This window comes from Chryseobacterium endalhagicum, assembly GCF_016745235.1.
In the GTDB taxonomy this organism is placed as follows: Bacteria; Bacteroidota; Bacteroidia; order Flavobacteriales; family Weeksellaceae; genus Chryseobacterium; species Chryseobacterium endalhagicum.
In genome coordinates, this window is record NZ_JAELVM010000001.1 from 1,109,612 (window position 1) to 2,032,357 (window position 922,746).

Here is a 922,746-nt window from a genome sequence, read left to right on the forward strand (position 1 = left end):
TTGTAAGCTCGAAATTAGAGTTATTCGCAGGGTTTGCGAAATTGAAGCTGCTTGTGAAATCACTGATAAAAGCAGTGGAAATACCACCCATGGAGGCAGTTTCAATCGTATTATCATATTTTACATCTCCAATTCCATAAGTTGCATACGGAGAGTTACTAATACTCTGTGCATTTAGGAAGTATCCAACTGATATGAATGATACCGCAAAGATTTTTTTCATTCTTTATTTTTAAAACAATGCGCAAATATCTTAAATATTAATGAATTGTAAAAATTATATGTGGTTAAAGTTTGTTAAGGGCCTTTCTTTACACGGAAAATGCAATTTTTCATAAATAAAAATATCAATTCTGCTAAATAAAAAAGACCGTTCATTGCAGTTTTTGAACAGTCTTCTTTTAAGGTCGGGAAGCTTGAAGCCCGGAGAGGGAAGTTCAAGATGTCGAAAAATAGAAATACTACTTGGTTTTAGTTATTTTTAAATTTACTGTTCAGTAACTTCCAGCCTCCCTCTTCCATTATCCATCCTTTTACTCGTAGCCTAGTTTATTTCACCTGAAGCACAGATCTGCTGTGGCTGAAATTCTCAAAACTGAATTTTCCGTGGTATTTTCCCATTCCCGAAGTGCCTACACCGCCAAACGGTAAATAATGAGAACCTACATGAATAATAGCACTGTTGATTTCCGCATCACCACTCGTTGTACGGTTCAGAACATCATCCGCGAAGGCCTGGCTCTCCGTGAAAACATATAAAGCCAGCGGTTTTGGTCTGTTGTTGATTTCTTCCAATGCTTCATCAATATCGGTGTAGGTCATAATCGGAAGAATAGGTCCGAAAATTTCCTGCTGCATCACCTGATCGTCCCAATTCACATGGTCCATAAGGGTAGCCTCAAAATGACGGGTTTCAAGATCGTAGTTTCCTCCGTAAATCACTTTTTCAGGGGCTGCTTCCAGATAACCTGCCAGATGTTTGATCTGATTGGCATTGATAATTTTTCCTATTTTGCCCAAAGATCCATCCGGATACGTAGTTTTTAAATAGGCTTTGAATTTTTCCAGAAATTGATCCTTCACAGATTCATGGATGTAGATGTAATCCGGAGCAACGCAGGTCTGGCCGCAATTGATCCATTTTCCGTAAGAGATTCTCGCAACGGCCTTATCCAGGTCAGCATCGTGATGAACAATGGTTGGAGATTTTCCTCCAAGCTCCAGGGTTAAAGGAATCAGCTGTTCCGCGGCTGCTTTCATTACTATTTTTCCAACATTCGGACTTCCGGTAAAGAAAATATAATCGAAAGGAAGACTCAGCAGTAAAGTATTCTCTTCAATAGCTCCCTGAACCACGGCTACATAAGATTCGTCAAAGGAGTCCTTCACAATATCTTCAAGAACTTTAGCCACATGAGACGTATTTTCCGAAGGTTTGATAATAGCTGTATTTCCGGCAATCAAAGCGCCGATAAGCGGACTGAAGGTCAATTGAACCGGATAGTTGAAAGGCCCGATAATATAGTTGACTCCATAAGGTTCATGGATTATTTTGCTCACAACTTCAGCTCCGGACGGATGCGGCTTAGATTCTACCGGGACTGGTTTTGCCCATTCGTCTATATTTTCCAGAAGATAATCAAGCTCACTCAGGACAATCTGAATTTCCACATATTCCGCTTCTTTTCTGCTTTTCCCCAAATCAATATCCAGAGCTTCGCAAAGTGCATCGGTATGACCGGAGAATACATCACGGAATTTTCTTAACTGTGTTTTCCTGAATTCAATGTCTTTCGTCTGATTGGTTTTGAAGAAAGCTTTCTGCTGCTGGAATATTTCTCTTATTCCCTGTTCTGTTTCTTTATTCATTATTTATTATTTATTATTTTGTGATTAAAAAGTAAGCTGAAATAGCATCAGTAATTTACTTAAAAATTCCTTCAACAAATGTATTGTTAAAAATTATATTGTGTAAAATTTAAATTGAGATTTATTCTAATTGAATGATTGACGGGACCTATTAAATGTGTCAATGGTGAATTTTGCTGTGCAAGTGAATGGTGAATTTTTAGAATCAAGAATCAAGAGCCAGGAATCAAGATTTTAAATATCAGATCTCAGACACCAGATTTCAGACGATAAGTCATTAACTTAATTACTTGCAACCTGCAACAAACCAACAAGCAACCAGCAACAAAACCAACTTCCAAACTCATTTACTCTCCAAGTCAAAAACCTCTCTAACTCTCAAACCCACAACTTAACATATTTAAGGTTCTGAATTGACATAAGATTTTTTATCTTTGGAACATGAATTGGGAGAACATCGCCGGACAGGACAATCTGAAAAAACTTCTCAGAGAAAGTATCGCCGAAAACAGGGTGAGCCATGCACAGCTTTTTTTAGGAAAAGAAGGCTATGGGACTTTTCCTATGGTACTGGCTTATGCCAAAGAAGTCTTCAGCCGGGAAAATGAGCATGCCGCTTCAAAAGTTGAGCATTTGAACCACCTGGACCTGCATTTCAGTTTTCCTGTTTTTACCGACAATAAAAATTCATTAAGCAAAAATAAATTCGAAGAGTTCCGGGAGATGGTTTTAGCTTCTCCTTATGCGAGCTATGACGACTGGACAGCGTTTCTGGAATCTGAAAATAAGCAGCTTTTTATTTCTGCGGATGAGATCGATGATCAGAACCAGAAATTTGCTTTAAAAAGTTTTGAAGGCGGAACCAAAATCCTGATTGTCTGGAGAGCAGATAAAATGAATATTGCTGCGGCCAATAAATTTTTAAAATTTTTAGAAGAACCCCCTTCAAAAACGCTTATTCTTCTCACGGCAGAAACGGCTAATGATATTCTTCCCACCATTCTTTCCAGAACACAGATTGTGGAAGTCCCAAGGATCAGCGATGAAGATCTGGAAAGCCATCTTCAGAAAAACTTTTCGGTTTCAGGGGAGAAAGTACGGGAAATTGTTCACGAAGCACAGGGAGATCTCAATAATGCACTGAAGATTTTAAACTCCGAACATAAAAGTGATGAGTTTGAAAAGCTTTTTGTACAATGGGTGAGGGATGCATTTATGGTAAAAAAGAAACCTCAGTTCCTGAAAAGCATCATCTTCTGGGCCAGGGAAATTGCCGGGTGGAACCGGGAAAAACAGAAAAACTTCCTGAATTACTGTTCCGAAATTTTCAGGCTTGCCCTGCTTCAGAACTACCAATCTGAAAATCTCGTGTATAAAAAAATCGATGCGGATGGTTTCAACTGGGCCGGATTCTCGAAATTCATCAGCGGAGCCAATATTGAAAGTATTCTGGAAGAAATCAATACGGCGGATCTTCACCTTACCAGAAACGGAAATCCTAAAATTGTATGGACGGATCTGGGCATCAAACTGTCGCGCTACATTCACAAAAATTCATAGAAAATAATACAAAATATCAAATCCGGAACTGTTCCGGATTTTTTTTGCTTTACAATTAAACACTTGATTCGGGATGGGCAATCCAGGAGTAAGCATTTTTTACACTTATCTTCATATTGTTTCATTTACTGGTGAAATGTATACACTTGCTTATTGGTTCTAGGAGCTGGCTGAAGGTCTCAGTATATTTATCAGCGGGTAAATACTGATAACCATTTTAAGAACGAAAACCATTAAACAGAATATATTATGAGACCAATCAAGACTTCTTTATGTCTGTTATTACTGTCAGCAGCAACTTTCTCAGTTTCTGCTCAGAATGTATGGACAGGAACTTCAACACCTACCACAACTACAGGAAATGTAGGAATAGGGAATGCCGCACCTGCTGCACGGCTGGATATCAATACCAGTTCCGTTTCTTCGCTGAAGATCAATCATAACCAGTTGCTGGGAGGTGGCAACCCGACGAATATCATAGAAATATACAGAAAGATAAGCGGTTTATCCGGATCTTCCACCTTAATTAACTGGTTAGGAACCAATGGGGTGTTCGGGCTTAATTCTTTATCCAATACTGTCAACGAAAACCGGATGCTGTACAGTGACAATGTGGGAAATTTAAAGTCATCGGTTATTGAACTTTATTCCAATCCATATTTTAATAATGGAACTGTAATCAATTCTATCAGGCATGTTTCAAAACTGGATTTTGTTAATGCATATACCGGTGATTCCTTTGGCGGTGTTGATTTGATGTCCAAGGGGAATAATGAACTTTGGGTAGTAGGTGGTCTGGATGTAATGTTTAATGTAAAAGCTTCATCATTTATTACGACTTCTGATAGAAGATTGAAAGACAATATTCAGCCCTTAAAAGACCGTTCTCCTGATTTGCTTAATATCAATTCCTATTCTTATACTTTCAAGAAAAAAAGTGAGGGTGACAAAAAAAATGACACCGAAAAACTGCACTTCGGTTTTATAGCCCAGGAAGTGGAAAAAGAATTCCCGAACCTGGTATCTATTGATGAAAAGGGAAACTATGCCCTTAATTATATTGAATTTATTCCATTGCTGCTGAACGAGCTTAAAGATCAGAAATCAGAAATTAAAGATCTTAAAGAAAAGATGGCCGCGTTGGAAGCCAGAATAAACGGAGCTTCGGAAACTTCAAAAGCAATACCGGAAAAAGCAATTTCGGCGTCTTCATTTTCCCTTGAACAGAATGTTCCCAATCCTTTTAACCGGGAAACGGTGATCAGGTTTAATGCCGGAGGCGACAACGTTTCCATCGGAATTTACGATCTGGCAGGAAGACAGCTTCAGGCTATTCCTGTTAAAAAAGGGGAAAAACAGATCAGTGTTTCCGCAAGTACCCTGACGCCTGGAACCTATATCTACAATCTCCAGGTTGATGGGAAATTAATTGATTCTAAAAAAATGATTGTTACCAATTAAAGCTTTTTGCTTTTATCATTTAGGGGAGATCCGGCGTCACAGCCGGATTTTTTTATGAAGTCAAGAAGTTAGATATTAGAAGTTAGAAGTTAGAAGTTAGAAAGGAAAGCTATTGAAGTCTAGGATAGAAATATAGTATGGTTTTATTAATTTTTTAACTGCTCAACAAATTTAAAGCTGATTACTTAATACCAGCGTCCAACAGAAACTTCGAATTTCCCTCTTCCAGCTTCCGGCCTTTCTAACCCAAACTCAGGCTAAAATTAATTTTCTGTCAATTATTCAATTACAAAATCTTTAATTTTCAATACGTTATGTTATGAAATATTAAAAATTGATTAAAAAATCAATCAATCGTTTGATTTGTTGAAAATCTTGTGTACATTTGCCCCCTGAAAAAATAGAAGTGATATGGTTTCAAAAGAAGAAAATATATTATTTGCTGCGGAGAAGCTTTTTGCTGAAAAAGGCTTTGAAGGAACTTCCACCAGGGAAATTTCAAAAGCAGCTAATGTGAACATCTCTATGATTTCCTACTATTTCGGGTCTAAGGAAAAACTGTACGAAAAACTAGTGGAATACAGAATGAGCGAGGGCCAGTTCTTTGCCAAAGACATTCTTGAAAGAACAGATATCAATGAATGGCAGAAGATAGAAAAGATCGTTGACCAGTTTTCCGGAAGGGTAAGGCATCACAAATGCTTTTACAGAATCATGCAGCGTGAGCAGCTTCACACGGAAAATCCTCAGATCGTGGAATTTCTCAAGCAGACCAAGATGGGCTTTATCTCTATGTATTCCCAGGTCCTTGAAAGCGGCCTTAAAAAACGAATTTTTACCAAAAACCCACCTATTTACCTGCTTCATGCTACCGTGAGCGGAACTTTATTTTATGCATCCAATGCTAAGGAAATGTACAAAGAGTTCCTTAACGATACCGAAGACGATGAAGTTTTTGACGAAAAATATTACACAGAACTTAATTTACACATAAAATACTTACTAAAAGACCTTTTAGGTTATGAAGAGAATAAATAACTCGGTAGTGGCATTATCCCTTTTCATGGGAATGGCAGCCGTAAGTGCTCAGGAAAAGAAACAGCTTACCCTCGACGAAGCCGTACAGCTGGGAATCCAGAACAGTAAAAACCTTAAGATTGATGCCGCGAAGATAGAAGAAGCCACGGCAGATCTTTTGGAAGCCAAAAACAGACAGCTTCCCGAGCTGAAAGTTTCAGGAAGCTATATGTATCTTCCTACTAAACCCACCGTTGATCTTAAGATTTCAACAGGTTCCGGTGCAGCAGGAGGTCCGGAAGTACATCAGGTAGCCTATGGATCAGTGAATCTTAGTGTTCCCATTTACAGCGGTGGAAAAATCAAGTATGGTATCCAGTCTGCAAAATATCTGGTGGAAGCCTCAAAACTGAGCACGGAAAACGACAAGATAGCGATTGCTTACAACGTGGCTCAGGCTTATAACAATTTATTTAAAGCGAACCAGTCCATCAAAGTTTTAGAAGAAAATCTTACCGCTTCTCAGAAAAGGGATGAGACTTTTCTTAAACTGGAAAACAACGGAGTAATTGCGAGAAATGACCGATTGAAAGCCAATCTTCAGACATCAAATATTGAATTGCAATTACTGGAAGCTAAAAACAATTATAATATTGCCAACATCAATATGGATCTGTTACTGGGTATTCCCGAGACTACGGAAATTGAAGTTGACCAGAATTATATAGAGGAAGGCTCTGAAGTAAAAGCAGTTGATTATTATGTAAATGAGGCTAAAGAAAACCGTAAAGACTTACAGGCTTTGGCTCAGCAAAGAAAAGCGGCAGAACTTGGAACAAAGTCGGCAAAAGCTGAAAATCTTCCTTCCATTGCCTTTACCGGAGGATATGTAGCGGCAGATATTCCAAAATTTCTTACTGTATACAATGCAGTCAATGTCGGAGTTGGAGTTTCTTATAACTTATCCAATATCTGGAAAGAAAATTCTTCACTGAGACAGTCTCAGGCAAGAGAAAAACAGCTGGCAGCCAACGACGAATTGCTGAATGACAATATTAAGCTTGACGTAAACAGAGAATATCAGAATACGGATTACTCTAAAAAGAGAATCGCAGTCTATGAAAAAGCTGCTGAACAGGCGAATGAAAACTACAGGATCACCAAAAACAAATACGACAACGGTCTGGCAACCATGACAGAACTTCTGGATGCAGATGCAGCTCAGATTTCTTCCAACGTTGGCGTGATCAATGCAAAAGCAGACGCCGCTTTAGCTTACAGAAAACTATTACAGACAACAGGTACTTTAACAATTAAATAATCAGACTCAAACCAAAATGGAAAATAATAAACCAACCGTTGAACTTGAACCTAAAAAGAAAAAAAGCTTAGTTTTTCCGATCATCTTAGCCGCTGTAGTAATCGGCGGAGGGATCTACGGATACAGAGCTTTCACTTATGGTCAGTATCATGAGGAAACGGATGATGCACAGATCACATCCAATATGGCGCCGGTAATTTCTAAAATTTCCGGATATGTAGCAGAAGTAAAAGTAAAAGATAACGAGTTCGTAAAAAAAGGCGATACTTTGGTTATTCTTGATAACAGAGACCAGAAGATGGCTCTTGAGCAGGCTCAGGCAGCATTATCTACAGCTAAAAGCAATATTTCAAATGCAGAAGCCACCACGACTGCGACTTCAAAAAATATCAGTTCTTCCCAGGCAGCGGTAACCACAGCCAATGCCCAGATAGAAGCAGCTAAAGTAAACGTCTGGAAAACATCACAGGATCTGAAAAGATATTCTGTTCTTGTGAAAGACCATTCCATTACAGAACAGCAGTACGAGCAGGCTTTGGCCGCCAAACAGTCGGCAGACAGACAGCTTCAGGTTTTGGTTGATCAGAGAAATCAGATTGCCCAGCAGACGACCATTGCATCTTCTCAAACAGCTGCAAGCTCCCAACAGATCAGTGTTGCAGGTTCAGTAGCAAAACAGAGAGAAGTAGATGTGGAAAATGCTAAATTAAATTTATCATACACCGTAATCCTTGCTCCTGAAGATGGGTATGTAGGAAAAGTTTCTACTCAGGCAGGACAGTATCTGCAGGCCGGATCACAGCTTTTTGCTTTGGTTAAAAACGACCAGAAATGGGTTGTAGCCAACTTCAAGGAAACACAGGTAGATAAAATGGTAGAAGGCCAGAAAGTGAAAATTGAGATCGATGCTTTCCCAGATAAAGAATTTGAAGGCGTGGTAAGCTCATTCTCCCCGGCTACAGGGGCTACTTTCTCAATCCTGCCTCCGGATAATGCCAGCGGTAACTTCGTAAAAGTAGTGCAGAGACTTCCTGTAAAGATCGATTTTGTAAATATTGATAAAAATATTGCAAAAAAACTGAGAACAGGGATGAACGTGAAGGCAGAGGTATCGCTTAAATAATATTTAAAATTGTGAACAGGTCAGTTAAACTTCGTTGTCAATGGTGAAATTATTTTGGCGCTGTCTAATTAATCAGGCGGTTTTAAAATTCACCATTCACCTGCGTAGCAAAATTCACCATTGACTTTTTCACAACCTAAAAAAATATGCAAGAATCATTAGTAGAATACGGAGCCCGGAGAGTGATCATCACGATCACGGCAATCCTTTGTGCTCTGCTTGAAATTGTGGACTCCACGATTGTGAATGTTGCCCTGAATGAGATGAAGGGGAATCTTGGAGCCACACTTTCTGAAGTAGGCTGGGTGATCACGGCTTATGCCATCGGTAATGTGATCGTTGTGCCAATGACGAGCTGGCTGTCTCAGCAGTTCGGACGTAGAAATTACTTTGCGGCTTCCATTATTATATTTACTGTATTTTCCTTTCTGTGCGGAAATGCCACCAATATCTGGGAACTGGTATTTTTCCGGCTGATGCAGGGGATAGGCGGGGGAGCACTTCTGGTGACCTCACAAACGATCATTACAGAATCTTACCCTATTGAGAAAAGAAGTATGGCGCAGGCTATTTATGGTCTGGGCGTAATTATCGGTCCTACTTTAGGTCCGCCGCTGGGAGGATATATTGTAGATAATTTCAGCTGGCCGTATATTTTCTACATCAATATTCCCATCGGAATTGCGGCAACATTGATGACATTACAGTTTGTAAAAAGTCCGAAATATGCTGAGAAACGAAGGGTTTCAGATGTAGACTGGATCGGGATTGCTTTACTGGCGGTAACCGTAGGATCTTTACAGTTTATTCTGGAAAGAGGACATGAGGAAGACTGGTTTGAGAGCGGAATGATAGTAACATTCACTGTATCGGCCATATTAGGATTTATCCTTTTCCTCTGGCGCGAACTTACCTTCAAATATCCCATCGTGGAACTCAGGGTACTGAAAAACGGAAACTTAAGAATCGGAACGGTGATGTCGTTTGTATTAGGATTTGGGCTGTATGGGTCTACATTCATCGTTCCGCTTTATACACAGAGTATTTTAGGGTGGACGGCCCTGCAGTCGGGAGCTTTGATGATTCCAGCCGCACTGACGACCGCCTTTATGATGCCGATTATCGGAAGACTGCTCTCAAAAGGAGCCAAACAGCAGATTCTGGTATCTTTAGGACTGTTCATCTTCTTCGTCTACAGCTTCTGGGGCTATAAAATCCTGACACCGGATACCGGTAAGGATGCCTTTTTCTGGATGCTGATTGTAAGAGGAGCTGGTTTAGGACTTCTGTTCATCCCGATCACTTCACTGTCATTAAGCACACTGAAAGGTCAGGAAATTGGCCAGGGAGCAGCCTTTACAGGAATGATGAGACAGCTTGGAGGTTCATTCGGGATTGCGGCAATTACCACATTTATTGCCAATGCAGGTCAGAAGTACAGGCTCAACCTGATCTCTCACCTCGACGAAAACAGCTTTGAGGTACAGCAGCGACTGAACGCCTTAAAAGCCAGTTTTGTCGCCAAAGGAATGACCCCGGATGCAGCAATGAATGCGGCCTATAAAATGATGGATATGTCAGTCACCAAACAGGCCACGGTACTTTCCTATATGGATGTTTTCCTCTACCTTGGAGTGATATTCCTCGTATGTATACCGTTCATTCTTTTCATAAAAGAAAGGAAAAGCAAAGAAAAAATAGATTTAAGTGGTGTACACTAAATTTTATCTGAATTAATACAAAGCCTCCGGAATTTCCGGAGGCTTTTTTATGTGATAATAATTGAATCAATATTGATCTTTCTTACTGAAGATGCTTCTACCTCATTCAGCACGACATTGTCATAACATTATGTTTTCAATTATAGAGATTAGTATTAGAAATGTCATGCTGAGCATAAATTGAAAATTTACGAATGGAGTTCACGAAGCATCTTAATACTCTTAAAAACTTCAAAATCCTTAATGGTTCAAAAAGCGCTACAGTAAAATCCGCTTAATCTGTACAATCAGCGAGAGATTATACTTTTTGAACCAAAAAAAATTAAACTTATTTTCTGTTAATTAATAGTTGCGGTCCATTCAATACCGCTGATATCAACAAGCTTTATCCCGTGAATTTTTTCTTTCTGAACTAAAATATCAGCCAGATTTAAACTAAGATCAGCCTTTGAACCCAGCGGAATAACCAGACTGTGTTTCCCCGGTTTTACTTTCGCCACATAATGATTGCTGATCTTTTCTTTCGGCAACTCTGAAAGCTCTTTATGATTAAATTCTTTCAGAATATTTCCCTCCTTATCCAGAATATGAATCCCAATCAGGAAAGAGCCGTAAACATCCGCACCCTGTGTTCTGTACACCTCAAATCTGAGATCTGAGCCGGTAAGAGAGACGTTGGAAATTTCTATTTTCGGTTTTACAGATTTATTATGGAGGGTTCCCCAAACGCCGCCATGAAAATACTGGTTGGTGTACAGTGTCAGCCCAAAAATCAATACCGAACCTGCCAGTACCAAAGTTTTCGGTTTCGATAAAGGAAGAATACCCGAACCCAGCCATAAAAACCATTTTTTGTGCGTGAAACCCTTATTTTTTTTAATGAAATAATGATCCATTGAAAAAGGACCGCTTCCGGTAAGAAACAGAACAAATCCGCCTGCAATGCCCAAAACGCCAATCTGCCATTCATCAAGGCATGTGGTCCCGATCCATCCGGAACCCAGCAGAATTCCGAGGGCAAGACCAAAGATCCCAATGCTCATTAATCGGGTAAATAATCCTAAAATAATGAAAAGTCCTACCACGGCTTCTACAATCGTAAAAACCATCATGGAGGTTTGCAGTGCATCCGGATGGGTGACCAGATATTCTATAATGGGTTTAATGCCTAAAGCGTTGGGCAGGAAATGATTGAATTTTTCTCCGATGTATCCGGCTTCATCCGGATCCAGTTTGTTTTCGAGAATGAGGCGGCGCCAGAATGCTGAAAAATAGGTCCATCCGATCACGAGACGGAGTGATAATGTGTAAAGTCCGGCCAGATCATAAGACCGGCTGTCTGAAGTATGTTTCATTGAAATGGTTTTGTATTAAAAGACTGTTGAATAAAATTTTGCTTGAAATAAAGCCTAAGCAATGTGTAATTTTAGTCTTTTAAACAGAATGTATTTCGGCGGACTGTTTCCGGAAGTCTTCCCGGAATAGGAGTTTAAAGTTGATGCTGATGTTTGGGAACTAAGCGATGTATTCCAGTTGAAATGAAAACTTTTGTTGGTAAGTTTTACATCAGATTTTGAAGTCGCTGTTCTAGAAGATGAGGTCTGATTGGAAAGCTCACACGCAGCACCCGTTGTTATTTTTACTTTATTTAAACCGCTGATGTGCTGGATATCAAAAATGCCGAGAACATCTCTTTTTACGGAACACGGGGACAGTGAAAATGCCAGTATAAGCATCAGGACGATGGCTTTATAGTTTTTCATATGGATTTTTGATGCTGGCATTATTACAAAACTACATTTTATTTTAGATTTAAACTGATGAATTTCAGAAATTCCTCCTGCTGATCCACAAATAAGTAATGGGAACAGTTATCAATCAGTTTAAAATGATTTTTTCCAACCCTATTTTTCATGTCGTTAAGCTGTTTAGCCGAAAATATACCATCATTTTTTCCGTAGACAGCAAAGATAGGGATGCCCCTTTTTTTAATTTCTTTTAAAACTGCAGTATTATCAAGATTGTTTTGAGATTCATTTTTATAGAATTTCAGGGGAGATTCCGGGTTTCTGATATTGTTAGCGTAAAAGTCACCGGATTCGTATGCCGTTCTTAATCGTTGGCTCTCATCAGTCGGGGAGGGCATGGAAAAGAATTTCATCTCACCTGCGATATTGTAACATCTTTTCCTGTAATCTGCGGAGTTTTTGCTTAAGCTTTCAATCTCTGCAATTTCCTTAAGTTTTGAAGGATCATTTTTAAATTTTTCTTTAGCCTCTTTTAAAATATGATCATAGGTTTCCTGCTGTGTGAAAAGAGCTCCGGCAAGCGTCAATGAATTGACTTTCTCAGGAAACTGACGGGTAAATAAGGTTCCAATAATTCCTCCGAAACTGTGGGCGATGATATTGGCTTTTGTAATTCCATAAGTCTTATAGATTCCGTTGAGGTCTTCAAAGCTTTCTTTAAAGGTCATGGAGGCATTTTCATCTTTCGATCTGCCTTCTCCGCGTCTGTCATAAACAATAACGTAAAAGCCTTTGTCTGCCAGTGTTTGAGCGGTCGTTCCTTCAAACAGGGTAGCATTTCCACTAGGTCCGCCATGGATGAAAATCACAGGCGTATTTTTCGGACTGCCGTAAGCTTTGGAATAGATGTTCTGGGCATTAAAGGAGATAAAAAGAAAGGCAAAAAGGAAAGACAGAAATGGTTTCATAGGCTATTTTTGAAAGGACTAATTTATCATGTTTCTGTAAATTTCCGCCGATAAATTTTTAAAATTAAAATCCTGCTGACGGACAGTTGTCACAATCCTGTCTTATCTTTAATGCCTGAAATGTTCAGAATAATCAAATATGAATTAAAAAGACAAAATAATGGATCAAAATAATTTTGACGACATCATAAAGCGTTCTCTGGCCATCAGGGAACAATATCATGAGCTGGAAAGACAGCACCACGGCACGGTATGGACACTGGAAGAGGATGCTCTGGCCTATCTTACGGATGCCGGGCTGGTGGGAAGAAATATCATGTCCCATCAGAAAAGATGGCTGAAAAAGGATTCTGCCGCAGAACTGGAGCATAAACTGGGTGAAAACATCTGGTGGCTGATTGTACTGGCAGACCGCACAGGAATTGATATTAAAGAAGCTTTGGAACAGTTTTTAACCAAAACAGAAAATCTATTCAAATGAGTTATTGTTTAGCCATAGAAGGAATGAAGCCTGAAAGCAGAAAGGAACTTCATAAAAACTACCACGATCATTATTACGGATTTCCGATTCATGATGACAATGAACTTTTCGGAAGACTGATCCTTGAAATCAACCAGGCAGGACTGAGCTGGGAAACGGTTTTAAAGAAGGAAGAGAGTTTCAGAATGGCTTACAGCAATTTTGATATCCATGCGATCGCCGCTTATACGGAAGCAGACAGGGAAAGGCTGATGAACGACCCCGGAATTATCCGGAACCGCCTGAAAATAAATGCGGCCATTGAAAATGCCAAGACCATTACAGCACTTCAGAAAGAATTTGGGTCATTTGAAAAATGGCTGGAACATCATCACCCGAAAACCCTTCAGGAATGGATGAAGCTCTTTAAGAAGACCTTTAAATTTACCGGCGGAGAAATCGTCAATGAATTTTTAATGAGCACCGGCTATCTGAAAGGTGCTCATGCAGAGAGCTGTCCGGTGTACAAAACCGTACTGGAGCAGAAGCCGCTTTGGACGGGTGAGCTTTAGGCTGTAGGAGTCTGAGAGTTTTAGGATGATTATTGTGCAACCGGGTATTTTAAACCATAAAAAAGCCCCTTTCGGGGCCCAACTAATAAAAACTGTGTATGAAAAAACTAACCACCATCACGGTTTCCAAAAACTCCACACTTTTCCGTTAAAAACGGCAAGTTGTTTCGCTGTTGTATCATAAGCCATCATACCCGGAGCAGGATTAATGATGTTTAAATGCGGACTGGACACTTTAGGCAAAATCATTGCCTTGCTGGTGTCTTCCAGTACCAGGATTCCCGGATCGGGTCCCGGAGCTCCAACGGTAACTTTTGCACCGGGCTGTTCATCGAATGGAGTCTGCATGGAAAGTCCATCTACATTCGTCAGCGGGTCTATTGTAGTTCCTGTGGTATCTACTGAAAGATCTTTCCAGCCTGAGTTATACTTTACTTTTACTTTATGGTCTGAAAGATCATAGGCGATGGTTCCGTTTACGGCTCCTGTGACGGCACCTGTGCTGGTAACCCAGGGAAGGATGATCCCTTTATTGGCATCTCCAAACTCTATTGAGACTGAAGGGCTGGTAACAGATGATTTTCCTATGGCAATCTGCCCCGAAACAGCAGAGGCGCCTAATAAAAATATGAGAATTTTAAATGTTTTCATTGTGTCTGTTATAAAGTGTTTATATGATTAAGGACAGGTTTGGGTATTGAAGCATTTCCACCCTGCTGCAGTACCATCTGTATTGATATACAAGCAGTCTGAAGTAATATTATACACCATCATTCCTTCTGCCAGATTTGCTGCAGGAATAGCATTGATCTGTTCGATGGTCAATCTGTTCGGAACAAATCCTTTAGTTTTGGCTTCAAGGGCCATCCAGCCTCCTTTCCTTATTCCCGGCCAGCTTCCGGTGTTTTCTGCTGCTCTTCCTAAAGCAGTAATACCATACAGTGTAGTTAAAGCTGTTCCCGCAGTAACTGCCGGTTGATAACAGGCATTTGAACATAAAGCAACGGCTGCGTTAAGGGCATTGGCATACGTATAGGTTCCATTATAGGTTGCTGTTAACGTATCATTATTCTCAAGCACGGTATAGAATCCATTAGTTCCGTAATCAGCCGGAGTGTTGTTCCCGGCAGTGGCCTGCGGAGAGGTTGTAGCGGTGGGATTATTCAGAGTTCCTGCACTGAAGGTTCCGCCGTTGGCCGAGATGTAAGTAATTACTCCTGCTTCAGAAGCATCTGAACATCCGTCGTTATCACTGTCGTTATCAAGACGATTAGGTATTCCGTCTATATCGGTATCTGTTTCATCATATCCAAAAGGAGAGCCCGTAGTTACTACATAGGGACCTTCATTAGGAACAATATCAGATATAAATAACATGATTGCAGCCTGATTATCATTTGATGGAACAGTAAATGATATGGAATTATAAACTCCATGAAATACAAAAGCAGCCTTGTTTTCATGAGCCGGGTAGGTTGTAATATAATCTCCTATATTTACCCCGGGAACGGTTCCTTGCAATCCAGATACATATACAGGCTGTGGAAAGATAATCTGACTGCCGTTAAATGATGAAGTGGTAAGTATCGGATTTTTAACGGGTTTGTTAAATGTAATAGTGACAGTATAATTATTAGTGAAAAGAGCAATACCTGAATTAGCCGTAACTGTATTTGTTTCCGGGCATCCAGCATAAGTACCTGCTCCAAAATTCCAATGACTGCCAGCCCCACCGTTAAAAGTTTTTGAAGTGGTAGCTTTAACTGTTACGGTATTTCCATTAACTGTAGCATTACCTGTTACTTCAGTGCTGGTATAAGAGGACCATGTTACCTTATTATTAGCATTTATAGTGTTTTCACATAATATGGCCTGTTGTTCGGTAGTATCCAAAACGCCGTCATTATCATCATCAATATCTGTAATATCGGCAATCTCATCATTGTCACTATCAGCACAAACATTCAGTACGGATGAAATGGCATATTGAAAATAACTGCTGGATGAAAAATCTGACTGACTATCTAAGTTTGTATCAACACTATCATTTAATCCATCATTATTAACGTCTGAACCTGCCGGATTTAATTGCGCTCCCGTAGGATCTGCTATTCCATAACTTGTCCCCACATTATTGATTGTATTTGGAGTAAATACATCCGTAAGAGGTGTCACGCCTGCTTCTTTAATATCCGAACAGCCATCTCCGTCGCTATCTAAATCTAAATGATTTAAAACCCCATCTCCATCTGTATCTCTGGTACAGTTTGGTTTAGGATAAGAAGACTGGATATACCCCTGGACTCTGGGGCGAATTTTTATTTCCTGAATAAGACTATTAGTAACTATTCCAGCCAGCCCTCTTAATCTGAAAATGCTGTATTTTGCATTTTGATTTTGAGTGAACGTAAATGTTTGTACGTTTCCGACAGGAGCATTGGTCCCGGTTGATGGATTAAATGCAGGTATAAGTGTAACCCATGAAGCTCCGTCCCAGCCTTCCATAATAAGAGAATTGGCAGCATTTGTAAAACTGGATTGCCCATTGGTATTCATAATAATTTGTAAAGCTTCACCAATGATAGGATGTTCCGGCGTTATTTCAAATACGGTGAGGTTTGATTTTGTGGTTCCATTTGAAAATCCAAATGTAGTAGATGTATTATTATCCTTAATATTAGCTATTGTTGATGTATTAAGGATTTCTGTACTTACATTGGCAGGAATACTGATCTCGTCTATATTGAAAAAGCAGGTAGGGCTTTCTACAGCGTCTGCAATCCCGTCATTATCATCATCCAGATCCAGATAGTCTTTAATTCCGTCTCCATCGGTATCAGGTCTGTTATCAACCGGATCGCATGAATTTCCTATGAGGTCGCCGTCATCATCATTGGATCTGATTTGAGAATTTCCTATGCCTTGTCCGCTATTGGCAGTTGTAGGAATGCCATTGGCATTTACTGTATTTCCTAAATTTTGATTAACAGGCCCTGCATAGCCGTTATAAGAAGCTCCGGTATTCCCTCCGTTAATAACTGATGCTACAAGGCTGGAGCTGGTAAATCCTCCGGCTCCTTCAGTAGCATCCGGGCATCCGTCACCATCACTGTCCAGGTCAAAGTGATCGGGTATACCGTCACCGTCTGTATCTGCAACAGGGCAGATGTTACTGAGTATGAAGTCCATAAATTCACCTCCAAGACCGGCAGTAGAGCCACCGGGAGGTACTGTAAGCCTGATTTGGCTTACAACTCCGTTAATTTGTAAAGAACCCGCCGCTGCTCTGGAATTGTTTGTTGCAGCATTTACGGCTGTTGTATTTCCATCTGAATTGGCGAGGAATCCTGCTGAAGGACAGGATGAATTATGACAGCCATTAGCATCTCTTGCAGTAGTAGATGTAGTGGAAAAATCTCCTGTTGAGCCCGTAAGCTTACTCCATGAAGCTCCGTCCTGTAAAGTAATTACTGCTGTAGTGAGATAACCTCCTGTACTATTTCCTCCCAATCTGTCAACTTGTAAGATAGGCTGATTTACATAAACAGGCTGTCCCAGTGCATTTTCAAATTTAATGAGAATCTCAGAGTTCCAGTTAAATAAAGCGGTTAAACAACGTGTACTTGCAACATTCGGGCTCCAAAAGTTATTAGCTCCGAAGGTTTCAGCAGCAGTTGACAGGTTAGCAGGATTTACCGGCTGAGAAAATTTTGCTATAACGCCATTACCAAAATTATAAGTGGCTGTGGATCCTGAAATAGTCCATATTCCGGATGTTGGGCCATTTGAGCAGGCGTTTATTTCTAGGGTATCAGGTATTCCGTCATTATCATCATCAAGATCGTTTTGATTAATGATGCCGTCACCGTCCCAATCATCGAAGGGACCGGTTTGCGCATGCAAATAGTAATTTGAAGACAATAGTAGTAACAGACACTTGATGAGTATCCATTTCAATCGATAATTTTTTTTGTTCATGAGGTTTTTTATTGAAGGATGTGTTATTTCCTTTGAATTATTAAGATAAGGTTGATATTATGTGTTTTTTATGTTGTTTTTTAAAGTCTTGTGATGATCATTTTTCGTGTTGATGATGTCATTGAAGTTGCCCCACAGCCATTACAAAATGTAGAGTTTCCTTTAATCTGATCGCCCTGCTGTAAATTAAGAACAACAGTATCATACCCGGAAGACCTTTGAGAAGCTGAAGTTGCTGAAACCACCATAGTATAAAATTGGGTAGACTGTGCCGTATTATTTTTTAAGATTCCCAGCGCATTATGAGCTGCTACATTAGCGGAGGTATGAAACCCTGTTTCCATAAATTCTATTCTGTAATTTCCTGCCTTCGGACATGTCCAGATGTCGGTGGTTAAATTAAAATCTGCTCCTCCGTTTGGACTGTAATCAATGGCGGTAAAATTGGAAGTGTACGTAACTCCCTGGTTATGGGTTTCAGCTGTTGAAGATGATACAGCGTATGCATAGCCCGATTTGGATAATGAAACCAGTTCGTAGGTAGTTCCGGCAGCCGTATTGTTATCTGTTTTTACAAGAAGTGCAGTTTCTCCCGGGCTCAGAACAATTGTTTGTGTATGATCAATAAGCTCGGTACCGTTTCCATCAATAGTAAGGGTATAGACATTGGATAGATTTTTTACATAATAAAGTCTTCCATGACGGTCCGTCCCTGTGGTAGAGTTGGGAAGCGTCAGCGTGCCTGCTGCAGTTCCCTGCCACGAAATATAAAAATCAGTTTCAGCAGCATTATAGGCTGTAGTGGTGATGGTTTCATAATTAGCAGCAAATGAACCGTCTACAGAAAGTGTGGATCCGGGAACCGGAGTGTTAATTCCTACATTACCGGTCTGAGCCTGCAGAAGAGTAATACTTCCTGTTAAGATGAGGGCAGATAAAATTGTTTTCATAATTAATGTTGTATTTATTTTTTAAATCATTTAAAGTTTTAAAAGGGTATAGGATTGATATTGTCAGAAAAATTTCTTTTTCCAGGCTGCAATCGTATTCCTGCTCATGCCGTAATGTATAGCCACCTGGGTATTGGTTAGATTGCAGGTTTTCTGATGTTTAAGGATTTTAAAAATAGCAGACTTATCATAAGACCTGTGTCTTTTGTTTAGAACAGATGCTTCGTCCGTGAGTTTTCCAAAAATGATGCTTTCCAGATTGATAATATCCAGTTCGGACAGATTCTTTTTTTCAAGAATAGGCATGCATCTAGCCTTTTTATCCGGGAATTTTATTTTGATGAGATCTTCGTAAATTTTTTTATAATCTGGTCTGGATGGTTTCATATTTTAAAATATTTATGAATATTTTTATTTTCTGGATTTTCTATTCAGATATCAATAAAATTGACTGTATTGAAATAGTGCGGGATTATAATTTATCTATGCCAACTTGTGCATTTAAATTGAATATTATTATTTTATTTTTATTCGTATTTTATATTTATTATTAATTTGATATTATATAATTTGTTTTTGAATGGATTTAATATTTTTCAATCCATTTATATAAAGTTGTTTTTGGAATTTTATATTCTTCCACAATTTCATCTTTTGTTTTCTGTCCTGTTCTGAGCATTTCAAGGATAAACCTGATCATTTCCGTGGTATAAAGGTTCTTTCTGAACCTGGGCAGAATATTCTTTTTCTTTTCTGTTTTGTAGGTAGTCACTTTTTTCTGTGGAGCGTAAAGGATAAGATGCTGGGAGTAAAGCCTGAAAAAGTCATATTCCAAAATCTTGCTCCATTTGAGGAGAAGAGCTGTGGACAGTTCAGTCTGATTGTACATTTCTTCCACTTCTTGTTCAGTACATTTTAAAAAGCCGCAGATACGCTGGATTTCAATCTCATTATGTTCTACTTCAGACTTGATTAAATACCCGATATTGATGTTTCTTAAATCTATTTTCATTAAAATTTTTCTTCCGGACAGGCCTTTTTTAAGGTTAATCTTTTATCAATGAGAACAGTCATTATCATTCTTATATGCATATACCCGGGAGCCAAAGTTATCCATCAAGAGAAGGAAAATAATAAATTGAAGTATTAATTTGTATTAATTAAATTATGGATTTTAAATAAAAAGTATTAATTTTAAAAAGATAAGTTGTTAGTTTTCAGTATTTTATTTTTTTTAATGTATTAATTCAAATGCCGGACATGATTAACCGGAATTTATAGACCATACTAAAGGAATTATTTGTAAAATTGTTAATACAACATTGTACCGGATGCAAAAAATTATACCTTATCTGTTATTTTTTATGTTTTTCATAACTTCTTGCAAGCCTGAAGAGGAAGATGATTATTTTCTTGCCATAAGTAAAGAGCTTACCATAGAGGTAAGAAATGATCCGGAAAAAATGAAGGAAATATTTACCAGAGAATTGGATAAATATCAGGAGACCGGAGACATGAAATTTCTAATTAGCAGCAAGCAGGTAGAAGTTGTTATTTACGGAAATGATAAACAAAAGCAGATTCCTCTGTGCTATGATCTTTTAAAGCTTAATAACGGCAGGTATCCGTTTATTACCATTAACTGTAACAATAATCTTTCTGCTTATTTTGAAAAGAGTTCACCCGAATGGGCGCTGAAATATGTGAATGATGCTATCCGCGTCAGTGAAAAAACCGAAAAAAAGTATTCGCTGGAACATCTTTATCATTTCAAGGGAAGAATACTGTACAACGAAGGCAAATATGAAGAAGCTATCTTATTATTTGAAAAGGCACTTGAAATCTTCAGCAGCCAGCACGAGATCATGTATATTGCTTCTATGCATAATAACTTTGGCTTGTGCTATGAAAAAATGAATCAGCCGAAGCGGGCAATAGAAGAGACGGAAAAAGCAATTAAAATCCTTTCTGGCAAACCGGATTTAAGGAATGTTGAAAAGATTTTTCTGAATTATATGAAAGGAGGTCTTGCCGATTACTACAGAAAAGCCGGAGATTACCAGAAAGCAGAAGCACTGTTACGTTCTGAGCTGGATTTTTCACTGAGGAATAAAAACTATGGAATGGCCATCAATGCATCCGGAATCTTGATGGGTATTTACGACAGTATTCTTATTAACCCGCTAGGAACCGATCATATCGTAAAATCACTGGTGAAGGTGGAGCCCGAACTGAAGGACAATGAAAATAAAATAACCCTGAATACGATTCTTCAGAATTATTATTTAAAAACAAATGATATCCAAAGTCTGATGAGTATTTCGAAAAAACTGACTCATCTCAACCGGGAGAATAACGAAAACAGCCGAAAGGAAATTGAGACGAAATTAAAATTTGCCAATCAGTATCTCATCAAATCAGCTAATCAGGAATTTGAATACGAAAAAAAGAAAAACATCTTTTTTCTGATGAGTATATTTCTTTTAATTGCTGTTTTTTTATTGATCATCTTTCTTCTGATCAGAATGAAAAAAAGAAAATTTGAAGTTCACGCCAAAGAAAAGGAGCTCTTTATTAAGGAAAATGAAATCCTGACCAAGGAAAAAATAATTTTTGAAAAACAGAGAAAAATCCTGGAGAAGGATGTGCAGATTCAGAAAGAAAAAATTAATCATCTGCATCTTAATCTCAATTTAAAAACAGAGACCGAAAGAGAATTCTTAGAGAATATCAAAAAGATTAAAAAATCCAAAAGCATTGATACCGAAGAAGTATTGAGAAACCTTCAGCTTAAAATGAATAACCTTATCCTGATCGATAAAAAAAATAATGATCTTATTGATGAAAGCTCTGAGGAAAATAAAAAGTTCATTGAAAACCTTTCCGGAAAATATCCTTCCCTTACAGAACAGGAGCTGCAGCTTTGTGTATATTTTAAGCTGGATCTTACCGCCAAAGAAGTTTCCCTTCTCGAAAAATTTACAGTGGGAAGCATCAGGGTATACAAAACAAAAATAAAAGTAAAAATGGGATTGGGGCGAGAAGACAGTTTAAGTGCAGCCTTAAGTGCGATTTGATTCTTTGCAGAATTTAAGGCTGAACTTAGAATTTATCTCAGGCTCCGTACCGAAACATCCGGCTTTTCACCCTGTGGCACAATGAATATGGCATTATCACTGATGGAATCTCCCGGATCAAAATAATAGCTTCCGGTTACAGGAATGGTACTGGTGGTAAATTTCCCTGATTTGTCATACGCAGAATATGTCACATTAATCATCTGGGCCTTCATTTTAAGCTGAATCTTTTTGGAGGTAAGCTTTGCGCCGGTGGCATTGATGCAGTCTAATTCCACAAGTCCGGTATTGCTCACAATCTGAGGAAAAGAAGACAGCCTGATGTTGTAAGCTTTATCCGAGCTGTTTTTTACGGATGCCGAAACTTTATAGCGGTCATAAGGCTTTCCCCCTGCTTCAACACTTTCTTTGTTCAAGATATTAAAAGTGATACTCATTCCATTAACATCAACAGTCTGGCCGTCGGAAATTTTCTGTCCTTTTACTGAGATTCCCAAAAGAATAACAGCTGTTAAGGTAATTAAAGAGGTTAGGTTTTTCATAGTTTAGTTTTTGTGGTTGGATATGGATTAAAGTTACATAAAAATAGGCAAAATAGGTTCCCGGCTGTTTACAGATTTCTTATAAGATGGCTCGATATGATCAATGGGCGGCTGTCTCAAAATTGAGAAGGCCATTTTATTAGTTTTCAACTCAAAATTCGATTTTGAATCTTTGCTTTCCTTTAAATTCAGCATCACCTAAATAAAAAAATTATAAAATTTAACGCAAAGTTTCATTTTCATACTGTATATCCTGAGATGGCAAAGACGGAATCAATTTACATTGATTCGATTAAGCGGGCGTATTATCCATTCGCTTCATCACGACGCAGTCGAATTCTTTGCTTTCCTTTAAATTTAACATCGTCTAAAGTAAATCTTTGCGTCTAATAAAATTACTCCTTTTGCCAGTGACCTAAAAAATAATCCCTAAAGAAAAAAGACAAAAACTATTGGCAGGTAAAAATCTAAACCGTTCTTTCCATCATTGACGGTTTGAGTCAGTCTTAAAAATAAGTCTTAAAGAATAAACAACAATAAAAGGCAAATCCAATCGGGCTTCAGCCCAAACCCGAATCAGGAATCTAAATCTTTACGGTTGAGAAACCTCTTTGGACTTCATAATCTCCTTATGTTCCTTACCCCATTTTTCAAATTCCAGGATAATGGGTTTCAGTTTATAGCCGATCTCTGTCAGTTCATATTCCACGCGGGGAGGAACTTCAGCGTATACGGTTCTGGTGATAATCCGGTCTTCCTCCAGTCTGCGGAGCTGAAGGGTCAGCATCCGTTCCGTAATGGTATTCAGCTTTTTTCTCAGCTCTCCGAATCTCAGTTTACCATTGATCAGATAGCAGCAGATGGCCAGTGCCCACTGTCCGCCAATTGTGTTGGAAGCATAGATTTCCGGACATTCATCGGAAAGGGCTTTTTTATTCGCAAAATTGGTGGATGTTTCCTTTATTTTAGTCATTACTTACATTTTTTATAGTACCATACAATTGGGTACTAAGGGTTGAAATGTAAGTTACGTATATTATTTTTGCTGAAGAAATTTAAACAAATGAAAACATTAATCATAGTTATTCACCCCGAAATAGAAAAGTCGGTGATCAATAAAAGATGGATTGAAGAATTGCAGAAATACCCTGAAAAATATACAGTCCATTCACTGTATGAAATATATCCTGACGAGAAAATTGATGTGGCAAAAGAGCAGCAACTGATAGAATCTTATGACAAAATTATCTTCCAGTTTCCGTTTTACTGGTTCAGCAATCCGCCTTTGTTGAAAAAATGGTTTGATGAGGTCCTTCTTTACGGTTGGGCATACGGAAGCAAAAGCGGTTATAGGGCAGGAGGGAAGAAGATGTCACTGGCAGTCACTGCAGGAATAGATGAAGATGGTTACAGCGCATCTGGCAAGTATAAATATACCATGAACGAGCTTTTCCGTCCTTACGAACTCACGTTTGACTATATCAAAGCAGATTACAAAGAACCTTTTGTATACTACGGAATAGAAAATGACCCTTCAGAAGAATGGATTGAAAGGAGTGTTCCGATGTATCTGGAATTTCTGGATTCCTTGTAAATCTGTTTTGATCTCAAAAATTATTTCTTGATTATTTTTGAACTGATCAGGATTTTATCTTTTGAAGAAACGGAAATCTGGTATGTTCCGGCAGCTAAAAAGTCTAAATTCAGATCAATGAGTTGTGTCTTTGAAAAATTTTTGCTGTACAATTTTCTCCCGGACAGGTCAAAAACATCCGCCGTCAGATCATCATGGATTTTTTCCAATTGAACAGAAACCGTTTTTGTGAAAGGGTTCGGATATATTTTATAAGAACCTCCGGAAACGGTTTCACTAACGGCCAGATTATTCGGGGTATTAAAAATATAGGCTGCTCCTGCCTGGGAAATATTGTTATTTCCGGCATAGTCAAGATCCTGGTGAGGAGATCCAACGGCTATTCTGCCATTATTGATGCTTACTCCGTAACCAAACCCGTCAAAAGCAGCGGGATCCGAATTATAGATTTCCTGATCCATGGCCCAGAAACTGTTTTCTTTTATTCTGTAAATCTGAACGCTTCCACTGTTCAAAGATCCGTTCATTGCACCCGGTGCAGCAATAGCCAGAATATCATTCTCCATGGAGATTGCTCTTCCGAAAAATGGAGAGTTGTAAGAAATGTTCTGTAGATGTTCATAGCTGTTTGATGTGCTGCTGTACCTGTAAATAGCGACAAATGCATCCAGATGGGCTGTTACAACCAGGTAGTCATCCTTTGCATAAACGTAAATACCAAATTGTCTTTCACCCGGAAGAGGCGAATTGATGGTCTGAATAATTTCCCAGAAACCGGTTGATGAATTCTTTTTAAAAATATTCACCTGGCCCGCATTGAAAACACCATTAATCTCCTGGTCTTTTTTGCCGACAAAAATCAGATCCCCTTTTACGAAAACTGAGGCGTTGTTAGAATTGGTATTATTGGGCAGTAGCAGAAATTGAGTAAATCCAAATTGGTGCGTATTACTGTTATATTCATAAACAGATACCTTTTCATTGGCGGATCCTACAGCCAGTATTTTTGAATCTGCAGATAAGCTGCTTCCGAAACCGCCGCCTGTAGTGTTTAACGGCATGATCTTTTGAGTCATTACCCAGCTCCCTGCCGAATTTTTATTATAAAGGTATACCGCGCCTACATTACCGTTTCCATTAAAGCTTTTATATGGAGCACTTATAAACAGATCATCTCCATCTACTGCGAATTTATCACCGAAACCATCATTAGGTGCACGGTCAGGAGGAGCAAGTTTTGCTTTCTGAGCCCAGGTATTATTTTCTTTTTCGAAGATGAAAAATGTTCCCGCCTTATTCATAATATTATCTCCGTTCGAATCAGAATTATTGCCTGCAGCAGAACTGAACAGTACATTGTCTCTTAGGTGTATATTGAACCCGAAATTATCAGCAATTTTCCTTTCAGTAGGCGTTATTTTGTGGGTTTGGGTGAATAGCTGTGCATAGGTGATCAGTGATAGGCTTACTGATAAAAGAATATAAATTTTCTTCATTGTTTCATGGTTATGGGTTGATAATGAATTGCTTATTGCGTAAAACTACAAAAAAAATCATTACCATCCAGGACCATTTTTTTCATCGCACTCCGTTACCTTTCCCCAATGTGAGTACTCCAGCGGGGGAGCTCCATCCTCAGAAAGCCGGTACATTTCATAAAACAGTTCAAAATATTCCGGGTTTAAATCAGTATAATCCGGCAGTTCCGGGTCATGCACTTTGATTCTGCCGTTTTCAATGGCCTGCCAGAACAGTTTTTGATTTTCTTCGGTAAGACTTCTGGTGTCCAGATCTCTGTTGACCCATTGACCTGTCCGTTTATTGTAAAAGCCATACCCTGATTCTGCAGTTTCACTCTCATCCTCATCTTCAAGGGGAATCTGAAGCTCCTGCCATTCTGCAAGAGGTTGACCGTTTTCAAGATCATATAATTCCATGATCGCGATGCGAAGGATACAGTCATAACCCGTCCATCTTCTGGAAAAACATCTTCCGTCTTTGAAAATAATAAAGCAGCTGGCCATTAATCAACGTTTAAAATCCGGTGAATTCCATAGTATTCACACAGACAAATTTATCTTATTTACTCCTTTTGAAGACTTTCTAAAATATTAAATAATTCTACAGGAACTAAATTAGGAAAATCTTCAATTACTAAATGAATGATTGCTTTTTTTAAATCAGGTTCTTTTTTTCTAATTTTTTTTAATTCCGGATAAGTTTCAATAATTAAATCTTCTAATTCATGTCCTTGAATTTCACAGTACCATTTAGGTATTTTTAAAGAAAACTTATTAAGTAATTGATATTCTATTAATTCGCTATTGTTGTTGTCCTTGCGGTTCTTGTCTATATCGGATACAACTTTATCAATCATTAATTGAAAATGTGATTCATCAAAAATACTGACTTCAGGATATCTTTTATCTTCATTGAATTCAAATTTCTCTGAACCTAAAATCCTTTCATGCCAAAGTAATATAGATAACAATAAAGGATCTAGTAAATAGTTCTCTATGCTATATCTTTCTTTAAACCCCAGAACTTTAACATATTCTTCTGAGGGCACTGTATCTTTTAAATCCCAATCGATGATTCCCCAAACCGATTTATTTCCATAAATTCTCAATACTTTTGTAATTTTAATTACTTGGTCACAGTTAGAAACAGGAATACCGTTTTTGTCCGTTCTGGAATCACCGGACGAAATAAAATTTAATGAAATTTCTGAATTTAGATTTGAATTATAAATATTATATAAACCTTCATAAAAATCAACATCATTTTCACTTTCTACAAAAACTTGTCTTCTATTTTCATGATTTATACTAAAAGAAGGTACTCCAACTGTTAACTCTTTTAGTGCTTTATCTTTAGAAACTTTTGAAATTTTTGGAGTAGAGTATTTATCCATCAAAAAAATACATTCATCAGGAGCAAGGGCAACTGTTGATGAGGAATGTGAAGAAATGATAATTTTAATTCCCATTTTCAGATGAAATATATTATATAATACATGTAACAGTCTTTTGCACATCAATGGATGAAGCGCAGAATCAATTTCATCTAATAAAAGAAGTCTAGTTATTGCTTTATTTTGTTGAAGCTTATATAAATAGAATGATAATGCAATTAAGGTTTTTTCACCTGACGACAGAGCTTCTAAATTTGTAACGTAATCATGTACTTTATTATATAATGTAATTGAAACATTTTGGTTTGTACTACCTTTATATATGTCTACATTGATATAACTCTTTTTAAATTCATAGCCATTGCAATCATATTCATTTAAAACTTCATTAAGTAAATCTATTGGAGACAGACCATGAAGTTTTAAGAACTCTTCTTCTGTGTAATATTGAATTGCTTCTTGTTGGGTTGAAAGAAATTGATTGTAACTATTCTGTAGTTTAGAAAGCTGATAACTTTTTTCTTCATTTGCTATTTCTTGCAAATTTAAAAAACCATGACCTACTTGAATAATCTCGAATACATTTTCCTCACCATTGATTTTTATTGCTAGATCAAGATATTCTTTTGAAACAGTTTCTTTAAAATAACTTTTTATATCCTCTGATAACTCAAGCAAATAATTCTTTAATTTTATTAATCCATATTGTTTTTCAATCTGACTTAAGAAAAAATTAGATTCGATTGCAATAACAAAATATACAAAATTCAAGCTAAATCCCATTGTGGAATAACTACCTGGTATGGTGGGTTGAAATTTGAAATTGTCCTCTTTTTGTTTTTGTAAATTATAAATATCAACTTCAGAATCATTCCAATTTAAATTTAAGAGAAATTCTGAATTAATATTTCTCATCGAAATTAAGATATGATGCTTTATTAGTGCATCTTTTAATTCCGATATCAAATTCTTGAAATTTGAATTTTTCTTTTGTAATAGATACTCACCTAAAATGTTTTTTTGTTGGTTTAAGTGCAAATGATTATTTGATTTTCCATAAGATTTTAAAGATTCAAATTCTTCATCAGTCCAATGTAAGGAATCTATATTTAATCCAATTATAAAAATATGTTCGGGAACTAATAATGAATTATTCCAAACCTTATAACTATTTAAAACATTCAGTCTCTCATCTTGTAATTTTTGGTAAAATTCGGAGCTTTTACTCATGAATTGTTCTTCTTTAGACCTTAGACCTTCATTTTCTAAGGTTCCTTCATATGCAATATTAAAATGATTATAATTATAATAAGTTATTGAAGATGGATTTATCCCCCTTACCATAATATTACCTTGGTCTATTGCATTTAATAAGTGTGTCTTTCCTGATCCATTTATCCCGGTAATTATCGAAAAATCTTTTAATATATAGTCTTCCTTTTTAATTAATGATAAATAAGGACTTTCATGAATTAATTCTATCATTTGTGTAAATTATATTTTGTTGTAATTAATGTTTAATAAATTTCCCTATCCCACCGTAGGCGTATCCTCCTCTTTAAGGATTTTTTTCTCCTTCATTGAAAGCATCATCCTTTCATACTTATATTTCTCCCAGTCAAACTGGTTGAGAAAATCCAGAGCTGCCTGGAATCCTCTGTTGAAAAGATCCTCTTTTTCCTCTTTTTTCATGAAGAAATTCAGCCAGCTGCTCGTTCCGCAGTTGACGGTCTGGATGCTGTAAAGACGGTAAAAACTGTGTTTTGTAAGGAATGATTTATCATTAAAGCCTTTTAAAGTGCTGATGATATTTCCGGCATAAGAAAAAGGCGTTTTGAGAATTTCTTCGCTGGTTTTTCCTTTCTCGGAAAGAAGATCGGAATCACTGGTAAGCTGTACCCCGAAAAGCGGCATCCTTGGATAAAAGACATCGCTGGCATGAAAAATATCGATCGGGAAATTGGAAATACTTCCGCCGTCTATGAACAGGCCGGCAGGGTAGATGTCTTCCGGTTTCGTATTCATCCAGAACTTCCAGGCATATTTCACAGAATCGTCATCTTTATTGATTCTCTTCTGAAAAGGTTCAAAAAAGAACGGTACCGACATTGAAGCTCTCACAAATTCCGCAGGGCTGATGTGCTTCAGTTCCTCTTCAGACCAATATAAATTGGCCATCGTAGGGAGTTCCACCTTTATTTTGGCATTGATATCGGTGGTAATCACAATATATTCCGAGCGGAGCTGGTAAAACGGGTTGTTTTTGTAATAATCATTATTCACAGCACTTTCGTAGAATATTCTGTATCGTGTCTGATCAATATGCTCCAGATTTTTATCCTTAATGGCTTCAATGCTTTTTAGCGCAATACTATAATATTCCTGCGAATTTCCATAACGGTAATTAAGATGAAGGCCATGCTCTTTCTGAATGAATTTTTCATTGAGATTAGCCACCGTTTTGATTCCGAAACCATCCAGAACGTCTTGCATCGTGCTTAAAAATGTATTTCCGGGATTAAATCCACTGTTCTGTTTCCTGAAGTCGTTGTAAAATTTTTTGATACAGAAAAAAGCAATAACCACAGGAATTAATGGAATCAGGAAAAGCAGCTTGGCACTCAGTGTTGTTTCAGGCTGTGCTGCAAAAGGAATAATGACCAGAATCACCATAATGACCGCCGCGATGATGGCATTGATCTTAAAAAAATCCTTATTGTTCAGGATCGCATGGATGGTTGTTTTCACATACGTTTTTCCGTCCATAAAATCTGCAAAATTCCAGCTGAAAAGAATTTCCTTGATCACTTCACTTTTAGCTTCCTCTTTCGTTTTACAGGCGGCGATAAGCATCGTGTTGATGGCTCCCGCACTGGTTCCTGCCACTTTCAGGAAACGGAGTCCAAAGATTTCCAGTCCATAAAGATAACCCACCAGCGCACTTCCCCAGACACCGCCTCCTTCCTGAACAAATTCCACATATTGGTTTCCCTGTGCATCCAGCAGATCAGAAAATTCCCTGCCTGAAATATTTTCATGCAGTGCGGAGAGCTTTTCTTTAGATTCCCGGGAAAGTACATCTTCCTCAAGAATTTTATTCAGGGTTTCAGTTTTCATGGTTGGTTTGGTGTTTGTTTTTGCCTTTGCCTTTGTTGGTTAACGCAACGGCGCAAAGTTTTTATTATATTAAACTGTTTTTAAGGCGCTAGGATTTTATCTCAGATAAAATTGTATACCGTCATTGCGAGGAGCTATGCAATGAAGCAATCTCTAAAATATTTTATTGTTTCGTAAATCTGAGATTGCTTCACCTGAAGGTTCACAATGGCGAAAGTTTTTTTCATACATATCCCATGAAAAAATTGCTGAAAATCTTTGATTTTCTTGCGCCTTAACAACATAAACATTTTTAATTTCTTGCGTCTTTGCGAAAACCAACAAAGAACCAGTTTTAAATACTCTTTAAAGTTAAAAACAAATTCTCACCCGATCTTCAGGGTTTTCCCTCTTTTCTTACCACTGTTTACGCCTTGCATAAATAAAGGTGCAGATCACCACCAATGCCATAACGCCTACGGTAATAAAATAGCCGTATTTGTGGTGCAGTTCAGGCATATTGTCGAAATTCATCCCGTAAAGGCCTGCAATAAAGGTAATTGGTAAGAAGTATACCGAATAAATAGCCAGCACTTTCATCACCTGGTTCGCCTTCTGGTCTGAAAGAGCAAGAAACATGGAAATAAGGTTGGTGATCTGGATATTTAAATGATCAAAATCCGCCACAACGTCTTTATGCTTATCTTTTAAATCCACGATCTCGGAATCCTGAAGATTCAGCAGCTTGAATTTATCAACCGCATCCGTGGAAATAACGAGTACGCGGGAATTCAGTCCCGATTTTCTTTTCAGCTTGTATAATCTTCTGATCTGATTGGTATGGTTTGTATTTTTAAGGAAAATCTCGTTTTCAATATTATCCATGGTTTCCAGAAGACTGATCGATTCATCATCAAAGCTTTTCATCACCAGCAGGGCAATCATTAAAGCAATTTTTGAAGTGGAAACTTCAGTCTGCATGGTAGAAAGCTGTTTTTTCGTTTCGGAAATACTTCTGGTTTTCATCCTGTGAATGGTGATCACCGTATTTTCAAGCAGAAAGATCCCTATTTTGGTGCTGATGTCGCTGATGGTGTTAAGGTTTTTCCTTTCCAGTTCGGTACTTTCACGGAGCAGGAAGAACTTTACATTGCCGTCTTCTTCATACTTTGGAAGGTGGTTCGGATCCATCGTATCTTCCAGAAGAAGGTTGTTGATCTCGTATCTTTCGTGAAGAAATTTCAGGTCTTCCGGAGTGGGAGACTCTACATCTACCCATTCACACTGGGAATCTCTGTATATCGTATCGATTGGCATATAATAAAAATACTAATATTTTGAAAAACTATGTGTTAAATAATTTTATCTTTGCCAAAATTAAAAAAACTATATGATTAAAAGTACAATAAAAGGGATCGGATTTTATGTTCCAGATAATGTTGTTACCAATGATGATTTAGCAAAACTGATGACTACCAATGACGAGTGGATTACGGAGAGAACGGGCATCAAAGAAAGAAGACACAGAAAAAACAGAAATGATTCTCAGGAGACCACTGCCTATTTAGGATTCAAAGCATCTGAAAAGGCTCTTGAAAAAGCAGGTTTGACAGCTAAGGATATCGATTATATTGTTTTTGCGACGCTTTCTCCGGATTATTATTTCCCGGGCTGCGGTGTTTTGCTTCAGGATATGCTGGGTTGTGATACCATCGGTGCCTTGGATGTAAGAAATCAGTGTTCAGGATTTGTGTATGCGGTAAGTGTTGCCAATGCTTTTATCAAATCCGGGACTTATAAAAATATTCTGGTAGTAGGAGCGGAGATCCATTCTTTCGGGCTGGATTTTTCCGATGAAGGAAGAGGTGTTTCTGTCATCTTCGGAGACGGGGCAGGAGCCATCGTACTTTCTGCAACAGAAGATGAAAATGCAGGAGATATTTTAGCGGTTAATATGCATTCTGAAGGAAAATATGCCGATGAACTGTGTACTCAGTTCCCAGGTTCCAAATACGGATGGAGCGACAGGATGAGAAAAGAACCGGAAAACGTAACGGACAAAGAAGTCTATCCGATCATGAACGGAAACTTTGTATTCAAGCATGCGGTAACAAGATTCCCGGAAACGATGCAGGAAGCTTTGGATAAAGCAGGAAAAACCATTGAAGACCTTGATATGTTCATTCCTCACCAGGCGAATCTTAGGATTGCTCAGTTTGTACAGCAGAAATTCGGTCTGCCGGATGAGAAGATCCACAATAATATCCAGAAATACGGAAATACTACAGCAGCCTCTATTCCTATCGCTTTAAGTGAAGCTATTGAAGAAGGAAAGATCAATAGAGGAGATCTGGTACTGCTTTCGGCATTCGGAAGCGGATTTACGTGGGGAAGTGTTCTTTTTGAATATTAATTTGAGCTAAAAGTTGAAACGGCAAAAACTGTTGTTGATCTGTTGCTTTTTTAGTTTTAAAAATGCTTCGTGAAGTACATTAGTAAATTTTTCAATGGATCGTTGATGCCATTTTACAAAAAGCATGAAGTAGTAGCAATGTCATGCTGAACGTATGTGAAGTAATTGATTTAATATATTGATTTTCAAATAGTTATTAAATTTGAAATTTCAAAAGTGCCTATATTTGTGTCAACTAGTGGCAAAACCTTAATTTTTAAAAGCTCAAAGATTTTTTCTTTCAATCCAAAAATATATTTTTAAAATAGAATTCAAAATTAAAATATTTCTGCTAAAACAAATCGTTTTCCTATTTAATCTTTTTACATGAGTTCTGATACTAAGGTTTTTCCTTTCTATTCTGTTGGTTCCATATCTTTTGGTACTATGAATCTCTTTTGAGATCAAATATTGATAATTTCTGAGCTTGTCGGGATAATTTTTTTTAGCTTTAGGAGTGATCAAAGTTTTAACAACAGAATTTAACGTTTTGCTATTTCTCCTGCCAATATAAAAACCAGCAATCTCGTGGGTACTTTTATTAATATCATATACCAGCCACATTACATTAGATTTTCCTCCGATGAAAAATCTCATTTCATCTAATTCATAGGTTTGATAATATGGAATAAGAGATTGACCGATATTATTGGCAATTGCAATAATTATTTTAAGTAAAGCAGTTGTTGAAATTTTTAATATTCTCGCAACACTTCTTATCCCCATGTCTTCTTTAGTTAGCTGAATCACCTTTGTATTGATGTCCTTTTTATAAGCTATTATAAGAATATAAAACACTTATGGCTTTGTAGAACTTGCATTGATAGAGTTGCTTTCCATAATTAGTTTTGCCATATTTTATAAAATCATCACCAACACATTTTACGCATGAGTAAACTTTTAACTGCATAAGGACTCCAATTTTCTATTAAAAAAACAAATAGAGTGACCAAATGATCACTCTATTCTATAAAATTATTATTTATTATTTCTCGTTAAGTTCGATCAATAAAGAAAACCAATATTTTTGAAATATTACCTCTATTTTTTATCTTCACCATATATTTTTTTAAGATTTTCAATTTGTTGAGCTTTTTGTAAAGAGTCTTCAAATTTTTTCTTAGCTACAACGCTTGGTGCATAAGGGCCTATTTGATCTCTTCTGGCTTTTAAATCTAAACAATAGTATGAAAAAATTGTATTGATAATTATAAGTAAAATAAAACTCCAAGCAATAATACCATATATTCTATTTTTTTTGGGGGATAGTTTATCAAAATCTACAACAATATTTTTCCATTGATTTTTGTTATGAAAAGCAAAATAATCGATTAGAGTTAACATTATTACCATCAAAAACCAAAATATATTGTTTCCCAAAATATCTAAAGATGAATTAGTAAAAACTCTATAATAAATCAATATTGATATTAGGAACCACATTTCTAATAATCCTAAAGCCATACTTGCTTTCCAATCACTTAACCATTTTGAAGGCGCGGCTTCAGACATTTTATATAATCTGTAAAAGATATAATAATAGCCTAGTTTAATACTATTCATAATTAAAATTTTTGAGAACCGTAAGGCGCTGTTATAAAACCGGGAATAATAGCTGCATTTTGAGTCTGTATGCTTTGATAGTCATTTCCGTAGCCTTCCCAACCTCCTGGATAAAAAGCATCAACACCAAAATATATAATACCAGCAGCCGGATTTACCCAGGTTGCATATGCTCCTACAGCAGTATTTAATCCTGCCTTGGCCGGGTGTACCACATTACTTGATGTTGGGTTATAATAATAATTATATGCACCTTTAGCATCCATTGCAGCGCCTGCCCAAAAGGACACTTTACCTAACACATTTCCTACTTTATTTAGCCCCACAGTTTTAACATATTGATTTTTAATGAAAACATTTCCATTGGCATTAATACGATATAATTTAATAGATTTCCCTACAGAGGTAACTCTCGTTTGTCCTGAAAGCTTTTCTAACCCTAATGCTGCAGCGCCAAATCCCCAGTTTGCACGTCCTCCAAATGCATACCATTCAGGTGTATTATCAGGTTTGTAAGGATTAAAGTTATGGTAAGATTGCCTAATCTCTGGTCCATTAGAATTAGAGAGACCTATCACATGTGCAAGCCCTAAGTCACCCTCACCATATATGTCATTACCAACCGTATAAGTTGTCTGAGTAGCAGCCCCTGTCCACCAGACAAGATCACCATTATTATTTATACTGGAAAATATAGGTTGATCTCTACCGGCCCAAGCAGCTCTAATTTCGTCGAGTAGATAGTCATTTGAGCTACCCAATGACGATAAAATAGCATAGCTGCTTCCTCCTCCAAATCCTCCTGATTCAAGCCCTCCAGCATTACCTAAACCTATCCAGTTTGGATTCACATTCCCGTAATCTACATCCGTTCTCTCAAATCCATCCCCAGCCATTTTCAGCCTATTCATCGGCTTCATCCCATCCGGATCTATAAAGCTTACAGGATTATTAAAGGCATAGTTATAAGGAGAATATCTTCTCATTGTTTCAGCCAATGGATCTATTACGCCCCATCTGCCAATATCTGCCATATACATTCTTGCTCCGTAATCACTCCAGCCGGATTCTTTCTGAAGCTCCTTGCCATTGTATCCGTAATTATAAGCTGGGTTTCCTAATAAAACATTGTAGCCTTCATGTTTTAAACCAAATGCATAGTAATTATTTTCTTCAAGAACTTCTTTGCTGCCAGCTGCGTTTTTCGAGTAGCTTAAACGTACATTTCCCAGATGGTCTGTGTAGCTGTAAATATACTTATTATTTTCAAAATTGTAATAGCCTTCAGCAGTAGGAACGAATTTCAAAACAAAAGGGCTTGTAGCTGTTTCAGATTCATATTGAAATCCATCAAGATAATCCGTAGAAATAGAAACCTCGCCAATAAACATTTCTCCGCCATATTTATACACTTTACGCAATTTTGTACCATCTGCTTTAAAAGTATAGTTTGTCGTTACATTATGATTTGTGATGCCTCCTGTTACTAAATTTCGAACACGATAAGTCTTATCAAAAGTTATTTTGTCCGGAAGATTATAAAAGTTATAATCTATTTGTAAAACACCTTTGTCCTTATGATCTTTCATATTCCCGTTATCATCATAGGAAATAGGAGTTCCTGAACTATCTGGATAACCGCTGTAATTCCCTGAGTCATCCACAACCGTATTAAGCCTGTTTCCCGTGTAGGTATAGGTAAGATTATCAATAAGCTGTGCTCCTGAATCTCCTTTCCCGTTTCTCTGGAGGGAAGTGATATTTCCGTTCAGGTCGTACGCTAAGGTTTCATTAAAGAGCCCGTTTTGCGGAACAGAAGCTCCCGGCTCAGAATAAATTCCTTTTTTAAGCCTGTTCAGGGCATCATACTGGTAATTATACTGTCTTAAAACCTCATCTGTAGCGGTTTTCCATATTACTTCCGTTACATTGCCATTGTATTTTCCTGTAGTGCCCTGCGTAGTATTCTGAGGATTAAAATACTTCATTTCATACCCGAAAAGCTTTGTTCCCAATGCAGCGGGATCATTAATTTTGATGAGTGCCCCACGAATGTCATACTGATATTCGATGCTTTCAAGCCCGCCGCCTACTTTTTTATTGGAAAGCTGGGAAAGCTCATTATAGGTATTTTCTGCCAGGAGTTCTACAGGATTGCTGTCTACCTGATGACGGTGCTTTAAAATACGGTTCTGGCTGTCAAAATCAAAACTTTGGGTAATCACCTTTTCGGTATCAGTGCTCAGCCTCTTGTGATACACCTTCGTCTGTTTTATCACTCCAGCAAAATCTATTTCTGATTCTGTTCTGGTGGTTCCTCCAAGATGATTAATGCTGTATGTTCCTATTGCCCTTCCTTTTTTATCGTAGTAGACGTAATTTTTGGTCCAGTTATCATCTTCTATATTTTTTACAAGGCTTAGCGTAGGCATTGCCTGGGTATTTACGGAAGCATTCTGGATATCGGTCAGAACAGGCTCTCCCATTATGGTGGAAGGAAAAGCAGGATTGAAACTGTAAGATGGGTACGTGTCGTAGTAATTAAGACTTAAAAGCTGTACCAGACTGGCCGGAAGAGACCTGTTGGTATAAAAGACAGGCATTCCGCTTATCGTAAAGGAGCCAACAGTCCGCATCTCGAATGTATACGTATCATTGGTAATACTGGTTTGGAGACTCTGCCTTGTAGCTGTATTATTCGTAAGAGCAGTTAAAATGATTCTTCCAAATTGGTCATATTTAGTCAGTATCCATTGATTTTTGGCTTTAAGATTAGCATCCTGGGTCATCACCAACTGGTCTGCCTTATTGTATATCATATATTCCCAGCCTTTTCCCGGAACTTTTTTCTCTACCAGTCTTCCCAGCCCGTCATAGCGGTACTGGTAACACAGCTGGTCCAGCGTCGTCTGATCCGGAGCTGAAGCCCCTACAGCCAATGGCGGAATCACATACACCAGCTGACCATATTCATTGTGCAGATAATAAGTATCTACATTCTGGGTGCCGTCATTTTTTCGTACCAGAATGGTCTGCCCTTTACCGTTTTTGAATTCCGTGGCTATATTGCCATCCGGATCGGTCACGGAAGTTTTCATCAGCTGATTGGCAGCATAAGAGCCAGAAAATGATATGGCGGAATTCGTTCTCGCTTCTATCCATGTCGTCGTGATCTCATATTTCTTTACTTCACCAGATGCGTTGGTACCGTAAGCCATATTGGAAGGTTTCTGGGACCAATCCGTTCCCACCGGAACCACCTGGTTCACCCTTGTGGTAAACAGGTCGTCAAAGCGTTTTTCGGAATAGATCTTTTCGTTTCCATACCCGGCAGATGCTGCATTCGCAAGCGGATTGGTATAGATCGCTCCGTTTGCTGTGCCCGGCTGAGGAACCGGAAGGTAGCTTTTGGCCTGTCTTCCTTTGGAATCATATTCTATAGGAACCACAACGTCTCTTCCAAGCGGAGTCGCTTTAATGGCCACTGACTGTACGGGTCTTCCCAATCCATCAAAATACTGCACAGATTCTGATTTTTTAGTACAGTCTCCATCCAGACAGTTTTTGGTATAAATGTAATTTTCTGATGTACTGAGGTTCGTTTGAGCGAAAGAAAGCCCCGCTACAAACAATATATGGAATGCTATAATTATTTTTTTCATGATTTTTAGTGTTTGTAGTTATACTGGTTCTCCTGCAATACTTTTCCATCGGTGTCTTTTACCTGGATCAATCGGCCCGCTTTATCATAAATATTGACGGTTCTGATGCCATTGGCTGATATAGACTGGGTAACGCCTATCAAAGGATCATAAGTGGTTGCCGTAACCCCGAAATTTTTCAGAGCCGGATCTTTTCTCAGGTTTTCCAGAGCCAGCAATAACGCAGGCTCATTAGCCGGATTTTCACGGTCTGCATTGGATGCATTTATAGCAGCTGTCACTGTGGCAAGGGATGATACCTGGGCATAAGATGCCCCTGAAATCACAGCAATCGGCATGGTCTTATTATATCCCCAAATAGTTGTTGTTGGTACTCCATTCTTCCCGGTTACCTGAACAAGATTTCCTTTATCGTCATAAACATCCAGTGTAGAAGCGGGAAAAGGACTTTGGGTCTGCCTGTTATAGCTGATGACAGAACTCGGATACACATTGGAGAAATTGTCGAATTTGGTTTCAGATTTCCCGATGGTTTTACCCGCTTCCTTAACTTCTGTTTCCAGCAGGACTCCTGTCATATTAGCCGCCAGAAGTTTCGTGTGGTTCTTATCCTGGGCATACCTATAGAAAGTTTCCGTCACTGTTCCGTCTACAGCAGTAGTTTTTGAAGAGGAAGGTTTGTAATTATCCGATCTTACATTATTTTCACTTGAAGTTTGCAGAAAAGAGGCTGCAGATCCGGAAGGATAAGCTGTGGAAGTACTCTTTGTCTGGCTGATAAATGCAGTTTTGGAATAAAAACCTTCATCGGTCTGATAATCCTGATTGTCTGCGATCCCAAATGTATACTGATAATCATCTTTTCCCAGAAGTTGGTTGGTTTCACTATACATTTCCTTTTTCTCCAGGATTCCTGATCTCAAAAGGTTGTAATAAGGCTGGAATTCAACCGTATTACCATTTACCGTCGTCTGATACGATGGATAATCCTTATCGAGCTTGAAATAATATTTTGCATATCCGTTTCCCGAACCGTCCGTTACTTTTACATTTTTGAACATCACTTTACTGTCACGGGAAGTATAGCCGCTTGAAGTGTTGGAAATGGCAAAATCATCATATTTGTATGAAATTTCTTTTATAGGAGTGCTGCTGTTGATACCATTAAACCTTTTAATGGAACGAATTCTGTATGATCCGTGTGAACCTGCATTCCGGTAAGGGCCGGGAACTGTTTTAAGCTCCTGCAGATCAAAGGAAACTTCTCCATGCCTTAATGGAACATTGACGGTGACGGTATACTGTCCGGGATAATTATAAAACCTTACATGCCCTCCTTTCTGATTGGTTGTAAGGACTTCACTCCCTCTTTTCAGCGTATAATTAATCCGTTTATTTTCGGGTACCGGAGGTAGGAGAACAGGTTCTCCCGTTCCCGGATCATCGGGTGTGTAAATTTCTGCGTAATTCACCCAGAAAGGGATCTTCTTTGAGGGATCACCAGGGATTGTAAAAGTATAGGTTAAGGTCTCTCTTGTTTTAAAGTCAAAAGTAAAAAATGTCTCTTTATGCTGAATACAGGAATTGATGTAGTCCATTTTTAAACCTTCAAGATAAGCCTCAGAATTCATATTGGCATAAATATCTGAGCTTTCGTAAACATACTCTGTCGTCCCTTTTGTTGGATAAATAATTTTGTTGAGGATTCCCGGAGGACTAATGATCCCGCTTCCATAGCATGGTGAACTTGCCGGAGCTTCCAAACTGAGAGGATTGTAAAGCATTGCGGTCTCTTCAATAACATTCTGCCCGTCCATTTTCTTTATTTTATCCAGCTGCCTTCTTTTATGGGTAGCATTTCCAGGATAAGGTGGAATAGGATAAGAATATTCAAAAGCATACTCTGCAGCTTTCCCATAAAAATTATTCAGCAGTACTTTTTTAATGCTGTAAGGGTCATTCATGGTTTTCTCCAGGGCCTGGTCGTAGTCATAAACGATCTCAATATTCCCGGATGCGGTATTAATTTTCTGAAGATGGCAGCTTTTATAAAGCAGCGTGGCATTATCAGTGTCGTATTTGGTGGTTTTCTGATAGGTGAAATTAGCCGCTTCTACCCCATCAGCACCCGTGATGCGGGTAAGGAAAAAAGCTGATTTGTATTCCAGTCCCCAAAGTCCTCTGCTTTCATAAGAACTATCATAGCCTACCGCTGTAGAATAGTCGTTAAAATAATAGATGCTGCCATCGTCATCGGTGATGGTAAAGGAATCAACAACCAATGTAGCGGTGTTGCTGTCTCTGGTATAAGCTATTTTCACATGGTTCAAAGGGGAAAGATCTACAATTCTGAAGGTGTTTTGTACGGTATCTCTTTCTATTTTAAACTTCCCTGAAAATCCCGGAAGATTATAATAATATTCATCATCAAAAGCATTTTTTTCATAATGAGGATTAGCCGTATTCTGAAATGCTTCATCCAATAAACCTCCGTTGATCTTTCTGGAAATCACCCCGCCTTTGAAAATAGACCATCCTGCTCCGGATTCTCCCGCAGGCTCATCCTGAGAAACGTTCAATGGATTATAGCTCAATTGCAAGCCAAAACCTGAACCTCCATATCCTGAAATGCTGAGTAATGGTATCGAAATTTCCGGGATACCCAATGCCAATGACGGCGGATTATCCGTAAAATCAGCAAGAGAAGTAAGGGAAGGAACCGGATTGGAACTATCTCCAAAATTAACTCCCTGAAACTGGTGCTGTGCCTGTAAAGTAAGATTTAAGCCTACAAGACTGATAAGGCACATGTATATTTTTTTCATCTTTGTTTTATTTCTTAATTAATTTGGCACTAGCCGTTTTGTTCGTGTCTGTTTTTATCGTCACCAGATAAGCTCCCTGAATTAAATTCTGAGTATTTATTTTCGTCACTTTATTCTTAGTTTTCAGGCTCTGAAGCTGTCTTCCGCCCATGTCATACAACAGGATGTCCGCCTCTTTGAAATCAAAGCCAATTTCTACATAAGCATAGTCTGAAACCGGATTTGGATAGATTTTAATGTCTTGTTTTTCAATCAGCTTACCTATCTGACTGTCACCCAGCTTTACAATCTTCCAGTTCTCTTTTCCTAATTCTTCTGCGCTGGTTCCGGCAAGGATAATAGATCCGTCTCTGTTCAGCTTAATATCTGATAACCGTTCCTCTTTTTTGGCAGATTCTCCTTTGACATGTTTTCTCCACTGCTCATTACCATCATGATCCAGATACAGCATCCAAAACTTTTCATCATCAGACTCAATACGTCCCTCGGCTTGGGTATATCCTCCCAGTAAAATTCCTTTTGTAAAATCTTGGTTCTTGGCTCCCCGATCCTGGCTCTGAATCACACTTGCTCCCATCAGAATATCCCTGTTCCCGAAATTGTAGGATTTCTGCCAGATCTCTTCGCCTCTTTCATTTAAAGAAATCAACCACAGATCGGTACCTTCTTTGATCTCTACCGTTTTATTGCCGGAAATTGTACTTCTGGATTCTCCACCGATTAAATAACCTGTGGATGTTAATGCAAGCGTTCTTAGATGGTCATCCGCTTTACCTCCAAAGTTTTTTTCCCATTCTACTTTATTATCTTTTGAAATCTTTACGATCCAGAAATCCCCTTCTCCGTAGTTTTCGGTTTTCTTTGAACCGCCCAGGTTACTTCTGGAATATATCCCAACCAAAACACCTCCGTCCCGTGTTGGAATCATTTTCTCCACCTCATCTAAACCTTTTCCGCCTAAAATAAGCTGGGAGACTTCTTTCACATTTTTTTCGAGTTTAATAATAAGGGCATCCTTAGAGCCATACCCTTTAGCAGCCCCTTGAATATTACCAGCTACAAAGAAACCCATATCGGTAGTTTGTACCACAGCGCGAGCCTCTTCATTAGATGAAGTTCCCAGGGTTTTCTGCCAGAGTTCATCACCAAATTCATTGATTCTAATCAACCATATATCCGAGCCTCCTTTGGAATCTTCTTTTTTATCTAAACCTTTTCCTGAATAGGAGGTTCCTGCAATGAGAAATCCTCCTTCCTGGGTAGCCACAGAAGCGGAAAGATAATCATGGTTCTGTCCTGAGAAATATTTTTCCCAAACCTCTTCGCCCTGCTGATTTAATTTTACCAGGTGAAAATCATAACCGTTGTTTTGTTTCCCAGCCCCTGAGCCCGTCGAAGGGTTGATACTGCTGCCTGTGATGAGGTATTGTCCGTCAAGGGTTGTGGTAACCTGGCTTAGAAAATCCTGAGTACTGGATTTAATATCACGTTGCCAGAGAACGTTTGTTTCCTGAGCTGACACACCCTGAAATACACACAAGACAAGTGCACTTAAGTAATTTTTTTTCATAATTGTTATTTTTTGCGCGAATTTAAAGTTTATATTCTGATTTTCAGCTAACAAAGGCGTAAATTTTAACGGTAATGTATAGAGGTTTCCTATTTACCCCGATAAACAAAGTCTTTTCATCATGTGTTGTTTTTAATTGTTAATATTCTATTTTGTCTCTAGTGCAAAGCTATTACAGAGGTGCGACAAAGCATGTCGCATTTAATCGCGAATGATCGCAGGCGCGATAAATCTCAAATATTTCTACTATAATATAAAGAAAGGCACGGAGCAAAAGTCAATCTGTATTAGAGGTACTGCGAAGAACCCAAAAGACCAGAAAGACCCCGCCCGTACCCGTATAGGAACACAGGCGCAAGTCTGTCATTTAAGGTTTGCTTGAGGAAAATTAGCGGTTTTCTCTGACCCAAATAACAGCTTACGCTTTTGTTTTCGTTGAAATTATAGCTACGAAGATAAAAATATTTTCAAGAATGTAATAATCATTATGCATACTCTTAGGAAAATAACTTCTCCAATTCTTTTAAATCTACTTCATCTCTCTGATTTAATTTTTTTCTTATCCGGGCGTATCGTTTTGTTATTTTCCCGTTATAAAACCTCTTAAAATATTTTTTGTGAAGTTCAAAATATAAATGGTCGTTAAATTCCGCTCCGAATGCCTTATTCCATACCCTCCATATTTTCGGCTCAATTTGTTTTTCATACATTAAATTAGGATTTGCTGTTCTGTGTTGAAAATAGCCATTGATCAGGTGTAATTTACGGCAATATCTCCCCGTAAAGGGACAAATGAAAAACCAAACTAGCCCTTTTCCTAAATTGGAGGTTTTAGAAATGAGTTTTATTTGATAATTTATTTTTTCATCATTGTTGAGAATATAATTCAATGTTAAAATCCCGTTATCATTATCTATACTACTATTTACAGAAATACTGTTTTTATCACCTGTTTTATTACTCCATGTTATAATTCCTGATTGTATAGAGTTAGGTGTTAAATAGTGATGTTTAGATAAAAATTTAAGATCTAAAAATCTTAAGTCTTCGATCGTTATCGGAAAAGTCGCGTATCTTCCCATATGTTAAATTTACGTCTAATTTTCGAAACCTAAATTATTAAGGAATCCCGTAAAATAGTTTCATAGTGAAAAGTTATATTTGTGCCAAATTAACGATTATGAAAAAAATGTTGTTTGCAGGTGCAATTCAACTTGCATTATTTTTAAATGCTCAAAACACAAGTAATTCTCAAAACGGTTCAATTTCCTATGGTTTGAAAGGTGGTTTAAATATTTCAAATGCAACAGACAAGTCATTTGGCTATTTGAATCAAAAATCAAGAATTGGTTTTAACGCAGGTACATTCGTTAATATTCCAATTTCAAAATCTTTCAGCATTCAACCCGAATTACTTTTTAGTCAATATGGATATAAAACAGAATATGATTTCAGTTTAATTAATACGGAAGATGGATACGATCCATTACTTATCGGAAAAAAAGCGACATACACAACGAATTTAGGATATATTGTAATTCCGATAATGGTTCAGTATAGCATAATTCCTAATTTATATGTAGAAGTTGGTCCCGAATTTGGGATTAATATAATTGCTCAAGAAAAAAGAACAATAGACATCGATAAAGAATTTTTCAAAACATTTAATTTCGGAATTAGTTTTGGTGCTGGTTATTACGTTACAGACAATATAGGAATTACCGCAAGATATGTTGCAGGTTTAACCGATATTTACAATCGTCCGTCTGGTTCTGATGCCATCAAAAATAATGTTTTTCAATTCGGTATAGTATATAGATTTAAAAAACAATAAAGAGTTAGCTAACAAACTCAGACTAAGAATAGAATAAATTAGATTCAAATGTTAACTTTTTGTTAGGTTCTAAAATTAAACTGTAACTGATTCGGGCTGTAGTTTCTTTTTTCGAAGCTCTTTTGATTGTGAACTTTGTTAGTATAAGCGTTGCGGATATTGTGCGCAATGTAGTACAGTTTTTCATCCCTTTCTAACCTTTTTCTTTTTTCTGTCAAATATTTCCTTTCCAATAATTCAAATTGATCCGGCGCATTTTCCCTGTAATATCTCAAACCCGTAAGACATAAATAAAAACTGTTTTTTCTCTGCATTGAAATATCTAAACCTGTTACCATGCAAGTGTTCAATTGTGCAGATTCCAAGTTTATCAGTGGGGACTGTGTTTTACTAAAACTATCTTTTCCTTTTTTTATCGATGTTTGCTGTGTGGAATCTGCACATTTTGAAAATGAATATAACTTATCGATAATTTGATTTTTAATGCGCTGGTGTACGTTGTTTTTCCCTTGCAATATTTTATAGTATCTTACCTTATTACAGCTAAATGTATTACGGTGTTTTTCTATGATTAAACGGCCCCAAAAATCAAATATTTCTGCATTGCGGACAAATTCCATATCAGCTGAATTTAACTTGCTAAAATCCGCTCTTTGGTTTATTAAAAGAATGTGATCCCACTCATTAATAATTTCCTGCATCAGATTTGGATAGTTTTTGGGCGTTATCAGATCATCGGCTGTTAATATTCCGTACATTTTTATTTTCTTAGCTTGTTTGGTTTTAACTTCAAATCGAAATGTATTTATATCAATTCCATACTTTGGAATTTCTACGAACTGTAAACCTTTGGCGTATGCCTTTATCTGTTTATAAGTTGTTGCATCCGTTTTTTTGAAATACTGGAAATCTCCAATTTTAAAAGGCGTTTTTTTATAAAGTAATAAGCCATCAATAAGGTTTTTAATATCAATTTCAGGAATAATATTTAACCCAAATTCAATATTGCATACTTCCAGTTCTCTATATTCTACCGCATCAATTCCTAAATAAGAAAGAATATCAATAATTGTTTTAATGCAGTTTTCAGGCGTGAAATCATTTCCATTGTGTCTGTATTGGTTGAAATGATAATGAGGGCTTGTATTGATTTCTAATTGTCTATATCCAAGAAGTACTCCTTTTTTAATAACCTTTCGAAAATCCAAACTAAGCTTTGTCCCAAAGTCCTTGTGTTTTAAAGAGTCGTAGTTGTTTGTTTTAGGTCTACATTCTATAAAATCAGGATGTTTCAGTAATCTGTTTATTAATTCCTGTTTATATATTATAAACTTAGTATTATCAACCATAAACTTATTGTGTCAAACTGGCTTCGACCAGTATGAGATTTGAACAATTGGGAGCAGTTTTTAAACTGTTCCCTTGTTCACTCATATCATTAATATAGACTGTAATAAGCATTTGCTGTTCAGCGTGGTGAACTATGCAGAACATGGGATAACAGCCGCGTGTGTATGTTGTTACTGTTTCCATATTAACTCAATTTGTTCTGGTTAATAATCTGTTCTACCTCTTCACGCTTGAAATACACACGGTTTCCAAATCCGTAACTCGGAATGAGGCTGTCCTTGCGCCATCTGTGTAATGTACTGAGGTCTATTTTAAGAAGCTTACAGACTTCGGAACGTGTTAGATATTCCGTTGGTTGCTTGGGTTGGAATTGCGCTGAAAGCTGCGCCGTCAGTTCAGGAATTAAAGAGTTTTTTAACTCTGTGATTAAATCGGTCGGGTTTGTTCCGATAAATTGTATTTGCCTCACAATTTTAATGTTTTAAATTATGAGTACAAAGAAAAAATAGGTTTGTTCGTTAGTTATTCCGTAGTTGTTCCTTTTTCATTCCAATACTACAGACAACTTTTATTTTAATGATTGACGGTAATTGATTGTTAGGTTTTTTAATAGTTTTAAATGTTTTTGTGTTCTTGCTCTAATTTCTCTTGCTTGATAATCATAGTCAAATAGTTCTTTTATCAATTCTTTATATGCTCTATGCTCTAAATTAAAGGACTCATTTTCATTGAAGTATTTATAAATATGATTGTATTTTGTTAAATCTGTACATTTGGGATTTGATGCAACAAAATTTTCGGATAAATATTCCAATAGCTTTAGTTTTTCTAACTCTCCATTAAAAAATCTATTTGCAAGTTTTTGTACTCGGCTGTTTTCATTATGAATTAAATTTTCTGGGTTACTTTCTTTCTTATTCTCTTCATTTTTTTCAGAACCATCCCATAACCTCTTCTTATGTTCATGAAATCTCTTGTAGCTATTTGGATCTTTCGCTACTTCAATAATATGTGGTAAACTGGCATCAGGATATTTTTCAGCTATCCAGTCAAAAAAATCATGCGTATCATAAGGCTTAATATATCCCTTTTTTTTAAAATAAAACTTGAATGATTTCTGAATTTTCTTATATTCCGATTCGTATTCATTTAAAACTGATTTTGCGTTATCTACAGATTTATCAATCATTTCTTGCGTTTCATTAGGAAGTTGAAAATCTTTATATTTTTTTATAAACTCATCTTTTGTCATATACACACATTTTTATTTTATGGTTTAGAATTGTCTTTTTTATGTTTTACTTTCATCGTTCTTTCTATTTAATATGCCTTATTGTATAAATATCAATTATTTAGATCAGCTATTTTCAAGTAAATTGGAAAAGAACGAATCAAGATATTTTCTGCTGGGAGATTTCCCGGAACGTTTTTGCCGTATTCATAGCATGATCAGATGAGGTTTTCCCGATATAGGATAAAAATGTGGTCTCTGTACTGTGTCCGGTAATAGCCATAATCTGGGGCGTGGTAAATCTTTTATCCCCATAAAAATTTGTTGCGAAGCTTCTGCGGCATATATGACTGCTGACAAGATTATATTTTTCAGTTTCCTTTAGCTCATTTCTTTTCAGCTCATCATTAAAAACTTTCCCTTTCATCACTGTATCAAGTCCTGAAAGCTCACATACTTTTTTAAGATACAGATTAAATGCTGCTGCATTACTGTCATGGGTTGTTCTTCTGAAAAGGGGCGGAAAACATCCGTCATATTTTTGCAGTATTTCTTCTACCTCATCGTGCAGAGGAATGGTGACATGCTTTCCCGTTTTTATCTGTGTCAATTCTATAAACCGGAAGCTTTCCCCTTCTGAATTCGTTTTAGTAAATATTTTAGTTTTATTCATGGTTAAAAGATCACTCACGCGCTGCCCGGTATAGCAGCCGATCAGAAGCCAATCTTTTGCATGGATTAAATCTTCTCCTATCATTAGAGTGTTTTTTATCTGATCAAGTTCCTGAAAATTTAAAAACACCTTTAAAGCGGGTTTATTTTCAATCACAAAGCCGTTAATCTGGTGGTGGATGCTCTTTCCGTTATCCCTGGCATCAAGAAGTACTGTTTTAAGATTTTTAAGATTTCCTCTTGCTGTGGATTCCATTAGACCGCCTTCAGTCATAAGCCAGCTGTTAAATTCCAACATTGTTTTTTTATCAATATCAGACAAAAGGTAAGTTCTTTTCTTAAACTTTTGAAAACGTGAAAACTTATCCAGTAAATTGTAATATTGGTTATCGGTCTTCTCTGTGGTTTTGGTGTCCAGCTTTCTAAGTTCCCTGTAAGTAGATAAATAATTGACCACAATATTATCATTTGTTTTCTCGTCCTGAGTTCTTTCAAAAAACAGATTGATTTTTCCTTTAAGCCAATACTTATCAAAAAGAGCCCCTCTTGAAAGGTCATTATTATACTCATTTAAAATAAAGGTCTTTAACGCGTTTAGTCTTGAAGTAAGGTTTTTTGACTGTGGGTTATTCTGTTTGGGTAGGGAGGTCTTTTCACTCCAATCCGCATAATTGATAATAAGTCCTGTAGAATTTCGCATTTTAAGCGTTTTTGAAACACTCAATTGGATTTGAATAATACTTTCCTTAGTTTTACTGCGCAGATAATATTTGACCGTTGCCATAAGCTTATTTTAAAGCAAATGTATTTAATAAAAATAAAGTGTCAAAATATGTGTCAAATTTTTTGCACATATATAGAATTTAATAAAACATATTGCAATAATGTGAGATAACAAAACAAGCTTCAAAGTATTTCAAATAAACAATTATAATGCATTTAATAGACTTTTACATAAATAGCCTAATTGCAAACTTCGAATACTGAACGAAGTCGAAGCATCTATAATTATATTAAGATTAAAAATGATAAGCATAAAAAACCCCTGCAGAGCTTTGCTCTGCAGGGGTTTTTTATTATTTTACCTTTTGGATTAAAGACTCTTCAGCAACTTCTCAGTATCTGTAGAATCCTGGCCTTCAGTTTTAGCCAGCTGAACAGACTTTTCTGCCCAGATTTTTGCATTCTTTTTATCTCCTATCTTGTTGTAAAGGTTCGCAAGCGTATCTGTATTTGCATAGCTCTCATCTTTCTTTACAGATTCCTGAGCCCAAGCTACCGCTTTTTCAAGGGAAGCTTTATTGCTTACATTTTCAAAGAAATTCCAGGCTACTGAGTTCAGTTCATCAGAATTTGCCGCAGAATAATCTTTGTAGAGTTCCAAAGTTAGTTTTTCGTACGTAGGAATGTCTTTATCTTTCAGGGCTCTGCCTGCTTTTGCTCTTTTTAAGACCTTTTCAGATTCATCTTTTGTAAGAAATTTTTGAGACTCTGTCAGAAAGTAGCTGTCGTTCCATGATTTTGTATCCGGATTATAAGACTTCTTAACAACAGTATTTACTTTTACATTTTTATCGAATTTTGCATATCTGTCTTCCGGAAAAATCTTGGTGATTTCAGCTTTCTTAGACTGGAATATTTTATACAAAGGACCTTCCGTACTCTGTGTCCCTGAAAGAAGCATCTGTACATCTTCCTGATCCATCGTAGTTTTCTGCTGGAAATAACGTTCCAGTACTTTTCCTGCAAATTCGGCATCGTTGTAAATGGTAAGTCCTGCCAGGTTTTTTAGAAACTCAGGATCTTTTTCTCCACCTTCAAATTTTTTCTTTAATGAAGTAAGCCTTTTACTTGGGTCTTCGGCATCTTTGGCAAACTGGATGAAATCTTTTTCCTCCACATAGCCTATTGTTCTGTGTACTTCCTCACCATCACCATTGATGAAAAGGTAAGTAGGGAATACTTTTACATTGTATTTCTTGGCAAGACCTACTCCTTCTCCTTTTTCCATGTCTATTTTGGCATTCACGAAATGAGAATTGTAGAAATCTCCCACAGTCTGAAGCGGGAAAATATTTTTTACCATCAGTTTACAAGGCCCGCACCATGATGCATAGGCGTCTACAAATACAAGTCTGTTCTCTTTTTTTGCTTTGGCAAGAACAGCCGTGAAATTGCTGTCTTCAAATTTAACTCCCTGCGCAAAAGCAAGGACTCCTATAAATACGGAAGAAAATATTGCTAATTTTTTCATAAAACTTTTTATTGCTTACAAATGTAATAATTATGTTAACATGTAAGTGGGGTATGCATTGAAAATATTTACCTAAATCTAATTTTTATATATAATAATTCTATTTATTGTGAAAATTCTTAAATATGTGTTATTAAAATAAATAACAATTTGTTTTTTAGTTAAAAAAATTAAATAATAGTGGAATATTTTAATAAAAAATAAAATATTAGTAGCTTTGTGAAAAACAAAAAAACAACCCATGAAAATGATAAATTATTATAAAATCCGGATAATAATTTATTGTTTTATACCCAGAGGGCTGCTGAAATTTTTGTTTTTGTTCATAACTGCGGTTCCTTTATGGGCTCAGAAAAAAAATGGCTTTGACCAGATCTGCGAAAGAACATCCATTCAGGTAGCTCAAAAAGATATTCCCAAATCCCTGAAAACAGCCGATTCTCTTTATATGGCGGCTCAGAAACCACTGGACAAAGTAAAGAGCCTTTTACTTTCTGCCGAATTATACCATGTTTCCGGCGAATTTAAAAAATCCATATGCTACGGCGAAAATGCCCATTCTCTGCTGAAACAGATTGATGATCCGGAATGGTTTTCCCGCGTGAATGAATTTCTGGCGAAGGAATACCGTCTTGTAGGTCTTCATGAAAGATCCAGAAAATATATCCTGCAGGGCATGCAGGGGGCAAAAGGAATCAGCGATGCCCAAAAGAGAGGCGAAGTAATGGGCCTTTTGAATCAGGAAATGGCTTATTACGAAATGGAGCAGGGGAATTATACTGAAGCGGTACAATATATTGAACACTCCTTGAATTCTTTTGGAAAAGATCAGATAGCAGAGAACGGAAGAGCTGTAGCAGCTTCTTACCAGATTCTGGGAGATGTGTATTTTAAACTTAAAGACTATAAGGTTTCAGAAAATTATTACCGGAAAGCAGAATCACTCGTAAAAACCAAATGCTGTGTTCTGGGGCTGGTTTATAACGGGATTGGCGGTATCCGTCTGAAACAGAAAAACTGGAAAGAAGCAGAAATATACCTCAAAAAAGCTGAAAATATAGCAGACAGCTCTAAAAGCCTCAAGCTGAAAAAAGCAGTTTATTCTAATATTAATGATTATTACGAAGGAACAGGTGATGATTATAAAGCATCTCTTTACGCGATAAAGTATGTAAGAGCCTACGACAGCCTTACCGCACGAAACCGGGAATTTACCCCTAAAAATTCTGAAAATCTTACAAAACGCAGCCCGAAAAGCAAGCAGATCAGTATCGTGAAAAATGCAGCTATTATTGTATTACTGGGCACATTGATCGGGATTGTGATTTTGTTTAAAGCCAAACAGAGGAAGCAGCGTTCAAAATTCAGAAATATTATCAGAACCCAGCTGCAGATGCTCAGTTCCAGAAGTGAGCCCGTGCCGTTAAAAAGAGAAAATTCCGATTTTGCGAATATTTCTGTGGAAGAAGTGGACGACAGGATCGGAGGCTATGACAAAAAAAGAAACGAGTCCCTGATGACGTCCGAAACAGAAGCAAAACTGCTGGAACTTCTTGAAGAATTTGAAAAAGGCGAGCTGTATAACAACAAGAATATGTCGCTATCCTTTCTGGCGGCGGAACTCAATACCAATACCAAATACCTTTCGTATGTGATCAATCAGCATAAATGTACTGATGTGAAAACATATGTCAACCGTCTGCGGATCAATTATATTGTAGATAAACTGATCAACGATGAAAAATACAGGCAGTATAAGATCAGTATTCTTGCCGATGAATGTGGTTTTTCTTCGCACAGTAAATTTGCCACAGTGTTTAAAGCAGTGACCGATTTTTCTCCTTCCGCTTACATTAAATACCTTGATTCTGAAAAGCCCGGAGGTAAAAATGTTCATTTTCGTGAAAACAATTAAGATTCAGGCTCTTTTTCCTTATTCTGTCTTTTCATTTTCACGAAAACGGATAACCTAATGTTTTACGTAAAGTATTCACATCTATATCTTTGCGCCAGCTTTATGGGAATAAGCTTACTGCATTTTGTCACTCATATTTTAATCTTTTTATTCCTGTAGAGCAGCACAGCGCTCAAATCTAATCCTAAAAATTACCAGAGCTGTAGAATATTTGTTTAATATTTTACGCTGACCATGAAAATTTTTAACTGGTATTAAACAGACGAAGACCTTTTAAAAGGCCGTTTGATATTGCTGTTTCCCGAAGCTTTTTTCTCTGTGCGGATGGAAATTTTTAAAGCATGTCAATGGCCCGATGCCGTCAAAAGACGGTTCCCAAGCTGAGGGGGTACTGCCCCCGAGGCTTTCTGAGAGCATGACTTTCAGGAATACTGATGATTCAGATCTTTTATTTCGGAGAATACCGATGGAGAAAAAGATTTTATAATACAATCGGGGTTGATTGCCCGGTTTTTTTCAGTCAAGTTTTTTTAAGTACAAATCCGCAGTTATGCTGCGGATTTGTTATTTTATTTTAACCTGAGTTCGGGATAAGAAGTTAAGATTAAAAGGCTGGAAGCTGGAAGAGAGAGGCTGGAAGTTACTATTAGACAATGATATTAAACATCTACCCTTCAATTTGTTGAACAGGATTAAAAAAATAATAAAACCGCAGGGCATTTCTACCTTCGGACTTCAATAACTTCCCTCTTCCGGCTTCAAACTTCCTGACCTTATTATACAAACAAAAATGTCTTAGCCCCGAACTCAGGTTATTTATTTGGTTTTTGTACTGTCAGTTTTTACCTTGGTGCTGTCAGGAGTAGCCGGCGCCGGTTCAGAATTGGCCACTGCAGAATCTCCCATATTATTTCTCATCGCCTCTTTATTGTGCTCGTCTTTGAATTCTTCTCTTTTTTCTTTGTTCTGGGCACAGCTTCCTAAAAACATAACTCCCAGAATAGCTCCTATCCATAATTTTTTCATAATAGTTAATTTTAATGTTTAGTATAATCAAATATAATGAAATATTGAGAGTTTTAGGGCGGTTTGTAAGATATTCTCATTGGAAATTTGTTTTTAATGTAATAAATAGACATTTTATGCTACTTATTATGAAGTTACAACTATTCTGAACATGAAGCTGGAATTATTTAAACCAAAAAATCCTGCATTGGCCGCTTATATGGAAGGATATTATTTTCTCAGCCGGAATGCGGATGAAGAGGATACGAGATACCTTACCTTTCCGAATAATTACAGCATTATTTCCGTTTGTGAAAATATAAAGATGGAATTCGGGAGCAACAGTGTGATGGTAGCGGGAAAAGCCACCGGGAATTTTGTTTCCAGCCTTATCTGCCACTATAAAAAGCCGATTAGCGTAACCATAAAAGGGAAAGTCAATGAAATTACATTCTACTTTAAACCTCTGGGCCTTAACGCATTTCTCAGCAAGCCGCTTAAGCAGTATACCGATACTTTTTTTAACAGTTTTATTCCTTTTGACGATTATCAGCAGTCCATGATAAGCATACTGCATGAACCGGATTTTGATAAAAGAATTGAAATGATTGAAGAATACTGGATATCTAAGCTGGTGGGATTCAGTCATCCTTTTTTAAACAGATTAACAAATCATATGATGGCAGATCCGGAAATATCACTGGCAGACCTGGCCGCTGAATATAAAACAAGCAGGCAAACAGTGAATAAACTTTTTGATCTGCATCTTTGCAAAAGCCCTTCGGATTTCAGGAAGATCCAGCGTTTCAGGGAGACGCTTATCAATAGCATGGACAGGAAAATCACGTTCACTGAGCTCAGTTATGATCATTTTTTCTACGATCAGTCTCATTTAATTAAAGATTTTAAAGCCTTGACAGATTTCACGCCTAAAAAGTTCTTTCAGGATACTTCGTTTTATCAGGATGAAAGTATTAACTGGTTTTTTCTCTGAGGTTTACATTTTTACAATTTTTTGATTTTTCAGCTTTCTATTTTTGGTTAAACAAAAAACATGATCAATTATGGAAAATCTGGTTAACAAAATTCTGCTCCTCCTGTTTATTCTGCTCTCAATGATTACTTTTTCACAGGAAACGTATCTCTGGAAAGTCGCTTCAAAGAATGGGAAACATATTTCTTATTTCTTCGGGACGATGCATATGGCGGGGGAATCGTTCTACAATCAATATCCGGTGATCGACAATTCTCTGAAATCCAGTGATCTGGTCATTACAGAAACGGAGATCAAAAAAAATCAGGTCATCGAGGAATTCAACAGCCGCACTGAAACCAATGACCTGGAAGAAAAACTGTCTGCTGAAGACTATGCAAGACTGAAAAATGTTTTTAAAAACAGTGGAATCGATATTAAAAAGCTGCGCCGGGATGAAATCGTAAAAATGATGCAGCTGAAAATCTGGAAATCCGGATGTGACGGAACAGACAAATATATGCTGGACGGCTATATCCAGAAAGTAGGGGAAGACAACGGCAAGAAACTGGTTTATCTGGAAACTTCGAAAATGCAGCAGGATTATCTGGACGATGCAAGAGGGCCGAAATTTAAATCCGGAACCGCTGTGATCAGAGGAACATTGAACCGATATGAAAAAGCAATGGCTTCCAATGATAAAAAATGCAAGGGAATGCAGAACGACTATCTGGAACTGAAAGACAAATATATATTCGATAAATCCTGCGAAAGTCTCAGTAAAGGCGACCAGATTATTATCACCGAAAGAAACGGGAAATGGATGGAGATTCTTCCGGAGCTTATCGAAAAAAATAATGTTTTCCTGGCAGTTGGGCTGGGTCACTTTTCCTATACCTGCGGGCTGATCGAGAAATTTAAAAGTCTTGGATATTCGGTAGAACCGGTTCCTATGAAATTATAATTAAAAGGCAGGGAGCTGGAAGAAAGAGGCTGGAAGTTACTGTCAGATCATATTAAACTGCAGTTTTTAAATTTGCTGAAGGGATTAAAAACTAATAAACCGCACTGCATTTCTGTTTTTGACTTCTATAAACTTCCATCTTCGGGCTTCAGACTTCCTGACCTTGAAGGTAATGACCTGAGAAACATTTTGTATAAAAAAATCCGCAGAGCTTTCATCTGCGGATTTTCCATTTTTAATTAAACTGTTGTTGTATTTATTTAGCCGGAACTACTGTAGCCGTAGAATCTACTTTCATCTTTGCGGTATCAGCAGGAGTTACCGTCTTTACCGTATCTGTGGCAGCAGGTGTTGCCGTTTGGGCTTTATCTACTGCTGCTGAATCAGAATTACTGGATGACATGGAAGATTCTTTGGTCCCGCAGCTCACAACTACTAATCCTAAACCGATGGCTGCTATCAAAAACTTTTTCATAATATTTTTATTTTTTAGTGTTACCTCTGAAAGTTCAATAATTATTCCTAAAGGGTAGTACGAAATATTAAAACATAGATAAAGTTTGTTAAAAGGTGTTAGGAAAAGAGGAATGTAGGGTAAGGAGGGAAGCCAGAGGATGGAAGATGGAAGTTATATTTGGCATCAGTTTTAATAGAAAACTATAAAATCTAATTAAACTGGCAGAAAACTCATAAAGTTTATGCTATAGTCATACTTTCGGGCTTAATAACCTCCATCCTCCAGCTTCCCTCTTCCCTCCTTCTTACACGATTTCCACCGCCTCATGCTCCTGACAGTTCATCCTGAGTTCCTTATAAGCCAAAGGCGTCTGCAGCAATTTACAATAATGCCCCTCATCGCTGATTCTGTAATGGGTACATGTAAAACACATTCTCTGGACCGTTATAATTCCTGCCAGGTTTAATCCGTGAATGATTTTTAAAAGACCATCCAGCATGATTTCTTTTTGTTGAAGATCAAGAGAACTGACCGGGTTTTCGACAGATCTGGTGAAATCTGATGATTTTATAGCGGTCAGTCTGCCGGAATCCGTTAAACTTACGATATAGCTTCTGGAATCTGCCGGATCACTTTTCTTATGAATCAGGCCTTTCTCTAAAAGTGATTTTATACTGTCGCTGATCGTCGGCTTGCTCATATTGAATTCTTTGGCCAGGTAGCTTACTCTGCATTTTTCAACGGGTTGAAAGAGCAGGAAGATCAGAATTTGTATCTGTATAGGACTTAGAGCGTTGAGCTTGCTTTCGTTCCAAAGCAATACCCGGAAGGCTTCGGAAAGGCGTTCCAGGGCTACAACGATTTTGCTGTCGATCTCATTGTTCTGGTGATTCAGGTCAAAGGGTGAAGTCATGTCCGTTCTGTGCGTAATGGGTTTAATTATTTAAATGTAATCATAAGTAGGATGGTCAGGAAGTTTGAGGCTGGAAGAGGGAAGTTGTTGAAGTCCAAAGATAGAAATATAGGGTTTTTCATTAATTTTTAAAAACGATTTCAATAATATTAAATGCAGTTATTTAATATTATTGACTAATAGTAACTTCCAGCCTCCTTTCTTCCAGCTTCCTGCCTTTTTAATATTTATATCTCAGGAATTATTAACAGCCTTCCATTTCAATAATGTCATACCCTTTTGATTCTATGGATTTTTTTATTTCAGGAGTCGCTTCCTCCATATGGCATAAGCTGCACTCTTTGGCTGTAAGAGCCTGCCCCTGCTGTCCCTTTTGAGCCAGATAATCCTGCCCGTGTTCAAAAATAATTTTTGTATCGCTGATATGATCCGGAACCAGAATGTCAAAATGCATTAGTGTTCCATCTTTTTTAGTAACGTAAGTATCCCAAACTGCAATTTTCATTTTAAATTTTTTTTATGATTAATAAGAAGGCAGAAACAGCACGTATGAGTTTAAAATGCAAAAGAGTTAGCTGTTCCTGCCTGTATTTATTTTACCTTATAGGGCAGGGAAAGGTTCTTTGAAAGCACGCTATATACATTATAAACGCCCAGCATTGGTTTGTCCATCGACATTCCGCCTTCCGGAGCAGATACTTCCATATAACAGGCAACAGCATCATAATTGAAGGCTACCTTATTATTGATCCGGTAGGCCGGGACGGAAACGCGGATCGCATTATTTTGGGTAACTACCGGAAATCCCGGTGAATCCATATACATAGGCATATCCGGAGCCGTCGCAGGTTTCGTTACTTTGTCTGCTTTTTTGTACTCCTTTACCGAAAGACCGCCTTTTACCCTTTTATCTTCCAACAGAACCACCCAGTGAGGATGCCATACAATCCCGTCGTTGTCAAACTTTCCGTCTGCATTTTCATCCCAGAGCGGGCTGTCATCAAAATCCGGATGTGAGGTTAATGCAAGCGCTACAATACCTTCCGTAGGATTAAAACCCACATCTTCAGGTTTAAGCGTTGTCGGGAAAAGATACCCCAGCACAGGAGCCATATCCAGTTTACCCACAGGTTTTGGAACCGTTTTACCGGCCTGACCTTCAACAGTGATTTCAAATTCAAGGGTTCCGTATTTTTTGTTGTGCGTTACCTGTGCCGATTTGATTTTGAAATCTTTTGACTCTTCATATTGCTGGCATTTGTCGCAGGCATAAGCTGCAACGAAAGAAACAATGGCCACAAGTGTTAAAAATTTTTTCTTCATTTTTCCGATGTTTAATAATGAATAGTTCGAATAGAAGCTGATGTTTCAGTCTTTTTAATTTTTAACCTCTTCAAGGGAAGCTCCGAAATTAATATGGAGCACATTACCCTGCGGAGTTATCAGTGCCGGAACGGATTTAACCCCCAGTTTTTCCGCTTTCTCAATACTTTCCGGATTGTCTCCAAGATGAATGATCTCTACATTGTCCGATCCGATAAGTTTAACGATGTCATGTTCTGCACTGATGCATACAGGACAGCCTGCGTGATAGAAAATTGATTTAGTCATAATTCAATGGTATTTTATTTAAGCATTATTGCTATGACAAATGTAGTTAGGATTACTAACTAAATAGACTGGACTATTGGGATATAAAAATACTGGAGGGGTTGGGAGAGGGCAGGTATGGAGAAAGTTATGAGTTATGAGTTATGAATTTACCACTCCAATGGTATTACTCATTACCCATTGTTTATTACCCATAAAAAAGCCCCGGAAGAAATTCCAGGGCCAATATTACTTATTGCTTATTGCCGATTACTCATCAGCAACAGCTCTTATCCCAAATACGGGTATTTGTAATCTTTAGGAGAAACAAAAGTTTCCTTGATACTTCTTACAGACGTCCATCTCAGAAGGTTCATTTTAGAACCAGCTTTGTCATTGGTTCCGGAAGCTCTACCGCCACCGAAAGGCTGCTGTCCGACAACGGCACCAGTCGGTTTGTCATTGATATAGAAGTTTCCTGAAGCGTTTTCTAAAGCTTTGAATGCCTCATTGATTGCGTAACGGTCTTGTGCAAAAACAGAACCTGTCAGTGAATACGGAGAAGTGGAATCTACCAGTTTCAGTGTTTCTTTCCAATCCTGATCTTCATATACATAAACCGATAGGATAGGGCCGAAGATCTCTTCTACCATACTTTCGTAATGAGGATTTGTAGTTTCAATTACCGTTGGGTGTACAAACCATCCTTTAGAATCGTCTGTTTTTCCACCGATTGCTATTTCAGCCTCACCGGAAGCAGTTGCTCTGTCGATAAATCCTTTACATTTTTCGAAAGAATTTTTGTCGATTACCGCGTTCACGAAGTTAGACGGATCTTCAGGAGAACCCACTTTAATGGAGTTGATCTGAGTTTCCATTACTTTCTTCACATCAGCCCAAAGAGATTTAGGTATGTATGCTCTTGAAGCTGCAGAACATTTCTGTCCCTGGTATTCGAAAGAACCTCTTACCAAAGCAGTAGCTACAGCCTCTACATTAGAAGAAGGGTGAGCGATCACGAAGTCTTTTCCTCCGGTTTCACCTACAATTCTAGGGTACGTTCTGTAGTTGTGGATATTATCACCAATCATTTTCCACATTCCCTGGAATACTTTCGTAGACCCTGTAAAGTGAAGACCGGCGAAATCACGGTGTGCCAATACTTTCTCAGCAGTTTCTTTTCCATCTGTGAAAACCATGTTGATAACCCCCGCAGGAAGACCCGCTTCGATTAATACATCCATGATTACTTTTGCAGAATATACCTGCTTATCAGAAGGCTTCCAAACCACTACGTTTCCAAGCATTGCCATACACGTAGGTAAGTTTCCTGAAATCGCTGTAAAGTTGAAAGGAGTTACTGCAAAACAGAATCCTTCCAATGGTCTGTACTCTACACGGTTCCAGATTCCGCTGTCGGAAACCGGCTGCTCAGAGTACATTTCCGTCATGAATTCTACGTTGAATCTCAAGAAATCGATAAACTCACACGCTGCATCAATTTCAGTCTGGTGTACATTTTTAGACTGCCCGATCATTGTTGCTGCATTGATCACGTCTCTGTAAGGTCCGGCCAAAAGATCAGCCGCCTTTAAGAAAATAGCTGCACGCTGTTCCCAGCCCAGTTCGTTCCATTCTTTTTTAGCTGCCAGAGCCGCGTTGATGGCGTCATCTACATGCTGCATGGTACCTTTATAGTAAAACCCGAAATCATGAGCATGATCCTGAGGAGACTGAAGCTGAACCTTCTCGTCAGTTTTCACTTCTTTTCCATTGATGACCATTGGAATTTCTGTTTTCTCTGCCCACATCTTTTTGTAGGTAGCGATAAGGCTTTTAACTTCTGGAGATCCCGGTACATAAGAATTTACCGGCTCGTTTACTGCAAATGGTACTTGCGAAATTGCTTTTGACATATTATGTTGTATTATTTTAAAATTGATAAATATGTTGGTATACAAATTTACAATAATTAACGCAAAGAAAAAAAATCACGCTTCTTTATACAATGAAATTTGTCATAGGCTTATAGTTAAAAAATATCTTTTTTAATCAACAGAAAATGATAGATCCCGGCATTTTATTAGCCTGATTTTTTAGAATTATCGTGAAGGGGTCACGGTTTAGAATACTTAAATAAATGAAATACTAACTCTTCCAGCAGTTAGATGATATCTCTGAACAGCTTGTTTCAAGATAAAGAAACAGAATAATTTATAGAAGGACTTCAATAACTTCCATCTTCGTGCTCCCATCTTCCAGCCCTCCTACATTTTCTCATTTTCCAGAATTTTCAGCACCAGTTTTTCCTCTTGGGTAAGGCTGGCTTTTCCATCATTGTCTTCAATATGTTCCAGCTCATCGAGATATTTTTTGATCGTATTGTTTTCATAAAGATTGATCACGAGGGGATGAACGTAGTATTTTCTGCAGACTGTGCTGGTATTTCCAAGATGTTCGGCAACAATATCCAGTGCTTCTTTAACCTTCTTTTTATATTGGGTATTATTTTCTGCGTAGCCAATTTCTTTAAAAGCAATCAGAGCGCTCACGGTTCCCGACCATGTTCTGAAATCTTTAGCTGTAAAATCTTCACCGCTGATTTCTTTAATATACTCATTTACCATCCCGGAATCCACAGAATGGCGGTTACCTTCATCATCAAAATACTGGAAAAGTTCTTTTCCCGGAATATCCTTGCATTTCTGGACAAGCCGCGAAAGTCTTCTGCTTTTAAGATCAATACTGTGCATAATGCCTTTCTTTCCCTTAAATGAAAAGCTGATCTTCTGGCCGTTGATTTTTACATGCTTATCTTTCAGAGTCGTTAAACCAAAGGAACCGTACAGCTTCTCATAGGCGTTATTGCCGATGCGGATATTGGTACGCTGCATCAGACTGACAATGAGGGCCAGGATTTTTCTCTTTTCAAAATTTCTTAAAGCAAGATCCTGTTCCACATGAAGCCTGATATCGGGCAGTGCATACCCGAACTGAAGCATTCTGTAAAATTTGGTGTGGTTTCTGAGTGCGCTCCATAAAGGATGGTAGCGGTACTGTTTTCTTTTTTTTACATCAAAACCTGTAGCCTGAAGGTGGCCGTTGTCCAGTGCACAGATCCATACATTTTCCCATGCAGGAGGAATCACCAGCTTGTTGATTCTTGTGATTTCCTCTTTATCTTTCAGCTTTTCACCGTCTTTATAATAAGAATACTTTTTTCCGGTTTTCTTGCGCGTAATCCCGGCCGTTTCCGCATCGGTGGTATATACAAGATGTACCGCCTTTGCGGAGGCTTCGGGATCCTTCATAATCTTCACAATTTTTGAAGGCTTAAGGTGGGAAATGATGTTCAGGTCCGTATTCTTCTCCATAGAAAATGGTTAAGAGTTTTTACCCTTCGAAAAGATCAGAAAAAGGATGACTACCACTGCAACGACTAGAATAATTCCCCACCACATTCCTGCCTTAAAAATGGTTTCTATTGCTTCACAGCTCGTAAGCGTTAACAATGTGAAGATGGTCATACTGTATAAGGTCAACTTTCTCATGATATAATATTTTGATGTGTTTCAGACTCTCTGGTGATCCGGCCGCCATTTTTTGATGGACTGCTTGATCATGTCTCCGGAGATATTTTCGTGAATTGCTTTGTGCAAAAGATCCCTGAATTCATCATCATACGCGAATCTTAATGCGGCGATCTGGTCGAATCTTAGCTTATCAGCAACTTCATCAGACCTTTGTCCAAAGATTTCAAAATATCTCTGTTTAAATTCTATCCTTACCATACGGTTTTGGAGTCCCAGCGCATAATGCTGTCTGAGCATAACAGCGAGGTAGAACAGGAGAAATATCACGATAGAAAATAAAATCCATGTCAGCTGATGTTCAGCATCATCCCAGATTTTGTAAATCCCATAAATTTCCAGTAGAATTAATAACGGAAGATATACGAAATGATGGGGCGGATAAAATTTCCTGTGATTTTTATAATTCTGCTCGTTCATACCATAGGTAGTAACAATAATCTTTCCAAATTTGTATATTTTTGATAATAATTCTGTTTTTGTGGTATCTGTTTGTGGAATAATGGTTAATATTAAGAGTTGTTTTTAATTAATCATAAAATCATTTCAAGAAATATAAATACTGTTTGTATAAGTGAACAATAAATAAGAAAATCTCAATTAGTGATCATTCGTGCTAAACATTTGTGCTATTCGTGTTTAAAAATATCTGTTGGTTTTTCGCAAAGGCGCAAGGCTCTATTTAAATTGTGTTTTTAAGGCGCAAGAAAATCGAAGATTTTCAGCCAGGAGGATGGCAATGATGATGAGATTGCTTCGTCGCTTCGCTTCTCGCAATGACGGCGGTACTCAATTTTATCGGAGATAAAATCTTTGCGCCATAAAACGTGTTTTTGTCATAAAATTTGCGTCCTTTGCGAAAACCAGCAAACAAAATTTCCAAAACAAAGGTTTAACAGTTCATAACGAAACATAATAGGCACAAACCTATCTGCTCTATCTGCAAAATCAACGAGACTTTAAAATTTAAAGCAACAACTTAAAAAAAGCTTTTCCAATACTTAAACAAAAAACATCCCTGCCTAAAGAAAAAATAACAAATCATTAACTAAAATACCCTCCGGAATTCATTTTTAAACCTCAATTTTTTTGTAACTTTCGGTGTTTAAAAATGAAAAGAATGACCTCAAAGGAAAAAGTTGCTGCACTTCGTGAAGAAATGCAGAAAAATAATGTTGATGCATTTATAGTATATTCTGCAGATCCGCATATGAGTGAGTATCTGCCGGAAGAATGGCAGGAAAGGGCATGGCTTTCCGGATTTCTGGGTTCTGCCGGTTTTGTGGTAATCACGAAAAACAAAGCAGGGCTTTGGACGGACGGAAGATACTTTACCCAGGCAGCTCTTGAACTCGAAAACTCAGGAATTGACCTTTTTAAAGATGGAATTGAAGGAACTCCCAATTATATAGACTGGATCATCTCCGAAATTCCGGCAGAAGGAAAAGTGGCCGTTAATGCAATAGCAACTTCAAATGCCAACTGGGAACTGCTTACTCAAAAATTTCAGGCTAAAAATATCGTTTTACAAGATCTTCCGTTATTAAAAGAGATCTGGAAAGACAGAGGAACCCCTTCTAAAAATCCAATTTATACCCAGCCTGTAGAAAGAGCAGGAAAATCGGTTACTGATAAGTTGGGAGCTATCCGCCAGAAAATGGAAGATCAGGAAGCTACCGTTCACGTGATCTCAAGTCTGGATGACGTAGCCTGGACATCGAACCTAAGAGGAAGCGATGTACAGAGCAACCCAGTATTCCTGGGATATATTGTGATCACTAAAAACGATGCCGTTCTTTTTACGGATCTTGAAAAGCTGGAAGTAGAGGCAAGAAAACAAATGGATGATTCCTTTGTGAAAATGATGCCTTACGAAGAATTTTATAACTACCTGAAAACATTTAAAAACGAAAAAGTACTGGTTTCTCCGAACAGCAACCAGATGATCTTTGAAACGTTAAAAGAAGACAACCAGTTTCTGAAAGCTGCAGTGCCGGGGAACCTGATGAAAGCTCAGAAAAATGAAACAGAGCTGGAAGGATTCAGAACGGTTATGGTGAGAGACGGTGTGGCTATGGTAAAATTCCTTTACTGGCTGACCCACAATGCAGGAAAAGAAGCCATGAATGAATATTCTATCGGTGAAAAGCTGAGAGGTTTCCGTGCAGAAGGAGAAAACTTCGTAGGAGAGAGTTTCGGCAGTATCGTTGGTTACAAAGATAACGGGGCCATCATGCATTATTCAGCAAAAAGCGAAGGCAGCAAAGAAGTTACCAATGATGCCAGCATTCTGGTAGATTCAGGAGGTCAGTATCTGGAAGGAACTACCGATATTACAAGAACATTTGCATTGGGAACGGTTTCTGATGAATTCAAAAGAAATTCTACCCTGGTTCTTCAGGGATTAATCCGGTTATCGAGAGTAAAATTCCCGAAAGGAACCAAAGGAGTTCACCTGGATGCTATCGCAAGACTTCCGCTTTGGATGGAAGGGAAAGATTTCAATCATGGAACCGGTCACGGCGTGGGAAGTTTCATGAATGTACATGAAGGTCCTCAAAGCATCAGAAAAGATATGAATCCTCAGGATCTTCTTCCGGGAATGGTATGTTCCAACGAACCGGGATATTATCTGGAAGGAGAATACGGAATCCGTCATGAAAACCTGATCGCTGTAAAAGAAGCGGAAAAAACAATTCACGGAACATTCTATGAATTTGAAACCTTAACATTCTGCCCGTTCTTTAAAGATACCATTGTAAAAGAAATCCTTTCACAGGAAGAAATTACATGGCTGAACGATTATCACAGAACCTGTGAGGAAAAAATAGGTCCTTACCTGGAAGGAGAGGTTAAGGAGTGGTTCCTGGAGCTGGTAAGTCCACTTTAAAGAGTTAAGAGTTAAGAGTTAAGAGTTAAAAATTAATAGTTGAGAAAACGGGTCTAAAATACGAACCCCTGAACTTTAAACTCTAAACCTTGAACTTTAAACCAAACCTTGAACATTTATAATTGTTAGATAAATTTTTGATGCCCTGCGGATTTCTCTGCGGGGCTTTTTCATTGCTGCCACCGTATTTTTACGGATATATTTTTAGGGATTCCCCTGACAGAAGAGAATGCAGACTGATCTATATTTGCATCAGTAACAAACAAGACATCATTCATAACTTCATATACACTTTAGTAAATTCAAAGCAGGTAAAACCATTTCGTTCTGAAGTGGTTTTATTTTTTATCAAAAATTTTATGAATTAATGGATGCGGCCGGATTGGCTTCAGGAATCTTAATGGATCAAAACAATATCAGGGAAACTTTAAATGTTGTATTACGCTCTGATTTGTTTAATTTCGCTAAAAACTAACCATACAGGATTTTGAATAAGCAAGAAAAAACTTTTGTGGTTACTGTTTTTTCTCCCACAGATTTTGCAGATGACACAGATTTTAAAATATTGAGATAAGTGGAAGAAGTAAGAGTAATTGAGAGAACCTAAGATTTTTCCAGCTATATTCTTTAAGCAAAGCTCAGCTTAATATTCTTAAAAACTTAAAGGATCTTAATGGTTTAATTTTTTTATTTCCTGCAGATGTGGCTGATGAAGCAGATTTTTATAATTTGAAAAGATGATACAAGACTATTTCCGAAGCTTTAATATATTCTCCGAAAATGAGATCAGCGATTTTCTACAGCTTTTTGAAGCCAGGAAAGTGTATAAAAATGATTTTTTCGTACAGGAAGGTGAAAATTGTAAAGAGATTGCCTTTATCGTTTCCGGAATTTTCCGCTCATATTATATAGCAGATGAAGGAAAAGATATCACCTACTGTTTCAGATTTCCCAATCAGCTTATGGCGGGGTATTCATCATTTATTTCAGACTGTCCGAGCAGGGAAAATATGCAGGCTATCACTGATGCAGACCTTTTGATCTTAAAAAAAGAAGCCGCAGATGAGCTGGTGAAAGATGATCTGAACTGGACCAAATTTTTAAAGAAAATTGCCGAACAGGAATATCTTGAACTTGAAAAAAGATTTTTCCAGCTTCAACGTGACAGTGCTGCCCGGCGGTATGAAATTCTGGTAGAAACCCAGCCGGATTATGTTCAAAAGATTCCCCTGCAATACCTTGCTTCTTATCTGGGCATTACACAAAGACATCTCAGCAGGATCAGGAAAGAAATTATCCTGTAAATCAGAATATATTTTAGAAGGGCATACAGAAAAAACGACGGAATCTTTTTAACCGTTTTAGACATTTGTCCTACACATGAATTGCATGGCTCTATAATTTTGTAAAAAAAATATATGGAGCATAATATTCTGGTCGTTGGTGGAAACGGTCTTGTAGGAAAAACAATTATACGGATCCTGAAATCCAGAAACCCACAGGTAAATGTTTTCATCGGCGGCAGAAAAGGAGGGGAAACGGACCATCATCTGAAAATTGACGTCACAAATCCTTCGACTTTTCAGGTAATTGATGATAAAAAAATCAGTCTGATTATCCTTTCTGTTAATGACAAATCCGATCATATTCTTCAGTTTGCAATAGAAAACGGTATTGATTATTTAGACATCACAAAACCGACTCCCGATCTTGTGCGAGCTTATGATATGGCTAAAAACACTAATGTTAAGAGTCGAATTGTATTCAGCTCAGGATGGATGGGAGGCATCGTCAATGGATTGGCAAAAACACTGGCCGCCGGAAGCTCCGACATTCAGGAAGTAAAGCTTTTTGTGTATTATTCCGTGAAAGACCTTGCAGGGGAAAGTTCAGCCCATTTTATGGCGGAGAATGTGGCAAAACCATTTATCCGCTATGAAGATGATCAGCAGGTCTCTGTGAAACATTTTTTGGATTCTGAGAAGTTTGATTTTTCTTTTGGAATTGGCAGCAGACAAGCTTATAATTTTGATGTTCCTGATTTATATATTTTAAATCAAATTGAAAAAGTACCTACTGTAAGTGTTAAGATGACTTATAACTCTAAATTCATTACATGGCTTTTAAGTGCATTTCAAAAGATCAGGCTTTTTAATATTCTGTCATTGAAAGAAAGGAGAATGATTTTCGGGTCCAGTGGAACAGGAGATCAGAGTGTATTCGAGATCATTGTAAAAACAAAGGACGGGGTTGAAAAGTTGAGTTTACAGAGTACTGAAGGACAGGCGGAATTAACAGCACTTTCTGCGGTTTTGCATACGGAAGAACTGCTGAAAAGTATACATGATAACAAAATTTATTTCAGCCATCAGCTGCATCAGCCTTTTTCATTACTGGAAAAGCTTAAAGCATACGAAACAATTCATATAAAATCATCAAGATGAAAAAAATAGCCATTATCAACGGTCATCCCAATAAAGATTCCTTCAACTTTGGAATAGCAAAAGCCTATAAAGATGGAGCCTTACAGGTGGGCAATGAAGTAAAAGAAATCACAATAGCTGACCTTAATTTTGATCCTGTCCTTCATTTTGGATATCAGAAAAGAATGGAGCTGGAACCGGATCTTTTGAAAGCATGGGAAATCATCCAATGGGCAGATCATCTGGTCTGGATTCATCCGGTGTGGTGGGGCGGAATGCCTGCGCCTATGAAAGGTTTCCTTGACCGGCTTTTTCTCCCGGGATTTGCCTATCGTTACAGAGAAAATTCAATCTGGTGGGACAAACTTCTTAAAGGTAAAACCGCACATATCATCACAACCCTGGATCAGCCTGGATGGTATTACCGGTTGTTTTACGGCAGGCCAAGCGTTAATCAACTGAGAAAATCAACGCTGGAATTCTGTGGTGTCAAGCCTGTGAAAGTAACTTATATCGGAATCATAAGAAATTCTACTGAAGCGCAGCGTGAAAAATGGCTTCAAAAGGTGAAAGAGCTTGGTAAACGGCAGAAATAACCCGTCATTACGAGGAATGAAATGGCGAAGCAATCTTATAATTGTGAGTATGATCTCGCGCAGATCTTAATGATTAGGCAGATTTTTTTTAAACGAATGACACTAATGTTTTGCACAAATGATCACTAATCCGAGATGGTTTTAATAAGGACATCGGAATTAAATTTTATCAGAGATAAAATCTTTGCGCCTTAAAAAGATTATGTGAAGTAAATAAAAATCTTGCGCCTTTGCGATATCCCAACAATAGATGAATACAAATCTAAAAAGTTCAATCACAGCAATAGACAATCTGTATAAAAACCATCCATAAAAATTAGCACGAAAAAGCGTAAATTTGCCGCATGAATAACGATACGATTTGCGCACTGGCTACAGCCAATGGAGTAGGGGCTTTAGGGATTATCAGAGTTTCCGGGAACAATGCTTTACCGGTTGTCCAGAAGAGTTTTCCGGCAAAAAATCTGGAGAAACAGAAATCCCACACCATTCATTATGGTTATTTTATGGACGGTGAAGAAGCTGTGGATGAGGTGATGCTTTCTATTTTCCTGGCTCCGAAAAGCTTTACGACAGAAAATTCTGTGGAGATCGCTTTTCATGGCTCACCGCATATCGGTAAACGTATTCTGGAAACCCTGATCAAAAATGGGGCGAGAATGGCTAAGGCCGGGGAATTTACCCTTCGTGCCTTCATTAACGGAAGAATAGATCTTTCGCAGGCAGAAGCTATTGCGGATGTGATTGCGTCAGAAAATGAAGCTTCGAGAAAAGTAGCCATCAATCAACTGAAAGGTGGAATAACCAATGAAATTTCATTATTGAGAACCGATCTTCTGAATTTTGTTTCCCTGATTGAACTTGAACTGGATTTTGCTGAGGAAGATGTGGAATTTGCTGACAGAACGGCTCTGAATGGACTTCTGGATAAAATTGAACTGAAATTAGATTCTCTTATCGACAGTTTCCAATATGGAAATGCCATTAAAAACGGAACAGCCGTTGCCATCATCGGAAAACCGAACGCGGGGAAATCCACCCTGCTAAATGCACTGCTGAAAGAAGAAAGAGCGATTGTCAGTAATATTGCGGGAACCACAAGAGATACGATTGAAGAGGTGCTGCATATCAAAGGCCACGCATTCCGTTTGATTGATACGGCGGGACTTCGTGAAACGGTTGATGAGATTGAAGCGATCGGAGTAAAAAAAGCTAAAGAAAAGGTAGAGAATGCCAATATCCTGGTATATCTTGCCGATGCAGCTACAGAAGACTATTCAGAAGATATTGAGATGATCAGATCCCTTCAGAGAGACGATCTGAAACTCATCATCTGTGCCACAAAAATAGATGAAGTACTGCCTCCGAAATATGAAGCAGTAGAAGATATTTTCAGAAAAGAAATCGATCAGGACTTCGATTTTATCAGAATTTCCGCAGTAGAACACCAAAATATTCAGGATCTTAAAAATGAACTGTCTTCTTATGTTGAGCAGTTGAAATCCCAGGAAAGCAACGTCATCATTACCAATCAAAGACACTTTGAAGCCCTTCAGAAATCTCTGGATGCTACCCATAAAGTAAAAGAAGCCATTTCCTTCCAGATCTCTACAGAACTTCTGGCTTATGAACTGAGAAACGCCCTGGAACATCTTGGTGAGATTTCCGGTGAAGTAACGAATGATGAGGTGCTGGGGAATATTTTTTCGAAGTTTTGTATCGGCAAATAACCCGTATAACTCGCTTGAAATCAATGATTTACGTTGAAATAATGAAATTCAGGAAATATCCAGTAAAGCGCTATTTTACAGCGCTTTACGTATTTTAAATAAAGAAATTAACGTTATAAATCATTTGAATTTGTCCCCAGTTTTGTCCCCAAATTCTAACCTAAAAACTTCAAGATTTTACAGGTTAATTCACTGCACTTAATAAACACTATCATATTATAAATAAGCTAATTATTATTTATTTAAATATAATTTTCCAGAATTTTTACCAGCTTTTTCAAATAATCTATTGAAGAACAATAATTAGTCTATTCTTCACTTTGAACAATTTATTTTATGCATTTAAAGGTTAATTTACTGTACTTAATGAGCCTAATTACTTTGTAAATTGATTAATAACGATCAAAACTTGATTTCTAAGATTCTCATCCATTTTTTATGATTCTCTTTGAGGGAGTTTAGTTAGCCTATTTTAGATTTTGGACAAATTATTGCATTCATATACAAACATTTACAATTATTTGTTTTCAAAATATTACAACTAATAGAGTAAAAAGCAATGAGTACAAATATTCATATATTAAAAACATGCGAATATTGTGGATCAGAATTTGAGGCCAAAACCACTGTAACAAGGTTTTGTAGCCAAAGATGTAGAACAAGAATGTATAAGAAACATAATAAATATTCATTTCCAACTATAGAAAATCAGACTTTATGTTATCCTACAATGTCAACTTACTCTCCCTTTGATTGCCTTACAGTAAAAGAAGCTTCCCATCTTATAGGCTGTGTTCCAAGTACGATTTATGATATGATAAAAAAAGGGAAGTTATCTTATATCAATTTCAATCAAAGAAAAATTAGAGTTTTTAAAAAAGAAATTGAAAAGATATTATATGGAAGCAAAACAGGGATACAACCATTTATATTTAGAGATGTAGATACAAAAGCAAAAGAATGTTGGACAATTAATGAAATAATTAATTTATATAAAATATCTGCCAGCTCCCTGTACAATAAATTGAAAATATATAATATAATTAAAGTAAAGAAGGGAAAATCTGTATATGTATCTAAAGAAATTATACGAAGGTTATTCAATACAGTTATTAAAAATAATAATTAATATAGTTAATTTCATTTTATCAAAAGGACAACAAAGGACAAATTAGGCTTTTCAAAGACATAATTTAAAACTAAACAGAGTTTATAATATTTTTGTAGATAACTCTAAAACAGAATATTATGACACTTATTAAATTACGTAAAAAGCCAGCAGCTAAAAATACTGTTAGGCTTTATTTAGATGCTTATCCTCCTATCTATGATCCAATAACGGGAAAATCACAGCGAAAGTTTTATTTAAAACTTTTTCTGTATCGCATGCCTCAATCACAACTTGAAAAAAAACATAATGACCAAACATTATTCCTGGCAGAGAATTTAAGAGTAAAAATGATGCTTGAAGTATATAATAACAGAATTAGTAAAAAATTACGAATGAGTATATTATCAGGGAATTACTAATCATCTGAGACTTTTCAAGCAATAAGTATCTATTATTATGGATACACACTACGAAATGTTATGGGTTAATCCCATACTCAATCATTTAGTTAACAACCTTTCATGTTAAAAAACATTGATATGAGTTCTAACATTGAAACCATAAGAATATGCCAATATTGTGGCAAGGAATTTATCGCAAAAACAACTGTCACAAGATACTGCAGCCATACTTGTAATAAAAAGGCATATAAAGCAGCGTTAAAAACAAAAAAGATAGAAAAAAGTAACATAGACACTCAACTTTTTAAAGAATCCTCTATAGATACTATAAATAACTCTGCTTTTCTAACCGTTAAAGAATCAGCCTGCTTATTGAAATGTAGTAAGCAAATGATATATGATCTAGTTAATTCGGGTCGTTTAAAATCAATAAAGCTATCAGTAAGAAGCACCAGAATTAGTAGAATAGAAATTGACAATCTTTTTAAGATTAATATTCGAAGAGACAAAGAGAATTAGAAGTCGAAATAAACTGTAATTGTAAAATGTCTTTTGACTGTTTAAACTATTTGTTAATGATAAAAATAAACGGCGATGACAAGGGTAACACTAAGACAAAAGCCCATAAGTAATGGACAAGAATCTCATTATTTGGAAATCTATCCTCCCATAGCACATCCAATAACAGGAGACCTTAAGAGAAAGTATTTTCTACATTTACATACCTATGTGAATCCTAAAAATAATGTAGAAAAACAACATAACATTGAAACTTTGAAATTGGTGGAATATAGAAAAGCCGAACGTTTAATAGATATTCAAAATAAAAATTATGATTTTTTAATCAAAAAAAGGATAGCCAATTTTACAGAATTCTTTCAAGCTGAAGCAAACAAACGACCAGATTCATACAATTGGCAAATGGCCGTAAAGTATTTTCAGAAATTTTGTGGAAAAAATTTACCTTTTAAAGAGCTTGACTGTTCTATATGTGAACAATTTAAAAATTTTATGCTGTCTAATCCATCAGTGGGTCAAGACAAAAGAAAAATCAGTCTTAATACTGCGTCATCATATTTTGATAAATTTAGAAATACTATTAAGAACGCTTTTATTAATAAATATATTTTCAAAGATTTCAGTAATGTAGTCAAAGGAATAAAATTGGAAGAAACTCATAGATGTTTCCTTTTTTTAAATGAGCTACAAAGTATGGCCGACGCAAAATGTGAATCACAATTAGTTAAGAAAGCTGGCTTATTTTCTGCATTAACTGGTTTTCGTTTTTCCGATATTAAAAAGCTTGTATGGGGTGAAATACAAGGCTTTAAGGGTAGTTATTATATTTTATACAAACAAAGTAAAACTGGAAACGCAGAATACTACCCCATATCAGATAAAACATTAGAAATATTGGGATCTCCGAAAGAGAATAATGAAAAAGTTTTTGAAGGAATTAAGTATGATGATGTCATTAAGTTTCTCAAACCATGGCTAAAGAATGCCGGCATCAACAAATACTTTACGTTTCATGGCTTTCGACATACATTTGCTACATTACAACTTGCATCAGGCACATCCATTTATACAATTTCTAAACTTTTGGGTCATAGAAATCTTAAGACAACAGAAATTTATGCTAAAATAATAGATTCCGTTGCCAGAGAAGCGTCATTAAAAATTAAGTTAAATTTTGATTAAAACCTGAATAATAAGATATAGTAATTTTTTCCACTTTTTTACCATAGTGGTAGATTAAAGTATTATTATCAGAAAATATATATTTCCGCACCTCTATAAAACTGCTATTTAAGTCTAATTTATATTATCTTAGGCCAAGTAATAAAAAGTCAATTGATTTTGATCTTTTGCTTAATAAGTACTTGGTTGAAGATTTTTAAGGATACTCTATGCTTAGATATTTATTATGACAATGATCTGTAACAATTTAATAATGCTGACTTCTTAGATCTGAATTAATTTTCTTAATAATAGCCCCTTATTCAAATTACGGTTTACCATAATTTGCTGATATACTGTTTTTCTTATATTTGTTTAAATAGCCATTTTTTGATTTTATAACTGATACTTGAATAAGTATTTTGTACAAAATCAATTTTATATTCTATAAGTGAGTTGAATCGTTAGGAATATAAATAACTGGCTATTAAAAATATTACTGATAACTATGATTGGCTATTATATATTTAGTATAGCTGTAAAAAACAAATAAATGAAAATAAACTGTATCCATTTACAAAACTTCAGAAAGCTACAATCTTGTAAAATAGATTTTTCTGAAAAAGAAACAATTTTTGTGGGAGCAAATAATAGTGGTAAAACAACTGCTATGGATGCGTTGATGATTTTCCTTAAAACCAAAAGTTTCAAACCCCAGGATTTTACACTCTGCCATTGGAAAAGTTTAAACGAAGTTGGAGAAAACTGGATTAAAGCAAATGAACTGAAAGAAGGAGATAAGTCTACAAAACTATTAGAACAATATCTACCAGTACTGGATTTATGGATTGAAGTTGAAAATTCGGAGCTTCATTATGTAAGTCATATAATTCCTACCTTGGATTGGAGAGGAGGTTTATTAGGCATAAGGCTACGATTTGAACCTAAAGATATGGATGAATTAATAAAAGAATTCATAACTCTTCATAATAAATCAAACAAGCTATCACAAGAAAAAGGAAAAGACTTCAAACTATGGCCAAAAACATTTTGGGATTTTTGTGAACGCAAACTTAATGCTCATTTCACAATCAAAACTTATCTGCTTGATCCTGATAAGTATGATGAAAAACAAGAATTGTTAGATAATAATATAGCATTAGATGGAGATGTTTTGAAGGGGCTAATAAAAATAGACATTATTAATGCTCAACGAGGATTCAGTGATGCAAATTCTGAAACCGTAGAGAGTAATAATAACAGGAATTTATCTTCACAATTAAGAGCTTATTATGATAAGCATCTTAATCCAACATTGGAACCAACCGAAAAAGATATAGATGCATTAGAGTCAATCAATAAAGCTCAGGATGATTTTGATAAGAATCTAAAAGAAAGCTTTAAGACATCTCTTTCGGAACTTGAAGGGTTAAATTACCCTGGCTTTGGAAATCCTCAAATTCAATTATCTACTAAAGTTTCAACTTCTAATGGTCTCCAACATGATTCAGCAGTGAAGTATTACCTCGACAAAGATTTATCATTGCCAGAAAAGTATAATGGCTTAGGATATCAAAATCTTATATCAATCATCTTTAAATTAATAAGGTTTAGAGATGAATGGATGAGGATTGGCAAAAATGCAATTACTGATGATGAAGTTATAGAACCATTACATCTAGTCTTAATTGAAGAACCAGAAGCTCACTTACATGCCCAAGTCCAACAGGTTTTCATTAAAAAAGCTTATGAAGTACTGCGAAACAATAAAAATTTAGGTGGAGAAAAAGACTTTACAACACAATTAGTTATTAGTACTCATTCCAGTTACATCGCTCACCAAAAATTTGAAAGCTTAAGATATTTTAAAAGAAATAATTCTTTAGCTCTTCCTACATCAGAAGTGATTAGTCTAAAATCAGTTTTTGGCGAAAAAGATAAAGAGACAGAAAAATTTGTGATTCGATACCTGAATACAACACATAACGATTTGTTTTTTGCCGATGCCGTTATTTTAGTAGAAGGCCCAGCCGAACGAATTCTTGTACCACACTTTATAAAGAATGAAAATTCATTATTAGACCATTGTTACGTTACAATTTTAGAAATAGGAGGAAGTCATGCGCACAGACTAAAATGTCTCATTGAAAAATTAGGTTTGATCTGTTTGGTAATTACTGATATTGATTCCATTAATCCAAATGACAATGGAAAGAAATGTCAGCCTGAATCGGGAAAGAATTATAAAACCAATAATGACACCCTCAAAACTTGGCATCCGCAAAAAGAACTGTTAGACGAATTGTTGAATTTAAGCTCAGAGGATAAAATAAAAAAAGATTTGCCAATTAGAATAGCTTATCAAAAACCGATCAAATTTGAAAATGGAGATAACAAAATCATTGTATATCCCTACACATTTGAAGATGCATTGGTCATTGAGAATAAGCATAGTTTTAAAGCTATTACTAATGCTACAGGTCTTTTGAAAAAAATGGTAGAAGCTTCTAAGAAAGAGGATTTAAAAGAGTTAGTAAAAGAAACATACACAATCATTAACGACAAACAAGCTAAAAAAGCAGAGTTTGCTTTAGACGTTTTATATTTTGAAGATCCAAAAAAAGTAAAAACTCCTTCTTATATAAAAGAAGGATTAGACTGGATTGAAGAACAATTAAAAAGTAACAAACAAGGACTAATAAACTAAACATAAATCTAATGGCTGAATATACTAATGAAATAGATACTCCAGTTGATGATGTGATTTATGAAAGTATTAAACCGTCATCACCCCAAAGCTTTTTCCTTTTTGCAGGAGCAGGTTCAGGCAAAACGAGAACACTTGTAAATGTATTGGCTCGTTTTAAAGAGGAGTTTGGACAGGAATATAAATTAAGAAATAAAAGAATTGCAATCATAACATATACTAACGCAGCTGCCAATGAAATCACTCATAGGTTGGAATATAGTTCAATATTTAATATTAGTACGATTCATAGTTTTTGTTGGGAATTAATAAAGAGTTTTACGCCTGATATCAAAACCTGGATAAAGAGCAATTTGGTTGTTGAAATAGCTGAATTGCAAGGACAACAATCCAAAAGTAGAGACACAAGTAACAAGACATCTATAGGCAGAGCTAAAAAAATAGAATCCAAAAATAGAAGGCTTGCATCATTGGAAACGATTCAAAAGTTCATTTATAATCCAAATGGGGATAATCTAACGAAAGATTCTTTAAATCATACTGAAGTAATTTCTATTACTGCTGATTTTATTAAATCAAAAGACTTGTTCAAAAAAATACTAATAAGCAGATACCCTGTTATCCTTATAGACGAAAGTCAGGATACCAAAAAGGAACTAATCGATGCATTATTTGAACTTCAAAGTCAATATGAAGAAAGACTTTCGTTGGGATTGTTTGGAGACACAATGCAAAGAATTTATGCAGACGGAAGAGAAAATTTGGGAATAGGATTACCAGAAAAATGGGTTAAGCCTGCAAAAAAAATGAATCATCGTTCGAAATCAAGAATAATTGATCTTATAAATAAAATCAGAGAAGATATAGATGGTCAGGAACAATTCCCCCGTATTGAAAATAAAGGTGGGATTGCTAGATTCTTTGCTGTTGCTCGTACAAAAGATAAGTTTGAAACAGAAGAACAGATTCGTCAGAAAATGTATGAAGCAACAAAAGATGATAAATGGAATGGGAATGATTCTGAAGTTATGACTTTAACATTAGAGCATCATATGGCTGCAAGTAGAATGGGATTCTTCAACTTTTTCGCGCCTCTTTATGGTGTTGATAAATTAAAAACAAGTTTGTTAGACGGATCTTCATCTTCGGTTAATTTATTTACGAAAATAGTTTTGCCTTTACATAAGGCTCATATTAAGAAGAATAAATTCGAGATTGCTAATATCGTAAAACAGCATTCTCATTTAATAGATAAGCATACATTACAAAATGATGATAATAAATTACAATTATTGCATATCGTAAATAATAAAGTCAACGAATTATTATCTTTCTGGAATGAAGATAATCATCCCACATTACTCGAGATACTCAAAAAAATACAAGAAACCAATTTGTTTAAAATTCCACCGGTATTAAAAGTGGTTTTGAAAAGAGTTAATGTTGATTCAGATGTTGAGATTGAAGATGATGAAACAACGGAGGAGGATGAGGTTTTGACAGCTTGGGAAGAAGCATTGAAAGCAAATTTTGCCGAGATTATAAAGTATAATGAATATATCAACGAAGAGTCGAAATTTGGAACGCATCAAGGTGTTAAAGGATTAGAGTTTGAACGCGTAATGGTTATTATCGATGATGAAGAGTCTAAAGGCTTTATGTTTAGCTATGATAAATTATTTGGTTTAAAACCACTAACTTCCACAGACAAAAAAAATATAGATGAAGGTAAAGAAACAGGAATAGAGCGAACGATGCGATTATTTTATGTAGCTTGTAGTAGAGCTAAAGAAAGCTTAGCAGTAGTTGGTTACACAGATTTACCTGAAGGATTAAAGAAAAATATCATTAGTAATGAGTGGTTTAGCGATGATGAGGTAGAAATTATTATCTAAAAGAGTCAATTTATAATATGAGCACAGAAGCATTATATGCCAAATATGATCTCCTACTTCCTTCAAAATTTAATGGAGGCTATTTGATTATTGCTCTTTATGAGAAAATTAAAAACCGCGAGATCGAAGAATACTTTACGCAAAAAGAAATCAATGAAATCCTGGCAGATATAAAAGATGAATTTAATCGGGAGCCAATCCGTCCATGGAACAACATTAAAGATAACCTGTTCCATTACTTCCTGCGAAGTCATCCAGACGAACCCTGGAAATACTACCTGACAGGGTATGCTAAAGATTTAATAGATTTAATAATAGGTAAATTAGAAAATTCATATAAGAGCCACCCACTCAAAAAAGACGTTCAAGATACTTTTACTATACATCATAATGAGATCAACACGATTGAAGAACTCACGAGAAAGTTTGGCAGATTATTTATCCAGGGCTCGAAGAAAATCATTGATGACCATTTAGAAGCTTTGGAAGATGAATTACGAGAGGCATATAAAGAGCTAAACGATATTCTTCGTAGGGAAGATGTGCAAAGTGCCACTTCTTTAGTACAAGCATTTACCATTGTCTTTAAAAAGTTCGGAGAAAGAGCTGAAGATATCACAGAAGCTATCATTTCCAAAGATAAATTCCTGGGCGATCTGCAAAATGTGGTTGATCAGTTTTATAGAAAAATGGAAGACGATGGAAAATTCAATACAGATAATGTACCAAAAAGTAAAAGTGATTGGGAAAAGGCGCGTGAGATTTATGCAGATATCCGGGACTTTTTTAATTTAGTAGATCGTAAGGTATACATTATTCGTAGGCAAATTAACCACGCCAGTGAGAAACTGACAGAACTCCAGGAGCAATTTTCTGTCAGAGCCTTTTTTCGGCTACAAATAAAAAAACTGCATAGAACAATTTTGGAAAGTTCGGAATATACAACCAATGGTATTAAGTTCAGCAACAATTTCCCCTTAAAGCAATTGGTATATGAGCCTGTTCGAATGCTTTATCCAGTATATTACGAATTTGAACCTCCTAAACCTAATATTGTTATAAACGTTGAGGTCGATGAAATATACGAACGAGATGAAAAGGAGAAGATAGCAAAGGATATTAACCGCCAGCAGGTCATCAATCAATGGGTTGATAAAGCAAAAGATATTTTGGAAAGCCAAAAATCCCTTTTAGTAAGTGAGTTGATGACCCGGATCATAGAGGAAGAAAAAGATCTCTCTATCGCTTACCAGGTCGCTTCCCGCATAACAGCTTACGCTTCGGAGAATATCCATATTTTGATCGATGTAGAACAAAAGATCATCACCTTATCACAGCAAAATCTATCCCTATGGAAAACGAGAATTATGAAATAAACGACTATTCTTTTCTGATGGAGGAAAGTGTTGAAAAGCATTTTGCCGACATCAATATTCTATTGTTGTCGGGAAAACATATCGATCACAAGTATTACGCAGAATATACTGTATTGGAAAGCTATGAATTGCAGTGGAAAAATTTTTATAACAGCCTGTACCGGATTGATCTCGTTGCCGATATTTTTGATAGAAGCCGGTATTATTATCTCGATTTCACAGAAAATGGGAAAGGAAAGCTAGGCGATGCGAGCCGGAACAAAGAGCTAACCGAGTTACAAACACTTATTGGACTTACGCTTTTGGATATGTATTACCAAAAGTATTTTGACGAAGAAAAAATCATCTATTGGAACGAGATCAAAACACAAATATTAGAAAGCGACCATCAGGATGCGTACAAACGGATATTGTTCAATGATATCAGAGAATCTTACGACGAGAAAGAATGGAATGAAGTACATACAAAGTTCAGTAAAACCATGGAAAATTTTGATAAGTTGGGTTGGGTAGAAAAACAATCGGGAAGGAATGAAGATCTGGTTTTTGAAATAAGACCCGCTATTCACCGTTTAGCCAAGCTGTATGAGAAGGAGCTTCAGGGTTTTGAATCGTTTAGCCAACAACTTAAAAATGATGAAGCATGAATTATCCAAGAATTTACTCCTTATCTACGGTAGGTATTCTTAAGCACTATATACACGATTACCTTTTTCATCCGACGAGAACTGATTTTGTGGGTTCCAATGGCGTCGGAAAATCCATTATTGCAGACTTACTACAAATGATTTTTGTGTATGACAAAGGTCTGATTGAATTTGGGACTGATGGTGTGAAAAAAGAAGAACGACAAATTAATACACTTCCCTATAAGACTAAATGTGCCTACTGCTTCCTGAATATTGAAGTTGATGACGGAAAATTTATCACTGTTGGAATACAGATAAACAGTCAGAAGGGTAAACGAATTATTCCTTTTGTTATTACGAAACAGGCTGATATAAGTCTGAAGATAAATGAATTGGCTATTGGTAAGGAAGAACTGATATTCTCCAGAGATCTAATAAAAGAAAAAGATGATGGGGAAAAAGAAATTTTAGATATACAAAATTTAGCAAAATTTATTTACGAAAAAAAGAAGTTTATGTTAAACTTCTTTAGTAACAATGAATCGGTCAATACCTATTACAAATTTCTTTATGACAAAAACATATTACCGCTCAACCTTAATCAGGATAAGAATTTAAAAGCTTTTGCAAAAGTGATACAATCTTTTTCCAAAGCCAAAACATTAAATTTAAGCGGCAATCAGGCGTCAAGAAATTTAAAAGAATTTCTTTTTGAGGAATCAGATGAAGATATTCTCTCCAACTTTCAAAAAGAGCAAGCGGAACTTGAAAAAATTTTGCGGGAGTATGAAAGCCTGAATACAGACATACAAAATTTATCCAATAAACAAAAAAGACTAATCCACTTACGAGGATTAGAGCAGTCGCATAAAGCAAAGTTTAAATTGTTTAAAGAGGCGGAATTGCAAAACGCTCATATAGGACTAACACAATTGCAGGAAGCAGAATCAAAGGGAAATAATTTGATAAAAGTTCAGCAAGACGAACTTGATGATCTTACAGAAATTATCCGGAATTTTCCAATGGAAGAAAAAACTGTAATAAACGGTTATAATGAAGCAGATGAAAATTGTAATAGGTTCAACCGCTATCAGGAATTAGCCAACAGCATAGAAAAATTGGGTAGAGACATCGATGAGCTTAAAATGTTTATACTTCCCAAGTTAGCTGATAGCTGGGGAAATGATGTGCAAAGAATTGATATTTCAAGCAGGAACAATCACGATATAAAAAATGAAATTGCATTAGCGAAACCTTATCTGGATAAGTATAAAACGCTTGAAAAAATTCTTCAAACTAGAGCAGAACAATCGGATGTTTTAGATGAATTAAGATCATCTTTAAAAAAGGAAAAAGCAACCAAAGAAAAACTATTATCGCTATTACAGAAAAATGAAGAAAATGGGCTTTTAGATTGGTATATCAAGAATTTTCCAGTATTAAATAATGAACAGTTACAAACCGTTTTACATTATGCAACCACACCTATTACGGAAATTGCTAACCCGGATGATTCTTCTCGGTATATTAATCCAGATGAATTGATTAATGATTTTAAAGCGACTTCTTCCGAGAAAGGTATTTGGCTGAAAATGGGCGCATTAAACGAGTTCATACAGTTTAATCCAGATGCATCACTAATAGGAAACAGAACAAACCTGGAAAAATCTATAGGACAATTAATTCAAAAACTCATTACAGAAATCGAAGTTATTGATAATAAGCTGAAAGCATTGGTCAACATTTCAGATGCAAAGCCTTATGATACCACCTTTTTTAATTATTCCTTTGATCTGTCTATTGTTGAAAATAGCAATATCGAAAAATTAAAAAATGCAGTAGCCTGTATTCTACAAATTCATGAAAAAACAACCCAATACCTGTCACAAAAAACAACAGAGGAACAAGAATTACAGGAAATTAAAAACCAATTCAATATAACATATAATGAACCTCAATTTGTTAGAAAAGAGTTATTGAAGCTTCGGAAAGTGTGGAGCGATAAGAAAGATAAATTTTATGAACTTAAAGGGGCTAAGCAAAATCAACAAAAGTCTCTGGAAAAAGAGCTGGAACGTAGCAAACAAGATGTGCAAATCATTATCAGTGATCTGAAAGGAGCACAAACTAAGTTTAACACGCTCAATAGCTCTTACTACAACAATTTTCAGAAAAACCTAACATTCTTTATATCTACTCTTCAGAACCTTGATGAATTGGAAGCCGATTCCAATAAATCATGGGAAGATTATAAAACAACATTTATTGGCGTTTCCAACTCATTTGAGGAAACCAGCAATGAAAAAAACCCAGCAGTACAGCTTTCGATTATAGATCGGGATTTTTCATTCAGGGCTTTGGAAGAGGCTTTATTAGGTAGTAAAATAAAATCCACCGACGACATTACCACCGCTTTATATGAAGCCAACCAGACCCGAACCATCATAGCCAACGGTATCCGGGATAATATGGTTAAAATATTCAGTAAAACAACTGAACGATATGATAAATATGAGGATCAGGTAAAAAGAATAAACGCGTTCTTTGTCGATCGAAAGATTAGTGACAAATTTTATTTTAACCTCAAATTTGATGACAACAAAGAAATAAAGATAAGCCATATTAAACAGATCGCCCATGAAGTCCGAAATACGGCTACCAAGGGAGAATTGCAATTCGGACAATCTATAGTTGATTTTATTGAAGAATTTTTCAAAAAGCTGGCAAAGATCAAAGACAAGATTCCTATTGATAAACTGCTCAATCCTAAGACATACTTCGAATTATCTGCCAAGCTTACCGATCAGTTCGGAACAGAGGTGCCAGGTAGTACAGGAGAGACCTACTCAGCCATTGCATTACTTGGTATTGCAAGACTTTCAGCGGTGCAAAAGGAAAAAAGAAACGGATTAAGATTTATTATTTTGGAAGAATTGGGAAGCCTTGACAATATTAATTTTAATACTTTTCCTGCCATTGCAGAAGAATTTAAGTACCAGATTATAACCATGGCACCCCACACCTTCAATATCGGATTGTCGGACGAATGGTATGCACATCATCTGATCAAAGGAAAAGAGGAGGATAATATCAATTCTTACCCCTCAGCCTCCTACTTCAAAACAAATGACAGTAATGAAGATTTGAACATATACCTAAACAATATTACGAAATGAACTGGATTGAGTTAAGAGCCTTAAACAGTATATACGCAAATGGTGAGGTAAAGCTGAATGATACTTTGGTAAAAAGTGGGGAAATCAATTTTCTGATCAATTCTCTTAGTGTACTTGATACCTCACACAATAAGCTCTTTTGTTTAAATGGTTTTACGGACATATACGAAAAAGATTATTTGGAACAATACAATCACTATGAAACTTTTTTATCAGATAATGAATTGTTAAAACCACAACTTCGTTTCGAAGAATCGGATATTAAAATATTGATAGGGATAAAAGAAGATATGGAAACGGGCAATTTATTGCCACTAAGAGAACAGATAATTAAAAAAGAGGCAACGGTAAGAATTGTCTCACTTATGTTTTTTAAAAATGAAAAATATCTATTAGGAAAAGAAGCTTTAATCAATGCTGTAAAGAAACTTTTGCAAATTGAAGAGTTGGCCGATGATAAAGATCTTCAATACAAATACGTGCTAGAATGTAGCGCCCCCCAATGCATAGTACTCTGTGAAAATATCGATTTTTTAAAGCGTCCTACATTGGCCAGAGCCAACCAGATAGAGCTATGGTATGCAGGAGGTAAAAATGTTACCAAGTTGGATTATGCAAATACAAGAGGACTACCCATCTATTACTCCTGTGATTGGGATTATGATGGCTTGTATGTAATTTACCCTTTAGTGAAAGAGAAAATCCCCAGCATCCAATTACTTACTCCCAATGGATCTCCGAAAGGGATTGAAGAAACAGAACATAATAGTAAATGGGAAAATATCAAAAATAAAAATATAGACACTGTGTTAACTCCTGAACAATTGAGCATTATGAATGATTTAATCCGATGCAATCAATGGATAATAGAAGAATCAAATGATTTAATAGATATGATGAGAAAATAAATAGCTTTATTTTATGTCATTCAAAATACTGTAGCTACTTATTTTTCAAGATTCAAATTTGTTCTTAAAAATCATACAGGAATAGTTAGTCCTACTATATTTTAAACCTGACTGGCTTTTCTTTGCTGACTTCTTTCTTTTATAGTATCTACAGCCAGATAAACCACAGGAATCAAATCAATGTTAGCAGCATAGAGCTGGTCAGCCCACCTATCAGTACCCAAGCTAATCCGTTTTTCCATTCTGCTCCTGCTCCAGAGGTTTACCCATTCAAGGCGCTTTTTTACCTCATTTTTCATTACTGCTGATTTATGTTAAAACTGGTAGTTCTACCATCATTTTAACATAAAATTATTGAAAGGATCTATATGAATCCCACAAATTACTCAATCATAATATATTGAAAAGACAACGCTCAAATGTTTTTATCCTTCTTCAGGTTTTCAATAAAATAGGAAGGAGTGAAACCTGTTATCTTTTTGAAATGGATTACAAAGACCTGGCTGGAAGCAAAGCCACATTCCTCTGCAAGGTAGGTAATCTTATATTCCCTGTAACGTGGGTCTTCTACGAGCTTATGAGTGATATAGCTGATCCTTAACCCATTTATGTAATCATTGAAACTTTTTTCTCTGTGGATTTTAATGATCTCTGAAAGATATGTAGTATTAGTGTTCAGTTGCCCTGCCAGATAAGGCAAGTTGATATTCTTCTTCAGAAATTTACCTGACATCTCAAACTTATCCAGCTTTTGTAGAATGGATTTTGCTGTCTCATCGGTAATGCTTACAAGTGATTTGCTTCCATTCTCGTTACTCAATTTCTGAAACTCTTTACGCTCGGCTTTCTGAGTGTTTTCTTCTCTTATTTTAGTGATCAGTTCATCATATTTTTTGTGGGAGAGTTTACTTTTTCTTCTCCAGTATGTCCAACCCGTCAAAGTGAATACAAGAAGGATCACCGCAGAAACTATAAATATACTCCTCACGGTATTCGTTTTTTCTTTTTCTTTATTCTCTATGATTATTTTTACAGGAGTATTAATCCCTCTTTTTTCAGCATTTATTATACTGTCATTGAGTTTCATGTAAAAATCGGTATATTTCTTAGCATTTTGTTTATCACCTTTTGCTTCGCTAGCTCTATATAAGATTTCAAAAAGATCTCTTCTTACTTCTGGTAAATGACCTTCTTTTTCAAGTACAATCCCTCTTTGAGCATATACCATACTGCTGTCATATTTTTTCTGACTAAGGAAAAGCTTGGCCATTGAAGTGTGCGCCATAAGTGGAACAGGATTATTAAATTTATACTTTTTACAAATCACTAAAGCTTTATAGAAATAGTTCTGTGCTTCCTCTGTTTTTTTCTGCCGGGAACTTGTAGCTCCTAAGTTTACATAAATATTAGATAACTGCGCATTTTTTCTCATCGCAATATTCTTATTTGTCTCACTTAATTGTTGGATTGCCCATAATTGCTTTAGGTAATATTTTTTTACCTTATCCAAATTGGGAGCAGATTCCCCTTTCATTGTTTCAACATATGCCAACCCGTCATATATTGCACTCAACGTGTAATATCTTTTGTCTTTATCTTCAATCTTTAGACTGTGTTTTAATGCTCTATTCAAACAATTTTCAGATTCATCGAGAAGACCTAAATATGAATACGAAGATGCTAGATTTGAATAGTTTGCAGAAATAAAAAACTCATCTTTTATATTCTTGACCAATTCCTCATTTTCTTGACCTAATAAAGTCGCCTCTTTGTATTTTCCGCTTCCGTTAAAAGCTAACATCAGAAATATATTGCAGCGGAATACACCATAATCATAGTCAATTTTTTTTGCTTTTTGCTTCGCTTTTTGCGCCTCTTTAATGAGCAATGGAGTATTTCCGGAGAACTCTAATTGGCTAAGTTCGCGGATTTCTTTTTTTCGAAAGCTATATTCCGCTTTCAATTGTTCTTTATTAATATTAGAGCAAGAAATTCCGAAAATCAGTAACAATAGAAAATAAAAGTTTTTAGACATAATTCTTAAATCTGTTTAATACAATTTAATATTTTTTTCAATTTCATCTACAAAGAGTAAATGTTCTCATAATTCTGGAAAACATTTCTTAAGCAGATCCATTTTCTTGCTGTACTGATTGCAGACTTAGGGTAAAAAGAAAAAAGACAGAGAATACATAGAAAAATAATTTCATGAAAAATAAATTAGTAAGTTGAAGTTATTTCATTTGGTAATACAAATGTATAGATTCCTTTCTCTTTAAGTCATATTTTTAATAGAATATTTTAATTATTTATTCCAATCTTTTGCAACAATAACTATCTGATTAATTACTACTTACACTATAAAAAACACTTCACATATATTTCTATCAATTTAAACCAAATTACTTGGCATAAATTAAATATTGCTTCCATAATTGTTTTGCACCAACTAGGAAACTTCAATTACATTTGCGTCATAAATCATGAGAAAGAACTTAATCTATTACCTTTAACCCTTACCCCTCATTCAGGTTTTACTACAACTTTCATAAGTGACTTTAATATTTGATTAAGCAGGGAGATCATACCTTCCCTTCTTTTAAAAAAAACAATAACACAATCAATATAGATCAACCCTTAAAACCCAAATCAAACATGAAAATTTATTTATTCTTAGGAGCTTTAAGCTTCTCAATGCCTCTCTTCTCTCAAGTAGGCATTAATACTGAAACTCCAAAAGCCACACTTGATGTAGTGGGAAAACCAACAGAACCTACTGCCCTAGATGGCATCCTCGCACCAAGGCTTACAGGTGATGAGTTGGCTACCAAAACGTATACCACAGCTCAAACAGGGGCCATTATCTATGCTACAGCATCAGCAGCTTCCCTTTCTGGACAGGTAGTAAATGTAGATGCAGCGGGCTATTACTACTTTGATGGATCAGTGTGGCGGGTATTCACTGGATCGGGGCCGTCTAGTACACCAGACATAAATATCTATAAAGACAATGGCACACTGACATCGGATCGGACTGTCACACAGGACGGAAAATTTTTGAGATTTTCAAACATACAGAATACAACTTTCAATAATGGGTCTGGTGGATTAGTTCAAAGCTCAGGAAGTGGAAGTAGGGCTTCAATAGGGTTAACAAATAATGGAGCTAGTCAATTTCAGTTGTATTCCGACACCAATAGCGCTACGCAGATGTATGCTTTGGGTGCTTCTACTGCACTTAATATAGGAACACATTTAAATTCTGGATCGGCAGCGCCGATTCGATTTATCACAAGCGCAGGAGGAGGTGCTGCGGGGAATGAAAAGATGATTATTACAGGGGGGGGGAATGTGGGTATAAGCAGTAATACCCCTACAGAAAGATTTGATGTTAGTGGCATTGCCCGGTTTAGAAGCCTTCCACTAAATGGTGCTGCAAATGCTATCTATACAACCCCTGGAGGTACAGCATCTACTACCCAAAACCAAACTTTTACTGCTGCCAGAACAGTAGTTGCAGATGCAAATGGTGTGCTTGGATATGTTGAAGGAGTGCCAACAGATGCAGGAACATCAAAAGTACTTGTACTTGCAAATGCACCAGGAACACAGAATGTGCAAGGGCAATTTATTCCTAATGCTGCCATTGGTCAGTTTACAAACGAAGGCCTCGATATTCATAATGCATGGACGAATAATGTTTTTACAGTTCCATCTGGTATGGATGGAGTCTACATAATAGTCATGCAAAATTCTAATAGACATACAAGTACGGGAACAGCAACACCTACATGGCATACAGCGGCGTATTATGAAAGAAGTACTGATGGAGGAACAAGCTGGAGTACAATGATAAAACATACATATTCTGATCTTGCTGGTACTATTGTAGACAATGGCAATACTTTATACTGGACAGGATTTTTAAATTCCGGAGACAGAGTAAGGGTTCGTTTCAGCTGTAATGCTACTACCAATAATATTGTAGACTACGGAGGTATTTCCATCACTAAACTGGCTCAGTAAGGCTAAAATAAAATTGTTAATTTACAACCTAACCATCAAAAGTAAGGAAGAAGTGATTTCATTACTTGTCTTTACTTATAGCCTCTTTGTATGGTTATTTATCAATATACTGCCCGGTAAATTAGGACTAGCCAACTTCAATGTCAGTATTTCAATGAAGGACGTCACAGAAAGTGTTCTTATCTATTTGGGTATTCCTTTTCTGACCGGCTTCCTAAGCTGATATATCTTAGTTAAATCAAAAGGTATAGAATGGTACAATAGAAAATTTGTACCCACAATAAACCGCAGTTGATATGTTGGCTCTAGATAAGGATGATGTAACGGATTGTTTGATGGGTACCGGAATTAATTACCCAAGCAAAATGCATTTCAGGAATTTCGTGAACATGACGGATTTCTTACATGTAGAAACGACGAGGGTCAAAATACGCGGATAAGTGCAGCAATGATCACCAAAATACATCCGAGTAATTGGAGGGATTCAGATTATTGGATTTTTGAAAATGAAATGGCAATACTTCCTATAAATTTAAGGAATTCATCACTAATCACCAGATTTATTCAAGATGGTATAATTTATAGAACCAGCGGGAAATCCTTTAGTGATATCATTGTTTACTGAAATGATCTTACTGACATTGAGATCGATTTGAAATGTCTTTTCAATTATTAATGAGTTATTTTTAGAATATCACTACCTTTGTAATAAATATTATTAGTTTGTGGGATTCTGTTACCCCATTGTCCCTCAGAAAGCATAAATATCTGTTTATCAGTTATTTTTACTTTTTGTATCGGCAAATAGATAGTTAGAATAGAATAAAACAAACCAAACCAAAAATATATTAAACAGCAGATTATGAGAATGTCTGTAAAAGTTGTCATGAATTTGGTTTGTTTTATTTCAATTTATTTTTCCAACCAATAATATTTTACTTTCTTCACCAGGTTTTTACTTCCAATTTTTAATTTTATCTAAAAGCTTTTCTCCAAGTTCTTTTGCACTATAGGGGTCTTGTCCTGTTATCAGTTCTCTATCGTTAATAACGTTACTCAAGCTTAACATTTTTGTGTGCACAATTCCTCCCAGTCTTTCAAGAATTTTCACGGGATAATCGGGCATATGTCCACCAATACCAAAAAAGGGAATATCCTCTGTTATATATTCTGCGGCCATACTCACACATGTCATGTTATATCCATCATAAATCCATTTGTCATTAACAAACGGAGCAGATCCTAATGCTGCGGATCCATGGCAAATAGCAGCCGTAATTTTGTTGTTATTGTGGAAATGAAATAGTAATTTTCCGGTTTCTTTATTGTAATTATTATTTACAAGCCAATCAGTGTGTAAAACATCTGTCATTGGGGCATGACCTCCAGGGATAAAAAGAACGTCATAGCTGTTTAATTTTTCTTTGTCGTTCAATAAATCCGACAATTTTTGTGGAGAGCCTATTCCTAAATCCTGTAATTTAGTATCAAAATAACGTTTTGCATGCTCCATCCTTTTTTTTGAAAGTCCCCAATTGCTGAGATTATACGATTTTTCATCTATTATACAGCCTTTGCCGTCAGGACTTACAAATTCTATTTCATGACCAGCCTCAATCAGTGGTTCAATCGGATCAACCAATTCTCCGAGGAAAATACCTACATTATGAGTTCCGCCTTCTTTAAGAGGAATTTTTGTCGCTGAAGAAGTGTAAACTAAAATTTTATTTCTTCTCATTTTTATCATTTTTTATTGTTATAAAATAAATAATTATTGCAATGGGGTGTAGAAATGACCCACTCTTACAGAGAGAACAGGGTGTATTTTTTCAACAACAATTTGTTTGTAATGTTCGTTTTGCAGATGTTGAAGAAATGCCTCTTCCGACACATATTCTTCAAATAATGTAAGTTTATATGGCTCTTCGATAGATTGAAATACCTTATAATTTACATTTCCTTTTTCCTGTAAAGTTTGCTTTTGGAGTTCGGGAATAAGTGTTAAAACATTTTCTAAATGTTCGGCCTGGACCTCCCAGCTTGCAATGACAATGGTGTTCATTTCTTTTTGTTTTTGATAAACTAAAGATATGATGTGCTACTTGATCCTGTGTTGTAAGAATTAAAGTTAAAAGTGTAAAAATCAAAGCCGCGTAGATTTCCTATACTGCAAAGGTGTAATTTTCTCCCACTTTTTAAAGAAATTAGCAAAATGAGAAGGTTCTTTAAAAGATAAGCGATATGCAATTTCCTTAATAGAATACTCAGTTTGTACCAATAAGGTTTTAGCGGCTGCTAAAAGTGCTGTATGTATATGTTCTTGAGCGGTTTTACCTGTATATTTCTTAAGTGTGGCACTCAAATGATTCGGGTGTGTAGAAAGTTTATCCGCAAAATAAGCTACAGAAAAATCCCTGCTTTCTAATGAATGAATATCTTTTTTCACTTGTGCCAGGAAATTATCTATCAGTCTATCCCTTACAGTTTCGACGGTAGATACTAACTCTTTGTCTGAAATCAATGAATTTTCATACATCTGTTTGGTATGTAACAGCAGTATTTTTATATAGGCAGCAATTAGATTAAATTGTTCAGTTGACTTGGTCTGATAAAGCTGATGGATGTTTTCAAATACATTCGTCAGCTGGGCAACGTCTGTTTCATTTACATTAAGTGGAATGGCTTTGTCGAGTTGAAAAAAAGGAAAATCAAAAATAATATTTGCAAGTTCCTGATGCCGGTTAATAAAATTTTCAGTGAATATGACGGCATATTTTTTTGTCACCTCGGGATCAAAATTCCATGAAACGATCTGATATGGAGTTTTAATGTAGATGACGTTTTTTTTCTTAGTTGATCTTAAGAAACCCGAATTAAAAACACCTTCTCCTTCCAATAGAAGTGAAATAGCATAAAACCGATGTTTAAATGGTTTTGCTGGAGCTTTATAATGATCACCCTTGCTTTCAATTTTTTGAAAATGAATATCTGTATAAGGAAAAGGCTCAATCCCTAAGTACTGGCAAAGACCACTGAAATCATAAAATTCAGGAATATCGAATGTCGGTTCTTTACTGTCCATTTATTCTTATCAGGTTTTGGTTATGGTAATCAATCCTCTTAGAAAATTTTTCTGAAAAACATTCCTGAGTCTCTCTATTTTGATTTCAATAGCTGGGAAGTCTTACATTTTATGATCTATTATAAGTCGTAATCACAAACATAATCAAAGGCTCATCTCCTGTGTTTTCAATAGAATGATAGCCTATAGAATTAATGGCTGTAATATCTCCCTTTTGTAGCATTTTTCTGCGTTCCGGTCCCTCAGCTCCTGTTCTTTCACGGTATTCGCCGGTTCCATGGACTACCACATACAGTTCCTGTTCATTTCTTTGATTGTGGGTGTGAAATCCGGATTCATCTCCTTTGTCCAGTAAAACCATATAGGCGGCCAGACGGTTATTGGCCAGGTCTTTCTGATCGAACATCTGGATCATGTAGACTGTTCCGTTTCCGCCATACATGTTTTCACGTTTATCGATGCGGGTAAGGCTTCGTTCTTCCTTTTCAAAGGCCATTACATAAAGGCGGATATATTTTGAAACTTCCTGTATAACGTGGTCAAACTCTGCTCCTTCAGATAATATAACGGTATCAGCCATGTGAGTTAAATGTTAGTTGATGATAATAGAGATCAATGTAGCGAAAATTATATAAGAATACAAGCGATATACATTAATTAAAGATTAATCTAGCAGATCAGAAGCAGCCGGTATTCCCCATCATTCTCCACAGGAGCCCGGTGAACGCATGGCAATACTTTCTGATCGGGATGATCCACTGCAATTCTCCAAAGATGACCCTGGCCTAAATTGACAGGTTCAGCATCAGGCTTGGGCTGATAATGTAAATCGAAGAAATATTCCTCCAAAAAGCTTTCAAATTCCTCTTCCGGGCCGTCGTGCAATGCTTTAAGTTTTTCGCGGATTTCAGGAATCAGGATTTTTTGTACAGCCTGATCATTGGGCAAAATATCACTCGCAGCACCATAATAAGTGCATAAAAAAGTATTGGTGCCAACAGGCGAACGGTCTACATGATAGGAATATACATCTGTTGAAATAAAATCCAGCTCATCGTCCCGCTCATAATACTTCAGCAAATTAAGAGTAGGCAATGCCCCGAAATCTGTCAGGAGCTGTAAATCATTCAAAATAATTTCCCTGGCAGTGTTCCCTTCTTCCGTTAGCTGTAAGACTAACAGATCTTCAATGGAAACTTCTGTAACGTTCTCTCTTAATTGAAGTTTCGAAACAATTTCTTTAAAATCTCCATCCAGTTTTCTGTCCCAGCAAATAGCATTCATACTACCTTCAAAAGCGGTATTGACAAGTTCAGAAAAAGTAGTCACCACACCAATTTGATGGCTGCCGAAAAATGTATTGTTCATATGTTTAAATAAAGCTGCTTAACCATTAATCTTAATACAAAAATACTGAATAGACCGGAGAATAAGCGTGAATTAAAAATAAACTGTCTTCCAAAATTAAAGGCTATATAAAATCAGATTCCTGATTAAATCTGGCTCTGTAGTCCGTAGGCGAGAGACCCGTTATTTTTTTAAATACATCTCTGAAGGCTCTCTCATCACTGTAACCTACATCGCACATGATTTCAAAGATATCTTTCCGGTCTCTTTCCAGTGAGCTTTTGGCAGCTTCGATCTTTACCCGCTGCATATATTCAACCGGTGTATTGCCGGTTGCTTTAATAAAACGGCGGTCAAAATTCCGGCGGCTTACTGCAAGTTTGGAGGCTAGATTTTCAAAAGAAATCTTTTCGCTGACATTTTGTTCGATATAGCTTTGCGCCCTGATAATTACCTCATCATCATGATTTTTTTGAGGCTGAAAAATAGCAAAGGGAGATTGGAGATTTCTTCCCATATCGATCTGAAAAACTTTTGAACAGTAAATGGCGGTCTCCCTGTCAAAATATTTTTCAACCAGCATCAGCACCAGATTTAAGAATGAGAAAGCACCACCATTGGTATACAACCCCTGTCCGGCAATAAGAAGTTTATCGGTCTGAAGCTCGATGTTGGGGAAAAGTGCCCTGAAATCGTTTTCGGCCTGCCAATGGGTCGAACAGGTTTTTCTGTCCAGTACACCTGTCGCGGCCAGCAGAAATGCTCCGGTACAGATGCTGGCTATTTCTGCACCATCTTTATATTGTGTTTTTATCCAGTCAATGAGTATTTTGTTATTGCTGATCAGCTGGGCAAAGCCTTTAGGATCAGAAATGGAAGGGATGATGACCAGATCATGTTTTCTGACCGTGCTGATATCAACCGGATTAAGCGAATAAAGGCGGCTGTTTTGTTTCAGTTCTGCCAGGACACCTGCAATACGAACCTCTATACCTGGAGTATTTCCGTTTTTTTGCCAGTACTCATTAGCTTCAGTCAGTATTTCGAATGTTCCCACTACACTGCTCAAATTCACATTTCCTGCAGGAACCAGGATTGTTACTTGTTTCATCCTTAATTTTTTACAAAGGTAATATAATATTTTGTCCAAATCAACACGTTATGTTGTCTGTTTTGCAGCATTTATGTGTTTAATATAGACAATACCTTTGTCCTGTTCATTTAATAGTAAAACCAAAAAACAGAATTATGTTATTAGAAAACAAAATTGCCATTATTTATGGAGCCGGCGGAGCAGTCGGAAGTACCGTTGCAGAAACTTTTGCCCGTGAAGGAGCGAAAGTGTTCTTAACAGGCCGCAACAAATCAAAAGTTGAAGCAGTCGCTGAAAGAATTAAAGCAGCCGGGGGCTACGCGGAAGTAGCAGAAGTTGATGCACTTAATGAGACTCAAATCACAGAACATTTAAACGATGTGGTGAGTAAATCAGGGAATATTGATATTTCATTTAATGCGGTTGGTCTTCGCAATACAAAATTACAGGGAGTGGCATTGACAGATCTTGACGTCAATGATTTTATGGCTCCTGTTTTATCTCATGTGCAGTCTAATTTTTTAACGGCCCGGGTAGCCGGAAGACACATGAGTGCCAACGGATCAGGGGTCATTATGACCGTTACTTCTAGTCCTTCCCGTGTGGCAATACCGCATATGGGCGGGGTAGCAGTGGCTATGGCAGCTGAAGAGGCACTTATCAGAGATTTTTCAGCAGAACTGGGAGCTGCAGGAGTGAGAGCGGTAGGAATTCGTCCTGAAGGTATGGCAGACAGTGATACCATGGAAGAAGTATACGGTCTTCATGCAAAAGCCAACGGACTTACCCGCGAGCAGTTTCAGGGCATTATTGAAAGGAATACGCATAGCAAACGTTTACCGTTGCTTCAGGAAATGGCTGAGGTTGCTGCATTCGTCGCATCTGACCGTGCAAGCGGAATGACCGGAACAATTGTCAACATGAGTATGGGCACCATTGCCGATTAATAACCAAACCAATCCGGGCGCTCTATAAACAAAGGCTCCCGGATTTTATCTGACATATGATTAAAGAAAAATTGAAATGAAAAAATACTTATTACTCTACAGAGCTGCGAACGATGCTATGGAGCATCCAACAGAAAAAACACCTCAGGAGCAGAAAGAGATTAATGATTCCTGGATAGCGTGGGTGAGAAAATGCGGATCTCAGCTTACAGATCCGGGTCAGATTTTTGGAAGAGCTTTTAATATTACTTTGGATGGGTTTGAACCTGTCAATTCACAGATAATAGGCTTCTCCATTCTTCAGGCCCGGGATTTGGAAGAAGCTGAAGAACTTCTCCACGGGAATCCGCATTTGGGAATCAATAAGAATCATTCTTTTATCCTCTATGAACCCAGGTCTTAACCTGAAAGAAACAAAACCAATACATCATTTTTTAAATACCATATTATGAATCAGTATCAAACATTTTATGACTTACACCATCAGGCTCAGCCATTACTGATCGCCAATGCCTGGAATGTAAAAAGCGCACAGATTATCGAGAAGGCAGGATTCAGTGCCATCGCTACTTCAAGTGGAGCCATTGCCAGCTCATTAGGCTATAATGATGGTGAGCAGATCCCTTTTGAAGAATTGCTGTATATCGTAAAACGCATCAAAGCAAACACTAATATTCCCCTTACTGTAGATTTGGAGCGTGGTTATACCAATGATCTGGAAATGCTTCATTCACATATTCAGCAGATTATAGATATAGGAGCTGCAGGAATTAATCTTGAGGATAACCAGGGAGAAGATATCTTTCTGGAAAAACTGAAATCGATCACAGGATATCTTACTCAAACCAATCAAAAACTGTTTATCAATGCGCGGACAGATGTCTTTGTGCAAAAACTGGATAATCCGGTAGAAATTGCTATCAACAGAGGAAAACTTTATAAGGATGCAGGTGCAGACGGTCTCTTTGTTATCGGTCTGAAAGATGCAGAAACGGTTAAAAAAATAGTGTCGGCTGTAGAGCTTCCTCTCAATGTGGTAGGTGTTTCCACGCTTTCATCAGTTGATGAACTTGCTGACTTCGGGGTAAAACGGATCAGTATGGCGGGGATGCTGTATGGTGCAGGATACGGGAAAATAGATGAACTTGTCAGTTCTATAAAAAAGGAAAACTCTTTATCTCAATTATACTAAGTCTTAAACTCATACTGAATCATTTTGTTCAGTAGCTCAATACTAATAAACCTATAAAAAACATATTATGATACCATCTATTATTGGACTGGCCAATATTTTAAAGCTTAATGACAGGCTTTTTATCAATGCCTTAGAAAACATTACTCATGAGCATACTCTTGACCGTTTAAGTGAGTATGATAATCCTGTCAGCTGGCTGACCAACCATATTGTATGGGGAAGATATGAGATATTGAACCTTTTGGGAAGATCAGATGAAAAAAATCCCTATACGGAATTGTTCAAAAATTTTAAACCTTATGACAGAGATTCTGTATTTAACCAGATAGAATACATTAAAGAGGAATGGAATAAGATTGCTCTTCTCACCCATGAAGCTCTTGAGCTTGTCACTGAAGAAAAGCTTGCTGAAGAGCCTAAGTCGGTAACTCCAATGGGTATTCCTACCAAATTTGGAAATTTATCATTTTTTGTATGGCATGAAGGTTATCATCTGGGGCAGCTGGCCTTTCTGAAAAAACATTATACAGAAGAAGCGATGAAGTTTTTCTGATAAAGAAGCCGCCTGATATTGAATGATTGACTTGAGCTGTATCATTCTTATTTGAAACTTCAGTTAAAAAGTCCGGTATCAGAAAGGTACCGGACTTTTTTATAAGAAGATCACCAAAACATTCTGTCAGAATTGTCATATTATCACAAATCCATTACATTTGTTTTCAGTACGTATAACCCTATCACCCATTCATGAAAAGAAGAGATTTTTTAAAGCAATGCTCAGCCGCCGCATCAGGTTTAGTGGTAATGAATGTATTACCATCTTATGTTCAGGCCATGATGAGAGAAGGAAGTTCATTGCCGCATAAATCCCTGTTTCAGGTGTTCACCAATCCGGAAAACCAAGACCGGCCTTTTGTCCGATGGTGGTGGAATGGCGATAAAATAGAAAAAGCAGAACTTGCCCGCGAACTCAGGATCTTAAAACAAGCAGGAATCGGAGGCGTAGAGATTAATCCGATATCGTTTCCCTTACGTACCGAGGATATGGGAAAACCCAGTGTAGAATGGTTAAGCGATGAATGGATCGAATTATTAAAATTTACCCTTCAGGAAGCTAAATCACTGGACATCACCTGCGATCTCCTGGTCGGAACCGGATTTCCCATGGGTGGCGATTTTCTTGACAAAGAAGAATGCTCCCAGGTTGTCGTTATAGCCGTGAAAAAACTGAAAGGGCCGTTAAAAACAGAATTTTCCCTTTTTGATCTTTACAAAGAAGCCGATCCCGCCGTTACCAATCCATATACCGGAAGAACCATGGAAATGCTGGAAGTGAAATTGGTTCCCGATCCCCTCAACCGGATGGATGAAGTGATCAACCTGTCCGATCAGATTGAAAGCGGAATGATCAAAGTTTCAATACCCAAGGGAGATTTTGCAGTGTATGGTTTGGTGAAAATAGATCGCTTTATGAACGTTATTCAGGGAGCTCCCGGCGGAATGGGACCCGTACTGAATCATTATGATACCGCTGCGGTGAAGAAATATCTCAACAGGATGAGCGATACCATTCAGCAGAAAACAGGACCGCTGGCACCCTATATCAGATCTTTTTTTATTGACAGTCTGGAAACGGAAGGCGCCAACTGGAGCCGAGATATGATGAGTGAATTCAAAAAAAGAAGAAGCTACGACCTCTATCCATACCTGCCTTTTGTTCTGTTTAAAATCGGAAGCATGGGAAATACAACAGGCATTAATATCCTGTATCCGGTAAAAATGGGAACGGAGTTTAAAAAAATGATCGACCGTATGCGGTATGATTTTGAACTCACCAAAGCTGAAATATTCGAAGAAAGATTTGTACATACTTTCGCACAATGGTGCAGAGATCATAAAATTAAATCAAGGGCTCAGGCTTACGGGCGTGGATATTTTCCGCTGGAAGGCAGTTTCAAGCTGGATATCCCCGAATGTGAGACCTGGCTTAAATACGGGATCGGGGAAGATATCACTGAAGAAAAATTCATGCAGTATCCCTGGCATTTAGGCCGCGGAAATACAATGATCAATAAAATAGTGTCTTCTGCCGCCCACTTAAAAGATAAAAAACTGATCAGTTCTGAGGAACTGACCAATACAGACATGGTTTTCAATGAAACGCTGGAAATTTTTAAAATAGCAGGTGATCAGAGTACAATTTCCGGAGTTACTCATCCTGTTTTTCATGGATTTAATTATTCACCGCCGGAAGCTCCTTTTCCCGGCTGGATCACCTATGGCGGCTACCTCAATGAAAAAAACACCATGTGGCCGTATTTTAAGCATTATACAGATTACCGGGCCAGACTGTCTGCCGTACTGCAACAGGCCACGATGTTCGCCGATATTGCTCTTTTAGCACCTTTTGCAGATCAGTGGTCAGAGTACGGAGCACAGAATGAGCCTTTCCCGACTCTGGTTTCCCCTGCCTACCAGGCTTTGATATGGGAATCCATCCACCAGAACGGAAATGCCTGCGATTATGTTTCCGAGCGTGTGATTCAGAATTCAGAAATAAAGAAAGGCTTTCTTACTTATGGAAAAAGGAAGTACCATACCTTGTTTTTAATAGCCATACATAGCATGGATACGGCTACTGCGGAGAAGCTGTACGAATTTGTAAGCGGAGGAGGAAGAATCTTTTGTATTGAATCAATCCCAGACCGTTCTACAGGCTGGAATGAGCATCAGAGAAGGGATCAGGAAATACAGAACTGGATCACAAAAATGAAGGCCTATCCTGACCGGTTTATACTCCTCAATAAGCCGGCGGCAGATTTCCTCAACTGGTACAGAACCATTCAGGAAAAATATAACATCAGGCCGTATGTGAAAATTCAGGAACCAAAAACATGGGTTACACAGGTTCGTTATCAGACAGATGACACTGAAATTTTCATATTCAATAATTCCAGCAGCAAACACAGTACGGTATTGGATATCACTTTTGATCAGAATATAATCAAACACAAACATGCATGGCTGTGGGATGCTGTAACAGGGAATCGTTTCAGGCTGGAACTGACATTGGGGAGGCTGAAGATCAATTTAGGCCCGGCAGATTCAAAGCTCATTGTTTTTGATCATCATAAAAAAGGAGTCGTCCGGAAAGAAAGTCCTTTGTCCGGAAATAATGCGAAAGAGCTTGGTGGGAAATGGAATGTTGAATTCAGGCATTATGATGGAATGGTAAAACATGAGGAACTGAGTAGATTGACTGACCTCAAAGAACTTCCGGGATACACTCATTTTGCAGGAACTGTACTCTATACGAATACATTTCAGTTAACAGGTAAGTCTATGATCAACCATTTAAATCTGGGAAATGTTTTCGGGATTTGTGAAGTCCGTATCAACGGGATTGATGCCGGAACACAATGGTTTGGCCAAAGAATTTATTCCATTGCTGATTTACTCCAGGAAGGAACGAATGAGATTGAAATTAAAGTCGTTACCGTAATGGGGAATTATATGAAAACCCTTAAAGACAATGTCGTTGCCCAATACTGGACTAATCAGAAAAGGAAAGATCAGCCTCTTCAATCTATGGGGTTGGTGGGTCCGGTGATGGTGTATTAGAGTCTGAATTTTGGATTATTAGATAATGTTCTATTTTTATAAGCTATAAAATAAATGAGTTCAATAAATTTATCTTTATGAAATATAGAATTCCGGGAGAAGAGTCTGAAATATTACCTAATAAATTGGGATTAAAAAATCCACAGGATATTGCTATTTCAGAATTTGAAGGTTTTTTAGAGGCAGAAATTATACTGACAGAAAATCTACACAGTCGAACGAAATTTAATATAAAATACATCCTGAAAATTCATAAGTTGGCATTATCCCATTTATATACTTTTGCAGGAAAATATAGGAATGTAAATATTTCAAAAGGAGGGTTTCATTTTTCTTCCGCAAAATATCTTTCGGAATCAATGAGTATGTTTGAAAATGAAATCCTTTTAAAATTACCTTCTGTTTACAACGATAGAGAAGCTCTTATCAATGATGTTGCAAAGGTGCATGGTGAGTTACTTTTTATACATCCTTTCAGGGAAGGAAATGGCAGAACTGCTCGTATACTTGCCAATCTTATGGTTCGGAAAGCCGGTTTTAATGCTTTGGAGTTTGAAAAAGTAGATGAAAAAAAATTTGAACAATATGTATTTGCTGTACAAAGCTGTGCAGCGAAAAACTATGAACCCATGATAGGTTTTATCGGGCAGATTTTGCCATCTTAGCTTCGATTTTTTTTAAGGTTTTAGCAGCTAAATCAGCTGGGATTTTAATTCCTTCTATCTTAAAAGAAGCCACAGCAGACTGCATTATCTGTTGACGTAGAGCTTGCTTTTCTTTAAGAGTTGTTTTCATTATACTTTTTGAAAGGAATTATACTAAACAAATATAAGGCTTTTTCAACTTTTTTCTTAATTAAATTCTAAAAAATAATAACCGGCTCATCTTTAAATGAGACGGTTATGTATATTATAAATGATTTTTCAATCTACCACCCCAGATAATAATCCGGGCTCAGCCAGATCGGGCGTTTCAGTCCGAAATACTCCTGTAGCATCTTTTCAGCTTCACAGAAAGCACCTTCCACCCAGCCTTGCTGATCGGAATACGCTTCACCACAGATATGGATCTGCTCATCAGCAACAGGTCTCCTCATATAAGGCATGACATTTTTAACAGAGAAGCCAGCTTTCCAGGCATGATATCCTGCTCCAAAAGGTTCATCTGTCCAGTCTTTAAAATACGTTACATAAGGATCAGGGATTGTTATGTCAGGCCCGTGCAGTTCACGAAGCTGATTCATCAGTTCGCCCACCATCAGTTGGGTAGCCTGAACATCATCCAGTTCATGAAGCTCCTGAAGCGATGCAGATTTGGCGGCTTTTACTTTAAACAGAACTTTATCATCGGAAAGTGCTTTCCAGAATGTTTCGGTTTCCATGTCGCCATAACTTCCCAGCAGCATTGAATTATCGGTGTGAGGATCTGTCCCGAAATAATAACACTGGCGCATAGGAAGGTCAGTAATGGAATGTCCGGAACTGATTCCCAATTCCTTCCACCACGGGTATTCAAATCCCATTAATATTTTAAACGCAGGTTCCATAATGACAGAACGGATGTTATCGTTCAGAACAGAATTTTCATTGATGTTAAAAAAGAAATTGTTCTGGTCCAGAAGCTCCAGCGATCTTCTCGGCATGGCGAGAACCAGTGTATTGGCGTATACTTTCCATGGTTTGTTCGTTTTCAGATTCAGAAAAGTAAGCTCATATTTGTGGGTGTTGATCAAAGAATGTTCTTTCGTGAAGGTAAGCAGTTTATTTTCAGACCAGATGCAGGCTCCGTCATGTTCCATATAAGAATTCGCTACCGCATAAGCGATGCTGTCGTAGCCTTCCTCAATCGTTTTATAAATCGTTCCCGCAGAAAAATCCCCTACCATATAAGGAAATGCTTCCGCTGAATTCCAGTTGATGGTATTGGAATAATATCCTCCGGCATTGGCCAGAAATTCATAACCTTCCTGTGAAACCTGGTCTTTCAGTAAATTCCAGAATCCCAGATCATTTACCTTACGCCCGTCATAAGGAGAATTTGGGAAATTATAAACCAGCTTTGGCTTGATGTCGTCCCAGTCTCTGCTGGTCAGTTTAAATGTATAATCATAAGGATTAGAACCCTTGATAATCCTGTCTCCATAGGTTGAAGCCACCCATGGATCTGCCATTAAAACATCGTAAATCACCTTATTGAAAAGCTGATCAGAGCTGAAACCGAAATCATCATCGTTCAGATAATACCGCGTAGGAAGCTTCTGACCGTTTTTCTGTGCTTCATCCCAGTCATCCTGTTTGAAACGTTCTTTACGGAGATACATCAATAATTTTGAAGGGTCGCCCATAGGGAAAGGAACCGGTGTCATGGTATCCTTCAGAACAGGGATACGTTTCGCCGGGTCTGTTTCCGAAAGCGGATAACCTTCAATAAGGGTGGTTACAATTTCCTGGGAAGTCAGATAGCGCATTCCGCCCAGTTCGCCCCAGAAATCCATTCCGGGCATCACGACAGATTCCAGTCTTCCGCCCAGTTTATCATTCATATCAAAAATCTGGACTTCACTGGCTTTATATTTTTTATCCGTTACAAGGCGGTATGCCGTATATAATCCGGAAGTTCCTGCGCCAATAATGGCTACTTCTGTTTTTAAATCAGGGTGCATCCCGGAATTTAATGGTGTATTTTTATTCATGGTTTTTTAGTTTTAAATTTTAGATTGCTTTAAAGTATTTGCGTCCCAGCTGGAATGGGGAAATATCAAAATCTGTATGACCGTCCAAAGCAAGATCAGACATGATTTTCCCTAAAAACGGAGTGAATTTTGCAGCCCATCCGGTAGCATAAACCACAATGTTCTTATGGTTGGGAACATAATTCGGGGCAAAATCAATCAGCAGTTCTTTGTTGGGAATTTTACTTAGGGCAATCAGGCATGTTGAGGTGTATTCAGGTTCCGTTGCCAGCCCGGTCATGTGCTGCTGCACCCATTCCGAAGTATAGCCCAGTTCCTGAGGATTCGGAATTAATGTCCTGTCACCAGGTTCTTCCAGAGGGTTGATCACAAAATCCGGAGCCACACGGATGTATTCCGGATGATCCCAGTCTACAGAAGGGAAGCCATAGAACTGATTTCCGTTTTCACCCTCAGCATTCTGAAATACAAACCAGGTAGGATATTGAATGTTGGGATCGGTCTTTTTAAAATAGGCTGAAGACATATTCCAGTACGTAGCTTCTATTTTAAAATCCAGTAAATTAATGACGCTGTTGATGTAAGGCCCCGGAATGATCGCCAGTTTTTTAGCAATATAAATTCCGTTGGGAGTGGTGATTTCAAAAAGTTCACCTTCCTGTTTGATTTCAAGGACAGGCGAATTTTCTTCCAGCTGCACCGTTTCTTCTTTCTCACAAAGTTCCAGAAGCGTTTCAATGGTTTCTTTAAAATTAATACTGGCACCATCCGCCTGGAAAAGTCCCGTATAATTTTCCGGTAAATTTTTGAAATGGTACTTTTCTTCAATTTCTTTTGCCGTTAAGGTCGTATAAGGAACATTCAGAGCTTTTAAAGCCTGTTCGGCCTGGGCAATATTTCCTTCTGTGGAATGAACCTCAGGATCTCCGAACCAGAGTGTTCCCACTTTATCAAGCAGGGATTTTCCGGTTTCTTTTTCCAGCGCATCCCAGTACGGCTGGGCGTCCAAAGCCATCTGGACCATATATTCGTCCGGATAAGGAATCCGGAACTGGCGGGAAACACCGGCAGAACTTCCCAATTGATTCACGAAAGTAAACTGCTCCAGGACCAGTGTTTTTGCCTTCCGTTTGCCGAGATGGTAAGCCGTAGCCAGTCCTATAGCGCCGCCACCAATGACAATGACATCATAGTTTTCAGTTTTCATGGGTTAAATAGTATTAGTTTATGGTTGTTATTACGTCTGATTATGCCTGTAATAGCGTATTTCAAAGTAACAAAGAAGAAGAAAACGGTTCTAGAGTATAAATGACCAATTACGGTTTTGAGTAGAAATACTTAATCCTTCTGAAGTCCTTTCAATCATGTGTTTTTGATCCGGAGATCTTTTTCTGTACATGGGATAGATAAAGATGAAATCCTGTATATTTGTCTTTCGATATTGATAATAGGTATTCGACGGCATTTCAGATGAACAAGCAAAGTCTCTTATGGTCTGCAAAAGGAATTTTCATTGCAGCTTTTCTTTCGGTAAACACAATCACTTATGCCCAGAAAGGGGCAGAAAACAAAATAATCACAGAAAAATCTCTTGAAAGTATTCTGGAAAAAAACAGAACCTACTATATAGAGGGTAAAGTAGCAGATTACATTCCTGAGCTGGGGAAAATGGACGCCAAAGCGATTGCTTTTTCGGTGGTTGCTAAAAACGGTAAAATATTTAATTCCGGCGACGTTCATAAGAAATTTACCATGCAGAGTATTTCCAAGATCATCGCATTAATGATTGCTGTGAACGAAAGGGGAGAAGCGGATGTCTTTAATAAGATGGGGTATTTCGGGACCGACAGGCCTTTTAACCACTTTTCAAATCTTGAAACAACGGGAAAACCCCTCAATCCTATGATGAATGCAGGTGCGATCCTTACCACTTCTTTAATTTTAGGAAACGGCGAAAAACCATTCCTTAAAATTTTGGATATGGTCCGTTACATTACCAAAAATCCTACATTAGATTACAGTAAATCTGTTTATGAATCTGAAAAATCCACTGGACACCGAAACCGCGGCATGTTTTATCTCATGAAAAATAACGGTCTGATTTCAGGAAATGAAGACCAGCTGGATAATTATTTCAGACAGTGTTCTATAGAGCTTACCGCTGAAGATCTGGCTAAAATAGGGTATTTCTTTGCCAATCAGTGTGTCCGTTTTGACGGCGATGCTACCTATAAAAATAAAGAGCTTGCCAGGCTGGTGCAATCCCAGATGCTTATTGCCGGAATGTATGAGTTCAGTGGAGAATATGCGAGAACAGTGGGTTTACCGAGTAAATCCGGTGTCGGAGGCGGAATTGCCGTGAGTGTTCCCGGGAAAATGGGGATCGGTGTTTTCAGCCCGGCTTTGGATCAGCATGGGAATTCTTCTGCCGGATATCACATGATTCTGGATTTTGTTAAGCAGTATGACCTGAGTTTATTCTAAATTCATCTTTCCTGGCTGCCTTTACAATAGTATAATATTCCGTTTCGTTTTGAATGAAATGTAATTGATGAATAATTCATGACATATACTTTTGTTTTCCCTTTTTAAATGAAATGCCTTTGTTTATCTTAAAAATTTCCTTATTTCAAAAGAGAACTTTGTTTAGCCTTGTGATTATTAAACACAAAGAATCCCAAAGATTTGATTTTAATTCCTTTAAATTAAGATAAACAAAGGTGTTTCACTTATTTCCGAAATACAGGATTTCAAAATGTGAAAACGGGTTGCAGGATAAAAATAATTCTAAAGATCTGTGTAATCAGTACAATCTGCGGGCTTGAAAATTTCTCCCACAGAATACACTGATTATACAGATCTCTTCTTTTTACATTAAATCATCATTAAGAATACTCATTTGTTTACATTTTTTTAACCTTCTTATTGTCATCGTGTTACTTGTGTAAATAGTCCGGTTTTAAGAAAATTATCTCAATGATTTTTTTAAAATTTTGTTTTTATTTTGAAAATTGATGACTTTGTGTATCAGATCAGTAAAGTCGTTTTTTATAGAATTCATACGCTTTTGTAGGTATGTTATAATTTTGTAATATTAAAAAAATAATTCTCTTATTTTTGATATATTATGGTTTTTATTTCTATATTTGTTTCACATTAATTAATTATAATCATTTATAATTGAATCTGATAGACTGTACCGTCTTATTTTCTCATAATGGAAATATATATTGCAATTTTTAATATTATTTAAATTCATAATAATTTATTGTTAATAATTTATTATTATATTTTATTTATGGTTAAAAATGTAATATAAATTTATTATTTTTATTCCCTCATAATTGATAAATACATATGAGGCCGAAAGGCTGGGTATTTAGTTATGAAGTTTTCCCAGTTATTATCTCAATACCATAAATGCAATGAAAAACTTAACCATTATTGGATTAACGCCTTTTGAAAAGCCGGATGTCAGCCTTATGCTTAAACTGCATCAGGCGGGTGCGTTTCCAATCTTAAGCTTAGGACATGATTCAACAGAAGCTCAGGAAGCCCTGAATCAACTGAACCAGACAGATATTCCTTCTTACGGAATTTATCTTCCCAACGACCAGTTTATATCCCTCCAGATTCCGGAAAAGGTGAAATTTGCGATCCTTCCGTCCGGAACTTCAATGGATGTCATGCCGGATCTGCCTACTGTTTATCAGGTAAGCAGTCTGGATGAGGCCAGGCTCGCCGAACAATCGGGAGCACAGGGGATCATTATAAAAGGAAACGAAGCCGGCGGACTGGTTGGCTATGAATCCACATTCGTGTTGTTTCAGCGGGTCATCAGAGAAATTAAGTCTGTGCCTGTATGGGTGCAGGGAGGCGTAGGACTTCATACCGCAGCCGCTGTAAAGGCGCTTGGTGCAGCGGGAGTTGTTCTGGACAGCCAGCTATCACTGTTTCCGGAAAGCTCCGTTCCTCAGGAGATAAAGGATCTGTGCTCAAAACTGAATGGAACCGAAACTAAAATTATAGCCAATCACAGAGTGCTGGTAAGACCCAATTCTCCTGTACTGCCGGAAAATGTAAGTAGTAAAGAGCTGCGACAGTATTTTTCCGGTTTTGACCTGAGTAAGAATTATATTCCTATGGGTCAGGATATTTCGCTGGCTGTAGATCTGTATGAAGATTTCAAAACGCTGAAGAAAATGGTTTTCGGATTCAAAGAAGCTATGTATGGACATTTGAAGCAGGCAAAAGCCCTTCAGGTGATCAGTGAAGATAATATCATGGCGAAGCAGCTTGGATTGCGTTATCCCATTGCACAGGGACCTATGACCCGTGTCAGCGATGTTCCTTTATTTGCCAATGCTGTAGCGGATGCCGGAGCTTTACCTTTCGTCGCTTTATCTCTGCTTAAAGGAAAGCAGGCGAAAGATCTGGTGATGGAGACTAAAAAGCTGGCCGGCGAAAAAACATGGGGCGTCGGTATCTTAGGCTTTGCCCCTCAGGAATTAAGAGAAGAACAGACTTCATACATACTCGAAGCCAAGCCTCCGGTAGTGCTTATTGCTGGCGGAAGACCGGCACAGGCGAAAATATTCGAAAAAGCGGGAATAACCACCTTTCTTCATGTCCCTTCTCCTGCATTACTGGATATTTTCCTGAAAGAAGGAGCAACCCATTTTATATTTGAAGGCCGTGAATGCGGCGGTCATGTAGGTCCGCTTTCAAGTATGGTTCTTTGGGAAAAGCAGATTGAACGTATTTTAAAAGAAGATCATCCCGAAAATATCAGTGTATTCTTTGCCGGAGGCATTCACAATGCTTTTTCAACGGCATTTGTTTCCATTATGGCCGCTCCACTGGCTGCCAGAGGCGTGAAAGTTGGTGTCCTGATCGGAACAGCCTATCTGTACACTGAAGAAGCAGTACGTACAGGTGCTATTCAGGAGGAATTCCAGGCACAGGCCATGCAGGCCAAAGATACCGTATTGCTGGAGACCGCACCGGGCCACGAAACCCGTTGTTTAAACACAGCATTTGCAAGGCATTTTACGACTGAAAAAAGCAAGCTTCTCGCTGCCGGAGTCGATAAAAAAGAAATCTGGGAACAATTGGAAAAATTGAATGTTGGACGCTTAAGGATTGCTGCTAAAGGAATTGACCGTCAGGGTGATAAGCTGGTGAATATTCCTAAAAACGAGCAGCTGGATCTCGGAATGTACATGATCGGGCAGGTAGCCACCATGCAGAACCGCGTGATCTCCCTTGCGGCACTTCATCAGAATGTAAGCATAGACAATTACGAATATATACAACAGGCCGCTTTACCTGAAGAACCAGTATCCGTTGAAAAACCATTGGATGTAGCTATTATCGGGATGGAATGTATCTTCCCGGGAGCAAAAAACCTGGAAGAATACTGGCGTAACATTATCTTAGGAAAAGACAATGTGACCGAAGTTCCCGATGAACGTTGGAATAAAGAACTTTATTACCATCCGGATTCAGACGGACCGGATGTTTCCCATTCCAAATGGGGCGGATTTATTCCGAAAATTGATTTTGATCCTTTAGCCTTTGGAATTCCTCCACAATCCCTTGCAGCTATTGAACCTACGCAGTTATTAACCTTATTGGTAGCCAAACGTGCAATGGAAGATGCCGGTTACGGTGAGAAAAATTTCAACAGGGAAAACGTTTCTGTAATCATCGGAGCTGAAGGCGGGAATGATCTGGCCAACAGCTATAGTTTCAGGGGTTATTACAAGCAGGTTTTCGGGGAACTTCATGAGGAGGTGAAAGAAGCATTTCCACACACCACAGAAGATTCATTCCCCGGTATTTTGGCTAATGTCATCGCAGGTAGGATTACGAACCGCCTGGATCTTGGCGGAAGAAACTATACCGTAGATGCAGCCTGTGCTTCCTCTTTGGCAGCGATTGATCTGGCTTGTCAGGAGCTTGTATTGGGGAAATCCGATATGGTTCTGGCCGGTGGAGCAGATTTACATAACGGGATCAATGATTATCTGATGTTTTCCAGTACCCATGCGCTTTCAAGAAAAGGACGCTGTGCTACATTCGATGGTGAGGCTGATGGTATTGCGCTTGGAGAAGGAGTTGCCATCCTTGTATTGAAAAGATATGAAGATGCTCTGCACGATGGTGACAGGATTTATTCGGTGATCAAAGGAGTGGGAGGTTCCAGCGACGGTAAAGCGCTAGGTCTTACAGCTCCGAGAAAAATAGGGCAGGTGCGCGCATTGGAACGTGCCTATACCCAGGCAGGAATAAGCCCTGCAGCAGTAGGATTGGTAGAAGCTCACGGCACAGGAACCGTAGTGGGCGATAAAACCGAGCTGAGTGCGCTGACCAATCTATTCAGCCGTTCAGGAGCGATACCGGCCCAGACTCACTTAGGCTCAGTAAAAACACAGATCGGACATACCAAATGTGCGGCAGGATTGGCCGGGCTTATTAAAGCATCACTGGCGGTATACCATGGCGTAAAACCTCCTACACTGCACCTAAAGCAGCCTAATACCTATTATAATACACAAACCAGTCCTTTTGCCTTTTATGCAGAAAGCGGATTGTGGAGTGAAAAGAACCGGTATGCAGGAATCAGTGCTTTCGGATTTGGAGGAACGAATTTTCATACGGTCATTGCCAATCACCCTAAGCAGGACGATTCTGCGGTATTACAATCCTGGCCTTCGGAATTATTTGTGTTCCGCGGTGATACCTATGAAGAAGCTAAAAATCAGTTGGGGCAGATTAAATCTTTATTGGAAACCAATGATGAGATTCCCCTGAAAAATATTGCGTACAGTTTGGCTGTGGGTTCGGAAAAACCGGTTCAGCTGAGCATTGTAGGAGATACAGTAGAAGATCTGATGATGAAAATAGAATTGGTTCTGTTGGGAATTGAAACCAAAGATACTTTCACCGTCAATAAAAAAGAGGGTAAAGTGGCCTTCCTGTTCCCGGGACAGGGCAGCCAGAGGATCAATATGGCCCGTGATTTATTCGTGGCTTTTCCTTCCATGCGAAACCTGATCGATTCTTATCCCGAGCTTGAAAAAGTAGTTTTCCCTTCCGCTGTTTTTAATGAAGCTGCTTTAAAACAACAGAAAGAAACCATTAAAGATACCCGCCTGGCACAACCTCTTTTGGGGATTGTAGATATGGCTTTAGCTAAATTCCTGAAATCACTGGATATTGTTCCCGATATGCTGGCAGGCCACAGTTATGGTGAATTACCGGCCTTGTGTTTTGCAGGCGTATTTGGGGAAGATCAGCTGGTTGATTTAAGTATTAAGCGGGCTCAATCCATTTTGGATTCCGTGGATGGGGGAGATCCCGGATCAATGGTTGCGGTAAGCACAACAAAAGAGCTTTTACAGCCTGTTTTAGATAAAGTAGAGGGTTGCTATCCTGTGAATTATAATGCTCCCGGGCAGTGTGTGGTGGCAGGAAGTACCAAAGCCATCAATACCTTAATGGAAGTTTTAAAACAGGAACGTATTTCTGCCAAAAAACTGGAAGTAGCCTGCGCATTCCACAGTCCGTTATTAGCCAAATCCAAAGGCTTATACGAAACCGTTCTGAAAGATATTCCATTTCAGGAAATGCAGATTCCGGTATGGTCCAATACGACGGCTGAAACGTACCCTGCAGCCCCTTCAGAAATCAAGGAAAGACTGACGGATCATCTGGTACAGCCTGTAAGATATGTAGAAGAGATCCAGGCGATGTACAACGAAGGAGCAAGAATCTTCATCGAGGTAGGTCCCGGAAAAATTTTAACAGGACTGACGAATTCATGTTTAGATAAAGATCAGCTGACTTTATATGTGGAAGACAGCAGCCGGAATAAAATGAGCCACTTTCTGTGCATGCTGGCCCAATACCTCGGAACAGGCCGGAACTTCAGTATTGAAAAACTTTTCGATGGCCGTCATGTGAAACTGATTCATATCGACCAGCCCGAACTGTATAAGAAAAACCCTGCGATCTGGCGAGTGAACGGCCAGACAGCACATCCAACTACAGGCGCGCTGCCAGCTAACGGAGCACTGCCTATATTAAATCCTATTGCCATGAACAATTTTACGAATAACCATCAAACGCCTGCCGCAGAACATCAGCCTGCTGAACGTATGCTGCAGGAATATTTAAATACGATGAAACAGCTTATCCAGGCACAGAGAGATGTGATGCTTTCCTTTTTGGGACAGAATCCGCAGATCAGCCCTGCACCTGTGTATGTTTCAGCAGTACCGGCGCCTGTAAATGAGCGTGTAGCAGCTGTTCCGGTTCAGGCTGCTGTTCAGGAAAAACCGGTTGCCATTCCGGTAAAGCAGGCTCCTGTAAAAGATATTAAAACCTTATTATTACAGGTGGTCAGCGATAAAACAGGCTATCCTCACGAAATGCTGGGCATGGAAATGGATCTGGAAGCCGACCTGAGTATTGATTCCATTAAAAGAGTGGAAATCATAGGAACACTTCGTTCCGAACTGGGAGCTTTCACTAGTGATCAGGGCAATGAAGATACCGTGATGGAACAGCTGGCAGGAATAAAAACCTTAAGCGGTTTGGTTTCATGGCTGACGGAATGCATGGGAGCAAACACGGCTTCTGAAAAAACTGAAGCAGTAGAAATCACAGCTCCAAAATCACAAAAGAAAGCAGGATTCACTCTTGAAGAACTTCAGCAGGCTATTCTGAATATCGTCAGTGAAAAAACCGGTTATCCAAAAGAAATGCTGGGACTGGATCTTGATCTGGAAGCAGATTTAAGTATTGATTCCATCAAGAGAATGGAAATTATTGCTGATCTTAAAACAAAGATCGGGTTTGGTGAAAACCTGGATCAGGCAGACGATGTGATGGAGAAAATGGCCGCCATTAAAACCCTGAACGGACTGGCGTCGTGGATCAATGAGATGAGTGGAAACACGGATACTCCCGAGCCTGTACAAAACCTGCTGTCCCGGCTTCGTTTTGACCTGACCCCGACGGATGTTTCTCCGGGACAGAATACTGAAATATTAAACGGAAAACGGTTTGCCATCACTCAGGACAACAGTAGACAAACTCTTGCAATCAAAAATGCTCTTGAAAAATTTGGCGCCGTTGCAGAGTTGGTAGATGCCGAAAAGGATCTTAAGGATTTCGACGGACTGATCATCCTTGATTTATTCTCATCTGCCGTTAAACACAGCATCATTGATCATGTGGATCTGATTAAAAAAATGGACCTTGATAAGGCAAAATGGATCTATCTGATCTCAGACATTCCTGCACACGTTCAGGAACTGAAAGACACCACGCTTTTACGCCATTATAAAGGACATCCGGGACTTTTCAAAAGCCTGGCCCGTGAGTTTGAACAGACCAGCTGCAGACTCATCAGCCTGAATACCCCTCAGGAAGTAGATCAGATTGCAGAGATTGCTTTAAAAGAAATCCTGACTACCGATAAACCGTCAGAGGTGATTTATAAAAACGACCAGCGTCACCGGGTGGATATTATCCCTTCACCATTGTCAACCAGCCTTCAGGAGGCTCATATCCAGCTGGATCAAAAGTCTGTTGTATTGGTGCTTGGCGGAGCCCAGGGAATTACTTCAGAGCTTGTGAAGCATATGTCCGGAACCTATCCTTGTACTTACATTCTGGTTGGAAGATCAGCGGATCCCAGAGATGAGGTTTCCCGTCTGAAAGAAGCAGAAGCTATGAAAACCAAGGAAGAGATCAGAAGCTATCTGATTAAATCCGGGACATTCACTTCTCCTGCCGAAATAGAAAAAGAGACGGTGCGTGTTTTCAAAAACAACCAGATCCTGCGTACCATCCGAGATATGGAGCAGCTGGGAAGCAAGGTGGTATACCAGTCACTGGACCTTTGTGACGAAGAAGGCCTGTCGGATTTAATCCAGAATATCTACGAAACCTATGGCCGTTTAGACGGAGTGATCCATGGTGCGGGACTTTTGGAAGATAAATTATTTAAACAAAAAACATCCAGCTCCTTTGAGCGCGTTTTTGATACCAAAGTAAAGCCGCTTCGTGTACTCGCAGAACAGCTCCGTGCAGACTGTCAGTTTGTGGTTCTGTTTTCAAGTATTGCTTCAGTTTACGGGAATAAAGGCCAGACCGATTATGCCGCTGCCAATTCCGTACTGGATGATTATGCGAAAGCTTTAAACAAAAAATTAAAAGGAAAAGTAATTTCCATCAACTGGGGGCCGTGGAAAGGTGCCGGAATGGTTTCATCCACACTGGAAACAGAGTATGAACGCCGCGGGATTTCCTTAATTCCATTGGATCAGGGGAAAGAAATTTTTCTTAATGAAATAAAATACGGAACTGAAAGCCAGGTGCTCATCATGTCCGGAAGCAACTGGTAATCTCTGTATACAATAACTATGAAAAAAACAGATGTTGCTGTCATTGGCTTATCCTGTGTCTTTCCCGGCGCGCAGGATGCCAGCACTTTTTGGCAGAATATTGTCAATAAGGTAGATTCTACCCAGTCCGTTCCGGCGGACCGGATTGATCCTGTGCACTTCAGTGATGCCACCAATCCCGTGGACAGATTTTACTGTAAACGCGGCGGGTTTATCTCTGATTATGAATTTGACCCTACAGCTTTTGGAATTTTACCATTAGCTGTTGAAGGAACCGAGCCGGATCATTTATTAACCCTTGATCTGGTGCAGAAAGCCCTGGAAGATGCCGGGGTATTTAAAAAGCAGGTTTCCCTTGAAAAAACCGGGATCATCATCGGGAAAGGAAATTATACAGGCCCCGGAGCTACCCGGGCTATAGAAATAGTACGTACCGGAGAGCAGATCTCTTCATTGCTTCAGGAATTGCTGCCTCAGGTATCTTCAGAAGATATCGAAAAGGTAAAGCATGCTTTTCAGGAGCGGAAAGGCCGTTTCGCAGCGGATACCGCAATGGGATTAATTCCCAATCTTGTAGCCTCTTTGGTCGCCAACAGGTTCAATCTGGGAGGTGCTGCTTTTACCGTAGATGCCGCTTGTGCCAGTGCTTTACTGGCTGTAGACCACGCTGTGCAGGAACTTAACAGAGGACGCTGTGATATGGTGATCGCGGGTGGTGTACATACCGGACAGAATGCTGCGTTCTGGAGCATTTTTGCCCAGCTGGGAGCTCTGTCGCATCAGCATCAGATCAAACCTTTCAGCAGTGATGCCGATGGGTTACTGATTGGAGAAGGCTGTGGCTTTGTGGTTTTAAAACGTCTTGAAGATGCAATTCAGGATCAGGATAAAATTTACGCCGTGATCAAAGGAGTCGGAGTGAGTAGCGACGGAAACGGAACCAGCGTGATGAGTCCTTCCGTTAAAGGTCAGCTTAAAGCTTTACAGCAGGCCTGGATCAATGCAGATCTGGATGAAAAGCAGATCGGCTATCTTGAAGCCCATGGAACAGGAACGCCGCTTGGCGACAAGACGGAACTTCAGACCTTAGCTCAGTTTTTCGGGAAAGAAGAAATGGTCCAGTCTGCAGGGATAGGCTCGGTTAAATCCAATATAGGACACGCCATGCCGGCTGCAGGAATCGCAGGTTTGATCAAGACCTGTCTGGCGCTTCATCATGATACTTTACCGCCAACATTATACTGCGAAAACCCAATTGCAGATATGCAGCAAACCCGGTTTGAGCCTGTGCAGGAAGCCAGAAACTGGTCAAAGACAGGACTGCCGAAAGTGGCGGCCGTCAATGCATTCGGATTTGGAGGAATCAACGCGCACGTCGTTCTTGAAGGTTATGATATGCCGAAAAAAGACCGCGTGTTGATTCTGGCAAGACCAACCCACGAAGAGCTGCTTTCCGCTTTACGGAATCATGAATGTGAAGTGGGAGAAGGGAATTACCGTGTCGCTTTATTTGATCCAACGCCTGAAAGAATAGAAAAAGTCATTAAAATTGTTGCGAGGGATAATCCATGGCGTAATAAACAGGATATCTGGTACACGAACACGCCTTTACTGAAAGACGGTGGCAAAGTAGCCTTTGTATTTCCCGGTCTGGATGGCCTGGCGAAAGGGGAAGTGGAAAGTGTAAGCCGCTATTTCGGATTGTCTGAACCTATCGAAACCGAAGGAGAAGGCTTGTTGACCGATGCCTTAGGAATCTTCAATAAATGCAGCATTCTTGACGGTGCCCTGAAAAAGCTGGGAATTATTCCCGATATGAACGCAGGACACAGCCTGGGAGAATGGCTGGCAGGGTATTCCTCAGAGCTGGCAGAAGTGAATTCCGTTAAAGCATTGATTGATGTGCTGAATCCGGAGACTTTTGAATTAAAAGATTCCAGGTTCGTTGCTGTAGGTGCAGGTATTGAGGCTGTCAAACCTCTTATTGACGCTATTTCAAATGTATATATTTCCAATGACAACTGTCCCAATCAGGTGATTCTTTGCGGGAGTAATGCCGCATTGGATGAATTGGTTCCGTTATTAAAATCAAAACAGATCTTTCATCAGATACTGCCGTTCCAGTCAGGTTTTCACTCACCTTTTATTGCGGATAAACTGGATGTGATTCTTGAAGGAATGGAAAAAGCACAGTTTCAGCAGACCAAAATTCCATTGTGGTCCGCCACGACTTTGGAACCTTATCCTGCCGATCAGGAAGCCATCAGAAAACTCAGTGCCGAGCATTTGGTTCAGCCGGTCAGATTCCGTGAACTGACGGACAAACTGTATGACGAAGGAGCGAAGTTTTTCATTCAGATCGGGACAGGAGGATTAATCGGGTTTATTGATGATACTTTGAAAGGGAAAGCTTTCAGCACGATAGCTTCCAGTGTTCCCACCAGGTCTGCGCTGGCTCAGCTGCAGCGTGTGGTAGCCGCTCTTTTCGTAGAAGGAAAAACGGCAGCCATAGATTTTCTGGAAATACAGAATCATTCAAAAAAATCATCAGGAAAAGGAATTAAGCTCCAATTGGGATCACCTATTGTCCGTGATTTTAAAGAAATTAAAGCTTTGGCGCAGTCTTTCGATGGGCCGAAACATCATACCATTTCCGCAACGGTTGCTAAAACCGGGCATCCGCTTGTTCAGGCATTCCAGGAAAATATCACCGATATGATCCGTATGCAGGAAGAAGTGCTGACCCTGTTTCAAAACAGGCCGGAAACTACAGCTCCAATTGTAGCAGCTCCGAAAAAGCCGGTAAGCACGCACTTCTCAAAAGATCTGCATGTAAATCTGAGCAGTCATCCTTATCTCATCGATCACAGCTTGCTGAGGCAGCCGAAAGGATGGACCACTGTTTCCGATATGGAACCTGTGATTCCGATGACCATGATTTTTGAGCAGCTGGCAGAAATTGCACAGGCAGAAATTCCGGGAACAAGGGTTCATAAAATCATGAATGTAAGCGTGTTCCAGTGGATGAATGTTGCCAAACCTTTTGAAAAAACAGTAAAAGGAGAGTGGCGCTCACCGAATCACGCCTATCTTGATATTGAGAACTTCGTAAATGCAGAAGTTTTGTTAAGCTCAACTGAGCCTTCTGCACGTACTTTCAACCTGTCAGTCGGTGATCTTTTACCGATCCAAAGAACACCTGAGGAGATCTATGACAAACATATGTTCCATGGAGAGCTCTATCAGGGAATTACAGAAGTTTCAGCAGTGGGAACCAAAGGAATTACGGGGAAAATCAAAGGCAACGGCGGAAAAGGTTCTTTGCTGGACAATGCCGGACAGCTATTCGGGCTGTGGCTGCAGCTTACCCTGACGAAAGACCGTATTGCTTTTCCCGTAAAGATCAGGGATATTGAATTTTTCGGAGATATGGAGGATCAGGACGGCCTTTTTGAATGTACCTGTATGCTCACAGAACTGAATGAAGAATTCGCGATTGCAGATATCATCCTTAAAAGAGACGGGAAAGTATGGTGCGCCATTACAGGCTGGCAAAACCGCCGTCTGGAAATAGACGAGCCTCTCTGGAACGTTTCCATGTCGCCTCTGCATAACCGTCTTTCGGAGGAAATTGCTCCTGACGTATTTTTCTTTCATCAGGCGTATACCCGAGTGGCATCATGGGATTTTATCCTGAAGCGTTATTTCAATCACACTGAAAAGCAACATCATCAGCAATTGCTGCCCAATAAACGGAAAGACTGGATGGTAAGCCGTGTAGCGGTGAAAGATGCGGTGAGAAATCTTCTCCGTGAAAAGAAAAATCACCCTTGCTTTCCTATCACTTTTGAAATCCGTTCCAATGAGGCCGGAAAGCCTTATCTGATTGGTGATGTCACGGAAGATATTCATATTTCTCTGGCCCACAAAGGAAAAGAAGCCGTAGGTATTGCCCGTCATGGCAGTCCGGTAGGTATTGATATGGAGATCATGGAAGAACGCAGCTCCGGATTTTACGATCTGGTCTTTACCGATCACGAATTAATGCTTTTAAAAGACAGAGATCAGGCGGAATGGACCACCAGATTCTGGGTAGCCAAAGAAGCTTATTCAAAGTTCCTGGGAACAGGATTAAAAGGAAATCCCAAAGCGTTTGAAGTAAAACGTATACAGGATGATCACTTATGGATCAACGAAACAGAAATAAAAACTATTAAACATAAAAATTATATCATAGGATGGACACTATAAACAACACATTAAAATTGAATCACGAGGAATTATTCACGCTTTTAAAAGGTTTTATTACAGAAGTGATAGGAGCGGAATTTGTAGAGGAAATGGACATTACGCCGGACAGTTCATTCACCAAAGATCTTGAAATGGACAGCATTGAAATTGTTTCCTTTTCAGAAAAAATCAAGGCCCATTTCGGGGATCAGATCGATTTCACGGGATGGCTATCTTCTATGGATCTGGATGAACTGATCAATCTTGACCTCCGTATGATCATCAATTATATCTACGAATGCCAATAATCCATGTAAATAACAGACAGGTTCATATTCAGGAACTCAATAAAGGTGCTGAACATACCGTTGTGCTTATCCACGGAATGTTCAGTAACCTCTCCATTTATTATTTTAATATTGCCCCGGTTCTGGCGAAACATTTTCATGTGGTGATGTATGACCTTAAAAGTCACGGCATGAGCGAGCGTTTCCCGGACGGCTATGATCTGGAAAGCATGTCAAACGATCTGCTGGCTTTGATGGATGTTTTAGACCTTGAAAAAGTACATCTTGCAGGGTATAGCTTCGGAGGGCTGATCGCGTTGAAAACCGCATTGAAAGCTCCGGACTGTGTCAACAGCCTCACGGTTATTGAAGCTCCGGATCCGCAGGACGAAAAGGCACGCAATATTATTGATGAATACAGCAAAGAGTTTCTGGAACATTATGTCGCCAATTTTACGGACACCACCAAAGTGCAGATGGGCAAAAGGCAGATGGAGAAAAACCACCGCATGTATCAGTTCCTGTTTGAAAAAACAAGTATTAAAGCAGATATGATCAGGGAAAAACATTTTCTGAGTGAAGCTGATTTACCGGAACTGGAAGTTCCCACACTATTGCTGTACGGCTCGGAATCGAACTGTAAACCGACCGGTGAATGGCTGAAAACACAGATCATTCCGTCTGAACTGGAACTCATTCCCGGAGATCATAATGTTCCCATACAGGAACCTGCACAGATTGCTGAAAGCATTGTTCATTTTTTATCTCAATCATTATCAAAATCATTAACACAAAATCATGGCTAAATTTGTATTTGTTGTTCCGCCATTGACAGGGCATGTCAATCCAACCTTAAGCATCGGCGCAGAATTATTGGAGAGAGGGCATAAAGTGGCCTGGATCAGTCTTGACGAAAACCTGAGCACGAAACTTCCTGAAGGAGGAGAGCTTCTGCTGATCCAATACGACCAGACCGACGAAGAAAAAAAAGAAAGCGAAACCTATCTCGATATTATTTCTAAAAAAGTTGTCTACGGAATCGACAGCATTAAGTTTCTTTACGATGATGTATTGATTCCTTTAAACAGACATTGCTACAACGGGATCGTTACCCTGCTGAAACAATATCAACCCGATATGGTGACTGGAGATCATCAGTTGTTTGCTGCTGCTATCGCTGCGAAAAAACTCAATCTTCCCTACAGTACATCCGTTACCGCTCCGGCCGCCGTTAAAATGATGGAGGAACTGCCTAAAGTACATGAATGGGAAGTCAACAAGATCATTGAACTGCAAAAAGAACTTGGAATAGCGGAAAACCGCTCACTGGCTTCTTCCGATCTGTTAACGCTTGTTTTAACTTCAAAAGAGTTCTTTGGTGAAATGGATCTTCCGGAAAATTATCAGTTTACAGGGCCTGTTCTTATGGAACGCCGGATCTCCTGTGATTTTGACTGGGAGAGATTGAACGCCAGCACACAGAAAAAAATCCTGGTCAGCATCGGAACCACTTTCGATCATGATCATAAAAAAGCTTTTTTCCAGAAAGTAATTGATGCCTTTAAAGACGAAGATTTAACCGTTGTACTGGTTTCAGATCCGCAGCTTTTCGACAGCTGGCCGGAAAACTTTATGGTCTATCAGCAGGTTCCTCAGCTGGATCTTTTGCCGCATCTGGACGGGGTTGTCTGCCACGGCGGACACAACACGGTATCTGAGACTTTATCAAACGGTCTTCCGCTGGTCGTGATTCCGATTGCGTACGATCAGTCTCATGTGGCAGGACGTGTAGTGCGTACAGGTGCGGGAGAGCGTCTGAATTTTAACAGATTTAAATCGCATCATTTAAAAGATGCTATACAAAATATTTTGAATAATCCGGCCTATTCAGAGGCGGCTCAACTGATGCGTCAGTCCTTTATGGATGCAGGTGGAACGCCAACGGCAGCTGATTTACTTGAGAAGGCATTAATTCCTGTTTCAGAACCTGTAAAATCAGGGTCTAAATTTTTGTTCGTTGTTCCTCCGTTCTTTGGACATATCAGCCCTACATTAAGCGTTGGAGCCAGCCTGATTGCCCGTGGCCATGAAGTAAAATGGTTTGGAATTACTCCGGTAGACAGCAAGCACATTCCGGAAGGAGGAAGCTATATTTATCCTGAGGAAGATCTTGTTCCGTATCAGGAAGAAATCCAGCGTATTTTAAAGAGACAGGACGACGGGCCGGCCTGTTCAGGACCTGAAGTGATGAAACTGGCACTGGAAGAAACCTATGTTCCGTTTGCGAAGATGATGATGCCGGGACTGGAACGCCTGATGACCAGCTGGAAACCCGATGTTCTGGTGAACGACTGTATTGCATTCGGAGGCGCACTTTTTGCCCACAAACATCATATTCCGTGTGTAACGACGACGCCTGTACCACCCGATGTAATGGGAGACAGCGAGAAAAACGCACCCAAAATATGGGAATGGCAACAAAATCTGATCAAAGACCTTCAAAAAGAAGTTGGAATTTCAGATGAGGGTATTTTTATTCATTCGCATCAGCTGAATCTGGTATTTACTTCACAAACCTTTGCCGGATTTGAAGAAGTTCCGCCTCATATGAGATTTGTAGGTCCGGTAAAAGGCCGTCCCAACAATACCCCTTTTGACTGGGAAAAACTGGAAGCCTCTACGACACCGAAAATATTTGTCTCCCTGGGTACATTGCTGGTAGATATCCGCAAGGCCTTTTTTGAAAAGGTTATTGCTGCGTTTGCCGATCAGCCTGTAACCGTCATTGCAGCCACTCCGCCGGAAATTTTTGAGGAATGGCCTTCTAATTTTATCGTAAGCGGCTTTGTTCCGCAGTCACAGCTGATGCCTCACATGGATATGGTGATCTGCCACGGAGGATTCAATACGGTGAATGACACCTTTTATAACGGGCTGCCAATGTTAATTACTCCTATTGCCTATGATCATTTTCATATTGCGAAATTAATAGAGCAGGCCGGTTGCGGGATCAGCATCCGGTATAAGAGATTAAGAGTGGAAGCTCTTCGGGAAACTGCTTTTGAACTGCTGGAAAACCCGAAATACAGAAATGCAGCGAAAGAGGTAAAATCCAATTTCATCCATGCAGGCGGTAATGAAAAAGCGGTAGAGCTGCTGGAGCATTTTGTACAGCAGGAATGTTCAACCTTAGCTTCAGTATAAGCCTATGAAAAGAAAATTGTTATTTGGTGAACGTATGCTGCTGGGCGATGGGACGGAAGCTTTTAATGCAGTGATTCCGTTCCGGCTGCGCGGTATTTTCAAAGAAGAAGACATTCAGCATGCTTTAGGTCAGATTCAGGCTAAACATCCCTGGCTGAGAGCAATCATCACTCATGACGAAAATAATATTCCCTGGTTTGAAGTACCGGGGAATCATCTGCCGATACCGATAAGAACGGTGATGAGGAAAGGAGAGAATGACTGGCAGGAAGAGTCTGCAAAAGAATGGCAGACTTTGTTTAATTATGAAGAAAAACCTCTGATCAGATTCATCTGGATCAAAGGAGAGGAGCTTTCAGATATGCTGTTTGTGTTCCATCACTGCTTATGTGATGGCGGTTCTGCGATGGCTTTCCTGTATGAATTTTTACAGATACTGGATCATCCGTCCGCAGAAATCGGGGTGGAAAGTCCTATCCTCGGCATTCAGGATGTTGTTCCGGCTGAAATTTTAAATAACCGCAGACAAAAGTTAAAGGCTAAATTTATCGGAAGGCTGGCGGCTACGGCCATTAAATGCATTCCTGTCAGTAAAAAAGCCATTGAACGGAAAAACGACTACCTGATTCATTGGAAATTCGACAAAGAGACGAGCAGTGAGTTAATTTCCTATTGCAAATCCCAGGAAGTAACAGTCAATACTTTTCTGAGCGCTGCGGTGCTTCATGCTTTTAAAAAAGTAAGGGGCAATGCGGCCTTCAATAAGGTGTCGTGTCCCGTAGATATCAGACGTTTTGCGCCACAGATCAAGGATGACCATATTTTTGCATTTGGTCTGATGATCGTGGTTTCTGCGAATTATAAAATAAATTTTGCAGAGAATTTATACGCTATGCAGGAAGCGGTGGAACGTAAAACTGCGAAACTGAATCCCTATATTACCATGATGGTGATGGAATCTGCCCACGATGCCCTGAAAAATTTCACAAAACTGCTGAAGCACGGTAAATCTTCCAATGACTGTATGTTTTCCAATCTGGGACGTATTCAGATTCCTCATCAGTATAAAGAATTTACGCTGGATACTATTTTCAGTCCCTCCGTGATCGGTCCTTTGGGCAATACCACAACGCTGGTGACTTCTACTTTCCGGGGAGAAATGGATTTTTCTTTTATGGGAAGTGAAGGCTATCTGCCGTATTCGGAGGCACTGGCTATCCGGGATGAGGTGATAGAAACTGTAAAATTACAACTGGACCCTATTGCAGTATTATGATGAGACGAAATTTAATGATGGTCGAAAGGATCATGTATGTTGATGCTCAAACTCCTGTGAACTGCGTGTTTACAGGAAGAATCAACGGAGAGATCCCTGAAGAGAATTTTAAAACGGCATTGGCAAAAATCCAGCAGAAACATCCGCTGCTGAGGGTGAGAATTGATAACAGCAGTGAGCAGTATCCGTTTTTTACAGAAGAAAAAGAAATAGAACCTATTCCGCTCCGGATTGTGGAGAGAAAAACTAATGAAGACTGGCTTCTGGAATCAGAAAGAGAATGGATGAAATTGTTTGAAAATGAAAAAGAACCATTGGCCCGGCTGGTCTGGATCAAAGGACATGATGTATCTGAAATTCTTTGGGTACTTCCGCACTGCATTTGCGACGGAACATCCATTGTGAACCTCATGAGAGAGCTTCTTTCTTTGCTGGATGATCCTTCTTTAGCATTGAATCCTTATCATTTGTTCAGCTCGGCAGATGATTTCCTGCCTTTGGACTTCAATATGAAAAAAAAGAAACGAAAAGCGAGAATGTTCCGGATCATGGCCAAATTCTTCTTCCTGATGCAGCGGAAAAGCAAGAAAAGAAACCTCGGAAAAAACTACGCAGTCCACTGGAAACTGAATCCGGAAATGACCTCAAAAATCACTGAAAAGTCCAAAGCTCATGGGACTTCTGTTCATGCGCTGCTTTGTTCTTCATTTATGCAGGCTTTCAAAGATTTACAGGGATCCGGGGCTAAAGGGAAGGTGATCAGTCCGGTGGATGTCCGTCATTTTATTCCGGAGATAGGGCAGGATCAGGTATTTGCTTTTGCACCTACTGTTGAGCTTTCCATAAAAAAAGGAAAGGAGGATATGCTGGATAACGCGAGACAGATCAAAAAGGACCTTCTGGAAAAAATAGAAAAAATGGAAGCCCGCGAACTCCTGTGGATGGGCGAACAGATGCACCCGGTGGTTGAACGGATGACCGCGATGCTGAAATCCAGTAGGGGAGGACATGATGTAACGCTTTCGAATATGGGGAAAATCAATATTCCCGGTGATTATAAACAGTTTAAACTGGAAACGGTTTTCAGTCCTACGGTTGCATTTCCGTGGCTGAATTCGAATACACTGGTGGCTACCACTTATAATCAGCAGATGGATTTTACCTTCATGTCCAATGAATATTTCCTTCCGAGAGAAGAAGCCGTTAAAATTAAAGATAAAGCCATTGAACTCCTGACCGCGTCCCATGAAATTTAAATTCAAACCACCGCCGCCTAAAAAACTCAAAAAAACTACCCTCAAACGCTTTTTAATCAGGCGGACGATTTTTTATGTCCTTCCCAATGTATTTTTCAATTTTATTATTGCTTATGCCAGCTTTCAGGAACTGGGCTACACGCATTTCTTCTCAGGCACGCAAAACCTGGCGAGACTTACCCTGCCCATGGCCATATTTCTGCCTGTAGTCCTTACGATTGACATTATCAACCGGGTAATCATCGCTGCTGAGCAGGAAGCCATTGAGTTTACAGTAGATGACCAGCTGAATAAGAAGAAACTGATGACAAAACTGAGCATTTTGCATGGCGTTGTTACCGGTTCATTGGTATTATCTGCCCTGCTTCTGGCCCAATACAACCTGTCTGAATATTACAAGCTGGATGCTACGGCAATGGCCGTGGTGGTGGGTGTACTGGCGGGAGTGTTGTCTGTGGTGTTTGTGTATTTGCCGGTGTGGAGGTTGAGGAGGTGGATGGGGAGGAGGTGCATAAAAATATCTATAGAGAACCAATAATAGTATTAATCAACTGTAAATGAATAGCTTAAACCATCAATATTATGATGGTTTTTTTGTAGCAAGTATTTTTTTTGAAAAATTCTACAAAAAAATATTTTGTTAATTAGAATATTTTTACAATCTTTGCGATATGAAATTTGAAAAACTCTACAATGTATAAAAATATAAAAATAAAACTTACCGATTTTTGCACAGTCAATTTTGGACCCTATCTGAAATCCGTTCAGGATAAGGGAGTTTTGTATTTACAAGTTAAAAATTTTTCAGATTCTGGAAACTATCTTGACAATATAGACACTTATGTTTTATCTGATGATGTAAAAACCTCTTTTCTATTACAACAAGATGACATTATATTTGTAAGCAAGGGATTAAAATTCTTTGCCTACAAATATGATCAAATTATAGGAGATGCAATAGCTTCATCTATTTTTTACATTATTAAAGTAAACCAATCCATTATTCTTCCCGATTACCTTTTGTGTATGATGAACCATCCTAAAAGTCTATCCTATTTTTATAGTGCAAGTGCAGGAAGCTCAATTCCTTCTATTAGGAAGAAAGAATTATTGGATTTTGAAATTCCTTTAATTTCTATAGGAGAACAAAAAAAAGTAATTGAATTTTTCAACTGTCACAAAGAGCAAATAAAAATAATGGAAGAATTAAAAGAAAAAAAACAACTATTATTTAATCAAACTATTAATCAACTAACCGGAATATAAACAATTATGCAAAATAAACTTACACAAACAGAAATTAACAACATTGTATGGAAAGCCTGCGACTCTCTTAGGCCAGTAATGGGAAGTGGTTCTTATAAAGACTATATCCTTACCTTGCTTTTCGTAAAATACCTTTCTGATGTTTGGAAAGAAAAGGGTAATCAATATAGATTAAAATACCCCAACGATGAAAAAATGGTAGAAAGACAGTTGAAAAGAGAACGCTTTCTACTTCCGGAGGAAAGTAGTTTTGATTATCTATACAATAACAGAAACGAAAACAATATTGGAGAATTAATTGATATTGCATTAACCAAACTGGAAGACGAAAACCGTTCTAAACTGGCAATGGTGTTCCGTAGTATATCTTTTAACTCTGAAACCGCTTTTGGGCCTACAAAACAAAGAAATCAGATCCTTAAAAACTTACTGATGGATTTATATGCATTAGATCTTCAACCTTCTCATTTATTGGATAATGATGTGATTGGGGATAGCTATGAATATCTTATTGCAAAGTTTGCTGGAGAGGCAGGAAAAAAAGCTGGAGAATTCTATACTCCATCAGAAGTAAGTACTTTATTGGCAAAACTTATGAATGCGCAGCCCGGAGACAGGATCTGTGATCCTGCCTGTGGCTCCGGTTCCTTATTAATCAAGGTAGCTAATGAAATTGACGGTAAAAACTATGCATTATATGGCCAGGAAAACAATGGAAGTACTTGGGCGTTGGCAAGAATGAATATGTTCCTCCATGAACAGGATAATGCTGTAATTGAATGGGGAGACACACTAAATCATCCACAATTAAAAGAAAAAGACTCTTTAATGAAATTTGACATTGTAGTTGCCAATCCTCCTTTTTCTCTTGACAAATGGGGTGCTGAAGTAGCTGTCGCAGATGAATTTAACCGTTTTCACAGAGGCGTTCCCCCAAAAAGTAAAGGAGATTATGCATTTATCTCTCATATGATTGAAACCACTTATGAAGACAAAGGAAAAGTAGGAGTCATTGTTCCTCATGGCGTATTGTTCCGTGGAAGCAGTGAAGGGAAAATAAGAGAACAGTTGATTAACGAGAATCTATTAGAAGCTGTTATCGGCTTACCAGCCAATTTGTTTTATGGAACAGGTATTCCTGCGGCTATTTTAATCTTTAACAAAGCCAAAGGAAAAAATAAAGATGTTCTTTTTATTGATGCCAGTAATGATTTTGATAATGGAAAGAATCAAAACAAGCTGAATGAAAAGCATATTCAAAAGATTGTAGAAGAATATAAAAAGTTTAAAGGTTTAAAACCGATTACAACAGAAGAGGGTGAAGTCTTAACTGATAAATTCTCTTATCGAGCTACTTTGAAAGATATTCAGAGTAATGAATATAATCTGAATATTCCTAGATATATTGACACTTTTGAAGAGGAAGAAGAAGTAGATATCAAAGAAGTTTATAATGAAATTGTTGCTTTGAAAAGCCAATTGGCAGAAACAGAAAAGGAAATGGAGGATTATTTGAAAGAACTAAATCTGATTTAATGATGAATGATACTAAAATGAAGTATAAAAATACCTCCATTGGAATTGTTCCAACTGACTGGGAGGTTAAAAGCCTAAATAAAGTTGGAGAAATTTATTCGGGAGGTACACCAAGAACTCATAATCCGAAATATTGGAATGGAGAAATTCATTGGTGCACTCCAACGGATATTACCAAGAATAGTAATAAATATATTTTTAAGACCGAAAAAGCGATATCACATCTGGGATTAAGTTCTTCCTCAGCAAAATTATTACCCATAAATTCCATAATTGTTTCCACAAGAGCATCAATAGGGAAGGTAGTAATAAATAAAATTGAAATGTGTACCAATCAAGGTTTTAAAAATATTGTACCATTTAAGGAAATAGATTTTGAATATCTTTATTACAATATTTTATTTTTAGAACATGTTTTTCTTAAAAAAGCCTCAGGGAGTACTTTTCAAGAATTATCTAAAAATGATTTTTCTAAAATTCAAATTCCAGTTCCAAAGCTCCCTGAACAAAAAAAAATAGCTGAAATCCTATCCATATGGGACAAAGCTATACAAGAAAACAATAATATTATTAAGGCTTTAGAAAAAAGGAATAAAGTATTAGCATTTTCATTGTTGACTGGAAAAAAGAGACTGAAAGAATTTAAAAACTTTCAGTGGACAAAAACAAAATTAGAAAACGTTATTGATGAATATAATGTAAAGCCCTTATCTGAATCCAAACTTCCAGTCTTCACATCATCCAAAAATGGATTAATGATGCAGTCTGATTATTATTCCGGAAGTAGATTAATTGATAGAGAAAATGTAGATTATAATGTTTTACCTCCCAATTATATCACTTATAGATCAAGAAGCGATGATGGATTATTTACATTCAACAAAAATAATTTTACTATCAAAGGATTGATCAGTGGTTATTACCCTGTTTTTAAAATAAAAAATGGGAATGATGATTTTTTTCTATATTACTTTAATTATTTCAAAAGAAAATTAGGAAAATATAGCATTGGCACATCTCAACTTGTATTGTCAATCAATGCTTTAAAACAAATAACTCTAAAAATTCCTGCTTCGGAAGAACAAAATGAAATTGCAAAAATCCTTAATACGGCAAACGAAGAGCTACAACAATACAAACAAAAGCTAGAAAACTTAAAACAGCAGAAAAAGGGATTGATGCAGCAGCTACTGACTGGAAAAATAAGAACTATGTAAAAGTAAAACATTACCATAATAACCAAAAAACAAAAACATTAATATGAGCAAAACTAGATCATTTTCAATTTATTTATTGAAAGAAAGTTATGACCCATCAAATTCTCTAAAAGATGATCATACATTGGAGTTAATTACGGAAGACCGAACAAATCTTCCTGAGGATTCAATTATGTATATTTCGGACAGTCCTTTAAAAGAACCCTGGTGGAAGAGATATTGGGGAATAAGCAAAACCCTTGTACAAACACAGAAAAGTGCTCTGGTTTTTCTACCCATAAATGAACGATGGATAGTTTTAACCTTTGGATCGACGTACCATCAACTAAAAGACAATTGCTATGAACACGATTTTGGGATCAGAACAACTCTTAATGCACTTAACCCTAAAGAAATTAAATCTACGGATATTCTTCAACCGGAAAATGCCAAAAGACAAAGAATACAAAGTCCTGTTGATTCCGAATTAAGTTTTTTTGATCTTAAAAGTGATGAAACCATTCTTCAAAAGATGACCGGTTCAGTAAAGGAAGAATATCAAACTTTATTTAAAAAAGTTACAGGCGGTAATAGTTTAAGAGTGTCATCAAAATTAGAAGCTCAAGAAATATCAGATCTTTGTGGAAGTCTAATTGAGATCTACGAAAAAGAAGACTATAAAACAAATTTCCCGGAATTGCAAAATATTGTTCCGGTAAGAGATCCTGTAGTTATTGGTCAATTGGAAGATAAATTAGTTCAGGCATTCAATCAAGATCCTGCCCCTGTTGAATTAGTACTAGCAATACCTGAATTATTTGATTATTCCACTGATTATAAAATTAAGTATTCCGGAGCAGGCAGATCTGGTTTAGAATTTACAGATGTATTTATTAAAGGGTATAGAGACTATCTAACAGACAGAGAAATTGATCAAATTGATGATATAAAGAAATTCTACACACATAAATTACAAATATTAGACGATAATGATAGAAACATTAAAGATTATACAATATTTAAAAGTTTTTTATTTGACTGCGAAATAGATGGTAAAACCTATCATTTATGTGAAGGAGAATGGTATTTTATTGAAACAGATTTTATTCAAAAATTATCCACTGAACTTGATCCTATTTTTGTAGATACCCATAGATATCTACATCAATGCGAGAAAAAAAGAGAAGATCATTATAATATTTCTGTTAAGGATGCTTTCACAGTAGTTAAGTGCCTAGATAAAAAAAATATATCACCAAGAGGACAATATAATGTAGAACCATGTGATTTGATATATGTAGAAAGCGAATATCTAGAATTGGCTCATATTAAAATTTCTACGAGATCCTCCAGCCTGAGCCATCTTTTTAATCAAGGAGTAAATTCAGTACAATTACTTAGAAATAATGAGGAGGCAAGACAGAAACTAAAAACATTGGTTGACAACGATGTATCAATGAATGATTACATTGACAAAGGAACGTATAGTGTAACTTATGGAATTATAACTAAAAATGATAAGGCAAAAAAATCTAAAAGCTTACCATTGTTTTCTAGGATTAGTCTATTACGAACACTTAACACATTACGAACAATGAATATTCCTATGAGAGTTCATTATATTTACGATAATGTAGATAGAAAGGAAATTGAAAATGGAAATGAAGATTAAAATATAACAAACTATGACACCATCATATTCAGAAGATCACATCAGCCAGATTCCGGCTATCCAGTTATTAATAAAAATGGGCTATACCTACTTAGCCCCGGATGAAGCTCTTTCTCTCCGTGAAGGAAGAAAATCTAATGTTATTCTTACGCCTGTTTTAAAGGAACAGTTAAAGAAAATTAATACAATAGAATACAAAGGGAATATTCATGAATTTTCAGATAGCAATATTGCATTGGCAATTAACGAACTGAAAGAGCTTCCTGTTCATTTAGGTTTTATTAATGCCAATCAACATTTTTATGATCTGATTACTTTAGGAAAAAGTTTTGAACAGGCAATTGAGGGAGATCGGAAAAGTTTCTCATTCAAATATATTGACTGGGAAACTCCTGAAAATAATGTGTTTCATATTTCTGAAGAATTCTCTGTACTAAGAACCAACAGATCTGATTCTTATAGGCTTGATATTGTATTGTTTATCAATGGTATTCCAATGGTGGTTATAGAGTGTAAATCTAATATTATTAAAACACCTATAGAAGAAGCTATATCTCAGCATTTACGAAATCAGAAAGATGATGGTATCAGAGATTTATATTTATATTCTAATCTTACATTAGCATTAGCGGTCAATGAAGCAAAATATGCCACAACTGCTACTCCAAAAGAATTCTGGAATGTATGGAAAGAAAAGTTTATAAATGGAAATGAAGAAGAACAATACAACCAGCAACTGTTTGATCTGAAGCAACAACCTCTTTCTCCTGAGCATAATGGAACTATTTTTAAGACAAGATATTATTCTACTCTTCAATATTTCAACGAACTTGGGAAAAATGAAACCATTCTTACTGAACAAGATAAATTGTTGTATAATATTTGTAAACCTGAACGTCTTTTGGAACTGATGTTTAAGTATATTTTGTTTGATGACGGAATTAAGAAGGTAGCCCGTTATCAGCAATATTTTGCGATAACCAAAACGCTTAAACGTATTGAAAATATTGGGAGTGATGGTAAACGTAAAGGAGGCGTGATATGGCATACACAAGGAAGTGGTAAGTCATTGACAATGGTAATGCTGGCGGAAATGATTGCTTTAAGTAAAAAGATCAAAAACCCAAAGATCATTCTGGTTACTGACCGTGTCGATTTAAATACGCAGATTACAGAGACCTTCCAGAAATGTAATATTGAGGTAAAAGAAGCTGCTACCGGTAAACATTTGGTTGAGCTCATAAAAAGTACTTCAGATGCTGTTATCACAACCATTATCAATAAGTTTAAAGCTGCCGTTAACCAGGAACCTGAAGGTTTTACTTCCCGTGAAATATTTGTTTTGATAGACGAAGGACATCGAAGCCAGTATGATACTTTTAATGTCAAAATGCAAAAAACCTTTCCAAATGGATGTTTTATAGCTTTTACAGGAACTCCGTTGATGAAAAATGAAAAAAATACAGCAGATAAATTCGGAGGAATTATTGATGATTATACTATTGCGGATGCAGTAGAAGATAAAGCGGTAAGACCACTAATTTATGAGGGAAGGCATAATTCAATGACGGTGAATGAAAAACCTATGGATACTTTCTTTGATAAAATAGCAGAATCATTAACAAAATTTGGAAAAGCAGAATTGAAAAGAAAGTATAGTTCTAAAAATACCATTAATAAAGCAGATCAGATTATCTATGACAGAGCGTGGGATATTTCTGAACATTTTGCAGATTTTGCCCAGGGAACAGGTTTTAAAGCACAATTAGTTGCCCCAAATAAAACAACTGCAATACAGTATAGAAAGTATCTTAATGAAATTGGTATAGTGACCTCTGATGTTGTAATCTCAGCACCAGATACCAGAGAAAACCATGATGATGCATTTGAAGAAAATGAAAACCTTGTTCAAGGGTTCTATAAATCTATGATGGATAAGTACGGAACTCATGAAAAATATGAAAAGTCTATTATTAATGCTTTCAAAAAGCAGGAATATCCCGAGGTTATTATTGTAGTAGATAAACTTTTAACTGGTTTTGATTCTCCGAATAACAGAGTTCTCTATTTAACAAGAAGCCTTAAAAACCATACTTTATTACAGGCTATTGCCCGCGTTAATCGTGTTGCAGAAGGCAAAGACTATGGATTAATCATTGATTATTATGGTAATCTTGAGAATTTAGACAAAGCCATCGAAATTTATTCTGGTTTGGATGGCATAGAAAAAGATGATGCAAAAGGTTCTGTAACGAATGTACAGGATATAATCAAAGATTTGCCACAGGCTCATTCTGAGGTTTGGGATATTTTCACAAATATTAAGAATAAATATGACACCGAAGCCTATGCTGTTGAACTAAGATTGGAAGATAAAAGACATCTTTTTTATGAAAAATTATCCCAATTCTTACGATTATTTAAACTTGCAATGTCTACTATAGAGTTCAATGATGTTAAAAATGATGCTGTCATAGAGAAATATAAAAAAGATGCTAAATTTTTCATCCAACTTCGTATTGATGTTAAAAGAAGATATTTTGATGATATTGATTATAAGGCTTATGAGCCTCAGGTACAGAAATTAATAGACAAACATCTTACTACTGATGGGGAAATGTTGAAAATTACAGAGCCTATTGACATTTTTAACAAACAGCAAAGAGATGAAGAAGTAGAAAAAATTACTGGGAAAGCTGCAAAAGCCGACCACATTGCATCAAGAACGTCCAAAGGAATCTCCATTAAAATGGATGATGATCCTGTATTTTATAAAAAACTTTCTGAATTAATCAAAGATACTATAGAACAATACAAACAAAGCCGTATTGACGAAACCGAATATCTCAATAAAATGAAAGCAATTGAGGAAAAGTTTCAAAGCGGAAAACAAGACGATATTCCTGATATTTTAACTGATAACCGATTGGGCACGGCCTATTTCAACTATATCAATGACAAACTTTTAGATTATCTTACAGAAAAAGAAAGAAATGCTGAAATTGCACTGGAAGTTCAGGAAATCATTCTAAACAAAATTCATGAAGGTGGAAAACCTATTATTGACTGGAAATCAAACAAAGATCTTGAAAAACAAATTTCTAATGATTTAGATGACTATTTCTATAGTCTTTCATTAGAAGATGATAAGAAAATCCCGTTTGAGTTAATTGATCCGTTCATAGAAGAAATTTACACCATTACCAAAAGACAGATCATTTAAATGAGCAAAATTCAGTATAAATATGGTAGTAAAACAATTGAGGCTGAAATTGTGTATTCTAACCGGAAGACCATTGATCTGAGAGTATTTCCAGAAGGCAATATTATAATCACTGCTCCTGAGAATTCTGATGTTAAAAATATTCTTGAAAAAGTAAAGCCTAAGTCAAAATGGATCTTGCAACAACAAAGAACTTTTGAATTGTATAAACCTTTTACTACCGAAAGATTATATATTGCCGGAGAGACTCACAGGTATTTAGGAAGACAATATAAATTAGTGATTAATCCAACTAAAGGAAAACCATGCGTTAAACTATCAAAAGGATTAATGATCGTGGAAACCAATGATACTGAAAACATTGAAAAATATGTTATTGGTGACTATAAAAAAAGGGCAACATTAGTATTCGATGGTATTTTAAAAGATATACTTAATGAGTTTCCACAATTCAAAAAGTATAATATTTCATTAAAGCATAAATTCATGAAAAAAAGATGGGGAAGCTGCTCAACGAATGGGAATATTTTACTAAATACAGAACTCATAAAAGCAAATAAAGCATGTATTGAATATGTAATTATTCACGAACTTTGTCATCTTCTAGTCCCCAATCATTCTAAAGATTTTTATGCACTTATTAGTAAACTTTTGCCAGAGTGGGAAAAATTAAAAAATAAACTGGAAATAAGTTTAGCATGAAATATAGAAAAATCAATATAATAAAAACTTTAAAATCATAATTCAAGAAACATGACCACCTTCGGAAAAACCATACGCCTATTCCTCTTGGATGGTACCGCCAACGGCCTTACTACAGCAGAACTCAGTAACTGGACCGGAATTGGAATCAAAGTTCCACGCATTAAAATCAGGGAATACAGTTCCAGAGCAGAGTTTAGAAAACCGGGTGTCTATATTTTGATTGGGAAAGATGAAAATAATGACTATGCGGCCTATATTGGTGAAGCAGAAGTTATTGCTGACCGTCTTGCTTATCATATTGCTAACAGGGATTTCTGGAATGAAGTTTTATTCTTTGGAAGTAAAGACCAATATCTTAATAAAGCCGGTGTTAAATATTTAGAAAACCGTTTGTATGAGCTGGCGGTCAATGCTGGACGTTATGCCATTAATCAGAATATTCCAACACGTTCTGAACTTTCGGAGGCAGAACAGGCAGAACTTGACGAATTTTTATCAAATATTAAAGTACTGACGGCATCATTAGGGCATAGAATTTTTGAATCACTGGAAGAAACAGTGGAACAAGATGAAATGAGACAGCATATTCTGTTCTGTAAAAACGGAGCCGGTGCATTCAGTAAAGGAAGTCCTTCCACTGAAGGATTTATTGTCTACAAAGATTCTCTTTTAATGATGACAGAGCAGCCCTCATTACCGGAAGGTATTGTAACGGAACGGCATAAAATGCTTTCAGAAGGGATATTACAGATGGAAAACGGTTTTTATAAACTCACCAAAGATTATATTTTTACTTCATCTTCCAGAGCAGCAGCTGCAACATTAGCCAGATCTGCGAGTGGCCCTTTAGAATGGAAAACCGAAGAAGGAGTTCAATTAAAATTCTTAGAAATTTAGTTTTCAGAACATATCTTTCAAAAATCCTATCTTCGCATCAACAAAAAAACAATATGAAAAAAACAATCCTCCTCCTCTCAGCCCTTCTAGTATTAAACTCCTGCGTGGTAAGAACCGCTGCCAAAGTGGTAACAGGTGCTGCCACCTTAGGCTATAAAGCCGTAAAAGGAACCGTAAACGGGATCAGCTGGGCTGTAAGCAAAGCAAAAGGAAAGATCGATGAGGACCGTCTGGACGGAACCTGGAAAGTGGTAGGGGTTTATAAAGGTTCTTTTGAAGATTTTTCAAAGGATCAGAATCCGGAAAGCTCTTTTGCGACGGAATGTACGGATAGTTTTGACCAGATTGTTTTCAAAGCTAAAAAATCTAAATTCAAACCGGTGCATTGCAGTTCTGCAGATGAAGACTGGGTGAAATATTCAATGGAATTCGGCAAAAATCCTTTGACGAAAGAAAAGGAAAATTATATAGAATACAACTCCAATAATTACATCTCAGTCATTGATGTCAATAACAAAACAATGGTACTGGAGGGAAATGTAATGCCTAAACTCGCTTTTTCCGGAGCGAAATTATACCTGCTGGAAAAAGTAAGATAGAAGCAATAAAAACCACTGATAAAACAGCAGGACCAGTCAGCTTAATCAAATCAATCAAGGATTGATCCTCACTTTGCAACCCTGAAATATTCAGTATTCAGCTGAAAACTTTGCGTCTGAAAAAACTTTATATGCTCCAACTTCCCCCAGATCCAAAGATGAAGGCTAAGTAAAAAATGAAGTTCATCCAAATAAAAACTCATTAACGCAAAGATTTCTATGAAAAAAACTTTTTAGTTCAAGGTGAGCAAAGAATGATGGCTGCGCCATTGATGAAGCAATCGTTATATTCAGACGCTTCATCGAATCAATCGAAGATTGATTTTTACCTTTGCATTCCTTAAAATATGCAGTTTCAAAATTTAACTTTACGTGAATAAAAATTATATGTTTTGCAACGCTGTTCCTATACATATTCCAGATTTTCCAATCCATAAAAGAATAAAATTTTTGAACTGGTAGGTTTATCATAATACTTTAACATAGAGTATGGGGTGACCTCAATAAATTTTTTGTTCTTTTGCAAAAAGTTTAATTCTAACATAATTGCATGTCGAAGTTCGATGAGATCAGGTTTTTTGATGACAGTGAAGTGAATGAAGCCTTACTTGGAATAGCCCGTGATCCGATGATGAACGCGCTGATGAGCTTTACTTTCCCCGATACGGATAAAAAAATCTGGAGGGAACAGTTTAAAAACATCCACTCTGTAAGCGATTTTCAGCACAATTTTATCGCCCACACCATCCGCCAGATCCTTGCGAAAAGCTCTGAGGGCCTTACCACTTCGGGATTTGATAAGCTGGATAAACAGACACCGTACCTTTTCGTTTCGAACCACAGGGATATTGTTTTAGATACTTCGCTGATCAATCTGGTGCTTTTAGAGAGTGGTCTTATCATGACCGCTTCAGCCATCGGGGACAATCTCGTTCATAAAACATTCTTGCACGATCTGGCTAAACTGAACCGTAACTTTTTGGTTCAGCGCGGATTATCGCTTCGTGAGCAGCTGAAGAGTTCCCAGGTTATGTCGGAATATATTGAACAGCTTCTGCATCATGAAAAACGTTCCGTCTGGATTGCCCAGCGTGAAGGACGTACCAAAGACGGAAACGATGCTACCCAGCAGGGAGTTCTGAAAATGCTTGCCATGGCAGCCGGAGACCTTTCTGTGACGGATTATTTTAAAACCTTGAAAATAGTTCCCGTATCCATCTCCTACGAATATGATCCTACAGACTCCTTAAAAATGCCGCAACTTCTGGCCAAACACAGGGATGAAGAATATATCAAAGGCGAGAACGAGGACTTTATGACCATGCTCAGTGGTGTATTAGGCCAAAAGAAACGCATTCATCTGCATGCCGGAGATGTCATTGATGCCGAACTGGATGATATTGCGGTGAAATTTGAAAATAAAAACAAGCAGTTACAGGCTGTCGCACAGCTCATTGATGAATCCATCATCCAAAACTACAAGCTGTGGCCAACCAAATACATTGCTTACGATCTGCTTCACAATACCGGCACTTATGCTGATCAGTATACCGAAAAAGAAAAGCAGCTGTTTGTGAGAAGGCTGGAGATGCGCATCGACCCATCCGATACCGTTTCCAAAGAGTATTTTCTGGCGATGTATGCCAATCCTCTGATCAATAAAATGAAATCTCAGGAAAGTCATTCAGAATAAGGCAGATTTCTATTGAACAGGCTTTTCATCCCTGATCTGAATCATCAGTACATAAAAGAAAAGAGCATAAATCATCTGGATCCCCATGGCTTCCCAGTTTTCAATCGTGCTGCTTCCGAAAAGTAAAACAACAATCAAAGCAGCTCCGGCGATAAGGGCCCATTTGGTTTTAAACCCAATAACCAGCAGTAATCCGATCAGAAACTCTGCGAACGGCAGAACGGTTCCAAAAATCATGATTAAGGGTTCCGGCAGCCAGCTTTTCTCAAAATTTTTCGCCATGCCCTCAGCAAAAGCATGGAGTTTGGGAATCCGGGCAAGTCCATGTCCAAGCATATTCACGCCCATGGAAATTCTCAGCAGGAAGTAGGCGGTATTTTGTAATTTTAAATCTTTCATAATACTGTGTATTTTAATTAAACTGACTGAATACATTTTTACTTCTGGAAATACTTTTATTGATGTACTTCTTCCGTGTTGAAAAATGCATAATCCGTGTAACCTCTTGCTCCACCGCCGCCAAATAAGGTATGAGGATCTGATATTTCGTTAAGCGGTGCGTTCTGCTGTACCCGATCAGGATAATCAGGATTCGTCAGGAATTTTCGGCCAAAGCCGATAAGGTCAACCATATTATTCTCTAATAATTCTTCACCTTCCTCCGGGGTTTTGTTTCCGGTGGCAATGATGGTATTTTTAAATTTTTTCCTCAATTCTTTTCTGAATTTCAGGGGAACTGCGGGAGCATCATCCCAGTCTGCTTCACACAGATGGATATAGGCGATATCCAGACGGTTTAAGTGTTCTGCTGCCAGCATAATGGTTTCCAGGATTTCAGGATCATCCATATCTTTAAATTTAATGAACGGCGACAGGCGGACCCCTGTTTTTTCTTTGCCGACTGCTTCAATAACCGCTTCGGTAGCTTCAATTAAAAAACGGATCCGGTTTTCTTTGCTTCCCCCGTATTCATCAGTCCGGATATTCGAATTGCTGCGGAGAAACTGATCGATCAGGTAGCCGTTCGCTCCATGAACCTCTACGCCGTCGAATCCTGCCGCAACGGCATTTTTAGCACCGTCCGCAAATTCTCTGATGGCCTGCGCAATGTCTGATTGATCCATGGCTCTGGGCGCTTCTACAGGAACAAATGTGGCATCTCCATTGGGTGCGCCGTCAAAAATATAAACACTGGTATTATCCGCGGTCAGGGCAGATGGTGCCACGGGCTGTAAACCATTTACCTGAGATGAAGAAACCCTTCCCACATGCCAGAGCTGCAGAAATATCTTTCCCTTTTTTTCATGAACGGCCTCTGTGGTCAGCTTCCAGGCCTGAATCTGTTCTTCAGAGTAGATTCCAGGGGTTTTGGCATAGCCCATACCCTGTAACGATATCTGCGTGGCTTCTGTGATAATAAGCCCTGCGGAGGCACGCTGCCCATAGTATTCCGCCATCAAAGCATTGGGAATATCGCCTGGCTGTGAAGCCCTGCTTCTGGTCATAGGAGCCATTACGAAACGGTTTTTTAAATGATTTCCGGAAAAGGTATAAGTTTCAAAAAGTTTTGTCATCGGATTAATTTTAAGGATTTATGAATGTTGTGATTATTGATTGTACTGTTCTTCACTGTTATCTAAAGGTGTTTTGGGATCGTTGATCACCATTTTGGCGATATCATCTTTCCGCATATACATTACGTTGCTTTTCTCTCTTGTGTATTTGATGAATTCTTCCATAGCGTGTACCATGGCAGGGGTTCCGCCAATACGGTCATGAAAGCTGATGCTCATCATTCTTCTTTTAGTAGCTCCTTCGGCATACAGCTGGTCGAATTCATGTTTTAACTGGGATAAAAACTGATCAGGGCTCCAGTGATTTCCGGCCACCTGTACAATATCATTATTACGGAGCGTGTAAGGCATCACCACGAATTTTTTTCCATTGACATTAGTGACGAATGGCTCATCCCGGCTCAGATCATCAATGTGATACAGGAAACCAAGCTCCTGAAGCACTTTTAAAGTATTCGGGCTGCGTCTCAGCCAGTTGCAGTTGTAGCCAACCGCTTTTTGACCTGTGATTTTTTCTACCACGTCTACACCGTCTTTTACAAAGGTTAATTCATCCGCATAGCTTTTATTCCATTGATTGTCCCACGCTATGCCGTGTGCCGCTATTTCATGTCCGCCTTTTGCAATGGCTCTGGCTACTTCCGGGTATTTCTGGGCTGCTGTTCCTACGACATGAGAGGTAACTTTGATATCGTATTTTTTCCACAGATCCAGCATCCGGTAAATACCTTCATTGGCTCCGTACCGGTACCAGCTTTCTGCAGGCAGATCGGGTTGTCCTTTGGGCAGAGGGCTTCCGCTAAACGGGCTTTCTGCTCCCTCAGGCTGGCCTCCGGTTTCAAACTGCATGGAAACGGAAATAACCAATTGGGCACCATTGGCCCACTGGCTTTTGGATGCTGTTGTATTGATGCTTTTATCTTTTTCTTTGGCGGCATCGGAATTATGGCAGGAAGTTAATACGGCTCCCAGCAAAATCACGGGTAATAAATGAAATATTTTCATGTGCTGATAATTTGTTGATGCAAAGTTTCTCAAATTCAGCGGAATAAATGATGTATGTATTTATTATATATTTGTAAAAATCATATTAAATATGAAACGTATCATCAATTTCAGGGATTTTAATGTCTTCACTGTTGAAAAAGAAGTCTGGGATGTAGAATATCACAACCACAATTTTTATGAACTGATCGCGATAGAATCGGGTAAAGGGAAGCACCGCCTGAACGACATTACTTTTTCCTACAAAAAAGGGGATGTGTTTCTGCTTCAGCCCAGTGATCAGCATGAATTTACCATCAGCAAAAAGACAAAATTCATTTATATAAAATTTACAGACCATTATATTTCAACGTATCTGCTGCCCGGAAAAAATAAAAATGTAAAGGAAACCATTCAGTTATTACTCACAGGAAGATCCGTAAAGTACGAGTCGGCAGTTTTAAACAGTGAAGACAGAAAGTATTTTATCCGGCTGGCCCACCATTTACTGTATGAGTTTTCGGCAAAGAAAAAATATCATGAAGAAGTCATTACGGAATTGTTTTCCATAATGATCACCTTATTGTGCAGAAATCTGAACAATGATCCGGAGACAACCACATGGAAGAATACGGAACTGAGTAAAATCGACAGGATTCTCACCTACATCAGCATTTACGCCCTGGATGAAACTAAAATGAAAATAGAAAATATCGCCGGGGAATTTTTACTTTCGCCCAATTATGTAAGCATTTATGTGAAAAATCAAACCGGATTTTCCATCCAGCAGCATGTAATTCAGTATAAAATGAAAACAGCGGAAAAGCTCCTTTTACATAGTGATTATACAATTAATGAGATTGCGGATAAACTCAATTTCACAGACGCCAGCCATTTTAATAAACTGTTTACGAAATATAAAAATACCTCACCTTCAAAATATAAAACAGAAGGAAAAGAATAAAGGATTGAAAATAAAAAAAGCTGTTCCAAATCATTGAAACAGCTCTTTTGAACTTTAATATTATAGGTAAGGAAGATGGGGGATGGGAGAGGGAAGTTATTGATCCCAAAGTCAGAACTTCTAGGAGAGGCTCACTGATTTTTATATCTTAATAAACTTCCGGGGAAATTCTCTTGACAATCCGATCCAGGATTTTAAAATTTACTCGGATGTCTTCCAGCCTCCATCTCCCATCTTCGAGCCAGATTCTACTGAATTACAATACTCTTTCTCTCCACCGTATGCGCTGAAAAATAGCCCAGTGCCCCGTTATTGATGTTGCTTGGAGGATTGGTCGGTGTAAGGCCTCCGCCAGGTCCGCCGTCCCCTGAGATCTGCAGCAACGCAGAGTAGTAGGTGAATATATTATTGTCGATGGACTGCATTTCCACATAAACCGTGTCTCCTGGAGCTACCTTATGGTCGGTGGGATCATCCTCGTCATCCTCATTAGGAAGAAACAGTGGTCTTTGGTTCACCAATCCGTTGTTGACGTTATCGGAAAATACCTCAAAGGTTTTTTTAGACATATTATTGATCGTAAAATTGAACAGATAACGGTTCCCCAACACTGCCGGATCGGTGAAAACAGGCAGTAAGGTATAGGTCGTTTCCCCTCCGAAAGAAAAAGAATCCTGCGTAAGACCATCAAACGGTACCGCTTCAGGCATGGTGCTTTGAGCAGTGTACTGCTGTCCTTCCGCCTGTATTTTCAGCGTGTAGGTTCTACCTGCCACTCCGGTAAAAGCAGTTGTCATGTATTTTCCGTCTCCTACGTATTGCAGGGTTTCTGTCTGGCCTGTGTTGTCGCTTACAACGACCTGGGCACCTGTAACTGCAGGATACTGATTATTTTGTGTAAATGCTACAGATTTTGTGATTCTTACAATATACGGTCCCGGCTGGTTCGTGATATTGCCTTCTATGACGATGTTTCCGCTTTTGTCATCCAGATCAAGGTCGATTTCCTTTTCGCAGGAATTGAGGAGAAACAGGGCTGATATGATAAAAATAATATTCTTCATGATCTAAAATTTGAAATTATAAGTGATGTTGGGTACCCAACGGAAAAGGGAAGTCTGCATGGCGCGGGTGGTTCCCGGATTGTTCGGGTTGTCTTCAAACGTAATGGTGTACGCATTTTCACGGCCGTAGATATTGTAAATACCAAATGACCACGAACCTTTGAAACGTTTCTTGGAATCCGGCTCATAAGTCGCACTCAGGTCCATTCTGTGGTAGGCTGGCATACGGTCTGCATTTCTGCTGCTGTACTGGAATATCGTCTGACCGTTCAGCTCATACTTGGCCGTAGGGAAGGTCACGGCATTTCCGGTACTGTAAAGGAATAATCCGGATAACGACCATTTTTTATTCAGTGCATAAGTGGCGACGATAGAAAGGTCGTGGGTTTTGTCCATTCTCGCGTTGTACCATTCATTATCATTGATTCCGTTTATTTTTCTCTCTGTTTTGGATAAAGTATAGGAGATCCATCCGGTCAGTCTTCCGCTTTTCTTTTTGGCGATCAGTTCCAGTCCGTAGGCTCTTCCTTTTCCGAACAGCAATTCACTTTCAACATCGGCTGCGGTATCAAATGTGATCTGGGCACCATTTTTAAAATCGATCTGGTTCTGCATGGATTTGTAATAGATCTCAGCATTCAATTCATAGTTATTGTTGTTGAAATTTCTGCTGTATCCTGCACTGATCTGATCTGCTATTTCCGGTTTTACGCTGTAGCTGCTTCCGATCCACTGGTCGGTAGGATTTCCGCTGCTGCTGTTGCTCAGGAGGTGTAAATTTTGAGTATTACGGGAATAACCTGCCTTGATGCTGCTCACCTCATTGATCCGGTAATTGGCGGTAATTCTCGGTTCCAGATTAAAATAAGTCTTTCCGAATTTTCCTTTTTCCAGAAATCTGCTGTCCGTCAGAATCCCGTTTTCATAAGAATTATACGTGTCGCCACCTAAAATGCTGAAAGTAGAAAGCCTTAAACCATAATTCACAGTAAGCTTTTCAGTAGCTTTGAAATCATCATTGATGTATACTGCATTCTCCCATGATTTTCTCGGATTTCTCGGAAAGCTGCTCACACTCGTACCGGAGGCACTGCTCGGAGTAATCGTGTGGTAAATAGACTGCAGTCCGAAACGTACAGAATGTTTATTTCCTGCAAACCATGTAAAATCCTGCTTTAAGTTCCAGTCTTCAATCTGGGAATCCAGACCGAATGTGTTGTCATTGCTTTCAAGCTTGATCTTGTAGTTATAATTGCTGTAAATTAATGAAGTATTGGAGAATAGTTTACTGCTGATAATGCTGTTCCATCTTAAAGTAGCCGTTGTGTTTCCCCAGTCCGTAGAGAAAGTGTCTCCCAGCCCTAAAACATCTCTTCCAAAATATCCGGAAAGGTAAAGACGGTTGCTTTCATTGATCTGGTAATTGGCCTTTAAATTCAGGTCATAAAAATACAGTTTGCTGTCCTTAAAATCGTCGCTTCCTTTAAGAAACAGATCCGCATACGTTCTTCTTCCTGAAACAATAAATGATGATTTTTCTTTCTGAATAGGGCCTTCCACGCTCAGCCTGCTGCTGATCAGTCCGATGCCTCCGTTCACATTATAATCCTTATTGTTTCCGTCCTTCATTTTCACATCCATTACGGAAGAAAGCCTTCCTCCGTATTGGGCGGGGCTGTTTCCTTTGATAATGCTGGCATCCTTCAGCGCATCACTGTTGAAGGTACTGAAGAACCCAAGAAGATGCGAAGCGTTGTAAACCGGCGCTTCGTCCAGTAAGATCAGGTTCTGATCGGTAGCACCGCCTCTCACACTGAATCCGCTGCTTCCTTCGCCATTGCTTTTGATACCCGGTAAAAGCTGAATCGTCTTCATCACATCCTTTTCCCCGAATAAAACCGGAAGCTTTTCTATGTTTTTAATGCTTAATGTTTCAGTTCCCATCTGGGCTGCGGTAAGGTTTTTATCCTTTTTGATCCCTGAAATCACTACTTCATCTATTTTTCCAACCTTTTCACCCTCTTTTTCCTCCTGATTAAGCGGAAGATCCAGCTTGGTATTCTGTTCCACCTTTACGGGCAGCTCAAAATCCTTATAGCCGGGATAGGAAACAATCAGCGTATAATTTCCTTCAGGAAGTGACAGCGAGTAGAAGCCGTATTCATTGGCTACTACGGAAATAGAAGGGTCTTCGCTTACTTTTACGGTAACCCCTATCAGCAGTTCGCCGTTTTTGTGATCCTTCACAGTACCGCTTACTGAGTATTTCTGCTGCGCCAGAGCCATAGAGCTGAAACAGAGTACAGCAGCTGTGGCGGCAGCTTTAAAAAACAATTTTTGCATTGAGTTTAAATTTTAATGGAGTAGAAATCTATCAAATAGTCTATTTAATGGGATGGATGTTACAGAAAATTAGAATAATGAAACTTTCAATATTAGGAAAATGGTTGTTAGTTTACTGTCAAACGTAAAAAATCAAACGATATTACTGTCATTGCGAAAAAAAAATGTTTTCCCCTTTTAAGAGTGAAATATTTTGCTTTTAATATTGCTGATCAAAAGGTCTTGCTGAATGTTTTGACCGTATGGGAAGGTGCTTGTAGGGTCATATGGATCGACCTTTTTAGTCTTTTTTCCGGGGTAATTAATAGTCTGCATCTCGTTTTCTGGTTCATAGTTTTGGTGTGGTTATCCCGGAGAAAGTAAAAAACTCTCTCTTCCGGGAATACAAAAATAGCAAAATACCTTTACCAGTCTGATAATTCATTGTTATCTTTTGGTAATAAACAGTATAGCTCAATTGTGCTGCAGAATTTAACTTTTCATTTTTGATATCCATAGGGTTATTGTATGGCCCAAAATTATTGTAAAATGAGCCTGCAGATGTTCGGAATTATCTATGCGAACGTATTTTTTATGAAATCGCCTAAGAATCTCCCTTGTTGTTTATTCTTTAAGACCTATTTTTAAGATGGACAAAAACCGTCAATGATGGAAAGGATGGTTTATATTTTAACTGCCAATAACGCTGGGCTTTTTTCTTTTGGGATTATTTTTTCGAGGATGACGGCAAAAGGAGTTATTTTATTAGACGCAAAGATTTTACTTTAGACGAAGTTAAATTTAAAGGAAAGCAAAGAATTCGACTGCGTCGTGATGAAGCGAATGGATAATACGCTCGCTTAATCGAATCAATGTAAATTGATTCCGTCTTTGCCCCTCAAGGTATACGGTACTAGAATGAAACTTTGCGTGGAAATCAATCAAAAAAAGACCATCTTATTTTTGAGACAGCCTCATGATCATGATCATTAGAGCTGCTCGCACCCAGATAGTTTCTCTCTTTCAATTTTACAATAATGGTTTGAAAATCATCAGATTGAATTGCTTTAACATTACAACTTATAAACCCGGACCTTTTAATATTCGAAATATAAAAAACTTCGAAATGATGTATATTTGTTTAATATTTCTTTATAACGGGTAGAATTTCCCGCTGTGTTTCATATAAATACCAATAAAAGATGATTCCACTTCACGAACTGCTGTTTTTTGTGCTGGCTGCCCTTGTTTTAGTAATAAGTCCGGGCCCGAATATGATCTATCTGATTTCAAAATCCATCACTCAGGGTAAAAAATCAGGACTTATTTCTTTGGCTGGGGTAGTATGCGGATTTATGTTTCACATTATCATGGTATCTTTTGGACTGACGGCTGTATTACTGGCAGTTCCGGTAGCGTATACCGTTCTGAAAACACTGGGAACAGTCTATCTTTTGTTTCTGGCCTACCAGGCTGTAAAACCCAGGAGTAAGAATATATTTGAAGTAGATAAAAACAGCCCGCATGACGGGACTAAAAAGCTTTTCACCGTCGGTTTTCTCACCAGTGCACTGAACCCGAAAGTAGCGGTGTTTTACCTGTCTTTTTTTCCGCAGTTCATTAAACCGGAATATGGTTCTGTTTTACTGCAGAGCTTTGAGCTGGGGATTGTCCAGGTTTTTGTAAGCTTCAGTGTGAATTTTATTATCGTGCTTACAGCGGCAAAGGTAGCTGCGTTTTTTTCAAACAATCCTTTCTGGGTGAAGATTCAGAAGTGGTTTATGGCGGGTGTGCTTACTTATTTAGCGGTAAAAATGGCTTTGTCAAAGGCGAAATAGCCTGAATTCATAATAAGTTTTCTTAACCGCAAAGTCATGCAAAGTTTTTTTGATTGACCCACTTTGGATTTTAAGATAAGCCAAGGCATAAACTTATTCTAATCACCCAATGCCCTGGTATTACTTTGATAAACGAAGTGGCTTTGTTTATCCTAAAAACATCCACAAGAAATCACCTTCGTCTATCTTTGTGATAAATTAGGCAATCAGATTAAATAAAATAAGATTTTTGATTGATTTGCTTTAGATTTAAGATAAACCAATGCGAAAACTTATTCCCGTCATGCCATTCCTTGGTATTACTTTGATAAACGAAGTGGCTTTGTTTATCCTAAAAACATCCACAAGAAATCACCTTTGTTTATCTTTGTGATAAATAAGGCATTCAGATTAAATAAAATAAGATTTTTGATTCATTGCTTTAGATTTAAGATAAACCAAGCGAAACTTATTCTCGTCATGCCCTTGGTATTACTTTGATAAACGAAGTGGCTTTGGTTATCCTAAAAACATCCACAAAGAAATCACCTTTGTTTATCTTTGTGATAAATAATGCAATCAGATTAAATAAATTAGAATAATTTCTCATCATCATCCATTTTCAATGAAACAGTCCATTCCCACCTACGATCTAAACAGCATTACCCATCACGGAATTCTGATCGAAAGAATCGAGAAACGGACCCTCAGCACAGAAGATAATCTTTTTGATAAAGGCGTTCATCGCGACAATCATTATATTTTTACCTATCTGGAAAAGGGGTATGCGAAAATGATGGTCGATTTTAAGACGATAGAAGCCCGGGATGCTGCGGTTTTCTTTCTGCTGCCGGGGCAGGTACATGAAGGAATTCTTATGGATGATGTCAGCGGATGGTTTATTGCGGTGAAAGCAGATCTGTTGCCTGATGCCCTGCGATCTGTTTTTGAGGAATCACTGATCGATATACAGCCTATAGTTGTTGATCAGATGACGGCAAAAAAGCTCAGTTCCTGTGCGGAAATGCTGCAGATGTCATGTACCGAAGAAATGCTGGCTGGTAAGGAAGGTTTTCTTGTTGTTCAGTCCCTGATGAATGCCTTTGCCGGTTTGTATGCCCTGATTTTTCTGAAGGAAAACAACCCTGAAGTTTCTACCGAAAGCCGTGCTGTCCAACTGACCCGAAAGTTCAGGATTCTTGTAAGGAAAGAATTTAAAACCCTTAAAAGTCCATCTGCCTATGCCGGACTTTTGAATATTACCCGCGGTTATCTTACCGAAGTGATCCGTGAAGTGACCGGAAAATCTGCCCAATACTGGATTCATCAGGAGATTTTGATAGAGGCCAAAAGACTTTTATCCTTTACCCAGCTTAGCGTAAAAGAAATTGCGTATGAACTGGGCTACAGCGATCATACCTACTTTTCCCGCTTATTCTCGAAAGTGGAAGGTTATCCGCCCTCTGAGTTCCGCGACAAAAACCGGAAGAGATCCTAAACCGCGAATAGTCCAATTATTCCCCTGAAATGGCTATCGGCCGGCTTCCATTTTGAAGCTTCCTTTGCATTAAAATTATTTATGCCAAGCTTACCTAAATGGATCAATGATACTTTAGAAAATGTCATGTCCTCCAAGTTTAAAGAATGCACTGTTATCCATACTGAACCCGTTTCCAATGATCTTCGCCTTGTCCGTTTTGCTTCCGATCTGGAAGATGTTCCTTTTGAACCGGCGTATGCCATAGGAATAAGAGTGAACGAAAGGGATTACCGTAATTATTCGCCATTCAATTTCAATAAACACAAAGGAACTTTCGATGTGCTGTTTCATCTTCACGATACGGATTCTGTAGGAAGCAGCTTTGCCGGCAGTCTTTCCACAGGAGAAACCACGAAAATACTGATGCCACGGGGAAAACGTTTTTTTGAACCGAATGCAGCTATTCACTTCTCCATCGGCGACGAAACTTCTCTGGGAAGCTCCCTGTCCATCAAGGAAGCAGCAGAAGATGGAGACGCCTCATTTGTATGTCTTCACGAGCTGGAAGATTCTTCCGCATTAAAAGATCTGGAATTATACGGTTATCATTCGCCCAAAAACGACATACAAAACATCATGGAAGCCATCAACGACTTTTTGAAAGAAGAGAAAGAAGCCGTTTACAACAATGAAGTGGTTTTCTACCTTACCGGAAACGGAAGTACCATGTCCGTCATCCGGAAATTCCTTAAAGCAAAGGGCGTGGATGGGAAGTGTTTGAGATCACAGGCGTATTGGATGGAGGGAAAGAGGGGGTTGTGAAAACATGTATATCAGGTTATTTGCTAAAATATTTCATTATTTAAGACAACAAAAGATTAATAACGATTTTAATTGATTGTAGATAATCTGCTTCTTTTTGTTTTATTTTGTAATAATTATGAAAGATTACATCAAGTACTTGCTTCCGTACAAGCAAAAATTTCCTATTGTTAATTTGACTAGGAGAGAATTAGTAGCTTTTGAAAATCTAGTTGTTAAATATCTTAATGTTCGAGATCTTAATGAGTTGCGAGATAAATTTGAAGGGCAAGCATTTATGGATAACTTTCTTGGCAAGTCAATTCCTATTGCAGCCTTACAGAAATATTTAAAATTTAATTTAATTGACCTTGAAAAGATCAATGTAGCTAGGTACAATTCTAAAGTTTCAATTTGTGGTAAAACGATCAATATTATTATGTTTGATTTCAATTTACCACTAATAGATATTAATAATGATAATCCTTATATTTTTATTTATTCAACAGAATACTCAATGTTACAAATCTGCGGTTTCGCAAGCGCAGAAACAGTCAGGGAGAATTTGAAAGATGTTAAGGAATATGGTTTTGGATCAAAACAAACCTTAAAAGGAAAATTTTATGGGTTTGATGGTTTAGTTCAGTTTAATAATATTATCGAACTTGAAAAATTATTGTTAAATTAACTAATACGATTAATAAAAATATAATATTCATAAGGAGATAACATTATTCTTCATCCTGTGGAATTACATCATTATTCATAAAGGCCTCAAATGCGCCAATGGGTGCAAAGTCTATGCAGATTGTAGAATAATCATCTTTTTTCCGCCATAATCTTACCGAGTCTGTTTCTTTTATTTGAAGCCACTCACGGGTTACAAGCCTTCTTTCTTTTAAACCTAAAACATCAACTAATAACCATTGGCCTAATGCTGATTGTCCATACCTTTTTCCATTTTCATCATATTCTGTATTACTGCCGGATTGTAAACTTTTCATATTATCCTGAGTAACTAACGCAGGTATACTTTTTCCATTTGGAAGCTGGAGCCGAAAACGGACTTCGGGTTTATTCTTTTTTTCACCTTCATAAGCATCTCTGTATTTTTCAAAATCAAAAATGTTTTGAGTGAAGAAATTAGGATGCTTTTTGTGAAACTCTCTTGGGATTGGAATGTAAACTTCGTTTAATGGTCTTAGTGTATCATAGTTTTTATTTTTAGGTGCTGCATTCCAAGCATTTAAGCCTGACTTTTCTTCAACTTCTTTACTGTGATAAGAATATAATGGTAAATATATTTCAACTATATCTTTTTTATCTTCTTTAGTACTTTCTGCTAGACCAAGATATGCTTGAAGTAAAAATGAAAAGGGATCTTCAATTATCTTTACATCAAATTGATTTAAAATTAAAGTATCATGTTTTGTAGAATCAAATTTCTGCCAAATTTGAGAATCGCTGAAAGTATATTTATAATCTTTGTTGCCATCTGACCAGGAAAATGCTGTTGGGGTTAAAAAGAAATCTTTTAAACTGTTAGTATCTATAAGAGGATAAGCACACTCGTTAATTAAAAATTTCCCTTCATCCCGTGTTACATAATGATAAATATTACTATTCTCTGTAAGACCAAGCCGCTCATAGTCACTTTGCATTCGTAAATTTTTTATCTCTGAAATTTTATGGGCCAGGCCTTCAGGACTATTACGAAAAAGATTAATTTCATTTTGATAACGTTTTAGCTGCATTACCTTTTGAAATGTAGGTTTAGAACCCATCCAGGTCTTTATTCCAATACCAATTCTATTTGTACCAAAAACAGATAATACATCATGTGGTGTATTACCTATATCTACATTCTGACCATTAAATATTTTAGCAAAAACAGTTTCCTGAAATTTTGAGTCAAGATAAGGTATAAAGTCTCCTTGCTTTTGGCGGAAAAGATTGGACAATGCTCCATATACCTGTAAAAATTGAATATATTCACTACGCTGTTCGGCAGAATATTGTTCCCATACGCTCATTTATAAAACCTTTATAATCTGTTTACTAATTCTTTCAACTAAACTTGTGGTTACTGAATTTCCTGCCTGCATATATAGTTTACTGTTTGCGATGTTGGGCAGTATAAAATTTTCCATTGGATAACCTTGAAAAGCAAAACATTCTTTTGGAGTCAGCTTCCTGATACCAAAGTCATCTTTTATTAATGGGACATTGTGGCCACCAGCTCCCATATTAGCTGTTAAAGTAGGACAAACATTATTTTTATTTTCCCTTACATAAACACGTCTCCATTGATAAACAGTATCCTTATTTGTCATTATCTTTTTAAGTTCCGGATAGTACTGATGTGTTTCAGGATAATAAAATTTTTCATCTTGTTTTCCTTTCTCCAAAAAATCATGAATAGTCTTAGTAAGTTTCATTTCTTTAGGAAATTCAAACTGTTCATAATTAGGAACCTGATCCGGATCCAGAGCAACTATAAAAATTCTTTCACGATTTTGTGGAACATTTCCATGTGTCATTGAATTTAATACTTTATAGAATGCTTTATATCCTAGTTTTTCTTCTAGAATTTCAATAATTACTTTGAAAGTGTTTCCCTTATCATGAGATACCAAATTTTTTACATTCTCTAAAAAGACAACTCTTGGTCTGTGTTTCTCAATAATCTGTTCAATATCAAAAAATAAAGTTCCTCTAGTGTCTGAAAAGCCTTTTTGGTAGCCTGCTATAGAAAAGGCCTGACAGGGAAATCCTGCACAGAGGACATCTATCTTTTCATTTGGAATTCTGCTTTTTACTTCATCTTTTGTTATGTCTCCAAAAGGCGTTTCTCCAAAATTCTCTCTATAAGTAATTTTTGCATCCTTATTCCATTCGCTAGTGTAAATACATTTCCCTCCAGCGTTCTGCATAGCAATTCTAAAACCGCCTATACCAGCAAATAAGTCAATGAATTTGAAAGAGTAATTTTCAGGTGTAGGAAAAGGAACATTTTCTACCTCAAATAAAAATTGCTGAATAGCTTCTTCCTCAACTATTGATATATTATTCTCCTGCTTGTATTCTACATAGTTCTTTATCACCTGCATAGCATCTTCTTTGTAGTGAGAAGATAAACCATTGTGTATATTATGAAGATAATGAGTTAATACAGCCTCCCCATCTTCAATAATCCTGGATGGTATTGTTTGATAGGTTTTAGTATTTAATTCTTCAACGCTGATATTTTGTTTTGCTAGCTTCATTTCTTTCTAAATCAAAGCGCAATTTACAAAAAAGAGTACGAAAAATCCTTAAATTTTGGTAATAAGAATTTCTGTAGGGCTTATGAAGTCAATTCTAATTTTATCACCGATTTGGGCATTAATATGTGCATACCAGCTTCCTAAAAGTTTTAAATTTCTTGAGCCGTGAAATTGCTTAGCATGTATGCTTCCTGCACGGCTGCAACCAGTGGATTTTAATTGTACATTAGTTAAAAAGCCGTCGCTTGAGCTGCATGTATAAATATTGTTGTTTTGTGAATTACTATTTGTAATATCAAAATCTCTGGCAATGAATGCAGGAATTTGTAAATATCCCTCACCATATACAATTCCTCTAGATAAAGTATGTCTATGGTTCCCCCATTCTAAGTGGGCTTGTTTTAATGTTGTTATAAAACTATCTCCTGTGCTTGGCATATATGGTTATTTTTTTGTTTTTAATTTATTAATTTCATCTTCGATATGTAAAATAGATGTATTTAAATTCTTTTCAAGCTCTTTTGACCAAAATCTTAAAATTGTCCACCCCTGTTCAGATAATTTTGAATTCACTTCATTATCTCTCTGCATATTTCTTTCAATTTTAGGAATCCAATACTCTTGATTCGTTTTAAGCTTTTTCTTTCTTATTTCCCAGTCTTTTCCATGCCAAAACTCTCCATCAACAAATATGGCTAGTTTTATTTTTTTGAAAGTTAGATCAGGCTTCCCAAAGACAGATCTATTATTTTTACGATATCTATAACCTTTTGCAAACAAAGATTTAGCTAGAATTACTTCAGCTTTAGTACCCGTAGCCTTTATGGCTTGCATATTCTTCCTTCTTTGTTCTTTAGTTAGGTTGTCCATTTGTTAAAGTTACAGATTTTACATAAAATTTAAAACTCAATTAGTAAGTATTATTAAGATTTTATTGAATTTTGTAAATTAATATTATTTTTAAAAGCAAGGAGATTTTATGCTGTTACGAAGCAGGTTTAATGAAAATATGATGGTGATAGTTGATGTAATAATTTGTACTTAATAATATGACATATATCCAATTTTTGTAATTTCTAAACCCCAAATTTTCTTTATATTTGCGCAAAGCACATACAAATCATTATGGAAAAGCTAAGAAATCTAAGAAAGCAAAGAGGCCTCACTCAGGAATACATGTCAAACATTATTGCAACAGATGTTTCCAACTATTCCCGTAAGGAAAGTGGAGGCGTAAGGATCTATGACGACGAGTGGGAAAAGCTTGCCAAAGCTTTGGATGTTCCTGTGGAGGAAATTAAAGAAGATAGAGCTTCTGATTTAGTGCAGAATAATGACAACAATGGGGCAACTTTTAATGATCATGCTGGAAATTTTCAGTCTACAAATTATACCTATTGTAATATCCCGGATTATATATTAGAAAACCAGCAGGAATACATAAAAATCCTGAAGGAGCAGATTGACGCGCTGAAACAGGAAGTGAAAAGCCTTAAATCCAAAAGATAACGGATACTCTTTTCTAAAGAGAAATCATACCTTATATCATACTGCTTCTACGGAGGCAGTATTTTTTTTGGAATGTGTAAAAGCCTTTTTCACATTTTCATGTTTAAACCATCAATTTTTTCATTAAAAAATAAGGAGACATAAACCTCATTATTTAGTTTTAAGAATCTGATGAATGCCCACCAAAAATTTGCTGATGACGCGTTTTTTCAATGCTTGTACTCACTATATTTGGAATTATTAACCTCCAAAAACACACAAAATTATGGCATTAGACAATTTAATCAGTTTAAGTTTTTCCAGTGAAGAATTAGCAGCTATTGATCAGGCTTTGCAGGCAATACAGACTGCGTTGTCAGGAAAAACCATCAACCTTACTCCGGAACAGCGGCAGCAGTACGGGAGGATTGCAGAGCAGAATAAACTTTTCGTCAACAAAGCGAAAAACTATATGGAGCAGTATGCACAGCACGTTCCGGGATTTCTCGATAAAGCAGAATTCGACAGGGATTATACAGCCAGAGAACAAATCGAACAGCGTCTCCAGCGCCTGGACTCACTCCATGAGCAGCTATCCGATACTAAAGTTTTACTTGATCACGACAATTACCATAATGCGATCAGCTTTTACAGGAATATCAGATTCCTTTCCGAAGAAAATGTACCGGGAACCAATGTGATCTATGAAGATTTGAAACAGTTCTTCGTCACATCTCCACAAACTCCTGTTACTCCGCCACCGCCTGCAAATAATACTGACAGCCAGCCAGGATAACAGGAATAGAAATAACCCCAATGAAGAGCACGTTTACAGACGTGCTTTTTTATGGATGCATAATAAAATTAGCACAAGGAAAGCAAAAAGTCACCTACACCGGTTAAGCCGAAGGATAAAACGCCTGCTTCATAGAATCAATGCAATTGATTCCCTCTTTGCCCTCTTAAAATATACAGGTTCAGAATTGAACCTTTGCGATAAAAAAACAGGCTGTTTTCTCCCTGCTTTCTCCATCAGGATGCCTTTAAAGTGGCTTCATACACTTGGATAAACCCCTGGCTCCCCTTGAATAACCGGCTAAAGCCTCTCTACAAGTCCCCGGAACCCGTTATGCAAGCCTATCTACCCCCTTACCCAAGGGGGTAGATACCCTTTATGAAGGGGCTGTCGGCCGTTCGGAAGTGCCTCTGGAGGCTTATTGAAGAGGGTAGAGCCGCTTTTTAAGGATTTGGTATTCTTGTAGCCTTTGCTGGAGTGTTTTTTTGTTGAAAAATTACGTTTTCCCGTAAGCAGGAATTAAATATTTTTGGTATACTTGCCATGCATAAAACTAATAGACCAGAATGAAATATTGGCATCTACAAATGTGTTTACCTTACGGTAGGAAAGGCGGATTTTATGATTCCCGTCCTATACTAAAACATTCATCAGCTTTAATAGCCTCGGGAGAATGGGAAAGTCATCAATGTATAAATTTTAAAAACTTCGAAGGCGATGGTCTGGATCAGGGAGATATAGTTTTAGTCAGAGAAGGTAAAAGACCACTGGCATTAGTAAGGGTTTTGGATGATATTGCCTTTTATGAAAAAGAGCTGGAACAACAATTTAGACATAATTGGTTCAGAAAAGTTAATATTCTAAAATGGTTTGAAGATGACGAAGATTTTCCTCAGCCGCAGGGTACACTTCAGATCTTAAATAGTCCATATACAGATTCGTACAAATATATTCACGATAGGCTAAAGCAAATAACCAAAGAAACAAAAATGAAAGAAATAACTGATTTATTAAAGTATAAAAATCAAATTATCCTGCAAGGGCCTCCAGGAACCGGAAAAACAAAGCTTGCAAAAGAAATCGCTGAAGCACTTATCGATAAAGATGCTGTAATTGAAAAACCTGATGTCATTAATGCTGATGATATTAAGAAACTGATAAAAATAGGACAAAGAATAAAAACTGTTGGTGGTAGAGGAGATTATGAAATTAAAGAAATTAATAATGATACGTTATTAATTTCTACTTCAGGAGAAGATAGAAAGCCAACGATAAACGGAGTAATTTCTTTCTATAAAAATCATAAAAACGGTGAAAATTGGAATACTACCGATTTAAGTAATGTTCAGTTATATGAAATGGCTATAGCAAAATATATTTCTGAATTTTATGATTCATCAGATAGACTTGCCAATGAAGATAGCCAGCCGCAGTTTAAGCTCTTGCAGTTTCATCCAAGTTATACATATGAAGATTTTGTGAGAGGTATCGTTGCAGAAAGTAAAGGTAATTTTATAGAATATAAAAATGTAAATAAAACATTGGGGTTATTTGCCAAAACGGCTTTAGATAATTATTTAAATAGTAAAAAAGACATTTCAGTATTATCCAAAGAAAAATGGGTAGATCTGCAGTTTGATAGATTTGTGGAAAAAATTGCTGAAGATCTTAATAATGAAAAATATTTTAAGCTTACTGATAGTGTCAACATTGTTGATTTGGAAGATGATGCCTTTTTATATATAGGCACTGTTTGGAAAGGATATCAGCATAGAATGCCATTCAAAGATATTAAACAAGCTTTTTTAGATGGTAATACGATTCGTATAGAGCTTTCTAAGAATGCCAATATTTCCGGTTCTGCGAGACAGCACGCAACTTACTATGTAGCAGTATTGAAAGCCTTTTTGGAATTTATAAAAGATGAAAAGTATTCTGAAGAAAAAGGAGAAGTAAAGCTTAAAAATTATGTTTTGGTCATCGATGAAATAAATCGTGCAAATTTATCCTCTGTTTTGGGAGAGTTAATTTATGCTTTAGAATATAGGGGCGAAAAGGTTGACAGTATGTATAGTGTAGAAGGGTCCAGCAAATTAGTATTACCTCCGAACTTATATATTATTGGCACTATGAATACAGCAGATAGAAGTGTGGGGCACATTGATTATGCCATTAGAAGGCGATTTGGTTTTGTTGATGTTTTACCTAAAAATCTGAGCCCTGAACTACAGGATGACTTTGATGTAGACTTGTTTGTTTCAGTTTCAGAACTATTTATCCAGAATTATAGTGTTGATCAGGACTATGAAAATATAGTGCCCTCTGAATATTTGTCCTCAGATTTTGACCCTAAGGAAGTATGGTTAGGTCATTCCTATTTTATAAAACCGAAAGAATTGGATGCTGATATGGAAATGCGTCTGGAATATGAAATAAAACCCATCCTGAGAGAGTATGTAAAAGATGGAATTTTGAAAGAATCTGCTCTTGCCATGATAGAGAATTTATCAACAGTTAAGTAATCCATATGCTTCATATTTCAGAACATTTTGAATATTACAACAGAGATCATTTAGGAGCTTTCCGGAAACTTCAAGACTGGGAGACATATTTTGATCATGATATTTTGCAGGAAATTATTTATTTTGACATTCATGAGAAAAGGCGGTGTATCGAAATATTGCTGAAGAAGGAAACTGAAGATCATCAGTATGCCTGTAGCATTTCATCTTCTTATTTTATTGGCTTGGATCGTCTTCCCGGGTTTGGATTTTCTGTTTATATAGAACCTAAACTGAATAACGCGAACCAGCAGATTAACTACATTGAAATGCTGCTTGAAGCATTAAAAGAGCCTGAAAATTTTGAACACCTCGATAACCTGGTAACAACAAAATTGAATGATGAATGGATTGAAATAGAAAACCACCTGCAGCCTGTGCTTACTCCCTTTTTAATAGCCCAGTTTCTTTCTGTGACTAAGAGTATTATGAAGAAAGGTCTTAAAAAATCTTACTATGATGTTGAAGAAAATCTCAATAATAAGATTAAAGGTAAAATCATGGTCGGTCAGCAGATAAGAGAAAATCTGTTGAAAAACAGATTAACAAAAACTGCATGTAAATTTCAGAATTTTGGATATGATATAGAGGTTAATCAGTTTTTAAAATATGTGATGAGCCGCATAAGTTCTAGTTTGGATACTTATCATTCTATTAAAGACAGTCTGTCTCCAATCATGAAATATTGTATGGGAGGATTTCAGCAGGTCAGTCATAAATCCTTCACCAGTCTTAAATATAAAGAGAAGAATCCATTTTATAAAAATTATAATCTTGCTGTTAACCTGGGTAATCAGATTCTGGCTCTTCAGGATTACAATATTTCCCGAAAATCAAATAAGGAAAAATGTACCCATCCGCCATTTTGGATAGATATGAGCAAACTGTTTGAGCTATATGTTTACAGGCAGTTGCGTGAAAAATTCCCGGGAAAAGGTGAAGTTAAATATCATAATAAATACAACAGACAGGAATTAGATTTTATAATTAACAGTCAGGATACAAAAGCAGTAGTTGACGCTAAGTACAAGCCCAGATACAGAAATGGTAATCCTTCTATGGAAGATGCAAGACAATTGGCGGGATATACCAGATTGCGTAAAGTGTATGACGAGCTTGGCATTAGTGATGACCAGTTGATCCCTGCTTATTTTATTTATCCCGAAAATCTGCCGGAGCTTACCTTACCGGAAAATACAGATCATGTCTCTGAAGATGTGTTTGATGACTGCAATACACATTTATCTTTAGTTGACAGAAAAGCAGTAAGGTCTTCCACTACCTATAAGCAGATGTATATGCAGGCAGTTGACTTACCTTTTACTAATGTGTAATATGATAGTGGTAATAATTAATATTTTACTACATATAAAAAACAGCTGAAGAATCCCTCCTTCAGCCGTTTCTTTGAAAATAGTATATCAAGAATCTAATCCTGGATAATCATTTTTCTAGACCCCGTCACTTTTCCATCTGTCGTCATTTTATAAACGTAGGTACCGGATGGCAGATCTGAAGCGGAAAGAGTAATTGTACCATTTCCTTTTTCATGAAGTGGGAGGGATCTTACCAGCTGGCCGGAGATATTATAGATCTCAATAGAAGCTGTTTTGGCATTTTTGGGAAGATAATAGCTGATATTCGTTCCGTTTTTCGTAGGATTGGGAACATTCTGAGACAGTTTTGCAATATCTGATGATGAGGTTTCCATTGATAGGCCGTTCTTATTCAACAGCAGCTGTTTCAGCTCTTCTACCGTGTTTTCAAGGTTTTTAATGCGGTCTTCCAGTTGCATTATGATTTCTTCTGAAGACGCTGTTTTATTAAGTGGTGTATTGGAAACCATTACATTTCCGCTCGGATCTACAACCAGGGCGCGGCCGCTTCCTGTAGGCAGGTTCTCATGTCTTACCGTTCCTACGGTGTGAAAATTGGCGGTAGGAGTAAGCGTCAGGATGCCGACACTTTTATCCCTGATCAGCATTGTGGAGGTAGGAGATAAACCAAACATAATAGATAAGGGAATATTATTCGTCAGTTTTGCTCCTCCAGTTCCAGATCCGATCACAAAAGAACGGTTTCCGGTAGCGGCAAGATCAATACCGAATCCGCCGGAATAGACATCTTTAAGATCAATACCTACTCCTAATGCAAATTGGTTATGGTTTCTGATAATGTTTTTCCAGCCCAGAGCTACAGATTTGCTTGAGTTATTCAGAACAGCATTGTCCTGTCCGCTCACAATATTTGCGCCTCCGCCATTACTGAGGTCATTTCCCCAGCCGCTTACAATAGAACTTCCGGCTTGTCCCCCAAGAATATTTGACGATCCGGTGACGATGCTTCCCTTGACTTTCGCAACATTGGAGTTGTTCACTGCATCTACGATAAACGAACCTGCTTCGTTAAGGATAGCCTGCCCCGGATTGGCTGATGCGCCGTTGGTTCTGAGAAAAAAAGCTCGTGGGTCAACTGTACCGGCATAATCGGCCGGAGTGATTCCCGCATTTCCGGTGATCTGCCACTGCTGGGCACTAACAATGCCTGTAAAAAGGACCATAGCAGCTGCCAGGCCACTTTTCATGGATAATAATGATGTTTTCATAAATATTGAGTTTAATGGTTTTAGTTATCACTAATGTATGAAATATTATCATTGAAAAATATATTTAATCACGTTGAAGTGATTTTAATTTGATTATTATCTGTTGAAATTCAATGATAAAAGGATTGTGTTGGATTATATTTAATTTCTATGGACTTTATTTGTAAAATCTAATAATCTGGAAATTCGTTTAAACAGGATGATTTTAAAAATAAGTTTCGAGTAAAACTTTTTATCCTTCTTTATTCTTTAAACCAGAAAATAGAGTAGAGGGTTCTGAAACCTGATACTGTGAAAAATTCGGTGTAAACCCCAGATTATAAAATTCGGAAAACAAAAGGTCTGGAAAATACATCATATGAGTGTGTTTTTTTATTCGATAAGCTATTATTAATGATAAAAATCGGGCATAATTTTACAATCGGATGATTTTATTTTATAAAAAATCATTTTTTTTCCCGACAGTTTAAGTCCCTTCTGTTGCGACCATTAAGACCGCTTAATTCAAATAATGGCGGCCTGAATTAAGACTTAAAATCAAATTTTGGTATATAAATTGTTCATTTGGAGGTAATCATGAATTTTATTTTTAACCCTCTAAATTATATGAAAAATAATAATTTATTATAAAGTCGTATGAATAATTTAAATTTTTGCGCCATTAATAAGAAATTCACATTCTTGTTAATGGCTCTTTTTTACGGTATTGCCCATGCGCAATGCACAGCGTACACAGGTCAGGCAATGCTCCCCGGAGAAACCTATTGTCTTAATGGAAATCTTACTTTGACTAATGATATTACCATTCCTCAGGATGCACTTTTAATCATTGAACCGTTGGGGTCGCTTACTGTAAAAGGGATTACAGTAACCGGAAACCTGGAAATCCGTGAAAAAGCCAGTGTGAAGTCCGAAGGAGCCATATTGATTGGTGCTTTCGGAAGCCAGAAGAGTTCAAAGGTAAAACTGGGAACCAAGGCCTATCTGTCCCTTGTAGGATCTGTTTCACAGGGAGATCCTTCATTTTTCGGAACCTATCCCGGATCGATGTCTACGATTGATATGGGAACGTACAGCGTCGTGGAAATATGTGGAACATTCAATCAGCAGTCCACCACCTATCCATTTGTAAATTATGTGGGGGCGCCTCTGGGAAAAGCCTATTGCATTGCCAAAGCACAGGTAAGCGGCGGCGGAACTTCTATCCTCAGTAATGACAGCCAGATTGTAGCGATTGCCATGAATACGGTAACGGGATTGTCTCCCGGAAATGCAAGTTTCTGCGGACCCAACGCTACCCAGGCATCGTGTCCTGCTTTATGGCCTGCCGGACTTCCGGATGATAATTCTGTCTGTGGTTTTGCAGATGAAGTGGTGCATGAATTGGACGAGTATTGTACAAAACCTCCGGTTTCAGGAACCCCTGATGGCTTTACCAGAATGGGAATTACGGTACAGAAGAAAGCGGACAGTTGGCCGGGAAATATTCCAAATGGTTTTCTTGCCCTGGAATCAAAGACCAAGGGTTTTGTGATCACCAGAGTGCAACATGTCAGCCAGACTCCTCAGCCGGGCGATGCAGTGGCAGAACCGAAAGAAGGAATGATTGTGTATGATATCCAGGATTCCTGTGTAAAGCTTTTCAACGGGACCCAATGGAAATGTATTGAAAGAAGCTGTAATGATTAATCCTAATTTGTAAAGAATATGAATTCCATAAGAAATATAAGCATAGCGGCAGCATTGATTTTTTTTAACACTTTTAGTGCTCAGGTAGCGATAGAAAAAGAAGTCATTGACGGAAGCAGTACCCTTTTAGATTTCAATAATGTACCTGCGAACACAAAAGGTTTAATTCTTCCGGCTACACAGGGACTTCCTACAGCCAGTCCGGCAAACGGAACCTTTGTTTTCGATACTTCAGATCAAAAAGTAAAGGTTTACGAAAATAATACCTGGAAAGATCTCAGCGATCCGGGAAGCTCTGCAGCAATCACCGCTAATGCTTCGGATGAAACCGGAAACGGAGTGGTGATCGGTGTTCAGCCGGGTAGTGCAGAAGGAATATTGGTTCTGGAATCCCCGGACAAAGCAATGATTCTTCCTAAAATAGATACACCGCATCTGAATGTAAAAAATCCGTATCCGGGCATGATCTGTTATGATACTGCGAGCAAAACATTCGCCGTTTTTGACGGAACTGTCTGGAATTACTGGAAATAAAAACAAAAGAAGTATTTAGCAATCCCTGCTCCAGAGTGAAGCAGGGATTTTTTTATTTTTTCCTTCCGTAAAGGAGAATTCTTTTGAAGGCATAAATGGCAGGCAGCTTTGGAAAGTCTAAGGCGATCCGCTTTTTAAATTCTGTGGTGAAGGTCTGCTGCTGTTCCTCGCTAAGCCTCTCCAGATAAGGAATCAGGGCCGATCCGGAAATAAAATTGAATAACGTTTCATGATCTTCGGCAATAATAGGATACACTTTCTGTGAAAGATTCAGATCTTCAAGCCCGTTGTCAAACAGGATCTGCGCATATTCATCAATCGTAAGCACGGCAGAAGGGCGGTTCCATTCTTTAAGCTGTGTACGGAAAGGCTCTTCATCTGCCAGTTCAAACAGGATTTTATTCAGCGTATTTCCCGGCTGGTAAGGCATCTGAACAGCCAGTTGTCCACCCATTTTCAGTTTAGAGATAAGTTTTGGAAACAGCTCCTCATGATTATCCGACCATTGTAAAGCGGCATTGCTGAAGATCAGATCCCAGTTCTCGTTGGCATCCAGTATTTCTTCTGTTGAAGCAATCCGGAAGTGAAGACGTTCATGTTCCAGAGCTTTGGATTTTTCCAGCATTTCAGGGGAAGAATCGATTCCGGTAAATTCAGCACTTTGAAATTTTTCGGCAAGAATGGCGGTCTGTTCTCCCGTTCCACAACCCAGATCTACGGCTTTCATCTCTTTTTCTTCGGTGATAAGCTCCGCAAGATCATAAAAAGGTTTAAAACGGATATTTTTAAATTGATTGTAAACTTCAGGATTCCAGGGCATAATTGATCATTTTAAATGTGACTTCAATTTACTCAATCCAGAACAGAATAAAAAAATTAAACTATTAAAAGATTCTTAAAAGAAAGGAGGATAGAAGATGGGAGCGGGAAGTTACTGGAAGGAGAAAGGGGAATCAATCCCGTTTTTATTGAATGTTTAAAGTTTCATTAAATTAATTTGAATTTGGATTAAGACACTCTTATCTTAATAATGGTTTTGAAATTGGAATCCTTGGCAAGGTTTTAAACCTTGCCAAGCATAAAAAAACAAAATTAGGGTTAAAAATAATTTACATGAAAAGACCAGTCAGCAATTCACAGACTGAAATCGACCTCCCTCTTCCAGCTCCCATCCTCCAACCTAAAAGACTCACAAAATCTGCACACTCTCCTTAATGCTGTTCATCACAAAAATACTCTTCGTCTGCCCGATGCCTTCAATTTCAGAAAGCTTATTCACGAAAAACTCATGGAATTCATCCATATTCGGAGCCAGGATTTTCAGCATAAAATCAAAATCTCCGCTGATGTTATAAAATTCCACGACCTCTTTCAGTTTTCCTACTTCTTCAATGAATTTTCCAGCTGTTTTTTTATTGTGGACATTCAGAGCGATCATACAGATCACCATCATGCCTTTATTCACCTTTTTACGGTCTACTACAGCGGTGTATTCCTTAATGATTCCAAGCTTTTCCATGCGTTTGATCCTTTCATGGGTAGGCGTCGGGCTTAAATTGATCCTGGCTGAGATATCACGGATGCTCATTTTCGCGTCTTTCTGAAGCAGACGCAGGATAGACAGGTCTTTTTCGTCGGGATTATATTGTTCTGCAGTCATTTGTTCTGTTTTTAAAGTGATTGTTAATCGTATTAGTGTATATGTTCTTTTAAATTAATTTAAATAATTAATTTGTTCCAAATTTACCACATAATTTTCAAATATGTTCTTTTAAAACTAATTTTGCAGGAAATTTGAATACATGAGTACAAGGAAAAATTTAATATTAATTTTAGCATCGGTAGGAACTTTTGTAGAGGCTTTGGATATTGCCATTATTAATTTAACCATTCCTTCTATTCAGGAACAGTTCCATATTGGAGCAGAGACCGTGCAGTGGCTTCAGACTTTATATGTACTGTTTTTCGGAGGTTTTCTGATTATCGGTGGAAAGCTTTCTGATCAGCTTGGGCGTAAGAAAATATTCCTTATCGGAGGCCTTATTTTTATGCTGACATCTTTGGGAGCAGGACTTTCGCAAAGCTTTGAGGTTTTAGCCATCTTCCGTGCCCTTCAGGGATTGGGAGCCGCATTGATCATGCCTTCCGCCTTATCCATTGTGACGAATACTTTCAGAGGTGAGCAGGAGCGTAACCGGGCGATCGGAATTTTCAGTTCGTTTGCTGCAATTGGCTCCGGAAGCGGCCTTTCAGTGGGAGGAATTATCAGTACCTATCTAAGCTGGCACTGGGTTTTCCTGATCAATGTTCCGATTCTTCTGATCACGCTCATTTTTGCTTATCAGTATCTGCCTGCGGATGAAAAAAGCGAAGCCGGACAAAAAACAGATCTCGTTTCAGGAATGCTGCTGGTTCTGGGCCTTTTAAGCCTTACCTATGGAACTCACGAATTGGTTCATATCAAAGAAAATCCAATACTGATTATCGGTTCTCTAGTGCTTTCTGTTCTGCTTTTGGTTGCTGTATTCATCAGGTTGAAGTCTGTAGCTCAGCCACTGATTGATCTGAAGATATTTAAGCACAGATCTCTAATGATTTCTAATGCCGTTTTCCTTACATTAGGAGCGTTCTTTATAGGATTTCTATTTCTTATTTCACTAATGCTTCAGAAAGATATGGGGCACAGTGCGGCTTCGGCTGGGCTGATGCTTGTTCCGTTCAGTATTATGTCAGCATTGGCAGCAAAATTTGTTCTGCCTTATATTTCCAAAAGATTGAGTTCTTCCCAAATGGGTGTATTTGGATGGAGTTTTATGCTGGCAGGTGCTTTATCTTTACTGATTGCCGTGTATACAGGACATCCACTGGCTGTTGTTTTACTGGGCGCTGCATGTATTTCAGGAATAGGAATGACATTCTGCTTTACGGCTCTTTCCGTGATGGGAATCCAGGATGTGGAACCTTCTCATTACGGTGTGGCATCCAGTTTAAGCTCTACCAGTTACTTTCTGGGAGCGGGTATCGGACTTTCATTTATGACGCTGATGAGTCAGATCTTTCCGTCAAAATATGCGGTTGGAGATTTGAGTTTAATTATCCTGGCAGGATATGCTTTGCTGGCTCTTGGAATGCTCTTGTATTTTATCTTTAAAAGTTTAAAAATCAGGCAGACGGAAATAGCGGTTTCGTAAAAAAATATGGATAAATCAATGATTTTAATGCAAAGAAATTATTATTCCTTTCTATTCAAGGAGAGCAAAGAATACGGCTCTGCCGTTGATTAAGCTTTCATGTAAATATTTGAAAATAGCTGCTTTCTTTTGTATTGTAGCCCGGTAGTGATGGCCTAGGAAGCTGTAGTGTTAAGAAAATTATAATTTGATTCGTTAAAAAATTCCCACTGTTTGAGTGCGGGTAAAATAGCGAACCGTAGCAGAAATGATAAATCCGCACGAGTTTGGGGATTTTAGAGTCAATTTATAATTTTTAACGGAAGATTCCAGCCTTGAATTTTTGGTTCATTTTGTTTCAAGATAAAAGAACATATAAATTTAAAATAGACAAACTATATGAAAAAGGATCGGCATTATGACGTCGGTTCTTTTTATTTTAGCAGAATGAAAATACAGATCATCAGCGACCTTCATCAGGAATTCGGATCGGCTGATTTATTTTTTGATCATGCAGACGTTGTCGTATTGGCCGGAGATATTAATCTCGGGACCAAAGGAGTTGAATGGATTAAATCTAAAATAAAGGACCAGCCTGTTATCTATGTTCTCGGTAATCATGAATATTATAAAGGTTCTTATCCAAAAACACTCAATAAAATCAAGGAGGCTGCGGTAGATTCAAAGGTTTTTGTCCTTGAAAATGAATCTGTAGATATTGATGGCATTCGTTTTCACGGAGCCACGCTGTGGACGGATTTTTCTATTTTCGGAGATCCTTTATACTACGGAATGATCTGCCAGCCGCTCATGAATGATTATAAAAAGATCAGACGGGATCCTTCCTATTCAAAAATAAGAACAATAGATACTTTTAAAATTCATCAGTTTTCAAAGATTTGGTTAAAAGAAAGTCTGGAAAGTTCTGCAGGCTTACAAAATATTGTCGTTACCCATCATGCACCCAGCATTCAGTCTGTTCCGGAACAGTATAAAAAAGATCCGGTGACTTCCGCTTATGCATCCGATCTGGAGGATTTCATTACAGAACATCAGCCTTTGTACTGGATTCATGGACATATTCACACACCCTGCAGATATACCATCGGTAAAACCGAAATTATCTGCAATCCGCATGGTTATATTGATGAAAAATATAATGGGTATGACAAGGAATTGATTGTTGAAGTGAATTAAAGCGATTTTGCCCGTTTCGCTTTTTCGCCAAAAAAAACTACTTTCGTACCCAAATCCATTCTTCATGCGCAAGAAATCCACCACCGCCGAACTACCGGAATTTATATCCATGTTTACCTTTGAAGAGCTGCTTCAGCAGGTGGAATTTGATCTTCGCATTAAGGAATTTGTTGTGATGGAGATAGATAAAGCTACATATGCTGTAAAGCTTAATGCACCCTACCAGTCTGATTATTTCTGTGTTTTTATGGTGCAGGAAGGTAATATCCGTTTCAGGATTGATGACACAAGCTATGAAGTGTCTAAAGGGGATATTATTTTTTGTCCGTTTGGAGAAACATTTTGGATTGAACAGGTCTCTGACGATTACAGATCCAAATATATTTTCTTTTCCCTGGAGTTTATTTCTCAGGCAGGATTCAACTACAGATCCAATAATGTCATGAAAAGTCTTTCATCAGACCCAACGGTGATTATCAGGAAGGAAGAAGATGTTTTCAGAAGAATGAATTTCCATCTTGATGAACTGAAAGCGCTGAACAACGCAGAAAAAGATAATTATTATTTTAATGAAATGATCTGGCATCACTTTTCTCTGGTGATGTATGAGATTGATAATTATTTCAAGAAAATAGAAATGCCGCATCAGGTGACCCATCGCGAAGATGAACTTACGACAAGCTTTTTTATTCTCGTCCAGGAACATTTTAAAAATGAGCATAATGTACAGTTTTATGCGGACAAGCTATGTATCAGCCGTAAATACCTGACTAAGGTGATCAATAAAACCACTTTTAAATCACCGCGGGATATCATTCATCAGGTTCTTGCGGTGGAAGCCAGACTTCTTCTCAAAAATCCCAATCTCAATGTCAATAACGTTGCCGTACAGCTGAATTTTTCTGATCAGGCGTCTTTCAGCAAATTCTTTAAAAAGCACAGCGGAAAGTCACCACTGGAATATAAGAAAGATGATTTGTATTGATAATCAATACTTTATGACTTATTGATTTTTTAAAATGATGTCTTTTTGCTAAATAATCATTGTTTTTTGATTTAAAATACTGAATTCTTTCATTTATGTATTCTATAATAGGCTTCTGATGATATTTCTCATGTTTTGAATAATCAGGAGTCTTTTTGACAAAACAAGAGGTTTTTTGAATATTTCCCTTGAATTTTTTTCGGCCGAATTTTGCCAGGTAAATTTAAAAGGAATATTGTTATGCAGAGATTTTTTATCCAAAAATCAACTATACTTTTCCTCTCGCTTATCGTTTTGGCGGGGTGCGGAAAAGGCAATCAAAATCAAGCTTATCAGCAGCAGGCACCAGAACTTCCCGTAGCTAAAGTAGAGCAGGGAGACGCCTCTGTTGCCAGAGAATACGCAGCCTCTGTGGAAGGGGTTTCCAATGTGGAAATCAGGCCTCAGGTGACCGGATATTTAAGCAAAATCTTCGTAGACGAAGGAGATTATGTGCGGGCAGGCCAGCCTCTGTTCAAAATAGAAGACCAAATCTTCCGTGAGCAGATGAAAAGTGCACAGGCAGCATTGATCACGGCACAGGCCAATCTTTCCACTTCTAAAATAGATTTAGACCGAAAAAAAGAGCTTTTAAGAAACAAAATGGTTTCCGATATCCAGGTGAAAGAAGCAGAAGCAGCGTATAATGCGGCAAGAGGTGCGGTAAGCCAGTCCGTATCTTCCATAGAATCGGCAAAAATCAACCTTAATTTTTCTACGATTAAAGCTCCGGTAAGTGGTTTTATCGGAAGATTCAATTATCGTCTGGGAAGTTTAATGACGCCCTCCAATCAGGAACCAATCACGCTTTTATCAGATATTCATGAGGTGTATACCTATTTCAGCATGAGTGAAAATGATTTTAACAGTTTCCAGAAACAAAATGCAGGAAGCAGCATCAACGAGATCATTAAAAACACTCCGGCCATTTCCCTTTTGCTTTCGGGAGGTGAAAAATATGCACAGACAGGAAAAATAGATGCGGTGGAAGGACAGTTCAACAAAACAACGGGTTCCATCACTTTAAGAGCAAAATTCCCCAACCCGGATAATCTTTTGAGAAGTGGAAATACCGGAAAAATTGTAATGGAACAGTTTCACAGCAATGTAGTTCTGCTTCCGATAGCCTCTACAAGAACAATCCAGGACAAGATCTTTGTATTCTCGATCAAAGCCGGAAAAGCCGTGATGCTTCCGGTAGAAGTGACAGGAAAAGCGGGAGACAATTTTATCATATCAAAAGGGCTTAAAGCGGGTGACGAATATATCGTAACCGGTTTCGACAGACTGCAGCCGGGAACTCCGGTAGTGGCTCAGAAGAAGAATGCTCAACAGAAAAAAGCGTAAGAAGAAATCATGTTAAAAACTATTATAAAAAGACCCGTACTCGCCACGGTAATCTCCGTGCTGCTTGTCATTCTGGGTATCGTCGGTATGGTCAGTCTGCCGATCACAAAATTTCCGGATATCGCCCCGCCTACCGTGATGGTTACGGCAGCTTATCCCGGAGCCAATGCGGAAACGATTGCAAGATCTGTAGCGCCGCCTTTGGAAAATGCCATCAACGGGGTGGAAAATATGGATTATATTACTTCCACAGCCAGTAATGACGGTACTTTAAGTATTACTGTGATTTTTAAGCTTGGAACAGATCCCGATCAAGCAGCCATCAACGTGCAGAACAGGGTGGCACAGGTGACTAACCAGCTTCCTGCTGAAGTTATTCAGGCCGGAATCACAACGGTGAAAAGACAGAACAGTATGATTGCCATGGTTTCACTGACCAGCAAGGACGGGAAAATGGATGATCTTTTCCTTGAAAATTATGCTAAAATCAATATCGTACCGGAACTGAAAAGGGTAAAAGGAGTAGGAGATGCCATGGTATACGGAAACAAGGATTACTCCATGAGGGTATGGCTGGATCCGAATAAACTGACCTCATACAACCTTACTCCGTCCGATATTTCAAGAGCGATCCAGACCCAGAACCTGGAAGCGGCACCCGGAAGGTTCGGGGAAAGAAGTAAGGAAGCCATGGAATATGTGCTTCGTTACAAAGGAAAATTTACAGAGCCTGAGCAGTATGAAAATATCACAATCAAGGCATTGAGCGATGGTTCCGTTTTAAAATTAAAAGATGTTGCTAAAGTTGAATTTGGAGCATACAGTTACAATGTTTCTTCCAATTTCAATAAGAAAAAGTCGGTAACGATGGCGATCTTTCAGATGGCCGGATCAAACGCGAACGAAGTTCAGATCGCGCTTCAGGAAAGAATGAAAGAGCTGGAGAAGTCTTTTCCGGAAGGAATGGCTTATGAAATTCCGTATGCCACAAAAGATGCACTGGACCAGTCGATCGAGCAGGTAATTCATACCCTGATAGAAGCATTTATCCTTGTATTCATTGTGGTTTACATCTTCCTGCAGGATTTCCGTTCTACACTGATTCCTGCTATTGCAGTTCCGGTGTCTATTGTGGGAACGTTCTTCTTTATGAATGTATTTGGTTTTTCTATTAATATCCTGACGTTATTTGCCCTGGTACTGGCCATTGGTATCGTGGTGGATGACGCCATTGTCGTCGTGGAAGCAGTCCATGCTAAAATGGAACATAAAAAGCTTAACCCAAGGGCTGCGACCATGTCGGCGATGAGTGAAATTACAGGAGCTATTGTTTCCATTACCCTGATCATGTCGGCGGTATTCGTTCCGGTGGCCTTTATGAGTGGTTCCACGGGATTATTTTACCAGCAGTTTGCCTTAACATTAGCGATTGCTATTGTGATCTCAGCAGTGAATGCACTGACGCTGAGCCCGGCATTGTGTGCGATATTCTTAAAACAGCACAATCCGGAAACCCATGAAAAAATGAATTTTAAGGAGCGTTTCTTTGCAGGTTTTAATGCAAGTTTTAATAAGCTTACTTTCCGCTATGGGAAATCAATTCTCTTCCTTTTAAAAAGAAAATGGGTAGCATTGATCATTATTCTTGGCTTCGGTGGATTGTTTGTATGGATGTCTATGACTACGCCAAAAGGATTTATCCCTGATGAAGACCAGAGCTTTATTATTGTAACCGCCAACCTGGCGCCGGGAGCTTCCAAAGACAGAACCACAAAAGTAGTTTCCGATACGGAAGATCTTCTGATGAAGAATCCTGCTGTGGAAAAAGTAATTTCTGTAGACGGACTGAATCTATTCAGCGGTTCCATGTCATCGTCAGCGGCTTCTATTTTCGTTAAACTGAAAAAGACCGAAGAAAGAGGAAAAGTAAGCAACATCAATGATATTATCGGACAGGTTCAGGGAACGCTTTCCCAGGATAAAAGAGCGAATTTCCTGGTGATCAATACCCCTACGGTAGACGGTTTCGGGAATACCAGCGGGATGGAGCTTGTGCTTCAGGACCGTACCAACGGAGAGCTTCAGAATTTAGGAAATATATCTTACGGAATGATGGGCGCACTGATGCAGAGACCTGAAGTGGCGGTAGCATTTACAACATTCGATGTAACGTACCCGCAGTTTGAAGTTCTTGTAGATGAGGTGAAAGCCGCACAGCTTGGGGTAAATGTTTCTGATGTACTGGGCGTGATGCAGGGATATTACGGAAGTATCCAGTCTTCGGATTTCAACAGATTCGGGAAATATTACAGGGTTTTGGTACAGTCTACACCGGAAACAAGACAGGATAAAGAATCGCTGAACGGTATTTTCGTTAAAAATAATGCGGGCGAAATGGTTCCTGTCAATACATTGGTGAGCCTGAAACAGGTAACAGGTGCAGAAGTGGTAGACCGTTTCAATCTGTTTAATTCTTCGAATTTAACCGTAATGCCGGCTCCGGGATTCAGTACAGGTCAGGCTATGGCAGCGATTGATGAAGTGAGCAAGCAGGTACTTCCTCCGGGATATACTTATGACTACAAAGGAATGAGCCGTGAAGAGGTAAGTGCAGGTTCACAGTCGGTGATGATCTTCGGATTGTGTATTGTGTTTGTATTTTTCCTTTTATCCGCGCAGTATGAAAGTTATGTACTTCCATTCGCTGTACTGATCGCGATTCCTGTAGGTTTGTCAGGCGTATTCGTGGGAATTACCATGGCGGATCTGTCCAATAATATCTATGTTCAGATTGCTCTTGTGATGTTGATTGGTCTATTAGCCAAAAACGGGATTCTTATTGTGGAATTTGCCATACAGCGCCGTAGAGCAGGGAAAAGTCTTATCGCTTCTGCGGTGGAAGGGGCAAAAGCCCGTCTGCGTCCCATTTTGATGACCTCCCTGGCATTTATTACCGGACTTCTTCCCTTATTGTTTGTGGTAGGGCCGTCAGCTTTAGGAAACCATTCCATTGGATTTGCGGCGGTTTCCGGGATGATCTTCGGAACTGTTTTGGGAATTTTTGTGGTTCCGGTACTTTTTGTGGTCTTCCAGGCTTTACATGAAAGAATGAGCGGAAAAGTAATAACGGAAGCCGACTGGGAATATTAAACCAAATGATTATTAAAATGAATTCAATTAAAAATATAGCCTATATTGCCTTGATCTCCGGTACAGCCATTTCCTGCAAAGTACAGAAATATGAGCAGCCGGAAGTGAAAATGCCTGAAGTCTTCAGAAGTGACAGCATCGCTGCCGAAACTCAGGAGAATATGGCAAAGACCAGTTATAAGGACTTTTTTAAAGATCCGGTTCTGGTAAAACTGATCGATAAAGCTGTGGCACAGAACAACGATTTTCTGGTCGCCTTAAAACAGATAGAATATGCCTCACTGGCCTATAACCAGAGCAAGTGGGGGAATGTTCCCACCATTAGTGCCACGCTGGGAAATGCCAGCATCAGCCGTCCATCTGATAACAGTATGAACGGAATGATGGCCGGGCAGTTCATGGGAAGAAAATATACGGAAGATTATACCACATCGCTAAGTTTCTCTTGGGAAGCAGATATTTGGGGGAAGATCAAAGGAAGAAAGGAGCAGGCTCTTGTAGAATATCTTAAAACCCAGGAAGCCGCCAAAGCAGTGAAAACCCAGCTGGTAGCTTCTGTAGTGCAGGGATATTACAATTTACTGATGCTGGATACCCAATTGCAGATCACAAAATCCAACCTGGAATATTCTGACAGTACCCTGAAATTCTTAACCAAACAGCAGGAACTGGGCTTAACGACAGCCCTGGCCGTACAGCAGCAGGAAATTTTAAAGGATCAGATCATAAAATCTATTCCTGCCATTGAAAGTTCCATTGCCATTCAGGAAAATGCACTGAGCCTGCTTACGGGTTCAATGCCTGATAAAATTGAAAGAAGCGGAAGCCTCAACAGTGTGCAGTCGCCGGACAGGATTTCAGCAGGAATACCCTCAGAATTATTAAGCTACAGACCGGATATTAAAAGCGCGGAACTTGAAGTAAGAAAAAGTGCCGCAGCCATCCATGTAGCCAAAGTAAGCATGTATCCTTCCCTGAACATCACAGCTCAGGGCGGTCTGAATGCTTTCCAGGCCAGCCACTGGTTCAGTGTTCCCGGATCACTTTTCGGGATGGCGGCAGGAATGATTGCCCAGCCTATTCTGAACGGGAAACAGCTGAAAACGCAGTATGAGCAGTCTAAAGTAATGGCAGATCAGGCTGAAATTAATTTTAAGCAGTCTGTCTTGAAAGCGGTAGGAGAGGTTTCTGATGCATTGGTACAGATCCAGAAGCTTGAAGAACAGCAGAAAATTGCAGAAGGATTAGCTGTAAAATCCGGTGAAGCTGTAAAGAAAGCTGATGTTTTATTTAAATACAATTCAGCGACTTATGTAGAGGTGATCATTGCCCAGAGCAATAAACTTCAGGCAGAACTGGATGTAGCTTCCCTGAAAGCACAAAGACTGAATGCCATCACTTCCCTGTACAGAGCAGTAGGAGGCGGCTGGCAGTAAAGTAAAACTGAACCTGCTTCGTCTATGATGGGGAAGCAGGTTTTTAAACTATAACATTATGAAGAATACAAATATACACGAGGGTATTATTCTTATTCCTGATTTCAGCGGGTTTACTGAATTTGTGTTCAATACAAAACTTTATACAGGAGAATATATTGTAAGACAACTACTATCTACACTGATCGATATGAACGACAGATATTTTGAAATCTCAGAAATTGAAGGCGACGCCATTTTATTTTACAGATACGATGACAAACCTTCCTATCAGAATATTTCAACGATACTCTGGAAAATGCGGGATGCTTTTAACCGGAAAATTAAGGAGCTGAACAAAGAGCTGAGCATTTCCATCGACATGTCTTTGAAATTCATTGTGCATTATGGAAAATTTTCACAGTACAGGATCGGAAGTTTTAAAAAGCTTTACGGCAAAACAGTTGTAGAAGCTCATCAGATGCTTAAAAATGATTTTGCGGAACAGCCTTCTTATGCGTTATTCAGCAATTCATTTTTAGAGAACAGCAGGAACAGGGAAGCGGACCTTACAAACCACAAATATCACCTGCCCGAGGTAGGGATGATCCATTATTTTGAGAACGTCAACTAGCATATCTATTTTTTAATCCTTGTAAATTTGCTATGCGTGGCCCGGAGAAATCCGGGCTTTTTTATTAATGATCTGATATTATTAAGAATGATTTCATATCTTTGATACTATCAAATGATACTATCAAGCTTTGAGACCGCCGTATACCATTACAGATAAAATTCTATCATTAATTGTTTCCATATCTGAAAAGATTGGGGAAATTAATGCACATCATCTTTATAAGCCTGCCACTGAACTGCGCAGGAAAAACCGTATTAAAACAATACAGTCTTCATTGGAGATTGAAGGAAATACCCTTACTGAAGAGCAGATCACGGCATTACTGGATAATAAAAGAATTATTGCGCCTTTAAAAGATATCCGGGAAGTACAGAATGCGATTGAAGTATATTCACGTCTGCACGAATTTAATCCTGCAAGTCCCAGGGATCTGGAAAAAGCACATGCTATACTGATGAAAGATCTGATTGATAAAGCCGGAAAATTAAGGACTTCGAATGTAGGAATAGTGAAAGGTTCAAAAGTGGAGCATATTGCTCCGGGCGGTATGATGGTTAAAGGTTTGATCAATGATCTGTTTAAGTACGTTAAGAATGATCCTGAACTTGTTTTGGTCAAAAGTTGTGTTTTTCATTACGAATTTGAATTTATTCATCCTTTTTTGGATGGCAACGGAAGAATGGGCAGATTATGGCAGACCCTTATTCTGATGCAGCAGTATCCTGTATTTGAGTATCTGCCTGTAGAAAGCCTTATTAAAGAGAATCAGGAGGAATATTATAATACACTTTCAGAGTCTGATAAAAAAGGAAATTCCACTCCTTTTATTGAATTTATGTTGACGCTTATATTGGAAACACTACAGCAGCTTCTCAGATCTCAAAATACCAATTTAAATACAACAGACAGACTGTTGCTTTTTCACGAAAAAGTAAAGAACAGAAGGTTTAGCAGAAAAGATTATCTGCAACATTTCAAAAATATTTCTGCCCCCACAGCAAGCAGGGATTTAAAATGGGCAGTGGATCAGAAAATGCTTGAAAAATATGGAGAACAGAGATTAACAGAATATGTGTTCATCAGTAAGAATTAGCAGAACTTCTTACACTCCTTCCACCTTCGAAGTATGATCCTGCAGGTTCAGGCTGAGCCTTACCATACTTTCCTCCTGAGCAATAAGATCATGAATTTGATGAGCTGGAAGAACGATCATCATACCTTTGTTTAATAGATAACGCTGGCCGTCGGTTCCAAAATCAATGATGCCTTCCAGCACCTGGACGATAATGGTATAAGGAGCTTTATGTTCTTTCATTTCCTGGTTTTTCCGGAACAGTATTCTTATTTCTTTGGCAAGATCTGTTTTGATCATCACCTTCACAGCAGGCTTATTTCCTTCCTCATAATGCAGGTCTTCATAAAATGATGCGGTGTGTACCATGATGCTGATATTTTAATTTCAACTTAAGTTACGACATTTTTGCAGGAAGTGATTTATTAAACTAGTTAAATGTACAGGAATTTTTATCGTCCTACATTTGTCTTATCAAAATCAAACAATAACTTACAGATATGGACAGAAAAGATTTTTTAAAGAAAGGTTTACTGGGAACAGGAATGTTTGTGGCATCTGCTTCCTTGGGAAATACCATGAAAAATGAGATTGATGAAATCGAGCCGCTGGAACCGATCGGATACAATCATTTACCCAATCCTGATTCTAAAGTTAAAGACAATTCAGTGATTCATAAGGCGGATTCAAGAGGGAGAGCTGATCATGGATGGCTGTTGAGCAATCATACCTTCAGTTTTGCCAACTATCACAATCCGGAAAGAATGCATTTCGGAGTTTTGAGGGTTCTCAATGATGATCATGTGGAAGCCGGAAGAGGGTTCGGAACCCATCCTCATGATAATATGGAAATCATCAGTATTCCGCTGGAAGGCGATCTGGAGCATAAAGACAGCATGGGAAATACCGCAGTGATCCAAAGCGGAGATATTCAGGCAATGAGTGCAGGAACAGGAATTATGCACAGTGAATTCAATAAAAATAAAGACAGTCTGGTGAAATTTCTTCAGATCTGGGTATATCCGAAAAAGAGAAATGTCACGCCACGATATGACCAGATCACGTTGGACAAAACAAAAAGCAAAAATACATTTCAGCAGATTCTTTCCCCAAATGCTGACGATGAAGGAGTATGGATTCATCAGGATGCCTGGTTTCATCTGGGCAATTTCGATAATACCATCGAGTCTCATTATCAGATTAAGAAAAAAGGAAACGGTGTGTATGCTTTTATTCTGAAAGGAAGCGCCGAAATAGAAGGTGAAAAACTGGAAGAAAGAGATGGCTTTGGAATCTGGGATATTTCAGAGCTGAATATTAAAGCTACGACGGAAGGCACAGAGATCCTGCTGATGGATGTTCCGATGACGATGTAATAAAATAGATTAATGAACCTTGTTTCATAATATTGTGAAGGGCTCTCTTTTTTAAGGGGGCTTTTTTGTCATGTTATCGCTGTTTTCCTCTGCTAGCGCGATCGTCCCGGTAAGACATAATTTCTTTTTGTTGGAAAGCGCAAAGACGCAATATTTTTAAGTAAATAGCTTTTTTAAGGCACAAGAAAATCCAAGATTTTCAGCAAGGATAATGATGAATAAACATTTTTTGTGACCCGTAATCTCAACGTTATATAATTTTATCGCAGATAAAATCCTGCTGGCACGAGCGGGACGCTCGCGCCAGCAGAGGGTTAAATTGTTTCGTCGCTGCACTTCTCGCAATGACAAGCGGTACTCAATTTTATCGCAGATAAAATCTTTGCGCCTTAAAACAATACAAAAGAAAAAAAATTGCGTCTTTGCGATCCCCAACAAACTGCATTAAATTATTTCCTCTGATTTAAAACTCTTTTCCATATAAATTCATTTTAAGCAAAACAAAACCAGCAACAACTAAATTAGCTTAATCCAAAAAAAATCCCGAATTTTGTCCCCCTTCAATAATCCCGAATATTCATGAAACTTTGTATTGCCGAAAAACCCAGTGTTGCCAGAGATATTGCCAAAGTATTGGGTGCTAATGTGCCTAAACAGGGCTATATGGAAGGAAACGGCTATTGTGTGACATGGACCTTCGGGCATCTTTGTACCTTAAAGGAACCTCACGATTACGGGCCCCAGTACAAATCCTGGAATCTTTTTCTGCTGCCGATTATTCCTCAAAGCTTTGGGATTAAATTAATTCCCAACAAAGGCGTTGAAAATCAGTTTAAAGTCATTGAAAGATTAGTAGAGGAATGTGACGAGGTGATTAATTGCGGGGATGCCGGGCAGGAGGGTGAGCTTATTCAGCGATGGGTTTTGCAGAAGGCGAAATGCAACAAACCGGTTCAGCGTCTGTGGATCTCATCCCTTACTGAAGAGGCGATTAAAGAGGGTTTTGCCCGTTTAAAGCCTGCTGAGGATTACAAAAATCTCTATCTCGCAGGCAATGCAAGAGCCATTGGAGATTGGCTGCTGGGAATCAATGCTACAAGGTTGTTCACGAAAAAATTTGGTGGAAACAAGGCGGTTCTTTCTATTGGAAGGGTGCAGACTCCTACGTTGGCGATGCTGGTTCAGCGGCAGAAAGAAATTGATGCTTTTACGACAGAAGAATATTGGGAACTCAAAACGAAATACCGTGATGTGATTTTCAATGCGGCCATTGACCGTTTAAAAACACTGGAACGTGCAGAAAAAGGGCTGGAATATCTTAAAGTCAATCCGTTTGAAATTGTTTCCTTTGAAATTAAAGAAGGAAAAGAAAAAAATCCGAGGCTTTTTGACCTGACGGGCCTTCAGGTGGAAGCCAATAAGAAGTACGGATTTTCTGCGGACAATACGCTGGGTTACATTCAAAGCCTTTATGAAAAAAAGCATGTGACTTATCCGCGTGTTGATACTACTTATCTATCCGAAAGTTTATATCCGAAAATAGAAGGGATTCTTCAGAGAATGAATTTCTATCAGGAATTGGTGGCACCTTTACTGCAGGAGCCTATTCCCAAATCCAAGGCTGTTTTTGATGATGCAAAAGTGACGGATCACCACGCGATTATTCCTACTGAAGTTCCGCCTTCACAGAATTTAAGCAGAGAAGAAAAATTAATTTACGATCTGGTTGCAAAACGTTTCATTGCTGTTTTTTATCCTGAATGTAAAATTTCCAATACTCTGGTAGAAGGAAAAGTAGGAACCATTCCTTTCAAAACGAGTGGAAGACAGGTTCTGGAACCGGGATGGAGAGCTGTATATGCAAAAGAACCGAAGGAAGAATCCGCAGATAAAGAAAAAGAGAAAGAGGAAGAACAGACCATTCCGGAATTTACCGTGGGCGAAACCGGACCTCATGATCCCATGATCCACCAGGGGAAAACTACGCCTCCAAAACCATACACGGAAGCAACCTTACTGAGAGCGATGGAAACTGCCGGAAAGCAGGTGGATGATGAAGAGCTTCGTGAAATGCTTAAAAACAACGGAATCGGAAGACCGTCTACCCGTGCCAATATCATTGAAACCCTCTTCAAAAGGAAATATATTGAGAAGAAAAGGAAGAATCTGATTGCTACCCAGACCGGGATCCAGCTCATTGATACCATTGAGGACGAATTGCTTAAAAGCCCTGAATTAACGGGAGAATGGGAACTGAAACTCCGTAAAATTGAAAGCGGTGAATACGAAGCCAATCAGTTTAAAGAAGAGTTGATCCAGATGGTAACGGAACTCACTAAAAAGGTGGTTGACGGAAAAGGAAAAGTAATCATGCTGCAGGAAGAGGAAAAAGTGGAGGAGAAGAAAAAAAGAGAACCTGCTCAGAAAAAAGAACTTCAATCCTGGGAGGAAACCAAGTGCCCGAAATGTAAAGAACATCATCTGATTAAAGGAAAAGCGGCAGTAGGCTGCTCAGATTTTAAGAATTGCGGTTTTAAAATCACTTTTGATATTTTCGGGAAGAAACTTTCGGATAAGCAGCTTTTAGATCTTGTTTTAAAAGGGAAAACTTCAAAACTGAAAGGTTTCAGCACACATCCGGAAACTTTGACAGAAGGAGTTCTGACCATTACAGAAGAATTTCAGGTACAGCTTTCCTAAGATTTAACGGAATAATTTATCATACCAGCCGCTGAGGTCTTTTTTGATTGAATCATGGTATTTGCAAAGTATTTGAGCCAGTTCAAGCTCCGATCTTTCGGAAGCAAAGGTATTCAACGTCATATAGCCGAAAAAGTTACCGTTCTCATCCAAAATTGCCGGCGGATAAGAAGCATAAGTACTCCACGGAGAATACGTGCTGTAGGAACTTCCATAGTTCCCGGAGCTGTTCCAGATCGATTTTGAACTGAGCACATTTCCATAATCTCCAAAAGAATTCCAGATTGAATTTTTATCGAACGTATCACAGTTTAAACAACCCAGATATTGATCCTTATCGGAACCGCCGTAAAGATGCAGTGCCTGCGAATAAAACACAGAACAAAGCAGGAAGCTCAGAAGCGTGAAAAGTTTTTTACAGGTCATAAAATCATCCGTTTACAGCAAAAATAATCTTTTGGGTTGAATAAAAGCTTTCCATTACCACAATCATCTGTGTAAATCTGCGTAATCCTTAGTAAAAACGCTTCGACTCCGCTCAGCGTGACAAAATACTCCGCAAAGCAATTGATAGATACATAAACTTAATGATTTAAAAAGCTTTCCTTCAACAGAATCATCTGTGTAAATCCGTGCAATCCGTGGTTAAAAAAACGCTTCTTCTCCGCTCAGCGTGACAGCAAGCACTACGAAAGGCAATTAATGGAAGCAAGGTTTTTGGTTAATAAAACTCATATAAAAACCATTAAGGTTCATTAAGCTTTTAAGAATATTAAGGTTAGTTTCACTTTAAGAAATACCGCTTAAAAAATCATTTGATTTTTCTTAATTTTCCTTATCATCTTCATTGATCTTAATGTTTTAAAAGCTTTCTATCACCACCATCATCCGTGTAAATCCGCTTAATCTGTGGTTAAAAAAAACGCTTCGACTCCGCTCAGCGTGACAAAATATTACGCAAAGCAATTGATAGACGAAACATCATATCAGGCACGAATAAAACATTTATCCTCAAAAACTCACAATAAATACCAAACTTGTTCCGTATTTTCTGGTATTTCTGAAAAACATTTGTGTACTTTGTATTTCCATTTTAATTCATTATTCATGACTCCAGAAAAAAAGAAACTCATTACCGACAGTTTCAGCCGCTCCGAAACATTGAAATTTTACAACGCTGAATTATTAGAGGTCGATACCGGTTTTGTGTCCATCAAAATTCCTAAAATGGAAATGATGACCCGTAAAGCAGGAATGTTCAATGGTGCTATGATTGCTTCACTGGTGGATGTTTCTTCGGGATATGCTTCGGTCAGTCATTACAAAGATGACTGCTATGTCGTAACCGTTGAACTGAAAGTCAATTATCTTCGTCCTGCATTTGGGGATGCCCTTATATCAAAGTCTTACGTCATAAAAGGCGGAATGCAGATCATCGTGGTAAGAACTGAGATTTACGTGATCAATGAGAGTACAGGCTCCGAAAGTCATGTAGCCACTTCACTGGTAACCATGATGAGGACAAAATAAAAAAATAGCAGACTTTAAAATATTCTGTAAACGAAGAGCCAGAAAGGGTTTTTTACTATAAATGGAACAGGTTTTGCTCCATAAACACCATTAAACATTAAAAAATAATAATATGAACTTAATTATCAGGCTGCTTGTTACAGCAATTGTTGCCTATCTTCTGACGAAGGTGCTTCCGGGCGTACATTTCGAAGGTTTTTCTTCGGCAATTATCTTCGCCATTGTACTGGGGATATTAAATATATTTGTTAAGCCTATTCTCGGACTTTTGGGACTGCCGCTTACGATTATTACGTTGGGATTATTTGCTTTGGTGATCAATGCTTTGATTATTCTGATTGCAGATTATTTTATAGACAGTATGGTGGTAGACGGCTTCTGGTGGGCACTTATCTTTAGTGTGCTGCTGTCCTTTGTCACCTCTCTGGCAAACTCCATGTTTTCGGACGGAGATTAATTGAAATAAAGAGATATTATATGGGTTCCGCCGGCTGAAAGCCGGCGGAACTTTTTATTTAAAAACTCTTCTCACTTTTATGAAGCAGAAACAAGAGGGCTGTATTTCCTGAATGATTGCCCTCCAAACAGAATTTTATTGTTAATTCTTTCGCTCATTTTTATTTTAAGTACTAACTTTGGAAATCTTTGAATTAATAAAAAGGATGTATACCACCACTATGGTTCCATACATTCAAAAAAAATGAATATCAACATATGAAACTTAAGTACAGCCTGCTGGCTCTGGCAGCTCCGCTTTTAATGAATGCACAACAACTCATGACGCCTGAAATTCTTTGGACTTTGAAAAAAGTAGGAGTACAGGCTGTTTCGCCGGATCAGGCTTCCCTGATTTATAAAATAGGACAGGTAGATCTGAAAACAGAAAAAACAAAAAGTGAGAGCTATTTTCTCAATGTTCTCAACAACCAGTCTTCCAAAATAGATTTCGGTAAAAAAGCCCTTATTCAGTGGGATAAAAACGGAATCTATGCTCAGGAAGGAGATAAAATCTATCTGTCAAAGGATACCGGAAAAACATGGTCCGAATTTTATACGATTGGCGAAGCTGATAATATCGTGATCTCTCCGGATGGTAAAAAAATCGCGTTCAGCAAACAGGTTCTGGTTGAAAAACTAATGGGGAAAGACAAATACAGCGATACCCCTAAAACTACCGCTCAGGTGTATACAGATCTGAACCACAGACACTGGGATTATTTCAATGAAGGAAAATATAACCACGTATTTGTTGTCAATACCACAGACAAAGCAGAATCGGCAAAAGACCTTTTGGAAGGTAAAACATGGGATTCTCCCCAAAGACCTTTCGGCGGAGCAGAAGACTTCATCTGGAGCCCGGATTCTACTCAGCTTTTATACGTTACAAAACCTAAAAGCGGGAAAGAATATTCTACAAGCACCAACACAGATATCTTCGCTTATGACCTTGCTTCCGGAATCACAAAGAATTTAACAGAAACCAATAAAGGATATGACGTAAATCCAAAGTTCAGTCCGGACGGAAAATCATTGATCTGGCAGAGTATGGCCAGAGACGGGTATGAAGCTGATAAAAATGATGTAAAGATCATGGACTGGAAATCAGGAAAAACAACGAATCTTACAGCAGGTTGGGATGAAAGTGTTTCCGGGGATGTATTGTGGAGCGGGGATTCGAAGAATGTCTATTTTACAGCAGCATTCAGAGGAACCAAGCAGCTTTTTTCAGTAGATACTAAATCGGCAAAAGTACAGCAGATTACAAAAGGTGATTTTGATGTTAACGAAATATTTACGGACAACAAAACTTCACTTTTAGTAGGAAGAACAGATATCAACCACGCCACCGAATTATTCTCTGTCAATCTGAAAAACGGAGAAATGAAGCAGGTGACAGAAGCCAACAAAGATACCTATGCTAAACTGGCACAAGGAAAATCTGAACTGAAGATGGTAAAAACATCAGACGGTAAAGAAATGGGCGTGTGGTTCCACTATCCGCCAAACTTTGACCCGAATAAAAAATACCCTACTTTGGTATACTGCCAGGGAGGTCCGCAATCTGCACTGACACAGTATTTCAGTACAAGATGGAACTTCTCTTTAATGGCAGCCAACGGATACATCATCGTAGCACCAAACAGAAGAGGAATGCCGGGCTGGGGAACAAAATGGAATGAAGAAATTTCCAAAGACTGGGGCGGACAGCCGATGAGAGATTATCTGGCAGCAACAGATTTCGCGAAAACATTGCCTTATGTGGATGGTGAAAGAGTAGGAGCTGTAGGAGCAAGCTACGGAGGATACAGCGTATTTATGCTGGCAGGAATCCATGAAAACAGATTCAAAACATTCATCGCACATGATGGTTTATTCGATATGAAATCTTGGTATCTTACGACGGAAGAACTTTGGTTTGCGAACTGGGATCTAGGTTCTCCATGGGAAAAACCGCTTCCAAAAGCATACACAGACTTCAATCCAAGCAATTTTGTAGAAAAATGGAACAAACCTATCATGATCGTTCAGGGCGGAATAGATTTCCGTGTACCTTACGAGCAGGGGCAGGAAGCTTTCCAGGCAGCTAAATTAAAAGGTCTGAAATCTAAGCTCGTTTATTTCCCGAACGAAAACCACTGGGTACTTCATCCGCAAAACGGATTGGTATGGCAGAGAGAATTCTTCGACTGGCTGAAGGAAACATTATAATTAGAATGTAAAATGAATAATGAAAATAATTTTTATTATTCCTTAAAATATCAATAGGAGCGGGCTTTAGCCCGCTTTTTTTATGCCAAACATTCAACGGCTTTAGCCAAAACCTACCGTGTTTTCCAACGTAATCATCTGCGAAAATCTGCGGAATCTGTGGTCAAAAATATAATGATACTATTAAAGATCTAGGTTTTATCTTTCATCTTTATTACCATTCAATGTTTTCAAGATTGAGCTTTAGCCAAAATGTATATATTTGAATATGCAAAACAGAATTTCCTCATTTCCACCCATCATCGATTCCCAATCCGAAATTTTAATTTTGGGTTCAATTCCGGGCGTGAAATCATTGGAAAAACAGCAGTATTATGCCCATCCGCAAAATAAATTCTGGACCATTATCTTTCACCTTTTCCATGAAGATTTTACGGATGATTATACCCAACGGCTTAATATCATAGAGAAACATCACATCGCAGTCTGGGACGTCATCGATTCCTGTGAAAGAAAAGGAAGCCTGGATTCGGAAATCAAAAACGAAGAAGCCAACCGGATCTCTGAACTTTTGGATGAACATCCCAATATCAGAGCCATTTTCTGCAATGGAGGAAAATCATATAAAAACCTTCAGAAACTGTTAGGAAAGAACTACAGATTGCCCATATTTCAGCTTCCTTCTACAAGCCCATTGCATACCGTTTCATTTGAGAAAAAATTAGAAGAATGGAAGAAAATTCTGGAATTCCTGACGTGAAATTTTTAACCATAAACATCTACTATGACTTTTGCTTCAAAAAAATATTGAAAAAGTCTCTCGCAGATTAAACAAATAAAGCAGAATTAATGCAAAGAATTATGACACAAATATTTTAGAATAAGTCTCCCGCAGATTTCTCAGATCACTCTGATGTTTACGTTAAAGTTTATTATATCTTTTTAAAATAATAAGCAATCATCTGTGAAAATCTGTGCAATCCGTGGTAAAAAATAAAAATCCCGGAAAAGGCAAATTCATACAAGCAGAAATCAAAGATGGGTATATATATTTTTTTGAAACATTAAGATCAATGAAGATGATAAGGATCGTCAAGAAAATCAAATGATTTTTTAAGCTCTTAAAGCGTAGCTCTCCTTAATAATCTTAAAACCTTAAACAATTCTTAATGGTTCAAAATATCAAATAAAATCTTTAGATTTTTCAAAAAACTTAAGTGCACTTCTTTCGCAGCAATCATTTAAACTTCAAATAAACTAAAGTGTTAAAAAACTTTTGCCTCTTTTGTGGTTTAAAACTTTCCCAGAGTTAAAGCAGAAAAATTATAACATAAACATTTGTGAAATCTCCGCAATCCGTGGTATAAAAAGAATAAAATCAAAGCTAATCAACCCGCAGATACCTTCTCAAACTCTTCAGCAGCTCCAGCTGGTTTCTCGTTCTGTCCAGATTATGTTCCGGATGTTTGGTAGCATAATAAGTACTCCCATTAAGATAATCAGTCAGAAAACGTACAGCCTGAATATAGATCACAGTTTGAGCCGCATAATCAAGATTTTCAAGTTCCTCAAAAGTCAGTTTTTCCTTTAAATACAGCAAAAATCCATCTTTTATAGTTCTGTAGATATGAGGATTAAAATTGTCATCAGCATAGCCGTTATCTTCATCTAGCGTATTGGTATACGATCTTGCCATATCTCCAAAATCATACAGAATGGTGGAAACTGTTACCGTATCCAGATCAATGACAGCCAGAGGTTTTGACGTGCTGTCAAAAAGGATATTCCTTACATTAGGATCTCCGTGGATGATTCTTTTCGGCAGAAGACCTTCTTTTTCCATTTCGATCCATTTCTCAGGAAGAAAAAGCAGTTCATTCGTTATTTTTATTTCCGGTCCGGCATTTTTAAGAAGAAATTCGTCTGCATTTTGTAAAGCAGTATGATAATCCTGCATTCTTTTTTCAAAATTAATAAAATCCGGAATCGGGGTCTGGATATCCGGAAGATTTTCGGGATTGACTGTATTTAGAAAACATCCGACCGCTTTTGCAGATTCATAAGCTGTTTTTATATCAGGAATCTTAAATAAAGTCTGGGCATCCTCTATAAAATGAAACATCCTCCACGATCCTCCTTCCTCATCTTTTGTCATGAAGCTCCCCGATAAATTTTCTTTCAGTTTCACCAGCTGCAGAGGGTAATCTCCTTGTTCCAGCATGCTGTTGATCAAAAGATGGTTATGCGTAATGATCTCCGGAAACGGAAAAACCTGGCCGTTAATTTTCTGAAGGATAAATTTTTCCTGCGAATCATGATCCTCCACCAGATAGGTCGTATTGATCAGTCCGTCTGTAACAGGGCTGATGCTGCAGTTTTCAGTCCCGGTAAATCCGGTAACGATTTGTTTTAATTCCATAAATCTTCGGGGTATCTGTTTCTTTCGGTTTCTGTGATCAGAAAGTCTTTAATACTGCTTTTATCATCCGCATAGGTTACTCCCATCCATTGGGAAGGAGAGGTTTTCACCAATACTTTTATCTTTTTTTCGTCAATCATTCTCTGCACTGCCGAAGGAATATAAAACTCCTCCGATGGTTGCGGGTCCGATTGTATAAATTCATTAAAATACACTTCAAGAGGCTTGAAAATTTCCGGATGAAAAATAAAAAAGTTCATAGAGACCAAAGCATTTGAACTGATCTCTACATCCTCTCCATTGTCAGTATACAGGATTGAATTTCCTTCCTTGCGTATAGAAGTCTGTTCCACAATTCTGATCAGGTAATTTTCATCATCCAGCGTACAGATTCCTCTCGCTACATTTCCGTTTCCGCTCAAAGTGGATCCCACAGGATAGCCTGCCATTCCAAACTGACTCCCTGAAATATGCAGGTCAATTTCTTCTGCAGCCAGCCGGTACACTTCTTTTCCGTAAAAATCATCGGCATTGATCATAACAAAAGGTTCCTGTATCGTATTTTTTGCACAAAGTACAGCATGCCCGGTTCCCCAGGGTTTTTGCCGTTGGGGGCCGTCATAACTTACATCCAGAAAGCTATCTTTTTCCTGATAAACCCAGTGAAGTTCGAAACCAGCTTTCATGGCTATATTATTCAATCTTTCAATATAGCTTTGAGGAATAAGTTGGTTGACAATAACAACAACCTTACTAAAACCCGCTTGCAGGGCATCATAAACCGAATATTCCAGAATAGGCGAGCCGTTATCCAGGATGCCGTCTATCTGTTTCAGTCCTTTATAACGGCTTCCCAGACCTCCTGCAAGGATAAGAAGTGTTTTTTTAGAACTCATCAGTCATTCCGAATACAGGTTTACGCGTTTTCCATTTTCCATTGGTAAAATCAGGAATATCTACGGCCTGACCGCCTTTGGCAATAGATTCTTCGCTGAGTGGCGTAATCGAATACCATAAAGCAAGATCATAGACATCCATCGGGAATTCTATATTTCGTTTGATGCATTCAATAAAAGTATTCATGACGAAGAAATCCATTCCGCCGTGTCCTGCACCTGCTGCGGTATTCTCAAATTTCTTCCACATAGGATGATCATAGTCTTTCATCCATTTTTCCGTATTCTCCCAGCGGTGGGTATGGTTCATTGTTTTTTCAAAATAAATATGTCCCTGGTTGAAATCTCCCCAGCCGAAATCCTGCCACAATCCTTCGGTACCCTGAACCCTGAATCCAAGGTCATAAGGTCTCTGCAAGCTCGTATCATGGGTTAAAAGAATAGTTTCTCCATTGGCACAAGCAATCTGTGTGGTGACAATATCTCCCTGGTTGAATTTCACTTTAGCGTTGGGATGATTTTCTCCTCCTTTTGGATGTTCCACAATGTATTTATGCAGTCCGACGGATTTTGATGAGAATGATGAAAGTCTGGTCAGGCGGTTTCCACGGTTAATATCCATCATCATGGCTACTGGTCCTAATCCGTGGGTAGGATAGAGTTCTCCGTTTCGTTTCACATAATGTTCCGTTCTCCAGTGGGCTTCACTGAAACCTTTTTCTCCAAACTCCGCCCCTGAATTGTACGGCGTGACACCGTCATTGAAAAGAACGCCTCTCAGATCGTGCTGATAGCCGCCTCTTCCGTGAACCAGCTCTCCGAACATTCCTTTGCGTACCATATTCAGAATGGCCATAATGTCTCTGCGGTAGCATACATTTTCCATCATGAAAATAGGAACTTTCGTTTCTTCATATACCTTGACAAATTCCCAGCAGTCCTGCAGTTTTATAGCTCCGGAAACTTCCATACCCACGATTTTTTTCGCTCTCATGGCTTCAGTACCCTGTGGAAGATGCCATTCCCATGGAGTAGCAATTACCACCGCGTCTATGGTTTTTAATTTCAAAAGATTTCTGTAGTCATACTCACCGTTCGAAAATTCCTGAGCGGTAGATTTATTATTGTCTTTTAAGATTTTCTGGGAAGCCGCAAGCATTCTTTTGTCCGGATCTGCAAACGCTACAATTTCCACATCATTTCGTTTGGCCAGCAGTTTTACATGTTCCTGTCCCCGGAGTCCTACGCCAATAAAGCCCACACGGACCTTTTTATCTGATTTAAAATCATTGGAATAGGCGAATAGGGAGTTGGGTAAGACCAGTGCGCCAAAGCTGGCCAGAGCAGCTGTTTTTATAAAGGTTCTGCGTGAAGAGGTGTTGTTCATGAAAATTTTTTCCTTAAATATATTAAAAAGTTGCGAGGTGTGAAGGGTTGGGGAGTTTTAGAGTAGGAGCGTTTGAGTGTTTTAGGGTTTGAGAGTTTGAGAGTTTGAGAGTAGGAGAGTAATTGTGAGTGTAAGTGTATTCACCGACAATACTGTAAGCTGGGGCACCTGCTACCCGCCACCTTTTACCTGCTACCTATTACCCTTTACCTGCCCCTAAAAAAACAGCTGCCCCAAATAGAACAGCCGTTTCACAATCATCAATTTTTAATGCATTATTTTTCTGTGTAGTATACTTCTTCGTAAGGCTGGATCAGTACCCATCCGTTTCCAGAGAATTTCATCTGGAATTCTTCACCGCTTCCTCTTCCGATAAGACTTTTTAGAGAAACATTGGTTTTCAGATCAGGGCTAAGGTTCCCGGACCAGGCTACCGTAGCATTAGGATCCGTGAATACCGGGTTTTCAGGGGTTACCATTAAAGTCAGAGGCTCGCCGTGTGTGGTGATGGCAATATGTCCGGTTCCGGTAAGTTTTACCTGGAAAAGACCGCCGGCCATCATTCCTGCCACACTTTTAAGCATGGTGATGTCGCTTTTTACACTCTGTTCGTGGGCTAGGACATCGTTTCCGTTGACACATACAGATTCATTGTTCAGATAAAGGATACGTACTTTTTTTCCGGAATCAGCCACATAAAGTTTTCCACTTCCTTCCGCTTTCATCAGCTTTGTGCCTTCACCACTGATGGCTTTCTTCAGCAGATTACCGATTCCTCCGGCCAGCATGCCCTGTCTTTCGAAGTTGATGCTTCCTACATAGCCTACCATACTTCCTCTTTTGGTCCATACCGCCTGATTGTTTAGATTAATTTCCAATAAATGCGGCGTTTCAAGTTCAAAATAATCTCTCTGCTGTGGATTTTCTTTAGTTTCGTTCACAAAAGCTTCCAATGAATATTTGCTCATAAGTGTAAAAGTTTTAAAATATTTTCAAAAATAATCTTTTTTAACGTCATAAATTACCGTAAAATCACGGTTTTAAATTTGATTTTAAATAATACTTGACAAAGGGGTCTTCAATGTCGTATATTTGCACTCCGAAAATTACATAGGTAATTTGAATAATTTTTAAACCGTAATTTAAAAAAATGAAAACATCAGATTTTAATTTTGATCTTCCTGACGAATTATTGGCAGAACATCCTTCTGAGCACAGAGATGAAGCCAGACTAATGGTTCTTAACAGAAAAACAGAAACTATTGAGCATAAGCTGTTTAAAGATGTTGTGGATTATTTCGATGAGAAAGATCTGTTCATTTTCAATAATACTAAAGTTTTCCCTGCACGTCTTTATGGAAATAAGGAAAAAACGGGCGCTAAAATTGAAGTTTTCCTTTTAAGAGAGCTTGATAAAGAAACCAGAGTATGGGACGTTCTTGTAGATCCTGCAAGAAAAATCAGAATCGGTAACAAATTATTCTTCACTGAAGATGAATCTTTGGTTGCTGAAGTTATCGACAATACCACTTCAAGAGGAAGAACATTAAGATTCCTTTTCGACGGTTCTTACGAAGAATTCAGGACAAAACTGAAGGAACTGGGTGAAACTCCGCTTCCAAAATATATCAAAAGAGCAGTAGAGCCGGAAGATGCAGAAAGATACCAGACGATCTATGCTAAAATAGAAGGAGCAGTAGCTGCCCCTACAGCAGGTCTTCACTTCTCCAAGCACCTGATGAAGAAGCTTGAAATCAAAGGAATTGATTTTGCTGAAGTAACGCTTCACGTTGGTTTGGGAACTTTCAACCCGATTGAGGTGGAAGATCTTTCCAAGCACAAAATGGAGTCTGAAGAAATCATCATCGATGAGAAAAATGCTGCGATCATCAATAACGCGGTAGAAAGCCACAGAAGAGTTTGTGCAGTAGGTACCACTACCATGAGAGCACTGGAAACTTCTGTTTCTTCCAACAAAAAGATTTCTGCATTCAATGGCTGGACAAACAAATTCATTTATCCGCCTCACGATTTCGGAGTAGCGAACTCTATGATCACGAATTTCCACACGCCGAAATCAACATTACTGATGATGATTGCTGCGTTTGCCGGAAAAGAATTTATCATGCATGCTTATGAAGAAGCCGTAAAAGAAAAGTATAAATTCTATTCTTACGGTGACGCTATGCTAATCCTTTAATAAGAAAATAGGAATTAGGATTTAGGGCTTAGTTTGTTCCCTAAATCCTAAGCCCTAATACCTATACCCTATCATGAAAGATATCCGTACATTATCATTAGACCAGCTTAAAGACTACTTCGTCACTTTAGGGGAAAAACCTTTTCGTGCGAAGCAGGTTTACGATTGGTTATGGAGTAAAAACCTCCATTCCATTGATGAAATGACGAATCTTTCGAAAACGCTCCGTGAAAGGATTTCCGAAGAGTATACCATCAATCCGGTTTCTGTAGACCAGCTTCAGAAAAGTACAGACGGAACCATTAAAAACGGGGTGAAACTTCATGACGGGCTTTTGGTGGAATCTGTTCTTATTCCTACAGAAACAAGAACTACAGCCTGCGTTTCCTCACAGGTAGGATGTTCCCTGAACTGCGAATTCTGTGCAACGGCAAGACTGAAAAGAATGAGAAACCTTGAAGTCGCCGAGATTGTAGACCAGGTCGCCCTGATCGACAGCCAAAGTAAAATGTATTTCAACAGACCGCTTTCCAATATCGTTTTTATGGGCATGGGCGAGCCGATGATGAATTACAAAAATGTGGTGGAAGCCATCAGAAAAATTACCCAGCCGGAAGGTCTGGGCATGTCACCAAGAAGAATCACGGTTTCTACATCCGGAATTCCGAAGATGATCAAAATGCTTGCAGACGATGAACTACGGGTGAAATTAGCCCTTTCCCTTCACTCTGCCATTGAGTCCAAGCGTAATGAGATCATGCCTTTCTCAGATAAATTTCCTTTGACAGATATTATGGAGTCGCTTCAGTACTGGTACGAAAAAACAGGCTCTGTTATCACTTTTGAATACTGCGTATGGAAAGGCATCAATGATGGGGATGAAGATATCAAAGCTTTAATTAAATACTGCAGACAGGTTCCTTCCAAAGTGAATCTGATCCAGTACAATCCTATCGGGGACGGAAAATATGACCAGTGCAATAAGCAGGCGGAAGAAAACTATGTACGCCAGCTGGAAAATGCCGGAATCACCGTAATGATCAGAAAAAGCCGCGGCGGAGACATCGATGCTGCATGCGGACAGCTGGCCAACAAAACAACGGATTAAAATTTCCTTAAAAAAATCCAAAACTTTTCTTAAACTTTTTCTAAACGCCTACCTTTACATAAAGAACTGGTAATTATGGACTTCTTTATGAGCGAAGACGGTCTGGAAAATGTCTATGCATGGGCCATTCCGTTTCATGCTGCTGTTATTTTGGCAGAAATGATCTACAGCCATGTTTCTGAAGCTAAGCTGTACAACGGAAAGGATGTTGCCACAAGCATTTATCTTGCCTTGATGAACTTCGGTCTGGATCTGATCATGAAGGCTTTTGCCATGGGCGTCATGTTTTTCTTTTACAACCACAGGCTTTTCAGCTGGGATTTCACGGTCTGGTATTGGCTGATCTGCTTTGTGATTACAGATTTTGCCTATTATGTGCTGCATTATGTAGATCATCATTCCAGGGCATTCTGGGCGGTTCATATTACCCACCACAATTCAGAGTATTTTAATCTTACAACCGGTTTCAGAAGTCCGGTACTGCAGCCGCTTTACAGGTATCTGTATTTTTCTCCTCTGGCGTTTTTAGGCTTTAATCCCTGGCATATCATGGTAGTTTATGCCATAGGGCAGGTGTATGGAACATGGGTGCACACCCAAACCGTGAAAACCATGGGTATCCTGGAATACATTCTGGTGACTCCTTCACATCATAGGGTACATCATGCCTGCAATATCAAATATCTGGACCGGAATATGGGAATGTGCCTCATTATCTGGGATAAAATATTCGGGACCTTTGAAAAAGAAGACCCGGATGTGCCTGTAAAATACGGAATATATCCTAAAATGCCGGACAATGAGCCGGATACCGTTCTCTTTTATGAATGGAGGAAAATCTGGAAAGACATCAGGCAGCCAGGATTGAAAATCTCAGACCGGATCAATTATATATTCAATTCTCCTGGATGGAGGCATGACGGAACCGGAAAAACAGTAAGGCAATATCAACGGGATTATCTGAAGAAGCAGACTGAAAAACAGAACAAATTATGAATCCAGTGAAAGGATATATTCTGCCGGCTTTGACTATCTAAATGATTTGCAGGTTTTATGAATCAATTTATACATCAATAGGAGCGGGCTTTAGCCCGCTTACAATATGGATTACATTTATCTGGCTTTAGCCAAATTAATTTAAACACAAATGCCACAAATTTTTTCACAAATATCACGATCATCCGTGTAATCCGGGGAGGTGAAATTTTAACCATTAAGAAGGTTTAAGGTTTTAAGATTATTAAGGATCAGCTTGGCTTTAAGAACTTAAAAAAAAAATTAGATTTTCCCTTAACTATCCTTATCATCTTCATTAATCTTAATGTTTCAAAAAAAAATCTGTCTTTTCCAATTCCTGATAAACCCTTATTTTTACTGTATGAAAAAACTTCTTCTTTTCGCAGCCGTTATTATTTTTCAGTCTTCGTTTTCCCAGCAGACCGATTTTTTGAAAATAAGAAAATTCAGGGTAGGATATCTGGATGATAAGATCCAGGAAACGTCAGGGCTTAGTATTTTGAATGGAAAACTCTATACTTTCAATGACAGCGGGAATGCACCGGAACTTTTCGAGCTGGATGAAACTTCCGGAAATATTAAAAATACGTACACCATCAATGCTAAAAATAAAGACTGGGAAGCGCTGACGAATGACGGCAAAAATTTTTACATCGGAGATTTTGGGAACAACGGCGGAACCAGAAGAGATCTTGAGATTTATAAACTGCCTTTTCATAACAATGAACCCAAGAATGATTCTATTACCAAAATTTCCTTCTATTATCCGGAGCAGACAGAATTTATCCCTAAATACACAGATAATGATTTTGATGCAGAAGCGATGATTTATCTCAACGGAAAGATCCATCTGTTTACCAAAGAATGGAAATCCAAATCAACTTCTCATTATATTATTGATCCCACTATAACCGAAAAGCAGAGAGCTGAAAAAACGGAATCCTACAAAACCAATTTCGTGGTAACGGATGCTGCTTATTTTGATAAAAAGCTTTATCTGGTAGGCTATACAAAGAAAACAGAAGTCTTTTTAAATATTTTTACAGAAACAGAACCCGGCATTTTTTTTAAAGAAAAACCCAAGCATTATTATCTCGGCAGTTCTCTTGCAGTCGGGCAAATCGAAGGGGTTACCGTAAATGAGGCCGGAATCTTTATTTCAGGAGAAAAATTCAAATCGAGGCTGGGAACTGCAAAACCATCATTGTACTTTATTTCCGGAGAAGAACTCAAAGATTAATTTTGCATTAAAATTGCCTGAAAAAAATTATCTTTGTGAGAGTTATTAATTATTTATTTTTTATTCATAGATTTTGGCAAACATCGTAGAAGAAATCAAGCGACCGATCAACGAGGAAATGAAACTTTTCGAGCAGAAGTTTTATGAATCAATGCAGAGCAAAGTGCCTTTATTGGATAAAGTAACCCGTTTTATCGTTACTACCAAAGGAAAGCAGATGCGTCCCATGTTCGTATTCCTCTGTGCAAAACTGATTGGTGACGTCAACGAAAAAACGTACCGCGGGGCTTCCATGATCGAGCTGATTCACACGGCAACGCTGGTACATGATGATGTGGTGGATGAAAGTTTCAAACGCCGTAATTTCTTTTCCATCAATGCGTTGTGGAAGAATAAGATTGCAGTACTGGTAGGAGATTACCTGCTTTCGAAATCCGTACTTCTCTCCACAGATCATAAAGATTACGATCTTCTGGGGGTAATTTCCAGAACGATCCGTGAAATGTCCGAAGGTGAACTTTTACAGCTTGAAAAGGCCAGAAAACTGGATATTACGGAAGATGTTTACTATGAAATTATCCGTCAGAAAACAGCCACTTTAATTGCTGCCTGCTGTGAAATTGGTGTTCTCTCCAATAATGCCGATGAAGTTCTTGCCAAAAAGATGATGGATTTCGGAACTTACACCGGAATGGCGTTCCAGATCAAGGACGATCTTTTTGATTATTTAAGCTCCAATGTTATCGGAAAACCTGTCGGTATCGATATTAAGGAACAGAAAATGACCCTTCCGCTGATCCATACGCTTAAAACGGCCAGTGAAAAAGACAGAAAGTATTATTTCAATACCATAAAACGTTATAATAATGATCAGAAACGGGTAAAAGAACTGATCGAATTTGTGAAAAGCTCAGGTGGTATGAACTATGCCATAAAAACAATGGAAGATTTTCAGCAGAAAGCCAAAGATATTCTGAATGAGTTTCCGGATTCTGAGCCGAAAAAATCATTACATCTGTTACTGGATTATGTCATTGAACGAAAATTTTAGAATTTGAAATCATAAATAGAGAAATCGGGATGCTTACTGCGTTCCGATTTTTTATTTAACCAAGATTGAGATAAAGTATTTTGTTTTTTAATGATGTCAGTAGTTTAGACTAGGGAGTATGAAACCTATTGGGGTGAGTCTCGACTAACCATGTCAAGGTTAAAAACCTTGACATGGTTAACAGTCAGAAATCAAAATTGCAGGCATTTTGAATAATCAATATCTTCTTTCAATGTATTTTATTGATAGATTTCTGTTTATTGATCATTATACTGAAATGGATTAAATTATTTTAACGGTAACAATTATAACAGCTAGAACTATACAAAATAAAGCAGTTAAAAATAAATAATCCGCAATAGTCTCAAACTTCGTTTCCCGCTTTTCGTGTTTTGTCCTGATGGCAAGAAATGAAAAGAAGCAGCTGCACGCAAATAACAGACACGCTAAGCCTGCAAACTCATCCAGATGTGTATTGCTGCTGATTTTAGTGATTTTAAGGGAGGTGATGATAATCAGGGAAAAACCTAAAAGATTACTCGATGCATTCAGGATATGGGGTGATTTTTTTTCCATCATTTACAATTTTTTACAAGATAAAACACTATTTTTTTATTATCAAATTTTTAAAAAAAATTATTGAAAATTAAAATTAATTTAAAAATTGTATATTAGCGCCATACTTGAAGAATAAAAACTTTTATATCTAGCTATGCAGACAACCTATATTGAAACACAGCAAATTTCTTTCCAGGATTTTAAAAATCAGATACTTGAAGACTACAGGTTAGGAAAGATATCGCGCGAGATGTCTTATCTTGGAAGGAGAGAAGTACTTACAGGAAAAGCTAAATTCGGAATTTTTGGGGATGGTAAGGAGCTTCCTCAGCTGGCCATGGCGAAAGTTTTCAGAAATGGAGACTTCCGTTCGGGATATTACAGGGATCAAACTTTTGCATTGGCAGTAGATGCGTTATCGGTTGAAAGCTTCTTTGCCCAGCTGTATGCAGATACAAGTGTGGAAAGAGAGCCTGCATCAGCGGGAAGACAGATGAACGGACACTTTGCTACAAGAAGTTTAAATGAAGACGGAAGCTGGAAAGATCTTACGGCACAGAAAAATATTTCTTCGGACATTTCTCCTACAGCAGGACAGATGCCAAGATTATTAGGACTGGCTCAGGCTTCCAAAGTGTATAAAAGTGTAAAATTCGAAGGTTCTGAAAAGTTCTCAAAAGACGGTAACGAAATTGCATTCGGAACCATTGGGGATGCGTCTACAGCGGAAGGACATTTCTGGGAAACTCTGAATGCTGCGTGTGCACTTCAGGTTCCTATGATTGTTTCTATCTGGGATGACGGTTATGGAATTTCAGTTCCTACAAAAAATCAGAGAGCCAAAGCTGACATTGCCGAAATGTTAAGCGGTTTCCAGAGAAAAGAAGGGGAGAATCAGGGTTGCGAGATTATTCAGGTAAAAGCATGGGATTATCCTTCTTTATTGGATGCTTATGCAAGAGCTGAACATTTTGCAAGAACAGAAAGTATTCCGGTGGTGGTTCACGTTATTGAAGTAACGCAGCCTCAGGGGCATTCTACATCCGGATCTCACGAGAGATATAAAAATGAAGAGCGCCTTTCATGGGAAGCAGATTTTGACGGAATGGTGAAATTCAAGGAATGGATCCTGAATTATTCCATCGAAATCGAAGGAAAAGAAGAGGTTATTGCTTCCGCTGAAGAACTGGATGCGATAGATGAAGAGGCTAAAAAGATCGTGAAAGCAGGTCAGAAAAACGCCTGGGAAAGTTACCAGAAAACCATTACGGACCTGGTTCAGTCTGTGCTTCCTTTAGTGGAAAACCTTAAAGGTCAGAATGCAGAGATTGAGACTTATATTGCTCAGTTTAACAAATTGGTTTCCAAAGCTAAAAAAGATATTTTCCACCTTACGAGAAAGGCTTTACTGGCGACAAGAGGAACAAATTCTGCGGAAAGAACCCAATTGATGCAGAAGTACAATGAAATTTTTGAAGTAGAAAAAGACAACTATTCTTCGCACTTATATTCACAGTCTCAGTGGAAAGCTGAAAATGTGAAGGAAGTTCAGCCGGTATTCTCAGACAGTTCTGAGGAAGTGGACGGAAGAGTTGTGGTAAGAAATAATTTCGACAAAATTTTTGAAAAATATCCTGAAACTTTAGTGTTTGGTGAAGATGCCGGAAATATCGGTGATGTAAACCAGGGACTGGAAGGAATGCAGGAAAAATATGGTGAAGTAAGAGTAGCAGATACCGGAATCCGTGAAGCGACTATTCTTGGTCAGGGAATCGGGATGGCGATGAGAGGTTTAAGACCTATCGCTGAAATTCAGTACCTGGATTATATTCTTTACTGTTTACAGGGAATGAGCGATGATCTTGCGACGGTTCAGTACAGAACAAAAGGAGGTCAGAAAGCTCCGGTAATCATCAGAACAAGAGGTCACAGACTGGAAGGGGTGTGGCATTCAGGTTCTCCAATGGCGGGAATTCTGAACCTTTCAAAAGGTATCCTGGTATTGGTTCCGAGAAACTTAACGAAAGCTGCAGGGTTCTATAATACGATGCTTCAGAGCGACGACCCGGCGGTGATTGTTGAATGCCTGAACGGATACAGATTAAAAGAAAAGCAGCCTGATAACTTAGGTGAATTCACAGTTCCTGTAGGTAAAATTGAAGTGACGAAAGAAGGAAAAGATGTTACCCTGGTAACTTACGGTTCCACATGGAGAATTGTAATGGATGCTGCAGAACAGCTTGAAAAACTGGGGATCTCTTCAGAAGTTATTGACGTTCAGTCTTTAATTCCTTTCGATTTGACGAGTGAAATTGCTGAAAGCGTGAAGAAAACCAACAGACTGGTTGTCATTGACGAAGATGTGGAAGGCGGAACTTCAGCGTTTATCCTTCAGCAGATCCTGGAAAAACAAAAAGCATTCAGATTCCTGGATTCAGATCCGTTAACCATTGCGGCGAATGATCACAGACCTGCTTATGCAAGTGACGGAGATTACTTCAGCAAGCCATCTTCTGATGATATGGTAGAAAGAATCTACGCCATGTTCAATGAAACAAACCCTCAGAAATATCCTGCGATATTTTAATTGGGATTTCAGATAAAATTAAGCCGCTTTCTTTTTGGAAGCGGTTTTTTTATAATCAGATGATATTATTGAATTATAATTAACTTGTATTGCTGAAATATTTATAGATTTAAAAGTCTTGTGATTTTTATTGGATGTAAATGTAAATTATTTAAAAATGAAGGTTACTGTAAAACTTGCTTTTTTATACCTGTTTTTTATCTTTGTAATAGGTTGTAAGAATGATAAAACTGAAAGAAAAACCGTTTTATTAGCCGATAGAGAGGCTCCATTAGGTTGGATTTATTTAAAAATGTATGATAATGAAACCTTTGAATTTATATCTAGGGGAGTTAGAGTAGATGAGGATATTTATTCAGGAACTTATAGCTTTAAGAATGATACTCTTTATTTTAAATATAAGAATTCAATTCCTAAAGCAGGATCTAAGGCAATCATAGAAAAAGGTTTTATTAATTATTTAGATGGAGCTTATCCGGAAAGCATTCAAATAAAATCAAATAATCTTAAATGAAGAAACAAGTTAAAAACAATTAAGCTTTAACTGCTATTTTAGTTCCTTTATCCAATACAACGCAATCCTTTTCTTTATCTAAATCTTTCACATGATATTTCGTTTCCCATTCTTCCAGAAGGTATAAAATCGGCAGCAGCGCCAGCCCTTTTTCCGTAAGCGAGTATTCCACTCTTGGTGGCAGTTCTTTAAATTCCTCACGAATAATAAGTCCGTCACTTTCCATTTCTCTTAGCTGATCGGTCAGAACCTTTCTGGAAATCACATGAATGCGTACGGCAAGCTCACCAAAGCGAAGCTTACGGTCTTTGATCACTAAAACGATAATGGGTTTCCATTTACTTCCCAAAGCAGACATCGCCTTGCCTAAAGGACAGCTGTACTGCATCATTTCATTCTTTTTCATAGACAGATTTTTTATTATTCGGGACGAAATCCTTAGCAGAACCGGGTTTACAGAAAACCCGTATTCATCATGGCTTCATCCGTTACTTTTACGTTACTAATGTAAGTTACTGCGAAGTTACCACTTTTTTCTGACAAAAGATACAAATACGAACTATTATTAGTTACTTTGTGTAACAATTATAAAATACCAATTTAAAAATGAGTACAGAATCATTATTTAAACCGTTCACTTATAAAAATCTTGAGCTTAAAAATAGAATCGTAATGGCTCCTATGACCAGAGCACAATCTGATAACGGAGTTCCTACCCAAAACATTGCAGAATATTACGCAAGAAGAGCTGCTGCAGAAGTAGGATTGATCCTTTCCGAAGGAACCGTAATCAACAGAACCTCTTCAAAAAATATGCAGAATATCCCGGATTTTTATGGCAACGAAGCATTGGCAGGATGGAAAAACGTAATCGAAGCTGTACACCAGAATGGCGGCAAAATGGGACCTCAGATCTGGCATGTAGGAGACACCAGAATGTCTGAAGATTATCCGCTGGCGCATATGGAGAAAGCTTCAACAATGACTTTGGAAGATATTCAGGATACCATTGCACAGTTCGTAGCTTCCGCAAAATCAGCAAAAGATTTAGGATTTGATGTGGTTGAAGTTCACGGAGCACACGGTTACCTTATTGACCAGTTTTTCTGGGAAGTAACCAATACCAGAACCGATGAATACGGAGGAAAAACAATCAAAGAAAGAAGCCGTTTCGCGACTGATGTTATTAAAGCCATCAGAGCGGCAGTAGGAGAGGATTTCACCATTATTCTGCGCCTTTCACAATGGAAGCAGCAGGATTACAGCAGCAGGCTGGCTTCAACCCCGGCAGAAATGGAAGAATGGTTATTGCCTTTAAAAGAAGCTGGTGTGGATATTTTCCATTGTTCACAACGTCGTTTCTGGGAGCCGGAATTTGAAGGTTCTGATCTGAATTTTGCAGGCTGGGCAAAGAAAATCACCGGACAACCAACCATCACGGTAGGTTCTGTAGGTTTGAAAGGAGATTTCATGAGTGCTTTTGCCGGACAGGGAACAGAAAAAGCGGATCTGACAGATCTGATCAGAAGGCTTGATAACGAAGAATTTGATCTTGTAGCTGTAGGACGTGCCCTTTTACAGGATCCTCAGTGGGTTAAAAAAATAAAAACCGGAAATACGGAAGAGCTTTTGGACTTTTCAGCGGAAAGTATGGCGAAACTGTATTAAAGTGAATAGATAAAAGTGAATAGTGAATAGTGAATAGTGAATTCGCTTTGCTGTCAATTTTTTGGTGGTGGAATTAATTGGATTGACGATTCACTTGCGGGGCAAAATTGACGATTGACATTTTAAAGTGAATAGTGAAAAGTGAATTCGCTTCGCTGTCAATTTTTTGGTGGTGGATTACTCGGATTGACGATTCACTTGCGGAGCAAAATTGACCATTGACATTTTAAAATCAATGGTGAAAAGTGAATTCGCTTCGCTGTCAATTTTTTGGTGGTGGAATTACTCGGATTGACGATTCACTTGCGAAGCAAAATTGACGATTGACAATTGACCATTCACCATATCCATTATATTTTTCTTTATTTTTATATATAAATTTTCACCTATTTATTTAAAGAAACCCGCTTTCAGAACTTCTGAAAGCGGGTTTTGATTTTTCTTAGTCAGGGCATTCCTCACTAACAGGAGTGCATCTCCAACGGGAAGGGAAACCGTTTTTAGGCGGGATAAAGCATGCCGTTGTTCCTTCCGGACACTCAGGAGCATTACCTCCATTGATTTTTTTTAAATCTACTTTCGTTAGCTTTTTTAGATTTTTCATACTTTTTAATTTGTTGATGATTAGGTGAATTATTTTAAAATAAAAATCTTAATTAGGACATCCTACACCAGGCTCACAAGTCCAGTGACTTGGAATACCGTTCTGCGGACGGTGATAGCATGCTGTTGTTCCTTCCGGGCATTCAGGAGCAGCTCCGCCATTAATTTTCTTTAAATCTACTTTCGCTAATTTTTTTAAATTTTTCATAGGTAATAATTTGTTGATGATTAAAAATATAATATTTTCACCAGATAGAGAAATGTTTTTAGATGAAAATCCGGTACAAATAAAATAACCGCGCCCCGGATAATCGGAGCGCGGTTTTAACAGATTTAAATATCTAAAATTACCGCGATGAACGGTAACAGTGATTGATGAATTATAAACCGATATTTTTAGTAGGCTTCAACTGCTTAAGAATGCTTTTCGGAACAGCGTTCTTGTGAACCAGGATAGCCGTTGATTTATATTCTACGTAAGGTTTCGTTACATAAAGATAACCTTCGAAATCATTGGTTACACCCCAAGAGTTTTTTACCATATAATATTCCTTACCGGTTTGGTCTTTGGCCAGTCCTACGATGTGCATCCCGTGATCATCAGTTGTAGAAAGATTGTTAAGTCCTTTCTGACGCATATCTTCAGTGATGGTCTTGTCTTTTTTAGGCTCAGTAAATAAAGTCTGCTTATTTTCGGCGGTGATCTGGTTCAGATCCATATCCGGAACATAAGCCACTCCGTTTTTGTATGAGAAATAAGGCTCGGAAACGTCCGTTGCCCATCCTATAGAATATCCTTTGTTTACGGCATTATCAATAATTGCAGTTAAATCCTTCATAGGAACATTCCAGTCAGAATCATGGCTCCAGTTATCAGGAATCGGAACTACAAACTTCTGATAGTACGGATAATCTTTATAAGAAGAAATCTCAATATAATCTTCAGGATTGATGCCTACCACTTCTTTAGCGAATGTTTTAGGCGTATAGTTTTTTCCTTCATACGTAAAATTGGAAGGAACCTTTCCAAGATATTCATCAAGAATAGCATCTACAGACTCCATCCAGTTGTCGGTAAGTTTTCCTTTTGAACCGGCTGCAACCAGGCTGTCTAAAACAGGTTTTAGTTTCCCCTGCATTTCCTTGAAATTATTAAGGGTTTGTCCATCCTTTAGCCCTGTATACACATCCTGAGGCACTGCACCGTATTTTTTGTACATATTCACCACATCATGAAGCTCACCTCCGTCTCCCCAGCTGATCGCTCCGCTGTTCAGGACATATAATTTCGCTTTATCATGGTAAGAATTTCTTGCCGTAAAAATTTCAGCAAGATCTACAGGCTTTTTGCCCATTCTCTGCATTTCAGATTCAAGGAAAGAATTCCCCGAATAGCTCCAGCACGTCCCGGATGAACCCTGGTTCTTTACCGAAGTAGCTCCCACGTCTTTTAACGTTGTGAACTGAAAATTAGCATTTTGAGATTGATTGTTTTTTAATTTGTTGATCAAGTCATCTTGGGCAAACATCATACTTCCTGCAGACAAAACAAAAAGTAATGAGGCAATTTTGGTATTTTTCATTACTATAAAAAGATTATTTATATGAATAGTCGTTCATAGTAGAGATTTGTTACAAAGGGAAAAGTTAAATTTGGAAGTGAAAAAAGGTGAAAAGGCAGAAATGCAAAATCACGATTTCGCTAAAAAAACAAAACCATTTCCAACCCCTCCCGAAGTTTATGCATCTATAAGAATATAAAGCCTGACTATGGAAAGAGAATTACTAATAGAATGCCAGCGTAGCAGCCGCAGTGCACAGCGGAAAGTCTACGAGAAAATGGCCGGCAAGCTGTACGCAGTATGCCGACGCTATCTGAAAAATGATGAAGATATTGAAGAAGTATTGGCCGATACTTTCTACAAAATATTCACGAAAATCAACCAGCTTCAAGATCTGAACACTTTTGGAGGATGGGCCAGAAAAATTGCAGTCAATGAATGCCTTCAGAAATTAAGGGCCGCCAAAGCGCAGTTTGTTTCCATGGATGACAATTTTATTGAGACATCGAAGGACCTGTCAGAAAGTATTTCATTTGAAAAAGACATCCTGAATCTGCTGAATTTCCTTCCCGAAGGCTGCAGAGCCATATTCAATCTTTTTGCGATTGAAGGCTATCCGCACAAAGAAATTGCATCCATGCTTTCCATCAGTGAAGGCACCTCAAAATCGCAGCTCAATTTTGCACGGAAAAAACTACAGGAACTTTTGGTCAATCAAAACATTTAAACTTTAGAGCAATGGAAAATAATCAAGATATAGATAAAAGATTCAATGATGCTTCTAAGCTTTCAGAAGAACCGGCTGTTTTTCCGGGTTTTGATGAAGTTTGGGCTAAGGTTGAAGAGAAATTAGATAAAAAAGAAGAGAAAAAGAAAACGGTTCCGGTTTGGTTCCCGTATGGAATTGCAGCCAGTTTAATCATTGGCCTTGGCGTATTTTATTTTCTGGATAAAAAAGATACAACAGCTCCGGTTCAACCTGTTCTTGTTGAAAAAACGAAGGATAACCTTCCGAAAGATCATATTCAAGCCATAGACAGTACTGTGAAATCTAATATTGAAAAAGAAATTGCAGTTCCGAAATCTTTGCAAAATAAGTCTGGACTAGCTTATGAAAATAACAAAACTCCGGGTGTCATTGGAAATTCTGCAGCAGATCATAAAAGTGATGAAATCTATGCATCGAGAAAAGCAGAGTATTCAACAGACGAATCTTTCATCAAAAAACAGGATCAAACTGTTGTCACGACTTCACAAAGACAGGGTGGACAGCGGAAGGATACCTTACGGGAACAGAATATTGAAGAAGTTGTTTTAACAGGACTTGCTCCTAAAAAGAAAGTGGCTTATACCAGCAGCAGTGCTGTTGTGAGTACGCAGTCCAATTATATTGCTTCAAATACCAGCCAGGCACTTCAGGGAACTGCCGCAGGAATTCAGGTGCAGGCTTACGGAATTAAAAGAAGCAGTAGAGAGGATAGTAAGAATACCTTAAATATGGTTAATAGCGGCTATCTGAACAATAGTAACAATAATAATCAGATTGTTATAAGAGGCGCAGCAAGTTTGAATGGGAATAATGAACCTCTGTATGTTGTTAATGGTATGGTAGTGGAACGTGATTATTTCAACAGCCTTAATCCCAAAAAGATTAAAAGCGTAGAAGTATTAAAAGACGCTGCTGCATCAGCATTATATGGAGGCCGTGCCATGAACGGAGTAGTTGTGGTAAATACGAATAAGCTTTCCAGAAAGGAAAAAAGAAGAATGGAGAAGATACAGAAAGCAGTCGCTCAATACAAGCAAAATCCTGTTTCTGACAATGAAGGATATGATGCATTTGTAGAAAATCCGTTTGAACTGACCAAAAATCAGCCGCTGTCCACTTTTTCTATTGATGTAGATAATGCTGCCTATTCCAATGTCAGAAGAATGATCAATAATGGCCAGACTGTTGATAAAAATGCAGTAAGGATTGAAGAAATGATCAATTACTTTAAATATAATTATCCGCAGCCTAAAAACAATGATCCGTTTTCAATCAATACAGAATACAGCGATGCACCGTGGAATCCTGATCATAAGCTTTTAAAGATTGGTCTTCAGGGGAAAAATGTTGCGATGGACAAGCTTCCGCCATCCAATCTGGTATTCCTGGTTGATGTGTCCGGATCTATGAACGAACCTAATAAACTACCTCTTCTGAAATCCTCTTTCAAAGTGCTGCTGGATCAGCTGAGACCTGAAGATAAAGTAGGTATTGTGGTTTACGCCGGAAGCGCTGGAATGGTACTTTCACCGACTTCTGCAAAGGAAAAGGAAAAAATAATCTCAGCGCTGGACAATCTTCAGGCAGGGGGAAGTACTGCGGGTGGAGCAGGAATTGAGCTTGCCTATAAACTCGCCCAGGAAAACTTTGTAAAAGATGGAAACAACCGTGTCATCATAGCTACAGACGGAGATTTTAATGTAGGAGCCTCATCCACTTCAGACATTAAAACTTTAATTGAAGAAAAAAGAAAATCGGGGGTTTTCCTTACATGTCTGGGATTCGGGATGGGAAATTATAAGGATAATACGCTTGAAACACTTGCCAATAAAGGAAATGGAAATTATGCTTACATAGACAATCTTCAGGAAGCCAATAAGTTTCTGGGAAAAGAATTTGCCGGAAGCATCTATGCCATCGCGAAAGATGTAAAGATTCAGATTGAATTTAATCCTAAATATGTAAGCTCCTACCGCCTGATCGGGTACGAAAACAGGAAGCTGAGAAATGAAGATTTCACCAATGATAAAATTGACGCCGGGGAACTGGGAAGCGGCCACACGGTAACAGCTTTGTATGAAGTGATTCCTGCCCATGTAAAATCTGAGTTTTTACCTGAAGAAAACCAGTTGAAATATAATAAAACGTCGCCTTCTGAGAACTTCAGTGATGAATTGGCAACCGTTAAATTCCGGTATAAAAAGCCTGATGCAGATACGAGCAGGGAAATCGTTCAGACTGTAAAAAATGAAAAATCAAAAGCACCGGCAAGTCCTGACTTTAAGTTTGCATCATCTGTAGCATGGTTCGGATTGGTTCTTCGCCAATCGAATCTGATCAGGAAAAAAGATCTCTCTGAAATTGAAAATCTGGCAAAACAAGGCAAAGCTAATGATGAAGAGGGGTACAGATCTGAGTTTATAAGACTGATTGAGAGTTATAAAGCAGTTTCAAAATAATCTCAATAAAAAAGAAATTTCCACGGAAATTTCTTTTTTATTTTTCGGGAAATTCTCCCGCTGATCAACCACATTATTTAGGTTTTTAGATAATTTCATATAACTCCCCAGTCACAACGTGACGATTTAATCCAGGGTAGGATAACGTCCTACCAAAAAAAGCAAAAAAATTAAAATTAATCACCACCAGATATCCACAAATATACCCAGTCACAACGTGACGATTTAATCCAGGGTAGGATAACGTCCTACCAAAAAAGGTGCAAAAAATTAAAATTAATTAACACCAGATAACCACAAATATACCCAGTCACAACGTGACGATTTAACAAAGGGTATGACACCGTCCTATCAAAAAGAAAACAAATCAAAAATTAATTTTCAAAAATTATTGAAAATTCAAAAAATATAATTACATTTGTAATAGAAATTAAAAAGACAGACAAAATGAAACTTTCAGAAGCAAAAGAAAAGTACATCCAAACATGGGGAACCTTCGCCACCAACTGGGGAATCAACCGTACGATGGCACAGGTTCATGCATTGCTTCTGGCCAATGGGAAACCGCTTTCTACGGATGAGGTGATGGAGCAGCTGGAGATTTCAAGAGGAAATGCCAATATGAATCTTCGGGCCTTGATTGACTGGGGAATTGTAAGGAAAGAATTTATCAAAGGAGACCGGAAAGAATATTTCGTAGCGGAAAAAGATGTCTGGTATCTGTTCAAGCAGATTACGAAAGAACGTAGAAAGAGAGAAATAGAGCCTGTTATTTCCTTTTTGGAAGAACTGAAAAACATTGAGGACAATGATTCACAGGAAGCAAAAGAATTTGTCAAGCTGATGGATGATTTCAGTTCTGTAACCGGGAAGATCAATAATATTATGGATCTGGCGATTAAAAGCGATGATCACTGGCTGGTAGGTAAAATTACCAATCTGCTGAAGTAGGAAAGGATTCAGATCCTTTTTTATTTGAATTTAATTTTCAAAAATTACTGAAAATATAATATTTATAAGGTGTTTAATATTGTATCATATATGATTTTCCTTGCCGTGAGCTCTTATATCACGGTGGATGTGGGGAGGAGGTGCTTTCAGGCCGGTAAATCCTATCTGGAATATCTGATTCATGATCAGGATATGTGCCTGACCATCAACAGGATACTTCTCGGTTGCTATTACCTGCTCAATCTTGGGTATATCGCTGTTAATCTTGCCTTTTGGGACCGGGTAAATTCTATAGAAGAGGTTGTGGCAGTGTCTGCAGTCCGTATCGGATATATCGCTTTGATCCTGTGTGTGCTTCACTATATGAACATTGTCACGCTTTATATGTTAAGAAATAAATTAACCCTAAAATAATACAACGATGACCGCAACAGTTCTAACCGCAACGTACAATTTCTCAGCGTACATGATCTATCTGCCAATAGTAATCGCTCTTACGGTACTGGTATCCCAGTTTCTGTTCAAAAATTCAAAGACATTTATGATTGATATTTTCCACCAGAAAAAAGATATTGCAATGGCAACCAATTCCCTGTTTAAGATCGGTTTTTATCTTCTGAACATTGGATTTGCCCTTTGTATCATTGAATTTTTTCAGATTGAAACCATTGAAAGGCTGGTTGTGGCTTTAAGCAAAAAGATCGGAGGTTTTTCCATCTACCTTGGACTGATGATGCTTCTCAATCTCCTTTTGTTCCTTAAAGGCCGTAAACATGCTATGAATAAAGAAAAACTCATCGAAAATGAAAACACTCATCTTTAAAATCTGGATGTATCTCACCTTCAGATCCACCAACAAAAGAACGAGAGGTGATTTCCTGACCTTTTAAAACCAATGACCATGAAAACTTTTGCAAAATATGACTTTTATATCCAGTTATTTTTCTTTGGTGCAGCAGTTTTAGCAGCTCTTTCGATGGGAATTCTCTATTTCTATTTTATCGCAGGAATTCCACAATTGATAAGTTTTGTAATAAGAGTATTTCAGAAAGGTAAAAAGTCGATCAGATATATCATTTACGGAATTTTTATAGTACCTGTTTGGATCTCTTTACTGATCGTTTACATTTTTAAAAACAATCATGATATTACTAATTTTTTCGGGTCTATTTTGATACTATCTCTCTTTTATAGTCCTATACTGGCTCTTTTCTATGTTTTTGATGATACAGAATATCTTAATTCAAAAAAATAACAAAAATGAAAACCTTAAAAAACCACACCCTGATCTACGACAATGAATGTCCGATGTGTGATATCTATTCCAAAGGTTTCACAAAATGCGGAATGCTGGATAATGACGGAAGGGAAGCCTTTACAGAAATCTCACCGGAAAACAGATCCATGATAGACCTGAACCGGGCAAAAAACGAGATTGCATTAATTGATCATGATAAAAATGCAGTGGTTTACGGACTGGACAGCCTTCTTCTCATCATTGGAAACTCCTTTCCGATGCTGGAAAAAATAGCCAGAACACAACCTTTGTACTGGTTTTTCAGAAAGCTCTATTCTTTTGTTTCTTACAACCGGAAACAGATCATTCCTTCCGCAAAAGATCATAAAGATACGGCCTGTATTCCTGATTTTAACCTTAAATACAGAATTGCTTACATCACCTTTGTTGTTTTCTTTTCAGCTTATATTCTCAGTCTGTTTTCAGGGAAGCTGGGATTGAATTTAAATCATAATTTCATGAGAGAATTAATGGTATGTTTTGGACAGATCCTTTGGCAGATCCTGTTTTTAAGACTGTATTTAAAAGATAAGATCTGGGATTATCTCGGAAATATGATGACCGTCTCTCTGATTGGAACTTTACTTTTAATTCCGGCTTTAATGACAGATTTTACCCCTGTTTTCAATATCATTTACTTTGGAATAGTTGTATTCATCATGTTCCTTGAACATATAAGAAGATGTAAAATCTTAAAACTGAACTACCTTCCAACCATTTCGTGGATACTTTTCAGAATCACTGCTCTGCTCATTATCATCTTATTTAGCATTTAAACATTAACCCGAATCCCGAATCCCGAAACCTCACAACCCGCAACTCGAACCCCAAAACCACAACACAATGAATTTCCTGAAAGCAGAATGGCGGAAATTAGCCATCATCAACTACGAAACAGATCCTGAAGTCCTGACAAAATATCTTCCGGAAGGCACAGAACTGGATTTTTATCAGGGAAAATGCTATGTAAGCCTTGTAGGATTTATGTTTTTAAATACTAAACTACTCGGACTTTCCATTCCTTTTTATAGAAATTTTGAAGAAGTGAACCTCAGATTTTATGTGAAAAAGAAAGAAAAAAATGTATGGAAAAGAGGAGTGGTCTTCATCAGGGAAATTGTTCCGAAATATGCCCTCAGCTTTGTTGCAAATTCATTTTATCAGGAAAACTATAAAACAATGCCCATGAATAATCATATTGAATTGAAGGGCGATGAGCTCACGGTGAAATATGCATGGAAAAACGGAAGCTGGCATTCTATGCAGATCACTGCGGACAGCCATGCTCTGCCGATGGAATCAGATACAGAATTTGAATTCATTACAGAACATTATTTTGGCTTCACCAAAAGAGAAAATAAAACCTCAGAATACGAGGTCTGCCATCCAAAATGGGAACATTATCCGGTTAAAGATTACCAGCTGGATATTGAATTTCAAGCCCTGTACGGAAAAGATTTTGAATTCCTGAACCATCAGAAACCTGTTTCTGTCATGCTCGCCGAAGGCTCTGAAATTGAAGTGAAAACAAAGAAGTATCTTTTGAAATAGCGAAGCTTCCACCAAGCCACAAAGTGGCGCTTTAACAAAAGATAGGATGCAGTCCTATCAGATTTATCATCACTCCATACTCATCATTCAACATTCATAACTTATAATTTATAACTCACAAAATCTCATGAAAATACTCATCGCCGGAGGAACCGGATTTCTCGGAGAAAGCCTTGAAAAATATTATACACAAAAAGGTGCGCAGGTTTTTATTCTCACAAGAAAGCCAAAGCGCAACAATGAAATAAAGTGGGACGCCCAAACATTGGGAGAATGGAAAAATAAAGTTGAAGGAGCTGATGTGTTGATCAATCTCACGGGAAAGTCTGTGGACTGCAGATATCATGAAAAGAATAAAAAAGAAATATATACTTCAAGAACAGACAGTACAGCCGTGCTTCAACAGGCAGTGGATCAGTGTATCATTAAACCTAAAGTATGGCTCAATGCTGCATCAGCAACCATATATGTACATTCCGAGACCCAAATGAATACAGAGGAAAACGGCGTTATCGGTGATGATTTTTCGATGAATATCTGCAAAAGCTGGGAAAAAGAGTTTTTCAAAGTACAGGATGAGAAAGTGCGAAAAGTTGCATTAAGAACTTCCATTGTTTTAGGAAACACAGGCGGAGCTTTTCCAAAACTGCGTATGATTACAAAATTGGGACTGGGCGGAAGACAGGGTAGTGGCCAGCAGAAAGTAAGCTGGATCCATATCGAAGACTTTTGCGGGGCCATTGACTGGATAATCACTCATGAAAATATAAATGGTCCCATTAACATCACAGCTCCCGGTCCTGTTTCCAATGAAACACTGATGACTGAAATGAGAAAACACCTTAAAATCCCGTTCGGATTGAATGCAGTGGTTTGGCAGCTCGAAATAGCTTCTTTATTTTTAAATACGGAAACAGAACTTTTGTTGAAAAGTAGAAATGTTTATCCCGAAAAACTGCTCAAAACCGGATTTCAGTTTTCCTATCCGGAATTGGATAAAGCTCTACATCAATTGCTGAAAAATTAAGGTTTGCTGATTAAGGGCAGGATGATTAAATTAGCAAAAACGAACCTCATATGCTCATTAAACAGAAAACAAAGACCTTTTTCCTTTCCTCTTTTCTCATTTCCTCCACGTTTTTTTCACAGGCTCATAATGTATCTGCCGGGTATCAGAAGCCGGATGATCCGCTTGTTGTTCAGAATCTGGAGCAGTGGCAGGATCTTAAATTCGGACTGTTTATGCATTGGGGAACCTACAGCCAGTGGGGCATTGTGGAAAGCTGGAGCCTCTGTCCCGAGGATGAATCCTGGACCCAGAGAAAACCAGAACACGGAAAATCCTATACGGAATACGTGAAAAATTATGAAAATCTTCAGACCACCTTTAATCCTGTTGATTTTAACCCTCAGAAATGGGCGGATGCAGCAAAGAAAGCCGGGATGAAGTATGTGGTTTTTACCACCAAGCACCACGACGGTTTCTCCATGTTTGATACCAAAGAAACCGATTATAAAGTAACTTCAGCCAAAACACCTTTCTCCAAAAATCCTAGAGCAGATGTCACCAGAGAAATCTTCAATGCTTTCAGAAAAGATGGATTCAAAATAGGAGCCTACTTTTCAAAACCGGACTGGCATTCCGAAAACTACTGGTGGCCTTATTTTCCGCCTAAAGACAGAAATGTAAACTACGATCCGAAGAAATATCCCGAAAGATGGGATTCCTTTAAAAAGTTTACCTTTAATCAGCTCAATGAAATTACTTCCAACTACGGAAAGATTGATATCCTTTGGCTGGATGGAGGCTGGGTGCGCCCTTTCAAAACCATTGATCCCTCTGTAGAATGGCAGCGAACCATTAAAGTGGAGCAGGACATCGACATGGATAAAATAGGAACCATGGCCAGAAAAAACCAGCCGGGAATCATTGTGGTAGACCGTACCGTTCCGGGAAAATGGGAAAATTATGTGACTCCTGAACAGGCTGTTCCCGAACATGCACTTTCTATCCCCTGGGAAAGCTGTATCACAATGGGAGATTCCTTCTCTTATGTTCCCAATGACAACTACAAATCCTCTCAGAAAATCATAGAAACCCTTATTAAAATTATTTCAAGAGGCGGAAATTATCTGATGAATATTGCTCCCGGACCCAATGGTGATTATGATGCCGTGGTGTATGACAGATTAAAGGAAATTTCCGGATGGATGGATAAAAACCAGTCGGCGGTATTTGCAACCAGAAGTGCAGAGCCGTACCACGACGGAAACTTTTACTACACCCAGGCGAAAGACGGGAAGACCCTCAATATTTTTCACATCGATGATAAGGCAGATTATCATGCTCCGTCCGTGCTCAGCTTTTCAATTCCGGAAAATTTTAAACCCAGATCATTAAAGGTTTTGGGAATGAATTCAAACGTACAGTGGAAGCAGTCAGGAAGCAAAATAGAAGTAAAACTGCCGGAAGAAAGGGCAAAATTAAAGTATGCAGCCGTAATTCAAATGACTCAATAATGAAGCTGAATTTTATCAAAGTTACGGTCATTACTTTCTCACTAAGTTCCGTTTTTCTGTATGCCCAGAAAGAAAAACCGCTGTACAAAGATCCAAAGCAGCCCGTTGAAATCAGAGTTCAGGATCTGTTAAAAAGAATGACTCCCGAAGAGAAATTCTGGCAGTGTTTTATGATCCCGGGAGATCTGGATCATGTCCCGAAAGATCAGTACAGACACGGAATTTTTGGACTGCAGGTAAGCGCTTCCAACCAGGGTGGCGGGGCTGCCGGACAATTGCTGAAATACAATGCGGATGAAGACGCTGAAAAGCTGGCAAAAAAGATCAATTTCATTCAGAAATATTTTATGGAGGAATCCCGGTTGGGCATCCCGATTATCCCTTTTGATGAGGCTTTACACGGTCTGGTACGTGAGGGTGCGACTGCTTTTCCACAGGCATTAGGACTTGCGGCCACTTTTAATCCCGAACTGATGAAGCAGGTTTCTTCCGCTATTGCAAAAGAATCAAAATTAAGAGGAATCCGCCAGATTCTGACGCCCGTAGTCAATCTGGCCAGCGATGTGAGATGGGGACGGACAGAGGAAACGTATGGGGAAGATCCCTTTTTAACCTCTGTGATGGGAGTCAGTTTTGTAAGCTCATTTGAAAATATGGGGATCATTACCACTCCGAAGCATTTTCTAGCTAATGTAGGGGAAGGCGGACGAGATTCTTATCCTGTTCACTGGAGCAGAAGGTATCTTGAAGAAACTCATCTTGTTCCTTTTCACAAGGCATTTACATCAGGAAAAAGCAGATCGGTGATGACTTCTTACAATCTTTTAGACGGAAGACCTTCAACGGCGAATCATTGGCTGCTCACCGGAAAACTGAAGAAAGACTGGAATTTCAAAGGCTTTGTGATCAGTGATGCAAGTGCGGTGGGAGGAGCCAATGTGCTTCATTTTACAGCAAAAGACTACGATGACGCCTCCGCTCAGGCCATGAACGCCGGGCTTGACGTTATATTTCAGACAGAATACAAACATTATCAATTGTTTATGCCTCCGTTTTTGGATGGACGGATTTCAAAGGACAGAATAGATGATGCAGTAGCAAGGGTTTTAAGGGCAAAATTTGAACTTGGTCTTTTTGAAAATCCTTATGTCTCAGATCAGGAAATCAAAGAATTAAAAAAGATCAATCATAAACCGCTGGCAGAAAAATCTGCGCTTGAATCCATCGTTTTATTACAGAACAACAATGAAACGCTTCCTGTTTCAGCCAATATCAAAAAAATAGCAGTAATAGGAACCGATGCTGTTGATGCAAGGCTTGGAGGTTATTCCGGACCGGGAAATCATAAAGTCAGTATTCTGGAAGGCATTAAAAACTTCACGAAAGATAAAAATATGGAGATCCTTTACGCCAAAGGGATTACGTGGGATCTGAAGAATTTTAAAACGGTTCCTGCGAATTTTTTGTCTTTTGAAAATAAAAAAGGATTAAAAGGAAGCTATTTTTCCAATACGGAATTAAAAGGAAATCCGGCTTTTGAAAAGCAGGATGAAGAAATCAATTTCAAATGGACTTTGTATTCGCCGGACCCTGAAAAGCTGCAGCCTGACAACTACAGCATCCGCTGGACCGGAAAACTCAAGGCTCCTGAGAGTGGAAAATACCAGCTTGGATTACGGGGAAATGATGGTTTCAGACTGTATATGAATGGAAAACTCATCATTGATCAATGGGAAAAACTAGGTTATTCCACAAAAACAGCTGCTATTGATTTTATCAGAGACCAGCCATATGATCTTGTGATAGAATTCCGTGAAAGCAGAGGAGAAGCTAATATCGGGCTGATCTGGAATTATGACATCGATAACTACCAGAAAGATTTTGAGGAAGCTTTAAAAACAGTACAAAATGCCGATCATATCATCATTACAGCAGGAATTCATGAAGGAGAATTCCAAGACCGTTCCTCACTGAGCCTGCCCGGAAATCAGGAAAAATTCATCCATGAAGTTTCAAAACTGAATAAACCGGTCACGGTAATTTTGATTGGCGGATCAGCGATAAAAACCACAGCCTGGAAAGACAAGGCCGGAGCTGTTTTAGACGTTTGGTATCCCGGAGAAGAAGGGGGAAATGCAGTGGCGAAAATTCTGTTCGGAGCGGAAAATCCTTCCGGAAAGCTGCCCATTACATTCCCGGCGGAAGAAGGTCAGCTGCCACTGACCTACAATCACCACCCGACAGGAAGGGGAAATGATTATCATGACCTGAGCGGAGAACCTCTGTATCCTTTTGGTTTTGGACTGAGCTATACCACATTTGAGATTTCAGAGCTTCATTTGAACAAAACAAAATATTCGGAAAATGATACCCTTATGGCTCATGTTACCGTTAAAAATACAGGAAAAAAAGCAGGCAGCGAGGTCGTTCAGTTATACGTGAAAGATCTGCTGGCTTCTGTTTCAAGACCCGTTATTGAGTTAAAAGGCTTCCGGAAGATCTATTTAAATCCCGGAGAATCGAAACAGATCACCATTGAAGTTCCGGTCAGAGAGCTGCAGTTTTTGGATGAGCAGATGAACTGGACCGTAGAAAAAGGAACGTACAGAATTATGGTGGGAAATTCTTCCAAAAACCTTCCTCTGAAGCAGAATATTGAGGTGGAATAGATTTTTTGTTTTGGGAACTTAAACCTTTTCACAAGGGTGTTTTGAGGGATTTGGACTGAAAACAGCAGAAACTCTGGTACGATATGTGTAATATTCAGGACAAAACCTGAATGAATTGAATTAATAATCCATTATTCTTTTCAATCATTCAAAAAAGTAAAAGTCATGAGAAAGTTTTTTATATCAACCGTATTGTTATTAGGCTTATCGATGAGTGTAAACGCACAGAAGCGTCCGCCTGCTCCTCCGCATCCTTCGAAAAGTGAGCTGATCAGCATCAAATCACGTGAGCTGGACAAAAGATACAATCAGGAAAAGAAATTGATTCTTAATCATCCGCTAGCCACAAAAAAGATGAAGCGGGATCAGATGAAGGCTTTAAATGAAAAATACCAGAGCCAGAAAAGATTACTGAAAAAAATGTAAGGTTTCAACCTTAAAAATTGATACCAAATCCGTTGAAAAACGGAAAACAGACAAAATATAAAAGCCGTTTCACACAAATGAAACGGCTTTTATATGATAATCTTAATCTAAGTCTTAACCTCAGCCTCAACCTTAGCCTCGACTTTAATATAATTTTCTCGCCAGTAACAGATTCAGAAGGAAAGTTCCCGTCCAGTTACTGTTATTGCCACTGACCGTGTTATTTCCAATAAAATCAATACGTGAAACCGAAACGGTAAGTCTTGTTTTTCCTGAAACATTGGCAAGACTCACAAATGAAGCCGTGAAAACATCCGGAAAACTGGAGTTATTCCCTGCCGTTAAGATCGGATACATATTGGTTACATTGAAAGGAGCGCCCTGATATTCATAGACCAGCATCATACGGCTGGCATTGGAATAAGCGGAAGTATGAGCATAGGTAGTTGATGCTTTACTGATCACCCACCACGCGTCCGTTCCAGTTCCCGTATCATAGCCAGTTACGGTATGGTTGGTCCAGTCTGCTACAGGGGCAGTACCGCCGGCATGAGGCGGAACAAGAAGCTGTACCCCGTAAATATCTACATTACTCGGCTTGGGAAGCACTGTAAAAGACAGATCCCAGGTTCCTCCTGTAGTATTGCTGTTATTCACCACTTCAGCATAAGCTCCCGTGGGAATCACAAAAGAGGTAACCGGAGTATTGTCAATTCTCAAAGTATTTCCACTCGAAGCCTGAAGGGTAATACCGGAAGTGGAAATATTCTTAATCTTATAAATTCTCCCGGTGTAACTCGTTGTACCTGTTCCGATTACCGGAAGCGTGAAGGTCGCATTTCCGGTTCCGTTATAGGTTAGGTAATGATCTGTTGCTGTGATAGAATAGGTGGTTGCTGAGATCTGCTTATAATCAGCTCCCAGAGATCCTGCCACCGCTAAAGTACTGTTAGGAGTATTAGTTTTAATACCAACCTGCGCGTTTAAAAAGAAACCCCACAGGACCAATACCGGAATAAAATTCTTGGTTTTCATATGATCTTATTTTATATAAATAGTGAAATTAATTATACAATATTCGTTTACAGATGGTTATTTTTTAGTTTTATTACTTAAATCACTATATTGTGATTTTGCAAAGATAAATCTTTTTAAACATATCGTACGGCAAGAAAGTTAAAAAATTGAATGCATTGTTGTGGCGTAAATGATGGGCCGGTAAAATGAAGTTAGCATTCAGTGAAATATGAAATGGCAGAACATAGAACATCCAATATTTTTCCTTAAATTCGCATAAAAATTTTTAAAATAATGAACTACGATATCATTGTCATCGGAAGCGGTCCTGGCGGTTATGTTACAGCGATCAGAGCAGCACAATTGGGTTTCAAAACTGCAATTATCGAGAAGGAGAATTTAGGAGGAATCTGCCTGAACTGGGGATGTATTCCTACTAAAGCTTTATTGAAATCTGCTCAGGTTTTTCATTATATCAACCACGCTGAAGACTATGGTCTTAATAAAGTGGAGGCAAGTTTTGAATTTCCAAACGTGATCCAGAGAAGCCGTGGGGTAGCCAGCAAAATGAGCAAAGGAATTGAATTCCTTATGAAGAAGAACAAGATAGACGTTATCCTTGGTACAGCTACCGTACAGAAAGGTAAAAAAGTGTCTGTTACAGATAAAGACGGTAAAGTAACTGAATATTCAGGAGAAAACATCATTATCGCAACAGGAGCACGTTCAAGAGAACTTCCAAACCTTCCTCAGGACGGTAAGAAAGTAATCGGATACAGACAGGCATTATCTCTTCCTGAGCAGCCGAAATCTATGATTGTTGTAGGTTCCGGAGCTATCGGGGTAGAATTTGCTGACTTCTATAACACAATGGGAACTAAGGTAACTGTTGTAGAATTTATGCCAAACATCGTTCCTGTAGAAGATGAGGAAATTTCTAAACACCTGGAAAAATCTCTTAAAAAGACAGGCATCGAAATTATGACCAATGCGTCTGTAGAAAGCGTAGATACAAGCGGAGAAGGGGTGAAAGCTACTGTGAAAACAGCGAACGGAACAATCACTCTTGAAGCTGATATTTTACTTTCTGCCGTTGGTATTGCTGCCAATATCGAAAACATCGGATTGGAAGAAGTAGGCATACAGACAGATAAAGGAAGAGTTTTGGTGAACGAATGGTACGAAACTTCAGTTCCGGGTTACTATGCAATCGGTGATATTATTCCTACTCAGGCTTTGGCACACGTTGCTTCAGCAGAAGGAATCACTTGCGTAGAAAAGATCAAAGGACTGCATGTTGAGAAAATCGACTATGGCAATATCCCTGGATGTACATACTGTCACCCTGAAGTAGCTTCTGTAGGTCTTACAGAAAAACAGGCTAAAGAAAAAGGATACGAGATCAAAGTAGGTAAATTCCCGCTTTCTGCAAGTGGTAAAGCTACTGCTAACGGAAATACAGACGGTTTCGTCAAAGTTATTTTTGATGCTAAATACGGTGAATGGTTAGGATGCCACATGATTGGAGAAGGTGTTACAGATATGGTTGCAGAAGCAGTGGTTGCCAGAAAACTGGAAACTACAGGTCATGAGATCATCAAGTCTATCCACCCGCACCCAACGGTTTCTGAAGCTATTATGGAAGCAGCAGCAGCAGCTTATGGTGAAGTGATCCACATCTAATATTCATTGAACTAATACCTGTTATTAAAGATGTTTAAAAAACTTGCCGCAGAAGCATTAGGCCTTGGAGATATCGGAAAAATTATTCCTGCTCATGATTATGATAAGGTAGATTCAGATGATTATATCCTGTCCGAAGACCGTGAGAAAATTTTCTTCCTGATCAAATCCAAAAGAGATGAATACTGCTTTACCAACAGAGCACTGATTCATATCGACGGAGCAAGCGCTCTGGATAAAAAGAGAATTTTAAGAAGATACGAATATTATCAGTTTCCGTTTTCAAATATTGCCCTGCAAACTGCCGGAACAATAGATCTTGATGTGGAAATCTCATTCCATATCGGAAATGTTCCTTTGATGATCAGTGTAAGCAAAGGCCAGATCGATCAGTTAAAGGATCTTTACAAAGCTCTTTTGGCGATCCAGCAGGAAGTACATCACAACCAGTCGCTTTTAGGATTTTCTGTAGACAGTCTTCAGAAAGCGATCAGTACCGTAGCTTCCGGAAAACAGGAAAATGTTTCAAAAAGCCAGGAACTGCAGAACGTTAATGAATATGTGTTCAACTGGTCTAAAAACAGCTACGAGAAGTACAATCAGAAAGACTTTTCAGCAATTTTTGAAAAGTATATTAATAACTAGAATATTAATATCTATATTTAAAGCTCAGATTCGTTCTGGGCTTTTTTTATTACCCTTACAATTATGAAAAAATTTAGTGTATTACTGATTTCCCTTTGTTTTAATCTTCTGTTCTCGCAGAAAGAAACGATGTTTAAAGAAACTTTCTTTCCTGCAAAATATGTCCTGAAAAATTCTAAAGACACCATAAAAACAAAAATCCTGAATATTGGGCTGTATGATAATGACGAGTTTTCTCCGGCAACCTATATCCGGCAGATCACGGTTTTGGACCCTTCAGGAAAAAAAATCAAAGTCAATGAAGATGATATTAAATATCTGGAGATGAAAGATCTTAAGAAAGTGAAAAGAAGGTTCGTTACTTCAAAATCCGTTCTTTCCAAAGACTCGGGACTGCTTCAGGTAATGTACAGCGGAAACAAGACACAATGGTACAGAAAGAGCCTGTACAAAGGTTCTATTTACACCTACGAGACCAAAAATATAGATTATCTGGTGATGCGGAAAAATAAAAGTATTAATGAAATCTATTTTAAAGCACCCGGAGTAAAAGCACAGCTGAAAGAAATATTCGGAGCCTATCCCGATCTTTCATCAATGATCGATATCATGGCTGAAGATAGTGATCTGGTAAAGATCCTTGAACGCTATGAAAAGAAATAATTAAGGTCAGGAAGATGGAAGAGGGAGGTTATTAAGCTCGCAAGTACAGTTGCAGGGCAATTTTATTAATTTTTTAATTGCTTCAACAAATTTAATAGTAACTGCTTAATATTGGCGTCCAATAGAAACTTCCAGCCTCCTATCCATAAATCTCAACTTTAACCTTAATCTCAATCCCAAAAAAATATTTCTAAAATTTAACCTTATTTTCTCGCCCTGATTCCTTACATTTATTCTATGAATTTTGAGAGAACAGGACTGGTTTTGTCGGGAGGCGGTACCAAAGGGATTGCCCATGCAGGAGTTTTAAAATTCTTGAACGAAAAAAAGATTGATGTAGACGTACTGTCCTGCTGCAGTGCCGGATCCATCGTGGGCTGCCTTTATGCCGTCGGGAAAACGCCGGATGAGATTCTGGAGTTTTTCAATTCCGTTTATTTTTTCAACTGGAAACATTTTACATTCAATCAGCCGGGATTGGTTTCTTCTGTAATCTTCAGGAATTATCTTAAACCTATTTTTCATGATATGAAACTGGGGGATCTGAAAAAGGAAGTGAAAATTGTAGCCACAGAACTCGTTTCCGGTACCCAGAAAATTTTTGAGGAAGACTTTGAGGTAGTGGATGCCATTATTGCATCATGCTCTATTCCGGGCGTTACAACACCGTATATTATTGGGGATGAAATGTACTGTGATGGAGGTGTACTAAATAATTTTCCCGCAGATATCATCAGGGAAGACTGCGATAAACTGATCGGTGTTTTCGTCTCCCCGCCGCATGATATTGACATTAAAGATTTAAAATCCATTAAAGCCATCGTTTCCCGTTCCTACGACCTTCTTTCCTACAGAGTTGAAAAAGGAAAATTCGATTACTGTGACTGGTTTATTTCTTCTCAGAAACTGTCCTCCTACGGAACTTTTGAACGCAGAAAAGACCGTCTGGAAGAAATTTTCAATATCGGCTACAAAGCAGCAGCAGAAAGCTATGAGGGAAGTGGTTTCTTCACGCAGCTGAGACAGATGGGTTCGTAGTGTAAATTACAATCAGAAAATTTGATTGAATGATATGGTAAGACATACGAATCTGCCGGGCAGGTTATTTTCCCACACGTCTTTGTTTCAATTCAGAAAAATTCTAGAAAAGAAAGTATTGAATTACTGCTTCACAACAACACCATCCTGATTGACAATTTCCTTATCATTATCATCCGTTACACTTAAAGTATAAGGTGCTTTGGAAGCCGAATCCGTAAGATAGTTTCTCCATACTTCATAGGTATAGCCATTATTCAGGAACCTGAAATAATAATTTCCTCCCGATCCATCAGGTATAAGTTCACCATCACTGATGATCATACTTGGTTTTGATGTGATTTTTGCGTTGGCAGCCCAGGATTGGTAAAGGTATTTTCCGTTCGGCTGTTTGTCAATTCTGATCTTGAACTTTTTGGTCTTGATGATCACGGTTTTAGGGATCTGCTGAAAAGGCTGTACTTCAACGGCTGTAGTGATGGTCGATGGTCTTTCACCGGCATAAGAAAAAGTAAACAGGCTGATGCAGAATGCTCCTGATAAAATCTTTTTGATCATTTTAATGTGGGTTATTGGTTGGATATAACCCCATCAAATATGAAGCCATTTGCTGCTCAGTTAAGAAACAGCCGTATAGCTTGCGAAAGCTTCTTCCAGGCTGTCAAATCGGCCTTTAAACTCATCAATAGGGCAGTCCTGGAGAATATTTCCTTTGTGGATCAGGATCACACGTGAGCACAAAGCTTCCACTTCCTGCATAATGTGCGTGGAAAGAAGAACCGTTTTCTGCTGTCCGATCTCTTTCACCACATTTCTGATCTCAATGATCTGGTTAGGATCCAGCCCGTTTGTGGGTTCGTCCAGAATTAACAGGTCTGGTTGGTGAATGATCGCCTGGGCAAGTCCCACTCTTTGCTTGTAACCTTTCGACAATTGTCCTATCTTTTTTGATTTTTCAGGCGTGATTCCTACCAGTTCGATCACTTCATCCACTCTTGCTGAAGGAATTTTATGGATATTGGCCACAAACTGAAGATATTCCTTAATGTACATTTCCATATACAGCGGATTGTTTTCAGGAAGGAAGCCTATTTTCTTCTTGCTTTCAATTTCGTTTTCAGAAATATTCATTCCATTAAAAATAATTTCGCCCTGATCAATTTTCAGTGCCCCTACAATAGACTTCATCAGGGTAGATTTCCCGGCTCCGTTGGGTCCCAGAAGACCGATGATTTCATTCTTATCGATGGAAATATTGATTTGGTTTAAGGCAGTCTGTTCACCAAATTTTTTGGTCAAATTGATTATCTGAAGCGGCATAATTCTTAATGTCTTTCTGCAAAAATAAAAATAAAAAACTCATTCGGATGAATGAGTTGTATAATATTGAAAAATAATACGATTATTTTCTTGATTTTTTGTTTTTGTTGCTGCTCCCGGAGGTTGGGGTGGCATTGGAAGCCTGCTTGGAAGCGCCCTTTGTCCCATTGATCTGATGAATGGTAGACGGCTTTTCGTACATCGCAGATTTTCCATTGATTTTTCCAAATATCTTCTCCACCTGTTTTTGATTCAAAAACTGTGACTTTCCTACATATTTACGGTTCTTATTGATGTACTGGATAAACTGCATCGTAGGCTGGCCATAATTTTTCTCATAATGAAGCTCAATGATATCGTTGGGAAGTTCCAGGATAACATTTTCATCGGGTAGCGTCACAAAACCGTCAGTGATCAGCTTATAAAGGCCGGAAACATCACCGTCAAGATTCTGGAATGAAAAAGACCGTATCGTATTCAGGTTGCTCGTATTAAGATCCTGGTAGTTGATGGTAAATTTATCTTCTTTCTTATATAAACCTACAGAGTTATCTTTACCAATTTCCACCAGGCTTTCATTTTTCAACACTTTAATCTGTGAGAAAACTGAAATACCGAACATACATGTAATGAGTAGAATTATTTTTCTCATTTGAAGGGATTTTAATGTTTTATAAAATTGGTGTACTAAAATTACTAATAAAAATGCTCGAAAACAATTTTATTATCTCAAGCAAAAGTAATACTTTTTTTTAATATCCATAATGGCTGGCCTGCTGATATTATGCATTCCGTTGCATGTGCAAATGCTTGTAAATGAATGGTTTTCTGTCTTTTTAAAAATATTGGATCTGAAATTTCATAAAAAACCGGATTGATGATATGAATTTTCCGATAAACGTAATGCTTTAATTTACAGATGATATATCTATTTTAATGTACATTTTTTAATATAAATTTAATGTTCTCTATCGCAGAATTTTCCAAGTCCGTGACTTTTCATTATCAGCCTGCCGGGAATATAAACGCCGGATCCTGTTTCATTATTGTTACTGGCGGCAATAATTTGTACATTTACTTTCTTTATCATCAATTAAATATGAATATTCTCCATCAGGACCGGGATTTTATCATCCGTCAATTTTTAGCAGCAGAACAGAATCTGTTTTGTGACCTTTTTGAAGATGCAGAGGTGACAACGTATCTTCCTTACCGCTCACCACAGCAATACGCAGAAATGTTTGACATTGCTTTGGATGATTATGCAAAAGGTCCTTTCGGCAGATTCGGGATATTCCATCCTGAAACTGATGATTTCATTGGAATGTGTCTGGCCAGAAACTTTGCTGACATTCCCAACCAGATTGAAATTGGATATACTTTGAGCAAAAAATACTGGGGCAAAGGAATTGCAACGAAAGTAAGCCGTGCCCTTGTTAATTATTGTTTTTCAAATACAGATGGGAATGAGGTAGTAGCCGTGACAGATCTCGATAATCTAGGTTCGCAGAAAGTTCTGGAAAAAGCAGGTTTTAAACGTTTGGAAAATCTGAAAAGAGCAGATGGTGAAATGGCTTATTATATCATTAAACGCACTTAAATTATAGTAGAAAGCCTGTATTTAAGGATTAACCGAACCCTTCGAAAGCCCCGCCACAAAAGCATCAAATTCAGTTTTATAACTTCTCCCCACCGGAATATGATAAGAGCCGAGTGCCACCTCATGATTATTAAAAGCGGTCACCAGATGAGTATTGATCATAAACGAACGGTGGATTCTGATAAATCCTTTTCCGGATAAAACAGCTTCCAGATCTGTTATTTTATTTTTTGAGATCAGGTTTTCCCCGCTGGTCAGAACCATCTTAATATCATTTCCCTGACTTTCAAAATAAACAATTTCCTGAATTGAAACTTTCCGGGTCATACCTTCAGTTTTGATCATGATAAATTCTTCCGTGGATTCAGTTCTCGTCCTTAAAACCCGTTCTACAGATTTAAAAAAACGTTCAAAAGTGATCGGTTTCAAAAGATAATCTACGGCTTCCAGCTCAAAACCTTCCAGGGCAAAATCCCGGTAAGCCGTTGTAAAAATCGTTGGTGGTTTCTGCGGAAGTGATCTCAGAAAATCAATTCCCGTGAGATGAGGCATCTGAATATCCAGAAACATAAGATCTACAGATCCGGATTTCAGAAGCTGATAGGCATCCAGGGCGTTTTCAGCTTTTCCGGTCAGTTTTAAATGGCTGATTCTGGAAATATGTTTTTCCAGCAGTGCGGCTGCCAGAGGCTCGTCATCTACAATGATACAATTGATCATAAGGCTGCAGGCGTTTTTATTTCAACTTTAAAATTACTGTTTTCCCTTGAAACTTTGAAGATAAAATCATTCCGGTAATGATGGCGGAGCTGGCTTTCTATATTTTTAAGCCCGATTCCTTCCGAATGATCATTTTGATGATCCTCAAACGTATTTTCAATCTGGAAAACGGAGCAGAGGCCATCTGTAGAAACATGAATGGTGATTTCCGTTTGACCTGCTGTGTTTCCTGACCCATGTTTAAAAGCATTTTCAACAAGAGTAAGATAGAGCAGCGGTGGAATAACAGCCGTAGAATCCCAATCGTTTGTTATGGAAACTTTTAGCCTTCCTTCATGGTATCTCAGGCTTTCCAGTGCGATATAATCATTAATCACAGCGAGTTCTTCAGCTATGGAAACCTTATTTTCAGGACCTTTGTATAAAATATAATCCAGAATATCAGAAAGTCTGCTGATCGATTCCGATGTTTTTTCCGAATTACTTAGTGAAAGAGAATAGATATTATTCAGCGTATTGAAGAGAAAGTGTGGCTTCAGCTGGGATTTCAGCGATTTCAGCTCCAGTTCTGCCTTTTCCTTCTGCAGTTTGGCCGTATTTTCTTTTTCATCCTTGTACCGGATGACAAACATCACAGAAATAAAAATAAAAGCACCGCTGATGATGGGAAAAGTATAATGGGTCAGCAGATAACTGATATCGGTGAAAATACTAAGGAGACTGTCCTTGGGAACATTGATGAAAAATGGTTCCGCCAGATAAACAATGAAGATCCTGTTCATCACCGAAATCATATACAGACTGAAAACCAGATACAGCGAAAACCCGGCATATTTTTTCCGGTCAAAAAAATTCCTGATCAAAAAATAATAAATGAAATTGGCCCCTGCGATCTGAAATATCCAGTGACAGAAATTATAGATAATTATTTCTGAAGAAATTCCTACTGCCGGTTCTCCGTAATTTCTTACGATTCCGAATAAAAATAAGGCGGTCCAGAAGAACAGCTGAAAAAAGATATTTTGTTTAAGATTATTTTCCGGTCCGGATTTCATAGTCCTCAAAAATAGAAAATCTTAGCCTGCAACCGATGATTTTTTGACAGAATGAAGAGAATGAGTGACAAAAAACGGAAAATACAGTTCAAAAAGCATGATGTACCGTTTACATCCGGATCTGTGTTTTCTGTCATTGAAGCTTAAAAACCTTGATGGGTTTTACAAGATTTGCAGAAAAAATAATGTCTGCAGACCCATATTCTTCTGAAAAACTTCACGGCCTGGATCATTTACGGGCTTTAGCCATTTTATTGGTTTTAATGTATCATTATCGCGCTTTTGAGCATCCCGCCTGGATTGATACCATTGGAAAATATGGCTGGACAGGAGTCGATCTGTTCTTTGTACTGAGCGGTTTTCTCATATCCGGGCAGCTGTTTAAAGAAATGGAGAAAAACGGCACTATAAATTTAAAAATCTTCTTTACAAAACGGTTTTTCAGAATTATTCCGCCCTATTTTTTCACGATTGTTGTGTATTTTTTATTTCCTCCGTTCAGGGAAAGGGAAGCTTTGCCTCCGTTATGGAAATTCATCACTTTTACCCAGAATTACGGACTGGATGTCATTAACCGCGGAACATTTTCCCATGCCTGGTCATTGTGCATTGAAGAACAGTTTTATCTGCTCCTTCCTTTGCTCCTTCTGACCGCCCAAAAAGCAAAAGTCTTAAAATATACTATGCTTTTTTCGGCTTTCCTGATCCTGTTTTCTCTCACAGCAAGATTTTTGACCTGGAAATATGCTGTCGTTCCTGTGCTGGATACACCGGATTTTTGGAAGGAATGGTATATGAAACTGTATTATCCTACCCATACCAGACTGGATGGTCTGGCTGTTGGGGTGATTATTGGATATTTAATGAACTGTTCTGTTCCGTTTCAAAAGATGGTTCATACATATGGAAACAGGATTTTTATTCCTGGAATTATTTTTCTGGGATTTTCATTATGGTTCTGTAATGACCAGGTTTCTAAAGAGGCTTCTATCTTTGGATTTACTGGTGTGGCATTAAGTTATGGTCTTATTCTGATGGCTGCAGTTTCCAGATCATCATTTCTGTTCAGGACGAAAAGTTTCATCACTGTGGAGCTGGCAGGTTTGTCTTATGCTGTTTATCTTTCTCACAAAGGAATTATTCATTGGGTGCAGGCTGCTTTTGATCAGTTGGGAATGGAAACGTCGGATAACCTCTGCCTTTTCACCTGTCTGGCAGCATGTCTTTTAGCTGGGCTTCTGTATCGTTTTGTCATTGAAAGACCTTCTGCAAGATGTAAGCGGTGGATTTTAGACAAGAAAAAAACAGGATGAATTTTTTGACCGTCACGGGATGAATCTTTTATGGAAAATTCTTCACTGGTGGTGCTCTATTTTTTAGTGAGATAATAAAGATACCCCAGAAATGAACATGCAATGATAATACCTGTAATTAATCCTGCAATAAATCCTTTTTTTAAGTGGCTTTTTTTCATCTTAAGCTTTTTTTACTTCTAATAGACCGGTAAAATAAACTGTAACTAAAATAATTCCGGCACTCAGAAGAAATCCGAGGATAAATCCTGAAAGAGAAAGAATTAAATTTTTTGTATTCATATTATATTTGTGTTTTATTGAAACGAATATAGATTTTTTTACTATTAATGCTTTTAATTTGAAAAATTTGTATTATTTGTTTAGTTTTAATAATTTATTTTAATTAATTTGATTTAATTGTAAAGGTTTTAATGGTGATGTATTTTTTGTTTTTAAACTTCATCATCAAAAAATACTCCTCTGTCTGAAAAAAACACGCTAAATTCTCTGATAGAGCCCGAAAATTAACTTATCCAGCATTTTTGCATGGTGAATAACTTTTCTTGTTTTGGCTAAGAAGAGGTTAGATTTGGATAAGTCCGGTGAGTACATTATTCAGAATTTTACATCAACAAAAAATGTAATAAAATGAATATTGTTTTAACAGGTTCCATCGGGAACATTGGAATAGTAATTTCCAGCCTCCAGTTTCATGTTTTCAGTTTTTTAATCTTAACTTCTTATCCTGAACTCAGGTTATTTAATTAGCTGATCAATAAGTGTATACTTTTTTGTATTTCGAAAATAAGTGAAACGCCTTTGTTTATCTTAAAATAAGATCATTTTAAATTCGTCTTGTCTATCCTTGCGATTAAAGAATTAACTGTAATTTCTTTAAACTAAAATTAAACAAAGAGATTTCTGTAATAAAAGGATTTATATCGTTCAATTTCAGCGCGGTTTGGCAAAAATATAGGATGGACAGTCATTTTTTTATGGGCAGAAGCTATTTTACCAGAAAAAATAATTATATTTTTGATCATGATTTTATCTGCGCAGCTGTTTGTTGAAAACAACTGATAAACAGAATCAATGGGCGGATCGGATTTCAATAGTATGATGTTATGATGAAAAAATACCTTTCTTATATTTTACTTTTTGGATTTCCATTGTTTGGATGCCAGAATAAAGTGGCCGGGCAAGCTGCTTACGAACAGAACTGGAAATTGCTGGAACAGGAAAATAGTGCACTGGCCTTTGATGCCGATATAAAATTATCTGATGCCGAAACCGCGTTGGATAAAAAACTGTTTCAGATGCGGAAGCAGTTCCTTGCCGAAACAGAAACGCAAAAACTGCCTTTATTTAGCCGTTCATTTAACGAGTTAAAGCCCCTTATAGAAACCAGTAAATTGTTTGATGTTCTTCAGATGATGCCAAAAGGAGGTCTGCTGCATACCCACAGCGGAGGGATAACCAATGTAGATTGGATAATTTCTGCAGCAAGAAAATACAAAGAATGCTACGTTTATGATCAGAAAGATAATGACCAGTTCATCTTCGGGCAGCTGGCGTTTTTTGCGAAAGAAAATGTTCCGCAGGGATTTGTAAGCCTTGATAAAAAGCTGATCTCAGATCCCGGTTTTGAAAGTAAATTAAAAGAACTTCTGATTCTGAAACGTGATAATTTATGCAGTTACACAGATTACTGGATAGAATTTGAAAAGCGTTTTAAAAGAATTAATCTGCTGTTGCCTTACCGTCCGTTTTTTAAGGAATATTATTTAAAAGGATTTCAGGATTTAGCAAAAGATCATGTACAGCATGTGGAAATCAGATTTATTTTTGATGAGCTTTACGATTTTCAGCATGGAAAATATCCTTTAAAGACTTCTATCACGGATCTGCAGGATGTGATTAAAGAAGTACATCAGTCCAATCCTCAGTTTACGCTGAAATTAATTTATTCAAGTTTTAAATTCTTAGATCCCGCAAGTATTGATAAACAGCTTGAAGTAGCTTTCGGGCTCAAAAAAGAATTTCCGGATATGATCTCAGGTTTCGACCTTGTAGCGGATGAAGCAGCCGGAAACAGCATTTATTCTTTCCAGAACAACTGGACAAAACTGAATGAGCTGTCTAAAAAGTATGAAGTAGACATGCCACTTTTCCTGCATGCCGGCGAAAGTAATTCTGTACTTAATAAAAACGTCCTTGATATTTCCATTTTGAATAACCAGCGCATCGGGCATGGCCTGAATCTGATTTATTTTCCAAAATCCATGGAGCTGATCAGAAAACAGGGCAAACTGGTTGAGGTAAGCCCGATCAGTAATCAGATCCTGGGGTATGTCAGCGATTTCCGGAATCACCCTGCGAGAGTTTTGCTGAGCAATGGCGTTCAGTGTTCCATTAACAGTGATGATCCTTCGGTTTACGGTTATGATGGTCTTAGTTACGATTTCTGGGTCGCTTTCGTGTATTGGGAACTCGATGTGAAAGCACTTAAAAAACTGGTTTTCAATTCCATTAATTATTCTTCGCTGAATAAAGATCAGAAAAAGGAAGCCATTGTGTACCTGAACAAACAGTGGAATGATTTTATCCAAAAAGCAAATCAGAAGCTCAACTAAAATCTGACCATCTATACAATTAAATAAAGGTTATTTCAAACATGAGATCGCCTTTTTTTTGTGATTAACGATCAAATACATGATTAATTTTTTTGACGCAAAGTTCGATTCTGAGACTGTATATTTTAAGGAATGCAAAGAAGAGAATCAATCTTCGATTGATTCGATTAAGCGAATGGATAATACGTCCGCTTCATCACTGACGAAGTCAGATCCTTTGCTTTCCTTGAAATTCAACACGGTCTAAAATAAAATCTTTGCGTCAAAAAAACTTCACTTGTTTTTCCACGAACACTTGAAGAAATTATCTCGAATGATCATTTTTTAGGATTTAAATTATTCTGTTCAAAATTTTTCATGATCAGTTTGCAGAACCTTTCAGATTATAAAATTCTGATATACAATAAACCCGGCTGTATCGAAGAGACAGCCGGGTTTATTGTAATCTTTTAAAAGATTTATTTTTTTGGTTTCAAAGAGAAATTGTCTACGTAAACCGCCTGATGTATGCCATTCAGTAGAACTTTCAATCCCAGATGATTGTCCTTTTTGAAAGAAATTTCATATGTTTTTTTATCTCCCGTTATTTTTGAAGGTTTGGCTATTGAAACATAAGATTTTGCATCAGATGTACTGCCTATTGAGAATAATTCCAGGGTAGTTTCTCCTCCGTTGTCCGAAACATCAAGGGTAAGTGTATAGGTTCCGGCCTTGATTTTCGGGGTCGTTAAATACATATTTTCTCCAGGGCTCGTCATCGAATAAAATATGATTCTTTTGTCACTTGCATACAGCATTGCTTTTCCCGGCTGAGCCGTCCAGCACTTATTCATATCTTTCCACGTGTCAAAATTTTCTGTGATTGTGGATACGGTCTGACACTGCGCGTTAGCTGTCAGAAATCCTCCTAAAGTCATTATTCCGGCGAGTACGATCTTTCTCATATATTATTTACATATTATCAGGTAAAAATAGTCAAAAAAGGTCACATCGGAAAGTTATTTTTAATTAATCCAGATTAAAATAAATTAAGTTCGCGATAATATCAGTGAGATGATAAAACTGAAAAAATACAAATTGGAATTACTTTTTTTCCTTGTGATCATGCTCAACATATTGATAGACTGGCAGATATTCCTAATGGTTTCGTGTGTATTCAATAGGGGCGGGCTTCAGGCTAGCGGTGGTCGGAAGAAAAATTTGCCGCTCATGACTAAACAAAAATGGAATCTTTTAAAGTTTTATATGATCAAAAACCGTAGCGATTTTTTCGATTTTTTTATCGCAAAGGAAGACAAAGATTATATTAAATACTTTTTTTTAAGAAAAACAAAGCCGCTTCGCTTATTTTAAGAAATACAACAATAGAAATTACCCTTGTCTTACATTGATAAGTCTACGCCTTTGTTTATCTTAATAATAGCATTCAAAGAAAACAAATCTTTGTCTTCCTTTGTGATAAAAAATAGTAAATAAAAAAGCTAGAGGAAAAATTCTTCTGAACATGATTAGGCTGAAGCCCGCCTACAGGATATACCTGTTGCAAAAGGCTTTAGCCAAAACTTAGGCGCCAGGATTTTCCTTAGATCTTTTTAAAAATGTTTTAATCAATTCTTTTTGCCCCAGACTCACGTGAAAATAAAAAACAGATAAGCAGTGAGGTTAGTTTCACTATGGACGTACCAATCCGTATTCCATGGCTAATTTTATGGCCGTACTTAAGTTGGTGGTTTTGAATTTAACGATCAGGTTTTTGCGGTGACTTTCTACCGTGTGCGGGCTTATAAACAGCTTATCGGCTATCTGAATGGTGGTAAGACCCAAAGACGCTTCCAGTAAGATTTCCTTTTCTCTTCGGGTTAATTTCGGTACTGCATTCAATCCGGAATTCGTTTTCATTTCTACAATTTTTTGGGTCTGATTGCAGAGGAATTTCTCACCTTTAAGGATCATCTGTATGCCCAAAATGATTTCCGTGACCAGCGCATTTTTCTGGATGTAGCCCATAGCGCCTTCTTCCAGGGTACTGTTGATGACGGCAAATTCATTATGCACACTCAGCATCATGATCTGGGTAGCCGGATATTTTTTTAATATGGGCTTAATTAAATCTATACTGTTACTATCGGAAAGGTTAATATCCAGTAATAAAACATCTATAATCTGGTTTTCCAGTCCTGTAAGAAGTTCACTTGCTGAAGAGTAGCAGCCGACGACCGTAAAGTTCTCCTGTTGAGAAAGAATATTTTTTAAGCCTTCCAGCAATAATGGGTGATCATCGGTTATAGCAATTTTAATCATGGTTTGTTTTTATTTTGGAAATTTAATCTCAATATTGGTTCCTATATGGATCTGGGATTCTATCTGCAGACTGCCTTTCAGGAACTCAACGCGTGAACGGATGTTATGAAATCCTGCGGAATGAGCGTGATTCAGGATCTTGGTGTCAAAACCTTCTCCATCATCTTCCACGATAATCACATAATCGGATTCATTTTCGATAAACTGAATAATGATCTGTTCTGCGGCGGCATGTTTTACAGCATTATTGACCAATTCCTGAACAATTCTGTACACCAGCAACTGACTTTCCAATGGCAGCTGATTTGAATAATGTAAAAACTGAACATCAACATCCAGTTTCGGACTAGTCATCCGGGAAACATATTCCATCAGCGTTTCCTGAAGGCCATACTTCAGTAACAGATCCGGCATCAGATTATGCGCAACACGGCGAAGTTCGTCCACTGCAATATCGATCTGCGCCATGGATCGCTCGATTTGCGGCTGATGGTGATCGCTGGATTTATCTTTTAGTAAAAACAGATTCATTTTGGTTCCGGACAGTAAACTTCCGAGGCCATCGTGCAGATCCCGGGCTATTCTTCCTCTTTCCTGTTCCTGACCTTCCAGCATCAGTGTAAGATTGGATATTTTTGAGTCCTGTATCACCTTATCCATTTCGAGAAGATGTAATTTTTCTTTTTGCTTAATGCCTTTTGTCCTCTGAAAATAGGCATACAACAGCAAAATGAGCAGTAAAGAAACAGAAGCGATCAACCCGATATAAAAGGTATTGATTTTCTCCTTATAATCCACCCGCGCTTTATAGAGATCGACTTCCCGTTTTCTATTAGAAGATTCCAGCTGTGATAAACGGAGTTCCTGAGCTTTTTTACTGTTTTCAATTTCAGTTAATTCCAGTTTTCTAAACTGATTCTCTTTCGTTAACTCCAGATTTTCCAGTTTCTGAGCCTGCTGCAGACTGTGCCAGCCCATTTCCTTAAGACGCTGTTCCTGCTTTTCAGAGGCTAATTGCAGACGGAGCAACTGCTGTTTTTGCTTCTCCCTTTCATACTGGATTTCCAGTCTTTTACCCAGAGCTGTATTTTTCTGATCATAAACCTGCTTAAAGGTTTCTATATACTTCTTTTGGTAAAATATGGCTTCTTTAAAATTATTTTCATTTTGAAAAAGTTGGGAGAGATTTTCAAAAATAGAAAGCTTGACCTGCGGATCTTCGATATTATTATACTCCGATTCTGCCAATGCCGTCATCAAGTAGTTTTTCGCGTCTTCCTGATGACCATTCTGCAAAGCTAATTCTGCCAGAATACCATTTGCTGATGCAGCATGGTCATGATTTCCTGTTGCGGTACCCTGGGTTTTAGCTAAATTAGCATAATACAGCACTTTGTCTCTGTAGGATTCAGGGAAATAATTTAAATACAGATTGGCCAGATTGATCGCTACAAAAGAAAGGGTAGACGGAATAGGCATACGCGCCTTATTGGTTTTATACGTCTCTATTGCTTTGAGATAATACGATTCTGCCAGGTTGATAAAAGCTTTATTATCGGTAGATTCATAGCGTTTTTCGTACATATAGCCCATCGCCATATAAGAATCGAACAAGTTCATGGGATCTTTCTGCTGTAAGGCAATTTCCAATGATAACTTACTGTATTTCTCCTGAAGCTGGTACTCATTCCAATCGGCATAAATACTGTTTAATTCCCGGTATACCGATGCTTTTCTATTGTTTAAACTTTCAGAATTGGGTGCTTTCTCATAGGAGGACAGGGCTTTTAAAAAATGGCGGACCGCCTCGGCTTCTTTATTATTTCGGGCACGGATCCAGCCAATTCCATAGGCTACATAGCCTTTTGTTTCCTGATCTTTTGTTTTTGCTTCATAAAATTGGGCGAGTCTGGATGCATTTTCATAGGCTTTAACATTGTCCATCAGTCTGTAGTTGATCGCAGCAATAATGTATAAATAGGCCGCATATTTTCCGTCCGGTTCCTTTTTAGCATAAGCAATATTTTCATTTAAAATGGCAATCGCTTTATCTTGCTGTTTATTGAAAAATAGAGCCTGTGCATATTTGCCGGTCATCATCATTCGCTGGGTACTTCCCGGTTTGTATTTTTTGTACAGCTGTTCCGGACTGTTGGAAACTTCCTGAGCTGATGCAGAATGACCCGCTAAGACAAGACATAGAAAGAGAATGGGGAAGCGTAAAAAGGAAAAAAAATTAATCAGCATTGTTCAGGATATAGAGAAGGCAAAGTTATTACTTTACGGTTTCTCACGGGTTATATTTCATATTCAATTTAAATAATAGGACAGTGAATACCGTCATAGATGAGCCCCTTCATAGATAAAGCCAAAACTCGTTATTCCTGTGCGTTTTTTCAATCCCTGTTTTCAGCTAATTTCAGGGATGAGACCAAACTGAACAAATTGGCTGAAAACAGGGATGTTTTATCATGATTTTTTTGCACAAATTTGCCTTTAGTATTTGTGAAGACAAATAGTATAATCAAAATGGAGATGAATAAATGTAATTTTGATTCGGAAGGTGTCCCATCGTTGGAAGCCTATCATCAATAAAGAGCAAAACAATGAAGAAAACAATTTTGATTTTTTTACCCTTACTCATGACGATTTCCTGTAAAGATAAAAAGCAGGAAACAAAAAATAAAACAGTATCTCCTCAGGAACAGGTTCAGCTTAGTAAAGATTCAACGGATCTGAAACAGAATCCGGTTGAAGAACCAACGGAACCTATCAGTATTCTTCTCCCTAAAGAGTACCGGGACTTCGGAAAAGACAATGAAGTCAACGGACTTGCAAAGGATTGGCTGGACTTATATCAAAAGGAAGGAAAATTTTATTTGGGTAAAGCTGATTATACCGTCACAAAAGGGTTTTCTGAATGCTCAGGAGATTCTACAAAAGTCATTCATTCTAAAAATAACAGTCTTTTACTCATAGGCCATTCACGATTGGCACCTGGTGAAATAAAGACAGTGAAAATTGCAAAGAATAAAATTTGGCCAACAGAAAAACTGAAATTTCGCCTTGGAAATGAAGAGTACACATTGCGGGCAGAAGGAAAAGTGCTTTCATCAGAAAAAGTACACACGGATGAAGGGGAGGAACTCTATCAAAATGTAAAGGATTATAAGCTTTATCTGTCAGCCAATAATGCTCCGGAAACCCTGTTCTTACAGGAAGAATCATTCAATGATACTTTTGTTGAACTGCTTTTCATAGGAGATATTGACAAGGATGGAAAACCAGATTTTATTTTCGGGGCCAACAGAGATTATGAAGAGGAGCGGGTGATTCTCTATCTCTCTTCCCATGCGAAAAAAGGAAAAATCATTAAAAAAGCAGCAGAAATAGCCATTCAGTTTGATTGCTAAAATCATTTTTAAAATAAACTGAGTTCGGGATAAGAAAATTAGGATTGAGGTAGCGAAAGGTATGGATTTTAGAAGATTTTGAATTTTACTATCCGCCATCAATTGACTATTCACTTGCGAAGCAAAATTCACCATTGACATTCCTAAAAAATATTATAACACTAGCTCACATTAAAATAAGATCTGTAAAACTCATCCATCCATTCCTCTTTTATTATTTTATTTCGAAACGGGGGTAAGGGCACAAATTAGCTGAAAGCAGGGATTTTATGCGGTGATGCTTTTACAGATCTTTGTTTATAATTATTTCGGACACCAAAACACAATGATGAAATTTTTCTATGGGTCCGGAAAAGACAATGCAGAACTATGATGAGAATAACGGGAGTTTTAATGATAGCAGCGGTAAGTTTGTCAATTGGTTGTTCTAATAAATCCGCCGATAAAAATGCATCCGTGATGGTATCAAAACAGGCTAAAGTAATGATCCCCATTTTGCAGAAAAACGGACTATTCCGATACGTGGATGAAAATCTTAAACCCGTCATTGACAAAGAATTTGCTCACGCCTCGAAGTTCAGCCCAAAAGGATATGCCTTTGTCTATGATAAAGATTTCAGACAGGGAATTATAGATGTAAAAGGGAACTTCATCAGAGATTTTAGCGACAAAAAATATGAAACCTACGATCTGGGAACATTGACACTCATTGAGGAATCAAGAGAATATGAAAAAACACTGCCAGTCTGGAAATGGGACTGGAATATTTTAGGAAGTGGAGTTGATAAAACGGCAACTTTTTCTGACGTAACCATCTCGGTACTGCAAACCGGTCAGAAAATAGCTTCCAAAACACGCAATGTGGAGGATTATGAAGAAGGAATTTCATTGGATTTGAATTCATTAGACGAGAACCATTTTGTGATGAATGAGAAATTGTATGAGATCAAAGGAGATAAGGTTAAAGAAATGGCAGATCAGATATACTTTACCTTTACGGATGACAAAGTTTTAGTTTCAGAAAAAAACGGGAATGCTGTTTTTTATGCTTTTGATGGAAAAATGAAGAAGACAAAAGAGTTAAAACCCATCAAAGAAATCACTATTCAGGCCAATGGTAAAAGCATTTTACTGGATTCACTGAACGAAACCCGATATGTGCAGCGTCCTGCCAATTCAAATCTGTTGAAAGATATAAAAACGAATGAAATTCTTCCTTATCCTACTTTCGACAAGGCATTTCCCATTACGTTTTCCCATCTGAGTGACGAGCAGATTAGCTTTCTCAACAAGGTAACCTTAATTTCCTCCGTCAATAAAACACCCTATTTTATTCTGGGTGCATTTAATTACGGTCAATGGAAATACGATTACAAATATGTAGACACAAAAGGGAATTTCCTGCAGTCCATTGAAGCACCTGATTTCTTTATCCTCGGAAATATCGGCGAAATACTCTGGCCGGAATCTGAGCGGATTATTTCACCTTCTTTTATTGAAAAAGGCTATCAGGTAGAAAAGATTAAAAAGGTGTACAATCAGGAAAATTTGTTTGTGATTCAAACCGGAAAAGATAATCTGCCCTCCAAAAAGGGATTATGGAACAGCAAAACACAGCAATGGATCATTCCGGCAGAATGTAATGACATCAATGTACTTGACTATCAAAAAATGATAGTTTTCTTAAAAATGGGAAAAGAAGATGGCTCGTATCTGTATGATGCCCAAAATAAAAAACGGATCACCACGACAATGTATAAATCCGTTTCGGCAGACGGATTCGCTACCAGACAGATTGGACCGGACAAAGAAGAAAGTTATTATATTGATATTTTCACAGGAAAAGAATTTAAGGAATAAAACACATTACAATAGCGCAGATAAACTGTTTTTAAGGCTTTTGCGTATATCTAAAGTTTAAAAAAATATGAAAAAATTATTTACATCAGCGGTTTTTGCCCTGATCATAAGCATGCACGCCAATGCACAGGAAAAAATGTACTTTGATGAAAACTGGGAGAAAACCACTCAGAGCAAAATGCAGTATTACCGGGAAACAGAACGTAAAGGAAAACTTACTTTAATCAGAGACTTTTATAAGAACGGAACACTTCAGATGGAAGGTCTTGTTTCTGATGCTACACCGGGAAATGAAGTCTATGAGGGTAAAATCACCTGGTACACTGCGGAAGGCAAAGTATTGAGTACAGGGACATTCTCCGGAGGTAACCAGGTAGGACCGGCTAAGACTTTTGATCAGCAGGGAAGAGTGCAGGAGGATTTGGTTTATAAAGCAGACGGTACTTTTACAGGGACCATCTACAACTATAAAAACCCGGAAGAAATGTCTTATAACAATACGATTACCACGTATGATACTCCCGACAGTTTCAAATCGGTTGTATATGATGAAGATATTAAAGGAATCCGTTATGAAACCATCAGCAACAGCAAAGAAGAACTGTTTGAAACTAAATACTATGGCGATAAAGGAAAATACATCGGATCAAACAGCTCCGGAAGTTCCAGCGATAAAGTATTGGTAGAGTATTATCAGGACCCGATGAAGGTTTCCAAAATTGAAAAACAGAACAAAGACGGAATCGTAACGGAAACGACCATCTACTCCAAAAACGGTGGAATTCTTCAGGAAGAAAAGAAAAACAAAAAAGGAGGCTATCAGAAAACCTATGATGAAACGGGTAAGCAGATTGGTAACCTTACCTACCTATATGATAAAGAAATTGAGTATTACAAGCCACAGGACGGCGAGGATTATCAGTTTAATTATGAATTTTCCGGATTCTCGGCTATCGATGTTTATAAAAACGGATCTTTAGTCCTGAGTAAATTTTTTGATGAAAATGGAAAATTATCTACCGAACAGGTTATAAAAGATGAGATGCCCCAGGAGATCAGATATTATCATCCGGACGGAAAGTTAAAAGGGGCAGTGACTTATAAAGAGGGTATACCTTATGATGGAGCTTTGTACGAGGAACTTGTTGAACAGCAGTATAAAGATGGTCTTTTAATATACTTAAAATCTTTCAGAGAGGAGGGGAAATTAAAAGTGGAAACAAAGATTAATGCAAATCAGACCGTTTATAATTCTACGATTTATGATGAAAACGGTGCTGTTGCATACACCTACAGCCAGCCGGTGGAACAGGAGAGTGGCTTCACCGCACAGATTGTGCAATATGCCAAAGGAAAAGCCGCCAATAAAGCAGTGGTAAAGGATGGCATTCTTCAAAGCGGAAAAATTAAATATAAATCCGAATATGGTTCAAAAGAGCTGGAACGCAGTGGAAAATGGGTTCTGATCAAACTTTTTGACCTTGAAGGAAAATTAACTCAGGAAGGTAAAATTCTTGCAGAAACGATAGAGGACAATTCTTACAGTTCTTTAAATACTTTTCTCACAGAGGCTGATCTTCAGTACGAATTTTCCGGACCTATATTAGCCGCTGATCCAGCATCACCATGATCAATAATAAACTTTTAACCCTATCCCTTTTTACCGCCCTCACCATTATAAGTTGTCAGAGCGATAAAAAAGAACAACCCAAAAACGAAATAACCCGAAAACCCACCAATCATAAACCATCCAGCCAACCGCAGGAAAATCATTCACCAAAATCAAATCCCAATATAAAGGACAACGTGGTTTTATCACAAAAACACAGTCCAAACTCAATTTCCTGCGATTTGGATGGAGATCAATTACCGGACACGGTGAAAATTGTTCAAAACACAGACAATAAAAAATACGGCCTGGAAATTATGTTCGGCAACAAAAAAGTGGAATATCTGGGCATGGGAAAAGAGATTTTGGGTCAGGGATTTGATGATATAGACTGGGTCGGCGTGTTTGAAAAAGCGCCTAAAGGTGAAATCTACTGGAATAACGTCAATGAAAATGGAGACATCATGAGCGACGAAGAGGTAAAGGAATCCGATAAAATCAAACTGCCTAATGACGGGATTTTTATTCATCAGGAAGAAGCCTGTGGCGGCGGAATCATCTATTTGAAAGACGGAAAATTTGAATGGATACAGCAGGAGTAGAATAGCCGGATGTATACAAGTTTTAATAAGTGTTCATCGGAAATCCGAAAATTTAAAAACTTTTAAGTATTATTGAAAGAAGTAAGAGTAGGTATCCAAAACCAAATTCCTATTGTAAAGAACTTAAAGCCAAATAAAAACGATGAGAATCAATTATTCAATGCTGCTGTATCTTTTATGCATTCCTTTAGGATGGAATTTTGCCTTGTCCGGTGTTGAAAATTTGTCTGTTTCACGGACCATATGTTTCATGATAGCCTTATTGATGACCATTTATGGAGGATTTCTTAATGCGAAACATCAAATGAAATACCGGTCTGTTCTTTGGATATTTTTCGTCAATCTGCTTTTAATATTGGGGTATATCATTTCAAATGGAGGCACTGGAAATGCTTCTATATTCGGTGGCGACAATTGGACATTAGGCTTTTTTCTGATGCATTATTGGCTAAATATGCATTGGACTTATTTAGGCTTTTTAAATCTTCCATTGTTCGATGATGATTTTACCTTCTTATTGATTGGAATGTGCAGTTCTTTTCTATTTCCGTCGATTGGTTTTCTGATAGGGAAATTTTGGTACAAAAGATCAGATAATCTGATGAAGTAAAGAAGTAGTAATAGTTTTACTTTCTGAAATTGAAGTAAAGGATTTAGTAATTGATATATTTAGAATCCCTCGATGAGTTGAGGGATTTTTGTTTTTGCAGAGTAAAACTATTAACCACATTTGACGAGTGGTTGTAATACAGTAAGACTAAATGACGTCCATGATCATCGTGTATTTATCAATTCCTTTACTAAATCCGTCCGGGACAATCTCTACCGTTCTAAACCCATTCTTTTTATAAAATTCAGCGGTATGCTGAGAGGTTTCAATTTTGTAGGGAATAGAAGGATAGGTCTTTTTTAACAAATCGATCCTGTATTGGGTAAAGGCTTTTCCAATTCCTTTTCCATGGTAATCGGCATGAACCATTCCCCAGGATAATCCTCCACGATTGTCCCTTGTATCTAAGAAAAATCCACCACATCCTATTACGTGACCATCAATTTTTACCACAAAGTAATTCTCTTCAGTATCATCATCCAGAAAGCTTTCAAAGAGCGGCAATTCTTCGCTCGCAAAAAATTTAGGTTGATTACTCTTAAAGATTTTAATACAATCTTCTCTGAAAATTTTGGTGTAATTGATGATTTTCATAAATAGGTGTTGGGTAGTAGCAAGATACGGGAAATTTTGTAATTGTGGTTTTGGTATATTAAGTTAGAGGTTTGCTGTCCTCAGTTGGCGCAAGCGTCATACTTTTGTCCAGAAACTCTAATCGAATATGAGTCAGAGACTTACGATAGCGTGGAAGGTAGAATATAAAGAGGAGAATTATCAATAATGTAGAAAATAGCTTATCTGGATCTGTCTTACACTTTTGGGTGATTTTTTAAAGTATCTATTGTCAAAATTAAATATTTCTTTAGATTTGATCATAATAACCCATAAAAAACTACAACCATGCTTATCGAATTTAAACAAATTAATAATTTGCTTATCTCTGTTAATTTTAATCACATCTGTTCATTTGAGTCACATCCCAAAGGTGGAACTATAATAAGGACAATAGATGGATTTTCTTTTGTTGCCGCCGATCCATACAATTTAGTGGGCAATAAAATCCTAAATATGATTAAACCAAGACCGAGATCAAAGGCAACAGATGAGACAAAGAAATCTAAAGCTTAAGTGATCAGCCTTCTCTTAGAGAGGGCTTTTTTTTGTGTTTAATTCAAGCACTGCAACTGCGTATAATTACTGAAAAGGGTAAATGATTATTTAAGAAGCGACCATATTAAAACTCCAATTCCCGCATAAGCCGTCACCGTAATAATATCAGCGATGGGTTGTGAAAAACGTTTTTCCGCAATTTTCTCACTATTGATCTGGTTCTTATGGAATTTCAGAATTTTCTTAGGATTACTGATTGGGTGGGCCACCAGACTGTCGCTTTCCCACTTGTCAACGATGATTTTATAGCTCTTGCCATCAACATCAATTTTATATTTTTTATTAGAGGCAAGTTTCTCCTGAACATTGATTGGAACAGGTGCTGGTTGTGAGTTCTGACTTTGAGATTCCGATATTGAACTTTTCACTTGCTCAGAAGAAGCATTATTAGCAAGAGCTGCATTCCTTTTAGAGTCCTGCTTATTATCGGTCGCCGGATCCGCTGGCTTTTTAACCTGGTACGTATAGCAGCTGCTAAGACAAAATGATATGATGATGAGATAAAAATTCTTTCGCATGGACCAAATTTAAGAATTAAACGGAATATTTGGCATTTTCTTTTGTAAGATCCTGTTAAAAAAATCCCTCCAATAGTACAAGCGTTGGTTCTGCCTCAAAAAGTTTATTTAAACATTACTGTCCAATAGACGAAGAAATCATCAATCCTTAATTAATTCGATGAAACGCACCTTTTAACCGTCTGCTTAATCAGCGATGAAATCGCCACTCTTTGCTCCCCTTAAAATTATAAGAGTTATAATAAGACCTTTGCGTCTAAAAAACTTTACATACTGTCCAATTTCCCTCTAGTTCCAAAGTGATAAAATGTAGCTAAACCATATAGAATTTTTATTCACGCAAAGGTTTATTTCAATACCGTATAGTTTAGGAGGCAAAGAGAGAATCAATCAAAGATTGATTCGATTAAGCGTATGTTTTATCCGTCCGCTTAGTCAGCGATGAAATCGCCCCCTTTGCTCCCCTCAAAATCATAAGAGTTATAATAGAACTTTGCGTCAAAATCTCCCACAGATCCCGCTGATTACACAAATTTATTTGCATAGCATAAGTAGTGTCATTTGTGAACTTATTCGTGAAATTCGTGTTTAAAAGCATTTCATCTTTAAAATCATTAAATAAAAACCAAAACCCTCACAATAGCAAGGGTTTTTTGGTATACTTCATATATTGAAATTAAAGCTTTGTTAAGCATTCATATCTGTAATATTCTTATAATAGAGTATGACGTCTTTAAGCTCTATCAGCGGCAACTTACTTTCGCTGAGCGATGAGAAAACGGCTATATCGATCTGCAGCCAGGCCCCGTTGTTCACAGGCTGATGCTGACTATACCATGTTTTAAGCGTATTGGCCAGACGGCACACAAACGGGTCGGAGTCGCTGAAAGATGGTTGGCATCCTCCGGCAGGAATCTCATAATCCGTTGGAATCTCGAAAGTGAACGGTGCTGCCAGTAACACAGGCAGTTCTATCGCAGGGAGCAGATCTCCTGATGAGGCCAGCAGAGGATAATTCCATGAGACGCTGAGTTTCACCAATTGCTCTGCCAGTTCATCGTACGTAAAGAAAGTACTGAAGAAGTTGGCCAGTTGCTGTGCAAGCGGAAGGTTCAGTCCTGTATCATTATTAATCCTTGCAATATCAAAGGTATCGTCGCTGCTGAGCAGTGGGATCAGCTTATTGGAGAACCTTACCAGCGGGGTACGGTAAATAAAGTCGTTCACTGTCGGATTATAAGGCACGAGGTCTTCATTACGTATGATAGACAGACCTGCCCACGCATACTGGAACTGTAAAACATTCAGTGCATCTACATTGACATTACGCGATGGAATATTGAAGGATTCTTCCCATGACAGATAGGTTTTATCTGCGGCCTGATACCAATACGAATTAGGAATAGGCACCCCTTTCTTATCGGTGGCATTCACTTTTGTATAATTATCAATCGTCACGTAAGGGGTTTGCGGCAGTTCTGCTTCCAGTACTGCTTTAGTACCACGATATAACAACAGATCACTGGCAGACATATCCACAGAAGGTACAATGGTTACCAGCAGGCGGTTGTCGAAATCAGTATCATCTGTCTGGCGGATGATGAAATCGTAGGCTCGGGCAGTACCATTGCTGTTAGGGTTGCCGAAAAGCAGACTATTGAATTCGCTCCAGGCAATCGCAAGGTTATTGGATAAAGTAACCATGGTTTGTAATGCATAATAAGCATTCTCCAGATTAGTATCACTGCTGTCTGATTGAGCATTAATCAGTTTCAGATAACGGTTGAAATCATCCAGTACCTGTGGCCAAACGGTGACGAACTGTGCCAGATCACTGAAAAGGTCGCGGGAAGGTGCTCCGAACATTTTTGCGGAAGGATTCGGAATCATATTGAACTCAATATCAGAGAATATCTTGTCCTGCGCAGCCTGATCTTCGGTATAGGAATAGGTGAAATCCCATTCGGATGCTTTGGCCAGACGCGTTTTGGTGGTGTCGCCTTCCACAGATACTCCTTTGCCTGTTTGTGTGGTCAATGTAGGCGGTGTAGGATAGTTTCGTAGCACTACAGGAATATCTACATTACCTAAGCTTTGCTGCAGAGATGAAGCAACAGAGGCCGCTTTAAGCGTATTGCTGTTACTGCTAACATCAGCAGGAATAATAAAAGTAAGCCAGTTAGAGCCCTGATAGCCGTTGATCCCTGCCACATCACTGATGTCGCATTCCACATGCGTCACTACATAGGTCATATCCAGATCTACGCTGGTAAATTCCTTCGCATTTTTAGTCGTAAAGCTGAAGGTAAGGAAGGAATCCGTATCGGTGGCATCCTTTTCATTCAGCTGTATCTTGGAGGTGGAGATGCTGTATTCTTTTGCTTCACCATCTGTTTTATTACCAATTACCGGGGTACCATAAAGACGTGGCGGTGTTTGATAGCTGCCGGATGCCACAAAGTCTGATTCCGCTGTTACTTCAAATTGGACCAGAGCATTGACGGTGTAGGCATTGCCAAGCTGGTTGAGCAATTGCTGTTCAAATTTATCTTTCGCATTGCCAAGGCTGGTATGGTCACCCGATGCAGTTGAAACATATGGTGCTGTAAGTACAGGCTCCACTTCCGAAGCAATGGCTCCGGCCAGTTTAGTCTTAGCATTGGTAATGGCTTGAAGGTAAGTATTGGCATCAATGCCCTGTGCATCCAGCCATGTTTTTTCTTCATTTGATTTCAACTGATCCACAAGGAAAGCGGGTATAGCATAATCTGCGCTCAGGAACACATCAATGGCATTGAGGGATTGTGAGCCCCAGTTATCCATATCTATCCCTGTAAACGTCTGCACTTCACCTTTGCTGCAATCCAGACCCTGGCCTGTCAGATAATCACATATAGGGACGCCAGCTTTGGAAACAAGACTTGTCGCCAATGGCTTAGGCGCATAGAATACGGCATTCAGCAAACTGTACGTATAGATATTGATTCTGTACTGATTAAATTGTTCTTCCGTAAGTTGTTGCTGCAAAGCAGTGTCAAACAGATCTCTGCTGTCATACAGAGTATCAATCAACGTATTGATCGCAGTGGTCACATCGCCCGGCACGCCGTCTGCTGTCAGCTGTGCAATAGAGTCAGCCGTCAGCTGATAAGTACCTGCCTGATTGACTTGCCAGTAAATACCCTGACCGGATCTTAAGCCCATGCGGACTACAAATACAGCCTGGTTATTGGCACCTCCTGCTGTTGAAGCATTCGTACCGATGGCGATCTTCAGTTCGTAATTACCAACACTTAAAAAGGCAGCTTCAAACAGGGCAGCAAACTCATTCAGACTGTACTGCGGATCAGTGCCGTCCTGTGCAGTTGTAGACATCGTTTTCGGTTTCACCTGCGTAAGAGCCTGGGTGACCAAAGTACTGTCTTTAAAGTCGGTATTCACATAATTCAGGTCTCGGTAAAAATCAAGATTCACAGTGAGCTGCAAGATGGAATGGGTATCGATATCTGCTGCATTAACCGGGCTGGTGAGCGGGTTCATAACCGGAGCCGTACCCTGATTCCCCTGGCTGCGTGCAGACAAATACGTATAAATATCTTTTACAAATTGTAATAACTGGTTAAACTGGTCTCCGGACAGATTGGTGGCTTTACCAGGAGTAAGCGATGTACTGAGGGTCGCAGTCAAAGTATTCTTACCATCTACCGGATTTAACTGGGTCAGTTGATAATATACATTCGTGTACGTCAGTAAATCATTGGCGGCATTCTGTTTCCAGTCTTGCTGCTGGTCTGCCGGTACATCAGGAAGCTCGTTATAGCGTTGCGTATTAAAGTTGAATTCCAGCTTCAGTTCCGGTTCATTATCGGTACCGAGGTCAAACAAATAACTCAGCTCCACACTTGGCCATTTACTCAGTCCTTTCAGCTCATCCACATAACCTGTCTGAATAGGAGGGTTATTGATTGGTGTGGCAGGATCCAGCTCCGGATCACTGAATGGAGTAACCGTTTGGTTGCCGTAATAATCTACCCAGTCAAAATGTACCTGCACCGGATGACCTATACCACGGTAAGGGTTTCCATCTTCCTGCGGATAGCCGGCCGGATAGGTCATAAAAGCATTAGGCTTAGCGAACTTGGCAATAGGCACCACCTGGTTGTAATACCATATCAGATCGTCGTCGCCGTTGCTGTCGTCTGTTTTACCCAGTACATCGTCCTGTGTCTGTGGCTTGGCAGGTCCTGCTGGTAAGCCTACAATACTTTCCGTAAACCAACTGTTCTCTACCACCTGATAACTCAGAAGGTTGTACATATTGTTGAGGTACACTTCTGCATAATCAGGATCCGTTACTTTAGGTTGTTTGTCCGGATCAGGGTTAGGATTCGTGCGGTTCAGATCGAAACCGGCAGTACCTTGCTGTACGGTGGTTACCTTATGCAGGATCTGATCGTTGATGCTAAGCGTGGTAGGATTCACAAAGATGTTCACCACATCCCTTGCAGCCCAGGCCATAGCAGCCATGTCTATAAAGTAATAGGAAGCAATGGTTTCGAAGGTAGCACCTGCTTTACCACCGATGGTATATTGTACCTGAGGTAACAATATGAGCTGCCAAAGCGGAAGGTTATTCCAGTCGCTGATACCCGGATTGAGCTGTTGAATAGCCGCTGCATCCACTGCATAATAGGCCGCAATGGAGCTCAATGAATTGCCGGGACCGTTAGTTCCTACTTCGGCTACCAGTCCGTTAAAGGTGATAACAGGTACAGGATATTGTGCAGGGTTTGTTGCATCTGCTTTAGTGTTGAGGACTACTTTTTTATTCAGCTCTACCAGTTCGGCAGGCAGTATATTGAAGCGGGCCGTAATGCTATCGATCGTGTCATCAGGAGTGTTAACATAGTACGACAATCCTTTCTGCATTTCGCTTTGTGCATAGACCACGCAGGAGTTCGCATCGATCTTATCGCCTGTTACGGCGCAGGTCATATAATCAGTTGGTTTGTTGTTGTATTGGCTGCTGTAAGTGACCAGGAGACGTACATTAGCCGTATCCCCTTTACCGAACACACTGGAAGGAAAACCTGTGTTGCCTTCGGTCTCGTTGTACATCAGGTAATAGCCTCCTGAACGGGTAATGCTGCACTCCCAAAGCAGGCGGATAAAATCGTAGATACTGTTCAGTACACCTGTGGTAGGCGCTGCGTCAGCTTCCTCTCTTGCTGCCATTTTCAGGGTAGCGGTATCCGGATTGGTTTCAGTAGAGAGATTGGCCTGTACAATAAATGTTTTCATATGCTCCATGCCAACAGATAATAATCCGTCTGAGCCTTCATACAGCCATTGTATATCAACGATCTTATCCGTGTTATTGTTAGCTGATTTTGGATCTAATGCCAGCAACAGTCTTTGCAGAATAGTTGCATCAGCCTCACTTGCCCCCAGAAGTTCATAGCTGTAAGCATTTACCGAAGCGGTAGAATCAGTATCCAGAAGTTTAAGCTCTATATCTACCATCGTACTCCATCCGTAGTAAGAAGATGGCCAGTAATCCATCACCCCTTTGGCGGCATCGTACTGTCCTATCTGAACACTGAACGCTGAGCCTTGTTCTTTAGGCAGTGCCAGCTGGTTGAGCAGACCGGAAGGGAACTGCCAGATCAGCGGCGATACATTGCTTTGGTCTCCCGGAGATCCGTAAGGTAAATTCAACGCTCCTGATGTCTGCCATTTCGTAGTAGTCTGGAAGGTATATTGTACCGCCTGCAGGTTAAAAGGCTGCATAGGGGCAAGTTCCAGTACATCCGGCTGTATACCCGTTTCCTGTGCATAGGTAAGCAGGGTACTGATTTGGTTAAGATCGTCAGATGTTAAGGTGATATCGAGGGTATTGCCACCTTCTTCCCTCATTGTTTTTCCGTTGAACTGCAGCCAGCTTAATGAATTGTTGATCAGCTGTATCGAGAAGTCTGCAGGTATCGTAGCAGGCAGGGCAAATTCCTGGCCAGTCAATGAATACAGGGCACAATTGGCACCGGTACAAGGTGAACCGGCCGAAAGGGTAAGACCCGGAAGAGTGGTAGGCAGACGCATACCGTGTAATTGATAGCGCGATACCATACCAGACAGTTGTCCGTAAGAATTATTATCGGTAAAGTATTCCAGAATGCTTCCTACGGTAAGGTATTGCAGACCCGGAATATTGGCATTGGTATATCCTTCGCCGTCGTAGAAGAATTTGTCCTGCTGCTGGTTGGCATAATTGGTGGCCAGCAGGGCTGCCGTAGTATTATATTGTTGTGCCAGAGTATCCAGTGTGTCGGCCTCAGCAGCATCGCCGAAGGAAACGGTTGTATGGATAAACGGTTGCACCAGTACCTGACCCAGCGGCTGGACTTGCAGGGCCTGTACCTGTAGATTACCCGCAAGGTCCTGAGGGGTAACCGTAGCATTTGCTAATATGGAAATAGCAGCTGCCATGCTGGTAAGCGTATCACCCTGTACAATAGTGTATGGGATCGTATTATATTCAAAGCTGTTACCTGCAATGAATAATCCCGGGGTCATCTGATTTTGCATTAACAGGGCACTCACGTCAAGTTTTTTGTAGACATTAGTGCAGATGCCATTAAAGGTATCTTCGTTTTTAGCGGTATAGATAGCAGCACCAATGATCAGCCAGCTGCCCGTCATAAGAACTGCCGTATTCTGGAAGCTGGTATCAGCGGCAAGATCACTTACCGTTGTTTTTAATCCGGCCGCTACTGCATTGATCGTATCAGTAGCCTCTACAGTATAGGAATTTCCTTTATAAGTAAGCGTTTGAGGTGCCAATAATCCTGGCACAGCTGCATTCTCTGTGATCAGCATGGTTGCTGTAATGGCATAAATAGCCGCCACAGAAGTGAAGGTGTCGCCATCTGCAATATCATACATAATCCCTGTTATGACTACCGGATTATTACCGGTAAGCGGATGAGTCTGATTAGCGGTAGCAATGTCCTGTACATTGACCTTATTGCTTGTTCCGTCTACACTAATACCATTAGCCCAGTTGACCATAGCGGATAAGCTGTTGCCATTGCTGAGGCGATAGGTGAAATTATCCATCGCATCGGATGCATAACCAGCCAACTGCTTGCCTAAGAGTACAAAATAATCTTCAAAAACAAAAGTAGACATACTCCATTGCTGGGGATCGGATACTGCAAATCGGGCAGCAGTTGCTGTCTCTTCCTGTACTTTTACAGCCAGTTCATTGAACCATTCTTTCACTGCCGACAGGTATTCCTGCGTAGCCATATTATAAGTATTGAACTGGATGTCTAATGAGATATCAGGTACCTTCAGTTCAAGATCAAAGAACATAGGGAAGATGGCTGCTGCAGTCAGATTGTTTTCCAGCAGCTGAACGTTAACGGCCTGGAAGCTGTTTTGCAGGAAGCTGAGCAAATCATTGGTTGGTATAGGGAAAGGATTGCTTTCGCTGGACAGGAAGGCGATCAAAGCATCAAGATCCGCTTTTGAAATACCTTCCGTATCTACTTCTGCACGGGCAGATTGTGATGGGGTATGGTCAATATAGTTTAGTACCAGCCAACGGAAGAAGTCGGCGCATAGATATTCAAAAGAAGTCGTAGCTCCACTGCCATCACCCGATGGATCAGGTGCATCGGTGAACAGGGTTGCTACATATTGTGCGGCTTGGTCTTTCAGGTTGCCGTTTTCAGGTCCTGCCACGGTCAAGTGAGGCACAAAATACAAATTCAGTGTAGGCAGACTGTCCGCAGAAGTTGCTGCTAATACAGAACTGTAGTTGATAGGCATATGAGGTGAACGGCGTATCACCATTTGATCAGGCCAGATTTCCTCTGTCACGTCGAATGCATCAATGGTTGCAAATTCAACAGGCAAAGCACCATCAAGCGGTGTTGCCTTGCGGGCTGGTGCAATTCGTACAGCCGCCGCAGGTGCAGACAACCGGGCAGCAGCATGTGGCGCTCCAAGATTGTTGTTCCAAGGCGCTTTGGCAGTCTGATCTGTCCCAATGGTAAGGTCAAAGCGGATTTTGGCCGTAAACGTAAAGTGAATGGTAATGGAGAAGATCCCCAGGTTCAGTTTAGCCGAAACCCTGACATCCACTGAAGCTACGATAGCCAGTGGTATTTTGTTATAGGCTTCAAAAGTAGCCTGTGCATACACCATAACGGTAATATTGACACTGGCCGATATGATCCCGAAGTCTATGGAACCGTATAATTTACCAATAATTCCGATGGTACCCTGCAGGTAATAATAATAGGAGGTTTCTACCTGTTCCTTATTGCTTTCCTGTAAAGCTCCGCTGTAAGGATAGTAAGCGGCGATCACGCCTTCAATAATACCAAACATGGTAATGCTGAAACCGGCATCGAGTATACCGTAATTCACGCTATAGCCCACACCTACCTGCAAGCCGATCCCAAATACGATCACCGGATTAAAGTTTCCGTAATTGGTTTTAGGGACTTTATTAGTCGTAGCACTGCTTAACTTACCAAAATATATTCCTCCTGAACCCATAGCAGGGATACCCGGCGGCACAATGGCCTGAAGGGTGAACGAACGGGAGAAATCCATATTATAAGGGAATCCAATATCCACCATAAAATCACCATTGGTATAAATTTCAATACCGATGGAAGGCAGCGTGATATTGACTGCTCCAAACTGCAGATAGCGCAGAGCATTAGGCAGCGTCAGATCTATTTGATAGACCCCGATAGAGTCAGAGATTTTTTTATACATGATCTCAAAATCGAGTCCTTCGAATATCTTGGCTTTTCCTCCAGCCATGGCGATACGCAGACCGTACAGGTTAGGATCATTAAACACAACCTGCATATCCAGCGTCCATACCGGTTTATCCTTGGTGCCTGCATTCAGTATCCCAAAATTGGTGGCGATCAGCCAGTTGCTGTCCTCATTGAACTGCAGCAGGGTATTGCCAGAACCCGGTCCTATAGGCACAGTGCCCGGTTTAGGCTCGGTAAAGGCTTCCTGCATGGCCTTGGTTACATCTTTGATGGAATTGTATTGGGCTGGATTGACCAATTCTACATGCTGACCCATAGCCAGTAGCCGCAGGTCAAAATACTGGTTGCCCTGTCCCGGTACTTCCGGCATTTTCTGAATGTCCTGTCCGCCGGTGGAAGGTTTGAACAGGTTACTGTCGTTGATAGAAGGCACCACCGAACTACCGTCGAAGGTGATAAATACTCCTTTTTCGGTTTTGGTAAGATTGATGCCGTTAATATTGATGAATACAAGGTTAAGCGTTTTAGGCAGTTTATAGGTAACCTTAATATCTTTGGTGTCGAGGTTGTAAGTCACCGAGAATCCGTCCAGACTTATTTTGTTAAGTATATCCCATGGGGCATCGAGTTCAAATGTAGGGTTGAACAGCATCTTCATGAAAGAAGTGATCAATCCGCCCAGGGTCCAGTTTTTAATGGAGAAAACAATAGTTCGGCTTTGTCCGCTCACGTCATACATGGCAGTAAATCCTTCCCAGGTAATCGCGAGTTGCTGGTTGTTTTCGGAGAAATTATAGCTGATGCCAACGGTGGCATTGAAGTAATCCAGAGTGACACTGCCCAATACACCGCCCGAGTATTTTCCGGTGGCAGAATCATTGCTTGCGGCTTCATATTTCAGCCAGAGATTAGCAATAATATTGATTTTCTGATCGATAATCGGGAAATTAAAGATCCATTGCAGGCCTCCTTTTACTTCATAGCTGCTTTTTCCTGTTCCGCTTGGAATGGTTGCATTCAACGAGAATTGTGTAATATTTAAGCTGTCAGGAAGGAAGCTGGTAGGAAGGCTGATGGTCTGGAATAATTGTTTAATGAGTTCGCCCAGATTTAAATTACTGCCTTCAGGCATTGCGAGGCTTAAATCCCATCCGTCAGATGAATTGTAATTCACATCCGTATTGAGCTGCAGGCTGCCAATGGCAAATAATCCCGATACCTGGGCGGTAAATATACTTGGACCTGAACCACTTGCGGGTGAAGAAGAAGTAAGCCGAAGAGTACCATCAGTTACCGAAACATTGGTGATGAAATTAATGTCAATATTGGCATTGGCATAAAACTCATAATATTTGCTGTTGATATCCATATTGATACCGAAAGCGGTAAACTCAACCAACAATAAATTTTCAGGGATGTTGATAGCTCCTCCTGTAATGGCTGATAATAAATTGTTAAATGTAACCGATCCCGTAAAAGCAGCAGAAAGTGTCAGATCTGAAGTGATTTCTACATCAAAACCTCCGACAAATATAGTAGGGAAAAAGTTGACTCTTGCGCTGAAATATAAACTTTGTGCATTCGTGGTTCCCGGACCAATGATGACCCAGTTCACATCGAATTGTTCAATAACAAAATTATCGAAAAGCGTCCATGCGCCATTCGATCCTATATATGCTGATACACTGGTTACACTCAGTCCGTTGCTGAAATCTAGAGAGGTATTAAATCCTTTGAATGCAATACTGTTGAGGTATTGCTGTAGAGTGGGCGGGATGGTCTGAAACCAATTCTGCCCGGCCATCAGTCCAAATAAACTGAGCGGGGTAAGGGGTTTATCCGGTTCGGAAGCTACATTCAGCAGGAAAGAAGAGGATCCTGATTCGACGGCTGCGCTAAAATTCAATACAATCGCATCACCGGCCGCCAGTAACAGGCGGAAGTAGAGTATAGGTGTCTGTACTTTTTCCGTCTCACCCGCGGTTGGCATCAATCCATCATCTGTTTCGTACTCAAGGCGCAGTGCATCCCCTTCATCTTCCGGTTCGGTGGGAATGGTCTCTTCTTCGGTTTTAATCTGAAACCCAATACCGGGGTTGCTGACTTTCAGAAATCCCAGGGATATCAGAGTGGCATCTACATTGACAAAAAGATCCAGATCAGGGTAAACAATATCTTCATTGTTGACCTGCGAAGGATCTATACTTCCTACAAGAGCAAGCTGCGTAGATGAGGTCCAGGAAGTAAAGAAATTCACAACAGGCTGCAGCCATTTGGTCAGTGTAATAAGTGCTGCAAAGTTCTGTCCTTCCGTTAATGAAATATTTTTCTGCTGCCATTTAAAAGCAGCCACTTCATCTGTACTGAAAATAAAGGAAGGCGAAGTGTAAGGAAGATTATCAAATACACCACCGGTCATATACTGCCAGCTTGTGGCAAATGTCCAGTTGGAGAGATTGATCTGTATGGTAAACTGAACTTCATCCGCATCATTCGCTGTAACGATCAGGGTGACGGAAGTATTAGTCTTTTCTACATTGAGTATGGCTGCGGTTGCGTTGGTAATCGTTAATGTTTCTCCAGGCTCAGGGATAGAAGTGCCGGAGATGTCGATCAGCAGAAACGAATCAGCAGGCAGCTTGTAGCTTTTGGACAAAAGATCGTCCAGCCCAGCCTGAGGGATCAGGTCCGAATCGGTAAAAGATGCTGCATTAATAGTAATGTTGTTATTATTGGCAGCGGCCTGGCTCCTGAAGGTAGCAGCTAATTTGGATAAGCTCATAATAAAATGTTATTCGGTTAAACGTCTACAATTAATCCCATATGGTCACTTGTACTTCTGACCCGTCGGTAATTGTTCCAGCCAACAAAAGTGGTCATAGCCCCTATATTGCCTCTAACATAACCGCCATGTCCTCCGGGACCTGCCGGTGGAAGTGCCAGAGCGGAAGGTAATCCTGCCGCAGGCATTCCTGCATTCAAAGCCATAGCAGAATTGTATACCAGGCTTCCCGGTGGTGCGCCCACTATAGGCGGTGCATCCCGGTTATACGTCGTGCCGGTTACCCTGTTCACGATGGTGATGTTCGTGGCGGGACCAACAGCTGTTCCTCCGCCATATCGGGTCAGTATATTATCCACACTCGAGAAAGTATCCTGGATCACATACTCGTAACCGGGATATCCGTTGGTCTGCCACGGTCTTGCACTGTTGTGCGATCTGATCATGGTGCATACATAGCCTTTGTCCGGCCATACATTCGGCGTGGGGTTGATCTGGCGCGTATAGCCGACACCTCCGGGAAGGTTATTAAGTAACCGATCATAAGCAATAGGCTCGAAATGGGTGTTAAAAATATCCACATTAAAGTCTCCGACGATCACGCCCACTTCATTGACGGCAAGGTTGGTCGTCATTTCCTGAATATAGGAAAGCTGGTTGGTACCGTCTGCCGACTGTTGTTTTTTCGGAGAAGCATGAAAGGAAAGTAATTTGATAGTCCTTCCGTTTGCCGGTTCCCAGAATGTCGTTAAAAAAGGAGTTCTGTTAAAAGCATTCGGAAAATCCAATACAGGGGCAACACCTCCGACAGCAGGTCCGCGGAACTGCCATTGACCCGCCAGGTGACGGTAGGGTATTCCCGGATTGATCGGGTTATTCCCGCCGGGTGCATTACCCAGAGGGAGCGCGCCTATCCAGTTGATTCCATAATTGACAAGATTTCCAGCTCCGATATTGGCTACTGAATCAGAGGGATTAGCTCCGCCCTGCCAGCCCCATGGACCTGTAAACTGTACATTGGCATGGTTATAAAAAACGGAAATACCTTCCTGTACATTACCCTGTCCCAGTCTGAGTGGAGGAACAAGCCGCCAGTCATTGGGAGCAGGAAACCAAGCCCTTAACTGTTGAAGCAGGAACAGGCTGCCCGTCTCTCCGCCTGCTGTGATCAGCGTGCCGGGAGCACCTGTGCCCGTAGATGTTTCTACCACCACAAAAATATCGGGGGTATTCTGGATAAGGGTTGTACGGATCACTTCTCTTCTGTAACCGGCCTGCGGTGGAGGGATCGTAAGCGTTCCATCCCGTTTCCGCTTGGCTCTGGGTTCATTTATTTTGTTGATTCCGAACTTTTCAATGTTCCAATATAAGATACGGGCCATAAGACATCGATTTTAGGTTTATAGCAACAGGTTTATACATTCTTGTTATAGGCAGCATACCAGCCCAGACTTTTGGCTGTAGCTCCGGGATTGGGATTACCGAACAAAAGGAAGTCGGTATTACCGCCCGGTGGCAGTTTCAGGATACCCAGCAGTTTCAAAGCGATATTGGACAGGGTAAGCAGGTAGGACTGCTGGTCCACCACATATTGCAGGCTCAGTTTATCAATAGCCAGTTTCAATACACCCTGTATACTCAGCAGCTTGGCATTGCTGGCAGTCCCTGGCAGCTTGATCCCCACAAAAGCATTATAGCCGGGAGCTGCAATTTTAGAACCTGGACTCCATGCGATAAGGAGACTGGCATTAAAACCCATACTGCTGGCCAACTCGCCCGGTGAACCCATATTAAGGGTCATCTGCAGACCATACCAATCGCCGGTAATTCCTGTGGCATTGATGCCGGGTAAGGAGAGTTTTAAATAGCCCTGACCCGATGGCGCCGAATCATCATTACCACTCAGCAGTTTATTGATCTGCAAAGCAAAATTGGGATAAAGACTGTTGAGTCTGGCATTGCTTTGTGATGAGTTAAACGCGATCTGCGAGGCATCAAAAGCATAAGTGGTCACTGTTGGCGTATTGAGATTAAAGGCCATATTTACATACAAATTGCTGTAATTGAGTCCGCGTTGCAGGGTGCCATCATTCGATGCGATACCAAAGGAAAAAGCATCCAGCGGATAGTCTGAACCGTCTTGGGTGGTTGCCTGAGCGATCATCGTATCAAAGTTGAGGTAGCCCCACATCGTAAATCTTGATTGTATATCCAGTGCTGCAGGATCTGTCGTGAGGGTGTTGAACTGTATTTTAGTGATCTCTACATTGGCCAGCAGGTTACTGTCAAAGTAGAACAAATTATCGTCTTTATTGTCGAAAACATAGACCGGAGTACCGTTATGATCCTGATAAGTACCGTTCAGTACTACCGTATTCAGGCTATTTGAACCATATGGATTGTTGGTTCCGGTCACTTTATCAGAGAACAGATTATTCATGGTCAATTGAAGCTTACTGGCAAAGTCCTTAATAGCGGTATTTTCAAATAATACCTGCAGGAACAGTACTTTAAAATCGTAAGTAGCTCCGGCGGCAGGCTGTACCGGTTTATTGGGGTTCAGTCCCTGTGATATCTGCTGGGCATAAGCGGGATCAACATAATTGATCAGCCCAAACAGTGAACTGACGGGATCCATGGTAATCACGCCACTGGCATCTACCCGGTTTACTTCTATTCCGAAATGATGCGCATAAAAGTTTTTAAGGTTAATACCGCTGATCAATCCTTTTAACTGTTGCGGGAATTCCTGTAAATCGATCGTTGCTTTCAAAGCCAGAATACCATTCCAATTGGGATCATTGATGATGGCGTGAAACTTCTGATAATATTCCAGCTGACCGGAAGAAGGATCGGCCAATGCTGCATTGTAGGCATCTTCGGCTGCTTCAAGATAGGTCTGGAGCCAGGATGATACCGCGACCAGCTGATTATAAGCAGCGGCGGAATCGGTGTTGTTTTTATCTATGTTAAATGCATTGGCCTGGGTCCATTCTTTGGGATTTTTTACCCGGTCGATAATGGAGCCTTTGCAGAATTTAAAGATCAATACATTATTGTAATCGGCGTAGGTATTGCTGGTGCCTACGTTCAGATCAAACGGCCAGTCTTCAATGGACATTTTATTGTTGAACACAGGTTGGCTGCTTGAGCCCCCGCCGGGTGTATTCATGGTTGAAAATAAATCGCCCAGATACTGATTATTGGTTACCACCAGAAATTGCTGGTTGGTAAGGAAGGCACTTTGCATTTCAGGCATCAGGTTGATGAGGCTGAGCTGGTATTGCGGAGGTGTTGCCGGAGTTTGTCCCTCCGGGTTAAGGTATTCAGGCGAACCGCTGTTAACGGTATTTTGTGCCAGATTCAGTAAACTCCAGTTACCATCGTTGCTCACATTGGCGACCAGACCCTGTGGAGTGGCCGAGGCTGTATAGTCTGTAGCTGCAGTTTTGGCCATGGCTCTTTTGGCCTTGCTTTTACTGCTGTGTGGCGTACTGAAAGCAGCCGATATTAATGTTTTTCTTTCGGCGCTGAGTACCTTGGATTCAAACGTGCCGATACCATCAGCACTGGGTGGAGGTACGGGGTTGATACCAAGATAAGGTGCCATGGGTACCGCAAAACCAGTGGTTTGAGGCATATCTACGGAAGGTTCGTAAAAGCCGAGAAATCCTGTGATATTATTGCCTGGTGATGCCACGCCATGATCTTTAGCGTATAAAGAAGCGCCCTGAGGCTGTGAGGCATACTGCACATTGCCTGGTGTGGCGGCTACGATATTAGCCCATGCCGTCAGATAAGTGCCGTCAAGTACGGGTTTATCCGTGCCGGGGTTGGCCAGGGATACTTCCTGACCTGGAAAATTGGCCGCAAAGGCCGCCTGTTTTGAAGTAAAACGTATGGTGTCGCCGGTGATATTGCCAGCGTTGTTTTTATAGGGAGTAAATGAAACCACTTCTGTACCGGAAAGGCCGGGCAGTAAGCTGTACTGTCCGTTTTCATCGGCAAAAGCAGCCTGTGATGCGCCCGGGTCGAGGTAAAAATCTCCCTCGGGCGACAGGTAAAATGATTTGATCCCTGCAGCATCCTGCGGGGATATGACAAAGCGTGCGCTAGTGTCTGTTGGGAAGAGATTATTGACCGGTGCTCCTGAATCCACCATGTCCACTGCGGGCCATAAGGTAATAGGGTAGCCGGTATTAATCGCATAATAACTGGGCAGACTGGCTGCTCTTGTTTTACCGGTATTCACATTGTAGATCTGGCCAGTGATGGCAAAATAAGTATTCAGTCCGTCATTATTGGCTACATCAAGCAGATCGATTTCGGTTTGGGTAATGAGATAATCATTGGTAACGCCTGTCTGCAGAATAGGATAAGTAAAGTAAGAAGGTGCTGTGCTGTCGCCATAGTAGTAGTTGTTTTGCAGACCGTATCCTTTAAAGTCAAGGTTCATATTCAGACCCAGCAAAAAACGGAAGGAGCCCGTACCCGGGCCGCTGAAAGGAATGGTAATGTCGCTTCTGAACAGAGAGCTGGTACCGAATACTTTGTTGGCAAAGGTCATATTGGGGTTGCCAGGTGTCCATGTGAGGCGTAAGGCATTAGAGTCTTCGTCCGGTTGCAGCTGCATCACGGTATTGTTCTGAATAGAGAGCGTACCGAAGCCGCTGCCGATGGTTACAGTAAATGGCTGTCCTACCACAAATGGGGCGGTGGGGCCAAATTGTGCGAAGTTCAGGACCGTTGTATTTTGGGTAGAGGGTGTTTTGTTAGGGTCGGTTAGCCATGCTGTCGTGAGATTGGCTGTCACATTCTGCCGGAACTTAAAAAGGTAAGGCCGATAGGTGTCAATAAAGGTTTTTGCATCAGCGGGGGCTGTTTTGGCGAACAGGAAATAGACCTGCTGCTGTGCAGCCACTTTCAGGCTGATGGTAGGGTCGGTATAAGCAGATCCATCAGGAAGCAATAAAGCGGTCCAGTGCTGTCCTATCTGATTACATATATAGAGCGCAGGATTTCCTGAATTTTCATTGCTGAATAGGGTCTCTGTTTCGGATGGTGCCATAAGAATAGGTATTGGTTCTCAAAATGGAATGATGTGAATACTTAACCAGGGCAGAATAGCATAACAAGAATTACAACATCCATCAGTGACAGATTTAATACGGTGATTTTCTTGCCTTCAAAGTTGCCTACAGTAATGAGCTGCTGGCCGGGCCTTAAAGAATGTATACCATTGAAAGTTTCTGCATTGTCCATTTGAATGGTATCAGGGGCACCGGTCAAAACGGTCATCGCTATATTAGCCTGACTGGTATTGGTGATCGAACAGATACAATCGCTTCCGTTATTGGTGAGTTTCTGTGCATATTCAAAACGGGAAAGCGATACGGTATCAGCTTTAGACCTGGCCAGCCCCTGACCCATTGCCAGGGTATGGCCAAGAATAAATAGTAAAAGGATCTGAAAGTGAAGTTTATAGCTGCACTTAGCTGGTTTGGCACTGAATAGTTGCCTCAGCATCATTTTGAACATTAGTGATGTTTGTGATAGTGACTGTAGAGCCTCCAAAATCACCAAAAGCAGTCACTACAATGTTGGGAGAGTTAGGTTTTAAAGAATAGACTCCGTCGAACGCTGATCTTGAATTCCCTGCGTCGTCTACAATAATACCGCTTCCTGGTGCTCCTGAAATAGCGAATTTCAGTACGTTGCTTCTGCTGGAGTTAGCAATAGTAATAGTGGAGTTTGTTCCGTTTGCTGTGTTCCAGGTACAAAACTGACCTGATTTAATACTAGCGTTTCCACTTTGATTGATTACTGGATTTTGTGATGCCATAATTATTGGTTTTTAAGGTTATAAAAAATATGTTTTTGAAATAGTAGCGTTATTACAGAGTATGGGGGCTCATTTTTTATATCAATGAATGACTCTTCTTCATTTCTAAACCTGATCTTTACTCATCATTCATAGTCATTTGAAAATCTATGATGAGACTTCTTAAAATCTGCCCTGTTCATACTGTTGGAAGCCTTATCAGAAGGACAATTCAAAGTAAGGGAAATAAAATAAAACCCTCTTAAGTGAAAATACCAGAATTATGAATTAGGTATTTATACGGAGTTGATAATCTGTTTATAGCCAGGATATTATAATGAGTGCAATAAGCCAAAAAAAGGACTTGTATGGAAAGATCTCGTACCTTTGTTCCAGGAAGGAAAAGTCAAAATGTTTAATACCCATTCAATTCTAAAATCATGAAAAAAACAGGAGTCATTGGTTTCTTTTTATTCAGCCTTTCCATTGTAAGTGCACAAACGATAGAATCGGGAAGCCGAAGCACGATAGGCTACATTCAACCGGATGGAACCATTGAAAACAGCAGCCGTTCCACCGTCGGTTACATAAAATCGGACGGAACAATAGAGAATAAAAGCCGCTCAACAATCGGCTATATTAAAAGCGACGGTACCATAGAAAACAGCAGCCGTTCTACAGTAGGTTATGTTAAAGAAGATGGTACTGTAGAAAACAGCAGCCGCTCAACGATTGGCTACATCAAAGAGGATGGAACGGTGGAAAACAGCAGCCGGAGTACGATTGGTTATGCTAAAGGAATTAGGAAGGAGTGGGCAGCGGTGGTGTATTTCTTTTTTAAGATGGATTAATCATCATCACCGAGAAGAGGAAACTATTCTGCTGGGTATAGAAATTAAAAATAAATGTTTGGATTTTATAATCTGAGCCTTTGTTCTTATTAGCTATGAGATGCTGTCTGGTTTTAAATACAATCTCCAAAGTCACGGGAATTAAGAGTGTGTATAATCTTTTTTAAATAATGCAAATTACCTTTTAGGCGCACTGAATATAGAATAATATAAAAAACTACTTGTTTTTCCAGATTCTGATCACACAAAATAAAATAACCCCTGATAATTCAGGGGCTTTGTTTTATTTTGGCAGCACAATTATACGCTGGTTTGCGCTCTCAATCATCTGCCATACGCTGAAGAAATACATTACGATCGTCAATTGACCTATTCAGTATCCTATCAACATTATCCCGCTTATTTGCGTTATGCCCGCCGGTGCGGATCTGTTTTTCTTTTACGGGTTCCAGTATCTTATTTTCGAGTTCTTCTACAACATACTACTCTTTGAAGATATCAATTCAATCAATTTCAATTTACGACTCCTCAGTTTTTGGCTTAAAGTTTCTCCCTACCCCTTTTCTTAGAAAGGTAATTTTCCCTTGTGTTTGCTTGGCTTTTTCAAGAACTTCCAACGCTTTTGTTCGTTCATTCATTCTACCTGCATGGGTTATACTCCCTTGATTTTCACTTTTTTTCATACTACAAGATAGTGAAAATAATTGACAAAAGCAAATCGTAGACATACCGGTATCGTCATCCTGTCTTTTCTATTATCAATTTTCTTGTGTTTGAAAAATTAAGAAACCTGTCAACAAATTCCATATCAAAAATAAAGTTTGTATTTTTAAAATATTGAAAAGAATATTCCCTGTACTGTTCAGTCCAATCATAAAAACGGATTAAATGAATAACGAACTCCATGAACTCCTGTATTACTATAATGAGGAAGGATACGAAGGACACGGTTTAAACGAAGTACAGCTCCTTGAAAAAAAAGATTTTGACCGAGTTGAAAAATTAAAACACCTTCTTCACCATGAAGACCGGTATATGGCTTATCAGGCTATGCTTATCCTACTGGCGTGGTCTATACCGGAAGGTTTTGAACTTCTTGACCGTTTCATTGCTGAAAAATGGGACGAAAAAGAAAGTTTTGAACCCCATAGACTCCATCATCAGGATAATGTATATGACATAATCACCAATGCATTGTACATTTCAACGTTCAATGGAAAAAGCGAACAGGAATTATTTCCTTATATCAAACAACTTTTACTTCTGTATGGTGACCGGTTTTTTGAATCTAACCTAACGGATTTTCTATTAAAGAAAGATTGCGGACCGCTTTTAAGGGAAATAGAAGAGGCCATGCGAACTGCTTTAGAAAACCAAAGGTACTACCAGGCCAGTCAGTTGTTTCCGGTACTGGTTCATTATGACAAAAGCAGATTCAATGTATATAGGGATATTTTTAGGACATTAATAAGCAAGGATAACAGAATTGCCTATAATATGGATGAAGCAGAAAAAAATGATCCCAATGTATCTATCTAAAACAAAGTTTCAATGGATAAGAACACCCCAATTTATATAGATTTAGAAGACCGGTTAACGAAAAAATACTACCGTGAAATCGTTGAAAAAGCTTTAGCGCAGGCCAAAGAAGAATACGAACAATTTCCCGATAATTCCATGAACATTTCTTTTTACCGTCAATTATTGGATATAAAAAAAACGGTCATTGACGATCATGAAGTTTATACAGAAGATGAAGCCTATAAAAAATATCCAATGGCCATCATGGTCGTAAGGAATTTTCTTGGTGAAGAAGCCAATACAGACTATGCGAAAATGCTGCAGGATATCGTTTGGGGTATAGCATTGTATCCTGTTATGATGGAAAACATTGAAATGATCAGACGGAAATTATTTGACGGAGAGGAAGAAAAAGTTCTCAAACATGTTTTTGCAATTGAAAATCAAACATTCAAACTGATGGATTTTTACAACCATCCATTACGGGAATTAAAAAAAGAAATAGGGGAGAGAAGTTTTAATACGATGATGAAAGAAAGCACGTTCAGTCTGGTTAACAGCTTGGTTGAAAAGTATCTCTCTGAAGAGGGACTGGAAATTCATTATGTAAAGAAAAATGAGGCTATCTATCTGTTTTCCTATGGAGAATATCAGCCGGGAAGATATCTGTTGTTTTTAGAAGGGACCTGTTACTATGCGGTGTAAAAAAGATAGTTATCCTGAACCAATACCGAATGAGGTATTCAAAATCAACTTAAAGAATGAACGAAAAGAAATTACTCGAACAAAAAGAATGGCAATATTATATTTATGAAGAGGACAGCCGTATTGTACTGTCTGTCCCTATTGCCAAACCAGCCCCGGGATTCGATATTATGTATACCCTTAATGAATCTGAGAAGGAAAAATACAGACATACAGGTATCAAAACCCTTGAAGACAGGATAGAGGATATGAAAGTGAACTTTTCAAACTATGAAATGAATTCGTGGAGGTAATAAAAACTTATTCTCTGCCGGCGTTGACATCCTGCTTGTGCCTGATAGGTAAGAATACGCAGTACTGATTATCCTTGGCAAGGTTTTAAACCTTGCCAAGGATAAAAAGACAATCTCCAAAGTCAGGAGAATTCAGAGATTGTATATATCTTGTCTAAATAATGCAGCTACTTTTTCGGCGCATTAAATATTGAATAATATAAGAAAATGGGAAACTTCTCAAACGTTTCTGTTTTACCTATCGTATATTCATCAGGTCCGAATGCCTGGGAGAAATCCAGAATGGTAGAGGTTTTTGCCGGAGATACGGCGATCATTTTTATTAAGCTGGTAACTGCAGTTTCAGTTTCGTAGGTGAATAAAAGGGTTTTACGATCTAAACTGTATATTTTATAATGATAGATTCGTGCTTTTAGCTGGGTATCAACACCTGTACCATCCAGTTTGGCTTTGTACATTAATTTTTTGGTACCGTCTTCCGTAATGTATACATCTGCATTTTTATAGCTGGCATCATAGGTAAAGGTAACCCGATCGTTGGTCTTATAATAATAGCTTATGGCTTTCTCGCCTCCGGCCATGACCTGAACTTCAGCATCTTTAGGCATTTCCATAGGTCCGCGTTTTGACGGAGCCGCTGATTTCTTTTTTTGTGCCGTTACATTCACAGCGGAGAACAGCATTAAAGCTGCTGCTAAAACTAGTTTTGAGTTTTTCATGGTTTTTTTTGCAATGTTAGATAAAATTATGGTGGTAAGAAAAAATATATAAATCTTTTTATAGTATTGTTCGGGCTGTTAGATGTACGGTTGACTGGTGCGGCAGACTTTGTTGTCGTTGGAAAAAAGAACCAGTAGAGCGCGAAATATTCCTGCACCCCGTTTCATAACCTCCTTAGGGGAGTATGATAAAGGGTAATACCCCGTGAATAACGGTCTAAAGCCCGTTTTGTAAGCATCCGGACCCCGTTCTATAACTGGATCTACCCCCTTACCCAAGGGGGTAGAACCGGTTGGGTAAGGGGCTCTCGGTCGTTGAGAAGAGTCTCCGGAGGGTTGGGGAAGTACCCCGGACCCTTTGAAAGGGGTCTACAGGCTTTGTATTGGGGGTTTGTTAATCTTTGAATGTTTTTCCCGAATATACAAGTTGAGAAGAAAAGCGCTCAAAATTTTCATTTAAATTTTTAATGTAGGAATGGGTAACGAGCGTGACACTCGCACCAGCGTTGGAATATCTTTACTATTTATATAAATTTTCTTCACAATTTTCAATAAAAAATCCCAACTTCTGTTAGGATTTTTTATTGAAAATTAAATCTCATAGTACTATTTAAACCCTGAGAAAATATTAATCACAGAAGAATCAATACAAAACTTGTTTAAGAATTAATGACATCAATATTTGCAATGTTCCTACCATTTTCGTCTATTACTAATACAGTTTTGTATTTTTCAGTAGAGGCAATGGCTTCATTAAAGTGGACAGAGAAAAAAACTGTACCTTCTGGTGTTGCTAGATTTCCAAAAATTAAGGTTAACAATAATTCAGAGTCGTTAATACCTTGCGGATCATTTTTAATTAATTGATAAAGTGGTTTTTCTCCATTAGTAGGAAATTTACCATTTACATTAATTTGCGGAGTTTTTCCTTCGTTTTTGACAGTAGCTGTCCATTCCCCGATGTTGTTTTTTGTTTCCATTTTACGTTGTTATTAGTTTGTTGTTCTAATATACAAAATTATTATACATATTTTCTCTCTTCACACATTTTAAAGAATGTTTCAAGAGGTATTCTATATGTTTCCCCTTGCTGGCGCGAGCATCTTGCTCGTGTCCGAAATGTAGCATTCTAAAACCATTCATTATATTTTCGTTTAAATTTGTAGTATAAGAATGGGTAACGAGCGTGACGCTCGCACCAGCGTTATTCAAAATATACAAAACAACAGATTTACTTTCTTATGGTTTCCCATAAAGGCAAATAAATCCCAACTTTCGTCAGGATTTATTCATTTATAAGTTTGAAAAATTCAGATAAGCTGAGTTTTCTCGTTTCGCACATTTTAAAGAACGTTTCAACAGGTATTCTAAAAATGGCTAATGGCAGGCCTTCTCTAAGATACTTCACAATAAAAAAACCAAACAGCATCAATCAAATTTCTATATTTGCACCTATTGGGTTTTGAAGCTTGAAAGGCTTTTGGAATTCTGATGAAAGAATAAAAATAAAACAGCCATAAACAAAGAAAACTAAGGAATGGATAAAATTAATGTGTTGATTATTGTAACTACAATTTCTTTGCTCATTTCGCTGCTTCTTGCAATTTTTCTGCTTACGGTTAAAACGAAACACAGGGTAAGTAATGCTCTGTTTGCTGCTTTTCTATTGGTAACGGCAATAGATGTTTTTGAACCTTGGTTTAACATCCTGTTTGATGGTCCGTCCAATCTGGGGATGTTCAGGAGTTCCTTCGCTTTTTTGCAGATTCCGGTCTTTTATCTGTATGTATTATCGGTTTGTTATTCGGATTTTAAACTTAAGCCGAAGCATCTGCTGCATCTGCTGCCGTTTTTGGTGGGCAACTTAATGTTACTGCCCCGTTTTTATGGTGTAGATACCGCCTCGAAAATTAGTTTTATTCAGAACCGTCAAAGCATGATAGAGCTGCAGTTCAATCATATTTTGATCCATATTCAGATCGTTATATACATTATCGCTGTTTTCAGGCTGTTAAGGAAAACAAAGCGGCTTTATCTTGAAAATTATGCCGGGAAAAATATCAGTTCCTATAATTGGCTGTTTCAGTTTACCGTTGTACTGACCATTGTGTATATGGCGGCTCTTTTAAAAAACATCCTTAAATTTTCCGATTATCCACACGTTTCCGAATGGATAAAAATAGGGCTTCTGGTATCCCAGCTTTTTATTATCTGCTGGTACCTGTTCAAGGCATTGAATCATCCGGGTCTTTTCAGAAATATTGATTCGAAATTAAAGCTTGTTTCTGAGATGGTTTCAGAAAAGGAAAGCGGTGAAGAATCAGCGGCTGATGAAAAAGAATATAATGAAGAGCTTTTGAAATTAAAAAAATATATGGTTGAAAAGAAACCTTTTCTTAATTCTTCACTCACCATTCAGGATATTTCCGGGGACATTGAAATTCCTGTCCGGGATCTGTCGCTTTTAATCAATCATCAGTTAGGGCAGCATTTCTATGATTTCGTTAATACCTATCGCATCGAGGCTGCTATGGAGATATTGAAAGATGATACAAAAAGTAAGGTGACGATCCTTGAAATCCTGTACGAAGTTGGTTTTAATTCAAAATCTTCTTTCAATACTGCTTTTAAAAAACATACCGGTACTACACCAACTTATTATCGTAAAGAATTGCAAGTCAGTGAATTGTAATTACCCGTACTCTTTTCTGTAAAGATCCGTACTTATTTTTTTGCACAAATCGGGTCGAATACTTTTATTCGGTCGCGTGATTTTGTTTTCTCCCACATCTTTGTATCGAAATAATTTTTAAACATAAAAAAACGATACAATGAAAACTTCATCAAAATTTTTAGCAGCCCTGTTATTCATAAGCAGCTTTTCTTTTGGACAGAATATTTCCAAAAAAATTGATTCCATAATCAATGATAATTATAAAAAAAATCCGGAGGTGGGGATCAGTGTTGGCTTTATCAATAATAATGAAGAATATTATACAGCCCATGGAAAATTGAATGCAGAAAGTGACAGTAAAATCGATAAAAATTCCCTGTTTGAAATTGCGTCAATTACTAAAATCCTGACTTCCAATTTAATTGCCCAGGCGGTTACGGATCATAAAATAAAGCTGGATGATTATATAGACGGATTTCTTCCCAAAGCGTATATACTGCAGGAAAATCTCAGAAACAAAATTAAAATTTCGGATCTGGCATCGCATCAGTCCGGTTTGCCTGATATAGATTTTGCAAAATTGATAGCGCAGGATCCACAACAGCCTGTACATAAAATAACGGAAGAAACATTAGCCGCTATAATCAATAATTGCAGTGAACTGAAGGATTATGGCAAATACCGCTATTCTACGATTGGCTATACATTGCTGGGGCAAATATTAGAGAAAGTATATGGTAAGACTTATGACGAAATTATCAGAGCCAAAATCATAAAGCCACTGCACATGAAAAATACATTAACAAAGGATTTTAATGTGAAAAACAGAACAACAGCCCACAATCCGGAAGGCGGAATCCAGGAATTTTTCAAATGGAATATTACCGCTCCTGCAGGACTGGTAAAATCCAGCGCCTCTGATATGGTTACGTTTTTAAAAGCAGTTTTAAATAAAGAAACAGTAATGGGTAAAGCGGCCATTATCACAGAAAAAATTGTGTATAAAGATCAAAAAAGAGAAATGGGGCTGGGGTTCAATATTGTGACGGATGAGAGCAATACAATTTATATGAAATCAGGGGATTCTATGGGACAGTCTTCAATCATCTGCTACAACAGGAATAAAAACTGGGGCATCATTATACTTCTTGACCAGAGAAATTCAAAAATGAGACAGGATCTGCTGAATACCATTTATGATAAAGTATTGAAATAAAAATAGTTGTAAAAAACACACAGAACAGGATTGCAATAAAACTTTTAACCTACAAAAAAATCATACCATGAAAAATACCCTTTATTTACTAATCGCCGCATTCATCATGCTGAGCTGCCAGACAAACAATCATGTAGTAAACTCAAAAAGAAATTATAACTTTCTTACGGACAGTTTGCGGATTGACAAGCAATTGGAACAATACAAACTTCCGGGATTCAGTCTTGTTGTTTTTGAAAATTATAAAATTGTATACACCAGCCAGGCAGGAGTAAAATCAATGAATTCTAAAGAAAAGATAGATGAAAATACCGCTTTCTCTACGGCATCCATTTCAAAACCCATTACGGCACTTCTTTGTCATATTCTTGAGGAAAAGGGATTGATCAATCTGGATGATCCCATAGACAAATATCTGAAGCGTTGGCATTTACCTAAAAGTAAGTTTACTAAAAACAACAATCCTACGTGGAAGCAGTTTTTTAATCATACTGCCGGTACTTCTCAGGGTGGATTTGAAGATCATTACGAAGGAGAAACAATTCCTACGATAACGCAAAGCCTTTTAGGACAGATTCCCAGATACGATAAAGAAATTGAATTCCTGTTCACTCCGGGAACCAATTTTGAATACAGCGGTGGGGGCTATGTAATTATCCAGATGGCACTGGAAGATACTTTGAATAAACCAATTGCAGAGCTGGCACAGGAATATATTTTTTCACCGCTTGGCCTGAAGAATACCACAATGATCCAGCCTAATGAAAGGGGATTTCTAACCAATGTGGCTTCTGTGCATGATAAAGACGGGAAAGTAATCAAAACAGGTTTACCCATCACCCCTCAGGTTGGGGCGTCCGGATTATGGTCTACCCCTACAGATCTGGCTAAGCTTTCTATTGAGATACAAAATGCTTTACGTAATAAAAACAACAGGGTGATTTCTCATCAGGTCGCCAAAAAAGTAACGGAAGTAACCACTTTGAAAAATGCGGTGGGCGGCTGGAGTTACGGATGGCAAAAATCTTTTGGTTATAATAACTATGACTGGTTTTCATGTAATGGCTCCAATACGGGAGTGGGCGGCAATGTTCTGGCTTCTATGACAGACGGGAATGGGATGGTGTATCTTGCCAATGGCGAAAAACTCAATCGTTTTCCTGTGATGAATCATACGAGAATAAAGATCCTTAGCCTGATGGGCTGGAATAAAACATCTGATGAAGATATTCAGGAAATACCCTTACATTTGAAAAAGCAGTTGATAGGAACCTATGATGACTTTCTTTACGGACAGGGAATGGAAACCAAAATAGTAGAAAAGAATAACCGTCTTTACGTTGAATCCATGCTTTTGGACTTTCTTAAAGGAAAAAATGATAATGAATTAGTGTATCTGAAAAACGGAACCTTTAAAATTGTAGATTATCCGAACGTATTAAAATTTGATTTCAGCGGGGGAAAACTAAGTTCCGTTATCTTAACAAGAGGTTCTCTGAAAACTCAGGTTCAGATTACGGCTAAAAATCAATAAAAGACTCAATGATCAATATAACTTTCTTCCCATATCCAAACCATATGACCCACTCAAAATTAATATTTCTTTTAGGAATCAGCTTATTTTCTCTCAAAGGTTTTTCACAAGTCAAAACAGGGAAGGAGAAAGGAAGTTTAGCAGAGAACCGGATGAGTCTTTCTGAAAAATTATCAAATTATATGCAGGCTCAGGCTGACGTGAACGGATTTAGCGGTACTGTTCTCATCACCGGAAAAGATGCTGTACTGCTGCGGCAAGCTTATGGTTATGCCAATTATGAATGGAAAGTAAAAGCCACTGCCGATACAAAATATAGTTTAGCTTCTGTAAGCAAACAGTTTACTGCGGCGGCTATTCTCCAACTGGCGGAACGTAAACTTATATCACTTGATGATAAGCTGAATACCTATTTCCCAGGCTTTCCCAAAGGCGAGCAAATCACCCTTCACATGATGCTTGCCCATATGTCCGGGCTTGCCATGGATTTTGATGAGCTTTATCTTAACCAGGTTTCTTTAACCCAGGATCAGGTATTGGATTATATTAGTAAAAAAGACCTTTTATTTACACCGGGAGAGCAGACCGCTTACAGTAATATCGGTTACTATCTGCTGGCCCGTATCATAGAGAAAGTAAGCGGAAATAGCTATCCGGCATATCTCAAAGAAAATATTTTTGATCCCCTGAAAATGCACGAAACCGGAGTTATGACGAATGATGAAGTGATAGCCAATATGTCTGACAGGTATGTCAGGAAAGATAAAAATTATAGCAAAAATCCGTACATCAATTGGGCATTCAATATTGGGCACGATGGTATTTATTCAACCGTTAATGACCTCTCGATCTGGGATAGTGCACTATATGGTACAACCGTTTTAAGTGAAAAAATGAAACAGCTGATGTTTACTTCCTATAACGACCAGAATTTTGGGTATGGGTTTCTGATTAATCCTTTCTATAATCAGGGGCATAAACTGATAGCCCATGACGGTGGCTTTTTTGGAGCTATGACTTCCTTCAACCGTTTTACAGATGATGGTTTGCTGGTCATCGTTCTGTCCAATAACCAGTCTCCGGCTTATATGCTTGCCTATGGATTGGCGGCCATCTGTTTTGGGAAAGATGTTGAACTGCCGTATCATCATCAGAAAGTTAAAAACAACCCTTCACTCTACAAGCTCTTTAAAGGGAATTATGAAGACATTAAAATTCTTGAAAGCAATGGAAAGCTCTATTACAACGACTTTGATATTGAGCTGTTTCCGGAATCGGATCATAAATTCTTCAGGTCGGATGATGATAACCGAACCGTTGAATTTATTAAAGATGCCAGTGGAAAATATTCTACCATTAAATTAACCAAAGCCGGAGTCGTGGAAATACGAAAGAGATCACTTTAATTGATTGATTATTATTGTCTTATATTAACTTTCGATTGGAACATTGAATCATTTTTTCGCAGATTTAGACAATATTTTATTGCCGGATTTAGCATTAAACCGGCATTCTATTTTTTAGTTTGCTGTATGTCATTATACAGGTTATCCACTACTTTTTCTAAGATTTCTCCTGTTTCATTAAAGCTGGTGTTGGTCAGTATAGAGATCCCTATATTTTGTTCAGGATAAATCACAAACCAGTTCTGCATGCCGTAAATACCGCCGTGATGTCTGTACATTAATCCATTACCATTTTCTATGATGTACCAATGATAACCTTCCCAAAAATCAGAACCTTCTTTGTATAATTTTTTATGAGATTCGTGGACAACAGGATTGGACTGGTCAAGCTGCAGTTTCATATATTTCACTAAATCCGAAGTAGTGGAGTGCAATCCTGAAATTCCGCCCCATAAGGTTCTGTTGAAATTAGGCATTAGCTCGTTTTTATCATTATAACCTTTTACCAGTCTGGTTCTGTCATTTTCATTGAGGGTAAACTTGGTTTGGTTCATGGTATTGGGTTTTAAAATAAATTCAGTGACCAGTTCTTCAAAAGATTTTTGATAGACTTTTTCAAGGATATAGGCGGTCAGCTCCGGAGCCGTGTTTGAATAGGAATAGACTTCTCCGGGCTTCGTTTCAATGTTGATGAGTTTTAATCCTTCAAAGAAGGCCTTTTTATTTTCGCTTTTTATAGGAAAATTTGGAAATCCACTGGTATGCGTGATGAGGTGTTTGATTCTTATAGGTTCGCCTTTAAACTCTAAATTGGGATAAGGTTCGTTAAGATAAATTCTGATATCATCATCCAAATTTATTTTTTGATCAAGTACGGCTTTAGCAGCCACATAACCTGTAAACGTTTTCGTGACAGAAGCTAATTCATAAAGCGTAGAATCGTTGAGCTTGTTTCCTTTTCCAATCGTTAATTCTCCAAAATGTTTTATGGTAGATGTTCCATCTTTAAGCACAGCAACGGAAACAGAATGAAATCTTTTGTCTTCTAATAGCTGAAGCACATTTTTTGTAATGGCATTTTCAACGTTTTGTTTGTCGATTTGCTGGACACTTTTACAGCCAACTAAGGCAAAAAATAAAATAAGGGTTACATATTTCATGGTCAGAATTTTTATTTGATATCATCTGATGCAAATATGCTGTAGAGAATCCTGAAAAAAGTCCGTATAAAAAAGTCGGACTCATTTTAATGAGTCCGATTATCTGCAATCTAAAGTTTTATTTTTTACAATAGGTTAGTTATCAGTTGTTTCTGAAGGCTGTTGGCGTTTGGTTCGTGTATTTTTTAAATGAAGTGTGAAAAGAGGATTTTGAATTGAAACCTACTTCATATAAAATTTCCAGCACCGTATATTCTTTTTTTGTGGGATCTTTCAGAATCGTCATTGCTTTTTTAACGCGGTATTCATTCACAAAATCAAAAAAATGCTGATTGAGGTGATGGTTAATTAATACAGACAACTCACGAACCGGAATATTCACCTGATCCGCCAGTTCCTGAATCGTTAATGAAGGTTCCAGGAAAGGTTCTTTTTCAGCCATGAAATTTTTAAGCTGTTCGATCTGAAGACTTTTTGTTTCGTCGGTTTTATTTTCAGCTTCCAGCGTTTCTGCAAAATCTTCTGTCAATTGCAGGGTAGAATCAATTCTGCGAAAAAGCTCAGGATAATTTAATGCCTTTAAGATAAACCAGCAGGCCGCCAGTAAAAAGGAAGTTCCTGCCAGAATATGCAGCCAGATAAACAGATCGTTGTATGCGGTATACCGTATGATATTTTTAAAAATAATACATACATGAATGAATAGGAAAACGATGGTAAGCTGAAACAGCCATTTGTATAACAGGGTGTTGGGATTGGTGTAGTTTTCAAGATAAATCTTCTTGTATTTTTTGAGTATCATGAATACGCCCACGATATAAAAGAAAAACTGCAGTTCCCCGATGAGCTGATAAACAAACATTTCAGGAGACTGCCACATGGTTGTAAAGAAATTTTCTTTTGCAGCCCCTTCTGCCAGATAAAGCTTTGGAACTAAAATTAAGTTGACCACAATGAAAGGAATAAGATGCAGTAAATGCTTTCTTTTTAAGGTGAAATCAGCATAACAAACGGCATTCACATACAGATAGAAAATAGGCATTACCAATAAATAAGCAGATATTTTGAAAGCTTTCAGATTATAGCTATCCACAAAAAGATGCATGAAAATTCCGCTGATATCAATGGCATTAATAATAAGGAACGCCGCAAATAATCTGTTTTCCAGTTTTCTTTCTGTTTTTACCGTTAACAAAAATACGGCAAGCAGCAGCGATACAAAAACAGCCATCGCAGCAATAACTTCCAGAAAACTTATTTTGTCCATTAGTTTTTTTGCAAAAATAGGATATAAGTGATAAAGAGAAATGATTGATAGTAATCATTTTTGAAATATTGTGCTGTGGTGTGGAAGTCTCCCGAGTTTGAGCTGGTAAATAAAATTGTTTCCTTTAAATTTGATCTAAAGTCGGGAGACTTCGGAGAGCAGGGAACAGGATAATAGATTTTAACCCCTACTATCGAATTAATTGGGAGTAAAATTCTATTATTTTATGCTCTTTAATAATTCTCGAAAGTTTAATGAAATTATCTTTTCAACTTCAGAAATGGTTTTACCCCATACGTTTGAAAAATACTTATTTACATTAATGACATCTATAGGCCTTAATATATTTCCATTGATATTAGTGAATGGACCATCTGTTTCTGTTAATAGATTAGTAATAGGTATTTTTTCGATAATTTTCCTTCCTTTTTCAGATTTAATCATTGCTGGATTAATTGAGAAATAATATCCTTCATTAACAATCTCATCAATAAGCTTTAAAGCCCCAGAGTACCAGTGAAATATAGCAAACTTTATATTGTACTTTTTTAAAAGTTCAAGAACTTCTTTTTCTGCACCTCTTGAATGTATACTTAAAATTTTCTTCTTTCCTGAAATGTTTTCCAATATTTTAGTAAAAGATTCAATCTGTATATTCTTCGTGGCATATCCCTCTTTTGAAAAATCTAGCCCAACTTCTCCTATATAGGATGTCATAGAAAGATTTTTTAAGAATAATGCAAATTCTTTTTTATGGACCTCTGCATATAATGGATGCATTCCTAAAGCTAATCTAATCTTTTTTAAGTTTCTAAAATGTGGATATCCCATTTCAAAATGGCTAGGCAGATTTGTCATTGAAATTACCATCATATTAGTATCTACACATTCTTGTAATACCTTTTCTGGGGTTTGGTATAAATCAATATGACAATGGGTGTCTATAATCATAAAAGTCCTAATTTAGATTTGGTAAAGTTATTACCTTTATCTCTAAATAATTGTAGAACTTCATCTTTTGACCTTAAAACCATTTGTGCATAATTTTCCAGATTATCAATATCTATATTGCCGTTAATTAATATGTCTCTTTTCATTTTTTCTAATGAAATGTCTCGATTTAAATAGCTAAATAATGCCGGTAAATCATTGGTTAATGAAGACTGTTGTAAGATATCATTCCCAAAGATTTCATTATCTAGATTTATTTTATTTAAAGCAGCCCTTCTGTATATACAAGGCATACATTTTCCACATTGCTCAGTTCCTGTTTTTATAGCCCAATGTTGCTTTCTTCCTCTTTTACCACAGGAAACGGATAAACTAAAACTTGACTGCAAAGCTCTTGGGTTTGAACAGTTTTCAATCATTTCTCCTTTTGTAGAGAATGAATATGGATTTTCTAACTGTATTGGTAATCCTATTTCCAATAATAATTCTTTTAAGTTATTTAAAACAAATGGATGCGTTGTTCTAGTACTCAAAGAGCTAACCCTAGAAGGGGTTAAGGGATAGTTAATAGAAATTGTTCCGTTTTCAGGAATTATTAAAGTGTTAATTGGTGATAAGTATATTCCTAAACCAATAAAAAATAAAGATCGACTTCTGTAATTATTTTCAATAAATATATTATTGCCATTATCATCTTTTCTACTAAGAGCTAATTTGGATTGTACCCAATAAAATTTATTTGGATAATTTCGTTGTAGATAATTTAATAACCTTTTCTGGTCTCCATTTGGACCTGAAGATTTATAATCAAAATGGGAAACCAATAAAATTCTTTCATTTGGATTTAATTTCTCAAGTTCGTCAATTACTCCTATTAAAGAGTCTAAACCTCCTGAAAAAAGACTTGCTGATTTTATGGAATTTTTCTCGTAAACTGGAATTTTTCTTCTTCTTTGGCGTGGGAAATAATATTCCTCATGTGAGTTCTGGACAAAATTTATAGTCCAATAATCCCCAGTTAAAAAATCTAAGATTTTCTTTAGTTTTATTTCCTTTCCTTGCCAAGTGCTAAGATTATGGACAGGAAAATCAACATCTAAATCTCTTGTCCAACCATCATTAGAATATTTTTCTCTATTAAATAAATTATCCACACCATATACTAATGTAGAAATTAGAAAAAAATCGAAACGTAGTGTAGTAAAATCTACATTAAAATCGAAAACATTTTCAGATTTAAGAAAAGTTAAAGGAATCTTTCTTTCTATGCCATTTTCTATGAAACAAAGTTTTATATTAGAAAATTTTCCTTCTTGTGCTGGGTCGAATTGTATTGTTACTTTCATAATTATTCAAAAACAGTTAATACATCTTGTTGAATATTTTTTATTAGTGTATCGGCATCATTTGATCCCCAATCAACATTTTGTAATGGATTTGTTCTATGCATATCTGAAACTCTTTCCCTGATGAAACTCTTAATTTGTGAAAAAAGACTGTTACAATCATTTTCATTTTTATTTTTAATTAAGTTCTCATAAAACCATTTTGATAAAAGTTCGTTGATATAATTTCCAAAATATCCAATTATAATATCTTCTAAAGAACTAGATTCAAATTTTTCTGACAAAAGAGTTTCTACTTCATCTATGGAATTTGCTTGACCTATTAACTCTTCCATTAATAGTCTAGTAGCTTCTTTCGCTGCAATATCATCAATTGAACTTGAATCAGTTGAACAATATTCAATTAGATGATTTATAATATCGTTAACACTTTTATTATCAAGATTAGTAATTCCTATAAAAGTAAGTGCCTCTCGAATATTATTATTCGAACTAACAAATTTTGAGAGAAAGCCTCCAATTTTCTTTGCTGTTTTGATACCACTTTGTCCTCCCACCTTTGATCCTCCTCGTCCTCCTATAGCGGATCCTCCTAAAGAAGAGACAAAGTTGTTCATAATTGTTTGTTTTTTTTCGGTAGATAATGTTGATCCATTACAATTTGATGTTAAAGAAGAACTCAAGTTTTTCCAGTTAGGAACCATAGAGTGTTTAACATCAGAAAAAGATTTAGATGTTCCCATATTATTTTAAATTAAATGCTTTTGCTGCTTTAGACTTCTTATCTTTAAAATAATCAGATAAAAAGTCACCCATATTTGGATGTGATTTATAATTTTTTAGTCTTAATCCTATAGATGCATCTATATCTAAATCATTTATAACTTTTAGTGATTCTATGTAATGATAAGGCGCATTTTCTATTTTTAATTCTATTAACTCATTGAATATTTCATAATTCCTTTTAGAAATAGGATTACGCTTTAAAGTGGCGGATAATAAATTGAAGAATGTTTCTTTTTCAGCATCATTTAATTCCTTAAACTTATCTTCTATTATTTTCCTTGTTACTGTTGATGTCATCTGATCGGGTTGAAGCTCATTGAAGAGTGACTTTACAATTGGTGGAATCAGACTTGAAGCTGATATTGAGTCATTCAATTTATCCCGTGCTATCCAGAAATAATCCCTTAAATCAACACTTTGTAATGAAGGTTCTACTTGAAGCCAATTTATTATTTTGGGTCTATTCCAATCTTTAAATTTTGAGTCTGCTAGTTCGGTCAGTAGTTTGTTTAAATCCTTATCCTTGCAGATGCCTTCAATTTCGCTGATCTCTTCAGGAGTTCCCTCTTTATCTGCCTGCCAAATAAAAAGTTGCTTAAAAAGTTTGGGTTCAGAGTATTCTAAAATCATGAGTTTTGCTAGAATTGCATCCTGAAAGTTCTCAATAGACGCAACTTTTGCCAATCTCTTTCTAATTGTGTAGGTATTTAAAAATCGCTTAATTTGACGTGGATTGCCATACAAACTACTAGTTATTAAAGGTACTAGAGATGGAATTGTTATAATGTTTGATTTTACTTTTTGAAAGTCATCTGCACTTAAAATACTTTCAAAATTTGATAATCCAAAAGAAGAATATTTGTTTTTCTCTCTAAATTGTTTGAATCCATCCAAAACTTTGTTAAACTGAGTTTCTTCTAATTCTTTTTTACAAACAAGCATTGAAATGTATGTCTCAACTTCCGAATCAGAAAGTCGAGGTAAAGAGTATGGTAATTGAATGAGTTTTTCTAAATAATCAATAACGATTCTATTATTATCTTCTTCTATTTCTTTATTATTTTTATATTTATGCTCTATTGCATGTTTCACTATTCGTGGATCAGCACCAATAATAAATGCTGTTTTTGGAACATTTAAAAATAACTTTATTGCTTCCAAGTTTTCAATAATTCTTTCAGGGGTACATCTATCTAAATCATCAACAATTACTATAAGTCTTTTGAAGTTGGTAGATTCTAGTAATTCAGAAAAATCATTACGGAACTCTGCCACTGCATTAATTTGTTTTTCGCTTTCATCCTTGCTCTCTTTCAAAAAAGATTCATATAATTTTTTACCTTCATCTGATTGTAATTTTTCAATGATTTTCTGTGGATCGTCGCTCCATTCAGATATTTTTTGAATAGCATAAGGAATTAAACTAATCCCTCCAGTAAAATAAGCTGAAACAGCAGGAAGAGCAACATTTTTCAATAACATACCTGCTCCTCTCATCCAATCAATAGATTTCCAAAGTTTTTTAGCTTTATTTTTAACGATATCTTTGACCTCAGCGGACAATTTTTTATTACCATCTATTTCTTTAAGAATAGAATTTAATAATGCTGCTTTTGCATCATCATAGCCTTCAAATGTCCAACCATTGAAATATATACATAGTGATTCCTTGTTTTCATCACTCTCGAATTCATTTTTAATTATTTGTAAGACACTTGATTTTCCACTTCCCCAATCTCCAAAAACTCCTATTGTAATTGGTAAAATGTTTTTGTCATTAATCACGTCTATTAATAAATCTGCATGTACCTTAAATCCTAATAAATCTTCGGATGTTTCATTATCTGCCCACATGTGTTAAATTTTAATAAGTCTAAAATATATGTAATAACTTGAAAATGATTACGGTTTTCCGTAAACACCAAAAATAAAAGTCCTCTTAAAATTTTCAATCAGTATTTTCACGGAATTTCTTAAAGATTTCGACAATTTCGTCACAAAAAAAATCCCAACTCTCGTCAGGATTATTCATTTATGAGTTTAAAGAAATCAGATAAACTAATTTTTCTTGCTTCGCATATTCTAAAAAGTGTTTCGACTGGTATTCTGTAAGTTTCTTCACTTTTAATTTTTCTAATGGTACTTTCTTCTACACCATGATTTTTTGCAAAAGAATTTTGTGACTTGCCTTCTTGAAGCCAAGGTATCAACCATTTTTTTGTAATGTATAAACAAATTTTTTCGTTTATATCTGTCATGAGACAAATGAAATAATTAAATAATAAAAAATTACGGTCGATCGACCGTAATTAAATTTCTTTTCTTACATTTATAAAAAAAATACAAACAATGAAAAAGATAAAAACACATTTCGCTCCCCGGTTTCGGGCAGGTAAGAAGTGCTCCGCATTACAGCAAATGGAGACGTTTTTCCAGTTCAACGACCTGGCAGCCTCTAAAGAAAGGTTAAACAGCATCATGAATTACGCTGTGAAAAAGAATAGCTGGATCAATGAAGATCCGTCCGTTATTTTTCAGTTTCATCAGGCGATGCGGTCGTTTGTTCATGCGGGTTATCTCATCACGTTGAAGGAAAAGAAATGGAGTGCCGGTACTCCGTTGGAAAATGTTTCTCCATTATTTCTGGGCTTGCTTTCGGAGAAGGAATACCAAAACCCGCTGTTGGTCTTTAAAAAAGCATTCAGAGAATACAGCATCCGGGAATTTGATTATTTTATGTCCGGGATGGTCTATTTATCCCTGGGCATCTACGATAATGTCCCGGAAAGGAATATCGTCAATCCGTACATCCATCTGATTAAAATGCTGGATGCAGCACATATTATTCTGGAAAGGAGAGGGAAAAAAGTTAGAAGTTAGAAGTTAGAAGTTAGAGGTGGGTGTACAAAACCATTGCCTGTACTTTTTAAATTTAACGCAAAGGTTTATTCCAACAATGCATAGTTTAGGAGGCAAAGAGAGAATCAATCAAAGATTGATTCGATTAAGCGTATGTTTTATCCATCCTCTTCATCAGCGATGAAATCGCTCCCTTTGCTCCTCTTAAAATCATAAGAGTCATAATAAATCCTTCGTCAAAAAAAATTTATTTACGCAAAGGCTTTACAAAATTATTGTACTATTTTAAGGATGCAAAAATGGAATCAACTTCATTGATTCTTTATAAGCGGACGCATATCCACACAGCTTCATCAGCGATGAATCGCCCCCTTTGCTCTCCTTAAAATCATAAGAGCCATAATAAATCTTTGCGTCAAAAAAATTTCATTTACGCAAAGGCTTTACAAAATTATTGTACTATTTTAAGGATGCAAAAATGGAATCAACTTCATTGATTCTTTCTAAGCGGACGCATATCCACACAGCTTCATCAGCGATGAAATCGCCCCCTTTGCTCCCCTTAAAATCATAAGAGTTATAATAAGTTCTTTGCGTTTAAGAAAATACACTTTGTATACGCGATAACTTTTAAACCAAAAAGGCCTTTCAGAAAAACTGAAAGGCCTTTTACTTCAAAGAAATATATTATTTAATAATCTGCTGATCATACAGAAGATTGTCGTCTTCATCGAAACTTATGATCAGTACTTTATATTGTTTTGCGCTGTCATTATTAAAGAATTTAATTCTTGGAGGGACATAATCGCTGTCAAATAAATTAGGATTCCAATACAGTGTTTCCCGGGTGTCATTTTCAATTTTCTTTGTAGGATCATCGTTGTCCAGCATTTCAATGGGGAATTCTGAAGGCTGATCATATCCTTTGATGACAGATGAGTTGTTCTTCTGTGTTTTTGTGTCGCTGCTTTTGGATTTCATATTCCCTTTCATCGTGTAGATAACTACTGCATCGCCTATTAATCCAGCTCCTTTAAGAATTTTTACCATCGCAATATTGCTGGGAGGAAGGTTGGCAATCATAGATGCATCACTCGGGGTTTCATCCAGATACAGCTTAGCCTGCTGGCCGCGGATATAAGGTACGTTAACGCCTGAATTATTTCTTTGAAACGTTAAACCGGCAGCTCTTCCCTGCAGCCAGTCTAATATATTATTGGACCCGGCAATATGCTGGTCTTCATTCACAAAATCGAATATGGTAGAATTCATAGAGCTGAACATTCCGGTGGACAGCTGTTTGTCCAGTTCTTCTTTCGGATCTGCCTTTTTCCCTACTACTTTTACTTCTTCAATCTCTATATCATTCTGTGCTGTTTTCCTGATGTTCTTTTGAGTGTTGATGGCTCTGGAAATCGTTGGAGAAAGCGTTTTATTTTCACCGGATTTTACCAAAGTATATTTTGTACCCGGGAAATTGCCATTAAATGATACAGTGTTCACTAAGGGCTCCACGGTGACGAATAAATTATCCGTATTAGATTTATTATCTGCTGAATTAACAAATAATGAAACTTCCAGCGGTTCATCATAGTTTAGGTTGTTTAAATAGGCATATCCGTTTTGATCCGTCTTAAATTGCTCAATGACAGGTTCATTTTTACCCAGTTTCAAGATTAAATTTACACTCGTGTTAATCAGCAGGGAACCGTTATTAATAGGCTTTACCTTGTAAGAAAGATAGGGTTGGGGATTTGTTTTAATTGTGGGTGCAGATCCGCTAAGCACGGAATTCCAGTCAAATCTTTGCCATTTTTCAGAAATAAGGAGCGCGTCCAATGCTTCCGTATTGGCGTTTTTAGAAAAATACTGCGCCGGGCTGTCTATTTTTGATGTAAAATCTCCCGTTAACCAAAGTCCGCTCAGTAGATTTTCTTCTTCAGGATTGGGAGTGCCGTTATCCTCACTTACCAAAACAGTATAATTTTTAAAATAGGATTCCGGAGAAAGATCAATGCTGTTGAAAGCTCTTGGGGTTGGTTTTATATTCTGAGCGATAACTTCTGCTTTTTCAATCTTTAAAATTCCGGGCTTTATAAAGCAAAGTCTTTGAGCTACCAGATTGTCCTGCCCGTCAAAAATGGCTAATTGCAGAATACCGTTAGATCCATTGCTGATTTTTGTAGGAATAAGACTTGTAGCTTCATTGGTTAAATTGTTGATATTGGCTTTGTAGGCCATGTGGTTATTAATAGTCCCTACAATTTTATAATTTTTAAGCTGCTCTTTTAAATTGACGCCTTTTAAGGTGTATTTAATCCCTTCTTTAGAGCTGGAAACTTCCAGACTCAGACCGCTGTCCGCAGCCTGTGGCAGATCTATTGTCTTGCTTTTTCCCGCGTTATCCTGAATAATAACCTGATATTTCTTTCCAGAGGCAGGAGTTATTTTAAAAGAGGCAACGTTTTTGTCAAAAGACTTGAATGTAGTTATGGGTACATTGGGATTTTGCGCATCTATGACCTTTCCGGACCAGTTTTCCGGCAGGGAAGCAGTGGCTGATAATCTTACGGCAAATTTCGCAGGCACCCCGTTGATGAAAGTTCCGCCTTCCGGAAAGGCTTTTGCAGACCAGTCAGAAATTTTGGAAACTACCAGGGATTCGGTGGATTTAGGATTGTACACCGGAATGGTTTTAACCATCTGAAAATCTTCGTTAAAATTCGTCATGTAAGGAGTATAGGCCCTTACAAAATAAACCTGTTCCGGAAGATCTTCTTTCAGCTGGAAATCTCCGCTGCCTTCACCGCGGGTAAGAAGTATCGTTTTCCAGTCTATTAATTTTTTATCAGAATTGTAAAGTTCAACAAATAGGGTAGTAGATAATGGAGAACGGCCATATCCGTCAAATACAAAACTTTTAAACCAGATTTTGTCACCCGCAGCATATTGTGATTTATCGGTAAGTAAATAAACTTTCTCCTGCTCGTAATTATTCTCAAGATTGGTAAGTGCTTTTTCTAATTTAGTTTGTGCCAGTACAGGCTGTACCATTGAAATAAGCAATACACAGAATATATTTTTCATAGAAATCTCAGCGCATTTTAATTCAGTGCTAATGTAATCATTTAAAGGCTTCAAAAACGGATAATATCATTCATTTTTTGAGTTTCGGGGTGCGGGTTTCGCGGTTTTGAGATTCAAAGTTTAAAGTTTAAAGTTCAAAGTTTAAGGTTTAAAGTTTAAGGTTAAAAGTATTTATCAAAGTTTAAACCTGTCAAACAGCAACTAAAATCCCGAATCCCGCACCCCGAAACTCAAAACCTGAATCCATATTATCAGCTGTGAAGGGTTTTATGCTCTCCGGACTTCTGATTTAAAGAATGTTAAAAGGCCCGGATTATAAAATCTAGGCCTGACTTTTTTAACGGATACACTTTACGCGAGAGTGTTATATTCTGAAAATTACATTTTCTTACAATTTATGGACTGTTGGCCTTGCGTAAGCTTTATACCGGTAACTTCTCCTTTTTCATCCAGGGAAAATTTAAGATAGGCTCCGGTATCAAAAGAATAAAAATCATTTTCACCGATCCTTTTTAACAGGGCTTTTCTGCTTTCTTCACCAAACTTTTTAGGATCGTACAATGCTATAAAGAGATGGTTTTTTCCAGCCTGGGTTATACGGAATTTTCCAACGGTAATGATTCCTGCAAGTTTGGCTTTATAAATTCCGTTGTATATTTCTGTAGGAGGAGCCGTTTTACTATGATACACCGTGAAATCAGGATTTTTATATTTTTTTTGATAGTATTTTGAGGCAACACCGGCTACAATATCATTGAGCTTTACATTCGTTCCGTTTGCCAGAATGGCAATACTAAATTTGTCCTCAGGAAAATAGGCTACACCTGAATGAAATTCATCTATTCTTCCGGTATGTCCGTAACCTGTTTTTCCGTAAAAAGGAGTTTTAAATAATCCATAGCCCATAATAGAAGGGGAATTTGCATCTTTCATGATTTCCAGTGATTTTTTTGAAACCAGGTTTCCTGCAAAAAGCTCCTGCATTAATTTTAATAAATCTTCGGTTGTAGAAACCATGTTTCCTGCTGAAAATGTGAAATCCGGATGGGTTTCTGATTCTTTAGCCCAGTTTTCACCGTCAAATTTATAAGAGGATGCTCTCTTCCCATATTCCCCTTCATCACTTTCACAATAGGTATTATTAAGACCTATCTTATTGACAATTCTTGCCGTGATGTTTTCTTTATAGGAGCTTCCGGTAATATCTTCTATAATATATCCAAGCAGTAAATAATTTGAATTACTGTATATGCTTTCTTTTCCCGGCTTAAATTCTGGTTTTCCCTGCTGTACAAGCTTCAGCATAGTTTCTCTTGTATAATTTCTGCTTTTCTGGTCATAATAATCTTCCCATTCCAGATAATTGTATATCCCGCTGGTATGGTTCAGCATATTTCCAATGGTAATTATTTCAGCGTTTTTAATCATAGGAAAATATTGGCTGAGTTTGGAATCCAGAGATAATTTGCCCTCTTCTATCAGCTGAAAAACAACAATTGCGGTGAACACCTTTGTAATAGAACCAATTCTATATTGATCTGAATGATCAGCAAACTTATTCAACCCGCCTTTGTATACAGTTGCGCCGTTTTTTTGGAGCATGATATTGCCGGAAAAGGCATTGTTTTGCTGAAAATTGGTCACTAAACTGTCAATGGAACCTGTAATGTCAGGATTTTGCCCGGATAAGAAACCAAAAACAGAGAAGATCGTTAATAAGCAGATTTTTTTCATTGTTAATTATTATTTTTATGCAAATAAAGAGAGGTTTACTCTGCTTTATCATTCTTTTTTGACTAACAACAGAAAAGCATGGACATAAAATTTACCCATGTTTTACGATTCGTTTGTCCCTGAAAAAGGCATGTTGGTGTAAAAAAAATATTCTATGAGAGAAAAGATTTAACTTTACGTTTTTATACAAAATATGAATGAAATCTCTACAGGTGTATAATTTGATTAGGCTGTTGCTTAATATATTTTTTTTCGGACTTATTGTATTCGCCAGTATCGATAATAATGATAAAAACCTGCCTTTATTTGCTATTTTTTCATACAACATCATGATTTTTATTCCTGCATGGATCAACAATTTTGTACTTCTTCCCAGATTCAGGAGCACTAAAAAAGTTAAGGATTATCTAATCAAAGTATTGATTGTTTTAACCATTTCGATCGGTGCAGCAGGGTATTACTTAAGCTGTCTGTATGACCATTTTAATAAAAACGAATTGGAAGACTTTACAGCGTTGGCTGTAACTTCTTCAGCTCCTACAGTCTTAGAAAAATATCAATCTTATTTTGATGCTTACCCCGGGATTATCGTCATTGCGGTAATGATGGCCATTGGTTATACAGTACAGGAATATCTGTTAAGAATCAAAAAAAATGAATCTGCGCTTGCCCAGCAAAGAATTGCAGAACTTAGTTTGCTCAAATCTCAAATTAGTCCTCATTTTCTTTTTAATGTCCTGAACAGTTTATATGCCTTATCTCTTAAAATGTCGAAAGAAACACCGGATGTGATCTTAAAGCTTTCGGATATCCTGAGATATTCGCTGTACGAATCACAGCCTAAAGAAATTTCTGTCGCCAGCGAAATACATATCCTTCATACCTATATCGATATTGAACGACTGAGAATGCCGGCCAATGCAACAATTTCTTTTCAACACGATGATGTAAAAGAAAGTGTTAAAATCGCACCGATGCTTTTATTACCTTTAATAGAAAATGCTTTTAAACACGGTATCGATTCAACTATCGATGGTTCTTATATTGACGTAACTTTATCTTGTAACGATACCCGTCTTCTATTTAAATGCACAAATAGCTTTAAAGAAACGATAAGTAAAGATTTTGGCGGAATTGGCATTGAAAACATTCGTAAACGTCTTAAACTGCTGTATCCTTCAAAACATTTGTTTTCAGTACAAAAGGATGAAAATATTTTTACAGTTACCCTTGAAATAAAATTTTAATAATGCGAAAAATAAAATGTCTGGTTGTAGATGATGAAAAACTAGCTCAGGAGGTGCTGATTCATCATATTTCAAAATTTGAGATTTTGCAGCTGGAAAGCGTGTGCAATAACGTTTTTGAATTAATCAGCTATTTAAATAAAAATAAGGATATTGATTTAATTTTCTTAGATATTAAAATGCCTGAAATCAATGGTAATGATTTCGTCTCGATTTTCAATAATCCGCCTGCCATTATCTATACCACAGCTTACCATCAATATGCTTTGGACGCATTCAACCAAAATGCGGTCGATTATTTGTTAAAACCCATCTCACTGGATCGTTTTTCTAAAAGCATAGAAAAAGCCCGCATACATTTACAGCATACCCAAGCAATCTCCTCAGTAAATAATGAAAAAGAGAATGAGAGTTTTTACGTTAAAAGTGAAAAACGGCTGGTGAAAATAAACCCTTCGGAGTTAATTTATATTGAAGGAATGCGTAATTACATCTGTTTATACACCGAAACTAATAATGTAATAATACATGGCACATTAACTACCATTGAAGAAAATTTAAAACACCTGAATTATATTTGCCGGGTACATAAATCTTTTTTTATTAATCTGAACAAAATCAATTACGTAGAGCAGCATGTGGTATCATTAACCAATAAAAAGAACATTCCTGTTGGGTTGAGTTATCGCGATCTGCTGTACAAAAAACTACAAATACTGTAATCTTATTACGTTTTTGCTTATAAACCAATCATATACGATACAGAAACTAAGTGCTTTTTCTTTTAAGGTTGAAAGAAACGATTTACTTATATTTGCCGCAAAGCAAATTTAAATGTTCAAAAAAGTAAACACTGTATTTATTCTTGGCTTTTATACGGTTTTTTGTTCGGCCCAGCAGGTTCGGCCCTCCAAATCATCTGAAATTTACCGCGAACTCAAAACCCTTAAGCAGCTGCCTAAAGTTTTATACCTTGCGGCGCATCCCGATGATGAAAATACAGGATTACTCTCCTGGTTAATCAACGATCAAAATGTAGAAACTGGGTATTTGTCTTTAACCAGAGGTGATGGCGGGCAGAATTTATTAGGCACAGAGCAGGGTGCTGCATTGGGTTTAATCAGGACGCATGAGCTTTTAGAGGCCAGAAAGTTAGATGGCGCCCAACAGTTTTTCACGCGGGCGATTGATTTCGGCTTCTCTAAAAATACGACCGATACCTTTAAACAATGGGATGCAGACAGCATTACAGCGGATGTAGTCTGGGTTATCCGTCAATTCCGTCCTGATATTATCATTTGTCGTTTTCCTCCTACTGCTGCGGCGGGTCACGGACAGCACGCGGCTTCGGCTGCGGTGGCGGAAAAAGCTTTTAAGCTGGCAGGCGATAGAACGGCTTTCCCGGATCAGCTAAAATATGTCAATGCATGGCAGCCCAAACGAGTATTGTGGAATACTTTCCGCTTTGGCGGGGTCAATACGACAGCTGAAAATCAACTGAAAATTACCGTTGGGCAATATGATGCGCAATTGGGAATGGGCTACGGTGAATTGGCAGGATTAAGCAGAAGTTTACATAAAAGCCAGGGTGCAGGAACACAGTCTGTAGCCGGCATCAGAACTGAATATTTTAGCCACGTTGTTGGCGAACCTGCAAAAACAACACTTTTTGACGGAGTAGCTAAAACCTGGACCGCAAAAGGAAATACTGATATTGACCAATCATTAGATCAAATTATTTCCGCTTTCAATTTCAATAATCCTGATCTTAGCTTACCTGCTTTGCTTGCTTTGCGAAAAAAAGTCATGGCGCTAAAAGATGCAGAACTAAAAAAGGATAAACTTAAATCTCTTGACCATATTATTTTAAGCTGTGCCGGGTTTATGGGCGAGGTGGTTACCAATCAGGCTGAAGCTGTTGCCGGAGATCATTACAATTTCAGGTTAAATCTGATTTCAAGAGCTGAAAACCCTGTCATTTTAGAAGATGTAAAATGGTTAAGTCAGTCAGAAAGCTTCAACAGAAAATTATCAAAAGATTCTTTAATTACCATTCAGCATGACATTCAGATTCCTGCAGATGCAGCACTCACAGAACCTTACTGGTTGGCAAAATCTCCCACGAACGCAGCCACTTTCTCTGTTCCGAATGATACTTTAATCGGTTTGCCAGAGGCAGAATCCCCACTGAATGTTTGGGTTGGTTTAAAAATCGGCTCGGAAAAATTTCAGGTTAAACTTCCTTTATCTTTCAAAAAATTAGACCCGGTGCGGGGTGATGTGGTGGAAGCCTTACGTATTGTTCCTGCATTGGAACTGAAATTTACACAACCGCTTTATGTGGTCAGAGAAAATGAAGATTTACATTTGAGTTTAAATCTTAAGGTTAATTCTGCCAAAAAGTTCAGCAATGGTAAGGTAAACCTGATGTATAACGGAGAACGGTTAGGCGGCGCTGATGTAAGTTCGCTCAATGGAAAAGATACTACCATCGATTACATTATTCCAAAAACTAAGCTTGCCGCAATACATTCATCCCGCTTGCAACTGGATGCAAACTTTGTTGCAGATGGAGTCACTTATAATAAAAAACAGGTATTAATTCAGTACCCGCATTTACCCTCTTTGCAATATTTTGCGCCTGCAACGGTAACCGTCATGAAAGGCGATATTCAGGTGAAGGTTAAAAAAGTGGGGTACATAGAAGGTGCGGGTGATTTCATTCCTGAGTTCCTGCGCATGTCAGGGATTCAGGTAGATGTTTTGAAAGACGAAGATTTTTATGGCAGCATAGATCAATCCGGCGGAAACGGTAGCCTAAACAAGCTGTCGCAATATGATGCCATCGTATTGGGTGTCCGTGCCAATAATACAGAGAAAAAGCTGGGCCGCTGGATGCCTTTTTTATGGTCTTATGCAAAAGCCGGAGGTAATCTGGTGATGCAGTATAACACCAACCAGGATACAACCGTTGACCAATTGGGAATGTACAATTTCAATATTGCCAATAAGAGGGTTACCGAAGAAAATGCCGCGGTTAAATTTTTAAATCCCAATCATAAATTACTGAACTTTCCGAACAAAATTACTGCGGATGATTTTAAAGGCTGGGTACAGGAGCGCGGTGCCTATTTCCCTGCTCAATGGGATGCAGCATACGAACCGCTTTTTGAAATGCACGATACAGAGGAAGAGCCACTGCAGGGATCAACTTTATATGCCAAATATGGAAAGGGTAATTTTATTTATACACCGTTGGCCTTTTTCAGACAGCTGCCTGCGGGAAATGTTGGGGCAGCACGTTTATTTTTTAACTTTTTATCTGCACAGAAAAACTAATGAACAATCAACTTAAAAACTGGAATACATGGTACATACTATTAGCCGTTGCATTAGTATTGCAGATCGCATTTTATTATTGGTTTACTAAATCCTGGGCATGAGTAATATAGATTGGACCGTTCTCATTTTTACATTGGTTGCAGTGGTTGTTTACGGCGTATTCATCGGTCGTGGCCAAAAAAGCAACGAATCTTACCTGAAAGCAGATAATAAAATGCCCTGGTACATTGTGTTGATAGGGATTATGGCTACGCAGGCCAGTGCCATTACTTTTCTTTCAGCACCGGGTCAGGCGTATACAGACGGGATGCGTTTCGTGCAGTATTACTTTGGTCTGCCTTTGGCGATGATTGTGATCTGTATCACGTTCATCCCGATTTTTCAGCGCTTGAATGTGTATACTGCCTATGAATATCTGGAAAACCGTTTTGATAAAAAAACAAGGGTACTCACTTCACTGCTTTTTCTTTTTTCCAGAGGCTTATCAACGGGAATCAGTATTTACGCTCCGAGTATCATCTTATCAAGCGTTTTAAACTGGAATATTTATTTAACCAATGTTTTAACGGGTGGTATTCTGTTGATTTATACCTATGTTGGCGGTGCAAAAGCGATCGCCCACACCCAAAAATTACAGTTTCTGATTATTCTGGGAACCATGGCTTTTGCAGGGTATCTGCTTATTCAGAATATGCCGAATGGAATTGGCTTTAATGATGCGTTGTATCTGGCGGGAAAATCCGGAAAGCTCAATGTCATCACCACAGAATTCGACTGGAAAGACAAATACAATATCTGGAGCGGGCTGATCGGCGGTTTTTTTCTGGCCCTTTCTTACTTTGGGACAGACCAGAGTCAGGTTGGGAGATATATTACTGCGAAAGACAATACCAATGCAAAAATGGGCTTGCTGCTGAACGGATTGGTTAAAATTCCGATGCAGTTTGCTATTCTCCTCATTGGTGCTTTACTTTTTGCTTTCTTTTCTTTAAAACCGGCTCCGATTTATTTTAACGAACGCTCTTATCAATATTTAAAGGAAACAAAACCTGAACAGGCTGCGGTTTTTGAAAAAGAGCATCAGGATTTGCAAACAAAATTTAATGCTGAATCGAAAGAAATTTTAAAGTTAAGAGAAAACAATTCTCCACAACTTCAAAAAACAATTCAGGAATTTAAAAATACACAAACCCAGGTAAAAGCACTTCACGGCAGGGTAGAGGAAGCGATCAATCATTCAAATTATAATGCAGAGAAAACGGATACGAATTACATTTTCCTGTATTTCGTAAAAAATACCTTGCCTGTAGGGATGATCGGTTTACTGTTTGCCGTCATTTTTCTTGCGAGCTGGGGTTCCATTTCCGCAGCGCTGAATTCCCTTGCCGCCTGCTCATTAAAAGATGTTCATTTGATATTTAAAAAAGAAATTCCTGATGATGCCACCGAATTGAAGTACAGTCGCCTTCACACCTTAGCCTGGGGTATCTTCTCAATCGGCGTCGCGATGTTTGCTACGCAGATGGGTTCTCTTATTGAGGCGGTTAATGTATTAGGTTCTCTTTTCTACGGCCCGATACTGGGGATTTTTCTGGTCGCTTTTTACTATAAAAAAATCACCGGTTCTAATGTATTTATTTCTGCCATTTTATCAGAAATTGCGGTTATTGCCGTTTATAACTTTGATATCGTTTCTTTCCTTTGGCTTAATGTCATTGGGGCAGTGGCCGTTATTTTATTTTCAGCAATCGGGTTGCTGTTTTATAAGAAGAAAGCAGTAAATTCGTAAACAAACAAAGTAAACATACAAACAAAAATATTATGAAAACCATCATTAGATCAGCTGCCGTACTTGTTGCGACAATGACAATCTCCATGAATGCCTTTGCACAGGACACTAAAAAACCTGCCAGCCCTGCGGCTACTGCTACGGGAAAAATTAAAGATGCAACCATTACCATTGCCTATAGCAGTCCTTCTGTTAAAGGGCGTACCATCTGGGGCGGTTTAGAAGCTTATGATAAAGTCTGGCGTGCGGGTGCCAATGATGCCACGACTTTCGAAACGGATAAAAATATTACCGTTCAGGGTAAACCGTTGCCTGCAGGTAAATACAGCTTTTTCTTAATTCCTAAAGAAAGCGGAACCTGGACTGCGATTTTTAACAAAGAGCCCAAACAATGGGGTGCTTATAAATACGAACAGGCAAAAGATGCTTTACGGGTTGATGTAAAAACAAAAGCTTTACCAGCAACACAGGAAACCTTAGTGTATAAAGTAAACAGTAATGGATTCACAATGGATTGGGATAAAATCTCAGTTCCTGTAGAGATCAAATAAATTTGAATATAAGAAATTAAAATCCCGTTAATCCGGGATTTTTTTATTGTTTCAAAGATTATTATTGTAAGTTCCATTGATATTGACGCACGTTCATACAAACACTTTTATCGATGATGTGGAAAACAAAAGTCTATTTGATTTTTAAAACCGGTAGCCCATACTCAGTCCAAGCTTTATAACCTGATCGTGATCTGTTTTATCTGCATTGAAAACAAGTCTTCCGTAGGCTGTATTGGCTTCAAAAACAAATCCTTTCCTGGTAACCAGTTTCCATCCAAAACCCGCACCTAATGCAAGATCATAAACATCTTTACCTTCAGTGAATGTTGTATGATCTGCTGCATAGATTTTTTTTCCATCAATGGAAGTGAGCATTCCAAATCCTTCGACAAAAAAACCGGAAGCATATTTTTTCCCAAAATAATATCTGTAGTAGGGAGAGATATAGTAATTCATATCCTCATTTGCTGAATGCTCATATACCTTGAATGCAGAAATCCCTATTGAAGAATTTTTGTTGAGAAACCGTTCATAACCGGCTTCCACGGCACCCATTAAAGGCGCAAATAAATTTAGTTTAATTTCATTGTTTTTCTGATAAGGATTTGCATCAGTTTCACTTTGAGCATGGACAGAATAAAAAGCAAACAAAAGGATGAGTACTGAAAAGATTTTTTTCATAAAAATTAATTTAAATTATTTAAGTGCAAAACTCAAATAATTCAAATTAGGACGGGTTTCAAAAGCTTAAAAATGGAGAAAATGGTACTTATTTGATGGTGTTTTTATATTCATTGGGGGTCTGTCCGGTCACTTTTTTAAAGGCTTTAAAAAAAGTTGTTTTTGAAGTAAAGCCGGCTTCCAGTCCCATTGTCAGCAGATTATAGTTTTCATATTCCGGATCTGATATCATTTCCTTCACGGCTTCCACCCGATATTGATTGATATAGTGGGCAAAGTTGTCTCCTGTTACTGTGTTTACAATTTGTGAAACATATCCAGCACTTATCCCTAGTTTTTCAGCTACTTTTTCTCTGTTTAATGTACTGTCGGTATACATGTGCTGCTCTTTGCAAAGCAGCTCAAGTTTTTGAAAATAAAGATTGTCACCTGTTATAGATTCTCTGGATTCTTCTGCAGGGCTATTTTCTTCCGGTATACTGTTTTCTGCAATTTGCAGATTGGGATGTACAATAGCCAAATCGTTGTTTAGAAAATGGTAGACGGCATCTTTGTTTTTGGCAAGCTTGTATTTGTAAATGCCTATATAGGCTGTCCAGTGAATGATAAATGTTGCGGATAAAGCCAGCACGCTCATGGTAGAGGAAATGTCTATTCCCAAAAAGAAGCCAGCCATATAGGTAATGAGCCAGGTAGATAACAATAAATAGAGCGTAGTTAATAACGTAATTACCCATTTTTTCTCTTGCGGATCTTTTAAATGTCTTATCATAAAATAAGAGTAAAAAGGTGGAAACAGGATGATGATAAAGGCAAATAAAAGCTGAATCAGTCTAAGTATATTGATGATCAAAATGCCTGAATCTGCGATTTTATAAATTCCTAAAATATCATTAAGATGATAGGTAATGGTAAAAATAGAGGAATAGGCAAACGGAATATAATACCAATAAGTTCTTTGTCTGTTCTTTACGGTATCATCAATCCTGTGTATTATAAAAAGGAAGATGAAGACGGGGAGTAAAAATATCCACTCAATATAGTCCAGAAAACGTAGCAAAGGATAGGACCTGAATGCACCTTCAATTTCAAAAACATAATTCAGTAAAACCATGGAAAGTGCAAATAGTAAATAAGCCAAATACTTATTTGAATTACTATTGAACAGGGAAGATTTTAAAATAACTACGCCTAAGACGATTCCCTGAAAAACAGCAATATTTAAAAGTGTTGTATAGATCAATTTTTTAATATAAAATTTGTTTTTAAATATAGCTCTTTGCTGCGAATTGATAAAAACGAATTTATACTAATAGTGGGAGCTTTTTTAAGGTGTTGAGGAACGAGTTCAACTGAAATGAATTATTAATTTGTAGAGAAATTAAGTGTAGAAAACAGTTCTGGTGAATAAAAAAAAGACGCCACCTCTATTAAAGTGACGCCATTTGGCTGTTGGTGACCAAGACAGGATTATTTTCAAACTCTTTCATCGATGATTTGGTTCGATTGAGCCCAATTAAACTGCGGCTACGGAAGCTTCAGCTCTGACTAATTTTGCCAGTTAAAATATTAACCTGTTATTTTCAATGACTGAATATATCCGTCAGATAATTGAAAATGATATTTCAAAACAACAGGACTGCCTGGAAAATTTCCTGAAACTTCCGCAGATAAGATGTTTTCATTTTCATTATAGTGTAGTGGTTTCATAGTGGCCTGGTATTCTTTGTTGGCTTTGTCAATCCAGTTTTCAATTTCAGCTTTTCTGTTATGGGTTTGGCCTTCATCATATACCTCTGCATTTTCGGTAAAACAATTTGCATACGCTGAACTGTTAAATTCATTTTGCGCTTTTACTAAGTCTGAGATAATGTTTGGTAAATTCATTGTATTATATTTTAAGTTTATTAAATGGTTGGCACAGTGCCGCCATCGATTACAAATTCAGTTCCGGTTAAATAATTAGCTCTTGGTGAAACAAGAAACCCTACTAATTCAGCGACTTCCTGCGGTTCAGCAGGTCTGCCATAAGGTATTCCGCCAAGTGCATCCATAACACTTTTTTGAGCCTCCTCAACAGACGTATTTGAACCTTTGGCGATCCTTTCCAAAAAAGCATCTGTTGCCGTTGTTTTTATCCATCCCGGCGAAACAGTCAGCACACGAACACCCTTCGGTGTAACTTCATTAGATAAACTTTTGCTGTAATTGATTAATCCTGCTTTTGCTGCTGCATACGGCAAAGTAGAATCGTACAAAGGCAATTTGCCCTGAATTGAAGCGATGTGAATAATAACCCCTGCTTTTCGCTCTATCATTTGTGGTAAAAATCCTCTGTCCAGCCGAACAGGAGCAAGCAGATTAGCCCGTAGGGTTGATTCCCAGTCTTCATCAGATAATACGGTAAAGCCGCCTGAGGGTGTTGATGAAGAGCCAAGATTGTTGATAAGAATGTCCAGCCTGCCGTAATGAGACAGCACTTCGCTGATTACTTTTTGAGCTCCTTCCGCTTCACTTAAATCAGCTGAAATAAAATGAAGATGGCTGTTTTCTTCTTCAGGTGCATTTCTTGCGGTGATAATAACCGTTGCGCCAGCTTGTAACAGCCTTTCTGCAATTGCTTTTCCGGTTCCTTTCGTACCTCCGGTTACCAGGGCAATTTTACCTTGAAGTTCATGGTTGTAATTAAATTGATTTTGCATTGTCTGATTCTTTGATACAAATTTCCGAAGTATCACGCTTTCAGACAATAACGGAAAACCGAATCGCATAGGGATAATTTTTTCCCCTATTGTACAATTTGGTACATTGGACTAAATTTGTTTATGCATGAGAGAAAAATACCTTTGAATTTAAACTGCGGTCTCGACCTTATTGGTGAAGTCCTTTACGGAAAATGGAAGATCCGTCTGCTATGGTTTATCAATGAAGGGCAACTGCGTCCCAGTGAATTGCAGCGTAAAATTCCGGATGCTTCAAGACGGGTTTTAAATATCCAATTGAAAGAATTGGAAGAGCACGAGCTCGTGACAAAGAAGATTTACCCGGTTGTTCCGCCAAAAGTTGAATATTCTCTCACAGATTTTGGGAAGACCTTAATTCCGGTAATTTCTGCATTAGGGTATTGGGGTGATGAGAATGAAGCCAGGCTGAGAAGGGTAATTTTAAACAGAATGGGGGAGAATGATTGAGATGGGTATTCCAGAATTGTTTTGTATGTAAATAGTAAATGGGACAAACTAATTTTAGAAACATAACTAATTTACAGTATATAATCTAATGAATTGATGGTTTTGATTTTTAAGGAAAAAAAATGGCGCCGTTTGGCTGTTGGTGAACTTGCTGGTTGGAGCATCGAACCAATTTTTAAAAAATCTTGAAGGTGTTTTATATGTATGTATTTGAAAAATAAGTGTTTATATTGATGTTTGTTTTGTGTGTTAACAATATGGAAGATACTATACCAAAATTCGATGGTTCTTTTGGTAGACAAGTTTTTCGCATAATTTCTAAGAGTAAAGATTTTCAGGTGAAATTTAAAATGCAATGATCGAACTTATCTATGCCCTGCATATTTCCGGCAGTGTCTCCAATGGAATGGTAGGATTAAAAAGAATTAGTAAGCTTTTTTGAGGAATTATTCGAGGTTAATCTTGGGGACATCCATCATGCGTTTTACCAAATGAAATATCGGGCTGGTGAAAAGCAAGTTACTTACATCACCTTACGAATTCATTAGAACAGTATATGGAAAGAGATCTTTAATCATCGTACGTTCTTCAGGTCCGGCAATAAATGAATTTTTAAAAGGGGTATCTCATATTGAGACCCCCTTTTTTATTTAAAGCTTATTTATTTAATGTTTTATTACCAATTGAACAGATATCCTCTCTTCTGGAGCTGTTATTATAACAAAATAGCTGCCACTTGGTAGATCAGAGGTTGAAAAATTAACATTGTTCAGCCCTTTGTTAAAATTCTTATTACTTTCGATAGATTTCACCATTTTCCCAAGCAGATCAAATACCTGTATATTAATAAGATTGTTCTGGGACAATTCAAAATCCAGTTTTGCAAAATCGGATGATGGATTTGGCGCTATACTAATCCCTTTAAAATTTGAATGAGTATTAGAAGGACTTGTTTTAGCCATTTCTTCATAAAAAGATTCTCCAGTTTCCTGTGTATGGTTGATCTTTACGTTAAAGACACATGCACTTCCATAATGCTGATCCGGTTTTTCAGCGGATACCTGTGAAACGGTATACTGATAATCCTGAATCAGATCTGTTGGCTGTTTAAGTTCAAAAGTGAACTTTATTGCCCTGTATTCTCCAGGCTCCAGTGAAATGTTAGCCAATTGAGCATTGTCGAAATTGGTAACCTCAATCTCATGTTTTTCAGCATTAAAAATTTCTATTCCTTTTCCTTCTGATCCTGCAGCCGTCCATTTCTCCCATAAGCGATCATCCAGTTTAATTTTTATTCTACCTATATTGCTGAAACTGTTATCGTTTACCATAGTTCGGTCAAACCTTACTATAAAGTCTGTTTGAGTTGAAGTAGGATTTCCGATAAATATTGAACTGTCATATTGATAGTGCGTTCCCTCCGATACTCCAAGTGGTACCAAAGAAGTATTACGCGTTACAATATTGTTGTTATTTTTAACATTGTCTCCCATCATATTGGTTGTGCTGGCGGGAAGCTCACTGTACATAGGGTCATTGACGTTAACTATTCTTCCCAGGAAACATAATATAGGATTGCTGATTACGTTGGGGTCTCCAAATAATGACGGGTTTACCGGCTGCCACTTCGCATCAATGATGATTTCCTGTCCCGGCTGTAAAGGTGGAACAATAAACCCAGGAGTGCTAGGATTGCTGCTGTCATAATCAGGAGCATTACTATTGAAAACCAGACTTTTTGATTTTAATTCCCCTCCGGCAGGAATGCAGGTACTGGTTTGTGGGTTTATAATACACTTTGATCCATCCCATGAATTAAGAGCAGTTGGCGAAGGAGGATTCACAGGAACTATATTATTGTCCCAAGATTCCCCTGTGGCACCCATAGTCCAGTATAGCCTTACACGGCTTTCAGTAGATTCTGTACAGCCAATATTTCTTACTCTGAATCTCATTATATTATACCTGGACGGATCAGAAGAATAACCGGGATTCTGATGAGTAACGCTTAATCCATTCACTGTCTTTCTGTTCCAGATATCATTGCTTTCCCAGATAACTTCATTTCCCGGCGATGGTATATAAGGTTCAGCTCCGGTATCAGCAGCATTGTCGAATGCGGCCAGATCCCACCTGTAGTTGACCTGATTATAATTTTCATAATCTATCTGGTCCGGAAGAAGTCTTGTCCCATAATAGGCGATGTCCATATTGGGTAAAGTAAGATTAGGAACCTCTGTTACGGTTATAGCATTAGGATTTATAGAAGCTAGTTTATAACCTTGGCTACCATTTTCCTTTGAAACATAAAATTTCCAGTCAGCAGCCCTTTCAATATAAGAGTTATGATATGCAGCAGAATTTGGTATATAATGGGCATACTGAAATAGCAGATTGATAATAAGAATTCCTTTATATGCCGGATTGTAACTGTTCTGTGCAATAATAATGTTATTATAATCAACAAATTCAACTCCATGAACTTTTCCTGGTGCAGGAATAATCGGATAAGTAGTATTGATGTAATTACCCTCTGAATCTAGGTTATGAACTATTAAGTTGGAAGTACCTTCTCCAAAAGCTAATCGCATATTTCCCGTTACCGGATCTTCAAATAATTCTACATCAGTTGGATCATCTGTACCAAAAGCAGGTAATAATCCATGATGTGAGATTCCATTTCTATCAATAAGAAATTTATCCACATTATTCCCAACAACAAATAAATAACGGGTCTTGTTTTTTCTCAACTTAGATATCGCAAAGGCCTTATCTCCCTTTGGACCTATATGTTCTGTCTGAGAAAGTGAGACTGAAAGACCATTAACTGTTACTTTTACATATATCAACTCATTGCTGCAATTAATACATACCGGCCTTTGTGTCATGGCAATAATGTAAAATTCGTTGCACGTTCCCGGAACGTTAACTACCGAAACTTCTCTGCCAAGATTATTGATATCAATATAACCTACATTAACATTATTTCTATTGTAGACGCTATTTCCCCGAATGTAAAACAATAGCTCTCCATCGGGACCAAAACCGGCATTTGACCCAATGCCAGACCAAGCTTGCCCCAAGGGGTTGGACAAAAGTTGTGGTACTAAGGTATTCTGAAAATTAACAAGGGAAGTTCCTAAAACCCATTGGGGCGATTGAGCATTCATCAGGGGTATAAAATTTGCGATTGCAAAAAGCAGTAGTATTAGATTTTTTTTCATAAATAGTTGGTTTAATCCTTAGGGTTAGGTTGTTTTTGTTAAATAGGTTTGTTAAATGGTGACCAAGTAACACTATAATACTTAACAGACACTAATTTAGAAGATGTAGGTAATGATACATTGATAGAACTAACAACTGCGTTGAATGAAACAATATCTGCGTTTGACTATTCAATAGATGCGATTTTTACCCTGAAATATCTTGGTAATTTTTAATATTAGATAAAAAAACTATGTATTATAAATAGGTGCTCATAAATAGCTATCAACTTGTGCATAAAGGGGAGTTGGACGATCCTGACTTTTAATAGCTTCAGATAAAAAGAAGGTTTAGAACAGAAGATGGGCAAAGCTCTTAATGCAGTTACCAATACTTAGAAATGTTATAGAAAGCCAATAGAACAGATAAAAGTGGTATACCTGAAAAAATAATATTTGATGGGACGGATTTTCAAACACCCAAAATCAACTCATTGATTTATAATATCTTGTTGATGGGAAAGGAATTAGCAAAACAAAAAAAAGGATTAAAATTTGTAAAATTTTAATCCTTTTTGTGAACTTGACAGGACGCTATCCAAACTCTTTTTTTACTGATATAGAAAATGTCTTAGAGTTATGTGGTTGAAAATAAGTAGTATATAAATATTGTCTTTACGCATAAACTTAAAAAGATGTTCTTTAAACACATTTCCGGAAGATTTTGTCTTATAAGTCAGTTTGATTTGCTGGAATAATTGTTTTATATCTTGACGATTGATAAAATATTGGTTGGTGATCAAAATATTAGATGAGACAAGAGTTGGAATATTGTGATTCACTTTCAGAATGATAAAATCTAGATCAATTTTGGTTTCCGAATTTACATGTTGTTGTTGTTGTTGTTGTTGTTGTTGTTGTTGTTGTTGTTGTTGTTGTTGGCATTCTCAACATTTTGCAACCTTTTTGAGATAACGCCTGCATCTAAGATTGAAGTTATGCTTCCTAGCACGAAATAGGCCAGAAGGAAAGCCATACCGGCCAAAATATAGAGAACTAGATATTTTGAAAACATATTCAGTTCGGCATAATTACAGAAAACCAAGATCGCAAAACCAAGCAATGCTAAAAGTACTGCAAAACATAGCGAAAATTTTTTGAAATATATTGTTGTCTTAGTAAGATTAACATAGAGTTTGCCCAATTCATTAAATGACAGATGTGCTTTAGCACTTTTTATAATTGGCCAGTCGAAATTGTTTCCGAGTTTATCTTTAAGCTCGTTATAGGCAGGAATACTTTTGTAATTTGTCCTGAATCCTGAAATTATAAAGAATATATTTTCTTGTATGGCTGGCTCGATAAATTTATCCTTAAAGTCAGTTTGGAGATTTTGTAACAAGGGGTAAGCATCGATCATGTACTGTAGCTTTTGGAACTTCCTTTTCAGATGAAAATTTAAAATGTAGGGTGCTGCCAAAGATGTAAGAATTACTGTTACTAGTGTTCCTGTGGCTGTTACGATAGTATTAATGTCCATAATATAAAAATATTTGAGTTTAAAATTTTAGTGGTTAGATTCTGTTATTATTTTCAGTTTTTGTCTTGCTAAGTAAGAAAAAGTATTGTTGAACTTTCTTACGCATTAGTGATTTCCAGAATAAATCATTACGAAATCGGTATACAAAAAAACTGCAAATAGTCAATTTGCAGGATTTGTATATTCTTAAATCACTGAATTAACTTTTAAAATGTCGTTGAATATGAATGGATAACAGTTTTATAACATGAAATTAAGACTTGGTAAAGCCATATTTTTCTTCTCTCTTTTTAAATGCTACCTGTGGGGAGTGCCGGGAAATTAATATCTATATTTTCAGCTCCGATTAAAGAGATTAAATAATACATAAAATGGATAATATGACTTGCTGGTAGGAAAATCGAGCCAATTTTTTGAGGATTTAGAAAAGGTTTTGAATGTATGTGATTGATTGTTATGTTTTTTTGTTTTGGTTTGATCTCTGTTATGTTTCGAAGCTACTTAATTGGTACATTAAAATATTGTTAACTCTATTATTTTTCAACTTCAATATCTATCCAGTTTTGGATCATGTTTAAGATAATATGTAAATTATTTACACAAGCGAAGAGTATTTGATAACCCTGGATCACAGAAGGCGAAGTCCTATCAACTGAAATTAAATCAAAGGCATTATTGATCTCACTACTTGGTAAATGAGCATCTCCATGTCTCAGTTCATAGACTCCAACAAGAGGCGCGGTAATTTCTCTTGCTTTTTCTTTTGGAATTTTTATTGCTAGCAGATTTTCAAGAGTTTTTAATGAACCCCATTTAGTACCCTTTGGGGGAATAGCTATTTTTTGAAGGGATTCTATATCAATATCATCGATTATAATTCTAGCAATATCCTTCGCCAGAGAGAACAGCCCTTTGTCGTCAACTGCTCGGAATCTATTTATTGTAGCTATAATTTCTTCGACAGAGTGATGTCCTCTAAAAAACTTTATATTAAACTGTTTTTCAAATGCTTCATTTATTTCATTAATTACTCTTTTTAGAAATCGTTCTGGTGCATGTGTGCTTGCGGGCTCTGCTTTCACTTGCGAGGCGTACAACTCTTTGCCAATTCCACCTTCAGGAGCAACGTTGTGCGCTGACCAAATCTGTTGCTGCCAAGACGGTAGCCTCCCGATGTCTTTTGCATAAACAGTAATTAAACCTATCTCATTGACACCAAAGTGTATATTCCAAGACGGTGAACAGGAAAGTTTTCCTGTGTCCCTTGTATACCAATCTAAAGAACTCCCACGTATCGATAATATATGTGAGGCTAATTCAGGTTTGAACCATAACCACTTTCCGCCTTGTTTTAATTGATTACCTGTCTCTTTATTACCGATAACGTCAACTATATAGTAAAAATCTATATTGTCCTCATGTCCTAAAGTAATTGGGCTGGTGGCAGCTGGATTGATCCATTCATATTTCCATAGTTCCGCTATTAGACGGTATAATTTTTTTCCTGCAAAGTTTTTTTCATAATATTCCGATTTCACATTTTCGTTCGTAGGAAATGCTGTCATATCAGGTACATCATCATTTTCATCAACATCTGTTCTACTAGCATGGGATATGGCAATTTTTTCTCCAAATGCAAATCCTCCTTCAAGTATTTCTAAGATGTTAAATTCCCAGATGTCTTTACCATTTTTAGATTGTGCGGAATCTTTATCCCAAGGCAGTGGGGGCTTAGTTTCCAATATTGCATCCCTGCTGAAAAAGGAGGTGACATACAAGCCAGAATTCCTTGCAGCTAAGTAATCTTTTAAAAATTGATTTTTTATTTGCAGATTGACAGGTTCACTCTCTTCATTTCTTTCCAGTTTTGCTACTTCGGTATAACCCTGTCTAGGGCAGACCCAAACATCACCCTCTCTCTTTAAACCCAAATTTGTTACAAGGTCCTGATGCAAATGCCACTCATGATTATCGTAATTATTGTCGAAAGTCTGGTCTAATACTAAATGAATGCCCTTTACATTCTCACCTTCATATAAATCAGACTGTGAATAATTTTCATATACAAAATTTAACCCTACTGAATGACCTATTCCCACATCACTCCATGATAATTGTTCAGCACTTTCTCTTTGATCTACAGAAATCATTAAAGTTCCATGACCCGTAAAGTCTTCTTTGTAGCCATTTTTTCCAAAGGCTATATCATTTTGAACAGATTTTTGGGATCTTAGTGATACCCATACGGAATTATCCAATTTTCTTTTTCTTAGATCCTTCATTTCAAACCATGTATGATCCATATCTTGTGTGTTTAATTAATTTTTATGTGAGAATTCAAATATACAAAACGGTCTTTTCTCTATTGTAAGGAAAACCGTAATGGCAAATAAAATACATATTAAGTTTTTTTATCAATATTTACCCTGAATTGTATCTTGATTTCAAATTTGGCTGTTCGAAATGAGTGGAATATTTGTAAATTTGAAAAAAAGATAACCAACCTTCAAATTGTCTCTCATATCTTTTTTAAGGTTATAAATACTCTATGATTACAACAGTTTATATTCCGAAAAAATCTCTCGAACATCTGTTCGGCCATACTGAAATCGGCACCACATTGCAGCTTGGTGGTTATAATGATTACATTTTTTCAGAAGATGAGAATTCAATTATTTTAACAGAAATACGCCAAAATAAAACTTTTATTCAAAATTTTTATGGTAAAGATATAGATTTAGTATCGGCGATTGTCGGGAAAAACGGATCTGGAAAAACTTCCATCATGAGACAATTCAATTATCCTATTGACCAATTATCTGAAGGGTTGTTATTTGTATGGGAGGAAATTGTTGATGATAAATTGATCACAAAAATAATCAATCAGACAGAAAAGGAAATTGTTGCAACAGAAAATATTCAAGTTGTAAAAAAGTACGATTTTTTTAATATACTTTATTATTCTCCTATAATTGATTTTGAGTTGAAATCAGCAAGCTCACCAGTGAATCCATCATCAAAATTTGATTCTTCACTTCAACAATATTATTTGAAATCCTTACACCAGCAAGGTTTATTGATGGGAAGTACTTTAATACCAAAAATACTTGAATCTTATCCAGATTTTCCTAATTATAAAGTTCTAACACTGCGAGCACATAATTTTACTAAAGATTACTTTATGGAAACTTATGTTTTATCAAATTTTGGAAACCCTAATAGGGGAGATACTCTGGTTCATGAGCTAAACCGTACAATCCAAATGCTTGAAACGGTTCCGCAGGAAAATATTACAAGAAAAAAAGAAGAGGTTATCAATGAGTATAAAAACTATGTAAGATATCTAAAAGCAGATAGCTTCACTGAAAAATTGAAGCAGATTTGGGATATCCCAGATTATAAACCAAAAGATCAACCCAATAAAATACATGATCAGAAAAATGCAATTAGAGATCTTGAAGTCCTTATACTAAGCTATTTGCAGGCGGGAGCTGTTTTTGTACAAAATGGTTTAGGAGCACCCTACAATTTTGATGATTTTTTAAAAGCGGAGAATTTTGAACAACGTTTAGATCAACTTTTGAGGCAGTATATTATTCAAAAGAGTGATTTACTTCATGGTATTTTAATGGATAGACTTGGTAAAATCTCTTTAGACAATAGTGATGAGATCATCAGAATTATTAAGGAGGATAAGTTTCATAGTTTTGGAAGTGTTGAATTTGCACCAGTAAAAAGGGGGATTATCAAAAATGTAGAAGATTTTACGAAAATAAAAGAGTTTTATTCTTTTATGACTGCTCTATACAAAGAAGGGGAATCAATATCATTTGATTTTGAAAAAGAATATAAAGTATTTTCTGATTTTAATAATTTTTATAAAGAAATAATCACTATTCTTAGTCGTTATAATCGGGGAAATGAGGCTATTTTGTTTGATTTTAGTCCAGATAAAAAATTATCAAACGGTGAAAAGGTTCTTTTAGACCTATTCTCTTCCTTTTATTCTTATGTGATAGAAAATAAACGTCATAAGCAAATTTGTAAAGAAAATTTTGTACTTCTTTTAGATGAGCCCGAGCTAGGATATCATCCTTTGTGGAAGAAAAAATTTGTTCTGGCTGTCACATTGTTTTACCTATCTTATTTTCAGAGTTAAAGCCGCTACAATATAATGCTGAGCTGAAAAGGTGGGAGAGCACGGGAAAAAACGCCCCATCTTTGCAAATAATTTTTTCAACTCATGACCCTCTAACACTTTCTGATGTTTTGTTTGAAAATGTAATTTTTTTGGATAAAACTGCAGATCAAAAAACTTCAATATCTACAGATAAAAAGAGAACATTTGGAGCCAATGTTTCTGATCTATTTGCAGACTCATTCTTTATCAGCGATGGGCTGATCGGAGAATTTTCAGATAGTAAAATAAACAAAACTATCGATTGGCTGAGAGATGAGAATGACAAAACTAATTCAGAACTGCATAGAATTATTATCGAGAAGATAGATGAGCCAATTATACAACGTAAGCTTGCTCAAATGTATTCTGATAAAATGAAAACTGATCTTGCAAGAAAACTTTTGCAAATTGAATTAGAAGAAATCCAAAATAGGTTAAAGAGAATGTAAGCATATGATATTTTTTGATTTATCTTCAAAACCCAACATTATCCAAGAGCATCGTGATAGCTTAAAACCCTATCTGTTACGTAAGATAAGAGAAAGCAATCTAAACAGATTGTTAAAAGATTTTATTGAAAGCAAACTTGAGGATATACTTATCTCTAAGCCAGCAGATTTAAAAAATATAAATGATTTGCTTTTAGGGCACAGAGCATATAAAAATTCGCTGAAGCCTAAAATAAAAAAAATCTTTAACTATAAATATTTTAGGGCTAAAGGAAATAATAGATATGATGCATATGCTTTAGCTGCTAAACTAGAAATTCGCACCTGTCTGTACTGTAATAGAAATTATACACTAACAGTAGATAAGGGTTCGGGAAAGGATGATAAATTCATCAGACCGGAATTCGATCATTTTTTTGATCAAGATGATTATCCGCTGCTTGCCTTGTCTGTTTATAATCTAATTCCGAGCTGTAAAACTTGTAACAGTACTTTAAAACATACAGCTAAGTTTAAGTTGTCAGAGAATATTCATCCCTATATTGATGATGTTATTTCTGACTATAAATATCAATATTTGCCATATACCGTTAGTGCAATATTGGGGGGCTCTGCTCATCTTGGTGTTAAATTAATGCCAACCAGTTCTGATGCAATTTTAAATCAAAGGATAGAAAACTCTTCCGAAGTATTTAGGTTGAACGAAATCCTCAGTGCCCACTCCGAAGAATTAAAAGATATATTTGATATCCGTCATCGTTTCTCGCAAAGATATCTTATTGAATTGGTGGAAAAATATGAAAAATTAGATTTTGATTATGACGATATTTATCGAATTGTATTCGGTACGTATTCTAAAGAAGCTGATTTTAGCAAAAGGCCATTTAGTAAAGTTAAAAAGGACATTTTAAATGAATTAGGTATTTTGTAAATATATTTTTTTGGTGATGACTATAAAAATATTTTGCAAAATTATTCAAGAAGGTAGTATCTTAAAATAAAACTCTTCTCTTCTACTCATCAGCTAACTCTTTAAGAATTGATTGTCTTTCAAATTTATAATCGAATTTTTCATCAATTAAAGAAATATATCTTTTTTGTAAAATACCAATCGGTCGTTTTCCCGTTTTGCCCTACTAAAAACCTTCAGGAACGTAATGTTTCTCTGATTATTACTGACCTGATGTTTTTGCCAGCATAAGATTATTAGATATTTTCATAATTATTAGCTGAATCTTGCAGTCACTTAAATTGGGTTACTCTGCTTTTTCGGGTATATAACTATAATGGTATTATTTCTTTTCCAGGGGGTTTATCAAATTTTAAAAGTCATTCAAATGTATAATTTTATAAGAATTTGTTGAATTATATAAATCATCCCTGTTCATGCGGTCTTTAACACTAATTTTTTGTTTTATAACAAATGATAGAGTTAAGTTTTTCTTTTTCAAGAAACTCCTTAAATATTTTCGATCTATAATTAAATAACTATTATAAGGGGCTGGTGTACCATAGCGGCTAGTATCTTTAAAATTTAATAGAAAATCGTTAAATGATGCTATCTCATTTTGGTCCTTTGTAAATGTAAGTATACCTGAGCTGTAATCAAGCCGTGTTTCTTGATCGAAAATAGGAGATAGCAATACTATATTATCTTTCATTCGATAGTATTGCCACATATTATTAGCTAATGTCCTTATTTCGCTAATCAGTGGTACATACTGATTTGATTGGTTATTTTGATGAAATCTCAATTTTCCATCTAAGGTTCCATAATTATGAAAATGTGCATTAGCAGGATACCAAAAACCACTCATTGCTATATGTTTGTATAATTGTTTTGCGTCCATTTGCAATGAACTGGTTTTGGGAGTTGCAAAGGCAAAGGCTTTTAGTTGGCAATATACATTTGAATCATAATGATTGTCACCATGTGAAAAATTACCATTAAAAAAAAGCGGAATAGAATCATTATCTTTCTGTAGAAATTCTATTAATACTGTTTTATAATCATCAATCTCTTCAATTGTTCTAGAGTCTTTAATATTTAATTGAGGCCACCAAGATGGACATTGTGTAAATTTTATTTTCCACAAGGAATAATCAATCGGTAAATTTTTGATAGTGTAATGCCATAGATCATTGGAATCAATCAAGTTATAATTATAGAGAAAATCAACCAATTTCATAAATGTTGATTTTAAAATGTCTCCAAATACAGTTGTTCTACCAGTGATGATATTATACTGACTGTTCGAGTAATCTTCATCTTTGCTTTTATCATATGTTAAATCAAAGTCTTGGCAATATTCTTCATATGAAGTACACCACACGTTCCATACATCAATAAAATTTCCAGCCTTTTGTTTAAGAGAATCTACATAATCTATATAACATAAAGGAAGATTTCGCCCTACAAGGTGCTGGAAGTCTTCTTTATTTAGTTCTGTTTTTCCTGAAGTAGCGTAAAAATATAATGGATTAGTAATATTTAGTTTTAATTTTAATGTTTCAGCGATGTTTTGCATGAGTAAATCAGTTGCTAGACATCGCACAGAAAGTAAATTGTTTAATATATTTTGATTTAAAAATTTAAATGTGAGAGAGTTTATGTTTTGTAAGGACTTAATTAGGATTAATAATCCTTCACAAGCTCTATTTTCAAGAGATTGTACTAAAAGATAGTTAAAAAATATCTCATGATATTGCCCATCAAAATCATTTTTCAATATATCTGCTATTGCTTCAGCTGCGCTAGCCTTGGTAACTGGATTAATCCACATTAGGCGAGATAACAAAATTTCAAATGGCGTTATCTCTGCTGGACTGAGGAAAAAGTCTGGGACGGGTAATTCTATGTTTGGAAATATTTCAGGTAAAAGATTGAGGTAAGAATTTGTTATATTCTCAGCTTTTGAAATATCTCCACAGTCAACATAAAATTGTGTACTTTTGGGAATGGGAACATTATAATTTTTTTCTTTGCCATAATGTAAGCCTGTATTTTTTACACTTTCGCAATAAAACTCCTGTTCTCGCCCTGGATAGTCTTTTAATACATTTTTCCATCTTTTTTGAGATTCCTTCATACGACGCATATAGGTAGGAGACCATCCACTGCCATTAGACTGTGCCCAACATATACAGTTGAATGCAAATTCTTTATCATATTTGTAAGCAATAGGATAGATAGTGTCCAATAATTCGGCAGATATGTTTGAAAATCTATTGTTAAATATTTCCTTTAATACTTTTATTATTTGATACTCTTCCTGTGGAAAGGAATTTAATCTAGTGTTAAGCCAACTATTCAGAAATGATGACTCAGAATATGTAATACGACCATTGATGAAATTCATTTTTACTACAAGATGTTCTTTAAGTTCCTCTGGCTTAATATGACTGTGGTCCTTGTTTATTTTACTGGCAAGTTTCTCTTGTTTTAATTGTTTATGAGTAGCTGTATTTATTCCAAACTTACTTGTCAAATTATTTATTATGTCTTTTATTGATGTGTTACTTTTCTGCAATTCATTCAAGGTTTCCAAGTTATTGACTGCGGTCTTACCAATGGCTTTAGAAACGGGATCATCAAAATTCAACGTATGTAATATATCATCAAAAGTACTTTCTACTCTATCATATTCTCTGATAGAAAGATTGTACATATAAATGTTGTAAAGCATTCTAGGATCCACTTTGGCTAAGAGGTTACAAAATACAGTTATGAAATGCCTGGTTTCATCTCCATCTGTTAACTTTTCGATATGATGTATGTACGGAAAAATTTTTATTAAAAAATCTTTACTTTTATTGGATGCTGCATTAATACAAACTTCTATACTTTCCAAAATATCATGAAGAAGCATATATTTATGGTGTGAATAGGCCAGAATATTAGCTGTGGCTCTCTCAAGAAGTGGTCTTATTAATTCATTATTGTCAGATGTAGTAGCTAAAATCGCTAAATCTGTTATATAGTCGCATTTTTCAGTAAATGGAATAATTTCATTTTGTATTTGTTGTAATTCAGTTGTTATAAATTGCTGAACTGCAATTTTGTTCGGTTTTATCCGTTTAGAATTAATAAGGGTAAACAGGGATGCTTTATTGTACCATTTATTATTTTTCAAGTAATTTAATTCTTGATATTGTAATTCATGATTATGGTTATTCTTTTTATTAATTATATAAGACATCCAAAGTACAAAATCTATGATATACGGTATCCCAATTCTTCTATATTCGTAGATATCATAATTTTTGGGAAATTTCAATATATCTAATTCTTCAATAGGACTTAAAATATGTTGAATATCTATAATGCTCTTATTCTTTGCCTTATCAGATAATAATTTTGCAACACTTAAAATGGCAATATACATTTCAGATACCCAGATTTTGTTTGGATCATTATCCATAATTTCCATATTGGGCAATTCACCTAAATCCATATAGGCATTAATAAAAGCTCCTAATAAATTATGTTTGAGTAAGTCTAATATTGGTTCTGATTCACTAGAGTGATATTGCACTTTTATGGGAAAAGAGTCTAAAGGTATTAGTTCAACCATATTACCATTTGTGTAACCAAAAAGGCTCTTGTAGAATAATTGTAAGAGTGTTTCTTTTGGAAGCAGAGTATCAATATGATGTGCCCATGTTGCAGTTACATTCTGTAAATCATAAGCTATTAGTACCTCAGCTAATGCCTCCTTTTCTTCTTCAAGTAATTGAGTTTTCAAAATTTCCTCAACATGACGAATTGGTTGTTGAAGTTGTTCAAATAGTTTTTCTAAGTAAAATTTAAAAAAGTGCGCTGCATGCTTATCGCCTCGGAATTGTTTGATAAATTTGAAAATTCTTTTAGTTGGAGTATCATAATTGATAACTATTTGAATCCAGGACTTTGCAATTTCATTAATTTCGTGATTAGCTTCAGTAAATAACTCATTAATTCGATCTATAGCTTCTTCGGGAATAACGCTTGTTATTCCTTTTTTCTTGAGAGCAATGACGATCTCAGCAAGTTGGTAATGTGTTAAAACACTAAAATCGGGATATTGTATAGTGATGGTTTTATTTGTTTTAAAAGATATAGCCCATATATTACCAAGTGTTTTATCCAAGTTATAATACCTATTACTAAATAGATTTTCAACAATTGAGAAGTATATAAGTTTATCCAATTGATTTGTTTCAAAAGCAGCTTTTGTTGCTAAAGACAAGATATTTTCAATAGTAGTTTCACTATGACAGTCAAGATATTGATTAACAATCCAAGAGTTATCAATATTCAATAACATATCTGGATTTCCTAAATAGTATTCAACTTTTGGCAGTTCAGACCAGCAAAGTTGGTATTGGGGCTTTTCTTTTAACCAATTTTGTAGAATTCTATATAATAATATTTTCTGTTCATTGAGTTCTGGTTGGTTGTGAATGAATACAAAGAAACTGTTGTGATACACTGATATTCCAGATAGCTCAAATCGGAATAAATGACGAATTTGGGCAAAACTGTCTGTAATCTCATAAGGATATTGGCAAAAATTAGATGCTAGAGAAGTTAGTTGCTCTTCTTGCAGTTTAAAATCTAGGCTTGTTAACGCAAATGAAATAGTCTTTGCTAATGAAGAAAGTTGTTGCCATAGGCTCTTATAATAATCTTCAATTTCAGTATTATAATGAGGAATACGGTCTAAATCGAATTCCGAAATTCCTTTCTTTAAATTTTTTATTTCGGTCAAAACATACCTTAAGTGTAGAGGGTTACCTTTAGTAATCTGTGATAATTTTGAAACGATTGTCTCAAAATGAGTACCATATATTTTGTAGTCTTTTGGAAAAGCTTTAATAGCTATCTTTTTTATACTTTCTCTCTTTAGTCCTTTGATTTCAATCCATTGCTTACGAGGTGCATATTGATTAATAATATTAGGAAAACAGTTTGTCGCCATTTCTTGTGTTCCTAAAATTAACCAATACCCCTTTTGAGGATATAGAACTTCATTTAGAAATTCTATAAGTTGGCTTTGGCTATTTCCTTCTCGAATTACATGATCTAATCCATCAATAATTAGAATAAATGATTTATTTTCATTTCTGCAGTAACCTGAAATTTGGTCTATAAACTCCTTTAATTGAGTAAACGTAGTATTTTGTTCACCTAACGATTTAATTACAGTATTTTTCTGTTTTTTAAATTCAGCTTTTAATCCTTCAATTACACGTTCCGAGTTTAATCGATCAGCATATGAATTGTCTTTCGGATTTAAGTGATAATGGTGGCGAAATACAAGTGTATTCTCTTTCTTAAGTAATGTATATAATTTAGATAAGTAAGTACTTTTTCCACTACCAGGTTTTCCTATAAATACCTTAATCCCACCGTCTATACTGGTTAGGTCCTTTAGAATATCTTGATGAGTATTTTTGTTGAAGAACTCAAAGTCTGTAGGAATTTCAAAGTTTTGATTTAAGGGTCTGGGGTTATCCCACGATAGATGTAATCTTATATCACTTAAAGTAAATGTTTTCGGATGCTTTTCAGCTCCTTCATTTGCTATAAAAAGCAGAAGACTATCAACTCCGGCTTTAGTAACCTTTAATTGTTTGTATAAAATTTCTCGCAGAATTTCTTCCAGATCTTTTTTATTTGGTTGATTAAATTGAAAGCAAAACTCTCTAAAGAATATATTAATTAAGTTTAGATCTGTATAAATTGATTTCAGATTGTCAAGAAATTCTGGATTGACATCTGAAATTTTATAAGGATTCAAATATCCATTTTGCAGGCATTGTTCAATTTCAGGGGCAATATTTCCATTAGTTATAAGACTACAAAAAATATTTGGTTCTTTTAGTGCGAAGTATGATTTCATCCATTTGGATAGCCCTTTATTAAATAATTGGTTAAAATCCCACAAATCAGTTTCTGGGTTCTGTTTATGCTTGATTTGGTAGTATTCGATTCCTCCGTCTTTCCTTTGTGCAACAATGTCATCAATCGCAAAATGCGTAATTTCAATATCTTCCGGCTTATACTGAATCCGAATACTTTCGTATAGTTTTGGGTCTAATAACCAATCTACACATAATTTTAAGGTAAATAAATCTTCATATTTATATCCGCTTCTTATAGAGCTGTTGGGATTTATTTTCATTACTAGAGAATTGACTTTTTTAAATTGGAATTTTATGTTTCGAATTATCCAAGATAAGAATTTAATCTAAATGTCAGAAAAGGGAATCCGTAAGGTTTCATTACGGGCTTTATAAAGTTGTTGTAAGTATTCGGGTAGTGATTACTTTATTTTTTTATTTTGAAAATCTAAGTTTTTTAAAATTGTTTTCTCAAAGTTTTCTCTTATAATTTTAATAATTCAGTATTTGCCAAAATTCTGATTCCTTTTGTTATTTGTTTTAGTGTGAAATAAATTCTCTAAATTTTAATGGGAAAGATGTGATTGAGATACACTGGATAATTATAAGTAGATAAACCTAGAAAGTTGGAACTTGCTTTAAAAAATATTTTCGAAAATAGATATTTAAAATAAATGTGTATTTTTCAAATAAAAATTATTTCTAAATTTTTATTATAGCAGTTTATTAATAACTATGGAAAATAATGATTCAAAGGATAATGGGAGAGGTCTATTATATTCAGCCTACCATAAACTATATAGCGCTCTTAGTAGTTTGGAGAAATTTGAAAAAGAAACAAATTTTTTTGACAATATTACTTATCTGGACAGTTTCTTTTCTGAATATAGGAATGTTACTTTTATGCTTCAAAAGTCGCTCGCCCATACCGAGTATATGAAAGCTTATGAAGAAAATAGACAAAAATATCTACTTAATGATACGTGTAAATGGTTTATAGATAAGCGAAATGAGGTATTAAAACAACAACCTTTCGATTTAGAGAAGAAAATTCGTATAGTAGTATATACACCATCCGACAATTTGGCTTTACCAGAATTATCATTTACAATTGAAGATGATATTGAGTTCTCTACATTGATTGACTCAATGCGTGAGTTCTTTACAAAATTAAATTTAGTTGAAGTAATGTTTTCTGCAGAATTTTCATTTTTTGAAAGGGGGAAAACTGAAGAACTGCATGACAATTTTGTTGAAGGTATCAGTAATATGAAATTGTTTATGAAGTCAATGAAAGAGGCTGTAAACGAAAGTTGCATATTATCCGACCAACTTGAAAAAAAGATTGATGAAATGAAGTTTTACCGTATTCCGAAAAATATGCTTTTAACGGATGATTATATTTTTTATACTAGAAAAAACATGTTCGAGAGAGCCTCAAGGGCGGAATTAAGCCTAGGAGTGAAGAACGGAAAGGTACCATCTTCTAATTTTGAAAAAATGTTTCCAGGCTCAAAGGATTTATTTGAGAGTTTCATTATGTTGCATTTAGTAACCTTTCAAATGCAAAAGAATCTTATGCCAACATGCTTGATTGTTTACAATGACAGCACAATGCAATTAATGTCCTTTGATAGTTCTATAAAAACAACCGTCTATAGAAAACTGTATGAAATAGCAAATCGTATAGAAAAAGAGGAAATTATTGACGTTATGTATGTTGGAGAAATGTATATTTACAAAAATACCAAAGAAATTCTCAATTTGGAAAGTAGAGAAAGAATAAAATATAAGAATTCTGAGTCACTTATTTTTTTCAAATCAAGTCATGATCTGACCAATTGCTTTTATGCTTTCGATTCTGCTATGATAGATGATATGGAGTATATAGTTTCTGTACTGCTTTCTGAAAAAAAAGATAAATTTGAAAACCTTGCATTCATGAATCCAATAATCAATGAATTCAAACGTTTAGTCCATAAAAATAATAAGCCTTGAAACGTACAATCTAATTATCGAAATTAACAAGATAAAGAAGTAATAATTTAAAAAAGTTCCATAGTTTACTGTATAAAAATTTTGCTTTAATTCTTCGGAGGATTCTTAATCTCTTTAAAAAGCTTGATGTATTTCAACACGTAATAATCTTTTGTATCTCATTTTATAGCGAAGCTTTTCCTCAGAATCTAAGCCCTCCCTAATCAAAGTGGGAAGGTTTCCTATAATAAAAGGTATATCCTCTTGCTCAAAGTTTAGAGAGAATAATAACTCTTTCAATGTAAGTGAGGCGACGCCAATTGCAAAGCTAATTTGAGGAACCAACCGTAGAATAAAGTGCCTGGCTTTAGATAGATAAATTTCATCTCTTCCAGGAATTTTAGAATTAATGACCATATAATTCTCTCCCATAACAAAAGATTCCAATATTGGAGCAATCTCAGATATTCGTGAAATAACATCCTGTTGGTCGTATTTTGAAACTTTGAGACCCAGCGCCCTAGCAAGCTGTGCACGAGCAGCATTACCTGGAAACATTTCTAACACACGTGCTTCATTACCTTCAAGCCAATTAAAGAACCATATTATCCATTCTGTGACAGTAAATTCAAATAGAGTATCCAAATCTATCTCGTCCAGACTTTTCCCCAATTGCTCAATGATTGTGGGGTTAATTCCTGTTTTTAAACTTACGACCTCTACCCAGTCATTGAAACGTTGACCAAGTTGCATCTTATCGCGCCTTTGAATAAGCTCAAATACTTTATCAGAGAAGGACGTATCAGTAGCTTGGGCAGCTTTAAAAGCAGCAAAAGAATTGTTAAAGATAGATTTTATAGATGTTTTTTCCGTCTCATCGTTGTGAAATCGAAGTAATAAACTATTTAGGTTTTGTGGTAAAATCTCATTTTCCTCACTATTGGTAACTTCATCAAGAAATCTTGTCAAGGGATCATTAATCGTCAAACATTGGTCGCTTTTCGAAAATACCCTTTGTTGCAGATCTTGCCATCTTTTTGGTGCTGCTGATCTTTGCTCAAATGTGATGATTTGTCCCGGCACTATGAGTACAACGCCCTGTGCAGCCATTCCTGCTCTACCAGCACGACCAGCTGCATTCAAAATCTCATGAGCTAATAATTTTTCTGAACTTTCAGTATCTTCATCAAAACGGTCGTCGCCAGCAATAATAACAACCTCTGCCGGTAAATTGATTCCCTGAGCCAAAGTCGCTGTCGCAACAATAACGTGGATTCCTTCTAGGTTTTTAAACAATAATTCGTTCAACTGGCGCTCAACTGGAAGCAACAGGCCGTGGTGTGCTGCAACCTGATTTTCCAAACTAAAAAATGAATGATCTAAGCTTCCCAACTCAAGTTCGAGGCTTGTCATTCGTCTGGAATTTTGCGTAACAAAACTTTCCAGGTTCATAACTCTTTCTTTTAATTGCTCATTTAAATAACGAGCAGTGCTTATCGCATAGATCGGATTGTTCACAAAAACTAAAGTCTTAATACCTGAAGCAACAAAATGAGCTGCAAGCTCAGCTGCAACTTTATTTCTGTTGCTAGTTATGCCCCAAGTCGGGGCTAGTTCTAATTTGATTTTTCTATCAAAAAGTTTTCTTACAAAAAAATCATGAGGCCTTTTTGGGTCCCATATATTTCGTAAACTATATATTTGATTCGGAGTAGCATAGATTAAATCTTTAAGTTTTTTTGGCGGTCCACCTTTTACTGCTTCGGATTGCGCTTTAAAAACCATTTCTCTAAGTTCTTGTAATTCCTCACGAGGATAAATAATACAACCCTGTAATTGTCGTGTTGGTTTCCAGCTTGAATTAAACGCTTCGCAATTTCGACCTGTTACAGCACTTACCCAAGAAGCGATTTCTTCACCATTTTCAACCATAGCTGATATTAAAAGATAATCTGCGTTTGGTAATTCAACAAATAGACGTAAAAGACAATACATTGCATCTAGGCTACGTTTGTCAAGCCTTTCTATACGGGAATTTACCAAATGGAACTCATCAAAAACAACCAGTCCAATGTTTTCAAAATGTTCAGGGTTCATTGCCAGTAATGTAAGGCATCGTTCGGGAGTCATAACGTTAATTGTTTCAAGTCCTTCATTATCGAAGTCAGTAAATTCTCCACCTATTTCTAGCCCATTATTATTCAAATTATCAAACAAAGTTGTCAATTCTCGATTGATCTGGTCTTCAAGCGCATGGGTAGGGACGAGATATAAAACAGATCTACCCTCCATAACGGTGGAAGCAATTTTTAACTCTGCAACTGTAGTTTTACCTGCTCCGGTAGGAAAAGTTAGAACAGCAGAATTTCCAGAATTAAGAAACCCGGTCTGGACGGCTTCGAAATGGTTTTCCCATAAATAAGGTCGTGACCCAGCGAGTTTTTGAAGAAAGGGAAACCAGTCGAATGGATCAATTCCAGTAGGTGGATTGACATTTATGACTCCTCTGCTTAATAATTGTTCCTGCAATACATCTAGCAATAAAGCAAGATGGTAAGCACCCGAGTAACAACTTTTGACAGAGAAATTGGCAAGGGTTAGATCGTGCACTGCTAACTGGATTACTTCTTGGAAGTAGTTGGTTTCCAATTCGTCTAAACCAAGTAATTTTCCAGCCATTTGCTGCAACCCGCGTAGCAATTGGATCCATAGATAATCCTCTGCCTCTGCATTTACTTCATCATCAGCGTATTCTCGTACAACAGGTCTAATCGCTCTCATTGATCCAAGTTGCCCCTTTGCTAAAAGACATATAGCGTTTTCTAATTGATTTTGAATTGTATTTGATGATTTACCGTTCATCCTTCCTGCTATTTCAGCAGCATCAGCCGGACTTTCACCTATCAGAAATAGAAGAATCGAAGAAATCCAACTTGGTACATTTTGGGCCTCCAAACCGTGATCGTGGGAAAATTTTTTTTTATCACGAATTAATTGAAGCAAATTATGAGCGGTTGCGGAAACAAAAGCTGCGGAAACACGGTTATTCGAAGTTCTATTGAGTACCGTAAAAGATTCTAGGTTGTTAGCAAGTTTTCTCAATTCATCTATGTCGCTTCGTAACCTTTTAGAAATTTTTCTATTTCCGTCGACTCTTCGTCTGACCGAAACAATCCTAGCGTAAATTTTTGTTAAATATTGAGGTAGCTCTTCTGTTTTGGAGCCATCTATTTCTGGTGCATTTTGGATTACTGCCTCTGTTATCGAATTGTACATATTAAGGACGTTGCGTTTCTAAAAAATCATAAATCAAGGAAGAAAAGTTAACCATCCATTGCCGTATGTCTGCTTGTCTAAAAGTAAGTGTCTGTCGTCTAATTTGATTAGTTCCTGATACGCAGTCATCATAACCATTAAATAATCTTTTTGTTTTTTTAGGAGTAGAATGGGTTGAAAGCGGTGTGATTCCAGCGCGATAAATCCTATTTTCTTTTTTGTAAATGTCGTCTTTTATAATCGTTTCAAGTTCGTCATCATCTAGGTTTCCCAAAAGCATAGTAATTTGGGTAACTAATTGACTGTCAAATTCACCCTCTTCAAACAGTTTAAATTCAGGCCAAACCTTGTCCTTCAAAGTGGGACGGGGATTTTCGGTATATTTATCTTCGGCTATAATCAATGCTTCAATTCTTTTTGTAGAGGTCAGAACAATTGCTAGCCCGTCGATGCCATGTTGGGCCATATTTGTATGTGGTGCCTGCGAGATTAGATTTAAACCTGAGTATTCCATCCGGACAGAAATCCATGTCATCATCTGAAACAACCAGCCGTCCCGTTTCCATATTTCTGGATCCGTAGTAGCAGTAAGTTGCCTTTGTGCGCGATCAATCATCACGTTAGTCGAAGGTGGAGCTGTTCCATTCTTAGCTGCTAGAATAGCTGCTATGTGACGATGATGCCCCAATAGTAAGAGTCCAACCTGTCCGGCAAGTTTTTGTAAATCATTTATCAGCAAGTGAGTCTCATGAACTAGAGGTTTGTGATCTGTATTTGAATGGTTAAAAGGCATTAGGACTACATTAATTGTGTTAAGGTAGCAATTTTGTATAGTATGACAAATTAAAATATCCAAAATTATAGTATCCAAATCTACTGTTTAACTTTAGATGGTGAGTATTTACTAAAATCCGAACTATTCCTGAATGAAAGGTATCTATTTATTGTAGTCAAATTTCTTTGTTTCTTAAAATACTTTTGATATGTGGGGTGTCATATTAATATGTAGCAATGTCATTAATTAGTGCGGTTACTATCAATCTTTCTAGTGATTTTTTTTATTTAATAAAACGTAAACTATTTTTGTGTATCATTTCATATGCTTAAAAATATTAATTTGTAAATCAAATAAATACATTAATTATATGAAGTCAGCCTATTTATATGTCCGCGTAAGTACAGACGAACAAAAAAGAAAAGGTTACTCTCTACCAGAGCAGGAGGATAGATTATTGAAGTATTGTAAATATAACAATATAGAAGTCAAAGGAATTTATCGGGAAGACTACTCTGCCAAAAATTTCAACCGACCAGAGTGGAAAGAATTATTTTTAGAAATTAAAAAGAAATCATCGGGAGAAGAAAAGAACATATTATTTATCAAATGGGACCGATTTAGTCGTAATGTTGAATATGCATATGAAATGATTGGAAAGCTTAGAAAATATAAAACGATAGCAATGGCTATTGATCAACCAATTGATTTCTCTGTGCCGGAAAGCACAGTTATGTTGGCTGTATATTTAGCTGTTCCAGAAGCAGAAAATACTCGGAGGGCTCAAAATACTGCAAATGGCATTCGTAGAGCGAAGTTGATGGGTAGGCATCCTAATAAAGCGCCTATTGGATTTATTAATTTGACATTAATGGATGGTAAAAAAACTATTGCCCCTAAAGAACCTGAAGCGGATATTATAAAGTGGTCTTTTCATCAAGTTGCCCAGAACGATCATAAAATTTCTGAAATCATGAGAATGGCTAATGAGAAAGGATTGATATGTTCACGGTCACACTTTTTCAGAATTTTACGGAATCCAGTTTATTGCGGGCTTATATCAGTCAAACTTAAATCTAATGAAGAGCAAATGATAATAGGTTTGCACGAACCTTTAATATCTGAATCGTTATTTTATCAAGTTCAGTCTGTTATTAATACAAAAAGAAAAACTACTTCTAAAAAAGATGATTTAAAAGAGCTGTTTTTTCTTAGAGGCTTTTTGACCTGTCCTATTTGTGATCGAAAACTCAGTGGGAGTATTGCGCAAGGAAGCTCAAAAAAATACCCATATTATCATTGTCATGATCGCTGTAGAACAAGGATAAATGCAGTTTTGCTGAATGATTGCTATCAAAATAAGCTTCAGCAATTGATTCTATCAAATAATACAATTGAACTATTTAAGGATATTTTGGAAGGTCAGAATATAAAGACACAGAAAGCAAGTTATTTATACGGTCAAAAACTATTAGAAAGAAGAATAAAGGAGGAAGAACTAACTCTTTCTAGAGGTAGAAAATTATTTATAGCAGGAATATTGAAGATTGATGATTATAATGAGTTAAAAAAAGAATATCTGGTTAGTACTAAAAATCTTAGGAAGGAAGCACGTGTTATTACTCTTAAATTAAAAGCTATCGATAGAAAGAATCAAATAGAAAATAAATCACTAGTTGAAATTTTCCAAAAATTTTCCAAGTTTGATACCTCAGACAAAAGATGTCTTGTGAGTCTTATTCCACCAGTTGATATTGATTATAAAACAGGAGATCTCTCTTTGGACTTGAATCAAGCATTTTCAAAAATATTATTAAAAAAAAGTAACAGAAAAACTAATAAGAAAAATGAATTTCATTGATAAAAATGTTTCAGTTGAGCAAGCAATTATTCTTCTTGCCAAGAATGGAATTCAGGTAAATGAGAAGGAAGCTAAAATTATATTGGAATTACTATATTTAGTATCAAAAAATTATGATAAGCCAAAAGAGAAAAATATACTAGAACCTTAATGGGATTTCAAACTACGCTTCAATACCGATGAAATCTCTAATAGAGCACTTTTAGACTGTCTGTTTCAGATAGACTAGAGATTTCACATCAAAAAATTCAAACTATAAAATGTCAGGCTGTAAAAGTTTGATATAGAGATTTTTATGTATAAAAAAAGAGAGACAACTATCAAATAGTTGTCTCTTTCAGTGACCTCGACAGGATTCAAACCTGTAACCTTCTGAGCCGTAATCAGATGCGCTATTCAGTTGCGCCACGAGGCCGTTGTAACCTTGTTGTTTAAGGGTTTGCAAATATAGCACTTTTTTCTTTTCTTTGAAAGATGAAACAGAGAATTTTACTTTTATTTACAGTTGTAGCGCTAATCTCCTGTAAAAGAGAACAAAAAATTTCGTCCTCAGACTGGACCCAAGTATCAAACCGTACCCAATTTAAGGAGCATGACGGTCTTTTGGAACTGAAATCGGGGAATTTCACCTATAATTTTAAACAAAATCAGACGCCGTTTAAGAAAGTAATCCTTTTAAATGCGAGCATGGCCGGGTATATTGCGGAACTTGGTGCTGAAGATCTGATCATCGGGGTTTCAAGCCCGGAATATATTTATTCGGAAAAAATTCAAAACCTTTTAAAAGAAGGAAAGATCCAGAATGTAGGAAGCGAACAGAAATATGATGTGGAAAAAATCATTTCCATGAAGCCGGATGCTATTTTCACCAATTATATCGCAAGCTTTGACAATGCCTATCAACTTCTGAAAAATAACGGAATCCAGGTGGTTTTCCTTGATGAGTATATGGAACAGCTTCCCCTGGAAAAAACGGCTTATATCAAGCTTTTCGGAGAATTCTTCGGAAAAGAGAAAGAAGCTGAAGCGAAATACAGGGAAATTGAAAAAAATTACAGCGATCTGAAGAAACTGGCATCAACTGCCAAAGAAAAGCCTGTAGTACTTGCCAATGAAATGTACGGTGATGTCTGGTACCTGCCGGGCGGAAAAACCTCTGTGGCCAATTATATCACAGATGCCAACGCTTCTTACATCATGAAAGACAATAAAGACGAAAAGTCTCTGACGATGAGCTTTGAAGAAGTATATTCCAAATCACCCGGCGTACAGTATTGGGTAAATGCAGGAAGCCACACCTCCAAAAAGGAAATGCTGGGAACCAATCCTTTCTATGGAAAACTGGATGTATTCAATAAAGGAAAGATCTATACCATCGCAGGAAAAGAAAAGCGGAAAGCCAATGATTTTTTTGAGAGCGGTGCTGTACGCGCAGATCTTATCCTGAAAGATTACATTAAGATATTCCATCCTGAACTTCTTCCGGAATATAAGCTGACTTATATGAAAGAGCTTCAATAACTCGGGCGAATTGTTTATTTTTGCAGTTCCTTTTTAGAAAAATTATGTGGAAAAAAGTTAAACAGGCTATCTTCATTATTCTTGTTCTGAACGTAGTTTTCATTATCTGGGGCAGGTTTTTAAATCCGCCAATTACCATCACGCAGATCGGAGGTCTTTTCGAATACGGAAAACTGCACAGGGATTATATTTCCTATGACGAAATGGGAAACAATGTGAAAAAAGCGGTTATCGCTTCCGAAGACCAGAAATTCTTCAGCCACAACGGTTTCGATTATACCGCTATTGAGAAGGCTATGAAAAATAATGAGAAAGGGAAGAAAATCCGTGGCGGAAGCACCATTTCCCAGCAGACCGCAAAGAATGTATTTCTGTGGCAGGGGAGAAGCTGGTTCAGAAAAGGGCTTGAAGCGGTTTATACCTTTATCATCGAGAAAGTGTGGAGTAAAGATATTATTCTGGAAAGGTACCTGAACTCTATTGAAATGGGGCAGGGCGTATTTGGCGTGGAAGCTGCAGCCCAGTATTATTTTGGAAAATCTTCCAAAGATCTGAGTGCTTCAGATGCCGCCTGGATCGCTGCTGTACTGCCTAATCCAAAGAAATATGATCCTAAAAATCCATCTCCGTATTTAAGAAAGAAACATAATTGGATCATGAGACAGATGAGGAATGTGAGTTTGAAATAGTATCTTTGTACTAATGAAATTTTTTATTTCCAGCACAAATTTTGAATCAGTTCTTAAAAAATATTTCTCTTTTAAGAATGAAACCCTCTCTCTTGAGCCTCTTGCAGAGTTTTTGGAGAGTATAAAAAGGGCAGATTTCACGGACGTACTCAATTTTTTCAGATCTAATCCGAATTTTGCTGACCATTTTAAACATTACATCCACAGGATTTTTAAAGGAAGATCGTTCAATCTTTCCCTTACCGAAGCCAATATTCTTTCAGAAAATGCCTTTTTTCCTGAGTTGAAAAAAAGGATACTGAACAAAGTGCTGCCACCCGTAGAAAATGAAAAAACGGTGTGGTACATGATTGACAACGTTTGTTTCAGACCCAAAAAAGACCTGGAATATTTTCACAACCTTCCCGAAAATGAATTAAATGAGTTTTTCCAGATGTTGGGAATCTCAGATTTCATTCAGAAAGAAGAAGTGAAAAGTGAACTGATATTCTCGATGAACATCCTTTCCTGGCGCGTTACCGGGATGGCGATGGAAGTAGAGGTCGTAAGAATGGTCCCTGAATACAGGAATTTTGATAATGCTTTTCTGGCATTGCAGAACGAGCTGGAAGCTTTAGCGGCAGAGTTCAAGACAAATCCGGGAATTCAATTAAGCTCTAAGGGCAGTCAGTTCAAGCAGATTAAAATTTATGTTGAGCAGTGTCTTGAATTTGTGAATATTGCCTTTAAAAATTCCTCAGAATATGGTATTTCAGGGAAAATTAACCAGTCACTTCTGAAAATCCGCCAGCAGACCCAGAGAATTTATGAAATTGTACAACTGTTGGTCATAGACAATGATGAAGATGTTTTGGTGAAATCCAAGCAGTTGGTTTTTAATATTTTAGGCTACAAATCCCACAAAAATAATATCTCGGAGCTCATCAATGACAGTACGAGAATGATTTCCCATCTCATTACCAATCATACGGCCGAAGCGGGAAGCCATTACATCACATCATCCCAGAAAGAATATTTAAAGATGCTCTGGAAAGCCAGTGCCGGAGGAATTATTATCGGAATCTGCAGTATTCTTAAAATTCTGTACAGCGGACTTTCCACCAGTGAATTTGGACACGCGGCCATCTACGCAATGAACTATGCGATGTGTTTTGTAGTGATTTATTTAATGGGCTACACCATTGCCACCAAACAGCCGGCAATGACCGCGGCAACAATGGCCAAGGTGCTTTCCGATGAAAAAAATACCAAAAAGAACTATATTGATTTTGCCCATTTTGTTTCAAGGCTTTTCCGAAGTCAGTTTATTGCATTTGTAGGAAATGTATTCATTACTTTTTCCTCTGCACTGATCGTTATTTACGGATTGGATGTTCTTTTAAACTATAATTACGGAACTGAAAAAGCCACAAAACTCTTTCACGATATCGATATGTTCGATTCCAAAGCATTGCTGCACGCCAGTATTGCCGGGGTATTTCTTTTTATTTCGGGAATTATTGCCGGGAATACGGGCAACAGTTCGGTATTTTACCAGATTCCGAAAAGAATCGCCAAGAACCCGTTCCTTAATCATTTTCTGGGCGAAGAAACGGCAAAGAAATTTTCCTCTTATTATGCACGGAATTGGGCAGGAATTGTCTCCAATTTCTGGTTCGGGGTATTTTTAGGGGTTACAGGTCCTATCGGGAAATTTTTAGGAATTGATATCGACATCCGTCACATTACCTTTTCCACGGGTAATTTTGCCGCAGCATTGTACGGAAGAGGGTTCGATGTAGATTATTACACCTTCTGGGTATCGTTTGTTACGGTAGGTTTAATAGGATTTTTCAATTTTGCAGTAAGTTTCGGGCTTTCAATGCTTCTGGCATTCCGTTCCAGAAAAGTGAATTTCGGAGAAGTAAAAGAGATTTACAGGGAAATTTTCCGCTATTTTATGAGAAGTCCGTTGAGTTTTTTCCTGCCGATACGCCGCAAACCGGAAGTGCATAAAAAAGAAACGGTTAAAGCCAAGGTGACAAGATCTGAAGAAATATAAATTGATAACTATACTGAAAATGCTCCCGGAAGGAGCATTTTTATTTTTTTACTGATAGATCAAAATCAAATATTCAACCGATCAAAAAAGACTGAAACTTTAGTCTTGTTATACGCAAGGTTCCAATATCGGGCATCTGGCAGGAAGAACAGTGTAGTAATTACATTCCCCTGTAGCACAAACGGTCTGGCAGCATACCTTTCCTCCGGAACCCATAATTTGTCTTAAATTTTCTCGGTTTAATTTTTTAATAGACTTTTTCATGTTTAGGTGATTTAATATTGTTCTCAAATATAATATTAAATTTAACATGGTAGATTAATTTCATGAAAATAATTTCATAAAATACGTATATCACTGAATTTATCCTCTCCAAACTTATCCTGAAACTTCTTAAGATAAAAACTTTTCCGCATCTGAAAATCATGTTTAAGAATAGGAGAGTCGATCTTGATCATAATGCATTTGCCTTCAATATTCACGCTTCTGATTTCATTGAAAAGACTTTCGTCCAGATAATCTTCAAGGAAATCCTTAATTTCAAAAGCAAGCAGCTTATGCTCAAAACCATGAATCCTTGCAAAAGATTTTACAAGTTCCGACGATTGAAATTCACGTTTTTTATTCTTCTTCATAGACGGGATGCGGGTTTCGGGGTGCGGGTTTCGGGTTACAGATTTTTCGGGGTGAGATATGTGAGGTTTGGTTTTATTTATTTTATGATAGTAATAAATTTACGTGTTACCGGTATCACGCTGTAAAAATAGATTGAAAGGAAGCAAAATTATAAAATTTTTATCATTTTACTTCGACTCTTTCTTAAATTCTGTACCTCGCACCCCGAAACCCGCACTCACTTTCCATTCCAATTCTCTCTGACCCATTTTTTATAATTATTAATTTTTCCACCCAATATATTGTATTCGTTTCTTAATATTTCAAATTCTGAAGCAATATCAGGGTATAAGGCTATAATTTTTTCCAGATGATTAATCGTTTCATCATTGCTGGCATGACTGTAGATGAGAAAACGAAGGTATTCATTTTTGTAGGAAGATCTTCCATATCCTTCCACAATGTTGGTAATGACTGAATCTGCGGATCTCCTCAATTGGCTCCCTAATTCGAATAGTTCATACTTTGGAAGTAGAAAAGTAGCCTGATGTGTTTTTAAGAATAATTCAAAAGCGGTTTTATAGATATCTAAATTTCGATAGCTCATAATCATTTGTGTTTAGGCTAAATTTAATAAATATAAAACTTACCAATCACCTAAACAGCTAAGTTCAAACTTCCATCTAAACTTCAGATCCTACCATGCCCCGTATCTCGGAACCCGCACCCCGCATCATATATCAAAAATAATACTTTCCTCGTTAATCTTTTTCACCACGCTCTCAGTACGTTCCCGATGCGTATCTGTAATAAATATCTGCCCGAAATTTTCCTGGTTAACAAGTTCTATGAGTTGAGAAACACGGGTATCATCCAGTTTATCAAAAATATCATCCAACAGAAGAATCGGGGTCTTTTTGGTCAATTCTTTCACAAGACTCATCTGAGCAAGCTTTAATGATATAAGGAAAGACTTTTGCTGTCCCTGTGAACCTATTTTTTTGATCAGGACATGATCCATTTCAAAAAGCAGGTCATCTTTGTGAATTCCTTTTGAAGTGTAAGTCAGCATGCGGTCTCTGTCGATACTTTCTGCTAAAAGCTGCTGAAAAGCGCTGTCAGGCTGAGCGGAGTCGAAGCCTTCACTTAAATCAGACTGATACTGAACGGAAACCGTTTCTTTTCCCCCCGAAATAATTCTATAAAAATTCTGAACAATCGGGCCCAGTTTTTCAACAAAATTTCTTCTTTTGACAAAAATTCCGGTTCCGAATTTGGTGATCGGGGCATCATAGATTTCCAGGGAATCTCTGTCCCAGGTTCTGTTTTTAGCAAAATATTTTAACAGCGCATTTCTTTGCTGTACCGTTTTCTGGTATTGAATCAGGTCAAAAAGATATTCTGAATCTGTCTGGGAAATCATGGCATCCAGAAACCTTCTGCGGCTTTCTCCTGAATCCGAAATCAGATTCGAATCATAAGGAGAGATCATCACGCTCGGCAGATATCCGATGTGGTCTGCAAGCCGGTCATAGCTCTTATCATTCTTTTTAATGATCTTTTTGGCTTCTTTCGGCTGCGAAATTTTAATGATATCTTCGCTGTCTTCATTCTGGATTTCCGCATCAATCGTAAAGAAATCTTCTTCTCTTCTGATATTATTGATATCCGTATTCCCTAAAAAGCTTTTTCCTACGGACAAATAATGGAGGGCATCCAGGATATTCGTCTTTCCGGCGCCGTTATTTCCTACAAAACAGTTGATCTGCGGAGAGAATTCGAACTTCTTTTCAGAATGGTTTTTGAAATTGTACAGAGAAAGCTTCTTGATAATCATTTGTCAAAAATACTCCATTATTAGTAAAAATAAAAAAGGAAGTGCAGAACAGGTTTCTATTCCAAATGAAAAATAAGCATCATCCCTTTTATTTTCAGAGAAATAGATCAAAATATAGGTGATGATTCCGGACAGAAAAAATGCCAAAGCGTACATGGGTTTAAGATAAAAATCAGCAATAATACAACTGATAAAAACCATCAGATAGGCAATGTATTTGGTATTCTGAACGCCTATCAGCCTGGGAAAAGTCTGCACGGTGTCACTGTTCATATCCCGGATATCGAAAGGCAGAACCAGTGCGGTGATAAAAAAGAAACTGGTCAGGAAAATAGGAAGGCTGAATTCCGGAAGCGTCAGCCAGCTGTTGACCAGCGCCCATACCAACCCGACATAAAACACCTTTAGCAGTGGAATCTTCCGGATATACACATCCAGAAAAAAACTGTTGTACAAAAGCCCCAAAACCACAATGATAAACCATTTCAGAAGCCTTATTTCATTATGATTGTGAATGATCAGAAAGGCACAGATCACTCCGGCAACTGCATTGAGGGCCAGTATTTTCAGAAAATGTCTGGTGTATTGGTATTTGGTGTAAAGATAACCGCTGAAATAAGTAATGAAAATAAGCAGTACAGTAGGGTATCGGAAGGTGTTTTGTTCTTTCATAAAAAATACGGCAAACAAAGTTCCCATAATGGAGACATAAATTTGACTGTCGATAACAGTTTTTTTCAGTATTTTTAAGAAATTCATTGATCAAAATTAATACCTATGAAAAACATCTCCAAATATGTTCTGTTATTTTTTACTTTTTTCAGCATATTTTTCTCAGCTCAGAATTTCTATGAGGAGCAATGGCTGAGAGTGGCAGAAGGCTACCGCAACGGAGAATTCAAATCAAACCTTCCCATTATTCTGGAAATTCAGAAAAGAGCCATTAAAGAAAAGAAGGCTGCAGAGATCATTAAATCTCTAAAAGCGGAATTTGTGATCTATAAAGAGACCCAGGATGATCCTAAAAATGATTATGCGTCGGTTTTCTTTTCAAAGATCAGCAATACGGAAGAGGAGCTGAAAAAAAATGACCTGCTTTTATTCAAGGTTCTGGAGATTGAGTTTTTCGAAGGCTATTATGAAAAAAGGAAATGGGACATTCAGAAACGGACGGATGTTGACAAAGGAGATGTAAAGGAGATTGAATCCTGGACGAAGCTTGATTTCAAAAACTACTACCTGAAGAAGTTTGCAGAACTTTCAGCCATAGATAAAAAGCTTAAAAAAATACCTCTTGAAATCTATAAAGATGCTTTTGATAAAGACAGTGATTTCGATTTCTTTCCTACCGTCTACGACTGGAAAGTTAAAAAAAATATAGAATTCCTGAACAACAGCGATATATTTACAAAAGATGAACTGGCAGATAATCAGGCTGCTGTTCTCGCATTATACCAGAATCTGATTGATTTTAACATTAAAAATCCAAAGCTTTATTTTCAACATCAGAAGCTGATTTACGAGAATAAAATAAAGAAAGATGACCAGTTTACCGAAAAGCAGATCGCTCTGGTAAATTCTCCGGTAGAGGGAGATTATAAAATATTAATTGTCAATAGTTTTGCAAACAGTCTTTTCAGATCAAAACCTGATGAAGCGAACGCGCTGATTGATAAAGTAAAACGGGAATATCCCGGATCGAAGTTCCTGAGCAACATCACTTATCTGGAAAATCAGGTCAAGACTCCCGTTGTACAACTATTTTACGAAGTTCACAACCAGCCGGAAAAACCAATACAGATTGTAGCACAGCACAAAAATGCAGATCAGTTTACCATTAAGATTTACGCACTTAATAATTTCAAAAAAGACCTCCAGTATCTGAATCATCTTGATTACGCTGAATACTACAAAAAAATAGATAAAACCCTTTTCAGAACGGATGTTTTCACACTTCCCACTAAAAAAGATTTTAATAACCATACCACAGCCCTGGAAATGAAGGCGCTTCCCAAAGGTTTGTATATCTGTGAATATATCAACGGCGAAGATGTATCAAAATTCCTGTTTATTGTGACTTCTTCCAGAGTTATTTACAACGAAAAGAAAGACCATATCCTGGTTTCAAGGGAAAATGGAACGCCTATGCCCAATACCAGACTGCTGAGATATGGTTTTGGAGATTATTCAACGGTGAACGAGACCCAGCTGCTTATTCAGACGGATAATTTTGCAAGATTCCCATCTGAGAAGGCAGAATACCATTCCATACCTCCTTACCTGATCTATGATCCAGTGAATAATGATTTCAATATGATGGAAGGTGCCTATGAAGCCCGTTCCAGAGATTATCCTTATCCTCATACCCAGTTTTTCCTGGACAGGGAAATATTCAGGCCGGGGCAGACGGTATATTTTAAAGCAGTATCTACTGTTCCGGATTTTGAGAAAAGAAGGGACAATATCATCATCAATAATGAGCAGGAAGTAACGTTGTATGATGCCAACAACCAGATCATAAGTACCCAAAAATTCAAAACCAATGCCTTCGGGTCGTACAATGGAAGTTTTGTGCTGCCGAAAGATAAACTGAACGGAAAATTCAGAATGGAGGTCTATGCCAGGTATAACAGTCATCAAATCAATGATTCAAAATACTTCTCTGTGGAAGAATATAAGCGTCCGAAATTTGAGATCACCTTTGATACCATCAAAAAAGATTACAAATATGGTGAAACTATAGAGCTAAAGGGTAAAGTTCTTACCTTTTCGGGGATTCCTTTAAGCAATACCAAAGTCAGTTTCGAGCTTAAAAATGAAAACATCCGCCAGCGCTATTTCTGGTGGTATCCGGTTGAGCAGTACAGCAATGAAAATTCAATCTTAGGAGAGGCAAAAACGAATGAAAAAGGGGAGTTTATCATTAAAATTGATCTGAAGAAAGACGAAAATACAGAAGGAATTCAGGTTCATAATTATAAAGTAAAAACCTCAGCCACCGACATTAACGGAGAAACCCAATCTGCAGAAACAGATGTAAAAGTAGCTTCGGTTTCCCATTATCTCACCGCTGATGAAATCAATGAAGCAACGGCAGATGAAGAAGTGAAAATCAAGGTGAAATCTTTCAATTACAATGATATTCCTTTACAGAAGAATTATAAAGTAAAACTGGTTCAGTTGAAGCAGCCGAAAAGGGTTCTGAGAAATAATTTCCAGAATAATATTCAGGATCTTCCGAACATATCCAGGGAAGAATTTATGTCAAAATTCCCACACGACAGATACGATAAGTCGGAAGACCGCAAAAACTGGGAAATTCTGAAAACCGTTACAGAACGTTCACAGAATGATAAAGAACTAAATCTTGGAATGCTGAAAGCCGGAGATTACAGACTGCTGATTTACAATATTGAAGGAAAAGACACGATAAAAACCCAGCAGGATTTCGGCATCTGGGATAAAAACGGTCTGGGACCGGATCAGTTTCCGTTTCTGAAAATCACCGCTCCCAAAGAGGAAGTGAAGAGAGGTTCACAGGTGACTTTATATGTGTATTCTGCTATTCCGGATGCCGTAGTGAATGTGTACTGGCAGGACGGACAAGGGCAGAGAAAACGTGAAGAAAAGAAGCTGACCAACGGTGTATTAGCTTATACTTTCCCGGTTTCTCAGGATAAAAGAATCGTGAAATACAATGTACAGTTTGTGCTGGCTCATTACAACGATGTTCAGAATGAATTTGCCAATATTCATATTAAAAATGATGAAGAACCTTTAAAAATTGAGATGACTACTTTCCGGGATAAAGTAGAACCCAACTCAAAAGAAAAATGGAGCATTAAAATACTGGGAAAAAGCAATGAAAAAGTAGTGGCAGAAGTGCTGGCGGCCATGTATGACAAATCTCTCGACAAATTTGTCCCGAATACCTACCGATTTGATAAATACTACATTCCATACAGTGTTATTGAAGATTATAATGTAGATAACTTCTTCGAATCTCTTTACTGGTATAAGAAAATCAATTACATAAAAACTAAAGATGTTAACTTCCCGGAGTTCAGATGGTTTGATGATAATGTCTTTTATAATCTGCTGGCTAAATATGGTTTTACCACAGATACAGACGGTGATGGCGTTGATGATGCGCACGATGCATGTCCTACAGTTCCTGGATTGGAATCCTACAATGGCTGTCCGAAACCCAAATATTCAGTAGCCATGGAAGTAAGCAGTGAAGTAAGCAGAAAAAGAGGACGCTTTGAAGATGAAGAAGACAGCAGATTAGCAGATAACAAGAAAGAGAAACAGTCTGAAGATAAAAAAGAAGATCTGGATGATGTACAGGTCCGTAAAAACCTTAATGAAACAGCCTTTTTCTATCCTCAGCTGAGAACAGATAAAGAAGGCCGCGTGAGTTTTGAATTCACCACTCCAGAAGCGCTTACCAAATGGAAGCTGATGTTTCTGGCGCATACCAAAGACGCGAGAAGTGCCGTTTTGGAAAAAGATATTGTTACCCAGAAAAAACTTTCCGTCAATCCAAACTATCCGCGTTTCCTAAGAGAAGGGGATGAGCTGAATTTCCAGACCAGAATATCCAATCTTACCGAAGAAGCTATGGCTGGTGCTGCCTCCTTACAGATCCTGAATGCGGAAACCAATGAAGATATCTCCTCACTATTCGGGATCACGTCATCTGTGCAGAATTTTAATGTGGGAGGAACAGGAAACTCTGTGGTCAGCTGGAACATGAAGACCCCTTTCAATAAAGCATATTCAATCATCATTAAAGTGGTGGCAAAAGCAGGGAACTATTCCGACGGGGAACAGATTCCGGTAGCCGTACTTTCCAACAGGATGCTGCTCACGGATACCGTTCCGATTTTTGTAAAGGAAGGACAGACCAAAACATTTACATTGGATAATTTAAAAAATAATACCTCAAGAACAGCTTCAAATTTCAGCAATACGCTGGAGCTTAAAACCAATCCGGTCTGGGAAATTATTTTTGCACTTCCTGATCTGAGCCAGAATTTAAATATAACCTCTGATGAAATATTCAATACCTGGTTTTCAGATGTGGTGGGAACTGAGATTTTCAAAGCCAATCCAAGAATGAAAGCGGTTTTTGATGAATACAAAACTGCCGATCTCATGAAAAGCAATCTTGAAAAAAATCAGGAGCTGAAACAGGTTCTGCTGGAAGAAACCCCATGGGTACTGCAGGCTAAATCTGAAACCGAGATCATGAATAATATTTCAAGGCTTTTCGAAGTGAATGCCATGAAAAATTCAATCCATAAAGACTGGAACCTGCTGAGCCAATACCAGAACAGGGATGGAGGATTTCCGTGGCTTCCGGGTTACGACAGTTCGTATACCTGCTCATTGTACATCCTGAAAAATCTGGGCAAAATGAACGAATGGCTTAAAGACGGCATTTCAGAATACCAATCCGGCCAGAAAGCTATGATTTCCTCCCTGATCGGTTTTGTAGACTGGCAGCTGGAAAGATACTGGAAACAGGAAGAGGATAATCCGTGGAGTAATTTCGCGTTGGATTATCTCGATGCCAGAAGGTATTGGGAAAAAGAATACCCTATTGAAGGAAAAGGAGCGGCATTGAAAAATACAATCATCAGCCGGGCAGATAAATTCAGGGTAACGGATCTTACGTTCTTCGGAATCCACAGGGCGGCACTTATTTACGACAGTTACGGGCTTCAGAATACCTCTAAAAAGCTGATCAACTATCTGAAAGAAACTTCCGTATCCTCGGAAACCCAGGGTGTTTACTGGAAAAAGAACCTGAACGACTGGGGCTGGTATGAAAGCAAAGCCGTGAATCATGCAGGCGCCATAGAAGCTCTGAATAAAGTAGCTCCGAACGATATTGACTTCATTGAAGAATCCAAAGTATGGCTGGCTACTCAAAAAGAAGTAAATTCATGGGGGAATTCCAGAACTACGGCAGAGATCATTTACATCCTGATGAATTCAGGAAAATCATGGACGACCCCGGAAGCAGATAAGGCAAAAGTGATCTGGGGCGGAAAAGAAGTGGTGCCGCAGACCAAAACGACGGGCTATCTGAAACAGATCATTAAATCTGATAAGATCAATCAAAGCCTTGCGGAAGTTACCGTTACAAAATCTGGTCCGGGAATTGCACAAGGTGGATTATTCTGGCAGTACTACGAAGATCTGGAAAATGTAAAATCTACAGAGACCTATCTTTCGATGAACAGGGAATATTATAAAAAGATTAAAACCGAAAACGGGGAGCAGCTGCTGAAAATTACAGAAAACAGCCCGCTGACGGTAGGAGACAGGCTCACCGTAAGAATGATCCTGGATACGGACCGCCCGATGCAGTATGTACACCTGAAAGATATGAGGGCAGCCGGCCTGGAGCCTGTAGATGTGCTGTCCGGGTATCAGTATAAAAATAATCTGGGCTATTACCAGGTGACCAAAGATGCTTCTACGAACTTCTTTATTTATTATATGCCAAAAGGGAAATATGTATTTGAATATGACCTCGTATGTAATGCTTCAGGAAGCTTCTCAAGCGGTTTTGCGGTGATGCAGAATTATTATGCCCCTCAGATGAATGCCAGAACAAAAGGAGACAAAATAGAAATAAGAAAATAACAATATGAAAAATGTCAAACTGATTATGCTGTTTCTGTGCTTCGGGTTTTTTGCCCAGATGCATGCCCAGAAATACTACGACGACCAATGGAAAAAAGTGATTGAAAACAGTGCGAAAGGTGCTTATAAATCTAATCTTCCCATTATTTTAGACATACAAAACCACGCCATGAAAGAAAATAATGCCATCCAGCTTATCCGTTCCCTGAAGGCGGAGTTCAGCATTGTAAACCAAACGCAAGACGATGAGCAGAATGATTCTGCCTCTAAATTTTTCAAAAAGCTTCAGGAAGCAGATGCTAAGCTGAAAGGGGAAGAAAAACTGGTGTACCGTGTTCTTCTGAACGGTTTCTTTATGGACTACTACAACCAGCATTCCTGGGAAATAGAATCGCGGACCAACATCAATGCGCAGGACCTGGCCCAGATTGAAACCTGGAGCAAACTCGATTTTAAAAATTATCTGAAGAAAAGCTATCAGGAACTGGATCAGCAGAAACCGGAAATGAAAAATATTTCCCTGGCGAAGTACAAAGATGTCTTTACGGATGTTAAGAATATTGCCTATTTTCCTACTGTTTTTGAATGGTATTCCATGAAGAAGATCAGTTTTCTTTCTGAAAATAATCTTTTTACAAAAAATGAATTAACGGAAAACAGAATGCAGATCATTGCTGTTTTTGACGAACTGATCGCCCGGAACACCGGAAATCCCAAGCTTTATTTTATGAAAGAGAAGCTGACGGAAAACTGTAATTACAATCAGTGCAAAGATAAGCTTGAACAGCTTCAAACCCTGCTGAAATCAGATATAGAAGGAGATTACAAGGTGATCATCATGGAAGATATCATGAATATACTGATTGATAAAAAGAAGGTGAAAGAAGCACTTGCTATTGCGGATCAGGCCCAAAAACAGTATCCGAAATCTCCTTTCATTGAAAATATCAAAAACAAAGAAAACCAGATCACCAATCCTTTTCTTTCGATTAAATACGAACAGCAGACCCAGAACAATCTGCCGATCCATTTTGTAGCCGAGCACAAAAATGTAACGGAATTTTCCCTGAATATCTACGAAGTAAAAGAAGACTTCACAACATTGCTGCAGTATATTCAGAACGCTTACAACAATACCTTTGGAAGGGTTAAAAAGAATCTGGTAAGAAAAGAAACCTTCCAGTTTGCTGATGCCAAAGACTATCAGAATCATTCCACTTCACTGGAGATCAAGCCGCTTCCTTCCGGAGTGTATGTAGTAGAGTATTCCGTGGCCGGAGCTGATGCTAAGGACTCTAATTCCAGACAGAATTTTTATTTCCTGGTTTCCGGAAACCGTGTCATCTATCAGACTAAAACCGATAGAAACCAGCTTTCCAATGCCATGAAACTGGTCAGCAGTGAAAACGGAAAACCTGCAGCCAACGAAAGTCTTACTTTCTATGAATTTGTTGCCAATAAATCATTAAGCAAAATAGACGGTAAAACAGATGCGAACGGTATTTTTAAATTCCCGTCCACAGCCAGCAATGAATACTACAGAACCTTCCTGATCCGCCAGCCAAAGACCAATGATTTCCAGATCATGCAGGTGTACGGCAACAGCGGAAATGCAGAAGCTTATAATCCCAACAAACAGACCCGCACTCTGGCGCAGATCTTTACAGACAGAGGGATTTACAGACCGGGACAAACCGTGTATTTCAAAGTGATCAATACAAAGATCGATAAAGAAATTGAAGCCACAACGGCAGGTTTAAAACAGAAAATCACTTTACAGGATGCCAATGGGCAGGATGTTTCTTCCCAGGATTTTACAACCAATGAGTTTGGCTCTTACCACGGAAGCTTCATTCTTCCGAAAGGCCAGCTGAACGGTGTTTTCTATTTGAGAACCGGCGACGGATCCAACGGCTACAAAGACATCAGGGTAGAAGAATACAAAAGACCTAAGTTTGAAGTCACTTTCGATCCTGTAAAAGAGGAATACAAATACGGCCAGACCATCGAGCTGAAAGGAAAAGCGACTATGTTTTCCGGGGTAGCTTTAAGCAATACAACGGTTAATTACGAGATTAAAAAACACAACATCAGATGGAGATATTTCTGGTGGTATCCAAATGATAACAGCAACGAAAACTCTGTTCTTGGCGAAGCTAAAACCAATGAGAAAGGAGAATTTGTGATCCGTCTTGATCTTAAAAAAGATGAAAAGCTGGAAGGCATCCAGATTGATAATTATGAGATCAATGCTTCGGTAACGGATATCAACGGGGAAACACAGTCTGCCAATACGAATTTAAAAGTAGCGTCAGTTTCACATTACATTAAAGCCGAAGAAATTAAAAATACCTTCAGTGACGAAAATGTAAAACTAAAAGTGGAAACCCTGAATTATAACGAACAGGATCTTAAAAAATCCTATACGGTAAAGCTTTCCAGACTGAATGTTCCGGACAGGATCTTCAGAGATAATTTTACAGAAGACGTTCAGGATCTGCCTAAATTTTCCAAAGAAGAGTTCATCAGTAAATTCCCGCATGATTTCTTTGATAAAAATGACAGGCCTCAAAACCTTAAGGCAGAAAAAGTACTGTTTGAGAAACAGCAGCAGTCAGCAGCTCAGCTGGATCTCGGAAAACTGGATGCAGGCGATTATCAGCTGGAAATGTTTAATATCGAAGGAAAAGACACCATAAAATCTTCCCAGAATTTCAGTATCTGGGATAAAGGTTCTTTAAAACCTTCACAGAAAACCTTCCTGACCGTTATTGAGCCTAAAACAGAGTTTGCAAGAGGGGAGAAGGCGAAAATTTACGTCTATTCCGCAATTCCGGACGCGCTGGTGAATGTATTTGTGCAGGATGGTTCAGGAAATACCGTTTCAGAAGTACATCAGCTTAAAAAAGGAGTCCTTGAATACACCACGGATGTTCCTAAAGATAAAGCAGTACCCGCCCTGAATATTCAGTTCCAGATCGCAGCATTCAATGATGTGCAGACCCGGTCTGTGACTTTAAAAATAAAAAATACGGAGCAGCCTTTAAAAATTGAAACCGTTACCTTCAGAGATAAGCTTGAACCGAATTCAAAAGAAAAATGGACGGTAAAAGTTTCAGGAAGCGAAAAAGAAAAAATAAATGCTGAAGTACTGGCCAATATGTACGATATGTCTCTGGATCAGTTTGCAGCGAATACGTTCAATTGGCAGAATTTATATGCACCGTATGCTATCGTAACGTCTTATGATATCAGACAGTCTCTGCTTCGCCAGTATTATCAGAAAAGATTGAAATATTACAACGGAGCTTATGTAGATATCCCGAACTTCAACTGGTTTGATGGTGATTATTACAGTTATGGATTAGGAGGAAGAGTGGCCGGATTACAGATTGAAAATATGGCGGCATCACCTCCGTCTCCTATTGCAAAACAATCTTCGGCAGAGGAAGTTGTCATGACAGGAGGATATTCAAAAAAAGCTAATATGCGTTATGATGTAGCTTCGGCAGCAAGAGCAAAAGGACAGGAGCAGGAAGCTGATGCAAACGGTGGTGCTGATGAAAAAGCAGAAGATCTTGAAAAAGTTCCCGTACGCCAGAACCTGAACGAAACTGCATTCTTCTATCCCGACTTGAAAACAGATGCAGAAGGAAATGTAAACTTCGAATTCACTTCTCCCGAAGCGCTGACGAAATGGAAGCTGATGTTCCTGGCTCACACCAAAGATGCCAGAGCAGCCGTACTGGAAAAACAGGTGGTGACGCAGAAAGAATTCTCTGTAACACCAAATTATCCGAGATTTTTAAGAGAAGGCGATGAATTGAATCTTCAGTCAAAACTATCCAATCTTACCGATAAAAAACTAAGCGGTTCTGCTGAACTTCAGATCCTGGATGCCTTTACGAATGAAAATATTTCTTCCAAATTCGGGATCAGTGCAGGAACCCAGAATTTTGATTTAAATGAAAAAGGAAATAGCGCCCTGACATGGAAGCTGAAAGTTCCAAATAATGTGTCTTCCATTATTTTAAAAGTGGTGGCGAAAGCCGGTGCTTATTCAGATGGAGAACAGCAGGCGGTTGCCGTACTTCCGAACAGAATGCTCGTTACCGATGCAGTCCCTGTTTTTGTGAAAGAAGGTGAAACGAAGACTTTTGTTTTGGATAATCTTAAAAATTCAAGTTCTACAACGATCACTAACGTTTCGAATACTTTGGAACTGACCACCAATCCGATCTGGGAAATTATGTTCGCGCTGCCAAGTCTGAAAAATGACCAGAATAATTCTGCCGATGTGATCTTCAATAAATGGTTTGCCGATGTACTGGCTTCCGAAGTTTTCAGAGCCAATCCGAAAATGAAGACTGTGTTTGAAGAATACCAGAATAAAGGATTATTGAATTCAAATCTTGAGAAAAACCAGGAGCTGAAACAGCTTTTACTGGAAGAAACACCTTGGGTGCTTGAGAGCAAAAATGAAGGCGAACAGATGCAGAAACTGGCTCTATTATTTGATGCCAACACCATGAGAAATTCGATCAGGCAGGATTGGGACGATCTTAAGAAACTACAGAATCCGGACGGCGGCTTTTCATGGTATCCGGGATATCCAAGTTCTTACGGAACTTCTCTTTACATCCTTAAAAACTTAGGGAAAATCAATACCTGGCTGAAAGATAATGCAAAAGAATATCAAGGTTCAGAACAGCAGGAGCTGGTAACAAAACTGGTTCAGTATGTAGACAACGAGATTGATAAATACTGGGATGTGAAAAAAGGAAACATCTGGAACGACTGGACCATCGATTATCTCGATACCCGAAACTACTGGGAAAAACAATATGCTTTAAAAGGAAAAGGAGCCACATTGAAAACTCTGGTAAAACAGAAAGCGAAAACAGCGAAGATCACAGATTTTACCTTCTTCGGGCTTCACCGTATGGCTTTACTGACGAATGATTACGGATTGAAAGACGTTTCAGATAAATTAATGAACTACCTGAAAGAAACCTCTGCCGATACCAAAACACAGGGCGTTTACTGGAAACAGAACCTGAACGACTGGGGCTGGTTCGGGTCCAAAGTCGTGAATCATGCAGGAGCTTTGGAAGCTTTCAACAAACTGAAATCCAATGATCAGAAATTCATTGAAGACATGAAGATCTGGCTGATCACGCAAAAAGAAGTGAACTCATGGGGAAGCTCAAGAGGAACCTCAGAAGTGATTTTCACAATTCTGAATTCAGGAAAATCATGGACCAGCGCCGAAAGTGATAAAGCAACCATTGTTTGGGGCGGAAAAGAATTAACTCCTCAAACCCAGGCGACCGGTTATGTGAAATCAACCGTGAAAACAGATCTGGTAGACAAAAACTTAGGAACAGTTACCATTACCAAACCAGGTCCTGGAATCGTACAGGGAGGACTGTTCTGGCAGTATTATGAGGATCTGGATAAAATCAAATCTTCAGAAAACTATATCTCGATCACCAAAGAGCTTTATAAAAAAGTGAAAACGGTAAACGGTGAGGAACTTCAGAAAATTTCTGCGGATACACCTTTAAAAGTTGGTGATAAAGTAACTGTAAGAATGATCCTGAATACAGACAGAGCTATGGAATTCATTCACATTAAAGATATGCGTGCTGCAGGATTTGAGCCTGCAGATGTACTGTCCGGTTACCAGTGGAAAAACAGCTTAGGCTATTACCAGTCTACGAAAGATGCTTCCACGAATTTCTATATCCAGTACATGCCAAAAGGGAAATATGTCTTTGAATATGACCTTGTTTCCAATGCGGCAGGGAAGTTCTCCAACGGGATCACTACCATGCAGAATTACTATGCACCGCAGATGAATGCCCATACAAAAGGAAGTAACGTAACAATTTCAGATTAATTTATAAAAGCAAATACAAAAGCTGTAGTAACTTCTTACTGCAGCTTTTTTTGTTCTGAATGTAAAATTTTTACAGCAAGTTTCTATAAAACTAAACAAATGTTTAACTTTGGAATGGTTTTTGAGAGTATCAGTGAAATTTTAAAAACAAACAAAATGAGATTTTCAAAAACTTTAATGACAGGACTGATCATGTTGGCAGGTGTAAATGCTTTCGCACAAAAGAAGGCAGAAAAGTTTGAGAAGCTGGAGATTGAAATGTTCCCGAAAGCTAAAGACGGATTCAGGCAGGTATACATTCAGCTGCCCGTTGCAAAAAATGAAAGCGATTTAAAAGTAGAGTTTTTTGTAGGGACTGAAAAAATGGTAGACTGTAACAAATATTTCCTGATGGGAAATGTGAAAAGCCAGGACCTTCAGGGATGGGGCTACAACTATTACGAAGTAGAATCCAATGGTGAAGCGGGAGGAACCTTAATGGCATGCCCGGATCAGAAGAAAACGAAGAAATTTGTAACCCTTCAGCCGGAGATCGTAAGGTACAACAGCAAGCTTCCTTTGGTATTCTATGTACCGAAAGACCTTGAAGTCCGTTACAGAATTTTACGCCCTGATGCGAAAATGAAATCTGCAGTTCAGAGATAATAAAAATGGTCTTTACATACCCAACTCCTCACTTTTGTGGGGAGTTTTTTGTTTTTAATAGATGATTTTTCCCACGGATTTCTCAGATCTCACAGATTTTCTGATGCATTTTGAATTACAACAGATACATGATAAAAGTTCCATATTTTGAATGATCAATTTCAGATACTTTTTGATCTGTGCCATCTGAGAAATCTGCGGGAAATTATAAATCTTAAAATTTGAATCGGAAACAGATGATATCTTTACATTGTTTTCCTTTGATAAGTGAAACGCCTTTTTTTATCTTAAAATATGATCATTTCAAAATCGCCTTGTCTATCCTTGCGATAAAACTTTGAATCATCTGAGAAATCTACAGAAGAAAAACATCAACTACAAAAGGCACAAAAGTTTTTTTAACACTTTAGTAATTTAAGTTCAAAGCTTCATGCAAAAGAAGTTCACATAAGTTCCAGAAAAAATCAAAGATTTTTATCCAGAATAGTATTCATGAAATCTGTGTCATCTGAGAAATCTGCGGGAAATTATAAATCTTAAAATTTAAATCGGAAACAGATGATATCTTTACATTGTCTTCCTTTGATAAGTGAAACGCCTTTGTTTATCTTAAAGAAAAAGCATCTCAAAATCGCCTTGTCTACCCTTGTGATAAAACTCTGGATCATCTGTGAAATCTGCAGAAGAAAAACATCAACCACAAAAGGCACAAAAGTTTTTTGAACACTTTAGTAATTTAAGTTTAAAGCTTCATGCAAAAGAAGTTCACATAAGTTCCAGAAAAAATCAAAGATTTTTATCCAGAATAGTATTCATGAAATCTGTGCATCTGAGAAATCTGCGGGAAATTATAAATCTTAAAATTTAAATCGAAAACAGATGATATCTTTAAATTGTCTTCCTTTGATAAGTGAAACGCCTTTGTTTATCTTAAAATATGATCATTTCAAAATCGCCTTGTCTACCCTTGCGATAAAATAAATTAAACAAAGAAACTACGCCTGATAAAAGAAATAATCAATTTTCTCCAATTAAAACATTCCTCAAATTAAAATTAAACGAATCCGCTATATTCATCACAAATAGAGGATTAAAACTAAACACTTTTTAAACTTATTTTAAATTCGTTATTATAATGAATTATCTTCGGCGATTTAACAAATTTTTGCATTATATTTGTTATAAACATAAACCATGAAAAACAATTTATTGATTTTTGCGTTTAGTTTTTTGGCTTTCCCGGCAATCTGCAGGGCACAGTCTGCGCCGGACTTTAAGGAACTTCTGGACAGTGCCATGGTCCTGGACTCCGAACTTAAAATGCAGATCACACAGAACAAACTCACCGATCTTGACGCCCACAAACTGAAAGACATCTTTCTTCCAACCCTTGAACTCAGCGGACAGGCCGGATATCTGAATGCCACTGCAAGGCTCACCTCACCGGAAATTAATCTGGCACCCTTTATAAATATTCCCGAAGGAAGTTTTAACAACAATCTTAATGTTTCAGGATTTTCAGGAATTGCAAAAGCAGACGCCAAAATGCTTCTCTATTCCGGTGGAAAAGTAAAGTATCTGAAAAAGGCCATCGAAGAAAAGAAAATCTCCGAAGATATTCTTCTTGAAAAAACAAAAGATGACGTGGTGGCCAATATTTCCAAAGCGTATGATCAGTTGGCTCTTATTCATCAGTCTAAAAAAGTGCTCGATGAAAGCAAAAAAAGACTTGACATCAACCGGAAAACAGCGGATAAAGCTTTAGGATATGGTCTCATCACTCCTTATGATCATAAAAAAATAGAACTGGCCCAGGCCACTCTCAATGCTAAAATGGTAGAGTACGAAGGCAAAAAAGAACTTCTTCTTACCCAGCTTTACATTCTGACCGGAATCAATAAAGAACGTTTGAGATTGATTGATCCTGTACTTTCTCCCGTAGAACTTCTGGCTTCGGAGAAAGGCATTGAAGAAAGAGCGGAGGTTCGTGCCCTTGATCATGGGATTACGGCAGCAGATTACAAAATAAAGGCAGAAAGAACCTGGATGATCCCCAAAGTACAGCTGATGGCTTCTGCTTATTATATTGGCCTTTACGGAAGCCGCATCAAAACTTCGGAGAACGTTATTCCTGCAGTTCCGGCTTTGGGCTATGAAGGCGCTAAACTGGACTGGAGACCTACCAATATCAATATCCTTCCTTTATTAACAGCCGGTGTAGGCTTTAAATGGGAGATTTTTGACGGAAAAGAAGGAAAACATGCTGAAGAAACAGCAAAAGTAGGAAAAGAAGTCCTTCAGAATAAAAAAGAGGATGCCCTTAAAAAATTAACCCTGAATCTGGCGAATAATCAGACCAATTATGATATAGCAACCGCTCAGATCAGTTTAAAGGCTAAAGAAAAAGAGCTGGCTAAAAATGCTCTCGTTCAGGCTGAAAAAGAATTCAGATACGGAATGAGTAAATCCTCACAGCTCATCGATGCGGAAAATGACCTGGAAATAGCAGAACTGGAATACCAGAATGCCCTTTTTAACCAACGGAGAGCGGGAATAGAGCTCATGAGATCTACCCAGGAGCTTGATATCACCAAACTTTATTAATCCTTACAAAAAAATGATGCATAAAAATATATTCATAGTCTTTGCGGTTCTTTTTCTCGTAGGGAGCTGCAGCGAAAAAAAAGAAAACCTTAATGATTCCGAAGGAAAAACCAAAAAGGATGTGATTTCTTTTGCCCCGAAGGTGACCGGAAGGATCTTAAAAATATACGTAACAGAAGGCCAGAACGTGAAAAAAGGCGATACTCTGGCATTGCTTGACGTTCCGGAAGTCTCTGCAAAAATTGCACAGGCACAGGGGGCGGTAAGTGCGGCAACCGCTCAGGAGCAGATGGCCAAAAACGGAGCTACAGCAGATCAGTTAAGACAGCTTAAAGCCAAATACAAAGGTTTGAAAGAACAGTATGACTTCGCTCAGAAATCTTTCAAAAGAGCCAATAATATGTTCCGTGACAGTCTGATGTCTCCACAGGCATACGATGAGGTTTATGCAAAACTTCAGGGGGCAAAAGCCCAGTACGATGCTGTAGTGGCGGAGCTGGATGATGTACAGAGAGGAACCCGCGTCGAAAAAGTGGAAATGGCAGCCGGACAGACTTCACAAGCCAAAGGAGCACTTCAGGAAGCCAATGTGGCCTATTCCGAAAGATACATCATTGCTACCAATGATATGGAAATAGAAACCATCAGCCTCAATACGGGCGAGCTGGCTACGGCTGGTTTTGCTTTATTCAACGGATATATTCCGGAAAGCACCTATTTCAGATTCACCGTTCCTGAAAGTGCCATTTCAAAGTATAAGAAAGGGCAGGAAGTGAATATGCAGGTGGTTTATAATAAAGAAAACCTGCAGGGAACAGTGGTATACATTAAGCAGCTGACCAGATACGCGGATATTACAACGGCTTACCCCGATTATCAGCTTCAGGATGCCGTTTACGAGATTAAAGTGAAGCCGAAAGATATGAATAAGGCCAAAGGAATATTGGTGAATGCTAACGTTATCCTGAAATAATTATGAAAGAATTTTTCCGGCTTTTAAAACGTGAATTCAAGCTTTTTATTGGCAATTCCACCCTGAGGACCGTATTTTTTCTGGCCCCGGTATTCTATGCCACTTTGCTGGGTTTCGTTTACAAAAGCGGGAAAGTGGAAAATACACCCGTACTTGTTATCGACAGGGATAATACCCCGTTGTCAAGCCAGCTGACGGATATGCTGGATGACAATAAAAGCATCAGCATCATTAAATATGCACAGGAACCTTTGAGCATAAAAGATGAAGTGATCCGGCATGAAGCCGCCGCAGTAGTCATTATTCCATCGAGGTTTGAAGCAGATATGCTCCAGAAAAAATATCCCGAACTTAATGTATACGTCAATACCGGAAACGTTCTTACCGCGAATTTTGCTTCCAAAGCACTGCAGCTTACAATAGGAACGTTCTCCGCCGGAGCATCAATCAAAGCCTTGCAGAAAGCTGGAATGCCCGCTACAAAGGCGGCTACCCAATACGAGCCTTTCAAAGCCAATTACATCACCCTTTTCAATACCACAGGAAACTATCTGATTTTCATGTGGCCCGCCATGCTGGCCGTGGTTCTTCAGCAGGTGATCCTTCTGGCAATGGCAGTAAGTTTTGCTGCTGAGTTTGAAAGAGGATCTTTTGTAAAAGAATACAGCAAGATGAAAAGATGGGCATTTCCCACCATGCTCATTAAAGTGATTCCCATCTGGATTTTCTCCATTCTGATCGTTGGAGTCTATTACTTTATGCACATGATATTCCGCGTTCCCATGCCGGAGGGAATACTCAATTTTATTCTTCTGACCGCAGTTTTTGTCGGTTCTGCATCATTTTTGGGGGTTCTTATCAGCATATTAATTCCGGATGCTTTGAAAGCCACTCAGATTCTGATGGTTATCGCATCACCTGCATTCATTATCAGCGGATTCACGTGGCCGTTAAGTGCGATGCCAGCATTTGTACAGTTTATTGCGAACATTATTCCACTGACACCTTTCCTTCAGGCTTTTAAAATCCTATTGATCCAGAAAGGTTCCGTCGAACTTACATTTCCCTTCTTAAAACATTTAAGCATCCTATTGGTCATCTATGCCATCCTGGGCTGGATTGCTTTAAAGATCAAACTGTGGTTTATTTTTAGAAATACAGGTTCTGAAGAAGCAGAGAAGGTTGTAGAGTAGTTATGGGGTACGGGTTTCGGGTTACGGGTTGCGAAAGTTACGGGGTACGCAGAACAAAAACAGGTTTTGGTGTTGGAAACATGACAAACCTACCAAATAACTACCCTGATATCCTGAAAACCCTAACTAGCAACCAATAACTAGCAACGCGTAACTTACATACCCCGCAACTCGCACCTTTCGTACTCCGAAACCCGCACCCCGCATTCAGAAACCCTCACCCCAAACACGTCACCACTTTTTTCATCCCCCTGTAAAAATCAAAAGAAAAAACTGATATATTTGCTTTCAGATAATTAGAAAGAATATGGAAAATGTATTTGATGCAAAAGATGCTCAAAACTATATTGATAGGATAAATAACCTGGTAGAAGATACCCACGGTTTATGGGGTAAAATGACGGTTGATCAGATGCTTGCCCACTGCAGCGTATCCTATGAAATGGTGTACGAACCGGAGAAACACAAAAAGCCGGGAGCTATTGCAAAATTTATTTTAAAGACTTTTGTAAGACCAAAAGTAGTTGGAGAAAAAGCATATCCGAGAGATTCCCCTACAGCACCCCAGTTTGTAGTGACAGGAAGAAAAAATTTCGACGAAGAGAAAAAAAGACTGATCGGTTTTATCCAGAAAACACAGCAGCTGGGTCCGGAAGCCTTTGATGGCAAAGAATCATTTTCTTTCGGAAAATTAAATTCACAGGAGTGGAATAATATGTTTGCCAAACATCTTAATCACCATCTGTCGCAATTTGGAGTTTAAAACCACAGTATGAAAAAATTTTTATTACTTCTCATTCTTGCCTGCAATTTTGCATGGGCACAGATGCCGGATATCTCTACGGTCTGGCTGAATAACAGTAAACCTTACGTAGGAACCATAGGAAACAGCGGCCAGGCATTGAAACTGAAGATCAGTATTTCCGAACAGAATAAGAAAAATGACCAGGAATATTTTGTTTCGGGGTACTCTCTGGTAGATGACAGCTATGCGAAATACGAAGGCAAGATCACGATCACAAAATATAGAGATGCCAAAAGAAAAGGAGTGGTATTCGGAGACTATGAACTGGCTGAAGAAGCAAAGGGAAAACACTCCGGTATCTTCAAAGGCAAATTTGTGTATACCTTCAAGTGGAACAGAAAAACTGAAAAAATAGAAGGACAGTATATAGAATTTATTGGAGATTGGAAAAGTTATGACGGAACACTGGACTTCAAAACCCGTTTAAAAAATCAATAACCATGTTAAGACGAATATTAGCTGTCCCGGCCGGACTTATTGCAGGAATCATCTGCATTACCATCATTGAGAAAATAGGACACAGCCTGTACCCGCCTCCTGCAGCTGCGGGGAACGGAGATATGGAGGCTATGAAAGCATATGTGGCCACGGCTCCGTTCATGGCGCTGTTTTTTGTGATCATAGCTTATGCGCTGGCGGCTTTCGTGTCAGGATTCACAGCTTCTAAAGTGGCAAACAATGGAAAACATACTTCAGCAGCAGTCTGTGGAGTTATTTTTCTATGCATCACCATTTACATGATGGCTTCTCTTCCAACTCCCATCTGGTTCTGGGTATTGGGAATTCTTGTGTGGGGGCTGGTGTTTGCAGGAAGTAAACTGGCTTTAAAAAACAAATAAAATATGAAATCGCCATGATACTGTGCGATTCCATATCATCCTTAAAAAAATAAAAACTACATATGAAATTAGGCGTATTTTCAATCAGTTTAAGCGTAAAAGATCTTCAGAAATCCAAAGATTTTTATGAAAAACTGGGTTTTACCGCTATGGGCGGAAACATGGAGCAGAATTATCTGATCATGAAAAACGGCAGCACATTGATAGGTCTGTTTCAGGCGATGTTCGACGGAAATATGCTGACCTTCAATCCGGGTTGGGATGAAAATGCCCAGAATCTGGAATCATTTGACGATGTGCGCGTCATTCAGAAAAATCTAAAAGAAAGCGGAGTGGAACTTGAGAAAGAAGCAGATGAAACCACTTCAGGACCTGAGCATATTTTCCTGAAAGATCCGGACGGAAATATGATCCTGATTGACCAACACAGATAATTATTACCTATGAAAATATTAAAAAAGATTATTATTGTTCTTGCCTCTGTCCTTCTTTTATGGATGCTGGTGGCTGCTTTTATTTCAGGAGACTGTGTCTATGAAAAGTCAATATCCATCAATGCTTCCCCTGAAAAAGTCTGGCAGCAGACCAATTCACTGAAAGCTATGGACCAATGGAGCCCGTGGAATGATCTGGATCCGGGAATGAAAAAAGACTGGACCGGAACAACCGGACAGGCCGGAGAAAAAGTATGCTGGGACAGTCAGAAAGATGCGGCCGGAAAAGGATGTCAGGAAGTGAAAAAAGTAGATACAGCGGGTAAAAGAATTGATACTCAGCTTCTTTTTTTAACCCCTTATAAAAGCGAAGCCGATGCTTATGTGAAAATTGTTCCTGAGGGTAGCGGAAGCAAAGCAACCTGGGGATTCACCTCAAAAATACCTTATCCGTTCACGGTAATGAAATTGTTTATGAACCTGGAAGATGCTATAGGAAAAGATTACCAGAAAGGACTTTCCAGATTAAAAGAATTATCTGAAAAACCTTAAACAAAGACTCATTAAAACTTAACAAATAAAAAACAATCATGGCATCAGTAAACGTTTATTTAACATTTAATGGAAACTGCAGAGAAGCATTCGATTTCTATAAATCAGTTTTCGGAGGAGAATATCCTTACATCGGAACTTTCGGGGAAATACCTCCAATGGAAGGTAAAGAAACTCCTGAAGAAGACAAAGACAAAATCATGCACGTTTCTCTTCCTGTTTCAAAAGAAACAACATTAATGGGAAGCGATACAGGCGGAGAATGGTCTTCTAACTTCAAAACAGGGAACAATTTCTCTATTTCTGTAAACGCAGAATCTAAAGAAGAAGCGGATAAACTGTTCAACGGTCTTTCAGCTGGCGGGCAGGTAACAATGCCTATGGCAGATACATTCTGGGGAGCTTATTTCGGAATGTTTACCGATAAATTCGACATCAACTGGATGGTGAATTACGACGATCCTGCTAAAATGCAGCAGCATCCTTAAGATTTATATTTTGAATACGAAATATAGTTAAAACAAACCGGCGGATCAATCTGCCGGTTTTATTTTATCCTACTTTTGCATTCCGAAAATTTTTAAATTTGGGGTAGGCGGCAGGAGGGTGAGAGGTTGCAGATGATAGGTAGCAGGTAGCAGCTATCAGGGACTAGGGATTAGGGTGTTGTAATAAAGCTTACTGCCTGAAGCATAAAAAAACAAAAAGATATGAAATTTACCATTGAACAGATCAAAGCAGAACATCAGAAAGTAAAAAGCGGAGCGGATTTTCCAAAATATATCCAGGCCATAAAGAGTCTTGGCGTTTCAGATTATACGGTTTCCGTTGCAGATGGGAACACGCAGTACTTTGATACAGAAAATGAGACGGCGCAGAGCGGAAGAAAGTACGATCCCTTTACCATCTCAGAAAACTTAAACCTTGAACAGTTTAAAACAAGATTAAAGCTGCATCAGCAGGGAGGAACAGATTATATAACCTTCTGCAGCGACTGTGCGGAAAACGGAGTGGAAGGCTGGAGAATGGATCTCAACGAAATGACCTGCACTTATTTTGACAGGCAAGGAAACGAAATACTTGTAGAACAGATTCCAGATTAACACATACAGCAGCACACCTGGAGCCTATAGCTTACTGCTTAAAGCCTCAAGTTTAAAATATTATATTGTTTGCAATTATTGATTTAAATTATTAATTTTGTTCTGCACGATAGATAATAGTAATTGAATAATATGAGAAAGGTCTTTACGAAGCTGGTATTTACAGTATTGAGTCTGGGTTCTGTAACCGCGTTTGCGCAGAAGAATGATCTGGGAGCCTGGTATATGTATTTCGGGAATAATAAAATCAGCAAAAAGCTGAACTGGCACAATGAAATCCAGTACCGGAATTTTGATGCAGTAGGAGACCTGGAACAGTTACTCATCCGTACCGGAATCGGATATGACCTTACCGAAAACAATAATAATGTTTTGCTGGGCTACGGTTTTATTTTAAGCCAGCCTTATGTGAATGGTGAAAAAAAAGAGAATATAGAACACAGGATCTTCCAGCAGTTTATTACCAAGCAGAAGTTCGGACGTTTTAATCTGCAGCACAGATACCGTTTGGAAGAACGTTTTCTGCAGGATGATTTCAGAATGAGGTTCCGCTATATGATCGGCCTGAATATACCGATTACCCATAAAGAAATGCTTCCGAAATCCCTGTATGCTTCGGTATACAATGAGATTTTCCTGCATTTTGACAGTCCGGTTTTCGACAGGAACAGGGTGTACGGAGCTTTGGGATATGTGATCAATAAAAATATGCGGATAGAAGCGGGCTATATGAACCAGATTCAGGAAAACAGAAACCGCGGGCAGATCCAGATCGGGTTTTATAATAATATTCCATTTAACAAAAATTAATATTGACAGTCCTTGCCGGATGCCATGATGAAGAAAAAAACTGTTAGTTTAGAAAATAGAATCAACAGACCAAAAAACAAATAAACACATATGCATTCAGGGAAAAGATTTGGCGCGCTAGAGTTCGCCACATGGACAAGACGCAGTATCTATGTTTTAACGATACTGGCGGCAATACCTACAGTTTTATACTGTTCAGGCTGGACATTTATTTCCGTTCCGTGGCAGCCGATCGCTATTTTGGGAACAGCCGTCGCATTTATTGTAGGTTTTAAAAACAATGCGAGCTACAGCAGACTTTGGGAAGCCAGGCAGATTTATGGTGCCATCATCAACGACAGCCGTAGTTTTGGCTATATTCTGAGAGATGCCCTTTCCCATAAAGACCCGAAAAAAGTAAAAGAGATGTTCAGCCGTCATTATGCATGGCTTACGGCCCTACGTTTTCAGCTTCGGGAGCCCAGAACCTGGGAGAATATGGGAACCGCGCAGTATGACGAATATGCCAAAAAATATGATATCCCGGAGAGAATGACTAAGCTGGATGATGAGCTGAAAAACTATCTTTCCGAAACCGAACTTCAGTATATCTTAACAAAAAAAAACAGGGCTACACAGCTGATGGCCGGCCAGAGCAAAGAATTGTCCGAAGCTTATGCCAGCGGTGAGATCAATGATTTTCAGTGGACGCAGATCAACCAGCAGCTGGTGAAGTTCACAGACAACCAGGGGAAAGCGGAAAGAATCAAGAATTTTCCGTATCCGAGAAATTTCTCTTCCATCACAACATATCTTTTGCTGCTGTTTATCCTTTTCGTGCCGTTTGGATTATTGAAAGAGCTGGATAAATTAGGAGAAGGAACTATTCTGGAAGGCTGGACCATATGGTTTAATATTCCGTTTTCACTGATGGTAACCTGGTGTTTTCATACGCTGGACAGTGTAGGAGAAGCTTCTGTAAACCCTTTTGAAGGAAGCCCGAATGACGTGCCGATCACCCAGATCAGCCGTACCATAGAGATTGATATGAGAGATATGCTGGATGAATCCAATCTTCCGCCAGCCATTACTCCAAAGAACAATATTGTACTTTAAAGGTAAAGGTAAAGGTAAAGGTAAAGGTAAAGGTAAAGGTAAAGGAGCTGTTCTTTAGAGAAAAATCCAAACCTTATAGGTTTCCAAAAACCTATAAGGTTTAAAAAAGCAAAAATTCTAAAGGTAAGAGAGCAAAAAGCATAGCTGAAAATCTTTGATTTTCTTGCGCCTTAAAAACACTCCAATATTTAAAAACCTTCGCGCCTTCGCGATAAACCAACAAAAGGTTTAAATATCTTCTATAAAGACAAGCCGCCAAAAAACTGTTTTATAGTTGGAATATCGCAAAGACGGAAATTATATGACAAAAATATGTTTTAAGACGCTAATATTTTATCTCCGACAAAATTGAATGCTGTTCAATATAGAATGAATACCTCGCGATAAACAATAAAAAAGGTTCAGTTTATCTGAAAGTTAACACCTTAAGCTTAACCAAACTCAAAAAACAACTTAAAAAACAACTCAAAATGATTCACAGTTATGTTATAATATCCATTGCAGTCCTGCTGTCTGTGATGATATTGGTGATGATAGGGCAAAAGCTGAAAGTAGCTTATCCCATCTTCCTCGTGATTGCCGGTCTTCTGATCAGCCTTATTCCGGGAATGCCGCATATTGAAATAGAGCCGGATCTCGTATTCCTTATTTTTCTTCCTCCCATTCTGTTTGAAGCCGCATGGTTTACCTCATGGCAGGATTTTCATAAGTGGAGAAAACAGATCTTTTCCATGGCTTTCGGGCTTGTATTCCTGACTTCAGTGGTCGTGGCCTATCTTTCCTCTTCCATTATTCCGGGACTTACCGTTGCGATGGGATTCCTGTTGGGAGGCGTGAATTCTCCACCGGATGCAGTGGCTGCAACATCAGTGCTGAAGCATATGAAAATTCCTAAAAAGATCACCAGTATTCTGGAAGGCGAAAGTCTGATCAACGATGCATCCAGTTTAATTGTATTTAAATTTGCTTTAGCTGCGGTGATTTCCGGACAGTTTATCTGGAGAGATGCTATTCAGGATTTCTTTATGATGGCTGTAGGTGGAGTAGTGATCGGTGTTGCTACAGGGCTTTTATTTGGAGCTTTGTTAAGAATTATTCCTTCTAATTCGAATATAGATACCGTTATTACGCTGATCGTTCCCTACATCATGTACGTGGGCGCAGAGCATTTCCATTTTTCAGGAGTTCTGGCAGTAGTAGCGGGAGGTCTTCTCATGTCTTATAACTCACACTGTTATTTAAGCCATACCTCGAGGATACAGTCCGGAAATGTCTGGAGTGTGCTCATATTCCTGATGAATACCATTATTTTTATCCTCATAGGATTGGAACTGCCGATAGTGGTTGCAGCGATGAAAGATTATACCATTTCAGAAGGAATTTTCTACAGTGTAGTGATTGGTGGTGCCATTATTCTCACCCGATTGCTGTACAGTTATGCCGTCATGTATTTCCCAAGACTCTGCTCTAAAGAATTAAGATTAAAAATTCCGAAACCGGACTGGCGGGAACCTTTCATTATTAGTTTTGCGGCGATGAGAGGCGTGGTTTCACTGGCAGCAGCCCTTTCTATTCCTGCATTTTTACCGAATGGAGAAGCTTTTCCGCACCGTAATATCATTTTATTCGTAACTTTCGTCATCATATTGATCACGCTGGTAGGACAGGGACTTCTCCTGACTCCGATCCTGAAGTGGTTAAAAATAGATGATGCTGGAAGCGAGCTGCCTGAGGAGAAACAGGAAGTCATCCTGATGCGTAAGCTTAAAGAAACTGCACTGCACAAAATGGAAAATGATTTTTCCGAGCTTGCTGTAACGAATACATTGGTACGTCATCAGAAACATAAACTGGAAACCGAAATGATGCTGATGGCAGATAAAGCCCAGTGTATGGCTTCCACGGGAGATTATGTGAATGCAATCAATGAAAATAAAGATGTCCTCCGCCAGATCATCCAGGCTCAGAGAAATGAGCTGCACCGGATGAAAAAGGAGAAAATATTTGATGATCATGTGATGAGAACCATTGAAATGCAGCTGGATTTTGACGAAGCGAAGATCACGGGATTCTCCCACAGTTAAAACTGCAAAATTAAATCTGAAACTATGAATACACCCATCACTGTTCAGTACAAAATCAACGCTCCGGCTGAAAAAGTCTGGAATGCGCTGACCGATAAAAATGAAATGAAATCCTGGTATTTTGATATCCAGGATTTTGTGTTGGAAACCGGAAAGGAATTTAATTTCTATGAACCCGGTGAAGCCAAAAAGTACCACCATCAATGTAAGATTCTGGAAATTATTCCTAACCGGAAATTAAAGCACACCTGGGCTTATCCCGAGCTTTCGGAGGCTGTAACCACAGTAACATGGGAGTTGCAGGAAGAAGATACAGGAACTCTGCTGACCCTGACGCATGAAAATACAGAAGGGTTCGACGGTTTAGGTGAAAATTTTTCAAAAGAAAGTTTCACAGAAGGCTGGAATGGAATTATCGGACAGAGTTTAAAAGAATATCTGGAAAAATAAATACGATGATAGAACTGCTGCCTTTTACCCGAAAAGATCAGGAGGAACTGATCTCCAAAATAAAAGATAAAAGAATGCTTCTTCAGTTTGCAGGGCCTGCTTACCATTTTCCGCTGACCAAAGAGCAGCTGGAACAGGATCTGGATCATGAAAACAGGTTTATGTTCAAAGTTTTTGACAGAACAGAACAAAACACCATCGGGCATGCGCAGATCTTTTTAAAAGAACATACATTCCTGCTCGGAAGAATCCTCATCTGGGACGAAAACAACCGGGGAAAGGGCTATGGAAAGAAGATTGTACAGGAATTGATGCAATATGGTTTCAGTCATTTCGACAGGGAAACGGCAGAGCTTAATGTATACGACTGGAATACCGGAGCGATCGAATGCTACCGAAAAGTAGGTTTCGAGATGGATCCGGATGTGATGAGTGAAGTGAGCATTGATAACGAATTATGGCTTTCACTCAATATGAAAATCAGCAGAAACACTTTTGAATCCGGAAAAATATGACATTTACAGCACTTCGTCCCATATTGTGGACGGATCATTTAGACGATACTATAGGATTTTATACGCAGATCCTCGGCTTTACTTTGATGGGAAGAAATGATGAATGGCAGTGGGCTTCCATCCGTAAAGACGATGTACAGATCATGCTTTCGCAGAATGACTATGAAAAACCCAATGGAATAGGCTTTACAGGTTCATTTTACTTTAATATAGATGATGTGGATGAGCTATGGGAAGACCTGAAGACAAAAGCCAAAATCTGCTATGAAATTGAGACTTTTGAATGGGAAATGCGGGAGTTTGCGATCTATGACAACAACGGTTATATATTACAATTTGGTCAACCTGTCGATAATATTGGCAATACGGAATAAAATTTGCTATTTTTGGGGAAATATTTAGAAATTCAATGAAAAAGAATATCATACTGGGTTTGGCAATCGTTCTGATGCTGGCGTCTTGTAATAAAGATGAAAAGATCCTGAACACGCTGAACGAATATAATAATTCCATGGTGGAAAAAGGCTATCACTTCGGGGATAAACTTGAGCTGCCGAAAGAGGTGACGGAAAATGCAGAAAGCATCAGCATCAGCTTTGGAGATAAGGAAACTTCCAGCTTAACGGTTGATCCCAAATTCTTCACATTAGGCGACAATGCCGTTACCTTTAATATCAAAACAAAAGGAGGAAAAGTATTAAATCAGGATGCAACCATCAACGTATTTGCAAAAAATCCTGAAAAAAATATAGCATACCAGATCATTGCAGAATATCCGCACGATCCGAAAAACTTTGTACAGGGCTTCCAGATTGAAGGCAATACCATTTACGAAAGTGACGGGCAGAACGGCTCTTCCCAGATCCTGAAATATACCCTGGGAACAACCACTCCGCTGGCTTCCACCAAACAGGCTCAGGAAGATTTCTCTGAAGGAAGTACAATTGTAGGAGATAAAGTATACCAGCTGACCTGGCAGAGCAAAAAAGGATATGTTTATGACAAAAGCTCTCTGAAACTTCTTTCAGAATTTGCTTATCCGAATGTTCTTGGTGAAGGCTGGGGACTGACGTATGACGGTAAAAGCCTGATTGCATCAGACGGAAGCAAGCTTTTATATTTCCTTGATGCCAATGATCCTTCAAAACTCATTAAATACATCGCTGTGGCAGGAAGTTCACAGATTTATGACCAGCTGAACGAGCTGGAATATCACAACGGATTTATCTATGCCAACGTATGGCAGAAACCGGTGGTATTAAAGATCAATCCGGCAACGGGAGAAGTGGTGGGAACCTTTGATTTCACGGAAATTGCCAGGCAGAATACCAAAGGAAGTGATGACGTATTGAACGGTATTGCTTTCAAAGGCGACAATATGCTGGTAACCGGTAAAAACTGGCCGAAAATCTATGAAGTTCAGATCAAATAACGTCATCTTCAAAAACTCAAAGGAGTCATTGTATTTTGTAAATAATTGAAACGCCTTTGTTTATCTTAGATTAAGAAATTAAAATCAATTTCCTTGTTTAGCCTCGTGTTTAATAATCACCATGCTAAGCAAGGTTTTTTTAGTGTAAAAATCTATGAACTATCGATTAAATAATTAATTATTTTAAGTGTAAATAAAAACGGCGTAAATTGCCGGTGTTATCCATAGGAAAGTTATCTTTACCAAAATAGACTGTGAGATTAATTAATATACTATTCGTCTTTTTTTTCTGTACGGTTGCAGCCCAGAAATCCCTTCCATTAGACACTTTAAAGCTAAAGGAAGCTAAAGATATGCTCGCAGACGATTACGGAAATCTGTATATCTATAAGAACAAAGACTTCAGTCTGACCAAATATGATTCCCTGGGAAAACAGCTCGGAAAACTGATGCTCACCGTTCCGTACAAAGTGCAGACGGTTCAGAATCCCCTGAGCGTTCCGTTGTTCTCAGAAAATGCCCAGGAAATGAAGTTTGTGGACCAGAATATGAATGAAATCCAGCGGATTGATTTCAAGCAGAAATTCGGGTTTATCAAAATGGCGTATGCGGAAGATCTTCAGCAGCTATGGCTTCTGGATGACAGTACAAAACGCCTGATCCAGTATAATTTCAGGAATAATACCACCATCAATTCTTATCCTTTTGATGCCAGTTTTGATGATCTGATGGATCTGCTGGTCTTTGAAAATAAAGTCTATATTTTAACCAGAAAACATATCAGGGTGTATTCTCTGAAATTTGAAAAACTCTTTGAAGCACCGCTTGAAAACGGGAAAAGATTCAGAAGGGAAAATGAAGTGATTGTAGTGATTGCGGACAATTCTATTTTCAGGTACGATCCGGAAAAAGGAATGGTTAAAATTTTTGGAGATCCGGATGCACAAATTGTGGATAAAAACATCCTTTCTTATTTTGAAATCAAAGCGAACAAACTCTATCTTTACAGCCTTGAAAAAATAAAGGAAACTAAACTTCAGACAGAGCCGGAAGCTCAGCCAAAACCCACGGAACCACCTTCTGAAAAGCCAATTGAAGAAGTGAAGAACGGGGAAGGAGATAAAAAGGTGCCTGAAGAAAAAGCCCCGGATAATACTTTACAAAAGCTGCTGGAGGATGCAGGAAAAGTTCAGAATGTAGGAGTTTAGTCAGATTAATTTAAAAAAATACTTAGGAGAATGCATATTGCTGTTACTGGAAATATTGGAGCCGGAAAAACAACTTTAACCACGATGCTTGCCAAGCATTACGGATGGGATGCACAGTTTGAAGATGTAGACCATAACCCTTATCTTGAAGATTTTTATGCAGACATGAGCAAATGGAGTTTTGCACTGCAGATTTACTTTCTGGGAAGCAGATTCAGACAGGTGAAAGAGATCAGGGAAAGTGGTAAAAATATTATCCAGGACCGTACCATCTATGAAGATGCCCACATTTTTGCAGAAAACCTGAATGATATGAAACTTCTTTCGGACAGAGATTTCAATAACTATATTTCAGTTTTCGGCCTGATGAAATCATTTGTTTCCGCACCGGATCTTTTGATTTATTTAAAATCTGATGTTCCGAACCTGGTGAAAAAGATCTACAAAAGAGGAAGAGAGTATGAAGCATCCATCAGCATCGAATACCTTTCAAAACTGAACCAGAAATACGAAAAATGGATCTCCGATTATACAGAAGGAAAGCTTCTTGTGATTGAGGTAGATGATCTGGATTTTGTGGAAAAGCCTGAAGATTTCGGATTTATCCTTGAAAAGATCGAAGCAGAGCTGAACGGCTTGTTTTAACAAATTTTTATCAAAATTTAAGACGGCTTTCAATTCTTTTCTTCCTAAATTTGAGGGAAGGAGTTTAATTTTTTAAAAGATTATATTATGATGGTTAAGGTTTTACATAACGGAAACTGCTCTAAATCCAATGCTGTACTGGAGTATCTGGATGAGAATGGGGTGCCTTTTGAGATCATCAACATTATGGAAGATCCGCTGAGCATTCTGGAGATCAAAACAGTATTGAAAAAGCTGAATCAGAGCGTATTTCATATGATCCGCAAAGCTGATAAGCTGTACACGGAACACTATGCCGATAAAAATTATTCTGAAGAAGAATGGATCAAAATCCTGTCTGAAAATCCTTCCCTGATCCAGAGACCGATACTCATCAAAGGATCGGTGGCTATGCTGGGAAGACCCATTGAAAATGTAAAATTCTTTATTGAAAAATAATACCAATAAAAAAGTCAGCGGAAGCTGACTTTTTCTTTTTTCTTACAATAGAATAACGCCTTCTATTTTGGCGACTTCCTTATAAATATTCACTACCTGATCTGCATCCAGAACGAATGCATCAATATTACACGCAGTGTATTTTCCGTTTTTGCTTTCGCGGTTTCCCAGGGTAAATTTAATACCGTCAAAAACTCTATAAATTTCTGTAAGTTTTGCCTGGTCTGTAGGAATGATAAATTTAAATAAATAATCTTCCGGAAAGTCATGGTGGCCTTCCAGTTTTTCCTTCAGAGAGTTATAAAAATCCTCCGGGTTCGCATGTTGATTTCCTTGTAATATATCCATCTGCCTATGTTAAATTATATATAAATATAGCGAAAATTTTCCTATTTTCCAAGCGGTCCCAGCAGTGCTTTTGAATTCTGGTGCTCGTAATCTTCGATGATATTGAAGAGCCCGTTGACCAGTTGTTCAGAGGCCAGTTTGCTCAGTCCGCCCGTGTTCACATTATTACTGCTGCCGCCAAGAAGACTTCCCAGAAGATTATTTCCTGAAAGGGCGGTGTTGATGGTTTTGGCAATACCGTACTCATTCAGCTTCTCATCCACCTTCGGGGCAATGGCCGCTACCAGCTGTTGGGAAGTCTTTTCCTTTAAGATCTGCGTAGCCGTAGTCCCCTGAATGATTCTGGTAACATCCTGCGCGTTTAAGCTGTTCACAGCACCCTGAAGAATAGGTTTTGAGATATTAACGGTATAAGCTGCCGCCTGAGCAATAAAATCTCTCTCTTTAGCCACGAGGGAAGGAGCGATCTTTTCCAGCGTGGAATTGATGTCTCTAAGCTCTTTTGGAAGGGCTTTATCCACCATATTATTCTGAAGGAAGGCTTCTTTGTTGCTGTAGATGCCCATTCCTTTATCAATACCGTTTAATAAAACTCTTTTAATGATGGACAGGCCCAGGTCCGAGGTAGCCATGGTCTGGCAGGATTGTACGGTAGTAAGAACCAAAGTTCCTGTACCGATTAATAATGCTGCTGCTATGATGTATTTTTTCATTGATCTTTTTTCTTATTTTCTCAAATATTGCGCCAAAGGTAAACACTATATGTGTTATTAACAAAATATTAAATTCTCATGACGGATTTGGTGATTTTTCAGTTGAAAACGCCGCTTTTTCAATTCGGTATTTTGTTGTATATTGATATTTATAATGAAATTTTGTTATCTGAATCTGATTTATTTCGTTTTCTGTTTAAAAATTATTTGCTTTTTTTAAATTTTTAAGATATGTTAACAATGTTCGTTTTTTTTTATACTTTTGACTAATGTCTTTTTTTGAGAATTTAAATAACTCCACCAAAGGCATTATTAAAATTTGATTGTACGAATAAAATTGAACTATATGAAACAACGTGATTTAAAGTATTCATGTCTCATTGCTGTTTTATACTTCGGTATGAATGTCAATGCACAGACTACTCCAAAAGATACTACTGTGAAAGAGCAGAAGATCGAGGAGGTAGTTCTGATAGGATATGGATCTCAGAAAAAGGAAAATGTGACCGGTAGTATCGGGACCATTTCAGCAAAAGATCTTGCGGACAAACCCAATGCCAATCCAATAAGTTCTATACAGGGAAAGTTATCCGGTGTTCAGATTTTGAACTCCGGGGCTCCGGGAACTTCACCCAGAGTAGACATCAGAGGGGTTGGATCACTTACCGGTAAAACGGTATTTATCGTAGATGGAATGATTACCGATGATATCTCCTTTTTGAATCCTCAGGATATTGAATCCATGAGTGTTCTTAAAGATCCTTCGAGTTTGGCCATTTATGGAGCCAGAGCATCCAACGGAGCTGTAATTATTAAGACGAAAACAGGAAGAGGAAAGAAACCTGTTTTTAACTTTAATTCCTATCTTGGCTTTAAAAAAGTAACCAATATCCCGGAAATGGCTAATACGGATCAGTATATTGAATTATATAATGAAAAGCTGAGAAATGAAAATGTAACGGATCCTACAAAATTCTTAAGCAGATCCAACTTTCCGGCAGATACCAATTGGTTTAAAGAAATCTTCAGAACGAGTATTATCAATTCAAATGATTTTTCGGTTTCCGGTAATTTGGGAAAACTGAATTATTACGGAAGTATCGGAAATCTGCAGGATGAAGGTAATCTGGCTGCTGGAAGAGGAATCAACTCAGGAAGCGGTTTCAACAGATTAAATACCAAGCTAAACCTTACCTATAAAATTACGGACAATATTACCATCGGAAATAATTTCTCATTTTCAAAAATGAGGACTGATGCAGCACAGAATCCATTGCTGGATGCGTATAATGCTCCTCCGATATTTTCAACGATGAATCCTGCAACTGGAGATTACCAGTTTTTCAATGGATATTCCATTCCTAACCCAAGAGCCAAGTTGGATTTATTCCGCTCGCAGACCAGACAGGAAAGATTGCTGAACAATATCTGGGGAGAATACAAATTCCTGAAAGATTTTGCTTTAAGGGTTAGTTATACATCGGATAATATTAATACTAGCAAGTACGAATATTCGCCGACACTTACTTACGTTCCTCCTGCAGACCAGAAAGTTACAAAATTAATTACAAGAGATTCCAGAGACAGAAACTATGTTTGGGATAATACCTTAACCTGGAAGAAAAGTTTAGGAAATCATAATTTAGAAATACTGGCAGGTTTTTCCAGAACAAGAAACTCCTACACAGAAACGTATGCCCAGGCACAAAACGTAGGTTATGACGGAACGAATGGCTCTTTAAGCATAAGCAATGGTACAGACGTAATAATTTATAATGTTGACAGACCGGATGTAAGCCTGGATCAGGACCAATACCGTATTGAATCATTCTTCGGAAGATTGAATTATGATTACAAAGGAAAATACCTCCTGAATGCATCTATCCGTAGAGACGGAACATCACAAATCTCTGCGGATGACAGAACCAAGATATTTCCAGCAGTAAGTGTAGGCTGGGTAATATCTAAAGAAAATTTTATGAGCGAGCAGAATATGTTTAATCTCTTAAAATTAAGAGCCAGTTATGGTAAACTGGGAAATCCTAACGTAAAAAGAAAATATACATTAAATGTTTCAAGTATTGCTGGGGGCGCCTATTATGGAAATACAGGATACCCGGCAGAAACTATTGACGAAATAATAGACCCTACTATTGGATGGGAAACTACATCAGGTGGTGATGTAGGTTTGGAAATGGCTATGTTCAGCAATAAACTGAAAATAGATGCTACTTATTTCAGCAAGGATTCCAAAGATGTTGTATATGGAATTTTCCAGGGAACGGTTTCCGGAGCAAGCAACTGGCGTGATTATGTTACCAATGCTTATTCTTTCAATAACAAAGGATTTGAAGTATCTGTAAATTATAATACTAAAATCAATGATAATATTAGCATTGGAGCTTATGGTAATTTTACAGGCTTGAAAAATAAAATCACTTCTGTATATGGTGGTTCCTATTTAGAAACCGGTGCAAGTTTATTTGGTAACTCTATTGTAAGGCTTCAGGAAGGCCAGGCCGTTGGTTCTTATTATGGCTATCAGGTTGCAGGAGTTTTCCAGAATCAGGCAGAAGTAGATGCATCACCAACACAGAATCAGGCACGACCGGGAGCATTTAAATTTGCTGATCTGGATGGAAATGGGATTATTGATACAAGAGATAAAACATTCCTGGGAAGTCCGATTCCTAAAGGAACCTATGGCTTCGGTGTGAATATGAATATTTATGATTTTGATTTTGCCATTGACTTCCAGGGAGTATTCGGTAACAAAATATATAACTACAACCGTGAACAGCGTTTCGGAAACGAAAACTGGGATTTAGATTTTTACAACAACAGGTGGCATGGGGCAGGTACTTCTGATTCCTATTCAATGGTTACCAATGACCAGGCTATTATCCTGCCAAGCAGTTTCTATGTGGAAAGCGGAAGCTATATCAGAATCAGAAATATCCAGATCGGATACAACCTGCCAAAAGCATTTACCAGTGCGATGTCTATCACTAAACTAAGATTGTACTTAAGTGCACAGAACCCTTGGACTAGTTTTAAGTACAAAGGTTTCTCTCCTGAAATTATGAATACGGACAGAGTGCAAATGGGAGTTGATAATAATATCTATCCTATCTCGGCAATCTATACATTCGGTATGAGTTTAACATTTTAATTAGAAGAGTTATGAAAAAAATATTTTTGTCAATCGCATTAGTTTCTCTTTTAGCTAGCTGCAAGGATGATTTTTTAGATATAAAAGAAGAGGGAAGAGTTGAAGCATCTACATTCTTTACTACAGAACAGGATGCAATGAATGGAACAAATGCTATTTATAGCTTTTTGAGAAGCTGGGAAAATTCAGCGTTTCCATACCAGTTTGTTTTCGGTGTGCCTGCGGACGATGTTGTGAAAGGGTCAAACCCTGGAGATGCATCATTCATTAATGAATATGATAATTTTACCTACACAGTTAGTAACGAAGGGGTAAGAGGATATTGGATTGGACAGTGGCAGGCTATAAACAGAGCTAACCAGGTTATTTCCAAAGTTCCGGCAATTGAAATGAATACTGAGCTTAAAAACAGATTGGTTGCAGAAGCTAAAATGTTAAGAGCATATTTCTATTTCAATCTTGTAAGAATTTACGGAGGTGTTCCTATATTTGATGGCCTTCAATCAAATTATAATATTCCGCGTAATTCTGTAGATGAAGTTTACAACTTCATTATTTCAGACCTTACCAGTGCTGCAGCTGTTCTTCCACAGACCTATGGTGCGGCAGATCTTGGAAGAGTAACGAAAGGAGCTGCACTAGGACTGCTTTCAAAGGTGTATCTTTATAAAAAGGACTGGCAGAAAGCATATGATACATCTAATCAGGTGATGGGCATGGGCTATGGACTGGATCCGGATTTCAATCACTTATTCAGACCAGCTGGTGAATTTGGAACAGAATCTGTATTTGAGGTGAACTGTCAGTGTTCAGCACAGTTTGGAGGAAGTCAGTATGCTGAGGTTCAAGGAGTAAGAAATCAATTCGGCTGGGGATTCTTTACCCCTTCTCAAGCGTTGGAAAATGCGTTTGAGCCAGGAGATATCCGCAAAGAATTAACTATTCTGAGAAACGGCGAAACCACACCGGAAGGAGATCTGATTGCAATGGGAGACCCTCAGTCGGTGACTACCTATAATCAGAAAATCTATGTACCGAAGGCTCTTAATAACAATGCTTGCGGGTATGGATCTATTCAGAACATCAGAATATTACGTTTTGCAGAAATTCTTCTGATTAATGCAGAAGCAGCCAATGAATTAGGGAATACAGCCACTGCAATATTGAACCTTAATAAAGTCAGAGACAGAGCGGATCTTTTAGGAACAACAGCTACCACTCAGACAGGATTGCGTGCCGCAATATGGCATGAGCGTAGAGTAGAACTGGCTTTAGAAGGGGATCGTTTTGTAGACCTTGTAAGAACGGGTGAGGCGGCAACAGTATTGGCTCCTTACGGATTTAAGTCTGGAAAGAATGAATTATTCCCGATTCCTTTAGATGCGATGGATCAAAGTAACGGACTGTTTACCCAAAACCCAGGATATTAAAATTTAACCATAAACTTTAGAGGAGAATGAAAGTTCTCCTCTTCTTTTAGCAGAACCAGGTAAAAAAGATTTCATGAAAAGGACCGTATTATCAATTGCTGTAACCTCTCTATTCTTTGCATACGCTTGCAAAAATTCCCAATCTCCCAAACAGGAAGTTGTTCAAACCGAAGCTGTAAAAAGTGATATCACAGACGAGCAGCTCATGGACAGAGTTCAGAAAGATGCTGTAAAATATTTCTGGGATTATGCTGAACCCAAATCAATGCTGGGAAGAGAGCGCTATCACGAAGACAATATCTATCCGGATAATGATAAACATGTAGTAACTACAGGAGGATCAGGATTTGGATTGGCCACACTTCTGGTAGGGGTGGAAAGAGGATTTATCCCCAGAAAAGAAGCTGTGAAAAGACTCACTCATATGATGGATTTTCTTGCAAAAGCAGACCGTCATAAAGGCGCCTGGTCACACTGGATCAATGGAGAAACAGGAAAAACAGTTCCTTTCGGGAAAAAAGATAATGGCGGAGATCTTGTGGAAACTGCATTTCTTACTTCAGGAATTCTGATGGTCCGTGAATATTTTAAAAACGGAAATGCCGAAGAAAAAGCCCTGGCTTCAAAATGTGATGAACTCTGGAAAGGAATTCAATGGAACTGGTACACAAAAGGCGGTGAAAAAGTCCTTTACTGGCACTGGTCACCGGAATATCAGTGGGAAATGAACTTTCCGCTGGAAGGGTATAACGAATGCCTGATCACCTACATCCTGGCCGCTTCATCACCCACCCATTCCATCGATGCAGAAACCTATTATAAAGGCTGGACCCGAAACGGAACCTATCTTACAGACAAAACAAAATACGGACTTCCTCTGTACGTAAAACACAATTACGCCGAAGAATACGGCGGACCGCTTTTCTGGTCACAATATTCCTACATCGGCCTGGATCCTACGGGACTTTCGGATAAGCTGGTGAAAAACTATTTCGAATTAAATAAAAATCAGGTCCTTATCGACTACAAATACTGCGTTGAAAACCCAAAACAATGGAAAGGCTACGGCCCGAACTACTGGGGACTGACAGCCGGATATACAAGAAATGAAGACGGAAGTGCAGGATATACAGCCCATATGCCAACCAATGACAATGGCGTGATCACTCCCACAGCAGCGCTGAGCAGCTTTCCGTACACCCCAAAAGAATCGATGGCTTTCCTGAGATTCCTTTACACCCAAAAACCTGAATTCATTGGATCAGCAGGTCCTTATGATGCCACTTCAGTGAATTACAACAACTGGTTTACCCCAAGATATTTAGCCATAGACCAGGGAACCATAGCACCGATGATTGAAAACTACAGAACAGGATTTCTGTGGAAACTATTCATGAACGCACCTGAAATTCAGCAGGGACTTAAAAAATTAAGCTTCCGGTCTGAAAAATATGGAATTCAATAATCAGCGTTTTTAATGATCTTCAACAGGATTTTCATTCAATAGAAAAGAATTTAATCCGTTTATAAAAATAAGGGAAATGTATTTTTAATGATTTAATATTCAATAGAAACGGGCTTTAGCCCGTTTAAATAAAAACGAGACATCAAACGGCTTTAGCCAAAACCTATACATTAATATGAAATTAAAACTAAAATACCTTCCTCTTTTTTTCCTGCCATTATCACTACAAATCAATGCCCAGGAAATAAAAGGAGAATTAAATAAAGAAATTAAAAGGACTGAGAAAATGTCTTACATTCTGGATTACCCGCAAAAGGCCAAAGGAAATGTTCCGTTGATCGTCTTCCTGCACGGTTCCGGAGAAAGAGGAAATAATCTTGAAATGGTAAAGGCCCACAGCCCGTTCACGTATAAAAATCTGATCAAGGAGCCTGTAGCCATTCTGGCACCGCAATGTCCGGCAGATTCATGGTGGGATACCATCACGGTGTATAATCTGATTAAAGAGATTCAGAAGAAATATAAAATTGATGCCTCCAGAATTCACCTTACAGGACTTTCCATGGGAGGATGGGGAACATTGAAACTGTCGATGGAACATCCTGAAATGTTTGCTTCAGTAGTGTCCGTATGTGCTCCCACAGACATGACTATGTATGCCAATATTGACCAGTATAAAAATTTGAATATGAAAATTTTTCACGGAGGAATGGATGATATTGTACTCCCTGAAAATGCTTTGAATTTTTATCAGAGATTACATCCGGTAAATCCATCAGCAGAATTGGTCATCTTCCCCAATGATAACCACAACTCCTGGGATTCCACCTATTCCGACCCGAAACTCTATGAATGGATGCTTTCTAAGAGAAAAGGAGAGTGAGATTTTAGTGAAGAGTGAAGAGTGAAAAATTAAGAACGAAGAATTAAAAATGTTTAAGAAAGTCGCGAGCTATGGCACAATCAATTTTATCTCGGATAAAATCCTTGCGTCTTACAACATAAAGCTTGGAATAAACTAGCGCCCTTGCGCTATCCAACAAAAAGTACCCAAAGTAAACAATAAAACAGAACTATAATTTAAGAAGATAGATTTATGAAAAAGTTAATTGTAATCGCAACCCTGGCACTTTCGCCCGTGTTTTCCGCACAGGAAATGGTAACGAAGCCCGTGCAGGCGTACCAGACCGCTCAGTATCAGGCTAAGAAAAAAGCTTTCGTAGACAATCTTTTGTCTAAAATGACTTTAGATGAAAAGATTGGTCAGCTCAACCTGCCAACCTCCGGAGATTTTACCACCGGACAGGCGCAAAGCTCAGATATCGGAAAAAAAGTGGAGCAGGGATTAGTAGGAGGATTATTCAATATAAAAGGAGCTGAAAAGATCAAAGCCGTCCAGAAAGTCGCTATAGAAAAAAGCCGTCTGAAAATTCCTTTGATCTTCGGAATGGATGTCATCCACGGTTACGAAACCACTTTCCCGATTCCGTTAGGATTGGCCGCTTCCTGGGATATGAATCTTGTACAGCAGTCTGCGAGAGTAGCTGCGAAAGAAGCTTCTTCAGATGGTATTAACTGGACTTTTTCGCCTATGGTGGATATTTCCCGTGAACCAAGATGGGGAAGGGTTTCCGAAGGTTCCGGAGAAGATCCGTACTTAGGGAGTGAGATTTCCAAGAACATGGTGTACGGGTATCAGGGGAAAGATCTTTCCGTGGGAAATACCATTTTAGCCTGCGTAAAGCATTTTGCCCTGTACGGAGCTGGTGAAGCCGGCCGTGATTACAATACAGTGGATATGAGCCATGTAAGAATGTTCAATGAATATTTTCCTCCCTATAAAGCCGCAGTAGATGCTGGGGTGGCTTCTGTAATGGCTTCTTTCAATGAAGTGGACGGTGTTCCGGCAACCGGAAACAAGTGGCTTCAGACAGAAGTACTGAGAAAAATGTGGAACTTCAAAGGGTTTGTAGTGACCGATTATACTGGAATCAATGAAATGGTGGAGCACGGGATGGGAGATCTTCAGCAGGTATCTGCTTTAGCCCTGAAAGCCGGAATAGATATGGATATGGTAGGCGAAGGTTTTTTAACTACCCTGAAAAAATCTTTAGACGAAGGAAAAGTGACCCAGGCTGAAATCGATATGGCAGCAAGAAGAATTCTTGAAGCTAAATACGACCTTGGTCTGTTCGATGATCCTTACAAATACGGAGATGCAAAACTGGCTGCAAAAGAGGTGTACAACATGGAAAACCGTAATATCGCAAGAAGTGCAGCAGCTCAGTCTATGGTATTGCTGAAAAACGAAAAACAGGTATTGCCATTAAAAAAATCCGGTACGGTAGCGGTAATCGGGCCATTGGTGAACAACTCACTGAATATGGCCGGAACATGGAGCGTAGCTACAAAACATGCCGCTTCAGTTTCTTTGATGCAGGGGCTTCAGGCTAATTACGGAAAAGAAGTGAAATTCCTTTCTGCAAAAGGCGCAAACATTGATTACGATGCAAAACTGGAAGATGTCTACGCAGCTCACGGTAAAAAAACAGACAGAGACAACCGTTCCAAAGAAGAATTATTGAAAGAAGCCGTTGATATCGCCAATAAAGCAGACGTTATTGTTCTTGCCATCGGTGAATCTGCGGAAATGAGCGGTGAATCCTCTTCAAGAACGGAAATTACCATTCCTCAGTCTCAGGTTGATTTATTAAACGAACTGAAAAAAACTGGAAAGCCGATTGCCATGGTACTTTACACAGGGCGCCCGCTGGCATTAACCAATGTAAAAGATACACCGGATGCTATTCTTAATGCCTGGTTTGCAGGTTCCGAAGCAGGAAATGCTATTTCAGATGTTTTGTTCGGGAAAGTAAACCCTTCAGGAAAGCTTCCAATGACCTTCCCGAGAAGTTTAGGACAGGTTCCTATTTATTACAATGCAAAAAATACCGGTCGTCCTTTAAGTCAGGACAAAGTAGATAAATGTGTTTACGAAAGATTCCGTTCCAATTATATGGATGAATGTAATACACCGCTGTATCCGTTCGGATATGGGTTGAGCTATTCTAAATTCAGCTACTCTGATATGACGGTTTCCAATTCAAATCCAAAAGGAAATCAAACAATTCAGGCTTCAGTAACGGTTACCAATTCCGGGAACTATGACGGAGCTGAAGTGGTGCAGCTCTATATCAGAGACATGGTGGGAAGCATCACCAGACCTGTGAAAGAACTGAAAGGATTCCAGAAAGTTTTCCTGAAAAAAGGAGAATCTAAAAAGATAACTTTTGACATCAACCCTGAAAACCTGAAGTTCTACAATGGAGAACTGAAATTTGACTGGGAACCGGGAGAATTTGATATCATGATCGGAACCAATTCCGATGAGGTGAAACATTCAAAAATCAACTGGACGAAATAATACCGAAAAGCCATTCTTTGGAGTGGCTTTTTCTTTTTTTTTGGCATGATTTTTAGTAGCACACTTGTAACTTTAAAATAATAATTATGAAAAAAATGATTGTACTTGGAGCCATGTTTATGGGATCTTTGATATGGGCACAGACGGTAGGAGGAGACAGAGATTCTCATGGATGTATTGGTTCTGCGGGCTATACCTACTCGCAGATCAAAAAAGATTGTGTAAGGGTTTTCGAGCAGAAGATCAAACTAACCGAAGTTGCTCCCAAAGGCAGTTCTACTTCAATGGCAGCTGTGATTTTCAGCAAAGACATGAAGAAAGCGGAAGTTTTCATTCCTGATACAGACGGAGAAAGCCTGATCCTGACAAGAATCGGAAGAAGAAAAATATGGAAGAAAGATGATTATGTATTGGTTCCTTTCAAGAAAAACGAATACCAGCTTAAAAAAGATAATGTGGTGATTTATCAGTAAATCCGGATTTTATAAAATAAAACAGAGGCTGCCTTTTAAGGCGGTCTCTTTGCTTTAATATTTCCATCAGTGATCCTGAGAATTTCATAGAAGTCTGGAAAATCAACAACAATAATAAACAATATGCTATAAATCACTAAAAAATGAGTAGTTTTTTTGTATCTTAGACCAAATATCTTGTTGTTATTTTTTAAACTAAAACCATTAATATTTCAAATATGAAAAAAACTATTCTCTTGGGCGCAATGTTTCTCAGTTCCTGGGCCTTCTGCCAGCAATCTACTCCGGTTTTAGGAGGAGATAAGGATGTTCATGGCTGCAGAGCTTCAGCAGGTTATACGTATTCACAGATCAAAAATGACTGTGTAAAAGTTTTTGCACAGAAAATTAAATTAAAAGAAGTGAGCACTGATAAAAGCTCCACTTCAATGACAGCCGTTATTTTTAGCAAAGACATGAAAAGAGCGGAAATTTTTATCCCGGATGGAAATGCAAAAAGCATTATCCTTACCAGAGAAGGAAAAAGCAAAATGTGGAAAAGCGGAAGCTATATCAAGGAAACGTACGTTTTGGTTCCCTACAAAAAATCAGGTTACCAGATTAAAAAAGATGATGTTGTGATTTATCGGTAAATCCGGATTTTAATATAACAAAGCCGTTCAGTGGAGCGGTTTTTTTTGTGGATTTTTTTAATTAAACCTTAAAGAAATGTTGGAAAGGGCATTAACAGACAGGATATTCATAAACAATCTTATCCCTAACTTAGAGAGAATTATATTTTCGATTTAAAAAAAATGTATATTAGTAAGATCAAATCACAGCGGAATCCGAAAAGCTTATCAGAGTAGGAACGACCCCAAAAATTATAACTATGAAAAATCTTAAAAAATTATCAAAAAAAGAATTGAAAACCGTTCAGGGAGGAATCCCGATGTGCTTACCAGGCTATTTCTGGTGCTCATTTGTGAAAAAATGTATTCCTGTAGGATCGGATTGCGGACTTGCATAATAAGCTTCCCAACGATCTCCGGATTGTTTCTTTAAACATAAATAGCCGTTCAAACGAACGGCTATTTTTATGGGTAAAGCGTGAATGTTTAACTGTTTTTTAATAACACTTATCAGCGTCATACTTTCTGCATGGTCCGTTTTCAGTATATTGGCATGTTCCGGACGGACAGCTTTGTCCCGGTTGAGGAACCCATCCTCCTGAAATCATTTTTAAACTTGACTTTGATAATTTTTTTAGATTTTTCATTATACGTTTGCTTTAATTTGGTTTCTCTACTCTCTCAGCTTTTCGAGTTCCGCTATATTTACGAATTTATAAAATAATTTGAAATAAAATCACTACCCTTTGAAAAATTAGAATAATACTTTAAAATAGGGTGTGAAAACCTCTGTTAGACGTGAAAGAAGCTATAGAATCCGCGTCCTTTTAAACTAAAATTTAAAAGCGCCTTTACAATTTTCATCTCTCACTGAAAATCCGTATTTTTGTGCATCTAAAAGTAAAAGAAAGAATGAATTCCTACAAAAATCCATTGGAAGAGCGCTATTCCAGTGAAGAAATGTTGTTTAATTTCTCACATAACAACAAATTCCGTACCTGGAGAAAGCTTTGGATTGCTCTTGCTGAAATTGAAAAAGACCTTGGTCTTGATATTACAGACGGGCAGATTGCTGAGCTTAAAGCTAATGCTGAAAACATCGATTACGATAAAGCAGCAGAATACGAAAAGAAATTCCGTCATGATGTAATGGCTCACGTTCACACGTATGGAGATGTGGCGCCTTCAGCAAAAGGAATCATCCATTTGGGAGCTACTTCAGCTTTTGTAGGAGACAATACAGACCTTATTCAGATCCGTGACGGGCTTTTAATCTTAAAGAAAAAGCTGGTTAATGTGATGAAAAACTTAGCGGATTTCTCTATTCAGTATAAAGATCTTCCTACTTTAGGATTTACCCATTTCCAGCCGGCTCAGCTGACGACCGTTGGAAAAAGAGCAACTCTTTGGTTACAGAGTTTGGTTCTTGACATCGAAGAATTGGATTTCTTCTTAGAAACACTTCGTTTCAGAGGTGTAAAAGGAACTACCGGAACTGCTGCAAGTTTCTTAGAGCTTTTCAACGGTGATTATTCAAAAGTAAAACACCTGGATAAAGAACTTTCAAAAAGATTCGGTTTTGAGAAAGTATTCGGAGTTTCAGGTCAGACGTACGACAGAAAAATTGATGCTAAAGTAGTGGCTTTACTAGGAAATATCGCTCAGTCTGCTCATAAATTCACCAACGATTTACGTCTTCTTCAAAATCTTAAAGAAATTGAAGAACCGTTCGAGAAAAACCAGATCGGTTCATCAGCAATGGCTTACAAACGTAACCCAATGAGAAGTGAAAGAATCGGAGCTTTGGCAAAATATGTAATGTCTTTAACGACAAGTTCTGCTATGGTAGCTTCAACTCAATGGTTTGAAAGAACTCTGGATGATTCTGCAAACAAGAGATTAACAATTCCTCAGGCTTTCCTTGCTGTTGATGCTATTCTATTGATCTGGAACAACATCATGAATGGAATCGTTGTTTATCCAAACAGAATCAACAAACATATTATGGAAGAACTTCCTTTCATGGCTACGGAATATATCATCATGGAAGAAGTGAAAGCCGGCGGTGACCGTCAGGAAATTCACGAAGTGATCAGAGTTCACTCTATGGAAGCTTCCAAGAAAGTGAAAGAAGAAGGTAAGGAAAATGACCTGATTGAAAGAATCTTAAACGACGATTCTTTAAAATTAGACAAATCAAAATTAAAAGAAGTTTTAGATCCTAAAAACTTTATCGGTTTTGCACCTATCCAAACGGAAGAATTCATCGCGAATGAAGTTCAGCCGATTCTGGATCAGAATAAAGACCTGATAGGATTGGAGGCTGATCTTAAAGTATAAAACAGATGCAGTCTTTTGGGCTGCATTTTTTATTTTAAAAGATTTCTGTCAGAATGCAGGTTTAATGATTCTGATCAATTTGTAAAATAAAAGATAATCTATGACGGTGAAAAGTCTTTCCTTTTTTCTGCTTATTTTTCTTTCTGTGAAAAGTTTTTCGCAAAAGCAGAATGATGTGTATGCTATTATGGATGCCAATGCTCAAAAGCTCGCCCAAAAATCAGGGGCTTATTCCGTTTCCATCGGAATAGTGAAAGACGGAAAAGTGTATACAAAACACTTCGGGGAAATAGATAAAGGAAAGGGAAATAAAGCAGATGACAATACCTATTTTGAAATAGCATCTGTGACCAAGCTTTTTACCGGACAATTGCTGGCTCAGGCCGTTTTGGAAAATAAAATTAATCTTGATGACGATATCCGTAAATATCTGAAAGGATCATATCCCAATTTGGAATACAACGGAACTCCCATTAAAATTAAAGATCTGATTTCCTACAGAACTGCATTGCCGCGTAATCTGCCTGATGACACCGAAATCCGGAAAACAATGTCAGATGAAACGCCTTTTCAATACAATGCATTAGGAGAGAATTATACAAAAGATCATTTTAAGCAGGATCTTCAAAAAGTAAAACTGGATACCCTACCCGGAATCAAATATAATTACAGCAACTTAAGTCTTGAACTGACAGGTCTGATGCTGGAAAATATCTACGGGAAAAGCTATGAAACGCTGCTTAAAGAAAATATCCTGTCAAAAGCAGGAATGGATCACACCAAACTGGAATTGGGTAAAGGTGAGGTCTTAGCGAATGGATATCATGCAAGCGGACGTCTGATGCCAAAATCCATAAGTCATTTATGGGGTGCAAGTGGAGCAAAAACCAAATCGACGATGGGAGATCTGGTGAAGTTCTTACAATATGAACTCGATTCAAAAAACTCAATTGTTCAGGAGTCTCAACGAAACATCAGTAACAGTAAAGGAGATTGGTACGGGTATTTTTGGGACAGCTACGGCCTTAGTGAACATGGAAAAATGGGGTATAAGCACGGAGGTGCATTCGGAGACCAGTTATGGTTTGCGATTTATCCCGAACTGAATACAGGGGTTTGCGTTATTGTAAATGTCAGCGGTCCGGATACATTCCCGGCGCTTTATAATTCGGTAGCCAGATTAATGAATGATCTGACGACAAAACCGGGCAAAAAGGAAACTGAAGGATATTATCTGAAAGGAGATAACGTAGTATTTACCTATACGCATCCAAAGAATTTAAACTCAAAACTGATCAATAGTGCTTCTGTCGCTGGATCTTTCAATGATTGGAAGACAGACAACAAGAACTACCAGTTAACGAAGAAAGAAGATAACCGCTTCGAGTTGGAAGTTCCGAAATCCGGTTTTGAAAAAGAGAAAACCTATGCCTTTAAACTGGTTCTAAACGGAGACGACTGGATCAATGCATCAAAAAACGCTTCCAATACAGACGGAACAGATGACAATAATCTGACGTTGAAGCTGTAAAATATAAAGGACCAATAGGGTTCTGAAAAAAGTAAAAAGAAAGTAATAAATCTAATATTTAAAATCTGACATCTAATGTCTAATAACAAAAGAATTTTCGTAGAAAAAAGAGGAATTTTCGATGTTGAAAGTCCAAAAATTTTTGATGAAGTAAAAGCAGTCGTTCCGTCTGTCCAAAGCGTAAAAGTGTACAATATTTACGATATTTTTGGATTAAATGACGGTGAATTCGAAAAAGTGGTAAGCAACACTTTCGTAGATCCCGTTACTGATATTTTGCATGAAGAAAATCCTGCAAAAGGAATTAATTTCGGAATGGAATTTTTACCCGGCCAGTACGATCAGCGTGCAGATTCTGCACAGCAGTGTATCGCGTTACTCACGGAGAATGAAAAATCTAAAGTAAGAAGCGGAAAACTGATCCAGTTTGAAGGCGTTTCTGAAGCAGATTTAGTAAAAATCAAAGACCTTCTGATCAATAAGGTTGAATCTCAGGAAAAAGATCTTTCCATTCTGGATATTCCGGCAGACGAAATTCCGTCAAAAGTTTTGATCCACGAAAATTTCATCAGTTTCAATGATGCTGAGCTTGAGAATTTTTACAATAATCACGGTTTCGCATTAGGATTGGACGACCTGAAATTTATTCAGGAATACTTTAAAACAGAAAAGAGAAATCCTACCGAGACCGAACTGAAAGTTTTAGACACCTATTGGAGTGACCACTGCCGTCATACCACTTTTGAAACAGAATTGTCAGACATTCAGTTTGAAGGAGCATTCAAACAGACACTGGATACTATTTTCAGTGACTATATCGAAAAAAGAAAATTCTTAGGCCGCGAGCTGAAGCCGATCTCTTTAATGGATCTTGCGACAGTTTGTGGTAAATATTTCCATAAAACAGGGAATCTGGAGAACCTTGTCATCTCAGACGAGATTAATGCATGTACGATTCAGATCGAAGCTGAATACGACGGTAAAAAAGAGCCGTGGTATTTATTATTCAAAAATGAAACCCATAATCACCCTACGGAAATTGAACCTTTCGGAGGGGCTTCAACCTGCTTGGGAGGAGCGATCAGAGATCCTTTGTCCGGAAGATCATTTGTATTCCAGGCGATGAGATTAACGGGTGCTGCCGATGTTTTAGAACCGGTTGATAAAACGTTACCGGGAAAATTACCTCAGAAAACCATCACGAAACAGGCTGCCAATGGATATTCATCTTACGGAAATCAGATCGGCTTAGCTACGACTATGGTTTCTGAAATCTACGACGAAGGCTACAAAGCCAAGAGAATGGAAGTAGGATTCGTTACCGGAGCCGTTCCTGTAGACTGGGTAAGACGTGACAAGCCTGAAAATGGAGATTCCATCATTATTTTAGGAGGTGCTACGGGCCGTGACGGTGTAGGAGGAGCGAGCGGAAGTTCAAAAGAACAGGATGAAACTTCTATCCACACCATGAGTTCTGAAGTTCAGAAAGGAAATGCCGTTGAAGAACGTAAAATTCAGAGATTATTCAGAAACCCTGAAGTAACGAGGTTGATTAAAAAATCAAATGACTTCGGAGCAGGAGGTGTTTCCGTAGCTATCGGTGAAATTGCAGATTCATTAGAAGTGAATCTTGATGTTTTACCATTAAAATATGAAGGATTGAATGGAACCGAGCTTGCTATTTCCGAATCTCAGGAAAGAATGGCTGTGGTGGTAGATCCGAAAGATAAAGAACAGTTCATCAAATTCTGTGAGGAAGAAAATATTGTCGCTGTAGAAGTGGCAAAAGTGACCGATTCAGGAAGAATGCAGATGTTCTGGAAAGGTGATAAAATCGTTGACCTTTCAAGAGAATTCTTAGATACCAACGGATGTTCCAAAACTCAGGAGGTGAAAATTACCCATCTTGAGGAAGTAAAAGAAGAAACACCTGCTTTTACAAAAGAGAACTTTATGACCATATTAAGCGACAAAAATGTAGCTTCCCAAAAAGGACTGTTGGAAATGTTCGACTCTTCTGTAGGAGGAACTACGGTTGCGATGCCGCTTGGAGGAAAATACCAGCAGACATTGATGGAAGGAAGTGCTCAGACACTGCCGATTTTAGGAGCAAAAGATATCGAAACCGTTTCTTTTGCAAGCTGGGGATTTGATACCGCAATTTCAAAACAGAATTCACTCTTGGGAGCTTCTTATGCAGTCGTGGAAAGCGTTGCTAAGATCGCTGCTATGGGAGGTGATTATAAAAATATCAGATTAACGTTCCAGGAATATTTCGAAAAACTGGGTCAGAATCCTGAGAAATGGGGGAAACCTTTAGCTTCACTTCTGGGAGCTTACGATGCTCAGATCAACCTTGGTCTTGCAGCAATCGGAGGAAAAGACTCAATGAGCGGTACGTATCAGGATCTGAATGTTCCGCCGACATTGATTTCATTTGCCTGTGCTAATGGTGAGAAGAAAAACGTTATTTCCCCGGAATTCAAGAATGCCGGGAATAAACTGTATTTCTTCAGTCATATTCCTCAGGAAAACGGACTTCCTAACTATGAAAGCTTAAAAGAAATCTTCGGATTTATTTTCGACAATATCAAAGCCGGGAAAATTGTTTCTGTGAAAACCGTTAAAGAAGGCGGGGCTGCAGTAGCTTTAGCGAAAATGAGCTTTGGAAACAGATTGGGAGCAGACATCACCATTGAGGAGAATGCTTTATTGGCTAAGGATATTGGTAGCTTAATCATCGAATCAAAAGAAGAGTTGAGCAATGCTTCTCTTCAGCAGATCGGTCAAGTAAAAGATTCAGGTATTTTAAAAATCAATAACCTTGAATCTCAAATCTCAGAGCTAGAATCTGCCTACACGGGAACATTTGAAAACCTTTTCCCAACACAGGAAAAAGAAAAATTAACGGTTGAAATCGATGAAAAATCAAACTCAATCAACCCAAGAAATATCATCATTAAAAAACACGGAATTGCTCAGCCGAAAGTATTTGCTCCTGTATTCCCGGGAACAAATTGCGAGTACGAAACCCTGAATGCATTCCATAAAGAAGGAGCTGTCATCAGCAGTCTTCCGTTGAAAAACATCAGTCACCAGTTATTGGATGAAAGCATTGATGCGTGGGTAGAAGAGATCAGAACCTCTCAGATCCTTGCCTTCTCAGGAGGTTTCTCAGCAGGTGATGAGCCGGATGGTTCAGCGAAATTCATCGTTAACGTTCTTAAAAACGAAAAGATGAGAAATGCTGTTCACGAATTATTGGACAGAGATGGAATGATCATCGGAATCTGTAACGGCTTCCAGGCTTTGGTTAAATCCGGTCTGCTACCTTACGGAAGAATTAAAGATCTGGATGAAAATTCTCCGACATTGGCTCACAATGCGATCAGAAGACATATTTCACAGATGGTGAACGTAAAAGTGATCAATGACGAAAGTCCTTGGTTAAAAGGAATGAAGGATCAGGTATTCACCATTCCTATCTCTCACGGTGAAGGACGTTTCATGGCTTCAGAAGAAGAAATCAAGAAGTTGTACGAAAACGGACAGATTGCGACTCAGTATATCGATCTTGATGGAAACATTGCCCACGGAATGCCATTCAACCCAAATAATTCATTATTCGGAATTGAAGGGGTTACCAGTCCTTGCGGAAAGATTTACGGAAGAATGGGACACCCGGAGCGTTTTGCAGAAGGCCTCATGAAGAACATACCGACCGCAAACTACCACAACATATTCAAAAACGGAGTAGAATACTTCAAATAAATATAGAAATGACCGCCACTGAATGGCGGTCATTTTTTATATCAGAATTCTTTGCTTTTGTTAAACCAAGTATGTATTCATGGAAGTTTTGCGTTGAGTTTTATATTTTTTTGACAAAGTTTTTACTTTAGACGATGTTGAGTTTAAAGTAATGCAAAGAGCTCGACTACGCCGCCAATGAAGCGAGTGAATAATACGTCTGCTTAATCGAATCAATGTTAATTGATTCCTTCTTTGCCTCCTCAAAATATGCAGTATTAGAATGAAAACTTTGCGTTAAATCCTTGATAGAAATATGAATTTTTATTGGATAATTTAGTCACAAAAAAAGCCTTTTTTTATATTTACGGAATAAAATCTTACAGCAACGATGTTGAACTCAAATCAAAATAAAACAATCACCATCAACGGCAGCCGTTTCTCAGACCTGCCTGGATTCTATGATGAAGCTTCTTTGGTATTCATGAAAGATACAGACTGGAAAGTAGGAACACTCGATGGCTTCGACGATATTCTGTACGGCGGTTTCGGAGTATTTGAAAACAAAGATGAAGTTGAGATCACATGGAAAAAATCCCAAAAGTCAAGAGAAGATCTCGGCCCGGAAGCAACCCGTATTTTTTATGAAAATAAAATCAAACAGGGAAGACCTTACAACGTAGAACTGATCCGGCAAAAACTGGATGAATTACTCTCCGAAAATGGACAGACACTCTTTGAAATTTTAATTGAAATTATACAATCACACAAAAATATTACCCTAATTTTGGAGTGATATTAGACGGATGATGAGTTATAAGTTATAAGTGATGAGTTATGAGTGATGAGTGATGGTCAACAGTATTACTGATATCCTAACAATACTAATTTCTAACATCTAACTTCTAATATCTAACATCTAATTTAAAAAATGAAAAAAATGATTTACGGGCTGTTCTTCGGCGACAGCATTACTTATGGAGAATACGACGGAGTATTCGGCGGATGGGTAGATATCCTGAAAAGATATGCCCTGCAGCAGTTTCATGAAGGGAGCAACGAACTGATTCTTTTTAATCTTGGAATAGGCGGTGAAACCACAGAAGGCTTACTGAAAAGAATGCCTCACGAACTGGCTGCCAGAAATTCTGCAGAAGGAAATATTGTTTTTATCGGGTATGGGGCCAATGATCTTGCCGTAAAGAATGGAAGTCAGATGGTAAGTGCTGATCAGTTCAGGAATAATATCAAAACGGCAGTTCAGCATGCCAAACACTATTCCGGGGATATTTATCTGGTGAGTATTCTTCCGTTTTCCGAAAAAGTAGATGGAATAGAATCTGCAACAGGGAAATTACGGATCAACGGAGATGTTTTAATATACAACCAGATTCTTAAAGATACAGCCGCTGAAAATGCTTTACACTATATTGATTTTTATGCTGCAATAGTGGAAGACAAAGAAATTCTGCTTTCTGCTGACGGCGTTCATCCCAATGAAAAAGGCTACGGCATCATGGCTGAAACGGCAATACCAATCATTGAAAAATATTTATAATGGTCCATTTATTTTCTTACGGAACCCTGCAGAAAGAGCAGGTACAAATTGAAACATTCGGAAGACTTCTGGAAGGGGAGAAAGATATTCTGACAGGTTATACAATGAAAATGGTGGAAATTACCGATCCAGAAGTGTTGCGCAAAAGCAACCAGAAATACCATCCGATCCTGGAACTGTCTGGAGACAGCGGTGATGAAGTGGAAGGAATGCTTTTCGAAGTGACGGAAGAGGAAATTCTTCAGGCAGATGAATATGAAGTGGATGATTATAAAAGAATTGAAGCGGTTTTCAAATCGGGAAAGAAAGGATTTATTTATGTTGGGAAATAAATGCTCTCCCACGGACTTTTAAAACGATTTTTATCAATATCAACGGGCTTTAGCCCGTTTTTTTATTAAATGTATATGAATGAATTAATTCCCGCAGTAATATTTTTTTTCTCCCACAGATTTCGCAGATGCCACAGATTTTTAACATACAGAAAATATCCAATAGGGATGGGCTTTAGCCCATTCAACATTCATTCAACACATAATTATTAATCCAATAGCAATGTTTAATTTTAATCCCTAATCCCTAATCCCTAATCCCTAATCCCTAATCCCTAAAAAACATATTTCCAGTAAACCACAATCCCTACAATAACAGATCCCACTACCATCACCAAAACAGCTCCCGCAGCAATATCTTTAATAAAGCCAATTCTTTTATCGAAATCAGGTTGAATGATGTCACATACTTTTTCTATCGCTGTATTAAAAATTTCAGCACTTAAAACACTTAAGGAAGCCATAAGAATAAGAGCTGCATCCACTGTTGAAAGTTTAAAATAGAAGATCAGAAAAAGATTAATGAAAAAGGCGGCAAGTTCGATCTGGAAATTTCTTTCCGTTTTCGCCATCAGAAGAATACCGCGCAAAGCGTTGATGAAACTTTTATAAATCGGCGGTTTTCGCATGGTTTATTTTCTGACAAATATAGGATTTGTATTTTGATGAAGAGGGGACGGTGACGTTCTGTTTTTATTATACTATTCACGCATCAATGAAAAACGGGTGCGGGAAATCTTAACATAAAAAATTAATCATTGCCAAAATCCGGATATAAAGTCAAGTCTCAAAACAGATTAGTGATATTTGTGAAAAACTCCCTATGATTATTTTTTTCATTATAGTTTCTATTTATTATATTTGTAGAAACTTATTTTTAAATCTATGAAATTTATTATTTCAAGTGGTGAACTGCAGAAAGCATTGCAAACTGTAAGTGGCGTAATATCAAGCTCTCAATCGAGACCGATTTTAGAAAACTATCTTTTTGAATTAGACGGAAATAACGTTACCATTACAGCATCTGATGGCGAGACTACTCTTGTGACTTCTCTGGAAGTAAAGTCTGACGATTCGGGTAAATTTGCCGTTCCTGCTAAAATTTTTCAGGATTTTATCAAGACTTATGGTGAACAGCCTTTAACGTTCGTGGTAAAGGATAATGCAGAAGGAACCGGAAGCCAGCTTGAGATTTTAGATGAAAAAGACAATTTCGCAGTAGCGCTGGATAATGCTGATGATTACCCTGAGCTGCCGGAATTTGACGCGTCTCAGAGCGTAGCAATGCCGGCCGGAGTTTTATCCGAAGCTTTAACGAACACTCTTTTTGCAACCAGCAACGATTCTCTTCGTCCGGTAATGACAGGTGTATTGTTCCAGTTTGGTGAGAACGAAACGAATTTTGTTTCTACCGATTCTCACAGATTGGTTGTATATAAAAGAACAGACCTGATGAACGCCGAGCCTATGGAATTCATCATGCCTAAAAAGCCTCTGAACATTTTCAAAAATATCTTAGCAAGCTCCAATGAAGACGTGACCATCGACTTCAACGAGAATATGGCTAAATTTACTTTTGGAAAACATATCTGGATCTGCAGACTGATAGACGGGAAATATCCTAACTATACAGCCGTAATCCCGAAAGAAAATCCAAATATACTGACGATCAACAGAAACCTTCTTTTAGGAGCGATCAAAAGAGCATCGATCATGTCTAACAAATCTACCAACCAGGTGAGATTTAAGCTGTCTGCCAACATTCTTCACCTTCATGCCGAAGATACGGAATATGCAAACAAAGCGGATATGCAGATTCCTTGCGACTATAACGGAGAAGATATCAATATCGGTTTCAGCTCGAAGTTTTTAACGGAGATGCTTACGATTTTAAGCTCTGACGATATCACGATGAAAATGTCTCAACCGAACAGACCGGGAATTATTGAACCTCTTGACGGTCTTGAAGAAAGTGAAAATATTTTAATGTTATCAATGCCGGTAATCGGATTGTAATAAATTAAGAAAATAATTAATGAAAAGGATTTTGAGTTATCAAAATCCTTTTTTATTGTAATAGCTTTAATATTGTTTTTAGAAATATGGAACTTAAAACTAATACATGAACACTAGAATTCCAACAATAATATTCTTAATTTTATTATTAATCGGTTGTAAACCAATGTTATATAATCCTGTCGGGGTGTGGAAGCTTTCGAGTGTAATAAATAGCAGTGATGTTTATGCAAATCGGTCTTCTCTAATTCCAGAAAAAGTTGAAAGTAACATGGTCTTGATTTTAGAAAATAACGGGCATTTTACATCCAATGGAAATTTATGCAATGGAAATTGGAAGGAAACAATGGAAAAGAAATCAGTTGGAAAATACTATTACAAAAAAAATCCAGATAACATTTTCAGGTTGGAAACAAATGAATGCCCGGGAATAGGAGGCGATCATCATTTTATATTGAAAGATAGGAAACTAGAATTATATTATCCTTCCGTTACAGGGTATAGAATCCAAATATTTGAGAAAGTCTCAAATGAATAAAATAAAAAGGCAGGATAAAAAGCGTTTTACAGACCTATTCATGACATCATAAAATTAAAACTTATTCTCTTAAAGTGAGCTCTAAATTTCGCCGTTTCTCAAAAAAACACGACATTTGTACCGCGGAAAATTCTTGTCAATTTTCAAAATAAAAAAGGTTTCTGACCTTGAAAAAGAACAAAAATGATCAGATAAAAGGAGTAAAAAACTGCATCTGGTCTATAAAAATAGATTGAGCAAATGAAAATATCAAACAACTGGCTGAAAGACTTTATCAAAACGGAACTGAAAACTGAAAGAATCGGAGAATTCCTTACAGATATAGGTCTTGAAGTAGAGGGGATAGAAAAATTTGAAAGTGTAAGAGGAAGTCTGGAAGGGATTGTTGTAGGAAAAGTACTGACCTGCGAAAAGCACCCGAATGCAGACAAGTTAAAGAAAACAACAGTTGACGTAGGAAACGGAAAAATATTAAATATTGTTTGCGGAGCTCCGAACGTAGAAGCAGGGCAGACTGTTCCTGTAGCTGTTGTGGGAACTAAAATCTATGATAAAACCGGAAACTTTTTTGAGATCAAAGAAGCAAAGATCAGAAGCGAAGTTTCTCAGGGGATGATCTGTGCGGAAGACGAACTTGGCCTTAGCGAAGACCACGGAGGTATCATGGTTTTAGATGAAACCAAATATGAAGTAGGGAAGAACTTTGCAGATTATTTTGAACTGGCTAATGATGAAGTGATTGAAATCGGTTTGACGCCGAACAGAACAGACGCTATGTCTCATTACGGCGTTGCCAGGGATCTTCACGCATTCCTTTCAACCAATCAGCAGAAATCCACGTTTGAGAAAGTATCTTCTGAAGCTTTAAATGGCGAAGGTACTCACAGTTTCACTTTGGAAGTTGAAAACACTGAACTGTGCCCAAGATACATCGGAGCAGTGATTGAAGACGTAAAAGTAGCTGAATCTCCGTCATGGTTAAAAGACAGATTAAAAGCAATCGGTTTAAACCCGATCAACAATATTGTAGATATTACCAACTATATCCTTCACGGATACGGACAGCCTCTTCATGCCTTTGATGCAGACAAGATTACAGGCAGCAAAGTGAAAGTGGGAACGGTAAAAACAGGAACCAAATTCACAACCCTGGATGGTGTTGAAAGAACTTTAAACGGTTCTGAGGTGATGATCAAAGACGGAAAAGATAATCCTATGTGTATTGCCGGAGTTTTCGGGGGTGCTACTTCAGGAGTTTCTGATGAAACGAAAACGATCTTCCTGGAAAGTGCTTACTTCAATCCGGTTGCCGTAAGAAAAGGTGCTAAATTTCATGGTTTAAATACAGACGCTTCTTTCAGATTCGAAAGAGGAGTAGATCCTAATATCACGAGAACAGCTATCACTCACGCAATTAAAATGATCCAGGAAATTGCTGGCGGAAAATTAGTGGGAGATCTGTTGGAAGAATATCCAAAGAAAATCGAGGACAATTATGTGATCATCAGATTCTCAAAAATTGAACAGATTTTAGGAACAAAAATCCACAGAGAAAAAGTAAAGGAGATCTTAAAAGCTTTGGAAATCCAGGTTTTAAACGAGATTCAGAACGGACTTGAAATTTCTGTACCGGCTTACAGAGCTGATGTAACCAGAGAAATTGATGTGATTGAAGAAATCTTAAGAATCTACGGATACAACAAGATCGATGCTCCGCAGAAAATTTCGTTTACACCGGTGAAACTGAGCGCCAACGATCAGGACGAACTGGAAAACAACTGGGCAAGAACTTTACAAAGTATTGGATTCAATGAAGTGATGAACAACTCACTGACTTCTGTAAAAGATGAAACCGATGCTGTAAAATTACTGAATCCATTAAGTGGTGATCTTGCGTTCATGAGAAAATCTTTATTGGAAGGTCTTCTTCAAAATGCGGTGTACAACATCAACAGAAAGAATCAGGATATCAAGTTCTTCGAATTCGGAAAAATTTACCATAAAAAAGATAAATACGAGGAAAGAAAGCAATTAGCAATCCTTGTGACAGGAAGAGATGTAGCGGAAAACTGGTTACAGCCTAAATCTGCCGTAAGCTTCTACAACCTTAAGGCTTATGTAAAAGTTTTATTGGAAAGACTGGCTGTTAGTTATAAAGAAGTGGCTTTAACCGACGATAGATTCTCAGATTCATTAGCTTATGAGGCAGATGGAAAAACGTTAGTAAGAATCGGGAAAGTATTTCCTGCAATGCTGAAAGATTTTGATATTGATCAGGAATGTTTCTACGCAGAAATCGAACTTGAACTGGCGCAGGAATTACGTTCTAAAAACGAACTTAAGTTTAAAGATATTCCTAAATTCAACAAGATCAGAAGAGACCTTGCCCTGTTGATCGATAAAAACGTAAACTATCAGGATCTTTATGAAACGGCGAAAAAGAATAAATCTCCTTTCATTAAGGGAATTAACTTATTCGATGTTTATGAAGGGAAAAACCTTCCGGAAGGGAAAAAGTCTTATGCCATGAGTTTTGAGCTTCTGAATGAAGAGAAAACACTGGAAGAAAAAGAAATTTCCGAAGTGATGGATTCTCTGATCAAATCTTTCCAGAAAGAATATAACGCAGAATTAAGATCTTAATTCAGATAAAAATATATCATTGAAACGGGCTTTAGCCCGTTTTTTTGTTTCCTTTTTCACGCAGATTGAACAGATCAGGCAGATTCAGAAGGTTAATTTCATGATATAATTCCTGCATAAGAAAATCTGCTCAATCAGCCAGATCTGCGCGAAAAGACAACATTCCTATAATCATTCAATAGGAGCGGGCTTTAGCCCGTTTTCAAATGATTCCGATTGTACAATGGCTTTAGCCAAATTAAAGAACCGTTTTTTGTTTCTCGCAGATCTCACGGATCCCGCAGATCATAGCTCCTGTTAATAATTCCCTGATTTCAATACGAAAAAAATCTGCTTCATCAGCCAGATCTGCGAGAGACTAAAAATCCGATGATAGATATTCAATAGAAACGGGCTTTAGCCCGCTTCCAAATGATTCTGATTGTACAATGGCTTTAGCCAAATTAAAGAACCGTTTTTGTTTCTCGCAGATCCCACAGATTCCGCAGATCAGAGTTCCGGCTAATAATCCATGATTTCAATACGAAAAAAATCTGCTTCATCAGCCAAATCCGCGGGAGATTAAAAATCCGATGATAGATATTCAATAGGAGCGGGCTTTAGCCCGCTTTCAAATTATTCCGATTGTACAATGGCTTTAGCCAAATTAAAGAACCGTTTTTGTTTCTCGCAGATCTCACAGATTCCACAGATCATAGTTCCGGCTAATAATCCCTGATTTCAATATTAAAAAAATCTGCTTCATCAGCCAAATCCGCGAGAGACTAAAAATCTGATGATAGATATTCAATAGAAACGGGCTTCAGCCCGTTTTAAAATAATCAACCCAATCAATCGGCTTTAGCCAAAATAAAATTAAAAGATCATTCACGGAATCATTTATATTGAATTGAAAATCCTGAAATTAGAATTCTTAAAAAGTAATAAAATCCCCCGCGCCCCGTTTAAATAATATAATTTCCTTAAATTTGAGTAATTCTAAAAGAAAAAAATGAAAAATCTTTTTTTAAGTATAGGTGCGGCCGCTATTCTGGCGTCGTGCGGTACAATGTCCAGTGCTTCTGCATCAAAAGTAGGAAAAGCTCAGCCTGCGCTGGCTAATACGAAATGGACATTGGCAGATAATGTGAAAGGTAAGGTTCCAACCCTTAATATTGAAGGTGAAAAGATCAATGGAAACGGAGGATGCAACAACTATTTTGGAACTGCTAAAATAGATCCTTCTACGGGTGATTTCTCTGCAGGACAGATGGGATCTACTAAAATGATGTGCAACAATATGAGCGTTGAGCAGAATTTTCTGGATATGGTAGGAAAAGCCAACAAATATGTGATTTCCGGAACTACACTGGAGCTTTATAAAGACAATCTTCTGCTGTTGAAATTCAACAAATCTGAATAAAATAAAAAAGGAACTCAATCTGAGTTCCTTTTTTTATGTTTAGGTCGTTATTATTCTTCCTCTTCTTCGTCGTATTTCGCCAACTCTTCATCACACCATTTAAATGCAGCCTCTACCACTTTTGTAGCTTCGTCTGCCATAGTTTCTTCATCGTCACCTTCCAAATCATCTAACCACTCAACTTCTTCCTCCTCAACGTTTAAGATAAATCTTGGATATTCTGTGTGAACTACGAATAAATCTTCAGGAAATTCCGAATTGTCTGCTAATAAAAACTTTGGTAATTTCATTTTTTTAATATTTTAACTTTAATCAAAGATAAATAAAATTATTGACTTAAAATTATTTCAAAAACATTTTTGAAACTTTTTCAGCTTTTTTACTTTCCGAATAATCATAGAAACCTTCCCCTGACTTTACACCCAGTTTTCCAGCCATTACCATGTTCACAAGAAGTGGGTTTGGAGCATATTTTGGATTCTTGAAACCGTCGTACATTACATTCAGGATTGCAAGACAGATATCAAGACCGATGAAGTCTGCCAATTGAAGAGGTCCCATCGGATGTGCCATTCCAAGCTTCATTACTGTATCGATTTCTTCTACGCCAGCCACTCCGTTGTAAAGTGTTTCGATAGATTCGTTGATCATCGGCATAAGAATTCTGTTTGCTACGAAACCAGGATAATCGTTCACTTCCACAGGAACTTTTCCTAAGGTCTTACTCATTTCATAAATCGCATCGAAAGTCTCTTTAGACGTAGAATATCCTTTGATGATTTCTACCAGTTTCATGATAGGAACAGGATTCATAAAGTGCATTCCGATCACTTTATCAGCTCTTTTCGTTGCTGCTGCAATTTTGGTGATGGAAATAGAAGAAGTATTGGTGGCAAGAATACAGTCAGCCGGCGCAAATTCGTCCATCTGTCCGAAGATTTTCAGTTTCAGATCCTGATTTTCAGTAGCCGCTTCCACGATAAGATCTGCACTTCCTGCAGCATCCTGAAGAGCTGTAAAAGTAGTGATGTTTCCTAATGTTTCCGCTTTCTGTTCTTCCGTAAGGTTCCCTTTTGCAATGATTCTGTCAAGGTTTGTTGTAATTGTTTTCAGTCCTCTGTCCAGCGCATCCTGAGATACATCTACCAGATTGACTTTGAATCCGCTTTGTGCAAAAGTATGCGCAATACCGTTCCCCATAGTTCCAGCTCCAATAACTACAATGTTTTTGATCATTTTTTCTTTTATTTTTTATAGATAGTTAAATTTTTTATGTCTTTAAGGTCAGAACCATGAACAGTCACTGCAGAATCGAAATTCACGTGACCATCGCTGTCCTTTTTTCTCTGTTCATTTTGTAAAGCCACAGCAGATTGAAGACCTTTTAAGAATGTTTTCCTTTTCTTTTTACTGAGTTTATCGATTCCGATGTATAAATTGAATTCGCCTTCTCTTCCCAGTCCGCCCTGCTGTAAAATTTCAAAGGATTTGAGCTTATTCTTTTTCTCAAAACGTTTTACATAATCCATTAACGGCTGTGTAGAAGGTGTTCCACAGCAGATACTGCTATAGCTGACCTGGATATAGTTCTGATTCTTCTGTGAAAAAAAGAATACAGAAGAAAACAGGAATACTGTAATGATGATCTTTTTCATAGTAATGGTTTGGTGAACTTGATTTTTATCTCAGCAATTTCTCAGCTTTAAAAATAAGCTTAATATTTTACTTATTAAAATCGTCCCAGACCGCCTTAGAAATATCCGAAACCATCCTGCAGTTCACCACATCTGATTCTGTAGAATTGTTCACAAACACAGCGATGGCGTAATGTTTTCCGTTCGGCAGGGTGATAATTCCCATATCATTTTCGGCTACGGTAAGTCCGTCGTCATATTTTCCGGAAGCACCGGTTTTATGAGCTGCGGGTGTATTTTCAGGAAGCTGTTCAACAATTTTATTGGTGCCGGTTTTTGTTCCCAGCATAATTTTCATCAGATAATCCGTAGATTGTTTGGAAAGCAGTTTTCCGTCGTAGAATTTTTTCAGTACCTGAACCGCAGAATTGGGCGTGCTGAAGTTGTCGTACTGGGTTTTCCAGTTTTTGTGCATATCATCCTCGTTGCGTTTGATCTGAAAGCCTTTTACACCTTTCGAATCCATGAATTTCCGAACGGTTTGCGTTCCTCCTATAAGTTTCAGTAAAAGATCACAGCCGTTATTGTCGCTTAATGCAACCGTATAATCCAGTACCTCTCCCAAAGACAGTGAAATATTGGCATCAGGGTATTTTTCGCGGATCGGCGACCATGTATTTTCCAGCATATCTTCCTTTTTAAAGAAAAGTTTCTGATCCAATGACAATTTTCCTTTATCCACAAGATCAAGCAAAGCACAGGCAATATGAAATTTGAAAACACTTAAAGTGGGAAGTTCCTTATCTCCGTTTTTGCTATAGGTAAAATTATTCTCAAAGCCAAGAACCGAAACCCCGACAGTTGCTTTTTTGCCCTCCGTAATAGAATTTATTTTTTGAGCCAGGACTGATTTCTGAGCCATTGCCAGTGACGAAACCAGAATAAGAAAAAGGCCTATTTTTTTCATAAATATTTAGATTAAAAGAAATCCCTTTCAGATACTAAAAGGGATTTGCAATTTAAGATATTTATTACTGTATTTCAAAATAATTCAGGTTCGAGCCGCCGCTTTCAAAATGCAGCCTGATTTTATGTATTCCCTTCTCCAAAGGAATGTTTTTTACCGAAACTGTTTTCCAGTTTTCAACGCCACCTGTGGAAGGAAGTGAAATGCTGGCCAGCTGTTTTCCCGAAGCATCTTTCAGGGTGATATCAGCATCCGTAAGGCCTGCATACCTGATATTGAACGTATGGTTTTTCCCGGATTTTACATTCACTGTATACTGAAGCCATTCTCCCGCCTCAGTTTTTCCTACGTAGTAGGTATTGGTAACAGCATCATGACAACGATAAATATCCACACCGTCATTTCTCATCTGCTGTCCGGAATTCCATTCAGATCTTTTCTTCGGATCGCTTACCCAAAGGTTGATAAAATCTTTATCCAGATAAGCTGCACCCATTCTTCCTAAATCATACTCAGATGCGAATACTCTTCCCGGAACCTGATGGTTTTTAAACGGTTTTGTAGAGTCATCTGTCACCTGCCTGAACATGGCATCAATAACATCATTCTTGATCTCAACATTGCTGAATTTATAATGCTCCGCGATCTGCATCAATGTTTTTTTTGCAAAATCCTGAGAAGGTTTTTCACCTCCGTTTTTCCAGTAATTCAGAAGCTTTTCATATTCAGGAGTGATCTTTACATTGGTGATTCCTGCAATATTATCGATCTTTTTCATAGGCCAGAATGCATACCCGATATTATGCTTGTCCAGAAGCTGGATCAGTTCCGTAAACCACACATTGGAATTTTCTCCGGTTTCACCAAGCCAGATCGGAATGTTATGCTTTTTTCTGAGATCAAGGATAGACTGGATGGTTTCATCATTATTATAATTCCAGTATTTATGGAAGCTGAATACCAGATTTTTGTCCCAGAGCGGGATCAGTCCATTGTAATTATTTCCCCATCCGTTTCCTTCAATGAATATAATATGCTTTTTATCTGTTTCCCGGATGGCGTCCGTAATGTCTTTCTGTAATTTCCATAGTGGAGCATTCGACATTTCATCCGTACCGTTCGGGTTTTTCCCTGTGAAATTGATATTCGGCTCGTTGATCAGGTCGTAGCCGCCGATCCACGGTTCATCTTTATATCTTTCGGCAAGCTTTTTCCAGAGAGCAATTGTTTTTTGCTGATTTTCTGTGCTTTCCCAAAGTGAAGGTTTTGTTTTGTCATTATCGGAAATATTAACGTCATTTCCCTGTCCTCCCGGCGCTGCATGAAGATCAAGAATCAAATATATTTTATTGGCAGCACACCAGTTCAGAAGATCATCTGTCATTTTAAAACCTTCCTCCAGCCAGGTATTCTGTCCTTTTACCGGTTCTTTTTCAATGGGAAGCGTATACAAATCATAGTGCATAGGCAGTCTTATAGAATTAAATCCCGCTTTAGCCAGAAAATCGATATCCTGTTTGGTAATGCCGTTTTTAAGATAGGCTTTATAGAAATCCTTCATTCCGTTTTCACCTATCAGTTCAGAGATCTTTTCTTTGATCTTGTACTGAGGGCCTGCAAAGTCAGCCGTTTTCAGCATATATCCTTCCTGCAGCATCCATCCGCCGAGACCCAGACCCCGCAGCTGAATGTTTTCACCTTTGTCATTAATTATTTTCTGTCCGTCTGTTTTTAATAATTGTGATGTCCCAAATTGAGACAATAATAAAGCGGATATTAGAATGACTCTTTTCATAATGATTGATGTATTTAAATTATTGGAGAGATTTTTAGGATAATTGTTTTTAAGAAAGACAAATATATTTAAAAAATCCAGAATAAAAATTAAAATTATGTAACGAAAACAGATTATTTTCAGTAAATCGGAAAAATAAAATCAACCATGTAAAATAATAAGGCTAAAAATAAAACAGGCCGCCATGTATAAAATGACAGCCTGTTAAAGTATGATAGGGAGCTCTTTTAAGAGATCAGTTTTACAATTTCAAGGGCAACTTTTAAAGCTTCAGTTCCGTCTTCCAAAGAAACTTCTACATTTTTACCGTCAGTAATCGCATCCGCAAAAGAATTTAATTCATCAAGAATAGCATTATTAGGCTGAATATCCGGATATTCAAAAAGGATCTGATTCTTTTCACCGTCCGCATTTTCAATAATCATATCAAATGGAGTAGGGTTTTCAGGTGCATCTTTCATACGGATCACTTCCGCTTTTTTCTCCAGGAAATCTACGGAGATATACGCATCTTTCTGGAAGAAACGGCTCTTTCTCATCGCTTTCATCGAAATTCTGGATGTGGTAAGGTTCGCTACACAGCCATTTTCAAATTCTATTCTGGCATTCGCGATATCCGGCGTTTTACTTACGACACACACACCACTGGCGTGAATATTTTTAACCTTTGATTTCGCCATGCTTAATAAAATATCAAGATCATGGATCATTAAATCCAAAACAACAGAAACATCCGTCCCTCTTGGATTGAATTCTGCCAGTCTGTGGATTTCAATAAACATCGGATTTTTAATATATTCCTTTGTCGCAATAAAAGCAGGATTATATCTTTCAACATGTCCTACCTGCGCCTTGATGCCGTTTTCCTGGCATTTGTGAAGGATTTCTTCGGCCTGGTCAAGGGTTTGGGTTACCGGTTTTTCAATGAAAAAATGAAGCTTTTTTTCAATTGCTTTTAAAGCATAATCGTAATGATACACGGTAGGAGTTACAATATCCAGCATATCGATCTGATCGAGAAGTTCGTCAAAATTTTCAAAATATTTATACCCGAATTCAGCTTCTATTTTTTTTCCGTTTTCAATGTCTTTATCGTGGAAACCTACCAGCTCGTACTTATCTGACTGGTTAAGAAGTCTTAAATGGATCTTTCCCAGATGTCCGGCACCTACCAAACCTGCTTTTAACATAGATTTTTTAATTTTTGTAAAGATAAGAATTTTAGGTATTAGGAAACACGTTGCTGCATTTAGGTTGATAAGTATGGATAGTTTTTTTACTTTTGTAGAAACTACTACACACAACCTAATAACTACTATCTTACTAATGATGCATGATTCGTTTGTACATAAAGGAAAAAGAAAGATCCTCGTTGAATATTTAAGACATAAGATCGGGATCTCGGATGAGAATGTACTTTCGGCAATGAGTGAAGTTCCGAGACACCTTTTTATTGAAAGTATTTTCGAAGATTTCGCCTATGAAGACCGGGCATTTCCTATTTTGTCGCACCAGACTATTTCCCACCCATCAACCGTTGCAGAGCAGTCTGAGCTGCTGCAGGTGAAACCTGGAGAAAAAGTGCTGGAAATAGGAACCGGTTGTGGATACCAGACTGCCGTTCTGATTGCTATGAAAGCTTTGGTATACACGGTGGAAAGACAGAAGGATCTTTTTGATTTTTCAAAGAAAAAGTTCCGTGAACTGCATTTAAATCCAAAATTTCAGAGTTTCGGGGATGGTTTTGCCGGACTTCCGACGTTTGCTCCATTTGATAAGATTATTGTTACCTGTGGAGCCTCAGTGCTGCCTACAGAATTGCTGAAACAGCTGAACGTAGGCGGAAAGATCGTTATCCCAATGGGACCTACAGATGAACAGATTCTGTACAGGTTTACAAAAACGACGCCTACCCAGTTCGAGAAAGAAGAGTTTGGGGCGTACAAATTTGTTCCGATGCTGGGGAATACCAATCATTAATGCAATTTTACCACAAAAGGCACAAAAGTTTTTTTTTAACACTTTAGTTTATTTTAAAGTAAATACTTTGGGTGGAAGAAGTACAATTAAGTTTTTTATGAAAATCTTTGATTTTCTGCTTATGTGTTCTTATTGTTTTCAAGATTATAATCTTGCAACTAAGGCTTGAAGTGTTTAAGATTAAAAGCTTTTGTGCCTTTTGTGGTTGATGTTTTTCTCCTGCAGATTTCTGAGATAGTTTTTATCGCAAGGGTAGACAAAGCGATTTTGAAATGATCATATTTTAAGATAAACAAAGGCGTTTCACTTATCAAAGGAATACAATGTAAAGATATCATCTGCTTCCGATTCAAATTTTAAGATTTATAATTTCCCGCAGATTTCTCAGGTGACAAAGATGATTCAGAGTTTTTATCGCAAGGATAGACAAGGCGATTTTGAAATGATCATATTTTAAGATAAACAAAGGCGTTTCACTTATCAAAGGTAGACAATGTAAAGATATCTGTTTCCGATTTAAATTTTAAGATTTATAATTTCGCGCAGATTTCACAGATGACACGGATTTCATGAATATTATCCTGTATAAAAATCTTTGATTTTTCTGGAACTTATGTGAACTTCTTTTGCATGAAGCTTTGAACTTAAATTACTAAAATGTTAAAAAAAACTTTTGAAACTTTTGTGGTTAAAAAAAATATTTTAATAAACATTAAGACCGCTTCGGAATAGTAATTGGATTCAAACAAGAACCTAATCACTTAAATTGTATTATTATGGACACGAATAGATTTAAATCCTCACACGATTTCAGTAATATTCAGAAGAACCTGCATAATAATCCCGGATATCACGCAGAAAGCTACGGTCAGCAGGTGAAGGATTATATGAATGATATGAAAAATAAGAATCAGGAACCGACCAAACAGGGATTCATGTCGCATGCACAGAAATCTGCAAAAGAAGTTTGGGAGGAAATTCAGGAGATGGCTTCAGAAGCCTGGGACAAAAATCAGAATGAATCTCAATAATTTTAATACTAAAGTTAAAGAACCTCACTTTTTAACCGGAGTGAGGTTTTTTATGGGAAAAGATTACGCAAAAAACTAAATCAACATAAATTATGAAAGTATTTGTCAACAGAAGAATTCCGGAAACAGGAATCAATATGCTGAAAGAAGCGGGGCTGGAAGTTTTTATCCCGGAACATGAAAATCTGTCCCATGAAGAATGGCTGATCTATTGTCAGAATCATGACGCCATTTTAAGTGTGGGTGGAGAATTTAAATACGACAGAGATTTTTTTGATCAATGTCCCAATATAAAAACGATTGCTTTATACTCCGTAGGTTTCGATCATGTGGATATTCAGGAAGCCAGCCGCAGGAATATTCCTGTGGGCAATACCCCGGATGTGCTCAGCAAAGCTACTTCTGATGTCGCTTTTCTGTTGATGCAGTCTGTGGCGAGGCGAGCGAGTTACAATTTTCAGAAGGTAAAGGATGGCAACTGGGGCGATTTTGATCCGCTGCATGCTTTAGGACAGGAATTGTATGGGAAAACTTTGGGCATATTGGGACTGGGAAGAATAGGTTTTGAAATGGCTAAAAAGTCCAAGGCGGCCTTTGATATGAACATTATTTATCACAACAGAAACAGAAATGAAGAAGCGGAAAAAGAATTGAACGCCACGTATGTTTCCTTCGAAGAACTGGTTGCCCAATCCGATGTTCTCAGTATTCATGCGAATTTCACACATGAACAGAAAGACCTTTTCAATGCACCGGTTTTTGCAAAAATGAAAGACAACTCTATTTTCATCAATACAGCGAGAGGCGGCTTCCAGAATGAAAAAGATCTGTATGAAGCCTTGATTTCAAAGCAGATTTGGGGAGCCGGCTTAGATGTCACCAATCCTGAGCCTATGTCTAAGGAAAGCCCGCTTTTAGAATTGTCGAGTGTTTGTGTACTGCCGCACATTGGTTCTGCAACGATTGAGGCAAGAACCGGAATGGCAAAAATAGCAGCTGAAAATATTATAGCCTTCTCTAAAGGCGAAAAAATACCGTATTGTGCCAATCCTGAAGTATATTCTGTGAGTTCTTAGCAGCTTGGAATTATTTTTGATCTTATTAATAAACCTTAAAACTTAATATTATGGCACCAGAAGACAATACCAACGAACAGAACAGAAAACTCGAAGAAATGGATTACAGTCCGAGTGAAGATATATTCAACAAGGAAAAGCATATTCCACTTGACGGCGACGGAAATCCTATTCTGAATGAAGAAGACGATGATAAAATAGATAAAGGACTTGATATTCCCGGCACTGAAGATGACGACGATATGGAAGAAATAGGCTCTGAGGATGAGGAAAACAATTACTGGAGCCGCAGTGATAATGCAGATGATCACGAAGAGGAGAACGATGATGTGATGCGGTAGTACTTAAGTCGTATCTGTAAAAAATATTTTTTTTTGTTAACAACCATATATTTAACCAATTGTTTATCAATTGGTTATATTTTTATTTGTGTTAACTTTAGATTTGTTACAGAATTTAACGGATTGAAATGCTTTAACAAATTATTAGTTTTACCATAGTATTGTGATTAATTATTTTAAATTTTTCAATAGATGGTGAAACTTCTACAATTATTAATGTTATTTATTGTGGTTTTTGTTTTTTCTCAAACCCCTGGAGATGTAAAAGTAAAAGATGCAGCAGGAAACGAAAGCTTTAATGTAACCTGCAATAACAATCTCGATGCCAATGGCTGTCTGGCTCTTCATGTAGAATATCCGGTGCTGAAGCAGACAACCAGCTACGAAGTAAGTTCAACGCCTTATAATCCACCGGTTGCTCTGAATCAGGGAACCCCTGTGAATGCAGATTATGATGATCTGTTTGCATTGAAGCTGGATCTTCCTTTTAAATTTTGTTTTTTTAATCAGCATTTTGAGGCTCTTGTTATAGGTTCCAACGGGATGATTACTTTTAACGTTGATCAACTAGGGAATATCAATTATCCTAATGTACAATGGCAGAATCCTAATCCCGGTCTTTCTAAAAATTCTATTTTCGGGGTTTATCACGACCTTGTTTTTTCTTCCGGAGATTCTTCCGAGATATACTATTCTACGATTGGAAATGCACCGTACAGAAAATTTGTGGTCAGTTTTTATGAAGGCAGGGTAGCAGGCTGTACAGACCGCTCCTCTTCACAGATCGTCCTGCACGAGACCACCAATATTATTGAAGTTTTTGTAGATAAAAAACTGACTCCATGTCCGACCAGAAAATTTGAAAATGCCCTCATTGGAGTGATGAATGCAGACGGAACAGCAGGATATTCTCCTGCTGCGAGAAATACCGGCGTCTGGCAAGCTTCTCAGGAAGGCTGGAAGTTCAGTCCGCTGGGAAATAATATCGTTCCTGAAGTTACATGGACGGATTCTCAGGGCCAAACCGTAGGAACAGGAATTCAGACAACGCTTTGCCCTGCACAGAATGAAACCTACACAGCCAATGTCAATTTTGCTATTTGCGGAAGCAGTACCCTTACTTTAACCGATGATTTTGCGGTTACCTTTGACCCTTCTTATCCCGCAGCCAAAGATTATACCCGGAATTTTTGCGGAAATACACCTGTTACTGTTAATTTAAATAGTTTTCAATCCAATCTCACTTCGCAGAATCCGGCTAATTTTAATTTTACCTTTCATTCAACCCTGCAAAATGCTCAGAATGGAACGAATGCTCTTCCGGCATCTTACACCCTTACTGCCAATACGGTTTTATATGTAAGAATTCAGAATCCTAATGTTCCCGGATGTTTCAGGACCGCGGCTTTAACTCTTAATTTTCTAACCAAAAGTTTACTTAAAACCACTGTAGAAATTTGTGATACCAATAATGATAATGTAGAACCCAATTATAACCTTTCCCTGCTCAATAACGAACTTTTTCCGCCGGGAACTACAGGCATTTCCTATCATCCGACACAGGCCGATGCTCAGAATAATACCAATGCAATGACCGCGGCGAACATAACGACGGCTCTTAATCTTTGGGTAAGACTTCAGGACTCTGACTGTACCTATGTTTTAGGACCGGTACATTTTCAGTTTAAGCCCGGGGTTAATATTAATTCACCAATAAATTTTCCTTATACCATTTGTGATATCAATGCAGACAATAGCGAACCGTTTGATTATGTCCTGAATATCGGACCTCTGATAACCACCCAGCCAGGCGCGGTTTTTACAGCATATGAAACCTATGATCAGGCTGTAACAGGGACCGGAACGCCTTTGACGACGATAAGGGATGGAGTATATCAGGTTTTTATAAGAGTACAGATCCCGAATGGCTGTTTTGCCGTGGTTACCGTTAATATGAATGTTACTTTTACAGAAATTGAGGCCAATGAAAAGAATGAATACATTTGCTTTAACGGAACTGATGATATCAGCATCAATCTTGCTGCGTTGTCGGCAGGGATGCTTGTTGCGCCGCCTACCGTTCCGGTGGTTGAATTTTACGATGATTATACCGCTGCTACTGCAGGAGTGAATCCCATCAGCCCGAATCAAATCATTACGACAGACGGAAGCCTCGTTATAAAAACCTACTTTGTACGTTTTGAACAGTCTGATCTTTGTTATACGATCAGAGCAATTAACGTTAATCTGGTGCATCCTGTTATCATGAAATCTAATTTACCGGTTTGTGATCCAAATCAGGATGGTACCGAAAATATACAGCTGTCTCAGTACTCCGCAGCCATTGTAGGGAGTCAGAATGCCACCACAGCATTTTACCTAACCCAAGCTGATGCACAAAATGGAGTGAATGAAATAACTACGCTCACAGTTACAGGAAACCAGCAGATTTTTGTTAAAATAAGCTCTTACAACTGTCATGAAATTTATCCTGTGAATTTCAGTCTCAGCGCCAATGCAGGCGTCAATTCAAATCTGAATATTTCTCTTACCAATATCTGTGATAATAACAATGACGGGTCCGAGAACTACAATTTACTTCTGGTTGAGCCACAGATTTACAGCGGTTCAAACGCCACCTTCACCTATTATCTGGATTATGATATTGTGACCAACACATTTTCCAATCAGATCAATACCCCGGGACAGTTTCTGGTGACCGGAACTGCTACAGTCTATGTTAAAATTGAACTGAATAACAGCGAATGTTTTTCCGTGGCAAAAGTCAATATACAAATGACATTTTTGCCGCCCATCGTGTTGAATAATGCCGTACTGAATACCTGCGACAATAATTTTGATTTAAATGAAACCTTTCAGCTGAGTAATGCTGTCAGTCAGATGTTCATTCCGGCTCAAAATACCCAGCCGCTTTCAGCAATGACCATATCGTATTATCTGACTGCTGCGGATGCCAGTGCAGGAAATCCGGCCACCCAGATCGGAAACAGTATCACTACAAATGTTTCTACATTAACGGTCTGGGCGAGATTTCAATCCAATACTACCGGTTGTTATTCGGTAGCTTCCATTCAGCTCAATACTTATTTTCCTCCTAAAGCGATCAGTACCACCATCAGTGTCTGTGATGAAAACTTAGATGGAAGTTATGAAGTGAATTTATTGAATTTTACCGGCTCGATGGTTAATATTCCTAATCCACTGAATACTTTTAGCTTTTATCTGACCCAGCAGAACGCGCAAAACGGAGTGAACCCAATTCCGAATCCTTCCAATTATTCTGCGCAGCCTTTTCCTACTCAGATCTGGGTGAAAATTCAGAATATACCGGGCTGTGATGATATTGCGGTGATCAATTTTGTATTCGGAACCAAGCTGACCCTTCAGAATCCGGGACCATTCCAGCTGAACAATGCGTGTGATACAGGAAATGATGGAATTGAAAATGTCAATTTAACCCAGTTTGAACAGCAGATGTATACCGGGGCAAATGGAACGTTTACTTACTATTCTTCTCTGGCTGATCTTAATGCAGGAACCAATGCCATTTCGAATCCTTCCGCCTATTTATTTAATCAGAATACAGGACCCAATACCATCTATGTAAAAGTGAGTGTTCCCGGATTTTGTTCTGAAAAAGCTGAAATCCGGCTGTCTTTAAAAAAGCCTCCGTTTTTCACGATACCTACGCAATACATCTGTCCTGAAGGCTCACTTACCTACACGGCAAATATTCAGGGGTATACGATTATCAGCTATGTATGGAAAGACCCTGGTGGAAATACGATCTCCACTTCAGCAACGGTTACAGGAATTAAAATACCCGGTATCTACAGCCTTACGGTAACTTCTGACAATGGCTGTTCCTATACGGGAACTATGGAAGTGAAATATTTTGAGGTTCCGGTCATCCAGACTATTGGGATCAATGGAGGAGTCTGTACGGTCTTTGCGACGGGATCAAAACCGATACTGTATTCTATAGACGGAATAACGTGGCAGACGAGCAATGTATTCAATAGTTTACCGGGAGAGATTATTACTTTTTATGTGAAATTTGAAAACGAAGAATGTATTGTAACCCATCAGGAATTGATTTTACAGATCAGCAATACCATTACACCCAACGGAGATGGCCGCAATGACAAATGGGTGATAAGAAATCTTCAGATATTTGGGGGCAAAATGACCAATGCGAAGATCTTTGACCGCTATCAGACCTTATTATTTGAGCAAAATGCAAATACCCAAATCGTATGGGATGGCACTTTAGCGGGACGGGCCATTCCTACTGCCAGCTACTGGTACGTCATTACCCTTCCAAACGGTAAAACATACTCCGGCTGGCTTCTCGTTAAGAATAACGATTAAATGATTTTTTATTAGCACTTTGAACATCCTCAATCTGAAAAGATGAGGGTGTTTTTTTATCCCCACAAATAAGTAGGTATTCCCCCACATCATCAAATCATCACATCATCACATCCGCACATCATCAAATCACCACATCAACAAATCACCGCATCAAATTCCCTTGCCTATATTTCTTAATTTGAATATCTTTAAAACTTCAAACATTTTATTCTAAACATTGAACTTAAATAGCAATATGACATTTCAAGAACAGATACAGCAGGGAATTCCCAATCAGCTGCCACAGCCTAAACCATACGAAACCAATATCAACCATGCCCCGAAGCGTAAAGAAATTTTAGGAGAAGAAGAGAAAAAGCTTGCCCTGAAAAATGCACTGCGCTATTTCGAACCTCAGTTTCATGCGGAGCTGCTTCCTGAATTCAGGGAAGAACTGGAGAAATACGGGAGAATTTATATGTACCGTTTCCGTCCGGATTATGAAATGAAGGCCAGAGGAATTGAAGAATATCCCGGAAAGTCTGAGCAGGCAAAAGCCATTATGCTGATGATCCAGAATAACCTGGATTATGCCGTAGCACAGCATCCTCACGAACTGATTACGTATGGAGGTAATGGAGCGGTATTCTCAAACTGGGCTCAGTATCTGTTAACGATGAAATATCTGTCTGAAATGACGGACGAGCAGACTTTAACCATGTATTCAGGCCATCCGATGGGATTATTTCCTTCTCATAAAGATGCGCCGAGGGTAGTGGTAACCAACGGAATGATGATCCCTAATTATTCCAAGCCGGATGACTGGGAGAAATTCAATGCCTTAGGCGTTACGCAATATGGGCAGATGACTGCGGGAAGTTATATGTATATTGGTCCGCAGGGAATTGTTCACGGGACAACGATCACCGTGCTGAATGCTTTCAGAAAAATCAAAAAAGAACCGAAAGGAGGACTTTTCGTAACTTCAGGATTGGGAGGAATGAGCGGTGCACAGCCAAAAGCCGGAAATATTGCAGGCTGCATCACGGTATGTGCTGAAGTGAATCCTAAGATCACCAAGATCCGTCACGATCAGAAATGGGTGAACGAGATTTATGAGAACATAGAGGAGCTGATCGATAGAGTAAGAAAAGCTCAGGAAAATAAAGAAACCGTTTCTCTGGCTTACCTTGGAAATATTGTTGAGGTTTGGGAGAAATTTGACGAAAAAAACTTAACAATAGATATCGGATCAGATCAGACGTCGCTTCACAATCCGTGGGCGGGTGGCTATTATCCTGCCGGACAGAGTTTTGAGGAATCAAACAGAATGATGGCTGAGGAGCCTGAATTATTCAAAGAAAAAGTTCAGGAAACGTTAAGAAGACACGCCGCAGCCATCAACAAACATACGCAGAAAGGAACCTATTTCTTCGACTACGGAAACGCCTTTTTACTGGAAGCTTCCAGAGCCGGAGCAGATGTCATGGCAGAAAATCCAACCTTAGGAAGAGAATTTAAATATCCGAGCTATGTTCAGGATATTATGGGACCTATGTGCTTCGATTACGGTTTCGGGCCGTTCCGTTGGGTATGCGCGAGCGGAAAACCGGAAGATCTTCAAAAAACCGATGATATTGCATGTGCTGTATTGGAAGAAATGGTGAAAAACTCACCTGAAGAGATCCAACAGCAGATGAAAGACAATATCCAGTGGATCAAAGGGGCTCAGGAAAATAAACTGGTCGTAGGTTCTCAGGCGAGAATCCTTTATGCCGATGCAGAGGGAAGAATGAAGATCGCTGAAGCCTTCAACAATGCCATTAAAAACGGAGAAATCGGACCTGTTGTGCTGGGAAGAGATCATCACGATGTTTCCGGTACGGATTCCCCTTACAGAGAGACTTCCAATATCTACGACGGTTCAAGATTTACCGCAGATATGGCGATTCACAACGTCATTGGCGACAGTTTCCGTGGTGCCACCTGGGTTTCTATCCACAACGGTGGTGGAGTAGGCTGGGGCGAAGTAATCAACGGAGGTTTCGGAATGCTGCTGGACGGAAGTGCAGAGGCCGACAGAAGATTAAAATCCATGCTGTTCTGGGATGTGAACAACGGAATTTCCAGAAGAAGCTGGGCCAGAAATGAAGGCGCTGTTTTCGCTATTAAAAGAGCGATGGAAGCAGAACCGAATTTGAAGGTGACGTTGCCGAATTTTGTGGATGAGGGGCTTTTTTAAAATAAAATTGAATTGAAAACCAGAAATATAAAACTATTCCTATTCTTTTTAGGGATAGTTTTGCTTTTATTAGTCGTGGGTTCCTTGCAACGCCAAAGATTTTCATTTGGTTTTGGTCCGGGAATACAGGATTTTACTAAAAGTTTGACAGGTCGCTATAATTTATACAGAAATTCCAGTCATATGATTTTTATCGCTCCTGAAGATGGATGGAGTGATGAAGATGCAATAATTCCTTCAAAAGTTATTAAAGTAAATACTTACGATGAATTTATTGTCGCAGAAAGACAGGGATTGAAAATGCGAAATCCAAAAGATAGTTTGGACGGATATGAAATTCCGGATAAAGATGTAAAGGATTACTGGATTCTTAACACAGATAAAAATTACGTACTTAAAAATTTGAGCAATTATGATTTTAAAAAGAAATTGGATTCTCTTAAAATTCCGGTTAATATTAAATTAATTGATGTCTATGAATATTAAATTCACTTTATAATATTGGAAAACCTGCTGTGGGGCAGGTTTTTTATTTTAGTCTTGTTTTTTATTCTTAAAAGTCTCAATTTTTTTTAGAATTTGATTTAATTTATATTGTCCATTTCCAATTTCTTCATGTTGCATGAATATGTTATTTTTGTCATACTTCATACCATTATATTCTCGATTGTTTAGTTCATTGAATTGATTTTCTAATTCTAGAATTTTGCAATAAATATAATTCATGAATTCTTTTAGAAACTCAGATTTATTTCTAAATTTTATACTCTCTTTATTTGCGAAAATAATTAAGTGACTTTCTTTGTCAGTAATTATATCATTCAATGTCGAAAACTTATAAAATTCAATTGGGCTATCTTTCAATTGTGCTTTAAATTTGATTCCGTACATTGAACTTATTTTTTCATAAATTTCTTTATGAAGTTTCTCATTTGTTAAAATCATGATGTGGATGAGTTTTTATTATTGATTGTGTTTAAAGTTACAAGCGTTTAACAATTTATAAATTTTTGTATAATTATTATTTCAATTGTTTAACCCCAACACTTTTGCCCTCTACAAAAATTCTAAAATTATAGCCAGTTGAGTAGATTATAGCATCAGGTCTGTATGAATAATTATATTCATAATCATATTCATTTTGTTTCCAAATTTGTCCATTATCTAATTCAAAAATAGTGTCACCAGACCATCCATTAAAATCATTTATTATAGTTGCTTTAATTACATCATTAATTAACTCAACCTCAACAAATTGCTTTTGACCGTCAACAGTTAAATAATGGTTGTTTTTATATTCATAAATAGTGATATTAGCCATATATGAATAATGATACCAGTATTTATAGGCCTTTTGAATCCAGTATTTCCCATTATATAGTGGGAAAAATTTTTCATCATCAAAACCTTCAAAATCTCCATCAATTTTAGATTTTGTAACTACTTTACCATTCGATATTAAATCATTATAATCCATTTAATTAAATTTTTTTAACAATTATTCTTCCATTTATATTCTCCTTATAAGTGTATCCTGTTGATGGGTAAGCGACAATTCTACCATCTTTACCTTCCCGATGAGTGTATCCATTTGATGGAAAAGCAACGATTCTGCCATCTTTACCTTCTCGGTGAGTGTATCCGGTGGATGGAAAAGCAACGATTCTGCCATCTTTACCTTCTCGATGAGTGTATCCGGTGGATGGAAAAGCAATGATTCTACCATCTTTACCTTCCCGATGAGTGTATCCGGTGGATGGAAAAGCAACGATTCTACCATTCTTACCTTCTCGATGAGTGTAGCCGGTGGATGGAAACGCGACAATTCTACCATCCTTACCCTCTCGATGAGTATATCCTGTGGATGGAAAAATAATCTTTACCCCATCTTTCCCTATTCTGTAAGTATTTGCCATAATAATTTTATATTTATTTATAGGCTAAAAAATACGTGTTATCTTTCATTTAAAATTACGGGTTTCCATAATTTAAAGTCTTTTAGCCCACAGAATATTGCTGTTTAAGATTTATGAATCTATCCGGAACTCCCAACCATTACCAAAACAAACCATCGTAGCCCTATGAAACTTTAGAACAAATATGTTTGTAACCTTCGCACACCTCCCCAACTCTCCCACAACTTGCAGGAAATCTACGCACAACTCCTGAGATTTATTTCAAGGTTATTTGTCACATTACAAGATTTTTATATATTTAAATCCGAAACCAAAAACACAAACAAATGAAAATTTCACTCACCAAGCTGAGCACTAAAGATCTTGCGACTTTAGCTCAGAGAATTATTTCCAGTTCTCAATCCGGGAAATATCCTGTAATTACCAATCATCCTCTTGTGGCAGCTTTGCAGACTTCTTATGCAGAGTACGACGGAGTGTATACCAAGCAGATCTATAGCGGAAAGGGAAAAGATGTAGCGGCTTTGGACCGGGAGAGAGATATTGCGTACAGCAGTCTTAAAGCTTTTCTGAATGGCTACAGGAAGCTGCCCACAGCGGCCAATTATCAGCTGGCGGTAGATCTGTACGGAATATTCAAGACTTTTGGTCTGGATCTGGACCGTTTAAGCTATTCCTCACAAACGACACAAATGAAGAAGCTGGTAGAAACCCTGGAAATTTCAGATAACAGACAAAAAATAGCTAATCTCTCCTTGGATGTTGCCTACGAAGACATGAAGGCAAAGCAGGAAGCCTTTGAAATTTTGTTTGCAGAACAGGCTAAAGCCAATGGTGACCTCCGCCAAATGGCCAGTGCGTCATCTATCCGAAGGGATCTGGAAAAGAACCTGAAATCGTATATCAATCTGGTGACGGCGATGAAAGATGTTCCGGACTGGACACTTTTGTACACAGATAACAATGAGCTGGTAAAGGCGGCGAAGAATTCTTCTGTAGTACCGCCCAAACCGGAAAAACCATCTTAAAGATGATCAATAAAAAACTCGGCATATCGCTGAGTTTTTTTGTAGGATAAAGGTAACGGTGGTATCTCTCCGAATGGTAATGTGAAAATGATTAAAGAAATATCGCGCAGATTTTGCAGATGGTGCTGATGATTATGTTTTATTGGCTGTTGATCTAAACCTTATAGGTTTTTAAAACCTATAAGGTTTGAGGGTGATAATTATTGAAGGAATTTTTCTGTTGGGGAATCGCAAGGGCGCAAGGCTTTATAAGCTGTGTGAATATTTAAGGCGCAAGAAAATCCAAGATTTTCAGCAAGTGGGATGGTGAGTGAGATTGCTTCGTCGCTGCGCTCCTCGCAATGACGCGGTATTCAATTTTATCGGAGATAAAATCTTTGCGCCTTACAACGTGTTTTTGTCATATCATTTGCGTCTTTGCGATGTTCCAACAATAAAAAAGAGAAGTTTTTTTGTTTTATGCTTTATCGCGCAGATTTTGCAGATGGTGCTGATGTTTATGTTTTTATTGGCTGTTGATCTAAACCTTATAGGTTTTTAAAACCTATAAGGTTTGAGGGTGATAATTATTGAAGGAATTTTTCTGTTGGGAAATCGCAAAGGCGCAAGGCTTTTAAGCTGTGTGAATATTTAAGGCGCGAGAAAATCAAAGATTTTCAGCAAGTGGGATGGTGAGTGAGATTGCTTCGTCGCTTTATTCCTCGCAATGACGGCGGTACTCAATTTTATCGGAGATAAAATCTTTGCGCCTTACAACGTGTTTTTGTCATAAAATTTGCGCCTTTGCGATGTTCCAACAATAAAAAAGGGAAGTTTTTTTTATGCTTTATCGCGTAGATTTTGCAGATGGTGCTGATGATTATGTTTTATTGGCTGTTGATCTAAACCTATAAGGTTTGAGGGTGATAATTATTGAAGGAGTTTTTCTGTTGGAATATCGCAAGGGCGCAAGGCTTTTAAGCTGTGTGAATATTTAAGGCGCAAGAAAATCAAAGATTTTCAGCAAGTGGGATGGTAAGTGAGATTGCTTCGTCGCTGTGCTCCTCGTAATGACGGCGTTACTCAATTTTATCGGAGATAAAATCTTTGCGCCTTACAACGTGTTTTTGTCATAAAATTTGCGTCTTTGCGATGTTCCGACAATAAAAAAGAGAAGTTTTTTTGTTTTATGCTTTATCGCGCAGATTTTGCAGATAGTGCTGATGTTTATGTTTTATTGGCTGTTGATCTAAACCTTATAGGTTTTTAAAACCTATAAGGTTTGAGGGTGATAATTATTGAAGGAATTTTTCTGTTGGGTAATCGCAAAGACGCAAGGCTTTATAAGCTGTGTGAATATTTAAGACGCAAGAAAATCAAAGATTTTCAGCAAGTGGGATGGTGAGTGAGATTGCTTCGTCGCTGTACTCCTCGCAATGACGCGGTACTCAATTTTATCGGAGATAAAATCTTTGCGCCTTACAACGTTTTTTTGTCATAAAATTTGCGTCTTTGCGATGTTCCAACAATAAAAAATAGAAGTTTTTTTGTTTGTTTTATGTTTTATCACGCAGATTTTGCAGATGGTGCTGACGTTTATGTTTTATTGGCTGTTGATCTAAACCTTATAGGTTTTTAAAACCTATAAGGTTTGAGGGTGATAATTATTGAAGGAGTTTTTCTGTTGGAATATCGCAAGGGCGCAAGGCTTTTAAGCTGTGTGAATATTTAAGGCGCAAGAAAATCCAAGATTTTCAGCAAGTGGGATGTGTTGAGATTGCTTCGTCGCTATGCTCCTCGCAATGACGGTGTGGGGAACCATTAAGGGTATTTAAGCTGTTCAGAATAGTAAACATTCTGCTTTATAAAACATCTTTGATGTTTCTTAACGAACCTTAACCACTTAAATTCTCTTAATGGTTCAAAACAAATAAAGCGTGGGAAATCTTTATTTTTTATACTTTTTCAGTTCTTCTTCCAGTCTTAGGTTTTCTTTTTTCAGAATCTCTATAAGCTCTCTCTGGCTTTCCAGAAGGAATTCCGGAACGTTGCAGTAGTAATTACCACTTACATTTCCAATATTATTGCTATTTGAATTGTTATCAAAATGATTGATTTGTCTAACTTCATCGTCTTCATAAATTTCCTCCAAAGGAATTTCCAGAAAACGGGCAATTTTATCCCATTCCTCCTTGAAAATTCTTACATCTCCGGATTCTTTTCTGCTGTAGTTGGAAACATCTGTTGCAATGATATCTGCGATCTGCTGCTGCGTAATGCCTTTTCTTTTTCTTACGCTGCGTAGTTTTTCTTTTTGCATAACCGTATTTTGTACAAATATGCAAAATATTACTCAGAAAAAATATAATTGGCCTTTTATTAGGCGCTAAAAATTACAAATAATACACTATTTTTATCCTATCAACATCAGTTTAAAACCATCACCATTGGCCACCATCAATAAACCCCTTTTTTCGCATCTGAATATGGACGGAGAAGATCCTGCCTGGGAGAAATTTGCCAGGCTTGAGTTTTCGAGGAAGAAAGTATTTCAGGAGAATAAGGTGTATCTCGTTGAGCAGGGCATTGTCCGGAAGTTTTACATCAAAGAAATAGCAGATCTGGATCAGGAAATCTCTGTGGATTTTTATTTTCCGGGAGATGTTTTTGTAGTGGGTGACAGCTCTAAAGAAAAATCTTCCGAAGCTGTTTTTGAATCCATTGATAAAGGTTTGGCCTGGGAAATAGAACTGGATGAGGTGAAGGAAATGTTTACCATCAATCCCGACTGCCGGTTTGTACAGAATTACTACCTCAGTAAAAAACTGAATGCCGCAATGAAAAGAGAAATGCTTCTCCTCAAAAATACCCCTCAGGATCTGTACGAATACCTTCTTAAGAGCAAACCTCATTATATCAAGCATATTCCCCTGAAATATCTTGCGTCCTATATTGGAATTACGCCTATTTCTTTAAGCAGAATTAGGAAGAGGATTTCTTGATTGGGGTTTGAGAGTGGGAGAGTTTTAGGGTTTGAGAGTAGGAGAGTTTGAGAGTTTTTGTGTAGGAGAGTTTTGGAGTTTGAGGAGTTGGGAGTGAGTGGGGAGTTTGTTGCTGGTTGACAGTTGCTGGTTCGTACCCCGAAACTTTAGTACTGTAAAAGGTCTCATGTCTGAAATCTGACATCTGACATCTGACATCTGACATCTGAAATCTAAAATCTGAAATCTACATCATTAATTATCTTTTGTTTATTGTTTACAGCGCCATCAATTTTTTCCTTTGTTAAAAAAAATATGGAAATACAAAAACTTAACTGGGCCGGAATAAAGCTTGTTTCCGGTGGCAAAACGGTACTGATAGACGCGGTAGAAGATTTTTCTTACTATAAACCTGTTTTAGGGGATGCGGTTGAAAAGCTGCTGACTTTTTCTGAGGATTTGCGGGCGGATTATATTCTTTTTACGCATATGCATCTGGATCATTTTGATAAAAAGATCATAGAGAAATGCCTGAAAAAAGACGGTAAGCTGATTGTATATTCGGGATTGGAGGAGATTGTCAGGAAATATGTTGGAGACGTTAAAATGGTTGTTCTGGATTTAAATGAAACGTTTACTGAACATAATATCACATTCAAACCTGTGTTTGCGATGGATGGGGTGGGCGAAATCCAGAGCTCGTGGATTGTAGAAGATCCACAGACCAAAATTTTTCATGGAGGAGATACGATCTGGCATAATCAGTTCTGGAAACTGGGAAAAGAAAATGAAAACATAGATTATGCATTTTTACCGGTGAATGGAGTGGTCGTGAATTTCGAAGTGATTGGTTTGGAATACAGCCCGGTTCCTGCTTCAATGGATCTCGAAGAAGCTTTTACGGCAGCTCATCTTTTGCACGCCGGAAAACTGGTTCCCATACATTATGGTTTATTCGAACATGAGAAATTTTATCTTCCAAAAAAGTTTGACCAGCAGGATCTGCAGAGACTTTCTGAGGAAATAAACCAGGAATATATAATTCTGAAAGACGGTAAAATCCTTGATGAATCTGAAAATAATCTGCGGTTATCATAACCGCTAAAAATAAAGCTGTAAAAGACTTTGTCACCTGATGATTTGTGGCAAAGTTTTTTTATTTTTAGCATGATAACCAATCACTAATTTTTTAATAAAAAAATTCAGATAACTGCCTATGAGAAAGCTCTTTTTAAGTTTAATGTTTTGCTCTTTGTTTTCAACTCCGGCGTTGGCCTGTTTAAACGGAGAGACCAGAAAACTCAAAGATGGAACTGAAATTTATACGGATTTTAAAGGGTTTATTCCCAGAGGTCACAGTTTTAACAATCCAGAAGGTCTGGAAAAAACTTTAGAAGGTCTGGAAAAAGAGTATAAAAGAACGAAGGATCTGGATTATTTGTCGGATAAAGGCTATATCCTGATTATTCTTAAAAAATATAAAGAAGCGATAGAACTGTATAAAAGGATTGAATCTATTGAACCGGGCAGGTACTCTACGGCTTCCAATATGGGGACTGCATACGAACTTGCTGGTAACAATGTTGAGGCTTTGAAATGGATCGGAAAGTCTATCGAAATCAATCCCGGATCCCACTTCAGTTCCGAGTGGATCCATGCCAATATTTTGAAAGCAAAAATTAAAGGAAGTGAAAATTATACCTCAGAATCTTTAATTCAGACGGATTTCGGAAACAAAAAAAATCCTGAAACGGATTTAACTAAAGAGGAATTGTATAAGCTTCGAAAATCTCTTTTTTATCAGTTAAATGAACGGATCTCTTTTGTAGGGCCTGAAGACAAAATTGTTGCTCAGCTATTATTTGATTTGGGAAATGTGGCTTTTTTAATGAAATTTAAGGACGAAGCCTACATGGATTATGAAAAGGCAAAAGATTATGGTTTTAAAGATCCCATCGTACAACAAAGAATGATTTCTCTGTCATCAATGACAAACAGCAAAGAAGCCCTATACAGTCCGGTTGATGAATCCACGGAAGAGATCATGAAAATCGCGTTGTCCGTATTTTCGCTGCTTTTCTCTGCTGTGATTGTTTTTATTTTCAGAAAGAAGATATTCCTAATGCTTAAATAGGTTGGGGGCGGGCTATCCTTGTCAAGGTTTAAAACCTTGACAAGGATAAGGAAAGCTGTAGTTTTGAATTTGGTCCTGAACGACGCTCTTCGCCAGCGGCAGATTTTCTGGTAAAATTAAAAATGCTGGATCTTGTTCCGAACTCAGATTAAATAGAGTCCGGATAAAAAATCTTAGTTTATAAAATATATGAAGTTTTTTAAAGCAAACGAATCCAGCGGCTCGCTTCAGCTACTCAACGAAAAGGAAGAGCGGATGGGAGAACTTTTATTTGGATTTATTGGTGGTCTCAATGACAGAATAAAAATTGGGGATGAAGTATATGCCATTAAAGGCACTGGATTTTTGTGGATGGGCACGAATATTTTTGATGCATACGGAAGATTGGTTTTAAAAATTGATGCTTCAAAAAGCAGGATATTTTATTATGGAGAAACTACTGAAATATATACCTATCAATATAAAGGGTGGCTATCTAAGACACTGAATTTATACAACTGGGAAGATCAGTTATTGGTAAGCCTTCATCACAAACAAAAGTTTTTGAAAACTATCTATACTGTAGAAATTGATGAAGATTTTAATAATAGTATAATTATTTTGAGCTTTTTAAGTTTCTATCATACATGGTTATCCAGTGGGTGAAATACAAGAAGATCGAAAATTTTCAGCAGAGACGATGATGAGATTGCTTCGTCGCTTCGCTCCTCGCAATGACGGCGGTACTCAATTTTATCGGAGATAAAATCTTTGCGCCTTACAACGTGTTTTTGTCATAAAATTTGCGTCTTTGCGTTGTTCCAACTAGAAAACTGTTTTCTGCTTTGTTGGGTGATCGCAAGGCAAGGTTTATAAGCTCTGTGAAGATTAAAGGCGAAAGAAAATCAAAAATTTTCATCAAGGCTGAAATGTTCCAACATAAGTATTTCAAGATAACCTTTCCAACCTTTCCTATCATTCCCGCATCTCTATATAAAAAGAGACTATGAAAATCACCATACCAAAACCATGTCACGAAAATTGGGAAGCCATGACACCCGAAGAAAAAGGAAGATTCTGTTCCGTTTGCTCCAAAACCGTACGGGATTTTACCGTTGCTTCGGATCGGGAAATAATAGAAGCTTTTTCTGATCCTTCGGAGGATATTTGCGGAAACTTTTATAAATCTCAGCTGAACAGAAATCTGCAGTATTCTTATCTCAATTCATTATTTACAAAGTTTGCGGTCGGTTTTATATTGACAACAGGAGGGTTTGTTTCCGTAAATGCTCAGCAAAATACGGTCAAGGATACTTTAAAGACAGAAGAGATAAGAGAAATTGTATTTCATGGATTTAATAAGCAGAAAGACCAAAAATTGTTGGGAGCTGTTTCAATAATTCCAGCAAATGCTTTAAACAACACTAAAGAAGGCGACACAAAAGAAATCCAGCCGAAAGTGCAGGGATTAATTATTAATCAGATGCAGGAGAATCGTCAGGACAGAACACCGATTAGGATCGGAGGTGCACATGCTACCATGAGAGACGATCAGAAGCCTTTGGTTGTGGTGAATAAAAAAATAATCAGTTTTAAGGACCTTCAGGAAATAGATCCGAATATTATAAAAACGATGAATGTTCTGAAAGGTGCTTCTGCCACTGCAGTTTACGGCTCACAGGCCCAAAATGGTGTTATTGTCATCACCACAAAAAAGAAAGGAAAGCTGAAAAAGTAATGAGCTTCGGCGATCGAAGATCGCCGAAGCTCATTTTAAGTTATTCCAAAAGCAAAAGCTTATTTTTTCACAGCTGCAATCGCCGCTTCATAATTCGGTTCCTGCGAAATATCAGCAACCTGTTCTTCATAAATGATTTTTCCGGAAGGATCGATCACCACCACAGCTCTGCTTAATAGACCTTTCATCACAGAATCCGTGATTTCCACGCCATACGTTTTTCCGAAATCTGAACGGAAATCTGAAAGCATCACTACATTTTTGATTCCCTCAGCACCACAAAATCTTTTCTGGGCAAAAGGAAGATCCTTAGAGATACAAAGAACAACCGTATTGGGAATACTCGCTGCGTCTTCATTGAAATGATGAACAGAAGCTGAACAAACTCCTGTATCTACACTTGGAAAAATGTTCAGGATCATGTATTTTCCTTTGTAAGAATCAAGCGTCTGATCCTTCATCGTAACGTCTGTAAGCGTAAACTTTGGTGCTGCTTTATTCACTGCCGGCAGTTTGGCGTAAGTATGGACCGGTTTTCCTCCCATCAATACGGTATTTTGACCGAAAGCCAATGCAGAGAAAAGAAACAACGCGCTGTAAATTAATTTTGATAGCATGAATTTTATTTTCAGTAAAATTATTCATTTTTTCAGTACCTGACATTAATTTTAATTCAAACACCCGCCAAATAGAGCAAATCTATCAACCGTCTGTTTTTAAAACCAATTTTAACGGCTACCTTTATTCTGTTTAATTTTAGAATGACACTCAATTATCAAAAAATAAAAATTTATGGATTCAGTCAATAAACCGTTATTTCAGGATATTTTTAAAAGTGAAAACGAAATTCCGGAAGAATTTAAAGTGCAGGAGATTCATCAGAAAGTATATCTTCTCAATGGAAAACTGGTAGAATGGAAAGGGGAGGTTCAGGAGATTTATTCGCCGGTCTGCATTCCTACAGAAAACGGTCTCGAAAGAAAACTGCTCGGAAGTATCCCGAATATCAGCCCTAAAGAAGCGATGGAAGTTCTTGAAGCTTCGGTTAAAGCCTACGATAATGGTCTCGGAGAATGGCCGACTATGTCTGTAGAAGGGCGCATTCAATGTATGCAGAAATTTGTTTATCTGATGATCCAGCAGCGTGATCTTGTGATTAAACTGCTCATGTGGGAGATCGGGAAAACCCTCGCTGATTCTACCAAAGAATTCGACAGGACTGTAGATTATATCAACCAGACCATTGATGCTCTGAAAGATCTCGACAGGGAATCGTCCCGTTTCCAGGAAGCCGAGGGAACTATTGCACAGATCAGAAGAGCGCCGCTGGGCGTTGTGTTGAGTATGGGACCGTTTAATTATCCTTTAAATGAGATTTTCACCACATTGATTCCCGCACTGATCATGGGAAATACCATTTTGTTTAAACTTCCAAAGCATGGTGTTCTGGCTCATTATCCATTACTGAATGCTTTTAAAGAAGCCTTCCCGAAAGGAACTGTCAACACGCTTTACGGCAAAGGTTCAGAAATCATTACTCCCATTATGGAAAGTGGAAAAGTTAATGTTCTGGCCTTTATCGGATCCAGCAAAGTGGCCAACGGACTGAAGAAACTTCATCCTAAAGTAAACCGTCTCCGCGCTATTCTGAGTCTTGATGCTAAAAATGCAGCCATCGTAACCAAAAATGCAGATCTGAATGTAGCCGTGAGCGAATGTATTTTGGGAGCATTGTCATTCAACGGGCAGCGCTGTACTGCATTGAAACTTATCTTTGTTCAGAAAGAAATTGCTGAAGAATTTACCCAAAAATTAAGTGCTGCTGTTTCTGCATTGAAACCCGGACTTCCGTGGGAAAAAGATGTAAAAGTGACACCGCTTCCAGAAGTTAATAAACCACCGTATCTGAAAGAATGTATTGATGATGCTTTGGCGAAAGGTGCGAAAGTTTTAAATGAAAACGGAGGATTTACAGAAGAATCTTTTGTGTTTCCAGCTGTAGTCTTTCCGGTTAACAGTGATATGAAACTGTATCACGAAGAACAGTTTGGGCCGGTAATTCCGGTGGTTCCGTTTGAAGAAATCGAAGAGCCTATCGATTATCAGGTGAATGCATCGCATGGAATGCAGGTGAGTATTTTCAGCGAAGATCCTCAGGAGGTTTCCAGGCTGATCGATCCGTTTGTGAATCTGGTAAGCCGTGTGAATATCAACTGCCAGGCACAGCGTGGTCCGGATGTTTTTCCGTTCACCGGAAGAAAAGACAGTGCGGAAGGAACGCTTTCTGTTTTTGATGCCCTTCGTTCATTCTCCATCAGATCTCTGGTAGCGGCAAAAATTACAGATTCGAATAAAAAATTATTAAATACAATTGTGAGAGATCACGATTCGAATTTTCTAAGTACAGATTACCTTTTTTAAGTACTTAACTTTACTTAACATAAAATAATAATCCTCAATAAATTTCTTTATTTTTTGAGGATTTTGTATTTTGACAACCGTGGAGTTTTTAGTTTTATGTTAAAAAAGTAGTACTTTAGCAAATTGCTGCTGTTCTTGTAGAGTTTAGAGCATGTCTTTAATGGAAAAAGAATTTTTAGAGAAGATTGAAAAACATAAAGGTGTTATTTTCAAAATCTCTAAAATGTATATGGACGATCGGGATGATCAAAATGATCTTTATCAGGAGATCATTTACCAGGCCTGGAAATCATATGGCGATTTCCAGAGAAGAAGTGACTTCTCAACTTGGCTCTACCGGACAGCCCTGAATACAGCAATTGTATTTCTGCGGAGTGAAAAAAAACGTAGTTTTATTCAGAATCAGGGAATAGAGAATCTTGTGGTTCCCCTTGAATCCTACAATGATGCAGATGACAGAAATATGAAGCTGATGTACGAAGCCATCCATCAGCTCAGCCCTATAGACAAGGCGCTTATTTTTTTCTTTTTGGAAGATTTTCCCGGCAGGGAAATTGCTCGTCAGTTAGGAATCACCGAGGTCAATGCCCGGGTAAAAATGAACCGGGCCAAAATAAAATTGAAGGAGATCATCGAAAAGCAAAAGAATAACAGGACTTAAAAACAAAAACAAATGGAGTTAGAAAATTTTAAAGAACTTTGGGATAAGGACAACAGGCAGGATCTGCCCGAAATCTCTATGGAAAAGCAGGGTGAAATTCATTCCCCGCTGCAGATGCTGAAGATCAATATGCAGACAGAATTCTGGCTGATGGTCGTCACACTGCCGATGCTTCTGATTGGCTTTCCTTCCGCTTCCGGAAACAGCAATATTGTAATCATTTCAGCTTTTGTCGTCATCCTGACGCTGGCTTTTATTGTTTATTTTTATTCCCGCTTTCTTAAGCTGTATAAAATGCTTTCTAAAAGCAGTATCAATACCAATTATGACCTGTTTAACCTTAAAACACAACTATTAATATCGAAAGAAATCTACATTTCCTATTATATTTCCTACATTCCGCTGGCTTTTCTGCTGTCCCTCATTGAAATCAACTTTCATTTTGAAATGAAGTATAATGTTGCCATTTTTGCCATCAGTTTTTTCATTACGCTGATGCTGGTTTGGTTTATCATAAAATACTGGATTTATTATATGTATGGCCGCTATATAGAAGATGTTGTGGGTCTTGTGGATGAACTGAACGGGCTTGAAGCAAAGCCAAAAAGAGGAAAACAGAATGCATGGTTTATCCGTTCTCAAAAATTTTTCATGAACAGGTTCGGCCTGAAGGGGAATGTCATCAATACAGTGATATGGTTTGTTTCAGTGTACATTTTCATCATTGTCTTTTTGACTCTGGTTCTCCTGCTTTTCATCATCATCGGTGCGAAACTTAAATTTATAGATATTCAGGTTCTGATAGAAGCTTTGGACAGGTTAAACTGATTATTTTGAGAATTTGCAATTCTTATTTCAACATAGATTTAAATTAAACTGAGTTCGGGATAGGGCATTTTCGTTGGTATAATAGGGTAAGGAAGTTTGAAGCCGGAAGAGGGAAGTTATTGAAGTCCAATGGCAGAAATACACCGCGGTTTTATTAATTTTTTGAATCCGCTTCAACCAATTTAAAGGCAGCTGTTTAATATATTATCCAATAGTAACTTCCAGCCTCTCTCTTCCAGCTTCCAGCCCTTTAATCTTAACTTCTTACCCCGAACCCAGATTAAATTAAAAGATACAATCCGGAAGAAAATTTCTTCCGGATTTTTTAAATATGAAAAAAATAAACAGTCTTAAATGACGTGCTGAACGGGATATGGCAGAATTGAATGTGGGTTTTATATAAATTTTTCTCCAAATGGTGTAACATTTTTGATTTTTTGCTACTAACTAGTAGAGACATACAAAGTTAGTGAGCGATTTGAGCTTATGATAATTCAAATTTTTAACTGACTGTTCATTTACAGATAAACTATTGAATGATGGTTTATCAATTAAAATTATTCGTACGAAGACCCTGTTTGTGATGAACAGTGGTTGGGGAAGAACTTAAAAAAACACACAATGAGACCTGGCAGGAAATTATTTCTGTTGGTTTTTTTTATTCCGGGAGTTTATCATTTTATCGTCCTTAAATATTTTGCCGATTTGTTGGTGAAAACCAGTTGAATGTTAACATAATATATTAAATATTGTTTTTAATTATGTTTTTGTTAAAACTGATGTAACATTATTGTATTTTTTCTACTAACTGTGAGAAATAAAAAAATATAATATGAAAAGAATAACTATTTTAGCCCGCGTTCTGGTTTTTGCTTTAGCGGTTGGAATTACGCCTGCCAGCGTAATGCAGGCCCAAAACAAAGGGAGATCTGAAATTTCAGTGAAAGAACTGCCGAAAATTGCTGTTTCTTCCGTTCTGGGTAATTTCAGTGCAGATTTTAGCGGACAGAATGTTTCAGCAGATTTCCTTTTTAACCATTTAGGTGAATGGTTAGGGACTGGGACCGACCATTCATTCAAGCTTCTGAAGCAGAACAAGGATGAATTGGGAATTAAACATTTCGTTTATGAGCACTATTATAAAGGGGTAAAAGTAATGGATGATATGGTTCTGGTGCACGAAAAAAACGGAAAAGTAACGTATGTAAATGGTGAGATTGTCTCAGATATTAATCTTTCTCCAAAGCAGCAGCCTACTTCCGGCAGAATAAAATCTATTATCCTGGCTGATCTCAATGCAAAGGGGAAGGTGACCATTTCCAATATTGAAGAAGTTATTACAAAAGTAAATAACGGAAGAAAGGCGGCAATGTATCACACTTCTAAGGTAGAAGCTTTATCCATGAAGCCTTTAAAAGCTTATACTTACTATATAGATAACGTTTCAGGAGCAGTGGTAAAGAAAAACTCAAGAGTTCATGATGTTGATACCCCTTCTACTAGCTCAACGTACTATAAAGGTAATCAGTCCATTACTGTAGATTCTTACAATGGGCAGTTCCGTTTGAAAGATAATGAAAGAAATATCCATACCATGAACGGGACTACACTGGATGTAGATACCATAAACGGTGGGATTATCAATGTTCAGGAATACATTAATCCTGTGGCAGATTACACGGGTGCAGATACAAAACCACCAGTGGAAGTTCATTGGGGAATGAAAAATGCCTATGATTATTATATAGCCCGTCACAACAGAAACAGCTACGATGGAAACGGTGCCAAAATAGATAACTATTACAATTTTGATTTTGGAGGACTTACCGGAGGAGCCAATGCTGCTGCGCTTGATACTCCTTTATACGGAGGAATTGTATGTATGCTTTATGGAAACGGGAAAATATTGGGCGGCTTGTTTACCCTGATGAATCCTGTAGTCGGGATAGATGTGGCAGGACACGAATACTCACACCTGATCATTGGAAGAAATGGTTTGGGAGGATTAAATTATGAATCAGAATCAGGAGCCATTAACGAATCTATTGCAGATATGCTGGGAACAGCTATTGAATTTTATTCAGGAAGCAGCCCGAACTGGACTATTGGTGAAGGAATTCCAACAGCCTCATTCCTGAATCCAAATCCAAGCCCGCATATGAGAAGCATGTCCGATCCGAATAATGCCAACCCGGGACCGCAGCCTGACACTTACAATGGGACAAACTGGGCAAGTACCGCGAATCCTACCGCAGATAATGATCACGGGGGCGTACACACCAACAGCGGAGTAGGGAATTACTGGTTTTATCTTCTGTCGCAGGGAGGTTCCGGAACCAATGACATCGGAAATCCTTTTAATGTAACAGGAATTACCATTGAAAAGGCAGAAAAAATCATTTACAGAGCCTTAACCAATTATATGACCCCGAACACAACCTATATGGATGCCTATAATTTTACAAAACAGGCTGTTACAGATTTGTATGGAGCATCAAGCAATGAACAGCAGCAAAATGTAAAAGCATGGTATGCGGTAGGAATTGGAAACGGTGTACTGGCAACTAACGAAACTGTACGCACACAGAATGAATTCAATGTGTATCCAAATCCGGTGAAAGACGGCGTATTCACAATAGAAAATAATAAAGATAATACGTCTGTGGAGCTTTATGATGTTTCCGGAAGATTGGTTAAAGGAGCTCAGAAACTAAATAAAGGAACCCACAAGATCAACATTCCTGGTGTGAAAAAAGGGGTTTATCTTTTAAAAATAACATCTGAAGACAATTCTGTTTCGTCCAGAAAAATTATTGTTGACTAGGTTTTTCAAAGTTAAATTGCAGTCCGGCAGAAATTATTCTGCCGGATTTTTTTATTTTTAAAAATCTCTGTAACAAATTTTTACATTTAAAACTAACTGTATAGAGCCCCAAACTATGAAATCAGCAGAGCAGGAATTTTTAGACAAAATGGAAAAGCATAAAGGAATCATTTTCAAGATTTCAAAAATGTACATGTCCGAAAAAGACGACCGCGATGATCTTTTTCAGGAAATCACCTATCAGATCTGGAAAGCTTATCCCAACTTCAGAGGACAGAGTGAGTTTTCAACCTGGCTGTACAGAATAGCCCTCAACACCGCCATTATTTTTCTGAAAACCGAGAAAAGAAGAAGTTTTATTTCTAATGAGGATTTTTCCGAAATGAAAGTCATTCAGGATGAATATGATGAAGAAAAGGAAGAAAAACTGGCCAGGATGTATAAGGCCGTCCAGCAGCTGGATTCCCTTGACAAAGCGTTTATTTTTTATTATCTGGAAGATTTTTCAGGAAAAGAAATTGCAGATCAGATGGGAATTTCCGAAGGCAATGCAAGGGTAAAAATGAACCGGGCCAAAAATAAACTGAAAGATATCTTAAACTCAAATAAATCATAATTTTTAAATCAATAGCAATGAATATAGATGAATTAAAAAATGTCTGGAACGAAGATGTTTCCGAACAAACCCCTGAAATAAGTATTGAACATACAAATAAGATCAATCTGCCCTTAGAAAAGATCCGAAAGAATATGCGTCTGGAATTTTGGTCTGTGATCGGGATCTTTATTTTTTCATTCGCTGTATGTGCATTCTGCCAGCCCTTTAAACTTCAGTTTTATATTACCATGCTGGTGGCCTCCATGCTTTTCGTAACGATCTTTTTTTACAGTAAATTTTTCAGGCTTTATAATGACATAAGCAATCCGATGCTTAATACCTATGATGCTTTAAAAGATCTGAAAATACAGTTTGACCTCAATAAACAGTATTACTTTTCATATTATCTGAGCTTTGTTCCTTTTATTGTCTGTGAAATGATTATCGTCATAGAATTTATTCCCTGGCCGGAACCGATAAGTGATGCAAAGATTGCCGTGATTCTGATCAGTGCCGTTGTCATAGGTCTTTTTGTACTCTATCTGAGTGGAAAGTTCTGGTTTTACCGTTATTATGGGAGACACTTTGTACACATCGAAAACTTACTGAAAGAATTAAAGAAATAAGAAGAGTTTCGGCGGGCTGAAAGCCCGCCGAAACCTTATAAACTATTGATGTGCCTGTTCTCTGGCAATCTCTTTTTTTACCCAATCCAGCTGCGGATCCTTTCTGTTGATAATATCCTGCATCGTTTCTTTGATGGTCACATCCGGTGCAACTCCTTTTTTCGTATTCAGAAAATCGATGTTGGGCTGTACCAGCAGCAGACCTATCGGAAGATTGATCTTGGAATGAGGCAGTTTCTGGTAAGAATAGAATCCGGCAACGGTTCCGTCATTCGCACCTCCTGTTTCTTCACCTACTAAGGTGGCGCGTTTGTCATATTTCAGTTTGGCTGTAATAATTGAGGAGGCAGAAAAACTTCCGCCGTTGATCAGTACAAAAACTTTTCCCTGAAATGCATTTTTATCAGGCTTTGTCGCTTTGTCGGCTTTCATTTTATAATAGACCTTTCCATCCTTTTTATAAGTGCTGAACGTCTGTGCAAAAACATAAGTAGGATAGGCCAGACTCTTAAAAGCATACTGAAATGCATTGCTTTTTCTGAAATAATTGGTTTTCAGCGGAGTAAGTCTTGATGTAAGCTGTGACGGCTTGATCAGAACGTACGGTTCCGAAGCCAGATAAGAATACAGATTATTGATCTCATGCAGTGATCCGCCGTAATTATTCCGGACGTCTATGACAAGATATTTGGCGCCGGCATTTTTTATTTTGCTGAAAGTTTCCTTGTAAAACTTATCCGAATAGTCTCTTGAAAAACTCTGTACTTTGATATATGCTGTTGTGCTGTCTTTGTCCAGAAATTTAAAATTCCGGTTGTAAGAATTGCTGGAGGCCACATAATCATTGATTTTCTTTTCAACGGTGCGCTTTTCCTGTTCCTTATCCTTTGCAAGGTCTTTTTTAGACTTATCTTCTCTGTATAAAGTATAGGTTTTCTTTTCGCCGTGGTAGAGCGTTTCTATATTTGCTGTATCTGTAAATCCGTTTTCTGCGGTATAGAAATTAAAAAACACATCTTTCAGAAAGTAAGACTGAAAAGTAGTATTATAACCATCGCTGCTGATCAGTTCCCGGTATTTTTTGATATATACAGATACAGGAATATTGTTGATGGATAGAACTTCCGTTCCCGGTTTTATGTTCTCTATCGAATCTTTATTTTCAATAATGAATAACTGGTTATCCTTGATATAATACTCAAAACGGCTGAACATTCCCTTTTTCTGCTCAAGTGTTTTAATTTCTCGCCGCGTAAACTTTTTTCTTGGAATTCTCAGGGAAAGATGTCCTTCGCGGATATCCGCGATGACGGGCTGCAATTTAAAGTAAAACTGAAGCGGAGTCAGGGGCTGATCGATCGTTTGTTTAAGACTGTCAAACTTATGATCGAGCTCCTTTTTGGAAATATACCAGTAAAGCTGGGGATGCATCTGCTGAAGCTTTTGGTAGGCATAATCTATATCCTCCCTAAGCTCATCCGGGCTTACGCACGCAGTTCTCTGCTCATTGTGTCTCCTGATGGAGGTGCATGAGGAAAGAGCTGCTGCCAGCAGTATGATCGAATAATTTTTCAACGTATTTGAATTTTTTTTCAATCGGCTAAGTTAAAAAGTTTAAGATAATTATGATTTAAATAAATGATAAATTATTCAGAAAGCGTTATAAATTAAGTTAAAAATTCACAGCATTTTCATGTCAGATCAAAAGTCAATACCTTTGCTGCTTATTAATAATGCAGATGATATATTTGATTTTAACGGCTCTTTTTTTAGTTGCACTCTATCTTTTCGTGATGAATCTTCCTGCTTTCGGAGCAGCTCCCAAAGGCAAAAGGCTGGAACGGATGAAGCAGTCAAAGCTCTATAAAAACAACAGGTTCCAGAATATCAGCCACACGCCGGCTATTGCGGAAGGCTACAGTACCATAAAAGTTACTTACGATTTCATTTTGGGTAAAAAAAATCCGCTGTTAAAGCCATTAAAAGAAATTCCGGCGGTTCATACAGATCTGAAAAACATTCCGAAAGATAAAGACGTTTTCATCTGGCTTGGTCATTCATCGTATTATTTTCAGACGGATGGTGTTTCCTTTCTCGTAGATCCGGTGCTGAGTTTATACGGTTCGCCCTTTAAATATTTTAACAAAGCATTCAAAGGTTCTGATCTGTTTAAACCCGAAGATATTCCCGACCTGGATTATCTGGTGATCACCCATGATCATTTTGACCATCTGGACTATCCAACTGTAAAATCGATAAGAAATCGAACTGAAATGGCGATTGTGCCTTTAGGAACCGGAGGACACCTCGAAAGATGGGGATATCCGGAAGAAAAACTGATTGAAGAAGAGTGGGGAACAGAAGTGGTTTTGAAAAATAATCTGAAAATTACTTTTACCCCGGCAAGACATTTCTCCGGTAGAAAAATAAAACAGAACGACACGCTGTGGACCTCCTATGTTTTGGAAACACCTACAAAAAAGATATTTTTGGGTGGCGACAGCGGTTATGACTCCCATTTTAAAACAATAGGGGATCAATTCGGACCTTTTGATTATGTGGTTCTGGAAAATGGGCAGTACGACGAGGCATGGCGGTATATTCATGCCCTTCCTCAAGATGTGATCAAGGCTGCGCTCGACCTTAAGGCACATAAAATTATTCCCGTACACTCTTCAAAATTTGCACTCGCTCTTCATCCATGGAATGAACCGCTTCAGAAAGTGACCGATTTAGGAAAGGAAAAAGGACTCTGTATTCTTACCCCGATGATTGGGGAAGAACTGGATATGAACGGTACTGACCATCAGTTCAAAGCCTGGTGGCAGGACTGATTTACGCATGCCAGATATCCTTGTATCTTGCCGGATGGTTTTCAAACTGCTGGCGTACAAAATCACATTCAGGGTCTACCAGAAGATCTTTTTCTTCTGAATACCGCACCAGCTCGTCAAGAAGCATTTTGGCATAGCCATGACCTTCACGTTCCTCAATAATTTTAGTGTAATAAACGATGAGCAGCCTGCCGTCTATTTTTATCGACATATAACCTGCTTTCTGCCCATCAATCAACAACTGCAGTTCATCCTGATAAGGAGATATTTCAAACTTTATATTTTCCATGATATTTAAAATTGATTGAGTTAAAAATCATTTGCTTCATACAATTCATAAAGCAATTTAGTAGTCTGGCGGCATCACAATCCTTGCGGATTTATACTTATCACTTTTAAAATTACAAATTTATCTTATACAAAACATAGGTTTTCCGGAAACTTAGTGAAATTTTTTGTTGAGACTTCAGAGGGCCGATATGAAATTTTTAGGTTGAGGCTGAGATTGAGTTTAGATGTCAATGGTGAATTTTGCTTTGCAAGTGAATGGTGAATTTTAGGTTGTAGGATTAAGAATCAAGAACCAAGATACCCCGTAAATGTTGAGATTTCAGAGGGCAGACATAAAATTTTAGGTTGAGTTTAGATGTCAATGGTGAATTTGCTTTGCAAATGAATGGTGAATTTTAGGTTGTAGGATTAAGAATCAAGAGGCTAGAACCAAGAATCAAAAAACATTAACCAGCAACTGTCAACCAGCAACTAATTCCCCACTCACTCCAAACTCTCCAACCCAAAAACTCTCAAACTCTACAACTCATCACTCCTCGCCATCTTTTCTCGTCACCAGAATCTTATCAATCCTGTTTCCGTCTTTGTCCACGATTTCCAGGGTCAGGTCCTCGATTGATATTTGATCTCCGGTTTGGGGAACAGTATCTTTTCCAAAAATAAAAAGTCCCGAAACACTCACGAAATTTTTTTCAATCTTTTCATCCAGTTCAATCTGAAAATACTTTTTGAAATGATAGAGCGGACATTTGCCTTCAACCAGCCAGGAGTTTTCGTTCCGTCTGATAATGTCTTTTTCACCGCCCGCGCCGTCAGGAATATTCCCTACAAGATCATCCAGAATATCGTTGAGGGTGATAATCCCTTTTGTAGTTCCATATTCATCAATAACAACAGCAAGGTGGACCCTGTTGGTCTTAAAGCTTTCCATTAAAGGATAAATGAATGAATTTTCAGTCACAAAAACAGCTTTCCGGAGATGTTCACGAAGGTTGAAACTTTCATGGTCCAGATCAAAGAGATCCCTCATTTTTACCATCCCGATAATATGATCCAGATTATTCCTGTCTGTTACAGGATAGGTAGAAAATGTACTGTTTTTGAGCTTTTCCTTCACCATTTCGTAACTGTCGTCTGCATCCAGCGAAATAATTTTAGATCGGTGTGTCGCAAGGGAACTTACTCTCCGGTCTCCAAGCTCAAAGGCGTTTCTTAAAACATCATGCTCCTGTTCTTCGATAACTCCGCCTTCTTTTCCTTCTTTAATGATGGATTTAATTTCCTCTTCCGTGATCATTTCCTTCTCATCATCCCTGATTCCGAAAAGTTTCAGAATAGCTTCATTGGTAACGGTCAGGAGCCATACAAACGGGGAAGCGAGAACAGACATCCAGTACATGGGTTTGGCGATGATGATGGCCGTTTTCTCCGGAAATTTAAGCCCAAGTTTTTTAGGAATTAATTCTCCGAAAACAATAGAAAGAAAGGTGATCACAGCTACAATGATGAATGCTGCAATTCCTCTGGCATATTCATTGAAAAATTCAAATTTTGAAATATAGAGGGTAAGATCGGTGGTGAGCCGGTCTCCTGAGAAAATACCGAGGAGAATTCCGATTAAAGTAATGCCTATCTGAACCGTTGAGAGAAATCTGCTGGGATCCTCTGCCAGTTTAAGAGCTGTTTTGGCCCGGGAACTGCCTTTTTTCTTCTCACTTTTAAGCCTGAAAGTTTTGGAAGATACCAAAGCCATTTCAGACATTGAAAATATTCCATTCAGCAAAATAAGCACTATGATGATGATGATCTCCATACGGGAACCTGAATAATACCTATAAATATAGACATTATTCCAAATGTTTTCAGGGGTTTATTTGTTTTTTAACAAAGATTGGGAAGGGGTATTGGCAACTTGGCATTTTAATTGACTATGCAAAAACAGTTTAACCAATAAATGAAAAAGATGAAAAAAATAATGATAGCATTTTTGCTGGCCGGAACTTTCAGCCTAAGCTATGCGCAGTCCGATTATTATAACGATTACAGAAGAAGTATTACAGATATTAACTGGCAGACTGTAGCGGCAGATCTTCTGCTTTCGGTGGCACAGACCAACCAGCTGAACGCGTTAAATGACAGATACCGCGACTACGATTCCTGGAACAGGGTTTACGTAAGCCATCCGGACCGATGGAGAGAAGACCGTTATTATGAAGTAGAAAGGATACTTGGAAGAGAAAAATATACCAAGTTCAAAAAGAAATATTACAAAGGGCAAAACCCGGTCGCTGTTTATAACCGGAACAAAAATAATTATAAAAAAGTGAAAGTAAAGAAAGCCAAAGTCTACAAAATGGATAAGAAAAACGGGCATCATCATTAAATCACATATCAACTATATATTCAATTTTGAGATGGATGGCAATTTTTGCTGTCCATTTTTTATTATTAATCTGAATTTTAGAATACGAAAATTGTAAGGCTGTTGTTGGAAGAGAAAGGTTTAAAAGTTACTCTGAATCCTTGTCAAGATTTTAAATCTTGACAAGGATAACTTCCACGCAGCCTTCATGCTTTTATTTTGGCTTCAAAAATATTTTTATTGGTTTGAATTTTATAACTTAGCCATATGGAATCTAAAGAAACAATACAGGGATTTTATTTGAGAAACGGCAAAATGGAACGGCTGGGAGATAATGCTGCTTCCGGAGTAGGCCATTTTAATGTATTCTCACGCGAAAGCTGTTCGCTCATAACGCCTTACAGCCGGAGAGATTATTATAAAATTTCACTGATCATAGGAAAAGGGAAACTTCACTATGCAGACAAATGGATCTATGTGGACCGTCCTGCATTGTTGTTTTCAAATCCTGTGGTTCCATACTCCTGGGATGCTGAGAATGAGGATCAGACAGGGTGGTTTTGTTTGTTTACAGATCAGTTCCTGCAGAATGGTACCCGCCTTGGAAACCTTTTGGATTCACAGCTTTTTAAAATAGGAGGAACTCCCGTTTTCTTTGTGGATGATGAACAGCAGAAGGTGATTTCGGATCTTTTTATCAAAATGACGACTGAAATTCAGACAGAATATGTCCACAAGTATGATATGCTGCGGGCCTGTCTCCATCTTTTGATTCATGAAACCATGAAAATGCAGCCTGCCGAAAACTTTGAACCTTATCAGAATGCATCGCACAGAGTGGCGTCACTGTTTATGGAGCTGCTTGAAAGACAGTTTCCTATCGACAGCCCGGAAGCCTTTCTTAAATTAAAGACGCCCAATGATTATGCCCGAAGCCTTTCGATCCATGTGAATTCTCTGAACCGTTCCGTAAAGGAAATGACCGGGAAAACCACAAGCCAGCAGATCACCTCAAGAATCATTCAGGAAGCGAATGCACTGCTGAAACATACCGACTGGAATATCTCCGAAATTGCCTATGGACTGGGCTTTGAAGAGCCAGCTTATTTTACCAATTTTTTCAAAAAACAGACCGGGTTGGCTCCCAATGCCGTTAGAACTGCAGTTGTTTGAATTTTATAATTCTTAGTTTGAATTCTATAGCCTATCCCGTATCATCCTGTTATAATTTTGTTGTATCAATTTTAAATCACATACCATTATGAAATTCAGAAAATTAGGAAACACAGGAGAGCAGTTATCTGCAGTAGGTCTGGGATGTATGGGAATGAGCTTTGCCTACGGTCCGGCCGATGAACAGGAAAGCATCAGTACACTGCATAAAGCATTGGATTTAGGAGTGAACTTCTGGGATACGGCAGATATGTATGCCGCGGGAGAAAATGAAAAGCTGATCTCAAAAGTTTTGGTTCCCAACCGCGATAAGATCTTTATTGCCACCAAATTCGGATTCAGGTTTAAAGATGGGAAACCGAGCCACAGCGGAGCACCGGGTACTTATTTTGACGGCTCACCGGAATGGATCAGACAGGCTGTAGATCTGAGCCTTCAGAGACTGAAAATAGATACCATTGATCTGTATTATGCACACAGGGTAGATCCGAATATTCCCGTAGAGGAAACGGTAGGCGCTATGGCAGAACTGGTAAAGGAAGGGAAAGTAAAATATCTGGGATTATCAGAAGCTTCTGCAGAATCTATCAGAAAAGCTAATAAAATTCACCCGATTACAGCTTTACAGTCAGAATATTCTATCCTTACCAAAGATGTGGAAAAAGATATACTGCCAACCATCAGAGAGCTGGGAATTACACTGGTACCGTATTCTCCGCTGGCGAGAGGACTTTTTGCCAATATTAATGAAGTTCAGAATTTCGGAGACGAGGATTTCAGAAAGACACTGCCGCGTTACCAGGAAGAATATCTGGAAAATAACAGGAATTTAGCAAGAGAAATCAATGAATTTGCAGAATCAAAAGGCGTAAAAGGAACCCAGCTGGCTTTAGCATGGGTACTGAATCAGGGCGAGGATATTATTCCTATTCCGGGAACCAAACGTATTAAATACCTTCAGGAAAATATTGAAGCTGTAAATATTGACCTGTCACCCTCGGATCTGGAAATCATTGATGGTCTTCTGAAAAAATATCCTAACGTAGGCGAAAGATACACAGAAGGTTCTATGAAACTGGTCAACAACTAAAATGAAAATATTTCCGGTTTTCCATGTACAAAAAAGGGAAACCGGAAGTATATAAAATCACACATTTGATATGAACAGAAGAGAACTTTTAAAAAACGGACTGATGGCCGGAGCATTAAGTTTCGTTCCGTTTTCCGATGCTTTTGCAGGAATGAAAACACTTTCATCGCTTCCTGAAGAAGATCTTTCGGCGTTTAAAAAGATAAAACTGGGCGAGCTGGAGCTGTTTATCCTTACCGACGGATATATTCATGAAACGAATATAGATACATTTTCTCCAAGAGCAGATGTTCCTCAGCTGAAAACGCTTCTCAGGGATAATTTCCGGCCGGATACCTACGTGGATATGGCGATGAACCTGATGCTTGTAAAGACCAGAAACAGATTGATCTTACTGGATGCAGGAATGGGAATTTTCGCTGATGAAAGAACAGGTTTTCTTCTGAAAAGTCTCCAAAAAGCAGGTTTTTCACCGAAAGATATTACCGATGTCTTTATTTCTCATGCCCATCCGGACCATATTGGCGGAGTGGTAGATAAGCAGAACAATCTGGTTTTTCCTGATGCGAATCTCTTTATTTCAAAAATTGAGCACGACTTTTGGCTGCAGGCTTCCATTAAAGATTTTAAAAACAGTTTTCTGAAAACCCAGCCGGAATTTCTCAACCAGGTGATTCCGCCTATTCAGAATATCCTTAAAACCATCCGCCCGAAGCTGAAATTTTATGAACTGGACAAACCTCTGTATGAGCATTTCAGTTTTAAGCTGGCTCCGGGACACACGCCGGGACTTACTACCGTGACTATTTCTTCAGGTGATGAGAAGCTGGTATATATGGCAGATCTGATTCATTCTGATGTTATTCTTTTCCCACATCCGGAATGGGGATTCTCCGGAGATACCGACCTGGATATTGCTACAGAATCCCGTAAAAAGCTTCTCCGGCAGCTGGCAGAAACTAAAACCAAAGCTTTTGCTTACCATCTTCCATGGCCGGGACTTGGTTTTACAAAGAAAAAAGACGCTGCCTACGAATGGATTCCGGAGTGTTTTATGAATTGATAAAGATTTCAATACAAGATTCAACTTAAATTTTCTACGACATAGTTTTAATAATAAATCCTCTCATTTCCGGGAGGATTTATTCATTAAAATCCCCAACGCATGTAATATAAAGTAGAAAATGAAAAAGGAACTATTACCGGTTGGGGGAACACAATTATTGTATAGATCAGCAGGCAGGAATCAGCTGACTGAGCTTTTCTGCAAATTTTATCATAATTTACCTGAGCCGGAAACAAAAGGTGTGCGGGATTCAGAATTTCTAACTGCTAATTCGCTGTTTCCAGTCCGGTTTCTGCTATGCTTCTCCATATATAAATTCGGGAGAGTACATTTTTCTGAACATGATGTACGTTACCAAAAGCACCGTGAATGCAATTACTGCATCTACGCTGGCCGCAATACCCAGCACCGCAATTTTCGAGAAGAAAGCGAAGATAATATCGAAAAACATTCCGGCAAATACCCATTCTTTCAGTCTTAACAAACGGTTGGGAAGCAGAAGAACGATGATTCCTGACAGCTTAAAAACACCAAGGATATAAATAAAATGAGCCGGATAACCGAGCTGCCGGGTGATATCCCAAACGACAGGATTTTTAGTGAGTTCAAAGAAGCCGCTTGTTCCAAACCATAATGACATAAAAATAGCGCCTGACCAGTAAATGATTCTTGTTGTTTTTGTTTTCATTGTTTTATTATTTTAAATTGTATTGATTCTAGTAAATAAGAGTAGGAAAAACGTAAGGACACGAAAGTTTTTTCTTCGTAGCATTTTAGGATGCAGGAATTTTATCAGAGATAAAAGTGAATACCACTTATTTGCTTTGAATAATTAGCTGAAAATCTTCGCCCTCGCGTTTTCCAACAATTATTATTGAATTAAAGATTTAGAAGCCCCAGAAATCTTCCCGGTTTTCAGATTTTGGATAAACCCGATGATTTCCCAATTTTCAGAAGAAAAATTGTCAGGAAGTTTGAAATATACTGTTCCTTCAGAATGATCTTTCAGCGAGATCTGCTCCTGCTGATGAACGATCTGCCAGTGCTGCAGCCGATGTCCTTCATTTTCGCCTCCACCCACCTGCGTTGATGATTTCTTTTCAATCAGGCTGATTAATAATTTACTTTGAGAATCAGTTTCTGTAGTTTTATAACTGGCCGTAATTGTTTTCTGAGATTCTTTTGCAGAAAGGTTTACCGGTGTATTTTTAGGATCAGCCAGAACATGTTGAAGAGCGTTTTCTATCGAATTCCTGTCAGAACCCACAAGTTCTTTTTTTCCATTCACCACCAGCTGCGGCGTATAGGTTTGTGATTGAAGAAGACGGCTGTACCATTGCTGGCGTTGTGAATTTTCAGCACTGCTGAACCGGTCTTTCCATCCAAGGCGGTTCCAGTAGTCTACATGATAGGAAAGGATAAAGACCTGCTGGTTTCCGTACTCTTTTTCAATCTGCTCCATCAGTTCATCAGCTGGCGGACAGCTTGAGCAGCCTTCGGAAGTGAAAAGTTCCAGAACGGCAAAACCTTTGTTTTCAGAAGGAGACACAGGTTTTATTTTCTTAATTTCTTCTTTCTGAGCAAATGCAGAAGCAGCAAACATTAAAGCGGTGAAAGCACCTACGGATATAAGATTTTTTAGAATCATGTCTTTTAAATTTGATTCAAAAGTAGATTCCTTTCCGGGGCAAAAGAAGATAAAAAAGGGTCAGCCGGACAAAATGCAGGGCGAACCCGGAAAATATTCAGGTCTGAAAAACCGGGGATGTTAACGGTCTTCCAGCCAGGTGAAGAAACTGTGTGTTTTTTCTTTGTTGATCAGGAGTTTTTCAGGCGTTTCTATAGTCAGTTTAACCAGAATTTTACGCTGAAAATAATGCTCCATCTCTTTTATGGCTTTGAAATTGATCAAATACTGGCGGTTGATCCTGAAAAACTGTTTTCCGGCAACCTGTTCGGCAACCTGTCCCAGAGGCTGGGAAAGCTGAAACTGCTCTTTGTCAAAAGTAACCAGATGAGTAATTTCATTATGAATATAAAAATAAGCAATACTTTCGGTAGGAATCGTAGTATATTTTTGATTCTTAAAAACCAGAAAACTGCTTTTCCCTGCGGGTTGATTCATTTTCTGCAAAATAGATTCAAGATCAGGAAGTTCAGATTTGCTGAAGAATTTTTTTAATCCGTCTACTTTTTTCAGAGCTTCGGAAATATCTTCTCTGGAAAAAGGCTTCAGAATATAATCTACGCCTTTGCTTTTAAAGGCATCCAGCATATATTGATCAAAAGCAGTGCAGAAAATAATGGGGCAGGTGATCTCAACAGATTTGAAAATCTCAAATGAAAGTCCATCCGAAAGCTGGATGTCCATAAAAATAAGGTCCGGCTTTATATCTTTTGATAAAGCTTCTACGCTGGCTTCAATACTGTCATAAATTCCCAGAATTCTGGATTCAGGCTTTAGATCTGAAAGTAGGTTCTGCAGGGATTTTGCGGCCCTGAACTCGTCCTCAATGATGATGATATTCATGGATCAAAGGTAATTTTATTTGGAATATTTTTTCGTCTGAATAAATTTCTATTTCCCGCTCCAGCAGATGGCTGAAACGCATTTTAATATTGTCAAGTCCCACACCTAAAGATTCTTCTGCCGCGATTTTCCGCTGAACAGGATTTTCAATAATAATTTTATCTTCAGAACTGTAGATTCTGATGTGAAGCGGTTTGCTTTGCGATACAATATTGTGTTTGATACAGTTTTCTACCAAAAGCTGTAACGTAAAAGGAGGAATAAGGGTTTTAAGATCTTCAGATTTTAATTCGTTAGAAAATGAAATTCCTTCACCAAACCGGGCTTTTTGTAGAAAAACATAAGATTCTATGATGTTCATTTCTTCCTGAACTTTAATGAGGTCTAATTTTCTGCTTTCAAGGGTAAATCTGTAAAAATCGGAAAGCTTAATGATAAAATCCACCGTTTCAGAATCACTGGTTTCTGCCATTGATTTTAAGGTATTCAGACTGTTGAAAAGAAAATGAGGATTAACCTGCTGTTTCAGCAATTCATACTGGGCGCCCAGATTATCACTTTTAACTTTTTCCAGTTCAAGCTGTACCTGCTGACCTGCGTAATTATTCTGCAACAGCGTCAGGAACATATAACAGACAAGATTGATCAGTATACCTCTAACCTCGATCATCAGCATGACAGGTCCAAAATTAATATGCGACAAAATAAGCTGCTGGATCCATGCCAGACCAAACATAATTACCATTCCGAATGCCAGTACAGTCAGCAGCCTTGAATAAGAAATATGCTGCCTCCGTTCGCCTGCATTACGATTAAACAGATAAATGTTCAGATACCACATGATAACAGAAAATGCTGCTGTAATGGCTGAGTTTACGGCTGCTTCTTTCCAGTTGAATTCATGGGAAGCCAGCTGGGGAACTGAAGATAAAATTCCCAGAAAGAGGGAACTTATCCAAATCACGGCCGGTGAAATTTTTATTTTTTGCTGCTGCATGGAAACGGTGGATTTTAATAAGTGAAATTAGGGTTTTTTAACTGAAAAGAGTGATAGTGAATGATGAATGGTGAATGGTGAATTCGCTTCGCTTGTGAATTTATTCGTTGGAAAATTGACAATTGACTTTGCGTCAGCAAAAATTGACCATTCACAACTCTTCAATGTCAAAGGAGAATTGTGAATTCGCTTCGCTTGTGAATTTTATTCGTTGGAAAATTGACAATTGACTTTGCTTCAGCAAAAATTGCCCATTCACAAAAATATCCTGAAACTGAATTCTTCAGCTTCAGGATATTTTTAAGGTCTCATAACAGGTTTGTAACTCATCATATAGTGTATCCGCTCCTCTGTACTGATTGGAACAGGTTCTTTTCCTGATGTATTTTGGATTTTGTAAGAAGTTTTTCCGTTATTATCTATGTGAAGTGTTTCTATACTTAATAAATCACCTGTGATGGTTCCCCCGATATATTGTGGATTGTCATGGTATTTCCAAGTGACCAGTTTAATGACGGAACCATTTCTCAGCTGCTGATTTTCATTCGATAGCGAAAGAAAAGCCTCCTGATTTCCATACAATGCTGATGATGTTTCTTTTTTTGTATTTAACGAAGTGGAAATAAATTTTAAATTTCCCGGATCAAAAACAATACGTTTTAAATCTTTATCCGGCTCGTCTATTTTACAGGCGGTAAATAAGCTGCAGATTGACAGGATGATGAACAGTGCTTTTTTCATTATTTCTCAAGGTTTTTAATTAGTCTTTCAGTGTTAACTTTCATAGGTACATCAAATAAATAGCCTGTTTTTTCGGCCAGCTGGCGGTGGCAGGCAATACAGGATTCTTTTGCAAACGAAGCGTTTTTTCCTGTTGGATGAAGATCCGGCCCTGAAAACTTGGCAAATCCCCAGCCTTCCGTATCGGTGTATTTTTTGGCATCTTTTACCATGAACTGGGCATTAACAAATGCTCCGGCTCTTACTTCTCCGTCAGCTAATTGTTCCTGCTTCCAGACCGATTTTACAATAATGCTTCCGTCCGGCCACGGGTGAAAATTTTCTGTTTCAACCGCTTTTACAGCAATATCATTTCCATAAATCACCCGGATGGAATGATCGAAGAGAGTGCTCATACTGATCACTTTCCAGTTTTTAAAATCGTCTGTATATTTTACTCCATTGGGAGAAACTGGAAATTGGGCTGGAATATTATTTTGGCTTGCTTCTATGGGCTGGTGCGGATCATTTTCTTTTTTTGCCGAAGCCTGGCTGGATAATGAAAGCGTGTATTTTCTGATGGTTTCAATATCATTTTTTGTAATTTTTGCCGATGGATGAAGTAAAGTGTACTCATGAAGCGGCATTTTTCCACTCTGCATCATATTTAAAACAGCATACATTTTCCCCTGATGTTCTCCCGGAGAATAATTCCATTCTGAAAAGTTTAAAACTTCCTTGGCTCTTTTTACATCTTTGTTTACCGCCCATGAGATAGGTGCTATTTTGTCGTACCAGCTCAGGTTCTGCTCATTGGAATGGCAGTTGAAACAAGAATTTTCCAGGATGGCGAGAACTTCACGGGGGGCTTCAATCTTTTTTGCGACAGGCTTTCCTTCCGGAGAAGGGTTGAAAAACTGTAAAATTATCAATACAGCCATAGCTGCCAGAAACAGGAGGGCTATTGGCTTTACTGCTCTTTTTTTCTTTACTGAGTCCATATTATATTATTTTTTATGGCTCAAAAGTAGAATCATCTGCCTTGTTTTGAAACGGAAAAAGGGGTGAAGCGGACAAAGTGGTGGGGGAAATGGGAAAATTGAGGAGGGAGAGTATTGGGGTAGGTTGCAGATAGTAGGTAGCAGGGATTAGGGATTAGGGATTAGGGGGGAGCGTAAATAAGAATGGATGAGGGTATTCGGGAACTTTCCTCATCCATTTTCTGGCTTTAATCCCTCTTTTAATGTTTATAAACCTATTCCTCCGTCAATAATAATTTCGGTTCCTGTGATAAAACTTGAAGCAGTATGGTCAGACAGATGAACCACCAACTTGGCGACTTCTTCAGCGGTGCCCAATTTTTTTAAAGGAATCTGGCTGATAAGATAGTCATCAAGGCCCTTTAAAGTTTCTTCATCAAGTCCGGCTTTGCTCATGATTTCTGTTTTTATAGGTCCCGGACTTATCATATTGACCCTTATTTTTCTTGGAGCCAGTTCAGCAGCTGCAGTTTTAGCAATTGAATTTAATGCTGCTTTGCTTGCCTGATACACAGAGCTGTTGGGCTTGTAAGTGGACGCTACAATTGATGATAGAAAGACTACGGATGCACCGTCATTAAGGATCGGAATAAATTTGTTCAGGGTAAAATAAGCGCCGCGGAAGTTGATGTTCATGACTTCATCAAAATTCTGAACACTCATATTTTCAATGGAAATCAGACCTCCTGTAATACCTGCATTAATGAAAAGAATATCCACTTTTCCAAACTGTTTTTCTACTTCACTCCTTAGAAGATCAATGTGGCTAAGATCAGACTGGTCTGCCACAAAAGGTATGGCTCCAAGTTCTTCGGCTGCCTTTTCTACAGCCTCTTTTCTTCTTCCTGTGATGATCACCCGGGCACCTTCAGCAATAAGCTCTTTTGCTGCTGCATATCCTATTCCGCTGTTTCCGCCTGTTACGATGGCTACTTTGTTACTTAATGTATTCATTGTTGTAAAATTTTTTGACAAAGTTATTTCAAATTGGTATACTTTTGTAATCAGTATAACAGAGTATACCAGTATCATGAATGATATCACTTAACTTTGCACTTATGGAAAGAGACCAGACCGAAGAACTCAGAGCCCTGCAGGATACCCTCTATTTTATTGGAGGAAAGTGGAGAATTCCTGTCATCAATTCAATCTGTAACGGACACAGACGCTTCCGCGAAATCGAAAGAAGCATTCCCGGAATTACCACCAGAATGCTTTCAAAAGAGCTGAAGGAAATGGAAATGAATAAACTGCTGAAAAGAACCGTATATCCCGATACTCCGGTTTTAATAGAATACGAACCTACGGAATACTGCAGGACATTCGGGAAAATTATTGGGGAAATGATCAATTGGGGAAGAGAGCACAGAAGAGTGATTGTGGAGGGGTAGGTGGCAGGTAACGGGGATTAAAAGATTTGGGAATGTCAATAAATATAAATTTAATTTTCTAAGGTATAGTTTCGAAAAATCCTCTCAACAATGAGAGGATTTTTTAACTTCTTGTAAAACTCTAAAATTGATTTGATCAACTAAATCAAAAAAGATTAAAATCTATACTTCACATTGAATCCGGTAAAGAAATAAGCTTTGCTGGGACCGGGATTAACATCGGTATAAACAGCAGAGTTGTTATACTGATTATCCATATCTGTATCATTAATGCTGTTTCCGTAAAACAGGAAGGTATAATTAATCTGACTGGTTAAATTATTTCCAATAACAAATACATCAACATCGAATTTATTAAAAGTATGTTTATAACCTATTTTAGAATTGAGCAGTCCAAAGCTTCTCACTTTGTTTGAATTGGCAAAATCCGTGTAAACACTTCCCATAAAATTATAGGTATTCTGCCAGTATAAACCCATTCTGGTGTCAAAATCCAGTCCTAAAGTAAATTTTGTTTTAGGTACGCCGGCAACATTTTTATCGTCATAAACATTGACGGCTGCCGGAAGGCCATGCTCTTTCAGATAAGTGCTGAATCTGGAGTATTTAAAATCATTATAGGTATAGCTTGCAAAAGGCTGGATTTTTGAAATAAATTGATTTTCAGTTTTGTAAGAATAACCAACGCTCATTTCCAGTCCTTTGTTCTTTTGATCTCCTGTATTTGCCCAATAAGAATATGGGGTTCTTTCCGCATTGTCTATAGTTCCTCTCAATTGGGTCAGCTTATCTTTAATATGAATGCTGAACAACGAGAACTGATAATCTATAGAGGTATTCCTGATCAGTCCCTGAATGCTGAAGTCCCACATTTTAGCCTTTTCTGCACGAAGATTATCGTTGGTTGTATTAAGACCGGTTGTAAAAGAAGTGGCAGAAGTGGGTGCATTATACCCTTCGCTGTAGCTGAAGTTAAAGATCTGGTTTTTCCAGGTTTTCTGCAGCGCAAAATGAGGAGTTGCCACCATCTTGAACTTCTTGTCAAAAGACAGGTCTTTGTTATAAAGGTCTGTACCTTTTATTAAAAATAAGCCAGGTAAGGCCAGTAAATCTTTCCTGTTGTAGCTGATCTGATTGAAGCTGACTCCGGCGAGAAACATCAGATCCCAGGGCTTGTATGTCAGTTTTTCAACGATGAAATAATTGGATTGGTTGTTGATGTTGTTGAAGTAAGAACCATCATACAATGGCCTTAAAATGGGGGCTTCTGTACTATTTACGCTTTTAAACCGATAATTGGATATGGTTGAATTAGATTGCTGTATTTCAACTCCGAATTCAGTCTGGCTCCTGAAATGATTCCAGTCTTTGTTCAATACAAATACCGATCTGAGGCCGTAGTTTGAGGCAGAAGATGTTTCAAAGGCTCCTGCAGCGATCCTGTCTCCCGCAGTACCCGTGTAAAAAAGGGTGGTATTGTTACTCAAAAATTCATTGATCTTCCAGATATGGCCAATTCCCGCTCTGGAAGTAACGAACTTGGTTTTTGCCCCTCTTCTGATATAGGCAAAATTACCATTATCAATCCCTTTATAGTAGTCATCATAGGAAATCTGCCCTGAGACCTGCTCTAGCGAATTCCCGTGGGAGGCCAATAAAGTAACCGTTTGATTCTGATTCAGCTTAAATTCTCCGTTAATATTGTAAAAATTCTTAATGCTTTTTCCGTGGGGACGGTAGCCGTCACTTCCAATATGGCTGAAATTAGCTGTCAGAGAATGGTTTTCCCCCACACTTGTAGCGGATGTAGAGCTTTGAAACAGTCCAAAAGATCCTGTATTAAACTGTTCGGAAACAGAATTTCCTTTTTGGGTTTCAGGTTTGATGTAGAATCGGACGGCACCTCCTGAACCGCCGCCATACAGCGTTGCCGCAGGACCTTTTATTACATCTATATGGTTGACTAAGCCAAAATTGACATCGTCTAAAACAGTAACACCGTCTGCACCGGTAAGAGGCATATTGTTCATGTATATTTTGATGCCCCAGTTATTGAATTTCTGATCGTTTCCGTATCCTCTCAGTATAATTCTCTGGCCTCCGAGCTGGGTTCTTTTTTCTACCTGTACCCCCGCCATGGTATTGAGACTCTGCTCTATGAATGAAGGATTATTGCGGTTGATTTCATATTCGGAGATGATTTCTGTAGATTGAGCATGCTTTTTAAATTCTTCCCGTTCTTTGGTAACTTTTGCTCTGGCGTGAATTTCTATTTCTTCAATATTTTTATCATGTTCCTGTGCATTTGCGAATCCTGTTATCGATAGGAATAACACGATGATGTAGTTTTTTTTCATCAATCTTGAATATTAGAAAACAACAAAGTAACAGGGATTACTTTGTTGTTTTTATTTTTAAATTTTATCTCTTATTTTCTTACGATCACAGAAGTATGAATGATGGCTCCATTTTGCATGGCCTTCAATACATAATCGCCCTTACCCAGGCTTTCAATATTAAATTCTTCGTCAGACTTTACATTCTTTTTTGTGAGTACCAGTCTGCCGGATGCATCATAAATTTCAATGTCCGAAGCCTTTCCGTTTTCAAGCTTTATATGCACCGGGCCTCTTGTAGGATTAGGATATACCTGGTTTTTAAGAAGTGTATTCTGGACATCATTTGCAGATAAAACCGGATTGGTAACCTTGGTTGTAAAAGCTCCTCTTCCGTAAGTGACAGCCAGAATGGTTTTATCAGAAGGGCGGTAATCAAAGTGATTCACTTTAAATTTGCCTAAACCGTCAGAGTATAACGCCCATGTAGGTGAAGCGGTCTGGAAATTAGAGGTTCCCCATACTCCGTAATAAGTTCCAAGGATCACTTCATTATTGTCATGAGGATTCATGAAAATAGCTTTTACAGGAATGTCAGGAAGATTCCCTTCTTTGGAAACCCATGTGGTTCCACCGTCTGTACTGTAAAATACACTTGTTTTGTTGAAATTGGAAACCGTGACCATAATTTCATTTTCAGAAGCACCTAGTTTGATGTCAGAAATATAGCCTCCGAAATTATAATTGATTGTAGTAGTAGCGTGAGCAGCATCGGCATTGGTAACCTTATATAATTTCCCTGAAGACAAACCAATGAAAAGAGTAGTGCTTGCGGTGGTGTAAGGGGAAACGAAAATATCCGTTACAAATTCACCTGCGGCCACAGTGGCTATGTTAATCTGGGATCTTACCAGGTTCAATGGAGTACTGGCCAGCCCGCTTATTCTGTTTAATACAATGGAAGTGGCACTGGATGCATTGGCATTGGTGTAGGCAATATCCAGATTTCTGTCAACAGCCAGCGGATTTATAAATAGTCCGGCATCTCTCTGGGCTGTAGCCAGAAGATAATATCCTCCCTGGGCATTAAAAATAATATGGTAGTTATTAACATAAGATGCAATAAGGTATTTATTCTGGTCATCAAAAGCAGTATAAGCACCGTCTCCACCATATACTTCTGAACTGGTATAGAAATTATTGGCTAAGACAGCTCCTGAAAGTTTTTTTGTACCGTTATCCTGGGCACCCAGAATCATTTCTTCATTTGCAGAGGTAGCAGAAGGGTTTAAGGTACCGTGATAAAACTGAGTTACATTAAACCGCCTATTTCTAACCTGTACAGCAGCAGCTGCAGCTAGATTCGTTTTATCTGCAGCAAAGAAAATACCTCCGTCGTTGCCCATTACAAACTGGTTGGGATGGGCGGGGTTAAATACCAGGGCATGCTGGTCTGCATGTACCAGAGAAATGTTCGTATTGTTAAGGGCATTATTATTTGACCATTTGGTGTATTGCGTCCATGTTGCACCTCCATCTGTACTTTTGTAAGAATCTATTCCTCCTACATATACATGATCATCATTGGCAGGGTCGGTTTCAAGAACTAAATCATAGAATGCCTGGCCTCTTGTAAAATCATTATCAGGCTGGCCTGTATCTACCGGATTGGGCAGTGTGATGCCTGATCCTGCGGTATTGGTAGAGATCCATGTGGTACCTCCGTCTGTAGTTTTTACAATTCTTACCGGTTCTGCACTTGTTGCCCCCTGCATCAATGCATAAGCTTTTAAAGGATTGGTGCTGGAAACTTCTACCATCACCCTTGAACTGTTGTTCCCTACATTATATACATTGGTGAACGTAGCCCCATGATCGGTAGATTTAAAAATTCTTCCACCGGAGGTAGAACCGCTGAAACTGCTCCGTCTTGTAGATACCCAGATGGAATTGTCGGAACCTACTTCTATGTCCTGAATATCATATCCTCTTGTAGCGGTAGAAAGCAGGCTGTTTACCAGGGTAAAGTTTGTGCCGTCAGTAGATTTATATAATCCGGCTTCATTTAGCCCTGAAAAGGTTCCTGCATCTCCGAGATAGGTTCCTGAAACTCCGGCATATACTTCGGATACCCCATTATTATTGACCACTTTTATGGCAGGGACGTTATAGATTCCTTTCTTTACCCCATTGGATGCATATCCGCTTTCCGTATTAAATACCTGCTGCCATGTGGAGCCGCCGTTCGTTGTTTTCCAGATCCCCAGGCCGCTGAAATCTCCGGTTTCCACTTCTCCGGTTCCCACGTAAAAAATCTGGGAATTATTAGGATCCGAAGTAATGCATGATACTGTGGTATTGGACCAGAAGGCGTCCACAAGTGTCCATTCAGAATTGGCATTGGTGATATCATTGTTAAACCATAATCCTCCTGAAACACCTCCTGCCCATACTTTTTTGCCGGTAGGGTCGTTCGGGTCAAACATGATGCCCCTTACTCTTCCTCCTGTATCATACGGACCTCTTTCTATCCAAAGATTGGTAATATTCTTACTGGCCTGGCCGCCGCCGGCACCGTTGAATAGTTTTAAGCTCTTGTCAGGCCGGAATTTGCCGTTTTCGACCTTTTTTTCCAGCTCTATATAATTTTTATTGTGTACCGTTCCGGTTTCAGGGTCCATCGTGGCAATGAAATCCTGTAAATAATATTCATCCGGTGGTTTTTGATGATTTTGTTTAGCGAGCTGAACATTTTTTTGATAGGTGCTGGTAATGTCCTGAATGTGCTTCAGATACTTTTTATTGATTTTTGATCCCTTGCTTCCTGTACTTTTTGGCACTTCCTGTGCATTTAAATACAATGAGGCAATAGTGAATCCTATTCCAAAAATTAATTTTAAATTCATATACATTTTTTTCTTTCGTAAAATATGAATTTTTCAAATATTTTCAGAGAAATCTTATTTTTTAATAAGAATGGTGTTTGTTTAGTTTTTTATTCCTTTATTTTTTGAGTTTTGTTTATTTTTTATCATTATTTTTAGTCATAAAGTTTATTTTTTGTTTTACCTGTTTCTTGTTTTTTAGATTCTCAGAGACCAGATATGCCATGTTAAGATCAAATATCTGATTCAGTTCTGAATTTTCTGCGTTACCATCTTCATTTACCGTTATATGATCAGGGGATTCCGGTTGATAGGTTCCCTGCAGATACAATAGGCTGTTTTTACTTTCCTTTTTCAAGGGAATTTTTACAGTTCCTGCCAATAAATAGCTGGGTTCTATTTTTGAATTTTTTTTTAGGGTTATGCTGAAATTTTCTGTCCGGGATCCTCTTACTCCTCCAAGGTCTGTGGTATGAACTGCTTCAATTAATGTATAACGCTGGGCAGAACAGCTGCTGCCGAAACTTAATAAGATTAAAATGTAAGTAAGGATTTTCATATTGATGATTTTTTAAAGCAGGAATATACAAAAAACCTGTTTGGCAGATAAGATAGAAATTTTTATAACCGGGCCTTAACAGTCTGGGTTGAGATACAGGTGGGAATGTGGAAGTTACTCTTGGACAGTGAAAATAAAGCAAATGCTTTTAAATGTATTGAAGCAGCTTTAAAAACTAATACAATCAAGCTGTATTCTTACTTGCTTTTCTGTTGAAGGCTTTGCATGACCACCCTGAAAATACAAACAAAAAAGCCCCTTAAAAAAGGAGCTTTTTATTTATATCAAACAGAAATTAAATTCCGTCAATGATTTCATTCAATACCGTGCTTGGTCTCATCGCTGCATACGTTTTGTACGTATCCGTTTTGTAGTAACCGTCAATGTTCTGAGGTTTACCCTGAGCGCTGATTAATTCTTCGTTAATCACTGCTTCACTTTCCTGAAGAGCTGCTGCAACCGGAGCGAAATGAGCTGCTAATTCTGCATCAGCAGTCTGGTTAGCTAAAGCTTCTGCCCAGTACATCGCTAAATAGAAGTGAGAACCTCTGTTGTCGATCTGGCCTACTTTTCTTGCAGGAGATTTATCGGTTGCCAAGAATTTAGCGTTAGCTTCATCTAATGCATCAGCAAGAACCTGAGATTTAGTATTTCCCTGCGTCTGAGCCAAATGCTCTAAAGAAGCCTGAAGTGCTAAGAATTCCCCCAAAGAATCCCATCTCAGATACCCTTCTTCCAGGAACTGTTCAACGTGTTTTGGAGCAGAACCTCCGGCACCTGTTTCAAATAATCCACCTCCGTTCATCAATGGAACAATGGAAAGCATTTTTGCAGATGTACCTAATTCAAGAATTGGGAAAAGGTCTGTTAAATAATCTCTCAACACGTTTCCTGAAACAGAAATAGTATCTTTTCCTTCTCTTGCTCTTTTCAGCGTTTCAGTCATCGCATCTTTTACATCAAGAATTCTGATGTCAAGACCGTTTGTATCGTGATCCGCAAGATATTTTTCAACTTTTTTAATGATTTCTCTGTCGTGTGCTCTTCCTTTGTCCAGCCAGAAAATAGCAGGAGTATCAGATAATCTTGATCTGTTTACTGCCAATTTCACCCAGTCCTGGATGGGAGCATCTTTAGTCTGACACATTCTGAAGATATCACCTTTTTCTACTTTCTGAGAAAGAAGAACGTTTCCGGCTTCGTCCTGAACTTCAATCGTTCCCTCTGCTGATGCCTGGAACGTTTTGTCGTGAGAACCGTATTCTTCAGCTTTCTGAGCCATTAAACCTACGTTCGGAACAGAGCCCATTGTAGTGGGATCCAGTTTTCCGTGCGCTTTCATATCATCAATTACAGACTGATAGAAACCTGCATAAGAACGGTCCGGAATAATGCATACCGTATCTTCTTCGTTTCCGTCCTTGTTCCACATTTTACCTCCGCCTCTTACCAAAGCAGCCATAGATGCATCAACAATGATGTCAGAAGGAACGTGGAAGTTGGTGATTCCTTTATCAGAATTTACCATAGCCACTCTTGGTCCGTTGGCCAAAGCCGCTTCAATATCAGCCTTGATCTCAGCTTCCTGAGCATTTCCTTTGATTTTTTCGAAAAGATCTGCAAGACCGTTATTTGGATTAATATCTAAAGATTTGAAGGTCTCAGCATATTTTGCGAATACCTCTTTGAAGAAAGTTTCCACGATAGCCCCGAAAATAATAGGATCGGAGATTTTCATCATCGTAGCTTTAAGGTGAGCGGAAAGAAGTACGTTTCTACTTTTAGCCTCATCAATTGCTTTTTGAACAAATGTTTTCAATGAGTTTAAATTCATTACAGAAGAATCGATTACTTCTCCGGCCTGAAGACCTGCGAAATCTTTCAGTAAAGTTTCAGCACCGTCGTTACCTTTGAATGTAATTTTGAATTTTGTAGCATTGTCTACCGTTGTTGAAGTCTCCGTTCCGTAGAAATCTCCTCCATCCATGTGAGCTACATCGGTTTTGCTGTCAGAAGCCCAGTCACCCATTCTGTGAGGATTGGCTTTTGCGTAATTTTTAACAGCTTTCGGAGCACGTCTGTCAGAATTTCCTTCTCTCAACACAGGGTTTACAGCACTTCCTAAAACTTTAGCATATTTAGCTTTGATCGCTTTTTCATCATCATTCTTCGGTTCTGCAGGATAATTTGGAACTGCGAAACCTTTAGACTGCAATTCAGCAATCGCTTCATCCAGCTGAGGAGCAGATGCTGAAATATTGGGTAATTTGATAATGTTTGCATCAGGCTGAGTTGCTAATTGACCCAATTCCGCCAATGCATCACCAATCTTCTGGTCATCTTTCAAAAACTCAGGAAAATTAGCTAAAATTCTTCCTGCCAAAGAAATATCCGGAACAGCAATTTCAATGTTTGCCGATTTTGTAAAAGCTTTTACAATAGGTAAAAACGAGTGTGTTGCCAACATTGGAGCCTCATCCGTAAGGGTGTAATAGATTTTTGATTTGTCTGACATTATACTGTTATTTATTATTTGATTTTTTAAGACTCACAAATTTACTAAATATGATTGTTTTATGAAGGTATTTTGCATAAAAAAAGAGGCTTTTGCCTCTTTAATCTATATTTGTGTAATGGTATAAGTTCCGGTAGCATCAAAATTGATGTTGAACTCAATTTTAAAATTCTTGGCAGTGGAAGTGAGATTGGGAATCATAATCGCTGTGCCGTCGATATCAAAATTTCCGTCACTCAGATTGTCTCCCAGAACTTCAGTGCCTGTAGATCCTCCGGGAGAAAGAGCAATAGTGAATCCCGTAAAATTGGAGGAAGTTACACCAGTCAGGTTAAAAGAAAACTTGCCTGTTGTTGGATTATAGCTTAACGGAGAAGCTGTTGGAGAACCGGAACCTGTAGTGTTTAAACTAACGCTGGGGCTGAAATTAAACGTTCTTACAGGATTTCCGGGGAAGTTTGTGATTTCAATCTTATAAAATCCATTCGAAGAAATATTATAATTGCTTCCGTTCAGAACCAGATTACTTTGGCTGTCTGAACCGTAATTTTGAGCACTGGCATTCTGCGCCGCAATGAACTTAATCTGCGAATTGGCGGGCAGGTATTTATAGCCTACTTTGCTTCCTGCATTTCGCATCAGATCTGCGGAGGTGGCTGTGAAGTTATTATAACTTCCATACATATATAAATTGGCAGGTAATTGGGAGCTGGAGCCTGAAGTCGTTGGTAAGCTCAATGTTCCGGAATCATTTACACTTAATGTATAATTGGTTCCATTCGGAGAAACCAGGGTAATGCCCTGTCCCGCGCCTGTAACCACCGTTTTACTCACCTGTGCATAAGGAACACTCATCAGCTGGTTCACGCCGACATTGGTATAATTGGAACCGCCCTGAGGATCAAGCTCCACTTTCACAAATTTGGTGTTGCTGCCCCAGTTTATTCCCCCAAAAGCTCCTGTTGAAGGGGTTCCCTGACCGATATTAAGGTTTACCAATCCTTTGGCATTGGTTGTTTTATTGTGAATTTCAGTATACAAAACAGGTCCTGTAGCCGTATTTTCCAGGATGCTGATCTTTAAAGATACATTTCCGTTGGCAATAGGAGCTCCTGAAGCATTAAATGCAATAGTCTGATAAGTGAAAGCCTGTGGAACCTGGGCGCTTAAGAGGGTGGCCAGAAACAGACCGATTGATGTGTAAAGTTTTTTCATGTTTTATGTTTTTAAGGGTTTTTAATAATTTTAATAGGTTTAATATCAGGGTTTTTAAAAGAGATCATATAGATCCCGGAATTCAGGCTGCGCAGATCAAGTTTTCCGCTGTCCAGTTTTGCTTTCAAAACCAATCTTCCGGCCGTATCATAGATCTCAGCTTCCTCAATTTTAGAGTTTGAACTGAGCGTAATGTGAACAAAATCGGTGGTAGGATTGGGATAGACCTTCATCTGTTCTTTTTCAATTTCTTTAACGCCTAAAACCTGTAAAACAGTTTGGAACAGCATTCCCATCGTCCCGGAATTCGCTTGATCCGGATCCGTAGGAATTACATAAATTTCTCCTACGGAATGCACGAAATTGGCGTCAGAAACCGCTCCGGAATTGATATTTCCGATCACAGACTGAGCGAAACCAAAAACCGGAACCCCAAAGAGAAGGAAAGTAATTTTTTTTCGCATGATTTATATTTTTTGGATAGCGAATATAAACAAAACTTCGATATAAAAATCACTGGATGTGGATAAGTCTTTTTATGTCTGTTTTAAGAATTATTTAACCTTTATTTGTCTCCAGAAACTTTCTATTTTAAGTAAATTTGAAAAACTAAAAAAATAAGTATGTCGAATATTACATTAAAAGGAAACGCTGTAAACACAATAGGAACTTTACCATCAGTAGGAACTACCATTAAAGATTTTGCTCTGGTAGATTCAGGTTTGAACGTAAAAACCCTTGAGAGTTTTGAAGGAAAGAAAAAAGTATTCAATATTTTCCCAAGTATTGATACACCTACGTGTGCATCTTCAGCCAGAAAGTTCAACGAAGAGGCTTCAAGTCTTGATAATACAGTTGTGATCAATGTTTCTAAAGATTTACCTTTCGCATTGGGAAGATTCTGTGCTGCTGAAGGTTTGAACAACGTAGAAACACTTTCAGATTTCAGAAGCAGCTTTGGGGATGACAATGAATTAACCATTGCAGATTCTCCGCTGAAAGGACTTTTAAGCCGTGCTGTTATCGTAACTGATGCTGACAATAAAGTAGTTTATACAGAGCAGGTTTCTGAGATTGCAGATGAGCCTAATTACGAAGCAGCTCTTACTGCCTTAAAATAAGATCTGAAAATAAAATTTTTATAAAAGCCTTGTGAAGATTTTGTTTCGCAGGGCTTTTTTGTCCGTAAGAATTTCTAAATCCGATTTAAGATGATTAAAAGAATTGTAGCCAATATAAAAACAGATGACCTTTCAAAAGCAGACCTTTTTTATAAGGATATTCTGGGTCTTGACATTCTGATGGATCACGGATGGATCAAAACTTTCGGAAATAATGAAGAAGCAAAAGTTCAGGTGAGCTTTGCCACTCAGGGAGGGAACGGTACAGAAGTTCCTTTGCTGTCCATTGAAGTGGATCATATGGATGAACTCTATGAAAAAATACAGCAGGCAGGTTTTGAAATCACTTACGGAATCACAGACGAAGAATGGGGTGTACGCAGGTTTTTTGTAAAAGACCCCTTTGGAAACCTGATTAATATTCTTGAACATCAATAATTTTGCATAAGCCATAAGCCATAAGCCATAAGCCATAAGCCATAAGCCATAAGCCATAAGCCATAAGCCATTTACTATGAAAGCAGAAAAAGTCATCCCTATCCTGAGGATTTTTGATTACAGGAAAACATTAGAGTTTTATATAGACTGGCTGGGTTTTGAGATCGAGTGGGAGAATCATTTCGAGGAAAATACCCCCGTTTATATGGAAGTGAAAAAAGGAAATATTATCCTTCATTTAAGCGAACATCACGATGACGGAACACCCGGAAGCAAGGTGTTTATCTGGTGCGAAGGTGTTGCAGAATATCACAAAGAACTGATGGATAAGAAATATAAATATAACTACCCAGGATTGGAAAAAGCGTTTTACGGAGCCGTTTCATTTACAGTCCATGATCCGTTTGGAAATAAAATCATTTTCAACGAAGAATTTGATGAAGAAAAACATAAAGACCTTGAATTCTGTTCTATTCATTAATATTCAATAGGGACGGGCTTTAGCCCGTTCTCAAAGAAAACCAAACCCGGATTTTGTTCAAACCACAAATATATTCAATAGGAATGGGCTTCAGTCCATTCATGCATAAAAACAACCATCCAGGGCTTTAGCCAAAATAAATTTTCAGGAAATAAAATGGTGTTCACAGAGAATTTACAAAAAAAAAATAGATTGAATTCGTTCTCCCAACTGAAATATTCAATAGGAATGGGCTTTAGCCCGTTCTCAAAGAAAACCAAACCCTGATTTTGTTCAAACCATGAATATATTCAATAGGAATGGGCTTTAGCCCATTCTAAAAAACAGCAACAAGCAACAACCCCAATGGCTTTAGCCAAAACCTAACAAAAGAAACAGATGATCCCAATCATTAAAAAATAATAATACGATAACTACCTTTGTATCATGAAACGTTCAGGAACTGCAGATTTACCATTACACTACGGAAAGGTACCGCCCTGGCTGTACGAGCGTATGTCTGTCCTCGGGCTTTCCATTATTGAAGTGATCCTGATGGATTACGGGAAAGATGAGGTGCTCCGCAGGCTTGCAGATCCGTTCTGGTTCCAGAGTTTTGGAGCGGTTATGGGAATGGACTGGCATTCTTCCGGGATTACGACCTCCGTAATGGGCGCTTTGAAACGCTCCATCAATCCCAATTCGCAGTCACTGGGTCTTTATATCTGCGGTGGAAAAGGAAAATTTTCAAGAGAAACTCCTGCAGAACTTATTCAGATTGCCGATAAAACAGGGTTGAACGGCCATGAACTGGTAAAAGCCAGCAAACTTTCTGCAAAAGTAGATAATACGGCAATTCAGGATGGCTATCAGTTGTATCTCCATAATTTTATTTTATCAGACAATGGAAACTGGAGTGTTGTACAGCAGGGAATGCATGAATCGGATGGAACGGCGCGGCGCTATCACTGGCACTCAGGAAATATCAAATCATTTATTGAAGAACCTCATACGGGAATTAACGGCATTTCCAGAGGAAGGATCCTTAATCTGACTGATGCTGATGCTTCAGAAAACAGAAAAGGAATTCTGGATATTTCCCACACGGATTCTATCGATGTCATGAAAGATTTTTCAAGATTGATTCTTCCTGCGCATCACGATGTACAGGCTTCAGATGTTGATTTGAAACGGCTCGGAGCTCTTTTGTATGTCACGCGTGAGCAGCAGCCTCAGAACTTTGAAGACCTTTTAATGTTGGAAGGGGTTGGTCCAAGAACAATGCAGTCGCTGGCGCTGGTAAGTGAAGTGATCCATGGAGCGCCTTCACGTTTTGCCGATCCTGCCAGATTTTCCTTTGCACATGGAGGAAAAGACGGACATCCTTTCCCGGTTCCCACCAAAACCTATGATGAAAGCATCAATATCCTTAAGAAAGGAATTGAAAAGTCCAAACTGGGTAATTCCGACAAACTGAATACGTTAAATAAGCTGCACCAGATTGTAGCAGCCACCGAAAAAGATTTTATTCCTGATTTCGACATTCAGCAGGTGATAGAAGAGGAAAGGCAGAATTCGTGGCGTTTCGGAGGAAAAACTGTTTTCGGGGATGCAGAACCTCCTAAGCCCCCAAAACCGATTCAGCTTTCTTTATTTTGATCTACCGATAATTTATTTAGCTTCAGTTCGGGTTAAGAAATGATGCTAAGAACTGGATGTAAAACGAAATATCCGTGTCAAGGTTTTAAACCTTGACACGGGTAGATACGTATTCTCTGGTAAAAGAATCAAAAGTGTTTAATTATTTAGAAAGAATAAAAACAATCATTCACAAGTCTTTAAATCCGGCTTTTTCAATGTGTTTGGTCAATTTGTTTAATTTTTTTCATTTCTGATTCAATTAAAAATGATATTTTTAAAGCCTTAAAAAACACCGACACAATGACCAGCAAAGCCTTACAGATTTGTTATGATTTCCCTTTTTTCCTCGATGAAGAACTTGATGAAATATTTCAGGCTCATGAAAAAGTATCGTTCCAGAAAGGAGATATTATTCTTGAAGAAGGAAAAACAGCCAATGAATATTATATTCTGGAAAAAGGTCTGGCCCGTTCATTTGTCAACGATTTCAACGGAAACGAAGTAACCACCCATTTTTTTGCCGATAATGAGATCATTATTGAAGTACTTTCGCTTTTTCAGAGAGTGCCGTCTCAGGAGAATATTGTCTGCATTACAGACTGTGAATGCAGGAGATTCGATTATGAAACATTCCAGGAACTGTTCCACAAAATACCCAATCTCAGGGAGTGGGGAAGATCATGGATGTCCAAAGAGCTTTTTGCCTACAAGCAGCGTTCCGTGGAAATGTTTACCCTGTCTGCAACCAGACGTTACCTTAATCTTTTAGAGCAGAAACCGCAGGTGGTACAGTTTGCCCCGCTGAAGCAGATTGCCTCCTATCTGGGCGTTACAGACACTTCTTTAAGCCGTATCCGTAAAGAAATTGTTTCCCATTCAAAGAAAAATTAAATCTTGTCTTATGGCAAGTTGATTTTCATGCAGGCTTGGTAATTTTGGTTAAAAGTTTAACACCTTAAATAATTACAATATGAAAGCCAATCAAATTTATGTCAACCTTCCTGTAAAAGATGTTCAGAAAACAAAAGAATTCTGGACCAGACTCGGATTTGAAATTAATGAACAATTTTCAGACGATAAAGCTACCTGTGTGGTGATGAAGGAAGACAATATCTACGCCATGTTTCTGGTAGAAGATTATTTCAAAACTTTTTCGAATAAGCCAATTCCGGCAAAGGATACCAGCGGGGTTCTTGTGGCCATCAGCCTGAACAGCCGTGAAGAAGTGGATCAGGTAGTGAATACCGCTCTGGAGAACGGATGCACACAGCATGAAGAGCCTCAGGATTACGGATGGATGTATCAGAATTCCTTCTGGGATCTGGATGGGCATGGCTGGAATATCACTTTCGCGGATATGTCCCAAATGCCTTCCGAATTTTAAACTTTCCCAAAACTCAGCCTCAAAACCTGAAAAACACTCCCACACCTGAAATCCTATAAAAATCACACAAGTATGCGCAATCATCTGTGAAAATCTGCGTCATCTGTGGTTAAAATATAAAAACATAGAAAATATAGGGTTTTCAGGAAAATAAAACCTACCACTATGGAAACAAAATCAAACGATATTGAAATCGTAAAAGTTCAGGTATTCAGCAACTACAAAGTCATTTCAATGAATATCGAAGGCATTACCAACGAAGAATCCATGATCTTCCCGAATGGCGATGTCAACTGCATGAACTGGGTTCTTGGGCATTTGCTGTATATAAGAAATGCTTTCCTTGAAACCCTGGGTGAAGAACCTGTCTGGGATGGAGAAAAATTCTCGTGCTACCAGCGAGGAGCTATTCCGCTGGATAGGAAAGACGAACTGGTCACTTTTGAAGAATTAAAATCTTACCTCGAAAAATCCCAGGATAAACTAGAAGCAAAACTTATCAGTATCGACCGTTTTGACCCTGAATCAATTAATGATATTGCCATATTCTGCCTTCATGAGCTCTATCACAGCGGGCAGCTGGGAATTCTCAGAAGAATTTTAGGAAAACCGGGAGCCATAAAATAACCGGATCAAAAAATCTGTGAACAATTAAAACAACTAAAAAATCAAAGAAATGGACACACCAAAATCAAAAAAAATAGAAGTCATTATTCCGGCGTACAGGATGCATACCCAAAGCTTTTTGAATGTTTTGGACGGCATCTCGGAAGAAGATGCATTGAAAAGAATTGACGGAAAAACCAACCATATCGTCTGGATGGCAGGAAACTTTGTGAATATGCGCTACGGTCTTGCCGGGGTTTTAGGACTCAAAGATGAAGATCCTCACAACGATCTTTTCTTCCAGGGAAAAGCTTTGGATGAAAGCTATCAGTATCCGACCCTGGATGAATTAGAGAAAAATTTTCATGAAATTTCACCTAAAGTATTCCAAAAGCTGGGCGAAGTGACGGATGAAGAACTGGATGAGATTTTTGAAATCGGGATGAATGTCCCTTTTGTCCGTGAGACCAAACTTAATTTTGCAGGAATGTGTTTGGGCCGCGAAGACTATTTATGCGGACAGATAGGCCTGATGAGAAGGATTCTTGGCTATCCGGGAATGAAATATGATATGGATGAAAATCTGAAATATTAATCATGGAGCCAAAAGAAAAAGGGTATAAACGCGTCAATGGCATCCGCATGTATTACGAGATTTATGGCTCAGGAAAACCTCTGGTGCTTATTCATGGCGGCGGTTCTTCAATCCTGTTTGATTTTAAAGAAATCATCGCGAGACTTGAAAATCAATTTCAACTGATAGGAATAGATCTGCAAAATCACGGGATGACCGAACACCGCGATATTCCTGAAACATTTGAGCAGGATGCCCATGATGTGGCTGCCCTTTTGAAAGAACTTCATATTGAAAAAGCTTCATTCTGGGGATTCAGCAATGGTGGAAATACCGTGATGCAGATTGCCCATATTTACCCTGAAATAACTGAAAAGCTGATTGTAGCCTCCTCATTCTATAAAAGAAACGGAATGATAGACGGGTTTTTCGAAAGTATGGCAGAAGCTACCCTGGAATCAATGCCGGAACCGCTTAAAATTAATTTTCTTAACCTGAACCCGGATTTTTCACTGCTTGAAAACCTGTTCGACAAAGACAGTAAAAGGATGCAGACTTTTGAAGACTGGGACGAAAAGGTTTTAACCTCAATAAAAGTTCCTGTGTTATTCATCAGCGGTGATAAAGACGTAATGAAACCGGAACATGTGGTGGAAATGTGGCGCCTGGTCCCTGAATCTCAGCTGATGATTCTTCCCGCTACCCACGGTTCTTACATGATGGCTGATTTTGATGGAAAGACGGATGATAACCTGATCAATCTTACGGTAAACGAAGTGACAAAATTTTTAGACCATTAGTCTTACTTAATAAGGACAAAATAGTTGTTGGATAAACGCAAAGACGCAAGGCTTTTATATAATTGAAAACATTTTTTAAGACGCAAGAAAATCAAAGATTTTCAGCAAAGATTATGATTACATAAAAAGGTTTGTCGTTGATTTTATTTCAATAATAGTAATACACAACTTTATCGGAGATAAAATCCTTGCGCCTTAAAACAGTTGGTTTAAAGAAAATTTGCGCCTTCGCGTTTGAAACAATTGGATGGAACAATTCAAAACAAAATAAACATTAATTAACAACAATTTAAAAACAAGAAATCATGGCAAAATTAAATCCATACCTGAATTTTGATGGAAAAGCAGAAGAAGCTTTCACCTTTTACAAATCTGTTTTCGGCGGAGAATTCCATGGGGAAATCCACAAAATGGGCAATGCTCCGGGAACTGAAAACTTATCAGAAGAAGAAAAAAACAGAGTAATGCACATTGCTTTACCTATTGGAAATGATCTTTTAATGGCTTCGGATATTGTTCCGGGGTTCGGGCAGACGCTTACTGTGGGAAATAATAATTATGTTTCCATTTTCCCGGAATCAAGGGATGAAGCCGACAGACTTTTCAAAGGGCTTTCAGAAGGCGGAAATGTAGAAATGCCTATTGAAGACCAGTTTTGGGGAGACTATTTCGGAAGCTTCCAGGACAAATACGGTGTTCATTGGATGGTGAACTATAATGAAGAATATTCAAAATAATCTTATATTTAACTAAATTATCAGGGCAGTTCAACCCGGACTGCCTTTTTAACCCAACATTAAAAAGTAAAACTATGGATCCAATTAAAATAGATATCACCATTTTAGCTCCTGTAGAAAAGGTTTGGAATTATTTTAATGAACCTAAACATATCACAAAATGGAATTTTGCCCACGAAAGCTGGGAATGCCCAAGATCAGAAAATGATCTGAGGGTAGGTGGGAAATTTAAAACAAGAATGGAAGCTAAGGATAAAAGCTTCGGTTTTGATTTCGAAGGAATTTATGATGAAGTAGTTCCTAATGCTGCGATCAAATATCACCTGGAGGACGGGCGTAAAGTAGAAGTTATTTTTGATCAGATAGACGAAAATACCACTAAGGTTACCGAAATTTTTGATCCCGAAAAACAAAATTCTGTGGAAATGCAGAGAGAAGGCTGGTATGCTATTCTCAACAATTTTCACAAATATGTTGAAAACCACTAAAATACTCCTTGTCAGCCATGATAAATCTGGTCATAATGGCAAAATGTTTAAGCTCCATTTGTGCTGTTAATCATATGGTTAAAACTAATCAGTTCCTTTCCGGCGTTATTGCGGTGCCGGCAAGAAAATCATTGGAAAGAGAAAAAATAGATTCTCTTGAAAAACTTTCGCATTATTCTGAAGAAGAAATCATGAAGCTTCATGGCTTTGGAAAGAATGCCATGGAAAAACTGAAAAACCACATGAGAGAACATGAGATTTCTTTCAAAAACTAATACCTGAAATTACCGGATACTTCAATCACTACGGAACCTATTCATCCGAAGTGATCCATACAATATATTTCAACCCCTTAAATGTAACTATATGAATAAAGATATTTTCCCATGTCTTTGGTTTGATGAAGAATCAAAACAGGCTGCAGAATTTTATTGTCAGGTATTTGACGGAAAGATCACTGCAGATACTCCTGTTGTGATGAACATTGAACTGTTCGGGCAGAAACTGATGCTGCTGAATGGCGGACCTCATTTCAAAACAAACCCTTCCATCTCTTTTATGGTCATCTGCAGTACCGAAGATGAGGTTCAGAAATACTGGGACAAACTGATAGACGGAGGAATGGCTCTTATGGCTCTGGATTCTTATTCCTGGAGCAAAAAATATGGCTGGGTACAGGATAAATACGGCGTGACATGGCAGCTGTTCCTGGGCGATAAGCCGGAATCGCAGAAAATTGTTCCTACCATGATGTTCATCCATCAGAATAACGGGAAAGCAATGGAAGCGATGGAGTTCTACACCACAACATTCCCCAATTCAAATATTGGAAATATCCTGAGATACGGCGATGGAGGAGAAGGTCATCCTATCTCCGAACCGGCAGAAAACATCCAGCATGCTCAATTTACCATTGATGGTTACAGTTTCTACTGCATGGATAATTCTTATGATCATCAGTTTGATTTTAATGAAGGAATTTCTATCGTAATCATGACGGATGATCAGGCAGAAACGGATCACCTTTGGAATACCCTTATTTCAGACGGCGGCAGAGAAAGCATGTGCGGCTGGCTGAAAGACAGATACGGGCTGAGCTGGCAGATTGTTCCGAAAAGACTGATTGAACTGATGAATGATTCAGACCCGTCAAAAGCCCAGAAAGTAGTTCAGGCGATGATGAAAATGCAGAAGATCGTGATACAGGAACTTGAGGAAGCGTATAATTCGTAATGATAAAAGGGCAAATTTGCTATTCACAGTTTTACCGCTTAGCCTTTTCGCCCTTTAGCAACAACCCTAAAATCCTAAATTATGAACAACAATATTTTTCCATGCATCTTATTTGATGGAAACGCGAGAAAATCAGCAGATTTTTATTGTGAGATATTCAACGGGAAAATTACCGTAGACACGCAGGTGGTGATCAATATTGAGCTTTTCGGACAGAAGATTATGCTGCTTAACGGTCCGCCGCAGGAGAAAAATCCTTCCGTTTCATTCATGGTGATCTGCGATACGGAAGATGAGGTTCAAAAGTACTGGGATCGGCTGTCAGAAGGAGGTACGGCCCTCATGGATCTCGGATCCTATCCCTGGAGTAAAAAATACGGCTGGATACGTGACCGGTATGGAGTGACCTGGCAGTTGTTTTTAGGGGAGAAAGCCAGTGATCAGAAACTGGTTCCTACCCTGATGTTTATTCATCAAAACAATGGAAAAGCGGTAGAAGCCATGGAATTTTATACAAAAGTCTTCCCTGACTCAGCTATCGGGAATATTTCAAAATATAAAGACGGCGGAGAATCCGGTGAAGATCCCGAGAATGTAATGCATGCCCACTTTACCATCGATGGTTACAGTTTGTTCTGTATGGATAATTCCTATGACCACGCATTTGATTTCAATGAAGGAATTTCAATGGTTGTCATGACAGACGGACAGGAAGAAACAGATTATTTCTGGAATGGTCTCTCTTCCGAAGGAGGAAGCGAACAGGTGTGCGGATGGGTGAAGGATAAATATGGATTAAGCTGGCAGATTTTCCCTAAACAATCCATGCAGCTGATCAATGATCCTGATCAGGAAAAAGTAGGAAAAGTACTTCAGGCCATTATGAAAATGAAGAATATTATAATTAAGGATCTGGAAGAAGCGTATAATTCGTAAAGGGAAATTTGCTTTTTTCCGCGATTTTGACATTTAGCCCTTTTGCTTCTTAAACCTTTTCGGCTTACCGTTTGATGCTATTCAGATAAAAGATTTGCTTATGAAAACACAGAACAAGTCACAATCCAAATCAAAAGTACCTAAAGAAGGGCTGTTTCCGGAGATTATCCGGAACGGTTATGTAGGAAGCAAAAAACTTGAAGGGAAAAAAGCGGTCATTTCAGGTGGCGACAGTGGAATAGGGCAGGCTGTAGCTGTTCATTTTGCCAGAGAAGGTGCAGATGTTGCCATCATTTATAAAGAAAGTGATGATGACGCGAAAGAAACAAAAAGACTGGTGGAAAAAGAAGGACAGGCATGTATTCTGATCAAAGGTGATCTCACTAAAAAAGCATTCAGAACCAGATGTATTGAGAAAATACAGAAAATGTGGAAAAAGCTGGATATCCTGGTTAACAATGCCGGAATTCATACTTCAAAAAACAGTCTTGAAAAGATCTCGGATGAGCAGATTCAGGAAACATTCAACACCAATATCATCTCGATGATTTCTTTTACAAGGGATTTTTTACCCTTTATAAAAACGGGAGGCCGGATCATCTGTACCACATCGGTCACAGCATACCGCGGAAGCGATCACCTGATTGATTATGCAGCTACGAAAGGAGCCATTTTATCTTTCATCCGATCTTTGTCAACCAACCTTGCGGAAAAGAAAATATTAGTCAACGGAATTGCTCCCGGCCCCATTTGGACGCCGCTTGTGAAAGAAGCTTTCAATGATCTTTCCACCTTTGGAAAAGATACGCCTCTGAAACGTGCGGGACAGCCGTCAGAAGTTGCTCCGGCGTATGTATTCCTGGCTTCCGGAGATGCGGATTATATTACGGGAGAAGTCATTCATATTAATGGCGGGGATTTCGTGGGAGGATGAGAATCAGAAATTAGAAGTTAGAAATTAGAAGTTAGAAGTTAGAAGTTAGAAGTTAGAAGTTAGATGCTGGAGGTTATAACGACGAATAGCAGTATTTTTGACATCTATCATCAATCATTTATAATTTATAATCTGAAATCTGAAATCTGAAATCTGAAATCTGATGTCTGACATCTGATATCTAAAATAAAAAAAACTAATATCTAACTTCTAAAATCTAACCTCTAATAAAAAAGCAATGAAGAAATTATTTTTTGAAATTCAGATCGATACACCGCCTGAAAAGGTTTGGGATGTACTTTGGAGCGATATTACGTACAGACAGTGGACCACGGCGTTTACGGAAGGTTCGTTTTATCAGGGAACATTTGACGAAGGAAGTATTGTAAAATTCCTGGATCCGAATAATGACGGGATGTTTAGCCGTGTAGAGAAAAATATACCGAATAAAGAAATTAAATTCCTGCATCTTGGAGAAATTTATGGCGGCGTGGAAAAAGAGCAGAACTGGGGCGATGCTACGGAAGCTTATATTCTGCAGGAAACAGAAACGGGCACGCTATTGAAAATTGAAATCAATACGCCTGATGAGTTTCAGAGCTTTTTTGAAGAAAAATTCCCGACGGCTTTAGGCATTGTGAAAAACCTGTCGGAGAATCAATTATAAATGATATTAACCACTAAAAAATTAAAATATGGAAACCTTATCTTACGAAACTGAAATCAACGCAGCCCCTCAGAAAGTCTGGGACACTTTATGGAATACCGATACTTATACGGAGTGGACGAAATTTTTCGGCGCTGGAGGATCTTTAATGAAATCCGACTGGAAAGTTGGCGGAAAAACCTATTTCGTTAATAAAGAAGGAGAAGGAATGGTATCAACCATCGACAGCCTTGAGGAGCCTAAGCAGATTATCTTTAAACACCTGGGAATGGTAGATAAAGAAGGCAACGAAGATACACAGAGCAAAGAAATCATGGAATGGAGCGGATCTTTCGAAAAATATATCCTTATTGATCTGGACGGAAAAACCAAACTGCATGTAGAGGTACAGGTAGAAAAAGATTGGGAAGCCGACATGGATTCAGGATTTAAACAGGGACTTGAAATAGTAAAAAACCTTGCGGAAGGTCAATAGCTTTTCAGGATTTTAAAAGAAATAAGTAAGCCTTATAGATTTTCGTGATCTGTAAGGTTTATTTTTGTAAAATTTACCTTATCTTTCTAAGGTGACAAATAAAAGAAGCGTATGAAATTGTTAAACATTCTTTTTGCGGTATTTATTCTGGCTCTGCTGGGAACTTATATATTTCAGGGAAAGCCTGATTTTTTATTTTCGGGAAACCTGGGAATGGCGGCGTTCATTATATTTACAGGACTTTCACATTTCAAATTTCAGAAAGGGATGGCGATGATGATTCCGGATTTTGTGCCCGGAAAAATGTTTTGGGTCTATTTCACGGGAGTTCTTGAAATGGCAGCAGGAATTGGGTTGATGATTCCGTCTTTACGGGAAACGACAGCTATTTTACTCATTATTTTTTATGTTTTGGTTTTCATCGCCAATATCAATTCTTCAAAGAAAAAAATCAATATTTTCAAAGCAGATTATACAGGTCCCGGCATGAATTATCTTTATAAAGAACGGATTCCGATGCAGCTTATTCTGATCGTCTGGACATGGTATTTTGGAATTTACTTGAATTGATGATTTGTAGTAAAAAAGGAATAACTCAATCATTTTAATTAGTATTTTTTTTATATAAACTGATTTTTTAATGAATGTTTTATGAATTGTGTAACATATTTGAATTCAATGTGTCTTATTGGGTATAAGGTTTTATTGTTTTTAAAATCTATATATAGTTTAATCCAAAACATAAGATATGAATCTAAATGCAAAAATTTTTGGTGCGGCTCAAATCGTACTGTCGGCAATTATGATCAATGCACAGACTTCAACGGCAAAACTGCCGGGTGACCCTACGCTTCCTTCTTCCAAAGAAAGCCTTGAAAAGATGGTCTCTTTTGATAAAGGGAATTTCAAATATAAAGTGGAAGATTATTTCGCAAGACCGAATGCTTCACAGTTTAAAATTTCACCGGACGGGCAATATCTTTCCTACAAGGAAAAAGACAAGGATAAGAAAAACCACGTCTACGTAAAAGAATTGAAGACAGGAAAAATCACGAAAGCGATTGTAGAAAAAGATGATCTGATCGGAGGCTACGGCTGGCTGGATAAGAAAAGACTGTTCTACACGCAGGACAAAGGCGGGAATGAAAATACTCATATGTATGCGGTAGATATTGATGGAAAGAACCTGAAAGATTTAACGCCTTTTGAAGGGGTAACCTTAAACTATGCAGATATCGTAAAGGATACTGAATTTGTTATTGTGGCCCTCAATAAAAACAATAAACAGATCTTTGAACCGTATAAAATAAACTTCAATACAGGAGAAATGACCCAGCTTTATGAAAATAAAGACGTGAACAATCCTATTGACGGTTATCTTTTTGACAAAGACGGGAACATGAGAGGCTATACAGTCCTTGAAAACGGACTGACTACGAAAACCTATTATAAAGATTTACAAACGGGTAAATTCAACCTGATTAAATCAACAGACTGGAAGAACACCTTCAGTATTATCGGGCTGAATGATAATTCAAAAAATAAGGACGAAGCCTATGTGGTAACGAATCTGGACAGTGACAAAGCGAGAATCGTTCTGTATGACCTGAAAAAAAATGCAATCATTAAAGAAGTGTATTCAAACCCTGTTTATGATGTAAGTTCTATCAGCACGGCCCGTAAAAACAGAAACTATGAGCTGGATTATATCAGCTACACCGGTACCAAGGGTGAAACTATTCCTGTCAGTAAATTTTACAAAGAAGTTCACGATAAATTAAAATCTGAATTCAAAGACAAGGAATTCTCAGTTGTATCTTCCGATGATAATGAAGATAAATTATTAGTGGTAGTAGGCAGTGATAAGCTATATGGAACGTACTATGAGTACGATACGAAATCCAAACAGTTAAAACTTCTGTACAACCTGATGCCGCAGCTGAAAGAAGAAGATATGGCTGAAATGAAGCCTATTGAATTCAAAAGCAGGGACGGACTGACCATCAGAGGATATATTACCTTGCCGAAAGCCGCTGCAGATGGTAAAAAAGTTCCTTTGATCGTTAATCCTCACGGAGGTCCGCAGGGAATCAGAGACGAATGGGGATTCAACCCTGAAGATCAGCTTTTTGCGAGTAGAGGATATGCCACGCTGCATGTGAACTTCAGAATTTCCGGTGGTTATGGAAAAGAATTTCAGCATATAGGTTACAAACAGATCGGAAGAAAAGCAATGGATGATGTGGAAGACGGAGTAAAATATGTGATTGAACAAGGCTGGATCGATAATGATAAAATTGCGATCTACGGTGGAAGCCACGGAGGTTATGCAACCCTGATGGGATTGATCAAAACACCAGATCTTTATGCTTGTGGAGTTGATTATGTAGGCGTTTCCAATATCTTCACCTTCTTTGAATCTTTCCCGGAATACTGGAAGCCTTACAAAGAAATGGTAAAGCAGATCTGGTATGACCTTGATAATCCTGAAGAAGCTAAAATTGCAAAAGAAGTTTCTCCGGTATTCCATATCGATAAAATAAAGAAACCGCTATTTGTTGTTCAGGGAGCCAATGACCCTAGAGTAAATATCAATGAATCGGATCAGATTGTAAAAGGAATGCGTGCAAAAGGCGTTGAGGTTCCGTATATGGTAAAATATGATGAAGGCCACGGATTCAAAAAAGAACCAAGCAGAATAGAACTGTATAAATATATGCTGGGCTTTTTTGCAGAGAATTTCAATAAGAAATAATAAAGACAAATAAAGATTGACGGGGAGTGTAATGCTTCCCGTTTTTTTTTGAAATAGAAGTTAGAAATTAGATGTGAGAAGTTAGATGTGAGACATCAGACATCAGATTTCAGACATCAGATTTCAGATTTCAGATTTCAGACTATTGATGCAGAAATATTAATGAGGAACTAATGAAAAACTCTTCAGACTCATTAACTCTAAAACACTCCGACTCTTAAACCCGAACCTAGAACCCCGAATCACAAAAACTCGCATCACGAATCACGTACCCCGAACCCCGCTCCCACAACAAAAAATTCCACAATCAATAATTTTTTTTAAATTTATTAAAGTAAAACCAAAAGACAGATCGTCATAGCAATATGGAGGTTGTCGAAGAAATAACAATGCCACAGGAGGAGAAAGCAAGTATCATCTCACAAACCGTTTCAAAGTACGGAGGAAAGCTGATGTCTTATATTCGTCCGAAAGTGAAAAACACCGAAGATGCGGAAGATATTCTGCAGGAAGTGTGGTTTCAGTTCAGCAGTCTGACCAATCTTTCGGAGATTGTGAATGTAGGCGGCTGGCTGTACAGGGTAACAGCAAATAAAATCACGGACCGTTACCGCAAAAAGAAAACAGAAAATCTTGAAGATTTCGTGTATGAAGATGAAGACGGCAGTTTTTCTATCAAGGATATTCTGTTGCTGGATGAAAGCGCAGGCCCTGAAGTCAAAATGTTCCAGGACGAAATATGGAAGAAGCTTTTCGAGGCATTGGATGAACTCCCCGAAAAACAAAGACTGGTTTACGTAGAAAACGAACTGAATGACAAGACCCTGCAGCAGATTGCAGACGAACAGGGAGAAAATATCAAGACCATTATCAGCAGGAAGAATTATGCGGTAAAGCATTTGAGAAACAGGCTGAGAAAATTATACGAAGATTTAAATAGTTAGTAAAGAAGAAATTATGAATCATAAACACAAAAAAGGCTGGATTTTTTTATTATTATGTCCGCCGCTTATTCTCGCTGTCGTTACATTTATTGTAATGTGGCTTTGGAATTGCCTTCTTCCCGATATTCTGGGTGTAAAAACCATTACATTCTGGCAGGCAATGGGAATACTGATTTTAAGTAAGATCCTTTTTGGAGGTTTCCATTTCGGAAAAGGAATGAGAGACTTTAAAGAAAGAAAAATGAGAGAAAAAATGGCCGGGCTGTCTCCTGAAGAACGTGAAAAGTTCAAAGAAGTATGGAAAGATAAATGTTCGGGCGGATTCTTCAACAGAAACAACGGGTAGTTTAAAATTTTAAGAAGTAGTAAAGTAAAATTGAAATTCATCCGTCTATATAAAAAACAAGAAGTAGTAAAATTTAAAATTTTGAAAAAATGAAAAATTCAGCATTAAAAGGAGCTCTTGGAGCATTAGCGGTTGTGGGTGTAGCATTGGCTGCCAAAAAAATAGCCCAAAGAAAAAGATTTATGAAAGGTATTTTTAACGAATATGGAATCAAAGAAAAGTCGCCTTTCGGCCTTGCAGATAAAATCAGGGAAATGGACGAAGAGCAGTATCAGGAACTGAAAGGAAAATTCAAAAAGGAATTTACTTCAAGATGCTGCAAAAAGAACGATACTGCAGAAGCAGAAGCTTAATCAGTAAAAACTAAATTGAAATTGTTAGTTCCGGCGCGGGAAGCTTTGCTTCCCGCGCCGGAACTTTTTTATTCCAGTCATTGCGAGGAGCATAGCGACGAAGCAATCTCAAAATAATGGTGGCTTCGAGGCCCTCAGCCACCAACGGATTACACGTTTTACACGTCTCAAAAAAAAGTGATGTTTATATGTGTAGTACTGGTGGCTGAGGCACTCGAAGCCACCAGCCAGCTCAACCATTTATTGATTCAAAATTTGATATCCACGTCTGCAATAAGGTGGCTGAGGACCTCGAAGCCACCGCTCCTCATCAGTCAAATGGAAAATAAAAAGAAATTAAGCAAAACAAGGGCTTTTATTTTGCCTCCGATGAAAGCAACGAAAAAAATAAATCCTTATTTTTGCATAGTTCAATGAAAGACTACTACTATTTTCTCGGGATTTCTCAGGATGCTTCAGAAGAAGACATCAAAAAAGCATATAGAAAACTGTCTTTAAAATACCATCCGGACAAAAATGATAATGACGATTTCTTTGCCGGGCGTTTTCGTGAAATTCAGGAAGCGTATGAGATATTGAGTGATGCCGGAAGAAGGCGCACGTATGATCAGAATTTAGAAAGTCATCAGAAAAGTTTCAGGTACAATATTCCGCCAGGTATTAAAACATTTACGGCGAATAAAATTCATGCAAAAAAAGGGGAGGAGATCATCATTAACTGGCAGACGAATAATGCCGATGTGGTGAAAATACTGCCTTTCGGGCTCGAAAAACCTTTTGGTGAAAGGATCTTTAAGATCACAGAATTTAAGGATGGGAAATTCCAGCTGCTGCTTCATGCGACCAATTCTCTGCTTCATAAAACGGCTGTTCAGGGAATCACCATTACTGAAGTCTTTGAGAACGACGGTGCTCAGTATAAAAGCAGTGTAGAGGAAATGTTTAAGCCTCAGCCCAGAACACGGATCAACAAATCCGGACAGCCAAAAATCATGATGCTGATCTGGGGAATTCTTATTTTGGCCGCAGCCATTTATTTTTTAGTGAAAAACTTCGGATAGTTTACGCCATCTTTTTCCTTCCCGGACACTTCTTGCATCTTTTTCCTTTTTTGAATTTCTTACAGCAGGATTTCTTTTCACAGAACATATCTTCATTGTTGAATGCATATACAGGAGCCAATGGCGGTACTTTAAACGGGACAATCATATTCATGCTGCAAATATATTAATTTAGAATAAATATAATTAATAAAATTTCATAAATGTTATGATACCTGTTGGTTAGCCTGTTTTCTGCTTGTTGATACTGTTGTTTCCAGCCTGAAAATCCTGTTTTAAGGCTCATCTTTTTCCCTGAAAATAGTATTGATTAAGGTAAAACTTGAAAGTCGAAACGTAATAAAGTTACTGCTGCAACCCTTGTTAAGGTTTAAACCTTAAAAAAGGTATGTTGATCCTTATTCCGGTAGTTTCCCGGACTTAAAAATTAATAAAATCAACTCTCCGGTTCTTCTTTTGGACTTCAATAACCTCCATCTCCGGGCTTCAAACTTCCTGACTTTAGAAATTTAGATTATTAAATTCTGAATAGAGAGTAAATTATCTGTCATTTTTTCAAAACTAATATAAGTTTTTCGTTATTGTATCGGCAAATTTGAACGCTTGTACAATCGTTTAAAAAATCGTAATTTTACGAATCTTTTTTACGAACAAAATCTAATAAATAAAAATGAATACAGAACAGTTTGTGAGCCGTCACATTTCCCTTAATGAAGCCGATAAACAGGCAATGTTGGAAAGATTGGGCGTTTCAAGTATTGAAGAACTAATTTCTCAGACCATTCCTTCCTCTATCCGTTTGGAGAAAGATCTTGAGATCTCTGCACCGCTTTCAGAATACGAAATGCTGAACCATTCAAAGGATCTGGCATCGAAGAATACTGATTATACGAGCTACATTGGTTTTGGATACCATAATACACTTTTGCCGTCCGCTATTCAGAGAAACATCTTTGAAAATCCTAGCTGGTATACGGCGTATACTCCTTATCAGGCTGAAATTGCACAGGGAAGGCTGGAAGCTCTTCTTAATTTCCAGACTGTAGTGTGCGACCTTACAGGTTTTGAGCTGGCGAATGCTTCTCTTCTGGATGAATCTACCGCTGCTGCCGAAGCCATGCACATGTTCTTTAACAACAGAACGAAAGATCAGAAAAAAGCGAATGCCAACAAATTCTTCATTTCCGATCTTGTTTTACCTCAAACCGTTTCAGTTTTAAAAACAAAAGCAGAAGGTTTAGGTATTGAAATCGTAGAAGGTGATCATAAAACCCACCAGTTTGATGGAACCTATTACGGAGTTTTATTGCAGTATCCGGGGAAGAACGGTATTGTTTTAGACTATACTGAAGATATTGTAGAATACAAAAAATTAGACTTACAGGTTGTTGTTGCCTGTGATCCGATGGCTTTGGTTAAACTGAAATCTCCTGCTTCCATGGGTGCTGACTGTGCCGTTGGAACTTCACAGAGATTTGGTATTCCATTGGGCTACGGAGGTCCTCACGCTGCATTTTTCTCTTGCAGAGAAGATTACAAAAGAGACATTCCGGGAAGAATCATCGGGGTTTCTCAGGATATGTACGGAAAACGTGCATTGAGAATGGCGCTTCAGACCAGAGAACAGCACATTAAAAGAGAAAGAGCTACTTCCAATATCTGTACAGCACAGGTACTTCTTGCGGTAATGGCAGGAATGTATGCCGTTTATCACGGGCCAAAAGGATTAAACTATATCGCTGACCAGATCCACTTTAAAGCCAACGCTTTGAAAAACGGTCTTAAAGCATTAGGATACCAGACAGTTGAAGAGCCAATCTTCGATACCGTGAAAATCACGATGAGTGAGGATGAGAAAGGAAGATTGATGAGAATGATGCTTGATCACAGACTTAACCTGAACTATTTCACAGAAGGGGTGGTAAGTATCGCGATCAACGAAAGTACAACATTGGAGAAATTAAATTATCTGATGGCTTCTTTCGCTCAGTTCAAAGATAAGCAGACCTTCAAACTAGAAATAAAAGAAGGATACAGCATTCCTGAGGAGAATTTAAGAAAAGACGAAATTCTTACGGAGCAGGTATTCAACAAATACCACACTGAAACGGAATTGATGCGTTACATCAAACGTTTGGAAAGAAAAGATTTATCATTAACGCATTCAATGATTTCTCTTGGTTCTTGTACAATGAAACTGAACGCTGCTACTCAAATGCTGCCCCTTTCCTGGGATAACTGGGGAGCTGTTCACCCATTTGTACCGGTAGATCAGGCTGGAGGTTACCAGGAAATGATCAGAGAATTGGAGAAAGATTTAGCTGAAATCACAGGTTTCGCAGGAACTTCTCTACAGCCAAACTCTGGAGCTCAGGGAGAATATGCAGGATTAATGGTGATCAGAGAGTATCACATCTCAAGAGGGGAAGGACACAGAAATGTAGTATTGATCCCTCAGTCTGCACACGGAACCAACCCGGCTTCTGCAGCGATGGCGGGAATGAAAATTGTAGTGGTTAAAAATCTTGAAAACGGAGAAATTGATTTTGAAGATTTAAAAGCTAAAACAGAGCAGAATTCTGAAAACCTTTCTTGTGTAATGATCACGTATCCGTCAACTTACGGATTCTTCGATGCAAACATTAAAGAAATTACAAGTCTGATCCACGAGCACGGCGGACAGGTGTATATGGACGGAGCGAACATGAACGCTCAGGTAGGATTCACAAGTCCTGGAAACATCGGGGCAGACGTTTGTCACCTGAACTTGCACAAAACTTTTGCTATTCCTCACGGAGGCGGAGGTCCTGGAGTAGGTCCGATCTGTGTGGCTAAGCACCTTGTTCCATTCCTTCCTTCCAATGCCAATATCAGAATCGGAGCTAAAGAAGCCATCGAAGGTATTTCTGCAGCACCTTACGGTTCTGGTCTGATCCTTAATATTTCTTATTCTTACATCAAGATGTTAGGAACAGATGGATTGAAAAAAGCAACAGGACACGCGATCATGAATGCGAATTACCTTAAAGAAATATTGGCTGAGCATTTCCCGATCTTATATTCAAACGAGAGTGGAAGAGTGGCTCACGAGTGTATCGTAGATTTCCGTCAGTTCAAATCTTTAGGAATTGAAGTTGCGGACGTGGCGAAGAGACTAATGGACTATGGATTCCATGCACCTACTGTTTCTTTCCCTGTAGCAGGAACATTAATGATTGAGCCTACAGAATCTGAAAGCAAGTCTGAAATCGACCGTTTTGCAGAAGCATTAATCTCTATCAAAAAAGAAATTGATGAGATTGCTAACGGAGAAGCAGATCAGGCGAATAACGTTCTTAAAAACGCGCCTCACACGGAACAGCTGGTAATCTCTGATTCATGGGATAAGCCATACAGCAGAGAAAAGGCAGCATATCCATTAGACTGGGTAAGAGACCACAAATTCTTCGCTTCCGTATCCAGAGTTGATGAAGCTTATGGAGACAGAAACCTGGTTTGTACTTGTGAGCCGATTGAAGCTTATATGTAATAATTATTTACCATAAATATAAAACACCCGTTTAGATTCTAAGCGGGTGTTTTCTTGTTATTTTTTTTATCTCCTTACCTTCTTCGATAACTGTAGGCTACAAGAAGTGCAACAGCCATGGCACCAAAAGTGACCATTGAAACTGTTTTAATTGATATTTCACTGTCTTTTGCTGATGATGTATTTTGATCCTTACTGCATGAAGACAATAATACTGCCGTCATAAACAGACAGCCCAAAAGTAATTTTTTAATCATAAAATGTATTTGTTTGGTTATTAATAATTTATGAGCAAAAAATGTACCGAATCTTCAATTAAAGTAAGAATTCTGTATGCGATAAATAGGAAGTTGTTTGATAATTGTGCTGATTTCTGATTGAAGATCCTTTATACTATTTACTTTTATTGAATATGTTTAATAAAAAAACCTTAAAATGTGAAACTTTATGATTTATTTTATCTCGCAAAGTTTGGAAATTTTGTAGAACCGAAAATTTTCTAGATATACTCAATCCATTTTAGCAATTAAAGGGATTGGGTTAATTTAAAGGTTTATGAATATTATTTGAACGATCGATTTAGAATATGATTTTAAATCAAATATTTTTCTGAATTTCAATTAGTTAGTTGTTGATATTCTATTTGCTAGCGGAAATCTATTCTAAAATGTTAAATTGAGAACTGTTAGAAAGAATATATTTTAATATCTTCTATACCAATCAAGAAGATATTTAATGTTGATATTTTCATCTTCATATATTCCTGTATATTCAAGATAAATTTCAATATTGGATAATTTTTCACGAATCAACTCGCGATTCAATATGTAAATATTATCATCGATTTCTCCACTAAGTTCCAACATTATTTTTGTTTCATTTGGGCTTAATACAAACTCTTTTGCAGAACTAAAATTACTCCAATGGTAATTTTGAAGATTGGGCATTAGTTCGACTAAAGATTTTGTTTTTATTTTAGTTTTTAAATCAATAAACTCTATATTCTTAACAATTAATGGTCCGGTCCCCTTGTTTTGTATATTTATGCAGATTTTATCTTCATAATTTTGAGGCAAAATATAAGCAATTGGTTTAACTGAAAGTTTATTGTGCTTTTGAGATGATCTTATTGTCCAAATGGAAATGAAAACTCCAATAATTGATACGATTAAAGCTAAAAATGCTATTGAGATTTCTGGCTTATCTATTAAAAAAGAAAGGCAAATAGTTGATTTCATATTGTTTAAAAATATTTTTGTTTAGATATATCATCAATAAAAGTCCCTTGGTTTTATCATGGTAATTTTCAATTCTTATTTTATTTATTTTGTCTCTAATAATTTCAATTTCGTCTGAAATGATATTGAATTCTTCTTTACTTTGTTGTATAGATGTATATATGCGGTCATTATATTTTTTTGCTAAAAATAAATAGATATCCAATAAAAACCAATATTTAATTCAATTACTAATGATATAAATTTGCTTTTAATATGGAAATTTTCCTATAGTTTTAATATCCAACAAACATCACAAAAAAATATCAAAATTCCTTACGGGAAACCATAAAATAATAAACAACAAAACCCTTCTCAAAAGAAAAGGGCTATTATTTAGTACAAATTCACATACTCCAATTACTCATGCAACGGAATCTTTTGTCCAGATAAAATCAGGAATCTATCGTTTAAGCTTTTTTGAAATATAGAAAATAATAAAAATAGCAGCAATGGTGCCGCAGGTTACTAAAAAAGTAATTTTTATGGCATCACTTTCATTGGTGGCTGAAGTGCTGGAACAACTGATCAATAGAAAGATACTCAGGACAGAGCAGAGGAATAGTTCCCGGAGAGAACTGAAATTATTTTGTTTCATTATAAAGTATTTTGTGTCCGGTAAATCTATACATAAAACCGTTGTAAAATATTATAAATGAAAAGATTAACTTTTTTAACGTAAATTTTTATAATTAAATAAACAGACTCTTAATTTTAGCATCTAGCCAGTCTTTTTTCGGAAAAAAAATTAATAATGCCCCTTATTCCTGTGCTTTATATTCATTCAATATAAATAACAACCTTTATCGTTGTTTAATAAGCTACTCCAATCATGGTGGCGGTCATTTTTGCAATCAGTTTTTCTTCCTTGCTGTCATAAACATAACCTTCGCAGACGGTCAGAGTTTTTCCTGACTGCAGAACCTTACCGATGCAGATAAGCTTATCTGTTTTGGCCGGCTTCATAAAATTGACTTTGAACTCAACAGTCAATACTTCTGTATTTTCAGGAAGCATGGTTAATGCGGCATAACCACAAGCGCTGTCTACAATACTTGTTGCCACTCCGGCATGAAAAAAGCCATGCTGCTGCGTGAGGGCTTCTGAGAATTCACAGGTGATGGTTACCTGTCCTTTTTCAACGGCGGCCAGTTGGGCGTTCAGGGTTTTCATCAGTCCTTGTCTGCTAAAACTTTGTTCTATTCTATTGTACATATTGATGATTTTATTCGTGAAACTTCAATCCATCCAGAGCTTTGTCCACTTTTTTATTTTCTCCGTAAACGATAATACCAGCCAGATCCAGATTGTCCGTAGTATGTTTTGCTATTTCCAATATATTTTCCTCGCCGGAGCGGGTAGCAAATAGGGGATTAGTGTAAATACCGATGGCAAGCTCACGATCTTTCGAACGTAAAAAAGCCCGTTGTAATTTCTCCTGTGTTTCTGCTTTGTAAACCAGAACCGGATGCTTTAAAAACGGAAGAAATGTAACATTATCCGCGGTAATAAAATCTTCTCCATGGGTTTCGGGAAACTGAATGGCAATACTGCTCGCTAAAAAAGAAACCACATTCAGCTTCTGCCAGCTTAGTAGATCGTCTTTGATGACAACGGCTATTTTTTTATCGTACATTTTTTAATCTTTTAAATTTAATTCCATTTGAATATTACAGCGTTTGTAAGGAGTCTGATGGCCTGCTACCTTTTCAAATCCCATTTTGTGGTACAGGTTGATCGCAGGTTTCAGGATGGTGTTGCTTTCCAGATATATTTTTGAGGCTCCCAGTTCTTTTGCAGCCTGGATCACAGCCTGACCCAGTAACCAGCCCATTTTTTTGCCCTGAGCTTTGGGAGAAACAGCCATTTTTGCCATTTCATAATCGTAATGGGGATCGTCCATTTTAATTAATGCACAAACTCCTAAAGGTTCATTGTCATAGAGAGCGACGAAGATTTTTCCACCTTTATTCAAGATATATTCTTCAGGATTATCCAGTGCTTTGTAATCTGCATCTTCCATTTCAAAATAGGTGGAAATCCATTCCTCATTTAATGCTTTAAAAGCTTCTTTATGCTCCGGCTGGTATTCTACAATCTGTACATCTTTGCTTTCACGCAGCTTTTTTTGCTCCTGTACCCGTTTAAACATGGATTTCTGTTCCAGTAAAAATTCCCATTCTTCAAGGGCTTCCCAAAGATTGTGTGTAGCCTCGGCAATAATTCCGTCAATGGCTACATCTATATCGGCACATTGCTCTTCTACCATCTGTTTTGCAATGATGCTTCCTTTTTCTGTAAGCCCTGCTACATTTCTGCGTTTGTCCTGTGATTTGATGTTGTCTTCGACCAAATCCGCTTTGGCCATTTCTTTGACTATTTTAGTTACAGACGGCTGGGAATGACCGATCTGTTCAGCAATTTCAGTAATAGTTTTGGCTCCGTCATGATGAAGGATAAAAAATACAGGAAACCATTTAGGTGAAAAATCAACATGGTACATTTCATAAATTTTGGCGGCATCTTCCGTAACTTTTGCGGTTAATAAACGAAGCCGGCTGCCTAAAGCCATTTTCCCTGTTTTGTTAAAAAAATCCATTTCTCTATTTTTTTATAATCAATTACATAATCAGTTATGCAAATGTATAAAAAATTTTATTCTCCAATACTTTTTGTTGAAAAATTAATTTAAATGAGTGATTTTTAACGGGTTAAATTGAATTGTGTATTGTTTTAATGACTTGTTTTACCATTTTGCCACAAGAGCAAACATAATAAAATAGATCAGGAACATAATCATATTGCTCAGAAGATTCGCGGTAAGAAAAGGTTTAAACAGCTTCCAGCCTTTATATTTGATCTTTAAAGAGAGCCAGTAAAAGGGAAATTCAATGAGTAAAGTGGCAAGAAAGCTGCACAGAAACCCGATAAGGAAACCTCCAAGTTGATATTCTCCGACCTTGGTTTTCATAGCCCAGAAATCTTGGTTTCCATTTATTGAAGAGAAATAAGGGGCAATAAAATAATATCCCGCAAACATCGAAACGTAATTGGCCGCAATAATGAGCCATTTTCTATTTTCAATATTGAATTTTTTCTGAATAATGCTGCTTTCAAAAGTTCCGATCAAAAAATTGATCCAGATTAAATGTAAGAAACTGAACCAAAGCATTCCGGATCCGGCATTCGCCAAAAGAAAATTGGGAATTAATAAAAGTAAAAGATAATACCGGTTATGGGTTCTCATTGTTTTTTTATTGAAATAAACTTTAGAAATAATCAATTGTTAATTAGCTATATAATAAAAGTAGTTTTGTGCCGCTTGATCAGATTTCATTATTTCAAAAAGATGATTCTCTTGCTCCATTTCATTTTTAGGACTGAAATAAATTCCATAAGAGTTATCTGTAAATCCATCTGCCAGATAAAATATTCCTTTATAGGTTTTCACTGCACAATAAATGTTCAGTTCTTTTAAAAGATCTAATATTTTGATATCCTGATTTGAGAATTTTGCTTTTTTATCAATATAAATATCGGGTGAAATAGGATAAGGTGAAGTTTGGTCCAGTACATAGCTCCAATATGTATTATTTTCTTTATAAACAGCATCAACCCTCTGAAGGGTAATTTGATTTAAAAAAATCTTATGTGAAGATTGTAAAATTGAACTGGAGAGCGTATTAAACTTTTCAATATTCTTTTTAAGATGGGTTTCCCATTTACTTTTATATTTGAATCCATCATTTAAAAAGACATTAGGTTTTTGCATGGCTTCTTCTTCAGGAATCATGTATTGAGATGAAAATGCTCCCCAGATAAAGTTTGGAATCTGGCTTGAAGTATAAATAGAATCGAGCGCTTTCACCTTTTTTACTTCTAAGGGCCTTATGTCCCATTTTGAAAATGGTTTTGAATTGAGGATGAAAGTTTCCAAAATGGTAGAATCTTTCTCAACAGTCTTTGATAAATACTCAAATATTTCTCTATCAAATTCTTTGTTGTTTGAATTTTGAGATAAAACTATTATTGACAAGAAAGTTAATAGTAGAGTAGTATATTTTGTTTTCATCAATATATTTTTAATTGCATATTTTTTACCAGCAAATAACCATTGCCTTATGAATGTCCATATTTACAAAATTTTTGGTAGAAAATAATCACAATGCACCATTAAATCACGATTTTCAAACTCTAAAACTCTAAAACTCTAAAACTCTAAAACTCTAAAACCCTCAGACTCTCAAACTCCCTCGTTCCAATAAAAACTATCCGGATAAATTCTTGACCCAAATACAGCCGTTCCCACTCTCACAATCGTAGAACCCTCTTCAATAGCGGTTTCCAGATCTCCGCTCATACCCATGGAAAGCTCCTTCATGTCAACGTTGGGAATATCTAAACGGATGAGTTCCTGCTGCAGATTCTTCAGTATTTTAAAGCAAAGCCTTACCTTTTCTATTTCGGCACTGAAAAGCCCGATGGTCATTAAACCTTTGATTTTTAAGGTACTGAATTCAGAAACTTTCCGTGTAAGTTCTACAGCTTCATCAGGATGTACTCCGAACTTGCTTTCTTCACCGGAAGTATTCACCTGGATCAGAACCTCCATCGTTTTTCCCACAGATAAAAGCCTTTGATGAAGTTTTTCTGCGAGGTCCAGACGGTCGAGGGATTGTACACAAACAACATCATATTTTAGAATATCCTTGATTTTATTGGTTTGCAGATGCCCGATGAAATGATTGTCATGCGGCGTATTTGTAAGGTCGTTATATTTTTCTTTCAGCTCCTGAACTTTATTTTCAGCGATTAAAAATTCTCCGTTTTCCAAAGCCGTCTTAATCTGTTCAGCAGAAACTGTTTTTGTAGCCAGCAGAAGTTTTACCTCGTTGGGATTCCGGCCGGATTTTTCGCAGGATTTCTGTATTCTGGCATGGATGGTTTCGAGGTTGTGGAGGATATTTTCTTTCATGGCTGTGTGATTTCCCGGGATTCCAGTTTTTTAATCAGTGCCGATTTTACGGCTGTAAAAGTGTGGTCTTTCGCTTCAGCAAAGGAAACAGCGTACTTTCTTTCTATATTTCTGAGGTCTTCAGGGAATTTGGACAGAAGCTCATCATAAAAAGTATCAAGGAATTCATCAGAAGGCATTTCATAATTGATTTTCAGCTGAAAACGTCTTAACAAGGCAGTATCAATGATCTCTGCATGATTGGTAGCACAGAGTAGCAGGGCATTTTCCGGATAATAATCAATCAGCTGGATCAGAGTATTCACCAGCCTCCTCATTTCGCCTACATCCTTATCATCGCTCCCTCTTGCTTTCCCGATCTGATCCAGCTCGTCCAGAAACAGCACCGATCTTTCCCTTGCTGCTTTGTCAAAGATCATTTTAATATTCTGTGAAGTCTCTCCGATGCGGGAAGAAACAATATTACTCAGGTTAAGGATCAGGATGTTTTTACCTAAAGCATTTGCTACGGCTTTTGCAGTCATGGTTTTTCCACACCCTGAATTGCCCTGCAGAAGGATCTTATTGTTCACCGGAAGCCCGTATTCCTGCAATTCTTTAGCGTAGGTGTTCTCTTTGATAAGCTGTACCAGCTGCGCTCTGTTATTACTGTCAAGAAAAACATCGTTGAGGGTCACTTCCTCCTTATCCTGAATGATGAGATTATACAGATTCATACTCAATTGAAAAAAAAAATTTATCTAACACAAAGATAATGCTTTATTGGATGATGAGCAGGGCCTGAAAGTGAATAAGCGGGTAGGCCAGAAGAGTCAGGCCGATAAAGCAAAGGAGGATGGGAAGGAGGATGAGTAAAATAATGGCATTTTAGCTTCTTCAAGTATTGACAATTGTTTCTATTATCCGGATCACGGGGAATTATTTTACTTTTGCTTAAACTAAATCTGATCGATGGAAATGATTAAAAAATATATTAGAAAAGAAGATTTGATGAAATCCGGACTGATCTTTTCCGGACTGCTTATAGGTCTTCTTTTAGGGTTTATTGAATGGACAGGTCTTTTGATCATTGTAATTTTGGGAGGAATGGCTCTGATGTATTCATCACTGGAAAGAAACGAGCAATATTCCCGTTTCCTTTATCACAGTCTGGCTGCTGTTATTTTTGCAGCCTGTATTGCCCTGTATCAGCATATTGTTCCCGGATTTAATAATGTTTTGTATTTTGATAAGATCCGGGTTTCCAAAGATGCCGTTCCTTTTACCATGTATTTTAATGCGGATAAGCTGCTGGCAGGTTTGGTTCTGCTGTTATTGGTTATTCCGTTAAGAACAGATCTATGGCGGGGAATAAAGAAAACCTGGATGCTTTTTTTAATGACTCTCGCTCTTCTTCTCAGCCTGTCGGTTTTATTTCATTTTGTAAGATTTGATTTTAAATTCCATTCCTATTTTATTATTTGGGGAATCAATAACCTTTTCATTGTCTGTATGGCAGAGGAAGTCCTGTTCAGGGGATTCCTGCAAAGACATCTGTCTCTTCTGAATATCAGAAATGCGGATTTTATTTCGGTGGCTGTTGCGGCTTTGGGATTCGGTTTGCTGCACTGGCAGGGCGGAGCGGCCTATGTTTCTTATGCGGTAGTTGCCGGAGGAATGTACGGATGGATCTACCAGCGGTCACAAAATATCTTTGTAAATATTCTGGCTCATTTTTTATTTAATGTCATTCACATTATCTTTTTCACGTATCCGTTTTTGCAGTAGAATATATTTTTCAATTTAATACAAGAAAAGCCGTGCTATTGCGCGGCTTGACTATTTGGATATATAAAATTTGCTATGAAGTCCAGTTTTTAAGTTATGTTTTCGGGCCCTTTTACTCAAAGGAGTAAAAGAGCGGAATCTGAGTATTCAGATTAAAAAACATAAACAATACAATTAATATAGTTGTTCTATAGGCTGTTTCCTGTAATAGAACTTAGTTTCTTTCTTCTCTTTTTACAGTCATAAAGTAAGAAGTGAACACTACTAAACATGTTGCGATACCAATGTAAGTTACCATTTTGTTTTATTTTTAATTATTTGACTTTATTTTATCAATTTTCTAATTGCAATATTACAGTTTTCAAATCATGTGCCAAAGTAAATAATCATGATGTATATCAGTATGTTATGATGTTTATGTATAGGTTTTTATTAACTTTATGTTTACAAAAAATTAATATGTTTTTATGTAATTATTAATATATTTATTATGTTATCTGTAAAAATTTATAAAATTGACAAGCGTTTTTATGCTTCTATATTGGACTTGATAAAACAAAAAATAAGAAATGCGATGCATAATACCGGGTTTTGAGGTTGTTTTAAAACGTCAGATTTTACGAAATGAGAAATATATTATGTTAAGAAAACTTATTTTTTGAGCCTGAAATTTTATCACTCACTTTGGAAAAGCTGTCATATGATATGTCATCAATTGGAAAGTTTTGTCACATGTCATAGAAATACTGACACAGGTGAAACCCATACTGTCAGACTTTTTCAATGAAAATATTTTTCCTGTCCGCAAAATACCTTATAGTAAATACTTTGAGAGAGTATGATTGAAAAGACTAACGAGATGATAATTTTTCCATGTGTTTTTTCTAATCTCAGATGCTCAGGTAGGATTCAGATATAAAGGAAACTAAGAAGCCTGAAATTAAAACAGAATAATCGGATACTGGAATGCCATAAAGTTTTTTTATCAGTCAGTTATTAGTGGTAAGAAAGAGCTTTTCCTTATTTTTGTTGAAAAGAAGCCATATGGGACGCAGTTATATATTCCTTGCCTTAGCCATTATATTTGAGATCATTGCCACTACATTTCTGAAAAAATCTGAAGAATTTTCAAAGCTTTTACCTTCTGTGGTAACCGTTGTGGGCTATGCCGCCGCCTTTTACTTTCTAAGCCTTACCCTCCGGCAGATCCCTGTAGGAATAACGTATGCCATATGGTCGGGAGTAGGGATTGTTTTTATCACACTCATCGGGATTGTGGCTTTCAAGCAGGTTCCTGATCTTCCGGCACTGATCGGAATTGCCCTTATTGTGATCGGGGTGATTGTTATTAATGTGTTTTCAAAGATGGGGACGCATTGATTTTTAGATAAAAGATAAAAGATAAAAGATAAAAGATAAAAGATAAAAGATAAAAGATAAAAGATAAAAGATAAAAGATAAAAGATAAAAGATTTTATCATTAAACATCAATACGAAAGGCCTTTAGCCCGTTTATGCATATTATAATAATTTCAAATTTCAGAATTCAATAGGAGCGGGCTTTAGCCCGCTTACCAAAGAAATTATATTCAAATGGCTTTAGCCAAATTCTAAATCTAAACACAAATGCCGCAAATTTTTCACGAATATCACAATTATCTGTGAAATCTTTTGGAAAAAAGTTTACAAAAAAAGGCCGCTTTACGAATAAAGCAGCCCTTAATAATTCTCTTACGATAACTAGCACTGAACAGTTCCGCAAACGTGAAGTCTGTCCTGAGTTTTTACAGTGTGAGTTGGGTGGTCATGATCTCCTGCCTGAGCAAGTCCTAAACCACCTTGTAATTTTTTAGACAAATCTTTGTCTAGTGCTGTTACGAAGCTTTCGATCTTAAGATCTTCGATGTTTAGCTTCATCTTTTTGTTGTTTTCCATAATAAAACATTTTTTTAATTTGGCCTACTCTTTAAGGTTTTCGGCATTCCCTTGTTGTAAAGATATGAATTTTATTGCAACAAAGTTGCATTTAAATGTTAAAATTTCACCCCTATTTGAAATTTAAAGTTGAAAGGATTACTTTCTTTGTACATCCATGCTTCTCCTACCACAGCAGACCAATCTGAATTGTATCTCGGCTGTACATTTCCGTCTGTGATATATCTTTTATTGGTCAGATTATCAAAGATCCCACGGATAAACCATTTCTTGTACTGATACATAATACTCGCATCCAGCTTTATAAAATCCGGGATACGGACACCGGGAACATCAGTTTCGCGGACCATTGCAGCAGTTTCACCCAAAGCCAGGGAAAGCCCGTTCAGTGTTCCTTTCTGAAATTTATACATCACCCAGGCATTGAGCTGATGCCTCGGAACACTTGAAAATCTCTGCCCAACCATTTGCGAAGCATAAGGATCTTTTGAATACACTGAATTAATGTAAGAATAATTGGCAGTCAGTGTAATATTCGGGTAAATGGAACCGATTACATCAACCTCTATTCCCTGATTTCTTACCTGATTAAACTGAGTCATAAGGCCTGTAGCCGGATTCTGTGAGAATGAATTATTCCTGATAATCCTGTAAGCACTCACAGAAGTTGACAAAAGACCTTCAAACCAATCTTTTTTCAATCCCAATTCTGTGTTGTAACTTTCCAGCGGTTTCCATTCTTTCCCCTGCGGATCTGTTCCGGCCATTGGGTCAAAGCTCTGATCATAAGAGAAAAAAGCGGCAAAATTCTTTTGAATCATAAACGTAACCCCAACCCTTGGATTAAAGGCATGATGTCTGTATATTTTATCATCGCCTTCAGGAGAATAAGGGCCTTTGAGATACCTTTCCCGTCTGTTTTTGCTGTAACGGAATCCTGCATCTACAAATAAACGGTTCCAGAATTTAACTGTATTGTAAACATATGCTCCCAATGTTTTGTCCCGGGAAGATGTATAATCAATCTGATCGTCGGCCTCTGGCTGGGTGAGCAGGTCACGGTCTATTCCGTAATTCTGCTGATCCCGGTTAAAAACAAATTCATTAACGCCCTGGATATGTTCCGTATTGCTTTTGCTGCTGTTAAAATCTGCCCCAACAAGGACGGTATGAACGATATTTGGACTTATATTATAGCTTCCATTGACAAACAATTGAGTATTATACGTCAGATATTTTTGTTTATTTCTGAAACTTGAACGGATTGCATTTCCCGCATCGTCAAACATAGGCGGCGTGTAACTGGCAGTTCCACCCAGAAGGCTCCACTGGTCCAATGGCGTACTTTTAACAGAAGACTGCGAAACTATTTTCCATTTGTCATTCAGCTGATGGTTAAAGACCAATCTTCCGTAATGTTCATCAAGCTTGGAAGTCGGTAAATTCGGATCTCCCTGATAATTGGCATTCCACGGATGCTTTTGAACTCTGGTTTCAGCTTCATACTGAATAAAATTGCTGGATTGCAAAGCTCTGCCTACAATCATATTCCACTCCGCCAGTAAGAACGTATTTTTACTGATATTATACTGAATAACAGGAGCTACAACAAATTTCCGGCGTTTTGCATATTCGGCGTAATAGCCCTGGGATTCATAGGCAGCATTGAAACGGAAAGAAAACCCTTTCTCCTTCACGGCGCTTCCCAGATCCACAGCAGCCCTGTAAAATCCAAAACTTCCGGCAGCAATATTCGCTTCACCAACCCTGTAATTTCGTGGTGCTTTGGTATTGATATTTAATGAACCACCTCCGGTTCCCATCGAATTGACAAAACCAGCCGGACCTTTGATGATATCTACCTGCTCAATTAAGGAAACATCTTCCTGCGAAAGTCCTCCCGCAAAAGACGGCAGCCCGTTTCTGAAAGTACTCACAGGACTGAAACCCCGCAGCTGAGCGTTGAAAGTCCCGGCAAAAACATTTCCTGCCCCGGCAGCATCCCCGATATAAATTCCGCTCACATTCCGAAGTGCGTCCTGCACATCAAAAGCTCCCTGAAGATTCAGCAGGCTGCTTTTGATACTTACAATATTCTGAGGAATTTCCAGCAGCTTATCATTTCGTTTCAGGTTCCCGGAAAGACTGTCTGTTTTAATCTGCTTCATCGCCGTGAGGATCACTGCATCTATTTTTTCCGCAGACAGAGAATCCTTTTTCTCCTGAGCATTCACCAAAGAAAAAGTCCCGAAAAGGACAGCCGTCAAAAGGACGTAATTCTTCTTCATTTTTTCAATATTTATTGTTTAAATTTTCTGATCAATATCAACCCTGCGACAAAGCATCCCAAACTGATGATCCACAAAGTCAGTGTTCCATAGATGAAATCTGCCTTCTTTATTTCATGATGCCTGGCGGTAAAGGAAGGAAGTGTTTTAAGCTCATCCGGTGAGAAGTTGGACAGTGTTCTTTTTCCGTTCTTTACAGCGAAAACCCTGTCAAAAAAACAGGTCTGCCATTCTTTCTGAAAGTCTTTTACATCTTTTTTATATTCCTGATAATCTGCCCGGCTTGTACGTGCCAAAAGCGTGAAAAGATGTTCCGTACTCTGAACAGGATTGTATTTTATAAGTCTGAAAGCCATCTGATTGGCATTATGATCTCCTTTCCATAAAGAATCGATCAAGGCTTTCATTTTTTTCTGTTTGATGTAATAATATCCGGCAAAAAAAGCATCATTCTGATTGTCAAGAGTATCTGAAGGTTTATAAACCGGGGCGTATTTGGGAAAGTTTCTGTAAAAACTGTCGACAACCATTTTAGGCTTCATCGCCCATACCTCATCACTGATCTGTCTGTCTTTTTCTTCAAGATCCAGAAGTTTCAGGTCTGAAGGATATTTTGTCTGTGCTGTTTTATTGATTACTAACGGCAGAAGAAATAGTAGAAAAATCCACAATGTCATACATCCGAATAAATTGAATACGCTGTTCCTGTCCATGGAAATAATAGCAAAACACAGCGCTATCCACAAAACACAGTATGAAAAAAGCAAAAAGCACCAGAGAAAAGCATCCTGGAACGAAGGCATCCCCGATGGAGACAGCAGCATTCCTGAAATATTGATGATTAAAGCAGCAACAAAAATGATGATCAGCCGGATCAGTAATTTTCCAGACATTACCCTTTTCAAAGTACCCCCCTGAACGATCAGCAGATGGCTGATTCCTTTTTCTTTTTCGGAAGAGATGATATTATATACCAAGACGATGATCAGTAAAGGAATTAGATAGAGATTCACATACACAAGATCCAGCCGGCCCTCGAAAAGTATGGCAGGATTCGTCATTTCCCGGTCTACAGCCGCATAATCCGTATAGTAATTCACTTTTTCCGAAACCGGGGTGATATCTTTTATTCCGGCAGCAAGACCCGTCAGCGGATAAGGATGATCATAGGCAATACGGGGAAACCTGTAATCTATGACGTAAGGATTTCCGGCATTTTCTGCCTGCTGCTTTTTCTCAAGACTTGCCGTATCTGTAAAAGCCTTCAGGGTAGTCTGATAGTCTTTAACGGATTCTTTCTTTGCTTCGTCAATGGCTTCCTGTTTCTTTTGGGTCAGTAAATTCCCTGAATAAACAGCATAGCCTCCGATCATAAAAAAGAAAAAAAACAGCGCCCATACAGCCGGCTGCCGGGAAATGTGTTTCCATTCGTATATCAACAGCATGATCTTATCCTTCATAGGTCAAATAGTTTCGTTTAATAATGAATGTAAAGGAAAATACCAGTGCCGCTGTCCAAAACAACAATGACAGAACCGCTGTTATATGGTTTCTGATCACAGACCCTACGGAAGGATATTCATATTTAAAATCCGGAAGACTGCTGTAAAAGTCTTTATTGCTTAGCTTCGTTTTTTCAGAAATGGCAAGTTCAAGTTCCCTTTTGTTCAGCCTGTCCATAATATTATTTCTGTATGATTCAGCTTTGTTGAAAAAATCAATATGATGAGAAACGTCCGTACCTGCAAAGGCCATAGAAAGCTGGCGTACCGCAAGAAACGGATTGATCACACTCATATTCTCCATAAAATACTGCTGCTGTTCAAATTTAGTTTCCACCTTTTTTGAGTAAAAACGGCTCACTTTGTTTTCGTACGCTTCAGCCTGGATAAGGTCAAGGGCGAATCTTATCTTTTCGGGTAGCTGGCTGATGCTGTCTGCATGAAATCTGTTTAAATGTTTTTTAAGGTAAATTTCAGATCGCTCGGTATAAGGACCATCGTTTCCAAGTCCCTTATCAAATCCTGTTTTAATCTGATGTTCAAATTCATGATAAGAAGGTAACGGATACTGTCCATCAGCTGCTGAACTGCTGAATTTCGGGATCAGCAGGACACAAAGAATCCACACGGTGATAGAGGTCATTAACGAAGACCATGATGAACGGCTAAATGCTGAAATCAGCAGAACCACTCCGGAAATAAGAAAAAAATAGACCACATATAAACCGATCCAGCATAATGCCCGGATCAGATGATTTAAAGGTTCATTTTCAAACAGCAAACCTCCAAAAATGACCAAAAAAGGAGGAACCGTGAATAAAAGGACTGCCAGATAAAGCGCTATGAATTTTCCCGTAACCAGATGTCCCAGTGAAGCGCCCTGAACGGATAGAAGTTTTAGAAAACCCTTTTCACGTTCGGACGAGATAGACGAAAATCCCAAACCAATAGTGAATAACGGCATCAGCCACTGAAAAAAAAATGCAGTATTAAGGTCCGGCCTTCTCATAAAAGCCTGAAGATCCGGCAGTCTGTATGAATGTAATTGTGGGCGTTTATGCGCTTCCACTCTATAATAATTTTCTGAATAGATCCCTGTTCCGGATTCCAGAAGGGAGAGATAATTTACGGGTTTAAAAAGGAATGTTCCCCAATGTGCTGCGCTGTGGTTATTCCTGTTCTGTTCCTTCCATTCCCTGTCAATAGAATGTTTAGCCTGATTATTTTTAACGGAAGCTGTATGGAGCTGTGCATAATTGCTTCCCCAGACTCCCAGCAGAATCAGAATAAAAAACAATACAAATATTTTCAGACCATTTTCCTGAAATGCCCGGAATTCATGTTTAGCTGTTAAAATTATTATCTTAAAATCAGTCATTCATTGATATTTGATTCATTCCCATCCTGAAATCTATTCCCATCTCGCTATTGCAACATTGTAGCAAAAGTAATCATTATTTTAAATAATGCACTATTGTTGCAATAAATATTCGCAATTTTTTTTTGACTTATTTCAAAAAATGGAACTATCGCAGATCAAACATGACTGTTAATCATAAAATCTAAATCAGCTCTGCATGTACTGCAGGTATATTTTCTCCAGTTCAGCGGCTGTGACGCCAGAGGTATCCATTTCTTTCACCAATATTCCGTTTTTTAGAATCCCGATGCGGCTGCATGTTTCCCGGACCCTGAAAATGTCATGGGAAGCCATTAATATCGCCGCTCCTTCTTCCGCGAGTTTTTTGAGTAATGCTGAAAGCTCATTGCTGGCGAGTGGATCCAGCCCGCTTGCAGGTTCATCCAGCAGATATACTTTGGCCTTTTTTGCATAGGCAATGGCAATCCCTACTTTCTGTCTCATTCCTTTTGAGTAGGCACTTGTTTTTTTGTTGTGAGAATCCTTTTGCAGTCCGCATTCTGTGAGGATATCAGAAAGTTCTTCTTTACTGTACTCCCTTCCTGCGAGCTTACAGAAATAATAGAGGTTTTCAAGACCGGTGAGATAAGGATAGAGATTTACATTTTCAGGAATATAACCGGTCATTTCCCTTGCTTTTTTTGCATCTGTGCTTGTGCTTACCTTATTCAGGGAGGTTATTCCTGTATCAGGCTGTAAGAAGCCCAGCAGCATATTCAGGGTTGTAGATTTTCCGGCTCCGTTCGGACCAAGCAAACCATAGATTTCCCCTTCTTTCACGGATAATGAAAGGTTTTTCACCGCCTGTTTCCCATTATAGGATTTACTTGTATTTTCTATCTCGATCATAATCGTTACTATTATTGATTTTTAGTATTTTATAAATCTCTTTAATGCAATATTGTTTCAAAAATAAAGATTATATTTGTTACTGCAACAATATGGCATTAATTATATTGAAATTTATTCAGAAAACATGAAACAGTCGAGAAATACAATAGCAAGAAAAGAGATCACAAGGCTTATCCACGAATCCGGAGTCGCTTTGTCCCATGCGGAACTGCAGGTTCTATTGGATGGAATCTGCGACCGTGTCACAACTTACAGGGTATTGGAAAGATTAATGGATGAAGGCATCATTCATAAAGTGGTAGATATAGACGGTACGATAAAGTATGCCGAATGTCACACCTGTACGACGGAAATTCATCATCATGATCACCTGCATTTCAGCTGCGAACAGTGTAAAACAGTGACTTGTGTGGAAGATGTTGAGCCCAAAATCAAATTACCTATCAGCTATAAAGTTCATAAGATCAATTTGACGGTATCGGGGATTTGTCCGAACTGCCAGTAATTTTTTTCTTTAAAAAGATAAAAGCTATCTTCGGTTATTAAACACTAATTTCACAAATGTTTTTCACGAATGACACTAATATATTTGAAGTAATGGTGCTATTTGTGAAAGTATTTGCGATTTAAAAAATCTTTAAAACAAGATGCTTATTTCACGTAAAGGCTTATTAAAAAGGCTTTTGACTTCAAGGGGAGCAAAGATTTATGGCTGCGCCATTGATGAAGCACACGTTTTATGCGCACGCTTCATCGAATCAATCGAAGATTGATTTTTGGCTTTGCATAACTCAAAATATGCGGTGTTATGATAAAAAATCTTTGCGTTTATGAAAACACTAATTTCACAAATATTTTTCACGAATGACACTAATATGTTTGACGTAATGGTGCTATTTGTGAAAGTATTTGCGGTTTAAAAGATCTTTAAAACCAGATGCTTATTTCACGCAAAGGTTTATTTAAAAAGCTTTTGACTTCAAGCTGAGCAAAGATTTATGGCTACGCCATTGATGAAGCACACGTTTTATGCACACGCTTCATCGAATCAATCGAAGATTGATTTTTGGCTTTGCATAACTCAAAATATGCGGTATTATGATAAAACCTTTGCGTTTATGAAAACACTAATTTCACAAATATTTTTTCACGAATGTCACTAATATATTTGACGTAATGGTGGTATTTGTGTTAAAAAAATTCAGATGCTGCTTAAATTAAACTGTCATTCCGATATCAATTCCTTTGATTTTTCTATAAAGATCGGTTGCATAGTTATCTGTCATTCCTGAGACAAAATCTATTACGCCAAGCACTTTCTGATAATCCGTTCCCTCTTCATATACGAATTGTCTAGGAAGCAGTTTCAGGGCTTTTTTATCATAAGATTTCCTCTCATCCTCCGGTTTCAGAATAGACGGAATGAAATGATCAAGAAGTTCGTACATAACGTTGTAACCGGCATTTTCAATTTCCACCACCGCTTTATGGTTGTAGATCTTTTCAATGGAGAAGGCTTCGATGTCCTGCAGGGCACGGTTTTCAGATTTATACATATCAAGAAGGCCGTTATCCAGATTTCCCTGAAGAATATTTTCAAAATTATGCTTATAGATCTCAAGTGATTTATTGATCAGGGCATTGATCGCTTTTGCGCGCAGGTAAGAGATCTTCTCGTTTTCGTTGGAAATAGAAGCCAGTTTGTTCTTGACACGGTCTGTATCACTGCTTTCCGATCTGATCAGTTCAAAAAACAGGTTTTCACAGTCTGAAGTGGATACGATTCCCAATCTGTGGGCATCTTCCATGTCGATAATATTGTAGCAGATGTCATCCGCAGCTTCTACGAGCCATACGAAAGGATGTCTTTTGAATATATAAGGTTCTTCGTTTTCAAGAATAAGATTCGTTCCTTTTGCAATTTCCAGGAAAATATCTTTCTCGTTCTGGAAAAATCCGAACTTTTTTCTGTGGATAATTCCTTTTTTCTTGGCTACAGCCTCACAGGGATATTTTGCAATACTGGCCAGGGTAGAAAAAGTAAGCTGGATTCCGCCATTATCTTTTCCTTGCTGTTGTTGTGCCAGAACTCTTATGGCATTGGCATTTCCTTCAAAATTTACCAGATCTGCCCATTCCTTTTCATTGAATTTCAGCTTCAGATCTTTTTCATTTCTTTCAAAATAACTCGCAATGGCATCTTCTCCCGAATGTCCGAAAGCGGGATTTCCTACGTCATGACATAAGCAGGCAGCGGCAATAACGTTTCCTAAATTATGAAGATAGAAGTTTTTGGAATCTTCCGTAAGGTCATTTTTATAGGCATCAAAGATAAATTCTCCGATAATACTTCCCAAACTTCTGCCTACCGACGAAACTTCCAGCGAGTGCGTCAGCCTGTTGTGTACAAAAACACTTCCGGGAAGAGGAAAAACCTGGGTCTTATTTTGCAGTCTTCTGAACGCAGAAGAGAAGATAATTCTGTCGAAATCTCTCTGAAAATCAGTTCTTGAAGCCTTGGTATGCGGATTGTTTCCTGTACGCTGATTCGTGAAAATCTGGTTTAAATTCATCATTTTTCAAAATTACTCCAAATTTTATTTTTACGGAATAGTATTTGAACTTTTATTGAAAAGCAAAGCCATGCCTGAAGGACCATCGATACTTTTAATGAAGGAAAATCTGCAGCCGTTTGCCGGAAACCCGGTGACTGAGGCTTCAGGAAATGCAAAATTCGATAAGGAGCCCCTGACCGGCCAAACACTTAAGGAAATCCGTACTTTCGGAAAACAGACTTATCTTGTTTTTGATACAATGGCGGTCCGGATTCATTTACTCATGTTTGGATCATATAGCATTGATGAGCAGACAAAACCTGACAAGAGTCTGCAATTATCCCTTCATTTCAAAACCGGCAGCCTCTATTTCTATACGTGTTCCGTAAAAGCTGTAGATCTTGAGTATTTATCAACGATTGACTGGGAAGCTGATATTATGAGTGATGCGTGGAATCCTGAAAAAGCAGAAAAGAAACTGAAATCCAAACCTGAGATGATGGTTTGTGATGCGCTGATGAATCAGGATATCTTTTCGGGTGTCGGAAATATTATTAAGAATGAAGTGCTGTTTAGAATAGGAATTCAGCCTGAAAGTCTGGTGGGAAATCTTCCTCCCGGGAAACGAAAGGAACTCATTGCTGAAGCCAGAAATTACAGTTTTGACTTTCTTAAATGGAAACGGGAACTTACATTAAAACAACACTGGCTGGTTCATACCAAAACCATTTGCCCGATATGCGGTCAGAAACTTGTAAAAAAGCAGACCGGACTTGGAAAAAGACGAAGCTTTTACTGTGAGAAAGATCAGAAACTGTATTAAGTTACAACTATTTTAAACCTTGCCAATGATAATTAAACAAACCTGCATACTTAGTTTTTCATTGCATTTAATAATCGCAAGGGTAGACAAAGTTTTTTGAAGTAAACTATTTTAATAAAGATAAACAAAGGCATTTCATTTAAAAAAGCAAAACAGTTATCTGTTAATTAAAATACTCCCGGTCTTAAGCCAATATTTTTTCTCACTTTTTTAAATTTATTTACAAAATCTATTTTGACCAATGTTTTTTCCATTTGAAGAAGAAGGTGGAAACTCTTTATCTTTGGGCTTCAGCTGAATTCATCACTAAATGAATAACTATAACCTAATTCAACTTAAATTTTCACGAAATGACAGACAACACATGGCTCGACAGATGGAACGACAGATACAGCATGGAAGAATTCGCTTACGGAACAGAGCCCAATCATTATTTAAAGGAACAGCTGGAAAAATTGAATCCGGGTTCTGTTCTTTTTCCTGCGGAAGGTGAAGGAAGAAATGCCGTTTTCGCAGCTGCAAAAGGATGGAAAGTTTCAGCTTTTGATATCAGCAGTGAAGGAAAAAACAAGGCTTTAAAACTGGCAGAGCATCACCATGTAAGCATTGATTATCAAATCGGTGAGCTTCAAAACCTGAATTTTCAGACGGAACAGTTTGACGTGATTGCGCTTATCTATGCACATTTTCCTGCGGACATCAAGTCATCCATTCATCAGATGCTGGATCAGTATCTGCGTAAGGGAGGAATGATTATTTTCGAAGCCTTCAGCAAAAAGCATCTTGACTATGTCACCAAAAATGAGAAGGTTGGCGGGCCGAAAGATATAGGCTCGTTGTTTTCAATTGATGAGATCAAGGCTGATTTTCCCGGCTACCAAATTATAGAACTTGAAGAAAAAGAAATAGAGCTCAGTGAAGGGTTATTTCACAACGGAACAGGTTCTGTGATCCGCTTTGTAGGTCAGAAACAGTAGATCTAACCATCAGAATTCAGAAATCCGCCGGCATATTTTGTAAAGAAATCGGATCTGTAGACTTCCCCGATGGGAATTTCGGCTTCCTCAATGTAGATATTATGGTTATCAAATGAGTCGATGAAATCAATATTGACCACATAAGATTTGCTTACCCTGAGAAAGGTTTCCCAACAGATTTTCTGATGGATGGTTTTCAGATTCATGGCTGTAATAAGCTTCTGCTGGCGGGTATGGATCACTACATAATCTTTCAGTCCTTCTATAAATTTAATGTCTGAAAAACTGATCTTGTAAAATCTCCTGTCCGCCTTGATGAATAAAAAATCTGCCGTATTGGATTCTACCGTATTTTTCACCGTATCTTGGGATAGAAGTCCGTTATAGAGAATGGCCTTGTCTATCGCTTTGTCCAGTCTTTCAGGATCTATAGGCTTCAGCAGATAATCTACAGCTTCCAGTTCGTAGCTTTTTAATGCATACTGGGAATAGGCGGTTGTGAAAATAATCAGGGATTTTTTCGGCAGCATTTCGGCAAATTCCAGTCCGGTAACCATGGGCATTTCAATGTCCAGAAAAATAAGATCGGCATCATTGGTTTGAAGAAAATCCAGTGCGGAAGGGGCATTGGAAAATTCTCCCAGGATTTCCACCTTTGAAGTTTCCTGGATCAGTGAGCGCATTTCTGCTCTTGCCAAGGGCTCATCATCTACAATAATACAGTTCATACAGGAATTTTTAAATTAACGGTATATTCTTTTTCGCCGGAAATAATATTCAGTTCAAACGTTTCTCCGTACAGGAGTTCCAGTCTTCTTTTAATATTGGCCAGTCCCAATCCGCCGGAATTTGTATGAGATATGGTCATACCCGGATTCATGGAGTTTGTACAGGTGAAATAAAGGATTTTATCATCAACATTTACCTTTATTTTAACATAAGATTCGGTACTGCTGATATCTATACTGTGTTTTACGGCATTTTCTACAAAAGTGGTGAATAAATTCGGAGGGATAAAGGTACTTTTTACCGTTCTGTTTTCCGTATCCGCATTGATTTCAAAAGAAAAATGATCTCTTCTGATCTTTTCAAGGTTGAGGAAATTGGACAGAAAATCTATTTCTGACACGAGTAATGTTTTTTCCTCACCATTCTCATACAGCTGATATCTCAGGAACTCTGAAAGCTTGACAATCACCATTGATGCTTTTTCCGGATCTGTTCTGGTGAGCGCTTTCACATTATTCAGCATATTGAACAGGAAATGCGGATTGATCTGATTGCGGAGTTCATTCAGCTCCATCTGCAAGGTAAGGTTATTGAGTTCGGTGATCCTTTTGTTATCTGTGATCCATTTCTGAAGGAGTTTTACTGTCGTTGTGGTCAAAATGATGGGAATACACATCAGAATACCTTCATAAATGCTGCCTCTATCCCCTTCTTTTTTGATATTTTCAACTCTGAAATCTTCGAAGAAAAATTTAAAACTATATCCTATCATATTCAGCCCTGCGACCCCCATCAATATGAGCAGAACCAAATAGGTAATGTATTTTGTTTTAAAGAAAAATTTCGGGACCAGGACATATATATTAATGTAGACCATCCCAATCAGGACCGTATACACAAAGAACAGAACATAATACTGATAAGCGCCGGAATACCAATGCCAGAACCGTGCATTATACATCAGCATAAAAAAGAAAACAAGAAATGTAAAATGCCTCCAGAACCGGTACCGGTCTTCCACCAGAAAGTCCATGACCAGTGTTTCCTTAAATCCTGAGGTTCCGTTTCCCATAGTATTTGTCCGTTTTAATACAAAACAAAAATAGAGAATAACGTAAAGAATAGCTATAATATTATACAAACCCTGTATTTTTTTATACGAATTCTAAAGCAGCCGGATTTCGTATAAATTAGAAGCGGTTTGGTATAAAAACAAATTCCTGTGGCTTAATTCTCTTTTTCTTTGCCCTGTTCAATTTTTTTTAATGCTTATGGAATTAGCCGTTTTTCAGGAACTTACAGAAGAAATAACCTTAGAATGTTTTTATATGACAGAATCCCAGCAAGAGGAGAAAGTAATACAGCTGATCGACCTGCATCATTTTGTGGAATGCTACGGTTCTCCAATTAAGATTTTAAGCTACATCCAACATCCTATTAATATCATTCATGAAAACGGATTCAAAAAAGGAATTCTATTTTATGATCTGAAACATTCGGGACCATTTGACTGGAATGCTTTTGAAGAGTTTAAAAGACGGAACCACCTTAAGGAAATCTGGTTTGTCTTTGTGGAAGAAGATTCTGTTTCTGACACGATGCGCCACACCGATTTTATTGCCGAAAACAGTTTAGAGATATTCTATGATAAAATATTCGTGTTCAATTTTTTCCAATCTGTCATAAAACCTTTAAAATAAAACCATGAAAACACTGAGAAGAGCTCTCGTTCCACTGGCATTACTGCCATTTAAAAATATAGTATATGCCCAGAAAAAAGATAGTATTCCCCTAAAGGTAAGGGCATTTTTTGCCGATAAATTTCCACAGAACCGCGACCTTAATATTGAATTTACCCAAACGGCTCCTTTTCAGTTTTCATCAAAACTTCATGGAAATGCGCTGCCTGATCATAAGGTTAAAAGTTTTCAGCAGGTAAAAGCAGGCGTCAATATTTATTTTGTCAAAAAGAAAAACTGGCTTCTGAGCACCGCCCTGAACTACCGTTATACCGCTATTGATACGGAAGAAGCTCTTTTAACTGGAAATAATACAAAGAATGACTATCATTATCATTCCGAAGCTTTAAATCTGAGCTATTTTTCAAAATTATGGAACAAGACAGCGATATACAGCGCCAGTGTTTCGGCTGATGGAAGTGATCAGCATTTTGAAAGAATCCGGGGAATGGTGACTGCCTCATTGGTGTTAAAAGCCACGCCAAAAACAAAAATGCTCATAGGAATTGCAGGTATTATTGATCCCAGCTCCCAGGTACCTATTCTTCCGGTTTTCACCTATGAAAATAAATTCAACAATGGTTGGGTACTCGATATCCTTCTTCCCAGAAAAGTGATGGTGCGTAAAGATATTTTCTCCAACAGCAGGATTTCTCTGGGTACCGAAATGGACAATACTTCTTTTTATACGTACCGGAACAACAGAACGTATGAATTCCGGCAGCTGGAAATCAATTCCGGAGCTATCTATGAGCATAATCTGGGCGGTAATTTCATCGGAACTTTAAAGACGGGAATCAGGGCAGTTCCGCAGGCTAGAGCTTTCGATAAAGAGGAATCTATCAGGGATTATATTTTTGAGGCGAATTATAAACCTTCATTTTATTTCAATGTTGGAATATCTTATAATCCGTTTGGAAAGCCGCGGGTGAAATAGTTTTTTTTGAATTCACGGATGTACGTAGATTTTCACAGATGATAGCGGATTAATTTGTTTGTATTCGTCAGGGAATCTGGTGAAAAAATAATGAATAAAGGCTTCGACTCCGCTCAGCCTGACAGTTGGTAACATTGTGCATAGTATTAGCGATGTCAGGCTGAGCGGAGTCGAAGCCTGACTGATTCTAATGAGAAATCAGTTACTCCAGAAATTACATTTAACTATTAAATAATTTGTAGATCAGTTCCTGTCTGGGAATCTTGGCCCAGGAAGCTGTAGCGTTAAGAAAATCAATGCTGTGAACGTTAAAAAAATTCTACTGTTCGAAGCGCGACACTCATTTTGAACCGATACTCATAATGGAATTCGCGCAAGTTTAGAATTTTTAGAGAACAGCATTGATTTTTAGCGAAAGATTCCAGCCTTGAATTTTTGGTCCTTTTGTTTTCAAGACAAAAGGACAAATAAACAAAAAAAACTATTCAACAATCCTTACAAAATAATTTTTAAGCAGCTCTTGAATCTGTTCCCGTAATTTTTCCTCAACGAAACCTTTTTCCTCCTTAGAATACTCGAAATATTCTGCTAATTCCTCAATACTTAACGAAGTTTCCAACAACTGAAGAATCACAGAAGTGAAAGGATCGGGCATAAGGTGAAACAGTTCTTCATCAGTATTGTAGAAGAGATTTTCATATTTACCTTCTTCAGAATGCTTGTGATTTTCCTCTTTCCAGTTGAACCGGGATTCATAAATATAGATAAACGGATTTCGGACAAAATGTTTTTTATGAAGATCAGATGGGTTGTTTTCTGTCAGTTCCTGAAGTTCTTTTTTCAGGATATTCAATCTTGTTTGAAAGCATAAAGCACCCTTATGGTCCTTCTGGATCTCAATCTTAAAGGTTTCCAGCTGATGGAGATCTGAAATATAATTGGACGTTTTTTCCGGTAAATTTGTGATGATGTCTAATAAATTTTGGCCAAACTCCTCAATCGTATTTGAATCATAAACGGATTCCTGAAACTGAGCGAAAGTCTTTAAAACCTGAAGTGTCTGAGGATAATAACGTTCAAAAAATCTCTTTTTGATTTTAAGATCTTTCAGAATCGTGCTTTGTTTTGATGCCGGAAGTTCAGGATGAAGGATAGAATTAAAAGATCTCCCTTTTATCATCTGTAATATCGAAAACCCAATGCCAGCGGTACCTGTCATAAGTCCGAGGTCTTCAGAATTTTGAATGCCCCATCCGGAATGATGGTTTTCCCTGCTTTTTCTTAAACCTTCCAAGGTGATTTCTGTAGCCAGTTCTAAAGCTTCCTGATCTCCAAATACCTGATGGTACTGCAGCAGAAAATCGGAAAGCCCACCATAACCGCTGAAAAGGATGTGATTCCGTTTAGCTCTTGTCTGAATATCATTTTTACATCTTTCAAATATCTTTTTGCAGTCTTTTTTGTACGCCGGATTACTAGTGATCTTAAAAGCTGAAATCCTTGCATTTCCAATGCCACAGGCTCCGTGTGCCCATGCATTAAGATCAAAATCTTCCGGCTGGAAAGTCTTTTTATTCCAGTCAAATAAGTCAGGCAGGTTATTTTTGGAAGCTTCCCATCTCAGATCCATCCAATTGTTGGTTGAAGCATCATAATAAATATCTTCATAGCGGAAGGCCTGTTCAGCCAGCCAGATCAATTCATCATTTTCAAAATATTTTCCCAGCTGGAGCAGACAGAAGCCAATTCCTGCATTGCCATGGGAAAAGCCGCATAAAGAATCCATGGACAGCTGGTTTTTGCCCCATTTAATTCCGGACTCAGCGACTAAAGATTTTTCCAAAAGGGTAGTGGCCAAAATCACAATATCCTTACCTGTTTTCGGATCTTCTGTGAAATGATAAAGCATACAAACGGCCGTTAAAATCCCCGAAAGCCCGATCAGCAGATCCTCCGTCTGTTCTGCCATTATTTTTTTCCGGTAGATCGTATAAATTTCGGTAACCTGTTCAAGGTATACACTTTTACCCGTAACCCGGAACAGCTCCAAACCCAGATAAATCACTCCGCTTATTCCATCATAAAGGCTAGGATTGGCAATTTTACGATCTATGGAATACTGATAAATTATAGCGAAAGCTTTTTCAGCGGTTTCAAGATCTTTTTCCTTTCCATCGTTTTCGTACAATGCCAGGAAAAACCATGCAATGCCTCCCGTTCCGTTCCATAAAGAAGGGTTGAAACCGGATGAGAAAACTCCCTTATTATCAAGGGAAATGGTTTCCCAGTAGAAACCGTCTTTACCATGTTTCATTTTGGAAAGGAGAAATTCCCTTATTTCATCCAGCCCCGATTGTAGCTCGTTAAATTTCTGGTTTGCTGTCATAATTATGGATTAGAGGGATCATTTGCATGATTAAAAAAAGAATATAGGATTCCTCAGCATTCACTATTCCCAGCCTGTTATTGGCCATATGGATAAAACTGAGCAAAGCCTCGTCTACAGCATCTGCTGATAATCGGGATTGAGAATATCCTTTGAAAACCTTTTTGTTGGTTTTGAGAAACTCCTGAAATAAAGAATCTGTCGGTTGATCCAGTGAGTTCCAGAATTCCGTAAGATTTTCAGTCAGTACATTCCGGTAGAGATCAAATTGATTTTGAAAAGCATTCAGAACATTTTTCCTGTCTTGTTCCTGCTCATCAGCATTCTCAGAGAAAGGAACCGGAAGCCAGCTTTGTATAAACTTGTCACACAATTGCTGAATAGAGCTTTGAGGAAATTCCGATCCTTTAAAAAATACCAGATGGGTTTTTAAAGCAAGAAGATAACGTTCAGAGGCTGTTAATGGGTTATTCTGAACCAAATTATGCAAAATAAACCGTGATGATGCGCAAAATTGCTCTTCGGCATAGATCATGGTCTTTGTATTGCCATACCGCTCTGTTTCCGGAATGTATTCAGCTTCTTTTAATGTAATACTGTCTCCGCTGAGGTTTTCATAAGCTGTGATGTGATCTTTTAGCAAAGAAAGAACATCATCCGATTCTTCATCAGTCAGAAGAAGCCGAAGCCGGATATGATAACCGTTTTCAAAATACCGGATAAAGAAAAACTGTACTTCCCGCTTCAGTGCGGTTTCAATATTTTCAATACACGGATGCACAACACCTTTCAACACAGTATCTGCATGATCCTTGTGGTATAAATAATACGTTTTCCAGTTTGTTTCCATAATTTAAAAATGATACCATTGGATCAGATGTTCAGAGACTCTTTCCTGAGCTTGATCCACAGAGGGCAATACTTCTTCCAGATAGATAAAAGATCCTGCTCTGTTGAGGAGTTTGATGAAAAGGCCAAAAAGCAAAGGCTGTTTAAAATCAATAAACTGAGGCTTGTAATCGTCCCTGGTTCCGGCAGTTTTATCCGGTGAAGGCTCTTCAGGAATGTAGGAAGACTGCAGATAAAGAAAGACCGAAGAAGGAAGTTCTTTTTCCAGCAGCCATTGGTGAAAACGCAGAAAATAAATACCTTCATTTTCCTGGTTATTTTGCCGTGGAATCATATTGAAATCGATCAGCCAGCCTTTACGGCGCAGGACCAGTTTGTCTTCATAGATAATTCTTGGGAAAATCCTGATCTCTTCACTGCTGAATTGTTTTGAATGATGAAGATCAATAACCTGAATCAACGGATGATAACTGACATAAGTGCAGGGATTGAAAAGAGCCATCAGCTGATAAAGGTTCGATCTGTTGGTAATACTTTCCAGGCACAGATCAAAAGCGTAGATCTCTTTTTGCAGAACAGTATCCAGTAAAGAAACACGGTCCTGGTCTTCATAATAAACAACAGCGATCCGGTCCAGAGGAATCTGCTGAGATTTTTTCATCTGAGTATTGGAAGACGGCATTTTCACTTCAAAATCCAGTAAAGGCGGATGGATATTGGCGTTAAAACTGGAATCATCATTAAGCTCAATAAGCAGTTGGTCCGGAAATAAGCGTCTGTTGTAATCTTTATGGAGTTCAGCAGTTTCAGGATCAAATAAATGAAGGAACCTGCCGCTCATTTTACCCATTCCCTGCATCAGTCCGTTCACAACCGCTTTTGTTCCCGTTCCGGATTTTTGATCAAAAAACTGAAGAAACACAGAACCTGCCGGGCAGGATTGATCTGAAGAAGGCAGCTGGCTCAGGTTTTTCTTTTGAATTTTTATTTCATCAAACTGTGCTTCCTGCTGAAGATCTTTCCAGAACAATTCCGGCCAGATATCCGGTTGGATTTGCTCTTCTTCCGTTTCAGTTTCACTTTTTTGGCGGTAATATTCATGATAAAAAGTGACAAGAGGAATGGGCTGGTCTTTTTTGTATGTGGATTTAAAAAAGTTTTTGATCCTGTTTTTCTCCCTGGCCCGGATATCAAAAGCAGATAAGCGGTTTGCCAGTTCTGATAAATGCGTAGCTAATTCATTGACTGCACTTTCGCTGACTTTATGAACCTGATCGGTATACGCATCTTCGTAAATAAATCCTTCCTGACGATAATCCACAGGGATATAGGGCAGTTTTTCAAAACCTTCTCCATTTTTATATTTTTCAAGGATATGGTCAAGGATGTTCTTGATCTCATCTTTCGGGAGTTTGATAATTCCGGCCTGATTTTCAAGGTCTGAAATGGTACGGTCAAACAGGGCTGAACTGTCTTTTAAAAGAATTTCTCTTTGTGCTATTCCTGCGGTTCCGAATTCATTTTTTACCTGCTGAAGATGATCAATAAGCTGACAGAGCTGTTCCGTAGATCCGTTCCCATTTTTATGTTCTGCCAGAAACTTTAAAAGATGACTGTCCCAATCCGGATCAATTTCAGAACATTCCAAAGTAAGCTCCAGAAATCCTGAATCGACCAGTTTTAAAACATAATGCTTTAATTCCGAAGAATCTGCATCGATCTGCATGGAAAGATGTTCGATAAATGATGCAAGAGAAATACGTTCTTCGGAACCACTGATCATTTCTTTAATGTACCGGTTCACTCCTGTTGCCTGGATTTCCTGAAAGACCTCAATATTCACACAGTTCATGAGAAAGCTGAAACGTCCGTTAGTTTCCGTCATGCTGCTGTTGATATTCACAAACAGTAAGCCCTGAAGATCAGGATGGCGCTCCATGAGTTTCTTGATGCGTTTAAGAAGCTTATTATTCAGACGTATTTTACTGGTTGGAATTTCCGGAGCTGAGATCTCTACATCATTTTCAGCAGTCATTTCAGTAAGCCCTAAATACGTGAAAGTACTGAAAGGAGAGGTCTTGTAAGCCATCCGGGTAAGATAGCGGAGCACACTGAATTCCATCCGCTCATTGTCTTTGTTCAGTGATTGTACATCTGCATTCCTGAAACCTTCAAGCTGTTCGTAAAGATCTTTGCTGGAAAGAAGAACTCCGTTTTTGAAAGGATATTCTCCGGCCAGCTCCTGAATGGTATGCCTTTGTAACCACTGCTTTTCCTGAAAATCTTTGCCCCATAACTGTTCAAATTCTTTACAGGTTCTGCCTGCATTCAGCCATTCTTCCCATGTATTCTTGATGGAATTAAAAGTTTCAGACGGAATTTTTTCCGCTAAATTCTGTACATTCGAACGTTTATTGAATACGGATCGCTTCAGGTTCAGCAGCAGTTTTCTCTCCTGATCATCAGAAGATTGTTGAATCAAAGCATACAATTCATCACATAACTTTTCATTGCAGGCCTGATCGTGATCTGTAATTTCCTGCCACTGATTCAATAGTTCTTCAACGTTTTGGATCGCAGATGTATTCAGGCTTTGTACGGGCAATGCTGCAAATCGTGTAAAAATATAAGGTAAAATATTCAGGTTCATTTTCCGTAATTTATTTTCCGAGTTCAAGTTGATTTTTCACTAAATGATAATAAGCACCTCTTGATTGGGTTAGAGCTTCGTGATTGCCCTGTTCAACAATTTTTCCTTTGTCCATCACGATAATATTATCGGCATGAACTACTGTGCTCAGTCTGTGCGCCACAATAACGACCGTTCTGCCCTGAAAAAAGAGGTTCAGGTTTTCTACAATCAGTCTTTCATTATTGGCGTCCAGGGAATTGGTAGCTTCGTCCAGAAATATATAATCGGGTTGGCGGTAGATCAGCCGGGCGATGAGAAGCCGTTGTTTCTGGCCTTCGCTCAGACCTGTTCCTTCACTGCCGATCTGCGTTTCATAAGAAAAAGGCAGGCTTTCAATAAAGTCCTGCATATTGACCATTTTACAGGCATCTATTACCCGCAAAAGATCTTTTTCCGGGCTTCCTACCCAGATATTTCCGGCTATGGTGTCCGTAAAAAGGAAAGAATCCTGCATAACGGCTCCGCACTGTCTGCGTAAGCTTTTGGCACTGATCAGTTTCAGATCCTGTCCGCAGAAAGTGACCGTTCCCCGTGTTGTATGGTAGAATTTAAGCAGCAGCTTCAGAAGAGTGGTTTTTCCGCTTCCGCTCATACCTACGATGGCGGTTACTTTTCCGGCAGGAATGGTCAGCGAGATCTGGTGAAGCACATCAGGGGATAATTTTCCATACCGGAAACTTACATCGGCCAGCTCAATAGATCCGGACTTTCCTCTCTGTAAAGCCAAGGTAGAGTGGGCATCTTCTGTCTCTTCATATTCTACTTCCGAAATACGCTGCAGGCTGAATTTTGCGGTCTGCATGGAACGGATAAAATCGGAGAGTTGGTTGACGGTTCCATTCAGTGCGCCGTACATATACGTGATGGCAAGCATGGCCCCAAGCGTCAGATTTCCGTTGATGACCAGGGATGCGGTAAGGAAAGTCGTTAATACCCCTGTGGTTTCATTGATGAAAAGAGCGACGCCCTGAATCCGTTGATCCAGTTTCAGATTTTCCATTTTCACTTTATAGGTTTCTTCCTGCATGGTTTTCCAGAGCTGGTTTTTTTCCTGTTCTGCGCCTGTCAGTCTTATTTCAGTCATCGCTTCAAAGGTTTCTATCTGATGACGTTGTGCATTGGCCAGCAGGCTGAATGTGCGCTGATCGAGACGTCTTCTTTTCTCTTCAAAAAGATGGGTCCAAAGTACACTGATAGTGCTGGCGGCCAGGAAGAGAACAAAGAGTTTCCAGTTATAGTAGCAGAGCAGTCCTCCATTCACCAGAAGGATTATGATGGAAAGTCCTGCATTCACGCAGTTTTTGGTAAGAAATTCTTCCACCCGCTGGTTGTCGTAGATCCGTTGCAGGTTATCTCCGCTGCTCCTGTATTCAAAGAAGGAAAGTTTCAGCTGCATCAGTTTATCTACGAATTCATAGATAAGTTTAATGCTGATATTCATACCCAGTTTAAAAAGAATCCGGCTGCGGAAAAAATCGGTTAAAATTCTTCCGGTAAATAAAATAAGCTGTCCCAGACAGATGATCGTCAATATTCCAATATCCTTTTGAGAAACAGCGCGGTCAACCACGGCTTGGGTTAATAAGGGAATTGCCAGTGTCAGAAGGGTTGCGATCAAAAGGGCTGCTATGACCAGAGAAATATTTTTGCGGTCGTCAATCCGTTTCAGCAATGAAAATAAATTAACAGCAGGATCCGGCCGATTGGTTATCTGGTCGAAAACCTCTGTAGGTTCCACAAAAATGGCGATTCCTTTATTTTCCTGTCCGGGAGTGCTCCAGTGTTCCAGAAAATCCTTGATTGTATACCGCATATTTTTTCCCAGGGCAGGGTTCCCGACATAGGCGTGCGTTTCCGTAAGGTTCCATAAAACAACAAAATGATTGTGATCCCAGTGAAGTATGCAGGGCAGAGGGGCTTTTTCCAGCAAGATTTCCAGACTTAATTCTGCGGCTAAAGTTTTAAAGCCCAGATTTTCAGAAGCATATTTTAGCCCAGAAACGGATGTTCCCTGGCTGTGCACGTCGCAAAGCTCACGGAGATCATTCAGTGATAAATCTTTTCCATAGTATGCTCCAAGCATTTTGAGGCATGCAGGCCCGCAATCCATGGTATCCAGCTGCCTGAAAAACGGGTAATGTTTTCTTTTAAAAAAATGGGTAATTCCTCTTATTAATTTATTCTCCATGAGCAATCATACTGCGTTGATTTTAGATTCAGCGGTAAATTTCTAAATTGCAATTTTGTTGCTAATGCAATTTTGTTGCAATTTAAAAAAATAATATGATTCAGCTTATACTTATTCAATTAATTCTGAAGATGGGGAGAAAAAAATCAGAGAATGGTAAATAGATGTGAATTGTAAATTGTGAATTTTGAATTGTGAAAACTGTCGGGTAGCAGGATAAAAATTCCTGAAGCAGATAAAGTTTTTTCAAACGCAAAGTTTGAAGATTATGACTTTATACTTTAGGAAGGCAAAGGCAAGAATCAATTGAAATTGATCCGATGAAGCGTGTGGATAAAACGTCCGCTTATTCAGTGGTGCAGCCACACCTCTTTGTTTACCTTTAAGCTAGGGGATATGGCATGAAATCTTTGCGTTAAAGCAAACTCTGGTTGGCTCTGGATTCGCAAAAATAGAAAGGTATAATTTTTTTCACACAAAGAAAAATTATTATACTATTTATAAAGGAAGTAAAGATGGAATCAATTTCATTGATTTAGATGAAGGGAATGATATGTAATGATTTAGAAATTTCATGCAGATTAATCAGATCATGCAAATTTTACTTTTTTTTAATCTGCTCTATCTGTAGAATCTGCGAGAGTACATAATTTTTGTTAATATGCATAAGGGTATGGAGGAATAGAAAATAAAAGCTCCCGAATTTTTCAGGAGCTTGAGATATTATTTTTTGGTTTTGGAAACCTCTTTAATCAGAGTGTATTTTATTGAAGATCCGTCAGCTGGCGGATTAGCAATTTTTTCTGTTTTAACTTTTAAAACATATTCATATCCCGGCTCATAGGTAAATCCTTCAATGTTCGTATAGAAATTCGTCCAGCTTTCTGAAGCTTTTTCTTTTACCTGCAGACATTTCATTGGTGCTACTCCCGTACAGTCAGCAGTTTCAGGTCCTACGATGAACGTTTTTTCATCTGCTCCGGAAGCGCTGGCCGCAGTGGTACATTGTGTCATGGCAAATAGGGCTAGTGCAGGAACAGCTCCTTTTAGAATTGTTGCTATAATTTTCATAAACTTTATTTTAAACCTTAGTTCACAATTACTGTGCCGAAGTTTTTGCCGTAGTTCTTCTATTGTTTTTTAGTTTTTAATTATTTAATTTGAGCGTTTGTAAAAATGTAACCAAAGAACACAAATACTAAAATATCATATGGAAAATCCAATTCAAATTGAAAATTACAAAATTCAAAAACCTGAAATTTGGGCGGGAAATATCAATGATCAGGAGCTGATTGATAAAATTAAAGATTCTGAATTCTCAAGAAAACAGATTGATGAAGGAAAGGATTACTGCTATTTCCTTGACAAAAAATATTATACAAGCAATAAAGAAAACAGTGAATATGTATGCATGGCCTATACGCTGAATGAGCCGGGAAATCTGGAACGGGCTTCTGTTTCGGATGTGATTGTTGAAGAAAATGAAGTGTACAGCATTCACCGGATCAGTGTTTTGAGAGACGGCGTATTGATTGATAAAATTCCGGATACGAAAATAAAGGTTCTTGACAGTGAGAACCAGAGCAGCGGTGGGATATTGAGCAGCAACAAAAAGATCAATATTACTATTAAAGACCTGAGACTTTATGATGTTCTGATCATGGAAGATTCAAGGTTTAAAGCTTTTACAGAACGTGATTTCCTCAGAAAGGAATTTTCAAAATATGTATGGGTAAGCCCGGATAATTACTGGGCATACGGCAGTTTTAAATTTACTTTTATCAACGACCGCGAGCAGACCGTTTCCTACAAAAAAACCTTCTTCAGAGATGAACAGGGCAACGTTCTGGAACCTAGCACCCACAGTCTGAAAAAAGGAGAGAGTTTTGTGATTGAAGAGGAAAATTATCTCAATCCGGTAGATGCAGGACGTGAGATTTTCCCGTTTATAGATTTTGCGACGGATGCTCAGTGGAAGGACCTTTCAAACTATATTGCCCCGATGTATGAAGATATTTTCAGCAGTTATTCCCTGAAAGATTTTGCGCCTGATCTTGCCGAAAAGCTTGATGCGGTAAACGGTCAGGATGAAAAGCTCCAGTTTGCCATAGAATATGTACAGAACCATATTTATTATGTTTTCAATGCCGATGAGATGAATGGTCACAAGCCGCAGGAACCTTCGGTAACCTATGAGAATAAACAGGGCGACTGTAAGGCAAAATGTGTTCTGCTGAAAGTGATTTTAGATTATATTGGCGTAGATTCTAGAGTGGTTCTCGTTAATTTTCATACGGATTATTATATCAGATATTATCTTCCATCGCTGTTAAGCTTTAATCATGTGGTGGTAAAAATCAGTTATAAAGGTCAGGAATATTTCGTGGATGCAACGGTTCGTGATGAATTCGGGCTGATAGAAAACCGCGGCTTCATTTATTTTATGCATTATCTGGAAGTAAAACCGGATCAGGTGCTTCAGGAAAGAAAAGCACACAAGTTTCCGTATTACTGCATCGATGAAAAAGTGGAATTCAATGCCCAGAATACCACCGGCCGCCTGAAACTGATGACCACCTACAAGGGAAACCGCGCCAATTCGATGAGAAGGTATTTTAAAAACACCAATAAACGGGAGATTGTAGACAGCTGGAACAGTTTCCTGTTTTACGGACTTAATTATTCCAATGACAGAAGCGGAACGGACGTCAGAAATATTTTCAAAGATGCCGCCATTGATATTGTAAGCGATGATAAAAAATTAAACGAATTCAAAATTCATTATTCCGCCACAGTAGAAAATCCATATTATACCGATCCGCAAAACAACCGGTTTTTGATGTATTTTGACCGAAACGTCATCAAAGCAAGCGCCCGGGATTTTATGCATAAAGATCTTCCTTTCTGGCATAATTTCGACAGTGAGAAGTACGAAATCAGCCTGAATACAGATCAGAAGATCGATACGGAAGAAAAATACACGGTCCAGGAAAGTACGGTCACCAATCCGTATTTTGATTATAAAAGCCGGAAAAAAATCACTAAAAATGGTGTTACCGTGAATATTGAATACAATCCTTTAGTCAATCTGGAGATTCCCAAAGATCAGTTTGAAACGTTCAGGGAAGCCCATCATACGGTTGCTGACAGTAATTTCGGATTGGGAATTGATATTATTGAACCGGGACTGATGAACAGACTGAAGTTTAGCTTTAAGAAGAGGTTTAAGTAATTCGGGTTGCGGGTTTTCGGGATTCGGGATGGCGTGTTTGAGTGTTTTAGAGTAAATGAGTCTAATGATTTTCTGATCTAATATTTAATGAAGGGCAGGTATCTGGTGGCAGAGGTTCTCGAAGCCACCAATAAATTGTCTTCGAGTTTAAAGCGGGTTATTTCCGGTTTGTAGTTTAGGATTTCGGCGGCGGCCGGAGGCCGCCGCCGAAATCCTAAACTTATTAAAAACAGATTCCTAAAAATCTGAGATTTTTTCAAAAACTTAAGTGTAAAAAAACCTGTGTGCTTTTTGAAAAATTAAGATCAATAAAGAAGGTAAGAACAGTTAAGAAAAAATCTAAAGATTTTTTAAGCAGTAACTTTTTTAGCGAAGCTCATCTTAATAATCTTAAAAACTTCAATCGCCTTACTATTTCAAAAATTTAAGGATTAAAAGTCTTACTTTCTAAAGCTTAAATGTACCTTTTATGGTTAAAATCAAAGCTGACTCTCAGAACCCTCAGCTTCTTTAGGCTTTGGAGCTATTCCCCTGAATTTCTGCTTACCAATCAGCAGCTCAAAGAAAAGCCTGAAATCTGAAATCAGTGACCATAGCGGATATTTAAAAGTGGCCGGTTTATTTTTTTCAATGATGGCATGGCTGAACCAGGCGAATCCATACCCAAAGATGGGAATATACCATAGAAACCTTTCTTTTCCGGAGCTGATCACATACCAGATCACCACAAATACCAGAAGAGTTCCAATGAAATGAAAGATTCTGGTTCCTGTTTTACTGTGTTCGGTAAGATAGAACTGATAAAATTCTCTGTAATTTTTTATTCTTTCTGACATGGCGGCATTAGTTTGTAGTTTATGTTGAGATCTATGCAATAATTCTGCCGATTTGATGGTGAAGTAAAAAGGCGAAAAGGCTAAAAAGAAAAAAGGCAAATTTGCTGATTCGCAAATTTGCCTTTTATGTAATATTTTATACAGGTACTGATTATGCCCTGTTCATTTGCGTTGTAGCACTTTCCATTTAGCTATTTCTCAGCTTACTGTTTCTATAGCCATAGCAGAAGTAAATCACCAGACCCAGCGCGAACCAAAGTCCGAACCAGAACCAGTTTTCATGACTCATTCCGGTCAGCAGATACAGACATGAGCTTAAGCCGATTAAAGGAATTAAAGAGAAGTTTTTAATAAAGGTGAAGATACACAGCACCAGATTGATCAGGATGAATACAAACATAGAGGCTCTGAATTCTCCTTCTTTAGGATCGTTCCAATCCATCAGATTCGTGAAAAATTCCGGCTGCCAGATATAAAAAGCGATCAGTCCGCCGATGAAAATAACCGGAAATATAATCTTACCATTAATATAAGGAAGATGGAATCTGCCTTTGATCTTTTCTTTGGCTGGAAGCATCAAAACTCCGGCACAGACCAGTACGAATGCGAAAATGGTTCCGATACTCGTAAAATCAAGGATGAATGTTTTATCCGTAAACAGGATAGGAACACCTACCGCAATACCTGTAATAACGGTTGCATAAGAAGGTGTTTTGTATTTGGGATGAACTTTCTGAAACCTTTGAGGCATCAGTCCGTCACGGCTCATGGCGTACCATATTCTCGGCTGTCCCATCTGGAAAACCAATAACACGGTAGTGATCGCAACGATGGCAACAAATGAAACCACAAGTTCCATCCACGCTACATTGGCATTGGCTTTTTCAAATATAAATGAAAGCGGATCTCCTACACCGTCAAATTTTCTGTAATCCACCATTCCGGTAAGAACCAGCGTCAGGGCAATATAGATAAATGTACACAGCACAAGGGAGATGATCATTCCTTTCGGAAGGGTCTTCTGCGGATCTTTTGTTTCTTCTGAAAGCACACTCAGCGCATCGAAACCAATATAGGCAAAGAAAACCCCAGAAACCGCACTCATAACGCCTGCAAAACCATTTGGCATGAAAGAAGCAACCTGCGTTTCGGGATTAACCGGTGTCCAGTTGTCTGTATTAATATAGGCAAAACCTACAAGGATAACCAGGACAATAACGGCCAGCTTTAAAATAACCAGTGAATTATTGAAATTTTTACTCTCTTTTACTCCTACGTAACAAAGCCATGTAATTAGACCGTTAATCACCAGTGCAGGAAGGTCAACGATGAATTTCAGGCTGCCAAGGAGTGGAGCTGTGTTCCATGCATTGAGCAGTTCTTTGTTTTCGGAACCATTTTCAAAAGCTTTTCTGGCTTCGGTATAGCTGCAGGTAAGATAATCGGGAATATGCATCCCAAGACGTTCTAAAAAGCTGGTAAAGTAATCGGACCACGAAAAAGCCACATAGATATTCCCGAAAGAATACTCCATGATCAGTGCCCATCCGATGACCCACGCGATCAGTTCTCCAAAACTGGCATATGCATATGTATATGCTGAACCGGCGGTAGGAATTCTGCTGGCAAATTCAGCGTAGCACAATGCGGTGAAACCACACGCAAAGCCACAAATCAAATATAATAGAATCACTCCCGGGCCGCCTCTGAAAACTGCTTCGCCTAAACTGCTGAAACTTCCTGCTCCAATAATGGCCGCAATGCCAAAAAAAACGATATCCCAAACACCTAAAACCCTTAATAGATTAGTAGATGTATCTGTTTCTGAATAGTTTTTCCTTCTGAAAAGTTGATTCATTCAATATTTTATTTGAGTTTGAAAAAAAGCAAATGTAATGATTTTTTATTTTGATGTTATCCGTCATCGTAATATTAGTTAAAAATACTGACAGTAGATCATTTAAATGCCTTTATTCTTGATAAATAGGTATTTCCACATAACTGTCGTTGTACCATTTTATTTCCAGCGGCTCACCCGAATCTTTGATCGTCTCATCGCTGACATCCTTTCCTGAACCGTAATTGATCTGCCAGTTCGGGTTTTTGTTGACACCCACAAGCAGAACCAGTTTACTTCCCTTTACGATTTTCTTACTCATGAATATTGAATTTTTGATCGGGATCTGCTCTGTTTTCCCAGGCGTAAGAAGCTGCCGCTTTTCATTGTCTTTTGCATAGCTGGCTCTTACCATGTGGGTAGACAGTAAAAAGGTCTTGCCATCCGGCTGGATCTGGTACAAAGACATTTCCGTATCAAAATCTTTTTTATTGATCGAAACATTGAAGAACCCGCCCGGATTTCCACTCATGATAAGGTCTTTATCCAAAATCTCACTTTCAAAATAAACAGAGTTTGTGGTTTTTACACTATCAATTTTGCTTACTTTATGATAGGTTTCTTTCTGATCACGGTTTTTGAAATCAACGGTTTGGGTCACAAAGCTTTTGCCTGAAGGCTGTTTGAAAACCGATGGTGCGTTTTTATGATCCTGAAGATAAAATTTAACCGTTGAGTTATGCATTTTTTCAAGAGTGGGAGCATGTTTCCATGTATTGGTGCTCATCACCTGGAAATTAATCCTGTCTTTTAAAAGGGCCGGTTTTTTACCGTCTTTCAGGGTATAATCAAACCACGAAAAAGCAAGGTCATCAATGCTTATTCTGGCTACAGGATCTATCGTAGTTCCGCTAACGGAAGTAAATCCAAAGCTCTGGGCACCGCCGTGATTATACGGACCAATGACCAGATAATGATTAGCATTTTTGTTATACAGATGATGCGATTTAAAATAAGACATCGCCCCGATCTGGTCGTCATCATAATATCCCGTAGTCGTTAAAACAGGAATATTGATGTTCGCGAAATCTTCTTTGTAAGGAACCATTTTCTGCCAGTATTCATCATATCCCGGATGATCCAGCCATCTCTGAAATATCTTGCTGGGTTTACCGCTTATGGTGTCCAGAGACCGGAATGATTTTCCGCTTTTATACCATTCGGAGAATACAGATTCCCATTGGGCGAAATTATTGAAACCAGCTTCATCCGTCAGCTTATTGTTCGTTACATACTGGATCCACTGCAGCATATAGCTCATGAATATATTGTTCTGTGCGGGATAATCTATGCCGATTCCTACCGCAACCTGAGGAACAATGGTCTTTAAGGCCGGATGCAATTTTTTCACAGCTGCCCACTGGCTGAAGCCCAGATAACTTCCGCCGATCATTCCGACTTTGCCGTTGCTCCAGGGTTGTTTGCTTACCCAATCGATCACTTCATAAATATCCTGAGATTCATGCTCGAAGGGATTGTTCTCGTCATTACTGGTTCTTTTACCGCGGGTATTCACTACAGCACCTACATAATTGTAAACGGCTGCTCTTTTTCCGAAATAAAGATCAATCTCGCCTGCGTAGATATTATTGGTAAGAATAACCGGAAGGGGAGACGTATTTTCCTTTTTTCTGACAATGGTAATGGTCAGGGTATTTCCGTTTTTTGTTTTAATATCTTTTGTTTCGATGATAAACTTTTCCTGGTCCTTTGCAGCAACTAGCTGCGTGATCTGAGGCTTTAGTCTTGAATAGGTTTTATAGTTCAGGTAGCTTTTGCATAAAGCCAGAGCCGAAGCGTAATCTATGCTGTCCTTATCTTTCTGCTTATTGAGCGCTTCCGTCATGATTCTTTTTGAATCCCGAACGTCACCATCCACAGCGATACCTACTTTGGCGGTCAGCTGGTCGGACAGGCTTTCATATTTTTTATTGAATGCTTTTTGAAGCGCTTCAGGAAAAGGAATTTTGTCTTTTTCTTCATTCAGTTTGGCCAGACTGTAAAATTCATGAACAATGAATTTATTTCCCGCCATATTGTGATCCGCAAATTCTTTCCGGTAATCGGATAGGGTAGCGACAGACTTTTTATACTCTCCGGCAAGGATCTGCAGGCGGTACAGGTTGTCTGTGAAGGCAAGCCGGTTGGTTTTTTTGAGTTTCTGCAATTGCGGCTGGGCCATCAGTTTTGTGGCAAGCAATGGTATTTGTTTCTCCAGAACCGTAGAGTCTGCTACTGCTGTTTTTGGGAAGTACAACTTCTGGGCGTGCATCAGATTGACAAATATTAATGCTAAAAGTATCTTAATTTTCATGTTATGGTATGTTTTTAGCTGCTGTAGAAAAAGGATTAATTCAAAATATTTCTATGATAATTCTATATTGATACGACTTCAGTTTTTAAAATGCTAAAGTAATCAATTTTTATCATGGAATGGTGAAATGTCTTCAATAGGTATTTTAGAGTATTAAACCTTTTAAAACTTGCTTAAACAATAAGTTTTTAATATTTTCGTTAACTTATATAGACTAATTTTTTTATTCAAAAAAAGAATGAATTCAAAAAAAATCCTTCTCTCAGCTGCAGTGCTTTATTTCGGAGTTTCCGAAGCACAACAGTCACAGTACTTTACACAGAAAGAAAATTACAGATTCAATCTCGCAGAAAATCTCTATCAGACCAAAATATACAATGCTTCCCAGTTCGAATATGCAAGACAGTATTTCTATAATCAGAACTTGTCTAAATCCAGAAAAGAGGCAGCACAGTTTTTTGATAACGTGATCGGGGTGATTCTGCAGAAAAATCATGCGGAGGAAGGGTTAACAGCCTTCATGAAAGAGTATCCAAATTCTGCTTATTTTGCCCAGGCCAATCTTCCTCTGGCGGATTACTATCTGGCTAAAAAAGATTTCGAAAAAGCGTTGGAAACCTTGAAAAAAGTGAATCAGTATCAGCTTTCAAAAGAAGAAAATACACAGTATATTCTGAAACTGGGCTATGCCAAATTCATGATGGGTGATACCAAAGGCGCGACAGATGCCCTGGAAGAAGCTTACAAAACAGCAGATGAATCTCAAAAAGGCGATATTGCCTATATGCTGGGCCACCTTTATTACTCGAACAGACAGAGTGATAAGGCATTTCAGTATTTTGATTCCGTAAAAGACCAGCCGAAATTCTCGAAACTGGTGCGTCCGTACTATGTGCAGATGTATTACAACGACAAGAATTATGATCAGGCGATTACGGAAGGAACCGCGCTTCTGAACGAAGATATTTCTGATTCCTATAAAGCAGAGGTTCACAAGATCATCGGGGAGAGTTATTTCATGAAAAATGACTATAATTCAGCCTATCCTCACTTAAAAGACTATCTGAATGTACAGCAGAATCCTTCTGAAAATGACCTTTATGAAATGGGATTTGTCGCTGCACAGCTTAAAAAATATGATGAAGCGGTTTCTTATTACAACCAGCTTGTCAACAGCAACTCGGCACTGGCTCAGAATGCTTATTATCAGTTGGGAAATGCCTATCTGGCAGTAGATAAAAAGCAGGAAGCCCTTTCTGCCTTCCGTTCTTCTTACCAGATGGATTATGATGCCAAAGTTAAAAAATTAGCCCACGAACAGTACGCAAAACTGAGTTACGATATCGGAAACCCGTTTGAAAGTGCTTCGGGGGTAATTCAAAGTTATATCAACGACAATCAGAATGATGCCAACGCTCCGGAAATGAGATCACTTCTTGTGAAATCTTATCTGTATTCAGGGAACTATAAAGAGACCCTGAACGCGATTGACAGACTTCAGAATTCCACTCCTGAGATCAATAAAGTGGATCAGGAGGTTTCTTACTTATTGGGAACGGAAGAATTCAACAAAGGAAATTATGATGAGGCGGAAACGTACTTCCTGAGAAGTTTAGGATTTAATATCAACAAAGAATTTTATAACAGGGCTTTATACTGGCTTGGACAGGTGTATTACCAGAAAGGGAATTATCCGTCTGCCATTGCCCGCTATGAAAAGCTTCTTAATGAAACCTTCCCTGAGAAACAGCAGCTGCCTTATGATTTAGGCTACGCTTATTTCAAAGCTAAAAAATTCGATCAGGCGCAGACGTACTTCAAGCAGTACCTGAGCAATCCGAAACCTGAATTCAAAAATGATGCGGAACTTCGTCTGGCAGATATTCACTATGCGAATAACGACCTGAACGAGGCGATTGCCATTTATGATAAGAATGAAGATGCCACAGATTATACTTTATACCAGAAAGCGATGGCTTTAGGGTTTAAGGGTGATACACAGGCGAAGATCAACAATTTAAAAAATCTTTTATCCAAATATCCATCCTCTGAATATTATGACGATGCCCAGTATGAAATGGGAACGGCTTATGCAGCGCAGGATGATTTTGCCAATTCCAACGATGCTTTTGCCAAAGTAATTAAAACCTCTTCGGACAAAGATCTTATTGCGAATGCCTCTATTTACAGAGCGCAGAATTATATTGATCAGAACCAGAGTGATAAAGCCCTTTCTGAGCTTAAATCTTTAGGAGAGCAGTATAAAAATACAGCGTATGCCGCGAAAATTGTTCAGGCCGCAAAACCGATCTTCACGAAAAACGGAGACGTTTCCGGATATGAAAACTTTGCCAGAAATATCGGGGTGAATGTGGATGCCGCGGAGATCGATGAGATCAACCTTTCTACCGGGAAGCAGTATTTCACGAAGAAAGATTACAAAAACGCTATTTCTTACTACGAAAAATATCTGACGCAGAATCCTACCGGAGAAGGTCTTTATCAGGCTAAATACGAGTTGGGAGAAAGCTATTATCAGACGAATAACGCCACAAAAGCACTTCTTGTTCTGCAGGAGGTAGCCGCTGTGCAGAATGATTACCAGGATGATGCACAGACTCGTCTGGCCCAGATCTCTGTAGCACAGGGTAATACCGCCGAAGCGAAAAAATATCTTGAAAACATCAAGAATTCTTCTGACATCGGCATTAGAAATTATGCCAATGTAGAGCTGATGAAGATCTATGCCAGTGAGAAAAACTTCTCCCAGGCTGAAAAACTGGCTGATGCAGTGATTGCCAATACGAAAAACTCAGCTGCAGTTATTGAAACTGCGAAAGTGATCAAAGCGAGAAGCCTGATGAACTCAGGCAAAGACAAGGATGCACAGTCTGCATACGTTTCTCTTGAAAAATCATCCAATACCTCTGTAGCAGCGGAAGCTCTTTATGCAAAAGCTTATTATCAGAATAAAGGAAAGGCGTTCAAGTCTTCGAATGAGACGATCTTTAAACTGGCCAACAATTATGCATCAGAAGATTATTGGGGTGCCAAAGCTCTGGTACTGATGGCTAAGAACTATGTAGGCCTTAAAGATAATTACCAGGCGAGTTATACCTGCGACCAGATCATCGAGAACTATAAAGATTTCCCGGAGATCGTAGCAGAAGCAAAAGAGGTGAAAAAGCAGATTAAGAAGTAAAATGTACAGTGTACAATGTAAAGTGTAAGGTATGAAATATCCTGCATTTTGCATTAATACAAATTATAGACATGAACAGAAAAATTCAATTATTATCCATATTATTTTTAGGGTTTTCGCAGTTTGCGTTTTCCCAGATCAAGGAGGAAAAGCTGATTCTTAACAAGAAGCGGGAACCGGAGGTGAAGAAGATCGAGAAGAAGAAAACCTCTGTGGAAACCATTAAGAATTATCCGCCGGAAGAGAAATCCCAGAACCCTGTAAAATATACCATTACGGATGTGCCTGCGGTTTCGGATTTTAAAACTTCCACCATTCAGGGACAGGATGTGACTCCGAAATTTGAAGGAACGGCTCAGAATAATTATCTGCAGTTCGGAATGGGTAATTACGGGAAAATTCTTGCAGATGCCAATATTTCGAAAACACTTGACAACAAGCTGGAAGTAGGGGCAGATTTCCATTTCCTTTCTACACTGGGACTGAAAAAAGAATATGCATGGGATTCCAAGCAGAGCTCTACATCAATTGGAGCCTACCTGAATTCATATGGTGAAAAAGGAAAATTCAATCTGAATGCCCAATACGGACTTGATAATAACAGATATTACGGAATCTATGCGCTGGAACCTTCTGCGGATGTTGATCTGAAGCAGAGAGTGAATCAGTTCAAAGTGAATGGATATTATGATTTTTATTCCAATGAAATTTTAAATGATGTAAGGGTAAAATCATCGTTCCTGAAAGATCATTTTGATGCTCAGGAAAATCAGGTGTCCATTTTGGCGAATCTTTCCAAGCATGCGGTGGAGATCGGAAAATCCGGTATCAATTTAAATGCTGATCTGGGAGTAGGATTGGAAGCTGTGAAAACGGAATTTGCCATAGCAGACAAAAACTCATCCAATTTCTTTAATACGACACTGGATCCTAAAGTAACATTCAGAAAAGGAGATTCCTATTTAATGTTAGGATCTACATTTTCTTTCCTGAATGCTAAAAATTCAAACACTCCGCTTGGAGGGGAAGTGAAAAACAATAAAACCTATTGGTTCCCGCAGGCAGAATTCCAGTTTGCTGCGGCTAAAGAATTCAAATTCTATGGTGGGGTAGACGGAGGTCTGAAGCTGAATACGTATGGAGATCTTCTGCAGGCGAATCCATTCATTCTTTCTGACCAGTTTTTAAGACCTACTGAGACCCAGTATCACTTTTATGCAGGTTTGAGAGGGGATATTGATGAAACATTCAAATATGATTTCTCTGCAGGGTATGGAAAGATGAAGAATATTATGTTCTTCCAGGGAAATAACCTATTGGATAACACCTTTACGCTGAACCGTTCTGCCTACAATTTTGCGAATACATTCTCAGCGGTTTATGATGACGGAAATGTAAGCGATATTAAAGGGAGTGTACAGTATTTCCCGCTTGAAAACCTGGTTTTGGACGGGGAAGTAAGATTCAGAAAATTTGATCTTAAAAATTACGAAGATATTTACAATGTTCCTTTGGTGAACGCAAGTATCGGGGCGAAATATACAATGCTTGATAAAAAGCTGCTGTTAGGATTCCAGGGAATTTTTGCCAGTGACCGGACAACCAATTCTTTTGCGCTTGAAGGAGTCGCCAACCCGGATCTGGTGTATCAGTCTACAGAAAACAGGAATGACAAAGTAGGAGGCTATGCAGACCTAAACCTTTCTGCAGAATATAAATTCCATAAGAACTTCAGTGTTTTTGCCATCGGAAACAACCTTCTGAACTCTAATTACCAGACGTACAAAGGCTATAAAGTCCTGGGAGCACAGGTTCTGGGAGGGGTGAAAATTACTTTCTAAGCTCAGGATAACTCAATAAAAATAGAAACCTTACATTTTCAGGATGTAAGGTTTTTTTGTTTTATAGCTGTTGTGTTTTATTTTTTGTCTGTGACCGTTGGGAGAACATCATTTAATAAGGTAACCAGCATTTTTCCGGGTTCTTCCCAGGGAATAAGATGAGCGGAATTTTCAAACCAGATTCCTTTTTTGGCAGGTGCTTTTACATTTCGCAGCCAGGCAGTGGTGGGTTCGGAAGGTGTGGTGTAGTCATGACGTCCCATAAACATAAAAACGGGGATCGGAAAGCTTTTTATGCCTTTAAAATCAACATTTAAAAACTCAGGTAAGAGCCTTTTCAACGTAAAAAGACTTCCTCCGCCAAGAGCGTCAAGATCCTTTTCCGAATATTCTGAGAAGAGGAGAGGGGCCTGAAAGTAATACCTTGAGTCATTCCTGAATGCAGTAAGCCCGCCATAGTATTGCGGCCATTTTCTGGCAATGATAATTCTTTCTCTTGTTACCGGCTGGTTTCCGGGATATGGAGCAATGGATTTCAATTCTTTGACGGCGGTATCATTTTTTAAACGGATGGCTTCTTTCATAGCATATTCAACGCTTAACCGCTCGTTATCTTTCGTATTGATGATCTGCCCGATCCCAACATATGAATAAAATAAATCAGGTCTTTTCAAAGCCGCATGCATAGAAACGATAGTTCCCCAGCTGTGGCCCATCAATATGACTTTTTTCTTCTTATATTTTTTCTCAATATACTCCGCGAGCTCAATAACGTCTTTTACATACTGATCAATATGGATGGTTTTCCCTAAATTAACGGTATCATTAATCGCGTAGGTCTTTCCCGCTGCTCTCTGATCGTAGTTGACCACCGTGAAATATTCTTCAATGGGCCTCTGAAACATCCACATCACCGGACTTACAGGCGAAGCCGGACCGCCATGCACAAACAGGATAACCGGGTTTTCTTTATTCTGCCCTCTTACATATACCTGCTGTTTTATATTTCCTATGATAACAGGATAACTTTCCTGAATACCGTTAGGAGACACAATGGAATCCAGATCTCTGACGATTTCTTTTGCTTTGGCATACTCATCATTAACGGCCTTATTCTGGGCGAAAAGTGTGGCTGTCCAGAAAAATAGAAGGGCTGACAAAATTTTATTTCTCATAATTTTTTGATCTGTGAAATGTATCTTATGTTTCCTGTATAGGTCTGAATTTTATTTTGAATGTTACATATTTTGTTATTAAAGATCTGACCTTTAAATGTTTGTCCCGAGACTGTTTCTTTTGTCGGATATTATTTTCAGCGGATCATTCTGCAGTCCTGTAAATAATTATTAGAATTAAACTTTGCAGTCCTTTATAAATTGTAAAAAAATCAGTATTTTCGCAGTCTTAAATCATAGCAACAGATGAATTGGAAGTATTCATGGCTTATGAAACAGGCTGCGTAGTTCAACTGGATAGAATATCAGATTTCGGCTCTGAGGGTTGGGGGTTCGAATCCCTCCGCGGTCACTTTTTAATAAAAGAGAATTTGTAAATTATTGTTTTTTAAATAATTGCATCTTCTCTTTTTTTTGTTCCCGGATTTCTAATTATCCCAATAAGATTCAATATCTCATCATCTTGTTTTAAGCATAAATTTTTACGTCCATTTTAATACGACATGTTCTGTCGCTTTGCTGTCATAAATTAGCAGTTAAAGCAAGGAATTAAATCTTCCCGTGATAAAATTCATATTAAATCTTTTTAATGGGAATTTAATATCTGTTAAAAAGTATTAAATTTGCAGAATTTTAAAAATAAAAAACAAAAACAAATGAGAAAACTCTACATGAGTGCATTGACGATGTGCACACTTCTTGGGCTGTCTGCTCAGGAAGTATTGTGGCAGAAGGACATCAAATCTTCTACACAGGATTTTCTAAGCCAGATAACGACGACGATTGATCAGCAGTATCTGATAACTGGTAGCTCTATTCAGGCAGGTTCCCTTCGAGAGCCTCAGGGAACAGCAAGTAAGCAGAATAATGGCTATGATTTTCATTTAGTCAAGCTTAACCAACAAGGTGAGGGGATTTGGGAAAAATATTTCTCAGGACAGAACCATGATTATATTTCCGCTTCTGTCGCTACGCAGGAAGGAGGATTTTTGATTGCAGGAACTTCCTACTCAGGAAAAGGTTTAGATAAAAAAGAAGATTCAAAAGGAGGCTCGGATATCTGGCTGATCAGAATCAATGAATTTGGGGATGAGCTTTGGCAGAAAACTCTGGGAACTTCTTCAGATGAGGAAGCCAGATCTGTTATCCAGACTACAGATTTTGGATTTGTTGTGGCCGGAAATAAACAAAGTTCCCTTCGAGAGCCTCAGGGAACTAGTGGTTATGGTTCCAAAGATGTTCTGATCACTAAACTTGACAAGAACGGAAAAATTCTTTCTGAAACCATTTTGGGTGGAAAAGGTCTTGATGAAGTGGAGAAAATAATCCCAACGAAAGATGGAGGAGCATTGCTAGGGATCTATTCGAGGAGTTCCGAGGTTCGGGCTTCAGGGTCCGTTGATAAAACGGCTGGTGCTACCGCGTATCCCGTATCCCGCACCCCGAAATCTACAGATAACTACGGCGAAGGTGACTACTGGATCGTAAAGCTTTCCAAAGAAGGAAAAGTAGAGTGGGAAAAGAATTTCGGTGGAAAAGGGGATGATCACGTAAGAACATTGGCTTTAACATCCTCAGGATATTTAATTGGAGGAGAATCCAGATCAGAAAAATCAGGAAACAAAACGGTAGGGATTGAAGAAGGAACTGATCTGTGGTTGATTTCACTTAACGAAAGAGGCGAAGAAATCTGGCAGAAATCTTACAATTTTGGGAACCGCGATATTCTGATGGGAGCAAGTGTGATTCAGAGCCAGGATTCAAGAGCCAAGAATCAAGACTTTACAAAAGGAATTTTACTGGGAGGTTACACCCAAGCCGAGGGACGTATTGAGTCGGACGATGAAAAGTTTTGGATGCTGTATCTGGATCAGGAGGGTAATGAGCAGTGGAGGAAACATGTCAAAGGAGAATCCGCCAAAAAAGAGGAACGGTTATCAGATATTAAGCTGAACAGAGACGGTTCTATTATCCTTGCCGGAACCAGTGCAGAAGAATTAGGAAAAGAGAACTGGAAAATTGTAAAGTTGGGTGACAGTCAAATCAATAAGCTGATTGAAAAACAAGACATTAAAATTTATCCGAATCCGGTTTCAGAGTATGCTTATGTGGAAATTGGCTTTGATTTCAAAGAGGCAGACATCCTGTTGTATGACATGGGTGGAAGACAGCTTCAGAGCCTGAAAACGAAGAATAAAGTGACTAAGATTAATACCCAGAATTTAATTCAGGGGGCTTACTTGGTGACGATAAAAACAGACACGAACAAAACGGCTAGTGCCAAATTAATTAAGAAATAAAACAAAGATGAAAAAAATATACATGTGCCTTATCAGTCTTGTAGGCTTAAATCTTACTTTACAGGCACAGCACCAGTTTCAGGGAGTTAATTTTGGAGATAGCTCCAATCCGGTTCCTTCCCTTACTTCTCTTGCTGATTTTACGGATAATCCGCCGTCACTGGCATTAGGCATACCGGAAATTTCGATACCATTACTCAGTATTTCAGGATATGGAGGTTCAGGCTTTGGGTTGCAGCTGAATTATAATCCATTGAACGTTTCTCAGGATGAGCCTGCGGGAGAATCCGGAGCAGGATGGTCCATCTTCAAAGGTGGAGTTATCTCCAGAAAGATCAACGGAGGTTTATTGGATGAAGCATTTCAGAATACGGCTAATCCTCATTATGAAAAAAATGCTTTTGATGATGAATATTATTATAATCTTCCGGGATTTTCAGGGAAGTTTAAAATAGAAAGGGATACCGTACAGAACACCTTCAGAATTGTAGATCTTTCCCCTCTGAACCATGTGAAAATAGCTTATACCAGAGACAGCAACACCGCTACATTGGTTGTTGATTCCTTTACCATCACCGATGACGATGGCAGCACCTATTATTTTAACGACTATTCTACAGCGGTAGGCTATGATAGTTCTTATGAAAGCAGAGGACTTTGGGGACTGGAATACAAATCAGCTTTTTTCCTTACCCGCATTACGGGTGCTGATGGGGTAGAAACGGCTAATTTCACCTATCAGAAAACAACCAAATACGACACAGATAATGCCACGCTGCTTTATAAAAGCTGCCACCTTCAGAAAATTAATACCGCATCCGGGAATATTGAGATCGTTTATGACTACGACCAGGCCCTGGAGAAAACCATGAATGACCCTTACAGCATTAAAAAAGTACTGCTGAATAATTTTTATGGGAAAGTTGCAGAGTATGCTTTTGAATATTCTTATCCTATTCCACCTTATCCTGGAAACGCTACCCATAAAAGAAGACAGTTGGACAAAATAAAGAAAATGGACGGGCAGAATGTTATTGAAGAAACAGCCATGCTTTACAATCCTCTTAGTTTGGAAACTCCGGCAAGTTTACCATGTTATGGAAGCGGGATCATTAGTCCTCCGGGAATCCTCAACAAAATTATTTATCCAACAAAAGGGAAGACAGAGTATGTCTACGAAGGCTCAGATATTTATGCAGATATGAATTCTGAGGCTTATCTTGCGTCTTTAGCAATGGACTATGTAAACTCCTGTATACAGAATAAAGAGACATTCTCTACTTTTGAGTTTAATACCAATCAAACACTCACTTATTCTTTTACAATTCCCGGTGATCCTTTAAAGAAGATCCCTTTCTGGGTGAATTATTCAGAAGCATATACTGATGTTGATCCTAATACCGGAGAGCCCATTTTACTACCTCCGGTACCCGAAAATAAACGAATTAATTATACGCTGAAAAGAGGAAGTGAAGTCCTTACAACCAATCAAAAAGGAGGGCATGTAAGATTTTATAATTATCCCGGACAATATACCGTAACCGTCAATGTACCATTAAGACACGGACAGGTATTTTTTGATCTGCAGGAACTTAAAACAGTCCCTGGACCGTATTGGAACGGAATTTCACAAGCATCATACAGAATACGTTCCATCAAAAGGTTTAATGATATCAACAGCAGTACACCGGTGAAGGAAATTTCATACAAATATGATGATTTTGCCATTTCCAACACTTCAAGCGGCTATACTTCCCGTGACGGTAAAGTGATGTTCAAAAATGTAAAAGTAACGGACGGTTCGGGAAATGGATACGCAAAATATTATTTCAAGCTCGATAAGGATTATCCATCGTATCAGACGACGGTCAATGGTAATACCGTTGATTTCCAGCCTTACTACAACCTCTTGAGATCAGGGATCCTGGAGAAAAAGGAAATGTATAGTGAAACCAACCAGCTTCTGGGAAAAGATGATTACGAATACACCTTTGGCATTGCTGACAATCTGGATTATCAGACCGATGAAGGATTTTATTCCAAAACAGCATTTATCAGCAAGACAAAGAGCACTTCCATAGCTTATCCTTTCGGATCTGCAGCCTCTTTTCTGCAAACTTCAAGTGAAAATAATGTAAGATCGGATAATTACAAGCCTTCCTCTTCAAAAACTACTGCTGCAGACGGAACAGTGACTGAAACTTTCTATCAATATGCCCAGGATAAGAACCACACGAAACTTCTGGCGGCTAATATGACGGGAGTCCTGCTGGAAACAGAAGTTAAGGAAGCGGGTAAAACCATCGGAAAATCTGAAACCAAATTCGACAATTCCTCCAATGTGTATCCGAGTTCTGTCATCAGCTATAACAGACAGACCCAAAGCCCTTTTACCGCTTCTACGCTGGATGTGTATGACAACACCGGAAATCTGGTACAGGCTACCGGGAAGAATGGAGTACCAACAACAACTATTTGGGGATATAATAAGACCATGCCGATTGCTGTGATTTCAGGGGCATCTTATGCCCAGGTATCATCCCTTGCCACAGTAACGGCTGCTATAAATGCATCCAATGCGGACCGTGAAAATCCGGCTAATGAACCTGCGTTATTGCTGGCTCTGGAAAACCTGAGAAAAGATCCGGCTCTTAAAAATTTCGGGGTTACGGCAACCACTTATGATCCTTTAATTGGAGTTACCCAGTCTATATCAGCGAATGGCATCAGAACCGTCAATATTTATGATAAAGCGGGCCGATTGATCCAGGTAAAAGACGCCGATGGAAAAGTATTGCAGGAGAACCAGTATAACTACAAACATTGAGAGTGATAAGTGAAGAACTAAAAATGAAAAGTAAAAGTGTGTTGAAAGATAAGAGTTTTGCTTTCAGTATTCATATCGTTGAGCAATACAAAAGGTTAACCGAATCCAAAGAGTTTGTCATGTCAAAACAGTTGCTACGCAGCGGAACAGCTGTTGGCGCATTAATCCGTGAAGCAGAATTTGCCCAAAGCAGAGCAGACTTTATCAGCAAGCTGTCCATTTCGCTGAAGGAAGCTAACGAAACCTGTTATTGGCTTGAACTTCTGCATGGTACCCATTATATCGATACGGGACGCTTTGAAGAATTATCCAAATACATCAATGAGCTTATCAGTATGCTGGTATCAAGCATCAAAACCTCAAAATTAAAACTGAACAAATGAACACAAATAATGAAAAATTAACCATGAAAACTGAAAAACTAAGGATGAAAAGAAATTTTTCACTCTTCACTCTTCTCTTTTCAATAAGTACTGTTTTCGCTCAAACGAATCTCAGTACGTCAGAGAATTACATTTATACCAAAAGCTGTCTGGATGGAGACTGTACTAAAAAATCAGAATCTGTGCAGTATTTTGACGGATTGGGGAGACCCGTACAGTCAGTGGCCATTAAAGCGACTCCGCTTGGAAGAGACGTTGTGGTTCCTATAGAATATGATGCCAAAGGAAGACAGGCGAAAAGCTACCTTCCGGTTCCTCAGTCAGGAACAGCGAACGGAGCCATCTATACCAACCCGCTTGCGAATGCAGCATCTGCCGGGTACGGAAGTGAAAAGATCTATTCCGAAAAACGCTTTGACGACCTGTTTACAACAAGGGTGAACCAGGTGGTTCCGGTGGGAACGGATTGGTCCCAGAAACCTTCCAATATGGCTTACGGTACCAATGCAGCCAATGAAGTAAAGAAATATGGGATCACGACGACATGGACAGAAGCGAGAACGAATTCCGCCATATCTCTTTCAGGCTCTTATGCGGCCAACCAGCTGATGAAAACTTCCGTTACCGATCCGGATGGCAATATAGCCACGGAATTCAAAAACGGAAAAGGACAGACCATCCTGGTACGAAAAAATGACGGCACCCAGAATGTAGATACCTATTATCTCCACAATGAATATGGTCAGCTGGTGTATGTGATTTCTCCGTTGGCTGTAGGGGCTTCGGCTCCGGATCAGACGATACTGGACCAACTGTGTTACCAGTACCGCTATGACGGGCTGGGAAGACTGGTAGAGAAAAAAGTTCCGGGCAAAGGCTGGGAGTATATGATATACAATAAGGCAGACCAGTTGGTGATGAGCCAGGATGCCAATCTTAAAGCCAAAAATCAATGGATACTGACTAAATATGACCAGTTTGGAAGAATCATTTTAACTGCTCTTACGAATAATACAGCTACAAGACAGAGTCTCCAAACCAGTATTACAAATGCTGCATATACATTCGAGATACGGGCTGCCGGCTCCTTTACCATAAGCGGAATGCCTGTCTTTTATACCAACAGGGCTCTTCCCGCCAGTCTGGTGCAGCTTTTAAGTATCAATTACTACGACACGTATCCGTCTTACAGCTTCAATCCTGCTTTTCCTTCCACCATAATGGGAGAGCCTGTAATGACCGATACCCAGAATGCTTCCGTAAATACCCAGGCGATGCCTACGCTAAGCCTTGTAAAAAATATAGAAGATGATAACTGGACCAAAAATTATGTCTATTACGATAAAAAAGGAAGGGCATTAGGCACGTACAGCATTAATCATCTTGGAGGAATTACCAGAACAGAATCAGAACTGGATTTTGTTGGAATGGCCAAACAGACGAAGGTATATCACAAGAGACTCAGTACTGATACCGAAAAGGTGATTACCCAAAGTTTTGATTTTGACAATCAGAACCGTGTTTTAAAGCACCGTCATCAGGTAGACAGCAATCCTGTAGAACTTCTGACAGAAAATACCTATAACGAGCTTTCCCAGCTTTCCAATAAAAAAGTAGGCGGCGGGCTTGAAAGCATCGATTATCAGTATGACATCCGTGGAGCATTGACCAAAATTAATGATCCGGCTGCATTGGGAACAAAGCTTTTCGGGTATGAAATGAAGTATTTCAATCCTCAGAATACCACGCAGGGCACTACAGGAAAATACAACGGGAATGTAACGGAAGTAATATGGAAAACCGCTACAGATGAGGTTTTAAGACAGTATAATTACCAGTATGATGCCCTGAACAGGCTTAAAAAAGGAATCTATTCTGAGCCGGGAGCTTCTGTTCCGCAAAACGGGCTCTTTAATGAAACCTTAACGTACGACCTGAACGGAAATATCACTTCCCTGCAGAGAAAAGGGAAAGGAGATCTGGGAGCACAGCTAATTGATAATCTTACCTATACCTACACGGGAAACAGGCTTAATACCGTTACGGATGACTCAGGGAATTACAGCGGTTATCCTGACAGTTCAGGAACTCCTATTTCCTATGATGATAACGGGAATATGAAAGATCATATTGATAAAGGCATTTTGCAGATTGATTATAATTTCTTTAATCAACCTGATTATGTAAAGTTTGATAAGACCTTTGTGCCAAGAGCCACAGATGGGGACTATAATGTGAATACCAGATATTTCTACAGGGCAGATGGAACGAAGCTTAAAAAGATTTACACTTATGGGATGGGCAGGCAGAATACAGAGACTTCCAAAACAACGGAATACCTTGATGGATTCCAGTATGAGACACAGGGATTGTCAGCAACTGCTCCTCTCACCTTAAGATTTGTCCCTACAGGGGAAGGCTATTATAATTTTGAAAATAATAAGTATATTTACAGCTACACAGACCATTTGGGAAATTTACGTTTAAGCTACACTAAAAAACCAGATGGCAGCATAGCAGTTCTTGAAGAAAACAATTATTATGCATTTGGTTTAAAGCATGAAGGCTATAATATTTTAGAAGGAAACCCTGCTTACAATTATGGATATAATGGGAAAGAACTTCAAAAAGAATCCGGCTGGAGTGATTATGGGGCAAGAATGTATATGGCAGAAATTGGCAGATGGGGCGTAATAGATCCATTGGCTGAAGCTATGAGAAGATATTCTCCATATAACTATGCCTTTAATAATCCTGTAAGTTTTATAGATCCGGATGGGATGAAGCCGATGAATTCACTAAAGATGGCTGGTGATGGATCTAATACGGAAGTGAATTATGGCAACGTCAATCCAAACTGGCTAGGCTTGGGAAATGGTGGAGGAATTTATGATCAGTTGGAGACAGCTATTGCAGCAGGCGGTGGACCATCTATAAATATGGATGATGTAGAAGTTTATGAGGGAGCAGCTGCAGGAGATGCATTTAGAAAACTTATGAGTCCTAAAAATAATGAATATAGCTTTGCTAAGTTTGACTTTTCAAAATTTGGAATAGGTAATCTTGTTAATCCGAATGATGTTATCTTTTTAAATGATAGTAAATCGGTTGGTGGGTTAGGACATGCAGCTGTAATTATTGGAAATGAAAAGGATGGTTGGTATTATTACTCACTTAATGGAACAGGTGGTGAAAAAGGAAGAGCTTATGGAGATGCAATTGGAGCAGATATAGGAACACCATTGGGGAATATAAGTATGGGTGAAGCTATAAAAAAGGCGAATAAAATTAATATTGGTTATAAACATAATTATGATAATAATTTAGCGCTTATCAGTAGTCCAAGTGAAGATAAAGCTATGATGGAAAAAGCATCTAAAGCAGCTAGTGTAAGAAAGTATGTCTTAACAGCACAAGATTGTTTAACAGTGCCTATGGCTGCATTCAATGAACTCAAAAGAAGTAGAGGAGCTGGAGGTCCTCAAACTGCAAAAATTCCAAACGCATGGAGATTTTTTCTACCAACAACTATTGGGGTTATTAATTTGTACTTACCATCTGGCTCTGAACTAAAATATAGGAAATAAATTTTATATAAAAAGTAAATGAAAAGAGTAATTGGAATAATTGTTTTATTAGCAATTTTAATTTTTGTATTTTCAACAATATTGTTTCCTTATGTATCAAATTTTGTTGGTTGGAATGGATACAAAATGTGGGAAGATAGAATAAGAACAGATAAGATAGAAGAATCTAAAAAAAGAAAAGTTTTTGTTAAAGAATTAAATTATAGAATTATTGGATCTACTAATTTGAAAGGTTTTTATTTTAAACCTTATCTTGAGAAAGGTTTTAAGGTTAGTAATAAATCTTTTAATGATACGCGTATAATTAAAAATACGAATAATCCTTACAATATTTGTTATGAAAGAGGCTTAAAAGATTCAATCGCTATTTATTTTAAAAAAGCTGATGAAAAGAAGCTCGATAGTTTTGATGGTGTCTGGGGGTACTCTAGAACTCCACATTTAAAAGATACATTAAGTTTAGAAATTGTAAGTAAAAAATATCATGGAATAATTAAAATATGGTAATTTAACAATAAAAGACAAGTCCGTTTTTACTAGTTGTAAAGCGGACTTTTCGGTTCTAAACATAATAATATAATATCGTACAAGTAAATCTTAAGATTATAGCTGGCAAAACAGAAGTTCTTAAAGAAAATAACTATTATGCATTTGGTTTAAAGCATGAAGGTTACAATGTATTAGAAGGAAATCCTGCTTATAATTACGGATACAATGGCAAGGAGCTTCAAAAAGAATCCGGCTGGAGTGATTACGGTGCCAGAATGTATATGGCAGATATTGGAAGATGGGGTGTAATAGATCCATTAGCTGAAACAATGAGAAGATATTCTCCTTATAACTATGCCTTTAATAATCCTGTAAGCTTTGTAGATCCTGATGGGATGAAGCCGATGAATAGACTGAAAATGGCTGGTGATGGCTCTAATACGGAGGTAAATTACGGCAATGTCAATAGTAACTGGCTAGGCTTAGGTAATGCTGATGGACTGGAATCAGGAGGATTTGGAGGTGGAAGCAGCTATGCTATTTTGTCGTCATTAGGTAACTCAAATGACTATTTACTCGACGAAATTAGAGCTGCATGGGCCAATAGAGAGCAACCCATATTTTCCAGTATAAATAGTAATGGTGATCTTGTCTGGTGGACTGGGGCTGCTACTCAGACAACTTATACGGTTGGTAATGACATATATGGTGAGGGTGATTTAGGAGTTGCACATACAATAGGTTTAATGGATGGTGATACTTTGGATATATTGAATTTTATCAATGACAGGGTTGGTGATGTTGGTTCAGTACTTGAAAAAACTCAAAACCAAGGTGGTTCAATAGCTTTTTGGACAACACCTGTCAGAAATAGGTCTTTTGATGGAATAACATATTCAAGGCTTCGTTTTGGATATTATAGTGATAATTGGGGTGGAAATGCTACTACAGGTGCTACGACAAGCGTTGCTAAATATATTGGTAAAGGTGCTTTAGTTACCCAAATAGCATTGGGGGGCATAGAAGTAGGAAATGGTGTAGCTAATGATTACAGTAATTATCAAACAAAAGGTATTACAAATGGAAGAAATACGATTGTAACAGCTGCTAAATTAACTTCGAGCATTTTATCGGGAATGTATGCAGGGGCTGCTATAGGTAGTGCTATTCCAGTTCCTATCGTAGGCACTATTGTAGGTGCAGTTGGAGGTGCTTTGGTAGGATACCTTATAGGAGAAGTAGTAGCACGTGATCTAAATCAAGCATTTGATAATTTTGAAAAATAAAAAAATGAAAATAGAAAGAAAGACCTTTAAAATAGTAAGCATGTTAATATTAATAACTATTTTATTCGTGTGTTGTGTAATTGCAGGTCTAAACCCTGAAAAATATACTTTTGTATTATTACCTTCAAAATATTTAGTTTTAATTCTATCTATTCTGGGAATAATAGCTATAATATATTTTTCTATTTTTTTAATAAAGCTGATTTTTTCCCATAAAGCTTTTTTTGAGATCAGTGAAAAAGGAATATATAATGGATTGGGCTTTACTAAAGAGAAGGAAATAGAATGGAACAATATTGAAAAAGTAGATATTATAAATTATAAAGGAATACCAAGGATTAGAGTTAAGCTATATAATTATGAGCCTTTTATTGAAAATACAGATTTCATCACCAAATTCATATTGAAACAAACTGTTAATGATTTAGGAACTCCAATTATAATTGATAATGTTTATTTAAAATGTTCTTTTGAGGACTTAAGTAAAATTATTTTTGACTTTTGGGGAAAATATAAAAAATAAATTTTCCTTATTTTATGTCTTCACCTGTAACACTTAATTAAACAAAAACCATTGCATTTGCAATGGTTTTTGTCTTTTTTTTAAGAAAACGGTTATATTTACCAGTACAAAGACCACCTGGGAAATACAAGGGTAAGTTTTGCCAGAAACAGCGCAGGCGTTCCTGAAATTTTAGATATGGAAAATTATTATCGTTTGGGTTTAAGCTGGGAAAGAAAACGGCTGTTCCAAATCCTGCAGTTTTAAACTATGGACAAATACGCCCTGCAATCCCTATGAATGTGGGAACATTTAGAGCATTAATTTACAGTACTGCCCCAGCTTGGGAACCTGTAAAATAATTAGATATGGAAGAAAAAGATGTTATTATAAGAAAAATTTTAGAAAAATTGTATATTGAATTTAATCCGGAAATTTTATATCAGTTGACTCTGGAACAATACGGAGATTTCTTGATTTCAATATTTGAATACATAAATCTGTACAAAGACAAATACCATTTGAGTGAAAAAGATTTTATGGAATTTAATAAGGTTATTCATCATAAATATGAGTATGATAAATACGAAGATAATTGTTGGCAAAGAGTAGCATTTTTTATGGATGAATTAATATTCTGTTTTTCTACACCTGCTCCATATTTTTTTGATTCTAACTTTGAAGATTTTAAAAATAAAATTAAAAAAGATATGAGGAAAGGTAATGGTTTGTAAAAATGTTCAAGATATTTTATGGAAGAAAGAGACTTAATTATAAAACAAATTCAAGAAAGATTAGAAATCGAATTAAATCCGAAAAAAATTTCCAAGATGACCTTGGATGAATATAGAGATTTTATTATTTCAATGTTCGAATATATAAATCTATATAAGGATAAATATCTTCTAACACATTTAGACTTTAGGAAATTTGCAAATGATTTTGTTAAAAATTATGATGATGATGATTACGAAGATAATTGTGGGGAAAGAATAAGATTTTTTATGGATGAATTAGCGATTTTGTATACTTATCACCCTCCTTTTTTTTGGAATTCTAGCTTTGAGGATTTCAAATATAAAATGAAAAGAGATGTCTCGAGAGGGAATGGTCTGTAAAAATGTGGCCATGTAAATTCGTTTTAAATGCAATTGATTATGCCAATAAAATAAAATTATGATAAAATTAGATTTAAATTCAGCTATAAATATATTATCATTAGATGAATATTCAAAGATGAGAACTGAAGATCGTAAAAATTTGATTGATGGGGAAGGATTGGATAAAGAAGAATTATTTGACTACATAAGAGATAGATATATTGGAATAAAATTATCATATATTGAAGAAAAAGTTAAGGAATTGTATCAATTGTCAATTAATGTTATGGGGACTCCAAAAGAACTATTTCCATGTCCTTGTTGTAATTATAAAACAATTTTAGAAGAAGGGAATTATCAAATTTGTAAAGTGTGCTTTTGGGAAGATGATGGAAACAGAGATGATTTGAAAATTAGTTCTGTAAATCACATGACATTACATGAAGCAAAAGACAATTTTAAAAAGAAAGATGCTATTTTAGAAAAGTTCTTAAAATTTGTAGATAATGAAGGTAAATTGAAATATTATAAAAATATTTAATTAAGGATAATATTTGTCTTTGCTAATACTACTGAATAAAATAGATTGAAACCATTGCATTTGCAATGTTTTTTTATTTTTAGAAAAAGAAGATTATATTTGCTATTACAATTACTACTATTACATAAGTAGGTATGCACCGCAAAATATTCTAAATATTACATGATTAAATTTATAGATTATTTAGTTTTCCATTTAGATTGTTTATATAAAAGATTGGATAAATTTAAATACAAAGATAGGGGAACAGAGAAATTTTGGTTGGTTGTAGTTATTTCAATTTTTATTAATTTGAATACTTCAAGTATTGATAATGTTTTCCTGGGCAATTATTTGCATATACATCATAAGTATATTTTTTTCTTAATGATTCCGATTGTAATGACTTTAGTGTATTATTTATTTATTAAAAACGAAAGATTTTTAGACTATGAATTTAAAGAAAGCTATAAGGGATATTTGATATTACTTATATTATTTATCATAACTGTAATTTTAATGTTCATGGTGGTTCCTAGAAAAAATTATTAAGAACTTAAGAGTAAAAAAGAGTATTGATTCAATACTCTTTTTTAAAGGCCAAGCATCTAGCTTGTGTCATAATGAAAAACTGGTTAATCGGATTCAAGCCTAAAGATGAATATTTTAGATGTCCTGAATATTTTGGAAACATAGAGTTTGAAACTGATGATTATTTTGAAATGCTTTCGTTTATTTTATCTGAACCCAATAGGGATTACGACTTCTATTTTAAAAATAAAAACAATTCTCAATATCGTAAGGGTATGATCCTTATTCATAATAATTCAATGTATTTAGGAATTGGTGCAACGGAAAACTATAAAAACTATCTTGTGGATAAATTAACTGAGGAATATGATAAACCACCTCTCGTAAGCAATCAGTTGCCTTACTATTAAAATATAAAGCAATCAATCTATGGAATTAACTGATATATACATTTACAGAAATAAAGTTGAAAAGGAAATTATTTTTGATTTTATGAAAAATTGGTTAATAGGTTTTAAAACTGCAGATGAAATTTTTGAATATCCTCAGTTTTTCGGAGACACAGTATTGGAAACTGACGATTATTTTGAAATGCTTTTATTCGTCTTGGCTGCTCCTGATAGAAACTATAATTTTTATTTTGAGAATAAAGATAATCTACAAAATCCCAAAGGAATGATTTTTATTCAAAATAACGCTGTGTACTTAGGAATTGGCGTAATTCCAAGTTGTGAAAAACATTTTATTAATAGTCTTACCGAAAAATATGAAGAAGAATTAATTATTTGTAATGGTGTTCTCCCTTATAAATAATATATCATTCTTGAGCTATTTTGATAATTAATTTATGATTAAAGATTTTTTTGATTACCATTATTATAGAGTTGCAAAATTCTATTACAAAAGAGATGGAGCAGATGCTACGACCGCATTGATAAGTGTTTCAGCAGTCCAGACATGGATTATAATTAATGTTTTATTATTTATAAAAGAATTTTTTTTTCAAAATGAAAAATTTAAATATGGATGGGCTATTTTTCTATTGGTAACGATCGGAATTATACTTTACAACAAAAGAAAATATAAGAATAAATATTTAGTATTAAGAAATAAATGGGTCAATGAAAAAAAGAATGAAAAAATGGTCAATGGCTTAATAATTATTGCAACAATTATTTTTTCATGGTGTCTGATATTCATTAATTTGTTGATAATAAAAAAAATACAATAAGAAATAATTACTGAATCAAATAAGAAAACATTCGCATTAGGCTATGTTATTGCAGGTGTTGAAAATATGGTTTTAGGAAGATAAAAAATAATTATGTTACAATATTTTGATATGATGTATTATCATCTAGCGACTTTTTACCAAAGATTTAGTAAAAAAACAAGTGGATGGCAAATACAGGCTTCTTTATTATTGGTATTACACAATCGATGTTATTATTAGATTTATGGATGACAATTAGCTCTATTTTAGATATTAAAGGTAAAGTAACCATTTATGAGAAAATTATTTTTTGTTCAATAGGACTTTTTTTAATTTTTTATAATATTAAAAGATATGAAAAAAAATATAGATATTATAAATCTATATGGGGTGTCTATGAAGGTTATAGAAAAAGGCTACACGTTTTTTTAACTTTTTTTACGGTTATTTTTTCATGGTTATTTATTTTTATTTTAGGATTTATTTTTGATAAATATAAATAAGTGGGAGTCGGAGGAAAGCACCCCCGATGGTTAAATTGCCTATACTTTACCAAATGGAAATACTCACAAGCTGAATAAAAGATGGCGTATTTATTAGATTAAAATAATTAACTATATGAACGAAAATATCAGAATAGAGGAAGTGGGGGATATTAATTCGGATTATCCTTATTTAGAGGTTTTTTTGAATGATGAACTATCGCCATTTTTAGAGATATCTATTGATGACAAAGAATTATCATTTAAGATTTATTCTGTTAAAAAAGATATTATTTTAAATTATGAAGGATGGAAATACATTTACGAAGCTGCTAATGAGTTTCTGCCGCGTGCCTTAAAAAATGAAGATGACTATCTTAATCAGCTAGGAAATAGATGATATTCCAGATGTGTTGTTAATAAAATATAGAGTTGAAACTCAACCGCTATGTTAATAAACCTCTCCCCAATTAAATAAGATGAAAATTTCAAAAAATTATCGCTTTTTCCCTATGATACTAGGTTTAATATTAGTGGTTTATTTTTATGGATATAAGTATGTTTACAAAAATAATGATCATTTTTTTAAAAATAGAATTCAGGCTAAGGTTATTAAAGTAATAAATCATGAAGACAAATCGTTACAATTTTATTATAGTAATGAATATTGTATCACCATTACAAATACAAGAGGGGATACATTAAAAATTGGTGATTCAATTTCTAAAAAACATAACACAAAAAGTTTTGGCGTATACAGAATAAAGAATGGTAATTATATTTTTTTTAAAAACTATAAATAATTATAATATTTAACAAAAATCTCCCAGTTGGCGCGGGCATCTTGCTCGTGTTATAAAATAAAATCAACCTGCTGTTCATAGCAGGTTGATTTGTTTTTAGAGCTTTCATGGTTTTTTTTGTAAATTTTAATGTCTATGTTCAGGTGATATTGCTTATTGGGAATGTGGTTTCTTATTAAGTAATAAAATAGAACAATCTGAATTTTTTCGTTTTTCATATCTCTATACAGGGTAGAGGGTTACCCTGTATGTATCGAGATATTTTTGATTCATTTTGTGTTTTTAGAATCTTTAAAATTTAAAAGGAAGTAATAAAATATAAAATTTGTTTTTAAGAATATTTTCAATTTATTTAGGAATCACATCATAAAGTACTGTTAATACTTTTTGAGCCACTTATAAAGTGTAGTTCTGGGAATTTTGTATTCCCTGACGACTTCTTGTTTTGTTTTCTTTTTAGAATTCACTAAATCCAGAATAAACTCTATAATTTCTATGGTATAAATGTTCTTTCTGAATTCGGGAAGTTCTGTTTTCTGCTGTTTTATATTTTTATAATAATCAGGAGAAGATGGAGGAGAATACAATAACAGGTGCTGGGAATACATTCTGAAAAAATCATATTGCAGGAGTTTACTCCATTTTAACAGAAGTTCTGCATGCAGGGATTCACTGTTATACATATTCTGTATATCGTCTTCGCTGCAATGCAAAAAGTTGGTAAGTCTTTCTATAGAAAAATTTGTTTCCTTTACTCTTGTTTGTATAAGCTGGCCGATATGAATGTTTTTAAAAAGCATAATTATAAAGGTTGAAGTAAAATATTGTATGTAAGTATAAGAAGTATTATGAGGTTCCGGAATTTCAAATGATGATTCATATACTTTTGCAGTTATCATTCTTGAGGGTAATGAATGGACTAATATTATTCACTATATCCAGAAGGGGTGACAGTATTAATTCCAACTTGAGAATAAGTAATTGCAGAAGGGGGAATAATTAATAGAGAGAATAATTTTTTCATTTTCTTAAATATATCATTGTGTTTTCACTGCAATATTATGGCAAAGAGTTTTTTCATACAAAATATCATATATTACATAAGTATTACAATTGTTTAATTCTTTGATTTTCAGGTTTTTTAATTCTTTTTATTGAATCTCTGGCGTTATAGATTTCGAATTCAAAATAATAGAAGTTTTTAATTTACCCGGTTGCCTTCTGTTATGAATTCTGTAAACTGAACCAGAAGTTATTGTTTAGGAATAGGAGAAAAGTATTTTAAGAAGGGAGAGTTTAAAAGATGCAACGCGTGTAATACCTATGTAATATCTCTTTTTAAGAAATTTTCTTTCGAAATTTTTATTATTGCGCCCGGAATTAATAGTTACAACTTAACTAAGATCTATAAATACTTAATAATTGCTCACTTATTTTAATAGCTAAGTATTATTCCTCAAAACACAAACATGATATGATGAAATTTCTTATTTTTTGCTTCCGGTTTTTCTGTTTGCATAGGAAAAAATTGCCACGCTGTTTCTTAACTTCTCTACAAAGATATAACTACCGTTACATACAGGCTCAATTTGAACAAACCAGGAAAACCAGGGTGCGGAAAAAATCAAATATCTTTCCGATGAAGATATTTATGTTTTATTGAAAAATATAAATTATTTAACTTGATTTAGAGTGTTTTTTTTAAAAATATCTCCAAATAATTTAAATAATAAATTGAAGTGCATTTACTGGTTAAATTTGTAAATTTACTTTGACAAAGGAAATGCTTTGCCATTATACTTGTTATATTCCCAATAATTACACACGATGAAATTTTTTATTTTCTTTTTCCCGCTTTTGCTGTTTGCTCAGCCAAAAACAACTCCGAAAGCGATTGATGAAAGACTGAAAAAGTCTAATTTCCTTCTTGTTGATGGTAAAACAGATGACATGATTACCCTGAACCTATCTGTACTGAAGGATGCTAAAAGTATCGATTATCCAAAAGGAAGACTCTATGCATATTATAATTTAGCTCTTGCTTTTTCCATGCAGTATAAATATAATAAAAGCAATTATTATTTAAAGCTCATGGAACCCGAGTTTAAGTATATGGACGATGAAAGCCAGGAAATTGCCATGAATGTTGTATACAGTATGAATTACAGAGGAATTAAGATGTATGATGAAGCAATAAAAAAGCTTAAGAAGAATCTGATCCCGGCTGATCATATAAAAAATGATTCCACCAGATATTCGCTAAAAGGTATTCTTCTCACCCAGATCACCAGAAATTATATTGAGAAAAAAAATTATGACTCTGCTACCCATTATGGAAAGAGCGTTATTCAGGAGCTGAAGGGAGCTAAAAAAATGGACATAGGCCTGAACACAAACTTAAAAATTGTAACACTGCTTTTGGGTGAAGCAAAGCTTCATCAAAATAAAATTGATTCTGCTGAGTTTTATCTAAAATCGGCCCAATCTGTTCCTATACAGTTGGGTAATAATGAATTTGCAGCATTTAAGCTTTCGGGGCAGATCCACGATGCGAGAAAACACTATGATTCTGCTGTCACTGACTACGAAAAAGCAATAGAGCTTGCTGCAAAAATTAAGAATTTTAGAAAACTGGCAGAGCTGTACGGTTTAATATCCGCGGTACATGAAAAAACAGGACAGTCTGGTAATCAAAAAAAATATGAGCTTAAATACAATACCCTTAATGACAGCTTAAGAAAAATAGATGAAAATAATCTGAAAGATACTGTTGGCCTTCTTGTGGAAGAAAAGCAAAAGCCTCTGGAGTATAGAAATAACCTTTTATTCTACATTATACTTGCAGGAATTATGGGAACGGCTGTTATTGTCTTTTTTGTGTATAAACGGATAAGAAATAAAAATAAAGTATTAAATGTAAAAGAGCAGGAAGCCCAGGAGCTTAACCAAAAACTGAACTTTGCCTTTGAAGAGGTTATATTGTTAGCAAAAAAAAATGACCCTGAATTTCTTGCCCGTTTTCAGGAAGTTTATCCTGAATTTTTCCCGAAACTCCTGAAAATTGAACCTCAGCTGTTAAGTACAGAGCTAAAATTTTGTGCCTTACTGTTTCTCAATTTTTCTACCAAGGATATCGCGGCTTATACTTTTGTGCAGCCTCAGTCTATACAAACCAGAAAAAACAGACTGAGAAAAAAATTAAATATTACTTCTGATGAAGATATTTATATCTGGATGCAAAATATCACCAATAAAGCGTAATTCATTTCAAAATATTCTGTTATTTAATTAATATATTAAAGTATCTTTATCTTTTGTATTGTTAAGTTTTCTTTAATTTGATATTATGTTTATTGTATTCATAAATAATTCCGTGTGATGAAATTTATTATTCTCCTTTTTCCGGTTTTGCTGTTCGCTCAGCCAAAAATTATCCCAAAAACTGTTGATCAAAAACTGGAGAGATCAAATGCTCTTCTTATGGACGGCAAAACAGATGATATGATTACCTTGAATCTCTCAATACTGGAAGATTCTAAACATATTAATTATGCAAAAGGGAGACTGGCCGCGTACTATAATTTAGCACTTGCTTTTTCTCTGCAATACAGGTATAATAAAAGCAATCACTATTTAAAGATGATGGAACCTGAGTTTAAAAAAGCAAACGATGAAGACCAGGAAATTGCTATGAATATATTATACAGCATCAATTACAGAGGAATTAAAATGTATGATGAAGCATTGAAGAAACTTAAAAAGAATTTAGTACTGGCAAATGATTTAAAAACCGATTCCGTCAAGTACTCTATAAGGAGTATGCTTCTGGTTCAGATCGCTAAGAATTATATTGAAAAAAAGGACTACGACTCTGCTTCCTACTATAGCAAAAGAGTTATAGAAGAGGTGAAGAAGCCCAAAAAAATGGATCCGGGCTTGAATACAAGTTTAAAAGTAACCCTGTTACTTTTAGCTGAAGCAAAACTTAACCAAAATAAAATAGATTCTGCTGAGTTTTATGTAAAATCGGCTCAATCGGTACCCATACAATTCGGGAGTAATGAATTTACAACATTTAAACTGTTGGGGCAGATTCATGGTGCAAAAAAAGAATATGATTCTGCTGTTGCAAACTATAAAAAAGCGATAGAACTTGCTGCCAAAGCAAAGAATTCCAGAAAGCTTTTAGAACTATACGGATTAATATCCGGGATATACGAACAAACGGGACAGGCTGATGAAGAAAAAAAATATGAGCTTACCTATAATAAACTTAATGATAGTTTAAAGATAATAGATGAGGAAAACCTGAATGATACCGTTGATCTTCTTGTAGAAGAAAAACAAAAACCTTTAGAAGATAAAAATAATCTTTTGTTATACATTATACTTGCAGGAGCCGCAGGTACAGCTATTATTACCTTTTTTGTATACAGGAAGATAAAAAACAAAAATAAAATTTTAAATGTAAAAGAACAGGAAACCCAGGAGCTTAATCAAAAATTAGGCCTTGCCTTCGAAGAAGTTACACAGCTGGCAAAGAACAATGATCCTGAATTTCTTACCCGGTTTCAGGAGGTTTATCCTGAATTCTTCCCGAAGCTCCTGAAAATTGAACCTCAGCTGTTAAGTACAGAATTAAAATTTTGTGCCTTATTGTTTCTTAATTTTTCCACCAAAGATATAGCAGCTTATACTTTTGTGCAGCCTCAGTCTATACAAACCAGAAAAAACAGACTGAGAAAAAAACTGAATATACCTTCCGATGAAGACATTTATCTGTGGATGAAAAACATTAATGACGCAGTTTGATACCTTGCTATTCATCGGTACATTATAAACATAAAATTCATTGAACATTTAAGATATATTTCCCGGCTATTCTTTTTTTATAAATTTTTATGTATTTGTATGATTACAATGGTGTAAGACTTAAATAGTTGATAATAAGTGTTTTAAATAACTGTCATATCTAAGTAATAGGTGTTTTTTTGGTAAAAAAAGGCAAAAATAAAGAAATTTGCAACGGTTTGTTAGATCAGCCATACCTTAAAACAAAAACACACAATGAAGACAAAGCTGTTATTTCTGGCAGGTGCATTTTTTTTATCTGCACAGGCCTATTCCCAAGTTGGAATAAAAACACCAACACCCTCCAGTACCCTGGATGTAAGGGGATCTGTTGAAGGGAACTATCGTGAAATTTCCGGAACAGAAACCCTTATGGGTAATGATTATCATATTTCCTTTACCGGAACATCAAATTCAATTCTGAATCTTCCCTCAAAATCTGCTACTGATGGTTCGGCAGCAGATTTCAGGGGAAGAAAATACTACATCAAAAACAACAGTATAAACAATATTTTAACATTAACAGCAGCATCCGGACAGATTATTCGTTCAGGGGGGGTGAATGTGGATAGCAATACTATTGTTCTGCAACCGGGGAAACTTGCTGTACTTACAGCCGGTGGAGCTAATGGATGGGATCTGCAGGAAATTAAATGGGGACTTTTTGATTTAGCAACTAACGAGCCGGGAACTTCTGCACAAACGATACCTGCGGTAGATACCTATTATACTTTGACTGATTCTCCGGTTACCGTAACCGTACCTACTTCTGGTGCTAAAGTATTATTGAAGTTTACAGGTTATGGAAATGTGACAGGATCTGCCAATTCTTATGGTACAGTACGCTTAAAACTTTTACAGACAGGTACAGCATCTGCAACATATGCCCTGGCGGCTGCACAAAGCTGGTATAACAAAAAGAATGGAGCTACCACAGCCTTTGACTTCAAGACAGAATATAGTGTGACCAATCTTGCTCCCGGTAGCTATACATTCTCCCTGCAGTTTGAAAGAGAATCAGAAGTAGGTACTGTAAGCAGCCTGAAAGTCATGAGATCTGCAGGAAGAGCCGATGTCTATATAAAGTAACAGGCAGATCTGTTTTCTATGACTATTTTATTTAAAAAAATTCTGCTGCATACCGCAACAATTGATTTTTTTTAATTGATATCAGGTTTAGAACAGAATCAGGGCAGAAAAAAAATTATCCATTTCATTAAAAGCAAACGGCAAAAATTGGCAGATGGTTTCGGATCTGCTACAATCTGAAAACAAAATACACACAATGAATAAAAAAATAATAATCCTGGCAGGTGCCCTGTTTTTATCGGTACAGGCCTATTCTCAAATAGGTATCAATACACCAACGCCTTCCAGCACAGTGGATATAAGAGGATCTGTTGAAGGGAATTATCTTGAGATCACAGGTGACTATCCTCTTCTTCCTACTGACTACCATGTTTCCTTTTCAGGAACCGGAAATTCTAAATTAACCCTTCCTTCAAAATCTGCTACGGATAATTCAGCGGCAGATTTCAGGGGCAGGAAATATTATATTAAGAATAACAGTACTTCATCTACTTTAACTTTAACAGCGGCAAGCGGGCAGATTCTTCGCCTTGGAGGCAGTATTACCAACAGCAATACATTCGGCCTGAGACCGGGCAGGTCTGCAGTCCTTACTGCTGGAGGAGCTAACGGATGGGATATGGACGTTGATACCAGTACTTGGGAACTTTATGATATGGACTTTAAAGGGCCGGTTTTTACACCGGTAAATTTAGGATTTACTGCCATACCTGATTCCCGGGTTACGGTGACTGTACCTTCTTCAGACGCAGTCGTATTAGTAGACTTTACAGGTTTTGGACAGGGAATTGAATCAGGAGCTGATGGTATGGGCGGAGTATGGACATATGTGTATCAGGAAGGCGGCCCTGAACTTGGAGGGTACGGTTGGAGCGGTAAGTCATGGTATGATTATGCCGGAAACTATAACCCCAAATTTAATTTCGCTGTAAGGTACTCTGTTTCAGGTCTTGCCCCCGGGATATATACATTTTATTTAAGGATGCAAAGTGTAACAAGAGGAACTGCGGGAGGTGAGAATTTAGTAAGTCAAGCTCTGGGTAGCACAGGCAGGGCAGAAGTTTATATGCCGTAAAAAACAGACCCTATCACTGCTGAAATAAAATTTCAGCCTATTCAAATCTATCATAATCAGGAAATATACACAATGAATATAAAAACATTATTTTGGGCGGGCACCTTATTTTTGTCGGCACAGGCCTATTCTCAGATAGGTATTACAACACCAACACCTTCCAGTACTTTGGATGTAAGAGGATCTGTTGAAGGGAGCTATCGTGAAATTACAGGTAACTATACTCTTGCTGACACAGATTATCATGTTTCCTTTTCCGGAGTATCCAATGCAACTCTGAGCATTCCTGCAGCATCTGCCACAGATGGTTCTGCAGCAGATTTCAGGGGCAGAAAATATTATATTAAAAATAACAGTACAGCGACTGATTTAACCTTAATGGCTGCAAGCGGGCAGATCCTCCGTCTGGGAGGGGCTTCTCCGGATGCTGGTGCTTTTGTTTTAAAAGCCGGAAAATCGGCAGTACTTACCGCAGGAAATGCCAATGGGTGGGATCTGGACGTGGATGCCGCTAACTGGCAGCTTATAAATTCGCCCTATTTTCTGCGTCCTCCGATTCATGAGATCCCTGCCGGGAATTTATATACTGACTTAGAAGGCTCCCAGGTTACTGTTACAGTTCCTTCTTCAAACACAAAGGTAATATTAAATTATTCAGGTTACATATTCGTACAAATTGGAACTGGTGCTGTGGGTACAATGCGTTTTCAAATTGTTCGGACAGGCACCTCACCTGCAACTACTTATCCGGATGTAGACTTGGTGACATGGAATACTTCAAAAGTTGGAGGAGGAACATGTGATGCAGATTATTCAATAATGTATCCGGTTTCCAATCTTGCACCGGGAACCTATACATTTACTTTACAAATGAGAAGGGAATCAGAGAGCTTTGTGACTGCATCTTCAGTTAAACATTTCAGTAATGAAACTCATGTGCCTAGGGTAGACGTTTATTCCAAATAGATTCTAAAAACATGATAAAAAACAAAAACCTGGTAAAAATTTTAATCTATGCAAATCTGTAAAACCATGAGGCAGGACAAAAAAATGCAGTAGTTTAGATCAACTGTAATACTTAAGATTAATCTTATGATTATCCTTTTTACAAACAGGTAAACTTGTTATATGTATGCACGGCACAAATGACAGGAACTCATTTTTTCAAATAATTTGAAAGTTTTTGATTCCATCCGGATACGGCTTACAACATAGACATTTCAAATAGGTAACACATGTTTCTTTTTACAAAAAACAGGTGTTGCCTGTTTCTTTATAATATCAATCATAATTAGAAAAAAGATTAATTTTCGAAATTATTGATGAATGTATAGTTTTAGATTTATTTTTATTGTGTATTGAAAATCAATATTTTACAAAGATGTCATATCTGTGTAATAGGTGTTTTTTTGGTAAAAAAAGCAAAATGATACAAATTTGCAGCGGTTTGTAAGATCAGCCATACCTTAAAACAAAAACACACACAATGAAGAGAAAACTGCTATTTCTGGCAGGTGCATTTTTTTTATCTGCACAGGCCTATTCCCAAGTTGGGATAAAAACACCAACACCCTCCAGTACCCTGGATGTAAGAGGATCTATTGAAGGGAACTATCGTGAAATTTCCGGTTCCGAAACAGAAACCCTTATGGGTAATGATTATCATATCTCCTTTACAGGAGCATCAAATTTAACATTGAATCTTCCCTCAAAATCTGCCACAGATGGTTCAGCAGCAGATTTCAGGGGCAGAAAGTACTATATTAAGAATAACAGTACAACAGGCAGTAGCTTAACATTAACAGCGGCAGCCGGGCAGATCATTCGTTCGGGCGGCCTGGTTAACATAGACAGTAATACCATTGTTCTGCAACCGGGAAAACTTGCTGTACTTACAGCCGGGGGAGCTAATGGATGGGATCTGCAGGAAATTAAATGGGGGCTTTTCGATATGGCTATTGTGCAGGGAAATACCGCACAAACTGTTCCTGCAGGAAATAATTATTATACACTAATAACCGACTCTCCACTTACCGTAACTGTGCCTGCTGCAGGTGCTAAGGTATTATTGAAGTTTAGAGGTTATGCAAATGTAGTAGGATCTGCTAATTCTTATGGTACGTTACGTTTAAGGCTTCTTTTACAGACCGGCACCACATCTGTAACATATGATCTGGCGGCTGCACAAACCTGGTTTAACAGAAAGAATGGGGCTACCGTAGCCTTTAATTTCAAGGCCGACTATGGCTTGACCAATCTTGCTCCCGGTACCTATACATTCTCCCTGCAGGTAGTAAGAGAGGTTGAATCAGGTACTGTAAGCAGCCTGAAAGTCATGAGATCTACAGGAAGAGCCGATGTCTTTCTGAAATAAAAGGAAACCTGTTTCCCGTTACCATTTTACTTCAACATATTTTAACACAGAATATACAACAACAATTGATTTTTTTTAATTGATATAAGACAAACAGCAAAAAATTGGCGGATGGTTTCAAAGCTGCTGTAATCTAAAAACAAAATACACACAATGAATAAAAAAATAATAATCCTGGCAGGTGCCCTGTTTTTATCAGTACAGGCCTATTCTCAAATAGGTATCAATACACCAACGCCTTCCAGCACAATGGATGTAAGGGGATCTGTTGAAGGGAATTATCTTGAGATCACAGGTGACTATCCTCTTCTTTCTACTGACTACCATGTTTCCTTTTCAGGAACCGGAAATTCTAAATTAACCCTCCCTTCAAAATCTGCTACGGATAATTCAGTGGCAGATTTCAGGGGCAGGAAATATTATATTAAGAATAACAGTACTTCATCTACCTTAACTTTAACAGCGGCAAGCGGGCAGATTCTTCGCCTTGGAGGCAGTATTACCAACAGCAATACATTCGGCCTGAGACCGGGCAGGTCTGCAATCCTTACCGCTGGAGGGGCCAATGGATGGGATCTGGAAACGGATACCGGTAGCTGGGAACTTTATGACCTGGATTTCAAGGGTCCGAAACTGGTGTCTGTAAGTGCTCCAGGACGTTTAACTGATTCTCAGGTTACCGTGACCGTGCCTTCCTCAGATGCAATCGTATTACTGGAGTTTACAGCATATGGGCAGGGAACTCAATCAGGAGCTGAAGGGGCTGGTAACATGGATTTTCTTATAGCTCAACAAGGTCCGTCAGGATCAGGTTACGCCGGAACTGCTGGAATGATATCATGGTATGATTATCCCGGAAACACTGCCCCAAAATTTAATTTCGCAGGAACGTATAGTATTTCAGGTCTTACCCCAGGGGTATACACGTTTAATTTAACCCCATCGAACACGTCTGTTACTAATTACACGGCTAATACCCGATTAAATATTCTGGGTTCTACGGGCAGGGCAGAAGTTTATATACCATAAGAAACTATGTCCTTATGACTGTTAAATTTTCAGTCTATTCACTTTATCATAATCAGGAAATAAACACAATGAATATAAAAACATTATTTTGGGCGGGCACCTTGTTTTTGTCAGCACAGGCCTATTCTCAGATAGGTATTAAAACACCAACACCTTCAAGTACTTTGGATGTAAGAGGATCTATTGAAGGGAATTATCTTGAGATCACAGATGACTATCCTCTTCTTCCTACTGACTATCATGTTTCCTTTTCAGGAACCGGAAATTCTAAATTAACCCTCCCTTCAAAATCTGCTACGGATAATTCAGCAGTAGATTTCAGAGGCAGAAAGTATTATATCAGGAATAACAGTACAACGGCTGATTTAACCTTAACTGCGGCAGGCGGGGAGATTCTGCGTCTGGGAGGTACCTCTCCAGGCAGCAATATCTTTGTTTTAAAAGCCGGAAAATCGGCAACCCTTACCGCCGGAAATGCCAATGGGTGGGATCTGGACGTTAATACTAATTGGGCACTTGTAAATTTGCCATATATAATACCTACCGATTCACCGGGTGGTAGTGTACTTGCCGGGACTTCATATACTACAGTAGCTGGCTCCCAGATTAATGTTACGGTTCCTTCTCCAAACACAAAGCTGATATTAAGTTTTATGGGTAGCTTGAATATACAGGGGCAATCTAAACCTGGTGCATTTGGTACACTGCGTTTCCGAATTGCCCAGACAACAGGTACCACAACTACAACCTATAATGATGTAGACATGGCAAGCTGGGCCATGGCAAATACTAACCCACAAGCATGTGGATTAAATTACTCAATGATGTACCCTATTTCTAATCTTGCTCCGGGAACATATACGTTTTCTTTACAGGCAATAAGGGAAGCGGAGTCAGCAGGAGCTTCGGGTTTAGAGATTTGGTTTTACATTACAGCTCCCACAGCAGAGCTTTATCTGAAATAGAATCAAAAGATTGATAGTTGTTTTGTGGCTGCATAGTTTTTTGTTGTTTTGGCCGGAGATCAGTCACACTTCGGCCTTTTTCGGGCGTTTGAATAAAAAAACTAAGTACGGAAAATTAATATAAGATAAACCTAATAAATTAAATTGTTAATAAGTCATGCGAAGACTAGGATCACCGGATTATAAGAGAATTTATAATGATATTGTACGAGAAAAGTATCCGGAAAAAAAAGAACTGTGTAAATCTATTTTGGAAAAGAAAGAATTATCTTTTTTAGATATTATTAAGCTGAATTCTTTACTGTTTGGAGAAAAGAATAAAGAAAGATCTGTAGCCAACCAGAGGCATAAATCTTACGATATTTCAACAATTCGTGAAATTTTGGATTATCAGAAAAAAAACAGACTAAATAATACACAGCTGGCTATACATTTCAAATTAAGCAGAAATACCATAGCCAGATGGAAAAGGCTGCTTTCATCTAATAATCTGAATGTTGCTGCGATGAGAATCCTAAAGTGAAAAAGTATTGTTCTTCTTTATAGCAGCAGGACTTGAAAGATTTGTCCTGAAAGGTAATTCATTTGATTTCTCTTTATGTGGTATGGTTATTTCCAATATGGTTTCAGGCTGAAAAAAGCAGCCTGCAGTCTTTTACCATTCTGAATAATAATACTACCCAAACGGGTAATTGACGGGATAGTATATAATTGTAAAATTTGTGATGAAATAAGCTGTGCATTACAATCTGCTCGGGTGGCATTTCAAAATAAATACGAACCATCAAAACTAATACCTATGAAATCATCAATTTTTTTTCTGTCGCTGATCGCTATGTTTATATCAGCCGACCTTTTTGGACAAGGAACTTCCGGAACACCAGCACCAACACCTACAATACCCCTAAATCCAATAACAGATGTTGAAAAATGGCTCGCCATTTCTCCTATTTTGCTTTTTCTGTTAATTGTATGTACTGTTTTTTTAAAACTGAAAAAAGACAAAGTATCTCTCAAAGATCTCCTTTTGGATAAAGATGCCAATGTGCAGATGGAAGCAGAAAAAACAGAACAGGTTAAGGCTTTTGCGGCGGCTCCTGCTGCCAATCAGCAGTTACTGATGCAGACCGCCACTATGACTAGTAACGATCCCAATGCAGAGAAACCTAATACAAGCGTAAGCCGTTTTTTAGCTTTTATAAGCGGGTTGGTGTCTGTAGGACTGGCCTGTGTTCTGGCTGCTTTTGCCATGTGGAACTATTTTGACAATAATGTATTTCCGGAATTAAATAATCTGGTAGGAGTTTTACTTTCTCTCGGAATTGGGGTGGTGCCTTACGCATTTAATAAAATCAGTACTGCTGCCAAATAATTAAATGAATAAAGCTATGAGTACCGGAAAACAGCTATTGGAAACAGACCAAAATCATACTGAAGAAATATATTTCCGGTATCCTCATATCTTTTGAAAACTCCAATTACAAAGGCCGATGGGACCGTGCAGAATCTATATTCTGAATCGTGGATTGTATCAGGTTTCGTAAATTAAAATAAGGATAAGAAGCCAAAACATTTTGCAAAAAGGTTCGAGTCTTTCTATCATCACTAAAACCCCTGCTTATAGGGGTTTTATTATTTATATGCTTTGTTTTTGTAGAAAATGAATTTCCTGAATAATGAAGCCCGGAAGATATATCACAAACTGAGCTGTAAAATATCATTCATCTTTGTGGTACCTTGTTTATTTTTTCCGTTAAAACCTCGTTTTTTGCTTCTATTGGCTTGTAAATTGATGTCACAAGCTTTATCATATTCTTTGATTATTTATGAAAAGACTGCTTGTAATTTTTATGTTCTTTTTAAACGGTGTACTCCTTCTGAATGCACAAGAGAAAAAAGACTCGCTTTACTATAAAATAGAAAATTTTTCAGATAAAAGGAAAGTGACCAAGTTCATTCACCGTTTTATATTTCGCAGGCAGGCGGATTCGGCATCTGTCAGAACAACCACGGAGAAGCTGTCGCAGGAAACTCATCAGGGAAAACATATCAGAAATATCAGGATAGAAACCATTGACCCGTTTGGATACGGTTCAAAAGAGAAAAAACAAAAAACAAAATGGTATGACTGGTTTACCAATCATCTTCATGCCAATACAAGGAATTCCACCGTTGATAATTATTTACTTTTTAAGGAAGGTGAAGAATATAATGCCCAGAAACTCTACGAATCCGAGCGTTTGCTGAGGACGATGCCTTTTATAAACAGGGTAAACATCAGTGTTTCGGACAGTACTTCCAGCAAAGATTCTATTGATGTGGTGATTAAGGTTCTCGATTCCTGGAGCCTGAAGCCGAGGGTAAGTTATTCCGGAAGTAAAATCGGTCTGGGAGTGACGGAAGAAAATATGCTTGGATTGGGGCACGAATTGAATTTACTTTACAGAAACGATTCCAAAGAAAAGCAGGATTATCTCTTGGGAAGCTACACCGCATACAACCTTTGGGGTTCTTATATCAATGCTCAGATCCTGGGCGAAAGGGATTTCCTGAAAAATGAAAGAATCAATTTCAATGTCAGAAGGGACTTTTTCTCACCGCTGACGAAATGGGCGGGTGGTTTTACTTTCGAATATTTTATGCGGAATGTTCTGCTTCCTGTAGAAACGGATACGAAATTTCCGGAAGTTCAGATCAAGGTGTACAGCCAGGATTTATGGGGCGGTTACCAGATTCCCGTTTCAGCAGATTCCAATGAAAAAGTGAACAGCAATATTGCACTGATCGGAAGATTTCAGAATTACCAGTACAAAGACAGTCCCGGAATAGATCAGTATCAGTATTTCAGTTCTTACAGCAGCTTTCTGATGTCTGTTGGATTTATTCAGCGGGATTTCTCGGTTCAGAAAAATATTTTTCAATATGATTTGCCGGAGGATGTTGCTTATGGGAAGTCGCTGAGTTTTACGGCCGGAGCTTTATCCAGAAGTAATGAAGTGATGCCTTATGTAGGGGTTTCTGCATCTTACGGTAAATTCATGAGAGCAGGGTATTTCAATGTGAAAGCTCAGTTTGGAAGGTTTTTCAATGAAGACAGCCAGAACCGCGAGTCGTTTCGTTTGGAAGGAACGTATTTTACCCATCTCTCGGACTGGAAATTTGCCAAAGCAAGACATTTCTTTTCCCCGACTCTGGCATTGGGAAACCCACAGCACAATTATACCTATAAAGACAGAATTAATCTTACTTCTACCGATGAATTTCCGGTATACGACTCAGATTATATAGGAACCAAAAAACTGGTGCTGAGGTATCAGCTTCAGCTTTTTATCAACAAAACATGGAAGAATTTCCATTTCAGTCCGTACTTAACGGCGGCAGTCGGGTGGCTGGGCATGCCTGATGATACACTCCTTAAAACCACAGCCAATACAAAAGTAGGAATCGGTGTTTTAATTAATAATCCGTTTCTGGTTTTCAACAGAATTCAGATTTCTTTCACCTATTATCCGCGGGTTCCTTTTGATAATAATTCGGTCTTTGATTTTAACAGCAACCGGAATAATCTGCTGCCAATGAACAGCTTCGGAACGGATATTCCTCATTTCGTGAATTTTGGGAATTAATGATAAAAACCGGCCCGGAGAAATAAATCTGCCGGGCCGGAAACCATCTTAAAACCCGGAAGGCTTGCTTAGTGCCTGGGCAGAACCATTGGTTCCTCCGAGATCCTTAGTATTGTCATTGATATTCTGCTTCGTGATAAGATATTTATAAGCCATCAGATACAGATCCACTTTAAAGTTGTTGTAAGTACCATCAGGATTTACATAGTTCTGTAACGTACTGTCCGTAAAATTGGCCCTGATATGCCAGGTCCCGTTGCTTCTGAATGTATTGATATTGGGAGATCCCTGCTTATTATCATTAATACCGTTATTGCCATAGTCCAAAGCCACTTTCGTAGAACCATTACTGAGCTGGAAAGAATAATTATGAACCACCACCAGAAATCTGGAAGCATCTATTTTGGTATCATAATCCTGGATTCCTGTAGAAGGAACCCCTGAAATGGTCAGTTTTATATAATTGAATAATCCGCTGCTTTCAAGTGCCGGATCGTACAGGTCCAGGGTATTTTTAGAAGTGGCAAGAAAATGTCCGCCAGTTTTATCGGGTTCACCGGGATTTCTGAGATATAAAGAGTTGGTGTAGCTGGAACCGTTTACATCCAGCGTTTCTGTAGGGTTTGCGGTTTTAATTCCTACTTTTGTCTCCTGAGCATTGCTGGTTAATCCTGTCAGTAAGATGATGATGCTGTAAATTTTTCTTTTCATGATTTTTTATTGAAGACCTGATGGTGTATTAGTTGAAACTCCCGTAAAATTGCTTTTTATACTCCCGGTATACGTTCCCCAGTCTTTAACAAGTGCTTTCTCATAAACGCAAAGGGTAAGGGACCAGGTTCCGTTTTGGGCACCTGTGGTACCGGCTCCCTGAAAGCTTAGATTAATGGCATTATAGGCTATTCCTCCGCTCGTTACAGTTGTTACTTCCGTGGAATAGGCACCAAATGATTTGATACTGGTCGTCGTATTAACACCCGGCGTAGAATCCGTGAAAACAGCTCCGGTAATGGCGACAATGTATTTGGAGGTTTCCAGTCCTGTATTTAAATTCACAACATCATCCTGGCTGACATTTCTCAGCGTAATATTGTAAGTATTGACAGGTGCTACATTCCGGAGCGCAATATCGAGAAGCTTTACTTTTCCTACCGGATTGGAATCTTTTGAACGGGTAAGAAGGTAATAATTCCCTGTTGCAAATGAATTCTTTGTATCAATAACATAAGATTCGATCAGCGATCCTCCCAAAACATCCAGGGTTCCCTGTGGATTCTTTATATTGATTCCAACCTGTGCGCTAATGCTGAAATAGGTACAAGCTGAAAGTAAAAGTGTGGTTATCTTTTTCATGATATTTTAAGATTATTGGATTAATGGGGCAGAGGCAGCACCCGTTCCGGCGGTATTTACGGTTTGTGCCATATTGAATTCTTTGGCATAAGCCCTGTCGAAAACCAATAAATTAAGCGTCCAGACCCCTTTCGGAAGAGCATCATCTGTTGAGAATCCTGTATAATCTGCCCTCAGCTTCCAGGTGCCGTTTGAGCTATAAGCAAAAATATCAGGCATCGGAGTAATCCAGGTTGAATTATAAGTAAATACCGGCTGGGTAAATCCATGAGAGGCAATAATCACCAGGAACTTGCCGGAATTGATCTTGGTATCATACTCAGCGATCCAGTCCTTATCATCATTATTACAGGTGATTTTAAACTGAATCATATTGATGGGGGCCGGCGTGGTAGGCACAAAAGAATCATTGTAAGAAGTGATTTTGTTCTGCGGGGCCGGAGATTTAATTAAAAAAGAATAATTTTCATCTGCTCCCAGTTTTTCCAGCGGATCTTTTAAGGTCATCCCTGACGTCTTCATTGTCCCTTTCACCGTCAGTTCCTTTTCAGGATTAGAGGTATTGATCCCAACGCTTCCTGCGTTTTGAGCATGCGCAGAAATCATAGCACCGAGTAACAGTACTGTCGAAATAATTTTAATCATTGATTTTGTGTAATTTGTTTTTTTATAATTTTTTTCTTGTTGCTGCTGGCTGAAAATATGAGTTCCTGAGAACCCGCACCTCGCACCCCGGAACCCGCACCCCTAAACCTTAAACCTTCTTTTCCATTTCGCAATGGTATTCCGGCTCAGTTTAAAATGATTGGAGAGCTGCGTATTATTGAGCTTGTATTTTCTTTGGTATTCCAGTATCTTGAAAATAGACGGGTCGTCATAAGAACGGAGGCGCTGGTTCTCTGTAAATATTTCCTCGCTTCCAAAAATCCTCTGATTAAGCTGGATGATATCCAAAACGCTCAGATAGTCTTTGGATAGTATAGTTTCATATTCATTGATCTTATCCGGGAACTTTTTGGCAAGAATATCAGAATATATTTTTTTGTAGAAGGGCGGGGTTATTTTCTGTTTTTTACGATCCATTTGTGCAAAGTGGTTTTAGGAATATTATACTCTTCAATAATCTGTCTTTTTGTTTTTTCTCCTTTTTCCAGCATTTCCAGCATAAAATCAATTACCTCTCTGGTGTAGATATTTTTACGGAAATAAGGCATCTCCGAATGTTCCTTAGCCTTTTTGGCTTTATGATCTGCCGAAACCGGAGAATAAAGGATCAGATTTTGAGAATAAAACCTGAAAAAATCATACTCCAGGATTTTGCACCACTTCAAAAGGATCTCACAGTCAAGGCTTTTAGCATCATACATATTTAAAATGTCCTGGCTGGAACAGTTGAAAAAATTACAGAGCCGGGATAGGTCTATATTGCATTCAAGTGCCCGTTTACTGATCATGGGACCAATATTTATATCTTTAAAATTCATTAAATAAAACCGTATTAAAAGGTAAAAGACTAGGCTTTATGAAAAAGCAGAGAATAAAAGTTTTCGTGAAAAGTTCCGGTTGTAGAAAATATTTCTGTGGGAATTTATATATTATTCAGATTTCCGGTATTCGTTGATGTTTTTCTTTTTTCAATAAATATTTGTGTTTTCATCGGTACGTGTTGTTTTGTTGAATAGATAAGGGATTTTGCAATATTCTTTCCCGTTATAAAGACTTATGTATAAGAAATTGAAAATCGATTGACATTTTTCATTATTTTGAATATGTTCATATATTATTAAATTTGTAACTTACTTTTACAAAATTAGTTGATAAAAACAATCAAAAAATTCAAATCTAAATAGAATTTTAAATTTGATTAAAATTTATAATAATTTGTTAATCAATATTTTGTGTAAGTTGTTTTTTGAAATACATTATGATGGTAGCTGATAACGAATTTGTAAATACGTCTGTAGAGGCATTAAAGAGGAAACTGATTTCCCAGTATGTGAATTTAATGTCCGGAATATTGCTGGGATACGCGCTGGTATTTTATTTTGTTATTAAAGATACTTTTTTTGCCGCCTGTATGCTGGCCTATTCAGTTTTAATGTTTTACACCTTTATGATTATTCGTAAAAGTTATAACATCAAAGTCCTTGTTCATCTTTATATGACGTATGCGCCGTTATTTGCGGGATTTGTGATGCTCGACTTCTGGAAGTATTCTGCAGCTACTGCCATGTGGCTTCTGCCGGTACCGCTGGGAGCTCATGTTTTTCTGGGTAAAAAATACATTTACATTTACTCGTTGTATATATTTCTGATCATCGTTGCGGTGAGTGTCCTTAATAAATTTTTTACGTTTGATTATTTCAGCCTTGATGATGTCAAGGTTATGGTGGTTTCGGATACGTTTGTGGGTTTGTCCAATCTTGCGGTATTCATGCTTTTACTGTATTACAATGAAAAGATCAGAAAGGTAGAAATAGAAGAGAATATCTTTAATAAGCTGAAGTTTTCCGGGACAAACAGCCGCAGCCAGATGAATGATAGTTCCATTAATGCTAAAACGGATGCTGCTGAAACCGTTGAAAAAGATAAAGAGGTCTTCTCAGAGCAGGAAAATACAGAGAAATATGCTGCTTTATTTGAAGAAGTGAAAGATATTGTAGAAAACAAGGCTTATTTTACAGATGTGGATTTTACGATCTCTCAATTATCTAATATGTTGAAATCTAATAATTTATACATATCCAAATCCATCAGGCTCAATGGTTTCTCCAATTTTAACCACTATCTGAATACCTGCAGGATTGAGAATGTAAAAAAGCTGCTGTACGAAAATGATATCAGCAGAGTTACCCTGATGTATATCTACACAGAATCCGGATTTTCCAATCAGTCTACCTTCAACAGGGTATTTAAGCAGATCGAGGGAATCACACCTTCCGAATTTATAGCTACGATCAAAACAGATAAAGACAGTAGTCCGACGGATATGTAAGGCTTATGGGTTTCAATGAATCATTACATCTGATGGGTAACCTGGGACCGGGTTAAGAAAATTAATGCTCTTTTACCCCCGAAATATCCATGGCAAGGTTTTAAACCTTGCCATGGATGCCAACACTAATGTACCAGCTATAAAAACGAATACTTATTCTGAATTAAAACGATTTAAAACCAAAAAAAGCCGGCACATTCGTGCCGGCCTTCCTGTTTATTAAGTTTACTTCCAAAAGCTCCATTTTAATCCGTCAAATACAGCCATTGTTTTACTTACTGTATCGTAGCATACTGTTCCTGCTACCGGGCTTTTCATATTGGCTACAGGATTATTGACCTTGGGTAAAACCAGTGCTTTGCCTGCTGCTTCAAGGACCAGTACTCCATGCGCCGGAGAACTTGCAGCACCTATAATGACACCTCCTCCTGCCTCCGCAGATGCATTGGGCATGGTACCGGTAAGATTTCCGGGATCTGATAAGGATACCCATAGATTCTTTTCACGCATTTTTATTCTGAGGTCTGTTTTGTCCAGCAAAAATGTTCCGTTGCTTGCCGCAGCACCTGTTGGAAGGGTGTCTACCATCGGAAGGATAATGCCGGTATTCGATAAAGGGAAGTCCAGGATAGCGTCTCCGTCTACAGAAGCTTTCCCCATGCCCACCTGTGCTGCCAGAGACGAAAATCCGGCAAGAATAACTGCTGATAATATTATTTTTTTCATTTTTGATTAATTAAAAGTTTCGTTACAGCTTCTTACTACGCAATGCCATGTGGTTCCGTTGTAAAGTTTAATGCATTGGTCCACGGTGTCATAAATAAGCATTCCCTCTACAGGATTTGCGATTAATGAACTTTGGGTACGTGTAATGACAAAGCCTCTTGTTTTGGATTCCAGAGCTACGGCGCCATTCGGAATATTTTCCGGCCATCCGCTTTGTTTCGTCTGAATGGTAATCCCGATTTTCGTAATAACATCCGCTGGAGAGGTATTCGGGTCTTTTGTACAGAAACTGAATTTAGCAAAGGTGAAAAACTTTCCGTTTGGAATCTGAATCCCAGGGGTAGTACTGCTTGTGAGAGGAATATTGACAACATTGGTGGTCATGGCGTCATCATCTGCATAGATCAGATACGTTGCCTGGATGTCGGAAGTTTTGATGTACAGGTTCTGTGCGGTTCCTGTAGACTGTACTTTCCATCTGCGGTTCATGATGTTCTGCGCGTTATAGGTTGTTGCCGCACCGTTGTTCCCCGTTATAAAGTAGAATTGGTCATTGGCAATATCCGTATGGTTCGCGCTGCTGTTGGCGTTGGTGAAATTGTTGTTGGTGCTGATGGTAATAATATCCGCCGCAGCATCCTGTGATTTTGAAATTCTCTGATGCAGCCCTTCAACATCTTCTCTCGCTATACCGATCACATTGGTATGGTAGGAACTTGCAGCCGCAGACCACACTGTTGTTCCGTTGGGACTTGTATAATTTACAGGAGATGCAAAGGTTCCTAAGGTAATTCCGTATTTAATAGCCAGATAAGATACTACTTTGTTGTAATCTGTACTGCCCAAAACCGAATTATACATTATATTTTCCGGCATTATGATATCTATTCCGTCATCAGGTCCGCCGTCACCGTCAACACCTATTAACAGATCTGTTCCTGATTTTGAAAGACTGGCACCGCTGCCTTTTGATACACTGTTTACCTGATAGGCAATCGTCCCGGTTCCGGTAGCGGAAAATGTACTAACAGCAGGAATGTTTACGGTATAGGATGCTGATCCCACAGCAGAAGGCCATGCGATAGGAAAATTAGCTAAAGCCCCGAACCATTCGCCGCTGCCGCTTATTGCGTTTAAATTGGCGCCCCCGTGAAAATGGAACATATTTCTATATCCTATAACAGTTGGATTTTTGTGCAGTGCAATCATGGTATAATCATCTCCCGTACCTGCAAATGCATTTCGTATACCAAGACCGGAAGTAGTGGTAGATTGTGCCACAGGGTTGAAATTGATGTTCATCGCAGAAGAGTTCCGGTATAATGGTCCGGTTGTCTGCAAAGCAATGGAGTTGGGAGAAGCTGCCCCTCCGGTAAAATTACCTCCTATCAATCCTTTATTAGGCCAGGTGGATATTGCTGTATTGTCCGTGGTATTTCCATTCGGGTTATCATCCGCTTTTATCCAGACCCGCAGATTGTTGACAATTCCTCCCGGAGCCTGTACAAAAGCGGCCAGGGTAAAATACTGTCCGTCCGTAAGAGAAACATCAGCATAATTATAAATCACTCCGTTGATGGTCTGCGTGTTTGCTGACATATCAGTAACGGTGTTGCCTGTCGTAAAGCTATTTGAGCTATTTTGAACAAGTTTTAAATTTGTCAGTCCCTGTGGCCACATCACTCTTACCGTTCCTACAGAACCGGTATTCTGAACTTTCCAGACTGCTCCGAAACGGGAATTAACTCCGGGAATCCCACTGATAATAACAGAAGGAGCTTTTGCGAGTCCATTATCTCCAACAACAAGAAACTGCTGATCTGTTAACGTTCCGGAATTGGCAGTGTTTGTATCAGCCATTCCTGTAAGTCCGATCAAAATCTGCTGTCCTAAACTGGTGCTCATCGACTGCTTTTGATAAAGAACAGAATTATCATCCCTGCCGATTCCGGTAATATTATTGAGGTATCCCGTATTGGCAGAAGCACTCCAGTAATTGGTGGTTCCGTTTGAGGCTGTATAATTACCGGATTTTGAGATTCCGTACTTCAAAGACAGATAACTTTCAATCTGCTGGCGTGCTGATTCCGTTTGGGTTATATTGTAAATAACAATTTCAGCAATATCTGAATTCGCAAACTTGTTGGCACTGGTCCCTTCGGCGCCCACCCAGAAGTTTTTGGCTCCTGCGATAGCTGTGTTATTGTTAAAGCTGGTAGATATTGCGGTTCCGTTAAGATAGGCCGTAGCTCCATTGGAAGATCCGTTTAATGACTGAAGGCGGGTTTCATTGATCACCGGAGCGGAAGTTACGATGCTCCGGTTTGTGATCAGCATGCCGCCGTCTGAGTTTCCACCTACATTCCAGGTTCCTCCGGCGCCGTCAGAATGACTGTAAAGCGGGTTCATTGCTGCGCCCAGTTTTTTATACACAACATACTGCGATGTAGTGTAAGGGCTTGCAGATGTTGTGGTTACATTTTGCGGAACATTAGATGATGTGGCTAAACGGTCATCAATACCGTCAAATCTTACGGATGGATTAAAATTAATCTGGCTTGAGGTGGGCAGGGTAGCAGCCGTGCCTTGCTGGACCAGATTGTATAAATTATAAGAACTGTTGTTCCATCCGATGATATTGCTGCCTGCGGCAACTGTTCCCAGATTACCTTTATACCATAATTGAGATCCGCCGATTCCACCGGGGCTTTGAGCTTTTGTAAGCATGAGGGTATTCATCATCAGGAATACACCCATGAAAGTATTTATTTTTTTCACCTTAATTTTTCTTTAAAATTTTAACTATTAGAATATGTTTTTAGAATAGAATTCAAAAGGAGGCGGGCGGGTTACGTACTGTAACAAATGATAATCATTTAAAAAAAGGAAACTATTATTGACGGTTTCATGGTCCGTACTGGCTGAATAGCCCTGCAATGTCTTCAGTGCTGTATGTTCAATGAAAAACTTAGAGTTGTATTTAATGCCCGGAACAGACGCTGAAACAGCTATTCCCTGTTGATAAGATGATATGAAATGATCCGGACAGGGTTTTAATCCAATGGATTCTGTCTTTATTCTCTGAACGTTTTCAGACTTTTTTTCAGAGGATTTTGAAGCCGTTTTTTTGTCACTTTTTTTAGAACTGAATTTCTTCTTGTTGAATGCTGCCTGTTTTGTCTGATTGGAAGCCTGCTTATTTTCCGTAATCTCTTCCTCAAAATTCTTCAGCCTTGCCTGACTGACTTTTCCGGAATCTGTCACAAAAAATGTAGTGGTTTCGTCAAGGGTGATTTGAGTGCCTTTAACAAAATAAAAAGACTGAGCATTGCTCATGATTGCTAATGAAAATAACAACAACAGGGAAGCCCTTTTGAATAAAGGCAGGATGGACTTCGGCTGTTGTTGTGGGAATTTCATGATGTGCTTTGTTAAAATAAAGACAGGATTTATTTGTCTTAATGCTTTCCGATTCAGAATATTTTGAATCAGAATAAATGAGGGAATGAAGGTTTTTCTTATTTGTTATTCAGGGAGTTAAAGTCCATACTTTCTTAATCACCCAAATAGTATGAGTGGTTGATTGTAAATACATTTTAATGGAGTTTAATAGCTGAAGAGATGGTTTTTCAGTACTTATATTTGAGTTTTTAAATTAATAGCATAAGTAAATGTGTAATATGTTTGATATTTTAATTGAAAAGTTCAATTATCATTTTAGGATATGCAAACATTTAGTTATTATCTTTACATGCAAAGGTAGCTGCCTGCAGTAATCATAATTTGTAAGCATAAATCAATTTTTCAATTTAATTTAATAAAATGTAGTTTGTTGATTATTAAATAGTTGATTCAGTCAAATTTTATATTTGTATGATTTTACATAACGAAAATTCATCCGGAAACAGAGAAGAAGAGATGAAGAGACGCTGCATCTCTTTAATTGTATATGTTTTATGTGTGGCTTTATGTCTTTATTCAATTATTATTTATGTTACATTGAATGACCGGAATTTTGCACTGGCTACATTTATTTACTTTCTTGTTCTGCTGTATACTTATCTTCTTATAAGGAAAACCTACAATATCAAAGCAGTGGTTTATCTCTATTTATTTTTAGATCCGCTCTTTGCTGCTTTTATTATGCTTTATTTCTGGAGATATTCGGCGGGAACTGCATTGTGGATATTGCCTATTCCTATTGGTGCTTATGTTTTCCTCGAGAAAAAATATGTCTATCTATATACGCTGTATGTTCTGCTGATTGTGGCTTTGGTCACTTTGATAGGTAAATTTCTGACGGTTGAAACCCCGAATTTCAATAAAACCGATCTTGCAGATGCTTTAGTTGGGGCCGCGAATATTATTATTGTGGTATTGCTGTTATATTATAATGATAAAATAAGAACACTGAGGATGGCTGCCAGTTTTGAGCATGAGAAAAATTCTAACGCTGTTCCGGAATCCGATCCGGAAGTTACCAACGGAAGTGATAAGACTGGAATTTCAAAAGAAAATCTCTCCGGTTATGACAGGGAGACAGAAAAATATACTGAAATTTTTCAAAAAGTACAGCACATTGTTGAGGTCCAGCATAGTTTTACAGATGCAGATTTTACGATTTCAAAGCTCTCACATCTCATAAAAATTAATAATCTGTATATCGCAAAGGCTATTAAACGGAATGGGTATGACAATTTTAGCCACTACATCAATTTTTGCAGAATACAATATGTTAAGCAGCTGATCGGGGAGAATGATCTCAGTAAAATTACCCTTATGTACATCTATACCTCATCAGGATTCAGCAGCCAGTCCACTTTTAACAGGGTTTTTAAGCAAATTGAAGGCGTAACCCCAACGGAATATATCTATACGATTCAGAAAAATACAGATTAAATTTCCCTCAGAACTGCTGATCATAATCATTGGTATTGTAAACTTATTGTGAATGATATTTTAAATAAGAAAAAAATATCAACATTGTGTGATAAAAATGAAGGACAAGAGAATATTTTTTATATTTTTATAGAAACTAATGTAAAAAATACCATGAAAACTATTTTTAATACCACATTTACTTAATCATAATTATTTATAAGTACTTATTTTGTAAAAAAAGCTTTCATCCGCTGAAGAGCTTATTTCCCTGTGCCTGTACAAGCAATAATCAATGATTTTGGCTTCAATGCCTTGGCTTTTCAGCTTTAAATCTCCCGTCAACCTTAAAGAAACATATTAATACAATAAAACTAAAAACAAATTAACCCAATCAAACCATGGAAAACCAACACGAACATGCACATGGCTGTACTCAGTGCGGCTGCAACAATCCTATTTTAGAAATTCTGAAAGAACAGCTCTTCAGCTCCGAAAATCTGGAGAAAATGAAGCCTGAATCCGGGCAGACTGCTCAGTCGTCACCTCAAACACTTCTGATCAGCGGCGGTATTATCCGGCCAATGATCGGTGGATCAACGGAGAAAGTGGAAGCCATTGGCATAGCTGATGGAAATGTTGTGGTAGCCGGGAAAAAAGAAGCTGTGACCACTTTTATGGATAGTAATCATCAGGGGTATCAAATTAAAGAGCTAAGTCCAAAGCAAACTCTGCTTCCGGGCCTGATTGAACCGCACGTTCATATTGTTCCCGCTGCGATGATGGCTGAATGGATCGACGTGAGTCCTTTTAAAGGTCAGGATTTACTGCCAACTTATGATTTAAACTCTATCGGAGTGACCATCAACGATAATCTTCCTACCACAGCCGGATATGTTATTTTAGGAAAAGGATTGGATCCTTCACTGATGCCGTTTGTTCAGACCAATGGGAAAAACGAATTGCAGACCATTACCAATACGGTGCTCGATAAAATTAATCCTGACCCGATGATGCTGCTGAGTGCTTCCATGCATACGCTTTATTTGAATACCAGCGCATTAAAGCATGTATTTAAGAACAGTAAATATGTGCAGGAGCACTATCTGACGGCTGATGAGTACGTCAAGAAAACCCAGGGCCAGCTACAGGAAAGCAAGCAAATGACGCCTGCACTGGAAGTGATTCAGGATCAGGTTGTTGCTATGGCTAAAGATGTGGACGCTTATCTGACCAGTCTTTTTCAGCTGGCTAATTCCAGAGGAGTTACTTTTATGTATGATGCCGGGCTGAATAAAAAATTTGAAAGTGTCCTGACTTCGTATGTAGAGGGAAGTCCGGAATTGGTGCGCATTGGAGGAGCGTTGATCTGCGCTGACCAGGCGGATGCTGACGGCCTTGGTGCTTATCCGCAGCCAACAGAGTACAAGCCGGTATATTGCGGGCATATTAAAGTGGTATCAGATGGTTCGAATCAGGGATTAACCGGTTATCAGAGTACTCCTTATTGTTGTGATCCTGCTGGTAATACGGGGATATTCAATTTTCCGGAAAAAGGAATTCCGCCGCATACCATTCCGCCGCTGTATGACGCATTAATCAATACTGTAGTAGCCGGGAAAGGCTGGCCTCTGATGATTCATGCCAACGGGGATCAGGCAGTCACATTTGCCATAGAGGCTTACCAAAGTGCCCTTGCTCAGTACAAAGGTCCGGAGCTTCGGAACCGTATAGAACACTGCTCTCTGTTGACGCCTACTCAGATTACGTCTATGCTGCAGATGGGTGTTTCGCCAAGCTTTTTGATCGGGCATGTAGGATATTGGGGCTATGCTTTTAAAGAAGTAATATTTAAGGATAAGGCAGAAATGCTCGATCTTTGTGGTTCATCGCTTGAGGCCGGAATGAGAATTACCCTTCACAGCGATAATGAAGTAAGTCCGCTGGGGCCTTTAAGGATGATGGAACAGTCTGTTACCAGAATAATGGAAGAAAATACAGCAAGTATTGAAGTCCTGAACGCTCATGAACGTATTACTCCGGAGCAGGCTTTGATAGCGGTTACTTATGATGCGGCATGGCAGTGTTATGCAGATCAGTGGGCCGGGTCACTGGATGCGGGTTACTTTGCCGATTTCGTTGTGTTGGAGCAGGATCCGCTTTCATTAACCACTCAATCGTCACAATATATGAACATGCGGAATATCCCTGTGCTGGAGACCTGGCTGGGAGGTGTGCAGGTGTATGCTGCAGGATCATAATAAAGAAAAGAATACCTGAAAAAGTAATCTAAAATATCCCTCGCCCTGAAGCGGGGGATATTGTATATAAAGAGATTGGTGATGAACGTTTTGTCAGGTTATAACCAATAAGAATTTGCTGTATATGTTCTCTACTGGAATAGTTTTTTCCATTTTGTGATGGTGTTTCTGCTTAATTTAAAATGCAGGGCAAGCTGGCTGTTGTTTAAATTGTTGTTCTTTTGAAATTCCAGGATCTCACCTATGGCGGTTTTATCGTATGAACGGAGCTGCTGGTTGGATTTGATGGTTTCTTTTTCTTCCTTATTGAATATCAGTGCATTTAATTTTAAGATGTCCAGAACGGACAGTTCTTTTTTATTCAGTATACTCTGGCAGATTTTTTTCTTTTTAGGGTAATTTTCATTAATGATTTCCATGTAGATACGTTTGTAATCAGGGGATGAATTTTTCATAGTCGTTTTTTTTAAGGGTTGATCCGGCGTTTGATGCTGTAGGGAATTAGGTCTACTTTGTCTTTTTATATTTACTGATCCATTTGTATAAAGTTGTTTTTGGAATCCTGTAATCCTGAACAATCTGGTTTATTGTTTTCTTCTTTGTTTCATGAAGCTCCAGAATGAAGTCTATTATTTCTTTTGTGTAAATATTTTTCCTGAATTGTGGCAGATCGGTTACTTTTCTTCTTATTTTGCCCCCGGCTGCAGATGGGGCGAATAAAATAAGATGTTGGGAGTACACTCTGAAAAAATCATATTCCAGAAGCTTGCTCCACCGCAGTAAGAGTTGGCTGTCCAGATGCTCTGACTGATACATTTTTTCAATATTTTCCGTGGTATCTTCAAAAAAATTACAGATACGCTGGAGATCCATATCCAGTTCCTCTTTTCTTGTTTTGATCAAAGCGCCGATATGGATGTGTTCAAAATTTTTCATATTTTTTTTAAATTAAAATTCAAAAAGACTTCAACCGGGTAATAGGCCATACGAAACCCGGCTGAAGAATTCAAATAATAAACTGTGATGAATTTTATAATCAGGGTTTCCAGAAACTCCAGACCTTTCCGTTGAAAACAGCCAGCTGCTTTTCGGTTGTGTCATATGCGATCATTCCCGGTGCGGGATTGATAATGTTGAGATGGGGTCTGTTAACCTTCGGGAGTATCATTGCTTTGTCATTGCTTTCCAGTACCAGGATGCCTGGTGTGGAGGTTAATGGTCCTATGGCTGTTTTGGCACTGGTTTTTTCGCTTGCTGTATTCTGAATGGCAACTCCGTCAGTACCGGTCACAGGATCTACTGTAGTTCCGGAAGTGTCTACCGAAAGGTCTTTCCAGCCGGTATTGTATTTTACCTTTATCTTATGATCGGAAAGGTCGTAGATTATCGTTCCGTTTACAGCTGCTGATGTATTGGCGGCTGAAGTTGTCCACGGGAGAATCAGCCCCCTGTTTCCGTTTTCGAATTCCAGAGAAACAGAAGTATTCGTTACTGAAGTTTTCCCTATAACAACCTGCGCAGGTAAATGAGAGCTTATAGCTGAAATGACTAAAAAAAGTATGGTGTTTTTCATTTCAATGTTTTTTGTTAAATTTTAGTTAGGGCATGTCTGAATATTGAAGCATTTCCATGCTGTTCCGTCATAGATGCTGAGACAGTCGAGATTGGTATCATACACCATCATTCCTTCCACGGGAACTAGGGCGTTTTTCTGGGCAGTTGTAAGTCTGTTAGGGACAAAGCCTTTGGTTTTTGCTTCCAGGGCAGCCCAACCTCCTTTTCTTGTCATGGGCCAGTTGCTGGCGGCTGTGCCTGCTCTTCCGAGAGAGGTGATTCCGAATGAGGTATTAAGCGGGGTTCCTGAAGTAGTAGCCGGTTTGTAGCAGAAGCATCCGATTATAGCCGCATTGACAGAGGAGCCGGGTCCTTGTCCCTGGTCGCCTCCTGAATCTGCCGCTCCGCCGGAATTAACCAGATTAGGAATTCCTGAAGCGTTTACGCCTCCGTTGGCTGTGAAATTGATGCTGCCGTTGGCATTAAGCTGGCTGTTGGCCACATTTTCGTCTCCTTCCATAGCGTCGGGGCAGCCGTCTCCATCACTGTCCGGATCCAGATAATCCGGGATGTTGTCTCCGTCTGTGTCTGTAAAGCATTGTGCATTCAGTCCAAAACTATCCATTATTGCTGTGGTGGCGCTACCATAAACAAACACTCTTACATAATAGGTTGTTCCTTTCTGAAGTCTGTAATTTGAGTTGAGCGTAAACTTTTGGAAAGCACCGCTGGTAGTCGTCGGGTTTTGCCCTGAATATAATGTCGTAGGATTCGTGAAATTCACGTTGCCGGAAATTTCAATATGTATATTCTGCACTTTTGTATTGGTGGTGCCATAGGTTGCCCATTCCTTCAGTTCAAAAATCTTGTTGCTGTTTGAAGCCATTGGAATAGAGAATTGAATGTAATCATTGTTTGTTTTGGCTTGTGCGGCGGTTGTTGAATTGATATTTTGAATACTCCAGGAGAGATTTGTTTTCTGTGATCCGGGCAGTCCGCTTCCAAAAACAACGGTGCTGGCTGTAGTGGTTGCTTCCGGTGACAGGTTGTTGTTTTCAAGTTTCCCCGGAAAAGGGTTTGTGTTAACATCCCAGATTAAATGGGGGACGGTCTGGCCTGCTCCCGAGTCGGCGGGAAGAGAGCACGTGTTTTCTGCGGTGTCCGGGATGCCGTCGTTATCATCATCCAGGTCATTGATGTTTGTGATTCCGTCTCCGTCCGTGTCCTGAGCATGGATAGTATTGAATCCGGAAAAACCTAGTACCATCAGCCATATAATTATTTTTCTTCCTAAACCGGTTTTAAATTGTCCAATTTGCATTTTACATGTTTTAATTATTAAGCTAAAGCCTTAAAACAAGATGTACCTGTTCTGGTTTTTTATAACTAAAGCAGTGGAACAGATTGTAAAGGATGGGTAATAAAAATTTTGTTCGTCAGTTAGACATTTTCAAAATCAAAAAGGAATCGGAATTCCTGACGTCTTTGTGTTTCTTTTTTCTGATTCTGGGACAAAATAAATGCATGCAGAAGATTGGTAAGCCAAATGAGGAATTAATAGTTGTTAGCAAAAATTGATTATTTTAAAATAAATTGTTAGCATTTCGGATGTAATTATCTGTTTTTTAAGTCATTGTGTTTTGAAAGTGTTAAATCCAGGCTTTTGTAAGTTCATTGAATTGCTAATAAAAATTACATAATTATTTATTTTAGTAATTATATTGGCTTATTTGTTTAATGGGTGTGAATAATTTAGTTTTTATCCGGATAAATTTGGTATTATTCAATTTTTTGGCACATAATTTTTATAGTCTATTTTCAATATATTAGAAAAAATTTAAGCTTAGAATTGTTACCTATGAAGAAAATACTATATGTTCTTGTTGTATTATTGATATTGGCGTGCGCTGATTCCAGAGCTGATGAGAATATGTATTTTCATAAACTTACGAATGAACTTACACAGGCTATTGATCATCCGGCTAAAATTTCTGCACTTCAGCATAGGGAGCTTAAGAACTTTAAAAATAAAAAAGATAAAAAATACCTGATAGGTTCTAAATACATAGAGTTGTTTTTGTACCGGAATGACAGGAATAAGCAGATTCTTTTTGTTTACGACCTGTTAAAACTTAATGATAGCAGGTACGATTATATTTCAATGACTTCTTATTATAGTATGGCTATTCAGCTTGAAAGCACTTCTCCTGAGCTGGCCATGCACTTCATAGATAAGGCTATAGGGTATAATAAAACATTGTCCGGGATGTATTACGCAGGGCATCTTTACCATATGAAGGGTAGGTTTTACTACAATAAGAAGGCGTATGCATCTGCCCTGTATTACTTTGAGAAGGCCCTGAAAAACTTCAGACAGGATGACCTGCTTTATACCTCTTCGATGCATAATAATTTCGGGATGGCCTATGCTAAGCTCAATAATATGGGGAAAGCCGTTCAGGAGGCTGAAAAAGGCATAGAAATTTTAAAAAGTAAAAAAGATCTCACTAAAGAGGAGTTTGATTTCCTTATTAAAATGAAGGGCAATCTGGGCTTTTATTATTATGAATTAAAAGATTATTCCGGTGCTGAAAAACTTCTTGTTGAAGCACTTATTCATTACGGAAGCAAAAAAGAGCTCTTTTCCTACATGATCCCCATTTCTGAAAAGCTTTTCGATCTGTATGTAATTACGGGGCAGCTGAGTGAGCAGAAGAAGGTTGTTGATCATCTTTTGCGTATTGAGCCACAACTGACGGATACGTACAGTAAAATCACAGTGAATGAAATCGTTCAGAAATATTATTATTCTTCCAATGCCGATATTCAGCTTTTAAAAGAAGTATCAAAAAAATTGATAGTGCTGAATCATACATTTGATGACGAAAACAGGGAAAGCATACAGAAAACATCCGATCTTCTTAATAAAAACCTCATTAGCAGTATCAATGATAAATACGGATATGAAATTAAAGCCCATAAGAGGAAAGTGCTTCTCACCATCATGATATGTTGTTTACTGGTGGTCATTATCGGCCTTATTGCTTTATATATATGGACTAAAAAGAAGAGTGAGCGCAAAGATGCCGAAAAACAGAGAGAGATTTTAGAGGCAAATAAAAAAATACTGGAACGGGATATTCTTTTTCAAAAAGAGAAGATCAAAAACCTGTATCAGAATCTGAATTTGAAAATAGAATCAGAAAAAGCCTTTTTACAGAATATAAAAAAGATAAAAAGATCTGCAGATAATGATCATGAGCAGATTCTCCGGGATCTGCACCTGAAAGTCGGCAAGCTGATACAGATCGATAAAAAGAATGATGTTTTCGTACATGAAAGCAGCAGCGAGAATAAAATATTTTTAAGCAGGCTCGAACAGCTTTGTCCGGATCTCACAAACAGGGAGCTGAAGCTGTGTACTTATTTCAGGATGGATCTTTCGTCAAAAGAAATATCTGTTCTTGAAGATACAACCACGGCTACGGTCAGGGTATATAAAACAAGGATCAAAAGTAAGCTGGGGCTGGCCAGGCCGGATAATTTAAGTACTTTTCTCGGCGGTATATAATTTCTTAAATCAGGGGTTGTTGGTGTCAGGTAGATATTTGTACAGACCTGTCAGATTTCAATATTAATTTTTTATTAAGTCTACTATTTAGTTTGAATTTCAAACCCCCAATTTGTCAAAATAATTCTAAAATATTCCTAAAATCGAGAATTATATTTTTTTTAACATTTCATTATTTATTTTGAATCTATCTGAATACTAAAAACATAGGTAAATGAAGTTAATTCATACCACGTTACGAGTAATTATTTTTAATTAAAAGCAGGATATGGTCATAAAAATATTAATAATAATTTGTTACCTTTGTTTTCGAAAAAAGCACACCATTTGTTGAATTAAAATAATGTTTAATGTTTTTAGGTCTTCCATAGCATGGTGAATGTTTTAAAAATCAAAGAGTTAAGGTACGTGCCCAGGTGGGTGGTTTTTTTTATTGATATTTCAATTGTCTCCTTTTCTGTCTTAACTACCTATCTGTTCTTAAAAAATCTGCATGTAAAAATTAATTTTATTGAGTATTTCAATGAAAAAATTTTTACCGTCATTGCAGTCAATATTCTGTTTATGTTCCTGTTTAAAACCTATGCGGGAATTATCAGATATTCAACTTTTTTCGATTTTTTCAGGATTCTGTGGGCTTCAGGATCTGCGCTTCTTGTGTTGCTTGGGATCAATTTTATATCAGATACAGTATTGGGAAAACCGTTGTATTTATACCCGGCACTTTTCCTGCTTTTCTTTATTTCTATTTTTCTGATGTTCTTTTTCAGAATGACGACCAAACAGCTTTTCAAAAGATGGATGGGTGCCAAAAACGGGCTGTCTAAAATAAGAATTGCCGTGGTAGGAGTAGAAGATCAATCCGTATCATTAGCCAATGCCATTATCCATAACCCGGGACAGCCTTACCAGCTAGCCGGATTTTTCAGTGCCAGATCAGACTCTAAAAAAGCAGTCCTGCTGGGGCATAAAGTATATAATAAAAAAGAACTCCTTAAAAATGATCATCTGAAAAGCCGTTTTGATGCCGTTCTGATCAGGGAAATGATGGACAGGACTCAAATGGAGGCATGGGTAACTCTTGCGCTAGATAAAGGATTGAAAGTATTAAAATCTCCCGATGCCAGCAAAATAAATGAAGATGGTATCATAGGAAGCATACGTCCGCTTCAGATTGAAGATTTACTGGAACGCACCCCTATAAAAATAGAAAATGAAGAGGTGAAAAGCCGTCATTTTAATAAAAGTATTTTGGTTACCGGTGGGGCAGGATCTATAGGAAGTGAGATTGTGAGGCAGGTTGCCCGGTTGGGTTCATCCCTTATTGTAGTGGTGGATCAGGCGGAGTCTCCATTGTATGAACTGAAACTTGAGCTGCTGGAAAGATTTCCGGACCAGAATTTCAAATTTGTGCTGGCAGATATTTCCAATCATTACAGACTTGAAAAATTATTTGAAGATTACCATTTTTCTACAGTATATCACGCAGCGGCATACAAACACGTTCCTTTAATAGAAGACAATCCGCATGAAGCTGTTTTTGTCAATATCGGCGGAACCAGAAACCTGGCTTTACTGTCTAAACAGTATAATGTAAGCAGATTCGTAATGGTCTCTACAGATAAGGCTGTGAATCCTACCAATGTAATGGGGGCTTCCAAAAGAGCAGCTGAACTTTTTGTACAGTCCTTGCAGAACTCTCCGGATAATACAACAAAGTTTATTACAACACGTTTCGGAAATGTATTAGGCTCCAACGGCTCAGTAATACCGCATTTCAAAAAGCAGATTGAAAAAGGAGGGCCTGTAACGATCACCCATCCGGATATCATCCGTTATTTTATGACCATTCCGGAGGCTTGTGAACTGGTACTTCAGGCGGGAACGATGGGGAACGGAGGTGAGATTTATGTTTTTGATATGGGAAAACCTGTCAAAATCCTGGATCTGGCGAAAAGAATGATCAAATTATCAGGATACACCCCGGATGTTGATATCAAAATTGATTTTATCGGATTAAGACCTGGCGAAAAGCTATATGAGGAACTTTTAACGGACAATTCTACAACAATTCCTACCCATCACGAGAAAATAATGATATCAAGAGATCCTTTGATGGAATTTGAAGAGATAGAATTGCTGAGTAAGCAGATTATGCGTTCGGCGATAAAAAAAGAGAGTTTACAGGTGGTTAAAATTTTAAAGATTATTGTTCCGGAATTTATCAGTAATAACTCGGAATTTGAAATTTTGGATAAAACACCGGAACATGAACTATATCAGCAACATAGTTAAAAATATGCATAAATTCACATAAAAATAATGAAATATTTTTATTGTTTTTTTTCAATCGGAACGATAATTGATACGAAAAGACTTGATCTTAGAAAATAATAGAATGCGTTGAAAAATTTTCACCGAAATGTGAGAATAATGATACATAAAATATACGTACTACGCTCCGACATAAAAAAATTCTAAAACATTGAGCGTGAACACAAGTAGATTAAAAAACATATGAAGAGAACTATTATTACATATCTGATATTGTTATCGGTTACTTTATTATCATGTAAGCCGAAACAGAATATGGTATACATGGCCAACCATAATATGGAGGAAGAAGTTACCAAAGCAAAGTTTCAGGGATTGCATATTCAGGAAGGGGATGTTCTTCTTATTCTTGTATCTGCACTGGATGAAATTGCCGTAAAACCTTTCAATCTCAATACCGTAAACAAAGTAGGAAGTGAATCCGCCAGTGGAAGTAATCTGTATTCACAGCCAAGCGAATACCTGGTGAACGAAGAAGGTTATATATCTTTCCCGGTTTTAGGAAATATATATACTAAAGGAATGACGCAGGTACAGCTGAGACAGGAGCTGGAAACCCGTCTGAAAAGATATCTTACAGATCCTTTGGTGACTATTACCCTGAAAAACTTCAATGTAAGCATTTTAGGAGAAGTAAAAGCTCCGGGGCAGAAAGAAAGTGTTTCCCAGAAGATTAACGTTTTCCAGGCTCTTGGCCTTGCCGGAGATATGACGGACTTCGGAGACCGTACGAATGTTAAGCTTATCCGTACCGGAGATGACGGGACAGATCAGATTGTTCACATCGACCTTACCAGATCGGATATCGTAAATTCACCGTACTATTATATGAAGCAGAACGACATATTATATGTACAGCCGGACAAAAACAAACAGGTTCAGGCCAATTCGAACCCGAACAGAGCGCTTACATTCCAGATCATTGGTGCATTACTGACAGCTGGTACACTTATTATTGCTTTAACACGACGATAAAATATGCAGCAGATAGAAATTCAGCCCAGGGAAGAGAAATTAAATATAAAGAAAGCCATTTCCAAATACCTGTATAAATGGCCGTGGTTTATAGCTTCTGTTATGCTTTGTGTAGCAGTTGCTTATATTTATCTAAGGTACAGTGTTCCTAAATATCAGTCAAAAACTACCCTTAAATTTGATAAAAAACAAAACGACCTTTCTTCAGCTCTTGCTGATTTAGATAATCTAGGGATAGGTCTGGGTAATTCTGATGAACTGAAAAGTGAGGCTGCCATTGTTAACTCCCGGCCGCTATTGATGCAGGTGGTGAAAAATCTTAATCTGAATGTAGAATATTTCAGTACCGGAGATATTAAAGACTCACAGCTGTTTGGAGACAGGGTTCCTGTTACTGCAAAGATATTGAGCTATACCAAAGAAAAATTTGTAGCTACACCATATACATTAACCGATATAAAGGGCGACCAGTTTACCCTTCAAAGCGAGAAGAAAAAAGATGTTCACGCAAAGTTTGACATTCCTGTACAGTTGGATTTCGGAACGGTGGTGTTTCAAAGGAATTCAGCTTTTGCTGTTAAAGCAAACTATAAAGTGATCTTTTCAAGTCCGATTGAGAAGATCAAAAAACTGGAAAAATTAATCCAGGTCAATCTTCCGGATGAAAAAGCTATGCTGATGGATATCAGTTTGGTAGGATCTCTTCCTGAAAAATCGGAAGCGATTCTGAACGAGGTGACCAAACAGTATAATCTTGACGGGCAGAAAGATAAGAACCTGCAGGCTCAGAATACACAGGAATTCATTGATAAAAGACTGGAAGTCATTACCAAAGATCTTTCCGGAGTAGAAAACCAGAAAGAAGATTTCCAGAACCGTAACCGTATTGTAGATTTACAGGCGCAGGCAGAACTGGCCTTGCAGAATACCAGTGAAAATACCAAAGCTCTTCTTCAGCAACAGGCTCAGCTGGATCTTCTGAGTTCACTTTCGGGAGAAGCTTCAAAAGGCAATAACCAGCTTATGCCATCCAATCTTGGGCTGAATCCTTCACTGGAACAATCTATTTCTCAATATAATCAGTTGATTATCAGTCGAAATAAAACCCTTAAACAGGCTACCAACGAAAACCCTGCTGTCATAGAAATGAACAGGGAAATTGCTTCTTTAAAGGAAGTGATCCGTGATAATATCCGTGAGCAGAGACAAACCGTGCAGACGGGTATTTCCCAGCTGCAGAACCAGATCAAGACCAGCAATAATGTGATTGAAAAGGTTCCCGGACAGTCTAAAGTATACAGGGGAATTGAGCGTCAGCAAAACCTGAAAGAGCAGTTATTTTTATTCCTTCTTCAGAAAAGAGAAGAAAACGCGATCAATCTTTCAGTAGATGTTCCGAAAGCAAAAATTGTAAACCCAGCATTTACAGAAGATATTCCGGTATCGCCTAAAAAAGATGTTATTCTTCCCGGCGCTGTTTTGCTGGGACTATTGATTCCTTTTGCCCTTTTCTATGTTATTTTCCTTTTGGATGATAAAATTTACAGCAGAGAGGATATTAAAGAACGTTCCGGACTGGGCGTACTGGTAGATATTCCTTCGCTTTCCGATACGGAAAACCATCTGGTACAGAAAAACGACTTCTCAGAATTGGCAGAAGCCTTCAGGGTACTGGTTTCCAACCTGAAATTTGTTTTGCCGGTAAAAGATTCAGCTAAAGTGGTCATGGTGACTTCTTCCGTAAAAGGAGAGGGAAAAACCTTGGTATCCGTGAATCTTGCGCTTACCATAGCCAACAAAAACGCAAGAACACTTCTGATTGGTTCCGATATCCGGAATCCTCAGATCCAGCGTTATGACAGTGAGCCGGTAAAAAGAAAAGGGCTTACAGAATTCTTATATGATGAGTCGGTAAAAGTAGAGGAGCTTATCCATACATCTACGACCAACCCTTCATGTGATGTTATCTATGCCGGAGCTATTCCTCCCAATCCTCAGGAGCTGCTTTCTAACGGAAGATACCAAAAGCTTATTGAACAGATGTCTTCTGAGTACACTTATATTATTATTGACTCTGCACCGCTGATGCTGGTATCGGATACACTAAGTATTGCAGATACGGCAGATGCCACACTGTATGTGGTAAGATCGGGAGTGTCCAAAAATATCCTGATAGATTTTGCCAACGATCTGGTAAGAGACGCTAAGCTTTCTAACGTATCATTTGTTATTAATGACGTTTCAAGAAGAGCAGGTGGGTATGGCTACAACTATAGCTACGGCTATGGATACAGCCAGACCAAGGATAAAAAAAGTTGGTGGAATAAAATTTTTAAATCATAGAAATGCGTAAAATTTTAATTACAGGAGGAGCCGGTTTTATTGGTTCCAACTTAACGGAGTATTTTTTAAATAAAGGTTATGATGTGGTCTGCCTGGATAATTTTGCAACGGGACACCGTCATAATATCGCACCTTTCCTTGACAACCCAAATTACAGGCTCATTGAAGGGGATATCCGTGATTTGGAAGTTTGTCAGAAAGCAGTGGAAAATGTAGATTATGTTTTGCACCAGGCTGCATTGGGTTCAGTGCCGAGATCTATCAAAGATCCTGCAACAAGCAACGATGTGAATGTATCCGGCTTTTTGAATATGCTGATTGCAGCGCGTGATGCAAAAGTAAAACGTTTTGTATATGCCGCTTCATCTTCTACCTATGGAGATTCTGCTTCATTACCTAAAGTAGAGAACGTGATCGGGAAACCGTTATCGCCGTATGCCATTACCAAATATGTGAATGAGCTGTATGCGGATGTATTCGGAAAAACGTATGGAATACAGTGTATCGGTTTAAGATACTTCAATGTATTCGGACGCAGACAGGACCCGAACGGAGCTTATGCTGCCGTGATTCCTTTATTTGTAAAACAGTTAATCAATCACGAATCTCCTACGATCAACGGAACAGGAGATTATTCCCGTGACTTTACATATATCGACAACGTTATTCAGATGAATGAGCGTGCCATGCTTACTGAAAACCCTGAAGCGGTGAATACAGTATACAACACCGCTGTAGGAGACCGTACCACATTAAATGATCTGGTAGGATACCTTAAAAAGTATCTGAGTGAATTTGATGGAAAAATCGGAGACGTTGAAGTGGTTTATGGGCCTAACCGTGTAGGAGATATTCCGCACTCACTGGCCTCCGTTGAAAAAGCAGAAAAACTATTAGGGTACCAGCCCAGCCATACCATAGAAAAAGGATTAAAAGAAGCCATCAGCTGGTACTGGGAAAATTTAAAATAAACAAGTTTAAATCGAATCTTTGTGGAAAAACAGTATAAAATTGCCGTTATCGGATTAGGATATGTAGGCCTTCCTCTGGCCCGATTATTTGCAACCCAATATCCGGTTGTAGGTTTCGATATCAATCAGAAAAGAATTGAAGAATTAAATACAGGGGTAGACGTTACTCTGGAAGTGGAAAATGATGTTTTAAAAGCAATCTTAAAAGAAGAAAACCCTTTTAACCAGCCTGCTGAAAACGGATTGTACTGCTCTGCTGATATGAAAGATATCCAGGATGCAAACATCTACATCATAACCGTTCCTACACCTGTTGACAAACATAACCGTCCGGATCTGACCCCTTTATATAAATCTTCAGAAACGGTGGGCAGAGTATTGTCCGAAGGAGATATCGTGATTTACGAATCTACCGTGTATCCGGGAGCTACAGAAGAAGAATGTATTCCGGTTCTGGAAAAAGTTTCAGGATTGAAATTCAATCAGAACTTCTTTGCAGGCTATTCTCCTGAACGTATCAATCCGGGAGATAAGGAACATACCGTAGAAAAGATCCTTAAAGTAACTTCAGGTTCCACACCGGAAATCGGGAAAACAGTAGATGCTTTATATAAATCTGTGATCGTGGCAGGAACCCACCTGGCTCCAACCATCAAAATTGCAGAAGCAGCCAAAGTAATTGAAAACTCCCAGAGAGATATCAATATCGCTTTTGTGAATGAGCTGGCGAAAATTTTCAACCTTTTGGAAATAGATACCCATGCAGTACTTGAAGCTGCAGGCACCAAGTGGAACTTTTTACCGTTCAAACCGGGATTGGTAGGCGGTCACTGTATTGGGGTAGATCCTTATTATCTGGCTCAGAAGGCCCAGGAGAACGGCTATCATCCGGAAATTATTCTGGCCGGCCGCCGTCTGAATGATTCTATGGGGCAGTATGTGGCTTCCCAACTGGTGAAAACAATGATCAAAAAGAAAATCACGATCAATGGAGCAAGAGTATTGAACCTGGGAATAACATTTAAAGAAAACTGTCCGGATGTGCGTAATACCAAAGCGGTAGACGTTATCCACGGGCTTGAAGACTATGCTTTGCATGTGACTACTTTCGATCCTTGGGCTAAGCCTGAAGAAGTACAGCATGAGTATGATCTTACGGTGGTGAATGAAATTCCGGATGAGAAATTTGATGCCATTATTCTTACCGTTGCCCACAAGGAATTTATGGGAATCAACCTGAATAATTACCTGAAGGAAGACGGAATTATCTATGATGTAAAGGGAGTGCTGGAAGAATGTGATTCCAGACTGTAAATATTTATTTGCTTAAAATTATGAAAAAAAGACATCTGATTGTTTTTGGAACAAGACCGGAAGCTATAAAAATGGCTCCACTGGTAAAAGAATTTCAAAAAGAAGAGTCATTTGAGACTAAAGTTTGCGTTACAGCTCAGCATAGAGAGATGTTGGATCAGGTTTTAAGTTTTTTTGATATCAAACCGGACTACGATTTAAATCTGATGAAGCCCGGCCAGAATTTGTACAACCTCACGGCTGATATCATCACCGGACTGAAATCTGTTTTAGAAGATTTTAATCCGGATTATGTGTACGTGCATGGGGATACAACGACGACCATGGCGACCAGCATTGCCAGTTTCTATTCCGGGGCCAAAGTATGCCATGTGGAAGCAGGATTGAGAACCCATGACAAAAGATCTCCATTCCCTGAAGAAATGAACCGCCAGGTAGCGGGACGTATTGCTGATTATCATTTTGCCCCGACAGAACAGTCGAAGCTTAATTTATTGGCAGAAAACACTAAAGAAGAAAATATATTGGTCACAGGTAATACTGTGATAGACGCATTATTTTACAGCTCAGAAAAAGTGGAGCATATAGATAATAAAGAAATAGAAACACTGAGGTCCATCATAGATGTATCCAAAAAAATTGTACTGGTTACAGGACACAGAAGGGAAAACCACGGACAGGGATTTATCAATATTTGTGAAGCATTAAAAGAAATTGCCGTTACAAATCCTGATGTGCAGGTTATTTACCCTGTACACCTGAATCCCAATGTGAAAGGACCTGTGTATGAAATTTTATCTGAGGTTAATAATATAGTATTGATCGAGCCTTTAGCTTATCCGGCTTTTGTATGGTTAATGAATCAGTCGTATATGATCATTACCGATTCCGGAGGGATACAAGAGGAAGCTCCGAGTCTTGGGAAGCCGGTACTGGTGATGCGCGATACTACGGAAAGACCGGAAGCAGTGAATGCCGGAACGGTAATTCTGGTAGGTACAGATAAAAATAAAATTGTTTCAGAAGCGCAGAGTTTGTTAAATGATACCGTACGTTACCAATCCATGAGAGAACTGCATAATCCTTATGGTGATGGAACGGCATGTGAACGCATCGTAAATTTTATAAAAAGTAAATAAATGAATATATCTTCTCTGCTTAAAAAGAAGATGTTTAAAGAAACTTTGACGTATTCCATAGGAAGCTTTGGATCAAAGATTCTTTCATTTTTATTAGTCCCTTTTTACACCTATTTTCTCACTAAAAAAGAATTGGGAGAATACGACTTACTGCTTACCACAATAAGTCTTTTTGCGCCGCTGGTTTCATTACAGATTTCTGATGCTACGTACAGATGGTTGATTGATAAAGAATACATCAGTGAAGACCAGAAGGCAAAAATTATGACCAATTCTATCATCACGTTATGTATAGGGTATCTTATTTTTTGTATTGGTTTTTCCATTTATGTCTTTTTCAACAGCTTTCAGTATGAGGGCTATTTTATCGTACTGATTTTCCTGAATTGTTTACTGCCCTTATTACAGAGCATTTTAAGAGGACAGGGAAACACGAAGCAGTTTGCGATCAACGGGATTCTGACTACTTTTTTGATTGTAGTTTTTAATGTCGTTTTCATTTATGTTTTAAAATTAAATGTTGAAGGAGTCTTTATTGCCAATATTGCAGCGTACACGGTAGCATGTATTCTGATTTTGTATAAGGTGAAAATACTTCAGTATTTCAAATTTAAATATTGGGATCCTGAGCTTATAAAATCTATGGCATCCTATTCTTTGCCTTTGATTCCCAATTTAATGAGCTGGTGGGCCATATCATCTGCCAGTAAATTTATTATCCTGCATTATATGGGACCCGAAGGAAATGGATTATATGCGGTAGCAAGCCGTTTTCCCGCATTGCTTCTGGTGATCAATTCTGTTTTGCTGCTGCCGCTGCAGGATAGGATCTTAAAAGAAGAAGATAACCTGACCTTTAACAGATTACTGGGAAAGTTTATCATGTTTGAATTGGCCCTGGCCTTTACGCTGGGTATTTTATCCCCTTTGATGACCAAAATACTGGTCTCCAAAGAGTATTTCGAAACCTGGGAATATATGCCCTATTTGTATCTGGGGGTAGGATTCAATGCCATTGCCGGTTTTCTGGGATTAAAATATCAGAAAGAAAAGAATACATTAAAAATCACATTGACGACCTTGCTGGGCGCTGTTGTATCCATAGCATTAAGTATTGTTTTTATACAGTATATAGGCCTGCAGGGAATATCAATTTCGTTTTTATTAGGATTTCTGGTGGTTTTACTGTTACGGTATATTGATATATATAAAAAAGAGATTTTTAATATCAAATTTTTTATCATCATCCTTTTACCGGTGGTTACTTACTTAAGTATTTTATTAATCAAAAAAGCGATATCATGTTTTTAATTGGAAAATTAAATAGAATTCTCGATCAGATCAAGTTTAATAAAACCAAAAAAAGATTAAAACATTTTGGTGAGCTTAACGATATAAACCCCAATATAAGGCTGCTGTATCCTGACAGGATTTCCATTGGCTCCTATGTATATATTGGCCCCAATGCCGACATCAACGGGCTTGGAGAAGTTGAAATCAGTAACGGAGTCATCATTGGCCCGAATTTAACCGTTCATTCGGCTAATCATAAGTTCAGGGATTCAAAATTTATTCCTTATGATGAAACTTTTGAATTCAAAAAAGTAAAAATTGATGAAAATGTATGGATCGGGGGAAATGTAATCATTACACCCGGAAGCCAGATTGGAGAAGGATGCATCATTGGTGCCGGATGTGTGGTTTCAGGAAAAATACCGCCGCTTTCCATTGTCGTGGGAAATCCTTGCCAGGTCATTAAATCAAGAGATGCAGAACATTACTACAGATTAAAATCTGAAGATGCGATTTATTTGAAAAATAAATTATTAAAAAATATCAAGCCGGAAATATAATGAATATATCAATAAAAGGAGCATATGGTGACAGTAATTTTGGCGATGATTTGTTGATGATCGTGTTTGAGGATTTCATCAAAGCCAATATCAAAAACAGTTCCCTGAATTTTATAGGAGCTGAAAATAGCTATGTCTCTAAATTTTTAAGTGATTCTTCATACAGTAACAATCAGAAAGATGATCTGCTGATTTATGGTGGAGGAACCCAGTTTTTTTCATTTATAGAAAAATCTACGCTTAAAACCAAACTAAAGAATAATATATCCAAAAGTCCGGTTAAAATATTAAAAAAGGTATTTCAGAAGCTTGGACCGGGAAATGAAGCGGTAACCCGTTTTGAAAAAGCTTTTCTGGGCTTTGGATTGGGGCCTTTTAACAATAACATGCAAGCTATAGAATTTGCAAAGAATCAGTTGAAAGATTCCCTGTTTACAGGAGTAAGAGATCAGGTTTCTTATGAGTATTGCAACGACTGGAATATCCAATCATTCTTAGGAGCTGATGTGGTATTTTCCTCCGGTTTTAATAAATATATTCAAAACGTTCCGCAGGTTGAAGATTCCGGCAAAATAGGAATTATCGTGCGGGACTGGGAGTGGAAGAACAGTGAAGCAGATTATCAGGAACAGCTGATCAGCTTTGTGAATGCCAATCCGCAACTTGATGTTACGTTTATAGTATTTGCAAAAGATAAAGATCCGAAATGGATGAAAAGGATACAGGATTACAAAAGTATAGTCTGGAATCCGGAAACCATGGAAATCAATGATTTTATAGAGATTTTAAACTCATTTTCCACATTCATTACGGCACGTTATCATGGAGCTATTATTGCCGGCCTCCTGGGAAAGAAAGTGATCTGCGTGGAAATAGAGCCTAAATTAAGGATTCTTACCCAGCAGATTCCGTCATTTGCTTTGTGGAATAATGATTTTGATATTCCGAAGCTTAATGATTTAGTCCAGTCAGATCTGGAAAAGGATCATCAGAAATACATTTCAGAGCTCAGATCAAAAGCAGATGAAATGTTGAACCAATTTGTAAAAAAATATAACAGCAGATTTAATGGAGAATAAAGAAATTGTAATAGTTCATAAAACCTGCGTTTCAGATTACCCTCCTTTATTGGCTTTTATAAAGTATCTGAATAAAAACGGTTATAAAATTCATCTGGTATTAGGTTTTGAAAAAGGAAACCTGATCGATGAGCTGAACAGTCTTTGCGACAAAGTTCATTTAACCAATATAAAACCTTCATCCAACAAGTTTTTATACTGGTTTAAGATCAGAAAAACGTTTTGGAAAATTATTAATGAGAACAGGTATCAGGAGAAACTGATCTGGATTCCGGCCGCAGATACCACCCTGGCTTTGGGGAATAAATTATTATCCCTGAACTATGTGCTTAATCTATACGAGCTGTTTGATTACGCGCCAAGGTACATCAAAGGCCTTGAAAAATTTGCAAAAAATGCAAAGCTTGTTATCTGCTCCAATTTGGACAGAGCGAATATACTTCGGGTTTGGTGGAAGCTGGCTAAAACGCCGGAAGTTATTCTGAATAAACCGTATTCGGAGCTGTCTGAAAGAAATCTTCCTTTGACGGATGAACTGTCGAAGCTGTTGGAACCTGTAAAAGACAAAAAGAAAATTATTTATCAGGGAGTTATTTTTCCTGAAAGAGAACTCGAAGGAATCTGCCGCTACATCAATCAGTCAGAAGATTTTGCACTGATCATTATGGGTAAGGAAACAGACTATTTGAAAAAACTCAAAACCATCTGTCCTTCCATCATCCATATTCCGTTTGTAGCGCCTCCTTATCATCTGCATGTAACCAGCCATGCGGATATTGGTATATTAACGTATGATCACTCCTCTCTGAACAATATATTTTGTGCACCGAACAAATTATGGGAGTTTTCTAATTTTTCTATGCCAATGATCGGGAATGATATTCCGGGGCTTATCAATACGGTGGCAGCCAGCAGAATGGGAGAGTGCATTGATTTTCAGAAAGAAGATCAGGTCGCTAAAACCCTGCACAGCATATTGGAAAATTATACGGAATATTCCAGGAATGCCAAATCATTTTATAACAGTTATAATTATGATCTGGAATTAGACCGTATCATGCAGAAATTGTAGAAAAAGAGAAATGGACGCTATTATAAATGCATTTAATTTAAGATTTACACTTGTTTATTTAAGTGTAGCACTTTTTGCTGTCATTTTGATTAATGAATATATCTACAGAAGAAAAAACTCTGATGAAATTCAGAATTTTTTATTAATATTTTTTGCATTGGTTATGATATTACTGATCGGATTCCGGGACAAGAAAGTAGGTTCGGATTCAGAAAGATCACTGATCTATTTCACCGGAGCTAAAGTGGTAAGATCTTTAAGTGAGCTCAAGGATATAGGAATTTACTTTGTTTCCATGCTGGCCCGTAAGCTGAGTGACAATTATAAAGCATTTTTTACATTAAATGCCATATTATACGTAACGCCAATTATTGTAGGGATAAGGAATTTAACCCAGAAAAACAGATTTCTGATTTTCTTTATTGTGGTCAGTATGTTCTTCTTTAAAACAATGGGGATCAACACCACAAGACAGGGGATTGCTTTCTCTTTCTTTTTTCTGGCCGTAACCTATTTTGATAAGAAAAAGTGGTTAGCCATTGTGTTTTTCATCATTGCATTTTTTAACCATGCTTCCATTATCATCCCTATTGTGGTTTTCTTAATGTCTACGAAGATCAATAACCTCAAGGTGATATTTTCCATCTACATCGTGGCTACCGTACTGTCATTGGTGAATTTTAATCTTAATGATCTTTTAGGGAAGATCCCGGTACTGAATATTCTGGTAGAGGAAAGATTGGATCAGTATTACGCAAAAGGCGCAAAAGTGGCTTACAAAACAGGTTTCAGACTGAACTTTTTTGTATTCAATACCATATTTGCGGTGATTGGGTATTATACCCTTAAAAATATAGAAAATATAGAGGAGAAGTTAAAATATAAAAGGTTTTATGTAACGTATATGCTTACATCGGCTTTTTTCTTTCTGATGTTCTCCGCCGCGTTCAGTGACCGTTTTGGTTTTCTGTCATGGATCTTCATTCCTTTTCTGATGTATCCATACACGCAGACCAACAGAAAAATAGGATTTATCAATTTATTGGGAGTATTCTTTATTTGTTTCTTCCTGTTTTTAATATTTAATTTAAAATAATGATATCAGTAGTAATCCCTTTGTACAACAAAGAAAAATATATTAAGGAAACCATCCTTAAAGTGCTGAATCAGACGTATCAGCATTTTGAAATCATTATTGTTAATGATGGCAGCAAAGATAAAGGTCCGGACATCGTGAGTGAAATAGATGATCCAAGAGTGAAGCTGTTTAATAAAGAAAATGGAGGCGTTTCTTCGGCCCGTAATGCCGGAATTGAAAGATCCCAATATGAATACATTGCGTTTCTGGATGCAGATGATGAATGGCTGCCCAATCATTTGGAGGAAATCAGTAAGCTGATTACAAAATATAAAGACCATGCAGATGTTTTTGTGACCAATTTTGCAAGAAAATATGGTACAGGAAACATTGTTGATAATAGAAAACAGGATGAGCTTAAAGAAGGATTGGTCAAAGACTATTTCAAAATAGTTCTTAAAAAAGGAGTAATCCATACATCCTGTGTCTGTGTGAGTAAAAAAGCTTTATTGAAAGCCAACTCATTCGATGAACGCTTATCCAGAGGAGAAGATATGGATCTGTGGGCGAGGTTAGCCAGAGAATTTGGAATAGCCTATTCCCCTGCAGTGACGGAATTATACCTTCAGGAGGCCGAAAACAATAGCGGAGGAAAGTCAGATGTGACAAGATCCATCATCTATCATCTGGACTTTTCTACAGTAAAATCTATAGACGAGAAAAAATATTTAAAAAATTTACTCTATAGAAAATATGCTTCATTATTGAAGAATATGGATTTTGGAAACTTTACTAAATTAATGATTAAACAAGGCTTTTAATGAAAGAGAAAGTATATAAAATATTACCCGGTTTTCTTCAGAACTGTTTGGTCTATGCCTATAACAGGCAGGCTTACAAAAGAAGATATGGCGGCGAATACCAGAATTTCAGGAAAGAGAAAAAAGAAAACCGCCATTTATCATTAGAAGAATTAAAAGCATATCAGAAAAACAGGTATGCACAATTCATAGAATTTGTAACTCAAAACTCGGATTATTATAAAAAAACGATCGGAAATATCGAGCATGCTGAATTAATAGAAAATATTTCCAGCCTGCCCATCGTTAATAAAGAAGTGCTCCGTAATAATATTGATGCCATTACGGTAAAAACTTCAGAAAAATTAGAAAAATCCAAAACAGGAGGAACTACAGGAAAATCCCTGGAAGTGAAGTTCTTTTTCAGAGACAGTCAGGAAAGATTTGCGTTTTTAGATGATTTCAGATCCAGATTCGGGTACGAACTGGGCAAGAAAACAGCGTGGTTTTCCGGTAAAAATTTATTGACGGATAGTGATGTTAAAAAGAAGAGATTCTGGAAGACAGATTTTGTACATCATGTCCGTTACTATTCCACATTCCATATCAAGGATGATTATCTTAAATATTATGTGGAAGATCTCATCCGTTTCACACCGGAATATTTTGTGGGATTTCCCTCTACCATCCTGGAAATTGCCAAATATGGTATTGCCAACGGATACGACTTTCCGGAAAATGCCGTGAAAGCGGTTTTCCCAACGGCAGAAACCATTACCGATGAAACAAGATACTATATTGAGAAATTTTTTAAAACAAAACTTTACAATCAATATGCTTCCTCTGAAGGCGCTCCTTTTATCATAGAGTGCGAAAAAGGAAATCTTCATTTAGAATTACAGACCGGGGTTTTTGAAGTTTTAGATGAAAATAATCAGCCTGCGCAGTCCGGAAGGCTGGTAGTTACTTCATTTACAACGGCGGCCACTCCTTTGGTAAGATATGATATCGGGGATTCAATAACCCTTGAAGATGCAGATAAAAAATGCAGCTGTGGAAATAACAATCCTTTGGTAAAAGAAATTTTAGGGAGAATTGATGACTTTATCTATTCCGTTGAAAACGGAAAAATCAATTTGGGAAATGTTTCCAATACCTTAAAAGACACCAAAGGGATTATCAGATTTCAGGCTGTTCAGAATAAGCTGGATGAACTGGATCTGTATGTTGTTACTGACAAGGAAATCTATTCAAAACAGATTGAAAAAATATTTATTGAAAACTGGAGAGACAGGGTGGGAAATGTGATGAAAATACATCTCAAGTATGTAGATGAGATTCCTGTAGAAGGCAGTGGAAAATATAGAATCGTAAAAAATAATATAAAAGATTTATTATGAAAATTATAAAATCATTTTTAATATTAGGTATGTCAACCTTTTCGGTGATTTGCTGTTCTCAGCGAAAAGATAAGGTGGCGGTTGATCGTTCATTAATAGTAACCCAGAAGATTGCTGTTCAGACCGGTGATTTTTTCAAAATAGAAACAGCACTTCCAAAAGGATATGTGAAAGACGGTACGGTAGATTATACAGAGTACATTCAAAAGGCGATTGATGGTAATAAGAACGTCATCATGCCGGATTTTCCGTTAATGACGAGCGGTGTTTTTGCACAGTCGAACTCACAGATCTATTTTCAGAAAAATTCTTCCTTAATCCTGAAACCAACGGCTAATGTAAGATACCAGATCATAAGCTTACATGGCGTTGAAAATGTTAAAATCTACAATCCAACCTTAGTCGGTGACCGGGATAAGCATTTGGATACTAAAGGAGAATGGGGATTTGGTATTGATATCAGAGGTTCAAGGAATATAGATATTTTCAATGCCAATATTTCCAACTGCTGGGGAGATGGGATCGTGGTGGTAAAAACCATGAGAAATATGAGGGCCGGTATTACAAAAGACCAGGTATTGTCCACAGAGAAAATTAATATTATCGGAGGAATTATAAATAATGTAAGAAGAAATGGAATAACAATTGCTGGAGGTAAGGATGTATTGATTAAAGACCTGTTAATTACAAATATCAACGGAACCAACCCTATGGCGGGTATTGATATTGAACCTGATGACAGTTCCAATGAATTGCAAAACATCAACATAGAAAATGTTAAGATAAATAACGCAAACGTAGGGATAGACCTGCATTTGGCACAATACGGAAACCAGAAAATATCAAAATCTGTCACCGTTTCCTGCAACAATATTACGGTTGAGAACGCCAATTCAGGAATTTATATCGCAGGATATAAAACCAGACCGAACATCAAGGAAATGACAGGGTATTTTAAAATAGATAACTTTGTTACCCATAATGTGACAAGACCTTTTGAAAAAAGAGAACAGTTTGGATTATATCCTATGATTCAAATGAATAATTATAAATTCAATATCAATAACAAAATTGATAGTTCTAAAGAATCACTTTTAAAAAATGTTAAGGACAATAGTAAATTCAAGTATCAGTAACATGAATATAGAAGCGAAAAACATTAAGGTATTCCATATCAGAATGTAGATGGTGAGTAAGAGATTAATAACCTCTCAAAACCATTACCACAGCAAAAAAACACACAAACACAAACACGAAAAAATTATTCGAAGTATTGAACAGTATTAAGTTCAGGACGAGGCTTTTGTGAGCCTGAAAGAATTTAAAACTGATTAAGGGATATGACATTCCGAATTAAAAAATCCCAAATTAGGGATAATATATGTATTGATTAAAAAATGTCACTTAAAGAAACTAAAAAGGATAAATTTTTAATGATTCCTCATCAAAAGGAACCAAATATAATTAAAACAACTGACTGAAATTGAAAGCTAAACTGATCCGCATCACAACCATTCCACTTTCTTTAAAGATCTTATTGAAAGGGCAGCACCGATTTATGTCAAATCATTTCGAGGTAATAGGCGTTTCTTCACATGGCAAAGAACTGGATGAAGTGAAAAATGACGAGAATATAGAAGTCATTCCCATTGATATGTCCCGTCAGATGACTCCCGTTAAAGACATGAAGTCCTTATGGAGCACGTACAGGCTTTTGAAAAAAGAAAAACCGCAGATCGTTCACACCCATACCCCTAAAGCCGGGATTGTAGGAATGCTCGCGGCAAAAATGGCGGGCGTTCCCCACCGCTTGCATACCGTGGCCGGACTTCCTCTCATGGAAGCAACCGGGACTAAACGTAAGATCCTGGAATTTGTAGAAAAATTAACTTACGCTTCTGCTACGAAAGTCTACCCAAACTCACAGGGATTATTTGATTTTATTCTGGAGCATAATTATACCGATAAATACAAGTTAAAAGTAATTGGAAACGGTTCATCAAACGGAATTGATACCTCATTCTTTTCACCCGGACAAATCACCGACACCCAGAAAGAGCTTCTGAAAAAAGAATTAAAAATAGAAGCCGGAGATTTTGTTTTTGTATTTGTGGGACGTCTGGTAGGAGATAAGGGAATCAATGAGCTGGTGAATGCTTTTTCCGGGTTAAAGAACACGGAAAACTCAAAACGCGCCAAATTATTATTGGTTGGCCCTTTGGAAGAAGATCTCGATCCGCTGCATCCGGATACCTTAAACGAAATCAAAAATAACCCGGATATCATCTCTGTAGGTTTTCAGAGAGATGTACGCCCTTATTTTGCGGTTTCAGATGCACTGGCATTTCCAAGCTACCGCGAAGGATTTCCCAATGTAGTCATGCAGGCAGGAGCAATGGGGCTGCCAAGCATTGTTTCCAATATCAACGGATGCAATGAAATTATTATAGAAGACCAGAACGGAATCATCGTTCCGGTTAAAAATACAGAAAAGCTTAAAGAAGCCATGGAAAGAATGCTAACGGATACCGGGTATTATGACCGGTCCAGGATGAACGCAAGGGAGATGATTCAGTCCCGGTATGAGCAGTCAGTCGTTTGGGAGGCTTTATTAGGAGAATATCATAAACTGGTTAAAGAAAGAGAATATCGTGTATAAAAACTTTTTTAAACGGATCATAGATTTTTTGATCGCGTTAATAGGATTGATTGTGTTATCACCTGTTTTCATCGTGGTTACCGTATTGCTGTACATCGCCAATCAGGGGAAACCATTCTTTTTTCAGGCCAGACCCGGTCTGAATGAGAAGATGTTCAATATCATCAAGTTTAAAACGATGAATGATAAAAAAGACAGCCGGGGCAATTACCTGCCGGATTCGGAGCGTTTGACGCCTGTGGGAAGTTTTATAAGACAGACTTCCCTGGATGAGCTTCCGCAGCTGATCAATGTATTAAAAGGAGATATGGCACTCATAGGTCCCAGACCTTTGCTGCCTCAATACCTGTCATTATATAACGAGTCTCAGAAAAGAAGACACCACATACGCCCGGGAATCACCGGATGGGCACAGGTGAACGGAAGGAACGCGATATCATGGACTAAGAAATTTGAATTAGACATATGGTATATCGATAATTTGTCGCTGGCAACAGATGGCAAAGTGATCCTGCTTACATTGAAAAAAGTACTTAAAAAAGAAGGTATCAATCAGGTGGGGCAGGCAACAACAGAAGCTTTTAATGGGTTTAATTAATTTAAAGTAGATCAGATATGTATTTATACGGAGCAAGTGGTCATGGTAAGGTAGTCGCTGAAATAGCCGAAGAATGCGGGTACAGCATTGAAGCTTTCATCGATGAAAACCTGTCGAAAAAGAGTGTGCTGAACTACCCGGTTCTTCATGAAATTCCGCCTTATGATATAGAGATCCTTATTTCTATAGGCAATAATAAGGTCCGGAAAAGAATTGTTGAGCAGGCAGATTTATTTCATTATGCGACATTGTTTCACCCCCAGGCTATCGTATCCAAAAGTGTAAGAATAGGGGAAGGAACTATCGTGATGGCTGGTGTCAGCATCAACGCGGTAGTGAAGGTTGGAAAGCATTGTATCATCAATACCAATGCTTCCGTAGATCATGACTGTATCATCGGGGATTTTGTACATATATCTCCCAATGCGGCGCTGGGCGGAAATGTTACCGTAGGGGAAGGAACCCACATCGGAATCGGGGCCAATGTGATACAGGGTATAAAAATAGGAAAGTGGTGTACCATCGGGGCCGGAGCGGTTATTATCAAAGACATCCCGGACGGGAGCACGGTAGTAGGCAATCCGGGTAAAATAATAAAAAGTAGAAATATAAAAAATAGAATAGTAGAAAATATGAAATTAAAAGTATGGCTGTCTTCTCCTCACATGGGAGGAAACGAACTAAAATACATTAATGAAGCATTCGATGCCAATTGGATTGCGCCCCTTGGGCCAAATGTAGACGGATTTGAACAGGATATCGAAAAGTTTCTGAATGGAAAAGTAAAAGTAGCCGCACTTTCTTCGGGAACTGCCGCTTTACACCTGGCTTTAATTGAATGCAACGTAAGCCACGGAGACGAGGTCATCTGTCAGTCTATGACATTTTCCGCCTCTGCCAATCCTATAGCCTATCTGGGAGCTACCCCTGTCTTTATTGATTCAGAAAAAGATACGTGGAATATGTGCCCGGATGCTTTACAGGAAGCTATAGAAGATAGAATTGCAAAAGGCAATAAGCCTAAGGCCATCATTGTGGTACACCTGTACGGGATGCCTGCAAAAATGGATGAAATTCTATCCATTGCTGCAGAATATGACATTCCTGTCATTGAAGACTCTGCAGAATCACTGGGTTCCAAATACAAAGGAAAAGCTTGCGGTACTTTCGGACGTTTCGGGATCTTGTCATTCAACGGGAACAAAATTATTACCACCTCAGGAGGAGGAGCATTGGTTTGTCATTCTCAGGAAGACAAAGAAAAAGCAGTATTCCTTTCCACGCAGGCTAGAGACAATGCTCCGCATTATCAGCATTCCCACATTGGATATAACTACAGAATGAGTAATATCAGTGCAGGAATCGGACGCGGACAGATGGAAGTATTGAATGACAGAGTAGATGGCCGTAGAAAGATGCACGAATTTTACGAGGAAATCTGTAAAGATATGGATGGAGTAGAACTCTTTTGCGAACCAAACTCAGATTTCTACAGCAACCATTGGCTGTCTGTGATTACCATAGACGAAACAAAAGCTTTAAAAACACGTGAAGACCTGCGTCTTGCATTTTTGGAAGAAAACATTGAATCACGTCCTATCTGGAAGCCGATGCACCTGCAGCCTGTATTTGAAGATGCACCGTACTACGGAGGAAAAGTAGCTGAAACTTTATTTGGAAACAGCTTATGTCTGCCGTCCGGAACCAATCTTTCCGATGAAGACAGAGAAAGAATTGCAAAAGTGATGATAGAAGTTCTTACAGACAAAAAAGAATATTCAGTTTCGCGATAATATATTTTACACTCAGGGATGTTAGTTTTATAAATAATCAGTACCAAATCATTTATTATAAAATCTATTCTCAGTCAGTCCGGAAACTTTATCCGGTTTGGAGACATAAAAAGCGGTCATCTTGCCAATGGCCGCTTTTTTATTTTCAAGGCTAAATTTAACAGGAAAATTAAGGATTTTTTATTCCTATTTATTTTTTTCCTGATAAGCATTTGCGTAATTTTATTCCTTGTATAATGGAGTTTATATTATTAATTTAAATACAATGGAGACATATAGTTACGGAATGATTGGCCTTGGCGTAATGGGCAGAAATCTTCTTTATAATATTGCCGATAACGGCTTTTCAATCGCGGGATTTGATCTTGATGAAGAAAAAGTAAAAGAATTGCATGAAAATGCAGCTTCAGAAATGAAGGTTAAAGGAACACATTCTCTCGAAGATTTTGTATCCGTACTGGAAACCCCCAGAAAAATTATTCTTATGGTGCCCGCAGGAAAACCTGTAGATGCCGTTCTGGGAAACATCACACCGCTTTTATCCGAAGGAGACATCGTTATAGATGCCGGAAACTCTTATTTCGAAGATACCAACAGGCGTATCGCTGATTTGGCCTCAAAAAACCTGCACTTTATGGGAATGGGAGTATCAGGAGGCGAAAAAGGAGCCAGAACAGGTCCCAGCATTATGCCTGGAGGAGATCTGGAAGCCTTCCATCTTCTGAAACCAATGCTTGAAGCCATTGCCGCAAAAGTAGATAACGAGGCCTGTACAGCCTATATGGGCAAAGGTTCCGCCGGAAACTATGTGAAAATGGTGCATAACGGAATTGAGTATGCCATCATGCAGCTCATCAGTGAAGCTTATGATTTACTGAAAAGAGGAGCCAACCTCAGCAACGATCAGCTTTATGAAGTCTTCAAAGAGTGGAATAATGGTGAAATGAATTCATTCCTGATCGAGATCACCAGAGATATTTTCCAGCAGAAAGATTCATTGACCGATAATTATTTGGTGGATCAGATCTTAGATAAAGCAGGCGCAAAAGGAACTGGAAAATGGACCTCTGAACAGGCTATGGAAATTGGAGTTTCTATTCCAACCATTGATATTGCAGTAACTTCAAGAATTTTATCAGCTTATAAAAACGAGCGGGTTCAGGCTTCTCAATTATATTCAGAAAAAGAAATAATAAGCCCGGAAAATACAGAATTATTCATTCAGGAAGTGGGAGATGCCCTGTATCTGGCTACCCTGATCAGCTATGCACAAGGCCTGGCTTTATTGGTCAAAGCATCTGAAGAATACGGCTTCGAAATTCCATTAAAAGATGTCGTGAAAATCTGGAGAGGCGGCTGTATCATTCGTTCCGTTGTATTGGAGAGGTTTTACGCAGCGTATACCCAGGACCCGAACCTGTCTAATATCTTACTAGACAAAGAGATTTCAGGACTCGTTAAATCAAAAATCAAATCATTAAGAAAAACAGCTTCATTTGCTGCATCAAATGGGATTTCAAGCTTAGGAATTCAAACGGCTTTAGGCTATTTTGATGCTTACACCACAGAATCTCTTCCGGTAAATCTTATCCAGGCCCAGCGTGATTATTTTGGAGCCCATACTTACCAGAGAATCGATAGAGAAGGCGTTTTTCATACATCCTGGAACAGCGTAAACAATTAAAATTCGGAGAAAATGAACGAACATAAAATCTTGCAGCCAACGACGATCATTATTTTTGGTGCTACAGGAGATCTGGCGAAAAGAAAACTTTTTCCCGCATTTTATAACTTATACATCGATGGCAGAATGCCCAAAGGCTTTAATATTATCGCCCTGGGAAGAGCAGAAAATACCGATGAAAACTTCAGAAATTACATCAAAGAGAATCTCGAAGATTTCTCCAGAAAAAAAGTAACTTCCGAAGACTGGGCAGGTTTTCAGGCCCACATTACCTATTTCAGACATCAGCTGGACCAGGAAAATTCATATCAGGACCTCCACCAGAAATTGAAAGATCTGGACGCGGTTTATGGAATGAGAGCCAACCGCTTGTTTTATTTATCAATCGGGCCCAATTTCATTACCACCATTTCCAATCATATCAAAAATACGGCTTTGGCTTCCGATCCGCAGAAGGACCGTATCATTATCGAGAAACCTTTTGGTCATAACAAACAGTCGGCGATTGAGCTCAACAGCCTTCTGGCAGAAACGTTTGAAGAAGAGCAGATTTACCGTATCGATCATTATTTAGGCAAGGAAACCGTACAGAATATACTGGCATTCAGATTTGGAAACTCTATTTTTGAACCTTTATGGGATCATAAATATATTGAATCTGTGCAGATTACAGTCGCCGAAGAAGTTGGCGTGGAAACAAGAGGCAGCTTCTACGAGCAGACCGGAGCTTTAAAAGATATGATTCAGAACCACCTGTTGCAGATCCTGTGTATGGTGGCCATGGAACCACCGGCTTCCGTGGAATCGGGGGAGATCAGGGACCGAAAAGTAGATGTACTGAAATCCATCCGCAGAATTCCGGCAGATCAGGTAGATCATTATGCCGTGAGAGGCCAGTATGGAAAAGGCGTAATCAACGGAGCAGAAGCTAAAGGGTACCGTCAGGAAGATGGCATTGCCCCGGATTCCAATACGGAAACTTTTGTAGCCGCGAAATTCTATCTCGACAATGAAAGATGGCAGAATGTTCCTTTCTACGTCCGTACCGGAAAAAAAATGAAAGAAAAGCATTCTTATATTACCATTCAGTTTAAGCCGCTTCCTCATTCCACTTTTTCAGATACATCACAGCTTTTATCTGCCAACCGACTGATTATCAATATTCAACCGATGATGGACATCAGACTGCAGTTTATGACCAAAAAACCGGGACTTTCCTTAGCTTTGCAGCCCGTTGAAATGATCTTCGATTATTTTGCCTGCAAGGAAGATACTCCTGAGGCTTATGAAACGCTGTTACTGGATGCGCTTTTAGGCGACCTTACTTTATTTATGCGTTCCGATCAGGTGGAAGAAGCCTGGGATGTCGTAAAAACCATCCAGGAATCCTGGGAAAACAATAAGGAAACCTCTTTTCCCAACTATGAAGCAGGAAGCTGGGGACCAAAAGACAGTTTTGCTCTTGTTGAAAGACAGGGACACAGCTGGGTATAAACTATGATCAAATTTAAATAAGCAAACATGAATATTACCGTATTTGATGATTTAGAAACATTGTATAAAAAGGCAGCAGATACTTTTGTTGAGCTTTCACACCAATCTATTCAGAAAAACGACCGTTTTGTAGTCGCACTAAGCGGAGGTTCCTCTCCCAAAGCCATTTTCAAATTGCTCGCGGCCAAAGAATACGCAGAAAAAATAGAATGGAATAAAGTATACTTTTTTTGGGTAGATGAGCGCTGGGTTCCTCTGGATGACGAAAAAAGCAATGCAAAAATGACCTTTGAAGAACTTCTCAATGAAGTTCCGGTCAGTAAAGATCACATTTTCCCGATGTACCGTGACGGAATACTTCCGGAAGAGTATGCCGGAGAATATGAGCAGCAGATCAGAACTGTTCTGGGGGATGAAGGCGTTTTTGATTTTATCCTTTTAGGAATGGGAGACGATGGCCATACCGCTTCTTTATTTCCGGGCGAAGCTGTTCTGGATGAAAAAGAAAAATGGGTCTCTGCCTATTATCTGAAGCCTCAGGAAATGTTCAGAATTACATTGACCGCACCTTTGATCAACAAAGCTGAAAATATACTGGTTGTAGCATTCGGTGAATCCAAAAAGCACGCCTTGAATGAAGTCCTGAACGGCGAATACAACCCTGAATTATATCCGCTGCAGCTTATTGAAAAGAAAGCTGGCTATCAGTTTTTTACAGATGAGAAAGCAAAAGGATAATTATATAATACAATAAATGATTAAACCAAAGCAGTTTTTTGCTTTGGTTTAATTTTTATAAGCTGTGAAAGCCTTGATCAGCAATGAAAACTTTCCCCTTATTTAGAAATCTGTTTTTAATCTTTTTTAGAATTGAATTTTTCCATTGCTTCCTTCGTAACAGGCGTAAAGAAATTCACCAGATTCCCATCAGGATCCCTGAATAATAACGATTGGTTGCCCCAGGGCATAACCGTTGGTTCCTGGACTGTATAAGACGATAGGAAATCTTTTAACCGTTCAAATTCCTTCTCTACATCATCAACCCTGAATTCTATGATTGCAGAGCGGTTTTCAGCAGGCTGTGCCACCGTTTCACCTCCGAAAAACTGCAAAGTCCTGGTGCTGCCGATAGCAAGAGTACCAGCAGAGGTTTTAAGCTCAGCAAAATCGGGAGTATACTGTATAGCCTGAACTCCTGTGATCTGCTCATAAAATGGAACTAAATTTTCAATATAGGCCGTAATAATACGGATGGATACTAAATTCATTTTTTTAAATTTTTAAATTATTCTGTAAAAATAGAGCAGAGGTATGACAAGAGGGTGTCAGTAGTGTTTATTTAAAATTTTCACTATTGTTGAGTAAATGCCAGATATTGTTTCTTCGGAAGATAAATGAGATAGCTTTGATGGAATGTTTATTTTTTCAAACAAAGCTTGTAATCAAAGACTCTCACTTATGATTATTAAAATAATGTTATTTTTGCGGCAATTAATAATTGATGATTTTATGAGAAATAGATTGATGAGTTTATTCCTTGCCGCTTCTTTGTCTGCTGGTTTTAAGGCACAATGTTTAAAAACAGTCCATACCCAGTTTGAAACGGTAGCCGCTATCAGTGGCGATGGAAATATTTGGGAATGGGGTAGTAATCATTATGGACAATTAGGAACGAACGATTATATAAGCAGAGGAACACCATTTCAACTGACTACATCAGGTGACTGGAAAAGTATCTCTCATTCTTATATGTCAACTCTCGCTTTAAAGAATGATGGAACCTTTTGGGGATGGGGAGAGGGAGATGATCTTGGAAATGGGTCTACAGTTCCAATCCATTCACCCGTACAAATTGGGACTGATCATTGGAAAGCTCTTTATGTGGGACTTTTTACAGCGTATGGTGTTAAAATGGATGGTACTCTGTGGGTATGGGGTACCGGAATTGAAGGGCAGTTCGGCAATGGTACAACACCAATCAATCCATCTTTGGTGCCAATCAAAGTTGGACCGGATACTGATTGGCAGTTCATTACAGTAAGTAGCCATCATACCCTTGCACTGAAAAATAATGGGACATTATGGTCATGGGGCAATAACGTTGTCGGGCAGTTGGGTTTAGGAAATACAAGTAATTTTTCTACACCACAACAGGTTGGAACAGATAATAACTGGAAATCTATTTCTACGAAAGGATTTCACAGTCTGGCACTGAAGACAGATGGTAGTCTTTGGGCATGGGGTCAGAATGAAAAAGGTGAATTGGGAGATGGAACTACTATACAAAGAAATTCCCCTGTACGCATTGGAAACTCCTTTGATTGGAAAACGATTACCAGTGCGGCTTATTACAGGAGCTATGCCATTAAAAATGATGGAAGCTTATGGGCGTGGGGTAAAAATGAAAACGGCGAATTAGGAGACGGAACTACCATACAAAGAAACTCTCCTGTACAGATTGGGAATTCTTATGACTGGAAAAGTATAGATTGCGGAGCTCTCCATTGTGTCGCTATAAAGCAGGATAACTCTGTATGGTCTTGGGGAGGAAATCATTCCGGAGAGCTTGGAAATGGAAGTATTGTTGGAAGTTTTACCCCAATACCAACTATGATTATGGGGGCTTGTTCTTTTTTAGGGACTAATGAGAATGAATCTTTTTCAACAAAACAAGTGAAGATCTATCCAAATCCCGTTTCTGAAAATTTATATTGGTCCAAAGAAGTAAAGACTGTTAAAATTTACAACGCAGCAGGAGCGCTGATAAAACATTTTTCAGAGGTAAACAGTAATGTAATCAATGTTTCAGCATTGCAGCCTGGAACTTATTTCTTGGAAGCAGTTACCCTTGAAGGAGAACAATTAAAGGAAAAGATAATCAAAAAATAATAATTGTCTTACTGCCAAAATTGATGGCACAACATAAAAACAGCATCATTAGATTTCTAGTGATGCTGTTTACATTTAGTGTTTTTACCTTAGTTATTGGTGTTTCGAAATTGCTTTTTATGGTATGCAGCCATTTTTTTTCACTTCAATACATCATCATTCATAATACTTGGTCATCATTTTTCATTCTTTTTCATCATTACTGCCGAATTTTTTTTAAACCAAAGGAATACACTGAGGGAACCATTTACCGGTGAATCATTCAAAATAATTTACTTTTTCTGCTAAATTTATGGAAAATGCAGAAACATAAGCTTTTACTGATTGATTCTTTGCGAAATGTGGAATTCTTTTCAGAATTGTAGTTAATTTTTTCAACTTGAATTGTGTTTTTGATATATATAGAATGGTTTAGTTTGTGCAAATATATAAAATTAGACACTAATTAGTGTTTAAAATGGTTAAAATTTTCTTAAACTTGTATAAACGAACTCAAACCATGGAAAGAAAACCAGTAGCGGGCAGCATCCGCAACAGAGAGCGTAGTAAGAAGAAATTTTTGGATGCCGTCGGAAAAATTCTCACAACAAAAGGGTATGCCGGATTAAAGGTGAATGATATTGCCGCGGCTGCCGGAGTAGATAAAAAGATGATTTACACCTATTTTGGCGGTCTCGATGGCCTGATGGACGAATATATCCGTTCTCAGGATTATTGGAGCAATGTAAGCGCTGAAGCCGGAATGCCGGATCTGTCAGACGGAGGAAAAGCATTAACCGAAGCCATGTTATTGCAGCAGTTTGATTTTGTAGCCAGCAACAAGGAGCTGCAGAAATTATTACTGTGGCGTTTATCCGAATCCCGGAGATCATTAACAAAAATGACCAATCTTCAGGAAGAAAATGGAGAGCTTCTGTTTAAAATGATCAGTGATCCCCATTTCGGGGAACATTCACAGGATTTCCGTGCGGTAATGGCTATTATGGTTTCAGGGCTTTACTACCTGAATCTGTATTCTGAAGTGAATGGCAGCGTCTTCTGCGGAATAGACCTTAACACCCCTGGCGGACGGGAAAAAATCAAAAAAGCAGTTTCTTTTTTAGTAGACAAGACTTTTGAGAACCTGTAATATTTTTTGTTCCCTGACAGATTGAGCTGGTGATACAGATTTTAATAGGTAAACAGCTGCCGGATCTGTAAAATATTTTTCAACCCGATCGGGTTTTGTGCCATTAGTTTAAAATAGTGGGGATTTGCCGACCCATTTCACGAAAGTTTCAGTTCCATCGATTTTTTTAATTGATCTATTCTCAGTTAATGGTTACAACTTTAATAGCCGCAAACATCTGCCAGATCCGTGAAATCTGCGGGAAATAAATGATTAGGGTTATGCCGTCTAAAATATTAATAAAAACCACATATATTTCTACCTCCGGCCTTCAATAACTTCCCTCTTCCAGCTTCAGACTTCCTGACCAATCACAAAAAACAAAAATGCCTTGTCCCGAACATATTAAATATAGCCAGAAAAATAAATCCACAGCATCACAAAGACACCGTGGAAATTTTTAATTGATCTGTTTTTAGTTGATGCTTACGGCTTTAATAACCGCAATCATCTGCCAAATCTGCGTGAAATCATCCTATCCCTTATGATAAGGACATCCCGCAGGCGGATTCACAGAGTCATCCGGAATATTCATCTTCGGCGTTTTATCAAAGAATTGCTCTTCTATAATAGCTCTCTGATCCGCAGGAATATCTTCCAGCTTACGAAGCGTATTCACCTGGATATGCGGCCAGCTCGTTGTTCCACCGTCGTTTCCGAAATCAAATTCGAAAAATACAATCTGCTCGTATTGCAGCTGAAGAATTTCTTTTCCATCTTCAATCACGGTTTCAATCCACAGACGGAAATCTACTTCAACCGTAGGAACAAAACGGTTCACGAAAGGAACATTTAAAATTCCACCCTGTGCACCGGTCTTCATTTTTGATGACATCTGAACAAGAACATAATTGCTGACATTCTGCCCGCTTAAAGTGTCTCTCAGCCTCAAATCTGGTCTTACCGAATAAGGATACAAATCATCAGCAAGAATACGCTGTGTATAAATTTTATTGGAACCTTCATCATTTTTGTCCGTCAGCGTTTCATGAACCCACGCTGGTGCCGGTTCATCAAGGTTGATAGGATCGGCCGCGCTTGCACCGGCTCCTCCCATGGTTCGTGAAATGGCAAGGTGATCGGTCTGCCAGGCTGCGTTACCGTATGGGAATTGCGGAGAACCTTTGATCAGATAATTTTTACCGGTGGGTACAATATCGCCTAGTAAAGTAATGGTACTACCATGAGGAATTACGCCGCTTCTTGAAATAGAGTAGTCAGGAATAAAATAAGGACCTTTGACACCGTCTCCCGGTTTCAGTTCCTGGGCAGGAATGATCTCGTAATATTCTTGTCCCGGCTGCAGCTCGCTCAGAAGAATGTATTTTTTATGATTTTCATCTGCTGAGATCTGAACCAAAGGTTCGTCCCTGTATTCTCCCGTGTATCCGTAATTTTTAAAATCCTCTTCAGAGAATGCGTGGATTCCGCGGTCTTTTTCAATCGATTCCTTGGTGGCTGCATGATTGTAAACGTCACTCAGCCAAAGATACATCCCGTTTTCCTCATGGATAGAGGTATACTCTAAACCTGGCTGTCCTTCTTTTTTATTGACACTTTTAATCGTTTGCTCATATTTCACAGCCCCACAGAACAGTTCGCTGGCACCGCCACGGTTACGGACACCGCCGGGAACAAGGGAAAATGTAAGTTTCTCAATATACTCCTCACTGTCAAAACTGAATTTACCGGGAATCGTTCCCGAATTGGTTCCTGGTGAAGGCATGATCGTTGTATGGATTCCACTCGCTAATGAAGGCTGAGGTACATTTTTATTGTAATTCGCATTATAGCTTACCCAGGTTCCGTCCAGTGCTTCCAGAACACCGTAGTCTACATCCCCTGCAATCTTTTGCAGGTTTTCTTCTTTAAAAGGCAGAACCGGATCATCGATGAGAAGTTTTGAGTATCCGTTCATTATTTCTGCCAGGGTCCCCTGATTCTCACCCGGACCTTTGCGGAATAATTCACTTCCTGCCTGAAGGCTTTCTTTTTTTCGTTTAAACATGGTATTTAGTTTTTATGGTTATTAATTCGTTGGATATTCAAAAGTGGGTCCCGCATTCTGCTGGGCATTCAGTGGCTGGCTCATCAGTCCGATAGCCTGTTCCTTCAAGGCGTACATATACAGAACCGATTTTTCCAGTTCCTTTGCATGGCCTTCTACAGCAGCCTGGATGGCATCCAGAAGGTTTTTATACGTTTGGTTAAACGCTTTCCCCTGGGCGTACAATTGCGGATTCGATTCATAATCTGCCATTTTCGGATTGGGTTTCATAGGATAAGCGGCATTCCAGTCTACAGGTAAAGCTTTCCCGTTCGGTGGCGTGTTTACAGGCATCATTCCGTTTTCATCCATAAAAGGCTGATAGTTTCCATTGATATAGAAATGTTCATGGAAAACCTCTTTAAACCTGAAATAATGGGCCAGTTCAGCGCCTTCTTCAAACTGGGAAGGGTCTACATCAAAAATAGAATCATCCGCACCTTCACCCTGACCTTTAATTTCCTGGAAAACGGCAATCACGCCTGATAAAGATTCCACAGGATGTAATTTTCCGCCGCTGCCGTAATATTGCTCCGGACTGATCTGTTTGGCCGGATTTCCGGTGAAAATTCCTCCTGTATTTAATTCCTCGAAATTTTGTGGAAAGCTGCCATGCTCTTTGTAATACGCAATAATTTGGAAAACAGTGATATAAAAGAATAATACATCGTAATATTCACCAATGGTATGAACGTTTTCCATGATGAAACCCTTCATGTTTTCCAGCGTCCAGAAATTATTTTCCTGTACAGCAGCACTTTTGGAAAATAATGCCTGCGGTACCGTTACTTTATCAGATTTCGGAGCTTTTACCAATGGACTGCTCGGACTTTCAATAGCGATAAAGGTTGCGATACTGTTGGTAGAGAACGTTTCCAGACCTACGTAGAAATCAACGTTCATAGGTAATTTCATCGGGTAGTTGGGGTAATTCTGCGGGCGGTTGACGGAAGGCTGGATATTCACCGCATTCATCACATTACAAACCATGATCAGGTGAAGCATTTCTTCTACGGCAACACTTCTTATAATCTGTGAGGCCAAAGCATTGGTCCCGTCTTTTATAGAGTACAAAGCTGTAAGATAAGGCGGAATCGTGGAATGCTCAATGAGGATTGCCGTTTGCAGAAGATCCTGGAGAATAGGGCGGTAGTTGATGCTTGTCAATCCCTTTTTAGTTTTAGAAACGGATTCAGATAATTCAGGGATTCCGGAACCGAACTGTGAACTTAAATATTCATTGAACGCGTCAATCTGGTCATTAAGCAAAAGACTGGTCAGTGTTTTGCTGTGATGTTTCAGCCCTTCGATCCAGTCTGCCTTACTGATGGTGGAATCCAGCAGTAAAGTCGGTAAAGAAATAGTTTCTGCAATGATCGCACTTTTGCTTATACCTTTTGCACCTTTTAATGTTCCTCCTTTCGATAAAGTTTCCTGAGGAACTGTTTTATTGATAAGTCTTTGTCTCATGTTTTCAGTTTTTTAATTGATTTTCAAGATCTGCAAGGATAGATTCCACCGAGCGGATCGTGAATGCAGAAAGTGTTAAAGTAGGATTTGAAGTTCCAAGAGTCGTCATATTTCCGGCTCCGACGATATATAAATTTGGGTGATCCCATGATTTACAGTAGCTGTTCGTTACCGAATCATCCGGGGAAGAGCCCATTTTGTGTGTTCCTACGATGTGGCCCGCTCCGTTATAAGAATATCTCACGCTGTTGTACACAAAAGTATTGTTGTCCGTTGCATTATATTTGGTGAAATCCTGAATATCGAGCTTGGCAAACATTTGATCCGAAGCCAGTTTGGCCTGCTCCATGGCTCTTTTTTCATAGTCTGTCAGCTCATAATGAATAACAGGGCGTGGAATTCCCAATGCATCCGTGTATTGATCATTAATCGTTACCCGGTTGTTCGGGTCAGGCAGCTGCTCAATTTCAAAATGAAACAGAACCTGTCTGGAAAGCCGGGAAGCCAGTGCTTCTTTCAGTTCCGCTCCGAAAAGTCCGTCGCCCAGAAATTCTGAAAGGTCAGAGCCCGGAGAAAATGTCGGCCAGCTCCATCCCCAGTTGTCAAGCGGGGAGATCCACGCTGAAAATTCACTTCTGAAATTCCCGTCGCGGAAAGAAGAGATATTTGTGGTAGAACCGGGACCTCTGTATGGGTAAACCGCTTCCGGAAACAGTCCCCAGGTCAGCATCACCATATGATCCATTAAATTCCTCCCCACCTGATCACTTCGGTTGGCCACTGTTTTTTCAATGGTTTTACCATTTTCAGTAACCGTATATTTTGAATTCAGTAAGATTTTTGGATTTTCAAAAGCATTAGCCGCCAGAATCACGATGGTGTCGGATGTATCAAAAACCTCTTCCACAAAATCGGTCTTCTCTTTTGAAATGTAACGTCTTACATGAACTTTTGAAATTTTATCCTTATCCTTCTGATCAACACTTAATCTGTACACAACGCTCTGTGCTTTAATTTCAAGATGCGGGTTGCGGGTAAGGTTCTCATTCTCATTCATTTTGTATAATGCTTTTTTCAACGTCTTTAAAGCATTGTATTTAGCCTGCACCGGGCATATCGGAACGCATGATGCATTTCCTTCACAACGTTCTCCCATATAAGGATTCCAAACCGAGCCGAGAGCCTTGTATTCCTCTTTTCCGGAACTGTCCAAAACCAGTTTATAGCCTTTTTGTACGGTTTCCGCTTTGATGATTTTCGTTTTCCCGTATTTCGGATTCGGAATGGAATTTCTTCCCTGTGGAGAAGGAACCATCATTAACGGAATTTTTTCGAAATTTAAATGGACACTCGTTCCCTTAAGCCCGTCAATGATCTTCTGATCCATATAGCTCTGAGGAATTTCTTCCATAGGAAAAACATAATCCCCGTAATACTGTTCCATACTTTCAGAAATAGGATATTCCTGTTTCGAAACATTTCCTGAAACACCAATCTCGAATTCGGCCATTTCATAGTAGGGTTTTAAGGTTTCATAATCAATCGGCCAGTTGATAGGAGCTTTCTTATCAGAATCAGGCTGTTTGATTTCTATACCGTACTTTTCGGTAAGCCTGAAATCATTCGGAAGCATCCTGGGAGTAGTTCCCAGCCAGTGAAGGGTAGTCCCGCCGCCAACTCTGATGGCATCACTCGCAAACGGCATCGGCCCAAACTGAACCAGATATCCTTTCTTATCAGGAAACGGGGGAACGATAGGTTCCATATCCAGAACATTCGGTGAAGGAGCCTGTTTTAAGTTGGGATACGGAGAATTCGGGACTTTGGCTTCCTGCATGAAAAAAGTACGCATATACTCGTTATAAGTCGTCATGGATGACACGGAATCCAGCTCCAGACCGGCTTCTAAGCCAGCTTCGAACATGAGTACCGACAATTCGCGGGTATTTTCCGCTTTTTTGGCATCCGCACGGTGGATCATTTTACCTTTCTTTGTGTCGAATACATGATCGGTCAGCAGTTTTGCGATCAATGATCCTGCGATCCCCGTTCCTACGATGATCACATCTTTTTTATGGTCTTTCTGGCTCATGAGTTACTGTTTACAGGTTTAATATTCCACGATTTGTAGCCGGGCTGTTTTGCTCCTGGCGGATGGGCGTGCATGACGTTCCATACCAAACCTTCTTTATAGGAAAGATCATTGATATAGGCACCTTCCCAGGTTCCCAGATACCAGATGGTTATCACTTTTCCAGCCATATCATTCAGGCCGGGATCTGCCATGATTTCAGAAGCAATCGTGTTTTTTAACTGATCCTGACTGAAAGAATTTTCAAATACATTTTTGGAGACAGTCAGGAATTCTACGAAAGTGGCGGCTTCCATACTTCCCAGAATGTAGGTGTAATAGGTTTCTGCCAGACCTGTAGACTGTAATTCGTTCACAGAAAATCCGGTAAGCGCTTCTGAGACGGACATGAACACGTCGAAATAATAATCGTCGACGTTGAGGATTTTGTTAATAATAATCATTTCGTTAAAATTTGATGGTTAAAGTATCTTCAGCTCCGGATAAGGAGATTATTCTACCGATTGAGCCGGACCTGCCGGACTTTTTGGGATACTGTTTCATAACCCATCTCTTTTTTCAGAAATGGTAAATTGTTTGTTAAGCGATCCATTGTTATCAGTTTTTGTTTACTCAAAATTAGAAACAATGGGGTACATGCTGTTCAGTATTTCTACGTAATTTTTATTTATTTTTATTGGAAAATCCTTTAAACAGAGGGTTTAAAAGCGTTTTATTTTCACTTAATTTAGAATTATTTTAAATTGTGAAAACAGCTGTTCGGGAAACAGTAAAAAAGGAATTGATAGAATGTTATATTGAAAATAATCAGGAAGAAGTATATAAAACTTTTACTGCTTTAAATCGTCAGCCCATGATTGTTTTTCACCTCAGCCATAACAAACGTGCTGTGCGTACTCCCGATGGAATCTACAGAACCCAGCTTATTGAAGACAAAATCCTGATAGTGCTTCATATCCCGGACCTGAACTTTTAAAAGGAAATCAAAATCCCCGGAAATATTGTAGCATTCCGCCACTTCTTCTATCTCCAGGATTTCCTTCACAAAATCGTAACCCACCGACCGGTCGTGGATCTTTAATTTGATCTGGCAGAACACGGTAAACCCACGGTTCAGTTTTTCGGCATCCAGAACGGCAGAGTACCGTTTCACATAACCATCCTGCTCCAGACGTTTTATCCTTTCAAAAGCGGGAGAAGGCGAGAGGTTGATTTCTTTTGCGAGCTCTTTTACGGTCAGTTTTGCATTTTTTTGTAACAGCCTCAGCAGCTGAATGTCCTTATCATCGAGATGGTCCATAGAATATTATTCTTTAGCAGATTTAAATCAGTCAAATGTACAGAATTATATTCTTTTTATTATTTAAATTAAAGTTCAATTTGCTTAATTAATGATAAATGATTGTTTTAATATTCTGTATGATTAATTTTACTCAAAATTTAAAACTGTAAAGGATACAGCTTTATTTTTACTATTGTTCTTTATATACTTCATCAAACAGGAAAGGTTTTACTTAAGGTAGATTAATAGGGAATCGTGTGAGAATCACGAGCTGTCGCGCAACTGTAAGTAACACGCCAAAGGTTTTTGTCCTGTTATATCCACTGCGAAAGCGGGAAGGATGACAGAAACCGTTACAAGTCAGGAGACCTGCCTTTACTGAATTGACAATGCTTTCGCGGTATGAAGCCTTTGGTCATTAAGATGATAGTTCTGCGGTCTGCTTTCATAATAGGAATGCGGCTGTCCGGATCTGTCATGGTTTTTCCAAATTTTCTCCGTTCAGGCATTACGAAGCATTCAAAGAGCTTTTCAATTAAGTTTAATTTAAAAGTGAAAAAAATGCAAACTCACATTCTGGGCTATCCGCGGATTGGTAGCAAAAGAGAACTCAAAAAAGCCTGCGAGCAGTATTGGTCGGGCAAAATTGTTTTGGAAGAACTTCTTACAGCAGGAAGAAACATCTGCAGCCAAAACTGGACGATTCAGAAAGAAGCAGGAATAGACCTGATTCCCTGTAATGATTTTTCGTATTATGACCAGGTTCTGGACATGAGCCTGATTGTAGGTGCCATTCCAACCCGTTATCATGAGGTGGCCCTTAAAAATAACAGTTCCGAACTGGATCTGTATTTCGCGATGGCGAGAGGCTATCAGAAAGAAGGACTGGATATCACAGCGATGGAAATGACAAAATGGTTTGATACGAATTACCATTATATAGTTCCCGAATTTTATAAAAACCAGCAGTTTAAACTGAATTCAAATAAAATATTCAATGAATTTTCCGGAGCAAAACAGGCTGGAATCAACGCAAAACCTGTGATTATAGGCCTTGTTTCTTATCTTCTTTTGGGAAAAGAAAAAGAGGATGGGTTTGATAAGCTGGACCTGGCGGAAAATCTGCTTCCGGTTTATATTGAGATTCTGGCCAGGCTTCAGGAGCAGGGTGCAGAATGGATTCAGTTTGATGAACCGTTTCTGGCATTGGATTTAAGCGGAAAAGCAAAAGAAAAATACCAGTGGGTGTATGAGAAGATCAGAAAGCAGTTTCCGAAGCTGAAATTCATTGTAGCGACCTATTTTGACGGATTAAAGGATAATGTATCTCTTGCGGTTTCCCTTCCTGTGAATGTTCTGCATATTGATTTAGTGAGAAATCCGGAACAGCTGGATGATGTGCTTCAGTCGGTTCCTGAAAACCTAAGTTTGTCATTAGGCGTTGTAGACGGAAGAAACATCTGGAAAAATAACTATGAAAAATCATTGTCTTTCATTACAAAAGCGGTTGAAAAGCTGGGGTCAGAAAGTATTTTCATTGCACCGTCTTCTTCATTGCTTCACTCGCCGTGCGATCTGGATTTTGAAACGAATCTTAATGCTGAAATTAAAAACTGGCTGGCTTTTGCCAAACAGAAAGTAAAGGAAGTCGTAACGCTTAAAGAACTGGCATCCGGAACCGCTGATGAAAAGATCCTTGCTGATTTTGAAGACAATAAAAAAGCAATCGCAGACCGGAAAACCTCTTCACTGATTCATAATGATGCAGTAAAGCAAATAGCAAATACCGTAACCGAAGAAGATGCACAGCGGAAAAGTCCTTTCAAAATCAGGAAGGAAGAGCAGCAGAAAGTTCTACAGCTTCCCTTGTTTCCAACTACAACCATCGGATCATTTCCTCAGACTGCGGAAGTGAGAAGCTGGAGAGCAAAATTCAAAAAAGGGGACTTAACCGCAGAGCAATATGATACTTTGCTGAAAGAAGAAACTCAGAGAACGATCCGTTGGCAGGAAGAAATAGGCATTGACGTTCTGGTTCACGGAGAATTTGAACGCAATGATATGGTTGAATATTTCGGGGAACAGCTGAAAGGATTTACATTCACTAAAAATGGCTGGGTCCAGAGCTATGGAAGCCGCTGTGTAAAACCTCCGGTGATCTTTGGTGACGTTTCCCGCCCGGATCCAATGACGGTTTACTGGTCGCAATACGCCCAGTCACAGACGGAAAAGTGGGTGAAAGGAATGTTGACGGGTCCGGTTACGATTCTGCAGTGGTCTTTTGTACGGGATGATCAGCCGCGTTCGGAAACGTGTAAGCAGATTGCTCTGGCGATCCGTGATGAGGTGGTGGATCTTGAAAAAGCGGGAATCAGAATTATTCAGATTGATGAACCTGCGATCCGTGAAGGACTTCCGTTAAGAAAATCCGAGTGGCAGAATTACCTGAAATGGGCTGTAGAAGCTTTCAGGATTTCATCAAGTGGAGTGGAAGATGCTACCCAGATTCATACGCACATGTGCTATTCTGAATTTAATGATATTATCAAAAACATTGCAGATATGGATGCAGATGTCATTACCATAGAATGTTCCCGGTCTCAGATGGAACTTTTAAATGCATTTGCAGACTTCAAATATCCGAATGAGATTGGCCCCGGTGTATACGACATTCACTCACCGAGAGTGCCTTCAAAAGAAGAAATGATCGAATTACTGATCAAAGCGCAGAATGTAATTCCGGCAGAACAATTGTGGGTAAACCCAGACTGCGGATTGAAAACAAGACATTGGGATGAAACAGAAAAAGCTCTGATTGCCATGGTAGAAGCAGCGAAAGAATCTGCTTTGGCTTTGGCGTAAATTATTATATTTTATTATTCCATATTCCATAAATTCTGATGCAGAGCAGACTAATAGTCTGTTCTGCTTTTTTTTGTTCTGAATTTTCCATGATAAAATCACCCAAAAGGGTACTTGAAAAAGCATTGGTTACAGCTTAGATTTGTTAATGAAAGCATCTCTTACTGATCATTAACCAAAAACTAAAATCATGAAAATTCTAATTTTTACATTGGCTCTTTTCGCCATTATTAGCTGTACTGATAAGAAATCAGAAGATCAATCAAGACTGTGTACCGAGCTTTATTCGGATGATTTACAATGGTCACCTATCCAGCCTAAAGGTGCGGTAGTAAAGAAAAGTTTATGGCCTCATTCGGTTCATTTTCCACTGCGGATCACCGTGAAATTTTTAAACGGAACAGAATTTCAGAAAAATAAGGTCCGGGAATATGCTAAATTGTGGACTCAGGCTTCAGCAAGCGGGGTTGAATATAAATTTCATGAAAAGAATAAAATCAATTTCCGGTTTATCCCTTACGATGTAACAACCAGCGGGAATGTAGCGGATATCAGGATTCTTTTTCGTGAAGGAGGTTCTTCATCTTATATCGGCATCGACTGTAAAAGTATACCTCAGGATAAGCCCACCATGTTTTTTGGATGGATTAATGAGAATGAAAGTGAAGAATCCATTAAGCAGGTGGTTTTGCATGAGTTCGGGCATGCTTTGGGGTTTATTCATGAGCATCAGCATCCCGGAGCCAATATTCCCTGGAACAAAGAAAAAGTATACGAATATTACAAAAATACCCAATCTCCTCCCTGGAGCAAAGAAATGGTGGACAATAATATATTTTACAGATATTCTGTGAATACAACCAATTATAGCAACTATGATCCCAAGTCCATTATGCATTATTCAATTCCATCTTTTTTAACACTAGATGGATATTCAACTCCATGGAATTCAGATCTGTCACCTGTCGATAAGTCATTTATCAAACAAATTTATCCCTATCATCCCTGCTTTGTCAATGAAACCTGCTGCTATGATAAGAACGGGAAACCGATATTATGCCATTGATCAGCAAAATATAAAGAAACCCGGAGCCTGAGCCCCGGGTTAAAAACAATTGGATAAAAAAGGATAAAACGACTATTTTAAATGATATGAATGTCTCATTCTAAACTTTTCAGGCATAATTTTATCTGTCCGTCTGCATCGGCATCGGTAACAATATTGAAAAGATAAAGTATGAGAAATGTATGAATGGTTCCTGCAAAACTACAGGGAAATCAACAGAGGGGAATCTGATGATTGGGAGGCTTACTTATATTTGATGAAAGTAGCCTGTACCTTTTTGGTTTTCATGTTGGTGGTGATGGATCCTCCGGTGTATGTACTGTTCTTACTGCCGTTTTTCATGTTCCCGAAATCACTTTTCTGGCTTCCGGTAACTTCTTCTGTAAGTTTCATAACTACGCCGTCTGCACCCTGGGCCTTACCCAGCTCGATGACTTTCTGCTGTACCGCATTCAGAGAATTGAATCCCTGACCCACATCTGTGGTTCCCATTACCTCGTGCTGTCTTTTTACATCGGCTGCATCAAAATACACATCTACATTCTGAGTCGGTGCATACGTCTTTCCGAAATAAGAAGGCGCACACGATGTAGCGGCAGAAAGTGCAAGAATTCCAATAGATTGGATGAATAATTTCTTCATTGTTTGAATTGTAAATTAAATTGTTAGATTTTTATGTTGTTGGTTATTAGTTCTTAATGGATTTATCGGATAGGATCAACAGGTCCGGGTTCATCTTTGCTTTTATTGGTTAATACTTTGTCCATCATCTGCGCCATAAAAGTATCGCGGTAGGTCTGTCCTACAGGAATCTGGTTTTTTGTAAATTCAAGCTGTACGGTATTTCCCTGAATCATAATGATGAAAGGAACAGCAATGATAAAAGACTTATGAATGCGTATAAAACGTTCTGTCGGCAGCTTTTCTTCCAGTCCCCCGATGTTCAGAAGGGCCATGATCTGCTCACCGTCTTTTGTATGGAAGCAGACGTACTTTCCTTTTCCTTCAATATAGATGATATCGTGGGTCTTAATTTTTACAAATTTTCCTTTATACTCGGTTTTGACCAGAATAAAATCCTCTGTTTCCTTTTTAGGAACTGAAATCGCTTCCTGTGCCCGCTGTACCGCCATAAGAAACCTTGGAAAGAAAATAGGTTTTAGCAGATAATCTACGGCGTGATGATCAAATCCGTCCAATGCATATTCCCGGAAAGCGGTGGTCAGGATCACTTTATATCGGTCATTCAGTACCTGCAGGAGTTCTATGCCTGACATTCCCGGCATCTGGATGTCCAGAAAAACAAGATCGACTTCCGTGCTGTTGAGCAGCTGTAGTGCTTCTGCAGGATTGCTCGCAGTGCCTACCAGTTTCAGGAAAGGAGTCTGCTCAATGTGCAGCGTCAGCAGTTCTATAGCATGGGCTTCGTCGTCTACAACAATACAGTTCATAGTTTACAGATTAATGATGATTTCGTTTAAATAATAGTTTTCATCTTCTTTAATGGTAAAAGAATGTTTGATCCCGTACATCAGCTGAAGACGCTGCTGTACATTATTCAGCCCGATACCTTTGGAAGGTTCTTTGGGACCGCTTTTCTTTTTATTGCTCACAAGAAAGCATATTTTACTTTTTGTGGCGATCAGTTCAATGGATACCTGGTTTTTCTCATCGTTGAGGTCACCATGTTTAAAGGCATTTTCCACAAGGGTAACGAATGCCAGGACCGGAACGAAAGCATCATTCGCCTGAACATCTTCATAATATTTAATTTTAAGGTTATGGCTGAACCGGATCTGATTCATCTCAATCACCTTTTTCATATGTTCTGTTTCTACCGCCAAAGGAACCGTACCCAGTTCGCCCCAGTCGTCAAGGGCATAGCTCATGATTTCAGACAGAAGATGGACGGCATGCGCGGCTTCCGGACTGCTTTTAAGGGTTTTGGTATAAATAAAACTCAGGGAATTAAACAGAAAATGCGGATTGATCTGATACTTGATGGCCGCAAGTTCTGCTCTGAGTTTTTCTTTTTCCAGCTCCTCTTTATGTTTCCTCATTTCATTGGAAGTGATCAATGTTGCGACAAAATAGGAGATTAATATAATCAGACCGTCTAACACAGCGGTAGTGATAAAAAATATTTTAGGAGAGGTATCACTGCTCGAAGGATCCGGTTTTACAATGAAAAAATTCCAGATGTACTCGTAAACGGTAAGCACTGCAAAAAACAGAATACACTGAAGAGCAATGACTTTCCATTTTCTGTTCCGGATCAGGGGGATCATGAAATGGTAAATCATGATGTAATAAACAAAAGTTCCCTTAATGACCGTATGAACAGCGTTGATATAAAGTTTATTACCAGGTCCGAACTGTTTCACGGTCACTTCAAATCCCTGCAGTCTGACAAGGAACAGAAATACCGCAACATTCCATGCTGCATACAACATGAGGATGATTAATATTTGTTTCCATTGTTTTCTGACTGATTCCAGCATTTTAATTCTCTCTTTATTTAAAGTGTAATTTTTGTTGTAAATGATAATTTCATGTAAATAATTCTTTACTTCCCATTAAAATTACAACAATTCTCTTTTGACACTGCAATATTACTTCATATCACAATGATGCTAAAATATATTACACCAATAGCCGGATTAGCACCATCAATCATTGGATTGTAGCAACTTTATATATTTTTAAAGGGAAAGAAAGAGAGCGAATAACAAAAAATAACCTGGAAAGATCAAAACAGATAAACTTGAGGAACTGTATTTTTTTTAACCATTAAGATTCTTTTAAGTCTTTAAGAATATTAAGTCTGAGTTTCACTTCTCTTAATGTTTCAAAAAAACTATACGCAATCATCTGTGCAAATCCGAGTATTCTGTGGTCAATAAAATTTCAACCACAAAAGTCCCAAAAGACAAACACTTCGGTGATTTTGAAGTTTAAAAAATTATGTATAAAAACAGAACACATAAGTTTTAAAAAAAATCTTTAGATTTTACCTTAACTATTCTTACTCTCTTCACTTCTCTTAATGTTTCAAAAAAATATACACATTCATCTGTGCAAATCCGCGAAATCTGTGGTCAAAAAAAATACTCAAACAAAAAAAGCAGAGATCAATTCTCTGCTTTTTCTTTTTTAACGGCCTGATGCATAAAAAGGATAATTCCTAAAAGCATCACCGCTATTGCCAGATAACGCCAGGCAAGACCCTGCTGTTCCGTCACATTTCCACTGACGGAGATAATAAAACTCGTCACAGAAGTAATTACATACACCAATCCGCCCATCAATCCACCGGCTGTTCCTGCATTTTTCGGGAAATAAAGCATACTCGTTGTGAAGAAAGACGTAAACAGGATTCCCGAGCAGATGTGGATAAAAAAGGCAAAAGGAACCATGATAAACAGGCTTTCTGCGTAGAAACTGGTGGCAATCAGTCCGGCGATCAGGATCAGCTGTAAAATAATAGGCTGCAGGATTCTTTCCTTAAAATCAAGTTTCAGTCTGCGCTTTCCGATAAAACCGCCGATCATCCATGAAAATCCTAAAATCAATGTACAGTATCCTATCACAACAGGAGTAAAGTGAAATGTATTTTCAATGATAAAAGGTCCTGTGATATTGAAAAGCATCACAATAGAATAGCTAAGTCCCAGAATAATAATGCCGAGCATAAAGATCCTGTTTTTCAGCATCATCTTGTACAGGCTGATGTTTTCGGAAAGATTCAGTTTCTTTTTCTCCGGTAAGCTTTCACCACTGAAAAACCATTCAAATAGGAACAGAATTCCCGCATATAAAGCCAGGAAATGAAAATTGGCATGCCAGTTAAACAATTTTTCAAGATAACCTCCCAGAAACGGTGCCAGAATAGGACCGCACGACCATACAATCGTGAAATAGCTCAGATAATGCTTCACCTTTTCAGAATCATATAAATCTACAAAAATGGCCCGCGTTGCTACAACCAGGATAGAAACCGCCGCACCCTGAAGAATACGGAGCAGACAGATCAGAAAAATACTGTCTGTCATCGTAATCAGAATACTGCTGATGATCAGAAGGAACAAGGCAATAAGCTTGGGACGGTAACGGCCGATACTGTCCAGGATTCCTCCCACAAACAGCTGCGAGATTCCGTAACTGAGAAGATAAGACGTCAGGGTGATCTGGATGTCTTTTTCGGAGACCTGCATTTCCTTGGCCATCGATGGAAAGGAGGGTAAATAAATATCGGTGACAAACCCCGAAAGCGGGATAGACACAAAGGCCATAATGGTTATTAATCTGATTCTTTTTTCAGATGCTTCTTTCAACAACATACTCATTCGTTATTTTACTATGCAAAAATAAGCCGGGAATTATTAAGATGAATTTTAAAAGACAAAGTAAAAATTACAAAAATCAAAGATTTAAAATGCGTTTTTAAATTTCAGCGGAGAAACCTCAGCATGTTTTTTAAAGAAATTATTAAAGTGCGAAGGCTGATCAAACCCAAGCGTATAGCCAATTTCAGCAATATCCCAGTTGGTGTATTTCAACAGGTTTTTAGATTCCTCAAACATCCTTTCTTTAATGATCTGGGTGGTGGTAAGATTCGTAACGGATTTTACCGATGAATTCAGATGATTGACATGTACATTGAGGTGATCTGCAAAGTCAGAAGCTGTTTTCAAAGCCAGTGGATATGCCGGTGAATCCAGAGGAAACTGTTTGTTGAGCAGTTCGTCAAATAAGCGGTACAGACGGATGTTGGCAGGAAGTTCATTAGGATTAATATCATCTACACGGTTCTCCAGAGCCAGGTGTAGAACAGAAGCCAGATGGCTCTTGATGCTGCTGCAACGGAAAGGATAGGCAGAATTATTCAGTTTGTACATCTGCTCAAAATAAAGATTGGCCAGCTGAGCCTGTTCATCCGTTAGAAATACAATCGGTTTGCTCCATTCTTTGAAAATCGAAGTCTTTTTAAACAGATTGAATTCCGTATTTCCATTAAAAAACTCCTGATTGAAAAGGCAGAAATATCCTTCCTGAAGATCGCCGTCACATTCCCATGAATACGGAATATGCGGTGATGGGAAAAACAGGGCAGGGCGGTCTACATACAGCTTATGGGCGCCATACTGAAAAGTGCCTTTCCCCAGGATAAAACTTACTTTATAATAATCACGGCGGTTGTACGGACTTTTAAAACTGCAGTATTTCCGCATCGAAATATTGAAATGCGACTTTCCGGTTTCAAAATCATCGGAATCAAACATTTTCATCTGATTCTTTCTGAGACGGTTGTAATAATCTTCAATAGTTTCAAGCTGATCACTCATGATATAAAAATTATAAAAATCAAAGATACGGAAACTGTGTGTTTTATTTCACCACAAAAGGCACAAAAGTTTTTAATGCTTTAATCTAAAAAGTTGAACATCCTGAAAATAATAAGTTCACCAGAAAATAAAAGATTAATAATCTAAACCATTAAGTTTCATTAAACTGTTAAGATGGATTAAGGGCTGCTTCGCTTGATTTTAAGCCTTGATGCTTAAGAAATCATATGATTTCATCTTAACTTTCCTTAAAAACTTAACGAATCTTAATGGTTTAAAAAAGTTGAAGTATTTCAAAAAACTTAAGTGTACTTCTTTATTGTATGCATTATAACTTCATATAACTAAAGCATTAAAAACTTTTGTGCCTTTTGTGGTTGTTTTTTTTATTGCCCACAAATATACGCGGATTTGCACAGATGATTGTGTATAGTTTTTTGAAACATTAAGAGAAGTGAAGAGAGTAAGAATTATTAAGGTAAAATCTAAAGATTTTTTTAAGATACATGCCTTAAAGCGAAGCTCAAACTTAATATTCTTAAAGACTTAAAAAAATCTTAATGGTTCTTTTTTATATTTAGCATGATAAATAAAATCTTTGATTTTTTAAAACTTATGTGTTCTATTTTATACATATTTTTTAAAACTTCAAAATCACTTAAGTGTTTATCTTTTGTGCCTTTTGTGGTTAAAAAAAACTTAGCCTTTACCCACCTCCAATTGCAGAATATGCGACGGAAGCTGAAAAGGTCCAGCCGTAGCATCTGCAGCAACACTAAACCCTAATCCTTTTAAAAATTCCAAAAGTGGATCATGGGCCATCATATTGATCCAGATAATGTCTGTAAAACTAGCTGCGGATCTGCTTTTTTTCCAAAGCGACTGCCTGATGTCCTCCGAATCAAATTCAGGAAGTATCACAAAGCTGATTTCTGTTGCTTTTTTTCCTTCAGGCAGGGAAGGATGGCTGGTTCCACTCTTGATCATGCTGTACCCAGCTGGCTGTTCATCGGCATAGGTGATGATCATCTGGTTGGAAAGATCGTTCAGATCATTGATCATTTTTCTGGGATCAATATCGTTTTCTATATGTTTTTTGATGTTTTCTTCGGGAACTAACCCTTGGTGGAGACTATAAGCAGAAGCGTCGATAATGGTTATAAGATCAGAAATACCTCCTTCGGAACCTACTGTAAATTTTGAAATTATATTCATGAATCTTTTTTTATCAAATTTAGCAGATTATCGCGTTCAAAAGGGGTACAGTTTCCATGAATTTAATCGATACAGTTCATTATTCTGTTAAATTTTAACTGAATAATGTACTTTATAAAATATACTTGCCTAGTCTGCCGGCATTTATTTGAAATATGATTTTGTTCTATGAAAAATATTATCGAAATACGATAGATATTTTAACCTTTGTATTTCGAAATTAAGTGAAACGCCTTTGTTTATCTTAGTTTAAAGAATTAAAATCAATTCTTTGTTTTTCCTTGTGTTTAATAATTAAAAGATTAACAGAGCTTTCTTAAAAAAGTAAAATAAAGATAAGGATCCATAAGAAAATTTTAAAATTAGCCTCGGTAAGACCTTCCGTTACATAAATATTTTTTAATTTCGCAGATTCAGGTACAATCCATAAATCGATCTGTTGAGAATCACAAGGCACTTTAAAAATTTTCTGACGGCAATATTCATTGCTGTTTATGCCTTTGCGGTTTCTCCGGCAGAATATCTTCACCACCATCTTCTTCACAGCCAGAATGCAGGAAATACTTTTCAGCAGGAAAAAGGTGAGCATGGCAAGATCTTTAAAAAAGGTTTTTCCTCGTGTGATACAAAATGTCCGGTCTGCCACCATAAGCTTTTGGGTGAAGGTGGGATCGGGAAGGTTTACAGTGCTTCGTTTTCATTAACAAAAATTACAGGAAAGATCTTCTCTTCTCCTGAATTTCTATTTTCCTTTTCCTTATTTTCTTTAGCGGACAGAGGCCCTCCGGCTGTATTATAATTTTTAAATATCTGATGCCTGCTCTCTGCGGGCTGAACTTCTTTTCACTATTTAAATCAACATAATACATTTTTAATGTCAATATTACAAGCTATTGAGCTTAGTAAGCAGTACAATCATGTCACTGCGCTAAGCGGTCTTAATATATCCGTACAGAAAGGAGAAATTTTCTGTCTGCTGGGGCAAAACGGTGCCGGCAAAACCACAACCATCAATATCTTTCTGGGGTTTCTGGAAGCCAGTTCAGGGAAGGCACTTATCAATGGAGTTCCCGTAGAAATCAATGGGGAAACTACTAAAAAGTTTATTGCCTACATTCCGGAAGTGGTACAGCTTTACCCTAATCTTACAGGAATTGAAAACCTGGATTTTTTCAGTCAGATGGCTGGGTTCCGTTACACTAAAGACGAGCTGGGAAAGTTTCTGGAGAATACAAGTCTTCAGCAGGCGGCCCATCATAAAAAGCTGTCTGCCTATTCAAAAGGGATGCGTCAGAAGGTAGCCATTGCCATCGCGGTCGCTAAAAATGCAGATCTGATTTTAATGGATGAACCTACTTCCGGACTTGATCCGAAGGCCACTGCAGAATTCACAAGGATCTGTAAGGAACTTGCTGCACAGGGAAAAACCATTATGATGGCTACCCATGATATTTTCAATGCGGTGAATGTAGGCACCCGGATCGGCATTATGAAAGAAGGAAGCCTTGTACACACCCTTGAAGCAAAATCTGTTACCGCGGACGAGCTTCAGAAGATTTATCTGGAAACCATTTAAGAAGCGTTTAATGAAGCATTTGTATATCGCAGCAGCACTGGCCATCGTCAGTGTGAAGGTTTGTGCACAGCAGACATTATCCGGAGAAGTGGTGGGGGATCATCATCAGAAGCTTAAAAACACCCGGATCATTATAAAAAATAAAGACCATCAATACGAAACAACAGCTCAGTACGGAAATTTCAGTATTCCGGATATCAGACCAGGTTCCTATGAAATAAAAGTGGAGGCCGAATCTTATGATCCTTATACAGAACAGATAGAAGCGGACAGTACGTTTTTAGCAAAAAATCTGGTGATCCGTCTTTACAAGGTAGGAACCATTCAGGAAGTGGAAATTCTGGGAAGGGCAGCTAAAAAATACTACAGCGACTATTCTTTTTCTGCCACCAAAACAGGAGTTCAGAACAAGGATATTCCTTTTTCAATTTCTACGGTAAGTAAGGAACTGATGAGTGACCGCCAGGCTTTTCAGCTTGGGGATGCCGTGAAAATGGCGAGCAGCGTGACTCCGGTAAGTTACTACAATCAGTTCAGCATTCGGGGAATTGCACAGAATGAGGAAGGAACCATCATCAACGGAATGCGTACCCGGCAGTATTATTTTATGCAGCCCATTACCACCAATCTGGAGAAAATTGAGGTCATAAAAGGGCCTGCCAGTGCTGTTCTTTCCAGTGTGGATCCGGGAGGAAGTATTGTTTTAGTCACCAAAAAACCGTTGAAAACTCCGGGCCGGGAGATCAGTATGAGTGTGGGAAGTTTCAGTACTATCAGAGGCTCAATGGATTTCACAGGTCCTCTGAATAAAGAGAAAACCCTTTTGTACCGTTTTAATGCAGGATACGCACAGGCTCAGAGTTTCAGGGATATACAGTCCCAGAAGAGTATTTTGGTTTCGCCCTCGTTTTCCTATGTTCCGAACGACAGAACAGCGATCAACGTAGAAATGATCTACAGCGATCTGAATGGTAAAATAGACCGCGGACAGCCCATTTTCGGAGCGGTAGACGGAATGACGGATCTCCGGAGCACACCCATCAGTTTTAATCTGGGAGCCGTTAATGATTTTTTTAAATCAAAAGAGCTGATCATTATGTCCAATTTTACCCATCGTATCACAGATAAGATCAGCATCAATGCCTCCTATATGAAACAGACCTGGAAGGAAGATCTTCAGGAGCACAGAACCACCAATGCTTTTGGCGTAGATGTGAATAACCAGCCTATCCGAACCCTTGCAGGCATGCAGATGGTGCAGCGGAACCAGTTCTGGAATACGGATAATCTCAATGCTTATCTGGTATTCAATGTGAAAACCGGTCCTCTTGAACATAAAATTCTGACAGGATATGATTTGATAAGCACCCATAAACACAAAGGAGGCGCACAGAATACCGCAAGAGGATATCTTTTGACCAACGGAAAAACGGCATCGTCTTATAATCCTCAGAATGCAGATGCCTACCAGATGGTGACGATCAACGGAATGACCATGCCCAAGCCGAATGTGGAGCATTTTGATCTGGCGAATCCGGTGTACAGCATAAAGAATCCGGATGAATATGTCTTTTCAAAAGCCGCTTTACCGGCTGCAATGATACGGGCTAACGGTATTTATGTACAGGATCAGATCAAATGGAACCGTTTTAACCTGTTTCTGAGTCTCAGACAGGAATGGTTTGAGGATATCACCCGCTACAAAGAGAATAATGAAATTAAGGTCAAAGACACGAAACTGATTCCAAGGATAGGTCTTACCTATAATATCAACGAGCAGATTAATGTGTATGCTTCCTATATTGAAGGATTTCAGCCGCAGTCGAACACTGCATCGCTGGCTCCGATAACGATTCCCGCAGGTAGAGCTTTTGATCCGTTAAAAAGCCAGTCAAAAGAGGTTGGGATGAAAGCCGATTTCTTTGCGAAAAAGCTTCACGTTGATCTGGCTTTCTACGAGATCCGGCAGCAGAACATCCTCTTAAACGCCAATGATCCCGCAGAACCGGACCGTCTGGTAACAAGAGGTCAGGAACGCAGCCGGGGCTTTGAAATGGACATCATCGGAAATATACTCCCGGAATGGCAGGTATTTGCTTCCTACGGCTATAATGATGCAAGAATTATTGATGATATCAACCCGGATTTAATCGGGGCAAGAAAGCAGAATACCCCGTTTCACAGCGCGAACATCTGGCAGAAATACAGTTTTAGAGAATCTTCTTTTCTGAAAGATATTGCTGTAGGATTCGGCGTTCAGTACAGCGGGAATAAAGTTCCGATGTACAACCGCTCATTTCTGGTTCCCGAATATACGGTCTTCGATGCTGCCGTTTATTACAGCCCGAAACAGGGACCTGTACGCTTATCCCTTAACATCAACAATCTTTTTAACACCACATACTGGCTGGGAGCACAAAATTATCTCCGCCTGTTTCCCGGAGCTCCGAGGAATGCCGTGCTTACCGCAGTATATAAATTTTAAATCTATTAATAATGAGAATACATATTATCCGTCTGATTTCCATACAGCTTTGGAAACAGTCATTACAGAACAGGGCGGTTGTTTTTCTTCTGCTGATCCTGAGTGTTTTATTCCTATTTGCAGCCTACACGGGATGGCAGGATTATAAAGTACAGGAAGATATCAGGGTGAAGCATCAGGTAGATGTACGCCATCAGTGGGAAGAAAAACCGGACAAGCACCCTCACAGAATGGCGCACTACGGCTATCTGATCTTCAGGGCGAGATATCCTCTGAGCTTTTTTGATTATGGTTTGGAACGTTATATGGGAAATTCAGTATTTCTGGAAGCTCACAAACAGAATACGGTCAATTTTTCGGAAGCCGGCTTTTCATCAGGAATGCTGCGTTTCGGAGAGGTGAGTACTGCGATGATCCTGCAGACGCTGATTCCTTTGTTTATATTTTTTCTCGGATTCAGCTGTATTTCGGCAGAACGTGAAAACAATACCCTGAAAGTTTTGCTCAGTCAGGGAGTACGGTGGAAGGAGCTGCTGGCAGGGAAAATCCTGGGACTGCTTTATCTTGTGGGATTGGTTTTTCTTCCGGTGATGATTCTTTCTGCGGTGATGTGGTTTTCTCTGACGGGTTTTAAAAGTACCATCGATGAATTCCTGCGTTTATTCTGGATCGGAGGGGTTTATTTCCTCTATTTCTTTATCGTGTGCAGTATTTGTGTCATCGTGTCCGCAGTAAGCAGAACTTCAAGATCATCTTTGATTAAACTGATTGGATTGTGGCTTTTATTTATTGTCATTATTCCCAGAACGGCCCAGGCTTTCGGGGCTTATCTTCATCCGTCGCCGTCAAAGATAGATTTTGATACCAAAGTGGAAAATGAGCTGGTGAAAACCGGAGACAGCCATGATCCCAATGATATTTATTATAAAGGAATAAAAGATTCCCTGCTGCAGGCGTATAAAGTAGAAACCGTGGAGGAACTGCCCTTCAATTACAGCGGTTATATTATGGCTGAAGGCGAGAAGATCAGCTCAGGAATTTATAACAGGCACTGGGCAAGGCAGCTTGAGATTTATGATGAACAGAACAGTGTGAATAATTCTCTTTCCTTTATTAATCCTTTTCAGGCGGTGAAAGACCTTTCGATGGCTCTTACCGGGTCAGATTTCAATTCCTATATCAGCTATCAGGGACAGGTAGAAAATTACAGGTATCAACTGGCTCAGCTGATGAACAAACTGCAGATGGAAAATATCAGCAATAAAAAACCGGAGAAAGATGATAAGCCTTACACCATAAGCAGGGATCATTGGAAAGAGCTTCCTGATTTTAAGTACAGCTACATCAGCCAAACGACCTTGTTTAAGAATGAGATCACTTCTGTTCTTTCTCTTCTGGTCTGGGCCTTAGGGCTTCTGTTTGTCCTTCATATTTTGTCTAAAAAAATAAAAGTAAGTTAATTATGTATTTTTTACTATTCAAGAACTTTATCCGTTCCCAATCCGCCTATCTGGGAATGCTGTTTCTGATGTTATCAGGACTGGTCAGTATTTTTGTGGGCAGGCAGTTTATCGAAAAGCAGAAGGCAAATATTGAACATACGGCTGTCTATCAGCAGGAGCATATTCAGAGATATACCGGATACATAAAGAATGATCTGGGGCTTTTACTATATTATCTGAAATTTGGGCTGGTCAATGAAACTGACAATTTAAACGCTTTGTCAATAGGGCAGCGCGATGTGAATCCGTCTATACAGAGTGTAACCATCAGAAATCTGGAAGGGCAGAAGTATGATACAGACCTTCATAATCCCGTAAGCCTGCTTTTGGGAAGTCTGGATCTCGGTTTTGTCATTATTTTTCTGTTTCCGCTGGTCATTATATCGTATTGTTATAATCTATTGTCGGAAGAAAAGGAAGAAAGTACATGGATACTGCTTTCCGTGCAGTCCCAAAAGCCTTTCCGGATTTTGTTTAAAAAATTCCTGGTCCGTTTTGTAATGATCGCCGGAGTTCTTCTGTTTTTGGTTCTTCTGGCCATTCCTCTTCTGAATCTGAGTATTAATGGAGTATTGGCTGGTTTTGTTCTGGTTTCGCTTTTTTATATTGTGGTATGGTTTGCGTTGAGTTTCTGGGTTGTTTCCTGGAATAAAAGTTCCAGAGCCGGAGCAGCAGGACTTTTGTGTTTCTGGATTGTGCTCACGGTTATTCTGCCTGCCGTTCTCAATAATTTTATTTTAAGCAAATATCCGCTGCCGGAAGCTCTGGATACTGCTATCGAGCAAAGGGAAGCTTATCATGAAAAATGGGACACCGATCAGAAACCGACCTTAGAAAAGTTCTACAAACATTATCCGCAGTTCAGGTCTTTCGGTTTTCCGAAGGAGAATTTCAGCTGGCTTTGGTATTATGCCATGCAGCAGATGGGGGATGACGAATCGAAAAGCCAGTCGGATCAGTTGAAAGCAAAACTCTGGAAAAGAGAAGAAATGAGCCGTACGCTTTCCTATTTTGTACCGGGGCTGCATGTACAGTTCCAGCTGAGCGACCTTACAGGTTCGGGACTGGCTGATCAGCTGAGGTTTATGCAGGCCGCAGAAAAGTTTCATGAAGAGAAAAGACTTCTTTTTTATCCGAAAATTTTTGTCAATGAACCTACGGGAAATATCAACTGGAACCAGTTTCAGCTGGAATATTACAATGAGCGGAGCAAAATCAACTGGTGGGCAATGCTGGGACCGTTATTGCTGTTCAGTATACTGTTTTATTATTGGGGAGCTCTTAATTTCAGAAAACAGACAGTTTTATAATGTTCAGAGCCTGTTTTAAGTTTATTAAGCGTTCTGCTTAATTTTACCAAAGGCAAATTCTTAAAATCTTTGTCAAAGTTAAATTCTAAACTTCTTAATGTTGATAAAAATTTGCAGTTTGAATTTTTAAACAGGTCCTCAGATTGATATAAAGAAATCAGGGAGCAAAATAGAATTTTGGAATCAGAATAAATATTCTTTCTATAAAACTGAGATAATATTAGAATAAGTGTTCAAAAGTCCCGCTGCGCCTAAGAAAAGCACTGAATTTTTACCAGAAATATAAAAAATAGCAGTCTGATGGGTAAAAAGCGGAAAAAAATAGCATTTTGGTCCAAACTTTTTGAGTTGGAGTTAGGCTGGAATTACCATAAAACCTATATTTGCACCCTAAATTTTAAAAATAATGAAAGAACTAATTGAAAAAATCAACGCTGAATTCGAAGCGTTCGCAACTGAAGCTAACCAACAAGCAGAAAAAGGAAACAAAGCTGCCGGAACAAGAGCTCGTAAATCAGCTTTGGAACTTAGCAAATTGTTCAAAGAATTCAGAAAAGTTTCTGTAGAAGAAGCTAAAAAATAATTCGTTCCCAAAGCCGGCTCACTCAGCCGGCTTTTTTTATCCCTTATTTCTCCTGAAACGCAAAAAGCAGATTTGCCAGTCATCCTTTTCTCCCTTTCGCTTTTTCGCCCTCAATCTCTTCACTTTTTCACCTTTTTCCCTATCTTTAAGCATTCAATATATGCTATGAAGATAAATAGATTTTTTGCCGTGCCCGCCGTGGTATTGGCTGCCCAGTTTTCATGGGCGCAGGTCAAGGTAGATCCGAAGGAAAAACTGGATCCGATCGTAAAAAACTTTGTTGATGAAATAAACAGCAACTCTCAGCTGGAAAATATGGCTTACGAGCTTTTGGACGGCATCGGGCCACGCCTTGTAGGAACGCCTGAAATGCTGGCTGCCAATGAATGGTCTGCAGGGAAGCTTCGTTCATGGGGCATAGAATCCAATCTTCAGCAGTTTGGAACCTGGAAAGGCTGGCAGCGCGGAATTACCCATGTAGATATGGTGTATCCAAGAGTAAAATCACTGTCTGCCACACAGCTTGCCTGGAGCCCGGCAACGAAAAAAGCCATAGAAGCAGAAGTTGTTGTGCTTCCTAAGGTTTCCTCTAAAGCAGAATTTGATGCATGGCTTCCTGCCGTGAAAGGAAAAATTGTTTTAATGGCGCAGTATCAGAAGATAGGACGTTCTGATGAACAGATTAAAGAATTTGCCACTACAGAATTGTACGAAAAACTAAAAGCAGAAAAAGAACAGGCCGGAAAAGACTTCCGTGATTATGTGAAAAATATCGGCTATGATAACAATACCCTTCCGGAAGCTTTGGAAAAAGCAGGTGCGGCGGGAATTGCTATTTCCAACTGGACAGGAATCATGGGAGCGAACAGGATTTTTGGGGCTAAGACTTCAAAAATCCCTATGATTGATATTGATATAGAAGATTACGGAATGCTTTACAGAATGGCTGAAAAAGGGACAAAACCAAAAATAAAAGTAGAAGCCCAGTCCAAAATCCTTCCTGATGCGAAAAGCTTTAACACCATTGGAATGATTAAAGGAAAAGAAAAGCCTGAGGAATATGTCATTCTTTCTGCCCACCTGGATTCATGGGACGGAGCACAGGGAGCTACCGACAACGGAACGGGTACCCTTACGATGCTTGAAGCGATGAGAATCCTGAAAAAATATTATCCGAATAATAAAAGAACTATTGTACTTGGGCTTTGGGGAAGCGAAGAACAGGGACTGAACGGGTCAAGAGGTTTTGTGGCTGATAATCCGCAGATTATGAAAGGAACTCAGGCTGTTTTCAATCAGGATAACGGAACCGGACGTGTGGTGAATATCAGCGGACAGGGATTTGCAGACTCATACAGCTACATCGGAAAATGGCTGAACGGGGTTCCAAAAACAGTAAGAGACCACATTAAAACAGATTTCCCGGGAATGCCGGGCGGAGGCGGTTCAGACCATGCATCATTTGTAGCAGCGGGAGTACCCGGATTTTCTTTGGGATCTCTGAACTGGGGCTATTTCGGGTATACATGGCATACCACCAAAGATACTTATGACAAGATTGTTTTTGATGAGGTGAAAAATAATGTGGTTTTAACGGCTGCATTGGCATACATGGCATCAGAAGATCCTGAATTTACCAGCAGAACAAAAAGAGTAATGCCTCAGGACGATAAAGGCGAAACGGTGAAGTGGCCGGAAGCTAAGGAACCGAGGAGGGATTCTAAGGAGTATAAATAAGACATCAGATATAAGACATCAGATAGCAGACTCTAAGTATGGGTAAAAATACTTTTTGCTTCTGAAAAAATAGAAGGCTGTGCAGATTATTGTGCAGCCTTTGTTTTTGACGGGTAGAGGAGGTTTCTTATTTCCTGAATTTTATTTTCCTTAACAGTGTAGGTTTTGCAGATTTTATTGGTCAGGTTCATACTGAAATTCATCTGAGTAGATTCATTTTCCCACGTATGGCTTACCGGCGGAATATAATCTGTAAATATTGGCCAGAAATTCGCAAGACACAGAAAATTTCTTTTTAAAGATAGCAACAGTCCGGGATAATTTCCATAATCATCAATCACTTTTATTTTAAATATAGTTTTTCCTAAGGTGGTTCCCCAGTACCATTCGCTTATACTCCCTGAAATCATAACACAAGGAATGGAATAAAGAAAACTGATGACAGCCATTTCTTTAAACAGAAAAAAGAAAATGAGGAAGAAGAGGATAATATCAATAAATTTAGCGAAAAGTCTTTCTCTTTCACTGCCTTTATAAGTAGGATCATAAGGAAAATCATATTCAAAAGAATTATAAATCCTATACCCAAATTCATCAAATTGGCGGGTTGGCCTGCGAATGATTCTTTTCTCCTTAAGTTCGGATATTTTCACTGATTTTTTTTGTTTGTATGTCGTTCAAAAATAAAAATAATAGTTCAATAAAACACGTCAAGTTCTGTCGCTTTCTACGGTTACTTTTGCTTTAATAGAATTCCTGCAGGATTTATATTATTCAGTATTAACCAAAAAAACAAAATTTTATGATTTACGCAAATGCATTTTTTACACCGGGTAACATTTACCCTAATGAAGACATTGTACAGCTGGTAGATGATTATACCCATCAGGCCGTTACTTACAAAAAGGTGGGGACTGCTGTTGAAGACGGTGTGATCTATCGAAAAAAAGACAGTGATTTTTACGAGAGACAATGGTCAGGATATGTTAATATACTGTGGTGGAATATCAGGGAAGCTGGAATTTCATTATCTACAGTTACACAGCGTATTAACAAGGCCCTCGCTATGGGATATGACACATTTTTTGATGAAATGTCCATTGTGATTGAGGGAACACTTTATCTTCAAAGTGACCAAAAAATCCTGTCAAATAACTGTAAGATAAAGCAGAAAGCAAAAAGTAAGGAAATTTTTAACTGCGAAGAGAAAGAGAATATTTCCATTAAAGGTTTCAGTCTGGAAGGAGAGGGAATTCAATATTTGGGTGGTCCCAGTTCCAAAAATGTAGGGATCATGGTTCATAAAGCTAAAAATCTTGTTATCGAAAAGAATATGTTTGAAGATTTCACTTATTCCGCAGTATCAGGCTGGGGAGGAGTGGAGCATTTTATTTTCAGATTCAACAAGGTTAAAAATGTATTACTTACCCATGCTTGGGCAAATGACGGTTACAGAAAAGATAATGCTGGTATTGTAGTGGCCGGAAAAAATATCACCATTTTTAAAAATTATTTTCAAAATTCGTCACAGGGTATTTACATCGCGGAAAATTCTGATGTTGTCAGTATTTCAGATAACGATATAGAAAATACAATTCTGGAGCACGGAATGTATCTTGATTCCGGAATTTCAAATCTTACAGTGATTGGAAACAGAGTCCGGAATACCGGGAAAGTAGGAATTAAACTTCAAAACAGTGATACTCCAAACTACGTCAGCAATAATATTGTGATCTCCAATAATATTATTGAGAATACAGGTTCAGGAGGCGATGGTATTTTGATTAATAATACAACAGCTCCGGCAGTTCCCCAACTTTATGCAAAAAATGTGGTCGTTTCCGGAAATGTGGTCAGAAATGCAGGTCAACACGGAATTAATATTAGATTCGTGGATTTGGGGAGCGTTTCCAATAATGTGATTAATGATATTGCCTATGCAGGCATCTATATTTCAGATACAAAAGGAGTAGAAGTTTGCAATAATAATATCAAAACCACAAAGGAGAACGGGATTATGATCGAAGCTAAGAACTATTTACTGTCAGCAAGTTTTAATACTATTGAAAATCCGGGTATGATAAATTCAGGTCTTGAAGATCTGCTTACGGGTATTACCATTCGTGGAACACTTAATAAAGAAATCTCTGTAAGAAATAATAAAATGGTAGGCAGCGATGGTGCTATGAGATATGGTGTTTTTGTAGAATTTATTGCGCCAACGCCAAACAGCCCTTCTAAAAAGACTTTCCAGGAAACCTATGAAATTGTAGGAAATACGGTACTGAATGCTGTTACACCGTACAGATTTAATAGTGATGTAGCTTTAAGGCTATTGAATAACAATTATAAAAATAAATTATTAAGCCCTGTACAGGAGCCTGATTAAAAGGAGTAAGAGGTTGTCTCAAAATTGAGACGGTCTCTTTTTGACTAATTTCAATGCAAAGTTTCTATTAACAAATGATTGATTAATTAAGGTAAAGAATCCTGATTTCGTCGGTGAGTAAACGCAAACAAAACAGCCGCTTAATCAAATCAATCGAAGATTGATTCATCTTTGCCGCCTCAAATATACAGTGTCAACAATAAAGCTTTGTGTCTAATAAAAACCTCTCTTTTTTCCGGCAGCCACGAAAGAATAATCCCTGAAACTTTTGGATTCAGGGATTGTTCTTTGGAAGCTTTTTAGACAGCTTCTTATTCTTATGTTAAATGCAGGATTCCAATTCCGAAAGTTTCGAAATCGAAGGCTGATATTTCCGGTCACTCAACGTTCCAAAACCGTATTCACAGAAAATAAACGGCAAACGATTGACTGCAGCGGAATTGTAATCTGTCTGCGTATCCCCGATATACACTGAGTTGTCAGAACTCAAATTATTCCTTTCCATAATCAGCCGGATATTCTCAGATTTCGGTTTTTGGGTTCTTCCATAAGATTCAAAATCGGTAAAAAGATCATTGAACTTATTATAAGCTAAAAATGCCTCAATATAGCCGTTCTGACAGTTGCTGACGATGAAAAGGCTGTGGTTCTTTGCCAGACTTCTCAGTGTTTCTTCAACGCCGTCATAAAGAACACCTCCGTAAATATGCAGAACCTGATTTTCACTCCGGACAATTTCTGAAAGAACTTCCTGAACCTGCTGGTCGGAAATTCCGGGAATAATGTCTTTTAAAATATCATCTGCCAGCAAACCCATGTACTGATCCATATCTTCAGGGATTAAATCCTTTTTGATCAGCTGGTGTTTGTTCAAAACCTCATTCCATATTTTGATAATGGTCGCTCTGGAATCCCAAAGGGTTCCGTCCAGATCGAAAATTAAATTTTTATTGCTCAAACCGTTGATTGTGTTGTATTAACTAATATTTGAAAAAATGTAAAGCCGGAATTACAAAATCATGCTTAGCTGAACTCTTTTTCTTGCTTCATCCACCTCCGTTACTTTTACGCGGACATGCTGATGCAGCTTTACCACTTCATTCACATCAGAAACAAAGCCGTCTTTCAGCTGGGAAATATGAACAAGCCCGCTTTCTTTGATTCCAAGGTCTACAAAACACCCGAAGGCCGTAATATTATTGACAATTCCGGGTAAGATCATTCCCGGTTTTAAATCTGTGATCTTTTTTACATTCGGATCAAATTCGAAGACTTTAGCAGCTTTTCTTGGATCCAGTCCCGGTTTTTCAAGTTCTTTTACAATATCTTTTATCCCTAAAATTCCAATATCTTCCGTCACATATTTTTCAGGTTGAATCAATGCAATTTTCTCTTTATTGGCGATAAGGTCATGGGTTTTAATTCCTAAATCTTTCGCCATTTTTTCTACAATTCCGTACGCTTCAGGATGTACCGCTGAATTGTCCAGAGGATTTTTGGCATTCGTAATTCTCACAAATGCTGCGGCCTGCTGATAAGCTTTTTCTCCAAGTCTCGGAACCTTTTTCAATTGTTTTCTGTCTTCAAAAGAACCGTTTTCCATTCTGTAATTGACGATGTTTTCCGCCATTTTTTCTCCGATTCCTGAAACATAGCTCAGAAGGGACTTGCTGGCTGTATTTAAATTGATCCCGACAGAATTCACACATTTCATCACCGTTGAATCCAGTTCATTCTTCAACTGGGTCTGATCTACATCATGCTGATATTGCCCGACACCAATGGATTTAGCATCTATTTTTACCAGTTCTGCCAGTGGATCTGCCAGTCTTCTTCCGATAGAAACCGCACCACGTACGGTCACATCATAGGACGGAAATTCATCCCTCGCAATTTTACTGGCTGAATATACTGATGCTCCTGCTTCAGAAACTACAAAAACCTGAAGTGGTTTATCAAAAGCAATTTTTTTAATGAAAAACTCAGTTTCACGGCTTGCCGTTCCGTTTCCGATAGAAATCGCTTCAATATTGTAAGCGTTCACCATAGAGCGGATTTTTTTCATTGCCATTCCGCTTTCGTTCTGCGGAGCGTGAGGGTAGAGGGTTTCATTATGGAGAAGATCGCCTTTTTCATCAATACAGACCACTTTACAGCCGCTTTTGTATCCGGGATCAATGGCTAGGATCCTTTTTTCACCCAAAGGCGGAGCAAGCAGAAGCTGGCTTAAATTTTCAGAGAATATTTCAATGGCTTTTTTATCTGCCTTTTCTTTGGCTTCCTGCAGTGTTTCGTTGGAAATAGCGGGTTCCAGAAGTCTTTTATAGCTGTCCTTGATGGCTAAAGCGATTTGGTCTGAACTTTCATTATCAGATTTAATAACTGCTTTTTCTATAAGATCAACCGCTTCTTCTTTATCAATTCCTACATTTACTTTCACAAAACCTTCAGATTCGGCTCTGAGCATGGCCAGAAGTCTGTGGGATGGTGTTCTGCCAAGATTTTCTTCCCACTCGAAATACTGCGAGAATTTCTGGGCGTCATCTTCATCTTTTTTGGACTTGACAGCTTTAGAAGTAATGACAGCTTTACGCTGGAACAGGCGGCGCAGGTTTTTACGGACATACATATTTTCGTTGATCCATTCGGCCATGATGTCCCTTGCTCCCTGAAGGGCTTCCTCTTCATTGGGAACCTCTGCATTGAGATATTTGGAAGCCAGGAATTGCAGGTCATTGCTTTTCTGGCTCATAATAATTTTGGCTAATGGCTCCAGTCCTTTTTCTTTGGCCGCATCTGCTTTTGTTTTTCTGCGTTTTTTGAACGGCAGATACAGATCTTCCAGCTCCTGGATATCAAAGCTTGCTTCAATTCTCTGTTTCAGCTCGGCGGTCAGGGAATTTTGCTCTTCAATTGATTTTAAAATGCTTTCCTTTCGTTTAATAATTTCTTCAAACTGCTTGCTGATTTTGGAAATCTGCTCGATCTGTACTTCATCCAGATTCCCGGTTTTGTCCTTTCTGTAGCGGGAAATAAAAGGAATGGTGCAGTCTTCTGCCAGGAGTTGAAGGGTATTGCTGATGCTTTTTTCAGGTATATTGAGTTGCTGCTGTATAAATGTTACGGTCGTCATTACTTTATTTTCGGAAGGCTAAAATAATGTTTTGGAATGAAAAAAGGCGGGTTGCCCTGCCTTAAATTTGTATTCTTCGTTAAAGAAATTACTGTCTGAAATCTAATTGACAACTGCTATTGCCATTCCGTCATATTCTTTTGCTCCTACGGTTTGCATAATGGTGGCAGTAACTTTTGGATTGCCGGCCAGCATCTGATTAAACCGTTGTACGCCTTTTACCCTTTCATCAGTGGTATTTTCATCAAGGATTTTACCTTCGCGGATTACATTGTCGCAAATGATCATGGTGCCTGGATGCGAAAGCTGGAGTGCTAATTCAAAATATTCGGTATAGGGAGGTTTATCAGCATCAATAAAGATAAAATCAAAAGGCTGCTCACCTTCGGAAATCAGCTCGTTTAAAATGTCCATCGCTTTTCCCACACGCAGATCTATTTTATCAGAAAGTCCGGCTTTTGCAATATTCCGGCTGGCAACCTCGGCATGATGAGGATCAAATTCTACAGTGATCACTTTGCCGTCTGCAGGAATTGCCCTTGCCATCCAAATCGTGCTGTAAGCTCCCAAAGTACCCAATTCCAGAACTCTTTTAGCTTTACAGGAATGCAGCATCACCTGCAAAAACTTGCCCTGAGTAGCCGTTACGCTGATTTGGGGCATCGCAGCATCGTCCAGAGACTGGATGGTTTCCTGAAGAACAGTATCTTCGGGTGCTAACAAATTACCGATATACTGGTCTACTTTTTCAAATACCTGCTGATTCATATTTTTAATTTTAATGATTGGAAATTCTTACTAAAATTAGTCAATTTTGAAGACTGAACCAGTCATTTTATCTACATTTGTTAAATTAGGAACTATAAAACCAGGATTTTTTTTATTTCTTGATGTATGTTAAGATGATAATTAATATGGTTTTTCTATTTTTGGAATCTTAAAATTAATTTTTTAAAACAATTTTCTAAACAAACAAACAATATGAAAAAACTTAGTGTAATTGCATTAGTAGGAATCGGATTGCTTGCAGCATCATGTAATAAAGAAAAATCGGCTGAAACTACAGCTGCTACAACAGAGCAGGCAGTAGCAGAAAGCAAAGGAGAAGCATTAACAGTAGATGCAGCTACTTCTGTAGTAAACTGGAAAGCTTTCCACAAAGGAGGTATGGCTCCACGTTGGGGAACTCTTAGCGTAAAATCAGGAGATCTTAGCATTGAAGGAGGTCAGCTGACTGCCGGAAACTTTGTGATCGATATGAACTCTATCAAAGTAGATCCAGCTTCAGTAACTGAAAAAGATAAAAAACCAGCAGATCTTGAAGCTCACTTAAAGAATCCTGATTTCTTTGATACCGCAAAGAACCCAACTTCAGATTTCAAAATTACAAGCGTAGCAGATCTTAAGGAAGCACCTGCAGATGCAGTAGCCGGAGCTAACAAAACAGTAAGCGGAAACCTTACTTTATCTGGAAAAACAATGAACGTTACATTCCCTGCTAAAGTAGATGTTACTGAAGGTTCAGCTTCTGTTCAGGCTAAATTTACAGTAAACAGAGCGGATTGGGGAATCAAATTCGGTACTTCAGAAGCAGATCCTGCAGAATGGATGATCAGCAAGGACATCGAAATTTCTGTAGATGTAAAAGCTAAAAAATAATTCGTTAGATACAATTTTCTGTGAGCTGCCTTTTTTATGAAGGCAGCTTTTTTATTGCGTATTGTTTTATATTTATGAAAACACAAATATGAAAAATACAGTCAAAGGTTGGATGTACATTCTCTTATGTGCTGATGGAAGTTATTACACCGGAAGCACCAATGATCTTGAACGCCGGATTCTGCAGCATCAGGAGGGTGAGGGCTCCAATCATACAAAGAAAAGACTTCCGGTGAAACTCATCTATTTTGAAGAATATGAAAGGATAGATCTTGCTTTTTACAGGGAAAAACAGGTTCAGGGATGGAGCCGTAAGAAAAAAGAAGCTTTGATTAATGGGAATCCTGAGCTGCTTCCTCAATTGGCTATAGCGTACCGGGATTTACTTTCTGAGGGATAAGGTGGCTTCGAGTGCCTTCTTTTTAAAATGCAGTTGCCAATAATTCTACAGGTTATAACGACAAATTTTTCATCAAATACAAGGATAAGGTGGCTTCGAGTGCCTCAGCCACCTTTTGAAAATACAGTTGCCAATAATCAGTTTGGATTGATTTTGATAGAGATATAAAAGGACAATTTTTTCATCAAATACAAGGATAAGGTGGCTTCGAGTGCCTCAGCCACCTTTTAAAAATACAGTTGTCAATAACCAGTTTAGAATGATTTTGATAGAGATTTAAAGGATAAACTTTTAATCAAAAGACAAATACAAGGTGGCTGAGGTACTCGAAGCCACCGTCCAATTCACTACTTTTGCACAGATGATATATATTTTTCTCTTCCTTAGTCTTCTTACTTTTATCGTTTTTGGCTGGGACAAAAGACTGGCTGTGAAGCATAAAAAAAGGATTTCTGAAAATACACTTCTGGGATTAACCCTTATTGGAGGAACGGCAGGGGCGGTTTTGGGAATGCTTCTTTTCAGACATAAAATTTCAAAAAAATCTTTTCTGCTGAAATTCGCAGGAATTGTTTTGATTCAGATCGTCTGTATTTATTTTTTTCGAAGATATTGGTGAACTTAATCCATAAAATCTAATTATATTTTCTTAATCTATGCTTTAAACAGAATTTTATAATATTCAGTTTTAAAGCGTTAACAGGGCAGATGATCGAAAATGCTCATTATGAATTTGTTAATTAATTCATATTCTTGCTTATTATTCATTAGAAATCACTATTTTTGCACCCGTAAAAATCATTCATGCAAAACATTAGAAATATTGCGATTATCGCACACGTTGACCACGGGAAGACGACTTTGGTTGACAAGATTATTCATGCTACAAACATTTTCAGAGAAAATCAGGAAAGTGGAGAATTAATAATGGATAACAATGATCTTGAAAGAGAGAGAGGGATTACGATCTTATCCAAAAATATTTCTGTTACCTATAAAGACACAAAAATTAACGTAATTGACACTCCTGGTCACGCCGATTTCGGTGGTGAGGTAGAAAGAGTTCTAAAAATGGCGGATGGGGTAATTTTGTTGGTAGATGCCTTTGAAGGGCCTATGCCTCAGACAAGATTCGTACTTCAGAAAGCTTTGGAACTTGGATTGAGACCATTGGTGGTGATCAATAAAGTAGATAAGCCAAACTGTCGTCCGGACGAAGTTCACGATCAGGTATTTGACTTATTCTTCAACCTTGAAGCTACGGAAGAGCAGTTGGATTTCCCAACGTTCTACGGATCTTCAAAGCAAGGTTGGTTCAACACTTCATTAGAGCAGACTGAAGATATCTTACCTTTATTGGATGGAATCTTACAGTACGTTCCTGCACCGAAAGTATCAGAAGGAAACCTTCAGATGCAGATTACTTCTCTTGACTTCTCTTCTTTCTTAGGAAGAATCGCGATTGGAAAAGTAACAAGAGGTGAGCTTAAGGAATCTCAATGGATCGGTCTTGCTCAGGCAGACGGTAAAATTGTAAAAGGAAAAGTAAAAGAATTATACGTTTTCGAAGGGTTAGGAAAGAAAAAAGTAACTGAAGTACAGGCAGGTGATATCTGTGCTGTAGTTGGTTTCGATGCTTTCCAGATCGGAGATTCTTTCGTAGATCTTGAAAATCCTGAACCATTGGAAAGAACGGCTATTGATGAGCCTACACTGAACATGACGTTCTCTATCAACAATTCACCTTTCTTCGGAAAAGATGGTAAGTATGTAACTTCCAATCACCTGAAAGAAAGATTAACAAAAGAATTAGAGAAAAACCTTGCATTAAGAGTTCAGCAGACTGATGATGCGAATACATTCCTTGTATTCGGTAGAGGTATTCTTCACTTGTCCGTTTTGATCGAAACGATGAGAAGAGAAGGTTACGAAATGACGATCGGTCAGCCGCAGGTTATTCTTAGAGAAATCGACGGAGAAAAATGTGAGCCTTACGAATCTTTAGTGGTTGATGTTCCTGAAGAATTTGCTTCAAGAGTAATCGATTTGGCTACTCAGAGAAAAGGGGATCTTCACATTATGGAAACTAAAGGAGAAATGCAGCACATGGAATTCGAAATTCCTTCAAGAGGTTTGATCGGATTGCGTTCTCAGATGTTGACAGCTACTGCAGGTGAAGCTATTATGGCACACCGTTTTACAGAATACAAACCTTTCAAAGGGGCTATTCCTGGAAGAAACAACGGAGTATTGATCAGCAAAACTCAGGGTCCTGCTACAGAATATTCTATTGCTAAACTACAGGATAGAGGTAAGTTCTTCGTAGATCCGGGTGAGGAAATCTATGCAGGAATGATCATCGGTGAACAAAACAAACCTGGTGACTTGGTAGTAAACATCGTGGAAGCAAAACAGCTGAACAACATGAGAGCTTCCGGAAAAGATAAAGATACCGGTGTGGCGCCTAAAATCTTATTCTCTCTTGAAGAATGTATGGAATACATCCAGGGTGATGAAGCGATTGAGGTAACTCCGAACTTCATCCGTATGAGAAAGAAATTACTTTCTGAAGAAGAAAGAAAAAGAGTGGAAAGATCAGCGAAAGCATAATCAAACTCTTATCAATATAATGAAGCCCCGAATTTTTCGGGGCTTTTTTGTTTAGTATTTGAATGATTTCGGATGATTGTATAGGCCTGTTTTCATTTCTGATTTGATATTGAATAATTTTTTTAATTTAAATAAATGATATTATGTATTTTGTTTTTTATTGATTAAAATTTTCATTTATTGTCTGTTTTGTTTTTGAAATTGTTAATCATTTGTGTGTTTTTATTTGATTCTATTATTGAATGTGCAAATAAATTACATCTGACAAATACTAGCGTGATGTTTAATTGTATGTTTGCGATTTAGTGATGAAAATTAATATAAAAAACACAACGAAAATGAAACAAACAATTGTAAAAGTATGCTGTTGTCTGATTCTGCTATCAGCTGTTCCCCTGATGGCTCAGCAAACTGCCGGAAAAAAAACGGATACCTTATCTGCCGCAGCTGTAAAACCTGTTGAAGAAGCTAAAGAAAGCCCCGTAAAAGTAAATTTCTATGGATTTCTACGCCACGATGCCTTTTATGATACCCGGCAGAATATCGGTGCCGGTGAGAATATCGTTCCCCTTTACCCGAGAGACCGGATGTTGGATGTAAATGGAGTAGACATTAATGCCGCACCTAAATTCCACATGCTTTCAGTGCTTTCACGGGCCGGAATCAATGTAAAAGGCCCTGACGTACTGGGGGCGAAAACTGCGGGATTATTGGAAGCCGAGTTTTTCGGGTCTACAGAAGCCGGAATTAATGAATTGCGGCTTCGTCATGCCTACGTGACCTTTGACTGGGAAAAAACGCAGTTGGGAATCGGGCAGTACTGGAGCCCTGTGGTGGTTCTGGACTGCCTGCCTAATATTGTTAATTACGGTACCGGAGCTCCTATATTCGGTTTGAACAGGAATCCCCAGATCCGTGTCACCCAAAAGCTGAATGAAAACTTTAAGCTTATCGCAGCGGTCTTATCACAGCGTGATTTTACCCCAAATACAGCTCCTTATCGCGACAGCGGCATGCCGTCTTCCCATGTGCAGCTTCAGTATAAATCTCCAAAATTGGTGGCAGGTATCGCTGGACAATATGAAGTTCTGAGGCCTCAACTTTCCTCAGGAACGCCTCCAATTGTCAATAATGAAAAAGTGAAAAGCCTTACGGTTATGGCCTATGCGAGAGTAATCACAAAACCGTTAACGATCAGTGCATCTGCCGCGATGGTACAGAATGCTTCGTCATTTGTTATGCTGGGCGGTTTTGTGGGGTATTCTGCGCCGGGTCAGGCAGATCTTTTCCGGACGATGGATACACAAAGTGCATGGATTGATTTCCAGCAGAATACATCAACGAAAATTGCATTCGGACTTTTTGCAGGATTGGTGAAAAATAAAGGAGTAAAGGATGCTGTTGAAGGGAGAACGGCGACCGCTTATGGGGTTACTTCTTCCTGGGGTGCTGTTTCTGCAACTCCCGGAACCCGCAGTGTTGATAAGCTTTGGCGGATAGCTCCACGGGTTGACTGGCTGCTGAGCAAAACCATTAAACTGAGATTTGAAGTAGAAAATACAGTCGCCACCTGGGGAGATGCCCAGATCAACGGAAGGGGAATCGGGAATGAATTTAATGCAAGAAATAACCGTTTTCATCTGGCTACTTTTTTTATGTTCTGAATCTGAAAGCAGTTCAACAAAAAATGAACAGTGGATGATGCAGTGTTGATCTGCCAGATCTGGTTTTAAAAGAATCTGAAATTTTAATCAACTATTTTCACTATAAAAGCAGTACAAATCGAAAGGTGGGTACTGTTTTTTTTCATAGAAACTAAATTTTTGGAGCATTAATTCCCGTAAATCATCTTTATATTACTAGTTTTGTGTTTTTACATCTCAGAAATTATTTCTTCAGAACAAATATGAAAATCAAAAAAATCAAATTAGTATATATATCAGGCCTTTTAGCCTTCGTAAGTGCTTCCTGTTCAGTTCAGAGCAATACCGTTAAAACACAGCCTGTAAAATCCAAACCGAATACCGTAAATAATACTACAAAACCCAAAGATCCGGTGGTTTCCGTAAAACCTGTAACGGGAACTCCCGCAGCGGATGATACTTTCAGAACAACACTTCCGGAAGTTAAAAGAGAATTTCGCGGTGCCTGGATTGCAAGTGTTGCCAATATCAACTGGCCTTCAAGAAATAATTTAACGGTTGACCAGCAGAAAGCAGAAGCCATAAATATGCTGGATATGCTGAAAGATAACAATTTCAATGCTGCGATATTTCAGATCAGACCATCGGCAGATGCTTTGTACACAAGCAGTATAGAGCCCTGGTCGTTCTTTCTTACAGGACAAACCGGAACTGCGCCATATCCAAACTATGATCCGCTTCAGTTCTGGATTGAAGAAGCCCATAAACGGGGAATAGAGCTTCATGTCTGGTTAAACCCTTACCGTGCCCACCATTCAAACGGAGGGGCTGTAAACAGTATGTCTATGGCCAGCAGGCTTTCTGATATCGTGATAAGATTAAAGAACGGAATGTATTGGTTTGATCCTGCCAACCCGAGAACGCAGGATCATGTTTCCAATGTGGTAAAGGATATTATTAAGAGATATGACATCGATGCCATTCATTTCGATGATTATTTCTATCCTTATGCCACTTACAACAGAGGGGCAGATTTCCCTGACAACGCAACCTGGAACGAATACCTGAGAAACGGAGGAACGCTATCCAGAGCAGACTGGAGAAGAGATAACGTGAATAAATTTGTGGAAAGAATCTATAAAGAAATTCACCTGGAAAAAAATACGGTAAGATTCGGGATCAGTCCTTTTGGGATCTGGAAACCCGGATATCCCGCAGGAATTGTTGGCTCTTCGCAGTATGACGAATTATATGCCGATGCAAAATTATGGCTGAATAAAGGCTGGGTAGATTATTTTTCACCGCAGCTGTACTGGCCCATCGATTCAAAAGGGCAGGGATTTGAAGCACTATTAAACTGGTGGAAATCTGAAAACACCATGAACCGCCATCTTTGGCCGGGACTTAACACCGTTGAGATCAAAGTTTCAGACCGCCCAACGGAAATCAAAAACCAGATTGAAATTTCCAGACAGATCCTGAAGAACGATGCCGGAGAGATCCACTGGAGTATTGCCGGACTTACAAAAAATCCAAATATGCTTCCTGTTCTGAAAAACGGTCCTTACAAAGAAAAAGCTTTGGTTCCGAAAACAGCATGGATAAAGACTGTACCATTGCAGACGCCCACTATTTACGTTGCAGATAATGGAAACTCAGCCAGAATAAGCTGGAGTATTAAAAATGCTGCTGATGTTTTTCAATGGGTACTTTTCACTCAGTACAACGGAGTCTGGGAAACGGAAATCCTGACATTAGATACACTGACCAAAGAAATTCCAAAATCTAAAGACGGAAGAAAATTAAACGCAGTTGCTATAAAAGCTGTTGACAGACTTGGAAATGAAAGTGATTATATGGCGAAGAAGATAAAGTAATTAAATCGGCTCAATCTATAAAATCTTCGGGATATAAAAGATGATAAAAAGAATAAGAACCAGTTCAGAAAAGGACTGGTTCTTATTTTAGAATAACTATAAATAAAGTATGTAATGTATTTTATTTCAATATATTATGATTTTAACTTAAAGTTAAGTTGATGTAAATACACAAGGAGCGGAACCATTTTTGCATCACTATTATCATAATCACAAAAATATAGCATTATGAATACCAACAGACTTTCCCCAACAGTGGAAAAAGCACTGAGCGACCAGATGAACAAAGAAATTCACGCCTCACACGTTTTCCTGTCGTATGGAATATGGGCGGATGATAAAGGGTACCAGGGAATTGCCAACTTTCTGTACAGACATGCGCAGGAAGAAAGAAACCATTCCATCAAATTCATGGAATATGTTCTGAACAGAGGCGGAAAACCAAAAGTAGATTCCATTCCGGCTCCTCCGGCAGATCCGGAGTCTTTAACGGCTTGTTTTGATGGCGTTTTTAAACATGAAGTAGACAATACCACAGCCATTTACAAAATTGTAGATCTGGCTTTAGAAGAAAAAGACTGGGCAACCTGGAATTTTATGCAGTGGTTTGTTCAGGAGCAGATAGAAGAAGAAACGCTGGCATCCAGCCTGATTGATAAGTTGAAAATTGCAGGGGGAGACAGAGCAACGGATGAATCTTTATTTACTTTAGATAAAACATTACAGGAAGCACCAAACGATGTTCCGCTGGCTCAGAATGCTACCGGAGATAATCCATAAAGATCAATTGGTGAACAAAAAATTATTAAAAATCTGTCAGAAAACTGGCAGATTTTTTATTATGAATCTCCCTCAAAATTCACTACCTTTGCACGCTAAAGTTCAAGGTTCAACAAATCGGGTGAAAAGCCGTACAACTTTAAACATTGAACTTTAGACCTTAAACCTTTAAACTTTGAATTTTACAATATGAAATGTGGAATTGTAGGCCTTCCGAATGTAGGTAAATCAACGCTCTTTAATTGCTTAAGCAACGCTAAAGCACAGTCAGCAAACTATCCTTTCTGTACCATAGAACCGAACTTAGGAACGGTATCTGTACCGGATCAGAGGCTGTTTGAACTGGAAAAAATTGTGAACCCTGAGAGGGTATTACCGGCTGTAGTTGAAATCGTTGATATTGCAGGTCTTGTAAAAGGGGCCAGCAAAGGAGAAGGACTGGGAAATCAGTTCCTGGCCAATATCCGCGAATGTGAGGCTATTATCCACGTTTTAAGATGCTTCGACAATGGAAACATCATCCACGTTGAAGGTTCTGTAGATCCTCTTAGAGATAAAGAAATCATCGATATCGAACTTCAGCTGAAAGATCTAGAAACCGTAGGAAAAGCAGTTGAAAAAGCTAAAAAGTTCATCAAATCCGGAAAGAAAGATGATATTCTGGTGTACGAAACCCTTCAAAGTCTGGAAAAATTCATTGAAGACGGGAAAAATGCAAGAGAATTTACAGTGAATGATCTTACCAAACCGATTATTGATGATATCCTGCTTTTAACGAAAAAGCCTGTACTATATGTTTGTAACGTAGATGAAAATTCTATCAAAAACGGAAACGAATGGATAGGAAAGATCGAAGCAATGGCTAAAAATGAAGGAGCAGAAGTGGTTGTATTAGCGGCACAAATTGAAGCGGATATCAATGAGCTGGAAACATATGAAGAAAGAGAGATCTTCCTTGAAGAGCTTGGACTTGAAGAGCCGGGTGTCAACCGTTTGATCAGAAAAGCTTACGACCTGCTGAAACTTCAGACCTATTTTACAGCTGGGGTGAAAGAAGTAAGAGCATGGACTATCGGACAGGGATGGACTGCGCCACAGGCAGCCGGGGTAATCCACACCGATTTTGAAAAAGGATTCATCCGTGCAGAAGTGATCAAGTATGCCGACTATATGAGTTATGGTTCTGAAGCCAAAGTAAAAGAAGCCGGAAAACTTTCTGTAGAAGGTAAAGAGTATATCGTTCAGGATGGAGACATCATGCACTTTAGATTCAACGTATAAGAAAATATTAAAGTTAGTTATTATAGAAAAACGCTTCCACAAGAAATTTTGGGAGCGTTTTTTGCATAAAAAAAACCGCCTCGGAAGACGGTTGTATAAGATAGTTCTAAGTTTATTATATAACTTCGATAGGATCTATAATGATGAGACGGCACTTCATTTCAGCGCAGCCGTTACCATATTTTCTGCATTCCCCGGTTGCTGGATCAATGCATTGTTCCTTACCGCCAATAATAGATCTTAATTCTCTTTTGTTTAGTTTTTTTCCTTTGTTTTTCATGGTTCTTTGGTTTAGTTAGTATATTGACTTCTTTTTAATGAAATTTTAAAGTTCAATAGGCTGAGGTCTGCATTCTTTTTGTGCACAAACTTTTGAAATGATCGTACATCCATAAGGATCAGAAGAAGGCTCGCATGGTGGATTGTGGCAAAGAACCGGCTCCATGCAGTTCAATAGACCTCCTGAAATAGTTTTTAATTCTTTTTTGCTTAATTTTTTTCCGCTTTGTAAAAACATGCTTTTCATTATTTTGATTTTTAGTAGGTTAGTTGAAATCGAAGATATGAAAAATATTCACATATATCACTTAATGAAGAAAAAAAATATATTTTTTGTGTTTTAGGGTTGATAAAACATAAAAAAACCGCTCAGATGATGAACGGTTTTGTTTTCTATAAAGGATCAATGATCGGCCTGCACTGCAGCTGTGCGCATCCTATTGATATTTTTCTGCATCCTCCGGTCATAGGATCAATGCAGTCCATTAATCCACCCGTAATGCTTCTTAACTGTTTTTTGTTCAGTTTTTTCCCTTTCGGTACATCTTGATTTTTCATTGTTTTGATTTTTAGTGAGTTAGTTGAAAACTAAGATATGAAAAATCCGGATATATATCACCCGATAAAGAAAATTTGTTGCGTAATTTTCGTGTTTTATCAACAGATGGTTTTGTTTAAGGAAGGTCCGGGCGGCATTGAGGATCCGCACAGCCTTTTGAAAAGATTCTGCACTGATTGGTTTTCGGATCCAGACACATCATTAAACCGCCGGTAATAGAACGCAGCTCTTTTTTGTTTAATTTTTTTCCCTGGGCTAAATTTAATTTTTTCATAATAATGATTTTTATGGGTTTAGTCTGACTAAAGTATTAAAAATTATTGATTATAAGGTGTTTAAAGAATTGAAAAGCTCATTTAATGTTTTCGGGGAAGCCTGTTTTTATTAAGTTCCAACTTTGTATATTTGAATTTTACAAATCATCAGCTATGGAAAAGATCGCTCATGCATCCCTGGAAGATTTTTATAAAGAGATGACCGCCAAACTGGGAAAAGACCTTGAAAGTATTTTCCCGAAAGGACTTCATAAAGATATCGGACATTTTAATGTATTTGATATCAGGCAGACCATAGAACGGGCAAAAACCACCTCGGAAATGCCTTATAACAGAAGGAAATACTATAAGATCAGCCTGATCAGAGGGAAGAACAGAGCAGAATATGCTGATAAAATTATCGCGATCAAGAAGAACGCTTTACTGTTTGCCACACCAAAAGTTCCCTACCACTGGGTTCCTGAAGATCCCGATCAGTCCGGAAGTTTCTGTGTATTTACCGAAGATTTTTTCATTAAGGCACAGTCCAGGTTTTCATTGGAAGAACTGCCGATATTTCAGCCCGGAAATGTTCCGTTATTTGAAATTGATGACGAGCTGGCGGATGAAATTGAGACCCTGTTTGCTAAAATAAAGAGCGAAATAGCTTCTGATTATGTTTTTAAATACGACCTGATCAGAAATTATGTCCTGGAGCTGATCCATTATGGACAGAAATTGCAGCCAGCCGCCAAATTATCCGCTTCCAATGATGCTTCATTAAGGGTGGTTTCATTGTTTATAGAACTTTTGGAAAGGCAGTTTCCCATTGAATCTTCCGAACAGAGGCTGCAGCTGAAAACAGCAAAAGATTATGCCGATAGACTGGCGGTTCATGTAAATTATTTAAACAAAAAACTAAAGGAAAGCACCGGAAAAACCACCACGGAATTTATAGCCGACCGGATGGTTCAGGAAGCAAAAATCCTCCTGAGACAGACGAAATGGAATGTTTCCGAGATCTCATACGCGCTGGGCTTTGAAGAAATTGCCCATTTTTCCAACTTTTTCAAAAGGAAAACATCAGTTACTCCAATGGAATTCCGCTCATGATTTGAATTTTGCAAATTTCAGATTGATTCGGGCAAAGGTTTCTTCTCCGGAATTTTCCAACTTTGTATCATTAAATAATACTTGTAACAATACACACAATGAATACAAAATCAAAAATCGCATTAGTAACCGGTGGAAGCCGCGGACTTGGAAAAAATGCAGCCCTTAAGATCGCTCAGAAAGGTTTAGACGTTATCATCACTTATAAAAGCAGCAGGGAAGAAGCTGATGCTGTGGTTAATGAAATAAAGGCTCTTGGACAAAACGCTATCGCTTACCAGCTGGATACCAGAGATGTAAAAAGCTTCGATGCATTTGTGAAGAACATTACAGATCATCTGCAAACTGAAACGGGCCATTCAAACATTGATTTCCTGATTAATAATGCAGGAACCGCTTTATATGCACCCATTACAGAAACTACGGAAGAACAGCTGGACGATATTGTGGATGTTCACTTCAAAGGTGTTTTCTTTCTGACCCAGAAAATGCTTCCTTTTATTAACGATGGCGGTGGAATTATCAATATTTCCTCCGGGCTGGCAAGGTTTGCCCTACCGGGATCATCTGTTTACGGTTCAATGAAAGCCGGAGTAGAAATGCTGACCAAATATATGGCAAAAGAACTTGGACCTAGAAAAATTAAAGCCAACGTTATTGCTCCCGGAGCTATAGAAACAGATTTCGGCGGCGGAAGAACCAGAGATGATCAGAATGTAAATTCAATGATTTCCAGTATTACCGCTTTAGGAAGAGCCGGACTTCCGGATGATATCGGTGGCGTAGTGGCATTCCTGTGTACAGAAGATGCGGGATGGATTACAGGACAGAGAATCGAGGCTTCGGGAGGAATGTTTTTGTAAGTGAAAAGACGAAGCAATTTCACATAAGACCATATTAAAACCAGTTCTGAAAAGGGCTGGTTTTATTTTTTTCATCACAGAATAAATGGATAAGGGAGTTTTTACCAAATTTACCTAACTTTAATATCAATAATAAACTTCATTCCTATGATTAAAGAATTTTTTAACCAGTTTCCCTATATCCTTGTAGGGCTTGAAGTTCTTTATCTTCTCGGGATTATTTTTCTGGCCGGGAAAATCATTATGGATACGAAGAATACCAGCAAGACTCTGGCTTATCTCATGCTGATTATTTTTCTTCCGGTGCTTGGGATTATCATTTACTTCGTCTTTGGGGTGAACTACCGGAAAAATAAGTTCTATACTTTTAAAATAGAAAGGAATGAGCAGGTTTATCAGGCGGTAAGCAATTATATCAGGGAAACCCATCATAAAACCCTGGAAAATCATAAAGAGGACATCGACCAGTTTCTGACGACCATCAATTTTCTTTATAATGCCGGACATTCTCCATTGTCACAGGGAAATCATGCAGAAGTACTGGTCAACGGAGAAGGAAAATTTGAAAAGGTTTTTGAAGTTCTTGAGAGGGCAGTTCATCATATCCATCTGGAATATTATATTTATGATAATGACGGAATAGGGAACAGGCTTGCCGATGTATTGATCAGAAAGGCAAAAGAAGGCGTGATCGTCCGTTTTCTGTATGATGATATGGGCAGCGGGAAAATAGGGAAAAAGCTTCTGAACAGGCTGAAAGAAGGCGGAATACAGGTTTCTCCGGTTAATAAAATCACATTCAGGCTTTTGGCGAACCGGGTCAATTACAGGGACCACAGAAAGATTATTATTGTGGATGGAGCGGAAGTTTTTACAGGCGGAATCAATGTTTCGGATAAATATATTAACCCTAATCCCAAGCAATACTGGAGGGATGTTCACCTGTATATGAAAGGAGAAGCGGCGTTCTATTTTCAGTTTCTGTTTTTCAGCAACTGGGTGTTTGCAACGGAAAAAATTCCTGAAGTCTCCCCGCTTTATTTTACGAAAAAGGAAGGAGGAGGAACTTCACTGATTCAGACGGCGGCCAGCGGTCCGGATACCAAACCTTCCATTATGCTGAGTACCACGTCCGCAGTGCTTTCTGCCAAAAAAAGGATATATATCGTTACCCCTTATTTTGTTCCGGTTGAAACAGTGCTGAACGCTATTAAACAGGCTGCCCTTTCCGGCGTTGATGTCCGGTTGATGGTTCCTAAATCCGGTGATTCCGTGGTTGTAAATGCAGCGGCTTATTCTTACTATGAGGAGCTTTTAGACAATAAGGTGAGGATTTTCTTTTACAAAAAAGGCTTTATTCACGCCAAAACAATGCTCATAGATGATACCTTTTCATCGGTAGGTACCGCGAATATGGATGTACGTAGCCAGGAACTGAATTTTGAGGTCAATGCATTGGTTTTTGACCCGAAAATCAATGGGAAACTTCAGGACCTGTTTCGTGAAGATATGAATGACTGTGAAGAAATTTCCCTTGAATCCTGGAGAAAAAGGCCAAAATCCAAAGTTTTCTTTGAGCATATGGCCAGACTGCTTTCCCCGCTGATATAAAATTTAAAGCCTCGAAAGATTTTCTATCGCTCTTTCCAGGGTCTCCTGCTTTTTCGCAAAACATAACCTGATGACGTGATCATTTCTTTTGTTTTTGTAAAACGATGAAAATGGAACACTGGCCACTTTATGAGTAATGGTCAGCTCGGAAGCAAAATCAAAATCGTTTTTATCAGAAATTTTATCGTAAGTAAGGGCCTGAAAATAGGTTCCTTCACAATCAAGAAGCCCGAAAGACGTGCCTTCAAGACCTTTTCTGAGAAAATCTCTCTTTTCCTGAAAGAATGCATTTAAGTGATTATAATGCTCATCATTTTTCATGTATTCCGCCAAAGCCAGCTGAATAGGGGTGTTGACACAGAAAACATTAAACTGATGTACCTTTCTGAATTCGTCAGTAAGATTTTTAGGCGCTGCACAATAACCGGTTTTCCAGCCTGTGACATGGAATAACTTTCCAAATGAAGCGACAAGAAGGCTTCTTTTCTTCAGTTCGGGATACTGACAGATGCTCAGATGCTGTTTTCCGTCGAATACAATATTTTCATACACTTCATCGCTCAGAATAAGGATGGAAGTATCTTTAACGATTTTGATCAGTTCCTGCAGGTCATTTTCTTTTAAAATCTTCCCTGAAGGGTTATTCGGGTTGTTCAGGATGATCATTTTGGTTTTATCGCTTACCAGATCTTTCACCGTATTCCAGTCGATCTCATAATCCGGAGCTTTCATTTCAAAACGTTTTACAATTCCTCCGAAAAGCTCTACTGTAGGCTCATAACAGTCATAAGCCGGTTCAAAAATGATCACTTCATCATCCTTTTTCACAAATGTGGCAATAGCTGTGAAAATAGCCTGCGTACCTCCTGCGGTAACCGTAATCTCGGAATCGGGATGGTAAATGGCCCGGTGGCTGTTCTCAATTTTTCTGGCAATTTCTTCCTTCAGCGGCATCATTCCTCCCAGCGGAGCATACTGGTTGAATCCTTTCTGAATAAAGTGATTCACATGGTCCAGCAGTTCAGGATCCGGCATAAAGTCCGGAAAACCCTGGGAAAGGTTGATCGCCTCATTTTCATTGGCAAGCTGTGTCATCTGGCTGAAAATGGTAGTTCCTACATTGGAAAGCTTGGATAAAGGAAGTTGTATCATGAAAAATTGTTTTGTTGAACCGAATTTAATTTATTTTTTGCAATCATGAAACAGGAACGTACAAAAAAGGCTGCTCCTTCCGAAACAGCCTTCTATCTATTTTGCATTATTTAATAGAGTTTCATAGATTCTACTTTGTTGTTGCAATAGCCCAGAATTCCCCAGAATATTACTGTAGAAGTACCCCATCCTGAAAGAGTTACCAGATGCTTTTTGAAAAATTTTTTGTCATACAGATGTTCTACCATGTAAAGGTGCTGTCTTTTGTAGCATCCTATTTTATTATTCCAGTTATCAAAGAACCAGAACCCAAGGGTAGGAACGAAAGGGGACATCACATACTTATTGGAGCCATACGGGATAATATCATCATATACCCGAAGCCATCCCGGGCTGAACGCTCCAAAGAAGGTTTGATACTGCTGCTTTTCAAAAGCATAATAACTGTCCGGCAGCTGCTCTCCGGCTTCAGCCATTGGAACCAGGCCGTTCACTTCAGCGTACTTCTGAATCGTTTCATTAAATGCTTTGGTTTCACGGAATTTCAGGTTGTTCTGGTCACCATAGGTAAGGTATCTTTCTTCTGATGTGAAAGTTCTTACCGTAATTACAGCAGATTGATCGACCGGATTTTTAACCAAAGAGGCAACCGGGAATTTACCTTCAAGGTCCGCGATCATATCAGCAGGCTGGCCGTCTGAAAAATAGTCAACGCGTACCTTATCAATATTAATACCGTCCTGAGCAAATTCTTCCCGTATTTCCGGAGGGGCCGGAGGAAGATCGGAGGTGGTTATTTTATTTGAAGCCGTAGTTTTTTCTGTTACCGGCTCTTCAAATTGTTCATTGTTGTCACGGCAGCCCGATAAAAGGAACAGGCCTGCAGACAATCCTAAAATGGTCATGTTTCTGAGTTTCATATCAATAGTTTTTATGGTTGGTTAGTTTTTGGCAGTGAGATGATCCAGTCTTAAAATATCTGTGGTCCGCCTCACCTTTTAGTTTGAAATAAAATTAAAGGGATTATCAATTCTCTTTTGTGTGAATTGGTAAGTGTGGCTGTTTTTCTAATAAGTGTAGATGAATTAAGGTTAAGTGTAGATTTTTCTGACTATTAAGATAGAATGCCTAAACTATTTTACCGGAAAAATGATCGTATTCGAGCCTTTCATACAGAAGGCCCGGGCAGATTGGTGAAAAGGAAGCTGAAATAATGATTGGAAAATAATACGGGACTGAATTTCAATGCAGCTTATTATTCCAAATTTTCAATCTTATGTAAAAAATCATTCTTTTTGCGGACGGAAACATCCAGAATAGACTGGTCAGCCATCACAACCTGGCCGCCTTTTCCTTTGATATATTCTTTAAGGTGAAAAAGATTGATCAGATGCTTATGATGTATCCTGAAGAAATTATATTTCGTAAGCTGTTCTTCAAACTCATGCAGGGTTTTGGAAACAATGATTTTGGTTTTGTCGGTCAGGAAAAAAGTAGTGTAGCTGGAATCTGCTTCACAGCGGATAATATCGCTGATATTGGTCAGTCTGAAGCCCTGAAGGGTGGGAAGGCTGATTTTATTCTCAGGTAATGAAACACCGGGAGAACTTTTTATTTTTTTGATGTTTTCCAGAACTTTATTGACCCCGATAATGAAATCCATTTTTTTAATAGGTTTCAATAAATAATCTGCAGCACCGTTTTTTATAGCCTGTATGGCAAAATTTTCATATGCCGTAATGAAAATAATCCGGGAATCTATTTCCCTGAATTTGGATAGAAGATCAAATGCGGTCCCGTCCTTCAGCTGTACATCCAGAAAAATAATATCCGGTGTATTTTTGGACAGATAAATATAGGCTTCCTCCACACTTGATGCCTGAAATGCCGGTTGGATTTCAGGAAACTCATTCTCCAGCAGAAGAGCAATATAATCTCTTCCATCCTGTTCATCATCAATGATGCATGCTTGTATTTTGGTTTTCATAGGGTTTGATATAAAGTTTGATCTGGGTTCCCGGTCTTTGTTCTTTTTCAGAAAGATCGATGATCTCCAGTTGTATATGAGTCTCAAAAAGCTGCCTGAATGTTTCAATTCTTTTCTGAGATAATTTTACCCCGAAAGAATCAGCCTTGGTCTGCTTTCCGCTGCCGATTCCTACACCGTTGTCTTCAATGATGACGCAGAGTGCTGTTCCGGTATGGTCAAATGACACGTCTATTTTTCCTTTCCTGTCTTTTAAACCTGAAACGCCGTGTTTTATTGCATTTTCCACAAAAGGCTGGATCAGAAGTGAAGGAACTACCCAGTTTTTATCAACCTTTTCAGAAATGGTGATCTTGTAATCAAACAGGTCTTTCAGCCTCAGTTTTTCCATATTCAGATATAAAGAAAGATAGTCCGCTTCTTCCTGAATCGGCATAAATGTTTTCTCGGAATAATGCAGGGTTTTCCTGATCATTTGGGCAAATACTTCAAGATAGTTTTCCGTTTCCCGGTAGTCTTTTTTATACAGAAGAAACTGAATGGAATTAAGACAGTTGTAGATAAAATGCGGGTTGATCTGAGCTTTGATAGCCTGAAGTTCAAGCTCAGCAATCTTTTTTTCGTAGTAAAGCGTTTCCAGTTTTTTATTTCTTTTTTTCTGAAAATACAGATTGATCATGATAAATAGCGCAGCGGCACCAAGGCTGATGATCATGGTTTTGAACCACCAGGTCTGCCAGAATTTGGGATGAATTTCAAAATGCAGCTCAGTAGGGACGGAAGATCTTTTTCCGTTATATCCGATACCGAAGATGGTAAAGGTATAATTTCCCGGCGGTAAGGAATAAAGGGTGATTTTTTGAGAAGTACTGGTTTGCCAGTCGTTGCTGAGTCCTTCAATTTTATAGCGGTAGCTTATTTTTCCCTGTGAAGTAAAATCAGGGAAGCTTACATTAAAGGTAATATCATTCTCCGGAGTCTGCCCCGATAATGTCTGATGAGGATCAAAAATTTCCTTACCTCCGATCATTACAGAATTAATGATCACTTTTTTATCGATAAAGCTTTTCTGGCTCATCAGATTTTTGACCGAAAGAATCCCCAAACCTTTTGATGTGCCTACAAAAAGGGTGTCTCCGGAGAGAACGCATCCTGCAACGGTATTGGAGGGAAGGCCGTCTGTCTGTGTGAAATTGTTGATTTTCACATCATTTCCTTTAAGCTCTATTCTGCTGAGTCCGTAATTGGTGCTTGCCCAGAAGATATTTTTGTTTTCAACTTCTATTTTTTTGATCTGTCCTGTGGAAAGTCCCGTACTTTCCGTAATTTTTCTGATGATTCTTCTGTTATCAAAAAGCATAATCCCATTGAGATTGGTCGCTCCGACGTATAGATTATCCCTGAGCTTTTTAATATCTGTAAAATAATATCCTTCCAGAAACAGGGTTTTCTTTTTGGTGATGGTATTTACTTTATAAAGATCCTTAAAACCTCCTGCAAACAGGCTGTCCCCGGCGTATGGAAGTGCGGTATAGATTCTTTCTTTACTGAGTACATCCGTGTATTTTCTCGTCCGGTAATTGTAAGAAAGAAGTCCGTCTGAGGTACACAGCAGAATAGATCCCTGTGTGTAGGGTACGATATTCTTTAAAACGATATCCTTTAAAAAAAGCGTCTCTTTGATTCCGGTATTGTACTGGAAAAGTCTTCTTGTAAGCCCGAATAAAACTGTATTTCCTTCCGCAAAAATAGCTTTGTGTTCTAATTTGATATTTTTTTCAAAAACAAGATCGGTGACCTGTCCGTTGTGGTACAGGCCGCTTTTGGACTCATTATAGCCCAGATAAATATTAGGATCATGACCATCAATGTTTTTTGCAATCACTGTAATGTAAGACGCATTATTGCTGATCGGCCGGTGAATATAGTTTTTGAAAAAACGGTCGGCAATAAAGAAAAGCCCGTTATTTCTCGTAGAAAACCATGTATTATTATCTTTATCTACCAGGATGTCACTCATGATATAGTTTTCCATCATCTTAACAGGGGCGGTGAGTTCGCCTTCTTCCAGCAGTGACTGTTTGAAATAAAGAGCTCCGCCTTCTTCCAGACAAAGCCAAAGGCGGTTATTTTTGTCTATGATGTGTCTTTCTATATTTTCCTGAGCCTGATAGCTTTTAATTTTTTTGAAATAAAATTTATTATGAAGTTGATATACGTCTACATTTCTTTTGTTTCTGAACACAAAAATATTCCCTTTTCTAAGGATGAATGTGCTTCTATTTGCATAAATATTGCACACCGTTTTCTTTTTGCTTCTGATGTCATAAGCAATAATGTTTCCACCTTTATACTGATCCAGTTGATAGAATGTATGATCCGGAATGTCAAGGCCAAAAGTATAATATTCATTTTTTGAGTTTGTTTTGACATCCACGGGAATTCTGTTCACTTTCCCTTCTTTGTAAATGTAAATATTTGCAGGGTTATAGGTGGAGTATAAGTACAGGGAGCTGCCGTCAATATAATAGTCCGGATTATGGGTAAACTGAATTTTTTTCAGTTCGCTGTTCATATCCGAATTGATTACTTTTCCGTTTTTCAGGTAGGCAAAATCATTCAGAAAGGTAGCCACGAAAACTTCACCGTTGGATAAAGGGATGCAGGATAAAGCCTCAATGTTTTTCAGGCCATGCTTATTATTGAAATGCTTAAATTCCTTTCCGTCAAACCTGAACAGGCCATTGTCACTTCCAATCCAGAGAAATCCGGACGGATCCTGGCTCAGTGAATAGGAATGTGAATTATTCAGGCCGTCTTCTTCATTATAATTGACCATTCCGGGAATCTGTGCAAAAAATAATGTTGGAGCCAGCCAAAAGAAAAATGAGAAAAGTATAAATAATTTTTTCACATCACATTGAATAATGGTGTAAATATAGAATTTGATTGATAATAATGCAACTCACAGTAAAGAATATTCTGTAAAGTGAATTGAATAGATTTTTTTTAACCGAAACAGAGAAGGGGTGAAAAACAAAAACAGTAGAAATCCTGAGATTTCTACTGTTTGTACAGATTCATGTAATGTGTAATAACAAATATTAATGATCCTCAATATGTAAAGTATGGGTTCCTCCGCAGCCAACAATGTCAGCATATACATTATATTCTTTCAAAGCATAGGTGCTTTGGTAAGGCCTGAATGTAGCTTTATTTCCATCATGAGACCAGGCCAGGCTGTTTCCCCAACTGTCAGGATCTCCTCCCCAATACTCTGAACTGCCACATCTTTTTTTGAAAGTGTAAGAAAAATAGGAAATATCCGGATACTGGGTATTATCACTAAACCAAATAAGTGCACGTTTTTGTCCCTTCGCTTCTCCTACTATAGAAAAATAAATTCCGGCAGACTGATACGTCAGTTCTTTTTTTGTTTTTCTGTTTCTGGTACAGTATACACCATCATTACTGCTATCTAGTCTTTTTTGTCTTTTGTTTGCCCATCGGTCTTTACATCCAATAAAATTAAATAAGTAAGAAACCAGTTCAGTGTTAGGATCATGTGAAGTTATCACAGATTCATCTGTTGGATTGTTTAGAATAATATTTATGGCATCAGGGGTAGTCTTGGAGATCGTATAAATTTTGTCATTAGCAAGATCTACCCGTACAATATAGTTTCCCAGTTCCACTAATTTTTTCTGATTTAAAATATCCAGCAACAATCCATATTCGGCATAAATTGCGTCTTCCATTTTTGGATTAGTCTCCAAGTCCGGTGATTGCAAATCAATTAGATAATTGATTTCATCTATGGTATTTCGCAGAGGGGAATAATCTGTTGTTTCTATTTTTTGATTTGCAAATTCAGGATTGTCAAAAAAATTTTCATAGTCAGCCAATGTCTCAAATTTCAGCATCTTTTTTGGATCGCTGTCAGTACTCTTATGCATATAAAGCTGATGATCCTGCTGTAATGGCTGTTCAGTAATTTCATCAAGATTTTTTTGACAGCCTAAAGATAATACCGATATAAGTGCTATGAAAATCGAATGATGCAGATAAACTCTCCTTACTGTAATACAATATTCTTTATTGCTTATTTCATAAAAGAGCTTTTTTATTGGGCTCAGTATTGTAAGTGATTCTTTTGTTTTCATTATTAATATTTTGAATGTTATTTGAGTTTTCGTAGAATAGGAAAAGCTTCTGCTGTAAGGAAGAAACTTTTCCTGAAGCTTTTTTTAATTTGTGTTGAATTCGGTGTCAGCTATTCCCAATTACTTTGAAATAATCAACTTTTGCGAACTGATTTTACCGTTTGATTTTAATTCAACGATATAGTTTCCCTGATTCATTTTTTCAATATTAATCTTAATGCTCTGGTGTCCGGTGTCAAGATTTTCGTTTTTTTCAAGTACTGTTTTTCCTGAAGTATCAATAATTCTCACATAAACAGTTTCCCTTGCGTCTTGAATTGTTGAGATCTCTATATAACTTTTTGCAGGATTTGGGACTATGGAAAAGTCGTTCTGCTTATCAGCCTGTCGTTCTGCTTTTGCAATTGCTTCAAGTTCAGATATTGATGATTTGGCCTTTACAGTAGTAGTGATTTCTTTTGATGGAAGATTGGATGGTCTGTAACAGAAGGTAAAACATCTTCTGCATTTGGAGAATTTACCTTCGTTTTCTGTAACGCAAACTGTATAAGTACCCGCTGTAGAATAGGTATGTGGTGTAGTAGGATAAATAAAATTGGATGAAGTGCCATCTCCCCAATCTATTACATAAGTAGGTCCAGGACTTCCAGGTGTGGAAAAAAGGATAGGATTGATTATGGTTAAATTCGCATTAGCAGTATTGTTTAATGTATTGAATGAAATATCAAGATTAAAATCGGCTGTACAGTCAGTACATGGTTTCACGCAGATATTATCAAAAAATACTATTTCCTGTTGAGTGGTGGTAATATCAGGAGTAATAATCAGAGTGGTGGAGGTCATCATCAGGTTATCAAAGTCTGCCGGATTACTGGATGTGTTCAGTGCCCAGCTTCCATCTGAATTACTTGGAAGTACGCCGCCGCTCGAAAATTGAATAGGAGCTTTAATACGAACCCATCCGCTTCCCGGTGTTACTGTTACATTTGCTGTAAATGTGGCATAGTGGACCCCGTTGGAAATAATAATGAATGGATGGTAAGGTTGTCCAAAGCCACTGTCATTTTTAAGATAAAAATCAAAATAAAGGCATTGGCCCAGGAATCTTTTTCCAAGATCTCGGAAATCTGTAGTATTTTGATACCAGGAACCACCGGATTTGTCACCTAAAATAAGATGCTGTGATCCGTCTAAAGCGTTGGGAGAGCCAAAGTTTACCGATACATTTCCATTGGGCGCAGGGGAGGGCGCCCAGTTTCCGGCAGGATTGGAAGAAGCATTGAAGTCTGAACATGGAGACTGGGCATTGAATGCTAGGCATCCTAAAAGCAAGTATATTACTAAAGAATATATACGTTCCATAATGCATATTGGTTTTATAAATCAAAAGCCAATAAAAACTTTAAAAATTAATATTTTGTGAAGGTTTTATCACTACTTACCAGGAGATAAGTGATGGTTGAAAAGTGTTGAAAAATGGATAATCTTCTTGAAGTTCAGTTCTCAGATTATTTATCATTTTGTGTCTGAATGTCAATAATTGTTTGTGATTTTTAACAAAGAAGCTGTCTCAAAAGTATTTCCTCTCTTGAACTTTTGTCATTTAGGAGATTCTTGATATTCTACTTATTGAGACAGCTTCATCTATACTGTTTTATTTAGGCTCCACCCACGGAAGTCCGCCCCACGGCATTGTGTAGATAGCAGGAATTCCTCCAATGGGTTGTTGTGGATTTTGGCAGATAGGAGGTTGAGGAGGCTTAATTGCCCCCGGACTACTTGGCGTTATAAAAGCGGTTCCTCCTGTAATAGCATTCATTTGGTTTTTCTTAAGTACTTTTCCTGTAATTGTTTTCATGATAATTTTTTTATTGATTAACATGACTAAAGTAAACAAGACTCCAAAGAAAAAATATCTGGAACTAATAAGTGCGTGGGTCGGGTCAGTAAATGCGAAACAAGGAGATTTTAATCCGTATTTCCTATCTTATGAAGGAAATCATTTTTTCTGCGGAAAGATACATCCAGAACCGAACCGTCGCTCATCACCACCTGTCCGCCTCTTCCTTTAACGTATTCCTGAAGATGATCCAGATTAATGAGATGTTTATGATGTATTCTGAAAAAATTAAGGTCAGGAAGGACCAGTTCAAACTCGTGAAGCGTTTTGGAAACCATTATTTTGGTTTTATTGGTGAGATAAAAGGTGGTGTAACTGGAATCTGCCTCGCAGCGGACAATATCGGCAATATTAATGATCTTAAATCCCTGGAGGGTAGAGAGAATGACTTTATGATCCTGCAGAGGATTAATTTGGGCAGGCTGCACCTTTTTGATGTTTTCCAGAGCTTTATTGACGGCAACAATAAAATCAATTTTTTTAATGGGCTTTAAAAGATAATCCGTTACCCCGTTTCTGATCGCCTGAATGGCAAAATTTTCATAGGCGGTAACAAAAATAATCTGAGACGGAAGTTCTTTGAAATTCGACAATAGATCGAATGCCGTATTCTCCCTAAGCTGAATATCTAAGAATATGATGTCCGGGATATTTTTCAGTAGATTTTTGTAGGAATCTTCAATATTGGATGCCTGAAAAATAATTTCAAAGTCAGGAAATTCTTTTTTTACCAATAAGGCAATGTAATCTCTTCCATGCTTCTCATCGTCAATGATGCAGATTTGTGTTTTGGTTTTCATAGGGGCTGATGTATAGTTTTATTTGTGTTCCTTGTTTTCTATCTTTTTCAGAAAGGTCATTAATCTCCAGAATAATATCGGTTTCAAAAAGCTGCTGAAAAATTTTAATTCTTTTCTGAGATAATTTTAATCCAAAAGAGCTGGGATGAATGGGTAACTGGCTGTTGGTTTTGATGCCTTTGCCGTTATCTTCAATTGTAATGCAGAGGGTGGAATCTGCATGATCAAAAGATATTTTAATTATTCCTTTTGTTGAATTCAGGCTGGATATTCCATGTTTTATAGCATTTTCTACGAAAGGCTGAATCAGTAATGAAGGGATAACCCATCTTTTATTTACTTTTTCAGATACATAGATTTCATAATCAAACAATCCGTCCTGGCGGAGCTTTTCCATATCCATATACAGAGAAAGATAATCCACCTCTTCTTCTATAGGCATAAAGGTTTTTTCTGAGTAATGAAGCGTTTTTCTGATCAGCTGGGAGAACGTATCCAGATAATTTTCTGTTTCCTCATAATCTTCCTTAAACAGCAGGTATTTAATGGAATTAAGACAGTTGTAGATAAAATGAGGATTAATCTGTGCCTTGATGGCCTGCAGTTCCAGCTCTGCAATCTTCTTTTCATGAAAGAATTTTTCTAGTTTTTTATTACGCCTTTTCTGCAGTCTGTAATTGATAACCGCCGTGAAAATCATGATGGTAATAATCACTAAAACAGTCCTGAACCACCAGGTCTGCCAGAACCTTGGCTTGATCTCAAAAGCCAGATCAGAAGAAATATAAGACTGCTTCCCGTTGTAGCCCAACCCATAGACCCGGAATACATATTTTCCCGGAGGAATGGAATTGAAGATGATTTTCGAGGAACTGCTGACCTGCCAGTCGTCATCAAGCCCTTCCAGCTTGTACTTGTAGCTTATTTTCCCCTGCGAGACATAATCTGGAAAGCTGAGGTTGAAAAGCACATAGTTATTAGAATAGCCGTTCAGGTCATTGCCCGGATGATAATGTTCATTATTTTCAATAGTTACGGAATTGATAATCACTTTTTTCTGTATGAATTTTTCCTGAGCCAGCAGTTTTTTTATTGAAAAGATTCCCAGTCCTTTGGATGTACCGATGAAAATAGTATCGTTTCTGATGACACATTCTGATACCGCATTCGAGGGAAGGCCGTCTGTCTGGGTTAAATTGGTGATCTGAGGATTATTATGAACGAGTTCAATTCTTGAAATTCCGGAATTGGTGCTGGCCCAGAAGGTATTTGGGTTTTCTACCTCTATTTTTTTCACCTGATCACTGATAAGGCCATCTTTTTTCTCAATTTTTTTTAAAATACCCTGATCATTGAAAATAATAATTCCGTTGAGGTTGGTGGCGCCCAGATAAACATTGTCCTTTAGTTTTTTTAAATCCGTAAAATAATATCCCTTCAGGAATAAAGTCTTTTTTTTAGTTTTGATATTGAATTTGTACAGGTCACTGAAGTTACCGATAAACAGATCATCTTTAGTATACGGAAGGGCTGTGTAGGTTCTTTCATTCAGAAGATAAGTGGTTTTTCTGCTGTGCAGATCATACGCCAGTAAGCAGGTGGCTGTGCAGAAAATGACGGAACTTTCGGTGTAGGGGCTGATGCTTTTTACATTACAAATCAGTTCTGTATTCTTATTCTGTAAAATATCATGGATGATAATTTTGTCGGACAGTCCGAAAATTGCCGTATTATTCTTGATATACACGGATTTGTTTTCATCTTTATTGTTTGGATCAATAACGACATCCCTTATTTGTCCGTTTTTTCCGATAATGGCTCCCGAAGATTTATTGTAGCCCAGAATAATGCTTTCATCATCTTTCGCGATAGCTTTGATATATTCGGCATTGCTTTTTACCGATAAATTGATATGATTCGTAAAAAGAGCTTTGGGGATAAAAAAAAGACCGCTGTTCCTGGAATTGAACCAGACATTCTCATCCTGATCCACCAGAACATTATTGATCACATGGTCTTTCAATATTTTTACGGGAGAAACAAGAGTTTTCTTAGGGTCCAGAAGGGACTGGTTAAAGTACAGTACGCCTCCGTTTTGAACATTCAGCCACAGCTTATTGTTTTTGTCAATAACGCCATAAAAGATGTTCTCTTTTGTATCATAGGAATGAATCTTTTTTACATGATACGGATCAGTCCGCAGGTAGATCGTGATTTTTCCTTTATTCTGAAATACAAAAAGATCACCCTTTTCACAAATCATATTTCCCTTATCTATTTTTATCTCTTTTTCTTTTCGGGTGATCAGATTGTAGACTACAATTTCTCCTTTATAAGAATTTTTTAAATATAAATTCTTGGTTCGAAAGTCATATTGCAGAGTTGAAAGATTCCTTTTTTTATACTCCAGAAGAACAGGAGTTTTCTTTACTTTTCCGTTTTCATAAGTAAAAATATTCCGGGGATTTCCTGTGCCATAGAGATAGAGCCTGTTTCCATCACGTGTAATTTGAGGGATATATCCTGAGAACTGGTTCTTGAGATAATCATTGATGTTTAAATTGATCACCCGTCCGTTTTTCAGATAGGCAAAATCATTAAGGAAGGGAAGTATAAAAACTTCTCCGTTGGGTAAAGGCTCGCAGGATATGATATCAATGTTTTTCAAACCTTCTTCTTTTCCATACTGCTTAAAATCCTTTCCGTCAAATCTGAACAGGCCGTTGTCACTTCCGATCCAGATAAAGCCGTTTTTGTCCTGTCTCAGATGATAAGTATAGGAACTGTTCAGACCATCCGCTTCATTATAGTTGACCATTCCGGGAATCTGCGCAAAAAATAATGATAAAGGCGGCATGATGAAGGAAAATAAAAAGAAAGTAATTATTTTTTTCACATGACATTGAATAATGCTGTAAATATATAATTTGATTAATAATAATGCAATCTTTAAGGTGGAATATTAGAAAAAATCGAACCGAAAAAATTCGGATAATTTTGTACAATTTCGTACTTTTGTATGTTTGCTGAAATCATATATGTCACAAGAAATAAATCCAATCTACTCCGAAGATAATATCAGAACCCTCGACTGGCAGGAACACATCCGTCTGCGCCCCGGAATGTACATCGGGAAGCTCGGAGACGGCTCCTCTGCGGACGACGGTATTTACATTCTCCTGAAAGAAATCCTGGACAACTCCATTGATGAGTTCAGAATGAAGTCAGGAAAACGAATTGAAATAAAAGTGGACGACGGTAAAGTCAGTATCCGTGACTTCGGCCGTGGAATCCCGCTGGGAAAGGTAGTAGATGCCGTTTCCAAAATGAATACGGGTGGAAAATATGACAGCAAAGCCTTCAAGAAATCCGTAGGATTGAACGGGGTAGGTACCAAAGCGGTCAATGCCCTTTCAGAATACTTCCGCGTACGGTCTTTCCGTGAAGGGAAAATGAAGATGGCGGAATTCTCCCGTGGTCTGATCACGGAAAATCATGAAGAAAAAGACACTTCAGACCGTAACGGGACTGAAATATCCTTCGTCCCTGATGGTGAGATCTTCCTTCACTTCAAATACAGAAAAGAATATATAGAGAAAATGCTGCGCAACTATGCGTATCTGAATCCCGGACTGAAAATTATTTTCAACGGGGAAACCTATTATTCTGAGAACGGTCTTAAAGATCTTTTGGAAGAAGAAATGGAAAACGAAATTCTGTATTCCATCATTCACCTGAAAGATAATGATATAGAACTCGCGATCACCCATTCTGATAAATCGCAGACAGAAACCTATTTTTCTTTCGTAAACGGACAGAATACCACACAGGGAGGAACGCATCTTAATGCTTTCCGTGAAGCCTACGTAAAGACGATCCGTGAGTTTTTCAATAAAAACTTTGATGCATCAGATATCAGGAAGTCCATTATTGCTGCCATTTCCATCAATGTGGAAGAACCGGTTTTTGAATCCCAGACCAAAACAAAACTGGGATCTAATGATATGGGACCGAACGGGCCTACCGTAAGAACTTTTATCATTGATTTCCTGAAAAGCAAGCTGGATAATTTCCTTCACAGGAACCCTGAAATTGCAGAAGCGATCCAGAGGAAGATCCTGATCTCTGAAAGAGAAAGAAAGGAACTGTCCGGAATCCAGAAGCTGGCCAGGGAAAGAGCCAAGAAAGTATCGCTGCACAACAAAAAACTGCGCGACTGCAGACAGCATTACAACGATCAGAAGAATGAAAGAAAAGGGGAAACCCAGATCTTCATTACCGAAGGGGATTCTGCATCCGGATCCATCACAAAATCAAGAGATGTGGAAACGCAGGCTGTATTTTCATTAAAAGGAAAACCGCTGAACTGCTACGGACTCACGAAAAAAGTCGTGTACGAGAATGAAGAATTCAATCTTCTGCAAGCAGCCTTAAATATTGAAGAAAGTCTGGAAGATCTCAGATACAACCAGGTGATTATCTCTACCGATGCCGATGTGGATGGGATGCACATCCGTCTGCTGATGATCACGTTTTTCCTTCAGTTCTTCCCGGATCTGATCAAAAACGGTCACCTTTATATTCTTCAGACGCCATTATTCAGAGTAAGAAATAAAAAGGAAACAAGATACTGCTACAGTGAAGCAGAAAGAATCAAAGCCCTGAATGAGCTTGGGAAAAATCCTGAAATCACCCGATTCAAGGGACTTGGAGAAATTTCACCGGACGAGTTCAAGCATTTTATCGGGAAAGATATCCGTTTGGAGCCCGTGGTGGTAGGAAAAGACCAGACCATAGATCAATTGCTGGAATTCTATATGGGGAAAAATACCCCGGACAGACAGCTGTTTATCCTGGAAAACCTGGTTGTGGAAGACACAGATATTGATAAAAAAGAGATGTTAGATGAAGCTGTGGGTTAAAAAAAACTAAAACTAATAACATAAAAAATCAAAATGAGACTTAGCAACCGCAATAAAGCTTCTGTATACAATTTTGTACACACGCTTCTGCTGATGATGGTCGTGTTTGGGATTGCTGCATTTTTATTGAATGAATACAGATTTCATGCTGTAGACGAGGAAAGTTATCTTTTTCTTGGTGTTCCGGTCCTGCTGTTGGTCATTTTTCATCTTAATGGCAGGCAGATCTTTGAATATGACAGCGACGGGGAAGCTTTAAACTTTAAGAACAGGAATATTGTTCCTTTTATGGACAGGCCTCTTCACGATGAATTTCCAAAGTATAAACTCATCACCTATGAGATTCTCACAGTCTTTCTGATGAAGAGATTGTATGTGACCATTTCAAGCAAAAACAACGGTTCTACGATACTTAAATATGAAATTTCCTATTTAAGTCAAAAAGAAGTAAATGATTTAAAACTCTCTCTGAATAAAGTAGTGAAAGCTAATAAAGAGAAAAACGATTAATATAGATGATGACAGACGAAAACTCGCACGAAGGTGAGAGCTTGAAAAAAGTCTCAGGACTTTATAAAGACTGGTTTCTGGACTATGCTTCCTATGTAATTCTCGATAGAGCGATTCCTTCGGTCTACGATGGGCTTAAACCCGTTCAGAGAAGGATCATGCACTCTATGCGGGAGCTGGAAGACGGCCGTTACAATAAAGTAGCCAATATCGTAGGAAATACCATGAAATATCACCCTCATGGTGATGCTTCCATTACCGATGCCATGGTGCAGATAGGGCAGAAAGAACTTCTGATAGATACCCAGGGAAACTGGGGAAACATCTATACCGGAGATTCTGCGGCGGCGGCGAGATATATTGAGGCCAGACTGACCCCTTTCGCACTGGAAGTGGTCTTTAACCCTAAAACTACGGAATGGGCAAAATCCTATGACGGCAGAAATAATGAACCTATTGATCTTCCTGTAAAATTCCCGCTGCTTCTGGCACAAGGTGTGGAAGGGATCGGAGTAGGGCTTTCCACTAAAATTCTTCCCCATAATTTCAATGAGCTGATCAATGCATCAGTGGCTCACCTGAAAGGAAAGAAATTTGAACTGTTTCCTGACTTCCTGACCGCGGGCTATCTGGATGTTTCCGAATATAATGACGGTCACAGAGGCGGAAAAGTACGGGCCAGAGCCAGAATTACCCAAACGGATAAGCATACGCTGGTTATTTCCGAACTTCCTTTCTCAAAAACGACAAGCGACCTGATCGATTCTATCCTGAAAGCCAATGAAAAAGGAAAGATCAAGATCAAAAAGATTGAAGACAATACTTCAGATACGGTAGAAATCCTGATTCATCTTCATAATGATGTGTCTCCGGATAAGACGATTGATGCATTGTATGCATTCACTGACTGCCAGGTGACGATTTCTCCGAATGCCTGTGTGATTGTAGGGGATAAGCCGATGTTCATGAATGTTTCCGATATTCTGAAAATGAATACGGAACATACCGTTTCGCTGCTTAAGAAAGAACTGGAAATAGAACTTCACGAGCTTCAGGAAAGCTGGCATTTCTCCTCCCTGGAAAGAATTTTCATCGAAAACAGGATCTATCACGATATTGAAGAGGTGAAAACCTGGGAAGATGTATTAAAGACCATTGATGCAGGCTTAAAACCTCATACCAAACATCTTTTAAGAGCGGTAACGGAAGAAGATATTTTAAAGCTGACCGAGATCAGGATCAAAAGGATTTCCAGATTCGATTTAGATAAATTTAAAGAAAATATAGCCGCCCTTGAAGGTAAAATAGAGCAGGTAAAACATAATCTGGCCAATCTGATTGCTTACGCGATTGATTATTATTTAAATATTCAGAAGAAATACGGTAAAGACAGACAGAGAAAGACCGAGCTTAGAATCTTTGATACCATTGATGCAACTAAAGTAGCGGTGGCCAATGAAAAATTCTATGCCAATTTTGAAGAAGGCTTTATCGGAACATCCCTGAAAAAAGACCAGTACCTGTTTGACTGTTCAGATATTGATGATATCATTATTTTCAGAAAAGACGGAACCATGAAAGTCGTGAAGGTGGATGCCAAAACATTCGTTGGAAAAGACCTTCTGCACGTTGCCATCTGGAAGAAAAATGATAAAAGAACGGTGTACAACATGATCTACCGCGAAGGCAGCGCCGGACCTTACTATATGAAACGTTTTTCCGTAACAGCTGTTACCCGAAACACAGACTATCCGCTGGCTTCGGACAAAAAAGGTTCTGAAACCCTGTATTTCTCGGCTAATCCTAATGGGGAAGCAGAAACGGTAACCGTTCTTCTGAAACCGAATCCGAGAATCCGAAAGAATAAAATGGAAATTGATTTTTCCGATCTGGCCATTAAAGGAAGAGATTCCAAAGGAAACCTGGTGACCAAATATTCCGTGAAAAAAGTGGATTTGAAAGAAGAAGGTGTTTCTACACTGGCTCCGAGAAAAATCTGGTTTGATGATACGGTAAGAAGACTGAATGCAGATGCAAGAGGAACCCTGCTGGGCCATTTCAAAGGGGATGACAGAATTCTGACCATCAACACCAACGGTGAAGTGAAGCTGGTTTCTTTCGATCTGGGCAACCGTTTCGATGATGAATACCTGGTTCTGGAAAAATGGAAGCCGCAGCAGCCGGTAACCTGCATTTATTATGACGGGGAAAAAGACATGTATTTCATCAAGAGATTCCTGCTGGAAAATACAGTGAATCTGCAGACGTTCATGCCTTCCGAACATTCCAAATCGTTTATTGAAAATGTAATTGTGGCGAACGGTGCTACGGCAGAGATTATTTTTGCCAAAGACAAAGGAAAAGACCGCGATGCTGAAACCATTAATATTGACGAATTTATTACCGTAAAAGGAATAAAAGCCATTGGAAACCAATTCACGAAATTTAAAGTAAAAACCATCAATATTACTATTCCGGAACCTGTGGAAGAAGAGCCGGAACCGTACGAAGAACCGGAAACCGGAGACGGTATTGTAGATGATGACCGAACCGTGATCGGTGATCTGTTTGAGACCGATGAACCTGAAAATTAAGAATTAAAATTATGAATATTCTGATCATATTTATTATCATCACAGCCATTATCAGTTTTGTTGCTTTTAACAATCCTGGTATTACTGAAAAATATAAATTCAATGTAGGAGCCATCCTGCATAAAAAAGAATACATCCGTCTGCTTTCATCAGGATTTCTGCATGCAGATATCATGCACCTGGTGTTTAATATGATGACGCTGTATTTCTTCGGGCCTGTGGTGATGCAGGGATTTGGAACCGTAGGATTTGTTATTATTTATCTAGGCTCCATATTGCTGGGCAACTTTCTGTCCATGTATATTTACCAGAAGCAGCCGTGGTATTCGGCAGTAGGAGCGAGTGGAGGTGTTTCGGGAATACTGTTTGCATCGATAGCTTTATACCCTCAGATTGGAATTTATATCTTCTTTATCCCAATTGCAGTTCCCGGATATCTTTTCGGGGTGTTGTATTTCGGGTATTCTGTGTACATGATGCTGAATCCGAGACCGCATGATAATATCGGGCATGCCGCACACCTTGGCGGGGCCTTTTTAGGACTTGTGTATGCCATTGTAACGGCTCCGGACACAGCCATGCATAATGCGCTGTATCTGGGAATCATGTCGCTGCCATTGATCTATCTGGGCTACGAAATTTTTGTAAGGAAAAGAATAGGATAAAAGGCTATCTTTAATAAAAATATCAAAACCAATGAACACATCAGAATTAAACCGCTTTATCGTTGTATTAATCTATGGTTCATTGGTTTTGCTGTCTTTACTGAAGCTGTCCAATCCGTTAAGGGTCAACCGGAAGGCCAATTTCTGGTTCGGGATCTTTCTTTTTTTATGGTCAAGCTTCTGGCTGGATGAGGTCCTTACATTGGTGGTAGATTCTCAGGTTGAGGTTCATTCTATCATGTCTGTTCAGATTATTCAGTTTCTGACGCCGATTATGTTTTATTTCAGTGTGTTATTTTACACCAATCCGTCATTTAAATTTAAAATGACAGACTTTAAATACCTGATTCTGCCTGTCATCTTTTGGATCAATATTCTGTTACAGCGTTTCGGGGGATTTAAGGATAATACTGTTTTTAATTTTGTATTTATCGGACTAATCCTTTTCCAGGCCTTATTTTATACGGGTCTATCATATTTTACGATCAGGAAACACAAGAAAAGAATCCAGCAGTTTTCTGCGAATACGGAAGGCATCAACCTGAACTGGCTGGAATATATCACGATTATTATTTTCATTATCAATATTGCTTACGTAGTTTATAATTTATCCTATGATTCCACAGCATTGAATTTCTTCATTAACGGAGCTTTTCTGCTGGTTATCTATTTTGTAGGCTATTATTCTTTAAAGCAGAAAGAAATCTATCCTTTGGAAGAAAAACAGCGTGAGGAACTGATATCAATTGATGAAGATCCGGATACGGAAGAAGTAAAAAGAAAGCTGATTTCCGATGAAGAACTGCTCAAGATCAAAACCCAGCTGGAAGAAATCATGAGCACACAAAAGCCTTATCTAGACAGCGAGCTCAACCTGATCCGCCTTTCTGAACTTCTGTCTATTTCCACGCACCATTTATCCTACGTCATCAATACCGGATTCAAAAAAAATTTTTTCCAGTATGTGAACGAATACAGAATCGAATATGCTAAGAAACTTCTTAAAGATTCTCAAAGCAAACTGTCGATTTTGGGTATCGCGTATGAATCAGGATTCAATTCCAAGACTTCTTTCAATACGACCTTTAAAAAACTGACTGATCAGACTCCTTCCGAGTATAAAAATGGTTCGGGTTTATAAATTTTAACGTTCGTATTTATTTAATCTATTGTTTTTCAATTTGTTGTGAATCTTGTTTTGAAATTTTAAAATAGGTTCATTCAGATAATCCTGAACATTCAGAGGGAGCTTTCAAGGTAGCTTTGTACCATAAAATTGTGTTATGGATACCAAAGAATCATATGCTGTAGTTACAGGGGCAAGTCAGGGGTTGGGAAAAGCATTTGCAGAAAACCTGGCGGAAAAGAATATCAATGTTATTCTGGTAAGTCTTCCGGGGCAGCATTTAAAAGAATTTTCTGAACAGCTTGAAGAAACCTATCATATTAAGGCCCCTTACTATGAAGTAGACCTTTCTGTGAATGAAAATGTAATGAAACTTACAGAATGGCTGAATACGTCCTTTGATATTCACATTCTGATCAATAATGCAGGGCTTGGAGGAACCAAAAAGTTTGTGGATGCATCGCCATCTTATATCAATACCATTTTGCAGGTGAATGTAGCAGCAACCTCATTAATTACCCATCAGCTGCTTCCCAACCTTTTAAGACAGCCTAAAGCCTATATTTTAAATGTATCAAGCATGGCTGCATTTTCACCAATTGGTTTCAAAACGGTCTATCCTGCCTCCAAAACCTTTATCCATTCCTTTTCCAGAGGACTTCACGAAGAACTGAAAGATACAAATGTATTTGTAAGCGTAGTGAATCCCGGAGCGATGAAAACCAATATCGATGTGTGTAAAAGGATCGAAAAACAGGGTGTTTTAGGAAAGCTTACCCTTTTGGACCCCAACAAAGTCGCAGCTTACTGCATCAAGCAGCTTTTCAGAAAAGATTCCGTTATTATGGTGAATCCCATAAGCTGGCTGGTCATGAAGATCCTGCCCATATGGATCAAGCTGCCTCTGATGACCAGTGCCATAAAAAAAGAAATAGAAGCATGAAAAAAGTTTTCGTGACCGGTGCTACAGGGCTTCTGGGTGCCAATACCGTTATTAAATTATTACAATATGATTATACTGTTACTGCTCTGGTGCGCAAGAAAAGCAGCTGGATGGGCAAAGAAAACAAAAATCTCAAACTCATAGAAGGAGATCTGTTCTCCGACATTTCCGAACATTTACAGGAAGTAGATACCGTTATCCATATTGCGGCAGAAACCAGCCAGGACCTGCTGCATTATGAAGATTACAGAAAAACGAATTACGATGCTGTGGTTCATCTGTTTGCCCAGGCTGCAGCGGCAGGAGCGGAGAAGTTTCTGTTTGTAAGTACCGCCAATACCTTAGGCTACGGAAGTTCTGCGGTCTGGGGAAGTGAAAAAGCGCCACAGATCTATCCTTTTACCCACTCATATTATGCCCAAAGCAAGCTGGAAACCGAGAATTACCTTCTTCAGCAGAACCGGGAAACCAAAGTGGTTATCGTAAATCCTACTTTTATGATCGGAGCTTATGACCGGAAACCTAGTTCAGGAAAAATCATCTTCTGGACCTGGAAGAAAAAGCTGGTCTTCTATCCGAAAGGAGGGAAAAACTTTGTTCATGCTGAAGATGCCGCAGAAGGAATCATCAAAGCCGTTGAATACGGAAAAAACGGTGAAAAATACCTGCTGGCCAATGAAAACCTGAGCTACAAAGAGTTTTTTAAAAAAGTAAATACCATCACCAGACAGCACCCTGTCATGATTCCCATTCCGGATACCGGACTTGCCTTATTGGGAATGATCGGGGACTGTCTCAGAAAGCTAAAGATAAAAACGAGTTTAAGCTCTCCCAATATGAAAGCGTTGAGAATTAATAATTATTATTCCAACCGGAAATCAGCAGAGGAACTGGGAATCAGGTATCAGCCCATTGATAAAGCTGTGGAAGATGCCATCCGCTTTTTTGAAAGGAAAAAGACAGAACTGAAAACAAGCAGACAGATATAAAATTCCATCTTATTTATTGAATTTTTATCCCACAGATTCCGCAGATCTCACAGATTTTGATCATATAATCATCTGTGAAAATCTGTGCGATCCGTGGTTTAAAAAAACTTTAAAAGCTTTCTTTCTTTTTCTTTCTCTCGCAGATTTTGGAAATTTAGCAGATTTTTATTTGTGAAATCATCTGCGTATTCTGCGGAATCTGTGGGATGAAAAAAAAGAAAACAATCAGCTTCCCAACCTTTTCAAAGCGTCCTCCAGCGTTTCCGCGAAGTTGATATGTTTCGTTTTATTGCTTTCAAACATAAAATCTCTGATGCTTTTGCCCGGATATTTTTCAAAATCGCCCACAATGCCTAAACCCATACGGTAATTGGAGAATTTCTGCAGAATATCGCCCGCTATTTTCGTTTTCAGATCAAAGAATTCCGGAGTGATGTTTTTCTCGTAAATAATCACCTTATCAAAGCCCTGATAATAAATATCTCCAAGAAGATCCAGCCCATCATGAGCAGATTTGATTATCATTTCTTCGGAAATAACTTCTGCAATTTTTATAGCATTTATGTCATGAGATTTAACCTCCATATTATTCTATTCTAAGGTTGTTTTTATATCTTTTAAAAAATCAGCAAGAGGAAAGGCATCACCCTGATTGGTCAGTGCTATGATACAGCTGTTACGATTCAGATCCCTCCAGAATATCGCTCTAAAGCCACTCAGACCGCCAGTATGACTCACAGATTTTCCACCTTTAGATTCTTCAATAAACCATCCGAAACCATAACTGGAAAATTTCCCGTCAGACAGTTTCGTTGGAGTGTACATGAGATTCGTATTGCTTTTATTAATCAGTTTGAAGCTCCTTAAAGCCCGATCAAAGCGGTACAGATCTTCCGGAGTAGAGTAGATGCCGCCATCTCCGGTCGTCAGGATGGAGTAATCATCCGGTTGCTTTTCCTTATCATATCCCGTAGCCCTGTTTTTACTAGCCGTTGAAGAATCATACACCCAGGTATTCTTCATTTTCAACGGAACAAAAATATGTTCATTGAGAAAAGATCCGTAAGACTGTTTAGAAATTTTTTCAATGATCAAAGACAGAATGATAAAACCGCTGTTGCTGTATTCAAACTGACTTCCGGATGGAAATTGCAGCTTATTGAGCCCAGCCAGCCAGTGGAGTACTTGCTGGTTGGTTAATCCTTTCTCAGAAATAATCGATTCATAATCTTTAATTCCGGAGGTATGGGTTAAAAGTTGCCTGATGCTCACATTTTGAGCATATGCAGGCAGGCTGATATATTTTGATGCTTTATCATCGTAATTCAGCAGTCCTTTCTGTTGCAGGAGCATAATAGAAACGGCTGTAAAAGGCTTGCTTAACGAGGCAATATAGATAGGCGTCATTTTCTCCAGCTTGATTTTTTTCTCAATATTACTGAGTCCTAATGCGGTATCACAAACTGTTTTTCCGTTTTTTATAATTAAAACAGAGCCATTGAATTCACCCTTGTCGTAATACTTTGTAACGGTATCTTGGGAATTCTTTTCACAGGATGAAAGCTGTAAAATAAAGATAAAGCCGATCAATACACTGAATAGGGTTGTCCGCATAAATAGATGTGTTAAGAAGATAAAATTACTTATTTCTTCCCAACAATAAAGCGGTCATTTTCAGATAAATCTTTGATAAGCTGAGCTTCGGAGAAATATTCGGTATATAATTCAAGAGTTTCCGGCCCCAGTTTTTGATAAATTTAAAAATCTGTTGGTCTTTCGCAAAGACGCAAGCTTTTCAAATGAGAATATTTTAAGACGCAAGAAAATCAAAGATTTTCAGCTAGGAAATCATTTAGAAGAAATGTGAAGCTCATTCTTATAACTCAATCAATTTTATCGGAGATAAAATCCTCGCGTCTTAAAAGCATCATCTATGTAAATTTCTTTGCGACGTTGCGAAAAACCAACAAAACATACTCTTTTTTATTGAAAATAATCGATTCGTATTTATTTCTTCCCAACAATAAAGCGGTCATTTTCAGAGAGATCTTTGATAAGCTGAGCTTTCGAAAAATGTTCCGTGTACAATTCCAGCATTTCCGCCCCAGCTTTTGATAAATTTAAAAATCTGTTGGTCTTTCGCAAAGACGCGAGCTTTTCAAAATGAGAATATTTTAAGACGCAAGAAAATCAAAGATTTTCAGCTAGGAAATCATTTAGAAGAAATGTGAAGCTCATTCTTATAACTCAATCAATTTTATCGGAGATAAAATCCTCGCGTCTTAAAAGCATCATCTATGTAAATTTCTTTGCGACGTTGCGAAAAGCCAACAAAACATACTCTTTTTTATTGAAAATAATCGATTCGTACTTATTTCTTCCCAACAATAAAGCGGTCATTTTCAGATAAATCTTTGATAAGCTGAGCTTCAGAAAAATGTTCGGTATATAATTCCAGCGTTTCCGGGCCCAGCTTTTGATTGATTTCCAAAAACAGAAGTCCGTTATCATTCAGAGATTGTTTTGAATCTTCAGCAATTTTCCGGTAAAAGATCAAGGCGTCCTGAACAGGAGAGAAGAGAGCCATTTTAGGCTCAAATTCCTTCACAGAATCTGCAATCTCAGTTTCCTCTTCAATTCCGATGTATGGAGGATTTGAAATAATAACATCATACTTCTCCGTCAGTTCAAAATTGAGGTAGTCACCATGAATAAAATTAATATTCAGCTGATGATGTTCAGCATTTCTTTTGGCAGTCTGCAAGGCTTTCTCAGAAAAGTCAATCGATGAAACTTCGGCGTCGGGAAAATGTTTTTTCAAAACCAGTGGAATCACACCACTTCCGGTTCCGATATCCAGAATCTTTAAACTTTGAGTTTTAAACTTTGAACTTTGAATCTCCCTGATGGCTATTTCAAGCAGCTCCTCCGTTTCAGGTCTTGGAATTAAAATATGTTCATCCACGAAAAACAACATTCCGTAAAACTCGGTTTCCCCAAGGATCTGCTGATAAGGTCTCCCGGTTTTTAAACTGGAAACAACGTCAACCAGCTTCTTTTCGTCATCCATAAGAAGTTCCTGATGAGCCAGCCTTCTTTGCGTAAATGAATCCAGGCCTACAATTTTATGGATAAAAACGGAATATAAAAAAGTGCTTTCCGACTCACTATAAAGTCCGGAAAGCTCTGTTTTGAAATATTTTTTGAATTCTGATATTGTCATTTATCTTGTAAATACCAGTTTTGTGTCCGTAGATTTTTCTTCATCGATCAGGTAGCCTTCGTAATTGAACGCTTTTACATCATTCAGTGTTTTAGCATTAGTCTCTGCACAGAAACGAACCATAAGACCTCTCGCATGTTTGGTATAAACTACAATGGTTTTCAGCTTTCCGTCCTTTAATTCATAAAAATCAAAGTCAATCACCTTGTGGTTTAGTTTTTTCCTGTCGATCACTTTTCCGTACTCATTACTGGCCAGATGAAGAAGGATTTCACCTTTTTTCATCTCAGAATTCAGTTGTTCTGTGATTTTTTCTCTCCAGAATTCATACAGGTTTTTATAGGTGTCGAATTCAAAATGACGGCCCATTTCAAGGCGGTACAGCATCACTTTATCAGACGGTTTCAGCAAACCATACAGTCCGGAAAGCATTCTGTAGTTTTTTTGCAGATAATCGATCGCGTTTTTGTCTAGCGTTTTAGCATCCAGCCCTCTGTAAACTTCACCGGTAAAAGCAAACATAGCAGGTGCAGATTCTTTTGCGGTAGGTTTATTTTTCCACTTTTGATTTCTTTCCCAGTTTTCATCCGCCAGTTTTGGGGATATTTCCATAAGCTCGGAAAGGTATTTTGGGGACTTGTTTTTTAAATAAAACTGTATAAATGTGGCTTCTTCGATGAATTTCGGACTTGTAGATCTCAAAAGGTCTGTTGAATTCTCAACGTTCATCAGTTTTGCCGGAGACGTTATAATTTTCATAATGTTAGAATGCAGATAAATGTTTAATGTCAATAAAATTCATAATCATCATCGACACAAAGTCGTACATGAAATGGCTGATGATTAGAATTTTAATATTTGAATATGTTTTATAAAATACAGCAAAAACGATTCCGATAAAAAAAGGAATCACAACCTGTCCTACCGTTCCGTAAGTGCTGTGCAGAATCCCAAACAGCGCGGCAGAAACAAATATGCCGAGGTATGGGCTGTTGTATATTTTTTCAATTCTGGGCTGGATATATCCCCGCATCAGAAGTTCTTCCACCACGCCTGCGGTAAGGCAGATGGAGATCATCAAAGGATAATTGTTTCTAAAAAGAGAAGCGATCTGAACAACTTTCCGGCTTAAATTTTCCTGAGTGAAAACCTGAATGATAAAATTCAGAAAAGCCCCGCCGAAAGCGCAGATAAGATACAAACCGATAACTGCTTTAATGTAAAACAGTACAGAATACTTCTTTTCCTTCCACAGCAGGAAAGGTTCCTTCTCAATGAGAAATTGATACAGAAAGATCAGAAGAAGAACAGTCCACAGAGCAATCCGGGTGTAAAAAAAATTAGTTGCCGTAAACGTTTTTACTCCTGTTAACGCATAAATAAGCGGAAAAGCAAAAAGCATTGCCGCTGCCAGAAATACAAACGTTAAAAGAATTCCCAGTGCATATTTTCCGTTCAAACCCATATTCTGAAACGATCAGTTTTCAATTCGAACTAAATAATTCCTTTTCCCTGACGGATAACTTCCGGTTCTCCGGAGGTAAGATCCACTATGGTAGAAGCTACATTATCACCATACCCGGAATCGATCACAATATCCACCAGATGGTCATATTTTTCAGCAATCAGTTCAGGATCAGTAGAATATTCAATGATTTCGTCATCATCTTTGATCGATGTTGAAGCAATAGGGTGCCCCAGTTTTTCCACAATAAGCTGCGGAATGGGATGATCAGGAACACGGATACCGATGGTTTTATGATTTTTATAAGCCAGAGGAACACTTTTATTGGCATCCAGGATAAAGGTAAACGGTCCCGGAAGATGGCTCTTCAGAAATCTGAAAACCGAAGTGTCAATAGGTCTTGTAAAATCTGAAAGGTGGCTTAAATCATTACAGATAATTGAGAATTGAGCCTTGTCCAGCTTCATTTTTTTGATCTGAGCCAGCTTTTCCATGGCTTTTATGTCAAAAATATTACATCCCAGGGCATAAATTGTATCAGAAGGATAAATAATCAGTCCGCCGTTTTTTAAAGTTTTAATAACCTCATTCACAAGATTTTCCTGAGGGTTGTCAGGGTATATTTTCAGTATTTTTGCCATAAAACAAAGATACAAATAATAAAATAGTTTTCATAAAAGTCCTTTATTTAAAAGAAAAATTAGGATTTTCAAAAAATAGCCGTATCTTTGCACTCACAATATCGCGGGATGGAGCAGTAGGTAGCTCGTCGGGCTCATAACCCGAAGGTCATCGGTTCGAGTCCGGTTCCCGCTACTAAGAAAGTGTTTTCGGTAAACACTCTAAAAATACACCGCGGGATGGAGCAGTAGGTAGCTCGTCGGGCTCATAACCCGAAGGTCATCGGTTCGAGTCCGGTTCCCGCTACTAAGTTAAGTACTTTCGGTAAGTACTCTAAAAATATGCCGCGGGATGGAGCAGTAGGTAGCTCGTCGGGCTCATAACCCGAAGGTCATCGGTTCGAGTCCGGTTCCCGCTACTAAGCTAAGTGTTTTCGGTAAACACTCTAAAAATACACCGCGGGATGGAGCAGTAGGTAGCTCGTCGGGCTCATAACCCGAAGGTCATCGGTTCGAGTCCGGTTCCCGCTACTAAAACGAAAGAAGCAATAATTTATTGCTTCTTTTTTTATTTGGTGATTTGATTATATAACTTTTTTATAACTGATCAGTTTTGTGTGAATGCTCCTCGCTTTTCCACTGCTTGTATTTCTCCTTCATACAATGCCCGCAGGGACGGTAATTATTTTCCAGAGCTTCATTTTCAGACACAAAAAATACTCTGTTTTCTCTTTTCATTCTTTTTCCTGATGAGCAGTGAAGTTTTCCGTAAATTTTCAGAAGCCGGTTCCCCCCGAAACTGATTTCTCCGTTCTTAATTTTACTTCTCAAAACAGAATCAGACATCCCGCTGTGTTTTTCCATACGTAAATTTCAAAATTTAACAGCAATTATAAAATCCGGAATATGCTGAATTTTATAACATCATTACATCATCAAATCACCACATCCCCACATTATCGAATCATCAAATCATCGCATTACCACATCATCCCATCATCTAAAAGTAGAATTACTTCTACAAGCTTTACGATTTAATTCTACAGTATTTTTTTGAGTGGTACGGCCGTGAATCTTACTTTTGTATTGCTCATATAGATCAGGGGAAGACTGATCGACAGGGTTTATTTATGTTTATAATCTCCGCCTCATTTTCTACTTTTTCCCGAATGTTTTTATGATTAGTACATAACTGCTTTCCTGGCGGGGATTTTTTATGCTTTAAAGATGTTCATCGATCATATGATGATAAAATTTATATGTTCCCCAACTAAAAAGAGAATTGCATCTGTGGTTCTCTTTTTTTTATGAATGGTAATCATTTTTGGCTTAAATTCATCGTAAAATTTCAGACGATGGAAAGCATCACAATCTCAGAAAGAAAAAAATCAATCATTACTGATGCTGTTTTGGTGGCGCTGTTTGGGGCTGTTCCCTTATTTTTTCTTATAAAATGGCTGATTGAGACAGATGAAGGGAGAGGATTTATTATTTTTCTGATGATTGTAGCTCTGTTCTTTCCGATGGTTGTTCTGGCCGGGTATATTTGGGATGTAAAACAGAAAATAATACTGTCTGAAGCTGGTGTGAAATTGTGCTACGGCAGAAATATAGTGGATATTATACATTCAGAAGGCCGTTTTGCCATTACTCCGGACCATGAAATTCCGTGGCATACCATAGCAGGATTTGATATTGTCAGCTTTGAACGCCGGGAACCTGCAGAAGGCGGAGGGTACAGTACTGTAACAAAATCCGACCTTATTATTAAACTGAAGAATACAGATAGAATATTCCTGGATTTTGAGCAGCCTAAAAATAAGTATTACGGTGTGGGATTAGGCAAATTTAAAGAACAGCCTCATACCATTCTGAAAATGTGTGAGGAATTTCAACGAACTGTATAAACCCATGAATTTAACAGATCCCAACGCATTTATTTTTTAGATCTGATCCTGCTGAGGGTTTCCTGAGTGATCCCCAAAAATGATGCAATCATGCCCAAAGTAAGAAGCTCTGCAGCTCTCGGATGGGATTTTACAAAGTCCTCGTACCGCTCTTCTGCACTTTGAAAGAGCATCCTGTCTATTCTGTTCTGCGTCATGATCAATACACTGCTCATGATCATTCTGTAGAGGTGCTGAATGTCCGGAAACTCTGAGGAAAGCTCTTCCAGATCCTTATAGCTCAGCTTCCACAGCACACAGTCGTCCAGAAGTTCTATGCCCCGTTTATCCGGTTTCTGACGGATAAAACTGATGATGGATAACAACAGTGTTTCCTCGCCTCTGAAACCATCCGTTACGTCTTTTTCATCTTTGTAATAGAAAATCCGGGCAGCTCCTTTTTCTATAAAATAGATATGTTCACAGATGTGGCCGGGCTTTACCAGAAGATTATTTTTGGGAAGTTCTTCTTTCTGAAGTTTCGTAAAAATTGCCATCATCGCATCAAGGGATAAGGAGACAGGAGCATAGTCCTCATTATCAATCATTGAGCTGATGTAGGAATTGATGGCGGGAAAGATATTAAGCATATTGTGATATGAAATAGAGTGGTGTTCAAAAAAATCCCGCTTTGGAAAAGCGGGATCAGGTATGTTTAAGGTAAATATTATTGAGGAATCTGAGCGAAAGGGGTAAGTTTGTTATCTTCAGACATCGTCTGTCCTAAAAATTCTTTTTTCTGATCACCTTTCATTCTTCCGGCAGCATCATTCGCATTCAAATAAGCCTCGCTTAGTTTTGTGGTAATATCAGCCGGTTTAAAATCAAATTTTGTATCACCTTCCACCCCAAGATATCCGTTCTTTCTGGTAAGGTTGGAGATATAATTGCTGTAGTTGATAAATGTATTTCTCAGGTATTGTGTATGGTAGTCCATACATTTTTTAGCTTTTTTGGAAGAATTGTTAAGGATGCAGTTCTTCATATTGTTTCTGTACAGGAACCATTCAGATTCCAGAATGCCGTATTCTTTTCCTAAAGCAGCCTTTCCGTTTGTTACAATATTGTTGTCACTTTCTTTATCAGCGATCGCCTGTAAGTGCTTGATCACCAATGGAACCGTGTTCTCAATTTTTGTTTTCGTTTCCTTTAAAATACTGAGATCTGCCGCAGGAGAATTTTTCTTTTGAGCCGTAGTAACGTTAAAAATAAGCAGTAATAGTACAATCAATAAGTTATATCTTTTCATGAGAAATTTTTAAAGCACTAAAATAAATATATTTTCTCACTTTAAACAAATTCATTTTAATTTTATTTAATAAAATTTAACAAGTTTTAAGAATTTATAGCTTATTATGAAGTTTTCCTGACAATTAAACAGGCAATAAATAAGCTGGGTTAAAAATTTAACATATTTTAATAAAATTTATTTAATTGATTTACAGAAAGTTAAGCGATTCAGGATTTTATCACTAGAAAATTAGTTGTTTGAATCATTTTTATTTCTACATTTGTATAACTAATTTCTTAGTGATATAGAAATCTATTAAATATTATATCACTTTTAATGATAATTGAGTAGGATATGAAAATTCAGAATTTAACAAAGGCAGAAGAACAGGTGATGCAATATGTATGGAAACTCGAAAAAGGATTCCTGAAAGATATCCTGGACCTTTTCCCGGAACCGAAACCTCATACCAATACGGTTTCTACCATTTTAAAGGTACTGAAAGACAAAGAATTCGTAGACTATCATGTATACGGAAGACAGCATGAATATTTCCCGCTGGTCACCAAAGAGCAGTATTCCGGGAAAACTATGAAAAGTCTTGTGAAAAACTATTTCAAAGGTTCTTATAAAAGCGCCGTTTCTTTCCTCGTAGAAAAGAATGAAATGACGGTGGAAGATCTTGAAATGCTTCTGAACGAACTCAAAAAGAAAAACTAACTGATCATGGAAACTGTACTTTTATATTTTGGGAAAGTAATTGTGTGCTCCGGTGTAATGTTTTTGTATTATCAGTTGTCTTTAAAGGACAAGACGTTTCACCATTATAACAGATTTTACCTTTTGTCTGCAATGGTTGTATCCTTGCTGCTGCCCCTGATCAGGGTAGATGATTTTACGATAGAAGTGAATAATGACATGTATATGCTTCTTGATAAGATACAGAATTTTAACACTGATAAAAATATAGACAATGGCCACATTTATTTTAGAATTATTTTTTCAGCTTTGGGACTGGTTTCTCTCTATTTTGTAGGGAAGTTAATTTTCGGGATCCTTAAGATCCAGAAGCTTAAAAAGCAGTTTCAAAAAGAAAGTTTCAACGGGATCAATTTTTACCGTACCAACTTGACCGAAGCTCCGTTTTCATACTTTAAAAACCTCTTCTGGAAGAATACCATCACCTTGAATTCCGAGGTGGGAGAGCAGATTTTAAAACATGAAATGGTTCATATTGAACAGAAACACTCATTCGATAAGATATGTATTGAGATCATTACTTCTGTTTTCTGGTTCAATCCGTTTTTTCATATCATTAAAAAAGAAATAAGCCTCATCCACGAGTATCTGGCTGATAAAAAAGCCGTAAAACAATCGGACACCAAAGCATTTGCGCAGATGCTTTTAGCAAGCCACTTTTCCGGAACACAGTTGCCTGCCGCCAGTCCGTTTTTAAGTTCAAATCTAAAAAAACGACTCAAAATGTTACAAAAACCAAAAACCAAATTCGGATATGCGCGTAGAATTTTTGCATTACCGGTTTTATTTTCAGTAGCCTTTGCCTATATGGTAAATGCCAAGAACAAAGAAATTAAAGAAACCAATATAGCCATTGAGGAAGCCGTTTCCCAGATCAAAAAAGACACCATCCCTGAAAAAACCGAAAAGCTGGAAATCAGAAAACCTTTCTCTTTCAAAGAATCTGAAAGCAAAAAAGAACTGACAGAGCTTGGGAAAAAGATCGAAGAGAAAAGTAAGGTATTAAAAACCCTGAAACCTGAGAGCAAAGAATTTCAGAGAAATCTGGAAGAAATTGGTGAGCTTTCCGGAGAATTAGGAAAAATTACCAGCTCTGATGATTTTAAAATGGCCTTATCGATGTCCGGCACAGAGACAAAAAGAATCAATGATTTTTTTAAATCTGATGAATGGAAAGGTAAAATGAAAGAGCTTGAAAACCTGGGCGTGGAAATGCCGGATCTTTCTGATCTTCATCTTGAATTTCCTGATGCTCCCACACCGCCCAACGCTCCAAGGGTAAAAGTTTACAGGTTCAATGATATTAACTATCAGAATTTGGGATCCGGAGATACAAAAGCATCCAGAAGAGCGATAAAAGCAGCAAAGGCTGCACAGAAAAAAGCTGAAAAAGCCAGAATTGAAGCCATGGAGCTGGGTGAAAAAGCCAGAATTGAAGCTATGAAAGCAGCAGAAATTGGAAGAATGCAGGGAGGTATTGCCAGGATAGCAGGAGAAAAAGCAAGAATGGATGGTGAACGTGCCAGACTGCAGGGAGAAGCAGCGAGAGCAGCCGGAGAAAAGGCAAGAATGGATGTAGAGAAAATAAGACTGGAAGTGGCTAAAAAAGTAATTGACGGCTCTAAAGGAAACAGCTATTTCTTTAAAAGCACAAACAGCGATAAGCCTTTTCAGAACAATACAATCGTGTTGGAAGCGGATAGAATTACAAATTCCAAGGGAACTACGGTTTCAAAAGGAATAAAAAGATTTAAAGTGAACGGTCTGGACGATACTAAAATTTTCCTGAATGACAGAGAAATTACCAAGGAAGAGATGGAAGCCGTTAAGCCTGAAACTATTGCCAGCATTACTATTAATAAATCAAATGATGGAGCTATCCCGAAAGGAGAAATAAGAATTAAAACAAAGAACTAAAGTACCCAATAAGCTTTGCCAGTGATTTTGAAATTGGCAAAGCTTTTAATACCATAGAAAAAGACAGCATACATTATGAAAAAAAATTATTTGATTTTATTGGTGCTTCTTGGCGTGTTTGCCAATGCACAGGTCAACAGATTCTTTTATGACTATAAATATATTGCAGATTCTACCAATAAAGCAGATGTGAAGAGCGATATCATGCTTCTGGATATTGATAAAAACGGGTCCAAATACTACAGCCGTGAAAAGTTCGTTTCAGATTCTACTACAAAAGCTGATATTGCAAAGCAGGTGAAAGGTGGTTTTGGAGGAAGCATTAATATCAAGAAAAATTTAAAACCCGGAACCATTTTCACAACGGTGATTAAAAAGTATCCGGACTTTGGAGTCTCTTTTTCGGATAAAATTGGGAATACTACTTATAAAGTGGCAGAAGATCAGAAACCTGAGTGGAAGATCTTACCTGATAAGGAAAAAATCGGAGAATACAATACCCAAAAAGCCACAACCAATTATGGCGGAAGAAGCTGGATCGCCTGGTTTTCCACGGATATTCCTTTTCAGGACGGACCGTATAAATTCTATGGACTGCCTGGGCTTATCGTAAAAATTGAAGACACTACGGGTTCCCATATTATGACTTTAATCGGAAATAAGAAAACGGAAGCGGGTTCAGAAGAAGATCTTCAGATTCCGGGGCTCACAATGGTGGGAATAGGCGGTAAAGAAATAGAGATCAGCAAAAAACAGTTCAAAAAAGCCTGGAAAGACTACCTTGCAGATCCTACTAAAGATATGAAGCAGATGATGAGTACACTTCCAGCGGGTGCCGTTATTAATATGAAAAACCAGGACGGGAAAAGCATCGACGCGAATGAAATGTACAAGAATATTGAGAAAAGGGCAAAAGAAGACGTCTTAAAAAATAACAATAAAATAGAACCGGATTTATATAAGTAAATACTTTTCTAACAGATAAAATACAGGATGGTTATTAATGACTATCCTGTATTTTTTTATATTCCCTTATCTTTAAACCTTAAACCTTAAACCTTAAACCTTGAACTTTAAACCCAACCGTATGACAGAAAAGGAAAAATGCGCAGCCGGGCTCTTATACGATGCCAATTATGATAAAGAACTGATCAGTGAACGCATAGCCTGTAAAGACCTGTGTCTGGAGTATAATCAGTTGAAGAACTCAGATGCGGAAAACAGAAATCAATTGATCAGACAAATTCTGGGCGATGTGAAAGAACAGATTTGTATTGAGCCCAATTTTTGGTGTGACTACGGCTATAATATTAAAGTGGGAGAAAATTTTTATGCCAATCATAATCTTACTATATTAGACTGCGCTGAAGTGAAATTCGGGGATAATGTTTTCATTGGTCCGAACTGCAGCTTTTATACCGCCGGACATCCGCTTGATGCCAGACAGAGAAATGAAGGACTGGAATATGCCCACCCGATTACCGTAGGAGATAATGTGTGGCTGGGAGGAAATGTAGTGGTACTGCCGGGCGTTTCCATTGGAAATAATGCTGTGATAGGAGCGGGAAGCGTGGTCACCAAAGATATTCCGGAATATGCTGTTGCTGTGGGAAATCCTTGCAGGGTAATTAAAAATGTTGAAGAAAATTTAAAATCATATTAATCATTTCATGAAAAAAGTAACCACCTTATTCATTCTCCTGTTAACCCTTTCAGTCTTTGCTCAGAGTCAGAGATTCATTTATGAGTATAGGTATAGCATTGATTCTACAGCAAGAGATGTCCGGGAGACTGAAATAATGTTTCTGGATGTTATTCCGAAGGGATCTAAATTTTACAGCAGCGATGTCTTTAAATCAGATTCTATTTGGGCAGCTGCTATGGATATACATGTTAAGCGTGGAATAGAAATGGATCTTTCAAAAATTAAGTTTAAAGGTAAAATTCGTTATAGTGTTGAAAAGTCATATCCTGATTATTCGGTAAATTTTTTCAATTCTCTTGGCATTGATATATATATGGTAGAGGATGGAAGAAAACAAAAATGGAAAATTCTTCCTGACAAAGCAAAGATCGGAGAACTGGCTGCTCAAAAAGCTGTTTGCGAATTTGCAGGCAGAAAATGGACTGCATGGTTTACCACAGACCTGCTCATTCAGGATGGACCCTATAAATTCTATGGACTTCCCGGACTCATTGTAAAGTTAGAGGATTCCAGCCAGACGCATTCATTCGAACTAAAGGGAATTAAAAAACTTCCGGAAGGATATGAATGGAAGAATTCCGGAGAGAATGCTTTTAACCTTATTAAATTGAATGAAACAAAATATAAACAAGCTTTTAAAGATTATTGTAAAGATCCGATGAAAAGTGAAAAGCTGATGCAGGCACAAAGCCGTGATGTTTTGGAAATTGATGATTCAGGAAAACTGGTAAAAACTTCTAATGCGAAGAGAAAGGAGAGAGAAATGCAATTGATTAATCAAATTAAAAAGGAAAATAATATTCTGGAAATGGATCTGTTGAAATAAAAGAATGAAGTTGTCTAAAAAACTTCCCAGGAATAATCCCCGAATCCAAAAGTTCCGGGGATTATTTTTGTTGTTTATTCTCTAAGACTTATTTTTAAAACTGACTCAAACCGTTAATGATGGAACCTGCCAATAGTCTTTATCTTTTTTTAGAGATTATTTTTTTAGGTTGCCGGCAAAAGGAGTAATTTTATTAGACGCAAAGATTTTTAAACGATGTTAAATTTAAAGGAAAGCAAAGAATTCGACTGCGTCGTGATGAAGCGAATGGATAATACGCTCGCTTAATCGAATCAATGCAAATTGATTCCGTCTTTGCCCCCTCAAGGTATGCGGTATTAGAATGAAACTTTGCGTTAAATTTTATAATTTTTTACTTTAGGTGATACTGAATTTAGAGGAAAGTAAAGAATCAAAATCGAACTTTGTGTTGAAAACTAATAAAAAAAGACCGTCTCAATTTTGAGACAGCCCCTTTATATCTGAATAGCTTTTTAATAATTAAGCTAATTTCTGAGAATCTGCAATAAACTGAGCCAGTCCGCTGTCTGTTAACGGGTGCTTCAATAAACTCAAGATCGGAGGAAGTGGAGACGTAATCACATCTGCCCCGATTTTAGCACAGTCGATGATGTGCATAGAATGACGGATAGATGCTGCAAGGATTTCAGTCTCATACATATAGTTGTCAAAAATTAATCTGATTTCCTGGATAAGACCCAGTCCGTCAGTAGAAATGTCATCCAGTCTTCCCAGGAAAGGAGAAACATAAGTAGCCCCTGCTTTAGCTGCTAAAAGCGCCTGTCCTGCAGAGAAAATAAGCGTACAGTTTGTTTTGATCCCTTTGTCGGAGAAATATTTTAAAGCTTTGATCCCGTCTTTGATCATTGGGATCTTCACAACGATATTAGGGTGGATTGCTGCCAATTCTTCCCCTTCTTTGATCATTTCTTCATACGTAGTAGAAAGTACCTCCGCAGAAATATCTCCGTCTACAAGCTCACAGATCGTTTTGTAATGGTTCTTGATAGCCTCGTTTCCCTGAATTCCTTCTTTTGCCATTAAGGAAGGGTTGGTTGTTACACCATCTAAAATTCCAAGGTCTCTTGCTTCTTTGATCTGCTCTAAATTGGCGGTGTCAATAAAAAATTTCATTTTGTTCGATAGATTTATTACCGCAAAGATAAGAATTCCGTTTGTGAGTGGAAAATTTTAATTTTGTTTCGGGGTTCGGGGTGCGAGTTCCGAGATTCGAGTTTCGGGGTTTGAGTTTCGCGGCGCGGGATACGGGCTGAGTGGTATAGAGTAGGAGAATTTAGTGTTTAAGATTGTCAATCCGGAAGTATATTGTATGAATGACAAGCATCAGGTGGCAGAGGCTCCCGAAGCCACCGGTAATATTTCCTCACCCGTATCCTCGAATCCCGCACCGCGAAACCCGCACCCGCATCCAATAAATCACTACATTTGTTAAACATGAAAAATAACAGTTTTACAGCCGTACTGGACATTATCGGGATCAATCCCTTTGTTTTCGTTCCGGAAGAAATCCTGGCTGAGATTTTCAGAGAAGCCGGAAAAGACAAGAGCCCGATTCCGGTGAAAGGAACCGTAAACGGAAAAGAGTTCAAGCAGAACCTGATGAAATATTTAGGGGAATGGAGACTCTATGTCAATCTTATCATGTTGAAAAATTCTCCTAAAAGAATAGGGGAAACTCTGGAAATTTCAATAGAATATGATGATTCAGACCGGAGCATTTCTATTCATCCCAAACTGGATGAAGCGATTAAATCAAGTCCTGTAGCGGTCAGCAATTTTGAAAATCTGATTCCATCCCGAAGACATGAACTGATCCGCTATATCAATAACCTGAAAACAGAAGCCAGTATCGACAGAAATATTGAAAAGATTATCCGGCATCTCCATGGCGAAACAGATTTCTTTGGAAAGAAGATTGATTAGGGTCAGGAAGCCTCAAGCCAGAAGAGGGAAGTTATGGAGGTCCAAAGAAAAACATAAAGGTGGACTTATTGATTTAAACAAGCTTTAAACACCAATAGTATTCACAAATAACCACAATCATCTGTGAAAATCTGCGAAATCTGAGGAAAAAAAAACTCAAAGTGCACAAAGTAATCTAAAGAGAAATAGTATACCATAGATAAGTTTACGCCTTTGTTGATCTTAAAATCAAGAGTAAATCAGGTAAAAAACTTTGTCTATCCTTGTGTTAAATAATCTTACATCTGTTTAGGCGAATAAAAAAATCCGGAAACAATTTCCGGATTCAGTATTTATGAATTTAAAGCTTTGCTCAATTTTAACGCATCCTGATTGGTCGGATCGTATTCTATAGATTTAGCAATATGTTCTTTTGCTTTATTGGGGTCAGTTTTCTGTTCTGTAAACGCCAGATAGAAATAAGCGTAAGCCAGATTTTTCTTATTTTGCTCTACCTCTGCAGGTTTTACAGTGGCAATATATTTTTCATAAGCACTTCTTGCATTGGTATCATCTTTAGCCGACTGATAGGCGTATGCCTGGCTGTAATATGACGGAGCCCAATCCGGCAGCAATACGGAGATTTTTTTCCATGTATCCACTGCATTGGTCCAGTCTGAGGCATCCTGATAAGCGGCAGCCAGTTTTGCTAATGCATCCGTATCTTTTGGATTGGCTTCAATTTGTTTTTTTAGGCCGTCAATCGTTGCATTACTTCCTGTCTGTGCGGTTGTGGCTGGAGTTGTGGTGGTGTTTGCAGTATCCGTTTTTGTTGTCTGTGCATTTACCAAACCTGCTGTTCCTGCAAATAATAATCCCAGAAATAAATTTTTGATATTAATTTTAGTCATTTTCATAATCTTACATTTTTTAAAATTCTTCTTTCTAAAATTCAATAATAATTCCAGAAAGCTATAAAATTTAGAAGCTTTAAGGTTTTTTAGAAGATATTAACGGATACCGTGTTTTTTTTAGCGTAATTTTTGATTCGTTGGAGTTTGAGTTTATCTTTGTAATTCGGTTTTTTATTACACAATCATAATAATATCTTGACATGAACATCATATTAGCATCCACTTCCACTATTTTCGGCGGTGAATATTTAGAATACTTAAGAGAAGAATTAATCAGACTTTATCAGGGAATTGATGAAATTATTTTCATTCCTTTTGCAAGACCCGGCGGTATTTCCCATGAAGACTATACAGCGAAAGCAAGATCTTTCTTTGAAACCATCGGTATTAAGGTAAGAGGTCTTCATGAATTTGAAGATAAAACAGAAGCTTTAAATAATGCCCGCGGTTATTTTACAGGTGGCGGAAATACATTTTTGCTGGTAAAAACGTTGCATGAAGAAGGTTTAATGTCTGTTTTAAAGGAAAATGTTGAATCCGGAAAAGCCTATCTGGGATGCAGTGCCGGAAGTAATATCGGAGGTCAGAATATGAAAACCACGAATGATATGCCCATTGTATATCCGCCAAGCTTCGAATGTATGGGGCTGGTTCCGTTCAATATCAATCCGCATTATCTTGATCCCAATCCTGAATTGAAACACAATGGGGAAACCAGAGAAACCAGGATCAGAGAATTTCTGACGCAAAATAATTTAAAAGTAGTTGGTCTTCGTGAAGGAAACTGGATCAGAAGAACAGGAGATGCGATTACAGTAGAAGGCAGTGAACTGACGAGGATTTTCGAAAAAGATAAAGAACCTTACGAAATAGAGACGGGAAGCATTCTTTAAGCCGCTCAAACAAGCTCTTATTTTTATTATATTTGATCAGGAATTGAATATAATGCTTTGTGAAATACATTCATAGGCTGATGTTCAACTCATAAGCGGAGCCGGAACATTGGCTGAAAACTCAGATTTATAAAAAATGACAATGAAAAAAACACTTGCAGTGCTTACACTGTCGGTTCAGATGATCACTGCTCAGAATATTGCGCAGAAACTGGATAAAGCCACCAAAGATCTTATGGAGTCTTCGGGTGCGGTGTCATCCGGATTATCATTCTATGTTACAGATGAAAACGGGACATTTATTTATGAATATCAGGGCAGTAAAGGTTTGTCCACTGCCTCTACCCAGAAGGTCTTCACCGCAGCAGCAGCTCTTGAAACTTTAGGAAAAAACTATACTTTTAAAACAACGGCCGGTTACTCAGGCAACCTGTCTTCAGGAATATTGAACGGGGATCTTATCATCAGTTCGAACGGCGATCCTACATTGGGAAGCTGGCGGTATGACGCCTATAAACCTGAAAATTTCAAAAACAAAGTCATTGAAGCTCTTAAAAATGCCGGAATTAAGAAGATTTCCGGTAATCTGGTGATTGATGATTCTTATTTTGACCATCAAACGATTCCCGGCGGATGGCCATGGGATGATCTGGGGAATTATTACGGAGCCGGAGTCTGGGGCGTGAACTGGAGAGAAAATCAGTTTGATATTAATATTAACGGAACAGAGTTCAAAGGTTTTTCCTATCCACTGGAAAATGTAAAATGGCTCAATGATCTGAAGGCAGGAGGAAGCTCTGATCAAAGTCTGATTTTTACGGCTCCCCATTCCGAAGTGGCATTAATTAACGGAACCTTACCGGCAGGAAAAACAGTGACGGTTTCAGGTGCGCTGCCTAATCCGCCGCTTCAATTGGCAACAGAAGTTCAGAAATGGCTGAAAGAATCCGGAATCGAAATCTCAGGAAAAGCAGTGACGTCCTCACAGCTTGAGCTTGAAGGAAAACCTGTTCCGGCAGCTGCAAAAAATACTATCCTTACCTATCAGTCACCGACTTTGGATAAAATCGTATATTGGTTTTTAAGAAAAAGCGTCAATCTGTACGGGGAAACTTTGATCAAAACTTTAGGAAAGGAAAAGAAAGGAAATTCCAGCTTTAAAAACGGAGTGGCTTATTTAAAGGAATTCTGGAAATCAAAAGGGATCAACCCGAATATGATCAATTTTGCAGATGGAAGCGGTCTTTCGCCCCAGAATTATGTAGCAGCCAAAGCAGAAGTTCAGGCTTTGCTGTATGCGAAAAAACAATCCTGGTTTGATGCTTATTATGATGGTTTTCCGGTTCAGGATAACGGCATGAAGATGAAAAGCGGAACGATGAGAGATACCAAATCTTTTGCAGGCTATCATACTGCGAAAGACGGTAAAAAATATACATTTTCCATCATTATCAATAACTATCAGGGAAGCGGAAATGCAGAACTGCAGAAAATTCTGAATGTTTTAAAATAAAAAGATTTGAGGAAATCCATACTTGCCAGACTGAATAACTGGATTATATTTATGCTGATGACGCTGGTGGTGGTTACCATTGTAGTGGCTTCAACTATTTTGATCAATTTTCTAAGGAAAGAGGAGATCAAAAGGGTAGATATTCTGGTAAGCGCACTGAAATTTCAGCAGGAAGTAACCCCAAGTCTGGAAGTGCAGGAACTGATCCTTAAAATATACAGCTCGAACACCACCATTCCAATGATCGTACTGGACAGGGAAGACCGTCCGATGGTTCATAAAAATATTCCTCAGGAAATTGAAAACGATCCTGTTCTGGTAACACTGCTGGCGAAAAAGATGGCGAAAAGCTATCCGCCGATTGAAATTAAAGTGCCCAACGGGAACAATCAGTTTGTGTATTATGATAACTCTCAGATTCTTAATAATTTACGATATTCACCTTTCATCTTAGGCTTTTTTATTCTGTGTTATTTCCTGTTTTCATTCTGGTTTTTGAGGACCATCAAGAAAACCGATGAAGGCTATCTCTGGGCCGGGCTGGCCAAGGAAACCGCCCACCAGATCGGAACACCGCTGTCATCCATGATCGGCTGGATAGAAATCATGAAGCTGGATAACCCGGAATCTGATGGCGTACACGAAATTGAAAGAGATATTGAAAGACTGAGAACCATTTCCGAGCGTTTCTCTAAAATAGGCTCCATTCCTGAACTGAATGACCTGAATTTCAATGAAACCATTTCTGAGAATTATGATTATCTGAAAACCAGGATTTCCAAGAAAATAGATTTTAGCCTGCACCTTCCAACATATACGATTCTGGTTCCGCACAACAAAATCCTGATGAGCTGGGTGATTGAAAACCTCGTGAAAAATGCGGTAGATGCTATGAAAGGAGAAGGCGTGCTTGAAATGTATGTTTTTGAAAGAAACAAAAATATCCTCATAGAAGTCAAGGATTCCGGAAGCGGAATGACGAAGCAGCAGGTGAGAAATGTATTCAAACCGGGCTATTCCACGAAGAAGAGAGGCTGGGGGCTTGGTCTTTCACTGGCCAGAAGGGTCATCCACGAATACCACAACGGAGATATTAAAATTTCCCAGACCGAAGTAGGAAAGGGAAGTACCTTCAGAATTACAATCAGAAAAGGATAAACAGAGCCTTTTGTTTTCTGTTTTCAATGCTTTAAAACTTTATCAGTATTAAAAAAAGTTAAATCCTCCCCATGTCGGCAGGATTATCCAAATTATAGATAAATTTGCACTTCTTCCGGATGCCGACTGATCCAGCGGCTCCATTCCAGAATTTATATTTCGGTCAATTAATTAAAATACTATAAAAAATTATGAAGAAAAGTGTTAAGGTTTTAAGTGTGTTGTTTTTATTCTTAATTAATAGTTTTAATGCGCAGGAGCGCGAGTTTGTCATTGGTCCATCCTTGGGCAAAAACCTTTATCTGTACAGGACATTCGGTGTTTTCGGCGGTAAAGAATATTCGGCCAATTCGGTGTATCTGGTGACGAAAAAAGGCGTGGTTCTTTTTGATGTTCCATGGCAGAAAACCCAGTATCAGAGCCTTATGGATACGATAAAAAAGCGTCATAATTTACCGGTAATTGCAGTATTTGCCACACATTCCCATGATGACAGGGCAGGAGACCTGAGCTTTTACAATAATAAGGGAATCAGTACTTATGCAACTGCTAAAACGAATGAACTGCTGAAAAAAGAAGGGAAAGCAACTTCAAGTAAAATAACAGAGACCGGAAAAAAATATAAAATAGGCGGGGAGGAGTTTGTTGTAGATTTCCTGGGTGAAGGACATACAGCAGACAATGTGGTAGTATGGTTTCCAAAATACAATGTTCTGGACGGAGGCTGTTTAGTGAAAAGCAGTTCTGCTGTTGATCTTGGTTACACAGGTGAAGCCAATGTACAGCAATGGCCTGCAACCATGCAGAAACTGAAAGCCAAATACCCGGCCAGTGCCAAGATAATTCCCGGCCACGATGTATGGGAAGGCAACGATCACGTAAAGCATACGCTGGAGCTTCTGAAAAAGCAAGGCGGTAAATAAAAAATAAAAAAGCGGGAAATTTTTCCCGCTTTTTTTTACCATTTTAATCTTTGGATTTAATTATTTCTTTCCGGTCAGCCACTGGCTTTGCAGTTTCTGTTCTGCCGGAGTTGGATTCGCTTTGTATTGCAGCGTTTCTATCGTCATTTTATCCAGGATAGCTTTACCTTTTAGCTCTATCTTATCTGTTTTGTCACCGTTTTTTCTAAGAACAGTCACGGTAACATTCTGTCCATCTTTAATGGTTTTGGTATAACTGATAAAATCCTGCATTTTCTGGATATCAATTGTTTTTCCGTCAAGAGAAACGATTTCATCGGTGATTTTAAATCCTACACTTTTTGCAAAAGGGGACAGTGCAGAGCTTTCATCGAATACAAAGGTATTGTTCTTCTCATTATAACCCGTCTGGTTGGGATCTTTGATGAACCAGAACAATGGTGGTGTATCCTGCTTTTTAGCTTCTACGCCTACCATATTCAGGTATTCTGCATAAGGTGTCGGCTGGTTTCCTGCAATGTATTTATTATAGAAATCTTTCACCTGTGGATATCCGGTAACAGTTACCAGCTCATCAATCAGTTTGTCATCTTTGAAAGGTTTGTTTTCTCCGAATCTCTGGGACAGTTTTCTGATCATATCGCGGTAGCCCATTTCTCCGTTAGACAGCTTTCTCAGCTCAATATCAAGACACATCGCCAGCAATGCTCCTTTTTCATACACGTTTCTGTACTGATCCTTATATTCGTCCTTCAGAATATTTTTACTCATCACCGTAAACGGCATGGTATCATCGTAATTTTTTGAATTGGTGATCTTCTCATTCATTCTCTGAAGGAATTCATCCTTGTTGATCAGCCCTTCCTGGATCTGGAAAAGGTTGGCAAAATATTCCGTTCCGCCTTCATACATCCAAAGATGCTGGGACATTTTAGGATCTGCGTAATCAAAATAATGGATCTCTTCTGAATGCGTTTTCAGAGGATTTACCGTATGGAAAAACTCATGGGAAACAACGTCCGTGATGGTTTTATCAATAGCATCTTTCGGCATCATTTCAGGAAGTACCACACTGGTAGACTCGTGGTGCTCCAGTGCTCCGAAACCTTTGATCTGCGGCCCCTCACCTCCTGAAAGATAAAGCATGATCGCATATTTTTTATTGGTATTCATATCACCCAGGAATTTCTTCTGGGCCAGTACCATTTTTTCAAGATTATCTTTAAAGTCGGCTGCCTTATATTTTCCGGTTGGGGAATAAACGCCAAGGACCAGATCCATTCCTCCTGCATTGAAAGTGATGTAATCCGGTTTGGTATACATCAGCGGAGAATCCGTTACTTTAGCATAATTGGCCAGGGTAAAGGTATCTGTAGCATCAGATTTGTCCTGATCTACCAACGCTGTTGTTCCATAGAATCCGGCTGGCTTCTGAACGATCAGCTGGTAAGGAACATCCTGCATATTATCAATATATCCGATAAATCCGTGGGTGTTGATCATATAAACTTTACCCTCTTCAATATCAGTTCCTGACGGAGAAAATACCGCTTTATGTTTTGAATTATCCATTTCATCATCAAAACTGTCATTAACCAGATAAGTTACTTTGGTTAAATCTTTAGCGTTTTTTAATGAATACGTGTTGTCATTCACTTTGGTATAGGCAATTTCTCTTCCTTTGTTGTCGTAAAATTTGATGCCTTCCACGAATCTTCCGTAGTCATCTACAGAATAGGTTCCCGGAACGGTTTTAGGGAAATGAAACTTGATGTCTCCTGATTTCATTTTAGGAAATTCCATCGTAACGGCTACTTTGTCGTCTTTTACATTCACAAGATCAATCGTAGTTTTGATGGATTGGGCATTGGCCATAAAGGCTGCAAAAAGGCCCAGACTGATTGCTGTTTTTTTCATTAGGTTTGAATTTTATAGTTAAATAGTAGTTTTTTTTATCGTTTTGTTACGGACCGCGGTATTAAACTTTTCTTAAAGTTTTTGAAAATAAAAGGGCAAAAAAAGCAAAAAAGGCAAAATCACAAAGATGGAACTGCCTTTTTGTTTCAATTTTAGAAATTTTTATTGACCATTTACATCATTAGTCATTTCGTCTTCACTTATTGGGTCTGTGTATAATTAATAAAATAATTCTTATTAAATTCCACAGGACTGCTTTTCTTAAGCTTTACCGTCTGCCAGTTTTCTGTAGGGCTGATGGTTTGATCTCCATTAATGATAACAGGAAGTTTAAGATCTTTAACCACATCAGTGTAGCGGAATTTTAAAGAATCTCCGGTTTGAGAATACTCAAGTGTCGGGATCTTTGTGGTTCTTAAATACTGATTAAAAATAGTGGAAAGATCAATTCCTGATTTTGATGACATATAATCTTCGATCTGTTTTGTGGTAACCGTCTGATGATAAAAATCCTTGTTCAGGCCTCTTAAGATCTGTCTGAATTTTTCATCATTATTGATTATCTGTCTGATGGTATGAAGCATATTGGCTCCTTTCGGGTACATATCGCCGCTTCCTTCATTTCTTACGCCATACTTTCCAATGATCGGAACATCGTTCTGGATCATATTTCTGACCCCAATACCATAAACATCGGCTGATTTTTTATCCATATATTTTTCAACGAAAAGCACCTCGGAATACATCGTGAAACTTTCGTGAATCCACATGTCTGCCTGATCTTTTGCTGTAATATTGTTCGCAAACCACTCGTGGCCGCTTTCGTGGATAATGATGTAATCCCATTTAAGGCCTACACCTGTTTCGGAAAGATCTCTACCCAGATAGCCATTCTGATAGCCGTTTCCATAGGCTACGTTGCTCTGATGCTCCATTCCAAGATAGGGAGAGTCAACCAGTTTGTAAGAATCCTCGTAAAAAGGATAAGGTCCGAACCAGTATTCAAATGCAGAAAGCATTGGTTTTACCTGCTGGAACTGTTTCTTAGCTTTTTCCAGGTTGTGGTCCAGTACCCAGTAATCAAGGTCCAGTTTTCCTTTTTCACCGGTGAATGTATCTTTAAAATTAACATATTTCCCAATATTCGGGATGATAGAATAGGCATTGATCGGATTTTTTACTTCCCAGGTATAAGCTGTTTTTCCACCTTCTGCTTTTTTGCTGATCAGTCTTCCGTTTCCTACGCCCACCAGGTCATTCGGAGTAATGATTTTCATGATGATCCCGTTTTCAGGCTCGTCACTCCAGATATCTTTTGTCGGAAGCCAGATGGATGCTCCGATTCCTTCATCGGCAACACTCATCCACGGATTTCCGTTTTCATCTTTAGCGAAAACCCAGCCTCCATCCCAGGGTGCATTTTTTGCAATCACAGGCTGGCCGGAATAGGTGACGTCAAGGGTATATTTTTCTCCTTTTTTAAAATTCTTTTTAGCAGTGACAAAAATAAAATCGCCGTCCTGTTTAAAGTTGGCAATTGGGAAATTACCTTCTACTTTATCCGCTTTCATCGGCTTTTGAAGGTCGATTTGAAAAACCGGATCTGTAACATCTTTGGTGATTTCAAAACTGATTTTATTGTATCCTTTAATGCTTTTTTTTGCAAAATCCGGTTCTACGGAAAGGTCGTATTTTTTCACATCCCAGAAGTTCCGGAATTTCGTATCAGAACCTTTCAAAGTATCCTGTTTGGTGAAAGCCTTATCATGCTCAAAGAACTGCCCGAAAACAAGCCCCGATGCGAATAAAAGTGTATAGGTCAGCTTTTTCATTTAAAATCAAATTAAATTCAACCAAAAATAGAAAAATTAATATCAATAATTTAGATTTAAACACAAATAATTTGCACTAACCTGAGTTCGGGATAAGGTATTTTTGTTTTTTTAAGACTGGTCAGGAAGTCTGAAGCTGGAAGAGGGAAGTTATTGAAGGGCAGAGGTAGAAATAGACTGTGGTTTTTATTAATTTTTTTAATCCGGTTCAACAAATTTAAAGGTAAATGTTTAATACCAATGGCTAATAGTTACTTCCTTCTTCCAGCTTCCAGCCTTTTAATCTTAACTTCTTATCCCGAACTCAGGTTAACTACTTACTGAAACAGATGACCCAGAACACTCCGCTTATGTATGTCCAAAGCAGGGAAAAAATGATATGGGTAATGGTTTCAAAAGTTTTTCCTTTCCATAATTTTGAAGAATATCCAAAAAACTGAATAAACAGCCGGATGGTCCAGAAGACCGCTAATCCAAGCGCAATTTTTTTACCCAAACCGGGTTCTGTCAGCTCTTGCGGAGAGGTGATACAAAGCAAACCCATAAGAAATACAGTTAAGGCTATAAAGATGGTATGAACCCACATCATTTCCCTGTTCATCAGGCTTAATGACTGAAGTTCCTGTTTCCAGTTAAAATATTTAGGAAAAATAATATGTACAAATGCCAAAGCAATTAAAAGCGTTCCAATGATTTGTAAGTGAAGTTCCATAATATGGGATGGTTAGGGTGTACAAATAAAAATTGACATAAAAGGGGTGAATTTTACTTCTTCAAATGATGAAAAGCCTGCACTTTTAAAAGCATTTTTCCATACCGCTTTTGAAAAAAAATGCGTGAAGCCTACAGAAAAGGCTAAAAAATTCGGGAAATCCCTCAGGTGCTCTACCATAATTATTTTCCCGTCGGTTTTGCATAAGCGACGGCATTCTTTTAAAAATATGATCTTTTCTTCATGTGACCTGATCTCATGTGCCACGGAAAGCAGAAAAATAATATCAGCTGACTGATCAGGCAATGGAATTGAATTGGAATGCATCTGCTGGGTGTCAGGATATACAATACTCACTTTTCTGGCTCTTATTATAGCCGGTTCCGTATGCCGTTTCGCATCATAAAAATCAAATACTTTTAAACCGGCCTGTGGAAAGTTGTTTTTGATGATGTAGCTCGTTTCATCAAACCCTGCATTGATATTTAAAATGTTTTTTACTTTCGATTCATCAACAGAACAGTTCTTCAGCCATTGAAAATCATAATATCCCGAAAAATCATAAACATATGCTGATACTATTAACGGCATGATAAGCCCGTAAAGAAATGCGGCTATGATGAGCCAGTATAAAAGATCTGACCATTCAAATATCTTGTGACTGGCCGTAATTAAAGCTAAAATTCCTATTCCTATTATATAAAAATGACGGTTAAAGCTTAAAATATTTAAGACGCCCTGAAATTTTCTTCTTTTTGTTTCCATGGTTCAATTTTTCCTTTTTTCCAGTAGTATGGAATGTTTTTAATGATAAATGCATTGGCTAAAACAGGATTATCCAGTTTAAGACTTTCTAAAAATCCGAAATTATAGTTGAGAATCTCTACGGGTGCCGGAGTCCAGTTTTGTCTTACGCCTTCGATGATAAGGACTTCCTGAGTTCCTTTATTGTAAGTAAAAGTAAAAGGTAAGGGCCCTGCAAATCTTCTTGCTTCTTTCCAGTCTGCGAAGGGAGAATGGGGTGGCAGAGGGATATTTTCTTCTTTTTTACTGATACTTACTTTAAATTTTGACTTAACAGATTGTATTTCTTTTACATTCTCTTTTTCCGTTTGCTGAATATCTGTTGTGGAATAATTGTAGTGGGTGAATACATTACCCATCAATTCCATTTTCTTTTTATCCGTTTCAGATTTAAGAATATACAGCCCGCGCAGCCTCTTTCCTGTATTGCTCCTGTATCTTACAAATACCCGGTAGCCGATCAGGAAAAAATCATTTCCCATCAACTTTGGAAAGCCTTTTGGGCGTAAATCTTTTGTCTGAACCATTGCTGCTGCTACAAAGGCCCATTGATCCTGAAAAGTATCGAGTTCCAGACATTCCGGAATAAGAGGCTGCAGTTGTTCTTTAGGAACGGCAAACGTCAGAACAAGAGAGCTTTCAAAAAAAGCTTCTACAGCAAACGGATGGTTTTTTAAAAAGTCAAACATGGTGATTTAGTTTTTTTGGATTTAAATGAAATTCATTAAAATAAATAAGCAGAATAAAGAGAAAAGCAAATAGGGAATTGAATCTGCCCCAAAGCAGTAAATCCGGAGCCAATATAAATTCAAGTATATTCATAGAAGCAATGAGTGTAATTTGAGCAAGTGCATTGAATCTGGAGTGAATTCCCGTTAATACCCATACCGCCATTACCATTTCTGAGCAACCGATCAGAACAGTTAACAGTCTTGAATAATCGCCACCTAAAATCCTTGCAACAATCTCTTCGTGACGCGGAACAAAGTTCAATATTTTGCAGAAAAGACCATTGATAACCCAGACTGTGGCTATACCATAATGTATTATTTTATAAATGCTTTTCATAAGATTAATAATTGATCGGATTAATTTCTATTCAAAGATAATAATATTTTTGAACTTTCAGTAATTATTGAAAATAAAATATTAAAAATGTGAAAATAAATTGTGAGCTTATAAAATCCAATCAAAACAGGCATACAAAAAGCCCGGCTTTTAGCCGGGCTCTGTTTATGATAAAATAAAAGGATTATTTCTTAATGAATTTCAATCTTGAAACCGTTCCTTTATCTTCAATTGTAATCACATATACTCCTGTGCTTAGCTTAGAGACAGGGATTTTCTGACCTGCAACAGTACCGTTCATTACTGCTTGTCCAGCCATATTGAAAATACTGAATTGTGCATTGGAAGAAATATTCGTCACGTTCAGAACATCATAAGCCGGGTTAGGATAGATCTGTACGGAAGTATTGTCTTTCACAACGTCGCTGGTACCTAAAACCTGAGGAAGAATTTTTACTGCGTAATCTTCAATTTCCCCATAAGCGAAGTTGGAACAACCGCTGGTTGGCTGATCATCATAGGTCAGGACAACTCTCATAGTGGTATTTAAAGGTCCTGCATAAGCATCAGCAGGTACCGTAAATGTTGCTGAAACCGGTGTTACAATGCTGGCTGCACTGGTATGGATGATTTCAGAAGCAGAGAAGTTTCCGTCTCTGTTGAAGTCGATCCAGGCAGTTACTCCGTCATTATACTGAGCTGCGCTCCACTGTTTTGTAATGCTCACTGTATTACCGGCAGAACCTTGTGTAAGGGTGATCAGTTTGGCAGGATCTGCTGCATAGCTTGTATATGCTGCACCTGCAGTTGCATTTGACATTGGAGTTTGCCCAACAGGAGTTACTGTAACATTGGAGATAAATTCGTCCGCTGGATTGGCAGATGTGTTGGTACACAATGCGTATCCTAATGTTGTAAAGTTGGCTACTGCAGAGAATGTTCCGGTTGTAGAACCGCATATGTTGGCTACCTGATATTCATACTGTGTTGTATTCTCCAGTCCGGATAGGAAAGAAGAGTTAGCCGCTACAGTAGCAGAAATCCATGTTGGAGCTCCCACTTTTCTATATCTTATCGTATACTGGCTTCCCTGAAGTGCTGCCCAGTTGATATTGGCAGAAGACATGGTAATACCTGAAACTGCAATTCCGGTAGGTTCTACTGTAGAACATGCTGAACTGTTTGCACTAACGGTTGCGTTACCGATAGCATAGAATACATTATTGATAGCACTTACTCTGATCTTTACATTGGATCCGGCTGCAAGAGCAGAGAACATAAATGGTTCAGATCCGTCATTAGGAGTGGAAGGTGTAATGACAGTCCAGTTTGTTCCATTATCCGTAGTGTAATCAATCTTAACATTCTGTGCATTATAGGTGCTGTTGTTTGTATTGACTACATCCCACGTGATGGCTCCGGCTGTATTATTATAAACGTTAGTTGAAGTTACTTTGAATGGTCCGTCGTTTCCTACTTCCAGATCAATTCTTCCGCTTTGGGTCTGTTGTTTTGTAATATCAGGATTGTTGTCTCTTACAGTTACTTTGAATCTCATCCCTCTTGGAACATTCGCAACGGTTTCCCAACCAGGAATATTTGAAACAGAACCGTTAAGCACTGTAGAAAGAAGCGGGAAATATCTTGTAGGAGAAGCAGAAGGCATCACGGATCTGAAATTGGCTCCATGTCTGCGTGTTGCACTTACTGCTCCGAAAGTGGCTTGTGCAAGGTCATACTGTTCCCATGTATATGTCATAGGGTCATTTTGTGCATCAGTGGCATCTGCAGTTAAAACAAATGCAGTTCCTTTCGGAATCGTTCTGCTGGTAAGAGGCTGAATGGTTGGAGGCGTGTTATTTGTAATCGCAGTGATAGTACCACACTCCTTGGAATTCACATAAGCCTGTACTTCTTCAATATTTTTAACGTGGAAATAAGCATCAGAATTCATCTGTACGTTGGCATTCGTAATACCTGCATATCCCATGATCGTAGATCCTGATCCCGGTTCCATATGAGCACCGTGCTGAGCAAGCGACATCGTGTGTGCACCTCCGAACTGGTGGCCTATTTCGTGAGCTACAAAATCAATATCATAAGTATCTCCGAAAGGCTGGTCTACGATATTCGGAGAGGTAATTCCTGCTCCTTTTGAGGTGGCATCGTTGTTGTTAGCCGGGTTGATACAAACGTTTCCTACACGGCCCGCGCTTCCGCCTCCTCCTCTGTGTCCGAAGAAGTGACCGATATCGTATCCTGCATTTCCAATGGCAGCGGTAATCGTCTGCTGAACCTGAAGATTCCAGGCACCTGGAGCACTGAATGTTCCGTTGGCATTTTGGATTACATTAGAGTATGGATCTGTAGCGGCATCTGTATAAATCAACTGAGGAAGATCCAGTACATTCATGTGAATACCAAAATCTTTTTCAAATACCCCGTTTACTCTTGCCATAGTGGCATTAATACGGGTAGCAGCACCTGCAACACCTCCTGCAAGCTGGGTATATTCAGCATTTACAGAGATCGCTATTCTGTAGGTTCTGTATTTAAGATCATTGTTTTTATTGGCACTTCCTAAGCCCTGAACGTTTTTAGACGCCAGCAGCTTACTCATTTCCTTTTTTGAATGTTCAGGCTCATCGGTTGTACATTCAAACGGATGTCCATCCTGTACCTTATTGGATTTGAAGAATACGCCGTAAACATTTCTTTCTTTATTGATAGGCTCAATAAATTCATATTTTCCGGTAGAAGCATCAAAAATCATAGACTGGAAATCATTCGGAGCCGTACTGAATCTGATCTGCTTTTGCGGATTGTCTATTCCAACCCCTGAATACGCTCCCAAACCATAACGGTCTGCCATAGATTTTTCAACTACAGGAGCACTGTACACTGAAAATCTTTCTACTTTTCCATTAGCTGTAGGTAAAGAAATAATTACCGGGCTGCCGCCTTTTCCTGCTTCAGGTGCATCTTTTAAAAGTTCTCTTACAGAATTCAGATCTACTGTGTATGAGTACAATACATTCACTTCCTTCCTTATCGGAGCTACTTTCTGAGATACAGGCTCCCAGCTTTGTGCATTTAACCCTATAAAGCTTGAAGCCAATGCACAAACAAGAATAATTCTCTTTTTCATAAAATTTCTAGATATTGTTTAAGCAAATATAGAATTATTTAGCATTATATCAATGTATAAGTGATTATAATGTGAGTTTTCATATTTTATTTTTTGAATTAATTATAGAAAAATATCATTTAAACTGCGTGTTTTAAAGAATTTATTTTATTTATATTGATATTTTATTAAAATAAATAAACAAGAAACAGTCTGTTGAGAAATAAAATATTTTTCACAACAATTGAATAACATGTATTTTAAAGAAAAATGTCTCTGTAAGAGTATTCTTTACAAATCCCATAAGAATTCAGTCCATAAAAAATTGAAATATTCTCTGTTGCAAAAACAACAAACAGAGTATTCGTAATTTAGCCAATAGCCAATAGCCAATAGCCAATAGCCAATAGCCAATAGCCAATGCCTGGCTTACTTCTGAACTACGGGTAAATTTCCAGCGGCCTTCTGAACCTTTTTGTACGTGAAAGAACACATGATAATACTGATTTCATAAAGAATCAGCAGTGGAAAAGCAGCCATAAGCATACTTAAAACATCCGCAGGTGTTATGATGGCTGCCACAACCATGATCAGAACGATAGCATGACGGCGGTAGGTCTTCATAAACATAGGTGTAAGAATTCCTATACTGGTTAGGAAATAGATAAGAATAGGGAAGAGGAAAATAACCCCCATACCTAAAATAACCTGTAAAAATAGAGTGGTATAATCACTTAAATCGTAAAGTGGAATAATAATATCGGAAATTTTGAAAATAACCCCGAAATTAACGGCAAAGGGAAGGATAAGGAAATAACCGCATAAAACTCCGGTCATAAACAGAATCCACACCGCATTGATGATAAATATGGAGTTCTTTCTTTCCTTCGGATGGAGCGCAGGCCCGATGAAGCGCCATAATTCCCATACAATATAAGGAAAAGCCCCCACAATACCTCCGAAAACAGACACAGCCATCATTACATTGAATTGCTGGTAAAGTCTTTGTACACGGACAGGGAATTCTTTCGGGAGTTTGATACTGTCTTCTCCTAAAAGCATCCTGGAAAAATGATTGACTATCTTGAAAGTTGGAAAATCATTCCTGGTAGGTCCAAAAAAGATATGGTCCATGATCCAGTTGATATTGAATCCTACAGCTATTGCGACAACAATAATCGCAATAATTGAACGCACAAGATGACCTCTTAATTCTCCAATATGTCCCAAAAAGGACATTTCTTTTTTTTCGTCCATAGTACTAGAGTCTATTGAAATAACAAACCCATCTGAGTTGAGCTATTTAAGTCTGCGAAATTATGAAATAATAATCAGTATTCAGAATTATTGAGCGGGATTTTATTTAAGTTGATGAAGGAAATACTGTTACATTTGGTTTTCAGAAAAAACAGACGGCATTTTATGGATACCGTCTGCTGATTTATCGTGAATAGAATAATTTTTTTAATAATTAATTGATCCCTTCATCAAGTAAAGTATGCAGGTCAATAATCCCGAAATAGCTTCCGTTTTCAGTGACGATCAGCTGGCCGATATTGTTTTCTTTCAAAATCTTCATGGCATCTTTTGCTAAAGTATCTCTCTCGATCGTTTTAGGATGGGCAGACATGATGTCTCTTGCCTGTACTTTACTGATATCATCGCCTTTCATCAGCATTCTTCTTAAATCTCCGTCGGTAATCACCCCGATGATCTTTTCGTCGTTGGTGACAACGGTGATCCCGTGGCTGGATGCACTGATTGAAATAATAACATCTCTTACGGGTGCGTTTTCCTCTACCTGCGGCTTTTGCGGAGATAAAAACTGATCTACCTTTGAAACCAGATTCTTTCCTAAACTTCCTCCCGGATGGAATTTAGCAAAATCATTCTCTCTGAAATCATTAAGTTCCATTAAAGCTACAGCTAATGCGTCTCCAAGGGCCATCTGGATCGTGGTAGAACTTGTCGGAGCCAGCTTGTTCGGGCAGGCTTCAACATCTACATGCGTATCCAGAACGATTTCGGAGAATTCTGCCAGCTTACTGTTTTTATTGCCGGTCATTCCTATAAGAGCCGAAGAATAGTCTTTTAAATAAGGAACCAGATTTGCTATTTCAGGAGAATTTCCGGAATTGGAAATACACAGGACTACATCCTGCTTCTGGATCACCCCAAGATCCCCGTGTATAGCTTCTGAAGCGTGAAGGAACTGAGACGGAGTACCGGTAGAATTTAAAGTAGCCACAATTTTATTACCTACATGGGCGGATTTTCCTATCCCTACAACAATTAATTTTCCTTTTGCTGAATGAATGATCTCTACTGCCTGGGCAAAATCCTCATCTATTCTGTTCTTTAATTTTTCAAGTTCTGAAATTTCTATCTCTAAAGTGCTCCTGGCAATTGAAATAATGTCGGTTCTTTCCATTTTATAAGTATAAGGTATACAAAAAATCCAATGAAAAACGTTATATTTAAAAAAGAATATTTAATATAAGTTTTATTTTTTATAAATTCGTTCGCTTTTATTTTAAGCAGAATTTTTATAACTTTGGGTTGGATGCAAATTTAGCAATAGAAAATTAGATGAGCGCAAAAAAAGCCAATTTATCAGGCGAATTGAAAAAGTATTTCGGGTTTTCTACATTTAAAGGCCAGCAGGAACAAATCATTGAAAACCTACTCAGTGGGAAGGATGTATTTGTCTTAATGCCAACAGGAGGAGGTAAGTCATTATGTTACCAGCTTCCGGCACTTATTTCAGAAGGTACGGCAATAGTAGTTTCGCCCTTAATAGCGTTAATGAAGAATCAGGTAGATGCGGTAAACGGCCTTTCATCTGATGACGGGGTGGCGCACGTATTAAATTCATCATTAAATAAGACACAGACAAAACAGGTCTTTGACGACATCAAGGCAGGAAAGACCAAGCTTTTGTACGTAGCTCCGGAATCATTGATCAAAGATGATTATCTGGATTTTCTGAGAGAAGTGAAAATCTCTTTCGTAGCCATTGATGAAGCCCACTGTATTTCAGAATGGGGACACGATTTCAGGCCGGAATACAGGAACCTTAAATCTATTATCGACAGAATCGCCGATGTTCCGGTGATTGCTCTTACCGCCACAGCAACGCCAAAAGTTCAGGATGATATCCAGAAAACACTGGGTATGGCTGATGCATTGGTATTTAAGGAAAGTTTCAACCGTCCTAATCTGTATTATGAGGTACGCCCGAAAGTAAATATAGATAAGGAGATTGTACGTTTCATCAATCTGCATAAAGGAAAATCAGGAATTATATATTGTCTGAGCCGCAGAAAAGTGGAAGAGTTTGCCCAGCTGCTTCAGGTCAACGGGATCAATGCACTTCCATACCATGCCGGACTGGATCAGAAAGTGAGGGTAGCCAATCAGGATAAATTTCTGATGGAAGAAGTGGATGTCATCGTTGCAACTATTGCTTTCGGGATGGGAATTGATAAACCCGATGTACGTTTCGTAATCCATTATGATTTTCCTAAATCTCTTGAAAGTTATTACCAGGAAACGGGTAGAGCAGGAAGAGACGGAGGCGAAGGTCACTGCCTGGCATTTTACGACCCTAAGGATATAGAAAAACTTGAAAAATTCCTTGCACAGAAACCAGTTTCCGAGAGGGAAATCGGGTTGCAGCTTTTGAATGAAGTGGTAGGCTATGCAGAAACTTCAATGAGCAGAAGGCAGTATATTCTGTATTATTTCGGAGAAAATTTTGATCCGGTAAAAGGGGAAGGAGCAGATATGTGCGACAATTCTTCCAATCCCCCGAAATTAAAAGATGCAGTGGCTGATCTTAGGAAAAGTCTGGAACTCATTAAAGATACAGGAGAAAAATTCAAATCCAAAGATCTGATTTCGGTGATTGTAGGAAAAGAAAATGCAGTGACCAAATCCTATAAATTAGAACAGACTTCTCATTTCGGTTTCGGAAAAGAGGAAAAAGATAATTACTGGAAAACCATTTTGAGACAGGCTACTGTTCAGGGTTTTCTACAAAAAGATATTGAAACCTACGGGGTTTTAAAAATGTCTGAAAAGGCCAGAAATTTCCTGAGCGGAAAAACTAAAGAACCGTTTCTGATCGCTGAAGACAGAGAATTTGATCTGAGCCAGACCAAAGCAGAAAATGAGCAGGTACAGATGCAGGCCAGCACGGGAATGGACCAAAATCTATTTGGCCAGCTGAAAGATTTAAGGAAAAAAGTAGCCAAAAAACATGGAATTCCGCCTTATACGGTTTTCATGGATCCCAGTTTGGAGGATATGACGGTTCAGTATCCTGTTTCACTGGAAGAAATAGCGAAAATTTATGGCGTAGGAGAAGGTAAAGCCAAGAAATACGGTAAAGAATTCGCCGATTTCATTAAAGCTTACGTTGAAGAAAACAATATTGAGCGTACCCAGGATATGGTATTGAAACAGGTGGCGAACAAATCCAGCCACAAAGTTTTCATTATTCAGAGTACGGATAAAAAAATAGACCTGGAAGACATTGCGAGAGCCAAGAACCTTTCCATGAACGAACTTTTAAAGGAAATGGAAAGTATCGTTTACCAGGGGACAAAGCTGAATATTGATTATTATATTGAAGATAATTTTGATGAAGATATCGTAGACGGCTTCATAGAATTCATGACAGAATCTGAAAGCGACAGTATGAAAGTACTTCTGGATGAGTTCGGAGATGAACTTTCGGATGAAGAAGTGAGAATGCTGAGAATAAAATTCATCAGTGATGTAGCTAACTAAGAATGAATTTACAGAATAACGAAATAATTTTAAAAGAAATTCTTCCACGGAAGGGTTTCTTTTTTAATATGACGGAGAAGCTGAGAATTGTTTTCTCTTTTTTTTATTTGGGAATTTCCATACTATTTCTTATAAATATGACTTCTTTCTTTTTCTTTTTTGCAATATTTATGTTTGGGACGGGATTATATTTAGCATTTTTCAGATGGATTTTAAGATATTCAGATTTAAAAAATAATTATTATCTCATTACCAATGAGCGAATTATTATTGCTGAGAAGTTAACTAAAAAAATTATAAAGGAAAAAAAATTGGAAGAAATAGATCAGATCAACATCGAAATGAATAATAAATTTTTCGGAAATATTATTTTTGGTGAACCTGAAACTATTTTTGGGAAAAATGATGAGCCTTTTTCTTTTTTTAAAAGAAATGGGATGAACTTCGATGAAGACAAATATGTCTTTTTAAGTGTTGAGGACATCAGCGAAATTATTCCTGTTTTCGAAAGTTTAAAATTAAAGGTTACCAAAACTTTTTACTAATTTTACATAGATGAAAAAGATTTCTGTCATATTTATTCTGCCGGATCTGGAAACCGGTGGCGCAGAAAGAATTGTGACCACTATTGCCAATCATCTTTCCAGAGATCGGTTTGAGCCTAAAATCCTGCTGCTCCGCAAACAGGGCGGATACCTTAATTTTTTGAAAAAAGATGTTGAAATCATTGATATCAATACAGAACGCATCCGACATTCCTTAAAACCTATTCTGGGAGAAATCTACAGACGGAAACCTGATATTGTGTTTTCCGGTTTTGGGGAGGTGAATGCCTATCTGGCCTTGTTTATCAAGCTTTTTCCGAGAACGAAATTCATAGCGAGAGAAACCAATGTGGTGACCCAGCATGTGACCCGGAAAGAGATTAAATTCTTTTATAATTTTTACAATAACTATCAGAAAATCATTGCTCAAAGTGATGATATGATGCATGATCTGGTAGATAATTTCAATATTAAGAAAAAGAAAATTGTCAAAATAAACAATCCTGTAGATTTTGATTTCATCAACGAAAAATTAGCCCTTTCCACCAAACCGGACTGTTTCAAATACAATTACAAAAATGTAGTTGCGATCGGCAATCTGTCGGCCAGAAAAGGCTTCGATAACCTTCTGAAAGTGTTTTCAAGGCTTAAAAATGAAAACATCCTGCTTCACATACTGGGCGATGGCAAAGACAAAGATGTTTTGCTTCAGACAAAAGATTTTCTGGGATTAAAAAATGTCATTTTTCACGGCAGACAGGACAATCCTTACGAGTATCTGAAATACGCCGATCTTTTTATTCTTTCCTCAAGATATGAAGGTTTCCCGAATGTACTTCTGGAAGCGGGAGCGTGCGGAACCTATTCTCTGGCCAATAACTGTCCCGGAGGAATCAATGAGATCATTCAGCATCAGATTAATGGCGAAGTTTCCAATATTGAAGATTATGAAGATTTTTCTCAGAAAATAATGAAGGTTCTTCAGGGAAATTATAACAGAGATGCGATAAAAAACTCCATCAGATCAAGATTCTCAAAGAATATCATTCTCGATAAATATGAAAAGGTTCTGATGGATCTGATGAAGAAATAACGGCCGGATTTGCTTTATGACTTCATATTTTTTTACATTTGATCTTCGTTAATTTTATTTAAAATCAATATTCATCAATGAATACAATCCCCAAAATTGGATGTGCCTGCGAAAAACCGACTTCGGATTACACGGAATACAGAAGTTCTGAATTAGGCATAGACCATACTAACGGAAGATATGGAGAAGTAACTATTCAACAGTGCAAACTTTGTCAGAGAATATGGATTCGTTATTTTGTAGAATATGAAAGTTTTTCCAGGTCAGGAAGATGGTACAAAGGAATCGTTTCGAAAAAAGACCGCTCACAGATAACTCCTGAAAATGCAGTGGAGTATCTGGAAAATCTTGAATGGTATGTATATGGAGGTTCGTTTTTTGAAAGCACAGGAACATTTGGACAAGGAAAGTTGAATGTCTAGTATTTTATGCTGATTTAATAAAAATAAATATCACATCTATGAAGCCGTTTATAATTGTTATTTTGATGCTGAATGCTGTTGTAATGACGGCCCAGCAGAAGTCAATCTCCAGAAAAGAATTATTAAAGACGGCGGTTGATCAGAAAGTTAATTCCACAGAAATTCAGGAAATAACGATGCCGGCGGGAGTCGGGGCACCTGAACATCTGCATCCCTGTCCTGTATTGGGAATAATCAGATCCGGAGAGGCTCTGTTTCAGATAGAAGGGCAGCAGAAGGTGATTCTTCATGAAGGAGACGCTTTCTATGAACCGAAAAATGTGAAAATTCTTCATTTCGATAATGCCTCAGCAGAAAAACCGCTCATTTTTACAGCCATTTATCTGAAAGAAGGCAGCGAAGAAAATATAAAACTGCTGAAATAATAGATTCTGTAAAATGAAAGCATCGAACGAACAATTCCAAAATTGATAAAACTCACTTTGGTGCTTGGTAATTTATATGTAAATTTGTGAGAAGTAAGTAAGATAATAATAAACAAATTCATATAAAAACATGAGTCAATTCGATGTTACCGTAATCGGTTCTGGTCCTGGAGGTTATGTAGCTGCGATCCGTGCAGCTCAATTAGGTTTCAAAACAGCAATTATTGAAAAATATTCAACTTTAGGCGGAACATGTCTTAACGTTGGATGTATTCCGTCAAAAGCGCTTTTAGACAGTTCTGAACATTTCGAAAACGCAAAACATAATTTTGCAAGCCACGGAATCATTATCAATGAGCCGAAAGCTGATATTGCAAGAATCATTGAGCGTAAAAACGAAGTGGTAGATCAGACAACAAAAGGAATCAACTTTTTGATGGACAAAAATAAGATCACTGTTTTTGAAGGTTTGGGAAGCTTTGAATCTGCTACACAGATCAAAATCACTAAAAAAGATGGTTCTTCAGAAACCATTGAATCTAAATATACCATTATTGCAACGGGTTCCAAGCCGTCTTCACTTCCATTCATATCTCTGGATAAAGAAAGAGTGATCACGTCTACAGAAGCCTTAAACCTTAAAGAAATCCCTAAACATTTAGTGGTAATCGGAGGAGGTGTAATCGGTCTTGAACTAGGTTCTGTATACTTAAGATTAGGAGCTCAGGTAACCGTGGTTGAATTCATGGATAAAATTATTCCAGGAATGGATGGTGCTTTAAGCAAGGAACTGACTAAAGTTCTTAAAAAGCAGGGAATGAAGTTTATGCTTTCTACAGCAGTTTCTGCCGTTGAAAGAAATGGAGATACTGTAAAAGTAACGGCTAAAGATAAAAAAGGAGAAGAAGTAGTTGTAGAAGGAGATTACTGTTTGGTTTCTGTAGGAAGAAAGCCGTACACAGAAGGTCTTGGACTTGAAAAAGCCGGTGTGGAACTGGATGAAAGAGGAAGAGTAAAAACAAACGACCATTTGCAGACTAACGTTGCCAACATCTACGCAATCGGTGACGTAATCAAAGGTGCGATGCTTGCTCACAAAGCCAGCGAAGAAGGAACTTTGGTTGCTGAAATCATTGCAGGTCAGAAGCCGCATATCAATTATAACCTGATTCCTGGTGTTGTTTACACATGGCCTGAAGTTGCCGGAGTTGGTAAAACTGAAGAGCAGCTGAAAGAAGAAGGAGTAGCGTACAAAGTAGGTTCTTTCCCAATGAGAGCGTTAGGAAGAAGCCGTGCAAGCGGTGATGTAGACGGACTTGTGAAGATTATTGCAGACGAAAAAACTGACGAAGTTTTAGGAATGCACATCATCGGGGCAAGAGCTGCCGACCTTATCGCAGAAGGCGTTATTGCTATGGAATTCCGTGCAAGTGCTGAAGATATTGCAAGAAGTTCTCATGCTCACCCAACGTATGCTGAAGCTATTAAAGAAGCGGCATTGGATGCTACAGAGAAGAGACCGATCCATATTTAATTTTTGATTGAAAGATTTAAGAATTTAAATATTTAAAGACTAAAGAATCCGCTCACGACCATTTTGTGAGACGGATTCTCTTTTTTGTTTCAATTATTAACAATCAAAAGATGCGTGGAAATGATTGATTTGTCCTAAAAACTCCCTCTTTTGGCCTACTTTCAAGTCTAAACAATCCCGACCTTTGAATAAGAATACATTTAAAATCAGAAATATGGAAAATAAGGAATTAAACCTTTATTTAAAACGAATAGGAGCAGAAGGATTACTGGAAAAAACAGAAAAACCGGAACTTTTAAAAAAGATCCATCAGCTGCATCCCAAACATATCACTTTTGAAAATATAGATACATTCACCGGAGAAACACCATCCTTGCAAGAAGATCTGATCTTCAATAAACTGGTAACGCTTCAGAGAGGTGGTTATTGCTATGAACAGAATTCCCTGTTCAAAAATGTTTTGGAAAGTTTAGGGTTTACCATAAAAATGCACCTGGCGAGGGTAGTGTGGGGCAGCAGAGATGGCTCTGGTACAGCACGTTCCCATATGCTGCTGAGTACGGATGTAGAAGGTGTAAAGTATCTGGTAGACGTAGGTTTTGGTTCCATGACCCTTACCACCCCGATACTGCTGAATACAGATGTTGAACAGGAAACTCCAAACGGTTTATTTCGTGTTGTGCATACAGACAGCTTTTACACGCTGGAAGTTTTAAAAGAGGAATGGCTGCCCATTTATAAATTCTCCCTGGAAGAAGTGGAATTCTCAGATCTGGAAATGGCGAATTGGTATATTGCCACCGGTCCAAACTCTATGTTTAATCAGTTTCTGATGATCACCAGAGTGGATGAAGAAGCCCGTTATGCGCTTTTCAACAGTACATTCAATATCCGTTGGAATGACGGAAGAAAAGAAACATCAGATATAACAGCCCCGGATCAGCTGGCCTTCACATTGAAAACGTATTTTAATCTTCACCATCTGTCTGATGAATTATTGGAAAAGATATATGGAAAATTAAAAGGAATTCAGGCTCAGTTCAGTGTAACGCAATAGAGAAGATTGTTTTTTATAATTGTCAGGAGGTCTGGAGATGGAAGATGGAGGTTATGGAACCCCAAAGATAGAATTACAGTGGGTTTTAATAATTTTTTAAACTGGTTCAACACATGTAAAGTAGCTGTCTTCTCTTTTTTTACATCATTTTTAAACGGTCATAAAAGGCGGAATTTTTCACGGGTGCTATATTAAACTGAACTCCAAAAGTGATTCCTTTAAAATATTTCTCCCTGTGAATGGGGAGTGCATATCCCGTATTGAGATACATGAAATTAAAAAGTGAAAAACCTATTCTTGGCTCTATGGAATAAGGGTTGGCCGACACGCCTAAAAGCTGGCCTTTAATATTGGTATAATACATATTGGCTTCCGGAAGAAACTGGTCCTTATGGTTAATGGAAGTGTACAGCATGGAAGCTCCTATAATCAGGGACTGTTCCCGTGCGATATTGGCTTTAAATTCCAAGCCGGCCTGCACTACATTTCTTCCTGTGAAGCGGTAGGCAATATTAAAAGCGGTCTTATCCCATTGGGCATTCATAGCCGTTGTAATCAAGACAAAGAACATGATAGAATATTTTTTCATATCCATAGTTTAATGAATCAAATGTACAGGTTTTATGGACAGTTTGAGTACAAAAGAATCTTCGAAATCAGGCAAAATAGAAGATGTAGTTTAAAATCTTCAATTTTCCGTACCTTTGTGGCTAATTTTATATTCAATGCAACTCGGAAAAACCCAGACTTTAAAAATTTCAGATAAAAACTATTCAGGATGGATCCTGACGGATGAAACAGGCGAAAAAGCTTTTCTTCCTAAAGTATTTACCAGCGATGAGAAAGAAATTGATGATGATGTTGAAGTTTTTGTCTATCAGGATGACGGCAAATTAAAAGCTACCACTGAAATTCCATTGGCTGAAGTAGGCGAGTATGCGGTAATGAGCTGTGTGCAGAGCCTTCCAAGCGGGGCTTTTATGGATTGGGGTATTATTAAAGACCTTTTTATTCCTTACAAACAGCAGAAATCCAAAATTATTGAAGGCAAAAGATACCTGGTTTATCTTTATGTAGACGAAGACCTGGATCTGATCACCGGAACTACAAAATTCAAAAGAAATCCACAATATCTGGATCTTCCTTTCCAGAAGGGAGACAGAGTAGACCTGCTGATGATGAACGAAAGTGAGCTGGGCTGGAATGTGGTGATCAACAAGCAGTACATCGGATTGGTATATGCTTCAGATGTATTTAAAAAACTGTATCCCTTATCGGAAGAAAGTGGTTTTATCAAAGCCATCCGTGAAGACGGTAAGATTGATGTTTCCCTGCAGCCGGAAGGTTTTGAGAATATTGACGAGTTTAAACAGAAAATCCTGACTAAGCTGGAGGAAAACTACGGACTCCTTTACCTGTCCGACAAATCATCCCCAGAAGAGATCAAAGACGAGCTTCAGATGAGCAAGAAGAATTTCAAGAAAGCACTCGGCGGATTGTATAAGGATAAGATCGTTGATATTTCAGAAGATAAGATAAAATTGTTATAAATAAAAAACGGGCAGAATTTTCTGCCCGTTTTTCTTTTAATCTCTGTTCTTTACCAGAAGCCATCCGCTGTACGTTCTTCCGTCTGAAACTTTAATGGTGTACCAGTAGTTTCCTGTAGCTACAGACTGCTGATGATACTTCCCATCCCATACAAAAGGTTTCTTCGTGATAATTTCTTTTAAAATAACGAATCCTTTTCTGTCGTATAAATAGATTTCTGTTCCCGGATAGTTTTCCAGTCCTGCAATTTTCCAGGTATCATTGTTTCCGTCACCGTTCGGCGTTATAGCATTCTGAATATTGAAAATAGAGAACTTTTTCTGTCCGATGATACAACCAGATTTTGTTCTGACATAAACTGTATATTCTCCTGTCCCCAAATGAGTAAAAACATTGGAATCCTGCCACGTGAAATTATCTAATGAATATTCATAGTTTCCTGATGCAGAAAGGACTACAGTAGCCGTATTGTTATTGATATTAACGGCTACAATGGTGGCCAGAACAGAATAAGTAACCTGAACAGATTTCGTATTCTCGCATCCAAAAATATTTTTCACAGTCACAGTATACGTCCCCGGCGTAGAAACAGTAATGGATTGACTGGTTGCTCCGGTGCTCCAAAGATAAGAGGCAAAGCCTGGTCCGGCATCCAGTGTAACGGTTTTGCCTTCACAGAAATCTGCCTGATCAGAAAGTTCAATGACAGGTTTGGGATTTAACGTTAAAGTAAGTCTTACGGTATTAAAACATCCGTCAGCAGTAGCCACTTTTACTGTGATAACCGTTGTTCCAGTGTTTAAAGTATAGTTAGCCGGATTGGTAATGATATTTCCGGCACTATCAGTATAGGTGAAAATATAATTTCCCGGATTGTTGATGATATTACTTTCATACGAATGAAGATTTACACTCATCGTATTTGCCGTGGAGCTGTTGCATAATACAGCCGTATGGTTAGCTGCAGGAACATTATTGACTGAAAGTGTAACGGCTATAGCCAGTTTCTCAGATTCACATCCGTTAATGGTTTGAGTCACATAGTAAGTCTGCCCGTGAACAAGAGGTGTCGTAAGCGGAAGAACATTTCCTGAAGCATTATAAAATAGAATAGATGTTCCTGTTATCACCAAATTGGCCAGCGTAGGCGATGCTGTTGCACAGAATTCCTGAGCCGTATTTGCTGTTGGAGTTGGTGTACTGTTTACGGTCACCTGAACAGCTATCCTGCTACTTTCACATCCGTTAACGGTTTGGGAGGCATGATAAGTTTGTCCATTCACCAGAAGAGTTGTAGCAGCCAGTAGATTTCCTGCAGCATCATACCATTTGATATTCTGACCCGTACTCTGAAGATCGGAAACTTTTGGATTATTGGAAGCACAGAAAACCTGTGCAGCATTTGCGGCAGGCGCTTGAATGGCATTTACAATAACGGTTTGGTTTTGTGTGGCTATATTTCCGTTTCCGTCATTATAATTCCAGTGTATGGTATACGTTCCCGGAATTGAATAAGAAAGAGGATCTGTTGTAGCAGCTGTAATGGTTCCGGCGCAGTTGTCTGCTGCTGTTGGAATATTGGTAATCACTGTATGGCAATCACCTGTAATAGTCGGAAGTGTATTAATATTTGGAACAGGGGCCAGGTTATCTCCAACTACAACGTTTACCGTAAAACTACCATCGCAGGCTCCGGATCCGGAAACCTGGCAGGTATAGATTCCTGAATGGGCTGCTGTAGCATTGGGAATGGCAGGATTCTGTAGATTTGAAGTAAATCCATTGGGTCCTGTCCAGCTGTAGACAGATCCGCCGGTAGCATTTAATTGGAGGGTAGAGTTCGTACAGACTGGTGAGTTGGAAGTGACAACTGCAGCAGAAGTACAGTCCTGAAATTTGGCAATAAAAATATCATTTCCGCCTCCTGGTTGTTGCTGAAACGTTCCCGGAGTTGCAATACCTGCTGTATTTCCGCTGGACATTCCTGTGAAATAGATGGCTCCCTCGTTATCTTTCGTAACCAGTCCTAACTGTGTGGCTCCGTTTCCAGTATAATAAGTTCCCCATTCTTTGACATCATTTTGATTATATTTAATGAGAAAGGTAGAAATATACATCGGAGGCATTCCCATATACGCACCTGGTGTAGAGATATCCGGCTGTCCGCTTGAATGAAGACCTGTGAAAAAAATATTTCCTGATGAGTCGGGATAAGCATTCAGCTGGTAGCCAGCCTCAAAATTAAAGTAATTCTTAGTGATAGTATTGGTATTTAAATCTACACGCCAAACTCCCGGCTGTCCGGAAGGAAAAGAAGGTGTGGTATATTTTCCGGGTAGAATTAAAGTATTATTTACAATTGCACCTTTCCATATTACTTCTGCATATTCATTTCCGTAATAGCTGGATCTCAGCAATGTATTCCCATTTTTTGAAAGCTTTAAATAGATTCCGTCTACACTTCCTCCTTTCACTGGCTGAAATGCATTGATCATTGGAATATTGGCAGACTGCGTCAGTCCGATCATCTCGAGATTGTCAACAGATGACATGATGTGTACAATAGTCGTAGACCCATCTGCTTTTCCAAAATAGGTAGCCCAGTCCACAGCTCCGCTTACCGAATCCAAGGATGCCAGAATACCGTCCGTCATTCCTGAAGGAGTGAGTTTGGCGGTCTGCATGGCATTGGTCGTAGGAAAATCATCACTGAATGTATCTCCGCCCAAATAAACATGATTCTGATTGTAAGAGACTGTATAAAGCCCCTCATCTCGGGTTGAATTAAATTCTTTTTGAAAAAGTAAGGTTCCTGTACTGCTGAATTTTACAAGGACGATATTTTTATTATTGGGTCCTCTTTGAACAGTTCCTCCCGCAAAAACATTGAAATTTTCGTCGAAATCCACATCTTCAAATGTATCTGTCATCCACGATCCATAATAGGTTCCCCAAAGTCTTTGTCCGGTTTTGGTGAGTTTCATTACATAAGCATCAAAGTTTCCTGCCAGAGTCTGCTGGTACGTTCCCGTAGTCGCAAAGTTGGTCGCACTTGAAGTAGCTCCGATAAGGTAACCGGTATTCTGTACATCAGTTTTGATCTTTCCATAATCTTCACCTGTGCCTCCTGCATAGCTTCCCCAGATTCTTGTTGGAACGGGATCAATAACAATGGTTTTATCAGATACATTCACAGGTGCGTTGAACCCAAATATCTGATCACCCAGATCTTTAAAAGAAACATCAATATTTTCTTTTCTACTGCCCAAGATCCAGCTATTGGGAATATTTTCATGAATTTCCCCAAAACGTACATTCATAGCCAGTTTTCCGGCTTTGATGGAAGTGGGTGCACCATTGAATTTCATCTTTATATCGGATATTTTTCCACCGGGGTTGATGATGAAATTATATTCAACAGGCTTTAGAGTATCTTTTGGTTTGAAAAATACCAGATCAATATGAGGATAGATATCTTTGTAGATAAGCTTTTGATAACGGTGAACATTGGTAATGCCTCCCGGTTTTTCAGACAGATTATAATAGTTATCGTAATCCGGAGATTTTCCTTCTGCTTTGAGCGATGCATTTTTATTGGAATTGATCAGCTCAATATCAATTCTATGAAAAAGCTGTTCATAATTAAATTCATCTAAATGATAAGATTTTGAACCAGAAACTGTGTTTTTCAGATATTTTGAAGAATTGAGGTTCGGTGTCTTTTTGGTTTCGTATACATCATATGAAAAACCATTGGCCCGCAATTGTACATTTAATCCTGCAGAATGATACAAATATTTAACATCTTTGTTTTCTTTCCCATTCTGATCAACAATTTGTCCCTTGTTTTCGTAGAAATAGTAATCGTTGTTTTGTGTCTTGTCTTGAGAATAGGATAGTGCACAGTGAAGCACCGTGAACAGAAATAAAATCTTTCGCATCAGTTATTATTTTTTTTGCGGCAAAGATATAAAAATGCCTCACTTGACAGGGAATAAGGATTAGTAATTTCAAACTGAATAGTCAAAATTAATATTGAAGGAGTTTACAGGAATATGAACTGTTTTATTTACTTATTACAGTGTGTCTTGTAATAAACCTCTGCTTTCTTTTGACCATACTGTATCAGCTCAGTCCATTTTTTACACGCTTCATCTTTCTTTCCTAATGTATGGTTTATAGCTGCATAGTTGTAATGTGAATCAAAATTATACTTATCTCTTTCAAATGAAAGTTTAAAATTCTGTAAAGCACAATCATATTTTTCGTTTTCAACACATTTGATTCCTTTGACAAAATACTTAAGTGATTCCTGAGGGTTTTGGAATGGGTCAGGAAGAATAATATCATTATAATCGTGGGTATTATAATCCGTCACAATACGTGAATAGCTGATCGTAGGAGTTGTTGAATATTTATAAAGAGCGAGAATAAAAGGCATTTTTATAAATTTAAAAGCTTTTACTGCACTAAAATCCCATGATTTAAATGTAGAATTATATATGGCTTCTAGCCTGCCACGATCCTGAAGTGAAAGATTTCTAGAATCAGTGAAATGAGCCTTTACAGTTTTCATTCTCATATCAAAAAAAAGATAACCTTTTGCTCTGAAAGGAAAATTGGAACTTGATGTAAACTCATCACCAAAAATATTGACTTTAGGTACTGGAGATAGTGCTGTTGTGGATGTTAATGTATCTCTGGCATTGTTTTTTAAAAGATCCTGTTCCTTCTGAACATCATATCGGGTCAAATAATATCGGATGTGAAGGCTTTCTTCTCTTTCTTCATTACCATCAACAAGTATTAAGTCAGATTCTGTTAATTTTTCGATAATTATAAAATGGCCTTCAGCCATCGAAAGTTTATTTCCGTTAGTTTTGTATTTGTAAGGAAAAGGATTTGTTTGGTTTCTCAAAAATTCTGTTGAATAATATGAATTAGATTGAAAAATGAATACCTTATCCCAATTTTTCATCTGTCTAAAGGGAATATACCTGCTTCCGTCTTTAAACTCCTTCTTATTCACGATCCAGTTCCCCTCCAATAATTTGAAATTTAGTTGTGCAGTTAAGGCGGAAAAACTTAAAATAAGAATAAAGAGAAAGTTTTTTTTCATAATCATTGATTTGGCGGCAAAGATAAAAAAATGCCTTTCCCACCCAAGATTAATTCATAATAATCTCAAACTGAACATTAAAAACATGATGCAAATCATAACAATTTTGTTTAATTATTTTGTTTAACAATTTTGTCAAAAACAGAATTTGATTTACATTTGCACAAAATTGTTTAACAATAATGTCAAATCAAGCGAAAAAAGACCAAACACAGGAATTGATCAAAGAGACAGCGAAGAATTTATTCTTTGTGAAAGGGAAATTTGATGCTACTACCCAGGAGATTGCGGATGAAGCCGGAGTAAACAGAACGCTTATTAACTACTATTTCCGTTCAAGAGATAATCTCATCCAGATTATTTTCGATGAAGCTCAGCGGGTGGAACAGGAGAAATCCAAGATCATTCAGAATGCAGATCTTCCTTTTAAAGTAAAGATCAGCAAGTTTATAGAAGGCAGTCTTTCTACCAGCCTTCAGTATCCGTATCTGGAAACCTACATCGTTTCACAGATCAATAAGGGGAACTGCCATCAGAGAGAAATTGAAGAAGATGTACTGGATACTCTGTATAAAGACATCGAGAAAGAGATGGAACTGGGAAATATAGAAAAGATGGCGCCCGTTCAGTTTATCCTGAATATGGTTTCACTTCTTGTATTCCCAAGTGCTGTAAGGCCTTTGTTTATGGAGAATCTGATGATCAGCGATGCGGAATATGATAAAATAATTTCCGAAAGAAAAGAGATCATTATCAACATGCTTTTCAAAAATTAAAAAAATGTTAAAGTATTTTATGAAATGATTCGTCCTTTAGAAACAAAACGTAGACAGGAAAATTTAATTAAAAAAATAAACGAAGTATAAATTATGAAAAGAAAACGTATAACTGCTCAAAAGCTAAAAATTGGGATAGCTGCAGCGTTTATGATTTTCGGCTTTTCATCAGTATCTGCCCAGCAGCAGGTTTCTTTACAGGAAGCCATCAAGCAGGCCCTGCAGAATAAAGCGGAAGCTAAAAAAGCAGCATTGCAGATCAAAAAAGCTGAATATAAAATTGATGAGGCCCGGGCCGGAGCTTTACCACAGATCAGCGCCACGGCAGGTTTAACCTATAATCCGGTGATTCAGGAATCTTTGCTTGAATTCGGAGGAGAGAGAATCAGAGCCCAGCTGGGACAGCCCTGGAGTTCAAGTGCAGTAGTTCAGCTTCAGCAGGCGATCTTTGACCAGAGAGTATTTACCGGTCTTAAGGCGGCAAAATCTACAAGAGAATTCTATGTACTGAATGCACAGCTGACCAACGAACAGATCATTGAAAATGTGGCCACAGCGTATTATCAGGTTTTTGTACAGGAAGAGAATCTTAAAACAGTAGAAGCAAGCTATGCCAATACCGAAAGAGTAAGAAATGTAATTAAAAGTCTGGTAGATAACGGTTTGGCGAAAGCGATCGATTTAGACCGTACCAACGTACAGCTTACCAACATCGGTTCCAATAAGCAGCAGCTGATCAATTCCGTTGAGCTTTCAAAAAATGCTTTAAAATTTTATATGGGAGTTCCCATTGGGACAGACATCGAGCTTGAAGAAAAAACCATCGAGCCGAAACCTGAACTGATTGCCAGCAATGTGAATCTTGACAACCGTACCGAGCTTAAAGTTTTAACCAAAAACAGAGAGCTTCTTCAGTTTAACAAGAAAGCTACAGAAGCCTATCTGTATCCTACAGTGAGCCTTACTGCCAATTACGGCTGGGCTGGTATGGGTAAGAAATTTCCTTTAACAAACGGTCTTAATAATGGCGTTCTTTGGAGTGATTATTCCGCGATCGGTCTGAACATCAACGTTCCGATTTTTACCGGAGGCGCTACTAAAGCTAAAATTCAGCAGGCTGAAATAGATATTCTGGACATTGATCAGGATATTCAAAAGACGCAGCTGAGCCTGGATCTTGATTATAAAAATGCCATCACGAATATGGAGAACTCTATCATCAATATTCAAAGCATGAAAGACAATGTGGAACTTGCTGAAAGAGTTCAGAAGAATACACAGTCCAATTACCAGTACGGTTTGGCAACACTTACCGAAGTATTGGATTCTGAAAACGCTTTAACACAGGCAAAACAGAACTATTCCAACGCATTACTGGATTACAAGCAGGCTGAGATCAAGTTAATCAAGGCTAAAGGAGAACTGAACACACTACAAAATTAATACTCAACTAAAATGAAAAAAACTTTAATATATATCATCGTAGCAGCGGTCTTAGTCGGTTTAGCGGCTTACAAGATTGCAGATAATAAGGAGAAACAGACCAAGGAAGTAAAGGAAGTTGCTAAACAGGTTGACAAAATCAACGTGAATGTAGTAACCGTTGCAAGAGAAAATATCAATACAGATTACTCAGCCAACGGAACTTTCATTCCCAAGCAGGAAATGAACCAGTCTTCTGAAATTGCCGGACGTATTGTAAGTGTTCTGGTAAAAGAAGGTTCAAGAGTTTCTGCGGGACAGACTTTAGCCGTGATCAAAAAAGACGCGATTGAGGTTGACGTCTCTCAGGCTCAGAATAATTTGCAAAATGCCATTATCGATAACCAGCGTTATGAAAATGCCTTTAAAACCGGAGGGGTTACCAAACAGCAGGTAGATAATTCAAGATTACAGCTGAAAAATGCTCAGGCAGCCGTAAGAGCACAGGGAGTAAGAGTAAATGATACCAGCATCCGTGCGGGAATCAGCGGAACGATCAATAAAAAAATGGTTGAACCCGGAACAGTGGTTTCTGTAGGAACCTCTATGTTTGAGATCGTTAACATCAACAGTCTGAAACTTTCCGTATTAGTAGACGAAAGCCAGGTGGGAAGAATTGCATTGGGTCAGGAAGTTCCGATTAATGTAAATGTTTTACCTGAAGATTCATTCAGCGGTAGAATTACATTTATTGCTCCTAAAAGTGATGCTTCTTTAAATTTCCCGGTTGAAATTGAAGTTCAGAACAGAGGAAACTTAAAAGCAGGTATGTACGCAACAGCTTTATTTAAAACCAATCACGGTGCTGAAACTCAGAATATGCTGACCGTTCCGGCAGAAGCTTTTGTAAACGGAGTAAGCTCAGGGCAGTTATTTGTGGTAAGCAATGGAACGGCTAAACTGATCAAAGTACAAACCGGAAAAGTATACGGTGACAAAGTTCAGATCTTAAGCGGACTGAATGGCGGAGAACAGGTAGTGACCAGCGGACAGATCAATCTTGATAACGGTTCGAAAATCAACATCGTAAAGTAAGATAAGATGAAGTTAGCAGAAATATCCATTAAAAGGCCGTCCCTGGTTATCGTATTGTTTACGATACTTACGTTGGGAGGTTTATTAAGTTACTCCATGATGGGGTACGAGTTGATTCCGAAGTTTGAAACCAATATGGTAACCATTTCTACGGTATATCCGGGAGCTTCGCCTGCTGAGGTGGAAACTTCGGTAACCCGAAAGATTGAAGATGCCGTAGGTTCCCTGGAAAACGTAAAAAAAGTAGAATCTTCATCTTACGAAAGTTTATCGGTCATCATGGTTCAGCTGAATACCGGTGCCGATGTAAACTACGCTTTGAATGATGCTCAGAGAAAGGTAAATGCTATTCTGGCAGACCTTCCGGATGATGCAGATCCACCATCTTTACAAAAATTCTCATTGGATGATCTTCCGATCATGACGTTGAGTATTTCCAGTAACAAGCTGAATAATAAAGATCTTTATGACCTTTTAGATAAAAAGATAGAGCCTATTTTCTCCCGTGTAAACGGTGTGGCTCAGGTTGACCTAGTAGGTGGACAGGAGAGAGAGATTCAGGTGAATTTAGATGAAAAGAAAATGCAGGGGTATGGTATTGCCATTGCAGATGTACAGCAGGCCATTCTTTCCTCCAACCTGGATTTCCCGACGGGAGCTTTGAAGACAAGAACTTCAAGATCTACGATCAGACTTTCCGGAAAATATAAAAGTGTAGATGAGATGAACAGCCTTGTGGTTTCCAATAAAAATGGAGCTCAGGTTCGTCTGTCTGATATTGCAACCGTTTTCGATACACAGAAAGATGTAGAGAAAGTGGCAAGATACAACCAGAATTCAACGATCTTACTTCAGGTTAAAAAGCAGTCTGATGCCAATGCGGTTTCCGTTTCGGAAGCTATTCAGAAAACAATTGATAATGTTCAGAAAGATTATCAAACGCAGGCAATTAAAATCAATACCGTAGATGACTCAACAGACTTTACGCTTGAAGCTGCAGACCACGTAATTTTCGATTTATTCCTGGCGATTATACTGGTAGCTGTAGTAATGCTATTGTTCCTTCATAACATCAGAAACGCATTTATTGTAATGGTTTCTATTCCGATGTCATTGATTGCAACGGTAATTGGAATGTATCTGATGGGATATACCCTGAACCTGATGAGTTTACTAGGACTTTCATTGGTTGTGGGTATTCTTGTGGATGATGCGATTGTAGTACTGGAGAACGTTTACCGTCACATGGAGATGGGAAAAAGCAGAATCCGTGCAGCCTTTGACGGAGCTTCGGAAATTGGATTTACGGTAACCGCTATTACCTTAGTAATCGTGGTGGTATTCTTACCGATTGCGATGAGTTCAGGGTTGGTTTCTGATATCCTTGCACAGTTCTGTGTCACGGTTGTTATTGCGACATTATTCTCGTTATTGGCTTCATTTACCATCATTCCTTGGTTATCTTCAAGATATGGTAAACTGGTGCATCTGACAGGTAAAAATCCTTTTGAGAAATTTATCCTTTGGTTTGAAAAGCAATTGGAAAAATTCACGCACTGGATCACAGGAATTCTGGAGTGGGCTTTAAAAACGACGTTAAGAAGAATTATGACAGTGGTTGTAACATTCATTATCCTGATTTCTTCATTCATGCTGGTGGCTTTTGGATTTATCGGTGGTGAATTCTTCCCTAAAATGGACAGAGGCCAGTTCCTTGTTCAGATGGAATTACCAAAAGATGCTTCCGTAGAAAAAACCAATCAGATTACTTTAGCGGTTGAAAGATACCTTAGAAATGATAAAGATGTAGTGGATATGATCACCACGGTGGGTCAGCAGTCATCAGGTTTTGGCGGGGCACAGGCTACATTGTATCAGTCAGAGATTCAGGTGATTTTGGTAGATAAATCTGAGCGTAATGAAAGCACGGATATCAAGTCTGCAAAAATCAAGAGAGCTTTAGAAGAGAAATTCACAGGTGTTGAGTTTAAAACGGCACCAATCGGATTAATGGGAGCAGATAATGCACCGATTGAAATGGTAGTGACAGCTCAGGATAACGAAACGGCGAACAAAGAAGCGAACAGAATTCTTGAATTGCTTAAAAAAGTTCCCGGTTCTGTGGATGCAGAATTATCTACTGACTCTGGAAACCCGGAAGTTCAGGTGAATATCGACAGAGATAAAATGGCGTCTTTAGGCTTAAATCTTTCCAGTGTAGGACAAACGATGCAGACTGCATTCAGTGGAAATACAGACGGAAAATTCAGAGCCGGAGAATATGAATATGATATCAACATCCGTTTTGGTGATGCGAACAGAAAGTCTATTGATGACGTAAGAAACCTGATGTTTACAAACCCTCAGGGTGAGCAGATCAGACTGAGCCAGTTTGCAGATGTAAAAATGGGTTCAGGACCGAGTTTGCTTGAACGTAGAGATAAATCACCTTCTGTAAAGGTAAAATCTAAAGTGGTAGGTCGTCCTGTGGGAGACGTTGCCAACGAATGGGCCGCTCAGTTTATGGAGAACGAGAAGACCAAACCGGCTGGAGTAAGCTATATCTGGAGTGGTGATATGGAAAACCAGACTGAAGGTTTCGGTACGTTAGGAATTGCCTTGATGGCCGCTATCGTATTGGTTTACCTGGTAATGGTTTCACTGTATGACTCATTTGTATATCCGTTCGTGGTATTGTTCTCTATTCCTCTGGCATTGATCGGGGTAATGGTTATCCTTGCCATCACAGGAAACTCATTGAATATCTTTACAATGCTGGGGATGATCATGTTGATTGGTTTGGTAGCGAAGAACGCGATTATGATCGTTGACTTTGCGAATATGAGAAAAGAAGCAGGGGCCAATACCCATGACGCTTTGATTCAGGCGAACCATGCCCGTCTTCGTCCGATCCTGATGACAACGATTGCGATGATCTTCGGTATGATCCCGATTGCGATTGCAAAAGGAGCAGGAGCAGAGATGAACAACGGATTGGCCTGGGTAATTATCGGTGGTTTGACATCATCATTATTCCTGACGCTGATCATTGTACCGGTAGTGTATTCATTATTTGATTCTATTCTAAGAAGAATGGGCAAAGGTGAAAAAGTAGACTACGAAGCTGAAATGAAAGCTGAATACGTACATAAAGAACTAAGTGAAGACGGATACACCCCGAAACACGTAGAATAAAATATTTAACCTCAATTAACCTAAAAGCGCATCAGATTTCTGATGCGCTTTTTTTGATTTAAAAATTGGTACTGAATTCCTCGAAGTCACCAATTTGAATCATAAACCTGAAAGTTGTTGGATTAACGCTAGGACGCAAAGATTATTTATAAAAATACTGTGGAAAAGACGCAAGGATTTTATCGAAGATAAAATTGAATGCCATTGAGACATATTCCAGCATACAGATGAGCTGAAAATCTTTGATTTTCTCGCGCCTTAAAACAGCTTTAATAATGAAAAACTTTGCGTCTTTGCGATTTCCAACAAAAACTCAATAAAAAAGCTTCCAGAATGAACTGAAAGCCTCTATTATCTTGTAGGTGGAAAATTAATCTGCCATCGCCTCACCGGCTTTTCTGTAGATAAAACTTCCGTAAATATGTCTTCTTGCAAAACGGCTTGGTGAATCGGAATTAACCATTTTAATGTACGTATTTCTTGGAACCCCAATATATTCGTACATATTTCCGTTCAGATGCTGAACTTTCAAAACTGCTTTTTCAAGATAAAAATCCTGAATATTAGATTTTGTAATCGTTTCAGTATATTCCTCTTTGTATTTTTCCTGCGTTTCCGGGTTGATACTTACCAAAAAGTGATAGGCTTCAATCACAGATTTGCTTTTTTCTTCTGCCTCCAGCTTTCCGGCTTCGTCATTAATAAATTTATCAGGATGCGAATCTTTCATCGTATTTCTGTAAATTGTTTTTAACTCCTTTAAAGTAACGGTTTTATCAACCCCAAGAAGCTTTCTGTGTTCACCAACTCTTTTCATATCTGATTCCTTATTTCGGGGTGCAAAATTAAGGAATTTAATTTACAAAATCATAACTTATTCATTATTAATTTATTTGGAACCGGAAAGGAGTGGAGAAAACATCCAATTACTTGTTATTGTTTGTGATAACATGGGTTTATTGCATATGCCGATCCCAGCGCTTGTGCCAGGCTGTTAAGGAATCAAGCTTTACTTTGTCTGCTTTTTTCTCAAAATCATTCGTTATTTCTGAGAAATAATCAGAGGTGTCGTATTTTTTAAGCAAATAGTAGATGTGTTCTTTGGCTGCAATATTATTTTTAGAAGCGGTAAATGATGTTTTGTAAGCAATATCATTCATTAGTTTTTTTGCGCTTTCAGTTTTATATTGAAGAGTGGCTTTAGTCAGATCTTCAAGTTCAAAAAAGCTGTTATTAGCCTGAATTTTTTCTCCCTTTACTCTTTTATCATAAAATTCCTGTAAAATAGACAGATAAGAAGGTTTAGGATGTTTTCTGATATATTCCACGGAGATATTCATATGGATATCGCTGTCTTCAGAAATATTTTTCTTCAGGAAATCTTTAATGATCAGGCTGTCTTCCGGTTTGTTGTAATTGGTGAAATAATTGAGCAGTGCAAAGTTTCCCATATAATGATTAGCTCCTTTTGTTATCATTTTTTTGATAGCAGGATAGTACGCAGGGTCCGGATTTTTCTCGTGATCTAGCAGATACATAAAAATATAACCATCGAGGTGTGTTCTATGTTCAATATCAGCAAGAATGGTTTCAAACAGTTTCTTTTTCTGGTCTTTTGTGAATATATTTTTTTGGCTTTCCCAGAACATCATAGCTTCCGGAACAGTCATTTCATTAAGGGTATCATAGCTGGTACTGATGACAGATTGTTTTTTGTTGTCCAGATTTTTCATGAGAACATCAAAACATTCCTCAGGATATTTTTCAAGCAGAACGCGATAAAAATACAGGGCTAGCTCCGGATTTTCATCGGAAGAAAGTCTGATGATATCTCCTTTGGAAAACTCATCCAGCAGATTTTTCCTGAATCCTTCATCGAATCTGGCTTCATTTTTTTTAGTAATTTTCTCAATGACGGCCTGCTGCTTTTCACTGTAACTGCAGGATGTAAGAAAGAGGAGAAGAATGATGGGTAGTAAGGTATTTCTTTTCATTGAAGAAGACAGGTTTATGATTTTTATTGATTTTTAAGTAAGAACCTGAAGGTTTACTTCGTTTCAATCTCCACAACCTTCCTGCCATAATCTCCAAAATACTCCGTCAGAAGTTTTTCATATACTTTATAGCCGTCATCAACATTCGTGAAGATTACAATTCCGTCTTTTGATTTTGGAAAAATAAAGAAAATCGTCCGTACTCCCTCGTCCGCTCCGCCATGAGACCATGCGGAACTGCCGTCGCCCAGATCATAAATTTCAAAACCCAGCCCGAAAGATTTTCCTTTTTTCGTAACGACCTGACCGGTTTTCATATCATTAAAAACCTTTTTGGAAAGTCCGTCGCCATTCATCACACTGATTAAAAAGCGGCTGTAATCTGAAATGGTTGTTATCAGGTCATCTGCAGCGTTGGGTGTTGTTGTTTTAACGGTTGGGTACATTTTTCCATCCTTATCGTAGCCCTCTGAAAACCTGGAGGCATCCTTTTGTTCATCCCAGATGTAAGAGGTGTCTTCCATCTTTAAAGGGTGAAAAATAAGTTCTTCCGCCAGCTGGTTCAGATTTTTATTAAATTTCTTCTCCAAAGCTTTTCTCAGATATTCAAACCCTTCCCCGGAATATTGGTATTTCGTTCCCGGGTCAAACTGGAAATTCAGTCTTTTATCAGGATTCATCCATCTCCAGTTGGGAAATCCGGTCTGATGGCTCAGAATTATACGGGTGGTCAGCTTTTTGTTTCTGGGATCCTGTGCAATATCCGGATCCGTCCAGTAGTTGCTGAGCGGTTCATCGAGATTCCATTTTCCGGCACTGACCAGTTTTAAGGCTACAATAGCTGTCACCGGCTTAGTGAGCGATGCTACATTGAATAAAGTATTTTGAGGAGCAGGACTCATGCTGCGGAATTCTCCATACACTTTTTGTTTTTCCGGCTTTCCGTTTTTAATAATACCCAGACCCAGCATGGGAATTTTATTTTCTTTCATCCATTGTTCAAAAGCCTTATCATGATCTGCTTCTGAAACCTGATTAACCTGTTGATGATTTTGTTTTTCTTCGGTCTGTGCAGATAAAACAGAGGTAATAAGACAAAGACTTATGCTGAGGATCGATTTTTTCATGTGAAAAATAAATTCGTGATTTAGATAAGATCAAAACTACATCAAATTTTATTAAAAAAAGCTGAGCTCGGGTTAAGAAATTAAGATTGAAAGGCAGGAAGATGGAAGATGGAGGCTTGAAGTTACTGGTGAACCTCAAATATTAAACAGGTACCTTTAAATATGTTGAAATATAAAAAACTACCAAAACCAGATTGTATTTCTGTCTTTGTGTTTTAGACTTCCTTACACGATTATAAAAACAGAAATGTCTTATCCAGGACTCAGATTAATAAAAAAAGCAGTACCCCAACGGATACTGCCATTATATCTTTAAATTCTTAAATTATTGAATCATTAAATTAATTTTACGGCTCATCACAATCCTGCTTCAGCTTGCTAAAGATTTTATCAAACTTTTTGTAAAGCGTTCCTTCCATATCAGCATCCGGTCTGAAGCTTTCGTTGGCGCAGTTGTAAAAGCCTAAACCGATGAGGTCTGTCAGTGCATAATCATCTTTTTGAAGATCATTGAGATGGTCATTAAGCTTTGTAATGACAGATTGCGGATCAGAATTGTTCTTACTTCTCGCATGTACAAATTTTTCCCAGGCATCATACATTTTCTGCTTGTCGGGAGAAGTTACTGCATCAATATATTCTTTGCAGGTACTGTAAAATTTACTGTTTTTCAGGGATGAAGGATCTGAAAAAGCATTAAGTTCTTCTTTTTTCAGCTGATATTCATTTTCAAAAATCTGAATGGTTTCCTGATGCAGTTTTTTCCATTCCGGAAGGTTGATCACTTTAAGTCCGTACAGCTCCTTTTTCTTTTCCTGGTACTGTTTTTCCAGCTCCTGCAGGTATTGGTTTTTATTTTTTCTTACATCTTCAAGATCCGACAGTTTAAAAACAGTATGGTTGTCGAAATGTACCCCGCTGAAGGTATAAAGAAGCTTGTAAACCCCGTCTATCTCTTCTTTTTTGTACTTTCCGGGATCAAAATAGCCTTTACTGTCACAGTTGAAGGTCTGGTAACTGTACAGCACCAGATTGCCGGTTTTCTGTCCCCAGACTGTAGCAGATAAAGCCATAGAAAGGATGAATATTGCTTTTTTCATGAATTTTATTATTTGGCGTTTTTAATCAAGATAATTTACGTTAAAAATACTTTTTTTGTAAATAACGTGTATAGTATCATTGGTTTTATGTTGAGAAATTGATTGTAGACCAAGGGATTTTCTCTTTTTATCAATCAATTCTATTTCATTATGATCATGAATTGATTTTTTTTCGCCCGCATCCAGCCATAATACCTGAGATTCCTTATGATTAATGACTTCGTATGTCTGGATCACCCGGGAATGCTCTGTCTTAGTGTTAATAAAAAGAAAAATACGGGTAAAAGTACTTTTAAATCCTATAACAATAGCTCCTGAGATGAAACAAACAGCAATGAATTCAGAAATTTTTCTGACCCCTACAAAAATGGCTGCAACAACTATGATAATGGCAAAAGTAATCAATATATATTTCCATGAATTGTCTTTAAAATTACGCAGATCCTGCTCCAGATAATGATCTTTTAGAAATGGCTGTAATACAAAACTATCGAAACAAAATATCGGAATCAGTATCATAAAAAGCCGGATATAAAAATTTGATAAAAGAGATTTTAGTTTTTCCGCCATTTTTACTGATGTAATTTTAATGAGTTACCCTTATGCAGGTATTTTATTTAAGTGCAAAATTAATATTTCTTTTTCAAGAGCCCTTTAAAAATCCCTTAAAATAAAGAGATCACCAATAAACCTGAAATTACTGTTTCAATCTTATGCAGAAAAATTATTTGCCTTTCAGATGTTTCTTTAAATAAATAGAGGTCGCAGAATTTCTGGCTGACAGTAAGCTTTCTACAGTTCCCTCGAATACGATTTTCCCGCCGAGCTTTCCTGCTCCGGGACCGATATCAATAATCCAGTCGGCCTGGGCAATGATGTCCAGATTATGTTCAATAACGATGAGCGTATTTCCTTTATTAACCAGCTCTTCGAAAAAAGATAGGAGTTTTTCATTGTCAATAGGGTGAAGTCCGGTACTGGGTTCATCCAGGACAATAATCTGATCAGTATGTTTCAGTTCCTTAGTCAGCTTTAAACGTTGTCTTTCACCGCCTGAAAAGCTGTCCAGCCTTTGTCCCAGCGTCAGATAATCCAGACCTAATTTAATCAGCAGGCTGAATTCCTGCTCAAAACCGGATTTTGGAAAAAATTTCAGAGCTTCCAGAACGGTCATATTCATAATATCAGCGATGCTTTTTTCCTGATACTGATATTTTAAAACTTCTGGTTTGTATCCGGATCCGTTGCAGACTTCACAAGGCTGTTCAATATCATCCATGAAAGCAAGGTCTATTTTTTCAATACCCAATCCTCTGCAATTGGGGCAGGCACCTTCTCCGTTTCTGCTGAAAAGTTTTTCAGAGACCTTATTGGCATTGGAGAAAAGCTTTCTTACAGCATTGGAAAGATTAAGGTAGGTTAAAAGATTTGAGCGGCTGCTCGCTGTGAAAACAGATTGATCCACTACGGTTACCTGAGGATAGAATAACGGAAGAATTTTATTGATCAAGGTGCTTTTTCCGGAGCCTGCAACACCGGTTACGACATTCATGATTCCGGTGGGTATTTTTACACTGACATTTTTTAAATTATGAAGCTGACCGTTTTTAATTTCAAGAAACCCCTTTCCCTGTCTGGGATTTGTATTGTAAACCCTTTCTTTACTGAAGTAGCTGGCTGTTTTGCCTTTAGCGTTTTTTAAATGATTAAAGGTTCCCTGGTACATCATTTCACCTCCGTTTTTTCCCGAACCGGGTCCCATATCGATGATGAGATCGGCTATTTTAATGAGATCCGGATCATGCTCCACAATCAGGACGGTATTTCCTTTATCCCTGATTTTTTTGATGATGTCCACAATATGGTCAATATCTTTCGGATGCAGGCCGATACTGGGTTCATCGAAAATATACAACAGATCTACAAGGCTGTTTCCGAGCTGTTTTACCATCTTTATCCGCTGAGATTCCCCTCCCGAAAGCGTGTCTGTTTGTCTGTCCAGGGTAAGATACTGCAAACCGATGTCAATGAGGTTCTGAAGCTTTTTTTCAAGTTCCTGAATAACGGAAACATAGGTTTCAGAGGGAATTTTTTGAATAAAGATGAGTAAATCATCGATGGACAGGGCAGTACAGTCTGCAATATTTTTACCCTTTATTTTGCAGGACAATACTTTTGAATTGAGACGCTGTCCTTTGCAGACAGGGCATTCTTTGGTAATGATGACTTTCTTTAAAGTATCTTTTCTGGTTATATTTTCTTTTGAATCCTTTTTTAGAAATGAGTTTTCAATTCTTGGGATGACTCCTTTATATTTTACGGTTTTTCCCCATTCCTTGGATGGTTTTGGGGGAGCATGTTCTTCTGCATTCAGCAGGATTTCCCATTCGTTTTCAGTAAAGTCCCTGAGCTTTTTGTCGTTATCGAAATAGCCTGAATGAATATACCGGGTCAGCCGCCAGCCGCCGGGCTGAAATGTAGGAAACTGTATAGCACCTTCATTCAGCGATTTATTTTTATCAAAAAGGGTGTCTGTGTTTACGGTCTGTACATAGCCCAATCCTTCACATTCACGGCACATTCCCTGGGGATTGTTGAAGGAAAATACGTTGGAATAACCGACAAATGGTTTTCCAATCCTGGAAAAAAGCAGCCGGAGGGAAGCATAAATATCTGTAACCGTTCCCACTGTTGAGCGGGCATTTCCTCCCAGTCTTTTTTGATTGATAATAAAAGGAACATTCAGATTCTCGATTTTATCAACGTTGGGAACTCCGAAATGCTGCAAGCGGTTTCTGATAAAGCTGTTTTGGGTCTCGTTGATCTGCCGCTGGGCTTCAGCTCCAATGGTTTCAAACACCAAAGATGATTTCCCGGATCCGGAAACTCCGGTAAAGACCGTGATCTTATTCTTTGGGATGCGTAATGAAATATTCTTTAAATTATTCTGTCGGGCGTGGGTAATAATAATCTCTTTCATAATATTTTCATTAACTTTGTTAATAGTTAACTAAGTTAAGTATTTTTCATGAAACAGCAGGAAGATTATTTTTTTGATACGTTTACGGATTTACAGTGTTTTATTCTGGCCAATATGAATAAAGGAAATATCAATGGGGTTACAGCAACGCATTACAATATCATAGAATATATTTATCGAAAAGATGAAGTCACCGGAAAGCAGCTCTCTAAAGCCTTTAATGTAAGCCAGGCTGCAGTGTCGAAACAGATCAGATTTTTAATTCAAAATGATCTCATAGAACAGAAGCAGAGTACTTCAGACAGAAGGATATTTAACCTTACGGCCACAGAAAAGGGTAAGTTTCTCATCAACAATTCTGAGGATTTCCGGAAAAGAGTAGCCGATCAGGTTTCGATAGTTTTAGACAAGACGGAATTACAAACCCTCACCATCCTGCTGAATAAGGTTTTAAAAAATATCAGGATATAAATAACGATTAAATTGATTTAATTCATTTGATTAGTATTGGTATAATGAGTTGTATTTCCTTTTTAAATGAAATGCCTTTGTTTACCTTAAAAAAATAATCTTATCCATAAAACTTTGTGGTTATTAAGCGCAAAGGAAAACAAAGAATTTATTTTAATTTCTTTAAACTAATTTTCCGCCGTTTTTACTGATATAATTTCAATGATTGACCATCATAAAGGTATTTCACACCATTATTTTTAATTTTAATATCTTCACTTCCGGGTTTCAGGACTAATGAATCTGCCTCAAAAGTAAAAGAAATCCCATCTTTAGATTCTTTAATTTTTAAAATATCTGTTACGCCTTTCTCTTCATTGTCAGGCTCAATATCCAGATTTCCCAGGTATTTTATTTTCCCGTTTTCCAATAAAAAAGCATCACCGCCAAAGAAATATTCATAGGCCAGCTGGCAGACAATAATGACGTTCCCGTTTTCACTGTTCCTGTAAAAATGAGGTTCATAAAGATAAGCTTCACCATTTCCGGGCGATTGATAGAGGATTTCGTTTTTGTTATTCAGAAGTAAAAGTCTTTTGCCCCAGTCTTTTTCGGTGTCAGGGAGGGTAATATTTCCGTCAGGATACTCGTAGGTTCCGGAAACTACAGTATGACCTTCAACAGAAAATGCTGAATTTACATCAAAACCTTTGATCTTTAATCCCTGAACCGTTTCAGGCTTAAATTCTGCATATTCTGCATCTTTTGCAACTTCAGGCTTGGTCGTGGCAGCGGTTTCTTTTTTGGCGGGTGCCTGAGTTTCCTTTTGCTGTTCTTTTTTACAACAGATCAGGCTAAGCAGTACCAGAGCGGGAAATATTTTTTTCATTTTAAATAATGTTTTTAAGACGTAAATGCTGCAGCAGCATAATGGTTTTGGCATCCATGATTTTTCCGTTGCCGATCATTTGAAGGGCTTCTTCAAAAGGAAGTTCCAGCACCTCAATATTTTCTCCTTCATCTTCCAGACCGCCGCCGTCATTGATCTTCATTTCAGAAGAATATTCCGCGATAAAGAAATGCAGGATTTCCGTTACGGAACCCGGTGACATATAAGCTTCAAATATTTTCTCCACTTTTGAAATTTTGTAGCCGGTTTCCTCTTCAGTTTCTCTTTTGATGCATTCTTCGGGATTATCGTTATCCAACAGTCCTGCACAAGCTTCAATGAGCATTCCGGTCGTGTTTCCGTTGATGAAAGTGGGGAGTCTGAACTGTCTGGTAAGGATCACCGTACCGGAAACTTTGTTGTACAACAAAATAACAGCGCCGTTTCCTCTGTCATAGGCTTCTCTGCTCTGGGTTTCTGTAGTTCCGTCTTTTTTTACGATGCTGTAGGTGACTTTATTTAAAGTATACCAGTTGTCAGAAAGGATTTCTGTGTTAATAATGTTGATCTCAGGATTCTGCATTGGGAATATCTTCTGTATTATAATAAATGGTTAAACCTCTTTCTTTTGCGATTCTCACATCTTCATCCGCACCTTTTGAGGCACCTTCTATTCTGAGAACGGCATCACACTTTTCAAGGAGGCGGTGGGCAACGGGATACTGGATTTCCTGCCAGGCGTCATCCCCGATCCGGGTGGAACCTGCAAGATGGATTAAAGGCAGAGCAAGCCATTCTCCAATAATTGGAATATGACCTTTTCTGAAAATGGGAAGAGCGGCCGCTTCCAGGTTATGAAGGTTTTGGCTGATTAAGGCCGGATCATCATTGGTTCCGCTTCTGTATGGACCTGCAATAAGTATGAGCATAATTTTTTTTTTGAGTAAAATAAAGGAACTTATCCTCTGAAAAAAATAAGATAGATTAAGAGCCTTCAGATTTTTGCTTACTGGTTTTTATAGTGCTTAAAAATTCAGGGGTAATTCCCAGATAGGAAGCAATCTGTTTCTGGGTGATTCTTTCTGCGGCAAGCGGATACTTCTGAAGAAATGCATGATAACGTTCCTCAGCCGTAAGCGAAAGATTTTCTATGGTTCTCAGCTGTTCCCTTATATAAGCATTCTGCATCATGATCCTGAAAAATTTCTCAAATTTAGGCACTTTTATATAAAGTTTATCGAGATTTTCTTTCTGCAGCTGGAGCACTGTACTTTCTTCCAGAGCCTCAATAGTCAGCATGGCCGGTTTCTGATGGATGAAGCAGAACATATCCGTGATCCACCAGTCGGGCACAGCAAACATAATGGTAGATTCCTTGCCGGATGGGTCCAGATAAAAAGCACGCAGAACACCGGACTGAACAAAGCTTATTTCTCTGCAAAGCTGTTCCTGTTTCAGAATCGTTTCTTTTTTTTGAATTTTTTTCTCTTTTAACAGAGAAAGAAAGTAAGAGGTTTCCTCATTGCTGAGCGAAATATGGCGGGATATATTCTTTAAAATCAAACTTTCATTCATGGATCAGGGTCTTAATAAGTTCTCCAGAGCTTTCTTCAGGTCAGGAAATTTAAACTGAAAACCCGTATCCTGAATTTTTTGCGATGAAGCTCTCGATCCTTCCAGTAAGGCATCTGCCAGTTCTCCGAATATCAGTTTCAGAACAAAAGCCGGAACATTCGGCATAAATAAAGGTTTCTTTAGGACTTCAGCAATTTTTTCCGTTAAATTTTCATTGGTCGTATGCTGGGGAGCAACGGCATTGTAGGCTCCATCCATCGCTGAATTTTTCAAAGCTGTTTCATAAATGGAGCAGATATCTTCAATGTGAATCCATGGCATATACTGCTTACCGCTTCCTAATGCTGAACCAATGCCGTACAGGATCGTAGGAACCATTTTTTTTAACGCTCCGTCTTCTTTGGAAAGTACAACGGCTGTACGTATTTTAACCACCCGTTCAGCGAGATTCTGTTCTTTAAAATCATCTGCCGCTCTTTCCCATAAAACCACCACTTCGCTCAGGAAATCATTCCCGGGAGGATCATTTTCCGTGTAAATTTTATCAGTCGTTACAGTTCCATAATAATTGATTCCTGAAGCAGAAATAAAGGAATTAAGCCTGATATTTTTCTTTCTTACCGTTTCCAAAAGAAGCCCTGCAGAATCTACACGGCTGGAGATCAGTTCCTGTTTTCTTTCTTTGGTCCAGCGTTTCTCAGAGATATTGGCTCCGGCCAGATGGATGATGTGGGAAACATTGTCCAATGCGGCTTCATCAATTTTTTTGTTTTTAACATCCCATTCAAAATCCTGGTCATGCTTTTTCTTTCTGGTGAGAAATCTTACGGTATATTCGTTTCCTAACTTTTTAGACAGCTCGCGGGCGATCATTCCTCCGGCACCGGTTATCAGAACTATTTCTTTCATAATCTTGTATTTGGAATTGGTGTAAAATTATAAGGTCTGGCTTTTGACGATCAGAATAAAATCATCTTCCAGAAATTTATAGCCGTAATCGTAAATAAATCTGTATTCGGAGCCATTTTTATAAACTTTGAGGTTGGTAAAATAATCAAAATCAAAGCCTAAACTGTCCATCCTTGATCGGGCTATTTTTGCTTTTCCGTCTGTATTCAGTTCCAGAAGGATGCGGTAGTTTTTACGGAGTTTGTTGTTCACATTCCGCATCAGGTTGGTAGAATCTTTATTCTGCTTATTGTTGTAGGCATTCCGGCAGGCGTCGTTGCAGAATTTTTTATCAGATCTTCCGATAATTTTTTCGCCGCATTCAATACAGTTCATGTTTTTATTTTTTCAGTTTGTGTGGGTGGCTGTGTTTTTTCCTTAATAACCGCTTGAATCTGCTGTGGGTAGGATAGCTCCTGTTCGGGGTCATATTATTGAATAAAAGAGCAGCCAGTAAAAGAATGATGCAGCCTGACAAAACTGGTGAAAGAACGTACCAGTAACCCAGTTCCGGAATTTTCCCCGTAGAACTCACGGCTATCAGTGCTGTGGCTCCTCCGGGCGGATGAAGCGTTTTGGTATACTGCATCAGAACAATAGAAAAGGCCACGGCCAAAGGTGCGGAAAGCCAGATAATATCCGGGACGATCTTATAGACTGTAACTCCAACAAGTGCAGAAATCACATGTCCGCCCACAAGATTTCTGGGCTGCGCCAAAGGACTTTGAATGGCTCCGTAAATCAGAACACTGGAGGCCCCGAAAGACCCGATCAGGAATATATTTTCAGTAGCGGAAAGAGAATGGGACTGGATGAACGCAATGATTCCAATTCCTACGAACGCACCCAGAAATGACCAGAAATGTTCTTTGTAATCAACTAGGGTTTCTTTATAGATCACATACTTTGATACTCTGAATGTTCTTTTTATCGTCTTCTTCATTAATCTTCTTTATTTTTTATAATTTGAATTAAATTTTTCACAAAAGGCTTTGTATACGTTCCGTCCTGATCATAATCCGGATCCAGAATCGTTATTTCTATTCCAAAACACAGAGGAGAATGGAGCAGGGGTTTCAGAATTTCACTGAGGTTTTCATAATCAATACCTTCTTCCATCCGGCTGTCTACAGCGGGCATCAGTTCGTCTTTTAAAACATCAACATCAAGGTGGATAAAAAAGCCGTCCAGATTTTTGTTCTCCGCCATTTTCAGAAAATCTCCAGCTGTTTTTCCAAAACCATTTTGGAGGAGACGGGGAAGATCAAAATAATGAATATCTGAATGAATGATCTGTTCCACATATTCTTCATCATCCGTTTCCGCATTTCCGGCACAGAAAATATTTTCTTCCAAAAAATAGGGTTTCAGTCCCTGAATATCGGTTAATTTTCCATGTCCGGTTCCTGTAATGATGGCAAGATCCATTCCTGCAGCGGCAGCGGTTCCGGAAAGGTAAGGCGGGATAAAATCGGTATGCCCGTCCAGATAAAACAGTCCAAAATTACCAAGCTTCTTCAAAGCCAGAGCCGTTCCAATCAAAATGCTGCAATCGCCGCCCAGCATGATATTGAATGTACCTTTCTGATAATTATTCAGGATAAGATCAGCCTGCTTCTGAGCATAATCAATAACGGCATCTGCATTTAAAACACCCGATTCTGCATCAAGTTCCATCTTATATTCGGGGGCTTCAAGGCTTAAAACGGTACTGGGATTGATTTCTTTGTGAAAATCAAATTGTCTGAGCCAGTCCGGAAGCTTTCTGACACCCGGTTCGGTTTCATGCTCCTTTTTTTTCAATCCAAGATTGAAAGGGAACTCAAAAATTGTGATGTTCCTTTGCATAATCGAATTTTAACAAAGATACGGAATTATCCGTTTGCAAATGGATAAAGCATGGGCTCGTGGGTTGATATAAACTCAATAAACAGGCTAAAAACAGGATGTAGAATCTTCTTTTGTCCTTTGTTTTTGTAATTATTGTAAAAATTTTACTTGTAATTGGTTGTATTGAAAAAAATATTTACTAGGTAATGCATTCCTTTATTGCTGAATTTTAACCTTTATTTTGTTAAGTGATGGATATTGATAAAATGTAATTGAATATGAAGAAGTTAGTATCAATTTAGAATAATTCTAAATTATTCTATTATTCACTCCGGCTAGATATATTTTCAAATTATTTCTATATTTACAATGATTATATCAAATAACCATGAAATATATTCTGTTGGTTGGCTTAATAGTAGCCGGCCATTCATTGTCAGCACAAAACATCAATATTACAGGCAGAATTCTGAATAAGGAAAATTCTCCTGTGGAATTTGCTGAAGTGCTGCTTCTAAAACAGGATTCAGCTAAAATAAGAAGTGAGATCACCGATGCCAAAGGTGGTTTTATCATCAATGCGCCTAAAGATTCCTATATATTACAGGTCAAAAGGTTCAAAGACGTACTGTATTCAAAGAATATAAAGCTTGACGGCGATCTTCGTTTGAATGAAATACGAATAGAAGAACTGCAGCAGATCAAGGAAATTACCCTTGAAAAGAAAAAGAAGTTAATTGAAAAAAAGATTGACCGTACGGTTTTCAATGTAGAAAATTCCATCTTTTCAAGCGGAGCAGATCTGGCGCAGGTTTTATCCGGAACCCCCATGCTCTCTGTAAGTGACAACTCTATTTCTATCGTCGGAAAAAGTGGTGTTGCGGTTATGGTTAATGATAAAATGCTGAACATCAGCGGTACGGATCTGATCAATTATCTGCGTTCTCTGCGTTCTGATGATGTGGCTAAGGTTGAAATTATCACTACGCCTCCTTCAAAGTATGAAGCCCAGGGAAACAGCGGTATTCTGAACATCGTTCTTAAGAAAAATGCCAAATTGGGATGGAACGGAATTTTGAGCTCGTCCTATATTCAGACCACATACGTAGGAAATGCGAATAATGTGACCTTGAATTATAATTCCAATAAAATCACCAGTTCATTAAGGCTGAGACAGTACGACAGACCTTCAAAGGCAGTGGAGCTGATTGATATTATCGGTCCAAATTCCATTCTGAGTGCTGATACAAGGAAAGATAAGTTTAAAGGTGTTGGAGCGAATTTCAGTCTTGATTATAAGTTAAGTCCAAAGTCCAATATCGGGGTGATCTATGATATTTCAAAGTCCCATTCGGATATGGATATTTTCAACAGATCCATCTATAAAACAAACAGTATTCAGGATTCCCTGCTGACGACCACTTCAGATCACCGGAAGCCTATACTGACGCATTCACTGAATGCTTATTATGATTATAAAATAGATTCTCTTGGAAAAAAATTAAGCATTGCCGGAAATTATTTCTCGAACAGCCCGGATGCAGATGTACATTTCCAGACATTGAATGATATGAATTCAAATGTCCAGAGAATAAGAAACGTAAGTAACCTTGATTATCAGATTATATCAGGACAGGGAGATCTTTATCTTCCTTTTAAATGGGGTACTCTTGAGACCGGATTGAAGTTTACGCATTTCATGAACGATTCAAATGTGAAATATTTCTCCTCCGGTAATGGCTATGACTATATTTTGGATCAAAGCAGAAGCAACGTTTTTGAATACCGGGAAAATAATGCCGCAGCGTACGTGAGTATGTCAAAAGATCTGGGAAAGAAATGGTCAGCAAAAGCTGGACTCCGTTATGAATATTCCACTATTGACGGCTATTCAAAAACAGCGAATGAAAGAAACAAGAATGAGTATGGCAGGCTTTTTCCTTCGGCTTATTTAGAGTATAAGCCGAATGACAATAATACCATTTCAGCCAACTATTCAAAAAGGATCAACCGTCCGGGGTTTACCGCCCTGAATCCGTTCAGATGGTATTCCAATCCCTATTCTTTCTATACCGGAAATCCTTTTCTTTCGCCTTCATATAACCATAATATCGAGTTTTCGTACCTGTATAAGAACAAATATTCTGTAACGGTATACGGGCAGAAAACGATCAACGGATACGGGCGGATCACTTCAGTGGCGGATGGCATTAAGGAAGTTAATTACAGAAACTACCTGACACAGTATGACGCAGGATTGAGTGCCAACCTTTATACCAATATTACAAAATGGTGGGAAAATAACACAAATGTGGTGTCTTTCTACTCGGAATCCGAATCATCAATTCCTGAAGTGGTACCTCAGAAAGGGCTGTCCATGTATTACACCATCAACAATACCTTTACCCTTAATAAAGAAAAAGCGGTATTGTTTTTATTGAATTTTTATCACTATCTGCCTAATAAACAAGGGAATACTTATATAGGGAATATTTCAAGTCTTTCTGCCGGGTTAAGATTTTCACTGATGGAAAAAAAGCTGAAAATCAATATGATGGTAGAAGATATTTTTAAAGGAACCCAAAGTAAAGGGAAAATCTTCTATGATGAGTTTACCCAATACTATAACAATTACTACGATGCCAGACGTTTCACGCTGAACATGACGTATACTTTTGGAAATAAGAATGTAAAAAGCAACACTAAACAAATACAGCTGGACGAAAAGAACAGAGCCAATTAACACTAAGAAAAACAATACCAAAACTAAAAAACAAATATCACATCATGAAAAAACAAAATCTAATCCTTACTTCTTCTTCCTGACAGGCAGGTCTGTACTTTATCGGAAGAAAATCATTATTAATTCATTACTCACTGCAATAAAAAACTGCAGATGATCAATAATCTCGGAAAATTAAGAATGGGGAAAACTATTTCTCCATGCCTTCGGTGGCTGCTGCAAGTATTTATATTTTGACCTGTCTGAATTAATATAAGATATTGATAATAAGAATTTTAAATCTTTAAATCATCGTCAAAACAAGTATTGATGAAAGCATAAACCGTCTTCCAAATTGACGCCGGCTATATTTAAAAATTACCAATCTGTTCAATCAGAATAATCACATAGGAGGATGCCGAAAAGCCTTTAAAGAGTAGGCAAACATTAAATCTTTTTTATTATGAAAAAATTAGAACTAGACCCATTGTCTTTGGACAAAGAAACAATTGCTTTACTTGATGAGAAGCAGCTACAGGAAATTGTAGGCGGACAGGCTGCAGCTCCGGGAACATCTACAGGATGTGGTTCAGGAGGTAGCGGATGTGGAACCGGAGGCGGATCTACAGGATGCGGATCAGGAGGAAGCACTTGTATTTCTGAAGTTGAAATGTTGAGTTAAGTTTTAAAAAAAAGGGGAAAGCCGAAAACCCTTCAAAACAGAGTAGGCAAAACATTAAATCTTTTTTATTATGAAAAAATTCGAATTAGATCCATTGTCATTAGACAAGGAAACAATTGCTTTACTTGATGAGAAGCAATTACAGGAAATTATTGGTGGACAGGCTGCTGCTCCGGGAACATCTACAGGATGTGGCTCAGGAGGAAGTACTTGCGGTGCTACCCAGACTACAACAACTACTACTTCAGGCGGATCTACAGGATGCGGTTCAGGAGGAAGTACTTGCTCTGCGCAGGCTGGAATTTCTCAATAATACCAGGAGAGGCTGTATTAGGGTACAGCCTCTCTTTTTTAAACGCTTTAATATTGGATACTACTGATGGATCACACTGAATATTTTTTACATGATTATGCCTGCTTAAGAATTCCTTCTCTTCCCATGGAATCCTTTCTGGAATTCAATGAGATGATTAAAAATCTCAATATGGAAGATCATGAGGAACTGGTAAAAGTTTTACATGATGTTTTTTCCAATACCTATTACAGAGAAGCCATTTATATTGCTTCCAGAGATTTGTATGAAACTTTTTTAAGCCTGAAGGAAAATAATTTTGCCAACAGGGACGCTAACCAGCGTTTTTTTATGACGTTCTATAAATATCTTTCAAGAATGTCTAACAGGTCAACGCCATACGGCCTTTTTTCCGGGACCTCTTCGGTTTCCATAAAAGATCAGCCAAGTGCTGTACAATTCGATGCCGACAAATATAAACTGGTTGGTCAGCTCAATATCCACAGCCTTACAAAACTGATCCGCAATATTGATCCTCTTCATCACGAGCTGATCAATACCATAAAATACTATAAAAACAATACGCTGTATACCTTAAAAGACAAAGCTTTTTTTGTAGAACAGTTTGATAACGGCCGCTATATCGCCTCCAATCTTACTTCCATAAGGTTAAGTGAGTATGTAAAAGTGATATTGGAATCCGCAGAAAGCGGAGCCACCGTACAGGAGATGGCACATGCCATTGCTAATCCGAACATCACCTCAGAACAGAAACAAAACTTCATTAAAAATATTATCCGGTCTCAGATGCTTGTAAGTGAACTTCTTCCAAGTGTGTCTACAGAGGATTTTATTGAAGATTTAATATATACCATAGACCAAAAAAAGATCAACCTTGAAGAAATCAATGAGTTAAAAGAGATTTACAGCATCATCAGAAATATATCTGCCGTAGATGATATTGATGGTTTCAGGAATTATATTGAGAATAACCCTCAAAACCGTATTATATCCAATGATTTCTATAAGCTGGATCTTTTTTATAATATGCAGCAAAACAATGTCAATAAAAAAGTTTTAGAGGAAATAAGCAGAACTTCGTATGAGGTGATGCAGCTTTTTTCCGAAAAAACATCTTTGGCACTGCATCATTTTACAATTGCATTCGCCGGCAGGTATGAGGAAAAAGAGCTTCCTCTGACCCAGGTTTTAGATACGAATTACGGCATCGGATACGAAAAAGTAGTCACCGGAAATGCAGAATATATGCCCCTTTTGGATGGAATTCCTGTAATGGCTGATCCGGACAGTGAACAGAGAATTAGTTACGGAGGTTTTGAAGTACTCAGAGAAAAATTGTTTAAGCAATACTGTAAAACCGAGGAAATGACCATCAATGCTGATGAAGATGTTAAAAATTATCTGTCACAAAAGCAAAAATCGGCTTCAAAGGGAGAACTGCCGCCAAGTGCCTATATTTTCGGAAGAATCCTGTCCGGATCTGCAGAAGCGCTGGACAACGGGGATTATCAGTTTTTCCCTATTCAGTGTCATGCTCCGTTTGCAGCCAGATTACTGACCAGATTTACCCATGGCAATGCCGATCTTAAAAGCCAGGCCGGCAAAATTGCAGAACACGAACAGAAGATGAATCCTGATGTGATTCTGGCAGAAGTGCTTACCATACCGGATGACAACTATGCCAATATTACGTTGTATCCAACGATCCGTGATTACGAAATCCCTTTTCTGTCCAATTCAAAACTCAGTAAAGAACATCAGATTGATGCCAATGATCTTATGGTGTCTGTCCGAAACGGAAAAGTAATTCTAAGATCAAAAAAACTGAATAAACAGATTATTCCCTGCCTTTCCAACACATATAATACAACGCTGGCACAGCCGTTATACAAATTTCTGGCAGATGTGGGCAGCCAGAGCATGAGATTGGGCTTTTTCTGGGATTGGGGAATTTATCAAAAAGAACAGTTCCTGCCGAGAATTGAATATAAAAAAATGATTGTAAGCCGCGCCCGGTGGCTCCTGAAAAAGGAAAAAGTAAATTATAAGGAAGAATCTGCAGCCGAAAAGACCGTGGCAGATCTCAGAAAAAAATATAGCCTTCCTCAATATGTGGTTTTATCTTCAGGAGATAATGAACTTCTTTTGGATCTGGACAATAAAGTCAGCCAGGCTGTTTTCCTGAAAGAAATCAGTATGAAGAATATCATTCTGTACGAAAACATTCATACCCGTGAAAATTGTTTTATCAAAGAAGGCGGAAAAAGCTTTGCGAACGAGATCGTTATTCCCATGGGCAGCAAAAAACAGGTGTATTCTTCACAGATAAGAAATATTGCCCCAGCAGCAGTAAAAAGAGTATTTTCTCCCGGCAGTGAATGGCTGTATCTGAAAATATATTCTGGTAGTAAAAATATTGAAGACCTCCTGACAGAAGTTATTGCAGATTTCGCCTCCGGACTGGTGAAAGAAAATATCATTGACCAGTGGTTCTTCATCAAATATAATGATTCTGAGCATCATATCAGGGTAAGGTTTCACTGTTTTGATCCCGATCATAAAACAGAAGAATGGTACCGGATACTGGAGAATCTGCAGCAGGCTGTTCATCATTTTATAGAAGAAGAGCAGGCTGTAAGGATTGTAGCGGATACTTATGTGAGAGAAATAGAAAGATATGGATCTCAAACCATGGAATTAAGCGAGCGTATTTTTTTCTATGACAGTGTTGCGGTTTCAGATTTTTTGAACCTGATTCACGGTAATGAAGGCGAAAGGCTGAGATGGAAGTTCGCTCTTGTTGATGTAGACAGGCTGCTGGATGATTTTAAATATTCCGTAAAGGATAAAATGAGGGTTATTGCCACTTTATCTGAAAATTTCACCAATGAATTCAGCTTCAATAACTCTGAAAATTATGTTGCGATTTCAAGGACGCTGAGCAGCAGGCACCGGAACCTTAAAAAAGAAATATCGGATATTATTCATGAAAATGAAACTTCCCAGTATGCCGAAGCCTACGAATGCTTTAATAAAAGAAGTGAAAGCATTTCCGCTGAACTGTCCGCTTATCCGGATCTGTCTCAGGAGATGAAAGACCATTTGCTGATGAGCTATATTCATATGACTTTAAACCGCCTGTTCATGGTCAATCAGAGAAGACATGAGCTGGTGATCTACTATTTTTTAAAGAAGTTTTATGAGTCGGAAATAGCCAAAGCCAAAAACAATATTCCCATATGATACAAGATAAAATTAAACATAGACAACTGATTGATACCATTACACAGTGCATTGAGAAATATTCCGGTGAGCCGATATTAAATAATGCTTCCTATGAAACGGGGCTGCTTGGGTATTCTCTCTATTATTTGTATTTATCAAAGTATACCAATGACAGTTCCTGCATAGCCACTGCGGAGGAATATCTCAACAAAGGGCTGGCGGCATTTAATCCGAAAACATTCCAGAGGGTACATGGCACAGACTCGCTGGATGCGCACCTGTCTCATATCGGAAGATACCTGATATTCTGCGAAAAAAACGGTTTGCTTTCCGTTTCCAGTGAAGATTATCTGCTGAATCTTGATCAGATCCTCTTTGGCCTGATGAAAAGCAAGATTAATAATAAGGATTTTGACTCAGGAACAGGAGCTTTGGCAGCAGGATATTATTATTTGGCCCGTTTGAAAAGCGGGGCGGAAGTTCAGGAATATCTGTCGTTTCTTATTCATAGTATTGATGAAGCAGCGTTTAAAGATGAAGCAGGAGATTATTACTGGGAATGTCCTTCTCTGCACAACAGAGTGTACCTGGGGATTTCACACGGTTCGGCCCTTATCATTTCATTTCTGGCTTCCCTATACGAAGCAGGATTGGAAACCGTATTATGCGAAGAAATCATGAGAAAAGCCATTGCATTTCTTACCAAACAATACAGAGAATCGGAATATAAAGGATTATTCCCCAATATGATCGGAGATAAGGTTGAGCCGATGCAGTTTTCCCTTTGCTACGGGGATCTGGGCGTAGGATATGCCTTGCTGAGAGCTTCGCAGGTCTTGGAGGATCAGGCGGTTGGAGATTTTGCCCATAGGATCCTTGATGACTGCCTCCTCAGGACCAAAGAAGACAATCTTACCCTGGACGGAGGCGTATTTTATGGAGCTGCGGGACTTGCGGTGACATTTGATAAACTGGCTAAAATATCCGGTGATAACAGGTTTGCCGAAAGAGCAGAGTACTGGAATGATCAGATTTTGACGTATGCCGTGCACACCAATGATTTTGCAGGATTTAAAAGCCGTATTGTGGAAGATAACGTCCTGTGGCAGATCTCTTTTGGTTGGGGACTCATAGGAATTGGCGTTACCTTAATGTATTTTGAGGAGGACAGTCTTCCTTCACCGGCGGACTTAACTTTTATTGCTTAAAAAGATGGAAAAACAAATAACAACATATCATAAAGAGCTTAAAGATTTTATAACTGCTATACCTGATTTTCCGGATTCACTGGTCAATTCTACATTTGAATATGATACCGGGAAACTTATCAAGATTTTGCAGAAGAAAGAAGTTTTTGAAATATGTAAAATCACTGAAAGCGAATTTGAAGCTGTAGACCGTATCGACCGCGAGCTGGGGAAAGTCGTTACCGATCTTCTCAGGGAAACTGATCTTGAACAGTCTCTGAAAGATTATCTGAGGCTTGAAAAAGAAATTGAAGACAGCTTCTCCGGAAATATGTATATGTATGCAAAGCAGGGAGCATTGTCTGTAAAATCATTGTATTACTACAAAATAAAAGACTTTCCCAAAGCCATCACATTTACGCTGGAATGTCTGGTTCTGAATGATTATCTCGTGCAGCAGGGCATTTATACTTTAAATTTAAGATGCTTTGAACAGAATAAAAATATTTCAAGGATCTATTTCAGAGATCAGCAGGCAGAACTGGGATATGAGCTTATATTCAATCTGATCAATTATCTGTTGAATGGAACGAATCAAAACCTTTTCGGGAATATTTTCAGCCATAATCAGTATTGGGAGAAAGTTCCGGTAATACGGGAAACCTATGCATATGAGCTTTTCACAATGATTACCGAAGATATGATCAGGTTCAATATCAACAGCAGAGAATTTCTTCCGGACGACTGGTATTCTGATCTCGATTTTGAGGTGAATACGCCGGACAGGCAGATCATCTATAACTGGATTTATATCAATAAGCAGCTCCGGAATTCAAATTATAAAGATTATTTTGATGGCTTGCTGTATTACTTCCAGCAGCCCTACAATCAGTTTTATGATATTCTGAAAATCTCGCTGCTTCTCGATCTTTATAAACTGGCTGGTGATCACCCTGATCTTACCCGGGAAATAGTTAATTTTATTGAAAATAAACTGCATTTTAATCAGTCCGTGCGTACGCTTCTTATTAAAAATGTTTTCAAAGTATAACGTATATGAAAATTATTATTCAGCATGATCAGATGGATTGCGGGCCGGCATGTCTTGCAATGATAGCCAGTAATTACGGAAAAAATTACAGCCTGCAGTACCTGCGTGATCATTCTTTCATTACCAAAGAAGGCGTATCTATGTTCGGGATCGTAGAGGCTTCAAAAAAAATAGGCTTTGAAACCCTTCCGGTAAAACTAACGGTGGAAAAGCTGATCAGCTCTCCGAATTCACTGCCCTGTATACTGCATTGGGGGAAGAATCACTTTGTTGTTCTAAAAAAAGTAACAAAGAAATTCATGTCCTCAGAATACACTTTTCAGATTGCAGATCCCGCTCATGGCCTGATTTCCATAAAAGAACAGGAATTCAAAAAATACTGGATTTCCAGCGAGAATATGGGAATTGCCTTAATATTAAAACCTTCAGAGGAGTTTTTTGCCATGGAAGTTCCTCAGGAAAAAAAGATTACCCTGAGCTATATCCTGAAATACCTTACCCCGTACAAAGGCCAGCTGGTACTCATGTTTCTGCTTTTACTGGCAGGAAGTGCCATTACACTGGTTTTTCCTTTTTTAACGCAGGCCCTGATTGATAAAGGCGTAAGTGCTAAAAATTTAAACCTCATTGCACTGATTCTTCTTTCCCAGTTGGGACTCTTTCTGGGTTCCATTACCATAGAGGTCTTCAGAAACTGGCTTATGCTTTTTATAGGGACAAAGCTGAGTATCACCATTATTTCAGAATTTTTGAAGAAAATGCTTCAGCTTCCTATCAGGTTTTTTGATACCAAAAAAATGGGAGATTTTAACCAGAGAATTCAGGATAACGAAAGAATAGAGGAGTTCCTGACCTCCCACAGTCTTCTTACCTTTTTCTCAATTATTAATTTCTCTGTTTTTTTCGGAGTCCTGCTGTATTATGACTATACGATTTTGATGGTCTATCTTATCCTGACTGTTCTCTCCATCGGCTGGTCTTTCTACTGGCTTAGAAAAAGGAAAATTCTGGATTATCTCCGTTTTCAGCAGCGGGCAGAAAATCAGGAATCTGTATTTGAGATCATAAAAGGCGTTACCGAAATGAAGCTCAATCAGTTTGAGGATTTCAAGCGCAGCCAATGGGAAGAAGTACAGCAAAAATTATTTAAAGTCAATATCAAAATATTAAAGTTGAACCAGATTCAGCTTTCCGGCTTTGAATTTATGAACCAGCTGAAAAACATTCTGGTGACCTTTTTAGCAGCTACACTTGTTGTAAATGATAAAATGACGCTGGGAGGGCTGTTGAGTGTCTCTTATATCATCGGGCAGATGAACTCTCCCGTCAATCAGCTGATCAGCTTTTTCCGTTCCCTGCAAGACGCAAAACTAAGTCTGGAGAGATTGAATGAAGTACAGAGCTATCCCGCTGAAGAAAGTCCGGATCAGATTGATCTGTTTCCTGAAAAACTAGAAAACCAGCAGCATTCGAAAGGAATCCGGTTTGAGAATGTAAGCTTCCAGTACGGAGGCAGCAAATCCCCTTACGTACTGAAAAATATCAATCTGCTGATCCCGGAAGGAAAAATAACCGCCATCGTAGGAACCAGCGGAAGCGGGAAAACCACGCTGATGAAGCTGCTACTGAAGTTTTACGAACCTACCGTAGGAACCATTTCTTATGACGGAATAGACATTGGAGCCATTTCCCCAAAAAACTTAAGAAGCGGATGTGGGGTAGTGATGCAGGACGGCTATATTTTTTCAGATACCATCGAAAGAAATATCATTACAGGACATAAAGAGGGCGACCAGGACAGGCTGATGCAGGCTGCCAGAACAGCTAATATAGACGAATTTGTAGAGTCTCTGCCTTTGAAATTCAATACCAAGATCGGAGCTTCAGGCAACGGGATATCCGGCGGCCAGAAACAGCGGATTCTTATTGCCAGAGCTGTATACAAAGATCCTCACTACATCTTTTTCGATGAAGCTACATCTGCTTTGGATGCTGAAAACGAAAAAATAATCCATAACAATTTGCAGGAGTTTTTTAAAGGAAAAACCGTGATCATCATTGCACACCGCTTGTCCACAGTGAAAAATGCTGATCAGATTCTGGTTTTAAAAAATGGTGAAATCATTGAAAAAGGAAGCCACCAGCAGCTGGTAAACCATAAAACCGAGTATTTCAATTTAGTAAAGAATCAGTTGGAACTGGGAGTGTAGGGATTAAAAGCCAGTTTAAGAATAATAAGAGGCCGTCTCAAAAGTGAGGCGGTCTTTTTTGTGACTTATCAAAAAAATTAAATTATTTGTGTTCTTGGGGCTTAAGAAAATCAAAAATTCTCAGTTAGAGGAATGCCCCCTTGCTTTATTCCAACTATAAAAACATAAGTTTTTACCTGTTTTTTTGTTTTGTTGGGCAATCGCAATGGCGCAAGGTTTTTTTATGCTTTGTGAATATTTAAGACGCAAGAAAATCTAAGATTTTCAGCAAGTAGAATGGTTGAGATTGCTTCGTCGCTTTGCTCCTCGGAATGACAGCAGTACTCAATTTTATCGGAGATAAAATCTTTGCGCCTTATAACATATTTTTATCATAAAGCTTGCGTCTTCGCGTATTCCAACTATAAAAACATAGGTTTTTTGCTTGTTTTTCTGCTTTGTTGGAACATCTCACGAAAAAAAGCGCTCCAATCCGGAACGCTTTTATATTTTAAAGTCAAAAAACATTTATTTCAACCCGTTATTTTTTCAATTTGCTGATTTCTTCTTTCAACAGACCAATATATTCCTGCATAGTTTTAATAATTTCTATGCTTAATTCGTTGCTGATATTTGTAACGTTACCAGTATTGCTCCCGAGATTAGCTCCCGGACTGTCGTTAAATACAGGATTTTCTATGACAATGGTAGTTTCGTCTTCTTCATAAATTTCCTCCACCGGTACCTCCAGAAACCGGGCTATTTTCTCCCATTCGGCATGAATGATTCTCACATTGCCGCTTTCTTTTCTGCTGTAATTAGAAACATCCGTTGCGATAACATCCGCAATCTCCTGCTGGGTGTAGCCTTTTCTCTTTCTTGCCGTGCGTAATTTTTCTTTTTGCATATCAGACATTTTTACAAATTTGCAAAAAAAAATTAACTTATTGCAGAAAAAAATACGTCTATAATAAAAGGGTTTTCAATGTTTTTAAGACAGTGATGAAATTTATTTTATCACATGCTTTTGCTGCATTAAATTTTCAATTTAAAGTCAGGATAAATATATTTTTTATATTTTTTTCTTAATTCAAATAGTCATTTACAAACGACTACAAACGATTTTAAATAATTTCTTACCGACTAAGCTGCTGTGGTGTAACAATCTTTGCAACAGAGATTTGAGAAAGACAGTGAACGTCTCTTATCTGAATTATTAATCTTAAAAATTTTAAAGCTATGTCACTAAGAAACAAAGTAACATTAATTGGTTACACAGGAAAAGAAGTAGAAACCATCAACTTCGAAAGCGGAAGTCTGAAAGCGAGTGTGTCTTTAGCCACCAGCGATCATTACACCAATGCCAAAGGCGAAAAAGTAGAAGAAACACAATGGCACAACCTTATTGCTTTTGGGAAAACAGCTGAGATCCTTCAGAAATATGTACCCAAAGGAAAGGAAATAGCCGTTGAAGGAAAGCTTACTTACAGATCGTATGATGATAAGGATGGCGTGAAAAGGTATATTACAGAAATCAGAATCGAGGAGATCCTGCTTTTAGGAGGTAAATAAATCTAAAAACGCACATGATGAAAGTAAAAGTTTTTAAAATCAGACTTCCTGAAGAATTTCTCTATAAAGATCAGAAAATGCTTGATGATTTCCTGGAAGTAAACGAAATTATAAAAGTGGAAACCGCTTTTGTAAATGATGAACGTTATTGGTCCGTAATCCTGTATTTTGAAGAACTGAAGACTCTTAAAAATACGGTGAAAGAACCAAAGGCTGTAAAATACTCTGCAGATAATGATACTTTAAACTCCGATGAAGAGAAAATTTTAAATGCCCTGAAATACTGGAGGTCCGAGAAAGCGAAGGAACAGAATCTCCCCACTTATTTCATTGCGAGCAATAAAGAACTCATGTCTGTAGCCAAGTACAAGCCCGTGAAAAAAGAAGAACTGCTGGATATCAAAGGTTTCGGGAAACATAAGATTGAAAATTATGGCGAAGAGATCCTGGAGATCCTTGAAAGTGTCTGATTTTTTGGATTAAACAATCACAATGCATCGAAAGCTGGAGAAGATTGCTTCTTCAGCTTTTATCTTTCGGAAAAGTCCTTTCAATTGCTTATTTTTGCAATCAATATCATTATCAATCATCAATTATCGCTTATAAAATGAAGCCAAGTTTAGCAAAAGGAACGAGAGATTTTACAGCACAGGAAGTTTCCAGAAGAAAATATATCATTAATATTTTACAGAATAATTTCGAATTATTCGGGTTTCAGCCATTGGAAACACCAAGCTTTGAAAATCTTTCCACATTGACAGGGAAGTACGGAGAAGAAGGGGACCGTTTGATCTTTAAGATCTTGAATTCGGGAGAATACGCTTCTAAAGTAAATCAGGAAGACTGGGATAATAAAAACCATCAGAAACTTATTTCTCAGATTTCAGATAAAGCCCTTCGTTATGACCTTACTGTACCTTTTGCAAGATTTGTAGCGATGAATCATGGGAAACTGACTTTTCCTTACAAGCGTTACCAGATTCAGCCGGTATGGAGGGCGGACCGTCCTCAGAAAGGAAGATTCAGAGAATTTTACCAGTGTGATGCGGATGTGGTAGGAAGTGAAAGCCTATTGCAGGAAGTGGATCTGGTTCAGCTGTATCTGAAGTCGTTCTCAGATCTTGGAATTCCTGTTACCATTCATATGAACAACAGGAAAATTCTTTCCGGTCTGGCAGAATATGCGGGTATCACAGACAAGCTGATCGACTTTACGGTGGCTTTGGATAAACTGGATAAAATCGGGAAAGACGGTGTTGTGAAGGAGTTATTGGAAAGAGAGATTTTTCAGGAATCTATTGATAAATTAGAGTTCCTGTTCAATCAGTCGGATGACGCACTGGAAAACCTTCTTCAGCTTAAAGAAAAATTTGCAGACAGCGAAATTGGCCTGAAAGGAGTGGAAGAACTGGAATTTGTTCTTACCCAATCTCTGAATCTGGGGGTAGATATGCAGAATCTTGTGTTTAATATCACTTTGGCCAGAGGTTTAGATTACTATACCGGAGCTATTTTTGAAGTGAAAGCGGATGAGGTGGCCATGGGCTCTATCGGCGGCGGCGGAAGATATGATAACCTTACAGAAGTTTTCGGGGTGAAAAATATTCCGGGAATCGGGATTTCATTTGGTTTAGACAGGGTTTATCTCGTGATGGAAGAGCTTAATCTTTTCCCTGAAGAAGCTTCATCGAAGACTGAATATTTATTCGCAAATTTTGGAGGAGAAGGAATTGTAGATGCTTTAAAACTGATCATGCAGTTGAGAGCAAAAGGAGTTTCTGCGGAGCTTTATCCTGAAAATGCAAAAATCAACAAGCAATTTACCTATGCAGAAAAGAAAGGGATTAAAAACCTTGTTTTCTTAGGAGAAGAAGAAATAAAAAACGGAACAGTAACTTTTAAAGATCTTGAAGCCGGAGAGCAGAAAACACTTTCTCTGGAAGAGTTTTTAAGTCTGTAAAGAATATTTTAACACCCAATAATCCCATTACAACTAGTCTTTTGAGCATATAAAAATGCAGACAGACTTTCGTAGTGGGATTATTTTATTTTTGAACATTCAGAGTTTCTGTTTTTCGATATTTATATGGATATAAACTTTTTTTTATTTTTTAGTTTTCCAAAAGAAAAAATAATTACATTTGCCATAATATTATATGTATGAACATACCAACAAAGGATTTTACCATTGATCATAAAAGTAAGCTGCCATTACATGTACAGGTTGAAGAGCTTTTTCGTAAGCTCATCAAAGTAGAACCTTACAGTAAAGGAGCTTTGCTTCCCAAGGAAGTTGATCTGGCCAATCTTTGGGGTGTTTCAAGAAATACAATCCGGCAGGCAACCAATAAACTGGAACATGAAGGCCTCATTGTAAGAAAAAAAGGAATTGGCACCCGAGCCGCGGAAAAGAAAAGTCTGGTAACAGGTCTGGACCATTGGTACAGTTTTACAAGAGAAATGCAGGAAAAAGGAATTGAGGTCATTAATCTGCTTCTTAAAACTGAGCTGGTGAATTCAAATGAAACGATTTGTAATTTTTTTAACTGCTCTCCGGACAAAAAAATATTCAAACTCTCCAAATTAAAAGGGGAGAATGCTGATGAACCCATCGTTTATTTCGAAAGCTATTTTCATCCGAGAATAGCTCTGGATAAAGATGATGATTTTAATACACCTCTGTATACCATGCTGCAGGAAAGCTATGGAGTAGTGGTGCACCAGTCAAGGGAAAATATCAGTGCCTGCCAGGCGGGAACAGTACTGGGTAAAAAACTCAAAGTACCGGCTGCATTTCCGGTATTGAAACGGGAGCGTTTTGTGTATGATATCAATGGAAAGCCGGTAGAATATAATATTGGCTACTACAGATCAGATAAATTCACGTATACCATTGAAATTGCAAAGTCATCTGACAGTTAAGATCTTTTTTATAATTATATATGTTCAAACATTCTTACATAAAATTTTAAATACAAAACTATGGGTAATCGGTATTTCATTGTGTTACTGTTTTTTATACTGTCCGGTCAGAAAGTGTATGGTCAGAAAAAAGTTCCATTTTTTGGTAAAATAGAGTCTGTGAGTGGCTATGCCCGTGAAATCAGCGGCGAAAATATCAGCTATTTTTCTGCATTTCCGGAACATGCTACCCAGGCATTGCTTACCCGGACTACAGATGGTGCCAAAACCATTGAATGGGAAACGGATCTTGTCCCTGCAAAAATATCCGGTCCATATGTTTATTTCAGCTGGCTGGTATCTCATTCTTCCGGAACCAGCGGAGGAGAGCGTCGTTTCGATCTTTCCATCAATGATCAGAAAGCGCTGACACTGACCACACAGCCGGGCAATAAAAACCCTGACTGGATCTCAAAGGCAGCAGACAGCACCGCTTTTGTATTTCATCAGACCAAAACAGATGGCTTAAAAGATTCTTACGGAATTGCTTATCTGCGGGTCCCCGTTAAGAAATTAACACCCGGAAAACCTCTCCGTTTAAAACTTACAGGACAGGCCCAAAACAGCAGGGATTGGTTTATGACCTACAAATTTACTTTTCAGGAGAAAATGGATGCCGTGCTCACACCTTTTATCCTGAAAGATGGAAAAAGGGTGGTTTCTCTTACTACGCTCCACTTTGGAAAAGATCAGAAGATAACGGCTAAGGTTAGCAATAAGGAAACGTTTTCTTTTACCGTGCCTGATGGTGTGAAAAGCTTTGAAATTCCGGTTTCAGCAAAAGAGAATTCTGTGGTAATCAATGTGTCTTCAGATGGAAAAGAGCTTTATCATAAAACATTTCCCTTAGAACATGTAGTACCCCGGACGCTGTATTTTGTGCATCACTCGCATACGGATGTAGGATATTCGCATCTGCAGGCGGAAGTGGAAAAAATTCATACCAAAAATATCTATGATGCGCTTAAAATGATAGAAGAAACGCGCCATCTGCCTGAGGAAGCTCGTTTCAAATGGAATGTGGAAGCACTTTGGGATGTGGAAAATTTTATGCAGAAGGCAACACCTGAAGATATAAAAGCTTTTGTAAAAGCCGTAAAGGAAGGAAGCATCGGTCTTTCCGCCATGTACGCTAATATTTTAACAGGAATAAGCCAGCCCGAAGAACTCTTCCATTACACTGAATATGCTCAGAAATTGGAGAAAGAATACGGTTTATCCATTAAAAGTGCAATGATGTCTGATGTTCCGGGTTTTGCATGGTCTTTAGTTCCTGCATTACGTTCTTCCGGGGTAAAATATTTTTCCAGCGGACCGAATTATCTGGGGAAAAGCAATCCTTATTTAGGTGACCGCGTAGGACATTTCGTGAAAAACTGGGGCGACCGTCCGGTATGGTGGCAGTCACCGTCCGGGAAAGATAAAATACTGTTCTGGACAGCCGGAAGAGGATATTCTTCATGGCATGGCGTTCATCCGGGGGATGTTTTTGAAAGCGGACAGAGAAAAATTGCAGAATATCTGGATGATCTTACCAGAACCAATTATCCCTATGAGATGGTGCAATGGCGCTACAACATCGTGGCAGATAACGGTCCCATTGATACATCCGTCTCAAAATTTGTAGACGAATGGAACAAAAAATATGCATCTCCAAAAATAGTACTGAGTATCAATGAAAAGATGTTTGAAATATTCGAAAAAAAATATGGCGATAAGATCCCTGTAGTAAAAGGTGATATCAGCCCTTACTGGGAAGACGGAGCCATGTCTACAGCAAAAGAAGAAGGGATCAACAGAAACAGCAGTTTGAAGCTACAGCAGCTGACAACCCTTTATTCGATGATTAATCCAGGTTTGTATAGCAATCAGAAGTTTTATGATGCCTGGAGAAACGTGATTCTTTTCCATGAGCATACCTGGGGAGCGTTCAACAGCATTACAGCGCCGGATCTTCCGTTCGTAACCGATCAGTGGAAAGTAAAGAAACAGTTTTCGCTGGACGGAAATACTATGGCGAATACTTTAGAAGAAGATTTACTGAAACCACTCACAGCTTCCCCATCAAAGAACATTACAGTATTTAATACTTCCTCATGGGTACGCAGCGGAACGGTGATCATCTCTGATATGGCAGATGGAAACGCCGTTAAGGACTCAAAAGGGAATACAATTCCGGTACAGAAACTTGGAGACGGCAAGGCTGCATTCACTGCGGTAAATATCCCTCCACTGGGTTCTGCTTTATATACCGTTATTAAGGACAAAACAAAACCAGCAAGTCCTTTCACCGTATCAGATTCTCAGATATCCAATGGAAAAGTGACTGTGGGCTGGGATGCAAAGACAGGAAGCATTACCCGTTTTACGGATAACAGTGCCGTGAATCATGCCGGAAATTTTAATAATCAGGGATTGAACAGCTATTGGTACGTACCGGGCTCTAATCCGGAAGAAGCAGTTTCCAGTTCAAATGTTAAAGTCAAAGTATTGGAGAATGGACCTGTCATGGTTAAAGTTTCACTGGTGTCAGAAGCACCGGGTGCCCGCAAATTGGAAAGGATTATCACTCTGTTTGCCGGAAGTGATGAAGTTTTACTGGAAAATATTATCGACAAAACTCCTGTACGAACCAAAGAATCCGTTCATTTTGGATTTCCTTTTAATACTGAATTTAAAAATATAACCGCAGACGCCGGTTATGGGATTATGAAATATTTAACCGATCAGCTGCCCGGATCCAATATGGATTACTGGTACAGCCGCCGCTGGCTGGATGCTTCTTCGGAGAAAAAAGGAATACAGTGGATGATGATTGAAACTCCGTTAACGGAAGCTTCAGCCATGATAGACGAAAGAATGACCATTGATAACAGCCACAAAAAATGGAAAGATAAAGGAACTCCGGGCACCACGAACTGGTTCAGCTATGCGATGAACAATTACTGGCATACCAATTACAAAGCGGATCAGGAAGGGCCTGTGCATTATCACTATGCACTCCGTCCTCATGAAGGGTTTAATGCTGTAGAGAACGAAAAATCGGCAGCGGCGTTTACACAGCCTCTCATAGCGGTTCAAACCAACGAAAAAGTATCAGGTGGAAGCCTGTTTAAGATGAGCAATGATAAAATTGTTGTCACTACCATTACCCCGCAGGAGGATAAGAGCTTGCTGATCAGGCTTTATAATCCTGACGAAAAAGAGCAGATCAACACTTTTATCTGGGAGAAGCTTAAACCTAAAAGCCTTATCGATATGAAGACCGGAAAAACCATCTCACCTGACACAAAATTAAATGTGGCCGGAATGGATGTCGTGGAAATAAAAGCGGTTCTATAATGTAATGATCACTGAAATAAAAACAATGTCAAAACCAGTTATTGCCATAGACATGGGAGGAACCCGGATTAAAATCGGAATTGTGAAAGACAGTACCATTCTGGCTTCATCCTCCATCAGTGCAGATTCCGGGAATGGGTTGAAAAATAAACTTCCTTACATAGAAAAAGCAGTCAGAGATTTACTGAATCAGCAGGAGCTTTCTTGTGAAGATATTGCCGGACTGGGAATAGCTTCACCGGGTATCATCGACAGTCATGAAAAGAAAGTCCTTTCTATCGACAAAAAATTTGGTGATGCCCCCGGAATTGATTTGCAGAAGTGGTGCAGACAGGCATTTAATCTTCCTTTTACTATAGAAAATGACGCCCGTGCAGCCTTACTGGGAGAATGGAAATACGGAAAAGCAAAAAATTATGATAATGCTGTTTTAATGAGCCTTGGAACCGGAGTAGGAAGTGCTGCGGTAATGGAAGGAAAGCTTCTGAGAGGAAAACATTTTACAGCAGGCATTTTGGGCGGACATTTTGTGATCAATTATAAAGGTGAAATCTGTAATTGCGGGAATAAAGGCTGTGTGGAAACCGAAGCCTCCACATGGAAACTTACATCAATTGCAAAAGACAATAACAGTTTTTTAGACAGTAAAATGGCTTCCCTATCTTCTATAGATTATGAAGCCGTCTTTAAATGGGCAGAAGAAGGAGATTCCGTGGCAGAAGAAATCCGTGATCAGAGTCTGCAGGCGTGGTCTGCTTGTGCCATCAATCTTATTCACGCTTACGATCCAGAAATATTGGTGCTTACAGGCGGCATTATGGCGAGCAGTTCCCATATCATTCCTTACATCAGACAAAAGATAGAACAGCATGCGTGGACACCCTGGGGAAAAGTGAACATTGAAGAAGCCGCATTTCCCGGTTCTGCTGCATTGTATGGAATGAGCTATCTGGTAAATACGGATCAGAAATAATAAAAATCAATGAAATTGAATACTAATGAAATCGAATTACAATAAATTTCCGGTCACTGAAATAAAAGGTCAAAGCTGTACGGCAGGCTGGGAAAATATATTCAGTGAGGTTAAAAAAAACAATCCCAAAATAATAGCCATTGAATGCTATCCCGGTGTTTTTTTGGATGAGATTATAGTTGAGGTACAAACATTTTTAAACCCGGCTTTAATCATCAATACAGCGGAAGCGATGAAATCAGAAGCTGAAATCAGCGAAATGGTTCAGCCTTATGTTACAGATGATCCCGTTTTCGGAATGATGAATACCCTTGAGCTGGAAGATTATTTTGATGAAAAGAAAATATTAAATCTTCAGAAAATAATGAATGATACTGATGGAGGTGTGGTGATCATCGGGCCCGGAGCCGTCTTATTGGGCAGCCAGCCGGAACTGATCCTTTACGCAGATATGCCGCGGTGGGAAATACAGATGCGCTTTCGCAATAATACCGCCTGTAATCTCGGAAAAACAAATTACAGGGATCCGTTTTCCTATCAGTATAAACATGCTTATTTTGTGGATTGGCGTGTCTCTGACCGTTATAAAAAAAGAATCCTGAAAACCTGTGATTTCATCATAGATACCACTAAACCCGGTGAGCCTAAAATGATCAGTGTAAACGCATTGTTTGATGCTCTTGAACAAATAATTACCACACCGTTCAGAGTGGTTCCGTTTTTCGATCCCGGACCCTGGGGCGGACAGTGGCTCAAAGAAATATGTGATCTTGACAGAAGTGCTCAGAATTTTGCATGGGGCTTCGATTGTGTTCCTGAGGAAAACAGCCTTTTGCTGGGATTTGGGGATGAGGTCATGGAAATACCGTCAGCTAATCTTGTATTTTTTCAACCTGAAGCTTTATTGGGCGAAAAAGTGTACGAAGGTTTCGGAGATGAGTTTCCCATCCGTTTTGATTTTCTGGATACGATGGGAGGAGGCAACCTGAGCCTGCAGGTGCATCCGTTAAAAGAATATATCAGAGAAAAATTCGGAATGACCTATACCCAGGATGAAAGCTATTACATACTGGATGCTGAAGAAAATGCTTTTGTATATCTCGGGCTTAAAGAAAACATAGATCCTGAACTGATGATGAAGGATCTGGAAAGTGCCCAGCTTGGTGATATGGATTTTAATGCTGATGAATATGTACAGAAATGGCCGGTCCGCAAACATGATCATGTATCGATTCCCGCAGGAACGGTACATTGTTCAGGAGCAGATGCTGTCGTATTGGAAATAAGTGCTACGCCTTATATTTTTACCTATAAATTGTGGGACTGGGGACGTATGGGACTGGATGGGAAACCACGTCCTATATCACTTGAACACGGCAAAAATAATATCCAGTGGAACCGGGATTCATCCTGGACAAAGGAAAACATTCTGAATCTCATGGTTCCTGTTGCAGAAGGTGACGGCTGGCGGGAAGAACGTACCGGACTTGATGCCTGGTCATTTATTGAAACCCGCAGACACTGGTTTACGAAGAAAGTTCATCATCATACAGAAGGAACTGTGAATGTTTTAAATCTTGTAGAAGGGCGTGAAGCTATTATAGAAAGCCCTGATCACAGCTTTGAACCTTACATCGTCCGGTATGCTGAAACCTTTATCATTCCGGCAGGCGTTGGAGCTTATACCATTACTCCACATGGCGAGAGTGAAGGGAAGGAATGTGCCACCGTAAAAGCAGGCATTCGTACAGATATGATTAAAGAAAAAATTCTAAAATAACTCATATGAGGCAGACTGAAAACTCAAAAATCATTTATAAAGCAGTGCTGGTGGCATCAGTCGGTGGTCTGTTGTTCGGCTATGATACGGCGGTAATTTCCGGATCTATCGGATTTATGCGGACTTATTATTGTCTGTCAGATGCAATGACGGGCTGGACGGCTTCCTGTGCCTTATTGGGATGTCTGGTTGGTGCCATGTTCTCCGGAAAACTGAGTGACCGGATCGGGCGGAAAAAAGTGTTAATGATTTCTGCCTTGCTGTTTACCATTTCCTCTGTTGGAACAGCATTGGCTCCGGGCTTGTGGGTTTTTGTAGTATTCAGGATTATTGGCGGGATGGGAATTGGTATTGCCTCCATACTTTCACCCATGTATATTTCAGAAATGGCTCCTGCTGAAATCCGGGGAAGATTGGTTTCTATTTTTCAGCTGGGTATTGTGACGGGGATTTTGGTGATTTATTTTGTGAATGCTTATATTGCAGGAATCTATGATGAAAGCTGGAATGTTTTATATGGATGGAGATGGATGTTCGGCTCAGGGGTTATTCCTTCGGTGATTTTTATCCTGCTGCTTTTTACAGTTCCGGAAAGTCCGCGGTGGCTGGTCCGCCAGAAAAATTATTCTGAGGCTTTATCTATTCTAAACCGGATTCATGGAAAAGAAAAGGGTGCTCATGAACTTGAAACGATCAAACAATCGCTGACGGATACAACGCCTTTTTCCCTATCAGATCTGAAGGATGTAAAACTGAAGAAACCTTTAATAATAGGTATTCTGCTGGCCGTATTTTCACAGATCACCGGGATAAATGCCATTATGTATTATGCACCGGAAATTTTTAAATCAATGGGTGCGGGCTCCGGATCTGCTCTTTTTCAGACGGTTGTTATAGGTGTGATTAATGTAATATTTACCTTTGTCGCCATAAAATATGTGGATCGCTGGGGAAGGAAGACATTACTGCTGTATGGCATTACAGGAATGATCGTTTGTCTGGCTGTTGTGGGCTATACTTTCTATCTGGAAAAAACCGGATATATTATTCTGATCGCGATTCTCGGATATATTGCCAGTTTTGCCATGTCGCTGGGCCCGCTTACATTTGTGGTTATTTCCGAAATATTTCCTACCAAAGCACGCGGAACCGCAATGTCAGTAGCTACTTTTTTCCTGTGGCTTGCCGTCTTTGCGGTATCTCAGACATTCCCCGTATTCATGGGTTCTCTGGGCACAGCTAATACATTCTGGTTATACATGACTGCTGCAATTATAGCCTGGATATTCGTCTGGAAAAAAATCCCTGAAACAAAAGAAAAAACACTTGAAGAGATAGAAGAAGAATGGGGATAAACGATTAATGTAAACTTGTCTTACCTTGATAAACGAAGTGGCTTTGTTTAACTTAAAAAATATTCTAAGTGTAAAAAAACTTTGTTTATCCTTGTGATAAAAAAATATAAAAATATCTTGCTGATGGGTTAGTATGAAAAAAAAATCTAAAAAAACACTTGAAGAGATAGAAGAAGAATGGGGCTAAACGATTAATGTAAACTTGTGTTACCTTGATCAACGAAGTGGCTTTGTTTAACTTAAAAAATATTCTAAGTGTAAAAAAACTTTGTTTATCCTTGTGATAAGAAAAATATAAAAATATCTTGCTGATTATCTGAAAAATAGTCAGCAAGATCTGTTTTAAGGGTAAGGGTAACGTAAAAAAGAAAGTATAGAAGTTAAAACCGCTTGACAAATTGTAAAAATTACTTACTTTTAAAAGAAATTAAGATCAACTAAAAACATAAAACCATGATGAATACTCAATGTGCTTTATGCGGAACTGTCCTCACCTCCATGGATACGCTTTTAGGCGAAAACAAACTTTCAGATGGCGGAATCCTCTGCAATAAATGCCTGAATGCAGCCACTGCCGTCAATAAAGACCTGGTGTCCGACCTGATGAAGTACAATATTATGCAGATAAGAAATATGGTACCCGCTAATGAAGTTGAAGTAGAGAAACCGGAAGCGCTGGAAGATCTTCAGATTGTTATTTCCCAGCCCAGGATTGTTGAAACACCGTCTCAGAGTATTCAGTTTACTTATACGGCGGATGCGCCTACCAGACTTGATGAGATCAAAGACCAGCTTGTAGCAACAGGAGCCAAGCTCAGTCTTTTTGTCAACAGTGAAGTAGATGAATTGGTAAATGTGCTTGATAAAGATGAAAAAATTATAGCTGCCGCAGAAGGAAAATATCTGCATAACAACAGGGAAGGCCTTATTATAGGAACCGAAAGAAGAATAATTTTCGTAGATAAAAAGTTTTTCGGCGGAGTTTTTGAAAATGAATTTCCGTTCCACAGAGTAAGCTCCGTACAGCATGATACAGGCCTTATGTTTTCTACCTTAAAGGTTTTTACGTCAGGTTTTACCGGCGAGTTCAAACTCTACATAAAAAGTGCAGGGAAAGCTTTTGCTGATGCGGTAAAGGATTATGTGGGCCGCACTGAAAGCCAGATAAGAGCGCAACAGGAACAGGCGAGACAGCAACAAGCAGTACAGCAGACTCCAAAACCTCAGCAGGAGAGTGAAAAAGAAACGCCTGCGGTGATTTTGGAACAGCTTGAAAAACTGGGAAAGCTTCGTGAACTGGGTGTTCTGACCGAAGAAGAATTTGCAGAACAGAAGAAAAAATTATTGGCTAAACTTTAAAAAGATCATCAAAATGAGCAATACTTGCGTATTATGCAATGCAGAACTGAACTCAATGGATACACTGCTGGGAGAGAACAAACTTTCAGATGGAAGAAACCTGTGCAACAAATGTCTGGATAAATTGAGCAGTGCCCATCAGGAGCTGCTGTATGACCTTCATACATTCAGCTCCGATGATATTAAAAATCTTGTAGAGACAGGAAAAATAAAACCGGAAGCTCAGCAGCCCGAAGAAGAGAAAAATGAAGTCCAAAGCTTGCCTCCATACATTGATAATGGTGAAATGCCCCGCGATCTTTATAAACGAAGACTCAAAGAGATCACCTATCAGCTGGCACAGGCAGGCGCCAATCTTTCCATGTTTACAAAAGGAGAGATCAAAGAGCTGCCGCGCATTCTGGCTGTAGATGAAGTCATTCTGGCCGCAACAGATGCCCAGTTCCTGAAGACGGTAGATGCCGGAATTCTGCTGGTGACGCCTAAAAGAATTATTTCTGTTTCAAAAGCGATGTTTTCTCCGGTAAAAGTCAATCAGTATCCCAATGAAACCATTACAGGAGTAAGCTATGTTGACCATCAGCTATCACCCATTATAAAGATACATACCGACGATAGAACGGTTGATTTTGAATGTTTTTTTGACAAACTGGATGCAGAAACCTTTTACAGCTTTATTCAGAAGATTTATAATAAGGAAAAAGTGCAGCAACAAATCTCGGCAACAAAGCAGGCGGCATCAGACGTTATTTTAGAACAGTTGGAAAAGCTGGGAAAACTGAGGGAAAACGGAATTCTTACCAATGAAGAATTTACAGAGCAGAAAAAGAAGCTGCTGGATCAGCTTTCATAAATACTTACATCATGAAAGAAAGAGTATCTCATGATCTTGTCGGAAAATGGCTGAAAGGCTGGTCCCTCTCAAGACAGCTTCCGATTCCTGTGGAATACAGGTCCGGATTTAAAGTAGAAGTAGGAGACGAAAAACAAAAAGCCAGATATGTCTTTTCTGAATTGAATGATGATTTTATTGAACTCTCCGGACAGATTGAGGAACCCTGGATTTTCCTGAAAGTCTGTGCTACACCCGGTGAAGTAAAAAAACTCATCCCTGAAAAATGGGAAATACAGCCTCAGGGATATATGATGAAATGCTCTGGGCCCATGAAAAGTCCCGGCAGAAAGCTTTGTGAAGGTTACCATCTGGAATATGAGCAGTACAATTCCACAACATTGATAAAGATTCTGGCTGAGAATGGTGATTTAGCATCCTCCGGCTATGTGGTTTCATTAGACGGTCTGGCAGTTTACGACAGAATTGTTACAGATGAAAAACACCGCAGAAAAGGTCTTGGAGCTTTTTTAATGCTGGAACTTGAAAAAATTGTACGCTCAAAAGGAATTTCCAATCATTTATTAGTGGCTACAGAAGAAGGAAAAGCACTGTATGAATCCATAGGATGGGAGGTTTACAGCCCTTATACCTCTATCGTTATTACTCAGCAGATTTAAATTTTTCACCGGATCAAATGATTTTCCAAAAGAAATAGTAATTTAGGTTCCTAAACTATTGCTATGAGTGAAATGTCAAGACTCGATGAAATAAAAGAAGAGCTCGAAAAACTAAATATCAATCCCACCTTTTTCGCGAGAAAAGAAATTCGTGAATTACCCGATATACTTTCCCGGACCGAAAGGATTATCTATCTTGTAGAAGGCAGAAACAAAACAACCAACCATCATATTATTCTGGTAGCCACCGACAGGCGGTTGATTTTCGTAGACAAAGAGTTTATGTACGGACTAAAGGTAGAGGATTTTTCCTATGACAAAGTAAGCTCCATCCAATATGAAACCTCATTGATGCTGGGATCTATAGACCTCCATGTATCGGATAATATAGTTGAGATCGATGGCGTAGGAAGATATGAAGCAGAACTGTTCTGCGAAAAAGTAAGAGACTTTATGGCCCGCCCCAAAGAATATTTTCAGAATCAGCCTGTACCCACTGTTTTAGATCGGCTGGAACAGTTGGGAAGATTAAAGGAAAGCGGTGTTTTAAGCGAAGAAGAATTTAATGAGCAGAAGAAAAAGCTGCTTAAGCTGTAGATTCATATGAAGCCTTATCATTTATTTTTGATCATCATAACGGTCTGTTCCTGCATCAGCCAAAAGAAAAATGAGGCCTATATAAAAGAAATTGATCATCAGTCTCAGTTACTTGATGAGGGTACCGGGCTAAAAAAAGAAACCATTAAATCAGGGATCACCAGTGGAGAAACTGATAGAGTACTGTCAACCGTAAGTGTAATTTTTAATCCTGAACGTCCGGAATATATAAAAATTGAGAAAAAAACAGGAATTGACAGCATTTACAATAATGAATTCTATTACAGAAACCAAAAACTTGTTAAAGCAAAATTAAATATTAAAACTCATAAAGATTCCTTAGATTCTGATGCTGGCTATTGGGTTGCTTATTACCTGCATCGGAAGAAATGTATAAAAAAGATGAATGAAGACCCTGAAAGATCAGACTGTCATACAATAAAAGATGATGCTGAGATGGCAATTTTAGAAGGACTTCCATTACTCCCGGGGAATCTGAAATAAATAAAATCATGGAAAATTACTTAGAAATCAATAAGAATTCCTGGAACGCCAAGGTAGATCCGCACCTGAAGTCGGATTTCTATTTTGTAGATGAGTTCTTACAAGGAAGAAATTCTCTCAACTCCATAGAACTGGAGCTTTTGGGAGATGTAAAAGGAAAAACAATCCTGCATTTGCAGTGTCATTTCGGGCAGGATTCTATCTCGCTCTCAAGAATGGGTGCGGAAGTTACCGGAGTTGATCTTTCGGATAAAGCCCTTGAGGCGGCCAATGATCTGGCACAGCAATGTGGAACGGATACAAAATTTATCTGTTCGGATATTTACAGTCTGCCGGATGTTCTGGATCAGAAGTTTGATCTTGTGTTTACCAGTTATGGAACCGTAGGCTGGCTTCCGGATCTGGATAAATGGGCAGGAGTGGTCAGCCACTTTTTAAAGCCGGGCGGGAAATTTGTCATGGCAGAATTCCATCCCGTTGTGTGGATGTTCGATGATGATTTTTCAAAGGTAGGCTACAACTATTTTAATGAAAAACCTCTTGTAGAAACCTATGAAGGAACTTATGCAGACCGTACCGCAGATATCGTTCAGGAATATGTGATGTGGAACCACTCTTTGGCTGAGGTGATGCAGAATCTGATCAACCACAAAATAGAGCTGGAAATATTTCAGGAATTCGACTGGTCGCCATACCCATGCTTCAAACATTTAGATGAATTTGAAAAAGGAAAATGGAGAATTTCACACATAGGCAATAAAATTCCGATGGTGTACAGCCTGAGAGGTCAGCAGAAGTAAATTTTAAAAGTGCTGGAAGATGGAGGATGGAAGCCGGAAGTTACTGTTGATCGTAATTTTAAACTTTTAGCATTAAAATATATAAGAGGATTCTAAAGTTGAGCTTTCAGGCTTCAATAACTTCCAACTTCAGACTTCCATCTTCCAGCCTATAAGAAAAGTCATCGTAATCCTTAGACTACGATGACTTTCTATATATGAATGTTAAAAAAACTAATCTGTTTAGCTTAAAGAATCTTCTGCCTTTGTTTTAGCATCATCTACTTTGTTCTGAACCTGGGAAGCTACTTCATTGGCTTTATTTTTCACGTCATTTCCCCACTTATTCAGATTGTCTTTAGCAGTGTTGATTTTATCTTTTACTGCCTGCTTCTCTTCAGGAGTGGAATTTTTGTATTTCCAATATGCTAAAGCACCGATACCTAATAGAGCTAATAAACCTTTTGCTTTGTTTCCCATGATTTCTATTTTTAAAATTGTGTATTAAAATTTGTTACTGATTAACATGTAAAATACGTGCCAAAAAATCAAAGCTGATGATAAAAAAATGTTAAAATTATTGAAATACCTGAAATTCTTCACCGTCAAAACTGGCGAATACCATCGTGGGATAAGAATCCTGATGATACATATTTCCGTCTTTGTCAATAGCGATGGCGCCAGCAAAACCGTCAATGGTTTTCAGTTCCTCAAAAGTCTTGTTAAAGGCCTGTGCAAGGCTCATTCCGTCAGTAGTTCTCGTTACGATCTTTGCGGCAGTGGCATTGCTCACAATATCTTCACCTACTCCTGTACAGCTTACGGCACAGATGGCATTGGCATAATTTCCGGCCACGGTGGCTGAATCTGAAATTCTTCCGGGGATTTCAAAACCTTTTCCGCCTGTTGAGGTGGCAACAGCCAGCTTTCCGTCTTTATCAAGCGCTACACAGCCTACAGTTCCTTTTCCTCCGTTATTCAGTTTAGCTTCATATTCGCTTCTTCTTTGAGGGATTTCTGTGGAGAAATTTTCGAAACCATGTTCGGAAGCATAGATTTTAGCACCGTTTCCGCCTAAAACCCTGTCATCTTCATTAATCAGTGCTTTGGCCACAAAAACAGGATTTTTAACCTCCTGAAGATTGATGACGCCGCTCAGTTTCTGTGTTTCGCCATCCATAATGGCAGCACTCATCCGGATTACACCGTCACTTTGGATCTGGGAACCGATGCCGGCATTGTACAGCGGATCATCTTCCAACAGAGAAACAGCATATGCCGCCGTATCAAAGGCGGAATGCGTCTGAAGGTATTCAAATGCTTTTTGGGCAATACGTTGTAAAGAATTCTGTTTGGCTGTCTTTACTTCATGACTCTGATCACTTTCAGAGAAAAAACCGCCGTGGATGATTATTTTCATAGAGTTTTGTTTCGGATTTTCGGGATGCGGGTTTCGGGGTACTGTGTAGTTACCACAATTTATCTCGGTCTTAATTTATGAGAACAATATAAGAATTTTCTTTATATAAGTTTCGGGATGCGGGTTTCAGGTTTTCTGGATTCTGGATTCGAGGTTTTGAGATTCGGGGTAGATGGTGCGGGTTGGAAGTAGTTGATGAAATTGATTACAGCTAGCAGCAATGATTTGTTTTAAAATTAAAAAATATTAATTCTACAAAAATCATTCTGTCAAAAAATGAAAATACAACGCATAATTCAAATCCGAATCACGAGAATCTTCAAACCCCATATCCTTTACCTCGAAACTCGCGACTTAAAAACTCGAACCTCGAAAACCCGGATCACGCAACCCGCATCACTTATCCTGCGGTATCGGATTAAACTGTGAGTTCTCGATGGTAAGTTTCTTCGTGGTAAGGTCGTAATGATCATTCATAGACATCACGTGAACGGTCAGATTATCGATGGAAATAGGCTCCCCGAGATTGATGTTCGTAAGGTTGGTATCTTTAATGAATCTTCCGTCTACAAGAATAACAAGGCCGGAACCTACAGCGGTCATTATATCATTATAGATAAAAAGTCCCGTATCTTCACCAAGCCCGATTCCTAAGGTTCGTGGATTGTTCACAACAGCCTGGAAAAGACGTCCTATTCTTCCTCTCTGTACGAAATGCGTATCGATAATTACATTGTCGATCAAGCCAAGTCCCTGGGTTGTTTTGATTTCACCTTTTAAAAGAGATTCCGAGCTGCTTCCCTGGTAGATCATGTTCTCAGAGGCTGCGGCAGCACCTGCAGAAGTTCCGGAGTAAATAAAATCCTGTTCCTGGTATTTCAGTAAAATGGTATCGTGAAATCTTGTTCCTCCGAGAATAGATGTTAATCTCAGCTGATCACCACCGGTGAACATCACAACGTCAGCGGCATTGGCTCTCGCAGCCATCGCATCAGAGTTTGCTTCTTCGCGGTTGTGGATATCAAGGATGTTGACATTTTTGGCACCTAGAAATTCAAATGCTTTCTTATATTCTGTTCCTACAATTTGAGGGATTTGTGAGGCTGTGGTTACAATTTCAATGACAGAGTTTTCCTTATGTTTAGACTCGTTGATGATCTTTCGCAAGATCCCTCTCTCAAAGAAGTTAAGGTTTTTTTCAATATTCTGGTCGAAATCGGTTTCTGCAAAACTTCCTTTGTTTACAGCGCCTCCGATAATAATTAATTTTCCAACAGGTTTCATCATAGGGTACAAATTTAAAAAATAATTCACATTTAGCGAAATTCATACCACATTTTAAATTGATTTTTAATGTTTTAGGATAGTGAATTTTTTTTAATTCTTTTTTGAGAAATCTTTAAACGTGGTATAGTTTCATTTAGGGTTTTACATTATCTTTGATTTTTGAAGGAGTTATTGTTAACTGATAAAAATGCAAATAGATTATGAAAATTGAGAAGATACAGGCACTACGCGGGCCAAATATCTGGAGTATCAGAAGAAAGAAGCTGATACAGATGAGATTGGACCTTGAAGAAATGGAAAATTATCCTACGAACAAGATCGACGGGTTCAGGGAAAGAATTGAAAAACTGATGCCGTCCTTATTTACCCACCGGTGTTCGGAAGGAGTGGAAGGCGGATTTTTTCACAGGATCGAAACCGGAACCTGGATGGGACATGTCATTGAACATATTGCCCTGGAAATACAGACCCTGGCAGGTATGGATGTAGGATTCGGAAGGACCCGTGAAACGAAATCGCCGGGAGTGTATAATGTAGTATTTAATTATATCGAAGAAAATGCAGGAATTTATGCAGCGGAAGAAGCTGTGAAAATAGCAGAAGCTTTGATCGAAAATAAAGAGTATGATCTGCATGCCTGTATCCATAAATTAAAAGAGATCAGGGAGCGTGTACGTCTTGGTCCTTCTACGGGAAGTATCGTGGAGGAGGCCGTTTCAAGGAAAATTCCGTGGATCAGATTAGGAACCAATTCTTTGGTACAGCTGGGTTATGGGGTAAACCAGGAGCGTTTTCAGGCTACGATTACCGGGAAAACAAGCTCCATTGCAGTAGATATTGCATGCAACAAGGAATTAACCAAAAAAATGCTTCATGATGCGGCTATTCCTGTTCCCATCGGAGATCTGGTTGTAGATGAAGAGGGGTTAAACAGCGTTATCAAAAGAATCGGCTATCCCATTGTTTTAAAACCACTGGACGGAAACCATGGAAAAGGCTCATCCATCAATGTTAACGACTGGGAAGCAGCGAAAATAGGATTGGAGCATGCCCAGAAATATTCCAGAAAAGTAATTGTAGAAAAATACATTACCGGATATGATTTCAGGGTATTGGTCATTAATAATAAAATGGTTGCTGCGGCAAGAAGAGTGCCTGCCCATGTGGTAGGGGACGGCGAATTGAACCTTCAACAGCTGATCGACAAAGAAAATAGAGATCCGAGAAGAGGCTACGGCCACGAAAATGTACTTACCGAAATAGAAGTGGATAAAGATACTTCTGAGCTTCTTGAAAAATTGCATTATACACTGGAAACCGTTCCTCAAAAAGGCGAGGTGGTATATTTAAAATCTACAGCCAATCTTTCTACGGGAGGCACATCCATTGATGTGACAGATATGGTTCACCCTGAGAATATCACGATGGCGGAAAGAGTTTCCAAAATCATAGGCCTGGATGTATGCGGTATCGATATCATGGCGGAAAACCTTACCCAGCCTCTGAAAGAAAGCGGAGCTGCCATTATAGAAGTGAATGCGGCACCGGGATTCAGAATGCATCTGGCACCAAGCGAAGGACTTCCAAGAAACGTAGCGGCTCCGGTAATGGATATGCTGTATCCTCCGGGAAGACCTTTCACAATTCCAATTATTGCGGTGACCGGAACCAATGGAAAAACCACCACGACCAGATTAATCTCGCATATTGTAAAAAGCAACGGTTACAGAGTAGGTTTCACCACTTCTGACGGTATTTATATCCAAAATACAATGCTTTCCAAAGGTGATACCACAGGACCGCTTTCTGCTGAATTTGTTTTAAAAGATCCTACCGTGGAATTTGCCGTTCTGGAAACAGCCAGAGGAGGAATTCTGCGTTCGGGCTTAGGCTATTCGCAGTGTGATATCGGGGTTTTAACCAATATTGAGGAAGATCATCTGGGAATGAATGATATTCACAACCTGAAAGATCTGACCAAGGTAAAAAGAGTGGTTCTGGACAGCGTAAAGAAAAACGGTTGGAGCGTTCTGAATGCAGACAACGAATATTCCATGAAGATCATCAACGACCTTGACAGCAATGTTGCCATTTTCAGTATGGATGAAAACAATCCTCATATTGTAAAATTTGCCAAAGAAGGAAAAATTACCTGCATCTATGAAGAAGGTTTTGTAACCATTAAAAAAGGCGACTGGAAGATCAGAATAGGAAAAGCTAAAGACTTTCCGATTACCATGGAAGGAAAGGCCAGATTTATGATCGAAAATGTGCTGGCAGCGAGTCTGGCGAGTTATCTGTATGGTTTCGGAATTGAAGATATTTCGAATTCTCTGAGAACTTTTATTCCAAGTGCACAGCTCACACCGGGCAGACTGAATATTTTTAAATTCAAAAACTTTAAGGTTCTTATTGATTTTGCTCACAACCCTTCAGGGTATGAAGCCATCGAGGATTATCTTAAAAATGTAGAATCTACCAAGAAAATCGGTATTATTTCAGGCGTTGGAGACCGACGTGACAGTGATATCAGAGAATGCGGAAAAATTGCAGGAAGAATGTTTGATCATATTATTATCAGAAATGAAAAGCATCTTCGTGGCAGAACAGAAGAGGAAATCAATGGATTAATCATTGAAGGGATGCAGTCTTCCGGAAGAGATGTTAGTTATGAAATTATTCCAAAAGAAATTGAAGCTTTAAAACACGCCATGGGAATGGCTGAAGAGGGTACCTTCATCACTGCTTTAAGTGATGTGATTTCAAATGCCATTGATTTGGTTCAGGAATATCAGGCGCGGGAGCTGCTTGAAGACGATAAAAATTAATGAATAAATAAATCATAACAAAACCGGCTGAATTTTCAGCCGGTTTTGTTTTTTTAAGGTGCTGAAAATCTTCGATTTTCTTGCGTCTTAAAACATTCCCCTATTAAAAATCCTTGCGTCCTTGCACTTTTCCTACAAAAAAATATCAAGTACAAAATCTGCATTATCTCCTTAATCTGCGAGAATTTTTTAAACGCAAAGTTTTATGAAAAATGTGTTGTACTTTAAGGGTTGCAAAGAAAACAGCTGCGTTGCTGATGAAGCTGTATGAATAACCGTTCGCTTAATCGAATCAATCAGAGATTGATTCCATCTTTTCAACCTTTAAAAATATACAGAGTTACTGTAAAACTTTGCATTGAAAGAAATATCAGCTGCTTTATTTCAAACCCAACAAAACCTTAGCTTTTTCAAGAGAAGATTCTGGGCTATCGGAAAGATCAAGAAAATATTCCGTCTGCCATTTTTGGGTAGCCGTTGCCTGCTTATTTCCCGCAATATCCCAGCTTGGATAAACCCTAATGCCTCTTTTTCCAGTTTTATTCCCGTCAGATAAAATTCCTTTTTTTATGAGTATTTCTTTTGGGAAAATAAAAATTCCTTTGTTGTGATCTTTGGAAGCTGAAATCAGATAAAAGTCAAAAGAATCACCGGAATCAAACGGAGCAGTTTCTCCCTTTTCATCGCGCTTCCAGATGGTTACAAACTGGCCGGTTTTAGTAGGGGTTATTTTAGACGTTCGGAATTTAATATTCAAATGGCCGAGTGTAAAACTGGAGCCGGAATAGTCTTTAGATTCAGTGTCTTCTTCGATATTTAAAAGCTTTAGTCCGAGAGGCTGAAAAATAAGTTCATCAATATTTTTAAGATTCATCTGGTACATTTTTATTTTTCGTTGTTTAACTGAATTTTCTATTCAGAAGGAAAGATGGATATCGAAATCCAGTCTTACAAAAATAACAAATCCCTCTGAATTCAGAAGGATCTGTTGTATGAATCAGGATTTGATTTATTTCTTATTTTGCTTTATTCTTCTCCGAAAAAGGCATTGGAACTTCCGATCCAGATTGCATCTTTCTTGTTAAAATCTACGTTCACCATGGCGGCTTTTGTCATTCTTCCCAGATTTTCCAGGAGAACCGGGCGGTCTTCATTTTCGTGCCAGATATAAAGAAGTCTGATCTCTGCTTTTGAAAATTCTCCGTTGATATCTTCAAAAATCGGTTCGTAGCTTACTTTCCTTTGCAGAATGTAGTTTTCCTTATCTTCAATGGCTTCTGTAATATCTTTTGTAGGATTTAAATTCACGCCGCTTCCTGCAAAAGAAAACAAAGGTTTCAGTACAAAATTCTCCAGACTTTCAGATTCCGGGAACTCATGTAGAAAATAGCTTTTTGGAACAAACTGATGTTTCAGCATTGGAAGAAGAAACTTTGAGATCTTGAAAAACCAGTTAGGATGCGTGATCCATTGTACATCAATATCCTCACGGAAATCAAATCCAGCTTTTAAATCCGGAATTCTGTCAAGCTCGTCAAAAATTACCCGGTTGTAAATTCTTTTGATCTCAGTAAGTTTTCCATCGTTCTCATAGAACAGTTTTTTGCCTTCTTTTTTAACTTTCGTCAGGCATACGGTTTTTATTCCTAATAATTGTTCCGTTAATGCAAAATCAATAGCTGTTTTCTGTTTTTCAGGAAATATTTCAAGTAAAATAACATGTTCTGGATGTTCATCTCCTACGATCAGTTTTTTTAAATGATTCTTAAAATCATCATGGGGCATTTTATTCTTGATCTCAGAAAGGAAAGGGTAGACTTCACAAAATGTATCTTCAAAAGTCTTTTGAAAAGCATACAGGGAAGGGAAAGCCTGTAGTTCTATCAACTGGGGCTCGATTTGTCCGTTTTCGCTGCGGCAGATCCCGAAATCTATGGTGAAAAAGTGAGGCTGCAGTGTGTCATTGGGAACTCTGCAGTTGTCAGGAACAGCTTTGTAAAGGACTTCAGCAGGAAGTTCTTTGATCTGGTCAATTATACTATCACTGGCATCCAGAAGCTTGTTTTTAAACTCATTCGTCAGGAAGAGCGGGCTTTCTGAAATTCTGAAGGCAGGTTCTATGCCTCCTTTTTGGGCAAGGGCTTCTTTAAGCTGAGTGTATTTTTCCTGTGAAAATTCCTGATTGAACTGTTTTCTGTATTTTGGGATCATATTTTTTCTTTGTGATTTGATTTTAAAAAATCGAGCATTTCTGCCCGATTTTTAGTTGTATTGTTGTTAGTACAATATTTTATCTCAGGGATCATGCTTCGGCTCCGCTCAGCATGACATTTCTAATACCATCCGTCTTTTCAGCACTGTCATGCTGAGCGGAGTCGAAGCGTATTTTTTGCCCTGTGAAATATTTAAATTTTAGCGTGATCTAAAATAAAGTTTAATAATAATTCATAGATTTTAACCACAAAAGTCACAAAAGTTTTTAAAAACTTTAGATCACTTAAGACAGGTTTAAATATAATGTATAAAAGTTCACATAAGATGAAAATCAAAGATTTTCAAAAAAACTTAAGTGCTCTTCTCAATAGCTGAAATGCTTACTTAAGCCTCTAAAACTTTTGTGACTTTTGTGGTTTTATATTAAATCATTTTTTATAAATCCGCATTTTTCTTTTAAGCTAAAGCCTCACATCCTTTCAAAATGTTTTTTTTGGCAGATTGAAGGAACCTCGGCAGGATCTGGCTTCTGGTAAGGATAATCTTGTCTTCATCATCTATGCGGTCTACCGTTTCAAGATATTTTTCCATTCCGAAGTTCTCGATCATGGCCTCTTTATTTTTTTCGTCTTTAAGGTTTTCAATCATGCCTTTGGGATCAGCTTCCGGGTGGAACTGGGTTCCGAATATTTCATCTGAGAAACGGAATGCCATAACAGCTCTTTCCAGATTGATATGCGGTCTGAATTTTTCAATAGCAGTGATTTTCATTCCTAATTCTTCGAAACGATCCATATCCGGCTCAATGAACTGGTAAGCTCTGGAATCTACAGCATAGAACGGATCCTGAAGGTTTTTGAATAAAAATTCCTGTTCGCCTTCCTCTGTTTTGTGAACCGGCATTACCCCAAAAGAATACGATCTTCTTTTGCAGATATTACCCAGTTTCCAGTGGATGCTCGCCAGTTGGAATGAATGGCAGATCAGGAACAGATATTTTTTATCTTCATTGTATTGGTTATGCTCCAAAACACCATCCAGAAAAGCCGAATAACGATCTTCCCATTCAAGGCCTTCTCTGTGTGGATTGCCTGGTCCGCCCGAAGAAATAAAGATGTCAAAATCTTCAATATTGGGCATTTCATTTTTAAACCTCACATCAAATGTTTGGATGATCACGTTTTCTTCAGAGGTTTGCTGGAATGCTTCCGAAATCTCTTTAATATTTCTAAAGCCCTGATTTACATGATTGTTGTTCATGTCTATCAATGCAATTCGAATATCTTTCATACTACTTCATATTTTTTGCAAAGTTACCAAAAATATTATGAAGCGGTTTCACCATGTGTTATGCCATACTCTGTTTCGGAGATCATATAATCCACTACTTTGGTAAGATCGCCCGTCTCCTGGAAGACTTTAAGCTGTCTGTCGGCTCCCGTTCCGTTTTCCAGAATGGTCCAGGCATATTCCACCTCTTTTCTGCAGTCCAGTTCATCCACCACATCATCAATGAACTCCAGAAGTTCCTTCAAAAGATGCGGATAAGGCACAGATTCCTCTTTCCCGAAATCGATCAGGTGGGCTTCAATACCGCTTTTGGAGGCTCTCCATTTGTTTTCGTTCAGTAATAATCTTCTGTAGCTTCTGAAACTTAAATTCTGCTGGTGAAGTTTGTAGATTTTTGCAACTAAACTCTGCATAATGGCTGCCATACAAACGGTTTCCTCTATTCTTAAAGGCATATCGCAGATTCTGAACTCAATAGTAGGGTAGAACGGGTGAACACGCAGATCCCACCAGATTTTCTTGGCATTGTCTATGGTTCCGGTTTTTACCAGAAGCTCCACGTAGCTGTCGAATTCTGCTAATGAATTGAAGTAGCTTGGAATACCGGTTCTTGGGAATTTCACAAAAATTTCCTGTCTGTAAGATTTGAACCCTGTATTTCTTCCGATCCAGAAAGGAGAATTGGTAGAAAGCGCATACACGTGCGGCAGGAAATAACGCATCACATTCTGAATTCTTACCCCTTCTTCACGGTTGGGAATTCCGATATGAACGTGAAGTCCGAAAATAAGATTTCCGCGCGCCACATCACCCATATCATCTACGATTTTGTTGTAACGTTCTCCGTTAGTGATCGTATTGTGTTCCCAGTTTGAAAAAGGGTGGGTTCCGCCTCCGGATACCCGAAGTCCCTGTTCATGGGCTGTATTGATCAAATGTCTTCTCAGGTTGGTAAGTTCCGCTCTGGCTTCTTTGATATTCTGGCAGATGCCGGTTTCCATTTCAATCATGGATTCGTGCATTTCGTGTTTTAAATTTTCACTTAAAACCGCTTTACCGCCTTCAATGATCTTGGAAACATGAGATATTAAGTCCCTGCTTTCAACATCAATGATCTGATATTCTTCCTCGATTCCAATAGTAAATTGATGCATTTTTTTTTCGTGTTTTTTTAATTTTTCAAGTGTTATTTTACAGAGTCTTTTACAAAAGTGCCCCAGGAGATATTAGGTTTCCCCGGAACATATTCTTTAGCTTTTTCAATGGCCAGTTTGGCGGCATGTTCTACAATCCATGCAAAGTTTTCTTCACCTACAGAGTTTTTATCAGCATCAGGAGCCGGATTACAGAAATCGATAGCATACGGAATACCGTCTCTGATAGCGAATTCTACCGTGTTGAAATCATAGCCTAAAGCTTCATTCATTTTGATCGTATAATCGTGGATCGTTTTTAACAGTTTTTCCAGATCTTCTCCTTGCGTTTGATGTGTGGTAGCATATCTCAGATGGTGAGGATTACGTGGTTCGTAAGGCATGATGTGAACATATTTTTTGCCCAGACAGTACACTCTGTAGTAATCGTCAAAAACAATTTCTTCCTGTACCATCATCACCAACTGCTCTGTTTCGCTTAATTTTTCCCATAGATCTTCAGGATTTTCCACTCTGTATACGCTTTTCCATCCGCCGCCATCATGAGGTTTCATATAGGCAGGAAATCCTACATAATTGAAAATATATTCCCAGTCGTGCGGAAATTTCAGGTTTCTGAATGAGGTTTCTGAAGTATCTGTAGGTCTTTCGTGCGAAGGAAGGAGTACCGTTTTAGGAAGTGGAATTCCCAGTTTGCTCATCAGTGCATTATTGAAAAATTTCTCGTCAGCACTCCACCAGAACGGATTATTGATTACATAAGTTCCGTTCAGCGCTGCATTTTTAAGATAAGCCCGGTAAAAAGGAACATCCTGCGAAATTCTGTCGATAATCACTGCATATCCGTAATCGGCACCCTGCTCAAGTTTATCGATGTTTACTGCTTCAGCGATGATTTCTCCGCCACCCAGTTCATTCACTTTATCGATAAATGCCCACGGAAACGTATCTTCCATACCGAATAGAATTCCCACTTTTTTTGCCATAATTTTTGTTTTTAGGTTGGTGTAATGTATTATTAATTTGTGTTCTTAAATGTACAGTTTTTCAGGAAAAAAATGCACCTATAAATGTTGGAAAAACCATTCGCCATAAAGGCCAGTCATGATTGATCCATTTTCTCTCATCGTACCAGAAATCAATGCCTTTCGCGCTTAGGATCTCTGCCATTTCAAGGTTTTTATCCTTACAGATATCCTGGTCTGAAGTGCTGAGGACAATATGCATATGCTTGTATTTCCAGGCTTCGTCATTCTTTACAAATTCTCTCGGGCAGTTAAAATATACCAGCTCATCCGAGTATCCGTCCATAAAATTCCTGATGCTGAACGCTCCCGAAAGGCAGAACAGATGAGAAACCACATCCGGGAATCTGAAGGCAAAATTGGCCGCATGATACCCTCCGAAACTTGCTCCGGCCACTGCCACACGGTGTGTTTTGTGAAGCTTCTGGATATACGGAATGAATTCCTGAATCAGGAACTGCACATACAGCTCATAATTCTTGATTCTTTTCTGAGGTGAAATCTTATCATCATAAAAACTCCAGCCGTCAATCGTCTGAACATTGTAAAGTTTAACCTTTCCCTGTTCTATAAACCAGTTGATACTTCCGTTGAGATGAAAATCATGATTTTGCGTGTATTGTCCCTGGGAAGTAGGAAACATAATGATCGGGTGACCGTAATGTCCTGTAACTTCCACTTTCAGGCTTGTTCCTAATATGTTTGAATAATAATCTGTATGTTCTATATTCGGCATTGATAAATTTCTTTTATGTGTAGTGTTTAGCTTGTTAATTTACTTTTGGGCGGCAGGATATTCAGCATCTCTGCCTGGATTTTTTCAGCGGCGCTGTCCAGTCTTTCCTGTATGATTTCGGGATCAGTTGATTTGTAAACGATGCCTACATGATGATCAATAGGAAGGAACTTTACAGCTTCTTCACTTTCGAAAGCAGTATAATCAGGATTCTTGTCCTTAATCAACGCAACGATCAGCCCGGAATAATAACCTGTTGGCTTAGCGGCTTCATAGCTCTTGCCACGAAGCAGGGCATCTTCTATTTTTGCCCATTCACGCCATATATTGATATTGCTGGATGCTTCCACCAGATCCGGAATATGCGCACCGCCAACTCTTGAAGAAGTTTCAAGGAAATACCATTTTCCATCAGCTTTTCCACGGATAAATTCAGTGTGGGTAGCGCCGTTGAGCAGTCCGAAGCTGGAAAGAACTTTTGAATTTGCTTCATCAAGGGCTTTAAATTCTTCAGAATATCTTCCCAATGTTTTCGACCGGAATACGCCGCCTTCATGAGAAACCTGCATAGGTGGAGCAAGGTATTTGGAGGCAGAGGTAAAAACAATTTCTTTATTAAAGGTCAGGCTGTCCACATGGTATACATCACCCGGTTTAAAGCTTTCCAGCAAAAACAGGTGGCGTTCTTCACCAAGGGCTTCAAGTTCGTTCCAGAGCTCATCTTTGGAAGAAAACTTTTTGATCCCTGATGCTGATGCCTCTGAACGCGGTTTCAGTACCCAAGGTGCCGCAACTTTGTCTACAAAGCTGTTTACTTCATCATTGTTAAAAACAGCGGTGAATTCCGGAACATTGATTCCTGAATCTTTAGCTTTCTGGCGCATGGCCAGTTTGTCTCTGAAATACCGGTGGGTAGTTTGTCCCATTCCCGGAATCCGGAATGTTTCCCTGATCAGGGCAGCTTTTTCTACGTCATAATCATCCAGTGCTACCACAGCATCTATTTTCCGGGTTTTCATAAGGTGCGAGAATCCCTGGATCAGATGTTCCAGATTCCAGACCGACGGCCTTACCTCAGCCATATAAAATACCTCGTCAATAGCATGCCAGGGCCAGTTTTTTTCTTTAAGGCCTTCTGATGTTACCAAAATAATTTTATTACCCAGCTTCTTCATTTCGTCCATGAAGTCATAGCCTTTGTAATAGCACGAAATACATACTATAATTTTCTCCTCCATATAATGTTTTTAAGTTTTTAGTAAATTATCAAAAATAAAAGCAAATTTTTATTGATTAATTAATGTTAAAAATCGAAATAATGTGCATTTTTGAGAATGTACACTCAAGTATACAGAGAAATTTTGAAAAAAACTAATTTTTAGTGATAATTTTCAATTAAATCGGCCAGCAATTGAACCCCATAGCCGGTTGCTGCTTTTTCTTTGGCATATCCGGTACTTCCGAAGGCTACTCCCGCAATATCCAGATGGGCCCATTTAGGATGGCTTTCAATAAACTGTTCCAGGAATTTTGCGGCTATGATGCAGTCTCCGATTGGTTTCATAGAAATATTTTTAAGATCTGCCACATCGGACTGGATGTCGTCTTTCCATATGTCCCACAAAGGAAGATTCCAGACTCTCTGGTTGGTGTAATCCCCGGTTTTAATCAGTATATTTTTCAATTCTTCATTATTGGAGAACATCGCTCCGCAGGTATCTCCAAACATCCTCACAGAGCTTCCTGTAAGGGTGGCAAGGTCGATGAGGAAATCGGTTTTATAATTTTTAGCCAGATAAGAAAGCCCGTCTGCAAGGATCATTCTGCCTTCTGCATCGGTATTGAGAACTTCAATGGTTTTGCCGTTATAGGCTGTGATCACATCACTCGGAAGAAATGCATTTTCAGAAATCGCATTATCTGTAATTGGAAGCACCGCAACGATATTCACCGGAAGCTTCATTTCTGCAGCATAGATCAGTGTTCCGATAACCGCCGTAGCTCCACCCATATCCGACTTCATATAATGCATATTTTCATGGCTTTTTAAAGAAATTCCTCCTGTGTCAAACAGAACGCATTTCCCTACCAGACCAAAGGTTTTGGCTTTTTTTACCGACGTTTTGTATTCAATAATCGTGAAAGCAGCATCATAAGCACTTCCCTGGTTGACGGACAGATAAGCTCCGAGCCCCAGCTCTTCACATTTTTTCCTGTTGAATACCGTATATTTCAGGTCGTATTTCTTTGCTAAATTTTTCAGATATAAACTTAAAATATCAGGCTTTTTCAGGTTGGCGGGTTTGTTCAGCCATTCCTGACAGGCAGTTTGACCGTTCGCCAAAGCTTCTGCTTTTGAACTTATTGCTTCTAATTTTTTCTGGCTTAGATTTTCAAAATGAATCTCAAATTTAGCATTCCAGAAAACATGTTTTTTGTCAAAAGGATATTGGTAAGTTCCCAGAAGAAGCCCTTTTGCAAATTCTTCAAATTGTTTTTCATTCAGGAAATCGGCCACCACAAGGGTAGGAGCGGCCTGAAGTTTGTCTTTCTGGGTTTGGGAGAATTTAACCGCCACCTGCTGAACCTCGAAATTCTGCAGGGTAGATTTCCCTAAACCGATCAGATAAATTATACTTTCTTCATCTGTCTGGATAAAGACCTCGTATTTCTTTCCGGAGAACAGGGAAGCAATATTTTTGTTGTATTTTTTCTTAGCTTTTATCCATTCTTCCTCGGTGAAAAGCTGGAAAATCTGACTGTAGTTTTTATTTTTTTTATTGATTAATTTCATAACTTAATTTTTAATGCTCTGCTGTTGTGGTTTTACTTCTACCGGGTTTTCTGTGTTGTCATAGAACAGCCATTCCATCGCTCTCGGGAACTCCTGAGACCAGTAAAATTCGCTGTGTGTGCCTTCCGGATTGATGCTGGTCCTGAATTCAAAGTCAAAAAGATTTTTCTTTTCCCAGCGTTTTAAATATTCTTCGAAAACATGGATTCTTTTGACCATTTTAGATCCTTCCTGACCGCCTCCGTAAAGGTATATTTTGGTTTTAAACGGAACTCTGAAGCTCATCATCGGGAAATTATTATTAGGCTCTACCCAAAGTGACGGGGAGAAGATCAGCAGTTTAGAGTATACTTCAGGATAAAGAAATCCGCTGTAAATGCTGATCAGTGCACCCAGAGAACTGCCTCCGATTCCTGTATTGTCGCGGTCTTTTTTGGTGCGGTAATGTTCGTCCACAAAAGGTTTTAATGTATCTGTGATAAAACGGATGTATTTCTTACCCTCTGAACCGTTGGCCACATTATCGTTGTCAAAGATATATTCCTTGATGCGTTCTTCGCTGCCGTGTTCTATAGCAATGATAATGACGTCTCCACGGCCGTATTCTGCTAGAATAGACAGTTTTTTATCGATTTCCCAGTTTCCGTAGCCGCTTCCTTCATTGAACAGATTTTGGGCGTCCTGAAGATAAAGTACCGGATAGCTTTTATCGGATACATAATAATCATAAGGGAGAACAGCCCACACTTTGCGGTAACGGTCAAGCTGCGGAATATAAAATTCCTCCGAAATAACTTCTGCAATCGGGAAAAACTCCTTTTTAAAAGGCCCCCAGTTGAGCCTCCATTTTTCTATGGTATCGGATGTTTTTCCTGCTGATTTTTCAGCTTTGCGGTTGGGGGTGATGTTTCCGTATTTGTCGAGCTCCACATTTTCCCAGCCGCCTTTGGTGAATTTGTATTCCACGCTGGCAGGCAGGATTGAGTCGTCGATCTCTATAAAATAGGTATGGGAATCCAGCCGTTTAAGCTGATAATTGCTGTCTCTGGGATTCCAGTTGTTGAAATTTCCGGTGATATACACCGTTCTGTCGTCGATTTCTTCCGTAAAAAGTTCAAACCTCATCGTATGTGTTTAATATAAATTGTCAGCTAAATTTATAAAAAAGATTGTTTTAAAATCATAAAAAATCAATGTAAAAAATAATATATTTGATTAATTTGTCGGAAAGGGAGTTGCGGGGTAGGGTTTGAGAGTTGGAGCGTTTTTGGGTTTGAGAGTTGTTAAAAGGATGTTTGAGTTGTCTGTTGCTGGATTGCGGTGTCGGGCTGATGCTTCTAAATTCTACAACTTAAAATTCACAATAAGTATTTTCTAACATGAATTTCAATCTTAACCTAAAAGTCTGCTGTCTGAAATCTGAAATCTGACATCTGACATCTTGGTTCTTGGCTCTTGATTCTTGACTCTAAATAGGTGGTATCTCATTCCGAACTCTGTTAACATAATAATAAATTGACTAATTATTAACCGTTATTGCAGGGAATTTTCGTAGTTTCAGAGAAAAATAAAGTACAACGATATCTTGATGAATTCTGTAAAAACCTATACGCTGTTCACGGACCATGATGTCTATCTTTTTAAGGAAGGTAGGCATTATAAGCTGTATGGGAAATTCGGGGCACATTCGGTTGAAAAAGACGGTGTGAAAGGCGTCTATTTTTCAGTGTGGGCTCCCAATGCCAAAAAAGTTTCTGTGATCGGAAACTTCAACACCTGGAATCATAAAGATCATATCCTGTTCCCGAGATGGGACGGATCGGGAATCTGGGAAGGGTTTATTGCAGGACTTACCTGGGGTACTTTATATAAATATGCAATAGAAACCGCCAGAGGTGAAATTCTGGAAAAAAGCGATCCGTATGCTTTAAGCTGGGAGCAGAATCTGCAGGCTGCATCACTGGTTTCCACAAACTGGTATGAATGGAGTGATAAAGAATGGATGGAAAAACGCTGGAAGATTAATAATCTGAATGCGCCAATATCCGTTTATGAGCTTCATCTGGGTTCGTGGGTCAGAGAAGGCAGTGCTCCGGATCAATACTTAAATTACCGGGATATTGCCGGAAAACTGGTTCCTTATGTAAAGGAAATGGGTTTTACCCACGTAGAATTCATGCCTGTCATGGAATATCCTTATGACCCGAGCTGGGGATATCAGATCACCGGATTTTATGCGGCAACTTCGCGTTTCGGGTCGCCACAGGACCTGATGTTTATGATTGATGAGCTGCATAAAAACGATATCGGGGTTATTTTAGACTGGGTGCCCTCTCATTTTCCGGGAGATGCGAACGGACTTCACCGTTTCGACGGTTCCTATCTGTATGAGCATGAAGATCCGAGAAAAGGTTTTCATCCGGACTGGAAGTCGTATATTTTCAATTACGGAAGGAATGAAGTTAAATCTTTCCTGATTTCCAATGCCATGTTCTGGCTGACGCGCTATCATGCAGACGGACTTCGGGTAGATGCGGTGACTTCCATGCTTCACCTTGATTATTCAAGAAATGAAGGAGAATGGGAACCCAATATAGAAGGCGGAAATGTAAACCTTGAGGCCAAAGCTTTCCTTCAGGAATTCAATACGGCAGTGTATAAAGAATTTGGAGACAGTATTATGACGATAGCTGAAGAAAGTTCAGATTTTCCTTTGCTTACAAAACCTGTTCATGACGGCGGGGTAGGTTTCGGAATGAAATGGATGATGGGCTGGATGCATGATACGCTGGATTATTTTAAAGAATATCCGGATAACAGGAAATATCACCACCATAAGATCACTTTTGCGTCCGTGTATATGTATAATGAAAATTATATGATGCCGCTGTCGCATGACGAAGTGGTTCACGGAAAAGCAAGCCTGATCTATAAAATGCCGGGTGACGAATGGCAGAAATTTGCCAATCTCCGCGCACTGTATGTCTATATGTACACCCATCCGGGAGCCAAGCTTCTCTTTATGGGAGATGAATTTGCGCAGACCGGGGAGTGGAATTTTACAAGGAGCCTGGACTGGCATCTGTTACAGTATCCTGTTCATAAAGGAATGCAGACGCTTGTAAAAGATCTGAACCATCTTTACAGGAATGAACCTGCATTTTATGAAAATCAGTTTGATAAAAGCGGTTTTGAGTGGGTGGAAGCAGATGATCTGGAGAATTCAGTATATGTATATCTGAGAAAAGGAAAAAGGAGGGATGATGTTCTGATGATTGTTTTAAACTTAAAGCCGCAGATTTTGGAATATACCATCGGAGTGAGTGCAGGAACCCATTGGGAGGTTGTCCTGAATTCTGATGATCAGCAATACAGTGGAAGTGATATCCAGGCTGAAGTTTTGAATGAAAAATATGAAGAATGGATGAGGCATCCCAAATCGGTTACCTTAAAACTGCCGCCACTGGCCGGAATTATTTTAAGACAGAAAAAAGATAAAAAGTATAAATTACACCGAATAAAATATAAGAAGTAGCAAAACCATGGGGAAGGCAGTAAAAAACAGAAAGAATACAAATGAAACTAAGACAATGCTAATATATCATTTAAGCACAGAATGTTATCCGATAGCAAAAGTAGGCGGTCTTGCAGACGTTGTGGGAGCACTGCCGAAATATCAGAACAAGATAAAAGGAATTGACGCCAAGGTCGTGATGCCGTGGTACAATAAACCTTTTGTTCATGAACATGAGTTTGATATTGTTTTTGATGGTTTTATCCATCAGGGACCGGATATGCTTCAGGTCCAGGTTTTGAAGGAGAAAACGGATGTTTTGGGATTCGAACTCTATATGGTGAAAATTCCGGGGTTACTGGACAGGGACAATCCTTACGGTTATCAGGACGAAAGCTATCAGTTTCTCGTATTTCAGCATGGAATCCTGCATTGGCTGACTGCAATGAAGATCCGTCCGGATGTATTGCACTGCCATGATTATCACACAGGGTTGGTGCCGTTTATGACGCAGCACTGTCCTGAATTTGAATTTTTAAAAGGCGTAAAAACAATAGGAACGATCCACAACGGAGAATACCAGGGCATGATGAGCTGGAATATGGCCAATTATATGCCTTCCTTTGATTCTTATAAATGGGGTCTCATGGACTGGAACGGCTATATGAACCCACTGGCAAGCATGATTAAATGTTCCCATGCTTTCACTACGGTTTCTGAAGGATATCTGGAAGAATTATTCATCAGTTTCCGCGGACTGGAAGCGCTTGTCCGGGAAGAATTCGGAAAAGCATACGGCATCATCAACGGGATTGATACGGAAGTATGGAATCCTGAGACCGACCCAATGCTGGATTTTAATTTTAATATCAAAAATGCAGTAGCCCAAAAGAAGAAAAATAAAGAAAAGCTCTGCAAAGAATACGGTCTGAAGCCTGATCTTCCTCTTTTCGCATTTATCGGAAGATTTGCGACGGAAAAAGGAGCCGATTTCCTTCCGGATGTAGTCTGGAAAAGCATTAAACAGAGCTATGGAGCTTTGAATATTATGATTCTCGGTTCCGGAAACAGCTATATTGAGAATAAACTCAAGGAATACGCCCATACGTATACCAATTTTGCTCTGGATCTGGGCTATAAGGAGCATCTTTCGCACAAGATCTATGCTTCGGCGGATTTTCTGCTGATGCCATCAAGAGTTGAGCCATGCGGACTGAATCAGATGTATTCCATGCGGTATGGTACGGTTCCGGTTGTAAGGTATACCGGCGGTTTGAGGGATACGGTAGAAGATATCTCCACCGGAGGAGCAGGCCTGAATTTTACCTATCCGGGGGTGGATGATATTGTGCATGCCATGAACAGGGCACTGGGAATTTATAACCAGAAAGGCGTCATGGAAGATCTTATCTATGCCAATATGAATTTTGATTTTGCATGGGAGAAATCTGCAGAAAAATATATAGCTTTATATAAAAACTGATAGAACGAAAAGTGTGATTTTAAATTCATCATGCAGAAAGGAGGTATTAAACAAGAACATAAAAGAGCTTAAGATTGTAGAAAAATATACTTTTAATAAATGGTATTTTTATCGCAAAGAAAGACAAGGATCTTATTTATTAAAAATGTCATATTATTAAGGTAAACAAAGGCGTAAACTTATCAATGGAATACAACTTTGTATCTCAAAAATAAGCGAAGCGGCTTTGTTTATCTTAAAGCAAGGGAATTTAAAAGTCTTTGTCTGTCATTGCGATTGTCAATTATAAAATCGATTAGTGCAGATTGTTTTTTTTAGCTCAAATATTAAAAAGTAGTAAATTTAATTCAATAAAACGCAATATACTTATGAAACGAAATGTAATCTCCATTGTTTTGGGAGGCGGCAGAGGGACAAGATTATTCCCGTTGACATATTCAAGATCAAAACCGGCAGTTCCTATTGCAGGAAAATACAGATTGGTAGATATTCCTATTTCCAACTGCCTGAATTCGGGACTGAATAAAATTTTGGTTTTAACGCAGTTTAATTCAGCGTCTCTGAATTCACATATCAAGAATTCCTATCACTTTGATATTTTCAGCAAAGGCTTTGTGGATATTCTTGCGGCCGAGCAGAATGTAGAAAATGAAAGCTGGTATCAGGGAACGGCAGACGCGGTACGACAGTCGATGAAGCACCTGGAAAAATATGATTATGATTATATTCTGATCCTTTCCGGTGACCAGCTTTATCAGATGGATTTCAGAGAAATGCTTGATTTTCACATTGAAAACGGAGGTGATGTAACGATTGCCACCATTCCTGTAGTGGCGAAAGATGCAACCGGATTCGGAATCTTAAAATCTGATGATGACGGAAATATTACTTCTTTCTATGAAAAGCCGGAATACGATATTCTGGACAGCTTAAAATCTGAAGTTTCGGAGGAGAACAAACATAAAGGAAAAGAATACCTGGCCTCAATGGGAATCTATATTTTCACGAGAACCATTCTTAAAAAAATGTTTGAAGAAGGAGCAGGCGATGATTTCGGAAAAGACATTATTCCAAACTCGATCGGAAAATATAAAACATTAAGCTATCAGTATGAAGGATACTGGACAGATATTGGAACCATAGAATCGTTCTACGAAGCGAATCTGGACCTTTGTCAGGATCTTCCGCAGTTCAATCTGTTTTCCTCTTCACCTATCTATACGAGAGCAAGAATGCTTCCACCGTCAAAAATCAACGGTTCTTACGTGAGTAAGGCGGTTTTTGGGGACGGATGCATCATCATGGCAGACAAGATTGAGAATTCGGTGATCGGAAACAGAACAAGAATTGATAAAGGAAGCACCATTGTGAATTCCTACGTGATGGGGGCTGATTTCTACCAGAATACTACGGAAATTGTTCTCAATGACAGAAGCGGACGCCCGAATATGGGAATCGGGAAATACTGCTATATTGAAAAAGCGATCCTCGACAAAAACTGCTATATCGGAGACAATGTAAAGATTATCGGAGGAAAACACCTTCCGGATGGCGACTACGGAACCCATTCCGTTCAGGATGGAATTGTCGTGGTGAAGAAAGGGGCGGTTCTTCCTTCGGGAACACATATAGGGTAGGAGTTTTTCCATTAGATAAAATTTCTTGAGAAATACAAGATGTTGCTATAGTTGAGAAATCGAAAAGGCGAAAGAGATAATCAGGATTTCCATTTTTACGGGCAAGAAAACCAATGGTTTTAAGCTGTTTTTTCATGTCATTGCGAACCTTTAGGTGAAGCAATCTCAAATTTTATGAAACAGAAAGTATCTTAGAGATTGCTTCGTCATTTCACTCCTCACAATGACGGTAAACAATTTTATCGGAGATAAAATCCTTGCGCCTTAAAACAGTATTTAAATAAAAAAACTTGCGCCTTGTGATTTTCCAACTAAAAAATCACGCCACACAGAAGAGTTCTGAGAAGTTATAAAAGGAATTTCAACATTTAAATTCCCGGACAATAACCTCCATTTTCCCTCATCCATCTTTCCGCCTTTAACCTTACTCAGTTAATTAGTGTTAAACATAAAACTACAGTGATCAACATATTGGTCACTTTTTTTATTTGTATTACTTTTGTGCGATGCGTTTTTTTAAAATAACAGCCGTGATTCTTGTTTTGCTGGTAGGAGCTTATGCTGCTTCCATGTATTATTTTGTGGATGAAAACAAGGACTTTAAGATAGAAAAAGAGATCGATTATCCCATCGATAAAGTCTTTGCCCAGTTTAATAATCTTCAGCACTTTACGCGCTGGAACAACTTTTTCACGAGTTCGCAGTCTATTGACATAGATTATTACACGCCCTACGAAGGTCAGGGTGGTGCCATCAGCTATGTAGATCCTAAAAATGATACCGACGGTGAAATGTTCATCCGTTACGAAAATCCGCTAAATAGCCTTCGTTACCAGCTTTTTGAGGATAGAAATGAGAACCCGACGGTCGTTGATGTTCAGTTCAAAGTGGTGTCTGCAGAAAAAACGAAGATCACCTGGAACGTACATACGCCTAAGCTTTCCGTATTGAGGAGAGTGGAAAATTTCTGGACAGAAGACCGGTTTGCTGAAAACATCAACAAAAGCATGGTGAATCTGAAAAATGTATTGGGCAATAAGGTAGAAAAAGACCACCAGATGGCGTCCATCAAGTATGACAGTCTGATGGTGGAAAATGAAGAGGATAAGCTGATTTTGGGGATCAATGTAAGTGCATCCAACAAGAAGGAAGCGCTGTATAAAAATATTGTTATGAATTACAGCAAAATTTATAACTATATCACCATGGATCTTGGCAAAAAAGACGATGAATTCGGCTTTCCGGTACTGATTACAGATGCCGATAACTATAAAGACAAGGAGGTTTCCTATTTCCTTGGAATTCCGCTTTCAAAAAAGTTTGGAGTAACGGATAATAATTTCAATTTCCGGACGGTAAATCCATCACAAAACTATGTGATTTACTACAAAGGAAATTATGAGGGCAGAATTCGGGCAGTCCAACAGCTGATTCAGAAGGCGAAAAAAGACGAAATGCGCTTCGGAGATATACGTCAAACCTTTATCGAGCGTCCGGTTGAAGGGCAGGAGGTGAACATGAAGCTCTCATTATCAGTGTTTAAGTAGATTTTTTTTATTTATTTTTTTCTTAATACTTTTTAACGGTTTCAGGCTGTCTTAACTCGGTTTTTTTTATTAAATTTGAAGATTAATTCTACAAATAAATTTTAATAATAGATAAACTGTAATAATGGACAGATTTTCATTCCTAAACGCAGCTCATTCTCAGTTAATTGAGGATTTATACCAACAGTACTTAAAATTCCCGGATTCTTTAGAGCCTTCATGGAAAGCCTTTTTTCAAGGTTTCGATTTTGCTTTGGAGAACTATGGAGATGATGATAACATTCAATACATCCAAGCCCCGGCCAACGCTGCTCCGGCAGTACAGCAGATCTCTCAGGCAGTAGCCGGAGGAGAGGTTCCTGAGCACATCAAAAAAGAGTTCAAGGTAGTAAACCTTATCGAGGCTTACAGAACGAGAGGGCACTTGTTCACAAAAACAAACCCGGTTAGAGAAAGAAGACACTACACGCCTACTTTGGACATCGAGAACTTCGGTCTGAGCAAGGAGGATTTAAATACAAAATTCAACTGTGCTGTTGAAACAGGGATGAAAGAACCTGCAACACTACAGGATCTGATCAAGCATTTAGAAAGCATCTACTGCGATTCTATCGGGGTGGAATACACATACATCAACAACGTTGAAGAGAAAGATTTCATCAAGAAATGGCTTCAGGTGAACGAAAATCACCCAAGTCTTTCTGCCAATGAAAAAACTGAGATTTTATTGAAGTTGAATCAGGCAGTTGCTTTTGAAAACTACCTTCACACCAAGTTTGTAGGACAGAAAAGATTCTCTCTGGAAGGAGGGGAAACGTTAATCCCTGCTTTGGATCAGCTGATCTCAAGATCTTCTCAATTGGGAGTAGACGAAGTGGTTCTTGGAATGGCTCACAGAGGTAGACTGAACGTGTTGTCAAACATTTTCGGGAAATCTTACAAGCAGATCTTCTCAGAATTTGAAGGAAAAGAATTTGAAGAGGATGTATTCTCAGGTGACGTTAAATATCACTTAGGATCATCTAAAATAGTGAAAACAGCTTCCGGAGAAGAAGTGGCCATCAACCTTACCCCGAACCCATCTCACCTTGAAACGGTAGCAGCCCTTGTAGAAGGAATCTGCCGTGCGAAGATAGATGACAAATACAAAGGGGACGGTTCCAAGATCCTTCCTATCGTAATCCACGGTGACGGTGCTATTGCCGGACAGGGGATTGCTTATGAGGTGGCTCAGATGATGACGCTGGAAGGTTACAAAACCGGAGGAACGGTTCATATCGTAGTGAACAACCAGGTTTCATTTACCACCAACTATGCAGATGCAAGATCTTCAACGTACTGTACAGATATCGCAAAAGTAACAGAATCTCCTGTAATGCACGTGAATGCTGACGATGCTGAAGCAGTGGTTCACGCGATGCATTTCGCTGCAGACTTCAGAGCGAAGTTTGGAAAAGACGTTTATATCGATTTGTTAGGATACAGAAAATACGGTCACAATGAAGGGGATGAGCCTAGATTCACGCAGCCTAATCTGTACAAATTGATTTCAAAGCACCCGAACCCAAGAGAAATTTATAAAGATAAATTATTGAAGGACAGCATCACTTCCAACGATGTGATTGCAAAAATGGAATCAGATTTCAAAGTGCTTTTAGATAATGATTTTGATGCTTCCAAAGAAATCGAGAAAAATGTAATGGATCTGTTTATGGCAGATGACTGGACCAATTATCCTATCGGGAAAAGAGGTGCCGTTCAGCTTCCAGTAGATACGAAATACGACCTGACAAAGCTTAAAGAACTGGCTATTAAAATGTCATCTCTTCCGGCTGATAAAAAATTCATCAATAAAATTACCAGATTATTCGATAACCGTCTGAAAGCTATCGATGGAAATTCATTAGACTGGGCTCTTGGAGAATGGTTAGCATATGCTACACTTCTTGTAGAAGGTCACAATGTAAGAATTTCCGGAGAAGATGTGGAAAGAGGAACATTCTCTCACAGACATGCGGTAGTGAAAACTGAAGATACGGAAGAAGAATATATCCCGTTAAGACACATTTCAGAAAGCAGATTTGATGTATTCAACTCTCACCTTTCAGAATACGGAGTTTTAGGTTTCGACTATGGATATGCTATGGTTTCTCCTAATACTTTAACGATCTGGGAAGCTCAGTTCGGAGACTTTGTGAACGGTGCTCAGATCATCGTAGACCAGTATCTGGCGGCTGCAGAAGAAAAGTGGAAAATCCAGGACGGATTGGTAATGTTATTACCTCACGGTTCAGAAGGTCAGGGAGCAGAACACTCTTCAGCAAGATTAGAAAGATTCTTAACGCTTTGTGCGAACGAAAATATGGTGGTAGCCAATGTGACTTCACCAGCCAACTATTTCCACTTATTAAGAAGACAGCTTAAATGGACATTCAGAAAGCCGTTGATCGTCATGAGCCCTAAATCTCTGTTGAGACACCCTAAAGTGGTTTCTCCACTGGAAGATTTCGCAAACGGTTCATTCCAGCCGGTATTGGATGATCCTGCAGCAGACGCTAAAAAAGTAGAGAAATTAGTATTGTGTTCAGGTAAACTGTACTTCGAATTATTAGCGAAGAAAGAGGAACTTAACTGTGAGAATATTGCATTGGTAAGATTAGAGCAGCTGTATCCGCTTCAGGCAGATGCTATTGAGGCTATTCTAAGCAAATATGACAGCAGAACACAGCTGATCTGGGCTCAGGAAGAACCTGAAAACATGGGAGCATGGTCTTATATCCTGAGAAACTTCAGAGATACAGGAATCCAGGTAGTAGCTCCGGTACCAAGCGGTGCTCCGGCTCCGGGAAGCCACAAAATGTTTGAGAAAAGCCAGAATGCAGTGATCAACAGAGTTTTCGACAGAGACGATGCGCCTGTAAAAAGACCCGTTACGGTATAATTAAGAATAATATCCAATTAAAAAAATAAAAAATACTCAATATGTCAGTTTTAGAAATGAAAGTTCCTTCACCGGGAGAATCCATTACAGAAGTTGAAATTGCAACTTGGCTTGTGAAAGATGGTGATTATGTAGAAAAAGATCAGCCTATCGCAGAAGTAGACTCAGATAAAGCAACTCTTGAATTACCAGCTGAACAAAGCGGTGTGATTACATTAAAAGCAGAAGAGGGTGATGTAGTACAGGTTGGCCAGGTAGTTTGTTTAATTGATATGGATGCTGCAAAACCTGCAGGCGGAAGCGCACCTGCTGCTGAAGCTCCAAAACAGGAAGAAGCTCCAAAAGCTGCTGAACCAGCTAAACAAGAGGCTCCAAAACCAGCTGCTCCGGTATCTGCGCCACAAACGTATGCAACGGGAGCTCCATCTCCTGCAGCTAAAAAAATCCTTGACGAAAAAGGAGTTGAGGCAGGACAGGTTTCAGGAAGCGGAAGAGACGGAAGAATCACTAAAACAGATGCAGAATTAGCTGCTGTTCCTGCTTTAGGAGGAAGCCCTTCTACTGCAACCGGTGCCCGTACCACTACGACAACTAAACTTTCAGTTCTAAGAAGAAAAATTGCTCAGAGATTAGTATCTGTAAAGAATGAAACAGCGATGTTGACTACTTTCAATGAAGTTGACATGTCTGAAATCTTCAGATTAAGAAAATTATATAAAGAAGAATTTGCTCAGAAGCACGGAGTAGGATTAGGCTTTATGTCTTTCTTTACAAAAGCGGTAACAAGAGCATTACAGATGTATCCGGATGTGAACGCATCTATCGACGGAGACTTCAAAGTAAACTATGACTTCTGCGATATTTCAATTGCGGTTTCTGGGCCTAAAGGTCTTATGGTTCCGGTATTGAGAAATGCAGAAAACATGTCTTTCGCTGGAGTTGAAGCCAACATCAAAGATCTTGCAACTAAAGTAAGAGACGGTAAAATTACGGTTGATGAAATGACGGGCGGTACATTCACCATTACAAACGGTGGTACGTTCGGATCTATGATGTCTACACCAATCATCAACCCTCCACAGTCTGCAATCCTTGGAATGCACAACATTATCCAGAGACCGGTAGCTGTTGACGGGCAGGTAGTAATCAGACCAATGATGTACGTAGCCATGTCTTATGACCACAGAATTATCGACGGAAAAGAGTCTGTAGGATTCCTTGTAGCGGTAAAAGAAGGTATCGACAATCCTGTTGAAATTTTAATGGGAGGCGACGAAAGAAAAGGCCTTGGACTATAAAATTTAATAAAATTTTAAGATAACTTACGATCTCGCCTTAAAAAAGGCGAGATTTTTGTATCTGTTATAAAAACTAAGGTGATGTTCTCAAAAATGACTTCCAATATCAAAGTTTCAGTAATACCTGAATATGATAGTAAAAACAGTTATCCTTCCGAAAACCGTTACGTTTTTAAGTACAATATTACAATAGAAAATGACGGCAGCTTTCCGATTAAAGTGCTTAAAAGGAAATGGCTCATCTTTGATGTAGGGTTTGGATATACAGAGATTATAGGTGATGGCGTGATCGGATTGACACCGGAGATTCCTGTAGGCGAAAATTTCTCTTACTTTTCCAATGTGATGCTTCGGTCCGGAGTAGGCAATATGAGCGGAAAATACCTTGTTAAAAACATGGAGACGCAGGAAACTTTTGAGATAGAGATCCCAAAATTCAACCTGTTGTCTGAAGTGTTAAGCAATTAGGCTGAGTTATAAGCTTCAGGGTAAATTTTGGTTGCCAGTTACTGGTTGGCTAGTTGCTGGTTAGAGGTAATTAAGCGAATAAATTATTGCTAGATGTCTTGTGACTGAGATCTAATAATCTTGTTTCTTGAGTCTTATTCTCCAACCTACATTCACCATTCACTTGCAAAGCAAAATTCACCATAGACATTCTTCATCCAAGTTGAAAGTCTGAAATCTGATGTCTGAAATCTGATATCAAAAAAAATTAGGATTATTCTCTGATAAATTGATGCCTGCTTATCTCTTTCTGAGATTTGATTTCTAAGAAATAGCCTCCTTTTGAAAGGCCGGAAACATCTATTCTGGAATCTGCAGAATTCTGCTGAATGAGTCTTCCTTCAGCGTTATAAATTTTTGTCCATTCAATACGCTCAACGCCTTTAATTTCAAGGAAACTGTCCTTAACCGGATTAGGGTAAATCTTTATTGACGCAGTTTTGGATGGCTCCAGTTCTTTGGTGGCTAAGAAACCACTTTCATAAAATGCCTTGTCTCCCAGATTATTGGTGAGCACTAGATTTCTTGTGTTTCCTGAATAAGTGATTTGATAATCGTGAGAGTCAGAACCAATATTAAAATAATTAGCATATTGATTGGTGAAATCTATGTTTTCGGAGATTGTACAAGTTTGGTTGTTACCAATACCGTAAGTCCAGAAAACAAAATGATTGGGTTGTATACCCTGAACAAATATATTACCCCAGATGGTTTTTCCGCAGACAGGACTATTCATATTTGTATAGCTGCCTGATGATCCAGGTGTAGGAGTAAAAGTCATCTTAGGAGCGGCTATTTCACTATTTTGCGGAAGTAAATAGGTTGTGTTATTCTTGACGACTTTCTTTAAATACCATGTTGTACTGAGAAGTTCTGAGCTTTGTGCCTGAAATAGGGTGCCGGCAGCTAAGACGGCAGAAAGTAAAATTTTTTTCATGGTGTTTGGATTATAGTTTTTTGATGTATCTGCTTAAAAAAGAGTCATGTATTTCTTCATTTTCAGTGATAATTAATTTTTCAAAAGCCAACAGTGAAATCTTTGCACAGGCTTCCGCATCATCTCCCGCCCGGTGGTGGTTTAAGCTGATCTGGTGATGTTCTGCCAGATGTTTCAGTCCGTATTTAGGAAGATAATTCCATGATTTTTTAGCCAGCTGAATGCTGCACAAGTAGTTTAGTTTAGGAGTAAACATACCGTAATGCTCGAAACAGCCCCGTAAAACCCCTGCGTCAAAACTTGCATTGTGGGCAATCATCAGGGCTCCGTACATCATTTCTTCCGCTTCATACCAGATCTCATCAAAAGTAGGTGCGTCTTTTACATCGTCCGGAGTTATACCGTGTACCCCAATATTAAATCTGCTGAAATACGGAAAACTCGGCGGTTTGATCAGCCAGGTCTTTGTTTCCACAATTTTGGAATTCTGAACCACGCAAATCCCCATCTCACATGCGGAGCTTTTTTCGTGTGTTGCTGTTTCAAAATCTATTGCGCAGAAATCCATTTTTTGAGTGATGAGTTAAGAGTTATGTGTTGCGGGTTGGTTAGTTGCTGGTTTTATTTAATGTTCAAAGTTTAAAGTTTAAAGTTTAAAGTTTAAAGTTTAAAGTTTTTTGAAGATAAGAATTTTTCCTGTAAAATACTATAGTCCTTTAACCGTCAGATATTTGTACTTTATTTTCCTAATCCCTAATCCCTAATCCCTGAAACCTACTTCCTTCCACCTAAAAAATGTTTAAAGATCAACCATTCCGACTGATAGAAATCCGATTTCTGATGCTGCTGGCGGAGTTTCCATGTTCCCGGAAGCTGGGCGTAAAATCCAAAATGAGCCCGTACAACTGCCCAAAGGTGTGGAAAACCGTTTTTTAAGCCAAAGTAGATGCCGGCGATTCCGTCTAAACACAGTCTGAAAAAAATTAACCAGATCAGCTTTGGAAAGGGAAGATTTTTCAGCATCATGGAAAGATTGTTTCTGATATTGAGATACGTTTTTTGCGCACTTTGCTTGTTCAGAGTTCCACCGCCTACATGATAAACTTTGGATTTTCCTGTATAAAAAATTTTCTTTCCGGAATTAATAAAGCGCCAGCAAAGGTCAATCTCTTCCTGATGAGCAAAAAAACGTTCATCAAAACCGTTTTGTTCCCGGAAATCTTTTGAACGGACAAAGAAACTGCAGCCCGATGCCCAGAAAATCTCTGTTTCATCATCATATTGTCCGTGATCTTCCTCCAGACCATCAAACACGCGTCCACGGCAGTAAGGATAGCCCAGATTGTCGATAAGACCACCTCCGGCACCTGCAAATTCAAACCTGTTTTTGTGATTAAAAGATAAAATTTTTGGCTGTATAGCGGCAATGGAAAGATCTTTCTCAAATAATTCTATAACGGGTACGGTCCAGTTTTCAGTAACTTCTACATCTGAATTGAGCAGACAGTAGTATTCGTTCTTAATTTCTTTTAAACCTTCATTGTAACCGCCAGCAAAACCAAAATTTTTACTGTTCTTCACAATTTTAACGGAAGGAAACTGAGTTTGTAAAAACGCTACAGAATCGTCGGTAGAAAGATTATCGATTACATAAATATCTGAATCTTCAGAAAAACGGATTACACTGGGAAGAAATTTCTCAAGCCAGTTTTTACCATTCCAGTTTAAGATAACAACGGCTAATTTTTTAGACATCGGATTTATTTTTTATCGCCATCAAAAGTTTTGATGGAGCTTTGATATTTCCACTTTCTGTGTGACCAAAGATAATTGTCAGGGCTTTTGTGAAGTGTATTTTCAAGAAGTTTATGGAATTTATTTACCACTTCGTGCTCAACAAATTTTTCTCCGTCCGGATAAATTCTATGATAATTTACCTGATAATAGCCCCTTTTTACCTTTTTCATTTCACAATAAATAAAGACAAGGTCCATTCTTGTGGCCAGTTTATCATACCCGATAAAAGCAGGTGTTCTCTGATTCAGGAATTCCAGTCCGTAATTAACGTGAGCTACATGCGGAGTCTGGTCAGCGACAAACATATATGCTGATTCGCCGTCATTTTTGGATCTGAAGATATTCATGATCACTTCATTGGCTTCCAGCGCTTCATTTCCGAACTTGTTTCTCACATTTTTCATCTGGTTTTCCCAGAAATCGCTGTTCACCTTTCTGTAAACGGGATGACAGTGTTTCTGCGGGATGATTCTCGCAAGGGCATTGATCCATTCCCAGTTAAAGACATGTCCTGCCAGCAGAATAATGTTTTTACCCTCTGCTTTCGCTTCATGGAATAATTCCTGGTTGATATGCTGCATCCTTACCCGGGATTCCGTTTCAGAAATGCTGAAAGATTTGATGGTTTCTACAAGATAGTCTGAGAAATTGAGATAGAATTTCTTTCTGATCATCCTGATTTCTTCTTCCGATTTCTCAGGAAAAGAGTTGCGGAGATTCTGTGTAATCACCTTTTTCCGGTAACCTACCAGATAATAATTCAGAAAAAATATAACGTCCGAAAAAATATACAATACTCTTAGCGGAAGTTTAGATATGAAATATAATATTTTGATCAGGAAACTCATAAAACATGCAAATCTAGTGATAATAAAATTATGGTTCTATTTTTGCTTGCAATAAGTATTATTTTTTTTATTTTTATCTTATGAAAAAATTATCGATCATAGCCTTTCTGGGATTAAGTGCAGTTGCTTTTGCCCAGGATACTAAAATAGCACCGGAAGGTAGAAAGCAGGATAATGCTCTTCTGGTAAAAGCTGATCATGCAGAACTGGATGCGAAGAAGAAAGCAGGAGAGGAAAAAGCCAAACTTCCCAAACCTTATGATCCGAAAGCCAATGCTGAAGCTGATATCAATAAGCTGATTGCCCAGGCAAAAAAAGAAGGCAAAAATATCATGATCCAGGCTGGTGGAAACTGGTGCATCTGGTGCCTTCGTTTTAATAATTTCGTTCAGAATACGCCTGAGCTGAAAGAAACTGTAGATAAGAACTACGTATATTATCACCTGAATTATTCTCCGGAAAACAAAAATGAAAAAGTTTTTGCCAAATATGTAGATGCCAAAGAAAAGCTGGGTTATCCGTTTTTCATAGTTTTGGATAAAAACGGAAAATTGGTTCACGTGCTGAAAGACAGTTCGGTTCTTGAAGAAGGAAAAGGATACAGTCAGGAAAAAGTGAAAGAGTTCTTTAACCAATGGGCTCCAAAATCATAAACATCAACCGGGAAATTCTCCCGGTTTTTTATTTATAACAGTTTCCTGATCCAGCTTAATTTTTTTTCAGAATAAGGCGGATATTTTATATCAGGTTCACCCCAGGTTGCTTTTTCAAGAATAGGTTTCTGATGTGAAAATGCTTCAAAACCATAAGTTCCATGATAATTTCCCATACCGGAAGCTCCAACTCCTCCGAACGGAAGCCGTTCGTTGCCTAAATGCATAACGACATCATTGATGCATCCGCCGCCGAAAGACAGTTTCTTTTTAAACGCTTCTTTTTCCTCTGAATTCCGTGTGAAAAGATAAGCGGAAAGAGGTTTTTCCAATTCAAGAATGGTATTGAGAACAAGATTGAAATGGGTAAAGCTGATCACGGGAAGGATCGGGCCGAAAATTTCTTCCTGCATTATTTCATCATCCCAGCTGATATCAGTCAGAAGGGTTGGTTCTATATGAAGTTTTTCATTATCAGAATTTCCTCCAAAATAGACTTTATCTTTAGGAATCAGTTTAACCAGGCGGTCAAAGTTTTTGCGGTTAATAATCCGGGTATACTGCTCAGAACCTGCTGTGTATTCAAATTCTGTAATGTATTTTCTCAGCATTTCCAGAAACTGTTCCTGAATGGCTTCTTCCACCAGAAGATAATCCGGTGCAACACAGGTTTGTCCTGCATTGAGGAATTTCCCCCACACGATTCTTTTTGCAGCAATTTCAAGATCGGCATCTTTGGTGACAATCACCGGAGATTTTCCGCCTAATTCAAGAACTACAGGTGTTAGATTTTCTGCCGCAGCTTTGTATACAATTTTCCCGACTTTTGTACTTCCTGTGAAAAATATTTTGTCAAATCTTAGCCGTAAAAGGGCTGTGGTTTCATCAATTCCGCCTTCGTAGACATACAGGTATTCCGGAGGGAAGTTTTCATTAATAAGTTTTGACATCACTTTCATCGTATTTTCCGCGAGTTCACTCGGTTTTAGAATACAGCAGTTTCCGGCAGCCAGTGCAGCAATCATAGGAGAAAGAGACAATTGATAAGGATAATTCCAGGCGCCGATAACCAAAACACAGCCCAAAGGTTCCGGATGTATTTTGCTTGTTCCGATCTGATTCGCCAGATTCGTTCTTACTTTTTTAGGTTTTGAAAGCGAGTTTATATTTTTTAAATAATAATTAATATCATTCAGAACAAAAGAAATTTCCGTTGTAAAAGTATCAAATTTAGACTTTCCGAAATCCCTGTGAATGGCTTCGTATAAAAGATCTTCGTTGTTGATAATGATATCCCGGAGCTTCTCAAGGTACATTTTTCTGAACTTGATGCTTTTCGTCTGCTGTGTTTTGAAAAAAGCGTTTTGGCGGGATACAATTTCCTGAATGTCCATACAATAGAATTTCCCGAAGTACAGCAAATTTCCGGCCTAAAATTACATGATATTCCTCACTGCAATTTTCACGGGATGATAGAGCAGTAGTGCAAATGCCGTGATCAGTGCCAGCCAGAACAGTCCGGTAAAAATTTCCATATTGGAAAGCAGGATGGACTGGGCTGTTATTTTGGCTTTAAATGCCCCTGCGGTCATCGATAAAGATTCATTGACAGGAAGTCGGGACATATTCGTTCCGAAAACCTGATTCCACTGGCTGTAGAAAACGGGATTGGTGTCCGTCAGACTAAAACTTAAAGTGTCAGAATGTTTTAACGTTAAGAACAGCATCAGATTCTGCATTAAAGCATACCCAATAGCTGTGGTCCAGAAACGGGTTGTGGTTCCCAAGGCAGTTGCATTGGCTACATATTCGTCAGGCATTCCTGAAATTAAAAAGAAAACAAGAGGCGTGAACAGCAACCCTTGTGAAATTCCCTGAAGAAATAACGGCGGACAAATGGTGGAAAGGGTAGTGTCCGGGTAAAAAGTGTAGGTAAACCAGGCACAGTCGATAGCCAGCAAAAGAAATCCTGTAAAGAAAACAATCCTTGAAGAAACACCCCGCATCAGACAGATTCCGGATAAAATTACTCCAATAAGAGTTCCGGCTACATTCCAGTACTGAATATTCACAATATAATCCCACGGCCATTTCCAGACAGTTGCCATAATACTGTATACATTATTGAGCCCTGAACGGATCAGGTAAAAAATAAAGAACAGGATCATTCCGGCGATGACATTTTTTGAACTGAAAACTTCAAAATGAAAAATAGGTCTTTTGGAATTTCTTTGTTTAAGCATGAATAATCCACCGGAAATCAGGAAAATAAACAGACACATAATGATGGTATCAGATTCCAGCCACATCAGTCTTTTCCCATAAATAATAGCATAACCTCCGGACTGAAGACATGCCCAAAGCAGGAACCAGCTCGTAATATCCAGCTGGTACAGAGGCATTTTCGGAAAAAAACGGTTGGTATTGAAAAGCGCAATTCCGATGATCAGCACAAAGACATGAAAATAAACCATCATTAAAATCATATGCCGGAAATCGTAATCTTCAATGCTTGATTTCAATAGAGAAGTAGTGATGGTACCGCCTGTGAGCATTATCGTATACATGAAAAGATAGGCAATTACCTTGGCGTGTTTGGTTTTTAATTCTGCAATGATCAGCGGAAGAAAAATAGCCCCTTCAAAAAGTCCGAAAATTCCTTCGAGAAAACGGATCACCAGAATAACCTGATAATTACTGGTAACCGATAGAACGTAGAGGATCATCACAGAAACGGAAGCCATCAGCAGGATATAATATTTCACGCTGAAATAGGCCATAAACCTCTGCAGAACCAGAAGGGTAACCACAAATGTTCCGTACATTAAAATCATTAAATACTGGATGTCATCTGAATCTACATCCATAAACGAAGAAGTGAAAGCGCTGTTGGAATGTAAAAGTGACAACAGCATCAGATGGGGAAACAGAGCGAGGACCAAAAGCGGCAGTTTCAGCCATTGTGGGACCCATTTATGGTAGACGGTGTTATGTTGCATGGTTGATGTGATGATGTGTTAATTTGTTGATGTGTTGATGTGATGATTTGATGATGTGGTGATATGAATATGGTTGGGAATAAGATCAATTTTAAGATCGATAAATGCGGAAAGACAAAAGAGCAGGTGTAAAAAAGTAAAAGGTAAATGACAAAAATTGTCAATGCAGTTCTGCCTTTCCGCTAAAAATGTTTGTTGATGTGATGATGTGTTAATGTGATGATTAGTTGATGCGATGATTTGATGATTTAATGATTGGGGGATGTATTAATTAGGATGGTTTGATTTAATATGTGTTATCTTTCACATTAACACATTAACACATCCCCAATCATCACATTAACAAATTAACACATCGTCACATCAACTAATCACATTTTCTTTGCACTGACAAGGACATTCATCCCGGAAAGTAGTTTTTCGTTATTTTTATTGTTATCGAGAATAATTTTCACAGGGAATCGCTGTTCAATTTTTACGAAGTTTCCGGTGGCATTATCAGGTTTTACCAGAGAAAACTGGGAGCCGGATGCCGGTGATACGGAAATCACTTTTCCTTTAAATTCAATATCGGGATAAGCATCTGCGGTGATGATGACTTCCTGCGTGGCATCAATCTGTCCAAGCTGGGTTTCTTTGTAGTTGGCAATGATCCATTTTTCTTTGCTCACAATTTGAACCAAAGCTTGGCCTTCTTTGATCAGCTGTCCTTCCTGGATGGTCTTTTTTCCGACCCAACCATCGTAAGGTGCGGTAATCACAGTATAGGAAAGGAAAAGTTTCGCATTGTTCAGGCTGGCAGAACTTTGCTGGATCTGGCTTTTCACGGGAGCGACTTTGGTTTGCTGTTCACTGGCTCCTGCTCTCACTGCATTTTTCTGCTGCTCAAGGGCTAAGAGATTGGCTTTGGCCTGCTCATAGGAAGCCTTTACATTCTCAAACTGCTGCTCGGTAGCGGCATCTTCTGCAACCAGGTTTTTATATCGCTTAAAATCCTGTTCCGTTCTCCATATATCAATTTTGGCTGATGCAATTTTAGCATCAATAATTTTTGAATCACTTTCCTTCGTATTAACGCCGCTTTCAATGGTGGCAATATTTTCAGCATTGGCGTGAAGTCCGGCTTCTGCCATTTTCACCTGATTGACAAATTCCCTGTTGTCGATCACAATCAGCGTATCGCCTTTATGCACGAATTGGTTTTCTTCAAACTGTATGGTTTTTATGAATCCGGAAACTTTGCTGGAAACCGGGGTTATGTACTGTTCGATCTGGGCATCATTCGTAGTCACATTTTTTCTTGAGAAAAGATAAAAGCTCACCATTCCTGTAATCCCGCTGATAATAAGGATCCAGGCCAGCAGCGTGATGGTTTTGTTGATTCTTTTTTCCTTTTGGGTCAGTTGCTTCTTTGCCATAGTTTTTATAAGTTTCCAATCGTGTACTGGAGTTGGTAATATTTGAGTTGTCGGTTGATTTTTACGGAGATGAGATTGGATTCTGCCTCCAGATAAGCATTGTCTGCGTCGATAAGTTCGGTGATCAGGCTTAATTTGTTGGCATATTTTGTCTTCACAATGCGGTAGTTTTCTTTGGCCTGATTAATGGCTTCCTCGGCTATCTTTACTTTCTGGTCCGTTTCTTCAAACTTTTTGTAAGCTTCGTAAACGCTGTGTCTTATTTTCTCATCATTTTCTTCGATCTGAAGTCTGGCCAGGTCAATATTTTCCCGGGCTTCCTGCATTTTATACTTGTTTTTGTACAGGTTTTCGATAGGATAGGTGAGATGGACGCCCAGCATCCCCAAACGGTAAGCATAAGGTTCAGGAGGGAAGAACATCATATTCGGATACTTGATAAAATATTCTCCGCCAGCCGTAATTTTCGGTAAATAATTCGCTTTTGTAATTTTCTGATCCAATTCCTTTAACGACAGATTTTTGTGCGTCATTTCTACGGATTCGTTCTTGTTGAAAGCTGTTTCGGTCAGTTCATCAATATAAGGGATCGTTGCTTTTTCGGAGATCAGATCTTCTGTATCGGCATGCATTTCCTGAGTTTCCGGAAGTGAAAGAATTGTTTTAAGCTGATGTTCCGCTATTTGAATGTCGTTATCCAGTTCCGTCCAGCTCATCGTATGGTTGGAAAGCTGTAAAGAGGTTCTCAGCACTTCATTTACCGTGACAACTCCATTTGCTTTCAAAGCCTTTACCTGTTTGATGTTGATGGAATCTTCCTTCATTTTATCAACGATAAGGCTCTGCTGTTCTTTTAAGTGATGGATCTGAAGAAATGCTGTGATGATCTCCATTTTGAGCTGTCTTTCATCCTGATGGGTTTTCAGAGCTGAGATTTCAGTGTCAATGGTCGCTTTCTTTTCCGTATTTCTGATCTTCCCACCCATGTAGACCGGAATCGAGGCAGAAAGTGTAAAATCATACATCCCGTTGATGACATCATATTTTGTGGCCTTATTGAAAAAGCCGTTCTGATGCTGAAAAAGATTGGTGACCTGATTATAGCTGGTGTGGAATTCAATGTCAGGAAGTTTTTCCATGGCCAGGTCTTTCTCCCGGGTAACGGCCATTTCTTTTTTCAAATGGCTGATCTGAATGTTTTTGTTGTGTTGTAAACCGATATCTATGGCCTTCTGAAGGCTGAGACGGCGGTAATCGATCATCTGTGAGTGTAAAAAACTGCCGATCAGCAGTAAGCACAACGCGATGCACTGATATCTGCATGCGTTAAATATCATATTCATAATGTAATTAAAAGATTTTTGCTAAAAATGATTTTGATTCCGCAAAGTTACGCTGTTGAAGATCCGACCCTATTTGTGAAAACAGAAAAAGATTTGCTCATTTACGCCAAATTGAAATTTTCTTCCTACCTTTATTTCATGAATGACAGCCATTTTAAAGCAGTAGAGGAAGAAGACGCAGAATTTTATGTCTATAATGTGCTTACCGGAAATGTGACTACCGATGTTCATCACCACAGTTCTGCCCAGCTGGTCTATGCAGAAGGCGGAATAGTACATGTTTTTACAGATCTCAAACACTGGTATCTTCCGGCAAGATGTTTTATGTGGATCCCGGCCGGAACGCCTCATTATATTTTCTCAACCAGCCCAAAAGTGGATCTATATAATTTTTATTTCAAAAAAGAAGAGAATGAAAGTGGCTTTTTTGATGAAATCAATGTGTATTCAGTCAGTCATCTGCTCAGGGAAATGATTTTATATACCAGAGACTGGGATGGGAAAATCACAAAAAATGATGGGTCAAAATATTATTTCCTCAAAGCTCTAAAAGGAATTCTTCCGGAAAAAAGAGATAAAAAGCTCGCTTTTCCTGTCCAGCATCCGTTTCCCAAAGATGAAACCCTTCTGAAGGTAGCAAAATACATTCATGCCAACCTTGAAAAGCCCCTCACGATTGAATCTACGGCAAAAGAATTCGGAATGAGTACAAGAACCCTTTCGCGGAAGTTTAAGGAGATTTTAGGCATGAACTACGTGCGTTTTTTACGGGCGTTAAGAATTACCCGTTCTTTGGAATTAATGCTGGAAGGAAAGTATAATATGTACGAAATCGCCATGATGGTAGGGTATAACAGCCTGTCTTCATTCAGCAATATCTTTAAGAAAGTGATTGGAATACCCCCCAGTGAGTATCAGCAGAAATTGAGAGGGGGAGCGTGATTGTATTGGTGGCTTCGAGTGCCTCAGCCACCAATGCCCCGGTTAAGTTATAAATGATATATTTTATTAATCCTGAGTCACCAAAATTACTGGTGGCTGAGGCTCCCGAAGCCACCTTTGGCCAATAAAAAGCCCTGAAAATTAAGTTATTCAACCGGGAGCCACTCAATTTTTGACCGCCACCTTAGCCCCGATAGAAACGGTTACCCCGCAGTAAGAGCTGGTCTGGCAGCTGCACGAGGAGTAGGAGTGGATAGCGGGATGAAGCTTCTGATAAAACAAAAAAACCACTTCAAACGAAGTGGTTTTGTATGGTGAGAAAATTCTCAGCTTATTAAGCTTCTTCTTCAGATTTAACTTCCTCTTTTTTAGCAGCTGGAGCAGCTACTACAGGAGCGTCAGATACAATATCGAATTCGTAATTGTATTCAACATTTCTGTGAAGTCTGATAAGAGCTGCGAATTTACCAGTTCTCTTAATCGTGTTACCAGGAATTTTGATGTATTTTTTCTCTACAGAAACACCAGCTTTTCCTAAAGCTTCAGCAAGATCAGCATTGTTGATAGATCCGAATAACTTATCACCAGAACCTACTTTTGCAGGAATAGTAATAGTAGTTTTCTTCAATTGCTCAACTACACCGTTAGCTGCAGCGATTAATTTAGCTTCTTCTTCTTTTCTGGCTTCTAAAGTAGCCTCCAGAGCAGCTTTGTTTTTTGGAGTAGCTAAAAGTGCAAATCCCTGAGGGATTAGGAAGTTTCTGGCATAACCAGGCTTTACGCTTACTGTATCAAACTCAAGTCCTAAGTTTTCTACGTCTTTTTTTAGGATGATATCCATTGTTGTTGTCCGTTTTAGAGTTCCGGGTTCCGGGTTTTATGTTCCGGGTTTCCCATCACTTCGTTAGAATTTATTTAATTAATTCAGCAACAAAAGAAGAGGTTGCCCTCTTCCTTTATTTATTTTTTTGTCTTATTTCAATAAGTCAGCTACGTAAGGTAGTAAAGAAAGGTGTCTTGCTCTTTTGATAGCAGCAGAAACTTTTCTTTGGTATTTTAAAGAAGTACCAGTGTATCTTCTTGGTAAAATTTTACCTTGCTCGTTTACAAACTGTAATAAGAAATCAGCGTCTTTGTAATCAACGTGCTTAATTCCGTATTTTTTGAATCTACAATATTTCTTTTCAGATTTTGTATTGATATCAAGCGGAGTAAGGAATTTTACTTCAGATTCTCCTCCAGCTGAGGCTTGTTTAGCCATTTCATCTATTGCCATGTCTTGTCTTTTTTAAAAAATAGGGTTAATAATTAAGCTCTAGCCGCTTTTAGTTTAGTTCTTCTAGTTACAGCGTACTCAACAGCATGCTTGTCAAGTTTTGTAGTCAGGTAACGGATTACTCTCTCGTCACGTTTGAATGCTAATTCTAAATCAGCTACTACAGTACCTTCACCTTTAAACTCGATTAAAGTGTAGAATCCGTTCTTTTTTAATTGGATCGGATAAGCTAGTTTTTTTAATCCCCAGTTTTCTTTGGCAACGATTTCACAGTTCTTTTCTTTTAAAAGATCTTCAAATTTTTTCACTGCTTCCTCTACCTGAGCGTCAGATAGAACGGGAGTTAAAATGAAAACAGTTTCGTAATTGTTCATAATGTTAAATGAATTTGTTAATTATTTCGAGGTGCAAAATTAGAGAATATATTTGTAATATGCAATACTGGGAGTGAAAATGTTGCGGGTTCCTGGTTCAAAGTTTAATGTTTAATGTTTAATGTTTAATGTTTTGGGTTCAAAGTATTTTATCAAAGTTTAAAAAACCAGTAACTGATAACCAGCAACCAGTAACTAAAACCGCACCCCGATTCCTACTCCTTCCCCCTGATCTCCGTCAGAAAATTCACCTTAATCACATCATACAGAGAATGTCTGCTTACCAGAATAGAGGCAATAGAGGAGACCATTCCGGCGAGCATCAAATGAAAAATCAGTGAGTGGCGGTCGGTCATTTCCAGGACAATAATGGCGGAAGTAAATGGCGCTCTGGTGATTCCGGTAAGAAAAGCTACCATTCCGGCCAGAATAACAACATTGGTTTCGTTAGGAGTTAAATGAATGGCTCCGGAGATGACGGAACCTATACTGGCACCTGCCGTAAGGGCCGGAGCAAAGATTCCGCCTGCACCGCCTGATGTGAAAGACAGGGCAGGACCCAGCATTCTTAAAATCGGGACATACCATTCTTCATGCTTGTCTTTGGTAAAAAGAACCCGCTCCATAATTTCCTTTCCTGAACCGAGAATTTCACGGTTGATGAAATAAGCTACAGAAGCGATGAACAGGGCACAGATAACAAGAAATAAGATGTTGGCTTTATCGGTTTTAAGTTTTCTTTTTTTCCAGTCATTCATTTTAAGCATGGTGACGGAAAGCTGGCTCGCCAAAATTCCTGCTGTTCCGGCAACCAGAATAATGGGAAACATCACCATTAAAGAAACGTCATTAGTTTTCGGGTAGCCTAAATATAAATAGGATCCGGCTAAGGTCTGTGCGGTAAGTCCGGCAATGATCACCGCCGTAAATAAAGCCGTTTTAAAATAATTGATGTGCGTTTTGGAAAGTTCTTCCACAGCAAATACAATTCCTCCCAACGGAGTGTTGAATGCCGCTGCAAGTCCTGCCGCCGCACCGGTCATAATCATATTTTTCTTGGAGATTTTGGGCCACCAGTGGGGAAGATATTCATTCACTTTTCTGAATACGGATCCCGCAATCTGGATCGTTGGTCCTTCACGTCCTACAGCCCCTCCGCCAATAACGAGAACTACGGATGAAATAATTTTAAAAACGATGATTTTAAGGCTTAAAAGGCTTCTGATCTTCGTATGTTCTTTAGGATTAGCCAGTTCTACGGCTGCCATTACCTGGGGAATTCCGCTGCCTTTTGCATTGGGCGCAAATTCTTTTACCAGCCACCATGAAAGGACAAAACCTATAGGGGCAATGATGAAGATCATCCACGCATGCCAGTTCATGATAAAATGCAGGAGGTTTTCTCCCCAGGCAAATATCTTGGCATACATTACAGCAAAAAAACCGGTAATTACAGAGCCTATCCAGAAAGGAATGGCCTGAAGGAGATTGTTCTTCAGCTGTTCGTTGCGGATGTTGTCAAAGGACTTTTTAAGCCCTTTACGGAGGAGGAGGAAAATTTTCAGCATTTGTGGACTAAGACATTTATTCAACTGAAAAAATAAGAAAATTAGCCGGTATCTGAAAGGATCTGCTGTAAAAAATAAAAACGCCGGAAGCTTAAAAAGAGAATAACAGTTTGCTATACTTGATGATAGTTAAGCAGGAGAGTTCCTGCGGTGTCTATAAATTTGTCCTCTGAATTTTAATCTAAAAATCATTAAATATGGAAAATTTACAAGATCACATCCTGGTTATCGGAGGCGGCGGGAAAAACGGACGCCGTGTGGTGAACAAATTAAGAAAGATTGGATATACTGTATTTTCAACGGTCCGTACGAAGGACGAAGCAGATCAGGATACCCGCTTTTTCGACTGGAATGATGCTGCATCTTACAGTCCGGCTTTGGAAAATATTAAAAAAGTATATATCGTACATCCGGACACTTCAATTCCCAGAGCAGATGAGCAGATCCGTGAATTGGTAGGCAGTATGGTTGAACATTCTGTCTCGAAAGCTGTTCTGTTGTCGGGAAGAGGCCAGGATTCGGTAAAGAAGTGTGAAGAGGTTCTTGCCGGTTCGTCGCTGAAATGGTCAATTGTGCGGTCTGCATGGTTTAACCAGAATTTTAGCGAGGGACATTTTCTGTATGGAATACAGTCAGGAGAGGTTACATTTATGGCCGGTGCTGTGAAAGAACCTTTTGTGGACCTGGATGATCTGTCGGATGTGGTGGTTGAATGTCTGATCCATGAAAAACATGACGGAAAAATCTATGAAGTAACAGGGAGTGAATTATACACTTTTGAGGAAGCGGTCTCAATGATAGGAAGCCGTCTCGGGCGTCCGGTAGAATATACGTTTTTGGAGAAAGATGCATACAGGGATTTACTGAAGCAGGTTGGGATGCCGGATTTTGTGGCAGAACATATGGTGGTTGCATTTGATGAGATTCTGGATGGGCGGAATGAAAATACAGGCGATGGAGTTCAGAAAGTTTTAGGCAGAAATCCTAAAAAATTCATGGACTTTGTTCAATCCAACTCATTTAATTAAGTTGAGTCCGGGAGAAAAAGTTAAGATTAGAGGAATGGAAGATGGAAGCGAGAGGAGGGAAGTTACTATTAGGCTATCATATTAAACAGCTACCTTAAATGTGTGGACGTAGGTTAAAAAACTGATATTTCTATCTTCGGACATCAATCTTACGGACTCTATTATACAACGAAAATGACTTATACCGAACTCTGGTTAATTAATTTTTTCTTCGTCAGTTAAGTTTCTTAATTTTATGGATAGATTTGAAACTTAAAAGAAAGGATCATGAAAAAAGAAGAGTCTGGAAACTCCGGATGCCCGCTGCATTCCTCAAAAGTACTGCTGTCCATCGGGGATGCTCTGGAAGCGGTTAACGGTAAATGGAGGATGAAAATCATTGCTGTCCTTCTGGATGAGCCTAAAAGATTCAGGGAAATTTCTACCCTGATCGAAAATATTACGGACCGGATGCTTTCCATAGAGCTTAAAAAACTGGAAAACAATCTGCTGATCCAGAGAACTTCAATTTATTCCGCTCAGGCTGAATATGAGCTTACTGAGCATGGGAAATCCTTAAAGCCACTCATCATGGAGCTGATTAACTGGGGCGAAATGCACAGGGAAAAAGTGATTGGCAGTTTGAAAGTGCATCAGGTATAAAGGAAAGATTTGGAATAAGATTTTTTTAAACGCAAAGTTAAATTTTGAGACTGCATATTTAAGGAATGCAAAGGTAAAAATCAATCTTCGATTGATTCGATTAAGCGTCCGCATATAACATTCGCTTCATCAATGGCGCAGCCATCATTCTTTGCTCACTTTGAAGTAAAAGATTTTTTAGATAAGCCTTTGCGTCAAACAAAATATCCCGAAAAATATCAAAGTCTCCACATTTAACATCGAAATATTACAAGCATTATCATTAAAACAAAAAAGCTTCCCAAAAGGAAGCTTTTTATACTGTATTTAAAATATCAGGCAAATCCAAAAAGGAAAATTCCGCTGATAAAGTAAGTCAATACAAGAATCACAATAAAAACAAGATTGATGTTCCTTAGAATCAGTTTTTTCCTGGTCTGTAAAATCACTGTTTCAATGATAATAAAGAGAAGCCACGCCGCATGAAACAAGGCCATGAATATAAGAAATGCAATTTCTTCCCAGCCTCCTTTTCCTCCTGCATTGATCGCAATAATAAAACAGATGGTTCCGAGGATAAAAACAGCAAGACGTGTCGTCATGTGTTTTTTTACATTCTGATCAGCTGGTGTGCTGGTCTTCCTGTTCCCGTCTTCCTGCTTTATTTCAAACAGCTCTCTCAGCTCAGGACTCATTCTTTTTGCTTGTTGTATAGTTTTACAAAGAACTGCAATACCCCAACAAATGCAATCAGGTTTAAGATTCCGAATACTCTAAATAAGCTCATGGAGTACAACTCAAAAAAACTGGCGATAATTTGAACAAGATCTATAAGAATAATAACTCCTACGGAAATCATGGCAATTAATGTTGCGTTTTTCATGCTCTTATTTAGATTAAAGGTTTATTTGTTTTTATATTTCTGTGTTCAGATCCCAGTTCTGAAGGTAGTCATGAACATGTTTCAGCATCATTCCTCCTAAAGATCCGTCTACCACTCTGTGGTCATAAGAGTGAGACATGAACATCAGCTGACGGATTGCAATCACGTCACCGTCTTTAGTTTCAAGAACTGCAGGCTTCTTAACGATAGCACCGATGGCTAAAATAGCTACCTGAGGCTGAGGAATAATAGGTGTACCCATCAGGTTTCCAAAACTTCCTACGTTAGAGATTGTATACGTAGCACCCTGAGTGTCTTCAGGTCTTAATTTTTTGTTTCTTGCTCTGTAAGCCAAATCGTTGATGGCTTTTGCCAATCCTGAAAGTGACAGCTGATCAGCATTTTTAATAACAGGAACAATAAGGTTTCCGTCTGGTAAAGCAGTAGCCATACCAATGTTGATGTTTTTCTTTTTGATGATGTTCTCACCGTTGATAGAAACATTAATCATTGGGAAATCCTGGATCGCTTTTACAACAGCTTTCACAAAAATCGGCATGAAAGTAAGTTTTTCACCTTCACGTTTTTCAAAAATATCTTTGTGTTTGTTTCTCCATTTTACGACGTTGGTAACGTCTGTTTCAATGAAAGAAGTCACGTGTGGAGCAATCTGTTTTGCTTTCACCATGTTTTCAGCGATGATCTTTCTCATTCTGTCCATTGGAATTATCTCATCACCGGCTGCCGTAGAAACGGTAGATACTGGTGTGGAAACCGGAGCTTTTACAGCTGCAGTTTGTGCCGGAGCAGCCTGCTGAACAGGTTGGTTTCCTCTGTTGGAAACGTAAGCTAATATATCTTCTTTTGTAATTCTTCCTTCCAAACCGCTTCCTTTGATGGATTTCAGCTCAGATTCGGAAATGTTTTCCTGTTGTGCAATAGATTTTACAAGAGGTGACAGGTAAAGGTCTCCTGAAAACTCTACATTGGATGCAGCCTGTAACGGCTCTTCAATGGTTTTTAAAGTGTCGGCATCCGGAGCAGCTGCGGGAACTTCTGTCTGTACTTCTTCTGAAGCTGTGGTGCTGCCTTCTCCTTCAATTTCTAAAATAGCAATGGCTTCACCAACTTTTGCAACTTCGTCCTTCTGTTTTAGGATTTTTACAATTTTCCCCGAAACTGGTGTCGGAACGTCTGAATCTACCTTATCTGTTGCAATTTCAACTACGGAATCATCCTCTTTTACATTATCACCTTCATTGAATAACCAAGTGATAATTGTCGCTTCCATAACCCCTTCTCCCATGGAAGGAAGCAATAATTTGTATTCTGCCATTTTTAATTTTTAGATTTTGACAAATATATAAAAAAAATCGGTTTTTTTATGAAATATATAATCTTACATAAATTCAACGTAGATATTCTCCCCTACATTGAGTCCAAAGAGGCTTTTGGCCCCATTTTTTTTGCTCCCTTTATAGATTGTAAGTTCCAAAAGCTGACTGTCATTGAAAATTGCAGCCGACTGCCCGTGGAATTCCGTTTCCCTGGCCCAGTCGGAAACTACTTCCGTATGACTTGAAAACACCTTTGAAAGTGTTAAATTTCTGAATTTTATCATGAAACCTTCATTGCCTTTGCCACTGCTTTCGAAAAAGTCTTTACTGATATTTGAGATTATATTTCCGAAATTATCAATATAGGTAACTTCTCCAATGATCATCTTTTCAGATTCATTGAAGACCGGTTTCGGGAACAGAAGCTGCTTGGCTGAATGAATCTTCCGACCGATCACCTCAGGAAGCCCGCCGTTAGCCAGATGAACGGCCACCGGAACAAAAACATCGGTGGAAGTGAAATTCACGATATCATCAAAACGGCTGTTTAAAGTGATCTCATAGATGGCTTCCGGTTTGATGTCGAAAAATATAAGGCTTAAAAGTCCGTTGTCTGCGGCCAGAAAATACGAGCCATCTGCTTTGTACAGGATATTTTTCCTTGATCTGTTGTAAAAACTGTCTACGGACAGGATATGAATGGTTCCTTTAGGGAAGTATTTATAGGCATTTCTTACGATATACGATGTCTGTATAAGGTTGAAAGCCTGGATGTCGTGGGTAATATCAATAATATTAACCTCAGGGTTTAGAGTCAGAACTTTGCCTTTCACAGCAGCGACTCTGTAATCTAAATTTCCGAAATCCGAAGTAAGGGTAATAATTGACATGAATTGGTGGTAGAATAAATAGTGTATACTGCAAAGTTATTTAAAATAAAAAGAAAGCCCGAAAGATTGTAGAAAAGAATTGATATAAATTTGAAAAAAAGCTTTAATTTTAAAATCTAAATAAATAAAAAAACTGCATGTTTGAATTAACATATGATTTGGAAGATGTCAATGTAAAGACCTTCTATGGCGTTAATAACCAATATTTCAATTTATTAAAATCAAGCTTTCCCACCATTAAGATCACCGGAAGAGATCATTTTATCTTTGCGATGGGTAATCAGGAAGCTCTGGATATATTAAAGCTAAAACTGGATGATATTGTCAGTTTTATTTCCAAAAACAACTCTATTGCCCTAAAAGACGTTGAAAATATTCTTAATATCAAAGATGAAAACGAAAAGCAATTGGTTTTCGATCAGGATATTATTGTAAAGGGAGTGAATGGAAAGATCATTAAAGCTAAAACCACGAACCTTAAGAAACTGGTAAAAGAAACGGAGAAAAAGGATATGGTTTTTGCGATTGGCCCTGCAGGAACCGGAAAAACGTATACCAGTGTTGCATTGGCAGCGCGTGCTTTAAGAGATAAGGAAGTAAAAAGAATCGTCCTGACGAGACCTGCGGTGGAAGCCGGGGAAAGTCTGGGATTCTTACCCGGAGACCTTAAAGAAAAGCTGGACCCTTATTTACAGCCTCTTTATGATGCATTAAGAGATATGATCCCTCACGAAAAGCTGGAAGGGTTTATGGAGAAAAAAGTGATTGAAGTAGCTCCGCTTGCTTTTATGAGAGGACGTACCCTAGATGATGCTTTTGTGATCCTGGATGAAGCGCAGAATACCACGCATGCCCAGATGAAGATGTTTCTGACAAGAATGGGGATGAATGCGAAGTTCATCATTACCGGAGATCCAACCCAGATTGATTTACCACCTAAACAGCAATCAGGATTGAAAGAAGCCATGAGAATTTTAAAGGACGTGAAAGAAATCGGCTTTGTACATCTTACTGAAGAAGATGTGGTAAGACATCCGGTGGTGAAAAAGATTATTCTGGCATACAACGAAGAAGATAAAAGGCTGAAAGATTAATTTGGGGCGATCTGAATCTTATTTTTAAGTGATTTTTAATGAATTATATACTTAGTATTGTTTGTTTTTAAGAATATTTTTAGGCACTATTTGGTGTTCTAGAAAAAATACTTAGTTTTGTGGGCGAATACTAAAAATAAATCATGAAAAAATTATTACTTATTGCAGCAGCGGCTGTGGTTGGCGTTAATTTAAGCGCTCAAGAAACAAGATTCGGACCTAAAGCAGGTTATTCACTTTCAACTTTAAAATTCAAAGACAACGGGAACTCTGAAAGCACAGATCCATCACACACATTCTATGTAGGTGCTATGGTAGAGCACAAACTGAGTGATAAGTTTGCTCTGCAGGGAGAAGTTTTATACTCTCAGCTAGGAGGTAAAATCACTGAAAGAGTAGAGGATGAGGATGATGCAGGAACATTCTTTAATATTAAGAATAAAACTACATTCGGAACCATCTTGATTCCTGTTTCTGCTAAATATTTCATTACTGAAGGTTTATCAGTTTCTGCAGGAGCCAGTTTCGGACTGATCATTTCTGCAAAAACGAAAACGGTAGCAGATCTTGGATTGGGAATGATCCCAGGATTTGAAATTTCAGCGGATGATGAAACAGATATCAAAGACCAGGTGAATACTTTAAACATTGCTCCTTTCTTAGGTGCAGAGTATGCCCTGGAAAACGGACTGTTCTTTGACGCAAGGTACAATATGGGAGTTTCCAATCTTGCCAAAGATTCCGGAGACGGAAAACTGACTAACAGCTTCTTCCAGGTAGGTGTTGGTTTCAAATTCGGAGGAAACTAATTCTTTCAGAACTGAATCTAAAAGATAAGCGGAACAGAATTTTGTTCCGCTTTTTTATTGTTATCATGAATGGATATTGTTAATTTTATGTTAACAAAGGAAATATTTAGTAATTTTGTGGTATCAATCAAACTATTTAAATAATGAAAAAACTATTTTTACTAGGTGCTTTCGCGCTGTTAGGCGGTGCGGCACACGCACAGGAAGGTTTTAAACTGGGTGGGCACATCGGGATTCCGGTAGGTGACGCCAGTGATGCTTCTTCATTTACATTAGGTGTAGATGCTGCTTATATGTGGACCATTACAAAAGGGCTTGACCTTGGGGTTACCACAGGATATTCTCATTTCTTCGGAAAGGATAATTTTGATGATTTCGGATTTATTCCGGTAGCGGTTTCAGGGAAATATAAGTTCTCCGGAGCGCCTATCTTTGTAGGTTTAGACCTTGGATACGGGATTTCTGTAAAGGATGGAGTAGACGGAGGATTCTATGCACAGCCTAAATTCGGATACCAGATGGCTAAAGGTGAACTTTATTTAGGATACCAGACCATCAGCAACAAGCGTGATTACGGATGGTACACCGCAAGCTGGAATGTAGGTGCCATCAATATCGGATACAACTTCTTCCTGAAATAAGGAATGTAAGGATACACTTTAAACTCCGGCCGTAAGGCCGGAGTTTTTATTTATATGGTATTATTTATACAGCATTCAATTTTATCTTCGATAAAATTCTTGCGTCTCCTAATGTGTTTTTGTCATAAAATTGGCGTCCTTGCGATGTTCCAACAATAGAAAAGAGAAACTTTTCTGCTCGTTTTTCCACTTTGTTTGATATTCGCAACGGCGCAAGGTTTTTTTATAAGCTGTAAGTATATTTAAGACGCAAAAGTCGAAGACTTTCAGCAAGTGGAATGGTTGAGATTGCTTCGTCGCTTTGCTCCTCGCAATGACAAGCGACACTCAATTTTATCGGGGATAAAATCTTAGCGCCTTACAACGTGTTTTTGTCATAAAACTTGCGTCTTTGCGATGTTCCAACAATAAAGAAGAGAAACTTTTTGGTAAAAATGACGCATCATTTTAACACTAACCTCTATTATAATTAGATAGAAAAAGCATTAATTTATAAACATTTGTTTAATTTTAAGGACTAATAGCCTAAATGTTAATGTTTTAGCTTTGTTGTACTGGCCTTATTTGCAAAAAATAATGAAATGGGTGGAAAATGATAAATCTAAAAAAATAAGTATATTTCCCTCTTGTTGAAAGATTGTAATTTTTTTATTCTAAATATTGTGAAAAAAACAAAAGCCGATGATTACTGCATTTTATTTTCGAAAAAAGGCAATCCCGGCCAATGATATTAATCACGTTAACAAATTTTAATATTAGCGGGACCCACTGTAAATTTGCCCTCAGAAAGTATTAAAATTATTATAAAATGAAAAAATTAGTATTAGCTGGTGCAGTTGCACTTTTCGGTTTATCTAACGCTCAGATTGCAAAAGGTACTGTTTATGTATCTGGTCAGGTAGGATTTTCTCAGGAAAGCGATAACAATACTGATAAAAAAGTATCGGAAATCAATATTGTTCCTACAGTTGGATATTTTGTAAACACAAACCTTGCAATTGGTTTAGGTGTTGGTTACAAAAACGGAAAAACAACAACTGAGGTAAACAATTCTCAAACTGTTGGTAATATCACAACTACTTCAGTAGGAAAAACAAAAGATATCAACAATGCTATCGTTGTTGAGCCTTTCGTAAGAAAATACTGGACTTTAAGCGATAAGCTATATATATTCGGTCAGTTATCAGTTCCTATGGAATTTGGAAGCGGTAAAGATAAGAATGAACTAACAACTACTATTTCTTCTTCTACCGGTACTCCTGCGACTACTACTACAACTACTTCTACTAGTGTTGATAAAGCAAAATCCACTTCTATTGGTGTTGCTGTTAAACCAGGTTTAGATTATTTCCTAAACAAAAACTGGACTATCGAAGCTACTATCGGAGAGTTTGGTTATAACAACAAAAAATATAACACTGACGGTGCAAAAAGTGTTGATAACTACAACTTCGGGTTGAACTTATCTTCAGTAACTATCGGTGTTAAATATGTATTTGCTAAGTAATTAACAAAGCATTCAACTCAATACAAAGCCCTAAGATTTATTTTAGGGCTTTTTTTGACCTTTAGAAACAATTTTTTATACCATAATAATCATGAAAAAAATCTTATTAGCATCGGCTCTTGCTCTTTTTGCAGGAATGAATGCACAGACAACCTTTGGAGTAAAAGCAGGTTATGCCTTATCTAAACTTAATTCAAATGAAAACAGCATTGAATTTGGCGGAATTTCAGGTGATTTAAAATCAAAATCAGGATTCTATGCAGGCGTTTTGGTTGAACATAAACTGAACAGTAAATTTGCGCTTCAGGGAGAAGTGGAATACGCCAATCTGGGAGGAACAGCAAAAGTATCACTACCCGGAGGAATTTCTGTGACTGAAAAATTAAATTTCAACAGAATTGTAATTCCTGTATCCGCAAGATATTATGCAACGCCGGAACTTGGGCTTTACGCAGGTCCTTATGTGAGCTTTAAAGCAAATACAACGGTGAAAATGGAAGTAAGCGGAGCAGTGTCTAATCCACAAGGAATCAGCGCAGGAGAAGAATACCTTGAAAAAGCGTTCAATGATAATTTAAAATCTACAGATTTCGGACTTTTCTTCGGGGCTGATTATAATTTATACAAAGGGCTATTCGTAGATGCACGTTATAGTTTCGGGCTTACAAATATGATCAAAGATCCTGTAAATGACGAAAAACTGAAGATGAATTTCTTCCAGATCGGTTTAGGATACAAATTCAAATAAAACAAAAAACTCTCAGAAATCCTGAGAGTTTTTTTATGTCTTGCTGTGGTTGTAAGCTTTGTTATTTGCCCATCATTCCGCCCATTCCAGGCATGTTTGGCATCTTGCTCATCATCTGCATCATCTGTTTTCCCTGAGGGCCCTGCATCATCTTCATCATTTTACCCATCTGCTCGAACTGCTTCATCAGCTGGTTTACATCTTCCACTTTTCTTCCGGCACCTTTCGCAATTCTGCTTTTTCTTTGGGTATTGATAATAGAAGGTCTTCTTCTTTCGTCCGGTGTCATAGAGTAAATGATGGCTTCAATATGTTTGAAAGCATCGTCGCTGATCTCCACATCCTTGATCGCCTTTCCAACCCCTGGAATCATTCCCATCAGGTCTTTCATATTCCCCATCTTTTTGATTTGGTTGATCTGCTTCAGGAAATCATCAAAACCGAATTCGTTTTTAGCGATTTTCTTGTGTAGTTTTTTAGCTTCTTCCTCGTCAAACTGCTCCTGAGCTCTTTCTACTAAGGAAACAACGTCTCCCATTCCCAGGATTCTGTCTGCCATCCTTTCCGGGTAGAAAAGATCCAGAGCTTCCATTTTCTCTCCGGTAGAGATGAATTTGATTGGTTTTTCAACGACTGAACGAATCGTTAAAGCAGCTCCACCTCTCGTATCACCATCTAATTTTGTAAGAACAACACCGTCAAAGTTCAGCGCATCGTTGAATGCTTTGGCTGTATTCACGGCATCCTGGCCGGTCATGGAATCTACTACGAATAGCGTTTCCTGAGGTTTGATGAAATAATGTACGGATTTGATCTCGTTCATCATCTGCTCATCAATCGCAAGACGTCCTGCCGTATCCACGATCACTACGTCATGACCGTTTGCTTTTGCAAAATTAATTGCGTTTTCAGCAATAGTGGAAGGGTTGGTAGAACCTTCTTCCGTAAATACCGGAACTCCGATTTGGCCTCCCAATACTTTAAGCTGGTCAATAGCAGCCGGACGGTAAACGTCACAGGCAACCAACAAAGGCTTCTTGGTTCTTTTTGTCTTTAAATAATGAGCCAGTTTTCCGGAGAAAGTCGTCTTACCAGAACCCTGAAGACCGGCAATAAGGATTACGGATGGTTTTCCTGAAAGATTGATTCCTTCCTGAGAACCTCCCATCAGGTCTACCAATTCGTCGTGAACGATTTTGGTCATCAGCTGTCCCGGAGTAAGGGAAGTAAGAACGTTTTGTCCTAAAGCTTTATCCTGAACTCTTTTCGTAAGATCTTTTGCAACTTTATAGTTAACGTCGGCGTCTACCAGCGCTCTACGGATTTCCTTTACGGTTTCCGCTACGTTGATCTCTGTGATTTTTCCGCGTCCGGAAATATTATGTAGAGCCTTGTCTAATTTATCCTGTAAACTATTAAACATATTTATTGTAAATTATAGGTTTGCAAAAATAAGGAATTTTTAGCATATCCAAAGTGTCCGGACACGTAATATTATATATATAGAAAAAAATGATAAAAATCAAATCGTATGAAAATACGATAGAAAAAGTCTATTTTTGCGATCAGTAAAAATAAACCTTGCCAGAATAGAGGTTGAAAATAAGTTTATAATGAAATTAAATCCTAATATCTTAGTTACGGTATTATTCTTTTTAACATTTCTGATTCATTTTTCCCTTTGGAAATTTGTTTTTCACTTAGATGAGATTATTATTGTTAAATTTTATCTTTTTTTAAGTGTGATGTTCATGTTGATGATCACCATGATTATTTTAATTAACAGGGTAGTGCCGGAATTTTTAGGATTGTCTGTGATTGGCCTTATCCTTTTAAAATTCGGTTTAATGTACTTAATCCGTAAGAAATTGAACTTTGAAGTGATTCCAGGCTACAAATTTCATTTTATTATCCCGTATTTTGTCCTGACCACGCTACTTACGTACTATGCGATCAAGCTGATTAATCATGACAAAAAACAGTAAAATTATTTATTGAAACTAGAAAAAATATTATATTTTTGCACAACGAAAAAAACCTATCAATGTTTAAGAAATTCGCAGTTTTATTCTACAGTATTTTTGTATTAAACTTAGTGTCTGCACAGCACGGTGAGGCTCCTGCTGGAACAGCTCCTGCTCAAGAGCTTTCAGAAAAAGACAAAGTAAGTAAAGAAAACAAAGAGTTCATCGATCATCACTTATTGGATGCTCATGACTTTACATTGATGGTAGACAAAGAAGGCCACCACATCGGTTTCCCTCTTCCTGTTATTTTTTATGACAACGGTTTCCACAGCTTTATGAGCAACAAGGAAGGGTTTATGCACGGAGAGCCTACTGAAGTAGACGGTTCTTATTATAAACTACACCACGAGAAGATTTATAAGACAGATGCAGCCGGAACTTTAAATCTTGATGATCACGGTCATCCTACCAATGAAAAACCTTTAGACCTTTCTATCACAAAGAGTGTACTTATTCTTTTATTAGTATCTGTCTTTATGTTGGTGTTATTCGGAGGAATGGCTAAATCTTATAAAAAGTCTGTGGTTCCTACAGGAGCAGCAAGATTCCTGGAGCCGTTAATTATTTTCGTAAGAGACGAAGTAGCCATCCCGAACATCGGTCACAAGTATAAAAGATTCATGGGGTACTTATTAACAGTATTCTTCTTTATCTTATTCCTTAACGTATTAGGATTAATGCCTTTCGGAATCAATGTTACAGGTAATATTACCATGACATTCTTCCTGGCGATCCTTACGTATTTAATCACTACATTCTCTGCGAACAAAGATTACTGGAAGCACATCTTCTGGATGCCGGGAGTACCTGTGCCAATGAAGCTGATCATGTTGCCAATCGAATTGCTGGGAACAATTACTAAGCCTTTCGCATTGATGATCCGTCTTTTTGCCAACATGACGGCAGGACACATCGTAGTAATGAGTTTGATCGGACTGATCTATGTATTTAAGAACTTCGCAGCTGGTGTTGCATTCCCGTTCTTAACATTGGTGATCTATTTATTGGAAGTATTGGTTGCATTCTTACAGGCTTATATCTTTACCATGTTATCAGCTTTGTTCATCGGAATGGCAGTACAGGAGCACGAGCACGAACATCATGCAGCTCACTAATTGAAATTGTAAATTAAAGTAAAACAAATTTTTTAAAATTATATATTATGGAAATCCCTAAAATTGTAGGTGCTGGTATCGTAGTACTAGGTGTAGGTATCGGTCTTGGTAAAATCGGAGCTGCTGCTCTTGAAGCTATCGCTAGACAACCTGAGCAATCTGGAAAAATCCAAACAGCTATGCTTATCGCTGCTGCACTTGTTGAAGGTGTTGCGTTTGCTGCTCTATTCGCAGTAAACTAATTAAAATCAAACCATTACCCGTAACGGTTGGTTACAGGTAATGGTTATTTAAGAAAAAAAGTAATAATTATTTATACATTTATATAATGGAATTAATTCACCAGTTTTCATCAGGATTATTTATTATCCAGTCTGTTATTTTTCTAGCATTATTATTTTTGTTAGGCAAATTTGCTTGGAAACCTATTTTAAAATCAATCAACGACAGAGAAACTTCTATTGTTGATGCTCTTAATCAAGCTAAATTGGCTAGAAAAGAGATGGAGACTTTAAAAGAAGATAACGAAAGAATTATTCGTGAAGCTAAAATCGAAAGAGATGCTATCCTTAAAGAAGCCAGAGAAATTAAAGATAGAATCGTAGGTGAGGCTAAAGATGCTGCTAAAAATGAAGGCGACAAAATGATCGAAGCAGCTAAGCAGACTATCCAGACTGAGAAAAATGCTGCTATGGCAGACATCAAAACTCAAATCGGTGCTTTATCTGTAAACATCGCTGAATCTATCCTTAAGCAGAAGTTGGATAACAACGAAGCTCAAAACGAATTAGTTCAAAATTATTTAAACAAATCTAACCTTAACTAAGAATGCTTACATCTAAAGTAGCTAAAAGATACGCACAGGGACTGCTTGATTTCACCAATGAAACAAGCCAGACCGCTGCTGTATTTTCTGAAATGAAGGATGTAGTGAAGATCATGTCTCAATCTGCGGATTTGAACAAGTTCTTTCTTACCCCTTACATTGATGCAAAAAAGAAAATAGAGGTAGCAGACCAGATCTTCAAAGATTTCTCAGTTTCTTCACTGAACCTGATCAGATTAGTGATCAAGCACGGACGTGAAAACCAGCTGAAGAATATCGCTCAGGAGTTCATCAATAAAGTAGAGGACATCAATGGAGTACAGAGAGTAACTCTTACTACTGCGACTCAGCTTTCTAAAGAGAACCTTGATCAGATCTTAAGATCATCCAATCTGGTAAAGGCAGATTCAAACTTTGACCTGAACCTGAATGTAAAACCTGAAATTTTAGGAGGATATATTCTAAGAGTAGGTGATCAGCAGGTAGATGCGTCTGTAAAGACCAAATTGAACCAAGTTAAAAAAGATTTTCAGTTAAATTAAAGAAAAAACAACCATACAATGGCAGAAATAAATCCGGCAGAAGTATCTGCGATCTTAAAACAGCAATTGGCCAACTTCGACACTCAATCCAACGTTGAGGAAGTAGGTACAGTTTTAACCATCGGTGATGGTATTGCTCGTGTATACGGGTTAGAAAACGTACAATACGGAGAGTTGGTGAAATTTTCTAGTGATGTAGAAGGTATTGTACTTAACCTTGAAGAAGACAACGTGGGTGTTGCGCTACTTGGGGAAAGTAAATTAGTAAAAGAAGGAGATACAGTAAGAAGAACAAACAGAATCTCTTCTATTAAAGTAGGAGAAGGAATGTTAGGAAGAGTAGTAGATACTCTTGGTAACCCTATCGATGGTAAAGGTCCTATTACTGGGGATTTATACGAAATGCCATTGGAAAGAAAGGCGCCTGGAGTTATCTTCAGACAGCCGGTAACTGAGCCTTTACAAACAGGTATCGTAGCGATTGACTCTATGATCCCGGTAGGAAGAGGACAAAGAGAGCTTATCATTGGTGACAGACAGACAGGTAAAACTACTGTTGCGATTGATACGATCATCAACCAGAAAGAATTCTTTGATGCTGGTAAACCAGTATATTGTATATATGTTGCTATCGGTCAGAAAGCTTCTACTGTAGCACAAATCGTTAAAACCCTTTCTGATAAAGGAGCTTTGGCATACACGGTAATCGTTGCAGCTAACGCATCAGATCCGGTTCCTATGCAGGTATATTCTGCAATGGCTGGAGCATCTATCGGTGAGTTCTTCAGAGACTCTGGTAGACCAGCATTGATCGTTTATGATGATTTATCCAAACAAGCGGTAGCGTACCGTGAGCTTTCTCTTCTATTGAGAAGACCACCGGGCCGTGAAGCTTACCCTGGAGACGTTTTCTATCTTCACTCAAGATTATTGGAAAGAGCAGCAAAAGTAATTGCTGACGACCAGATCGCGAGCCAGATGAACGACTTACCTGAGTCTTTAAGACCAATCGTAAAAGGAGGAGGTTCATTAACTGCCCTTCCAATTATCGAAACTCAGGCTGGTGACGTTTCTGCGTATATTCCAACCAACGTAATCTCTATTACAGACGGACAGATCTTCTTAGAGTCTGATCTATTCAACTCAGGGGTTCGTCCTGCGATCAACGTAGGGATCTCTGTATCCAGAGTAGGAGGTAACGCACAAATCAAATCTATGAAAAAAGTGTCTGGTACTCTTAAATTAGACCAGGCTCAGTATAAAGAACTTGAAGCGTTCGCTAAATTCGGTTCAGACCTTGATGCTTCTACTTTAGCAGTAATCTCTAAAGGAGAAAGAAACGTTGAGATCCTTAAGCAGCCGGTAAACTCTCCACTTCCTGTAGACAGCCAGGTAGCTATGATCTACGCAGGAACAGAGAACCTTCTAAGAAACGTTCCTATCAGAAAAGTAAAAGAATTCCAGATCGAGTACATCGAGTTCCTGAGATCTAAGCACCCAGATACAATGGCGGCTATTAAAGCTGGTAAAATCGACAACGATATTACAAACGTTCTTAAGCAGGCAGCTAACGATTTAGCTTCTAAGTATAACTAAAAAATTCAATGTTTAAGGTTTAGAATATAATGTTTTAAACCTTAAACTTTAGACCTTAAACCTTGAACCACAATAATGGCAAACTTAAAAGAAATACGAGGCAGAATTAGTTCAATTTCATCTACGATGCAGATTACACGTGCTATGAAAATGGTTTCCGCAGCGAAGCTTAAAAAAGCACAGGATGCAATCGTAATGTTAAGACCTTATTCTGAAAAATTACAGGAGCTTATCCAGAATGTAAATTCGAGCTCTGATCCTGATCAGATTTCTGTTTATGCTCAAAAAAGAGAAGTGAAAAGAGTACTTTTCATTGCTGTTACTTCAAACAGAGGTCTTGCAGGTGCTTTTAACTCATCCATTGTAAAAGAGCTTAACATCCAGTTTCAGAACAATTCCCAATACGATGTGGAAGTTCTTTCTATTGGTAAAAAAGCTTTTGATGCAGTAAGAAAAACACGTAAAGTTTACGCCAATGAAAGTTCTGTTTTTGATAATCTGAACTTTGATGCCGTAGCTCACGTAAGTGAAGGAGTAATGACAAGTTTCAGAGAAGGTAAATTTGACGAAGTATATTTAATCTATAATAAATTCGTTAATGCAGCTACGCAGGAAGTAACTACTGAGCAGCTTCTTCCGATTTCAATGCCTGAAACTACAGAGCCTCAGGTAGAAACAGATTATATCTTCGAGCCTAATAGAACAGAAATCTTAGATAATTTGATTCCTAAATCTATTAAAACTCAGGTTTTCAAAGCAATTCTTGATTCAGTAGCATCTGAGCACGGAGCAAGAATGACGGCGATGCATAAAGCTACAGATAACGCCCAGTCTCTGAAAAATGATCTTGTGATCTTCTACAACAAAGCAAGACAGGCTGCTATTACGAACGAAATCTTAGAGATCGTTTCCGGAGCAGAAGCTTTGAAAAATTCATAAGGAATTATTTAAATACCATAGTAAGCATCGACACTGTCGGTGCTTTTTTTGTGGGTTAAAGTTTTAAAGATGGAAATCTTGAAGTTATTTTTATGATTTCAATGTCTTTATCAGAGATCTCATGATAGATTACCCGTTCTTTTACCTGTAAAACCTACGATCTTTCCGTTTCCATATTCCTTATCGAAAAAAGATTGTAAGTGGTTTTTTAACGCTTTAAAAACTTCCATATTCTGGCTTCCATCATCCATCCTTAAAAATTACATTCCCAAAATATCTTAACCTCAATACAGGTTATTTTTATTTTATCTATCTTTGTAAACTAAAATTATACAACTTCTAAATGGACTCGGACATAGTCAGGCTTTTGCTAGCCTTATTTCTTGTTTTACTCAATGGCTTTTTCGTAGCCGCAGAATTTTCAATTGTTAAAGTTCGTTATTCACAAATCCAGCTAAAAGCAGCCGAAGGTAACTCTATGGCAAAACAGGCAGAACACATCATCAAGCATCTTGATGAATACCTGTCCGCTACACAGCTTGGTATTACATTAGCTTCCCTTGCATTGGGTTGGGTAGGTGAAAGCGCTTTACATCATGTAGTTGAAAGCATTTTTCACTCCTTGAATGTAGATTTCACGCAAACCACAATTACGACCATTTCAGTGGCGACAAGCTTTGTTCTGATTACGGTGATGCACATTGTATTCGGAGAGCTTATCCCAAAATCTATAGCCATCAGGAAATCAGAAGCTACAACCATGGCTACTGCAGTTCCGTTGAGAGTTTTTTATACCGTTTTCAAGCCGTTTATCTGGTTGATGAACCTGATGTCGAACACATTTTTAAGACTGGTAAAAATACATCCGGCTTCAGAGCAGGAAATTCACTCTACTGAGGAGCTTCAGCTTCTGGTAAAACAGAGTGCGGACAGCGGTGAGATTGAAGAGGAGAACTATGAGATCATCAAAAATGCATTTGATTTTACAGATCATTCTGCAAAACAGATCATGGTTCCGAGACAGAACATCACATCAATAGATTTTGAAGAAGATATCAACGAAATTATCAACAAGATCATGGACAGCGGATATTCCCGTATCCCTGTATATCTTGATTCCATAGATAATGTGATTGGGGTTCTCTATGCAAAAGAAATTATAAGAGAATTCGTTAAAAGAAAAGGAGATCTTACCCATGAAGACCTGAAAGATCTGATGCGTGATGCATTTTTCGTGGTAGGAAGTAAGAAAATTTCCGACCTTCTGAAGATATTCCAGCAGAAAAAGCAGCATCTTGCCATCGTTATTGATGAATTTGGAGGAACGGAAGGTATTATTACCCTTGAAGATATCCTTGAAGAACTTGTAGGGGAAATACAGGATGAAGAAGATGATGAAGATAAACTGGTAGATAAGATGGGGGATAATATTTATTGGGTTCAGGCGACACAGCCGCTGGATGAAATCAATGAATATCTGCCTAAAAAACTGCCTCTTTCCGAAGAAAGTGAATACAATTCACTGGCAGGATTTATTCTGCACGCACTGGAAGATATTCCGGAAGAGAATGATGAATTTGACCTGGAAAATTACCATTTCAAGATCCTTAAGATGAACAATAAGAGTGTAGAGCTCGTAGAACTGGTGTATAAAGGCCCGAACGTCCTGAATGATCTGGCTGATAAAATTGGGGAAGTTTAAAGAAAGGGATCATGGCTTTTTATAACAGTATAAGAGATTACGAAAATCCAAAACGCCAGTATGAAGAAGAAGTGCTGGTCCTGGATGATACGGATGAAGTATATAAACTCGTTCTTCATAATGATGACATTCACACTTTTGATTATGTAATTGATTGTCTGATTGAAATCTGCAAACACACGCTGGAACAGGCAGAACAATGTACCATGCTGGTTCATTACAAAGGCAAATGCACGGTAAAAACAGGCTCCATGGACGTTCTGAAACCCATGCACGAAAAACTGCTTTCAAGAGAATTAACAAGCGAAATCGTATAAATGAAACTCTGCCTTCTGGCGGAGTTTTTTTATGAAATAAGTAATTTTTAGAATATTTTATCCACTTATTAGTGATAAATTTCAATAAATTTATTTATATTAGCAATTAACATCACTAATTTAAAATATAAATAAATGAAACAAAAAATTACTTCGTTAGCACTCTGCGGGATATTATGTTTTTCCGCATTAAATGCACAGACCTCCTCTTTTGAAGCCCCGGCGAAAAGCTGGATCAAAGAAAATACAAGAAATTTAGGAATTCCAGGATTCAGTGAACTTAAACTAAGTTCAGTACGTACAAGGAATACAGGCGAAACACTGCGTTTCCAGCAGATGATCAAAGACGTTCCTGTTTTCCAGTCGGAAATTGTGGTTCATTTCAATAAAGAAGGTAAATTAAGCTATACCGGTACAGAAAGCCTGAAAAAAAATCTGAAAGAAGTGAATACAACGCCTTCTATTTCTGCAGACGATGCTTTTAAGAAAGCCATTACAGCAAGCAAAGCAGAAGGTGAGATTACTTATCAGGAAAATAAACTGTTCGTTTATGTTACAGATGAAGGCGATACAAAATTGGTGTACAGAGCCGTCATTAATCCTTATGATAATCCCGGAAGCTGGGAAACAATCGTTGATGCCAAAACCGGTGCTGTAATAAGCGTAAAAGACATTGCTGTATACCACCGCGGACATGAAGACGAGATTCATAATCCCAAAAAAAATAAAGCAGCTGAAACACATAAAAAGACAACTTTTAAAGCTTCAGGTTCAGGGTATGTTTTTGACCCGGATCCGTTGTCAAAAACAGGATCTGCTTATACGGGCAACTTTTTGGATAATAACGATGCTACCAATGCCAGTCTTGATGCGGCAAGAACTCTGGTCACTTTATCGGACATAGAATTTGCCAATAATGTTTACAAATTAAAGAATGCTTATGTAGAAATTGCCAACGTAAGTAATCCTAATTCAGGGCTATTCACTCAGGCTACCAACCAGTTTTTATTCAACAGAAGCGAACTGGGCTTTGAAGCGGTCAATGTTTTCTGGCATGTTGATAAAAGCTTGAGATACATCAATGAAACATTGGGAATCATCTGCAGACCGACTACGAATGGAGGTGCTGTTCTTTACGATCCCCACGCTTTAAACGGAGCTGATAATTCAAGTTATAGTTCTTCAGGAGTACTGCAGTTTGGCCAGGGAGGTGTAGATGATGCTGAGGATGCCGATGTGATCATCCATGAATTAGGACATGGAATTCACCACTGGCTTGCCGGAGGAACTTCAAATGCAGATGGATTAAGCGAAGGATGCGGAGATTATTGGGCACAGTCCTACAGCAGAAGCTTAAATCAATGGGCTTCCACAGCTCCTGAGTATCAGTGGATGTTTAACTGGGACGGGCACAACCAGTATTGGGCTGGAAGAATCACAAACTATGCGGTTACATATCCCGGAACAGGTGCAATCCATACAAAAGGCCAGATCTGGGCTTCCGCACTGATGAGAATCTGGAATAGAATAGGTAAAGAAAAAACAGACAGAGCCTTTTTAGAAGGGCTGGACCTAACGACTTCAACTACGAATCAGCAGAATGCCGCTATTGCCGTAAGACAGGCCGGTATAGATATGCTGGGACAGTTCGGGTTCAATTGTAATGATATTACGGCTATGACAGAGGAATTTACTGCTGCCGGATATGTACTTCCTGAATACAGCTGTGTACTGAGTACCAAAGAAATCAAAAAAGAAAATACAGCTTCCGTATATCCGAACCCGGCTACTGATGCTCTTTTTGTGATACTGAAAGGAAACAAAGAGGAAAAAGCGGAAATCTACAATATGGAAGGCCGAAAAGTACTGGAAACTACGATTGGAACCAGTAAAAGTAAAATTGATATTTCAAGCCTTCCGTCCGGAAATTATATCCTGAACGTAAAAGGAATTGATTTATCTTCAAAATTCATCAAGAAATAAAAACGTAAGAATCTCTTTTAAATCCGGTGCTCAGGCATCGGATTTTTTTGTTTAACCCAAAATCTATGGGGATTGTTTTACTTGCATTCATCTAAAATAGTATATTTGTACCAACTATAAAGAAACAAAAAAAGAATGCTTGTAATAGGAATTGCCGGAGGTACAGGATCTGGCAAAACTACAGTTGTTGATAAGATATTGCAACAGCTTGATATTGAAGGAATGAATATCCTTTCTCAGGATAATTATTATCATGATAATCAGAATCTGACACTTACCGAGAGAGAAGCTCTCAACTATGATCATCCAAAGTCGATAGATTTTGATTTAATGATAAAACATGTAAAAGCTTTAAAAAATAACGAGCCTATAGAACAGCCGATTTACAGCTTTGTTACCCATTCCCGAACTGGCGACCACGTCACTGTAGAACCTAAGAATGTATTGGTGGTAGAAGGTATTCTGGTCCTTACGAATAAAGAATTATTAAAGGAATTCGATTTAAAAGTATTCGTTCATGCTGATTCAGACGAAAGACTGATCCGAAGAATCAGAAGAGATACACAGGAAAGGGGAAGAGACCTCGGAGAAGTGCTTCACCGTTACCAGACCACTTTAAAGCCAATGCATCAGGAATTCATAGAACCGTCGAAGAATGAAGCAGATCTGATCATTCCGAATATGAGACAGAATTCCGTAGCGATTGATTTTCTAACTACTGTTATCAAAAATTCGTTGAGAAAACATTAAAATGAAAGAAAACAAACTTATTAAAGACATCCAGCCGAAGTCTGAAACATTAAAACTGATCCAGAAATATATTCTGAACAAGTATACCATTACAATTTGTATGTTTCTGGTATGGATGATTTTCTTTGATAAAACCTCTTTCCTTGTTATTCATGAACTGAACGGCGAAATCAGCCGATATGAAGACCAGCTGGAATATTATAAAAAGGAATACGAAAAGAATGATACCTTTTATAAAAAGCTGATGAACAATAAGTCGGAAAAAGAAAAATACGCAAGAGAAAATTATTTTATGAAAAAACCGGATGAAGAGATCTTTATCCTGGTGGTAGACAGCGCCAATGAGGCGAAAAAATAATTGAATGTGAAAAAGTCAATTTGCTTCGCAGTGAAGTGTCAATAGTCAATTTTTAAAAGATTCACCATTGACTTGCGGAGCAAAATTCACCATTCACAAAAAAATAATAGAAACAGTGAAATGTCAATAGTCAATCGTCAATCGTCAATTTTTAAAAGATTCACTATTGACTTGCAAAGCAAAATTCACCATTCACCAAAAAATAATTGAAATAGTGAAATGTCAATGGTCAATTTTTAAAAGATTCACTATTGACTTGCGAAGCAAAAATTCACCATTCACAATATAAAATAATAATAATGTCAATCGTGAATAGTCAATCGTCAATTTTATAGATTTACCATTGACTTGCGGAGCAAAATTCACGATTCACTATTGACCATTAACAAATAGCCAATGTCCAATACAGATATACTTCCAAACTGGGAAAATTTAGTAAAAAAACAGCTTAAAACAGAAGATATTTATGCCGTTCTGAAGAAAGAAAACCTGGAAGGAATAGAGGTAAAGCCTTTTTACAGCGAAGTTCAGAAACCGCTGGCCAATCTGCCGAAAGTTGAAGAAAATACTCATCTGGTAGCACGATACCATGAAAGTCTGGAAGAAGATGTATTTGCATTTATTTTGGATCAGAATGTAGAAACGCTGGAGCAGAAGACCCTTTTTGTTAATAATAAGGATCTTGCCGGACACATCAGCCCTAAAGAAGAAGACCAGTATTTCTCATTAATTGATGTTTTTAATGAAAATGAGGGCATTATTGATGATCAGCTGGCTAAAGAGCTTTTATCCAAAGACTTCAAAAGAAATATCTGCGTTGATATTTCACTTCACCAGAATGCAGGAGCAGCCATTTACCAGCAGTTGGGAATTGCGCTGGCAAAAGCAAAAGAACTCACCGAAGTCTATGGACCAGAAATTTTAAATAAACTGATTTTCAGAATAGCCGTAGGAGGAAATTATTTCTTTGAGATGGCTAAGCTGAGAGCTTTTAAAATAGTCTTTAATCAGCTTTCCAAGGAGTATGGTTTAAATGAGACGCCTTATATTTTTGCAGAAACCTCTTTGAGGAATAAAGCGGTTGCAGATACTGAAAATAACCTGATCCGCTCAACACTGGAACTGGCTTCTGCCATGATTGCAGGAGCAGATGCTGTTTTCAGCAACAATTATCTTGTTGGCAGAAGTACAGATAATTCTGAAGAAATTTCTTTCAAACAGCAGATCGTTCTGGCGTATGAAAGCATCATTAATGTATTTGAGGATGCGTCAAACGGCAGTTATTATATTGAAGATATCACCCGTCAGATTGCAGAAAAATCGTGGGCATTTTTTGTTGAAATTGAAGAAGCCGGTGGTTACCTTGAACTTTTAAAGCAGGGAATTGTACAGAAAAAGATCTACGACCAGGCTGTTGAAGAACAGAAGTGGGTGGAAGAAGGTAAAATAAAGCTGATTGGAGTGAATTTATACCCCAAATTAGACATTAAAAGATCAATCGGGGATCTATACAGCGAAAAAGAAATAAAAGCCGTACGTTGGGCTGAAATGTTTGAATAAATATATTTCAGGCAATAACTTTTCGGAACAAAGCGAAAATATACGCAAACATCTGAGTAAATCTGAGTAATCTGTGGTTAAAAAAATCTAAACTTTCAAATTTTGTCATTAACCGGTTAAAGGAAAATCTGTAATTTTATAAAAACACAAATATAAAATACAGTGAAAGAAAATGAGATAAGTTTTTATGTCAGAAAATGTATATTTTCTGTATACAATGAGCTTGGGCCCGGTCTATTGGAGAAGATTTACGAAAAAGTTTTGGCCTACGAACTTGAGAATAATGGGTTGAAGGTAAAAGCTCAGGTCCCAATGAATCTTAAATTTAAAGATACGATTATAGAATCCGGATTTATTGCTGATCTTATTGTTGAAGATAAAATAATCATAGAGGTTAAAGCTGTTACAGAAATCGGTAATATACATCATCAGCAATTATTAACCTATTTAAAATTAACAGGTTTGAAACTGGGAATTTTGGTGAATTTTAATACCGATTATATTAATAAAAATATTTTCAGAAAAGTAAACGGACAACTAGATTAATTAAAAAATTATTGGACCACAGATGGCACAGATTTACACAGATGATTGTGTTATAAAAATGAATAAACTAAGTTTGAGTGCTAATTATTAAGACATCAAATAATAAAAAAATAAGCGCAAACATCTGTGTAAATCTGTGCCATCTGTGGTTAAAATAAAAACAATAACCGACAATGAAAGAAAAGCTGATTGATTTATTTGAATACACCTATCATTTCAACAAAGAAATGATACAACTTATTTCAGAAAACATCTCGAAAGTCGATGAAAAAACAATCAGTCTGATCAATCATACGCTGAATGCCCAGCAAATCTGGAATGCAAGAATATCCGGAGAGGAAACCTTTGAAGTATGGCAGATCAATCCCTTTCATACCCTTGAAGATATCAATTATCAGAACTTCCTGAAAAGTATGGATATCATTCAAAACTGCGATCTGGATAACAGAATAGAATATCAGAATTCAAGAGGAAACAGGTTTGAAAACAGTATTTTTGAAATGCTGTTCCATGCTGTAAACCACTCAACCTATCATCGTGGTCAGATCAATACTCTTCTTAAGCAGAATGATATTAAGCCTATATTGACTGATTATATTTTTTATAAGAGACAATAATGAATGCTTCGACTCCGCTCAGCATGACCATATTAAATAGAGTAGTTGCAATGTCATGCTGAGCGGAGTCGAAGCATTTTTGTAGACATTTGCATGTTTCACCAATACAATCTGAAAAATTCACGGAAATCTGTGGGAAATAAATTAATCAATAAAGAAATCCAAAACTATATCAATGCAAATCTCCATACAGATCTGCACACCCTTCTTTTAAAAAAATCTCCGTTCCCTGAAGTTTCCATGCAGGAAATCGTACAGCAGATCAAAGGAAAGCAGACGGCTCAGAGGAAATTTCCATTTTTGCTGAAAGAAGGAATTATTTTCCCACCACAGCTTAACCTGGAACAGTCATCATCAGAGAAAACAGCTGAGTATAAATCGCAGATTCTTAAAGGAAAGAAATTTATAGATCTGACCAGCGGTTTTGGTATTGATGCTTTTTATCTTTCCCGAAATTTTGAAGAAGTAACCCTGGTAGAGCAGAATTCTGAATTATTGGATATTGTAAGGAATAACTGGGCTGCTTTGGACCGGAAGGCGGCTTTCATTAATCAAAATCTGGAGGATTTTCTAGACCGCAATCAGGAGCATTTTAACGTCATCTATCTGGATCCGGCAAGAAGGGATCAGAACAAAAATAAAGTCTTTCTCTTAGAGGATCTTTCGCCGGATATTCTTCAGATCAAAGAAAAACTTCTCGATAAAGCAGATCAGGTGGTTGTAAAACTTTCGCCCCTGATTGATCTGAAATACCTGCACTCAGTTGTACCGGAAATTTTCAGGATTGAAATTATTGCTGTAAAAAACGATGTAAAAGAGGTTGTTATTTTCTTATCCAATGAAGAAAAAAAAGCAATTACGGTAAATTGTATCAACCTTGAAAGCGAAGAATCTGTCTTTACATTTGCATTTGGAGCAGAAGAAAGTGCTCATGCATTATATTCTGAGCCGGAAAAATTCATATATATTCCGAATAACAGTATTTTAAAGGCCGGAGTTTTTAACCTGATTTCAGAAAGGTTCGGACTTAAAAAGCTTCATCCAAATAGCCATCTTTATACTTCAGATCAGAAGATTGCTGATTTTCCCGGCAGAGTTTTTGAAATGGAAGTTATTGATTCGAAGCAGATTAAAAAGAAAGAGCAGTTTAATATTATTGCAAAAAATTATCCTTTAAAACCAGATGAGATTAAGAAGAAGTATGGGATAAAAGACGGCGGAAAAGACTATCTTATTTTTACACAATCCAAAAAAGGGAAAATTATTTTAAAATCAGTATAAAAATGTTGCCCCAAAAAGCAGGATTTCTTAATTTTGGGCAATCAAAAATTTAAGCATGAGATCGCTTGCTGTTAAAATAATAATAACCGGCTAAAAATAATGCGATTCCATTGGACCTTTAAAAAATAAATTTTACATATGAAAAAACTAATTATATGTTTAGCTGTTGCAACGGTAGCCGTAAGCTGTAAAAAAATCCAGGCAGGAGGAAACAAGAATACGCTGAAACTGGAAGAAGGAGTAGAGAGATATTCTGACGACGCTCAGGGTGGAGGTGAGGCACACGGTGGTCACGAAGCTACTGCAGGGCACAAAGAAGCGGCTCCTGCTGAAAAGCATGAAACTGCAACTGCTGCGCCTAAAACAGACAGTACTGCTGCGGTAAAGCCTGCTGAAGCTGAGAAAGCTCCAAAAGCTGAACACTAATTACTAGTACACGATATAAAGAATGTCCTGCCGAGATGCAGGACATTTTTTGTACAAAAATGCACCGCCTGCTGAATAAAAACAGTTCTTCGGAAAATTATCTGTTTTTGTTTGCGGCTGCAGGTCAATTTTTTTACTTTTAACGAAACAAATTTTTAAAATGCAAGAGACATTAAATTACATCAACGAAAACAAACAGCGTTTCGTGGATGAATTATTTGAGTTATTGAGAATTCCTTCTATTTCTGCAGATCCGGCTTATAAAAATGATGTATTGAAATGTGCGGATGTATGTGCAGAACATCTTAGAAATGCAGGAGCAGATCAGGTTGAAGTATGTGAAACAAAAGGATATCCTATCGTTTTTGGCGAGAAAATTTTAGATAAAAACCTTCCTACGGTATTGGTATACGGACACTATGACGTGCAGCCTGCAGATCCGCTGGAATTATGGAGAAAGCCGCCTTTTGAACCTTATATTGAAAGAACAGAACTTCACCCGGATGGAGCCATCTTTGCAAGAGGTTCTGCGGATGATAAAGGACAGTTTTTTATGCATGTGAAGGCTTTTGAAGCGATGATGAAGACCAATACACTTCCTTGCAACGTAAAATTCATCCTGGAAGGCGAAGAAGAGGTAGGATCTGTGAGCCTGGGAGACTTTGTGAACGAAAATAAAGAGAAACTGGCCTGCGACTGCATCCTGATCTCTGATACCCATATCTACAGCAATGAACAGCCTACGGTAACGACCGGTTTAAGAGGGTTAAGCTATGTGGAAGTTGAAATTGAAGGACCTAACAGAGACCTTCACTCAGGACTTTACGGAGGAGCGGTTCCAAATCCTATCCACGTACTTTCAAGAATGATCGCTAAACTGATTGATGAAGATGGACATATTACCATTGATGGATTCTACGATAACGTGGAAACGGTGTCTGATGCAGAGAGAGCAGATATGAACAAACTGAAAGACAATCCTGAAGAATTCAAGAAATCTATAGGACTGAGCGGCGTAGAAGGTGAAAAAAGCTATACAACGCTTGAAAGAACATCCATCCGACCTACTTTAGACTGTAATGGAATTTGGGGTGGATACACAGGAGAAGGAGCTAAAACAGTTATTCCTTCCAAGGCTTCTGCTAAAATTTCAATGCGTCTGGTTCCTTATCAGACTCCGGAAGAAATCACAGAAAAATTCACTAAATACTTTGAAAAAATTGCGCCTGAGACTGTGAAAGTTAAAGTAACGCCGCACCACGGGGGTATGCCATACGTTTTACCAAGCGATACGAAAGAATTTTTGGCTGCGAAACAGGCAATGGAAACAGCATTTGGTAAAGAAGTGCTGCCTTACAGAAGCGGGGGAAGTATTCCTATTACAGCCATGTTCGAAAAAGTATTGGGCGCGAAATCCGTATTAATGGGCTTCGGGCTGGATTCAGATGCCATTCACTCACCCAATGAGCATTATGGACTGTTTAATTTCTACAAGGGAATTGAAAGTATTCCATTGTTTTTCGAAAATTATTCAAAATAATTAAGAGTTTATAAACATATTCTGTAAAGCGTTCCAATATCGGAACGCTTTACGCTTTTTTATGGGAATACCCCTATCAAATGGTATTTTTTTAGATGTGGTATGTGTTTATTTTTAGTTCAACCTAAAAATAATACCATGAAAAAAAACTACTTACTTGCATTTTGCTTGTTTTCAGCACTTTCTTTCGCGCAGCAGCAGATTGTTTCCTTTGAAACTTTAGACGGGTTTTACACAGGCGATATCAATGGACAGGGAACCTGGATCAGTACTCCAACAGGGGATTTCCCCGCTAATGTACTCAACCAGACCGTTTGTACAGATGATGCTTCGGATGGTTTTAATTCTCTCAGGATTGTCAAGGAAAATACGTATGGAACACAGTCTGTTCCTATTATCGGAGCATTTGATAATCTTCCCATTATGCTGTCTTACAATAATTTTACGGTTTCTTTTGATATGAAAATGTCCCAGCTCAATGGATCTATATTCAGTTTTCAGGGAGTGAACAGTGCTGATGAAAAATTGGCAGTCAGATTGGATTTTGATCATACGGGAACAGTCAAAATACTTAAAATGGTTTCAGGTATTCCGGTTATGGAATCTGCTTCTGCCACATGGGAACCCAACCTTTGGTACAATCTTATGGTGGTGGGCACTGCTACAGAAGTTAAATATTATCTGAACGGCACGTTGATCTACTCAGGTACTGCTGCTGAGGCGATCGATATGAATCAGCTGCGTTTTGTTCATGATAATACGGAAGGAACGGCATATATAGATAATATTAAGGTATATAACCAGGCACAGCTTTCAGCAACCGATAGAAAAGTGAATAAAAATAGTATAAATATATACCCGAATCCGGCTGTAGACTTTATTTCAATCAGCGGTGCCGGAAAGATAAGAAGCAGTGAAATCTATGATTCTGCAGGTAAAAAGCTTCAGATCCGGCATGAAAATGATAAAATAAATGTTTCCGATTTACCCTCAGGTTCATATTTAATACATATTGAGACGGAGAAAGGTAATTTTTCAGATAAATTTATAAAAAAATAGTTGTCGGGATTTTATTTTAAAAATATATATAAAACCACAATTAAATTTTCTTCTTTAGAGTGTTTTTTTTGTCAGATTCTTTTACGTAATTTTTTTTTGATGTTTTTTTATAAAGCATAAGGTTTTATGTTAATAATATTATAATAATTTAAAAATTGCATATTGTGCGTTTTTTTATATGAATCAATGAATTATTTTCAATTTAATATTTGTTTTTCGTGTAAATTATAATTAAAATGATATATTTGTTATTAAAAAAATATCATGAAGAAAATTTTACAATCTTTTGCATTGGCTGGTTTTTTTGTGGCTAATGCTCAGACAACTATCTTTGAAGACAGTTTTGAATCTTATACAGATTTTGCTTACACTACAGGAACTGTAGGTAACTGGACCTTAACGGATGTGGACGGAAAAAATTCATACATTCTTAATGGATCAACCTTTCCCAACCAGAGTATTCCCAAAGCATTTATAGTTTTTAATAGAGCCGGAATTGTTCCTGCCACTGTGTCTAATCAGACTGCAGCAAGAACAGGGAGCAAGGCTATGGCTTGTTTTAACGTAAGTACACCTGCTCCTCTGGTTAATAATGACTGGTTAATTAGCCCGAGAATGACGCTGGGATCTACAGGGAATAGTCTTACTTTCTGGGCAAAATCAATCCATGCGAGTTATGGATTGGAAAAATTTAATGTTCTGGTCTCTACAACAAATACGGCAACTGCGAGTTTTACAAAACTTAATACAAATGTGATTGTAACTCCTAGTGTTGTTGAGTGGAATCAGCATACATTTAATCTAGATGCTTATGCCGGTCAACAGGTTTATATTGCAATACAATGTGTTTCTGATGATCAGTTTGCTTTATTTATTGATGACTTTAAAGTGACTACAACAGGTACTTTAGGTATTTCTGAAGCTTCAAAAACATCGAATTTAAGTTCCGTTTATCCTAATCCGGTTTCTGATGTACTGAACATAAAATCAAATTCAAAAATCAGCAGCGTAGAGATTTTTGATATCAGCGGAAAAAAGATGAATGCTGATCTGAATGGTGATAAAGTGCATGTTGGAAATCTTAATGCAGGAAGCTATATCATTAATATAGAAACAAAAGAAGGTAAAACTACTGAAAAATTTATTAAGAAATAAACCTTGCTAAAACTCAGGATTAATAAAGCGCTCCAATCGGGGCGTTTTTTTTATTGTGGATTGAGCTCAGACTGCTCTTGGGGTTACTTGCAGGCTTTTAGTTAATCAATATTAAAACAGAGAAAGGTAATTTTTCGGAAAAGTTTATTAAAAAATAAATAGAATTTACCTAAGGTGTTGGTTATCTATATTTTATGGAGGTTGCTGTGTAAACTGGTGAATGTTTTGGTGTTTTGTCGATTTTTCAGTTAAAATATTGTTGTTATAAACTATTTGTAGAAAAATAATTTTAACAATGCAGGATGTTAAATTGGTTTGAAATACCAAATTACAGACATAATTGTTTAAAAAATTATTTTATAATATATTTTTAATTGATTTTTTACCTAATTAGAATAAAAGTTCTATATTTACGAGGTTAATTAATAAAAAAAATATCATGAAAAGAAATCTACTATTTTGCTTGGCGTTAGCTTCAGCAATATCTGCTTCTGCGCAGGTTTTAGAAACTGAAAATTACAATTCCTACACATTAGGAAATGTTGCAGCCTCTACTACGGGAACGGTTGCAGGACAGGGAGGAATGACTTTGTATAATGGTGCCGCAGCCGATTATCAGATTGTAAATGGTGATGCTGCCCATGGAAAATATCTTCAGGTAACAGGAGGTTCGGATGGTACAGCAGCATCTTCACGCTATGTTTTTAAAAGCGGACTGGAAGCAGCCTGGGCAGCAAGAACACCTGGAAATAATATCATTAAAGGAAGAGCGGAAATTTATACCGGAACTTCTACCAACCAGCATGCATCCGGAGTGGCTATTTATGGTGCAGATGACGGAATTGTTGGGGTAAGATACAACTCACAGACGAAGCTGATGACAGGACTGGCTTATCTTGATACAGGATTGAGTGGTGCTTTCTATACCATTACAGGTATTTCTGCAACAGTATATCCTGCAAACACCTGGGTGACAGTAGGATATAGCTACAACAAAACAACCGGAGACATTACCTATACCATTGGAAACGCCGCGCCGCTTACGCTTACTGTAAATGGAGCAACTACCGTAGCGGATATTGACCCAACGGAATTTGATGTGTACAGCTCACCTTACAGAGCTTCTGCAACAGCTCCGGTAAATACGGGACCAACAACTTTTGGTATTGATAACTATTCTGTACATGCAGGAAACAACACTACACTGGCAACAGTTGAAAACGATGCCAGAAAATCTTCAATCATTGCTATCGGGCCAAACCCTACCGCTGATTATCTGAACATCCTTACAGAGATGAAAATCACTAATCTTGAAATCTTTGATATGTCCGGGAAAAAACTTCCTGCTCAGCTTGAAGGAAATAAGGTAGATGTGAAGAACCTTAACTCAGGAAGTTATATCGTAAGCTTTGAAACAAAAGACGGAAAAACGATCGAGAAATTCATTAAAAAATAATTCCTGCTACAATTCAGGATTCACAAAACGCTCCATTTGGGGCGTTTTTATTTTTGTAAAATCTTTATAATGGCGAAGACAATTAAATAATTATTCTTTTTTTTAATGATTTTATTCGGGAATTACATTTTTATGCATTAAATATTTGTTTTATAGTGTATTGGAAATAATTTTAGATATTAATTAACAATAAATATCTATTATGAAAAAAAATCTATTTTTAACAGCATTGGTAAGTGCTGCTTTACAAATGAATGCGCAGACAGTTGTTTTTTCTCAGGCAGTTTCAGGGTCAACAGGTATTGTTTCCGATGCCATATCTAATGGTAGTTTTGTAGCATCTGCAGATGATTTTACCCTTACAAGCCAAAATAGAATTACCAAAATAAAAGTTGAAGGATTTCAAAATGCCGGAACTCTTGAAACAACTGTTGCTACAGGATTGATGCTCTATATTTATGCCAATGATGCAGGAAAACCTGCGGGAATACCGGGTAACCCTTTGGTAGCTCCAATTGCACAAATTGATATCGCTAAAGATGCACCAGGATATACCTTAACAAAAACAGGGGCAGAATTCTATACTTTTAGTGTCGATCTTACTGCTGCATTAGCCAGCCCTTTGGTTTTGCAGGCAAATACTGTTTACTGGCTGGTTTTTGCTGCGAAAACAAATTTGCCAGATTTCAGTAGTACTGGTAATACGAGATTTAATTGGTTTACAGGCGTACAAGGAGGAAATACGGCTAAATTAGTTGATCCTGGTAACGCTTTTGGGACAAATTCTACTTCATGGCAAGATATTGCCCCACTAACGGGTGCAGCTGCCTATAATGGCTTAGCTTTTTCTATCGAAGGACAATCCACATTGGGAACAGCCGAGATATTCAGTAATGTAAAGGAAATTACGGTTTATCCGAATCCTGCTTCAGATTACTTGTTTATTAAAACTAAATCAAAAATAAATGCCATTGAAATCTTTGATATGTCCGGGAAAAAACTTCCTGCTCAGCTTGAAGGAAATAAGGTGGATGTGAAGAACCTTAACTCAGGAAGTTATATCGTAAGCTTTGAAACAAAAGACGGAAAAACGATCGAGAAATTCATTAAAAAATAATTCCTGCTAAAACTCAGGACTCACAAAACGCTCCAATTGGGGCGTTTTTGTTATTTTAGATCAATAAAAAAATTAGAAAATATGTCAGATCAGAAAGTAGCTTATATTACAGGAGGAACCAAAGGAATAGGTTTCGGAATAGCCAGAATTTTACTGGAAAACGACATCGCAGTGGCTTTTTCAGGCAGAAAAGGCGAAGATGTGGACAAAGCTGAAAAAGAGCTTAAACAATATTCGGAGAACGTTCTGGGAATTGTGTCAGATGTAAGAAGTCTGGATAGCGAAAAGGAAGCCGTAAAACACATTGTTGAAAAATTCGGAAGACTGGATTTTGTGATTGCCAATGCAGGTCTGGGGATTTTCAAGCCTGTAGATGAACTGAGTGCTGAAGAGTGGAACAGTATGATAGAAACTAACCTGACAGGTGCTTTTTATACGTTAAAAGCCTCTGTAGAAGAATTAAAAAAGACGGAAGGGTATTATATTACGGTTTCCAGTCTGGCGGGGGCAAACTTCTTTGAAAACGGAACGGGCTACAACGCTTCAAAATTCGGAGTGGTAGGATTTACCCAGGCAGCGATGATTGATCTCAGAAAATACAATATCAAGTCTACAGTCATTATGCCGGGCTCAGTGGCCACGAATTTTAACGGAAATATTCCGTCAGAAAAAGATAACTGGAAGATTCAGCCTGAAGACATGGGAAATCTGGTATTGGATATTCTGAAAATGAACCCAAGAGTTCTGCCAAGTAAGATCGAGTTCAGGGCAACCAGGCCGGCATAGGCTGGACATTGGAATGAGGAAAAAAATGAAAAACGAATTTTAGACTAAAATAATCCAATGATAAAACTTTAAGGTATTTGATTATTTAAAATTTGCGGTCTTATCTGTAGAAATGGGCTTGTCACTTAAAATATTCATCCTCAACTTAAAATCAGGAATCTGTATCTCTTGTTTTCGGGATTTAAAAACTCCCTAATTTTAGGTATTGATTTCACTTTTAAATTGAGGTAGGTTTGCATTCATAAGTTGAAAATATAAATAGATTAATTGATATTTAAGATAATTATTAATCAATTGTCAACTATATAACGATACGAATGTCAAATTAAAAAAATATTTTATGAAAAAAGTTTTATCAGTGAGCGCGTTTTTATGGGTCATATCCCTGACCATAAATGCCCAAACATTAGAAAGCGATACTTTTAATTCCTACACCATAGGAAACGTGGGAACAGTAGTTACGCCAACTGTAGCCGGACAAGGCGGATTTTACACGGATTTTTCAGGAGGAAACAATTCAGACGCACAGATTGTAAACATAGATACTGCGCATGACAAATCTCTGCAGCTTACCGGAAGTGCAACGGCAACCGGAACAAGATATATGTGGAAAAAGGGATTGGATGTAGCATGGGCTGCAAGAACACCGGGAAATGATATCCTTAAACTGGAATTTAATTTGTACACCGGAAGTGCTGTAGGTGGCTCGGGCAGGGGAACTGTTCTGGTTTATGATGGAACCACCCATAAAACGCTGCTTGGAGCCGGATATGATTACGCTTCAAAAAGAGCTGTTGGCATAGCCTACTATACCGATACGGCAACGGGTGTAACAGGAAATTATCTTTTTTATCTGGAGCCCAATACCTATACCTATCCTGCCAATACATGGATCACATTAAAATGTACTTTTAATAAAGCGACAGGAGTAGCTACGTGGACGAGCCCCGGAGGTATGGTTTACAGCCCTGCCGGAACCTATACACCGGCGGCAGTTGGGGTAGATCCTTTTGAAATGGACTTCGTTTCAGCGGTTGGAGCGGGAAATACAGTGGCTCACATCACGTCTTTTGATAACTATTTACTATCAGCTACAAATGCTGCCGTGCTGGCCACAAAAGAGGCTGTTGCAGAAGAAAACAATGTTTTGGTTTATCCTAATCCTGCAACTGATTTTATTACTGTACAGTCAAAGTCACCGGTTACTAAAGTAGAGATTTTTGATGCTGCAGGAAGAAAGATTAACAGTGAACTGAACCGTGATAAAATTGATGTAAGGAACCTCAATCCGGGAGTTTATGTCATTCATATTGAGACTAAAGGAAATCTGTTTTCTAAGAAATTTATCAAAAAATAATCCGGATTATCTTCCGTACTCAACATAAAAACGCTTTACATTAAAGCGTTTTTATTATTTTTAATGCGCTGAATAATAAATCAATATATATTATGCATGCATAATATATTTTTTGTTTATATTTACAGAAATTAAAAATATAAAATCTCTGCATGGGACCGACCGGTTTTTTATGCGTAAGGGGAGGAAAATAAAATAGTACACATGAAAATATTAGTTTGTATCAGTAGTGTTCCGGATACTACTTCCAAGATTAACTTTACAGCAGATAAATCTGCTTTCGACAAAAATGGAATTCAGTGGGTAATCAACCCGTTAGATGAATTTGCATTAACAAAAGCGGTTAAACTTCAGGAATCCCAGGGTGCAACTGTAACAGTGATCAACGTAGGAGATGCTGCTACAGAACCGGTGATCAGAAAGGCATTAGCTATTGGTGCCAATGATGCGGTAAGAGTAAACCTGGACCCTAAAGACAGCTATTCTACAGCAAAAGAAATTGCTGCTGTAGCTCAGAACGGAGGGTATGACCTTATCCTTTGCGGGAAAGAGTCCATTGATTATAACGGGGGTTCTGTACCGGGAATGGTAGCTCAGTTATTGAACCAGCCTTTCGTGAATGCTTCTGTAGGATTGGATGTAAGCGGAAGTGAAGCTACGGCCATCAGAGAAATTGAGGGCGGTAAAGAAACAATATCAGTAAAATTACCTGCCATAATCGCAGGACAAAAAGGATTGGTAGATGAAAAAGATCTTATCATCCCGAATATGAGAGGAATTATGTCTGCAAGAACGAAGCCTTTACAGGTAGTGGAGCCTTCTTCTTCTGAGGTGAAAGTTCAGGGAGTATCTTATGACAGCGTTCCGCCAAGAGCTGCTGTGAAAATGGTTTCTCCTGACAACCTGGATGAATTGGTAAGATTACTTCACGAAGAAGCTAAAGTAATCTAAAACTTAGAAGCTGGAAGTCAGAAGAAGGAAGGTCAAAAAACTTAATCTGAATCCACTTTTAATTTTAAATTTTTAAATCTCTCAATCTTTTAATTTTTAAATTTAACATAATGGCAGTATTCGTATACGCAGAAAATATAAACGGAGTTTACAAAAAAGCAGCTCTGGAAGCAGTTTCTTATGCTAAAGCAATTGCAGATCAGGCAGGAGACACTGTTACAGCAATCTCTGTAAACCCAACGGATTCTTCAGATTTATTATACAAATATGGAGCATCAAACGTTATCAATGTTAAAGACGAAGGTCTTAAAAGCTTCTCAGCAAAAGCATTTGCTCAGGCTGTAAGTGAAGTGGCAGACGGAAATACTATTGTTTTCCCTCACACTACAGATGCTTCATCTATCGCTCCAATGCTTGCAGTAATGAAGAATTATTCTTTAATTACCAATGTTTTGGAAGCTCCTGAAAGTCTTTCTCCGTTCCAGGTGAAAAGAAGAGCATTCTCAGGAAAAGGATTTATGCATGCAAAAGCTGAAGGAAACGGGGTAATTATTACCGTTTCACAGAATGCTTTCGGAGTAAAAGAAAATGCAGTATCAGGTTCTGAAGAAGTGAAAAACTTATCAGTAGCCAACGAAGATACTAAAGTGATCTCTCACGAGCAGAGTTCAGGTAAATTAGACCTTAAGGAAGCTGAAGTTGTTGTTTCTGCAGGAAGAGGGATGAAAGGTCCTGAAAACTGGGGAATGATTGAAGAGCTTGCTAATGTTTTAGGAGCTGCTACAGCATGTTCCAAGCCGGTTTCTGATATCGGATGGAGACCTCACACAGAGCACGTAGGACAAACAGGTAAAGCAATTTCACCAAATCTTTATATCGCAGTAGGAATTTCCGGAGCTATCCAGCACCTGGCGGGAGTAAACTCTTCTAAAACCATCGTAGTGATCAACAACGACGCTGAAGCACCATTCTTCAAGTCTGCTGATTACGGGGTAGTAGGAGATGCATTCCAAATTATTCCTGCATTAACTGAGAAGATTAAAGCAATCAAAGGATAAGAAAGTCAATAGAGAATTGTCAATTCGCTGCGCTGTCAATTATATAAGATTAATAGGTACAGCCAGCATTCACTTATGAAATAAAACTGACCATTCACTATTCACAATTTTCACACATAAAAATAAAAGTTCGGGCTTTTCCGGGCTTTTATTTTTGCGTAAAAAACTGAAAACACAATAAAAAATTAATCTATATTTGTAGCTATGGATTATAAGCAGCTAATTATTCGCGGAATATCGTACAGCCAGACCCAATCGGGGGCTTACGCTTTGTTATTGGAACATGAAGAAACACATATAAAATTACCTGTTGTTATAGGAAATTTCGAGGCTCAGTCTATCTCGCTGGGACTGGAAAAAGACATCCATCCGCCACGTCCGCTTACCCATGATTTATTCACAAAATTTATAGTTTCTGCCAATTATGAATTGGTTTCTGTAATTATTTATCAAATCGTAGACGGCGTATTTTTTTCTAATATCAATTTTAAAAATAAAGCTACCGAAGAAGAGCTGATCTTAGATGCAAGAACTTCTGATGCCGTTGCCATGGCCGTAAGATTCGATGCCCCTATTTTCACGACTCAGCAGGTGCTGAATGAAGCAGGAATTCTTCTTGAGCTGGAAGACGTTTCAAAAGAAGAACAGCCGTTCTCTGAAACCGTACAGTCTGAAGATAATTTAAAAGATTTATCTATGGAGGAGCTTCAGAAATTACTGGAAGATGCTGTAAAAGAAGAAGACTTTGATACGGCTTTGGAAATCCAGGAAGAAATTAAAAGGAGGAAAAAGAAAATTGATTAAAAGAGACACTTTATACTAAACTATGAATTTAAAATTACGACTGACCATCCTCAGTTTTCTCCAGTTTTTTGTTTGGGGAGCATGGCTGATTACGATGGCTAATTTTTGGTTCGGTACAAAACACTGGGACGGAACCCAGTTCGGGGCCGTTTTCGGAACCATGGGAATAGCTTCCATTTTTATGCCGACCATTACCGGGATTATTGCTGACCGCTGGGTAAATGCGGAACGTATCTTTTCGGTACTGCACATCCTGTATGGCGTTATACTATTTATACTGCCTCATTCCGCAGATCCTAATTCTTTCTTCTATCTGATGCTTTTGGCCATGTGTTTTTATATGCCGACCATTGCACTGGCGAATTCCATTTCTTACACCGTTTTGAAAAACAGTAATCTGGATGTGGTGAAAGACTTTCCGCCGATCCGTGTCTGGGGAACCATTGGGTTTATTGTAGCCATGTGGATTACCAATCTTACAGGAAACAAAGCTACGGAAGGACAGTTCTACATTGGTGGAGCTATCGCGATATGTCTGGGAATTTATGCACTGACGTTACCGAAATGTCCGCCGCAGAAGCTGATTGATAAAAATGCACCGTTATCCGAGCAGTTGGGTCTGAACGCGTTCAAGCTTTTCGGAAGCTACAAAATGGCCCTGTTCTTTTTGTTTTCCATGCTTCTGGGAGCGGCACTTCAGCTGACCAATGCCTACGGAGATGTATTCTTAAGTGAATTTTCACATTTCCCGAAATATGCAGATTCATTTGTAGTACAGAGATCTACGATTATTATGTCTATCTCTCAGGTATCAGAAACCCTTTTTATTCTGGCGATTCCTTTCTTCTTAAAGAAATTCGGGATTAAAAAAGTAATGCTGATGTCTATGCTCGCATGGGTATTGAGATTTGGATTCTTTGCCTACGGAGTTCCGGACGGATTCGGGCTTTCGCTGATCATCTTCTCGTGTATCGTATACGGAATGGCTTTTGATTTCTTCAATATTTCAGGGTCTCTTTTCGTAGAAACCACTACCGACAAAAAGATAAGATCATCCGCTCAGGGGTTGTTTATGATGATGACCAATGGTTTCGGAGCGCTGTTCGGAAGTTATATTGCAGGTTGGGCGATTGATAAATTTTTCACACACAGATTTACGAATGTTGCAGATTTGTCTACGTATCTGGACACAACAGCAGATAATCCTACTTTCCTGCAGATTCTTAAAAACAGTTTCAACTCGGCAGTAAATGCAGACGGGACGCTTTCGTCCGTAGTCATGGTGAAGGACTGGCAGAACATCTGGCTGTCTTTTGCGATCTATGCATTGATTCTTGCCGTATTTTTTGCGGTTTTATTCAGACATAAACATAATCCGGAAGAAGTTTCTTCAGTGAAACATTAATTCTATTGAACTGATTATTAAAATATTAAATTGCACTTTCAAAAAAAGTGCAATTTTTTTTTATTTTCGGGCAACCTTTTATAGTAAATCCCGTCTTATAGATAGAAACTGATACATGGAGCATCTTGAAAAGAATTTTTTACTGGCAAAAAAACAGGACCGGAGAGCCCAGAAAGCTCTGTACGAGATGTTTTCGGCTAAAATGCTGGCCATTGCAAATTCTTATGTCAACAATATCCATGACGCCGAAGATATCCTGATCAGCGCATTTATGAAATGTTTTACGAAGCTGGATGAATGCAGGGAATGGAAAAGCTTCCCGTTCTGGCTGCGGAAAATTATAGTCAATGATTCTATAAGCTTCGTCAGGAGAAACAGGAATATCCTGTATGCCGATATAGAAATTGCAGATGATTATTCTGATGACGAGGGAGATGAACGGCTGGAGGATCTCAATATTGAGGAAATACTTTCACAGATGCCGGCGGGATACAGATTGGTTTTCAATTTATATGTCTTTGAAGAGAAAAAGCATCAGGAGATCGCAGAAATTCTGAATATTTCGGAAGGTACCAGTAAAAGCCAGCTGAGTAAAGCAAAAAAATGGCTGACGGAATTTTTAAAAGCAAAAGAAAATGAAAAAAGAAATACTGAAACAATTAAGATCTGAGTACGAAAGGCTCGAAATAAAGCCTTCTGCGGATCTTTGGGACAGGATGGAGCAGGAGATGGAAGATAAGCCGGTTTTGAGCGTTAAAAAGCCGTTTCAATGGTGGGGATATGCTGCCGCTGTATTGGTATTGCTTTCTGTAGGAACAATGATTTACTATTATAGTTTTAAAACTGAATTTGATTACAAAAAGACAGATTATATCGTGAAAAAGGGGCTTGACAAAAAAATAAAACCTGTAAACTCCGATCCCATCAGCCAGCCTGTGACTCCTGAAGTAGAACCGATTAGGAATGAGGAAACGAGAATAGTCCGTGAAGACCATAAAAAAGTAACTCCGGAAAAGGTTTTAACTCCTAAAAATGAAGAAAAAATAAATACTGTTAAAATTCCTGAACATAAAGAACAGCAGATTGTGATCCATCAGGCTAAGACCATTAATAAAGATCAGGAAAAGACGGTAGTGAACAGCCCGGACCGTTCTGCCATGGCAGAGGTTAAAAGATCAAAATCAAGTTACATCAGTTCGGATGATCTTCTTTTAGGAAGAGAACTGGAGAAAACCCGTGCAAGATCAAACAGAGATAACCGGAAGTTTGGGGTTATTAATCTGGATAAAATTGTCCCGGATGTAGGTAATGTAACGGTTTTGGGAGTGACAGTCTATCTGGAGGATTCCAAATAAATCACAAACACTTTGTACAAAAATAAAATACTGTCCTGAATGAGGTCAGAGAGAACGTATTGTCAAAAAAAAACAGAAAAAATATGAGAACCAAATTGGCTTTAATGGCGGCTGCCTTAGCTTTTACCTGCAGCTTTGCCCAGGAAAAAACGGATGTTGAATACAAAATAAATCGGTATTCTAAAAAGATCGACAGCATTGTAGTATCCGAAAAATCAAAAATGAATACAGAACTGGATATTATCGACAGCAATTTCACTGAAAAAAAGATCACATCAGAGGAAAAACAGAAGCAGCGTGAAGAAACGGCCCTGAAGTATCAGCAGATCATCAACGAAAAGGTAGATGCCCAGCAGCATGAGCTTGAACTGGCAACCAAAGAGATGGTAAAGAACTCCGTATTAATGGACCGTGATTCGGCACGCTCCAAAAACGAGGTTTGGCTGGGTTTTGACGGAATCAATATGAAGTTTGCAGATAAAAAGAACAGACGCCGAGATCCTAAATTTTATCTGAGAACCGTTGACTTTTCAGCGAGCATCATGGGAAGCGGACTAACTTCAAAAGACGAACCTTTCAGTTTTTACAATAGCGATTCGGATACGAGAAACACCATCTTTAATTCTTCTCAGTTTGCTTTCCGCTACGAAGATCAGATCGGAGGATTCAAAAGCCCGGTTTTTTACCGCATCGGTTTGGGGGTAAGATCAGACAAGTACGTTCCAAAATACGGACAGGTTTTCAAGCAGGAAAACAATACACTTTTTGTGGATGATTTCGACAGAGGCAGCTTAAGAAATACGAAATTAAATATTACTTATCTGTACGTTCCGGTGGATTTAAGGTTTGTTTTAAATCCGAAATACATAGAATACGAAGGTGTAAAATATCTGGATAACAGGAAAAGACAGCTGAGCCTGATCATGGGAATTTACGGCGGTGTGAAGGTAGGAAGTGTGAATTATATTAAATATTCCAATGTCAACAGCAAAAGGATTGTAGAGAGGGAAAGAATCATGAATGGAGTGAATGATTTTGTAGTCGGAGGTAAATTCGGAATCAGCTATGCGGGCTTCAATCTCTTTGTTCAGAAAGATTTTAACCCGATATTTAATGACAGTGCCCTGCTGAAGAAAAAATATGGACTCCAGTTCGGTATTGAGATCGCTAATCTTGATTTTTAATTAAATAATAAAAGTTCATTTTCATTGAATTAAATGCAAAATTTGAGGTTTTTCTTTAGGACTAACAATCGTTTGGGTGAAGATAAGCCGTTTTTAAAACACACTGGTTAAAAGTGTTTTTTTTTTTGTATTTTGGCACTTTAGTAAATATGAAAAATATTCAGTTATTAGGTTTGATTTTAGTGGTAGCAGGCAGTTTTATGCCTCTTGTTCATGTGCCTATTATCGGCAACTGGAACTACTGGAAGCTGGATCATTATCTGGCCATTGCATGCTGGATTTTTGCGGCATGTGCCGTTTTTGGAATCGTTAATAACAGTGCGAAAATCGTAAGGCTTTTTGGAATCCTTTTGGTTTTATTATTTGCATTTACGCTGGTTGCTGTTAAAATGCAGTCTCTGGACTATTTCAGCTTTCTTCCGTTTAAATCCTGGAGAGAAGCTTTTGCAGGCGTTGTAAAACTGAAATGGGGCTGGATAGTAGAATTTTTAGGCGCTTTCCTTATGATTGTCGCTGTTGGTAATAAAAAAGTAAATAATCGGACACAGATATGAAACACTTAAAAATGGCATCAGCAGCTTTATTGATGTTGGTGTTTTCTCAGGCTCAATCTCAGAAAACAACATTTAGCAAACCGGATCAGCCGGCCAGATGCAAGGAGATCAGGGATGGGAAATTTCTTAGGGCTAACTACCCACAAGGAATCTGGTATATGACCGTCAAAGATAATATCCAGATGGAGTATACTAATAATGGGAAAGATTACATAAAATCTACACTGGTTTTTGTAGACGACTGCAATTATAAAGCTATTGTTCTGGAAAAGTCGGACAAGAACGACCCTGTTAAGCTGGGTGATGTTTTCAATAATGAAATTGTTGAAACCCAGAATAATATGATTAAAGTACATACCAAAATTGAAAACGGGAACTACGAAATCATCTATATAAAAGTAAAAAAATAGATTAGTATATTAAGGCCGGAAGGCTGAAGTTTTGTTTAAAAAAGTAAAATATAATACACATGAAAGAAGTATTCATTGTTTCCGCAGTAAGAACACCTATCGGGAGTTTTATGGGAAGCCTTTCAACGGTTCCTGCTACGAAGCTGGGGTCTGCTGCTGTAAAAGGAGCATTAAATAAAATCAATCTTGATCCTAAGAATGTTCAGGAGATCTATATGGGGAATGTACTGCAGGCAGGAGAAGGCCAGGCACCGGCCCGTCAGGTGGCTTTGGGTGCAGGTTTGTCTATTGAGACGCCTTCTACTACAGTAAATAAAGTATGTGCTTCTGGAATGAAAGCGGTAACAATGGCAGCGCAGGCTATTAAAGCAGGTGATGCTGAAGTAATCGTTGCCGGAGGTATGGAAAATATGTCTATGGTTCCTCATTACTACAATGCAAGAGTTGCTACTAAACTGGGAGATATCAAAATGCAGGACGGAATGGTGCTGGATGGTCTTACAGACGTATACAACAAAGTGCACATGGGCGTATGTGCAGAGAAATGTGCGGTAGATTACAGCATTTCAAGAGAAGATCAGGATAATTTTGCAATAGAATCTTACAAGAGATCTGCAAAGGCCTGGAGCGAAGGGAAATTCACTGAAGAAGTAGTTCCTGTAGAAATTCCTCAAAGAAAAGGAGATCCTGTGATTTTCGCTGAAGATGAAGAATACAAAGCGGTTAACTTTGACAGAATTGCAACACTTCCTACCGTATTCAAAAAAGAAGAGGGAACAGTAACTGCTGCCAATGCTTCTACATTGAATGACGGTGCTTCTGCTTTGATCCTTGTTTCTAAGGAAAAAATGGAAGAACTTGGACTTAAGCCTTTGGCAAAAATCGTTTCTTATGCTGATGCAGCTCAGGAGCCTGAAAACTTTACAACAGCCCCTGCAAAAGCTTTACCGATTGCTCTTAAAAAAGCTGGTTTAGAGGTTTCTGACATCGATTTCTTCGAATTCAACGAAGCGTTCTCTGTAGTAGGACTTGCCAATAACAAGATCTTAGGACTGGATGCATCTAAAGTAAACGTAAACGGAGGAGCAGTAGCCATCGGACATCCACTGGGAAGTTCAGGATCCAGAATCATCGTGACACTGATCAACGTATTGAAGCAGAATAATGCAAAATACGGCGCTGCAGCGATCTGTAACGGTGGTGGAGGAGCTTCCGCTATCGTGATTGAAAATATGTAAAATTCTCTTACAGAATATTTTACCATTAAGGAATCGATAATTTTTCTAAAATCTAATCGATTTCTTAATGGTTTTTCTATTTTTGTGCTACTAATACTTATTTGAAATGTCTGAAATTGAGAATCAACAACCTCAAAACATAAAGAATAATCCACGGATTATGAAGGCCTGGGCCGTATACGACTGGGCAAATTCTGTTTATTCACTGGTGATTACATCCACTATTTTCCCTATTTATTACTCCATACTCACTACCGCGTACGAGAAAAAGGAGTATGTGGAGGAAACAAAATCCTGGATTGATGTTCCGGTAAGGCATATGATCAAGATTTTCGGGAAAGAATATCAGCCTGATGCAGTATATGGATACTCACTGACGATATCGTTTTTTATCGTGGTGCTGCTTTCTCCGTTCCTGTCTTCACTGGCGGATACCATCGGAAATAAAAAATCTTTCCTGCAGTTTTTCTGTTATCTTGGGGCTACCTCATGTATGGGGCTGGCTATGTTTACAGGGATGCATAATGTATTTTTAGGTCTCCTTTTCAGCATTACGGCGAGTGTCGGGTTCTGGGGAAGTCTGGTGTTTTACAACTCCTTCCTGCCGGATATTGCCACGCGGGATAAGCAGGATGCACTTTCTGCGAAGGGATATGTATATGGATATTTAGGTTCTGTAGTTCTGGTGGTGATTTGTCTGGTACTGATTCAGGTTTTTGCAAAAGGAGCGGCGCAGCAGCTTTTATTTACAAGAATCAGTTTCCTTCTGACAGGGGCATGGTGGTTTGGTTTTTCTCAGTATACTTTCAAACATCTTCCACAGTTTGGGGATGTGAAGGAAAAGCTTCCAAAAGATCTTGTATTGCTTAATTATAAGAATATCTTTAAAAAACATGAAGAACAGGGTGGTTTCTTCGAGGTTTTGAAGGACAACATGAGCTTCTACAAAGACATTGCGAAAGAGAGTTTTCACGAGCTGTTTAAAGTGGGCGGCGTATTGTTTAAAGATAAAAACCTGAAATTTTTCCTTTCCAGTTTCTTCTTTTACAGTGTCGGGATGCAGACTATTTTCCTGATGGCGACCTTATTTGGAAAGAGTGAGATCAATCTGGCTCAGGATAAGCTGATAGGAACGCTTTTAGTGATTCAGATCGAAGCCATTATCGGGGCGGTGATATTCTCCAGATTATCAAGAAAGATCGGGAACAAGAATGTGATCTCCATTGCCATTGTTTTATGGATCGTTGCCTGTTTATGGGCTTATTTCCTGAATAAGGAAAATCCTACGGTAGAATATCAGTTCTATGGGGTAGCGGCAGTGGTTGGACTGGTAATGGGCGGGCTGCAGGCTATGTCCAGATCTACCTATTCAAAGCTTCTTCCGGAAGATTCTATGGAAAATACCACGTATTTCAGTTTTTATGACGTACTGGAAAAGATAGCAATTATTATAGGAACATTTATTTTTGCAACATTGATTGAGCATTTTAACAATATGCGTATCGCAGCACTTTCCATGACCATATTCTTTGCGGCAGGACTTGTTTTGATCCGCTTTTTAAAAGTAAATAGGTTAAAAAACAGCTGATCATTTCAATCCTGATTTTAACGAATAATATAAAGATGTCTTAAGTTTAAGGCATCTTTTTTATTAAAATACGATGAATCTAAAAGAAAAACAATCAGGTTTCGTCAATGATCTGACTGTAAAATGAACAAATGTTTTTATAGGTTGTGGAATTCAGTCAGATAGCTGGCATTTTAATTGTATCAGATTTGAAAAATAATATTAATATGAAAATTATGAAAAAGACACTGGCTTTCTTTATTGTTTTAGTCGGAATCAATGCAGCCTATGCACAAACAACCACAAAAACCACGAGTACTCATGGGGAAAGTAAGCAGACTGGTAAAAATATTGAAGTGGATGGAGTGGGAAATAAGCAGACCTATTCGTCAGATGGAGGAAATGCCTCAGTAGAGGGCGTGAATAATGTAATTACCATCACAGGTTATGTCAATAAGCTGGAAGTAGCGGGGTCGGGTAATACGGTATATGTAGATAAAGTTTCACGTATTGAACTGGAAGGAACGACTAATAAGGTGTTCTATAAAACATCTCCCACAAAATCGGGAAAAGCTGAAATTTCTTCGACGGGAGTAGGCAACAGTGCCGTGAAAAAGTAATCAGGGATCTGACTTCGAAAGATAAAAAAGGGAGTTGAATTTATTATTCAGCTCCTTTTTTTAGCATAAAATCTCTATTGTCTCTGATTAAGATATTTATAGTCTTTCATTTATTTCTTGCGGTTTGATTGATAACTAAACGAAAATATTGTTTATTTTTCACTAAATATTGATTTTTTTTGTTTATTTGTAGATCTAATTTAAAGGAAAAATGATTAAAAAAATTCTACTCCTCTGTCTGGTGGGATGCTTTATCCTTGGTTTTTCACAAAGCCTGAGACCCATCGCTCAAAAAATCTCTGAATCTCATTCCGGGAAAAATAATTTTCAAAAGTATGATTTGTTTGAAGCGAATACATCTTCAGCCCAACTTCCCGAATACAAACGGGCGGCAACTGATATTACAGTCATGAATCTGAAATCTGCAGAACTGGAAAGGCTGATGAAGGAAAAACCGGAATATCTTGAAATAAGTTTTCCTTTCGATGGCAATAAGCAAATCACAGTTGAACTTTACAAAAACCAGATTTTCACCAATGATTTTAAAGTGGTAACCAATAAAGGAAACATTGTGAATTATACTCCGGGTGCCTATTACATCGGAATTGTGAAAGGAGATAATACTTCTGTAGCAGCCTTCAGCTTTTTTAATAATGATATTGTAGGTGTAGCTTCCACTTCCGGACTGGGAAATGTAGTTTTGGGAAAAGCAAAAAATGCGGAAGACTTTGTGAGCTATTCAGAAGCTAAGCTTACCGGTGCCAATCCTTTTGTTTGCGGGGTAGATGAACTGAAGGAAAATCAGGCAAAAAACATCTCGTTCGATCCGGCAGCCGGTAAAAAAGCAATGACGGAAAACTGTGTGAGAATCTATTACGAAGTTTGTTTTAAACCTTATCAGAATAATAACTCTAATACAACCACAACGACCAACTGGCTAACGGCCGTTCACAACAACATTGCTGCACTTTACACCAATGACGAGATCAGAGTGGCACTGAATGAGATCTTCATCTGGACCACGCAGGATCCTTACACCGGAACGCCTAACACGAATCTGTCCAATTTTAGAAATAACAGGCAGACTTTTAACGGTGATCTGGCCCATCTGATCAATGCACCGTCTACGACCAGTGTGGCGTACGTTAATTCTTTATGCGGAACGTATAAGCATGCCTATTCCGGCATTTCTCAGACCTATTCCAATGTTCCGGTATATTCATGGACTATTCAGGCAATGACGCATGAAATGGGACACAGTTTAGGATCTCCTCACACCCACGCATGTGCCTGGAACGGAAATAATACGGCTATCGACGGTTGTGGAGCTCAGGCAGGTTACAGTGAAGGCTGTACAGGCCCGATTCCTTCTTCCACGGTTAAAGGAACCATTATGAGCTACTGTCATCTTGTTTCCGGGGTTGGGATTAGTTTCAGTAACGGTTTTGGTCCGCAGCCTGCTGCCTTGATCAGAAATACGGTAGATTCAAAACCTTGCCTGGGAACCAACTGTACCACTGCCTGTACCTCTACCATTACGCAGATGAACATTTCAGATATTACCCAGGTTTCAGCGAATGCAGCCTTTACGGATGCCGTTTCTACATCCTGGAAATACAAACTTACCAAAATGGATGAAACCCTTGTGCAATCAGGAAATACAAATTCTCCAACACTTAATTTTACAAGTCTTCAGCCTGCCACCTATTATAAATTGTCTATAGGCACGAACTGCTCAGGATCAAATGCTTTTCAAAAAACTCAGGCATTTCTTACGGATGGAGCATGGTGCGACGGAGCTTTGTTTACAGATACGGGAGGCCAGACGGGAGGATATGCAAACGATGAAACGATTGTTAAAACATTTTATCCTTCTTCCGGAGCTTTGACGATGACTTTTACAGATTTTGCGTTAGAGCAGGATTATGATTTTATGTATGTTTACAATGGTCCGTCTACAGCATCGCCTTTATTTGCAAACGGAAATAATCTGACGGGAAGTACAGTACCGGGGCCATTCACTTCTACTCATGCTTCGGGAGCAATTACGGTAAAATTTGTATCTGATCCCGGCGTTACGGGGAATGGCTGGAAAGCGGCTTTTTCTTGTAATGTTTTAGGCGTTGATGATGTGGTTAAAAATGAAAGTCAGATCAGTATTTATCCTAATCCTGCAAAAAATATTATTGTTATCTCTTCTAAAGAGTCGCTAAGATCATATAAAATTTATGATGAAGCAGGAAGGCTGGTCATGTCAGCTTCTTCATTAAAAGGAAATAAGCAGGAAATCAATATTTCATCAATGCTTACAGGAAATTATATCGTAACGGTAGAAACCGAGAAGCAGACGGTAAATAAAAAGCTAATCAAGCATTAATCTTATTATTTAAGATATTCATAAAAAAGCCTGAAATGATCAGGCTTTTTTGATGTATTGAAATGGAATGATCCTGTTTCTTTTGGATTTCTCAAAGCAGGAAACTGTTTTTCTGTGTAAATAAATATGAATTCGGCTTGAGTTTTGCTTATATTCAGCGGAATAATTTTAACTTTGTAAAAAGATTTATTGTCAAAATGACGAACCCTCTATTTTATGCAAAAATAATTCTGTTTGGAGAATATGGGATGATTGAAGACTCCCAGGGGCTTGTAGTACCTTACAGTTTCTATAAGGGAACCCTTAAATTCTCAGATTTAAGCTCTGAATTTGAGCTGAAATCCAACAGACATCTGCAGAAATACTCTGATTTTCTTGCGGCGCTTGACCTTTCCGATGATTTTAAATTGGATATCAAAAGCTTTAAAAACGATATTGAATCCGGACTTTTCTTTGATTCCAACATTCCACAGGGATATGGTGTAGGAAGTTCAGGGGCTTTAGTGGCTGCTATTTTTGAAAGATATGCACTCAATAAATTAGATCCTGAACAGATTTCAAAAGAAAATCTTAAAAAATTAAAAACAGTTTTCGGGGAAATGGAAAGTTATTTCCATGGCAAAAGTTCTGGTATGGATCCATTGATCTGCTACATGAACCTGCCGATCCTCATTGAAAATAAAGAAAACCTGGACCGGGTTTCTATTCCTGAAGGCGAAAAAGGTAAAGGTGCAATATTCCTTATCGACAGCGGTATCACGGGAGAAACCGGACCTATGATTCAGATCTTCTTCGAGAAAATGAAAACGGAAGGTTTCCGTAAAACCCTGAAAGAAGAGTTCATCCGTTACAACAACGCATGCATCGAATCTTTCCTTAAAAAAGACATGAATCCTTTCTTCAGAAACCTGAAAAAGCTTTCACATTGGGCGTATGAACATTTCCGTCCGATGATTCCTGAAAGTATTTTTAACATCTGGAAAAAAGGCCTTGATTCTAATGCCTATTATCTGAAACTCTGCGGAAGCGGCGGCGGCGGATATATTCTGGGCTTCACCAAAGATTATGCGAAAGCAGAAAAAATGCTTGAAGGCTTCCAAAAAGAAGTGATTTACAGATTTTAAACAGGTTGGAATGAATTCTGAAAAAGAAACTTTCCAATCTAAAAATGATGTCTCTAAATCTCTATTTTACAGATTCTCACAATTCGTGGGCTTTCTGATCGGCGCACGTTTTTTCGTTGCAGTATTACTGACTTTTGCCCTGTATGTATCTACATTTTTCTTGTTTAACCAGGATGAAACCTTCAGAAAATTTGTCTTCGACTTTAAAGTACACGGCATTATTTTCTGTACGGTCATCACTATTCTGGCCGGGGGAATTATCAACCAGTTTTATGATCTGGAAAAGGATCACGTGGTAAAACCTTTCCGGACGAGGATTCAAAGTTTTATCAAGCAGAAGTATTTCTTATATGCCTATCTCGCACTCACGGTGATTTCTCTTGGCGTGGCGTGGATGATTTCCCATAAAGTTTTCGTTTTTTTTCTTGTCTATCAGTTTTTTATGTGGTTTTACAGCCATAAATTAAGCAGGATACTGATAATCAATAATCTTACGTTTGTAAGCCTTACCTTATATCCTTTCTTCGGAATGATGGTGTATTACGAGACTTTTTCACGAAAAGTAATGCTGATGGCCATTTTCCTTTTCCTGATTCTTTTATGCATCGATATCGTGAAAGATATGCTGACGAAAAGCGTTGATAAAGCATTTGGCTATACTACCATTCCGAACTATTTCAAAAATAAAAATACCCAGGTTATTATCATCTCTTTGCTGGTGGTTACAATAGCTGTTTCTATGAAACTGATCACCAAAACAGGGATTTCAGGTTTTATGGCTTACTATTTTACCGGCGGACTTTTTGTGATGATCCTGTGTATTTATCTTTTACTGAATTCTTCCCGGAGAAGTAAATTCTTCACACTCAATATTTTAAGGTTTTGGGTTTTTGTGGGAATTATCGCCATGCTTCTGAATGGAATTGAGAGCAAATTATAGAAAAATTTCTTTAAATAAACTGAGGTTATTATTACCTTTGCAAAACTAAATTTAATAAAAAGGAATGCCCATTTTTAACGATACTAAAGTAGCATTTGCAGACAAGTCTGATGCACAATTGAGAAAGGCGTACTGGATGTTTAAAATGATTGAACAGCCTGCTCTTACCAGCCTTGGAACTTCAGTTCTTAATTTTACGGTACACAACAATTTTCCGTTCGTTACAGGAATTGTAAAAAGTACTTTGTTTGAACAGTTCTGCGGAGGTGAAACCCGTGAAGAAAGCATGAAGGTGGTGAAACAGCTTTTCAAAAGAGGCGTAGGAAGTATTTTCGATTACTCTATTGAAGGGAAGGAAGATGAAGAAACTTTCGATGCGGTATGCAAAGAGATCAAGGACATCATCAGATTTTCGGTAGGAAATCCTGCGATTCCTTTTATTGTATTTAAACCGACTGCCTTTGGAAGAATTGATCTGTATGAAGCGGTAGGAAAAGGGGCTGAACTTACTTCAAGCCAGAAGGAGGAATGGGAAAGAGTCGTTAAAAGATTTGATGAAGTATGCAGCCTTTGCCATGAAAATGACAAAAAGGTAATGGTAGATGCAGAAGAAACCTGGATGCAGGATTCGGCAGACCAGCTTTGTGAAGAAATGATGGAAAAATATAACCGGGAAAAGCCGATTGTATGGAATACTATTCAGATGTACAGAACCGGAAGACTGGAATATATGGAGGCTCATCTTCAGAGAGCAAGGGAAAAGAATTATTTTATCGGGTATAAGATCGTTCGTGGGGCTTATATGGAGAAGGAAAGAGCAAGAGCAGCGGAAAAAGGCTACACAGACCCGATTCAGCCGACTAAAGAGGCATCCGATATAAATTATAATGCCGGAATTGATTTTGTCATGAATCATCTGGATAAAGTATCTGCCTTCTTCGGGACTCATAATGAAATCTCTTCGGAGCTGGTGATGGATAAAATGAAATCCAAGTCTCTTGAAAACGGAAATCCACACGTCTATTTCGGACAGCTTTACGGAATGAGTGATAATATTACCTTCTATCTTTCCGATAAGGGCTATAATGTAGCTAAATATCTTCCATACGGACCTGTAAAGGATGTTGTTCCATATCTTACCAGAAGAGCGAGAGAAAACACCTCTGTGGCCGGACAGACCGGTAGAGAGCTGGGATTGATCAAGAAAGAACTGGATCGAAGAAGGAAGTAATAAAAACTTTAAAAAATAGATAAAAGACCTGCAGAAAACTGTAGGTCTTTTTGTTGATATATTAACAGAAAAACTAAGTGTTCATTATCAATTTGAGTAATTTATTAACATTAATAATAATTTCTTTAAAACCTAAATATGTTGAAAATGTGTTAAATTTATTAGCTTTTTATTGTTTATTTTATTATAATTTATTATATTTGATTAAACCATTAAAAACTAATTTATGAAAAAAACTCTACTAGTTGCTGCTATAATAGCGGCTAACTTTGCTATCGCACAAACCTACAGCAATGGAGGTTTAAGTACAGGAGCTACTTCTAAAGGCGGGACTGCCGCACCTGCCGGATATACATGGTCTGAACTTCAGAATAACACAGGAAATACTACAGAATCCAATACAAGCCTCGGGCTGGGAGGAACATCCAGCTCAATTACCGCAAGTTTCTTCCTTGCTGATGATTTTACAGTTCCATCCGGAAGTTCCTGGCAGATTACCACCATTGATTTTTTTGCTTATCAGACGAATTATGCAGGAACTACAGCCCCTTTTAATACTGTAAGAGTAAATATATTCAGCTCGGATCCTTCGGTGGCCGGTGCTGTCAGTGTATTCGGAGATGATACAACCAACAGGTTCTCTGCAGCAGCAGACGCTCTAATGTACAGAACCGGAAATACAACTGTACCGGCTGCAGCGACACCCGGAACCACCCGGAAAATTTGGAAAGTAACCGCTAATACACCAAAAACTCTGGGACCAGGAACCTACTGGGTAAAATACCAACTGCAGAATGTGGTGATGGCCAATGCAGGCTTCTTGCCACCGGTTACCATTGTTGGAAGCCGGGGACTTCCTGCTTTCAATGCCAAACAGTATGATGCTATTGGCGATACATGGGCCCCTTTGATGGATGGAGGAAATCCAGCAGCAGCTCCGGATGTTCCTTTAGATATGCCATTTGTGGTTACTTTTACCTCTACTACATTAGGAACACAGGAAACCATGCAGTATGACAACAGGGTACAGGTATATCCGAATCCGGTAAAAGACAGTTTCAGAATCAATAATCCTGAAAAATTAAAGATCAGTACCGTAGAAATTATCGATGCTTCAGGAAAAGTGGTTAGAACTGTAAAAGGTTCGGAGGAGTATACGGTTTCAGATCTGCCAAAAGGAAATTACATTCTGAAAATTAAGAATGAAGGCGGACTTACAAAAATTACAAAACTAATAAAGCAATAGCTTTAGTTTTCTTCTTCAAATATTTTTTATCCTGGCCATTTTCTTTGGCCAGGTTTTTTTAGGGCTCAAAACTCTCAAATTTTCCGTTTTCGTAGAACAGAACAATCCGTTTTATTTTATTTGTCTGATTTCCAGTGATTTGATTAATGATTTCATCTGTAGATTTTTCTAATCGCTGAGAATCCGATATATTTTCCTGCGTCTTATATGGGCGCGGTATAAACGATTCTCGGGGCTTCTCATTCACGGTCTCCATTTCCTCTTCGGCTCCAAAATCTTCATCGTCTTTCATCATGGTAAAGAGATCGGGGAGCGGAGTGGGTTTACCTTTCTCATCCCCGGTTCTTTCCTGCGGAGGAGAATCAACGTCCGGTAATTCTGACTTCAGCATTTCGCCTTCACCTGTAACCAGCCAATCCCAGAGGATTTCCGGGAAACGGGATTTAATCTTTATAATGAATTCCAGAGAAGGTTTGTTTCTTCCGGAAGTGATGTGCGAAATGGAAGATCGCTGCACATCTATTTCATCTGCAAACTCAGAAGGACTGAGATGGTAATGTTCTATAACTTTCGAAATTCTCTCATTTAAACTCATAAAAATAAGCTGTTGATTGTTTTACAAATGTAAATAAATAAATTTACATTGACAAATTACAAAAGTAAATAAAATTAAGATTTGTAATTATACAATTGTAAATAGATATAATATGCTAAAATACAGTACTTTACTCTATGATTTATTAACAATATATAGTAATTAGAAATGTAAACTCATCCTTTTACTTAATTAAAGTACTATAATTCATTTCAAATAGGCCACAAAAAGATCAATAACTATATATCCATTAATTGTATGATTATCAATATATTCAAATGTAAACAGTATTTATTGCATAGGAGGCTGATTTAAGCTTTAAATGCTAATAATCTATAAATTCCAACAATACACAAGTGTAAATTAAACCGTAATACTCTGTAAATATGATAACTATGGATAAATTTCTATCATTTTACAAGAATTTACCGGATTAAATTTGTTTAGCAGATAAGCAACAATTTTTTACTCGAGATTTATAGAAAATAGACGTGGTAAAAAGAAAAATAGTTGATTTACATTTGTATACTGTAACTTAAGGCTAAGTTTTCCACAATAATCATGTTTAACTATTTTATGGGTATTTGCTGATAAACAGACAATTATTCACTTAAAGTAATATTGTAAATGTGATTGATATGGATTTCATAACTTGCTGAATTGTAGTTGATTATTGTTTTTAGTTTAAATTATATTCAATTAACAATTTTATCCACAGACAAAATGGCAGTCAGTGGTGTTTGTGTAAATTACAAATGTTAATCAGTGTTTTTTACCTAAAAATGATTAAATTTGACTCTTGTAAATTATTTATAATGAATTTTGAAAAGATCTATTTTCCAAACCCTAATTTCTTAAACCGCTATATTTCCCCTGAAAAATTATTTTCTTACCTACAGAGCAATCTCAGCAGTTACATTCGTGAGATCGGAAGATCATATTTAGATAAACCTATTTATCAGTTAAGCATCGGGACAGGAACTATTAATGTTCTTGCGTGGTCACAGATGCATGGCAATGAATCCAATGCTTCCCACGCAATGCTGGATCTTCTGGAAACTTTAGATAAAGCTCCGGAAATGAAGGAGGATCTTTTCAGTAAGATTACGCTGGATTTTATTTTTATGCTCAATCCTGACGGATCAGAAAGATGGACAAGACTGAATGCAGCAGATATTGATCTGAATAGAGATTTTCATAATGAAGCCAGTACAGAAATAAAGTTCCTGAAAAAAGCTGCGGCTTCAAAGAAATACGATTATGCACTGAACCTTCATGAGCAGAGAACAATCTTTACTACGGACGGAATACATCCGGCAACTTTGTCTTTTCTGGCGCCTTCAGAAAACGTAGAGCGTACCGTAACGGACAATAGGAAGAAATGCATGGCTGTGATTGGAAAGGTTTATGAAGCTTTAAAGGAATTAATCCCTAACCAGATCGGAAGATATTCTGATGAGTTTTATCCGACTTCTACCGGAGACAATTTTATCAAGGCCGGAATGCCTACGATTTTGTTTGAAGGAGGGCATTTCGCCGATGATTATCCAAGAAAGGGAACCAGAAAATATTATACGGTAGCTTTATATTATGCACTAAAAGCAATCAGTGAATTGAACTCCGATATTGAAGGCTGGGAGAAGTATCTTGAAATTCCGGAAAATCAGGAAACCCATTATGATATTATTTACAGGAACGTAAAATTGAATACGGATCATGAGTGCATCCTTGATGTAGCCATACAATACAGGGAGATGAAAGAAGATGGAAAGGATGACATTTCTTTTGTTCCTTTTGTCATGGAAGTGGGTGAAGTGAAAAAAAGAAAAGGCTGGCTGGAAATAGACTGCACCGGGAAGAAATTTGTAGCGGCTACAAAATATCCCAAGCTGGATGCGCCTGCCGAATTTACGATAGAAGATTAAAGAACGGATTTTTTGCCGTGAGATATAAAATAAAACGTCCTCAAAAGCAATAGTTTTTGAGGACGTTATTTTTATTTAGACAAGAATCTAGTTAACCACTTTGATTCCGTTTGCTACAAATCTGATCTCTTCTTTTGGCGTTGTTATCGCGTCAATTTCAGCCTGAGGTTTTTTAGCATCCTCAGCGTAATGCTTCTGCTCATCAATAGAAGTTACTTTTCTTTCTGCAGTACCTTCCAGTACAACGTTTTTACCTTTTAAAGCGGTAGGCACGAAGAATGCATAATCTTTCATTTTTACGAAAAACTGAGAGTTATCTTCAGTCTGGATCGTAAGCCAGCATCCTTTTTTCTCGCATACATCGGTAACTTTTCCTTTAACAGCTACGCCTTCCACTTTTTTGTTGTCTTTTTTAAGTTTCTTGCTCAGTTTATCTACGGTAATGGCTTTAGATTCTGAAGAAACAACTCCCGCTCCGTAAACATCACCTACAATAGCATTTCCTGCAGGCGGTCCGGCCTTTTTCTGTGACGTCTCCTGTGCAAAAGCCAAAGTGGAAACACTTACAGCTGCTGCCAATAATATAGCCTTGAATTTCATTTTTAATATTTTTTTCAAAAGTACTAATTAAAATTGAATAACAATTGGATAAAAGGTTGATAAAAAACAGGTCATACAGGAAATTTTAAACAAACTTAAAAATGAATGGCAGATTTGTTTATATTTGACGCCTATACTTGACTATGCAGAAAAAACTGAAACTTTGGGACGCCGTTATGCTGGTAATGGGGTCTATGATCGGAAGTGGGATATTTATTGTAAGTGCCGATATGATGCGGAATTTAGGTTCCGGATTCTGGCTGATCATCGTCTGGATTATTACCGGAGTAATGACGGTAGCGGCCGCCATAAGCTATGGAGAGCTATCTGCTCTGTTTCCGAAAGCCGGCGGACAATATACGTATCTCAAGGAAATTTTCGGAAAAAGGATGGGTTTTCTTTACGGATGGGGCCTGTTTACTGTGATTCAGACCGGAACTATTGCGGCAGTGGCTATGGCATTCGGGAAGTTTACAGCGTATCTGGTTCCGTCATTAAATAAAGCAGCGCCTCTTTTTCAAAGCGGGGAATTTAAGATCACCTGGATACAGATTCTTGCCATTGCAGTGATCCTTTTGCTTACATACATCAATACCAGAGGGGTTCAGAGTGGAAAGTTTCTTCAGAATATATTTACAGGATCAAAAATTATTGCTTTATTAGGCCTGATCGCTGTAGGATTTATTTTGGTTGATTTCTCGCATATGGCAGAAAACTTCAGTCTCGGTTGGGATTCATTCAATAACCTTAAAAAAGACCTTACGGGTAGTTTTCTTAAGGAAGGCTGGGAACCCATCGGTGGAATGACGCTTATGGGAGGAATTGCAGCAGCTATGGTAGGTTCTGTTTTCAGTTCTGTAGCCTGGGAAAGTGTAACCTTCGTTTCTGGTGAAGTGGAGAATCCTAAGAAAAATATTGTCAAATCCATGATCTACGGAACTTCCGCAGTGATGATTTTATATTTAGCCGTTAATTTTGTTTACCTGAATGCTCTTGACAGGGACAGTATTGCTTTTGCTGCTGATGACAGGGTAGCGGTAGCCGCTTCTCAGAATATTTTCGGAAGTGCGGGGACCATTATAATTGCTGTTTTGGTGATGGTTTCTACTTTTGGCTGCGACAATGGGTTGATCCTTGCGGGAGCGAGAGTTTTTCAGACCATGGCAAAAGACGGAATGTTTTTTAAATCTGCTGAAAAGAACAACAAAAATGAGGTTCCAGAAAATGCTTTATGGATGCAGGGGATCTGGGCTTCCGTTTTATGTTTGAGCGGACAGTACGGGAATCTACTGGATATGATCTCTTTTGTGATCGTTCTGTTTTATATGATCACGGTGTTCGGGGTTATTTATTTAAGATTTAAAAAGCCGGAACTTGAAAGACCTTACAAAACATGGCTTTATCCTGTGACGCCCATTATTTATCTGGTGATCGGAACAGGGTTCTGTATATTACTTTTGATCTACAAACAACAATATACCTGGCCGGGATTTTTAATGGTGCTGCTGGGGCTTCCTGTTTATTATTTCATTAACAGAAAAAAGCCGGCGGATCAATCATAAATTTTAACCGTATTAACCCTGTTTAAGGCTTCCGTAAAAACCCGGAAGCCTTTATTGTATGCGATATTTTTTGATGTATTTTCCTGTTTATTTCATTAAATTGTGTATTTTGGTAGTCCGTTTTAAGTAAACTAGACCATGAAGTAAAAATTAGAAGCTGACTATGGATACACCAAATTACAGAATGCCTTTTTCTCCTTCCACATTAATGACAGAAGGGGGCAGCATTGATATATGCGATATGGGCGAAAGCATTGCCCACAATATCATGCTGCTGATCACCACCAAAAAAGGCGAGAACCGATATGATGACAATTATGGAAACGACGTCTGGAACCTGGAATTCGATAATGGAGTTACCAGCGCCGTTTGGGAAAGCGTTTTCATTAAAAGCCTGAGAAGGCAGATTCAGGAGTACGAACCACGAATTGTTCAGGCACAGGTAGACGCTCACATTCAGTTTGTAGAGCACAGCTACGATACCAAAGAGCATACAGAAATCAAAAAGAAAGTAAGAATTGCCATCAATGCAAAAATGGAGGCAACGGGAGAGCGTTTCAGCTTTTCCACCGAATTATTTTTAAGTCCGATGTCTATTGACTAATTGTTTTTTTAACTGCAAGAAAAATTTATGAACTTAGATCAAAATATATATTCCAAAGAATCTGTAAAGGCAAGAATGCTGCAGAATGCCACCAAAGTTTGGGGACTGAAAAGCCCGCAATCTCTGGATCCCTTTGTGAAATTACTGATAGATGCGTTCAGTACGGAAGTCTTTAAAGCCAATAACGAGATCCAGACCGTGAATGCCCGGATTCTTGAAAAGCTGGCCAAGCTTCTTACACCATCCATTTACACCCATCCGATTCCTGCCCATGCGGTTGCTTTTACGCTGCCTTATGAGTCTTCGGAAGTACTGCTGGAACACACGGAGTTCTTCTTCCGAAAGCAGATGACTTCTACCGTGAAGTCGGAGTCAGATAAACAAGTTAATATCCCTTTTACGCCGGTAGGAAATGTAAGGATCAATAAAGTACAGACGGCTGTCATGTTTGTAGGGAATACCTGTTACAGTGTAGATGATCGTTTGAATAAAATACCTGTCGCAAGATTTCAGGGAAAACCGGAAGATTACAGAAAGGTAACGATTGGGGTTGATGTAAGCCGGTTTACCAGCGAAAATTTCCCTAAATATGTAAGTATTTTCTGTTCCAATCCTGCTTTTGAGCATATTGATTTTGTCTATAAACTTCTTCCTTATATTACGGTGACCAGCAATGGAAATCATCTGTTTGTAAGAGAAGGACTCAGTTATCTTACGAATAATCAGCAGGAAGGATACGAGCAGATGTTTAAGGAACAGTCGATCCGGAATAAAGCGATTGAAGATATCAAAAGTATTTACCGTCATAAATTCATTGAGATCACCGGAATTTCAAACACACTGTTTTCAGAACCCGGACAGCTGCCGCAGAATCTTGATTTCCTTACCGGAAAAGAAGAGATCAGAAAGCAGATCGGGGACAAGCGTTATCTATGGCTTACCTTTGAGTTTCCACCACAGTTTTCTGCAGAGATTTTAGATAACTTTTCATTTGTACTGAATGCGTTCCCAATCTACAACAGAGGGTGGAAAAAAACAGAATATAGCCTTGATATTATGGGGAACAATATTCCTCTGGTTACCGATGAAGGCGAACATTTTCTGTACGTAGACGAAGTTCAGGATGGAGACGGAAGAAGATATACCGAAATTCCTTTTACGCCTGCGGATGATCTTAAAAAAGGTCTTTATACGGTAAGAAAAGGCGGAATGGAACGTTTCACCAATAGAAATGCGGTGGATATGATCGCGAATGTACTGGAGCTGACAAGAGATGAGATCGCGGCATTTTCACTTTTAAACAGGGATAATGTTAAAGGCGTTCTGAGCGAAATGTCCGATAAAATGAAGACCATGGTTCAGAAGGTAAACAATGCCAAGAGAAATATCAGACAGGAGCTGAACTATGTAATTATGGAGCCTGTGGAAAAGACAGACCATACGTATGCTTCTTTCTGGGTAACCCATTGTACATTGGCCAATCATATGCGTCCGGGAACAGAGCTTTCCAACCAGCTGAAATCGCAGACTGTGGTACTGCTTACGGAAACCATCGGTGGATCTGAAGAGCAGAAGGGTACAGACAGTATTCAGGCTTATAAATATGCTTTAACGACCAGAGATAAAATTATTTCCCTGGAAGACGTGAAGAACTATTGCAGAATGGTTCTGAAAGATGAGGTAAAGGAAGTAAGGGTAAGAAGAGGAACCATGATTAGCAACCGTCCTAAAGAAGGTTTTGTAAGAACCGTTGAGGTAGAGATCATTCCTCAGAATTATTCTTTTTACGGAAGGGCGTACTGGGAAAATATGGCCAATATCCTGAGAAACCAGATTATTTCAAAAGCTATTGACGGGATCGAGTATATAGTGAAAATAAGCAACGAGGACATCGATCTTGACGAAATATAAAAAGAACTAAACCCACAAAACTATAAAATATGAGAAAGATTATCGTACTTGCCATAGCCCTGACCTTTACATCGGTAGGTGTCATCAGCTGTAAAAAAGATGTCAGCATACTTGGAAAATCGGTACTGAACGTTGGCGGTGAAAATGATGCCAATGCTATCATTGAATTCAACAACAACTTTTTAGATTCTTATAAAAGTACATCCAGACATATTGAAAGCATTCTTAAATATGCAGATGCGGCTTCAGCCAAAGCAAAAGGGGAGAACGTAATGATCATGCCTATCGTGATCAGCTCTATGGATATGTCTTTCAGCAGGATCAAAGAGGTGCCTTCCGGTTTTGATAAGGATAAAGCGGCAATAGAAACAGACTTTAACACCTACAAAGCCAAAAAGGAAAGCATTGAGAAAAAGTTTGAAGAACTGAAATCTTACATGACTTCCGAAGATTATAAAGATGATAAAGGCGCAAAAGCGGAAACCATCACAAAGGATATTGAAACGGAAGCCCAGGCTTTATTCGTAGCGGGAGAAAATGTAGTTGCGAAAATCAAACCGGCAACGGATGCTGCTGAAGAGATCGTTCTGAAAGACCACCCGATGAAGGAATACATTATGTCTTCCAAAAACGTAATGAACTCTCTGGATTCGAATCTGGATGTACTGGACAAGCAGTATTCCGGAAAATTCAACGAAGCGGAAGTTCAGAAAAAGTATGACGAACTGGCCAAAACGGTGGAAACCAATTCAAAATTAGAATTCAATGTGAAAGATCCGCAGTATTCTTACAAGAAATCACAGTTTGAGAGCTTCAATAAAACAGCTTCCGGCTTCCTGGATACCTACAGAAAAGTAATCCGTGATTCCAAAGGGACAGGAAAAATTTCCGATACCGATATCCAGCAGATCGATTCTTCTTATGAATCTGTATTGAATTCATACAATTCATTTGTAAAATAAAGATCAAGAGGAAAAATCAATAGAAAGACTGATACTAAGTGTCAGTCTTTTTTGTGATCTGTTTTTTATCTGAAACTATTGATGTTTCAGCTCAGTTTTTGTATCAGGAGATCCAGACTGTCTTCTTTGTCAAGGTTGAGTTTCTGTTTGATCCTGTACCGGGCCATGATAATACTTTTAGGGTCTACGCCTAAACGATGGGCAATTTCTTTATTGGAGAATCCCATTAAGATATAGGTGCAGTGTTTCAGATCCAGGCGGGTAAGCTTATTATTGGCCTGTTGCTGCAATCGGTTAAAGAATTCCGGGTGTATATTGGTGAGGCTGGTTTTTGCATGTTCAAAATCTTCATCCATCCGCAGATCTTCTTTCAATATGCGTTCTATCTGGTTTTTAAGCATTCCGCTTTCCGGCTGATCTGCTAATTTGTCCCGCATGGTCTGCAAAAGTTCATTTTTTTGTTCTACCTGTAAATTGCCGGCCAGCAGTTCTTTTTGTAGTTTTTCCTGTCTTTCTTCCATCAGTTCCTGCTCAGCTTTCAGGCGCGCCGCTTCCTCGGTTCTCAGTTTTTGTTGTTGAATAGAAGATTTTAACCGGAAATGATAAGAGCGGAAAAGAAATACAAGGGCCAGTATTCCCACTATGATCAGCCCGATAGAAATAAAATTAAGTTTTCTGTTAAAAGCAGCGCGTTCCTGGAGTATTTCAAGTTCTTTTTCCTTCTTTTCGGCTTCGTACTGAACTTCCAGTTTTTGGGCAACAGACAGTTTTGCAGCATTGTAGGCTTCCTGCTCATACTGTATGTACCGTTTATAGTAGCTTAAGGCTTTTGCCTGATTGCCGCTTTTCTCTGCTACGGTCGCCAGTCCTTTCATCATGGATGCTCTAACGGCAATACTGCCGCCTACACTGTTTTCTACTTCAGCAAAACCAGACAGGAACAGTCTTTCTGCTTCTGCGTAATTCCCTTCAGCGATGGCATATTCGCTTAATATCCCATAACAGTTGGCAATCACTTCTTCGTGCTTGGTTTTCCGGGCAATGCCTAAAGCAAGGTTGATATACTGCTCGGCTTTGGCCTTATACTCTTTTGGAAAAAATTCCCAATAAATATTGGCCGTATTTAAAGCTGCCGCAGCGACATTGATGTGGTTAACAATCCTTTTGGGCTGGGCTTGGGCAAGTTGCAGCACTTGTTGATTATAGAAAATGGCGGAATCCAGTAATTTTTTCTGTGACGGGTCTTTTCTGTAGCTCTGTAAAAATGAGGCTCCGGTGGCAAAATAGGCGTTACAGATAATATCCGGTTCCCGCGACTTCCTGGCGAGGTTCAGACTAAGCCGGGTATATTTCTTTAATTTTTCGGGATCTTTTACATCGGCATAAATGCTTGCTAAATAATGATACACAAGACTTTCATAAGCATAAGCTTTCTGACCCTCCAGGAGTTGTAATGCTTTAAATAAGCTCGCTGTAGCTTTGGCCGTATTATTAACCGTGTATTCAAGCCATCCTTTTCGGAGCCAGACATAGCCGTTAACCACTTTGTTGGTAGATTTTGCCGTATAAATTAAAGCACTGTCAATATTTTTTTGAGCCAGAACAAGGCTGTCCCGCTGTACATTCAGATAAGTTAAAGTAGCCAAAGCGAAAGCACTGTACTGCCCGTCAGAAAGTTTGTGACTTAACTTCAGGGCTTCATTGGCATATTTTAAAGCTGATGGAAGATCTGTTTCGTAGATGTTACGGCCAAGATGGGAAAGGGCCATTGCTTTTTTTTCCGGTTTCAGTCCAGGGGTACGAAGAAGACTTTTCAAAGAATCGGCCATGACGGATTGTGAGCGGACCTTACCAGGCCCGGCAAAAAGTAGGATCAGAATAATGATGAACTTTATATTATACTTCACAATACATTATTATAATGGGTCACAAAGTTGAAATCCGTAGAGGAAGTTATTGGAGTTCAAAAAACTTCCATCCTCTTAATCTTAATGCTGAATAAAACAAAAGTACAATTTGTTCATTTAATTGCAGGTATGTTTTCATGACTCATCTGGTGAATAATAATGAAAAATAAGACTGTATATGCTTTATAAAGTGTTTTTCTGCCATTGTAGATGTTTTGTAGATGCCTTTTTATTGGAAAACTCATGCATCAGACAGCATCTTTGTAATAGAAATGATAGGAACGATTTTAAATTTTAACATTATGAAAAAAGCAATATTAATCCTGCTTACAATTGTATCAGTCATTATTGCAGCAGGTTGTTCTAAAGATGATGATCCTTCAGAAGCGCCCGTAAAAGAAAGAATACTGGGTAAATGGAAATTCATTTCAGTAGTAAACGAAATCACAGTGCCTTCAGAGCCACCTGAAATTAACACGGAATATGGTACGGAAGGCGATTATTTTGATTTTCGTTCGGATGGAAACATCTACTATGTTTTAGGAGGAGATGACGAGGAAGTAGCGTCTTACAGTATCGAAAGCGAAACCACACTGAAGATTGAGAATGATGTCTGCACGATAAAAGAACTTACCCCAAACAAACTGGTTTTTGAATTTGTAAGGGTAAATGCCAATAATACAAAAAAACAAACCTATAACCTGAGTAAGTAATAGGAACACATACAATAAATACCTATGAAAACAAATAAATTTTTACCGATACTCATCTTGCTGATAACGATTTTATTAGGCACAGCGGGCTGTAAAAATAGCAGTTCTGAAGATGAGGAGAGTGATGCTATATCCCTGACACAGCAAAAAATCCTGGGCCGCTGGAACTTGGTGGAATTTATAGAAGAAACCACAGTAGGCAACCAGCCTCCTGAAATCATCAACAATGATCCTCAAAACATTTATTTTGAATTTTTAGCCAACGGAAGAGTAAAAACAAATGCTGAAGGGGAAGAAGAATATTCTTATGTAGTGAAACCAGATAACATAATGATTTTATGGGAAAAGGAACAAAAAATCATGGAACTGACCCAGAATAAATTTACATTCAGCAATACCGCTACAGAAGGGAATACCACTTATAAACAGACTTATTTCTTAACCCGCTAGTGAAAACAGAATTTTATCCTCTGGGATGTATTTAAAAAAAAGATCATAAAGAAACCATCTGCTTTGAAGCTAAAAAAACACATTTTAATATAATTTTCATTCCAATAATAGCAGACATTATAGGTTTGAAAATGACAAAGCATTAAAGATGGTTTCATTTAAAAATTTCTAGGAATAATTAGTAAGACAATATGGGAGCATGGAATACCGGAATTTTAGATAATGATGCGGCAATGGACCTGTACGGTTTTTTTGAAAATCTGTATAATCAGCAGCATCTCGATATTGAAACGGTAAAGAAAGAAACGGTTTCGGAATTCGGACTTTTAGATAAAAACGGAAACCCTGTTTTTGGAAGTGACTATTGGCTGGCTTATGCACAGATTTGCTGGGAATGCAAAGCTTTGGACCAGGAAACGATTGCCATCGTACAGAAGATATTGGATGAAAAAGACAGGATCAAAAGCAGCTGGGCGGAACTGGCTGATGAGCGGATTCAAGAAATTGAAGCATTACTGACTAAAATACAACATCCCGCAAAGCGCAAAAAAACAATCAGGAAAACCTATAGGGTTGATGTACCTTTTAAAATAGGTGACTGTATCCTTGTAAAGACCGAAACAGGTTTATATTCAGTCGTTGTGCTGCTTGATATTGATAAAACTAATACAGATCCAAATATCTGGGGTTATTTTATCGGAACCACGCGGATCTACCAGGAGGCCAGACCCACAATGAAAGAGGTGATGGAAAGTCATTTTTTAGTAGTCAATTATGCAAAGAATCCGGAAGGGAAGCCTGCCGGCTGGGTGAATAAGCCCACAGTATGGATCAATGGAAATTTTGTCGGAACTGTAAAAAATGAAAAGCAAAAGCAGGAAAAAGAAGCTGAGCTGGCTGAGTATGAAATTATTGGAAACCTTCAGCTGATGAGTAAGCCTGAGCTGCCGAAATCATACGGAGTATTTTACCTTGATGAGAGCTATCAATTGGAAAGCCAGACCCACTGGGAAAGAGAAAATCCGGATAGCAAAGACTTGTCTTATCCTGTGAAAAAATATATTGGGTAATCTCAGAAAGAAGAATAAAATTTGCAGCAGCTAGAAAATGTGGTACCATCAATTTGCTTTTTTCGATAAACAAACCGGATTATCAACCCTTCCGGAAGAAGATTATTTTTCCAAACCTTTAACGGAAGAAGAAATAAGACTCTGTCCTGATTTTTCAGAGCTTAATGACAGAACCATGCCGATGCTGCATTTGCCCACAGAATTTCTGGAGCTTTTGCAATACTCAAACGGCGGCGGTATTATCAATGGTCAGCGTGAGTTTGGGTTCTTCTCTCTACACGAAATAAGACCGTATTACCTTGCGTATGGTTTTGTAAAATGGGCTCCTTATTTTTTACCGGTTGCATTAAATGGCGGTGGTAAATTTTATGCTTATGATCTGAGAGATTCAAAAAATATCCGGATCGTTGCGGTAAGCAGTGGAGATCTGTCTTATGAAAGTGCAGCCTATTTGGGGAAAAACCTCGAAGAAGTATTAAGCCAAACCGGAAATATTGAGGATGAGCTCAGTAAACTCTATCCGGCGGCAGAACCTTCGGACAAAATAAAAAGAAAAGTAGAGATTCATAAAGAACTGAGGACGCTTAAAGAGAGCATGAATAACGGAAAAATTGAATTAAAACTTTACCTTCAGATGAAACGCAAACTTGAAGATGAAATGAAACAGATAAATTCTGATCCATCTCCTTAAAATTTAACTAAAATTAAATTCTAATAAAAACTTTCCTGCTTATACAATTCCATAAAATTCCGTAATTTTGCACATCGTGATTTTCAGGCAGAATCACTCCAGATTATGAGCAAATCAACAGAATATATAGAAGTTTACGGAGCACGTGAACACAATCTTAAAAATATTAATGTAAAGATCCCCCGCAACGAACTGGTGGTTATTACCGGACTTTCGGGAAGCGGGAAATCCTCTTTGGCTTTTGATACCATCTTTGCAGAAGGACAGCGCCGTTATATCGAAACATTTTCGGCATACGCACGTCAGTTTTTAGGCGGATTGGAACGTCCTGATGTAGACAAGATCGAAGGACTTTCCCCGGTTATTGCCATTGAACAGAAAACAACGAATAAAAACCCGAGATCTACCGTAGGAACGGTAACTGAGCTCTACGATTATCTCCGACTTTTATACGCAAGGGTTTCCGATGCCTACTCGCTGTCTACCGGAAAAAAACTGGTAAGCTACACGGAAGATCAGATCCTTGAAACCATTAAGGAAAACTATAAAGGCGAAAAGATCATGCTGATGGCTCCTGTTGTGCGTTCCCGAAAAGGACATTACCACGAGCTTTTCGTGCAGATGGCTAAGAAAGGGTACGGACAGGCAAGAATTGACGGAGATCTTCAGGATATTGAGTACGATCTTAAACTGGACCGTTACAAAACCCACGATATTGATATCGTTATCGACCGCTGGATCATTGGAGAAAATGCCTCTGAAACCAGAATGGAAAAATCCCTGCGCACCGCTATGGAAATGGGCGAGGGAATTATCGGGATCCAGAAACTGGGAAGTACCGATATCGAATACTTTTCAAAAAACCTGATGGATGCCGAAACAGGCCATTCACTGGCACTTCCGGAACCGAATACATTCTCCTTTAACTCTCCGAAGGGAAGCTGCCCGGATTGTAAAGGACTGGGAACCATTAAAAAGATCAATACGGATTATTTTATTGAGAATCCTAAACTTTCTATCAATCAGGGAGGATTATTGCCGCTGGAAGATATTAAATCCAACAAATGGATCCTGTCCCAGATTAAAAATATCCTTGAAATTTTCGGATTGGGAATGGCAACGCCTATGCAGGACATTCCGGAAGAAGCACTGGACTATATCTATAACGGATGCCACAAGGAATTTAATAAAGACCTGAAATACGCTGGTATTACCAAAAAGATAAAAATAAGCTTTGACGGTTTGATCACTTTTATGGAGGAGATCATTGACGAGAGGGAATCTTACGAAGCCGTACTCCTGGAAAGACATTTTACCACTGAAGAAACCTGTCCGGTATGTGGCGGAACCCGTCTTCAGCCTTCCAGTTTAAGCTTTAAAATTGACGGAAAAAATATTGCTGAGGTTAATGCTTTAAGTTTATCCGATCTAAAAGAATGGTTATCGGACGTTAAAGATAAATTTTCAGAGAAAAATAAAATTATTGCCCATGAGATCTTAAAAGAAATTGAAACAAGACTTCAGTTCCTTTTAGATGTAGGTTTGGATTATCTGAGTTTAAGCAGAAGTTCCAAAACCCTTTCCGGTGGGGAATCTCAGAGGATACGTCTCGCCACACAGATTGGTTCGCAGCTGGTGAATGTGTTGTACATCCTGGATGAACCAAGTATCGGACTTCACCAGAGAGATAATGAAAGACTGATCAACTCCCTGAAAAACCTTAGAGATATCGGGAACTCTGTATTGGTTGTGGAGCATGATAAAGACATGATCCTTGAAGCCGATGAGGTATTGGACATTGGTCCGAGAGCCGGAAAATTCGGAGGTGAAATCCTTTGGCAGGGAAAACCGAAAGACCTTTTAAAAGCAGATACCATCACCGCACAATATATCAACGGAAAAAGAAAGATTGAAATTCCTGCGGAAAGAAGAGCCGGAAGCGGGAAGAATATTCTATTGAAAGGTGCTACGGGAAATAATCTTAAAAATGTAACCCTTGATATTCCATTAGGAAAATTAGTGGTAGTAACGGGAATTTCAGGAAGTGGAAAATCTTCGCTGATCAACGGAACTTTATATCCGATTCTTAACAAACATTTTTACAGAGCTGTTCAGGAACCTCTTCCGTATAAGAAGATTGAAGGTTTGGATAATATTGATAAAATTGTAGATGTAGACCAAACTCCGATCGGGAGAACGCCGCGTTCAAATCCTGCAACCTATACCGGAATGTTCACAGATATCAGAAATCTGTTTGCAGAACTTCCGGAAAGCAAGATCCGTGGATACAAGCCCGGAAGATTCTCTTTCAACGTAAAAGGCGGAAGATGCGAAACCTGCCAGGGTGGAGGGCTGAAAGTGATTGAAATGAATTTCCTTCCGGACGTTTATGTACACTGTGAAACCTGTAACGGAAAACGCTTCAACAGAGAAACGCTGGAAGTGCGTTACAAAGGAAAATCGATCTCCGATGTATTGGATATGACGATTGATGAAGCCGTAGATTTCTTCCAGCCGATTCCTAAGATTTTTGCGAAGGTAAAAACCCTTCAGGACGTAGGATTGGGATATATTACGCTTGGACAGCAGTCTACGACACTTTCAGGAGGTGAGGCGCAGCGTATCAAGCTTGCTACAGAACTTTCAAAAAGACAAACCGGAAATACACTTTATATTTTAGATGAACCTACAACCGGACTTCATTTTGAAGATGTAAAAATCCTGATGGAAGCCATCAATCAGCTGGTAGAACTTGGAAACTCATTCATTATTATCGAGCATAATATGGATGTGATCAAATTAGCCGATCATATTATCGATGTAGGACCTGAAGGCGGAAAACATGGCGGACAGATCGTAGCTCAGGGAACTCCTGAGGAGATTGTGAAATCTAAGAAGAGTCTGACAGGGAAGTTTCTGAAGAGGGAACTGGAATAAAGATTAATATGAAAAGCCTAACACAAAAAGATGGAAGAAATACAAGATATTTTGAAATTCAAGAAGATGGAATTCTTGTAAGAACTAACATTGCAAAAGCATTTAATGAATATAAAATTCATTTTAATGATATTTATGACGATGAAAGTGTTTTCAGGAAAACGAAAGATTTTGTCCTTCTGGCAATAGCTATATCTGTTTTATTTAACTCAATAATGCTTACGATCATTATTAGTGAATCTTATCAGCTTTCTGAATCCTCGGGAATGATTGTTTTTGGTATTGCAATGTTACCTACTTTAGTGATAACAGCCTTATGTAATAACGAATTTAAAATAGAAAATGCTAAAAATATTGCTGCTGCAAAACCACTTTTATTTTCTTACCGAAAGAAAGAGATGGAAGATGTTGATGTATTTATTGCTGAAATTAAAAAGAGTAAAAAAGAATTTTATCTGAAAGAATATTATAGAGTTGATAAGTTGATTCCTACACAGACGCAAATAGCACGAATTCATTGGTTGTATGAAAATAAATATATCACGGAAAGTGACGCAGAGTTTATCATCGATGAGCTTGAAACCCAAAGAATAATCAAAGGTCAGTAATGTATTTAAATAAAATATAAAGCAGAATTTGTGAAAACAGGTTCTTCTTTCACTTTTTAGATATTTCATTATACATTTTTTCCAGTCGTACCCAGTAATCCTCCTGCATCCACCCATGTTTTTTATAACTGATGCTGATCAGAATACGACTCAATCTGTTTCCTTTTTCAAGATGATCCGTAATCGCCTCGATAAGCCATTTTTCATTAAAACCGGCCCATTCACCGGCCGGCTGCAGAAGATTGGATTGCAGAACAGGGAAGACCTCGTACATGTTGATGCTTTTTATTTCCTCAAAAGTATACGGGCTTTCCAGAATCGTTTTTGCAATATATTGAAAATCCGAATCCTGCAGTTCCGTATCCAGATAGAAATCAGAAAGAGCGATCCACACAGGGGTTCGCTCTTTGATAGGGATGGGTTTTACCATTTTAATTGATTTGAGAATAGCTCACATCTGCTTATAAAGGAGATATGTACACTTCTATTTTAGTTCCGTCGTAGTTGAAGGTTCCGTCTTCATTCTTTTTACCCAGAACCCATTTCATATCCACAGGAACAGACCATGCTGTACCCAGTGAAAATCCGTTCACGGATCTGATCTCCGCACCGTTTCCGGTGGTGACAGCCGAATGGAACCACGTTTTATCTCTCAGTCTGTAAAAACCGATGGCTTTTCCTTTGGGAATGATAGCATAACCGTCCCATTTATCGCCCGCAGCATAGTTGAATTTATTGAGCCATCCCTGAGCGCGGAACTGTACAAGTTCATCCGGAGATATCGCTGCACCTCGCATATACAGGGCATAAGCTACCACATCGTGGCATACGCCCTTATTGTAATTGGCCATCTCGTCCTGACCGGAAAGAAGACCATTGGAGATCAGTGATTTTTTTGCTGGTTCAAATTGCCCGACTTGGGCACCTTTTGGTGTGATCATTTCAATATTTTTTAGTGATTAAGTGTGTGATGTTTTGGTATTTAAAGATATAAAATAAATTTTAAACCCTATTTTAATCTTATTGAAGACTTGTTGGAGGGCTTAAATTTTTCTCAGAAAACCTATTAATAATGAAAATTTTAAACATTAACCTGTAATAAACATTGGATAATTTCGTTATAAATTGGTCAACCATAAAATTAAAACAATATGAAAAACCTAAAAAAACTTACAAAAACTGATTTACAATCCGTTTATGGCGGCGAGCCAAAGAAATACTGCGTATTCTGTGAATGGATGAATAAAGTAGTATGCAGCGAAATTCCGATCTCGCAATGCCCTTAAAAATTAAAGCTGCCTTATGGCAGCTTTTTTTATGAAGAATTCTAAATATTACTTTGTACGCTGGGCAAACTCTTTGAGGCTTGCTTTCAGATCTTTCGAACTTCCGATGCTGTCAAAACGGATGTTATCAATTTTCCAGTCATTCCCGGATTTTATCAAATGTACTTTATCTGTCCATGTAACTTTTGGAGGAGACATCGTATACTCAAAATTTACATCTGCATCCGCTGAGGTTCCGGAAGGATCTATGGTCACGGATTTTACTTTATAACTGTTAAAACCTTCATACAGACTCGAAAAAACGGCCCCTTCAATCAATAATGGTTTCTCATCGGGATGATCACTCTTTTTTACTTTTTCAATATCTGCATTCGATGCAGCTACAGCTTCTTCTAATGTTTTTTTCAGTTCAGGCGAAAACAGACGGTCAGAAAAAGATTGGTTGTAAATAGATTTTTTACGGTCATCATACTCGGTATAAAGCTGGCTGACTTTTTGAGTGATGGCGGTTTCCTCTGATACCCGCGGCAGGGTATCATTCTTTTTGCAGCCCGTAATAAATACAATGCTGCCCAAGCATAGAAATAATGATTTGATCATGATGTGAACTGTGATTTTTTTCCGTTAAAGCGTCAAATCATATGCCAGCATTTCTATTATTTTGAATTAAAAATGTTAAAAATAAATTGAACTGAAACTCATAAAAATTTATACATTTGATTATAAAATACAATCTGTGAATCCAATTCTTGATGTGGTACTCCGTTCCCTGTGCGTTTATCTTTTTATGGTAATCGCGATCCGTCTGTTTGGCAAAAATCAGCTTTCCCAGCTTAATGCAGGAGATGTGGTTTTGCTGCTGCTTATTTCCAATGCGGTTCAGAATGCCATGGTGGGGCAGGATACTTCCTTACAGGGCGGGCTGATTGCTGCTCTTGTACTTTTTGCGGCTAATTTTATTTTAAAAAGACTCATGTTCTCCAACCGGAAATTTGAAACATTCATGGAAGAAGATCCTGTGATCCTGATCAGGGATGGCGTGATAGACCAGCCGGCGTTGAACAGGGTAAAGATTACGAAAGATGAGCTGGAAGAAGCAATCAGAGAACATGGTGTGGAAAAAATAAAAGATGTGAAACTCTCTATCCTTGAAGTAGACGGGAATATCAGTGTTGTTTCTCAGGACGAAACACAGAAGCAGACACACTATTCAAGAATTAAAAGAAAGAATAAAAGAAAATACCATTAAATAGATGAATTACGAATTACGAGAAATGCTTCCCAGTGACGAAAAAAGAGTGCTGGAAATTTTCAAACAGGGATTAGACGGAGGAATCTCTACTTTTGAAACCGAAGTTCCTACCGCCGAAGCATGGAATATGGAATACTTTAACGACTGCCGCTGGGTGCTGGAGAATGAAACCAGTGAAATAGTAGGATGGTGCGCTTTGAAACCTGTAAGCAAAAGAGAGTGTTATAAAGGCGTTGCCGAAGTAAGCATTTATTTTGACAATATATATCAAGGTAAGGGTTTAGGGTCGGTTCTGCTGAAAAAGATGATTCTCGACAGCGAAAGCCACGGTTTCTGGACCCTTCAGGCCAGCATCTTCCCCGAAAATGAAGCTTCCATCAGATTTCACCAGAAAAACGGCTTCAGAACTGTGGGAGTCCGCAAGAAAATCGGAAAGCTCAACGGACAGTGGAAAGATGTTATCTTAATGGAAAAGAGAAGCGAAATAGTTATTTAGAAACTAGAAATTAGAAGTTAGAAGTTAGAAGTTAGAAATTAGATGTTAGTCTGAAACTTTGAAACAGATCACGAACTAACTTCTAATTTCTAACTTCTAGCTTCTTTTTTTAATTTTGGCATTAACCTTGTTATTTCCCTACTGAAATTTGAAAAAGTAGAAAATGAAAAGTTTAATTAAAATTGTTGGGGTGGTTACGGTCTTGTTCATGCTGGCCTCATGTGTAGTGCATGATCATCGTGGAAGAAGAGTTCCTCCGGGGCACGCCAAGAAAATGTATGGTGGAAGCGCAAGATACTACGCGCCGGGTCATGTGAAAAAAAGAGTGTACTACTATGACAATGACGACAGAGGTCGCGGACATCATAAGCACAAAGGAAAAAAACATCACAGAGATTGAGAAAAATAAAAAAAGCCCTGATTTTTCAGGGCTTTTGATTTTATATTTAAAATCTGGATTTTTTAGGATTCAGATAGGTATTGAAGATCATGACTTCCGTCCCGAATCTTTTCTCAATTCTTTCGGAAATATTCAGCATTTCACTTTGGATGAAATCTTCTCTCAGACCATCATTATCGAACATCAGGAGTAGATTGTAGTTCTTTCCTTCTTCTATGAAATCACTGTGTACTTCGGAGAGAATATATTTATTGACATCCATAAGGTTTTCCGCCATCAGGACCAGTGTTTCGTCGATATAATTTTCCCATTCTTCAATATTGTTTTTCGTGCAGTGGAAAGTTATACTCAATAAGCTCATATTTTATGAATTTTTAAGATTTTGTGGATAAATTCTAGCACAAAAATCGGTAAAAATTTCGTAAATTAGCCCGTTAATAAAAATTGGAAATAAATAATTTTCAGACGCACAGCTAAAGGTCTGACTGTCATTATAATAAAATTTGTTTATGCAAAAAGAAGGAGAAAGACTGATTCCTATCAACATTGTTGATGAAATGAAATCGTCTTATATCGATTATTCGATGTCGGTTATCGTTTCAAGAGCGCTGCCGGACGTAAGAGACGGCCTGAAACCCGTTCATAGAAGAGTACTTTACGGTATGTATGGATTAGGGGTTTTTTCTAACAGAAAATATTTGAAATCTGCAAGAATCGTTGGGGACGTTTTGGGTAAATACCACCCGCACGGAGATTCCTCAGTATATGATGCTATGGTGAGAATGGCCCAGGAATGGAGCTTACGTTATCCCCAGGTAGACGGGCAGGGTAACTTCGGTTCCATGGACGGTGACCCGCCTGCAGCAATGCGTTACACCGAGGCAAGACTGAAAAAAATCTCCGATGAGATTCTTTCTGATCTTGACAAAGAAACTGTTGATTTTCAGAATAACTTTGACGACAGTATGCAGGAGCCTACGGTACTTCCTACCAAAGTTCCTAACCTTTTGGTGAATGGTACTTCCGGTATCGCAGTAGGTATGGCAACCAATATGGCGCCACACAACCTTTCAGAATCTATTGATGCGATATGTGCTTACATCGATAACAGAGAAATCACCATCGATGAATTGATGCACCACATCACAGCACCGGATTTCCCTACAGGAGGTATTATATATGGTTATGACGGCGTAAGGGATGCTTTCCACACAGGAAGAGGAAGAGTAGTATTGAGAGCAAAAGTGAATTTCGAGGAAATCGGAAACAGAAATGCAATCATTGTTACTGAAGTTCCTTATCAGGTAAACAAGGCGGATATGATCGCCAGAACCGCTGAACTTGTTAAAGATGATAAAATCGTTGGAATTCATGAGATCAGAGACGAATCGGACAGAAATGGTCTGCGTGTCGTTTATGAATTGAAAAATGATGCGATTCCTAATGTCGTTTTAAACCTGTTGTATAAGTATACGGCACTTCAGACTTCTTTCAGCGTTAATAATATTGCGTTGGTTAAAGGAAGACCGGAACAGCTGAACTTAAAAGATATTATCCACCATTTCGTAGAGCACAGACACGAAGTGATCGTGAGAAGAACTCAGTATGAGCTTAAGAAAGCGAAAGAAAGAGCTCATATCTTAGAAGGTTTCATGAAAGTGATCGGAACTCAGGACTCTTTAGACAGAGCCATTTCCATCATCCGTCACAGTGCTAATCCACAGGCTGCAAAAGAAGGCTTGATCGAAGCATTCGAACTTTCCGAAATTCAGGCTCAGGCTATTCTTGATCTTAGATTGGCACGTCTTACAGGAATGGAACTTGACAAGATCCGTGATGAATATGACGCGATCATGAAAGAAATTCTGAACTTGGAAGATATCTTGGCCAACGAAGGCAGAAGATTTGAGATCATTAAGGAAGAGCTTGTTGAGATCAAAGAAAAATATGGCGACGAAAGAAGAACTGCTATTGACTATTCAGGAGGAGAGATGTCTATTGAAGATATCATCCCGAATGAAGCAGTAGTTCTTACGATTTCGCACGCAGGATATGTTAAGAGAACCTCACTTTCTGAATACAAAATTCAGAGCAGAGGCGGTGTAGGAAACAGAGCGGCTACAACCAGGGATGAAGACTTCCTGGAGTATATTGTTTCTGCGACCAACCACCAGTATATGTTATTCTTCACAGAAAAAGGAAGATGTTATTGGTTAAGAGTATTTGAGATTCCTGAAGGTTCAAAAACATCAAAAGGAAGAGCAGTACAGAACCTGATCAATATTGAGCAGGACGATAAGATCAAGGCCTATATCAGAACCAACAACCTGAAAGATGCTGAATATGTCAATCAGATGAGCGTAGTAATGGTAACCAAGAACGGTACCATTAAGAAAACGTCTCTTGAGGCTTATTCAAGACCAAGGGTAAATGGTGTGAATGCTATTGAGATCAGAGATAATGACCAATTGTTGGGTGCTTACTTAACCAATGGAACCTCTCAGATCATGATCGCTACCAAAAACGGTAAATGTATCCGTTTCCCTGAAGAAAAAGTAAGAGAAGTAGGTAGAGGGTCTATCGGGGTTCGTGGAATCAGCATGGAAGATGACGATGAGGCAATTGGTATGATTGTTGTGAATGATGTTGACAAAGAAACGGTTCTTGTAGTTTCCGAAAAAGGATACGGTAAGAGAACTGCTGTAGAAGACTACAGAATTACCAACAGAGGAGGAAAAGGAGTTATCACCCTGAACATTACCGAAAAAACAGGAAATCTGATCGCTATTCAGAATGTGACAGACGAAGACGGATTGATGATCATCAACAAGTCGGGAGTTGCCATCAGAATGAATATGGATGAAATGAGAGTGATGGGTAGAAATACCCAGGGCGTGAGAATGATCAACCTGAAGAAGAATGACGAAATTGCTGCCATTGCAAAAGTGGAAATGGATAAAGATGTAGAAGATGATTCTGAAGAAAATGAAGAAGGAACAGGAATTGTAGCTGATAACCAGGAAAACAGTGAACTGCCTCAGGCTGAAAATGAAACTCCGGCTGAGGAAAATGGGAATTCTGATTCTGAAGAATAAAATGTACAATTAATATAATATAGTTATTATGAAGAAACTCATTTTAGGTATAGCAATCGTGGCTTCTGCTTTCGTTTTCGGTCAGAAGGGCGATGTGAATGCCAAATTGCAGGAAGCAAACAAAGCTGCAATGGATGCGTATAATGCAAAAAATTATACCGTTGCAGCACCTAAGTTTTTAGAAGTTTATAACTTGCTGAAAACCAACGGTCAGGATGATAAGATATATATGTATTATGCAGGGTTAAGCTATGCTTTGGCAAATAACAGCGATGAATCCATCAAAATATATACGGATCTTGTTAATTCCGGATTTACAGGGGTTCAGACAACGTATACGGCAAAAGAAAAAAAATCCGGTGAGGTCGTACCTTTGGATAAAACAACGTGGGAGCTTATGAAAAAGAATTCTGATTATTCAGATTTCAAAACTGAGCAGACTCCAAGTGTTGAAGCTGAATTGTATGAAACATTGACCACATTGCTTCTTAATGCTAAGAAGTCAACGGAAGCATTGGCTATCATTGAAAAAGGATTGGCAAAATATCCAAATAATACCAAGCTTAAAGATGCTCAGGGTACCGCCTATTATGAATCAGGGAATACTGAAAAATTCATTGGGACACTTAAAGAACAATTAGCTAAAAATCCTAACGATGCTACCAATTGGTATAATCTTGGGGTAATGCAGTCTAAAAATCCTGCTACATTGGAAGATGCAATTGCTTCATTTAAAAAGGCAATTGAATTAAAGCCTGATATGGATAATGCATACCAGAATCTTGTATATGCTGTGATTGGTGATGATTCTAAAATAGTAGAGCAGATCAATGCAACAAGAAAAGATAAGCCGGACGAAGCCACTAAACTTATCGATGCAAGAAGAGAGAGATTTGCGAAGGCACTTCCTTATGCTGAAGGATGGTACAAGGCTGCACCAAATAATCTGGATGCTCTTACAGCCTTAAAAGAAATCTATGTTGTAACAAAGAATATAGACAAAATTAAAGATTTGAAGGCTAAAGAAGCTGAGCTTAAAGCAAAAGCTAAACAATAATTCTTAAGTCGGGAATATATAAAAACCGGAGCAGAAATGTTCCGGTTTTTTGTTTTTTTCAGCCAAAATAAGTCTGTATTTTTTGTTGTCATTATCCTTAAATTTCGCCTTAAAAATTCTGCGTAATTCCGTATCTTTGAGGAAAATTTTTACAAAATGATCGAGTGGAAAACCGTCAAAGAATACGAAGATATTACCTATAAAAAATGTAATGGGGTAGCGAGAATTGCTTTCAACAGACCAGAGCTTCGAAATGCTTTTCGTCCGAAAACTACTTCCGAACTGTATGATGCTTTTTATGATGCCTCTGAAGATTCTTCAATAGGGGTTGTACTGCTTTCCGGAGAAGGACCAAGTCCTAAAGACGGAGGCTGGGCGTTCTGTAGTGGAGGAGACCAGAAGGCGAGAGGACATCAGGGGTATGTGGGTGAAGATGGAAGACATCGTCTGAATATTCTTGAAGTACAGCGTCTCATCCGTTTCATGCCAAAGGTAGTGATCGCGGTTGTTCCGGGATGGGCTGTAGGTGGCGGACATTCACTTCATGTGGTGTGCGACCTTACGTTAGCAAGTAAAGAACACGCTATTTTCAAACAGACCGATGCCGATGTTACTAGTTTTGACGGGGGTTATGGATCTGCTTATCTTGCCAAAATGGTAGGCCAGAAAAAAGCCCGTGAAATATTCTTTTTAGGAAGAAATTATTCTGCTCAGGAAGCTTTGGATATGGGAATGGTGAATGCCGTGATCCCTCATGCAGAATTAGAAGATACGGCTTACGAGTGGGCACAGGAAATTTTAGCTAAATCTCCTTTATCGATCAGAATGCTGAAATTTGCCATGAACCTTACCGACGACGGAATGGTGGGGCAGCAGGTATTTGCAGGAGAAGCTACACGTCTTGCCTACATGACAGAAGAGGCTCAGGAAGGAAGAAATGCATTCCTTGAAAAAAGAAAACCGGACTTCGGAGAAAATCAATGGATTTCCTAAATAAGAAGTTAGAGGTTAGAAATTAGATATTAGACTTACACAGTTTTTTGATCTAATTTCTAGCTTCTAATATCTAACATCTAAATATTTATGTCAGATTGGATAAAAGCCGCAAGGCTTAGAACATTGCCGCTGTCACTAAGCGGAATTATTATGGGTGCTTTCATTGCGAAATGGAGACTTTACAGGGAAGGCGGAACCTGGGACTGGAGAATTTTTGCTCTGGCTCTTCTGGTGACCCTTCTGTATCAGATTTTATCAAACTATGCCAATGATTATGGAGATGGTGTAAAAGGAACCGATGCCAAAAGAATCAATGAAGCAGAGGCAAGAGCCGTAGCTTCAGGAAGGATTACGGCAAAGCAGATGAAAAATGCGGTTGTTCTTTTCTCGGTATTGTCATTTGTGGCGACAGTTGCGCTTTTGTATGTGTCATTTTTCCCTGACTTTATGCAGGAATTCTACACATTCATCGGTTTAGGTGTTGCATGTATTCTGGCGGCAATAGGGTATACGGTAGGGAAAAAACCTTACGGATATATGGGATTGGGAGATCTTTTCGTATTTGTATTTTTCGGGCTGGTTTCAGTATGCGGAAGTTATTTTCTGTTTACCAAAACATTCAGCTGGGATATGCTGCTGCCGGGAACTGCTGTGGGAATGATGAGTATGGCGGTTTTAAATCTTAACAATATGAGAGATATTGAAAGCGACAGGCTGTCCGGTAAAAACAGCTTTGCCTTGAGAATCGGCTTCAGAAATGCAATGATCTACGAAATGATCCTGCTGCAGCTTCCTTTGGTCCTGATTCTTATATTTTTAGGAATCAATGGTTTCATACAGGCTCAGAACTATTACGTTTTTATCGTCATGATCCTGCTGATTCCGATGGCTAAGCTCAGAAGGAAAATCATGTCTGTAAAAGAACCCAAAGAACTGGATCCTTTCTTGAAACAGGTAGGTATCCTAACCTTTACAATGGCGGTTCTTACAGCAATTGGACTTAATTTTTTTAACTAAATAAATTACTGTTTATGAGTTCAAATATTTATGTTGAAGCTCAAATGCTTATCAGAAAACCGGTTGAAGATGTGTTTCAGGCATTCATCAACCCGGAAGTAACCACCAATTTCTGGTTTACAAAATCTACAGGAAAACTGGAAGAAGGAAAAAAGGTAACCTGGGAATGGGAAATGTACGGCGTGAAATCTGATGTTCAGGTGCACACAATCATTCCAAACCAGCTGATAAAAACAGAATGGGGAGATCCTGCCGTACAGGTGGATTATGAATTTAAAGAAATGGAGAAGGGAACGCTTGTCGTGATTAAAAGCTATGGCTTTACGGAAACCGGGGAAGATCTTCTCAAACTGATTAATGATAATACAGGCGGCTTTACAACGGTTTTAGACGGGTGTAAGGCTTATCTTGAGCATGGAATTAACCTGAGGCTGATTGAGGATAAATTTCCACAGAAATAATGAATCAATGAGGAATATAGCATACAGGCTTATCTCTTGTTTATCTGTATTCTTTGCTTTGGTTCTTCTTTATGACCTGATCAGAGAATTAAAGGAGGGTATGTCTGTTTTTGAGATCTATTTTCTTCCGTTTTTAGCAGCTTTAATAGTTTTCAGCAATGGAATACTTGGTTTCTAGTTGCTGATAGGAAAAATTAAACCTCAGAAACCTTTATTCATTCTTCAGATTGTGATTATCATATTTGCAGGTTTTCTGTTGTATGATATTCTGTTCAACTCAACCATTTCATGTTCTTAATTAAAAATCAATTAAAAATGAAAATACAATTTTTAGGACAAAACTGTTTTTTGTTTACGTACAAAGACAAAAACATTTTAAGTGATCCTTTTTACAATTACAAAAAAACGGAATCCGGCTTTGATATTGCGGCTCAGAAAATCGATTATATCCTGCTGACCCATGCCCACGGTGATCATATCGCTGATGTGGCAGAAGTATTGCAGCATCATCCAGAAGCAACCGTGATTGCAGTTCCGGAGATCTGTGCTTATTTCAAATCAGCAAAGAATAAAGATGATGTGAACTTAGGAGGATCGGCAAAAATCGACGATCTTAAAATTTCCATGGTACCGGCTCATCATACGAGTTCGTTCCCGGACGGGAGCTATGGAGGCGTTCCTGTAGGGTATATTTTCAGACTTCCTGAAGGTAAGAATATCTATCTGGCAGGAGATACCGGAGTAATGGCAGATATGGAGCTGTTTCCAAGGCTTTTTGGGAATATCGATCTTTCTATCCTTCCTATCGGCAGCCACTACACGATGTGCCCGAGAAAAGCAGCTTTTGCAGCAGCAGAATTGCTGAAAACTCCAAAAGTGATCGGCTGTCACTTCGATACTTTTCCTGCGATTGAGATCAATCATGAAAGTGCATTGAAACATTTTGCAGATAAAAATGTAGAGCTTGTTCTTCCTAAATTGGGCGAAGCATTTGAATTTTAAGTAAAAATTAAAGGTAATTTGAAAATCAGAATGGAAATGTTGAAGAGTATAGAAACAAAAAAAGATAATTTTCCAATTACCTTACTTCAATTTAAATCAAAAAAAAATGGCAAGCTACCTACATCACACCGCTACGACCAATTACCTTTGCTGTGTTCCCACCCTGGAGGATTCTCAGGAGCTGGTTGTGTAGGACTTGCCGTTGCAAAGGTAGGAATAATTTATAAACTTCAAAATATTATTAAAGAAAATTAGTTGAAAAAATGCCGTGATAGTGCTAAACAGCTGAAATTTAGAGCAATAATTTTTCAACTTTTTTTAAAAACTTAAACATGACGAAAAGTCCATCAACACTAGGAATTATACTTTTTATCGCTACAATGATCATTTTTTTTGTAGCCTATTACTTTTTATCAGGAATCAGCTATTTTGATATCTCTCTGAAAATCAATGCTTTTGTGCTTCCGATTTTGTATGCGGGAGCCGCTTTCTGGTCTGTAAAATCTTTCTGGAACAAAAACAGGGTGGTGACTTTCAAAGATGCGTTCTCAAGAGCGTTCGTTCCGATGTTTATCGGAGGAATACTTTCTATTTTCACCATTTATGCATTCCTGAATTTTGCAGATCCGGATGCTAAAAAACTGCTCAACTACCAATACGTGCAGAGGCAGAAAAGAGAATTGGACACTGAATATCATTCGGCAAGAAAGATCATGAAGCATCAGAAAGATATTGATGAACTGGATAAAAAATACCAGGAAAGGCTGCCAAGCTTTTCTCCGGAAGCCATTAAAGGAAAAGATATGCTTACCGCAAGTCATTTTTCAGGATATTTTGCGGCAATTCTTATATTTTACGTAGTTTTGTCAGTGTTTTTTGGAGCGTTTTTCAGAACGAGAACAGTATACCAGGAAACAGAAAATCAAGAATAATTTTTATTAAAATTAAATGAATTTATCTATAGTTATTCCGTTATTAAACGAAGAAGCTTCTCTGGAAGAACTTTTTTCAAGGATTGATAATGTCTGCAATACCAGCGGTTTATCCTATGAAATCTGGTTTGTAGATGACGGAAGTACAGATCTGTCGTGGAGCATCATCGAAAATATGAGGGTTCAGCATCCTCAGATCCACGGAATTAAATTTTCCCGGAATTACGGGAAATCTCAGGCACTTCATGCCGCTTTCGAAAGAGCCAACGGGGAAGTGGTTATCACCATGGATGCCGATTTGCAGGACTTTCCGGAAGAAATTCCTGAACTTTATAAAATGGTTATTGAAGATAACTACGATATTGTTTCGGGCTGGAAAAAGAAACGTTTTGATAATGTAATGACGAAAAATGTTCCGTCAAAACTATTCAACGCAGCGGCAAGAAAAGTATCGGGAGTTTATCTTCACGATTTCAATTGTGGTTTGAAAGCCTATAAAAAACAGGTGGTAAAATCCATCGATGTATATGGAGATATGCACCGTTATATTCCTGTTTTGGCTGCCAATGCCGGCTTCAGGAGAATTACGGAAAAAGAAGTACAGCATCAGGCGAGACCTTACGGAACTTCAAAATTCGGAACCGAGAGATTTATCAGAGGTTTTCTGGATCTTGTAACGCTTTGGTTTGTAAGTCGTTTTGGCGGAAGACCCATGCATTTCTTTGGTGCGGTAGGGACGGTAATGTTTATCGTAGGTTTCCTTTCTGCTCTTTGGCTGGGTGCTTCAAAGCTGATTGATGTGGCCAGAGGAATTTACGGGCATCTGATCACCAATAATCCATGGTTTTATATTGCGCTGACGATGATGATTATGGGAACGTTGCTCTTTATAGCCGGATTCCTGGGTGAAATGATTATCAGAACCAATCGTGAGCATAAGAATTATAATATTGATGAAGTGATTTAACATTTTAATTCACAATCAACATACAAACATCCCAAAGAGTTCTGCTTTTTGGGATGTTTTTTTATGGTTTTATATCTGAAATATTTTTAAAACTCCTTCAGATTAATCCGCTTGTACAGATTTCTTAAGCTTTCCTCAAAGTATCACACCATCAATTTTATCTCTGATAAAAAACTTGCGTCTTTGCGTTTTCCCAACAAAAACAACCAAAAATTATTACAGCATATTTTAAAGAAAAAAATATAGAAAAAACAGCAGAAAACAGAGCCGTACATCCTCTCTGGAAGTCTTTTTTAATTATATTTGCACAGTAATACAGTAAATACTGATCTTTACAATGATTCAAAAAAGCTGTCTGAACTGCGGGTATAAGATCTCCGATGAGTTTTGCCCTCATTGCGGACAGAAATCCAGTACAGCCAGAATAACTCCTAATTCTTTGATCACCAGTGATATTTTAGGTTCAATCTGGCATATTGAAGCGAGGTTTTTCAGTACAATAAAACACATTATATCAGGTCCCGGCAAAATGGCCATGAATTATATTGCAGGAAAAAGAGTGAGATACTATAATCTGTTTTCTTTATTGCTGATCCTGTTTGGTTTTAATGTACTGGCACTGCATTTTTACATGGATTTGTCCTCGATGGACCTCAATAAGGAAAGTTCAAAAATAATGGATTTTTTTTCCAGATATTCTAAAGCCAGTTTATTGGCATTAATCCCGGTTATGGCTTTCAATACATGGATGCTTTTCAGAAAAGGAAATCTCAACTTTGCAGAACACGTGATTATTGCAACAGTGGGGCTTTGCGGAATTTTAGTGATCCTGCTGATAGATGATCTGGTCAGTATTCTGCAGCTGTATGATCCTTTGATAAAAATCATGAGTGTACTGGACAAAATTCTGGTTTTTAGCCTTATCTTGTTTCCCGGTTTTACCTATTTTAATGCTTTTAAAAATCTTTATCAGGCATTGGGTCTGATCTGGAGAACTGCAGTGTTTTATCTCTTGCTGATGATAGAGTTGATGCTGGTTTTTATTGTTTTATATAAAATATTTTAAATTGATTATGAGAAAGATAGTATATGCATGTCTGCTTCTGGCGGTAGTTTCCTGTGGAAAAGTGTCCCCGAAAGGCAATATAGAAAATAAAGAAGTTCCGGTTGAAAATTTTAAAAATATTTTTCTTAAAGGAAAGTTCCGCGTCTTTTATGCCAGAGGAGAAAAAAATATGGTGAACGTGGAAACGTATCCCAATGTATATGAAAATTTAGATATTGAAGTGAAAGATGATGGATTGTTTATTACCGAATCCAGGGAAACAAAAGGAGTAGATTTTTACAATATCACCATTTATTCAAAATATAATCCTGAAAAGATAAGTATCTCTGATTCTGCAGAAATGAATATTTCAAGCGAAATTAAGACCGATAATTTTAGGCTTAATTTAAAAAATTATGCTACTTTTATGGGTTCAGTAAACACGAGAAGAGCAGAAGTGGAGATGCAGAACAGAAGCCGGGCCAACTTTTTGGGACTTACCCGGAATGCTGTGATAAAGATCTCTGATACAGCCAGTCTGATCGCTCCTTACTGGAAAATAGAAAACCTGAATATTGATTCTAAAAACGGGAATTATGCAGAAGTGAACGTGAAAGATTCTTTAAAAGGAAATATTCAGAACACCGCAAAATTTATTTATTATAACAACCCGATCCGTGCTTTTAAAATTGATAAGCAGGCTCGTGTGGAGAATAAGAAGTTAGAATAATAGAAAGGAAGATGGAGGCTGGAGGAGGGAAGTTATCATAGGCAAAAAAGAAATGGATGAGTTTCAAATTTGAGAAATTGATTATCTGGCAAAAATCTATGGATTTCGGGGAGATTATTTTTAAATTGTCTCAAAGTTTTCCGAAAGATGAAGCTTTTAATCTTACTTCCCAGATAAGAAGGGCATCAGATTCTGTAGGACTTAATATTTCAGAAGGGAGTATTTTGCAGTCCAAATTAGAATTTAAAAAATTTTTAGGATATTCCATCCGGTCGTTAGCTGAAACTGTAACTTGTTTGTATAAGGCAAAAAACAGGAATTATATTTCAGAAGAAGAATTTAAGACAATGTATAATGAAAGTTATAGTTTAATGAATCAGATTATAGCATTCAGAAATCAGTTACAAGACTGAGTAAGGTTAAAGAAAAAATAATTATAAAAATTTTATAGTAAAACATAAAATAAAAAAGGTAGATGAGAAGTAGAAAGTTAAAGCTGTGACAAGAAGGTCTCCCATCTTCAGGCTTCCATCTTCCAGACAAAAAATAGAATAGTAAAAACAAAAGCATGAAAATTGAAATTGAAACCAGGATTTCAATCTTCCCGCTTCCAAACTTAAATACAAATATGACAACATTAGAAAAAGCGAAACTTTGGTTAAGTGATACCTTCGATACAGATACAAGAAATGCCGTACAGGCTTTGATCGACAGCAATTCTCCGGATCTGGAAGATTCGTTCTACAGGGAACTTGAATTCGGAACAGGAGGAATGCGTGGTATCATGGGAGTTGGAACCAACCGCTTGAACAAATATACTTTGGGACAGGCTACACAGGGACTGGCCAATTATATGCTTCAGCAGTTTAAAGGTGGGGAAATTAAAGTGGCTATTGCTTATGATGTACGCCATAATTCAAAAGAATTCGGAAAACTGGTGGCTGATGTTTTAACCGCCAACGGCATTAAAGTGTTGCTTTTCAAAGATCACAGACCGACTCCGGAATTGTCATTTACCGTAAGAGACAAAAAATGCAATGGAGGAATTGTTTTGACCGCATCTCACAATCCGCCTGAATATAATGGTTATAAAGTATATTGGAATGACGGCGCGCAGATTGTTCCGCCCCATGATGAAGCCATTATCAATGAAGTATATTCTGTGAAATTTGACGAAATTAAATTTAACGGAAACGACGACCTGATCGAATGGATCGGAGAAGAGCAGGATGACGTGTACATCGATGCCTGTCTTGAAAATTCTACCTACCAGAATGTTGGAAAAGAGAATTTAAATATTGTTTTCACGTCTATCCACGGGACAACGTATACTACAATTCCAAAAGCATTGGAGAAAGCAGGGTTCAAAAAAGTGGATCTGGTGAAAGAACAGATGATCCCTAGCGGTAATTTTACCACAGTAGAATCTCCAAACCCGGAAGAGCCGGCAGCCCTTGAAATGGCTATGGATTTGGCAAGAATTACCAATGCTGACATCGTGATCGGTACAGATCCGGACGGTGACAGACTGGGAATTGCCGTAAGAAACCTGGATGGCGAAATGCAGCTTCTGAATGGAAACCAGACGAATACGATTCTTACCTATTACATTCTGAACGAGTGGAGAAAGCAGGAGAGAATCACCGGAAAGGAATTCATTGGTTCTACGATTGTAACTTCTGATATATTCTTTGATATTGCCCAAAAGTTCGGTGTTGACTGTAAAGTTGGACTGACAGGGTTCAAATGGATCGGAAAAATGATCCGTGAAGCAGAAGGAAAAGAGAAATTTGTTTGTGGCGGTGAAGAAAGTTTCGGTTTTATGACCGGAGATTTTGTCCGCGATAAAGATTCTTGTGGAAGTATCCTTGTGGCATGTGAAATTGCTGCGTGGTGCAAAGCCAACGGAAGAACAATGTATCAGTACATGATTGAGATCTATGAAGATCTGGGAATGTATTACGAAGGACTGGTGAATATTGTCAGAAAAGGAAAAGAAGGGGCTGAAGAAATTCAGAATATGATGAAAAATTTCCGCGAGAATCCACCGAAAGAACTGGCCGGATCATTGGTAGAAGAAGTGAAGGATTTTAAGGAACAGACCAATTTCAGCGTTTCAAAAAATGAAACAAAAGTAATGAATGACATTCCAAAATCGAATGTATTAATTTATTACACCCAGGACGGAACCAAAGTTTGTGTACGACCTTCAGGAACCGAACCTAAAATTAAATTTTATATTTCTGTAAAAGATTCCATTACATCTGAAGCAGATTTTAAAGATAAACTGAAATCATTAGAGGCTAAAATCGAGGACGTAAGAAAAGATTTGAAATTAGATTAATTCCAGATCTGCAGAAGATGATAAAAAAGATTTTAGCCGTCTGTATGCTCTCTGTACTTGTTTTTTCCTGCAGGAAAGAGGTACAGAAAGCACCGGAAACAAAAACTGTGAATGATTCAATTGCTAAAACAGAAGTGAAAGAAGATCTGTTTAAGCCTATTGATACAGCCTGTTCAACAGCTAACAAAACGGAGGATTATATTGCTGCTCTTCAATGGTATAAAGCTAAAACTGATAAGGAAATTGCAGTAAACAGTCCGGAACAGAACGACAGGTTATACGAAGATTATGTCAAAATAAGAACAAAGTATACAGACTGTCTGAATGGTTTGCATCAGGATATATTAGAGCAGTATACTGATTATCATACCCGTGAACCGGATACTTATAATCTGCCGGACAGCGTAAAAAAGATTGCCGGAGAACTGAGTAAAGCAGGCCTTGAATTTAGGGTCATGGGAGAAGGGCTTACAGAAATTCATTCAGTGTACGGATATGATTATGCTGTATTTAAGAATAAAGTGACTCCTGATTATGAAAGCTATATTCTGCAGTTGGCCAATGATCGTAAAGAGAATTATGCTATCAATGGCGGTCTGATGATTAGCTGGGAAGAATTAGGGGACAGATTGATTGCATGGGAGAATTTTATAAATAAATATCCCAAAAGTCCGTTGATAAAGAGAGCGAAAATAGAGTATAATAATTATTTGTTAGATTATATTCTTGGAATGGACAGTTCTCCGACCTATGACAGAGCAGAAGGGAGATTGCTGGATGAAAACAAAGAAGAATACAGCAGGATCATAAAAAAATATCCGAATTCTCGCACAGCAAAAAAAGCAAAAGAACTGATCGCAGCTTTTGACGCACATGTACCTGTGGATCAGATAGAAGACAGGATTGATTTGAGAAGATAATATTAGTAAATTTAAATAAAAATAAAGTGAAAGTTTCAAAATTAGCGGCGAACCTGATTGGTTCCGAAATCGTAAAAATTGGTAATGAAGTAAATGATTTAAAAGCAAAGGGAGCGGAGATAGCCAATCTTACTATTGGTGACCTGAATTCTAATCTATATCCTATTCCGGCACTGCTGAAGGAAGAGATTCAGAAGGCATATCAGAATAATCTGACGAATTATCCGCCAGCCAACGGACTTTTATCTTTAAGAAAAGAAGTTTCCAAAGACCTGAAAAACAGATGGAATCTGGATTATTCACCCAATGATATTTTAATTACTGCCGGATCAAGACCTTTGATCTATGCGGTTTATAAAACTATCGTTGACGAAGGTGACAAAGTGATATATCCAACACCGTCATGGAACAACAACCATTACGCTTACCTGACTTCTGCGGATGCAGTAGAAGTGAAAACAACAGCTGAAACCAATTTCCTTCCAACGGCAGATGACCTTAGACCACATTTGGGTGGTGCGGTTCTGCTTGCATTGTGTTCACCGCTGAATCCTACGGGAACTATGTTTACGAAAGAACAGCTTTCAGAAATCTGCGAAATGGTTCTTGAAGAAAACAAAAAAAGAGGCGTAGACGAAAAACCTTTATACCTGATGTATGATCAGATCTATTCTAACCTTACTTTCGGGGCAGAACATGTAGATCCGGTTTCTCTTTTCCCTGAATTGAAAGAATATACCATCTATATCGATGGAATCTCTAAATGCCTTGCTGCTACGGGAGTACGTGTAGGATGGGGATTCGGTCCTTCTCATATTTTGGATAAAATGAAAGCTCTTCTGACGCACGTTGGAGCATGGGCCCCAAAACCTGAACAGGAAGCAACTGCAAAATTCTTTGAAAATCCGGAAAATGTAAATGTTTTCGTAGAAGATTTCAAAGGAAAACTGGAAGAAAGCTTAAAAGTTCTTCACGGAGGAATCCAGGATCTGAAAGGAAAAGGTTTAGCGGTTGAAAGTATCGAACCGATGGGAGCTTTATATCTTACCATTAAACTGGACTATATCGGAAAAACAAAACCGGACGGATCTGTGATTAAAGATTCTTCTGATCTGGTTTTCTATTTAATTAATGATGCAGGAGTGGCTTTAGTTCCTTTCTCTGCTTTCGGTGAAGCAAAATCTGAACCTTGGTTCCGTGCTTCCGTAGGAGGTTTAGCGGTGGATGAGATCAAAGTGATGCTTCCGAAACTGGAAAACGCGTTGAATAATCTTAAATAGTATTCTAATGTAACAGTATAGCAATGTATCAATGTAACAATTCCCGTATTTACAATATTGGTAAACTGTTAGATTGATACATTGTTACATTAAAAATAAAAACAGATGCTTCGTCTTCTCTTGGCATGACACCTTATAATCAATAGGTAGTATTAGCAGGGTCACGCTGAGCAGAGTCGAAGCGTTTTTTGAAAATAAAATATAATTAAATCAAGGGCTACATTAATGAAATTTCCTAAACGGCTATTTCTGGAAACCAAATTGTTGAGCTTTTCAACCTTAGGAATTATTGTTTTGGTGATTCTGAGTGTCTGGCTTTCAGGGCAAGGGTCTCACAGGTCTTTATTTCTGAATTCTATCTTATCTACTTCCATTTTGGCAGGTGCCTTTTTTCTGTTTATCAGCTTGGGATTATATTATGGTCTGAAATTAAAAGAAAATGTAGGGAATGTGTTCAATAAAGAAAGGCTGGATAAATATGCTGAACATGCTCCGGCAGTAGGTAGTTTCGATTTTGATCCTCCTGCAGTTGGTGATAGCATAGCAGCAGCTATACTGTCAGTTGTTTTGTGGTTTGTGCTTACCGTTGTTTTGGTGGTTCTTTTATATTTTTTAGGGTTTTTATTTTGGGCAGCCGTTTTATTTCTGATAGCCATGCTGTACTGGATTTTTTTCAGAGCTTTACGTCTGGTCTTCAAAAATTCAGGAAAATGTAAGGGAAATCTGTTAAAAAGCCTTGGTTTTGGAATTTTTTACTCATTTCTGTATATTTCATGGATCTACGGAATTATTTTTTTAGCCAATTATATAAACTCATAACTCATCATTCATAACTTATAACTTTTTTACAATGAAAATCATAGCTGTCATTCCTGCACGTTACGAAGCAAGCCGTTTTCCGGCAAAGCTGATGCAGATGCTGGGAGAAAAAACCGTTATTACAACAACGTATAAAAATGTTGTAGAGACAGAATTGTTCGATGAAGTTTTTGTGGCAACAGATTCAGAAATTATTTTTGATGAAATTGTAAAAAACGGAGGAAAAGCCGTGATGACCGGGCAGCATGAAACCGGCAGCGACCGTATTGCCGAGGCGGTACAGAACATCGACTGTGATATTGTGATCAATGTTCAGGGCGATGAACCTTTCCTTAAACTGGAGCCTTTAAAACAGCTCATCAACGTATTTAAAGAAGATGATAACCAGGAGATTTCACTGGCTTCATTAAAAATAAAACTAACTGAGAAAGAAGAAATTGAAAACCCGAATAACGTAAAGGTTATAACGGATAACAATGGTTTTGCCCTTTATTTCAGCCGTTCCGTGATCCCTTTTCACAGGGAAATTTCTTATCAGGTAGAGTATTACAAGCACATTGGAGTCTATGCCTTCAGAAAACATGCGCTGCTTCAATTCTCCAAACTGGAAATGAAACCTCTGGAAATATCAGAAAAGATCGAGTGTATCCGTTATCTTGAATACGGAATGAAGATCAAATTAATAGAAACCAATTTCATCGGTGTCGGGATTGATACACCGGAAGATCTGGAGAAAGCGAGGAAGCTGCTTTAGTGGCAAAGAAAGCTGAGAAAGCGAATTTACAAATCAGCTTATTAGCCTTCTCGGCTTTCTTTGCTATTTTCTCTTTGCTTTTCCCTCAATTCCTCTTATATTTGAATGAATATACAGGATAGCTATGAGGATTTTAATTTTAATAGTTTTGTTTTGTTGTTCAAATCTGAAATGTCAGGATTTGAATAATAAAAAATTCTATGCTCAGGTGAACCATAGCTGCAGGGCAACAACGAGCGGCGCTTTTGATATCTATACATTTCTGATGCTGGAATTTAAAAACAATAAAATGTATCCTTCATACCTGGAAATACCTTCTCAGGAACAAAAAAGCATAGAAGATCCTATTGATTATAAATTTGAAAATAAAATAGTATATCTTGCAAAGCCATTAGATTTTAAAGAAGATCTGGGATCCGTTTTCACTTACGTAAATGGAAATCTGGTGCCCAAAAAGAAACAGAATGAACCCAAATTTATTTTTAAACCTTCTTTAGACCATTATTTTAAAAGAAATAAATGAAAAAAATAATATACTTAGTCCTTTTAATGTTGACTACTTCAGTGTATTCTCAGACTGCAAAGGAAATTATAGATAAAAATATTGAACTGTCCGGAGGATTAACGAACTGGAAACTCTTAAATTCAGTATTGCTGCAGGGAAAAGTAATCTTAGGAATCAAAGATGAATACCCTATAAAAATTTACCAGCAGCGTCCCAATCTTACCAAAACGGTGATCAGCATCGGCGGAAAAGAAACGGCTATTGAAGGTTTTGACGGAAATAAAGGCTATGCCATGAATTATGCTACCAATAAACTTCAGGTTTACCCTGAATATGTTTCTGAAAGCTTTGATAACGACTTCATCGACTGGGAAAATAAAGGTTTTGAAGCCAAATATCTTGGAAAAGAGAAAGTAGGAGAGATCTACTGCCATAAAGTAGAACTTACGAAAAATGTAAACAAGAACCTTTATTATTTTGATGTGAAATCCTATATGCTTTTAAAAGAGGTTAAAAAGGATGAAACATTGTTGTACTCAGATTATAAAAAAGTAGGAAATCTTGTGATGTCTTTCAGAATAGAATCTTCCAGCACCAAGAAAGACGGTGATTATGTGATGATTCTGAACAAAATAGATATCAATAAAGTATTTCCGTCTAATATTTTTAAATTTTAATTCAATACATTTTTAACCGGGCATTTTGTTTTACATTTAATGAAAAATAATAAGCAGACTGACCATCTAAATTAATAAAAATGAAAAATATTTTCTTATTGCTGCTTTCTTTTGTAGCATTTTTACAGAGCTGTATCAATCAGAAAAGCGAGGTTTCACAAGCTAAAACCAAAGAACTTATGGGAAAAACAATATATGATTTCAAAGTTGAAAGCCTTGACGGTAGTGAGATCAACTTTGCAGATTTCAAAGGAAAAAAGATTCTTATTGTGAATACAGCATCTGAGTGCGGATTTACCCCGCAGTATGCAGACCTTGAAAAAGTGTATGAAGAATACAAAGACAAGCTGGTCATTGTAGGTTTTCCGGCCAATAATTTCGGAGGACAGGAGCCTGGAACCAATGTTGAAATTGGAGCATTCTGTCAGAAAAATTATGGTGTGACGTTTCCTTTAGCGGCTAAAGTTTCTGTAAAAGGAGATGATACAGCCCCTATTTTTAAATATTTAACTGAAAAAGAGCTAAACGGAGTTAAAAATACCAGTATCCTTTGGAACTTTACAAAGTTTTTACTTGATGAAAACGGAAAGCTGATCGATACTTTTGTTAGTACAACAAAACCTACGGACGAAGCGATCACAAAATACTTTAAATAAGATAAAATATAAACGCTTCGACTCCGCTCAGCGTGACAGTTTCATACAATACATTCATAGTATTAGAAATGTCACGCTGAGCGGAGTCGAAGCGTTTATAAGTATCCCGTTAATAGATTAGCTTACTTCAGTTTATCTTCCTTTTTAATCTCCTCATCCTGCTTTAGAATCTGGTTATGCTCATTTTCAAGCTTCTTATGCTCAGCTAATATGGCCTCATCTTCTTTTATCATTTTATCGTGATCAGCTTGTATTTGGCCTAAATCCGTATTCCCTTCTTTATGTTTCTGTTCAAGGGCGTCATGTTTTGCAATGATCTCTGAATGACTGGCGATAAGTGCCGCATGATTTTTTCAAAATAGCCTGATGGGCAGCTTCTATTTTATTATGTTCACTTGTTTCAGGTTCCTTTAATGCGCTATGTGTCTTATTAAATTCTTCATGTTGTTTTTCCATCTTCGCATGAGAATCTTCCAGTAGATTATGATCAGCTTCCAGCTTTGCATGGGTGGCAGCTAATTCTTTTTCTAATACGGTATTGTCTTTTTTACAGGACACCAGACTAAGTACCAGAACGGCACCGGCAGCTAAAAATAAATTTTTCATCATTTTGATTTTAAGTTCAAACAAATATACAGTATAAAAATAAAATATACTTATTTCGTAATAAAATAGCTTATTTAATGAATTTATATATTTATTTTAACTTAAATTGTGGTTTTTTAAAAATAAAAGTTATCATTTTTTAGGTTTTAATTATTTTTGCTAACCCGCAACCCGCAACCCGCAACCCGCAACCCGCAACCCGCAACCCGCAACCCGCAACCCGCAACCCCTAACTCTCAAACCTCTTATCCGCAAAACAGAAAATATTCCCGAGTTTAATACTGGAATAACCGTTGCTTTTTATTTTGGAGGAATTGATCATTGCTTTGGCTAAAACATCTGTGGGCAAAGGCTTTTGGCTTTCCAACAGTCCTAATTTGTTGGCGAATTTTATAATTCTGCTGCCCAAAACTTCCCCGGTTCTTTCAGAATCTTTTCTTTCAAGCATTCCCGGTTTGAAAATGGTGATCTTGGTAAAATGGAGCTTTTTCACTGCTTCTTCCAGTTCGCCTTTCATTTTGGAATAAAAGATTTTAGACGTAGGATTGGCTCCGTAAGCCGACACGAGAATATAATCTTCAACATCATTTTCTTTGGCTGCTTTGGCAAATTCATATTGATAATCGTAGTCAACTTTTCTCTGGGCTTCCTTTCCTCCGGCGGCTTTAAGCGTTGTTCCCAGACATGAAAAAGCAACGTCTCCCTTCACCATATCTTTCCATTCTTCCGGTTTTTCGAAATTGACGATATGAACTTTCAGTTTATCATCCTGAATATCAACAGGCTTTCTGACGAAAATATCGACTTCCTCAAACTCTTTGTCGTTAAGCAGCTGTTTTACCAGATCTTTTCCTGTAGCACCTGTGGCGCCTATAACTAAAGCTTTCATAATAATTGGGATTGGGATGGATAGTAATTTCTTTCTTAAATTTACTAAATTTGAAGTTAATATCAATGATCATTTATCATTTATAAAATATTACTCATTACCAATTTATTCATTACTCATAAATTATGGATGCTAACGAAATTCTAGATTACTGTCTGGCCAAAAAAGGAGTTACAGAAACTTTTCCTTTTGATAATGAAACCCTTGTGATGAAAGTGGGAACCAAAATGTTTTTATTAATGCCTTTGGAAAAGCAGCCTTTAAGCATTAATGTGAAAACAGATCCTGAGTGGAGTGCAGAACTCCGTGAGCAGCATCCGCAGATCACCGGAGCATTCCATATGAATAAAACCCACTGGAATTCGGTATTAACAGATGGTTTGAAGAGAGATCTGGTTTTTAAATTAATAGATCAGTCTTATGAATTGGTTTTTAATTCATTAACGAAAAAGGCGAGGGAGGAGATTGTAAATTCTTAGAATTAAAAATTCGTGGAACAACATTCTTTCCATTATAATATACTTTTTAAAATTTCTAAATTTATTTTGTTAGTAGGAAAAAATTCTATGCTGGAATTTCAGTAAATGAAGTCGTTTTAAAAATTATTTTTTTCAAAAAGCATATTTCGCAATTTTAGATTAATATTTTAAACTATAAAATTTAAAATATGATCAAATGCTTATTAAGCTGATTTAAATTATTCTAAAGTTCAGTGATATAATAATTTAACATAATAAATTTTTCAAACAAATGTGATAAATAAAGTTTGTTTAGTGTTTCTATATATTTTTCTTTGAACCGTTGAAACCCAATGCGCAGAAAGTTGAAACACAAATTAATTTAAAATTTATTACAATGAAAAATTTAAAAAAATTATCTAGAAATGATCTTAAGACAGTAAAGGGAGGACAAACATGGATTGCAGAAACTTGTTGTGGTTTTACGGCAACAACCACTCAGGATTGGACTCCGCAGCAGGCAAATGAATGGCGTGATAAGATTGAAGCTAATTACTGTAATTGCTAGTCAAGTAACTATTAAAATTAATGCACTTATAATGTAATGACTTGTATTATAAGTGCAATTTATAATTAAAATATTCTATGTATTCTATTAGATGGCTATTTCTATTGTTCTTATTATTTTTTAGTGGTTTATTTTTTCCTCAATCAAATAGCAAAGATTCTCTCCAAGGAAACTTTACTTACTTGCTAAAGGCAAAGCTAAATACTCAAGCACCTGATTATATACATGAGGAGCCTTTTTCATTATTAGTAAGTGATAAACATGTATTTTTTGTGAGTTCTAAATCTCTTAAAAGAGATTCTATGATAGAAAAATCTAGAGTAACAACAAATAATCCTGATGGAAGTATAACGCTTAGTCTTAAAAGTGGAGTTTCTATACCCAATACAAAATTTCCATACACAATAATACAATCATATGAAAGTGTACAGTATTTTCAATTAGTAGGTATGTCTATACTCACCTATAAAGAGCCGGTCATAAAGAACTGGAAACTTGTGGATGAAACAAAAATTATTAACACAATCAATTGTAAGAAAGCAGAAGTTACCTTTAAAGGAAGAAACTGGATTGCATGGTATTCCCCTGAAATTCCGTTTCCTTATGGTCCTTACAAATTCAGTGGATTACCTGGATTAATTGTTAAAATAACGGATGACAAAGGAGATTATGATTTCGAACTGGTAAAATCTGAATCCAATTCTAAATTAAAAGGTAGATTAATTACCATCAAGGAAAGCAGATATACTAAAGCTATAGAAACAACACAACCGAAATTAAAACAAGCAATAAGAGATGTTCAAGCCAATGCCTCGGCCGTACTTTCAAGCTATGGTACCACCATCATAAAAGGGCAGGAAATGTTAAGGCAAAGGGAAAAAGAAAGAGAAGAAAACAGGAAATATGAAAATCCGTTGGAATTAAGTAATTAGTTTAAAAATTAAAATTCCCGGTTAGTCTTTTATCTTCATCCAATCGTTCAATCAGTTTTTCAAGACCTTCAAACTTAATTTCGTCATGAAGGAAATCTCTGAACCTTACGGTGATTTTTTCATCATAAATATCACCTTCAAAATCAAGGATATAGACTTCTACGGTTAATTTTTCTCCGTTTACGGTAGGATTGGTGCCAATGCTCAGCATCCCTTTGTACTGCTGGCCTTTTACCTCAGTTTCTACGATGTATGCTCCTTTTTTAGGAAGAAGTTTAATAGATTCTGTCTCGATATTAGCGGTAGGATAGCCAATGGTTCTGCCTATCTTTTTCCCGTGAACCACCGTTCCGGAAACAGAGTAGGAGTACCCAAGCATTTCATTGGCTTCTTTGATATTTCCGGCTAACAGAGCGTTGCGGACTTTAGTTGAGCTGATGTTGTTCTCATGGATATTAATGGCTTCCATCTGTTCCACATCAAAATCCAGCTCTTTGGATAGCTTTTGAAGAAGTTCGAAATTTCCGCTTTTATTTTTTCCGAAAGAATGATCATAGCCTATTATAAGGTATTTCACATTCAGTTTATCAATAAGAATCTGGCGCACAAATTCTTCTCCGGTAAGGTTTCTGAATTCATCATCAAATTCTTTCAGGAACAGATGATCGATGCTGTATTTTTCCATCAGATCCTTCTTTTCATCCACGGTATTAAGAAGTTTGAGATCTTCATTCGGATTGAAAACAAAACGCGGATGCGGCCAGAAAGTAAGGATTGCAGTTTCCAGATTATTCTCTGTACCCACTTTTATCAGTTCATCAATGATACTTTTGTGCCCGAGGTGTACGCCGTCAAACATTCCTAGAGATAATGCTAAAGGCTTTTGAGAGTGATAATCTTTAAAATTCTTGAAAACTTTCAAAACGGAAAAATTTTGACTGCAAATATAAAGATAATGTACCAATGTACCAATTTAACAGTTTACCAATATTTTTAATCATCATCATTGTTATATGGGTAAACTGGTACATTGGTAAATTAATAAAAAGTATGATAAAAATCTTTTTTTTACCAATTGTGGGTTTATTAAGAATCATTATATTTGCACCAAGAAAAAATTTAGCAATGGCAAACCAAATTAAAGGTAAAATTTCTCAAATTATTGGTCCGGTAATCGACGTTGTCTTCACAGATGTGGAAGCAGTTCCAGCAATCTATGACGCGTTAGAAATTACAAAAGAAAACGGTGAAAAAGTAATCTTAGAAGTAGAGCAGCATATTGGAGAAGATACAGTAAGATGTATCGCAATGGACGCTACAGACGGTCTTAAAAGAGGTCAGGAAGTAATCGGGTATGGAGATCCTATTACAATGCCTATCGGAGAGGCTGTAAACGGAAGACTTTTCAACGTAGTTGGTGATGCTATCGACGGACTTCAAAATATTTCCAAGGAAGGTGGTCTTCCAATTCACAGACCAGCTCCAAAATTTGATCAACTTTCAACTTCTGCGGAAGTTTTATTTACAGGGATTAAAGTAATCGACTTAGTTGAGCCTTACGCAAAAGGGGGTAAAATTGGTTTGTTCGGTGGTGCCGGTGTAGGTAAAACGGTATTGATCCAGGAGTTGATTAACAATATTGCAAAAGGACACGGAGGTCTTTCAGTTTTCGCCGGAGTAGGTGAAAGAACGAGAGAAGGAAATGACCTTTTGAGAGAGATGCTTGAATCAGGTATTATTAAATACGGTGATGATTTCATGCACTCTATGGAAAACGGAGGTTGGGATCTTTCAAAAGTAGACCTAGAGGCTATGAAAGAATCTAAAGCTGCATTCGTTTTCGGACAGATGAACGAGCCGCCAGGAGCAAGAGCTAGAGTAGCACTTTCTGGTCTTACATTAGCTGAGTACTACAGAGACGGTGGTGAAAGCGGACAAGGTAGAGACGTACTTTTCTTCGTAGACAACATCTTCCGTTTTACACAGGCTGGTTCTGAGGTATCTGCACTTCTTGGTCGTATGCCATCTGCGGTAGGTTACCAACCAACACTTGCTTCTGAAATGGGTGCGATGCAGGAAAGAATTACTTCCACTAAAAACGGTTCAATTACTTCAGTACAGGCGGTTTACGTACCTGCGGATGACTTAACTGACCCGGCTCCTGCAACTACGTTTGCTCACTTGGATGCGACTACGGTACTAGACAGAAAAATTGCTTCATTGGGTATTTATCCAGCAGTAGATCCACTTTCTTCTACTTCCAGAATTCTAAATCCTGAAATTTTAGGAAACGAACATTACGATTGTGCTCAGAGAGTAAAAGAAATTCTTCAGAGATACAAAGCGCTTCAGGATATCATCGCAATTCTTGGTATGGAAGAACTTTCTGAAGAAGATAAATCAGTAGTTTACCGTGCTAGAAAAGTTCAGAGATTCTTATCTCAGCCTTTCCACGTAGCAGAACAGTTTACAGGTATTCCGGGATCATTGGTAGATATCAAAGATACCATCAAAGGATTCAACATGATCATGGATGGTGAATTAGATCACTTACCGGAAGCTGCTTTCAACCTGAAAGGAACTATCGAAGAAGCTATTGAGGCAGGACAAAAAATGTTAGCTGAAAACGCGTAATTAAATTAGACATAAGATATCAGATTATAGACATGAGACTTTAATGTCTGAAATCTGAAGTCTGAAATCTTCAAATCTAAATTAAAATGAATATAAAAATTTTAACACCAGAATACGTAGTTTTTGAAGGAGAAGTAGACTCTGTATTGTTGCCTGGGAAAAATGGTGAATTCCACATCATGAAAAACCACGCAGGAATCGTTTCTTCTTTGATCGGAGGTAAGGTAAAGCTTTTTACGAATTCAGTAGGAGAAGCTTATGCTAAAAACCTTACTAAAGAAAATGAGAAAGACTCTGTTTTTTCTTATCCTATCAAAAGCGGTGTTGTAGAATTTAATCATAATAAAGGAATCATCCTTTGTGAATAATTAAATGAAAAGCTAAATATATTTTCAAGAAAGTGTAACTTTGGTTACACTTTTTTTATGCTGTGTAAAAGTCTGATTTTATGAAGAAAAGTACAATCATATTCTTTACCATTCTGGGAGTTTTATTCAATGCCCAGAACTTCAAAACCAAAAGAGGTATCGTAAGTCTTGATGGTATTCATGTCGCTAAAATTTCAAACAAATCCAGTATCTATACCTTTATGGATCTGAATGAAACGCCGATGTATACTATAGAATTTGTAGACAAAAGCATCGTGGATTCCGTACGGGACAGCTATATTAAACTGAACAGGGTCTACAACCGGGATAAAACGATAGAGATGGATTATATTTCACCATCTGCTTTTTCGGGCGAAGAGAAATCTGCGGTTTACACCTCTATAAAAGGCTTGAAAGTTATTGATAATAAGGGAATTAATATTAAGATTCTGGATGATATCTTTAAAAATGTTCCTAAAAGAAAGCTTGACACCAAGACAAAAGATGCTTATACCATAAGAAGCAAGATCGATAAACTGAATATTGAAGTCAATAAAGTGGGCGAGATCCTGTCCAACGGTGTTCCTGTGGGATATTTTACCAATCTGCCGGTAAGTTTTGGTTCTGAAGACACCATTTCTGATAAGACATTCGTAGATATTGAAATTTATGATGCCAAAAGCAAGTTAATCGGAAGGTATATCACCACTACCAAACAGCTGAAAACAGCTGGCGGAAAGAGTTTTACGCTTTACAGGGAAATGTCAGGAAGAGCTTCCATTTTAAAATATCCGACTTATAAGGCTATTGCAGAACGGATGGCTATCATGGATCCGACTTTTATTAAAATTCAGGAAAAAGTAACAGTGGGTCCTGTAGAAAAAGATACTACAGTAAAATAAAAATTGAACAGACTTTATTCTCTGAAATTGGAAAAATTATTTTTCATCTGCGTTATTTGCAAATTCTGCGCGAAGTAAAATTTGAACCATTAAGACTATTGAAGTTTTTAAGAATATTAAGCTGAGCTTTGCTTTAGAAGTAATGCTTAAAAATCTTCAGATTCTATCTTAATTATTCTTACCTCCTTCAATAGTCTTAATGGTTTAAATTTCATAAATTATAAAAAATCCCGGAAAAATTTATTTCCGGGATTTTTTTTATCTGTTTTTTTTAAAAATTACAGGCTTAAAATCACTCCATTTTCCTTAAGTTGCTGCATCGGTTTTGAAAACCAGAAAAGTTCAAAATCTTCAAAATTTTCTTCAAACTGATTCTTAAGCTGCTGAGCTGTAATTCTTTTTGGATTTTCTACTGAATTTTCTTCCAGGATCTTCATCAGCCATTCTGCCTTATCCTGCTCCAGATCGATCTTTACAATGTTTGTTTTTAGGTGGAATGTAAGAAGCGTATACGTCCCGGAGTATTTCTTTTTATTTTTTATGCGATTCTCAGCGATTACGTTTTTCGTTAAAAAAATGATTTTGGAACTTCCTTTAAAACTAAAAGCTGCATCCTCCAAAAGACAGTCGTGAATATGATCAGGGTGAACCGTCGTTCTTGGAATTTTAAAATCAAACCATTCCTGAAGCGGAAAATCAAAATTGATTCCGTGCATATAATTGAAAAGAGATTTCTTAAGTCCGAAACTGAATTTGCTGTGATCGATTCCGGTTTTATCTTTAAAGTCGATATCATTATTCGCGAACACGATTTCCTGTTTTATCGGAACCACTCCAAATTTTTCAGGATCTATTCCTACCGGTGAATGAGCCGTCATCGCAAACTGATGCCAGAAACCGCTTTGAAGAATTCCCATTTCAAACATCTGCCTGATCATTTCCAGGGAGTCTACAGTTTCCTGAATTGTTTGGGTCGGGTAGCCATACATCAGATACGCATGAACCATAATCCCGGCTTCCGTAAAATTTCGAGTCACCTGGGCAACCTGTTCCACAGAAACACCTTTGTCAATTAATTTCAGCAAACGGTCGCTGGCCACTTCAAGACCTCCCGAAACAGCAACACAGCCTGAGAGTTTCAGCAGATAGCATAAATCACGGGTAAAGCTTTTTTCAAAACGGATATTGGTCCACCAGGTAACGACCAGGTTTCTCCGAAGAATTTCCAGGGCAACTTCCCGCATCAGTGCAGGCGGTGCCGCTTCATCTACAAAATGGAATCCGGTTTCTCCGGTTGTCCGGATCAATTCCTCCATCCTGTCAACCAGAATTTTTGCGGAAATAGGTTCGTAGATTTTAATATAATCCAGTGAAATATCACAGAAAGTACATTTCCCCCAATAGCAGCCATGCGCCATAGTCAGTTTATTCCACCGCCCGTCACTCCATAAACTGTGCATAGGATTGGCAATTTCAATCACTGAAATATATTGATCCAGCTGTAAATCAGTATAATCGGGAGTCCCGATATCTGCCTGTTTGTAATCGTGTCTGGTAGAATTATTTTTATAGGTAACCTTTTGGTTTTCAATTAAAAATGTTCTTTTGTATTCTGCTGTTCCTTCATCAGTATTTAAGCTGGCATAGAGAAGTTCAAGAGGAAGCTCACCATCATCAAGGGTAATGAAATCAAAGAATTCAAAGACCCTCTGATCTTTAATTTCCCTCAGTTCTGTATTCGGAAAACCTCCGCCCATCGCCGTTTTGATGTGGGGATAATGTTTTTTGATGAATTGGGCACATTTGAAACCTGCATATAAATTCCCGGGAAAAGGAATGGAAAAGCAGATCAGTTTAGGCTGAACCCAATCTAATTTTTCCTGAAGGATTTTTAAAGTAAAATCATCAATAAATGTTTGATTATCAGAAAGCTTCGAATATAATTCATCAAAAGAGTTGGCACTTTTTCCCAAACGTTCTGCATACCTGCTGAATCCAAAATCTGAATCTATATTCTCAATAATATAATCGGAAATATCTTCTAAATATAAGGTCGCAAGATGTTTGGCTTTGTCCTGAAGTCCCATATTTCCAAACGCGAAATCCATGTCGTCCAACTGATTGAAACGCGAGGCTTCAGGAAGGAAATTCATGCTGCAGATCTGTCTGGCCAGTGTGGGCGTTTTGCCCTGTAGAAAAGGAATAACCTGATCTATTGTTTTCAGATATTCTTCCCGCAGCGCATAGATTCTCCTTGAATTTTCAGATATTTCTTCAGGATTGATTTTTTTGTTGAAGATTTTCTCTAAACCATTTTTTGAAAACAACGCCAAAATAACATCCAGTCCCAGATCAATCTGATAGCTGGAAATATTTTTGGTATTCAGAAAGCCTTTTATATAAGCTGTTGCCGGATATGGAGTATTGAGCTGGGTAAAAGGCGGAGTAATGAGAAGAAGATCTTTCAACAGAAAATTTTTGCAAAGTTATTTTAAATTCATCTAAAATGAAAAAGCTAAGCATGAAAGTTTAAGTTTTACAGCACAAAAAGGGCTTTTTTTTGATCATGAAGTGAAAATAGGGCGGAACTGCAATTTTTTATATCTTGTATAGGATAAATTTATACCATAAACCTGATTGACATGTCAAATGAAACTGCTCCTCTTATCAGTTATTTTAAAAGTTATATTCCCCTTTCAAAGGAAGAAATTGAAGTACTGAATGAAAGGATAACCGAAAGAAGAATTAAGCGTAAACAATTTATCCTGCAGGAAAATGAGGTGTGCCAGTATTATACCTTTGTGGTATCCGGATGTTTTAAAATGTACAGTGTGGATAAGAACGGGACAGAGCATAATCTGCAGTTCGCTTCAGAAAATGACTGGATTGTAGACATTGACAGTTTTCACAACAAAAAGCCCAGCCAGTTATATATCGCTGCGCTGGAAAACGCTGTGGTGCTTCAGATTGAAAAGAAAGATCTGTGGTATCTTTATACCTACTTTCCCAAATTCGACCGGAACTTCAGGGTGATTATAGAGCATAAATTTATAGAGCTTCAGAACAGAATGCTTCAGAATATCAGTGCTACGGGAGATGAGAAGTATGAATTTTTTCTCAAACAGTATCCCCAGCTGGCCAACCGGCTTTCCAATACTCAAATTGCTTCCTACCTGGGAATTACGCCCCAGTTTCTCAGTAAAATCCGGGCGAAAAGGATAAAAAATTAATCCGTTTTATGAAACTATATTAAGAATTGGCCTTACCAAAAGTCAAGATGCTTTCTTAAACTTGTTTGCAGGTTTCACAGTAATATCCATTGTAATTTTGGCCTATACAAAACATTTAAAATTACAGAAAATGGAAACACAGAAAAAAGTAGCCGTAATTGGCTTAGGGAATATTGGTAAAGCAGTTGCCGGTAATTTAATCAACAACAAGCACCAGGTTATTGTAGCGGCAAGGAATGCTGATGAAGCAAATGATTTTGCCGCACAGTCGGGTGGGTTTGCTCAAAGTACAAGTATTGAAGAGGCTATTGATACGGCAGATATTATAATTCCTGCGATATGGTTTGGTTCTTTTAAAGACTTCTTTAATGATCACGGAAATCAATTACAGGGGAAAGTACTGGTGGACGTTTCCAATCCCATTGCTCCGGACGGAAATGGTGGTTTTAAAAAGATCATCGGAGAAAGAGAGTCCGCAGGGGAGATTAATGCCTCTATTGCTCCTAAAGGAGTAAAGATGGTAAAAGCTTTCGGAACGCTGGGTGCGGGAACTCTGGCTTCAGCTTCCAATCACACGCCTGAAAAAGAGGTTTTATTTTATGCTTCTGATGATTCGGATGTGAATGGGGATATTGAAAATTTAATTAAGGACAGTGGTTTTGAGCCGTTAAGAGTAGGTGGCCTGGATCAGTCGATCCGTATTGAAGTTTTTGGAGATCTTCATGAATTTGGAGCATTGGGAAAAGCGGTAAGCCTTGAAGAAGCAAAGTCAAAGCTGTAGTGATGAAAAAAATACTCACCGCAGTTCTGGTTGCATGCATATTATCAGCCTGTTCCGGGAAAAAAGAAAACAACAGTTCTACAATTAACACAGAAAAAAATACAGCAATGGAGACCGATGCAAAAAAGAATATAGAAGAAACGCTAAAGGCCTATGAAAATGCCCTTAATGCTTCATCTACTGAACAGGTATTACCTTTATATACACAGAACGGAATATTCATGCCTCAGGGAGGTCCTACGGCTGAAGGTCAGGAACAACTGAAGGGAGCTTATGATTTTGTTTTCAAAACATTACAGCTCAATGTAAAGTTTAGAATTGATGAAATGACTGTAATCAATGAAAACTATGCAATTGCCCGTACCATGTCTAAAGGTACTCAGCTGATTCACGCAGAAAATAAAACAACGCCGGAAGAAAACCGTGAACTGTTTGTCCTGGAAAAGGAAGACGGTCAATGGAAGATCGCCCGATATATGTTTAATAAATCGAAATAATAAAAATGCCTGACCAACGTCAGGCATTTTTTAAGGTTTTATGTGAATTCCTTTTTGATTTCCGATTGTCCGCAATCACATTAAATGTTACCCCTAAAAGGATCAGGGTAATGCCAATAAGCAGATTCATCGTGAATTTTTCGTGAAACATTAAAACGCTTACCATCACAGCCACTACAGGCTCCAATGCTCCTAAAATGGCAGTCGGCGTCGATCCGATATATTTTATAGCGTAAACCAGACACAGGCTGGAAATTACGGTCGTCAGAAAAGCAAAAACAATAAAGTTTAAAAATATAGATACGGAAGGAATAGCAAAAGATTCACCCGCAGCTGAAGCTTTGAGCATAAAAAATGCCGATGTAAAAAGCATGGAGTAGAAGGAAAGCTTGAATCCGGATACTTTAAGATCAGATTTGTTGACAATCACCATATAAAGAGCATAAAACAATGAACTCAGCATGACAATTCCGAGGCCTGCAAAATTGATCTCCAGACCATTTCCTTTTAAACATAAAACAATGACGCCTGCAAAAGCCAGCAGCAGAGACATGACGGATAATTTGGTCAGTTTTTCCTTGTAAAAAAAGAACATAATCAAAGCCACAATCACCGGATAAATAAATAAAACGGTAGAAGCGATTCCCGGAGTAAGGAAATCATAGCCGATAAATAAAAATTCTGAAGAAAGGGCATAGCAGACTCCCAGAACCGCAAGGATCAAAGCTTCTTTTTTGTTGATTTTCAGGCTTTCTTTGGAGTACAGCAAATATCCGCCTACCATTAAAGCAGAAAATAAAAATCTGTAGAACAGCGTAATGTCCATAGAAAAATGCGCCTGTTTGAGCGGCAGGATAAAGATGGGAATCAGTCCGAATGAAACTGACGACAAAATCCCTAAAAGATAACCTTTGATTTTCATTTGCTGTTTTGTTTTTGTATGAGGCTAAGGTTAAGATTAAGGCTGAGCATGTGTGAGTAGGTTAATTTGAGCCTGGATAAATACTCAACTATTATAACCCTAAACTTTAACTCCCAAAAAACGTATCCCACAGCTTTCATTCCACAATTTGAGATTATTTTATAAAAAACCACTGAAAATAATTCAGTGGTTTTTTAAATTTATATGATGATACCGGTATTACATTTGTTTGTACTCGATATTCATCTGTTTTTCCATTTCTCTGTAATGTCCGGAAGTTAGTTTTTCACGGATACCATCGAAAGCGGCTAATGTTTCGTTAATTTCTGAATCTGTGTGCGACGCAGTAGGGATCAGTCTTAGTAAGATCATTCCCTTAGGAATTACAGGATATACCACTACTGATGTGAAAACACCGTAGTTCTCTCTAAGGTCTTTAGCAAGAAGGGTAGCTTCAATGGTAGTTCCTTCAATGAAAACAGGAGTTACGCAAGTATTGGTATTTCCAAGATTGTACCCTCTTTCTTTCAGACCGTTTTGAAGTTTATATACATTTTCCCACAATTTAGCTTTGATTTCCGGACGTGTTCTTAAAAGTTCCAGTCTTTTTAATCCTCCCACTACCATTGGCATGGTAAGAGATTTCGCAAAAATCTGAGAACGAAGATTGTATTTTAAAAATCTGATGATCGTTTCATCCCCCGAAAGGAAAGCTCCGAAACCGGCCATAGATTTAGCAAAAGTAGAGAAATAAACATCAATCTGATCCTGACATCCCTGCTCCTCACCAGCTCCCGCTCCGGTTTTACCCAAAGTTCCGAAACCGTGTGCATCATCTACCAATAGTCTGAAATTGAATTTAGATTTTAAGTCGCAGATTTCTTTCAGTTTTCCCTGCATTCCTCTCATTCCGAAAACCCCTTCCGTGATCACTAAAATTCCTCCTCCGTTTTCTTCTGCTACTTTAGTGGCTCTGGCTAAGTTTTTCTCTAAACTTTCTATATCATTATGCTTGAACGTAAAGCTTTTTCCCATGTGAAGACGAACTCCGTCTACGATACATGCGTGAGAATCAGCGTCATATACAATGACGTCATGTCTTGTCACCAATGCATCGATCGCTGAAACCATTCCCTGGTAACCGAAATTCAATAAATAAGCAGCTTCTTTCTGAGTGAATTCTGCCAATTCTTTTTCCAATTGCTGATGCTGCTGGGTTTCACCTGACATTGCTCTTGCACCCATCGGATAAAACATTCCGAATTCTGCAGCAGCTTTCGCGTCAGCTTCTAAAACTTCCGGGTGGTTACAAAGTCCTAAATAATCGTTGGCACTCCAGAAAATTACATCCTTACCTTGAAATTTCATTCTTGGACCAATCGGACCTTCCAGTTTTGGGAAAACAAAATACCCTTCAGCATAATCTGCAAATTGTCCCAATGGACCTGGATTTTGTTTAATACGTTCAAAAATATCTAACATTTTGTATAGTAATTTTTAAGTGAAAAAGTCTTTCCTGTAAAACACAAAAGACTTTATTGGTATCGTGGTTTATATATTTCTATTTGATGAATTCCGTTTTGAAAACTTCATCGTAATTATGTACGCAGTTGTTGATAAAACCTTGTTCAGCCATCCATTTATCACTGTATACCTTCGTGATATACCTTGATCCGTGATCCGGGAATATAAGGACAATGATATCGTCTTTAGTCAGCTCGTGAGACTGTGCGTACTGAATCAGGGCCTGGGTTACAGCTCCTGTAGTATATCCTCCCATGATGGCTTCTTTAAGGGCTATTTCACGGGTTCTGTAAGCAGACATCTCGTCATTTACTCTTACAAATTCATCTATTCTATCAAAAAGAAGGGCAGCAGGGATCAAATTTTTTCCCATTCCTTCAATCTGATAAGGATGTACATCTTCTTTGTGAATTTCCCCGGTTTCGTGATAGGATTTCAGGATAGAACCATCCGCATCTACACCAATGATCTTGATGTCCGGATTTTTCTCCTTTAAAAACTTACCTGAACCTGACAATGTTCCACCTGTTCCAGTGCAGGCAAAAAGGTGCGTTACCTTTCCTTCTGTCTGCTCCCAAATTTCAGGACCTGTAGTCTGGTAGTGTGCATCAATATTCAACTCATTAAAATATTGATTGATGTAAACTGAATTCGGGGTTTCTGAAGCTATTCTTTTAGCCACTTCATAATAAGATCTGGGATCATCTGCTGCTACATTGGCGGGACAAATGTATACGGTAGCCCCCAATGCCTTTAGGTAAGAAATTTTCTCAGGCTTTGTTTTGTCGCTTACCGCCAGAATACATTTATATCCTTTAATAATACAGACCATCGCAATAGAAAACCCGGTGTTTCCTGAAGTAGTTTCTACAACTACGGAATCTTCCTTTAATAAACCTTTTTTTTCAGCGTTTTCTATAATATGAAGTGCTATTCTATCTTTTGTGGAATGTCCAGGATTATATGATTCTAACTTGGCATAAACGGTTGCAGGAATATCTTTTGTAACAGTATTAAGCTTCACCATAGGAGTATGTCCTATTAGGCCAAGAATATTATCGTAAACATTACTCATTATTTGTTATTTTCAATAAAAATCTGACCGCAAAAATACAAAAAAATAAATAATTACTAAACTTTTGTTTGATTTCAAGCCTGTGATATAGCAAAATTTATTTTTTGATTTGCAATCTTGGATGAACTAAGGTCACAAATACTGCGCCAAATTTTTTAAATTTTGTTAAAAACACCATAGAATGCTATAAAAGCCTTATTTTCGCGTAATTGATTTAATACTATGAAAAATTGGACTTTTAAGCAATGGAACACCGTTTTAGGATGGGTGATTTTTGTCATTGCATTTTTCACGTACTTGTCGACCATAGAACCCAATTTCAGTTTCTGGGATTGCGGCGAGTACATTTCTTCTGCAGTAAAACTTGAAGTAACGCATGCTCCCGGAGCCGCTTTGTTTCAGATCGTGGGTGCCGTGGCAGCCATTTTTGCTTTAGGTAAAGGCGAAAACTATTCTATTGTGATCAACGCGATGTCTGCATTGTTCAGTGCACTGACGATTCTGTTCCTGTTCTGGACGATCACGCATTTTGTAAGAAGACTTTTAAACAAAGATTTCGATGAAATAACGAAACATCAGGAAATCTCCATTCTTTTTGCAGGTGCCGTAGGCGCATTGTGTTTCACATTTTCAGATACGTTTTGGTTCTCTGCAGTAGAAGGGGAAGTGTATTCCATGGCTTCTATGTTCATCGCCTTATTGGTCTGGCTGATCACAAAATGGGAAAACGAATATCTTGCGAAAGACAGTGAAAGATGGATTATCCTTATTTTCTTTGTATTAGGACTTTCCGTAGGAGTACACATGATGGGGATGCTTGCAGTACCGGCTGTATGTCTGGTGTACTACGCAAGAAATTACAAATTTACCTGGAAAAACTTTATCTGGGCGAATGCGATCACTTTGGGAATTCTGATTATTGTGTTCAAAATTATTTTCCCATTGATCATGACGATGTTCGGAAGACTGGAAATATTCTTCGTAAACGGATTGGGTCTTCCTTTCCACTCAGGAACAATCGTCGCGTTTATTTTAATGACTGTAGCTTGTTTCTTCATCATTAAATATGCAAGAAAAGCTAAGAAAAATATTTATCAGACTGCTGCATTGTCAGTGGTGTTTATGATCATTGGTTTCTCATGCTGGATGGTCATTCCTATCAGAGCGAATGCAAATCCTCCGATGAACCTTAATGATCCGGATACCGCAATTGGGATGCTGGATTACTATAACAGAGAACAATACGGTGACTGGCCAACGATTTACGGGCAAAACTATACCGCTTTTCTTGATGCGAATGGAATTGAAAAGAACGAAGACGGAAGTTTCAAAACTCAGAAAACCGGAGAGATCTACGAAAAAGACGAAAAAACTGGAACCTACAGAAAAACAGGTGACCGTTTCAATTATATCTTCAGCAAGTCTCAGATCAGCTTGATGCCGAGAATGTTCAATGAAGATAAAGATGTAATGGCGAACTACATTTCCATGTACGGAGCCCCGGATTTTACCTTCAATTATGGAAATGAAGATGTAGCGGATAATCCTCAGGCAAAACAGATTTTTGACGAGCTTAGAGGAAAATATGAAGACAAATCCATTACAGCAGCAGATTATTTAAAGGTGAAGCCTTACAATCTGATCAACGTTCAGAAGCCTTCACTGGCCCAGAATATGGATTATTTCATTACGTTCCAGAACGGATATTATTTTGTAAGATACCTGATGTGGAACTTCGTGGGAAGACAGAACGACCTTGAAGGAAACATGGAGAACACAAAAGGAAACTGGATTTCCGGAATTTCTTTTATAGACAATGCTTTACTTGGAAATCAGGATAAGATGCCTGCAAAATTCCAGAACGAAAGTACGGTGAAATTCTTCTTTTTACCTTTAATTTTAGGGTTAATCGGTTTCTTTTTCCAGTTAAACAGAGACTTCGGAAGGTTCTATGCCTTACTTTCATTATTTGTTTTAACGAGTGTTGGAATTATTTTCTATACCGGAGTAAAACCTTTCGAACCGAGAGAAAGAGATTACGCAATGGTAGGTTCCTTCTACGCATTTGCGATCTGGATCGGGCTTGGAGCCGGAGCTATTTTATGGTTCATTCAGTCTAAAGTAAAATCCAACGGAGCAAATATTGCTTTAGGAGTTGTTTTATTGGGTGTACCGTTTATGATGGGCTTCCAGAACTATAATGTACACGACAGAAGCAACAGATATACAGCCTATGACTATGCATATTCAGTATTAAAATCACTTCCGAAAAACGATATTTTATTTGTTTACGGAGATAATGACACGTATCCGGTTTGGGCTATTCAGGAAACGGAAAGGTTCAGAGATGATGTGAAGGTGGTGAATTTCACCCTTGCTTCAACGCCATGGAACTTAGACCAGATCAAGAGAAAGACCTACAACGCGGCAGGAATTCCAAGTGAACTGACCCACGATGATTACAGAGACGGTGTGAATGACCAGATCTATATGATGAAAAAAGAAGACTGGGAAGGAGTTTTCTCTATGCTGAAAGAGCAGGGCGTTCCGGATACCCAGTTCGGGGCTTTCAGAAAATACCTTACACAGGATTCTTTAACATTGAAAGAGGCTGTTAATTTCATCAAATTCAAGTCTCCTGAAAAAGACGAGCTTTTAAAAATGTATTTCGGAGAAGAGAAGTACGAAAAATATAATATTCTTCCGGTAAATAAATTCATTCTTCCTGTTAATAAAGAAAATGCTTTAAGAGCAGGAATCATCACTCAGGCAGATCTTCCGAACGTAGTAAACCAGATCATGATCACGTACAAAGGAAACACCCTTTACAAAAACAACCTGATCATGCTGGATATGCTTGCCAATTTCGACTGGAAGCGTCCGATCAACTTCTCATCAGGAGGAATCTACGACAGCGAAAATATTTTCTACCTGAATGAATATCTTCAGTTCGACGGTTTCAGCTACAGACTGGTTCCAATCCACACAGCTGAGAATGCAGACGGAGATATGGGAAGAGTAGATGTCAATTCTTTATATAATGTAGTGAAAAACTTCAGATGGGGTAATTTTAAAGACTTAAATACCCATTTTGATGAAACTGCTACTTCAAATATCATGAGCTACAGAATGTCAGCAAGCAGAGCTGCTTCAGCATTGGCATTAAGCGGACAGAAAGCTAAAGCGGTAGAATTATTAGATCTTGCATCCAAAGAAATTCCTGCAGAGAAATTTAATGATCCACGTTCATTAAGTGCTATGGTAACAGGATATATCATTGCAGGACAGGAGAAAAAAGGTCTTCAGCTTGCAGAAATCCTTAAAAAAGGAATTTTTGACGAGTACGATTATTATTTAAGCCTTGCTCCGGCAGATCAGAATTTCGCCAGAAGACAGATGAGAGCTAAACCAATGGAATATTCTCTTGTCGTAGCAGCGGTTACAGATGCTTATCAGAAGCTGGGTCAGAAAGAAAAAGCCTACGGTTATCTGGTGAAATCCATTGAGCCGATCGATAAGAAGTTCAATGTTTTCATCAAAGAACTTCAGCAGATGGGTAAGGAAAAGGCCATGAAGGAATCTGAAAACGTACAGAAGATCACGCCATTCTACCAATATTTATTTGATGTAATGGAACCTTATGATTCTACCTATTCGAAAGAAAAAGAAAATCAGATCACCACAGCCATTATTAAAGTAACACAATAATACAGCTTATCAAAAACGGAACTTCGGTTCCGTTTTTTTGTTATTGGGATTCCTGATTTTTAAGATTATATTTGTCAAACTAAAAATGCGTGATGGCAAAAAATAAAAATAACAGGCTCCCGATCTATGCCGTGATTTTTACGGTTGTTTTTAAACTTCTTTTTCTACTGACCCATTATATCCAGGAAGATGCATTCATTACCTGGAGAGTAGCCCAGAATCTGATGGATTACGGGGTGATAGGATTTAACGGAGCCACCAAAATTTCGGCTTCTACCACACATTTGTATGTTTTTGTGTCCTATATTTTTAATCTGGTCTTCGGAAAGGAGTATTTTATTGAGCCTTTGTTGATTTTTAATTCAGTTCTTTTTACCATAGGAACATTGCTTCTGGCTCATTTAACCCTTAAAAATCCGTGGCATAAAGCTATTTTTATATTTTTAATCGGAATATTGCCGCCCTCCATTAAAATTTCTATTCTCGGAATGGAATATGGAATTCTTTTCTTTCTGGAAATGTTGCTTCTGTATTACGGTTTCAGTAAAAACAAAAAATGGGCATTGATCCTTCTGCCGGCTTTAATTATGTTTACAAGGATCGATACCGTGATCTTCCTGGGTATTGTTTTCCTTGTTGATATTATCTGGAACCGTAAGATCAGATGGAATTATATCTTTGGAGGCATTCTGGGAATTGTATCTGTGCTTTCCTTCAACTGGCTGTATTTCGGGGAACTGGTGAATAATACCATTGTGGCCAAGAAACTGCTTTATGAGCACAATTTTACTTTTGCACAGAACCTCAATTATTTTTTCGCCAGCTTCGGGAACTTCTGGGGAATGCTGAAACTGCCGGGATCTTTCAATCCGGTAACCCTTATCATTCTGGTTTTTGAATTATTGTGCTTCATTTATCTGGTTCGTCAGAGGGAAAAGAGGAATTACTTCCTGTGGATGATCTTCCTTTTCGGGTGGGCAAAACAGATTATTTTTATCTCTCAAAAAAGCTTATTCGACTGGTATTACTGGGTGCCTCAGCTTCTGCTTTTTGTTCCGGTTCTGATTTTTGTCCTGGAACAGAAAGAAAAACGAAACTTATGGATGTCCTTATTGGTTGTATTCTATATTGTTCCGATGCTGGCTTTCCAGACTGTACATGCCATCGCGACAGGAAACGGTGAGTGGAATTACCGCAGAGGAATCGGGATTTTTCTGGATGCCTTCGAAAAAGATAAAAAACAGTGGATTCTTCTTGAACCTGCCGGCTATGTACCTTATTTTTCCGGACTAAGAACCATTGATGAAGTAGGACTGGTAGACAAACAGATCCAGACAGAAGTGAAAAAAGATAAAGCCCATTATTGGCTCAATACCGTAAAAAACAGAAAGCCGAAATATCTTCTTTCCTATAAAAATTTATTTGAAGGAAATGATGCGGAATATTACCAGACCCATTACAAAGTGATGAAAGAATTCAGGATAAAGGACAACCTGAAAAGTGACAATCCTATTCTGGAAAAGATCTACCATTTCAAGCCTTCCGGAACGGATTACAATCTGTATATTAGAATTGATTGAAAAATAGAAGTTAGAAACTAGAAATTAGAAGTTAGAGGTTAGAAGTTAGAAGTCGATATATAAACACTCTAATACTCTCAAACTCTCTCACCCTAAAACCCTAAAACTCTCAAACCTAATCCCTATCACCTAATCCCTAAAAAAATGAAATACTGTGCTTTTCTCCGCGGCGTTAACGTAAAAGGAACCAATATGAAAATGGCTGATGTATGCCAGGTTTTTAAAGATGCCGGAATGCAGGATGTAAGCTCTGTGCTGGCCTCCGGAAATATTGTGTTCTCTTCTGATAAAAATGCCGGAGATCTGAAAGAAATTTTAGAAAAAGCGATGTCTGAACATTTTTCTTACGAAGCTTTTTTATTCGTTAAATCTAAAGAAGAAACAGAAGTTTTCTGGAACAGTATTCCTTTTGAAAAGAATGACGACCTTCATATCTATGCTTTTGTAGGAAATAATGGCGTGGAAAATGTTTTGATGAGTGAATTTGAAGCTGCTTCCAAAACGGAAAATGAGAAGGCAGAAATTGTAGGGGAGCTGTTTTACTGGCAGGTCCCGAAAGGAAATACGCTGGATTCCTCATTTGGAAAAGTCCTTGGGAAGAAAAGCCTTAAAGATCAGTTTACAAGCCGGAATATCAATACTTTTGAGAAGATTCTGAAGAAAATGGGTTAGTACTCTTTTTTTTGCTCCCGCTGATTAAGCAGATTATACAGATTTTAAAGATAATTATGTATTTTTTGAACCATTAAGATCAGTGAAGGAGGTAAGAATCGTTAAGGGAAATCTAAAGATTTTTTAAGCTGTACCCCTAAAAGCGAAGCTCATCTTAATCATCTTAAAACCTAAAATCTCCTTAATGGTTCAAATCAGGTTCTTAACTTAAAAAATAACTAAAGTTTTAAAAAGCTTTTGCACCTTTTGTGGTTGATTTTTTTTTCACCACTGATTCCACTGAGAAGATTCTGAAGAAAATGGGTTAGTACTCTTTTTTTTGCTTCCTCTGATTAGGCAGATTATTATCGATTCTAAAGATAATTGTGTATTTTTTGAAACATTAAGATCAGTGAAGGAGGTAAGAATCGTTAAGGGGTAATCTAAAGATTTTTTAAGCTGTACCCCTAAAAGCGAAGCTCATCTTAATCCTCTTAAAACCTAAAATCCTCTTAATGGTTCAAATCAGGTTCTTAACTTAAAAAATAACTAAAGTTTTAAAAAGCTTTTGCACCTTTTGTTGTTGAATTTTTTTTCACCACTGATTACACGGATGAGCACAGATGATTGCTTATTATTTTCTTGAAATATACTGTTTGATTTATTGCTGTATAAATAGAAAAACAATCTTTATAAAAAACTGATAATAAGAATCTGCGTTATCTGTGGAATCTGTGTGAAATAAATATTTTTTCCCCACTGATTCCACGGATGGGCACAGATGATTGCGTATTATTTTTTATGAAAGTTTATAATTTTTATTTGGATATTTCTAAAAACGCTTTTATTTTCCCTAATCCCTAATCCCTAATCCCTAATCCCTAATCCCTAATCCCTAATCCCTAATCCCTAATCCCAATCAAACTCGTCAAATAATTTCCGATTCTGAAACTTTATAAGTATTTTTACTGAACTTTTTAATTACAATAAAAATGATCCAGTATTTAGATAATATTCATCACAAAGATTCAAAAAACTTTTTCCTTATTGCCGGTCCGTGCATCATTGAAGGTGAAGACATGGCGTTAAGAATTGCAGAAAAAGTAATTTCTATAACAGACAAATACAATATTCCCTATATTTTCAAAGGAAGCTTTAAAAAGGCGAACAGAAGCCGTGTGGATTCTTTTACCACCATTGGTGAAGAAAAATCTCTTGAAATTCTGAGAAAAGTAGGCGAGACCTTTAATATTCCTACGACAACGGATATTCATGAAAATGAGCACGCTGCACTGGCTGCACAATACGTTGATGTGCTGCAGATCCCTGCATTTTTGGTACGTCAGACTGATCTTTTGGTAGCTGCGGCGGAAACCGGGAAATGTGTTACTTTGAAAAAAGGGCAGTTTCTTTCTCCGGAATCCATGAAATTTGCCGTTCAGAAGATTACAGATTCCAATAACCAGAAAGTAGCCATTATTGAAAGGGGAAATTCTTTCGGGTATACGGATCTTGTGGTAGATTACAGAGGTATTCCTACGATGAGAGAATATGCGCCTGTTATTCTGGATGTTACCCATTCATTGCAGCAGCCTAATCAGAGTTCCGGGGTTACAGGCGGAAGACCTGACCTTATTGAAACAGTGGCAAAAGCAGGAATTGCAGTAGGAGCGGACGGAATTTTTATTGAAACCCATCCTACACCGGAAACCGCTTTATCAGACGGAGCCAACATGTTAAGATTGGATTTATTGGAAGATTTGTTACAGAAATTAACAAGAATCAGAGAATCAATTTTGTAATTGTCAAAAAATCCCTATTTTTAGAAATTCTTAAAATATTTCGTTTGAAAAAACTAGTTTTACCACTAAGCCTTATGGTTCCCGTGCTGATTTTCTCTCAAAACAGAAAAAAAGATACGACGGCGAGAGTAACCGATATTGAGGAAGTAGTTTTCCAGAAAAAAATAACCGGGAAAACGAGCGACCTTACCAACGTAAAAATTTCAGCAAAAGATGCTAAAGGAATCGCAACTATTGGTGGAGGAATTGAAGGGCTTCTTAAAACCCTTCCTTCCGTAAACTCCAACACTGAGCTGTCTTCCCAATACATGGTACGTGGCGGAAACTATGACGAAAACCTTATCTACATCAACGATATTGAGATCTACAGACCTTTTCTGATCAGAAATTCACAGCAGGAAGGAATGAGTATCATCAATCCGGATATGGTAGCGGCCGTTAACTTCTCCGCAGGTGGTTTTGAACCGAAATACGGCGATAAAATGTCTTCTGCGCTTAATATTTACTACCGTGAGCCTGAAAAATTTGAAGTTTCAGGAGAAGCGAGTTTAATTGGCGGAAGGCTGACAGCGGGTCTGGCTTCAAAAAACAAGAAACTGACCGCTTTATTTTCAGGAAGATACAGAAATACCAATCTGGTGCTGAATACCCTAAATGAGGATACGGATTTTAACCCTACCTACTGGGATTTCCAGTCTTATATCAATTATCATTTCAACGATAAATTCTCCCTGTCATTCATTGGATATTACTCCAAAAATGATTACGAAATGATTCCAAAGGCCAAGAGTGTCACTTTTGGAAGCCTTAATCAGCCTATTACCGTAAATATCGGATATAACGGACGGGAGCAGGATATGTATAAAAATATGATGGGAACCGTTTCCATGAACTTTAAGCCTTCTGACCAGTGGAAATTTACATTGGATAGTTTTGCTTACCAGAACAGGGAAAAGGAATATTATACCATTGCATCCGGCTATGAAATCCAGACATTTAATCCGGTAACAGAAGCTCCGAATCCTTCTTTTGACGGGGGAGGCCAGATAGAGCATGCCAGAAATGACCTGTTTGTGAGAACGTACGGAACCCAGTTCAGAGCCAAGTTTTCTCCTAACGTCAATACAGATATAGAAGTAGGCGTTAAGTATGAAAAAGAAAATCTGAATGACAATACCAATGAATGGAAATTGGTAGATGCCGCAGGATACAGTATTCCGCGTCCTATTGATGACCCGAGAACGGGAATGTCAGGTGATCTGGAATTATTCTATCAGATTGCCGGAAAAAACAAAATAGAACCTTCGAGACTGTCTGCTTACGGACAGTATTCACAGAAATTATATTGGGGAGCCAGCAAAGTGCTTTTCAATGTGGGAGCCAGGGTTTCTAACTGGAGCTTCAACAAAGAAACGATATTTTCACCAAGATTCCAGTTTGCTATAAAGCCAGACTGGGATACGGATATGCTCTTCAAACTTTCGGGAGGGATCTATTATCAGGCCCCTTTCTATAAGGAGATCAAAGACCTTGACGGAAACTTTAATTCCAATATAAAATCCCAGCGTTCCATGCAGCTGATTCTTAGTAACGACTATGAATTTTACATGTATGACCGACCATTCAAGCTGACTACAGAGGCTTATTACAAGAAAATGGATGATCTGATTCCTTACTATATGGACAATGTAAGAATCCGTTATTCCGGTAAGAACAATGCTTCAGGATATGCGTACGGAATTGATACCAGATTATTTGGTGAATTTGTTCCGGGAGTAGATTCCTGGTTATCTGCGAGTTATGCAAGGGTTTATGAAAATATTGATGGCAGAGGAGATATTCCGAGAGCTACAGATCAGAGATTCAGATTTGCGATGTTCTACCAGGATTATATGCCTAAATTCCCTTCAATGCGTGTGAACCTTACTTTGGTGTACGCCATGGGACTTCCGAACGGAGCACCGGTTTTCACAGATCCTTACCAGTATCAGAGAACGCTGCCTTCGTATAAAAGAGTGGATCTAGGACTTTCAAAAGTATTCATCGATTCCAAGGACAAGAAAAAACGTTACGGTTTCTGGGGTAATTTTGAAGAACTTACTTTAGGGGTTCAGGTTTTCAATGCATTTAACATTAACAATACTGTTGCCAACCAATGGATCACGGATTATAACACCAATGTAATGTATCCGGTTCCGGTACGTCTTACGGGGCGTTTCTTCAATGTGAAACTGGAATTTAAGTTATAGAATTTAGAAGCTGGATTTTAGAAATTAGAAAGTATTAGACTTGAATATGAAAATCCGGCTAATCTATAAATCAACAGCAATAAAATAAACAAAAGCTTCTGGAAATATTCAGGAGCTTTTTTGCTGGGCAGAATTTTATAACAAGTACACACAATTTTATAACAACAGTTTCAGGGATATTTTTAACTTTGTCCTGTCAATGAAAAAGATTCTCGCCATATTGTTCTCTGTTTTCTACTTTGGATTTTCTTCCGGAGCAGCTTTCAGCGTGCATTTCTGTATGGAAGAATTTGTTTCCGTAAGCCAGAAAACCACAGACATCTGTGGAAAATGTGGTGTTAAGGAAAAAAAGGGATGTTGTAAAACAGAGGTTAAAGTGGTAAAAGTAGATGATTCCCAGAAATCCGACCTGCTTAAGATTGACTTTTCAAGCCAGATAGCACCAACGTTTACACAGCACGAATTTTTCTTCATCGACAAATCTTTTTCAGCTTCAAAACTGACTCAGATAAGAATCAACGGGCCTCCGGAATACAAACCGGTTCCTATCTACCTCAATCATTGTAATTTTAGAATTTAAGATCCGTCTGTTGTCTGGTGTGAATCAGATGATCATTCCTTCGTAGACAACACGGTTCAACGCATCATGCGTTCCCATTATTCTTTATTAAAAAATTAATTCTAAAATTTAAAACAATGAAAAAGTATATCATTACAGCAGCACTATCTCTATTCTCCATTATTTCACTTTCTGCACAGTCTAAAAAAGATGCTCAGGTTTCAAAACTGTACCAGAACTATATTGCCATCAAATCTGCTTTGGCTTCAGATGATGCGGACAAAACTTCAAAAGCAGCCACTGAATTCATCAAAACAGCTTCAACAGTTGACTATAAAATGGTTTCTGAGGGCAATTTGAATATTTTAAGAAAAGATGCAACCGTAATTTCTGATGCCAGAAATATTACGGCACAAAGAGAAACATTTTCCAACCTTTCGGAGAATATGATCGCTCTGACGAAAGAGTTTAAACTTTCTGAACAACCGGTTTACGTACAGTATTGTCCAATGGCAGATTCAAGCTGGCTGAGCGATGAAAAACAAATCCTTAATCCGTACTACGGAAAATCTATGCTTTCCTGCGGAAGTGTAAAGTCAGAGATAAAATAATTATTGTATTTAATTTTAAAACAAACAGTTGCATAGCTTAAATTCTAACTGGCTTTAAGTTGGTGCATCTTTAAAAAGTTCGGAATATCATGAAAAAAATGATCATATTTCTGATGCTTTTGTTCTCTGTTTTTACGCTCGCCCAAACAACCAAAACGTATTACACGTGCCCGATGCATCCTGAGGTAGTATCTTCTAAACCCGGAGACTGCCCGAAATGCAAAATGACGCTGGTAAAGAAAACCGTTGTGACAAAACCGAAAGTTACGGCACAGCCTAAAACAGTAGAGAAAGCAACAGATGTTAAACCTAAGATAAATAAAGTTCAGAATAAGACTGAGGTTAAGGCTAAGGCTAAGACTAAGATTAAGGCAGAGGCTAAAAGTAGTGCCGTACCGAAATCTATAGAAACTTCAAAAGGTAAAGCTGAAGCTCGTTCTTCTAAACCTCAATCTCAAACTCAATACACCTGTCCGATGCACCCGGAAGTTGTTTCTGAAAAACCAGGGAAGTGTCCGAAATGCGGAATGGAACTGGTAGAAAAAGAAAACCATCAGCATGTTCCTGCGGAAGAACCAAAAGCAGATCAATCTGTATTCAAAAGAAATTCTGAAAACGGGAAAGTGACTTTTGGTGGAAAAACAGTACGATACGACCTTTATGTGAAAGACACCATCGTCAATTTTACCGGGAAAAACCGCAGAGCCATCGCAATTAACGGAAAGCTGCAGGCTCCGACCTTATATTTCACGGAAGGAGACACAGCGGAGATCTATCTTCATAACATGCTGAAAGAAAATACAGGACTTCACTGGCATGGAGTGATCCTTCCCAATGAACAGGACGGAGTTCCTTATCTTACGACAAAACCTGTGACGCCGGGAGAAACCCATTTGTATAAATTCAGGGTGTCGCAGAACGGGACGTACTGGTATCATTCCCACGAAGCTTTACAGGAACAGATCGGGATGAACGGAATTCTGGTATTTAATAAAAGAGAAGACGAGCCCAAATCGTCCTACAACAAAGAGATCCCGGTATTATTAGGAGACTGGAGTGATGAAGATCCGATGCAGATCGCAAGAAGGCTTCACATGGCCAATACAGACTGGTATGCCATTAAAAAGAATGCCGTACAGAGTTATTGGGAAGCCATTAAATCCGGAAATTTCGGAACAAAAGCCCTGAATGAATGGAAAAGAATGGAAGCCATGGATGTGAGTGATGTTTACTATGATAAATTCCTGATCAACGGGCTTCCAAGCTCTGATTATTCCAATCTGAAAGCGGGTGATAAGGTAAGGCTGAGGGTAGCCAACGGAGGATCATCCACCTATTTCTGGCTGAATTATGGGGGCGGAAAATTTAAAGTAGTCGGAAACGATGGGAATGATGTGGTTCCGGTAGAAGTGGACCGCCTGATCATCGGGGTTTCCGAAACGTATGATATTGAAGTGACCATTCCGGAAAATAAAAGCTTTGAATTCCGTTCCACCTCAGAAGACAGGGTCGGTCATGCTTCCCTGTGGCTGGGCTCCGGTGAAAAAGTGGAAGCTCCCAATCTGCCGAGGCTCCTGCTTTTTGAAGGCATGAAAATGATGAACGGAATGATGGAAATGAGCGGAAATATGAAGCCGATGAATATGGAGATGGGCAAACAGATGATGGACATGAATGAAGTAATGTATCCCGAACTTCCTGAAAGCCAGCGAAAAATGACGATGAAGCATATGAATGAAATGATGGGAATTAAGACTAAGGAAGAAGATCATTCAACGGGAGCTTCAGGAGCCACCGATCATTCAGGAATGGATATGAAAGAAGAGAAAACAATCAAAAGACTTTCGTACAACCTCCTGAAATCTCCTGAAAAGACAATTCTTCCTGATGAAAACGTAAGAGAACTGAAGTTTACCCTGGAAGGAAATATGAACCAGTATCTGTGGACCCTTGACAATAAAACAGTCACGGAAACCGATAAGATCCTGGTGAAAAAAGGGGAGATCCTGAGAATTACGATGTACAATAATTCTATGATGCGCCACCCGATGCACCTTCACGGTCATGATTTCAGACTGATCAATTCAAAAGGAGAATATTCTCCCCTGAAAAACGTACTGGATATTATGCCGATGGAAACCAACACCATTGAATTTGCAGCCAATCAGGATGGCGACTGGTTTTTCCACTGTCATATTTTATACCACATGATGGCGGGAATGGGAAGAATATTCAGCTATGAGAATTCAAAACCCAATCCGCAGCTGCCCAACAGAAAGCTGGCCTGGAAAAACTTTCTGAAAGACAACAAAATGGTCAGCTCCATGGGAATGCTGGATATAGCAAGCAACAAAGTACATGCAGAATCGATGACGATGTTCGGGCCAAGATGGGCGAATCTGAATCAGTTTCATTCCAACTGGGATTTCGATCACTTTGAAGGAAACGTGAAAGTGGGAAGATTTCTTGGGAAATTCCAGTGGGCGCTTCCTTATGCAGGTTTCAGGATTCAGAAGAATCATGAGATCATGGAAAGACAGATGGCTGAAGATATGGGAATGAAATTCCGTGGCAAGAAGTCGTGGTTTGGGCAGCAGAGTGCTTCAAAAGACCAGTATGCCTTTATGGTTGGGGTACAGTATCTTTTACCGATGCTGATCACCGCTGATGCCAGTGTAGACCAGAACGGAAAAGTACTCCTTGAATTAAGCAGGGAAGATATTCCGATCTCCAGAAGGATAAGGGGGAATTTCACCCTGAACTCTGACGGAGAATTCTCAACAGGATTAAGATACATTTTACAGAAATGGTTATCGGTCTCCGGAAATTATGATAATGAAATGGGCTGGGGAGCCGGACTTACTTTAACCTATTAATGAGAGAGGTTGTCATTTTTGACAACCTCTTTTTTATATTTTATACCAGAATGAACGATCTTGTAAACACATCCATTGAGAATATCGAAAGAGTGACGTTTTTTTTCACGCAAAGTTTCTTGAAACGTTCTTGATTATTTTAAGGAAAGCAAAGATATCGGCTTCCCTGTTAATTAAGCATTCAGTATAGTGTACGCTTAGTCGAATCAATCTCCGATTGATTCTTTCTTTGCTAACTTTAATAAGCGGAACTAAAATATTCCTTTGCATCAAAAAAATATCACTTATACTTATTAGAAGAACTCTTATAGTTTTTTGATGCAAAAGGTTATTATCGATATAGGATATCTGAGGGTGCAAAGTAGAATCAATCTCCGATTGATTTGATTAAGCGGATGTTTTGTTTACGCTTAATCGCTGACGGAGTCTGCTTCTTTGCTTACTTAAATCAAGCATTATTAAACAATGTTATTTTAGAAAGTATTTATAAAACTTCAATACTTTTTTTACTTTACGCTTGGTTTTTTGCCTGTTTGTAGCTTTAATGATTTCTTCCAGACATTGTTCCGGAGAAATTCCCGATAACAATGAATACTCCTGACCTATGATTTGGAGAATATCCGGATCATTGGTTACCCGCGAAAAATTTTTAAACCTGTCGGCATTTTCAAATCTTTCGTGAAAATTCATCCTGTTTAAGTCTACCAGAAAAAAACGGTATTCATTGTTGATTTTCTTTATTAAAAAATTTCCGGGCGAATTATCTATGAATTCAATTCCCTGTTCATGCAGCTGATAGATTAATAAAGTATATCCTTTAACAATTTCCTGCCAGTCTTCAAAGGAATTTTTGTTGAGAAATACATCTTCCAGTGTAAATCCGTTTTCCAGCTGCTCGCTTATATAATAACTGTTTGTTAACCCGATGCAGTCGTGAAATTCTACATAAGCGATAGGTTTTGGGGTATAGAAATTTTTAGAAATCAATAAATGGGCATATTCGAAAGAGCGCTTTGCTTTGGACTTCCGGTAATATTTGTAGACATGCCTGTTAATTATATTATGCTGTTTAAATGATTTAAAATTAAGGGTCATATTGTTGATGATGATCCACTTTACAATATTTCTGGTTCCAGGTCCTATCAGGTTCCCTTCATTTTGAAAATTTTTTATAATGCGGAGTACATCAGTAGCGTAGTGGGTGTAATCTGTTGCAACGATTAGGTTCATAGTAACATGGGTGCGGTATTAATATATTCAAATTCCGTTCAGTTCATGGGGCTCAAGATTGGCCTGTAGTCATTATTGAAGTACCTTTTTTATCAGATCTGATATTTCCTTTTCATTAACCTGGTTGGTATCTACAGAAAAGCTTTTATCATTGTAAGGCTTATACATATTGTCATTGGTGACCGAAAATAACCCTAGTGTTGGCGTTCCCGATGCACTTGCTAAATGCATGACTCCATTATCAGCAGCGATAAAAATGCAGGTATTGGCAATGAATGCGGCCATTTCCCGGATATCGGTGCTGTAGAAAGTCGGGATTTTAAAATTTAATTTAGAGATATTTTCTACCGGCAGAAGTTCCACGAAGTTATACTCAGGAAACTCAGATTGCAGATGGGCGTAAAAAGAATTCCACCAATCTTCGGAATAGCATTTTTCCCCTGTAGCATTAGTATACAGACAAATTGTTTTTTTGTCGTTATTGATGATCTGGGCCAGTTTTATTTTACCGGTTTCTATTTCATCTTTATCTAATTTAATACTTAGATAAGGGATTTTGCTTATATTTTCTTCAAATCCCAATTGAGTCAGGAATTTTCTCAGGTTGTATATTACGTTTTTGGCGGAATGCTGATAATCGGAGTGTTTCAGATGAAGCTCCTCATCCCATTCACTGTAAAATTTATATTTGGCATTGGCCAGCCGGGTCGATAATTTTCCTGATGACGAGCCGTGGGTAGAATTGATCACCAAATCATATTTTTTCCAACGCAGCGTAAACCAGCCATTTACATATTTAAACAAATTTTTGAATGGCTTTTTGGGAAGCTGGATGATCTGATCAATATTTTCGTAATTTTTAAAAATAGTAGGAGAGATGCCGCCTTTTACAAACAGATCAACTCTGGCATTGGGAAACGCATTGGTAACCTCCTGTACAATGGGGGTAAGCAGTAAAAGGTTTCCTAATCTATGGTTTGGGCGTGAGATTAATATTTTTTTTATCGTTGTGTTTTGGGCATGTATGGGGGAAGAGCTTGATTTGCCAATATTTTTTGTAATGCTGTGCATGAATTTCCTTCTGACGGCATTGAGGTTTTTCGGTACTTTCATATAAGGGCCAGGATATTTTTTGTTTTTTATATTTTACTCTTTCATTGTAACCGTCGCCATCTGGTTTTAAATAAAAAAAATGCTAAGTAGATTTTAATATGTATTTATTGTTAATTTTTCATTAAATCCATTTAAACAGGAGCGTATGTTAACTAATGTTCATATTAAAGTGATTTATTATAACCAATTTATAGACTAAACGTAAAAAATCTATATTTTAGTGATTGATAACGACTATAGTCGAATTTTGAAATGTCAATGAGTTTTATTTTAATAGTATTCAATTCTTTGTGATATTTATTTTTTCAGTTACTTCTCAATTTTAACTTTTATAAATGAAAAACATTATTGTATAGAAAATCAATTATGGAAGAAAATCAAAATTTTAGTACGGAAGGGCTCAACGCTGTGGAGCTAATGGAACAACTCAAGATCAAAACAGAATCTCTGTATAAGGAATTTCAAAGCCTGAGCTCCGGAGTTTCCATTATGGATGAAAAGCTAAAGCGAACAGAACACTTCGTTGAGCAAAATCTGAAAGAACTGAAAGAAAAAGCTGGGACTGTCAGGGTAGGAATTTCCCCGGAAGATCTCCGGCAGCTTGAATCGTACAAAGATTATTTCAATCACTATAAACCTCTTTTATATGTCTCACTGTTCATTATTTTATCGGGTTGGGGATTAGGAATTTTCAGTGCTCTTTCCGGAGTGAAATGGTATAAGGAGAGCGTCCGCACGAAGCAGGAAATAAGAACTGATGTTCTGCAGGAAATAAAAGCACAGGGAAATATGATCATTGAGAGCCAGACATTCCTTAACTACAGGGAACAGAGTGAGGCTTTAAAAGCCTGGCAGAAGTCAAATCCGAAGGAGAGTGAATCGTTTACCAACTATTTAAAACAATATCAAAAATTAAAGAAAGAAAATAAATAATTTTTTTTGAGAAAACGGCCAAATAAAAAGGCTGCCCATTCTTTGGACAGCCTTTGTTTATGAAAACTGAATTTTTTCAGTAATTATATTTTTAATTAGTAGCTTTCTGTGCAGCACCTGCTGTTTTTTCAGCTGGTGTGTAAGTTACTTTTGTAATGTCAACAGTCATTTCTTTCAGTCGTTTTGCTACAGGTTCAGGCATATCTTTCTGATATCTTCCTCCGATGATTTCGGCAAGGAATTTCTCTGTTTCAGCGTACATAGCCATATTATTAACCGGTTTTCTGAATCCGTGCCCTTCATCGTCTGCCAGGATATAATTTACTTTTTTCCCTTTTTCACGAAGCGCAATTACAATCTGATCTGCTTCCGCCTGTTTTACTCTAGGATCATTAGCTCCCTGAATAATCAATAATGGCTTCACGATTTTATCTACGCTGAACAACGGACTTGCCTGCTGCATAAGCTTTTTACCTTCTTCTGTTTTAGGATCACCTACCATTCCATACAGAGAGGCACGGGCGGCTTCCCAATAGGCAGGAACAGAGTCAAGAAGGGTAAACAGATTACTAGGTCCAACGATATCAACACCTCCAGCATACAGGTCAGGAGTGAAAGCAAGACCCGCCAATGTTGCATAGCCACCGTAGCTTCCTCCCATGATCACCACTTTGTTTTTATCCGCAATTCCCTTGTCAATCAGGTATTTTACGCCCCAGGTGATATCATCCTGCATCAGTTTTCCCCACTGAAGATCACCGGCGTTTTTGAATTTTTTTCCGTAACCTCCACTGGCTCTGAAGTTAGGCTGAAGTACAGCGTACCCTCTGTTCGCTAAAAACTGTACGGTTGAGCTGTAGCCCCAGTAATCTCTCGGACCTTTCGGACCTCCGTGAACTAAAACCACTACCGGAAGATTTTTCCCGGAAGAGTTTGCAGGAATGGTTAGATAAGCGGGAATTTCAAGGCCGTCACTGCTTTTATAAGTGATAGGTGACATAGGAGCCAGATACTTTTCTACTTTTTTCAATTCAGGTCTTGGGGTGTACTGGAAGACCAGTTCTTTGGTTTTAGCATCGAAATAATAGGCTTCTGATGCGTATTTATCGCCCCAAACTGAGATTAAAAACTTGGAATAGTCTTTTGTTGAGCTGGCAAAATCAACTTCTCTTCCCGGGAATTTACTTTGCAGGAATTTATAGTTGGCTTCCCATGTTTTATCTTTCCAGTAGTTTTCGGTTTTGTCTCCGGTATAGGACGTTGAAATGATTTTTCTGGTATTTCTGTCCATAGATAATCCTCCGAAATCCACTTTTCCTTTCGGATCGCTTTCTATTTTGGTGATCTGCTTGGTTTTCGGATCCATCAGGTATAAGGCAGATTTATCCAGATCACCTTTATCTGTTACCAGATAGAATTTTGAGTTGTCTTCATTCCAGTTGGAGATATAAGCACTCTCTGTAACCAATGTTTCATAGATCGGAGTTAACTGATCTCCGTTTTTGTACAGAATCTGGGTGGTTCCTTTTTCATCGGTTTTGGATAAGACTCTTAGTTTTTCATCCCAATCGAAACCATAGCCTGTAATCCTGTCTTTATTTTCATAAATCTTTTTCAGTTCACCGGTTGAAATTTTCAGTGAATACAGGTCATGCCATGCTTTATCACGGTTATTAATCCCAATCATCAACAAATCCGGATCTTTTCTGCTGACCATCTGAATTTGAGCAGTCACATCTTTAAGCGGAGTTAGATTTCTGGACTCCGGAACGCCTTTATCGGCTTTTGCCATAGGATCTACCGCAAAAATATTCATGTTTTCATTTCCGTTATTATCTTTAACGTACAGGATGTACTTTCCGTTTTCAGACCAGAAATATCCTCCCAGGGGACGTTTGCTGTCGGTGAGCGGGCGGGCTTTATCAAAAGGTTCATCTACCTTTTTTACCCAGATATTCATGATTCCTTCATACTGTTTCATAAAAGAGATCCATTTTCCGTCCGGACTCAGCTGTCCGCCTGCAATTTCAGGATTTCCGTAAAAGAGTTCTCTGTCCAGCAGCGGGACTTCCTGTGCCTTTGTGGTCACCAGACCTACAACGATGGCTAATACATAAAAGATTTTTTTCATTTTTTAGATTTATGTTATGATATATCCACTATTCAGATTTGTATAGTGGCTTGTCTTATTGGTAGTTATTATTTTGAAAATGTTACAATGATGCATTTATAATCATGAAAAATAAATATTTTTCTACATTATCCTCAAACATCTGTGTAAATCAGTGTCATTTTTGGTAGTAATCAAAAATATTTTAACTCAGAATGGGTGTGGTTTTATTTTTTTAACCACGGATTGCGCAAATTTATACAGATGATTGTGTTTATGATCTGTAAAATTGTTAAATATAATTAGGTGAGAGTTTACATTTCCAGCTTTATAATCTTTTCGGCCAGTTTATAATTGGTACTTTCCGGAATGAACCGCATAAAGAAATTCCGTAGAGTATTTCCCTTTTCCCATTGAGACATTTTCCCGATTTTCCAGCTTGTATTGACCACATAATCCACTTTTTTTCTTCTGATTTTTTGAAATTCTTTAAAAATGCGATTGAAGTCCCGGCTGTTTTCCAGTAATTTTCCAATGATGTAAGCATCTTCAATCGCCTGACAGGCACCCTGACCCATATTGGGCGTTGTGGCATGAGCTGCATCCCCGATCAGACATAGATTATTCGAATACCAGGATGGAATAGGAGACAGGTCTGTAATATCATTGAGGATTATATTTTCTGTTAAAGTAGATTCAAGGATGCTGGGAGCAAGAGGATGGAAATCTTTAAAATAATCCGGCAATTCCGGATATAGCTTATGTTTTTCTTCATTCACCAAAGCGTACCAGTACACTTTTTTCTCTGCAATTTTCACGAAACCGAAACGTTTTCCTTTTCCCCACATCTCAAAGGCCTCATGGTTAAACTGTTCAGGCAGATCGAATTCCAGGAGCCCGCGCCAGCATTTTTGCCCTGCATTCCGGATGTCTCCCGTTTTCAGGATCTGGTTTCGGACCCTAGATTTTATACCATCAGCACCAAAAATAATTTTAGAATCGGTCCGGTTTCCGTTTTCAAACAGTAAAGAATAATTCTCATGCTTTTCAATCTTATTCAAAGAGTGATTGAGTTTAATGGATGCCTGATCTATATTTTCTGCCAGAATTTTCTGCAGCTCAGCCCTGTGAATAGCTACATTGCAGGAATTGTATTTTTGTTCAAGCGCAAGAATACTCGTTTTTGTGATGGGTTTTAAAGATTCATCGGTAATGGAAATTCCATGGAGCTTATTTCCGGCATTTTCAATTTTTTCTTTCAGGCCTAATTGATCAAAGATCTGCATGGCATTCACAGCCATCATAATTCCGGCGCCTACAGGTTTTATTTCGGATGCAGATTCGTAGATAGTGAAGTCAAGCTGGTGCTGTTTCAGAATATTTCCTAATGTCAGCCCGCCAATTCCTGCGCCAATGATTGAAATATTATCCATACCTGATACCTTTAATACGTTTCTATAGGGTTAAAATATAATTCTCGGAGACTTTTTTGAAACCATATTTATTGAAAAAGTGATGGGCACCCGTATTGTCAATTCCACTTTCAAGCATTAGAAAACTGATATTCCAGTTTTTTGACTCTTCCAGGGCCAGTTTAAGCAGATTACTTCCCAGGGATTGTCCTCTGAATGACTGATCCAAAAGCATATCTTCCAGTACCGCATAATTTTTATACCCGGTAATACTATTGAAAATCAACATTCCAATGATTGTCCCTGCTTCATTTTCAGCGACCAGAATCTTTAATTTTGAATTGTGATCCGCATCAAAACCGGAATTAAGCTGGTGGGTCAGTATGGCTTTAAGATCCGGGCTCCAATGGTTTGAATCCAACGCTCTTCCGGAAATAATTTCCCCGTGAGAGATGTAAGAATCTGTTTTATGGGCCATAAAAAAATCAACCAGTTCTTCCGTCCGCGTAGTATCTGTAAGCCATTTCGTGGTATAATTCATTATTTTATATTTTTCAGTTCGTTCAGTAGTTGGTTTTGTTTATTGATGAATTTTTCAAGACCATCCGTTTTCAAAGGATGTGCTTTTTGATATTTTTCGATCTCAGGAAGTGTTTTCCTGATTTTGAAAGCGGTGTACAGATTGCTGATGTTGTCACTGTTGGAATTAACTTTGGCGATCAGTTCTTTCACCTTGCTGATTTTAAGATCATATTGGTCGGAGCTCATTTTGATTTCTTTATCCAGCTGTTGTTTCAGGAGAGAATCCTTAATGGAAGCCGCCTGATTATGGGCATCAAGATAAAAAGACTCGGATTTCCGGAGCGTTTCACCGTAAATATTCAGGACTTTGCTGCTTTCCTGATTTGTTTCTATGATTTTGTCATCCAGAGCTTTCAGGTTTTTATCGTTTTTGATCAGTTCATAATAAATCTGATCAACCATATCTTCTTTACGGTAACTCTTTAATGAACCAGAGACAGATGATTCTGCATTATCCACGGCATTTTCTACAGCGGCACCATTCCTGGGTGTATTTTTTTTACAGGAAAGGAGTGACAGAGCCAAAACGGAAGCGAAAAGTATTTTTTTCATAATTTTTAGATTGGGTGTTGTTACTTATTAGTTGAAGATAGTTCAAAGATTGTTACAGTTGCATTTTAAAGTTATTATTTCTCTTGTTTCAGTATTGTTTTTGCTGATTTAGATTTTAAATGATTTTACTGAGTTTTTTATCGCAAAGGTAAACAAGGAGATTCATAATGTTTTAGTTTTAAGATAAACAAAGGCGTTTCACTTATAAAAGTAATACAAGGTGAAGTTTATAATATTTCATTGCTAAGCTTGCACCTTTGTCTATCCTTGCGATAAAGAAATAAGTTTTCCAGATTGAAAATGATTGATCTTTAGGATTCGGAATAGAGTACAAAAAAAACGGAGCCTGAAAACAGACTCCGCTACATTGTTTTTACGCTAAAAATTATTTACCTAAATAAGATTTAAGGATCTTGCTTCTGGTATTATGTTTTAGTCTCTTAATTGCTTTTTCTTTGATCTGACGAACTCTCTCTCTTGTAAGATCGAAAGTTTCACCGATTTCTTCTAAAGTCATCGGGTGTTTTCCGTTCAGTCCGAAGTATAATCTTACCAAATCAGCCTCTCTCGGTGTTAAAGTATTCAATGCTCTTTCAATCTCAATCTGAAGAGATTCAAGCATCAGATCTTTGTCCGGGCTAGGAGATTCTCCTGAACGCAATACATCATAAAGATTAGAATCTTCACCTTCTACTAAAGGCGCATCCATGGACAGGTGTCTTCCGGAGTTTTTCATAGATTCTTTAATATCTTCCTCGCTCATGTCAAGAACTTCAGCCAATTCTTCCGGAGAAGGTGGTCTTTCATTTTCCTGCTCAAGGTGAGCGTATGCCTTATTGATTTTATTGATGGAACCAATTTTATTCAACGGAAGCCTTACAATTCTTGACTGTTCAGCTAACGCCTGTAAAATTGACTGACGAATCCACCATACCGCATAAGAGATAAATTTGAAACCTCTAGTTTCATCGTACCTTTTTGCTGCTTTCATCAATCCTAAGTTACCTTCATTAATTAAATCGGGTAAAGAAAGACCTTGATTTTGGTATTGCTTGGATACGGAAACTACGAAACGAAGGTTGGCTTTGATTAGTTTCTCCAGTGCTGCTCTGTCGCCTGCACGTATTCTTTGTGCCAATTCTACTTCTTCGTCCGCAGTGATCAGTTCCACTTTACCAATTTCCTGCAAATACTTGTCTAATGAAGCAGTTTCCCTGTTGGTAACCTGCTTAGTGATTTTTAATTGTCTCATCTATTTTTATCCTCAAAAAAGAGTTACTATATATTATACGTATGAAGTGGTAAAAAGGTTACACCAGTTTTAATTATTTTTTAAATTTATGGGATATGAGAGGGGAGACAACAGATTTCAGGTTTTTAGAATTGGATGAGCTTTACAATGATTTTTATAACTTTTGAATTTTTAAAACTTGTGATACTGAACCTTTTTCCTTAATCTTCAAATAATAGAATCCAGCTGCCAGACTGCTAATATCTATCTGCATCTGTTTTCCTTGAAAATGTACTTGCTTAATAAGCTTTCCGCTTATATCCACCAGATCAATCTCTGCGGCGCCATGATTCAATTTGTTTTGTATCGTGATCGTATTATTGGAAGGAATGGGGCTCGCTACCCAATTGTTTTTAGAGGAAATTGTTTCTCCTGTATCCAGGCTGGTGGGTGTGGGGTCATATATTTCATAAATTTTATCAATCTTGTTGTTCACATTGTTGGAGTTACTGGTACTTACATATATTTTCCCATTAGGAGCAGCCAGCACATCTCTTATTCTTCCAAAGCTTACCTCAGGGATGTCCACTTGTGAAATTACAGTGTTTTGATCAGCATTGAAAGTCAGCACATATAAGGCTTGATTTTTCAGTGAAGCCAGGAGTAATTTATTTTTCCACTGTGGGAAGAGTGGGTGAGTATAAAACTCAATACCGCATACGGCAATCGTTGGGGTCCAGGATTTGGCCGGTTCATACACATTGTTGGAGGTGCAGAAAGTGGCCTCTGCAGGTAAATTGCAATAGCCTTCAACGTTGGGCCAGCCATAGTTTCTGCCGGCTTCTATAATGTTGATCTCGTCATCGTTGCTGGGACCGTGCTCACTGCTAACGAGTTTAGTGCCCATCATAGCCAGTCCTTGCGGATTGCGGTGTCCAAAACTCCATACGGCTGATCCGGGTATAGGATTATCGCTGGGGATACTCCCGTCAAGGTTATAACGGAGAATCTTACCGTTCAGTGATGCTGTATTCTGGGGAAAGCTCAGATCATTGGCATCACCTGTAGTCATATACAGTTTATTATTGCTGATGAGCAAACGGCTGCCATTGTGAATAACATTAGCCTCAATACCATCTTTAATCAATCTTTTAAAGGCAAGTACATCTGTAACCGGATTATATTCATATACCACTAATTTTTCACGATAATCATTTCCATTAAGCAGATAATTGTAAGAGCAGAATACTTCGGGAGTATTAGGGAAATCGGGATGCAGGGCTAAACCAAGCATTCCTCCTTCACCATTGTTGATGGACACATCCTGTTCAAAGATAAGCTGCTTCATTTCACCGGTAACCGGATTGAGTCTCGAAATGGCACCGTGTCTTTGCGTGAACCAGATACTGCCATCAGGCGCACTCACCATTTCCCACGGAATATATAATCCGCTTTTAACTTCTCTTATGGAATAGTCGTTTGTTTGCGCAAAAACTTGAACATTGATACATACAGCAATAGCGAACGTAAAAATTTTTATCATCATTTAAATATTTAGTATTCAAATTTATATAAAAAACATATACAAAAAAGAGGTTTTAAATTTTTTAAATTCTGATTTACAATATGTTATGTAGTTTATTCTCTAGCTTTCCTGAAAGTGAGAATTTCTATTTATAAAAACCTCGTTTTTTTATATTTCTTTAATTGATTGTTCTTTTCTTTATAATTTAATTTTTTCAGAAAAGGTATATAAACAAAAAAAAGCGAAACCGAAGTCCCGCTTTTATAGTGAAGAATGAATAATTAAAAATTAAAAATTCTTTTTATGATTTTATTTTGAACCAGCAACTCTTAAAACAAGTCATTCAATAGTTTCGCCAGTCTCAAACCTCCGTAAAGAAGTTGTCTTTCAAGGGTTTCATTGAATTTATACTGGTAATCGTAAGATAATTTTGATCCGTCCGGAGTCTGTGCATAGATCTTATTCGCGATTTTATGAGAATCATACAGCCAGTCTTCAAGAGTTCCGGCCTGGATCTGTGCTACTTCGTCCTTGGATTTGATATCTAAAAGGGTAGCATATTCCGTGTAGCTGTACTTCTGTGAATCTACCAGTTTCCCGTCCCATACGGAGTGAAGATTGGTTTTGTCTCCGAAATACGTCACATTGATTTTGTTTCCTCCAAGATCTTCAGCTCTTCCTACGTGAAGCGGCTGTGCCAGGTCTCCCATAATATGAATAAGGAAGATCAAAGCAATTTTTCTATCCTTTTCAGATGTTTTTTCGTCTTTGATCTGGCTGGATAATGTGTTCACCTGGGTATAAAGGCTTGGTCCCGCCTGCATTTTCAGGTTTTGGTCAAAAGCTTTAAGATCTGTTTGTGGATCGATGTTTACATAGTGCCAAGATGAAGCCTGCTTCCAGACTCCTGTAGTGTCGGACTTGATGAAATCCGGCCAGTTGGCCCAATAGGCAAGACGTTCCTGACCCATTATTTTTTTGATTCCTCTTCTTGCTTTTCCCGACAAATGGTTTTCTGCGATCTCTGCAATTACTCTGTGCCCCGTTAATCCCCATGCATAAGAATAAAGTGAAGATGAGATGAATGCTAAAATCAGAATTTTAGAATAAATACTTTTCATTATAAATAACATTTTATAAGCTGCAAAGATACGGCCCGGTTTCGGAACCTGTATCAATAATCATCATTTTCTTGACCGGAAAGTGTTAATAAAATTTAATCTAAATAAAGCACAGCATAGTATAAAATCCTATGGAATCTGAAAATAAATTACAGTATGGATGCTAAATGCTTATATAACAGCTCTAAACTTCAACTTGCCTGTCCGGGCATAGAATTCAACTCAAAAGCCGTATTACCGTATTTTTACGGAATTTATCACAGATTATTCCTTTTAATGTCAATAAATTAGTATTTTTAAGGGAAAATTATAGCCAAATTATTTTTTCAAACTTACGAGATATATTATCTTTACAAGTCAAAATCACAGGAAACACTATGTATGAGAATAATATTGTAGACATGTATTACAATAAGCTGCAGACCGACTTCAAGGCCGAAGCCGTGGCCGTTAATCTTTTAAAGTATCAGCGTGCAGTAAGCAATATATTTATAGAAAGGATCGGGATCAACGACCGTGCTTATCTGAAGGATATCAAAAGCATTTCGAGCAGCTATCTGGGATTTGACGAGGAAGTTTTTACCATAGAAACTTACAGGGAAGGCATTTATGACTATCTTCCGGAAGGTCTTTTTCATCCGCCGTCTTTAGGAGCGTCCAGAAAGAATGTAGACACGGTAGTCCGCGAGATCCGCAAACAGAAAAGGGTAGAAGACGATGCCCGTAAGTTTTTCCGTCCTTTTGAACTGGAAATCTTTTTTACAGAAATCAGTTCACTGCTTAAAGAATCCGAATTCGATATTTCAAGCAGTACAGACACGCTGCTGGAAACGGTGAGCGAACTCTGGCCCATGATCAAAATGCTTGATGAACAGAGCGCCTATATTTTCATCTATATTCTGCCTTTTTTCCATCAGATCAGAGGAGACAAAAGATGGTTTGAAAGATGCATGACCGCTTTTCTGCAGGTACCGGTGGAAATCACTTTTGCCCCGAATATTATAGACAGAATCGAAAGAAATGACGATTCCATGTTACTTGGGAATTCAAAATTGGGGGTGACTTATATTCCGAGTGGAAGACATATGGACGGCCAGCGGAACTGGGTAGTGAATATCGGCCCGATTCCTTATACGGAAATGAAAAAATATATTCCCGGAAGCCCGTTCAGAAATGTTCTGCAGGCTTTGTATGATTATTTTCTTCCGGTAACGGTAGATGTGGAGGAAAACTTTGTTACGGAGAAACAGGAGTATTCATTCAGTCTGGAAGATGATGACAGAAATGCCAGCCGTCTCGGATATTCTACATTCCTCTAAAATAATTTGTTATATTTACAACGACCAACCTAGTATAAAATTGAAAAAAAACTAATGGAAATTTCTTCAGTAAAAGGTATTTTTTTAAGGTATATTTTAATGCCTTTAATTGCGATAATCATGATGTTTGTTCTGGGGCTGATCAGAAAAAACAAACCTGCCATCAAAATGAAAGTGGTTATTATCTACTTCCTTTTGTGCAGCTTGTGTCTGGCTCTGCCCGGGATTTTTGGTTTTGCCGGAAATCTTTTTAATCCGTACTGGTATCTTATTGCTCAGGTATTTTATCTTATTTTCGGTATTATCCATGTGAATTTACTGCACAGATATTTCAGAAAGCATATTGATTCTTTGGGAATGAGTATTTTATTTGAATCTTTATTGTCATTAACGTGTATTGCTTTCGGAGGCTTTTTGTTTACCCTGATCTTCAGCTGGATAAGCAAAGGGCTGGGATATCCGGTAATGGCGGCTACCAGTGTGGTGATCTTCCTGGTTCCTATGGTATTTTATTACTGCTATGTTCAGTTTATCAGCATTCCTTTTGATATCTATAAAACATGGAGATATTCTCCGGATCAGAAACTGCCGGATTTTGAAGGGGCAGATTTCGACAGATTAATGGTACTGAATGTAGAACTGAGTAAAAACCTTGAAGATTCAAACAGATTCAGAATTAAAGCTAAAACACTGCCGACCGGAGTAACTTTCGGAGACTGGTTCTACAGAGTAGTGGATGACTATAACCATAAAAACCCTAGCTCTATTATTAATCTTTCAGATATAGATAAAGAGCCTTATTACTGGATTTTTTACACCAAAAAATCATTTTTCAGTTTCAGAAAGTATATTGATTTCGATCAGGATATCTCTACGAACGGTATCTCAGAAAACGAGGTAGTGATCTGCAAAAGAGTGATCCAGCATGCGGAAGAAGGAGTATTGAACAAATCATAATCACAGAAAATTTAAAAAGTATTAACTATGATACAGCCTATAAAACATTTTGCAATCAATTGGGTAGATGGGATGAAAGTTTCCCAGAGACACCTTAATGATCAGGATAATTTTTTAATTGATACCATCAGAGATTCCAGTTCATTGGGAATCAACACATATAATTACGGACTTCTGCCTATTTCCAATGAGTTTACGGACAAAACCATTTTTGATGTTCATAATACCGCTACGAATGATGTACAGCTTGTTATCAAAAGATGCAGCGCTATTACTATGGCAGGTTACCGTATCGATTTGAGCGACAGGAGAGTCAGTGTAAAGTCTCTTGCAAAATCTATGAACGAAGAGCAGGCAGACGGCGATTATTATATTCTGATCTCTGTAAACCCTTTTGATAAGGTACCTTTCGGAGATATTGACCCTGAAGAAATTCCGCCGCGTCACCCGAATGCACAGCCTAATCATCACATCGAATTACTGCCTGTGACTTCACTGAACAGCAGCTATTCAGGAGGAAACTATCTGATCATCGGAAAAGTAGATCTGAAAGCCAATATTGCCCAGGTAGATTCTAATTTTATTCCGCCGTGTACTTCCATTCAGAGCCACCCGGTTTTGATTGATTATTATAACAACTATGCAAAATCCATAGGAAACCTTCAGCAGTACGCATTCAAGATCATTCAGAAAGCTTCGCATAAGAACCAGAATACGGCCCTGGCACAAAACGTGAAATTTCTGTGTACCACAATGGTGAATACATTCGGAGATATGTATTTCCAGTTCAGAAATATCATCCCGTGGCAGCCGCCAGTATTTTTAATTGAGTCTTTTGCGAGACTGGCCCTTCATCTTTACAATTCCACCCAGCTTCTGGTACCAGCCGAACTTGAGGAAATGCTGAATTACAGCTTGGAGTGGAGCGAAATTGCCCCTCATACTTTACTGAACCAGCTTTCTATTGTAGCAGAAACCAATTACGACCACCACAATTGCGGGGAACCGTTATTGTACATCCAGCAGATGCTTCGCAGCCTGGAAATTATTTTCTCCAAATTAAGCGAGCTTGATTATATTGGTCAGAGAAAAGAAAACATCATTGTCAACGAACAGGAAGTTTCTTCAAACACCAATCCGAAGAGAGGTTGGAGCGTTTTAGATTAATAAGAGCAGTTTAAAATATAAATCCCGGGCTTGAAAAAGTCCGGGATTTTTTATGTGCTGGTGGCTTCGGGAGCCTCAGCCACCATAAATGCTGTACACAGTATCTTTGTTTCTTTTCTTTATATTTTTCAAAAGCCTTAATTGAAATTGTGGGAGGCTCCCCGAAGCCACCAGAACCACTATTTCTTCACCAGAATAATCTCAGTAGCCTTTCTGCTGATGGTTTCTTTATGGCTGCCAATTTCTATCGTCATGGATTTGTCAAAATCTTCAATCTTAATGACTTTAATTTTGGTATTCAGAAGCAGCTTTCTTTCATTTAAATAGCTCAGGAAACCATCATCCGAAAGCGTAACTGACGCAAAAACGACTGTTTCTCCGGGTTTACAGGCACTCAGTTTCTGCAGGTCCTGCGAGATAATATTGCCGTCTTTATCAGGAATAGGTTCTCCGTG

General features: G+C 38.2%; 783 protein-coding genes, 6 tRNA genes, 1 other RNA gene, 4 pseudogenes and 1 riboswitch (2 of these 795 only partly in view). Of the genes and pseudogenes, 485 read left to right on the plus strand and 309 right to left on the minus strand.

All coding sequences use genetic code 11. The annotated features are described in order from the left end of the window. On the minus strand, positions 1 to 223 hold the start of the coding sequence (locus JET18_RS04970) for a hypothetical protein (RefSeq protein WP_202089510.1). Its footprint begins 1,103 nt before the window's first position; only the first 223 of its 1,326 coding nucleotides appear in the window; it begins with the start codon at positions 221 to 223; its stop codon lies off the left edge, out of view. Between the two features lie 326 nt (positions 224 to 549). Next, positions 550 to 1,869: an NAD(P)-dependent benzaldehyde dehydrogenase MdlD gene (mdlD, locus tag JET18_RS04975; protein ID WP_202089511.1), complete on the minus strand. Its 1,320-nt coding sequence runs from the start codon at positions 1,867 to 1,869 to the stop codon at positions 550 to 552. A gap of 441 nt (positions 1,870 to 2,310) precedes the next feature. Here mdlD and JET18_RS04980 point away from each other — a divergent pair, with 441 nt between their 5' ends. The 6 genes from JET18_RS04980 (at position 2,311) to JET18_RS05005 (ending at position 10,072) form a co-directional block, all read left to right on the plus strand. Next, positions 2,311 to 3,429, plus strand: coding sequence for a DNA polymerase III subunit (locus tag JET18_RS04980; protein WP_202089512.1), 1,119 nt, complete (start codon positions 2,311 to 2,313; stop codon positions 3,427 to 3,429). 249 nt (positions 3,430 to 3,678) lie between these two features. After that, positions 3,679 to 4,890: a tail fiber domain-containing protein gene (locus tag JET18_RS04985; protein ID WP_202089513.1), complete on the plus strand. Its 1,212-nt coding sequence runs from the start codon at positions 3,679 to 3,681 to the stop codon at positions 4,888 to 4,890. A 411-nt stretch (positions 4,891 to 5,301) separates the two neighbouring features. After that, positions 5,302 to 5,928, plus strand: a complete 627-nt coding sequence (locus tag JET18_RS04990; RefSeq protein ID WP_202089514.1) for a TetR/AcrR family transcriptional regulator — start codon at positions 5,302 to 5,304, stop codon at positions 5,926 to 5,928. Then, positions 5,912 to 7,228, plus strand: coding sequence for a TolC family protein (locus JET18_RS04995; protein WP_202089515.1), 1,317 nt, complete (start codon positions 5,912 to 5,914; stop codon positions 7,226 to 7,228). The genes JET18_RS04990 and JET18_RS04995 overlap by 17 nt, the downstream gene beginning before the upstream one ends. Positions 7,229 to 7,244: 16 nt before the next feature. Beyond that, positions 7,245 to 8,351, plus strand: a complete 1,107-nt coding sequence (locus JET18_RS05000) for an HlyD family secretion protein (RefSeq protein ID WP_202089516.1) — start codon at positions 7,245 to 7,247, stop codon at positions 8,349 to 8,351. A 146-nt stretch (positions 8,352 to 8,497) separates the two neighbouring features. Beyond that, positions 8,498 to 10,072: a DHA2 family efflux MFS transporter permease subunit gene (locus JET18_RS05005; RefSeq protein ID WP_202089517.1), complete on the plus strand. Its 1,575-nt coding sequence runs from the start codon at positions 8,498 to 8,500 to the stop codon at positions 10,070 to 10,072. 338 nt (positions 10,073 to 10,410) lie between these two features. Here the strand turns inward: JET18_RS05005 and JET18_RS05010 are convergent, their stop codons facing one another. Genes JET18_RS05010 through JET18_RS05020 form a run of 3 tightly spaced genes read right to left on the minus strand, consistent with a single transcriptional unit; the run spans position 10,411 to position 12,788 of the window. After that, on the minus strand, positions 10,411 to 11,427 hold the full coding sequence (locus JET18_RS05010) for a TQO small subunit DoxD (protein ID WP_202089518.1): 1,017 nt from the start codon (positions 11,425 to 11,427) through the stop codon (positions 10,411 to 10,413). A gap of 54 nt (positions 11,428 to 11,481) precedes the next feature. Then, on the minus strand, positions 11,482 to 11,835 hold the full coding sequence (locus JET18_RS05015) for a hypothetical protein (RefSeq protein ID WP_202089519.1): 354 nt from the start codon (positions 11,833 to 11,835) through the stop codon (positions 11,482 to 11,484). Positions 11,836 to 11,873: 38 nt separating this feature from the next. After that, positions 11,874 to 12,788, minus strand: coding sequence for an alpha/beta fold hydrolase (locus JET18_RS05020; protein WP_202089520.1), 915 nt, complete (start codon positions 12,786 to 12,788; stop codon positions 11,874 to 11,876). Positions 12,789 to 12,948: 160 nt separating this feature from the next. On the opposite strand from JET18_RS05020, the gene JET18_RS05025 reads away from it, so the two are divergent. Together JET18_RS05025 and JET18_RS05030 are read left to right on the plus strand one after the other, a co-directional pair. Beyond that, on the plus strand, positions 12,949 to 13,269 hold the full coding sequence (locus JET18_RS05025) for a nucleoside triphosphate pyrophosphohydrolase family protein (RefSeq protein ID WP_202089521.1): 321 nt from the start codon (positions 12,949 to 12,951) through the stop codon (positions 13,267 to 13,269). Then, positions 13,266 to 13,820 carry a DNA-3-methyladenine glycosylase I gene (locus tag JET18_RS05030; protein ID WP_202089522.1) on the plus strand — a complete coding sequence of 185 codons (555 nt, stop codon included), beginning with the start codon at positions 13,266 to 13,268 and terminating at the stop codon, positions 13,818 to 13,820. Before JET18_RS05025 ends, JET18_RS05030 begins: the two co-directional genes overlap by 4 nt. 117 nt (positions 13,821 to 13,937) lie before the next feature. On the opposite strand, the gene JET18_RS05035 is transcribed toward JET18_RS05030, so the two are convergent. The 5 genes from JET18_RS05035 to JET18_RS05055 all read right to left on the minus strand — a co-directional run bounded on the left by JET18_RS05035 (position 13,938) and on the right by JET18_RS05055 (position 19,760). Next, positions 13,938 to 14,471 carry a hypothetical protein gene (locus JET18_RS05035; protein ID WP_202089523.1) on the minus strand — a complete coding sequence of 178 codons (534 nt, stop codon included), beginning with the start codon at positions 14,469 to 14,471 and terminating at the stop codon, positions 13,938 to 13,940. 27 nt (positions 14,472 to 14,498) lie between these two features. After that, the gene (locus JET18_RS05040; RefSeq protein ID WP_202090785.1) at positions 14,499 to 17,798 is read right to left on the minus strand and encodes a hypothetical protein; all 3,300 of its coding nucleotides are present in this window, start codon (positions 17,796 to 17,798) and stop codon (positions 14,499 to 14,501) included. Positions 17,799 to 17,878: 80 nt separating this feature from the next. After that, positions 17,879 to 18,748, minus strand: coding sequence for a complement C1q domain-containing protein (locus JET18_RS05045; RefSeq protein WP_202089524.1), 870 nt, complete (start codon positions 18,746 to 18,748; stop codon positions 17,879 to 17,881). Between the two features lie 63 nt (positions 18,749 to 18,811). Next, positions 18,812 to 19,135 (minus strand): helix-turn-helix domain-containing protein, encoded by a 324-nt coding sequence (locus JET18_RS05050; RefSeq protein WP_202089525.1) that lies wholly within the window; start codon positions 19,133 to 19,135, stop codon positions 18,812 to 18,814. Positions 19,136 to 19,334: 199 nt separating this feature from the next. After that, on the minus strand, positions 19,335 to 19,760 hold the full coding sequence (locus tag JET18_RS05055) for a transposase (RefSeq protein WP_228728486.1): 426 nt from the start codon (positions 19,758 to 19,760) through the stop codon (positions 19,335 to 19,337). 319 nt (positions 19,761 to 20,079) lie between these two features. Here JET18_RS05055 and JET18_RS05060 point away from each other — a divergent pair, with 319 nt between their 5' ends. Next, positions 20,080 to 21,825, plus strand: coding sequence for a tetratricopeptide repeat protein (locus JET18_RS05060; RefSeq protein ID WP_202089526.1), 1,746 nt, complete (start codon positions 20,080 to 20,082; stop codon positions 21,823 to 21,825). 32 nt (positions 21,826 to 21,857) lie between these two features. Here the strand turns inward: JET18_RS05060 and JET18_RS05065 are convergent, their stop codons facing one another. Together JET18_RS05065 and JET18_RS05070 are read right to left on the minus strand one after the other, a co-directional pair. Continuing rightward, entirely contained in the window at positions 21,858 to 22,367 is a 510-nt protein-coding gene (locus JET18_RS05065) for a hypothetical protein (protein ID WP_202089527.1), read from the minus strand. Between the two features lie 592 nt (positions 22,368 to 22,959). After that, positions 22,960 to 23,340 carry a winged helix-turn-helix transcriptional regulator gene (locus JET18_RS05070; RefSeq protein ID WP_202089528.1) on the minus strand — a complete coding sequence of 127 codons (381 nt, stop codon included), beginning with the start codon at positions 23,338 to 23,340 and terminating at the stop codon, positions 22,960 to 22,962. Positions 23,341 to 23,430: 90 nt separating this feature from the next. Between JET18_RS05070 and JET18_RS05075 the strand changes: the two genes are divergently transcribed. Continuing rightward, positions 23,431 to 23,961 (plus strand): NAD(P)H-dependent oxidoreductase, encoded by a 531-nt coding sequence (locus JET18_RS05075; protein ID WP_202089529.1) that lies wholly within the window; start codon positions 23,431 to 23,433, stop codon positions 23,959 to 23,961. Positions 23,962 to 23,981: 20 nt separating this feature from the next. Here JET18_RS05075 and JET18_RS05080 read toward each other — a convergent pair whose 3' ends face one another. From JET18_RS05080 to JET18_RS05100, 5 genes are all read right to left on the minus strand, one after another. Beyond that, positions 23,982 to 25,457, minus strand: coding sequence for a T9SS type A sorting domain-containing protein (locus tag JET18_RS05080; RefSeq protein ID WP_202089530.1), 1,476 nt, complete (start codon positions 25,455 to 25,457; stop codon positions 23,982 to 23,984). Between the two features lie 60 nt (positions 25,458 to 25,517). Further along, the gene (locus tag JET18_RS05085; RefSeq protein WP_202089531.1) at positions 25,518 to 25,985 is read right to left on the minus strand and encodes a hypothetical protein; all 468 of its coding nucleotides are present in this window, start codon (positions 25,983 to 25,985) and stop codon (positions 25,518 to 25,520) included. 59 nt (positions 25,986 to 26,044) lie between these two features. Continuing rightward, positions 26,045 to 28,360: an AAA family ATPase gene (locus tag JET18_RS05090; protein WP_202089532.1), complete on the minus strand. Its 2,316-nt coding sequence runs from the start codon at positions 28,358 to 28,360 to the stop codon at positions 26,045 to 26,047. Positions 28,361 to 28,405: 45 nt separating this feature from the next. Further along, a complete protein-coding gene (locus JET18_RS05095) occupies positions 28,406 to 29,992 on the minus strand; it encodes a patatin-like phospholipase family protein (protein ID WP_202089533.1) in 1,587 nt (528 codons plus the stop codon). Positions 29,993 to 30,388: 396 nt separating this feature from the next. Then, positions 30,389 to 31,288: a magnesium transporter CorA family protein gene (locus JET18_RS05100; RefSeq protein ID WP_202089534.1), complete on the minus strand. Its 900-nt coding sequence runs from the start codon at positions 31,286 to 31,288 to the stop codon at positions 30,389 to 30,391. A 73-nt stretch (positions 31,289 to 31,361) separates the two neighbouring features. Between JET18_RS05100 and JET18_RS05105 the strand changes: the two genes are divergently transcribed. Continuing rightward, entirely contained in the window at positions 31,362 to 32,384 is a 1,023-nt protein-coding gene (locus JET18_RS05105; RefSeq protein WP_202089535.1) for a 3-oxoacyl-ACP synthase III family protein, read from the plus strand. A 264-nt stretch (positions 32,385 to 32,648) separates the two neighbouring features. On the opposite strand, the gene JET18_RS05110 is transcribed toward JET18_RS05105, so the two are convergent. The 6 genes from JET18_RS05110 to JET18_RS05135 all read right to left on the minus strand — a co-directional run bounded on the left by JET18_RS05110 (position 32,649) and on the right by JET18_RS05135 (position 43,125). Continuing rightward, a protein-coding gene (locus JET18_RS05110) for an IS1 family transposase (RefSeq protein WP_449507487.1) occupies positions 32,649 to 33,333 on the minus strand; the annotation gives its coding sequence in 2 pieces (ribosomal slippage) (positions 32,649 to 33,201 and positions 33,200 to 33,333; 687 coding nt in all). A 131-nt stretch (positions 33,334 to 33,464) separates the two neighbouring features. Next, entirely contained in the window at positions 33,465 to 33,986 is a 522-nt protein-coding gene (locus JET18_RS05115) for a hypothetical protein (RefSeq protein WP_202089536.1), read from the minus strand. 2 nt (positions 33,987 to 33,988) lie between these two features. Beyond that, complete coding sequence (locus JET18_RS05120) at positions 33,989 to 37,648, minus strand: DUF6443 domain-containing protein (RefSeq protein ID WP_202089537.1); 3,660 nt, start codon at positions 37,646 to 37,648, stop codon at positions 33,989 to 33,991. Positions 37,649 to 37,653: 5 nt separating this feature from the next. Then, positions 37,654 to 40,473, minus strand: a complete 2,820-nt coding sequence (locus tag JET18_RS05125) for a hypothetical protein (protein WP_202089538.1) — start codon at positions 40,471 to 40,473, stop codon at positions 37,654 to 37,656. Positions 40,474 to 40,480: 7 nt separating this feature from the next. Further along, positions 40,481 to 42,043 (minus strand): T9SS type A sorting domain-containing protein, encoded by a 1,563-nt coding sequence (locus tag JET18_RS05130; RefSeq protein ID WP_202089539.1) that lies wholly within the window; start codon positions 42,041 to 42,043, stop codon positions 40,481 to 40,483. Positions 42,044 to 42,540: 497 nt separating this feature from the next. Then, entirely contained in the window at positions 42,541 to 43,125 is a 585-nt protein-coding gene (locus JET18_RS05135; RefSeq protein WP_202089540.1) for a hypothetical protein, read from the minus strand. A 98-nt stretch (positions 43,126 to 43,223) separates the two neighbouring features. Here JET18_RS05135 and JET18_RS05140 point away from each other — a divergent pair, with 98 nt between their 5' ends. Further along, positions 43,224 to 43,877 (plus strand): porin family protein, encoded by a 654-nt coding sequence (locus tag JET18_RS05140; protein WP_202089541.1) that lies wholly within the window; start codon positions 43,224 to 43,226, stop codon positions 43,875 to 43,877. 62 nt (positions 43,878 to 43,939) lie between these two features. Here the strand turns inward: JET18_RS05140 and JET18_RS05145 are convergent, their stop codons facing one another. The 5 genes from JET18_RS05145 to JET18_RS05165 all read right to left on the minus strand — a co-directional run bounded on the left by JET18_RS05145 (position 43,940) and on the right by JET18_RS05165 (position 49,384). Further along, a complete protein-coding gene (locus JET18_RS05145; protein ID WP_202089542.1) occupies positions 43,940 to 45,226 on the minus strand; it encodes a hypothetical protein in 1,287 nt (428 codons plus the stop codon). A gap of 185 nt (positions 45,227 to 45,411) precedes the next feature. Then, the gene (locus JET18_RS05150; RefSeq protein WP_202089543.1) at positions 45,412 to 45,696 is read right to left on the minus strand and encodes a helix-turn-helix domain-containing protein; all 285 of its coding nucleotides are present in this window, start codon (positions 45,694 to 45,696) and stop codon (positions 45,412 to 45,414) included. Positions 45,697 to 45,795: 99 nt separating this feature from the next. Continuing rightward, complete coding sequence (locus JET18_RS05155) at positions 45,796 to 46,479, minus strand: hypothetical protein (protein ID WP_202089544.1); 684 nt, start codon at positions 46,477 to 46,479, stop codon at positions 45,796 to 45,798. A gap of 139 nt (positions 46,480 to 46,618) precedes the next feature. After that, positions 46,619 to 47,830 carry a phage integrase SAM-like domain-containing protein gene (locus JET18_RS05160; protein WP_202089545.1) on the minus strand — a complete coding sequence of 404 codons (1,212 nt, stop codon included), beginning with the start codon at positions 47,828 to 47,830 and terminating at the stop codon, positions 46,619 to 46,621. A gap of 393 nt (positions 47,831 to 48,223) precedes the next feature. Then, complete coding sequence (locus tag JET18_RS05165) at positions 48,224 to 49,384, minus strand: thioredoxin family protein (protein WP_202089546.1); 1,161 nt, start codon at positions 49,382 to 49,384, stop codon at positions 48,224 to 48,226. A 319-nt stretch (positions 49,385 to 49,703) separates the two neighbouring features. Here JET18_RS05165 and JET18_RS05170 point away from each other — a divergent pair, with 319 nt between their 5' ends. Further along, positions 49,704 to 51,299: a tetratricopeptide repeat protein gene (locus JET18_RS05170; RefSeq protein WP_202089547.1), complete on the plus strand. Its 1,596-nt coding sequence runs from the start codon at positions 49,704 to 49,706 to the stop codon at positions 51,297 to 51,299. A gap of 816 nt (positions 51,300 to 52,115) precedes the next feature. Here the strand turns inward: JET18_RS05170 and JET18_RS05175 are convergent. Next, complete coding sequence (locus JET18_RS05175; RefSeq protein ID WP_202089548.1) at positions 52,116 to 52,325, minus strand: hypothetical protein; 210 nt, start codon at positions 52,323 to 52,325, stop codon at positions 52,116 to 52,118. A gap of 151 nt (positions 52,326 to 52,476) precedes the next feature. Between JET18_RS05175 and JET18_RS05180 the strand changes: the two genes are divergently transcribed. Both JET18_RS05180 and JET18_RS05185 read left to right on the plus strand, forming a co-directional pair. Then, positions 52,477 to 53,298: a helix-turn-helix domain-containing protein gene (locus JET18_RS05180; RefSeq protein WP_202089549.1), complete on the plus strand. Its 822-nt coding sequence runs from the start codon at positions 52,477 to 52,479 to the stop codon at positions 53,296 to 53,298. A gap of 70 nt (positions 53,299 to 53,368) precedes the next feature. Continuing rightward, entirely contained in the window at positions 53,369 to 54,241 is an 873-nt protein-coding gene (locus JET18_RS05185; RefSeq protein ID WP_202089550.1) for a TraB/GumN family protein, read from the plus strand. 256 nt (positions 54,242 to 54,497) lie between these two features. On the opposite strand, the gene JET18_RS05190 is transcribed toward JET18_RS05185, so the two are convergent. The 9 genes from JET18_RS05190 to JET18_RS05230 all read right to left on the minus strand — a co-directional run bounded on the left by JET18_RS05190 (position 54,498) and on the right by JET18_RS05230 (position 61,211). Continuing rightward, positions 54,498 to 54,716, minus strand: a complete 219-nt coding sequence (locus JET18_RS05190; RefSeq protein WP_202089551.1) for a cytochrome C551 — start codon at positions 54,714 to 54,716, stop codon at positions 54,498 to 54,500. A 286-nt stretch (positions 54,717 to 55,002) separates the two neighbouring features. Continuing rightward, the gene (locus tag JET18_RS05195; RefSeq protein WP_202089552.1) at positions 55,003 to 55,611 is read right to left on the minus strand and encodes a MarR family winged helix-turn-helix transcriptional regulator; all 609 of its coding nucleotides are present in this window, start codon (positions 55,609 to 55,611) and stop codon (positions 55,003 to 55,005) included. A 244-nt stretch (positions 55,612 to 55,855) separates the two neighbouring features. Then, on the minus strand, positions 55,856 to 56,116 hold the full coding sequence (locus tag JET18_RS05200) for a DUF2024 family protein (protein WP_202089553.1): 261 nt from the start codon (positions 56,114 to 56,116) through the stop codon (positions 55,856 to 55,858). An 86-nt stretch (positions 56,117 to 56,202) separates the two neighbouring features. Next, positions 56,203 to 56,934 (minus strand): hypothetical protein, encoded by a 732-nt coding sequence (locus JET18_RS05205; protein WP_202089554.1) that lies wholly within the window; start codon positions 56,932 to 56,934, stop codon positions 56,203 to 56,205. Between the two features lie 54 nt (positions 56,935 to 56,988). After that, positions 56,989 to 57,222 (minus strand): thioredoxin domain-containing protein, encoded by a 234-nt coding sequence (locus JET18_RS05210; protein ID WP_202089555.1) that lies wholly within the window; start codon positions 57,220 to 57,222, stop codon positions 56,989 to 56,991. Between the two features lie 269 nt (positions 57,223 to 57,491). Continuing rightward, positions 57,492 to 59,117: an L-glutamate gamma-semialdehyde dehydrogenase gene (gene pruA, locus JET18_RS05215; protein ID WP_202089556.1), complete on the minus strand. Its 1,626-nt coding sequence runs from the start codon at positions 59,115 to 59,117 to the stop codon at positions 57,492 to 57,494. 351 nt (positions 59,118 to 59,468) lie between these two features. Further along, complete coding sequence (locus JET18_RS05220) at positions 59,469 to 60,575, minus strand: DNA topoisomerase IB (RefSeq protein WP_202089557.1); 1,107 nt, start codon at positions 60,573 to 60,575, stop codon at positions 59,469 to 59,471. A 9-nt stretch (positions 60,576 to 60,584) separates the two neighbouring features. After that, the gene (locus JET18_RS05225) at positions 60,585 to 60,752 is read right to left on the minus strand and encodes a phosphatidate cytidylyltransferase (RefSeq protein ID WP_080779953.1); all 168 of its coding nucleotides are present in this window, start codon (positions 60,750 to 60,752) and stop codon (positions 60,585 to 60,587) included. Positions 60,753 to 60,773: 21 nt separating this feature from the next. Then, the gene (locus JET18_RS05230) at positions 60,774 to 61,211 is read right to left on the minus strand and encodes a DUF6526 family protein (protein ID WP_202089558.1); all 438 of its coding nucleotides are present in this window, start codon (positions 61,209 to 61,211) and stop codon (positions 60,774 to 60,776) included. 700 nt (positions 61,212 to 61,911) lie between these two features. Between JET18_RS05230 and JET18_RS05235 the strand changes: the two genes are divergently transcribed. From JET18_RS05235 to JET18_RS05305, 15 genes are all read left to right on the plus strand, one after another. After that, positions 61,912 to 63,681: an aminopeptidase P family protein gene (locus JET18_RS05235; RefSeq protein ID WP_202089559.1), complete on the plus strand. Its 1,770-nt coding sequence runs from the start codon at positions 61,912 to 61,914 to the stop codon at positions 63,679 to 63,681. Positions 63,682 to 64,418: 737 nt separating this feature from the next. Next, positions 64,419 to 64,985, plus strand: a complete 567-nt coding sequence (locus tag JET18_RS05240; protein ID WP_202089560.1) for a Crp/Fnr family transcriptional regulator — start codon at positions 64,419 to 64,421, stop codon at positions 64,983 to 64,985. Positions 64,986 to 65,099: 114 nt separating this feature from the next. After that, positions 65,100 to 66,125: a saccharopine dehydrogenase family protein gene (locus JET18_RS05245; RefSeq protein WP_202089561.1), complete on the plus strand. Its 1,026-nt coding sequence runs from the start codon at positions 65,100 to 65,102 to the stop codon at positions 66,123 to 66,125. Further along, on the plus strand, positions 66,122 to 66,700 hold the full coding sequence (locus JET18_RS05250; protein ID WP_202089562.1) for an NAD(P)H-dependent oxidoreductase: 579 nt from the start codon (positions 66,122 to 66,124) through the stop codon (positions 66,698 to 66,700). The genes JET18_RS05245 and JET18_RS05250 overlap by 4 nt, the downstream gene beginning before the upstream one ends. Positions 66,701 to 67,044: 344 nt before the next feature. Further along, positions 67,045 to 68,430 carry a tRNA uridine-5-carboxymethylaminomethyl(34) synthesis GTPase MnmE gene (gene mnmE, locus JET18_RS05255; protein WP_202089563.1) on the plus strand — a complete coding sequence of 462 codons (1,386 nt, stop codon included), beginning with the start codon at positions 67,045 to 67,047 and terminating at the stop codon, positions 68,428 to 68,430. A 559-nt stretch (positions 68,431 to 68,989) separates the two neighbouring features. Beyond that, complete coding sequence (locus tag JET18_RS05260; RefSeq protein ID WP_202089564.1) at positions 68,990 to 69,559, plus strand: helix-turn-helix domain-containing protein; 570 nt, start codon at positions 68,990 to 68,992, stop codon at positions 69,557 to 69,559. A gap of 119 nt (positions 69,560 to 69,678) precedes the next feature. Then, positions 69,679 to 69,960: a hypothetical protein gene (locus JET18_RS05265; RefSeq protein WP_202089565.1), complete on the plus strand. Its 282-nt coding sequence runs from the start codon at positions 69,679 to 69,681 to the stop codon at positions 69,958 to 69,960. Between the two features lie 120 nt (positions 69,961 to 70,080). Further along, complete coding sequence (locus tag JET18_RS05270; protein WP_202089566.1) at positions 70,081 to 70,461, plus strand: helix-turn-helix transcriptional regulator; 381 nt, start codon at positions 70,081 to 70,083, stop codon at positions 70,459 to 70,461. Between the two features lie 75 nt (positions 70,462 to 70,536). After that, a complete protein-coding gene (locus tag JET18_RS05275; RefSeq protein WP_202089567.1) occupies positions 70,537 to 71,643 on the plus strand; it encodes a site-specific integrase in 1,107 nt (368 codons plus the stop codon). A 532-nt stretch (positions 71,644 to 72,175) separates the two neighbouring features. After that, on the plus strand, positions 72,176 to 74,329 hold the full coding sequence (locus JET18_RS05280) for an ATP-dependent endonuclease (protein ID WP_202089568.1): 2,154 nt from the start codon (positions 72,176 to 72,178) through the stop codon (positions 74,327 to 74,329). Positions 74,330 to 74,340: 11 nt separating this feature from the next. Beyond that, positions 74,341 to 76,224, plus strand: a complete 1,884-nt coding sequence (locus JET18_RS05285; RefSeq protein ID WP_202089569.1) for a UvrD-helicase domain-containing protein — start codon at positions 74,341 to 74,343, stop codon at positions 76,222 to 76,224. A 17-nt stretch (positions 76,225 to 76,241) separates the two neighbouring features. Then, on the plus strand, positions 76,242 to 77,600 hold the full coding sequence (locus JET18_RS05290) for a hypothetical protein (RefSeq protein WP_202089570.1): 1,359 nt from the start codon (positions 76,242 to 76,244) through the stop codon (positions 77,598 to 77,600). Continuing rightward, positions 77,576 to 78,247 (plus strand): condensin complex protein MksE, encoded by a 672-nt coding sequence (locus JET18_RS05295; protein ID WP_202089571.1) that lies wholly within the window; start codon positions 77,576 to 77,578, stop codon positions 78,245 to 78,247. Before JET18_RS05290 ends, JET18_RS05295 begins: the two co-directional genes overlap by 25 nt. Next, positions 78,244 to 81,405 carry an ATP-binding protein gene (locus JET18_RS05300; RefSeq protein ID WP_202089572.1) on the plus strand — a complete coding sequence of 1,054 codons (3,162 nt, stop codon included), beginning with the start codon at positions 78,244 to 78,246 and terminating at the stop codon, positions 81,403 to 81,405. Before JET18_RS05295 ends, JET18_RS05300 begins: the two co-directional genes overlap by 4 nt. Next, positions 81,402 to 82,313, plus strand: a complete 912-nt coding sequence (locus JET18_RS05305; RefSeq protein WP_202089573.1) for a hypothetical protein — start codon at positions 81,402 to 81,404, stop codon at positions 82,311 to 82,313. Before JET18_RS05300 ends, JET18_RS05305 begins: the two co-directional genes overlap by 4 nt. Before the next feature lie 101 nt (positions 82,314 to 82,414). Here the strand turns inward: JET18_RS05305 and JET18_RS05310 are convergent. Both JET18_RS05310 and JET18_RS05315 read right to left on the minus strand, forming a co-directional pair. Further along, a pseudogene (locus tag JET18_RS05310) lies at positions 82,415 to 82,572 on the minus strand (efflux RND transporter permease subunit); the annotation flags it as partial. Positions 82,573 to 82,728: 156 nt separating this feature from the next. Then, the gene (locus tag JET18_RS05315) at positions 82,729 to 84,348 is read right to left on the minus strand and encodes an AraC family transcriptional regulator (RefSeq protein WP_202089575.1); all 1,620 of its coding nucleotides are present in this window, start codon (positions 84,346 to 84,348) and stop codon (positions 82,729 to 82,731) included. Positions 84,349 to 84,878: 530 nt separating this feature from the next. Between JET18_RS05315 and JET18_RS05320 the strand changes: the two genes are divergently transcribed. Next, a complete protein-coding gene (locus tag JET18_RS05320; protein WP_115980411.1) occupies positions 84,879 to 86,339 on the plus strand; it encodes a hypothetical protein in 1,461 nt (486 codons plus the stop codon). Between the two features lie 76 nt (positions 86,340 to 86,415). Continuing rightward, positions 86,416 to 86,625, plus strand: a pseudogene (locus tag JET18_RS05325) (arsenical-resistance protein); the annotation flags it as partial. Between the two features lie 669 nt (positions 86,626 to 87,294). Here the strand turns inward: JET18_RS05325 and JET18_RS05330 are convergent. The 6 genes from JET18_RS05330 to JET18_RS05355 form a co-directional block, all read right to left on the minus strand. Then, the gene (locus tag JET18_RS05330; protein ID WP_202089576.1) at positions 87,295 to 88,077 is read right to left on the minus strand and encodes a type 1 glutamine amidotransferase domain-containing protein; all 783 of its coding nucleotides are present in this window, start codon (positions 88,075 to 88,077) and stop codon (positions 87,295 to 87,297) included. 33 nt (positions 88,078 to 88,110) lie between these two features. Beyond that, positions 88,111 to 88,401, minus strand: coding sequence for a putative quinol monooxygenase (locus tag JET18_RS05335; RefSeq protein WP_202089577.1), 291 nt, complete (start codon positions 88,399 to 88,401; stop codon positions 88,111 to 88,113). Between the two features lie 81 nt (positions 88,402 to 88,482). Then, positions 88,483 to 89,421 (minus strand): helix-turn-helix domain-containing protein, encoded by a 939-nt coding sequence (locus JET18_RS05340; RefSeq protein WP_202089578.1) that lies wholly within the window; start codon positions 89,419 to 89,421, stop codon positions 88,483 to 88,485. A gap of 109 nt (positions 89,422 to 89,530) precedes the next feature. Then, on the minus strand, positions 89,531 to 90,001 hold the full coding sequence (locus tag JET18_RS05345; RefSeq protein WP_202089579.1) for a cupin domain-containing protein: 471 nt from the start codon (positions 89,999 to 90,001) through the stop codon (positions 89,531 to 89,533). Positions 90,002 to 90,090: 89 nt separating this feature from the next. Further along, a complete protein-coding gene (locus JET18_RS05350) occupies positions 90,091 to 90,789 on the minus strand; it encodes a DUF1826 domain-containing protein (protein ID WP_202089580.1) in 699 nt (232 codons plus the stop codon). A gap of 103 nt (positions 90,790 to 90,892) precedes the next feature. Beyond that, positions 90,893 to 91,879, minus strand: a complete 987-nt coding sequence (locus tag JET18_RS05355; protein WP_202089581.1) for a GlxA family transcriptional regulator — start codon at positions 91,877 to 91,879, stop codon at positions 90,893 to 90,895. 137 nt (positions 91,880 to 92,016) lie between these two features. Between JET18_RS05355 and JET18_RS05360 the strand changes: the two genes are divergently transcribed. The 6 genes from JET18_RS05360 to JET18_RS05385 all read left to right on the plus strand — a co-directional run bounded on the left by JET18_RS05360 (position 92,017) and on the right by JET18_RS05385 (position 98,289). Beyond that, positions 92,017 to 92,808: an SDR family NAD(P)-dependent oxidoreductase gene (locus JET18_RS05360; RefSeq protein WP_202089582.1), complete on the plus strand. Its 792-nt coding sequence runs from the start codon at positions 92,017 to 92,019 to the stop codon at positions 92,806 to 92,808. A 76-nt stretch (positions 92,809 to 92,884) separates the two neighbouring features. Then, complete coding sequence (locus JET18_RS05365) at positions 92,885 to 93,211, plus strand: hypothetical protein (RefSeq protein WP_202089583.1); 327 nt, start codon at positions 92,885 to 92,887, stop codon at positions 93,209 to 93,211. Between the two features lie 45 nt (positions 93,212 to 93,256). Next, positions 93,257 to 94,000 (plus strand): isocitrate lyase/PEP mutase family protein, encoded by a 744-nt coding sequence (locus JET18_RS05370; protein ID WP_202089584.1) that lies wholly within the window; start codon positions 93,257 to 93,259, stop codon positions 93,998 to 94,000. 67 nt (positions 94,001 to 94,067) lie between these two features. Beyond that, positions 94,068 to 94,556 carry a DinB family protein gene (locus tag JET18_RS05375; RefSeq protein WP_202089585.1) on the plus strand — a complete coding sequence of 163 codons (489 nt, stop codon included), beginning with the start codon at positions 94,068 to 94,070 and terminating at the stop codon, positions 94,554 to 94,556. Positions 94,557 to 94,750: 194 nt separating this feature from the next. Continuing rightward, positions 94,751 to 97,624 carry a glycosyl hydrolase gene (locus tag JET18_RS05380; protein ID WP_202089586.1) on the plus strand — a complete coding sequence of 958 codons (2,874 nt, stop codon included), beginning with the start codon at positions 94,751 to 94,753 and terminating at the stop codon, positions 97,622 to 97,624. Positions 97,625 to 97,701: 77 nt separating this feature from the next. Next, positions 97,702 to 98,289 carry a Fic/DOC family protein gene (locus tag JET18_RS05385; protein WP_202089587.1) on the plus strand — a complete coding sequence of 196 codons (588 nt, stop codon included), beginning with the start codon at positions 97,702 to 97,704 and terminating at the stop codon, positions 98,287 to 98,289. Here JET18_RS05385 and JET18_RS05390 read toward each other — a convergent pair. The 3 genes from JET18_RS05390 to JET18_RS05400 all read right to left on the minus strand — a co-directional run bounded on the left by JET18_RS05390 (position 98,264) and on the right by JET18_RS05400 (position 101,523). Continuing rightward, positions 98,264 to 98,419, minus strand: a complete 156-nt coding sequence (locus JET18_RS05390; protein ID WP_202089588.1) for a hypothetical protein — start codon at positions 98,417 to 98,419, stop codon at positions 98,264 to 98,266. The genes JET18_RS05385 and JET18_RS05390 overlap by 26 nt on opposite strands. A 133-nt stretch (positions 98,420 to 98,552) precedes the next feature. Further along, on the minus strand, positions 98,553 to 100,316 hold the full coding sequence (locus JET18_RS05395) for a flavin monoamine oxidase family protein (protein ID WP_202089589.1): 1,764 nt from the start codon (positions 100,314 to 100,316) through the stop codon (positions 98,553 to 98,555). Positions 100,317 to 100,335: 19 nt separating this feature from the next. Further along, a complete protein-coding gene (locus JET18_RS05400; protein ID WP_202089590.1) occupies positions 100,336 to 101,523 on the minus strand; it encodes an FAD-dependent oxidoreductase in 1,188 nt (395 codons plus the stop codon). Positions 101,524 to 101,786: 263 nt separating this feature from the next. On the opposite strand from JET18_RS05400, the gene glsA reads away from it, so the two are divergent. The 18 genes from glsA to JET18_RS05490 all read left to right on the plus strand — a co-directional run bounded on the left by glsA (position 101,787) and on the right by JET18_RS05490 (position 133,774). Beyond that, positions 101,787 to 102,800, plus strand: coding sequence for a glutaminase A (glsA, locus tag JET18_RS05405; protein ID WP_202089591.1), 1,014 nt, complete (start codon positions 101,787 to 101,789; stop codon positions 102,798 to 102,800). A gap of 941 nt (positions 102,801 to 103,741) precedes the next feature. Continuing rightward, positions 103,742 to 110,734: a type I polyketide synthase gene (locus JET18_RS05410; protein WP_202089592.1), complete on the plus strand. Its 6,993-nt coding sequence runs from the start codon at positions 103,742 to 103,744 to the stop codon at positions 110,732 to 110,734. Positions 110,735 to 110,752: 18 nt separating this feature from the next. Continuing rightward, positions 110,753 to 114,985, plus strand: a complete 4,233-nt coding sequence (locus JET18_RS05415) for a type I polyketide synthase (protein WP_202089593.1) — start codon at positions 110,753 to 110,755, stop codon at positions 114,983 to 114,985. Further along, a complete protein-coding gene (locus tag JET18_RS05420) occupies positions 114,973 to 115,272 on the plus strand; it encodes an acyl carrier protein (protein WP_034728171.1) in 300 nt (99 codons plus the stop codon). The genes JET18_RS05415 and JET18_RS05420 overlap by 13 nt, the downstream gene beginning before the upstream one ends. Next, positions 115,263 to 116,057 carry an alpha/beta fold hydrolase gene (locus JET18_RS05425; RefSeq protein WP_202089594.1) on the plus strand — a complete coding sequence of 265 codons (795 nt, stop codon included), beginning with the start codon at positions 115,263 to 115,265 and terminating at the stop codon, positions 116,055 to 116,057. The genes JET18_RS05420 and JET18_RS05425 overlap by 10 nt, the downstream gene beginning before the upstream one ends. After that, entirely contained in the window at positions 116,050 to 118,455 is a 2,406-nt protein-coding gene (locus tag JET18_RS05430; RefSeq protein WP_202089595.1) for a glycosyltransferase, read from the plus strand. The genes JET18_RS05425 and JET18_RS05430 overlap by 8 nt, the downstream gene beginning before the upstream one ends. Before the next feature lie 4 nt (positions 118,456 to 118,459). Continuing rightward, a complete protein-coding gene (locus JET18_RS05435; protein ID WP_202089596.1) occupies positions 118,460 to 119,731 on the plus strand; it encodes a condensation domain-containing protein in 1,272 nt (423 codons plus the stop codon). Then, positions 119,728 to 120,987 carry a condensation domain-containing protein gene (locus tag JET18_RS05440; protein ID WP_202089597.1) on the plus strand — a complete coding sequence of 420 codons (1,260 nt, stop codon included), beginning with the start codon at positions 119,728 to 119,730 and terminating at the stop codon, positions 120,985 to 120,987. The genes JET18_RS05435 and JET18_RS05440 overlap by 4 nt, the downstream gene beginning before the upstream one ends. Beyond that, positions 120,977 to 121,525, plus strand: a complete 549-nt coding sequence (locus JET18_RS05445; protein WP_202089598.1) for a hypothetical protein — start codon at positions 120,977 to 120,979, stop codon at positions 121,523 to 121,525. The genes JET18_RS05440 and JET18_RS05445 overlap by 11 nt, the downstream gene beginning before the upstream one ends. 155 nt (positions 121,526 to 121,680) lie before the next feature. Beyond that, positions 121,681 to 122,253 carry a restriction endonuclease subunit S gene (locus tag JET18_RS05450; protein ID WP_202089599.1) on the plus strand — a complete coding sequence of 191 codons (573 nt, stop codon included), beginning with the start codon at positions 121,681 to 121,683 and terminating at the stop codon, positions 122,251 to 122,253. Positions 122,254 to 122,259: 6 nt separating this feature from the next. Further along, positions 122,260 to 123,789, plus strand: coding sequence for a type I restriction-modification system subunit M (locus tag JET18_RS05455; protein ID WP_202089600.1), 1,530 nt, complete (start codon positions 122,260 to 122,262; stop codon positions 123,787 to 123,789). Continuing rightward, positions 123,789 to 125,006, plus strand: a complete 1,218-nt coding sequence (locus JET18_RS05460) for a restriction endonuclease subunit S (RefSeq protein ID WP_202089601.1) — start codon at positions 123,789 to 123,791, stop codon at positions 125,004 to 125,006. Before JET18_RS05455 ends, JET18_RS05460 begins: the two co-directional genes overlap by 1 nt. A gap of 43 nt (positions 125,007 to 125,049) precedes the next feature. Next, on the plus strand, positions 125,050 to 126,657 hold the full coding sequence (locus tag JET18_RS05465) for a DUF6119 family protein (RefSeq protein WP_202089602.1): 1,608 nt from the start codon (positions 125,050 to 125,052) through the stop codon (positions 126,655 to 126,657). A 13-nt stretch (positions 126,658 to 126,670) separates the two neighbouring features. Then, positions 126,671 to 129,880: a type I restriction endonuclease subunit R gene (locus JET18_RS05470; RefSeq protein WP_202089603.1), complete on the plus strand. Its 3,210-nt coding sequence runs from the start codon at positions 126,671 to 126,673 to the stop codon at positions 129,878 to 129,880. Further along, positions 129,881 to 130,582, plus strand: coding sequence for a M48 family metallopeptidase (locus JET18_RS05475; protein ID WP_202089604.1), 702 nt, complete (start codon positions 129,881 to 129,883; stop codon positions 130,580 to 130,582). A 51-nt stretch (positions 130,583 to 130,633) separates the two neighbouring features. After that, positions 130,634 to 131,482: a GIY-YIG nuclease family protein gene (locus tag JET18_RS05480; RefSeq protein WP_202089605.1), complete on the plus strand. Its 849-nt coding sequence runs from the start codon at positions 130,634 to 130,636 to the stop codon at positions 131,480 to 131,482. A gap of 53 nt (positions 131,483 to 131,535) precedes the next feature. Continuing rightward, entirely contained in the window at positions 131,536 to 132,081 is a 546-nt protein-coding gene (locus JET18_RS05485) for a hypothetical protein (RefSeq protein ID WP_202089606.1), read from the plus strand. A 550-nt stretch (positions 132,082 to 132,631) separates the two neighbouring features. Next, complete coding sequence (locus JET18_RS05490; protein WP_202089607.1) at positions 132,632 to 133,774, plus strand: 1-acyl-sn-glycerol-3-phosphate acyltransferase; 1,143 nt, start codon at positions 132,632 to 132,634, stop codon at positions 133,772 to 133,774. Positions 133,775 to 133,783: 9 nt separating this feature from the next. Here JET18_RS05490 and JET18_RS05495 read toward each other — a convergent pair whose 3' ends face one another. The 3 genes from JET18_RS05495 to JET18_RS05505 are packed head-to-tail and all read right to left on the minus strand — an operon-like array spanning position 133,784 to position 136,353. Then, positions 133,784 to 134,173, minus strand: a complete 390-nt coding sequence (locus JET18_RS05495) for a DoxX family protein (RefSeq protein ID WP_202089608.1) — start codon at positions 134,171 to 134,173, stop codon at positions 133,784 to 133,786. 56 nt (positions 134,174 to 134,229) lie between these two features. Next, positions 134,230 to 135,348, minus strand: a complete 1,119-nt coding sequence (locus JET18_RS05500; RefSeq protein ID WP_202089609.1) for an alkene reductase — start codon at positions 135,346 to 135,348, stop codon at positions 134,230 to 134,232. Positions 135,349 to 135,381: 33 nt separating this feature from the next. Beyond that, positions 135,382 to 136,353: a polysaccharide deacetylase family protein gene (locus JET18_RS05505; protein ID WP_202089610.1), complete on the minus strand. Its 972-nt coding sequence runs from the start codon at positions 136,351 to 136,353 to the stop codon at positions 135,382 to 135,384. 91 nt (positions 136,354 to 136,444) lie between these two features. Between JET18_RS05505 and JET18_RS05510 the strand changes: the two genes are divergently transcribed. Continuing rightward, entirely contained in the window at positions 136,445 to 137,296 is an 852-nt protein-coding gene (locus tag JET18_RS05510; RefSeq protein ID WP_202089611.1) for an AraC family transcriptional regulator, read from the plus strand. A 248-nt stretch (positions 137,297 to 137,544) separates the two neighbouring features. Here JET18_RS05510 and JET18_RS05515 read toward each other — a convergent pair whose 3' ends face one another. Both JET18_RS05515 and JET18_RS05520 read right to left on the minus strand, forming a co-directional pair. Further along, the gene (locus tag JET18_RS05515) at positions 137,545 to 138,360 is read right to left on the minus strand and encodes a DUF4249 domain-containing protein (protein ID WP_202089612.1); all 816 of its coding nucleotides are present in this window, start codon (positions 138,358 to 138,360) and stop codon (positions 137,545 to 137,547) included. Positions 138,361 to 138,363: 3 nt separating this feature from the next. Next, complete coding sequence (locus tag JET18_RS05520; RefSeq protein ID WP_202089613.1) at positions 138,364 to 140,703, minus strand: TonB-dependent receptor; 2,340 nt, start codon at positions 140,701 to 140,703, stop codon at positions 138,364 to 138,366. 1,181 nt (positions 140,704 to 141,884) lie between these two features. On the opposite strand from JET18_RS05520, the gene JET18_RS05525 reads away from it, so the two are divergent. The 4 genes from JET18_RS05525 to JET18_RS05540 all read left to right on the plus strand — a co-directional run bounded on the left by JET18_RS05525 (position 141,885) and on the right by JET18_RS05540 (position 145,468). Then, positions 141,885 to 142,520, plus strand: a complete 636-nt coding sequence (locus JET18_RS05525; RefSeq protein ID WP_202089614.1) for a LysE family translocator — start codon at positions 141,885 to 141,887, stop codon at positions 142,518 to 142,520. A gap of 604 nt (positions 142,521 to 143,124) precedes the next feature. Beyond that, on the plus strand, positions 143,125 to 143,997 hold the full coding sequence (locus JET18_RS05530) for an AraC family transcriptional regulator (RefSeq protein ID WP_202089615.1): 873 nt from the start codon (positions 143,125 to 143,127) through the stop codon (positions 143,995 to 143,997). 81 nt (positions 143,998 to 144,078) lie between these two features. Then, the gene (locus JET18_RS05535; RefSeq protein WP_202089616.1) at positions 144,079 to 144,801 is read left to right on the plus strand and encodes a siderophore-interacting protein; all 723 of its coding nucleotides are present in this window, start codon (positions 144,079 to 144,081) and stop codon (positions 144,799 to 144,801) included. A gap of 118 nt (positions 144,802 to 144,919) precedes the next feature. Beyond that, the gene (locus JET18_RS05540) at positions 144,920 to 145,468 is read left to right on the plus strand and encodes a hypothetical protein (protein ID WP_202089617.1); all 549 of its coding nucleotides are present in this window, start codon (positions 144,920 to 144,922) and stop codon (positions 145,466 to 145,468) included. A gap of 43 nt (positions 145,469 to 145,511) precedes the next feature. Here JET18_RS05540 and JET18_RS05545 read toward each other — a convergent pair whose 3' ends face one another. Genes JET18_RS05545 through JET18_RS05560 form a run of 4 tightly spaced genes read right to left on the minus strand, consistent with a single transcriptional unit; the run spans position 145,512 to position 148,916 of the window. Then, a complete protein-coding gene (locus JET18_RS05545; protein WP_202089618.1) occupies positions 145,512 to 146,813 on the minus strand; it encodes a phospholipase D-like domain-containing protein in 1,302 nt (433 codons plus the stop codon). Continuing rightward, a complete protein-coding gene (gene dcm / locus JET18_RS05550) occupies positions 146,814 to 148,046 on the minus strand; it encodes a DNA (cytosine-5-)-methyltransferase (RefSeq protein ID WP_202089619.1) in 1,233 nt (410 codons plus the stop codon). A gap of 48 nt (positions 148,047 to 148,094) precedes the next feature. After that, a complete protein-coding gene (locus tag JET18_RS05555; protein ID WP_202089620.1) occupies positions 148,095 to 148,484 on the minus strand; it encodes a hypothetical protein in 390 nt (129 codons plus the stop codon). A gap of 6 nt (positions 148,485 to 148,490) precedes the next feature. Further along, on the minus strand, positions 148,491 to 148,916 hold the full coding sequence (locus JET18_RS05560; protein WP_202089621.1) for a very short patch repair endonuclease: 426 nt from the start codon (positions 148,914 to 148,916) through the stop codon (positions 148,491 to 148,493). Between the two features lie 255 nt (positions 148,917 to 149,171). On the opposite strand from JET18_RS05560, the gene JET18_RS05565 reads away from it, so the two are divergent. The 4 genes from JET18_RS05565 (at position 149,172) to JET18_RS05580 (ending at position 154,225) form a co-directional block, all read left to right on the plus strand. Next, the gene (locus tag JET18_RS05565; protein WP_202089622.1) at positions 149,172 to 149,555 is read left to right on the plus strand and encodes a helix-turn-helix domain-containing protein; all 384 of its coding nucleotides are present in this window, start codon (positions 149,172 to 149,174) and stop codon (positions 149,553 to 149,555) included. Between the two features lie 265 nt (positions 149,556 to 149,820). Beyond that, on the plus strand, positions 149,821 to 150,330 hold the full coding sequence (locus JET18_RS05570) for a hypothetical protein (RefSeq protein ID WP_202089623.1): 510 nt from the start codon (positions 149,821 to 149,823) through the stop codon (positions 150,328 to 150,330). Between the two features lie 566 nt (positions 150,331 to 150,896). After that, a complete protein-coding gene (locus tag JET18_RS05575; RefSeq protein ID WP_202089624.1) occupies positions 150,897 to 152,852 on the plus strand; it encodes an AAA family ATPase in 1,956 nt (651 codons plus the stop codon). Positions 152,853 to 152,857: 5 nt separating this feature from the next. Beyond that, the gene (locus JET18_RS05580; protein WP_202089625.1) at positions 152,858 to 154,225 is read left to right on the plus strand and encodes a 5-methylcytosine restriction system specificity protein McrC; all 1,368 of its coding nucleotides are present in this window, start codon (positions 152,858 to 152,860) and stop codon (positions 154,223 to 154,225) included. 95 nt (positions 154,226 to 154,320) lie between these two features. Here JET18_RS05580 and JET18_RS05585 read toward each other — a convergent pair whose 3' ends face one another. Then, on the minus strand, positions 154,321 to 155,496 hold the full coding sequence (locus JET18_RS05585) for a T9SS type A sorting domain-containing protein (protein WP_202089626.1): 1,176 nt from the start codon (positions 155,494 to 155,496) through the stop codon (positions 154,321 to 154,323). A 687-nt stretch (positions 155,497 to 156,183) separates the two neighbouring features. Here JET18_RS05585 and JET18_RS05590 point away from each other — a divergent pair. Both JET18_RS05590 and JET18_RS05595 read left to right on the plus strand, forming a co-directional pair. After that, the gene (locus tag JET18_RS05590) at positions 156,184 to 157,185 is read left to right on the plus strand and encodes a hypothetical protein (protein WP_202089627.1); all 1,002 of its coding nucleotides are present in this window, start codon (positions 156,184 to 156,186) and stop codon (positions 157,183 to 157,185) included. 18 nt (positions 157,186 to 157,203) lie between these two features. Then, positions 157,204 to 157,719, plus strand: coding sequence for a hypothetical protein (locus tag JET18_RS05595; protein ID WP_202089628.1), 516 nt, complete (start codon positions 157,204 to 157,206; stop codon positions 157,717 to 157,719). 52 nt (positions 157,720 to 157,771) lie between these two features. Here the strand turns inward: JET18_RS05595 and JET18_RS05600 are convergent, their stop codons facing one another. Continuing rightward, complete coding sequence (locus JET18_RS05600) at positions 157,772 to 158,539, minus strand: methyltransferase domain-containing protein (RefSeq protein ID WP_202089629.1); 768 nt, start codon at positions 158,537 to 158,539, stop codon at positions 157,772 to 157,774. A 369-nt stretch (positions 158,540 to 158,908) separates the two neighbouring features. Then, complete coding sequence (locus tag JET18_RS05605) at positions 158,909 to 159,379, minus strand: Lrp/AsnC family transcriptional regulator (RefSeq protein ID WP_202089630.1); 471 nt, start codon at positions 159,377 to 159,379, stop codon at positions 158,909 to 158,911. Between the two features lie 142 nt (positions 159,380 to 159,521). Here JET18_RS05605 and JET18_RS05610 point away from each other — a divergent pair, with 142 nt between their 5' ends. The 8 genes from JET18_RS05610 to JET18_RS05645 all read left to right on the plus strand — a co-directional run bounded on the left by JET18_RS05610 (position 159,522) and on the right by JET18_RS05645 (position 170,752). Further along, positions 159,522 to 160,910, plus strand: coding sequence for an MFS transporter (locus tag JET18_RS05610; RefSeq protein ID WP_202089631.1), 1,389 nt, complete (start codon positions 159,522 to 159,524; stop codon positions 160,908 to 160,910). 378 nt (positions 160,911 to 161,288) lie between these two features. Further along, positions 161,289 to 162,086: a metallophosphoesterase gene (locus tag JET18_RS05615; RefSeq protein ID WP_228728487.1), complete on the plus strand. Its 798-nt coding sequence runs from the start codon at positions 161,289 to 161,291 to the stop codon at positions 162,084 to 162,086. Positions 162,087 to 162,150: 64 nt separating this feature from the next. Further along, positions 162,151 to 163,071 carry a helix-turn-helix domain-containing protein gene (locus JET18_RS05620; protein ID WP_202089632.1) on the plus strand — a complete coding sequence of 307 codons (921 nt, stop codon included), beginning with the start codon at positions 162,151 to 162,153 and terminating at the stop codon, positions 163,069 to 163,071. 240 nt (positions 163,072 to 163,311) lie between these two features. Further along, positions 163,312 to 164,457, plus strand: coding sequence for an efflux RND transporter periplasmic adaptor subunit (locus tag JET18_RS05625; RefSeq protein WP_202089633.1), 1,146 nt, complete (start codon positions 163,312 to 163,314; stop codon positions 164,455 to 164,457). Between the two features lie 9 nt (positions 164,458 to 164,466). After that, positions 164,467 to 167,607, plus strand: coding sequence for an efflux RND transporter permease subunit (locus JET18_RS05630; protein ID WP_202089634.1), 3,141 nt, complete (start codon positions 164,467 to 164,469; stop codon positions 167,605 to 167,607). Positions 167,608 to 167,624: 17 nt separating this feature from the next. After that, complete coding sequence (locus JET18_RS05635) at positions 167,625 to 169,043, plus strand: efflux transporter outer membrane subunit (protein WP_202089635.1); 1,419 nt, start codon at positions 167,625 to 167,627, stop codon at positions 169,041 to 169,043. Positions 169,044 to 169,101: 58 nt separating this feature from the next. Then, the gene (locus JET18_RS05640) at positions 169,102 to 169,656 is read left to right on the plus strand and encodes a DUF2652 domain-containing protein (RefSeq protein ID WP_202089636.1); all 555 of its coding nucleotides are present in this window, start codon (positions 169,102 to 169,104) and stop codon (positions 169,654 to 169,656) included. 130 nt (positions 169,657 to 169,786) lie between these two features. Next, positions 169,787 to 170,752: a Fic family protein gene (locus tag JET18_RS05645; protein ID WP_202089637.1), complete on the plus strand. Its 966-nt coding sequence runs from the start codon at positions 169,787 to 169,789 to the stop codon at positions 170,750 to 170,752. A gap of 9 nt (positions 170,753 to 170,761) precedes the next feature. Here the strand turns inward: JET18_RS05645 and JET18_RS05650 are convergent, their stop codons facing one another. After that, on the minus strand, positions 170,762 to 171,100 hold the full coding sequence (locus JET18_RS05650) for a cupin domain-containing protein (RefSeq protein WP_202089638.1): 339 nt from the start codon (positions 171,098 to 171,100) through the stop codon (positions 170,762 to 170,764). 131 nt (positions 171,101 to 171,231) lie between these two features. Here JET18_RS05650 and JET18_RS05655 point away from each other — a divergent pair, with 131 nt between their 5' ends. After that, positions 171,232 to 172,107: a pirin family protein gene (locus tag JET18_RS05655; RefSeq protein WP_202089639.1), complete on the plus strand. Its 876-nt coding sequence runs from the start codon at positions 171,232 to 171,234 to the stop codon at positions 172,105 to 172,107. A gap of 579 nt (positions 172,108 to 172,686) precedes the next feature. After that, the gene (locus tag JET18_RS05660; RefSeq protein ID WP_202089640.1) at positions 172,687 to 174,807 is read left to right on the plus strand and encodes a type IA DNA topoisomerase; all 2,121 of its coding nucleotides are present in this window, start codon (positions 172,687 to 172,689) and stop codon (positions 174,805 to 174,807) included. A 3-nt stretch (positions 174,808 to 174,810) separates the two neighbouring features. Here the strand turns inward: JET18_RS05660 and JET18_RS05665 are convergent, their stop codons facing one another. After that, on the minus strand, positions 174,811 to 175,233 hold the full coding sequence (locus JET18_RS05665; RefSeq protein WP_202089641.1) for a hypothetical protein: 423 nt from the start codon (positions 175,231 to 175,233) through the stop codon (positions 174,811 to 174,813). A gap of 681 nt (positions 175,234 to 175,914) precedes the next feature. Between JET18_RS05665 and JET18_RS05670 the strand changes: the two genes are divergently transcribed. From JET18_RS05670 to JET18_RS05685, 4 genes are all read left to right on the plus strand, one after another. After that, positions 175,915 to 176,337: a PaaI family thioesterase gene (locus JET18_RS05670; RefSeq protein ID WP_202089642.1), complete on the plus strand. Its 423-nt coding sequence runs from the start codon at positions 175,915 to 175,917 to the stop codon at positions 176,335 to 176,337. 112 nt (positions 176,338 to 176,449) lie between these two features. Next, the gene (locus JET18_RS05675; protein ID WP_202089643.1) at positions 176,450 to 176,794 is read left to right on the plus strand and encodes a phage holin family protein; all 345 of its coding nucleotides are present in this window, start codon (positions 176,450 to 176,452) and stop codon (positions 176,792 to 176,794) included. 257 nt (positions 176,795 to 177,051) lie between these two features. Further along, positions 177,052 to 179,046 (plus strand): S9 family peptidase, encoded by a 1,995-nt coding sequence (locus JET18_RS05680; RefSeq protein WP_202089644.1) that lies wholly within the window; start codon positions 177,052 to 177,054, stop codon positions 179,044 to 179,046. Positions 179,047 to 179,314: 268 nt separating this feature from the next. After that, entirely contained in the window at positions 179,315 to 179,806 is a 492-nt protein-coding gene (locus JET18_RS05685; RefSeq protein ID WP_202089645.1) for a DNA-deoxyinosine glycosylase, read from the plus strand. 624 nt (positions 179,807 to 180,430) lie between these two features. Here the strand turns inward: JET18_RS05685 and JET18_RS05690 are convergent. From JET18_RS05690 to JET18_RS05705, 4 genes are all read right to left on the minus strand, one after another. Next, positions 180,431 to 181,465, minus strand: a complete 1,035-nt coding sequence (locus JET18_RS05690; protein WP_202089646.1) for a phosphotransferase enzyme family protein — start codon at positions 181,463 to 181,465, stop codon at positions 180,431 to 180,433. Next, positions 181,456 to 182,361, minus strand: coding sequence for a sugar phosphate nucleotidyltransferase (locus tag JET18_RS05695; RefSeq protein ID WP_202089647.1), 906 nt, complete (start codon positions 182,359 to 182,361; stop codon positions 181,456 to 181,458). The genes JET18_RS05690 and JET18_RS05695 overlap by 10 nt, the downstream gene beginning before the upstream one ends. After that, positions 182,351 to 183,748 (minus strand): Gfo/Idh/MocA family protein, encoded by a 1,398-nt coding sequence (locus JET18_RS05700; RefSeq protein ID WP_202089648.1) that lies wholly within the window; start codon positions 183,746 to 183,748, stop codon positions 182,351 to 182,353. Before JET18_RS05700 ends, JET18_RS05695 begins: the two co-directional genes overlap by 11 nt. Before the next feature lie 275 nt (positions 183,749 to 184,023). After that, positions 184,024 to 184,716 (minus strand): AIM24 family protein, encoded by a 693-nt coding sequence (locus JET18_RS05705; RefSeq protein WP_202089649.1) that lies wholly within the window; start codon positions 184,714 to 184,716, stop codon positions 184,024 to 184,026. A 182-nt stretch (positions 184,717 to 184,898) separates the two neighbouring features. On the opposite strand from JET18_RS05705, the gene queA reads away from it, so the two are divergent. The 5 genes from queA (at position 184,899) to JET18_RS05730 (ending at position 190,364) form a co-directional block, all read left to right on the plus strand. After that, entirely contained in the window at positions 184,899 to 185,948 is a 1,050-nt protein-coding gene (gene queA / locus JET18_RS05710; protein WP_202089650.1) for a tRNA preQ1(34) S-adenosylmethionine ribosyltransferase-isomerase QueA, read from the plus strand. 73 nt (positions 185,949 to 186,021) lie between these two features. Beyond that, complete coding sequence (gene rlmN, locus JET18_RS05715) at positions 186,022 to 187,056, plus strand: 23S rRNA (adenine(2503)-C(2))-methyltransferase RlmN (RefSeq protein ID WP_202089651.1); 1,035 nt, start codon at positions 186,022 to 186,024, stop codon at positions 187,054 to 187,056. Positions 187,057 to 187,131: 75 nt separating this feature from the next. After that, on the plus strand, positions 187,132 to 188,052 hold the full coding sequence (locus tag JET18_RS05720) for a sterol desaturase family protein (RefSeq protein WP_202089652.1): 921 nt from the start codon (positions 187,132 to 187,134) through the stop codon (positions 188,050 to 188,052). 382 nt (positions 188,053 to 188,434) lie between these two features. Then, a complete protein-coding gene (locus tag JET18_RS05725) occupies positions 188,435 to 189,313 on the plus strand; it encodes a hypothetical protein (RefSeq protein ID WP_202089653.1) in 879 nt (292 codons plus the stop codon). Positions 189,314 to 189,386: 73 nt separating this feature from the next. Then, positions 189,387 to 190,364: a polyprenyl synthetase family protein gene (locus tag JET18_RS05730; RefSeq protein WP_202089654.1), complete on the plus strand. Its 978-nt coding sequence runs from the start codon at positions 189,387 to 189,389 to the stop codon at positions 190,362 to 190,364. A gap of 282 nt (positions 190,365 to 190,646) precedes the next feature. Here JET18_RS05730 and JET18_RS05735 read toward each other — a convergent pair whose 3' ends face one another. Further along, positions 190,647 to 190,943 (minus strand): hypothetical protein, encoded by a 297-nt coding sequence (locus tag JET18_RS05735; protein WP_228728488.1) that lies wholly within the window; start codon positions 190,941 to 190,943, stop codon positions 190,647 to 190,649. A 133-nt stretch (positions 190,944 to 191,076) separates the two neighbouring features. Between JET18_RS05735 and JET18_RS05740 the strand changes: the two genes are divergently transcribed. Beyond that, on the plus strand, positions 191,077 to 193,509 hold the full coding sequence (locus JET18_RS05740; RefSeq protein WP_202089655.1) for an alpha-ketoacid dehydrogenase subunit alpha/beta: 2,433 nt from the start codon (positions 191,077 to 191,079) through the stop codon (positions 193,507 to 193,509). A gap of 157 nt (positions 193,510 to 193,666) precedes the next feature. Then, a complete protein-coding gene (locus JET18_RS05745) occupies positions 193,667 to 194,023 on the plus strand; it encodes a hypothetical protein (RefSeq protein ID WP_202089656.1) in 357 nt (118 codons plus the stop codon). A gap of 19 nt (positions 194,024 to 194,042) precedes the next feature. Here the strand turns inward: JET18_RS05745 and JET18_RS05750 are convergent, their stop codons facing one another. Next, the gene (locus JET18_RS05750) at positions 194,043 to 194,429 is read right to left on the minus strand and encodes a winged helix-turn-helix transcriptional regulator (RefSeq protein ID WP_202089657.1); all 387 of its coding nucleotides are present in this window, start codon (positions 194,427 to 194,429) and stop codon (positions 194,043 to 194,045) included. 200 nt (positions 194,430 to 194,629) lie between these two features. On the opposite strand from JET18_RS05750, the gene JET18_RS05755 reads away from it, so the two are divergent. Next, on the plus strand, positions 194,630 to 195,691 hold the full coding sequence (locus JET18_RS05755; protein WP_202089658.1) for an NADH:flavin oxidoreductase: 1,062 nt from the start codon (positions 194,630 to 194,632) through the stop codon (positions 195,689 to 195,691). Between the two features lie 442 nt (positions 195,692 to 196,133). Here JET18_RS05755 and JET18_RS05760 read toward each other — a convergent pair whose 3' ends face one another. The 3 genes from JET18_RS05760 to JET18_RS05770 form a co-directional block, all read right to left on the minus strand. Then, on the minus strand, positions 196,134 to 196,295 hold the full coding sequence (locus JET18_RS05760; protein WP_202089659.1) for a bacteriocin-like protein: 162 nt from the start codon (positions 196,293 to 196,295) through the stop codon (positions 196,134 to 196,136). A gap of 48 nt (positions 196,296 to 196,343) precedes the next feature. Then, a complete protein-coding gene (locus tag JET18_RS05765; protein WP_202089660.1) occupies positions 196,344 to 196,502 on the minus strand; it encodes a bacteriocin-like protein in 159 nt (52 codons plus the stop codon). A gap of 172 nt (positions 196,503 to 196,674) precedes the next feature. Continuing rightward, positions 196,675 to 197,877, minus strand: a complete 1,203-nt coding sequence (locus JET18_RS05770; protein WP_202089661.1) for a C1 family peptidase — start codon at positions 197,875 to 197,877, stop codon at positions 196,675 to 196,677. 187 nt (positions 197,878 to 198,064) lie between these two features. Between JET18_RS05770 and JET18_RS05775 the strand changes: the two genes are divergently transcribed. The 12 genes from JET18_RS05775 (at position 198,065) to JET18_RS05830 (ending at position 210,498) form a co-directional block, all read left to right on the plus strand. Beyond that, entirely contained in the window at positions 198,065 to 198,583 is a 519-nt protein-coding gene (locus tag JET18_RS05775) for an RNA polymerase sigma factor (protein WP_202089662.1), read from the plus strand. An 11-nt stretch (positions 198,584 to 198,594) separates the two neighbouring features. Beyond that, positions 198,595 to 201,084 (plus strand): vWA domain-containing protein, encoded by a 2,490-nt coding sequence (locus JET18_RS05780; protein ID WP_202089663.1) that lies wholly within the window; start codon positions 198,595 to 198,597, stop codon positions 201,082 to 201,084. A 447-nt stretch (positions 201,085 to 201,531) separates the two neighbouring features. Continuing rightward, positions 201,532 to 202,035: a GbsR/MarR family transcriptional regulator gene (locus JET18_RS05785; protein ID WP_202089664.1), complete on the plus strand. Its 504-nt coding sequence runs from the start codon at positions 201,532 to 201,534 to the stop codon at positions 202,033 to 202,035. A gap of 90 nt (positions 202,036 to 202,125) precedes the next feature. Further along, entirely contained in the window at positions 202,126 to 202,449 is a 324-nt protein-coding gene (locus tag JET18_RS05790; protein ID WP_202089665.1) for a hypothetical protein, read from the plus strand. Between the two features lie 7 nt (positions 202,450 to 202,456). After that, complete coding sequence (locus JET18_RS05795; RefSeq protein WP_202089666.1) at positions 202,457 to 202,858, plus strand: hypothetical protein; 402 nt, start codon at positions 202,457 to 202,459, stop codon at positions 202,856 to 202,858. 78 nt (positions 202,859 to 202,936) lie between these two features. Next, positions 202,937 to 203,290, plus strand: a complete 354-nt coding sequence (locus JET18_RS05800; protein ID WP_202089667.1) for a hypothetical protein — start codon at positions 202,937 to 202,939, stop codon at positions 203,288 to 203,290. A gap of 5 nt (positions 203,291 to 203,295) precedes the next feature. Further along, the gene (locus JET18_RS05805) at positions 203,296 to 204,108 is read left to right on the plus strand and encodes a DCC1-like thiol-disulfide oxidoreductase family protein (RefSeq protein ID WP_202089668.1); all 813 of its coding nucleotides are present in this window, start codon (positions 203,296 to 203,298) and stop codon (positions 204,106 to 204,108) included. 67 nt (positions 204,109 to 204,175) lie between these two features. Next, on the plus strand, positions 204,176 to 204,883 hold the full coding sequence (locus JET18_RS05810; RefSeq protein WP_202089669.1) for a YqjF family protein: 708 nt from the start codon (positions 204,176 to 204,178) through the stop codon (positions 204,881 to 204,883). Positions 204,884 to 205,010: 127 nt separating this feature from the next. Continuing rightward, entirely contained in the window at positions 205,011 to 205,910 is a 900-nt protein-coding gene (locus tag JET18_RS05815; RefSeq protein WP_202089670.1) for a TIGR01777 family oxidoreductase, read from the plus strand. Positions 205,911 to 205,960: 50 nt separating this feature from the next. Further along, positions 205,961 to 207,403 (plus strand): alpha-L-fucosidase, encoded by a 1,443-nt coding sequence (locus JET18_RS05820; protein ID WP_202089671.1) that lies wholly within the window; start codon positions 205,961 to 205,963, stop codon positions 207,401 to 207,403. Then, on the plus strand, positions 207,403 to 210,072 hold the full coding sequence (locus JET18_RS05825) for a glycoside hydrolase family 3 N-terminal domain-containing protein (protein ID WP_202089672.1): 2,670 nt from the start codon (positions 207,403 to 207,405) through the stop codon (positions 210,070 to 210,072). Before JET18_RS05820 ends, JET18_RS05825 begins: the two co-directional genes overlap by 1 nt. Positions 210,073 to 210,237: 165 nt before the next feature. Next, the gene (locus JET18_RS05830) at positions 210,238 to 210,498 is read left to right on the plus strand and encodes a hypothetical protein (RefSeq protein WP_202089673.1); all 261 of its coding nucleotides are present in this window, start codon (positions 210,238 to 210,240) and stop codon (positions 210,496 to 210,498) included. Between the two features lie 144 nt (positions 210,499 to 210,642). Here the strand turns inward: JET18_RS05830 and JET18_RS05835 are convergent, their stop codons facing one another. Further along, complete coding sequence (locus JET18_RS05835) at positions 210,643 to 211,533, minus strand: hypothetical protein (RefSeq protein WP_202089674.1); 891 nt, start codon at positions 211,531 to 211,533, stop codon at positions 210,643 to 210,645. 276 nt (positions 211,534 to 211,809) lie between these two features. Between JET18_RS05835 and lpdA (JET18_RS05840) the strand changes: the two genes are divergently transcribed. The 4 genes from lpdA (JET18_RS05840) (at position 211,810) to JET18_RS05855 (ending at position 215,544) form a co-directional block, all read left to right on the plus strand. Further along, a complete protein-coding gene (gene lpdA, locus JET18_RS05840) occupies positions 211,810 to 213,198 on the plus strand; it encodes a dihydrolipoyl dehydrogenase (RefSeq protein WP_202089675.1) in 1,389 nt (462 codons plus the stop codon). 30 nt (positions 213,199 to 213,228) lie between these two features. After that, positions 213,229 to 213,843 (plus strand): PH domain-containing protein, encoded by a 615-nt coding sequence (locus JET18_RS05845; protein WP_062648436.1) that lies wholly within the window; start codon positions 213,229 to 213,231, stop codon positions 213,841 to 213,843. A gap of 63 nt (positions 213,844 to 213,906) precedes the next feature. After that, entirely contained in the window at positions 213,907 to 214,506 is a 600-nt protein-coding gene (locus JET18_RS05850) for a hypothetical protein (protein WP_202089676.1), read from the plus strand. Between the two features lie 237 nt (positions 214,507 to 214,743). Further along, positions 214,744 to 215,544 carry a patatin-like phospholipase family protein gene (locus JET18_RS05855; protein ID WP_202089677.1) on the plus strand — a complete coding sequence of 267 codons (801 nt, stop codon included), beginning with the start codon at positions 214,744 to 214,746 and terminating at the stop codon, positions 215,542 to 215,544. A gap of 123 nt (positions 215,545 to 215,667) precedes the next feature. Here JET18_RS05855 and JET18_RS05860 read toward each other — a convergent pair whose 3' ends face one another. The 3 genes from JET18_RS05860 to JET18_RS05870 form a co-directional block, all read right to left on the minus strand. After that, the gene (locus JET18_RS05860) at positions 215,668 to 216,102 is read right to left on the minus strand and encodes a hypothetical protein (protein ID WP_202089678.1); all 435 of its coding nucleotides are present in this window, start codon (positions 216,100 to 216,102) and stop codon (positions 215,668 to 215,670) included. Between the two features lie 60 nt (positions 216,103 to 216,162). After that, positions 216,163 to 216,864, minus strand: a complete 702-nt coding sequence (locus JET18_RS05865) for an ABC transporter ATP-binding protein (RefSeq protein ID WP_202089679.1) — start codon at positions 216,862 to 216,864, stop codon at positions 216,163 to 216,165. 82 nt (positions 216,865 to 216,946) lie between these two features. Continuing rightward, the gene (locus tag JET18_RS05870; protein WP_202089680.1) at positions 216,947 to 217,516 is read right to left on the minus strand and encodes a hypothetical protein; all 570 of its coding nucleotides are present in this window, start codon (positions 217,514 to 217,516) and stop codon (positions 216,947 to 216,949) included. Between the two features lie 447 nt (positions 217,517 to 217,963). On the opposite strand from JET18_RS05870, the gene JET18_RS05875 reads away from it, so the two are divergent. Further along, positions 217,964 to 218,464 (plus strand): GNAT family N-acetyltransferase, encoded by a 501-nt coding sequence (locus JET18_RS05875; RefSeq protein ID WP_202089681.1) that lies wholly within the window; start codon positions 217,964 to 217,966, stop codon positions 218,462 to 218,464. A 21-nt stretch (positions 218,465 to 218,485) separates the two neighbouring features. Here the strand turns inward: JET18_RS05875 and JET18_RS05880 are convergent, their stop codons facing one another. Then, positions 218,486 to 219,184, minus strand: a complete 699-nt coding sequence (locus JET18_RS05880; protein ID WP_202089682.1) for a LytR/AlgR family response regulator transcription factor — start codon at positions 219,182 to 219,184, stop codon at positions 218,486 to 218,488. Beyond that, positions 219,181 to 220,239, minus strand: a complete 1,059-nt coding sequence (locus tag JET18_RS05885; protein ID WP_202089683.1) for a sensor histidine kinase — start codon at positions 220,237 to 220,239, stop codon at positions 219,181 to 219,183. The genes JET18_RS05880 and JET18_RS05885 overlap by 4 nt, the downstream gene beginning before the upstream one ends. 155 nt (positions 220,240 to 220,394) lie before the next feature. Between JET18_RS05885 and JET18_RS05890 the strand changes: the two genes are divergently transcribed. Both JET18_RS05890 and JET18_RS05895 read left to right on the plus strand, forming a co-directional pair. After that, positions 220,395 to 221,552 carry an acyltransferase family protein gene (locus tag JET18_RS05890; RefSeq protein ID WP_228728489.1) on the plus strand — a complete coding sequence of 386 codons (1,158 nt, stop codon included), beginning with the start codon at positions 220,395 to 220,397 and terminating at the stop codon, positions 221,550 to 221,552. Positions 221,553 to 222,658: 1,106 nt separating this feature from the next. Next, on the plus strand, positions 222,659 to 224,167 hold the full coding sequence (locus JET18_RS05895; protein WP_202089684.1) for an amidohydrolase family protein: 1,509 nt from the start codon (positions 222,659 to 222,661) through the stop codon (positions 224,165 to 224,167). Between the two features lie 458 nt (positions 224,168 to 224,625). Here JET18_RS05895 and JET18_RS05900 read toward each other — a convergent pair whose 3' ends face one another. From JET18_RS05900 to JET18_RS05910, 3 genes are all read right to left on the minus strand, one after another. Continuing rightward, positions 224,626 to 225,111, minus strand: a complete 486-nt coding sequence (locus JET18_RS05900) for a hypothetical protein (RefSeq protein WP_202089685.1) — start codon at positions 225,109 to 225,111, stop codon at positions 224,626 to 224,628. Positions 225,112 to 225,838: 727 nt separating this feature from the next. After that, positions 225,839 to 226,468, minus strand: coding sequence for a response regulator transcription factor (locus JET18_RS05905; protein ID WP_202089686.1), 630 nt, complete (start codon positions 226,466 to 226,468; stop codon positions 225,839 to 225,841). A gap of 9 nt (positions 226,469 to 226,477) precedes the next feature. After that, positions 226,478 to 228,715, minus strand: a complete 2,238-nt coding sequence (locus tag JET18_RS05910) for a sensor histidine kinase (protein ID WP_202089687.1) — start codon at positions 228,713 to 228,715, stop codon at positions 226,478 to 226,480. 359 nt (positions 228,716 to 229,074) lie between these two features. Here JET18_RS05910 and JET18_RS05915 point away from each other — a divergent pair, with 359 nt between their 5' ends. From JET18_RS05915 to JET18_RS05930, 4 genes are all read left to right on the plus strand, one after another. Next, the gene (locus JET18_RS05915) at positions 229,075 to 229,881 is read left to right on the plus strand and encodes a hypothetical protein (RefSeq protein ID WP_202089688.1); all 807 of its coding nucleotides are present in this window, start codon (positions 229,075 to 229,077) and stop codon (positions 229,879 to 229,881) included. Between the two features lie 369 nt (positions 229,882 to 230,250). Beyond that, positions 230,251 to 231,741, plus strand: coding sequence for a hypothetical protein (locus JET18_RS05920; protein WP_202089689.1), 1,491 nt, complete (start codon positions 230,251 to 230,253; stop codon positions 231,739 to 231,741). A 67-nt stretch (positions 231,742 to 231,808) separates the two neighbouring features. Further along, positions 231,809 to 233,371, plus strand: coding sequence for a toxin-antitoxin system YwqK family antitoxin (locus JET18_RS05925; RefSeq protein ID WP_202089690.1), 1,563 nt, complete (start codon positions 231,809 to 231,811; stop codon positions 233,369 to 233,371). Next, positions 233,368 to 233,952: a hypothetical protein gene (locus JET18_RS05930; RefSeq protein ID WP_202089691.1), complete on the plus strand. Its 585-nt coding sequence runs from the start codon at positions 233,368 to 233,370 to the stop codon at positions 233,950 to 233,952. Before JET18_RS05925 ends, JET18_RS05930 begins: the two co-directional genes overlap by 4 nt. A gap of 757 nt (positions 233,953 to 234,709) precedes the next feature. On the opposite strand, the gene JET18_RS05935 is transcribed toward JET18_RS05930, so the two are convergent. Continuing rightward, entirely contained in the window at positions 234,710 to 235,156 is a 447-nt protein-coding gene (locus JET18_RS05935) for a GNAT family N-acetyltransferase (RefSeq protein ID WP_202089692.1), read from the minus strand. A 306-nt stretch (positions 235,157 to 235,462) separates the two neighbouring features. On the opposite strand from JET18_RS05935, the gene JET18_RS05940 reads away from it, so the two are divergent. Further along, positions 235,463 to 235,690 carry a hypothetical protein gene (locus JET18_RS05940; protein WP_090022664.1) on the plus strand — a complete coding sequence of 76 codons (228 nt, stop codon included), beginning with the start codon at positions 235,463 to 235,465 and terminating at the stop codon, positions 235,688 to 235,690. 86 nt (positions 235,691 to 235,776) lie between these two features. Here the strand turns inward: JET18_RS05940 and JET18_RS05945 are convergent, their stop codons facing one another. From JET18_RS05945 to JET18_RS05970, 6 genes are all read right to left on the minus strand, one after another. Next, positions 235,777 to 236,250 carry a hypothetical protein gene (locus tag JET18_RS05945; RefSeq protein ID WP_202089693.1) on the minus strand — a complete coding sequence of 158 codons (474 nt, stop codon included), beginning with the start codon at positions 236,248 to 236,250 and terminating at the stop codon, positions 235,777 to 235,779. A gap of 687 nt (positions 236,251 to 236,937) precedes the next feature. Continuing rightward, positions 236,938 to 247,833: a LysM peptidoglycan-binding domain-containing protein gene (locus JET18_RS05950; protein WP_202089694.1), complete on the minus strand. Its 10,896-nt coding sequence runs from the start codon at positions 247,831 to 247,833 to the stop codon at positions 236,938 to 236,940. Positions 247,834 to 247,850: 17 nt separating this feature from the next. Further along, positions 247,851 to 249,215 (minus strand): hypothetical protein, encoded by a 1,365-nt coding sequence (locus tag JET18_RS05955; RefSeq protein ID WP_202089695.1) that lies wholly within the window; start codon positions 249,213 to 249,215, stop codon positions 247,851 to 247,853. Positions 249,216 to 249,247: 32 nt separating this feature from the next. Beyond that, positions 249,248 to 252,901 carry a hypothetical protein gene (locus JET18_RS05960; RefSeq protein ID WP_202089696.1) on the minus strand — a complete coding sequence of 1,218 codons (3,654 nt, stop codon included), beginning with the start codon at positions 252,899 to 252,901 and terminating at the stop codon, positions 249,248 to 249,250. A gap of 41 nt (positions 252,902 to 252,942) precedes the next feature. Further along, complete coding sequence (locus JET18_RS05965) at positions 252,943 to 253,362, minus strand: hypothetical protein (protein WP_156122738.1); 420 nt, start codon at positions 253,360 to 253,362, stop codon at positions 252,943 to 252,945. Further along, complete coding sequence (locus JET18_RS05970; protein ID WP_202089697.1) at positions 253,325 to 253,675, minus strand: hypothetical protein; 351 nt, start codon at positions 253,673 to 253,675, stop codon at positions 253,325 to 253,327. The genes JET18_RS05965 and JET18_RS05970 overlap by 38 nt, the downstream gene beginning before the upstream one ends. Positions 253,676 to 254,094: 419 nt before the next feature. On the opposite strand from JET18_RS05970, the gene JET18_RS05975 reads away from it, so the two are divergent. Then, complete coding sequence (locus tag JET18_RS05975) at positions 254,095 to 254,505, plus strand: 5-fold beta-flower protein (RefSeq protein WP_202089698.1); 411 nt, start codon at positions 254,095 to 254,097, stop codon at positions 254,503 to 254,505. A gap of 518 nt (positions 254,506 to 255,023) precedes the next feature. On the opposite strand, the gene JET18_RS05980 is transcribed toward JET18_RS05975, so the two are convergent. After that, positions 255,024 to 255,188: a hypothetical protein gene (locus JET18_RS05980; protein ID WP_156122735.1), complete on the minus strand. Its 165-nt coding sequence runs from the start codon at positions 255,186 to 255,188 to the stop codon at positions 255,024 to 255,026. Positions 255,189 to 255,393: 205 nt separating this feature from the next. Here JET18_RS05980 and JET18_RS05985 point away from each other — a divergent pair, with 205 nt between their 5' ends. Genes JET18_RS05985 through JET18_RS05995 form a run of 3 tightly spaced genes read left to right on the plus strand, consistent with a single transcriptional unit; the run spans position 255,394 to position 257,024 of the window. Next, complete coding sequence (locus tag JET18_RS05985; RefSeq protein ID WP_202089699.1) at positions 255,394 to 256,044, plus strand: hypothetical protein; 651 nt, start codon at positions 255,394 to 255,396, stop codon at positions 256,042 to 256,044. A gap of 12 nt (positions 256,045 to 256,056) precedes the next feature. Further along, positions 256,057 to 256,731 carry a hypothetical protein gene (locus JET18_RS05990; RefSeq protein ID WP_202089700.1) on the plus strand — a complete coding sequence of 225 codons (675 nt, stop codon included), beginning with the start codon at positions 256,057 to 256,059 and terminating at the stop codon, positions 256,729 to 256,731. Between the two features lie 56 nt (positions 256,732 to 256,787). After that, on the plus strand, positions 256,788 to 257,024 hold the full coding sequence (locus JET18_RS05995) for a hypothetical protein (protein ID WP_202089701.1): 237 nt from the start codon (positions 256,788 to 256,790) through the stop codon (positions 257,022 to 257,024). Positions 257,025 to 257,191: 167 nt separating this feature from the next. On the opposite strand, the gene JET18_RS06000 is transcribed toward JET18_RS05995, so the two are convergent. Together JET18_RS06000 and JET18_RS06005 are read right to left on the minus strand one after the other, a co-directional pair. Further along, positions 257,192 to 257,743 (minus strand): hypothetical protein, encoded by a 552-nt coding sequence (locus JET18_RS06000; RefSeq protein ID WP_202089702.1) that lies wholly within the window; start codon positions 257,741 to 257,743, stop codon positions 257,192 to 257,194. 659 nt (positions 257,744 to 258,402) lie between these two features. After that, complete coding sequence (locus JET18_RS06005; protein WP_202089703.1) at positions 258,403 to 258,723, minus strand: hypothetical protein; 321 nt, start codon at positions 258,721 to 258,723, stop codon at positions 258,403 to 258,405. Positions 258,724 to 259,280: 557 nt separating this feature from the next. On the opposite strand from JET18_RS06005, the gene JET18_RS06010 reads away from it, so the two are divergent. The 4 genes from JET18_RS06010 to JET18_RS06025 all read left to right on the plus strand — a co-directional run bounded on the left by JET18_RS06010 (position 259,281) and on the right by JET18_RS06025 (position 264,573). Further along, complete coding sequence (locus JET18_RS06010) at positions 259,281 to 260,435, plus strand: helix-turn-helix domain-containing protein (RefSeq protein ID WP_202089704.1); 1,155 nt, start codon at positions 259,281 to 259,283, stop codon at positions 260,433 to 260,435. Between the two features lie 139 nt (positions 260,436 to 260,574). Further along, a complete protein-coding gene (locus JET18_RS06015) occupies positions 260,575 to 261,633 on the plus strand; it encodes a serine hydrolase domain-containing protein (RefSeq protein WP_202089705.1) in 1,059 nt (352 codons plus the stop codon). 67 nt (positions 261,634 to 261,700) lie between these two features. Next, the gene (locus tag JET18_RS06020) at positions 261,701 to 263,167 is read left to right on the plus strand and encodes a serine hydrolase domain-containing protein (RefSeq protein WP_202089706.1); all 1,467 of its coding nucleotides are present in this window, start codon (positions 261,701 to 261,703) and stop codon (positions 263,165 to 263,167) included. An 8-nt stretch (positions 263,168 to 263,175) separates the two neighbouring features. Then, positions 263,176 to 264,573 carry a serine hydrolase domain-containing protein gene (locus tag JET18_RS06025; protein ID WP_228728490.1) on the plus strand — a complete coding sequence of 466 codons (1,398 nt, stop codon included), beginning with the start codon at positions 263,176 to 263,178 and terminating at the stop codon, positions 264,571 to 264,573. Between the two features lie 107 nt (positions 264,574 to 264,680). Here JET18_RS06025 and JET18_RS06030 read toward each other — a convergent pair whose 3' ends face one another. The 7 genes from JET18_RS06030 to JET18_RS06060 form a co-directional block, all read right to left on the minus strand. Then, positions 264,681 to 265,733, minus strand: a complete 1,053-nt coding sequence (locus tag JET18_RS06030) for a serine hydrolase domain-containing protein (RefSeq protein ID WP_202089707.1) — start codon at positions 265,731 to 265,733, stop codon at positions 264,681 to 264,683. Between the two features lie 142 nt (positions 265,734 to 265,875). Further along, the gene (locus JET18_RS06035; RefSeq protein WP_202089708.1) at positions 265,876 to 267,000 is read right to left on the minus strand and encodes a helix-turn-helix domain-containing protein; all 1,125 of its coding nucleotides are present in this window, start codon (positions 266,998 to 267,000) and stop codon (positions 265,876 to 265,878) included. A 219-nt stretch (positions 267,001 to 267,219) separates the two neighbouring features. After that, the gene (qatD, locus tag JET18_RS06040) at positions 267,220 to 267,951 is read right to left on the minus strand and encodes a Qat anti-phage system TatD family nuclease QatD (protein WP_202089709.1); all 732 of its coding nucleotides are present in this window, start codon (positions 267,949 to 267,951) and stop codon (positions 267,220 to 267,222) included. Next, a complete protein-coding gene (gene qatC, locus JET18_RS06045) occupies positions 267,948 to 269,297 on the minus strand; it encodes a Qat anti-phage system QueC-like protein QatC (protein ID WP_202089710.1) in 1,350 nt (449 codons plus the stop codon). The genes qatD and qatC overlap by 4 nt, the downstream gene beginning before the upstream one ends. Positions 269,298 to 269,299: 2 nt before the next feature. Continuing rightward, positions 269,300 to 270,040, minus strand: coding sequence for a hypothetical protein (locus JET18_RS06050; RefSeq protein ID WP_202089711.1), 741 nt, complete (start codon positions 270,038 to 270,040; stop codon positions 269,300 to 269,302). Position 270,041: 1 nt separating this feature from the next. Next, positions 270,042 to 271,937, minus strand: coding sequence for a KAP family P-loop NTPase fold protein (locus JET18_RS06055; RefSeq protein ID WP_202089712.1), 1,896 nt, complete (start codon positions 271,935 to 271,937; stop codon positions 270,042 to 270,044). A gap of 170 nt (positions 271,938 to 272,107) precedes the next feature. Further along, positions 272,108 to 272,341: a helix-turn-helix domain-containing protein gene (locus tag JET18_RS06060; protein ID WP_099766945.1), complete on the minus strand. Its 234-nt coding sequence runs from the start codon at positions 272,339 to 272,341 to the stop codon at positions 272,108 to 272,110. A 91-nt stretch (positions 272,342 to 272,432) separates the two neighbouring features. Between JET18_RS06060 and JET18_RS06065 the strand changes: the two genes are divergently transcribed. After that, positions 272,433 to 272,963 carry a hypothetical protein gene (locus JET18_RS06065; RefSeq protein WP_202089713.1) on the plus strand — a complete coding sequence of 177 codons (531 nt, stop codon included), beginning with the start codon at positions 272,433 to 272,435 and terminating at the stop codon, positions 272,961 to 272,963. Positions 272,964 to 273,629: 666 nt separating this feature from the next. Here JET18_RS06065 and JET18_RS06070 read toward each other — a convergent pair. Both JET18_RS06070 and JET18_RS06075 read right to left on the minus strand, forming a co-directional pair. Further along, a complete protein-coding gene (locus JET18_RS06070) occupies positions 273,630 to 276,029 on the minus strand; it encodes a hypothetical protein (protein ID WP_202089714.1) in 2,400 nt (799 codons plus the stop codon). Positions 276,030 to 276,407: 378 nt separating this feature from the next. Further along, positions 276,408 to 277,763 (minus strand): serine hydrolase domain-containing protein, encoded by a 1,356-nt coding sequence (locus JET18_RS06075; RefSeq protein WP_202089715.1) that lies wholly within the window; start codon positions 277,761 to 277,763, stop codon positions 276,408 to 276,410. Positions 277,764 to 277,996: 233 nt separating this feature from the next. Here JET18_RS06075 and JET18_RS06080 point away from each other — a divergent pair, with 233 nt between their 5' ends. From JET18_RS06080 to JET18_RS06100, 5 genes are all read left to right on the plus strand, one after another. Further along, on the plus strand, positions 277,997 to 279,010 hold the full coding sequence (locus JET18_RS06080; RefSeq protein ID WP_202089716.1) for a sensor histidine kinase: 1,014 nt from the start codon (positions 277,997 to 277,999) through the stop codon (positions 279,008 to 279,010). A 2-nt stretch (positions 279,011 to 279,012) separates the two neighbouring features. Further along, complete coding sequence (locus JET18_RS06085; protein ID WP_202089717.1) at positions 279,013 to 279,732, plus strand: LytR/AlgR family response regulator transcription factor; 720 nt, start codon at positions 279,013 to 279,015, stop codon at positions 279,730 to 279,732. Between the two features lie 112 nt (positions 279,733 to 279,844). Further along, complete coding sequence (locus JET18_RS06090; protein WP_202089718.1) at positions 279,845 to 282,349, plus strand: PIG-L family deacetylase; 2,505 nt, start codon at positions 279,845 to 279,847, stop codon at positions 282,347 to 282,349. Positions 282,350 to 282,449: 100 nt separating this feature from the next. Then, positions 282,450 to 284,141, plus strand: coding sequence for a sodium:solute symporter (locus JET18_RS06095; protein ID WP_202089719.1), 1,692 nt, complete (start codon positions 282,450 to 282,452; stop codon positions 284,139 to 284,141). Between the two features lie 32 nt (positions 284,142 to 284,173). After that, the gene (locus JET18_RS06100) at positions 284,174 to 284,692 is read left to right on the plus strand and encodes a DUF2911 domain-containing protein (RefSeq protein ID WP_202089720.1); all 519 of its coding nucleotides are present in this window, start codon (positions 284,174 to 284,176) and stop codon (positions 284,690 to 284,692) included. A gap of 144 nt (positions 284,693 to 284,836) precedes the next feature. Here JET18_RS06100 and JET18_RS06105 read toward each other — a convergent pair whose 3' ends face one another. The 4 genes from JET18_RS06105 to JET18_RS06120 form a co-directional block, all read right to left on the minus strand. After that, complete coding sequence (locus JET18_RS06105) at positions 284,837 to 285,376, minus strand: DUF3575 domain-containing protein (protein WP_202089721.1); 540 nt, start codon at positions 285,374 to 285,376, stop codon at positions 284,837 to 284,839. An 88-nt stretch (positions 285,377 to 285,464) separates the two neighbouring features. Next, complete coding sequence (locus tag JET18_RS06110; protein WP_202089722.1) at positions 285,465 to 286,619, minus strand: helix-turn-helix domain-containing protein; 1,155 nt, start codon at positions 286,617 to 286,619, stop codon at positions 285,465 to 285,467. 326 nt (positions 286,620 to 286,945) lie between these two features. Beyond that, positions 286,946 to 287,263 (minus strand): nuclear transport factor 2 family protein, encoded by a 318-nt coding sequence (locus JET18_RS06115; protein WP_202089723.1) that lies wholly within the window; start codon positions 287,261 to 287,263, stop codon positions 286,946 to 286,948. A 20-nt stretch (positions 287,264 to 287,283) separates the two neighbouring features. Further along, entirely contained in the window at positions 287,284 to 288,078 is a 795-nt protein-coding gene (locus tag JET18_RS06120; RefSeq protein WP_202089724.1) for an SDR family oxidoreductase, read from the minus strand. A 144-nt stretch (positions 288,079 to 288,222) separates the two neighbouring features. Between JET18_RS06120 and JET18_RS06125 the strand changes: the two genes are divergently transcribed. From JET18_RS06125 to JET18_RS21950, 3 genes and pseudogenes are all read left to right on the plus strand, one after another. Further along, a complete protein-coding gene (locus JET18_RS06125; RefSeq protein ID WP_228728491.1) occupies positions 288,223 to 288,567 on the plus strand; it encodes a winged helix-turn-helix transcriptional regulator in 345 nt (114 codons plus the stop codon). Positions 288,568 to 288,922: 355 nt separating this feature from the next. Further along, on the plus strand, positions 288,923 to 289,009 hold the full coding sequence (locus tag JET18_RS21945) for an RteC domain-containing protein (protein ID WP_262896560.1): 87 nt from the start codon (positions 288,923 to 288,925) through the stop codon (positions 289,007 to 289,009). Positions 289,010 to 289,031: 22 nt separating this feature from the next. After that, positions 289,032 to 289,115, plus strand: a pseudogene (locus JET18_RS21950) (hypothetical protein); the annotation flags it as partial. A gap of 117 nt (positions 289,116 to 289,232) precedes the next feature. On the opposite strand, the gene JET18_RS06135 reads toward JET18_RS21950, so the two are convergent. The 3 genes from JET18_RS06135 to JET18_RS06145 all read right to left on the minus strand — a co-directional run bounded on the left by JET18_RS06135 (position 289,233) and on the right by JET18_RS06145 (position 295,613). After that, positions 289,233 to 291,791: a T9SS type A sorting domain-containing protein gene (locus tag JET18_RS06135; protein WP_202089726.1), complete on the minus strand. Its 2,559-nt coding sequence runs from the start codon at positions 291,789 to 291,791 to the stop codon at positions 289,233 to 289,235. An 862-nt stretch (positions 291,792 to 292,653) separates the two neighbouring features. Continuing rightward, the gene (locus tag JET18_RS06140; RefSeq protein WP_202089727.1) at positions 292,654 to 293,310 is read right to left on the minus strand and encodes a hypothetical protein; all 657 of its coding nucleotides are present in this window, start codon (positions 293,308 to 293,310) and stop codon (positions 292,654 to 292,656) included. A gap of 533 nt (positions 293,311 to 293,843) precedes the next feature. Then, positions 293,844 to 295,613 (minus strand): hypothetical protein, encoded by a 1,770-nt coding sequence (locus JET18_RS06145; RefSeq protein ID WP_202089728.1) that lies wholly within the window; start codon positions 295,611 to 295,613, stop codon positions 293,844 to 293,846. 245 nt (positions 295,614 to 295,858) lie between these two features. Between JET18_RS06145 and JET18_RS06150 the strand changes: the two genes are divergently transcribed. From JET18_RS06150 to JET18_RS06160, 3 genes are read left to right on the plus strand one after another with little or no spacing between them, the layout of a single operon-like run. Further along, a complete protein-coding gene (locus JET18_RS06150; RefSeq protein WP_202089729.1) occupies positions 295,859 to 297,469 on the plus strand; it encodes a hypothetical protein in 1,611 nt (536 codons plus the stop codon). Next, positions 297,409 to 297,939, plus strand: a complete 531-nt coding sequence (locus JET18_RS06155; protein ID WP_202089730.1) for a hypothetical protein — start codon at positions 297,409 to 297,411, stop codon at positions 297,937 to 297,939. The genes JET18_RS06150 and JET18_RS06155 overlap by 61 nt, the downstream gene beginning before the upstream one ends. Positions 297,940 to 297,943: 4 nt before the next feature. Then, entirely contained in the window at positions 297,944 to 298,870 is a 927-nt protein-coding gene (locus JET18_RS06160) for a hypothetical protein (protein WP_202089731.1), read from the plus strand. A 391-nt stretch (positions 298,871 to 299,261) separates the two neighbouring features. Here JET18_RS06160 and JET18_RS06165 read toward each other — a convergent pair whose 3' ends face one another. Continuing rightward, a complete protein-coding gene (locus JET18_RS06165; RefSeq protein ID WP_202089732.1) occupies positions 299,262 to 305,105 on the minus strand; it encodes an ATP-binding protein in 5,844 nt (1,947 codons plus the stop codon). Between the two features lie 454 nt (positions 305,106 to 305,559). Here JET18_RS06165 and JET18_RS06170 point away from each other — a divergent pair, with 454 nt between their 5' ends. After that, positions 305,560 to 306,822 carry a hypothetical protein gene (locus JET18_RS06170; RefSeq protein ID WP_202089733.1) on the plus strand — a complete coding sequence of 421 codons (1,263 nt, stop codon included), beginning with the start codon at positions 305,560 to 305,562 and terminating at the stop codon, positions 306,820 to 306,822. A 114-nt stretch (positions 306,823 to 306,936) separates the two neighbouring features. Here JET18_RS06170 and JET18_RS06175 read toward each other — a convergent pair whose 3' ends face one another. Then, positions 306,937 to 310,077 (minus strand): DEAD/DEAH box helicase, encoded by a 3,141-nt coding sequence (locus JET18_RS06175; RefSeq protein ID WP_202089734.1) that lies wholly within the window; start codon positions 310,075 to 310,077, stop codon positions 306,937 to 306,939. 1 nt (position 310,078) lies between these two features. Beyond that, positions 310,079 to 310,948, minus strand: coding sequence for a hypothetical protein (locus tag JET18_RS06180; RefSeq protein ID WP_202089735.1), 870 nt, complete (start codon positions 310,946 to 310,948; stop codon positions 310,079 to 310,081). Positions 310,949 to 311,222: 274 nt separating this feature from the next. Between JET18_RS06180 and JET18_RS06185 the strand changes: the two genes are divergently transcribed. Further along, positions 311,223 to 312,713, plus strand: coding sequence for a recombinase family protein (locus JET18_RS06185; RefSeq protein WP_202089736.1), 1,491 nt, complete (start codon positions 311,223 to 311,225; stop codon positions 312,711 to 312,713). Continuing rightward, positions 312,700 to 312,864 carry a PTS sugar transporter subunit IIBC gene (locus JET18_RS06190; RefSeq protein ID WP_202089737.1) on the plus strand — a complete coding sequence of 55 codons (165 nt, stop codon included), beginning with the start codon at positions 312,700 to 312,702 and terminating at the stop codon, positions 312,862 to 312,864. Before JET18_RS06185 ends, JET18_RS06190 begins: the two co-directional genes overlap by 14 nt. A 190-nt stretch (positions 312,865 to 313,054) precedes the next feature. Here JET18_RS06190 and JET18_RS06195 read toward each other — a convergent pair. Then, positions 313,055 to 313,128, minus strand: a tRNA-Arg gene (locus JET18_RS06195). A gap of 59 nt (positions 313,129 to 313,187) precedes the next feature. Between JET18_RS06195 and JET18_RS06200 the strand changes: the two genes are divergently transcribed. From JET18_RS06200 to JET18_RS06210, 3 genes are read left to right on the plus strand one after another with little or no spacing between them, the layout of a single operon-like run. After that, positions 313,188 to 314,234: an ABC transporter substrate-binding protein gene (locus tag JET18_RS06200; RefSeq protein WP_202089738.1), complete on the plus strand. Its 1,047-nt coding sequence runs from the start codon at positions 313,188 to 313,190 to the stop codon at positions 314,232 to 314,234. Positions 314,235 to 314,278: 44 nt separating this feature from the next. Then, positions 314,279 to 314,923 carry a monofunctional biosynthetic peptidoglycan transglycosylase gene (gene mtgA, locus JET18_RS06205; protein ID WP_202089739.1) on the plus strand — a complete coding sequence of 215 codons (645 nt, stop codon included), beginning with the start codon at positions 314,279 to 314,281 and terminating at the stop codon, positions 314,921 to 314,923. Positions 314,924 to 314,936: 13 nt separating this feature from the next. Continuing rightward, entirely contained in the window at positions 314,937 to 316,964 is a 2,028-nt protein-coding gene (locus tag JET18_RS06210) for a recombinase (RefSeq protein WP_202089740.1), read from the plus strand. A 108-nt stretch (positions 316,965 to 317,072) separates the two neighbouring features. Here the strand turns inward: JET18_RS06210 and JET18_RS06215 are convergent, their stop codons facing one another. The 5 genes from JET18_RS06215 to JET18_RS06235 form a co-directional block, all read right to left on the minus strand. Then, positions 317,073 to 317,228 (minus strand): hypothetical protein, encoded by a 156-nt coding sequence (locus JET18_RS06215; protein ID WP_202089741.1) that lies wholly within the window; start codon positions 317,226 to 317,228, stop codon positions 317,073 to 317,075. A 74-nt stretch (positions 317,229 to 317,302) separates the two neighbouring features. After that, positions 317,303 to 317,599 (minus strand): DciA family protein, encoded by a 297-nt coding sequence (locus tag JET18_RS06220; RefSeq protein ID WP_202089742.1) that lies wholly within the window; start codon positions 317,597 to 317,599, stop codon positions 317,303 to 317,305. 218 nt (positions 317,600 to 317,817) lie between these two features. Further along, positions 317,818 to 318,186, minus strand: coding sequence for a four helix bundle protein (locus JET18_RS06225; RefSeq protein WP_202089743.1), 369 nt, complete (start codon positions 318,184 to 318,186; stop codon positions 317,818 to 317,820). Between the two features lie 126 nt (positions 318,187 to 318,312). After that, positions 318,313 to 319,416: a DNA replication/repair protein RecF gene (gene recF / locus JET18_RS06230; protein ID WP_202089744.1), complete on the minus strand. Its 1,104-nt coding sequence runs from the start codon at positions 319,414 to 319,416 to the stop codon at positions 318,313 to 318,315. Between the two features lie 3 nt (positions 319,417 to 319,419). After that, positions 319,420 to 320,175 carry a UbiA prenyltransferase family protein gene (locus tag JET18_RS06235; protein WP_202089745.1) on the minus strand — a complete coding sequence of 252 codons (756 nt, stop codon included), beginning with the start codon at positions 320,173 to 320,175 and terminating at the stop codon, positions 319,420 to 319,422. An 18-nt stretch (positions 320,176 to 320,193) separates the two neighbouring features. On the opposite strand from JET18_RS06235, the gene JET18_RS06240 reads away from it, so the two are divergent. The 23 genes from JET18_RS06240 to JET18_RS06350 all read left to right on the plus strand — a co-directional run bounded on the left by JET18_RS06240 (position 320,194) and on the right by JET18_RS06350 (position 349,803). Further along, positions 320,194 to 326,076 carry an alpha-2-macroglobulin family protein gene (locus JET18_RS06240; protein WP_202089746.1) on the plus strand — a complete coding sequence of 1,961 codons (5,883 nt, stop codon included), beginning with the start codon at positions 320,194 to 320,196 and terminating at the stop codon, positions 326,074 to 326,076. Between the two features lie 4 nt (positions 326,077 to 326,080). Then, positions 326,081 to 331,978: an alpha-2-macroglobulin family protein gene (locus JET18_RS06245; RefSeq protein ID WP_202089747.1), complete on the plus strand. Its 5,898-nt coding sequence runs from the start codon at positions 326,081 to 326,083 to the stop codon at positions 331,976 to 331,978. Positions 331,979 to 332,134: 156 nt separating this feature from the next. Then, a complete protein-coding gene (eco, locus tag JET18_RS06250; RefSeq protein WP_202089748.1) occupies positions 332,135 to 332,623 on the plus strand; it encodes a serine protease inhibitor ecotin in 489 nt (162 codons plus the stop codon). Positions 332,624 to 333,817: 1,194 nt separating this feature from the next. Then, on the plus strand, positions 333,818 to 335,227 hold the full coding sequence (locus tag JET18_RS06255; RefSeq protein WP_202089749.1) for a TolC family protein: 1,410 nt from the start codon (positions 333,818 to 333,820) through the stop codon (positions 335,225 to 335,227). Positions 335,228 to 335,243: 16 nt separating this feature from the next. Further along, entirely contained in the window at positions 335,244 to 336,200 is a 957-nt protein-coding gene (locus tag JET18_RS06260) for an HlyD family secretion protein (RefSeq protein ID WP_202090727.1), read from the plus strand. A 2-nt stretch (positions 336,201 to 336,202) separates the two neighbouring features. Continuing rightward, a complete protein-coding gene (locus JET18_RS06265; protein ID WP_202089750.1) occupies positions 336,203 to 337,393 on the plus strand; it encodes an ABC transporter permease in 1,191 nt (396 codons plus the stop codon). 307 nt (positions 337,394 to 337,700) lie between these two features. Further along, positions 337,701 to 338,156: a DUF1569 domain-containing protein gene (locus tag JET18_RS06270; protein WP_202089751.1), complete on the plus strand. Its 456-nt coding sequence runs from the start codon at positions 337,701 to 337,703 to the stop codon at positions 338,154 to 338,156. A 9-nt stretch (positions 338,157 to 338,165) separates the two neighbouring features. Beyond that, entirely contained in the window at positions 338,166 to 338,636 is a 471-nt protein-coding gene (locus JET18_RS06275; RefSeq protein ID WP_202089752.1) for a hypothetical protein, read from the plus strand. A 2-nt stretch (positions 338,637 to 338,638) separates the two neighbouring features. Continuing rightward, on the plus strand, positions 338,639 to 339,037 hold the full coding sequence (locus tag JET18_RS06280; protein ID WP_202089753.1) for a hypothetical protein: 399 nt from the start codon (positions 338,639 to 338,641) through the stop codon (positions 339,035 to 339,037). A 62-nt stretch (positions 339,038 to 339,099) separates the two neighbouring features. Beyond that, complete coding sequence (locus JET18_RS06285; RefSeq protein WP_202089754.1) at positions 339,100 to 339,471, plus strand: VOC family protein; 372 nt, start codon at positions 339,100 to 339,102, stop codon at positions 339,469 to 339,471. A gap of 9 nt (positions 339,472 to 339,480) precedes the next feature. Beyond that, the gene (locus JET18_RS06290) at positions 339,481 to 340,023 is read left to right on the plus strand and encodes an SRPBCC family protein (protein ID WP_202089755.1); all 543 of its coding nucleotides are present in this window, start codon (positions 339,481 to 339,483) and stop codon (positions 340,021 to 340,023) included. A 38-nt stretch (positions 340,024 to 340,061) separates the two neighbouring features. Further along, positions 340,062 to 340,511, plus strand: coding sequence for a VOC family protein (locus JET18_RS06295; RefSeq protein ID WP_202089756.1), 450 nt, complete (start codon positions 340,062 to 340,064; stop codon positions 340,509 to 340,511). A 222-nt stretch (positions 340,512 to 340,733) separates the two neighbouring features. Continuing rightward, a complete protein-coding gene (locus JET18_RS06300) occupies positions 340,734 to 341,126 on the plus strand; it encodes a DUF1398 domain-containing protein (protein ID WP_202089757.1) in 393 nt (130 codons plus the stop codon). Between the two features lie 132 nt (positions 341,127 to 341,258). Then, the gene (locus JET18_RS06305) at positions 341,259 to 341,936 is read left to right on the plus strand and encodes a DUF2490 domain-containing protein (RefSeq protein ID WP_202089758.1); all 678 of its coding nucleotides are present in this window, start codon (positions 341,259 to 341,261) and stop codon (positions 341,934 to 341,936) included. Positions 341,937 to 342,026: 90 nt separating this feature from the next. Next, positions 342,027 to 343,031 (plus strand): bestrophin family protein, encoded by a 1,005-nt coding sequence (locus JET18_RS06310; RefSeq protein WP_202089759.1) that lies wholly within the window; start codon positions 342,027 to 342,029, stop codon positions 343,029 to 343,031. 470 nt (positions 343,032 to 343,501) lie between these two features. Then, positions 343,502 to 345,115, plus strand: coding sequence for a Na+/H+ antiporter (locus JET18_RS06315; RefSeq protein ID WP_202089760.1), 1,614 nt, complete (start codon positions 343,502 to 343,504; stop codon positions 345,113 to 345,115). A gap of 24 nt (positions 345,116 to 345,139) precedes the next feature. Further along, positions 345,140 to 345,565, plus strand: a complete 426-nt coding sequence (locus JET18_RS06320) for an SRPBCC family protein (RefSeq protein ID WP_202089761.1) — start codon at positions 345,140 to 345,142, stop codon at positions 345,563 to 345,565. Between the two features lie 5 nt (positions 345,566 to 345,570). Next, on the plus strand, positions 345,571 to 346,080 hold the full coding sequence (locus tag JET18_RS06325; RefSeq protein ID WP_202089762.1) for a GNAT family N-acetyltransferase: 510 nt from the start codon (positions 345,571 to 345,573) through the stop codon (positions 346,078 to 346,080). Next, positions 346,077 to 346,454, plus strand: a complete 378-nt coding sequence (locus JET18_RS06330) for a VOC family protein (RefSeq protein ID WP_202089763.1) — start codon at positions 346,077 to 346,079, stop codon at positions 346,452 to 346,454. Before JET18_RS06325 ends, JET18_RS06330 begins: the two co-directional genes overlap by 4 nt. Before the next feature lie 35 nt (positions 346,455 to 346,489). Further along, positions 346,490 to 347,512: a glutaminyl-peptide cyclotransferase gene (locus JET18_RS06335; protein ID WP_202089764.1), complete on the plus strand. Its 1,023-nt coding sequence runs from the start codon at positions 346,490 to 346,492 to the stop codon at positions 347,510 to 347,512. 254 nt (positions 347,513 to 347,766) lie between these two features. Continuing rightward, the gene (locus JET18_RS06340) at positions 347,767 to 348,720 is read left to right on the plus strand and encodes a hypothetical protein (RefSeq protein WP_202089765.1); all 954 of its coding nucleotides are present in this window, start codon (positions 347,767 to 347,769) and stop codon (positions 348,718 to 348,720) included. Positions 348,721 to 348,750: 30 nt separating this feature from the next. Next, positions 348,751 to 349,365: a deoxynucleoside kinase gene (locus tag JET18_RS06345; RefSeq protein WP_048506618.1), complete on the plus strand. Its 615-nt coding sequence runs from the start codon at positions 348,751 to 348,753 to the stop codon at positions 349,363 to 349,365. Between the two features lie 87 nt (positions 349,366 to 349,452). Further along, positions 349,453 to 349,803, plus strand: coding sequence for an ArsC/Spx/MgsR family protein (locus tag JET18_RS06350; protein ID WP_202089766.1), 351 nt, complete (start codon positions 349,453 to 349,455; stop codon positions 349,801 to 349,803). Positions 349,804 to 349,845: 42 nt separating this feature from the next. Here JET18_RS06350 and JET18_RS06355 read toward each other — a convergent pair whose 3' ends face one another. Together JET18_RS06355 and JET18_RS06360 are read right to left on the minus strand one after the other, a co-directional pair. Then, positions 349,846 to 350,151 (minus strand): DUF493 family protein, encoded by a 306-nt coding sequence (locus JET18_RS06355; RefSeq protein WP_202089767.1) that lies wholly within the window; start codon positions 350,149 to 350,151, stop codon positions 349,846 to 349,848. A gap of 41 nt (positions 350,152 to 350,192) precedes the next feature. Continuing rightward, positions 350,193 to 350,864 (minus strand): DUF4197 family protein, encoded by a 672-nt coding sequence (locus JET18_RS06360; protein ID WP_202089768.1) that lies wholly within the window; start codon positions 350,862 to 350,864, stop codon positions 350,193 to 350,195. A 346-nt stretch (positions 350,865 to 351,210) separates the two neighbouring features. Between JET18_RS06360 and JET18_RS06365 the strand changes: the two genes are divergently transcribed. The 8 genes from JET18_RS06365 to JET18_RS06400 all read left to right on the plus strand — a co-directional run bounded on the left by JET18_RS06365 (position 351,211) and on the right by JET18_RS06400 (position 361,837). Continuing rightward, on the plus strand, positions 351,211 to 354,036 hold the full coding sequence (locus JET18_RS06365; RefSeq protein ID WP_202089771.1) for a SusC/RagA family TonB-linked outer membrane protein: 2,826 nt from the start codon (positions 351,211 to 351,213) through the stop codon (positions 354,034 to 354,036). Positions 354,037 to 354,047: 11 nt separating this feature from the next. Continuing rightward, a complete protein-coding gene (locus tag JET18_RS06370) occupies positions 354,048 to 355,466 on the plus strand; it encodes a RagB/SusD family nutrient uptake outer membrane protein (protein ID WP_202089772.1) in 1,419 nt (472 codons plus the stop codon). Between the two features lie 73 nt (positions 355,467 to 355,539). After that, positions 355,540 to 356,931, plus strand: coding sequence for a glucoamylase family protein (locus JET18_RS06375; RefSeq protein ID WP_202089774.1), 1,392 nt, complete (start codon positions 355,540 to 355,542; stop codon positions 356,929 to 356,931). A 175-nt stretch (positions 356,932 to 357,106) separates the two neighbouring features. Next, a complete protein-coding gene (locus JET18_RS06380) occupies positions 357,107 to 357,814 on the plus strand; it encodes a carboxylesterase family protein (protein ID WP_202089776.1) in 708 nt (235 codons plus the stop codon). 213 nt (positions 357,815 to 358,027) lie between these two features. Next, the gene (gene bglX / locus JET18_RS06385) at positions 358,028 to 360,355 is read left to right on the plus strand and encodes a beta-glucosidase BglX (protein ID WP_202089778.1); all 2,328 of its coding nucleotides are present in this window, start codon (positions 358,028 to 358,030) and stop codon (positions 360,353 to 360,355) included. 86 nt (positions 360,356 to 360,441) lie between these two features. Then, positions 360,442 to 360,828, plus strand: coding sequence for a hypothetical protein (locus JET18_RS06390; RefSeq protein WP_202089779.1), 387 nt, complete (start codon positions 360,442 to 360,444; stop codon positions 360,826 to 360,828). A gap of 218 nt (positions 360,829 to 361,046) precedes the next feature. Next, a complete protein-coding gene (locus JET18_RS06395; protein ID WP_202089780.1) occupies positions 361,047 to 361,460 on the plus strand; it encodes a hypothetical protein in 414 nt (137 codons plus the stop codon). 239 nt (positions 361,461 to 361,699) lie between these two features. After that, the gene (locus JET18_RS06400) at positions 361,700 to 361,837 is read left to right on the plus strand and encodes a bacteriocin-like protein (RefSeq protein WP_202089781.1); all 138 of its coding nucleotides are present in this window, start codon (positions 361,700 to 361,702) and stop codon (positions 361,835 to 361,837) included. A gap of 99 nt (positions 361,838 to 361,936) precedes the next feature. Here the strand turns inward: JET18_RS06400 and JET18_RS06405 are convergent, their stop codons facing one another. Further along, on the minus strand, positions 361,937 to 362,086 hold the full coding sequence (locus JET18_RS06405; protein ID WP_202089782.1) for a hypothetical protein: 150 nt from the start codon (positions 362,084 to 362,086) through the stop codon (positions 361,937 to 361,939). Between the two features lie 265 nt (positions 362,087 to 362,351). Here JET18_RS06405 and purB point away from each other — a divergent pair, with 265 nt between their 5' ends. The 6 genes from purB to JET18_RS06435 all read left to right on the plus strand — a co-directional run bounded on the left by purB (position 362,352) and on the right by JET18_RS06435 (position 370,950). Next, positions 362,352 to 363,779, plus strand: coding sequence for an adenylosuccinate lyase (gene purB / locus JET18_RS06410; RefSeq protein WP_072922338.1), 1,428 nt, complete (start codon positions 362,352 to 362,354; stop codon positions 363,777 to 363,779). Between the two features lie 100 nt (positions 363,780 to 363,879). After that, the gene (locus JET18_RS06415; protein ID WP_202089783.1) at positions 363,880 to 365,310 is read left to right on the plus strand and encodes a serine hydrolase; all 1,431 of its coding nucleotides are present in this window, start codon (positions 363,880 to 363,882) and stop codon (positions 365,308 to 365,310) included. Positions 365,311 to 365,385: 75 nt separating this feature from the next. Beyond that, complete coding sequence (locus JET18_RS06420; RefSeq protein ID WP_202089784.1) at positions 365,386 to 369,081, plus strand: phosphoribosylformylglycinamidine synthase; 3,696 nt, start codon at positions 365,386 to 365,388, stop codon at positions 369,079 to 369,081. A gap of 370 nt (positions 369,082 to 369,451) precedes the next feature. Continuing rightward, a complete protein-coding gene (locus JET18_RS06425; RefSeq protein ID WP_202089786.1) occupies positions 369,452 to 369,856 on the plus strand; it encodes a ribonuclease inhibitor in 405 nt (134 codons plus the stop codon). A gap of 135 nt (positions 369,857 to 369,991) precedes the next feature. Beyond that, complete coding sequence (locus tag JET18_RS06430) at positions 369,992 to 370,618, plus strand: SGNH/GDSL hydrolase family protein (RefSeq protein WP_202089787.1); 627 nt, start codon at positions 369,992 to 369,994, stop codon at positions 370,616 to 370,618. Next, positions 370,618 to 370,950, plus strand: a complete 333-nt coding sequence (locus JET18_RS06435) for a gamma-glutamylcyclotransferase family protein (RefSeq protein ID WP_202089789.1) — start codon at positions 370,618 to 370,620, stop codon at positions 370,948 to 370,950. The genes JET18_RS06430 and JET18_RS06435 overlap by 1 nt, the downstream gene beginning before the upstream one ends. A 275-nt stretch (positions 370,951 to 371,225) precedes the next feature. Here the strand turns inward: JET18_RS06435 and JET18_RS06440 are convergent, their stop codons facing one another. Beyond that, complete coding sequence (locus tag JET18_RS06440) at positions 371,226 to 371,579, minus strand: diacylglycerol kinase family protein (RefSeq protein WP_202089791.1); 354 nt, start codon at positions 371,577 to 371,579, stop codon at positions 371,226 to 371,228. A gap of 256 nt (positions 371,580 to 371,835) precedes the next feature. Here JET18_RS06440 and dnaN point away from each other — a divergent pair, with 256 nt between their 5' ends. The 4 genes from dnaN to JET18_RS06460 all read left to right on the plus strand — a co-directional run bounded on the left by dnaN (position 371,836) and on the right by JET18_RS06460 (position 377,549). Continuing rightward, a complete protein-coding gene (gene dnaN / locus JET18_RS06445) occupies positions 371,836 to 372,966 on the plus strand; it encodes a DNA polymerase III subunit beta (protein WP_202089792.1) in 1,131 nt (376 codons plus the stop codon). Between the two features lie 106 nt (positions 372,967 to 373,072). Beyond that, positions 373,073 to 373,504, plus strand: coding sequence for a hypothetical protein (locus JET18_RS06450; protein ID WP_202089794.1), 432 nt, complete (start codon positions 373,073 to 373,075; stop codon positions 373,502 to 373,504). Positions 373,505 to 373,744: 240 nt separating this feature from the next. After that, complete coding sequence (gene pheT, locus JET18_RS06455) at positions 373,745 to 376,147, plus strand: phenylalanine--tRNA ligase subunit beta (RefSeq protein WP_202089795.1); 2,403 nt, start codon at positions 373,745 to 373,747, stop codon at positions 376,145 to 376,147. A 991-nt stretch (positions 376,148 to 377,138) separates the two neighbouring features. Beyond that, a complete protein-coding gene (locus tag JET18_RS06460) occupies positions 377,139 to 377,549 on the plus strand; it encodes an META domain-containing protein (protein ID WP_202089797.1) in 411 nt (136 codons plus the stop codon). 50 nt (positions 377,550 to 377,599) lie between these two features. Here the strand turns inward: JET18_RS06460 and JET18_RS06465 are convergent, their stop codons facing one another. The 6 genes from JET18_RS06465 to JET18_RS06490 form a co-directional block, all read right to left on the minus strand. Then, positions 377,600 to 377,839 (minus strand): hypothetical protein, encoded by a 240-nt coding sequence (locus tag JET18_RS06465; protein ID WP_007845674.1) that lies wholly within the window; start codon positions 377,837 to 377,839, stop codon positions 377,600 to 377,602. Positions 377,840 to 377,891: 52 nt separating this feature from the next. Next, positions 377,892 to 378,782, minus strand: coding sequence for a 3-hydroxybutyryl-CoA dehydrogenase (locus tag JET18_RS06470; RefSeq protein WP_202090728.1), 891 nt, complete (start codon positions 378,780 to 378,782; stop codon positions 377,892 to 377,894). 11 nt (positions 378,783 to 378,793) lie between these two features. Beyond that, entirely contained in the window at positions 378,794 to 379,204 is a 411-nt protein-coding gene (locus JET18_RS06475) for a hypothetical protein (RefSeq protein ID WP_202089799.1), read from the minus strand. A gap of 67 nt (positions 379,205 to 379,271) precedes the next feature. Further along, positions 379,272 to 380,150 carry a CGA/CIA family class A beta-lactamase gene (gene bla-A, locus JET18_RS06480; protein WP_202089801.1) on the minus strand — a complete coding sequence of 293 codons (879 nt, stop codon included), beginning with the start codon at positions 380,148 to 380,150 and terminating at the stop codon, positions 379,272 to 379,274. Between the two features lie 64 nt (positions 380,151 to 380,214). Continuing rightward, positions 380,215 to 381,945, minus strand: coding sequence for a cellulase family glycosylhydrolase (locus tag JET18_RS06485; RefSeq protein WP_202089802.1), 1,731 nt, complete (start codon positions 381,943 to 381,945; stop codon positions 380,215 to 380,217). 227 nt (positions 381,946 to 382,172) lie between these two features. Then, positions 382,173 to 383,135 carry a Gfo/Idh/MocA family protein gene (locus JET18_RS06490; protein ID WP_202089804.1) on the minus strand — a complete coding sequence of 321 codons (963 nt, stop codon included), beginning with the start codon at positions 383,133 to 383,135 and terminating at the stop codon, positions 382,173 to 382,175. 139 nt (positions 383,136 to 383,274) lie between these two features. Between JET18_RS06490 and JET18_RS06495 the strand changes: the two genes are divergently transcribed. The 7 genes from JET18_RS06495 (at position 383,275) to JET18_RS06525 (ending at position 393,475) form a co-directional block, all read left to right on the plus strand. Then, positions 383,275 to 383,925, plus strand: coding sequence for a protein-L-isoaspartate(D-aspartate) O-methyltransferase (locus JET18_RS06495; protein WP_202090729.1), 651 nt, complete (start codon positions 383,275 to 383,277; stop codon positions 383,923 to 383,925). 776 nt (positions 383,926 to 384,701) lie between these two features. After that, positions 384,702 to 384,956: a prevent-host-death protein gene (locus JET18_RS06500; protein WP_202089806.1), complete on the plus strand. Its 255-nt coding sequence runs from the start codon at positions 384,702 to 384,704 to the stop codon at positions 384,954 to 384,956. A 92-nt stretch (positions 384,957 to 385,048) separates the two neighbouring features. Beyond that, positions 385,049 to 386,032 carry a 2-hydroxyacid dehydrogenase gene (locus JET18_RS06505; RefSeq protein WP_202089808.1) on the plus strand — a complete coding sequence of 328 codons (984 nt, stop codon included), beginning with the start codon at positions 385,049 to 385,051 and terminating at the stop codon, positions 386,030 to 386,032. A gap of 50 nt (positions 386,033 to 386,082) precedes the next feature. After that, the gene (locus JET18_RS06510) at positions 386,083 to 386,373 is read left to right on the plus strand and encodes a hypothetical protein (RefSeq protein WP_202089809.1); all 291 of its coding nucleotides are present in this window, start codon (positions 386,083 to 386,085) and stop codon (positions 386,371 to 386,373) included. Between the two features lie 192 nt (positions 386,374 to 386,565). Then, on the plus strand, positions 386,566 to 390,765 hold the full coding sequence (locus JET18_RS06515) for a T9SS type B sorting domain-containing protein (RefSeq protein ID WP_202089810.1): 4,200 nt from the start codon (positions 386,566 to 386,568) through the stop codon (positions 390,763 to 390,765). Between the two features lie 238 nt (positions 390,766 to 391,003). Beyond that, positions 391,004 to 392,989 carry a urocanate hydratase gene (locus JET18_RS06520; RefSeq protein ID WP_202089811.1) on the plus strand — a complete coding sequence of 662 codons (1,986 nt, stop codon included), beginning with the start codon at positions 391,004 to 391,006 and terminating at the stop codon, positions 392,987 to 392,989. A gap of 12 nt (positions 392,990 to 393,001) precedes the next feature. Continuing rightward, entirely contained in the window at positions 393,002 to 393,475 is a 474-nt protein-coding gene (locus JET18_RS06525) for a DUF3997 domain-containing protein (RefSeq protein ID WP_202089812.1), read from the plus strand. A gap of 48 nt (positions 393,476 to 393,523) precedes the next feature. On the opposite strand, the gene JET18_RS06530 is transcribed toward JET18_RS06525, so the two are convergent. The 3 genes from JET18_RS06530 to JET18_RS06540 all read right to left on the minus strand — a co-directional run bounded on the left by JET18_RS06530 (position 393,524) and on the right by JET18_RS06540 (position 394,905). Continuing rightward, positions 393,524 to 393,934, minus strand: coding sequence for a hypothetical protein (locus tag JET18_RS06530; RefSeq protein ID WP_202089813.1), 411 nt, complete (start codon positions 393,932 to 393,934; stop codon positions 393,524 to 393,526). 76 nt (positions 393,935 to 394,010) lie between these two features. Then, positions 394,011 to 394,466: a hypothetical protein gene (locus JET18_RS06535; protein WP_202089814.1), complete on the minus strand. Its 456-nt coding sequence runs from the start codon at positions 394,464 to 394,466 to the stop codon at positions 394,011 to 394,013. 4 nt (positions 394,467 to 394,470) lie between these two features. Further along, complete coding sequence (locus JET18_RS06540; RefSeq protein ID WP_202089815.1) at positions 394,471 to 394,905, minus strand: hypothetical protein; 435 nt, start codon at positions 394,903 to 394,905, stop codon at positions 394,471 to 394,473. Between the two features lie 326 nt (positions 394,906 to 395,231). Here JET18_RS06540 and JET18_RS06545 point away from each other — a divergent pair, with 326 nt between their 5' ends. Further along, positions 395,232 to 395,933 carry a DUF6261 family protein gene (locus JET18_RS06545; protein WP_202089816.1) on the plus strand — a complete coding sequence of 234 codons (702 nt, stop codon included), beginning with the start codon at positions 395,232 to 395,234 and terminating at the stop codon, positions 395,931 to 395,933. A gap of 1,927 nt (positions 395,934 to 397,860) precedes the next feature. Here JET18_RS06545 and JET18_RS06550 read toward each other — a convergent pair. Next, the gene (locus JET18_RS06550) at positions 397,861 to 398,232 is read right to left on the minus strand and encodes a helix-turn-helix transcriptional regulator (RefSeq protein ID WP_202089817.1); all 372 of its coding nucleotides are present in this window, start codon (positions 398,230 to 398,232) and stop codon (positions 397,861 to 397,863) included. A gap of 127 nt (positions 398,233 to 398,359) precedes the next feature. On the opposite strand from JET18_RS06550, the gene JET18_RS06555 reads away from it, so the two are divergent. The 5 genes from JET18_RS06555 (at position 398,360) to JET18_RS06575 (ending at position 402,744) form a co-directional block, all read left to right on the plus strand. Further along, entirely contained in the window at positions 398,360 to 398,914 is a 555-nt protein-coding gene (locus JET18_RS06555) for a Crp/Fnr family transcriptional regulator (protein ID WP_202089818.1), read from the plus strand. Positions 398,915 to 399,208: 294 nt separating this feature from the next. Continuing rightward, entirely contained in the window at positions 399,209 to 399,991 is a 783-nt protein-coding gene (locus JET18_RS06560; RefSeq protein WP_202089819.1) for an MBL fold metallo-hydrolase, read from the plus strand. Between the two features lie 118 nt (positions 399,992 to 400,109). After that, on the plus strand, positions 400,110 to 401,027 hold the full coding sequence (locus JET18_RS06565) for a tetratricopeptide repeat protein (RefSeq protein WP_202089820.1): 918 nt from the start codon (positions 400,110 to 400,112) through the stop codon (positions 401,025 to 401,027). Positions 401,028 to 401,216: 189 nt separating this feature from the next. Continuing rightward, entirely contained in the window at positions 401,217 to 401,672 is a 456-nt protein-coding gene (locus JET18_RS06570) for a hypothetical protein (protein WP_202089821.1), read from the plus strand. A gap of 340 nt (positions 401,673 to 402,012) precedes the next feature. Further along, positions 402,013 to 402,744, plus strand: coding sequence for a TonB-dependent receptor plug domain-containing protein (locus JET18_RS06575; protein ID WP_202089822.1), 732 nt, complete (start codon positions 402,013 to 402,015; stop codon positions 402,742 to 402,744). 59 nt (positions 402,745 to 402,803) lie between these two features. Here the strand turns inward: JET18_RS06575 and tpx (JET18_RS06580) are convergent, their stop codons facing one another. After that, entirely contained in the window at positions 402,804 to 403,361 is a 558-nt protein-coding gene (gene tpx / locus JET18_RS06580) for a thiol peroxidase (protein WP_228728493.1), read from the minus strand. 175 nt (positions 403,362 to 403,536) lie between these two features. Between tpx (JET18_RS06580) and JET18_RS06585 the strand changes: the two genes are divergently transcribed. The 6 genes from JET18_RS06585 to JET18_RS06610 all read left to right on the plus strand — a co-directional run bounded on the left by JET18_RS06585 (position 403,537) and on the right by JET18_RS06610 (position 410,702). Then, positions 403,537 to 405,165, plus strand: coding sequence for an NADP-dependent glyceraldehyde-3-phosphate dehydrogenase (locus JET18_RS06585; RefSeq protein ID WP_202089823.1), 1,629 nt, complete (start codon positions 403,537 to 403,539; stop codon positions 405,163 to 405,165). Positions 405,166 to 405,316: 151 nt separating this feature from the next. Further along, positions 405,317 to 405,826 (plus strand): RNA polymerase sigma factor, encoded by a 510-nt coding sequence (locus JET18_RS06590; protein ID WP_202089824.1) that lies wholly within the window; start codon positions 405,317 to 405,319, stop codon positions 405,824 to 405,826. Between the two features lie 12 nt (positions 405,827 to 405,838). Next, positions 405,839 to 406,654, plus strand: a complete 816-nt coding sequence (locus tag JET18_RS06595; protein WP_202089825.1) for a hypothetical protein — start codon at positions 405,839 to 405,841, stop codon at positions 406,652 to 406,654. An 832-nt stretch (positions 406,655 to 407,486) separates the two neighbouring features. Continuing rightward, entirely contained in the window at positions 407,487 to 409,478 is a 1,992-nt protein-coding gene (locus JET18_RS06600) for a M4 family metallopeptidase (RefSeq protein WP_202089826.1), read from the plus strand. Positions 409,479 to 409,593: 115 nt separating this feature from the next. Beyond that, entirely contained in the window at positions 409,594 to 410,094 is a 501-nt protein-coding gene (locus JET18_RS06605) for an RNA polymerase sigma factor (protein WP_202089827.1), read from the plus strand. A gap of 17 nt (positions 410,095 to 410,111) precedes the next feature. Further along, positions 410,112 to 410,702, plus strand: a complete 591-nt coding sequence (locus JET18_RS06610; RefSeq protein ID WP_202089828.1) for a hypothetical protein — start codon at positions 410,112 to 410,114, stop codon at positions 410,700 to 410,702. A 42-nt stretch (positions 410,703 to 410,744) separates the two neighbouring features. Here JET18_RS06610 and JET18_RS06615 read toward each other — a convergent pair whose 3' ends face one another. Continuing rightward, positions 410,745 to 412,277 (minus strand): S41 family peptidase, encoded by a 1,533-nt coding sequence (locus JET18_RS06615; RefSeq protein ID WP_202089829.1) that lies wholly within the window; start codon positions 412,275 to 412,277, stop codon positions 410,745 to 410,747. 164 nt (positions 412,278 to 412,441) lie between these two features. Between JET18_RS06615 and JET18_RS06620 the strand changes: the two genes are divergently transcribed. Continuing rightward, the gene (locus JET18_RS06620) at positions 412,442 to 413,536 is read left to right on the plus strand and encodes an MBL fold metallo-hydrolase (RefSeq protein ID WP_202089830.1); all 1,095 of its coding nucleotides are present in this window, start codon (positions 412,442 to 412,444) and stop codon (positions 413,534 to 413,536) included. Position 413,537: 1 nt separating this feature from the next. On the opposite strand, the gene JET18_RS06625 is transcribed toward JET18_RS06620, so the two are convergent. Both JET18_RS06625 and JET18_RS06630 read right to left on the minus strand, forming a co-directional pair. Continuing rightward, complete coding sequence (locus tag JET18_RS06625; protein WP_202089831.1) at positions 413,538 to 413,825, minus strand: GNAT family N-acetyltransferase; 288 nt, start codon at positions 413,823 to 413,825, stop codon at positions 413,538 to 413,540. A 531-nt stretch (positions 413,826 to 414,356) separates the two neighbouring features. Continuing rightward, on the minus strand, positions 414,357 to 415,640 hold the full coding sequence (locus JET18_RS06630; protein ID WP_202089832.1) for a hemolysin family protein: 1,284 nt from the start codon (positions 415,638 to 415,640) through the stop codon (positions 414,357 to 414,359). A 150-nt stretch (positions 415,641 to 415,790) separates the two neighbouring features. Between JET18_RS06630 and JET18_RS06635 the strand changes: the two genes are divergently transcribed. From JET18_RS06635 to JET18_RS06650, 4 genes are all read left to right on the plus strand, one after another. After that, positions 415,791 to 416,210 carry a hypothetical protein gene (locus JET18_RS06635; protein WP_202089833.1) on the plus strand — a complete coding sequence of 140 codons (420 nt, stop codon included), beginning with the start codon at positions 415,791 to 415,793 and terminating at the stop codon, positions 416,208 to 416,210. 246 nt (positions 416,211 to 416,456) lie between these two features. Then, positions 416,457 to 417,362: a helix-turn-helix domain-containing protein gene (locus JET18_RS06640; protein WP_202089834.1), complete on the plus strand. Its 906-nt coding sequence runs from the start codon at positions 416,457 to 416,459 to the stop codon at positions 417,360 to 417,362. Positions 417,363 to 417,450: 88 nt separating this feature from the next. After that, positions 417,451 to 418,452, plus strand: a complete 1,002-nt coding sequence (locus JET18_RS06645; RefSeq protein ID WP_202089835.1) for an aldo/keto reductase — start codon at positions 417,451 to 417,453, stop codon at positions 418,450 to 418,452. A gap of 70 nt (positions 418,453 to 418,522) precedes the next feature. Continuing rightward, positions 418,523 to 419,515, plus strand: a complete 993-nt coding sequence (locus tag JET18_RS06650) for an MBL fold metallo-hydrolase (protein ID WP_202089836.1) — start codon at positions 418,523 to 418,525, stop codon at positions 419,513 to 419,515. Between the two features lie 298 nt (positions 419,516 to 419,813). Here the strand turns inward: JET18_RS06650 and JET18_RS06655 are convergent, their stop codons facing one another. From JET18_RS06655 to JET18_RS06685, 7 genes are all read right to left on the minus strand, one after another. Then, positions 419,814 to 420,206, minus strand: a complete 393-nt coding sequence (locus tag JET18_RS06655) for a DoxX family protein (protein ID WP_202089837.1) — start codon at positions 420,204 to 420,206, stop codon at positions 419,814 to 419,816. Between the two features lie 183 nt (positions 420,207 to 420,389). Then, the gene (locus JET18_RS06660; protein WP_202089838.1) at positions 420,390 to 421,166 is read right to left on the minus strand and encodes a DUF1223 domain-containing protein; all 777 of its coding nucleotides are present in this window, start codon (positions 421,164 to 421,166) and stop codon (positions 420,390 to 420,392) included. 120 nt (positions 421,167 to 421,286) lie between these two features. Then, positions 421,287 to 422,048, minus strand: a complete 762-nt coding sequence (locus JET18_RS06665) for a LytR/AlgR family response regulator transcription factor (protein ID WP_202089839.1) — start codon at positions 422,046 to 422,048, stop codon at positions 421,287 to 421,289. Next, a complete protein-coding gene (locus tag JET18_RS06670; RefSeq protein ID WP_202089840.1) occupies positions 422,029 to 423,045 on the minus strand; it encodes a sensor histidine kinase in 1,017 nt (338 codons plus the stop codon). Before JET18_RS06670 ends, JET18_RS06665 begins: the two co-directional genes overlap by 20 nt. Positions 423,046 to 423,345: 300 nt before the next feature. Then, positions 423,346 to 423,786, minus strand: a complete 441-nt coding sequence (locus JET18_RS06675; protein ID WP_202089841.1) for a hypothetical protein — start codon at positions 423,784 to 423,786, stop codon at positions 423,346 to 423,348. Continuing rightward, positions 423,786 to 424,766 carry a heme-binding domain-containing protein gene (locus JET18_RS06680; RefSeq protein WP_202089842.1) on the minus strand — a complete coding sequence of 327 codons (981 nt, stop codon included), beginning with the start codon at positions 424,764 to 424,766 and terminating at the stop codon, positions 423,786 to 423,788. Before JET18_RS06680 ends, JET18_RS06675 begins: the two co-directional genes overlap by 1 nt. 246 nt (positions 424,767 to 425,012) lie before the next feature. After that, entirely contained in the window at positions 425,013 to 425,759 is a 747-nt protein-coding gene (locus JET18_RS06685) for an SDR family oxidoreductase (RefSeq protein ID WP_228728494.1), read from the minus strand. Positions 425,760 to 425,863: 104 nt separating this feature from the next. Between JET18_RS06685 and JET18_RS06690 the strand changes: the two genes are divergently transcribed. Then, positions 425,864 to 426,196 (plus strand): winged helix-turn-helix transcriptional regulator, encoded by a 333-nt coding sequence (locus JET18_RS06690; RefSeq protein ID WP_202089844.1) that lies wholly within the window; start codon positions 425,864 to 425,866, stop codon positions 426,194 to 426,196. Positions 426,197 to 426,351: 155 nt separating this feature from the next. Here JET18_RS06690 and JET18_RS06695 read toward each other — a convergent pair whose 3' ends face one another. From JET18_RS06695 to JET18_RS06720, 6 genes are all read right to left on the minus strand, one after another. After that, complete coding sequence (locus tag JET18_RS06695) at positions 426,352 to 428,553, minus strand: TonB-dependent receptor (RefSeq protein ID WP_202089845.1); 2,202 nt, start codon at positions 428,551 to 428,553, stop codon at positions 426,352 to 426,354. A gap of 71 nt (positions 428,554 to 428,624) precedes the next feature. Then, positions 428,625 to 431,438, minus strand: a complete 2,814-nt coding sequence (locus JET18_RS06700; protein WP_202089846.1) for a T9SS type A sorting domain-containing protein — start codon at positions 431,436 to 431,438, stop codon at positions 428,625 to 428,627. 115 nt (positions 431,439 to 431,553) lie between these two features. Then, a complete protein-coding gene (locus JET18_RS06705) occupies positions 431,554 to 431,976 on the minus strand; it encodes a hypothetical protein (protein ID WP_202089847.1) in 423 nt (140 codons plus the stop codon). A gap of 295 nt (positions 431,977 to 432,271) precedes the next feature. After that, positions 432,272 to 434,491 (minus strand): NADP-dependent isocitrate dehydrogenase, encoded by a 2,220-nt coding sequence (locus JET18_RS06710; RefSeq protein WP_202089848.1) that lies wholly within the window; start codon positions 434,489 to 434,491, stop codon positions 432,272 to 432,274. Between the two features lie 105 nt (positions 434,492 to 434,596). Continuing rightward, positions 434,597 to 435,706, minus strand: coding sequence for a cadherin repeat domain-containing protein (locus tag JET18_RS06715; RefSeq protein WP_202089849.1), 1,110 nt, complete (start codon positions 435,704 to 435,706; stop codon positions 434,597 to 434,599). An 11-nt stretch (positions 435,707 to 435,717) separates the two neighbouring features. Continuing rightward, positions 435,718 to 436,170 carry a T9SS type A sorting domain-containing protein gene (locus JET18_RS06720; protein WP_202089850.1) on the minus strand — a complete coding sequence of 151 codons (453 nt, stop codon included), beginning with the start codon at positions 436,168 to 436,170 and terminating at the stop codon, positions 435,718 to 435,720. 159 nt (positions 436,171 to 436,329) lie between these two features. Between JET18_RS06720 and tpx (JET18_RS06725) the strand changes: the two genes are divergently transcribed. From tpx (JET18_RS06725) to JET18_RS06835, 23 genes are all read left to right on the plus strand, one after another. Then, positions 436,330 to 436,827, plus strand: a complete 498-nt coding sequence (gene tpx, locus JET18_RS06725) for a thiol peroxidase (RefSeq protein ID WP_202089851.1) — start codon at positions 436,330 to 436,332, stop codon at positions 436,825 to 436,827. Between the two features lie 90 nt (positions 436,828 to 436,917). Continuing rightward, positions 436,918 to 437,265, plus strand: coding sequence for a glyoxalase superfamily protein (locus JET18_RS06730; protein ID WP_202089852.1), 348 nt, complete (start codon positions 436,918 to 436,920; stop codon positions 437,263 to 437,265). A 76-nt stretch (positions 437,266 to 437,341) separates the two neighbouring features. Further along, positions 437,342 to 437,746, plus strand: coding sequence for a glyoxalase superfamily protein (locus JET18_RS06735; RefSeq protein WP_202089853.1), 405 nt, complete (start codon positions 437,342 to 437,344; stop codon positions 437,744 to 437,746). 426 nt (positions 437,747 to 438,172) lie between these two features. After that, entirely contained in the window at positions 438,173 to 439,384 is a 1,212-nt protein-coding gene (locus tag JET18_RS06740; protein ID WP_202089854.1) for a DUF763 domain-containing protein, read from the plus strand. A 282-nt stretch (positions 439,385 to 439,666) separates the two neighbouring features. Then, positions 439,667 to 440,257, plus strand: coding sequence for a Crp/Fnr family transcriptional regulator (locus tag JET18_RS06745; protein WP_202089855.1), 591 nt, complete (start codon positions 439,667 to 439,669; stop codon positions 440,255 to 440,257). A 79-nt stretch (positions 440,258 to 440,336) separates the two neighbouring features. Continuing rightward, a complete protein-coding gene (locus JET18_RS06750; protein ID WP_202089856.1) occupies positions 440,337 to 440,750 on the plus strand; it encodes a VOC family protein in 414 nt (137 codons plus the stop codon). A gap of 165 nt (positions 440,751 to 440,915) precedes the next feature. Further along, positions 440,916 to 441,377, plus strand: coding sequence for a hypothetical protein (locus JET18_RS06755; RefSeq protein ID WP_202089857.1), 462 nt, complete (start codon positions 440,916 to 440,918; stop codon positions 441,375 to 441,377). 49 nt (positions 441,378 to 441,426) lie between these two features. Further along, on the plus strand, positions 441,427 to 441,951 hold the full coding sequence (locus JET18_RS06760; protein WP_202089858.1) for a DinB family protein: 525 nt from the start codon (positions 441,427 to 441,429) through the stop codon (positions 441,949 to 441,951). A gap of 2 nt (positions 441,952 to 441,953) precedes the next feature. After that, entirely contained in the window at positions 441,954 to 442,730 is a 777-nt protein-coding gene (locus JET18_RS06765; protein ID WP_202089859.1) for an alpha/beta fold hydrolase, read from the plus strand. 305 nt (positions 442,731 to 443,035) lie between these two features. Continuing rightward, positions 443,036 to 443,467 (plus strand): VOC family protein, encoded by a 432-nt coding sequence (locus JET18_RS06770; protein ID WP_202089860.1) that lies wholly within the window; start codon positions 443,036 to 443,038, stop codon positions 443,465 to 443,467. Positions 443,468 to 443,541: 74 nt separating this feature from the next. Then, positions 443,542 to 443,955, plus strand: a complete 414-nt coding sequence (locus JET18_RS06775) for an SRPBCC family protein (RefSeq protein WP_202089861.1) — start codon at positions 443,542 to 443,544, stop codon at positions 443,953 to 443,955. A gap of 35 nt (positions 443,956 to 443,990) precedes the next feature. Continuing rightward, positions 443,991 to 444,230, plus strand: a complete 240-nt coding sequence (locus JET18_RS06780; protein WP_228728495.1) for a DNA-directed RNA polymerase subunit alpha C-terminal domain-containing protein — start codon at positions 443,991 to 443,993, stop codon at positions 444,228 to 444,230. A gap of 91 nt (positions 444,231 to 444,321) precedes the next feature. Continuing rightward, complete coding sequence (locus JET18_RS06785; RefSeq protein WP_202089863.1) at positions 444,322 to 445,188, plus strand: VOC family protein; 867 nt, start codon at positions 444,322 to 444,324, stop codon at positions 445,186 to 445,188. Positions 445,189 to 445,269: 81 nt separating this feature from the next. Next, positions 445,270 to 446,124, plus strand: coding sequence for a VOC family protein (locus JET18_RS06790; protein WP_202089864.1), 855 nt, complete (start codon positions 445,270 to 445,272; stop codon positions 446,122 to 446,124). Positions 446,125 to 446,224: 100 nt separating this feature from the next. Continuing rightward, entirely contained in the window at positions 446,225 to 447,058 is an 834-nt protein-coding gene (locus tag JET18_RS06795; RefSeq protein ID WP_202089865.1) for an SDR family oxidoreductase, read from the plus strand. Positions 447,059 to 447,296: 238 nt separating this feature from the next. Next, the gene (locus tag JET18_RS06800) at positions 447,297 to 447,725 is read left to right on the plus strand and encodes an SRPBCC family protein (protein WP_202089866.1); all 429 of its coding nucleotides are present in this window, start codon (positions 447,297 to 447,299) and stop codon (positions 447,723 to 447,725) included. A 28-nt stretch (positions 447,726 to 447,753) separates the two neighbouring features. Next, positions 447,754 to 448,200: an SRPBCC family protein gene (locus JET18_RS06805; RefSeq protein ID WP_202089867.1), complete on the plus strand. Its 447-nt coding sequence runs from the start codon at positions 447,754 to 447,756 to the stop codon at positions 448,198 to 448,200. A 111-nt stretch (positions 448,201 to 448,311) separates the two neighbouring features. Beyond that, complete coding sequence (locus JET18_RS06810) at positions 448,312 to 448,770, plus strand: DoxX family protein (RefSeq protein WP_202089868.1); 459 nt, start codon at positions 448,312 to 448,314, stop codon at positions 448,768 to 448,770. Between the two features lie 178 nt (positions 448,771 to 448,948). After that, complete coding sequence (locus JET18_RS06815) at positions 448,949 to 450,955, plus strand: S9 family peptidase (protein WP_202089869.1); 2,007 nt, start codon at positions 448,949 to 448,951, stop codon at positions 450,953 to 450,955. A gap of 365 nt (positions 450,956 to 451,320) precedes the next feature. Then, on the plus strand, positions 451,321 to 451,899 hold the full coding sequence (locus JET18_RS06820; protein WP_040994467.1) for an RNA polymerase sigma factor: 579 nt from the start codon (positions 451,321 to 451,323) through the stop codon (positions 451,897 to 451,899). A gap of 13 nt (positions 451,900 to 451,912) precedes the next feature. Continuing rightward, entirely contained in the window at positions 451,913 to 452,245 is a 333-nt protein-coding gene (locus JET18_RS06825; protein ID WP_202089870.1) for a hypothetical protein, read from the plus strand. 89 nt (positions 452,246 to 452,334) lie between these two features. Further along, on the plus strand, positions 452,335 to 452,598 hold the full coding sequence (locus JET18_RS06830; protein ID WP_202089871.1) for a hypothetical protein: 264 nt from the start codon (positions 452,335 to 452,337) through the stop codon (positions 452,596 to 452,598). A 413-nt stretch (positions 452,599 to 453,011) separates the two neighbouring features. After that, a complete protein-coding gene (locus tag JET18_RS06835; RefSeq protein WP_202089872.1) occupies positions 453,012 to 453,659 on the plus strand; it encodes a J domain-containing protein in 648 nt (215 codons plus the stop codon). Between the two features lies 1 nt (position 453,660). Here the strand turns inward: JET18_RS06835 and JET18_RS06840 are convergent, their stop codons facing one another. Continuing rightward, a complete protein-coding gene (locus tag JET18_RS06840; RefSeq protein ID WP_202089873.1) occupies positions 453,661 to 453,813 on the minus strand; it encodes a hypothetical protein in 153 nt (50 codons plus the stop codon). 516 nt (positions 453,814 to 454,329) lie between these two features. Between JET18_RS06840 and gcvP the strand changes: the two genes are divergently transcribed. Next, the gene (gcvP, locus tag JET18_RS06845) at positions 454,330 to 457,188 is read left to right on the plus strand and encodes an aminomethyl-transferring glycine dehydrogenase (protein ID WP_202089874.1); all 2,859 of its coding nucleotides are present in this window, start codon (positions 454,330 to 454,332) and stop codon (positions 457,186 to 457,188) included. Positions 457,189 to 457,262: 74 nt separating this feature from the next. On the opposite strand, the gene JET18_RS06850 is transcribed toward gcvP, so the two are convergent. The 10 genes from JET18_RS06850 to JET18_RS06895 all read right to left on the minus strand — a co-directional run bounded on the left by JET18_RS06850 (position 457,263) and on the right by JET18_RS06895 (position 464,156). Next, positions 457,263 to 457,445 carry a hypothetical protein gene (locus tag JET18_RS06850; protein WP_202089875.1) on the minus strand — a complete coding sequence of 61 codons (183 nt, stop codon included), beginning with the start codon at positions 457,443 to 457,445 and terminating at the stop codon, positions 457,263 to 457,265. A 444-nt stretch (positions 457,446 to 457,889) separates the two neighbouring features. After that, entirely contained in the window at positions 457,890 to 458,426 is a 537-nt protein-coding gene (locus tag JET18_RS06855; protein WP_202089876.1) for a hypothetical protein, read from the minus strand. 442 nt (positions 458,427 to 458,868) lie between these two features. Next, positions 458,869 to 459,063 (minus strand): hypothetical protein, encoded by a 195-nt coding sequence (locus JET18_RS06860; RefSeq protein ID WP_202089877.1) that lies wholly within the window; start codon positions 459,061 to 459,063, stop codon positions 458,869 to 458,871. A gap of 215 nt (positions 459,064 to 459,278) precedes the next feature. Beyond that, on the minus strand, positions 459,279 to 459,680 hold the full coding sequence (locus JET18_RS06865; RefSeq protein ID WP_202089878.1) for a PaaI family thioesterase: 402 nt from the start codon (positions 459,678 to 459,680) through the stop codon (positions 459,279 to 459,281). Between the two features lie 10 nt (positions 459,681 to 459,690). Continuing rightward, a complete protein-coding gene (locus JET18_RS06870; RefSeq protein ID WP_202089879.1) occupies positions 459,691 to 460,101 on the minus strand; it encodes a DUF2000 domain-containing protein in 411 nt (136 codons plus the stop codon). Between the two features lie 3 nt (positions 460,102 to 460,104). Beyond that, positions 460,105 to 461,064: a bifunctional helix-turn-helix transcriptional regulator/GNAT family N-acetyltransferase gene (locus JET18_RS06875; protein ID WP_202089880.1), complete on the minus strand. Its 960-nt coding sequence runs from the start codon at positions 461,062 to 461,064 to the stop codon at positions 460,105 to 460,107. Between the two features lie 147 nt (positions 461,065 to 461,211). Further along, the gene (locus JET18_RS06880) at positions 461,212 to 461,712 is read right to left on the minus strand and encodes a hypothetical protein (protein WP_202089881.1); all 501 of its coding nucleotides are present in this window, start codon (positions 461,710 to 461,712) and stop codon (positions 461,212 to 461,214) included. A 39-nt stretch (positions 461,713 to 461,751) separates the two neighbouring features. After that, positions 461,752 to 462,537, minus strand: a complete 786-nt coding sequence (locus JET18_RS06885) for a hypothetical protein (protein ID WP_202089882.1) — start codon at positions 462,535 to 462,537, stop codon at positions 461,752 to 461,754. Between the two features lie 171 nt (positions 462,538 to 462,708). Beyond that, entirely contained in the window at positions 462,709 to 463,440 is a 732-nt protein-coding gene (locus JET18_RS06890; protein WP_202089883.1) for a YggS family pyridoxal phosphate-dependent enzyme, read from the minus strand. Then, positions 463,437 to 464,156, minus strand: coding sequence for an AAA family ATPase (locus JET18_RS06895; RefSeq protein WP_202089884.1), 720 nt, complete (start codon positions 464,154 to 464,156; stop codon positions 463,437 to 463,439). The genes JET18_RS06890 and JET18_RS06895 overlap by 4 nt, the downstream gene beginning before the upstream one ends. A 235-nt stretch (positions 464,157 to 464,391) precedes the next feature. On the opposite strand from JET18_RS06895, the gene JET18_RS06900 reads away from it, so the two are divergent. Continuing rightward, the gene (locus JET18_RS06900) at positions 464,392 to 465,207 is read left to right on the plus strand and encodes a CPBP family intramembrane glutamic endopeptidase (protein ID WP_202089885.1); all 816 of its coding nucleotides are present in this window, start codon (positions 464,392 to 464,394) and stop codon (positions 465,205 to 465,207) included. A 1,044-nt stretch (positions 465,208 to 466,251) separates the two neighbouring features. Next, the gene (locus JET18_RS06905) at positions 466,252 to 466,587 is read left to right on the plus strand and encodes a DMT family transporter (protein ID WP_202089886.1); all 336 of its coding nucleotides are present in this window, start codon (positions 466,252 to 466,254) and stop codon (positions 466,585 to 466,587) included. A 360-nt stretch (positions 466,588 to 466,947) separates the two neighbouring features. Here the strand turns inward: JET18_RS06905 and JET18_RS06910 are convergent, their stop codons facing one another. From JET18_RS06910 to JET18_RS06930, 5 genes are all read right to left on the minus strand, one after another. Next, a complete protein-coding gene (locus JET18_RS06910) occupies positions 466,948 to 467,142 on the minus strand; it encodes a pinensin family lanthipeptide (protein ID WP_202089887.1) in 195 nt (64 codons plus the stop codon). Positions 467,143 to 467,240: 98 nt separating this feature from the next. After that, the gene (locus tag JET18_RS06915; RefSeq protein ID WP_202089888.1) at positions 467,241 to 469,430 is read right to left on the minus strand and encodes a TonB-dependent siderophore receptor; all 2,190 of its coding nucleotides are present in this window, start codon (positions 469,428 to 469,430) and stop codon (positions 467,241 to 467,243) included. Positions 469,431 to 469,441: 11 nt separating this feature from the next. After that, entirely contained in the window at positions 469,442 to 470,890 is a 1,449-nt protein-coding gene (locus tag JET18_RS06920) for an ABC transporter permease (protein ID WP_202089889.1), read from the minus strand. Then, complete coding sequence (locus JET18_RS06925) at positions 470,880 to 472,310, minus strand: DUF3526 domain-containing protein (protein ID WP_202089890.1); 1,431 nt, start codon at positions 472,308 to 472,310, stop codon at positions 470,880 to 470,882. The genes JET18_RS06920 and JET18_RS06925 overlap by 11 nt, the downstream gene beginning before the upstream one ends. Before the next feature lie 189 nt (positions 472,311 to 472,499). Further along, on the minus strand, positions 472,500 to 473,201 hold the full coding sequence (locus JET18_RS06930) for an ABC transporter ATP-binding protein (RefSeq protein WP_202089891.1): 702 nt from the start codon (positions 473,199 to 473,201) through the stop codon (positions 472,500 to 472,502). A 127-nt stretch (positions 473,202 to 473,328) separates the two neighbouring features. On the opposite strand from JET18_RS06930, the gene JET18_RS06935 reads away from it, so the two are divergent. Further along, on the plus strand, positions 473,329 to 473,709 hold the full coding sequence (locus JET18_RS06935; RefSeq protein WP_202089892.1) for a Fur family transcriptional regulator: 381 nt from the start codon (positions 473,329 to 473,331) through the stop codon (positions 473,707 to 473,709). 712 nt (positions 473,710 to 474,421) lie between these two features. On the opposite strand, the gene JET18_RS06940 is transcribed toward JET18_RS06935, so the two are convergent. After that, entirely contained in the window at positions 474,422 to 475,777 is a 1,356-nt protein-coding gene (locus JET18_RS06940; protein WP_202090731.1) for a deoxyguanosinetriphosphate triphosphohydrolase, read from the minus strand. Positions 475,778 to 475,847: 70 nt separating this feature from the next. Between JET18_RS06940 and JET18_RS06945 the strand changes: the two genes are divergently transcribed. Further along, positions 475,848 to 476,582: a DNA-formamidopyrimidine glycosylase family protein gene (locus JET18_RS06945; protein ID WP_202089893.1), complete on the plus strand. Its 735-nt coding sequence runs from the start codon at positions 475,848 to 475,850 to the stop codon at positions 476,580 to 476,582. Positions 476,583 to 476,932: 350 nt separating this feature from the next. Continuing rightward, complete coding sequence (locus JET18_RS06950) at positions 476,933 to 477,559, plus strand: class I SAM-dependent methyltransferase (protein WP_202089894.1); 627 nt, start codon at positions 476,933 to 476,935, stop codon at positions 477,557 to 477,559. 2 nt (positions 477,560 to 477,561) lie between these two features. Here the strand turns inward: JET18_RS06950 and JET18_RS06955 are convergent, their stop codons facing one another. Together JET18_RS06955 and JET18_RS06960 are read right to left on the minus strand one after the other, a co-directional pair. Further along, positions 477,562 to 478,287, minus strand: a complete 726-nt coding sequence (locus JET18_RS06955; protein ID WP_202089895.1) for a LytR/AlgR family response regulator transcription factor — start codon at positions 478,285 to 478,287, stop codon at positions 477,562 to 477,564. Beyond that, positions 478,284 to 479,360, minus strand: coding sequence for a sensor histidine kinase (locus JET18_RS06960; RefSeq protein ID WP_202089896.1), 1,077 nt, complete (start codon positions 479,358 to 479,360; stop codon positions 478,284 to 478,286). Before JET18_RS06960 ends, JET18_RS06955 begins: the two co-directional genes overlap by 4 nt. 193 nt (positions 479,361 to 479,553) lie before the next feature. On the opposite strand from JET18_RS06960, the gene JET18_RS06965 reads away from it, so the two are divergent. Then, positions 479,554 to 479,988 (plus strand): hypothetical protein, encoded by a 435-nt coding sequence (locus JET18_RS06965; protein ID WP_228728496.1) that lies wholly within the window; start codon positions 479,554 to 479,556, stop codon positions 479,986 to 479,988. A 4-nt stretch (positions 479,989 to 479,992) separates the two neighbouring features. Beyond that, positions 479,993 to 480,964: a DUF6268 family outer membrane beta-barrel protein gene (locus JET18_RS06970; RefSeq protein WP_202089897.1), complete on the plus strand. Its 972-nt coding sequence runs from the start codon at positions 479,993 to 479,995 to the stop codon at positions 480,962 to 480,964. A gap of 481 nt (positions 480,965 to 481,445) precedes the next feature. On the opposite strand, the gene JET18_RS06975 is transcribed toward JET18_RS06970, so the two are convergent. The 5 genes from JET18_RS06975 to JET18_RS06995 form a co-directional block, all read right to left on the minus strand. Then, complete coding sequence (locus JET18_RS06975; protein WP_202089898.1) at positions 481,446 to 483,350, minus strand: lanthionine synthetase LanC family protein; 1,905 nt, start codon at positions 483,348 to 483,350, stop codon at positions 481,446 to 481,448. Next, entirely contained in the window at positions 483,328 to 484,200 is an 873-nt protein-coding gene (locus JET18_RS06980; RefSeq protein ID WP_202089899.1) for a thiopeptide-type bacteriocin biosynthesis protein, read from the minus strand. The genes JET18_RS06975 and JET18_RS06980 overlap by 23 nt, the downstream gene beginning before the upstream one ends. Before the next feature lie 3 nt (positions 484,201 to 484,203). Beyond that, a complete protein-coding gene (locus JET18_RS06985; RefSeq protein ID WP_202089900.1) occupies positions 484,204 to 486,849 on the minus strand; it encodes a lantibiotic dehydratase in 2,646 nt (881 codons plus the stop codon). A 10-nt stretch (positions 486,850 to 486,859) separates the two neighbouring features. Beyond that, complete coding sequence (locus JET18_RS06990) at positions 486,860 to 489,079, minus strand: peptidase domain-containing ABC transporter (RefSeq protein WP_202089901.1); 2,220 nt, start codon at positions 489,077 to 489,079, stop codon at positions 486,860 to 486,862. A gap of 723 nt (positions 489,080 to 489,802) precedes the next feature. Next, entirely contained in the window at positions 489,803 to 490,150 is a 348-nt protein-coding gene (locus JET18_RS06995) for a DUF4377 domain-containing protein (protein ID WP_202089902.1), read from the minus strand. A gap of 139 nt (positions 490,151 to 490,289) precedes the next feature. On the opposite strand from JET18_RS06995, the gene JET18_RS07000 reads away from it, so the two are divergent. Further along, a complete protein-coding gene (locus JET18_RS07000; RefSeq protein WP_202089903.1) occupies positions 490,290 to 492,311 on the plus strand; it encodes a hypothetical protein in 2,022 nt (673 codons plus the stop codon). Between the two features lie 479 nt (positions 492,312 to 492,790). On the opposite strand, the gene JET18_RS07005 is transcribed toward JET18_RS07000, so the two are convergent. The 3 genes from JET18_RS07005 to JET18_RS07015 all read right to left on the minus strand — a co-directional run bounded on the left by JET18_RS07005 (position 492,791) and on the right by JET18_RS07015 (position 497,358). After that, a complete protein-coding gene (locus tag JET18_RS07005; RefSeq protein WP_202089904.1) occupies positions 492,791 to 493,147 on the minus strand; it encodes a DUF962 domain-containing protein in 357 nt (118 codons plus the stop codon). Between the two features lie 187 nt (positions 493,148 to 493,334). Continuing rightward, complete coding sequence (locus JET18_RS07010; protein ID WP_202089905.1) at positions 493,335 to 495,005, minus strand: APC family permease; 1,671 nt, start codon at positions 495,003 to 495,005, stop codon at positions 493,335 to 493,337. A 112-nt stretch (positions 495,006 to 495,117) separates the two neighbouring features. Next, positions 495,118 to 497,358 carry a CocE/NonD family hydrolase gene (locus JET18_RS07015; RefSeq protein ID WP_202089906.1) on the minus strand — a complete coding sequence of 747 codons (2,241 nt, stop codon included), beginning with the start codon at positions 497,356 to 497,358 and terminating at the stop codon, positions 495,118 to 495,120. A gap of 238 nt (positions 497,359 to 497,596) precedes the next feature. On the opposite strand from JET18_RS07015, the gene JET18_RS07020 reads away from it, so the two are divergent. Then, positions 497,597 to 500,560 carry a tetratricopeptide repeat protein gene (locus JET18_RS07020; RefSeq protein WP_202089907.1) on the plus strand — a complete coding sequence of 988 codons (2,964 nt, stop codon included), beginning with the start codon at positions 497,597 to 497,599 and terminating at the stop codon, positions 500,558 to 500,560. Positions 500,561 to 500,631: 71 nt separating this feature from the next. Continuing rightward, on the plus strand, positions 500,632 to 502,401 hold the full coding sequence (locus JET18_RS07025) for a TonB-dependent receptor (protein WP_202089908.1): 1,770 nt from the start codon (positions 500,632 to 500,634) through the stop codon (positions 502,399 to 502,401). A 77-nt stretch (positions 502,402 to 502,478) separates the two neighbouring features. On the opposite strand, the gene JET18_RS07030 is transcribed toward JET18_RS07025, so the two are convergent. After that, positions 502,479 to 503,576 carry an alpha/beta hydrolase gene (locus tag JET18_RS07030; RefSeq protein WP_202089909.1) on the minus strand — a complete coding sequence of 366 codons (1,098 nt, stop codon included), beginning with the start codon at positions 503,574 to 503,576 and terminating at the stop codon, positions 502,479 to 502,481. Between the two features lie 278 nt (positions 503,577 to 503,854). On the opposite strand from JET18_RS07030, the gene JET18_RS07035 reads away from it, so the two are divergent. The 17 genes from JET18_RS07035 (at position 503,855) to JET18_RS07115 (ending at position 519,599) form a co-directional block, all read left to right on the plus strand. After that, a tRNA-Arg gene (locus JET18_RS07035) sits at positions 503,855 to 503,928 on the plus strand. Positions 503,929 to 504,232: 304 nt separating this feature from the next. Beyond that, positions 504,233 to 505,876 carry a T9SS type A sorting domain-containing protein gene (locus tag JET18_RS07040; protein ID WP_202089910.1) on the plus strand — a complete coding sequence of 548 codons (1,644 nt, stop codon included), beginning with the start codon at positions 504,233 to 504,235 and terminating at the stop codon, positions 505,874 to 505,876. A 7-nt stretch (positions 505,877 to 505,883) separates the two neighbouring features. After that, on the plus strand, positions 505,884 to 508,703 hold the full coding sequence (locus tag JET18_RS07045) for a hypothetical protein (protein ID WP_202089911.1): 2,820 nt from the start codon (positions 505,884 to 505,886) through the stop codon (positions 508,701 to 508,703). 23 nt (positions 508,704 to 508,726) lie between these two features. Next, positions 508,727 to 509,086 carry a four helix bundle protein gene (locus JET18_RS07050; protein WP_202089912.1) on the plus strand — a complete coding sequence of 120 codons (360 nt, stop codon included), beginning with the start codon at positions 508,727 to 508,729 and terminating at the stop codon, positions 509,084 to 509,086. Further along, the gene (locus JET18_RS07055; protein ID WP_202089913.1) at positions 509,083 to 512,673 is read left to right on the plus strand and encodes a DUF6443 domain-containing protein; all 3,591 of its coding nucleotides are present in this window, start codon (positions 509,083 to 509,085) and stop codon (positions 512,671 to 512,673) included. The genes JET18_RS07050 and JET18_RS07055 overlap by 4 nt, the downstream gene beginning before the upstream one ends. 18 nt (positions 512,674 to 512,691) lie before the next feature. After that, positions 512,692 to 513,180: a hypothetical protein gene (locus tag JET18_RS07060; RefSeq protein WP_202089914.1), complete on the plus strand. Its 489-nt coding sequence runs from the start codon at positions 512,692 to 512,694 to the stop codon at positions 513,178 to 513,180. A 98-nt stretch (positions 513,181 to 513,278) separates the two neighbouring features. Then, positions 513,279 to 514,448, plus strand: a complete 1,170-nt coding sequence (locus JET18_RS21960; protein ID WP_317193252.1) for an RHS repeat-associated core domain-containing protein — start codon at positions 513,279 to 513,281, stop codon at positions 514,446 to 514,448. Positions 514,449 to 514,452: 4 nt separating this feature from the next. Next, on the plus strand, positions 514,453 to 514,971 hold the full coding sequence (locus JET18_RS07070; RefSeq protein ID WP_202089915.1) for an STM3941 family protein: 519 nt from the start codon (positions 514,453 to 514,455) through the stop codon (positions 514,969 to 514,971). A gap of 347 nt (positions 514,972 to 515,318) precedes the next feature. Continuing rightward, positions 515,319 to 515,684, plus strand: coding sequence for a hypothetical protein (locus tag JET18_RS07075; RefSeq protein WP_202089916.1), 366 nt, complete (start codon positions 515,319 to 515,321; stop codon positions 515,682 to 515,684). Between the two features lie 18 nt (positions 515,685 to 515,702). Beyond that, positions 515,703 to 516,068: a hypothetical protein gene (locus JET18_RS07080; protein WP_202089917.1), complete on the plus strand. Its 366-nt coding sequence runs from the start codon at positions 515,703 to 515,705 to the stop codon at positions 516,066 to 516,068. Positions 516,069 to 516,126: 58 nt separating this feature from the next. Then, positions 516,127 to 516,591, plus strand: a complete 465-nt coding sequence (locus JET18_RS07085) for a CPCC family cysteine-rich protein (RefSeq protein ID WP_202089918.1) — start codon at positions 516,127 to 516,129, stop codon at positions 516,589 to 516,591. Positions 516,592 to 517,193: 602 nt separating this feature from the next. Further along, on the plus strand, positions 517,194 to 517,511 hold the full coding sequence (locus JET18_RS07090) for a hypothetical protein (protein ID WP_202089919.1): 318 nt from the start codon (positions 517,194 to 517,196) through the stop codon (positions 517,509 to 517,511). Between the two features lie 19 nt (positions 517,512 to 517,530). Further along, a complete protein-coding gene (locus JET18_RS07095; protein WP_202089920.1) occupies positions 517,531 to 517,914 on the plus strand; it encodes a hypothetical protein in 384 nt (127 codons plus the stop codon). Positions 517,915 to 517,948: 34 nt separating this feature from the next. Then, positions 517,949 to 518,332: a hypothetical protein gene (locus tag JET18_RS07100; RefSeq protein WP_202089921.1), complete on the plus strand. Its 384-nt coding sequence runs from the start codon at positions 517,949 to 517,951 to the stop codon at positions 518,330 to 518,332. Positions 518,333 to 518,499: 167 nt separating this feature from the next. After that, entirely contained in the window at positions 518,500 to 518,817 is a 318-nt protein-coding gene (locus tag JET18_RS07105) for a hypothetical protein (RefSeq protein WP_202089922.1), read from the plus strand. A 115-nt stretch (positions 518,818 to 518,932) separates the two neighbouring features. After that, complete coding sequence (locus JET18_RS07110) at positions 518,933 to 519,196, plus strand: hypothetical protein (protein WP_202089923.1); 264 nt, start codon at positions 518,933 to 518,935, stop codon at positions 519,194 to 519,196. A gap of 79 nt (positions 519,197 to 519,275) precedes the next feature. Beyond that, complete coding sequence (locus JET18_RS07115; protein ID WP_202089924.1) at positions 519,276 to 519,599, plus strand: hypothetical protein; 324 nt, start codon at positions 519,276 to 519,278, stop codon at positions 519,597 to 519,599. Between the two features lie 377 nt (positions 519,600 to 519,976). Here JET18_RS07115 and JET18_RS07120 read toward each other — a convergent pair whose 3' ends face one another. Next, positions 519,977 to 520,399: a transposase gene (locus JET18_RS07120; RefSeq protein ID WP_202089925.1), complete on the minus strand. Its 423-nt coding sequence runs from the start codon at positions 520,397 to 520,399 to the stop codon at positions 519,977 to 519,979. Positions 520,400 to 521,426: 1,027 nt separating this feature from the next. Between JET18_RS07120 and JET18_RS07125 the strand changes: the two genes are divergently transcribed. From JET18_RS07125 to JET18_RS07175, 11 genes are all read left to right on the plus strand, one after another. Beyond that, on the plus strand, positions 521,427 to 522,860 hold the full coding sequence (locus tag JET18_RS07125; protein WP_202089926.1) for a tetratricopeptide repeat protein: 1,434 nt from the start codon (positions 521,427 to 521,429) through the stop codon (positions 522,858 to 522,860). Positions 522,861 to 522,977: 117 nt separating this feature from the next. Then, positions 522,978 to 524,411, plus strand: coding sequence for a tetratricopeptide repeat protein (locus tag JET18_RS07130; protein ID WP_202089927.1), 1,434 nt, complete (start codon positions 522,978 to 522,980; stop codon positions 524,409 to 524,411). A gap of 255 nt (positions 524,412 to 524,666) precedes the next feature. Next, on the plus strand, positions 524,667 to 525,539 hold the full coding sequence (locus JET18_RS07135; RefSeq protein ID WP_202089928.1) for a hypothetical protein: 873 nt from the start codon (positions 524,667 to 524,669) through the stop codon (positions 525,537 to 525,539). A gap of 196 nt (positions 525,540 to 525,735) precedes the next feature. Beyond that, a complete protein-coding gene (locus tag JET18_RS07140; RefSeq protein WP_202089929.1) occupies positions 525,736 to 526,614 on the plus strand; it encodes a hypothetical protein in 879 nt (292 codons plus the stop codon). A 72-nt stretch (positions 526,615 to 526,686) separates the two neighbouring features. Further along, positions 526,687 to 527,580 carry a hypothetical protein gene (locus JET18_RS07145; RefSeq protein ID WP_202089930.1) on the plus strand — a complete coding sequence of 298 codons (894 nt, stop codon included), beginning with the start codon at positions 526,687 to 526,689 and terminating at the stop codon, positions 527,578 to 527,580. Positions 527,581 to 528,100: 520 nt separating this feature from the next. Next, positions 528,101 to 528,988, plus strand: a complete 888-nt coding sequence (locus JET18_RS07150) for a hypothetical protein (RefSeq protein WP_202089931.1) — start codon at positions 528,101 to 528,103, stop codon at positions 528,986 to 528,988. 153 nt (positions 528,989 to 529,141) lie between these two features. Then, positions 529,142 to 530,017, plus strand: coding sequence for a hypothetical protein (locus JET18_RS07155; protein WP_202089932.1), 876 nt, complete (start codon positions 529,142 to 529,144; stop codon positions 530,015 to 530,017). 68 nt (positions 530,018 to 530,085) lie between these two features. After that, positions 530,086 to 530,982: a hypothetical protein gene (locus JET18_RS07160; RefSeq protein WP_202089933.1), complete on the plus strand. Its 897-nt coding sequence runs from the start codon at positions 530,086 to 530,088 to the stop codon at positions 530,980 to 530,982. A gap of 157 nt (positions 530,983 to 531,139) precedes the next feature. Next, positions 531,140 to 531,505 carry a helix-turn-helix domain-containing protein gene (locus JET18_RS07165; RefSeq protein ID WP_202089934.1) on the plus strand — a complete coding sequence of 122 codons (366 nt, stop codon included), beginning with the start codon at positions 531,140 to 531,142 and terminating at the stop codon, positions 531,503 to 531,505. A 276-nt stretch (positions 531,506 to 531,781) separates the two neighbouring features. Beyond that, a complete protein-coding gene (locus tag JET18_RS07170) occupies positions 531,782 to 532,354 on the plus strand; it encodes a hypothetical protein (protein WP_202089935.1) in 573 nt (190 codons plus the stop codon). 454 nt (positions 532,355 to 532,808) lie between these two features. Continuing rightward, positions 532,809 to 534,608 (plus strand): POTRA domain-containing protein, encoded by a 1,800-nt coding sequence (locus JET18_RS07175; protein WP_202089936.1) that lies wholly within the window; start codon positions 532,809 to 532,811, stop codon positions 534,606 to 534,608. Positions 534,609 to 534,656: 48 nt separating this feature from the next. On the opposite strand, the gene JET18_RS07180 is transcribed toward JET18_RS07175, so the two are convergent. From JET18_RS07180 to JET18_RS07200, 5 genes are all read right to left on the minus strand, one after another. Next, entirely contained in the window at positions 534,657 to 535,319 is a 663-nt protein-coding gene (locus tag JET18_RS07180) for a hypothetical protein (protein WP_202089937.1), read from the minus strand. A 6-nt stretch (positions 535,320 to 535,325) separates the two neighbouring features. Continuing rightward, positions 535,326 to 535,961 (minus strand): hypothetical protein, encoded by a 636-nt coding sequence (locus JET18_RS07185; protein ID WP_202089938.1) that lies wholly within the window; start codon positions 535,959 to 535,961, stop codon positions 535,326 to 535,328. Positions 535,962 to 535,973: 12 nt separating this feature from the next. Beyond that, positions 535,974 to 536,606, minus strand: coding sequence for a hypothetical protein (locus JET18_RS07190; protein WP_202089939.1), 633 nt, complete (start codon positions 536,604 to 536,606; stop codon positions 535,974 to 535,976). A gap of 102 nt (positions 536,607 to 536,708) precedes the next feature. Then, positions 536,709 to 537,044, minus strand: a complete 336-nt coding sequence (locus JET18_RS07195; RefSeq protein ID WP_202089940.1) for a helix-turn-helix domain-containing protein — start codon at positions 537,042 to 537,044, stop codon at positions 536,709 to 536,711. After that, positions 537,020 to 537,415: a helix-turn-helix domain-containing protein gene (locus JET18_RS07200; protein WP_228728497.1), complete on the minus strand. Its 396-nt coding sequence runs from the start codon at positions 537,413 to 537,415 to the stop codon at positions 537,020 to 537,022. The genes JET18_RS07195 and JET18_RS07200 overlap by 25 nt, the downstream gene beginning before the upstream one ends. 470 nt (positions 537,416 to 537,885) lie before the next feature. On the opposite strand from JET18_RS07200, the gene JET18_RS07205 reads away from it, so the two are divergent. After that, on the plus strand, positions 537,886 to 538,956 hold the full coding sequence (locus JET18_RS07205) for a helix-turn-helix domain-containing protein (RefSeq protein WP_202089942.1): 1,071 nt from the start codon (positions 537,886 to 537,888) through the stop codon (positions 538,954 to 538,956). A gap of 225 nt (positions 538,957 to 539,181) precedes the next feature. Here JET18_RS07205 and JET18_RS07210 read toward each other — a convergent pair whose 3' ends face one another. Genes JET18_RS07210 through JET18_RS07220 form a run of 3 tightly spaced genes read right to left on the minus strand, consistent with a single transcriptional unit; the run spans position 539,182 to position 543,102 of the window. Continuing rightward, complete coding sequence (locus tag JET18_RS07210; RefSeq protein WP_202089943.1) at positions 539,182 to 539,682, minus strand: hypothetical protein; 501 nt, start codon at positions 539,680 to 539,682, stop codon at positions 539,182 to 539,184. 6 nt (positions 539,683 to 539,688) lie between these two features. Next, positions 539,689 to 542,460 carry a beta strand repeat-containing protein gene (locus JET18_RS07215; RefSeq protein WP_202089944.1) on the minus strand — a complete coding sequence of 924 codons (2,772 nt, stop codon included), beginning with the start codon at positions 542,458 to 542,460 and terminating at the stop codon, positions 539,689 to 539,691. A 27-nt stretch (positions 542,461 to 542,487) separates the two neighbouring features. Next, positions 542,488 to 543,102: a hypothetical protein gene (locus JET18_RS07220; protein WP_202089945.1), complete on the minus strand. Its 615-nt coding sequence runs from the start codon at positions 543,100 to 543,102 to the stop codon at positions 542,488 to 542,490. Between the two features lie 453 nt (positions 543,103 to 543,555). On the opposite strand from JET18_RS07220, the gene JET18_RS07225 reads away from it, so the two are divergent. Both JET18_RS07225 and JET18_RS07230 read left to right on the plus strand, forming a co-directional pair. Further along, positions 543,556 to 544,581 carry a helix-turn-helix domain-containing protein gene (locus JET18_RS07225; protein ID WP_202089946.1) on the plus strand — a complete coding sequence of 342 codons (1,026 nt, stop codon included), beginning with the start codon at positions 543,556 to 543,558 and terminating at the stop codon, positions 544,579 to 544,581. Between the two features lie 380 nt (positions 544,582 to 544,961). Next, complete coding sequence (locus JET18_RS07230; protein WP_202089947.1) at positions 544,962 to 546,821, plus strand: amidohydrolase; 1,860 nt, start codon at positions 544,962 to 544,964, stop codon at positions 546,819 to 546,821. Between the two features lie 131 nt (positions 546,822 to 546,952). Here JET18_RS07230 and JET18_RS07235 read toward each other — a convergent pair whose 3' ends face one another. The 4 genes from JET18_RS07235 to JET18_RS07250 form a co-directional block, all read right to left on the minus strand. Beyond that, the gene (locus JET18_RS07235; protein WP_202089948.1) at positions 546,953 to 547,276 is read right to left on the minus strand and encodes a helix-turn-helix domain-containing protein; all 324 of its coding nucleotides are present in this window, start codon (positions 547,274 to 547,276) and stop codon (positions 546,953 to 546,955) included. 52 nt (positions 547,277 to 547,328) lie between these two features. Then, positions 547,329 to 547,757 (minus strand): transposase, encoded by a 429-nt coding sequence (locus JET18_RS07240; protein WP_202089949.1) that lies wholly within the window; start codon positions 547,755 to 547,757, stop codon positions 547,329 to 547,331. A 100-nt stretch (positions 547,758 to 547,857) separates the two neighbouring features. After that, a complete protein-coding gene (locus tag JET18_RS07245) occupies positions 547,858 to 548,394 on the minus strand; it encodes a hypothetical protein (protein ID WP_202089950.1) in 537 nt (178 codons plus the stop codon). A 21-nt stretch (positions 548,395 to 548,415) separates the two neighbouring features. Further along, entirely contained in the window at positions 548,416 to 549,696 is a 1,281-nt protein-coding gene (locus JET18_RS07250; protein ID WP_202089951.1) for a hypothetical protein, read from the minus strand. A gap of 537 nt (positions 549,697 to 550,233) precedes the next feature. On the opposite strand from JET18_RS07250, the gene JET18_RS07255 reads away from it, so the two are divergent. From JET18_RS07255 to pgl, 22 genes and pseudogenes are all read left to right on the plus strand, one after another. After that, positions 550,234 to 551,946 (plus strand): tetratricopeptide repeat protein, encoded by a 1,713-nt coding sequence (locus JET18_RS07255; protein WP_202089952.1) that lies wholly within the window; start codon positions 550,234 to 550,236, stop codon positions 551,944 to 551,946. Positions 551,947 to 552,318: 372 nt separating this feature from the next. Continuing rightward, positions 552,319 to 554,241 (plus strand): polysaccharide biosynthesis protein, encoded by a 1,923-nt coding sequence (locus JET18_RS07260; RefSeq protein WP_202089953.1) that lies wholly within the window; start codon positions 552,319 to 552,321, stop codon positions 554,239 to 554,241. 222 nt (positions 554,242 to 554,463) lie between these two features. Beyond that, a complete protein-coding gene (locus tag JET18_RS07265) occupies positions 554,464 to 555,255 on the plus strand; it encodes a polysaccharide biosynthesis/export family protein (protein WP_202089954.1) in 792 nt (263 codons plus the stop codon). Positions 555,256 to 555,258: 3 nt separating this feature from the next. After that, positions 555,259 to 557,598, plus strand: a complete 2,340-nt coding sequence (locus JET18_RS07270; RefSeq protein ID WP_202089955.1) for a GumC family protein — start codon at positions 555,259 to 555,261, stop codon at positions 557,596 to 557,598. Between the two features lie 2 nt (positions 557,599 to 557,600). Continuing rightward, a complete protein-coding gene (locus JET18_RS07275; RefSeq protein ID WP_202089956.1) occupies positions 557,601 to 558,569 on the plus strand; it encodes an SDR family oxidoreductase in 969 nt (322 codons plus the stop codon). 21 nt (positions 558,570 to 558,590) lie between these two features. Then, positions 558,591 to 559,883 carry a nucleotide sugar dehydrogenase gene (locus JET18_RS07280; protein ID WP_317193243.1) on the plus strand — a complete coding sequence of 431 codons (1,293 nt, stop codon included), beginning with the start codon at positions 558,591 to 558,593 and terminating at the stop codon, positions 559,881 to 559,883. A gap of 20 nt (positions 559,884 to 559,903) precedes the next feature. Further along, the gene (gene wecB / locus JET18_RS07285; protein WP_202089957.1) at positions 559,904 to 561,022 is read left to right on the plus strand and encodes a non-hydrolyzing UDP-N-acetylglucosamine 2-epimerase; all 1,119 of its coding nucleotides are present in this window, start codon (positions 559,904 to 559,906) and stop codon (positions 561,020 to 561,022) included. Continuing rightward, positions 561,023 to 562,333, plus strand: coding sequence for a lipopolysaccharide biosynthesis protein (locus tag JET18_RS07290; RefSeq protein WP_202089958.1), 1,311 nt, complete (start codon positions 561,023 to 561,025; stop codon positions 562,331 to 562,333). Next, positions 562,324 to 562,875, plus strand: a complete 552-nt coding sequence (locus tag JET18_RS07295; RefSeq protein ID WP_202089959.1) for an acyltransferase — start codon at positions 562,324 to 562,326, stop codon at positions 562,873 to 562,875. Before JET18_RS07290 ends, JET18_RS07295 begins: the two co-directional genes overlap by 10 nt. Next, positions 562,875 to 563,954, plus strand: a complete 1,080-nt coding sequence (locus JET18_RS07300; RefSeq protein ID WP_202089960.1) for a polysaccharide pyruvyl transferase family protein — start codon at positions 562,875 to 562,877, stop codon at positions 563,952 to 563,954. Before JET18_RS07295 ends, JET18_RS07300 begins: the two co-directional genes overlap by 1 nt. After that, a complete protein-coding gene (locus tag JET18_RS07305; RefSeq protein WP_202089961.1) occupies positions 563,944 to 565,026 on the plus strand; it encodes a glycosyltransferase family protein in 1,083 nt (360 codons plus the stop codon). The genes JET18_RS07300 and JET18_RS07305 overlap by 11 nt, the downstream gene beginning before the upstream one ends. A gap of 10 nt (positions 565,027 to 565,036) precedes the next feature. Beyond that, positions 565,037 to 566,122, plus strand: a complete 1,086-nt coding sequence (locus JET18_RS07310) for an EpsG family protein (RefSeq protein ID WP_202089962.1) — start codon at positions 565,037 to 565,039, stop codon at positions 566,120 to 566,122. Continuing rightward, positions 566,122 to 566,925, plus strand: coding sequence for a glycosyltransferase family 2 protein (locus JET18_RS07315; protein WP_202089963.1), 804 nt, complete (start codon positions 566,122 to 566,124; stop codon positions 566,923 to 566,925). Before JET18_RS07310 ends, JET18_RS07315 begins: the two co-directional genes overlap by 1 nt. Beyond that, entirely contained in the window at positions 566,925 to 568,304 is a 1,380-nt protein-coding gene (locus JET18_RS07320) for a phenylacetate--CoA ligase family protein (RefSeq protein ID WP_202089964.1), read from the plus strand. The genes JET18_RS07315 and JET18_RS07320 overlap by 1 nt, the downstream gene beginning before the upstream one ends. Positions 568,305 to 568,333: 29 nt before the next feature. Next, entirely contained in the window at positions 568,334 to 569,440 is a 1,107-nt protein-coding gene (locus JET18_RS07325) for a hypothetical protein (protein WP_202089965.1), read from the plus strand. A 347-nt stretch (positions 569,441 to 569,787) separates the two neighbouring features. Beyond that, positions 569,788 to 570,963, plus strand: a complete 1,176-nt coding sequence (locus tag JET18_RS07330) for a glycosyltransferase family 4 protein (RefSeq protein WP_394369513.1) — start codon at positions 569,788 to 569,790, stop codon at positions 570,961 to 570,963. Next, entirely contained in the window at positions 570,956 to 571,561 is a 606-nt protein-coding gene (locus JET18_RS07335) for a sugar transferase (RefSeq protein WP_202089966.1), read from the plus strand. The genes JET18_RS07330 and JET18_RS07335 overlap by 8 nt, the downstream gene beginning before the upstream one ends. A gap of 17 nt (positions 571,562 to 571,578) precedes the next feature. Next, positions 571,579 to 572,139: pseudogene (locus JET18_RS07340) on the plus strand (acetyltransferase); the annotation flags it as partial. 54 nt (positions 572,140 to 572,193) lie between these two features. Beyond that, entirely contained in the window at positions 572,194 to 573,354 is a 1,161-nt protein-coding gene (locus tag JET18_RS07345) for a DegT/DnrJ/EryC1/StrS family aminotransferase (protein WP_202090739.1), read from the plus strand. A 265-nt stretch (positions 573,355 to 573,619) separates the two neighbouring features. Continuing rightward, positions 573,620 to 575,038 carry an NADP-dependent phosphogluconate dehydrogenase gene (gndA, locus tag JET18_RS07350; protein WP_202089967.1) on the plus strand — a complete coding sequence of 473 codons (1,419 nt, stop codon included), beginning with the start codon at positions 573,620 to 573,622 and terminating at the stop codon, positions 575,036 to 575,038. A 12-nt stretch (positions 575,039 to 575,050) separates the two neighbouring features. Next, on the plus strand, positions 575,051 to 576,532 hold the full coding sequence (gene zwf, locus JET18_RS07355) for a glucose-6-phosphate dehydrogenase (protein WP_202089968.1): 1,482 nt from the start codon (positions 575,051 to 575,053) through the stop codon (positions 576,530 to 576,532). Positions 576,533 to 576,559: 27 nt separating this feature from the next. Continuing rightward, on the plus strand, positions 576,560 to 577,270 hold the full coding sequence (gene pgl / locus JET18_RS07360) for a 6-phosphogluconolactonase (RefSeq protein WP_202089969.1): 711 nt from the start codon (positions 576,560 to 576,562) through the stop codon (positions 577,268 to 577,270). Positions 577,271 to 577,386: 116 nt separating this feature from the next. Here the strand turns inward: pgl and JET18_RS07365 are convergent, their stop codons facing one another. Further along, the gene (locus tag JET18_RS07365) at positions 577,387 to 577,800 is read right to left on the minus strand and encodes a VOC family protein (protein ID WP_202089970.1); all 414 of its coding nucleotides are present in this window, start codon (positions 577,798 to 577,800) and stop codon (positions 577,387 to 577,389) included. A 190-nt stretch (positions 577,801 to 577,990) separates the two neighbouring features. Between JET18_RS07365 and JET18_RS07370 the strand changes: the two genes are divergently transcribed. Beyond that, a complete protein-coding gene (locus tag JET18_RS07370) occupies positions 577,991 to 579,421 on the plus strand; it encodes an RCC1 domain-containing protein (RefSeq protein ID WP_202089971.1) in 1,431 nt (476 codons plus the stop codon). Positions 579,422 to 579,920: 499 nt separating this feature from the next. Next, entirely contained in the window at positions 579,921 to 580,550 is a 630-nt protein-coding gene (locus JET18_RS07375) for a TetR/AcrR family transcriptional regulator (protein WP_202089972.1), read from the plus strand. Between the two features lie 514 nt (positions 580,551 to 581,064). Here JET18_RS07375 and JET18_RS07380 read toward each other — a convergent pair. The 5 genes from JET18_RS07380 to JET18_RS07400 all read right to left on the minus strand — a co-directional run bounded on the left by JET18_RS07380 (position 581,065) and on the right by JET18_RS07400 (position 587,498). Beyond that, positions 581,065 to 582,597, minus strand: coding sequence for a peroxidase, FMP-type (locus tag JET18_RS07380; RefSeq protein WP_202089973.1), 1,533 nt, complete (start codon positions 582,595 to 582,597; stop codon positions 581,065 to 581,067). 21 nt (positions 582,598 to 582,618) lie between these two features. Further along, positions 582,619 to 584,106, minus strand: coding sequence for a ferritin-like domain-containing protein (locus JET18_RS07385; RefSeq protein WP_202089974.1), 1,488 nt, complete (start codon positions 584,104 to 584,106; stop codon positions 582,619 to 582,621). A gap of 4 nt (positions 584,107 to 584,110) precedes the next feature. Continuing rightward, the gene (locus JET18_RS07390; protein WP_202089975.1) at positions 584,111 to 586,198 is read right to left on the minus strand and encodes a GMC oxidoreductase; all 2,088 of its coding nucleotides are present in this window, start codon (positions 586,196 to 586,198) and stop codon (positions 584,111 to 584,113) included. Continuing rightward, the gene (locus JET18_RS07395) at positions 586,195 to 586,641 is read right to left on the minus strand and encodes a hypothetical protein (protein ID WP_202089976.1); all 447 of its coding nucleotides are present in this window, start codon (positions 586,639 to 586,641) and stop codon (positions 586,195 to 586,197) included. Before JET18_RS07395 ends, JET18_RS07390 begins: the two co-directional genes overlap by 4 nt. A 395-nt stretch (positions 586,642 to 587,036) precedes the next feature. Further along, positions 587,037 to 587,498 carry an Lrp/AsnC family transcriptional regulator gene (locus JET18_RS07400; protein ID WP_080779548.1) on the minus strand — a complete coding sequence of 154 codons (462 nt, stop codon included), beginning with the start codon at positions 587,496 to 587,498 and terminating at the stop codon, positions 587,037 to 587,039. Positions 587,499 to 587,686: 188 nt separating this feature from the next. Then, positions 587,687 to 587,871, plus strand: a riboswitch (cobalamin riboswitch). Between the two features lie 170 nt (positions 587,872 to 588,041). On the opposite strand from JET18_RS07400, the gene metE reads away from it, so the two are divergent. Together metE and JET18_RS07410 are read left to right on the plus strand one after the other, a co-directional pair. Then, positions 588,042 to 590,342 carry a 5-methyltetrahydropteroyltriglutamate--homocysteine S-methyltransferase gene (gene metE / locus JET18_RS07405; RefSeq protein ID WP_202089977.1) on the plus strand — a complete coding sequence of 767 codons (2,301 nt, stop codon included), beginning with the start codon at positions 588,042 to 588,044 and terminating at the stop codon, positions 590,340 to 590,342. 190 nt (positions 590,343 to 590,532) lie between these two features. Further along, positions 590,533 to 591,408: a zinc metalloprotease gene (locus JET18_RS07410; RefSeq protein ID WP_202089978.1), complete on the plus strand. Its 876-nt coding sequence runs from the start codon at positions 590,533 to 590,535 to the stop codon at positions 591,406 to 591,408. A 243-nt stretch (positions 591,409 to 591,651) separates the two neighbouring features. Here JET18_RS07410 and JET18_RS07415 read toward each other — a convergent pair whose 3' ends face one another. From JET18_RS07415 to JET18_RS07440, 6 genes are all read right to left on the minus strand, one after another. Beyond that, the gene (locus JET18_RS07415) at positions 591,652 to 592,050 is read right to left on the minus strand and encodes a hypothetical protein (protein ID WP_202089979.1); all 399 of its coding nucleotides are present in this window, start codon (positions 592,048 to 592,050) and stop codon (positions 591,652 to 591,654) included. Positions 592,051 to 592,112: 62 nt separating this feature from the next. Then, on the minus strand, positions 592,113 to 592,859 hold the full coding sequence (locus JET18_RS07420; protein ID WP_202089980.1) for a LytR/AlgR family response regulator transcription factor: 747 nt from the start codon (positions 592,857 to 592,859) through the stop codon (positions 592,113 to 592,115). A gap of 3 nt (positions 592,860 to 592,862) precedes the next feature. Next, positions 592,863 to 593,909, minus strand: coding sequence for a sensor histidine kinase (locus tag JET18_RS07425; protein WP_202089981.1), 1,047 nt, complete (start codon positions 593,907 to 593,909; stop codon positions 592,863 to 592,865). A 630-nt stretch (positions 593,910 to 594,539) separates the two neighbouring features. Then, positions 594,540 to 595,745 (minus strand): MFS transporter, encoded by a 1,206-nt coding sequence (locus tag JET18_RS07430; protein WP_202090740.1) that lies wholly within the window; start codon positions 595,743 to 595,745, stop codon positions 594,540 to 594,542. 93 nt (positions 595,746 to 595,838) lie between these two features. Beyond that, complete coding sequence (locus JET18_RS07435; protein WP_202089982.1) at positions 595,839 to 596,753, minus strand: helix-turn-helix domain-containing protein; 915 nt, start codon at positions 596,751 to 596,753, stop codon at positions 595,839 to 595,841. Positions 596,754 to 597,452: 699 nt separating this feature from the next. After that, positions 597,453 to 597,968, minus strand: coding sequence for a hypothetical protein (locus JET18_RS07440; protein WP_202089983.1), 516 nt, complete (start codon positions 597,966 to 597,968; stop codon positions 597,453 to 597,455). A gap of 439 nt (positions 597,969 to 598,407) precedes the next feature. Between JET18_RS07440 and JET18_RS07445 the strand changes: the two genes are divergently transcribed. From JET18_RS07445 to JET18_RS07475, 7 genes are all read left to right on the plus strand, one after another. Further along, positions 598,408 to 598,767: a hypothetical protein gene (locus JET18_RS07445; RefSeq protein WP_202089984.1), complete on the plus strand. Its 360-nt coding sequence runs from the start codon at positions 598,408 to 598,410 to the stop codon at positions 598,765 to 598,767. Between the two features lie 75 nt (positions 598,768 to 598,842). Beyond that, the gene (locus JET18_RS07450; protein ID WP_202089985.1) at positions 598,843 to 599,544 is read left to right on the plus strand and encodes an ABC transporter ATP-binding protein; all 702 of its coding nucleotides are present in this window, start codon (positions 598,843 to 598,845) and stop codon (positions 599,542 to 599,544) included. Positions 599,545 to 599,554: 10 nt separating this feature from the next. Next, positions 599,555 to 602,029, plus strand: a complete 2,475-nt coding sequence (locus tag JET18_RS07455) for a TonB-dependent receptor (protein ID WP_202089986.1) — start codon at positions 599,555 to 599,557, stop codon at positions 602,027 to 602,029. Between the two features lie 11 nt (positions 602,030 to 602,040). Beyond that, complete coding sequence (locus tag JET18_RS07460; RefSeq protein ID WP_202089987.1) at positions 602,041 to 603,489, plus strand: ABC transporter permease; 1,449 nt, start codon at positions 602,041 to 602,043, stop codon at positions 603,487 to 603,489. 2 nt (positions 603,490 to 603,491) lie between these two features. Then, positions 603,492 to 604,841 (plus strand): DUF3526 domain-containing protein, encoded by a 1,350-nt coding sequence (locus JET18_RS07465; protein WP_202089988.1) that lies wholly within the window; start codon positions 603,492 to 603,494, stop codon positions 604,839 to 604,841. Positions 604,842 to 605,247: 406 nt separating this feature from the next. Next, complete coding sequence (locus tag JET18_RS07470; RefSeq protein ID WP_040994607.1) at positions 605,248 to 605,424, plus strand: histone H1; 177 nt, start codon at positions 605,248 to 605,250, stop codon at positions 605,422 to 605,424. Between the two features lie 165 nt (positions 605,425 to 605,589). Next, entirely contained in the window at positions 605,590 to 607,161 is a 1,572-nt protein-coding gene (locus JET18_RS07475) for a M20/M25/M40 family metallo-hydrolase (protein WP_202089989.1), read from the plus strand. An 86-nt stretch (positions 607,162 to 607,247) separates the two neighbouring features. On the opposite strand, the gene JET18_RS07480 is transcribed toward JET18_RS07475, so the two are convergent. Continuing rightward, positions 607,248 to 607,814 carry an RDD family protein gene (locus tag JET18_RS07480; protein ID WP_202089990.1) on the minus strand — a complete coding sequence of 189 codons (567 nt, stop codon included), beginning with the start codon at positions 607,812 to 607,814 and terminating at the stop codon, positions 607,248 to 607,250. 149 nt (positions 607,815 to 607,963) lie between these two features. On the opposite strand from JET18_RS07480, the gene JET18_RS07485 reads away from it, so the two are divergent. Next, positions 607,964 to 609,550: a right-handed parallel beta-helix repeat-containing protein gene (locus JET18_RS07485; protein ID WP_202089991.1), complete on the plus strand. Its 1,587-nt coding sequence runs from the start codon at positions 607,964 to 607,966 to the stop codon at positions 609,548 to 609,550. A 322-nt stretch (positions 609,551 to 609,872) separates the two neighbouring features. On the opposite strand, the gene JET18_RS07490 is transcribed toward JET18_RS07485, so the two are convergent. The 3 genes from JET18_RS07490 to JET18_RS07500 all read right to left on the minus strand — a co-directional run bounded on the left by JET18_RS07490 (position 609,873) and on the right by JET18_RS07500 (position 613,451). Further along, on the minus strand, positions 609,873 to 610,508 hold the full coding sequence (locus tag JET18_RS07490) for an HAD family hydrolase (protein ID WP_202089992.1): 636 nt from the start codon (positions 610,506 to 610,508) through the stop codon (positions 609,873 to 609,875). 51 nt (positions 610,509 to 610,559) lie between these two features. Continuing rightward, positions 610,560 to 612,683, minus strand: coding sequence for a Tex family protein (locus JET18_RS07495; protein ID WP_202089993.1), 2,124 nt, complete (start codon positions 612,681 to 612,683; stop codon positions 610,560 to 610,562). A gap of 102 nt (positions 612,684 to 612,785) precedes the next feature. Continuing rightward, positions 612,786 to 613,451 carry an O-methyltransferase gene (locus tag JET18_RS07500; protein WP_202089994.1) on the minus strand — a complete coding sequence of 222 codons (666 nt, stop codon included), beginning with the start codon at positions 613,449 to 613,451 and terminating at the stop codon, positions 612,786 to 612,788. A 213-nt stretch (positions 613,452 to 613,664) separates the two neighbouring features. Between JET18_RS07500 and JET18_RS07505 the strand changes: the two genes are divergently transcribed. From JET18_RS07505 to ychF, 8 genes are all read left to right on the plus strand, one after another. Continuing rightward, positions 613,665 to 614,342: a YceI family protein gene (locus tag JET18_RS07505; RefSeq protein ID WP_202089995.1), complete on the plus strand. Its 678-nt coding sequence runs from the start codon at positions 613,665 to 613,667 to the stop codon at positions 614,340 to 614,342. Between the two features lie 88 nt (positions 614,343 to 614,430). Further along, on the plus strand, positions 614,431 to 614,742 hold the full coding sequence (locus tag JET18_RS07510) for a GIY-YIG nuclease family protein (protein WP_202089996.1): 312 nt from the start codon (positions 614,431 to 614,433) through the stop codon (positions 614,740 to 614,742). 361 nt (positions 614,743 to 615,103) lie between these two features. Beyond that, on the plus strand, positions 615,104 to 615,361 hold the full coding sequence (locus JET18_RS07515) for a DUF1294 domain-containing protein (protein WP_202089997.1): 258 nt from the start codon (positions 615,104 to 615,106) through the stop codon (positions 615,359 to 615,361). 185 nt (positions 615,362 to 615,546) lie between these two features. Then, the gene (typA, locus tag JET18_RS07520; protein ID WP_202089998.1) at positions 615,547 to 617,352 is read left to right on the plus strand and encodes a translational GTPase TypA; all 1,806 of its coding nucleotides are present in this window, start codon (positions 615,547 to 615,549) and stop codon (positions 617,350 to 617,352) included. 338 nt (positions 617,353 to 617,690) lie between these two features. Continuing rightward, the gene (locus JET18_RS07525; protein WP_202089999.1) at positions 617,691 to 619,016 is read left to right on the plus strand and encodes a DcaP family trimeric outer membrane transporter; all 1,326 of its coding nucleotides are present in this window, start codon (positions 617,691 to 617,693) and stop codon (positions 619,014 to 619,016) included. 242 nt (positions 619,017 to 619,258) lie between these two features. Beyond that, positions 619,259 to 620,872 carry a glycoside hydrolase family 10 protein gene (locus JET18_RS07530; RefSeq protein WP_202090000.1) on the plus strand — a complete coding sequence of 538 codons (1,614 nt, stop codon included), beginning with the start codon at positions 619,259 to 619,261 and terminating at the stop codon, positions 620,870 to 620,872. Between the two features lie 228 nt (positions 620,873 to 621,100). Next, a complete protein-coding gene (locus JET18_RS07535; protein WP_202090001.1) occupies positions 621,101 to 621,652 on the plus strand; it encodes a ferritin in 552 nt (183 codons plus the stop codon). Positions 621,653 to 621,841: 189 nt separating this feature from the next. Further along, a complete protein-coding gene (ychF, locus tag JET18_RS07540) occupies positions 621,842 to 622,933 on the plus strand; it encodes a redox-regulated ATPase YchF (RefSeq protein WP_202090002.1) in 1,092 nt (363 codons plus the stop codon). A 115-nt stretch (positions 622,934 to 623,048) separates the two neighbouring features. Here the strand turns inward: ychF and JET18_RS07545 are convergent, their stop codons facing one another. The 4 genes from JET18_RS07545 to JET18_RS07560 form a co-directional block, all read right to left on the minus strand. Beyond that, positions 623,049 to 623,213, minus strand: coding sequence for a hypothetical protein (locus JET18_RS07545; protein WP_202090003.1), 165 nt, complete (start codon positions 623,211 to 623,213; stop codon positions 623,049 to 623,051). Positions 623,214 to 623,258: 45 nt separating this feature from the next. Further along, entirely contained in the window at positions 623,259 to 623,459 is a 201-nt protein-coding gene (locus tag JET18_RS07550; protein ID WP_202090004.1) for a bacteriocin, read from the minus strand. 146 nt (positions 623,460 to 623,605) lie between these two features. Next, on the minus strand, positions 623,606 to 623,770 hold the full coding sequence (locus JET18_RS07555; RefSeq protein WP_117614944.1) for a bacteriocin: 165 nt from the start codon (positions 623,768 to 623,770) through the stop codon (positions 623,606 to 623,608). Between the two features lie 116 nt (positions 623,771 to 623,886). Then, positions 623,887 to 624,045 (minus strand): bacteriocin, encoded by a 159-nt coding sequence (locus JET18_RS07560; RefSeq protein ID WP_202090005.1) that lies wholly within the window; start codon positions 624,043 to 624,045, stop codon positions 623,887 to 623,889. A 154-nt stretch (positions 624,046 to 624,199) separates the two neighbouring features. Between JET18_RS07560 and JET18_RS07565 the strand changes: the two genes are divergently transcribed. From JET18_RS07565 to cls, 3 genes are all read left to right on the plus strand, one after another. Continuing rightward, on the plus strand, positions 624,200 to 625,138 hold the full coding sequence (locus JET18_RS07565) for a helix-turn-helix domain-containing protein (protein WP_202090006.1): 939 nt from the start codon (positions 624,200 to 624,202) through the stop codon (positions 625,136 to 625,138). A 98-nt stretch (positions 625,139 to 625,236) separates the two neighbouring features. Next, entirely contained in the window at positions 625,237 to 626,001 is a 765-nt protein-coding gene (locus JET18_RS07570; protein ID WP_202090007.1) for an SDR family NAD(P)-dependent oxidoreductase, read from the plus strand. 147 nt (positions 626,002 to 626,148) lie between these two features. Further along, positions 626,149 to 627,612, plus strand: a complete 1,464-nt coding sequence (gene cls / locus JET18_RS07575) for a cardiolipin synthase (RefSeq protein WP_202090008.1) — start codon at positions 626,149 to 626,151, stop codon at positions 627,610 to 627,612. Positions 627,613 to 627,615: 3 nt separating this feature from the next. Here the strand turns inward: cls and JET18_RS07580 are convergent, their stop codons facing one another. The 9 genes from JET18_RS07580 to JET18_RS07620 form a co-directional block, all read right to left on the minus strand. After that, on the minus strand, positions 627,616 to 628,764 hold the full coding sequence (locus JET18_RS07580) for a methionine aminotransferase (RefSeq protein ID WP_202090009.1): 1,149 nt from the start codon (positions 628,762 to 628,764) through the stop codon (positions 627,616 to 627,618). A 110-nt stretch (positions 628,765 to 628,874) separates the two neighbouring features. After that, positions 628,875 to 629,684, minus strand: coding sequence for a hypothetical protein (locus JET18_RS07585; RefSeq protein WP_202090010.1), 810 nt, complete (start codon positions 629,682 to 629,684; stop codon positions 628,875 to 628,877). A 335-nt stretch (positions 629,685 to 630,019) separates the two neighbouring features. Further along, entirely contained in the window at positions 630,020 to 630,751 is a 732-nt protein-coding gene (locus JET18_RS07590; protein WP_202090011.1) for a LytR/AlgR family response regulator transcription factor, read from the minus strand. Next, the gene (locus tag JET18_RS07595) at positions 630,720 to 633,665 is read right to left on the minus strand and encodes a sensor histidine kinase (RefSeq protein WP_202090012.1); all 2,946 of its coding nucleotides are present in this window, start codon (positions 633,663 to 633,665) and stop codon (positions 630,720 to 630,722) included. Before JET18_RS07595 ends, JET18_RS07590 begins: the two co-directional genes overlap by 32 nt. Before the next feature lie 190 nt (positions 633,666 to 633,855). After that, positions 633,856 to 634,914, minus strand: a complete 1,059-nt coding sequence (locus JET18_RS07600; protein WP_202090013.1) for a hypothetical protein — start codon at positions 634,912 to 634,914, stop codon at positions 633,856 to 633,858. A gap of 120 nt (positions 634,915 to 635,034) precedes the next feature. Next, a complete protein-coding gene (locus JET18_RS07605) occupies positions 635,035 to 636,276 on the minus strand; it encodes a T9SS type A sorting domain-containing protein (protein WP_202090014.1) in 1,242 nt (413 codons plus the stop codon). 292 nt (positions 636,277 to 636,568) lie between these two features. Further along, on the minus strand, positions 636,569 to 636,772 hold the full coding sequence (locus JET18_RS07610) for a hypothetical protein (RefSeq protein WP_202090015.1): 204 nt from the start codon (positions 636,770 to 636,772) through the stop codon (positions 636,569 to 636,571). A 110-nt stretch (positions 636,773 to 636,882) separates the two neighbouring features. Further along, entirely contained in the window at positions 636,883 to 637,614 is a 732-nt protein-coding gene (locus JET18_RS07615) for a LytR/AlgR family response regulator transcription factor (RefSeq protein ID WP_202090016.1), read from the minus strand. Next, positions 637,583 to 640,510 carry a sensor histidine kinase gene (locus JET18_RS07620; protein WP_202090017.1) on the minus strand — a complete coding sequence of 976 codons (2,928 nt, stop codon included), beginning with the start codon at positions 640,508 to 640,510 and terminating at the stop codon, positions 637,583 to 637,585. The genes JET18_RS07615 and JET18_RS07620 overlap by 32 nt, the downstream gene beginning before the upstream one ends. Positions 640,511 to 640,652: 142 nt before the next feature. On the opposite strand from JET18_RS07620, the gene JET18_RS07625 reads away from it, so the two are divergent. The 7 genes from JET18_RS07625 to JET18_RS07655 all read left to right on the plus strand — a co-directional run bounded on the left by JET18_RS07625 (position 640,653) and on the right by JET18_RS07655 (position 649,363). Beyond that, positions 640,653 to 642,536 (plus strand): DNA topoisomerase IV subunit B, encoded by a 1,884-nt coding sequence (locus JET18_RS07625; RefSeq protein WP_202090018.1) that lies wholly within the window; start codon positions 640,653 to 640,655, stop codon positions 642,534 to 642,536. 33 nt (positions 642,537 to 642,569) lie between these two features. Then, positions 642,570 to 643,046, plus strand: a complete 477-nt coding sequence (locus tag JET18_RS07630; protein ID WP_202090019.1) for a hypothetical protein — start codon at positions 642,570 to 642,572, stop codon at positions 643,044 to 643,046. Between the two features lie 5 nt (positions 643,047 to 643,051). Next, positions 643,052 to 645,640: a DNA gyrase/topoisomerase IV subunit A gene (locus tag JET18_RS07635; RefSeq protein WP_228728499.1), complete on the plus strand. Its 2,589-nt coding sequence runs from the start codon at positions 643,052 to 643,054 to the stop codon at positions 645,638 to 645,640. Between the two features lie 11 nt (positions 645,641 to 645,651). Next, positions 645,652 to 646,305, plus strand: coding sequence for a rhomboid family intramembrane serine protease (locus tag JET18_RS07640; protein ID WP_202090020.1), 654 nt, complete (start codon positions 645,652 to 645,654; stop codon positions 646,303 to 646,305). 31 nt (positions 646,306 to 646,336) lie between these two features. Next, the gene (locus JET18_RS07645; RefSeq protein ID WP_202090021.1) at positions 646,337 to 647,446 is read left to right on the plus strand and encodes a helix-turn-helix domain-containing protein; all 1,110 of its coding nucleotides are present in this window, start codon (positions 646,337 to 646,339) and stop codon (positions 647,444 to 647,446) included. Positions 647,447 to 647,588: 142 nt separating this feature from the next. Further along, a complete protein-coding gene (locus JET18_RS07650; protein ID WP_202090022.1) occupies positions 647,589 to 648,374 on the plus strand; it encodes an SDR family NAD(P)-dependent oxidoreductase in 786 nt (261 codons plus the stop codon). Continuing rightward, positions 648,371 to 649,363: an NAD-dependent epimerase/dehydratase family protein gene (locus tag JET18_RS07655; protein ID WP_202090023.1), complete on the plus strand. Its 993-nt coding sequence runs from the start codon at positions 648,371 to 648,373 to the stop codon at positions 649,361 to 649,363. Before JET18_RS07650 ends, JET18_RS07655 begins: the two co-directional genes overlap by 4 nt. Before the next feature lie 225 nt (positions 649,364 to 649,588). On the opposite strand, the gene JET18_RS07660 is transcribed toward JET18_RS07655, so the two are convergent. The 6 genes from JET18_RS07660 to JET18_RS07685 form a co-directional block, all read right to left on the minus strand. Beyond that, positions 649,589 to 649,948: a DUF4180 domain-containing protein gene (locus JET18_RS07660; RefSeq protein ID WP_202090024.1), complete on the minus strand. Its 360-nt coding sequence runs from the start codon at positions 649,946 to 649,948 to the stop codon at positions 649,589 to 649,591. A gap of 6 nt (positions 649,949 to 649,954) precedes the next feature. Continuing rightward, positions 649,955 to 650,977 carry a serine hydrolase domain-containing protein gene (locus tag JET18_RS07665; protein ID WP_202090025.1) on the minus strand — a complete coding sequence of 341 codons (1,023 nt, stop codon included), beginning with the start codon at positions 650,975 to 650,977 and terminating at the stop codon, positions 649,955 to 649,957. Positions 650,978 to 651,734: 757 nt separating this feature from the next. Beyond that, complete coding sequence (gene prmC / locus JET18_RS07670; RefSeq protein WP_202090026.1) at positions 651,735 to 652,586, minus strand: peptide chain release factor N(5)-glutamine methyltransferase; 852 nt, start codon at positions 652,584 to 652,586, stop codon at positions 651,735 to 651,737. Further along, on the minus strand, positions 652,587 to 653,345 hold the full coding sequence (gene yaaA / locus JET18_RS07675; protein WP_202090027.1) for a peroxide stress protein YaaA: 759 nt from the start codon (positions 653,343 to 653,345) through the stop codon (positions 652,587 to 652,589). It lies immediately after the preceding gene. A gap of 4 nt (positions 653,346 to 653,349) precedes the next feature. After that, complete coding sequence (locus JET18_RS07680) at positions 653,350 to 654,051, minus strand: CPBP family intramembrane glutamic endopeptidase (protein ID WP_202090028.1); 702 nt, start codon at positions 654,049 to 654,051, stop codon at positions 653,350 to 653,352. Positions 654,052 to 654,080: 29 nt separating this feature from the next. Next, a complete protein-coding gene (locus tag JET18_RS07685) occupies positions 654,081 to 654,692 on the minus strand; it encodes an L-threonylcarbamoyladenylate synthase (RefSeq protein WP_202090029.1) in 612 nt (203 codons plus the stop codon). A gap of 102 nt (positions 654,693 to 654,794) precedes the next feature. Here JET18_RS07685 and JET18_RS07690 point away from each other — a divergent pair. The 4 genes from JET18_RS07690 to JET18_RS07705 all read left to right on the plus strand — a co-directional run bounded on the left by JET18_RS07690 (position 654,795) and on the right by JET18_RS07705 (position 655,202). After that, a tRNA-Met gene (locus JET18_RS07690) sits at positions 654,795 to 654,867 on the plus strand. A 38-nt stretch (positions 654,868 to 654,905) separates the two neighbouring features. Continuing rightward, positions 654,906 to 654,978, plus strand: a tRNA-Met gene (locus tag JET18_RS07695). A 39-nt stretch (positions 654,979 to 655,017) separates the two neighbouring features. Continuing rightward, positions 655,018 to 655,090, plus strand: a tRNA-Met gene (locus tag JET18_RS07700). Positions 655,091 to 655,129: 39 nt separating this feature from the next. Further along, positions 655,130 to 655,202 (plus strand) — tRNA-Met (locus tag JET18_RS07705). Positions 655,203 to 655,268: 66 nt separating this feature from the next. On the opposite strand, the gene JET18_RS07710 is transcribed toward JET18_RS07705, so the two are convergent. After that, positions 655,269 to 655,535: an Ada metal-binding domain-containing protein gene (locus tag JET18_RS07710; RefSeq protein ID WP_202090030.1), complete on the minus strand. Its 267-nt coding sequence runs from the start codon at positions 655,533 to 655,535 to the stop codon at positions 655,269 to 655,271. A 491-nt stretch (positions 655,536 to 656,026) separates the two neighbouring features. Here JET18_RS07710 and JET18_RS07715 point away from each other — a divergent pair, with 491 nt between their 5' ends. Next, positions 656,027 to 656,578, plus strand: coding sequence for a hypothetical protein (locus JET18_RS07715; RefSeq protein ID WP_202090031.1), 552 nt, complete (start codon positions 656,027 to 656,029; stop codon positions 656,576 to 656,578). Between the two features lie 29 nt (positions 656,579 to 656,607). Here the strand turns inward: JET18_RS07715 and JET18_RS07720 are convergent, their stop codons facing one another. Together JET18_RS07720 and JET18_RS07725 are read right to left on the minus strand one after the other, a co-directional pair. Next, positions 656,608 to 657,207 carry a Crp/Fnr family transcriptional regulator gene (locus JET18_RS07720; RefSeq protein WP_202090032.1) on the minus strand — a complete coding sequence of 200 codons (600 nt, stop codon included), beginning with the start codon at positions 657,205 to 657,207 and terminating at the stop codon, positions 656,608 to 656,610. Between the two features lie 77 nt (positions 657,208 to 657,284). Beyond that, complete coding sequence (locus tag JET18_RS07725; RefSeq protein ID WP_202090033.1) at positions 657,285 to 657,866, minus strand: hypothetical protein; 582 nt, start codon at positions 657,864 to 657,866, stop codon at positions 657,285 to 657,287. Between the two features lie 336 nt (positions 657,867 to 658,202). Here JET18_RS07725 and JET18_RS07730 point away from each other — a divergent pair, with 336 nt between their 5' ends. The 5 genes from JET18_RS07730 to JET18_RS07750 all read left to right on the plus strand — a co-directional run bounded on the left by JET18_RS07730 (position 658,203) and on the right by JET18_RS07750 (position 663,055). Beyond that, complete coding sequence (locus JET18_RS07730; protein WP_202090034.1) at positions 658,203 to 658,568, plus strand: BlaI/MecI/CopY family transcriptional regulator; 366 nt, start codon at positions 658,203 to 658,205, stop codon at positions 658,566 to 658,568. A gap of 6 nt (positions 658,569 to 658,574) precedes the next feature. Next, the gene (locus JET18_RS07735; protein WP_202090035.1) at positions 658,575 to 660,524 is read left to right on the plus strand and encodes a M56 family metallopeptidase; all 1,950 of its coding nucleotides are present in this window, start codon (positions 658,575 to 658,577) and stop codon (positions 660,522 to 660,524) included. A gap of 75 nt (positions 660,525 to 660,599) precedes the next feature. Further along, a complete protein-coding gene (locus JET18_RS07740) occupies positions 660,600 to 661,490 on the plus strand; it encodes a GLPGLI family protein (RefSeq protein ID WP_202090036.1) in 891 nt (296 codons plus the stop codon). A 121-nt stretch (positions 661,491 to 661,611) separates the two neighbouring features. Beyond that, a complete protein-coding gene (locus JET18_RS07745; RefSeq protein WP_202090037.1) occupies positions 661,612 to 662,187 on the plus strand; it encodes a sugar O-acetyltransferase in 576 nt (191 codons plus the stop codon). A 7-nt stretch (positions 662,188 to 662,194) separates the two neighbouring features. Then, complete coding sequence (locus JET18_RS07750) at positions 662,195 to 663,055, plus strand: GLPGLI family protein (protein WP_202090038.1); 861 nt, start codon at positions 662,195 to 662,197, stop codon at positions 663,053 to 663,055. A gap of 501 nt (positions 663,056 to 663,556) precedes the next feature. Here JET18_RS07750 and fsa read toward each other — a convergent pair. Continuing rightward, the gene (fsa, locus tag JET18_RS07755) at positions 663,557 to 664,210 is read right to left on the minus strand and encodes a fructose-6-phosphate aldolase (protein WP_184159140.1); all 654 of its coding nucleotides are present in this window, start codon (positions 664,208 to 664,210) and stop codon (positions 663,557 to 663,559) included. Positions 664,211 to 664,531: 321 nt separating this feature from the next. Between fsa and JET18_RS07760 the strand changes: the two genes are divergently transcribed. After that, positions 664,532 to 665,020 carry a YdeI/OmpD-associated family protein gene (locus JET18_RS07760; protein WP_202090039.1) on the plus strand — a complete coding sequence of 163 codons (489 nt, stop codon included), beginning with the start codon at positions 664,532 to 664,534 and terminating at the stop codon, positions 665,018 to 665,020. A gap of 332 nt (positions 665,021 to 665,352) precedes the next feature. Here the strand turns inward: JET18_RS07760 and JET18_RS07765 are convergent, their stop codons facing one another. Then, positions 665,353 to 665,916 carry a tetratricopeptide repeat protein gene (locus tag JET18_RS07765; protein ID WP_202090040.1) on the minus strand — a complete coding sequence of 188 codons (564 nt, stop codon included), beginning with the start codon at positions 665,914 to 665,916 and terminating at the stop codon, positions 665,353 to 665,355. A gap of 197 nt (positions 665,917 to 666,113) precedes the next feature. Here JET18_RS07765 and pepE point away from each other — a divergent pair, with 197 nt between their 5' ends. The 4 genes from pepE (at position 666,114) to blaIND (ending at position 670,400) form a co-directional block, all read left to right on the plus strand. Further along, positions 666,114 to 666,806 carry a dipeptidase PepE gene (gene pepE / locus JET18_RS07770; RefSeq protein ID WP_202090041.1) on the plus strand — a complete coding sequence of 231 codons (693 nt, stop codon included), beginning with the start codon at positions 666,114 to 666,116 and terminating at the stop codon, positions 666,804 to 666,806. Between the two features lie 142 nt (positions 666,807 to 666,948). Further along, a complete protein-coding gene (gene dacB / locus JET18_RS07775) occupies positions 666,949 to 668,319 on the plus strand; it encodes a D-alanyl-D-alanine carboxypeptidase/D-alanyl-D-alanine endopeptidase (protein WP_394369515.1) in 1,371 nt (456 codons plus the stop codon). Positions 668,320 to 668,325: 6 nt separating this feature from the next. Continuing rightward, entirely contained in the window at positions 668,326 to 669,477 is a 1,152-nt protein-coding gene (locus tag JET18_RS07780) for a sensor histidine kinase (RefSeq protein WP_228728500.1), read from the plus strand. 191 nt (positions 669,478 to 669,668) lie between these two features. Further along, positions 669,669 to 670,400, plus strand: coding sequence for an IND family subclass B1 metallo-beta-lactamase (gene blaIND / locus JET18_RS07785; RefSeq protein ID WP_202090043.1), 732 nt, complete (start codon positions 669,669 to 669,671; stop codon positions 670,398 to 670,400). A 60-nt stretch (positions 670,401 to 670,460) separates the two neighbouring features. On the opposite strand, the gene JET18_RS07790 is transcribed toward blaIND, so the two are convergent. The 9 genes from JET18_RS07790 to JET18_RS07830 form a co-directional block, all read right to left on the minus strand. Next, positions 670,461 to 672,317, minus strand: a complete 1,857-nt coding sequence (locus tag JET18_RS07790) for a M61 family metallopeptidase (protein ID WP_202090044.1) — start codon at positions 672,315 to 672,317, stop codon at positions 670,461 to 670,463. Positions 672,318 to 672,517: 200 nt separating this feature from the next. Beyond that, positions 672,518 to 674,149: a M1 family metallopeptidase gene (locus JET18_RS07795; RefSeq protein ID WP_202090045.1), complete on the minus strand. Its 1,632-nt coding sequence runs from the start codon at positions 674,147 to 674,149 to the stop codon at positions 672,518 to 672,520. Between the two features lie 313 nt (positions 674,150 to 674,462). Beyond that, entirely contained in the window at positions 674,463 to 674,861 is a 399-nt protein-coding gene (locus tag JET18_RS07800; RefSeq protein ID WP_202090046.1) for a hypothetical protein, read from the minus strand. A gap of 12 nt (positions 674,862 to 674,873) precedes the next feature. After that, positions 674,874 to 675,626, minus strand: coding sequence for a methyltransferase (locus JET18_RS07805; protein ID WP_202090047.1), 753 nt, complete (start codon positions 675,624 to 675,626; stop codon positions 674,874 to 674,876). Then, entirely contained in the window at positions 675,590 to 676,354 is a 765-nt protein-coding gene (locus JET18_RS07810) for a DUF2071 domain-containing protein (RefSeq protein WP_202090048.1), read from the minus strand. The genes JET18_RS07805 and JET18_RS07810 overlap by 37 nt, the downstream gene beginning before the upstream one ends. Further along, complete coding sequence (locus tag JET18_RS07815; RefSeq protein WP_202090049.1) at positions 676,347 to 676,733, minus strand: DoxX-like family protein; 387 nt, start codon at positions 676,731 to 676,733, stop codon at positions 676,347 to 676,349. The genes JET18_RS07810 and JET18_RS07815 overlap by 8 nt, the downstream gene beginning before the upstream one ends. 184 nt (positions 676,734 to 676,917) lie before the next feature. Next, the gene (locus JET18_RS07820; RefSeq protein ID WP_202090050.1) at positions 676,918 to 679,881 is read right to left on the minus strand and encodes a reprolysin-like metallopeptidase; all 2,964 of its coding nucleotides are present in this window, start codon (positions 679,879 to 679,881) and stop codon (positions 676,918 to 676,920) included. Positions 679,882 to 680,289: 408 nt separating this feature from the next. Further along, entirely contained in the window at positions 680,290 to 681,117 is an 828-nt protein-coding gene (tatC, locus tag JET18_RS07825) for a twin-arginine translocase subunit TatC (protein WP_202090051.1), read from the minus strand. Between the two features lie 214 nt (positions 681,118 to 681,331). Further along, positions 681,332 to 682,291, minus strand: a complete 960-nt coding sequence (locus JET18_RS07830) for a KpsF/GutQ family sugar-phosphate isomerase (protein WP_202090052.1) — start codon at positions 682,289 to 682,291, stop codon at positions 681,332 to 681,334. Positions 682,292 to 682,449: 158 nt separating this feature from the next. On the opposite strand from JET18_RS07830, the gene recQ reads away from it, so the two are divergent. The 7 genes from recQ (at position 682,450) to JET18_RS07865 (ending at position 689,730) form a co-directional block, all read left to right on the plus strand. Further along, positions 682,450 to 684,654, plus strand: a complete 2,205-nt coding sequence (recQ, locus tag JET18_RS07835; protein ID WP_202090053.1) for a DNA helicase RecQ — start codon at positions 682,450 to 682,452, stop codon at positions 684,652 to 684,654. 137 nt (positions 684,655 to 684,791) lie between these two features. Further along, positions 684,792 to 685,199: a hypothetical protein gene (locus tag JET18_RS07840; RefSeq protein ID WP_202090054.1), complete on the plus strand. Its 408-nt coding sequence runs from the start codon at positions 684,792 to 684,794 to the stop codon at positions 685,197 to 685,199. Positions 685,200 to 685,209: 10 nt separating this feature from the next. Next, positions 685,210 to 686,292, plus strand: coding sequence for a glycosyltransferase (locus JET18_RS07845; RefSeq protein WP_202090055.1), 1,083 nt, complete (start codon positions 685,210 to 685,212; stop codon positions 686,290 to 686,292). Positions 686,293 to 686,369: 77 nt separating this feature from the next. Further along, positions 686,370 to 686,714: a hypothetical protein gene (locus JET18_RS07850; RefSeq protein WP_202090056.1), complete on the plus strand. Its 345-nt coding sequence runs from the start codon at positions 686,370 to 686,372 to the stop codon at positions 686,712 to 686,714. A 38-nt stretch (positions 686,715 to 686,752) separates the two neighbouring features. Continuing rightward, the gene (locus JET18_RS07855; RefSeq protein WP_202090057.1) at positions 686,753 to 687,139 is read left to right on the plus strand and encodes a cupin domain-containing protein; all 387 of its coding nucleotides are present in this window, start codon (positions 686,753 to 686,755) and stop codon (positions 687,137 to 687,139) included. Positions 687,140 to 687,269: 130 nt separating this feature from the next. Next, on the plus strand, positions 687,270 to 688,673 hold the full coding sequence (lpdA, locus tag JET18_RS07860) for a dihydrolipoyl dehydrogenase (RefSeq protein WP_202090058.1): 1,404 nt from the start codon (positions 687,270 to 687,272) through the stop codon (positions 688,671 to 688,673). Positions 688,674 to 688,887: 214 nt separating this feature from the next. Then, positions 688,888 to 689,730: an arylamine N-acetyltransferase family protein gene (locus tag JET18_RS07865; RefSeq protein WP_202090059.1), complete on the plus strand. Its 843-nt coding sequence runs from the start codon at positions 688,888 to 688,890 to the stop codon at positions 689,728 to 689,730. A gap of 139 nt (positions 689,731 to 689,869) precedes the next feature. Here JET18_RS07865 and JET18_RS07870 read toward each other — a convergent pair whose 3' ends face one another. Next, complete coding sequence (locus JET18_RS07870; protein WP_202090060.1) at positions 689,870 to 690,319, minus strand: hypothetical protein; 450 nt, start codon at positions 690,317 to 690,319, stop codon at positions 689,870 to 689,872. A 136-nt stretch (positions 690,320 to 690,455) separates the two neighbouring features. Between JET18_RS07870 and JET18_RS07875 the strand changes: the two genes are divergently transcribed. Beyond that, positions 690,456 to 691,280, plus strand: a complete 825-nt coding sequence (locus tag JET18_RS07875; protein WP_202090061.1) for a CvfB family protein — start codon at positions 690,456 to 690,458, stop codon at positions 691,278 to 691,280. Between the two features lie 36 nt (positions 691,281 to 691,316). On the opposite strand, the gene JET18_RS07880 is transcribed toward JET18_RS07875, so the two are convergent. After that, positions 691,317 to 695,222 carry a DUF7948 domain-containing protein gene (locus JET18_RS07880; protein ID WP_202090062.1) on the minus strand — a complete coding sequence of 1,302 codons (3,906 nt, stop codon included), beginning with the start codon at positions 695,220 to 695,222 and terminating at the stop codon, positions 691,317 to 691,319. Positions 695,223 to 695,350: 128 nt separating this feature from the next. Further along, on the minus strand, positions 695,351 to 696,400 hold the full coding sequence (locus JET18_RS07885; protein WP_202090063.1) for a tetratricopeptide repeat protein: 1,050 nt from the start codon (positions 696,398 to 696,400) through the stop codon (positions 695,351 to 695,353). Positions 696,401 to 696,582: 182 nt separating this feature from the next. On the opposite strand from JET18_RS07885, the gene JET18_RS07890 reads away from it, so the two are divergent. The 4 genes from JET18_RS07890 (at position 696,583) to JET18_RS07905 (ending at position 702,888) form a co-directional block, all read left to right on the plus strand. Continuing rightward, the gene (locus tag JET18_RS07890) at positions 696,583 to 697,176 is read left to right on the plus strand and encodes a TetR/AcrR family transcriptional regulator (RefSeq protein ID WP_202090064.1); all 594 of its coding nucleotides are present in this window, start codon (positions 696,583 to 696,585) and stop codon (positions 697,174 to 697,176) included. 93 nt (positions 697,177 to 697,269) lie between these two features. Further along, entirely contained in the window at positions 697,270 to 698,619 is a 1,350-nt protein-coding gene (locus JET18_RS07895) for a TolC family protein (protein ID WP_202090065.1), read from the plus strand. Between the two features lie 12 nt (positions 698,620 to 698,631). Then, positions 698,632 to 699,693 carry an efflux RND transporter periplasmic adaptor subunit gene (locus tag JET18_RS07900; protein WP_202090066.1) on the plus strand — a complete coding sequence of 354 codons (1,062 nt, stop codon included), beginning with the start codon at positions 698,632 to 698,634 and terminating at the stop codon, positions 699,691 to 699,693. Positions 699,694 to 699,699: 6 nt separating this feature from the next. Next, positions 699,700 to 702,888 carry an efflux RND transporter permease subunit gene (locus JET18_RS07905; protein ID WP_202090067.1) on the plus strand — a complete coding sequence of 1,063 codons (3,189 nt, stop codon included), beginning with the start codon at positions 699,700 to 699,702 and terminating at the stop codon, positions 702,886 to 702,888. A 370-nt stretch (positions 702,889 to 703,258) separates the two neighbouring features. On the opposite strand, the gene JET18_RS07910 is transcribed toward JET18_RS07905, so the two are convergent. The 6 genes from JET18_RS07910 to JET18_RS07935 all read right to left on the minus strand — a co-directional run bounded on the left by JET18_RS07910 (position 703,259) and on the right by JET18_RS07935 (position 710,089). Continuing rightward, positions 703,259 to 703,705, minus strand: coding sequence for a KTSC domain-containing protein (locus JET18_RS07910; RefSeq protein WP_202090068.1), 447 nt, complete (start codon positions 703,703 to 703,705; stop codon positions 703,259 to 703,261). 139 nt (positions 703,706 to 703,844) lie between these two features. Continuing rightward, positions 703,845 to 704,882 carry a hypothetical protein gene (locus JET18_RS07915; RefSeq protein ID WP_202090069.1) on the minus strand — a complete coding sequence of 346 codons (1,038 nt, stop codon included), beginning with the start codon at positions 704,880 to 704,882 and terminating at the stop codon, positions 703,845 to 703,847. 53 nt (positions 704,883 to 704,935) lie between these two features. Beyond that, positions 704,936 to 706,009 carry a serine hydrolase domain-containing protein gene (locus tag JET18_RS07920; protein ID WP_202090070.1) on the minus strand — a complete coding sequence of 358 codons (1,074 nt, stop codon included), beginning with the start codon at positions 706,007 to 706,009 and terminating at the stop codon, positions 704,936 to 704,938. Positions 706,010 to 706,356: 347 nt separating this feature from the next. Next, positions 706,357 to 707,109 (minus strand): hypothetical protein, encoded by a 753-nt coding sequence (locus JET18_RS07925; RefSeq protein ID WP_202090071.1) that lies wholly within the window; start codon positions 707,107 to 707,109, stop codon positions 706,357 to 706,359. Between the two features lie 21 nt (positions 707,110 to 707,130). Continuing rightward, positions 707,131 to 707,628, minus strand: a complete 498-nt coding sequence (locus tag JET18_RS07930) for a hypothetical protein (protein ID WP_202090072.1) — start codon at positions 707,626 to 707,628, stop codon at positions 707,131 to 707,133. A 205-nt stretch (positions 707,629 to 707,833) separates the two neighbouring features. Further along, the gene (locus JET18_RS07935; RefSeq protein ID WP_202090073.1) at positions 707,834 to 710,089 is read right to left on the minus strand and encodes an ATP-binding cassette domain-containing protein; all 2,256 of its coding nucleotides are present in this window, start codon (positions 710,087 to 710,089) and stop codon (positions 707,834 to 707,836) included. Between the two features lie 48 nt (positions 710,090 to 710,137). On the opposite strand from JET18_RS07935, the gene JET18_RS07940 reads away from it, so the two are divergent. Continuing rightward, the gene (locus JET18_RS07940) at positions 710,138 to 710,560 is read left to right on the plus strand and encodes a MarR family winged helix-turn-helix transcriptional regulator (protein WP_202090074.1); all 423 of its coding nucleotides are present in this window, start codon (positions 710,138 to 710,140) and stop codon (positions 710,558 to 710,560) included. Between the two features lie 184 nt (positions 710,561 to 710,744). On the opposite strand, the gene JET18_RS07945 is transcribed toward JET18_RS07940, so the two are convergent. Genes JET18_RS07945 through JET18_RS07980 form a run of 8 tightly spaced genes read right to left on the minus strand, consistent with a single transcriptional unit; the run spans position 710,745 to position 715,799 of the window. Beyond that, positions 710,745 to 711,428, minus strand: a complete 684-nt coding sequence (locus tag JET18_RS07945) for a hypothetical protein (RefSeq protein ID WP_202090075.1) — start codon at positions 711,426 to 711,428, stop codon at positions 710,745 to 710,747. 1 nt (position 711,429) lies between these two features. Beyond that, positions 711,430 to 712,011, minus strand: coding sequence for a GDP-mannose pyrophosphatase NudK (gene nudK, locus JET18_RS07950; RefSeq protein WP_202090076.1), 582 nt, complete (start codon positions 712,009 to 712,011; stop codon positions 711,430 to 711,432). Further along, positions 711,998 to 712,357 carry a DUF4406 domain-containing protein gene (locus JET18_RS07955; RefSeq protein ID WP_202090077.1) on the minus strand — a complete coding sequence of 120 codons (360 nt, stop codon included), beginning with the start codon at positions 712,355 to 712,357 and terminating at the stop codon, positions 711,998 to 712,000. The genes nudK and JET18_RS07955 overlap by 14 nt, the downstream gene beginning before the upstream one ends. 55 nt (positions 712,358 to 712,412) lie before the next feature. Then, entirely contained in the window at positions 712,413 to 713,003 is a 591-nt protein-coding gene (locus tag JET18_RS07960; RefSeq protein ID WP_202090078.1) for a Crp/Fnr family transcriptional regulator, read from the minus strand. Positions 713,004 to 713,006: 3 nt separating this feature from the next. Beyond that, positions 713,007 to 713,912: a TIGR01777 family oxidoreductase gene (locus tag JET18_RS07965; protein WP_202090079.1), complete on the minus strand. Its 906-nt coding sequence runs from the start codon at positions 713,910 to 713,912 to the stop codon at positions 713,007 to 713,009. Positions 713,913 to 713,939: 27 nt separating this feature from the next. Then, positions 713,940 to 714,287 carry a DUF2116 family Zn-ribbon domain-containing protein gene (locus JET18_RS07970; protein ID WP_202090080.1) on the minus strand — a complete coding sequence of 116 codons (348 nt, stop codon included), beginning with the start codon at positions 714,285 to 714,287 and terminating at the stop codon, positions 713,940 to 713,942. 4 nt (positions 714,288 to 714,291) lie between these two features. Beyond that, a complete protein-coding gene (locus JET18_RS07975) occupies positions 714,292 to 714,894 on the minus strand; it encodes an HPP family protein (RefSeq protein WP_202090081.1) in 603 nt (200 codons plus the stop codon). Then, positions 714,894 to 715,799, minus strand: a complete 906-nt coding sequence (locus JET18_RS07980; protein ID WP_202090082.1) for an arginase family protein — start codon at positions 715,797 to 715,799, stop codon at positions 714,894 to 714,896. The genes JET18_RS07975 and JET18_RS07980 overlap by 1 nt, the downstream gene beginning before the upstream one ends. 370 nt (positions 715,800 to 716,169) lie before the next feature. On the opposite strand from JET18_RS07980, the gene JET18_RS07985 reads away from it, so the two are divergent. The 7 genes from JET18_RS07985 to JET18_RS08015 all read left to right on the plus strand — a co-directional run bounded on the left by JET18_RS07985 (position 716,170) and on the right by JET18_RS08015 (position 727,171). Further along, positions 716,170 to 718,524: an outer membrane beta-barrel family protein gene (locus tag JET18_RS07985; RefSeq protein WP_202090083.1), complete on the plus strand. Its 2,355-nt coding sequence runs from the start codon at positions 716,170 to 716,172 to the stop codon at positions 718,522 to 718,524. A gap of 442 nt (positions 718,525 to 718,966) precedes the next feature. Further along, positions 718,967 to 719,185, plus strand: a complete 219-nt coding sequence (locus tag JET18_RS07990; protein ID WP_202090084.1) for a class I lanthipeptide — start codon at positions 718,967 to 718,969, stop codon at positions 719,183 to 719,185. Positions 719,186 to 719,255: 70 nt separating this feature from the next. Beyond that, positions 719,256 to 719,498 carry a class I lanthipeptide gene (locus JET18_RS07995; protein ID WP_202090085.1) on the plus strand — a complete coding sequence of 81 codons (243 nt, stop codon included), beginning with the start codon at positions 719,256 to 719,258 and terminating at the stop codon, positions 719,496 to 719,498. Between the two features lie 66 nt (positions 719,499 to 719,564). After that, a complete protein-coding gene (locus JET18_RS08000) occupies positions 719,565 to 722,741 on the plus strand; it encodes a lantibiotic dehydratase (protein WP_202090086.1) in 3,177 nt (1,058 codons plus the stop codon). Beyond that, positions 722,738 to 723,931 (plus strand): lanthionine synthetase LanC family protein, encoded by a 1,194-nt coding sequence (locus JET18_RS08005; protein ID WP_202090087.1) that lies wholly within the window; start codon positions 722,738 to 722,740, stop codon positions 723,929 to 723,931. Before JET18_RS08000 ends, JET18_RS08005 begins: the two co-directional genes overlap by 4 nt. A gap of 4 nt (positions 723,932 to 723,935) precedes the next feature. Beyond that, positions 723,936 to 724,961, plus strand: a complete 1,026-nt coding sequence (locus JET18_RS08010) for a hypothetical protein (protein WP_202090088.1) — start codon at positions 723,936 to 723,938, stop codon at positions 724,959 to 724,961. Positions 724,962 to 724,966: 5 nt separating this feature from the next. Beyond that, on the plus strand, positions 724,967 to 727,171 hold the full coding sequence (locus tag JET18_RS08015) for a peptidase domain-containing ABC transporter (RefSeq protein ID WP_202090089.1): 2,205 nt from the start codon (positions 724,967 to 724,969) through the stop codon (positions 727,169 to 727,171). Positions 727,172 to 727,691: 520 nt separating this feature from the next. On the opposite strand, the gene JET18_RS08020 is transcribed toward JET18_RS08015, so the two are convergent. Beyond that, the gene (locus tag JET18_RS08020; protein WP_202090090.1) at positions 727,692 to 728,057 is read right to left on the minus strand and encodes a helix-turn-helix transcriptional regulator; all 366 of its coding nucleotides are present in this window, start codon (positions 728,055 to 728,057) and stop codon (positions 727,692 to 727,694) included. Positions 728,058 to 728,389: 332 nt separating this feature from the next. Between JET18_RS08020 and JET18_RS08025 the strand changes: the two genes are divergently transcribed. The 14 genes from JET18_RS08025 (at position 728,390) to JET18_RS08090 (ending at position 743,905) form a co-directional block, all read left to right on the plus strand. Beyond that, positions 728,390 to 728,722 (plus strand): single-stranded DNA-binding protein, encoded by a 333-nt coding sequence (locus JET18_RS08025; protein WP_202090091.1) that lies wholly within the window; start codon positions 728,390 to 728,392, stop codon positions 728,720 to 728,722. A 14-nt stretch (positions 728,723 to 728,736) separates the two neighbouring features. Then, positions 728,737 to 729,192, plus strand: a complete 456-nt coding sequence (locus JET18_RS08030; protein ID WP_228728501.1) for an HRDC domain-containing protein — start codon at positions 728,737 to 728,739, stop codon at positions 729,190 to 729,192. A gap of 137 nt (positions 729,193 to 729,329) precedes the next feature. Continuing rightward, positions 729,330 to 730,682 (plus strand): histidine--tRNA ligase, encoded by a 1,353-nt coding sequence (hisS, locus tag JET18_RS08035; protein ID WP_202090092.1) that lies wholly within the window; start codon positions 729,330 to 729,332, stop codon positions 730,680 to 730,682. Positions 730,683 to 730,882: 200 nt separating this feature from the next. Then, entirely contained in the window at positions 730,883 to 731,644 is a 762-nt protein-coding gene (locus tag JET18_RS08040) for a GntR family transcriptional regulator (protein ID WP_202090093.1), read from the plus strand. A gap of 60 nt (positions 731,645 to 731,704) precedes the next feature. Further along, the gene (locus JET18_RS08045) at positions 731,705 to 735,025 is read left to right on the plus strand and encodes a glycoside hydrolase family 38 N-terminal domain-containing protein (RefSeq protein WP_202090094.1); all 3,321 of its coding nucleotides are present in this window, start codon (positions 731,705 to 731,707) and stop codon (positions 735,023 to 735,025) included. A 25-nt stretch (positions 735,026 to 735,050) separates the two neighbouring features. Further along, positions 735,051 to 735,998 carry an ROK family protein gene (locus tag JET18_RS08050; RefSeq protein ID WP_202090095.1) on the plus strand — a complete coding sequence of 316 codons (948 nt, stop codon included), beginning with the start codon at positions 735,051 to 735,053 and terminating at the stop codon, positions 735,996 to 735,998. A 25-nt stretch (positions 735,999 to 736,023) separates the two neighbouring features. Further along, a complete protein-coding gene (locus JET18_RS08055; RefSeq protein ID WP_202090096.1) occupies positions 736,024 to 737,778 on the plus strand; it encodes a class I mannose-6-phosphate isomerase in 1,755 nt (584 codons plus the stop codon). Between the two features lie 5 nt (positions 737,779 to 737,783). Then, the gene (locus JET18_RS08060; protein WP_202090097.1) at positions 737,784 to 739,133 is read left to right on the plus strand and encodes a sugar porter family MFS transporter; all 1,350 of its coding nucleotides are present in this window, start codon (positions 737,784 to 737,786) and stop codon (positions 739,131 to 739,133) included. A 453-nt stretch (positions 739,134 to 739,586) separates the two neighbouring features. Continuing rightward, positions 739,587 to 740,492, plus strand: coding sequence for a PH domain-containing protein (locus tag JET18_RS08065; protein ID WP_202090745.1), 906 nt, complete (start codon positions 739,587 to 739,589; stop codon positions 740,490 to 740,492). A gap of 13 nt (positions 740,493 to 740,505) precedes the next feature. After that, positions 740,506 to 741,345: a PH domain-containing protein gene (locus JET18_RS08070; RefSeq protein WP_202090098.1), complete on the plus strand. Its 840-nt coding sequence runs from the start codon at positions 740,506 to 740,508 to the stop codon at positions 741,343 to 741,345. An 11-nt stretch (positions 741,346 to 741,356) separates the two neighbouring features. Beyond that, positions 741,357 to 742,004 carry a GNAT family N-acetyltransferase gene (locus tag JET18_RS08075; protein ID WP_202090099.1) on the plus strand — a complete coding sequence of 216 codons (648 nt, stop codon included), beginning with the start codon at positions 741,357 to 741,359 and terminating at the stop codon, positions 742,002 to 742,004. 63 nt (positions 742,005 to 742,067) lie between these two features. After that, positions 742,068 to 742,601: a PH domain-containing protein gene (locus JET18_RS08080; RefSeq protein ID WP_202090746.1), complete on the plus strand. Its 534-nt coding sequence runs from the start codon at positions 742,068 to 742,070 to the stop codon at positions 742,599 to 742,601. Positions 742,602 to 742,607: 6 nt separating this feature from the next. Further along, positions 742,608 to 743,105: a hypothetical protein gene (locus tag JET18_RS08085; protein ID WP_202090100.1), complete on the plus strand. Its 498-nt coding sequence runs from the start codon at positions 742,608 to 742,610 to the stop codon at positions 743,103 to 743,105. Between the two features lie 8 nt (positions 743,106 to 743,113). Next, complete coding sequence (locus tag JET18_RS08090; RefSeq protein WP_202090101.1) at positions 743,114 to 743,905, plus strand: class I SAM-dependent methyltransferase; 792 nt, start codon at positions 743,114 to 743,116, stop codon at positions 743,903 to 743,905. 222 nt (positions 743,906 to 744,127) lie between these two features. Here JET18_RS08090 and JET18_RS08095 read toward each other — a convergent pair whose 3' ends face one another. The 3 genes from JET18_RS08095 to JET18_RS08105 form a co-directional block, all read right to left on the minus strand. After that, positions 744,128 to 744,364 (minus strand): YtxH domain-containing protein, encoded by a 237-nt coding sequence (locus tag JET18_RS08095; protein ID WP_202090102.1) that lies wholly within the window; start codon positions 744,362 to 744,364, stop codon positions 744,128 to 744,130. Positions 744,365 to 744,461: 97 nt separating this feature from the next. Then, positions 744,462 to 745,304 (minus strand): isoaspartyl peptidase/L-asparaginase, encoded by an 843-nt coding sequence (locus JET18_RS08100; RefSeq protein WP_202090103.1) that lies wholly within the window; start codon positions 745,302 to 745,304, stop codon positions 744,462 to 744,464. 396 nt (positions 745,305 to 745,700) lie between these two features. Then, on the minus strand, positions 745,701 to 746,588 hold the full coding sequence (locus JET18_RS08105) for a cyanophycinase (RefSeq protein ID WP_202090747.1): 888 nt from the start codon (positions 746,586 to 746,588) through the stop codon (positions 745,701 to 745,703). Between the two features lie 203 nt (positions 746,589 to 746,791). On the opposite strand from JET18_RS08105, the gene cphA reads away from it, so the two are divergent. Then, positions 746,792 to 749,419, plus strand: coding sequence for a cyanophycin synthetase (cphA, locus tag JET18_RS08110; protein ID WP_202090104.1), 2,628 nt, complete (start codon positions 746,792 to 746,794; stop codon positions 749,417 to 749,419). Positions 749,420 to 749,798: 379 nt separating this feature from the next. Here the strand turns inward: cphA and JET18_RS08115 are convergent, their stop codons facing one another. The 9 genes from JET18_RS08115 to JET18_RS08155 all read right to left on the minus strand — a co-directional run bounded on the left by JET18_RS08115 (position 749,799) and on the right by JET18_RS08155 (position 759,757). Further along, positions 749,799 to 750,293 carry a MepB family protein gene (locus JET18_RS08115; protein WP_228728502.1) on the minus strand — a complete coding sequence of 165 codons (495 nt, stop codon included), beginning with the start codon at positions 750,291 to 750,293 and terminating at the stop codon, positions 749,799 to 749,801. A gap of 152 nt (positions 750,294 to 750,445) precedes the next feature. After that, complete coding sequence (locus JET18_RS08120; RefSeq protein WP_202090106.1) at positions 750,446 to 751,630, minus strand: hypothetical protein; 1,185 nt, start codon at positions 751,628 to 751,630, stop codon at positions 750,446 to 750,448. A gap of 459 nt (positions 751,631 to 752,089) precedes the next feature. Beyond that, positions 752,090 to 752,923: a type 1 glutamine amidotransferase gene (locus JET18_RS08125; RefSeq protein ID WP_202090107.1), complete on the minus strand. Its 834-nt coding sequence runs from the start codon at positions 752,921 to 752,923 to the stop codon at positions 752,090 to 752,092. 35 nt (positions 752,924 to 752,958) lie between these two features. After that, complete coding sequence (locus JET18_RS08130; RefSeq protein ID WP_202090108.1) at positions 752,959 to 754,077, minus strand: carboxylate-amine ligase; 1,119 nt, start codon at positions 754,075 to 754,077, stop codon at positions 752,959 to 752,961. Between the two features lie 32 nt (positions 754,078 to 754,109). Next, positions 754,110 to 755,063 carry an ATP-grasp domain-containing protein gene (locus JET18_RS08135; protein ID WP_202090109.1) on the minus strand — a complete coding sequence of 318 codons (954 nt, stop codon included), beginning with the start codon at positions 755,061 to 755,063 and terminating at the stop codon, positions 754,110 to 754,112. A gap of 61 nt (positions 755,064 to 755,124) precedes the next feature. After that, positions 755,125 to 755,838, minus strand: coding sequence for an alpha/beta hydrolase-fold protein (locus tag JET18_RS08140; protein WP_202090110.1), 714 nt, complete (start codon positions 755,836 to 755,838; stop codon positions 755,125 to 755,127). Positions 755,839 to 755,864: 26 nt separating this feature from the next. Continuing rightward, positions 755,865 to 757,076: an ATP-grasp domain-containing protein gene (locus JET18_RS08145; protein WP_202090111.1), complete on the minus strand. Its 1,212-nt coding sequence runs from the start codon at positions 757,074 to 757,076 to the stop codon at positions 755,865 to 755,867. A 140-nt stretch (positions 757,077 to 757,216) separates the two neighbouring features. Beyond that, positions 757,217 to 758,632, minus strand: coding sequence for a leucyl aminopeptidase family protein (locus tag JET18_RS08150; RefSeq protein ID WP_202090112.1), 1,416 nt, complete (start codon positions 758,630 to 758,632; stop codon positions 757,217 to 757,219). 3 nt (positions 758,633 to 758,635) lie between these two features. Beyond that, positions 758,636 to 759,757 (minus strand): alpha/beta hydrolase, encoded by a 1,122-nt coding sequence (locus JET18_RS08155; protein ID WP_202090113.1) that lies wholly within the window; start codon positions 759,755 to 759,757, stop codon positions 758,636 to 758,638. Positions 759,758 to 760,220: 463 nt separating this feature from the next. Here JET18_RS08155 and glgB point away from each other — a divergent pair, with 463 nt between their 5' ends. The 7 genes from glgB to apaG all read left to right on the plus strand — a co-directional run bounded on the left by glgB (position 760,221) and on the right by apaG (position 771,520). Then, positions 760,221 to 762,167, plus strand: coding sequence for a 1,4-alpha-glucan branching protein GlgB (glgB, locus tag JET18_RS08160; protein WP_202090114.1), 1,947 nt, complete (start codon positions 760,221 to 760,223; stop codon positions 762,165 to 762,167). Positions 762,168 to 762,222: 55 nt separating this feature from the next. Beyond that, a complete protein-coding gene (locus tag JET18_RS08165) occupies positions 762,223 to 763,629 on the plus strand; it encodes a glycogen synthase (protein ID WP_202090115.1) in 1,407 nt (468 codons plus the stop codon). A 368-nt stretch (positions 763,630 to 763,997) separates the two neighbouring features. Then, positions 763,998 to 765,266 carry a glucose-1-phosphate adenylyltransferase gene (locus JET18_RS08170; protein WP_202090116.1) on the plus strand — a complete coding sequence of 423 codons (1,269 nt, stop codon included), beginning with the start codon at positions 763,998 to 764,000 and terminating at the stop codon, positions 765,264 to 765,266. 506 nt (positions 765,267 to 765,772) lie between these two features. Further along, complete coding sequence (locus JET18_RS08175; RefSeq protein ID WP_202090117.1) at positions 765,773 to 766,813, plus strand: SRPBCC domain-containing protein; 1,041 nt, start codon at positions 765,773 to 765,775, stop codon at positions 766,811 to 766,813. 124 nt (positions 766,814 to 766,937) lie between these two features. Further along, positions 766,938 to 769,754 carry a 2-oxoglutarate dehydrogenase E1 component gene (locus tag JET18_RS08180; protein WP_202090118.1) on the plus strand — a complete coding sequence of 939 codons (2,817 nt, stop codon included), beginning with the start codon at positions 766,938 to 766,940 and terminating at the stop codon, positions 769,752 to 769,754. A gap of 41 nt (positions 769,755 to 769,795) precedes the next feature. Further along, positions 769,796 to 771,052, plus strand: coding sequence for a 2-oxoglutarate dehydrogenase complex dihydrolipoyllysine-residue succinyltransferase (odhB, locus tag JET18_RS08185; protein WP_202090119.1), 1,257 nt, complete (start codon positions 769,796 to 769,798; stop codon positions 771,050 to 771,052). A 93-nt stretch (positions 771,053 to 771,145) separates the two neighbouring features. Continuing rightward, on the plus strand, positions 771,146 to 771,520 hold the full coding sequence (gene apaG / locus JET18_RS08190) for a Co2+/Mg2+ efflux protein ApaG (RefSeq protein ID WP_228728503.1): 375 nt from the start codon (positions 771,146 to 771,148) through the stop codon (positions 771,518 to 771,520). Positions 771,521 to 771,773: 253 nt separating this feature from the next. Here the strand turns inward: apaG and JET18_RS08195 are convergent, their stop codons facing one another. The 4 genes from JET18_RS08195 to JET18_RS08210 form a co-directional block, all read right to left on the minus strand. Further along, the gene (locus tag JET18_RS08195; RefSeq protein ID WP_202090121.1) at positions 771,774 to 772,496 is read right to left on the minus strand and encodes a T9SS type A sorting domain-containing protein; all 723 of its coding nucleotides are present in this window, start codon (positions 772,494 to 772,496) and stop codon (positions 771,774 to 771,776) included. Positions 772,497 to 772,506: 10 nt separating this feature from the next. Beyond that, the gene (locus JET18_RS08200; protein ID WP_202090122.1) at positions 772,507 to 773,064 is read right to left on the minus strand and encodes a 3'-5' exonuclease; all 558 of its coding nucleotides are present in this window, start codon (positions 773,062 to 773,064) and stop codon (positions 772,507 to 772,509) included. A 206-nt stretch (positions 773,065 to 773,270) separates the two neighbouring features. Next, complete coding sequence (locus JET18_RS08205) at positions 773,271 to 774,251, minus strand: glycosyltransferase family 2 protein (RefSeq protein WP_202090123.1); 981 nt, start codon at positions 774,249 to 774,251, stop codon at positions 773,271 to 773,273. 5 nt (positions 774,252 to 774,256) lie between these two features. Continuing rightward, positions 774,257 to 775,141, minus strand: coding sequence for a lysophospholipid acyltransferase family protein (locus JET18_RS08210; RefSeq protein ID WP_202090124.1), 885 nt, complete (start codon positions 775,139 to 775,141; stop codon positions 774,257 to 774,259). Between the two features lie 80 nt (positions 775,142 to 775,221). On the opposite strand from JET18_RS08210, the gene JET18_RS08215 reads away from it, so the two are divergent. Next, positions 775,222 to 775,794 (plus strand): thioredoxin family protein, encoded by a 573-nt coding sequence (locus JET18_RS08215; RefSeq protein ID WP_202090125.1) that lies wholly within the window; start codon positions 775,222 to 775,224, stop codon positions 775,792 to 775,794. A gap of 32 nt (positions 775,795 to 775,826) precedes the next feature. Here the strand turns inward: JET18_RS08215 and JET18_RS08220 are convergent, their stop codons facing one another. The 4 genes from JET18_RS08220 to JET18_RS08235 form a co-directional block, all read right to left on the minus strand. After that, positions 775,827 to 777,188: an aldehyde dehydrogenase gene (locus JET18_RS08220; RefSeq protein ID WP_202090126.1), complete on the minus strand. Its 1,362-nt coding sequence runs from the start codon at positions 777,186 to 777,188 to the stop codon at positions 775,827 to 775,829. A 42-nt stretch (positions 777,189 to 777,230) separates the two neighbouring features. After that, positions 777,231 to 778,793: an MFS transporter gene (locus tag JET18_RS08225; protein WP_202090127.1), complete on the minus strand. Its 1,563-nt coding sequence runs from the start codon at positions 778,791 to 778,793 to the stop codon at positions 777,231 to 777,233. Between the two features lie 371 nt (positions 778,794 to 779,164). After that, the gene (locus JET18_RS08230; protein WP_202090128.1) at positions 779,165 to 780,211 is read right to left on the minus strand and encodes an HlyD family secretion protein; all 1,047 of its coding nucleotides are present in this window, start codon (positions 780,209 to 780,211) and stop codon (positions 779,165 to 779,167) included. 5 nt (positions 780,212 to 780,216) lie between these two features. Continuing rightward, positions 780,217 to 781,554 carry a TolC family protein gene (locus JET18_RS08235; RefSeq protein WP_228728504.1) on the minus strand — a complete coding sequence of 446 codons (1,338 nt, stop codon included), beginning with the start codon at positions 781,552 to 781,554 and terminating at the stop codon, positions 780,217 to 780,219. Between the two features lie 27 nt (positions 781,555 to 781,581). Here JET18_RS08235 and JET18_RS08240 point away from each other — a divergent pair, with 27 nt between their 5' ends. Next, entirely contained in the window at positions 781,582 to 782,496 is a 915-nt protein-coding gene (locus JET18_RS08240; RefSeq protein WP_202090129.1) for a helix-turn-helix domain-containing protein, read from the plus strand. A 334-nt stretch (positions 782,497 to 782,830) separates the two neighbouring features. Here the strand turns inward: JET18_RS08240 and rplI are convergent, their stop codons facing one another. The 4 genes from rplI to JET18_RS08260 form a co-directional block, all read right to left on the minus strand. After that, a complete protein-coding gene (gene rplI / locus JET18_RS08245; RefSeq protein ID WP_202090130.1) occupies positions 782,831 to 783,337 on the minus strand; it encodes a 50S ribosomal protein L9 in 507 nt (168 codons plus the stop codon). 132 nt (positions 783,338 to 783,469) lie between these two features. After that, on the minus strand, positions 783,470 to 783,772 hold the full coding sequence (rpsR, locus tag JET18_RS08250) for a 30S ribosomal protein S18 (RefSeq protein ID WP_034706728.1): 303 nt from the start codon (positions 783,770 to 783,772) through the stop codon (positions 783,470 to 783,472). 32 nt (positions 783,773 to 783,804) lie between these two features. Beyond that, positions 783,805 to 784,146, minus strand: a complete 342-nt coding sequence (gene rpsF / locus JET18_RS08255) for a 30S ribosomal protein S6 (RefSeq protein ID WP_202090131.1) — start codon at positions 784,144 to 784,146, stop codon at positions 783,805 to 783,807. Positions 784,147 to 784,361: 215 nt separating this feature from the next. Further along, positions 784,362 to 785,714 carry a chloride channel protein gene (locus tag JET18_RS08260; protein ID WP_202090132.1) on the minus strand — a complete coding sequence of 451 codons (1,353 nt, stop codon included), beginning with the start codon at positions 785,712 to 785,714 and terminating at the stop codon, positions 784,362 to 784,364. 197 nt (positions 785,715 to 785,911) lie between these two features. Here JET18_RS08260 and JET18_RS08265 point away from each other — a divergent pair, with 197 nt between their 5' ends. Together JET18_RS08265 and JET18_RS08270 are read left to right on the plus strand one after the other, a co-directional pair. Next, positions 785,912 to 786,742, plus strand: coding sequence for an NmrA family NAD(P)-binding protein (locus JET18_RS08265; RefSeq protein WP_202090133.1), 831 nt, complete (start codon positions 785,912 to 785,914; stop codon positions 786,740 to 786,742). A 267-nt stretch (positions 786,743 to 787,009) separates the two neighbouring features. Next, positions 787,010 to 787,384: a winged helix-turn-helix transcriptional regulator gene (locus JET18_RS08270; RefSeq protein ID WP_202090134.1), complete on the plus strand. Its 375-nt coding sequence runs from the start codon at positions 787,010 to 787,012 to the stop codon at positions 787,382 to 787,384. A gap of 314 nt (positions 787,385 to 787,698) precedes the next feature. Here the strand turns inward: JET18_RS08270 and JET18_RS08275 are convergent, their stop codons facing one another. From JET18_RS08275 to JET18_RS08290, 4 genes are all read right to left on the minus strand, one after another. Continuing rightward, positions 787,699 to 788,058, minus strand: coding sequence for a hypothetical protein (locus tag JET18_RS08275; protein WP_202090135.1), 360 nt, complete (start codon positions 788,056 to 788,058; stop codon positions 787,699 to 787,701). Beyond that, positions 788,055 to 788,246: a hypothetical protein gene (locus JET18_RS08280; RefSeq protein ID WP_202090136.1), complete on the minus strand. Its 192-nt coding sequence runs from the start codon at positions 788,244 to 788,246 to the stop codon at positions 788,055 to 788,057. The genes JET18_RS08275 and JET18_RS08280 overlap by 4 nt, the downstream gene beginning before the upstream one ends. A 31-nt stretch (positions 788,247 to 788,277) precedes the next feature. Continuing rightward, positions 788,278 to 789,582 carry a dihydrolipoamide acetyltransferase family protein gene (locus JET18_RS08285; protein ID WP_202090137.1) on the minus strand — a complete coding sequence of 435 codons (1,305 nt, stop codon included), beginning with the start codon at positions 789,580 to 789,582 and terminating at the stop codon, positions 788,278 to 788,280. Between the two features lie 63 nt (positions 789,583 to 789,645). Next, a complete protein-coding gene (locus JET18_RS08290; RefSeq protein ID WP_202090138.1) occupies positions 789,646 to 790,473 on the minus strand; it encodes an SAM hydrolase/SAM-dependent halogenase family protein in 828 nt (275 codons plus the stop codon). A 137-nt stretch (positions 790,474 to 790,610) separates the two neighbouring features. Here JET18_RS08290 and JET18_RS08295 point away from each other — a divergent pair, with 137 nt between their 5' ends. The 5 genes from JET18_RS08295 (at position 790,611) to JET18_RS08315 (ending at position 795,272) form a co-directional block, all read left to right on the plus strand. Further along, on the plus strand, positions 790,611 to 791,567 hold the full coding sequence (locus JET18_RS08295) for a PhoH family protein (protein WP_202090139.1): 957 nt from the start codon (positions 790,611 to 790,613) through the stop codon (positions 791,565 to 791,567). Positions 791,568 to 791,710: 143 nt separating this feature from the next. After that, entirely contained in the window at positions 791,711 to 792,376 is a 666-nt protein-coding gene (locus tag JET18_RS08300; protein ID WP_202090140.1) for a porin family protein, read from the plus strand. Positions 792,377 to 792,519: 143 nt separating this feature from the next. Next, entirely contained in the window at positions 792,520 to 793,017 is a 498-nt protein-coding gene (locus JET18_RS08305) for a hypothetical protein (RefSeq protein ID WP_202090141.1), read from the plus strand. Between the two features lie 808 nt (positions 793,018 to 793,825). Continuing rightward, on the plus strand, positions 793,826 to 794,524 hold the full coding sequence (locus JET18_RS08310; protein ID WP_202090142.1) for an outer membrane beta-barrel protein: 699 nt from the start codon (positions 793,826 to 793,828) through the stop codon (positions 794,522 to 794,524). A 91-nt stretch (positions 794,525 to 794,615) separates the two neighbouring features. Further along, the gene (locus JET18_RS08315) at positions 794,616 to 795,272 is read left to right on the plus strand and encodes a porin family protein (protein ID WP_202090143.1); all 657 of its coding nucleotides are present in this window, start codon (positions 794,616 to 794,618) and stop codon (positions 795,270 to 795,272) included. A gap of 61 nt (positions 795,273 to 795,333) precedes the next feature. On the opposite strand, the gene ffh is transcribed toward JET18_RS08315, so the two are convergent. Beyond that, the gene (gene ffh, locus JET18_RS08320; RefSeq protein ID WP_202090144.1) at positions 795,334 to 796,695 is read right to left on the minus strand and encodes a signal recognition particle protein; all 1,362 of its coding nucleotides are present in this window, start codon (positions 796,693 to 796,695) and stop codon (positions 795,334 to 795,336) included. Positions 796,696 to 796,885: 190 nt separating this feature from the next. On the opposite strand from ffh, the gene JET18_RS08325 reads away from it, so the two are divergent. From JET18_RS08325 to JET18_RS08525, 41 genes are all read left to right on the plus strand, one after another. Then, complete coding sequence (locus tag JET18_RS08325) at positions 796,886 to 797,257, plus strand: hypothetical protein (protein WP_202090145.1); 372 nt, start codon at positions 796,886 to 796,888, stop codon at positions 797,255 to 797,257. Between the two features lie 59 nt (positions 797,258 to 797,316). After that, on the plus strand, positions 797,317 to 798,414 hold the full coding sequence (atpB, locus tag JET18_RS08330; protein WP_202090146.1) for a F0F1 ATP synthase subunit A: 1,098 nt from the start codon (positions 797,317 to 797,319) through the stop codon (positions 798,412 to 798,414). Positions 798,415 to 798,461: 47 nt separating this feature from the next. Next, a complete protein-coding gene (gene atpE / locus JET18_RS08335; protein ID WP_002979108.1) occupies positions 798,462 to 798,656 on the plus strand; it encodes an ATP synthase F0 subunit C in 195 nt (64 codons plus the stop codon). 86 nt (positions 798,657 to 798,742) lie between these two features. Further along, the gene (locus JET18_RS08340; RefSeq protein ID WP_034725377.1) at positions 798,743 to 799,240 is read left to right on the plus strand and encodes a F0F1 ATP synthase subunit B; all 498 of its coding nucleotides are present in this window, start codon (positions 798,743 to 798,745) and stop codon (positions 799,238 to 799,240) included. Positions 799,241 to 799,242: 2 nt separating this feature from the next. After that, entirely contained in the window at positions 799,243 to 799,782 is a 540-nt protein-coding gene (gene atpH / locus JET18_RS08345; protein ID WP_202090147.1) for an ATP synthase F1 subunit delta, read from the plus strand. Between the two features lie 18 nt (positions 799,783 to 799,800). Beyond that, positions 799,801 to 801,378: a F0F1 ATP synthase subunit alpha gene (atpA, locus tag JET18_RS08350; RefSeq protein WP_202090148.1), complete on the plus strand. Its 1,578-nt coding sequence runs from the start codon at positions 799,801 to 799,803 to the stop codon at positions 801,376 to 801,378. A 75-nt stretch (positions 801,379 to 801,453) separates the two neighbouring features. Beyond that, positions 801,454 to 802,317 carry an ATP synthase F1 subunit gamma gene (gene atpG / locus JET18_RS08355; protein WP_202090149.1) on the plus strand — a complete coding sequence of 288 codons (864 nt, stop codon included), beginning with the start codon at positions 801,454 to 801,456 and terminating at the stop codon, positions 802,315 to 802,317. 343 nt (positions 802,318 to 802,660) lie between these two features. Further along, positions 802,661 to 804,019 (plus strand): hemolysin family protein, encoded by a 1,359-nt coding sequence (locus JET18_RS08360; protein WP_202090150.1) that lies wholly within the window; start codon positions 802,661 to 802,663, stop codon positions 804,017 to 804,019. Between the two features lie 11 nt (positions 804,020 to 804,030). After that, positions 804,031 to 804,336 carry an ATP-dependent Clp protease adaptor ClpS gene (locus tag JET18_RS08365; RefSeq protein ID WP_202090151.1) on the plus strand — a complete coding sequence of 102 codons (306 nt, stop codon included), beginning with the start codon at positions 804,031 to 804,033 and terminating at the stop codon, positions 804,334 to 804,336. A 135-nt stretch (positions 804,337 to 804,471) separates the two neighbouring features. Then, positions 804,472 to 806,319 (plus strand): T9SS type A sorting domain-containing protein, encoded by a 1,848-nt coding sequence (locus tag JET18_RS08370; protein ID WP_202090152.1) that lies wholly within the window; start codon positions 804,472 to 804,474, stop codon positions 806,317 to 806,319. 135 nt (positions 806,320 to 806,454) lie between these two features. Beyond that, on the plus strand, positions 806,455 to 807,069 hold the full coding sequence (gene udk, locus JET18_RS08375; RefSeq protein ID WP_202090153.1) for a uridine kinase: 615 nt from the start codon (positions 806,455 to 806,457) through the stop codon (positions 807,067 to 807,069). Position 807,070: 1 nt separating this feature from the next. Next, positions 807,071 to 807,427: an FtsB family cell division protein gene (locus JET18_RS08380; protein ID WP_202090154.1), complete on the plus strand. Its 357-nt coding sequence runs from the start codon at positions 807,071 to 807,073 to the stop codon at positions 807,425 to 807,427. Between the two features lie 396 nt (positions 807,428 to 807,823). Next, a complete protein-coding gene (locus JET18_RS08385; RefSeq protein WP_202090155.1) occupies positions 807,824 to 808,987 on the plus strand; it encodes a methylmalonyl-CoA mutase family protein in 1,164 nt (387 codons plus the stop codon). Positions 808,988 to 809,149: 162 nt separating this feature from the next. Further along, entirely contained in the window at positions 809,150 to 809,533 is a 384-nt protein-coding gene (locus JET18_RS08390) for a GxxExxY protein (RefSeq protein WP_202090156.1), read from the plus strand. A gap of 173 nt (positions 809,534 to 809,706) precedes the next feature. After that, the gene (locus tag JET18_RS08395) at positions 809,707 to 810,150 is read left to right on the plus strand and encodes a DinB family protein (RefSeq protein ID WP_202090157.1); all 444 of its coding nucleotides are present in this window, start codon (positions 809,707 to 809,709) and stop codon (positions 810,148 to 810,150) included. 93 nt (positions 810,151 to 810,243) lie between these two features. Then, complete coding sequence (locus tag JET18_RS08400; RefSeq protein WP_202090158.1) at positions 810,244 to 811,431, plus strand: class I SAM-dependent methyltransferase; 1,188 nt, start codon at positions 810,244 to 810,246, stop codon at positions 811,429 to 811,431. A gap of 138 nt (positions 811,432 to 811,569) precedes the next feature. Beyond that, positions 811,570 to 811,857 carry a hypothetical protein gene (locus JET18_RS08405; RefSeq protein ID WP_202090159.1) on the plus strand — a complete coding sequence of 96 codons (288 nt, stop codon included), beginning with the start codon at positions 811,570 to 811,572 and terminating at the stop codon, positions 811,855 to 811,857. Positions 811,858 to 812,017: 160 nt separating this feature from the next. Further along, a complete protein-coding gene (locus tag JET18_RS08410) occupies positions 812,018 to 813,397 on the plus strand; it encodes a dipeptidase (protein WP_202090160.1) in 1,380 nt (459 codons plus the stop codon). A 138-nt stretch (positions 813,398 to 813,535) separates the two neighbouring features. Further along, positions 813,536 to 814,456: a T9SS type A sorting domain-containing protein gene (locus JET18_RS08415; protein ID WP_202090161.1), complete on the plus strand. Its 921-nt coding sequence runs from the start codon at positions 813,536 to 813,538 to the stop codon at positions 814,454 to 814,456. 264 nt (positions 814,457 to 814,720) lie between these two features. Then, positions 814,721 to 815,611, plus strand: coding sequence for a T9SS-dependent choice-of-anchor J family protein (locus tag JET18_RS08420; RefSeq protein ID WP_202090162.1), 891 nt, complete (start codon positions 814,721 to 814,723; stop codon positions 815,609 to 815,611). A 439-nt stretch (positions 815,612 to 816,050) separates the two neighbouring features. After that, entirely contained in the window at positions 816,051 to 817,067 is a 1,017-nt protein-coding gene (locus JET18_RS08425; RefSeq protein ID WP_202090163.1) for a T9SS type A sorting domain-containing protein, read from the plus strand. Between the two features lie 202 nt (positions 817,068 to 817,269). After that, positions 817,270 to 818,184, plus strand: a complete 915-nt coding sequence (locus JET18_RS08430; RefSeq protein WP_202090164.1) for a T9SS type A sorting domain-containing protein — start codon at positions 817,270 to 817,272, stop codon at positions 818,182 to 818,184. 81 nt (positions 818,185 to 818,265) lie between these two features. Beyond that, entirely contained in the window at positions 818,266 to 818,970 is a 705-nt protein-coding gene (locus JET18_RS08435; protein ID WP_202090165.1) for an SDR family oxidoreductase, read from the plus strand. 340 nt (positions 818,971 to 819,310) lie between these two features. After that, positions 819,311 to 820,327 (plus strand): T9SS type A sorting domain-containing protein, encoded by a 1,017-nt coding sequence (locus JET18_RS08440; protein ID WP_202090166.1) that lies wholly within the window; start codon positions 819,311 to 819,313, stop codon positions 820,325 to 820,327. 204 nt (positions 820,328 to 820,531) lie between these two features. Next, entirely contained in the window at positions 820,532 to 821,278 is a 747-nt protein-coding gene (locus tag JET18_RS08445) for an electron transfer flavoprotein subunit beta/FixA family protein (RefSeq protein WP_202090167.1), read from the plus strand. Between the two features lie 110 nt (positions 821,279 to 821,388). Next, the gene (locus JET18_RS08450) at positions 821,389 to 822,336 is read left to right on the plus strand and encodes an electron transfer flavoprotein subunit alpha/FixB family protein (RefSeq protein ID WP_202090168.1); all 948 of its coding nucleotides are present in this window, start codon (positions 821,389 to 821,391) and stop codon (positions 822,334 to 822,336) included. Positions 822,337 to 822,540: 204 nt separating this feature from the next. Then, a complete protein-coding gene (locus JET18_RS08455; RefSeq protein WP_202090169.1) occupies positions 822,541 to 823,140 on the plus strand; it encodes a bifunctional nuclease family protein in 600 nt (199 codons plus the stop codon). 22 nt (positions 823,141 to 823,162) lie between these two features. Further along, the gene (locus JET18_RS08460) at positions 823,163 to 824,545 is read left to right on the plus strand and encodes a nucleoside permease (RefSeq protein ID WP_202090170.1); all 1,383 of its coding nucleotides are present in this window, start codon (positions 823,163 to 823,165) and stop codon (positions 824,543 to 824,545) included. 115 nt (positions 824,546 to 824,660) lie between these two features. Beyond that, positions 824,661 to 825,215: an RNA polymerase sigma factor gene (locus JET18_RS08465; protein WP_202090171.1), complete on the plus strand. Its 555-nt coding sequence runs from the start codon at positions 824,661 to 824,663 to the stop codon at positions 825,213 to 825,215. Next, a complete protein-coding gene (locus tag JET18_RS08470; protein ID WP_202090172.1) occupies positions 825,181 to 825,900 on the plus strand; it encodes a hypothetical protein in 720 nt (239 codons plus the stop codon). The genes JET18_RS08465 and JET18_RS08470 overlap by 35 nt, the downstream gene beginning before the upstream one ends. Positions 825,901 to 825,983: 83 nt before the next feature. Next, complete coding sequence (locus tag JET18_RS08475) at positions 825,984 to 827,084, plus strand: hypothetical protein (RefSeq protein WP_202090173.1); 1,101 nt, start codon at positions 825,984 to 825,986, stop codon at positions 827,082 to 827,084. A gap of 149 nt (positions 827,085 to 827,233) precedes the next feature. Continuing rightward, positions 827,234 to 827,638, plus strand: coding sequence for a hypothetical protein (locus tag JET18_RS08480; protein WP_202090174.1), 405 nt, complete (start codon positions 827,234 to 827,236; stop codon positions 827,636 to 827,638). Beyond that, positions 827,635 to 828,048, plus strand: a complete 414-nt coding sequence (locus tag JET18_RS08485) for a hypothetical protein (protein WP_202090175.1) — start codon at positions 827,635 to 827,637, stop codon at positions 828,046 to 828,048. Before JET18_RS08480 ends, JET18_RS08485 begins: the two co-directional genes overlap by 4 nt. Before the next feature lie 59 nt (positions 828,049 to 828,107). After that, positions 828,108 to 829,286, plus strand: coding sequence for an acetyl-CoA C-acyltransferase (locus JET18_RS08490; protein WP_202090176.1), 1,179 nt, complete (start codon positions 828,108 to 828,110; stop codon positions 829,284 to 829,286). Between the two features lie 106 nt (positions 829,287 to 829,392). Next, entirely contained in the window at positions 829,393 to 830,874 is a 1,482-nt protein-coding gene (locus tag JET18_RS08495) for an MFS transporter (protein WP_202090177.1), read from the plus strand. Between the two features lie 215 nt (positions 830,875 to 831,089). After that, the gene (locus JET18_RS08500) at positions 831,090 to 831,473 is read left to right on the plus strand and encodes a DUF3060 domain-containing protein (protein ID WP_202090178.1); all 384 of its coding nucleotides are present in this window, start codon (positions 831,090 to 831,092) and stop codon (positions 831,471 to 831,473) included. A 211-nt stretch (positions 831,474 to 831,684) separates the two neighbouring features. After that, on the plus strand, positions 831,685 to 833,850 hold the full coding sequence (locus JET18_RS08505) for a M12 family metallo-peptidase (protein ID WP_202090179.1): 2,166 nt from the start codon (positions 831,685 to 831,687) through the stop codon (positions 833,848 to 833,850). A gap of 197 nt (positions 833,851 to 834,047) precedes the next feature. Then, a complete protein-coding gene (locus JET18_RS08510; RefSeq protein ID WP_202090180.1) occupies positions 834,048 to 834,974 on the plus strand; it encodes a mevalonate kinase family protein in 927 nt (308 codons plus the stop codon). 10 nt (positions 834,975 to 834,984) lie between these two features. After that, positions 834,985 to 835,914, plus strand: a complete 930-nt coding sequence (locus JET18_RS08515; protein ID WP_202090181.1) for a UbiA family prenyltransferase — start codon at positions 834,985 to 834,987, stop codon at positions 835,912 to 835,914. Positions 835,915 to 835,978: 64 nt separating this feature from the next. Continuing rightward, positions 835,979 to 837,145 (plus strand): proline dehydrogenase family protein, encoded by a 1,167-nt coding sequence (locus tag JET18_RS08520; RefSeq protein WP_202090182.1) that lies wholly within the window; start codon positions 835,979 to 835,981, stop codon positions 837,143 to 837,145. 226 nt (positions 837,146 to 837,371) lie between these two features. Then, positions 837,372 to 838,391: a T9SS type A sorting domain-containing protein gene (locus JET18_RS08525; RefSeq protein WP_202090183.1), complete on the plus strand. Its 1,020-nt coding sequence runs from the start codon at positions 837,372 to 837,374 to the stop codon at positions 838,389 to 838,391. Positions 838,392 to 838,449: 58 nt separating this feature from the next. On the opposite strand, the gene JET18_RS08530 is transcribed toward JET18_RS08525, so the two are convergent. Further along, positions 838,450 to 838,986, minus strand: a complete 537-nt coding sequence (locus tag JET18_RS08530) for a helix-turn-helix transcriptional regulator (RefSeq protein ID WP_202090184.1) — start codon at positions 838,984 to 838,986, stop codon at positions 838,450 to 838,452. Between the two features lie 815 nt (positions 838,987 to 839,801). On the opposite strand from JET18_RS08530, the gene JET18_RS08535 reads away from it, so the two are divergent. Beyond that, complete coding sequence (locus JET18_RS08535; RefSeq protein WP_202090185.1) at positions 839,802 to 840,911, plus strand: M14 family zinc carboxypeptidase; 1,110 nt, start codon at positions 839,802 to 839,804, stop codon at positions 840,909 to 840,911. Positions 840,912 to 840,998: 87 nt separating this feature from the next. Here JET18_RS08535 and JET18_RS08540 read toward each other — a convergent pair whose 3' ends face one another. Further along, entirely contained in the window at positions 840,999 to 841,511 is a 513-nt protein-coding gene (locus JET18_RS08540; RefSeq protein WP_202090186.1) for a DUF4920 domain-containing protein, read from the minus strand. Between the two features lie 143 nt (positions 841,512 to 841,654). Here JET18_RS08540 and JET18_RS08545 point away from each other — a divergent pair, with 143 nt between their 5' ends. The 4 genes from JET18_RS08545 to JET18_RS08560 all read left to right on the plus strand — a co-directional run bounded on the left by JET18_RS08545 (position 841,655) and on the right by JET18_RS08560 (position 846,550). After that, positions 841,655 to 843,073, plus strand: a complete 1,419-nt coding sequence (locus JET18_RS08545; protein ID WP_202090187.1) for an APC family permease — start codon at positions 841,655 to 841,657, stop codon at positions 843,071 to 843,073. 163 nt (positions 843,074 to 843,236) lie between these two features. Next, positions 843,237 to 843,677 carry a GPW/gp25 family protein gene (locus tag JET18_RS08550; RefSeq protein WP_062647220.1) on the plus strand — a complete coding sequence of 147 codons (441 nt, stop codon included), beginning with the start codon at positions 843,237 to 843,239 and terminating at the stop codon, positions 843,675 to 843,677. A gap of 27 nt (positions 843,678 to 843,704) precedes the next feature. Then, a complete protein-coding gene (locus tag JET18_RS08555; RefSeq protein WP_202090188.1) occupies positions 843,705 to 845,588 on the plus strand; it encodes a type VI secretion system baseplate subunit TssF in 1,884 nt (627 codons plus the stop codon). Between the two features lie 29 nt (positions 845,589 to 845,617). Beyond that, complete coding sequence (locus JET18_RS08560; protein ID WP_202090189.1) at positions 845,618 to 846,550, plus strand: DUF3829 domain-containing protein; 933 nt, start codon at positions 845,618 to 845,620, stop codon at positions 846,548 to 846,550. Between the two features lie 86 nt (positions 846,551 to 846,636). Here JET18_RS08560 and JET18_RS08565 read toward each other — a convergent pair whose 3' ends face one another. Next, positions 846,637 to 848,457 (minus strand): helix-turn-helix transcriptional regulator, encoded by a 1,821-nt coding sequence (locus tag JET18_RS08565; RefSeq protein WP_202090190.1) that lies wholly within the window; start codon positions 848,455 to 848,457, stop codon positions 846,637 to 846,639. Between the two features lie 302 nt (positions 848,458 to 848,759). Between JET18_RS08565 and JET18_RS08570 the strand changes: the two genes are divergently transcribed. The 6 genes from JET18_RS08570 (at position 848,760) to JET18_RS08595 (ending at position 854,926) form a co-directional block, all read left to right on the plus strand. Next, complete coding sequence (locus JET18_RS08570; protein WP_202090191.1) at positions 848,760 to 849,170, plus strand: lipocalin-like domain-containing protein; 411 nt, start codon at positions 848,760 to 848,762, stop codon at positions 849,168 to 849,170. A 24-nt stretch (positions 849,171 to 849,194) separates the two neighbouring features. Beyond that, a complete protein-coding gene (locus tag JET18_RS08575; RefSeq protein ID WP_202090192.1) occupies positions 849,195 to 849,620 on the plus strand; it encodes a hypothetical protein in 426 nt (141 codons plus the stop codon). A 191-nt stretch (positions 849,621 to 849,811) separates the two neighbouring features. Next, entirely contained in the window at positions 849,812 to 850,690 is an 879-nt protein-coding gene (locus JET18_RS08580) for a hypothetical protein (protein ID WP_202090193.1), read from the plus strand. 37 nt (positions 850,691 to 850,727) lie between these two features. Further along, positions 850,728 to 851,381: an SMI1/KNR4 family protein gene (locus tag JET18_RS08585; RefSeq protein ID WP_202090194.1), complete on the plus strand. Its 654-nt coding sequence runs from the start codon at positions 850,728 to 850,730 to the stop codon at positions 851,379 to 851,381. Between the two features lie 105 nt (positions 851,382 to 851,486). After that, positions 851,487 to 854,318, plus strand: coding sequence for an excinuclease ABC subunit UvrA (uvrA, locus tag JET18_RS08590; RefSeq protein WP_202090195.1), 2,832 nt, complete (start codon positions 851,487 to 851,489; stop codon positions 854,316 to 854,318). Between the two features lie 8 nt (positions 854,319 to 854,326). After that, positions 854,327 to 854,926 carry a hypothetical protein gene (locus tag JET18_RS08595; protein ID WP_202090196.1) on the plus strand — a complete coding sequence of 200 codons (600 nt, stop codon included), beginning with the start codon at positions 854,327 to 854,329 and terminating at the stop codon, positions 854,924 to 854,926. Between the two features lie 49 nt (positions 854,927 to 854,975). Here JET18_RS08595 and JET18_RS08600 read toward each other — a convergent pair whose 3' ends face one another. Together JET18_RS08600 and JET18_RS08605 are read right to left on the minus strand one after the other, a co-directional pair. Then, a complete protein-coding gene (locus JET18_RS08600; protein WP_202090197.1) occupies positions 854,976 to 855,356 on the minus strand; it encodes a DUF7079 family protein in 381 nt (126 codons plus the stop codon). Between the two features lie 31 nt (positions 855,357 to 855,387). Then, complete coding sequence (locus tag JET18_RS08605; protein ID WP_228728505.1) at positions 855,388 to 855,867, minus strand: hypothetical protein; 480 nt, start codon at positions 855,865 to 855,867, stop codon at positions 855,388 to 855,390. 210 nt (positions 855,868 to 856,077) lie between these two features. On the opposite strand from JET18_RS08605, the gene JET18_RS08610 reads away from it, so the two are divergent. Further along, entirely contained in the window at positions 856,078 to 856,212 is a 135-nt protein-coding gene (locus JET18_RS08610; protein WP_202090198.1) for a bacteriocin-like protein, read from the plus strand. 48 nt (positions 856,213 to 856,260) lie between these two features. Here the strand turns inward: JET18_RS08610 and JET18_RS08615 are convergent, their stop codons facing one another. Then, on the minus strand, positions 856,261 to 856,812 hold the full coding sequence (locus JET18_RS08615) for a DUF3828 domain-containing protein (RefSeq protein ID WP_202090199.1): 552 nt from the start codon (positions 856,810 to 856,812) through the stop codon (positions 856,261 to 856,263). Positions 856,813 to 856,948: 136 nt separating this feature from the next. On the opposite strand from JET18_RS08615, the gene JET18_RS08620 reads away from it, so the two are divergent. The 3 genes from JET18_RS08620 (at position 856,949) to JET18_RS08630 (ending at position 858,360) form a co-directional block, all read left to right on the plus strand. Next, positions 856,949 to 857,461: a DUF421 domain-containing protein gene (locus tag JET18_RS08620; protein ID WP_202090200.1), complete on the plus strand. Its 513-nt coding sequence runs from the start codon at positions 856,949 to 856,951 to the stop codon at positions 857,459 to 857,461. 4 nt (positions 857,462 to 857,465) lie between these two features. Then, positions 857,466 to 857,960 carry a GNAT family N-acetyltransferase gene (locus JET18_RS08625; protein WP_202090201.1) on the plus strand — a complete coding sequence of 165 codons (495 nt, stop codon included), beginning with the start codon at positions 857,466 to 857,468 and terminating at the stop codon, positions 857,958 to 857,960. 163 nt (positions 857,961 to 858,123) lie between these two features. After that, positions 858,124 to 858,360 (plus strand): hypothetical protein, encoded by a 237-nt coding sequence (locus JET18_RS08630; protein ID WP_202090202.1) that lies wholly within the window; start codon positions 858,124 to 858,126, stop codon positions 858,358 to 858,360. A 46-nt stretch (positions 858,361 to 858,406) separates the two neighbouring features. Here JET18_RS08630 and JET18_RS08635 read toward each other — a convergent pair whose 3' ends face one another. Next, a complete protein-coding gene (locus JET18_RS08635; RefSeq protein ID WP_202090203.1) occupies positions 858,407 to 858,721 on the minus strand; it encodes a DUF4286 family protein in 315 nt (104 codons plus the stop codon). A 148-nt stretch (positions 858,722 to 858,869) separates the two neighbouring features. On the opposite strand from JET18_RS08635, the gene gyrA reads away from it, so the two are divergent. The 7 genes from gyrA to JET18_RS08670 all read left to right on the plus strand — a co-directional run bounded on the left by gyrA (position 858,870) and on the right by JET18_RS08670 (position 865,988). Further along, positions 858,870 to 861,455, plus strand: coding sequence for a DNA gyrase subunit A (gene gyrA / locus JET18_RS08640; RefSeq protein ID WP_202090204.1), 2,586 nt, complete (start codon positions 858,870 to 858,872; stop codon positions 861,453 to 861,455). A 28-nt stretch (positions 861,456 to 861,483) separates the two neighbouring features. Next, positions 861,484 to 862,512: a tetratricopeptide repeat protein gene (locus tag JET18_RS08645; protein WP_202090205.1), complete on the plus strand. Its 1,029-nt coding sequence runs from the start codon at positions 861,484 to 861,486 to the stop codon at positions 862,510 to 862,512. A gap of 132 nt (positions 862,513 to 862,644) precedes the next feature. Continuing rightward, positions 862,645 to 863,505: a 1,4-dihydroxy-2-naphthoyl-CoA synthase gene (locus JET18_RS08650; RefSeq protein ID WP_317193253.1), complete on the plus strand. Its 861-nt coding sequence runs from the start codon at positions 862,645 to 862,647 to the stop codon at positions 863,503 to 863,505. A gap of 90 nt (positions 863,506 to 863,595) precedes the next feature. Further along, positions 863,596 to 864,525 carry a 1,4-dihydroxy-2-naphthoate octaprenyltransferase gene (gene menA, locus JET18_RS08655; protein ID WP_202090207.1) on the plus strand — a complete coding sequence of 310 codons (930 nt, stop codon included), beginning with the start codon at positions 863,596 to 863,598 and terminating at the stop codon, positions 864,523 to 864,525. A gap of 14 nt (positions 864,526 to 864,539) precedes the next feature. Continuing rightward, complete coding sequence (locus tag JET18_RS08660) at positions 864,540 to 864,986, plus strand: SRPBCC family protein (protein ID WP_202090208.1); 447 nt, start codon at positions 864,540 to 864,542, stop codon at positions 864,984 to 864,986. A gap of 7 nt (positions 864,987 to 864,993) precedes the next feature. Then, positions 864,994 to 865,164, plus strand: a complete 171-nt coding sequence (locus tag JET18_RS08665; RefSeq protein WP_202090209.1) for a hypothetical protein — start codon at positions 864,994 to 864,996, stop codon at positions 865,162 to 865,164. 137 nt (positions 865,165 to 865,301) lie between these two features. Further along, positions 865,302 to 865,988, plus strand: coding sequence for a metal-dependent hydrolase (locus JET18_RS08670; RefSeq protein ID WP_202090210.1), 687 nt, complete (start codon positions 865,302 to 865,304; stop codon positions 865,986 to 865,988). Between the two features lie 104 nt (positions 865,989 to 866,092). On the opposite strand, the gene ffs is transcribed toward JET18_RS08670, so the two are convergent. Then, an RNA gene (gene ffs, locus JET18_RS08675) (signal recognition particle sRNA small type) lies at positions 866,093 to 866,190 on the minus strand. Between the two features lie 130 nt (positions 866,191 to 866,320). On the opposite strand from ffs, the gene JET18_RS08680 reads away from it, so the two are divergent. The 13 genes from JET18_RS08680 (at position 866,321) to JET18_RS08740 (ending at position 877,617) form a co-directional block, all read left to right on the plus strand. Further along, positions 866,321 to 866,920 carry a DUF4199 domain-containing protein gene (locus tag JET18_RS08680; protein ID WP_202090211.1) on the plus strand — a complete coding sequence of 200 codons (600 nt, stop codon included), beginning with the start codon at positions 866,321 to 866,323 and terminating at the stop codon, positions 866,918 to 866,920. A gap of 16 nt (positions 866,921 to 866,936) precedes the next feature. Beyond that, positions 866,937 to 867,887 carry a glycosyltransferase family 2 protein gene (locus JET18_RS08685; protein WP_202090212.1) on the plus strand — a complete coding sequence of 317 codons (951 nt, stop codon included), beginning with the start codon at positions 866,937 to 866,939 and terminating at the stop codon, positions 867,885 to 867,887. A 337-nt stretch (positions 867,888 to 868,224) separates the two neighbouring features. Then, positions 868,225 to 868,953, plus strand: coding sequence for a DUF3667 domain-containing protein (locus tag JET18_RS08690; protein WP_202090213.1), 729 nt, complete (start codon positions 868,225 to 868,227; stop codon positions 868,951 to 868,953). 7 nt (positions 868,954 to 868,960) lie between these two features. Then, positions 868,961 to 869,662, plus strand: a complete 702-nt coding sequence (locus JET18_RS08695) for a GIN domain-containing protein (protein WP_202090214.1) — start codon at positions 868,961 to 868,963, stop codon at positions 869,660 to 869,662. A 56-nt stretch (positions 869,663 to 869,718) separates the two neighbouring features. Continuing rightward, positions 869,719 to 870,075 carry a four helix bundle protein gene (locus tag JET18_RS08700; protein WP_202090215.1) on the plus strand — a complete coding sequence of 119 codons (357 nt, stop codon included), beginning with the start codon at positions 869,719 to 869,721 and terminating at the stop codon, positions 870,073 to 870,075. A gap of 215 nt (positions 870,076 to 870,290) precedes the next feature. Beyond that, positions 870,291 to 872,006, plus strand: coding sequence for a phospho-sugar mutase (locus tag JET18_RS08705; protein WP_202090751.1), 1,716 nt, complete (start codon positions 870,291 to 870,293; stop codon positions 872,004 to 872,006). Positions 872,007 to 872,023: 17 nt separating this feature from the next. Beyond that, entirely contained in the window at positions 872,024 to 872,926 is a 903-nt protein-coding gene (locus tag JET18_RS08710) for a tetratricopeptide repeat protein (protein WP_202090216.1), read from the plus strand. A 26-nt stretch (positions 872,927 to 872,952) separates the two neighbouring features. Continuing rightward, the gene (locus JET18_RS08715; RefSeq protein ID WP_202090217.1) at positions 872,953 to 874,206 is read left to right on the plus strand and encodes a pyridoxal phosphate-dependent aminotransferase; all 1,254 of its coding nucleotides are present in this window, start codon (positions 872,953 to 872,955) and stop codon (positions 874,204 to 874,206) included. A gap of 225 nt (positions 874,207 to 874,431) precedes the next feature. Then, positions 874,432 to 875,025: a hypothetical protein gene (locus JET18_RS08720; RefSeq protein WP_202090218.1), complete on the plus strand. Its 594-nt coding sequence runs from the start codon at positions 874,432 to 874,434 to the stop codon at positions 875,023 to 875,025. Positions 875,026 to 875,056: 31 nt separating this feature from the next. Next, entirely contained in the window at positions 875,057 to 875,779 is a 723-nt protein-coding gene (kdsB, locus tag JET18_RS08725) for a 3-deoxy-manno-octulosonate cytidylyltransferase (RefSeq protein WP_202090219.1), read from the plus strand. Positions 875,780 to 875,960: 181 nt separating this feature from the next. Continuing rightward, on the plus strand, positions 875,961 to 876,302 hold the full coding sequence (locus JET18_RS08730) for a hypothetical protein (protein WP_202090220.1): 342 nt from the start codon (positions 875,961 to 875,963) through the stop codon (positions 876,300 to 876,302). Then, complete coding sequence (locus JET18_RS08735) at positions 876,299 to 876,961, plus strand: histidine kinase (protein WP_202090221.1); 663 nt, start codon at positions 876,299 to 876,301, stop codon at positions 876,959 to 876,961. Before JET18_RS08730 ends, JET18_RS08735 begins: the two co-directional genes overlap by 4 nt. Positions 876,962 to 877,041: 80 nt before the next feature. Next, positions 877,042 to 877,617 carry a glutathione peroxidase gene (locus JET18_RS08740; protein ID WP_202090222.1) on the plus strand — a complete coding sequence of 192 codons (576 nt, stop codon included), beginning with the start codon at positions 877,042 to 877,044 and terminating at the stop codon, positions 877,615 to 877,617. Between the two features lie 300 nt (positions 877,618 to 877,917). On the opposite strand, the gene JET18_RS08745 is transcribed toward JET18_RS08740, so the two are convergent. Both JET18_RS08745 and JET18_RS08750 read right to left on the minus strand, forming a co-directional pair. Further along, positions 877,918 to 878,226 carry a hypothetical protein gene (locus tag JET18_RS08745; RefSeq protein WP_202090223.1) on the minus strand — a complete coding sequence of 103 codons (309 nt, stop codon included), beginning with the start codon at positions 878,224 to 878,226 and terminating at the stop codon, positions 877,918 to 877,920. A 226-nt stretch (positions 878,227 to 878,452) separates the two neighbouring features. Next, positions 878,453 to 879,112, minus strand: coding sequence for an NAD(P)H-binding protein (locus tag JET18_RS08750; protein WP_202090224.1), 660 nt, complete (start codon positions 879,110 to 879,112; stop codon positions 878,453 to 878,455). Positions 879,113 to 879,237: 125 nt separating this feature from the next. On the opposite strand from JET18_RS08750, the gene JET18_RS08755 reads away from it, so the two are divergent. The 3 genes from JET18_RS08755 (at position 879,238) to JET18_RS08765 (ending at position 881,070) form a co-directional block, all read left to right on the plus strand. Further along, positions 879,238 to 879,591 carry an MmcQ/YjbR family DNA-binding protein gene (locus JET18_RS08755; RefSeq protein WP_202090225.1) on the plus strand — a complete coding sequence of 118 codons (354 nt, stop codon included), beginning with the start codon at positions 879,238 to 879,240 and terminating at the stop codon, positions 879,589 to 879,591. A 376-nt stretch (positions 879,592 to 879,967) separates the two neighbouring features. Then, positions 879,968 to 880,138, plus strand: coding sequence for a bacteriocin-like protein (locus JET18_RS08760; protein ID WP_202090226.1), 171 nt, complete (start codon positions 879,968 to 879,970; stop codon positions 880,136 to 880,138). A gap of 77 nt (positions 880,139 to 880,215) precedes the next feature. After that, on the plus strand, positions 880,216 to 881,070 hold the full coding sequence (locus JET18_RS08765; RefSeq protein ID WP_202090227.1) for a GLPGLI family protein: 855 nt from the start codon (positions 880,216 to 880,218) through the stop codon (positions 881,068 to 881,070). Between the two features lies 1 nt (position 881,071). Here the strand turns inward: JET18_RS08765 and JET18_RS08770 are convergent, their stop codons facing one another. Continuing rightward, a complete protein-coding gene (locus tag JET18_RS08770; RefSeq protein WP_202090228.1) occupies positions 881,072 to 881,992 on the minus strand; it encodes a bifunctional riboflavin kinase/FAD synthetase in 921 nt (306 codons plus the stop codon). A 203-nt stretch (positions 881,993 to 882,195) separates the two neighbouring features. Here JET18_RS08770 and atpD point away from each other — a divergent pair, with 203 nt between their 5' ends. From atpD to JET18_RS08785, 3 genes are all read left to right on the plus strand, one after another. After that, the gene (gene atpD / locus JET18_RS08775) at positions 882,196 to 883,704 is read left to right on the plus strand and encodes a F0F1 ATP synthase subunit beta (RefSeq protein ID WP_202090229.1); all 1,509 of its coding nucleotides are present in this window, start codon (positions 882,196 to 882,198) and stop codon (positions 883,702 to 883,704) included. Positions 883,705 to 883,790: 86 nt separating this feature from the next. Continuing rightward, positions 883,791 to 884,072, plus strand: coding sequence for a FoF1 ATP synthase subunit delta/epsilon (locus JET18_RS08780; RefSeq protein WP_202090230.1), 282 nt, complete (start codon positions 883,791 to 883,793; stop codon positions 884,070 to 884,072). A gap of 80 nt (positions 884,073 to 884,152) precedes the next feature. Beyond that, on the plus strand, positions 884,153 to 884,974 hold the full coding sequence (locus JET18_RS08785; RefSeq protein WP_202090231.1) for a hypothetical protein: 822 nt from the start codon (positions 884,153 to 884,155) through the stop codon (positions 884,972 to 884,974). A gap of 278 nt (positions 884,975 to 885,252) precedes the next feature. Here JET18_RS08785 and JET18_RS08790 read toward each other — a convergent pair whose 3' ends face one another. Beyond that, positions 885,253 to 887,442, minus strand: a complete 2,190-nt coding sequence (locus JET18_RS08790; protein ID WP_202090232.1) for a B12-binding domain-containing radical SAM protein — start codon at positions 887,440 to 887,442, stop codon at positions 885,253 to 885,255. A gap of 174 nt (positions 887,443 to 887,616) precedes the next feature. Here JET18_RS08790 and JET18_RS08795 point away from each other — a divergent pair, with 174 nt between their 5' ends. From JET18_RS08795 to JET18_RS08805, 3 genes are all read left to right on the plus strand, one after another. Further along, entirely contained in the window at positions 887,617 to 888,204 is a 588-nt protein-coding gene (locus tag JET18_RS08795; RefSeq protein ID WP_202090233.1) for a Crp/Fnr family transcriptional regulator, read from the plus strand. 130 nt (positions 888,205 to 888,334) lie between these two features. After that, a complete protein-coding gene (locus tag JET18_RS08800; RefSeq protein WP_202090234.1) occupies positions 888,335 to 888,985 on the plus strand; it encodes an NADPH-dependent F420 reductase in 651 nt (216 codons plus the stop codon). Between the two features lie 2 nt (positions 888,986 to 888,987). Beyond that, a complete protein-coding gene (locus tag JET18_RS08805) occupies positions 888,988 to 889,482 on the plus strand; it encodes a YybH family protein (protein ID WP_202090235.1) in 495 nt (164 codons plus the stop codon). 19 nt (positions 889,483 to 889,501) lie between these two features. Here the strand turns inward: JET18_RS08805 and JET18_RS08810 are convergent, their stop codons facing one another. The 3 genes from JET18_RS08810 to JET18_RS08820 form a co-directional block, all read right to left on the minus strand. Beyond that, positions 889,502 to 890,404, minus strand: a complete 903-nt coding sequence (locus tag JET18_RS08810) for a DMT family transporter (protein WP_202090236.1) — start codon at positions 890,402 to 890,404, stop codon at positions 889,502 to 889,504. A gap of 219 nt (positions 890,405 to 890,623) precedes the next feature. After that, positions 890,624 to 891,886 carry an aminotransferase class I/II-fold pyridoxal phosphate-dependent enzyme gene (locus JET18_RS08815; RefSeq protein ID WP_034725487.1) on the minus strand — a complete coding sequence of 421 codons (1,263 nt, stop codon included), beginning with the start codon at positions 891,884 to 891,886 and terminating at the stop codon, positions 890,624 to 890,626. A gap of 79 nt (positions 891,887 to 891,965) precedes the next feature. After that, positions 891,966 to 893,003 (minus strand): PLP-dependent cysteine synthase family protein, encoded by a 1,038-nt coding sequence (locus JET18_RS08820; RefSeq protein ID WP_202090237.1) that lies wholly within the window; start codon positions 893,001 to 893,003, stop codon positions 891,966 to 891,968. A 222-nt stretch (positions 893,004 to 893,225) separates the two neighbouring features. On the opposite strand from JET18_RS08820, the gene JET18_RS08825 reads away from it, so the two are divergent. From JET18_RS08825 to JET18_RS08860, 8 genes are all read left to right on the plus strand, one after another. After that, positions 893,226 to 896,711 carry a glycosyltransferase family 117 protein gene (locus JET18_RS08825; RefSeq protein WP_202090238.1) on the plus strand — a complete coding sequence of 1,162 codons (3,486 nt, stop codon included), beginning with the start codon at positions 893,226 to 893,228 and terminating at the stop codon, positions 896,709 to 896,711. Between the two features lie 92 nt (positions 896,712 to 896,803). Then, positions 896,804 to 898,291 (plus strand): hypothetical protein, encoded by a 1,488-nt coding sequence (locus JET18_RS08830; RefSeq protein WP_202090239.1) that lies wholly within the window; start codon positions 896,804 to 896,806, stop codon positions 898,289 to 898,291. 144 nt (positions 898,292 to 898,435) lie between these two features. Continuing rightward, positions 898,436 to 898,963: a DUF1697 domain-containing protein gene (locus JET18_RS08835; protein WP_202090240.1), complete on the plus strand. Its 528-nt coding sequence runs from the start codon at positions 898,436 to 898,438 to the stop codon at positions 898,961 to 898,963. Between the two features lie 971 nt (positions 898,964 to 899,934). Continuing rightward, the gene (kdsA, locus tag JET18_RS08840) at positions 899,935 to 900,744 is read left to right on the plus strand and encodes a 3-deoxy-8-phosphooctulonate synthase (RefSeq protein ID WP_048506992.1); all 810 of its coding nucleotides are present in this window, start codon (positions 899,935 to 899,937) and stop codon (positions 900,742 to 900,744) included. A gap of 44 nt (positions 900,745 to 900,788) precedes the next feature. Then, positions 900,789 to 902,993, plus strand: coding sequence for a TonB-dependent receptor plug domain-containing protein (locus JET18_RS08845; RefSeq protein ID WP_202090241.1), 2,205 nt, complete (start codon positions 900,789 to 900,791; stop codon positions 902,991 to 902,993). A 199-nt stretch (positions 902,994 to 903,192) separates the two neighbouring features. Then, positions 903,193 to 903,573: an HYC_CC_PP family protein gene (locus JET18_RS08850; RefSeq protein ID WP_228728506.1), complete on the plus strand. Its 381-nt coding sequence runs from the start codon at positions 903,193 to 903,195 to the stop codon at positions 903,571 to 903,573. Positions 903,574 to 903,689: 116 nt separating this feature from the next. After that, positions 903,690 to 904,163, plus strand: a complete 474-nt coding sequence (locus JET18_RS08855; RefSeq protein WP_202090242.1) for a DUF3347 domain-containing protein — start codon at positions 903,690 to 903,692, stop codon at positions 904,161 to 904,163. Positions 904,164 to 904,252: 89 nt separating this feature from the next. After that, entirely contained in the window at positions 904,253 to 907,039 is a 2,787-nt protein-coding gene (locus JET18_RS08860; RefSeq protein ID WP_228728507.1) for a multicopper oxidase domain-containing protein, read from the plus strand. A 468-nt stretch (positions 907,040 to 907,507) separates the two neighbouring features. On the opposite strand, the gene JET18_RS08865 is transcribed toward JET18_RS08860, so the two are convergent. Together JET18_RS08865 and JET18_RS08870 are read right to left on the minus strand one after the other, a co-directional pair. Then, positions 907,508 to 908,269, minus strand: a complete 762-nt coding sequence (locus JET18_RS08865; protein ID WP_202090243.1) for a lipopolysaccharide kinase InaA family protein — start codon at positions 908,267 to 908,269, stop codon at positions 907,508 to 907,510. Positions 908,270 to 908,341: 72 nt separating this feature from the next. Beyond that, a complete protein-coding gene (locus tag JET18_RS08870) occupies positions 908,342 to 909,382 on the minus strand; it encodes a glycosyltransferase family 9 protein (protein WP_202090244.1) in 1,041 nt (346 codons plus the stop codon). Between the two features lie 366 nt (positions 909,383 to 909,748). Here JET18_RS08870 and JET18_RS08875 point away from each other — a divergent pair, with 366 nt between their 5' ends. Next, entirely contained in the window at positions 909,749 to 910,315 is a 567-nt protein-coding gene (locus tag JET18_RS08875; RefSeq protein WP_202090245.1) for a hypothetical protein, read from the plus strand. A gap of 91 nt (positions 910,316 to 910,406) precedes the next feature. Here JET18_RS08875 and JET18_RS08880 read toward each other — a convergent pair whose 3' ends face one another. The 7 genes from JET18_RS08880 to JET18_RS08910 all read right to left on the minus strand — a co-directional run bounded on the left by JET18_RS08880 (position 910,407) and on the right by JET18_RS08910 (position 918,848). Beyond that, positions 910,407 to 912,446, minus strand: coding sequence for a S9 family peptidase (locus tag JET18_RS08880; protein WP_202090246.1), 2,040 nt, complete (start codon positions 912,444 to 912,446; stop codon positions 910,407 to 910,409). Positions 912,447 to 912,739: 293 nt separating this feature from the next. Further along, a complete protein-coding gene (locus tag JET18_RS08885) occupies positions 912,740 to 913,858 on the minus strand; it encodes an FAD-dependent monooxygenase (protein ID WP_202090247.1) in 1,119 nt (372 codons plus the stop codon). 22 nt (positions 913,859 to 913,880) lie between these two features. Further along, positions 913,881 to 914,378: a GNAT family N-acetyltransferase gene (locus JET18_RS08890; RefSeq protein ID WP_202090248.1), complete on the minus strand. Its 498-nt coding sequence runs from the start codon at positions 914,376 to 914,378 to the stop codon at positions 913,881 to 913,883. Further along, positions 914,378 to 914,971: a hypothetical protein gene (locus JET18_RS08895; protein ID WP_202090249.1), complete on the minus strand. Its 594-nt coding sequence runs from the start codon at positions 914,969 to 914,971 to the stop codon at positions 914,378 to 914,380. Before JET18_RS08895 ends, JET18_RS08890 begins: the two co-directional genes overlap by 1 nt. Before the next feature lie 385 nt (positions 914,972 to 915,356). Beyond that, complete coding sequence (locus JET18_RS08900) at positions 915,357 to 916,223, minus strand: sigma-70 family RNA polymerase sigma factor (RefSeq protein ID WP_002979276.1); 867 nt, start codon at positions 916,221 to 916,223, stop codon at positions 915,357 to 915,359. 154 nt (positions 916,224 to 916,377) lie between these two features. After that, on the minus strand, positions 916,378 to 917,748 hold the full coding sequence (locus tag JET18_RS08905; protein ID WP_202090250.1) for a PQQ-dependent sugar dehydrogenase: 1,371 nt from the start codon (positions 917,746 to 917,748) through the stop codon (positions 916,378 to 916,380). 308 nt (positions 917,749 to 918,056) lie between these two features. After that, positions 918,057 to 918,848 (minus strand): S1/P1 nuclease, encoded by a 792-nt coding sequence (locus JET18_RS08910; RefSeq protein WP_202090251.1) that lies wholly within the window; start codon positions 918,846 to 918,848, stop codon positions 918,057 to 918,059. Between the two features lie 377 nt (positions 918,849 to 919,225). Here JET18_RS08910 and JET18_RS08915 point away from each other — a divergent pair, with 377 nt between their 5' ends. The 3 genes from JET18_RS08915 to JET18_RS08925 are packed head-to-tail and all read left to right on the plus strand — an operon-like array spanning position 919,226 to position 922,291. Further along, complete coding sequence (locus JET18_RS08915) at positions 919,226 to 920,167, plus strand: type VI secretion system baseplate subunit TssG (RefSeq protein ID WP_202090252.1); 942 nt, start codon at positions 919,226 to 919,228, stop codon at positions 920,165 to 920,167. 54 nt (positions 920,168 to 920,221) lie between these two features. Beyond that, complete coding sequence (locus tag JET18_RS08920) at positions 920,222 to 921,124, plus strand: TssN family type VI secretion system protein (protein ID WP_202090253.1); 903 nt, start codon at positions 920,222 to 920,224, stop codon at positions 921,122 to 921,124. Positions 921,125 to 921,151: 27 nt separating this feature from the next. Then, the gene (locus JET18_RS08925; protein ID WP_202090254.1) at positions 921,152 to 922,291 is read left to right on the plus strand and encodes a hypothetical protein; all 1,140 of its coding nucleotides are present in this window, start codon (positions 921,152 to 921,154) and stop codon (positions 922,289 to 922,291) included. A gap of 179 nt (positions 922,292 to 922,470) precedes the next feature. On the opposite strand, the gene JET18_RS08930 is transcribed toward JET18_RS08925, so the two are convergent. Next, a protein-coding gene (locus tag JET18_RS08930) for a metal-dependent transcriptional regulator (RefSeq protein ID WP_202090255.1) crosses the window boundary here: on the minus strand, positions 922,471 to 922,746 show its 3' end. Its footprint extends 378 nt past the window's final position; only the last 276 of its 654 coding nucleotides appear in the window; the start codon falls outside the window, past its right edge; the stop codon is at positions 922,471 to 922,473.

Excerpts from the sequence above, each read along its gene's own strand:
- JET18_RS08660 (WP_202090208.1), top strand. The coding sequence starts at position 864,540 with ATGAGTTCAAATATTTATGTTGAAGCTCAAATGCTTATCAGAAAACCG.
- JET18_RS05620 (WP_202089632.1), top strand. The coding sequence starts at position 162,151 with ATGCGCAAGAAATCCACCACCGCCGAACTACCGGAATTTATATCCATG.
- JET18_RS05630 (WP_202089634.1), top strand. The coding sequence starts at position 164,467 with ATGTTAAAAACTATTATAAAAAGACCCGTACTCGCCACGGTAATCTCC.
- JET18_RS07235 (WP_202089948.1), bottom strand. The coding sequence starts at position 547,276 with ATGAAAAATTCATCCCCTGATTACAAACGTATCTACATGGAAATCATT.
- JET18_RS07250 (WP_202089951.1), bottom strand. The coding sequence starts at position 549,696 with ATGCAAATTGGACAATTTAAAACCGGTTTAGGAAGAAAAATAATTATA.
- JET18_RS05605 (WP_202089630.1), bottom strand. The coding sequence starts at position 159,379 with ATGACTGCAGAACAATATAATCCCGACGAAAAAGACCTGTCTATCCTG.
- JET18_RS07130 (WP_202089927.1), top strand. The coding sequence starts at position 522,978 with ATGAAATTTATTATTCTCCTTTTTCCGGTTTTGCTGTTCGCTCAGCCA.
- JET18_RS06020 (WP_202089706.1), top strand. The coding sequence starts at position 261,701 with ATGAAAAATACCCTTTATTTACTAATCGCCGCATTCATCATGCTGAGC.
- JET18_RS07530 (WP_202090000.1), top strand. The coding sequence starts at position 619,259 with ATGAAAATCAAAAAAATCAAATTAGTATATATATCAGGCCTTTTAGCC.
- JET18_RS06755 (WP_202089857.1), top strand. The coding sequence starts at position 440,916 with ATGGAAACAAAATCAAACGATATTGAAATCGTAAAAGTTCAGGTATTC.
- JET18_RS07565 (WP_202090006.1), top strand. The coding sequence starts at position 624,200 with ATGGAAAAGATCGCTCATGCATCCCTGGAAGATTTTTATAAAGAGATG.
- JET18_RS08505 (WP_202090179.1), top strand. The coding sequence starts at position 831,685 with ATGATTAAAAAAATTCTACTCCTCTGTCTGGTGGGATGCTTTATCCTT.
- JET18_RS07590 (WP_202090011.1), bottom strand. The coding sequence starts at position 630,751 with ATGAAAACCAAAATACAAGCATGCATCATTGATGATGAACAGGATGGA.
- JET18_RS06060 (WP_099766945.1), bottom strand. The coding sequence starts at position 272,341 with ATGACAGATATAAACGAAAAAATTTGTTTATACATTACAAAAAAATGG.
- JET18_RS07640 (WP_202090020.1), top strand. The coding sequence starts at position 645,652 with ATGAATATTCTGATCATATTTATTATCATCACAGCCATTATCAGTTTT.
- JET18_RS05955 (WP_202089695.1), bottom strand. The coding sequence starts at position 249,215 with ATGGCCCGTATCTTATATTGGAACATTGAAAAGTTCGGAATCAACAAA.
- JET18_RS05145 (WP_202089542.1), bottom strand. The coding sequence starts at position 45,226 with ATGGTTGATAATACTAAGTTTATAATATATAAACAGGAATTAATAAAC.
- JET18_RS05660 (WP_202089640.1), top strand. The coding sequence starts at position 172,687 with ATGAAACTTTGTATTGCCGAAAAACCCAGTGTTGCCAGAGATATTGCC.
- JET18_RS06315 (WP_202089760.1), top strand. The coding sequence starts at position 343,502 with ATGATTCACAGTTATGTTATAATATCCATTGCAGTCCTGCTGTCTGTG.
- JET18_RS05305 (WP_202089573.1), top strand. The coding sequence starts at position 81,402 with ATGAACTGGATTGAGTTAAGAGCCTTAAACAGTATATACGCAAATGGT.
- JET18_RS05415 (WP_202089593.1), top strand. The coding sequence starts at position 110,753 with ATGAAAAAAACAGATGTTGCTGTCATTGGCTTATCCTGTGTCTTTCCC.
- JET18_RS06165 (WP_202089732.1), bottom strand. The coding sequence starts at position 305,105 with ATGAAAATAAATCCCAACAGCTCTATAAGAAGCGGATATAAATATGAA.
- JET18_RS07210 (WP_202089943.1), bottom strand. The coding sequence starts at position 539,682 with ATGAAAAAAATAATATTATCAGCAGTTATTCTTGCCGGATTTTCGTCT.
- JET18_RS04980 (WP_202089512.1), top strand. The coding sequence starts at position 2,311 with ATGAATTGGGAGAACATCGCCGGACAGGACAATCTGAAAAAACTTCTC.
- JET18_RS05880 (WP_202089682.1), bottom strand. The coding sequence starts at position 219,184 with ATGATCAATTGTATCATTGTAGATGACGAGCCTCTGGCAGCCGCACTG.
- JET18_RS08070 (WP_202090098.1), top strand. The coding sequence starts at position 740,506 with ATGAGCAATACTTGCGTATTATGCAATGCAGAACTGAACTCAATGGAT.
- JET18_RS06270 (WP_202089751.1), top strand. The coding sequence starts at position 337,701 with ATGGAAAATGTATTTGATGCAAAAGATGCTCAAAACTATATTGATAGG.
- JET18_RS06380 (WP_202089776.1), top strand. The coding sequence starts at position 357,107 with ATGAAATTAAAACTAAAATACCTTCCTCTTTTTTTCCTGCCATTATCA.
- JET18_RS05595 (WP_202089628.1), top strand. The coding sequence starts at position 157,204 with ATGAATTCCATAAGAAATATAAGCATAGCGGCAGCATTGATTTTTTTT.
- JET18_RS08105 (WP_202090747.1), bottom strand. The coding sequence starts at position 746,588 with ATGAAACCTGTTGGAAAATTAATTATTATCGGAGGCGCTGTAAACAAA.
- JET18_RS07810 (WP_202090048.1), bottom strand. The coding sequence starts at position 676,354 with ATGTTTGACTTTTTAAAAAACCATCCGTTTGCTGTAGAAGCTTTTTTT.
- JET18_RS06485 (WP_202089802.1), bottom strand. The coding sequence starts at position 381,945 with ATGAAAAGAGTCATTCTAATATCCGCTTTATTATTGTCTCAATTTGGG.
- JET18_RS07555 (WP_117614944.1), bottom strand. The coding sequence starts at position 623,770 with ATGAAAAATCAAGATGTACCGAAAGGGAAAAAACTGAACAAAAAACAG.
- JET18_RS06005 (WP_202089703.1), bottom strand. The coding sequence starts at position 258,723 with ATGGAAACAAAAAACAACATCGGGGAATGGACAGCTACTGTCAAAAAC.
- lpdA (WP_202090058.1), top strand. The coding sequence starts at position 687,270 with ATGAGTCAATTCGATGTTACCGTAATCGGTTCTGGTCCTGGAGGTTAT.
- fsa (WP_184159140.1), bottom strand. The coding sequence starts at position 664,210 with ATGAAATTTTTTATTGACACCGCCAATTTAGAGCAGATCAAAGAAGCA.
- JET18_RS06105 (WP_202089721.1), bottom strand. The coding sequence starts at position 285,376 with ATGAAAAAAATCTTTTCAGTACTCATCCTTTTGTTTGCTTTTTATTCT.
- JET18_RS06785 (WP_202089863.1), top strand. The coding sequence starts at position 444,322 with ATGAATAAAGATATTTTCCCATGTCTTTGGTTTGATGAAGAATCAAAA.
- wecB (WP_202089957.1), top strand. The coding sequence starts at position 559,904 with ATGAAAAAAAGACATCTGATTGTTTTTGGAACAAGACCGGAAGCTATA.
- JET18_RS06820 (WP_040994467.1), top strand. The coding sequence starts at position 451,321 with ATGGAGGTTGTCGAAGAAATAACAATGCCACAGGAGGAGAAAGCAAGT.
- JET18_RS06490 (WP_202089804.1), bottom strand. The coding sequence starts at position 383,135 with ATGTTAAAAGCAGGTTTGGTAGGTGCCGGACATCTGGGAAAGATCCAT.
- JET18_RS05440 (WP_202089597.1), top strand. The coding sequence starts at position 119,728 with ATGATGAGACGAAATTTAATGATGGTCGAAAGGATCATGTATGTTGAT.
- JET18_RS08550 (WP_062647220.1), top strand. The coding sequence starts at position 843,237 with ATGGATACACCAAATTACAGAATGCCTTTTTCTCCTTCCACATTAATG.
- JET18_RS06620 (WP_202089830.1), top strand. The coding sequence starts at position 412,442 with ATGATATATTTGATTTTAACGGCTCTTTTTTTAGTTGCACTCTATCTT.
- JET18_RS08150 (WP_202090112.1), bottom strand. The coding sequence starts at position 758,632 with ATGAAATTAATCAATAAAAAAAATAAAAACTACAGTCAGATTTTCCAG.
- JET18_RS07750 (WP_202090038.1), top strand. The coding sequence starts at position 662,195 with ATGAAAAAAGTAACCACCTTATTCATTCTCCTGTTAACCCTTTCAGTC.
- JET18_RS07735 (WP_202090035.1), top strand. The coding sequence starts at position 658,575 with ATGGAAACTGTACTTTTATATTTTGGGAAAGTAATTGTGTGCTCCGGT.
- JET18_RS06815 (WP_202089869.1), top strand. The coding sequence starts at position 448,949 with ATGAATCTAAATGCAAAAATTTTTGGTGCGGCTCAAATCGTACTGTCG.
- JET18_RS05635 (WP_202089635.1), top strand. The coding sequence starts at position 167,625 with ATGAATTCAATTAAAAATATAGCCTATATTGCCTTGATCTCCGGTACA.
- JET18_RS07400 (WP_080779548.1), bottom strand. The coding sequence starts at position 587,498 with ATGGACCATCTCGATGATAAGGACATTCAGCTGCTGAGGCTGTTACAA.
- JET18_RS08075 (WP_202090099.1), top strand. The coding sequence starts at position 741,357 with ATGAAAGAAAGAGTATCTCATGATCTTGTCGGAAAATGGCTGAAAGGC.
- JET18_RS06830 (WP_202089871.1), top strand. The coding sequence starts at position 452,335 with ATGAAAAATTCAGCATTAAAAGGAGCTCTTGGAGCATTAGCGGTTGTG.
- JET18_RS06255 (WP_202089749.1), top strand. The coding sequence starts at position 333,818 with ATGAAAAACAATTTATTGATTTTTGCGTTTAGTTTTTTGGCTTTCCCG.
- gndA (WP_202089967.1), top strand. The coding sequence starts at position 573,620 with ATGGAGACATATAGTTACGGAATGATTGGCCTTGGCGTAATGGGCAGA.
- JET18_RS07160 (WP_202089933.1), top strand. The coding sequence starts at position 530,086 with ATGAATATAAAAACATTATTTTGGGCGGGCACCTTGTTTTTGTCAGCA.
- JET18_RS08575 (WP_202090192.1), top strand. The coding sequence starts at position 849,195 with ATGAAAACAAATAAATTTTTACCGATACTCATCTTGCTGATAACGATT.
- rlmN (WP_202089651.1), top strand. The coding sequence starts at position 186,022 with ATGAAAGATATCCGTACATTATCATTAGACCAGCTTAAAGACTACTTC.
- JET18_RS05175 (WP_202089548.1), bottom strand. The coding sequence starts at position 52,325 with ATGAAAAAATTATGGATAGGAGCTATTCTGGGAGTTATGTTTTTAGGA.
- JET18_RS07080 (WP_202089917.1), top strand. The coding sequence starts at position 515,703 with ATGGAAGAAAGAGACTTAATTATAAAACAAATTCAAGAAAGATTAGAA.
- JET18_RS08510 (WP_202090180.1), top strand. The coding sequence starts at position 834,048 with ATGACGAACCCTCTATTTTATGCAAAAATAATTCTGTTTGGAGAATAT.
- JET18_RS05345 (WP_202089579.1), bottom strand. The coding sequence starts at position 90,001 with ATGGCTGATACCGTTATATTATCTGAAGGAGCAGAGTTTGACCACGTT.
- JET18_RS06650 (WP_202089836.1), top strand. The coding sequence starts at position 418,523 with ATGAACAGAAGAGAACTTTTAAAAAACGGACTGATGGCCGGAGCATTA.
- JET18_RS06625 (WP_202089831.1), bottom strand. The coding sequence starts at position 413,825 with ATGGAAAATATAAAGTTTGAAATATCTCCTTATCAGGATGAACTGCAG.
- nudK (WP_202090076.1), bottom strand. The coding sequence starts at position 712,011 with ATGCAGAATCCTGAGATCAACATTATTAACACAGAAATCCTTTCTGAC.
- JET18_RS07855 (WP_202090057.1), top strand. The coding sequence starts at position 686,753 with ATGAAGCCGTTTATAATTGTTATTTTGATGCTGAATGCTGTTGTAATG.
- JET18_RS05190 (WP_202089551.1), bottom strand. The coding sequence starts at position 54,716 with ATGAAAAAGTTTTTGATAGCAGCCATCGGTTTAGGATTAGTAGTTGTG.
- JET18_RS08525 (WP_202090183.1), top strand. The coding sequence starts at position 837,372 with ATGAAAAAAACTCTACTAGTTGCTGCTATAATAGCGGCTAACTTTGCT.
- JET18_RS06395 (WP_202089780.1), top strand. The coding sequence starts at position 361,047 with ATGAAAAAAACTATTCTCTTGGGCGCAATGTTTCTCAGTTCCTGGGCC.
- JET18_RS08535 (WP_202090185.1), top strand. The coding sequence starts at position 839,802 with ATGAATTTTGAAAAGATCTATTTTCCAAACCCTAATTTCTTAAACCGC.
- JET18_RS08200 (WP_202090122.1), bottom strand. The coding sequence starts at position 773,064 with ATGGATTTCTGCGCAATAGATTTTGAAACAGCAACACACGAAAAAAGC.
- JET18_RS05845 (WP_062648436.1), top strand. The coding sequence starts at position 213,229 with ATGTTTAAAAAACTTGCCGCAGAAGCATTAGGCCTTGGAGATATCGGA.
- JET18_RS06760 (WP_202089858.1), top strand. The coding sequence starts at position 441,427 with ATGGACACACCAAAATCAAAAAAAATAGAAGTCATTATTCCGGCGTAC.
- JET18_RS08745 (WP_202090223.1), bottom strand. The coding sequence starts at position 878,226 with ATGATGAAAAATTTATTTTTAGCTGCCGGTGCCGTTCTGGTACTTAGT.
- JET18_RS07050 (WP_202089912.1), top strand. The coding sequence starts at position 508,727 with ATGAAAAGTAAAAGTGTGTTGAAAGATAAGAGTTTTGCTTTCAGTATT.
- JET18_RS06420 (WP_202089784.1), top strand. The coding sequence starts at position 365,386 with ATGTCTAATAACAAAAGAATTTTCGTAGAAAAAAGAGGAATTTTCGAT.
- JET18_RS05580 (WP_202089625.1), top strand. The coding sequence starts at position 152,858 with ATGCTTCATATTTCAGAACATTTTGAATATTACAACAGAGATCATTTA.
- JET18_RS07545 (WP_202090003.1), bottom strand. The coding sequence starts at position 623,213 with ATGAAAAACAAAGGAAAAAAACTAAACAAAAGAGAATTAAGATCTATT.
- JET18_RS05275 (WP_202089567.1), top strand. The coding sequence starts at position 70,537 with ATGACAAGGGTAACACTAAGACAAAAGCCCATAAGTAATGGACAAGAA.
- JET18_RS07655 (WP_202090023.1), top strand. The coding sequence starts at position 648,371 with ATGAAAAAAGTTTTCGTGACCGGTGCTACAGGGCTTCTGGGTGCCAAT.
- JET18_RS05420 (WP_034728171.1), top strand. The coding sequence starts at position 114,973 with ATGGACACTATAAACAACACATTAAAATTGAATCACGAGGAATTATTC.
- JET18_RS08095 (WP_202090102.1), bottom strand. The coding sequence starts at position 744,364 with ATGGGAAACAAAGCAAAAGGTTTATTAGCTCTATTAGGTATCGGTGCT.
- purB (WP_072922338.1), top strand. The coding sequence starts at position 362,352 with ATGAATTCCTACAAAAATCCATTGGAAGAGCGCTATTCCAGTGAAGAA.
- JET18_RS06355 (WP_202089767.1), bottom strand. The coding sequence starts at position 350,151 with ATGGATATATTACAAGGAAATCAACATGCGAACCCGGAGGATTTTTAT.
- ffh (WP_202090144.1), bottom strand. The coding sequence starts at position 796,695 with ATGTTTAATAGTTTACAGGATAAATTAGACAAGGCTCTACATAATATT.
- JET18_RS08920 (WP_202090253.1), top strand. The coding sequence starts at position 920,222 with ATGGAAATTTCTTCAGTAAAAGGTATTTTTTTAAGGTATATTTTAATG.
- JET18_RS07115 (WP_202089924.1), top strand. The coding sequence starts at position 519,276 with ATGAAAATTTCAAAAAATTATCGCTTTTTCCCTATGATACTAGGTTTA.
- atpB (WP_202090146.1), top strand. The coding sequence starts at position 797,317 with ATGTTTAAGAAATTCGCAGTTTTATTCTACAGTATTTTTGTATTAAAC.
- JET18_RS08470 (WP_202090172.1), top strand. The coding sequence starts at position 825,181 with ATGAAAAAAGAAATACTGAAACAATTAAGATCTGAGTACGAAAGGCTC.
- JET18_RS08310 (WP_202090142.1), top strand. The coding sequence starts at position 793,826 with ATGAAAAAATTAGTATTAGCTGGTGCAGTTGCACTTTTCGGTTTATCT.
- JET18_RS05545 (WP_202089618.1), bottom strand. The coding sequence starts at position 146,813 with ATGAGCGTATGGGAACAATATTCTGCCGAACAGCGTAGTGAATATATT.
- yaaA (WP_202090027.1), bottom strand. The coding sequence starts at position 653,345 with ATGAAAATTATAACGTCTCCGGCAAAACTGATGAACGTTGAGAATTCA.
- JET18_RS07025 (WP_202089908.1), top strand. The coding sequence starts at position 500,632 with ATGAACAGAAAAATTCAATTATTATCCATATTATTTTTAGGGTTTTCG.
- JET18_RS05950 (WP_202089694.1), bottom strand. The coding sequence starts at position 247,833 with ATGAGCTTATCCAAATTAGCTGCTACCTTCAGGAGCCAGGCCGCTGCC.
- JET18_RS06635 (WP_202089833.1), top strand. The coding sequence starts at position 415,791 with ATGAAAAAAATAATGATAGCATTTTTGCTGGCCGGAACTTTCAGCCTA.
- JET18_RS05900 (WP_202089685.1), bottom strand. The coding sequence starts at position 225,111 with ATGAGAAAGATCGTACTCGCCGGAATAATGACTTTAGGAGGATTTCTG.
- JET18_RS08125 (WP_202090107.1), bottom strand. The coding sequence starts at position 752,923 with ATGAAAGATATTCGAATTGCATTGATAGACATGAACAACAATCATGTA.
- JET18_RS07805 (WP_202090047.1), bottom strand. The coding sequence starts at position 675,626 with ATGGAAACAAAAAGAAGAAAATTTCAGGGCGTCTTAAATATTTTAAGC.
- JET18_RS07305 (WP_202089961.1), top strand. The coding sequence starts at position 563,944 with ATGGAGAATAAAGAAATTGTAATAGTTCATAAAACCTGCGTTTCAGAT.
- JET18_RS06930 (WP_202089891.1), bottom strand. The coding sequence starts at position 473,201 with ATGATCGAGATAGAAAATACAAGTAAATCCTATAATGGGAAACAGGCG.
- JET18_RS07535 (WP_202090001.1), top strand. The coding sequence starts at position 621,101 with ATGAATACCAACAGACTTTCCCCAACAGTGGAAAAAGCACTGAGCGAC.
- JET18_RS06335 (WP_202089764.1), top strand. The coding sequence starts at position 346,490 with ATGAAAAAGAATATCATACTGGGTTTGGCAATCGTTCTGATGCTGGCG.
- JET18_RS06365 (WP_202089771.1), top strand. The coding sequence starts at position 351,211 with ATGAAACAACGTGATTTAAAGTATTCATGTCTCATTGCTGTTTTATAC.
- JET18_RS07255 (WP_202089952.1), top strand. The coding sequence starts at position 550,234 with ATGAAGAAAATACTATATGTTCTTGTTGTATTATTGATATTGGCGTGC.
- JET18_RS05025 (WP_202089521.1), top strand. The coding sequence starts at position 12,949 with ATGGATCAAAATAATTTTGACGACATCATAAAGCGTTCTCTGGCCATC.
- JET18_RS05050 (WP_202089525.1), bottom strand. The coding sequence starts at position 19,135 with ATGAAACCATCCAGACCAGATTATAAAAAAATTTACGAAGATCTCATC.
- JET18_RS08225 (WP_202090127.1), bottom strand. The coding sequence starts at position 778,793 with ATGCAACATAACACCGTCTACCATAAATGGGTCCCACAATGGCTGAAA.
- JET18_RS07180 (WP_202089937.1), bottom strand. The coding sequence starts at position 535,319 with ATGAAAAGAAAAATTTACAGCATCATCATCTTACTGACAGGATTAACC.
- atpG (WP_202090149.1), top strand. The coding sequence starts at position 801,454 with ATGGCAAACTTAAAAGAAATACGAGGCAGAATTAGTTCAATTTCATCT.
- JET18_RS06055 (WP_202089712.1), bottom strand. The coding sequence starts at position 271,937 with ATGTGGGCAGATAATGAAACATCCGAAGATTTATTAGGATTTAAGGTA.
- JET18_RS05825 (WP_202089672.1), top strand. The coding sequence starts at position 207,403 with ATGAAGCTGAATTTTATCAAAGTTACGGTCATTACTTTCTCACTAAGT.
- JET18_RS08480 (WP_202090174.1), top strand. The coding sequence starts at position 827,234 with ATGAAAAATATTCAGTTATTAGGTTTGATTTTAGTGGTAGCAGGCAGT.
- JET18_RS05340 (WP_202089578.1), bottom strand. The coding sequence starts at position 89,421 with ATGGACAGTAAAGAACCGACATTCGATATTCCTGAATTTTATGATTTC.
- JET18_RS06185 (WP_202089736.1), top strand. The coding sequence starts at position 311,223 with ATGAAGTCAGCCTATTTATATGTCCGCGTAAGTACAGACGAACAAAAA.
- JET18_RS08865 (WP_202090243.1), bottom strand. The coding sequence starts at position 908,269 with ATGAACCTAATCGTTGCAACAGATTACACCCACTACGCTACTGATGTA.
- JET18_RS06280 (WP_202089753.1), top strand. The coding sequence starts at position 338,639 with ATGTTAAGACGAATATTAGCTGTCCCGGCCGGACTTATTGCAGGAATC.
- eco (WP_202089748.1), top strand. The coding sequence starts at position 332,135 with ATGAGATTTTCAAAAACTTTAATGACAGGACTGATCATGTTGGCAGGT.
- gcvP (WP_202089874.1), top strand. The coding sequence starts at position 454,330 with ATGAATACAGAACAGTTTGTGAGCCGTCACATTTCCCTTAATGAAGCC.
- JET18_RS06700 (WP_202089846.1), bottom strand. The coding sequence starts at position 431,438 with ATGAATTTAAAATTAATTTTTGGAATAGGATTCACTATTGCCTCATTG.
- JET18_RS06890 (WP_202089883.1), bottom strand. The coding sequence starts at position 463,440 with ATGAAAGAAAATATCCTCCACAACCTCGAAACCATCCATGCCAGAATA.
- JET18_RS07145 (WP_202089930.1), top strand. The coding sequence starts at position 526,687 with ATGAATATAAAAACATTATTTTGGGCGGGCACCTTATTTTTGTCGGCA.
- JET18_RS06980 (WP_202089899.1), bottom strand. The coding sequence starts at position 484,200 with ATGGAAACAAACTGGAAAACGTATTATTTATACCACAAGGATCATGCA.
- JET18_RS05640 (WP_202089636.1), top strand. The coding sequence starts at position 169,102 with ATGAAGAATACAAATATACACGAGGGTATTATTCTTATTCCTGATTTC.
- JET18_RS08700 (WP_202090215.1), top strand. The coding sequence starts at position 869,719 with ATGAGTTTCAAATTTGAGAAATTGATTATCTGGCAAAAATCTATGGAT.
- JET18_RS05065 (WP_202089527.1), bottom strand. The coding sequence starts at position 22,367 with ATGAAAAACCTAACCTCTTTAATTACCTTAACAGCTGTTATTCTTTTG.
- kdsB (WP_202090219.1), top strand. The coding sequence starts at position 875,057 with ATGAAAATCATAGCTGTCATTCCTGCACGTTACGAAGCAAGCCGTTTT.
- JET18_RS05055 (WP_228728486.1), bottom strand. The coding sequence starts at position 19,760 with ATGAAAATAGATTTAAGAAACATCAATATCGGGTATTTAATCAAGTCT.
- pruA (WP_202089556.1), bottom strand. The coding sequence starts at position 59,117 with ATGTCAAAAGCAATTTCGCAAGTACCATTTGCAGTAAACGAGCCGGTA.
- JET18_RS06575 (WP_202089822.1), top strand. The coding sequence starts at position 402,013 with ATGAAAATCACCATACCAAAACCATGTCACGAAAATTGGGAAGCCATG.
- JET18_RS07830 (WP_202090052.1), bottom strand. The coding sequence starts at position 682,291 with ATGGAAAGAACCGACATTATTTCAATTGCCAGGAGCACTTTAGAGATA.
- rpsF (WP_202090131.1), bottom strand. The coding sequence starts at position 784,146 with ATGAACAATTACGAAACTGTTTTCATTTTAACTCCCGTTCTATCTGAC.
- JET18_RS05590 (WP_202089627.1), top strand. The coding sequence starts at position 156,184 with ATGGCTCTTTTTTACGGTATTGCCCATGCGCAATGCACAGCGTACACA.
- JET18_RS08915 (WP_202090252.1), top strand. The coding sequence starts at position 919,226 with ATGTATGAGAATAATATTGTAGACATGTATTACAATAAGCTGCAGACC.
- JET18_RS06735 (WP_202089853.1), top strand. The coding sequence starts at position 437,342 with ATGAAAGCAGAAAAAGTCATCCCTATCCTGAGGATTTTTGATTACAGG.
- JET18_RS08135 (WP_202090109.1), bottom strand. The coding sequence starts at position 755,063 with ATGGCAAAAAAAGTGGGAATTCTATTCGGTATGGAAGATACGTTTCCG.
- JET18_RS07865 (WP_202090059.1), top strand. The coding sequence starts at position 688,888 with ATGGAAAATAAGGAATTAAACCTTTATTTAAAACGAATAGGAGCAGAA.
- JET18_RS05805 (WP_202089668.1), top strand. The coding sequence starts at position 203,296 with ATGAAAACCTTAAAAAACCACACCCTGATCTACGACAATGAATGTCCG.
- JET18_RS08740 (WP_202090222.1), top strand. The coding sequence starts at position 877,042 with ATGAAAAATATTTTCTTATTGCTGCTTTCTTTTGTAGCATTTTTACAG.
- JET18_RS06425 (WP_202089786.1), top strand. The coding sequence starts at position 369,452 with ATGTTGAACTCAAATCAAAATAAAACAATCACCATCAACGGCAGCCGT.
- JET18_RS05445 (WP_202089598.1), top strand. The coding sequence starts at position 120,977 with ATGAAATTTAAATTCAAACCACCGCCGCCTAAAAAACTCAAAAAAACT.
- JET18_RS06765 (WP_202089859.1), top strand. The coding sequence starts at position 441,954 with ATGGAGCCAAAAGAAAAAGGGTATAAACGCGTCAATGGCATCCGCATG.
- JET18_RS08025 (WP_202090091.1), top strand. The coding sequence starts at position 728,390 with ATGTCACTAAGAAACAAAGTAACATTAATTGGTTACACAGGAAAAGAA.
- JET18_RS05850 (WP_202089676.1), top strand. The coding sequence starts at position 213,907 with ATGAAAAAATTTAGTGTATTACTGATTTCCCTTTGTTTTAATCTTCTG.
- JET18_RS05225 (WP_080779953.1), bottom strand. The coding sequence starts at position 60,752 with ATGAGAAAGTTGACCTTATACAGTATGACCATCTTCACATTGTTAACG.
- JET18_RS07205 (WP_202089942.1), top strand. The coding sequence starts at position 537,886 with ATGATGGTAGCTGATAACGAATTTGTAAATACGTCTGTAGAGGCATTA.
- JET18_RS07140 (WP_202089929.1), top strand. The coding sequence starts at position 525,736 with ATGAATAAAAAAATAATAATCCTGGCAGGTGCCCTGTTTTTATCGGTA.
- JET18_RS05985 (WP_202089699.1), top strand. The coding sequence starts at position 255,394 with ATGAATAACGAACTCCATGAACTCCTGTATTACTATAATGAGGAAGGA.
- JET18_RS07010 (WP_202089905.1), bottom strand. The coding sequence starts at position 495,005 with ATGAATCAACTTTTCAGAAGGAAAAACTATTCAGAAACAGATACATCT.
- JET18_RS05510 (WP_202089611.1), top strand. The coding sequence starts at position 136,445 with ATGAAACGTATCATCAATTTCAGGGATTTTAATGTCTTCACTGTTGAA.
- JET18_RS08115 (WP_228728502.1), bottom strand. The coding sequence starts at position 750,293 with ATGAATCTTAAAAATATTGATGAACTTATTTTTCAGCCTCTCGGACTA.
- JET18_RS07525 (WP_202089999.1), top strand. The coding sequence starts at position 617,691 with ATGAAACAAACAATTGTAAAAGTATGCTGTTGTCTGATTCTGCTATCA.
- JET18_RS08055 (WP_202090096.1), top strand. The coding sequence starts at position 736,024 with ATGAAATCGAATTACAATAAATTTCCGGTCACTGAAATAAAAGGTCAA.
- JET18_RS06215 (WP_202089741.1), bottom strand. The coding sequence starts at position 317,228 with ATGAAAAAGTCTATTAAAAAATTAAACCGAGAAAATTTAAGACAAATT.
- JET18_RS05720 (WP_202089652.1), top strand. The coding sequence starts at position 187,132 with ATGGACTTCTTTATGAGCGAAGACGGTCTGGAAAATGTCTATGCATGG.
- JET18_RS05480 (WP_202089605.1), top strand. The coding sequence starts at position 130,634 with ATGACCACCTTCGGAAAAACCATACGCCTATTCCTCTTGGATGGTACC.
- JET18_RS05885 (WP_202089683.1), bottom strand. The coding sequence starts at position 220,239 with ATGAAATCCGGACCGGAAAATAATCTTAAACAAAATATCTTTTTTCAG.
- bla-A (WP_202089801.1), bottom strand. The coding sequence starts at position 380,150 with ATGAAAAAAATAGGCCTTTTTCTTATTCTGGTTTCGTCACTGGCAATG.
- JET18_RS06860 (WP_202089877.1), bottom strand. The coding sequence starts at position 459,063 with ATGAAACAAAATAATTTCAGTTCTCTCCGGGAACTATTCCTCTGCTCT.
- JET18_RS05250 (WP_202089562.1), top strand. The coding sequence starts at position 66,122 with ATGAAAAAAATAGCCATTATCAACGGTCATCCCAATAAAGATTCCTTC.
- JET18_RS05810 (WP_202089669.1), top strand. The coding sequence starts at position 204,176 with ATGAATTTCCTGAAAGCAGAATGGCGGAAATTAGCCATCATCAACTAC.
- JET18_RS06465 (WP_007845674.1), bottom strand. The coding sequence starts at position 377,839 with ATGAAATTACCAAAGTTTTTATTAGCAGACAATTCGGAATTTCCTGAA.
- JET18_RS06460 (WP_202089797.1), top strand. The coding sequence starts at position 377,139 with ATGAAAAATCTTTTTTTAAGTATAGGTGCGGCCGCTATTCTGGCGTCG.
- JET18_RS06405 (WP_202089782.1), bottom strand. The coding sequence starts at position 362,086 with ATGAAAAATCTAAAAAAATTATCAAAGTCAAGTTTAAAAATGATTTCA.
- JET18_RS05485 (WP_202089606.1), top strand. The coding sequence starts at position 131,536 with ATGAAAAAAACAATCCTCCTCCTCTCAGCCCTTCTAGTATTAAACTCC.
- JET18_RS06075 (WP_202089715.1), bottom strand. The coding sequence starts at position 277,763 with ATGAAAAAAATCTGCTTATTAACGATCTTCTCTGTTTTTGGTTTCTTA.
- JET18_RS05430 (WP_202089595.1), top strand. The coding sequence starts at position 116,050 with ATGGCTAAATTTGTATTTGTTGTTCCGCCATTGACAGGGCATGTCAAT.
- JET18_RS07995 (WP_202090085.1), top strand. The coding sequence starts at position 719,256 with ATGAAAAAATTCGAATTAGATCCATTGTCATTAGACAAGGAAACAATT.
- JET18_RS05470 (WP_202089603.1), top strand. The coding sequence starts at position 126,671 with ATGACACCATCATATTCAGAAGATCACATCAGCCAGATTCCGGCTATC.
- JET18_RS07020 (WP_202089907.1), top strand. The coding sequence starts at position 497,597 with ATGAATTCAAAAAAAATCCTTCTCTCAGCTGCAGTGCTTTATTTCGGA.
- JET18_RS07660 (WP_202090024.1), bottom strand. The coding sequence starts at position 649,948 with ATGGAGGTTAAATCTCATGACATAAATGCTATAAAAATTGCAGAAGTT.
- JET18_RS05220 (WP_202089557.1), bottom strand. The coding sequence starts at position 60,575 with ATGGAGAAGAATACGGACCTGAACATCATTTCCCACCTTAAGCCTTCA.
- JET18_RS07680 (WP_202090028.1), bottom strand. The coding sequence starts at position 654,051 with ATGGGTTTGAACGGAAAATATGCACTGGGAATTCTTTTAACGTTTGTA.
- JET18_RS05165 (WP_202089546.1), bottom strand. The coding sequence starts at position 49,384 with ATGAAAAAATTAGCAATATTTTCTTCCGTATTTATAGGAGTCCTTGCT.
- JET18_RS08170 (WP_202090116.1), top strand. The coding sequence starts at position 763,998 with ATGAAACGAAATGTAATCTCCATTGTTTTGGGAGGCGGCAGAGGGACA.
- JET18_RS08570 (WP_202090191.1), top strand. The coding sequence starts at position 848,760 with ATGAAAAAAGCAATATTAATCCTGCTTACAATTGTATCAGTCATTATT.
- JET18_RS07120 (WP_202089925.1), bottom strand. The coding sequence starts at position 520,399 with ATGCTTTTTAAAAACATTCATATCGGCCAGCTTATACAAACAAGAGTA.
- JET18_RS08680 (WP_202090211.1), top strand. The coding sequence starts at position 866,321 with ATGACGAAAAGTCCATCAACACTAGGAATTATACTTTTTATCGCTACA.
- JET18_RS07625 (WP_202090018.1), top strand. The coding sequence starts at position 640,653 with ATGTCACAAGAAATAAATCCAATCTACTCCGAAGATAATATCAGAACC.
- JET18_RS07790 (WP_202090044.1), bottom strand. The coding sequence starts at position 672,317 with ATGAAAAAAACAGCAATCAGTCTGGGCCTTTTTGCAGCCTTTATGGCC.
- JET18_RS05280 (WP_202089568.1), top strand. The coding sequence starts at position 72,176 with ATGAAAATAAACTGTATCCATTTACAAAACTTCAGAAAGCTACAATCT.
- JET18_RS07005 (WP_202089904.1), bottom strand. The coding sequence starts at position 493,147 with ATGTCAGAAAGAATAAAAAATTACAGAGAATTTTATCAGTTCTATCTT.
- JET18_RS08895 (WP_202090249.1), bottom strand. The coding sequence starts at position 914,971 with ATGAAAAAAATACTTTTCGCTTCCGTTTTGGCTCTGTCACTCCTTTCC.
- ychF (WP_202090002.1), top strand. The coding sequence starts at position 621,842 with ATGAAATGTGGAATTGTAGGCCTTCCGAATGTAGGTAAATCAACGCTC.
- JET18_RS08180 (WP_202090118.1), top strand. The coding sequence starts at position 766,938 with ATGGACAGATTTTCATTCCTAAACGCAGCTCATTCTCAGTTAATTGAG.
- JET18_RS07375 (WP_202089972.1), top strand. The coding sequence starts at position 579,921 with ATGGAAAGAAAACCAGTAGCGGGCAGCATCCGCAACAGAGAGCGTAGT.
- JET18_RS07615 (WP_202090016.1), bottom strand. The coding sequence starts at position 637,614 with ATGAAAACCAAAACACAAATCTGCATCATTGACGATGAGAAGCATGGA.
- JET18_RS08540 (WP_202090186.1), bottom strand. The coding sequence starts at position 841,511 with ATGAAATTCAAGGCTATATTATTGGCAGCAGCTGTAAGTGTTTCCACT.
- JET18_RS08705 (WP_202090751.1), top strand. The coding sequence starts at position 870,291 with ATGACAACATTAGAAAAAGCGAAACTTTGGTTAAGTGATACCTTCGAT.
- JET18_RS07935 (WP_202090073.1), bottom strand. The coding sequence starts at position 710,089 with ATGAAAGAGATTATTATTACCCACGCCCGACAGAATAATTTAAAGAAT.
- JET18_RS07485 (WP_202089991.1), top strand. The coding sequence starts at position 607,964 with ATGATTTACGCAAATGCATTTTTTACACCGGGTAACATTTACCCTAAT.
- JET18_RS06950 (WP_202089894.1), top strand. The coding sequence starts at position 476,933 with ATGACAGACAACACATGGCTCGACAGATGGAACGACAGATACAGCATG.
- JET18_RS05020 (WP_202089520.1), bottom strand. The coding sequence starts at position 12,788 with ATGAAACCATTTCTGTCTTTCCTTTTTGCCTTTCTTTTTATCTCCTTT.
- dcm (WP_202089619.1), bottom strand. The coding sequence starts at position 148,046 with ATGAAGCTAGCAAAACAAAATATCAGCGTTGAAGAATTAAATACTAAA.
- JET18_RS07000 (WP_202089903.1), top strand. The coding sequence starts at position 490,290 with ATGGAAAATCCAATTCAAATTGAAAATTACAAAATTCAAAAACCTGAA.
- JET18_RS07190 (WP_202089939.1), bottom strand. The coding sequence starts at position 536,606 with ATGATTAAAATTATTTCGACAGTACTGTTACTCGGTGCTATGATTTCT.
- JET18_RS06960 (WP_202089896.1), bottom strand. The coding sequence starts at position 479,360 with ATGGGAAACGGAACCTCAGGATTTAAGGAAACACTGGTCATGGACTTT.
- JET18_RS05060 (WP_202089526.1), top strand. The coding sequence starts at position 20,080 with ATGCAAAAAATTATACCTTATCTGTTATTTTTTATGTTTTTCATAACT.
- JET18_RS05360 (WP_202089582.1), top strand. The coding sequence starts at position 92,017 with ATGTTATTAGAAAACAAAATTGCCATTATTTATGGAGCCGGCGGAGCA.
- JET18_RS05680 (WP_202089644.1), top strand. The coding sequence starts at position 177,052 with ATGAAACTTAAGTACAGCCTGCTGGCTCTGGCAGCTCCGCTTTTAATG.
- JET18_RS07200 (WP_228728497.1), bottom strand. The coding sequence starts at position 537,415 with ATGATCAGTAAACGGGCACTTGAATGCAATATAGACCTATCCCGGCTC.
- JET18_RS07045 (WP_202089911.1), top strand. The coding sequence starts at position 505,884 with ATGAAAAAAATATACATGTGCCTTATCAGTCTTGTAGGCTTAAATCTT.
- JET18_RS07290 (WP_202089958.1), top strand. The coding sequence starts at position 561,023 with ATGAATATATCTTCTCTGCTTAAAAAGAAGATGTTTAAAGAAACTTTG.
- JET18_RS08685 (WP_202090212.1), top strand. The coding sequence starts at position 866,937 with ATGAATTTATCTATAGTTATTCCGTTATTAAACGAAGAAGCTTCTCTG.
- JET18_RS05525 (WP_202089614.1), top strand. The coding sequence starts at position 141,885 with ATGATTCCACTTCACGAACTGCTGTTTTTTGTGCTGGCTGCCCTTGTT.
- JET18_RS06300 (WP_202089757.1), top strand. The coding sequence starts at position 340,734 with ATGAAATTTACCATTGAACAGATCAAAGCAGAACATCAGAAAGTAAAA.
- JET18_RS05970 (WP_202089697.1), bottom strand. The coding sequence starts at position 253,675 with ATGGCATCACAAAATCCAGTAATCAATCAAAGTGGAAACGCTAGTATT.
- JET18_RS08215 (WP_202090125.1), top strand. The coding sequence starts at position 775,222 with ATGAAAAAATTATCGATCATAGCCTTTCTGGGATTAAGTGCAGTTGCT.
- JET18_RS08090 (WP_202090101.1), top strand. The coding sequence starts at position 743,114 with ATGGAAAATTACTTAGAAATCAATAAGAATTCCTGGAACGCCAAGGTA.
- JET18_RS06690 (WP_202089844.1), top strand. The coding sequence starts at position 425,864 with ATGGAAAGAGACCAGACCGAAGAACTCAGAGCCCTGCAGGATACCCTC.
- JET18_RS07940 (WP_202090074.1), top strand. The coding sequence starts at position 710,138 with ATGAAACAGCAGGAAGATTATTTTTTTGATACGTTTACGGATTTACAG.
- tpx (WP_228728493.1), bottom strand. The coding sequence starts at position 403,361 with ATGCTATCAAAATTAATTTACAGCGCGTTGTTTCTTTTCTCTGCATTG.
- JET18_RS07740 (WP_202090036.1), top strand. The coding sequence starts at position 660,600 with ATGAAAAAAAATTATTTGATTTTATTGGTGCTTCTTGGCGTGTTTGCC.
- JET18_RS05085 (WP_202089531.1), bottom strand. The coding sequence starts at position 25,985 with ATGGCCAGCTGCTTTATTATTTTCAAAGACGGAAGATGTTTTTCCAGA.
- JET18_RS05355 (WP_202089581.1), bottom strand. The coding sequence starts at position 91,879 with ATGAAACAAGTAACAATCCTGGTTCCTGCAGGAAATGTGAATTTGAGC.
- JET18_RS05835 (WP_202089674.1), bottom strand. The coding sequence starts at position 211,533 with ATGAAAACCAAGAATTTTATTCCGGTATTGGTCCTGTGGGGTTTCTTT.
- JET18_RS05015 (WP_202089519.1), bottom strand. The coding sequence starts at position 11,835 with ATGAAAAACTATAAAGCCATCGTCCTGATGCTTATACTGGCATTTTCA.
- recF (WP_202089744.1), bottom strand. The coding sequence starts at position 319,416 with ATGATTATCAAGAAGCTTTCTCTGTACAATTTCAAAAACCATTCTGAA.
- JET18_RS07905 (WP_202090067.1), top strand. The coding sequence starts at position 699,700 with ATGAAGTTAGCAGAAATATCCATTAAAAGGCCGTCCCTGGTTATCGTA.
- JET18_RS07560 (WP_202090005.1), bottom strand. The coding sequence starts at position 624,045 with ATGAAAAAATTAAATTTAGCCCAGGGAAAAAAATTAAACAAAAAAGAG.
- JET18_RS05610 (WP_202089631.1), top strand. The coding sequence starts at position 159,522 with ATGAGTACAAGGAAAAATTTAATATTAATTTTAGCATCGGTAGGAACT.
- JET18_RS06375 (WP_202089774.1), top strand. The coding sequence starts at position 355,540 with ATGAAAAGGACCGTATTATCAATTGCTGTAACCTCTCTATTCTTTGCA.
- JET18_RS05315 (WP_202089575.1), bottom strand. The coding sequence starts at position 84,348 with ATGTCTAAAAACTTTTATTTTCTATTGTTACTGATTTTCGGAATTTCT.
- JET18_RS06260 (WP_202090727.1), top strand. The coding sequence starts at position 335,244 with ATGCATAAAAATATATTCATAGTCTTTGCGGTTCTTTTTCTCGTAGGG.
- JET18_RS05725 (WP_202089653.1), top strand. The coding sequence starts at position 188,435 with ATGAAAAAACTTCTTCTTTTCGCAGCCGTTATTATTTTTCAGTCTTCG.
- JET18_RS05245 (WP_202089561.1), top strand. The coding sequence starts at position 65,100 with ATGGAGCATAATATTCTGGTCGTTGGTGGAAACGGTCTTGTAGGAAAA.
- JET18_RS05095 (WP_202089533.1), bottom strand. The coding sequence starts at position 29,992 with ATGAAAACTGAAACCCTGAATAAAATTCTTGAGGAAGATGTACTTTCC.
- atpD (WP_202090229.1), top strand. The coding sequence starts at position 882,196 with ATGGCAAACCAAATTAAAGGTAAAATTTCTCAAATTATTGGTCCGGTA.
- JET18_RS08000 (WP_202090086.1), top strand. The coding sequence starts at position 719,565 with ATGGATCACACTGAATATTTTTTACATGATTATGCCTGCTTAAGAATT.
- JET18_RS05625 (WP_202089633.1), top strand. The coding sequence starts at position 163,312 with ATGCAGAGATTTTTTATCCAAAAATCAACTATACTTTTCCTCTCGCTT.
- JET18_RS04990 (WP_202089514.1), top strand. The coding sequence starts at position 5,302 with ATGGTTTCAAAAGAAGAAAATATATTATTTGCTGCGGAGAAGCTTTTT.
- JET18_RS06140 (WP_202089727.1), bottom strand. The coding sequence starts at position 293,310 with ATGGACATTAATACTATCGTAACAGCCACAGGAACACTAGTAACAGTA.
- JET18_RS08795 (WP_202090233.1), top strand. The coding sequence starts at position 887,617 with ATGTCAAATGAAACTGCTCCTCTTATCAGTTATTTTAAAAGTTATATT.
- JET18_RS08050 (WP_202090095.1), top strand. The coding sequence starts at position 735,051 with ATGTCAAAACCAGTTATTGCCATAGACATGGGAGGAACCCGGATTAAA.
- pepE (WP_202090041.1), top strand. The coding sequence starts at position 666,114 with ATGAACATCATATTAGCATCCACTTCCACTATTTTCGGCGGTGAATAT.
- JET18_RS07100 (WP_202089921.1), top strand. The coding sequence starts at position 517,949 with ATGATTAAAGATTTTTTTGATTACCATTATTATAGAGTTGCAAAATTC.
- JET18_RS08600 (WP_202090197.1), bottom strand. The coding sequence starts at position 855,356 with ATGGTAAAACCCATCCCTATCAAAGAGCGAACCCCTGTGTGGATCGCT.
- JET18_RS05180 (WP_202089549.1), top strand. The coding sequence starts at position 52,477 with ATGAAGCTGGAATTATTTAAACCAAAAAATCCTGCATTGGCCGCTTAT.
- JET18_RS08820 (WP_202090237.1), bottom strand. The coding sequence starts at position 893,003 with ATGAGTAATGTTTACGATAATATTCTTGGCCTAATAGGACATACTCCT.
- JET18_RS06505 (WP_202089808.1), top strand. The coding sequence starts at position 385,049 with ATGAAAGTATTTGTCAACAGAAGAATTCCGGAAACAGGAATCAATATG.
- JET18_RS07915 (WP_202090069.1), bottom strand. The coding sequence starts at position 704,882 with ATGAAAAGAAATACCTTACTACCCATCATTCTTCTCCTCTTTCTTACA.
- JET18_RS05600 (WP_202089629.1), bottom strand. The coding sequence starts at position 158,539 with ATGCCCTGGAATCCTGAAGTTTACAATCAATTTAAAAATATCCGTTTT.
- JET18_RS08545 (WP_202090187.1), top strand. The coding sequence starts at position 841,655 with ATGCAGAAAAAACTGAAACTTTGGGACGCCGTTATGCTGGTAATGGGG.
- JET18_RS06235 (WP_202089745.1), bottom strand. The coding sequence starts at position 320,175 with ATGAATTTCTTAAAAATACTGAAAAAAACTGTTATCGACAGTCAAATT.
- recQ (WP_202090053.1), top strand. The coding sequence starts at position 682,450 with ATGAGCGCAAAAAAAGCCAATTTATCAGGCGAATTGAAAAAGTATTTC.
- JET18_RS08710 (WP_202090216.1), top strand. The coding sequence starts at position 872,024 with ATGATAAAAAAGATTTTAGCCGTCTGTATGCTCTCTGTACTTGTTTTT.
- JET18_RS07380 (WP_202089973.1), bottom strand. The coding sequence starts at position 582,597 with ATGTTTAAACGAAAAAAAGAAAGCCTTCAGGCAGGAAGTGAATTATTC.
- JET18_RS06015 (WP_202089705.1), top strand. The coding sequence starts at position 260,575 with ATGAAAACTTCATCAAAATTTTTAGCAGCCCTGTTATTCATAAGCAGC.
- JET18_RS06245 (WP_202089747.1), top strand. The coding sequence starts at position 326,081 with ATGAAAAATGTCAAACTGATTATGCTGTTTCTGTGCTTCGGGTTTTTT.
- JET18_RS05860 (WP_202089678.1), bottom strand. The coding sequence starts at position 216,102 with ATGATCAAAAAGATTTTATCAGGAGCATTCTGCATCAGCCTGTTTACT.
- JET18_RS06440 (WP_202089791.1), bottom strand. The coding sequence starts at position 371,579 with ATGCGAAAACCGCCGATTTATAAAAGTTTCATCAACGCTTTGCGCGGT.
- JET18_RS07165 (WP_202089934.1), top strand. The coding sequence starts at position 531,140 with ATGCGAAGACTAGGATCACCGGATTATAAGAGAATTTATAATGATATT.
- JET18_RS05140 (WP_202089541.1), top strand. The coding sequence starts at position 43,224 with ATGAAAAAAATGTTGTTTGCAGGTGCAATTCAACTTGCATTATTTTTA.
- JET18_RS07585 (WP_202090010.1), bottom strand. The coding sequence starts at position 629,684 with ATGAAACTCAGAAACATGACCATTTTAGGATTGTCTGCAGGCCTGTTC.
- pgl (WP_202089969.1), top strand. The coding sequence starts at position 576,560 with ATGAATATTACCGTATTTGATGATTTAGAAACATTGTATAAAAAGGCA.
- JET18_RS05670 (WP_202089642.1), top strand. The coding sequence starts at position 175,915 with ATGACTCCAGAAAAAAAGAAACTCATTACCGACAGTTTCAGCCGCTCC.
- JET18_RS08210 (WP_202090124.1), bottom strand. The coding sequence starts at position 775,141 with ATGAGTTTCCTGATCAAAATATTATATTTCATATCTAAACTTCCGCTA.
- JET18_RS21945 (WP_262896560.1), top strand. The coding sequence starts at position 288,923 with ATGATCGAACTTATCTATGCCCTGCATATTTCCGGCAGTGTCTCCAAT.
- JET18_RS05125 (WP_202089538.1), bottom strand. The coding sequence starts at position 40,473 with ATGAAAAAAATATACATGTGCCTTATCAGTCTTGTAGGCTTAAATCTT.
- JET18_RS07800 (WP_202090046.1), bottom strand. The coding sequence starts at position 674,861 with ATGGAACTTCACTTACAAATCATTGGAACGCTTTTAATTGCTTTGGCA.
- JET18_RS06220 (WP_202089742.1), bottom strand. The coding sequence starts at position 317,599 with ATGAAGAAGAATAAAAAACGTGAATTTCAATCGTCGGAACTTGTAAAA.
- hisS (WP_202090092.1), top strand. The coding sequence starts at position 729,330 with ATGAAGCCAAGTTTAGCAAAAGGAACGAGAGATTTTACAGCACAGGAA.
- JET18_RS08420 (WP_202090162.1), top strand. The coding sequence starts at position 814,721 with ATGAAGAAAATTTTACAATCTTTTGCATTGGCTGGTTTTTTTGTGGCT.
- JET18_RS06915 (WP_202089888.1), bottom strand. The coding sequence starts at position 469,430 with ATGAAGAAGAATTACGTCCTTTTGACGGCTGTCCTTTTCGGGACTTTT.
- cphA (WP_202090104.1), top strand. The coding sequence starts at position 746,792 with ATGAAAATTGAGAAGATACAGGCACTACGCGGGCCAAATATCTGGAGT.
- JET18_RS08830 (WP_202090239.1), top strand. The coding sequence starts at position 896,804 with ATGGCAAAAAATAAAAATAACAGGCTCCCGATCTATGCCGTGATTTTT.
- JET18_RS06200 (WP_202089738.1), top strand. The coding sequence starts at position 313,188 with ATGAAACAGAGAATTTTACTTTTATTTACAGTTGTAGCGCTAATCTCC.
- JET18_RS08905 (WP_202090250.1), bottom strand. The coding sequence starts at position 917,748 with ATGATGATAAAAATTTTTACGTTCGCTATTGCTGTATGTATCAATGTT.
- JET18_RS05045 (WP_202089524.1), bottom strand. The coding sequence starts at position 18,748 with ATGAAAACAATTTTATCTGCCCTCATCTTAACAGGAAGTATTACTCTT.
- JET18_RS05750 (WP_202089657.1), bottom strand. The coding sequence starts at position 194,429 with ATGAAAAAGAATGAAATGATGCAGTACAGCTGTCCTTTAGGCAAGGCG.
- JET18_RS05390 (WP_202089588.1), bottom strand. The coding sequence starts at position 98,419 with ATGAAAACAACTCTTAAAGAAAAGCAAGCTCTACGTCAACAGATAATG.
- JET18_RS08515 (WP_202090181.1), top strand. The coding sequence starts at position 834,985 with ATGAATTCTGAAAAAGAAACTTTCCAATCTAAAAATGATGTCTCTAAA.
- JET18_RS07880 (WP_202090062.1), bottom strand. The coding sequence starts at position 695,222 with ATGCGAAAGATTTTATTTCTGTTCACGGTGCTTCACTGTGCACTATCC.
- JET18_RS07965 (WP_202090079.1), bottom strand. The coding sequence starts at position 713,912 with ATGAAAGAAATAGTTCTGATAACCGGTGCCGGAGGAATGATCGCCCGC.
- JET18_RS05200 (WP_202089553.1), bottom strand. The coding sequence starts at position 56,116 with ATGAAAATTGCAGTTTGGGATACTTACGTTACTAAAAAAGATGGAACA.
- JET18_RS08370 (WP_202090152.1), top strand. The coding sequence starts at position 804,472 with ATGAAACAAAAAATTACTTCGTTAGCACTCTGCGGGATATTATGTTTT.
- JET18_RS07510 (WP_202089996.1), top strand. The coding sequence starts at position 614,431 with ATGAAAAATACAGTCAAAGGTTGGATGTACATTCTCTTATGTGCTGAT.
- JET18_RS07505 (WP_202089995.1), top strand. The coding sequence starts at position 613,665 with ATGAAAAAACTTAGTGTAATTGCATTAGTAGGAATCGGATTGCTTGCA.
- JET18_RS05780 (WP_202089663.1), top strand. The coding sequence starts at position 198,595 with ATGGAAAATAATCAAGATATAGATAAAAGATTCAATGATGCTTCTAAG.
- JET18_RS05290 (WP_202089570.1), top strand. The coding sequence starts at position 76,242 with ATGAGCACAGAAGCATTATATGCCAAATATGATCTCCTACTTCCTTCA.
- JET18_RS07580 (WP_202090009.1), bottom strand. The coding sequence starts at position 628,764 with ATGATACAACTTCCTTTATCCAAGCTTTCCAATGTAGGAACTACCATT.
- qatD (WP_202089709.1), bottom strand. The coding sequence starts at position 267,951 with ATGATTATAGACACCCATTGTCATATTGATTTATACCAAACCCCAGAA.
- JET18_RS08295 (WP_202090139.1), top strand. The coding sequence starts at position 790,611 with ATGTTTGAATTAACATATGATTTGGAAGATGTCAATGTAAAGACCTTC.
- JET18_RS07815 (WP_202090049.1), bottom strand. The coding sequence starts at position 676,733 with ATGAAAAGCATTTATAAAATAATACATTATGGTATAGCCACAGTCTGG.
- JET18_RS06000 (WP_202089702.1), bottom strand. The coding sequence starts at position 257,743 with ATGAAAAACTCAAAACTAGTTTTAGCAGCAGCTTTAATGCTGTTCTCC.
- JET18_RS06050 (WP_202089711.1), bottom strand. The coding sequence starts at position 270,040 with ATGGGAACATCTAAATCTTTTTCTGATGTTAAACACTCTATGGTTCCT.
- JET18_RS07985 (WP_202090083.1), top strand. The coding sequence starts at position 716,170 with ATGAAATATATTCTGTTGGTTGGCTTAATAGTAGCCGGCCATTCATTG.
- JET18_RS05830 (WP_202089673.1), top strand. The coding sequence starts at position 210,238 with ATGAGAAAGTTTTTTATATCAACCGTATTGTTATTAGGCTTATCGATG.
- JET18_RS05005 (WP_202089517.1), top strand. The coding sequence starts at position 8,498 with ATGCAAGAATCATTAGTAGAATACGGAGCCCGGAGAGTGATCATCACG.
- JET18_RS08085 (WP_202090100.1), top strand. The coding sequence starts at position 742,608 with ATGAAGCCTTATCATTTATTTTTGATCATCATAACGGTCTGTTCCTGC.
- JET18_RS05500 (WP_202089609.1), bottom strand. The coding sequence starts at position 135,348 with ATGACAAAACTTTTTGAAACTTATACCTTTTCCGGAAATCATTTAAAA.
- JET18_RS06900 (WP_202089885.1), top strand. The coding sequence starts at position 464,392 with ATGGAAATGATTAAAAAATATATTAGAAAAGAAGATTTGATGAAATCC.
- JET18_RS05980 (WP_156122735.1), bottom strand. The coding sequence starts at position 255,188 with ATGAAAAAAAGTGAAAATCAAGGGAGTATAACCCATGCAGGTAGAATG.
- JET18_RS05490 (WP_202089607.1), top strand. The coding sequence starts at position 132,632 with ATGTCGAAGTTCGATGAGATCAGGTTTTTTGATGACAGTGAAGTGAAT.
- JET18_RS08030 (WP_228728501.1), top strand. The coding sequence starts at position 728,737 with ATGATGAAAGTAAAAGTTTTTAAAATCAGACTTCCTGAAGAATTTCTC.
- JET18_RS08220 (WP_202090126.1), bottom strand. The coding sequence starts at position 777,188 with ATGGACATTCAGGAAATTGTATCCCGCCAAAACGCTTTTTTCAAAACA.
- JET18_RS05570 (WP_202089623.1), top strand. The coding sequence starts at position 149,821 with ATGGCATTAGACAATTTAATCAGTTTAAGTTTTTCCAGTGAAGAATTA.
- JET18_RS08645 (WP_202090205.1), top strand. The coding sequence starts at position 861,484 with ATGAAGAAACTCATTTTAGGTATAGCAATCGTGGCTTCTGCTTTCGTT.
- JET18_RS05000 (WP_202089516.1), top strand. The coding sequence starts at position 7,245 with ATGGAAAATAATAAACCAACCGTTGAACTTGAACCTAAAAAGAAAAAA.
- JET18_RS08005 (WP_202090087.1), top strand. The coding sequence starts at position 722,738 with ATGATACAAGATAAAATTAAACATAGACAACTGATTGATACCATTACA.
- JET18_RS05090 (WP_202089532.1), bottom strand. The coding sequence starts at position 28,360 with ATGATAGAATTAATTCATGAAAGTCCTTATTTATCATTAATTAAAAAG.
- JET18_RS05800 (WP_202089667.1), top strand. The coding sequence starts at position 202,937 with ATGAAAACTTTTGCAAAATATGACTTTTATATCCAGTTATTTTTCTTT.
- JET18_RS04985 (WP_202089513.1), top strand. The coding sequence starts at position 3,679 with ATGAGACCAATCAAGACTTCTTTATGTCTGTTATTACTGTCAGCAGCA.
- JET18_RS05765 (WP_202089660.1), bottom strand. The coding sequence starts at position 196,502 with ATGAAAAATTTAAAAAAATTAGCGAAAGTAGATTTAAAGAAAATTAAT.
- JET18_RS05940 (WP_090022664.1), top strand. The coding sequence starts at position 235,463 with ATGCTTATCGAATTTAAACAAATTAATAATTTGCTTATCTCTGTTAAT.
- JET18_RS08365 (WP_202090151.1), top strand. The coding sequence starts at position 804,031 with ATGGCTTTTTATAACAGTATAAGAGATTACGAAAATCCAAAACGCCAG.
- JET18_RS07515 (WP_202089997.1), top strand. The coding sequence starts at position 615,104 with ATGATATATATTTTTCTCTTCCTTAGTCTTCTTACTTTTATCGTTTTT.
- JET18_RS07820 (WP_202090050.1), bottom strand. The coding sequence starts at position 679,881 with ATGAAAAAGAGAATTATTCTTGTTTGTGCATTGGCTTCAAGCTTTATA.
- JET18_RS07345 (WP_202090739.1), top strand. The coding sequence starts at position 572,194 with ATGAAATTAAAAGTATGGCTGTCTTCTCCTCACATGGGAGGAAACGAA.
- JET18_RS07060 (WP_202089914.1), top strand. The coding sequence starts at position 512,692 with ATGAAAAGAGTAATTGGAATAATTGTTTTATTAGCAATTTTAATTTTT.
- JET18_RS07415 (WP_202089979.1), bottom strand. The coding sequence starts at position 592,050 with ATGAAGAAATTATTCATCCAATCTATTGGAATTCTTGCACTTTCTGCC.
- JET18_RS06145 (WP_202089728.1), bottom strand. The coding sequence starts at position 295,613 with ATGGATCATACATGGTTTGAAATGAAGGATCTAAGAAAAAGAAAATTG.
- JET18_RS07225 (WP_202089946.1), top strand. The coding sequence starts at position 543,556 with ATGATTTTACATAACGAAAATTCATCCGGAAACAGAGAAGAAGAGATG.
- JET18_RS07310 (WP_202089962.1), top strand. The coding sequence starts at position 565,037 with ATGGACGCTATTATAAATGCATTTAATTTAAGATTTACACTTGTTTAT.
- JET18_RS08815 (WP_034725487.1), bottom strand. The coding sequence starts at position 891,886 with ATGTTAGATATTTTTGAACGTATTAAACAAAATCCAGGTCCATTGGGA.
- JET18_RS05120 (WP_202089537.1), bottom strand. The coding sequence starts at position 37,648 with ATGAAAAAAATAATTATAGCATTCCATATATTGTTTGTAGCGGGGCTT.
- JET18_RS08340 (WP_034725377.1), top strand. The coding sequence starts at position 798,743 with ATGGAATTAATTCACCAGTTTTCATCAGGATTATTTATTATCCAGTCT.
- JET18_RS07295 (WP_202089959.1), top strand. The coding sequence starts at position 562,324 with ATGTTTTTAATTGGAAAATTAAATAGAATTCTCGATCAGATCAAGTTT.
- JET18_RS05815 (WP_202089670.1), top strand. The coding sequence starts at position 205,011 with ATGAAAATACTCATCGCCGGAGGAACCGGATTTCTCGGAGAAAGCCTT.
- JET18_RS05890 (WP_228728489.1), top strand. The coding sequence starts at position 220,395 with ATGGGTTTTACAAGATTTGCAGAAAAAATAATGTCTGCAGACCCATAT.
- JET18_RS06775 (WP_202089861.1), top strand. The coding sequence starts at position 443,542 with ATGGATCCAATTAAAATAGATATCACCATTTTAGCTCCTGTAGAAAAG.
- JET18_RS06350 (WP_202089766.1), top strand. The coding sequence starts at position 349,453 with ATGATGGTTAAGGTTTTACATAACGGAAACTGCTCTAAATCCAATGCT.
- JET18_RS05270 (WP_202089566.1), top strand. The coding sequence starts at position 70,081 with ATGAGTTCTAACATTGAAACCATAAGAATATGCCAATATTGTGGCAAG.
- JET18_RS05535 (WP_202089616.1), top strand. The coding sequence starts at position 144,079 with ATGCCAAGCTTACCTAAATGGATCAATGATACTTTAGAAAATGTCATG.
- JET18_RS06995 (WP_202089902.1), bottom strand. The coding sequence starts at position 490,150 with ATGAAAATTATAGCAACAATTCTAAAAGGAGCTGTTCCTGCACTAGCC.
- JET18_RS07320 (WP_202089964.1), top strand. The coding sequence starts at position 566,925 with ATGAAAGAGAAAGTATATAAAATATTACCCGGTTTTCTTCAGAACTGT.
- JET18_RS08100 (WP_202090103.1), bottom strand. The coding sequence starts at position 745,304 with ATGAAAATAATCATCCACGGCGGTTTTTTCTCTGAAAGTGATCAGAGT.
- JET18_RS06010 (WP_202089704.1), top strand. The coding sequence starts at position 259,281 with ATGGATAAAATTAATGTGTTGATTATTGTAACTACAATTTCTTTGCTC.
- JET18_RS06135 (WP_202089726.1), bottom strand. The coding sequence starts at position 291,791 with ATGAAAAAAAATCTAATACTACTGCTTTTTGCAATCGCAAATTTTATA.
- JET18_RS05565 (WP_202089622.1), top strand. The coding sequence starts at position 149,172 with ATGGAAAAGCTAAGAAATCTAAGAAAGCAAAGAGGCCTCACTCAGGAA.
- JET18_RS07730 (WP_202090034.1), top strand. The coding sequence starts at position 658,203 with ATGAAAATTCAGAATTTAACAAAGGCAGAAGAACAGGTGATGCAATAT.
- JET18_RS08750 (WP_202090224.1), bottom strand. The coding sequence starts at position 879,112 with ATGAAAGCTTTAGTTATAGGCGCCACAGGTGCTACAGGAAAAGATCTG.
- JET18_RS07710 (WP_202090030.1), bottom strand. The coding sequence starts at position 655,535 with ATGGAAAAACACAGCGGGATGTCTGATTCTGTTTTGAGAAGTAAAATT.
- JET18_RS08290 (WP_202090138.1), bottom strand. The coding sequence starts at position 790,473 with ATGTCAATTATTACCCTTACTTCGGATTTCGGAAATTTAGATTACAGA.
- gyrA (WP_202090204.1), top strand. The coding sequence starts at position 858,870 with ATGCAAAAAGAAGGAGAAAGACTGATTCCTATCAACATTGTTGATGAA.
- JET18_RS07220 (WP_202089945.1), bottom strand. The coding sequence starts at position 543,102 with ATGAAATTCCCACAACAACAGCCGAAGTCCATCCTGCCTTTATTCAAA.
- JET18_RS06500 (WP_202089806.1), top strand. The coding sequence starts at position 384,702 with ATGGACACGAATAGATTTAAATCCTCACACGATTTCAGTAATATTCAG.
- JET18_RS07470 (WP_040994607.1), top strand. The coding sequence starts at position 605,248 with ATGAAAGAACTAATTGAAAAAATCAACGCTGAATTCGAAGCGTTCGCA.
- JET18_RS05160 (WP_202089545.1), bottom strand. The coding sequence starts at position 47,830 with ATGCGAAATTCTACAGGACTTATTATCAATTATGCGGATTGGAGTGAA.
- JET18_RS07300 (WP_202089960.1), top strand. The coding sequence starts at position 562,875 with ATGAATATATCAATAAAAGGAGCATATGGTGACAGTAATTTTGGCGAT.
- JET18_RS08855 (WP_202090242.1), top strand. The coding sequence starts at position 903,690 with ATGAAAAAGTATATCATTACAGCAGCACTATCTCTATTCTCCATTATT.
- JET18_RS06295 (WP_202089756.1), top strand. The coding sequence starts at position 340,062 with ATGGCATCAGTAAACGTTTATTTAACATTTAATGGAAACTGCAGAGAA.
- JET18_RS06160 (WP_202089731.1), top strand. The coding sequence starts at position 297,944 with ATGATATTTTTTGATTTATCTTCAAAACCCAACATTATCCAAGAGCAT.
- JET18_RS07385 (WP_202089974.1), bottom strand. The coding sequence starts at position 584,106 with ATGAGACAAAGACTTATCAATAAAACAGTTCCTCAGGAAACTTTATCG.
- JET18_RS06025 (WP_228728490.1), top strand. The coding sequence starts at position 263,176 with ATGATCAATATAACTTTCTTCCCATATCCAAACCATATGACCCACTCA.
- JET18_RS08605 (WP_228728505.1), bottom strand. The coding sequence starts at position 855,867 with ATGATCACACCAAAAGGTGCCCAAGTCGGGCAATTTGAACCAGCAAAA.
- JET18_RS08260 (WP_202090132.1), bottom strand. The coding sequence starts at position 785,714 with ATGCTGAAAATTTTCCTCCTCCTCCGTAAAGGGCTTAAAAAGTCCTTT.
- JET18_RS07630 (WP_202090019.1), top strand. The coding sequence starts at position 642,570 with ATGAGACTTAGCAACCGCAATAAAGCTTCTGTATACAATTTTGTACAC.
- JET18_RS08835 (WP_202090240.1), top strand. The coding sequence starts at position 898,436 with ATGAAATACTGTGCTTTTCTCCGCGGCGTTAACGTAAAAGGAACCAAT.
- JET18_RS07895 (WP_202090065.1), top strand. The coding sequence starts at position 697,270 with ATGAAAAGAAAACGTATAACTGCTCAAAAGCTAAAAATTGGGATAGCT.
- JET18_RS07945 (WP_202090075.1), bottom strand. The coding sequence starts at position 711,428 with ATGAAAAAAATATTTCCCGCTCTGGTACTGCTTAGCCTGATCTGTTGT.
- queA (WP_202089650.1), top strand. The coding sequence starts at position 184,899 with ATGAAAACATCAGATTTTAATTTTGATCTTCCTGACGAATTATTGGCA.
- JET18_RS08555 (WP_202090188.1), top strand. The coding sequence starts at position 843,705 with ATGAACTTAGATCAAAATATATATTCCAAAGAATCTGTAAAGGCAAGA.
- mtgA (WP_202089739.1), top strand. The coding sequence starts at position 314,279 with ATGTGGAAAAAAGTTAAACAGGCTATCTTCATTATTCTTGTTCTGAAC.
- JET18_RS07715 (WP_202090031.1), top strand. The coding sequence starts at position 656,027 with ATGGAAAGCATCACAATCTCAGAAAGAAAAAAATCAATCATTACTGAT.
- JET18_RS07980 (WP_202090082.1), bottom strand. The coding sequence starts at position 715,799 with ATGCAAAGGAACATCACAATTTTTGAGTTCCCTTTCAATCTTGGATTG.
- JET18_RS07195 (WP_202089940.1), bottom strand. The coding sequence starts at position 537,044 with ATGGATCGTAAAAAACAGAAAATAACCCCGCCCTTCTACAAAAAAATA.
- udk (WP_202090153.1), top strand. The coding sequence starts at position 806,455 with ATGCTTGTAATAGGAATTGCCGGAGGTACAGGATCTGGCAAAACTACA.
- JET18_RS08440 (WP_202090166.1), top strand. The coding sequence starts at position 819,311 with ATGAAAAAAGTTTTATCAGTGAGCGCGTTTTTATGGGTCATATCCCTG.
- JET18_RS07105 (WP_202089922.1), top strand. The coding sequence starts at position 518,500 with ATGGCAAATACAGGCTTCTTTATTATTGGTATTACACAATCGATGTTA.
- JET18_RS06810 (WP_202089868.1), top strand. The coding sequence starts at position 448,312 with ATGAAATTGTTAAACATTCTTTTTGCGGTATTTATTCTGGCTCTGCTG.
- JET18_RS05795 (WP_202089666.1), top strand. The coding sequence starts at position 202,457 with ATGACCGCAACAGTTCTAACCGCAACGTACAATTTCTCAGCGTACATG.
- JET18_RS05695 (WP_202089647.1), bottom strand. The coding sequence starts at position 182,361 with ATGAGTTCTAAAAAAACACTTCTTATCCTTGCAGGAGGTCTGGGAAGC.
- JET18_RS08450 (WP_202090168.1), top strand. The coding sequence starts at position 821,389 with ATGGCAGTATTCGTATACGCAGAAAATATAAACGGAGTTTACAAAAAA.
- JET18_RS08145 (WP_202090111.1), bottom strand. The coding sequence starts at position 757,076 with ATGGAGGAGAAAATTATAGTATGTATTTCGTGCTATTACAAAGGCTAT.
- JET18_RS05205 (WP_202089554.1), bottom strand. The coding sequence starts at position 56,934 with ATGAAGAAAAAATTTTTAACACTTGTGGCCATTGTTTCTTTCGTTGCA.
- JET18_RS08800 (WP_202090234.1), top strand. The coding sequence starts at position 888,335 with ATGGAAACACAGAAAAAAGTAGCCGTAATTGGCTTAGGGAATATTGGT.
- JET18_RS06770 (WP_202089860.1), top strand. The coding sequence starts at position 443,036 with ATGGCAAAATTAAATCCATACCTGAATTTTGATGGAAAAGCAGAAGAA.
- JET18_RS07275 (WP_202089956.1), top strand. The coding sequence starts at position 557,601 with ATGCGTAAAATTTTAATTACAGGAGGAGCCGGTTTTATTGGTTCCAAC.
- JET18_RS05685 (WP_202089645.1), top strand. The coding sequence starts at position 179,315 with ATGCAAAACAGAATTTCCTCATTTCCACCCATCATCGATTCCCAATCC.
- JET18_RS08395 (WP_202090157.1), top strand. The coding sequence starts at position 809,707 with ATGAAAGAAAAGCTGATTGATTTATTTGAATACACCTATCATTTCAAC.
- JET18_RS06285 (WP_202089754.1), top strand. The coding sequence starts at position 339,100 with ATGAAATTAGGCGTATTTTCAATCAGTTTAAGCGTAAAAGATCTTCAG.
- rplI (WP_202090130.1), bottom strand. The coding sequence starts at position 783,337 with ATGGATATCATCCTAAAAAAAGACGTAGAAAACTTAGGACTTGAGTTT.
- rpsR (WP_034706728.1), bottom strand. The coding sequence starts at position 783,772 with ATGGCAATAGATGAAATGGCTAAACAAGCCTCAGCTGGAGGAGAATCT.
- JET18_RS05675 (WP_202089643.1), top strand. The coding sequence starts at position 176,450 with ATGAACTTAATTATCAGGCTGCTTGTTACAGCAATTGTTGCCTATCTT.
- JET18_RS06710 (WP_202089848.1), bottom strand. The coding sequence starts at position 434,491 with ATGTCAGACAAATCAAAAATCTATTACACCCTTACGGATGAGGCTCCA.
- JET18_RS06320 (WP_202089761.1), top strand. The coding sequence starts at position 345,140 with ATGAATACACCCATCACTGTTCAGTACAAAATCAACGCTCCGGCTGAA.
- JET18_RS06590 (WP_202089824.1), top strand. The coding sequence starts at position 405,317 with ATGTCTTTAATGGAAAAAGAATTTTTAGAGAAGATTGAAAAACATAAA.
- JET18_RS05400 (WP_202089590.1), bottom strand. The coding sequence starts at position 101,523 with ATGAAAACTGAAAACTATGATGTCATTGTCATTGGTGGCGGCGCTATA.
- JET18_RS08695 (WP_202090214.1), top strand. The coding sequence starts at position 868,961 with ATGAGAAAGATAGTATATGCATGTCTGCTTCTGGCGGTAGTTTCCTGT.
- JET18_RS05380 (WP_202089586.1), top strand. The coding sequence starts at position 94,751 with ATGAAAAGAAGAGATTTTTTAAAGCAATGCTCAGCCGCCGCATCAGGT.
- JET18_RS07570 (WP_202090007.1), top strand. The coding sequence starts at position 625,237 with ATGAATACAAAATCAAAAATCGCATTAGTAACCGGTGGAAGCCGCGGA.
- JET18_RS05075 (WP_202089529.1), top strand. The coding sequence starts at position 23,431 with ATGAAAACATTAATCATAGTTATTCACCCCGAAATAGAAAAGTCGGTG.
- JET18_RS05375 (WP_202089585.1), top strand. The coding sequence starts at position 94,068 with ATGATACCATCTATTATTGGACTGGCCAATATTTTAAAGCTTAATGAC.
- JET18_RS06880 (WP_202089881.1), bottom strand. The coding sequence starts at position 461,712 with ATGAGAACCCATAACCGGTATTATCTTTTACTTTTATTAATTCCCAAT.
- JET18_RS06750 (WP_202089856.1), top strand. The coding sequence starts at position 440,337 with ATGAAAGCCAATCAAATTTATGTCAACCTTCCTGTAAAAGATGTTCAG.
- JET18_RS07370 (WP_202089971.1), top strand. The coding sequence starts at position 577,991 with ATGATTATTAAAATAATGTTATTTTTGCGGCAATTAATAATTGATGAT.
- blaIND (WP_202090043.1), top strand. The coding sequence starts at position 669,669 with ATGAAGAAAAGTGTTAAGGTTTTAAGTGTGTTGTTTTTATTCTTAATT.
- JET18_RS07110 (WP_202089923.1), top strand. The coding sequence starts at position 518,933 with ATGAACGAAAATATCAGAATAGAGGAAGTGGGGGATATTAATTCGGAT.
- JET18_RS08285 (WP_202090137.1), bottom strand. The coding sequence starts at position 789,582 with ATGGCAGAATACAAATTATTGCTTCCTTCCATGGGAGAAGGGGTTATG.
- JET18_RS06325 (WP_202089762.1), top strand. The coding sequence starts at position 345,571 with ATGATAGAACTGCTGCCTTTTACCCGAAAAGATCAGGAGGAACTGATC.
- JET18_RS07745 (WP_202090037.1), top strand. The coding sequence starts at position 661,612 with ATGACAGAAAAGGAAAAATGCGCAGCCGGGCTCTTATACGATGCCAAT.
- JET18_RS05260 (WP_202089564.1), top strand. The coding sequence starts at position 68,990 with ATGAGTACAAATATTCATATATTAAAAACATGCGAATATTGTGGATCA.
- JET18_RS05555 (WP_202089620.1), bottom strand. The coding sequence starts at position 148,484 with ATGCCAAGCACAGGAGATAGTTTTATAACAACATTAAAACAAGCCCAC.
- JET18_RS07325 (WP_202089965.1), top strand. The coding sequence starts at position 568,334 with ATGTCAACCTTTTCGGTGATTTGCTGTTCTCAGCGAAAAGATAAGGTG.
- JET18_RS05965 (WP_156122738.1), bottom strand. The coding sequence starts at position 253,362 with ATGATGCTGAGGCAACTATTCAGTGCCAAACCAGCTAAGTGCAGCTAT.
- apaG (WP_228728503.1), top strand. The coding sequence starts at position 771,146 with ATGACTTCCAATATCAAAGTTTCAGTAATACCTGAATATGATAGTAAA.
- qatC (WP_202089710.1), bottom strand. The coding sequence starts at position 269,297 with ATGAAAGTAACAATACAATTCGACCCAGCACAAGAAGGAAAATTTTCT.
- JET18_RS08850 (WP_228728506.1), top strand. The coding sequence starts at position 903,193 with ATGAAAAAGATTCTCGCCATATTGTTCTCTGTTTTCTACTTTGGATTT.
- JET18_RS06530 (WP_202089813.1), bottom strand. The coding sequence starts at position 393,934 with ATGATTTTAACAAATGAGAAACTTCATAAAGAAATTTATGAAAAAATA.
- JET18_RS05435 (WP_202089596.1), top strand. The coding sequence starts at position 118,460 with ATGAAAAGAAAATTGTTATTTGGTGAACGTATGCTGCTGGGCGATGGG.
- JET18_RS06035 (WP_202089708.1), bottom strand. The coding sequence starts at position 267,000 with ATGGACAAAATAAGTTTTCTGGAAGTTATTGCTGCGATGGCTGTTTTT.
- JET18_RS08765 (WP_202090227.1), top strand. The coding sequence starts at position 880,216 with ATGTATTCTATTAGATGGCTATTTCTATTGTTCTTATTATTTTTTAGT.
- tpx (WP_202089851.1), top strand. The coding sequence starts at position 436,330 with ATGTCGAATATTACATTAAAAGGAAACGCTGTAAACACAATAGGAACT.
- JET18_RS05615 (WP_228728487.1), top strand. The coding sequence starts at position 161,289 with ATGAAAAAGGATCGGCATTATGACGTCGGTTCTTTTTATTTTAGCAGA.
- tatC (WP_202090051.1), bottom strand. The coding sequence starts at position 681,117 with ATGGACGAAAAAAAAGAAATGTCCTTTTTGGGACATATTGGAGAATTA.
- JET18_RS08585 (WP_202090194.1), top strand. The coding sequence starts at position 850,728 with ATGTGGTACCATCAATTTGCTTTTTTCGATAAACAAACCGGATTATCA.
- JET18_RS08880 (WP_202090246.1), bottom strand. The coding sequence starts at position 912,446 with ATGAAAAAAATCTTTTATGTATTAGCCATCGTTGTAGGTCTGGTGACC.
- JET18_RS06275 (WP_202089752.1), top strand. The coding sequence starts at position 338,166 with ATGAAAAAATTTTTATTACTTCTCATTCTTGCCTGCAATTTTGCATGG.
- JET18_RS05010 (WP_202089518.1), bottom strand. The coding sequence starts at position 11,427 with ATGAAACATACTTCAGACAGCCGGTCTTATGATCTGGCCGGACTTTAC.
- JET18_RS07450 (WP_202089985.1), top strand. The coding sequence starts at position 598,843 with ATGTCAATATTACAAGCTATTGAGCTTAGTAAGCAGTACAATCATGTC.
- JET18_RS06800 (WP_202089866.1), top strand. The coding sequence starts at position 447,297 with ATGAAGAAATTATTTTTTGAAATTCAGATCGATACACCGCCTGAAAAG.
- JET18_RS08010 (WP_202090088.1), top strand. The coding sequence starts at position 723,936 with ATGGAAAAACAAATAACAACATATCATAAAGAGCTTAAAGATTTTATA.
- JET18_RS07650 (WP_202090022.1), top strand. The coding sequence starts at position 647,589 with ATGGATACCAAAGAATCATATGCTGTAGTTACAGGGGCAAGTCAGGGG.
- JET18_RS08235 (WP_228728504.1), bottom strand. The coding sequence starts at position 781,554 with ATGAATATGATATTTAACGCATGCAGATATCAGTGCATCGCGTTGTGC.
- JET18_RS05350 (WP_202089580.1), bottom strand. The coding sequence starts at position 90,789 with ATGAACAATACATTTTTCGGCAGCCATCAAATTGGTGTGGTGACTACT.
- JET18_RS07845 (WP_202090055.1), top strand. The coding sequence starts at position 685,210 with ATGAAAAAGATTTCTGTCATATTTATTCTGCCGGATCTGGAAACCGGT.
- JET18_RS05705 (WP_202089649.1), bottom strand. The coding sequence starts at position 184,716 with ATGAGCAAATATTCATTGGAAGCTTTTGTGAACGAAACTAAAGAAAAT.
- JET18_RS08120 (WP_202090106.1), bottom strand. The coding sequence starts at position 751,630 with ATGATCCCAAAATACAGAAAACAGTTCAATCAGGAATTTTCACAGGAA.
- JET18_RS08610 (WP_202090198.1), top strand. The coding sequence starts at position 856,078 with ATGAAAAACCTAAAAAAACTTACAAAAACTGATTTACAATCCGTTTAT.
- JET18_RS06645 (WP_202089835.1), top strand. The coding sequence starts at position 417,451 with ATGAAATTCAGAAAATTAGGAAACACAGGAGAGCAGTTATCTGCAGTA.
- JET18_RS07435 (WP_202089982.1), bottom strand. The coding sequence starts at position 596,753 with ATGAGTGATCAGCTTGAAACTATTGAAGATTATTACAACCGTCTCAGA.
- JET18_RS06190 (WP_202089737.1), top strand. The coding sequence starts at position 312,700 with ATGAATTTCATTGATAAAAATGTTTCAGTTGAGCAAGCAATTATTCTT.
- JET18_RS05100 (WP_202089534.1), bottom strand. The coding sequence starts at position 31,288 with ATGCCAATCGATACGATATACAGAGATTCCCAGTGTGAATGGGTAGAT.
- JET18_RS05330 (WP_202089576.1), bottom strand. The coding sequence starts at position 88,077 with ATGAGAAGAAATAAAATTTTAGTTTACACTTCTTCAGCGACAAAAATT.
- JET18_RS05650 (WP_202089638.1), bottom strand. The coding sequence starts at position 171,100 with ATGGTACACACCGCATCATTTTATGAAGACCTGCATTATGAGGAAGGA.
- lpdA (WP_202089675.1), top strand. The coding sequence starts at position 211,810 with ATGAACTACGATATCATTGTCATCGGAAGCGGTCCTGGCGGTTATGTT.
- JET18_RS06345 (WP_048506618.1), top strand. The coding sequence starts at position 348,751 with ATGCATATTGCTGTTACTGGAAATATTGGAGCCGGAAAAACAACTTTA.
- JET18_RS08900 (WP_002979276.1), bottom strand. The coding sequence starts at position 916,223 with ATGAGACAATTAAAAATCACTAAGCAGGTTACCAACAGGGAAACTGCT.
- JET18_RS05870 (WP_202089680.1), bottom strand. The coding sequence starts at position 217,516 with ATGAGAAAAATAATTCTACTCATTACATGTATGTTCGGTATTTCAGTT.
- JET18_RS05745 (WP_202089656.1), top strand. The coding sequence starts at position 193,667 with ATGAAGGTTACTGTAAAACTTGCTTTTTTATACCTGTTTTTTATCTTT.
- pheT (WP_202089795.1), top strand. The coding sequence starts at position 373,745 with ATGAAAATATCAAACAACTGGCTGAAAGACTTTATCAAAACGGAACTG.
- JET18_RS07030 (WP_202089909.1), bottom strand. The coding sequence starts at position 503,576 with ATGAGAAATAAAATTTTGTCAGCCCTTCTATTTTTCTGGACAGCCACA.
- JET18_RS08205 (WP_202090123.1), bottom strand. The coding sequence starts at position 774,251 with ATGTCTAAAAAATTAGCCGTTGTTATCTTAAACTGGAATGGTAAAAAC.
- JET18_RS06965 (WP_228728496.1), top strand. The coding sequence starts at position 479,554 with ATGCTTATGGAATTAGCCGTTTTTCAGGAACTTACAGAAGAAATAACC.
- JET18_RS04995 (WP_202089515.1), top strand. The coding sequence starts at position 5,912 with ATGAAGAGAATAAATAACTCGGTAGTGGCATTATCCCTTTTCATGGGA.
- JET18_RS06715 (WP_202089849.1), bottom strand. The coding sequence starts at position 435,706 with ATGAAAAAACTTTACACATCAATCGGTCTGTTTCTGGCCACCCTCTTA.
- JET18_RS08875 (WP_202090245.1), top strand. The coding sequence starts at position 909,749 with ATGGAAGAAAATCAAAATTTTAGTACGGAAGGGCTCAACGCTGTGGAG.
- JET18_RS08495 (WP_202090177.1), top strand. The coding sequence starts at position 829,393 with ATGTCTGAAATTGAGAATCAACAACCTCAAAACATAAAGAATAATCCA.
- JET18_RS08530 (WP_202090184.1), bottom strand. The coding sequence starts at position 838,986 with ATGAGTTTAAATGAGAGAATTTCGAAAGTTATAGAACATTACCATCTC.
- JET18_RS08305 (WP_202090141.1), top strand. The coding sequence starts at position 792,520 with ATGAAAAAACTATTTTTACTAGGTGCTTTCGCGCTGTTAGGCGGTGCG.
- JET18_RS05070 (WP_202089528.1), bottom strand. The coding sequence starts at position 23,340 with ATGACTAAAATAAAGGAAACATCCACCAATTTTGCGAATAAAAAAGCC.
- atpH (WP_202090147.1), top strand. The coding sequence starts at position 799,243 with ATGCTTACATCTAAAGTAGCTAAAAGATACGCACAGGGACTGCTTGAT.
- JET18_RS05910 (WP_202089687.1), bottom strand. The coding sequence starts at position 228,715 with ATGCTGATTAATTTTTTTTCCTTTTTACGCTTCCCCATTCTCTTTCTA.
- JET18_RS07850 (WP_202090056.1), top strand. The coding sequence starts at position 686,370 with ATGAATACAATCCCCAAAATTGGATGTGCCTGCGAAAAACCGACTTCG.
- JET18_RS07875 (WP_202090061.1), top strand. The coding sequence starts at position 690,456 with ATGCAACTCGGAAAAACCCAGACTTTAAAAATTTCAGATAAAAACTAT.
- JET18_RS07365 (WP_202089970.1), bottom strand. The coding sequence starts at position 577,800 with ATGAATTTAGTATCCATCCGTATTATTACGGCCTATATTGAAAATTTA.
- JET18_RS06400 (WP_202089781.1), top strand. The coding sequence starts at position 361,700 with ATGAAAAATCTTAAAAAATTATCAAAAAAAGAATTGAAAACCGTTCAG.
- JET18_RS08580 (WP_202090193.1), top strand. The coding sequence starts at position 849,812 with ATGGGAGCATGGAATACCGGAATTTTAGATAATGATGCGGCAATGGAC.
- JET18_RS07970 (WP_202090080.1), bottom strand. The coding sequence starts at position 714,287 with ATGAACTGTATTGAATGCGGCGAAAAAATTATCGGAAGATCTGATAAA.
- JET18_RS07635 (WP_228728499.1), top strand. The coding sequence starts at position 643,052 with ATGATGACAGACGAAAACTCGCACGAAGGTGAGAGCTTGAAAAAAGTC.
- JET18_RS07465 (WP_202089988.1), top strand. The coding sequence starts at position 603,492 with ATGTATTTTTTACTATTCAAGAACTTTATCCGTTCCCAATCCGCCTAT.
- JET18_RS07055 (WP_202089913.1), top strand. The coding sequence starts at position 509,083 with ATGAACACAAATAATGAAAAATTAACCATGAAAACTGAAAAACTAAGG.
- JET18_RS06305 (WP_202089758.1), top strand. The coding sequence starts at position 341,259 with ATGAGAAAGGTCTTTACGAAGCTGGTATTTACAGTATTGAGTCTGGGT.
- JET18_RS08465 (WP_202090171.1), top strand. The coding sequence starts at position 824,661 with ATGGAGCATCTTGAAAAGAATTTTTTACTGGCAAAAAAACAGGACCGG.
- JET18_RS08485 (WP_202090175.1), top strand. The coding sequence starts at position 827,635 with ATGAAACACTTAAAAATGGCATCAGCAGCTTTATTGATGTTGGTGTTT.
- JET18_RS08595 (WP_202090196.1), top strand. The coding sequence starts at position 854,327 with ATGAAAAGCCTAACACAAAAAGATGGAAGAAATACAAGATATTTTGAA.
- JET18_RS07090 (WP_202089919.1), top strand. The coding sequence starts at position 517,194 with ATGAAAAACTGGTTAATCGGATTCAAGCCTAAAGATGAATATTTTAGA.
- JET18_RS07920 (WP_202090070.1), bottom strand. The coding sequence starts at position 706,009 with ATGAAAAAATCGATCCTCAGCATAAGTCTTTGTCTTATTACCTCTGTT.
- JET18_RS08155 (WP_202090113.1), bottom strand. The coding sequence starts at position 759,757 with ATGAGGTTTGAACTTTTTACGGAAGAAATCGACGACAGAACGGTGTAT.
- JET18_RS07070 (WP_202089915.1), top strand. The coding sequence starts at position 514,453 with ATGAAAATAGAAAGAAAGACCTTTAAAATAGTAAGCATGTTAATATTA.
- atpE (WP_002979108.1), top strand. The coding sequence starts at position 798,462 with ATGGAAATCCCTAAAATTGTAGGTGCTGGTATCGTAGTACTAGGTGTA.
- JET18_RS06935 (WP_202089892.1), top strand. The coding sequence starts at position 473,329 with ATGAAACAGTCGAGAAATACAATAGCAAGAAAAGAGATCACAAGGCTT.
- JET18_RS06825 (WP_202089870.1), top strand. The coding sequence starts at position 451,913 with ATGAATCATAAACACAAAAAAGGCTGGATTTTTTTATTATTATGTCCG.
- JET18_RS07795 (WP_202090045.1), bottom strand. The coding sequence starts at position 674,149 with ATGAAAAAGCTGACCTATACACTTTTATTCGCATCGGGGCTTGTTTTC.
- JET18_RS08825 (WP_202090238.1), top strand. The coding sequence starts at position 893,226 with ATGAAAAATTGGACTTTTAAGCAATGGAACACCGTTTTAGGATGGGTG.
- typA (WP_202089998.1), top strand. The coding sequence starts at position 615,547 with ATGCAAAACATTAGAAATATTGCGATTATCGCACACGTTGACCACGGG.
- JET18_RS08410 (WP_202090160.1), top strand. The coding sequence starts at position 812,018 with ATGCAAGAGACATTAAATTACATCAACGAAAACAAACAGCGTTTCGTG.
- JET18_RS06085 (WP_202089717.1), top strand. The coding sequence starts at position 279,013 with ATGCGAAAAATAAAATGTCTGGTTGTAGATGATGAAAAACTAGCTCAG.
- JET18_RS05105 (WP_202089535.1), top strand. The coding sequence starts at position 31,362 with ATGATTAAAAGTACAATAAAAGGGATCGGATTTTATGTTCCAGATAAT.
- JET18_RS06905 (WP_202089886.1), top strand. The coding sequence starts at position 466,252 with ATGGGACGCAGTTATATATTCCTTGCCTTAGCCATTATATTTGAGATC.
- JET18_RS07550 (WP_202090004.1), bottom strand. The coding sequence starts at position 623,459 with ATGAAAAGCATGTTTTTACAAAGCGGAAAAAAATTAAGCAAAAAAGAA.
- JET18_RS05300 (WP_202089572.1), top strand. The coding sequence starts at position 78,244 with ATGAATTATCCAAGAATTTACTCCTTATCTACGGTAGGTATTCTTAAG.
- JET18_RS06955 (WP_202089895.1), bottom strand. The coding sequence starts at position 478,287 with ATGAACTGTATTATTGTAGATGATGAGCCCTTGGCAAGAGCAGAAATG.
- bglX (WP_202089778.1), top strand. The coding sequence starts at position 358,028 with ATGAAAAAGTTAATTGTAATCGCAACCCTGGCACTTTCGCCCGTGTTT.
- menA (WP_202090207.1), top strand. The coding sequence starts at position 863,596 with ATGTCAGATTGGATAAAAGCCGCAAGGCTTAGAACATTGCCGCTGTCA.
- JET18_RS05735 (WP_228728488.1), bottom strand. The coding sequence starts at position 190,943 with ATGATGGAAAAAAAATCACCCCATATCCTGAATGCATCGAGTAATCTT.
- JET18_RS07230 (WP_202089947.1), top strand. The coding sequence starts at position 544,962 with ATGGAAAACCAACACGAACATGCACATGGCTGTACTCAGTGCGGCTGC.
- JET18_RS05875 (WP_202089681.1), top strand. The coding sequence starts at position 217,964 with ATGAATATTCTCCATCAGGACCGGGATTTTATCATCCGTCAATTTTTA.
- metE (WP_202089977.1), top strand. The coding sequence starts at position 588,042 with ATGCAAACTCACATTCTGGGCTATCCGCGGATTGGTAGCAAAAGAGAA.
- JET18_RS06090 (WP_202089718.1), top strand. The coding sequence starts at position 279,845 with ATGTTCAAAAAAGTAAACACTGTATTTATTCTTGGCTTTTATACGGTT.
- JET18_RS05035 (WP_202089523.1), bottom strand. The coding sequence starts at position 14,471 with ATGAAAACATTTAAAATTCTCATATTTTTATTAGGCGCCTCTGCTGTT.
- JET18_RS06870 (WP_202089879.1), bottom strand. The coding sequence starts at position 460,101 with ATGTACGATAAAAAAATAGCCGTTGTCATCAAAGACGATCTACTAAGC.
- JET18_RS05585 (WP_202089626.1), bottom strand. The coding sequence starts at position 155,496 with ATGAAAACATCATTATTATCCATGAAAAGTGGCCTGGCAGCTGCTATG.
- JET18_RS06100 (WP_202089720.1), top strand. The coding sequence starts at position 284,174 with ATGAAAACCATCATTAGATCAGCTGCCGTACTTGTTGCGACAATGACA.
- JET18_RS05560 (WP_202089621.1), bottom strand. The coding sequence starts at position 148,916 with ATGGACAACCTAACTAAAGAACAAAGAAGGAAGAATATGCAAGCCATA.
- JET18_RS05990 (WP_202089700.1), top strand. The coding sequence starts at position 256,057 with ATGGATAAGAACACCCCAATTTATATAGATTTAGAAGACCGGTTAACG.
- JET18_RS08195 (WP_202090121.1), bottom strand. The coding sequence starts at position 772,496 with ATGAAAAAAATTTTACTTTCTGCCGTCTTAGCTGCCGGCACCCTATTT.
- JET18_RS06030 (WP_202089707.1), bottom strand. The coding sequence starts at position 265,733 with ATGAAATATGTAACCCTTATTTTATTTTTTGCCTTAGTTGGCTGTAAA.
- JET18_RS08635 (WP_202090203.1), bottom strand. The coding sequence starts at position 858,721 with ATGAGCTTATTGAGTATAACTTTCCACTGCACGAAAAACAATATTGAA.
- JET18_RS05475 (WP_202089604.1), top strand. The coding sequence starts at position 129,881 with ATGAGCAAAATTCAGTATAAATATGGTAGTAAAACAATTGAGGCTGAA.
- JET18_RS08430 (WP_202090164.1), top strand. The coding sequence starts at position 817,270 with ATGAAAAAAAATCTATTTTTAACAGCATTGGTAAGTGCTGCTTTACAA.
- JET18_RS06940 (WP_202090731.1), bottom strand. The coding sequence starts at position 475,777 with ATGAATTTAAACCAGATTTTCACGAATCAGCGTACAGGAAACAATCCG.
- glgB (WP_202090114.1), top strand. The coding sequence starts at position 760,221 with ATGAATTCTGTAAAAACCTATACGCTGTTCACGGACCATGATGTCTAT.
- JET18_RS06175 (WP_202089734.1), bottom strand. The coding sequence starts at position 310,077 with ATGTACAATTCGATAACAGAGGCAGTAATCCAAAATGCACCAGAAATA.
- JET18_RS05740 (WP_202089655.1), top strand. The coding sequence starts at position 191,077 with ATGCAGACAACCTATATTGAAACACAGCAAATTTCTTTCCAGGATTTT.
- JET18_RS07870 (WP_202090060.1), bottom strand. The coding sequence starts at position 690,319 with ATGAAAAAATATTCTATCATGTTCTTTGTCTTGATTACAACGGCTATG.
- JET18_RS07885 (WP_202090063.1), bottom strand. The coding sequence starts at position 696,400 with ATGAAAAAAAACTTTCTCTTTATTCTTATTTTAAGTTTTTCCGCCTTA.
- JET18_RS06240 (WP_202089746.1), top strand. The coding sequence starts at position 320,194 with ATGAAAAACATCTCCAAATATGTTCTGTTATTTTTTACTTTTTTCAGC.
- JET18_RS08360 (WP_202090150.1), top strand. The coding sequence starts at position 802,661 with ATGGACTCGGACATAGTCAGGCTTTTGCTAGCCTTATTTCTTGTTTTA.
- JET18_RS08415 (WP_202090161.1), top strand. The coding sequence starts at position 813,536 with ATGAAAAAAAACTACTTACTTGCATTTTGCTTGTTTTCAGCACTTTCT.
- zwf (WP_202089968.1), top strand. The coding sequence starts at position 575,051 with ATGAACGAACATAAAATCTTGCAGCCAACGACGATCATTATTTTTGGT.
- JET18_RS07455 (WP_202089986.1), top strand. The coding sequence starts at position 599,555 with ATGAAGCATTTGTATATCGCAGCAGCACTGGCCATCGTCAGTGTGAAG.
- JET18_RS08890 (WP_202090248.1), bottom strand. The coding sequence starts at position 914,378 with ATGAATTATACCACGAAATGGCTTACAGATACTACGCGGACGGAAGAA.
- JET18_RS08690 (WP_202090213.1), top strand. The coding sequence starts at position 868,225 with ATGATTCAAAAAAGCTGTCTGAACTGCGGGTATAAGATCTCCGATGAG.
- JET18_RS08805 (WP_202090235.1), top strand. The coding sequence starts at position 888,988 with ATGAAAAAAATACTCACCGCAGTTCTGGTTGCATGCATATTATCAGCC.
- JET18_RS06665 (WP_202089839.1), bottom strand. The coding sequence starts at position 422,048 with ATGAATATCATCATCATTGAGGACGAGTTCAGGGCCGCAAAATCCCTG.
- JET18_RS07155 (WP_202089932.1), top strand. The coding sequence starts at position 529,142 with ATGAATAAAAAAATAATAATCCTGGCAGGTGCCCTGTTTTTATCAGTA.
- JET18_RS06360 (WP_202089768.1), bottom strand. The coding sequence starts at position 350,864 with ATGAAAAAATACATCATAGCAGCAGCATTATTAATCGGTACAGGAACT.
- JET18_RS05030 (WP_202089522.1), top strand. The coding sequence starts at position 13,266 with ATGAGTTATTGTTTAGCCATAGAAGGAATGAAGCCTGAAAGCAGAAAG.
- JET18_RS05240 (WP_202089560.1), top strand. The coding sequence starts at position 64,419 with ATGATACAAGACTATTTCCGAAGCTTTAATATATTCTCCGAAAATGAG.
- JET18_RS08380 (WP_202090154.1), top strand. The coding sequence starts at position 807,071 with ATGAAAGAAAACAAACTTATTAAAGACATCCAGCCGAAGTCTGAAACA.
- JET18_RS05455 (WP_202089600.1), top strand. The coding sequence starts at position 122,260 with ATGCAAAATAAACTTACACAAACAGAAATTAACAACATTGTATGGAAA.
- JET18_RS05760 (WP_202089659.1), bottom strand. The coding sequence starts at position 196,295 with ATGAAAAATCTAAAAAAGCTAACGAAAGTAGATTTAAAAAAAATCAAT.
- JET18_RS05365 (WP_202089583.1), top strand. The coding sequence starts at position 92,885 with ATGAAAAAATACTTATTACTCTACAGAGCTGCGAACGATGCTATGGAG.
- JET18_RS05370 (WP_202089584.1), top strand. The coding sequence starts at position 93,257 with ATGAATCAGTATCAAACATTTTATGACTTACACCATCAGGCTCAGCCA.
- JET18_RS08130 (WP_202090108.1), bottom strand. The coding sequence starts at position 754,077 with ATGCATCAATTTACTATTGGAATCGAGGAAGAATATCAGATCATTGAT.
- JET18_RS06670 (WP_202089840.1), bottom strand. The coding sequence starts at position 423,045 with ATGCAGCAGCAAAAAATAAAAATTTCACCGGCCGTGATTTGGATAAGT.
- JET18_RS05395 (WP_202089589.1), bottom strand. The coding sequence starts at position 100,316 with ATGAATAAAAATACACCATTAAATTCCGGGATGCACCCTGATTTAAAA.
- mdlD (WP_202089511.1), bottom strand. The coding sequence starts at position 1,869 with ATGAATAAAGAAACAGAACAGGGAATAAGAGAAATATTCCAGCAGCAG.
- JET18_RS08445 (WP_202090167.1), top strand. The coding sequence starts at position 820,532 with ATGAAAATATTAGTTTGTATCAGTAGTGTTCCGGATACTACTTCCAAG.
- JET18_RS06390 (WP_202089779.1), top strand. The coding sequence starts at position 360,442 with ATGAAAAAAATGATTGTACTTGGAGCCATGTTTATGGGATCTTTGATA.
- JET18_RS08500 (WP_202090178.1), top strand. The coding sequence starts at position 831,090 with ATGAAAAAGACACTGGCTTTCTTTATTGTTTTAGTCGGAATCAATGCA.
- JET18_RS07390 (WP_202089975.1), bottom strand. The coding sequence starts at position 586,198 with ATGAGCCAGAAAGACCATAAAAAAGATGTGATCATCGTAGGAACGGGG.
- uvrA (WP_202090195.1), top strand. The coding sequence starts at position 851,487 with ATGAGCAAATCAACAGAATATATAGAAGTTTACGGAGCACGTGAACAC.
- JET18_RS05425 (WP_202089594.1), top strand. The coding sequence starts at position 115,263 with ATGCCAATAATCCATGTAAATAACAGACAGGTTCATATTCAGGAACTC.
- JET18_RS08400 (WP_202090158.1), top strand. The coding sequence starts at position 810,244 with ATGTTTCACCAATACAATCTGAAAAATTCACGGAAATCTGTGGGAAAT.
- JET18_RS05915 (WP_202089688.1), top strand. The coding sequence starts at position 229,075 with ATGAAGAAAACAATTTTGATTTTTTTACCCTTACTCATGACGATTTCC.
- JET18_RS05700 (WP_202089648.1), bottom strand. The coding sequence starts at position 183,748 with ATGAACAACACCTCTTCACGCAGAACCTTTATAAAAACAGCTGCTCTG.
- JET18_RS08785 (WP_202090231.1), top strand. The coding sequence starts at position 884,153 with ATGAAGAAAAGTACAATCATATTCTTTACCATTCTGGGAGTTTTATTC.
- JET18_RS08630 (WP_202090202.1), top strand. The coding sequence starts at position 858,124 with ATGAAAAGTTTAATTAAAATTGTTGGGGTGGTTACGGTCTTGTTCATG.
- JET18_RS07150 (WP_202089931.1), top strand. The coding sequence starts at position 528,101 with ATGAAGAGAAAACTGCTATTTCTGGCAGGTGCATTTTTTTTATCTGCA.
- JET18_RS06435 (WP_202089789.1), top strand. The coding sequence starts at position 370,618 with ATGGTCCATTTATTTTCTTACGGAACCCTGCAGAAAGAGCAGGTACAA.
- JET18_RS08755 (WP_202090225.1), top strand. The coding sequence starts at position 879,238 with ATGGATGCTAACGAAATTCTAGATTACTGTCTGGCCAAAAAAGGAGTT.
- JET18_RS07605 (WP_202090014.1), bottom strand. The coding sequence starts at position 636,276 with ATGGAACGTATATATTCTTTAGTAATATACTTGCTTTTAGGATGCCTA.
- JET18_RS05505 (WP_202089610.1), bottom strand. The coding sequence starts at position 136,353 with ATGAAAATATTTCATTTATTACCCGTGATTTTGCTGGGAGCCGTATTA.
- JET18_RS06780 (WP_228728495.1), top strand. The coding sequence starts at position 443,991 with ATGGCAAAATGTTTAAGCTCCATTTGTGCTGTTAATCATATGGTTAAA.
- JET18_RS05235 (WP_202089559.1), top strand. The coding sequence starts at position 61,912 with ATGACCTCAAAGGAAAAAGTTGCTGCACTTCGTGAAGAAATGCAGAAA.
- JET18_RS05975 (WP_202089698.1), top strand. The coding sequence starts at position 254,095 with ATGAAAAAAACAGGAGTCATTGGTTTCTTTTTATTCAGCCTTTCCATT.
- JET18_RS06945 (WP_202089893.1), top strand. The coding sequence starts at position 475,848 with ATGCCTGAAGGACCATCGATACTTTTAATGAAGGAAAATCTGCAGCCG.
- JET18_RS08020 (WP_202090090.1), bottom strand. The coding sequence starts at position 728,057 with ATGCAAAAAGAAAAATTACGCACGGCAAGAAAGAGAAAAGGCTACACC.
- JET18_RS06920 (WP_202089889.1), bottom strand. The coding sequence starts at position 470,890 with ATGAAGGATAAGATCATGCTGTTGATATACGAATGGAAACACATTTCC.
- JET18_RS05920 (WP_202089689.1), top strand. The coding sequence starts at position 230,251 with ATGATGAGAATAACGGGAGTTTTAATGATAGCAGCGGTAAGTTTGTCA.
- JET18_RS05540 (WP_202089617.1), top strand. The coding sequence starts at position 144,920 with ATGAAAGATTACATCAAGTACTTGCTTCCGTACAAGCAAAAATTTCCT.
- JET18_RS05040 (WP_202090785.1), bottom strand. The coding sequence starts at position 17,798 with ATGAACAAAAAAAATTATCGATTGAAATGGATACTCATCAAGTGTCTG.
- JET18_RS06515 (WP_202089810.1), top strand. The coding sequence starts at position 386,566 with ATGGTGAAACTTCTACAATTATTAATGTTATTTATTGTGGTTTTTGTT.
- JET18_RS08735 (WP_202090221.1), top strand. The coding sequence starts at position 876,299 with ATGAAAAAAATAATATACTTAGTCCTTTTAATGTTGACTACTTCAGTG.
- JET18_RS05770 (WP_202089661.1), bottom strand. The coding sequence starts at position 197,877 with ATGAAAAATACCAAAATTGCCTCATTACTTTTTGTTTTGTCTGCAGGA.
- JET18_RS07930 (WP_202090072.1), bottom strand. The coding sequence starts at position 707,628 with ATGATACTGATTCCGATATTTTGTTTCGATAGTTTTGTATTACAGCCA.
- JET18_RS06910 (WP_202089887.1), bottom strand. The coding sequence starts at position 467,142 with ATGGAAAACAACAAAAAGATGAAGCTAAACATCGAAGATCTTAAGATC.
- JET18_RS05450 (WP_202089599.1), top strand. The coding sequence starts at position 121,681 with ATGTATAAAAATATAAAAATAAAACTTACCGATTTTTGCACAGTCAAT.
- JET18_RS07890 (WP_202090064.1), top strand. The coding sequence starts at position 696,583 with ATGTCAAATCAAGCGAAAAAAGACCAAACACAGGAATTGATCAAAGAG.
- JET18_RS06475 (WP_202089799.1), bottom strand. The coding sequence starts at position 379,204 with ATGAAAAAGATCATCATTACAGTATTCCTGTTTTCTTCTGTATTCTTT.
- JET18_RS08780 (WP_202090230.1), top strand. The coding sequence starts at position 883,791 with ATGAATATAAAAATTTTAACACCAGAATACGTAGTTTTTGAAGGAGAA.
- JET18_RS07075 (WP_202089916.1), top strand. The coding sequence starts at position 515,319 with ATGGAAGAAAAAGATGTTATTATAAGAAAAATTTTAGAAAAATTGTAT.
- JET18_RS05210 (WP_202089555.1), bottom strand. The coding sequence starts at position 57,222 with ATGACTAAATCAATTTTCTATCACGCAGGCTGTCCTGTATGCATCAGT.
- JET18_RS07410 (WP_202089978.1), top strand. The coding sequence starts at position 590,533 with ATGAAAATTCTAATTTTTACATTGGCTCTTTTCGCCATTATTAGCTGT.
- JET18_RS06570 (WP_202089821.1), top strand. The coding sequence starts at position 401,217 with ATGAAGTTTTTTAAAGCAAACGAATCCAGCGGCTCGCTTCAGCTACTC.
- JET18_RS05495 (WP_202089608.1), bottom strand. The coding sequence starts at position 134,173 with ATGAAAGATTTAAAATTACAAAATACCGCCTACTTCCTGCTGAGAATT.
- JET18_RS08270 (WP_202090134.1), top strand. The coding sequence starts at position 787,010 with ATGAAAAAAGAAGAGTCTGGAAACTCCGGATGCCCGCTGCATTCCTCA.
- JET18_RS07315 (WP_202089963.1), top strand. The coding sequence starts at position 566,122 with ATGATATCAGTAGTAATCCCTTTGTACAACAAAGAAAAATATATTAAG.
- JET18_RS06975 (WP_202089898.1), bottom strand. The coding sequence starts at position 483,350 with ATGACAGCAAACCAGAAATTTAACGAGCTACAATCGGGGCTGGATGAA.
- JET18_RS08165 (WP_202090115.1), top strand. The coding sequence starts at position 762,223 with ATGCTAATATATCATTTAAGCACAGAATGTTATCCGATAGCAAAAGTA.
- JET18_RS08140 (WP_202090110.1), bottom strand. The coding sequence starts at position 755,838 with ATGCCGAATATAGAACATACAGATTATTATTCAAACATATTAGGAACA.
- JET18_RS07240 (WP_202089949.1), bottom strand. The coding sequence starts at position 547,757 with ATGAAAAATTTTGAACACATCCATATCGGCGCTTTGATCAAAACAAGA.
- JET18_RS05960 (WP_202089696.1), bottom strand. The coding sequence starts at position 252,901 with ATGGCACCATCCGAAACAGAGACCCTATTCAGCAATGAAAATTCAGGA.
- JET18_RS05995 (WP_202089701.1), top strand. The coding sequence starts at position 256,788 with ATGAACGAAAAGAAATTACTCGAACAAAAAGAATGGCAATATTATATT.
- JET18_RS06545 (WP_202089816.1), top strand. The coding sequence starts at position 395,232 with ATGAAAATTTCACTCACCAAGCTGAGCACTAAAGATCTTGCGACTTTA.
- JET18_RS05385 (WP_202089587.1), top strand. The coding sequence starts at position 97,702 with ATGAAATATAGAATTCCGGGAGAAGAGTCTGAAATATTACCTAATAAA.
- JET18_RS05410 (WP_202089592.1), top strand. The coding sequence starts at position 103,742 with ATGAAAAACTTAACCATTATTGGATTAACGCCTTTTGAAAAGCCGGAT.
- JET18_RS07955 (WP_202090077.1), bottom strand. The coding sequence starts at position 712,357 with ATGCTCATACTTATTGCAGGTCCATACAGAAGCGGAACCAATGATGAT.
- JET18_RS05265 (WP_202089565.1), top strand. The coding sequence starts at position 69,679 with ATGACACTTATTAAATTACGTAAAAAGCCAGCAGCTAAAAATACTGTT.
- JET18_RS06540 (WP_202089815.1), bottom strand. The coding sequence starts at position 394,905 with ATGGCAAATACTTACAGAATAGGGAAAGATGGGGTAAAGATTATTTTT.
- JET18_RS08615 (WP_202090199.1), bottom strand. The coding sequence starts at position 856,812 with ATGATCAAATCATTATTTCTATGCTTGGGCAGCATTGTATTTATTACG.
- JET18_RS06790 (WP_202089864.1), top strand. The coding sequence starts at position 445,270 with ATGAACAACAATATTTTTCCATGCATCTTATTTGATGGAAACGCGAGA.
- JET18_RS08625 (WP_202090201.1), top strand. The coding sequence starts at position 857,466 with ATGAATTACGAATTACGAGAAATGCTTCCCAGTGACGAAAAAAGAGTG.
- JET18_RS06520 (WP_202089811.1), top strand. The coding sequence starts at position 391,004 with ATGACATTTCAAGAACAGATACAGCAGGGAATTCCCAATCAGCTGCCA.
- JET18_RS08885 (WP_202090247.1), bottom strand. The coding sequence starts at position 913,858 with ATGGATAATATTTCAATCATTGGCGCAGGAATTGGCGGGCTGACATTA.
- JET18_RS05520 (WP_202089613.1), bottom strand. The coding sequence starts at position 140,703 with ATGCAAAAATTGTTTTTTAAAGCTGCCGCCACAGCTGCTGTACTCTGT.
- JET18_RS07475 (WP_202089989.1), top strand. The coding sequence starts at position 605,590 with ATGAAGATAAATAGATTTTTTGCCGTGCCCGCCGTGGTATTGGCTGCC.
- JET18_RS05790 (WP_202089665.1), top strand. The coding sequence starts at position 202,126 with ATGATTTTCCTTGCCGTGAGCTCTTATATCACGGTGGATGTGGGGAGG.
- JET18_RS07665 (WP_202090025.1), bottom strand. The coding sequence starts at position 650,977 with ATGCGGACAACCCTATTCAGTGTATTGATCGGCTTTATCTTTATTTTA.
- JET18_RS07910 (WP_202090068.1), bottom strand. The coding sequence starts at position 703,705 with ATGAAAAGAGTTGGTGAACACAGAAAGCTTCTTGGGGTTGATAAAACC.
- JET18_RS06840 (WP_202089873.1), bottom strand. The coding sequence starts at position 453,813 with ATGAATATGATTGTCCCGTTTAAAGTACCGCCATTGGCTCCTGTATAT.
- JET18_RS07725 (WP_202090033.1), bottom strand. The coding sequence starts at position 657,866 with ATGAAAAGATATAACTTATTGATTGTACTATTACTGCTTATTTTTAAC.
- JET18_RS06595 (WP_202089825.1), top strand. The coding sequence starts at position 405,839 with ATGGAGTTAGAAAATTTTAAAGAACTTTGGGATAAGGACAACAGGCAG.
- JET18_RS07460 (WP_202089987.1), top strand. The coding sequence starts at position 602,041 with ATGAGAATACATATTATCCGTCTGATTTCCATACAGCTTTGGAAACAG.
- JET18_RS07425 (WP_202089981.1), bottom strand. The coding sequence starts at position 593,909 with ATGCTGGAATCAGTCAGAAAACAATGGAAACAAATATTAATCATCCTC.
- JET18_RS07440 (WP_202089983.1), bottom strand. The coding sequence starts at position 597,968 with ATGAATATAATTTCAAAATTTACAGTAGGTTCCGAAGGAGGTATTTCT.
- JET18_RS08720 (WP_202090218.1), top strand. The coding sequence starts at position 874,432 with ATGAAATTTCCTAAACGGCTATTTCTGGAAACCAAATTGTTGAGCTTT.
- JET18_RS06225 (WP_202089743.1), bottom strand. The coding sequence starts at position 318,186 with ATGAGCTATCGAAATTTAGATATCTATAAAACCGCTTTTGAATTATTC.
- JET18_RS05655 (WP_202089639.1), top strand. The coding sequence starts at position 171,232 with ATGGACAGAAAAGATTTTTTAAAGAAAGGTTTACTGGGAACAGGAATG.
- JET18_RS06720 (WP_202089850.1), bottom strand. The coding sequence starts at position 436,170 with ATGCGAAAAAAAATTACTTTCCTTCTCTTTGGGGTTCCGGTTTTTGGT.
- cls (WP_202090008.1), top strand. The coding sequence starts at position 626,149 with ATGATTAAAGAATTTTTTAACCAGTTTCCCTATATCCTTGTAGGGCTT.
- JET18_RS05820 (WP_202089671.1), top strand. The coding sequence starts at position 205,961 with ATGCTCATTAAACAGAAAACAAAGACCTTTTTCCTTTCCTCTTTTCTC.
- JET18_RS05925 (WP_202089690.1), top strand. The coding sequence starts at position 231,809 with ATGAAAAAATTATTTACATCAGCGGTTTTTGCCCTGATCATAAGCATG.
- JET18_RS07900 (WP_202090066.1), top strand. The coding sequence starts at position 698,632 with ATGAAAAAAACTTTAATATATATCATCGTAGCAGCGGTCTTAGTCGGT.
- JET18_RS06150 (WP_202089729.1), top strand. The coding sequence starts at position 295,859 with ATGATTACAACAGTTTATATTCCGAAAAAATCTCTCGAACATCTGTTC.
- JET18_RS05690 (WP_202089646.1), bottom strand. The coding sequence starts at position 181,465 with ATGGAATTAAAACAAATCGTTACCGGATTTACCGGGACTGAAAACTGC.
- JET18_RS05195 (WP_202089552.1), bottom strand. The coding sequence starts at position 55,611 with ATGACTTCACCCTTTGACCTGAATCACCAGAACAATGAGATCGACAGC.
- JET18_RS06550 (WP_202089817.1), bottom strand. The coding sequence starts at position 398,232 with ATGCAAAAAGAAAAACTACGCAGCGTAAGAAAAAGAAAAGGCATTACG.
- JET18_RS06695 (WP_202089845.1), bottom strand. The coding sequence starts at position 428,553 with ATGAAAAAAAACTACATCATCGTGTTATTCCTATCGATAACAGGATTC.
- JET18_RS07925 (WP_202090071.1), bottom strand. The coding sequence starts at position 707,109 with ATGAAAAAAGCAATATTCATCCTTTCTATGGCTTTATCTGCTACAGTC.
- JET18_RS08860 (WP_228728507.1), top strand. The coding sequence starts at position 904,253 with ATGAAAAAAATGATCATATTTCTGATGCTTTTGTTCTCTGTTTTTACG.
- JET18_RS08280 (WP_202090136.1), bottom strand. The coding sequence starts at position 788,246 with ATGAAAAACGCAACATTAATTGCCATGATTTCCGTAGGAGTTATTATT.
- JET18_RS06985 (WP_202089900.1), bottom strand. The coding sequence starts at position 486,849 with ATGAACCTGAATATTTTACCTTATATTTTTACACGATTTGCAGCATTG.
- JET18_RS06310 (WP_202089759.1), top strand. The coding sequence starts at position 342,027 with ATGCATTCAGGGAAAAGATTTGGCGCGCTAGAGTTCGCCACATGGACA.
- JET18_RS07960 (WP_202090078.1), bottom strand. The coding sequence starts at position 713,003 with ATGAATGAAAGTTTGATTTTAAAGAATATATCCCGCCATATTTCGCTC.
- JET18_RS05755 (WP_202089658.1), top strand. The coding sequence starts at position 194,630 with ATGAGTACAGAATCATTATTTAAACCGTTCACTTATAAAAATCTTGAG.
- JET18_RS08265 (WP_202090133.1), top strand. The coding sequence starts at position 785,912 with ATGGAAAATTTACAAGATCACATCCTGGTTATCGGAGGCGGCGGGAAA.
- JET18_RS05895 (WP_202089684.1), top strand. The coding sequence starts at position 222,659 with ATGATGAAAAAATACCTTTCTTATATTTTACTTTTTGGATTTCCATTG.
- JET18_RS08810 (WP_202090236.1), bottom strand. The coding sequence starts at position 890,404 with ATGAAAATCAAAGGTTATCTTTTAGGGATTTTGTCGTCAGTTTCATTC.
- JET18_RS07085 (WP_202089918.1), top strand. The coding sequence starts at position 516,127 with ATGATAAAATTAGATTTAAATTCAGCTATAAATATATTATCATTAGAT.
- mnmE (WP_202089563.1), top strand. The coding sequence starts at position 67,045 with ATGAATAACGATACGATTTGCGCACTGGCTACAGCCAATGGAGTAGGG.
- JET18_RS08045 (WP_202090094.1), top strand. The coding sequence starts at position 731,705 with ATGGGTAATCGGTATTTCATTGTGTTACTGTTTTTTATACTGTCCGGT.
- JET18_RS06740 (WP_202089854.1), top strand. The coding sequence starts at position 438,173 with ATGAAACGTTCAGGAACTGCAGATTTACCATTACACTACGGAAAGGTA.
- JET18_RS06560 (WP_202089819.1), top strand. The coding sequence starts at position 399,209 with ATGGAAATACAAAAACTTAACTGGGCCGGAATAAAGCTTGTTTCCGGT.
- JET18_RS06605 (WP_202089827.1), top strand. The coding sequence starts at position 409,594 with ATGAAATCAGCAGAGCAGGAATTTTTAGACAAAATGGAAAAGCATAAA.
- dacB (WP_394369515.1), top strand. The coding sequence starts at position 666,949 with ATGAAAAAAACACTTGCAGTGCTTACACTGTCGGTTCAGATGATCACT.
- JET18_RS06535 (WP_202089814.1), bottom strand. The coding sequence starts at position 394,466 with ATGGATTATAATGATTTAATATCGAATGGTAAAGTAGTTACAAAATCT.
- JET18_RS06115 (WP_202089723.1), bottom strand. The coding sequence starts at position 287,263 with ATGAATTTACCAAACATTATCTCAGACTTAGTAAAAGCGCAAAATGAA.
- dnaN (WP_202089792.1), top strand. The coding sequence starts at position 371,836 with ATGAAATTTATTATTTCAAGTGGTGAACTGCAGAAAGCATTGCAAACT.
- JET18_RS06610 (WP_202089828.1), top strand. The coding sequence starts at position 410,112 with ATGAATATAGATGAATTAAAAAATGTCTGGAACGAAGATGTTTCCGAA.
- JET18_RS08870 (WP_202090244.1), bottom strand. The coding sequence starts at position 909,382 with ATGAAAGTACCGAAAAACCTCAATGCCGTCAGAAGGAAATTCATGCAC.
- JET18_RS06265 (WP_202089750.1), top strand. The coding sequence starts at position 336,203 with ATGAAAGAATTTTTCCGGCTTTTAAAACGTGAATTCAAGCTTTTTATT.
- JET18_RS06630 (WP_202089832.1), bottom strand. The coding sequence starts at position 415,640 with ATGGAGATCATCATCATCATAGTGCTTATTTTGCTGAATGGAATATTT.
- JET18_RS08520 (WP_202090182.1), top strand. The coding sequence starts at position 835,979 with ATGCCCATTTTTAACGATACTAAAGTAGCATTTGCAGACAAGTCTGAT.
- JET18_RS05935 (WP_202089692.1), bottom strand. The coding sequence starts at position 235,156 with ATGAAAATCATCAATTACACCAAAATTTTCAGAGAAGATTGTATTAAA.
- JET18_RS06675 (WP_202089841.1), bottom strand. The coding sequence starts at position 423,786 with ATGAAAAAAGCACTGTTCATCATCCTGTCAATCTGCAGCTTATTTACC.
- JET18_RS08455 (WP_202090169.1), top strand. The coding sequence starts at position 822,541 with ATGGATTATAAGCAGCTAATTATTCGCGGAATATCGTACAGCCAGACC.
- JET18_RS06685 (WP_228728494.1), bottom strand. The coding sequence starts at position 425,759 with ATGAATACATTAAGTAACAAAGTAGCCATCGTAACAGGCGGAAACAGC.
- JET18_RS08385 (WP_202090155.1), top strand. The coding sequence starts at position 807,824 with ATGTCCAATACAGATATACTTCCAAACTGGGAAAATTTAGTAAAAAAA.
- JET18_RS07175 (WP_202089936.1), top strand. The coding sequence starts at position 532,809 with ATGAAAAGACTGCTTGTAATTTTTATGTTCTTTTTAAACGGTGTACTC.
- JET18_RS08435 (WP_202090165.1), top strand. The coding sequence starts at position 818,266 with ATGTCAGATCAGAAAGTAGCTTATATTACAGGAGGAACCAAAGGAATA.
- JET18_RS06850 (WP_202089875.1), bottom strand. The coding sequence starts at position 457,445 with ATGATTAAAAAATTACTTTTGGGCTGTCTGTTTATGACGGCAGTATTA.
- JET18_RS08325 (WP_202090145.1), top strand. The coding sequence starts at position 796,886 with ATGAAATTAAATCCTAATATCTTAGTTACGGTATTATTCTTTTTAACA.
- JET18_RS08760 (WP_202090226.1), top strand. The coding sequence starts at position 879,968 with ATGAAAAATTTAAAAAAATTATCTAGAAATGATCTTAAGACAGTAAAG.
- JET18_RS06730 (WP_202089852.1), top strand. The coding sequence starts at position 436,918 with ATGATTAAAAGAATTGTAGCCAATATAAAAACAGATGACCTTTCAAAA.
- JET18_RS08240 (WP_202090129.1), top strand. The coding sequence starts at position 781,582 with ATGATTTTGATTCCGCAAAGTTACGCTGTTGAAGATCCGACCCTATTT.
- JET18_RS08060 (WP_202090097.1), top strand. The coding sequence starts at position 737,784 with ATGAGGCAGACTGAAAACTCAAAAATCATTTATAAAGCAGTGCTGGTG.
- JET18_RS05465 (WP_202089602.1), top strand. The coding sequence starts at position 125,050 with ATGAGCAAAACTAGATCATTTTCAATTTATTTATTGAAAGAAAGTTAT.
- JET18_RS08910 (WP_202090251.1), bottom strand. The coding sequence starts at position 918,848 with ATGAAAAGTATTTATTCTAAAATTCTGATTTTAGCATTCATCTCATCT.
- JET18_RS05230 (WP_202089558.1), bottom strand. The coding sequence starts at position 61,211 with ATGAACGAGCAGAATTATAAAAATCACAGGAAATTTTATCCGCCCCAT.
- JET18_RS08275 (WP_202090135.1), bottom strand. The coding sequence starts at position 788,058 with ATGAGTCCTGAGCTGAGAGAGCTGTTTGAAATAAAGCAGGAAGACGGG.
- JET18_RS07500 (WP_202089994.1), bottom strand. The coding sequence starts at position 613,451 with ATGAATCAGCAGGTATTTGAAAAAGTAGACCAGTATATCGGTAATTTG.
- JET18_RS06430 (WP_202089787.1), top strand. The coding sequence starts at position 369,992 with ATGAAAAAAATGATTTACGGGCTGTTCTTCGGCGACAGCATTACTTAT.
- JET18_RS06970 (WP_202089897.1), top strand. The coding sequence starts at position 479,993 with ATGAAAACACTGAGAAGAGCTCTCGTTCCACTGGCATTACTGCCATTT.
- JET18_RS07645 (WP_202090021.1), top strand. The coding sequence starts at position 646,337 with ATGAACACATCAGAATTAAACCGCTTTATCGTTGTATTAATCTATGGT.
- JET18_RS07420 (WP_202089980.1), bottom strand. The coding sequence starts at position 592,859 with ATGAACTGTATTGTTGTAGACGACGAAGCCCATGCTATAGAACTGCTG.
- JET18_RS07990 (WP_202090084.1), top strand. The coding sequence starts at position 718,967 with ATGAAAAAATTAGAACTAGACCCATTGTCTTTGGACAAAGAAACAATT.
- JET18_RS06795 (WP_202089865.1), top strand. The coding sequence starts at position 446,225 with ATGAAAACACAGAACAAGTCACAATCCAAATCAAAAGTACCTAAAGAA.
- JET18_RS05905 (WP_202089686.1), bottom strand. The coding sequence starts at position 226,468 with ATGATTAAAATTGCTATAACCGATGATCACCCATTATTGCTGGAAGGC.
- JET18_RS08230 (WP_202090128.1), bottom strand. The coding sequence starts at position 780,211 with ATGGCAAAGAAGCAACTGACCCAAAAGGAAAAAAGAATCAACAAAACC.
- JET18_RS05530 (WP_202089615.1), top strand. The coding sequence starts at position 143,125 with ATGAAACAGTCCATTCCCACCTACGATCTAAACAGCATTACCCATCAC.
- JET18_RS07495 (WP_202089993.1), bottom strand. The coding sequence starts at position 612,683 with ATGACGACCGTAACATTTATACAGCAGCAACTCAATATACCTGAAAAA.
- JET18_RS07135 (WP_202089928.1), top strand. The coding sequence starts at position 524,667 with ATGAAGACAAAGCTGTTATTTCTGGCAGGTGCATTTTTTTTATCTGCA.
- JET18_RS06680 (WP_202089842.1), bottom strand. The coding sequence starts at position 424,766 with ATGGACTCAGTAAAGAAAAAAAGAGCAGTAAAGCCAATAGCCCTCCTG.
- JET18_RS08665 (WP_202090209.1), top strand. The coding sequence starts at position 864,994 with ATGAGGAATATAGCATACAGGCTTATCTCTTGTTTATCTGTATTCTTT.
- JET18_RS05930 (WP_202089691.1), top strand. The coding sequence starts at position 233,368 with ATGATCAATAATAAACTTTTAACCCTATCCCTTTTTACCGCCCTCACC.
- JET18_RS05865 (WP_202089679.1), bottom strand. The coding sequence starts at position 216,864 with ATGCCGCTTCAGATAATCAATTTGACCAAAAAATTTGGTGAACAGACT.
- JET18_RS07040 (WP_202089910.1), top strand. The coding sequence starts at position 504,233 with ATGAGAAAACTCTACATGAGTGCATTGACGATGTGCACACTTCTTGGG.
- JET18_RS06415 (WP_202089783.1), top strand. The coding sequence starts at position 363,880 with ATGACGGTGAAAAGTCTTTCCTTTTTTCTGCTTATTTTTCTTTCTGTG.
- JET18_RS08670 (WP_202090210.1), top strand. The coding sequence starts at position 865,302 with ATGAAAATACAATTTTTAGGACAAAACTGTTTTTTGTTTACGTACAAA.
- JET18_RS06875 (WP_202089880.1), bottom strand. The coding sequence starts at position 461,064 with ATGGATTTTTTTAACAAAACAGGGAAAATGGCTTTAGGCAGCCGGCTT.
- JET18_RS06290 (WP_202089755.1), top strand. The coding sequence starts at position 339,481 with ATGAAAATATTAAAAAAGATTATTATTGTTCTTGCCTCTGTCCTTCTT.
- JET18_RS06655 (WP_202089837.1), bottom strand. The coding sequence starts at position 420,206 with ATGAAAACAAAAACAACAAGAATCATTTACTGGTCAGGCGCTATTTTT.
- JET18_RS08925 (WP_202090254.1), top strand. The coding sequence starts at position 921,152 with ATGATACAGCCTATAAAACATTTTGCAATCAATTGGGTAGATGGGATG.
- kdsA (WP_048506992.1), top strand. The coding sequence starts at position 899,935 with ATGATCCAGTATTTAGATAATATTCATCACAAAGATTCAAAAAACTTT.
- prmC (WP_202090026.1), bottom strand. The coding sequence starts at position 652,586 with ATGACAATATCAGAATTCAAAAAATATTTCAAAACAGAGCTTTCCGGA.
- JET18_RS05295 (WP_202089571.1), top strand. The coding sequence starts at position 77,576 with ATGGAAAACGAGAATTATGAAATAAACGACTATTCTTTTCTGATGGAG.
- JET18_RS07600 (WP_202090013.1), bottom strand. The coding sequence starts at position 634,914 with ATGAAAACAAAAGAATCACTTACAATACTGAGCCCAATAAAAAAGCTC.
- JET18_RS06565 (WP_202089820.1), top strand. The coding sequence starts at position 400,110 with ATGAGAAAGCTCTTTTTAAGTTTAATGTTTTGCTCTTTGTTTTCAACT.
- JET18_RS07015 (WP_202089906.1), bottom strand. The coding sequence starts at position 497,358 with ATGAAAATTAAGATACTTTTAGCATTAATATTTGTCAATCTGATGCAC.
- JET18_RS08015 (WP_202090089.1), top strand. The coding sequence starts at position 724,967 with ATGAAAATTATTATTCAGCATGATCAGATGGATTGCGGGCCGGCATGT.
- JET18_RS05945 (WP_202089693.1), bottom strand. The coding sequence starts at position 236,250 with ATGCGAAAGAATTTTTATCTCATCATCATATCATTTTGTCTTAGCAGC.
- JET18_RS06805 (WP_202089867.1), top strand. The coding sequence starts at position 447,754 with ATGGAAACCTTATCTTACGAAACTGAAATCAACGCAGCCCCTCAGAAA.
- JET18_RS05335 (WP_202089577.1), bottom strand. The coding sequence starts at position 88,401 with ATGAACACCATTGTCATTGCAAGCTGGGAGGTCCAGGCCGAACATTTA.
- JET18_RS06705 (WP_202089847.1), bottom strand. The coding sequence starts at position 431,976 with ATGAAAATCCTTACTTACATTTTAATCTTATTAAGTTTCGGCAGCAGC.
- JET18_RS08315 (WP_202090143.1), top strand. The coding sequence starts at position 794,616 with ATGAAAAAAATCTTATTAGCATCGGCTCTTGCTCTTTTTGCAGGAATG.
- JET18_RS06855 (WP_202089876.1), bottom strand. The coding sequence starts at position 458,426 with ATGAAATCAACTATTTGCCTTTCTTTTTTAATAGATAAGCCAGAAATC.
- JET18_RS06170 (WP_202089733.1), top strand. The coding sequence starts at position 305,560 with ATGGAAAATAATGATTCAAAGGATAATGGGAGAGGTCTATTATATTCA.
- JET18_RS07975 (WP_202090081.1), bottom strand. The coding sequence starts at position 714,894 with ATGAAGAAGACGATAAAAAGAACATTCAGAGTATCAAAGTATGTGATC.
- JET18_RS06065 (WP_202089713.1), top strand. The coding sequence starts at position 272,433 with ATGAAAAAGATAAAAACACATTTCGCTCCCCGGTTTCGGGCAGGTAAG.
- atpA (WP_202090148.1), top strand. The coding sequence starts at position 799,801 with ATGGCAGAAATAAATCCGGCAGAAGTATCTGCGATCTTAAAACAGCAA.
- JET18_RS07260 (WP_202089953.1), top strand. The coding sequence starts at position 552,319 with ATGGTGAATGTTTTAAAAATCAAAGAGTTAAGGTACGTGCCCAGGTGG.
- JET18_RS08425 (WP_202090163.1), top strand. The coding sequence starts at position 816,051 with ATGAAAAGAAATCTACTATTTTGCTTGGCGTTAGCTTCAGCAATATCT.
- JET18_RS06835 (WP_202089872.1), top strand. The coding sequence starts at position 453,012 with ATGAAAGACTACTACTATTTTCTCGGGATTTCTCAGGATGCTTCAGAA.
- JET18_RS07185 (WP_202089938.1), bottom strand. The coding sequence starts at position 535,961 with ATGAAAAAGATAACCACACTTTTACTTTCAGCTTGTACCTATTTCAGC.
- JET18_RS06640 (WP_202089834.1), top strand. The coding sequence starts at position 416,457 with ATGGAATCTAAAGAAACAATACAGGGATTTTATTTGAGAAACGGCAAA.
- JET18_RS05515 (WP_202089612.1), bottom strand. The coding sequence starts at position 138,360 with ATGAAGAATATTATTTTTATCATATCAGCCCTGTTTCTCCTCAATTCC.
- JET18_RS05775 (WP_202089662.1), top strand. The coding sequence starts at position 198,065 with ATGGAAAGAGAATTACTAATAGAATGCCAGCGTAGCAGCCGCAGTGCA.
- JET18_RS07610 (WP_202090015.1), bottom strand. The coding sequence starts at position 636,772 with ATGAAAACAATTACAGGAAAAGTACTTAAGAAAAACCAAATGAATGCT.
- JET18_RS06330 (WP_202089763.1), top strand. The coding sequence starts at position 346,077 with ATGACATTTACAGCACTTCGTCCCATATTGTGGACGGATCATTTAGAC.
- JET18_RS06885 (WP_202089882.1), bottom strand. The coding sequence starts at position 462,537 with ATGAAAACAAAATATACTACTCTACTATTAACTTTCTTGTCAATAATA.
- JET18_RS07245 (WP_202089950.1), bottom strand. The coding sequence starts at position 548,394 with ATGAAAAACACCATACTTTTTTTAGTCATTTCAGCTATAAGCTCTCAT.
- JET18_RS05665 (WP_202089641.1), bottom strand. The coding sequence starts at position 175,233 with ATGACCTGTAAAAAACTTTTCACGCTTCTGAGCTTCCTGCTTTGTTCT.
- JET18_RS05185 (WP_202089550.1), top strand. The coding sequence starts at position 53,369 with ATGGAAAATCTGGTTAACAAAATTCTGCTCCTCCTGTTTATTCTGCTC.
- JET18_RS06510 (WP_202089809.1), top strand. The coding sequence starts at position 386,083 with ATGGCACCAGAAGACAATACCAACGAACAGAACAGAAAACTCGAAGAA.
- glsA (WP_202089591.1), top strand. The coding sequence starts at position 101,787 with ATGAACAAGCAAAGTCTCTTATGGTCTGCAAAAGGAATTTTCATTGCA.
- JET18_RS06585 (WP_202089823.1), top strand. The coding sequence starts at position 403,537 with ATGGATTCAGTCAATAAACCGTTATTTCAGGATATTTTTAAAAGTGAA.
- JET18_RS06600 (WP_202089826.1), top strand. The coding sequence starts at position 407,487 with ATGAAAAGAATAACTATTTTAGCCCGCGTTCTGGTTTTTGCTTTAGCG.
- JET18_RS05115 (WP_202089536.1), bottom strand. The coding sequence starts at position 33,986 with ATGAATAGTATTAAACTAGGCTATTATTATATCTTTTACAGATTATAT.
- JET18_RS07765 (WP_202090040.1), bottom strand. The coding sequence starts at position 665,916 with ATGAAAATGACTAAAATTAATATCAAAAATTTATTTCTGGGATTATTA.
- JET18_RS06895 (WP_202089884.1), bottom strand. The coding sequence starts at position 464,156 with ATGAATCTGTATAATCTCATCATTCAGGATAAGGAGGAAGTGACCCTC.
- JET18_RS07170 (WP_202089935.1), top strand. The coding sequence starts at position 531,782 with ATGAAATCATCAATTTTTTTTCTGTCGCTGATCGCTATGTTTATATCA.
- JET18_RS05155 (WP_202089544.1), bottom strand. The coding sequence starts at position 46,479 with ATGACAAAAGATGAGTTTATAAAAAAATATAAAGATTTTCAACTTCCT.
- JET18_RS08475 (WP_202090173.1), top strand. The coding sequence starts at position 825,984 with ATGAGAACCAAATTGGCTTTAATGGCGGCTGCCTTAGCTTTTACCTGC.
- JET18_RS07395 (WP_202089976.1), bottom strand. The coding sequence starts at position 586,641 with ATGATTATTATTAACAAAATCCTCAACGTCGACGATTATTATTTCGAC.
- JET18_RS05575 (WP_202089624.1), top strand. The coding sequence starts at position 150,897 with ATGAAATATTGGCATCTACAAATGTGTTTACCTTACGGTAGGAAAGGC.
- JET18_RS08065 (WP_202090745.1), top strand. The coding sequence starts at position 739,587 with ATGATGAATACTCAATGTGCTTTATGCGGAACTGTCCTCACCTCCATG.
- JET18_RS08490 (WP_202090176.1), top strand. The coding sequence starts at position 828,108 with ATGAAAGAAGTATTCATTGTTTCCGCAGTAAGAACACCTATCGGGAGT.
- JET18_RS08460 (WP_202090170.1), top strand. The coding sequence starts at position 823,163 with ATGAATTTAAAATTACGACTGACCATCCTCAGTTTTCTCCAGTTTTTT.
- JET18_RS05855 (WP_202089677.1), top strand. The coding sequence starts at position 214,744 with ATGAATTTTGAGAGAACAGGACTGGTTTTGTCGGGAGGCGGTACCAAA.
- JET18_RS08175 (WP_202090117.1), top strand. The coding sequence starts at position 765,773 with ATGCGTTTTTTTAAAATAACAGCCGTGATTCTTGTTTTGCTGGTAGGA.
- JET18_RS06370 (WP_202089772.1), top strand. The coding sequence starts at position 354,048 with ATGAAAAAAATATTTTTGTCAATCGCATTAGTTTCTCTTTTAGCTAGC.
- JET18_RS05130 (WP_202089539.1), bottom strand. The coding sequence starts at position 42,043 with ATGAAAAAAAATTACTTAAGTGCACTTGTCTTGTGTGTATTTCAGGGT.
- JET18_RS06990 (WP_202089901.1), bottom strand. The coding sequence starts at position 489,079 with ATGGAGAATAAATTAATAAGAGGAATTACCCATTTTTTTAAAAGAAAA.
- JET18_RS07125 (WP_202089926.1), top strand. The coding sequence starts at position 521,427 with ATGAAATTTTTTATTTTCTTTTTCCCGCTTTTGCTGTTTGCTCAGCCA.
- JET18_RS06925 (WP_202089890.1), bottom strand. The coding sequence starts at position 472,310 with ATGACTGATTTTAAGATAATAATTTTAACAGCTAAACATGAATTCCGG.
- JET18_RS06070 (WP_202089714.1), bottom strand. The coding sequence starts at position 276,029 with ATGAAAAATATATTCTGTGTATTGCTTATTTCAATGGTACAGCCTGTA.
- JET18_RS07840 (WP_202090054.1), top strand. The coding sequence starts at position 684,792 with ATGACTTCTTTCTTTTTCTTTTTTGCAATATTTATGTTTGGGACGGGA.
- JET18_RS08300 (WP_202090140.1), top strand. The coding sequence starts at position 791,711 with ATGAAAAAATTATTACTTATTGCAGCAGCGGCTGTGGTTGGCGTTAAT.
- JET18_RS05460 (WP_202089601.1), top strand. The coding sequence starts at position 123,789 with ATGATGAATGATACTAAAATGAAGTATAAAAATACCTCCATTGGAATT.
- JET18_RS06095 (WP_202089719.1), top strand. The coding sequence starts at position 282,450 with ATGAGTAATATAGATTGGACCGTTCTCATTTTTACATTGGTTGCAGTG.
- JET18_RS07760 (WP_202090039.1), top strand. The coding sequence starts at position 664,532 with ATGAAAAATAACAGTTTTACAGCCGTACTGGACATTATCGGGATCAAT.
- JET18_RS06210 (WP_202089740.1), top strand. The coding sequence starts at position 314,937 with ATGAAATTTTTTATTTCCAGCACAAATTTTGAATCAGTTCTTAAAAAA.
- JET18_RS05785 (WP_202089664.1), top strand. The coding sequence starts at position 201,532 with ATGAAACTTTCAGAAGCAAAAGAAAAGTACATCCAAACATGGGGAACC.
- JET18_RS06865 (WP_202089878.1), bottom strand. The coding sequence starts at position 459,680 with ATGTACAATAGAATAGAACAAAGTTTTAGCAGACAAGGACTGATGAAA.
- JET18_RS07720 (WP_202090032.1), bottom strand. The coding sequence starts at position 657,207 with ATGCTTAATATCTTTCCCGCCATCAATTCCTACATCAGCTCAATGATT.
- JET18_RS05080 (WP_202089530.1), bottom strand. The coding sequence starts at position 25,457 with ATGAAGAAAATTTATATTCTTTTATCAGTAAGCCTATCACTGATCACC.
- JET18_RS08080 (WP_202090746.1), top strand. The coding sequence starts at position 742,068 with ATGAGTGAAATGTCAAGACTCGATGAAATAAAAGAAGAGCTCGAAAAA.
- JET18_RS05135 (WP_202089540.1), bottom strand. The coding sequence starts at position 43,125 with ATGGGAAGATACGCGACTTTTCCGATAACGATCGAAGACTTAAGATTT.
- odhB (WP_202090119.1), top strand. The coding sequence starts at position 769,796 with ATGTCAGTTTTAGAAATGAAAGTTCCTTCACCGGGAGAATCCATTACA.
- JET18_RS06450 (WP_202089794.1), top strand. The coding sequence starts at position 373,073 with ATGAACACTAGAATTCCAACAATAATATTCTTAATTTTATTATTAATC.
- JET18_RS07270 (WP_202089955.1), top strand. The coding sequence starts at position 555,259 with ATGCAGCAGATAGAAATTCAGCCCAGGGAAGAGAAATTAAATATAAAG.
- JET18_RS06120 (WP_202089724.1), bottom strand. The coding sequence starts at position 288,078 with ATGCAAAATCAATTTAATTACAACCATGAACTTCAAGGTAAAATTGCC.
- JET18_RS08405 (WP_202090159.1), top strand. The coding sequence starts at position 811,570 with ATGAAAAAACTAATTATATGTTTAGCTGTTGCAACGGTAGCCGTAAGC.
- JET18_RS08560 (WP_202090189.1), top strand. The coding sequence starts at position 845,618 with ATGAGAAAGATTATCGTACTTGCCATAGCCCTGACCTTTACATCGGTA.
- JET18_RS07095 (WP_202089920.1), top strand. The coding sequence starts at position 517,531 with ATGGAATTAACTGATATATACATTTACAGAAATAAAGTTGAAAAGGAA.
- JET18_RS07685 (WP_202090029.1), bottom strand. The coding sequence starts at position 654,692 with ATGGCAAAAATACTGAAAATATACCCTGACAACCCTCAGGAAAATCTT.
- JET18_RS06495 (WP_202090729.1), top strand. The coding sequence starts at position 383,275 with ATGCATGATTCGTTTGTACATAAAGGAAAAAGAAAGATCCTCGTTGAA.
- JET18_RS07265 (WP_202089954.1), top strand. The coding sequence starts at position 554,464 with ATGAAGAGAACTATTATTACATATCTGATATTGTTATCGGTTACTTTA.
- JET18_RS05285 (WP_202089569.1), top strand. The coding sequence starts at position 74,341 with ATGGCTGAATATACTAATGAAATAGATACTCCAGTTGATGATGTGATT.
- JET18_RS08040 (WP_202090093.1), top strand. The coding sequence starts at position 730,883 with ATGAACATACCAACAAAGGATTTTACCATTGATCATAAAAGTAAGCTG.
- JET18_RS06745 (WP_202089855.1), top strand. The coding sequence starts at position 439,667 with ATGACCAGCAAAGCCTTACAGATTTGTTATGATTTCCCTTTTTTCCTC.
- JET18_RS06660 (WP_202089838.1), bottom strand. The coding sequence starts at position 421,166 with ATGATTCTAAAAAATCTTATATCCGTAGGTGCTTTCACCGCTTTAATG.